Genomic DNA, 913,732 nt, shown 5'->3' with positions numbered 1-913,732 from the left:
CTGCACCCGGCCGTCCACGTCGCGCATGACGAACTCACGGAAGCCGAGTCGGTGGGCGGAGGTCGCGTCGGCGGTGGAGAGCGAGGCGAGGGTGGCCTCGTACCCGTCGTCCACCGGCACGCGCAGCAGCCGCAGCGCCTCGGAGGCGATCTCGGCGTCCTCGGCGATCCGGCCGACGAAGACGGTGGAGACGAGGTTCTGCACGTCGAGGCCGAGGATGTCCCGCGGGTTCTGGGAGGCGACCAGCGCGGCGAGGTTCCACTTCCGAGAGTCACGGGCGAGCCGGACCAGGAACGATCGACCGGAGCGCCACCCCTCCATGAAGTGCGCCTCGTCCAGGCCCACGAGTTTGCGGGACGACATCGAGCCGCCGTAGCAGCGGCGTACCGCCAGTCGGTGCGCGGTGTGCAGCATCGGCAGCGCCAACGCCTCCTCGGCCGACCAGTACTCGCGTTCGATCTTGAGGTCGGGCAGCCGCAGGCCGGCCATGGTGATCACGGTGAGTGCCGCGTCCGGCCCGAGCAGGCCCTCCGGTGGCCGGCCGAAGAAAAGCATGGCCAGCGGCATCTCGGCGGTGTCCAGCAGCAGGTTGGCCAGTTCCCGGCCGGCGTCGTCGTCGAGCTGCCCGAGGCAGGTGACCACGTCGTCCAGCGTGGACGTCTCCTCGGCGGGCACCTGGCGTACGGCGTGCCGGAACAGGGTGGCGGTGGACGCCTCGCGGGCCACCTGCGGCGGCACCAGCATCATGCAGATGTCCTGCACCAGCATCCGCCGCTCGGCGCGGGCGTTGGAGACCGCGATCTCGAACTCGCGGTCACCGGCCGCGCCGCTGCTGAACTCGCTGCGCAGCGGCGTCGGGATCAGCGAGTAGGGCGCGAGGGTGCCGTGCTCGGAGCCGGTCAGGTTGAGCACCCGAGAGTACGGGCGCAGCTCCGGCATCGCGCAGAGCCGGGCCAGCGGACCGGACGGGTCGAGCAGCGTCACCTGCACACCGCGTCGTGCGGCGAGGTAGCCCAGGGCGCCGAGCAGGGTCGACTTGCCACCGCCCGGCTCGGCCACGAAGACCGCCAACCCGGAGCGTTCGCGGACCTCCATCGGGAAGTGCAGGTCGAGGAAGACCGGTCGGCGGCAGGTGCCGGCGGTCCGCCCGATCAGGTCGCCCCGGCGGTCGCCGACCGTCGACGCGGCCTGGGGCAGCGCCGCCGCCAGCAGGGGGACCGGCATCCGTCGGACGTATCCGGTGTTGGCGATCGGCTCCCCGGGGATGAACTCGCGGGCCAGCCAGTCCTGGCTCTTCGGGTGCTGCAGGGAGACGCGCAGCTCGCGCGAGTAGAGCTGGATCAGCCGCCGGGCCCGCTCCAGGCACTCCTCACGGGTACGTCCACCGACCGCGATGCGGTGCCAGCCGTGCGCCCGGGCGGAGTCGACCGGCAGCCCGGTGGTCATCTCGTCGCCGATCACCAGGGCACGCTTGGCCAGGCGTTCCAGCTCGGGCGGCGCGTCGATGCCGTGCTCGGCGTAGTCGAGCTGCTGTGACCGGATCATCCGGAGCCGGTGCTCCAGGTTCCGGAAGGAGTCGCCGGAACCGAGGATGTCTACCCGGGTGGAGAGCTCCATCGGCCACGGTAGCCGCTCGTGGAAGTGCAGCCAGGGCTCGTGCCGCTCGGGGATCTCCAGCGGCTCCATCCGGCCGACGGCGAGCACCGCCACGTGCCGTTCCTCGCCGGTCATCCGGTTGACCAGCTTGACCGTCGAACCGTACGGGGTGCGGTAACGCTCGACCTGCTCGGTGAGGGCCAGCAGGTCGCCGCGTTCCCAGCGCCCGTCGGTGATGGGCGAGAGCGCGCCGGGCGGTGCCATGCAGAGCGCCACCGAACGGTACAGCAGCCATTCCAGCTCCTGCGAGGTGACCCGGCGGCCCCGCATGCCGAACGCGCCCAGGACCTCGTCGAACTGTTCGACGGTGCGTCCGAGCTTGCGGCGTTCGCCTTCGGCCACGCCTCGGCCGAAGGTGCGCAGCACCCGTTCGGTGAGCGAGTCGCCGAGCGAGCGTCGCGCGAAGGTGACGCCGAGGTAGGTCTGCCCCTCGGCGTGGTTGACCGAGAGCAGGTGCCGTTGCGCCGCGACCAGGTGGTCGGCCCAGCTGGGGGTGTCGGGGACGTCCGGAAGCGGGGCGGCGGTGTGGGCATCGATCGTGCGGGCCCACTCGTCGGCCGGGAAGGGCCGGGTGGTGCGCCGTAGGTGCAACCGGAATCCGGCCAGGCCGGCGTACTGCTCGGAGATGGCCGAGAGCAACGCCTCCCGCTCCGCGTCGGGCCGGAACGCCCAGCGCACCTCCGGCAGCCAGTACCAGGCGGTGACGGTGTTGGGGGTGAAGGTCAGGTGACCGGCGATCTCGGTGATGGCCAGTTCGACCGACGGATCCCGGTCGCCGAACTTGATCTTCGGTGGGCGGACGCGGGCCGGCTTCACCGGACGGTCGCGCCGCTCCACCGAGCGTTGCCGGGGCGCGGCGGTCGTCCGGGCGGCGGGTGCGGGCGTCCGCCGCGACGGCGGGGCGGTCTCGGCCGGTCGGGCCTCGTCGGCTGGCGGGCGTTCCTCACGGGCCGGCCGTGGCTCGCGCTGCGGACGGTCGTCGCGGGCCGGGCGCTCGTCGACGCCGGGGCGCGCGGACCGTTCGGCCCGGGTCGGCTGGTCGTCGACGGGCGGGCGGGCGTTCGGAAGCCGGTCGGGAGCCGGTGCCGGCGTCCGGGCGGGCGGCGGCGGTACGGCGGGCGCGGCGACCACGGGAGGCTCGGCGGTCGGTCGGGCGACGGTGGGGGCCGGACCGGTGGCCTGTGCGGGCAGGTGTGGTGTTGCCGGCCGCTGGGTCACCGGCGCAGGGGGGACGACCGGCGGTGGCGGGGGCAGCGCCTGCTGCGGCACGGTCCGCCCGGGCAGGGCACGCTGGGCGGAACCCTGTCGGGCGTAGGTGCCGCCGAACAGGTCCAGGAAGGGCGAGTCGATGTCGGCCCCGTCGCGGGGGGCCGGGGGTGGTGGTGCGGGTTCGGCCGACACCGACAGGCGCTGCGGCGGGCGAGGGGCCTGGAAGACACCGACGCCGCCGTGGCCGGGGGTGGTGGCGAGCGCCGGATCCAGCTCGACGTCGTCGAGCTCACCGGCCTGCGGGTAGTCGAATGATCGCGCACGGTTACCGTGCGGTGCGGCCGGACGCCCGGCCGGGGATCCCGGCGTGGAGGAGGGGCTCATGCGACTGCCCTGCCCGCGTCCGTGGTGGCCGTGGGGGAGCCGGGTGTCGCCTCGGCGGCACCGGGGCGGCCCGGCAACCTGTGGGACGGCCGGTACGGCGTGCAGCCGGTCATGCGAGTTCCTCCCGGATCCTGATCCTGCTGCCGACCAGGCGCGGATCGCGCTGTTCGGCGGCCGGCTCCCGGGTGCGTCGCCAGTCGGTCAGCGCGGTACGGATCACCATGCGCGCCGGCCGGTCCGGGTCGACGTACCGGAAGACGAACGAGGTGGTCACGATGGCGAGGGCGATTTCCCAGGCGGGGAAGAGCTCGACCTGCAACGTGAACAACCAGTGGATGAACATGTAGAGGGGAACGAGCAGCATGAACAGCCCGTACTGGGCGTACGGCAGGTGGACCGGAAGGGTGTAGCCGGGCGGCCCGAGATAGACCAGGCGGGCCCGGTAGATGTCGTCGTCGGTGCGCAGCCGCATGTCGAGCCCGCGCCTATTCGAAGATCAGGTTGATCAGGAAGTCGCCGATGAAGAAGAGGGTGGCGGCTCCGGCGATGAAGGCCAACCCGACGATCGCGATGGCGGAGCTTGTCAACACCTTGGAGATCTCGCCCCGGCTGGCCCGCCCGATGAAGATGACACCCAGGACGGCGAGCAGGATCGGCGCGATCTTGCTGGCGAAGAAGGTGACGACGCCTTCGGTGTTGATCCCGGTCGGCTCGTCGGCGGCGAGCGGGATCGACGACGCCACAGTGGAGAGCAGGTGGGCGGCGTTGCTCGACGCCGCTTCCATCAGCTCGATGGCGATCACTGGAACCTCCCCAAGTCGCGGCCGGCGGTGCCGCGGTGGTGCAGTAGGCAAGCCTTGCGGGATCGGTGCTCGGTCGTACAGCGACTGAGACCCTGCGTGTGTCACTCGCCACGGAAAGTGGCGATTTTTGGGCGAATTACCCCGCTTCGGCCCTCCCCTCCACGCCTCGCCATCTCGATGCTGGGCAATTCCACAGCGTACGGGCCGCCCCCCTTTGCGACAAGCCGCGAAGAGTCTGCCCGAAGCCGCCCGGACGACCGATAGTACACACGTTCTAATCACCATGTCAGCGCCCGGATCGCGGGCCTGCTCAGGGCGGTGGGACGGACCGGTACCGTCTAGTCGTGACCGATCTGGTACGGGCCCCGGCCCCGGTGGTGATGGGCGTTCTGAACGTCACGCCCGACTCGTTCTCCGACGGCGGACGCTACGCCGACGTCGCCGCGGCCGTCGCACACGGCGTCCGGCTGCGCGCCGAGGGAGCGGCGTTGGTGGATGTCGGTGGAGAGTCGACGCGGCCCGGCGCCGACCGGGTGGACGCCGAGACCGAGAGCGCCCGGGTGCTGCCGGTGGTCCGGGAGCTGACGGCGGCGGGCGTACCGGTCAGCATCGACACCACCCGGGCCCGGGTCGCCGAGGCCGCGCTGGCGGCCGGGGCGGTGGTGGTCAACGACGTCTCCGGGGGCCTGGCCGATCCGGACATGGCCCGCGTCGTCCGGGACGCCGACTGCCCCTGGGTGCTGATGCACTGGCGTGGCCACTCCCGGCGGATGAGCGAGCTGGCCAGCTACCGCGACGTGGTCGCCGACGTCCGCGCCGAACTCGGCGAGCGGGTGGCGGCGGCGCTTGCCGCCGGGGTGTCCGAGAACCGACTGATCATCGACCCGGGGCTGGGCTTCGCCAAGACGGCGGCGCACAACTGGCAGCTCAGCGCCCGGCTGCCGGAACTGCTCGACCTCGGCTACCCGCTGCTGTTCGCCGCGAGCCGCAAGTCCTACCTCGGCCTGCTGCTGGCCGGCCCGGACGGCACCCCGCGACCCACCGACGGACGGGCGGCGGCCACCGTCGCCACCAGCCTGCTCGCGGTCGCCGCCGGCGCCTGGGGGGTACGCGTGCACGACGTGCGCGCCACCGTGGACGCGCTCGCGGTCTGGCAGGCCACCGGCGCTCCCTGGCTCGACGGCGTGCCGCAGAGCCGACCGCCTGTCGGCGCGACCGACCGGGAGGTACGGCGATGACCGACCGGATCGAGCTGACCGGCCTGCGGGCCTACGGCCGGCACGGCGTGTACGACTTCGAACGGGCCCGAGGACAGGAGTTCGTCGTCGACGTCGTCCTGGAGCTGGACCTCGGCCCCGCCGCCCGCTCCGACGAGGTGGCCGACACGGTGCACTACGGCGAACTGGCCGACGGGCTGGTCGCGGTGATCACCGGCGAGCCGGTCAACCTGATCGAGACGCTGGGCGACCGCCTGATCGCGGTCTGCCTGACCGATCCACGGGTGTCCGCCGCGACGGTGACCGTGCACAAACCCGAGGCGCCGGTGTCGCACGCCTTCGGCGACGTGGCCGTGACGATGCGCCGGACGCGTACCCGATGACGCGGGCGGTGCTCTCCCTGGGCAGCAACCTGGGTGACCGCCTCGACCACCTGGGTACCGCCGTGGCCACGCTCGGCGAGAGCGTGCTGATGGTCTCCGGGGTGTACGAGACGCCGCCCTGGGGTGACATCGCGCAGCCGGCGTACCTGAACGCGGTGGTGTTGGTCGGCGACCCGGCCGCCGGCCCGTACGACTGGTTGGCGCGGGCCCGGGCCGCCGAGCAGGCTGCCGGGCGGGTCCGCGACCCACAGCGGCGGTTCGGTCCGCGCACGCTCGACGTCGACGTGATCGCGGTCTGGGGCGACGACGGTGAACCGGTGCTCAGCGACGATCCCGAGCTGATCCTGCCGCATCCTCGGGCGCACCTGCGCGCCTTCGTGCTACGGCCGTGGATCGACATCCAGCCCTACGGCCGGTTGCCCGGACACGGCTGGCTGACCGATCTGCTCACCGCCGGGCCGCTCGCCGCCGAGGTCGCGGAACTGAGCCCACGACCGGATCTGACGTTAGAGTCGACGCCATGAGCGAGCGCAGCGGAGTCGACACCGGCGAGCACGGCGGGTCGGCCGTGTGGCGCGGCGCCGCGGTGGCCCTGACCGGCACGCGGCGTGACGGAGGACCGGCATGACGCGGTCCACGCCCCCCGACGACGAGTCGCGGATGGGTCCCACGCGGATCTCGACCCTGGTGGTCGCCGCCCTGGCCGCCGCCGCCGTGACCTGGCTGCTGATCAGCAGCTTCTACTACAGCGGGCTGCCGCCACTGCCCTGGCTGCCGGTGGTGACCCTGGCCGGGCTCGCCGTGCTGGAGGCGTACGCGGCGGTCAACACCCGTGGTCGCATCGACCGTCGGCCCGGCCGCGACCCGGTCAACCCGTTGATGGTCGCCCGCTTCGTCGTGCTGGCCAAGGCGTCCGCGCTGGTCGGGGCCATCTTCGCCGGGGCGTACGCCGGGTTGGTCGGTTGGTTGCTGGTGCAGAGCACCCGGGCCGCCGGCGCGGATCGGCCGGCGGCGATCGCCGGACTGGTGGCCTCGGTCGCGCTGGTGGCGGCCGCGCTCTGGTTGGAGCGCTCCTGCCGGGTCCCGGAGCGGCCGGAGGACGAGCAGGAGCCGGACGACTGGGAGAGCCGCCCGCCTCGACGCTGAACGCGGGGTTACGCCCGGCTCCGCCGCGCGGGTACGGTGCCTGCGACCAGAAGGTGACGGTCACCGCCGGTGCGTCGATGGGTTCCCGGCGGCTGCTGGGAGGCAACGATCATGGCGTACGACGACTCGGGCCGGAGTCAACTCCCGGAACCGATCTCCGCCGCCCCCGTCGCGGTGGCGGAGCCCGGTCCCGACGACCCTGAGTGCGAGACCGGCCCGGACCGTTTCGGTGTGCACATCGTCTGGGAGACGCTCCTGCTGTTCGGCTTCGCCGCGTTGGTCTACCTGGTCTGGCGGGAGGACCCGGCGGTCCTGCGGGGCAGTGGGCTGCGCGTACTCATCGTCGAGGTGGTCGCTCTCGGCCTGCTGGCGCTGGCCGCCGGGCTGAGCCTGCGGACGGCTGCGGTGAACCTGGCGATCGGGCCGGTGGCGGTCGCGGCCGGGCTGCACTTCGCCGAACAATCGGACCGGGGCCTGGTCGAGGCCGTCGGGCTGGCAGGTGGCGTGGCCGCCCTCGGTGGACTGCTGCTGGGGCTGCTCGTCGTGGTGCTGCAGGTGCCCGGCTGGGCGGCCAGCCTGGCGGGTGCGGCCGGCGTGATCGTCTACATCGAGCAGCGCTCCGCGCCGGTGCTGGTGCAGGGGGACTTCGACCCGCGCGGCGTCGCCGGCCAGCTCTTCGTCGGCTTCGCCGCGATCGCCGTCTTCGGCGCGTTGTTCGGGGCGCTGGGACCGATCCGTCGGCTGGTCGGCCGGTTCCGTCCGGTCGCCGATCCGGCCCGGCGGCGGGGGACGGCCGCGGCGGTCGTCACCACCCTGGGGTACGTCGTCTCCACCGTCCTGGCGATGCTCGCCGGTGCACTCGTCGCCTCCGCCGAGGGCGCGGTGACCCCGGCGACCGGGCTGGACTGGACGGTGCTGGCGGTGGGCGCGGCCGTGCTCGCCGGCACCAGCGCCTTCGGGCTGCGCGGCGGGGTGTTCGGCACGCTGCTGACGGCCGGCGCGATCGGCCTGTTCCTCGCGTACGCGCAGACCCGTGGCTGGACGGTCAGCCGGTGGGCGGTCGGTGGGGTGGTGCTGGCCACCGGTCTGGTGGTCACCCGGCTGGTCGAGGCGTACGGGCGTCCAGCGCCGATGTTCCGGGCCGCGCCGCCGCCCCCGCCGCCGGACGCCACCAACGGCGGCGGGTGGACGTTGCCACGGCCGGAGCCGGTCGGTGACTGGCCGCCGATGCCTCCGGCAGAGCCGCCGATGAGCACCACCGACCCGTGGGGGCCCCGCCGGTGGGAGCCCGGCCCGCGCCCGTGGGACGCCGAGGATCGCTGACGGGCGGCGGTTCCCCCGTGCCGTCGACGCGCCGAATGTGATCTCGACGGTTAGGCTCGGTTCATGACCGACACATCATCGATCTCCGGCGGCCGGTCGTTCGAGGAGCTGGACGCCCTCTCCACGGAGGATCTGCGCGAGCAGGCGTTCGCGCTCGCCCGGGAGAACCGGGACGTCAAGTTCTTCTGGTCGGTGCTGCGGCGTCTGCCGAATGCGGACGAGGCCGCCGCCCTGGACGGCGCGCCGAACTCGGTGGGGCCGACGATCGACGAGGCCGTCGCGTTGTGGCGGGAGATGACCGGCCACGGCTACGAGGAGTCCGCTCCGCTGCTGCGTGCCGCCTTCATCGACTACCTGATGAAGCACTGACCGACCGGGTCGGAGCCCGCCGCGGAACAGGGCGTACCACCATAAAGCGCGCCTCGCGTTTGCCCATGTCGATGTGCTGGGAACTAGCGGGGCCATGGCTCTCACCAATCGATACAAGTCCGCACCGGGCGCCGGCACGCTCGCCGCGCTCATTCTGGTCCTGGTCTTCGGCAGCCCCTGGTACGCCGACTGGGCACGGGACAACACCGACCCGGACAGCGCCGGCGGCTGGTTTCTGAGACTCCTTGCCTGGCCGGCCTGGCGGTTCGACTCCTCCGACTCGATCCAGGAGATCTTCGCCGCTGATCTCAAGGCGATTCTCGTGGTCGTGATGACCTTCGTCTTCCTGTACCTCCTGCCGGGCTCGCAGTTGGCCCGGGCCCGGGGCACGCTCAGCCAGTTCTTCGCCGGCTGGGCGGCGTACGTCTTCGCGGCGGCCTTCGCGGCCCTGCTCACCGCGCTGATCCGCACCAACCCGTCGCTGCTCGGCGCTCTCCAGGCCGCCGGTGACGGTGCCGAGTACGGCCTGTTCACCGGTTGGATCATCGGCATCGCCACCCTCGGTGGCTACCGGGGACGCCGCTGACCTCGTCCGTCGACCGGGACCGGGCCTGCCGCACCGGCGGGCCCGGCTCGGTGCGGACCCGAGGTGTGGCGTGGCTCAGCCGGTCGGTTCGGCCAGTGTGAGGACACGTTCCCGGCTGAGCACTCCGACCGGGTGACCCTCCTCGGTGACGACGGCCCGGCCCTGCGTCGAGGTGAGCAGCACCGCCAACGCGTCGTACGCCGAACGGCCCAGCGGCACCGAGGGCAGTTCCGCCGTGCCGTCGGCGGGCAGCGGTTCGAGCACCTCGCGGGTCAGCGGGGTGACCGCCAGCCGCCGGATGCCCCGGTCGGCGCCGACGAACTCGCGGACGAACGGGGTGGCGGGGCTGCCGAGCAGGGCCGCCGGGGTGTCGTACTGCTCCAGGTGGCCGCCCTCGGAGAGCACCGCGATGCGGTCGCCGAGGCGTACCGCCTCGTCCAGGTCGTGGGTGACCAGGACGATGGTCTTGCGGACCTCGGCCTGGAGCCGCAGGAACTCCTCCTGCAACCGGGTCCGCACGATCGGGTCCACGGCGGAGAACGGCTCGTCCATCAGCAGCACGACCGGGTCGGCCGCCAGCGCCCGGGCCACGCCGACCCGCTGCCGTTGACCGCCGGAGAGTTCGTGCGGGTAGCGCCGGCCGAACTGCGCCGGATCGAGGCCGACCAGCTCCAGCAGTTCGTCGACGCGGCGCCGGGCCCGGTCCCGGGGCCAGCCGAGCAGGCGGGGCACGGTGGCCACGTTGGCGGCCACCGTCTGGTGCGGGAACAGGCCGACGTTCTGGATGACGTACCCGATCTGCCGCCGCAGTTTCACCGGGTCGACCCGGGTCACGTCGGAGTCGCCGAGCACGATCCGGCCGGCGCTCGGCTCGATCAGGCGGTTGACCATCCGCAACACGGTCGACTTGCCGCACCCGGAGGGCCCGATCAGCACGACCAGCTCGCCCGCGTCGATGTGCAGGCTGAGGTCGCGGACGGCCTCGGTGCCGTCCGGATACCGCTTGCCGATACCGACGAGAGTGATCGACGCCGCGCGCTGACCGTCGTCGACGACCGGGGTAACGTCCACGTATGTCCTTCCGCCTGAGCTACCGGGCCGACCCGGGTAACCCGTGGTTCTCCTGGCAGTACGTGCGGGACAACTCTGACACGGTGCTGGCCGCCCTGCGGGACCACACCACGCTGACCCTACGGGCGGTGCTGATCGCGGCGCTGATCGCCGTCCCGTTGGCCGTCGTGGCGTACTGGTTCCGGCCGTTGACCGGCCCGATTCTCGCACTCACCGGGGTGCTCTACACCGTCCCGTCCCTGGCGCTGTTCGCGTTCATCGCGCCGTACCTGGGCATCGGGGTGGCGACGGTGCTCAGCGTGGTGGTGCTCTACGCGCTGCTGGTGATCGTCCGGAACGCCGTGGCCGGGCTCAACCAGGTGCCGGACGAGGTGCGCGAGGCGGCCGAGGGCATGGGCTACGGCCGCTGGGGCCGCCTGCTGCGGGTGGAACTGCCACTCGCCCTGCCCGGCATACTCACCGGCCTGCGGCTGGCCACGGTCTCCACCGTCGCGCTGGTCACCGTCGGTGTGGTGATCGGGCGTGGCGGCCTCGGGCAGATCATCTTCGCGGGTTTCCAGAACAACTTCTACAAGGCCCAGATCATGACCGGGACGCTGCTCTGCGTACTGCTGGCGCTGGTGCTCGACCTGTTCCTGGTCGGCGTCGGCCGGCTGCTCACCCCGTGGCTGCGCGGGCGGGTCGGATGAGCGCGGGCGCGATGGCCGGCCGGCGGGCCGGTGGGAGGACGCCATGAATCCCGTGGAGCAGGCGGTGCTCTGGCTCAACGACCCGTTGAACTGGACCAACCCGGGCGGGGTGCTGGACCGGCTCGGCGAGCACGTGAGCATGTCGGCTGCGGCCGTCCTGCTGGGCTGCCTGGTGGCCTGGCCGCTCGGCCTGTGGCTGGGACACACCGGCCGGGGCGGCGGGTTGGTGGTGCTGGTCTCCAACGTCACCCTGGCGGTGCCCACGCTGGCGCTGTTGACCATCCTGCCGTTGACCTTCCTCGGCTTCGGTCGCCCGGCCGTGGTGGTCGCCCTGGCGGTGTTCGCGGTGCCGCCACTGCTGGCCAACGCGTACACCGGGGTACGGCAGGTGGACGCGCAGATCCGCGAGGCGGCCCGGGGGATGGGGATGACTGGCGGGCAGGTACTGCGCCGGGTCGAGTTGCCGCTCGCGGTGCCCTACCTGGCCGCCGGGTTCCGGACCGCCGCCGTGCAGGTGGTCGCCACGGCGGCCCTGGCGACCTTCGTCAACGGCGGTGGCCTCGGGGAGATCATCCGATTCGGCTTCGGGTTGAGCATCGCGGTCGGCGGTGGCCAGATCCTCGCCGGTGGCCTGCTGGTGGCCGTGCTCGCGGTCAGCGTCGAACTCGTCTTCGCGTGGGTCGAGCGGATGGTCACACCGCGCCCGCTGCGTCGCGTCCGGCGCCGGGCCGCACGACGCGCGGCGGACGCGGTCACCGGCACCTGAACCGCCCGGTTCCCACCGGTCCGTGCGGCTGTTCGCGCGGCCCGTCGTGGACGGATGGTGACGTTCCGGTGACGAAGTTCTCTCCAGGTTGTCGGTGCCTGCCGCGACGATGTTGGGTGGGACTGCGGGCGGCTGATGCGATCGCCCGTCGGACACGCGGCCGGCCCGAGGGGGTCGCGCCGGGACACGGAAGGCGGGCACATGCGCGCAGGTAGAAGACTGTCCATCGCGTTCGTCGGCGCGATCGCCGCCGCGGGCGTGCTGGCCGGGTGCGGCGAGGCCGGCTCGTCCGGCACCGAGGCGCCGCAGCAGGGGGCCTCGGGGGAGGGCTGCGCGCCGGTGGCCGGCGAGCAGCTCATCGCGCTCGACGACGACAAGTCCCTGCAGAACGCGGACAACATCATTCCGGCGATCAACAGCGAGGTGTCCAACCCGCAGCTCGTCGCGGCGCTGGACAAGGTCTCGTCCGTGCTCGACACCCCCAAGCTGGTGCAGCTCAACAAGGCGGTCGACGTGGACCGCAAGAGCGCCCAGGTGGCCGCGCAGGAGTTCGCCACGGCCAACTCGCTGGCCGACGGGGTCGAGCGGGGGCCGGGCGGACGCATCACGGTGGGCGCCGGCAACTTCACCGAGAGCGAGATCATCGCCGAGCTCTACAAGATCCAGCTCACCGCGGCCGGCTACCAGGTCACCGTTCAGCAGATCGGCAACCGGGAGCTGTACGAGCCGGCGCTGGAGAAGGGCGAGATCCAGGTCGTCCCGGAGTACGCGGCCACCATGGCCGAGTTCCTCAACGGCAAGGCAGGCGGCGGTCAGCCGGTCTCCTCGCCGGACGTGGAGGCCACCGTCACCGCCCTGCGTGGCCTCGGCGAGAAGGCCGGCCTCACCTTCGGCGCCCCGGCCGCCGCGCAGAGCCAGAACGCGTTCGCGGTGACCCAGGAGTTCGCCGACAAGTACGGCGTACGGACCCTCTCCGAGCTGGCCGAGAAGTGCTCGGGTACGGCTACCGTGCTGGGCGGCCCGCCGGAGTGCCAGGAGCGCCCGTTCTGCAAGCCCGGCCTGGAGGAGAAGTACGGCCTGACGGTGGGTTCCTTCTCGTCGCTGGACGGTGGCGGCCCGCTGACCAAGACCGGTCTGCGTAACGGCACGATCAGTGTCGGCCTGGTCTTCTCGACCGACGCGGCGTACGCGCAGAGCTGACCCGTCGACACCCGGCGCCCTCGGTCGATTCGGCCGGGGGCGCCGCGTCGTCGCTGGTCCCCGCCAAGTACGGCGATATCGGCGCAACGCCGACCGAAAGGTCTTCGGTCGAGCCGTTCCCACCCACCGCAACTCTCGGTAGGGTGGGGACCCATGCCTGCCCCGCTACCCGTCGACGCGCGCAACAAGAAAATGCTCAAAGCGCTCTTCTGGGGCGGTGTGGCCCTGGCCCCCGTCGCGGCGCTGATCCTGCTGGTTGCCGACGGCAACGGCCCACTCCGCTTCGCCGCAGTGCTGGCCATCATGGCCGTGGTGCTCATCGGCCTCTCCATCGCGCTACGGACCGAGGGGGACGGGTCGGCGCGGAGCGAGGAGTTGCGCGCGGACCTCGACGAACTCCGGCGTGAACTACGGGGCGAGATCGTGGCCGCCGCCCAGCGTGGCAACCAGGCGCTCGACGAGGCGCAGCGAGCCCAGGAGGCACTGGCCGGGCTGCGGCGTCGGCTGGAGGCCAGCGCCGCTCAGTTGGCCGGTACCGACGAGGCGCCCGGCCCCGGCCGGGCTCGCGTGCCGGCGCCCGCCGCGGAGGCACCGCCCCGGTACGCCGAGCGACCCGCCGGTTCGGCCGGCACGTACGGCGCGGCCCAGGTCGCGGAGCCCGCCGCTGCGGGGGTGTACGGCGCGGCGGCGACCGCCGAACCAGACGCCCCAGCGACTGGTGGATACCACGACGAACGCCCGGCGTCGCGCGGCGGCGACGAGCGGCCGTCCGGGTACGGCGCCGAACGCCCGGCCGGCACCGCCGGGGTCTACGGTGCGGCGAACCGCCAGGAGGCGGAGAACCGCACGGGTGACCACCCGCACCGCCCGCACGGGGTGGTCCGGCACACCGAGACCGTGCACGTCACCACGCGGCACACCGTCGTGGACGGCGGCGTCGGGGAGTCCGGCGGCCGGTACGGCGGCTACGGGACGTCCTGGCCGGAGGAGCGGTCCCGGGGCGGTCACGCCGCCGAGCGGGACGAGCGGTCCTGGTCCGACGCGGACGAGCGTGGCCACCGTGGCGAGAACCGCTCCTGGTCGCCCCCGCCCGGCCGCGAGGAGGAGCGGTCCTGGTCCGGCGCGGGCCGGGCCGACGAGCGTCCCCGCTCCGGCAGGGCCCGCGAGGAGGACGCCACCCGGGCGGAACCGCACCAGGAACGTTCCTGGACCGGTTCGCACGACGACCGTGCCGGACATCGGGACGACCGCGCCGGTCAGCGGGACGACCGCGCCGGACATCGCGACGACCGCGCCGCCTACCGGGACGAGTACGCCGGATACCGGGACGATCGGGAGACGGGCCGGGACGACCGGGGGTGGGACGGCGGCGCCGCGCGGTGGGAGGCGGCTCCCGAGGCTCCGGCCGCGAGCCGGACGGCCCGACCGGACGACACCGGGGAATACTGGGCGCAGATGCGCGCCGGTGACCGCTGGGCCGCCGTACGCGACGACGACCAGGGCCGGGAACTGCGGGTCGGTGAACGGCGTGCCGAGGTGCACGCCGACCAGAGCGGCACCGAATACCGGATGCAGGATCGCTGGGCCAGCGTGCGGCAGGACGAGCCTCGGCGTGGCGGTGCCCGCGAGGAAGCGTGGCGGGAAGGCTGGGGCGAGCCGGAGGGCCAGCCCGCGCTACCGCCCGGCGGGGTCCCGGTGCCGCAGGAATGGCGGCCACCCCGCCAGCGTGGTCAGCAACCCGAACCGGTCCGGGGACGGCCGGAACCGGAGCCGTACGGACGGCGGCACCAGGCCGAGGAGCCCGGCTACGACCGTCAGGGCTACGAGCCCGACCGGGGTCGCTGGCGCTGACCGGTCACCGGCCTACTTGTCGATGTCGCCGACCACGAAGAACATCGAACCGAGGATGGCGATCAGGTCCGGCACCAGGCAGCCCGGCAGCAGCGTGGCGAGCGCCTGCACGTTCGCGTACGACGCGGTGCGCAGCTTGAGCCGCCACGGCGTCTTCTCACCCCGCGACACCAGGTAGTAGCCGTTGATGCCGAGCGGATTCTCCGTCCAGGCGTAGGTGTGGCCCTCGGGCGCCTTGAGCACCTTCGGTAGCCGGGTGTTGATCGGGCCGGTCAGCCGGTCCACCCGGTCCAGGCACTGCTCGGCCAGGTCCAGTGACGCGTACACCTGGTCGAGCAGGACCTCGAAGCGGGCGTGGCAGTCGCCGGTGGTGCGGGTGACCACCGGCACGTCGAGCTGGTCGTAGGCCAGGTATGGCTCGTCGCGGCGCAGGTCCAGGTCAAGCCCGGAGGCCCGGGCGACCGGCCCGGAGGCGCCGAACGCGGCGGCGTCGGCGGCGGAGAGCACCCCCACCCCGACGGTCCGGGCCAGGAAGATGTCGTTGCGCCGGATCAGGTTGTCCAGGTCGGGCATCCGGCGACGTACCTCGCCGATGGCGGCGCGGGCCCGCCCGGTCCAGCCTGACGGCACCTCCTCCTTGAGGCCGCCGACCCGGTTGAACATGTAGTGGATCCGCCCGCCGGAAACCTCCTCCATCACCGCCTGGAGCGTCTCCCGCTCCCGGAAGGCGTAGAACATCGGCGTGATCGCGCCGACCTCCAGCGGGTACGAGCCGAGGAACATCAGGTGGTTGAGCACCCGGTTCAGCTCGGCCAAGGCCATCCGCAGCCAGGTGGCCCGCTCCGGCACCTCCATGCCCATCAGCCGTTCCACCGCGAGCACCACGCCCAGCTCGTTGGCGAAGGCGGAGAGCCAGTCGTGCCGGTTGGCCAGCACGATGATCTGCCGGTAGTCGCGTACCTCGAACAGCTTCTCCGCGCCCCGGTGCATGTAGCCCACGATGGGCTCGGCGGCGATCACCCGCTCGCCGTCGAGGACGAGCTTGAGTCGCAGCACACCGTGGGTGGAGGGGTGCTGCGGCCCGATGTTGAGCACCATGTCCGTGCCGAGCTGCTCCCCGCCGGTGCCCGCCACCAGCCCGGCACCGGTGCCGACGGTCAGCTCGCGCAGGTCGCCCGTGGTCATGCCCGCCATCGTGCCATGAACGTCAGGGCCGCAGTGGCAGCCGGTCCACGGCCAGCCTGACCGGCTGCCAGAGCCACAGATGCCCGCCGAGCCCGGCCGGATCGGTCAACTCGGCCGCCGCCGTCGCCTCGGCCAGCGCCCGCACGTACCCGGCCGGGTCCTGATAGGCCAGGCTCAACGGCGGTCGCCCACCGTCCGCCCCGAGCGCGCGCAGCCCCTCCCGCTGAGTTCCCAGGGAGTACGCACACCGCGCGACCCGCTCACCGGCAGAGGCGACCGAGTCCATGGCGACGTGCGCGGTCACGTCGCACGACCCGTCCGGCACCGGCGGCACCTGTCGCCCACCCCGGTACCCGGTCAACGACCCCTCGAAGGGACGGCTCGCACGCAAGTGCCCGTAGTCCACCGCGACGGCCAGCCCCCGCTCGACGTGGCCCACCGCCGTCGCCCACGCCTCGTCCCGGGTCCGCCCGATCTCGGCGCGCTCGACGGTCTGGGTGCCGTCGGTGGGGGTTTCCGGGCAGCCCGACCGGCTCCGGGCGGTCAGGCTTGATCCCTGCGCCGGTCGGGCTGCCCGGAAACCCGGCCCGGTCGGGCTTTGTGGGCTGAGGGGGGCGGCGTCTGCGGCCGGTGGGTCTGTTGGGTGGGGCTGAGTCTGTGGGGGCCACCAGGTGGTGAGCCAGGCGGCGTCTTCTCGGCTGACCGGGTCACCTGTCGTCTCCTCGCCCGACGTCGGGTCCACGAGGAGGTAGCGCCAGCCGTCCTCGCCGTGGACGGCCAGGTCCAGCGGCACGTTGTCCAGCCATTCGGTGGCCAGCAGCAGCCCGGTGATGCCGTCGGGGATCTCATCCGTCCAGGCGATCTGTTCGGGCAGGTCATCCGGTCGTGGCGCCACCTCCACCGCAGTGAACCGCACCCGCTCCACCAGCGGAACCCCCGCACCCCCACCCCCCGCCGAGACGGCCGCACCCTCCCCACGTCCCGCCGCCCCCTCGGCCCTAGGCGTGACGGACCCACCCTCCCCGCGTCCAGCCGTACCCCCAACCCCCGGGGGGAAGCCTGCGTCACGGACGGCGGCCGTGCGAGTCAGGGTTTCCGGGGAGCCCACCCGCGCAGGGATCAAGCCTGACCGCCCGGAGCGGGTGGGCTCCCCGGAAACCCCCACCGCAACAGCCAACGAACAGAGCAGCTCACCCCGCCCCGCCCCCACATCCACCACGTCGAACCGCTCAGGAAAGCCGAGGACCGCGTCGAGGTGGTGGATCAACCGGAGCAGCGCCGAGGCGAAGACCGGGGAGGCGTGCACGCTGGTGCGGAAGTGCGCCGCCGGCCCGGGGCCGGAGACGAAGAAGCCCGAAGGCCCATAGAGCGCCTGCTGCATCGCGGCCCGCCAAGGCATCGACATCGGGTTACCTCCTCGGCGCCGGTGAACGATTTCACACATCCTTGTTTGAGATCCGTGTCAGCGACGCATACTTGCCTCGACCGGTACCCCATCTCGAGGACTGGATCGTGACATGAGCGCACCGCTGCGCCACCATCCGGCCGCCCTTCGGCGGCCTGCGACCGGCCCGTCGGCCCAGGTCGTGAACCGTGCCGTGCTCACCGTCGGCGTCATCGGCGCCGGCCGGGTCGGTGCCACCCTGGGTGCCGCGCTCGCCGCCGCCGGGCACCACGTGGTCGCCGCCACCGGGCGTTCCGGGGCCTCCCAGGCCCGGCTGGCGTTGCTGCTGCCGGCTGCCTCCTGCCGGCCCGTCGAGGCGGTCGCCCGGTCCGCCGCCGACCTGCTGCTGATCGCCGTACCGGACGACGCGCTCGCCGGGGTGGTCGCCGCGTTGGCCGCCGACGGCGCGTTGCATCCTGGCCAGGTGGTCGCGCACACCTCCGGCGCGCACGGCCTGTCCGTCCTGGCGCCGGCCGTCCGGGTCGGCGCTCGTCCGCTGGCGCTGCACCCCGCGATGACCTTCACCGGTACGCCGGACGACCTCGGTCGGCTGCCCGGCATCTCGTACGGCGTGACCGCCCCGGCCGAGCTTCGGCCGCTGGCCGCCCGGCTGGTGACGGATCTGGGCGGGGTGCCCGAGTGGATCGGGGAGGCCGACCGGCCGCTGTACCACGCGGCGCTGGCGCACGGCGCGAACCACCTGGTGACCCTGGTCAACGAGGCGGCCGACCGGCTGCGGGACGCCGGGGTGGGTCGGCCCGAGAAGGTGCTGGCCCCGCTGTTGCGGGCCGCCCTGGAGAACGCGCTGCGGCTGGGCGACGACGCGCTGACCGGCCCGGTGTCGCGGGGCGACGCGGGGACCGTCGAGCGTCACCTGGCGGTGCTCGCCGCCACCGCGCCCGAGTCGGTCGGCGCGTACCTGGCGCTGGCCCGGCGTACCGCCGACCGGGCGGTGGCCGCCGGGCGGCTGCGCCCGGTGGACGCCGAGTCGCTGCTCGGCGTCCTCGGCCGGGACCAGACCGGAGTGGCGGCGTGACGTCGGGCGGCGGGGCGGTCCGGCAGGGGTCAGGGAGGGTGGACGAGATGACGGAACTGGTGCACAGCCGGGGCGACCTGGCCCGGGCGCGGTCCGCTCTCACCGGGACGGTGGGGGTGGTGATGACCATGGGGGCGCTGCACGGCGGGCACGAGACGCTGATCCGGGCCGCTCGGGACCGCGCCGACCACGTGATCGTGACGGTCTTCGTGAACCCGTTGCAGTTCGGGCCGAACGAGGACTTCGACCGCTATCCGCGTACCCTGGAAAGTGATCTTGAGGTGTGTCGGCGGGCCGGGGCCGACCTGGTCTTCGCGCCCTCGGTGACGGACATGTACCCCGGCGGCCAGCCGGCGGTGCGGGTCGATCCGGGGCCGCTCGGCGAGGACCTGGAGGGACTCAGCCGGCCCGGGTTCTTCCACGGGGTGCTCACCGTGGTGATGAAGCTGCTCCAGCTCACCCGGCCGGATCTGACCTTCTTCGGCGAGAAGGACTACCAGCAGGTGACCCTGGTCCGGCGGATGTGCCGGGACCTGGACGTGCCGGTCGAGGTGGTCGGCGTGCCGACGGTTCGGGAGCCGGATGGCCTGGCGCTGTCCAGCCGCAACCGTTATCTCTCCGCGGCGGAGCGGACGGCGGCGCTGAGCCTGTCGCGGGCGCTGCGCGCCGGTGCCGACGCCGCCGAGGCGGGCGGGGACGCCGGTGCGGTGCTGACCGCCGCGCACGCGGCCCTCGGCGCCGAGGCCGCCGGTGTCCGGCTGGACTACCTGGTGCTCACCGACCCCGACCTGGCGCCCGGCCCGGTCGAGGGTCCGGCTCGGCTGCTCGTCGCGGCCTGGGTGGGCGAGACCCGGTTGATCGACAACGCTCCGGTCCGGCTCGCCCCGACCTCCTGACCCCGCAGCTCGCGAAAGGCGTTCCCGATGTACCGCACCATGCTCAAGTCGAAGATCCACCGGGCCACCGTCACCCAGGCGGACCTGCACTACGTCGGTTCGGTGACCGTCGACGAGGACCTGCTCGACGCCGCCGACCTGCTGCCCGGCGAGCAGGTGGCGATCGTGGACATCACCAACGGCGCCCGGCTGGAGACGTACGTGATCCCGGGGCGGCGGGGCAGCGGCGTGATCGGCATCAACGGTGCCGCCGCCCACCTGGTGCACCCGGGCGACCTGGTGATCCTGATCTCGTACGGGCAGATGGACGACGCCGAGGCGCGGGCGTACCACCCTCGGGTGGTCCACGTGGACGCCGAGAACCGGATCGTCGAGCTGGACGCCGACCCGGCGACCGCCGCCCCCGGCACCGCCGGCGCCCCCGTCCCCAACCCGCTCACGGTGTAAGGAAGGGTCCCCTACTAACGCCTCGTGTATAGGAAGGGTCCCTTCCTTACACCCAAGCCGGGGAATCCGGTCTGTCACCGGAAGGTCATTTTTGGTTACCCTGGGGGCGCCGTCGGGAGACGGTCGCTGGCTGGGGGAGGCGGCGTCATGCAGCGTGCGACGAGAAGCCTGGTCGCGGCCTTCGCCGTGGCGGCCCTGTTGGTGGGCTGCAGCGGATCCGGTGGGCTCGACGATGACCTGACCGACGACTGGGGTGCCCTGCCGCCACCGGGTCCGTTCACCCCGGCCGCCGAGGTCTGCCACGAGCCCGAGTTCACCCCCACGGTCTCGCTGGCCGCGTACGCGCCGGTGGACTGCGCGCAGCCGCACCGGGTCGAGACGGTGCACGTCGGCGCGCTGCCGGCCGAGCGTGCCGCGCCGCCCCCGGTGGGCTCCGCCGAGCTGCGTACCGCCTTCGCCGAGTGCGACAAGCGGGCCAGTGGCTTCGTCGGCGACGACTGGCGGGCCGGCCGGCTGCGACTGGCCGTGGCGGTGCCGTCCGAGCCGGGCTGGGCCGCCGGATCGCGCTGGTACCGCTGCGACCTGATGGAGGTCACCACGACCGAGGCGGCGGCCACGGTGGTGCTGCGTACCGGCTCGCTGCGGAATGCGCTCCGGACGCCGTCGCCGGTGCGGCTGGGCTGCCAGCAGGCGCGTATCGACCGGAACAGGGTGGTGCAGACCCTGGTCGCGGTGGACTGCGCCACGCGCCACGACGCCGAGTTCGTCGGCGTGTGGCAGTCGCCCGAGCGGGCGTACCCGACGCGTAGCGCCCAGTGGGCGCCGTTCTACGAGGGCTGCCGTTCGGTGATCGCGCGCTACGCGGGCGTACCGGACGACGCGTACCTGGTCTTCCGCAGCGACCTGGTGGTCCGGCCACCCGGGGCCGGTCGGTGGCGGGCCGGGGACCGGGGTGTGCGCTGCTACCTGTGGCTCGGCGACCGCAAGGTGACCGGATCGCTCAAGGGCGTCGGCCCGGCCGGCCTGCCGGTCCGGACGAAGTAGCCGGAACCACTCGTCCGGCCCCCGCCGTCCGAGCCGAGAGGCGCTCGGGTTGACTGGGGGCATGGAGCTACCGACCGTCGGCCTGCCCACGTTGCCGAGCCTGCTGGCCGCTCCGGCGCCCGGCTGGGTGGAGACCACCGACGTGATCGTGGTCGGCTCCGGGGTGGCCGGACTGACCGCCGCGCTGCACCTGCGCCAGGCCGGTCTGCACGTCACGGTGGTCACCAAGGTCAACATCGACGAGGGTTCGACCCGCTGGGCCCAGGGTGGCATCGCGGCGGTCCTCGACCCGGCGGACACCCCGGCCATGCACGCCTCGGACACCGAGATAGCCGGTGTCGGCCTCTGCGACCCGGCGGCCGTGCGGGTACTGGTCGAGGAGGGGCCGACCCGACTGCGCGAGCTGATGCGGATCGGTGCCGAGTTCGACCGTCACCCGGACGGCTCGCTGATGCTCACCCGCGAGGGCGGGCACCGCGCCGACCGGATCGTGCACGCCGGCGGCGACGCGACCGGCGCCGAGGTCCAGCGCGCCCTGCACGAGTCGGTACGCCGTGACCCGTGGATCCGGCTGGTCGAGCACGCGTTGGTGCTGGACCTGCTCCGCGCCCCCGGCGACGGCCCGGACGGGCTCGGTCCGGCGTGCGGCATCACCCTGCACGTGCTCGGCGAGGGCAGTGAGGACGGTGTCGGCGCCATCCTGGGCCGCGCCGTGGTGCTGGCCACCGGCGGGATGGGGCAGATCTTCGCGGCGACCACCAATCCCGCCGTCTCCACCGGCGACGGCGTGGCGTTGGCCATGCGGGCCGGCGCGGCCGTCACCGACGTGGAGTTCGTGCAGTTCCACCCGACCGCGCTGATCGTGCCGCCGGCCGCCCGGGTACCCGGTGCCGGGCACGCCCAGCAGCCACTGGTCTCCGAGGCGCTGCGCGGCGAGGGCGCGTCCCTGGTGGACGCCGACGGCAAGCGGTTCATGCTCGGCCAGCACGAACTCGCCGAGCTGGCCCCCCGGGACGTGGTGGCCAAGGGCATCCACCGGGTCCTGCTGGCCACCGGCGAGGACCACGTCCACCTCGACGCCCGGCACCTCGGCGGGGACTTCCTGGCCCGACGCTTCCCCACCATCGTCGCCTCGTGCCTGGCGATCGGCGTCGACCCGGGGGCCGACCTGATCCCGGTCGCGCCGGCCGCCCACTACGCCTCCGGCGGGGTACGCACCGACCTGCACGGCCGGACCTCGATCCCCGGCCTGTACGCCTGCGGCGAGGTCGCCTGCACCGGAGTGCACGGCGCCAACCGGCTGGCCAGCAACTCGTTGCTGGAGGGGCTGGTCTTCTCCCGGCGGATCGCCGACGACATCGCGTCCGGCCTGCCCGAGCAGGCCCGACCGGCGGAGACCGGAGCGTGGCGCGGCGGCACCGGCTGGGTGGCGCCGGCGGCCACGAGCCCGAGGCTGCAAGCGGCGATGACTCGTGGCGCCGGTGTGCTCCGCTCTGCCGGCACGCTCGCCGCGACCGCCGCCGAACTGGTCGAGCTGGGCACCGGCCGAGGCACCCCGCGTACCGCCGACTGGGAGGCGACGAACCTGCTCACGGTGGCCGCCGCGCTGGTCGCCGCCGCGTACGCGCGGCAGGAGACCCGTGGCTGCCACTGGCGGGAGGACTACGGGACGACCGACGAGCGATGGCAGGGACACCTGGTCGGCGCGGTGGGCGCGCAGGGCCGGTTGACGACCCGGTGGGAGGAGAGCTGATGGCGGACACGGCACGGCTGCTGCACGAGAACGGTCTCGACCCGGCGCAGGTCCGCCGGATCGTCGAGACGGCCCTGGTCGAGGACCTCGGCCCGGACCTGCTCGACGTCACCAGTGTGGCCACCATTCCGGCCACCCAGACCGACACCGCCGACCTGGTCGCCCGGGCCGACGGGGTGGTCGCCGGGCTGGCCGTCGCCGCCGCCGTGTTCGAGCTGGCCGGCGAGGTGACCGGGACGGGACGTACGGTCGAGGTGTCGGTGGTGGCCCGCGACGGCGAGCGGGTGGCCCGGGGCGACGTGCTCGCCACGGTCATCGGCCCGACCCGCGTGCTGCTCACGGCCGAGCGCACCGCGCTGAACCTGCTCTGCCGGATGTCCGGCGTCGCCACCCACACCCGGGCCTGGGCCGACGCCCTGGCCGGCAGCAAGGCGATGGTCCTGGACACCCGCAAGACAACGCCCGGCCTGCGCATTTTGGAGAAGTACGCGGTCCGGGCCGGCGGCGGCACGAACAAGCGGATGGGTCTGCACGACGTCGCCATGGTCAAGGACAACCACAAGTTCGCCGCCGGTGGAGTCGCCGCCGCCTACCGCCGCGTCCGGGAGGCGTTCCCGGACGTACCGGTGCAGGTGGAGGTGGACACCCTCGACGAGGCGGTGGAGGCGGTGGAGGCCGGCGCGGCCTTCCTGCTGCTGGACAACATGCCCCCGGCGACACTGCGCGCGGTGGTGGCGGCCGTGGGCGACCGGGCCGAGTTGGAGGCGACCGGCGGGCTCACCCTCGCCGACGCCGCCGAGGTGGGTGCCACCGGCGTCGACTTCCTCTCCGTCGGCGCGCTCACCCACTCCTCGCCGATCCTGGACATCGCCCTGGACCTGCGCACGGACTGAACCCGTCTAGGCTTCGTGCGTGCTGCTCTGCATCGACATCGGGAACACCAACACCGTCCTGGCGACCTTCGACGGTGACAAGCTGGTGCACAACTGGCGGATCAAGACCGACGCCCGATCCACCGCCGACGAGTTGGGCCTGATGTTCCGGGGGCTGCTCGCCGGGGACGCCGTCGAGATCACCGGGGTGGCCGCCTGCTCGACCGTCCCGGCCGCCCTGCGTTCGCTGCGGACCATGCTGACCCGCTACTACGCGGACCTGCCGAGCGTCATCGTGGAGCCGGGCGTCCGCACCGGCGTGCAGCTCGCCATCGACAACCCCAAGGAGGTCGGCTCCGACCGGGTGGTCAACACGCTCGCGGCCTACACCCTCTACGGCGGACCGTCGATCGTGGTCGACTTCGGCACCACCACCAACTTCGACGTGATCAGCGGTCGGGGAGAGTTCCTCGGAGGCGCGTTCGCGCCCGGCATCGAGATCTCCTTCGACGCGCTCGCCGCCCGCGCCGCCCAACTGCGCAAGGTCGAAGCGACCAGGCCCCGGTCGGTGATCGGCAAGAACACGGTCGAGTGCCTCCAGGCTGGGCTGTACTTCGGCTTCGCCGGACAGGTGGACCGGATCGTCGAGCGGATGGCCGCCGAGATGGGCGAGCTGAAGGCGGTCATCGCCACCGGTGGGCTGGCGTCGTTGGTGCTCAACGAGTGTCGGACGATCACGCACCACGAGCCGATGATCACGTTGATCGGGTTGCGCATGGTGTATGAGCGGAACGTCTGACTGTTTTTGTGTTTGTTGCGGTTGGGGTTTCCGGGCCGCCCGACCGGCTCCGGGCGGTCAGGCTTGATCCCTGCGCCGGTCGGGCGGCCCGGAAACCCTCGCGGGTCGGCGTCATCCGTTCCGGTGGGGTGGTCGGGTGGGGTGGGGGCGGTGCGTCCGTTCGTTGGGGCGGGGCGGGGCGGTGCGTCCGGGTGCCGGGGTGGGTGGGCGCGGGCGTCCGCGTCGAGCTGGGGTTCGGGCCGGGGGATGGGTCGGGGCTGGGGTTTGGGGTGGGTGGGTCAGGGTTTGTGGGTGCGGGCGGTGAGGGTGCGGTAGGGGAGAGTTATGGGATCTTGGGCGGCCAGGGCGGGGTGGGTGTTCAGGAGATCGCGGACCTGGTGGTCGACCTCGGCCTGTCGGGTGGGGGCGGCGGTCAGGTAGTGGGAGCGGGTCCGGACCAGGCCCAGCAGGTCGTCGCGGGTCAGCGTGGTGGCGTGGGGGAATTCGGCCCACTCGGGTGGGGCGAAGGCGTCGCCGAAGTCGGTGACGGTCTGGCGCAGGTGGTCGACGGTGTCCCCGATCTCGGCGATCCGGCTCAGCTCGGCCACCCAGTCGACGCGCTCGTCACGGAGGTTCCAGATCGGGGCGAAGATCCCGCCGGGGCGTAACACCCGGGCGATCTCGGCGTGCGCCGGCTCCCGGTCGAACCAGTGGTACGCCTGGCCGGCGAGGACGGCGTCGGCGTACCCGTCGGGAAGCGGTATCGCCTCCGCGGCGCCGGCCTGGGCGCGTACTCCCGGGGTGGTGGCGACCAGGTGGGCGCGCATGTCGGGGTCGGGCTCGACGGCTGTCACCTGGTGCCCGAGGGCCAGCAGGCCACGGGTGAGGATGCCGGTGCCGGCCGCCAGGTCGACCACCCGGGCGGGCCGGCCCGGTCCGTCCAGCGCCCAGCGCAGCGCGGCCTGCGGATAGCGAGGTCGGTACCGGTCGTAGTCGGCCGCCGCCGGACCGAACGAGCGGGCCCCGGTGGGGTGCGTCATGACCGGCAGGCTATCCGGCGACGGCCGCCGGAGGGCTTGAGTACGCTCGGGCCTGACCTCGCCCGAAATCTCCCACTGAGGAAGCGTGCCGTGACCCAGCAGAGCCCCGTGCCAGTCGACCCCGCCGACGACCTTCCCGAGCAGATGAAGGTCCGCCGGGAGAAGCGGGACCGGATGCTCGCCGACGGCGTCGAGCCGTACCCGGTCAGCTTCCACCGGACCAGCACGCTGGCCCAGGTGCGGGAGCGCTACGCCGACCTGCCGACGGACACCGCCACCGGTGACCAGGTGTCGGTCACCGGACGGGTGATCTTCGTACGGAACACCGGCAAGCTCTGTTTCGCCACGCTGCGCGACGGCGACGGCACCGAACTCCAGGCGATGCTCTCGCTGGACCGGGTCGGCCCCGAGCGGCTGGAGGACTGGAAGCGGCTGGTCGACCTCGGTGACCTCGTCGGGGTCACCGGCGAGGTGATCAGCAGCCGCCGAGGCGAGTTGTCGGTGCTGGCGCAGGAGTGGGTGACCACCGCCAAGGCGCTGCGCCCGCTGCCGGTGGCGCACAAGCCGCTGAGCGAGGAGGCCCGGGTCCGGCAGCGCTACGTCGACCTGATCGTGCGTCCGCAGGCCCGCCAGATGGTACGGACCCGGGCGACGGCGGTCCGCAGCCTCCGCGATTCCCTGCACGACACGGGTTTCCTCGAAGTGGAGACCCCGATGTTGCAGTTGCTGCACGGTGGCGCGACGGCCCGACCTTTCGTGACCCACAGCAATGCACTCGACACCGATCTCTATCTACGAATCGCGCCGGAACTGTTTCTCAAGCGCGCCGTGGTCGGCGGTGTCGAGCGAGTCTTCGAGATCAACCGCAACTTCCGGAATGAGGGCATCGACTCTTCGCACTCGCCCGAGTTCGCGATGCTGGAGGTGTACCAGGCGTACGGCGACTACAACACGATGGCCGAACTGACCCGCAATCTCGTGCAACAGGCGGCGGTGGCGGTCGCCGGGTCGACGGTGGTCACCCACGCCGACGGCCAGAAGTTCGACCTCGGTGGTCAGTGGCGTTCGGTGAGTCTGTTCGGCGTGCTTTCCGAGGCGCTCGGCGAGGAGGTCACGGTACGCACCGAGCACGCCCGCCTGGTCGAGTACGCCGACAAGGTGGGCCTCACCGTGGACCCCAAGTGGGGGTCGGGCAAGTTGGTCGAGGAACTCTTCGAGGAGTTGGTCGTGCCGGGTCTGGTGGCGCCGACCTTCGTGCGGGACTACCCGGAGGAGACCAGTCCGCTGACCCGTGGGCACCGCGAGGAGCCCGGGCTGGCCGAGAAGTGGGACCTGTACGTGCGCGGGGTCGAGTTGGCCACCGCGTACTCGGAGCTGGTCGACCCGGTGGTGCAGCGGGAGCGGCTGGTCGCGCAGGCGCAACTGGGCGCCCGTGGCGACGACGAGGCGATGCGGCTCGACGAGGACTTTCTCCGGGCGATGGAGTACGGAATGCCGCCGGCGGGTGGCATGGGAATGGGAATCGACCGGCTCCTGATGGCGCTGACCGGCCTGGGAATTCGGGAAACCATCTTGTTCCCCTTGGTTCGCCCCGAGTAGTCGACAGGGAACTTTCCGCCGCGATACCCGATCCTATTGACGCAACAAGCATCTGACGGGCTATTGTGCTCTGGTAACTGGCAGGTGCACCGAACCCTGCTCGAAAGGAATGTGGGACGTGGCCAAGCAGATCATTCAGAGGCTGGTCGATGACCTGGACGGCGGGGACGCGGACGAGACTGTCAAGTTCGCGCTCGACGGCGTTCAGTACGAGATCGACCTGTCGACTTCGAACGCCGAGAAATTGCGTGAGGCATTCGCTCCGTACATCTCCGGTGGGTCGAAGGTGGGACGCGGTGGCGTGGTCGTCGGAGGGCGTGCCGCCCGGGGCCGGGGCAGCGCGACGGCGGACCGCGAGCAGAACAAGGCCATCCGGGCCTGGGCCCGCAAGGCCGGCAAGGAGATCTCGGACCGGGGCCGGATCCCGCAGGAGATCGTCGACGAGTACCACTCCAAGGCCGGTCACTGAGACCAGGGTCGTTCGCCACGCCGGTTCGGAGCGCGTCTCCGGGCCGGCGCGGTCGTCTGGTGGGACGATGCGGTCGGGCCGAACGTTGTCCACAGCCGGTGGATGCGTTGTCCACAGCCTGTGGACGGCGGCTACGGGGTGCCCGTCCGGTGCCGGAAGGGCTCCGTAGGGTGCTCTCGGCGGCCCACGGCTCGTGCTCGAATTTCGCTCTGCGCGTACAGGCACCATGCCCGGAACACCGGTTGAGCGTGGATGGTTGTGCAAAACGACGCGTACCGGGCCACCGGCGGAGACACACGAGGTCAGCCGAGTCGGTCCGCGGCGATAGAGTAAAGAGGCGCGGACGCCCGTCCCGGGCGCTCGCGTATCCGGCCCCGCCGAGAGTCTTGACCACCAAGATCGAGTGCGCACGGCACGTGAGGAGCACGAGGGCATGTTCGAGCGGTTCACCGACCGAGCGCGACGGGTTGTCGTCCTGGCCCAGGAAGAGGCCCGGATGCTCAACCACAACTACATCGGTACGGAACACATCCTGTTGGGCCTGATCCACGAGGGTGAAGGCGTCGCGGCGAAGGCCCTGGAGAGCCTGGGGATCTCCCTGGAGGGCGTCCGCCAGCAGGTGGAGGAGATCATCGGCCAGGGCCAGCAGGCGCCGAGCGGGCACATCCCGTTCACGCCGCGGGCCAAGAAGGTGCTGGAGCTGTCGCTGCGCGAGGCTCTGCAACTCGGCCACAACTACATCGGTACGGAGCACATCCTGCTCGGCCTCATCCGCGAGGGCGAGGGCGTGGCCGCGCAGGTGCTGGTGAAGCTGGGCGCCGACCTGAACCGGGTCCGCCAGCAGGTGATCCAGCTGCTCTCCGGTTACCAGGGCAAGGAGCCGGCCGCCGCCGGCACCGCCCCGGGTGAGGCAGCCCCGTCGACCAGCCTGGTGCTCGACCAGTTCGGGCGGAACCTGACCCAGGCGGCCCGGGAGGGCAAGCTCGACCCGGTGATCGGTCGGGAGAAGGAAATCGAGCGGGTGATGCAGGTGCTCTCCCGCCGGACCAAGAACAACCCGGTCCTGATCGGCGAGCCCGGCGTCGGTAAGACCGCCGTGGTGGAGGGCCTGTCCCAGAAGATCATCAAGGGCGAGGTGCCCGAGACGCTCAAGGACAAGCAGCTCTACACGCTCGACCTGGGTGCGCTGGTGGCGGGTTCCCGCTACCGGGGTGACTTCGAGGAGCGCCTGAAGAAGGTGCTCAAGGAGATCCGCACCCGGGGCGACATCATCCTGTTCATCGACGAGATCCACACCCTGGTCGGCGCGGGCGCCGCCGAGGGTGCGATCGACGCGGCGAGCATCCTCAAGCCGATGCTGGCCCGTGGTGAGCTGCAGACCATCGGCGCGACCACGCTGGACGAGTACCGCAAGCACCTGGAGAAGGACGCCGCGTTGGAGCGTCGTTTCCAGCCGATCCAGGTGGGTGAGCCCTCGCTGGCCCACACCATCGAGATCCTCAAGGGCCTGCGGGACCGGTACGAGGCCCACCACCGCGTCAGCATCACGGATGCGGCGCTGGTGGCGGCGGCGACCCTGGCCGACCGGTACATCTCCGACCGGTTCCTGCCGGACAAGGCGATCGACCTGATCGACGAGGCCGGTGCCCGAATGCGGATCCGCCGGATGACCGCGCCGCCGGACCTGCGTGACTTCGACGAGCGCATCGCCCAGGTGCGCCGCGACAAGGAGTCCGCGATCGACGCGCAGGACTTCGAGCGCGCCGCGCAGCTGCGCGACAAGGAGAAGCAGCTGCTGGGCCAGAAGGCGCAGCGGGAGAAGGAGTGGAAGGCCGGTGACCTCGACGTCGTCAGCGAGGTCGACGACGAGCAGATCGCCGAGGTGCTCGGCAACTGGACCGGCATCCCGGTCTACAAGCTGACCGAGGAGGAGACCTCACGCCTGCTGCGCATGGAGGACGAGCTGCACAAGCGCGTCATCGGCCAGGAGGACGCGGTCAAGGCGGTCTCGAAGGCGATCCGGCGTACCCGCGCCGGCCTGAAGGACCCGAAGCGCCCGTCGGGGTCGTTCATCTTCGCCGGTCCGTCGGGTGTCGGTAAGACCGAGCTGTCCAAGGCGCTCGCCGAGTTCCTGTTCGGCAGCGAGGACGCCCTGATCCAGTTGGACATGTCCGAGTTCCATGACCGGTACACCGTGTCGCGGCTCGTGGGTGCGCCTCCCGGCTACGTCGGCTACGACGAGGGTGGCCAGCTGACCGAGAAGGTGCGGCGTCGGCCGTTCAGCGTGGTCCTCTTCGACGAGATCGAGAAGGCCCACCCGGACGTGTTCAACACGCTGCTCCAGATCCTGGAGGACGGTCGGCTCACCGACGGTCAGGGTCGGATCGTGGACTTCAAGAACACGGTCATCATCCTGACCACCAACCTGGGCACCCGGGACGTGGCCAAGGCGGTCTCGCTCGGCTTCCAGCAGTCGGAGGACTCCGAGTCCAACTACGACCGGATGAAGCAGAAGGTCAACGACGAACTCAAGCAGCACTTCCGGCCCGAGTTCCTCAACCGCATCGACGACACCATCGTCTTCCACCAGCTGCGTCAGAACGAGATCCTCCAGATCGTGGATATCATGATCGCCCGGATCGAGACCCAGCTGCGCAACAAGGACATGGGTCTCGAGTTGACCGACAACGCCAAGAAGTACCTGGCGTTGAAGGGCTTCGACCCGGTCCTGGGCGCTCGGCCGCTGCGTCGCACGATCCAGCGCGACATCGAGGACAACCTGTCCGAGCGGATCCTGTTCAACGAGCTGACCCCCGGTCAGATCGTGGTGGTCGACTGCGAGGGCGACCCGAACGACATCGACAAGTCCAAGCTCGTCTTCAAGGGCTCCGACCGGCCGGTCACCGTGCCGGACGCGGTCCCGGCCGACCTCGGCGGCAGCACCGCTGCGGCAGGCGCGGACGAGTAGGTAACCGGCTGGTTCGACCAGCGGCGGCCCGGTGGCATCTGCCACCGGGCCGCCGTCGTCTGTCGCCAGCCTGGCCAAGCGCCCAGAATCGGACATTCGGGAGACATGGCCGCACCAGGTCGCATCCCATCGCCCACGATCGCGCGGATGGACCCCGTCACCCCGCCGTCCGGGCATGGGCGGGCAGCCCGAGCGGTTGTACCGGGGGTGTTCGCAGCGGCTTTCGTACGCGGCCGGTGTCGACGGCTTCGCTGTCCCGCAGGGCGATTCGCGTACGCCCGGTAAGCCCGGAATGTGTGGCCTATCCGAGCCGTTGCACCCATGGCAGGCCACCCCACCGATCGTGGTGCCACCTGCTTCTTCCTTCCGATGCGGTATCCGCACCCTCCTGCACTTCCGGGTGTCGTGTCGATCCCCCGAGCTGGAAGGCATGATCATGACGACGTTGATGCGTAAGGCCGCCCTGACCGCCGCCGGTGCCGTCTGTGCCGGCGGGATGATCAGCGGACCGATGGCCGCGATGGCGGCGACGAACAGCACGGCGACGAACAACACCGACGCACTGTCCGCGGTGACGGAGCGCGGCCACGGCAAGGGTGAGCGGCAGCTCAAGGTCCGCTACCAGGCCCAGCCGAACTTCTACTACTGCGGTCCGGCGGCGGTGCGGAACGCCCTCAGCGTGTTGGACAAGGACGTCTCCCAGGACGACCTGGCCCGTGAGATGGGCACCACCGAGCGGGGCACCGACTCCGCGTTCGTGATCACCAAGGCGCTGAACAACAAGGCCGGTAAGGACGTCTACCGCACCGTGGAGATCCCCGGCCAGGTCGCCGACGAGGCCGAGACCGAGCGGTTGCGCGAGGACGTCGTCCGTACGGTCGACGACGGCCGGAGCGTGGTCGCCAACGTCTTCGGCACCGCTCTCGACACCGGCGGGGGCAGCCACTCGTTCGAGGCCGGCCACTACATCTCGGTGACCGGCTATCGCGACGGCGGCAGCCAGGTGAAGATCGCGGACTCGGCGGATCCCGCCAAGGCCGAGTACTGGATGGACACCGAGGTGCTGGCGGACTGGATCGCCAGCCGCGGCTACTCCGCCTGACCGAGCACCACCGATCGGGGCAGGCTTCCCGGTGTTGGACCGGGCAGGCCAGCCGCACCAGGCAGAACCGAGCGGGCCGGCTTCCCACATGGGGAGCCGGCCGCTCGTCTGTCCAGCCCACAACCGGGCCGGCCCTGACATCAGGTCGCCGTTCGGGTCGCCGTTCGAGGTCAAGCGACTTTCGGGAGTCCGAGGCCAGGCGGCGTCCGAGAGTGCGAGGTCAGCGGATCGGCCGGGTGTCCGAGGTCAGGTCGGCACCGGGGCCGGTGGGCCGTCGCCGACCAGGCGGAACGCGGTCTCGCCGACCGGCTCGACCAGGCCGTCGGTCACCAGCCCGGACAGCGCTCTGGCCCGCTGCACATCGTCCGACCAGACCTGGTCCAGCCGCTGGTGCGGCACCGGGCCGGTCGCCTCGCGTAGCACCCCGAGCAGCAGGCCGCGTACCTGGCGGTCGGTGCCGGCGTACCGCTGCGGGCGGCGGGTCGGGCCGTCCGGGGCCACCTGGCCCGACGCGCGCCACGCACAGCTCGTCTCCACGGGGCAGACACCGCAGCGAGGCGAGCGGGCGGTGCAGACCATCGCGCCCAGCTCCATGAACGCGGCGCTGGCCAGGGCGGCGGCCGCCGGTTCGACCGGCAGCAGCTCCTCGGTGGCGACCAGGTCCGCCGGCCGGGTCGCCGGGCCGGCGTCCGGCTCTCCGGCGATCGCCCGGCAGACCACCCGCCGCACGTTGGTGTCGACCACCGGGTGTCGTTGCCCGTACGCGAAGGCCGCCACCGCCCGCGCCGTGTACGTGCCGACCCCGGGCAGGGCGAGCAACTGCTCCAGTTGATCGGGCACCTGACCGCCGTGCCGATCCACGACGGCGACCGCGCACTCCCGCAGCCGGAGCGCCCGGCGGGGGTAGCCGAGCCGCCCCCACATCCGGATCGCCTCGGCCGGGCTGTCCTGCGCCAGTGCCGCCGGCGTGGGCCAACGGGCCAGCCACGCCTGCCAGGCGGGCAGCACCCGGACCACCGGGGTCTGCTGGAGCATGACCTCGCTGACCAGGATTGCCCACGGGCTGACGTCGGGATGGCGCCACGGCAGGTCCCGCGCGTTGCGCTCGTACCACCGGCTCACCAGGCCGGCGAAGGTGGGTTCTGTCATCGCGCCGCCGATCATGCCACGGGTGCCGGATTACGCCGACTGGACGGTCCGGCCACGGGCGCGGTATTCCGCCGACTGGACGGTCCGGGCGGGCCGCCACCGTCGGCGTACGTGGATCGGGGAGAATGCCCGGATGAACGAGCTCGCGATCACCGTCATCGGTCGGGACCGACCCGGCATCGTGGCCGACGTCGCCGAGGTGCTGGCCCGGCTCGGGGCGAACCTCACCGACAGCACCATGACCCGGCTGCGCGGACACTTCGCGATGACCCTGATCTGTGTGGGCCCGGCCGCCGCCGAGGTGGAGGCCGCACTGGCCACGCTGACCGCCGACGGCCAACTGCTGGCGACCGTACGCGAGGTCACGCCGGACGGGGAGACGGCTCCGGCCGGCGAGCCGTACGTGGTGGCGGTGCACGGTGCGGACCGGATGGGCATCGTGGCCGCGATGACCCGGGTGCTGACCGAGGCGGGCGGCAACGTCACCGATCTGAGTACCCGGTTGGTGGGGTCGCTCTACGTGGTGGTGGCCGAGGTCGAATTGCCGCCGGGTGCGGCCGAATCGCTCGCCGCCCGGCTGTCCGAGGCCGCCACGAATCTCGGTGTCGACGTCACTCTCCGTCCCGCCGAACCGGATCTGCTGTGAGCGGCGACGCGGGTACGCCGGACCTGGCCGCCGAGGCGTACGCCGGGCTGGGGGCGTGGACGCCCGAGTCGCTCGGTGCCGGCGCGGTCCTGCCGGTGGTCTCCGCCCCGCACACGGTGCTCAGTCGGGCCGGCGCGGAGGTCGACCCGACCGACGAGGAGACGATCCGGCTGGCGGCCGACCTGATCGCCACCATGCGGGTCTCGCCCGGCTGCGTCGGTCTGGCCGCACCGCAGGTGGGGGTGGGGGCGCAGGTGTTCGCGGTGGACGTGACGGGCCACCCCAAGGCGGTCACGCTGCACGGCACGTTCGCGCTCTGCAACGCGCGGGTGGTCGAGGCGACCCGGTGGAAGGCGGGCCGGGAGGGGTGCATGTCGGTGCCGGACCTGACCGGTGACGTCAAGCGCGCGAGCCGGCTGGTGGTCGAGGGGGCGCTGCCGGGCAGTGGCGAGCTGGTCCGCCTGGTCACCGACGGTTTCGAGGCGCGGGCCCTGCAACACGAGATCGACCACTGCGCCGGGCTGTTGTTCCTGGACCGGGTGGCCGGCGCGCACGCGATCTACCAACGCAAGGTGTATCTCTGACCGAGGCCGAACAGATACGGTGAGTGACGAATTGGCCTCGCTCACACCTCACACCGTCGTGAATGGAGAGTGGGTTCCGTTGGGTGCTGTCGACCCCGGCGCGTCGCTACCGTCCGTCGTGTGCGACGCCGCTACGGTGGGGGCATCATGCGTCTGACGGTCGGCCCCCTGTCTCCCGCGGTGTATTGGCGGCGTCGTGCCGTCGTGCTCGGCGCGGTCCTGCTCCTGCTGGTTGTCGTGCTCTACTCCTGTAACGGGCAGAGCGGCGATCCCGGCGCGACCGGCAACGGTCAGCCCGATCCCGGTGCGTCGACTGGTACGCCGGGGCCGACCGGGTCGGTGTTGACCCCGGAGACCGGCTCGCCCCCGTCAGGTGACGCCGGAGCCGGTCCGTCCACGCCGTCCGGCGACCCGGCGGCCAGTCCGTCGAACGAGCCGTCGCTCAGCAACGACCCGCCGGTCAACAACACCTCGACCGACGACGGCTCGTGCACCGACAACGAGATCGTGGTGACCGCCCAGGCTCTGCCCGGCGAGGTGGTACGCGGTGCCGCCGTCGACCTGCACCTCAAGATCCGCAACCGGGCGGAACGGACGTGTAGCCGGGACGTCGGCGCGGACGCGCAGGAGATCTTCATCAAGTCCGGCGCCGAGGTGGTCTGGTCCTCGGACACGTGTGGTACGGCCTCCGGGTCGGACACCCAGTCCTTCACGCCGGGATTCGAGCGCTCCTACCAGGTCGGCTGGAACGGCAAGGACAGCAGCCGGTGCGCCGAGGGAGTGGCGAACGGCCCGGTCGTGCAGGCCGGGACGTACGAGGTCTTCGCGCGGGTGGGTACCCGACTGAGCCAGCCGGCCAAGCTTCGGCTGACCGGCTGACCGGCACCGGCTCACGGCTCACCGGGCGGGGACCCGGGCCGTCCGGTGATCGCGGTCGGGCTCAGACGTAGCGTTCCAGGATGGACGCCTCGGCGAGCCGGGAGAGTCCCTCGCGTACGCCTCGGGCCCGCGCGTCGCCGACGCCCTCGACGGCCTGCAGGTCCTCGACCGTCGCGCCGAGCAGCCGCTGGAGGCTGCCGAAGTGCAGCACCAGCCGGTCCACCACCGCCACCGGCAGTCGGGGTACCTTGGCCAGCAGCCGGAAGCCGCGCGGGCTGACCGCCGCCTCCAGCGCGTCGGACGCGGCCGGGTAACCGATCGCCTTGGCGACCGACACCAGGTCGATCAGCTCGGTGGCGCTGAGCAGGTCCAGCTCGACCAGGGCCTCGTCGAGGGTGCGGGGCTTACGGCCGGTGGGCAGGTAGTCCCGGATGACCAGGGTGCGGTCGGCGTCCACGCCGGCCATCAGCTCGTCGAGCTGCAGGGCGAGCAGTCGGCCGTCGGTGCCCAGCTCGACCACGTAGCCGGCGATCTCGTCGGCGATCCGGCGGACCATCTCCAGCCGTTGCACCACGGCCACCGCGTCCCGGACGGTGACCAGGTCCTCGATCTCCAGCGCGGAGAGGGTGCCGGAGACCTCGTCCAGCCGGAGCTTGTAGCGCTCCAGGGTGGCCAACGCCTGGTTGGCCCGGGACAGGATGGCCGCCGAGTCGTCCAGCACGTGCCGCTGACCGTTGACGTAGAGGCTGATGATCCGCATCGACTGACTGACCGAGATCACCGGGTAACCGGTCTGCCGGGCCACCCGCTCGGCGGTGCGGTGCCGGGTGCCGGACTCCTCGGTCGGGATGGTCGGGTCGGGCATCAGGTGCACGGCGGCCCGGACGATCCGGGTGCCGTCGCTGGAGAGCACCACCGCGCCGTCCATCTTGCACAGCTCACGGACCCGGGTGGCGGAGAACTCGACGTCCAGCGGGAAACCGCCCGTGCACAGACCCTCGACCACCTTGTCGTACCCGAGGACGATCAGTGCGCCGGTGCGACCGCGCAGGATGCGCTCCAAGCCGTCGCGGAGCGCGGTGCCCGGCGCCATCAGCGCCAGATTCGCGCGCAGCGGGTCGCCGGCGCTGCCGCCCCCGGTCACGCTGACGCTGATCGGACGAGCGGGCGAGCCCACGGCACCGGTGCGGGCGTGGGGTGTCGCGCCGGCAGGCTTGGTGGTTTCGCGGTCGATCGGCACGGGCACAGTCTACGGACTGCCCTGCGGTGGGTGCTCCTGTGGTTACTGGGATGTGTCACGATTCGGCCCGTCCCGTCCGCCCCGTCCGCCGGAGACGCGGCTCACTCCGCCGAAGCCCGGGCTGCGGCCTGCAACGCCGCCCGGACGTCGGACACCTCCACCACCCGCATCTGCTCCGGCCCGGCGCCGGTGCTCGCGGGTCCGCATCCGGGCGGCACCAGGGCCAGCCGGAACCCGAGCCGGGCCGCCTCGGAGAGTCGGCGCGGCACCGCGCCCACCCGGCGTACCTCGCCGGTCAGGCCGACTTCGCCGATCGCCACCAGGTGCGGCGCGATCGCCAGGTTCAGGCCGCCGGAGGCGACCGCGAGGGCGACCGCCAGGTCCGCGGACGGCTCCACCACCCGGATGCCGCCGACGGTGGCTGCGAAGACCTCCCGGTCGTGCAGGGTGAGTCGTTCGGTGCGACGCTGGAGCACCGCGAGCACCATCGCCAGCCGGGCCGAGTCCAGCCCGGAGACGGTACGCCGGGGCGAACCGGCCACCGTGGCGCCGATCAACGCCTGCACCTCGGTCACCAGTGCCCGGCGTCCCTCCATCGCCACCGTCACGCAGGTGCCCGGCACCGGCTCGCTGTAGCGGGTGAGGAACAGCCCGGACGGGTCGGCCAGGCTGCTGATGCCGCCCTCGTGCATCTCGAAGCAGCCCACCTCGTCGGCCGCGCCGAACCGGTTCTTGACGCCGCGCACCATCCGCAGCGAGGAGTGCTTGTCGCCCTCGAAGTGCAGCACCACGTCGACCAGGTGCTCCAGCACCCGGGGACCGGCCACCTGGCCGTCCTTGGTCACGTGGCCGACCAGCACGGTGGCGATGCCGCGCTCCTTGGCGACCGAGACCAGGGCGGCGGTGACCGCCCGCACCTGGGTCACCCCGCCCGGCACACCCTCGGTGCCGGTGGTGGAGATGGTCTGCACCGAGTCGAGCACCAGCAGGCCGGGCTTGACCGCGTCGAGGTGGCCGAGCACCGCCGCGAGGTCGCTCTCGGCGGCCAGGTAGAGCTGGTCGTGCAGGGTGCCCATCCGCTCGGCCCGCAGCCGGACCTGGCTGACCGACTCCTCGCCGCTGACCACCAGCGAGGGGCTGCCCGCGCCGGCGGCCCACTGCTGGGCCACGTCGAGCAGCAGGGTGGACTTGCCGACTCCCGGCTCACCGGCGAGCAGCACCACCGCCCCGGGCACCAGTCCGCCGCCGAGCACCCGGTCCAGCTCGCTGACGCCGGTGGGCCGGGCGCGCGCCGGTGCGGCACTGATGGTGGCGATGGGCCGGGCCGGCTCGGCGGGCATCCGGGAGCTGACCACGCGTCCGGAGACGGTCGGGCCGGTGACGGTGCACTCGACCACCGAGCCCCACTCGCCGCACTCCGGGCAGCGCCCCACCCACTTGGGCGGCTGGTGCCCGCAGGCGTCGCACTCGTACGCGGGGCGGGGCTCACGGGCGGCGGCCCTGCCGCGCCCGCCACCCGCTCCCCGGGCCGGGGTCGATCGGGAGATGCTCACCCGAGCGACGCTAACCCCCCGGTACGACGACGGCACCGTCGGCATGGGTGCACCACGCCGACGGTGCCGTCGGAAACTCCGGCGGGACGGGTCAGTGGCCGCCTTCGCCCTCGAACTCGGTGTGCCGCTCGATGATCGGCGACGGCGGCGGGGCCGGGCTGAGCGGCACGGCCACCGGGGCCGGACTGGTGATCGTGTTGCCGTCACCGAAGTCGAAGCTGACCGTGATGTTCTGACCCGCGAGCAGAGCCGAGTTCAGCCCGAGGAGCTGGAGCACCTGCTCGCCCTCGGTGTTGAGCTGCACGTAGCTCAGCGGCGGGATCTCGATCCGGGCCGGGCCGCCGGCCGGCGACTCGGTCGCGTCGGGCGAGGGCGTCTCGTCCGGGGAGGGCGTCTCGTCCGGCGACGGGGAACCGCCCGGGGAGGGGGTGCCCTCCGGGGACTGCTCCGGCGACGGGGAGCCGGTCGGCGAGGGCGAGGCCGTGGGCGACGGGCTGGTCGCGGCCTGGACCGTGGTGAGTACCACCTCGCGGGCATCCGACGAGGTGACGGTCACGGTGACCGGGTCGGGCGAGTCGTTGTAGAAGAGCGCGTTCAGGATGGCGTCGTCGCCGGCCTGGTAGCCCTCCACGCCGGGGTAGGCGACCAGCACGCTGCGGACGCCGTACCGGCCGTCCTCGGCCTGGAGGTCGACGCCCTGGATCGACGGGACCTTGTTCGCCGTCTCGGAGATCTGACCGGCGCCGCATCCCGACAGCAGCAGCATGCCGGCTGCCGCCGCGATCCCGGGCAGCAGCACGGCAGCCCGCCGGGAACCCCTGATCGAGCGCGTCACGTCGGTCCTCCTCGTCACGATCACACCCCGGCGACGTCGCCGGAACCGCTGGCCATACCCGCGCAGACCGATTCCCAGCGTAGTTGGAGCTGATCGTGGCCCGCACGGCGACCCGGTGCTGCCACCTGCCGGGGGACGTGGTCAGACCAGTCGACCACTCGTGACCAGCAGGACGACATCGATCAGGGCCACCAGCATGACGGCCCGGAAGGCGGCCACCGAGCGGGCCCCGGGCCGGTCGGCGGTGCGTCCGGCGTACCAGGCGAGAACCAGGATGATCACGGCCGCGACGACCGCCGCGAGCCCGAGGCCGGACGGCGGGCCGGGTGGGCCCAGCACCAGCGTGACGGTCGCCGCGACGAGCAGCCCGACGGCAGCCGCCCGGCTGCCCGCCGGACCCACCCGATGCGGCATGCCGCGCACCCCGGTTCGGGCGTCGTCGACGAAATCGGGCAGCACGTTGGCGAAGTGCGCACCGGCGCCGAGCAGGGCCGCAGCGGCGACCAGCCACACCGGCGGCGTCGGCGCGCCGGGCAGCGCCAGCACCACGAAGGCGGGCAGCGCGCCGAAGGAGATGGCGTACGGCAGCACCGAGGCCGGGGTCCACTTGAGCGGCCAGTCGTACAGCAGGGCCGAGACCAACGCGACGACGGCGCAGAGCGCAGCGGCCGGGTTCGTGGTCAGGGCCAGCCCCACGGTCGTGACGGCGGCCAGCCCGGCGGCCACCGCGACGACCCGCCGGCTGACGACACCGGCGGCCACCGGCTTGTCGGTACGCCCCACCGCGGCGTCCCGGTCGGCGTCGAGCGCGTCGTTGGTCCACCCCACCGCGAACTGGCTCGCCGCCACCGTCAGCGCCACCACGGCGATTCCGCCGGGTGGGTGCCCGACGCCGGCCGCGAGCAGACCGGCCACTGTGGTGACGGCCATCGTCGGCTCTGGATGGCTCGCTCTGACCAGCCCTAACACCGTGGACGACATAACGGAAGTCTGGTCGTTACCGGCTAGTCGTGCCACGCTCGGTGAATGCGTGACGCCGGCTTGAGCCTGCCCCGCAACGACCTGCGTCAGTACGACGACCTGGCCGGCGAATGGTGGCGACCGGACGGCGCGTTCGCGATGCTGCACTGGCTGGCCGAGGCGCGGGCGGCCATGGTGCCACCGGCGACGCGACCCGACGCGCTTCTGGTCGACCTCGGGTGCGGCGCCGGTCTGCTCGCTCCGCACCTGGTCGGCAAGGGCTACCGCCACGTGGGAGTGGACCTGACCCGGTCCGCGCTGGCCCAGGCGGCCGCGCACGGCGTGACGGTGGTCAACGGAGACGCCACGGCGGTGCCCCTCGCCGACCGGTGCGCCGACGTGGTGGCCGCCGGTGAGCTGCTGGAACACGTACCCGACTGGCGGGCCGTGGTGGCGCAGGCCTGCCGCCTGCTGCGTCCCGGCGGGTTGCTGGTGCTGGACACGCTCAACGACACCGCGCTGTGTCGGCTGGTCGCGGTCCGCATCGCCGAGCGGCTGCCGACCGTGCCGCGCGGCATCCACGACCCACGGTTGTTCGTGGACCATCGTGAGCTGGTGGCCGAGTGTGCCCGCCACGGCGTGGACCTACGGGTCCGGGGTGTCCGCCCGGCGGTGCCGGGCCTGCTGCGCTGGCTGTTTCGACAGGTACGCGGCGCGGCGACGCCGCCCGGTCAGGCGCCCCGGATCGTGCCGACCGGTTCGCCGGCCGTGCTCTACCAGGGACGCGGGGTGTACGGCGGGTAGCCGGTCCGGGCGGGGGTAGGGGAAGCCGAGAAGGGGGTTCCATGAGCGAGCGTCAGCGAGCGAGTCATCGGCTCAGTGCGTGGGTGTCTCGTGGCGGCACGCAGCGTAGCGGAGTGCCGACATGAGCGAGCGTCAGCGAGCGAGTCATCGGCTCAGTGCGTGGGTGTCTCGTGGCGGCACGCAGCGTAGCGGAGTGCTGACATGAGCGAGCGCTTTGCAGCGGTGGACGCCGCGCGGCGGCTGACGCCCCGGCTGGCCGCTCGCGCGGCCGAGCACGACCGGGACGGGTCGTTCCCGGTCGACGACTTCGCCGATCTCGGTGCGGCCGGGCTGTTCGGGCTGATGGTCCCCGCCGAGTTGGGCGGCACCGGGGCGACGTTCGCCGGGTACGCGGCCGTCGCCACCGAACTGGCCCGGGGCAACGGCGCCACGGCTCTGGTGTTCAACATGCACGCCTCGGTCACCGGCGCCCTGGGCGCGGTCACCGAGGAACTGGCCGAGGCGTTGGGCGTACCGGAGGAGGCGCTCGCAGCCCGCGACCGGTTGCTGCGGGCGGCGGCCGAGGGTGCCTGGTACGCGGTCGCGATGAGCGAACGTGGTGCCGGTGCCCGGCTGTCCCAGCTCACCACGGTCTACGAGCCGGTCGACGGCGGCTGGCGGATCAAGGGCAGCAAGACCTTCTGCTCGGGTGCCGGCCACGCCGACGGTTACCTGGTGGCGGCCCGCAGCGCGGCCGACCCGTCGGTGGTCTCGCAGTTCCTGGTCCCGGCCGGTGCGGGCCTGACCGTCGAGCCGACCTGGGACGCGCTCGGCATGCGCGCGACCGCCTCGCACGACCTTCACCTGGACGTCACCGTGCCCGCCGATCGGCTGCTCGGCGGGGTGGAGGGTCTGGCCCTGGTGGTCGCCCAACTCATGCCGCACTGGCTGGTGGCCAGCTACGCCGCCGTCTACGTCGGGGTGGCGCGCGCGTCGATCGACGCGGCGGCGGAACACCTGCACGCCCGGGGTCTGACGCACCTGCCGGCGGTCCGCGCCCGGTTGGGGCGGGCCGACGCGGCGGTGGCGGCGGCGCAGCTCGCGGTCGCCGAGGCGGCCCGCCGGGTGGACGAGGCGCCGGGCGACGCCGAGACGAACCGCTGGGTGTGGCGGGCCAAGCTGCTGGCCGGTACGACCGCGGCGGAGGCGGCCGCGTCCATGCTGGAGGCGGCCGGCACCTCCGCCACCCGGCGTGGTCACCCGTTGGAACGCCTCTATCGGGACGCCCGTTGCGGGTCGCTGCACCCGGCCACCTCCGACGTCTGCGCCGACTGGTTGGGCATCGCCGCGCTCGGCGGCGACCCGGACCGTGACGGGTCGGCTCCTCGTTGGTGAGCGTGAGGAGCCCGAGCGAGCGGAAGGTGGGACGGTGACCGTACCGGTGATCGCGGGTGTGGGTACGGCTCATCCGCCCTCGGCCGACCAGCAGGAACTCTGGGAGAGGTTCTTCTCCCGGCACTATTCCGGTAGCACCCGTGCGCTCGCCGAACGGATCTTCGCGAACTCGGGGGTGAGCCGCCGACAGGCGGCGGTGAGTCCGTTGATCGAGGACGTCTCGGACTGGCCGACCGAGCGGCGGATGCGCCGCTACCAGGTGGAGGCGTTGCCGCTGGGCAAGGAGGCGGTCGGCCGCGCGTTGACCTCGGCCGGTCTGGACGCCGGGGACGTCGGTCTCTTCGTGGTCTGCTCCTGCACCGGGTACGCCACCCCGGGGCTGGACATCCTGCTCGCCCGTGACCTGGGCATGTCCCCGACGACGCAGCGGATGTTCGTCGGCCACATGGGCTGTTACGCGGCCCTGCCCGGGTTGGGCGCGGCGAGTGACTTCGTGGTCTCCCGGGGCCGCCCGGCGTTGCTGCTCTGCGCCGAGCTGACCAGCCTGCACCTGCAACCCTCGTCGGCCCGGGTGGACACCCAGCAGATCGTCTCCCACGCGCTCTTCTCGGACGCCGCGGTCGCCGCCGTGCTCGTCCCCGGTGGTCGGGGGTACGCGGTACGCGAGGTCACCTCGGTCACCGACACCTCCACGGCCGATCACATGACGTGGGACGTGACCGACACCGGCTTCCGGATGGGGCTCTCGCCGAAGGTGCCGCAGGTGCTGTCGACCCACGTACGCGGGCTGGTGGAGGATCTGCTGGTCCGGCACGGCGCCACGGTGTCCGGGGTGGACGGCTGGGCGGTGCACCCGGGCGGCCCTCGCATCCTGAACGTGGTGGAGCGCGAACTGGAGTTGCCGCTGACCGGTTTGGCGGCGTCCCGGGCGACGCTGGACGAGCATGGCAACTGCTCGTCCCCGACGGTGCTGCTGATCCTCGACCGTCTGCTGCGGGCCGCGCCGTCACCGCGCCGGGTGGTGATGCTCGCCTTCGGCCCCGGTCTGACTCTCTACGCGGTCCTGCTGGAACGTCATGTCTGACCGTGCGGGCGGCTACTCTTTAGAGATGAACGTCGATCCGGTTCACCGGCTGCGCGGCGCTCTGCTCGCCGGGCTCGGTGCGGTCGCGCTGGTGCTCGGGGGCTGGTGGTGGCAGGCGCAGGAGCCGACGGGCGCCCCGGCGTCGATCGCTTCCGGCGACGGCCCGAGGTCGGCGACGACGTGGCGGATGGAATCCGGCACCAGGACCAGTGTCGTACTCGACGCACGAACCGGCTCCGTCGTCTCGGCACCCCCCGGCGGCGGGTACGGGCCACCCGGCGGCACGGTGGACGCCTCGTCCAGTGCCGACCATCGGAGCCTACGGCGGGCGGAGGTCCCCAATGTGGTCTGGACCGAGCTGACGAAACTGACCGAGGGGGCGTCGGTGGTCCGACAGGCCCCGATCGGGTACGGGGAGACGTTCCGGCTCCGCTTCCGGTGCGTCGGGCCGGGAGATCTGTTGGTGACGGTCGACGGAGCGCGGGCGGCCGATCCGATCACGATCGGCTGCGACGGTGGGGCGGCCATGACGGAGGTCACCGGCACCGGCGGGCCGGTACGCATCTCGTTCTCCGCCGCCGGTGCGGAGCCGTTGCAACTGGAGGCCCGCCTGATCGCCCCGTCCTGAGCCGTTCGAGCATCTACTCTTTCCGGCATGCGTGATGATCCCGTCCATCGGCTCCGAGGCGCCCTGCTCGCCGGTGTGGGCGTGGTGGCGCTCGTTGCCGGTGGCGGATGGTGGCAGGCGACCGCACCAAGCGTCGGCACCGGTGCCCGGTCGGCGTCCGACGGCTCCCCGCAGACGATCGAGTGGCCGGTGGATCCGTTCGTCGGTGGGAACCGGCAGAATTCCGGTCCGGCCTCGGTCCGGTCCGGGGCGACGGCGTCGTTCTGGCTGGATCCGGCCACCGGCGCGGTGATCGGGATGGATCCGGCCGCCGGTTCCTCTCTCGTGCTCGAACCGCGCGACGGCACGAGACGCATGCTGGTCGGGTCCGGCGACGTCAGCGCTCCGGAGACCGGAGAGTCGGGCCGGCGGCGAGCGGGCGGCGGCAACGTGGTGTGGATCGACCGATCGGTGCTGCGTCCGGGCGAGCCTGTGGTCCGCAGGGCTCGGGTCGGCGATGGCGACCAGTTGGCGCTGCTCGTCAGGTGCACCGGCTCGGGCGAGGTCAATGTCGCCGTCGACGGTGCCCGGGGAGCGTTCTACCCCCACAGGGTGGAGTGCACGGGGACGGTGTCGACGATCGGGATCACCGCTGCCGGCGGGCGGCTGCGGGTCACGTTCCATCCCGGCGACGCGGCGCAGGCTCAGCTGGTGGCCCGCCTGGTCGCTCAGTCCTGAGATCGGTCGTGCCCGCCGACCGGCGGCCGGTGCCGGAAGGGCCGGGTGTCGCGGTGGCGGGGTCGGGCCTGGCCGGGCGCTCGCGGTCCGGCTCGGCGGCGCGAGGTCAGCCCGCCAGGCGGGCGAGTTCGGCCTGGTAGTCGGCGAGGGAGTCGACCTCGGGCACGACCAGGACGACCCGGCCGGTGCGATCGGCGAGCAGGGCGGTCACGGTGTCCGGGCGGGCCGGCAGGTGCAGGAAGTCGCGGAGGCCACCAGCCGGGTCGGCCAGCGCGCGGACCTCGGTGCCGGCCGGTGCGGCCCGGGGGCGGGCGGCGGCGACGGTGACCACGCTCACTCCGGCCGGTGCCGCCGTCGCTGCCTCGGCGACCCGCTCCGGGCAGGCGCACCCGTCGACCAGCAGCACCACGGTCGGCACCAGGGCCCGCAGCGGCACCGGGGACTGACCGCCGTCGACCAGGTCCAGGGCGGGCAGTGGTCGTCCGGTGAGCCGGATCGGTGCCGGGTCGCCAGTGCCGGTGGTCGGACCGGGGGAGCGGCCGGCGCGGGGCCAGGTGGCGGCGGCCAGGCCGGCGACGGTCGCCACGACCGCGAGCAGCAGCGCGAGCACGGGCAACGCGGACGGACGCCATCGGCGGGCGTGCCCGGCGGCCCTGCCACACAGCTCGCGGCGTACCTGCTCGGCTTCGTCCGCGAGGGCGGCGGCGTCGTCGGGGACGACCACCCGGCCCCACTCGGGCGGCAGGTCGGGCAACCCGGGACCGTCGGCGTCGGCCTTGCCCATCACCACCTCCTCAGCGCGACCGGCGGTGGGGACCGCCCTGTCGCCGGTCGCTCTCGCCCGTCGCGGATGTGCATACGCGGGCACCCCTCAAGCGTCCCGTACCAGGCCCGGGTCCCGCTACCGCTGCCCACACTCTTCAACGGCGGGATATCATGGGGCGGGTGGCGTAGGCCCTGACGTGCAATGCCAGTCGTGATCTTCGATGCTCTTCCCCGGGCGGTACCCGGGGGTCATCTGCTGATTACGCAGCGTGGTCGAATCATTGTTTGGGCGGTCTGTCAAGCCGAAGAAATACCTCTCACAGGGCCCCTGAGCTGCGCCAACGGTCAGGACAGCGGTGAGACATCGGTGCCTGAGCGTGTTACCCTAGACACAGCGAAAGGGGTTTCGAACCTATGGTTTTCAGTGTCGGCGAGACCGTTGTTTACCCCCACCACGGGGCCGCACTCATCGAGGCAATCGAGACTCGGGTCATCAAGGGCGAGCCCAAGCAGTACCTCGTCCTGAGGGTCGCGCAGGGTGACCTGACGGTCCGGGTGCCCGCTGAGAACGCCGAGATCGTGGGTGTGCGCGAGGTGGTCGGCGAAGAGGGTCTCGGCAAGGTATTCGACGTTCTCCGGGCTCCGCACACCGAGGAGCCGACCAACTGGTCGCGGCGTTACAAGGCAAATCTGGAGAAGCTGGCCTCCGGTAACCCGCTGAAGGTGGCCGAGGTCGTGCGTGACCTGTGGCGCCGGGAGCGGGAGCGCGGGCTGTCCGCAGGCGAGAAGCGGATGCTCGCCAAGGCTCGCGACATTCTCGTCGGCGAGGTCGCGCTGGCCGAGAAGAGCACCAAGGACGAGGCGGAGACGCTGCTCGACAAGGTGCTGACCGAGGCCTAGTCCGCACAGCATCGTCGTACCCACTTCGTAGCGAAGAAACCATCGAGGACCGCGACGTGACCGCGCAGCTGAATCCGCGCGGTGACGTCGCGGTCCTCGTGCCTGCGGCCGGTGCCGGCGTACGCCTGGGGCCCGGCCGTCCGAAGGCACTACGGCTGTTGGCCGGCGAGCCGCTGCTGGTGCACGCGGTCCGCCGGCTCGCCGCCGCCCCGTCGGTGCACACGATCGTGGTGGCCGCCCCGGTCGCCGACGTCTCGGCGGTCCGCGAACTGCTCGCCCCGGTCGCGCCGGTGACGGTGGTGCCGGGCGGGGCGGAACGGCAGGCGTCGGTGGCCGCCGCCCTGGCCGCCGTGCCGGACGGCCCCGAGATCGTCCTGGTGCACGACGCGGCCCGTGCGTTGACCCCACCAGCACTCGTGGAGTCGGTGGCCGCCGCGGTCCGGGCCGGCCACGACGCAGTGATCCCCGTGCTGCCGGTGGTCGACACGATCAAGGAAGTCGACGCGGGCGAGGTGGTGCTCGGCACCGTCGACCGGGCCGCGTTGCGGGCCGTGCAGACGCCGCAGGGCTTTCGTCGGGCGGTGCTGGCCGCCGCGCACGCCGCCGCCGGTGACCCGCTCACCGACGACGCCGGGCTGGTCGAGAAGCAGGGCGTACCGGTGTACTGCGTACCCGGGTCGGACCACGCCCTGAAGATCACTCGGCCGTTCGACCTGGCGCTGGCTGAGCACCTGCTCTCCCTCGACGCCTAGCGCGTACCCTCGTTTCATGATCGTTCCTCGGGTGGCCATCGGCACCGACGTGCACGCCTTCGAGGCCGGTCGGCCGTGCTGGGTGGCCGGTCTGCACTGGCCCGACCAGGACGGCCTGGCCGGGCACTCGGACGCGGACGTCGCCGCCCACGCCGCCTGCAACGCGCTGCTCTCCGCCGCCGGTCTCGGTGATCTGGGCGCCAACTTCGGAGTGGACCAGCCCGAATGGGCGGGTGCCAGCGGGGTGGCGCTGCTGACCGAGTCGGCCCGTCGGGTCCGGGCCGCCGGTTTCGCCATCGGCAACGTGTCGGTGCAGGTGGTGGGCGTACGCCCGAAGATCGGCCCGCGTCGCGCGGAGGCCCAGCGGGTGCTCTCCGAGGCGGTCGGCGCGCCGGTCACCGTCTCCGCCGCGACCACCGACGGCCTGGGCTTCACCGGGCGTGGTGAGGGGCTCGCCGGGATCGCGGTGGCCCTGGTCTACGAGCAGGCGAGCTAGGCTCGCGCGATGTCCGCCGACGTCCCCACCGATCCGCCCGCCGCCGACGGCTACCTTGAGCGCGCCACCCTCCTCGGCGAGCTGGGCCGCTACGACGAGGCCGCCGCCGAGCTGGGCTTCGCGCTCGCCCTCGATCCCGCTGCCGTCGACGTGTCGACGATGCTGGCCCGGGTGCACCTGGCCGCCGGCCGCCCGGCCGAGGCGCTCACCGCCGCCGAGACCGCCGTGGCAGCCGCGCCGGGGCAGCTCGCCCCACTCGTCGTGCGGGGCCTGGCCCTGGGCGACCTGGAACGGTACGCAGACGCCGCCCGTACCGCCGACGAGATCATGGCGCTGGGGCCGGAGGACGCGTACGCGCAGCGCAGCGCCGCGGCGATCCTGGCCGGCTCCCGCAACGGACAGCCGGCGCTGAACGCGGCCTGGCACGGGGTGGAGTTGGCGCCCGAGGAGCCGCAGGCACATCTGGTGCTTGGCCTGGTGGCGGCCAACATGCAGATGTACGACCTGGCCGAGCGCGCCTACCGGGAGGCGCTGCGGCTGGACCCACGGCTGGCCGAGGTGAGCGAGGACGTCGGTGTGCTGCGGTTGGAGCAGCGCCGGTGGAGCGCGACTCTGGAGCAGCTCGCGGAGGCGGCGGTGGCCAGCCTGCCGCCCGATTCGGGCCGCCGGGACGGGGCGCGGACCGATCCGAACCGACCGGACACCGTCCCGGACGACCTGAGCGGTCTCGACCAGAGCCCGAACGACCCCTCGGACGGGCCGAAACCGGGTCAGAGTGGGTCGGGCGGGCCGACGGCGGGCCAGAGCGGCCTGAGTTGGCCCAGCGGCGGCCTGAGCTGGCCCACGGCGGGTCAGAGCGGGACGGGTCGACCGGACGGCACGAGCGGGCCGGAAACGGGCCAGCCGGGCGGTCAGAGCGGGGCCGGCTGGCCGCTGGGTGGAGCGGACCAGGGTGGCACGAGCCAGGCCGGGGCGGGCGTCGGTCGGTCCGCCGACGGGCGGGACGAGCCGCCGACCTGGCCGTCCGAGAGCGGATCGGCCGGCGGGTATCAGGGTGATCCCTTCGCCGCGCCGGGCGACGCGGGTCCGGCCGGTCCGGTCGCCGACCGCACCGTGCCGGCGGCGTTGCGGCAGCTCGTCGTCTGGGGTGCCGGCTGGTCGGTGATCGCCGCCGTGATGGTCGCCTGTTCGGCCGCCACCGGGCCTGGCTTCTCCCGCATGATGGCGCTGCTGGCCGCAGCTGGCGGCGGCTTCGTGGTGTGGCGGCAGGCGTCGCGGCTGCCCGGCCTGACCCGGACCGTGCTGCCGGTGCTGCGGCGGACCGACCGGACGCTCGCGTTCGCCGTCTACGGGGCCTGCGTGGCGCCCGTGCTGATCCTGCTCTACGCCCTGCTGGGCACCCCGTGGCCGCTGGTGCTGGCGATCGGGGTGGCGATGGCCGCGCAGCTCGCGATCATCACCCGACCGGTCGCCTGACCGGCCGGGTGACGCGTCGGTTCAGGGCCGCCGGGCCCAGGTCCAGGCGTACGCGTCGTCCTCGCACTCGCTCGCCGCGTCGCACAGGTCGAGAGGCCGGAAGGTGTCGACCATGACCGCCAGCTCGTCGAAGAAGTCCACGCCGATCGAGCGCTCGGCGGCGCCGGGCTGGGGACCGTGCGTGAAGCCGGACGGGTGCAGCGAGATGGACCCCTGCTCGATGCCGGAGCCGCGCCGGGCCTCGTAGTTGCCGCCGGTGTAGAAGAGCATCTCGTCGGAGTCGACGTTGTGGTGGTGGTACGGCACCGGGATGGCGCCCGGGTGGTAGTCGACCTTGCGCGGGACGAACGAGCAGATCACGAAGTTCGGCCCCTGGAAGGTCTGGTGCACCGGCGGCGGCTGGTGGACCCGGCCGGTGATCGGCTCGAAGTCGTGGATGGAGAACGCCCACGGGTACATGTGCCCGTCCCAGCCGACCACGTCGAACGGGTGGTTGGCGAAGACGTGGCGGGTCCACCCGCGACGGTGACGAACCAGCACGTCCACGTCGGTGCCGTCGACCAGCAGTGGCGTGTCCGGTCCCCGGACGTCGCGCTCGCAGTACGGCGAGTGCTCCAGGAACTGCCCGCGTACGGAGAGGTAGCGCTTGGGCGGGCCGATGTGACCGGACGCCTCGACGGCGAGCAGCCGGGTCGGCGTGTCACCGGTCGGCACCAGGCGGTGCACCGTCGAGGTCGGGATGATCACGTAGTCGCCGGCGGTCACGTCCAGCACCCCGAAGGTCGACTCGACCCGCAGCGCTCCGGACTCGACGTAGAGACAGTGGTCGCCGGTGGCGTCCCGGAACAGCGGGGAGGGCCGGTCGGCCAGCACGTACGCGATCCGGACGTCGTCGTTGGCGAGCAGGTAGCGCCGACCGAGGACCGGGTCCGCCCCGGTGCCGTCGAGCTTGTGGGTACGCAGGTGCCGGGGCTTGAGCGGCAGGTTGGGCGCCCGGGTCACCGCCGGTGGGATGAACTCCTCGGCGGCGACGATCGCGGTCGGCGCGTACCGGTGGTAGAGCAGGGACGAGTCGGAGGAGAAGCCCTCCTGGCCCATCAGCTCCTCGGTGTAGAGACTGCCGTCGGGCTGCCGGAACTGGGTGTGGCGCTTCCGTGGCACCTCGCCGACGCTGCGGTAGTACGGCATCTCGCCTCCCGTCACCAGCGCGTCCGATAATCGGACGCTGTTGTCCGCTTCTTAGAGCGTCCCGTACATTCTTGTCTCGTGTCAACGCAGCTGCCCGCGCTCGTCACCGGACTCGTCGACGACGCCGCCGTCTTCCCGCCGGGCAGCGCGTCGCTGCCCGACGCCCTCGCCGCCCACCGGCAACACCGCGCCGCCTGGTACGCCGACCTCGTCGGCCCGCTGCTGCTGCCGGCCTCGACCGTGGCCGCAGGCGAGCTGGACGGACTGGTCGATCCCGGGCTCGCCATCGGGCTGATCGGCGACACCGGTCTCGACCGCCTGTCGCTCGCGCTGTCGTGCCTGCCTCCGCTCGGCGTGACCGCCCGGCAGGTCGAAGCGCCCGTCGCCCGGCGCGGCGAGGACCCGCAGCCCGGCCTGGCCGAGCTGGTGACGCTGACCGAACGGCTGGACGGCGTACCCGTCTACGCCGAGATCCCGCTGACCGTCGGACTGATGGGGGCGCTGGACGCGCTGGCCGAGGCGCGGGCCGGTGGACTGCCGGTCGCCGCGAAGTTCCGCACCGGCGGGCTGGCCGCCGAGCTGTTCCCCACCCCCGCCGAGCTGGCCGCGGTGATCTGCGCCTGCCGGGACCGACGGCTGCCGTTCAAGCTGACCGCCGGGCTGCACCACGCGGTGCGGCAGGTGGATCCGGAGACCGGATTCACCCACCACGGCTTCGGCAACGTGCTGGCCGCCACGCTGGCCGCCGCCGACGGCGCCGGGGTGGACGCCGTCGCCGAGCTGCTCACCGTGCGTGACGAGCGACCGCTGGTCCAGGGCACCGAGGGACGACGCGACTCGGCGCGCCCGCTCTGGGTGGGCTTCGGCTCGTGCAGCATTACCGAACCACTGACCGACCTGATCCGGCTCGGGCTGGTGAACGGAGGATTCGAGGGATGAGCGAGCGGGCACGGTGGAACGGAGGGTCGGCGTGAGCTGGGTGACGGGTGCCGAGGGTTCCGGGTACGGGGTGCACCACCTGCCGTACGGGGTGTTCCGGGTGGGCTCCGGCGAGCCCCGGATCGGCGTACGCGTCGGGGACCTCGTGCTGGACCTGGCGGGCGCGGAGGAGGCCGGCCTGGTGCTGGCCGGCGGCGCGCTGCGGCAGTCCACGCTGAACGCGTTCCTGGCGCTGGGCCGTCCGCAGTGGACCACCGCCCGACAGCGGATCACCGAGCTGCTCACCGAGGAGACCCACCGTGCGGCGGTCGAGCCGCTGCTGGTGCCGCTGGCCGAGGTGACGATGGAGCTGCCCTTCGAGGTGGCCGACTACGTCGACTTCTACTCCTCGGAGCACCACGCCTCGAACGTCGGGCTGATCTTCCGGCCGGGCCAGCCGCCGCTGCTGCCGAACTGGAAGCACCTGCCGATCGGCTACCACGGCCGGGCCGGCACGGTGGTGGTCTCCGGCACCCCGGTGGTACGCCCGCACGGCCAGCGGCCCGGTCCGCAGGGGCCGGTCTACGGCCCGTCCGCGCGCCTGGACATCGAGGCCGAGGTGGGGTTCGTGGTGGGCGTGCCGAGCCCGCTCGGACGCCGGGTCGCCGCCGCCGACTTCGCCGACCACGTCTTCGGGGTGGTGCTGGTCAACGACTGGTCGGCTCGGGACATCCAGGCGTGGGAGTACCAGCCGCTCGGGCCCTTCCTCGGCAAGTCGTTCGCCACCTCGGTGGCCGCCTGGATCACGCCGCTGGACGCGCTGCGAGACGCCTTCGTACCCGCCCCGGAGCAGGACCCGCCGGTGGTCGACTACCTGCGCGAGGAGTCGCGCCTGGGGCTGGACCTGCGGCTGACCGTGCGCTGGAACGGCGAGGCGGTCAGCGAGCCGCCGTTCGCCGGCATGTACTGGACGCCGGCCCAGCAGTTGGCGCACCTGACCGTCAACGGCGCCTCGCTGCGTACCGGCGACCTGTACGCCTCCGGCACCGTCTCCGGCCCGCGCCGGGACCAGGTCGGCTCGTTCCTGGAGCTCACCTGGGGCGGCACCGAGGCGGTCGTGGTGGACGGAGCGGAGCGAACCTTCCTCGCCGACGGGGACACGGTGACCATCACCGCGACCGCTCCCGGACCGGACGGCAGCACCATCGAGTTGGGTGAGGTCACCGGCACGGTCACGCCCGCGAACTGACCCCAACCCGACACTATTCCTTGATCGCACTCGATGTGCGATCAAGGACCGTCACCGACTTCGTTGATGACTCGGAATTGCGTCGCCACGACGCGCCGGGCCGGCCGGTGCCCCCCGTTCCGGTCGGCCCGGCCCCGGCTGGCGACACGTCACAAACCGAGGAGATGACGATGCACGAACTCGTGGGCGCGGTCTGGCGCACCAGCAGCCGCTCGAACGACCAGGGTCTCTGTGTGGAGGTGGCCGACAACCTGGCCCGTGTCCACGGTGTGGTGGGCATACGCGACTCCAAGGACCAGGCCGGGCCGGTCCTCGTGGTCAGCCCGCCGGACTGGACGTCGTTCGTCGGCGCGATCCGGGACGGGCGCTTCACCCGCTGACACCACCGGCCGTGTTCCGCGAGCGCCGTACCGCTCTCGTGGGACACGGCCTTCCCGTGCCGCGACGGCCCCGACACGGCCGTTCCCCGTGCCGCGACGGCCCTACCCGGTGGGCGTGACGTCCGTACCCTCGGGGCCGTGCCCCGGCGCACTCAGCCCGGCTGGATAGGGTGCCGGTCGGAGGTGCGGGATGGGGTTGACGACGGGCCGGCGGCGGATCGTGGCGGTGGTGTCCGTGGCTGTCATGGTCGCGGTCACCGCGATCACCGCGTACCGCGTACTCGCTCCGGCCGAGGTCAGCACGACTGCGCGGGGCGAGTACCCGGCCGCCGCCGAGCGGGAGGCCGGGGTGGTCGGCCGGCTGCCGGTGGCGCCGCTGATCGTCGACGGTCGCCTCCGCGTGTACGCGGCGCAGCGTCAGGTGTACGCCGACGGGCCGGTGGACGCCCGGCACCGGGGCACGCCGTACTGGTCGTACCGGCGCTGGCCCGCCGAGGTGAGCGGGGTCGTCGCGACCGGAACCACGGTGGTGAGCCACTGGTCGGACGGGAAGCTGGTGGCGCTGGACGCGCGTACCGGACAGGTGGCCTGGCAGGTCGACGGCCCGGCGCCCGCGCAGGGGTGGACCGCGCGCCGCACCGGCGCCGGTGCGGTCTGGAGCCCGGCGGGCCTGTTCCACGCCGAAGCCGGCGACTCGCCGACGCTCGTGGTGTCCGGGCCGCAGCGCCTCGCCGCCTTCGCGTTCGACGACGGCCGGCAACTCTGGTCGACGGAGGTGGACGGCGCTTGCCGCACCGACGTCGGCACCACCTCGACCGGCCGATTCGCCTCGCTGGACCGGTGCGGGGGACCGGCGGTGGTCGAGTTCCGCGACCTGCGCAGCGGTGAGCCGGTGGACCGGTGGGAGCCGCCGGGTGCCGCCGCCGAGTGGAGCGTCACGCCGGTCGGGTGCCTCACCGAGGGCGTGCGCTGCGGTGGCCTCCGTGTCACCGGCCCCGGCGACGACGGGGGGCGAGGCTGGCTGCTGGCCGCCGACGGCCCGGTGGCCGCACCCGCACTCGACCCGGCCGACGCCGAGTTGACCGGGGAGTGGGTCGTCCGGGCGGCGGACGGCGTGGTCACCGGACGGTCCGCCCGTGACGGCGAGGACGGCGAGGAGGTCTGGCGGCGTACCGACCTCGGGCCGGTCCGGATCGTGGCGGTCCAACCCGACCGGGTGCACCTGGTCACCGAGACGAACGACCTGATCACCGTCGACCCGGCCACCGGAGCCGAGCGGTCCCGCTTCGTGCTCAACGTGGGGGCCGACGGGGTGGGCTGGACGCCCGGGGCGGCGTACGCGAGCGGTGGCTACCTGGCGGTGGAGAGGCTCCGGCAGCCGTCCGCATCGGACGCCGACGACCAGCGCTACTTCCTCACCTCGGAGCCGCTGGTGCTGGCGGCGACCTAGGAGCTAGCGAGTCTCGGGCAAATCGGACAAAAGTTACGTATGCTCTCGGTGGGCTTCCGGGCCGGTCCGCTGGGGGATGGCGGATCGGCCCGGCACCGCTCGTGGCTCAGCCCAGCGCGGACTCGGCGGCGGCCAGGAAGGCGTCGTTCTCCTCCGGCGTACCGATGGTCACCCGCACCCCGTCGCCCGCGAACGGCCGGACGATCACGCCCCGCGACTCGCAGGCCTTGCCGAACGCCAGCGCCCGGTCGCCCAACGGCAGCCAGACGAAGTTCGCCTGGCTGGTGGGCACGTCCGGGACGAGCTTGCGCAGCGCCTCGGTGACCCGGTCCCGCTCGGCCACCACCAGCGCGCACCGCCGCTGCACCTCGTCCGCCTGTGCCAACGCGGCCAGCGCGCCCGCCTGCGCCGCCATGCTCGTGGAGAACGGCGTGACGACCTTGCGGACCGCCGCCGCCACCTGCGGCTGCGCGACGAGGAAGCCGACCCGCAGACCGGCCAGGCCCCACGCCTTGGACAGGGTGCGCAGCACCGCCACGTTCGGCCGGTCGGCATAGGTCAGCCCGTCCGGCACCTCCGGGTCCGTGACGAACTCCCGGTACGCCTCGTCGATGACCACCAGCACGTCGTCCGGCACGGCGTCCAGGAAGCGGTCCAGCTCGGCCCGGCGTACCGCGGTGCCGGTCGGGTTGTTCGGGTTGCAGACCAGGATCATCCGCGTCCGGTCGGTCACCGCCGTGGCCATCGCGGACAGGTCGTGCCCGTGCCCGGCCTCGTTGGGCACCTGCACGCTGGTCGCGCCGCTGGTCGCTGCGATGATCGGGTACGCCTCGAACGAACGCCACGAGTAGACCAGCTCGTCACCGGGCAGGCAGGTGGTCCGGACCAGGTGCTCGGCCAGCGCCACCGAGCCGCAGCCGGTCGCGATGCGGTCCGGGTCCACGTCGTACCGGTCGGCCAGCGCCTGACGCAGCGCGACGACACCCATGTCCGGGTAGCGGTGCACACCGGCGACCGCCTCGGCGACCGCCTCCACGACCCCGGGGAGCGGGCCGTACGGCACCTCGTTGCTGGCCAGCTTGATGGCCTCGGGCAGACCCAGCTCGCGGGCCAGGTCGGCCGGGCTGCGTCCGGGTACGTAGTTGGGCAGTGCGTCCAGGTCGGCGCGGGTCAGCCGGGGTGTCGGCCGTCGTCCGGTGTCGGTCATGGGGTGTCTCCCGATGTGTCTGCACGGTCGTCAGGGGTGCGGGGAAGCTGGACCACCACGGTCTGTGCCCGCTTGTCGTGCAGGGCCTGCCGTAGCGGATGGTCGAAGAGCGGCGAGAGCGCGTCGATCAACTGGAGCAGCAGGCCGAGGCCGCAGCAGTACCAGAGCAGAGTGGGCAGGCCGAGGGTGTTCCACCGGCGCAGGGCCCGGGCGAAGCCCAGCGGCGCGTCCGCCTCGACCGGCACCGCCTTGACCCGGAGCAGCCGCTTGCCGAAGGTCTGTCCGTTGGCCGCCATGGCCGGGACCTCGTACGCCAACCACAGCGCGGTGGCGAGCAGCAGGATCACCACCACCAGCGAGCCGGCCTGGTCACCCGCCGGGGGCAGCGGATCGGTGGTGCGGTCCTGCGCCTCCACCCGCCGCCAGAACTCGTTGAGCGGTGTGGCGTACTCCTGCACCAGCCAATAGACGAAGATCCCGTTGACGAACACGTTGAGCAGGAAGACGATGCCGAAGTCGATCAGCCGGGCGCCGAAGCGGGCACCGAACGAGGCCAGCGGCAGCCCGTGCGGCCGGGGCGGGGGCGGCTGACCGGGCCAGGTCGGATACGGCCAACCCGGCGGCGGCCCCGAACCGGGCGGCCAGCCCGGCTGCTGTCCGGGGTGGCCGCCGTGCTGTTCGGTGCCGCCGAGTTGGCCCGGCTGTGGTCCGGGCGTGCCGCCGGGCTGGCCGGGCCAGGTGGTCTGTGGGCCCGGCTCGGTGGGTGTGCCGGTCGGCGCGGCGGCCCCGGCGGCCGGGGTCGCCGGCTCGGGTTCGGGCGTCGGCTCGGGTTCCGGTGGGGGTGGGCCCTCGGGTGGGGTGGCGTCCACCGGGATGGGCGCGCCGATCCAACCCTCACCGTCCCAGTACCTGCGGGTCTCGGGGTCGGCGGGGTCGACGTACCAACCGGGTGCCACGCTCACGTCGCGGCCTCGCTGCGCTCGTTCACCTCGACACCTTAACGACGACGGTCCCGGCGAACTTGTCGTGGAGGCACTGCTGCCAGGGCTTGTCCCACAACTGCCAGAGCCCGTCGATATAACTGCCACCCGGCACCAGGGACCCGCCGACGAACTGCACGAGGTACCGCTTACCGGCCGCCCGGCGGTCCAGGGTGTGTGTCGGGTCGAGCATCACCACCCGCAGGTTCATCACCCGCTTGCCGACGCTCTGCCCGCCGTTCCGGATCAGGTACTCCACGTGGTAGACCCAGTACAGCCCGAACATCGCCACGAAGAGACCGGCCTGGAGCAGCAGGAACGGCAGCAGGAAGTCGGTGACCATGGTCCCCGGATCCGGCTCGACGAGGGTGCCGTCCGGGTTGGTCCGGGTCAACGTGCTGAACATCCGGAACCAGACGAAGAGGAAGGCCGGCACGAACAGCACCATCAGCACCGCGCCGGCGATCAGCGCGTCGATCAGGTACGCGACCAGCCGGTCGCCGAAACCGGCCAGCGGTTGCCCGCCCGGCCCGAGTACCGGTGGTGCCACGCCCGGCGCCCAGCCCGGCGGCGGCGGTTGTCCGGGCGGACCCGGCCAGCCCGCGCCCGGCGGCTGCTGCGGTCCAGGCGGACCCGACCAGCCGGGCGGCGAGTGGCCCGGTGGCGAGTGGCCCGGTGGTGCGTACTGGGGTGGAATCGGATGCGGCGGGCCGAGGGGCGGCGGTGCGCCGCCGGCCGGGGGCGTAGGCCCACCGGCCGCCGACGGGTGCACGGGAGGCTGGGTCACGCTGGACAGTGTTACAGGTTGCCGCGCTTGTCCTGCTCCCGCTCGATCGCCTCGAAGAGCGCCTTGAAGTTGCCCTTGCCGAAACCGAGCGATCCGTGTCGCTCGATCAGCTCGAAGAAGACGGTCGGCCGGTCCTGCACCGGCTTGGTGAAGATCTGGAGCAGATAGCCGTCCTCGTCCCGGTCGACCAGGATCTTGCGGGACTTCAGCTCCTCGATCGGTACCCGGACCTCGCCGATCCGGGCCCGCAGCTCCGGGTCGTCGTAGTACGAGTCCGGGGTCTCCAGGAAGTCGACCCCGGCGGCGCGCATCGCGTCGACGCTGGCCAGGATGTCGTTGGTGGCGACGGCGATGTGCTGCGCGCCCGGACCCTGATAGAACTCCAGGTACTCGTCGATCTGCGACTTCTTGCGGGCGATCGCCGGCTCGTTGAGCGGGAACTTCACCTTGCGGGTGCCGTTCGCGACGACCTTGCTCATCAGCGCCGAGTAGTCGGTGGCGATGTCGTCGCCGACGAACTCCGCCATGTTGGTGAAGCCCATCACTCGCCGGTAGAACTCCACCCACTCGTCCATCCGGCCCAGCTCCACGTTGCCGACCACGTGGTCGACCGCCTGGAAGAACCGCTTGGGCTGCACCCCGGCGTCGATCATCGGCTGCCGGTCCACGATCGGCCTGCGGGCGACGAACCCGGGCAGGAACGGGCCGGTGTACCGGGAACGGTCCACCAGGGTGTGCCGGGTGTCGCCATAGGTGGCGATGGCGGCCAGCCGTACGGTGCCGTGCTCGTCGGTGACGTCGTGCGGCTCGGCCAGCCCCGTCGCGCCCTGGGCGGTGGCGTGCGCGTACGCGGCGTCCACGTCCGGCACCTCCAGCGCGATGTCCGAGACACCGTCACTGTGCCGGGCGACGTGCTCGGTGCCGGTGGCGTCGGGGCGTACCGCCCCGGTGAGCACGAACCGGGCCGAGCCGCTGGTCAGCACGTACTCGGCGTGGTCCCGGTAGCCCTGCTCCGGGCCCCGGTACGCCACGCAGGTCATGCCGAACGCGGTGGAGTAGTAGTGCGCGGCCTGCTTGGCGTTGCCCACCAGGAAGCGCACGTGGTCCATGCCCTTGACCGGGAACGGGTCCTTGCTGGTGTCGTGGTCGACGGCGCCGACGAGGGCGTCGACGTCGACCTCCTCGGTCGACTGGGGTCGGTCGATCGCCTGGGTCATGGTGGCCTCCCTTGCGTACCGGCCGGCCTCGTGGGCCGACGGGGTCGTCTGCTGCTGCGAGCATCGCGGTGACCGGGCTGACTGGGCAACACACTCCTGCTCTGCTGGTCAGGTTGCGCAAACGGTATGGTGTTCACGCATGAACCCTGGACAGGTTGTACAGCTCGACGCGTTGGACGCCAGACTGATCGAGTTGCTCGCCGAGGAACCCCGCATCGGTGTGCTGGAGTGTTCCCGTCGACTCCAGGTCGCCCGGGGCACCGTCCAGGCCCGGTTGGACAAGCTGATCGGCCGGGGCGTGATCGCCGGCTTCGGGCCGGACCTCGGGCCCGCCGCCCTCGGCTTCACGGTCACCAGCTTCGTCACGCTGGAGATCAGCCAGCGGCTCGGGCACGACCCGGTGACCCGCCACCTCGCGGCGATCCCCGAGGTGCTGGAGGCACACACCATCACCGGCTCGGGCGACGTGCTCTGCCGCATCGTGGCCCGGTCCAACACCGACCTCCAGCGGGTGATCGACCAGATCGTGGCGTACGAGGGGATCACCCGCGCCTCGACGATCATCGCCCTCGCCGAGCAGATCCCCTACCGAGTCCTCCCTCTGGTCCGCTCCGCCGTCGCCTGAAGGCCGTCGTACGGCGGGTCGTAGCGCCGCGCCGGGGGTGCTGTGTAAGGAGGGGTCCCCTGCTAACGCCTGGTGCATAGCAGGGGACCCCTCCTAACATCCGGACCGGGCGCGGCGGACGCGCTGGACGTGGCGGTGCGGGAGCGTCAGCGTTCGGCTAGGGCGTCGCCGAGCGGGGTGCGTCGGTAGCGGACGGCTCGGCCGGAACGTACCCGGCTGACCAGGCCCGCCTCGCGCAGCACGGTCAGGTGGTCACCGACCCCGCCCAGGCTCAGCCCGAGTTGGGCGACGAGCTGACTGGTGGTGGCGGGCAGCGCGAGCGCTCGCAACACCGCCGCCCGCGACCGCCCGACCAGGCGGTCCAGCACGTCGTCCGGGCGGCCCGGATCGGGTGGCCCGAGCAGTTCCGCCGCACCGTAGGCCGGGTAGACGATCGCGAACGGCCAGGGCGGTTCGAGGTATTTGATCAGGATGCCGAAGACGGTGGGGACGAAGAGCAGACCCCGCCCGGCCAAGGAATGCGTCTCCTCCTGGTGCGGGTCGTCGACCTCGATGGTGCCCACGTCGCCGCCGGGCACCCAGCGCAACCGGGGGTCCAGGTCCGCGACCGCCGCCCCCCAGCCGTACGCGAGCAGTCGACCGGCCCGGTGCAGCAGGTCGCGTTCCAGGACCGCCCGTAGGCGGGGCCAGTCCGGCTGTACGAGTGTCGTCCAGGCCGCCTCGATCGCGTCCGCGAGCAGGTCCACCACGTTCGGCGACCGGTAGATCCGGCGGGCGTACTCGGGTGGTGTGGTGTGCGGGGCGACGAGGTTGCGGGCCAGCTCGTCCCGGGCCTGGGCGAGCGGGGTGGCCCGGACCACCGCCAGCTCGTCGGCGAAGTCCTGGGCGGTGCCGGCCGGTGGCGGATGGATGAAGTCGGCGTTGTAGCCGCCCCGGCGCATCAGCGCCAGCAGCGCGCCCACCTCCGGTAGCTCGCGCCGCAGCCGCTCGTACACCGGCCGTTGCCGGGCCACCCAGGGGGTGAGCCCGGGGGCGGTGTTCAGCCCGGCCAGCAGCCGCAGCGCGGAGACCGTCTCACCCAGCGGCGAGACGGCGAACCGGCTCGCCGCCAGGTCAGCCGGGGTCACCTCGATGCGCATGCCACGACCTTTCGCTCCCTGGCGAAAGGATAGAGCCGGACCGCTCGTACCACGAAGCTTGCCGGCGTGAACAGCACCAGTACCACCGCAGCTCAGGCGGCTGCCGACCGGCCGGCGACGTTCCGGGACGTCTTCGCCGTCGCCGAGTTCCAGGTGATCTTCGCCAGCTTCGGCGTCTTCATGATCGGCGAGACGGTGAAGATGCTCGCCCTGTCCGTGCTGGTCTACGAGCGCACCGGATCCGGCCTGCTGGCCGCCCTGGCGTACGTGACCGGGTTCCTGCCGCACGCCCTGGGCGGGGTGTTCCTGCTGGCGCTGGCCGACCGGTGGCCGGCCCGAGCCATGATGGTCGGCTACGACCTGCTGCGGATGGTCATGGTGGCGGTACTCGCCGTCGGGGTGATGTCCCCGTCGGCCATGCTCGGGCTGGTCGCGGTGGTGGCCCTGTTCGGCCCGGTCAGCAACGCCGCCCGCACCGCGCTGTTGCCCGAGGTGCTGCACGGCGACGCGTACGTGCTGGGGCGCTCGCTGCTCTCGGTCGCCGCCGGCGGGACCCAGGTCGCCGGTTTCGCGGTCGGCGGACTGCTGCTCGGGCTGGTCGGCCCGTACGGTGCGCTCTGGTTGACCGCGGTGACCTGCGGGCTCTCGGCGCTGCTGGTGCGGGTCGGTCTCACCCGACGCCCGGCCCGCGTCAAGTACGCCCCGACGACCGACACGCCGGCGCGCGGGGCGGTACGCGAGACGTTGCGCGTCAACCGGACGCTGCTCGCCGATCGCCGGATCCGGGGACTGCTGCTCGCCCAGTGGCTGCCCGGCTCGCTGCTGGTGGGCGCGGAGGGGGTGGCCGTGCCGTACGCGGCCGACCTGGGGCCGGGGGCCAGCGCGGGCGTACTCCTGATGGCCGGCGCGGGCGGCATGCTCGTCGGTGACCTGCTGGTGGGGCGGTTCGTGGCACCGGCCCGGCGGGAACGCTGGACACCCTGGCTCGCGTTGCTGCTCGGCGTACCGATGCTCGCGTTCGTGGCCCGGCCGTCGCTGGTGCCGGCGGCGGCCCTGTTCGCGGTGGCCACCGCGGGCTTCGCCTATCAGCTCGGGTTGGCCCGGCGGTTCCTCGACGCGGTGCCCGAGGGGCGGCGTGGGCAGGCGTTCGGGCTGGTCAGCACCGGCATGATGGCGATGCAGGGGTTGGCTGCGGCGGGCGCGGGGGCGCTCAGCGAGGTGCTCGCGCCGGGCATCGTGATGGCGCTGGCCGGTGCCGCGTCGGCCACGGCGACGCTGATCCTGTGGCCGGTGCTCGCCCCGACCGGCCGCACGCGTCGGGTCGCCGCGTGAGATCGCCGCATGAGGTTAGGAAGGGACCCTTTTACCACCGGAGGCGTTAGAAAGGGTCCCTTCCTTTCACGACACGCGGAGCGGTGCGCGCGGTTCAGAGCGCGGGTGGCTACCGTGATCCGGTGGCGAAGGGCAGCGGGCTCGGCGTGCGTGGCGGCCTGCTGCTCGGGCTGGCCACGGTGGTGGCGCTCGCCGCGACCGGAGTGTGGAACCCCTTCCCCACGATGTGGGACTGGGTGAACCGGCGTCAGCCCATCTCCTCCCCGGACGTGCAGTGGCAGCAGCGCATCGGCGGCACCCCGCGCAGCGTCACGATCGCCGGCGAGGCGGTGGTCGTCGAGCAGCGCACCCGCGTCGAGGCCCGCAGCCTGGCCACCGGCTCGCAGCTCTGGGAACGCAAGGCCGACTGGAGCGCGGTGGCGGGTGTCGGCCCGGAGTCCGTCGTCGCCGTGGGCAAACTGCTGGTCAAGGGGTACGAGGTCCTCGACCCCAGCACCGGAGTGACGCGACGACGCGACGACGACGCGGTGGCCGTCTGGACGTACCGGAACATGCTGCTCGACGCGCGGTGCGTGGAGGCCACCGACTGCACGCTGAGCGCCTGGGACCCGCGCGGTTCCGCCCCGATCTGGACCGCGTTCCTGCCCGGAGTCAGCAGCGGCCTGCTCGCCGACAACCCGAACCTGCTGGACACCCGTCGACTCGGCACCAACCGCATCCATGAGGAGGTGGCCGGCCCGGAGTCGGTGCCGCCGCTGCTCGGGTTCCCGGTCGACGGCCGGGTGCACGTGGTCGACACCGCCACCGGCCGGGTGCTCCAGAACGTGGAGCCCGGCCGGGACGAGCGGCTGGCCGTGATCGGTGGGCGTCTGCTGCACGTCGCCGCCCGCTCGCAGGACGGCAGCTGTTACTTCGCCATCACCGGCCGCGATCCGGCCACCGGCCAGGAGGCGTGGCGGCGGTCGGGGATCAACCTGCGGACCGCCGACAGCGCGGGCTGCGTGCAGCGGGAGGACCCGTACGGTGCCCGCAACGTGCTGATCGGGGTCGCGCCCGACGGCCGGGAGACGGTTCTCGACGGCTACGACGGGCGGCTGCTGCTGGTGGCCGCCGAGGGGGAGCGGGTGCTCGCCGTCGACGACCGGTACGGCGTGGTGCGGACCGCCGACGGGGACACCGTCTCCAGCCGGGAACTCGGCACCGACCGGACCAGGTGGAACCGGCCCACCGGGGAGAAGACGGGTGCCGCGCTGACCCCGTACGCGGCCGTGCTCACCGACGAGAAGCCCAACCGGCTGGTGGCGCTCGACCCGCGTACCGGTCGGGAGTTGGCCGTGCTGCGGACCTCCGCCAACGCCCTCGCGGTCGGCCCCGCCGGCATGGTGATCGGCGAGGGCCGCGAGATCGGGTACGTCCGCTTCGGCGCCACGGGCGACCCGGCGCGCGACGGTGACGGGGGAGTGCCGGGTCCCGCCGACACCGGACAGGTGCCGCAGCCCCAGGAGAGTTGCGGCCCCAAGAACGAACTCTGCGCCGCCCCCGATCCCGGCAAGTGAGCCGGTCACCGGGGCGGATGAGTGCGACGCCCCACCACCCCACCCGGCGGGTGGGACTGATCGACCCTTCTGCCCTAGGCTTTGCCGTCATGAGCAGTGCCGTGGACTTCTCGTACGCCCCCCTGCTGCCGACCGGTCCCGACCAGACGGAGTACCGCCTGATCACCGACGAGGGCGTCGACGTCGTCAACGGGCCCGGTGGTCGGCGGTTCCTCACCGTGGATCCGGCTGCGCTGACCGCGTTGACCGCCGAGGCGATGCACGACATCGCGCACTTCCTGCGTCCGGCGCACCTGGCCCAGTTGCGGGCGATCGTCGACGACCCGCAGGCGTCGCCGAACGACCGGTTCGTGGCGCTCGACCTGCTGCGCAACGCCAACATCGCGGCCGGCGGGGTGCTGCCGATGTGCCAGGACACCGGCACCGCGATCGTGATGGGCAAGCGTGGCCGGCACGTACTCACCGACGGCAGCGACGCCGAGGCGGTCTCGCGGGGCGTGTGGCAGGCGTACACGCGGTTGAACCTGCGCTACTCCCAGCTCGCCCCGCTCACCATGTGGGAGGAGCGCAACACCGGCAGCAACCTCCCGGCCCAGGTGGATCTGTACGCGGAGGACCCGGACGGGCACCCGGACGCGTACAAGTTCCTGTTCATGGCCAAGGGGGGCGGCTCGGCCAACAAGTCGTACCTCTATCAGGAGACGAAGGCGCTGCTGAACCCGACGCGGATGATGCAGTTCCTGGACGAGAAGCTGCGGCTGATCGGCACCTCGGCCTGCCCGCCGTACCACCTGGCGGTGGTGATCGGCGGCACCAGCGCCGAGTACGCCCTGAAGACCGCCAAGTACGCCAGCGCCAAGTACCTCGACGCGTTGCCCACCTCCGGTTCGATGTCCGCGCACGGCTTCCGGGACCTGGAGCTGGAGGCCGAGGTGCTGGAGCTGACCCGCAACTTCGGTATCGGCGCGCAGTTCGGTGGGCGGTACTTCTGCCACGACGTGCGGGTGGTGCGGCTGCCCCGGCACGGCGCGTCCTGCCCGGTGGCGATCGCGGTGTCCTGCTCGGCCGACCGTCAGGCGGTTGCGAAGATCACCCCGTCGGGTGTGTGGCTGGAGCGACTCGAAACCGACCCGGCCCGCTATCTGCCCGAGGTCACCGAGGGGCAGTTGGACGCCACCGAGGTGGTCCGCGTCGACCTGAACCGCCCGATGGACGAGATCCGCGCCGAGCTGTCGAAGTACCCGGTGAAGACGCGTCTGTCGCTGACCGGCCCGCTGGTCGTGGCCCGCGACATCGCGCACGCGAAGATCGCCGAGCGGCTGGACGCGGGCGAGTCGATGCCGCAGTACCTCCGCGACCACGCCGTCTACTACGCCGGTCCGGCGAAGACCCCGGAGGGGTACGCCTCCGGCTCGTTCGGTCCGACCACGGCCGGGCGGATGGACGCGTACGTGGAGAAGTTCCAGGCGGCCGGCGGCTCGATGGTGATGCTCGCGAAGGGCAACCGGTCGACCCAGGTGACTCGCTCCTGCGAGCAGCACGGCGGTTTCTACCTGGGCTCGATCGGTGGGCCGGCGGCCCGGCTCGCCCAGGACTGCATCAAGCACGTCGAGGTCCTGGAGTACGCGGAACTCGGCATGGAGGCGGTCTGGAAGATCGAGGTGGAGGACTTCCCGGCCTTCATCGTGGTCGACGACAAGGGCAACGACTTCTTCGCCGAGGTGACCAAGCCGGTTCTCAGCATCGGTCGCCGCTGAGTACACCCGACATGACGAGGGGCGCCGGGCGGAAGCCCGGCGCCCCTGTCATTGCGGAGGTCAGCTCTGGCTGCGCACGTAGAAGTAGTAGTAGTCCTCGCCGGACGTGATGCCCGACGCGGTCCTGCTCGACACGAACAGGTAGTTGCCGCCGTCGTACTGCGGGGTCAGCGTGATCGTGGCCGTGCCGTCGGCTCCCGCAGCGATCGTCTGCTCCTCCCCGTTCTACCGGTAGACGAACTCGGTGCTGCCCGGCATCTGCGCGGTCAGCGTGAACTGACCTGGAACGTTCGGGGCACCGCCGCCGGTGGGCGGATAGTCCGCGCTGGTGACCGTCGGCGTCAGCGGGTTGAGGACGAAGGCGTACTCGACCTGGTCCGAGACCAGCGATCCCGACGTGGCGCGTACGGTCAGCCGCACCCAGCCGGAACGATCGGCGGGGTAGGACTGCGGCGTCCAGTCGACCTTGGCTACTCCGTCGGCGCCCGCCGTGACCGTCCGCTCCTCCTCGCCCTCGAAGGTATAGACGTAACCGGTCACCCCTTCACGGGCCGGACGGAAGGTGAACTCACCGGTGACCCCCGGCCCGCCGCTCGCCTGGTATTCGGGATAGTCCGCCGACTCGATCGTCGGTGCCCACGAGGTCGCCTGGAAGTACGCCGAGGCGGTCTCGGAGACGGTGCCGTCGGCGGTCCGACTGTAGACCTCCATCCAGTGGAGCCCGCCGAAGGTGGAGGTGAAGGTCACGCTCGCGGTGCCGTCCGCCTCGGCCGCGACCGTCCGTTCCGGCCCGCCGGCCACCGACCAGACGTACTCGGACACGCCGGGCATGCCGGGGCGGAAGACGAACGTACCGGCGGTGCCGACGAGGGGGCCCTCGCCACCGCCGATGGGGTACTGCTCAGACGAGACGGTGGGCTCGGTCGCCAGATAGAACTGGAAGTTCGCCTCGCCGCTGGGCAGTCCGCCCGAGGTTCGACTGGTCACGGTGACCCGGTTCATGCCGGACTTGCGAGGGGTGATCGTCACCGTGGCGGTGCCGTTCGCGCCGGCGGGCACGGTGGCCGGCTCGCCGTCGTTGAGCCGGTAGGTGTACTCGACCACGTCATCCATGCCGGGCGCGAACGTCAGCTCGCGGGGCTCACCGATCGCGCCGTCCGGGTTTCCGTCGGTCACCCGAGGTGCGGTGTCGCGCACCGTGAACTCGTAGAGGGTCTGCGCCGATCGGTTGCCGGTGTGGTCCGCGGCCTGCACGTACAGCCGGTTGGAGTAGCTGCGCGTCGGCGTATGAATGATGGTGGCCGTGCCCGACTCGCTGGCGGCCATGTAGGAGGTCGGGCCGCTTTCGCCGTAGTAGAAGCCGGCGATGTCGTCCGCGCCCGGCGCGGAGAAGTGGAAGGCGCCGGGGATTCCCGGACCGCCGTGACCTGGCTGGGTCCGACCGGACGGGTAGTCGGTGGAGGTGACCGTCGGAGCCGGTGGGCGTACCGTGTCGACGGTGAACCGGCACTCCGGTGACCAGTCGGAACTGGCGTGCTGGTCGGCGGCGCGCACCGAGAAGGCGTACGTGCCGCCGTTGACCATCCCACCCGCCGGCACCGTGTAGAAGAAGCGGTTCGGCGCGGAGATGCGGTAGGACGTCCACTCGGTGCGCTCGGTGGGCCGATCGACGGGCCACCAGGCGAAGGTCGCGGTCACCGGATCTCCGGCGAACCCGTCTACCGCGTCCGGGTCGGTGACCTGGGCGCTGAGCACCGGCTCGGTGGTGCCGATCCGGCGGCCGTCCGCGCAGCCCAGGCCAGCGACCATCCGCGCGCTGGGCACGTCGGGTGCGGCGTTGGCCTCGATCGAGATGCCCAGCGGCGTGATCCACCGGCTGAGGCGCTTGTTCTTCTCGTGGTGCCCGGCGATCCGGGCCATCAGGGTGAGGCTGTCCTGACCGCGGGTCACCGCTTGGCGCAGCGTCTCGGTGAGATCGAGTTCGAGGTAGCTGGCCGGGCAGGCGGGGGAGTTGTAGACGTCCCCACCCCGCTCGTGTACCTGCGGCGCGGTCTGCCAGGTGGGCGGCGTCGACGGCGTGTCGGTACGCCAGATCTCGATCTTGCGAGGCTGGCCGCAGTCGGCCACCGACGACTCGCCGATGACCCCGACCGCCGTGATGATCTCCTTGCCCTGATAGCGCGTGAGATCGAAGGTGAAGTACGCCCGCGAGGTGTGCTTGCCTCCGTCGGACGTCCAGGTGCCGACCGGCACCTTGTCGGTGGTGCCCACCGGAAATGCGACGGACGGCTGCTTGAGGTCGGTGTGACTGATGCTCGTCGGGCGTTCGAACCTGGTCACCCCGGCGGCTGCCGGCGCGCTGGTGACGAGCACGGCGATCGGTGCGGTCAGCAGGGCGGCCGCGCCCGTGATGAGGAATCGACGCGGTGTACGCCGTCGGCGCGCGGTACGCACGCCGGTGTTGCCCCCGTTGTCCTGCAAGGTGTGAACCCTTCGATGAGAGTGGCAGACCTCGAAGATCTTAAAAGGATCGCTGTCTTGGCCGCGCCGCACTTTCGGGTGGAACGGTGCTTCCCGGCCGGTCGTTGTTCGATCTCAGGTCGAGCGGCTGGGGCGAACATCTGCACGTGCCCGCTGTGCGGGGCAGGATGGAACGCGTGACGACTCCAGAGGCGACGGGCTACCGGATCGAACGTGACTCGATGGGCGAGGTGGAGGTGCCCGCCGAGGCGCTCTGGCGGGCCCAGACGCAGCGGGCGGTGCAGAACTTCCCGATCTCGGGCCGGGGGATCGAGCCGGCGCAGATCCGGGCACTCGCGCAGATCAAGGGCGCGGCGGCCGAGGTCAACGGGGATCTGGGCGTGATCGACGCGAACGTGGCCGCCGCGATCGCCGCCGCCGCCGCGCACGTGGCCGACGGCGGGTACGACGACCAGTTCCCGGTCGACGTGTTCCAGACCGGCTCCGGTACGTCGTCGAACATGAACACCAACGAGGTGATCGCCACGCTCGCCGGGCGGGAGCTGGGCGGCAGCGTCCATCCCAACGACGACGTCAACGCCTCGCAGTCGAGCAACGACGTCTTCCCCTCCTCGATCCACCTGGCGGCCACCGAGGCCGTCGTACGGGACCTGCTGCCGGCGCTGGACCACCTGGCCGGCGCGCTGGAGGCGAAGGCGTCGGAGTTCGAGACCGTGGTCAAGGCCGGGCGTACCCACCTGATGGACGCCACGCCGGTGACCCTCGGGCAGGAGTTCGGCGGGTACGCCGCCCAGGTCCGCTACGGCCTGGAGCGCGTGGAGGGCGTGCTGCCCCGGCTGGCCGAGCTGCCGTTGGGCGGTACGGCGGTGGGCACCGGCATCAACACGCCGCTAGGGTTCGCCGCCCGCGTGATCGAGAAGCTGCGTGACTCGACCGGGCTGCCGGTGAGCGAGGCGCGGAACCACTTCGAGGCGCAGGGCGCCCGCGACGCGCTGGTGGAGACCTCGGGGCAGTTGCGTACCGTCGCGGTGGGGCTTTACAAGATCGCCAACGACATCCGCTGGATGGGCTCCGGCCCGCGCGCCGGCCTGCGCGAACTGCGCATCCCCGACCTCCAGCCGGGCTCGTCGATCATGCCCGGCAAGGTCAACCCGGTGGTCTGCGAGGCAGTCCGGCAGGTCTGCGCGCAGGTGATCGGCAACGACGCCACGGTGGCCTTCGCCGGCTCGCAGGGCGACTTCGAACTGAACGTCATGCTGCCGGTGATGGGCCGCAACATCCTGGAGTCGATCCGGCTGATCGCCGCGTCGAGCCGCCTGCTCGCCGACCGCTGCGTGGTCGGCCTGGTCGCGGACGCCGAGGTCTGTCTGTCGTACGCCGAGGGCTCGCCGTCGATCGTCACCCCGCTCAACCGCCACCTCGGGTACGACGAGGCCGCCTCGATCGCCAAGGAGGCGCTGGAGAAGCAGATCTCCATCCGGGAGGTGGTGGTGTCGCGTGGCCACGTCGAGTCCGGCAAACTCAGCGAGACCCAGTTGGACGAGGCGCTCGACCTGCTCCGGATGACCCACCCCTGAGCGTGGACCCCTGCGGGTGCGCCGGTCACGGGCCGGGCTGGTCACGGTCGGGCTGACCGCGCGGCACCCAGGCGAGGAAGCGGGCGAAGAGTGCCGCCGGAGTCGGTCCGTCGTGCGGGTTCAGGCGGTACAGGTCGGCGGTGGCGTCGTGCAGCACCGCACACAGATAGACGCTGAGCGCGACGCGGTCATGGGCGTACTCGGCGACGAGGGCGAGCCGCGCGGTGGCGCAGGGCCAGGGTGCGGCGCAGACCCGGCACAGCCACAGCGGACGCAACGCCAGGTGCGGACGGACCGGGGTGACCGGCGTGGCCGGCACCGACGGGCCGGTCACCAGTGGCCGCCGTTGGCCCGCCAGGACTGTGCCGGCGTGAGTCTGCCGGCCCTGCCGACCTGCGGGTTCGCCACGGTGGCCTGGGCCCACGAGGGACGGTTCGGAGGCGACGCGGCGGTCGGCTCGGTCGGCACCGGGGCGTGCCGGTCCGGGCAGGTGCGCCAGCGCAGGCCACAGGAGCAGTAGCGGCGCAGCCCACGCCAGACCCGACGGTGCCGAGGTGCGAGGGGGATCGGCCGCTGATTGCGGCGGGTGCTGCGGAACCAGGTCGGTCGGGCGGGTCGGGACATGGCACGGGTGTCCTTTCGAGCTGAGTCGGATATGCCATCGCCCCCCCGGCAGTGGGACCGCCCGGCCGGGGGAGCGAGCGGTCCCACCTCGACGTTTCGTGCTCGGGGGATGAGCGGCGAACGTCGGTCTTCACAGTCTGCTGACGACCCCACTACGGTCGGAAGGGTTCGACCGTGTTGTCCGAGGCCCGCTGCGGTGGCTGGGCTCGCCGGTGGCGGGGCGCTGGAGTCGATCGACCGGATCCTGGAGGGTGGCTGGAGATGACGGGCGGGCAGATGACAGCGGCGACGTTCCTGGTCGCGGAGCTACGTCGGGCGCGGATGCGACGCGGCTGGAGCCAGGAGGACCTGGCCAAGGCGGTCAACTACTCGGCGTCGATGGTCAGTGCGGTGGAGTTGGGGCAGCAGCCGCCCACCCCGAAGTACCTGGAACAGTTCGACAAGGCCCTCGACACCGGCGGCCTCTACGGCCGGATGCTCACCGACCTCGTCGCCCTCGACAAAGCCCAGGTCTGGCTACGCGGGGCACAGACGATCGTCGGGCAGGCGGCAAAGCTCCGGTGGTACGAGCCGCTGTATGTCCCCGGTCTGCTGCAAACCGAGGCTTACGCTCGCGCCGTCTTCGAGGCTGGTGGCCTGCTGGATCCAGACGAAGTGGAGCGCAGGCTGACGGAGCGGATGGAGAACCAGACGGTCCTGTCTGGGGACCACTCGCCCTACCTGATCGTGATCATCGACGAGGCTGCGATCCGGCGGTGTGTCGGCGACCGGAAGATCGTCTCGGAGCAGGTCTCGCACCTTGCTGACATTGCCGGCGAGCACCCCCGCATCCGGGTGCACGTGGTTCCGCAAGCGGCGGCGGAGTACCCCGGCCTGGGTGGACCCTTCCTGCTCGCGAGCGGAAGGGACGGCACCGAGGTGGCCTTTCTCGGTAGCCATATCGGCGGCCAGGAGCTGGATCGGTCGGAGGATCTCGATCTTCTCAGGCAGGTGTGGGAGGTTTGCCTTGGCGAGGCGTATACGCCCCGCCAGACGATCGAGCTGTTGAGGGAAGTGGCCGAGGCATGGAGCTGACCGGAGCCCATTGGCGCACGAGCAGTCGGAGCGCGCAGTCCAACGACTGTGTCGAGGTGGCGTTGAACGTTCGCGGGGTGGTCGGGGTGCGAGACAGCAAGGACCCGGCGGGACCGGTGTTGGCCTTCGACCCGTACTCCTGGCGGGTCTTCGTCGCCGCGCCGCCGCGCTGACGTGACCGCCTGACCCGGAGGTGGGTAGCTTTCTTGTCGCCCCAGCGACAAGAAAGCTACCCACCTCCCTGTGCTTCCACCGACGGTGCTCGACCAAGGGGGACGACCGGTCGTCGCGGAGGGCGAGGCTGTCCCGTCGGCTTCGTGTGCCTCGGGACGCCATGAACATGCTCGATCCAGGATCGAGTGGTCATCGCGGACGACCGATGCCACTCGATCCTGGATCGAGCGTGACCTTGGCAAAGACATCGACTCTGCATGGCCTTGGGGCAGGACCTCGACCCTGAGCGTGACAGGTCGGGGCGATGGGCAGCTCGGGGCGGTGGGCGGCTCGGGGTCGGGGTCAGGTCAGGAGCGGGCGGCGGCTCTGCGGGCACGGTAGGCGCTGACGGCGGCCCGGTTGCCGCAGCCCGCCTCGCAGAACCGGCGGGACCGGTTCTTCGACAGGTCGACAAGTACGTTGTCGCAGTCGGGGTGGTCGCAGGTCCGCAGCCGGCGCAGCTCGCCGCCGCGGACCACGTCGGCGATCGCCATCGCCGCCTCGACCGCCATCCGGGTGGCCAGCGGGGCGTCGCGGGGGACGGCGTGCAGATGGTACGGCTCGTCGTCGTGCGTGATGAGCTGCGGCAGGGCGCGATGCTCGCGGAGCAGCCCGTTGACGATCTCCACGATCTCGTCGACGTCGGCGGACCAGAATCGTCGCAGCCGGGGACGCAGGGCACGTACCGCGCGGAGTTCGGCCTCGCTGTGCTCGTGCCGGCCGCTGTAGGAGTGGGTGACGTAGAAGGCGTCCAGCGCGGCGACGTCGGGCAGCTTGTCGCCGTCCCGCCCGTCGGTGTTGACCAGCGCGGCGGCGGCGGTCAGCGAACATTCGGTGTCATGGGCGAAAAGCAACTTGACTCCTGTCGTGGCCCCGCTTTAGCGTCATCGGTGTAAGCCTAGTTTGCCCATGGCGGGCGACCGTGCCAAGGAGAGTCGATGCGTCATTCCCCCGTCGCGGGGGCCGGGCTCGCCCTGGCTCTGCTCTCCGCCGTCACGTTCGCCACGTCGGGCACCTTCGCCCGTTCGTTGATCAACGACGGCTGGTCCGCCGAGGCGGTCGTCGTCGCCCGGGTCGGTATCGCGGCCCTGGTGCTGGCCGGGCCGGCCTTGCTCGTGCTGCGGGGCCGGTGGGCGGTGCTGCGCCGCAACATCACCTCGATCAGTGTCTTCGGGCTGCTCGGGGTGGCACTCGCCCAGGTGTGCTTCTTCAATGCGGTCCGTTACCTGCCGGTCGGCGTCGCGCTGCTGCTGGAGTACCTCGGCATCATTCTCGTCGTCGGGTGGACCTGGTTGATCCAGGGGCAGCGCCCCCGCCGGCTGACCGTGGCCGGCTCGGCGGCGGCCCTCGCGGGCCTCTTCTTCGTGCTCGACCTCACCGGAGCCGGGCGACTCGACCCGATCGGGGTGCTCTGGGGGTTGGGCGCGGCGGTCGGTCTGGCCGGCTACTTCGTGCTGGCCGGCCGGGTCGACGCCGCGTTGCCGTCGGTGGTCATGGCCAGCGGCGGAATGGCCGTCGGTGCCGGTGCGCTGCTGCTGCTCGGCCTGCTCGGTGCGCTACCGCTGCGGGCCAGCTTCGGCACGGTCGAGTTCGCCGGGCAGGAGACGAGCTGGCTGGTGCCGATCGTCGGCCTCGCGCTGGTGGCGGCGGTGGTCGCGTACCTGGCCGGGATCGCCGCGGCCCGCGTCCTGGGTGCCCGGATGGCCTCCTTCGTCGGGCTCACCGAGGTGATGTTCGCGGTGCTGATCGCCTGGCTGGTGCTGGGTGAACTGCCGACGGTCGTGCAACTGATGGGCGGCGCGTTGATCGTCGCCGGGGTGGCCCTGGTCCGCCTCGACGAGCTGCGCGCACCCGTCACCCCCGACCAGGCGAAGGCGGCGGAGCCGGCCCTCACGTGACACCCTGATCGACATGCTGAGCACGGTGGTGTTCGACGCCGACGAGACTCTGCTGGATCTGCGCCCGGCTGTCACCGGCGGGTTGGTCGCCGTACTCGACGAGATGCGGCGGCTGACCCCGGTGGCGGCCGAGGTGTCACTGGCCGACCTGGAGTCGGACTGGGACGCGGTCTTCGGTGACCTGGCCTCGGCGCCGGTGATGGAGATCCGTCGGGCGGCGCTGGCCCGTTCGCTGGCGCGAGCCGGTCTGGGCGACCACCTGGACGAGCTGGCCGAGGTCTTCTTCGCCCGGAGGTTCGCGCTCACCCGACCCTTCTCCGACGTCCGGCCCGCGCTCACCGCACTGCGGGCGCGATGGAGAATCGGCTTCGCCACCAACGGCAACAGCCGCGCGGAACGCTGCGGCCTGGCCGGCGAGTTCGCCTTCGAGGTGTACGCACACGAGAACGGCGTGCCCAAGAAGCCTGCGCCCGAGTTCTACGCCGCGGTGTGCGTGGCTGCCGGGGTACCGCCGTCGCAGGTGGTGCACGTCGGTGACAACCCGGCGTTCGACGTGGTCGGAGCGCAGCGGGCTGGTCTGCGGGCGGTCTGGCTGAACCGGCGGGGCGACTCGCTCCCGGCCGGTGTGCTGCCGGACGCGACAGTGTCCTCGCTTGCCGAGTTGCCTGCCGTCCTGGTCGGCCTTTCCGGCGAAGCGGAACTTCCGCCGTGTTACCGACGCCGGTCTGGCGAAACGTCATGCGTTGATGTCTGATGACGCCACGTCCCTCAAAGAGAGGATTCGATGTGGTGAGCAAGCGCTTCACCGTCGGCGTCGTCGCGACCGCGGCGGCACTGGCACTCACGGTGACGGGTCTGGGCGTGCCGGCCAGCGCCGAGCCGACGACCGTCCGGACGTTCACCGTGGTCGCGGAGGACGGGTACTCCGCCGACGCGGCCCTCGCCGCGATCCGGTCGGCCGGCGGGACCGTGGTGTCCCGCACCGACGAGGTCGGCGTGTTCCAGGTGACCAGTGACCGGGCCGACTTTGCGACGAAGGCAACTGCTGCCGCCGCGCTGATCGGTGCCGCCGAGCAGAAGGCGATCGGCCGCAAGCCCAAGCTGGACCGGGTCGAGCAGGAGCACCTCCTGGCCGTGGCCGCCGCGAAGGGCGCCGGCAAGCAGCGGGGCAAGAAGCTGGACCCGCTCGACGACAAGCTCTGGGGCCTGGAGATGATCCGGGCCGACAAGGCGCGCAAGATCGAGCCCGGCGACCGTCGGGTGACCGTCGGCGTGCTGGACACCGGCGTGGACGCCGCCCACCCGGACATCGCGCCGAACTTCAACTGGGCCCTGTCGCGCAATTTCGCCCCGGACATCCCCGAGATCGACGGGGAGTGCGAGGTGCCGAGCTGCCTCGACCCGGCCGGCACCGACGACGGCGGGCACGGTACGCACGTCGCCGGCACCATCGGTGCCGCCGCCAACGGCTTCGGCCTCTCCGGCGTCGCCCCGAAGGTCTCCCTGGTCAACCTCAAGGGCGGCCAGGACTCCGGGTACTTCTTCCTGAACCCGGTGGTCAACGCGTTGCTGCACGCCGGCCGGTCGGGCCTGGACGTGGTGAACATGTCGTTCTATGTCGACCCGTGGCTCTATAACTGCACGGCCAACCCGGCCGACTCCCCGGAGGCGCAGGCGGCCCAGCGGGCCACCATCCGCGCCATGAAGCGGGCCCTGACCTTCGCCCACAACCGGGGCGTCACGCTGGTCGGTGCGCTCGGCAACAACCACGAGGACCTGGGCGACCCGCGTACCGACGTGTCCAGCCCGAACTACGGTGACGTCGCGCCGTACCCCCGGGAGATCGACAACGACAGCTGCTGGGACCTGCCCGCCGAGGGGCCGCACGTGATCAGCGTGTCCTCGGTCGGCCCGTCCGGCAAGAAGGCCGACTACTCCAACTACGGCACCGAGCAGACGGCGGTGGCCGCTCCGGGGGGTTGGTTCCGCGACGGGTTCGGCACCGACACGTTCCGCACCGACGCCAACATGATCCTCTCCACCTACCCGAAGAAGGTGCTCCAGGAGGAGGGGACGGTCGACGAGGCCGGCAACATCGTGCCGGGCGCCGAGACCTTCGTGTTCAAGGAGTGCAAGGCCAACGGGCAGTGCGGCTACTACACGTACCTCCAGGGCACCTCGATGGCCGCACCGCACGCCTCCGGCGTGGCCGCACTCATCGTGAGCAGGTACGGCAAGCCGCAGGGCCGGGGCGACTTCGGCCTGGCTCCGAAGCTGGTCGAGAAGCACCTGCTCCGCACCGCCACCGAGCGGGCCTGCCCCGAACCCCGGTTGCAGACCTACACCGACGAGGGCCGGCCGGTCGAGTTCGACGCCTACTGCGACGGCTCGGTCGACTTCAACGGCTTCTACGGGCACGGCATCATCGACGCGTACGCGGCGGTGACCGCGCCGCTGCGCCGATGACCGGATAGGACACCCGCCCTCGACGGGCGAACAGACGGCCCGGCCGGGTTGCCCCCGGCCGGGTTGCCCCCGGCCGGGCCGTCCCCCGTTCTGCCCCGTCACCGGCGGTGTCCGCCGTCCAGAAGCGCGGCGCGGATCTCGCGGGCGACCCCGGGGAGGTCCTGGTGCAGGCGTCGACCGGTGACGTGCCGTATCAGCCAGCCCGCCCCGGCCAGCGGATAGAGCCGCTGACCGTCGAACTCCACCGCCACGCGCTGCTGCGGCCAGGCCAGGCCGGGTCGCAGCACCACACCGCCGGACAGGCTCACCGGATGGTGGGCCACCGGGCGCGGTAGCCCGGCCAGCACCAGCCCGACCCGCAGCCGCGACTCGTCGGGGGACTGCGCGGCCGGGTCGGCCAGATCGAACACCCAGCGCGCCCGGCGTCCGCCGGGACGGTCGTCGTTCACGGCGGCCACCTCGTCCAACGCCGCCCGGGTGGTCAGCCCCCGACCCAGCAGCGCGTCCACGATGCCGACCGCGCGGCTCGGTTCCAACCACACCGCGCTCTCCCACGCGGCCCGGGCGCTGTCGGTGTGCGGTGGGACGCCCTTGATCGTCAACCCGGCCAGCGACTGCGGGGACTCGGTGTGCACCTGGAGCCCGCGCTGGCTGCGTAGCCCGGCCCGGGTCGGCACCAGGACGTGGACGGCCTGGTCGAAGTCGGCGGCGTGCCCGATGCCGTGCAGATAGGCCGCGGACGGGCCGGCGACGGCCGCCCCGGCGGGCAGTTGCAGGGCCGCCGCGCGGCAGGCCAGGGCGTGGTCCCGGTCGAGGCGGGCGTCGGCGTAGACGTCGTGCCGCAGTCGGACCCAGGCGGAGTTGCGGAGTTGGTGGGCGGTGAGCAGACCTCGGCGGACGACGTCCGAGCCGCGGAAGACCTGCCACGCCAGGGCGTCCGGTGGCTGTGTGCGAACTGGCATGAGAGCAGCCTGCGACCCGTGTCACCGGCCCGGCGACCCCTGTGGACAACCGCGACGACGACCGGAACGGCCGCCTGTGGACAACCCTCGCCGAGGGCGCGCGTTGTGGTATGTCGCCGGGTCAGCTCAGCGCGGTGGCGATCGCGGTGGCGGCGGCGAGCACCTGCGCGCCGACCGCCTCGGCGTCCAGCGGGGCCAGGGCGACGACCCCCACGCTGGCCTCCAGGCCCGGCACCCCGAGCACCGGCGCGGCCACCCCGTACGCGCCGGGTTGCAGCTCACCGGCGGTGCTCACCGGGCCGGCGGCGCCGGTCCGCCCGGCGAGGATGGCCTGCCCGGCGGCACCCCGCTCCAACGGGTGCCGGGCACCGGTCCGGTACGCGACGTGGAACGACGTCCAACTGGGCTCGACCACCGCCAGCGCCACCCCCTCGCCGCCCTCCACCACGGTCAGGTGGGCGGTGGCCCCGGCCTGCTCGGCCAGCCGACGCAGCGCGGGCAGCGCCCCCTCGGCGAGCAGCGGTTGGGCCCGCCGCGCCAGGTGCAGCACCCCGGCACCGAGGCGGAGTCGACCGGCGGCGTCCCGGCGCAGCATGCCGTGCCCGGCCAGCGGGCCGACCAGTCGATAGACGGCCGCCCGACCGATGCCCAGCCGGGTCGCCGCCTCGGTGACCGTCAGCCCGCCCGACGCCTCCGCGACCAGGTGCAGCAGCCGCAGACCCCGGTCCAGCGTCTGCGACGTCTCGCCACCGGGCACGGCGGGTGACGGCGGATCGATGTCGGGCGTCGCTGCGGAGTCCACGACCAGCAGCGTACGACCCGGCTCCGGCGGACCCGGAAAACGACGGACGGCTACCCTTGTACGGTGACGCTACGCCTGTATGACACCGCCACCCGATCGGTGCGGGACTTCGTCCCGCGGGAAGCCGGCAAGGTGGGGGTCTACCTGTGTGGTCTCACTCTCCAGGCAGCGCCGCACATCGGCCATCTCCGTTCCGGCGTCAACTACGACGTGTTACGGCGCTGGCTGCTGGCCGCCGGCTTCGAGGTCACCTTCGTCCGCAACCTGACCGACATCGACGACAAGATCCTGGTCAAGGCGCAGGAGCAGGCGCAGCCGTTCTGGTCGATCGCGTACGCCAACGAGTTGAAGCTCGGCGAGGCGTACCGGGCGTTGAACGTGCTGCCGCCGACCTACGAGCCGCGCGCCACCGGGCACATCCCGGAGATGCACCAGCTCATCGCGGAGTTGATCGAGCGGGGGCACGCGTACCCGGCCACCGACGACTCCGGGGACGTCTATTTCGACGTGCGGTCCTGGTCGGCGTACGGCGCGTTGTCCAACCAGTCACCGGACGACATGCTCTCCGCCTGCGAGGGGCCGGAGCGCGGCAAGCGGGACCCGCGTGACTTCGCGCTCTGGAAGGGCGTGAAACCGGACGAGCCGACAGACGCCTACTGGCCCTCGCCGTGGGGGCGGGGTCGGCCCGGCTGGCACATCGAGTGCTCGGCGATGTGCTGGCGCTACCTCGGCGCCGAGTTCGACATCCACGGCGGCGGGCTGGACCTGATCTTCCCCCACCACGAGAACGAGCTGGCCCAGTCGCAGGCCGCCGACCTGCCGTTCGCCCGGTACTGGGTGCACCACGGCCTGCTCGGCATCGGCGGCACCAAGATGGGCAAGTCGCTGGGCAACACCCTCGACCTGGCCTACGTCGCCTCGCTCGGGGTACGCCCGGTCGAGCTGCGCTACTACTACGTGGCTGCGCACTACCGCTCCCGGATCGACTACTCCGAGGACGCGTTGCGGGAGGCGGCCGTCGCGTACCGGCGGATCGAGGGCTTCGTCCAGCGGGCCGTCGAACGGGTCGGGGTCGGCCAGGTCGGCGAGGTGCCAGCGGCGTTCGCTGCGGCGATGGACGACGACCTCAACACCTCGGCCGCGCTGGCCGTGCTGCACGACGTGCTGCGCGACGGCAACACCGCGTTGGCCGACGCGGACGATGTGACCGTCCGCACGACGCTCGCCGACGTCCGGGCCATGCTGGATATCCTCGGAGTCGACCCGCTCGACCCGGTATGGACGGGTGGTGCCCGGGCGAGCGACCTCCGTGGTGTGGTGGACTCCCTGGTCGCCCTGGCCCTCGAACAGCGCGCACAGGCCCGGGTCCGCAAGGACTGGGCCGCCGCCGACGCGCTGCGGGATCAACTCAAGCGAGCCGGTGTGGTGGTCGAGGACACCCCGCAGGGCCCGCGTTGGACAATTGGAGAACATGACTGATGGCCGGCAATTCGCAACGCCGTGGCCGGCGGATGACGTCGAAGGCGGGGGCCCCGAAGGGCTCCGGCGGCAAGAACCGGGACTCCCTCGCCGGGCGTGGCCGGACTCTGCCGGCTGACGAACGTCCCTGGCACAAGGGTTACTCGGGCACCGAGAAGCTGCCCCAGCGCACCGCCTGGAAGCAGGAGAAGGAGCGGCGGGCGGCGGCCGAGGAGGGGCGCGCCCCCAAGATCGGTACGCCCGGGAGCAAGGACACCACCTGGGGTCGGGGCGGCGGTCGGGGCACCCCGGCGGCCAAACCGACGCGGGGTAAGCAGCCCGTCGGGCGCGGCGGCCCCCGGGTCGCGCCGGGCCGCAAGTCGAACCCGGCGAAGGACACGCCGGAGCTGCTGGTCGGGCGCAACCCGGTGCTGGAGGCGCTGCGCGCCCAGGTGCCGGCCACCGCGCTGTACACCGCGCAGGGCATCGACGTCGACGACCGGATGAAGGAGATCGTCCGGACCGCGGCCGACCGGGGCATCGCGATCCTGGAGGTCAGCCGGGCCGAGTTGGACCGGATGACCGGGGGCGTGCTGCACCAGGGCGTCGGCCTCCAGGTGCCGCCGTTCGCGTACCAGCCGTTCGAGGACCTGGTCGCGGCGTCGGTGGAGCAGGCGGCACCGTTGCTGGTGGCGCTGGACGGCGTCACCGATCCGCGTAATCTCGGCGCGGTGATCCGCTCGGCCGCCGCGTTCGGCGCGCAGGGTGTCTTCGTACCCGAGCGGCGGGCCGCCGGGATCACCGCGACGGCCTGGCGGACCAGCGCCGGTGCGGCGGCCCGGGTGCCGGTGGCGCAGGTCACCAACCTGACCCGGGCGTTGAAGGCGTGCCAGGACGCCGGTTTCCTGGTGGTCGGCCTGGACGCCGACGGCGAGACGGACCTCTATGACCTGGAGGCCGCCGTCGGCCCGCTGGTCGTGGTGGTCGGCTCGGAGGGGCGCGGGCTGTCCCGGCTGGTCGGGCAGACCTGCGACCTGACGGTGAGCATCCCGATGATCTCCGAGGTGGAGTCGCTCAACGCGAGCGTCGCCGCCGCGGTGACGCTCGCCGAGGTGGCGCGCCGCCGCGCCGTCGAGCTCTGACCCCCCACCAACCACCGGGAGTACGCGGAAGGGGCGGCCCGCCATCGGCGGACCGCCCCTTCGCGGTTGCTACGTCAGATCCGCTTGCCGTTGGCGGCGTGGAAGACGTGGCTGCGGCCGGTACGCGGCTTCACGAAGATCGTGTCGCCCATGTTCGGGCTGTGCTGCCGGTCGGTCCGCACCACGAAGCGCTCGGAAGATCCGTCCAGGGCGGCGTGCCCGTAGACGTTGGCGTCCGAGCCGAGGTCCTCGACCAGCTCGACGACGACCGGCATGCCGCCCTCGGTCGGGCTGACGATGTCGCAGTCCTCCGGGCGGAAGCCCACGGTGACCTTGCCGTCGCCACCCTCGGCGCGGGCCGCCTCGGCCTGCTCGCGGGTCAGCGGGACGAACATCTCGGCGAACGACGCACCCTGCTCGGTGAGCGCCACGGTCTTGATGTTCATCGCGGGCGAGCCCATGAAGCCGGCGACGAAGACGTTGGCCGGGGTGTCATAGAGCGCACGCGGGGTGTCCACCTGCTGGAGCACACCGTCGAGCATGACCGCCACCCGGTGGCCCATGGTCATGGCCTCGACCTGGTCGTGGGTCACGTAGACGGTGGTGACGCCGAGCTTGGCCTGCAGCGAGGCGATCTGGGTACGGGTCTGCACCCGGAGCTTGGCGTCGAGGTTGGACAGCGGCTCGTCCATGAGGAAGACCTGGGGCTCCCGGACGATGGCGCGGCCCATCGCGACACGCTGACGCTGACCACCGGAGAGCGCCTTGGGCTTGCGGCTGAGGTACTCCTCCAGCTGGAGCAGCGCCGCCGCCTCCTTGACCCGACGGTCGATCTCGGCCTTGGAGGTCTTGCGCAGCTTGAGCGCGAACGCCATGTTCTCGTACACCGTCATGTGCGGGTACAGAGCGTAGTTCTGGAAGACCATCGCGATGTCGCGGGCCTTCGGCGGGAGGTGCGTGACGTCCCGGTCGTCGATGTAGATCGCGCCGTCGTCGACGTCCTCCAGGCCGGCGAGCATGCGCAGGCTGGTGGACTTACCGCAACCGGAGGGGCCGACCAGGACGAGGAACTCCCCGTCGCCGATCTGGAGGTCGAGCTGGTTGACCGCGGGGCGTTCGGTGCCCGGGTAGATCCGGGACGCCTTCGCGTACGTGACCGTAGCCATGAGGGGGTGCGCTTCCTTTCACCGGCAGGAACGTGCCGGACGATCCGAGTGAAGGAGCGACCGGCACGGGAGCCCCGTGCCGGCGCGACGGACGACGTGAGGAAAACCCCGGTGTCGTCCGTGTCACTGCACGGTAAACGGCTTTCGCCGCAATGCCAAGGTTCGGGACGATGGATGGGACTGAGAGCATTCGCATTCCGGTCACTCGGGCACGGTCGGACACGAATCGACGCCCGCAGGTCGGGATGTTGACGTTTCCCGTGCTCGGGACCCCTGCCGAGCGGGAAAAGCAGACGTCGGTCGCTATGCTGACCGGGAAACAACGCCCCTGTAGCTCAGCTGGCCAGAGCACCCGCCTTGTAAGCGGGATGTCGCCGGTTCGATCCCGGCCGGGGGCTCCATCCGTATCGCGCACGGAACACCGGGCGACACCTCGTCGTGGCCGGGCGTTCAGGCGGGCTGATTACCGTCCGCCTGAACGCCCCCGCCACCCCCAGGGACACCCACACCGTGCACCACGCCAACCACTACTACGGGCACTCCCACCTGCTGGCCCGCTACTGCGGACTCGACGACCGGGAGCCGCCCCGGGTACCCGGCTACCTGCAGCACGGCTGGAACATCGGCGACGGGATGGCCCCCGACCACGAGTTCGTACCCGGGGTGCCGTTGTTCCTCTGGTCCGAGCGGACGCGTCGACGCGCCTGGTCCCTCGGGCACCGGCGGACGTACGCCCTCGGCGCGCCGTTCGCGTACCTGACCGCCCTGACGCCCGACGGGCCGTCTGCGCGGGAGGGCACCATCTGGTACCCCTTCCACGGCTGGGAGGGGCAACGGATCCTGGGCGACCACGGTCGGCTGGTCGACGAGATCCGGGCCGTGGAGCCGGGCCCGGTGACGGTCTGCCTCTATTGGCAGGAGTACCGGTCGACGCGGGTCCGCCGGTACTACGAGCGGGCCGGCTTCCGGGTCGTCTGCCACGGCTATCGAGGTGGCCGGTGGAGCGACCTCGATTCGGAGTTCCTCGTCCGGCAGCTCGCCGAACTGCGCCGGCACCGGCGGGTCGCCTCCAACCGGCTGTGCAGCGCGATCTTCTACGGCATCCTGGCCGGCTGTGAGCCCGCCGTGTACGGCGACCCGATGCACCTGGCCGGTGAGACCCCCGTCTGGGGCGGCCAGCCACGCATCCGCCGTCAGTGGGCCGACCTGCACGGTCCTCGGGTGGACGTCACCGTGGCCCGGGCACTCGCCGACGCCGAGCTGGGCGCCGACCGCCTGCTCACGCCGCCCGAGCTGCGCCACCTGTTCCGCTGGCCGACCCCGGCCGCCGTACCGGCCCCACCGGGTGCCCCTGCGGTCGTACCGGCGCCGCTGCCTGCCCCGGGCTCGCGGCGAGGTGCGGGGGCGGCGTCCGGCGAGCGGAGTTCGGCATGACCCCCGGGAGCCCGCGTCTGCTCGGCGGCGAGATGCTCGCCTGGTCCGACCTCGACGGGTCCCGCGGCCCCGGCCCGGTGGGCGGGCCGACGCTGGCCGCGCTGCTGACCGCCGTCGGTGGACGCACCCTGGTCGTCGGCCCGCACCACCCCGACCTGCTCGACGCGCTGCCCTCGACCGACCTGACGATCCTGGTACGCGGACTGGCGGACGCCGAGACACTCGCCGCCCGGTACGCCGACCGGCCGGAAGTCCAGGTGTACTGCGGCAGCCCCGAGAGACTGCCCACCTCGCCGCAGTACGACAGCCTGGTCGCGCTGGACGGGCTGGGGCGGCTCGCCTCGGTGGAGGGGCCGGAGCTGAGCTGGACGGACCGGTTCGACCTGCTGACGTCGATGCTGCGCCCCACCGGCCGACTGCTGCTCGGCGCGGAGAACCCCCTCGGGCTGCACCGGTTGCCGTTCCCGCCGCCGCCACGCACCGACTCCGACTGGACCGCACCGGACGAGTACGACCACACCCGCCCCGCCGGCCTGCCCCGACTGCGGGACCGGCTGGCCGCGTCCGGCCTGTGGACCGTCGGCACCTGGGCCACGTTTCCGTCGCCCCGCACGCCGACCGCCCTGCTCGGTACCGAGCTGCTGGCCGACGCCGACCTGGCCGGCTTCCTCCAGGCCACCCTGAGCGCCACCCAGCCGACCGGAGCCGCCGATTCGGACCGGCAGGTCGCCGTGCCGCCGTTCGCCGATCCGGCTCGGCTGACGATGCTGGCGCTCCGGCACGGCGGTGTCACGGAGTCGGCTCCCGGCTGGGTGCTGCTGACCGAGCGCCTGGCCGCCGCCGGCTCCACTCCGGACCTGTCCGACGAGGCCACCGATCAGGTCGGGGGTCGGCCTCCGGCGGGGGTGCTGATGCGGGACGGTCGGCGTCGAGAGGTCCGCCGTGGCCCGGCCGGCGGATGGCGGTTCGCCGACGGGACGGTGGTGCCGTCGGGGCGTACGGTCGAGGACCTGGCCTTGACCGCGACGGCGCGGCGGGAGCTGCCCGGGTTGCGTGCGCTGCTCACCGCCTGGCAGGCCGGTCCGCTGGCGGACGTGCCGGCGGACCAGGTGGTGGTCACACCTGACGGCGCCTGGCACGCCGTCGCGGCGACCGAGTCGGTGCAGGTCGGGTCGGTGCAGGTCGGGTCGGTGCGGGTGCTGCGCCGGTTGGCGGCCCGGACGGCCGATGCCGGGCTGGCGCACCTCCTGCCGCCCGGTGAACCGGCAGCCACCCTGGCAGCCCTGTCCGGTCGGGAACCGGAGTCGTTCGCCGACGACCGTACGCAGACCACCGCACGAGGGTGGCGGGAGCTGCTGATCGACCGGGACGAGCTGGCGCGGGAGCTGGCCGAGGCCCGTGCCCTGGCGCAGTGGTACGAACGGACGCTGGCCGAGCGCGACCGCGAGCTGACGCGGCTGCGGCAGATCGTCTCGCTGCTCAGCGGCACCCCGACCGCCCGCGCCGCCCGAGCCCTGCTGGCCGGCGCCCGGTCCGCCCGCCGCTCCGCCCGAACCGCCCTCCACCACCTCCGCCGCCCCACCTGACCTCCGCCCCACCCCTCTCTCGGCGCGTCGATCATGGAGTTGTGGTGAGTGCAGAACGGGCTCAAAGGTGCGTATCGCTAGCCACAACTCCATGATCGACGGGGTGACGGCGGGGGGTGGGGGTGATCAGGGTGGCGTAGAGGTGTTCCAGGGTGTGGGTTTGGCGGTGGAGGTCGAAGTGGGTGGCGACGTGACGGTGGGCCGCTTCGCCGAGGCGGTGGCGTAGCAGGGTGTCGGTGAGGAGTCGACGGAGGTTGGCGGCCAGGGCCGGCGGGTCGGCCTCGGGGCCGAGCAGGCCGGTCACCTCGTGCGTGACCGCTTCCGGGATGCCGCTGTGGTACGTCGACACCACCGGCACGCCCAGGCTCGCCGCCTCCAGGATCGTGGTCGGCAGGCCCTCGGTGTCGCCGTCGGCGGCGGTACGCGACGGAGCGGCGAGCACCCGAGACCCGGTGACGTGCCGCAGCACCTCGTCCGGTGGCAGCGCCCCGGCGAATGTCGCGTCGACACCCGAGCGTTCGGCCTGGGCGCGTACCGAAGCGAGCAGCGGGCCGGTGCCGATGAACAGCGTGCGGGGGCGCAGGTCGGCGAGCAGGCCCAGCGCCTCGACGAGGTCGTCCACGCCCTTCTTGTCGACGAAGCGGCCGACGAAGACCACGTCCCAGTTCTTCGGGCCGGTCGGCGGCACGGCGGGTACCGGCACGCCGGTGTGGTGCACGCGTACCTTGGCCGGGTCCGCGCCCAGCTCCAGCGCCCGGTCGCGGATCGGGCCGGAGACGGCCAGGATCAGTGCGGCCCGGTCGAAGGCGGTCCGGAGGTGGCGTCGGTGCCGGGCGCCCCGCCAGCCCCGGACGGTCGGCTGACGGGTGACGTCCAGCCCGTGCAGAGTGATCACCAGCGGGATGCCGAGCCGGGTCGCGGCACGGCTGACCAGCCAGCCGTCCCCGCCGAAGTGGGCGTGGACCACGTCGGGCCGCAGGCGGGCCAGCAGCCGGTGCAGTCGGGGCAGATCGCCGGTCAGTCGCAGCCGGAGCCAGTCCCGGCGACCACGGGGGGTGTCCGGGCAGAGCAGCACGTCGGTGTCCCGGCTCAACGGCGAGTCGACCCGGATCGCGCCGAGGTGGACCGCACGCCAGGTGGGCAACGCGTCGCCCTGGTGGCGGACGAACGTCTCCGAGCCGGGCAGCAGGCAACTCCGCCAGATCACGGCGACCCTAGCGGCCGACATCGGCTCCGAGTTCCGTGGCCACCGGAATCGCCACGGAAGGCGGGGCTGCGGCGGAAGGCGGGGCCGGGACAGGGTGTACGGGTCGACGGCCGAGGATGCGGTCCCGTACCCGGTGGCGCAGGGTCGGCGGGATCAGCCAGATCTGCGCGAAGGTCAGGTAGTCGACCAGGCTCGGGCTGCCGTGCCGGCGCGCCTCGGCCAGCAGCAGGCGGAAGACCCGGAGGCTGCGGGTGGGTGCGGCCATCGAGCTGATGATGCTCATCGTGATCGCCGCGTACGCCCGTGGGGTGATCAGCGGTCGGATGTCGCGTAGCCAGGCGAGTTGCGCCTCCCACGGCGAGCTGAGGCTGATCCGGGGCCGGTCCTCGTCCTGGTGCCAGAGCACCAGTGGTTCGGCGGCGAAGACCAGCTCGACGTCGGGGTGGCCGGTGGCGCGGACGGTCCAGTCGAGTTCCTGCTGCCGGCGCAGGCCGACGGTGAACGGCACCCGACGCAGCAGCTCGGTCGGCGCCATGATCGTCGAGGTCTGGATGAAACCGTCACCGTGGAACAGGCCCCGGCGCACGGTCAGGTACTCGCTGATCGGCTCGCCCAGCTCGGGTAGCCGGCGGGGCAGCACGAACTCCGCCCGGGGCGTCTTGTTGATCAGACGGCTGGCCACCACCGGGCTCGGTACGCGGCTGCGCCGGGCGACGTCGAGCTGGACCGCCAGCTTGGTGGGCAGCCATTCGTCGTCATCGTCGAGCAGGGCCGTCCACGGCGCGCGGGCCTCGCGTACGCCGGTGTTGCGGGCGGTCGGCGCGCCGCCCCGGCCGGGCAGCTCCACCACCCGTATCCGGGGGTCACCGATCTCGGCGAGGGCCGCGCCGGTCGCGGCGTCCGGTCCGTCGACGACCACGATGACCTCGATGTCGGTCACGGTCTGGGCGAGGACGCTGCGGACCGCGCGGGTCACCAACGCGGGTCGGGCGAAGGTCGGCACGACCACGCTGACCTGGGGTGTGGAAGCCATGATCACCTGCTCGCTCGGGGTGCGGGAAGTAGGTGCGCACGGTGACGCTGTCAGGCGTGGGCGGCTCGTCGGTGAATGCCGGGCAGCTACCAGGCGTACAGCTCGGGTCACCGGACGGGCGCGGCGCCGGTGCGGGTTACCCTCAGGCCGTCGAAGGGGGTGGGTGGTGGCGGACGCGGAACTCGTGGTCGAGGTGACCGGCACGGTGGCCACGGTGGTGATCCGCAACCCGGGTCGCCGCAACGCGATGACGACGGCGATGTGGCGGCAGCTCCCGGTGCTGCTCGACGGCCTGGCGGCCGACCCGGCGGTACGCGTCCTGGTGCTCACCGGCGCGGACGGCACCTTCTGCGCCGGTGCCGACCTCGGTGACCTCGACGAGGTGCTGAACCCGGGCGACGGCAACGTGGTGGACGTGGCGGAGCGGCGGCTGGCCGACTTCGCCAAGCCGACCGTCGCCGCCGTGCGGGGTGCCTGCGTCGGCGGTGGCTGCCTGCTGGCCGTCGCCTGTGACCTGCGGCTGGCCGCCGACGACGCGCGGTTCGGTGTGCCACCTGCACGGCTCGGCCTGGTCTATCCGGCGCCGGCCACCCGGCGGCTGACCCGGCTGGTCGGCCCGTCGACGGCCAAGCACCTGCTCTTCACGGGTGAGCTGGTCGACGCCGACCGGGCGCTGCGCACCGGCCTGGTGGACGAGGTGCTGTCCGGCACCGGTCTGGCCGCCCGGATCGATGCGCTCACCGCGACGATCGCGGAACGCTCGCAGCTCAGCGTCGCCGCCGCAAAGGAGATCGTGGACGGTCGGGCCGACGCCGACCGCATCGGCTGGTGGCACGGGCAGGCGCGAGACAGCGGTGAGGCCCGGGAGGGCGTCGCTGCCTTCCACGAACGCCGTCCGGCCCGCTTCGGCTGGACCCCTCCGACGTCCGGCTGACCGTCCGGCCCTGGCCGGCCCGCCCTGGCCCGGCCGGTCAGGGCCGGACGCGACCCGGCGGCTCAGGGACGGGCGAGTAGGCCCCGGGGGCGTACCGAGTGGATCGGCTCGGCCGCGCCGCCCTCGGCCCGCAGGATGTGGTTCGCGGCCAGGATGCCGGTGGCCGCGGACCGCTCCATCAGCGCGCTGGGGAAGTCGGTGCGGATGCCGTCGCCGGCCAGGTAGAGCCCCGCGGCCTCGGTGCGTACCCCGGGCCGTCCGGGATGGCTTCCGGGGGTGAAGGCGGGGGCCTTGGCCTCCACCCGAGCGCGCCGCTCGCGAATTCGCAGCCGGTGCGTCTCCGGCCAGAGCGCGCCCAGGTCGGCCCACATCCGGTCGGCCAGCTCGTCGGCGGACACGTCCGGATCGCAGGCGTACGCGTGCAGCTCGATCACCGAGCCGCCGGTCTGCGCGGCCCAGCGTCGCGGCTCCTCCTCCAGTCGGTGGTACAGCGTGACCGAGTCCAGGGTGGACTGGCGGGACACCCCGTTGAAGGTCGCCCGACCCGGGTCCACGTCCCCGTCGCACCAGTGCCTCGCCACCGCGTACGGCGGACCGGACCGACCGTACGCGGGCATCGCCGCCGCCAGCGCCGGTGCCGCCTCGGCCAGTGTCGGGGAGGCGGCGACCAGGTCGGCCAGCGCCGGTGGGTCGAGGGCCAGCACCACGTGCCGGGCCGGGTACGAGCCGTCGCTGGTGCGTACCCGCCAGCCGGTGCCCTCGCGGTCCAGCGCGGTGGCCGCGACGCCGGTGTGCACGCGACCGCCGTGGCGTTCCAGGTGCCGGGTCAGCGGCTGCCAGATCGCGGTGGCGTAGTCCTCGTCCGGGCAGTCGAAGGCCAGCCCCTCAGGGTTGCCGAGCAGATAGAAGTGGAACTGCACGATCATCTCGGCGGCCGACATCTGCGCCTCGTGGTTGAAGAACGAGTGCGAGAAGACCTCGAAGAGCATGGCCCGCGCCCGGTCCGGCAGTCGCAGCGAGGTGAGCAGGTCGTCGGCGGTGCGGTGGTCGAACTCGGCGTACGTGCGCTCCGGGTGGTAGGTCAGCAGCGGCAGGGCGGCGTCGCGGTCCATCGTGCGCAGGTCGCGTAGTCGCAGGCTGGGGCTGCGGGCCAACAGGGTGAGCAGGTTGGCCGGCGGTGCAGGCGGCAACCGTCCGAACTCCTCGGTCGGCCACTGCGCGCTGAGCACCGGATAACCGGGCACCGGGCGCAGGAAGCGGAGCGTCGGATCGACGCGACGCAGGATGTTGCGCCAGTTGTAGTACTGCCGGAAGAAGGCGTGGAAGCCGTGTTCGTCGACCTGCCCGGTGCCGTCGGCGAGGGTGTCGGGCCAGGCGCCGAGCCGCCCGCCGAGCGTCGGCGCGGCCTCCAGCACCGTCACCTCGACACCGCGTTCGGCGAGCACCACCGCCGCCGACATCCCGGCGATGCCGCCACCGACCACGACCGCCTGCACCGGATGCGGCACCCGGGTCGCGCCACCGCCGCCCGGGTCCACCTGGTGCGGCCGTACGCCGATGAGCCGACCGAACACCTGTGACAGCTTCACACCGCACCTCCCGATGGCCCCTCAGTCTGCCCGACGGGGGTCGGCACCGCCGTACGTGCCGGTGCGCTCGGTGCCGCCGTACGTGCCGGCGTGCTCTCGTGTTAGCAGGGGTCCCTTGTAATACACGAGGCGTTAGCAGGGGACCCTTCCTTACCCGCGGCCCTTATCCGGGGCGGTCGGACGTCGGCCAGACGTACTCGACGTCGGTGGGGGTGTCGTCGCCGAAGATCGGGCGGTAGTGCGCGGGATCCTTGCGCAGCAGCGACGAGCGGTGGCTCAGGTGCAGGTCGGCGCGGCCCAGCCAGGGCGGCAGTTCGCCGGCTTCGGCCAACTCCTGCTGGGTGCGGACCCGCTCGATGCCCCGGGCGGCGGCGAGGTCGGCGGTCAACGTGGTGGCGCAGGTGTCGGCCCGTCCGGTCGCGCACCAGACCGCGCAGACGTCCAGCCCGTAGCGGGTGAGGGCCTCCTCGTAACCGGTCCACATCTTGACAGCGGGATGGTGACGCCAGCCGTACCCGGGGCGGGTCAGCCCACGCAGCACCTGGATCGCCTCCACCCGCTGCTTGCCGAGCCGCCGTTGGTCCAGCGTGTCGGCGCTGGCCAGGAAGTCCGGGTACGGCAGGAAGGTCTGCATGGGGCTGCCGTACCCGTCCACGACCCGGACATGCCGGGCCGGGACTCTCATGATCGTCGCGGGGCTGCGCGGAGCGCGACCGGCTGTTTACCATGCGAAGCATGGCGGAGCCGCTGCTCGATCGCGCCCGGCGGGCAGGCCGCCGGTTGCGGGTCAACGGGGAGCCACGGGCGCACTACGTGGTCTGCGGCCAGGATCCCCTGGCGTACTGGGTGGTGCGGGCGATGCTGGCCGCCGAGACGCAGGCCGGGCGGCTGCGGATCACCCTGATCGTGCCCGAGCGACAGCGGTCACCCGGCCCGGACGGGCGTGACCTGCCCGGCATCGAGGTGATCCCGGCCGACCGGCTGGACGAGGCCACGTTCCGCCGGGCCGGGCTGGCCGGTGCGGCCGGGCTGGCCCTGCTGCACCAGGACGACGTGGGCAACATGCAGGCCGCCCTCTGCGCACAGGAGGTCGAGCCCCGGCTGCGGCTGGTCGTGCGGATGTTCAACACCGGCCTGGCCAACGGCGTACGGCAGATCTTCCCCGACTCGTCGGTGCTCTCCGACGCCTCGATGGCCGCCCCGGCCTTCGTGGCCGCCGCGCTGGGCGAGGTCGCGCCGACGCACTTCCGACACGGCGGGCGCACCCTGTACGTGGCCCGCCGCGACGACGTACGCCCGAGCGAGATCGTCTGCGGGGTGGCCGACACCCGCGACCCCCAGCAGGACCTGGTGCTTCCCGCCGACGACGAGGACGCCGACGTGGTGCTCGCGGAGGCCGTCGGCCGCCCGGCCGGCACCGAGTTGGCCGCCCGTCGGCTGGTCCGCGCCCGACGTCGACGACGCCCGGTCGCGATGTTCCTCGGGGCCGTGCGGGGCTTCGCCACCCGCAAGATCGGCATCGCGGTGTTCGTGCTGCTCGCCGTGATCGCCGCGCTCGGCGGGCTCTACGGGCGCGCCGACCACGTCCCCTGGGCCGAAGGGCTCTACCTGACCATGGTCACCACGCTCAGCGGTCAGGACCCGGACACCGACAAGGGCGGTGTCGTGCAGGCGATGCAGGTGCTGCTCAACCTCGCCGGGGTGGCCCTGATCCCACTGATCACGGCGGTGGTCGTCGACGGCGTGGTCCGGGCGCGGCTGGCCCTGCACGCCGGGCGGAACTTCATCGAGCGTTCCGGGCACGTCGTGGTGGTCGGACTGGGCAACATCGGCACCCGGGTGATGGCCCAGCTCAACGACTTCGGCGTCGAGGTGGTCGCGATCGACAGCAATGCCGACGCCCGGGGTGCCGGGTTGGCCCGGCGGCTGGGCGTACCGCTGGTGGTGGGCGACGCGGCGCAGGAGGAGACGCTGCGCGCCGCCTCGATCGCCACCTGCCAGGCGCTGGTGGTGGTCTCCACCGACGACGGCGCCAACCTGCGCGCGGCGCTGAACGGCCGGACCGTGAACGACCAGCTCCGGGTGGTGCTGCGGCTCTTCGACGGCGACTTCGCCGAGCGGGTGCAGCGGGCCTTCGGCATCGGCACCTCCCGCAGCGTCTCCTACCTGGCGGCACCGTCGTTCGCGGCGGCCCTGCTGGACCGCGCGGTGATCGCCACCATCCCGGTCGGCCGGCACGCGTTGTTGGTCACCGAGGTCGCGGTGGCGGCCGGTTCGAGGCTGGACGGCCGGACACTCGCCAGCGTCGGCCGACCGGGCAGCGTCCGGTTGCTCGCGCACGCCCGGGTCGGGCAGCGTCTCGACTGGTCGCCGGACCGGCGGATGATGGTCTCGGCGGGGGACCGGCTGACCGTGATGGCCCGCCGGGCCGGGCTGAACTCCCTGCTCCGCGAGGTCGCGCCGCCCGAGCCGGAGCCACCGGCACAGACCGGCCCGCCGGTCCCCCGCGAGGCCGATGAGTGACGGCACCGGCCACCACCGAGTGAGCAGCTCGGGTCAGGCGCGGGTGGGGCGCAGCGCGTACCAGGCGGCACCGAGGGCGAGTACCCCGAGGCCGGCGAGCACGCTGGTGAGGGGCAGGTTGACCACGAGCAGGATGCAGCCGACGAGCCCCACCACGGCGAGTGCCCGCACCGGCAGCCTCCGTGTCGGGTCCCGGCCGAGGGTCAGCGCCGCCGCGTTGGTGATCGCGTAGTAGACCAGCACGGTGACGCTGGAGAAGCCGATCGCGGCCCGGACGTCGCCGAGCGCCACCACCAGGATCACCACGGCGGCGACGGCCAGTTCGGCGCGGTGCGGCACCCGGTGTACGGGGTGCACGGCCGCCAGGGCTGCTGGCAGGTCGCGGCGGCGGGCCATCGCCAGCGTGGTGCGGCCCACCCCGGCCAGCAGCGACAGCAGCACCCCGGTCACCGCGACGGTCGCCCCGGCACGGACCATCCACGCCAGGCCGGGCAGCCCGGCGGCGCTCACCACGTCGGCCAGCGGTGCGGTCGATCCGGCGAGCCGGTCCGGCCCGAGCACCCCGAGCGCGATCACGGCCAGCACCAGATAGATCACCAGCACCAGGCCGAGCGCCAGCGGCACCGCCCGAGGGATGGTCCGCTCCGGCTCGCGCACCTCCTCACCGAGGGTGGCGATCCGGGCGTACCCGGCGAAGGCGAAGAAGAGCAGCCCGGCGGCGGTGAGCACGCCCCGCGCGGAGCCGCCGGGCTGGTCGATCCGGTCGATCTGGACGCCGGTCGCGCCGGCCACCGCGACCAGGGCCAGCACCGCCAGCACGACCAGTACCAGGACCCGAGTGGCGGTGGCGGTCTTGGTGACCCCGCGCAGGTTCACGCCGGTCACCGCGACGACGGCGGCGACGGCCACGAGCCGGGCCTGCCCGGGCCAGAGGTACGCCCCGACGGTCAGCGCCATCGCCGCGCAACTGGCCGTCTTGCCGACCACGAATCCCCAGCCGGCAACGAATCCGGCGAACGGACCGAGTCGTTCCCGGCCGTAGACATAGGTGCCGCCGGACTCCGGGTAGCGGGCCGCCAGCCGGGCCGAGCTGGTCGCGTTGCAGAACGCCACCGCACCGGCCAGCGCCAGCGCGACCAGCAGCCCGATGCCGCCGGCTGCCGCAGCGGCCGGGGCGAAGACCACGAAGACGCCCGCGCCGAGCATCGACCCCAGACCGATGACGACTGCATCCGGTACGCCCAACCGCCGTGCCAACCGTTCCACGGCGGCAGCCTAGGGGCGTTCGATGAACGAAGCACTCCAATCGCGTAGCCGACCGGGGAGCGGCAGCCCGTCCCAGGGCACCCGGTGCAGCAGCCGGTCCAACAACAGGCCCAGCAGCAGGGCCGCCAGCCCGTCGGTGAGCCAGTGGAAGTTCAGATACGTGGTGGTGACCAGCAGGATCGCCGGGGGCGCGTACCGGACCAGCCGGTAGAGCCCGGTCGGGAGCCGGCCGGCGGTCAGCGAGAGCAGCAGCACGGCGATCACGCCGTACCAGACGATCGCGTTGGCGACGTGGCCCGACGGGTACGACATCGAGTAGACGTCCGCCGGCAGATCGTGGAAGATCCGCACCGCCTCCTCCGGTGCCAGGAACGGCTCCTTGACCGAGGCGGTCGGGGCGGCCCGGTCGGTCCAGAGCTTGAGCGGGCCGATCGTCAGCATGGTGATCACGAAGGCGGCCCCCACCAGCAGGAACGGCCGGATCGTACGGCGCCGCCAGGCCACCGCCACGGCCAGTCCGCCGGAGAGCGGCAACAACAGCCCGCCGCCCTGACCGAGCAGATTGAACGCCCGGGCGATCCAGTACAACGGGGTCGGTGCGTGAGCGAAGGCCCACTCGCTCACCGCGAGGTCGAGACCGTAGTACCGGCCGGTGGCGAGCACTGCGGTCAGCGCCGCGAACCCGGCGATCAGCAGGGCGTCGAACCACCAGCCGGCCGGGCGTACCGGCGCCGGGCGCAGCCTCCGGGGTGTCGTTTCCCGCACCCCGCCACGCTACCGGCCCGCCCGGACGGACGGACCGCGCCTCCGCCTCGGCACTGTGGGGCCGACCACGCGGGGAAGCGTTCCGGGCGGCGAGCCGTCAGACTTGACGCCGTGCGGATCACTTCGGCCCTCGTAGACCCGGCGTTGCTCGACCTGCCCTGGTCGACACCGCTGGAGGAGTGGCCGGCCGAACACCTGGTCGCGCTGCCGCAGGGCATCTCCCGGCACGTGGTGCGCTTCGTACGCCTCGGCGGCTTCGTCTACGCGGTCAAGGAGACCGGCGAGCGGGTGGCCGAGCGGGAGTACGACCTGCTGCGCGCGCTGGAACGGATCGACTTCCCGTCGGTGGAGGCGGTGGCGATCGTCGCCGACCGGCAGTCCGACGCCGGTGAGCCGCTCGACCCGGTGCTGATCACCCGGCACCTCCAGTTCTCCCTGCCGTACCGGGCGTTGTTCTCGCACACGCTGCGGCCGGAGACGATGGGCCGGCTGCTGGACGCGCTCGCCGCGCTGCTGGTCCGGATGCACCTGACCGGCTTCTTCTGGGGCGACTGCTCGCTGTCGAACACGCTGTTCCGGCGGGACGCGGGCGCGTTCGCCGCGTACCTGGTCGACGCGGAGACCGGGGCGCTGCGCAGCGCGCTCTCCAACGGCCAGCGCGGCGAGGACCTGGAGATCGCCCGGGTCAACATCTTCGGCGAGGCGCTCGACCTCGCCGCCGCCGGCCTGCTGCACGACTCGATCGACCCGGAGGTGGTCTGCGAGGAGGTCGTGCAGCGGTACGAGCGGCTCTGGCACGAGATCACCTACGAGCAGCAGGTGGAGCGGGACGCCCGACACGACGTCGAGGGTCGGATCCGGCGACTCAACGAACTGGGCTTCGACGTGGCCGAGGTGGCCATGTCGACGATCGACAACGGGCGGTACCTGATCCGGCCGAAGGTGGTCGACGCCGGCTACCACCACCGGCGACTGCTCCGGCTGACCGGCCTGGACGCCGAGGAGAACCAGGCCCGCAGACTGCTGAACGACCTCGACGCGTACCGGGCGGAGAGCGACCTGATCGACGAGCAGCAGGCCGCGCACCGCTGGTTGACCGAGGTGTTCGAGCCGGTGGTCCGCGCGGTGCCCGCGCACCTGCGGCGCAAGTTGGAGCCGCAGGAGCTGTTCGCGCAGATCATCGAGCACAAGTGGCTGCTCTCCGAGGAGGCCGGCCGGGACGTCGGCATGCGGCACGCGGTGCACTCGTTCCTCGGCGACGTGCTGGTGCACCGCCCCGACGAGCAGGCGGTGCTCGGCGTGGAGATCCCGGCGCCCCGCTGACCTGACCAGGTCACTCGACCCAGTCGCCGCCGCGCATCACCCGGACGACCTGAAGGTCGTCGTCGAGCACCACCAGATCGGCGCGCAGGCCGGGCTGGAGGGCGCCGGCCTGGTCGGCGAGGCCGATCGCGAGCGCCGGCGTGGTGGACACCATGCGGACCGCGTCGGGCACCGGGACCCCGGCGGCCACCGCGTTGCGCAGCGCCGCGTCCATGGTCAGGGTGCTGCCGGCGATCGCGCCGTCGCGGGCCAGTCGGGCCTCGCCGCCGGTCACGGTCACCGCCTGCCCGCCCAACTCGTACTCGCCGTCGGGCATCCCGGCGGCGGCCATCGCGTCGGTGATCAACGCACAGCGCTCCGGACCGGCGGTGCCGGTGGCGAAGGTCAACGTGCCCTGGTGCAGGTGCACCCCGTCGGCGACCAGCTCGCACACCACGTTGGGCGCGGTCAGCAACGCCACCACCGGCCCCGGCTCGCGGTGGTGCACCGGACGCATGCCGTTGAACAGGTGGGTGCCGACGTTCGCCCCGGCCGCCACCGCGGCCACGGTCTGCTCGTACGTCGCGTCGGTGTGTCCGACCGCGGCGACCACACCGTGCCGGGTGAGCAGCTCGATGGCCTCCAGCGCGCCGGGGCGCTCCGGGGCGAGGGTGACCATCCGGACCGCTCCGTCACCGAGCTTGATCAACTCGTCCAGCTCGTCGGTGGACGGGTCGCGGAGGAACTCCGGGTTCTGCGCGCCGCAGCGGGCGGCGGACAGGTACGGCCCCTCGAAGTGGATACCGGCCAGCACGCCGTCGCCCACCAGCGGCGCGAACGCGGTGGTGGCCGCGCGCATCAGGTCGAACGGCGCGCTGACCAGGCTGGCGAGCAGACTGGTGGTGCCGTGCCGCAGGTGGAACGCGGCGGCGGCGCGGGCCTGGTCGGCGTCGCCGGTGGTGAAGGTGTGCCCACCGCCGCCGTGGGTGTGCATGTCGACGAAACCGGGCACCACCCAGTGGCCGTCCCGGACCGACGGGTACTCGGCGACGGCGCTGATCCGGTCACCCCTGACCTCGACGCAACCCTGCCGGACCACCCCGCTCGGGGTGACCACCTTGCCGTTAACCCGTTCGGTCATCACGTCTCCAACTGGTCGAGGGCGAGCAGGGCGGCACCGAGGCAGCCCGCCTCGTCGCCGAGGGCGGCCGGGACCAGTCGCGGCTCCCGGTGGAACGTCAGCCGGTCCCGCAGCGCCGTACGCAGCGGGTCGAACAGCCCGGCACCGGCCTGGGCGAGCCCACCGCCCAGGACGATCGTCTCCACGTCGAAGAGGGCCTGGCCGGTGGCCAACCCGTCGGCCAGCGCCGCGACGGCCTCCCGCCAGACCCGACTGGCGATCTCCTCACCGGCCGCCGCGCGGGCGGCCACCTCGGCGGCGCTCACCATCGTCGGCCGCGTACCCGAGCCGGTGGCGGACCCGCCGTCCGACCCGGCGCGGTCGGTGGCGGCGCTCGACCCGGCGTGTTCAACGGCGGACCCGTCGGTGGCCGGCGTGCTGGCGGACCCGGCGGCGCTGGTGAGTGCGGCGTAGCGGCGGGCGACGGCGGAGGCGGAGGCGATCGACTCCAGGCAGCCGGCCCGGCCGCAGCCGCAGGGCGGGCCGTCCGGGCGGACCAGGATGTGGCCGAGTTCGCCAGCCGCGCCGTGCGCGCCGGTGGCGGCCGATCCGGCGACCACGTGTGCGGCGGCGATGCCGGTGCCGATGGCCACGAACAGCACGTGCCCGGCGTCGCGACCGGCCCCGAGGCGCGCCTCGGCGAGTCCGCCGGCCCGCACGTCGTGCCCGAGCGCCGTGGGCAGGCCGAGCCGTGCCGTGGCCAGCGCCCGCAGGGGTACGTCCCGGAAGCCCACGTTCGCCGACCAGACCGCGACGCCGCGTGCCTCGTCGACCACGCCCGGCACCACGATGCCGAGTGCAGCCGGGGCGAGGCCGTCGGCGCGGGCCTTTTCGGCCAGCCCCTCGGCCACGGCGAGGATCGTGTCGACGACCGCCTCGGCTCCCCGGGCCGCCTCGGTGGGGTGTCGTTCGGCGTGCACCACGGCACCGTCGGGTCGGATCAGCGCGCACTTCATCCCGGTGCCGCCGACGTCGAGTGCGACGACGACCCGCTCGTGTGCTGGGGTCACGTGAGTACCACGGACCTGCTCAGGTGCCGGGGTGCGTCGGGGTCGAGTCCGCGACTGGTGGCCAGGGCGACGGCGAAGCGTTGGGCCAGGATCAGGTCGGCCATCGGGTCCACCGGCGTCCGCCCGGCGGCCCAGCGGCCCAGCACGGTCCGGACACCGTGGGTGCGGCTGTGCGCGAACGCGGCACCGGTGGCGGCGACGTCCTCGGGCAGCCCGTCGGGCAGCTCGCCGAAGGCCCAGACCAGCCGGCCGGGCGCGGCCACCGAGATCGGGCCGTGCCGGTAGTCCATCGCCGGGTACGCCTCGGCCCAGAAGGTGGCCGCCTCGCGGCACTTGAGCGCCGCTTCCTGGGCCAGCCCGATCGTCCAGCCCCGGCCGAGGAAGGTGACCTGCTCAATCAGGGTCGGGTCGATCGGCAGCGGGGCGCGGACCGCGACCTCCGCGTCGGCGACCAGCGCGGTGATGTTGTCGCCCAGGTGGGCGCGGAGCAGCGCCAGCGCGGTGGTGGGGAAGCGGGTCTGGATCACCGAGCGCTCGTCGGCGAAGGGCATGGTGACGTTGGCGTCGGCGATGTCGACCGCCGGTGAGGCGGGGTCGCCCACCAGCACGGTGGTCGGGATCTGCCCGCGTACTGCGGCGAGCAGGTCGAGGACCTCGGTCGTGGTGCCGGAGCGGGTGATCGCCAGCAGCCGGTCGTACCGTCGGCCGGCGGGGAACTCGCTGGCCTGGAAGGCATCGGTCTCGCCGTGCCCGGCGGCCTCGCGGCGGGCCGCGTACGCGGAGGCCATGAACCACGAGGTGCCGCAGCCGACGACGGCGACCCGTTCACCGGTGCGGGGAAGTCGGTCGACCACCGAGGGGGCCAGGTCGGCCGCCCGGCGCCAGCAGTCCGGCTGACTCGTGATCTCTGCGGAAACGTACGCCATGAGAACTCCTCGCTGGCCGGCTCGCTGCGCAGGGCAGCGTGTCGCGTCGTGCAGGTGTCACTGCGGTGCAGTTTGTCGCGCGGTGCCACTCAGTGCGCTGCGCCATGAAGCTCACTGCGCGATGATGCTCACTGCGCGATACGGCTCGTTAACCGCATCTTTCGAGCGCCATTCTGCTCGAAACGCGGCGGTAATGGCAACCGCAGGGGTGAACGCGCAGCCGGAGGTTTTGCCACATCGTAGTTTCGCGCACTACTGTGCACGCAACCAATCACGGATCGTGCAGTGACGGAGGCTCCGGGGTGGACCGCTACGCGAGATGGAACGCCCTGCTCGAAATGCTGACCGACTCCGGCCGGGTCACCGTCGAGGAGGCCGCCGAGCGCCTGGACGTCTCGCAGGCCACCATCCGTCGCGACTTCGACCAGCTCGCCCAGCAGCAGATGATCACGCGTACCCGGGGTGGTGCGGTCGCCAATGGCGTCTCGTACGACCTGCCGCTGCGCTACAAGACCGCCAAGCACTCCGCCGAGAAGCAGCGCATCGGCACCGCCGCCGCGGCGCTGGTGTCGCCGGGCACGGTGGTCGGCCTCAACGGCGGCACCACCAGCACCGAGGTCGCCCGGGCGCTGGCCGTCCGCCCGGATCTCAACACCAACGCCGAGGGCGCGCAGTTGACCGTGGTCACCAACGCCCTGAACATCGCCAACGAGCTGCTGGTGCGGTCCCGGATGAAGGTCGTGGTGGCCGGCGGGGTGGTGCGGCCCAAGTCGTTCGAGCTGGTCGGCCCGCTGGGCGGGGCGCTGCTGCGCGAGGTCACCCTGGACGTGGCGCTGCTCGGCGTGGACGCGATCGATCCGCAGCTCGGCGCCGCCGCCCACCACGAGGGCGAGGCGGCGATGAACAACCTGATGGTGGCCCGGGCCAAGCGGGTGGTGATCATCGCGGACTCGTCCAAGTTGGGCGGTCACGCCTTCGCCCGCATCTGCTCGGTGGACCGGGTCGAGACGCTGGTCACCGACTCGGGTGCGGCACCCGAGGTGGTCGATGCCTTCCGCGTCGCCGGCGTCCACGTCATCTGCGCCTGACCTGCAAGGAAGGGCCCCTTCCTAACGTCTCCGGTAGAGCAGGGGACCCCTGCTAACACATCTCTCGGCGTGGCGATGCATACCGGGTATTGCCTTCCGCTGCATACCGCGTATGGTGTCGTCGTCGCCCACACACCAACGGGGGAGGTGCAGCTTGCCAGCTGTCCTGGAAATCGAAGGTCTACGAAAGACGTACCGGAGCCGACGACGTGGCACCCGCAACGCCTTGGACGGCTTCGACATGCGCGTCGAGGCGGGGCAGGTGCACGGCTTCCTCGGCCCCAACGGGTCGGGCAAGACCACCACACTGCGTACGCTGCTCGGCCTGATCCGGCCCGACGGCGGCCGAATGGCGATCCTCGGGCACGAGGTGCCCGCAGCGCTGCCGCAGGTCGCCGGTCAGGTCGGCGCGATCGTGGAGAGCCCGCAGTTCTTCCCGCACTTCAGCGCCAAGGACACCCTGTCGCTGCTGGCCGGCGCCGGTGACGTGCCCGCGCAGCGGGTCGACGAGGTGCTGGAACTCGTCGGGCTGCGGGACCGGGCCGGCGAGCGGGTCAAGACGTACTCGCTCGGCATGAAGCAGCGACTGGCGGTCGCGTCGGCGCTGCTCAAGAACCCACGGCTGCTGATCCTGGACGAGCCGGCCAACGGCCTCGACCCGGGCGGCATCCGGGAGATGCGCACCCTGATGCGCAACCTCTCCGAGTCCGGGATGACGGTGGTGCTGTCCAGCCACATCCTCGGCGAGATCCAGCTCATCTGCGACTCGGTCACCATCATCTCGCTGGGCCGGCGGGTCGCCTTCGGCCCGGTCGACGAGGTGTTGGCGCAGCACTCGTCCGGCGGGGTACGGGTCCGGCTGGAGGCCGTGACCGACCTGCCGGTCGCCGCCGCCGCGCTGACCCAGGCCGGCGTACGGGTCACCACGAACGAGGACCACCTGATGCTCGCCGGGGTGGACAAGCCGGCCACCGTCACCCGGCTCCTCGCCGAGCAGGGCCTCTACGTCAGCGAACTCGCACCGATCGCGGTGGACCTGGAGAGCGTCTTCCTCGAACTGACCGCCACCGCACCGGTCCCCGGTCAGCACCGGCAGGTCGACCAGTCCGTACGAATGGATGGGGCGGCACCGTCCGCGCCCACCGCAGGAGGTTGGGGCGCGTGAGTCTCTTCCGTACCGAGCTGCGCCGGCTGGCCAAGCGGCGCTTCACCCGCTTCATGACGGCCGGTGGCCTGCTGGTGCTGGCCCTCGTCGTGGTCGGCATGTTCCTCAGCAATCAGAAGATCGACGCCGGCCAGTGGGCTGAGGCCGAGCGCGCCGCCGACCGGCAGCACCAGGAGCAGGTCCGCGGGGCCGAGCAGGAACGCGCCGCCTGCGAGCGGGCGAAGACGGCGGGCGAGGAGTTCTGGACGGACGACTGCGCCGACATCAGCGCGCCGGCGCGTGAGGACATCCAGGCAGAGTGGTTCCTGCCCTCGACGTTCGACTTCCGGGACAGCTTCGGCGACATGCTGATCCCGCTCGCCGCGATCCTGGCCCTGATCGGGTTCGTGGTCGGTGCCTCCTTCGTCGGCGCCGAGTGGAGCACCGGCGGGATGATGAACCTGCTGCTCTGGCGACCGAAACGGCTGACCGTGCTGCTGACCAAGCTGGGCGCGCTGCTCACCGGGCTGCTCGCCCTGGCGCTGCCTGCCACGGTGGCCTGGTTCGGCAGCCTGTGGCTGGTCGCCAACCTGCGCGGCAGCACTGCGGAGATGACCTCCGGCGTCTGGCAGTCGTTCCTGCTCACCGGGCTTCGTGGCATCGTGCTGGCGCTGGTGGCGGCGACGGTGGGCTTCGCCCTGGCGTCGCTGGGTCGGCACACCGCGATGGCGCTCGGCGGGGCGATCGGAGTGTTGGTGGTCGGTCAAGTGGCGATCGCCATGCTGCTGAGCATGATCCAGGTGCGCTACCTCGACGCGTGGCTGCTGCCCACCTACGCGTACGCCTGGATGACCAAGAAGGTCGAGCTCCAGGACTGGCGCTCCTGCAACGACTCGTACACCGGCATGTGTGAGCCGGCCACGCTGGACATCACCTGGCAGCACTCGTCGGCGCTGTTCACCGTCGGCATCGTGCTGGTCCTCGGCGGGGCACTCTGGGCGATGCGCCGCCGCGACATCAACTGAACCGACCGACTGCGGACACACACCGCCACCACCGACCCCGAGGTCAGTGGTGGCGGTGCTGCGTTCGCGGCGCAGTGCGTCGGATGATGCCCCTGGTTAGGCTGGTGGCCCGGTTGGCGCTGCTCGCGCCGGCCGCCCCTCGCAGAGGAGCCCCATGCAGCCCGCCGACGCCGCTGAGACAGCGGAGACCGGTCCGGACGCCGTCACGGTGCCGCCGCCACGGTCCGCCCCCGAGGTGGAGTCGACCCCGGCACCGCCGGACGTGGATGCCGCTGGCCCGGGTGAAACCGACCCGGACGACGACGCCGCGCCGGAGGCGGCCACTCCGCCCCCCGCCGGGCTCAGCGACCGCGACCGCGAGATCCTCGCCTTCGAACGTCAGTGGTGGCGGCACGCCGGTGCCAAGGAACAGGCCATCCGGGACCGTTTCGGGCTCTCCGCGACCCGCTACTACCAGTTGCTGAACGGATTGCTGGACAATCCGGCCGCGCTGGCCGCCGACCCGGTGCTGGTGGGTCGGCTGGTCCGGCTGCGCGCCTCCCGCGCGCGGAACAGGCGCCGCTGACCGGGGAGAATGTCGGACCGTGCGGCGGGTAGCCGGGGCACGGAGGTGGCGACGATGACCGGAGCCGACCCGGCGCGACCAAGGCGTACCGCACATGCGACGTATCCGAGGACGGACGCGGGGCTGCCCGAGGCCGTCTCCGAGGAACGTCGGCGGGGTCCGGCGGTCGGCACCGCGCCGACCATGCGGGTACGCTCCGCGTCCGCTCCGCCACCGGGCCGGACGGTCAACGAGGACCTGGTGTTCCGCTTCGGCCCACTGGTCGGGGTGCTAGACGGGGCGACGGTCCCGGAGGGCTTCGACACCGGCTGCGTACACGGGCCGCAGTGGTATGTCCGGCACCTGGCCGCCCGGCTGGGGTTGGCCGAGGCGATCCGCCCGGCGGCGACGTTGGTGAGCAACCTGGCGGCGGCGATCCTGGCAGTCCGCGCCGACCACGGCGGGCAGTGTGATCTCGACCACCCCGGGACGCCGTCGAGCACGGTGTGTCTGCTGCGCGATGGCGGTGACCAGGTCGACTACCTGGTGCTCTGCGACAGTCCGCTGGTGCTCGACATCGGCGGACGGGTCGGGGTGGTCACCGACGACCGGCTGGCCACCTCGGTGGCCCGCCTGCGTGCCGTCGCCACCGCGCTGCCCGATTCGGCCGACCGGGCGACCCGCTTCCGGCACGCCGTCACCGCACAGCGCGAGCAGATGAACCGTACGCACGGTTACTGGGTCGCCGCCGCCGACCCGGACGCGGCGTACCAGGCGGTGGTCGGCACCCTGCCGTTGCGGGGCCCGGAGGCGCTGCGGCGCGCGGTGCTGCTCAGCGACGGAGCCTCCGCCGCCGTCGAGGAGTTCGGCCTCTTCGACTGGGCCGGCCTGCTGGACGTGGTGTCCACCGGCGGGCCGGGCGGGCTCGTCGACCTGGTCCGGGCGGCCGAGCGGGACCACCCCGACCGGCTGCGCCGGCACAAACCGGCCGACGACGCGTCCGCCGTCTACTGCGAGTTCACTCGGTCGGACGACAGCGGAGCGTGAGCTAGGACGAAATCCGGTCCGACCGGTCGAACCCGTCCGCCGGAGGGGTCGGTCGGCGCGGACCGGGTGGACTTGCGGCGCCGGGCGCGGGAGACTGCGGCACGTGACGGGTGCGGTCCGGTTGGAGCCGGTAGACGAGAAGAACCTCGAACCGTTGCTCTCCGTAGCGGCGGCCGAGGCGGAACCGGCCGAGGTGATGCCGCCGGTGGAGGCACCGGCCGGTTGGTCGCACGCCCGGCGGGAGGCGTTCCGGGACTACCACCGGGCCAGCTTCGGCGGGCTCGACGGCCCGACCCGCACCGCCATGTACGCCATCCTGGCCGGCGGTGAGGTGGTCGGCATGATCCGGATGACCCGGCGCGACACGCCGGACACCGTCGAGGTGGGCATGTGGCTGGGCCAGTCCGCCCGGGGCCAGGGCATCGGGCGGGCGGCGCTGTGCGAACTGCTCAACCTCGCGCCGGACGCCGGGGTGCGGACCGTGGTCGCGGACACCACGGCGGACAACCACGGCGCCCTGTACGTGCTGGAGAGGTGCGGCGCCAAACTGCGCGAGGACGGCGACCGGGTGTCCGCCGAGATCTCCCTCGACCCCACCCGCTGACCCCGACCCCACCCATTTCCCGCACCCCCGTGGGTCAGCTGCGCTTGTCGGCGTAGGCGGCCAGCCAGGCGACCTGGGCGGGGTCGAGGGACGGGCGTACCCGGGAACGGGCGGTGGCGACGTGGTCGGCGGTGACCGTGGCGGCGGTCAGCGACTCGCGCATCGCGGCCAGCGCCGCCTCCCGGACCAGCGCCGCGCAGTCGGCGGCGGAGAAGCCGTCCAGCTCCGCGCCGAGCGAGGGAAGGTCGACGTCCTCGGCGAGCGGCACGTTGCGGGCGGCGGCCCGCAGGATCTCCGCCCGCGCCTCGGCGTCCGGCGGCGGTACGTAGACCAGCCGTTCCAGCCGCCCGGGACGCAGCAGCGCCGGGTCGACCAGGTCCGGCCGGTTCGTCGCGCCGATCACCACCACGTTGCGCAGCGACTCGACGCCGTCCATCTCGGTGAGCAGCGCGGCCACCACCCGGTCGGTGGTGCCGCCGTCGCTGGCCTGGCCGCGTACCGGCGCCAGGGCGTCCACCTCGTCCAGGAACACCAGCGTCGGCGCGGCCTCGCGGGCCCGCCGGAACAGTTCACGGACGGCACGTTCGCTCTCGCCGACCCACTTGGACAGCAGCTCGGCGCCCTTGACCGAGAGCACGTTCGCCCGACCGGACCCGGCCAGCGCGGTCACCAGGAACGTCTTGCCGCAGCCGGGCGGACCGTAGAGCAGCACGCCACGCGGTGGCTGCACGCCGAGGCGGGCGAACGTGTCCGGGTAGGTCAGCGGCCACAGCACCGACTCGGTCAACGTCTGCTTGACCTCGACCAGGTCACCGACGTCGTCGAGGGTCACCCGGGCCAGTTCGAGCGTGGAGGCGGCCATGGTGGTCGGCCGGACCACCTCCAACGCGCCGGTGAAGTCGGCCATCGCGACGGTCGGGTTCTCCACCGACTTCTGCCGCAGGGCCGCGCGCACGCCGGCCTCCCGCACCAGCGCGGCCAGGTCGGCGGCGACGAACCCGGGGGTACGCCCGGCGACCTCGTCGAGCCGTACGTCCTCGGCGAGCGGCACCGGGCGGGTCAGCACGGTGAGCTGTTCCCGACGCAGGGCGGCGTCGGGCAGCGGGACGTCGATCCGTAGCGAGAGCAGGTCCGGGGCGCGCAGCGCCGGGTCGACGGCCTCGGAACGACCGGTGGTGCAGACCACCGCCGATCCGGCCCGGACGATCTCGGCCAGGCACTGCCGGAACACGGTCGCGACCGGGCCGGGACTGTCCGCCGGGGCCAGCGCCTCCACGTCCGAGACCAGCAGCACGGCTGGGCCGCCGGCGACCACCTCGGCGGTCACCGACCGGAGCCGGGCGGCGGCCGAGGAGTTGGTCAGCGCCGCGACCTCGGGCGCCCAGAGCTGGTGCACCCGGGCACCGACCTGCGCTGCCACCGCCCGGACCAGCGCGGACTTCCCCGAACCGGCCGGGCCGGCGACGAGTACGCCGAGCGCGACGGTGGTGCCCAGCCGGCCGAGCACCTCGCCGTGGTGGAAACTCAGGTCCAGCAGTTCGGTCAGCTCCTCGGCCTGCGACCGCAGGCCGGGCAGCTCGTCCACCGAGGGGACGTGCTCCTGGTGCACCTCGCTGTCGGCCCAGACCTCGGCACCGGTCTCCGCGTCGGCGTCGGTGCGACGGTCACCGCCCACCGTCGTACGCCCACCGGCCGGTCGCCCCAGCCCGGCGGAGACGGCGGTCGCCGACCGGCGGACGTCGGTCTCGCCCCGGGTCTCCGGGCCGTGCTCCCACCCGACCAGAGTGTCCATGGTGACCAGGGCCCCCGGGGCGGGGTCGGCGTCGACGACGCGGAGCAGTGTGCTGGTCCAGGCGTAGCCGACCCGGGTGGAGAGGCTGCGTCGGGCGGCCTCCACCAGCGTGCGCGTCGAGGCGTCCGGCAGGACGTCCTGGGGCAGCAGGGAGACGTCGTCCCCGGCGGTGACCACCTTGCCGAGCAGCGCCAGTCGCAGCATCTCGGGGGAGACCACCGCGACGATCTGGGCCGGGCCGGAGAGCAGCACCCGACGGGCGGCGGTGACCGGGGCCGCGCTGACCGTGACCTCCCCGCCGTCGCGGATACCGAGGTTGCCCAGCGTCAGGTCGTCGGCGTGCAGCAGGCCGGCACCGGATCCCGGCTCGGCCTCGGCGGCGATGCCGGCGGTCACCCGCCGACCGGTCAACCGGACCGGATCACCGGCCCGTAACCCGAGCGCGGTCAGCGCCTCGGGGTGCAGCCGGACGATGCCACGCCGGGCGTCCAGCGCGGCCGGACGCAGACTCGCGATCAGGGTCAACTCGGGTTCGCCCACCCGAGCGACCCTAACCGGCCCGGTCACCCCATGTGCGATCAGCCCGGCGGCTGCTCGCCGGTGAGCAGGGACGGGTCACGACGGATCAGCTCGGCCAGCCGGGCCGCCGGGTCCGGCTCCGGCGCGTCCGGAGTGTCGGACCAACCGGGCGCGGTGCCGGTCGCCAACGGCCAGGCCGGCGGTGGCGTGGCGCGCTGACCGCTGACTGCGACCTCCTGACCGACCCAGGCCACCCGCAGGTCGTACGCGGTGCCGTCGTGGTCGACCCGGACGGTGACGCTGGTGCCCGGATGCGCCGCGACCACGGCGCGCAACGCCTCGGCGACCTCCTCCACGACGTGCCGCGGGGGCGTTCCGGGTCCGCGATCCGACGCCCCGGCCCAGCCGGGACCCGCGTTACGGCTGTCCGTCCGGCTCACCGCCGCACCGGCCGGCACGTCCGGTTCCGGATCGGGCTGGTCGTCGGCCGACGGATCCGTGGACCGGCGGCGCAGCGCCTCCTCGCGCCGACGCATCCGGGCCAGTGTCTCGTCCAGTCCGCCCCTCATCCGCCTCACCCCTTCCCACGAGCGGCCGTGAGCCGGTCGGCTCAGGCCCGCTTGTCCCGGATCGCCCGGTCCAGCGCCCGATCGAGGACGACCAGCAGGGCGTCCCGCACCGAGAGCCGGTCCCGGGCGTCGAACTGCACCAGAGGTACGTGCTCACCGATGGCCAGGGCCCACCGGATCGCGTTGAGGTCGTGCGCCAGATGCCCGTCGAAGGCGTTCACCCCGACCACGAAGGGCAGGCCGGCCCGTTCGAAGAAGTCGATCGCCGGGTAGCAGTCGTCCAGCCGGGCGCTGTCCACCACGACCAGCGCGCCGAGCGCGCCCCGGGCCAGGTCGTCCCACATGAAGCCGAAGCGGGCCTGGCCGGGCGTGCCGAACAGATAGAGCTTGAGGCTGCGGTCGATGGTGACGCAGCCGAAGTCCATCGCCACCGTGGTCGTGGTCTTGTCCGAGCGCTGGCCGGGGTCGTCGACCCCGATGCCGGCGATCGTCATCTCCGCCTCGGTGGTCAGCGGCACGATCTCCGATATGGCGCCCACGGTGGTGGTCTTACCCACTCCGAAGCCCCCGGCCACCAGGATCTTGACCGGGATCGGCGGGGTCCGGCGGTGCGCACCCGTACCACCGGACCCCGCCAAGGGCCGGTACGGCGGTGGCGGGGCCACCGGGGCGGGGGGTGGCGGCGGGGTGGCCCGTCCCACCGACGGGGGGACCGGCGCGGAGCCGCCGTAGCGGGCCGCGGCGCTGTTGGCGGAGAGCGCGCCCTGCGGGGCGACCGGCCAGTCAGGAGATTGCACGAAGTCCATCAATCACTCGCAGGATGACGTCGGGGTCGAGGGCGTCGTCGGCATCGTTGACGTGTACGTCCAGATGGCCGGCGGCCCGCAGGTCGCCCACCAGGACCCGGGTCACACCGAAGTGCAACCGGGTCTTCGCGGAGATCTCGGCGACCGAGATCGGGTCGCCGCAGAGTGCCACGATCGCCTGGAGTTCCGGGGTCAGCCGGGCGGTCACACTGGTCCACGGTTCGGGGCCGGGCCGGGCGGTCACCTGGGTCTCCAGGCCGATCGACGGGTCCGCGCCGGCCACCCGCCCGGCCGTGAGCACGAACGGGCGGAGTCCGGTCGGACCGGCCGCCTCCGGTTCCGATCCGACCGCCGCCGGTGCGTCCGCCGGTCCGGCGTCGCCGGCCGGGGCGGGCTCGCGCAGGTAGGGCCGGATCCGGAACACCGGCTCCGGTTCCGCACCGGCGGCGTCGGGATTCATTGCTGAACGGAGTTCTTGAGCTCGGCGATCAGGCGCGGGGTGAGCGCGCTTCCGGCCCGACCGGCGAAGAGGGTCATCTCGTACGCGACGGTGCCGAGGTTGGCCGACCGGTCGGCGACCACACCGAGCACCGAGCCGCTGCTGATCGCGCTGATCAGCAGGTAACCCTCGGCCATGTCCACCACGACCCGGTTCAGCCCGCCCAGCGCGTACCAGCTCGCGGCGCCGCCGGCCAGGCTAGTCATGCCGGAGACCACTGCGGCGAGCCGCTCCGCGTTGGACCGGTCCTTGATCGCGGACATGGCCATCAGCAACCCGTCGGACGAGACGGCGATCGCCTCCAGCACCCCTGCCGTGCTCGAGGTGAAGGTGTCCAGAAGCCAGTTGAACGTGCGGGCCTCGGGGCTGAGGTCGCCGGCCGGGTGACTCTGGTGGTCGAGGTTCTCGTGTACGTGCGGGCTGGTCAAAGTGGCGTTCCTTCTTCGTCGCTGCGGTCGGGACGGACATCGCGCAGAGCCCGGGCGACGCCGGTCTCGAACGCGTTGATGAGATCGCGGACCTCGGCCGGGTCACCGGGATTCTGCGCCATCGTCTGGCGGGGCGTGGTGGCGATCAGGTTTGCGCCCGGCACCCGCCGGCTCAGTTGGGTGGGTGCACCGGAGGGCGCGGGCTCGACCGGCTGCGGGAGCGCCGCCGCCCGGCTCTGCTCGGCCCGGCGTACGCCCGACTCGAACTGCTCGACGAGGGCGCGGGCGGCGACCGGGTCGGCGCCGGTGGCGTCCACCGGACCCACCCGAGGTGCACTTCTGGACAGGCTGGCACCGGGCACCCGCTGCCGGATGCCGGGCAACGGGCCGGTCGGGCCGCTCGGCGCTGTCGGCGCTGTCGGGGTGGGCGGGGTGGGCGGCGGCCCCTGTGCCGGCTCGGTCCCGGCCGGTGTAGCGGGATCGCCGACGGCCGGACGGTCCGGCGTGACGGCGTGGTCCGGCGTGACGGTGTGGTCCGGCGTCACGGTGCCCGGAGCGGTGGCGAAGGCGTCCCAGGACGCACCCAGCTCCATGCTCTCGGTGGCCCGGCTGAGCAGCGTCTGGTCGAAGCCGGGCAGCGCGGCGGCCTCGACCGGTGGCCGGACCGGACCGCCGGCCCCGACCGGCACCGGTTCGGCCTGGGCCGGGCCGCCCAGCGCCGGCATGGGCGGCGGGGCGCCCGGGTCCGGCTGGTGCCGGGTGGGCAGCGCGACGGGCACGCTGGCCCGGGCGGTGGGGATCACGCCGCCGGCGCCGAAGACCAGCGACGCCCGGGGGATCAGCACGGTGGCGGTGACGCCGCCGCCCGGCGTCGCGGACAGACCGACGCCCCAGCCGTGCCGGCGGGCCAGCCGACCCACCACGAAGAGTCCGAGCACCTCGGTCGGAGCGAGGTCGAGCCGTTCCCGGCGGGTGAGCCGGACGTTCTCGTCGGCCAGCCGTGCCTCGGTCATGCCGATCCCGTGGTCGACCACGGTCAGCCGGGCGCCGTCCTCGGTGATCTCGCCGCCGACCACCACGCGGGTGTGCGGCGGGGAGAAGACCGTGGCGTTCTCCATCAACTCGGCCAACGCCAGCACCAGGTCACCGATGATCGCCGGGGCCGCCGATACCTCGGCCGGGACCGCGACGTCGACCCGGGTGTAGTCCTCGATCTCACCGAGGGCGAGTCGGACCGCGTCGGCCAGCGGGACCGGCGCCACGTGGGTGACGTCGCCCGTGGCGCCGGAGAGCACCACCAGGTTGCCGGCGTTGCGTCGCAGCCGGCTGGAGATGTGGTCGAGGCGGTACAGGCTCTCCAGCCGTCCCGGGTCGGCCTCCTGCTGCTCCAGCCGGTCGATCAGCGCGATCTGCCGGCCGACCAGGTTCTGCGTACGCCGGCCGACGTGCCCGAACATCTGGGCCACGTTGCGCCGGCTGGCCACCTGCCGCTCCACCAACTGGGCTGCGGTGCTCTGCACCCGCTCGAAGGCACGGGCCAGGTCACCGATCTCGTCCCGGGCGCGCACGTCGACCCGGTCGAGCCGGATCGGCTGGGCGGTGTCGGTCTCGTCGTCGGCGACCCGCACCAGTTCGGACTCGGCGACTCGGGCGACCCGGTCGGCGGAGCGGGTGAGTCGGGTCAGCGGCCGGGCGACGGTCCGGCCGATGGCCAGGGCGAGCAACACCACCACGACCAGGATCAGCAGCACCAGGGCGGTCACCCAGTACGCCTCGGCGAGGGCGGTCTGCCGGTCCGCCCGGACCTCGGCGGTCACGTCGGCGACCAGCTTCTTCTCCACGAACTGACCCAGGGTGATCAGTGAGGAGATGGTCGGGTAGAGGACCTCGACGGGCGTCTGCGACACCGCGCCCACCGGGTCCAGCGAACTCTGGTCCAGGAAGCCGGGCCCGGTCCGGGCGTCCAGGGCGGCCTGCTCGATGTCCATCAGGGCCAGTTGCTCGGGCGTGATCAGGCCCAGCAACTGGGTGGTCTGCGACTGGAGGGTGGCCATGTTGGCCACGAAGACGGTGGCGAGCTGCGGGCTGGGCCTGGCCGCGACGAGCACCAGCAGGGCGGCGCCGCTGCCGAGTCCCTCGCTCTTGCGCAGGATCCCGTCCAGCGCCAGCACCTGCCGCCCGGCCGAGGTGCGGGTGTCCACGTCGTACGGCAGGCGCAACGAGTCGATCAGTCTGATGTGCACCGGCCCGTACGCGCCGATGACCTGATCCGGGCTGGCCTGTCCGGCCAGCGTGGCGGTGCGTACCTGGGCGAGTTGCCGGACCCCGTCGAGCGCGGTCGTCACCTCCGGGGACAGTTCGTCACCCAACTCGGTGCGCAGGTCGACGATCAGGTCGTCCACCTCCGCGATCTCCTGCACCAGGTCGGTGCGCTCGACCTGCCGCAGCAGCAGGCCGATGGCGAGCATCCGCTCCCGCTGGAGGTGTTGCAGCAGGGTGCCGACGCGGCTGGCGACCCTGACGGTGCTCTCGATGTCGCCGGCTCGCTGGGCGACCCCGGCGCGTTCCCACACCACCGGCAGCGTCAGCCCGAGCATGCAGAGCAGGGGGATGAGCACCAACAGGGCGAGTTTGCCCCGGATCCGGAGCCTATCGAGCAGCATCGAAGGGCCTCCACCGATCCGGGTCGTGGCCGTGCCCGACCGGCTGGAGCGCGCGGTCGCCCGGCGTACGGGTGGGCTCCCACGGGCTGTCGGCTGGCTGCTCCGGGTCGCCGGCTTCGGCGTCGGTGCCCTGCGGCCGGCCGGTGTTGTCTCTCGGGCGAGACAACCACCCGCTCACCGCCAGGGCGACCAGCAGCAGTCCGGCGACGCCGCCCGCGACCATGGTCAGCAGGTCGTCCCGGTCGAGCTGGTCGATCCGCTCCACCAGCAGTCGGTCGATCTCGTCGAGCAGGATCGGCTGGAGTTGCGTGGCGGCCCGCTGGGCGTCGTCCCGCGCGCTGGTCAGCCGGACCAGGTTGACGGTGCCGGTCCGGTTGTCCGGCTGGGAGTGGACCGCCATCGCCTCGGCCGCCCGCTGGTAGGCGTCGAACGGCGTGAGCACGCTCGCGCCCAGGTCGGCGCTGGCCGAGCTGTCCACCACCGCGCGCAGGTTGTTGACCAGGTCGTTGGCGGGTTGCAACGCGGCGAGCCGCAGGGTGGCCAGCTCGCTGAGGGTGCGTACCCGGTCGCTGGCGGGCCGCTGCTGGGCCAGGACCGCGATGTCGACGAGTCGCCCGGCGGCCACCGTCGCCTCCGGCATCTCCTCGCCGACGCCGTCCTGGAGGAAGTACGAGGCGGCACCGGAGTCCCGGATCAGGCCGGAGGTCTCGCGTACCTTGCCGTGCAGGGCCAGCAGCAGGTCGGTGACCTCCCGGTAGGCGCTGTACGCCGCCTCCGGGTCGAGCGACCGCTCGGGCAGCGCCTCCAGCTTGGCCCGGATCCCGGCCCACCGTTCGCTGGTGCTCAGCTCGCCACCGATGCGGGCGTCGACGGCGGCGGCCCGCTCGACGGCCTGCTGGAGGCTCTCCCGAGGCGGTTGGCGGTCGGCCACGGCGGCGCTCTGCGCGTCCACCAGCGCCTCGGTCACCGGTCCGAGGGCGCGCAGGTACTCCACGCCCAGCCGCTCCTGCTTCAGGGCCTCGCGGTCGGCGTCGATGTACTGATGGGCCCGTACGACGAGGAACGCCACCGGCAGCAGCAGCGCGGTGGCGAGTAGCAGCGGCAGTATGCGGCCCGGTGTCCGGGGCTGGCGACGGACCCGCGAAGCGGGAACGGTCATGGTTTCTCCTCCGGGTGGCGCAGTGGTCGGGGGATGGCGTCAAGGAGCCGGTCCCGTGCGCCGGACCGGAAAACTAATCGAACGGGGACTGTCTGTATGGGTCTCTCCGGGTCAGGTTTGCGTCACTTCGAGCGATGTGACGGAGGATTAACTGATTGACTACGGTGGGTGGCTCTTTCCGTGGAGATACGTCGTAGTTACGCGTAGTTTCCAGTGAAAGGCATTAATTTCCAGGATGCGAATTCATCCCAAAGGTTCGCTGCGGAGGATGTGCGGTCGACCCCTTGCGGATGACGATCGGCCGAGTAGGACGGACGTACGGCGGATCTCAGCTACCACTCAGGTTGCGGGCCGTACCGTGTGCCGCATGAGATCGCCGTTCTCGGCCGCACGGATTCGTCGTGCCCTACCCACCGGCCGCCGGTCCGTCGCCGCGTCAGTGGCCGTCGCCCTGCTGGCGGCGGTCGTCGTCTGGGCGGTGTGGCCGGAGCGGCCGAGCTTTCGGACCGAGTCCGCGATGCTCACCGTGCGATCCGGGCCGAACGGCGACGAGCCCGTCGACCTGGACACCACGCTGTATCTGCCGCGCGAGGCCGCCGCCGACCGGAAGGTGCCGGCGGTGCTGCTCGCGCACGGTTTCGGCGGCACCAAGAACTCGGTCCGCACCGACGCTGAGGACCTGGCCGACCGGGGTTACGCGGTGTTGACCTGGACCGCCCGGGGCTTCGGCCGCAGCGGTGGCCAGATCCACCTGGACAGCCCCGACCACGAGGTCCGCGACGCGCAACGACTGCTGGACTGGCTGGCCGACCGCCCGGAGATCCGGACCGACGCGACCGGCGACCCCCGCGTCGGTGTGGTCGGCGGCTCCTACGGCGGCGCGCTGGCGCTGCTGCTCGCCGCCCAGGACCAGCGGGTGGACGCGATCGTCCCGATGATCACCTGGAACGACCTGTCCCGCTCCTTCCTGCCGGAGAGCACCGGTGGGGAACCGACCGGTGGGGTGTTCAAGTCCGGCTGGGCCGGCATCTTCTTCGGTGGCGGCGGCGCCGTCGGCTCCGGGCCGGCCGGAATCTCCGGCACCGGCGCCGAGTCGCCGGAGGGTGCGCCGGACGCCGGGCCGCCCAGCCCCGCGCCGGGCCAGGGGCCGGGCACCGCACCGGGCGCCCCGGCCGCCGGTGGCCTGCCCGATCCCTCCTGCGGCCGGTTCGCCGCCGACGTCTGCGCCGCGTACCTGCGCATCGCCGCCACCGGTCAGGCCGACCAGGCCGCCGTCGACCTGCTGCGCCGTTCCAGCCCGGCCGGCGTGCTGGACCGGATCGAGGCGCCCACCCTGCTGGTACAGGGCGCGGCGGACACCCTCTTCCCGCTCGGCGAGGCCGACGCCAACGCCCGGGGCATCGCCGCCAACGGCACCCCGGTGCGGGTCGCCTGGTTCACCGGCGGCCACGACGGCGGCTCCGGACCGCAGACCGACTCCGACCGGGTGAAGTTCCTGACCGCGCAGTGGCTCGACCACTACGTCGCGGAGACCGGGGACGCGCCCGGCGACACCTTCACCTTCTCCCGTATCGCCGGCTTCGACGCCATGGACCGAGGGCTGGTCGCCACCGGATACCGCACCGACGACTACCCCGGTCTCGGCGGCGACTCCCGCCGCGAGGTGACCGTGGCCGGGCCGCCCCAGCCGGTGGCGAACCCGCCCGGCGGCAACCCCGCCGCGATCTCCTCGGTGCCGTTCGCCGGCTCGTTGAGCTCCCTGCTCAGCGGCGTTGCCGGTGACATACCCGGGCAGCACGCCCGGTTCGAGTCCGAGCCGCTGACCGAGGCGGTCGATATCGTCGGCTCTCCCACCGTCTCGCTGCGGGCCGCGTCGAGCAGCGGCGAGGCGGTCCTCTTCGCCAAGCTCTACGTCGTTGACCCGGAGGGGGCGGCCACCCTGCCCAGCGGGCTGATCGCGCCGATCCGGCTCACCGGCCTGTCGGCCACCGTCGATGCCGCCGAGCCGGTCACCGTCACCCTGCCGGCGATCGTGCACCGGGTGGAGGCCGGGCACCGGCTTCGGCTGGTGGTGGCCACCTCGGACCAGGCGTACACCACCCCGATCGAGCCGGCCGTCTACACGGTCGCGGTCGGTGAGACGCCGGTCAGCCTGCCGACGGTCGACAGCGACCCGATCCCCACCGAGGCGGCGCTCTGGCGCTGGGTGCTGGTCGGGCTGATCGCCGCGATCGTGATCGGGCTCGTCGTGCTGGTGGCCGTGCTGCGCCTGCGGCACCGCCGTCAGGACACCTCGATCCATCCCGAGTACGCGGACACCCCGCTGGCCGTGCGCCATCTGCGCAAGGAGTACGCCGACGGCTTCGTGGCCGTCTCCGAGGTGGACTTCGAGGTGCACCCCGGTCAGGTGGTCGGCCTGCTCGGGCCCAACGGTGCCGGCAAGACCACCACCCTGCGGGTGCTGATGGGGCTGACCCAGCCGACGGCCGGGGAGATCTATGTCTTCGGGCACCGGCTGGTGCCCGGCTCGCCGGTGCTCTCCCGGATCGGCGCGCTCGTCGAGGGGCCCGGGTTCCTGCCGCACCTGTCCGGCCTGGAGAACCTTCGGGCGTACTGGCGGGCGACCGGACGACCGGAGGCCGACGCGCACTTCGAGCAGGCGCTGGAGATCGCCGGGCTGGGCTCGTCGGTGCACCGGCGGGTCCGCAAGTACAGCCACGGCATGCGGCAACGGTTGGCCATCGCCCAGGCCATGCTCGGCCTGCCCGAGCTGCTGGTGCTCGACGAGCCGACCGACGGGTTGGACCCGCCGCAGATCGCCGAGATGCGTCGGGTGCTCCAGCGGTACGCCACGGACGGTCGCGCGGTGCTGGTCTCCAGTCACCTGCTCGCCGAGGTGGAGCAGACCTGCACGCACGCCGTGGTGGTCAACAAGGGCCGGATCGTGGCCTCCGGGCCGGTGGAGGACATCGTCGGCGACTCGCCGAGCGTGCTGTTCGAGGTGAGCGACCCGACCGCGGCCCGGGACGTGCTCAACGACCTCGGCGGCGTACGGGTGCTGGACGACGCCGACGGGCACCTGGTGGTGGACACCAACGGCACCGCCCGTAGCGAGGTGGTCGCCGAGCTGGTGCGGGCCGGTATCGGGGTGGACCGGGTGGTGCCCCGGCGTCGCCTGGAGGATGCGTTCCTCGCCCTGGTGGGCGAGAACTCTCGGGGAAGCGGGGACCGGTGATGGCGGGATCGACCGTGCAGCCGACGCGGGAGGAGTCCGGGGTGGCTCCGTCGGGAGCCGCCGCCGGCTACCGGCCGTCGAGGACGCTGCCGTTCGGGGCCGAGTTCCGCCGACAGGCGGCGCGGCGGCGTACCCAGTTGGCGCTCGGCTTCATGGTGCTGCTGCCGTTGATCATCCTGATCGCGTTCCAGTTCGACTCGGGTGACGACGACAGCGGCCGGGGGGAGTTCGGCAGCCTGGTCTCGTTCGCCACCTCCGGCGGGCTGAACTTCACCCTGTTCACCATCTTCGTCTCCGCCTCGTTCCTGCTGGTCGTGGTGGTGGCGCTGTTCAGTGGTGACACGGTGGCCAGCGAGGCGAGCTGGGGCAGCCTGCGCTACCTGTTGGCGGTGCCGGTGCCCCGGGCCCGGCTGCTGACCGTGAAGCTGCTGGTGGCGCTCGCGTACTCGGCGTTCGCGCTGGTGCTGCTCGCCGGCACGGCCCTGCTGATCGGCACCCTCCGGTACGGCTGGTCACCCCTGCGCAGCACGGTCGCCGCGCAGCTCGAACCCGGCGAGGGGCTGCTCCGCCTGCTCGCGGTGCTCGGCTATCTGGCGGTGGTGCTGCTGGTCGTCGCCGGTCTGGCGTTCCTGCTCTCGGTGGTCACCGACGCCGCGCTGGGCGCGGTGGGCGGTGCGGTGCTGCTGTGGATCCTCTCCAGCATCCTGGACCAGATCACCGCGCTCGGCGCGATCCGGTCGTTCCTGCCGACCCACTACAGCACCGCCTGGCTGGGGTTGCTCTCCACGCCCGTGCAGACCGACGACATCGTCCGGGGCGCCATCTCGGCGATCTGCTACGCCACCCTCTTCTGGGGGCTCGCCTTCTGGCGCTTCACCCGCAAGGACATCACCAGCTGAGTGCGGCGTCGACGCCGCCGTCCGTCCGGTCGGCTGGCGTCGGCGTCGACGCCGTTCGCTCCTTCCAGGCGCTGACTCCGATCCGGCCGGTGTTGCCGAGGTCGATCGGCCCCTCCATGTCGAGGTCCTGCGCCGGCTGTCCGGTCACCGAAGCGATCTCCAGGCGCGCGGCGTCGGTGGCGACCACGGTCGGATCGTCGACCAGGTTGCGCCAGATCACGGCCGCCCCGGCCGCGTCGCCCGGTGCCAGCACCAGCGGCCGGGGTGGGGCGTCGAAGCCCGAGGCGATCCCTGCCGCCCCGGGGACCACCCGGACGGTGATCCGTGCCCCCTCGCCGTCGTAGAGCCGCCGCGCCGGTCGGTTCCGCGATCCCCCGTGGCGGCATCGCGGGACCGGGTACCGCTCGGCGTACCGGCTGGTGGGACGAAGGTGGCCGCCTCCAGACCCGGCTGGATGGCCGGCTCCGGCCGGTGTGGGCGCAACATGTTGCCGTCATGTGTCGACCGTGTACAGGGGAACTTACCGAGAGTGACCGAAAGGATCATCGTCGCGGGGGGTTTCTTTGGAAGTTCCAGTCGCTACCATCGATGTGGGAGCGTTCCCAAAGGAAGAGATTGCATCGACAAATATTTATCAGTCCCGCATTCTGGATGCCCTCGTCCATCCACAATGGAGGTTCCGGAATGCGTACTGACCGGTTCGGCGGGCCGGCCCTGTCCCTGTTCCGCATGGTCATCGGCCTGCTGTTTCTCTGCCACGGGTTGTCGTCCCTATTCGGCGTCTTCGGCGGTGCCCGGGGGAGCGGTGAAGCCGTCCCGCTCGGCACGTGGCCAGGTTGGTGGGCCGCGCTGATCCAGGCCGTCTGCGGCGCCCTCGTGCTCGTCGGCCTCTTCACCCGGCCGGCGGCACTGGTGGCGTCGGGCTCGATGGCCTACGCCTACTTCGTCGTCCACCAGCCCGAGGCGCTGCTGCCGCTGCGCAACCACGGCGAGTTGTCCGTGCTGTTCTGCTGGTCGTTCCTGCTGATCGCGGTGCTCGGTCCGGGTAGCTGGGCGGTGGACAACCTGCTGCGCCAGCGCAGCGGGGCCGCGCTGGACGTGAAGGCGGCCGAACGCAGGTCCGTACCGGCCTGATCCGGCTGGTGCGGCGACCAGGCCGACGCTCGTGCGCGACCCTGGACCGGGTCTCCTCCGGCACCGCCGGAGCTCCTCCGGTCCAGGGTCGTCGCGGTCTTTCAGGCGGTGACGGCGGTGAGGAATCGCTCACAGGCTGAGATCGAACGCTGACGAGCGCGCCGGGATTGCCTAGACTCGGCGGCACAACTGAATACCTCATCCAGAGGGGCTGAGGGATACGGCCCGACGACGCCCCGGCAACCACCCCACGCGCTCATCGCTGAGCGTCCCGTGGGGCAGGTGCCAATTCCGTCCCCGCCGCAGAGTGCGATGTGGGGGAAGATGAGAGGACTCGGACATGACGTCGACGCTCGCCCCCGGAATCGACACCACCGCCAGCCCCGCCCGCGCCCTGGTCTGCCGTGCCTGTTCCGCCCGCTACCCGCTGGCCGCACAGCACGCCTGTTACGAGTGTTTCGGCCCGCTGGAGGTCGACTACGACCCGGCGGCCCTCGCCACCGTGACCCGCGAGCAGATCGAGGCGGGCCCGCAGAACATCTGGCGCTACGCGGCGCTGCTCCCCGCCGGCCAGGACCCGGCCACCCGGGTCACCCTGGACCCCGGTTTTACGCCGTTGGTCGCCGCCGACCAGCTCGCCGCCGAGCTGGGCATCACCGGCCCGCTCTGGATCAAGGACGACAGCGCCAACCCCACCCACTCGTTCAAGGACCGGGTCGTCTCGGTCGCGCTGACCGCCGCCCGGGTACTCGGCTTCTCCCGGTTCGCCTGCGCCTCCACCGGCAACCTGGCCAACTCCGTCGCCGCCCACGCGGCCCGGGCCGGTACCCCGTCGGTGGTCTTCATCCCCAGTGACCTGGAGCAGGGCAAGGTCGTGACGACCGCCGTCTACGGCGGTGAACTGGTCGCCATCGACGGCTCGTACGACGACGTGAACCGGCTCTGCGGCGAGCTGGTGGAGACCGACGAGTTCGAGGACACCGCCTTCGTCAACGTCAACGTCCGGCCGTACTACGCGGAGGGCTCCAAGACGCTCGGCTACGAGGTCGCCGAGCAGCTCGGCTGGCGGATCCCGGCCCAGGTGGTCATCCCGATGGCCTCCGGTGAGCTGCTCACCAAGGTCGACAAGGCGTTCAGCGAGCTGGTCGAGATCGGCCTGGTCGAGGCGCCGGCCGGCGGATGGAAGGTCTTCGGCGCCCAGTCGGCCGGGTGCAACCCGATCGCCACCGCCCTGCACGGCGGCGGTGACACCATCACCCCGGTCAAGCCGACCGGGATCGCCAAGTCGCTCAACATCGGCGACCCGGCCGCCGGCCTGTACGCCCTGGAGGCGGTACGCCGGACCGGCGGTTGGATGGACTACGCCGACGACGACGAGATCCGGGCCGCCGTGCGGCTGTTGGCGCGTACCACCGGGGTCTTCGCCGAGACGGCCGGTGGGGTGACCGTCGCGGTGCTGCGCAAGCTGGTCGAGTCCGGGAAGCTGGACCCGACCGCGGAGACGGTGGTCTACAACACCGGCGAGGGGCTCAAGACGCTCGACGCCGTCGCGGGCGAGGTCGGGCCGACCCACCGGATCAAGCCGTCGCTGCGGGCCGCCCGCGACGCCGGACTGCTCGGCTGAGGCACACCGCGAGCCCGTCGACCGGGTGGCATGGTGCACGCCGACCGATCCGCCGGGTAACGGGCTTTTAGCGGTGAGTGCAGAAAACACGCCGTCGAGTACTTGACGGCAGGAACCGGGCGGCGCAAGATGCTTCGTGCGGGAGGGCGTTTCGCCGTAGACTTTCAGTCTTTACGACCCAGCGCCGGAGGCGTTGTGCGATCGTCCCTCCCGACCAAGCTTTCCGAAGGGGCCGGCGAATAATCGCTGGCCCCTTCGTTCGTCGTCGCGCAGGCTGCGGACATGGCCATCACCATCACCTCCTTCGGTGCCGACGACGAGTCGGCCATCGAGCAGGCGTTCCGGGTCGGCGCCGACTACTCCGCCACCGACCTGCCGGACTACCCCCCGTTCAGCCGGCAGCGGTTCGCCTCGCTGTTCCACCAACCGATGCCGGGCACCGAGACGCTCGCCCTGCTGGCCCACGTCGACGGCGTCCCCGCCGGCTACCTGCTGCTCGACCTGCCGCAGCTGGACAACACCGAGAACGCCTCCGCCGAACTCGTCGTGCATCCGGACCATCGCCGCCGGGGAGTCGGTCGGGCGCTGTTCGAGCGCGGCCTGCGCCTGCTGCGTGAGCGCGGACGCAAACGGGTCAGCGCGATGAGCCGGGCGCACCTGCGCGAGGATCCCGACCAACCCGCCCCGGCCACCCGGTTCGCCGCCACCGTCGGCGCGGTCGACGCCCTGGCCGACGTACGGCGGCGACTGCACGTCGCCGAGCTGGACCAGGCCGCACTGGACACGCTGCTCGCCGACGCCCGGTCCCGGGCCACCGGCTACGAGGTGCTGTTCTGGCGCGGGAACACGCCGGACGACCTGATCGCCGACGTCGCGTACCTGGACGGGCGACTGCTGGCCGACGCGCCCATGGGTGACCTGGCGTGGGAGCCCGAGCAGGTCGACGCGGAGCGGGTACGCGGCACCGAGCGGGCGCTCGAAGCGCGCGGCAAGCGGCGCTACCACGCGGGCGTACGGCACCGGGAGTCCGGTCGACTGGTCGCCTGGACCCTGCTCGACATGTCACCGACCGCTGACTGGCACGCCTTCCAACAGATCACCATCGTCGACCCGGAGCACCGGGGGCGTCGCCTCGGTCTGCTCACGAAGATCGAGAACCTTCGTCACCTGCTCGCCCACGAGCCCGCCGTCCAGGTGATCGACACCTTCAACGCGGACAGCAACGATCACATGATCACGATCAACGAGCAGCTCGGTTTCCGGGTGATGGACCGGTGGAGCAACTGGCAGCTCGACGTCTGAGGTGTGACACGCCCCTACTGATCCCGGGGCTTCCTGTTGCATGATGGCGGGCATGACGGAGACCCCGCACCCCCTCTACGACAGGCACGCCGACACCCTCGACCGCGCGCTGACCGCGATCACGGAGCGCGGGTACTGGTCCGCCTATCCGGAATCACCCAGCCCCCGGGTGTACGGCGAGACCGCGGCCGCCGACGGCAAGGCCGCCTTCGAGGCGTACCTGGGTGGAGACTTCCCGCTCGACCAGCCGGGCGACGGCGACCGGGTCGCCACGGAGACCAGCCCGTTCGGCGTCCCGCTGGACGTCCGCTACCCGCACGCCACCGCCGACCAACTCGTCACCGCCGCGTCCGCGGCGCTGCCCGCGTGGCGGGACGCCGGTCCGCAGGCGCGGGTCGGGGTCTGCCTGGAGATCCTCGCCCGGCTGCACAAGCACGTCTTCGAACTGGCCAACGCCGTGCAGTTCACCAGCGGGCAGGCGTTCGTGATGGCGTTCCAGGCCGGCGGCGCCCACGCGCTCGACCGGGCGCTGGAGGCCGTCGCCTACGCGTACGCGGAGATGACCCGGCACCCCGGGACCGCCGCCTGGGAGAAGGCCGCCGGCAAGGGCGACCCGCTGCGGATGACCAAGACGTTCCACGTGGTGCCGCGCGGCGTCGCCCTGGTCATCGGCTGCAACACGTTCCCGACCTGGAACTCGTACCCCGGACTGTTCGCGTCCCTGGTGACCGGCAACCCGGTGGTGGTCAAGCCGCACCCGCGTGCCGTACTCCCGCTGGCCGTGACGGTGCGCTACGCCCGGGAGGTGCTCGCCGAGGCCGGTTTCGACCCGAACCTGGTCCTGCTCGCCCCCGAGGCACCCGGCGAGAAGCTGGCCTCCACCCTGGCCCTGCACCCGGCCGTCAAGATCGTGGACTTCACCGGTTCCACCGAGTACGGCGACTGGCTGGAGGCCAACGTCCGGCAGGCGGCGGTCTACACCGAGAAGGCCGGGCTCAACACCGTCGTGGTCGACTCCACCGACGACTTCGCCGGGATGTGCCGCAACCTCGGCTTCACCCTGACGCTCTACAGCGGCCAGATGTGCACCACCTCGCAGAACATCCTCATCCCCCGGGACGGCATCGACACCGACCAGGGACACAAGAGCTTCGACGAGGTGGCCGCCGGAATCGCCGCCGCCGTCGGCAAGCTCACCGCCGACCCGGCGCGCGGGGTCGAGCTGACCGGCGCCATCGTCAACGACGGCGTCCTGGACCGCCTCGACGAGGTCACCAAGGTCGGTACGCCAGTGCTGGAGTCGCGTACCGTCACGCACCCGTCGTTCCCGGACGCGGTGGTCCGTACGCCGGCGGTCGTCAAGCTGGACGCGAGCGAGACGGCGACCTACTCGCGGGAGTGGTTCGGACCCATCTCCTTCGCCATCGCCACCGACTCCACCGCGCACAGCCTCGACATCCTCCGCGCGACCGTGGGGGAGAAGGGTGCGCTCACCGCCGCGGTGTACTCGACCGACGAGGCGGTGCTGGACGCCGCCGAGAACACTGCGATCGAGGTCGGGGTGCACCTGTCCGGCAACCTCACCGGCGGCGTCTTCGTGAACCAGTCGGCGGCGTTCTCCGACTTCCACGGAAGCGGGGCGAACGCGGCGGCGAACTCGGCGCTCACCGACGGCGCGTACGTCGCCAACCGCTTCCGCATCGTGCAGAGCCGGCGGCACGCCTAAGGGGTGTGTGCTTCGTGCTTGCGGTGCGGGGTTCCGGGTGCTTGCGGTGCGGGGTGCCCCGGAACCCCGGTGAGTCACCGTCAGAGCATGAGCTGAGCTGATCGGCGGACGGGGCAGGGGTGCCGTTCGCGTCGTGCGGTGGCCTGGGACCCGGGTTCTGCTCAGCCTCGCCTCGCCTCGCCTCGCCTCGGCTGGGCTCGGCTTGGCTGGGCCGGCTCTGCTCGCGCCGAGTCGGTCGGGCTGGGTCGGGTCGGGCCGGGCCGGGCTGGGGCGGTCGGGCGGGCTGCGTTTCGGGCCGGGTCGGGAAGGGCTGGGGCGGGGTGCTGGGGACGGTGCCGGCGGTACTCCAGCCTGCCGCCTTTGCTCTGCTTCACTCCACGCAACACTTCCGGGAAATCGTGCTGGTTCTGGGCAATTGTCATGGCTTTACCGGTGCGGTATCTGTCAGGAGGAACGGATCGCCCTGTTCGTTGCGCAGGTTGAAGCAGAGCAAAGGCGGCGCAGGGGACTAGGCGTGCGCCGCGTCCGCAGGGACAGGCTGGCTGGTCCGCCACCCCGCGACCGTCGTCGCCGAGCGGGAGTTGGGCCGAGCGGGAGTTGGGCCGAGCGGGAGTTGGGCCGAGCGGGAGTTGGGCCGAGCGGGAGTTGGGCCGAGCGGGAGTTGGGCCTAGCAGGGCCAGGCCGAGCAGGGGTTGGAAACGAGCAGGGAGTGGGCCAGTGGGCGGCCCGACCCAGGGCAAGTCCACGGGGCCAGCCGGACCTGGTCGGGTTTCCGGGCAGCCCACCCTGCGGAGGGATCAAGCCTGACCGCCCGGAGCAGGGTGGGCTGCCCGGAAGCCCTCACCCCGACCACGGTGGGCTGCCCGGACACCCCTGCCCGACCGCTGACTACGCCCGGCGACGCATCTGGAGTTCGCGGAGGGTGGGGACGGTCGGGTGCGGCACCCGTACCCCGGTGTCGGCGAAGCCGATCCGTTGGTAGGCGCGGTACGCGCGGTCGTTGCCCACCACGACTTCGAGCATCAGCTCGCGCCGCCCGCAGTCCCGGGACCAGGCGCCCACCGCTTGGATCAGGTTCCCGAGCAGGCCCGTGCCGCGCCACGTCGGGGTGACGTAGACCGCGTAGACCACGGTGACCGCGAGTTCCGTGGGGTGGGCGACACCGCCGGCGTGCCCGACCAGCCGGCCGCCGGGGTCCGCCACGAACTGGGCGGTGTGGGTGCCGGCCGAGACCTGGGCGATCCGGGCGACGTACTCGGCGTGCGGACGGGCGGCGGCCTCCGCGATCGTCTCCAGGAAGGCCAGCGGGGAGTCGGCGAGCATCTCCAGCCGGAGGGCCCGCATCCGGGCGGCGTCCGTCGGCTCGACCCGGCGGACGTCCGCCCGCAGGGTGCCGGTCCCGTCGATGGCGCTGGTCATGTCGGCATGCTTACCACAATGACGTACGGCGATGCCGTCAGTCGGAATACGCCCGATTTGTGGTCGTGCGCGGTCGTCACGCCTCGTGTACCGTGCGATTTCGGTCACCGTTTTCGGGGTCGTCGCGGATCGCTGAAACCGGTGGTCTTCGGGTGCTCGGCGTGCCGGTGCCCGGAGTTGTGGTACGCCGCGCAGAGTGAGGACAACACCGTGGCACAGGGCACCGTGAAGTGGTTCAACGCCGAAAAGGGCTACGGCTTCATCGCCGTCGACGGAGGGCAGGACGTCTTCGTTCACTTCTCCGCGATCGAGATGGACGGCTACAAGGCGCTGGACGACGGCCAGCGGGTGGAGTTCGAGATCGCCCAGGGCCAGAAGGGCCCCCAGGCCGAGCGGGTACGCGTCATCTGAGCACACCCCGGACCTCGCCGGCTGATCGTCGGACGGGGTTTTGGGAACGTGGCCGATGCAGGGCTGCGGCGCCGGGGCCGACCAGGGAAGATCATGGGCCGATCCAGCCATCGCTGAGGAGCGTCCATGTCCGACCAGCCGCCCCCGGCGGGTCCGTCCTCGTCCCCCGACGAGCCGGACCGGCCCTCGCCCGCGAACGAGCCGACCCCGCTGGTGAACGAGCCCGACTCAGTCGCCAACGGGCCCGACCCATCCGCGAACGAGACTGATCGGTCCACTGAGCGGGGCGACGGGCGGCCACCGGTCGACCTCACCGCCCCCAACCCGCAGTCGACCGGATCCGTGACGCCGCCGGTCGACCCGACGGCCCCGACGCCACCGACTGACCCGACGGCGTCGGTCTCGCCGCCGGGTGCCGGTGAGCCGTCCGTGGTGTCGCCGGGGCCGGGCGTCTCGGGCGAGCCCGCTCCGGCCCCGGGTGTGGGGTCGGCGGCCGCCGCGCCGTGGGGCGGTGGCCCCGAGTCCGGCGTGCCCGGCCAGCCGGGTGCACCAGCGCCCGATCCAGGTCAGCCATATCAAGGTGAGCCGTACCCGGGCCAGCCCTATCCCGGTCAGTCGTACCCGAGCCAGGTCGGGGGGCCGCTGCCCTATCCCGGTCAGCCCTATCCGACGTCGCCCTACGGTGGGTACCCGGGGCACGGCCTCGACCCGGCCAGCCCGTTGGTGAATCCGCCCGGTGCCGGGGTGGGCGGCTGGTACGCGCGCTGTGTCGGCGCGGTTCGTCGGGGCTGGCCGGTGCTGCTGCCGATCGTTCTGATCACGCAGGTGCTGCCGGCGATGGTGGTGGCGGTGCTCGGGTTGGTGATCGACCCCACCGCGCGCTGGGAGGACCAGCTCGCCGGCGACAGCGCCGTGCTGCCCACCGGGTTCTGGGCCGACGCCTTCGTGTGGGTGGGCAGCCTGTTCGGGGCGGGTCTGATCGCCAGCCTGGCGCAGTGCGTGGGGTGGGCCGCCGGCACCTGGGTGATCGCCCGGCAGGCGGCGGGTGCCCCGGTCGACCTCGGCACGGCCCTGCGCTACGGGCTCCGGCGGGCGCTCGGGCTCTGGGGTTGGACCCTGCTGTTCGGCATGATCGTGCTGTTCGGCCTCTGCCTCTGCTTCCTGCCCGGCATCTACGCGGTGTTCGCGCTGGCGATGGTCGGCCCGGTCTACCTGTTCGAACGGGACAACCCGATCGGCCGTTCGCACCAGATGCTGCGGCAGCGGCTGGGCCTGCTGCTCGGCCGGTTGGCGCTGGTGATCGGCGCGGTGATCGCCGTGTCGTTGGCCGCGGCCATGATCGAGCAGGCGGCGCTGCTGTCGATCGGCACCGGTCCGATGGACACCCGGATGGTGACCGTGGGCACGGTCGTGGTGACGGTGATGACGGCGCTGCTGACCCTGCCGGCCCACCTCGCCCAGTTGGTCGGGCTGGTCGTCACGTACGCCGAGCAGCGGGCACACGAGGGTCCGGTGAACGACGCCCAACTGGCGCACGAACTCGGCTGATCGCGGCGGTCGTGCTTGCACTCGGCAGGGCAGAGTGCTAAACAAGTCATTGGCACTCGCATGGCGTGAGTGCCAATTGGTCGGGACGGTGGGGCCACCGCCGCACTCGGGGGACGACCCCCGGGCGGGGCAGTGGCCGGTCGTCGCGGGCTATCCGGCCCGGCCGAGGAGACGTCGCCGTCGCCAGGTGGCGACGTCCCAAGGTGCGTACACCAGACGGCCCGTCCGGGGCACACCCCGGCTGGTCCGTGAGTGTCCAGGAGGACAACGCCGTATGGCCAAGATGATCGCGTTCGACGAAGAGGCTCGCCGTGGCCTTGAGCGGGGCATGAACCAGCTCGCCGACGCCGTGAAGGTGACCCTCGGCCCCAAGGGCCGCAACGTCGTGCTCGAGAAGAAGTGGGGTGCCCCCACCATCACCAACGATGGTGTGAGCATCGCCAAGGAGATCGAGCTCGAGGACCCGTACGAGAAGATCGGCGCCGAGCTGGTCAAGGAGGTCGCCAAGAAGACCGACGACGTGGCCGGTGACGGCACGACGACGGCGACCGTCCTGGCCCAGGCTCTCGTTCGCGAGGGTCTGCGCAACGTGGCCGCCGGCGCCAACCCGATGGCCCTGAAGCGGGGCATCGAGACCGCCGTGGCCAGCGTCTCGGAGGAGCTGCTGAAGCTCGCCAAGGACGTCGAGACCAAGGAGCAGATCGCCTCCACCGCCTCCATCTCCGCCGGTGACAACACCGTCGGTGAGATCATCGCCGAGGCGATGGACAAGGTGGGCAAGGAAGGCGTCATCACCGTCGAGGAGAGCAACACCTTCGGGCTGGAGCTGGAGCTCACCGAGGGCATGCGCTTCGACAAGGGCTACATCTCGGCCTACTTCATGACCGACCCGGAGCGTATGGAGGCCGTCTTCGACGACCCGTACATCCTGATCGCCAACAGCAAGATCTCGTCGGTCAAGGACCTGCTCCCGATCCTGGAGAAGGTCATGCAGTCGGGCAAGCCGCTGCTGATCATCGCCGAGGACCTGGAGGGCGAGGCCCTGGCCACCCTGGTGGTCAACAAGGTCCGGGGCACCTTCAAGTCGGTCGCCGTCAAGGCGCCGGGCTTCGGTGACCGCCGCAAGGCCATGCTGACCGACATCGCCATCCTCACCGGTGGCCAGGTCATCAGCGAGGAGGTCGGCCTCAAGCTGGACGCCGCCGGTCTCGACATGCTGGGCCGCGCCCGCAAGGTCGTGGTGACCAAGGACGAGACCACCATCGTCGACGGTGCCGGTGACGCCGAGCAGATCCAGGGCCGGGTCAACCAGATCCGGGCCGAGATCGACAAGAGCGACTCCGACTACGACCGGGAGAAGCTGCAGGAGCGCCTGGCCAAGCTGGCCGGCGGTGTTGCGGTGATCAAGGTCGGCGCGGCCACCGAGGTCGAGCTCAAGGAGCGCAAGCACCGCATCGAGGACGCAGTCCGCAACGCCAAGGCCGCCGTCGAGGAGGGCATCGTCCCGGGTGGTGGTGTCGCGCTGGTGCAGGCCGGCAAGACCGCCTTCGACAAGCTGGACCTGGCCGGCGACGAGGCGACCGGCGCGCAGATCGTCAAGATCGCGCTGGACGCCCCGCTGCGGCAGATCGCCGTCAACGCCGGCCTGGAGGGTGGCGTCGTCGTCGAGCGCGTCCGCAACCTCGACGCCGGCCACGGCCTGAACGCCGCGTCCGGTGAGTATGTGGACCTGCTGGCCGCGGGCATCATCGACCCGGCCAAGGTGACTCGCTCGGCGCTGCAGAACGCCGCGTCGATCGCCGCGCTGTTCCTCACCACCGAGGCCGTCGTGGCGGACAAGCCGGAGAAGACCCCGGCCGCCCCGGCTGGTCCGGGTGGCGGGGACATGGACTTCTGAGTCCAGCTCCAACGCCGGAAAGGGCGGGCCGCGTCAGCGGTCCGCCCTTTTCCTATGTCGGTAGCGGCCGCTCGTCGCGCCGCTGCGCCCGGTCGTACGGTGGTCGGTGCGGCGCCGGTTCGTCGACCAGGATGAGCGGCTCCTCGGGTGCTTCGGCTGCCCCGCTCATCTCCGCCAACTGCTCGGCGTCGCCGTAGTCCAGCCGGTCGATCGGCAGTTGGGCCGGGAGCTCGGGAACCGCGACCAGGGGCACCGCCAGGGTGTCCCGGGTCTGCTCGTCATCCGTGGTCATGGCTGCCTCCTCTATGCAAAACCGTAGGGGGCGTCGATGACCGGGGTGGGTGAACGGTGCTATCGGCGCTTATGAGCCGGTTGACCCGTTCCGGGTTCCGAGCGCCCTGCGGTACAGGAAAAAGACCCGCTCGATCCGGGCACCCGCGCTGCCCGAGTAGAAGGGCACCGGCCCGACCCAGCCGATCTGCGCGAACTCGACGCCGGCCGCCCGCTGGTCCCGTAGGCAGCGACGGAGCAGGACACCGCCGATCCCCGACCCCTCGGCGGCGGGCGCGGTGCCCATCGGCCCGAACCAGCTCGGCCGGGACGACCCGTACGCGGCGAAGCCGAGCACCTCACCGTCGCGCTCGGCCAGGTGGCAGCCGGCGTCGGGACGGCCCACCGAACCGGCCAACTCGGCGTCCCAGGCCCCGCCGAAGGTGGTACGCGCGAACGCGGCCAGCGCCGGCAGGTCGCTCGACTCGGCCCGGCGTACGGTCACGCCCTGCCCGGCCAGTCGGGCCTCGGCCGGTTCGGTGGAGCGCAGGGCGGGCGACGAGTCGTACGACAGGTCGGCGGTCATGTTCCAGGCGGTGCCGTCCTGGCGGTAGCCGAGCGCGAGCGCGAGACAGATCGCCGGGGTGTAGCGGACGTCGATGCCGGGCCAGCCGTAGTGCGGCGGGTTCCCGGCGAGCACCATCGCGACCGCACCCGACTCGGCCAGCACCCGCTCGGCGTGCCCGAGCAGGGCCCGAGCCACCCCCTGACGGCGTACCTCCGGGGCCACCGCCAGCAGGTCCACGTGCGCGGCCTCGCCGGAGCGCGACCCGATCAGGACGCCGACCAGGGCATCCTCCCGGTACGCGCCGAACACCCGCACCGGTCGGTCGGCGGCGGCCCGGTGCCAGAGCGTCGCCACGAGGGGTTCCGCCTCGGCCGCGTCCTCCGGCAGGTCGAGCGCCCGGCGGCACAGGTCCACCACCTCGGCGGCCCGCTCGACGGTCAACTCGGCGATGGTGGTCCCGTCCATGCCTGCCGACCCTAGATCACGACCAGTCCGGTGTCAGGCCGCGATCCGGCATCATCCCCGGGCGGCCTCGACGGCGGCGTACGCGTCGACCAGCCCGGCGCCGGCCACGTTCGCCGTACCGCCGCAGTTGCGGGAGCCGCTCGGGGCGTCGATCGGGGTGGCCGTCTCGCGCAGGATCCGCCGGGTCCGGTCCAGGTCACCGACGAGCTGCGGGTTGGCCGACCACATCAACGCCACCACGCCCGCCACCTGCGGGGTCGCCATGGACGTACCGGCGAGCGCGGCATAACCGCCCCCGGGCATCGCGGAGAGGATGTCTGCGCCCGGCGCCACCAGGTCCGGCTTGTGCACGCCCGACGGGGTGGGACCTCGGGACGAGAAGTCGGTGACCCGCCGCCGCTCGTCCACCGCGCCGACCGTCAGCACGTCCGGGTACGGGGCCGGCGGGTCCTGGATGGACCGGCAGTACGGTCCGGTGTTGCCGGCGGCGGCCACCACGAGGATCCCGGCGGCCTCCAACGCGTCGACGGCGGGCAGCAACGTCCGGGGATCGCAGCCCTCGATCGACGGGCAGCCCCACGAGTTGGTCAGGATCTCCGGGGCCCGGGCCGGGCGTCCCTGCGCGAACGGGTCGCCGCCCGGCGGGAAGGGCGCCAGCATGAACTGGAGACAGTCCAGGTACGCGGCGGGGCTGCCCAGGTTGCGGTCGAGGTTGACGCAGCCCACCCACTGCGCTCCCGGTGCCACGCCGATGCCGCCCCGCCCGACGGCGCTGCCCGCCGTGTGGGTGCCGTGCCCGCTGCGGTCGGTCGGCGTACGGGTGTCGTTCCACGGGTCGAACCATGAGTCGTCGCCGCCCCGGAAGCCCGGGGTCAGCGCCGGGTGCCCGGCGTCCACCCCGGAGTCGGAGCTGCCCACGGTCACCCCGACGCCGGTCACCGCCAGCTCGGACCAGACCCGGTCCGCACCGATCATGGTGATGTTCCAGGGTGGTCCGGTCGGCGCGGACGCGTCGCCACGCGTCGTACCGTCCGGCACCGGTAGCGGGCGCAGCCGCTGGCTGACCAGGACCCGCGCCACCTCGGGCCGGGTCGACAACCAGGCCCGCGTGACCGGCCCGCCGTCCACCTCGATCGCGTTGACCAGGTAGTAGGCGGTGTGGTCGAGCCGCAGGCGGCGCAGATCCCGGCGCAGGTCGGCCTGGGTCCGCTCGGCGGTGTCGACCAGCCGCCGGTAGACCTCCTCGGCGCGGGCGTCCCGGCCCGCCTTGCCCGCCCCGGCCGGCAGGCCGGTGAGGTCGGCCTGCTCGCGCAGCACCACGAACAACCGTTCCCCGTGCAGCCCCGGCTGGCCGGCGACGACGCCTCCGACGCCGACCGTCAGCAGCATCACCACGGCGGTCGTCCAGGCCGTGGCCCGGCGCGGCGGGCGTGCCGAGGGCCGGGCCAGCACCAGCGCGTACGCGGTCGAGAGCAGCAGCGCGATGAGGAGCCCGGCACCGGTGGTGACGGCCACCCAGAACGGGATGTCCCGGCTGCCCGACAGCAGCAGGGTGACCTCCTCCGGGTCGGTGAAGGCCAACGGACCGAAGACGCCCAGCCCGACCAGCCAGGCGGTGGGCAGGCGACCGTGCCGCCGGTCGGTTCGCCGGGTCAGGGCCCGCAGCGCGGCCAGCGCGAAGCCGGCCGGTGGCAGGGTCAGCAGCAGCGGCAACTGGGCACCCGACTGGCCGGTGCCGGCGCCGACCAGCAGCAGCACCACCCCGGCGACCAGCCCGCCGAGCAGTACCAGCCGGGCCGGTCGGGGCGGCTCGCCGACCTCGTGGCGGCCCCAGAAGCGGGCGTCCAGCAGTTCGCCGGCCAGCGCTCCCACGGCGGCGGCGGCCAGCCCGGCCAGCAGCGTCTCCAGCAGCCCGCCGAGCGCGCCGAACCGGACCCAGGGCATCAGCAGGACCAGCCCACCCGCGATGCCGAGCAGGGTCACCACGGTCGGCCGGGGAGCCGGCGGCGCGGCCCGGTCGGGCCCGGCCGCGTCCGGCGGATCACCCACCGGTTCGCAACGATCGCTGACCGGAGCAGGGACCGGCTGCTCTCCGGGCGACTCCGGCCCCGCCCCGGGCGGACCCGGCGGCGTGCTGGGCCATCCCGGCGGCGTGGTGGGCCAACCGGGCGGCGGGAGCGGCCCGGGGCGGGCGCGGCGGGGAGCGGGGGCCAGGCGGGGGGAGAGCCGGTGCGCGAGCAGCGCCAGCAGCGCGGCGGTCACGGCCAGTGCGGCGAGGTACGCCTCGTGGTGCACCGGGGGGATCGTCCGCAGCAGCCCGAGTACGCCCATCGCGAGCGTCGCCGCCAGCCAGACCCGGCCGGTGGCGCGGATCGTGGTCGAGCGGGGGACCAGGGCCAGCGGCAGCGTGGCGGCACCGATCAGGAGCACGGCGAACAGGCCGGCCAGCGGCCAGAGCGGCACGAACCGGTCCAGCCCGCTGAGCAGCAGCACCTGGTCGACCAGCCAACCACCGGCCTGTGTCAGCAGGGCGATGGTGACCGTCACGCCACCGACCAGCACCGCTGCGACAACGGCCCAGGGACTGCCGGCGTCACCGGACGTCAAGTGATCGTCACGCATCCGCACACCTTACGGTCCGGCTTCCACCGGCCGTCCCGGGCGGCCGTCGCATGCCACCAGGTGATCGCTGCGGCTACCGTGGACGGGTGCGCGATCCCCACGTCTTGCGATCCGTTGCCGGCCAGCTCTCGCCCGCCCGCCGGGCCGACGACCTGCGTCGGCTACGGGCCGAGCGCTTCGACGTACTGGTCATCGGCGGTGGCGTGACCGGAGCCGGCGCGGCCGTCGACGCGGCCTCCCGTGGGCTGAAGGTGGCCCTGGTCGAGGCCCGCGACTTCGCGGCCGGCACGTCCAGCCGATCCAGCAAGCTGATCCACGGCGGCCTGCGCTACCTGGAGCAGTTGGAGTTCAACCTGGTGCACGAGGCGCTCACCGAGCGGGGGCTGCTGGCCACCCGGTTGGCGCCGCACCTGGTGCGTCCGGTGCCGATCCTGGTGCCGCTCCCCGCCGGGCAGGGCGTACGCGATCTTCCGGCCCGGGTGCTGCGCCGGGCGTACTACGGCGCCGGAGTGGCCGCGTACGACGTCTTCGCGGGTCTCTTCGGCGGCGGCCGGGGCATGCCACTGCACCGGCACCTGAGTCGCGAGGGTGCCCGCCGGGTCTTCCCGAGCCTGCGCACCGAGGGACTGGCCGGCGCGATCCGCTACTACGACGGCCAGGTGGACGATGCCCGCCTGGTGGTGACGCTGGCCCGCACCGCGGCGAGCCTGGGCGCGACGGTGGTGAGCAGCACCCGGGCGGTCGGGCTGATCCGGCAGGCCCGCGAGGTGACCGGGGTACGGGTCCGCGACCTGGAGGCACCGGCCGGGTCCCCGGAGGGCGAGTTCGAGGTACGCGCCCGCACCGTGATCGCCGCCACCGGCGTGTGGACCGACGACATGTCGCGGATGCTGGACGACGTCGGGCTGCGGCGCGGCATCCGGGTCCGGGCGTCCAAGGGGGTGCACCTGGTGGTGCCCCGCTCGGCGATCACCGGCGAGACCGGGCTGATCCTGCGTACCGCCCGCAGTGTGCTGTTCGTGATCCCCTGGGGCGGGCACTGGATCATCGGCACCACGGACACCGACTGGCGGCTGGACCGGTCGCATCCGGCGGCCTCCGCCAGCGACATCGACTACCTGCTGCGGCAGGTGAACACGGTGCTGGACCGGCCGCTGACCACGGCCGACATCGAGGGCGTCTACGCCGGGCTGCGCCCGTTGCTGGCCGGCGAGGCGGACTCCACCTCGAAGCTGTCCCGGGAGCACGCCGTCATCGAGCCGATGCTCGGGTTGTTGCTGGTGGCTGGCGGCAAGTACACGACGTACCGGGTGATGGCGTCGGACGTGGTCGACCGGGCCGCGCACCGGCTCGGTACGCAACGCCCGTCACGGACCGCCGACCTGCCGTTGCTCGGCGCGGACGGGTACGCGTCGATGTGGCGGGACCGGGCCGACCTGGCCCGTCGGCACGGGGTGCCGGTCGGGGTGGTCGAGCACCTGTTGGAGCGCTACGGCAGCCTGACCCTGGACCTGCTCGCCCTGATCGACGCCGACCCGTTGCAGGCGTCTCCGCTGGCCGGCGCGCCGGAGTACCTCGCGGCGGAGGTGACCTACGCGGCCCGTGCCGAGGGTGCGCTGCATCTGGAGGACGTGCTCACCCGGCGTACCCGGATCTCCTTCGAGACCGCGCACCGGGGGCTGGAGTCGGCCGAGCACGCGGCCGAGCTGATGGGCGCGGTGCTGGGCTGGGACGCGGCCCGGCGGGAGCGCGAGGTGACGCACTACCGGGCGCGGGTGGAGGCGGAGCGGCAGTCCCAGTTGATGCCGGACGACGCGACCGCCGACGCCGCCCGGTTGGGCGCGCCGGATGTGCGCGGCTACCCGGCGGACCGTGGCGCCGACGACGGCGCGGCCGGGCTGCCGCGCTGACCGTGTCCATTCTGGAGATCGGGCGCGGTGGATGTCCGTCCGGACGGTTCCGTGCCCTACCTACGGTAAGGTAAGTTCCGCGCGTGATAGCGCAACCCTGGTCACGGCTGGTGTCCCTGCCCGTCACCATCCTGGTGGTGGTGGCCCTGAGCGGATGCGCCTCGTTCGGCCAGCGCGCCGAACCGGAGACGTCGGCGAGCGGGTCGACCGCCGACCAGCCCGGTGCCGGCGGCGCCGCGACCAGCGGCCAGGGGCGGGTCAGCCTGTTGCAGAACCTCGGCAGCGACGGTCCACTGCGCACCCTGAACGTGGCCCCCGACGGCCGGTGGGAGTGCATCGACTGTGCCGGCGACGGCGTCACCTCGACCGGCACCCTCAGCGAGGAGCACCGCGAGCGGTTGCAGCAGTTGCTCGCCGATCCGGGGCTGGCCGAGGAGACCGACGAGGCCCGGGGTTATCGGGTCACCTGCGTGGGCGCGTTGACGTCCAGCCTGCTCACCTCGGCGGGTCTGATCACCTCGCAGGACTGCCCCGGTGAGGAGCGCCCCGAGGTGGCCGAGGAGATCCTACTGCTGCTCACCCAGAACACCCCGGCCGAGATGGTCGGCTGAGGCCGTCCGCCTCAAAGCACCTCGCCGGGAACGAGCATCGTGCCGCTCAGAGCACCTTGCCGGGATTGAGCAGCCCGGACGGGTCGAGTGCGTCCTTGATCGCCTGATGCACCCGGACGCCCACCGGCCCGATCTCGCGGGCCAGCCACTCCCGCTTGAGCAGTCCGACGCCGTGCTCACCGGTGCAGGTGCCGCCGAGTGCCAGGCCGAGCCGCATGATCTCGTCGAAGGCCCGCCGGCCCCGGTCCAGACTGGCCGGATCGGCCCGGTCGACCACGATGTTGGGGTGCATGTTGCCGTCACCGGCGTGACCGACCACACCGATCGGCACCCGGCACTCGGTGGCGATCCGGGCGACCCCGTCGAGCAGCGCGGCCAGCGCCGCCCGGGGCACCGCCACGTCGTCGATGATCAGGCCGCCGGTGCCGCTCGGGTACGTGTCCGAGGCGTACTTCTCCATCGCCGGGTGGGCGAGGCGTCGGGCCTGTAGCAGGGCGGCGGCCTCCACCGCGTCGGTGGCCGTGTACACCTCGGCGGCACCGGCGGCCGTGCAGACGGCGGCCAACTCGGCCAGGTCCTCGGCGGCGCGGGGACCGGTGTCGACGGCGGCCAGCAGCAGCGCCTCGGCATCGGTGCGCAGCCCCATCGGCCGGTACGCCTCGATCGCCACCAGGTGCGTGCGGTCGAGCAGTTCGAGCAGGCTGGGGGAGAGGCCACGGGCGGCGATGCGGGCCACCGCGTCGCCCGCCTCGGCGGTGGAGCCGAAGACCGCCACCATCGTCAACGACTTCGCCGGTGCGGGCCGCAGCGCCACGGTCACCTCGGTGATCACCCCGAGGGTGCCCTCGGAGCCGACGAAGAGCCGGGTGAGGTCGTACCCGGCGACCCCCTTGGCGGTCCGCCGGCCGGTGCGCAGCACCTCGCCGGAGGCGAGCACCACCTCCAGGCCGAGCACGTACTCGGTGGTGACGCCGTACTTGACGCAGCACATGCCGCCCGCGTTGGTGGCGACGTTGCCGCCGATGGTGGAGGACTCCCAGGAGCCCGGGTCCGGCGGGTACCACAGGCCCTGCTCGGCCACGGCCGCGCTGAGCGCCGCGTTGACCACGCCGGGCTGGACCACCGCGATCCGGCTCACCGGGTCGATCTCCAGGATCGCGTCCATCGCCACGGTGCTCAGCACCACCGCACCCGCGACGGCGTTCGCCGCACCGGCCAGGCCGGTCCGCGCGCCCTGCGGCACCACCGGTACGCCGTGCCGCCCGGCCGCCCGGACCACGGCGGCCACCTCCTCGGTGCGGCGCGGCCGGACCACCGCCAACGGCGTGCCGGACTCACACAGGTCGGCCTCGTCCCGCTCGTGCCCGCGCAGCAGGTCGGGGTCGGTGAGTACCGCGTCCGGGCCGAGCGCGGCGCGGAGGTCGTCGAGGAGGCTGGCCATGGGGCCGAGGCTACGACCGGCCGATGGTGATCATCAACTGCGGGTCGCCGCCGGGTACCGTGGCTGCCGTGATCTACGTGGACCGGCCGGCCTGGCCGGCGCGGGGTCGTCTCTGGTCCCACCTGATCAGTGACGTCTCCGTCGCCGAGCTGCACGCCTTCGCCGAGGCGCTCGGCGCTCCCCGGCGCGGCTTCGACCGGGACCACTACGACATTCCGGCGGAGCGCTTCGCGATGGCGGTCTGGCTCGGTGCGCAGGTGGTGCCGAGCCGCGAACTGGTCCGGCTATTGCGGGCCACCGGACTGCGCCGCCCCAAACACCTCGTCGCCCGGGTCCCGGCCGGTCAGGGCGGTCAGTTCGCGGCTCAGGTTGGCCCGGGCCCGCGCCTGTCCGGCGTCGGCCAGCGGGGCTAGCCGGAACAGCGCGGGCAGGTCGAGCAGGCCGGCGAGCACCCGGGCCCGACCGACCCGGTAGTCCGGTTCCGGCACGTGGGCGTACTCCCGGCGGATCGCGGCCGCGTACCTGTCGTACTCCGGCACCGGTGCGGCCAGCACCGCCAGGTCGGCGTCGCAGAGCAGCACACCGTCGGCGTCCGCCGGGTCCACCGCGTGCCCGGCGGTGAGCAGGACCAGCCGGCCGACCTCGGCAACCTCGGCGGCGGGTAGCCCGGCCCGGGTGAGCAGGACCTCGGCGAGCGCTGCGCTGTCGCGTTCGTTGCGGTCGCCGGGTGCCCGGGGGTCGTACACCGCGTCGTGGCACCAGGCGGCGAGCCGGACCAGGTCGGGTCGGGACGCGGCCGGTGCGTACCGGTCGACGACGTCCAGCACGGCGGTCAGGTGGTCGACGGTGTGGTAGTGGCGGTGCGGCTCCCGCCACCGGGCGAGCAGCTCGGCCCCGGCGTCGTCCACCGCCGTCGGCGTGGTCGCGCCCGCCGAGCGGGCGGCGGCACGCCAGCGTTCGATCAGCCCGGTCACCCGGACGAGTCTGCCGCACCGGGTGGGCGTCCCGTCCCCGGTGTTCCCGACGCACCGACCGTCACCCGACGGGAGGGTGCACCCGGTCGGCGAGGAATGTCCGGTCGTGCCGTGGGTAGTCGCGGCCATGGCGGTGGCCCGGGACCGACGATTGCGCCTGCTGCGCGGCAACCGCATGCGCGACGGCCTGTCGGACGTGGACACGCAGCGGATCGCGGACACGGTCGCGCAACTGCACCACCGGGGCAAGGCCACCCTCAAGGACCGCCTGCACCGGGTGCGGATGTCGCTCGCCCTGGCCCTCCAGGCGGGTCTCGCGGCCGGGCTGGCCTGGGTGGCCGCGCACGAACTGCTGGGCAACCCGCAGCCGGTCTTCGCGCCGATCTCGGCGGTCGGCACCCTCGCCGTCTCGGTGGGCCAGCGGTTCCGTCGGACCGCCGAGCTGATCATCGGGGTGGGTGTCGGGGTGTTCGTCGGCGACCTGCTGGTCTATTTCCTGGGCACCGGTCCGTGGCAGCTCGGACTGATCGTCACCTCGGCGATCCTGCTGACCATCTTCGCCGGGGGCAGCGTCGCCATCGTCATCCAGGCGGCGGCCACCGCGGTGCTGATCGCGACGCTCAGCCCGTCGGTCGAGGACCTGGAGATCCCGCGGTTCATCGACGCGCTCGTCGGCGGCAGCATCGCGTTGCTGGTCACCGCCGTCCTGCTGCCACTCAACCCGCTACGGGTGCTCAACCGCGCCGCCCGGCCGGCCCTGGACCTGCTCGCCGAGCAGCTCGACCACGCCGCCGACGGACTGCGCGACCGGGACCGCGACCGGATCCAGCAGGCGCTGGACCGGCTGCGGGACAACAAGGAGGAGCTGTCCGCACTCACCGAGGCGATCGAGGGCGCGAAGGAGACCGCCCTGCTCTCCCCGGCGCGCTGGCACCGGCGCAGCGAACTGACCCACTACGCCGAGGCGGCCGAGCCGATCGACCGGGCGATGCGCAACAGCGGCACGCTGATCCGGCGGGCTGTCACCCTGATCGAGGACGACGAACCGGTCCCGGGGCCGATGCCGGACGCGGTCGCCCACCTCGCCGAGTCGGTCCGCCTGCTCAAGAAGGAGTTCGCCCAGGGCGAGGAGCCCGAGCAGGCCCGGGAACGGTCGCTGCGCGCGGTCAGCGAGGCCGGCCGGGCGTACGCGGAAGGGGTCGGGTTCTCCGGCAGCGTGGTGGTCGCCCAGGTGCGTACCACCGCCAGCGACCTGATGGTGGCCTCGGGGATCAGCCAGGAGGAGGCGAACCGGCTGGTCCGGCACTCCTTCGGTGAGCTGGACCGGCCCGGTGCGCCGGCCGGCCCGGAACCGGCCGCCAAGGCGCCCACCGCACCCCCGGTCGGCTGAGCCGGGGGCGTGGTGCCGATGCGCCGGGCCGGGTGGGCTCGGCATGACTACGCTGACCGCATGGCCGACACCCCGTCCGGCGGATACCTGCCGCCGTCGCCTCCCGTGCCCGGCGCGCCACCCGGCGGCCCCGGCGCGCCCGGCATGCCACGTCGCCGGTTCCGCTGGCGGCGGGCCCTGGTGCTGGCCGGGGTGATCCTGCTGATCGCCGTCGGCGCGATCTTCATCATCTTCACCATCGGCGCCAGCATCGGCACGGAGGCGTTGCTGGTCGGTACGGCCGCCGCGATCCTGCCGGTGCCGGTGCTGGTGGCCTGCTTCCTCTGGCTCGACCGGTACGAACCGGAGCCGTTGAAGTATCTGATCTTCTGCTTCGCCTGGGGCGCCTTCGTCTCCACCTCGATCTCGTTGCTGGTCAACGAGACGGCCGCCAACTGGTTCGACGACCAGGGACTGCCCGCCGGGCTGACCGCGGTGCTGGTCGCGCCGTTCATCGAGGAGCTGACCAAGACCCTCGGCCCGATCCTGCTGCTGATCTTCCGGCGGCGGGAGTGGTCGGGCATCACCGACGGACTGGTCTACTGCGGACTCTCCGCGATCGGCTTCGCGATGGTGGAGAACATCCTCTACCTGGGTGGCCTCGGGTACGCCTCCGGCGTCGAGCAGTACGGCCCGGCGACCGGCGCACAGCAGGTCATCGCCATCTTCATCGGCCGGATCCTGCTGTTCGGTTTCGCCCACCCGCTGTTCACCTCGTTGGCCGGTATCGGTCTCGGTATCGCCGCCCGGTCGGCCGACCGGCGGGTCCGCTTCTTCGCCCCGGTCGCCGGCCTGCTGCTGGCGATGATGCTGCACGGCGCGTGGAACCTGCTGCCGACGCTGGCCGAGGCCACCGGCGAGGTGCTGATCTCGGTGGTCGGCATCGTCGGTGTGATGGTGCCGATCTTCTTCGGCATGGTCGGCTTCGCGGTCTGGCTGCGGGCCTGGGAGGGCCGGCTCACCGAGCGGGTCCTGCCCGACTACGTCCGGGCCGGGTGGCTGACCCCGCCGGAGGTGGCGGCGCTGAGCAGTCTCGGGCGGCGGCACGCGGCCCGGGTGTGGGCGCAGCGCGTGGGTGGCGAGGCCGGGCTGCGGGCGATGCGCGGCTACCAGTTCGCGGCTACCCGGCTGGCGCTGCTGCGCGACGGCGCGACGCGGGGCCTGGACCGCCGGCCCGCCGACCGGGAACGGACGGCACGGGAGGAACGGGAGTTGTTGGACTCGATCAGCCTGTACCGGTCGTACTTCGTGGGCCGGGACCCGCAGACCCCGGTGGGTGTCTGGGACGGGCAGCGATACCACCTGCGCTTCCCGGACGGCTCACAGCGAGCGGTCGAGGCACCGGAGGAGCCGGTGGTGCCCATCCCGGTGGTGCTCGCGCCACCGCAGCCCCCGCCGCCCGCCTATCCCGCCGGGTACGGCCCGTACGGCTGGCACGGGCAGCACCCGCCCGCGCACTGGCCGCCGGGCCACCGCTGAGCGGGCGGGCGCCTGTTCAGGCCATCAGGCTGGTCAGGAAGTCCCCGAGCCCCTGCGCCATCATCATCAGCGCCGCCCCGATCGACCGGAACATCTGGGCGGCGCCCTCCGGCCGGAACGCCATGAAATAGATCAGGAACGCGAGGCTGCCCCAGGCCAGCACCTTCTTCACGAATACCGGCATCGTCCCTCCCCAGGGCCGGTGGTGCGGCTGGCTTCCCGCCGGGGAGCGTGGCAAACGACGCGGACGGAGTCAGTGCCGTCCGGGAACGGCCGGGAAGCCCACGAGGGGCGGTGCCGTCACCGGGTGTCTCGGTGCTACCGGGTCACAGATAGAGCCCGGTGGCGTCCTCCTCGACCCGCTCGGCGGCCACCGCGTGCACGTCACGCTCGCGCAGCAGCACGTAGCCACGCCCGTGCAGCTCCACCTCCGAGCGGTCGTCCGGGTCGAAGAGCACCCGGTCACCGGAGACGATCGAGCGTACGTGCGGCCCGACTCCGACGGCGGTGGCCCAGGCCAGACGCTTGCCCACGGCTGCGGTGGCGGGGATGACGATGCCGGCGGTGGACCGGCGCTCGCCCTCGCTCCCGTCCACCCGCACCAGCACGCGGTCGTGCAGCAGCCGGATGGGCAGGCCGGAGTCGAGATTCGGGTCGGCTGTCACGCCGCAGACGCTACCGTGTCGCCTCCGACGCACCACCGGTGGTCACCCGGGTTGGGCAGCCGTCCGTGGGGGCAATGTGTGGCGGAAGTTTGCCCTACCGTGGAGCGGTCGGACGTATCCTGTCCGCCCCTGGCGCCCATGCGCGGGCCGAAATCTGCCTGGAGGTGCCCGTGAGCCGGTTCGAGCGGATCCGCAGCCGCGTGCGTCGCGTGTACGAGTCGGGTCGGGATTCGGTGCGTACCGCCCGGAACCGGCCGCCGGACGTGCCGGAGCCGGCCGCCACGGCCTCACCGTCGCGGCCCGGTCCGGCCGCGACGTCGGCCGCCACCGTGGTCGACGAGGAGTCACCGGAGCCCAGGCCCGCCTCCACCTCCAGCCGCGACGACGCGGACGTGCCGCACGCGTTACGCATCGCCGCCGGCTGGTCCTGGCGGCTGATCGTGGTCGGCGTCGTGTTCTGGGCGCTGGTGAAGGTCGTCAGCACGATCAGCATCGTGATCATTCCGCTCGCCGTCGCCCTGCTGCTGTCGGCGTTGCTGGCCCCTGCCGTCGGGTGGCTGCTGCGGGCCCGGTTTCCGAGGTCGCTGGCGACGGCGGTGGTGCTGGTCGCCGGCCTGGCCGCGGTGATCGGCACGTTGACCCTGGTGGTCAACGAGTTCATCAAGGGCGTACCGGAACTGGCCGCGAAGTCGACCCAGGGCCTGCAACAGATCCAGGACTGGCTCAAGACCGGGCCGCTGCACCTGTCCGACAACGACCTCGACCGGTACATCGAGGAGATCCAGCAGTTCGTCAACAACAACACCGAGCGGTTCACCAGCGGCGCCCTCTCCACCGCCGCGACCCTGGCCGAGGTGCTGACCGGTACGGTCCTGGTGCTCTTCGCGGCGTTCTTCTTCCTCCGCGACGGCACCGTCATCTGGCGGTTCCTGGTCCGGCTGTTGCCGGTGGCGGCGCGCTGGAAGGTCGACGACGCCGGTCGGGCCTCCTGGGCGACCCTGGGCGCCTACGTCCGGGCCACCGTGCTGGTCGCCTTCATCGACGCCGTCGGCATCGGGATCTTCCTCGTCATCTTCGACATCCCGTTCGCGTTCCCGCTGGCCGCGCTGGTCTTCCTCGGCGCGTTCATCCCGATCGTCGGCGCCACGCTCTCCGGTGGCGTGGCGGTGCTGGTCGCGCTGGTCGACAGCGGCCCGGTGACCGCGCTGATCATTCTCGGTGTGGTGATCGGTGTGCAGCAGGTGGAGGGGCACATCCTCCAGCCGCTGATCATGGGACGGGCGGTGGCCATCCACCCGCTCGCGGTGATCATCGGGTTGGCCGCCGGCGTGGTGCTCGCCGGGATCACCGGCGCCCTCGTCGCCGTGCCGCTGATCGCGGTGCTCAACACGGCGGTACGCCGCCTCGCCGCACGCCGCGTGCCGGACACCCCGCCGGACGCGGTGGTCGTCGCCTCCCGCGCCCCCTGACCGACGGTGGCCGGGCCCTGCCCGGCTCGGCTTGGGTCCCCGGCGGCCCAGCCTTGCCCGGCGCAGTCGAGCCGACGTCAGTCGGCGGCGAGCCGGGTCAGCGCGCCCTGGACCACCTCACGCCGGGTCGTGTACCAGAACGGCGGCAGTGAACGGCGCAGGAACGGCCCGTACCCACGGGCGGTCTCCAGCCGGGAGTCGAGCACCGCCACCACGCCCCGGTCACCGGTGGCCCGGATCAGTCGCCCGACCCCCTGGGCCAGGCGGACCGCCGCGATGGGGACGCTGACGGCGGCGAAACCGGAGCCGCCCTGGGCATCCACCGCCGCCGCCCGCGCGGCGGCCAGCGGCTCGTCCGGCCGGGGGAAGGGCAGCCGGTCGATCACCACCAACTGGCACGCGTCACCGGGCACGTCCACTCCCTGCCACAGCGACATCACCCCGAACAGGCAGCTCGACCGCTCCTCCCGGAACCTGCGCACCAGCAGCGGCAGCGCCTCCTCGCCCTGGAGCAGCACGGGCAGGTCGGTGCGCGCCCGCAGCAACTCCGCCGCCTGTTGCGCGGCCCGCCGGGACGAGAACAGCCCGAGCGTACGGCCGCCCAGCGCGGTGACCAGTGAGAGCAACTCCTCCCCGGCGGCGTCCGGGAGCCCGGAGACACCGGGCCGGGGCAGGTGCGCCGCCACATAGAGGATGCCCTGGCGGGGGTAGTCGAACGGAGAGCCGACGTCCAGCGACCGCCAGCCCGCGCCGGAGTCGGTCGCCGCCTCGGCCGTGGACCCGGCGGGATCGCCGCCCGACCCGGTGTCGACCGGCGTTGCGCCGCCCGACGCCGTCCGGGGCCGACGGGTGGTGTCGGCGAGCGCGGCGGCGGCCGGCGTCGGCGGGGCGGGCGGCGGCGCGTCCAGCCCCAGGGCCCGGGCCACGGTGTCGAAGCGCCCGCCCAGGGCCAGGGTCGCCGAGGTGGCCACCACGGTCCGCTCGTCGTACAGGTGGGTGGCGAGCGTGCCGGCGACGGACAGGGGCGCGACGACCAGCGCCCGCCGACCGGTGTTGTCGTTGCGCTCCACCCACGCCACGTCGTGCTCCGCCTCGTCCAGCAGCCGCTGGGCGGTGGTGGAGAGTTCGTCCAGCACGGACTTGGCCTGCTGCTTGCGTACCGGGTCGGGGTCGTCGGCCTTGATGTCGCCGATGCTGTCCAGCGCCGCGCGGGTCGCGGCGTCGAGCAGCGTGCAGGCTTCGCGCAGCGGGTCGGGCAGGCCACCGGTGATCCGCCCGACCGGTGCCTCGGCCAGCCCGACCGCGAGGGCGTCACCGGACGCGGTCAGCGCCTCGGCGGTCTCCGGCCGCAGCAACGGGCGGGCCCGCCGGGCGGACCGGTCGATCAGCTCCGGAGTCAGCTCGGCCTGGGCCGCCGAGGAGACCCGGTCGGCCAGCTCGTGCGCCTCGTCCACGACGAGCAGCTTGTGCGGCGGGACGATGTGCCGTCCGGCGAGCATGTCCACGGCGAGCAGGCTGTGGTTGGTCACCACGATGTCGGCCTCCCGGGCGCGGGCCCGGGACGCCTCCGCGAAGCACTCCGCGCCGTACGGGCAGCGGCTCGCGCCGACGCACTCCCGGGCCGGCATGGAGACCAGCCGCCAGGCCTGGTCGTCGACGCCCGGGTCGAGTTCGTCCCGGTCGCCGGTGTCGGTCTCCATGGCCCAGTCCCGCAGGCGCTGGATCTGCTTGCCGAGCCGACCGGCCTCGCCCAGCCACTTGGTGCCGCCGCTGGGGCGCTCGGTCGGTGCGTCGAAGAGGGTGTCCTCCGGCTCGTCCTCGTTGGAGTTCTCCAGGCGGGCCATGCAGAGGTAGTGGTGGCGGCCCTTGAGCACGGCGAAGGTCGGCCGCCGGCCGAGCACCGGCTCGACCGCGTCGGCCAGTCGCGGCAGGTCGTGCTCGACCAGTTGGGACTGCAACGCCAGGGTGGCGGTGGAGACCACCACCGGACCGTCGACGGTCAGCGCCGGTGCCAGGTAGGCCAGGGACTTGCCGGTCCCGGTGCCGGCCTGCACCAGCAGGTGGTCGCCGGAGGAGACGCACTCCTCGATGGCCGTGGCCATCTGCTGCTGACCGGGACGGGCCGCGCCACCGGGCACCGCGCCGACCGCGGCGGCGAGCAGGTCGGCACCGCCGGGCCGGTCACCTCGACGGCGGGCCTTGGCGCGGGCGGAGCCGGTGGCGGTACGGGGCGGAGTCACCGTGGCACGGTACCCGCCGGGGCCGACGCGGACCGTACCGAGCGGCCGTGTTGCGGTGTCACGGTGCGGCAGATATCTCCCCGTCGTCCGGTAACTTCCTGACGGCGACGGGTGGGCGGAATCGGTTAGGGTGCGACTCATGCCGAGCGACGTGGTCCGCGTGATCTACCGCAAGTACGACGGCAGCGCCCACCGCGACTACCCGGCCCGCCGGCTGACCGAGGACGACCTCGGCGTCTGGCTCGGCGTGTCGGCCGGCACCAGCTCCGTCTACCACGGCCGCCCGTCGGTCGAGCAGATCCCGTTCGTGTTGCTCGTGCCGCATCACGCCTGGTGGACCGGCATGTTCAACCCGCCCCCGCGCACCAGCGAGGTCTACTGCGACATCACCAGCCCGGCCCGCTGGGAGGGCGAGGACACGGTGCACCTGATCGACCTGGACCTGGACGTGGTCCGACGTCGGGAGACCGGCCTGGTCGAGCTGCGTGACGAGGACGAGTTCGCCGAGCACCGGGCCCGCTTCGGCTACCCCGACGACCTGGTGGTGGAGGCCGAGGCGGCGGCACGGTGGCTGCTCGGTGCCCTGGGTGACGGCACCGAGCCGTTCGCCTCCGCGTACCGCAAATGGTTGGCCTTGGTGGTCTGAGCCCGGCCCGCGTCGGCGTCGCCGCGCGCCACCTCCGTGGTCGCGCGATGATGCTGCGATGGGCTACGAGGGAACTGACGTGGTGGCGCCGGTCGGCGGCGCGGTACGCGACCTGCTCCGGGTGCCGCCCGGAGGGCCGGTCGACCTCGGGGCGATCGACCCGCGTGCGACGCCCGGGCTGCCCGGCCCGGAGGTGACCGGGCCGGACCGCAAGGGCTGGGCCCGCCGGCAGGTCAGATGGGTCGGCGACGGGTTGGCCCGCCAGCAGGAGATGCTGTTCGCCGGTGCGAAGGCCGACCCGGGGTCGGGACGGCGGGTGCTGCTGGTCCTCCAGGCGATGGACTGTGGTGGCAAGGACGGCACGGTCAAGCGGGTGGTCGGCGCGATGAACCCGCTCGGCGTGCACATCCGGGCGTTCGGTCCGCCGACCGCCGAGGAGCTACGGCACCACTTCCTGTGGCGAATCCGACAGGCGCTGCCGCCCGCAGGTCATCTGGGGGTGTTCAACCGGTCGCACTACGAGGACATCCTGGTGCCCCGGGTGCAGGAGCGCGCGCCGGAGGAGGTCTGGCGGCCCCGGTACGCCGAGATCGACGACTTCGAGCGGGAGTTGACCGACGGCCGTACGGCGATCGTCAAAGTCTTCCTGCACATCTCGCACACCGAGCAGGCGCGCCGGCTGCTGGCCCGGCTGGACGACCCGACGAAGCACTGGAAGTACCACCCCTCCGACGTCGACGCCCGCGCCCGCTGGGACGACTACCAGGCCGCGTACGCGGAGCTGCTCGGTCGGTGCGGCAGGGACGCCGCGCCCTGGTACGCGGTGCCGGCGGACCGGAAGTGGTATCGGGACTGGGCGGTGGCGCACCTGCTGCGTGAGACGTTCGACACCCTCTCGCTCGGGTATCCGCCCGCGGATTTCGACATCGCGGGTGAACGGGAGCGGTTGTTGAGGACAGCGGGTCTGCTGAAGGTGAACGGAAGTTGAACGAGCGGTGAATGGCACCTGGCCAGGGGTGGGCCGACGAAGGACCGCTCGGGGGGTTCCCTAGCATTCCCTCAGCAGGGCGCCGGACGGCGGCTGCACCCCTACCACCGACACGACGAGGTCCGTGCTGTGAGGTTTTCATTCCGCCCCAACGAGGGCGCCTTCTACGAGCTCTTCACCAGGGCTGCGCAGAACCTGGTCCGGGGTACCGCGCTGCTGAACGAGCTGGCCCTGCCCGATGTCGAGGTGCAGTCGGTCAGCGAACGGCTCACCGAGGTCGAGCACGACAGTGACCAGATCACCCACGAGTTGTTCAAGAAGATCAACTCGACCTTCGTCACTCCGTTCGACCGGGAGGACATCTACCGGTTGGGGTCGCTGCTCGACGACGTGATGGACCACCTGGAGGCGGTCGGCAACCTGCTCTACCTGTACGGGCTGACCAAGCTGCCCTCGCTGCCCCGGGAGATGCACGAACTGGTGCACGTCCTCGACCAGCAGGCCAAGTTGACCGCCGAGGCGATGCCCCGGCTGAAGTCGATGAAGGACCTGGAGGACTACTGGATCGAGATCAACCGCCTGGAGAACGACGGCGACCAGGCGTACCGGATGCTGCTGGTGCGGCTCTTCTCCGGCGAGTACGACGCCTTGACCGTGCTCAAGATGAAGGAGGTCGCCGACGAGCTCGAGGCCGCGTGCGACGCCTTCGAGCACGTGGCGAACACCGTCGAGACCATCGCGGTCAAGGAGTCCTGATCCTGTGAGTCCCGAGCTCATCGCGGTGCTTGCGGTGATCGGGGTGGCCCTGGTGTTCGACTACACCAACGGCTTCCACGATGCCGCCAACGCGATCGCGACCAGCATCTCCACCCGGGCGCTCACACCCCGGGTCGCGCTCGCCATGGCGGCGGTCGGCAACTTCATCGGCGCCCACTTCGGCGCCGAGGTCGCCAAGACCGTCGGCAGCGGGCTGGTGGCTCTGCCCACCGGTGTGTCCAGCCTCGGTATCGTTTTCGCCGGGGTCATCGGCGCGATCACCTGGAACATCATCACCTGGTATTTCGGGCTGCCGTCGTCCTCCTCGCACGCGCTGATCGGTGGCCTGGTCGGCTCGACCGTGGCGGCCTCCGGCACCGTGCTCTGGTCGGGCATCGGCGAGAACGTGATCATCCCGATGATCCTGTCGCCGATGGTCGGCTTCATCCTCGGCTACATCGCGATGATCGCCGTGCAGTGGATCTTCCGCAAGGGTCACCCGGGCAAGCTGAACCGGGGCTTCCGCTGGGCGCAGACCGCCTCGGCGGCGGCCATGTCGGTCGGCCACGGCATGCAGGACGCCGCCAAGACCATCGGCATCGTGGTGCTCGCCCTCTTCGTCGGTGGCTACCAGGAGGACGCCACCTACATCCCGGAGTGGGCGTTCTGGACCTCGGCCGCCGTGCTGGCCGCCGGCACCTACGCCGGTGGTTGGCGGATCATTCGTACCCTCGGGCGGAAGATCATCGACCTGCGTCCGCCGGAGGGCTTCGCGGCCGAGACCGTGGCCAGCGGCGTGCTCTACTTCAACGCGCTGGTCCTCGGCGCGCCCATCTCGACCACCCACACGATCACCTCGGCGATCATGGGCGTCGGGGCGACCAAGCGGCTCTCCGCCGTGCGGTGGGGCGTGGCCGGCAACATCGTCGGCGCCTGGATCCTGACCTTCCCGGCGGCCGGCTCGATCGGCGCGCTGATGTACTTCGTCGTGCGCCCCCTGTTCAGCTGAGGTGAAAGGAAGGGTCCCCTGCTAACGCCTCGCGTATAGCAGGGGACCCTTCCTAACATCGCTCAGAGGTAGGAGACGCCGATCTGCGCGCGGACGTCGTCCAGCAGGGTCATGCTCTCCAGGGTCGCCGAGTGCGGCACCAGCGGGCTCTCGGTCAGCCCCTCGGCCAGGCAGCGCTGCACCTCGATCGCCTCGTACTGGTAGCCGTTGCCGACCAGCTCCGCGCTGATCGTCTCGGCCGGCGAGTCCGCCCGGTGCAGGACGAAGCCGTCCGGCCGGAAGAACGGATCGGGCAGCTCGATCCGCCCGGTGGTGCCGATGATCGAGGCGGTGAGCCCGGTCGCCCCGACCATGCCGCAGCTCAGCGTGGCGACGGCCCCGGAGTCGTACCCGAGGACGATGCCGGTGTTCTCGTCCGTGCCCTCCGGGCCCAGCTTCGCCCACGACCGGACGTGCTGCGGCACGCCGAGGATCAGGTGGGCCAGGCTCACCGGGTAGACGCCCAGGTCCAGCAGCGCACCCCCGCCCAGCGCCCGGGCCCGCATCCGGTGCTCGGGCGGGAACGGCCCGGCAACGCCGAAGTCGGCGCGTACGCCGGTGACCGTGCCGATCGCCCCCTCGGCGATCAGCTCGCAGGCGCGCAGGATGAGCGGGTTGCACCGCATCCACATGGCCTCCATCAGGAAGACGCCGCCCGCGCGCGCGGTCTGGACCAGCTCGGTGCTGGTGGCCAGGTCGAGCGTGAACGGCTTCTCCACCAGCGCCGGCTTGCCGGCGGCCAGGCAGGTGCGGGCCGCCTCGTAGTGCGCGGCGTGCGGGGTGGCGACGTAGATCGCGTCCACCTCGGGGTCTGCGGCCAGATCGTCCCAGGTGCCGTGCGCTCGGGTCGCGCCGTGTCGTTCGGCGAAGCGCTCGGCGCTCTCGGCGGTCCGTGAGCCGACCGCGACGAGTTCCGCGCCCGGCACCAGGCGGAGGTCTTCGGCGAAGCGAGCGGCGATGTGGCCGGTGGCCAGGATGCCCCAACGAGTCATGGCGTGACGCTACCGAAGATCACCTCCGGGCGGCACCGCTGATCCACCGCTCGGGACATCGCTCTAAGCTCGGCGTATGACCCTGGATCGTGGTTATCCCGCGCCGCCCGCGCTGGTGGAGCACGCCCGCCGGTTCCAGGCGTCGGGCGGGGTTCCCGCGGTGCCCCGGACGGCCGCCACCGTGCTGCTGCTGCGTCCGGCCGACGAGGGCTTCGAGGTCTATCTGATCCGCCGGGTCGCGGCGATGGCCTTCGGCGGCATGTACGCCTTCCCCGGCGGCGGCGTCGACCCCTCGGACTCGACCGCACACCTCGACTGGGCGGGGCCCGAGCCGGCCGACTGGGGCGTACGGCTCGGTGTGCCGCCGCAGGCCGCGCAGGCGGTGGTCTGCGCGGCGGCCCGCGAGGTGTTCGAGGAGGCCGGGGTGCTGCTCGCCGGCCCCGACGCGGGCCGGGTGGTCGGCGACGTCAGCGACGACGGCTGGGAGGCCGCCCGGGTCGACCTGGAGCAGCGGCGTACCGGCTTCGCCGAGTTGCTGGCCGCGCGGGACCTGACGCTCCGCTCCGATCTGCTGCTGCCGTGGAGCCGCTGGGTGACTCCGGACTTCGAGCCGCGCCGCTTCGACACGTACTTCTTCGTCGCGCTGCTGCCCGAGGGACAGCGGACCCGGGAGGTCTCCGGCGAGGCCGACCACGCGCTCTGGATCCGTCCTGCGGACGCCTGCCGACGGGCCGCGGCCGGTGAGTTGACGATGCTGCCGCCGACCCAGGTCACGCTCGCCGAGGTGGCCGCCTGCGACGACCTGGCAGCGGTGGCGCGGGCGGCGGCGGCCCGGGACGCGGCCACCCCGATCACGCCGGTGCTGGACCTCTCCGACGAGGTCGATCCCCGCTTCTATCTGGGCGACCCGCCGACGCGCTGACCCGCCTCAGCCCAGGTGGTAGTTGACGTGGGCGGACCAGCGGGCGAACCCGGTCCGCTCGTAGAGCGCCACCGCGCCGGTGTTGGACTCGTCCACGTAGAGCATCACCCGGTCCAGACCGCGCTGCTCCCGCAGGTACGCCAGCCCCGCCGTGGTCAGCGCCCGACCGAGTCCGCCGCCGTGCGCGGACGGGTCCACCCCGAGTACGTACACCTCGCCGATGCGCGCCGAGCCTTCCCGCTCGTGCACCTTCGTCCAGTGGAAGCCGAGCAGCCGACCGGTCGCCGATTCGACGGCGAGCAGGAAACCGGCCGGGTCGAACCACGGCTCGTCGAGGCGTACCCGCAGGTCGTCGGCGCTCCACCGGCCCTGCTCGGGATGGTCGGCGAAGGCCCGCGCGTTCAGGGTCAGCCAGGCGTCGTCGTCCTGGCCGGGGCGGAACGCACGCAGTTCCACCCCGTCGGGCAGGCGTGGCGGGTCCAGTGCGATCAGCGGCCGACGCAGTTGCCAGAGCACCCGGGCGCGGCGGAAGCCGAGGTCCACCGCGAGCGCGGCGGCCGACGGGTGGTCGCCATGTGCCCAGGCGCGCAGCGGCCCTGGTGCGGCGGCGACCACCGCCCGGGCCAGCGCCCGACCGGTGCCGCGTCGTCGGTACGCCGGGTGCACCACGAGTTCCGCCCCGATCCCGCTGCCCGGGTCGCCGGTGTCCAGGTGGGCGTACCCGGTGAGGGTGCCGTCGTCGCGGGTCAGCAGGTGGATCGCGGGTGCCCGCTCGTCGCGCAGCCGGAGCAGGACGTGTTCGTCCAGCGGGTCCGCGCCGTCGGAGTCGCCCGCCGCCCGGGCCAGCGCCAGCACCTCGGCGATCTCCGTCGGCCCGAGCCGCTCGGTGCGGTGGACCTGGTCGCCGGTCGATCGAGTGCCGCTCATCCCGTCACCGTATCCGGGCCACCGGCGGCATCGCGGCGGTGGGCGGGACGACGCCGGTCAGAAGCCGTGACGCGGCAACGCCTCTACGTCGAGCCGACCGCTCAACTCGGGCAGGATGCGGTACAGGGCGTCCACTGTGCCCTGTCGGTCGCCCCCGGCGTCGTGCAGCAGGACGATCGAACCGGGCTGCACCCCGTCGAGCACCGACGCGGCGATCCGGGTTGCGCCGGGCCGCTGCCAGTCGGAGGTGTCCAGCGTCCAGTGCAGCGGCGTCATGCCGAGTTCCCGGGCGGTGGCGACCAGGGAGTACGTCCAGGCGCCGCCGGGCTGGCGGTACCAGGCGATCGGGGCGTCCGGCACGGCGGCGCGGATCGCCTCGCTGGTCCGCAGCAGATCGTTGCGGATCTGTTCCGGTGACCGCGCGCCCAGCGTCACGTCGTGCTCCCAGCTGTGATTGCACAGCGTGTGGCCGTCGGCCACGATCTGCTGGACGAGCCACGGGTACGCCTGGACGTTCTGGCCCACCAGGCAGAAGGTCGCGGTGACCCGGTGCTCCCGCAGCAGGGCGAGCACCTGGGGCGTGTAGTCCGGGTTCGGCCCGTCGTCGAAGGTGAGGGCGACGGTGCCGGTGCCGGTGGTGACCCGGGTGCCCATCGGGCCGAAGTTGGGGTCCTGGGTCTCGCCGTGGTCCGGGTCGTGCGGGACGCCGCTGGGCGGGACGGAACTGGGTGTGCCGGTGGGTGCGGGGGAGTCCGCCGAGGGCGGCACCTGGTCGGCGTACTCGGGGTGCTCGGCACCGGTCGCGGTGACCGCGGAGTCGTTGCGCGGCTCCTCGGGCAGCAGGTTGCGCCCGAGTAGGTACGTCGAACCGAGCACCGCGGACACCACGAGCGCGATGACGCCGACCGCCTGTGCCGTGCCCACCGGTCGTCGTGCCGAGCTCCCGTAATACGTGCCCACCGCAGCCCCTTTTGCTGGTTGACTCGGCAGTCACCATAAGACCGGCAAGTCGACCAAAAGGGGCGTATAGGGATTTAGCCCTCGACGGTGAGAGGGCGCAGCGCCAGGGCCGCGTGCTCGGTGGCCTCGGCCAGTGCCCGGTTCGACGGCACGACGAACTTGTAGCCCACCTGGCGCACGGTGCCGATCATCGACTCGTACTCGGAGCCGAGCTTGGCCCGCAGGCGGCGAACGTGCACGTCCACCGTCCGGGTGCCGCCGAAGTAGTCGTAGCCCCAGACCTCGCGCAGCAACTGGTCGCGGGTGAACACCCGGCCCGGGTGCTGGGCCAGGAACTTCAGCAGCTCGAACTCCTTGTAGGTGAGGTCGAGCGGGCGGCCTTTCAGCTTGGCGGCGTACGTGTCCGGATCGATCATCAGCTCGCCGGCCCGGATCGAGCCGCCGGCGCCGGCCGTGGCGTTGCTCAACCGGCCGACCGCGAGCCGCAGCCGGGCCTCCACCTCGGCCGGGCCGGCGGAGGCGAGGATGACGTCGTCCACGCCCCAGTCGGCGTTGAGCGCGATCAGGCCGGCCTCGGTGACGACCGCGACCAGCGGTACGCCCAGCCCGGTGGCGTGCAGCATGCGGCAGGTCGCCCGCGCCTCGCTCAGCTCGGAGCGGGCGTCGACGAGTACGGCGTCCGGGCTCGGGCCGGCGACCAGGGTGCGGACGTCGCGCGGTGCGGTGCGAACCGAGTGCGGCAGCAGGTCGAGTGCCGGCAGCACTGCGGATGGTTCGCCTGCTCGTGCGGTCACCAGCAGCAGGATCTCCACGATCACCTCCGTCCCGGCGGCCGGTGTGGCCGCACGCGACCAGCGGCACTCAGGGCGAGTGGGCGCTGGGAACTTCCGTGGGTCCCGGCGTCGCTGACGGGCGGGTTTCGGCTTGAGACTAGCTGATGGCCCGGCTCGGACCTTGTCGCGGTTTCCTGTTTGCACCTTCTGCCCCTGATCGCGGCCCAGGTTTTAACGTCGCGGAAACCGTGGCACCCGAGTTGTGCATATGGTCTGGCACGATCGGTGGGTGTTTCCCTCCAACTCGCCCGAGACCGACCGCGACCCGTGGGCGGACGGCGCGCCCTCCGGTGAGGGCTCGGCACCGCGTACCGGTCCGGCCGTAGAGACCGAGGAGCGGGGCCGCTCCCGGGGCCCGCGACGCCTGCGCCGTGGCGGCTCGGCCCGGCGTGCCGACGACGCGCTCGACGAGGAGGAGGACGAGGACGAGGAACCACCGGTCGAGGTCCCCAAGAAGCTCTCCCTCGCCGTCGGCGGGTTCGCCGCGCTGCTCGGCGTCGGTCTGATCGTCGGCGCGCAGACCTCCGGGCCCGGCGACCGGGTGCCCTTCGCCATCGTGGTGTTCCTCGTCCAGGTGCTGTTCGTGCTGGCCTGGACGGTGGTGAACCGGCCGCCGGCCTCCGCGGTGGTGATCGGCGTCGGCGTGCTGGCCGCCGCCGTGGCCGACACCGTGGCCATCCGTACGGCCGAACCTCGCCTCCTACCGCTGTTCTACGTCGCGGTCGGCGGGGTGCTCGTCGCGGTGCTCGGGCAGTTGGTCCGGCGGGTGGACCGGGTGCGGGTGACCGACTCGGTGCGGACCACCGCGACCATCGTGCTCGGCCCGGTCGCCTTCGCCACGCTCATCGTGCTCACCCGGGTTCCCGCCGGCACCCAGGCGATCGCGGTCTGCCTCGCGGCGAGCGCGGTCGCGCTCACCGTGGCCCGGCTGACCGACGCCGTCGCGGCCTGGCCCCGACTCGCGCCCCAGGTGCCACGGGGGGCCGCCGGAGTGGTCGGTGGCGCCATGGTGGGTACGCTCGTGAGCGCGTTGCTCGGCGGCTATCTGGTCACTCCGTTCACGCCGACCCGGGCCGCGATCATCGGCCTGGTCACCGCAGTCGTCGCCGTGCTGGCCGACCTGGCCTCCGGGTACGCCGCGGCGGGTCGACTGATGGCGGGCGAGCTGCCCGACGCGTGGGCGGCCCGGCACGTGCAGGGGCCGCTCGCCGGCTTCGCGATGGCCGCCCCGGCCGCGTACCTGATGTGCCGACTGGTGTTGTAGCCGGCCGCTTCGGCGGGCGGTTGAGGAATCCGGACATCGGGTAACACCGGTGCGCCGCCGGGCGTACCGGCGATTCGACCGGTGTCGAAGGACAGGAGAAGGCGTGGAGCACGAGCAGACCTATGGACGGCGACCGCGGCGACGGGGGCGCAAGGTACTGATCGGCTTCGTCGTCCTGCTGCTCGTACTCGTCGGGCTGGTCGCGATCGCCGACCGGGTCGCGGCGAACGTGGCCGAACGCACCATCGCCGACGAGGTCCGCCAGCAGGTGGCCCAGCAGGGTGCGCAGTCCTCCCCGCCCGAGGTCGAGCTGGGCGGGTTCCCCTTTCTCACCCAGGTGCTCGACGGCCGGTACGAGCGGATCACCATCCGGCTGCGCGACGTACAGGGCTCGGTGCAGGGTGACGCGGTCGCGCTGCCCAGCCTGGACGTGGACGCCCGCAACGTGCGCGCCTCGCTGGACACGTTGCGCACCGGCCAGGGCGAGGTGGTGGCCGAGACGGTCAACGGGACCGGCACGATCAGCTACCAGAGTCTGGCCGCGCTGCTCGACCGCGAGGGCCTGACCCTCGGTGAGCAGGACGGGAAGCTCGCCGTGACCGCCCCGCTGGACGTCCTCGGCCAGCGGCTCACCGTCACCGGCATCGCCGAGATCGTCGTCGGTGAGCAGGGGCAGATCGCGCTCCGCTTCGAGGACCTGGACGCCGAAGGGCTGCCCAACGTCGCGATCGCCCGCACTCTGCTGAACAATTTCGCCCGCAGCATCTCGGTCGACGTGCCCCTGCCGGAGCTGCCGTTCCAGCTCACCGTCCGGGAGGTCGCGCCGAGGCCGGAGGGGCTGACGGTGACCGCGGACGCACGGGACGTACCGATCAACTCGGTCGGCTGACCCCGGTGCCGACGTCCCGGATGCTGGTCGGCCCGGTGGAGATTCATGAGATCGCTGGTAGGCTCCCTGGTCATGGGGACGCTCCTCACCAAACGGCGCGCGGTCGACCTGTGCCGCGTGGCCACCTGCCTGTGTCGCCCCGTCATCTGACGGCGGGGCTGTTTCGGGCCGCCTAGCGGCCTAAGGCACTCGGGGTACGCGTACCTGATCCCGGTGCACCCCACCGGACGCCCGGCAGCGGCGCCGTCGCACGAATCCCGTGATCCGTTCCTAGCTATGGGTCCCGCGCGTGGTGCGACTCCTTCGTCACAGCGATCTCCGCGCGCTGGCTCACCATCCATCCTCACCAGGGAGTGATCTGATGAGTCGCGACACCGCACTCGTCTCGGCCGAGTGGGCCGAGAAGAACCTCGACGCTCCGGGCGTCGTCTTCGTCGAGGTCGACGAGGACACCTCGGCCTACGCCACCGGTCACATCGCCGGTGCGATCAAGCTCGACTGGAAGACCGACCTGCAGGACCCGGTCCGCCGGGACTTCGTCAACAAGGCCCAGTTCGAGGCGCTGCTCTCCGAGCGCGGCATCAGCAACGACGACGTCGTCGTCCTGTACGGCGGCAACAACAACTGGTTCGCCGCGTACGCGTACTGGTACTTCAAGCTTTACGGCCACGGCGACGTCAAGCTGCTCGACGGCGGTCGCAAGAAGTGGGAGCTGGACGGCCGTCCGCTGGTCCGCGACGAGGTGACCCGCTCGGCGACGCAGTACGTCGCGCAGGAGCCGGACACCAGCATCCGGGCCTTCCGCGACGAGGTCGTCGCCGCGATCGGCACCAAGAACCTGGTCGACGTGCGCAGCCCCGACGAGTTCGCCGGCCGCCTGCTCGCCCCCGCCCACCTGCCGCAGGAGCAGGCCCAGCGGGGTGGCCACATCCCCACCGCGATCAGCGTGCCGTGGTCGAAGGCGGCCAACGAGGACGGCACCTTCAAGTCCGACGACGAGCTGCGCAAGATCTACGGCGAGGCCGGGCTGGACGACGGCAAGGAGACCATCGCGTACTGCCGGATCGGCGAGCGCTCCTCGCACACCTGGTTCGTGCTCCAGGAGCTGCTCGGCCACCGCAACGTGAAGAACTACGACGGATCCTGGACCGAGTACGGCTCGCTGGTCGGTGTGCCGGTGGCACTCGGCGACGAGCCTGGGGAGGCCTGAGATGACCGCTCCGACCGCCGCCGGTTGCGCCGCACCGGATCAGGCCGCGCCGTTGCCGGCCGGCATCGACCTGGAGAAGGAAACCGTCATCACCGGCGTCGTCCGCGCCGCCGAGGGTGACCCGGTGCCGGGTGCCTACGTCCGGCTGCTCGACTCGACCGGCGAGTTCACCGCCGAGGTGGTGACCTCTCCGGCCGGTCAGTTCCGGTTCTTCGCCGCTCCCGGCAACTGGACCCTGCGGGCCCTGTCCCGGCACGGCAACGGCGACACCGCCGTGACCGCAGGCCGAGGCGTCACCGAGGTGACCGTCACGGTCACCGACTGACCCACGCTCTGATCGGCCTCGTGGCCCGCGTCCCCCGTACAACCCGGGGGACCCGGGCCACGAGCCGTCTGCGCCCTTCCGCGACGCGGTACGTCAGCCGACCTTGCGGCGGGCCTTGGCACCCCACTTGGCGGCGGTCACCAGCAGGGCACCGAGCCCCAGCAGGATGCTGCCGAGCAGGCCGACGGTGGCGGTGGAGGCGCCGGTCAGCGGGAGGTCCTGGTTCGCGGACATGTTGTCACCTCCCTCAGCCCTTCACGCCGACCGCCATGCGCGCCGGGGAGTCCCAGACGCACCGGTCGACCGTCGGCTGTCGGATCGCCTTCACCAGGGCGTGCACCAGGATCACCCGGTACAACAGGTCGGCGAAGACGATCACGGGGAGGAACAGCGGTAGGCGGGGGCGTCGGAGCCGCCACGCGGCGAGGCCGACCCAGAGGCTCTGCCCGGCCAGCATGAGCCCCAGCCCGGCCAGCAGCCCGGGGCCGGCGGTGGCGAGCAGCCAGAGCGTCACCGGGCCGCCGGCCACATACAGCACCCAGTGCAGCATCAACAGCAGGTACGCGAAGTCGAAGCGGCTGGTGTGCCGACCCACCCGGTGCCCGATGACGCCCTGGAAGGTGCCCCACATCCAGCGCAGGTTCTGTCGGTACCAGTCGGGCAGCGTGGTCGGGTCCTGGAGGTGTGCCAGGGCGCGCGGCGCGTACACGACCCGGCCGAGGTTGCGCCGGTGCGTCTCCAGCACCCAGTACGTGTCGTCGACGATGTACGGCGGCTGCTGCGGCAGCACGGTGTCCAGCAGTTCGGTGCGGTACACCGAATTCGAGCCGGAGATGCAGTTCATGACGTTGAAGTGGCTCTGGATCCGACGGATCACCGCCTGGTACGTCCAATAGCTGTAGGCCCGTTTGGCCAGCCACGGGTTCCACCGCCGCTCCGGTGGCCACCACGTGACGTTGTGGCCCACCGCGATGCCGACCTCCTCGGTCAACTCGGCCAGGGCGGCGGTGACGAAGTCCGGTGCGACCACCACGTCGTCGTCGAGGATGGCGACCGCCCGGTAGTGCGTACCGAGATCGAATTCGACGTATCCGGCGTGCAGGGCGGCCGGCTTGCCGACGTTGCGGGTCAGGTCCAGCACCCGCGCGCCGGCGGCCTCGGCGAGGTGTGCGGTGTCGTCGGTCGAGGCGTCGGAGACCAGGTACACGTCGCTGCCGGTGGCGCGGGCCGCGCGTACCGTCTCGGCGATGGTCGCGGCGCCGTTGCGGCAGGCGATCAGGACCGCCACCTGGTCGGCGCGTACCGGGCCGTAGCGCGGTGGCCGGATCCCGTGACGCGGCCGGTAGACCACCTCGGGGCGGACGAAGCCGTACCCGAACGAACCGACGATCAACAGCAGCGCGAGGGCACTCACAGTGATGGTCGAGGCCAGGAGGACTTCCAGCATGACAGCCAATCCGCAGGCGGGAGGGTTTGTGAACGCCGCTCGCGTTGAGGCGTGCTGCTAACGCTAAGTGATGTACCGCTGGTCGCCAAGAGCGATGATCGCTTTCGTCCGTTCGGCCGACGACCGGATGACCCTCCGGCCGAGCGGAAACGCCGATGACCAGGAGAAACAGTCGGGTGGACGGCCGCGCGACAAGGCTGGACGGCGCCCGGTGGCTGGCCGGCCGCGATCGATGGAACGCTTCGGGGTCGGCGTGGGTGGGTGGCGGGTGCGCCCCCTGTCGGGTCGCGCCCTTTCGAGCTGACGGCGAGAACGGATCAGGCGTCATGCCGCAGTCCGGGTTCGCCCGCCCGTCCGCGATGCGTCCGCCGGTCATTCGTCCGCCGGTCATTCGTCCGGCGGTCATGCGCCCGGCCGCGATGCGTCCGCCGGTCATGCGTCCGGCGGTCATTGGCCCGGTTGTCATTGGCCCGGTTGTCATTGGCCCGGCGGTCATTGGCCCGGCGGTCATTGGCCCGGCGGTCATTGGCTCGGATGTCGTCCGCCCGGTTGTCATTGGCTCGATTGGCATCGGCTCGGCTGCCGGTCGCCCGGTTCTCATCCGCCAGGGTTCCCCGTGCTTGTGCTCGCCGCCCGCACGCGGCGAATGGCCTGTGCCCGGCTGTCCGGGTCGGGCGGAGCGGGTCGTCTGGCGGGGGTTGGCCGGGGATCGCTGTCGGAGGGCCGCGAGGAAGCTCGCCGAGATCTCAATCTTGGACAGTTTCCGTTTCGCGCTAACGGAAACTGTCCAAGATTGGTGGTCACTCTCGCTCGTGAGCCGCTTCGGTCAGTGGGGGAGCGGGCGTAGCGGGTGGCGGGAGCAGCCGCCGTCGTGCTCGGGCCGCAGCAGGCAGCGACGGCCGTAGGTCATCCGCCGGTCGCAGAAGACCTGATGCTGTACGTCCGGTACGCCTTCCTCGGAGATCGTCGTCTCTCCGAGGATCACGTCGGCCGGTGGCCCGAGGGAGCGGAGAAGTGCGCGGGTGAGCAGGTGCGCGGCGACGAGGTCGGTCGCGCGGAGCGTCAGGTGTACGACGAAACGCGGTTCCTCGTCAGTGTCGGCATCCCGCACGTCGCGCACCTCTCCTCAGCTCGGAAGCCCTGCACGGCCACCCGCCTCCCCTCGGCTCGGAGGCCAGATGCGTTCATCGTTCCCTGGTCCGGAAGCCCTGCGGGTCTATGAGCTCGTCACGAGCTGTCCTCCGACGTGGTCTCCGGCGGCGGGTCGGTCGGTGGGGGAGTCGGGGTGGGCCGCCGTGCCCGGCCCACCCCGACCAGGGGGTTGAGCCCTGCTCGTTGCCACGCGAGGAGCACTCGTCGGCCAACTTATGCGCGTAAGGCGCATAAGTCAAGGTCGAGGGCGTCGGCTTGTCGAGGTGCCGGGAGGCGTGATCGAATCGAGAAGCCACGCGAGGAGCGCCATGCCTGCTGTACCGGATTACCTGAGAATCGCCAATGGGATCATGTCGGATGTCGAGAGCGGCAAGACCAAGCCGGGCGACAAGCTGCCGTCCATTGCCCAGCTCTGCGAGTTGCACGGCGTCGGCGCATCCACGATCCGCCAGGTTTTCATTCGGCTTGAGGCGCTCGAAGTGATCGATCGCCATCAGGGCAAGGGTGTTTTCGTGACCGATCCGAGCACCTGGCTCCGCAAGCCCTGACTGGATTCCGGGCGGACAGGGCGGCGATGGCCGCCGGTTCGTGACGAACCGGCGGCCACCAGTGGTAGTGCGTCAGATACCGGTCGCTCTGGTGCAGGTCGACGCGGGATCAAGGGCGAAGTCGAGCGAGCCGACGATGCCCGCCTCGATCTGGTGCCGCTTGACCTGCGGCACCCAGCCGTCCTTGGCCACGATCACCTCGTACCGGCCCTTCGGCAACCACCAGGCGTACCTGCCGTCGGCACCGGAGGTCAGGGTCGTGCCGGTGCCGGCCGAGATCAGGTTCACCCGGACGGTCGCCGCCACCGGCACCGTCACTCCACCGCAGGTGGTGCCGGTGACGGTGCCCTGGACCTTGCCCCAGCTCGACGGCGGCGAGACGTTCATCTCCACCGACACCGGCGTCACCGGGTACGGGGTGTCCGAGGCGACCGCCAGTTCGGCGTCGTACCGCCCCGGCTGCTGCAACCCGGCCGCCGCCGTCGCGGTGAGCGTCACCGTCACCGTCCGGGACGCGCCCGGCGCCAGCGTGAAGGTGGTCGGGGAGCTGGACAGCCAGGGCACGTCCGCCTCGGCGGCACACTGCTCCAGACCACCGAGCCGCTCGCTGTCCGCCGAGCCCACGAAGGAGCTGGGCGAGCCACCGATCTTGTAGGCGCCGCAGGCCGCCGCGCCCCGGTACCGGCCGAACTGGGCGTTGGGCAGGTCACGCCAGGCCCCGGTGGCCGGGTCGTAGGCGATGGTGCGGTTGCTGACCGCCGTCGAGCCGGCCGTCACGCCACCGGCCAGCACGAGCATTCCGCCGGCCGCCGCGTACTGGGAGCCCCACAGCTCGGTGGGCATGCTCGGCAGCGCGCTCCACGTGTCGGCCGTCGGGTCGTACCGGTAGGCGTCGGTGTACTCGGTGCTGCCGGTGCCACCGGCACAGTGCACCGTCTCGCCGAGCCCGCCGCAGGCCAGCCAGGACACCGGGTGCGGGTAGGCGGCCCGGGTGCCGAATGTGCCGGTCGCCGGGTCGAAGACCACCAACCGGTCGGAGTCCGTGCAGGTGGCGTCGGCGCAGCCGCCGACCAGGTACACCTTCCCGTCGACCACCGCCCCGCCGGCCGCCGCAGCCGGTGCCGGGTTGGTCGCCCCCGGCACGGTGCTCCAGGTGCCGGCGACCGGATCGAAGACGTCGACGGTGGTCACCGTACGGTCGTCCGCGCCCCAGCCGCCGATCACGTACAGCTTGCCGTTGACCGCTGCCGCGACCGGCTTGGAACGCACCACCGGCAGGTCCGGCAGGGCCGTCCAGGCGTCGGCACCCGGGTCGTACGCCCAGGCCCGCCGCTCGGTGCCGGTGCCACCGCCACCACCGACCGAATAGATCTTCCCGTCCAGCCACGCGGCGGCGTTGTCATAGATCGCGGCCGGCAGCTTGGCGATCGGGCTCCACGCGTCGTCGGCCGTGGTACGCACCTCGGGTGCCGCCCCGCCGTACGCGACACCGGTGCGGGCCTTGCTGATCCCCTTCATCTTCTGTTCCCGCAGCGGTGCGCCGGACTGGTTCAGCAGCTCGAACGTGCCGGTGCGTTCCAGCAACTCGACGGCGGCCGGCGCGCTGCCGGTGTTGCGCACGGTCAGCTTGGTGGTCCGGGTGCTGTTGTAGGGCTGGTGCGACACGACCGACGCGGGGCTGACCGTGAGCCGCCCGGCGCCGAGGGCGAAGTCGGCCCGCTTGACCCGGTCGGCGTCGACCGTGACCTGCTTGGTGGCCGGCTGGTACGGGGGACGGCTGGCGGTGAACGGGTGGGCGCCGGTCAGGCCGGAGAACAGCCAGTAGAAGCCGTCCGGCTCGGCGGTGTCCTCCGGGGTCGCCGTCGACACGGCCCGGTCCTGCGGCCGATCGTCGCTGACCACGGTCACGCCGTCCACGGGCGCACCGGTGTTGCGGTCGGTGGTGGTGCCGACCACCAGCCCACCGGGCACCGGCGTGCACTCGCGGTTGACCACCTCCACGTCGTCCACCTGCCACCACCAGGCGAAGGTGCCCTTGAACCGGAAGCGGACCAGAGCCGAGGCGGCGTTCGCCGCCGGGGTCAGCGCCACCTCCTCGACGCGCGGGCCGCGCCGGCTGGTGGTCTGGTGCCAGACGTTGGTCCAGGTGGCGCCGGAGTCGACGGAGACGTCGACGTCGGCGGTGTCGGTGATCCCGACGGCCCGCCAGTCGCTGCGGAAGCGCAGCACCGGCGCGGCGGTGCCGGAGAGGTCCAGCGGCGGGGCGATCAGGTCGGTGTCCTGGGTGTTGCCGCTGCCCAGGGCGTCACTGTCGACGATGGCGAACCCGCCGGCACCACCGGTCAGGTTGCCACGCGACCGGGCGTCGGTGAAGGTCCAGCCACCGGAGGCGGTGCGGTTGTCGACCCGCCAACCTGCCGGGGTGCCGGTGCCGTCGAAGCTCTGGGTCAGCAGCGGGGCCCCGAACCGTCCGGTGTAGCCGGCGGCGGTGCACCCGGCCTCGACCGGGACGGCCACGTCGGCCGTGGTGGCCGCACCGCCGACCGGCACCTCCCGGGTCACCGTGCGGTAGCCCGGGTAGTGGGCGGTCACGGTGAGGCGGTACGTGCTGCCGCCCGGCGCGGTGAACGAGTAGCGACCGGTGACCGGGTCGGTGAAGACCGGCCCACCGGGCCGCCCGGCCACCTCGACCTTCGCGTACAACGGCCAGCCGTGTCCGGAACCGTCGGTGACCTTTCCGCTGACCGTGACCGTCGGGGTCGCCGTCAGCGCGAAGTTCCGGGTGACGGCCTCGCCCTCGGCCACCGTGACGGTTGCCGACTGACCGGCGTAGCCGTAGGCGCTGACGGTCAGGCTGGTCTCGCCGGCCGGCACGTTGAGCGCGTACCGGCCGTCGGCGCCGGTGGTGGAGGTGCGGGTGCCGTCGGTCACGGTGGCACCGGCGACCGGGTCGTCGTCGGCCCCGTCGGTGACCACGCCGGTGACCCGGCCCACCGGGCCGCGTGGGGCGTCCCGCACCGCCGCGTACGCGTCCAGGCGTCCCTCGCCGAAGACGTTGTTGTCGGCCGGGGTGCCCCCGCAGGTGGTGGCGTCGACGTCACGGGCGGTGCGGTCGAGCAGTGCCTCGGTGCCGGCCACGTCCCCGCGCAGACTCGGCGCCGCTGCCCAGACCAGCGCGACGGTGCCGGCCACGTGTGGGGCGGCCATCGAGGTGCCGCTGAACGAGGCGTACCCGCCGTTGCGGACGCTGGAGCGGACGTTGCTGCCGGGCGCGGCGATGTTCGGCTTGATCTGGTCGGTGCCGGAGCCTCGGCCGGAGAAGCTGGCGATGGCGTTGTTCACGTCGTACGCGCCGACCGCGTACGCGTTGGCGTTGTCACCGGGCGAGCCGGCGCTGCCGCAGGCCGGTCCGTCGTTGCCGGAGGAGAAGACCGGGAACATGCCGGCGGCCCGCCAGGCGGCGACGGTCTGCTGGTACCACGGGTCGCCCCCGTCGCCGCCCCAGGAGTTGTTGACGATGTCGGGGCGCAGGTCCGGACGGGGGTTCTGCCCGGCGGCGTCGGTCGGCGCGAGCACCCACTGGCCGGCGGCGAGCAACGAGGCGTCAGCGCAGCTGTTCGAGCCGCAGCCCTTGGCGGCGATCCACCGGGCACCCGGGGCCACGCCGATCTGGTTGCCGGCGCCGTCGTCACCGACCATGGTGCCCATGGTGTGTGTGCCGTGGTCGTTGTTGTCGCAGGGTGCGGTGCCGGCGCATACGCCGGTCGGGTCGAACCAGTTGTACGCGTGGTCGAAGCCGTCGCCGAGGTTGCCCCGGTAGGAGCCGACCAGCGCGGGGTGGTCGTACCGCACGCCGCTGTCGATGTTGGCGACCACGACGCCCTCGCCACGATCGCCGAACTCGTCCCACACCTGCGGTGCCCCGATGTTGGTCAGGCCCCACTCGACGGCTGCGGTGCGGGCCCGGGCGGTGTCGGTGGCGGTCGGCCGGACCAGCGGGTAGCTACGGCTGGGGGAGAGCCGGGCCACCTCGGGCCGTCGGGCGATCTCGTCCAGGAGCGCCTTGTCACCCTCGACCCGGATCGCGTTGGCGATCCAGTACGCGGTGTGCGGCACCTTGCGCTCGTCGAGTAGCGCCCGCAGGTCATGTTGGGTACGGCTGGCGGTGTCGGTCAACAGCCGGTGCACCTCGTCCGCCCGACGGTCGGCGTCGCGCAGCCGGGCGGCGTCGGCCAGCGGAGCGGTCTCCCGCAGGTACACCAGGAACGTCGTGGTCGACGCGGTGTCGAACCGGTCGAGCAGCCCCTGGTCGACGGCGGCCCGGTGTGCCGTCGGCTGCGGGGGCGGTGCGGCGACGGCGGGCTGGGCGGTGACGGCGAGTACGGCGGCGGCCAGCAGCGTCACCGCCCGCCACCGTGATGACCGTGCGGATGGTCGTGTGAACAAGGTTCCTCCCCCACGTCGTCGGCCCCGATCCGTTCGGGGCCGGAGACCCGCGCGCCGGGATGCGACGTCGCGGAGCGGACCGGACGATGTGGGTGGCTGATGGTGAGCGCCCGCCCGCTGAGAGTCATGCTCTTGCTCCGACAGTCAGTGATCAATGGACGGCGTCGGTCAGTACTCGGTCAGTGACGTGGCGGGATCCTGACCGTTAGTCTGATTCGGGGGCTCCATCGGTGACTGTCGTTGGCGATTGATGGAAAGTCGCAGGTCAGCACGGTGCTCTCGGGGGAGGCAACGTGTCCGTTGAGGAGATACCGATCCTGGTCTGCGTCAGCTCCGACGCCTCGGTCCGGCACCGGGTCATGCAACGGCTGGACGGGGTGGGGCCGGTGGTGATCTGTAGTGATCTCGCGCAGTTGCGCGCGATGTTCCCGGCCCCGCTGGCCGAGCCGGCCGTGTCGACCGACGAGCCGACCGGCCGACCGGCGAGCTGGGGAGATCTCGTGGTGGACCGGGCCGGGCACCTGGTCACCTGGCGGGGTGCGCCGCTGGGCCTGACGCGTACCGAGCGGGAACTGCTGGCCCGGCTGATGAGCCCGCCGCTCGCGCTCTGGAGCTACGAGCGGCTGTTCGCCTCCGTCTGGGGCGGCGCGTACCTCGGTGACACCGCCATCCTGCACTCGGCGGTGAAGCGGTTGCGGCGCAAGCTGCGGGCGCTGCCCGGGGGCCCGCAGGTGCAGACGGTCCGAGGGGTGGGCTACCGCCTGAGCACCCCGCCGGAGGCCGCCGACGGGCGTCCCGGCGAGGCGCTACACCACGCGTGACACGATGACCCGGTGAGCGGCGCTGTCCAGACGGGGTATCCCCCGCCCGCAGGTCCCCGGCCCCCGGCCCCCGAATCCCGGTGGCCGCGCTGGCTGATCGTGGCGACCGTGGCCTGGGCGGTGCTGCTCGCCGGTCTCACCTGGCGCTCCGCCCAGCAGGACCCGCCGACCGTCCGCGAGCAGCGCACGCTGGCCGAGGCCGGCCCGGTGGTGGACGCCGCCATCGGCGAGCTGGTGGCGGCGAGCTGGGGTGCGGTGCCCGCGCTGGTCGCCCCCGAGGTGGACCGGGGCTGCCGGATCACCCCCTTCGCCGAGGGAGCGGAGCTGGTCCGCGCCGTCGACCTGGCGGTGCCGGTGGGCGAGGAACGGGCCGCACTCCAGGAGATCTCCGACCGGCTCCCCACGGCGTGGCGGTCCGGCATCCGGGTCACCTCCGAGGGGCCCCGGCTGCGCGCCGACGCGGGCGAGTTCGTCACCGTGCTGGGACGACCCGTCTCCGACGGCCGGATCCGGTTGACCGCGGACACCGGGTGCCGGATGGTCGGCGACGACTACTCCGCGCCGGGGACGGACGCCGCCGGCGCCGAGGTCGGTGCCCTGACCGAGGCGCTGCGCACGCTCGGCAGCACCGCGACCGAACCCGACGAGGTGGTGGCCGCGCCGTGCCCGGGCGGCGGGTCGGCGCGTACCGTCCGGTCCGCCGCCGGCGCGCTGCCCGCGTCGCCGCAGGCCACGCTCGCCCCGCTGGCGGGCGGCACGCCGGTGGTCGACACCAGCGAGGTGTACGCCTTCCGGCGCGACGGCGTCGCGGTCCTCGCCGACCTGGACGCGGGCGAGGTGGTGCTCGCCGCCACCACCGGCTGCGCCGGCTGATCGGCACCACCGGCTGCGCCGGCTGATCCGCTCAGCCGAGCGCGTCGTCCCGGCTGCGACTGCGGCTGCGACCCAGCGCGTCCGCGCGTCCCCAGCGGCCGGGGATGTCCAGCAGCTCGACCCGCCCGATGCCCTGCGGCACGTACGGGTCGACGATCAGGTGCTCGCCCTGTGGTTCGAGCCCGAGCATCACCCGCAGCAGCATCAGCGGCGTCCCCGCCGACCAGGCCTGCGGGCTGCACGCGGTCGGATACTGCACCGGGTACTCGGTGAGGTCCCGCTCGTACCCGGCGAACGCCTCCGGCAGCCGACCGTCGAAGTAGCGCGCCGCCGCCAGGATCGACTCGCAGATCTGCCCGGCCTGGGCGCGGAAGCCGTACTTCCACAGCCCCCAGGCGATGAGCGAGTTGTCGAACGGCCAGACCGTGCCGACGTGGTAGCCGATCGGGTTGTACCGCCCCTGGTCGTCGGCGAGGGTACGGACGCCCCAGCCGGAGAAGAGGCGTGGCCCGACGAGGTGATCGGCGATCCGCCGGGCCCTCGACTCCTCGACGATGCCGCTCCAGAGCAGGTGCCCGATGTTGGAACTGAGCGCGTCCACCGGCGTGCCGTCGGCGTCCAGGGCCAGCGCGTAGTACTCCTTCTCGGGCAGCCAGAAGTCCCGGTTGAACCGTTCCTTCAGCTCGGCGGCCTCCCGTTCCAGCCGGTCGGCGTACTCCGGGTCGTTCCAGAACAGCCGCGCCATCCGGGCGCCGCGCAGCTTGGCGTCGTACGCGTAGCCCTGCTGTTCGCAGGTGGCCCGGGGAAAGCTCGGCAGCCGGCCGTCGGCGTAGGAGATCGCGTCCCACGAGTCCTTCCAGCACTGGTTCTCCAGGCCGGTCTTCGGGTTGCGGGTCTGGTACCAGAGATAGCCGGTGCCGAGCAGGTCGCCGTACGTGTCGATCCAGGCCAGCGCGCCCCGGGCAGCCAGTTCCAGCCGTTTGACCAGGGCCACGTCGCCGGTCCACCGCTCGTACTCGTCGAGCAGGATCACGAACAGCGGCGTGGAGTCGGCGGCACCGTAGTAGGGCGAGTGCGGCTGCTCCTCGAAGCCGGCGGTCTCGCCGTAGCGCAGCTCGTGCAGGATCTTGCCGGGGTCCTCGTCGCGGAAGTCGTCCAGCCGGTGGCCCTGGAGACCGGCCAGCATCGTCAGCGTGGGCGGGATCAGTTCCGGCTGGAACGGCAGGACCTGGAGCGAGGTGATGATGCTGTCCCGGCCGAACAGGGTCATGAACCAGGGCAGCCCGGTGGCCAACAGGCGGACGCCGAGCGCGATCGACTCGTACCGGAGCGCGGCCAGGTCGTCGAGACTGCGCCGGTACGCCTCGGTCAGCGGCTGGTAGTCGCAGCTCAGCTTCGGGGCCTTGGCGATGAACTCGGCGTGCTCGGCCTGGATGACGGCGGTCGTCCGGCTGCCGGAGAAGGGGAGCTTGCTGCGGACGTCCTCGCCCCGGGCACCGTAGATCGTGGTGGCGACGGTGAGCCGGGTGGTCCACTCGCCGTGCGGCCCGATCTCGATCGGAAAGGTCATCCCGGTCAGGTCGACCTCCGCCGGTGCGCTGCTGCTGATCACCGTCTCCCGGTGGAACGCCTCCCGGCGGTAGTCCAGGCGCAACGCGTTCTCGCTGGGGGCGGCGGTGTGCTCCCCGCGCTTGCGCTGGGTGTCCTTGATCTCGAAGAGGTCGGCGAAGTCGGCGCCCATCTCCACCCGGACGGTGAACGTCATCGGCTGCCCGGAGTGGTTGAGCACGGTCAGCTCCTCCTCGAAGCTGCCGCTGATGGCCCGGCTGCGGATCACCGAGACCTTGGCGTCCAGGAAGTGGGTTGGCTCACCCGGCACCAGGAAGTACCGGGTCCGATGCGACTCCGAGTCGTCCATCGACAGCGCGTGCAGCCGCTCGCCGTCGAGCAGCAGCAGCCAGGTGGAGAGGAACCGGGTGTCGAAGGAGAACAGGCCGGTGGGGAAGTCGATCGCCGGCTCGATGTCGCCGCGCCTGTCACTGACCAGGAAGGTGTTGCCGTCCAGGATGCTGACGAGTTCCTTCACCGGATCCGCCTGACGTGCTCGCGGGCCACCTCACGGGGATCCCGCGTGCCGGGCGGCGGTGGAAAGAAGCGCCGGAAGGCGAGGAACAGGACCACGTCCCCGGTGTACGTGCTCTCGTTGCGGAACACTGCGGAGATGCTCTGCGCCTGGCCGTTGACCAGCCGGTCGAACAGGGGCACGCCGCAGTACCAGACGGCGTCGGCGGACTCCGGGCCCTGGCTCACCTCGGCCGCGCCCGGTCGCATCCGGACCAGCCAGTGTTCGGTGTGGTGGCCGTCGGAGAGGTCGATCCGGAGCGTGCCCGCCACGGGGGCGCGGAGTACCTCCGGGGCCCGGGCCGGCAGCGCCGCGAAGAACTTCTCGGTCGCCTCGGTCACACCCGAATCGTAGGCATTAGCCCGAGTTGTCGGGCCGGTTCCGGCGCGAGGGCTCAGTACACGAGTGCCTGTGCGCCCTCGGCCATCGTCTCCTCCACGAAGACGGCGGCACCGGCGATCCGCACGCCGGGGATCACGTCGCCGGTGCCGATGTCCCGTCGGGCGGCGCACTGGGTGCAGGCGGTCACCGTGCCGGTCGCCAGGATCACGTGCAGCAGCTCGGCCAGCGGCGCGGAGTGCGGCAGCTCGAAATTCTGTGCGCGACCGGGCAACGCGAACCAGGTCGACTCACCGGTGAGCCAGAGCGAGACGTGTACGCCGGCTGCCGCCGCAGTGGCGGCGACGGTGAACGCCTGGGCGCATCGCTCCGGCGCGTCGGCGCCGGCGGTGGCCTTGACGACGAGAGTGCGGGCCATGCCGCCCAGCATAAGATGGCCCGGATGGTCACCGAGATCGGGTTCGTCAGCCTGCTGGTCGCCGGCCTGGGCGCGCTCGCCGGTGGTCTGGTGTACGTGGCGGTCCTCATAGCGAGAGGCAGATAATTGAGCGCGTCGGACGAGAATCCGCTGGCACCGCCGCCGTGGCTGAACGCGCCGCCGGTCGAGCCGTACCCCTTCGAGGAGAGCCACGACCTGCGGGTCGGGCCGAAGCTGCACCCGAGCCTGGACGGACTGCTGCCGTACGTCGGCGTCTGGCGGGGACGCGGCCGGGGTGGCTTCCCCACCATCGAGGACTTCGACTTCGCCCAGGAGATCCGGATCAGCCACGACGGCCGTCCGTTCCTGCACTACGAGTCGCGGGCGTGGATCCTCGACGAGCAGAGCCAGCCGGTGCGTCCGGCCGGTCGGGAGGTCGGCTGGTGGCGTCCGGTGCTCGACGGTGACCGGGTCACCGACGAGCTGGAGGCGCTGCTGACTGTCCCCACCGGCGTGATGGAGCTGCACGTCGGGCGGCGCAAGGGCACGCAGATCGAGTTCGTCACCGACGCGGTGGTGCGGACCTCCACCGCCAAGGAGGTGACCGCCGGGCACCGGCTCTTCGGCATCGTCGAGGGAGCGTTGCTGTACGCGCAGGACATGGCTGCGGTCGGCCAGCCGCTCACGCCGCACCTGTCGGCACGCCTGATCCGGGTGGCCGGCTGAGCCGACCGGCGTCTGGCGTCCGGCTTCCGGCGTCGGCCGTCAGGGCAGCCCTCCGGCCAGCCGTCAGGGCAGCGGGAAACCGAGCAGGTCCTGCACCGCCCCGGTACGCGCACCGGGCGGCAGCGGCGTGCCGTCGAGACTGCGCACCGCCACCGCGCCGCGTACCGACGAGGTGAGCCAGACGCCGTCGGCGGTGCGCAGCCCGGCCGGGGTGACCATCCGTTCGTCGGCCGTGCAGCCCAACTCGGCGGCGTGCGCCAGCAGCCACGCGACGGTGGTGCCGGGCAGGATGCCGGTGTCCCGGGCCGGCACCGTACACAGGGCGTCACCGTCCAGCCAGACCACGTTGGCGGTCGGGCCTTCCAGCACGTACCCGTCGGAGGAGACCCAGAGCACGTCGTCGACGCCGGCCCGCGCCGCCCAGCGGCGGGCGGCGGTGCTCGCCGAATACGAGGTCGACTTGAGGCCGGCGGGGAGCCAGTCGAGATCCGGTCGGGCCTGCGCGGGTACGCCCAGCGCAAGCGTGGCCACCCGTACCCCGTCCCGGCGGGCCTGCCGAGCCGTGGTCGGCACCTCGGCGAGGGTGGCATACACGGTGGGTCCTCCGCCGCCCTCCGGGCCGCGCGTGCAGACCAGCCGGAGCGCGCCCTCGACCTCGGTCGGCCAGCCGGCGGCGACGTCGTCCAGCAGCGCGACCAGGTCGGCGTCGGGCGGCAGGGGCAGCTCGACGGCGGCTGCGCCGGCCCGCATCCGGGCCAGGTGCTCCTGCCGCAGCCACGGCCGACCGCCGCGCAGGTGCATGGTCTCGAACAGCCCGTCGCCGTGCAGGACGCCGAGGTCGTCGCCGCGCAGCAGCGGCTCGCCGGGCGGTCGCAGGCCCCGGCCCAGTACGCCGATCCGCGACGCCACCATGCGGCCGAGCCTAGTGCCGAGGCCCGCACCCGGAGGTACGCGCATCTCCGAACTATGATCGGGGGGTGTCCGAATCCTCCCTGGCGGAACTGCTCCGCGCCCGTGGGCTGCGGCTGACGGCGCAGCGGCAGCTGATCCTTCAAGCGGTGCTGGACCTGGGGCACGCCACCCCGGAGCAGGTGCACACGGCGGTCCGCGAGGTCGCCGCCGGTGTCAACATCACCACCATCTATCGCACGTTGGAGCTGCTGGAGCGGCTCGGCCTGGTCACCCACACCCATCTGTCGCACGGGTCGCCGACCTACCACGCGGCCGGTGAGGACCAGCACGTCCACCTGGTCTGCCGGGAGTGCGGCGCGATCGACGAGATGGAACCCGAGCTGTTGCGCCCGTTGGCCGACCAGTTGGCGACCGAGCGGGGCTTCCGGGTCGACATCGGCCACGTCTCCTTCTTCGGCGTGTGCGAACGGTGCGGAGACGGGGACGGGGAACAGAAATGATCGACATCGCGGGTGCGGTGACCGTGGAGAGCATCGACGAGGCCAGCCGGGACCAGCCGGAGCCGGCACACGTGGCGGTCGGCGTACGGTCGGTGGCCGCGCACTACGGCGACCCGATGCGTGAGCAACGGCTGCTGGACACCGAGGTCGGCCTGGTGGACCGCTCGCACCGGGGCGTGGTCGCGGTGCCGGGCGCGGAGCGGATCTCCTGGCTGCACACCCTCACCACCCAGCACCTGGCCGACCTGGGGCCCTGGCAGGGCACCGAACTGCTGGTGCTCTCCCCGCACGGGCACGTCGAGCAGCACGCCATGGTGACCGAGGACGGCGACACCCTCTGGCTGGACACCGAGCCCGGCGCCACCGGGGGCCTGTTGGGCTACCTGGAGAAGATGCGCTTCTTCAGCCGGGTCGAGCCCCGCGACGCCACCGCCGAGTACGCGCTGCTGTCGCTGGTCGGGCCGAAGGCGCCCGACGCGGTGACCCTGCTGGACGTGCCGCCGCTCGCCGAGCCCGAGGTGCTCGGCGTACCGGGGGCCAAGTTCCGCTCCGGTGAGCTGCCCGCCCGCCCGACCGCCCGGTACGACGTCAAGCCGCTGCCCGGCGGCGGCTGGGCTCGCCGGGTGCCGCTCGGCGTGGACCTGCTGGTGCCCCGGGCCGCCATGGAACAGGTGGTGGACCGGCTGCGCGACGGCGGTGTACGGCCCGCCGGGCTGTGGGCGTACGAGGCGGTGCGGGTCGCCGCCCACCGGGCCCGGGTCGGCGTCGACACCGACCACCGGACGATCCCCGCCGAGGTGGACCTGATCGCCCCGGCCGTGCACCTGGACAAGGGCTGCTACCGGGGGCAGGAGACGGTCGCCCGGGTGCACAACATGGGGCGTCCGCCGCGTCGGCTGGTCCTGCTGCACCTCGACGGGGTGATGACCGACCAGCTCCCGGCCGCCGGTACCCCGATCACGCTGGGCGACCGGACGGTCGGCTTCGTCGGCACCGCCGTGCACCACCACGAGCAGGGCCAGATCGCGCTGGCCGTGGTGAAGCGCTCGGTCTCCGACGACGCCACGCTCCGGGTCGGCGAGAGCACCGCCGCCATCGACCCACAGTGAGGTAAGGAAGGGCACCTTATTAACGCCTGCGGTATAGCAGGGGTCCCCTGCTAACACCGACGCCCTGCTCAGCCGACGTTCTCTGCTCGCGCTGACGGCACCGGCCTGGCGCCGGAGACCGGGCCGGGGGTTCTAGGATCGCCGGCATGACAACAGCGACGTTGATCACGGTTGCCCCCACCGGCGCGGAGTCGGCCAAGACGGAGGTGCCGGCGCTGCCGGTGACCCTGGACGAGCTGCTGCTCACGGCGAAGGAGTGCGAGGCGCTGGGCGCCTCCGTGATCCACGTCCACATCCGCGACGGCCAGGCGCGCCCGACGCTGGACCAGGGACGGCTGCGGGAGACCGTGGCGGCGCTGCGGGAGAGCACCGACCTGATCGTGCAGCTCTCCACCGGTGGGGCGGTCACCGACCCGGAGTCCGACCGGCTGGCCGTGCTGGAGGCGGGACCAGACATGGCCTCGTGCACCATGGGCACGGTCAACTTCGGCGACGACGTCTTCCTCAACCGCTGGGAGTTCATCGTCGACCTGCACACCCGGATGCAGGAGCGGGACGTCGTGCCCGAGTACGAGATCTTCGACCTCGGCCACCTGACCGCGTTGCAGCGGCTGCTCGGCCGGTACGGGCTGCCGCACGGCGGTCACGTGCACGTCGACTTCGTGATGGGGGTGCCGGGTGGGATGCCGGGCACCACGGCGACCCTGGTCGCGGCCCAGCAGATGCTGCGGGACCTGCCGGAGGGGACCACGTTCTCGGCGACCGGTGTCGGCCGCACCAGCATTCCGGTGCTGCTCGCGAGTCTGTCGGCCGGAGGCCACCTGCGGGTCGGCATGGAGGACACGATCACGTACGCCAAGGGGCGGCCGGTGGAGTCCAACATGCAGCTCGTCGCCCGCGCGGTCGGCTTCGCCCAGCTCGCGCAGCGCCCGCCGATGACCACCGTCGAGGCGCGCGAGATGCTCGGAATGTAAGGGGAGAAATTCCCACCGTCGCTGTACACCCGGAGGTGGCGTCCCTGCTCACCCCGGTGCCGGCCCACACCGCATCGTCGGTACCGTCCACGTTGTGGGAGAGACGTACGAGGGCGGCGCGGCCCTCGCCGAGGTGGTCCGGTCCGGCTTCGTGGAGGGCGTACACCGGGGGTCGGTGGTGGTGCTCGACGCCGACGGCGCGGTGGTCGACGCCGCGGGTGACGTGACCTCGCCGGTCTTCCCTCGCTCGGCGAACAAGCCGATGCAGACGGTCGGCATGATCGGCACCGGGCTGCCACTGACCGGGTCGGCCGACCTGGCCCTGGTGTCGGCCAGCCACGCGGGGGAGGAGTTCCACCTGGCCCGGGTGGCCGGGCTGCTCGCCGCCGCCGGTCTGGACGAGGACGCGCTGCACTGCCCGCCCGACCTGCCGGTCGGTGAGCAGGCCCGCGAGGCGGTGCTGCGGGCCGGGGGCGGTCCCACCCGAGGGCAGATGAACTGTTCCGGCAAGCACGCCGGAATGGTGCTGACCTGCCGTGCCGCCGGTTGGCCGCTGGACGGGTACTGGCGGCCGGAGCACCCGCTCCAGCAGCGACTGCGGGACGCGGTCGAGGAGCTGACCGGGGAGTCGGCCGTGGCGGTCGGTGTGGACGGCTGCGGCGCGCCGGTGCTGTCGGCGTCGCTGACCGGGCTGGCCGGGGCGTACCTGCGGCTGGTGACGGCGGAGGAGGGCACGGCTCCGCGTACGGTGGCCGACGCCATGCGCGGGCACCCGGAGATCGTCGGTGGCACCGAGGCCGACGACACCCGGCTGATGCGGGGCGTACCGGGACTGCTGGCGAAGGTGGGCGCGGAGGGCGTGATCGCGACGGCGCTGCCCGGCGTCGGCGCGGTGGCGTTGAAGATCGACGACGGCGCTAGTCGCCCCCGGATGCCGGTGCTGGTCTCCGCGTTGCGTCGGCTCGGTGTCGACGCGCCGGTGCTCGCGGAGTTCGCCGAGGTGCCGCTCTTCGGCGGTGGCCTGCCGGTCGGTGCCGTCCGTCCGCTCTGGTGACGCCTCGGCAACCGCCGTCGTTCGCCGCCGGCTGAGTGCGCCGTCGTTCGTCGCCGGCTGAGTGGTTAGCAGGGGTCCCCTGCTATACCGCAGGCGTTAGCAGGGGACCCCTCCTTTCATCCCTACGCCGCAGGCAGGAAGTCGAGCAGCGCGGCGTTCACCGACGCCGGGCGCTCCAGGGGCAGCAGGTGAGCCGCGTCCGGCACGTCGGGCAGGCGTACCGCCTGCGGTGCCTCGGCCGCGATGCGGTCGGCCAGGTGCCGGATGTCGGGTACGTCCGCCGCACCGGCCATGACCAGTACGGGCATGGTCAGCTCGTCGAGCCGCCCACTGGCCGGCGGATCCAGTTCGGCGATGTCCACCGCGCTGAGCGCCAGTTCGGCGGCGAGCGCGCGTTCGTCCATCGCGGTGGCGAACGCCACCAGGTGCGGGTCGACGTCTGCCGGGTCCCGTTCCGGGCCCACCACCCAGAACCGCACCTCCCCGGCGGCGGTGGCCGCGAAGTCCTCCGGGTCCACCTCGCCGACCAGGCTCTCCCACAGGTCGTTCGTCTGCTCGGACCACTCGTGGCCGGAGACGGCGGTGCCGAGCAGGGCGAGTGCGCTGACCCGTGCCGGGTAAGCAAGGGCGGTGTCGATCGCCACCGCGCCGCCGAACGAGCAGCCGACCAGAGCGGCCCGGGGCAGGTCGAGTGCGTCGAGCAGCCCGGCCACGTCGTCGTGGTGGGCGAAGGCGGTGGACGGCAGCTCGGATTCGCCGTAACCACGCAGGTCGACGGCGATCACCCGGTGCCGGACGGCGAGCGCGTCGAGCTGCGCGTGCCACATCCGGCGGTCCGCGATGCCGGCGTGCAGGAGGACGACCGGCGATCCCGAGCCCGTCTCGTCGTACGCCAACTGTGCGCCATTCACTTCGATCTTGGTCACGGCGAGACGGTACGACCGGGCGCGCGCGGGCGCAAACCCGCACGCGGCGGGACGGTGTGACCGCAGTGCGCGGGGCCTGCGAACCGGAGGCGGCGAGGAGGGTATGACCAGTCGAGCGCGGCAGGTCCGGCCCGATGAGACCTTGCTAACTCGGGCTAGCGTTTTGCTTGCAGGAGCTAGCAGTGCCGGTTAGCGTGGAGTCATGGCCACTTCCAAGGACCTTCCCGACGTCGGCGGGTTCATTCGTGACCTGCGGCGGAACGCGAAGATTTCGCTGCGGCAGCTCGCCGAGCAGGCCGGGGTGAGTAACCCCTACCTGAGCCAGATAGAGCGGGGCCTGCGCCGTCCCAGTGCCGAGGTGCTCCAGCAACTCGCCAGTGCGCTGCGGGTCTCCACCCCGGCGATGTACCTGCGCGCCGGGCTCCTCGACGACAAGGAGGGTCAGGGCGTACTGGCGGCCATCGCGGTCGACCCGGACCTGACCATGGCCCAGAAGCAGTCCCTGACCCAGATCTACGAGACGTTCCGTCGGGAGAACGCCCGGCTCGCCGACGCGACCGCCGCCGCGGACGCCGCTCGGGAGGACGCCGCGGACACCGACGTGGCCGGCGGGACGAACGTCGCGAACGACGTTCCCGACCTCACCTCGCCCGACGTGGCGAACCTGGCCGCCACCGGTCCCACCACCGCCGAGGGATCGCCGACCGAGGCCGTTCTCGAATCGGTCGCCGTGACGGAGGCCGGTCCGGCCCCCGCGCCGACCCGTACCCCAGCCAAGAAGGCCGCCCGCACGGTGGTCCGCAAGGCCTCCGCCGAGGCCCAGGAGGAGAAGTCATGACCCAGCCGAAGACCGACCGCATTCCCGCTCCGCTCTACGCCGCCGCCGGTGCCGGCGACCTCGCCCTGAAGCAGTTGCGGCGACTGCCGACCGTGGTCGGCGAGCTGCGCGACCGGGTCACCGCCGACGGCGGGCGGGTCGTGAGCGACCTCGGTGGCAAGGCCGTCGTCGCCGGATTCGAGCTGCGTCAGAAGGCCAACGACGCGCTGCGCAACGCCAACCAGACCGCCGAGTCGCTGCGGCAGAAGGCCACGCCGGCCGACCTCAACCGGCTGCGCGAGGCCGCCGACCTCAACCGGCTGCGTGAGGCGGCCGACCTCAACCGGCTGCGCGAGGTCGCCGACCCGGCGAAGCTTCGCGAGGCCGCCGACGTGCAGAAGCTGCGTGAGGCCGCCGACCTGGACCGGCTGCGTGAGCTGGCGACCCGCAACGCCGCCGTGGTCGTCGCCGGTGCCCACGCCGCCCAGGAGCGGGCACTGGCCGCGTACGGCGCGCTGGTCGCGCACGGTGAGCGGGTCGTCGGGGCGGGCGTGGTGGAGGCCGCCGAGACGGTGAACGCCGACATCGACGCCACCGAGGCCACGGTGGAGCCCACCGCGATCGCGCCGGACGCCGCGCCGGTGACGCGGCGCAAGAAGGCCGAGGCGCCCAGCCCGGCCGAGGTCGCCGAGATCGTGGAGGCCAAGCCGGCCGCCAAGAAGGCCGCGGCCAAGAAGACCACCGCGGCGAAGACGAGCACCGGGCAGCCGGCCGCCGCCAAGAAGGCCACGCCGTCGGCGAAGCTGCCCCGGGCCACGAAGCGGACGCGCCCCACGGCCGAGTGACCACGACAGACACATCGACCACAGCGACCCCGGTCCCGTCCTGTCGGACGGGACCGGGGTCGCCAGCATAAGCTTGCCGTCATGGCCAACGCCGCGCCGATCTTCGTCTTCGACGTCCGCTACGTGATCGAACTGATCCTGTTCGTGTTCGCACTGGTCGTGCAGGGGGTGGCACTCGTGCACGCCGTCACCCAGCGCTCCGACGCCTTCCCCGCCATCGGCACCCTGCCCAAGGGTGGGTGGATCGCGATCCTGGCGGTCACGACCCTGCTGACCCTGCTGACCCGCAGCACGCTGAGCATCTTCGGGCTGATCGGTGTCGCTGCCGCCCTCATCTACCTGCTCGACGTGCGCGTCGGCCTGCGTGAACTGGGCGACGGTAGAGGATCCTGGTGAGGGCGTTCCGCTGGCCACCACCACCGGACGGCGGACCTCGCACCTGCGGGCCGGGGCCGGGCGCACCGCGTACCGGTCGTCCGCCGCTGCCCGACCCGGACACCGAGCTGGTCGACACTCCGCACGGCGTACGCCTGGAGCGGCTGGTCACCGGCGTCGGTGACCCGGTCACCGTGTTCGCGCACGGCTTCGGCAACGGCATCGCCACCACCCGCCCGTTCGGCAGCGGGGTGAACGGGCGCAAGGTCTTCTTCCAGTTCCGTGGCCACGGTCGCTCGGACGCGCCGGACGGCCCGTGGAGCTACCTCGACCTCGCCCGGGACCTGCGCGCCGTCGCCGATCTCAGCGGTGCGACCCGCGCCTTCGGGGTGAGTCTCGGTGCGGGCGCGCTGTGCCGACTGCTGGTGGAGAGCCCGGACCGCTTCGACCGGCTGGTCTTCTTCCTGCCTGCCGCGCTGGACCGGCCACGGGGGCCGCTGGCCCACGCCCGGCTGACCGAGCTGCTCGCGGCGGTGGAGGTCGGGGACGCCTCGGCGGTGGCCGAGGTGGTCTCGGCCGAGATGCCGTCGGCTGTGCGCAACACTCCGGCCGGTTGGGCGTACCTGCGGCAGCGGCTGGACCATCTGCTCCGCGACGGACTCGCCGCCGGACTGGCCGACCTGCCGGGGCAGGTGCCGGTGCCGGACGCCGGGGCGCTGGCGGCGGTGACCGCGCCGGCCCTGGTGATCGCCGCCGAGGGAGACGACCTACACCCGGTGAAGGTGGCCGAGGAACTCGCCGCCGTGCTGCCGGGCGCCACCCTGCACCGGTACGCCCGCCCCGGCGTGCTGTGGACGGAACGCGCCGATCTGCGCGGCCGGATCTCCGAGTTCCTGAACGGGTAGCCTGCGCTGTCATGGGCGTCACACACCATGGCCGCACCCACCGCCTCGACCTGGCCGACCCGACCCTGCGCGAGTGGGAGTGCACGGTCCTGCACAGCGACCCCGAGCAGGGCATCGTGCTGGACCGCTCGGCCTTCTATCCCGGCGGTGGCGGTCAGCCGCCGGATCACGGCGTCCTGCTGTGGCAGGGGGTGCAGACCCGGATCGTGGGCACCCGCAAGGGCGACGACCTCTGGCTGATTCCCGCCGAGGGTGATCCGTTGCCGCCGGTCGGCAGCACGGTCACCGGGGCGGTGGAGGACGAGCGGCGCAGCCGGCTGATGCGTACCCACTCGGGGTTGCACGTGCTCTGCGGGGTGGTCTTCCGCGACTTCGGCGCGTTGGTCACCGGCGGCAACATGGAACCCGGCGAGGCACGGATGGACTTCAACCTGCCCGAGGTGCCGCCGGACTTCAAGACCCGGATCGAGGAACTGGTCAACGCCGAGGTGGTGGCCGACCGTTCGGTGGCGACCCGGGTGTTGCCGCGTACGGAGGCGCTGGCCCTGCCGGACATCATCCGTACCCAGTCCAACCTGATCCCGCTGGACGAGGCAGAGGTGCGCATCGTCGACATCGTCGGTCTGGACGTGCAGGCCGACGGGGGCACCCACGTGGCGTCCACCGCGCAGATCGGCCAGGTCCGGGTGGTCAAGGTCGAGAGCAAGGGCCGGGCGAACCGCCGGGTACGCATCCGCCTCGCCGACTAGCCGCCGGCCGGAGTTCGTACGGACGGCCTGTTCGGGCCTGCCGAGCCGGTCCGGCCTCGGCATCCTTTACCCGATCGTCGCGACAGATTACAAGATCATCTCATCTTTGGCGGCGATTTCTGCTGTACGGTCTGTGGGTGAGAACCGAGCGTCACTGGTGGAACGGCGACCGCACCGTGCGTGGACGTCGCGATGTGTTCATCCGCACCGACGGCGAGTCGTGGGAGGTCGAGGCCCGGGCCGGCGGCGGCGCCGGCGGGTCGAAGATCATCCCGTGTCCTGGCCTGCGGTCGGCGGAGATCCTGGCCGGAGCGTGGATGGACGGCCAGCGTAAGTGGCAGGACGTCGCCACCACCTGAGCAGATCGTGCTCCCGCATGTGGGTGGGCGGCAGGGGGTAGACTGACCTTGCGGCCCTGTCCTGGCGGGCCGGCTCGATGTTCCCAGGCCACGCGCCGCGGCCGGTAAGCGGTCAGCGCCGGGCGGGATCTCTCTTCGACGTTCGGAGCATTCATGGCGGCACGCCGCCCACAGCAGCAGAACACCTCCTCGACCACTCCCACCTTCGCCGACCTCGGCGTGCCCGAGGCGCTCACCCGCGTCCTCGCCACGGCCGGGGTGGACCGGCCGTTCCCGATCCAGGCGGCCACGCTGCCCGACGCGATCGCCGGACGCGACGTGCTCGGCCGTGGCCGCACCGGTTCGGGCAAGACGTACGCCTTCGTGCTGGCGGTACTCACCCGCCTGGCGGCCACCCCGGCGCCTCGACGGGCCGGGCGTCCCCGGGCGCTGATCCTCGCGCCCACCCGTGAGCTGGCCTCCCAGATCGACGCCGTGATGGCCCCGCTGGCGCAGGCCCTGTCGCTGCGCACCATGACCGTCTTCGGCGGTGTGGCCGCCAACCCGCAGATCAAGGGGCTGCGGGCCGGGGTCGACGTCGTGGTGGCCTGCCCGGGCCGGCTCGCCGACCACGTCGACGCGGGCCACGCGCACCTGGACGCGGTCGAGATCACCGTGCTCGACGAGGCCGACCACATGGCCGACCTGGGCTTCCTGCCCACCGTACGGCGGTTGATGGACCAGACCCCGCGCGGCGGTCAGCGCCTGCTCTTCTCCGCCACCCTGGACGCCGGTGTCGACGTGCTCGTCCGTCGGTTCCTCACCGACCCGGTCACGCACAGTGTCGACTCGGCGCGGTCCCCGGTCACCGCGATGACGCACCACGTGTTGCACGTGCTCGCCGACGAGCGGTTCGCCGTGCTGGTCGACCTGGTCGCCACGCCGGGTCGCAGCGTGGTGTTCACCCGCACCAAGCGGGGGGCCAAGACGCTCACCCGTCGGCTGGTCGCCGCCGGGGTGAAGTCCGTGGAACTGCACGGCAACCTGGCTCAGGGGGCGCGGGCCCGCAACCTCCAGGCGTTCGCCGACGGCGAGGTACAGACGCTCGTCGCGACCGACATCGCCGCCCGGGGCATCCACATCGACGACGTGGCCCTGGTGGTGCACGCCGATCCGCCCGCCGAGCACAAGGCGTACCTGCACCGGTCGGGTCGTACCGCCCGGGCGGGCGCGGCCGGCACGGTCGTCACGTTGATGACCGACCAGCAGGCGTCCGAGGTGCGGGAGCTGACCCGTAAGGCGGGTATCCGGGCGACCACCACCCGGCTGCGTCCGGGTGACGCGTTGCTGCGCGAGATCGCCCCGGGGGAGCGGACGCTCGTCGCCCGGCCGGTGGAGTCCACCGAGCCGGTACGCGAGCCGCGCTCGAACCGGGGCGGCCGTCGCGGCGGTACGTCGGCACCGACCGGGGCGACGCAGAACGGTGCTGCGCGACCCCAGACGGCACAGGCCGGCACCGGCCGGTCCCACGGCGGTCAGGCCGGCAGCGGCCGGTCCCGGGGCAATCAGGGCGGCGCAGGTCGATCCCAGGAGGCGCAGGCCGGTTCGGGTCGGGGCCAGCGTGCCCAGGGGGCGCAGGCCGGTTCCGGTCGGTCCCAGGGCGCACGGTCGCAGGCGGCCCGCTCCGGCGCGGCACCGGCCGGGGGGTCGCGGTCCGGAGCGGCGGCCTTCTCCGCTCGCGCCCGGCCGGGCGGACGCTACCGGCAGGGCTGACATCGGCACCGCCGGGTCCGACTCGTCGCCAGAGCCGGCGGGACGTCGTCGCCAAAGCTGACGTCGGTTGTCAGGTATCCCTGGCAACGTGACCGTCATGACGACATCGTTGACGGGAAAGGTGGCGCTGGTCGCCGGTGCCACCCGGGGAGCCGGTCGGCAGATCGCGGTGCAACTCGGCGCGGCCGGTGCAACCGTGTACGCCACCGGTCGCAGCAGCCGGGCGGCGCGCTCCGAGCTGAACCGGCCGGAGACCATCGAGGAGACGGCCGAGCTGGTGACCGCCGCCGGAGGCACTGGGATCGCGGTCCGGACCGATCATCTGGTGCCGGACGAGGTGCGGGCCCTGGTCGAGCGGATCGACGCCGAGCAGGGCCGACTCGACGTGCTGGTCAACGACGTGTGGGGTGCCGATCCGCTGATCACCTGGGAAAAGCCGGTCTGGGAACAGCCGCTCGACGCCGGATTCCGGACGCTGCGGCTGGCGGTGGAGACCCACGTGATCACCAGCCACTTCGCGTTGCCGCTGCTGATCCGCCGTCCCGGCGGGCTGGTGGTGGAGGTCGGCGACGGCACGAAGGCGTACAACGACGAGAACTACCGGTTGTCGGTCTTCTACGACCTGGCCAAGACCTCGGTCAACCGGCTCGCCTTCATCTGGGCGCACGAGCTGAAGGCGTACGACGGCACGGCCGTCGCGCTGAGCCCGGGGTGGCTGCGGTCGGAGGCGATGCTGGAGCACTTCGGCGTCACCGAGGAGAACTGGCGCGACGGCGCCGCCAAGGACCCGCACTTCCTCATCTCCGAGACACCGGCCTTCGTCGGCCGGGCGGTCGCTGCGCTCGCCACCGACTCCGACCGGCACCGCTGGACCGGCCAATCCGTCTCCGCAGGCGAACTGGCCAAGGTGTACGGCTTCACCGACGTCGACGGCAGCCAGCCGGACGCCTTCCGCTACATCACCGAGGTGGTCGACGCGGGTCACCCCGCCGACGTCACCGGCTACCGCTGACCGTCGGCCGCCGGCCGGCCGTCCTGGCCGGTCGGCGGCGCACGGTCGGTGGCGTAGAGGGCGGCTGTCCGGGCCGCCGCCTCGGCCAGCCGGGCCCGCAACTCGGGCGGGTCGCACACCTCCACCTCCGGACCGAGCCCGAGCAGTTGGGCGTACGCCACGTCGACGGACTCGACGGGTAGCCGGATGGTCGACCAGCCCTGTTCGTCGGGTCCGCTCGCGGCGGCCACCGCCTCGTCGTACCCGAACGGGACGTCGACCATGTGCCGGAGCACGCGCAGGCCGACCGGGCTCAGCCGGAGCGTCACCTCGGCCCGCAGCATGCTCCGCAGGAACGACGCGGCCCGCTGCTGCCAGTGCGCCGCCAGGTCGAAGCCCGGTTCCCGGTCGAAGCTCTCCTCGTGCTGCTCGACGGCGGTGACCCGGTCCACCCGGTAGGTACGCACGTCCTCGCCGACCCGGCCGACGAGATACCACGTCCCGTTCTTGAGCACGAGACCGTACGGGCAGACCCGGCGGGTCACCTCGTGCTCCCCGCGCCGGTAACGCAGCGTCACCACCCGGTCCCGCCAGATCGCGCCGGCCAGCTCGGTCAGCCACGTCGGCGGGGCGGTCCGGTGGTGGTACCAGCCCGGCACGTCCAGGTGGAACCGTTGCCCGGTGCGGGCCGGGGCGTCGCGCAGGCTCGGTGGCAGCGCGGCGAGCACCTTGAGTTCGGCGGCGGCCACCGCGTCGGCGAGTCCCATCTCACCGGCCGGGCCGGGCAGTCCGGCCAGGAACAGGGCCTCCGCCTCGTCCCGGGTCATCCCGGTCAACCGGGTCCGGTAGCCGCCGAGTAGCCGATAGCCGCCCGTCGGTCCCCGGTCGGCGTAGACGGGCACCCCGGCGGCGGAGAGCGCCACGACGTCCCGGTAGACGGTGCGTTCGGAGACCTCCAACTCGCGGGCCAGCTCCGCCGCCGTCATCACCTCCCGGGCCTGCAACAACAGCAGCAACGAGATCAGTCGTGCGGCGCGCACCGGTCACCGCCCACCGGGCGTGAGCAGGCCCCGGTCGTACGCGGCGGCGACCGCCGCAGCCCGGTCGTTGACCCCGAGCTTGGCGTACACGTGCAGCAGGTGGGTCTTGACGGTGGCTTCGCTGATGAACAGCCGGGCGGCGGCCTCCCGGTTCGACGAGCCTCGGGCGACCAGCGTGAGCACTTCGAGTTCACGCTGACTCAGCGGCTCCTCGGCCGGCGTACGCGGGGTCCGCAGCCGCCCCATCAGCCGCCCGGCGACGCTGGGGGAGAGCACCGACTCGCCCCGGGCGGCGGCGCGTACCGCCCGGACCAGTTCCTCGCGGGGCGCGTCCTTGAGCAGGTAGCCGGTGGCGCCCGCCTCGATCGCCGGCAGCACGTCGGCGTCCGTGTCGTAGGTGGTCAGCACCAGCACCTTCACCGGGCTGCCCGAGGCGGCCAGCCGGCCGATCGCGGTCACCCCGTCCATGCCCGGCATGCGCAGGTCCATCAGCACCACGTCCGGCCGCAGTGACGCGGCCAGCACCAGCGCCTCGGCACCGTCCGCCGCCTCGCCGAGCACCTCGAACCCGGGGTCACCGGTGAACATGCCCCGCAGCCCGTCCCGGACCACCGGATGGTCGTCGACGATGAGCAGGCGTACCGGGCCGTTCACGCGGCGGCTCCGGGCAGGGCCGGTACGGACGCCGAGATGGCGGTGCCGCCGCCCGGCTCGGACTCGACCGCCAACCGGCCGCCGACCCGGGTCACCCGCTGCCGCATCGCGGTCAGACCGTAGCCGCCGTCCTGGTCCGGCACGATCGACCCGTCGCCGACGTCGAACCCCGACCCGTCGTCGCGTACGTCCAGCGTCACCACGTCCGGCATGTACGACAGGGTGAGCCCGACCCGGGACGCGGCGGCGTGCCGGGCCACGTTGGCCAGCGCCTCCTGGGCGGCCCGGAGCAGCGTCACCTCGATCTCCGGGTGCAGCGGGCGGGGCGTACCGGTGGTGTCGACGCTGGCCGCCACCCCGTGCCGGGCCGACCAGCGCCCACCCAGCTCGGCGAGCGCGTCGGGCAGCCGGGCCGTCTCCAGCGGCTCCGGGCGTACGGCCCGGACCGACCGGCGGGCCTCGGTGAGGCTTTCCCGGGCCAGGTCCAGCGCGTTGTCCACGTGCCGGTGCCAGTCGGCCGAACGGTCCCGGGACTGCTCGGCCGCCTCCAGTTGGGTGATGATGCCGGTCAGCCCCTGGGCCAGGGTGTCGTGGATCTCCCGGGCCATCCGTTGGCGTTCGTCCAGCACACCGGCCTCCCGGGCCTGCGTGATGAGCTGGGCGTGCAGCCCCTCGTTCTCCCGCACGGTCTCGGCGAGCCGTTCGTTGGCGTCGGTCAGCTCCGTCACCAGTCGCTTGCGTTTCTCGCCCTCGCGCTCGGCCACGAAGGCGAACCAGCTCACGCCGCCGGCAACGATCAGGTTGAACGACACCATGACCAGCCAGACCAGCCAGTTCGAGGACAGCGACGGCAGGCCACCGCTCTGCGACGTGCCGAGCAACGCGGCGGTGACGGCCACTCCGGCCATCGGCCACCTGCCCGGCAGGAAGAACGCGTACACGAAACCGACCCAGGCGAAGAAGCCGTACCACGGGCTGGCGATCACCAGCGTGGTGGCGAAACCCAGCAACCCCACGTAGAAGAACGTCATCGGCCCCCGCCGGCCGTGCCAACCCGGATGCAGGGTGACGAACCAGGCGACCCAGCAGGCGGCGGCACCGGCGACGGGCAGGATGACCGCCAACGGGAGACTGCGGGCGGTCGGCGCGACGGTGGACAGCAGGGTGCCCACGGCCAGCCCGCCGTAGGGCACCACCCGGTAGAGCTTCGCCTCCCGGTCCTGCCAGACGGCGAGCTGAACGTCGGATTCATCGCTGCCGGCCATCTCGCCTCCGCTCACTGCCAGCGGAACAACTTCGCCGCGACGGTTCCGGCCGTCAGGGCGATCGCCGCCATTATCCCCAGGTGCAGCGGCTGCGGTGCGGTGCCGGTCCAGGCGTCCAGCAGGGCCTGCACCCCGGGCGGGAGGTAGGCGCCGAGGTCGCCCAGCACGTCGGGCAGCAGGAACCGGGGCAGGTACACCCCGCCGAAGAACATCACCACCATGAACAGCGGTACCGACATCGCCTGCGCCGACCGGCCGGTGCCGGCCACCGCCGCGATCACCAGTCCCAGCGCCAGCAGGGCCGCCGTACCGAGGACCAGGGCGGCGGCGAACCCCCAGGGATGCTGCGGCAACGGCGAGCCGAACGCGAACCGGGCGACCAGGGCGAGCAGCACCGCGCTGGCCAGGATCCCGGCGAGAGCGAGTACGAGCTGGGCGACCAGCAGCGCCGCCGGGCTGGCCGGGGTGGTCGCCAGCCGCCGCAGGATGCCGCGCTCACGGTAGGTGGCCAGCACCGAGGGGAGCACGTTCACCCCGACCATCGCCACCGAGGCGACCAGCAGCGACGGGGTGAAGTACGTGAGGAAGGACTGCCCACCGAAGTTCGGGTCCGGTTCGCGGAACGACGGGATCAGCCCGAGCACCGTCAGGATCCCGGCGGGCAGCAGGACGGTGAGCAGCAGCGTCGGGAGGTCCCGCAGGTAGAGCTTGGTCTCGGTCTTGAGGATCTGGCCGAAGGCGTGCATCGTCGTCCCTTCAGTCGGTGAGTCGGTGCCCGGTCAGCTCGACGAACGCGTCGTCCAGCGTGGCCTGCTCCAGCCGCAGGTCGGCGGCGATGATCTGGTTGCGGGCGAGGACCGAGGTGACCGCGTGCAGCACGTCACCGGTGCCGGCCACCACCACCTGGCTGCCGCTACGGGTCACGGTGGTCACCTGCGGCAGGTCGGTGAGCAGTCGATCGTCCACCGGGGCGGACGGCCGGAACCGGATCCGCTGTTCCGGTGCGACCGCCGCGACCAGACCCGCCGGGCTGTCCAGGGCCGCCACCCGCCCCTGGTTGATCACGGCGATCCGGTCGCAGAGCCGCTCGGCCTCCTCCATGAAGTGGGTGACCAGCACGATCGTCACGCCCCGCTCCCGAACCCGTTCGATCAGCCCCCAGGTGTCCCGTCGGGCCTGCGGGTCCAGTCCCGTGGTCAGCTCGTCCAGAATCGCGATCTTCGGGTTGCCGACCATGGCCAGCGCGATCGACAGTCGCTGCTTCTGGCCGCCGGAGAGCTTGCCGTACGGGGCGTTGCGCTTCGCACCGAGGCCCAACTCCTCGATCAGTTGCTCCGGGTCGGCCGGGCGGCGGTAGAACGACGCGTACAGTTCCAGCGCCTCCGCGACCCGCAGCCTGTCGGGCATCTGGCTCTCCTGGAGCTGTACGCCGACGTGCTGGCGCAGCCGGGTGCCGTCCCGGCGGGGGTCGAGCCCGAGGACCGACACCCCGCCCCCGTCAGGGACGCGGAGCCCGGCCACGCACTCCACAGTGGTGCTCTTGCCGGCGCCGTTCGGCCCGAGCACACCGAAGATCTCTCCGGCCGCCACGGTGAAGGACACGTCCGCCACCGCGACCGTCTCGCCGTATCGCTTGTGCAGGTTGGTCACCTCGATGACCGGCATGTCCCCACCTTCCGCCGTCGGTCTCGCGTACCGTTCCAGCCTCGCGGTGGCGGCCCGCCGCCGAATCGACCGGCCAGCGGTGATCCTGGGCGACCCCGGTTGATCCGGGCGATCCGTCAATCGGTTGATGTGGTGGCGGTGACTAGGCTCTGCGACGTGAACGCATCCGCGATCCCCGGCGCCGCCGTGGGCAGCGCCCGCCGGTTCGTCGGCGGCGCCGCGCTGCTGCTGCGCGGCATCGGCCTGTACGTCCGCAGCCCTGGCCTGATGCTGCTCGGCATCGTGCCCGCGCTGATCTCCGGGACGATCTTCCTCGCTGTGTACGCCACCCTGGTGTACTTCGTCGGCGACCTGGCCCGGTTCGTGACCCCGTTCGCCGACGACTGGGCCCCGGCCGGACGCAACGCGGTCCGGGTCGTCGCCGGCCTGGCGATCCTCGGCCTCGGCGGCCTGCTCACGGTGCTCACCTTCACGGCGGTCACGCTGGTCATCGGCGACCCTTTCTACGAGAAGATCTCCGAGCGGGTGGAGCGGCGGTACGGCGGCACTCCCGACGCCGTCGAAGTGCCCTTCTGGCCGTCGCTGCGGCGCAGCGCCGCCGACTCGCTCCGCCTGGTGGCGCTGGCCGTCCTGGTGGGCATCCCGCTGTTCGCCGCCGGGTTCATCCCGCTGCTCGGCCAGACCGTCGTACCGGTGATCGGTGCGGCGGTGGGTGGCTGGCTGCTCGCCGTCGAACTGGTCGGTTCGCCGTTCTACCGTCGGGGCAAGGGGCTGCGGGACCGTCGGGCCGTGTTGAAGGCGGACCGCCCCACCGCGCTCGGCTTCGGCGTGGCCGTCTTCGTCTGCTTCCTGATCCCGCTCGGTGCCGTCCTGCTGATGCCGGCGGCGGTGGCCGGTGCCGCCCTGCTGGCCCGCCGCTCGCTCGGCCAGCCGATCACGGAGGCGTGAGGTATGGACATCACCCTGGTCGAGGGAGACATCACCGCCGAGCGGGTGGACGCGGTGGTGAACGCCGCCAACTCGTCGCTGCTCGGCGGCGGGGGAGTCGACGGTGCCATCCACCGCAGAGGCGGACCGGCCATCCTCGCCGAGTGCCGCGCGCTGCGCGCGTCCCGCTACGGCCGTGGCCTGCCGACCGGGCAGGCCGTGGCGACCACCGCCGGTGACCTGCCGGCCCGCTGGGTGGTGCACACCGTCGGCCCGGTCTGGACGGACACCGAGGACCGCTCGCCGTTGCTGCGCGCCTGCTACGCCAACAGCCTGGCCGTCGCCGACGACCTGGGCGCGAGCACCGTGGCCTTCCCGCTGATCTCCGCCGGGATCTACGGCTGGCCGGTCGACGACGCGGTCCGCCAGGCGCTGTCGGTGCTGCGCGCGGCCAGCCCGACGACGATCACCGAGGCCCGACTGGTGCTGTTCGGCCCGGACACCTACGCCGTCGCCGAGCGCGTCCACGCGACCGGCTGACGCCTGCCTTCTGTTGGTAGGGGCGGGGCGGTCATGCCGCCCCGCCCCTTCTCGACCGCGTGTGGACCCGCCTCAGCGGGCCAACAGTGCGAAAACCCCCCAGCCGAGGTATTCGCGCTGGTAGCGCGTATAGCGGACGGGTTCGGTGGTGAGCTCCGCCCGTACCGTTTCGGCCAGTTCGTCATCGGGGTTGTCGTCGAGCCAGCGGCGCAGGTTCAGCCACTGTGCCGCCTGGTACCGGTCCCAACTGTCCTGATCGGCCAGCACCATCTCCACGACGTCGTACCCGAGGTCGCCGAACCGTTCGACCAGCTCCGGCAGCAGCAGGAAGTCGTCCACGCTCTGCGCGAGGCAGGCTCTGGCGGTCTGCTGGTCCGGCACCTCCCGCCGCCAGTACGGCTCGCCGACGAGCATCAGACCGCCAGGACGGAGACTGTTTCTCAGGAGCTCGACAGTCCCGGGAAGGCCACCACCGATCCAGGTGGCGCCAATGCAGGCGACGAGATCGACCGGCTCGTCCGCGACGTACCCGGAGGCGTCGTCGTGCACGAAGGTGACCCGGTCGGCGACGCCGAGTTCAGTGGCGCGGGCACGGGCCTGCTCGGTGAAGACCGTGCTGATGTCCACCCCGGTCCCGGTGACCTGATGGTCCCGAGCCCAGGTGCACAGCATCTCGCCCGACCCGCTGGCCAGGTCGAGCACACGGGTGCCGGGGGCCAGGCGTAGCGCCTGCCCCAGGGCGGCGAGCTTGCCGGGGGTGAACGGGTTGTGAATGCGGTGGTTACTCTCGCGAATGGTGAAGATGCGTGGCAGATCCACGGGAGATGCTCCTCGGGTTCGATGAGGTCAGGGCGCCTGGGAAGGGCGGTCGACCGGAGCCGGTCGCCGCTGCTCGGACCGTCATCAATGCACCTCACTCGGAACGTCCTCTTGAATCCGGCCAGCGTAGGCGTGCTGTCCCCGACGCTTCCACCGATTTGCGCCGACGTGCTCGCGTCGTCGACGACGAGAAGCGCCCGCCCACGATCGGGCGGGCGCTTCGTCGTAGGTCTGGGTCAGGCTCGCTCGGCGAGCTGGCTGATGAACGTTCGCCACGCCGTCGGGCCGAAGGTCAGGGCGGGGCCGGTGGGGTCCTTGGAGTCCCGGACACCGATGACGCCGGGAAGGTTGTCGGCGACCTCGACGCAGTTGCCGCCGCTGGTGCCGCTTCGGGTGGCCTTTCGCCACCGCGCGTTACTGAGGTCCATGATGGCTCTCGACTTCGTTCAATCGGTGAGCTGGGCGATGAAGGTCCGCCACGCCGTCGGGCCGAAGGTCAGGGTCGGGCCGGTGGGGTCCTTGGAGTCCCGGACACCGATGACGCCGGGAAGGTTGTCCGCGACCTCGACGCAGTCACCGCCGTTGGCGCTGCTGCGGCTGCTCTTGCGCCAGGTGGCACCGGTCAGCTCCATGTCTCTGCCACTTCCCTAATAAGTTCGATCGACTGCCGGTGGGACAGCGCCTCACCGCGTACATTCTCCCATGCTGCGGTGAGGGCAACCAGGTCTCCGGGCTCGGCGACCACCTGCCCATGAAGCTGATTGTCCAGGTAGCCGGCGGTTCGGTTGTCGACGCTGCTGGCGATGACGAATGGACCTGACAGCCCGCCGTAAGCTCCGGCAGACAACGGCACTACATGCATGCGGACGTGCGGGAAGAGTGCTGTTCCGGCCAATGCCTCCAGCTGCTCCCGCATCACCTCAGGTCCCCCCACCGCACGTCGAATGACACCCTCGTCTATGACCGCCGTCAGCCACGGAGGGCCGTCTGCGGCGAGCACCGACTGACGGGCCATTCGCGCAGCTACCAGACGTTCGACCTCATCCGACGTGTGCTGTCCGGCTGAACCGAAGATCCCCCGTGCATACCTCTCTGTCTGTAGCAGTCCGGGCAGGACTAGCGGCTGATAGGAGCGAAGCGAGTGTGCCTCGCGCTCGATTGCCTCCCACGGGCGGAACCATACGAGTTCGCGAGATCTCCGTTTTGTGTCCGGCCATATGTCTGACACGACGCACCCAAGTGCCCCGGCTGCCGCGTTCCGATGGGCCTGGTGCGGTATGCGTCCCTCGCGCAGCCATCGGTCGGTCGTCTTCGGGTCAACGCCGATGCTCTCAGCCAGGGAATCTGTTGTGTGACCTGACCTTTGAAGCGCCATTCGGAGCGCGTCGTTCATTGAGACACCTTCCGACACAGTAGATATCTAGACACCATACCGACACGGGGTGTTGCTGTCTGGTCACAGATGGCAAGTTGAGTCTGGGCGGTGTGGCGAGTGGAGGTCAGGGGTGGCCCGCTGGTCGTGCCGCCGGGGGTCGCCCGTGGGCGAGCACTCAGGGCGGCCCCCTCCAACGTCGACGGAGGAGGCACCGTGCCCGAGCCTGTGAATGCCGTACCTGCCTCGCGGTGGGGTGAGCCCGTTGCGCGTACCGGCCTTGCCGTGGGTGACGTGGTCCGCGTGCTTGAGGGTGCCTACCAGCCCGGCGCGGGGGAGTTGACGCTGTACGTGGCCGAGGTGGGCGACCGGATCGAGCGCGACGGCAGCGTGTGGATCGAGGTGTACGGCCATGAGGTGCAGGAGGACCGGACACTGCGGGTCCGTCGCCGCTATGCGCAGGTCCGCCCGGATCTCGCCGATGTCCGCCCGGCGCGTGGCTGGTGAGCGTGCGCCGGGAGGACGAGAGTCCGACGATCTGCCCCGGCGTGTACCTCCTGAGCAGGGCAGCATCCCCACAGTTCGGCAAGCCGATCGTGGTGCGCCTGATTCGGAAGCTCGATCTGACGACGTACGACGGATGGGTCTGGATCGAGGTCTATCAGCTCAACGCGGCGGGCAATGCGACCGCTCGGCGGACGCTGTTCGTACAGGCTGCGGGGATGGAGCGCGTGGCGGCTTCGCCGCCCGTGCGTCGCTCCCCGCGGCGCTCCGGCGGCGGGCACGGGACCGGTGCAACGGTGACCTCGCCGCGCACGAGCCCGCGCGCCCCACCTGGCGCTGCCGGGCGTGTGGTGCCGCGTGGCCGTGTTCTCCGGCCAAGTTGCGGCTGCTGGCGGAGTACCGGACGCGGCGGGTCGAGTTGGTGGCCTACCTGACGACGCTGCGCGAGGAGGCCGCCGGCCAGCTCGCCGCGCCGGACCCGGGTGAGCGCCGCTCGGGCCTGGCGGCGCGCTTCACGGACTGGGCCGCTGTTCACAGCTCCCGTACGCAGGACCACTGAGTGGCGACCTGCCGATAACCGAGCCGGGTGTTGACCGCCAGCATCGGCGCGTTCGCCGCGTCGTTCCCGGTGTACGCGGTGGTGACCCCGTCCTGCGCCGCGCGGTGCAGCGCGGCCAGCTTGACCAGCCGCGGCCAGTCCACGTCCCCGGTGCTGCGGCACCGTGCCGGTGTAATCGGACCATATCCGCGTACCGTCCCGCTTCACCAGGCTGATCGCGGCCAGCTCGCCGTCGACCTCGACGCCGGTGCTGACCGCCCGGTCCAGGCCGACGTTGTCCCAGGTGGTGGCGAGCCAGTCGGCGTAGCTGATCGCGCCGGACACGACGTCGCCCGGCTCGTCGGCACTGGCCAGCACGTCCACCCGGTGCACGTGGCGCGGGTCGACGTCCGCCAGCGGGACCAGCCGTACGCCGTCGGGAGGTGTCGGCAAAGGTGGCAGCGTGTGCAGGTCCAGGGCGGAGAATTGCGCCTGGCGGCTCGGCGTGAAGCCGTGCCGGCGGGCGAACGGCAGCGCCTCCGGCAGCGCACGCCCGTGCAGCCGGGTCAGGTCGAGCGGGGCGAGGTGCGTGATCGCCTCGGCCAGCAGCGCGCCGCCGATCCCGCGTCGCCGCTGGTCAGGGTGTACGTGCAGCAGCGACACCTCGCCGACCGCCTCGGCGGTGTGCTCGTTTCGGGACGCGCACACCCAGCCCACGATGCGCCCGTCGACCTCGGCGACGAAGCCGGCCCAGTGCAGACCCGGCGGCGGTGTGGCGATCAACTGCCGGGTGGAGGCGACTCCTCGCAGCAGGAAGGGGAACACGAGCCTCCGCAGCGCCACCACCGCCGGGGCGTCGTCGGGGCGGGCCGGGCGGATGAGGAACGGTGCTTGCGGCATCCGGCGGAGGCTAGTCGTCCACCGCCGGTTCCGCCTCGGGTTTATCGCCGGGAGGTGGGTAGATCTGTTGTCGTTGGGACGACAACAGATCTAACCACCTCACCCGTCAGCCTCGATGTCGGGCGGCCCGTGGGGCTGCGGCTGGGCGGTGCCGGGACGTGGGGTCTTGCCAGTCGGCGGCCCGCGGGTCTGCGGGCGGCGCTGGGCAGCGCGGCGCGACCGCGCTGTGGCCGCATGGTCGGGTCCCGCCGACGGGCGGTTCGCAGGGCTGCGGCCGGGCGGTGCCCGCGACGTGGGGCCCTGCCAATCGGTGGGCCAGAGAGCTGGGTGCGACCTGACGGCTCCGATCCCCGGCCCGTTGAGGTGTTAGGAAGGGACCCTTCCTAACACCTCAGGCTTCGCCAATCGGACTTCAGCCGTACCCACCCTCAGCCCTGCCAGCCGGCGGCCTTCAGGGCCGCGCGGATCTGGGCCGCCACCTCGGCCGGGCGGTGTCGGACGTCGAAGGCGGTGAAGCGGAGGATGCGGTCGCCCTCGATCCAGATCTTGTTCTGTCGCCGCAGGTCAGCGGCCCAGTGTCGGGCGTCCATGTGGTGTCCGCCATCGATCTCCACGTGCAGCGACCACCGAGGCCAGTAGGCGTCCAGGTAGCGATTCCGACCGTCGGTGTCCCGCCGCCGATGTTGTCCCTGCGGCGGCGGCAACCCGTGGCGGCGGCACAGCCGGGCCAGGTCGATCTCGGAGAGCGCCTCCGCACCGCCCGCGATGTCGTGCAGCGTCTCCCGGATCAGCGCGCCCCGGCGGGCCTGGGGCATCCGATCCAACACCGCCCCGATCTCCGCCGGGGTCACTCGCCGCTGTTGGCAGCCGGCCGCGAGGATCTGTTGCGCCTCGTCGTCGGTACGCACCCACTGCGCCGCGTCGACCAGGGATCGTGCCATCGACGTACGGTCGGGGCGCGCCCGCTGGCGGTCGGTGTCGGGCAGGTGTCGAGCCCGGCGTACCCGCACCGCAGGCAGGCCGAGTGGTAGCCGGCGCAGCAGGTCGGCGCGGTGGCGATGGTGCGGGATCAGCACGTCGACGGTGTCGTAGCGATAGGTGCCGCGCAGCCCGCCGGCCGTCGCCGCCGCCAGCCCGGCGAGGATCGCGCCCTCGCCGGCCGCGAGCACAGCCGCCCACCATGCCTGCGCGGTCGAGTACGGCCTGCCGGGCGACTCGGCCCGCAGTACGCCCCGGCACACCCGGCTCCATCGCCCGGAGGTCAGCAGGTGACGCACTGTGGACGGGCTCAGCACGGCGGTGGCCTGCGCCCAGGTGAGAATTCCCGACTGCTCGAACAGCAGCCACTGCAACGGATCGGCGTCATCCCGGGGTATCCGCACGAATCGATTGAACCGCGAGGTGGGTAGATCTGTTGTCGTCCCAGCGACAACAGATCTACCCACCTTCGTGATCGCTTCCGCCGTCACGTACGTGGGCGGGCCGAGGTGCGGCAACACGCGGCACCCGCACCGATCACGCCCCGGCCGCGGAGCCGATCGAGCGGCACGGTGACGCGGGTGCAGCCGGCGGCGTCTTCGAGATCATGGCCAGCCTTACGTGCCCGCGTAGGCGGCGGAGAGCGGGGCGGTCAGCCGGCCGGGACGGCGGCGACGGCCTCGACCTCGACGAGCTGGTCGTCGTAGCCGAGCACGGCCACGCCGAGCAGCGTGCTCGGGGCGTCGTGGTCGCCGAAGGCGTCGCGTACCACCTCCCACGTCGCGACCAGGTCGGCCTGCTGGGACGACGCCACGTAGACGGTGCTCTTGACCACGTCGGCGAGCGTGGCACCGGCGGCGCCCAGGGCGGTCTCCAGGTTGGCCATGACCTGTCGGGCCTGGGCCGCGTAGTCACCGGGGGCGACGGTGTTCCCGTCGGCGTCCAGCGGGCAGGCCCCTGCGGTGTAGACCAGGCGGGTGGAGGGTTCCACGGTGGCCAGATAGGCGTACGGGGCGGTGGCGCTGAGGGCGGGCACGGGCAGCAATCGGACGGAACTAGACATGCGGGGCAGGCTAACCAGCTCGGTGAGCCGGTTGCCACCTGGTTTCGGTGTTAGGAGGGGACCCCTTCTATGCACGAGGCGTTAATAAGGTGCCCTTCCTTACCTCAGGCGGACTCGCGGATGATCAGCTCGGTGGGAAGGATCAGCGCCGGCTCGACGTCCTCCCCGGCGGCGAGACGCAGCAGCAGGCGGGTGCCCTGCCGGCCCAGCTCGACTATCGGCTGCCGGACGGTGGTCAGCGGCGGATCGGTGTAGGCGGCGGTCTCGATGTCGTCGAAGCCGATCACCGCCACGTCGTCCGGCACCCGCCGTCCGGTCTCGCGGAGCGTACGCATGGCGGCGTGCGCCATCAGGTCCGAGGCGGCGAAGACGGCGTCCAGGTCGGGGTGGGCGTCGAGCAGTTCCCGCATGGCCGCCGCCCCGGATTCGCGGGTGAAGTCACCGACGGCCACCATCTCCGGCAGCCCGGCGGCGGCCACGGTCTCCCGGTAGCCGGTCAACCGCTCGATCCCGGCGACCATGTCCTGTGGGCCGGCGATGGTGGCGATCCGGCGGCGGCCCCCGTCGATCAGGTGCCGGACCGCGCGGGTCACCCCGGCCACCTGGTCGACGTCGACGTACGGGATGTCCGCGCCGTCGAGGGGACGGCCGCTGCACACCACCGGGATGCCGAGCGCGGCCAGCTTGGCGGGGAGCGGGTCGGCCCCGTGCAGCGAGGCGAACAGCACTCCGTCGACGTGCCGGCCGGTGGTGTACCGCTCCACCCGCTCGTGACCGGCCGGTGAGCCGGCCAGCATCAGCACGAGCTGCTTGTCGGCGGCCTCCAACTCCTGCGCGGCGCCCCGGATGATGCCCGGGAACACCTGGTCGTCGGAGAAGACCCGGGTGGCCTCCTCCGGCATGACCAGGGCGATCGAGTCGGTGCGTTGGGTGACGAGGGTGCGGGCGGCCAGGTTCGGCACGTACCCCAACTCGGCCACCGCCTGACGGACCGCCTCCTGGATCGGCTCGGCGACCGTGGTCGAGCCGTTGACCACCCGGGAAACGGTGGCCCGGGACACCCCGGCCCGTCGCGCCACCGCTTCCAGAGTGGGCCGCTGCGCCCCCGTCATAGGAGAAACCACCATCTCGTCACAGCCCGTTCCGGGAGATCACCTCCTGGTACCACCGGGCACTCGACTTCGGTGTACGCCGCTGGGTGAGGTAGTCGACGTGCACGATGCCGAACCGCTTCCGGTACCCCTCGGCCCACTCGAAGTTGTCCAGCAATGACCATACGAGATAGCCCCGCAGGTCGACGCCCCGGGCGATGGCCTCGTGCGCGGCGCGCAGGTGGCCGTCGAGGTACGCGATCCGGTCCGAGTCCTGGAGCGGGCTGGACGGGTCGGCGGTCTTGTCCGGAAAAGCCGCACCGTTCTCGGTGATCAGCAACGGCACGCCGGGGTAGTCGGCGGCGATCCGCTCCAGCAGCCGGGTCAGTCCGGCCGGCTCGATCATCCACCCCATGTCGGTCAGCGGACCGACCGCTGGCAGGAACTCCACCGCGCCCTCGGTGCCCGGGTACGCGCCACCGCCCCCGCCGCCGTCCGGACGCCCCGCGACGTACGTGGGGGAGTAGTAGTTGATGCCGAGCAGGTCGATCGGCGCCGCGATGATCTTCTCGTCGCCGTCCCGGACGAAGGTCGGCTCGACCAGCCGTGCCACGTGCTCGCGGACGTCGTCCGGGTACCCGCCGACCAGCAGTGGATCGAGGAAGATCCGGTTGTGCAGGCCGTCGACCAGACGTACGGCGGCGGCGTCGGCCGCGCTGTCCGCGTCGGCGGGCTGCACGTCGGCGGGGTTGAGCGTGATGCCGACCCGGGCCGCCCCGCCGGACCGCAGGGCCTGGGCGGCCAGGCCGTGCGCGAGCAGCAGATGGTGTACGGCGGAGAAGGCCGCCCCCGCGTCCTGCACCCCGGGAGCGTGCACGCCGTTGCCGTACCCGAGGTACGCGGAACACCACGGCTCGTTGAGCGTCGTCCAGGTGTCGATCCGGTCGCCGAGCCGGGTGTGCACGGCACTGGCGTAGGTGGCGAAGTGCTCGGCCGTGTCCCGGTCGGTCCAGCCGCCCCGGTCCTGCAACGTCTGCGGCAGGTCCCAGTGGTACAGCGTGACGATCGGGTCGATGCCCCGACCGAGCAGCGCGTCCGTCAGCCGGTCGTAGAAGTCCAGGCCGCGCGGGTTGACCGGCCCGCTACCGTCGGGCTGGATGCGGGGCCAGGACACCGAGAAGCGGTACGCCTGGAGGCCCAGCTCGGCCATCATCGCCACGTCGTCGGCGTACCGGTGGTAGTGGTCGCAGGCGACGTCGCCGGTGTGCCCGGCGTGGACTTTGCCCGGCGTACGGCTGAACGTGTCCCAGATCGAGTCGCCGCGCCCGTCGTCGCGGGCCGCCCCCTCGATCTGGTACGCCGCCGTGGCCGCACCCCACAGGAAGTTCTCCGGGAAACTCAACTCGCTCATGCCGGCACTCCGCTTCGCTGCGTGCCGCCACGAGGCACGGCCCTGTGTCGATGGTTCGCTCGCTGACGCTCGCTCACGCCTTCACCGCACCTTCCATGATCCCGCCGATGATCTGGCGGCCGAACAGGACGAACACCAGCAGCAACGGCAGCGTGGCGATGGCCGTACCGGTGAACACCTGGGACATGTCCTGGTAGTAGCCGTCGGACAGAGCCCGCAGCGACAACTGCACGGTGGGATTCTCCGGGTCGTTGAGCACCGCGTACGGCCAGAGGAAATCGTTCCACGTGGTCATGAAGGTGAGCAGGCCGAGCACGGCGGCGGCCGGCCGCAGTGCCGGTACCACCACGTTCCAGTAGATCCGGGCGGTACCGCATCCGTCCACCCGGGCCGCCTCGATCAGCTCGGTGCTGACCGCCTGACCGGCGTACTGGCGCATCATGAACACGCCGAAGCCGGTGACCAGCGCGGGCAGGATCACGGCGGGCAGCCGGTCGTTCAGGTTCAGCTTCGTCATCAGCATGTAGAGCGGGATGACGCCGAGCTGGGTGGGCACCATCATGGTGGCGATGATCACCATCAGCATCGCGTTGCGGCCCCGGAACCGCAGCTTGGCGAAGGCGAACCCGGCCAGGCTGCAGAAGAACACCACCGAGACGGTGACCGTGGTCGCCACGATCGCGGAGTTGATCAGACCGGTCAGGAAGTACGCGTCGGTGTTGTCGAACAGCCGGGCGATGTTGGCGCCCAGGTTGCCGCCGGGCGTCATCGGTGGCGGCAACTGCCCCATCGCGTCGCTGCTGCGGCTGGCCACCACGAACATCCAGTAGATCGGGAAGAGCGACATCACGGTGGCGGCGATCAGCGCGCAGTACGTGAGCGGGCTGGCCCGCCAGAGCCGGCTCATCGCGCCACCTCGCTTCGCTCGGCGTCCCGACGAGCTCCCGACGCGCTGAACTGAAGGATTCGCTCGCTGCGCTCGCTCATCGCGCCACCTCGCTTCGCTCGGCGTCCCGACGAGCTATCGACGCGCTGAACCTGAGGACTCGCTCGCTGCGCTCGCTCATCGCGCCACCTCGCTTCGCTCGCGCGTCGCGACGAGTCCCAACGCGCTGAACCGAATGACTCGCTCACTGCGCTCGCTCATCGCGGGCCTCCCTTCCGCCCGCCGACGTTCGGTCGGGCGCCGGCCCCGAGCCGGCGGATGATCAGTACGTTGATCGCCGCGACGATGGCGATCAGGGCGAAGAGCAGCCACGCCACCGCCGAGCCGTAGCCGAAGTTGTAGTAGGGCGCGAACGCGTTCTCGAACATGTACATGGTCAGCGTCTGCGACTCGCGCATCGGGCCGCCCCGGATCGCGTTGGTGCCGGAGTGGAACAGCCGGGGCTCGGTGAAGAGCTGGAGCCCGCCGATGGTGGAGATGATGACGCAGAAGATGATCGTCGGCTTGAGCAGCGGCACGGTGACCGCCCAGAACTGCCGGGCCCGGTTCGCGCCGTCGATCGCCGCGGCTTCGTACAGGTCGCGGGGGATGGCCTGCATGGCGGCCAGGAAGATCAGCGCGTTGTAGCCGGTCCAGCGCCAGTCGACCATGGCGGAGATGGCCACCCAGGAGGCGAACCGGTCGGACTTCCACCCGATCGGATCGAGGCCCACCAGGTCGAGCATCCAGTTGACCATGCCGAACTCGCGACCGAACAGCACCCCGAAGACGATCGCCACGGCGGCCGTGGAGGTGACGTTGGGGACCAGCACCGCCATCCGCCACCCGGTCCGGAAACGCAGGTGCCGGTTGAGCAGGTTGGCCAGCCAGAGCGCCAGGAGCAACTGCGGCACGGTGCTGATCACGAAGATGCCGAGCGTGTTGACCACCGAGTGCCAGAAGTCGCTGTCGACCAGCAGCTGGGTGTAGTTGTCCGCGCCGATGAAGGTGGGATTGCTACCGAGCAGGTCCCAGTCGTGCAGCGAGACCCAGAAGGTGTACGCCAGCGGCCACGCCCCGAAGATCGCGAAGATCACGAAGAACGGGGCGATGTAGAGGTAGGGCGAGTACTTCGCGTCGATCCGGCTCAGTCGGCCGGACCGTGGCGGGCGGGTGTTCCGCGGTGCCGGGGTGGCCGGCGGGTGTGCGTCGAGCTGCAACGCCATGACCCGTGACTCCTTTCCACGCCCCCGCCCCGCGCCGATCCGCCGGTCGCCGTCGCGTCGACGAGGACGCGTCGTTCCGGTGGATCGGCGACGGGGTGGGGACCGTCGGGCCGGCTACTTGGCGGCAGCCTTCTTGGCGTTGGCGATCGCGTCCTGCCACCCCTGCTCGGGGTTGCGCTGTCCCAGCTCGACGGTGCGGACCGCGTTCTCGACCTCGGTGCGTACGGCCTGGTTCTTCGGGCCCATGTAGACCGGCTTGAGGGTCTTGGCGCCCTCACCGAAGATCCGGCCGACCGGCGCGCCGGAGAAGTACGCGTTGGTGGCCTCGGTGATGGCCGAGTCCTCCAGCGCCTGCGGCGACGACGGCAGCGGTCCCTTGGCCTTGAAGGCGCCGATGTGGCCCTCGGCGCTGGTCAGGAACTTGACCAGCTTGATCGCCTCGTCCTGGTTCTTGCTCTGACGAGGCACGGCCAGGTGCGAGCCGCCCCAGTTGCCGCCGTCACCGGGCACCCGGGCGATGTCCCACTTGCCGTTGGCCTCCGGACCGGCGTTGCCCTCGATGACCCCGGTCATCCACGCGGGGCAGGCGATCGTGGCGAACTTGGACTGCTTGAAGGCGGAGACCCACTCGTCGGACCAGGAGCCGTACTTGCCGGACAGGCCCGCGTTGATGATGGCCATGGTGGTGTCCCAGGCCTGCTTCACCGCCGGGTTGCTGTCCACCACGAGGTTGTCGCTGGTGTCGTAGTAGTGGTAGCCCTGCGCGTTGCCGGCGGTCTGGAGCACGATCGTGTTGAACGTGTTGGTCGCGGCGTCCAGGAACGCGGCGCCGGTGTTCGCCGCCTTGAACTTCTCACCGGTGGCGATGTACTCCTGCCAGGTCGGCCAGAGCTTCGAGACCTCTTCGCGGTCGGTCGGCAGCCCGGCCTTGTCGAACAGGTCGGTGCGGTAGCACATCGCCATGCCGCCGACGTCGGTGCCGAGGCCGATCAGCTTCTGGCCGTCGGCGGTGAGCCCCTGGTTCCACTTCCACTCCAGGAAGTTGCCCTTGAGGTCGGCGGCGCCGTGGTCGAGCAGGTTGACGAAGTTGTCCGGGTTGGCCTTGTACTCGACCATCAGACCCTCTTCGATGGCGACCACGTCACCGGCGCCCTTGCCCGCCGCGAGCCACTGGGTCAGCTTCGGCGAGTACTCGTCGAGGTTGCCGCCGGTGCCCCGCTCGACGATCTTCACGCCGGGGTTGGCGTCCATGTACTGCTTGTACAGCTCCTCGTAGCCGAACTGTCCGAAGACGTCGACGGTGAGGGTTATCGTGCCGTCCTCGGCGTCGTCGCCGCCACCGCAGCCGCTGGTGACGAGCAACGCGCCGACGGCGGCCAGGGCGACCGCAGCGAGGCGGTGGCGCGGGAAGGTGCCCATGGTCTGGTGACCCCTCTCAGGTCGGGGTGGTGGTGGATAAGGCCCAGAGAGCGCTCTCACGAAGCTTGCGGTCCGCCGTCGATCGATGTCAAGAGAGCGCTCTCTCGGCGAGGTCACAGAATGGCCACGGGCGGTCCTCCCGATCGGGAGGACCGCCCGTGGCATGTCCGTGCTGCGTCGGCTACGCCGGCTGTCGTGCCGGCCGCGTTCGGCTTCGCCGGCTGTGCTGGCTCTACCGGCCGTCGTGCCGGCCATGTCGGCTTGGCCGACGTGCCGGCCCAGCGGGCGGGTCGACGGTCGGGCGTGGCCGGCCCGCCGACGCGGAATCAGGCGGCGCGGACCCCGTCCAGCAGGGCGCGGTCGCCGGCCACGGTCAGGGTGTCGAAGCTGACCCGTCCCCAGAGCGCCAGCAGCAGGTCGCTCGCGGTGGCGTTGACGTGCACCCGGGCGTGGTGGTCGTCGTGGTCGAGGATGGTGCCGGTGTCGAGCAGGGCCACCCCCTCGCCGCGCAGCCGCAGGTACCACTCCTGGGCGGCGTCGCTCGCGCTCAACCGCACCACGCCGCGCCACTGCCCGGTCGCCACCCGCCGGCCCGCCGGCAGCCAGGTGTCCAGCACCTCGCTCACCCCGTCGGCCGCGAGCTTGGCCTCGATTGGTTCACCGGCGGCGATGGCGAGCTGGGCGTCCCAGCGGTGCACCGCGGTCTCGTGTGCCATCCGACGCGGCCAGAAGCCCGCCTTCTTCGGCTGCGGCGCCCAGTTCCACGCCGGAGCCTCCGGGTCGAGGGTGTCGAAGAGGGCCATCAGCTCGTCGTACGCCTGCTGCCACTGCGCCGCGGCGGTCACACCCGGCACCGGCTCGACCGGCTGTGCCCGGCGCTCCGGGGCCGTCGTCCCGCCCGAACCCACGATCGCGTGCGCCCAGCGGTAGACGCCGGCGAGGTGCAGGGCCAGGTCGGCGACCGTCCAGCCGGGGCAGGAGAGCACGGGTGTCTCGGGCGGGGCTTCGGCCACCGCAGCGGCGAACGCCGGACCCTCCGTCCGAAGCGCGCCGATCCAGAAGTCCTTGCTGCCCTGCAATCTGCTCATCGCCATCCTCCCGGGGGTGACCCGGCCACCAATGGGTGCCGCGGCTACCCACCAGCCTAGGGTGAAAGGCGTGTTCGACGCCTACGCCCAGCCGACAGTCGCCGCTGAACCCGCCAGCACCGGCGATCTGGCGCAATACACCACATTACGCTTGGGTGGCCCGGCTCGCCGGATTGTCACCGCCACCACCGCCGAGGAGATCGTCACCCGGGTACGCGAGGCACAGGACGACGTTCTGCTGCTCGCGGGCGGTAGCAACGTGGTGATCGGTGACGCCGGCTTCCCCGGCACCGTGGTCCTCGTCCGGTCACGCGGTCTGCGCGTGCTCGCCGAGAACGAGGCGAACGTCACCATACGGGTCGAGGCCGGCGAGCCGTGGGACGACCTCGTCGCCGCCACCGTCGCCAACGGCTGGTCCGGGTTGGAGTGCCTGTCCGGCATCCCCGGCTCGACCGGGGCGACCCCGATCCAGAACGTCGGGGCGTACGGGCAGGAGGTCGCGGAGACCATCGTCGGCGTACAGGTCTACGACCGCGTCACCGGGGAGGTGACGACGGTCCCCACCGGGGACTGTGGCTTCGCGTACCGGGCCAGCGTCTTCAAGTACAGCCAACGGCTGGTGGTGCTCTCGGTCGACTTCCGGCTGGCCCGCTCGCCGCTGTCCGGCCCGGTGCGCTACGCGGAACTGGCTCGTACGCTCGGTGTCTCGGTCGGTGACCGGGTGCCGGCGACCCAGGCGCGTGCCACCGTGCTGCGGCTGCGCGCCGGCAAGGGCATGGTGCTGGACCCGACCGACCCGGACACCCGCTCGGTCGGCTCGTTCTTCACCAACCCGGTGCTGGACACCGCCGGCTACGAACTGCTGCGGCAGCGGGCCGCCGACATCGGGGAGCCGCCGGCCTGGCCGGGCACCGGGGACCGGGTCAAGATCAGCGCGGCCTGGCTGATCGACAAGGCGGGCTTCGGCAAGGGCCATCCCGGCCCCGAGGGCGTCGCCATCTCCAGCAAGCACACCCTGGCGCTGACGAACCAGTCCGGCACCGCCAGCACCGAGGCCCTGATCACGCTGGCCCGCGAGATCCGTGACACCGTCGAGGCCCGGTTCGCCGTGACCCTCCATCCCGAACCCGTCCTCGTCAACTGCACCATCTGACCCCTCACCGCGCCGCCGCGCCCGCCGCGCCCGCCGCCGGGTCCGCACATGCCGCCCTGCACGTTAGGAAGGGACCCTTCATATACACGAGGCGTTAGTAGGGGACCACTCCTTACATGCAACCTTGCGGGGCGACGGCGGGCCAGGGGATCGTGAGCTGGCCCTGACGCCACTCGCGGGGACGGCGCAGCACGGGCCAGCCCTGGGCGCGCACCGTGGACACCGCGCGCAGCCAGCGTTGGCGCGGGCCGAATGGGGCGTAGCCGGCGGCAGCCCGCCAGGCGTCGTCCAGGGCGCGGATGAGGTCGTGGATCCGCTCGCCCGGCACGTTCCGGTGGATCAACGCCTTCGGCAGCCGTTCGGCCAGCTCGGCCGGGTTCTCTAGCGTGGTCAGCCGGGCGGCCAGGGTCAGCGTCTGGGGACCGGTGGCGTCGAGCAGGATCCAACTGCCGAGGCGACCCGGCTCGTCGCAGGTGCCCTCCACCAGCAGCCCGCCCGGAGCCAGCCCGGCGAGCACGGTGGCCCAGGCGGCGGCCACCTCGCTCTCGTCGTACTGCCGCAGGACGTTGAACGCGCGGACCACGGTCGGCCGGAGCCCGGCCAACTCGAAGCCGCCCCGGGCGAAGGTGAGACCGGGCGGATCGGCGGCCGGTTGGGCGGCGTCGACGCGTACCGGATCGATCTCCAGCCCGACCACCCGCACGTCGGCGCGGACCCGCGCGGCCAGCCGGGCGCGCAGCTCCACCGCCGTCACCGGCGTGGCACCGTAACCTAGGTCGACCACCAGCGGGTCCGGAGCGTCGCGCAGTACGTCCGCGCAGTTCTCCACCATCCAGTTGTCCACCCGGCGCAGCCGGTTGGGATTGGTGGTGCCCCGGGTCACCACACCGAGCGGCCGGGACCTCAGTGTCGCCATCGCGCAGACCCGGCGACACGACTCATCCGGCCATTCTCGCCCCTGCTGCCGCTGCCGGGAGCGGCACCCTGGTGATGAGGTCGGTCACGCCGGGGCGTCTGGACGGCGTATTTCCGGCCGCCGATCGGGAAGATGACATCCGGCGTGGAGGTTGACGCAGGAGCGCCGGTCGTGCGCGTCGGCATCAACCGTGGCAAAGGGAGCGGACGTGGCGGAAATGCACACCGGTGTCGGACGTCAGCGAGGTGCCCTGCCGTGGCCCCGCCCCCGGCGGATCGCGACGCTCTCGGTGCACACCTCACCCCTGCACCAGCCGGGCACCGGCGACGCGGGCGGCATGAACGTCTACATCCTGGAGGTCGCCCGGCGGCTCGCCGAGGCGGACGTGGCGGTGGAGATCTTCACCCGCGCCACCTCCGGTGACCTGCCCCCGGTGGTGGAGGTCGCCCCCGGTGTGCAGGTACGGCACGTGATGGCCGGTCCGTTCGAAGGACTGACCAAGGAGGAACTGCCCGGCCAACTCTGCGCCTTCACCGCCGGAGTGCTGCGCGCCGAGGCGGCCCGCCCACCGGGCCACTACGACCTGATCCACTCCCACTACTGGCTCTCCGGCCAGGTCGGCTGGCTGGCCAAGGAGCGCTGGGGCGTACCGCTGGTGCACACCGCGCACACCCTGGCCAAGGTGAAGAACGCGCGGCTCGCCGCCGGGGACCGGCCGGAACCCAAGGCCCGGGTCATCGGCGAGGAACAGGTGGTCGCCGAGTCCGACCGGCTGGTGGCCAACACCGAGGTCGAGGCGCGGGACCTGATCGACCGGTACGACGCCGACCCGACCCGGGTCGCGGTCGTCGAACCCGGCGTGGACCTCGACCGCTTCCGTCCGCTCTCCGGCGACCGGGCGGCCGCCACCGTCGCCGCCCGCACCCGGCTCGGCCTGCCCGTCCGGGGGCATCTGGTCGCCTTCGTCGGTCGGATCCAGCCACTGAAGGCCCCCGACGTGCTGATCCGCGCGATCGCGGCCCTGCGCGACCAGGACCCGGCCCTGGCGCAGGAGGTGGCGGTGGTGATCTGCGGCGGTCCCAGCGGCACCGGACTGGACCGACCCACGGCGCTGATCGAGCTGGCCGCCACGCTCGGTGTCGCCGACCGGGTGCACTTCCTGCCGCCGCGCACCGGCACCGACCTGCCCCTGCTCTATCAGGCGGCCGATCTGGTCGCGGTGCCGTCGTACAACGAGAGCTTCGGACTGGTCGCGCTGGAGGCCCAGGCCTGCGGTACGCCGGTGGTGGCCGCCGCCGTCGGCGGTCTGGTCACCGCCGTACGCGATCAGGTCAGCGGCGTACTGGTCCGTGGGCACGACCCTGTCGACTGGGCGCGTACGCTCGGCCGTCTGCTGCCGGACCAGGCCCGCCGTGCCGAGCTGTCCGTGGCGGCGGCCCGACACGCTCGCGACTTCTCCTGGCACCGCACCGCTGCCAGCCTGCTGACGGTCTACGGCGAGGCGATCGCCGCCCACCGTGCCCGTCTCACCGCCGAACTCACCGCCTCCCGATCCTGGTAGCGCTGCGCGTAAGAGTTCCGTGCAACGGCTGCGTGCAGGGGCTGCGTGTAAGGAAGGGACCCCTACTAACGCCTCGTGCATAGCAGGGGTCCCTTCCTAACACCTCGGCAGCACGGCGTACGGACAGTGCCGGCCGTAGAGTTGATCCGATGAGTGACCTTGGGGCCCTGATCGAGTCGGTCTGCGCCGAGCGGGAGTTGGACTTGGAGTCCACCGGCCCGGGGTCGTACGCGGTGACCCTGCCCGGTACGCACAAGCTCAAGACGATCTGCAACCTGATCGTCGGCGAGCACGCGCTGCGGATCGAGGCGTTCGTGATGCGCCAGCCGGATGAGCGGCGCGAGGAACTGTGGGCCTGGCTGTTGCAGCGCAACGCCCGGATGTACGCGGTGTCGTTCTCCGTCGACGCGGTCGGCGACGTCTACCTGACCGGTCGGGTCAACCCCGCCGGTGTCGACGCCGACGAACTCGACCGACTGCTCGGCGCGGTACTCACCTACGCCGACGAGTCCTTCGACACGATGCTGGAGATCGGCTTCGGCAGTTCGATCCGGCGGGAGTGGGAGTGGCGGGTCAAGCGGGGCGAATCCACCGCGAACCTCGCCGCCTTCGCGCACCTCTTCGAGCCGTCTTCGCAGGCCGAGCCGTCTTCGCAGGCCGAGCCGTCTCCGTAGGCCGAGCCGTCTCCGTAGGCCGAGCCGTCTCCGCCAGGCCAAGCCGTCGCCGTAGCAGGGCGACCGTCTTTGCGTCGAGCTGTCTCCGCAAAATGAGCCTTTCCGTGGGCCGAGTGGTCTCTGCGGGGCGCGCCTGTTCCGCGCGACGCGCCGTCGGCGTCGCGGGGCGAGACGTTTCCGCAGCGGGACGAGCCGTTCGGCACGTTCGGGGATTCGGAGCGCTCCTGACGGGTAAGCCGCCGCACCGCGCGGTGCGGCGTTGGGACCCGCCGCGCCGAGACCGAGTGTCGAGGAGCGTGAGCGTCCATGGCTCAGCGAAGCAGCTCGGGTCGCGGCGGGACCGCGACCAGCACCACACGACGAAACAGCAGCACCGCCCGGATGTCGGAGTCGGAGATCTCGCAGATGCGGGCGGAGGACATCCGGGGCCAGTTGCGGCGGTACGGCGTCTCGGGGATCTCCGCGTTGCGCAAGCCCGAACTGGTGAAGACGCTGGCGAAGACCATGCGGTCGGGTGGTGCCGCCCGCCGCAGCAGCGGCCCGGCCGGTCGGGCCAAGGCCACGAAGGCGGCCGGGACGCGGCAGACCACGTCGGCCCGTACCGCGCCGGGCAGGGCGAAGGCGGCACCCGCGAAGCGGGCCACGTCGGCCCGGAAAGCGACGACCGCTGCGGCCCGCAAGGCGACCACCGCCCGCAAGAGCACCACCACCGCCCGCAAGAGCACCGCTGCGGCCCGGAGTACCACCCCGGCCCGGAAGACGACCACCGCCCGCAAGGCGACCCCGGCCCGCAGGACCACGTCGGGGCCGGCCCAGAAGGCGACCACCGCCCGGAAGGCAACGACGGCGCGCAGGACCACCTCGGGTCCGGCCCGCAAGACGACCACCGCCCGCAAGACGACTCCGGCCCGCCAGACGACGACGGCCCGGAAGGCGACGACAGCCCGGAAGGCGACGACAGCCCGGAAGGCGACCACGGCCCGGAAGGCGACGTCGGGTACGGCCCGGAAGACGACCAGCGCCGCCCGTAAGAGCACCACGGCCCGCAAGAGCACCACGGCCCGCAAGAGCACCACGGCCCGTACGAGCACCTCGGGGCGGGCCGGGGTCGCGAAGGCCGCGTCGTCGCGGGGCGGTGCGGTGCGTACCGGTAAGTCGACCGCGCGCTCGACCCGGTCGTCCCAGGTCATCGCCTCGCTCCAGGATCGGCCGGAGCGTCCCGGTCGCAGCCTGGTCACCACCAACCACGAGGTGATCCAGCGGTGGGCCCGGGCGCGCGGCGCGAAGCCGGCGACGATCAGCGGCACCGAGCGGGAGGGGCGGGCCGGGGTGCTGACGTTCAACATCCCGGGGTATCGGGAGAGCAGCCGGATCCGCGAGATCACCTGGGAGGAGTGGTTCCACACCTTCGATCTGCGGCGGCTGAACCTGATCTTCCAGGAGCAGATGCGGGACGGTCGGCAGAGCAACTTCTTCCGCACCGAGTCACCCGATCGGGAGGACGGCTGAGGTTTGCGGGAATCGCGGTCGGGTACCCGCTGTTGGCGCCAAGTAGGGGCAAACGTGCTGGTCCGGGGGCCGGAACTGCGCGTTGTGACGGGCAAGACAGCCGTTCGAGTTGAATAGCCCCTGCTGGCCGAACTAACTTTATTGCACCGCGCCACGCTCGGAACCGTTCGGGGGAGCGGCGGATCGATCAGGTCCGTGCACCGAGTGGGGTGTCGGGGGACGGGTGGATCAACACCGTTGGGGGACGGTGCCCCACCTGTTTGGACCGGCGGCGCGAGCGGGCGTCGCTTACGGGGGTGAGTGCCGCCCGCCGCCGCCGGTCGTACGACGCGAGTGCCCGGTACGCCCCGCGTACCGGGCACCACGCGTGTGACGGATACCGCGCGGGCGTCGACGACCAGATCCCGCCGGCAGGCGCGTTCAGGATGTGGCGGCGACCGAGGTGCCGACCGGTTCCGCCGGAGCCTGCCGCAGCGCGGCCACCCGGCGTTCCCGAGGCGGCCCGGCGAGCAGGTGGCCACCGGCCGCCGCGAGCCCGAGCGCGCCGACGATCAGCCAGTGCCCGTCGCCCCACTGCTGGAGGCTGAACCCGCCGAGCGTCGGCGCCACGAACGACGCCGCCGGGAAGGCCAGGTAGAACACCGACTGGTAGCGGGCCCGCAGGGCCGGCGGCGCCAGGTCGGCGTTGATCTGCGCGTTCGGCGGTGCGGCCAGCATGGAGCCGACCGTCCAGACCACACACGCGCCCAGGTAGAACGCGAGGTCGTCGGCGAGGGCCAGCGCACCGAAGCCGACCGCCAGCAGTGCCGTGGAGACGGCCAGGACGCTGCCCTTGCGGTGCCGGTCGATGAGCCGGGGTACGAAGAGCTGCCCCAACACGATCAGCACCCCGCCGAGGGCCACCACCGTGCCGTACGCCGACGGGCCGAGCCCGTCCGCGCGCATCGCCAGCGGCATGATCGTCGACGCCTGCATGGTCAGTACGGCCAGCACGAAGGTTAGCCCGACGAAGACCAGGAAGTGCCGGTCGGTGAGCGCGGTGTGCAGGCCGGGGCGACGCTGTCGGCGCCGGACGGATGTCAGCGGCTGTGGTGGCGTACCCGCTGCGGTTGTCGACCTGGCGGGAAGTGTCTCCGGGACCTTCCACGCGATCAGCAACGCGGTGGCCAGCGTGGCGGCGGCGTCCACCAGGAAGAGCGCGACGTAGCTCGCCTCGGCCAGCAGCCCGGCGAGCAGCGAGGCCACCGCCATGCCCAGGTTGAACGCCCAGAACTGGAGGTTGAAGGCGCGTGAGCGGCGGTGTTCCGGCACCACGTCGACGATCGCCGCGACGAACGCCGGGCTGGGCATCGAGTGCGTCACGCCGACCAGCAGGGCGAGTGCCGCGATCATCGCGAGGTGCTGGCTCAGTGCGAGCGCGACCATCAGCCCGGCGGTGACCAGGTGTGCGAACACCAGGGTCGACCGTCGTCCCCAGCGGTCGGCCAGCACCCCGCCGAGCAGCACCCCGGCCGCCCCACCGGCGCCGTACGCCCCGACGACCACCCCGGCCAGCGACTCGCTGGCCCCTCGGGCGGCGGTCAGGTAGAGCGACAGGAACAGCATCGCGAACGCGCCGGCCCGGTTGATCAGCAGCCCGGCCCAGAGGTACCAGAAGGTGGCGGGCAATCCTCCCGCGGTGTCGGCGAGCCAGCGGCGCGGCCCGGTGGGCGTACCGCCGTCGTGCTGGTCTGCGGCCCGCACCCCGACCTCCTCGATCTGTTCGGACACCTAACAGATCTTGCCCGAGCGGATCGGCGGGGTGGCGCGAGGGGCGGACTCAGCTCTTGCCGGTCGCCACCGGCTCGGCCGCCTGGGGTGCCGCCGGCTGCGGTGCCGTCGACTGGAGGGTCACCACGGGGGCGGCACCGGCGGTACGCAGCGCCAGCGCACGCCGCTCCCGGGCCGGCCCGGAGACCAGGTGACCGACGGCCATGACGGCGCCGATGGCGGCACAGCCCAGCCAGAGCGTGGCGTTGCCGGCCTGCTCCCGCACCAGGCCGCCGAGGATCGGCGCGGCCGCTCCGGCGAGCTGCCAGGAGAGCGAGAAGACGCCCTGGTAGCGACCGCGCAGTTCGCCGGGGGAGAGCTCGGCGATGAGGGTGGCGTTGGACGGCGAGTTGAGCATTTCGCCCAGCGTCCAGATCAGCACGGTGAGCCCGAAGAACCAGGCCACGTCGGCGAAGGCGGTCAGTCCGAAGCCGACGCCCATCACCACCGCCGCCAGGGCGAGCACGTGCGAGCGGTTGCGGCCCCGGATGAGCCTGGGCACGAAGAGCTGGCCGGCGACGATGAGGACCCCGTTGAGCGCGATCACCGAGCCGTACGTGGCCGGGCTCAGGCCGGAGTCGGCCATCGCGATCGGCAGCATCGAGATGTGCTGGAGGAAGACCAGCGCACCGAGCAGGTTCAGGGCCACGAAGCCCAGGTACACCCGGTCGGTGAGGATGGTGCGCAGTGCGCCGGTGCGCTTGCCGTCGCGGGGCATGCCCACGGTGACAGTGCGGGTCTCCCGCACCCGGATGAAGATGATCAGTGCGGTGACCAGCGTGGTCGACGCGTTGACCACGAACAGCAGCAGGTAGCCGGCCTGGGCGGCGAAGCCGGCTAGCACCGCGGCGCAGGCGAAGCCGAGGTTGATCGCCCAGTAGTTGAGCGAGAACGCGCGCAGCCGGTCCCGCTCCGGCACCACGTCAATCATCATCGCGCCGAACGCCGGCCGGGCCGCCTCGGCGAAGAGGCCGAGCAGCAGCGCGCCCGCCGCGATGGTCCACAGGTCCCGGGCGAAGCCGAGGGCGAGCATCATGGTCGCCGCGCCGAGGTGGGCGGTGAGCAGGGTGGGTCGCCGTCCCCAGCGGTCGGTGAGCGTACCGCCGGCGGTGGTGCCGACCGCGCCGCCGACGCCCCACGCGCCGATCACCAGGCCCGCCTGGGTGGCCGAGAAGCCGCGTTCCTGGGTGAGGTAGATGGCGAGGAAGACGAGGACGAACGAGCCGAGGCGATTGATCAGCGTCCCGGTCCAGAGATACCAGAACGTCTTCGGTAGCCCGCCTGTGGTGTCCCGGAACCAGCCCCGTATCGCGCGCACCTCGGCGCACCCCCGTTTCGGTAATGACCAATGATCGAGATGATCCCTTACAACTTAGATGTCGGCCGGAAGCCCGGTCACCCCGTTTTCCACGTGGTGGTCGTCACCCCCCTTCCCGCGCGTCCACTCGCGGGTTGCGGCAGGATGATCCGCATGACAGCTAGCGAGGGACCCACCGTCGGGACGCTGGTCCTGCTGCGGCACGGCGAAAGCGACTGGAACGCCAAGAACCTCTTCACCGGCTGGGTCGACGTGGACCTGACCGAGAAGGGGGAGAACGAGGCGCGCCGCGGCGGCGAGCTGCTGCGCGAGCACGACCTGCTCCCCGACGTGGTGCACACGAGCGTGATGCGCCGCGCCATCCGCACCGCCGAACTGGCGTTGAACGCCGCCGACCGGCACTGGATTGCGGTGCGCCGGTCGTGGCGGCTCAACGAGCGGCACTACGGCGCCCTGCAGGGCAAGGACAAGAAGCAGACCCTGAACGAGTACGGCGAGGAGCAGTTCATGCTCTGGCGCCGCTCGTACGACACCCCGCCGCCGCCGATCGCGGACGACGACGAGTGGTCGCAGGTCGGCGACCCCCGGTACGCGCTGCTGCCGACCGAGCTGATGCCGCGTACCGAGTGCCTCAAGGACGTCGTCGAGCGGATGCTGCCGTACTGGTACGACTCGATCGTGCCGGACATCCTGGCCGGCCGGACCGTGCTGGTGGCGGCGCACGGCAACTCGCTGCGGGCGCTGGTGAAGCACCTGGACCAGATCAGCGACGAGGCGATCGCCAAGCTGAACATCCCGACCGGAATCCCGCTGCGCTACGACCTGGACCCGCAGTTGCGTCCGCAGACGCTGGGCGGCACGTACCTCGACCCGGAGGCCGCCAAGGCCGCCGCCGCTGCGGTGGCCAACCAGGGTCGCTGATCGCACCCTGCCCGTCGGGCCCGAACGTTAGGAAGGGTCCCCTGCTATGCACGAGGCGTTAGCAGGGGACCCTTCCTTCAGTCTCAGGCGGGGGTGACGGGCTCGCCGGTGATCAGGTAGACGACGTGCTCGCCGCTGTTCACCGCGTGGTCGGCGAACCGCTCGTAGAAGCGCCCGAGCAGGGTGGCGTCGATGGCCGTCTCCACGCCGTACGGCCAGTCCTCGCCGAGCAGCACCCCGAACAGCCCCTTGTGCAGCTCGTCCATCGCGTCGTCGTCGCCGTCCAGTTCGGCGGCGACGGTGGCGTCGGGACGCGCCAGCACGGAGGCGATCTTCTCGGCCATCCGGTCGGCGATGCCGGCCATGTCGGTGAAGACCGGTCGCAGCTCCGCCGGCACGGCCGGCGACGGGTGCCGGCGCAGCGCGGTCTTGGCGACGTGGTCGGCCAGGTCGCCCATCCGTTCCAGGTCGGCGGCGACGTGCAGCGCGGTGATCATGGCGCGTAGGTCGGAGGCGACCGGTGCCTGGCGGGCCAGCAGGTCACAGACCCGCTCCTCGACCTGCCGGTAGAGCGCGTCGATCCCGGCGTCGCCCGCGATCACCGATTCGGCCGCCTGCCGGTCGGCGGTGAGCAGGGCCCGGGTCGCCTGGCGCAGCGCCGCCCGTACCCCCTCGGCCATCTCCACCAGCATCTGGCTGACCGTGTCGAGATCGGCCCGGAACTCGTCGCGCATACTCACGTCCTGTCGGTCGGCGCCGGCACGTGCCGGCGAGGGTTCGTGCAGGTACGCCGCCCAAGCTAGGAGCACCGGGAGGACCCCAGGTGAACGCCGATGAACTGAGCCGGACGCGCAGGTGAACTTTCCCGGAAGTGAGAGTGCTTCGTCCCGTTCCGTACGGTAGCCGGGTTAACAATGACCCTACGATCGCCGGGTGACGTGGGCGGTGACGGTGGGAGTGGCCTCGGCCCTGGTGGTCGGCGTGGTCGCCGGACTGTTGCTGTCCCGGTTCGTCCCGGCGGCGCGCCGGTCGGCGGGCTCCGCCGGACGTGGGTGGGCCGGTCTCCGGCTCGGTAGGGGGAGGCACACGATCGCCGACGAGGTGCAGGTCGGGCTCGGCCGCCGCGCGATCGACTCGCTGCGTGCCGGAGTGGTGGTGCTCGACCCCGAGGACGTACCCGTACTCGTCAATCCGGCGGCCCGGGCGCTGGGCCTGCTGCGTACCGGTGGCCGTCCGGGCTCGATCATCGCCCACCCGCTGGTCCGTACGCTGGCCGGGCAGGTACGCCGCACCGGCGTCCGCCGCGAGATCGAGCTGGACCTGCCCCGGGGCCGCGACAACGTCGGGGACAACCCGCTCGGCGTGCACCTGCGGGCGATGGGCCTGGGCGGCGGCTACATCGCCGTGGAGGCGGCCGACGTGACCGAGTCGCACCGGCTGGCCCGGGTGCGGCGCGACTTCGTGGCCAACGTCAGCCACGAGCTGAAGACTCCGATCGGCGCGCTGCAACTGCTCGCCGAGGCGCTGCTGGACGCCACCGAACCGACCGGCGGGGACCGGCCGGACCTCTCCGAGGACATGGTGGCGGCCCGGCGGTTCGCCGAGCGGATCCAGCATGAGTCGACCCGGTTGGGGCGGCTGGTGCAGGAACTGCTGGAGCTGACCCGGCTCCAGGGCGCCGAGCCGCAGCCGGCGCCGGAGCCGGTCGCGCTCGACTGGGTCATCTCCGAGGTGGTGGACCGGACCCGGACCACGGCCGCCGCCCGCCGGATCCAGGTGACGGCCGACTCCGGCCGGGGACTGACCGTGTACGGCAGCGACAGCCAACTGGCCACGGCGGTGGCGAACCTGGTGGAGAACGCCGTGAACTACTCGGGGGAGGACACCACGGTACGGATCACCACGCGGGCCACCGACGACCACGTGGAGATCGCCGTGACGGACCAGGGCATCGGGATCGCGCCCACCGACGTGGACCGGATCTTCGAGCGGTTCTACCGGGCCGACCAGGCCCGGTCCCGCTCCACCGGCGGCACCGGCCTGGGGCTGGCCATCGTCAAACACATCGCGAGCAACCATGGCGGCCGGGTGGACGTGACGAGCACTCTTGGTGGTGGGTCGACGTTCACCCTCCGGCTGCCGGCCCGACCGCCGGACGATCTGCTGGCGTCACTGCCGGTTGCTGGGATCGAGGCCGGTCCGGCCGACCTCCGGCAGGTCTGACCACACATGGATCAGGCCGGGCTCCCCGCCCGGCCCGACCCGGATCGAAAGGAAACACCGTTGAGCCGCGTACTGGTGGTCGAGGACGAGGAGTCCTTCTCCGACGCCCTGTCGTACATGCTCCGCAAGGAGGGGTTCGAGGTCTCCGTGGCCGCCACGGGCACGTCGGCGCTGACCGAGTTCGACCGGACCGGGGCCGACATCGTCCTGCTCGACCTGATGCTGCCGGAGATGTCCGGGACCGAGGTCTGCCGGCAGCTCCGGCAGCGGTCGCACGTGCCGATCATCATGGTGACCGCGCGGGACAGCGAGATCGACAAGGTGGTCGGCCTGGAGATCGGTGCCGACGACTACGTCACCAAGCCGTACTCGCCCCGTGAGCTGGTCGCCCGGATCCGGGCCGTGCTGCGCCGACAGATCCCCGAGACGACCGAGTCGGGCATGCCGACGCTGGCCGCCGGCCCGGTCCGGATGGACATCGAACGGCACGTGGTGACCGTCGACGGCGGCGCGGTGCAGTTGCCGCTCAAGGAGTTCGAGCTGCTCGAACTGCTGCTGCGCAACGCCGGCCGGGTGCTCACCCGGGGACAGTTGATCGACCGCGTCTGGGGCGCCGACTACGTGGGCGACACCAAGACGCTGGACGTACACGTCAAGCGCCTGCGCTCCAAGATCGAGCCGGAGCCGTCCACCCCGCGCCACATCGTGACGGTGCGCGGTCTGGGCTACAAGTTCGAGCCGTGATCCGCCCGCCGGCGACCGGCCGTCAGGCCGGGTCGGCCGGGTGCGGTGCGACCAGGCCCTGCCGGATCCGCGCCGCGCACAGCTCGGCCAACCGGGCGTACGCGGCGGCGCCGACCAGGGCGGTCAGCTCCGGCCCGTAGGAGAGGTACATCGGCTCGCTGCCGACGTGGGCGTCGGTGGAGGACGTGCACCACCAGTCGAGGTCGTGCCCGCCCGCGCCCCAGCCCCGCCGGTCGAACTCGGCCAGCGTGGAGACCAGCACCTTGGTGTTGTCCGGCCGCTTCACCCACTCCTGGTCCCGGCGGACCGGCAACTGCCAGCAGACGTCCGGCTTGTACTCCAGCGGGTGCACCCCGTCGCGCAGCGCCTGGGCGTGCAGCGCGCATCCGCCGCCGCCGGGGAAGTCGGCGTCGTTGAGGAAGACGCACGGCGCGTCCGGCCCCTGGGTGGCGGTACGCCGCGCCGGGTTCTTGCCGTCCACGGTGTCGTTCTCGGTCCAGTTCTTGGTGCCGCGTCGGTAGTGCTGCCAGGTCTGCGGGGTCAGCCGCTTCACCGCACCGCGCACTCGCTTCTCGTCGTCGGTGTCGGTGAAGAACGCGCCGTGCGAGCAGCAGCCGTCGGCGGAGCGGCCGGCGATGATGCCGTGGCAGCCCTGGCCGAAGACACAGGTCCACCGGGACAACAGCCAGGTGAGGTCGGCCCGGATCAGGTGCCGCTCGTCGGCCGGGTCGACGAACTCGATCCACTCCCGAGGGAAGTCCAGCGGGACCTCACGGCTGCGGGGGTCCGTCGGGTCGTCCACCAGCACGCGGAGTTCGATCTGCCCAGTCACTCGGCCCAGCGTACGCGTGGTGTACGGGGATGGCCGGTGAGTGACGCGATCCGATCTCCCCTAGTGTTTCCCCATGCGACTGGGTGTCCTCGATGTCGGTTCGAACACGGTGCATCTGCTGGTGGTGGACGCCCATCGCGGCGCGCACCCGTGGCCGGCGCACTCGGAGAAGGCGGTGCTGCGGCTCGCCGAGCAGATCGGCCCGGACGGCGCGCTCCGGGACACGGGTGCGGACGCCCTGGTCGAGGCCGTCGGGGCGGCCCGCGCCTCGGCCGCCGCGCTGGGCGTGGACGAGTTGCTCGCCTTCGCCACCTCGGCGGTACGCGAGGCTACCAACGCCGCCGAGGTGCTGGCCCGGGTCCGGGACGCCACCGGCGTACGCCTGGAGGTCCTGCCCGGCGCGGACGAGGCGCGGATGACGTTCCTCGCGGTGCGGCGGTGGTTCGGCTGGTCCGCCGGCCGGCTGCTGGTGCTGGACATCGGCGGCGGCTCCCTGGAGATCGCGGCCGGTATCGACGAGGACCCGGATCTGGCGGTCTCGCTGCCGCTGGGTGCCGGCCGGCTGACCCGGGACCGGCTCGGCGTGGACCCGTGCAGTGACCGCCCGCCCGCGCCGGAGACCGTGGACGAGCTGCGCGAGTACGTCGACGGTCTGCTGGAGCCGGTGGCCGAGCGGATGACCGGGGTGGGCTGGGACCGCTCAGTGGCCACCTCCAAGACGTTCCGCACCCTGGCCCGGCTCGCCGGTGCCGCGCCCAGCGGCGCCGGGCTCTGGGCGAAGCGTCGGCTGACCCGGTCCGGGCTGCGGCAGGTGCTCGGCTTCATCCGGCACATCCCACCGGCCCAGCTCGTCGAGTTGGAGGGGGTGAGCGCCGGCCGCTCGCACCAGCTCCTGGCCGGTGCCGTGGTGGCCGAGGCGGTCATGCGGAGGCTCGGGGTCGACTCGCTGGACATCTGCCCCTGGGCGCTGCGCGAGGGCGTGATCCTGGACCGGTTGGATCGGCTCGCTCCGGTGTGAGACCGGTCTGCGACCCGATGTGACACCAGGTGTCCGTTGAATCCGATTCACGGATTAACATCGGATTAGTGCAATGGCTGGAGGCTACCCTCGGTGGTGTGACTTCCCGCGTCCCGGTGCTCCTGTCCAGTTCCTCGGTCTTCCCTGAGCGGACCGCGGCGGCGTTCCAGCTCGCCGCGGAGCTCGGCTACGACGGGATCGAGGTGATGGTCTGGACCGACGCCGTCAGCCAGGACGCCGGCGCGCTGCGCGGGCTGGCCGACCACTACGGCGTACCGGTCCTCAGCGTGCACGCCCCCTGTCTCCTGGTGACCCAGCGGGTGTGGAGCACCGACCCGTGGGAGCGGCTGCGGCGGGCGGCGGTGCTGGCCGAGACGCTCCACGCGCCGACCGTGGTGGTGCACCCGCCGTTCACCTGGCAGCGGGACTACGCTCGCACCTTCGCCGAGGGGCTGGACACGGTGGCCGACGAGTTCGGCGGGCTGCGCTTCGCGGTGGAGAACATGTACCCGGTGCGGATGGCCGGGCGGCAGTTCGTGCCGTACGCGCCGGGCTGGGACCCGACCGAGACGGGCTACCGGTCGTACACGCTCGACCTGTCGCACTGCGCCGCCTCGCACACCGATGCGCTGGAGATGGCCGACCGGATGGGCGCCGGGCTGGCGCACGTGCACCTCGGTGACGGCACCGGCGAGGGACGCGACGAACACCTGGTGCCCGGGCGCGGTACGCAGCCCTGCGCCGAGCTGCTGCGCTCGCTGGCCGGGCGGGGTTTCACCGGCTCGGTGGCGGTCGAGGTGACCACCCGGGGCGCGAAGAGTCGTCAGGTGCGCGAAGCGGACCTGCGGGAGGCGCTGGCCTTCGCCCGCCAGCACCTGAACACGCCGTCCCCGGTCGAGGCGGCCTGACCTTGGCCGCATCCGGCGCGGCGGCCTGACCTCAGCAGCTCGTCCGGCGCGGCGGTCTGGCCTCGGCCGGTCGGCCGCAGGGTCGGTCAGGACACCGAGGTCAACGGGTCGCTCTGGGCCGGCACGGCGGCCCGCTTGCGGGCGCGGTGGGCGGCCACGTGCGAGCGGGTGGCGCAGCGTTCCGAGCAGAACCGGCGGCAGCAGTTCGACGAGGTGTCCAGGTAGACGTTGCCGCAGCGGTCGTCGGCGCAGACCCCGAACCGGGCGCTGCCGTACTCGCAGAGCCAGACCGACAGCCCCCAGACCGCGCCGGCCAGGTACTCCGAGCTGACCGAGGCACCCCGGCCGGTCGCGTGCATGTGCCAGTCGCTGGAGTCGTGCCCCGAGATGCGCGGCTGCACCGGGTGGACCTCCAGCAGCGAGTTCAGCTCGGCGACCGCCTCGCCGTCCCGTCCGGTGGTGCCGTACTCGAAGACGTCCCGCAACCGCTTCTGTGCGCGCCGGAAGGTGGCCAGATCCCGCTCCGCAACCTCGTCGCGCATCCACTCGTGGTCGTCGCAGAAGATGGCCCGCAGGTCGTCGAGGTCGTCCAGGCGGGCGTTGACGAGGTCAACTCCGGTCCGGGCGTACGCGTCGAAGTTCACACTCCAACGGTAGACGACTCATCCCGGACGTGGCGCGTCGATGTAGTGCGGGAGAAACCTGGCGTAACCATCGGTGATCAGACTGGCGCTCTCCCGTAGCCCCGCCCCGGCCGATTCGCCGTCCACCACCCACGCGCCCAGGACCAGGTGACTTCCGTTGAATTCGGGCAGTGCGCGGAACTCCTGATAGCAGAATCCCTCACTGCCGTAATCGCCCGGATTGGTGATCTCCTCACTTTCCGTGACGATCCGTACGGCTGCGCCCTCCCGGCCGAGCAGCGGCTTGGCGACGTACTCGGTCATGCCGCGCGGCGAGTCCAGGTACGCCGGCAGCAACAGCTCGTGCCCCGGGTACAGCTCCCAGAGCACGGCCAGCAGCGCCTTGTTGGACAGCAGCAGCTTCCAGGCGGGCTCGATCCAGGTGGTCGGCGTACCCGGGTCCAGCGCCAGCGGCCCGTACGGCTCGGCCAGCATCCACTCCCACGGATAGAGCTTGAAACAGGTGGTGACCGGCTGCCCGGCGGTGTCGACGAAGCGGCGGCCGTCCCAGCCGATCTCCTGGATCGGCAGCAGCTCCACGTCCAGCCCGGCCTGGCGGGCCGTCTCGGCCAGGTAGCCGGCGGTCATGTGGTCCTCGCCGCTCTCCTCCTCGTTCGACCAGACCACGTGCACCCGGCGGTCGTGCAGACCGGCGCCGATCTTCGCCCAGGCGCCCACCAGCCGCTCGTGCAGGCTGTTCCACTGGTCCAGCTCCGGGCGGGTGTGCTCCAGCCAGTACCACTGGATGATGCTCGCCTCGACCAGCGCGGTCGGGGTGTCCGCGTTGTACTCCAGCAGCTTCGGCGGCCAACTGCCGTCGTACCAGAGGTCGAACCGGCCGTAGAGCGTCGGCGGCGTCTCCCGCAGCGACCGGGCCACCGCCTCGACCGCCCACTGCGGGATGCCGAACTCGGCGTACCGGTTGCGGGCCACCACGTGTTCGGCGGCGGCGACCGACATCCGGTGCAGCTCCTCGGTGGCCTCCTCCAGCCGTAGCACCTCGTCCAGCTCGAAGGCGTACGCGGCGGTCTCGTCCCAGTACGACATCACTCCGCCGTCGGGCAGCTCGGTGTCGACGTACACCAGCCCCTGCGCGCGGATGGTCGCGTCCCAGTCGGGTCGCGGGGTGACCTGCTCCCGGCGCACGCTCAGCCGCCGCAGGAGGCGAGATGGGTGCCGAAGCCGCCACGATCGGGTACGGACGCGGCGACCGGCTCCGGGGCGCCCTGCGTCGTGGCTGTAGCCGTGGCGGCCGACGGTGTTGGAGTGTGCAGGGCCAGGGCGACTGTCTCACCGCCTCCAGACGGGCCCATGGCGCAGTCGTCATCGTCGTCGTCGGAGGAGGACATGTTGCAGCCGGAGAGGGCGAGCGCGAGGGCGGTGAGTGCGCCGAGCTGCACGGAGGCCGACCGGAGCCGGCGGCGGGGGCGGTTTTCCACGTTCATCGTTGTAACCGATGCACGCTACGCCCTCCGCCCGGGGTCCTGATGCGCCGACCGGTGCACGGATTGTTGTAAGGAAGGGCCCCCTGTTAACGCCTCAGGTATAGAAGGGTTCCCCTCTCACTCCTGAGTGTTAATAAGGGGCCCTTCCTTCGCCTCGGGCGGGGCGAGCTGAGGGGTGGCTCGGGCGTTACGCTCGGCTCATGCTCCGTTCCGTCATCCTCGCCGCCTCCCGGTCAACCCGGGTCGAGCGGCTCGTCGCGACGGCCCCGTTCTCCCGGGACGTCGTGCGCCGGTTCGTCGCCGGCGCCGGGACCGACGACGCGCTGCGCGTGACCCGCGCACTCGTCGGCGACGGTCTCGCGGTCACCCTCGACAACCTCGGTGAGGACACCGTCACCCCCGAGCAGGCCAACGCCACCCGGGACGAGTACCTCGCCCTGCTGCGGAGTCTCGCCGAGGCGGGCCTCACCCCGGCCGCCGAGGTGAGCGTCAAACTGTCCGCGCTCGGCCAGACCTTCGACGAGCACCTCGCGTACGACAACGCACGCGCGATCTGCACCGCCGCCGCCGATGCCGGCACCACCGTCACCCTGGACATGGAGGATCACACCACCACCGACTCGACGCTGGACGTCCTGGCCAACCTGCGCAAGGACTTCCCGTCGACCGGGGCGGTGCTCCAGGCGTACCTGCGGCGGACCGAGTCGGACTGCCGTGAGCTCGCCTCGGCCGGATCGCGGGTCCGGCTGTGCAAGGGCGCCTACAAGGAGCCGGAATCGGTGGCGTACCAGTCGTCCCGCGAGGTGGACAAGTCGTACGTCCGATGCATGAACATCCTGATGTCCGGCGACGGCTACCCGATGCTGGCCACCCATGACCCGCGTCTGATCGCCATCGGCGAGGACCGGGCGCGCTGGTTCGACCGGGGGCCCGACGGCTTCGAGTTCCAGATGCTCTACGGCATTCGGCCGGAGGAGCAGGCCCGCCTGGTCGGCGAGGGCTACACGGTCCGCACCTACGTGCCCTACGGCGACGACTGGTACGGCTACCTGATGCGCCGGCTCGCCGAGCGCCCCGCCAACCTGGCCTTCTTCGCCCGCGCCGTGGCCTCCCGGAAGTAACCCGGCCGCCCGGAGTCAGCCCGGCCAGACAGCACCAGCAAGGCCGCACAGAACCAGCCCGGCCGCCCGGCATGCAGCCCGGCTGCCCGGCAGGCAACCGTCCATCGGCCCCGGACCGTCGACCGACGATCCGGGGCCGTCGCCTTGACGAATTCAGCTAATGGGGTTAGCTTTTTGGCTATGACTCTTAGCTTTGTCGAGCGTGACGGTGGACGCGTCGCCTACGAGGTGCACGGGCAGGGGCCCTTGGTCGTCCTGTCGCACGGCATGGGGGAGAACCGCCACTCCTACCGCCACCTGGTCCCGCTGCTGGTGTCGGCGGGCTACCGGGTGGCGTCGGTCGACGTCCGGGGGCATGGGGATTCCAGCGTCGGCTGGCCGTCGTACGCCCCGGCGGAGGTCGGCGCCGACCTGCTGGCGGTGGTTCGGGACATCGACGGTGGCCCGGCCACGCTGGTCGGCAACTCGTCCAGCGGGGCGGCCGTCGTCTTCGCCGCGACCGAGGCACCGGACCTGGTCGAGGGCATCGTCCTGGTCGGCGCGTTCGTCGAGCAGCGCAAACTCAACCCGTTCATGCGGCTGGCCATCGGTGCGGTGCTGCGCAGTGCCCGCCTGTTCGGGCTGTTCCACCGGACTCTCTTCCCGGTCCACCGGCCCGCCGACGACGCGGCGTACCGCAAGGCGATGGTGGCCGCGCTGCGTCGGCCCGGCCGGATGGCGGCGGTACGCGGCCTGATCGTCCCGGTCGACCCGTACTGGACCGCCGTCGCGCCCCGGGTGCGGCAGCCGGTGCTGGTGCTGATGGGTACGAAGGACCCGGACTTCGCCGACCCGGCCGCCGAGGCGCGTGCCGCCCGACGACTCTTCCCGGTCGCCGAGGCGCGCATGATCAGCGAGGCCGGGCACTACCCGCACGCCGACCGGCCCGAGGCGATGGCCGGCGAGCTGACCGAGTTCCTCGCGGTGATCGACCGTGCCTAGGGCCGGGCTCAACCCCCAGGTGGTGGTCCGCGAGGCGGCCCGGCTGGCCGACGAGGTCGGCTACCACAAGCTTACCCTCGCCGCGTTGGCCGGCCGGCTCGGCGTCGCGCTGCCCAGCCTCTACAAGCACGTCAAGGGCGCCGATGCGCTCGCACAGCAGCTCTCCGCACTGGCCACCGCCGAGATCGCCGACGAGATGACCATGGCTGCCGCCGGTCGCAGTGGCGAGGACGCGTTGCGTGCCGTCGCCGCTGCCTATCGGTCGTACGCCCGCCGTCATCCCGGCCGCTACCCGGCGACGCAGCGGGTGCCGGATCCGGACGACCCTGCGCACGTGGTCGCCGGCCGACGCGCGGTCGAGGTGGTCTACGCCATCCTGCGCGGGTACGGGATCGAGGGCGAGGCGGCGGTGGACGGGGTCCGGATGTTCCGCGCCGCCGTGCACGGTTTCGTGTCGCTGGAGGCGGCCGGCGACTTCGGCCTGCCGCGCGAGGTCGACCGCTCATTCGACCAGATGGTGACCGCCCTCGGCGTCGCCTACCGGAGTTGGCCCGGATCCGCCGGGACCGCCCCCGGCTGACGGTCGCCCGTCCGTCGGCCGACGCGGCACGATGCGCCACTTCCGCGCGGGCAGGTCGACCCGTACTCTGCGCCGGTGACCGACGGGGGAACCACAGCCGGCGACCATCCGACGCCGGCCGACACGACACCGCCTGCGACCGGGGCGGCCGACATGACAACGGCTGAGACGACACCGGCCGGGCCAGGGCCGGGGTCGTCGGGGTTCGTGCCACCCGTGCCGGGCCGGAGCCCTCGCCGCCGATGGCCGTTGTGGACGGCGCTCGTCGCTGGGGTGTTGGTGCTGGCCTGTGGCGTGCCGGTGGTGCTGCTGGCCGGCGGGCTGCCCGACACCGACCTCGGAAAGCCCGCGACCGCCGCCTCGCCGACCGAGAACCCGACCACGATCGCCGCCCGGCAGGCGGCCGAGCGGATCACCGCGCAGTTGGAGAAGCAGTCGGCGGCGCTGCTCGGTCGCGACCGGGCCGGCTTCCTGGCGATCGCCGCACCCGCCGCGCAGAAGGACCTGCGCCGCCGGTACGCCGCGCTGACCGCGCTCAAGGTCACCCGCTGGGAGGCGCGCCCGGGCGGGCTGCCCACCTCGGCCGGGCGGGCGGGCGAGTGGCGGTTGCCGGTCGAGTTCCGGTACTGCTTCGTGCTGCCGGAGTGCACGACCAGCCCGGTGGTGATCGAGACCCGGTGGCGCGACGGCGCGGAGCCCCGCCTGCTCGCGTTCTCCAAGTCGAAGTCGTCGTTCCCGGTGAACGGCCGGTCCAACGGGCAGCCCGGCAGCCTGCCCTGGGAGGTCAGCGACCTGGTGGTGGCGGTGGGCGAGCGTACCGTCGTGGCCACCACGCCGGCGTACCGCACGCGGCTGCCGGGCCTGCTGCGGCGGGCCGAGGCGGCGGCGACGGTGGCCGACGGGTACGTGGTGACGGGCAATCCGCCCGACCGGTACCGGATCTTCTACGCCGGGCCGAAGGAGTGGAAACGCTGGTACGGCGGTGAGCAGCCGGAGTGGGGTGCCGGGTACGCGATCAACGTCGGCGGCGGCCACTACGAGATCGTGCTCGGCCCGGAGAGTTTTGAGTACGGCCCCTACCTGGACGAGTTGTTGCGGCACGAGCTGGCCCACGCCGCCTCGCTGCCGGAGAAGGACTACGCGGACGAGTCGACGTGGTGGCTGAGCGAGGGGCTGGCCGAGCAGGCGGGCGTCGACGGCCAGCCGGTCGGCCGGTACGAGGGGCTGGACTCGGTCCGCCAACTGGTCGAGGGCGACTGGGACGGGAAACTGGAGTCCCTGATCCCGGACGCCGACACCCCGCAGGAGCAGGTGAACGGCAGCTACGGTGCCGCGTTCCTGGCGGTCCGCTACTTCGTCGACCGGTTCGGCGAGGAACGGGTGCGCGCCTTCGTCAAGGCCGTGCTGCACGACCTGCGCGTGCCGGCACAGGTCAGCGAGGAGATCTTCGACGAGGAGTGGAACACCCTGCACAAGGAGTGCGTCGCGTACATCCGCGCCACGGTGCGCTGACCACGGCGGCGCTGCGCAGCTGCGGCGAGGACGACTCGTAGCATGGGCGGGTGCGCCGCACCGACTCGCCGCGGCTGCCCGCAGTCACGCGGCCCCGCCTGCTCACCGCCCTGACCGCCGTCGCCGTCCTGACCCTCACCGGCGCCGCCTCCTGCGGCGGTGACCCGCCGGCGATCTCGCTCGCCTCGGCCACGCTCGCCCCGGTGGCCGAGGAGATCGACGCCCCGGCCACCGTCACCGCCCGCGCGGCGGCGACCCTGACCGCCCCGGCCGACGGCACCCTGGCCAGCCTCCGCGTCGAGCCGGGCGAGCGCGTCCGGCGCGGCCAGGTGCTCGCCGTGGTCGAGTCGCCCGCCGCGCGGGAGCGTCTCCGGCAGGCGCGCGCCGCGCTCAACGCCGCCAAACGGGCTGGGCCCGGCGGTGGTGGCGGCGACCTCGCCGGCAGCCTGCGCGGCACCGACCGCGCCGCCGACGAGGCACACGAGGCGGCCCGTGCCGCCGCCCGCAAGATCAGCGACCCGGAACTGCGCAAGGCACTGCTGGCCCAGGTCAAGGCCGCGCAGAAGCGGTACGACTCTGCCGCCCGCACCGCCGACCAGGCGGTACGCGAGGTGCAGCGCGGCGTCCGCAACCTGAACTCCGCCGTCGGCGCGCTCGCCACCGCCCAGCGCCTCCAGGCCCAGCAGGCGTACGACCTGGCCAAGGCGACCGTCGACGCGTTGACCTTGCGCGCGCCGATCCCCGGGGTGGTGCAGCCGGGCGGCGTGGCTGCCGGAGGCGACCCGTCGGGTGCGCTCGCCGGTCTGCTCGAATCGGGCGGGCTGCCGCCCGGGCTCGACCCGGCCGCGCTCGGTGGCGCCCCGGCGGGACCCCCGCCCGGCGTGGACACCGCCGTCCCGGTCGGTGGCCGGGTCACCGCCGGCACTCCGGTGCTGACCGTGGTGGACACCGGTGAGCTGGGTCTGCTGGCCGAGGTCGACGAGACCGACGTGCTGCTGGTCCGGACCGGGCTGACCGGCACGGTGGAGCTGGACGCGGTGACCGGTGCGGTGTACGACGCCACCGTGAAGTCGATCGACGTGCTGCCCAGCACCTCGGCCCGGGGCGGGGTCAGCTATCGCGTCCGGCTCTCTCTCGGCGCGGGGCGGTTCGGCGAGGCGGAACCGGCTCCGGCGCCGCGCCCCGGCATGAACGCGGTGCTGCGGCTGCGGGTCCGGGAGGCGGCGGACGCGGTGACCGTACCCGCCTCGGCGGTCTTCTCCGTCGACGGGCGGGACACGGTCTGGTTGATCCGCGACGGTCGGGCCGGTCAGGCGGCGGTCACCGTCGGCGTGCAGGGCCAGGACCTGGTGCAGATCGTCGACGGGGTGCAGCCCGGCGACCGGATCGTGGTGCGCGGCACCGACCAGGTCCGGGACGGCCAGGAGGTCGGGTGAGCCGGGCTCCGGCGATCGAGGCGGTCGACGTCTCCCGGACGTACCAGCTCGACGGGATCTCGGTACCCGCTCTGCGCGGGGTCACGTTGACCGTGGCGGCCGGTGACTACGTGGCGCTGATCGGGCCGTCCGGCTCGGGCAAGTCCACCCTGATGCACCTGCTCGGCGGACTCGACCGGCCGACCGGTGGCCGGCTCGCGATCGGCGGGCGGCAGGTCGGCGCGCTGTCCCCGCCCGAGTTGGCGCGGTTGCGCAACGAGACCATCGGCTTCGTCTTCCAGGCGTTCCACCTGCTGGCGCGTACCTCGGCGGTGGACAACGTGGCGTTGCCCCTGGTCTACCGGGGGGTGGGGGCCCGCGAACGCCGTACCCGGGCCGCCGCGATGCTCGGGCGGGTCGGTCTGGGACACCGGTTGGACCACCGGCCCAACCAGCTCTCCGGCGGCGAACAACAGCGGGTCGCGATCGCGCGGGCGCTGGTCACCGACCCGACGGTGCTGCTCGCCGACGAGCCGACCGGCAACCTGGACAGCACCACCGGCGCGGCCGTCCTGGAACTGCTGGAACAGCTCAACGCGGAGTCCGGCGTGGCGCTGGTGATGGTCACCCACGACGCGGAGGTGGCGGCCCGGGCCCGCCGCCGGATCACCATGCGCGACGGGGTGATGGTCGCGGACAGCGCGGCCGGTCCGGACGACGGGATCCGCCGGTGAGGCTGGCCGAGGCGTGGCGGGTGGCCTGGGACGCGCTGCGCGCGAACCGCATGCGCAGCGCGCTCACCATGCTCGGGGTGATCATCGGTGTCGCCTCGGTGGTGCTGCTGGTGGCGATCGGCACCGGCACCAAGCAGACGGTGGAACAGCAGGTCGAGGGGCTCGGCTCCAACCTGCTGCTGGTCGTGCCGGGGCGGCTCGACGTCGGGTCCGCCCCGGCGGTGTCGCCGCTGACCCTCAAGGACGTGGACGCGGTCGGCCGGGTGGTCGGGGACCCGAGTCGGGTGGCCGTGACGGTCGCCTCCGGCGCCACCGTCCGGGCCGGCACCCGGCAGGACTTCACCACCGTGCAGGGGGTGCTGGAGACCACCCCGGAGGTGTTCGCCCGGGAACTGGGTCGGGGTCGCTACCTGACCCGCTCCGACGTGGACACCGGTCGCCGCGTCGCGGTGCTCGGCGACTCGGTGGCCCGGACGCTGTTCCCGGACCGGGAGGCGGTCGGCCAGCAGGTCAACGTGGCCGGCGTACGGTTCCGGGTGATCGGCGTCTTCACCCCGCTGGGGCAGAGCCTCGGCGTCGACCGGGACGACGAGGTGCACATCCCGGTGACGGCGGCCCAACGGTTGTACGGCACCCAGCGGGTCGACGCGATCGCGGTGAAGGCACCGGACCGGGAACGCATCGACGAACTGGGCGAGCGGATCGTGGCCGAGTTGAACGGCCGGCATCCGGGCACCGAGTTCAGCGCGGTCACCCAGGAGCAGATCCTCGGCGTGCTCGGCGACATCCTCGGCATCCTGACCGGCGTACTCGCTGCCATCGCCGGGATCTCGCTGCTGGTCGGCGGCGTCGGCGTCTCCAACATCATGCTCGTCTCGGTACGCGAGCGGACCCGGGAGATCGGGCTGCGCAAGGCGGTCGGAGCCCGTCCACGCGACATCGGCGTGCAGTTCCTGCTGGAGGCGGTGCTGCTGACCTCGGTCGGCGGGATCACCGGGATGGCCCTCGGGGTCGGCGGCGCGCTGCTGGTGGCCGCGGTGTCGCCGATCCCGGCGGCGGTGACCTGGTGGTCGCTGGCACTGGCCTTCGGCGTCTCGGCCGCGGTCGGGATCGTCTTCGGGGTGCTGCCCGCGCAGCGGGCCGGTCGACTCGACCCGGTGGTGGCGCTGCGCGCCGAGTGACGGTTCCCGTCAGGTGGCCGAGGATGATCGGTTGCCGGATTGGCTCGCATCCACTCGACCAGGGGTTTTTCGCCCCGGTGCCCCGACCGAACCATGATCAGTTGCAGGAAGGGATCGCGCCGGTCACAGCCGTCCCGCTACCGTACTGGTAACACGCGCGTCGCCGGCCGCGCGGGAGGACCCGTGTGGCGGCACGCGCCGGGCATGGGATGGGTCGGTGAGCCATGGCCGGGTCGCAATCCGATGGTCGACTCTCGGATGTCAAGTTCCTGACCGTCGCCGAGGTGGCAACGGTCATGCGGGTCTCCAAGATGACGGTCTACCGTCTCGTGCACAGCGGTGAGCTGACCGCCGTACGCGTCGGCAGGTCGTTCCGGGTGCCCGAGCACGCGGTGCACGAATATCTCCGTGGCGCCTTCCAGGAGACCGCCTGACCCGCGAGCCGGACCCGGTCGCGGCGGGCCCGGTGAACGGGCATCGACCGGGGGCGCGTTGGTCCTGCTGACGCATCCCCGCTACGCTGGACTGGCGATCGTGACCGCTGGTGCGCTCTGCCGCCCACTCCGCCGGTCCGGTCCGTTGTCCGCAAGCGGTCGCCGACGCCACGGATTCGTGGTGTCTTACCGGTCGCGCCGCACGTTGCATCGAAAGGCTTTTTTATGGGCTCGGTGGTCAAGAAGCGCCGCAAGCGCATGGCTAAGAAGAAGCACCGCAAGCTGCTGCGCAAGACCCGCGTCCAGCGTCGCCGTCTCGGCAAGTGATCGTGTGCCGGGCCGTGGCCCGGCATTCGTCGCTTGCCAACTGTCGACCCTCGGAGGCTCAGGTGATCAGGCCGTGGCTGTCCCGGCTCGGTCCCGGCGGCCGGGGTAGGTGCGAGACATGACCCCCGGTGGCTCATCGAGCCCTCCGGGGGTTGTCGTCGTGACCGGGGTCAGTCGTTATCTCGGCGCGCACGTCGCCGCCCGCCTCGCCGCCGATCCCCGGATCGCCCGGGTCATCGGCGTCGACCTGGCCGAGCCCGGCCCCGAGGTGGCCGAGCTGCTGGCGCAGGTGGAACGGGTCCGGGTGGACGCCGGGTCGATCGGCGGGCTGCTCGCCGACCTCGACGTCGACACCGTGGTGCACCTGGCCCTGGTCAGCGCCCCTGATTCGCAGCACGGCGGTCGCGCGGCGATGAAGGAACAGAACGTCATCGGCACCATGCAGCTCCTCGCCGCCTGTCAGCGGGCGCCGCACCTGCGCAAGATCGTCGTCCGGTCCTCCACCGCCGCGTACGGCGCGTCGTTCCGGGACCCGGCCGTCTTCACCGAGGAGACCGAACCCCGCGAGGTGCCGCGCGGCGGTTTCGGCCGCGACATCCTCGACATCGAGGGGTACGTGCGCGGCTTCCGTCGTCGACGCTCCGACGTCACCGCCACGGTGCTGCGCTTCGCCCCCTTCATCGGCTCGACGGCCGACACCACGCTGACCAGGTATTTCTCCCAGCCGGTGGTGCCGACCATCTTCGGCCGCGACGCCCGGTTGCAGTTCCTGCACTTCGACGACGCCCTGGAGGTGGTACACCGGTCGGTCGTCGAGGACCATCCGGGCACCTACAACGTCGCCGGCCGCGGTGTGCTGTCGCTGTCGCAGGCGATCCGGCGGGCCGGCCGGATCTCGGTGCCGGTGCTGGAGCCCGGTGTCGCCGGTGCCATCGCGCTGGCCCGGACGATGGGCTTCGGGCGGTACGGGCTCGACCAGGTCGACCTCTTCGTGCACGGCCGGGTGGTCGACACCTCCCGCCTGGAGCGCGAGTACGGGTTCACCCCCCGCTCGACCGCCGCCGCCTTCGACGACTTCATCAACGCCCACCACGGCCGGGCCGTGGTGACCCGGGAGCAGTTGGCCGCCGCCGAGCAGATGGTGCTCGACGGCATCCGCCAGGCCCGGGCCGCCATACGGGAGGGCTCGTGACCGGGCCCGAGGAGCAGCGCGACGAGGCGCACCTGGACGACCGGTACGCCGTACCGCCCCCGGTGTCGGCGGACCTCGACCCCGCGCGGCGCAACGGGCACCGTACCGCCGAGCCGGCGGTGCCGGACCGGACCGGTGACGTCTGGGACCGACGGGTCGCGGGCGGGCTCGCGTTCCTGCGTCGGCGGCTGGCCGGCGACTACGAGGTGGACGAGTTCGGCTTCGACCCGGAGCTGACCGAGGCGGTCTTCCATCCGCTGCTGCGTCGCCTCTACCGCGACTGGTTCCGCACCGAGGTCACCGGTCTGGAGAACGTACCCGCCGACGGGGCGGGGCTGGTGGTCGGCAACCACTCCGGCACCGTGGCGCTGGACGCGTTGATCCTCTCCACGGCGCTGCACCACGAGCACCCGGCCAACCGGTATCTCCGCCTGCTCGGCGCCGACCTGGTCTTCCGGATGCCGGTGGTCTCCGAGATCGCCCGCAAGACCGGTGGCACGGTGGCCTGCAACCCGGACGCCGAACGACTGCTGCGCGGCGGCGAGCTGGTGGGTGTCTTCCCGGAGGGCTTCAAGGGCATCGGCAAGCTGTACGCGGACCGCTACAAGCTGCAACGCTTCGGGCGGGGCGGGTTCGTGTCGGCGGCACTGCGCACCGGCACCCCGATCATCCCGGTGGCCATCGTCGGCGGCGAGGAGATCTATCCGATGCTCGCCGACCTCAAGCCGCTCGCCCGACTTCTCAAGCTTCCGTATTTCCCGGTGACGCCGACCTTCCCCTGGCTCGGGCCGCTGGGCATGGTGCCGCTGCCGAGCAAGTGGCTGATCGAGTTCTGCCCGCCGATCCCGACGGCCCACCTGGTCGACTCGGCGGACGACCCGCTGGTCGTGTTCAACCTCGCCGACCAGGTCCGGGAGACCATCCAGCAGACCGTGCACCAACTGCTCGAACGCCGTCCGGACCCGTTCGGCCCGTAGCCGTCCCCGGCCCCGGTGGCGTCGGCTCCTCCATGACCCGACGGCATGACGTCGACCGGTCCACGCGGTGACCTCGTCTACGGCTCGGCGTTGCGTCGGATGCGTCCGGAGGTGGCGTCGGCCGCGCGGCGGCGGCGCTGCAAGGCGACCCCGGCGGTGACCGCTCCGGCCACCAGTCCCGCTGCGGCGGTGGACGGGAGAGCGATCTTGACCGCCCGCCGGCCGGTGCGGAAGTCGCGTACCTCCCAGCCGCGCTGCCGGGCCTGGCGCAGCAACGTGCCGTCCGGGTTGACCGCCACCGCGCGCCCCACCAGCGACAGCATCGGCAGGTCGTTCGCGGAGTCGCTGTAGGCGGCGCACCGGCTCAGGTCGAGACCCTCCACCGTGGCGAGCTGGGTGACCGCCTCGGCCTTGAGCGGGCCGTGCATCAGGTCGCCGACCAGCCGACCGGTGTACGCCCCGTCGACGATCTCCGCGACCGTACCGATCGCGCCGGTCAACCCGAGCCGGGTGGCGATCACCCGGCCGATCTCCACCGGGGCGGCGCTGACCAGCCACACCCGCTCACCGGCGTCCAGGTGGCCCTGCGCCAGCCGGCGGGTCCCGGCCCAGATCCTCGGGGCCATCAGCTCGTCGAAGATCTCCTCGGCCAGCCGTTCGACGTCCTGGACCCGCCAACCCTCGACGAAGGCGAGCGCGGCCTCCTTGGCCTGGGACATGTCCCCGGCGTGCTCGCGGGCGAGCAGCCGGAACCGCAACTGCTGCCAGGCGAACCGGGCCAGATCGCCGGTCGTGAAGTAGTTGCGGGCGGCGAGCCCACGGGCGAACCAGTAGATCGAGGCGCCCTGCATCATCGTGTTGTCCACGTCGAAGAAGGCCGCGGCGTGGGGATCGGGCGCGGCCGGGGGAGCGGGCTCGGTCTGCGCCCAACCGGTGGTGTGCCCGTGCACGTCGGTGCTGACGGTCACCTTCCGGCTGCGCGCCACCTGCTCCCCCTCACGTCGCTCACCCTGCCCTGCTGCCCGCAGCGAGGGTATCCGGAGCAGCGGTTCCCGCCGCCGGACGCGGGGACGACGTGCGCCCGCCGGGTCAGGCGCAGACGCCGGGGGTGGGGCCGAGGTCGTCGCTGGCGGTGCCGGCCGACTGGCCGCAGGCGATGGCGGTACGCAGCGCCTCGGTGCGCTCGGCGACCAGGTCCAGCAGCTCCAGTGACTTGGCGGTCCGCTCCTGGTCGGCACGGGAGCCCCGTTCGGCCAGCGCGTCGAGTGTGCGGCGCTGCCCGGTGAGGAAGGCGTCGACAGTGTTCAGCGCGGTCGGGTCCGCGCGCCGGACGGCGGCGCCGGTGAGCTGGCGTACGCCCTGGCGGATGTCCGCGTCCATGTCGTCCAGCACGGCGCGGTAGCCGGCCCGGTTGCCGTTGAGCGAGGACGCCTCGGCCAGCCGGGTCCGGGCGAAGTCGAGGAAGAGCTGCCCACGGCTGATCTCGGAGCTGGCGAGCGCCAACTGGGCCCGCTCGGTGCTGCGCTTCATGCCGTACAGCGCGTCACCGGGCACCGCGTTCTCGCTGGCGGCGGAGATGCCGGAGACGGCGATCGCGCCGGCCGCGATGCCGACCAGGATCGCGCCCCGGGCGCGGGCCCGGCGGGCGGTGACGGCCGGTAGCAGCGATCCGCGACCGGTGGTGGCCTTCTCGGCCGGCGCGGCGACGGTGGTCCCGATGCCCTCCCGGTCGGCGGTGGCCAGCAGCATCGCCCGCAGGCCGGTCCGGAACTCCGGGTCGACCTCGGTGTTCGGCGGGTTGGCGCCGAGTTGTCGGCCGAGCGCGACGAGCGGTGCGAGCTGATCGTCGGCGCGGGACCGGACGTGATGACGTAGGCCACCGTTGGCTTCGTCGAGAAGCTGCGCGAAGCGCTCGGTGCGCCGACGGGAGAAGAGGGCGTTGTCCACCGCGGCACCTCCTCTCGCTGGTCGCGGCCGGTCGGCCGCGTTCACCACCAGCGACCGACCACCGCATGACACCGGGTGCGGAAGCCCTCGTCGGCACCGCCGCCGGTCCACCTCGGAGGTTTCCGGCCGGTCATCGGTCGCACCCGGAGAAACGCGCCGTGCCGGGGCTGGGTTACGGGCCGGCCGGCGGCGAAATCACGCAAAGTGATCGGCTACGGCTGGAAACCGTCTGGGAGAAGTCGCGCCAACGCCCGCACCGCGCGGTACTGCAACGCCTTGATCGCGCCCTCGTTCTTGCCCATCGCCCGGGCGGTCTCGGCCACCGAGAAACCCTGGAGGAACCGCAGCACGATGCACTCCTGCTGCTCCGGGTTGAGCCGCTTGACGGCTGTCAACAAGGCGACGTTCGTGATGTGCTCCACCACCGCCGCCTCCGGGCTGCCCTCCGGGCCACGGTCCTCCCGGTCCGCGTCGAGCACGTCGCCGGTGGTGACCTCCAGCCGGTACCGGCCGGACTTGAAGTGGTCGGCGACCAGGTTGCGGGCGATCGTCACCAGCCACGCGCCGAGATCCCGGCCCTGCCAGGTGAAACTGCCGATCCGCTTGAGCGCCCGCAGGAACGTGTCCGAGGTGAGGTCCTCGGCGAGTTGCCGGTTGCCGACCCGGAAGTAGACGAAGCGGAAGACCGTGTCGACGTACCGGTCGTAGATCAGCCCGAACGCCTCGGACTCACCGGCCTGGGCGCGTTCGACCAGGGCCCAGACCTCGGTGGCCGGGTCGGAGGGGTCGGGACGGCTCGGGAACCCGGTGGAGGTGCCCGCCGACGAGACCGCAGGCAGCACCGCCGTCTCCGAGGTGGACACCTCGGTCACCGGGGCGTCCCCGCTGCGGCGGGCCTGGGCCGGCATGGTCGGTCGGCTCGGTGAGGCGACCCGACCACCGGAGGGTTTCGCATTTCCGCCGGGCGTCGGTGGTCGGTGTGGCGGTTCGTTCTGATGTGGTCTGCTGCCCACCCGGTTGGCGACGCCTTCGCCGCGTGCGGGCAGGTTGCCCGTGGTGTCCTGCTGGCCGTGAGCGTTGCCGCGCTCGTTGACCGGCGTACGTGCCAGCGGGCCGGGCAGGCCGACCGGGCGGGATGCGAAGCCGAAGGCGGTCATCGGGCCACCTCCGTTGCACCGGCCGTCGCGCCGACGGTGCCCGGTCGATCGATCGGGCCTCCGGCGGGCAGGGCGGCTCCGGGGTGTGCCGGCGGGCGGCAGTTCCCCTTGAGGTGCTGGTCCAATGCGCTCACGGGCACGGGGGCCTCCTCGGGCTGAGGGGTGTCGACTCACGGCAAAATGGGGTGAGCCGACCCGAGTGATGATAGGGCCAACGTCACCCGCGCGTGGCAAGTCCGTTACACAGGGCCAAAGTATTTCTCGGCGGGTCGCACCCCTGGCGGACCGGTTGTCCGTCGGGGGTTGTTGACAACTCGCCGACGGGTTGTTCCAGGGTGTATCCCCAGGTCAGTGTCTTGGTGGGACGGTACTTCCGGTGGCCTGTGCGCCTGCGGCGGCACTCGACGCGGCCGGCGACGGCGGGGCCGCGTCGGGGCTGTCGCACACCGACGGTGACCCCGCCGGAGTTCCGTGCACGGGACCGGGGCGCGTCCTCGGTGGTCGGTCCGACGTGGTCCGGCCGGAACCGCACCGGGATCGATCGGCGGGGCCGACGTGTCGGTGCCCTCGGATCGGCGTCGATCGTCGTCCGCAGGGCCATGGCCGGGCGGCTCCGGCTGTGCCAGACTCAGCGACCGTGCAGGACCGAGACGCAGCCGTCGGGCCGGGGTCGCGCCCCGCCCCCGACGAGGACGCAGGCACTGCCGGCCGCCCGCAGGCGGCCGACGGCACCGGGCCCAATCTGGCCGACCACCTGACCCGGGCGGCCCGGAGCAGTCCGGACCAACCGGCGCTGTACTTCTCCGGCCGGACGATCACCTGGTCCGAACTGGACGAGACGGTGACCGGAGTGGCCCGGGCGCTGGCCCAGGCGGTCCCCGGCGCGGACGGCCGACCGGCGCGGGTCGCCGTGGCACTGCCCAACTCACCGGACTTCGTGATCGGTCTGCTCGGTGCGCTGCGGGCCGGACTGACGGCGGTGCCGGTCAACCCCACGCTGACGGGCCGCGAGCTGCGACAGGTGTTGGCCGACTCGGCCGCGTCGGTGCTGATCGGCACCGAACGCGTCCGGGACCTGGTGGCCGACGCCGAGTTGCCCGCACTGCGCGCCGTGCACACCACACCGCCCGTCGCCGACGGCGGTACGACGACCTTTCCGGTGCGGGCCGCCGACGACTTGGCCGTACTGCTCTACACCTCGGGCACCGAGGGGCAGCCGAAGGGCGCGATGCTCTCGCACGGTGCCCTGGCCGCCAACCACGAGCAGGTCGGCCGGATCGCACCGCCGGTGGTCGGGCCGGACGACGTGGTGCTGCTGGCGTTGCCGCTGTTTCACGCGTACGGGCTGAACGCCGGGCTGGGTGCGGTGCTGCACCACGGGGCGACCGGCGTACTCGTCGACGACCCGGGTGCCGACGCGGCGCTGGCCGAGATCGCCCGACACCGGGCGACCGTGCTGATCGGCGTACCGTCGATGGTGCAGTCCTGGGCACGGGCGGACGCCGACGTGTTGGCCGGGGCGATGGCGGCGGTGCGGGTCGTGGTCTGCGGCGCGGCGCCGCTCGACCCGGCGGACGCGGCGCGCTTCACCGAGGCCACCGGTCGGCCCGTGCAGATCGGCTACGGCCTGACCGAGACCGCGCCGGTGCTCACCTCGACCCTGGTCGGCGGGGAGCCGAAGCCGGGCTCGATCGGCCGCCCGCTGCCCGGCGTCGAGCTGCGGTTGGTCGGGGCGGACGGGACCGAGCTGTGGCGCGACGGCCTGGCCGCGCCCGACGACGACGCGGAGGAGTGGGACCTGTCCGACCCGGTGGCCGGCACCGATCCCGGTCAGATCGTGGTGCGCGGGGCGAACCTCTTCTCCGGGTACTGGCCGGACGGCACGGGTGGGCCCGACCCGGACGGCTGGTGGGCCACCGGCGACGTCGCGTACGCGGACGCCGACGGCGACCTCTTCCTGGTCGACCGGCTCGGCGAGCTGATCCTGGTCAACGGCTTCAACGTGTACCCGCACGAGGTCGAGTCGGTGCTCTGCGCCCATCCGGCGGTGGCGGAGTCGGCGGTAGTGGGGGTGCCGCACCCCCGGACCGGGGAGACTGTCCGGGCGTACGTGGTGCCGGCGGCGGGGCATCGGGCGACCGGTGCCGAGCTGATCGCGCACTGCGCGCGTAATCTGGCCAGATTCAAGTGCCCGACCGATGTCGAGTTCGTCGAGCTGCTGCCGCGCTCGGTGATCGGGAAGGTACGCAAGACCCTGCTCCGACCCACCGGCACGACGGAGGAGACCGATGCGTGAGCCCCGCCTGACCCTGATCACCCGACCCGGCTGCCACCTCTGCGAGGACGCCAAGGCGGCCCTCGCCCGGGTCGTCGCGGTCACCGGCGACCGGTGGATCGAGCAGGACGTGAGCGGCGACGCCGAGATGGAACGCGAGTACGGCGACCGGCTGCCGGTGGTGCTGCTCGACGGCAAGGAGCACGGCTACTGGCGCGTCGAGGAGCAGCGGCTGCTGAAGGATCTGACCACTCCGCAGCTCTGAGGCCGCCGGTAGGGTGCGGTGATGACCCCTGCGCGTACCCATCTCGTGTGGGACTGGAACGGCACCCTGCTCAACGATCTCGATCTGGTGGTGGCCTGCACCAACGCCGCCTTCAGCAGCGCGGGCGGGCCGTCGGTGACGGTGGCGGAGCACCGGGTGCGGTTCCGCCGGCCGATCGTCGACTACTACGCGGACGTACTCGGCCGGGCCGTGGACGCGCAGGACTTCGGCCGCCTCGACAAGATCTTCCACGACGCGTACCGGCTGGGGTTGACCGGCTGTGAGCTGGCCCACGACGCGGTCGACGCGATGGCCGCCTGGCCGGGCAGCCAGTCGCTGTTGTCCATGTGGTTCCACGACGAGCTGGTCCCGGCGGTCCGGACGTACGGGCTGGACGGCCGGTTCGTCCGGGTCGACGGATGGCGGGACCGGGTCAGCGGCGACCGCAAGGCGGAGTCACTGGCCCGCCACCTGGCCGAGATCGGCGTGGACGGCCGGTCGGTGGTGGTGATCGGCGACTCGATCGACGACGCCGACGCGGCGTACGCCGTCGGTGGGCGGGCCGTCCTTTATAGCGGCGGTTTCACCGACCGGTCCCGGCTGGAGGTCTCCGGCCACCCGGTCGCCGACACCCTGGTGGAGGCCGTGACGCTCGCCACCGCGCTGGCCGATGTCCCGACGGTGGAATCGCCCAGCTGAGCCGAAACGGGTGTCACCGTGCGTGGTCGCGGTCTCCCGATCTCCGCATTCGATCAATGATTGGCGTGTGTGATTGGTCAGAGAAGTCGGGATTGAGCAATAATCGCGCTGGTAGTCGTGGTGAAGGGGTCTCCGGTCGATCTTGCGGGACGGAGGGGCTGGTGGGGGCGCGGCGCGTGCCGACAAGATCGCGATTTGTGCACGTCTTCACAAGCGCCTACTCTGTAATTCCGACGCGCCCTGCTAGCACAGCCGGCAATTTCGGTCGCCAGCGGGAGTCCCGAAACGACCGGCCGGTGGAGTTGGTCGAGGATCGCACCGCACGGAGTCTCATGAGTCAGCATCGTCACCCAGGCGCGCCCGGCCGCGCCGGTGCCGTACCGGCGCTCCCGGACCTGCCCGAGGCGACGGTCGCCCGGCTCCCCGAGTACCTCCGTGCCCTGCACAACCTCGCCGAAACCGGCCACGAGACGATTTCCAGCGAGGGCCTGGCCAACGCCGCCGGGGTGAACTCCGCGAAACTCCGCAAGGACCTGTCCCACCTCGGCTCGTACGGCACCCGGGGCGTCGGCTACGACGTGGCGCTGCTGGTCGAGCAGATCGAGTACGTCCTCGGACTCACCCAGCGTCGGGCGGTCGCCCTGGTCGGCGTCGGTAACCTCGGTCACGCGCTGGCCGGTTACGACGGGTTCGCCGGTCGTGGGTTCCGGATCGCCGCCCTCTTCGACGCCGACCCCCGCCGCATCGGCGAGGAGATCAACGGGCTCGTCGTGCGGCACATCGACGAGTTGCCCGAGGTCGCCGCCGCCGAGGCCGTCGCCATCGGCGTTATCGCCACCCCGGCCCCCGCCGCCCAGCGGGTCGCCGACCAGTTGGTCGCCGTCGGCGTGACGAGCATCCTGAACTTCGCGCCGTGCGTACTCTCGGTTCCGGAGGGGGTCGACGTCCGCAAGGTCGACCTCGCCATCGAACTGCAGATCCTGTCGTTCCACGAGCACCGCAAGGCAGCACTGACCGCGCTCCCCGCCGCCGGTGGGTCCGCTCTCACCGCCCTGCCGGGCGGATTCGCGGTCACCGAGAGCCAGGAGGCGATCGGCACGTGAAACTCATCGTCGTCGGCGCCTCCTACCGCACCGCGCCGGTCGCCACCCTGGAACGGCTCGCGGTGCCGCCGGCCGATCTGGGCGCCACCCTGGACCGGCTGATGGCGCAGCCGTACGTCAGCGAGGTCGTCCTCGTCTCCACCTGCAACCGGGTGGAGGTGTACGCGGCCGTCTCCGGCTTCCACGGCGGCCTCGGTGACATCTGCGCCGTCCTCGCCGAACAGGCCGGCTGCCCGCCCACCGCGCTGGCCAACAACCTCTACGTGCACTTCGACTCCGCCGCGGTCGAGCACGTCTTCCGGGTCGCCGCCGGGCTGGACTCCATGGTCATCGGCGAGGCGCAGATCCTCGGGCAGCTCCGGGACGCCTACCACTGGGCCGGCGAGACCGACGCCGCCGGCCGGCTGCTGCACGAGCTGATGCAGCAGGCGCTGCGGGTGGGCAAGCGGGCCCACTCCGAGACCGGCATCGACCGGGCCGGACAGAGCGTGGTCACCGCCGCGCTGGGGCTGGCCGCCGGTCATCTCGGCAACGACCTCGTCGGTCGTCCCGCGTTGGTGGTCGGGGCGGGGGCGATGGGCTCGCTGGGCGTGGCGACGCTGTCCCGGCTCGGTGCCGGGCCGGTGACCGTGACCAACCGCAGCACCGACCGGGCCGTCCGGCTGGCCGAGTCGTACGGTGCCGCCGCGCGGGAGATGACCGAGCTGGCCGACACGCTGTCCACGGTGGACATCGTAGTGGCCGCCACCGCGTCCACCGAGCCGGTCCTCACCCGTCCGGTCGTCGCCGAGGCGGTGGCCGCCCGCGAGTCGGAGCGCGGCCCGTTGGTCCTGCTGGACCTGGCCGTACCCCGTGACGTCGGGCCCGGTGTGGCCGAGCTGCCCGGCGTCGAGGTGATCGACATCGACCGGATGGCGGCACTGCTCGCCGACGGGCCGGTCGCCGCCGACGCCGCCGCCGTCGAACGGATCGTGGCCGCCGAGGTCGAGTCCTTCCTCACCTGGCTGCGCGGTGCCGACGTGGCACCGACCGTGGCCGCCCTGCGCGGCCGGGCCGACGACGTGGTCACCGCCGAGCTGCGCCGACTCGCCCAGCGCCGCCCCGACCTCACCGACGACCAGCGTGCCGAGGTGGCCCGCACCGTGCACCGGGTGGTCCAGCGGCTGCTGCACCAGCCGACGGTACGGGTCCGCCAGCTCGCCGCCGAACCCGGCGGCGACCAGTACGCCGCCCTGCTGCGCGAGCTGTTCGACCTCCAGGTCCCGCAGACCTCGCCGGTGGACACCGTCCCCGACATCACCCCACCCGGAGGTGAGCAATGAGCGAGCGCCAGCTCAGCTCTGCCGCGCCACTGCGTCTCGGCACCCGGGGCAGCAAGTTGGCGATGGCCCAGTCCGGGCACGTCGCCGACGCCCTGACCGCCCGCACCGGACGCCCCGTCGAACTGGTCGAGGTGGTCACCGCAGGCGACCGGTCCAGCGCGCCGGTGCACCGACTCGGGGTCGGCGTGTTCGTCTCCGCGCTGCGGGACGCGCTGGTCGCCGGCACGATCGACTTCGCCGTCCACTCGTACAAGGACCTGCCCACCGCCACCGCGCCCGGGCTGCACATCGCCGCGGTGCCGCCCCGGCAGGACCCGCGTGACGCGCTCGTCGCCCGGGACGGCAAGACGTTGGCCGAGCTCGCCCCCGGGGCGAGCATCGGCACCGGCGCGCTGCGTCGGATCGCCCAGCTGCACGCGCTGGGCCTGCAACTGTCGGTCACCCCCATCCGGGGCAACATCGACACCCGGCTGGCCCGGGTGCTCGGCCCGGAGGCCGACCTGGACGCCGTCGTCCTGGCCCGGGCGGGGTTGGCCCGCATCGGCCGGGCCGATGTCATCACCGAGACGCTCGACCCGATGCTGATGCTGCCCGCGCCCGCCCAGGGTGCGCTGGCGGTGGAGTGCCGGGCCGACGACACGGATCTGGTCGAACTGCTCGCCACGCTCGACGACGCACCGTCGCGCGCCGCGGTCACCGCGGAGCGGGCGATGCTGGCCACCCTGGAGGCCGGATGCTCCGCTCCGGTCGCCGCCTACGCCGAACTCGCCGAAGGCGACGCCGGTGACGAGATTTACCTGCGCGGGGCGGTGATCAGCCCGGACGGCACCCGTGACATCCGGCTGTCCCGCACCGGAACGCCCGCCGATGCGGCGGAGATCGGCAAGGCACTCGCCGCCGAACTCCTCGACCTCGGCGCCGACTCGATCCTCGGCCCGCAAGGACACGACGGCCCGGGGACCCAGCAATTTGGGAGCACAGAATGACCCGCACCCGTAAGCCCGTAGGCCGAATCGCATTCGTCGGGGCTGGTCCCGGCGACCCGGGCCTGCTGACCCGCCGGGCGCACGACGCCCTGGTCGACGCCGACCAGGTCGTGTACGACCGGGGAGTCCCCGAGTCGTTGCTCGACGTCGTCCGGGCCGAGGCCAGGGAAGACGCCCAGTTCACCCCGGCCGAGGGCGCGCCGGGCGACGTGGCGAAGGTACTGATCTCGGCTGCCCGCTCCGGGCAGAACGCGGTGCACCTGGTGGCCGGCGACCCGTTCGGCCACGACTCGGTCGTCAAGGAGGTGCAGGCGGTGGCGCGTACCGCCGCGCACTTCGAGGTGGTGCCCGGCGTCGGCCAGGCCGAGGGCGTCGCCGCGTACGCGGGTGTGCCGCTGCCCGGCGTACGCACCGCCGCCGACGTCGAGGACGTCGGCACGCTGGACTTCGAGGCGCTGGCCGGAGCGGTGCAGCGCGGCTCGCTGGCGCTTGCGGTGGACGCCGGTGACCTGGCCGCGATCCGCGACGGGCTGCTCGCCGCCGGGGTCGACGGCACCACCGACGTCGGGGTGACCGGTGACGGCACCGGCGAGACGCAGTACACCACCACGTCGACCGTGGACTCCTTCGTCGCGGCGGCACTCGGCTTCACCGGCCGGGTCGTGCTGACCGTGGGCGAGGGCGTGGGCCAGCGCGACAAGCTGAGCTGGTGGGAGAACCGCCCGCTGTACGGCTGGAAGGTGCTGGTGCCCCGCACCAAGGAGCAGGCCGGCGCGATGAGTGCCCGGCTGCGCGCGTACGGGGCCATCCCGTGCGAGGTGCCGACGATCGCGGTGGAGCCGCCGCGTACGCCGGCCCAGATGGAGCGGGCGGTCAAGGGCCTGGTCGACGGCCGGTACGCCTGGGTGATCTTCACCTCGGTCAACGCGGTGCGCGCGGTCTGGGAGAAGTTCGCCGAGCACGGCCTGGACGCCCGGCACTTCGGTGGCGTCAAGATCGCCTGCATCGGCGAGGCCACCGCCGACGCGGTCCGCGCCTTCGGCATCCAGCCGGAGCTGATCCCCTCCGGGGAGCAGTCGTCCGAGGGGCTGCTGGCCGAGTTCTCGCCGCACGACGAGGTGCTCGACCCGGTGGGCCGGGTGCTGCTGCCGCGCGCCGACATCGCCACCGAGACGCTCGCCGCCGGGCTCACCGAGCGCGGCTGGGAGGTCGACGACGTGACCGCGTACCGGACGGTCCGCGCGGCCCCGCCGCCCGCCGAAATCCGTGACGCGATCAAGTCGGGCGGGTTCGACGCGGTGCTGTTCACCTCGTCGTCCACGGTCCGGAACCTGGTCGGCATCGCCGGCAAGCCGCACGCGCGTACCGTGGTAGCCGTCATCGGGCCCAAGACCGCGGAGACCGCGACGGAGTTCGGCCTGCGGGTCGACGTCCAGCCGCCGCACGCCTCCGTGCCGGACCTGGTGGAGGCGCTCGCCGGCTACGCCGTCGAGCTGCGGGAGAAGCTCGCCGCGATGCCGGCGAAGCAGCGCCGTGGCTCGAAGGTCCAGGGGCCGACCGCGCTCAGGTTCCGGTAGTCGTCAGGGAGGGCACCGTGCCGTACCCCGAGAACCGCCCCCGCCGGCTGCGGCGTACCGCAGCCGTGCGGCGGCTGGTCTCCGAGACCCGTCTCGACCCGGCCGAACTGATCGTGCCGATGTTCGTCAAGGAGGGGCTGACCGAGCCCCGGGCGATCTCCTCGCTGCCCGGCGTGCTCCAGCACTCCCGCGACTCGTTGCGCAAGGCGGCCGTCGAGGCGGTCCGCGCCGGCGTCGGCGGGATCATGCTGTTCGGGGTGCCGGCGTCGCGCGACGAGCGCGGCTCCGGTGGCCTCGACCCGAACGGCATCCTCAACGTCGCCATCCGGGACGTGGTCTCCGAGGTGGGCGACTCCACCGTCGTGATGAGCGACCTCTGCCTGGACGAGTTCACCTCGCACGGGCACTGCGGCCTGCTCCGGCCGGACGGTTCGGTGGACAACGACGCCACCCTGGCCGCGTACGCCGAGATGGCGGTGGCCCAGGCCGACGCCGGGGTCGGCATGGTCGGCCCGTCCGGGATGATGGACGGCCAGGTCGGAGTGGTACGCCGGGCACTCGACGCGGCCGGTCACGCCGACGTGGCTGTGCTGGCCTACACCGCCAAGTACGCCTCGGCGTTCTACGGTCCGTTCCGTGACGCGGTCGAGTCGGCGCTCGACGGCGACCGCCGGACGTACCAGCAGGACCCGGCGAACCTGCGCGAGTCCCTGCGCGAGGTCGAGCTGGACGTGGCCGAGGGCGCCGACATCGTGATGGTCAAGCCGGCCCTGCCCTACCTCGACGTGGTCGCCGCGGTCCGGGCCGCGGTCGACGTCCCGGTCGCCGCCTACCAGGTCTCCGGCGAGTACGCCATGGTCGAGGCCGCCGCCGCCAACGGCTGGATCGACCGCGAGAAGGTGATGCTGGAGACGCTCACCTCGATCCGCCGCGCCGGCGCGCAGATCATCCTCACCTACTGGGCTGTGGAAGCCGCCGGCCTGCTCCGCGACCGCTACTGATCTCCACCCCGGTCCGCCCTGCGTCAGGCTGGTCGCGCTCCAGAGCGCCGTCAGGCTCGGCCTGTTGGCGGTCCTGGCTGGTCCTGGCGGTCCCGGTGGTCCTGGTGGTCCTGGTTCCCGGCAGTCCTGGTGCTCTGGCGGTGCTGGTGTCCTGGCCGAGTCCGCGGCGTTGTGGCGTCGCGGGTGTCGCGGTTTCCCGTCGGCTCCGGGTGACCACGTGGCGCCCTTTGCTCTGCTTCAACCTACGCATCAGTTCCGCGCAGACTCTGTTGCGTGGGTTGGAGCAGAGCAAAGGGGCCGAGGAGGTAGTCCGGGAGGGCGGAAGCGAGCCGACCTCGGGAGGTTGTCCACAGGTTTATCCACAGGGATTGCGGCGGGTCCCGAGGGTCGGCGAGGGTGCCGGTATGCCTTCCATCTTCGAGCCTCCGGACCGGGGTCCTACCCTGGGCGCATTTCCCATCGCCGGTCTGGTCCGCCGCGTCCGGCGGATCGTCGGGCTCAGTCAGACGCGGATGGCCCGGTTCGCGAGGGTGGCGCCCTCCACCGTCGCCCGGGTCGAGTCCGGAACCCTGACTCCGAGTCTCGCGGTGCTGGAACGTCTGATCGGTGCCGCCGGGCTCTACCTGGTCGTGGTCGACCAGGACGGGCACGTGATTCTGCCGATGGAAGTGTGGGACGACACCCTGGACGGGGCCGGTCGCCGTTACCCGGCACATCTCGACACGATTCTCGACCCGAAGCCGGGCGAGTGGTGGGCGGACATCTACGGACTCGCCCGCCCGCCGGAGACGTTCAAGCGGTGCCGGGTCGAGCGAGAGGCCCGTCGGCGGCGCAGCCAGTGGGAGGTACGGGTGGCGAAGTACCGCAACGATCCGCCGCCCCCGGACCCCCGATCCTGGTCCTACTGACCGACCGCGGCCCGGCGGCGCGCCCCGAGCCTCAGCGGGCGGCGTCGAGGCGGTGCACCAACTCGGCCACGTCGACGCTGTATTCGCACCACTCCCGGTCGGGCCGGTAGCCCAGCTCCGCGTTGACCTTGAGCATGGCCTCGTTGGCCTGGGCGTTCCACGTCTGCACCTGGGTCAGCTGCGGCTCGGCCGAGCGCAACTCCAGCAGCATGCGGGCCTTGATCGCGCGGTCGATCCCGTAGCCGCGGTGATCCTGCACCACGATCGTGTCGTACTGATCCGCACGGGTCGGGTGCTGTGCCGGCACGACCACCTCGGTCAGGCCGGCCACCTCGCCGGTCTTCTCGTGCAGGGCGAGCACGATGTACGGCTTCATCCCCCGCCGGTGCAGGCAGTCGAGACTGTCGCGTAGCCGCTGCGGGTCGTACGAGCTGGGCCGTAGCTCGCCGTCCTCGACGTCGCGGATCTCGGCCTTGGCCCGCGCGTACGCCTCGATCAGCTCGTCCGGTGGGCCGCCCGGGTGGAACTGCACGTGGTAACCGGCGCCGACACCGGTCGACATCTCGGCCAGCTCGGTCCAGTCGACTCCGGCGAGGTCGAGCACGCTGCGGGTCTCGACGTACTCCCGGCTGAAGCCCAGCGACTCGTAGAAGGCGACGGCCGGGGTGTCACCCACCACCTCGACGCCGATCGACTCGAAGCCCTCCTGGTAGACCCGGCGGGAGGCGCGCAGGACGAGATCACGGCCGAGGCCCTGACGCCGGTGGTCGGGGTGCACCAGCACCTCCAGCACACCGATGCTGCCGAGCAGCAGCACGTGCACCTGACCCAGGATCGCCCCGGGCGTCCCGTCGGCGGCCTGCTCGGCCTGGGCCACCCAGGCGATCCGTCGTTCGCCGGGCATCACCTCGGTGAGGTACTCCCGCACGGAACTCTCCCGCCATGGCGGATCCTGCGGAAGATCGACCGCCAGGACCGCGTTCAGCGTGTCCAACAGCGACGCGATCTCGGCGGACGACGCGGTCCTGGGGTCCCACTCGCGCACCATCACGCGTCTAGCTTGCCGTTAACCGCTGCCGGGGGGAAGTGTCCAGTCCTCCAATGTGCGGGGACGATCACTTCACGTGCGACTCGCCTGTCCGTACCGGTTGGCCGTTTCGAAGACGGCCTGGGCGTACCGACCGACGTTGTTGTACGACAGAATGGCGTTCCACCAGTCACCCGGAACGGTGAGGTTGCGGCCCCCCTTGCACAGGTACATTCCGGCGGCCAGCGCGGCGTCGTGGATGTTGTGCGGGTCCTTGACCCCGTCGCCGTCCGCGTCCGCGCCGTTCTCCTGCCAGGTCGTCGGGATGAACTGCATCGGTCCGACCGCCCGGTCGTAGGTGGTGTCCCGGTCCAGCTCGCCCCGGTCGGTGTCGGCGATCCGCATCCGACCGCCCTGCCCGTCGAGCGGCAGTCCGATGATCTCCGGCGTGGCCCTGCCGTCCGGCCCGAGCCGCGCGTTGTTGGCCTGCCCGTGCCGAGATTCGACGAAGCCGATCGCGGCCAGCGTGGTCCAGCTCAGGCCGCAGGCCCGGTTGGTCTCGGCGAGCACCAGCTCGGCGTAGCCGTACGCCTGGACAGCGATCGGGTCGATGCCGGTCTTGGCGCCGACCTCGCGGGCCCAACCGGCGAGGGCGTCGGAGGGGCGTCCCGCCACCGGCGCGGTACCCCCCGTCGTGCCCGGGAACGGCGTAGCTCCCGGCGGCAGCGTCTCGGTGGTCGGCGGCACCGCGCCGATCGGTGGAGCCTCGGTCAGCGGCAGCGTGCCGTCGGTCGCCTCCGGCCCGGCGGTCGCGTCGGCCGCGACCGGACGCGGCGCGCCGACGGTCGCCGGCACCAGCAGCGCACCGGCCGTCGCGGTCGCGATGACCAGCGCGAGCAGGAACACCCCGGGCAGGGTCAGTCGCCCGCCGGGCCGCCGCGACCAGTCCCGGGTCGCGCGGGCGGCGGCGCGTGGACCCGGCACGCGTACGGCATGCGCGAAGCGCACCCGGCGTCGCCGGGCTCGCCGCGGCCGGTCACCCGTCCCGCCCGCCGCCTCTCCATCGGTCTTGGTGGCGGTGCCGGTCGCCGCGTCACCATCGGTCTTGGTGGCGTCGTCGGTCTTGGTGGTGGTCTCGCGCTCGGTCTTGCTGGCGGCCTCGGTCTTGGCGGTGGTGTCGGCCTTGTCGGCTGCCTTGCCGCCGGTCTCGGCGGGCTGCTCGCCGTCGGTCTTGGGCGACTCGCCGTCGGTCGTGGTCGTGCTCGCCTGCTGGTCGCCGGTCTTCGTGGTCGCGTCGGGCTTGGCCGTGGACTCGGGCTTCGGGCCGGGCTCGGCCGACAGTCCGGGCGTAGGCTTGGCGGGCAGTTCGGGCGCGGGTGTGGCCGCCCTGATCGTCGGCGCACTGGCAACCGTGTCGGCCCCGGTGGTGGGCGACCCGCCGGCCGGTTCGCCGGATCTCAACCAGGGTCGGCGCGGCCGGGGGATCGCGCTGACCGGTCTGTCCGTAGTGGCGCCGGTTTGGGCGCCCGGCGTGGCCGGTCGCAGGGGTCGAAGGGTCGTACGCTCTTCGCCGTCTGCCACCCGTCGAGTATCACCCATGTCGCCGCGAGCGTCAGGTCCGGTCGTACCCTGATGCCATGCCCCGGTACGAGTTCCGCTGCCGCGCCTGTGGTGACACCTTCGAGGTCAACCGGCCGATGGCCCAGGCGGGCGAGCCCGCATCCTGCCCGAAGGGGCACTCCGACACGGTGAAGTTGTTGTCGACGGTCGCGGTCACGGGACGGGGTGCCGGTGCCTCCGGCGGTCCGCCCGCACCCTCCGGCGGCGGCTGCTGTGGTGGCGGTTGCGGCTGTTGAACGCCGTTCCAGCGGTGGCCGGTCGGACGTGGTCGGACCGGCCGGAGGGCCGTCGTACGTGGTGGGACGGTTGATGTCGGTCTTGCCCGGACGCCGGGTGCGATGGCACCTTGGGGCGGAGTCTCGGCCGACCGTTCTCACGATGCGTGATGATCTGGTTTCGGGAAGTATGAAGCCGAGGCCAGGGGGGAGGTTCCACGCATGCCGCCACGGATCCACCTCCCGAGTGGCTGGGTGACGTTCGTCTTCACCGACATCGAGGGCTCCACGCGACTGGCGCAGATGCTCGGCTCCGGGTATCGCCCGGTGCTGCGGGAACATCGCCGTCTGCTGCGCCGGACGATCGCCGCGACCGAGGGCGCCGAGCTGCTGACCGAGGGGGACTCGTTCTTCCTGGCCTTCGGGGACGCCGGTGCCGCGCTGACCGCCTGCCTGACCGCGCAGCGCGCGCTCGGCGAGCACGAGTGGCCGACCCCGGAGGCCGCGCCCCGGGTGCGGATGGGCCTGCACACCGGTTGGGCCGAGCCACGTGACGGCGAGTACGCGAGCCCGGAGGTGCACCGGGCCGCCCGGGTCGCCGCCGCCGCGCACGGCGGGCAGGTGCTCTGCTCCGCCGCGACCGCGCGGCACGCCGACCCGCTGCCGTTCGGGGCGTCCCTGATCGACCTCGGGCTGCACCGGTTGCGGGGTTTCGACGACCGGGAACGTCTCTTCCAGCTCGTCGCACCGGGCCTGGAGCGGCAGTTCCCGCGTCCGCGTACGGCCGACGCGGTGGCGCACAACCTGCCGATTCCGGTCACCTCGTTCGTCGGCCGGCAGGCCGAACGGATCGAGTTGCGGGAACTGGTGGCCGGGCACCGGTTGGTCACCGTGCTGGGTGCCGGTGGCGGCGGCAAGACCCGGCTGGCCGTGGAACTCTCCATCGACCTGGTCGACGAGTACCCCGACGGGGTCTGGTTCGTCGACATCGCCTCGGTGACCGATCCGGGTCTGGTGGCGTTCGCGATCGCCGCGGTGCTCGGGCTGCGTCCCGAACCGGGCCGTCCCATGGTGGACACCCTGGTCGAGTACGCGGCCGGTCGCCGGATGCTGATCGTCCTCGACACCTGCGACGTGCAGCCGACCGCCTGCGCCGAGGCGGTGTCCCGGCTGCTCTCCGGCGGCAGCGGGGTGAAGGTGCTGGCGACCACCCGGGAGCCGCTGGCGTTGCCGGGCGAGGTGGTGTGGCGTATCCCGCCGCTCTCGGTCGACCCGTCACCGGACGGCACCGAGAGCGACGCGGTCGCGTTGCTGCTGGACCGGACGGCCGCCGCCCGGGGCGGGCGACGCCCGGACGCGGTCGAGTCGGCGGACCTGCGCCGGGTGGTACGCCGGCTGGACGGGCTGCCGTTGGCGATCGAGCTGGCCGCGGCGCGGCTGCGGGTGCTCTCCGTCGGGCAGCTCGCCGAACGCCTCGACGACGTGCTGGGCACGCTGGACGCCGGTCGGGACGATCCAGAGCCACCACCGACCGACCACGGCAACACCGGCAACCAGCGGGACACCGTGGACCTGGTGGCGGCGGCGACCGGTGCGAGTCCGCAGTCCCCGGCGACGCGCGCGGTGGCGCGGTCGGCGATCGAACGTCACCTGACCATGCAGGCGACGGTCACCTGGTCGTACCGCACGCTCGGGCCGAGGGCCGCACGGCTGCTGCGCTGGCTGGCGGTGTTCGCCGGCCCGGTCGACCTGCCGACCGTGGAGTGGCTGCTCGACGACGACCCGCTCGACCCGCTCTCGGTGCTCGTGGACAAGTCCATGGTGCTGGCCGAGCCGCAGGCCGGCGGCTGCACGTACCGGATGCTCGACCCGATAAGGGCGTACGCGGCCCGTCGACTCGCCGAGGCCGGTGAGGAGCAGGACGCGCGCAACCGGCACGTGGACTGGTCGGCGCACGCGCTGGAACGGGCACATCTGGGCCCGGACGGCCAACCGGTGACGCTGTCGCTGTACGCGTTGGATCCGCTCGCCGGTGAGCTGCGCGCCGCCCTGCGCTGGTGCGCCACCGGCGGCAGTGCCCGGGCGGGCCTGCGGCTGGCCGGTGGCCTCGACCAGTGGTGGCGTGAACGCGGGCTGGCCCGGGAGGGGCGGCTGTGGCTGTTCCGGCTCTACGGCCGGATCGCCGAGACCGGGGAGGCGATCCCCGAGGCCGAGCTGGCGGCGGCGTACCACATGCATTCGCTGCACGCCGGTGGCGACGGCGAGTACGCCGAGGAGCTGCGCTACTCGCAGCGGGCCGAGGCGGCTGCCCGGCAGGCGGGGGACGCCGGACTGCTGGCCCGGGTGCTCGCCGGGCGGGCGGCGCCGCTGGTGGACATGGGACAGTTCGCCGAGGCCGAACGGATCTGCCGGGAGGTCATCGACTGGGCGCGTGAGCAGGGGGTGGAGTCCGAGGCGCTGTTCGCGGTGTTCCGGTTGGCCGAGCTGCTCTGGCGGCGGGGCGCCCTGGACGAGGCGGCCGACCTGCTCGCGGCGGCACGACCGGTGGAGGCGGCCCGCCCGGTCGACCGGGGGCGGCGTTCGGTGGACATGCTGCTCGGCATGGTGGCGTTGGCCCGGGGCGATCTGGTGGCCGCGCACGAGCACCTGCTGGCGGCGTTGCGGTCCCGGATGAACCACGGTTTCCACGGCCGGGCCTGCGACACGCTCAACGCGATCGCGGTGCGCTGCCTCGCCGGGGACGAGCCGCTCACCGCAGCCCGGTTGTTCGGTGCGGCGCAGGCGACCCGGGCGGGGCTGCGGTCGACCACCGGCATCTACGACGGCTACTGGAACGAGCGGCAGGTGGCGCTGCGTCGGACGTTGGGCGACGCCGCCTTCGACGAGGCGTACGGCGAAGGCGCGGACCTGGGCCTGGACGAGGCCGTCGCGTTGGCGCTCGGCGTCGAGCATCCCGACCTGGCCGCCGACTCGGCCCGGTTCGCGGCGCGGGCGGGCCGGGCGACACCACGCCAGTCGACCGCCGCCACCGACCGGCACACCGAACACGCCTGACCGAGGGGTCCGCGTCCGACGCGGACCCCTCGGCCGGGAGATCAGGCGCGGGCGAGGCGTTCCGCGTCGGCCTTCATCCGGGCGGCCCGGTCGATGTCGGACTGCTGGACGGCGGCGGCCGAGCCGAAGACACTCACCGCCTGGTAGTAGGTCCAGGCCAGGCTGAGGCAGGCCGGACGGACGACTGCGTTGTACGTGGCGCAGACCCGCTTGAGATCCTCGTAGAAGGCGCTGTCCAGGCGGGACTTGTTGGCGCTGAACTGGCCGACCGCCTTGTAGTTGCGGTAGCCGAAGTCGTGGCGGTGGCAGGAGAGGGAGAAGCGGAACCCGAGCGGGTTGTCCGGGCTGGACGAGCAGAAGTCGGTGGACCAGTCGAAGTTGTAGCCGGCCCACGGTGTGCGGTTCTGCCGGGCCGAGTTCCAGGCGTTGTAGCTGCTGGCGCTGGTCTGGGTCCAGCTCGACAGCACGGACAGCTTCTGGGCGGGCGTGACGGCTGCGGTCGCCGGGGACGCCACGGCGAGCGTGGCGGCCAGCGCGACCGCGCCGGAGGCGAGGACGGTGGTGAGACGTCTGAGCACGGGGGATACCTCCGCGGGGGTGTGCGGTGGGGCAATGGTTACCGGCGAGTACCCGGAGTTCGACCAGTCTCGATCAAGGTCGCGGCGTTCGGGTGTAACCATTGAGAAATATTGGTGACCGGTGCTGAAACAGACGAATACCCCGGACGTCGGTGACGTCCGGGGTATTCGCGGCCGGTCGGCCTGATTCGCAGCTCAGTGCCGGGTGGGCCGGCGGGTGGTCAGTCGAAGAATCGGGCCATGTGGGCCGGGGAGGGGCCGTCGTCGTCGACGCCCAGCGGGGTGAGGTCGGCGAAGATCGACGCGCCGTCCGTGCCGGCGTGCAGTGGGTGCCAGCGTGGGGTGCCCGGTGGGCGCATCGCGCAGACCCCCTTGATGGTCTGCACGTCGAGCAGTCGGACGTGGGTCGGGTCGGCGACCGCGTTCACATGCCCCCACCAGGGGCTCATCACGTGCAGGGCGCCGCCGGGGCGCAGTACCCGGTGGCACTCGTCGAGCAGGGGCAGGAAGTCGATCAGGTGCTCCAGGATGTGCACCGCGAACAGGACGTCCACCGAGTCGTCGGCCAGCGGCAGCGAGCCGGAGAGGTCGGCCACCGCGTCCACCCCGGGTGCCGGATAGATGTCCAGCCCGAGGTTGCCCGACCACTGCTTGGTGCCGCCGCAGCCGAGGTCCACCACCACCGGGTCGCGTCCGCCGACGCGTACCCGGCACCAGACGCCGAAGACCCCGGCGAGCCGGCCGACCTGCTCGCGTACCAGGCGGAGTTGGGCCGGTTCGTCGACCTCGCCGGTCAGGTGGGCGACGCCCCGGTCGAAGCGGACCTCGACGGCGAGCGACCGCAGCCTCTCGTCGTGGCGGGCCTGGTCCGCCCATGCCTCCGCGAGGAACCCGTCGACCGCCCGCAGCCGTTCGGCCGAGGGCGGGGTGTGTGCCAACGCGACCATTCGCCCACCTCCGGCCGGCGCGATACCCCGATCGCTGCCCGTTATGCGCAACTTATCCCAGCGAGTGGCGCTCGGGTGGGCCGTCGGCCGGACTGCCGCAGGGAGGTCAGTCAGCCGGGGGCGGTGCGTCGGGGGCGGCCGGCAGCGCTGATCCGCTGTCGGGGCGCGGGCACCTTGGGGCGCTTGAGGTGGTAGCGGTGCAACTCGGCGTGGCCGGCCAGGGACGGATCCTCACTCATCGAGACCAGCTCCCAGCCCTGGTCGCCGGCCCGGTTGAGATGGGCCAGCGCGGTGTCGCCGTACGGCGTGACGTCGATCATGGAACCGTCGGGGCCGTACCAGATGAAGACGATCTCCCAGCCGGCGTCGGTGCTCGCCGCCTGGCGGCGCCGCACCAACAGTGCGTACTCCCACCTGAGCATGCAGTGATTGTCACTCCGGCGGGGGCCGCAGGCCGGGATCAGGACTCGGCGATCCGCCCGGCGTCGACCCGCAGGCGGCGGTCCACGCGTACCGCGTCCAACATCCGCCGGTCGTGCGTCACCAGCAGCAACGTGCCCGGGTAGCCGGCCAGCGCCGACTCCAACTGCTCGATCGCCGGGAGGTCCAGGTGGTTGGTCGGCTCGTCGAGCACCAGCAGGTTGACCCCGCGCCCCTGCAACAGCGCCAGCGCGGCCCGGGTCCGCTCGCCCGGCGAGAGCGTCGCGGCCGGGCGCAGCACGTGCTGGGCGCGCAGGCCGAACTTGGCCAGCAGCGTCCGCGCGTCGGCCGGCGACAGGTCCGGTACGGCGACCCGGAAGGCGTCCAGCAGCGGCGCGTCCCCGAGGAACGACCCGCGTGCCTGGTCCACCTCGCCGACCACCACGCCGGGGCCCAGCGCGGCCTGACCGGCGTCCAGCGGCAGCCGGCCCAGCAGAGCGGCCAGCAGCGTCGACTTGCCGGACCCGTTCGCCCCGGTGATCGCCACCCGGTCCGCGAGCGCGATCTGGAGGTTCACCGGGCCGAGAGTGAAGTCGCCACGGCGTACCACCGCGTCGCGGAGGGTGGCCACGACGGCGCCGGCACGGGGCGCGGCGGCGATCTCCATCCGCAGCTCCCACTCCTTGCGCGGCTCCTCGACCACCTCCAGCCGCTCGATCAACCGCTCGGTCTGCCGGGCCTTCGCCGCCTGCTTCTCGCTCGCCTCGGAGCGGAACTTACGGCCGATCTTGTCGTTGTCGGTGGCCTTGCGCCGGGCGTTGCGGACACCCTTCTCCATCCAGGATCGCTGCGTGCGCGCACGCGCCTCCAACGACGACCTGGTGTCGGCGTACTCCTCGAACTCGGCGCGTGCCTGGCGGCGCGCCACCTCCCGCTCCTCCAGGTACGCCGCATAGCCGCCACCGAAGTGGTTGACCTGCTGCTGATGTAGGTCCAGCTCCAGCACCCGGGTCACCGTCCGGGTCAGGAACTCCCGGTCGTGGCTGACCAGCACCGTGCCGGCCCGTAACCCGGTGACGAACTGCTCCAGGCGCTCCAACCCGGCCAGGTCCAGGTCGTTGGTGGGCTCGTCGAGCAGGAAGACGTCGTACCGACTGAGCAGCAGCGACGCGAGTCCGGCACGGGCCGCCTGGCCACCGGAGAGCCCGGTCATCTCGCGGTCCAGACCGACGGCGAGCCCCAGCTCCGCGGTGACCCCCTCGGCCCGCTCGTCCAGGTCGGCCCCGCCCAGCCCGAGCCAGCTCTCCAACGCGGTGGCGTACGCGTCGTCCGCGCCCGGCGCGCCGGTGGTCAGCGCCTCGGTGGCCGCGTCGAGGGCGGCCTGTGCCCGGGCCACCCCGGTCCGCCGGGCCAGGAACGCCCGGATCGTCTCGCCGGGACGTCGATCCGGCTCCTGCGGCAGGTCCCCGACGCTCGCGCCGGGCGGGCTCACCGCGACGCTGCCGGCCTCCACCGGCAACAGTCCGGCGAGGGTACGCAGCAGCGTCGACTTGCCCGCCCCGTTCGGCCCGACCAGGCCGATCACGTCCCCGGGAGCGACCACCAGGTCCAGCCCGGTGAACAGCGTCCGCTCCCCGTGCCCGGCGGCCAGGTCCTTGGCGATCAGCGTGGCGCTCACAAGCAGCCGAGCCTACCCGCCGGCGTGGTTGGCGTGGCCCGCCATGCCCGGACGCGGCACACGAGGCAGACTCACGGTCGTGCAGACCACTCTGGCGATCGACTGCGGCGGTGGCGGGATCAAGGCGTCCGTGCTCGACGCCGCCGGCACCATGCGGGCCCAACCGATGCGGGTGCCCACCCCGTACCCGCTGCCGCCGGAGCTGTTCGTGCGGACCCTGCGGGAACTCGGCGACCGGCTCCCGACCGCCGACCGGGTGACGGTCGGCATGCCGGGCATGATCCGACACGGCGTGGTGGTCGCCACCCCGCACTACGTCACCCGATCCGGCCCGCGTAGCCGGGTCGACCCGGCGCTGCACGCCCAGTGGTCCGGGTACGACGCCCGCAGCGCCCTCGCCGCCGCGTTCGGGCTGCCCACGCTGGTGCTCAACGACGCCGAGGTGCACGGTGCCGGCGTGGTCGCGGGCACCGGCTGCGAGCTGGTGCTGACCCTCGGCACCGGGCTGGGCAGCGCCCTCTTCGACGGCGGCGTGCTCGCCCCGCACCTGGAGCTGTCGCACGCCCCGGTGCGCTGGGGCACCACCTACGACACGTACGTGGGCGAGCCGGAACGCCGCCGGTTGGGCGACGCGTTCTGGTCCCGACGGATCCGGCAGGTGGTGGAGGGGCTGCGTCCGGTGTTCCGCTGGGACCGGCTCTATCTGGGCGGCGGCAACTCCCGGTTGATCCGTCCCGAGCAGCTCGCCCGGATGGGCGACGACGTGGTGGTGGTGCCCAACAGCGCCGGCATCGTCGGCGGCGTCCGCGCCTGGGACCTGGCTGCCGTGTGAGTGCGCGGCCGTGTGAGTGCGCGGCCGTGTGAGTGCAAGGAAGGGACCCCTGCTAACGCCTGCGGTATAGCAGGGGTCCCCTGCTAACACCCGGCTCCGCCCAGCATGGCCCGGCGACGCCCGGCCCGCCCGGCGCGACGCCCGGTCCGCCCGCAAGCGCCCGGGAACACTCGCGCGCCCGCCGGTGTTGTGCGAGCGTCAGGGCAGTGGTGCGAACTAGGGGGTGGGCCGAGATGGATCTTCTGGCTGAGTACCGGCGGGCGACCCTGTTCTTCGAGTCGGGCGACCCGAGCGGAGCGGCCCGGCTGCTCGAACCGATCGTCGAGGCCGAGCCCGACAACTCCGCCGTCCGTCAGTTGCTGGCTCGGGCGTACTTCCAGTCGGCCCAGCTCCGACGGGCCGAGGAGCAGTTGCAGGAGTTGATCGACCGTAACCCCAGCGACCACTACGCCCACCACGTGCTGGGCCGGACGCTGGAGCGGCTGAACCGCTACACCGACGCGCTGCGGCACCTCCGCATCGCAGCGGCCATGCACTCCGCCAACGACGACTACACGACCGCGCTGCGGCGGGTCGAGACCCGGGTCGGCGGCGGCCGCTGAGGCGGCGTACGCGACACGACGACGAGAGGGCGGCCCACGGGCCGCCCTCTCGTCGTCTCCGGGCCCTGCCGGGGACGTGCCTACGATGGCCGTATGGGAGCCGACCGGACGGTGGACGGGGCATGAAGCTGAAGCTGGACCTGCACGACATCTTCAACAAGGGCCACGACATCGACCGGGCGCTGCGCGGGATCATGGACGAGGCGGTGGCCAAGAAGGCCACCCTGGTCGAGATCATCCCGGGCAAGGGCTCCGGCCAGCTCAAGAAGCGGGTGCTGCGCTTCCTCGACCAGAAGGACGTCAAGCAGCTCTACCACCGGGTCGAGAAGGACTCCAAGAACTTCGGCCGCCTCTTCGTGCACTTCCGCTGGAAGTAGGGCCGCCGACCCCGCAACGGCCAACCCCGCGCCGGGCCGTACCAGTGACGGCCCGGCCCGGCGCCGCTCACAGCGGATAGGTGCGGGCCACGGCGAGCATCTCGGAGCTGTGCGAGCCGGCGACGCCGACGTCCGGCGGGCGGGGCCGGAAGCCGGGTACCGCGTCGAGACCGTCGCTGGCGTCCATCGCGCGGAACGCGACCTGCGGGGCCTTCGGCGCGACGGTCAGCGTGATCTCGATGCCCTCCGGCGGTGGGGCGTGGAAGACCACCCCGAATCCCCACCGGCCGTCGCGCACCTCGACCGGCACCGGCCGCCCCGCCACCGCAGCGCTGCGGACCGTCGCGGTGGACGTGTCCACGTGCAGCGTGGTCAGGCGTACCGGGCGTTGTGGGGTGAGTCGTAGCCGCAGGGTGCGCTCGTCGGCGGTGCCGGTGTCGGCGAGCACCTCCAGCCGGGGCGCGGGCAGGGCCGCCGCCTGAGCCGGGCCGGCGAGCAGTTCCTCGGCGCCGATACCGGGGAACTCGTCGGCGATCCGGACCGGCCCGTCCACGTACTCACCGGTCCAGGGTTGTGGGGTCGACTCGTGACTGAGCCAGCGGGCCGTCGCGGTGTCGGCGTCCAGGGCGTACATCAGGTGGGTGGGCACCGGGTGCGCGGCGTCGAACCGGTCGACGGCGAAACCGGTGCCGGCGAGGACGACGGTGGCCAGCGCGGCGGCACCGGCCGGCAGGGCGCCGAGCCGGCGGGCCCGCAGCGCCACCATGCCGCGCTGTCCGCCGGCCTCCGGATGCAGCAGGTCCACGACCGGCAGCGCGGCCAGGCCGAGCAGCACGGCGAAGAGGGCGGCCACGCCGCCCATGCCCATGCCGAGCGCCGGGAAGAGCAGCACCACGGTCGGCAGCAGCACGATCACCGCCACCGCCGCGCCGAGGGTGACCGCGACCACCGGCACCGGACCGTCCCGCCGGGTGGCGACCGCGACCAGGCCGGCGAGCGCGCCGGCCAGCGCGGGCAGCGTCGCCAGGTACGCCCCGCCGGGCACCAGCACGGCGAGGAGTACGCCGAGCAGCGCCAGCCAGCCGAGGCCGCCGACGGCCAGCGCGGCGGGGCCGACCCGGCGACGGGTGAGCGCGTACCAGGTGAACAGGACGGCGGCGGCGAGCGCCAGCACGGCGAGTCGGTAGAGGGTCGGCCGGTACGGGTCGAGCAGTTCGGCGTACCCGGGGCGCAGGGCGGTGATCGCCGTCCAGAGCAGTTGTGCGCCGACCGGCGCGACCACGATCGGTACCAGCCCCAGCGCGAAGCCGGCGGCCAGCCGACCGGTGGTGACCCGGCCCCGGCGGCGGGCCAGCCAGCCGAGGGCGACGACGGCCACCAGCGCCAGCAGGGCCAGCGGCAGCACCAGCGTGCCGGGGTAGCGGACCAGCCCGCCCGGCACCGGGAAGTAGGTGGCGTCGTGGCCGGCGCGCAGGTCACCGAGGTCGACCGTGCCGAACTCGCGGGCGAGGCCCAGCGTGTTGTCGCCGTGGTGCTGGAGGCTGGCCCGGTCCATCGACTCCGGGGTGTCCAGCGGGGTGTGATAGATCGCCCCGCCGTCGAGGTACGCCGAGTTCAGCCCGACGAAGTCGGCGTCGAGGAAGGCGGTGAAGTCGGTGTCGTTGGGCAGCGCCCGATAGACCTCCACGGCGAACGAGGTGCCCACCGGATGTGGTGCGGCCCGACCGAAGACGTCGACCAGCGCGGCGTTCCGGGGCGACGTCTCGAACATGATCACCGGCCCGGTGCGTCCGCGCGCCTCCAGGTTGAGCACGACGCCCTTGCCGGCCGCGAGCGGGTGCTCGGTGGCGAAGGCCGACGCCCCGCAGAGGCACGCCTCCTCGGCGTCGGTGAGCACGAACACGATGTCGTTGCGTGGGGCGGGGCCGTCGGTCAGGGCGCGGGCCACCTCCAGGATGGTGCCGACACCGGCGCCGTCGTCGTTGCCGCCCGGGCCGGTCTGCACCGCGTCGTAGTGGGCGACCAGGAACACCGTGCCGGTGGAGGCGGTGCCGGGCAGCCGGGCCACCACGTTGCGTACCCGGGCCAGGGTGGCCCCGCCCGCCGCGCCGCTGAGCTGACCGGCCTCTTCGGCGACCGTGTCCTGCACCTCGGTCTGCAGGCCGAGACCGCGCAGCACCGTCTCCAGGTGGGCGCGGACCTCGTCGTTGGCCGGGCTGCCCGCCACGTGCGGCCGACTCGCCACCTGCTGCACGTGCGCGTACGCCCGTCCGGCGCTGAACGCGTCCGTCGCCGCGTCCGTCGGACGGGGTGCCGGGGGCCGGATGTCGAGCAGCGCGGTGGTGCCGGCGGCGACCAGCGCGACGAGTGCCGCGAGCGCGGCGAGGGGCCGCCGGGCCGGTCGGGAGAGGGCACGGTCGGCGGCGGGGCTGGGGGGTGCGCCCACGGGGTGGCTCCTCGAAGGGTGGGACCTGGGGTGGACATCATCCTCCATGCCGGGCCGGGCCGCCCCCTCGTGTTGTGTGCGAACGTTGTCTAATACAGGATCAGCAGGGCACTCGGAAGGAGCCCGACATCGCCAACGACCTCCCGCCCGTGGCGGCGGTGACCCGGCCGCACCGGGGGACCGGTATGTCCGGTCCCTCCGTCGTGTCGTGGCCGTATCCGCAGGGCGGTCTCGGGGGCAATCCCAACCTGCCGCCCGGCGAGCGACTCCGGGTGCTGCTGGTCGAGGACGACGAGGCCGACGCGTTCCTCGTGGGCGAGCTGCTCGCCGAGACGAACTCGGGGATCGACCTGCTCGTCGCGACGAGCCTGCGCGAGGCCCGCAACCGCGTCGCCGGGGTCGACTGCGTCCTGCTCGACCTCGGGTTGCCCGACGCGCAGGGGCTGGACGGGTTGCGGCAGGTGCTGGAGATGTCCGGCAGCGCGGCGGTGTGCGTACTCACCGGCCGCTCGGACGAGCATCTGGGCATCGTGGCGGTCGCCGAGGGAGCACAGGACTACCTGGTCAAGGGCCAGGTGGACGGGGTGCTGCTGACCCGGGCGCTGCGGTACGCGGTGGAGCGCAAGCGGGCCGACGAGAACGCCCGCCGGCTGCGCGAAATAGAGCTGCGCCAGGCCGAGTCGGCGCGTCTGGAGCGTGGCCTGCTGCCCCAGCCGCTGATGTCGACCGACCAGATCGCGGTGCACACGTTCTACCGCCCCGGCCGGCACGCCGCCCTGATCGGCGGGGACTTCTACGACGTGGTGCAGACCCGCCCGGACCGGGTCGACCTGATCGTCGGGGACGTCTGCGGACACGGGGTGGACGAGGCGGCGCTCGGCGTCGAACTGCGGGTGGCCTGGCGCGCGTTGGTCCTCGCCGGAGTGCCCGACGACGAGGTGCTGCCCGCGTTGGAGCAGGTGCTGATGAGTGAGCGCCGTCTCCAGGAGATCTTCGCCACGGTCGCGGCGGTCCGCCTCGACCTGGCGGCCAACCGGGCGACGGTACGCCTGGCCGGTCATCCGCCGCCGGTGTTGCTCACCGGTGGGCGGGTGGTGCCCGTGCCGGCACCGGGTGGTCTGTTGCTCGGCGTACGGCCGCGCCGGCCGGTCGCCTTCGACCTGGAGTTCGACACCGATGACTGGTCCCTGTTGATGTACACCGACGGTCTGATCGAGGGCCGGGTGGGCGATGGTGACGAACGCCTCGACGTGCCCGGCCTCACTCGCCTGCTCGCCGAGCCGGACAGCCGCCGACTGCCGCTGTCCGACGTGCCGGCCTGGCTGGTGGGCCGGGCCGAGCAGCTCAACGGTGGTCCGTTCGCCGACGACGTGGCGATGCTGCTGGTCTCCCGGGGCGGTGGCCGATGAACCTGGCGGCGAGTACGTGGACGCTGCGTCGCCGGGTACTGGTGATGCTCAGTGTGGTCGGCGCGATCCTGCTCAGCGTGGCGGGGGCGGAGGCCGTCGTGGCCACCAAGAACCGCGAGTACACCGACGTGCTGCTGTTGCAGGTCGGGCCGCTGCGGGTGCAGGGCCAGGAGCTGCTCAACGCGTTGCTCGACCAGGAGACCGGGGTACGCGGGTACGCGGTGACCGGAGACCTGGAGGACCTGGCCCCGTACGAGCAGGGGTTGGCCCGGGAGCGGGCGACGGCGCAGGAGATCCGGGAGCTGTCCGGCAAGTACCCGGAGATCGTCGCTGACCTGGTGGTGGTCGAGCAGCAGGCGCAGGAGTGGCGGCGCACGGTCGCCCAGCCGGTGATCGACACGACGAACAGCAGCGGCACGGCGGCCGGGCAGGCCCTGCTGACCGACGAGAGCCGCCAGCGGTTCGACCAGCTACGCACCTCGGTCGCCGCGTTGCAGGACGAGATCTTCACCGCCCGGGAGGCGACCGTCCGGGACGTCGAGCGGACCGGCAACCTGCTCGTCGTCCTGCTCATCATCGCCGCGCTGGTGGTCGCGTTGGCCGGTATCGCGTTGCTGCTCTCGCTGGACCGGATGGTGCTGCGACCGCTGACCACGTTGGCCGGGCAGGTCCGCCAGGTGGCGACCGGCGACTACTCGCACCGGATCTCCGGTGCCGGCCCGCCGGAGTTCCAGCGTCTCGGCGAGGACGTGGACGCGATGCGCCAGAAGATCGCCGCGGACCTGGCCGAGGTACGCGAGGCGCGGGAGCGGATCGAGTGGGTCAACACCCAGTTGCAGAAGCAGGCGGAGGAACTGACCCGGTCCAACCGTGACCTGGAGCAGTTCGCCTACGTCGCCTCGCACGACCTGCAGGAGCCGCTGCGCAAGGTGGCCAGCTTCTGCCAACTGCTCCAGCGGCGGTACGCCGGCCGGCTCGACGAGCGGGCCGACCAGTACATCGCTTTCGCGGTGGACGGCGCGCAGCGGATGCAACGACTGATCAACGACCTGCTGGCGTTCTCCCGGATCGGCCGGATCACCGCCGGGTTCACCGAGGTGGACCTGAACCGCCTAATGGGCGAGGTGTCCGCGCAGACCGAACCGGCCCGCCAGTACGCCGACGCGGAGCTGACCTGGGGCGACCTGCCGGTGATCCGGGGCGAGGAGCCGCTGCTCACCAACCTGCTGGTGAACCTGGTCAGCAACTCGGTGAAGTTCCGCCGCCCGGACGTCACGCCGAAGGTGCACGTCTCGGCCCGGCTGGTCGACGACGAGTGGGAGATCACCTGCCAGGACAACGGCATCGGGATCGAGCCGGAGTTCGCCGAGAAGATCTTCGTGATCTTCCAGCGGCTGCACGCCAAGGACGCATACCCGGGCACCGGCATCGGACTGGCGATCGTCAAGAAGATCGTCGAGTACCACGGCGGCCGGGTCTGGGTGGACACCGACGTGCCCGAGGGCACCGCGATCCGCTTCACCCTGCCGGCGCTGCCCGCCGACATCGAGCGCGCCCGGCACGCCGCCGGTGCGGACGGATCGGCCGCCGACGCCACGTCGGACACCGATCGGGCCGAGCCGGAGGCGACGGATCGGCCAGGTGACGGGCCGTCGACGGCCGGTGCCACCGGCGTCGACGCGGCGTCGTCGCGCGGTGCCGCAGCCGGATCGGGTTCGGAAACCGCAGGTGACGGCGGTACGGTCGGCGAAGAGGTGGGTGTGGGGCGGCCCTCATCCGGTGTCGCTCAGCGCACCGGCGGGTCGACCGACGACGGCGGACCGCAGGCCCCGGGTGGGGCATCGGGCAACGGAACTGGTGGCATGAAGGAGGCGGTGAGATGACCGCGCCGGCTGACGGCAACAGCCCGATCGAGGTGCTGCTGGTCGAGGACGACCCGGGTGACGTGCTGATGACCCGGGAGGCGTTCGAGGATCACAAGCTGCGCAACCGGCTGAGCGTGGTCTCCGACGGTGCCGAGGCGCTGGCCTACCTGCGCCGCGAGGGCGAGTACGCGGACGCGCCGATGCCGGACCTGATCCTGCTCGACCTGAACCTGCCGCGCCGGGACGGCCGGGATGTGCTGGAGGAGATCAAGAAGGACGAGCAGCTCTGCCGGATCCCGGTCGTGGTGCTCACCACCTCGCAGGCCGACGAGGACATACTGCGCAGCTACCAACTGCACGCCAACGCGTACGTGACCAAGCCGGTGGACTTCGAACGGTTCATCGCGGTGGTCCGGCAGATCGACGAGTTCTTCGTCAGCGTGGTGAAGCTGCCGCCGCGTGGCTGACACGCTGGTCGACGACGTCGCCGGGCTGCTGCGGGAGACCGCGGACCGGGTGGTGCTGCCGCTGTTCCGGCACCTCGACGACGCCGACGTGACCGAGAAGGCCCCCGGTGAGCTGGTCACCGTCGCCGACCGCCGCTCCGAGGAGATGATCAGCGCCGGGCTGCGTCGCCTGCGTCCCGGATCGGTGGTGGTCGGCGAGGAGGCGGTGGCCGACGACCCGGGCCTGCTGCGTCACCTGAGTTCCTCGGGCGAGGTGTGGCTGGTCGACCCGATCGACGGCACCGCCAACTTCGCGGCCGGCAAGTCCCCGTTCGCGTTGATGGTCTCCCTGCTCACCGAAGGCCGGCCGAGGGCGGCGTGGATCCTCGACCCGATCGCCGGGACGCTGGCCACGGCCCGGGACGGCGCGGGCGCGTACCTGGACGGTGCGTTGGTGCGTCTGCCCGCCGACGCGCCACCGGTCGGCGAGCTGCGGGGGGCCGCGATGACCAAGTTCCTGCCGGCGTCGTCCCAGCGTACGGTCGTGGCCGGTGGCGCCCGGATCGGCGAGTTGCTGCCGGGCCAGCACTGCGCCGGGCGCGAGTATCTCGACGTGCTCACCGGGCGGCAGCAGTTCGTCCTGTTCTGGCGCACCCTGCCCTGGGACCACGGCCCCGGCACGCTGCTGGTGCGGGCCGCCGGTGGGGTGGCCCGTCGCCTCGACGGCACCGACTACCACCCGGCCGACACCGAGCCGGGTCTGCTGGTGGCCGCCAGCGACAAGGTCTGGACCGAGGTGCACAACACGCTCCTGGCGCCCTGACCGCCAGATCCACCGCTCGCGTACGGCATGACCGACGTGAATGCGAATGCGCTGCGTAAGGGCGTGGTGTCGGTGTGTCGACGGTGTGGCCCGTGCGGGGTTCGGGGGCGTGGTTCTGCGGTTCCGGTCCGGTATCCTGACCGGCGGTCTTCGCCAGCAGGCCGCCGACCGGCGCCGGCGGCGGCCGACGCCGCGCAGCGCCTCCCCGGGGGCCGGCGGCCGACGGAAGGATGCTTTCGTGCGCAGGTCCATGCCCATCGGGCGGCGGGTTCTCCGGCCCCTGATCGCCCTGCTCGCCGCAGTGGCGCTGCTGTTCGGCCTCGGTGCCGTGCCGGCGTACGCCGAGCCCAACGAGGGTGGCAGCAAGAAGCTGCGGGACGCCCTGGAGTCGACCGCCAAGGCACACATCGAGGCCAAGCGGAAGCTTGAGGGCTCGGAGAAGCGGCAGAAGCAGATGGCCACCCAGTTGGCCGACGTGGAGGGCCGGCTGGGCGAGCTGACCGACCTGGTCGGCGAGGTGGCCGCGCAGTCCTACCGGGTGGGTCGGCTGAGCGCGGCGGCCGCGCTGCTGGACAGCGGCACCCCGGAGGCCTTCGTGCAGCGGGCCGCCAGCCTCGACATGATGGCCCAGCGGGACGGTCGTCGGGTGCGCGAGCTGACCGAGGCCCGCGAGGAGGCCCGACAGGCCAAGCTCGCCATCAACGCCGAGGTGCGCGAGCAGCGCAAGCAGCTCGCCGTGATGGCGAAGAAGAAGAAGGAGGCCGAGACGGCCCTGGCCGCGGTCAGCTCCGGCGGCAGCGGCGGGTTCAGCGGCGGCAACTCCAGCTCGGCCAGCCCGGCACCGCGCAACTCCGACGGCTCCTGGCCGGGTGAGTCGTGCTCGGTGAACGACCCGACGACCTCCGGCTGCATCACCGCACGCACGCTGCACATGCTCAACCAGACCAAGGCCGCCGGTTACAAGCGGCACGTCTCCTGCTTCCGCAGCGGCGGCTCGGGCGAGCACCCGAAGGGCCGGGCCTGCGACTTCTCGGCCGCCACGAACGGCTTCGAGGACCGCACGGCCACCGGCGGCGACAAGTCGTACGGGGACAGCCTGGCCGCCTGGCACGTCCGCAACGCGGATCGGCTCGGCATCCTCTACGTGATCTGGTACCGGCAGATCTGGCACCCGGGCACCGGCTGGCGGGCGTACGGCGGCAGCGGCAGTCCGGCCGCAGATCACACGAACCATGTTCACACCTCGATGTACTGACCCATTGCCCGTCTTCTGCTGCGTACCATCGCCACGATGAACTCTCCATCGCCTGAGGTGGCGGTGCCCGCCGTGCCCTCCGAACCGGAGGCACCCCGGGCACTGCCCAACGGGCTCGCCGCGTTCCTGGTCTTCTACTCCAGCGGAGCCGTCCTGGTCCTGGAGACCGCCGCGCTGCGCCTGGTCGGGCCGTACGTGGGGGTCACCCTCCAGGTCACCAGCTCGGTCATCGGCATCGCGCTGGCCGCGATCGCGTACGGGGCGTGGGCGGGCGGCTGGCTGGCCGACCGGCGCAACCCGCGTACGCTGCTGGCGCCCGCGCTGGTGCTCTCCGGCATCGCCACCGCGATCACCCTGCCGGCGGTGCGGTACGCCGGTGAGGTGCTGCGGGGCGGCGCGGAGAGCGCGATCCTGCTGCTCGTGGTGGTCGCCGTGTTCGCGCCCGCGATGTTGCTCTCCTCGGTCAGCCCGCTGGTGATCAAGCTTCAGCTCGCCGACCTGCGCCGGACCGGTCAGGTGGTCGGTCGGCTCTCCGGCATCGGCACGCTGGGCGCGGTGACGGCCACCCTGGTCACCGGCTTCGTGCTGGTCGCCGCGCTGCCCAGCACGGTCATCCTGTTCGGGCTGGCCGCCTCGCTCGGCATCACCGGCATCGCGCTCGGGGTGTACCTGCACCGGCAGGACCGGGCGAGCCTGCCCGGTCCGGCCCGGACCAAGGCCGCGTTGGCGGTGCTGGGTCTGGTCGGCGTGGGGCTGACCGTGGTGGCACCGGATCCGTGTGACGTGGAGACGGCGTACCACTGCGCCCGGGTGGAGGCCGATCCCGGCCGGTCCACCGGGCGAACGCTGCTGCTGAACTCGGCCCAGCACTCGTACGTCGACCTCGCCGACCCGACCCACCTGGAGTACGCGTACACCCGGTGGATCGGGGCGGTGGCGGACGTGCTGGCACCGGAGGGGCAGCGGCTCGACGCGTTGCACCTCGGCGGCGGCGGGTTCACCGTGCCGCGCTATCTGACCGCTACCCGGCCCGGCACCGACAACCTGGTCTTCGAGATCGACGGCGGGCTGGTCGAGCTGGGGGAGCGCCACCTCGGCGTACGCCAGGGACCGGACCTGCGGGCCGAGGTGGGCGACGCCCGGATGCTGGTGGCCGCGCAGGGCACCGACACGCGGGACTTCGTGGTCGGCGACGCGTTCGGGCATCTGGTGGTGCCGTGGCACCTGGCGACCCGGGAGATGGCCGCCGAGGTACGGCGGGTCACCCGGCCCGGCGGGGTGTACGTGCAGAACGTGATCGACTATCCGCCGCTGCGCTTCATCCGGAGCGAGGTCGCCACCGTCGCCGCCGAGTTCCGGCACGTGGCGCTGATCGCCCCTCCGGAGGCGCTGGCGGGGGAGCGGGGCGCGAACTTCCTCATCGTCGCCTCGGACGCGCCGCTGCCGTTGGCCGCCGTGCGGGCCCGGCTGGACGACCGCAACGAGGCGGTCAGCCTGCTCTCCGGCGGCGACCTCACCGACTTCGTCGGCGACGCACTGGTGTTGACCGATGACTACGCGCCGGTGGACCAATTGCTCGCGACCGCCTGATCGGGTGAGATCGTGACCGAATCCGACCAGAAAGGTGTAGGCGGGTTCGCGTCGGGCAACAACGCCGACCATGGGTGGTGGCCAACGCAGGGGCACGCAACTGCTCGGTGAGCGGTACCGGCTGATCGAGCAGGTCGGCACGGGCGGGATGTCGGTGGTCTGGCGCGGCTACGACGAGGTGCTCGGCCGCCAGGTGGCGGTCAAGGTCCTCGCGTCCCGGCTGGCCAGCGACCGGGCCTTCCGGCACCGGATCCGGATCGAGGCGCAGGCCGCCGCCCGGCTCTGCCACCCCAACATCACCAACGTGTACGACTACGGGGAGTCCGAGCAGGTCGGGCTGACCGTGCCGTACGTGGTGATGGAGCTCATCGACGGCGCTCCGCTGACTGCGCGGCTGCGCCGAGACGCCCGACTCCCCTGGCGGGAGGCGGTGACGGTGGCGGCGGAGGTGGCCTCCGCGCTGGCCACCGCGCACGCCCGGGGCGTGGTGCACCGCGACGTCACCCCCGGCAACGTGATGCTGACCCCGACCGGCGTCAAGGTCGTCGACTTCGGCATCTCGGCGCTGGTCGGCGAGAGCGAGAAGGGACCGGACGGCACCCTGCTCGGCACGCCCGCCTACCTCGCCCCGGAACGGCTCGACAACGGCCAGGTCAGCCCCGCCACCGACGTGTACGCGGTCGGGCTGCTGCTCTACCGGATGCTCACCGGGCGGCTGCCCTGGGAGGCGACCACCACCACCCAGATGCTGCGGGCGCACCTGTACCGCGAGCCCGCGCCCATGCCGGACGTGCCGGAGCTGCCCGACGGTGTCGCCGAACTGGTGCACCGTTGCCTGGCGAAGCGCCCGGAGGACCGGCCGCGCACCGCAGAGCTGGCCCGGTGCCTCGCCGAGGCGGTCGGCAAGGTGACCGCGCGGGCCGGTGACGAGCGGCCCGCCGCGCCGATGCTGCTGGCCAGCGTCGGCACCACGATCCTGCCCTGGTCGGCGGCGACCGGCGCGCTGCCCTTCGCCGGCCTGCGTACCCGCCGCGCCGCGACCCGTCGCCGCCGGGTCGAGGCGGCGGTGGCCGCCACCGCGTTGATCGGCGTGACGGTGATGGTCTGGACGCTGACCGCGCGCAGCCCGGCCAGCGGCGGCATCGACCAGCCCACCCAGGCCCGGATGGGCACCGAGCAGACGATCCCCTGCCAGGTCAGTTATGCGTTGCGGACGGACTCGGGCACCGAGTTCACCGCCGAGCTGAGCCTGACCAACTCCGGTGAGCGGGAGCTGCGCGACTGGACGATGAGCTTCACCTTCCCCGGGAAGCAGAAGGTGACCAAGGCGAGCCCGGCGCAGGCGCGCCAGCAGGGACGGTCGGTCGCCGTGCAGCCGGCGCCGGAGAAGCCGGCGCTGGCACCGGGCGCGACCGAGAAGATGACTCTGACCGGCCGCTACACCGGGCCGAACCCGCTGCCGCTGGAGTTCCGGGTCGGCGACGCGCGGTGCGGGGTGCAGGTCTCCGGGGTCGCCGGCAGCACACCGGCCGCCGGTAAGCCGGTGAAGGCCACCACGACGACGTCGAAGGGTTCGGGCGGCGCTGGTGGTGCCAAGACCAAGAGCGGCGCGGAGAAGAAGCCGGCCGACACCAAGACCAAGTCGGGCAAGGACAAGTCGGGCAAGGACAAGCAGTCGGGTAAGGAGAAGCAGCCCGGCAAGGACAAGCCGAAGAAGGGCAAGCCCGGCAAGGGAAAGAACTGACCTCAGGTGAGCAGGGAGAACCGCTGTACGTGCTCGATGGTCCCCTCGACGATGAGGGTGCTGTCCCGGACCAGTTCCAGCCCGTCGGAGACGTAGCGGAAGCGGCTCTCGCCGGGTGGCCTGATCCCGATCACGCGTACGCCGTAGCGGTCCAGCAGCCGTACCTCGCTGACCGCCTGCCCCACCAGCGACTCGGGTACGCGCAGCTTGGCGATGGCGAACGCGTCGTCGAACTCCAGGAAGTCGAGCATCCGGCTGACGATCAGGTGGGCCAGCCGCTCGCCGGTCTCCGCCTCGGGGAAGACCACGTGCTGCGCGCCGACCGAGGACAGGATCTTCGCGTGCTGCGCGGAGGTGGCCCGTGCCCAGATCTGCGGTACGCCGAGCTCGACCAGGGCCAGCACGGTCAACACGCTGGCCTGCACCGAGGCACCGATGGCCACCACCACGCGTTGCAGGTCGGCGACGCCGAGCTGGCGCAGCGCGTCCTCGTCGGTGGAGTCGGCCTGGGCCACCTCGTCGAGCTGGGCCGACCACTTCTGCACCTGCTGGGCGTTGCGGTCGATGGCCAGCACGTCGTGCCCGAGGGCGCTGAGCGACTCGGCCAGGTGACAGCCGAAACGACCCAGCCCGATCACGGCGATCGTCTCGTCGTCGGATCTCTTAGCCGACAATGGGTTGCTCCTCTGGATAGCGGTAGAGCCGGCGGCGGGTGTTCAGGGCGATGGCCGAGCCGAGGGTGAGCGGACCCACCCGGCCGATGTACATCAGGACGGTCAGCAGGAACACGCCCCCGTCGTGCAGCGACGACGCCAACCCGACCGTGAGGCCGGTGGTGCTGAACGCCGAGGTGATCTCGAACAGCGCGTTGGTGAGCGGCAACCCGTCGGTGAGCAGGATCAACACGGAGGTGCCGGCGGCCACCATCGCGACGCTGAGCAGGGTGACGGTCAACGCCTGCCGCTGGCTCGACGTGGCGATCCGCCGGTTTCCGACCGTGACGTCCGGCTCGCCCCGGATCTCCGCCCACATGATGAAGGCGAGCAGGAAGAACGTGGACACCTTGATGCCACCGGCGGTGCTGGCGCTGCCGCCGCCGATGAACATCAACGCGGTCAGCAGCGGGTAGCTCTCCTCCCGCAACCGGTCGATCGGCATCACCTCGAAGCCGCCGGTCCGGGAGAGCGTGATCTGGGTGAACGCGGCGTTCACCTTGCCCGGCATGTCGTACTGGCCGATGGTCCACGGGTTGGACCACTCGCTGGCTAGCAACATCACGAAACCGAGGGCCACCAGCACGACGCTGCCCCAGATGGTCAACTTGGTGGCCACCGCCCAGCGCACCGGCCGCCGCCACTCCCGGACCGCCTCGAACAACGCCGGGAAGCCCAGCCCGCCGACGATCGAGCCGAGGGCCAGCGGCAGGGTCACCCAGGGGTCCCGGGCGAAGGCCAGCAGCCCATCAGAGTAGAGCGAGAAGCCGGAGTTGTTGAACGCCTGGATGGAGTGGAAGGACGCCGACCAGAGCGCCCGCCCGAGGGTGTACTCGTAGCCGAGCCAGAGCCGGGCGGCGACCAGTACCGTCATCACCGCCTCGCACGCCAGCACCGTGGCGGCGATGTGCATCAGCAACCGGCGTACGTCACCGAGCCCGTACTCCAGGGTTTCGGCCTGCACCAGCATCCGGTTGTGCAGACCGAGCCGCCGGGACACGGTCAGGATCACCAGTGCGGCCAGCGTCAGGATGCCGATACCGCCGATCTGGGTCAGCACCGTGATCACCACCAGCCCGGTCTCGGACCAGTAGTTCGGCGTGTCGGTGATGGCCAGCCCGGTGACCGAGACCGCCGAGGTGGCGGTGAACAGGGCGACGAGGAAGGGGGCGTCCTGGCGCGTGAGCGTCATCGGGCCCAGCATCAGCAGGCCGGTGCTGAGCAGGATCGTCACCAGGAAGCCGACCGGCACCAGCCGTACGGGGTGACGAAGGAACCGGCGCACCAGACAATCTTCCGATTCCACCCGGTTCGGGGTGCGGGAATCGAGATCCCGAGCTTCCACCGACCGTCAGCCGCCAGCGACCAGCCACCGGTCCATGTGCGGCAGTGTCGCTGTCCGTCGCGCCTCGCCCGTCGCGCCTCACGCCGATCATGGAGTTGTGGCGAGGGAATCGCGGATGTATCTCCCTTTCGTCACGACACAACTCCATGATCGCGGGGTGGTGGCGGGGCTGCGGGGCTGGTGCGCAGGACTGCTGGGTGGTGGAGGAACTGCGGGGCAGGTCGCGGGGTGGGTGGGCGGCCGTCGCGGGGTGGGCGGACGGTGTCGTGCAGGCGGACGTTGCCGGGTGGGCGACGCGCTCGCCAGGCTTCAAGATCCGCGCAACTTCATGGATACTGCTGCCTCGATCGCCGCCTGACACAGCAACAACAATGAAGTTGCTGTGTCGTCGATCGGGTCGGCTCGCGGGCGGGAGGTTCCGTTACCGCTCGGGTCGGTCGGCGACGAAAGTGCCTCGGCCAGGCTGGCCTGTGATCAGCTCCCGATCGTGCAGAAGCGACAAGGCGCGGGACGCGGTGTTCATGTGGACCTGGTACTCCTCGGCGAGCTCCCGAGTGGACGGGAGTTTGTCGCCGGGCTTGAGCTCGCCACTCTTGATCTTCGCGGTGATGTCGTTGGCGATACGCCGGTAGGGCGCTTCTGCTGTGGGCATGTGAGGACTCCGGTTGGTTCGGCGTCTCCGATCATGCCGGGCCTGCACCAGTAACTGCAACAAGTTGCGATGTCGATGCTCTCCGGGGTCGACCTACACAAATATTTGGGGTAGCTTCATGTCGTCCGACTCCGGTTGGTTCGGCAAGCCTCCGGGTCGGACCTCAGGTGGGCTCCGGGGTCGTACCGCCGATCAGGGCTGCGATCGCGGAGCCGGCGGCCCGGTCGGCGTCCCCGTCCGGCGACCGGGCCGTCTCCAGCTTCACCCTCCGGACGGGTGCTGTGTCGACGAGGAGGAGACGGCCATGCGTGCGGTGCTCAGACTGTTCCGTCCCGAGGCGGCGGTGCCGTCACCCGGCGGCGGGTGGCACCGGTCGGACTCGCGCCGGCCACTGACCGCCGGGCAGATCCGTGACCAGCGCTTTCGTTCCGTGCGTCGGGGTTGTGATCCGGCCGAGGTGCATGCCTTCCTGAGCCGGGTCGCCGCCGAGTTGGCCGTGGCGCGCCGGGATCTGGCGACGGTGGCCGAGGAGAACGTACGGATCAAGCGGGCGCTGCGGAGCTGGCAGGCGCGGTTCGCGCCGGGGGTGCGGCGGTGAGCGCCCAGCAGGCGGTGGGTACGACGGTCTCCGAGGAGGACACCCAGTTCATCCGCCACTGGGTGTTCTGCGATCAACCACTCGACGGTGGCCGGTGTCTGCGGCTGGCCGACCACGACGGGCCGTGTCACCTGTCCCGCACCTGACGTCGCCTGGCCGGGGACAAGCGGGAGGGTACGGCGGCAGGGGCGGCACGGCGGCGTGCCGCCCCGTCACGAATCAGCCGTTGAGCAGGTCGTACGCCGCCTTGGGTGCCTCCTGCGCATCGTCGTCGGTGAACGCGACGATCGCGGGGGCGGTGCCGAAGTCGAAGTACTCGACCACGTACTCCGACGCCTTCTGCTCCCCGGCGGCCGGGATGGCCAGGGTGAGCGAGGCGAGGTTGCCGTCCGCGCCCACCACTGCGGTGAGTGGGATCTGCGTGACGGCGTCGCCGAGGGTGGCCACGCCCTCCAGGGCGTCCGCCAACTCGGGCTGGGCGGACAGGTCCACCGTTCCGGTGTACGTCCCGCCCTCGCCGGCCTGGATGTCGCTGGCCGCTTGGATGATCACCTCGGCGTTGCCGGGGTCGGTGCCCTCGTAGGTGGGCAGGGCGTCCGGACCCTCGATCTTCGTCGGGTCCAGCTCCATCCACTTGGTGGGCAGCTTCATGAGCTTCTGGATGTCCTTGTCGCCCTTGAAGGTGACCTTCATCCAGGTACGCGACTCGACCATGCGGAAGGACATCTCCAGGGTGAAGTCCTTGTCCTTGGTGACCGTGTCGATGTCCATGCCCCGGTTCGCCGGGTCGACCACCCCGGACACGTCGCCCGAGGTGGTGAAGCGGAACGCCGGGTCCTCCTCGCCGGGGACAGCGTTCAGCAGTTCCTGCTTGGGGTCGGGCGGCGGTGGGGCCGCCTCCGGGGCGTCCTTGTCGTCGCAGCCGGCCACCAGGGTCGCGGCCAGCAAAGCGATCGTCGCGACCGCGAAGCGCCGAGTCGTGGCGGTGGTGCCGGTTCGCTGAGTCATCTCGTCTCTCTCTCCCCCGTGGATCGAACGGAATCGTATGCCAGACTCCCGGCCACCGCGGCCCGCCACCACGTCGCACGGCCACCCACTCACCCCCACATCACCACCGGTCCGCCGCGCCTCTCGTGGGCCGTCGGTCACCTCATCGGGCGCCCTTTGCTCTGCTTCACCCCACGCACCGAACACGCCCGGATTCTGTTGCGCCAGTTGAAGCAGAGCAAAGGACGCCGGGGGACAACACCGGACCGACCGCAGCAGGGCACCTGCCACCAAGCCCGCCTGGCCACCAAGCCCGCCTGGCCACCAAGCCCGCCTGGCCACCAAGCCCGCCTGGCCACCAAGCCCGCCTGGCCGCCGAGCGCACGCCGTGACGGGCCGATCGTCCGACGGTGCTGGTAGAAAGGCCGGATGAGCCAGGAACGGACGGTGATCCGGCAGCGGGCCGAGGCGGTGCTGCGGCGGCTGGCGGGCGAGGACGCCCGGCTCCGAGAGGACCAGTGGCGGGCGATCGAGGCGCTGGTGGTCGACCGGCGGCGGGTGCTCTGCGTGCAGCGCACCGGTTGGGGCAAGTCGGCGGTCTACTTCGTGGCCACCGCGCTGTTGCGGCAGCAGGTGGAGGGTCGAGAGCCGGCCGGGCCCACCGTGATCGTGTCGCCGCTGCTGGCGTTGATGCGCAACCAGGTCGAGTCGGCGGCCCGCGCCGGCATCCGGGCACGCACCATCAACTCGGCCAACCTCGACGAGTGGGACGAGATCACCGGCGAGATCCACGCCGGTGCGGTGGACGTGCTGCTGATCAGCCCGGAGCGGCTCAACAACCCGGACTTCCGGGACGGCGTACTGCCGAGGTTGGCCGCCACCACCGGCCTGCTGGTGGTCGACGAGGCGCACTGCGTGTCGGACTGGGGGCACGACTTCCGGCCGGACTACCGGAGGTTGCGTACCTTCCTCGGCAACCTGCCCGAGCAGACGCCGGTGCTGGCCACCACCGCCACCGCCAACGAGCGGGTGACGCGGGACGTGGCCGAGCAGCTCGGCACCGAGGCGGTCACGCGGGGGCAGCAGCGACCGGACGTCCTCGTGCTGCGCGGCAGCCTGGACCGGGAGTCGCTGCGGCTGGGCGTACTCGACCTGCCGAGCCCGGCGCACCGGCTCGGCTGGCTCGCCGACCACCTGGACCGGCTGCCCGGCTCCGGCATCGTCTACACGCTGACCGTGGCGTCGGCGACCGAGACCGCCGAGTTCCTGCGGTCGCGGGGCTGGACGGTGGCCGCGTACACCGGGCAGGCCGAGGACGCCGACCGTCGCGCCGCCGAGCAGGACCTGCTCGACAACAAGATCAAGGCGTTGGTCGCCACCAGCGCGCTCGGCATGGGCTTCGACAAGCCGGACCTCGGCTTCGTGGTGCACCTGGGCGCACCGCCGTCGCCGATCGCCTATTACCAGCAGGTCGGGCGTGCCGGCCGCGCGGTCGAGCACGCCGAGGTGCTGCTGCTGCCCGGTGTCGAGGACCAGGCCATCTGGCGGTATTTCGCGTCGCTCGCCTTCCCGCCCGAGGACCAGGTCCGCGCGGTGCTGGCCGCGCTGCACACCGACCGGCCGCTCTCCACCCAGGCCCTGGAGCCGCTGGTCGACCTGCGCCGGGCCCGGCTGGAGCTGATGCTCAAGGTGCTCGACGTGGACGGCGCCGTCCGCCGGGTGCGCGGTGGGTGGCTCGCCACCGGCGAACCCTGGGTCTATGACGAGCCCCGGTTGCGCCGCGTCGCCGCCGCCCGCGCCGACGAGCAACAGGCCATGCTCGGGTACGCCGCGACGACCGACTGCCGGATGCGTTACCTGCGGGACTGCCTGGACGACGCGGAGGCGGCCGACTGCGGGCGCTGTGACCGGTGTGCCGCGCCGCTGTTCACGGCGGAGGTGTCACCGGCCGCGCTGACCACCGCGCAGACGTTCCTGGGCCGCCCCGGCGTGCCGCTCGCGCCCAAGAAGCTCTGGCCGACCGGGCTGGAGGCGGTCGGCGTACCGCTGAAGGGCCGGATCGCCCCGACGGAGCAGGCGCTTGCCGGACGTGCCGTGGGCCGGCTCTCCGACCTCGGCTGGGGTGGCCGGCTGCGCGGTCTGGTCGGGCCGGGCACGCCGGACGGCCCGCTCCCGGACGACCTGGCCGCCGCCGTCATCGAGGTGCTCAAGGCGTGGGCGCACGGCGACGACCCGTGGCCCCGCCGCCCGGCGGGCGTGGTCGCGGTCGACTCGCGGACCCACCCGGTGCTGGTCGGGTCGCTGGCCGAGCGGATCTCCGCCGTCGGGCGGCTACCGCTGCTGGGCCGGGTCGTCGCCGCCGGTCCGCCGGCCGGTCCGCGCGGCAACAGCGCTCAGCGCGTACGCACCCTGCACGGCGCGCTTACCGTGCCCGACCCGCTCGCCGACGCCCTCGGCGGGCTGGACGGCCCGGTACTGCTCGTCGACGACCTGGTCGACTCGGGCTGGACGATGACGATGGCCGCCCGGGAACTGCGCCGCGCCGGTGCCCCCGACGTCCTGCCGTTGGCGCTCGCGGTCGCCGGCTGACACTCGGCACACGGCCGGCTGACACCTCGGCGCGCGTGCCGGGCCCGACCGTGACCGGCTGCGGGTGCGACCGGCTGCGGGTGCGACCGGAGCCACGACCGGGCGGACCCGCCGGGACGCCGGAGCACCCGGCGGTACGGTGGGCGCATGGCTGACCAGGAACCCGACGCGCCCGCGTTCGGGTCGGTGCGGGTCGCCGAGCGACCGGCGGCGGGTGGCGACCCGGACGGGGTCTCCGCGACGCCGGACCGGGCCACGCTGCGGCTGGCCCTGGTGGTCGGCGGGCTGGTGCTGGCCGTGCTGCTCGGCTTCGGGCTCGGCCGGATCAACGGCGGCGGTCCGGCGGCGGCCCTCGGCGGTACGGGGGACAGCGCGCTGGCCGACCACAGCCACGCTCCCGGTGTCGGCGCGCACTCGCACGGCGCCGACCAGGACGCCGCCGCCGAAGCCGGTGGGCTGGCGATCAGCCGGGACGGCTACACCCTCGCCCCGCTGTCCGCCGAGTTCACCGTCGGGCGGGAAGGCGAGCTGCGGTTCCGGATCGAGGACGGGCAGCGCCGCACGGTCACCCGGTTCGCGATCGTGCACGACAAGCCGATGCACGTCATCGTGGTGCGACGCGACCTGAGCGGTTACCAGCACCTGCACCCGACCATGGCGTCGGACGGCACCTGGTCGGTGCCGCTCACCCTGGCGCAGCCCGGCCTGTGGCGGGCGTACGCCGACTTCACCGCGCTCGCCGACGACGGGCGGCAGACCGCCACCACGCTCGGCGTGGACCTGGTCGCTCCCGGCACCTACCAACCTCGGGACCTGCCCGCCCCGGCCACCACCGACACGGTCGACGGATGGAGCGTCGGATACCAGGGCAGCCCCGAACCCGGGCTGACGGTGCCGTTGAGCTTCCGGGTCACCGGTGCGGACGGCACCGCCCCGACGCTGGAGCGGTACCTCGGCGCGTACGGGCACCTCGTCGCGTTGCGCGAGGGTGACCTCGGGTACCTGCACGTGCACCCCGAGACGGAGTTGGTCGACGGCACGATCCGGTTCTGGCTGACCACACCGGGGCCGGGGCGCTACCGCCTCTATCTGGACTTCGCCACCGGCGGTGAGGTCCGTACCGCCGAGTTCACGGTGACCGTCGGCTAGCCGGCCCGGCGGATCGGTCGGCGGGCGAGATACCGCAGCAGGTCACGGATGTGGTGCTTCTCCTCGGCCGGCACGGTCGGATCCGCCAGCCGTTGCAGGATCACCCGGACGTCGGCCTCGACCGGGCCCTCGTCGCCGCGCCGCCACGGCCCGGGGCCGGCATCGGGCAGGCCGAGCGCCCGGAAGGCCGCCGCCACCGGCAGGTCCAGCGCGGCGCAGAAGCCGCGTACCTTCGCCAACTCGGGGTAGTCCTGCCAGTCGCCGGCCAGCCAGCGGAAGACGGTGGATCGACCGACCCCGGTGTGCCCGGCCAGGTCGGTGACCGTCCAGCCGCGTTCCTCCCGGGCGTCGTCGATGGCACGGCGCACGAAGCGCGCGAACGCCATCTGCGGCGAGACCTCTGCCGAACCCATCCGGTGGGTATGCCCTCCCGACCGGCACCCGACGGTGCGTTCTTCGAGAGTAGTACGCGAAGTTGCGGAAGCAACTGACTGATCGACCAGACGACAGTGACGGCGGAACCGGGTCAGGTCAACGCATCGCGGCCGGCGGCGCGAGCAGCGTCTCCAGTCGTGGTGAGACCCGCCACTGCGCCACCAGTTCGCGGTACTCCGCGCGCTGGGCGTCGGTCGGCTCGACGCCGGTATGCCGTGCCCGGATCAGCAGGTTGCGGGGGGTGTGCGCCGAGTCGACGAACTCGACCACCTCCGCCCGGTAGCCGTGCAGCCGCAGCAGACCGGCCCGCAACGCGTCGGTGAGCACGTCCGCGAAGCGTTCCCGGAGGATCCCCTGCCGGGTCAGCAGCTCGTAGGGGGCCGGTGCCGGGCGGGTGCGGAGCTGCGCGGCGATGTCGTGGTGGCAGCAGGGCGCGGCCAGCACCCACCGCGCGCCCCAACGCACCGCGCGGGCCAGCGCCTCGTCGGTGGCCGTGTCGCAGGCGTGCAGGGCGAGCACCAGGTCCGGGACCGGTTCGACGACCGCGTCGGCGATGGTGCCGGCCACGAAGCGCACCCGGTCGGCCCAGCCCAGCCGCAGCGCCAGCGCGGTGTTGCGGCGGCGCTGGTCGTCGCGTACGTCGACGCCGACCAGCTCGACGTCCCAACCCTGACCGGACAGATAGCGGTACGCGGCGAAGCTGAGGTACGCGTTGCCGCAGCCCAGGTCCACCACGCGGAGCGGACCCGGCTCGTCGGGCAGCGTCGCCGCCAGCGCCCGCAGGAACGCGTCCACCTGACGACGCTTGGCCGCCGAGCCGCCGATCTCGGCGAAGAGCAGGTCGCCGGGGTCGAGCAGGTACTCCTTGGCCCGGTCGTGCCCGGCCGGAGCAGCGGCCGGGCGGGTGCTGGCGCTGCGGTGCACCTGCGCCTCGCCCGACTTGGTGACCCGCAGTTGCAGCGTGGCCTCGACGGTCTCCACGTGCCAGTTGCCGAACGGCTCGGCCAGCAGCGCCTCGACCGCCGTGTCCGCCTCCGGCCCGGGAGCCACGTTGCGGGTGTACGGCCGCTCGCCGTCGGAGGTGGAGATCTGCAACCTCGGGCCGGCCTTGAGCGCGACCGGCCGCAACTCGGCCCGGACCACGGACGGACGCTGGCCGCGTCGGCGACCGGCGGCCACGGCCCGGGTCAGTGCGGGGTCCAGCAGCATAGAGCGGACCTCGGCCAGGGCGGAGTCCAACGGTTCGGGCATCGTTCCATCTTCCACGCCGGCCCGGGGTACGCCGACATCGGCCGGGCGGCGGTGCTGTGCGTTCGAGGCGGCGGGTGCTGACGGCATCGCGCCGACGACCGGGCTGGTCGTCGGCGCGATGCCGGTGCGTGGTCTCCTGTGCTGCTCTGTCCGGTGGACGGAGCGGGATCAGTCGGTGCTGGCCTCGGCCGAGCTGCCGGCGGTGGCCCGGCGGCGCCGACGGCGGCGCGGGCGGGGCGTCTCGGCGGTGCCCTCGGTGCCGGTGGCGGCCTCGGCGGGGGTGCCCGTCTCGGCGGAGTTGGCCGAGTCGACACCGGCGATGACCTCGCCGGCCCGGCGGCGCCGACGGCGGCGCGGCGTGCGGGTGCCCTCACCGGCCTCGCCGGACAGCTCTGCGCCGGCCTCGGCGGACTCCGGCCCGGCGTCGCCGCCCTGCCCGCGACCGCTCTCGGAGCGGCCCCGGCCCTCGCCACGACCTCGGCCCTCACCGCGTCCGCCGCTGTCGCCGCGTCCGCCCTCGCCGCGTCCACGGCCCTGGCGACGTCCGGTGCCGCGCGGCTCGCTGCCCCGGCGGGAACGACCGCCGCCCAGGTCCTCCTCGACCTCGGCGGCCAACCCGGCGCGGGTCCGCTCGGCGGTCGGCAGCGTGCCGGTCACCTCGGTCGAGATGTGCAGGTCGGTGTAGAGGTGCGGGGAGGTGTGGTAGGTCTCCTGCGGGTCGGGCATGTCCAGCCCGAGCGTCTTATCAATGATCCGCCAGCGGGGCATGTCGTCCCAGTCGACGAACGTCACCGCCACACCGGTCGCCCCGGCCCGGCCGGTCCGGCCGATCCGGTGGGTGTAGGTGTCCTGGTCCTCGGGGCAGTCGTAGTTGATGACGTGGGTCACGCCGCTGACGTCGATGCCCCGGGCCGCGACGTCGGTGGCGACCAGAGTGTCAATCTTGCCGGCGCGGAAGGCCCGCAGGGCGCGCTCGCGGGCGCCCTGGCCGAGGTCGCCGTGCACGGCCGCGACCGCGAAGCCACGGAAGTCGAGGTCCTCGGCGACCCGGTCGGCGGCCCGCTTGGTCCGCGTGAAGATCATCGTGAGACCACGGCTCTCGGCCTGGAGGATCCGGGCGACAATCTCGATCTTGTTCATCGAGTGGGTGCGGTAGGCCAACTGCTCGGTCTGCGGGGACGGACCGGTCTCGGCGGTGTGCCCGGCGTGAATCGTGATCGGGTGACGCAGGAACCGGCGGGACAGCGTCACGATCGGGTCCGGCATGGTCGCGGAGAAGAGCATGGTCTGCCGGTCCTCCGGCAGCATCGCCAGGATCCGCTCGACGTCGTCGAGGAAGCCCAGGTCGAGCATCCGGTCGGCCTCGTCCAGCACCAGCGCGCGTACACCGTGCAGGCGCAGGTGCTTCTGCTTGGCCAGGTCGAGCAGGCGACCCGGCGTACCGACGAGGATCTCGACGCCCTTGCGCAGCGCGTCGACCTGCGGCTCGTACGCGACGCCGCCATAGATCGGGAGCACCCGGACGCCCCGGGTGCGGCCTGCGGCGGCGATGTCCTTGGCGACCTGGATGCCCAGTTCACGGGTGGGTACGACGACGAGCGCCTGCGGCACGCCGTCGCTGCCCTCGTTCGGGGCGAAGACCCGCTCCAGCAGCGGTACGCCGAAGCCGAGGGTCTTGCCGGTGCCGGTCGGGGCCTGCCCGATCAGGTCGGCGCCGCGCAGCGCGATCGGCAGCGCGTACTCCTGGATGGCGAAGGCGCGGGTGATGCCGGCCGCAGCCAGCGCGTCCACCGTCTCGGCGCGTGCGCCCAGCTCGGCGAAGGTCGGTGCCTCCGGTCGGACCGGGGCGGTCGGGGCCAGTTCCTGGCCGTCTGTGAGGTCTTGAATCGGCTCACTCATGTGGATTTGGGGGTGCCCTCTCGTGGGTGCGCCCCATCATGTCCTCAGGGCGCGTTCGGTTTTGGCGCGGGCCACACGGTCGGCGGCAGAGATGCCGGGCGGACCGGGCCGCACGCGCGCCGTGGGTCGGACTTCGACCGGGTTGGATCTGAATCCGGTCGGGATCGGCACCTACGGCAACTCGTCCATGTTACCTGAACGGGCGTGAGGCCGTCCCGATTCCAGTCCGGCAAGAGTCATCGGTAGGGCTTCTGTGTGAGCTGCATCACACAAATGTAGTCGGCTCCGCCTGGTCAGCCTGCCCGGCGGCGTCCCGTCGGGCGGTCCCGGGCGGGCCGGCGAGCGGTAGCCTGCGCGGATGTCCGCCCCCGTCACGCCCGAGTATGCCGTCGCCGACCTGCTCGGCCTGGTGGCCCTCGGTGAACTGCTCGCCTTCGAACGTCTGGCGGCTGATGCCCGGTTCGCCCCGGATCTGCGCCGTCGGGCCGCATTGGGCGAGATGGCCGCCGCCGAGATCGCGAACTACCGGCGGCTGGCCGACCGCCTGGAGGTGCTCGGCGTACCGGTCGAGGAGGCGATGGCGGCCTACGTCGAGCCGTTGCAGGGATACCACGACTCGACCGAGCCCCGGGACTGGGCCGAGGCGGTCACCAAGGCGTACGTGGGGAACGGGATCACCGAGGACTTCCTCCGTGAGACCGCCGAGGCGCTGCGGGAGCCGGACCGGCAACTGGTCCTGGACGTGCTGCGCGAGTCGCGGTACGCGGAGTTCGCCGCCGCCGAGATCCGGCACGCCGTCGCGGCGGACCCGAAGGTCGCCGGACGGTTGTCGATGTGGGCCCGGCGGCTGGTCGGCGAGGCGCTGTCCCAGGCGGGCCGGGTGGTCGCCGCCGACCAGGGGGCGTTGACCGCCCTGATCGTCGCGGACGGGCGGACCGACGTACCCGGATTGTTCCGGCGGCTGACCGCCGCGCACACCGCGCGGATGGCCGCCGCCGGCCTCAACAACTGATCGTCAGCGGACGGTGAAGCCCACCGCCCGAGGGGACGCCTCGGCGATCTCGACGTAAGCGACCTTGCTGACCGGCACGATGACCCGCCGGCCCTTCTCGTCGGTCAGGGAGAGCGTGCCGCCCTCGCTCCTGGCCATCGCTTCGGTCACGATCTGCTCGATCTCGGCCGGCGACTGCGCGCTCTCCAGGACCAGCTCGCGTGGTGCGTACTGCACCCCGATCTTGACCTCCACTGTGCCTCCTCCGTCGGGCGAAATGGTCGCCGTGCGAAGGCTATCCGATCACAAGGTGGGAGTTCAGGCTGACTCACCTTGCAGCGGGAAGCTGGCGATGCCTCGCCAGGACAGGGCGGCCACCAACGCCTCCGCCTCGGCCTTGGGCACCTGCCGCCCTCGGGCCAGCCAGAACTGCGCCGCCGTCTCGGCGGCGCCGACCAGGCCGGAGGCGAGCAGCTCCGCGTGTGCCCGGCTGACTCCGGTGTCCGAGATGATGGTGTCGGTGATCGCCGCGATGCAGCCCTGCTCGACCCGCTCCACGCGCTGCCGCACGGCCGGGTCGTTGCGCAGGTCCGACTCGAAGACCAGGCGGAACGCCTCGCTCTCGTGGTCGACGAAGTCGAAGTACGCCCGCACCGACGCGCTGACCCGCTCCTTGTTGTCGGCGGTGCTCGCCATCGCGTCGTGCACCTTGGCGACGATTGCGTCACAGTGCGTGTCGAGCAGGGCGAGGTACAGCTCCATCTTGCCGGGGAAGTGCTGGTACAGCACGGGCTTGGAGACCCCGGCCCGCTCGGCGATGTCGTCCATGGCGGCGGCGTGATAGCCCTGCGCGACGAACACCTCCTGAGCAGCGGCGAGTAGCTGCTTGCGGCGTGCCGAACGGGGCAGGCGGGTCGGCCTGCCGGTGGTCTGGGCACCGTTCCCCACAGCGGTCATGGGAACCTCCGAGTCTGTAGACGGGCCGCATTTCGCCCGAACCGCTCAGGGCCGCCATGGCCCCGTGCGGAATTGGCCCGCCGCTGTAACTTATCGCCACTGTCGCCACACGGTAGCCTCAGCGGGGGCGACCAAGGAGCGCGCGGTGAGTGAAGCAGGGCAACCCGGTGCCGCCACCCCGGGAGAGCACGGCGACGGGACGGGTCAGCGGGATGACCTGGCCCGTTCCGGCAACGGGTGGGCACCGTCGGCGGCCGACTGGTCGTGGGGGGCGGAAGGTCCCCGCGACCTCGGCGCGCCTCGGCGTCGCCCCGAGTCGCCCTCCGGTTGGGCGACCGCCTCCCCACGCTACGCCGACCTGCCGCCTCCCGCCGGTGACCAGCCGGAGCCGGAACGCGCGACGCGCACGAACGGACACCACGTCAACGGCGTGCACCCCGAGGACGAGTCGTCCGCCGGGCGGTACGCCCCGGTCAGCGCCCCGCCCGGCCTGCGCGAGTCCGGCAGCGACGCCGGTCACGACCGGCTGGTGGTGCCCGCGCCGCGTCCCACCCCCGCCGGTGAGCAGCCGGTGACCTCGACCTCCGGCCTGCCCACCTCGGCACCGCCGGCCGTCCAGGTACCGCCCGTCGGCACCGCCGCCTCCGGCTTCGAGATGCCGCCCGGCGTGCACGCGCCCACCGCCGAGCGGGCCGGGGACGACCCGTCCGCCGGGGGCCGGTCGCACGGCTGGGACGAGCCGTACCCGGCCGAGTCGACCGGTCCGTCCCATCCCGCCGACACCTCCGGGCCGACCGGCGACCACGGGTACGGCGCCGACCACGCCGGCTGGCCGCCACCGGGGACCGGTCGGCGCGGCGGCTGGACGGCGGACGCCGATCCCGCCGACGACGAGCGGCCGAGCTGGGCCCGATCCGGCCCGCCGAGCGACTGGGCACCGTCCTGGGCACGCGGTGAGGACGAGAGCGGCCGACGCGGGCGAGAGACCCCGGGGCAGAGCTGGTCCAGCGAACCGAGCCGACCGTACGAGCCGGTCCGGGCCGAGCCGACCCGTCCCTACCAGCCGGTGCCGGTCGAGCGGCCCCGGCCGTACGAGCCGACCCGGCCGGAGGCCGTCGCGCCGCGTACCCCGGCCGAACCGCCCGAGTCCACCGACCGGCCCTCGTGGGCCGCCGCGCCGACCAGTGCGCCACCGGTCGACGAGCGTCCCGTGCGGGAGCCCGGCGAACCCACCGCCGCGCCACCGACGCGGGAGCGCCCGTCCTGGGCGGCCGACGAGCGGCCGCACTGGTCGACGGCACCGGTCAGCGGTGCGCCCGCCGACGAGCGGCCCGCCTGGTCGGCCTCGCCGGTCAGCGGTGTCCCCGCCGACGAGCGCGCCTCCTGGCGAGCCCACCCGGTCAGCGCTGCTCCGGCCGACGAGGGTCTGCCGTGGGGAGCGCGTACCGACGAGGGTCTGCCCTGGGGTGCCCGCACCGAGGAGGGTCTGCCCTGGGGGGCGCGCATGGGTGGCCCGCCGCCCGCCGACGACCGCCTGCCCTGGGCGCTCGGCCCGGCCAGCGCGCCTCCGGCCGCCACCCCGGCCGGACCACGCGAGACGACTCCACCCGAGCCGTCCACGCCGCCGCTCACCGAGGCCGCGAGCGCCTCCGGCGGTGGCCCGGCCTACCGGCCGTTCCGGCTCCGACCGGTGCCCAGCGACCCGGGGCCGACCGCTCCGCCGCCCGCCTCGCCCTGCCCGCCCGCCGCCCCGGCCCCGACCGAGCCGGCGTCCGGTGCCCGGGCGTCCGACGTTCCCGCGCGCCGTGAACGCACCCCGTCCGCGCCCGCCCCGACGAGCGCTGCCCCCTACGCGGCCCGCCGATCCGCCCCCGACCTCGAAACGCCTGGCGACCGGTCGCCGGACGGCACCTCGGCGGTGTTGCCGCAGCGCGTCCCCGCCGAGCCGGACGTGCCCGTCGTGCCGGAGCCGCCAGCCGTGGACCCACCCGCCGAAACTCCGGAACTCGCCCGGATCGCCACCCATCTGCGTCGTGACGACGAACCGGCGCCGCTGCGTGAGCGGCCCGAGGGCTTCGACGTCAACGCGATCCTCGACGCGGTGCGGGGCGTGGAGGGAGTCCGTGACGCGGCCCTACGGCGAACTCCGGCCGGTGCCCACAGCCTGCGTCTGGACCTGGCCGACGGCGCCGACCCGGCCGAGGTGAGCCGACACGTCGCCCGCCTGCTTCAGGAGCGGATGGGGCTGGCCGCCGCGCCGAGCGGAGTGCCGGGACCACCGGCCGCGCCGGTGCGCCGCCGGTCTCCCGAGACCCGCGACGACGGCGAGTCGCGTCCGCCCGCCGAGCCCCGACGCCCGATGGCCCGCCCGGCAGGGGTCCGGACCGAGGCTCCGGCGGCCCGCTCGGCAGGGACCCGGACCGAGGCCCCACCGGCCCGGACCGAGCCGGAGCCCGCCCGCCGCCGACGCCCGACGCCCGCCCCGCCGAGGGGACGGGCCGTCGTCGAGGAACCCGGCCCGACCGGCAGCCCCGCCACGCTCGGCGCCTCCTACTCGGGCGGCCAGCTCACCACGACCGAGTCCGCGCCGTCCCGGCCGCTGGACACCGGCGGGGTGCCCGGCCCCCGGGTGGTGCTCGACCACGTCCAGGTCAGCACGTTCGGTCTCGACGCGACCGTCGAGGTCCGCCTGCTCGCCGGGGACCAGAGCGCCGCCGGGTACGCCACCGGTCCGGCCGTCGACGGGTACGTGCTGCGGCTGTGCGCGGTGGCCGCCGCGGCGGCCATCGACGAGTTGTTGCGCAGCGTCGACCCCACCGCCGAGCGGGGACGCTGTTTCGTGGAGCACGCCGCCGTGGTGCCGTTCGGCAACTGCGAGGTGGCGACCGTCGTGGTGTTGCTGGTCTGCGACGGATGGGTCGAGCAGTTGGCCGGGTCCGCGCTGGTGGCCGGCGACCCCCGGCAGGCGGTGGTACGCGCCAGCCTGGCCGCGGTGAACCGGCGGTTGGAGGCTCTGCTGGCCTGAGCCGTTCGGGGCAGACTGGAGTGGTGAAGCCTGCCACCCTCTGGCCCGATCGGTTGTTGCCCGCGCCCTCGATGCCACCGCCCTGGCCGGGCCGGCAGGTACGCCTGGACGGCACGGTGACCTACGTCCGGGAGACGCCGGCCACCGGCCCGGACGCGGAGCCGGCGTTGTACGTGCACGGCCTGGGCGGGTCCTCGCAGAACTGGACGGACCTGGCCGGCCTGCTCGCCGGCCGCCTCGACGGCCAGGCGATCGACCTGCCGGGGTTCGGGCGCAGCGAGCCGGGCCTGCGCTACACCGTGCCGTCCTTCGCGGACCGGGTGATCCGTTGGATCGAGTACTCCGACCGGGGCCCGGTGCACCTGTTCGGCAACTCGCTGGGCGGGGCGATCTCGGTCCGGGTGGCCGCGCTGCGGCCGGATCTGGTGCGCACGCTGACCCTGGTGTCGCCGGCTCTGCCGTTCCTCGACTTCCGCCGGTCGTTGCAGGGCCGGATGCTGCCGCTGCTGGCGATCCCCCGTGCCGAGCGGCTGGCCGCCTGGCGGCTGGCCCAGTTCGCGCCGGAGGTGATGGCGCAGCAGACGATGGAGGCGTGCGTGGCCGACCTCAGCCGGATCTCCGAGCAGCGCCGGCAGGAGGCGGTGGAGGAGATCCGGGTGCGGTACGAGGCGACCCACTACGCTGCCGCGTACGTGCGGACGTTCCGGGGGATCGTCTCCAGCTTCCTGCGGTCGTACCTGCCGGGGTCGGGGTCGCTGTGGCGGATGGCCCGTTCGGTGCAAGCCCGCACGCTGGTGGTGGGCGGCCGGCAGGACCGGCTGGTCGACGTACGCGTGGCACCGCAGACCGCGCGGGCCATCCCGGACAGTCGGCTGCTGATGCTCGACGGCGTCGGTCACGTCGCGCAGTTGGAGGTGCCGCGTGTGGTGGCGCGGGCCGTGGTCGGGCTTCTTACCGAGTCGGTCAATGGGTCCGGGCGGTCCGACCTGGCAGGATGACGCGAATGCGCAGTCCTGGTGGTCGTCGACCGTCTCACTCCACCGGCCGACACAGCCGCTCGCCGGAGCCGGTCACGACCACCACGTCGCGGCGCGCGGTGGTGCGCCGGCTGACCGTGCTGGTGGTCGCGCTCGGGGCGGGCGCGGCGCTGGTGACCGGCGTGACCGGGCCCTCGGCCGGTTCCGCCGACGAGGTGGCGGCGGTGACGTCTCCGCCGGTGGTGCCGCCCTCGCCGTCATCCGGATACGTGTCGCCCTCGGTGTCGCCCGTACCCGTGTCGCCGTCGGCGGTCGTCCCGTCGCCCGAGCCGGTGTTGCGGGAGTCCGGGCCGGTTCCGTCGGCCGGGCCGGGCCGGTTCGACTACGACGACCGGACCGGGCCGGTGCTGGGTACGGCCGGTGACGCCCGGCGGTACCGGGTGGCGGTGGAGTCCGGTGCGGGCGTGGACGCGGGTGAGTTCGCCCTGGCGGTGCGGACGGCACTGGCCGGCCCCGGGAGCTGGGTGGACAGCGGGCGACTGCGGTTGCGGCAGGTGGAGACCGCGTCCCGGTACGACTTCACCGTCTATCTGGCCACGGCCACCACGGCGGGGCGGATGTGTGCCGCCGGTGGGGTCGACATCCGGGTCGGGGGCCGTCCCTACACCTCGTGCCGCGCGCCCGGGAAGGTGATCATCAACCTGGACCGGTGGCGGCAGTCGGTGCCGCACTACGTCGAGGCCGAGGTGCCGCTCTCGGTCTATCGCGCGTACGTGATCAACCATGAGGTCGGGCACGAGTTGGGCCACCGGCACGAGCGCTGCCCGGGGCGGGGTGAACCGGCCCCGGTGATGATGCAGCAGACGCTCTTCCTCAAGGGGTGTGTGGCCAATCCCTGGCCGTACCGGGACGGGAAGCGGTACGCCGGTCCGCCGTTGTAAAAGTGAACCGACCGCACGGTAATACGCTGATTTGACCATTTATGGTGCGACAATGGGGTCATGCCGCCTTCGCCCCTCAACGGCCGCCCCGGGCTGCCGGACGATCCGCCGGAATCCCGGCCGGAAGGGCCGCCACGGCACCGCCCGGCGGCCCGGCGGCGTCGACGTCGACTGGCCGTGACCCTCTCGGTGCTGCTGGCCCTGGCGGTCACGCTCGTGCTGCGGATCGCCCCGGCCGAGGACCGCTCGACCGGCACGGCACCGGCCGGCCGGACGTACGACACGACGACCGCGCAACCGGGAGCCGCGTACCCGATGGTGGGCGCGGGCAGCTTCGCGGCGGCCGGCGGCCAGTCCCCGGTGCACGGCCTGGCCGGCCCGCTCGTGTACTACCGGGTGGCCGTCGAGCAGGGCACCGGCCAGGACCCGGACGCCTTCGCCGCCGAGGTCGACGCGGTGCTCGGCGATCCGCGCAGCTGGATCGGCTCGGGGGAGCTGCGGGTACTCCGGATCGACGACCCGGAGTACGCCGACTTCACCGTCTACCTGGCCACCCCGGCCACCTCCGAGGCGATGTGCGCGGCCGGTGGCCTGACCACCGAGGGCTACACCTCGTGCCGGCTGCCCGGACAGGTGATCATCAACCTGGCGCGCTGGGCGGAGGCGGTACCCGACTACGGGGCGCCGCTGGCGGTGTACCGGGCCTACGTGATCAACCACGAGGTGGGCCACGAGTTCGGCGAGGGACACCAGACGTGCCCCGGCCCGGGCCGACCGGCACCGGTGATGCAGCAGCAGACGTACGGCCTGGACGGCTGCCTGGCGTACGCCTGGCCCTTCCTGGACGGCGTCCGGTACGTCGGCGACCCGGCCACCTGACCTCGGTCGTCACCCGATCCGGGTTATTCCCGCTCCCGCATGCCGGGCGACGTGTCACTGCTCATGGTCGGCGGGTGGGCCGGCGAGCAACAATGGCCCGGTTGACCGCCACATCGATCCCGGGGAGTCCACCGTGTCGTTGCCCCCGCTCGTCGAGCCTGCCGCCGAGCTGACCGTTGACGAGATCCGCCGCTACTCCCGTCACCTGATCATCCCCGACGTGGGAGTCACCGGGCAGAAGCGGCTGAAGAACGCCCGGGTGCTCTGTGTGGGCGCCGGTGGTCTCGGCTCGCCCGCGCTGATGTACCTGGCCGCCGCCGGTGTCGGCACGCTCGGCATCATCGACTTCGACACCGTCGACGAGTCCAACTTGCAGCGGCAGATCATCCACGGGGTCTCCGACATCGGCCGGTCCAAGGCCGAGTCCGCCGCGGCGAGCATCCGCGAGATCAACCCGCTGGTCAACGTCGAGATCCACAACACCGCGCTGGACCGGGACAACGTCCGGGACATCTTCGCCCAGTACGACCTGATCGTCGACGGGACGGACAACTTCGCCACCCGGTACATGGTCAACGACGCGGCGGTGCTGCTCGGAAAGCCGTACGTCTGGGGGTCGATCTACCGGTTCGACGGCCAGGCGTCGGTGTTCTGGGCCGAGCACGGCCCCTGCTACCGCTGCCTCTACCCGGAGCCCCCGCCGCCCGGCATGGTCCCCTCCTGCGCCGAGGGCGGCGTGCTCGGCGTGCTCTGCGCCTCGATCGGCTCGATCCAGGTCAACGAGGCGATCAAGCTGCTCGCCGGAATCGGTGAGCCGCTGGTCGGTCGGCTGATGGTCTACGACGCCCTGGAGATGAGCTACCGCAAGATCAAGGTTCGCAAGGACCCGAACTGCGTGCTCTGCGGCGAGAACGCCACCCTGACCGATCTGATGGAGGACTACGAGGACTTCTGCGGGGCGGTCTCCGAGGAGGCGCAGGAGGCGACCGTCGACGCGACGATCACCGCCGCTGAGCTCAAGGAGTGGCAGGACGCCGGCAAGGACATCTTCCTGGTCGACGTCCGGGAGCCGGCCGAGTACGAGATCGTCCGCATCCCCGGTGCGACGCTGATCCCCAAGGGGGAGTTCCTCTCCGGCGAGGCGCTCTCCAAGCTCCCGCAGGACCGGCAGATCGTGCTGCACTGCAAGTCCGGGGTCCGCTCCGCCGAGGCGCTCGCCGCGGTGAAGGCGGCCGGTTTCCGGGACGCCGTGCACGTCCAGGGCGGCGTGCTCTCCTGGATCAAGCAGATCGATCCCTCCCTGCCCGCCTACTGACGTAAGGAAGGGTCCCCTGCTAACGCCTCAGGTATAGAAGGGGACCCCTCCTAACACCCGGTCGACGGCCGGTCACGCCACCCGGCCGACGGCCGGTCCCACCTGCCCGTTGTACCGAGGCGGGATCATGTTTCCGCCGGTAGCGTGACCGCCGTGGTCGACATCGACGCCGCGATCGGGTTCGTGGTGGCACACGGGGACACGGTCGAACGTGCCCGTCTCTCCTGGCTGCGCACCGGCACGCCGCCGCCACCGGAGACGCTGGACAGTGCCGAGGTCGGCCAGACCTCGGGCGGCGGCTGGCCCGCCTCCTGGGGCGACCCGGTCGCCTCGGTCGACGCCACCTGCTTCCGTCTCGCCGAGCTGGACGACCTCGGTGCGCTGGGTCGCCCGGCCGCCCGTCGCGCGCTCGACTGGCTCGCCGCCGGCCAGCAGCGTGACGGCTGCTGGGAGGAGGATCCGGCGCTGGCCGAGACCGCCCCCGAGTGGGCCCGGCCGGGCAGCCCGGAGGCACGGCTCTACCTGACCGCCAACGCCGCCTTCTGGCTCACCGTGGCCGGGCTGGACGCCCGCTCCGCCGGGCCGCTGGACCACCGGGTCGGCGGCGCGTACGCCGGGGTGGTGCACGCCGCCGGGCAGGCGCTCGCCGCACAGCTTCGCCCCGACGGGAGCTGGCCGTCCTTCCTGGCCGCCGGTTGGCTGAGCGCGGCGGTCCTGCACCGGCAGCAGATGTTCTACGAGTCCGCGCGGATCAAGGCCCTGCTCGCCGAGCGGATGCCGGAGGCGTCCCCGGCCGACGCCGCCTGGCTCGCCTCGACCCTGCGTCGGGTCGAGGTCGACGAGCAGGAGTGGACCATGGTGGCGGCCCGTCGCCGGCTCACCGAGACGCAACGCAGCGACGGCGGCTGGAGCAGCGACGACGGGCACCAGTTCGACGTGCACGCCACCCTGGCGGTGATCCGCGCCTTCCGCTGATCCGGCCTGGCGCTGGCCGTCCTGGTGCCGCTGGCCGTGCCGGGCACGTCCGCCGTCCGCCGTCAGCTCCGCAGGTGACCGTCCCCGGTGACCACGTACTTCGTGCTGGTCAGCTCCGGCAGACCCATCGGTCCACGGGCGTGCAGCTTCTGGGTGGAGATGCCGATCTCGGCGCCGAAGCCGAACTCGCCGCCGTCGGTGAACCGGGTCGACGCGTTGACCATCACGGCCGCCGAGTCCACCCGGGCCACGAACTCCCGGGCGGCCGACTGCGAGTCGGTGACGACCGCCTCGGTGTGTCCGCTGCCGTACCGCCGGATGTGCGCCACCGCCGCGTCGAGCGAGTCGACCACGGCCACCGAAATGTCGGCCGACAGGTATTCGGTGGCGAAGTCCTCGTCGGTCGCGGCGACCACCGCGTCGGAGTACGCCGCCGTCCGGGCGTCACCGTGCACCGTCACCCCGGCCTCGGCGAACGCTGCCAGCATCGGGGGCAGTACGGCGTCCGCCACCTCCCGGTGCACCAGCAGCGACTCGGCGGTGTTGCAGGTGGACAGCCGCTGCGTCTTCGCGTTCAGCGCGATCGAGACGGCCTTGACCGGGTCGGCGGCGGCGTCCACATAGACGTGGCAGTTGCCCACCCCGGTCTCGATCACCGGCACCGTCGACTCCTCGACCACGGTCCGGATCAGCGACGCGCCGCCGCGCGGGATCAGCACGTCCACCAGCCCTCGGGCCCGCATCAGCTCCTTGACCGAGTCGCGCGAGGCGGCGTCGAGCAACTGCACCGTGTCGGCGGGCAGCCCGGTGCCGTCGATGGCGTCCCGCAGCACCGTCACCAGCGCCGCGTTCGAGTGCGCGGCGGACGAGGAACCGCGTAGCAGCGCCGCGTTGCCCGACTTGAGGCAGATGCCGGCGGCGTCCACGGTCACGTTCGGCCGGGCCTCGTAGATGATCCCGACCACGCCGAACGGCACCCGGATCTGCCGCAGCTCCAGACCGTTGGGCAGGGTGGAGCCACGGACCACCTCACCCACCGGGTCGGGCAGCCCGGCCATCTGGCGCAGCGCGTCGGCGATGCCGGCCACCCGGGACTCGTCGAGGGCGAGCCGGTCCAGCACGGCCGCGCTCAGTCCGGCCTCCCGCCCGGCCGCCAGGTCCGCCTCGTTCGCGGTGAGGATCTCCGGCGTACGCGCCACCAGCGCGTCGGCCATCGCGTGCAGCGCCGCGTCCTTGGCCGTACGCGTCGCCACGGCCAGCGCCTCCGCCGCCGTACGCGCCCGCCGGGCCTGCTCGCTCACGCTCATGACACGCTCCTTCGATGTAAGGAAGGGCCCCCTGTTAACGCCTCGTGCATAGGAAGGGCCCCCTGCAATCACTTCAAGCCGGCGGAACACCCGCTCACAACAACACCAGGTCGTCGCGGTGGACGACCTCCCGTTCGTACGCCGGACCGAGCGCCGCGGCAAGGTCCGAGGTGGACCGGCCGAGCAGACCGGGCAGTTCGACCGCGTCGTAGTTGACCAGTCCCCGGGCGACCGGCGCACCGGTGGTGTCGACCAGGTCGACCGGGTCACCGGCGGTGAACGCCCCGTCCACGGCGGTGATCCCGGCTGGCAGCAGCGACTTGCGGCGGCCTACCACCGCGGCGACCGCGCCCGGGTCGAGGTGCAGCCGTCCCCGGGGCGCGGTGGCGTGCGCCAGCCAGAACAGCCGCGCGGCCGGGCGGCTGAGACTGGGGTGGAAGAACGTGCCGACCGGCTCACCGGCCAGCGCCGCGAGGGCCTGCGGCGCGGAGGTCAGCACCACCGGGATGCCGAATCCGGTGGCGATCCGGGCCGCCTCGACCTTGGTCACCATGCCACCGGTGCCGACTCCGGCCCGTCCGGCACCGCCGATGTCGACTCCGGCCAGGTCCGACTCGTCGCGTACCTCGGCGATCCGGCGGGCGCCGGGACGCGACGGGTTGCCGGTCCAGAGCGCGTCGACGTCGGAGAGGAGCACCAGCAGGTCGGCGTCGACGAGCGCGGCCACCAGCGCGGCCAGCCGGTCGTTGTCGCCGAAACGGATCTCCTCGGTGGCCACCGTGTCGTTCTCGTTGACGATCGGCACCGCCCGCAGATCCAACAGCTTGCGCAGGGTGCGGTACGCGTTGCGGTAGTGCGCCCGTCGGGTCACGTCGTCGACGGTGAGCAGCACCTGCCCGACGGCCCGGCCGTGCCGGGCGAAGGCGGCGGCGTACCGCCCGATCAGCAGGCCCTGGCCGACGCTCGCGGCGGCCTGCTGGGTGGCCAGGTCACGTGGTCGCCGGGAGAGCCCGAGCGGGGCCAGGCCGGCGGCGATCGCGCCGGAGGAGACCAGCACGACCTCACGTCCGTCGGCCGTCCGCGACCCGAGGGCGTCGACCAACGCGTCCACCCGCCCGTCGTCCAGACCGCCGGTGGCGGTGGTCAACGAGGAGGAACCGATCTTGACAACGACCCGCCGGGCCGCCGTTACCGCGTCTCGCACCCGCCTATTCTGCGTGGTCGGCGCGGTACGGCCCGGCGGCCTTCCCATAGTCTGGCCGCTTGTGACACCAGACGAGTACGTCGAGGCGGTACTGGAACTCGTCGACCGGATACCGCCGGGCCGGGTGATGTCGTACGGCGGGGTGGCCGACGCGCTCGCCGAGCGCTCCGGACGGGCCTCCGCCCGACTGGTCGGATCGATCATGGCTCGGCACGGTGGGGCCGTCGGTTGGCACCGCGTGGTCAACGCCGCCGGCACGATGCCGCCCCGCCTCGTCGCCGAGGCGCGGGCCCGTTGGCTGAGCGAGGGTACGCCGCTGCGCGCGGGCCGGGTCGACATGCGCGCGGCGCAGTGGCAGCCCGGAGAGGGGATGTGACCCGCGCCATAACGTGAGTAACATTCGGCGTCATGAACGCGTCGCCGGGTGGGGCAGGGGCGGCCGGGTTGCCGCGCAAGGTGCACGCCGGGTACGCGCTCGGTTCGCTGGCCACGGGAGCCTTCGGCACCGTGCCGGGGCTGCTGCTGTTGCCGTACCTCACCGACACGCTCGGCGTGGCCGCCGGGGTGGCGGCCCTGCTGGTGCTGCTGCCGAAGGCGTGGGACGTGCTGGTCAACCCGGTGGCCGGGCGCATCTCCGACCGGACCCGGTCGCGATGGGGGGCCCGCCGGCCGTACCTGCTCGTCGGCGGGTTGGCGCTGGCGGTGTTGTTCGGGTCGATCTTCGCCGCGCCGTTCGGCGCCGGACCGGCCGCCGGTGCGTACGTGGCCATCGCCTTCCTGGCCACGGCCACCGCGTTCGCCTTCTTCCAGGTGCCGTACGTGGCGATGCCGGCCGAGCTGACCGACGACTACGCCGAACGTACCCGGATGATGACCTGGCGGATCGCGGTGCTGGCGCTGGCCATCCTGGTCGCCGGTGCGGTGGCCCCGCTGGTGCGCGACGCGGCCGGTGGCGGCGTGCCGGGGCACCGCTGGATGGGTGTGTTCGTGGCCGCGCTGATCGCGGTGGGCGCCGTCGGCGCGTTCCTCGGCACCCGGTCGGCTCCGCAGGGCTCGGTCGGGGAGAGCGAGCCGAGTCTGCGTGCCCAGCTCACCGTCGCCGGTCGGAACCGGCCGTTCCGGGCGTTGCTGCTCTGCTTCGTGGTGCAGTCCGCCGGGGTGGCCACGATCCTCGCCGGGGTGCAGTACTTCGCCGACCAGATCCTGCGCGACCCGACGACCGGTCCGACGCTGCTCTTCCTCTGCTTCGTCGGGCCGGCGCTGGTGGTGATGCCGCTGTGGTCGCGGGTGGGCGCTCGGCTGGGCAAACTGGCCGCGCTGGTGGCCGCCTCGCTGATCCTGGCCGCCGGTGGACTGGCGCTGGTCGCCTCCCCGGTGCTGCCCGCCGTCGTGGTCTATCTGCTGGTGGCGGTGCTCGGCGTCGGGTACGCCGGTCAGCAGGTGTTCGCGCTGGCCATGCTCCCGGACTGCATCGCGTACGACACGGCGCGCACCGGCCGGCGGCAGGCGGGCGTCTTCACCGGCCTGTGGACGGCCGGCGAGACCTTCGGCCTGGCCCTTGGGCCGGGTGTCTTCGGTCTGGTGCTCGCACTCACCGGCTACGTCTCCTCCACCACCGGCACCGCCGCGGTCCAGTCGGACACCGCCCGCCTGGGCGTCCTGCTCGGCTTCACCATCCTTCCGGCCCTGCTGATCGGCCTGGCCACCCTGCTGCTCCGCCCCTACGACCTGACTCCCACCCTCCTAGCCACCCTCACCCCCGGCACCTCCGACATCCCCGACGCCGTCGGCGTCCCCCGCGGCTCCGGCGCCGATCATGGAGTTGTGGTGGGGACGAATGCCGTCGAGAACCACGGAAAGGGCACCACTACTCCATGATCGACGAGAGCGGGTCGGCGCTGCCGGCGAACGGCGTACCGGCGGAACAGGTGCTGGCGGAAATCCGCAGCCTGCGGGAGGCCGACCGGCCGACGCACGGCGGACGGCTGTTCGCGTACGTGTACGACGCCGCCGTCGCCGGGCTGGACGAGTTGGCGGCGGCGGCGTACGCCGAGAGCGCACACGTCAACGGGCTCGACCCGACCGCCTTCCCCTCGCTGCTGGCGATGGAGAACGCGCTGGTCGGCGCGGCGGCACGGGTGCTCGGTGGCGGGCCCGGCACGAGCGCGCCGGAGGTGGTCGGCAGTGTCACCAGCGGCGGTACCGAGTCGCTGATCCTGGCCGTCAAGGCGGCCCGTGACGCCCGGCCCGAGATCACCGCTCCCCGGATCGTGGTGCCGTCCAGCGCCCACGCCGCGTTCGCCAAGGCCGCCCACTACCTGCGGGTGGCGCTCGACACGGTCCCCGTCGACCCGGCCACGCTTCGGCCCTCCGTAGTCGACGTGGCCGCCGCGATCGGGCCGGAGACCGTGCTGGTGGTCTGCTCCGCCCCCTCGTACGCGCACGGCGTGGTGGACCCGGTGGCCGAGATCGCCGAGACGGCGGCCGCCGCCGGGGTGCGCTGCCACGTGGACGCCTGCTTCGGCGGCTGGACCCTGCCGTACCTGCGTCGCCTCGGCGTCGACGTGCCCGCGTTCGACTTCGCCGTCGCCGGGGTCACCTCGATCTCGGTGGACCTGCACAAGTACGCGTACGCGCCGAAGGGCGTCTCGGTGCTGCTGCACCGCGATGCCGGGCTGCGCGCGGCGCAGTACTTCGCGTACGCCGACTGGCCCGGGTACACGATGGTCAACTCGGTGATCTCCTCCACCCGGTCCGGCGGCCCGATCGCCGCCGCGTACGCCACCCTGCGGCACCTCGGCGACGACGGCTACCTGGAATTGGCCCGCCGGACCCGGGACGCGGTGCGGGTGCTGGCCGACGCGGTACGCGGCGTCGACGGGCTCCGGCTGGTCGCCGAGCCGGAGTCGACGGTCGTCTGTTTCACCTCGACCGACCCGGCGCTCGACCTGTTCGTCCTGGTCGACGAGTTGGCCGCGCGGGGTTGGCACACCCAGCCCCAGCTCGCGTACGCCGGTATGCCGCGCAGTGTGCACCTGACGGTGACCGCGGCGGTCGCGCCCACGGCGGCGGAGTTCGGCGCCGACCTGGCCGAGGCGGTCGCGGCGGCCGAGGCGACCGGCCCGATCGCGTTGCCGCCGGATCTGCTCGCCCTCGCCGGTGCGCTCACCCCCGAGGCGCTCACCGCCGACCTGGTCGCCGGGCTCGCCGCCGGACTGGGCCTCGGCGGTGGCGGTGGTCTGCCGGACCGGATGGCACCGGTGAACACTCTCCTGGACGCCGCCCCACCCGCGCTGCGGGAGCGCCTCCTGGTGGAGTTCGTGAGTCTGCTGCAACGCCCGTCGTTCTGAGCGCTGTGTCGTTAGGAGGGGGCCCTTTATATACACGAGGCGTTAGCAGGGGACCCCTCCTTGCAGAGCGGCCCGGCCGAGCCGCACGGGCGCTGTGGTTGACTGTCGGGGACGGGAAGGGGACGGTCGTGCAGCTACCGGCGGTGCTCGGCGAGCCGATCCGGTTCGTGCTCAACTGGGGCCGGCGGTATTCGCTCTGGGTCTTCAACTTCGGGCTGGCCTGCTGCGCCATCGAGTTCATCGCGACCAGCATGTCCCGGCACGACTTCATGCGCCTCGGCGTGATCCCGTTCGCGCACGGGCCCCGCCAGGCCGACCTGATGGTGGTCTCCGGCACGGTTACCGACAAGATGGCCCCGGCGATCAAGCGGCTCTACGACCAGATGCCCGAGCCCAAGTACGTCATCTCGTTCGGTGCCTGTTCCAACTGCGGCGGCCCGTACTGGGACTCGTACTCGGTGACCAAGGGTGTCGACCAGCTCATCCCGGTCGACGTCTACGTGCCGGGCTGCCCGCCCCGGCCGGAGGCGCTGCTGCACGGCATCCTCCGCCTACAGGAGAAGATCGCCGCCGAGCAGTCCGGCATCGGCGGCGTACCCCGTCCCGACCTGCTGGCCCCGCCGACCGACGCGCCGCCCGCCGACGACGCGTCATCGGCCGACGCGCGGCCCGCCGAGGGCGTGCCACCGCGCGACGCGGCTTCCCTCACCGCCCCGCCGGTACGGCCGCCGACCTCCTGAAACGCGCGGCGACGACCGCTCGGGGTCGACGCGGCACCCCGCTCGGCGCGGTCGCCGCCGCGGTGGCGTCCAGGCGCTAGCGTGCCGGTCATGACCGACTCAGCGGAGCCGCGCTCCGCCTTCATCGTCAAGGTGCTGACCGAGGAGTTCGGCACCCTGATGGCGCTCGACCCGGCCGCCTTCCGACGCAAGTTCCGCAAGATGGCCGCGTCGCCGTTCGCGTTCTACCGGGGCAGTGCCAGCCTCTTCTACGCCGACCAGCGCGGCGACTTCGCCGACGACCGTTTTCTCGACGAGCAGACCAGCCGGGTGTGGATCCACGGCGACCTGCACGCGGAGAACTTCGGCACCTACATGAACGGCTCCGGCCAGCTCGTCTTCAACGTCAACGACTTCGACGAGGCGTACGTCGGGCCGTTCACCTGGGACCTGCGGCGCTTCGTCGCCAGCGTGGCCCTGATCGGCTACACCAAAGCGCTCTCCGACCGGGTGATCAGCGACCTGGTCACCACCTTCGCCGAGCACTACCTGACCGAGCTGCGGGCCATCGCCGCCGGTGGCGACGACGCGATCGGTTCGATCACGCTGGACAACGCCGACGGCGTGCTGCGCCGGGTGCTCCAGCAGGCCCGCCTCAACACCCGGGTCGACCTGCTGCGCGAGCAGACCACCGTCGACAAGTACGATCGGCGGTTCTCGCTGCGCGACGGCGTGTACGAGGTCGACGGCGACGTCCGGGACCGGGTCTGCGCGGCCTTCCAGGACTACCTGGACACGTTGCCCGCCACCACCCAGACCCGTCCGGTGGCGGCACAGATCAAGGACGTGGTGCTGCGCAAGGGCGTGGGGATCGGGTCGGCCGGGCTGCCGTCGTACAACCTCCTGCTGGAGGGGCACACCCAGGCGCTGGAGAACGACGTCCTGATCTACATGAAGCAGGCCCAGGTCCCGGCGGTCGCCCGCCACATCGACGACGAGCGCGTCCGGGGCTACTTCCGCCACCAGGGTCACCGGACGGCCGAGTCGCAGCGCGCCCTCCAGGCACACGCCGACCCGTGGGTGGGCTTCACCGAGCTGGACGGCGTGGGCCAACTCGTCGCCGAGGTCTCCCCGTACGCCGCCGATCTCGACTGGGCGGACGTCAACGAACCCGAGGAACTCGCCGGGGTGCTGGCCGACCTCGGTCGGGCGGTCGCCCGGATGCACTCGGTCGCCGACGACGAGTCCAGCCACGACCTGGTCGACTACTCCACCGAGGAGGCGATCGTCGCGGCCGTCGACGCGGACCCCGCCGGCTTCGTCGCGCACCTGGTCGACTTCGCCCACGCGTACGGCGTGCGGGCCCGGCAGGACCACCAGCTCTTCGTGGACCTGTTCCGCAACGGCGAACTGCCGGGCGTGTAGGAACCGTGATCAGGGTCAGGCGGTGAAGTCGATGACGACCTTGATGTCCTCAGGGCCGGGGGAGTAGGCCGAGGCGTACTCCGACAGCGGCACCCGGCGGGTGATCAGCGCGCCGAGCCAGTCCCGGTCGGCGCGGGCCAGCGCCTCGGCGGCGGCGTCCCAGTGCCGCCGGTTGGCGTTCACCGACCCGAAGACGACGTTGTTCTCCAGCACCAGGGTGCGGTTGAGCGCACCCGCGTCGAAGTCGATGATCCGGCCACCGCTGGAGACCCCGGCGAGGCAGACGATCCCGGTCGGCGCGACCTTGCACATGGCCTCCAGGACGACCACCGGCGCGCCGGTGCACTCCACGATCACGTCCGGCTCGAAGTCGAGCTCCTCGACCGGCCCCGAGTGGTACGTGGCACCGAGTGCACCGGCCAACGCCGGCTTCGGCCCGTCCGTGGCCAGGTCCAGCACGTGCACCGACAGCCCACGCTGGCTGGCCAGCAGGGCGGCCAGCAGGCCGATCGGCCCGGCGCCGGTGATCAGGGCGGTACGCGGCTGCCACTCCGCCCGCCGGCCGATCCGGTCGATGTGGTCCCACGCCTTGACCACCACGCTCGTCGGTTCGAGCAGGACGCCCACCTCGCCTAGTTCCGGGTCGAGGCCGACGGCGAACCGGGGTTGCAGCCGCCAGCGTTCGCGGGCGAACCCGGGCAGCCCCTTGATGCCGTGCTCGGTGAACAGGCCGTTGCGGCACATGTCCCACTCGTCCACCGCGCAGTTCGGGCAGGGCAGCGGGTCCGGGTGCCGGACGATCCCGGCGACCAGGTCACCGGTCTGCAGGGTGCCGGTGGGGTCCTCCAGCACCCGGCCCAGCGACTCGTGCCCGAGCACCAGGTGCTCGGCACCGGGCGGCGCCTCGCCGTACTGCCCGTCGATGATCTCGATGTCGGTGCCGCATACGCCGACCGCGACGGCCTCGACCAGGACCGCCCCCTCCTCGGTGGCCGGTTCCGGGTAGTCGTCGAGCAGTCGCAGCGAGCCGGGCACTCCCGGGGTCACGGTCACAGCGCGCACGGGCCCATCCTGTCGGGCGTCGACGGGCCACCGCCGGCAAAGCCGGGATCTCCACCCGGCCGCGCACCACCAGCCGGGCCGTGGGCCGGGTCACCGACCGCAGGACCGGGCTCGCAGCCGGGCACGGGCGGCCGGACACGCCCTAGGATCAGCGGCATGACACCGGAAGAGGTCGGCCGGCGGCTCGTCACGCTGCTCGCCCCCGTCGAGGCCACCGCGACGGTTTCCGGGGGTCAGGCGCACTCCCGGGCCACCGTCGACGTACCCCCGCAGCAGTGGCGGGCGGCGTTGCTCGCCGTCCGCGACGACCCGGAGCTGGCCTGCGACTACTTCGACTGGCTCTCTGCGGTCGACGAACTGGCCGACGGCTTCGACGTGGTGGCCCACCTGTGGTCCACCACGCACCGGCACGGGGTGCTGCTCCGCACCCGGGTGCCCCGGGCCACGCCCACGGTCGACTCGGTGGTGTCGGTCTACCCGGGTGCCGCCTGGCACGAGCGGGAGACCCACGAGATGTTCGGCATCGACTTCGACGGACACGCCGACCTGCGGCCGTTGCTGCTGCCGCCGGAGTTCGAGGGCCATCCGCTGCGCAAGGAGTTCGTGCTCGCCTCCCGGGTCGCGAAGCCCTGGCCGGGGGCGAAGGAGCCGGGCGAGTCCGAGGCCGGTGGCGGTCGGCGGCCGATCCGGCCACCGGGGGTACCCGCACCGGGCGAGTGGGGTGTGGTGCCGACCCCGGCCGGGGCCGGTGGCGCCGGGGAGGGTCCGCGCGGCGGGACCCCGGCGCGGCCCGCCCGGGAGCGTCCGGCCCGACCGGCACCGGGTACGCGTCCACCGCGTACCCCCCGATCGGCCGGTCCCGCCGCAGACCCCGGAGCCGGTCCCGCCGCGGACCCGCCGAAGCCCGCCGCCGACCCGGCGGCGTCCGGGGGCGGCCCCGCCGGGGACCTGGCGGAGCCCCGGGCCGGCGAGGAGGGCACGCCCTGATGCCGCTCTGGCTGGAACTGGTGATCCGCATCGGTGGGGTGGTGGCCGCCTTCCTCGTCCTGCCGCTGCTGGTGGGTCAGGCCGAGCACAAGGTGATGGCGCACATGCAGGGCCGGCTCGGCCCGATGTACGCGGGCGCGTTCCACGGCTGGGCGCAGCTCGTCGCCGACGGCGTGAAGTTCGTGCAGAAGGAGGACGTCACCCCGCGTGCGGCAGACCGACCGGTGTTCCGGCTGGCTCCGGCGGTGGCCCTGGTGCCGTACCTGCTCGCCCTGCTGGTGATCCCGCTCGGCCCGAACGACCTGGTCGGTCAGCCGCTCGACGTGGGTCTGTTCTTCGTGCTGGCGGTGGTCGGCGTCGGTGTGCTGGCCGTGCTGATGTCCGCCTGGGCCTCGGCCAACAAGTTCAGCCTGCTCGGCGGGCTGCGCGGCGCGGCCCAGTTGCTCGGCTACGAGCTGCCGCTGGTGCTGGCCGCCGCGTCGGTGGCGATGGCCGCCGGCACGTTGAGTCTCTCCGGCATCGTCGAGGCGTGGCAGCCCTGGTGGCTGATCTGGCAGGCCCCGGCGATGGTGGTGTTCTTCGTGGCCGGCCTGGCCGAGATCCGCCGGCCGCCGTTCGACATGCCGGTGGCCGACTCCGAGCTGGTGTTCGGGTACATGACCGAGTACACCGGCCTGCGGTTCGCGTTCCTGCTGCTGGCCGAGTACGTCGGGATCGTGGTGATCGCCGCGCTGACCACCGTGCTGTTCCTCGGCGGTTGGCAGGGGCCGTTCGCCGACGACCAGCTCGGTTGGCTCTGGACCCTGCTCAAGGTGGCCGCCGTCAGCTTCGTGATCATCTGGCTGCGGGTCTCCTACCCCCGGCTGCGCGAGGACCAGTTGCAGCGGCTCTGCTGGCTGGTGCTGGTGCCGACCGCACTGGCCCAGCTCGTGCTGACCGCCGCCGTACGGGTGGCGCTGTAAGGAAGGGACCCCTACTACCGTCTCCGGTATAGCAGGGGTCCCTTCCTAACACCTCTCACCGTCGCCGCCCGACGGCACGCCGCCGCACGGTCCGCCGCACCTCCGCACGACGGCACGCCGCCGCCGTGCGGGCGGGCGGTCAGCGCAGCGGGGTGTGAGCGGGGTCGACCCGCTCGGCGGGCGCCGGAGGCGGCGGGGGAGTGCCGTCGCCGAACGGGCGACCGCCCAGCGACTCCCGGTCGTGCGGCGTGAGCCAGTTCGACAGGTCGGGGCCGACCGGCACCACCCCGGTCGGGTTGATGTCCCGGTGCACCTCGTAGTAGTGCCGCTTGATGTGGTCGAAGTCGATCGTGTCGCCGAAGCCGGGCGTGGTGAACAGGTCCCGCGCGTACGCCCACAGCACCGGCATCTCGCTCAGCTTCTGCCGGTTGCACTTGAAGTGCCCGTGGTAGACCGGGTCGAAGCGGACCAGCGTGGTGAACAGCCGCACGTCGGCCTCGGTGATGGTGTCCCCAACCAGATACCGCTGCCCGGCCAGGCGCTCGCTGAGCCAGTCGAGCCGGTCGAACAACCGGTGGTACGCCTTCTCGTACCCCTCCTGGCTGCCGGCGAAGCCGCACCGGTACACCCCGTTGTTGACGTCGGTGAAGACCAGCGCGTTGACCTCGTCGATCTCGTCGCGCAGGTGCTCGGGGTAGAGCTGCGGCGCGCCGGGACGGTGGTGCGCGGTCCACTCGGTGGAGAGGTCCAGGCTCATCCGGCTGTAGTCGTTGGTCACCACCTGACCGGTCGGCACGTCGACGATCGCCGGCACCGTGATGCCGCGCGGGTAGTCCGGGTACCGGGCGAAGTACGCCTGCTGGAGCCGCTCGATGCCGAGAACCGGGTCGCGCCCCTCGGGGTCGAGGTCGAAGGTCCAGCTCCGCGCGTCGTGGGTCGGCCCGGCGACGGCCATCGAGATCGCGTCCTCCAGCCCGAGCAGCCGCCGGACGATGATCAGCCGGTTCGCCCAGGGGCAGGCCCGGCTGACCGCGAGCCGGTAGCGGCCCGACTCGACCGGGTAGCCGTCCCGGCCGTCGACCGTGATCCGAGTGGTGATGTAGTTCTGGTCCCGGTTGAACTCGCCCTGCTCGACGTACTTCCCGCCGGTGCTCGTACCGCCCTCGCCCATCCCGCCCCCAAGGTGTCGCCACGTCGTCCTGGCTCCCATCATGGCCGATCATGCGCGGGCCGGCGCGGGGAGCCGCCGGACGCCACGGTCCGGGCCGGACGGTGGAGATCCTTCGGGTGGTGGTCGCGCGCGCCGTGGCCACAGGGCAGGATGTTGCGCATGAGCGAGCGAAGCGAGTCGGCCGGCGTACCCGGCAGCGGCCTGGTGAAGGGGCTGGCGGTCACGCTCAAGACGATGACGAAGCGCTCCACCACCCAGCAGTACCCGGACGTCGCGCCCGATCTGCCGCCCCGCTCGCGCGGGGTGATCGCGCTGATGGAGGAGAACTGCACGGTCTGCATGCTCTGCGCCCGCGAGTGTCCGGACTGGTGCATCTACATCGACTCGCACAAGGAGGAGGTGGCGGTGCCCGGCGCGGCCCGGCCCCGCCAGCGCAACGTCCTCGACCGGTTCGACATCGACTTCTCGCTCTGCATGTACTGCGGCATCTGCATCGAGGTCTGCCCCTTCGACGCGCTCTACTGGTCGCCCGAGTTCGAGTACTCCGAGTACGACATCAAGGACCTGCTGCACGACAAGGAACACCTGGGCGAGTGGATGGCGACCGTGCCGCCACCGCCCGCGCACGACCCGCAGGGTGAGCCGGCCAAGGAGGAGACCGCCGCCGCGCGCAAGGCTGCGGTCCCCGCCGCGTCCGCCGCCCGGCCGACCGCCCCGCCGGTACGCCCCGAGCGCCGCCCCGCCGCCCGCCCACCCGCCGCCGAGCCTCCCGCCGAGCCCGGTGCCGCAGGCGCGGGTACGCCCGAGACCGATGCCGGGGAAGGCACTCCCGCGTGACCGGGGTGGACGCCCTGCTGCTCGCCCTCGGTGCGGTGGCGGTCGGGTCGGGGGTGCTGGTGGTGGCGACCAGTCACCTGGTCCGGGCCGGGCTCTACCTGGTGGTCTGCCTCGGCGCGCTGGCCGGGATGTACCTGGTGCTCTCCGCCGAGATGGTGGCCTGGGTACAGGTGCTGATCTACGTCGGCGCGGTGGTGGTGCTGCTGCTGTTCGCGGTGATGCTGACCCGGGCGCCGATCGGCGCCTCCGACGACCTGGACCGTCCCGGCTGGCCCGCCGCGTTGATCGGTGGCGGCGTCGGGCTCGGGTTGTCCGCCCTGCTCGTCGACGCGTACCGCTGGACCGCGGTGGAACTGCCCGAGCCGGGCAACGCCGAGCGCATCGGTGAGCAGGTCTTCGGGAGCTGGGTGCTGCCGTTCGAGGTGCTCTCCGTGCTGCTGCTGTCCGCGCTGGTCGGCGCGATCGTGCTGTCCCGCCCGGAGATCGGCCGGGTACCACGCGACCGGGCCGAGGCGTCCGAGGGCAGCGCGTCCGAGGGCGGCGTGTCGGAGGGGCGGTCGCGGTGAGACCGGTCATCCCGTACGTCACCGCCGCCCTGCTGTTCGGCCTCGGTGTCTACGGCGTCCTGCGGCGACGTAACGCGGTGCTGGTGCTGATGGCCGTGGAGCTGATGCTCAACGCGGTGAACCTGATCCTGATCACCGCCGACACCACGGCCAAGGCGCTGCTGCCGCACGGCGGGCAGGTCTTCGCCCTCTTCGTGATCGTGCTGGCCGCCGCCGAGATCGGCGTGGGCCTGGCGATCGTGCTCCAGCTCTATCGGATGCGGGCCAGCGTGGCGGTGGACGAGATCCCGCTGGCCGAGCGCCCTCCTGACGAGCCGACGCCGGTGACGGCCGGTCCGGCCGGCGGCGTGGTCGCGGAGGGGGAGCGGTGAGCACCACGACGCTGCTGGGTGTGCTGCTGCCGGTCGTCCCGCTGGTCGCCGGCCTGACCGGTCTGCTGCTGCCGCCCTCGCCGCGCGGCTCCGCCCTCGGTGCGGACCCGGCCCGCCGGGCGGCCGTCGCGCTCGGCGTGACCGGTGCGGCCGGTGCTCTCGCCCTGGCGGTGGCCCTGCTGGTCACGCTGGACGACCCGGTGGAGGCGTCGACCACCTGGATCGACCTCGGCGGTCTCGCCGTCACCCTCGGGGTACGCCTCGACGGCGCCGCCGCGCTGGTCGCCGTCGCGGTCACCGCCGTGGCCCTGGCCGTGCAGGTCTACTCGACCGGTTACCTGAGCGGTGGCCCGCGCGACGACGGGGACGTCGACCACGGCTCCGTTGGGAAGGGAGCCGGTGAACCGGCAGGCTACCCGCCGTACGCGGCCCAGATCAGCCTCTTCACCGCCGCGATGCTGCTGGTGGTGGTCTCCGGGGACCTGATCCTGCTGCTGGTCGGCTGGGAGGTGATGGGCCTCTGCTCGTACCTGCTCATCGCGCACGACCGGCGGCTGCCGGAGGCCCCGGCCGCCGCGATGAAGGCGTTCCTGGTGACCCGGGTCGGCGACGTGGGCTTCCTGCTCGGCATCGCGCTGCTCGGCGTCTCGGCGGGTAGTTTCCGAATCCACGACGTGCTCGTCCACTCGCACAGCACCGCCACGCTCACCGCCGCCTGCCTGCTGCTGCTCGCCGGGGTGGCCGGCAAGAGCGCCCAGTTCCCGTTTCATACCTGGCTGCCCGACGCGATGGCGGGCCCGACCCCGATCTCCGCGTTGATCCACGCCGCCACCATGGTCGCCGCCGGCGTGTACGCGGTCACCCGACTGTGGCCGCTGTTCGAGGCCACGCCGGTCGCGTTGGCCGTGCTCGGCGTGATGGCGTCGGTGACGCTGCTGCTCGGCGCGCTGGCCGCCACCGCGCAGGACGACATCAAGCGGGTGCTGGCCTGGTCCACGGTCTCCCAGCTCGGCTACATGACCGGTGCGCTGGCCGTCGGTTCGCCGTCCGCCGCCCTGTTCCACCTGCTCACCCATGCCGCCTTCAAGGCGCTGCTCTTCCTCGCCGCCGGTGCGGTGATCCACGCCCTCGGCACCGCGCTGATGTCCCGGATGGGCGGGTTGCGGCACACCATGCCGGTCACCTTCTGGTGCATGCTGATCGGGCTGGGCGCGCTGGCCGGCGTACCGCCGCTCTCCGGGTTCTGGAGCAAGGAGGGCGTGCTGGCCGCCGCCGCCGCCGACGCCACCTCCGAGAGCGGCCCGGCCCCGACCTGGGTGGCGTGGCTGGTGCTGGTCTCCGGGCTGGTCGGGGTGGCGATCACCGCCTGGTACGCCACCCGGCTGCTGCTGCGGACCTTCTTCGGCACGCTGCGCACCCCGCAGCTCCATCCGCACGACCCGCCCGCCGCCCTGCGCTGGCCGCTGCTGCTGCTCGCGGTGCCGGCGGTCCTGCTGGGCCTGGCCGGGTTCTCGTCCTGGTTCACCGACCGGCTGCTCTCCAGCGCTCCCGGCGCACTGGGCGTTTCGGAACTGGTGCACGTCGGGCCGCTAATGCTGCTGCCACTGGCGCTGCTGCTGGTCGGGGTGGCCCTGGCCTGGCGGCGGGACCCGGTGGTCGACCCGGCCACCACGCTGGGTCCGCTGCGGCCGGTCCTCGCCCGCGCGTTCCGGCTCGACGACGTCCAGCACACCCTGGTGGTACGCCCGACGACCGCGTTGGGTCGGCTGGCCCGTACCGCCGACGAGCGGGTGGTGGACGGCGCGGTCACCGGCACCGGTCGGGCGGCCCGAGCGCTCGGCGGCGGGCTGGGCACCCTGCACCGGTCGGCCCTGCCCCGGGCGGTCGTCGCGGTGCTCGCCGGTGCGCTGCTGCTCGGCCTGGCCGCCGTCCTGATCGGAGGAGCGGCATGACATCCGGGGAAGTCCTGCTGGTGGCGGTTCTCGCGCTGCCGGCCCTCGGTGCCCTGGCGGTGGCGGCCACGCCGCACGACCGGGGTGCGCGGGTGCTCGGCACCGTCGTCGCCGCGCTGACCCTGGTTGCGGCCGTCGCGCTGCTCGCCGCCCGGGACGCTGGCTGGTCGGCGTACCTGCCGGACGGCAGCGCCGGGGCGGTCCTGCCCTGGCACGTCGTCGACCTGCCCTGGGTGCCCGGCCTGGACCTGCGCTTCCACCTCGGGGTGGACGGCATCTCCTGGCCGCTGGTGGTGCTCACCGCCCTGCTCACGCTGCTCTGCTGCGGCTACAGCCTCTGGCGGGTGCCGACCGGCGGCAGCGGGAAGGCGCTGGTGGCGCTGCTGCTGGTGGTCGAGGTCGGCATCCTCGGCACCTTCCTCGCCCTCGACCTGGTGCTGTTCTTCCTCTTCTTCGAGGTGGTCCTGCTGCCGATGTACGCGATCATCGTCGGCTGGGGCGGCGACAGCACCGACCTGGCGGCGGTCGACGCGCGGCGGCGGGCGGCCCGGAAGTTCGCCCTCTACACCCTGTTCGGCTCGGTGCTGCTGCTGGTCGGCGTCTACGTCGTGGTGGCCGCTGCCGGCACCGCCGACATCGTGGCGCTGACCGGCGGCACGGAACTGTCCAGGACCACCCAGCTCACCGCGTTCACCCTGCTCGCGGTGGCCTTCGCGGTGAAGAGCCCGCTCTGGCCGCTGCACTCCTGGCTGCCCGACGCGCACACCCAGGCGCCGACGGTCGGCAGCGTGCTGCTCGCCGGTGTGCTGCTCAAGATGGGCACGTACGGCCTGATCCGGGTCGCCGTCGGGGTGGCCCCGGAGGGTGCCCGCTGGGCGGCACCGGTGCTCGGCGTGCTCGCCGTCGCCGCCATCCTGGTCGGCTCGCTGGTCTGCCTGGCACAGACCGAGCTGAAACGGCTGATCGCCTACTCCAGCGTGGGGCACATGGGCTTCGTGCTGCTGGGGATCGCCACCCTCACCGCCACCGGCATCCAGGCGGCGCTGATCGGCAACGTGGCGCACGGCATTATCACCGGCCTGCTCTTCTTCCTGGCCGGCGCGATCAAGGACCGGACCCACACCGGTGCGCTGAGCGAACTGTCCGGGCTGCGGGAGACCGCCCCCCGGCTCTCCGGGCTGCTCGCCTTCGCGGCGGTCGCCTCGCTCGGGCTGCCCGGCCTGGCCGGCTTCTGGGGTGAGGCGTTCGCCGTGGTCGCCGCGATCCAGGTGGGCGGCGCACTCTGGACCACGCTGGCCGTGCTGGCGGCGCTCGGCGGGGCGTTGACCGCCGCGTACCTGCTGCGGCTGTTGCGCCGGGTAACCCACGGCCGACCGACACCGACGGTGCGCGCCCTCGGCCCGGGGATCGCCGGGCCCGAACTGGCGGCCTGGGTGCCGCTGGTGCTGCTGACCCTCGCCGTCGGGCTGGCCCCGGCCCTGGTGCTGGGCGTCGCCGAGGCACCGGTGGCCGCCCTGGTGGGAGTGCTGCCATGAGCGAGCGTCAGCGAGCGAATCATCAATGCGGGGCGGTGGTGCCTCGTGGCGGCACGCAGCGGAGCGGAGTGCCGGCATGAGCGAGCGTCAGCGAGCGAATCGTCGGTACAGCGCGGTGGTGCCTCGTGGCGGCACGCAGCGGAGCGGAGTGCCGGCATGAGCGAGCGTCAGCGAGCGAATCGTCGGTACAGCGCGGTGGTGCCTCGTGGCGGCACGCAGCGGAGCGGAGTGCTGGCATGAGCATGGTGCAGAGTGTCGACCACGTCGCGTTGCTTCCGGCGTACCTGGCCGCCGGGACGGCCGTCCTGGTGCTCCTGGTGGACCTGCTGCTGGCCCGTCCGGCGGCGACGGTGGCCGCGGCGGTTACCGGTGCGGTCGCCACCGCCGTGGGGGCGGCGGCGGTCGGCACGCTGCCGGATCGGCGGACGTTCTGCGTCGGCGCCGACTGCTCGTACGTCTTCGGTGGCCGGGCCGCCCTGGTCGCGGCGCTGGTGGCGCTGCTGCTGGTCGGCGTGCTGGCGCTGTCCGGGCCGTTGCTACGCGACGGGCGTACGCCGGTGGGGGAGTACTGCTTCCTGCTCGCCTGCTCGATGACCGGCGGTGTGGTGCTCGGCGCGGCCGGCGACCTGATCACCCTGATCGTGGCGGTGGAGGTGCTTACCCTGCCGCTGTATGTGCTGGTGGGGCTGCGCCGGGGCAGCCTGGCCAGCGCCGAGGCGGCGGTGACCTTCTTCGTGGTGAGCGTGGTGGCCACCACGCTGACGCTGCTCGGTGCCGCGCTGCTCTACGCGGTCAGCGGCGCGCTGCACCTGGAACGGCTGGGTGGGCTGCTCGCCGACGGGGCGCTGCTCGACGTGCCGCTGACCACGGTGGCGGTGACGCTCGTGGTGGCGGGACTGGCGTTCAAGGTGGCGGCGGTGCCGTTCCACGTCTGGGCGCCGGCCACCTACGACGGTGCACCGCTGCCGGTGGCCGCGTACCTGTCGACGGCCTCGAAGCTCGGCGGCGTGGTGGCCCTGCTCGCCGTCGTGCAGCACGCGTTGCCGGCCGAGGTGACCGGTCCGGTGCTGGCCACGGTCGCGGTGCTGACCATGACCGTGGGCAACCTGGTGGCGCTGCGTCAGCGGCGTACGGTGCGGTTGCTGGCCTGGTCCTCGGTGGCGCAGGCCGGGTACATCCTCGCTCCGCTCGGCGCGCTGGCCCTGGCCGATCCGGACGCGCGCACCGGCGCGTACGCGGCCGCCCTGGCGTACGCGGTCTTCTTCGTGTTGTTGGAGTTGGCGGCCTTCGCCGGGGTGGTGGCGCTGCGCCCGGCCGGCGCGGACGGCGGCACCCTGGACGACCTGCGGGGTGCGGCCCGCCGGCACCCGTGGATCGGCGGTGGCCTGGCGTTCGCGCTGGTCGGGTTGGCGGGCCTGCCACCGGCGCTGGCCGGGCTGTTCGCCAAGGTGACGGTGGTCCGTTCGCTGCTCGGCGGCGAGGCGAACTGGCTCGCCCTGGTGGTGGCGGTGAACGCGGTCATCGGCCTGGCCTACTACCTGCGTGTCGCGGCGTCGCTCTACGGTCCGCCCGGGGACACCGCCGCGCCCGCTGTCCGGCCGGGACGGGCGGTGATCGCCGCGCTGGCGGTGGCGACGCTCCTCGCCGTGGTGGTCGGGTTCGCACCGCAGGTCGTGCTGGATCTCGCCGGAGGCTGACCACGACCGCACTCCTGGTCATGACTGCCACTCAGGTAACTCTCAGTCATGAAGCGGATGGTTTACGGGTACCGGGTTGTTGTACCGGTCAGCGGATCCCGTCATCCGTGCACCGAAGGAGTGATCGTGCACCACAACCGTCTGAAGACCGCCGCGTTGCTCGGCCTGCTCACCTCGCTGATCCTGGCGGTGGGCTACTGGTTCGGCGGCAGTGGCGGACTGGTCGTCGCCGTCCTCGTCTCGCTGGCGATGAACGGTTTCACCTACTTCTACTCGGACAAGCTGGCGTTGCGCTCGATGCGGGCGCAGCCGGTCACCGAGGCGCAGTTCCCGGAGCTGTACCACATGGTGCGGGAACTGGCCGCCGAGGCGCGGCAGCCGATGCCCCGCCTCTACGTGAGCCCGACCGCCCAGCCCAACGCGTTCGCCACCGGCCGTAACCCGCAGAACGCGGCGGTCTGCGTGACCCAGGGGATCGTCGAGATCCTCGACTACCGCGAGCTGCGGGGCGTGATCGGCCACGAACTGTCCCACGTCTACAACCGGGACATCCTCATCTCCAGCGTGGCGGCCGGGCTGGCCGGCATCATCACCATGCTGGCGAACCTCGCCCTGTTCATCCCGCTCGGCGGCAACAGCGACGAGGACGGCCCGAACCCGATCGTGCTGCTGCTCACCATCATCCTGGGCCCGATCGCCGCGACCGTCATCCAGCTCGCGATCAGCCGCAGCCGGGAGTTCCAGGCGGACGCCTCCGGCGCCGAGCTGACCCGTGACCCGCTGGCCCTGGCCAGCGCGCTGCGGAAGATCCACATGGGTACCCAGCGTCGGCCGTTGCCGGCCGAGGGCCAGCTCACCAGCACCGCTCACTTGATGATCGACAACCCGTTCAAGGGCGGCGGTATCTCCGCCCTGTTCGCCACGCACCCCCGGATGGAGGAGCGCGTGGCCCGACTGGAGCGGATGGCCGCCCAGACCGGCCCGGTCCGCTACCAGCGCTGACGCACCACCCAACCCCTTCGCCGCCCGCGCCGGGTCACCTGGCGCGGGCGGCGCTTCGGTACGCCCGTGTGAGCGCGATAACCATGTTGCCCGGCGCCGTCGGGGCGTTAGGGTCTAAACGAATCTGGCTCATTACATCTGCGGTGGGGGTTAAGGGTGGTCGGGCTGCGTCGGTATCTGAGCGTCTGGCAGATCCCAGGGGCACCGACCCTGCTGGTCACCGGCATCCTCGGGCGACTCGGGATCGGCATGACGCCGCTGGCGCTGCTGCTCGTCGTGGAGCAGGTCACCGGCCGGTACTCGCTGGCCGCCCTGGCCGGCGGCTGCTACGCCCTCACCGGTGCCGCGCTCAGTCCGGTCGCCGGACGGATCGCCGACCGGATCGGCCCCACCCCGGTGCTGGTCGGCACCGCGATCGCCCATCCGCTGGCGCTGATCGGGCTGCTCCTGTCGGCCCGCTCCGACACCGTCCCCTTCACCGTGGTGCTGGTGGCCTCGGCGCTGGCCGGAGGGTCGTACCCGCCGCTGACCGCCGCCATCCGGGGCGCCTGGAACGACCTGACCAGCGTCTCCTCGGGTCGCTACCACCTGCGCAACACGGCCCTCGCCGCAGAGACGACGCTGTTCGAGATCGTCTTCGTGCTCGGCCCGCTGCTCGTCGCCGGCTTCATCCTGCTCGCCGACGCCGGAGCGGCCCTGATCGGCGCGGCCGTGGTCACCCTCGTCGGCACCGTGGCGGTGGCGCTCGGCCGCACCATGCGCGGCTGGCAGCCGCACTCCCGTGAGCACCGCACCCGAGGGCTCGGCCCGCTGCGGGTCCCCGGCTTCCCGGCGCTGCTGCTCTGCGTGGCCAGCCTCGGCATCGCGTTCGGCGCGACCGGCGTGACCGTGCCGGCGTTCGCCACCCGCTACGCCGCCGACGACCCGGACAGCCTCGCCGGTGTGCTGCTGGCCGTCTGGGGGATCGGCAGCGCGATCGGCGGGTTCTGGTTCGGCCTGCGCCGTCCGGCCCTCAACATGACCCGCCAGTTCGCCTGGCTGCTGGGCGGGGTGGCGAGCAGCTTCGTGGTGTTCGCCGTGATGCCCACGGCGGGCGCGCTGGGCGTCGCCCTGGTGATCGGTGGTGCCGCCATCGCGCCCGCGCTGACCCTGGAGAACACCCTGGTCGGGCGGATCTCCCCGCTGGGCATGCTGAACGAGGCGTACACCTGGGTGGTGACCATGTCGGTCGGCGCGAGCGCGGCCGGTGGCGCGGTCGCCGGCCTGATCGTCGACCAGGCCGGTGGCGTGCCCTGGGCTTTCCTGTTCGCCGGTGCGGCGGTCGCCGTCGGGGCCGGGGTCGCGGCCCTGCCCGCCGGCCCCATCGCCCGCGCCGAAGCCGACGCGGTACGCCTGGAAGCCCCGGCCGCCGTCTGACCGCAGCCCGAACGGGTACCCGGGCGGCATGTTCGCATTCTTCTCGAACCGCCTCGGCTGCCTGGGCTCGATCCTGGTCAGCGCCGTCCTGACCGTCCTGCTGTTGTTGCTCTTCAACCGGTGAGTCGCGTCGACCCGTCCACGTCGGTCCGGTCCACGGTCAGGGGCGCAACGCACGGAGCGCGTGCGTGACCAGCGCGTCGGCGTACTCGTCGGTGAGTGGCCCGAGGCGGAGCAGCCACCGCTGGTACAGCGGCGCGTAGAGCAGTTCGAGCGTCAGGTCCAGGTCGGCGTCGGCGCGGATCTGCCCGGCCCGCTGCGCGCTGCGCAGCCGCTCCCGCTTGGCCTCGTCCACCGGAGCCGCCAGCCGTTCCCGGTACTGCGCGGCCAGCTCCGGATCGGCGGCGATCTCCAGGTTGAGCGCCCGGATCGGCGCCTCGAACGCCGGGTCGGCGAACTCCGCGACGGTGGCCTGCAGCACCGTCCTCAGGTCGGCCTCGATGTCACCGGTGTCCGGCAGCTTCACACTGCCGGCCTCCTCGCTCAACGCCAGGAACGCGTCGAAGACCACGGCCCCCTTGGACCGCCACCACCGATAGATCGTCTGCTTGCCGACCCCCGCCCGTGCCGCGATGGCCTCAATGGAAAGCTTCGCGTACCCGAGCTCGGAGACCAGTTCCCGCGTGGCACCCAGCACGGCCTGCCGGGACCGTTCACTGCGGCGCGCGGGGTCCGGACGCTTCGGTGCCGGTGCCGGTGCCGGTGCCGGTGCCGGTGCCTGGGCAGTGGCCTGGGCCTGGGCCTGGGTCGGGTCGGTGTTTCTCGCGGCCGGGGACATGGGTGTGAGCATATCGAGAGTAAGACGAGACGGTCCGTCTTGACGGATCGGTGTCGGCGGCGCAGACTCGATCCGTCAAGCGAGACGATCCGTCTCGTCTCGTCTCATCAGGGGAGGTGCGAGGTGGCAGATTCTCGCGTGTGGTTCGTCACCGGAGCCACCCGTGGCCTGGGCCGGGCGGTCACCGAGGCCGCCCTGGCCGCAGGGGACCGGGTCGTCGGAGCGGCCCGCGACGTCGACCCGTTGGCCGAGCTGGCCGCGCGCCACCCCGACCGGCTGGTCGCGCTGCCCCTGGACGTCGCCGACCGGGCCGCCGTCACGGAGGCGGTGGACCGCGCGGCCGAGACGTACGGCCGGCTCGACGTCGTCCTCAACAACGCCGGCGGGATGCTGCTCGGCATGCTGGAGGAAGCCACCGAGGAACAGATCCGCCAGCACTTCGACGTCAACTTCTTCGGTGCCGTCTGGGTCACCCAGGCCGTCATCCCGCACCTACGCGCCCAGGGCAGCGGTCGCCTGCTCCAGGTCACCTCGATGGGCAGCGGAGGCGGCGTGGCCTCCGTCGGCTTCTACGCGGCCGGCAAAGCCGCACTCGACGCGCTCAGCCAATCTCTGGCGATGGAACTCGCACCCTTCGGCATCACGGTCAGCATCGTGCAGCCGGGCGGCTACGACACCGGGCTCTACACGACGGGCACCACCACGACCGAGCCCCAACCGGCGTACGCACCGTTGCGGGCGAAACTGGCCGAACTCTGGGGCGACGACGCCGGCCCACCGCCCGAGACCGCCGCACCGGTCATCATGAAGCTGGTCGACCTGCCCGAGCCGCCGCTACGCCTCATCGTCGGCAGCAACTCCTACGACATCGTCCGGCAGATGGAGCAGGCCAGAGTCGACGAGTACCGGGCCTGGGAGGACCTCAGTCGCCAGGCACCCGGCTGAGCCGCGCGTACCCCGCTCGCACCGGCTCGGCGCAGACGCCGCCCGCCGGCCGCCCCCGGGTCTTCCTCGGGGGCGGCCGACAGCGTGGGCCGCTGCCTCAGCGGTAGTTGTTGAACTGCAGGGCGACGCCGAAGTCCTCGCCCTTGAGCAGCGTGATGACGGCCTGCAGGTCGTCCTTCTTCTTGCCGGTGACCCGAAGCTGGTCACCCTGGATCTGCGCCTGGACTCCCTTGGGCCCCTCGTCGCGGATCTTCTTGCTGATCGCCTTGGCCTTCTCCTGGTCGATGCCCTGGATCACCTTGGCGTCGATCTTGAAGATCTTGCCCGACGGGCGCGGGTCACCCGCGTCCAACGACTTCATCGAGATGTTGCGCTTGACCAACTTCTCCTTGAAGACGTCCAGCGCGGCCTTCACCCGCTCCTCGGTCTCCGCCTGAAGGCTGATCGCCTCCTCGCCCGACCAGGAGATCTCCGCGCCGGTCCCCCGAAAGTCGAACCGCGTCGCGAGCTCCTTCTCCGCCTGGCGAAGGGCGTTGTCGACCTCCTGGCGGTCGACCTTGCTCACGATGTCGAACGACGGGTTCGCTGCCATGCTCATGCTCCTGCTGTCTGGCTGGTTTGTGATCCTTTGCCCCCCGATGCCCAGGGGTACGACTCCCTGACGGTACCCGGTTGCGGCCGCGCCGGGGGTAGCCGCTATCCTTGCTTCCGCTACTGCGCCACGGCGCGGTGGCACGCCCTGGCGGGTTGCCCGAGCGGCCAATGGGAGCGGACTGTAAATCCGTCGCGAAAGCTTCAGAGGTTCGAATCCTCTACCCGCCACCAGGTGCGACAACGGCCCCCGACCAGCAGAGATGCTGATCGGGGGCCGTTCTCGTTGATCAGAGACGACGGGCACTTTGATGGCCCGCAGTACAGTGTCGGCCGTATGTGCGAAGGCCACCGAGAAGCCTCGACTTGCCCGGTCAGATGGGCAGGCCACCAGGCCCGCATTCAGGGGGCTGTGTGACCACTCGGCTCATCCGGGCGATGGCGGGTGCCCTTGTCGGGGTCCTTGCCATCACCGGCTGCAGTACCCTCTTCGCGGCTTCCGACCAGCTCGGCGACGACGTGTTCGTCCAGCCGGGCAGCTACGGCTGGGGCGGCTCCTTCGATGTCGGCCATCGGCTCACCGACGGCGTCACGATCGTGCGGATCGAGCAGGGGCCAGTAACGATCAAGAGCATCGAACCGGTCATGCAGGGTGACTCGGTCCGTCTCCTTGGTGTCCAGGTGCGGTTACTAACCGCCTCCCGAGGATCCCCCGTGGTCGACTCCGAAGGCTGGCCGCCGAAGCATCCTGACCTCGACGGTGCGGAGGACCCGGAGCGGCTTGTCGTTCCTGCCCCTGGCACCGCGGACCGGGTCGACCATCCCGACGGCAGGGTCTATATCGAGATCCTGGTCGGCTACGAGTTCGTCGGTACAGGCCGTACGATCCGTCGCGGAATGAACGTCGCCTACGAACTCAACGGCCAGCGGCGACACGTCTTTCTGCCCAGCTACATGGCGGTCTGTGCGCCCGCGACCGTGCAGTGCCAACACGAGGACGAGAACGGGCCGGTTCCGCTCGACACGTCATCGCCCTGACGGCCATTTCGACGCCGGAAGACGGGGTGAGGGCACTGTCGCTCAGGTCCTGATGTCGGCCGAGCCGGCCTCGCTCTCGACGAGGCGGCGCGCTTCGGCACGTACCTCGGCGTCGACCGGCGTCACATCGCTTCCGGTGAACTGGGCGATCTCGTACGCGTCGTCGAGGCGGACCAGTCGGTGCATGAGCGGCGCCCCGTCGAGGGTGACGCACTGGTACGCCCACCCGGTCAGCTCCGAGGGCGTGATCGTGCCGGCGAGGAGCCGTCGCGCCATGACCCGACCGGCGGCTTCGTCGCCCTGCGGGCTGTTCTCCGGGTGAAAGGTCAACCCGAGTTCGTCCAGTGCGCCCGGCAGCCAACGTCGTACGTCGTCGTTGTCGCCGCCCCTGGCTGAGGAGAGCCCCGCCAGGATCCGGAGGGTCGGGCTGTCCACGCCTGCCACGAGACAGTCGCAGGCGGCCTCGATCACCTCGGCTGCGGTGCGAGATCCGACGCTCCAGAAGGTGGCGGCCTCCTGGAGGTTGGCACGTGCGTCCTCGGCGCGCATCGCTCCATGGTCGTGCCGACTCGTACGCGAGTCCACGCCTTAACGAAGTGCGGAATAGGCGCACCAACTCCGCGCAATAGTGCAGGAGTCGTTCGGCGGCCCCGAGTCCGCCGGACCGGGTCGGTTGGCGGTGTCAGGGCAGGCGGAATTTCGTCCGCTGGCAGGTCAGTGAGGACGCCGAATGTCCTCGACAGCGGGAGCGGATACCCGACACCTTTCTTCGTCGCACCGGTGAGCAGCACCTTCGTGCAGGTTGGCACGATTCGGCCATCCATGGGGGTGACTGCGATGGTGTGTTCGGCCTACTCTGGGTTCGTGCAGCTCGACAGCGTGCCGTTCGCCCTCGCCGGGTGGGGCGTCGGGCTGGCGGTGCTCTACCTGGTGATCCGGCTGGCTGTTCGGCACGCGATGGAGGACGCGGACCGACGCAGGGCGGAAGAGCGGTCACAGACGCGGGGTGACTGATCGCTCACGATGGCGTGATAGGAGGTCTTCCGCCATTCCGCATTATCCGGTCAAAAGTATTCTTCGCCATTGTCCGCTAGATCCGCTACGCCGCCTAAGTAGGGAATGGGTGGTTGGTGTCTTCTTCTCTAGTGGCAACGGCCCTGCCAGCGCTGACCTGCCCGGACGTTGTACGGCACGGGTACGTACGTGCCGTGCCGGACGACAACCGGACCAACATCAGGTCTGTGAACTTTCCACCGACGGACTCGCTGTGGCACCATCGTGGGACCTCCATCGCGTTCCCATCACCCCACTCAGGAGCACAGATGTCTGCTCGACGTTTGGGCCGGCTACTCGGCTCCCTCTTGCTGGTTACCGGCCTGGTTCTCGCGACGAGCACGGTCGCGGAGTTCGATGTCAGGGCGAATGGTCTCGAGTGGAACATGCCGACGCTAGGGTCGCTGATCCCCTGACGGGACTTCCCGCGTCCGGGCACCTCCGGGATCCGCTGAGTTCAGGCCGCTAGGGGAGCCATGACGCCTCGCCCCCGCCCCATCCGACGGCGGACGGAGTACGCCTGGCTGGTCACCGGTCCGTTGGCGCTCGGTGCTGTCGTCTTCTCGCTGATCCTCGGGCTGACGGCGTCCCCCGCCCTGGGGGACTGGCCGATGACGTTGCTGCTCACGGCGGCGATGGTGGCCGCCGCGCTGCCGACCATCAACGTCGTGGTGCGGCGTCAGGCGCTCGCCGCCACGCCGACCGAGATCCCGCTGGTCGTCGCCCTCTATCTGCTGCCACCGCTGTCGGTGGTGCTGGCGTACACGGCCGCCGCCATCGTGGTGCAGATCCGGCGCAAGCTGCTGCCGGCGAAGTTCTGGTTCAACGTCGCGCTCGCGGCGATAGCGACATCGTTGGCGACCGTGGTCTACCACGTGTTGCCGCAGCCGGGTGGCGTCGGCCCGGGTACCTGGGCGGTGCTGACCGCCGCCGTGGGTACGCACACTCTCGTCGCGCTGGCCGCCGTGGTCGCGGTGGTCTCCGTGGTGCAGGGCTGGCAGGCCGGGCGGGAGATGCTGCGGGCGGCGCCGCCGATGCTGCTCGCGGTCACGATCAACCTCGCCATCGGCCTGGTGATCATCATCGCGCTGGAGGGCACACCCTGGGCGGTGTTCCTCTTCGCCGGTCTGGGCATCGCCTTCGCCCTGGTCTACGGCTCGTACGCGCAGTTCTTCCGGCAGCACCGCACGGTCGCCGAGATGTACGAGTTCACCAAGGGGATCACCGAGAGCGGCCCGGACGGGAACCTCATCGACGCCCTGCTGGTCCGGATCCGCAGCCTGATGCAGGCGGAGTCCGCCACCCTCTGGTTGCCGGCCCAGGGCCGCCACCCGGAGGTGCTGCTGACCGCCCAGGAGGGCAAGCCCGGCCTACTGGACTCCACGCACAGCCCGGCCGCGTTGCGGGACGTCGCGGTGGCCCGGCAGGAGACCGTGGCGGTCAGCAGTCGGCTGGGCGGCGACGACCCGGAGCTGCGCGACACCCTGGAGTCGACCTCGGTCAAGGACGTGATCGTGGTGCCGCTGCGCTCCGGCAAGGCGGTCATCGGCACCCTTGAGGTGACCAACCGGCTCGGCGACACCAACTCATTCCGGGCTGCGGACGTGACGGTCTTCGAGACGGTCGCCGCGCACGCGGCGGTCGCGCTGGAGAACTCGCGCCTGGTCGACCGGCTGCGGCACGACGCGTACCACGACGGGCTCACCAAGCTGCCCAACCGTCGCCGGATCCTCGGCGCGCTGACCGAGGCGGTCCGGATCCGGGCGCCCGGCGAGGTGGTGGCGCTGCTGCTCTTCGACGTCGACCGCCTGCGCCAGGTCAACGAGTCCCTCGGGCACGCGGCAGGGGACAAGGTCCTGGTCGAGGTCGCGGACCGGCTGCGTGGATGCGTACCCTCGGCGGCCCTGGTCGGGCGGGCCGGCGGCGACGAGTTCCTGGTGACGCTGCGTCTGGAGAGCGCCGAGGCGGCGGTGGAACTCGCCGGCCAGCTGCGCGAGCAGATCCGGGACGAGATGGTCTTCGACGCCCTCACGCTGGACGTGGACACCGCCGTCGGCGTGGTGGTGCATCCGGATCACGGCAGCGACCCGGCGACGCTGCTGCAACGGGTGGACGTGGCCGCGTCGGCCGCGAAATCGGTCCCGGGCAGCGTGCAGCTCTACACGCCGGCCCTGGAGTCGCGTGCGCTGCACCGGCTGGGTCTCGCCGGTGACCTGCGCAGCGCCCTGGACAACGGCGAGCTGGAGATCTACTACCAGCCGAAGGTGACGCTGCGCGACCGGCGCCTGGTGGGGGTGGAGTGCCTGGCCCGGTGGGAACACCCCACCCACGGCACGGTCGCTCCGCAGGACTTCGTCGCGGTGGCCGAGCACACCGGCCAGCTCGGCCGGCTCACCGAGTTCGTGCTGCGGGAGGGGCTGCGCCATAGCCGCGACTGGGCGCACGGCGGCCAGTCGCTCGCCGTCGCGGTCAACATCTCCGCGCGTACGCTCAACGACCAGCACTTCCCGGAGCGGGTCCGCGAGCTGCTGGCCGAGTACGACGTACCGGCGCAGCTGCTGACCCTGGAGATCGAGGAGGCCGGGGTGCTGGATGGCACCGACCGGCCCATCCCGACCCTGCGCCGCCTGCGGGACCTCGGCGTACGGCTCTCGGTGGACGACTTCGGCACCGGCAGTTCCTCGTTGGCCCACCTGCGCCGCCTGCCGGTGCACGAGGTGAAGGTGGACCACTCCTTCGTCCAGGGCATGGCGACCGATCCCGGCGACCTGGCGATCGTCAACGCCGTGGTGACCCTCTCCCAGCAGTTCGGCCTGACCGTGGTGGCCGAGGGGGTGGAGAGCGAACTGACCCTGGAGCTGCTCCAGGACATCGGCTGCGAGATCGGCCAGGGATTCCTGTTCAGCCGCCCGTTGCCGTACGAGCGGCTGGAGGCATGGTTCGGCGCCCAGGTCGACCCGGAATCGATCACCGACAACGAGCTGCCACGCCTTCGAGTGGTGCCCTGAGCTGGGCGTACGACGTCCCTGGGGATCCGATTTCACCAGCGCGGTGGGGCCGTGTACTCTTACCTCTGCGCGGCCACCGAGTGATCGCGCAGGCCCCCTTAGCTCAGTCGGCAGAGCGTCTCCATGGTAAGGAGAAGGTCTACGGTTCGATTCCGTAAGGGGGCTCAGAGGGTCCGGCTGGGCCCACCACGGCGGTGTAGCTCAGATGGTAGAGCAAGCGGCTCATAATCGCTGTGTCGCCGGTTCAAGTCCGGCCACCGCTACTCTCGTCCGTCCGGAGCATTCCGGCGGTCGGTGGGACGGGCGCCATGGGCGCCCGCTTTGCGTGTCCGCCCTAGTGGTGCGTACGCTGTAGCGCTGTAGTTGTATCCGTTAGCGAGGAAGGCACTCCGCCGTGGCGAAGGCGACCGATGTCCGGCCGAAGATCACTTTGGCGTGTGTGGAGTGCAAGGAGCGCAACTACATCACGCGCAAGAACCGCCGTAACGACCCGGACCGCATCGAGCTGAAGAAGTTCTGCCCCCGGGACGGTCGGCACACCGTTCACCGCGAGACCCGCTGATCCGTCCGGGCCACTCGGCTCGGATCGACGCGTACCACGATCGCCGGTTCGTGCGGCGGCGCGGCCCTCGGGCCGACGTCGACCGCACGGATCGGCGATAGTGCGTTGCGTGTAGGTTCGCGGCATGTCCCTGGACCACTCCTTCGTCGGCCGCAGTTTCCCGCCGACCGCCCCCTACCAGGTGGGCCGCGAGAAGATCCGTGAGTTCGCGACGGCGATCGGGGCCACCGATCCCGCCTACCACGACCCGGAGGCGGCCCAAGCCCTCGGCCATCCCGACGTGGTCGCGCCACCGACCTTCCCCGTGGTGATCACCATGGCCGCCAGCCGCCAGATCGTCGAGGACCCGGCCCTGGGCGTCGACTACAGCCGGGTCGTCCACGGCGACCAGCGCTTCGCGTACACCCGCCCGGTGGTGGCCGGCGACGAGCTGGTCTGCGTCAACTTCGTGGAGGACATCACCAGCCGGGGTGGCCACGAGTTCCTGACCACCCGGACCGAGGTCAGCACGACCGCCGGCGAGCCGGTGGTCACGGTCTGGTCCAAGCTCGTCGTACGCGGGGAGGCCTGACATGGAGCTGACCAACCAGACGTTCCGAGTGACCCGGGCGGACCTGGTCCGCTACGCCGGCGCCTCAGGCGACTTCAATCCGATCCACTGGAACGACCGGTTCGCCACCAAGGTGGGTCTGCCGGGAGTGATCGCGCACGGCATGTTCACCATGGCGCTGGTCGGCCGGGCCGTCACCGCCTGGGCCGGTGGGCCGGACGCGGTGGTCGACTACAACGTCCGGTTCACCCGCCCGGTGGTGGTGCCGGACGACGAGCAGGGCACCGAGATCGTGGTGTCCGCGGTGGTCCGTGAGGTCACCGAGGAGGGCCTGACCAGGCTCGACATCACCGCCACCTGTCAGGGCGAGAAGGTGTTGTCGCAGGCCCGGGCCATCGTGCGGACGGCCGGCTGACCGGCACCGTCCACCACGATCGGCAGACCGGTTGGGAAAGTCGGGTCGGTACCCGTACACTGGTCCGCCGTGGGGCAAGTGACTCCTGCCTGGTCATGTGACCTGGTGGGACGAGCGTTGCCGCACAGGGGTGTAGCTCAATTGGCAGAGCAGCGGTCTCCAAAACCGCAGGCTGCAGGTTCAAGTCCTGTCACCCCTGCGCCTCAGGCCTGACCGTTCCGTGGGTCGCGTCATCAACCGGTGGCGTGCGGCCCGTGGTGGTGGCATCGGCGGAGAGGTTCCGAGGCATCGGGGCCCCTCCGGTTGATCCGCCGGCCGCGGCCCGTCCCGGGACGGTTGGTCCGGCCGGCGTGACCAGCGCCGCGTACGCGCGTACCGCGTGCGACCCCGACATCCCGCGACGGAGGGCGAAGTGGCCGACAACAAGCGGCGCGGCGAGGACGCCGACGACGACCGCCTGAACGACGAGGTGGTCAACGACGGTGACGGTGCCGACGACGACGCCACCGACGCGGACGAGCCGGTATCGCGGGGCGGCACCGCCACCCGTGAGCGGGCCAAGGCGGACTCCGCCGACAGCCGGTCGAAGACGCGGGCCGATGCCGAGAAGGTGGGCCTGTTCGGCCGCGTCGCGCGTTTCATCCGCGAGGTCGTGGCCGAACTGCGTAAGGTCATCTGGCCGACGCGCAAGGAGCTGCTGACCTACACGGCCGTGGTGGTCGCATTCGTCGCGATGATGCTGACGATCGTGGCCGGCCTTGACTACGCCTTCGCTAAGGGCGTGTTGTGGGTCTTCGGCAACCCCAGCTGACCGGCTGACTGTGCCGATAGTGACGGAAGTGAGCAAGCGTGCCTGAGTACGACGAGACCGCCGAGACCCCGGACGAGCAGTCCACGGTGGCGACGGCGGCGAACGACGAGTCGGTCGAGGCCGCCAGCGAGCCGGAGTTCGCGACCACGGAGCCCGCACCCGACGAGGACTACGACCCGGTTGCGGAGCTGCGGCAGAAGCTGCGCTACGCGCCGGGCGACTGGTACGTGGTGCACTCGTACGCCGGCTATGAGAACAAGGTCAAGACCAACCTTGAGACCCGGATCACGTCCCTCGACATGGAGGACTACATCTACCAGGTCGAGGTGCCGACCCGGGAAGAGGTCGAGGTCAAGAACGGCAAGCGGTCCCAGGTCCAGGCGAAGGTCTTCCCGGGTTACATCCTGGTCCGGATGGAGCTGACCGCCGAGTCCTACTCCTGCGTGCGCAACACGCCCGGGGTGACCGGCTTCGTGGGTGCCACGGACCGGGCCGACCGTCCGGCCCCGCTGAGCCTCGACGAGGTGCTGAAGTGGCTGGCGCCGTCCGTCGAGACCGAGCAGAAGAAGGCCAAGCCGGAGATCAAGGTCCTCGACTTCGAGGTCGGCGACTCGGTGACGGTCACCGACGGTGCCTTCGCGTCGCTGCCGGCCACGATCAGTGAGATCAACGCCGACCAGCAGAAGCTCAAGGTGCTGGTGTCGATCTTCGGCCGGGAGACGCCGGTGGAGCTGAACTTCAACCAGGTCGCCAAGATCTGATCGCGTCGAGGCGTCGGCGACGACCCCTTGGGGTCATCGCCGACGCTCGTCGGGGCCCATCTGGTCCGGCTCGCCCCGTCGGGGCAACCTCTGTGAGCGGGCGGATTCCGGCCTGCGCTACCCTAGAACGTCGCCGCCGTCCCACACGCGCTGACCGTGCGCGCCCGACGGCGACGTCGGTGCGAACATTTCCCAGTTCCAAGCCCCAGGAAGAGACATGCCTCCGAAGAAGAAGCTCGTCAAGACGTTCACGCTTCAGCTGCCGGCGGGCCAGGCCACCCCGGCGCCGCCGGTGGGCCCCGCGCTCGGTCAGCACGGCGTGAACATCATGGAGTTCTGCAAGTCCTACAACGCGCAGACCGAGTCGCAGCGGGGCGATGTCGTCCCCGCCGAGATCAGCGTGTACGAGGACCGGTCCTTCACCTTCGTGCTGAAGACCCCGCCCGCCGCCCGGCTGCTGATCAAGGCCGCTGGTGTGGCGAAGGGCTCGGGCGTCCCGCACACCCAGAAGGTCGGCTCGGTGACCCGCGCCCAGCTGCGTGAGATCGCCGAGAAGAAGATGGCCGACCTCAACGCCAACGACCTCGACCAGGCTGAGAAGATCATCGCCGGCACGGCCCGGTCGATGGGCCTGAACGTCACCGACTGATCTCGGTCACCAGCGACCCGTTCGGATCGTGGGAGGGCGCGCGAGCACCGCGGCCCGCCAGAAACCACAGGAGTAGACAGAAATGCAGCGCAGCAAGAGCTACCGCAAGGCCGCCGAGGTCATCGACCGGTCGAAGCTCTACACCCCCGCCGAGGCCGTGAAGCTGGCCAAGGAGACGACCAACGTCAAGTTCGACGCCACGGTCGAGGTCGCCATGCGCCTCGGCGTCGACCCCCGCAAGGCGGACCAGATGGTCCGCGGCACGGTCAACCTGCCGCACGGCACCGGTAAGACCGCCCGCGTGATCGTCTTCGCCGCCGGCGCGAAGGCCGAGGAGGCCGTCGCCGCCGGTGCCGACGAGGTGGGTACCGACGAGCTGGTCGCCCGGATCCAGGGCGGTTGGTTGGACTTCGACGCGGCGATCGCCACGCCGGACCAGATGGCCAAGATCGGCCGGATCGCGCGGATCCTGGGCCCGCGCGGTCTGATGCCGAACCCGAAGACCGGCACGGTGACCATGGACGTCACCAAGGCGGTCGCGGACATCAAGGGCGGCAAGATCACCTTCCGGGTGGACAAGCACTCCAACCTGCACCTGATCATCGGCAAGGCCTCGTTCTCCGAGACCCAGCTGGTGGACAACTACGCGGCGGTCCTGGACGAGGTGCTGCGGGCCAAGCCGTCCGCGGCAAAGGGCAAGTACCTCAAGAAGGTCACCCTCACCACGACCATGGGCCCGGGCGTGCCGATCGACCCGAACCTGGTGAAGAACCTGCAGGAGGGCTCGGCCGACAGCTGAGCACGACGAACGCCTCGAAGGGGCCCCGCCACGACCGTGGCGGGGCCCCTTCGCCGTGACCGAGGTGGCAAGCTCGCCTGATGCGACTGGAGGACGTCTGGCTGCGGTACCGCCGTACCGGTCCCTGGGTGCTTCGATCGGTGACGATCGAGATCGCGCCCGGCGAGGCGGTGGTGGTGCACGGGCGCAACGGCGCCGGCAAGTCGACGCTGCTGCACCTCGTCGCCGGGATCCTGCCGCCGTCCCGGGGACGGGTGCGCGACCGACCGGCCGTGGTGGGCTGGGTACCGGAACGCTTTCCCGCCGACCAGCCGTTCACCGTCGAGGGATACCTCGACGCGGCAGCCCGGGTGCGTGGACTCGCTCGTGACGAGGCGGGCCGGGCGGTGTACCACTGGGTCGAGCGCCTCGGTCTCGGACCTTTCCGGGCCAGCCGGCTGCCCCAGCTCTCGAAGGGCACCGCGCAGAAGGTCGGTCTGGCCCAGGCGCTGCTGTGCCCGCCGGGACTGCTCGTCCTCGACGAGCCCTGGGAGGGACTGGACGCCGCCGCCCGCGAACTGGTCCCCGAGGTAGTGGGCGAGGTGCTGGCCGAGGGCGGTGCGGTACTGGTCAGCGACCACCGCGGTGAGACGGCCCGACTGCCCGGTGCCCGGCAGTGGACCGTCGACGGTCAGACGGTGACCGAGGGGCCGTGGGCCGGTGCGGAGGCCACCGTCGTGGTGGAGGTGGCGGTCCCGGCTGCCGGCGTCGCCGACGCCGTGCGCCGGCTGCGCGCCGACGGTCACCGCGTCCTCCGGGTACGCGGACACGACGCGTCGGCGGACGTCACCGAGTCTGTGGCCGGGGCGGCCTCCGAGGTGGCGCCATGATCGCGCTGGTCCGGTTCCGGCTCGCGGGCTTCCTGCGTACCGGACGGGCGCTGGCACCGGTCCTGGCCGGCCTGCTCGTGTTGGGCATCCTCTACGGCGGCGGCCGGGCCGAGCCGGCCGAGGCATACGGCGTGTCGGCGGTGGTCCTCTTCCCGGTCCTGGCCTGGCAGACCAAGATCCTGCTGGACGTGGAGCCGGACGCTCAGCGTCGGCTGGCCGTGGTCGCACTCGGGCCGACGCGGGAGTGGGCGGCCGGACTGCTTGCCGCAGCGACCGCAGGTCTGGGTCTGATCGCGGTCGCGCTGGTGATCCCGTGGCTGCTCGGCGGGATGGCCGTGCCGACCGGACCGGATGACCGGTCGATCGTCGCCGGCCTGGCACTCGGCCTCTGGGCGCACCTGATCGCCCTGCCGGCCGCCGTGGCGCTCGGTGCCCTCGCCGGTCGGGCGGTCACACGCAGCGCCGGGTACGGCGTCGCGGTACTCGTCCTCGGTGTGGTCCTCGCCCTGGTGTTCGGCCGCGTCGACCCGGCGCTCCGGTGGCTGGCCCCGCCGTTGCTGACCACGGCGCGGGCACTGGCCGGGTCCCTGTCGTGGGAGACCGGGGTGCTGGTGACCGCCTGGGCGCTCGGTTGGGCGGCCATGCTTCTGGCCGGTTGTCGGCGGGCCCGCCATCGACGTGCCTGACGTTCACCGTCGGTGGTGACCGAGCGCACTCCGGGGCGATTTGGCGGCTACCGGGAGTAGGGCGTAACCTAGGCCGCGAAGTTCCACCCAGAGACCGCTGGTCACCGTGCTCCGGCACGGTCGAAGGTCCGCGAAGACGGGCGACCCGCGTAGGGCGGCAAGCGAAAACTGGCAGAGTCCCCGTGGTCCGCCGACTGCGATGATCTCCGTCGACCTCGCCCCGTGCGCCCTGCGCCGGGGCTTTTCTGTTGCCGCGATGCCTCCGTCTCCGTCACAGGCGCCTGTCTGCGACGGTGACCAGCCTCGAGTAACGAGAGAGGAGGGACATGGCGGACAAGCCGATCCGGGCCGACAAGGCCTCGGCCGTTGCTGAGCTGACGGAGAACTTCCGCAGCGCGGGTGCCACCGTGCTGACCGAGTACCGCGGTCTGACGGTTTCCCAGCTCACCCAGCTGCGGCGCTCGCTCGGCAAGGAGACCACCTACACCGTCGCCAAGAACACGCTGGCCAAGCGTGCTGCGGCAGACGCGGGTATCTCCGGCCTCGACGAGCTGTTCACCGGTCCTACCGCGCTGACTTTCGTTTCGGGCGACGTCGTCGAGGCGGCGAAGGGGCTTCGCGACTTCGCGAAGTCCAACCCGAAGCTCGTCATCAAGGGCGGCGTCTTCGAGGGCAAGGCCATTTCCGCGGCCGAGGTCACGAAGCTCGCCGACCTGGAGTCCCGTGAGGTGCTGCTGGCCAAGCTGGCCGGCGCGATGAAGGGCAACCTGAGCAAGGCCGCGGCCCTGTTCCAGGCCCCGCTGTCGAAGACCGCCCGTCTGGCGGCCGCCCTGCAGGACAAGAAGCGTGAGCAGGAGGGCGCTGAGGCGGCCTGAGGCCGCGCGGCGCACCCACGTTCTTAGTTAACCATTCAGAAAGGACGCCAGATATGGCGAAGCTCAGCACCGAAGAGCTGCTCGACGCGTTCAAGGAGATGACGCTGATCGAGCTCTCCGAGTTCGTGAAGCAGTTCGAGGAGACCTTCGAGGTCACCGCCGCCGCCCCGGTCGCGGTGGCTGCGGGCCCGGCCCAGGGTGGCGCTGCCGCCGAGGCCGAGCCGGAGAAGGACGAGTTCGACGTCATCCTCGACGCCGACGGTGGCAAGAAGATCCAGGTCATCAAGGTCGTGCGTGAGCTGACCGGCCTGGGCCTCAAGGAGGCCAAGGACCTGGTCGAGGCCGCGCCGAAGGCGATCCTCGAGAAGGTCAACAAGGAGGCCGCCGACAAGGCCAAGGCCAAGCTGGAGGGCGAGGGCGCCAAGGTCACCCTCAAGTGACCTGAGCCTCACCCGGGCGTCCCGGCTCACGTGAGCCGGGGCACACCCACATCGCGGCGGGCGACGATCCGGATCCCGGATCGGCGCCCGCTGTGTGGTTTAACTGCCCGGAACCGGTCATGAGCAGGGCGTGCGCATCACGGCGGGCGCGGGCCCGAACGGCAGTGGTTTCGCCCGTGGGTGGGAAAGACCGTCGGATGGCGGCACCGGGCCTTGACGCGACCATGGACTCCCAGGCACGCTGACATCAGCAAGACCTTCCGCGCTTGCGACGGCCACCGGCTGGGTATGAAGCGGCAGCACCACCGCCGCAGACATCTGGGCGGCCCGGCAGGGACGTTGCGTTCCGAGCGGCCCGGTGTGACCCGTTTCCAGGGTCCCGAGGCTCGTTCCGCAACTTCCTGCGGGGTGGGCTGGACAGCGGTTAGCCTCTCGGCTACACTGCTAGTTTGCGCTGCCTTCCGACTTGACCCCTGCTCGGAAATGTCCGTTTGTGGATATTTTCTGGTGGGGTCATTGGAGTGCACGCGTACCAGCCGTTCTGCAGCACCGGTCCTCGGAAGGACGCATCTTGGCAGCTTCCCGCCCTGCGAAGACCAGTCGTACGTCGAGCGCATTCGCTCCCCGCCGAGTTTCCTTCGGTCGGATCACCGAACACCTCGAGGTCCCCAACCTCCTTGCCATTCAGAACGAGTCCTTCGACTGGCTCGTCGGCAACGAGGGTTGGCAGGGCCGGTCGGCGGACGACCCGCACGCACGCTCGGGTCTCGCGGAAATTCTCGACGAGATCAGTCCCATTGAGGACTTTTCTGGCACCATGTCGCTTTCCTTCTCGGCACCGCGCTTCGACGAGGTCAAGGCCTCGATCGAGGAGTGCAAGGAGAAGGACCTGACCTACTGCGCGCCGCTCTTCGTGACCGCGGAGTTCACCAACAACACCACCGGCGAGATCAAGAGCCAGACGGTGTTCATGGGTGACTTCCCGATGATGACGCCGAAGGGCACCTTCATCATCAACGGCACCGAGCGCGTCGTGGTCAGCCAGCTCGTCCGCTCGCCGGGCGTCTACTTCGACAAGCAGCCGGACAAGACCTCCGACCGCGACCTCTCCAGCGTCAAGGTCATCCCCAGCCGGGGTGCCTGGCTGGAGTTCGACATCGACAAGCGCGACACGGTCGGCGTACGTATCGACCGTAAGCGTCGGCAGGCCGTCACGGTCCTGCTCAAGGCCGTCGGATGGTCGGCCGAGCGGATCCGCGAGAAGTTCGGCTGGTCCGAGCTGATGATGACCACGCTCGAGAAGGACCACATCGCCGGCCAGGACGAGGCGCTACTCGACATCTACCGGAAGTTGCGCCCTGGCGAGCCGCCGACCCGCGAGAACGCCCAGACCCTGCTCGACAACCTCTTCTTCAACCCGAAGCGGTACGACGTCGCCAAGGTCGGTCGGTACAAGTTCAACAAGAAGCTCGAAGTGAGTGTGCCGATCACCACCGGCACGCTGACCGAGGACGACATCGTCGCCACCGTGGAGTACCTCTGCCGGCTGCACGCCGGTGAGGAGGGCTACGAGGCCGACGACATCGACCACTTCGGCAACCGGCGCCTGCGTACCGTGGGCGAGCTGATCCAGAACCAGGTTCGGGTCGGTCTGTCCCGGATGGAGCGGGTCGTCCGCGAGCGGATGACGACTCAGGACGTCGAGGCGATCACGCCGCAGACCCTGATCAACATCCGTCCCGTGGTCGCCGCGATCCGGGAGTTCTTCGGCACCTCGCAGCTGTCCCAGTTCATGGACCAGACCAACCCGCTGGCGGGCCTGACCCACCGGCGCCGGCTGAGCGCGCTCGGTCCGGGTGGTCTGTCCCGGGAGCGGGCCGGCTTCGAGGTCCGCGACGTGCACCCGTCCCACTACGGCCGGATGTGCCCGATCGAGACGCCGGAAGGCCCGAACATCGGTCTGATCGGCGCGCTGTCCACCTTCGCCCGGGTCAACCCGTTCGGCTTCATCGAGACGCCGTACCGGAAGGTCGTCGACGGTCGGGTCACCGACCAGATCGACTACCTGACCGCGGACGAGGAGGACCGGTTCGTCAAGGCGCAGGCCAACGCGCCGCTGCGGGCCGACGGCACGTTCGCCGAGGACCGCGTCCTGGTCCGCCGTAAGGGCGGCGAGACCGAGGACGTCGCGCCGGGCGCGGTGGACTACATGGACGTGTCGCCGCGGCAGATGACCTCGGTCGCGACCGCGATGATCCCGTTCCTGGAGCACGACGACGCGAACCGGGCCCTGATGGGCGCCAACATGCAGCGTCAGGCGGTCCCGCTGGTCAAGGCGGAGTCGCCGCTGGTCGGCACCGGCATGGAGTACCGTGCCGCGGTCGACGCCGGTGACGTGGTGGTGGCCGAGGTCGGTGGCGTGGTCGAGGACCTGTGCGCCGACTACATCACCGTCCACCAGGACGATGGCCACCGCCGGACGTACCTCCTGCACAAGTTCCGCCGCTCCAACGCCGGCTCCTGCGTCAACCAGAAGCCGGTCGTCTTCGAGGGTGACCGGGTCGAGGCCGGCCAGGTCGTCGCCGACGGGCCGTGCACCGACGAGGGCGAGATGGCGCTCGGGCGCAACCTGCTCGTGGCGTTCATGTGCTGGGAGGGCCACAACTACGAGGACGCGATCATCCTGTCGCAGCGCCTCGTGCAGCAGGACGTGCTCACCTCGATCCACATCGAGGAGCACGAGGTCGACGCGCGGGACACCAAGCTCGGCCCGGAGGAGATCACCCGCGACATCCCGAACGTCAGCGAGGAGATGCTCGCCGACCTCGACGAGCGCGGGATCATCCGGATCGGTGCCGAGGTCGTCCCCGGCGACATCCTGGTCGGCAAGGTCACCCCGAAGGGCGAGACCGAGCTGACTCCGGAGGAGCGGCTGCTCCGCGCGATCTTCGGTGAGAAGGCGCGTGAGGTCCGGGACACCTCGCTGAAGGTGCCGCACGGTGAGACCGGCACGGTCATCGGCGTGCGTACCTTCTCCCGCGAGGACGGCGACGAGTTGCCGCCGGGCGTCAACGAGCTGGTCCGGGTCTACGTCGCCCAGAAGCGGAAGATCCAGGACGGCGACAAGCTCGCCGGCCGGCACGGCAACAAGGGCGTCATCTCCAAGATCCTGCCGGTCGAGGACATGCCGTTCCTGGAGGACGGCACCCCGGTCGACATCGTGCTCAACCCGCTGGGTGTGCCGAGCCGGATGAACATCGGCCAGGTACTCGAGACCCACCTGGGCTGGGTGGCCAAGACCGGGTGGAAGGTCGACGGCGACGACGCGGAGTGGAAGCGTCAGCTCCAGGGGATCGGCGCGGACGAGTCCGAGCCGGACACCAACGTGGCCACGCCGGTCTTCGACGGTGCCCGCGAGGAGGAGATCTCCGGTCTGCTCGCGTCGACCCTGCCCAACCGGGACGGCAAGCAGCTGATCGGCGCCAGCGGCAAGGCGCAGCTGTTCGACGGTCGCTCCGGCGAGCCGCTGCCGGACCCGATCGCGGTCGGCTACATCTACATCCTGAAGCTCAACCACCTGGTCGACGACAAGATCCACGCACGGTCGACCGGTCCGTACTCGATGATCACGCAGCAGCCGCTGGGTGGTAAGGCGCAGTTCGGTGGCCAGCGCTTCGGTGAGATGGAGTGCTGGGCGATGCAGGCCTACGGTGCCGCGTACGCCCTGCAGGAGCTGCTGACGATCAAGTCCGACGACGTCCTGGGCCGGGTCAAGGTCTACGAGGCGATCGTCAAGGGCGAGAACATCCCCGAGCCGGGCATCCCCGAGTCGTTCAAGGTGCTGCTCAAGGAGCTGCAGTCGCTGTGCCTCAATGTCGAGGTGCTCTCCAGCGACGGTGTGGCCCTGGAGATGCGCGAGACCGACGACGAGGTCTTCCGGGCCGCGGAGGAACTGGGTATCGACCTTTCCCGGCGCGAGCCGAGCTCGGTCGAGGAAGTGTGACGTTGGGGTGCGGTGGTGGGGCGACTCCCTCGGGAGTCACCCCGCCCCGGACCCAGGCCCGGTCAGCTGCTAGCGCAACAAGCGACGTGTGAGGGAATTGAACGTGCTCGACGTCAACTTTTTCGATGAGTTGCGAATTGGGCTGGCGACCGCCGACGACATCCGTCAGTGGTCGCACGGCGAGGTCAAGAAGCCCGAGACGATCAACTACCGCACCCTCAAGCCGGAGAAGGACGGGCTCTTCTGCGAGAAGATCTTCGGTCCACAGCGGGACTGGGAGTGCTACTGCGGTAAGTACAAGCGGGTCCGGTTCAAGGGCATCATCTGTGAGCGCTGCGGCGTCGAGGTGACCCGCTCGAAGGTCCGCCGTGAGCGGATGGGCCACATCGAGCTCGCCGCACCGGTGACCCACATCTGGTACTTCAAGGGCGTGCCGAGCCGGCTGGGTTACCTGCTGGACCTCGCCCCGAAGGACCTCGAAAAGATCATCTACTTCGCCTCGTACGTCGTGACGAGCGTTGACGCCGAGGCGCGTCACCGTGACCTCTCGACCATCGAGAACGAGATCCTGGCCGAGAAGCGGCAGTCGGAGAACAGCCGCGACTCGGAGATCGAGAAGCGGGCCGCCAAGCTCGAGGCCGACCTGGCCGAGCTGGAGGCCGAGGGCGCGAAGGCGGACGTCCGGCGCAAGGTCAAGGAGGGCGGAGAGCGCGAGATGCGCCAGATCCGCGACCGGGCCCAGCGCGAGATCGACCGCCTGGACGAGGTGCTGGACACCTTCCGCAAGCTCGACTCGAAGCAGCTGGTCACCGACGAGCTGCTCTACCGCGAGCTGCGCGACCGGTTCGGCGAGTACTTCACCGGGGGCATGGGCGCCGAGGCGATCAAGGCCCTGGTGCAGAACATGGACCTCGAGGCCGAGGCGGAGAACCTGCGGGAGACCATCCGCACCGGTAAGGGACAGCGGAAGATCCGGGCGCTCAAGCGGCTCAAGGTCGTCGCGGCGTTCCAGAACACCCGCAACTCGCCGCTCGGCATGGTGTTGGACTGCGTGCCGGTCATCCCGCCGGACCTGCGCCCGATGGTGCAGCTCGACGGTGGCCGCTTCGCGACCAGCGACCTGAACGACCTCTACCGCCGCGTCATCAACCGGAACAACCGGCTCAAGCGGCTGATCGACCTCGGCGCGCCCGAGATCATCGTCAACAACGAGAAGCGGATGCTGCAGGAGGCCGTCGACGCGCTGTTCGACAACGGCCGCCGTGGCCGGCCGGTCACCGGCCCGGGTAACCGTCCGCTGAAGTCGCTGTCCGACATGCTCAAGGGCAAGCAGGGCCGGTTCCGCCAGAACCTGCTGGGCAAGCGCGTCGACTACTCCGGCCGTTCGGTCATCGTGGTCGGCCCGAAGCTCAAGCTGCACCAGTGCGGTCTGCCCAAGCAGATGGCGCTGGAGCTGTTCAAGCCCTTCGTGATGAAGCGGCTGGTCGACCTCAACCACGCGCAGAACATCAAGTCCGCCAAGCGGATGGTGGAGCGGCAGCGGCCGGTCGTGTGGGACGTGCTGGAAGAGGTCATCGGCGAGCACCCGGTGCTGCTCAACCGGGCGCCGACCCTGCACCGACTCGGCATCCAGGCCTTCGAGCCGCAGCTGGTCGAGGGCAAGGCCATCCAGATCCACCCGCTGGTCTGCACCGCGTTCAACGCCGACTTCGACGGTGACCAGATGGCGGTGCACGTGCCGCTGTCCGCCGAGGCGCAGGCCGAGGCGCGGATCCTGATGCTGTCGTCGAACAACATCCTCAAGCCGGCCGACGGCAAGCCGGTCACCATGCCCACCCAGGACATGGTCATCGGGCTCTACCACCTGACCCACCTCACCACCGGTGAGCGCGGGGAGGGCCGGTCGTTCAGCTCGGACGCCGAGGCGCGGATGGCGTACGACAACGGCGAGCTGCACCTGCAGGCGCCGGTCAAGATCCGGCTGCGGGACGTCGTCGAGGTCGACAACGGCGCTGGTGGGCAGCCGTGGACCGCGCCCGAGGGCTGGGTCCCCGGTGAGCCGCTGACCGTGGAGACCACGCTCGGCCGGGTGCTGTTCAACGAGACCCTGCCGCAGGGCTACCGGTTCGTGAACTACGAGATCCGCAAGGGTCAGCTCTCCGCGATCGTCAACGACCTCGCCGAGCGGTTCCCGAAGGTGGCCCTGGCGGCCACCCTGGACGGGCTCAAGGAGGCCGGTTTCCACTGGGCCACCTGGTCCGGCGTGACCATCGGCATGGAGGACGTCATCGCTCCGCCGCGCAAGCGGGAGATCCTGGAGCGGTACGAGAAGGAAGCCGACCGGATCGACAAGCAGTACCAGCGTGGTCTGATGACCGCCGAGGAGCGTCGCGGCGAGCTCATCGAGATCTGGACCAAGGCGACCAACGAGGTCGCCAAGGAGATGGACACCGCGCTGCCGCAGGAGAACCCGCTGTGGAAGATGATCAACTCGGGTGCTCGCGGTAACCTGCTCCAGCTCCGGCAGATCGCGGCGATCCGTGGTCTGGTGGCCAACCCGAAGGGCGAGATCATCCCGCGGCCGATCAAGGCCAGCTACCGGGAGGGTCTGTCCGTGCTGGAGTACTTCATCTCCACGCACGGTGCCCGTAAGGGTCTCGCGGACACCGCCCTGCGTACCGCCGACTCGGGTTACCTGACCCGGCGTCTGGTGGACGTCTCGCAGGACGTCATCATCCGCGAGGAGGACTGCGGCACCGACCGGGCCATCCCGATGCAGGTCGGTCAGCACCTCGACGGCCGGCTGGTGGTGCACGAGCACGCCGAGACCAGCGTGCACGCCCGTACCCTCGCCGACGACATCAAGGGGCCGGACGGCACCGTCGTCGCCGAGCGAGGCGCGGACATCAACTCGATCTTGGTCGACAAGATCGTCGCCGCCGGGGTCGACGGTGTCCGGGTCCGCAGCGTGCTCACCTGCGAGTCGAAGCTGGGCGTCTGCGGTGCGTGCTACGGCCGCTCGCTGCCGACCGGCAAGATCGTGGACGTCGGCGAGGCGGTCGGCATCATCGCCGCCCAGTCGATCGGTGAGCCGGGTACGCAGCTGACGATGCGTACCTTCCACACCGGTGGTGTCGCGGGTGAGGACATCACCCAGGGTCTGCCGCGTGTCCAGGAGATCTTCGAGGCCCGGATCCCGAAGGGCAAGGCGCCGATCGCCGACACCCCCGGCCGGATCCGGATCGAGGACGGCGAGCGGTCGCGCAAGATCGTCGTGATCCCGGACGACGGCAGCGACGAGATCGTGTACGACAAGATCTCGAAGCGGGTCCGGCTGCGGGCGCACGACGGCGACCACGTCGAGGTCGGCGAGAAGCTCACCGAGGGCACCATCGACCCGCACGAGCTGCTGCGCATCCTCGGCCCGCGCGCGGTCCAGGTCCACCTGACCCAGGAGGTCCAGGAGGTCTACCGCTCGCAGGGTGTGCTCATCCACGACAAGCACATCGAGATCATCATTCGCCAGATGCTCAAGCGGGTGACGGTCATCGACTCCGGCTCGACCGAGTTCCTGCCGGGTGTGCTGGTCGACCGGGCGCTGTTCGAGTCGGAGAACCGCCGGCTCGTCGGCGAGGGCGGCGAGCCCGCAGCCGGTCGTCCGGTGCTGATGGGTATCACCAAGGCCTCGCTGGCCACGGACTCCTGGCTCTCGGCGGCCTCCTTCCAGGAGACCACCCGGGTGCTGACCGACGCGGCGATCCACGCCCGCAGCGACTCGCTGATCGGTCTCAAGGAGAACGTGATCATCGGTAAGCTCATCCCGGCCGGTACCGGCATCAGCAAGTACCGCAACGTCCGGGTCGAGCCGACCGAGGAGGCGAAGGCCAAGGTCTACTCGATGACCGGCTACCCGGAGACCGACTACGGTTTCGGGCCGGCCAGTGGCCAGGCGGTTCCGCTGGACGACTTCGACTTCGGGTCGTACCGCTAGGACCGTGTGACGTAGGAGGCCCCCGGCATCTGCCGGGGGCCTCCTCGTGTCCGTACCCGCCGCTCCGCCGCACGGCGCGAACCGGACAGGCATCATGTGCTCATGACGATCGCACCCGGACCGACGCCGACCGCGTCGGCGCCACGTCATCCGCTCGACCCCGATCCGGTCCGGGCGACCAAGGCACGCGCGGTGTTCGCGCTCGGGCTGATGGGGGCGATGACCGGCCTGCTGCTGGGCGGGGTGATCCCCGCGACGGTCGCGCTGCACCTGGCGCGGCAGGCGCGCCGGGAGGCGTACGCCTCGGATGGTTTCCTGACCGGCGCGGCCTGGCTGCGTCGCGGTGAACGGTTGGCCTGGACGGGGCTGGCGCTGGTCGCGGTGAGTGTGGTCGCGCTGCTGGTGATCGGCGTGGTCCGACTCGCCGAGGCACCCTACGGGCAAGACTTCGCCCCCACCGTCGACTGACCGGGTCGTCGCGGGCATCGCGCCGGGCACGGTGGGCTGACCCGCGACGGTAGCCTGACGGTGTCCGTCGCGCCGCGGTGGACGCGGCCGATGAGGAGGAGATCCCGTGACGGAACCGGCGCGCCCCGAGGGCGGCGAGTCCGCCCAGCCCACTTCCGGGCGCCCGGACGACGCGGCCGGGGCACAACCGGGGGAGCAGCTACGGCCCGGGCCCGCGCCGGAGCCTCCCGCGCCGGAGCCTCCCGCGCCGGAGCCTCCCGCGCCGGAGCCTCCCGCGCCGGAGCCTCCCGCGCCGCCCCCGCCGTCCGGGTACGCGTCGGCATACGCCCCGCCGTCGAGTCCGCCGCCCGGCTTCGGTGTGCCGCCGGGCTCGCCACCTGGCGGTGCCGGCCCCGGTCCATCGCCGGAGAGGCCGCCGTCCGGCCCGCCTGCCATCGGTGCTCTGTACGGTTCGCCGCCGGGAAGCCCACCGTCCGGTGCTGCCACGTACGGCGCTGCTCCCGGTTCGGCTCCGGGGAGTCCGTCCGGCCCCCCTGCCGGCGGCGCCGCCTCCGGTTGGCCGCCGGGAGGTTCGTCGGCCGGTTCGCCCGGCTTCGGTGTCGACGTCGGCTCGGCCCCGGGTGGTCCCTCGTCCGGGGCGCCCTTCGGGCCCGTTCCGTTCGGGCCGCCGGCGGGTCCGCCCGCAACGCCTCCCGGCTTCGGGCCGCCCCACGGCCCGCCGCCGTCCGGGCCGCCGTCCGGCCCGGGATACGGCGCGCCGCCCGTTCCCGGCGGCCTTGGAACGGGCTGGGGTGCGCAGGCGTCCGTGCCGCCGCCGCAGGATCGCCCCCGGCCGCCCAAGCGAGTCGAGCCTGTGCCCGGTACCCCGTTCGCGACGGTGCACCTGGACGTCCCCCCGGTCACGTCGGGGCTGGCGGTCGGCTCGCTGGTGGCCGGCATCACCTCGATCCTGATCTCGTTCCTCACCATCTGCATCGGCGCGGTCGGAGGCGGCACGGGTGGGGGAGCCTGGGCGGCCGGTGCCTTCGCCGTACTGGGCAGCCTGACCGGTGCCGGTGCCGTGGTGGCCGGCCTGCTCGGCCTCCGGCAGATCCGCCGCCCGGCGGCTCCGCCGGCGGTCCGGTTCACCGGCCGTGGCGTGGCGATCGCCGGGATCAGCTGCGGTGGCGCCGGTCTCCTGCTCTGCCTGTCGGGCCTGGGGCTGGCACTGCTGCTGACGCTGGCCTGAGATCCGGCCCACGTCGTCGGATCGGAACGAGCGAGCGGGCGCCGGATACCGATCGGTCCCGCCCAGGGGCTACCGGTCCGGTTTCCGGCGGAGCCGGTACACTTGTCGTCGTAGGTGCCCATCACAGGCGTGAGGCGTGACGAGCCCAGCCGGCGAGCAGTGAGAAGTCCGGCGGGTCATCCGTTTTGACCTGCACGGCTGTGGTAGGTACTCTTTCCCCTTGCGCCCGGGCTTGCCCGGGCAACTCGTGCGTGCGCGGGATCCGGTGATACCGGCATCCGAACAGCGGCACGACTGAGCCAGAAGACCCGGCGGCGGAGATCCGCGTGCCGGTGACAAACCCGGAGCCATCGCGTGAGCGTCGGAACCGGGACCGTGCTCGGGCGACACGCCCGACCGCGGGTGCCGGGACCGCCGCGAGGTGGACCTGGTCGGAATGTAGGAGGGTCGGTCATCAGGCCGACCGAGCGAGCGCGGTCGCGTGAGCGGCCGAAGGGAGCGGAGAAACCCGGTGCCCACGATCCAGCAGCTGGTCCGCAAGGGCCGCCAGGCCAAGACGAGTAAGACCAAGACCCCGGCGCTGAAGGGTTCCCCTCAGCGGCGCGGCGTGTGCACCCGCGTGTACACCACCACTCCCAAGAAGCCGAACTCCGCGCTGCGCAAGGTCGCTCGTGTGAAGCTCAGCAGCCAGATCGAGGTGACCGCCTACATCCCGGGCGTGGGTCACAACCTGCAGGAGCACTCGATCGTGCTCGTCCGTGGCGGCCGGGTGAAGGACCTCCCCGGCGTGCGTTACAAGATTGTCCGCGGTTCGCTGGACACCCAGGGTGTCCGTAACCGCAAGCAGGCGCGCAGCCGCTACGGCGCGAAGAAGGAGAAGAGCTGACATGCCGCGTAAGGGACCCGCTCCGCGGAAGCCGCTGGTCGCTGACCCGGTGTACAACTCGCCGTTGGTCACCCAGCTGGTGAACAAGATCCTCCTGCGCGGCAAGCGCCAGCTCGCCGAGCGCGTGGTGTACGCGGCCCTGGAGGGCTGCCGGGAGAAGTCCGGCACCGACCCGGTCGTCACGCTCAAGCGCGCGATGGACAACGTCAAGCCGACTCTGGAAGTCCGCAGCCGCCGTGTCGGTGGCGCGACCTACCAGGTGCCGGTCGAGGTCCGTCCGGCCCGGGCGACCACGCTGGGCCTGCGCTGGCTGGTCACGTACTCCCGCGCCCGGCGCGAGAAGACCATGGTCGAGCGGCTGATGAACGAGCTGCTGGACGCGAGCAACGGCCTCGGTGCCGCCGTCAAGCGGCGCGAGGACACGCACAAGATGGCGGAGTCCAACAAGGCCTTCGCGCACTACCGCTGGTAACAGCTTGGTCCCGGTGCCCACCCGGCGCCGGGACCGCCACCAGTTGTGTCGAGACGACGATAAGTAGGGATTGAAGTGGCCGCCGCAGACGCGCTCGCCAACGTACGCAACATCGGCATCATGGCGCACATCGATGCCGGTAAGACCACTACCACCGAGCGAATCCTGTTCTACACCGGTATCACGTACAAGATCGGTGAGGTCCACGAGGGCGCTGCCGTCATGGACTGGATGGAGCAGGAGCAGGAGCGCGGTATCACCATCACTTCCGCCGCCACGAAGTGCGAGTGGAAGGGCCACACGATCCAGATCATCGACACGCCCGGCCACGTCGACTTCACGGTCGAGGTGGAGCGGTCGCTGCGTGTCCTGGACGGTGCGGTCGCGGTCTACGACGGCGTGGCCGGCGTGGAGCCGCAGACGGAGAACGTCTGGCGTCAGGCGGACAAGTACAACGTCCCCCGGATGTGTTTCGTCAACAAGCTGGACCGTACCGGCGCGGACTTCTTCCGCTGCGTCCAGATGATGATCGACCGGCTGAACGCCACCCCGCTGGTGCTCCAGATCCCGATCGGCGCCGAGAGCGACTTCATCGGCGTGGTCGACCTGGTCGAGATGCGTGCCCTCACCTGGCGTGGCGAGACCCAGAAGGGTGAGGACTACGCGGTCGAGGAGATCCCGGCCGACCTCGCCGACTCCGCCGCCGAGTGGCGCGAGAAGCTGATGGAGACCCTCGCCGACGTCGACGACTCGGTGATGGAGAAGTACCTGGAGGGCGAGGAGATCTCCGTCGAGGAGATCAAGGCCGCCATCCGTCGGGCCACCATCGGCGGCAAGGCCAACCCGGTCCTCACCGGCACCGCGTTCAAGAACAAGGGCATCCAGCCGATGCTGGACGCGGTCGTCGCGTACCTGCCGTCGCCGCTGGACATCCCGGCGATCGAGGGCACCGCCACCGACGGTGAGACCCCGCTGCTGCGTAAGCCGGCGGTGTCCGAGCCGTTCTCCGGTCTGGCCTTCAAGATCCAGACGGACAAGCACCTCGGCAAGCTCACCTACGTGCGGATCTACTCCGGCACGCTCGAGTCCGGCTCCCAGGTGGTCAACTCCACCAAGGACCGCAAGGAGCGGATCGGCAAGATCTATCAGATGCACGCCAACAAGCGGGAAGAGCGCGGCTCGGCCCAGGCTGGCGACATCATCGCGGTGCAGGGTCTCAAGCAGACCACCACCGGCGACACCCTGTGCGACCCGGCGAACCCGGTCATCCTGGAGTCGATGACCTTCCCGGAGCCGGTCATCGAGGTCGCCATCGAGCCGAAGACCAAGGCCGACCAGGAGAAGCTCAGCACCGCCATCCAGCGGCTGGCCGAGGAGGACCCGACCTTCCGCGTCAAGCTGGACGACCAGACCGGTCAGACGGTCATCTCGGGCATGGGCGAGCTGCACCTGGACATCCTGGTCGACCGGATGCGCCGCGAGTTCAACGTCGAGGCGAACATCGGTAAGCCGCAGGTGGCGTACCGCGAGACCATCCGCCGCAAGGTGGACAAGGTCGAGTACACCCACAAGAAGCAGACCGGTGGTTCCGGCCAGTACGCCCGGGTGATCGTCAGCCTGGAGCCGCTGCCGCTGGGCAACGACGCGCCGACCTACGAGTTCGCCAACGGCGTGACCGGTGGCCGCATCCCCCGGGAGTTCATCCCGTCGGTGGACGCGGGTGCGCAGGACGCCATGCAGTACGGCATCCTCGCCGGCTTCCCGCTGGTGGGCATCAAGCTCACCCTGCTGGACGGCCAGTACCACGAGGTGGACTCGTCGGAAATGGCATTCAAGATCGCCGGCTCGATGGTGATGAAGGACGCGGCCCGCAAGGCCGACCCCGCACTGCTCGAGCCGATGATGGCTGTTGAGGTCACCACTCCTGAGGAGAACATGGGTGACGTCATCGGCGACCTCAACTCCCGCCGCGGCATCATTCAGGCGATGGAGGAGCGCAGTGGCGCCCGCGTCGTCCGTGCTCTGGTGCCGTTGTCGGAGATGTTCGGCTACGTCGGCGACCTGCGGTCGAAGACCCAGGGCCGGGCTAGCTACAGCATGCAGTTCGACTCCTACGCCGAGGTCCCGGCCTCGGTGGCCAAGGAGATCATCGCCAAGGCGACGGGTGAGTGACACTCACCTGAGTTGATCCGAGGTGGTCGCGGGAGGATTCCCCGACTGCGACCACCTCGGTCGGATTGTGTGAATTCCGGGCCTGTAGGCTTCATCGCCGCAGAACCCACAAAGCTCTCCGGCCGTCAGGTCGGAAAGGCTGTCGACAGAGTCCTAAGCGCCGACCTGGCGCACCGGGGCGAACGAACCAAGAAGTCCACAGGAGGACACCAGTGGCGAAGGCGAAGTTCGAGCGGACTAAGCCGCACGTCAACATCGGCACCATTGGTCACATCGACCACGGTAAGACGACGCTGACGGCGGCCATCACCAAGGTCCTGCACGACCAGTACCCGGACCTGAACCCGTACACGCCGTTCGACGAGATCGACAAGGCGCCGGAGGAGAAGGCCCGCGGCATCACGATCTCGATCGCGCACGTCGAGTACCAGACCGAGGCGCGGCACTACGCGCACGTCGACTGCCCCGGTCACGCCGACTACATCAAGAACATGATCACCGGTGCCGCCCAGATGGACGGCGCGATCCTGGTGGTCGCGGCGACCGACGGCCCGATGCCGCAGACCCGCGAGCACGTGCTGCTGGCCCGCCAGGTCGGCGTGCCGTACATCGTCGTGGCGCTGAACAAGAGCGACATGGTCGACGACGAGGAGCTCCTGGAGCTCGTCGAGCTCGAGGTCCGCGAGCTGCTCTCGGCTCAGGAGTACCCGGGTGACGACCTGCCGGTCGTCCAGGTCTCCGCGCTGAAGGCCCTCGAGGGCGACCCGGTCTGGACCGAGAAGCTGCTCGAGCTGATGAGCGCGGTCGACACCGCGATCCCGCAGCCGGAGCGCGAGACCGAGAAGCCGTTCCTCATGCCCGTCGAGGACGTCTTCACCATCACCGGTCGGGGTACCGTGGTCACCGGTCGTGTCGAGCGTGGCGTGCTGCTCCCGAACGAGGACGTCGAGGTCGTCGGCATCCGCGAGAAGGGCTTCAAGACCAAGGTCACCGCGATCGAGATGTTCCGGAAGACCCTGGATGACGCCCGCGCAGGCGAGAACGTCGGTCTGCTGCTGCGGGGCACCAAGCGCGAGGACGTCGAGCGCGGCATGGTGGTCGTCAAGCCGGGCAGCAGCACCCCGCACACGGAGTTCGAGGCGACCGTCTACATCCTCTCCAAGGAGGAGGGTGGCCGGCACACCCCGTTCTTCCAGAACTACCGTCCGCAGTTCTACTTCCGGACCACGGACGTCACCGGTGTCGTCACCCTCCCCGAGGGCACCGAGATGGTCATGCCTGGCGACAACACCACGATGACCGTGAAGCTGATCCAGCCCATCGCGATGGAGGACAACCTCAAGTTCGCGATCCGGGAGGGTGGCCGTACGGTCGGCGCGGGTCGCGTCACCAAGATCATCAAGTGAGCTGGGTAACCCCGATTAGACCCGCCGCCGGTCGTGCGGCATACTAGTCAGGTTGCGTAACGACAGTTCGCTGCCTGTGTTCGGCTCACGCCGAACCTCCGGGTAGGCAGAACAGTCGGGCGTGGGGTGGTTGGCGGCCCGGCCGCCAACCACCCTCGCGCGGCGTTCAGGTCGCGGTAGCGCGATCGGCGCCTGGACCCACCGCGGTCAGGATCGCTCCGGAATCTCGGGGCGGAGCCTGGCCACAGGGCGCGACACGCCCGACCGCGGGGGTGGGCGAAGAGGGCCTGTACCAGCCGGTACAGGCACCCGCAACACAGCGGCATCGAGAGAAGGAACAGAAGCCACCATGGCGGGACAGAAGATCCGCATCCGGCTCAAGGCCTATGACCACGAGGTCGTCGACTCCTCGGCTCGGAAGATCGTCGAGACGGTGACGCGTACCGGGGCGCAGGTCGCTGGCCCGGTGCCGCTGCCCACGGAGATCAACCGTTTCTGCGTCATCCGCTCGCCGCACAAGTACAAGGACTCGCGCGAGCACTTCGAGATGCGTACGCACAAGCGGCTGATCGACATCATCGACCCGACCCCGAAGACGGTCGACTCGCTCATGCGCCTCGACCTGCCGGCTGGCGTCGACATCGAGATCAAGCTGTAGGGACCGGACACATGGACAGGCAAGTTAAGGGGATCCTGGGCGCGAAGCTCGGCATGACCCAGGTCTGGGACAACAACAAGGTTGTCCCGGTGACCGTGGTTCAGGCCGGCCCCTGCGTCATCACCCAGGTTCGTGACGCCGACAAGGACGGTTACTCCGCGGTCCAGCTGGCGTACGGGACGATCGACCCGCGCAAGGCCAAGAAGCCGCTGCGTGGGCACTACGCCAAGGCCGACGTGGCGCCGCGCCGGCACATCGTCGAGCTGCGCACCGCCGACGCCGGCGACTACTCGCTCGGCCAGGAGGTCACGGTCGAGGAGTTCCCGGTCGGCGTCTCGATCGACGTCACCGGCAAGACCAAGGGCAAGGGCTACGCCGGCCCGATGAAGCGGCACGGCTTCCACGGCCTGCGCGCCAGCCACGGTGTCGAGCGCAAGCACCGCTCCCCGGGCTCCATCGGGGCCTGCGCCACCCCGGGTCGCGTCTTCAAGGGCACCCGGATGGCGGGCCGCATGGGTGGCGTGCGCTACACCGTGCAGAATCTGACCGTCCAGGCGGTCGACACCGAGAACAACCTCCTGCTCGTCCGCGGCGCCATCCCCGGCCCGAAGGGCGCGCTGGTCCTGGTCCGCACCGCGGCCAAGACCAAGGCGAAGAAGGGCGGTGTGGCCAAGTGACCACCGTTGACGTCCTGACCTCCGAAGGCACCAAGAGCGGCTCGGTCGAGCTGCCCGCCGACATCTTCGATGTGCAGGCCAACGTCCCGCTGATGCACCAGGTCGTGGTGGCGCAGCTGGCGGCGGCCCGGCAGGGCACCCACAAGACCAAGACCCGCGGCGAGGTCGCCGGCGGCGGCAAGAAGCCGTACAAGCAGAAGGGCACCGGTCGGGCCCGGCAGGGTTCGATCCGCGCGCCGCAGTTCGCCGGCGGTGGCGTGGTGCACGGCCCGGTGCCGCGCGACTACAGCCAGCGCACCCCCAAGAAGATGAAGGCCGCCGCGTTGCGTGGCGCCCTCTCCGACCGGGCGCGCGCCGGGCAGGTGCACGTCGTCGAGGCGTTCGTCTCGGGTGAGAAGCCGTCGACCAAGGCCGCGCTGGCCACGCTCGCGAAGCTGAGCGAGGCCCGTCGGGTGCTGGTCGTGCTGAGCAGCAGCGACGAGCTGAACTGGGTGTCGCTGCGCAACGAGCCGCGGGTGCACCTGATCGAGGCCGGCCAGCTCAACACGTACGACGTGCTGGTGGCCGACGACGTGGTCTTCACCAAGGAGGCCCTGGACGAGTTCCTGGGCGTTCCCGCCGAGACCACCGAGGAGGGTGGCAAGTGAGCACGATCGCCGACCCGCGCGACATCATCGTGGCGCCGGTCGTCTCGGAGAAGAGCTACAGCGAGCTGAACCGGAACTGGTACACCTTCCTGGTGCACCCGGACGCGAACAAGACCGCGATCAAGATCGCCATCGAGCAGATCTTCAACGTCCGCGTCCTGACGGTCAACACGCTCAACCGCGAGGGCAAGCGCAAGCGGACCCGTACTGGGTTCGGCAAGCGCAAGGACACCAAGCGGGCGATGGTGAAGCTGGCTGAGGGAGACCGCATCGAGGCCTTCGGCGGCCCGGTCAGCTGAGGGGTGTAGACAATGGCTATCCGTAAGTACAAGCCGACGACGCCGGGCCGGCGTGGCTCGAGCGTCGCCGACTTCGCCGAGATCACCCGGTCGACGCCGGAGAAGTCGCTGCTGGCCCCGCTGCCGAAGAAGGGCGGCCGGAACGCCCACGGGCGGATCACCGCCCGGCACCAGGGTGGCGGCCACAAGCGCCAGTACCGGCTGATCGACTTCAAGCGGGTCGACAAGGACGGCGTGCCGGCCAAGGTCGCGCACATCGAGTACGACCCGAACCGCACCGCGCGCATCGCGCTGCTGCACTACGCCGACGGCGAGAAGCGGTACATCCTCGCGCCGAAGGACCTCAAGCAGGGCGACGCGGTGGAGTCGGGTCCGGGCGCGGACATCAAGCCCGGCAACAACCTGCCGCTGCGCAACATCCCGGTCGGTACCACGATCCACAACGTGGAGCTGCGTCCGGGTGGCGGCGCCAAGCTGGCCCGCTCGGCCGGCGTCGGCATCCAGCTGCTCGGCCGGGAGGGCGCGTACGCGACCCTGCGTATGCCGTCGGGTGAGATCCGTCGTGTCGACGTGCGCTGCCGCGCCAGCGTCGGCGAGATCGGCAACGCCGACCAGTCAAACATCAACTGGGGCAAGGCCGGCCGGATGCGGTGGAAGGGCAAGCGCCCGACCGTCCGTGGTGTGGCCATGAACCCGGTCGACCACCCGCACGGTGGTGGCGAGGGCAAGACCTCCGGTGGTCGCCACCCGGTCAACCCGCAGGGTAAGCCCGAGGGCCGCACCCGTCGTAAGGGCCAGCCGAGTGACCGGCTGATCGTCCGCCGCCGCTACGCCACGCGTAAGCGCGGCTGAGGGAGATAAGACATGCCTCGCAGCCTGAAGAAGGGCCCGTTCATCGACGACCACCTGCTCAAGAAGGTGGAGACGCAGAACGAGAAGGGCTCGAAGAACGTCATCAAGACCTGGTCGCGCCGCTCCACGATCATCCCGGACATGCTCGGGCACACGATCGCGGTGCACGACGGACGCAAGCACGTCCCCGTGTTCGTGACCGAGGCGATGGTCGGGCACAAGCTCGGCGAGTTCGCGTTGACCCGTACGTTCAAGGGTCACGAGAAGGACGACCGGAAGAGCCGCCGGCGCTGACGCCGCGGGCATACGGATAGAGGATCAAGGGGTTACAGCGATGCCAGGAAAGGGCGACGCTCCGGTGCTTCCGGGCGCGCGGGCGATTGCGCGACACGTGCGCATCTCGCCGATGAAGGCGCGCCGGGTGGTCAACCTCGTCCGCGGCCTGCCCGCGAAGGAGGCGCTCACGGTGCTGCAGTTCGCGCCGCAGGCGGCGAGCGAGCAGGTGTACAAGGTGCTCGCGAGCGCGATCGCCAACGCGGAGAACAACGAGCGGCTGGACCCCGACGCGTTGCTCGTCAGCGAGGCGTTCGTGGACGAGGGCCCGACCATGAAGCGGTTCCAGCCTCGGGCTCAGGGCCGGGCGTACCGGATCCGCAAGCGCACCTGCCACATCACGGTGGCGGTCGAGGCGGTCGCGCCGGCCGCGCCGAAGAAGTCGGCGAAGAAGTCGGCCCCGGCCAAGCAGACCGAGCCGGCCGAGACGCAGAGCAACACGGAGGGCGCCGAGTAATGGGTCAGAAGGTTCACCCGCACGGGTTCCGGCTCGGCATCTCGACCGACTGGAAGTCCCGCTGGTTCGCGGACAAGCTCTACAAGGACTACATCGGCGAGGACGTCAAGATCCGCCGGATGATGTCCAAGGGCCTGGAGCGCGCCGGCATTTCCAAGGTCGACATCGAGCGCACCCGCGACCGGGTCCGCGTCGACATCCACACCGCCCGGCCGGGCATCGTCATCGGCCGTAAGGGTGCGGAGGCCGACCGGATCCGCGGCGAGCTGGAGAAGCTCACCGGCAAGCAGGTGCAGCTCAACATCATCGAGGTGAAGAACCCCGAGTCGGACGCGCAGCTGGTCGCCCAGGGCGTCGCCGAGCAGCTCTCCAGCCGGGTCAGCTTCCGCCGCGCGATGCGCAAGGCGATGCAGTCGGCGATGAAGAACCCGATGTGCAAGGGCATCCGGGTGCAGGTCTCGGGTCGCCTCGGCGGCGCCGAGATGAGCCGCACGGAGTTCTACCGCGAGGGTCGGGTTCCGCTGCACACGCTGCGGGCCAACATCGAGTACGGCTTCTTCGAGGCCCGTACCACCTTCGGCCGCATCGGCGTGAAGGTCTGGATCTACAAGGGCGACGCGGTGCCGGGTCGGGAGACCCCGACCGAGGCTCCGTCGCGCCCGCGCCGGGAGCGCGGTGACCGCCCCGAGCGGCCGCGTCGTGGTCGGTCCGGTTCGTCCGGCACGACCTCCGGTGGCACCGAGGCCGGCCGCGCTGCCGCGACGACCGTCGCGCAGCAGGCCGAGACGCCGAGCGGCGAGCCGGTGGACGCGTCCGCCGTCGCCGCCGCGGCAGAAACGCAGCAGGAGGGCTGACAGATGCTGATGCCGCGCAAGCCCCCGAAGGGCTTCCGCAAGCCGCACCACCCGGACCGCAGCGGCGCGTCCAAGGGCGGCAACCGGGTGGTGTTCGGCGAGTTCGGAATCCAGGCTCTCGAGCCGGCGTACGTGACCAACCGGCAGATCGAGTCGGCGCGTATCGCGATGACCCGCCACATCAAGCGTGGCGGCAAGGTCTGGATCACCATCTTCCCGGACCAGGCCCTCACCAAGAAGCCAGCCGAAACCCGGATGGGTTCCGGTAAGGGCTCGCCGGAGTGGTGGGTCGCCAACGTCAAGCCGGGGCGGGTCCTCTTCGAGATGTCCTTCCCCAACGAGCAGATCGCGCGAGAGGCGATGCGTCGCGCGATCCACAAGCTCCCGATGAAGTGCCGCATTGTGACGCGCGAAGTGGGTGAATCCTGATGGCAGCGGGCGTTAAGGCCTCCGAGCTGCGTGAGCTCTCCGAGGAGGAGCTGGTCACGAAGCTGCGCGAGGCCAAGGCGGAGCTGTTCAACCTCCGCGTGCAGGCCGCAACCGGTCAGCTGGACAACAACCGGCGGCTGCAGGTCATCCGTCGGGAGATCGCCCGGATCTACACGATCATGCGTGAGCGCGAGCTGGGGCTCTCGGCCGCGCCGACTGAGGTGACTGCTTCATGAGCGAGAACACGACCGCCACCGCGCAGCGTGGCCGCCGTAAGGTCCGTGAGGGCCTCGTGGTCAGCGACAAGATGGACAAGACCGTCGTGGTCGAGGTCGAGGACCGGGTCAAGCACGCGCTGTACGGCAAGATCATGCGCCGTACCAGCAAGCTGAAGGTCCACGACGAGCAGAACTCCGCCGGTGTCGGCGACCGCGTCCTGATCATGGAGACCCGGCCGCTGTCCGCCACCAAGCGGTGGCGAATCGTGGAGATCCTCGAGAAGGCCAAGTAGCGAAGGCTCGAGCTCGGCCGAGATCGGTCGGGCGCAGGTTCCGCCAGGCTCCGGCCGCCCCGGCGGCCGGAGAACCGGCAGACATAGGAGATAGACGTGATTCAGCAGGAGTCGCGACTGCGCGTCGCCGACAACACGGGTGCCCGGGAGATCCTGTGCATCCGGGTTCTCGGTGGCTCCGGTCGGCGCTACGCGAGCATCGGCGACGTCATCGTGGCGACCGTCAAGGACGCGATCCCGGGTGCCGGTGTCAAGAAGGGCGACGTGGTCAAGGCCGTCATCGTCCGTACCGCCAAGGAGCGGCGGCGGCCGGACGGGTCGTACATCCGCTTCGACGAGAACGCCGCCGTCATCATCAAGGACGGTGGGGACCCGCGCGGTACCCGTATCTTCGGCCCGGTCGGTCGTGAGCTGCGGGACAAGCGGTTCATGAAGATCATTTCTCTCGCGCCGGAGGTGTTGTGACCGTGAAGGTCAAGAAGGGCGACACGGTCGTCGTCATCGCCGGCAAGGACAAGGGCGCCAAGGGCAAGGTCATCGCGGCCTACCCGCGGCAGGACAAGGTCCTGGTCGAGGGCGTGAACCGGGTCAAGAAGCACACCCGCATCAGCACCACTCAGCGTGGCGCCAAGACCGGTGGCATCGTCACCCAGGAGGCCCCGATCCACGTCTCGAACGTGATGGTCGTGGACTCCGACGGCAAGCCGACCCGCGTCGGCTACCGGATCGACGACAACGGCCAGAAGGTCCGCATCGCGCGTAGCACCGGTAAGGACCTGTGATGACCACGGCTACCGAAACCAAGACCATGCCGCGCCTCAAGGAGCGGTACCGCAACGAGATCGTGGCCCAGCTGCGCGAGCAGCACGAGTACGGCAACCCGATGCAGGTGCCGCGGCTCGTCAAGATCGTCGTGAACATGGGCGTCGGCGAGGCCGCTCGGGACGCCAAGCTCATCGACGGCGCGGTCCGCGACCTGGCCACCATCACCGGCCAGAAGCCGCAGGTCCGGCGGGCGACCAAGTCCATCGCGCAGTTCAAGCTCCGCGAGGGCATGCCGATCGGCGCGAAGGTGACCCTGCGCGGCGACCGGATGTGGGAGTTCCTGGACCGGCTGCTCTCCATCGCGCTGCCGCGTATCCGTGACTTCCGCGGCCTGGACGGGCGCAAGCTCGACGGGCACGGCAACTACACGTTCGGTCTGACCGAGCAGTCGGTGTTCCACGAGATCGACCAGGACAAGATCGATCGCCAGCGGGGCATGGACATCACGGTGGTGACCACCGCCACGACCGACGACGAGGGCCGGGCGCTGCTGAAGCTCCTGGGCTTCCCGTTCAAGGAGAACTGAGATGGCCAAGAAGGCGCTGATCCTCAAGGCGGCCGCGAAGCCGAAGTTCTCGGTTCGCGCCTACACCCGCTGCCAGCGGTGCGGGCGTCCCAAGGCGGTCTACCGTAAGTTCGGGCTCTGCCGGGTGTGCATCCGGGAGATGGCCCACCGCGGTGAGCTGCCCGGCGTGTCCAAGGCTTCCTGGTAATAGCCCGGCGCGCTTCGGCGTATCAGCTGGACTGTCTCTTCGCCGTAGGCCTGCGCGAGTCGCGGGAACCCCGGCGAGAAAGGTTGACGAGTTTTCATGACGATGACCGACCCCATCGCAGACATGCTCACGCGTCTGCGTAACGCCAACCAGGCGTACCACGACCGGGTGACGATGCCCTACTCGAAGATCAAGGCCAACATCGCCGAGGTCCTCAAGTCCGAGGGTTACATCGCCACCTGGGCGGTCGAGGAGCCCGAAGAGGGTGCCGTCGGCAAGCGACTGGTCGTCGAGCTGAAGTACGGCCAGAACCGGGAGCGGAGCCTGGCCGGTATCAAGCGCGTCTCCAAGCCCGGTCTGCGGGTGTACGCCAAGTCGGACGGGCTCCCGCGGGTGCTCGGTGGGCTGGGCGTGGCGATCATTTCGACGTCCCAGGGGCTGCTCACCGACCGGCAGGCCCGCAAGCGGAGCGTTGGCGGGGAAGTCCTCGCCTTCGTCTGGTAACGGGAGACAGGTAGAAATGTCGCGAATTGGACGTAAGTCGATCCCGGTGCCCTCCGGCGTCGACGTGACGATCGACGGCCAGACCGTCAAGGTCAAGGGCCCCAAGGGCGAGCTGTCGCACACCCTGGCCGCGCCGATCACGATCGAGCGGGCCGAGGACGGGCAGCTGAGCGTCAACCGCCCGAACGACGAGCGCAAGGCCAAGGAACTGCACGGCCTGAGCCGTACCCTGGTCGCCAACATGATCGTCGGGGTCACCGAGGGCTACCGCAAGAGCCTGGAGATCGCCGGTACCGGTTACCGGGTCACCGCCAAGGGCAAGGACCTGGAGTTCGCACTCGGGTTCTCGCACCCGGTGCAGGTGCAGGCGCCGGACGGCATCACCTTCACGGTGGAGAAGCCGACGCTGTTCCACGTGGCCGGTATCGACAAGCAGCTCGTCGGTGAGGTCGCCGCCAACATCCGGAAGATCCGCCCGCCGGAGCCCTACAAGGGCAAGGGCGTGAAGTACCAGGGCGAGGTCATCCGTCGCAAGGCTGGAAAGGCAGGTAAGAAGTGAGCGCCACGCTGCTCAAGCGCCGCCGCGGTGTCGCCGCCAAGCGTGCCGTCGGGCGTGCGCGTCGGCACTTCCGGGTCCGCAAGAACGTCAGTGGCACCGCCGAGCGTCCGCGCCTGGTGGTCACCCGTTCGCTGCGGCACATCGTGGCCCAGATCGTGGACGACACCAAGGGGCACACCTTGGCGTCGGCCTCGACGCTGGACGCCTCGGTGCGCGGTACCGAGGGCGACAAGAGCGCCCTGGCCGGCAAGGTCGGCTCCCTGCTCGCCGAGCGGGCCAAGGCCGCCGGCGTCTCCAAGGTCGTCTTCGACCGCGGTGGCAACCGGTACGCGGGGCGGGTCGCCGCGCTTGCCGACGCCGCCCGCGAAGCCGGGCTCGAGTTCTGACAATCCCCGTCACGAGAGAGAAGGAAGGCTGCTGATGCCAGGTCAACAGCGCCGTGGCGGCGGGTCCGGTGGCAACGAGGGTGGTCGCCGCGACAACCGCCGTGAGGGCGGCCGCGGAAACGCGCCCGCCGAGAAGACCCCGCACCTCGAGCGGGTCGTCGCGATCAACCGCGTCGCCAAGGTCGTGAAGGGTGGTCGTCGCTTCAGCTTCACCGCCCTCGTGATCGTCGGCGACGGCGACGGCACCGTGGGCGTGGGCTACGGAAAGGCCAAGGAGGTGCCCGCGGCGATCGCCAAGGGTGTCGAGGAGGCCAAGAAGCACTTCTTCAAGGTGCCGCGGATCGGCTCGTCGATCCCGCACCCGGTCACGGGCGAGGACGCTGCCGGTGTGGTGCTGCTCAAGCCGGCCTCGGCCGGTACGGGTGTCATCGCCGGTGGTCCGGTCCGTGCCGTGTTGGAGTGCGCGGGCATCCACGACGTGCTCTCCAAGAGCCTCGGATCGTCGAACCCGATCAACATCGTGCACGCCACCGTGGCGGCCCTGAAGGGGCTGGAGTCCCCGGAGGCTGTCGCGGCGCGTCGGGGCCTGCCGGTGGAGGACGTCGCTCCGGCCGCCATGCTCGCCTCGCGGGCGGAGGTGGCCTCCTGATGGCGCGTCTCAAGGTCACCCAGCTCCGGTCCGACATCGGGACCAAGCACAACCAGCGTGAGTCGCTGCGGTCGCTCGGTCTCAAGCGGATCAACGACGTGGTGGTCAAGGAGGACCGGCCCGAGATTCGCGGCATGATCTTCAAGGTGAGCCACCTCGTGAAGGTCGAGGAGGTCGAGTAATGACGATCAAGGTCCATCACCTGCGCCCGGCACCGGGAGCCAAGACCGCGAAGACCCGTGTGGGTCGCGGTGAGGGTTCCAAGGGCAAGACCGCCGGTCGCGGTACCAAGGGTTCGAAGGCCCGGAAGAACATCCCGGCGGCGTTCGAGGGTGGGCAGATGCCCATCCACATGCGCCTGCCGAAGCTGAAGGGCTTCAAGAACAAGTTCAAGGTGGTCTTCCAGGTGGTCAACCTGGACCGCCTGGCCGAGCTGTTCCCCAACGGTGGTCAGGTCGGCCCGGCCGAGCTGGTCGAGGCCGGTGCGGTCCGCAAGGGTCAGCCGGTCAAGGTCCTCGGCACCGGGGACCTCGGCAACGTGTCGCTCCAGGTCTCGGCGCACGCGTTCAGCGCGTCGGCCAAGGAGAAGATCGCTGCCGCCGGTGGTTCGGTCACCGAGCTGTAAGCAGTACGAACGATGGCGCCCGCCAGTTGATCCCAGCTGGCGGGCGCCATGGTCTCCACGGGGCCTGTGCGCCCGGTAACATCGGATTCGGTTTATGTAGCCGGGCACATCTGCCCGGACGGGGATCGGGCTGTTAGAGTCCCTTCCCAGCCATGGATATCGGGCACCTGCCCGGCACCCACCCCAAACCGCCAGGGACGACCGGCGGCCCGCCTCGCGCAGGAGGAAGAAGTTGCTGTCCGCCTTTCTCAGTGCGTTCCGTACGCCTGACCTGCGCAAGAAGCTGCTGTTCACAGTAGGCATCATCGCGATCTACCGGCTCGGCGCGACGCTGCCCAGCCCAGGCGTGTCGTACGGCAACGTCCAGCAGTGCCTTGACACCATCGACGGCTCGACCGGGGTACTGAACCTGCTCGACCTCTTCTCCGGTGGCGCGCTGCTCCAGCTCTCGGTCTTCGCGCTGGGCATCATGCCCTACATCACCGCGTCGATCATCCTGCAGCTGCTGACAGTGGTGATCCCCCGGCTGGAGCAGCTCCGCAAGGAGGGCCAGGCCGGCCAGGCGAAGATCACCCAGTACACCCGGTACCTGACCCTGGGCCTGGGTGTTCTGCAGGCATCCGCGTTCGTGGCGCTGGCCCGCTCCGGGCAGCTCTTCAACAACCAGTGCGACCAGTTCCCGATCATCCCCGAGGGCACCGGCATCCCGGACTGGCTGACCCTGTCCATCCTGGTGATGACGATGACCGCCGGTACCGGCGTGGTCATGTGGCTGGGCGAGCTGATCACCGACCGCGGCGTCGGCAACGGCATGTCCGTGCTGATCTTCACCTCGATCGCCGCCCGCCTCCCCAGCGAGGGTTGGCGGATCAAGGAGAGCCAGGGCTGGGCCAAGTTCTTCCTCGTCATCGCCCTGGTCCTGGTGGTCATCACCGCGGTCACCTTCATCGAGCAGGCCCAGCGCCGGATCCCGGTGCAGTACGCCAAGCGCATGATCGGCCGGCGGATGTACGGCGGCACGTCGACCTACATCCCGCTGAAGGTCAACCAGGCGGGTGTCATCCCGGTCATCTTCGGTTCGTCGCTGCTCTACCTGCCCCAGCTGGCGCTGCAGTTCTTCGACCAGAACGACCCGGGTCAGACGCAGGCGTGGATCCAGAACAACCTGGTGGACCCGACCAGCCCGATCTACATCGCGGTCTACTTCCTGCTGATCATCTTCTTCACGTACTTCTACGTCTCGATCACGTTCAACCCGACCGAGGTCGCGGACAACATGAAGAAGTACGGCGGCTTCGTGCCGGGCATCCGCCCCGGTAAGCCGACCGCCGACTACCTGGACTTCATCCTGAGCCGGATCACGCTGCCCGGGGCGCTGTACCTCGCGATCATCTCGATCCTGCCGAACTTCTTCTTCATCTGGCTGGACCGGCAGCAGTACCTCAACTTCCCGTTCGGCGGTACCGCTGTGCTGATCATGGTCGGTGTGGCTCTCGAGACCAGCAAGCAGATCGAGAGCCAACTGATGCAGCGGAACTACGAAGGGTTCCTGCGGTAGATGAGACTGGTTCTGGTTGGCCCGCCGGGGGCGGGCAAGGGAACGCAGGCGGAGTTCATCGCCGCGCACGTCTCCGTGCCGAAGATCTCGACCGGTGACATCTTCCGTGCCAACGTGTCGCAGGGCACCCCGCTCGGGGTAGAGGCCAAGCGCTACATGGACGCCGGCAAGTTGGTACCGGACGAGGTCACCATCAACATGGTGCGGGACCGGCTCGCCGAGCCGGACGCGTCCGAGGGCTTCCTGCTCGACGGGTTCCCGCGGACCACTCCGCAGGCCGCCGCGCTGGACAAGCTCCTGGCCGACCTCGGCACCGCGCTGGACGTCGTCCTGGAGCTGGTGGTCGACGACGACGAGGTGATCCGGCGGCTCTCCGGCCGGCGCACCTGCCGGGGCTGCGGCAAGATCTGGCACGTCGAGTTCGACCCGACCAGTCGGGACGGCATCTGCGACCGCTGCGGTGCCGAGCTGTTCCAGCGCGACGACGACAAGCCGGAGACCATCGCCGCCCGCCTGCGTGAGTACGCGGAGAAGACCGCGCCGCTGGTGGACTACTACGGCGCTCAGGGCAAGCTGGTCGGGATCGACGCCACCGGTCCGGTGGAGGACGTCACCGTCCGCGCGATCGACGCCCTGCGGTCCTACGGCGGCTGAGATCGGCGTAGTCGCCGGCCGGATAGAGTGCGAACAGCGGGGTACGTCCGGCGTGCCCCGCTGGTTCGGCAACGAAAGGTAGCGCCCCGATGCGTCGTCCCCAGCTGGACATCCAGCTGAAGACCCCCGAGCAGATCGAGAAGATGCGTGCCGCCGGGCTGGTGGTCGCCGAGGCGTTACGCCGGATGCGCGAGGCGGTGGCGCCCGGGGTGAGCACCGCCGATCTGGACGCGATCGCCGAGTCGACGATTCGTGAGGCCGGCGGGACCCCCTCGTTCAAGGGATACCACGGCTTCCCGGCATCGATCTGCTCGTCGGTCAACGAGCAGATCGTGCATGCGATCCCCTCGCCGGACCAGGTCCTCGCCGAGGGCGACCTGATCTCGATCGACTGCGGCGCGGTGCTGGACGGCTGGCACGGCGACGCGGCCATCACCGTCGGGGTGGGCGAGGTCGACCCGGCCCTGCTGCGGATGGCGACGGTCGCCGAGGACGCGATGTGGGCCGGTATCGCCGCCGCCGCCCGGGGTGCGGCCAGTGGCAAGGGCCGGCTGACCGACATCTCCCACGCGGTGGAGAACGCGGTCCGCAAGGGCGGCCGGTACGGCATCGTCGACGGCTACGGCGGCCACGGCATCGGCACTGAGATGCACCAGGATCCGCACGTGCTCAACCACGGGCGGCCGGGCAAGGGGCCGCGTCTGGTGACGGGCATGGCGCTGGCCATCGAGCCCATGATCACGATGGGCTCGCCGCGTACCGCCGAACTGGCCGACGGCTGGACCGTGGTCACCCGGGACGGGTCGCGCGCGGCACACGTCGAGCACACCATGGCGCTGCTGCCGGACGGGGTCTGGGTGCTGACCGCCCAGGACGGCGGCCGAGCCCGCCTCGGTGAGCTGGTCACCGCCCGCCAGCCCGCTGACTCGCCGGCCGGCTGAACCGCCCCTGTCCCGGCCGTCGGCGCGGAGTCGACCGTGGCCGGGCATCCGCGCGGCGTCCCTGACGAGCTGGCCCTCGGTCGGCCGAGGTGGGGTCTGCCCCGGTTGCCGGTCGTGTGACGTTCGACACGCCTCGATCGCCGTGCTCACTCTCCGTGATCGCCGCCGGGTGCCTGTCGTCGCCCTCGCCCGACGACGGGTGGGCGGGCGCAGGTTAGCCGGACTGGCAGCGCGATGGCATGCTTGCCGACATGGACGGGCAGGACGGGATGCGGGCAGCGAACTCCGACCGGCAGGCCGTCGCCGAACGGCTCCGGGAGGCGCTCGACGAGGGCCGGCTGGACCTGCACGAGTACGACGAGCGGTTGCAGCGGGCCTACGCGGCACGGACGTACGCGGAACTCGACGCCCTGACGGGTGACCTGCCCGGGGCGGTGCCGGCACGGCAGGAGCCCGACGCGCCGGTGCTTCCCGACGCCGGGCGTGGAGTGACCGTCCGCTGGCTGGTCGACGTGTGGGAGCCGTGGCTCAAGACCGTCGGCATCGTCGTCGCCATCTGGGCGGTCACCTCGTTCGCCGCCCGCGACCTGGTGTACTTCTGGCCCATCTGGGTGGCCGGGCCGTGGGGCGCGGTGCAGGTGGTGCGTACCGTCACCGGGCTGAGCACCGGCGAGCCGCAGCGGTGGGCGGCGCAGCAGGAACGCCGTCGGCAGCGTCGGAAAGAGAAGAAGGCCCGCAAGCGGGAGCGTGCCGCGCTCGCCGCCGAGCAGCCTGACGAGATCACCGCCACGGCGGCCGGGTTCACCGGGCCGGGCGAGGAGCGAGACCGGCCGACCGGAGTCACCGGTCCGGGCGCGGAGCGCGAGCGGCCGGGGGCGGACCCGCAGGCCGAGGAGCAGGGCACGGAGGCCCGCAGCGGCACGCCAGCCGAGCCTGAGTCCACCGGTGGGGTACGCCCTGTGGAGCGCGACGCGGCGGGCTGAACGCCGGGTTTGTCCATCCCATCGGCGTACTCTGGCCGGTCGGTTTGGCGACGACGTGCAGGCGGGCGTACACTTTCTGATCGGCGCACAGCGTCCACTCCGCCATGCCCACCAGCGCTTCGGTGGGACGCGGAGCCGCGGCTGGCGCGGGAATTCTGATCTTGATCAGTCACCCGTGTAAGACGTTGTGGGCCGTCCGGAGTAACCGACGTCAGGACAGCGGAGGACATGCCGAAAAAAGACGGAGCCATCGAGATCGAAGGTCGGGTCATCGAGCCCCTGCCGAACGCCATGTTCCGGGTGGAGCTCGCCAACGGCCACAAGGTGCTGGCTCACATCAGCGGCAAGATGCGGCAGCACTACATCCGCATCCTGCCGGAGGACCGGGTCGTCGTCGAGCTCTCGCCGTACGACCTGACTCGCGGGCGCATCGTCTACCGCTACAAGTAAGCCTGACGGCGGCCGGGAATCGTCCCGTGTCCGTCTTCGACGTCCGGTGTCGCGCCTCGTGGCGCCGGGCCAGATGGGAAGTAAGGCAACCGTGAAGGTCAAGCCGAGCGTCAAGAGGATCTGCAACAAGTGCCGGGTTATCCGCCGGCACGGCCGGGTCATGGTGATCTGCACCGACCCGCGCCACAAGCAGCGCCAGGGCTGAACCCAGCCCACACATCACACATGCTCGTCCCAGCCGCGAGCGGTGCGCAGCGCGTACTCACTCGTGGTTGACCCCCGGTCGGAGGCCGGGGCCCGCTCGGGCAGCGACCATCCCGGTCGCCGGCGTGTACCGCGCCGGAAAGACGGGACGGCCGCGTAGCGGGGTGGGACGGGACCACACCTCCGGCAGAAAACCACAAGGAGTACGCCCGCAGATGGCACGTCTAGTCGGCGTGGATCTCCCCCGCGAGAAGCGGCTGGAGATTGCGCTCACCTACATCTTCGGCGTGGGTCGTACCCGCGCTCTGGAGACGCTCGCCGCCACCGGCATCTCGCCGGACAAGCGCGCCCGGGACCTCACGGACGAGGAGCTGGTCCAGCTCCGTGACCACATCGAGGCCAACTACAAGGTAGAAGGCGACCTGCGCCGCGAGGTCGCCGCTGACATCCGCCGCAAGGTCGAGATCGGCTGCTACGCGGGTATCCGGCACCGCCGGGGACTGCCCGTCCGTGGCCAGCGGACCCGCACGAACGCGCGTACCCGCAAGGGCCCGAAGCGGACGGTCGCCGGCAAGAAGAAGCCCGGCAAGAAGTAGTAGTTCTTCAACCGGAATTCTGGTCGTTCTCCGTCGAGGTAGGCCGGGCTCCCACCGGAACCGGTGTCTATCCGATCAACGGGGCGAAGAGCCAGAACCGATCGAGAACCAAAAACAGGAGCGCACAGACTTATGCCACCGAAGGCTCGTGCCGGAGCCGCAGTCAAGAAGGTCCGGCGCAAGGAACGCAAGAACGTCGCCCACGGGCAGGCGCACATCAAGAGCACCTTCAACAACACCATCGTGTCCATCACGGACCCGACCGGTGCCGTCATCTCGTGGGCCTCCGCCGGCCAGGTCGGCTTCAAGGGCTCGCGCAAGTCGACTCCGTTCGCCGCGCAGCTGGCCGCCGAGGCCGCCGCGCGTCGGGCCATGGAGCACGGCATGCGCAAGGTCGACGTGTTCGTCAAGGGTCCCGGTTCCGGCCGGGAGACCGCCATCCGTTCGCTGCAGGCGGTGGGTCTGGAGGTCGGGCAGATCTCCGACGTCACCCCCCAGCCGCACAACGGGTGCCGTCCGCCGAAGCGTCGTCGGGTCTGAGAGGTTAGAGAGAGATGGCTCGTTACACCGGTGCTGACTGCCGCCGTTGCCGGCGGGAGAAGATGAAGCTGTTCCTCAAGGGCAGCAAGTGCGATGGTCCGAAGTGCCCGTTCGAGTCCCGGCCGTTCCCGCCCGGGCAGCACGGCCGCGGCCGCACCAAGGAGACGGAGTACCTGCTCCAGCTCCGTGAGAAGCAGAAGGCTCGCCGGGTCTACGGCGTGCTGGAGAAGCAGTTCCGCGGTTACTACGAGGAGGCCGTGGCCAAGCAGGCCAAGACCGGTGAGGTCCTCCTGCAGATCCTCGAGTCGCGGCTGGACAACGTGGTCTACCGGGCCGGCTACGCCAAGTCCCGGGACATGGCCCGTCAGTTGGTCAAGCACGGTCACTTCACGGTGAACGGCAAGAAGGTCGACATCCCGTCGTACCGCGTCAAGGAGCACGACATCATCGAGGTTCGGGTGAAGAGCAAGGAGCTCACCCCGTTCATCGTGGCGCAGGCCGAGGCCGGCTCCAAGACGGTCCCGGCGTGGCTCGAGGCCATCCCCAGCCAGATGAAGGTGCTCGTGCACTCGCTCCCGGCCCGCCAGGTGATCGACACCCAGGTCCAGGAGCAGCTGATCGTCGAGCTCTACTCCAAGTAAGGGCTCGTTGCGGTGGCCCGCCCGGCGACGGGCGGGCCACCGGAACACGTTGTGTCGTGGACGTCATATAGCGGGCGTCCCGGAAGAGAAGAGAAAACATGCTCATCAGCCAGCGACCGTCTCTCTCCGAAGAGTCGATCAACGAGACCCGGTCCCGGTTCACCATCGAGCCGCTGGAGCCGGGCTTCGGCTACACCCTGGGCAACTCGCTGCGGCGTACGCTGCTGTCGTCCATCCCGGGTGCTGCGGTCACCTCGATCAAGATCGATGGTGTGCTGCACGAGTTCACCACGATCCCCGGTGTCAAGGAGGACGTGGTCGAGCTCGTCATGAACATCAAGGAGCTCTGCGTCAGCTCCGAGCACGACGAGCCGGTCAGCATGTACCTGCGCAAGCAGGGCCCGGGCGACGTGACCGCCGGTGACATCCAGCCCCCGGCCGGTGTCTCGGTGCACAACCCGGACCTGAAGCTCGCCACCCTCAACGGCAAGGGCCGGCTCGACATGGAGCTGACCGTCGAGCGGGGTCGGGGCTACGTCACGGCGGCGCAGAACAAGCAGGCGGGTGCCGAGATCGGCCGGATCCCGGTCGACTCGATCTACTCGCCGGTGCTCAAGGTGACGTACCGCGTCGAGGCGACCCGTGTCGAGCAGCGGACCGACTTCGACCGGCTGATCATCGACGTCGAGACCAAGCCGTCGATGGGCCCGCGTACCGCACTGGCCTCGGCCGGTTCGACGCTGGTGGAGCTGTTCGGGCTGGCCCGGGAGCTGGACGAGACGGCGGAGGGCATCGACATCGGCCCGTCGCCGCAGGACGCGCAGCTGGCGGCGGACCTGGCCCTGCCGATCGAGGAGCTGGACCTGACCGTCCGCTCCTACAACTGCCTCAAGCGCGAGGGCATCAACTCCGTTGGTGAGCTCATCGGGCGTACCGAGGCCGACCTCCTCGACATCCGCAACTTCGGCCAGAAGTCGATCGACGAGGTCAAGATGAAGCTCGCCGGAATGGGTCTGGGGCTGAAGGACTCGGCTCCGAACTTCGACCCGGCGCATGTCGTGGACACCTTCGGCGAGGCCGACTACGACACCGACGACTACCGCGAGACCGAGCAGCTCTAGTCCGCGCTGCCGCCACACCTGAGGAGCACCAAGCATGCCCACGCCCACCAAGGGCCCCCGCCTCGGCGGCAGCCCCGCGCACGAGCGGCTGATGCTGGCCAACCTGGCCACTGCGCTGTTCCAGCACGGCAAGATCAAGACCACCGAGACCAAGGCCCGGCGGCTGCGTCCGCTCGCCGAGCAGCTCATCACCAAGGCCAAGCGGGGCGACCTCGCGTCGCGTCGGCGGGTGCTGACCGTGGTCAAGGACAAGGACGTGGTCTACGCCCTGTTCGACCAGATCGCGCCGCGGTACACCAACCGGCCCGGCGGCTACACCCGGATCGTGAAGACCGGTCCGCGCAAGGGTGACGCCGCGCCGATGGCGATCATCGAGCTGGTCGAGGAGCTTCAGGTCACCGAGCCGAAGGTGAACCAGAAGACCGCCGCCCGCAAGGCCGCGCAGCAGGACAAGGTCGAGGCGCTGGCCCCGACCGACGAGGCCCCGGCGAACCGGTCGGACGACCAGGACGCCGAGCCGCCGGTGTCGGCGTCCGGTGACACCGCCGCTGCCCGCGAGGACAGCGACCTGGCCACCGAGGAAGGCAAGGCCTGAGTCAGGCCGTCGTCGGGCCCGGCATCCCCCACGGGGGTGCCGGGCCCGACTCGTCGAGGAGGTACGACGTGGAGGAGCGCACCCGGCTGCGGCTGGACGTCGCGTACGACGGGACCGGCTTCTCGGGGTGGGCCGCCCAGCCGGAGCGGCGCACCGTCGCCGGTGTGCTGGTGCAGGCGCTGGACCTGGTGCTCGGGGCCGGTGTCGCGGCCGGGCTGACGGTGGCCGGGCGCACCGACGCCGGGGTGCACGCCACCGGGCAGGTCTGCCACGTCGACGTGCCCGGCGAGGTGTGGCGGGCGCACGATGGCCGCCTGCTGCGTCGGCTGGCCCGGCTGCTGCCGGGCGACGTACGGGTACGCGCGATGAGTGTGGTGCCGGACAGCTTCGACGCCCGCTTCTCGGCGACCTTCCGGCGCTACGAGTACCGGGTGACCGACGCGCCCTGGGGCGTCGAGCCACTGCGCCGGCACGAGATCCTGGCCTGGCCGCGTGCGCTCGACGTCGACCGGCTCGCCGCCGCGGCGGCCGGGTTGGTGGGGGAGCACGACTTCGCCGCGTACTGCCGGCGCAAGGAGAACGCCACCACGCTGCGGGAGGTGACCCGACTGGACTGGCGGCGCGAGGCCGACGGCGTCCTGGTCGCCACCGTGCAGGCCGACGCGTTCTGCCAGGCGATGGTGCGCAGCCTGGTCGGCGCGATGCTGGTCGCCGGGGACGGGCGCCGGCCGGTCGAGTGGCCGGCCGGCCTGCTCACGCGGCGGGAGCGGTCCAGCGAGGTGACGGTGGCACCGGCGCACGGGCTGACCCTGGTGGCGGTCGGCTATCCCGACGATCCTGCCGAGTACGCCCGCCGGGCCGAGGCCACCCGACAGCTGCGGGTGCCGGCCGCGACCTGAGCCGCCTCCTCAGTTTCCGTTGTCGGGGCCCTGGTCGCCGGTGTCGTCGGTGGGCGTCGGGTTCGGCTGGGTGGCCGTTCCACCGGCTGCCCGCCGCTCCAGCACGTCACGGCTGAGGTGCATCTCCAGCATGTCGAAGAGGATCTCGCGGACCGTGGTGTCGCCGGAACGGACCGCCGCGCCGTCCGTGCGGGCCACCACCGCGTAGCCGAGGTAGTGGCCGCGTACCTGCCAGCCGACGCGGGCGGGTGCGGAGGTGATGACGTCGGTCCCGTCGCCGGCCGACATGCCCCGGAACCGGCCCTGCCGTGCGTCGAGCGCCTGCCGGATGCGGTCCCGGGCCCGTTCCGCACTGGACCGGTCGGTCAGGTTGAACAACCCGGCCGTGACCAGGTGCTCGCCGTCGGGCGTGCGCAGCGTGGCCCGGACCACCTGGTTGCAACCGAGCAGGGTCAGGGACTCGGCGACCTCGCCGGTGGCCGCGACCGCGCAGCTCGCGCTGGACTGGGTCCGCAGGACCTCGTAGCCGGCGTCGCTGCCGTCGATCGTCAGGGTGCTGGCCGGGAAGACCTCGCGGGCGGACAGCGGCGCGGAGTCGGTGTCCCGCGAGTCCAGGTCGCTGGCGGCGGGCTCGCTGCCCTGGGTGTCCTGCGGCTCGGCGGTGGGTGCCGCCTGCTGGCCGATGAACTGTCCACCGTCCATCAGGGCGCCGGCGGTGAGGCCGCAGAGCCCGAGCAGCACGAGTGCGGCGGCACCGCCGATCAGCACCTGCCAGGTGCGGTTGCCGCCGACGCGGGGCGGCGGCGCACTCACCGGTGTGGACGGTGGTGCGGCGGAGGTCTGCTCGTACCCGGTGAGAGACGTCGAGGCCGGTGCGGCGGTGCTCGACGCGTACACCCCGGAGGGCAGGGCCGGGTCGGGCTCCGGCAGGTGGGGCGCCTGCGGGCCGATCGGCTCCGGCGACGTGGCCAGCTCGGGCGGTGTGGCCAGCTCGGGCGGAGGCGGGGGTTCCGCGTCGGGGGCCGCTGCCGCCGAGGGCAGTAGGAGCTGGTTGGGGCGCGTCAGCGACGGTGTGGGGAAGCGCGACGGGGAGGGACCACCCGGACGGCGGGCGTCGCCGGCCGGGACCGACTCGGCATCGTCGTCGCCGTACTGGAGGTATGCGTCCTCATCGGAGTCGTACCGATACATGGTGACCAGAGTAAGGATTTTTACCCCATTAGTAGGCATTTTGCCGGATGTGCCGACGGTACGGACCACTCCCGTCGGTCCGGTCGGTACCGGCTCGGTGCGAGAATGGCTGGCGTGACCGGGGACCACTACTTCACCGCCGAACCGAGTACGCCCGCCCAGGCGCGCGAGGTGCAGTTCAGCGTCGCCGGCCGCGACTACGCCCTGGCGTCGGCGGGCGGGGTGTTCTCGGCCACCCGGCTGGACCCCGGCACCGCCGTGCTGCTGCGCAAGGCCGAGCTGCCGACGTCGGCCGACGGTCCGCTGCTCGACCTCGGCTCCGGGTTCGGGCCGATCGCCTGCGTCCTGGCCAGCGTGACGCCCGAGGCGACCGTCTGGGCGGTGGACGTCAACGAGCGGGCCCGGGAGCTGACCGCCGGGAACGCGCAACGGCTCGGCGTCGCGGACCGGGTACGGGTGGCCGCTCCCGAGGACGTGCCGGCGGACCTCGAATTCGCGCAGATCTGGTCCAACCCGCCGATCCGGATCGGCAAGGAGGACCTGCACCAGCTACTCGGCCGCTGGCTGCCGCGACTGGCCCCGGGCGGGGTGGCCTGGCTGGTGGTGGCCCGCCACCTCGGCGGCGACTCGCTGCACCGCTGGCTGGTCGATCAAGGCTGGCAGGTCGAGCGGCACGCCAGCCAGAAGGGCTTCCGGGTGCTCCGCATCACCCGCTGACCGTTCGGCGCGACTAATCGGTTGGCCACCCGGCCCGGCTCCGGCAGGATGCCGGCGTGGGATACGTCGACGTGGCAGCGGTCGGACACGTACTACCGGACGGGCGGGAACTCTTCACCGACGTGTCGTTCCGGGTCGGTGAGGGCGCCAAGGTGGCACTGGTCGGGCCGAACGGCGCCGGCAAGACCACCCTGCTGCGGATGGTCGCCGGTGACCTGCCGGTCCGCACGGGCACCATCGCGCGGGCCGGGGGCCTGGGCGTGATGAGCCAGTTCATCGGCATGATCGGCGACGAGTCGACGCTGGCCGACCTGGCCCTGTCGCTGGCTCCGCCGCCGCTTCGGGACGCGGGCCGCCGGTTGGCCGAGACCGAGGCGGCCATGCGCGCGGCCGAGCTGCGCGGCAAGTACAGCACCACCGCGGGCAAGGCCCAGCTCGCGTACGCGGACGCGCTGGCCGCCTGGGGCGAGACCGGCGGGTACGACGCCGAGGTGCTGTTCGACACCGTCGCCACCATCGTGCTCGACCTGCCGTGGGACACCGCCCGGCAGCGTCCGGTCCGCACCCTCTCCGGTGGACAGCAGAAGCGGTTCGCGCTCGAACTGCTGCTGCGCGGCCCGGAGGAGGTGCTGCTGCTCGACGAGCCGGACAACTTCCTCGACGTGCCCGGCAAGCGTTGGCTGGAGGCGCGGCTGCGGGAGTCCGCCAAGTCGGTGCTCTATGTCTCGCACGACCGAGAGCTGCTGGCGCACACCGCCGACCGGGTGGTCGCGGTGGAGGGCGGCAGCGCCTGGGTGCACCCGGGCGGCTTCGCCAGTTGGCACGAGGCTCGGGTGGCCCGCCATGCCCGCCTCGACGAGCTGCGCAAACGGTGGGACGAGGAGCACCACAAGCTGCGCGAGCAGATGCTGATGTACAAGCAGAAGGCGGCGTACAACTCGGACATGGCCTCCCGGTACCAGTCGGCGCAGACCCGGTTGCGCAAGTTCGAGGAGGCCGGGCCGCCGCCCGTACCACCGAAGGACCAGGACATCCGGATGCGGCTGGCCGGCGGCCGGACCGGCAAGCGGGCCCTGGTCTGCGAACAGCTCGAGATCGACGGTCTGACCTACCCGTTCGACCTGGAGGTCTGGTATGGCGACCGGGTGGCGGTGCTGGGCGCCAACGGCACCGGCAAGTCCCACTTCCTGCGCCTGCTGGCCCGAGGCGGCACTGACCCGGATCCGGCCAACGGCCCGGTCGACGGGGCGGCGGCGCTCGCGCCGGTGGCGCACGACGGGACGGCCCGGCTCGGTGCGCGGGTTCGTCCCGGGCACTTCTCGCAGACCCACGACCGGCCGGAGCTGATGGCGAAGACACTGGCCGAGATCCTGTGGCGGGGCGACGACCACCGCGCCGGCATGGACCGGCACGCGGCCATGGCCGCGCTCAGCCGGTACGAGTTGGCCGGGCAGGGCGACCAGCGCTTCGGCACACTCTCCGGCGGCCAGCAGGCCCGTTTCCTGGTGCTGCTGCTGGAGTTGTCCGGGGCGACCCTGCTGTTGCTCGACGAGCCGACGGACAACCTCGACCTGGCCTCGGCCGAGGCGTTGGAGGCCGGGTTGGCCGCGTTCTCCGGCACCGTGCTGGCGGTCACCCACGACCGCTGGTTCACCCGGACCTTCGACCGCTTTCTGCTGTTCAGAGGTGACGGTGAGGTGGTGGAGACGCCGGAGCCGGTGTGGGAGGTCGGGCGATCGACATAGGGTTGATCTCGTGACTGAGATGACCTATCGCCGGTTGGGCGACTCCGGGCTCGTGGTGTCCGTCGTGGGGATCGGCTGCAACAACTTCGGCCGCAAACTCGATCTGGACGGCACCCGCGCGGTGGTCGACGCCGCCCTCGACGTCGGGATCAACTTCTTCGACACCGCCGACATCTACGGCGAGCCGCACGGCGCGTCGGAGGCTCAGCTCGGCGCGGCCCTCAAGGGCCGTCGCGACGACGTGGTGATCGGGACCAAGTTCGGCATGTCGATGGGGGGTGACAACGGGCGGGACTTCGGCGTGCGCGGCTCGCGGCGTTACGTCATCCGGGCGGTGGAGGCGTCCCTGCGTCGCCTGGACACCGACTACATCGACCTGTATCAGTTCCACGAGCCCGACCCGGGCACCCCGATCGAGGAGACGCTCGCCGCCCTGGACGACCTGGTCCGGGCCGGCAAGGTGCGGTACCTGGGCAACTCCAACTTCGCCGGCTGGCAGATCGCGGACGCCGACTGGACGGCGAAGACCCGGGGGGCCGCCCGCTTCGTCAGCGCCCAGAACCACTACAGCCTGCTCAACCGGGACGCCGAGATCGAGGTGCTGCCCGCCTGCGAGCGGTTCGGCCTCGGCATGCTGCCGTTCTTCCCGCTGGCCAACGGACTGCTCACCGGCAAGTACAAGCGTGGCGAGGCGCCGCCGGCCGGCAGCCGCCTCGCCGGTGGCGGCCGGTACGCCCAGCGGCTGGCCGCTGCCGACTGGGACACCATCGAGGGCATCGAGGCGTACGCCGCCGAGCGGGGGGTCTCGATGCTGCACGTGGCGATCGGCGGACTGGCCGCCCAGCCGGCGGTGACCTCGGTCATCGCCGGAGCCACCACGCCCGACCAGGTGCGCGCCAACGCCGAGGCGGGCACCTGGCAGCCGGGTGAGGCGGACCTCAAGGCGCTGCGCGCGGTGCTCGACCGGTAGGGGACAGCGCACGCGAAGGGCCCCGCCCGGCGGACAGCCGGACGGGGCCCCGGGAACTCGCTTACAACTTCCGGCCAGGCGCGAGCCGGGTGGGATCGCCACCCAGCCGTCCGGTGCCGGCGACGGACTCGCCGTCGTTGGCGCGTACGCCCGCCTTGCTGGCCGTGCCGCCGAGCCGGACGATCATGGCATCGGTGTCCCGGACCAGCACGTCCCGGATCTCCGCCTCACCGACCAGAGAGGCGTCGGCGGCCAGCCCCCGGAACGCGGTGAGCTGGTTGATCGCCCGCTGGTCGTTACCGGCGGCCTCCGCCGTACGGGCGTTGGAGAGCCGGTTCGACAACTGGGTGTGCGCCCGAGCGGAGAGTCGACCCGTCGCCTTGAACCGGTCCAGCAGGTTCTGCATGTCCCGGAACGAGGTGGTGACGAAGAACCGGACCGTCGTGGTGGTGGCGTTGCCCGCCTTGTCGGTCGCGGTCACGGTCAGCTCGTGCAGCCCCAGCGGCAGCTCGTACATCGCCTGAAGGGTGCCGCTGACGTACGGGCGGTCGTCGAGCCGGCCGACCACGGTGGCGATCCCCGAGGTGGGGTCCACCGCCTGCCAGGACACTCGAACGTCCTGGCTGTCGCCGTAGAGCTGGCCGTCGGCGATGCCGGAGACCAGCAGCGTCGGCTTGGTGCCGTCGATCCGGACCACCGCCGACTTGAGCGTCTCGGCGTTGCCCACGGTGTCGGTGGCCCGGTAGAGCAGCTCGTGGGCCCCGTCGCCGCTGATCTCCACCGGCTCGGTGTACGGCGTCCAGTCACCGCCGTCCAGCGACCACTCCAGCGACCTGACCCCGGAACCGGCGTCGGTCGAGGAGAGCACCACCGGGATCGTGCCGTCGTGCCAGCCCGCGTCGTTCGCCGGGGCGAACGCCGCGGTGCTGACCGGCGCGGTGGTGTCGATGCGGACGTCGACCGTCTTGGTCTCCTCCACGTTGCCGGCCTCGTCGACCGAGCGGAACCGCAGCTCGTGCTCGCCGTCCCCGGAGACCGCCACCGGAGCCGTGTAGGCGGTCCAGGTGTCGGCGTCGTCGAGCTGGTACTCGGTGCGGGCCACCCCGCTGCCGCCCTCGTCGGTGGCGGTCAGCGTGACCGTCGTCGGGCCGGTGTACCAGCCCTCAACCGGCGTGCCGGCGACCTCGGCGGTGGTCACCGGTGCGGTGTCGTCGACCGTGCCGGTGCTCAGCCGGAAGTAGTCGAACGACACCTGCTTCGAGGCGGTCTGGTTGCCGCCGAGGGCGAACAGGCCCACCTTCGGGGTCGGCCCGACCGCCGCGTTGGTCAGCTCGGTCAGCGTCGTCCAGGTGCTGCCGTCCGCCGAGTACGACGCGGTGAAGGTGTCACCGGTGCGGGCCAGCCGCAGGTGCCACACCGACTCGGTCAGGCCCTCCGCGCCGGGCTGCGGGTTCTGGATCGCCCCGTCGATCTCGCTACGGAGCTCGATCCGTCGCGACACCGGCGAGCCGGCCTGGTTGTCGACGACGAAGTCGAACTTGACGTAGTTGTCGTCGTCGCCGTACACGATCAACCCGCCCTGCTGGTACTGCTCGTCCAGCAGGCTGCCGTCGACCTTCGTCTCCAGCGTCCAGTCGCCGTCCGGCGCGTTCTGCAGGATGAAGTTCGTCGGCCCGGTGTTGTCGGTGCCGTAGATGTCACCGTTGGGCACGTCGATGCGCAACGTCCCGTCGGCCACCAGGTAGGCGGTGGCGTCCTCCCGGAGGATCGCGTTCCACCGGCACTTGTCCAGCGCCGCGCCGGTGAACTCGTCGGACGGGTCGACCGGTCCGGCCGGCTCGTCCGGCGTCACCTGGAACCAGTCGAACGCGGCGTCCACCACTGGCGCGGTGGTGCCGCCGTTGAGGGCGAACAGACCGATCCGGGGGTTCTCGATGCCCTCCAGCGCCGCCGCCCGACCGACCGGGGTGAAGGTCAGCCCGTCGGACGAGAGCGCGGCGGTCAGGCTGGTGCCGTCGCTGCTGATCCTCAGGTGGACGGTGTCACCGTCCGGAGCCGCCGTGCTGTCGGCACCCTCGTTGCGAGGCGTACCCGCGGTCTCCCGGATGAACTCCACCCGCCGGCTGCCGTTGTAGAGCAGGTCCAGCTTGGCGTAGTTGTCGTCGTCGCCGTAGACCAGCAGACCGGCCTGCTGGTAGTCGGCCGTGACCGGCAGGGTCACCTTGGTGGTCGCCGACCAGGCACCCGAGGGCGCCGGCTGGAGCACCAGGTTGGTGGCGTCGTTGCGGCTGCCGTACAGGTCACCGGCCGAGGTGGGCAGGCGCAGCGCGCCGTCGCTGACGGACAGGAGTTGGTTCTCCCGCACCACGCTGGTCCAGCGCTCCCGGTCCAGGGTGGTGCCGCCGAAGTCGTCCGAGCGCGTGCCGACGCAGGAGGTGTTCGGCGCGTCGACCCGGACCGGCACGGTGGCGTACGAGAACGCGCCCCGGCTGTCCGTCACCGTCAGGGTGGCGGTGAAGTTGCCGGGCCGCTCGTACGTGTGCTCGGCCTGGAGCGTGTCGGCGGTGCCACCGTCACCGAAGTCCCACTCGTACGTCAGCGGGGTGTCGCCCTCCGGGTCCACGGCCGTGCCGCCGAACGCGATGGTGACCGGCGCGGTGCCGGTGCCCGGCGTGGCGGTGGCGGTGACCGTCGGCGGGGCGTTGTCGGTGACGCCCTTGCCGACGAAGTCCGCCCAGTTGACGTTGAACAGCGAGCCGGAGCCGCCGCTCGGGTGCCGGGCCACGAAGAACAGCGATCCACTCGCCGGCCCGGTGACCTCTGCGGTGACGTCGGTGTACGTCTGCCAGTCACCGGTGCCCGGAACGGTGGCCGTGGCGACCACCGGTCCGTCGACCGCGCCGGCCCGGACCTCGATCACACCGCCCTCCACGCCCGAGGAGGCGCGGAACCGGATCTCGTCGATCTCGGTCAGGTCGGCCGGGTCCACCGACCACCAGTCACCGTCCTCGATGAAACTGATGTTCTCGCCGCCGCCCGCGGTGTCGCCGGTGGTCTCCCGCTGCACGCCGGGCTCACCGCCGCCGGTGCCGTCCGCGGTGCGGCCGGTGTCGCTGAAGTACTCGGCCTGCTTGCGCTTCGGCTGGAGGATCTCGATGATCCGGCCGGTCAGCGGACTGGCGCCGCCGGAGCCACCCTTGTCGGTGTAGGTCGCCTCCAGGACGGTGAAGACGTCCGCCTCGGCGCCGTGCCCGGCGGCGAGCTGGGTCTGCACCGTGCCGCTGCACCCGGTGTGCTGTTCCAGCGGGTGCGCGTGCTCGTCGTGCCCGAGCAGCACCTGGAGCTGGACGTCGGCGCAGTCGATCTCGCCGTCCTCCGGGTCGGTCACGGTGATCGAGTACTTGACCTGGTCGCCCCAGTTGAAGAAGCCACCGTTGGGCGGGAACTCGATCTCCACCGTCGGCGCGGTGTTGCCCACGGTCACCGGGACGTTCGCCACCGCCGTACGGCCGTTGGGATTGGTCACGGTGAGCTGGGCGGTGTAGTTGCCGGCCTCGGCGTACGTGTGGGTGGGGTTCGCCTCGGTGGAGGTGCCGCCGTCGCCGAACGCCCAGGAGTACGTCAGCACGCCGCCGTCCGGGTCACGTGACCCGGCACTGGAGAACTCGACCGTCAGCGGCGCCGGGCCGGAGGTCGGTTCGGCGGAGGCCACTGCGATCGGGGCCCGGTCACCGGCGATGTAGTCGATCCGGTAGACGCCGGAGTTGTCGTTGTTGCCGCCGAAGCCGCTGCCCCACTCGATCAGGTACATCGCGCCGTCGGGGCCGAACTCGAAGTCCATCGGCCGGATGAAGGTCATCCCGGTGAGCAACTGGTTGATGTCGACCAGTTCCCGCCCGTCGGCGCTGACCTGCATCGTGTACATCTTGGACTGGTTCCACTCGCCGAGCAGCGCCTTGCCGTCGTAGTACGCCGGCCACTTGCGGTCCGAGTCGAGGTCGGCGTCGTACCGGTAGACCGGGCCGCCCATCGGCGCGCCGCCGCCACCGATCTCCGGGAACCGGGGGTCACCCGCGTAGCCGTAGTCGACGGTGGCCGCGATGGCCGGCGGCAGGTTGGTCAGGCCGGTGTTGTTCGGCGAGTTGTTGACCACGGCGGCGCAGTCGAACTTCGGCCCGCTCGGGCCGGACGGGAACTGGTAGTCGTTGTACGCCTGGTTCCCGCCGTGGCAGTACGGCCAGCCGTAGTTGCCGGCCTCGGCCACGATGTTCCACTCGACCAGACCGGCCGGGCCACGGTTCGGGTTGGCCGAAGCCGCGTCCGGACCGTAGTCGGCGACGTAGAGGGTGTCGGTGGCCGGGTCGATGCCGATCCGGAACGGGTTGCGGAAGCCCATGCCGTAGATCTCCGGCCGGGTCTTCTCGGTGCCCGGCGGGAACAGGTTGCCCTCCGGGATGGTGTACGTCCCGTCGTCCTCCGGGTGGATCCGCAGGACCTTGCCGCGCAGGTCGTTGGTGTTGCCGGAGGTGCGCTGCGCGTCGTAGTCGGCACGGCCCGGACGCTCGTCGATCGGCGTGTACGCGTCCGACTGGAACGGGTTGGTGTTGTCCCCGGTGGCCAGATAGAGGTTGCCGGCCGAGTCGAACGTCATGGTGCCGCCCGCGTGGCAGCAGGTGTTGCGCTGGGTGTCGACCTGAAGGACGACCTTCTCGGAGGCCGCGTCGATCGCGTCACCGCTCACCGTGAACCGGGACAGCACGTTGCGCGCCACCCCGTCGTTGGGCGCGTAGTAGAGGTAGACCCAGTTGTTGGTGGCGAAGTCCGGGTCGAGGCGGATGCCGATCAACCCATCCTCGTTGCCGGTGAAGACGTCGAGGTCGATGGCGGTGACCGTGTTGCCGGTGTCCGGCTTGACGATCTGCACCCGGCCGTCGCGCTCGATGTAGAAGACCCGGCCGTCCGAGGCCACGTCCAGCTCCATCGGGTTGCTGGTGTTGCTGTCCAGCGTCACCTTCTCGAAGCTGGCGGTCAACGAGGCGCCACAGTCGGCGTCCTGCGCCCCGGCCGCGGTCCGGATGCCGCCGAGCAGGTGGCCGAGGAACTGCGGCTCCGCGTACGACTCGTTGGTGTGGCCGCCACCGGTGTACCAGGCCCGGCCGCCGTCGTAGTCCTGGCACCAGGCGATCGGGTGGTCGTGACCCATCGCGCCGGAGCCGGGGGAGTAGCTGGTCTCGTCCAGCGTGGCCAGCACGTGCACCTTGCCGCGGGGGTTGGTGCGGTAGTTGTACCACTCGTCGAACCGGGACCAGCGATCCGGCAGATCCGCCGTGGACGGGTGGGCCGGGTCCTCCACCTTGACCGTGGCCTGCTGGTTGGCCGGGTGGCTGTTGAAGTACGCCCCGACCAGACCGCCGTACCACTCCCAGTCGTACTCGGTGTCGGAGGCGGCGTGGATGCCGGCGTACCCGCCACCGGCCCGGATGTAGCGCTCGAACGCCGCCTGCTGGTCGGCGTTGAGCACGTCACCGGTGGTGGAGAGCCAGATCACGGCCTGGTATCCGGCGAGGTTCTGGTCGGTGAAGGCAGTGCTGTCCTCGGTGGCGTCGACGGTGAACCCGTGTTCCGCGCCGAGCTGCTGGATGGCGGCGATGCCGACCGGGATCGAGCCGTGCCGGAAGCCTGCGGTCTTGGAGAAGACCAGCACCGAGAACGGGTCTGCGTCGGCCTGCGGGGCCGGTGCCTGGGCGACCGGGACGGTCCGGGCGGGGGCGGCCTGGGTGGCGGGTGCGCCGGCGAGCGTGGTCGCGGCCAGTCCGAGGGTGAGAAGGGTGGCGGTCATGGGCACGCGCATGCGGCGTGGTCGGAACACTCCGGTCTCCTTGGTCCTTGCCGGACAGGGGTCGCGGGGGCCGGCTCGCCGAAGACCGTCCCTGATGGAGCCGCAGCCGGAGGGCCGTGCCAGGGCTTCCGTTGCGGCATTATGTCGAATCGCTGAACAAATTAATTCCGCTGAATCGATCCATGGCAAGGTCTCGATGGATAACGTTTCGGCATCGGTGGGCTGTAATTACCGTTTATATGTACGAAGCACGCGTTCCGTCGATGAAAGGAGGGGTCCCCTGCTAACGCCTGCGGTATAGGAAGGGACCCCTGCTAACACCTGAGGCAGAGCCGTCGTCCCTGCGGGACGCACCTTGGCAGGTCAGCGGATCTGTCGTACGGTGGCCACGCAAGTGACCCACGGGAGCCCGGTCGACCGGGCTGAGAGGGGGGCTGTGAGCCCCCGACCGTCGAACCTGATCCGGGTAATGCCGGCGCAGGGAGGAGAGTTGCCGTGCCGTCCCTGGGACGACTGCATCTGATCACCGACACCCGGCCCGGGCGGGATCCGCTCGCCGTGCTCCGGGCCGTACTCCCGGTGGCGCGTACCGAATTGCTGGTGCAGGTCCGGGTGGAGGACTCCGCGACCGACCGCGAGGCGTACGACCTGACCCGACGGGTGCTCGCCCTCTGCGCGCCGTACGCGGTCGACTGCCTGGTCAACGACCGGCTGCACGTGGCGTTGGCCACCGGTGCGGCCGGTGGCCACGTCGGTGCGGACGACCTGCCGGTCGCGGCGGCGCGGCAGGTGCTCGGCCCGGCCGCCGTGCTGGGCGCCACCGCCCGCGAACCGGCCTCGGCAGCCGAGGCGGTCGGCGCCGGCGCGAGCTACCTGGGCGTCGGACCGTGCCGGGCCACCACCACCAAGGACGGGCTGCCGCCGGCGATCGGCGTCTCCGGGGTACGTGCCGTGGCCGAGGCGGTCACCGTGCCGGTGTACGCCATCGGCGGGGTGACGGCGGCGGACGTGCCCGCGCTGCGCGCCGCCGGGGCGTACGGGGTGGCGGTGGTCGGTGCGCTCTCCACCGCCGTCGATCCCGCGCGCGTCGCGGGCGAGCTGATCGGGGCGTTGACGTGTTAGCAGGGGGCCCTTCCTATACCGGAGGCGTTAACAGGGGGCCCTTCCTTCCACCGGACGTGGCGGTGGTCGGTGGGGGACCGATCGGGCTGGCGATCGCCTGGCGGTGTGCGGCGCGCGGATTGCGGGTGGTGGTGCACGATCCCGCGCCGGGCTCGGGCGCCTCGCACGTCGCCGCCGGGATGCTCGCGCCGGTGGCCGAGGCGTACTTCGGCGAGCACGAGCTGACCGCCCTGCTCACCGAGTCGGCCGCCCGCTGGCCGGCGTTCGCCGCCGAGCTGACCGAGGCGACCGGCGTCGACATCGGCTACCGCACCGAGGGCACGCTGATGGTCGGGCTGACCGCAGACGACCTCGCCGAGGCGCGTCGACTCTGGGCGTACCAGCAGGGACTGGGGTTGCCGGTGACGCCGCTGCGACCCTCGCAGCTGCGCGACCGCGAGCCGGCGCTCGCCGTCCGGGTCCGTGGTGGGGCGCTCGCCGCCACCGATCACCAGGTCGACCCGCGCCGACTGGTGCCGGCGCTGCGACTCGCCGCCGAGCGGGCCGGTGCGACGGTGGTCCCGGAGCCGGTGCGGACACCGGCCGACGTCCGCGCCGGGGTGACGGTGGTCGCCGCCGGCTGCGGCTCGGCCGCGCTCACCGGGTTGCCGGTCCGCCCGGTGAAGGGCCAGGTGCTGCGGCTGCGCGCGCCCGACGGCGGTCCGCCGGGCTTCCGGCACGTCATCCGGGGGTACGCCGACGGCGAGCACGTCTATCTGGTGCCCCGCGCCGACGGCGAGGTGGTGGTCGGGGCGACCGTCGAGGAGCGCTCCGACCTGGCGGTCGGTGCCGGTGCGGTGCTGCGGCTGCTGCGTGCCGCGACCGACCTGCTGCCGGAGCTGGCCGAGTACGACCTGGTGGAGGCGATCGCCGGGCTGCGCCCCGGCACCCCGGACAACGCCCCGATCCTGGGTCCGTTGCCGGGCCGGCCGGACGTGCTGGTCGCCACCGGTCACCACCGGCACGGCATCGTGCTCACCCCGGTGACCGCCGACCTGATCGCCGACCTGGTGACCGGTGGTTCCCCCGACGCGATCGGCAGCCCGTTCCGCCCCGAACGCTTCGTCGCCGCCGGATCGGGCGAGGGCTTCGGCGCGTCCGGCGACGCCACCCGACCCACGCAGTGAACGGAGGAGTCCTGATGGAGTTGACGGTGAACGGTGTCGGGCGCAGCGTGCCGGACGAGGTCACGGTCGCCGAGCTGGTCCGGGACGTGACCCCGCAGCAGCGCGGCGTGGCGGTGGCGGTCAACGGCGAGGTGGTGCCGCGTACCGACTGGCCGGCGACGGTGCTGCGGGGCGGCGACCGGGTCGAGGTGCTCAGCGCCGCCCAGGGCGGGTGAGCGGGATGGACCGCACACCGTCGATCGACGGGTACGAGACGGACTCCGGGACGAAGGGCTTCGAGCTGGGCGGCGTCCGGTTCGGTTCCCGGCTGGTCCTCGGCACCGGCGGAGCCGCCAACCTGCACGTGTTGGAGCAGGCCATCCGCGCCTCCGGCACCGAGCTGGTCACGCTGGCGTTGCGCCGGGTGGACACCGTGGCGGTCGGCTCGGGTGGCCTGCTCGACCTGCTGGACCGCTGTGGCGTACGTCTGCTGCCGAACACGGCCGGCTGCTACACCGCCGGTGAGGCGGTGAAGGTGGCCCGGCTGGCCCGGGACGCGTTCGACACCGACTGGGTCAAACTGGAGGTGATCGGCGACGAGCGCACGCTGCTGCCCGACGGGGTGGAGTTGCTGCGCGCCGCCGAGGAACTGGTCGACGACGGGTTCACCGTGCTGCCGTACACGTCGGACGATCCGGTGCTGGCCCGGCGGCTGGCCGACGTGGGCTGCGCGGCGGTGATGCCTGCCGGCGCGCCGATCGGTTCCGGGCTGGGCGTCAACAACCCGCACCACATCCGGTTGATCCGTCAGGACGTGACGGTCCCGGTGATCCTGGACGCGGGCATCGGCACCGCCTCGGACGCGGCCCTTGCCATGGAGCTGGGCTGCGACGCGGTCCTGCTGGCCAGCGCCGTCACCCGGGCCGCGGACCCGGTGGCGATGGCCACCGCGATGCGGTACGCGATCGAGGCGGGCCGCCTCGCGTACGGCGCGGGACGAATTCCGCGTCGCTTCCACGCGCTCGCCTCCACCCCCGACGACGGTCGACCCGACCTGTGACCCGCCACCTCGCCGATCGTGGTGCGAAACCGACCCTCCAGAAGCCGTTTCGCACCAAGATCCAGCCGGTCTCGGGTGTAGTGCTGCTGACGGATCGCCGGGCGGTGCGGGGGGACCTGTGCGATGTGGTGGCGCAGGCGGTCGCCGGGGGAGTGCGGTGCGTGGTGCTGCGCGAGAAGGACCTGCCGCGTGCCGAGCGCCTGGTGCTCGCCGCCGAGCTGCGACCGATCCTGGCCGAGGCGGGCGGCACCCTGATCGTCGCCGGCCCCGACCCGCTCCTGCCCGAGACCGAGCCCGCCCCACGGATCCCCAGCACCTTCGGCGGGGCATTCGTCGCGCTCCACCTTCCGGCCGCCGGTCCGTACCCGCCACCCGTCGCCGACCTGGTCGGCCGCTCCTGCCACGACGAGGCGGAGCTGGACCGACTCACCACCGAGGACTACGTGACCCTGTCACCGGTCTTCCCCACCCGTAGCAAACCCGGCTACGGCCCACCGCTGGGCCCCGACGGTCTGGCCGCCCTGGCGAGTCGCAGCCCGGTGCCCGTTATCGCTCTCGGCGGCATCGAGACTCCCGCCCAGGTCCGCGCCTGCCTGGAGGCCGGTGCCAGCGGCGTGGCCGTACAGGGCGCCATCATGCGCGCCCGAGACCCCCGGCAGGTCGCCACCACCCTCACCACCCCGGCCCAGCGATGACCCCCACCCCGCCAGCCTCTCCCAAGGCAGGACACCCGAAGCCGCCACCGATCCGTCTCGACGGGCGACGACCCCGACGGGGCTGCGGCCGACCGTGCCCACGCAGGGATCAAGCCTGACCGCCCGGAGTGGGCACGGTCGGCCGCAGCCCCAAACCGCAACCAGAGCAAGAACAAGCCAAGAGGAGACACGTGAGAACCCCAACGACCGTCCTCACCGTCGCCGGTTCGGACTCCGGTGCCGGTGCCGGCATCCAGGCCGACCTCAAGGTCTTCGCCGCGCTCGGCGCGTACGGCACGAGTGTGCTCACCGCCGTGACCGCGCAGAACACCCGGGGCGTGGACGCGGTGCTGCCGTTGCCGCCGCAGACGGTCAGCGACCAGTTGGACAGCGTGTTGTCCGACTTCACGGTGCGCGCGGTCAAGACCGGGATGCTCGGTACGCCGGCCGTGGCGGGTGCGATCGCCGAGGCGGCGGAGGCCGGTCGACTGCCGCAGCTCGTGGTCGATCCGGTGCTGGTGGCCACCAGTGGACACCGGCTCGGGGTGGTGGAGGCGGTGGAGCGGCTGCTCCCGTACGCCCGGGTGGCGACGCCGAACAGCGCGGAGGCCGCCGCCCTCACCGGGGCGCCGGTGACCGGCGTGGCGGAGATGACGGCGGCGGCGCGGGCGCTGGCGGCGGGCGGTGCCGAGTGGGTGATCGTGACCGGCGGTGACGTGGACACCGGCGACGAGGCGGTGGACGTGCTGCACGGTCCGGACGGCACGACGGTGCTGCGGGCCCCCCGGGTGCCGACCCGGCACACCCACGGCACCGGTTGTTCGTTCTCGGCGGCGACCGCCGTGCGGCTGGCACTGGGCGATCCGGTGCCGGTGGCGGTCGCCGCCGCCAAGGAGTACGTGACCCGCGCGCTGGCCGGTGCGCGGGACTGGGAGTTGGGCGCGGGACGCGGCCCGATGGACCACTTCGGCTGGTCCGCTTAGGCGAGGGAGGCTGTCATGCAGGCACGTCGCAAGGTCTATGTCGAGGGTTCGCGACCGGACGTCCGGGTGCCGTTCGCGGAGGTCGAGCTGACCGGGGACAACCCGCCGGTCCGGTTGTACGACACCGCCGGGCCGGGTTCGGACCCGGAGGTCGGCCTGCCGCCGCTGCGGGGGCCGTGGATCGCCGAGCGGGGCGACGTGGCCCCGGTACGCGGTGCCGGTACCCCGTTGGGCGGGGCGGACGGCAAACGGCCGACGCAGCTCGCGTACGCGCGGGCCGGGATCGTCACGCCCGAGATGGAGTTCGTGGCGATCCGGGAGGGGATGACGCCGGATTTCGTCCGGGACGAGATCGCGGCCGGTCGGGCGGTGCTGCCGCTGAACATCAACCACCCGGAGTGCGAGCCGGCGATCATCGGCAAGGCGTTCCTGGTCAAGGTCAACGCCAATATCGGCACCTCGGCGGTGACCTCCTCGGTGGCCGAGGAGGTGGAGAAGCTGACCTGGGCCACCCGGTGGGGCGCGGACACCGTGATGGACTTGTCCACCGGCAAGCGGATCCACGAGACCCGCGAGTCGATCGTGCGCAACTCGCCGGTGCCGATCGGTACGGTGCCGATCTACCAGGCGTTGGAGAAGGTCGGCGGCGACCCGGTGAAGCTGACCTGGGAGGTGTTCCGGGACACCGTGATCGAGCAGGCCGAGCAGGGCGTGGACTACATGACGGTGCACGCCGGGGTGCTGCTGCCGTACGTGCCGCTGGCGGTCGACCGGGTGACCGGCATCGTGTCGCGGGGCGGTTCGATCATGGCGGCCTGGTGCCTGGCGCACCACGAGGAGAACTTCCTCTACACGAACTTCCGGGAACTGTGCGAGATCCTGGCCCGCTACGACGTGACGTTCTCGCTCGGTGACGGGCTGCGCCCCGGTTCGATCGCGGACGCCAACGACGAGGCCCAGTTCGCCGAGCTGCGGACGTTGGGCGAGCTGACCCGGATCGCCTGGGAGTACGACGTGCAGGTGATGATCGAGGGTCCGGGCCACGTGCCGATGCACAAGATCAAGGAGAACGTGGACCTACAGCAGGAGTGGTGCCACGAGGCGCCGTTCTACACGCTCGGTCCACTGACCACCGACATCGCGCCCGCGTACGACCACATCACCTCGGCCATCGGCGCGGCGATGATCGGCATGTTCGGCACCGCGATGCTCTGCTACGTCACGCCCAAGGAGCACCTGGGGCTGCCGGATCGCGACGACGTCAAGGCGGGGGTCATCGCGTACAAGATCGCGGCGCACGCGGCGGACCTGGCCAAGGGGCACCCGGGCGCGCAGGCCTGGGACGACGCGCTCTCCAAGGCGCGGTTCGAGTTCCGATGGGAGGACCAGTTCAACCTCTCGCTGGACCCGGAGACGGCGCGGTCGTACCACGACGCCACGCTGCCCGCCGAGCCGGCGAAGACCGCGCACTTCTGTTCGATGTGCGGGCCGAAGTTCTGCTCCATGAAGATCAGTCAGGACCTCAAGGAGTACGCCGCCCAGGGGATGCAGGACAAGTCCGAGGAGTTCCTCGCCTCCGGCGGGCGGGTCTACCTGCCGTTGGCCTGACAGTCGCGGCTGGTTACTCCCGATGGTGCCGGCCGGTCGGCCGCAGCCGTCGGCGGGTCTCTTTCGGGAGCGGCTCGTCGTCGGACGACGGGCGGCCGAGTCCGGCCACCCAGTCCACGTACTCCTCGTCCTGCTCGGCCAGCGGTTCCTCCTGCTCCGCGGGGTCGGTCTCTGCGGGGCGGGGCCGGCTGCGCCGGAACAGGCCCCGCCGGCCCTTCTCACGGTCGTGCTTCTGCGGGGCCGGCTCGGCGCGCGGGGTCGGCGGTTTGGTGAACGCGGCCGTCAGGTCGCGGGCGGCCGCCGCCGGGTCGGTGGAGACAGCCGGTGCCGAGCTGGCGAAGGCCGCCGAGACGTCCCGGGCGGCGGTCGCCGGGTCGGGGCCGGCGCTCGACTCGACCCGGTCGGTGTCGCCATCCGCATCCGACGGTCCGGCGGTGCCCGGCCCGCTCGGTGACGCGGCCTCGTTCGCCGGGTCGGGGCGGCGGGCCGGCGCGAAGGCGTTCCAGGTCTCCGTCGTGTTCAGGTCGGGCATCGGGAGGCGGTGCCGGGGCCAGGGCGCGCTCTCCGGCCCTTCGACCGGACGGGCGGCCGGTGTCACGGCGCTGCCCGGTAGACCGCCGCTGCCCGGCGCGTCGGCGTGGACAGTCGGACCAGGATCGGTTCCCGGGGGTACGGGCGTGGCGTCGGCGGCATCCGTACCACCGGCCTGGCTGGGTACCGAGGTCCGGTCCGTGTGCTCGGTCGGGCTCGGAGCGTCGAACGGGCTCGGCGACCGGGTCTGGTCGCCGTCCCGGGTCGCGGGCACGGCTCGGTTCGGTGCCTGGGCCAGGGGGCGCGGTGTGCGGGTACGTCGGGGCGCCCGGTCCATCGTGCCCGTAGCCGGGGTGAGGTCACCGCCGTCGCCTACCGGGTCGGGTCCGGTCGCACCGCTCGCCGCCGGGTCCGTCGCCTGCACCGCAAGGGCCGGCGTCCCGACGACGGCGGAACTGACAGTGTCGGCGCGGACACCGTCGGGGCGGACAGTGTCGGGGCCGCCGACGCTGGACCCGCTACCGATTGGTCCGGCGGTGGTGGGTCCGGCGGCGGTGGGTCCGACGGAGGAGGTGGGGCCGGCGGTGGTGGCCGTGTCGAGATCAGAGGGCGTGGCCGCGTCGTGGTCGGCGGTGTCTGCGGCGCTGGTGGCGGAGTCGGAGTCAGCGGCGGGGGAGGTGCCGGACGCGGTCTCGACGGAGGCGGGTTCGGCCGCGGTGGGACCGGCGTCGATGTCCGACTCGTCCGGTCCGCTGACGCCGGTGGTCGACGGGGCGCCGATGGTCGACGGGGCGCCGGTGGGCGAGTCCTCGGATGCCGCGAGGGAAGCGGTGCCGTCGACGGCCGGTGCGACGTCACCGTCGATGGTCGGGCCGATGGCGAGGGGAAGTCCGGGTCCCGGCGCGGTCTCGGATGCCGGGGCGATCGGCAGGCTGCCCGGCGCGGCGGGCACCGGGGGAGCCGGCTCACCGGGCCAGTGCCAGTGGGGTGGCGACGTGTCGCCGGTGACGGGCAGGTCGGGCCTGGTGTGCGTACCGCCGGGCGGGTCGGCCACCACGACGGCACCGGCGGCTTCCTCCGTGCCGGCACCTGTGCCGGCTGGGCGGTCGGCCTGCGTCGGCAGGGTGGGGGAGGCCGGCAGGGGCTGGAGGATCGCGGTCGGTTCGATGGCGGTCCCGGCGGTGTCGCGGTCGAGGACGGCGAGAGGGAGCAGCGCGGCGGCGGCCGACCCGAGGGCACCGACCGCGACCGCGATCAGGGCGCCGTAGTAGGGCGCGAGCTGGTACCGGTCGCTCGCGTCACCGGGCCCGGCGGCCAGGTAGGCGAACGCCACCAGGATCGGCCCGGCCACCCCGCTCGGTCCGCTGATCAGCGGCGGCTGGCCGCGCCACCGGGCCAGGGCACCGGTCGCGGCACCGGCCAGCAGGCTGAGTAGCGGCAGGAGGAGCAGGGCCAGGCGCTGCGCCGCGTCGGTGGAGAGCCAGCTCGGTTCCAGCACGCCGAGGCGTACCGGGGTCAGTGGCCCGGTCGCCGCGAGCGACGGCGCGACCGACAGCAGCGCGAGCAGCCAGACCGTGCCGGCGATGCCGGCCATGTTCCAGGCGAAGGCTCGCCGGAGCAGGGCGGCCAGCGCGGCGCCCGCGCCCACCACCGCACCGAGGACGGCGCAGATGGCGACGGCCCAGACCGGGTCGACCGAGACGAGTTCGACAGCGCGGGCCGGTCGCATGCACAGCGGTGCCACCACGACGGCGCCGAGCGCGGCGCTGCACGCCACGGCCAGTTGGCGATGCGTACCGGTGAGCCCGCCGTGGCGCTCGGCGAGACGTTCGGTGAGTACGGCACCGACGACGGCGGCGTTCGCCGCGAACCACCCGGCCCAGACGAGTTGGGCCGGCCACTGGTTGACTGTGGTGCCGGTGAAGGCGCCGGTGAGGCGAAGAATGCCGAAGCCGAAGGCGACGCCCAGCTGACCGGCGGCGGCCAGCAGGCTGACGCCGAACGCCGTGAGCAGTAGCCGGCTCAAGGTCCGATGGGCCATGGTCGGCACGTTACGGTCCGTGGCGGCCGATCGCCACCGGCGCGCCGTGGGACGGCTGCTACCTGCGCCCGGCGGGTCTACTTGAGCTCGACCAGGTGAGCCGGGTATGTCGTGTCGCCGACGCTGGTCAGCAGGTGCACCGCCTCATCGGGTCCCCGACAGTCGGGGCAGCACCTCGGCCGCGATCAGCTCCAGGTGGTCCAGGTCGTCGAGGTCGACCAACCGCAGGTGTACGCGGGCGGTCCCGACGGCCGCGAACTCGCCGATCCGGTCGACCAGTTGTTCCGGAGAGCCGACCACCGCCTCCTCGGGCGGGAGGGCGCTGGTCACGTGCAGGGGTGCCGCCCGTCGTCGGGCCTGGGCGTCGGTGCGTCCGATCGCCACCGCGATGCCGGCGGAGAGCACCAGCGGTGCCCGTCCGGTGTCGGCGCGGTCGACCCGGTCGCATGCCTCGCGTACCCGCTCGTATGCCTCGGCGGTCCGGGCGACGTCGGTGAAGGGCACGTTGAACTCGTCGGCGAAGCGGGCCGCCAGGTCCGGGGTGCGCTTGGGACCGCGTCCGCCGATGATGATCGGCGGCCCCGGGCTCTGCACCGGCTTGGGCAGCGCCGGGGCGTCCACCAACTGGTAGTGGTCGCCGCTGTAGCTGTACGTGCTGCCCGACGGGGTGCGCCACAGTCCGGTGAGTACGTCGAGCTGCTCGGTGAGTCGGTCGAAGCGTTCGCTGGTGCCGGGGAACGGGATGCCGTACGAGGTGTGCTCGCGGGCGTACCAGCCGGCGCCGATGCCCAGCTCGACCCGGCCGCCGCTCATCTGGTCGACCTGGGCCGCCATCACCGCGAGCGGGCCGGGCAGCCGGAAGGTCGCGGAGGTGACCAGGGTGCCGAGTCGGATCCGGCGGGTCTCCCGGGCGAGCGCAGCGAGCGTCAGCCAGGCGTCGGTCGGGCCGGGCAGCGCGGGCCCGTCGCTCATCGACTGGTAGTGGTCGGCGCGGAGGAAGCCCTCGAAGCCGCCGTCCTCGGCGAGTCGGGCGAAGCGGAGCTGGTCGTCGTAGCTGGCGCCTCGATGCGGCTCGGTGAAGACGGTGACCCGCACGGCTACCTCGGCGAGCCGGCGGCCGCCGGGTGGTCCCGCTCCATGAGCAGCTCGTGCAGGTCGGCGCTGACCTGGGCGACTTCTGCCAGGTGCGCGTTTCGGCCGAGGGTACGGGGGCGGGGGATGGTCACGTCGACGATCTTGCGGACCCGGCCGGGGCGCGGGCTGAGCACGACCACCCGGTCGGCCAGCAGCACCGCCTCGTCGATGGAGTGGGTGACGAAGACGACCGTGGCGCGGTTGCGCATGTGCACCCGCTGCAACTCCCCGGACAGTTCCTCCCGGGTGAGCGCGTCCAGGGCCGAGAAGGGCTCGTCCATCAGCATCACGCGGGGGTCGCCGATCAGGGACCGGCACAGCGACACCCGCTGCTGCATGCCGCCGGACAGTTCGTGTGGCAGCCGCTTCTCGAAACCGGCCAGCCCGGCCACGTCGAGTAGTTGCCGGGCGCGCTCCCGGTAGTCGGCGCGCTTCCAGCCGAAGATCTCCACCGGCAGCAGGACGTTGTCCAGCACCGTGCGCCACGGCAGTAGGGCCGGCCGCTGGAACAGCATGGCGATGTCCCGGCGCGGTCGGGTGACCGTCTCGCCACCCACGGTGACCTGGCCGGAGGTGACCGGGATCAGTCCGGCGATCAGCCGGAGCAGGGTCGACTTGCCGCAGCCGGAGCGGCCGAGTACGGCGACGAACTCGCCGTCGGCCACGTCGAGGTTGATGCCGCGCAACGCCTCTACGCGGCCGCTACGGCCGTCGAAGGTGCGTGACACCTCGGACAGGCGGATCATCTCCGGCGGCCTCCCTGAGTGAGTAGTCAGGATTCGGTGCAAAGGTTAGCGGTCTCCACCGTTATCTCACCGTCCGGGGTGGAGGTGAGTTGTTTCCGTTCCGCAACCCGGTATGCCTGGCGTCGCAAAGGTGGGGTTCTCGTACGCTGTGCCCGCGAAGAGTCCCCTCGATACGCGGTGTCGGCTTCCGTCCCAGGCTGCCGGTGCCGCCCCAACATCCCCTCCCGGAGGCCCGCGACGCCCCGGTGGGAAAGGACAAGGTGTACTGATGAGAAGGCTGACCCGTACGGTCGCCGCGGCCACGATGGCCACCGCGCTCGCCCTGGTCTCCGCGTGCAGCGGCGGCTCGGACGATGCCGACGAGAATGTCGGGTCCTCGCTGGAGCAGGTGACCTATCTCACCTCGTTCGGCAACTTCGGGCGTGACTCCTACGCCTGGGTGGCGAAGGAGAAGGGCTTCTTCAAGGACGCCGGTTTCGACGTCGAGATCAAGCCCGGCCAGGGCACCAACGGTGTGATCCAGACGATCGTCGGCGGTCAGGCGCAGTTCGGCCCGATCGACCTGACCGGTGGCCTGCTCCAGCTCGGCAACGGCGAGGCCAAGGACTTCGTCGCGGTGGCGGCGATCCAGCAGCGCACGATGGCCGCAATCGCGACCGTCGAGGGCACCGGCATCAGCACGCCGAAGGACCTGGAGGGCAAGAAGCTCGCCGACGCCCCCGGCTCCGTCGTCCGGAACCTCTTCCCGACGTACGCGCGGCTGGCCGGCATCGACTACGAGAAGGTGACCTGGGTCAACGGTGACGCCCAGACCCTGATGGGCACGCTGGCCTCCGGCTCGGTGGACGGCATCGGCCAGTTCGTCGTCGGTCAGCCCACCATCGAGGCGGTGACCAAGAAGAAGGCCGTCCTGCTGCCGTACAGCAACGTCATGCAGGACCTCTACGGCATGGTGCTGATCACCTCGAAGCAGATCGCCACCGACAAGCCGGACATGGTCAAGCGGTTCACCGAGGCACTGCTCAAGGGCCTGGAGTACGCCCTGGAGCACCCGCAGGAGGCCGCCGAGATCCTGGCCAAGAACGTCGAGGCCGTGGTGCCCGCCGCAGCCGCCGCCGAGTTGGAACTGATGGCCGGGTACGTCCGCTCCAGCAACTCCGGCACCGCCCTGGGCGCACTGGACAGTGGCCGGGTGGCCAAGAGCATCGCGATCCTGCGAGGCGCCGGTGCCCTGAAGTCCGACCTCAGCCCGGACCAGATCGTCGACTTCAACCTGGCCCCCAAGGCCTGAGGTCGACCGGTCCACACCAGTTCCACCACGGGGTACGCCGTGCCGGTCAGCCGGTACGGCGTACCCCGATCCCGCGTCTGACCACCCGAACCGCAGGAGGATCCGATGACCGACGTCCGCTCACGGCAGCCGGAGGCGGCACCCGCCCCGGAGCCGGCTCCGGCCGCACCACGTGGCCGGCGGTGGCGGCCGGGAGACCTGCGGGACGGCGCGACGGCCGCGCTGCTGCCGGCCGCCGGCCTGCTGGTCGCGTTCAGTGTGTGGTGGCTGGTCGCCCGGCTGGAGTTGGTCCACCCGGCCGCCCTGCCGCCGCCCGGTGACGTGCTGAACGCCTTCCGGCTGGGTCAGGACCGACTGCTCGAACACACCATCACCACCACCGGCGAGATCCTGCTCGGCTTCCTGCTCTCGGCGGTGGCCGGCGTGCTGATCGGCCTGTCGTTGGCCGCCTCGCGGACGGTCGAGCGGATGTTCACCCCGCTGCTGGTCGCCGTCAACGCGGTCCCGAAGATCACCCTGGGGCCGCTACTGGTGGTGGCGCTCGGCTGGGGTCAGAAACCCATCCTGACGATGGTCTTCCTGCTCTGCTTCTTTCCGATCGTGCTCTCCACCGCGACCGGCCTGACCACCACCTCGGCCGAGTTGGCCGAGCTGGTCCGGTCCTGGAACGCCTCCCGCTGGCAGGCGTTCCGCAAGGTCCGCTTCCCGGCCGCGCTGCCGCAGATCTTCATCGGGCTCAAGGTCGCCATGCCGTTGGCCGCGATCGGCGCGGTGATCGGCGAGTTCCAGGCCGGTGAGGCTGGTCTCGGCTTCGTCATCGTGCAGTACGCGGGCATCGGCGACACCGCCACGGCGTGGGCGGCGATCATGCTCGTCGCCCTGGTCAGCATCCTGCTGTACACCGTGTTGGCGTTCGTCGAGCGTCGCAGCCTGCCGTGGGTGCGCGAGACCACCTCCAGCCGCTGAGCTCGCTCAGCCCGCCAGGCGCCACCGACCGTTCCGGGCGACCAGCGTGGTGAGCGCCTGCGGCATCAGCCCGGAGTGGTTGTCCGGCGTCATCCGGATCGGTCCGGACAGGCCGTCCAACTGGGACGTCTCCAGCACGTCGCGGAGGCCGTCGCGGTTGACCTGTCCGACCGGTCCGCCGGAGCGCAGTTCGGCGTCGGCGATGAGCTGGACGGCGTCCGCCGCGAAGGACGACGAACCGTGGTAGCCGCCGAAGCGGGCGGTGTAGTCCTGGAACCACTGGCGGCGGGCCGCCTTGGCCGGGGTGGTGGCGATGACGTCGTCGATCACCATGGTCTGGGTGAACACCAGGGTCGCCCGCTCCGCCGCCCGGGAGGCCGACCCGAGGAAGAGGTCGCCGGCAGCGGCGGCGTCGAGGTACAGCGGCCCGGTGAAGTCGGCCCGCTTCACCGCTGCGGCGGCGAGCATCGCCTGCTCCGGCGAGGTCCAGATGATGACCCCGTCCGGGTCGGCCGCGGCCAGCGTGGCGGCCTGCCCGTCCACATCGGTGTCCGTGCCCCGGACCGAGGCCTGGGCCACCACCCGGATATCGGCGTTGTCGAACTCGCGCTGGAGCGCGGCGACGCCCTCCCGGCCGTACGTGTCCTCGGTGTGCAAAATGCCGACCGTGTCGATGTTCCGCCGACTCAGTTCGACGGTGAGCGCGTCGGCGCTGTCCGCTGCGTTCGGTGCCAATTTGAACACGTACCGTCGTTCTGCGACCGGACTGGTGATGGCACCGGCGGCGGCGAGCGCGATGGTCGGGATCTGCTTTTCGTTGATGGTGCGCACCGCGCCGACCGCACATTCGTTGCAGCCGCCCATGATGATGGCGCTGACCGCCGAATCGTTGCTGAAGTCCGCGATGTTTCGCAGCGACTCGCTGGCGTCGGAACGATTGTCCTTCACCCGCAGATCGATCGAACGGCCGTTCAACGCACCCGACGCGTTCAACTGCTCGACCTTGAGTTCCAGCGCCTGCCGGTAGGCCTTGCCGACTCCGGCCGCCGCTCCGGAGAGCTCCAGGTCGGCGGCGATGACGATCGGGCTCGTGTCCTTCGCCTCCCCGCCGAACTGGCAGCCGGCGAGCAGAGAAGCCAGCAGGGTGGATGCGAGCGCCGTGGCGGTCGCGGAGCGGAAGGGGGTCAACTCAGTCCTCCTGGTGTGGCGCGGGCGGGGCCCGGTCACTGGTGGCGGCAACCGTCCTCAGTGGATAATTGGGAAGGGTCTGCCGTACCGTGTGCGCGAAGCCTGCAAAACCTTGCCAATGCCGGGCGCTGCGGTCAAGCGGGACCACTGGAGGCGTTTCGGGACGCCGATCCCACATGTTGGGGTAACCAGATGTTTTCCGTTGCTCACTGTGGCGACATGCCTCGCCACTCTGGAGTTACATGCCCTGTTCAGGGCGCTGTGGAAATGTAGGTATTAGTTGACCGGATCACGGGATGCGCGACGTCCGACCGATTCCTGCCCGCCTGCGGCTTCCCAAACACGATCTCGTCTGATGAAATCGCGGCCGTGCCGCGCGTGGCGCTGGCCGTCGCTCCATGCACGGATCGACGGGCCAGGCGTGGAGAAAACGACGGAGGCGATGTCGTGAGCACCGGACCGACGACCCTGCCCGCCAGCGGTGACGCCGTACCGAAGGCGCCTCGCCGCCTGTTCCGGCTGCGTGACGCGCGGATCCGGTCCAAGCTGGCGCTGATCCTGGTCGTGCCGGTCGCCGCGGTCATCGCGCTGGCCACCGTCCGTCTCGTCTCCGTCGGCGAGGGCGCCTACGACGCCACCCAGGCGCGGTCGCTGACCGCACTGTCCATCAACATCTCCGCGCTCACCAACGACCTGCACGCCGAGCGGATGGCGGCGGCGGCCTATCTGGCCCAGCCGCAGCCGCAGGCCGACGCGTACAACCTGCGGGTCCGCCAGACCCAGCAACGGATCGACGCGTACCGCGCGGAACGGTCCAAGATCGGTGAGGTGCCCAGCGCGGTCGGCGACCGCCTGCGGACCATCGACACGCACCTGGACACCCTGGACGGCACCCGGCAGGAGGTGCTCGACCGCTCCCAGATGGAGGTCGCCGAGGCGGCCCTGCGGTACGGCGTGGTCCTGGCCGACCTGGTCGCCTACGGCGACGGCCTGGCCCAGCTGCCGGGCGAGGAGCAGTTGGCCGACAGCCGCCGCGCGGTGGCCGCCTTCGCCCGTGCGAAGGCCGCCGTCGCCGAGGAACAGTCGATCGCGTTCACCGCGTTGAGCCGGGGCCGGCTCGACAACGAGCAGTTCTCCGCGTTCGTGGCCACCCTGACCGGGCAGCAGGAGGCGCTGCTGGCCTTCTCGCTGGCCGCCGACCCCACTCAGCGGGCCCTGGTCGAGACCACCGTCTCCGGTGACGCGGTGGTGCTGGCCGACCGGATCGCCACCGACATCAGCCGCTCGGTGGGCAACCGCTCGCCGGTCAGCGCCCAGGACGCCACCGCGGCGATCGGTGCCGTCAACGAGCTGATGCGCTGGGCCGAGATCGAGCTCCAGGACCGGCTGCTCGATCAGGCCGAGCAGGCTCGTACCGGCGTCATCCGGCAGGCCATCGTCGAGTCGACGCTGGTCCTGCTCACCCTGATCATCGCGGTGACGCTGGCCGTGGTGCTGGCCCGTTCGCTGAACCACTCGCTGCGGCGACTGCGTGAGGGTGCGCTCTCGGTGGCCAACCACGACCTGCCCGAGGCGGTGCGCCGCCTCCAGGGCATGGGCAACGTCAGCGACGGCAGCGTCGACGAGATCGTCCGCGAGGTACGGGACCCGATCCAGCTCAACAACCGCGACGAGGTGGGACAGGTCGCCCTGGCCTTCAACGTCGTACACCGGGAGGCGGTCCGGGTCGCGGCCGAACAGGCGGCCCTGCGGACCAGCGTCTCGGCGATGTTCCTCAACCTGGCCCGGCGCAGTCAGACCCTGGTCGACCGGATGATCGGCGAACTCGACGCGATCGAGCGTGGCGAGGAGGACCCGAAGCGGCTCGCCCAGCTCTTCGAGCTCGACCACCTCGCCACCCGGATGCGCCGCAACGACGAGAACCTGCTCGTGCTGGCCGGCGCGGACTCGGCCGTGCCGCGTCGCGACGACGCGTTGCTGGTGGACGTGCTGCGCGCCGCACAGTCCGAGGTGGAGCTCTACAACCGGATCGAGTTCGGCACGGTCGACACCGACGTCTCGGTGGCCGCGCACGCGGTCAACGACGTGGTGCGGCTGGTGGCCGAGTTGCTCGACAACGCCACCCGCTTCTCGCCGCCGAACACCACCGTGGTCGCCGACGGCCGCCGCATCCGCGACTACGTGCTCATCCAGATCGAGGACCGGGGCCTGGGCCTCAGCGACGAGCAGCTCGACTCGCTCAACCGGCGGCTCGCCGCGCCGTCCACCGTCGACGTGGCCGCCTTCCGGCTGATGGGTCTCGCGGTGGTCAGCCGGCTCGCGGCCCGCTACAACATCCGGGTCGAGCTGCGCCGCAACGTCGAGGGCGGCACCGTGGCGCAGATCACCCTGCCGGCCTCGACGGTGATCCTGCCGAGCCTGCGGGGCCGCGACCAGATCAACCGGCCGCGTCAGCCGCTCGCCGTCGAGCAGACCCCGCCGACGCCACCGGCGGCCCCCAGCGAGCCGCTCACCGGCGCCGGTCGCAGCAACCTCGCCACGTTGACGACCGAGCGGTGGCGCGACAGCACCCCCTCGTCGGCGCCGTGGCCGGCCGCGAACCCGGCCCCCACTCCGGAGCCGCCGGCTCCGCCGGCCCGTACCGCGCCGCCCGCCTTCGCCGGTGGTTTCCACGCCGGTACGCCGACGGTCGCCCAGCCGTCGCTCGACCCGCTGCCGCAGCGCAGCGCGCCGCCCGCCGACCGACCCGAGCCGGTGCTGCCGGCCGGTCCGGTCGCCGGGGCGCCGATGAACGCACCCACCGCGTTCGGTGTGGGTGCCACCCCGCAGTCCGACACCCCCTTCCGTGGCCTGGGCGCCAGCCTGGCCGCCACCGCGCCACAGGCCACCGCGCCGATCACCGCCCCGCCGGAACCCCAGGCCGAGGCGCCGATCTTCCGCGAGATGGAAGCGGTCTGGTTCCGTTCGCACGGCAACGACGCCACCGCCATCTTCAGCCGACCGCAGTTCGACGAGCCGCCGCAACCGGCTGCCGGCCCACCCACGCCGGCCGTCGAGCCGACTCGGGGACGGAGCCCGTTGCCCACTCGTACACCTGGTGCGGCAGCCGCCGCACAGCCCGCGCCACCACCCCCGTACCAGCCGTCACCGGCCGCGTCGACCGCGACGACCGCCGCGACCACGCCGCTGCCCACGGTGACTCCGGCCGCCGCGCCGCCACCGCCGACGCCGCCGCGCGCCACGCCGCCCCCGGCGGCACCCCCCGCGGCGTCCCCGGCACCGGACCCCGACGCCTGGCGGACCGCGGCTGACGAGGGCTGGACGCGGGCCAGCAAGGCGGCCGAGCCGACCCCGGCCGGCACCACCCGGTCCGGACTGCCCAAGCGGGTTCCGCAGCAACAGCTCGTCCCCGGTGGGATCGAGCCCCGGGGCGGACGTGAGCGCAGCCGCCGTACGCCGGACGAAGTACGCGGTCTGCTCTCGGCCTACCACCGTGGCGTGCAGCGCGGACGGACGGCCGGAGCGAGTCAGGACAGCACCTCGACCAAGGAGACGAGCCGATGAACAGGCCAGCGGCCATGCAGGACATGGGTTGGCTGCTCACCAACTTCGCCGACAGCGTGGCGGGTATCGCCCACGTGGTGGCGGTGTCCGCCGACGGACTGCTACTCGCTTCCTCCCGTGACCTGCCGGGGGACCGGGCGGACCAGCTAGCCGCGATCACCTCCGGCGTGGTGAGCCTGACCGAGGGTGCCGCGCGGATGTTCAGTGCCGGCGGAGTGCTGCAGACGGTCATCGAGATGGACAGCGGCTACCTGTTCCTGATGTCGATCAGCGACGGGTCGTCGATGGCCGTGCTCGCGGCGCGTAGCTGCGACGTCGGGCAGGTGGGTTACGAGATGGCACTGCTGGTCGAGCGGGTCGGAGCAGCGCTGGTGCCGCTGCCCCGGGACGCGGTGCGGTCATAACAGGGACAGCACCGGCGCAATCCCGCGTCGGTACGGAGGAGATCCGGTGGCGACATGCCGGCGGAGGGGAGAGGAGGTGATCGCGGATGGAGCAACACCGACGTGACCCGCGTGGCGCACTGGTGCGGCCGTACGCGGTCACCCGGGGACGGACCGAGCCGCGGCAGGACATCGCCTTGGAAGCGGTGCTGGTAGCCAGCCCCACCCAGATCGCCGAGTCGCGGTTTGCCGGGCATGACAAGCATCGCATCGCCATGGTCTGCGAGAGCCGGCCCGAATCGCTGGCGGAAATCGCCGCGTACACCCGGCTACCGCTGGGTGTCGCCCGGGTGTTGGTCGCCGACATGGTGGCCGAGGGCCTGTTGACGCTTCAGACGGCTGCTCCCGCCACAGGTTTCGAGGAGCGGATGGAAATGCTGGGAAGGGTGCTGAGTGGACTTCGCGAGCTATGACCCCGCCGGGGCCCGCCAGAGCCGGGGAATCATCTCCGCGAAGATCGTCGTCGCGGGTGGCTTCGGTGTCGGCAAGACCACGTTGGTCGGCGCGATCTCGGAGATCACACCGCTGACCACCGAGGCGGTGATGACCGCGGCGGGCGTCGGGATCGACGACCCGTCCAAGGTGCCGGGCAAGGAGACCACGACGGTCGCCATGGACTTCGGCCGTATCACCATGGCGCAGGACCTGATCCTGTACCTCTTCGGCACACCCGGGCAGACCCGGTTCTGGTTCATGTGGGACGAGATCATTCGGGGCGCGGTGGGTGCCACGGTGCTGGTGGACACCCGCCGGATCACCGACGCGTTCGCTCCGCTCGACTACTTCGAGAGCCGCCGGCTGCCGTACGTGGTGGCGCTCAACCGGTTCGACGGCGCGCAGCAGTACGAACTGGAGGAGGTCCGCGAGGCGCTGGCCATCTCGCCGGACGTACCGCTGGTGCTGACCGACGCCCGGCAGCGCGACTCGGTCAAGCGGGTGCTGATGACCGTCGTCGAGCACGCCATGGCGCGGTTGCAGGCCGAGCACGACCGGGGCTTTCCGACCCCGGTCGGCTGAGTGTCGGCGGGAGCCCGTCGGTGGATCTCCACCGGCGGGCTCCTTCGTGCGGTCAGTGCGGTCGGTGCGGTCGGTGCGGTCAGTCGACCCGCAGCCGGTAACCGCGTTTGACGACCGTCTGCACCACCCGGGGAGCCTTCAGGCCGGCGCGCAGTCGGGCCACCGCCATCTCCACCGCGTGCTCGTCGGCGCCGCGCGGCAACGTCCGCAGCAGGGCGGTACGCGACAACACCCGGCCCGGCGTCTGGGCCAGCGCCCGCAGCACCGCCATCGGCGCCGGGGCGAGCGGTCTCAACTCGCCGTCCATCACCGCCGCGTGTCCCCGCAGGGTGAGCAGATGCCCGGCGGCCTTGATGGTGACCGTCCGGCGGGGCAGTTCGTCGACGATGGTGCGGACCAGCGCCCCCAACCTCGCCCGGCTCGGCGCGCTCACCGGCACGCCCCGGCGCACCAGCGGCTCGGCGGTGACCGGACCGACGCAACTGGCCAGCACGTCACCGCGCAGGGCCTCCAGCACCGTCTCCGCGCGGTCACCGGCGGCCCGCAGCAACGCCTCCGCAGCCGGCGCCGAGGTGAACGTGACCGCGTCCACCAACCGGCCGGCCACCAGGTCGACCAGCCGGTGCAGCGGGGCCGGGTCGGTCGGCGGGGCCCACCGGTAGACCGGGATCTCGATGACCGTGGCACCGGCGTCCTCCAGCGCGCGGGTGCACTCCGGTTGCCGTTCGCCGTGCAACTGCATGGCGATCACCTGCCCGGCCACGCCCCGCCGACGCAGGTGGTCGACCACCTCGTCGCAGCTCTCCGACTCCGGGGACCACTGGTCGTGCAGCCCGGCGGCCCGGATCGCGCCCCGGGCCTTGGGGCCCCGGGCCACCACGTACGCGCCGCCGAGCACCGAGCGCAGCGGTTCGGCCAACCCCCAGCCCTCGGCGGCCTCCAGCCACCCGCGCATACCGATCCCGGTGTTCGCCATCAGCACGTCCGGTGGACGGTCCAGGCAGGTCCGGGTCGCCTCGCGCAACTCGGTGTCGTCGGCGAGCGGCACGATCCGCAGGGCGGGAGCGAGCACCACCCGGGCACCGCGCCGTTGCAGCAGCGCGGCGAGTTCGTCCCGCCGTCGGTCAGCGGTCACCCCGATGGTGAAGCCGGCCAGTTCCTCGCCCATTCACCCCTCCTGTCGCAGCCGCACCTCGACCATGCCGTTACGGCAACGGATCTCGTGCCGGGCCACGGCGACGCCGGGCAGGTCGAGACAAACCCCCGTACGCAGGTCGTACACCTGCTTGTGCAGCGGCGAGGCGACCGTGGGCACGCCCTGCCGGCTGCCCACGATGCCCCGGGACAGCACGTACGCCTCGGCGACCGGGTCGCGGTTGTCGATCGCGTACAGCCCGTCCTCGGTGCGGAAGAGCGCCACCTGCACCCCGTCGACGAGGGCGGCGACGCCCCGGTCCGGGTCCAGCCGGTCCAGCGGGCAGACCGCGTGCCAGCGCACCGTCGTCGTCGCGATGCTCATCGCCGTACCTCCGGCAGTCCGAGGGTGACCGGCTGGCGGGCGTCGGGTGCGGGTGACCGACCGCCGACCGGGACGGGTTGTCCGCGTTCGGTGGCGAAGGTGATCGACGGGTCGGGTACGTCCGGCGCGTTCACGAAGGAGGTGAACCGGCGCAGCCGGTCGGGATCGTCGAGCACGTCCCGCCACTCGTCGGAGTAGGACGTGACGTGCCGGGCCATCGCGGCGTCCAGGTCCGCGCAGAGGCCGAGCGAGTCGTCCACGATCACCGACCGGAGGTGGTCGAGTCCGCCCTCCATCGCCTCGATCCAGGCGGCGGTGCGTTGCAGCCGGTCGGCGGTGCGGACGTAGTACATCAGGAACCTGTCAATCGTCCTGATCAGCGCCTCGGTGGACAGGTCGGTGGCGAACAGGTCGGCGTGCCGGGGCCGGAAGCCTCCGTTGCCGCCGACGTAGAGGTTCCAACCGGTCTCGGTGGCGATGATGCCGAAGTCCTTGCTGCGTGCCTCGGCGCACTCCCGGGCGCAGCCGGAGACCGCCGACTTGAGCTTGTGCGGGGCGCGCAGTCCCCGGTACCGCAGCTCCAGGGCGACGGCCAGCCCGACCGCGTCCTGCACCCCGTACCGGCACCAGGTGGAGCCTACGCAGGACTTCACCGTCCGCAGCGCCTTGCCGTACGCGTGCCCGGACTCGAAACCGGCGTCGACCAGTCGACGCCAGATCTGCGGCAACTGGTCGACCCGCGCGCCGAACAGGTCGATCCGCTGCCCACCGGTGATCTTGGTGTAGAGCCGGAAGTCGCGGGCCACCTCGCCGATCACGATCAGCTTCTCCGGGGTGATCTCCCCGCCCGGGATCCGCGGCACCACCGAGTAGCTGCCGTCGCGTTGCAGGTTCGCCAGGAAGTGGTCGTTGGTGTCCTGCAAGGACGCCTGCTCGCCGTCGAGGATGTGCCCGCCGCCGAGCGAGGCGAGGATCGAGGCGACGACCGGCTTGCAGATGTCGCAGCCCCGCCCCCGACCGTGCTCGGCGATCAGCCGGGAGAACGTCCGGATGCCACGAACCCGGACGATGTCGAACAGCTCCTGCCGACTGACGTCGAAGTGCTCGCACAACGCCCGGGACTGGACCACACCGGCCGCGTCGAGCAACTGCTTGAGCATCGGCACGCACGAGCCGCAACTGGTGCCGGCCCGGGTGCACGCCTTCACCGCGGGCACGTCCGCGCAGCCGCCCGCGATCGCCGCATCCACATCGCCCCGGGTGACCGCGTTGCAGGAGCAGACCTGGGCGGACGCGGGCAGCGCGCTCGCCGCCGCACCCGCCGCCTGCTCGGGGGCGAGCAACGCCAGCGGCGCGGCCGGCAACGGTCCGCCGACGCTGGCCCGCAACGTCGGATACGCCGACGCGTCGCCCACCAGCACGCCGCCGAGCAGCGTCGTCGCATCGTCGGAGAGGACCAGTTTGGCGTAGACCCGGGTGGCCGGATCGGTCCAGATCACGTCCAGGCACCCGGGCGTGGTGCCGTGCGCGTCACCGAAGGAGGCCACGTCGACACCGAGCAGCTTGAGCTTGGTGGCGGTGTCCGCGCCCGGGAAGGTGGCCTCCCCGCCGACCAGCCGATCGGCCACCACCTCGGCCATCGCGTACCCGGGGGCGACCAGGCCGTAGCAGGTGCCCTGCACCGCCGCGCACTCGCCGACCGCGTAGATCCGCTCGTCGGAGGTCCGGCAGGCGTCGTCGACCAGCACACCGCCGCGCGGGCCGACCTCCAGCCCGACCGCGCGGGCCAGCTCGTCACGGGGCCGGATGCCGGCGGCCACCACCACCAGGTCGGTGTCGAGCAGCGTGCCGTCGGCCAGCTCCAGGGCGCCGACCGTGCCGTCCGGGGCCGGCCGCAACGCGGTGGTCGCCACCCCCAGGTGACAGGCCACGCCCAGCTCCTCGACGTAGCGGCGCAGCATCGCGCCACCGGCCGTGTCGACCTGCACCGGCATCAACCGGGGCGCGAACTCCACCACGCGGGTGGCCAGACCGAGCAGGCGCAGCGCGTTCGCCGCCTCCAGGCCGAGCAGACCGCCGCCGATCACCGCGCCGGTACGTCGGCCCCGGGCGTGCTCGCGGATCGCCGCGAGATCGTCCAGCGTCCGATAGACGAACACCCCCGGCAGGTCCGTACCCGCCACCGGCGGCACGAACGCCGACGACCCGGTGGCCAGGACCAGCACGTCGTACGGGTGCTCGCCGCTCGCCGTGGTCACCACCCGGCGGGCCCGGTCCACCCCGACGGCCGGCTCGCCGAGGCGCAACTCGACGCCGTCGTGCGGGGTGTGCAGGTTCAACTCGTCCGCGTCGGCCCCGTCGAAGTACGCGGAGAGCCGCACCCGGTCGTACGCGGGTCGGGTCTCCTCGGCCAGGACGGTGACCCGCCACCGTCCTTGCGGATCGCGCGACCGCACCGCGTCGACGAACCGTTGCCCGACCATGCCGTTGCCGATCACGACCACGTTGCCGCCGGTCATCGTCCCACCTCCACCGGATCCGATCTGGACAACCAGTCGACGATGCCGGCGACCGCGTCGCGGCATCCGCCGCAGCCGGTCCCGGCTCTGGTCCCGGCGACGACCTCGTCGACGGTGCGGGCTCCGCCGCGCCAGCAGGCCACCAGGGCGCCCTTGCTGACCGTGTTGCACTGGCACACCGTGGCCGCGTCCGGCATCAGCGCCGGGGACGCGGCCGGAGCGGCGACGGCACCACCGAGCGACCGGCCCAGCAGCAGCGCCCGCCGGTCGGCGGGGACCGGTTGACCCCGGTCGAAGAGCTGGACCACGGTGCCCACCGACGGGTTGTCGCCGAGCAGGATCGCCCCGGCCAGCCGCTCGTCGTGGATCCGCAACCGCGCGTACGTGCCCCGGGCCGGGTCGGCGAAGGTCAGCTCCTCGCCGGGGCCACCGGTCGGGTCACCCATCGAGGCCAGGTCGATGCCGGCCGCCTTGAGCCGGGTCACCACCGGCCGGGGCCGGTACCGGGCCGACGGGTCCTCCCCGGTCAGCAGGTGGGCGAGGACCCGGGCCTGCGCCCAGGCCGGTGCCACCAGCCCCGTCGGTGCGGCGCCGTGCTGGGCGCAGTCCCCGATCGCCGAGATCCGCTCGTCGTCGGTCCGCAGCCGGTCGTCGATGAGCACACCCCGGTCCACCGCCAATCCGGCCGCCTCGGCCAGGGCGGTTTCCGGGCATACCCCGCACGCCAGCACCAGCAGGTCGGCGTCGAGGAAGCGCCCGTCGGACAGCTCCATGCGTACCCCGGTGGCGTCCGCCGCGAGCGCCGTCGGGGTGACGGCCAGATGGGTGGTCACCCCCAGGCCGGCGAGCGTACCGGCCAGCATCGTGGCGGCCACGGCGTCGAGCTGCCGCTCCATCAGGTACGGCACCCGGTGCACCACCGCGACGTCGAGTCCCCGGGCGGCGAGTCCCCGGGCCGCCTCCAGGCCCAGCAGCCCGCCGCCGAGCACCAGTGCCCGTCGGGCGTCTCGGGCCGTCGCGATGATGCGTCGGCAGTCGTCCAGCGTGCGGAACGCGATCACCCGGTCCGGCAGGTGCGCCGGATCGAGCCCGGGCAGCGGCGGCACCACCGCCCGCGCACCCGTGGCGAGCACCAGGTGGTCGTAGCGGATCCGGTCACCGTCGTCGGTGCGTACCTCCCGGGTGGCCCGGTCGACGGCCCGGACGGCGACCCCGGTGCGGACGTCGACACCCCGCCCGGCGGCCTCCGCCAGCTCCACGTCCAGCTCGCTGATCTTGCCGGTGAGCAGCGTGGACAACATGATCCGGTTGTACGCCCGGTGCGGCTCCGCCCCGAGCACGGTGACCTTCAGGTCCCCGCCCCGCCCGCGTAGCTCGCTCGCCAACCGGGCACCGGCCATCCCGTTGCCGACCACGACCACCCGATCGCCGCTCATGCCGACGCTGTGCTGCTGATCCGTTCGCTGGCGCTCGGTCATGTCCCCGCTCCGCTGCGCTCCGCGTCGCCATGACGTCCGGCGTCCTGTCCGGTCGCTCGCTGGTGCTCGCTCGCCGCCGCTCCGCTGCGCTCCGCGCCCTCTTGAGCGACCTTCTCCAGACGGACGGCGCAGATCTTGAACTCGGGCATGCCGGAGATCGGGTCGACCGCGTCGTTGGTGACGGAGTTGGCCCGTGCCGCGCCGCCCCAGTGGAACGGCGCGAAGACGGTGTCCGGCCGGATCGCCGGGCTCAGCCGGGCGGGCACCTGGAACTCACCTCGCCGGGACACCACCCGGAGCGGTTCGCCGTCGGTCACCCCGAGCCGGTCGGCCAGGTCGGGGTGCAACTCCACGAACGCGTCGGGAGCGGCCCGGCGCAGCGCCGCCACTCGGCGGGTCTGGGTGCCCGACTGGTACTGGGCGAGTACCCGGCCGGTGGTGAAGTACAGCGGATACTCCGGACAGACCTCCTCGGCCGCCGGCCGGTGCTCCACCGGGTGGAACCGGGCCAGCCCGTCCGCAGTGGCGAACCGGTGCGCGAAGAGTCGGGGCGAGTCCGGCTCGTCACTGCGCGGGCAGGGCCAGAACACCCCGTCCGTCTCGTCGATGCGGTCCCAACTGATCCCGGCGTAGTCGGCGAGCCCGCCCGCCGAGGCCCGCCGAAGTTCCTCGAACACCGCCTGCGGATCCGCCCCCGCCGGACCCGCCGCCGCGCCTGCACCCGCGCCCGAGCCCGCGGCGGATGTTAGGAGGGGTCCCTTGCTATGCACGAGGCGATAGGAAGGGACCCCTCCTTTCACAGCTAGGCGGGTGGTGAGGTCGGCGAGGATGGCGAGGTCGGTGCGGACGCCGGTCGGCGGGGGGCGGAGCGCGCGTCGGCGCAGCACCCGTCCCTCCAGGTTGGTCATGGTGCCGTCCTCCTCGGCCCACTGCGCGGTGGGCAGCACCACGTCGGCCAGCGCGGCGGTCTCGGAGAGCAGGAAGTCGGCGACGACGAGCAGGTCCAGGTCGCGCAGCCGGTTCTCGATCCGGGCCGCGCGCGGCGCGGAGACCACCGGGTTGGAGCCGAAGACGAGCAACGCCCGGGGCCCGTCGGTGGTGCCCAGCGAATCGAGCAACTGGTACGCCGGCACGCCGGGACCGGGCAACTCGTCCTCGGGTACGCCCCAGACCTCCGCGACGTGCGCCCGGGCCGCCGGATCGTCGATCTTGCGGTACCCGGGGAGCTGGTCGGCCTTCTGCCCGTGCTCCCGGCCGCCCTGGCCGTTGCCCTGCCCGGTCAGGCAGCCGTACCCGGAGCCGGGCCGTCCGGGCAGCCCGAGGGCGAGCGCCAGGTTGACGAAGGCGGTGACCGTGTCGACGCCCTTGGCGTGCTGCTCCGCGCCCCGGGCGGTGAGGATGATCGCCCGTTCGGCGGTGCCGAGGGCGCGGGCGGTCGCCTCCAGGTCGGCCACCGGCACGCCGGAGAGCGCCTCGGCCCGGGCCGGCCACCAGCCCGCCACGGTACGGCGTACGTCGGTGAAGCCCCGGGTTCGGGTGGCGACGTACGACCCGTCGACGTAGCCCTCGGTCAGCGCGATGTGCAGTAGCGCGTTGGCTACCGCCAGGTCGGTGCCGGGCAGGGGTTGCAGGTGCAGGTCCGCCTGCCGGGCGGTGGCGGTGGCGCGCGGGTCGACCACGATCAGCGTGCCGCCGCGTTGCCGTTGCTCGGTCAGCCAGCGCACCAGCGGTGGCATGGTCTCGGCCGGGTTCGCGCCGACCAGCAGCAGGGTGTCCGCCCGGCCCAGGTCGGCCAGCGGGAACGGCAGTCCCCGGTCGACCCCGAAGGCCCGCATTCCGGCGGCGGCGGCCGAGGACATGCAGAACCGTCCGTTGTAGTCGATGTGCCGGGTGCGCAGCGCCACGCGGGCGAACTTGCCCAGCGCGTACGCCTTCTCGTTGGTGAGCCCGCCCCCGCCGAAGACGGCGACGGCGTCGTGGCCGTGCCGCTGCTGCACCTCGCCCAGTCCGGTGACGATGCGGTCCAGCGCGGCGTCCCAGCTCGCCGGTTGCAGGCGGCCGGTGGCCGGGTCGCGCAGCAGCGGGGTGGTCAGCCGGTCGGGGTGGTCGAGCAGTTCGGCGGAGGTCCAGCCCTTCTGGCAGAGGCCGCCCCGGTTGGTCGGGAAGTCCCGGGGGAGTACGGAGACCTGGTCTTCTTCCTGGCGCAGGGTCATCCCACACTGGAGGGCGCAGTACGGGCAGTGTGTCGCCACCTCCCGGGGCGCTCGCCCCGGTCGAGTCGCGAACCGTGCACCGTCTGTCATGTCGGCAAAGCGTGCCGTTGGGCGGTTTCCGGCCAGCGTCCCGTTTGTTTCGGCCCTGTCAAGAGCGCCTCACACCGCACGTCGGCTGCGCGCGGGGTCGAGGGGTCTACAATATGGGACGAGAATCCCGAATTTCGGGAAGGCTCCGGCGAAGGGGATCGACATGGATGTGGCTCGGGCGTTCGACGCGGTGGCCGGAAGCTACGACGCCGCGCGGCGGCGACTGGTGCCCTGTTTCGACGGGTTCTACGGCACCGCCGTCGAGGTCGTCGAGCCGGCGCTGCGCGCCGCCCGCGCCGAAGGGCGTACCCCCGAGGTGTTGGATTTGGGCGCCGGCACCGGTCTGCTGTCGTCCCTGGTCGCCGCCGCCGTGCCCGGCGTCCGGCTGACCCTCGTCGACGCCGCGCCGAAGATGCTGGCCGTCGCCACCGAGCAGCTCACCGGTCGTGGCGTGCCGCACCGGGTGGTGATGGCCGACCTGACCGACCCGCTGCCCGACGGACGCTACGACGCGGTGGTCAGCGCGCTCGCCGTGCACCACCTCGACGACGCCGGCAAGCGGGACCTCTACCGACGGGCAGCCGAGGCCCTGGTGCCCGGCGGCGTCTTCGTCAACGCCGAGCAGGTCGCCGGCCCGACCGCCGAGCTGGACCGGCGCTACCACGAGGTCTGGTTGGCGCAGATCACCGCGCGCGGCTCCGACGCCGACGAGATCGCCGCCGCCGCGCAGCGGATGGCGTACGACCGGCCCGCGTCCGTGGGGGAGCAGTGTCGCTGGCTGGCCGAGGCGGGGCTGACCGAGGTGGACTGCTTCTTCAAGGCGTGGCGATTCGCCGTCTTCGGCGGCCGAGCCCCGGGCGTCACCGGCCCGACCGTCGGGTGACCGCTCGCGGTATTCGATGGATGACTGATGGTCATACCAGCGGGTAGTCTGACCGGCATGACAGCCAAGGTGACTCTGTCGTTCTCCGACGAGACGATCGCGGAGGCCCGGCGGTTCGCCAAGCGCGAAGGGCTCTCCCTGTCGGCCTGGATGGACCAGGCGGCCCGGGAGAAGGCCCTGCGTGAGGTCTTCGCGGCGCACGCCGCCGCGGTCGGGCGGGCGGGACTGGACCTGGAGTCGGCCTCGCTGGCCGACGCACAGGAGGTGGGCATGGTCGACGACCTGCTCTTCGGTGGTCGCCCGCGTGCTGCGTAGGGGCGAGGTCTGGCGGATCGCCGGGGCCCGCGAGCGCCTTGGGCTCGTGATCAGCTCGGACGTCTACAACTCCACCGCGGTGCCCATCGTCATCGTCGCCGAGGTGGTCGAGGCGGCGCTGCTGCGCGACTCACCCCTGGCGGTGCGGATGGGCGGCTGGGTGGTGATGCCGGACCGGATCTCGTCACCGATGAAGAAGTGGTTTGCCGAGTGCGTGGACGTGGCCGACGTCGAGACCATGCGGCAGATCGACCGGGCGCTGCGCATCCTCCAGCAGCTCTGACCGTCCCGTTCCTCACCACCGGCGCGCGGCGCCGGTGCGCTCCCCGTTGCGCCGCCGACCCCGAGGACGAACGCCACGGTAACGCTCGATTCCTAACTTCGGCGCATGACCACCACGAGCGCGCGCCCCGAGGTTATCGAGGACAAGCCGGACCTGGACCGCCGACCCGGTCGCTGGATCGGGCACTGGACGCCGGAGGATCCGGGATTCTGGCGTACGACCGGCAGCCGGATCGCCCGGCGCAACCTCATCTGGTCGATCTTCGCCGAGCACATCGGTTTCTCGGTGTGGCTGCTGTGGAGCATCGTCGTCGTCCGACTCGGTGACGCCGGATGGCAGTTGACCACCAGCCAGGCGCTCTGGCTGACCGCCGTACCGAGCGGGGTGGGCGCGCTGCTGCGGCTGCCGTACACCTTCGCCGTGCCGGTGTTCGGCGGACGGAACTGGACGGTCGTCTCCGCGCTGTTGCTGATCGTGCCCTGCGCCGGTCTGGCCTGGGCGGTCGAGCATCCCGAGATCGGCTTCCTGCCGCTGTTGCTGATCGCCGCCAGTGCCGGCTTCGGCGGCGGCAACTTCGCCTCCAGCATGGCCAACATCTCCTTCTTCTATCCGGAACGCGAGAAGGGCTGGGCGCTGGGGCTCAACGCGGCCGGCGGCAACATCGGCGTCGCGGTGGTGCAGTTCGTCGTGCCGCAGGTGATCGTGCTCGGGGGCGGGCTCGTGCTGGCCCGGGCCGGGCTGATGTACATCCCGCTCGCGGTGATCGCCGCGGTCTGCGCGTACCTCTTCATGGACAACCTGGTCGAGGCCAAGGCGGACGTGGGGCCGGTCTGGTCGTCGTTGCGGCACCGGGACACCTGGGTCATGTCCCTGCTCTACATCGGCACCTTCGGCTCGTTCATCGGCTACTCGGCGGCCTTCCCGACGCTGCTCACCTCGGTGTTCGGCCGACCGGACACGGCGCTGGCCTGGGCGTTCCTCGGCGCCGCGGTGGGCTCCTTCTGCCGGCCCTTCGGCGGTCGACTGGCCGACCTCGTCGGCGGCGCCCGGGTCACCGTGGTCAGCTTCGTGCTGATGGCCGTCGGCGCGCTGGCCGCCCTCTGGTCGGTGGAGCGGCGCAGCATGACCCTCTTCTTCGCGGCCTTCCTGCTGCTCTTCGTCGCCACCGGGGTGGGCAACGGCTCGACCTACCGGATGATCAGCAAGATCTTCCGGGTCAAGGGCGAGGACCTGGGCGGTGGCCCGGAGGTGATGCTGGCGATGCGCCGGCAGGCCGCCGGCGCGCTCGGCATCATCTCCTCGGTCGGCGCCTTCGGCGGCTTCCTGGTGCCGATCTGTTACGCCTGGGCCCGGTCGACCTACGGCGGGATCCAGCCGGCACTGCGCTTCTATGTGGGCTTCTTCCTGGTGTTGCTGGCGGTCACCTGGGTGGCGTACCTGCGGCCGGGGTCCCGGATGGCGCGGGCCCGGGTATGAGGGGGTATTGTCCCTCCATCCGGCGCGCCCGCCGGACCCCCGTTTTGACCGGCCGACGGGGCTACGGGTATCGTTGCCTGCTGTTGTACGACATCTGTGGGCGTGCCGCCTGAGGTACGCTTGGTCGTTCGTGCGCGCTGGTCCGACCGGGAAGCCCTGGTCACCTCGGCGCGCTACCCCAGACCGACGACGAGACAAGGTAGACCTGTGCGTACGTACAGCCCGAAGCCGGGTGAGATCGAGCGTCAGTGGCACGTCATCGACGCCTCTGATGTCGTGCTGGGCCGCCTGGCCACCCACGCCGCCACGCTGCTGCGGGGCAAGCACAAGCCGACTTTCGCGCCGCACGTCGACACGGGCGACTTCGTCGTCATCGTGAACGCGGGCAAGGTCGCGCTGACCGGTAACAAGCGTCAGCAGAAGATCGCCTACCGCCACTCCGGCTACCCGGGCGGCCTGAAGCAGGTCGGTTACGAGGAGCTGCTCGCCAAGCGCCCCGAGCGGGCCATCGAGCTGGCTGTCAAGGGGATGCTCCCGCACAACAAGCTCGGCCGTCAGCTGATCAAGAAGCTGAAGGTCTACGCCGGTGCCGAGCACCCGCACGGCGCGCAGCAGCCGGCGCCGTTCGAGATCAAGCAGATCGCGCAGTGAGCGCGGGCGAAGGAAGCAGCATGACCGACATCACCGCCACCGAGGTCGCCCCCGAGGCCACCGAGGCGCCGGCGCCCGTCGCCCGCGCGCCTCGTGGTGACCGCCCGATCCAGACCGTGGGTCGGCGCAAGGAAGCCATCGTCCGAGTCCGGATCGTGCCGGGCACGGGCAAGATCACTTGCAACGGGCGCGACCTCGAAGCGTACTTCCCGAGCAAGGTGCACCAGCAGCTCATCAAGGACCCGCTGGTCACCGCCGAGAAGCCCGAGGCGTTCGACGTGATCGCCAACCTGCGGGGCGGCGGCACCACCGGCCAGGCCGGTGCGCTGCGGCTGGCCATCGCCCGGGCGTTGATCGTCAACGAGCCCGACGACCGTCCGGCCCTGAAGAAGGCCGGCTTCCTGACCCGTGACGCCCGGGTCAAGGAGAGCAAGAAGTACGGCCTCAAGAAGGCCCGTAAGGCTCCTCAGTACTCGAAGCGCTGATCTCCAGCCGCACCTTGTACTTCTGACGGACGGCCGGTCCACCTCCCTCGACACGGGGAGGTGGACCGGCCGTCCGCTTTTCATCTACAACGGCAGTTTCATCGGAGGTTGGTGGGTATGGGCCGCTTGTTCGGCACGGACGGCGTACGCGGGCGGGCGAACGTCGACCTCACCCCGGAGTTGGCGCTCTCGGTGGCCGTCGCCGCCGCGCACACCCTCGCCGAGTCGGATCGCAGTCACGCCCCGATCGCCGTGGTCGGCCGGGACACCCGCGCCAGCGGCGAGATGCTGGAGGCGGCCGTGGTCGCCGGACTGACCAGCGCCGGTGCGACGGTGGTCCGGGTCGGCGTGCTGCCCACCCCGGCGGTGGCGTTCCTCACCGCCGAGGCCAAGGCGGACCTCGGGGTGATGCTCTCCGCCTCGCACAACCCCATGCCGGACAACGGGATCAAGCTCTTCGCGGCCGGCGGACACAAGCTGCCCGACGAGATCGAGATGCGGATCGAGGCGGCCATCGAGGCCAACGCCACCACCGCCTGGAAACGCCCGGTCGGCGCGGGGGTGGGCCGGGTGCACGACCTGCTCGACGGCGCCGACCATTACGTGCAGCACCTGGCCGGCACCGTGCCGCATCGGCTCGACGGGATCAAGGTCGTGGTGGACTGCGCCAACGGCGCCGCCGCCGAGGTTGCCCCGGCCGTGTACCGGGAGGCCGGTGCCGAGGTCGTCGCGATCTACGCCGAGCCGGACGGGCTCAACATCAACGACGAGTGCGGCTCGAACCACATCGTCGCCCTGCAGCAGGCCGTGGTCGAGCACGGCGCGCACCTCGGCATCGCGCACGACGGCGACGCCGACCGCTGCGTGGCGGTCACCGCCGACGGCGACGAGGTCGACGGCGACCAGGTGATGGCGATCCTGGCGCTGGCCATGCGGGAGGCCGGCACGCTGACCGGGGACACCCTGGTCGCCACCGTGATGAGCAACCTCGGTCTGCGCCTGGCCATGTCCGCCGAGGGCATCCGGCTGGTCGAGACCAAGGTGGGCGACCGGTACGTGCTGGAGGAGCTGCGCGCCTCCGGGCTGGCGCTGGGCGGCGAGCAGAGCGGACACATCGTCATGCCCGCGTACGCCACCACCGGCGACGGGGTGCTGACCGGGCTGCACCTGATGGCCCGGATGGCCGCCACCGGCCGTACCCTGGCGGACCTCGCGGCGGTGGTGACCAAGCTGCCGCAGGTGCTGATCAACGTGCCGGTCGGTGACCGCACCGTCGGCGCCGCCGCGCCCGCCGTACGCGCCGAGGTGGAACGGGCCGAGGCCGAGCTGGGTGAGACCGGACGGGTGCTGCTGCGTCCCTCGGGCACCGAGCCGCTGGTGCGGGTGATGGTCGAGGCGGCCACCGAGGCGACCGCGCGGCAGGTCGCCGAGCGGATCGCCGAACAGGTCCGGACGGCCAGCCCGGCCTGACCGGAGGCGACGGCCGAGCCGCTACCCGCGGCATGACGGCCGTGCTGCCCCCTGCCCCGAGGTGTGTCGTGCGACCATGACGACCGCCGTCCCGCCCGACCGCCCCCTCTCCTGGAGGTGACCGTGTCTCACCCCGGCTTCCTCGGCGCCGTCGACCAGCCCGCCGACCTCCCGTCGGACGCGACCGCGTCGGACGCGCCGGAGAGCTGGCTCGGGGCCCGCTGGGGACGGCTGCTTGCGATCCTGCTGGCGTTGGGGCTGATCGCCGCCTCGGTGGCGGTGCCGTGGTCCGAGGTGTCGCTGCGGGTGCTGGGCAGCCGGGACGACTCGCTGATCCACCAGGACTCCACCGCCGCGCTGAGCCTCACCGAGATCGGCGGCTGGGGCTGGGCCTACCTGGCCGTCCTGCTGCCGCTGATCATGCTGGCGTTGGCCGCGACGGTGCTGGACGGGCGGGCCGGACGCGCGGCGGCCGTGGCGGCGGGCGGCGCCCTGCTGGCCATGTCGACGGTGCTGGTCGGTGCCGCCCACCGCGTCTCGTCCGGGCCGGACGAGACCGCGGCCCGCTGGGCGGAGGTCGTCCGGCGGCTGACGCCGGTGCTCGACGACGACTACGGGGCGATCCGGTTCGGCTACGACAGCCTGGGCCTGACGTTCGCGGTGCTCGGCGTGGCGACCCTGGCGGGGGTCGTGCTGGCCAGTTGGTGGCCGGGTGCCGGCCGGTTCGTGGTGGCGGGCGCCGGCACCGTGGCCCTGCTCGCCGGCCTCGCGGCACCGTGGGTGACGGTGTACGGCGCGACCGCCACCGAGCTGGACCGCAGCACCGTCCGATGGTTCGGCCTGGGCACCGCCTCGGTGGTCGTCATGGTCGGCACCGTGGCGCTGGCCGCCCTGGTCTGGTGGGCGGCGGCGCGCCGGTCGACCCGGTGGCGGCTGCCGCTGCTGCTCGTGACGGTGCCGGTGGCGCTCGCACTCTTCATCGCCCACGACTTCCTCCAGCTGAACCCGGAGCAGTGGCAGGACGCCGCCGAGCGGGCCCGCTTCCTCGCGGTCACCCACGACATCCGGTCCGCCGCCGAGCTGGCTCAGCTCGCGCCGATACTCCTTCTCGTCGCGATGGTGCTGACCTGGTCGGCGGCGCGCCGCCGGGCCCGGGCACAGTGACCGCCGGGTCAGGCGTGCGCGCCCGCCCGGCGTAGGCGGGCCACTGCCTCGGCCAGCACCTCGGGGCGCTTGCAGAACGCGAACCGCACCAGCCGCCGGCCGGCCTCCGGGTCGTCGTAGAAGACCTGGGTGGGTACGGCCACCACGCCGCAGCGGTCCGGCAGCGTACGGCAGAAGTCGACGCCGTCGGTGCCGCCGAGCCCGGTGATGTCGGTGGTGACGAAGTACGTCCCCTCCGGCGTGAGCACGTCGAAGCCGGCGTCGCCGAGCCCGCTGATCAGCTGGTCGCGGCGGGCCTGCATGCCGGCCCGGAACTCGGTGAAATAGGCGTCGGGCAGGGCGAGGGCCACCGCGACGGCCGGTTGCAGCGGCGCGGCGTTGACGAAGGTGAGGAACTGCTTGACCCGCAGCACCGCCGAGACGAGGGCCGCCGGGCCGCTGACCCAGCCCACCTTCCAGCCGGTGCAGGAGAAGGTCTTGCCGGCCGACGAGACGCGCAACGTGCGCTCGCGCATCCCGGGCAGCGTGGCCAGCGGGACGTGCCCGGTCGACGCGTCGGTGAAGACCAGGTGCTCGTACACCTCGTCAGTGACCGCGTACGCGCCGTGCTCCTGGCACAGCTCGGCGATCAGCGACAACTCGGCCCGGGTGAAGACCTTGCCGGTCGGGTTGTGCGGGGAGTTCAGCAGCACCAGTCGGGTCCGGGGCCCGAACGCGGCCCGCAGCTCCGCCGGGTCGAATGCGTACCTGCCGTCGTCGGCGGGCCGCAGCGTGACAGGTCGCCGGACCGCGCCGGCCAGGGTGACCGAGGCGGCGTACGAGTCGTAGTAGGGCTCGAAGCAGACCACCTCGTCGCCCGGCTCGCAGAGACCGAGGATCGCCGCGGCGATCGCCTCGGTGGCGCCCGCCGTGATCACCACCTCGCCGTCCGGGTCGTACTCCAGGCCCCAGAAGCGACGTTGGTGTGCCGCCACGGCCGCGCGCAGCTCCGGGACGCCGGGGCCGGGTGGGTACTGGTTCCGTCCGGAACGCAGCGCCTCGGCCGCGGCGGCCAGCATCTCGGGCGGGCCGTCGGTGTCCGGGAAACCCTGCCCGAGGTTCACCGCACCGGTACGCACGGCCAGAGCGGACATCTCGGCGAAAACCGTCGTCCCGAACGGGCGCATCCGGCTCACCAGCGGGTCGACATCGGTGCTCGTCACACCGTCAGGGTACGGGTGGGCCTGGTCGTCCCGCCCCGGCCCGGCTGGGTGCTCGGTGACGCTGATCACCGGTGTTGCGCTAATCGCTCAAATTCAGTGATTGTTTAGCCCGCTTTCGCGCAGACATCGTGAGCGGATCTAGTTAGGCTGCCACCCATGTGTGGAATCGTGGGGTACGCCGGCAGTCGGCCGGCGCTCGGTATCGTGCTCGACGGCCTGCGGCGGCTGGAGTACCGCGGCTACGACTCGGCGGGCGTCGCCGTGGTCTGCGACGGGCAACTGCTGACCGAGAAGAAGGCCGGCAAGCTGGCCAACCTGGAGAAGGTGCTCTCGGAGCGCGCCGCCGAGGACCCGGACGCCTGCGGAGCCAGCCCGATCGGCATCGGCGACGGCACCACGGGCATCGGACACACCCGGTGGGCCACCCACGGCGGCCCCACGGACCGCAACGCTCACCCGCACCTGTCGCCCGACGGCCGGGTCGCGGTGATCCACAACGGCATCATCGAGAACTTCGCCAAGCTCCGCGCCGAGTTGGAGGACGACGGCGTCCAGTTCGCCAGCGACACCGACACCGAGTGTGCCGCGCACCTGCTCGCCAAGGCGCTGGCCGAGCTGCGGGCCGCCGGCCACCCGGACGGGCCGCAGTTGCTCGCCGCCGCCATGCGGGTGGTCTGCCAGCGGCTGGAGGGTGCCTTCACGCTGCTCGCGGTGGACTCCGGGGTGCCCGGGGCCGTCGTCGGCGCGCGGCGCAACTCGCCCCTGGTGGTGGGACGTGGCAACGGGGAGAACTACCTCGCCAGCGACGTGGCCGCGTTCATCGAGCACACCCGCGAGGCGGTCGAGCTGGGCCAGGACCAGATCGTCCTGATCACCGCCGACACCATCGAGATCACCGACTTCGCCGGTCAGCCGGCCACCGGCAAGGACTTCCACATCGACTGGGACTCCTCGGCCGCGGAGAAGGGTGGCTACGACTGGTTCATGCTCAAGGAGATTGAGGAGCAGCCGCAGGCCGTCGCCGACACGCTGCTGGGCCGGATGACCGAGACCGGCGAGATCATGCTCGACGAGGTCCGCCTCAGCGACCAGGACCTGCGCGACGTCGACAAGATCTTCATCGTCGCCTGCGGCACCGCGTACCACTCCGGCATGGTCGCCAAGTACGCCATCGAGCACTGGACCCGGATCCCCTGCGAGGTGGAGCTGGCCAGCGAGTTCCGCTACCGCGACCCGGTGCTGGACCGGTCCACCCTGATCGTGGTGATCTCGCAGTCCGGCGAGACCATGGACACTTTGATGGCCCTGCGGCACGCCAAGGAGCAGAAGGCCCGGGTGCTGGCCATCTGCAACACCAACGGCTCCACCATCCCCCGGGAGTCCGACGCGGTGCTCTACACCCACGGCGGGCCGGAGATCGCCGTCGCCTCGACCAAGGCGTTCCTCACCCAGTTGGCCGCCTGCTACCTGATCGGCCTGCACCTGGCCCAGGTGCGGGGGGTCAAGTTCGCCGACGAGGTGGCGGCCGTGCTCGACCAACTGCACCAGGTGCCGGACAAGCTGCGGGAACTGCTCGGGCGGATCGAGCCGGTCCGGGAGCTGGCCCGGGAGCTGAAGTCCGCGCCGACGGTGCTGTTCATCGGCCGCCACGTCGGCTACCCGGTGGCGCTGGAGGGTGCGCTCAAGCTCAAGGAGTTGGCGTACATGCACGCCGAGGGCTTCGCGGCGGGTGAACTCAAGCACGGCCCGATCGCGCTGATCGACCAGGGCACTCCGGTGATCTGTGTGGTGCCGTCGCCGGTCGGTCGCGGGCTGCTGCACGACAAGGTCGTCTCCAACATCCAGGAGGTACGCGCCCGGGGCGCGCGCACCATCGTGATCGCCGAGGAGGGCGACGAGGCGGTCGTCCGCTACGCTGACCATCTGATCTACGTCCCGCGTACCCCGACGCTGCTCGCCCCGCTGGTGACCACCGTGCCGTTGCAGGTGCTCGCGGCCGAGATCGCCGCCGCCCGGGGACACGACGTCGACCAGCCGCGCAACCTGGCGAAGTCGGTCACCGTCGAGTAGCACGCGGACGCTCACCGGCCGAGCACCACTCGCGCCATGCCGTCCAGGGCGGGGTTGGCCGGGTCCCAGTAGCCGGTGTGCCCGTACCGGCCACTGGGGAACGTCCGGCCCCCGAAACCCGGCTCGGCCGGGTCGCGCCCGAACCAGCGTTCGTCGCGCGGCCCGGCCAGCCAGTCGACGATAGTGCCGACCGGGGAGGCACCGAGCACCGACTGCCGGGCCAGCTCGTCCGATGGGCGGGTCAGCCGGATCACGTCGTCCGGCGCGGTGCTGGCCCACACCTGCTCGGGCGGCACGCCCAGCTCGGAGGCGTGCCCCACACCGACGCCGGGCGACCCGACGAAGACCAGCGCGTCCGCGGCGAGCCCGTGGTCGCGGGCGGCGGTGCCGACCACCAGCGACCCGTAGCTGTGGCCGAGCACCGTCTGCCGGGCCGGTGGCCCGTCGTGGGTGGCCCGCAGTCCCTCCTGGAACCGGTGCAGCGCGTCGCCCGCGTCGCGGGCCTGCCCGTCCCGGGCCGCCTCGTGCAGGAAGTCCGGGGCGTCGTAGTCCAGCCAGAGCACCGCCGAGGTCTCCTGGCCCGGTGCCAGGTCGGCGCAGCGGGACAGCACCCGGGCGGCCCGGCCCAGTTCGCCGGTGGCGTCGTCCAGCCCGGCGGTCATCCCCGGCACGTACGTGACCACGCCGGAGGCGCGGTCCGGGTCGCCCAGCGCCACCACCGTGCGTCCCTCGCCGCCCACGTCCAACCCGAGCAGGTACGCCCGGGGCGACTCCGTCGCGTCGAGCCGGGTGGCGAGCGCGTCCAGCCCGGTCAGCGCGGCGTCCACCGCCCGCAGCCCGGCCACCTCCGCCGGCCCGCGCGGCACCCGGGCGAGCAGCCGTTCCCAGCGCGCCCGTAGCTCCTCCCGCCGGGTGCCCAGCAACGACCGATTGGCCTGGTCCCGGTCGGTCGCCGGCACCCCGTCGAGCCGACCGACCAGCTCCGGCTCGTGCAGCACCAGCCAGCGGCGCTGTGCCGTGCTGAGCCCGGCCCACCAGAGCCGCACCCGGCCCGGGTCGGTGTGTGGTGCGGGCCGACCCGGTGGTGGCGGGACCACCCAGCCGGCGGCGGCGTCCCGCGACAACTGCCCGAGGCGTCCGGCGGCCTCGCGGTCGGCCGCCCCGGCCAGGTCGAGCGCGTCCCGGAGGCCGGTGGCGACCGGGGCAACCGTGGCGGCGGCCCGCTCCGGCGGCACCCGCGCCGGGTCGGGGCGCACCCGGCCCGACCGGTCGATCAGCACTCCGGTGGCGGCGGCCAGCTCGACGGCCGAGGAGAGCCGGGCCCGGGCTGCCGCGAGCCGGGCGGCGAACCCGGCGAGCACCTGGTCGACCTCGACGGCGGCCGGGACGAGCGCGGTCAGCTCGGTCCGCAGCCCGCCCAGCCGGGTCCCGGCCGACCCGGCGGCCCGACCGGACCAGCCGGTGCGCAGTGCCGTCGTGCCGTCGGCGAGTTCGTCGGCGCGTCGCCGGGCGAGCCCGGCCAGGCCCGACCAGGCGGTGCCGGTGGTCCGCCAGCCGCCCGGGTCGGCCGTGGAGAGCTGGACGTAACCGACGGCCGTGGGCCGGGTCGGCGTCGCGCCGGTCACCGGGTCACCGCGGAGAGCCGGGTGGCGGCCCGACCGTCCACCGACTCGTACGCCCCGGCGGCGGCGCGTACCGCGTCCCCGGTCTCGGCCACCTGCGCGCCGAGCCGCCCGCACCAGGTGTGCACCGACCTCTCCAACGCGGCCAGCGCCCCCGCCGCTGCCCACTGGCGGTCCGGTGCGGCCAATCCCGGTACGCCCGCCGGCCCGTGGGCCAGCCGGTAGGCGGTGTCGCCCAGCGCCCGCCCCACCCGGTGCAGCGTCTCCGGCCGCACGGTCAACTCCTCCTGCGCCATCGGCCCCTCCCGCCCTCGGCTCCCGCACGGCGCAGACGCTAGGCGGGGCCGGGCGTCGCACGCGTGCCCTGTGGACGACGGCGGCAGGCGTACCCGACCGTCGTCCACAGGGGCCGCCGGGTATGTGGACAAGGGGCTATCCTGCGGCCCGCCCGCCGGTAGGGTGGCGCGTGATCGTCGGTATCGATCGCGTGCGGGGCGCGGGAGACGGGGTGTGACATGCGGCCGGTCTGGCGGGTGGCGGAGATACGCGCGGCCGAGAAGGCACTGATGGCCGAGCTGCCCCCCGGCACGCTGATGCAGCGCGCCGCCGCCGGTCTGGCCCGCCGTTGCGCGTTGCTGCTCGCCGACCGGGGCGGGGTGTACGCGGCACCGGTGCTGCTGCTCGTCGGCTCCGGCGACAACGGCGGCGACGCCCTGTACGCGGGTGCCCGGCTGGCCCGGCGCGGTGCGGCCGTGTCGGCGTTGCTGCTCGACCCGGAGCGCGTACACGCGCCGGGGCTGGCCGCGTTGCGGGCTGCCGGTGGCCGGGTGGTGGACCGTCCACCGGTCGTGGTCGACCTGGTGCTCGACGGGATCGTGGGCATCGGTGGGCGGGGCGGGCTGCGGGAGACCGCCGAGCAACTGGCGGCGAGCCTGCTGCGGCAGCACGGGCGCGACGGCGGCCGGGCGACGGTGGTGGCGGTGGACGTGCCCAGCGGTGTCGAGGTGGACACCGGGGCGGTGCCGTTGACCTCGTCCGGTCGGCCCAAGGCGGTGCGGGCCGACGTGACGGTGGTCTTCGGCGCGTGGAAGCCGGCCCTGTCGGTCGGCCCCGCCGCCGCGCTGGCCGGGCAGGTGGAGCTGGTCGACATCGGGCTGGGACCGTGGCTGCGGGGCAGCCCGGCGCTGCACGTGGTGGAGGAGTCCGACGTCGTCGACTGGTGGCCCCGGCTCGGCGCGGCCTCGGAGAAGTACACCCGGGGCGTGGTGGGGGTGGCCACCGGGTCGGCGACGTACCCGGGTGCGGGGGTGCTGTCGGTCGGCGGCGCGCTCGCCGGGCCGACCGGCCTGGTCCGCTACGCGGGAGGCGCCCGCGAGGAGGTGGTGCGCCGCTACCCGTCGGTGATCGCCACCGACCGGGTGGTCGACGCGGGCCGGGTGCAGGCGTGGGTGTGCGGCTCGGGCCTGGGCACGGACGAGCGGGCCGCCGCCGAGCTACGGGCGGTGCTCGCCGCGCCGGTGCCGGTGGTGCTGGACGCCGACGCGCTGACGCTGCTGGTCGACGGTCGGCTCGCCGACCAGCTCCGGCGTCGTGACGCGCCCATCGTGATCACTCCCCACGACCGGGAGTTCACCCGGCTCTGCGGCGAGGAGCCCGGCGCGGACCGGGTCGCCGCGACGCTGCGACTGGCCGCCTGGACGAACGCGGTGGTGCTGCTCAAGGGGAACCGCACGGTGATCGGCACGCCGGACGGCCGGGCGTACGTCAATCCGACCGGCACTCCGGCCCTGGCCACCGGCGGCACCGGGGACGTCCTGGCCGGGCTGCTCGGTTCGCTGCTCGCGTCCGGTCTGGCGGCGGAGCGTGCCGCTGCGGTGGCGGCGTACCTGCACGGGTTGGCCGGCCGCGAGGCGGCGCGGTGCGGTCCGGTGGCCGCCGCGGACGTGGCCGACGCGCTGCGGCCTGTCCTGGCCCGGATCACCTGACCTCCGTCGTCGCGGGACCCGCCCGACACCCCGTACCCGGCCGGGGGCGACCCCGGGTGATCAGCGCGGAAGTAGGGTGGGAGGCATGTGGCAGGCCGAGGTACGCGTCGACCTCGACGCGATCCGGGAGAACGTGGACCGGTTGCGCACCGGCACCAGCGCCGAGTTGATGGCGGTGGTGAAGGGTGACGGCTACGGCCACGGCATGGTCCCGGCCGCCCGTGCCGCCCTGGAGGCGGGCGCGGACTGGCTCGGGGTCTGCACCCTGGACGAGGCGTTGGCCCTGCGGGCGGCGGGCATCGACGCCCCGGTGCTGGCCTGGCTGCTGGTGCCCGGGTTGCCGTTGCACACCGGCGTCGCGGCCGGCGTCGACCTGGGGGTGGCGAGCCTCGCGCAGCTCGACGAGATGATCGAGGCGAGCCGGCGCGCGGAACGCCCGGCCCGGCTGCATCTCAAGATCGACACTGGGTTGGCCCGGGGCGGCGCGACCGTCGCGGACTGGCCGGCCCTGCTCGACGCCGCCGCCAAGGCGCAGGCCGACGGGCTGATCGAGGTGGTCGGGGTGTGGAGCCACTTCGTCTACGCGGACCTGCCCGGCCACCCCACCACGGACCGGCAGCTGGCGGTCTTCCACGAGGGGCTGGCCATGGTCGAGCGGGCCGGACTGCGCCCGCGCTACCGGCACCTGGCCAACTCGGCGGCCACGCTGACCCGGCCCGACACCCACTTCGACCTGGTCCGTCCCGGGCTGGCCGTGTACGGCCTCTCCCCGGTGGCCGGGCAGACGTACGCGCTACGGCCGGCGATGACCGCCCGGGCCCGAGTGATGCTCACCAAGCGGGTACCGGCCGGGGCCGGTGTCTCCTACGGGCACACCTACCTCACCGAGCGCGACGCGACCCTGGCCGTGGTGCCGCTGGGCTACGCCGACGGGGTGCCCCGGCACGCCTCGAACACCGGTCCCGTGCAGCTCGGCGGGAAGCGGCGGACGGTCGCCGGCCGGGTCTGCATGGACCAGTTCGTGCTGGACTGCGGCGACGATCCGGTGGTCGCCGGTGACGTGGTCACCCTCTTCGGCGACGGCACGGACGGCGCGCCCACCGCCGACGACTGGGCCGAGGCGGCCGGCACCATCAACTACGAGATCGTCACCCGGTTCGGCAGCACACGGGTACCCCGGATCTATGACGGCGGCGGGTCGGCATGAGGGTGCCCCGACCGCGTACCGCCGCCGGCCGGGCCGCCGGGCTGGTCGGTGCGGCGCTCGGCGTGGCCGCCGCCGGGCTCGCCGCCGGTGTCGCCACCGAACGGGCCCTGGTCCGCCGGCTCAAGGCCGATCCCGCCGACCCGTACGTCGACGAGGTCTTCGGCGAGCAGCACTACGACGCGGCGTACCGGCTGGAGCTGCCCGACGGCACCGACGTGCATGTGGAGGTGGTCGAGCCGATCCGTCCCGTCGCGGGCAACCCGACGATCGTGCTGGTGCACGGCTTCTGCCTGGACATGGGCACCTTCCACTTCCAACGCAAGATGCTGGCCGGGCGGGGCGAGCACCGGATCGTGGCGTACGACCAGCCCGGGCACGGCCGCTCGGGGCGGCTGGAGGGCGGCGAGTACGACCTGGTCGCGCTCGGGCACACGCTGCGCCGGGTGATCGACGAGGTGGCACCGGACGGGCCGCTGGTGCTGGTCGGGCACTCGATGGGCGGCATGACCATAATGTCGCTGGCCGAGCTGTACCCGGAGATGTTCGACGACCGGGTGGTGGGCACAGTGTTGATGGCCACCTCCGGCGGTCTGCTGGCGGAGACGAAGCTGGTCGCGCCCGCCCTGCTCGGGCGCGTCGGCGCGCCGGTGCTCTACACGGCCGGCTACGTCACCCGGTACGGCGGGACGGTGATCGACCGGGCCCGCAAGTCCACCAGCAACGTGGCCTGGCTGCTCACCCGCAGGTACGGCTTCGGCACCCGCAAGCCGAGTCCCTCGCTGGTGTCGTACGTGGAGGAGATGAACTCGCGTACCTCGGCCGACACGGTGACCCGCTACCTGCGTACGCTGGCGACGCACTCGCGGTTCCCGGCGCTGGCCGCGTTGGAGGACACGCCGGTGTTGGTGATCGTCGGAGACAAGGACATGATCACGCCGGTGACGCATTCCGAGGAGATCGTCCGGCGGCTGCCGCACGCCGAGTTCGTCAAGATCCACGACAGCGGGCACGTGGTGATGCTGGAGCACGCCGACGAGGTCAACATCGCGGTCAGCCGGTTTCTCGACTCGTGCGAGCGGGACCGCCCGTGACCCGCGTCGAGCTGCCGACCGTCGCGGACACGCACGCCTTCGGGCGGCACCTCGCGGGGCTGCTGCGCGCCGGTGACCTGGTGCTGTTGACCGGCCCGCTGGGCGCCGGCAAGACCGCGCTGACCCAGGGGATCGGTGCCGGGTTGGGCGTGCTCGGCGACATCACCTCGCCGACGTTCGTGATCGCCCGGGTGCACCGGCCGGACCCGGCCACCGGGCGCGGGGTGGCCCTGGTGCACGCCGACGCGTACCGGTTGGGGTCGGCGAGCGATCCCCGGGCCGAGATCGACGACCTGGACCTGGACGCCTCGGTGGAGGACTCGGTCACCGTGGTCGAGTGGGGCGAGGGGCTGGTCGAGCAGTTGGTCGACGCGCATCTGCGGGTCCGCCTCGACCGGCGCGACGACGACACCCGGGTCGTCGAGCTGGAGCCGGTCGGCGGAGACTGGGCGACGCGACTGGCCGCGCTGACCGTGGCGCGCTGACCGCCCTGCGCCCAGCGCTGTCGTACCCACTGCCTACAGTGCCCGGAAACGATCCGACCGGTGAAAGGCCGCCGATGCCCGACGACACCCCCGCTCTCGACCTGCTGGCTCTGCTTCCCGAGCAGTGGCGCGAGGTGCTCGCCCCGCACCTCGACCCGGCCCGTACGGCCGCGCTGGCCGACTTCGTCGCCGGGGAGTACGCGACGCAGACGGTCTTCCCGCCGGTGGAGGACCTCTTCTCCGCCTACCGGCTCTGCGCGCCGTCGGCCTGCCGGGTGCTGATCCTCGGGCAGGACCCCTACCACCGGGTCGGCCAGGCGCACGGGCTGAGCTTCAGCGTGCGCGAGGGGGTCTCGGTGCCGCCGTCGCTGCGCAACGTCTTCAAGGAGTTGGGCGAGGACCTGGGCGTGCCCAAGCCGCGCAGCGGCAACCTGGACGGCTGGGCGGCACAGGGGGTGCTGCTGCTCAACTCGGTGCTGACCGTGCGGCAGGGCACTCCCGGCTCGCACGCCAACCGGGGGTGGGAGGAGTTCACCGACGCCACCATCCGGGCGCTGGACGCCCAGCAGTCGCGGGTGGTGTTCCTGCTCTGGGGCGGTTACGCACGCAAGAAGGCGGCGCTGGTGACCAACCCGCAGCACGTGGTGCTGGAGGCGGGGCACCCCAGCCCGATGAACCCGCGTGGCTTCCTCGGCAGTCGTCCGTTCAGCGCGGCCAACAAGGCCCTCGCCGACGCCGGCCTGCCCACCGTCGACTGGGAGCGCAGCGCCGGCTGAGCCGCCCGCGTTCCCGCTGGACGCGACGGTGCCCCTGCACGTCACCGGAGGGCGACGTGCAGGGGCACCTCCGTGTCAGCCGATCCGGTACGCGCGAACGACCGTCTCGGTCAGGGTGGCGGCGCTACCCCTGGCAGTGACCTGCACGGACACGTACCCGGGGGTGGCCGGGTGCCGGACCGTGCCGAGGAAGGTGCCGGCGCCGGTGCGGACGACCGGGGCCGGCCGCCAGGTGACGCCCTCGTCGTAGGAGATCCGCAGGCCGACCGACTTGGCGTCGGCGCTGCTGATCGGGATGGTGAAGGACCGGCCGGCGGGTGCCGTGCCGGTGGCGTCCAGGGTCGGCGCCATCCGGACCGCCATGAGGCGTGACGCGGTCACCGGCCGGGTGAACGTCCAGTCGGCCGTGACCCGGGTGGACAGGCCGAACGAGGCCGCCCGGGTGGACTCCACGTGGAGCCGGTAGTTGCCCGGTACGGGCCGGGCGGTGAACCGGGCGTGACCGGGCCGGTCGGCGGTGGCCACCTCGGTGCCATTGCGATAGAGCGTGGTCGTACCGGAGAGGGCTTCCTGCTCGACGTGGCCGGGATGACCGGCGCTGTCGCAGTAGGGGGCGACCCGCACGACCAGTTGGTCGCCGGACCACCCGCCACCGGCGGTCGGGCAGGGCGCGACGATCGGGGCGTTCCAGGTGGAGGTGTAGGTCCGCCCGGCCCGGTAGGCGATCGGCGGTCCGCTCGTGGTGACGGTGTAGTAGTCCACCGCCTCGTCCGAGTACTGGAACACCCGGGAGGCCCACCTGATGCCGCCGTCGGTGTTGAAGTAGCGGGTCTGCGCCAGCGGCGTGGAGGCGTACGCCGGGGTCAGCGGATAGCCCGGCACGATCGCCGCGGACTGCATCGCGGTCGGACCCTCCGGGGCCTGGGCGCGGGCCGAGGTCCGGTCCACGGCGAGTTCTCCGGCGGTGGCGGACCTGGTGAAGCCGGTGGGCAGCGTGCCGGGCCGGTGCCAGGCGAGTTGGTACGCGTACCGGCTGGGATCCGATCCGTCGGCGAAGGCCGCGCCGATCACCGAGACGAAGGTGTCACCGCTGCCGGTCCCGCCGATCTGGGCCGTCCGCATCCGGACCGACGCGTTGCTGCTGCCGCCGACGGTCACCCAGGAGTCGCCATTGCGGACGCCCACCTGGACGGTGCTGTCCGCGCGGACCGCGTCGGCTGCCGGCACGCTGATCCGGACCGGCCGCCCGGCCCGTTCGTCGAGCGTGAGGTCGGTGTCGGCGGGTACGGCGAGGTTCGTGTGCGCCAGATAGGTCAGCTCCGGCAGGTGGGAGAACATCTGCGACACGACCGCGTAGCGTCCCTCGGGCACCCGGATGGTGATCTCGCTGCCCTGCTCGTCGTCGTAGTGGTAGAGCGAGTCGTAGACGTACGGGGTGTCCAGGCCGACGACGGTGGTGTAGAAGTCCCTGCTCGCCTGACCGTCCACACCGAGGTGCCGCAGCGTCAGCGAGTGGGTGGCGGCCTCCCGGATCAACCCGACCGGCGTGGTCAGCCGCTTGCCGTCGCCGGTGCTGGCGGTCAGTCGCCCGGAGTACGGCCCGGCCGGTGCCGTCGTCGAGGCGGCGGCCGTGACGGTGGCCTGCGCGCTGCCACCGGCCGGCACGGTCAGCGTCGACGGGCTGACCTGGAACAGTCCGGAGGTGGGCGTCATCCGCGGCCCGTCCACGGTCAGGGCCAGGGTCAGCGTCTGCGGCGTGGTGCCGGTGTTGCGGTAGGTGACCGTCCGGCTGATCGGCGCGTTGTCGGTGTGCGGGTACGTGTGCGTGCCGAGGCTCAGGCTCGGCGGGTCGGCGAGCACCCGGCCGGCGAGCGCACCGGCCACGTCGACTCGACCGGCCCCCTGGGCGAACACGCCGACACCCGGTGCCGGTCGGGCGGTACCCATCAGCGCGGCCTTGATCATGTCCCCGGTCCAGTCCGGGTGTCTCTGCTTCAGCAGGACGGCGCTGCCGGCCGCGTGTGGGGCCGCGAAGGAGGTGCCCCACAGGCCGTCGGTGTAGGGGCCGGTGCCGTACGCGTCGGTGCTGCGGGCGGCGGTGATGTCGTCGCCGGGTGCGGTGAGGTCGGGCTTGACGGCGTCGTCGCCGAGACGCGGGCCCCGGCTGGAGAAGGAGGTCAGCCGGTCGTCGTGGTCGACCGCGCCGACGGCCAGCGCGGCATCGGCGGTGGCCGGTGACCCGACGTCGTAGTCGTGTCCGGCGTTCGGGTTGTTGCCGTTGTCGCCGCTGTTGCCGGACGCGACCACGAACAGCGTGCCGTGCTGCTCGCTCAGACGGCGCAGGGCGATCTCCAGGGGGTCCTCGCCGGGGGTGTCGGGGAAGCCGAGGCTCATGTTGACGACTGCGGCGCGCTTCGGGCCGGCCGCCCACTCCATCGCGGCGATCACCGCCGACTCGGTCGAGTCCCAGTCCCCGGTCTTGGCGTCGATGATCGTCGCCTCCGGAGCGACGCCCCGGTACCGGCCGGCCGAGGCGGCCCCGCTGCCGGCGGCGACGGCGGCGACGGCCGTGCCGTGTCCCATCAGGTCGCGGACGTCACCACTGGTGGGTACGCCGCCGTCGGAGACCGGCGAGAAGTCGACCTGGTCGGTCACCCGGCCGACCAGGTCGGCGTGGGTGGCGTCGACACCGCTGTCGATCACCGCGACGGTGACGCCCCTGCCGGTCAGACCGGCCTGCCAGGCGCTCGGCGCGCCGATCTGCTGGACGCCCTCGGCGCCGTGGAAGCGCCCGACGGCGTCCAGCCAGACCTTGCCCTTCGCGCCCTTGCGGGTCAGCCCCGACCAGAGCCGGTCGAGGCCCTGCTTGCGGGTGTGCATGGCGGTGGCCGGGAAACTGGTCATCCGGTGCACGATCGTGCCGTCGACGCCGCTGTCGGTGGAGGCGATGATCGGCAGGTCGGCGCGTCGGTCGTCGTCGTACCCGTCGGCGAGCAGCCCGGTCACGTCGAACAGCCGTGGGTCGAGCCGATCCGCCCGCAACAGCGGCAGCGCGTCGGCCGGCACCACCCGTACCCGACCGGCGATCGTGCTGGTCAGCATCGGAATCTCCGACCTTCCCGGGCCTGGGACGACGCTGACGCCGCCGTCGGCGGTCACGGTGACCCGGTCGCCGGTGATCAGCGTCGCGGTCCGGCCGTCGCCGACGGCGGATGGCGCCGACCCGGGCGCGTCGGCGGCACCGGCCGGGGACGCGGGGACGAGACCGGCCGCGAGCAGCAGCGCCACGGCGGCCGGCAGGAATCTTCTGGGACGCATGTACCTCTTGTCCTCCATTGTGGACATACGACGTGCGGGAGGAGTGCGGCGGCGCCGTGCCCCCGGGGGCGGGGACACGGCGCCGGACGTGCGGGGTCGCCGGTGTGGGCCAGGGGCTACCGCGCCTGGAGCACCGGGACCCAGGTGTTCTCGTCGTTCACGTCGAGCACCTCGACCGACTCCACGATCCTGGTCAGTTCCGTGACCGAGAGCCCGCCGGTGCTGAGAACCTGCACCTGCACCACGCCGTCGGCGGTCCAGCGGTTGCAGAACGGGTCACCCGACGCCTGGTAGCACTTCGTCTTGCCGGCCTTCGCCTGCTGGTTGGAGGAGGAGGCGGGCGTGACGTGGATCCTGACGCTGTTCGGGATGGTCCCGGCCTCGTTGTCGCCGTACGGCGAGGTCAGGCCGGTGGTCGCCGGGGCGGGGGCGGCGTAGGTCACGCCACCGTAGTTGCCCGCGCGGGCCTGCGAGATGCCGCTCAGGCCGGGCAGGGCGTGCGTACCGGCCTCCACCGGGGTGTGGCCGGCGGGCAGGTAGCCGACCCGGAACGGCAGCGTGGCGGGCACCGCCGGGCTCGGCTTCAGGGCGGTCACCAGCGCCGACAGGTCCGCGATGGAGGGGTCGGGGGTGCTGGTGTACGCGGTCACCACGGCCCATGCGTCGTCGGCGTACTCCCAGGCCAACTGCCGGCCGGCCGGCTCGACGGTCGACTCGACGGCCTGGCGGCCGGCGATCGTCGACGAGGTGCCGCCGACGACCCCCGCCGGGTCGAACGCACCCGGCCGGTAGAGCGTCAGGTAGGCGTACAGCGGTCGCTGGGTCGGATCGGTGTCGGCAGCCGGGGGGCGCTTCCCATCCCGACGGACGGGCGTCTCGGAGTCCTCGACCGGCCGGTCGTAGGTTACTCTGCCGTCCACGTAGACCGAGGCGATCTGATAGGCGGTGGAGACCACCACGGGGTCCTGCACGCGCAGCGGACCGGCGTCGAACGCGCGGAACGTGAAGCTGAACGGCGGCGCGTCCGACCAGGTGGCCTCCGCGTCCGGTGCGGCCCCGGCGACGATCGTGGTCGACGGCTCGGCGGTCCCCGGACCGCCCGGCGTCAGCGCGAACGTGCCGGCGACCACGGCCGCGACCAGGCCGGCGGCACCTGCGGAGGCGAATCCCGCCCGACGGCGACGTTCGGCCTTGCGGCCGGCCGTGACGATCTGGTCGACGGAACGCGACATGGGCGGCTCGTCCACGGTCACCGCCGCCACGATCTCATGCAATTGCGACATTCCATTCCTTGTCCTCGATGTTGGTGAGCCGGTCGGCTCCGAGTAGTTCGCGGAGCTTGGCGAGACCGCGCGACGTCTGGCTCTTCGCCGTGCCGACGGTGCAGCCCAGGACCTGGGCCGTCTCCTCCAGGCTGAGTCCGAGGTAGTGGCGCAGCACCACGGCGGCCCGTTGGCCGGTGGGTACGGCGTTCAGCGCCGCGCGCAGCCGTAGCCGCTCGTCGGTGGCGCCGTTCGGGTCGTCCACCGCAACGTCCGGAATGCCGTAGCCGGCCGACCGCTCCCGCCCCTGACGCCAGGGCCTGCGCGTCTCGTCGACGGCGGCCCGGTACACCATGGTCTTGGCGTACAGGTCCGGGCGCTCCACCTTGCGCCAGCGCGGGTACAGCTTGATCAGTGTGTTGGCCACCGCGTCATCCGCCGCGTGCCAGTCCCCGCAGGTCACATAGGCCAGCTTGCGCAGTGACGCCATCTCGGACGCCACGAACTCCCGGAACGCTTGCTCGTCTGCGGCCTTCAAATCGACATTCCTCCTCTGTCCGGAGGTGGGACGGTGGTGGCGGGAGCAGAAGTTGCTCGGCGAACAGAAGTACTTGCCCGACAACTCTCGGTAGCGGCGCTTCCATCGAGGGCGGGCGGGGCGCCACGGGGCGGTCGGCGGTGCGGCTAGGCTGGCTCATTGTGCTCGTACTCGTGGTGGACAGCTCGACGCCGGCGGTGACGGCGGCCCTGGTCGAGGTCACCGCGACGGCGGTGACGACCCGGGCGCACCGGTGCACCGTCGACGCCCGCGCCCATGGCGAGCTGCTCGCGCCTCAGGTCGACGCGGTGCTGACCGACGTCGGCGTCCGCCCGGCCGACCTCGACGCGATCGTTGCCGGGCTCGGTCCGGGGCCGTTCACCGGGCTGCGGGTCGGGCTGGTCACCGCCGCCACCATGGGCCAGGTGCTCGACCTCCCGACGTACGGTGTCTGCTCGCTGGACGCTATCGGGTACCCGGCGGCGAGCGGCGAGCCGGTGCTGGCGGCCGGTGACGCGCGCCGGCGGGAGATCTACTGGGCGGTCTACGACGGTGCCGGGCAGCGACTCGTCGGGCCGGAGGTCGGCGCGCCGGCGGTCGCCGCCGAGCGGGCCCGGGAACTGGGTGTCACGGCGGCGGTCGGCGACGGCGCGCACCGGTACGCGGAGACGCTCGGGCTGCCGCTGCGACCGGAACCGCGCTACCCGGACGCGTCGGCGCTGGCCACCCTGGCCGCCGAACGCATCCGGGCCGGTGCACCCGGCGAGACGCTGACCCCGCTCTATCTGCGGCGGCCGGACGCCGTGGCGGCCACCGCCCGCAAGACGGTCCTGCCGTGAGCGAGCGGCAGCGCACCGAACCGGTGCGGCGCGAACCCGGGCAGCGCGAACCGGAGCAGCGTGGCCCGGTGCGGCTCGGCCGGTTCCGGTGGTGGCACATCGACGAGGTGCTGCCGATCGAGGTGGACCTCTTCGGCGCCGAGCAGTGGTCCGCGGCGATGTTCTGGAACGAGCTGTCCCACGGGCACTTCTATCTGGTCGCGACCGACGACGATGGCGCGGTGCTCGGCTACGCCGGGCTGGCCGTCGCGCCGCCCGACGAGGCGTGGGTGCAGAACATCGCGGTACGCCGGGACGCGCAACGCCGGGGCGTGGGGCGGGTACTGCTGGAGGCCCTGCTCGCCGAGGCCGCCCGACGGCGCGTACGCAGCGTGCTGCTGGAGGTCGCGGCGGACAACGCGCCGGCCCAGCACCTCTACGCGTCGTACGGCTTCGAACCGATCGGCGTGCGGCGCGGCTACTACCAACCGAGCAACACCGACGCGCTGGTGATGCAGCGCTACCAGGACTGAGAAACCATGGCTGACGAACCACTGATCCTCGGCATCGAGACCTCGTGCGACGAGACCGGTGTCGGCATCGTGCGCGGGCACACCCTGCTCGCCGACGCGCTCGCGTCCAGCGTGGACCAGCACGCCCGGTTCGGTGGGGTGGTGCCCGAGGTGGCCAGCCGGGCGCACCTGGAGGCGATCGTGCCGACCATGCAGCGGGCGCTGACCGAGGCCGGGGTGACCCTCGCCGACGTCGACGCGATCGCGGTCACCGCCGGTCCGGGGCTGGCCGGTGCGCTGCTGGTGGGGGTGGCCGCGGCCAAGGGGTACGCGGTCGCCGCCGAGAAGCCCGTCTACGGGGTCAACCACCTGGCCGCCCACGTCGCGGTGGACACGCTGGAACACGGGCCGCTGCCCGAGCCGGCGATCGCCCTGCTGGTCTCCGGCGGCCACTCGTCGTTGCTGCTCGTCGACGACCTGGCGCACGGCGTCACCCCGCTGGGAGCCACCATCGACGACGCGGCCGGGGAAGCCTTCGACAAGGTGGCCCGGCTGCTCGGCCTGCCGTTTCCGGGCGGCCCGTACATCGACCGGGAGGCGCGGGCCGGTGATCCGGCGTCGATCGCGTTCCCGCGTGGCCTGACCGCCGCCAAGGACCTGGCCGCGCACCGGTACGACTTCTCGTTCTCCGGGTTGAAGACCGCGGTGGCCCGGTGGGTGGAGGCACGACAGCGGGCAGGTGTTCCGGTGCCGGTGGCCGACGTGGCGGCGTCCTTCCAGGAGGCGGTCTGCGACGTGCTGGTCACCAAGGCGCTGGACGCCTGCCGTAGCAGTGGTGTGGAGACCCTGGTGATCGGCGGGGGAGTGGCGGCCAACTCGCGGCTGCGGGCGTTGGCCGAGCAGCGGGCCGCGCGAGCGGGCATCCGGGTACGCGTACCCCGGCCGGGGCTGTGCACCGACAACGGCGCGATGGTGGCGGCCCTCGGCTCGCACCTGGTCGCCTCGGGTGTCGCGCCGAGCCGGCTCGACCTGCCCGCGGATTCGGCGATGCCGCTGACCACGGTCAGCGTGTGAGGGAGGACGGCGACGTGATCGTACGCATGTGGGAGGCGCGGGCGGAGCCGTACGCGCTCGCCGAGTTGATCACCTGGGTCTGCGACAGCGCCCTGCCCGAGTTCGAGCACGACCCGCTGCACCTGTCCAGCGAGGTGTTCTCCTCCACCGACCACCGGGTGGTGGTGATCTCGAAGTGGCGCAGCAGCCCCCGGCCGCTGCCCGAGCCGCCGGTGATGCTGCTCGCCCGGCCGCCGCACTCCTGGGACTTTACCCAGGTCGACCGCTGAGCCGGGCCACCACGGTCAGCGGATGGTCACCGTGGTGGTCGCGGTGGCCCGGTCGATGTCGCTGGTCCGGGCGCTGATCCGCAGCGTCCACTCGCCGGCCAGCGGGAACTGGATCTCGGCACTGCCGTGGTGCGGTTCCAGGCTGAGCACGTCGATCGCGATCGGCTCGACACCCGCCTCCGGCAGCGCGGCGGTGATGCTCCACTCCGCCACCGGCAGCTCCTTGCCCTCCGGCGTGTAGACGTACGCGTGCAGGCTGTTCGCCGTGTTCGGCGCCGCCGGGTAGATGTCGAACTGCACCACGAAGATGCTGGTGGTGAGTGACTGCGCGACACCGTCCCGGGTGACCCCGTCGGCGGTCGCGCCGTCGGTGCGTCCCGGCGGCGTCTGCACCAGTACCGCTGTCAGCGCCAGGACCAGCGCGGTCACCGCGAGTTCGACGCCGGCCGCGCGGGCGACCCAGCGGGGGCGTCCGGCGGCGACCCGCCGCCGGATCAGGCGTCGCTGCCAGGCCGCGATCGCCAGCACGGTCGCGAGCAACGCGGCCTTGGCGCAGAGCAGACGACCGTACGCGGTGCCGAGCAGCGCCGACGGCCGACCGAGTTCGATCGCGGCCTGGAGCACCCCGGCGGTGACCAGCCAGGCCACGGCCAGCGTGGCCCACCTCGACCAGGCCGGCAGGATGCGGGCGAGGACCCGCTCGTGGGTGCCCCGGAGCAGGAACACGGTGAGGGTGAACAGCCCACCCAGCCAGACGGCGACCCCGACGACGTGCACGGTGGTCAGCACGATGCTCACCGGCGGCACCGGTGCGGCGACCGGATGCCCGGCGAGCGGCCAGGTGACCGCCCCGGCCACCCCCACTGCGGCCAGCGCCCCGGTCCGGGCGCGTCCGGCGGTACCCCGGGTGACCGCCGGCAGTAGCGCCGCGGCGACGCCGACCAGTGCCAGGCGTGCGGCCAGCACCAGCCCGATGTCGGTGTCGGCGACGGCACGCAGGTCGGCGGGGGAGAGTCGCCCGACCGGCGCGCCGACCACCTGGGCGGCCTGCCCGACCCAGGTGCCGACGATGGCCACCGCGACCAGGCCGAGACCGATCAGCGCGGTCACCGTCGCACCCCGCCGAGATCGTCGGGGTGGCCAGAGGGCGGCCGCGAGCAGCGGTGGGCCGACCGCCAGCAGCAGACCGAGATACCCGAGGAACTTGGCGGCGGGCACCAGGACCCCGGCCGGTGACTCCGACTCTGCCGCGGCCGGCAGCGGCGGGGCCACCGACGGCGCTCCGGCGGCGAAGGTGAAGCTGCCGGCGACCGGGTGGCTGTCGGCGGAGATGACGCGGTAACTGACCAGGTACGTGCCGAGCGGCCGGTCGGAGGCGCGCAGCATGATCCGCAGGGTCCGGTCACGGACCTCCGGGTCACCGATGTTGATCCGCTTGCCGTCCGGCGCGAGCACCTGCACGCGGCCGGACACCGGTGCGACCGACTCGCTGAAGGTGATCAGGACCTCGCGCGGCGCGTACGGAAGCACCTCGTCGCGCTGCGGGGTGGTGCTCACCACGACGGCGTGCGCCGCCGCTGGGCCGGCGGGACCCAGGGCGGCGCACAGCGAGGCCAGGACCAGCCCGAGCAGGGCGAGGGCCCGGGTACGGGGAGCCATCGGTGCGGGTCGGCTGGTTACCTGCGGCGCAACAGCCGATAGCTGAGGAAGCCGCCGGTGCCGAGGGCGGCGAGGAAGATCGCCCAGATCAGCGTGTTGCTGATGCCCATCGGCGGTGCGGTATTGGCCTGCGCGGCGGCGATCAGTCCGTCCTCACCGGGTGCGGGCAGCACGGCGGGCGGCAGTTCGGCGTACCGCACCAGGCCGGTGCTCTCCAGCATCAGCATGTGGTCGCTGACGTACTTGTTGGTGGCGTTGGCCAGGTCCCGGATCACGTCGTTGCGGGTGCTGCCCCGGACCGCGGTGACGACGGGGAGGATCGAGCCGTGGGCGACCCGGAGCCGGGTGACGAAGATCTGGTCGAACTGGGCACCGGTGGCGTTCTTCATCTCCGTCAGCCACTGCTGCTGCTGTGCGGACGGCACGGTCGGGATGGTCGCGCCGAGCTTGTTGGCGGCCTCCACGGTGAGGCGGTCCAGCTCCTCGTGCTGTCGGGCGATCTCCGCACCGACCTCGCGGACCACCGCCGACTGGCCCTTCTCGGCGGCCATCTGCCCGGCCGGCATCTCCCAGAGCCCGGCCAGGCGCACCCCGTCGAGCAGGGCCTGGTCGGCGGCGGCGAGCTGCTGACCGACGGGCGCGGCCACGGCGGCACCGGGCTGCCAGACGAGAGCGGCGGCGATCGTGGTGAGCAGCACCGCCAGGCGACGGGACCGGGTGCCCTGCCGGCGACGAACGGAATCCAGCGGTGCCATGTCTGCGGCGCCTCCTCGGACGAGAACCGGTCGACTACGTGACGGGCGGCCGCACCCCGCCGGCCGCTCGTCCGCACAGTGGTACGGAATGAGTGGCCGATCAGTTCACCGGTTCCGAAACCGGTTCACGGTCATGTCCGGCCGGATCAGCCGACGTCGAGCGGGTCGGCCAGCAGCCGGTCGAAAGCGAGTTCGGCGGCACCGACCAGCGGGGCGTCCTCGCCGAGCTTCGGGGTCCGCAGGCGGACGTGCTCCAGGCAGGCGGGCAGGCCGTTCGAGTTGAGTCGACTGCGTACCTGGGCGGCGGCGGCCAGATAGAGGTCGCGCATGGTGCCGCCGAAGATCACCATCTCCGGGTTGAAGATGTTGACCAGGTTGGCGACGCCGAAACCGAGCCAGTCACCGGCCTGGCGTACCGCGGTCTGGGCCCGGGCGTCGCCCCGGTCGGCGGCGTCGAAGACGGCGAGCATCGCCTCCCGGCCCCGGGCGTCGGAGCGTCCGGCGGCCCGCAGCAGCGCGTGCTCGCCGATCTCGGTCTCCCAGCAGCCCCGGTTGCCGCACTCGCAGCGCACCCCGTCGCGGGTGACCACCATGTGCCCGACCTCGCCGCTGTAGCCGCCGTGCCCGGTCAGGCGGCGGCCACCGGCGATGATCCCCGCACCCACGCCGACGTCGCCGTAGAGATAGATGACGTTGTCGCAGCCGGCCGCCACGCCTCGGGCGTGTTCGGCGAAGGCCGCCACGTCGGCGACGTTCCCGACGGTGACCGGGACGTCGACGCCGAGCTCGCTGCCGAGGGTGGTGCCGATCGGCTCGTCCACCCACCCGGTGGTCGGACCGAGCCGGACCAGTCCGTCGTCGCGGCGCACCATGCCGCAGACCGCCACCCCGGCCCCGACGCAGACCGCGCCCTGCGGCAGCCCGTGGCGCATCTCCTTGACAGCCCCGGCCAGTAGCGGGGCGGCCTCCGTCGCGGTCAACCCGCGCGGTCGGTCGAGTTCCCAGCGGTCGAGCACCGCACCACCCAGACCGACCCGCGCGGCCCGCAGCCGGTCCACCTCGATGCTGTACGCGTACGCGAAGACCCGGTCCGACTCGGGCCGGACGACCAGCGACGGTCGTCCGGCCCGGCCGGTCTCCCTCGGCGCCCCCTCGCTCACCAGGCCGGCCGCGGCGAGGTCGGCGGTGAGCGCGCCGATGGTGCTCCGGTTCAAGCCCAGCGTGTTCGTCAGCTCGGCACGCGTGGTGGCGCCGTGCAGGTGCACGTAGCGCAGCAGGGCACCGAGATTCTGCCGGCGGATCTCGTCCTGGCTGGGTCCTACGCGCATCGGGCGTTACTACCTTCGGTACAGCGGATCAGCGGTTGCCGGTGGCCGAGGCTCGTCGTCGCGACAACGCGTCGACACTCGCCGCGAGCAGCAGCACCACGCCGGTGACCACGTACTTCACGCCCGAGCTGTAGCCCATCAGCCCCATGCCATTGTCGATCACCGCCACCACGGCGCCGCCGAGGACCGCGTCCAGGACGCGTCCCTTGCCGCCGAAGAGGCTGGTACCACCGATCACCGCCGCGCCCACCGCGTAGAGCAGGACGTTGCTACCACCGGTGTTCGGGTCGACCGAGTTGGCCCGGCTCGCTGCCACGATGCCACCGATCGCCGCCATCGTGGAGCAGATCACGAAGACCGAGATGCGGATCCGGTCCACGTTGATGCCGGCACGGCGCGCGGCCTCCTTGTTGCCGCCGACCGCATAGATGTGCCGGCCGTAGCTGGTGCGCTGGAGCACGAACGTCCAGACCACGAGCAGGATCGCGATGATCGGCACCACGATCGGCACACCCTTGAGCGAGCTGATCAGCACGTTGCGGCTGCGCTCCAGGTTGAGCACGTAGACGGCGACGCCGAGGACCACGGCCAGGATGCCGATCCGGCCCAGCACCATGGCCAGCGGGTCGTTGATCAGGCCGCGTGCGGCACGTTTGCGGTACCGCAGCAACTGCACCGCGGCGAAGCCGGCGACCGCGAGCGCGGTCAGGGCCCAGCCGAGCGCCGGCGGCAGGTTGCGGTTGGCGATCGCCACCAGGACCGAATCACGGACCGAGATGTTCCGGCCCTCTTCCATCAGCAGCAGCACCACGCCCTGGAAGGCGAGGAAGCCGGCGAGGGTGACCACGAACGACGGGATGCCGACCTTGGCGACCAGGAAGCCCAGCGTGGTGCCGATGACCAGGCCGGTGAGCACGGCCGCGAGCACCGCCACGTACCAGGGGTACCCGAGGACGGTCACCACGTTGGCCAGCACCGCCGCGCAGACGCCGCTGGCGAAACCGGCGGACAGGTCGATCTCGCCCAGCAGCAGGACGAAGACCAGGCCCATGGCGATCAACGTGACCGCCGCGCCCTGGGTGAACAGGTTGGCGAAGTTGCCCGCGGTGAGGAAGCTCGGACGCATGATCGAGAAGATCGTGCAGAGCACGAGCAGCCCGGCGACGGCGGGCAGCGCGCCGATGTCGCCGCCGCGTACCCGACGCCAGTAGCCGCGTACGTGACTGCCGACGGTGGGTGCCGGCGCCACGGCGGCCGGCCCGTCCTGCTTGACGGCGGTGGAACTCATACCGACCCTCCGCTGCGCTGCGGGCCGGCATCGGCCCGGAGTTGATGATTCGCTCGCCGAGGCTCGCTCATGCCAGCCCTCCTGTGCTGCCGCTGGCGGGTGCTCCACCGTTGCCGTTGACGGCCGGTTCGGTGGCGAGCCCGAGCCCGCCGGAACGGCCTGCAGTGATCAGCTCGACCACCTGCGAGTGCGTGATGTCGGTGGTCCTCACCTGGGCGACCATCTGGCCGAGATAGAGCGCGGCGATCCGGTCGGAGACGGCGAAGACGTCGTTCATGTTGTGCGAGATGAGCACCACGGCCAGACCGTTGTCGGCCAGCCGGCGGACCAGTTCGAGCACCTGGGCGGTCTGCGCGACGCCGAGCGCGGCGGTCGGCTCGTCCAGGATCACCAGCTTGCTGTTCCAGAGCACCGCCTTGGCGATCGCCACCGTCTGGCGCTGGCCGCCCGAGAGGCTGGAGACGTGCTGGCGCAGCGACTTGACGGTGCGTACGGAGAGCCCGGCCAGGGTCTCTGCGGCCATCTGCTCCATGGTCGGCTCGTCCAGCACGATGCCGCTGCGCTTCTCGCGCCCGAGGAACATGTTCTGCACGATGTCGAGGTTGTCGCAGAGCGCGAGGTCCTGGTAGACGACCTCGATGCCGAGCGAGGCGGCGTCCCGGGGGCTGTTGATGTGCACCGGGCGACCGTCGAAGACGAACTCGCCGGAGTCGGTGGGATAGATGCCGCTGATGCACTTGACCAGGGTCGACTTGCCGGCGCCGTTGTCGCCGACGAGCGCGGTCACCTCGCCCGGGTAGGCGGCGAAGGCGACGTCGCGCAGGACCTGGACGGGACCGAAACTCTTGTCGATCCCGCGTAGCTCCAGCAGTGGGGTCGCGGACACGGGGTTCTCCTTAGGCACGGAGGGAGATCGGGGCCCGTCCAGCGGCGTCGCGCCGCCCGGCACGGGGTTGCCGTGCCGGGCGGCGCCGCCTTGGCGGGTGGGTCAGCTGATGCCCGCTTCGGTGCAGAGCTTGGCGAAGTCGGCGGTGCAGACCTCTTCCTTGGTCACGTAGCCGTCGGCGATGACGTCCTTGACGTTCTCCTTGTAGATCGCCTTCGGGGTGAGCAGGACGCTGGCCACGTCGCGGCCGCTCTCCGGGTCCTTGACCGTCTGGCCGGTCTCCTTACGCTCGCCCTTGGCCAGCCCGATGGCCAGCTCGGCGGCGGCGTCCGCCTCCTGCTTGACCGCCTTGTAGACGGTCATGCACTGGTCACCGGCGAGGATGTTCTGCAGACCCTGCGGGTCGGCGTCCTGGCCGGTCACCGGGACCTTGCCGTTGAGGTTGTTCTTCTTGAGCACCGAGATGGCGGCGTTGCCCAGGCCGTCGTTCGCGCTCAGCACGCCGTCGATCTTGCCGCCGGCCTTGGTGAGCTGCTGCTCGAAGATGGTGGCGGCCTGCGCGTTGTCCCAGTCCGGCACCGAGTCGTCGGCAGCCTGGGTGTACTCGCCCGAGTCGAACTTCGGCTTGAGGACCGAGTCGTACCCGTTCTTGAACAGGGTCGCGTTGTTGTCGGTCGGCGAGCCGTTCAGGTACGCGATCGCCGGCTTCTCCACCTTGGCGTCGGTGAGGCACTTGACGAGGCCCTCGCCCTGGAGCTTGCCGACCGCCTCGTTGTCGAAGCTGACGTAGTACTCCGCCGAGCCGCCGAGGGTGAGGCGGTCGTAGTCGATCGTGGCGACGCCCTGCGACTTGGCCTTGTCGAGCACGGCCTTGCCGGTGCCGGAGTCCAGGTTGACGATCATCAGCGCGGTGACGCCGCTGGTGATCATCTGGTCGGCGATGGTCTGGAAGGCGTTCTTGTCACCCTGGGCGTTCTGGATGTCGTACTGAACGTTGGCGGCTTTGAACGCCTCCTCCAGGAACTTGCGGTCCGCGCTCTCCCACCGGACCGAGGACTTGCTGTCCGGCAGGATCACCCCGATCTTCGGGGTCTTGTCGGAACCGGCCTGGTCGCCGCCGGAGTCGTCGCCGCAGGCCGTCAGGGAGCCGAGGGTCAGGAGACCCACAGCGCCGACGGCGAGGAAGCCCTTGCGCATCTGCAGGGTCCTTTCGAGGGTGGGGGAAGGTATCGGTGTTTGTTTTGTTGTGTCCGGCAACGTATTTCCCCCCACCCGCCAGCACAAGAGTGCGATGGCGATGAGTTTGTTGTCGGCGGTAACAATTCAGCAACGCCGACGACACCCGCCCGGTACGAAGCCGAACGACGGCGGGTGAGTGCGCAGGTGGAGTGCGGTCAGCCGGTGGTCAGCGCGGCGGTGCGGGCCTCGGTGAGCGCCACGAGATCCGTGGGCGCCAATTCCACCTGGAGACCCCGGCGACCGGCCGACACGTACACGGTGGGGTGGGCCAGGGCGGACTCGTCGAGCACCGTCGGCAGCCGCTTGCGCTGGCCGAGCGGACTGATGCCACCCCGCACGTACCCGGTGGCACGCTCGGCCACCGCGCGGTCGGCCAGCGCCGCCCGCTTGCCGCCCACGGCGGCGGCCAGCGCCTTGAGGTCCAGCTCGCCGGTGACCGGCACCACCGCCACGGTCAGCGCACCGTCGACCTCGGTGACCAGGGTCTTGAAGACCCGCTCCGGCGCGACCGCGAGCGCCGCGGCGACCACCGCGCCGTAGTTGGCAGCGTCCGCCGGCACGTCGTACGGGTGGGTGCGGTGCGTGATCCGCCGCTTCGCCAGCAGCGCGATCGCCGGCGTACCCCGTCCCGCCATGCCCGCCAACCTAGTCCTGTCCTCCACGGATCAGGGGACCGGCTGGCAGACCAGCACCGTCGGAGCGTCGGCGACCCGGGTCAGCACCAGGCTGGCCGGCTGGTCACCGGCCAGCCGCAGGTCACGCCGGAGCCGTTCCGGTTCCAGCGCGGAGCCCCGCTTGAGGATCTCCACCCGACCGACCCGGCGTTCCCGCAGCAGCGCCCGCAGCCGCTTGAGCGAGAACGCCAGCACGTCGGTCACCTCCAGACACCGGGCGTACGGGGTGGGGGTGGCCCGGTCGGCGTAGAGGTAGGCGATGCTCGGGTCGGCCAGCGAGGCGTCCAGGTCTTCGGCCAGCTCGGCGACCAGGTGCGCCCGCACCACCGCCGAATCCGGGTCGTAGACGAACCTGCGTACCGGCCCGACCGGCGCCCGCGCCGTTCCCGACCCGGTGAGCTGATACACGCGCGGCCCGTCGCCGGGATGTAAGGAGGGGACCCCTGCTATGCACGAGGCGTTAGCAGGGGACCCCTCCTTGCACACGGTCGCGCGGCGCGGGTGCTCGGCGAGCGGGCCGCACCAGAGGGCCGCCTCGACCAGGTCGCCGTCGACGCCGACCCACTCGGCCTCGGCACCGGCCGGGATCAGGGCGTGGTCGAGACCCGGCGCCACCTTCACCACCGTGCGCGGCACCCGTCCGGCGAGCCCGACGACGAAGTCCCAGGGCGGCGAGTACGCGTTCGGGTCGAAGATCCGGCGACCGGTGCCGGCCCGACGACGCGCCGGATCGCAGAAGACCGCGTCGACCCGGGTCACGTCGAACGTGGTGGCGTCGCCGCACTCGACCGTGACGAGGTCGGCCAGGCCGGCAGTGTGAGCGTTCGCCTCGGCGAGCGCGGCGGTGAGCGGGTCGGCCTCCACCGCGTACACCCGGATGCCGGCGCGAGCGGCGGCCAGCGCGTCGGCGCCCAACCCGCACCCCAGATCCGCCAGGGTGCCCACCCCGGCGGCCCGCAGTCGTCGCGCCCGGCGTTCCGCGACGACCCACCGGGTGGCCTGCTCCAGACCGGGCCGGGTGAAGAACATGCCGCTCGCCTCCGGCCCGAACTTGCCGGTGGCGCGGCGGCGCAACTCCGCCTGGGTCAGTGCCGCCGCCGCCAGTCCGGCCGGCACCCCGGCGGCGCGGAGCGTGGCCGCCGCGTGCAGTGGGTCGCCGCCGGCCACCCGCCCCGCCGCGTCGAGCGCAGCCGACCCCTCGTCGGTACGCAACGCGGCAAACTGCTCCAGATCCACCCGCCCATTGTCCGGGCCGCCACCCGTCCCCGCCCCGGCCGCCCCCGCCCGGCGCTCTCCTGTTCATGATCGTGCTCGATCCAGGATCGAGTGGTCTCGCGGTCGCCTGGATACCACTCGATCCTGGATCGAGCGGCTGCGGGCGGTCGACGGGTTCCTCGCGGAGGCAGGTGACCTCGACACCGTTCGCGGCATCTCGTCCGCCCGCCGATCATGCAGCAGCCCGCCCATCGCCCGTCGATCATGGAGTCGTGGCTCGTGCAAATGCCCTGGATCAGGGCGTTTCGTCGACCACAACTCCATGATCGACGAGGCGGGCGGGCGGCGGCGGGGCGGCGACGGGGCGGCAAGCCACGAGGCGGCGGGACGGCGGAGCTGCGAGGCGGCGGGGCGGCGGCAGGGCGATGGGACGGCGGGGCGACGGCGGGGCCACGAGGCGACGGGCGACGGCAGGGCCACGGGGCGACTGCCGGACCAACCACCTGGGCCAGCACCGGAGGCGACATGGCGGCGAGGCCACAAGGCCGCGAGGCCGCAGGGCCACGATGTGACAAGGTGGCGGGGCCGCAAGGCGGTGGCGCCACGAGGTGACGAGGGGGCGGGGCGCGTTGTGGGTGGTGGAGGGGCGACTACGGCGGCGTTTGCTGTGGTCGACGCCGACGCCGACGCCGACGCCGACGCCAGCGTCAGCGCCCGGGTGTGGGTGTGGGGGTGGTCAGCGGGTGGAGTGGTGGGTGGTGACGAAGGCGTGCCAGGCGGCCGGGGTGAAGGTGAGCGCCGGGCCGGTCGGGTCCTTGCTGTCGCGTACGGCGACCACGCCGGTCAGGTTGTCGGCCACCTCGACGCAGGCACCGCCATTTTGATTGCTGCGGGAGGACTTGCGCCAGGCGGCACGGGTCAGGTCCATGAGTTCGCCACTTCCTCGATCAGGCGGGCGGACTGCCGGCGCGGCAGCGCCTCACCGGCCACAGTCTCCCAACGCCGTCCGAGGCTGGCAAGCTCGTTTGGGCTGTCCACGGTGTGCCCCCGGAGTTGGTTGTCCAGGTGGGCCACCTCGGTGCCGTCGACGAGCCGGGCCAGCACGAACGGCCCGGCAAGCCCGCCGTACCACGGGGTCTCGGTCGGCACGATCCGTACCTGGACGTGCGAATGGTCGGCGAGGGCGCGCAGGTGCTCCAGTTGCTCGCGCATGGTCGTGGGCTCGCCCACCTGTCGGCGCAGCGCCTGCTCGTCGAGCACCGCGACGAGCTGTGGCGGCTCCTCGCGGGCGAGGATCTCCTGCCGCGCCATCCGGGCCAGCACCCGCTTCGCGATCTGCTCGTCGGTCAGCGGCGGCCCGACCCGCAACATCTCCCGCGCGTACGCCTCGGTCTGGAGCAGCCCCGGCACCACCGGCGGGTCGTACCAGCGCAGCGCGACGGCCTCCCGCTCGATCTCGCCCCACGGCCGGAACCAGTCCGGCTCGGCGTTCAGCCGGATCAGCTCCAGCATCCCGACGAAGAGTCCGCCGGTCTCCAGCACCTTGTCGAACCGGGCCAGGTAGTCGGCGCTGAGCTGGTTCTGCCCGGTCTCCATCGCGCTGATCGACGACGGAGCGTAGTTGACCATCTTGCCCAGTTCCTCCTGGCTGAGCCCGCGCAGCTTGCGGGCCCGGCGCAGTTGGTCGCGCAGGAAATCCAGGGTTGGCATGTCCGCCATCTGTCCGCCCTCCGTCACGTAGTCGCGCCGGAGAGTAAGGGTCGGTCGTTCGGTGGGGAAGCGAGTGTCGGCGTGTTGCGGTCAACCGTGGCGAACGCTGGCACAAGAGCGGCAGAAGAGTGGGGAGGAGTGGCGACACGAGGTGGGGAGTTGGCACTCTCCTTGACGGAGTGCTAGCCGAGGAATAACCTGCGATTAGCACTCTCACCCTGAGGGTGCCAACGTCCGGGCCCTGGTGCCCGGGGGTTGAACGCCAGGCGGACCGGCACCCGCGACGACGGCCCCGCCCGGTGGCATGTGGCAATTGACGCCGGTCGGCATGCCGATCGGTAACGAAACCAAGTACCCCAGGAGGGTATGCCCGTGACTACCGCGACCAAGGTTGCGATCAAGCCGCTCGAGGACCGCATCGTGGTCCAGGCGAACGAGGCCGAGACCACCACCGCCTCGGGCATCGTGATCCCCGACACCGCCAAGGAGAAGCCGCAGGAGGGCACCGTCCTCGCTGTCGGCCCGGGCCGGATCGACGACAAGGGCAACCGCGTGCCGATCGACGTCTCCGTCGGCGACACCGTCCTCTACTCGAAGTACGGCGGCACCGAGGTCAAGTACGCCGGCGAGGAGTACCTGGTGCTCTCCGCCCGCGACGTCCTCGCGGTCATCGAGAAGTAACCAACCGATCAGTGACGTTGCCCCGGTCCGGCTCGCCGGGCCGGGGCAACCTCGCGTCGAAGGGACATTCATGGCGAAGATCCTGAGCTTCTCGGACGACGCCCGGCACCTGCTGGAGCACGGTGTCAACGCGCTCGCGGACGCGGTCAAGGTCACCCTCGGGCCGCGCGGGCGCAACGTCGTCCTGGACAAGAAATTCGGTGCGCCGACGATCACCAACGATGGTGTGACCATCGCCAAGGAGATCGAGCTCACCAACCCGTACGAGAACCTCGGCGCGCAGCTGGTCAAGGAGGTGGCGACCAAGACCAACGACGTCGCCGGCGACGGGACCACCACCGCGACCGTGCTGGCCCAGGCCATGGTCCGCGAGGGCCTGCGCAACGTCACCGCGGGTGCCAACCCGGCCGGCCTCAAGCGGGGCATCGACGCGGCCTCCGCGAAGGTCTCCGAGGCGCTGCTCGGCAAGGCCGTCGAGGTCGCCGACAAGAAGGCCGTGGCGCACGTCGCGACGGTCTCCGCGCAGGACTCCACCATCGGTGAGCTGATCGCCGAGGCGATGGAGCGGGTCGGCCGCGACGGTGTGATCACCGTCGAGGAGGGCTCCGCCCTGCACACCGAGCTGGACGTGACCGAGGGTCTCCAGTTCGACAAGGGCTTCATCTCGCCGAACTTCGTCACCGACGCGGAGTCGCAGGAGTCCGTCCTGGAGGACGCGTACATCCTGATCACCACGCAGAAGATCTCGGCGATCGAGGAGCTGCTGCCGCTGCTGGAGAAGGTCCTCCAGAACAACAAGCCGCTGCTGATCGTCGCCGAGGACGTCGAGGGTCAGGCCCTGTCCACCCTGGTGGTCAACGCGATCCGCAAGACCCTCAAGGTCTGCGCGGTCAAGGCCCCCGGCTTCGGTGACCGCCGCAAGGCGATGCTCCAGGACATGGCGATCCTGACCGGCGCCGAGCTGGTCGCGCCCGAGCTGGGCTACAAGCTCGACCAGGTCGGCCTGGAGGTGCTGGGCACCGCCCGGCGCATCGTGGTCGACAAGGAGAACACCACGATCGTCGACGGTGGCGGGCAGGGCACCGAGGTCACCGACCGGGTCGCGCAGATCCGCAAGGAGATCGAGGCGTCGGACTCGGAGTGGGACCGGGAGAAGCTCGCCGAGCGGCTGGCCAAGCTCTCCGGTGGCATCGCGGTGGTCAAGGTCGGCGCGGCCACCGAGGTCGAGATGAAGGAGCGCAAGCACCGCATCGAGGACGCCATCGCCGCGACCAAGGCCGCGGTCGAGGAGGGTACGGTCCCCGGTGGCGGTGCCGCCCTGGCCCAGATCCTCCCGGTGCTCGACGACGACCTGGGCTTCACCGGTGACGAGAAGGTCGGCGTCTCGATCGTGCGCAAGGCGCTGGTCGAGCCGCTGCGCTGGATCGCCCAGAACGCCGGCCACGACGGTTACGTGGTGGTGCAGAAGGTCGTCGCCGCCGAGTGGGGCACCGGCCTCGACGCCGCCGTCGGCGAGTACGTCGACCTGGCCAAGGCGGGCATCATCGACCCGGTCAAGGTGACCCGCAACGCGGTCACCAACGCCGCGTCGATCGCCGGTCTGCTGCTCACCACCGAGAGCCTCGTGGTGGACAAGCCGAAGGAGGCGGAGCCCGCCGCCGGTGGTCACGGCCACGGCCACGGGCACGGCCACCAGCACGGCCCGGGTTTCTGACCCGAGGAGTACGTGGACGCGGGGCGCATCGTCGACGACGGTGCGCCCCGCGTGTGTTCCGGCCCGGTCACGCCGGGTCGAGGTGACTACCGGTCGGGCGTCCGGTCGGAAACACTGGACCGGTGAGCAGTACGACTCCCCGGTACGCCGCCCTGGCCGGTGTCGCCGCCGCAGCGGCGGCCATCGGTGCCGCCGAAGTGGTGGCGGTGCTGACCGGCCCTCGTTCCGCCCCGCTGGTGGCCGTCGGTGGGCTGGTCGTGGACGCCGCCCCCGAGCCGGTGAAGCGGTTCGGCATCGCGGTCTTCGGCACGTACGACAAGATCGCCCTGCTGGTCGGGACGGCATTGCTGCTGGCCGCCTTCGCCGCCCTGCTGGGTGTGCTGGCCGTCCGCCGTCTGGTGGTCGGCCTGGCCGGTATCGCGGCGTTCGCCGCGCTGGGTGCCGGTGCGGCGCTGACCCGGGCCGGCGCGGACGGCCTGGACGCGCTGCCGTCGCTGGTCGGCGCGCTGGTCGGCGGCGTGACGCTCTGGGCGTTCGTCGCCGGTCCGCTGGAACTCGACCCGTGGCCCTGGTCCCCGCCGACCGAGCAGCGTCCACCCGGCCCGGGGGAAGTCGAACCGCCACGCGCGCCCGGCCCGGGCCAAGCGGGAGCGCTGCGCGCACCTGAGCCGGCCGGGACCGGACCCCAACGTCCACCCGCGCCGGACGGGGCAGGGGCGCGGCGGAGTACCGACCCGGAGTCGCGGCGACGGTTCCTCACCGGTGTCGGCGCGGTGCTCGGGGTGGCCGTCGTCGGCGGTGCGGCTGGGCGGTGGTGGGCCGGTCGACGTGGTGTCGCCGACGCACGGGCGGCGATCAGGCTGCCCGCCCCGGTCTCCGCCGCGCCGCCGCTGCCCGCCGGTGTCGACCTTCAGGTGCCGGGCCTGGCGTCCTTCGTCACCGAGAACCGGCGCTTCTATCGCATCGACACCGCACTCGTGGTGCCGCAGGTGGATCCGGAGACGTGGCGGCTGCGCATCCACGGCCGGGTGCGCAACCCGGTGACGCTGAGCTTCGCGGACCTGCTGGCCCGGCCGATGGTGGAGCGGTACGTCACCCTGGCCTGCGTCTCCAATGAGGTCGGCGGCGACCTGATCGGCAACGCGCGGTGGCTCGGCGTGCCGCTCCGGGAACTGCTCGACGAGGTGCAGCCGCTCGACGGCGCGGACCAGGTGGTCGGGCGCTCGGTGGACGGCTGGACCTGCGGCACCCCGACGGCGGTGCTGCGGGACGGGCGGGACGCGTTGCTCGCCGTCGGCATGAACGGCGAACCGCTGCCGGTGGCGCACGGATTCCCCGCCCGGATGGTGGTGCCCGGCCTGTACGGCTACGTGTCGGCGTGCAAGTGGATCACCGAGCTGGAGTTGACCAGTTTCGCCGACTTCGACGCGTACTGGGTGCCTCGGGGCTGGTCCGCCGAAGGGCCGGTGAAGACGCAGTCGCGGATCGACACGCCCCGTCCGCGCCACCGTCCGGCCGCCGGCCCGGTCACCGTGGCCGGGGTGGCGTGGGCGCAGCACCGGGGCGTACGCCGGGTCGAGGTACGCGTCGACGGTGGACCCTGGCAGGAGGCGGAGTTGGTGCCGACCGCCTCGGTGGACACCTGGGTGCAGTGGTCCTGGCGGTGGGAGGCGACGCCCGGCGAGCACACGCTCCAGGTCCGGGCGACGGACCGCGCCGGCGAGACGCAGACCGGGCAGCGTCAGGCGGTGGCACCGGACGGCGCGACCGGCTGGCACTCGGTCACCCTGACGGTCGAGTGACGCACAGACCGACGCCGCGCTTCCGGGGGGCGGGAGCGCGGCGTCGGGGGCGTTCGGTCAGGCGACGTTGCGTTGGGGCGGGAGGGCCGCCCGGTGGGAGCTGCCCAGTCGGGCCTCCAACCGGTTGACGTCGACCCGGCTCTGCCGACGGTCGGCGAGGTCCTCCCAGCCGACCGCGAGCAGGCGCAGCCGCTCCGACTCGCTGAACCCACCCCACACGCCGTACGGCTCCCGCACGGCCAGCGCGTGGGCGGCGCACTCGGCGCGCACCGGGCAGGCGCGGCAGACGTTCTTGGCGGAGGACTCCCGCCGGAGCCGGGACGATCCGCGCTCGCCGTCGGGGTGGAAGAACTGGGCGCTGTCGCGGCCACGGCAGGAGCCGAGCCGCTGCCAGTCCCACAGGTCGATGATGGGTCCGGGCAGTCTACGTACGTTCGACATCTGCACCCCTCCTCTCGCGCGGCACCGCGAGATACTTCGTGGCCGGCTGTCCGGGCGGCGGGCCGCGCAGGCGCACCGTTCCCGGCCTGAGCCCCTCGGTACCCAGCCCCCTCTCGGCTCACACGTGTGTGATCCAAAACCTTTGGCAGATTGGGGCATATGCCCTATCTGTCGGAAAAGTTGGAAGAGTTGCCGGGAACCTCCTCCCGACCCCACCCGGTCATGGTCTGCTCGTGTGCGGAGAGGAGATCACAGTGCGTACGGTTCTCGTGTGCGTTCGGACGCCGCTCGCGGCGCAGCACCTGACCTCCGCGGCAGCGCGGTTGGGACTGTCGGGTGCGGTCCGGACGGCGGTCTCCGATCCGGAGGTGATGTTGCGGCTCGCCGAGCGCCCCGCCGACGTGGTGCTCGCCGACACCGCCATCACCCGGCCCGACAGCGCCGGCTTCGTCCGCCGGGTCCTGGCCCGCGCGCCGCAGGCCAGCGTGCTGCTGCTCGGCGCGGAGGAGTCCGAGGCGGCGGCGGCAACCATCAGCGCCGGTGCGCGCGGACTGATCCAGGGCGTGGACCACGATCTCACCAGCGCGGTCGCCAAGGCGCTGCTGCTGCTGGCCGCCTCCGGTCGGGCCAACCGGCCCCGGATCGCCGACCCGGCACGGGACACCGCCGCTGTCGGCGGCCCCGGCCGCCCGGCCCCCGGCACCCGGCCCACCACCGGCGAGGCCGCGTCGGCCTGGCCGGGCGGTGACGCCGCCGGTGGCCCGGCGATGGTGCCGGTGCAGCGGGGTGACGACCCGGCCGAGCCGGACGCCGCTCCCGAGACCGGCAAGGCCGCCCCGGCGCGGGCCGACCGGTCCACCGTCGGCCTCACCGAACGGGAACTCCAGGTGCTGCTCGGCATGGCCGAGGGCAAGAGCAACGCCGAGATCGGCCGCGAGCTGTTCGTCTCCGAGGACACCGTGAAGACCCACGCCCGGCGGCTGTTCCGCAAGCTGGGCGCCCGGGACCGGGCACACGCGGTGGCCGCCGGCTTCCGGGCCGGCCTGGTCGCCTGACACCGACTGGTTAGCAGGGGCCCCCTGCTAACGCCTGGTGTATAGGAAGGGCCCCCTCCTTACCGGCCATCGGACGGCGGCTACGGCCCGGCGGCAGGCGGCGCGGCTCAGTCCCGGCCGGTGGGCTCGTCCTCGGTGCCCTCGCTGAGGGTGTCGTGCACGCCGTCGGCGTACCCCCGGGCGTAGTCCCAGGTGACGTAGTGGTCCGGGTCGGGGTCGTAGGCCGGCTCGTGCACCCGGGGACGGCCCGAGCTGAGCAGGTGACGCAGGTTGCCCCGGAGCAGGTCCCAGTCGAAGTAGTGCGGCTCCCGGCAGTCCTCACACTCGATGACGAGCCCGCGTACGCCGATCGGCGCCAGCAGCGCCTGGTAGATCTCCAGATCGGCGAGGTCTTCCAGCACGTCCTGACGTTCGACGTCGGTCAGCGGGTCGAGCGGGGCGTCGCGACCGGGGCCGTCCAGATCGGCCGACGGGTCGGTCGGATCGCCGGTGAACGGGTCGATGGGCTCGTCGTGCACCCCCTCACCGTAGACCCAAGGCACGTCGGACGCCTGTCCCCCTTCGCGCAAGCCGACGTACCCCGCTGAGGTCGTCGCCACCCCGCCGCGCGGACCGCCGGACGCGGGTGTGGCCCCGGCCACTGGGTACGATGGGGCTGACGCACCCTCGCCCGGCGCTCGCCGGTGCCCACCCGTGCCACCTCGCTGAAGCCCCGTTCGACCAGCTCAGGAGAGCAATCGTGGAGAATTCGCCTCGTTCCGACCTATTCGCTGGCGCCGAGGGTGGCGAGCTGGGCGGCCATCTGCCCGAGCTGCCGGCCGGCTCCGCCCGGGTGGTGCCGTTGGGGCTGACCTTCGACGACGTGTTGCTCCAGCCCGGCGAGTCGGACGTGGTGCCGAGCCGGGTGAACACGGTCACTCGGCTGACCCGCAACGTGACGCTCTCCATCCCGCTGCTCTCCAGCGCGATGGACACCGTCACCGAGGCGCGGATGGCGATCGCCATGGCCCGCCAGGGCGGCATCGGCGTACTGCACCGCAACCTCTCGGTCGAGGACCAGGCGCTCCAGGTCGACCTGGTCAAGCGCTCCGAGTCCGGCATGATCACCAACCCGGTGACCGCCAGCCCGGACGACACGCTGCGCGAGGTGGACCAGCTCTGCGGGCGCTACCGCATCTCCGGTGTGCCGGTGGTGGACGGACAGGGCCAGCTCGTGGGCATCGTCACCAACCGCGACATGCGCTTCGTCTCCGACCCGGCCACCCCGGTGCGCGACATCATGACCCGCGCGCCGCTGGTCACCGCCTCGGTCGGGGTGAGCAAGGAGGACGCGCTCGACCTGCTGCGCCAGCACAAGGTGGAGAAGCTGCCGATCGTCGACGGCTCCGGCAAGCTGCGCGGGCTGATCACCGTCAAGGACTTCACCAAGAGCGAGCAGTACCCGAGCGCCACCAAGGACGACGCGGGCCGGCTGCGGGTGGCCGCCGCGATCGGCGTGGGCGAGGACTCGTACAAGCGGGCCCGCGCGCTCGTCGACGCCGGGGTCGACGTGATCATCGTGGACACCGCGCACGGGCACCAGCGCGCCGTGCTGGAGATGGTCAGCCGGCTCAAGAAGGACGTCGCGATCGACATCGTCGGCGGCAACGTGGCGACCTACGCCGGTGCGAAGGCCCTGGTCGACGCCGGTGCCGACGGGGTCAAGGTGGGCGTCGGCCCGGGTGCCATCTGCACCACCCGGATCGTGGCCGGCGTCGGCGTGCCGCAGATCACGGCGATCATGGAGGCCGCCCGGGCCGCCCGCCCGGCCGGTGTGCCGGTGATCGGCGACGGCGGAATTCAATACTCCGGCGACATCGCCAAGGCGCTGGTCTCCGGTGCCGACACGGTGATGCTCGGCAGCCTGCTGGCCGGCTGCGAGGAGAGCCCGGGTGAGCTGATCTTCGTCAACGGCAAGCAGTTCAAGGCGTACCGCGGCATGGGTTCGCTCGGCGCCATGCAATCCCGGGGCCAGGCCAAGTCGTACTCCAAGGACCGTTACTTCCAGCAGGACGTGACCAGCGACGAGAAGCTGGTCCCGGAGGGCGTCGAGGGCCAGGTTCCCTACCGTGGGCCGCTCGCCCGGGTGGCCCACCAGCTCGTCGGCGGCCTGCGGCTGGCGATGGGGTACGCGGGCGCGGAGAGCATCGTCGAGCTGCACGAGCGCGGTCAGCTCATCCGGATCACGGCGGCCGGGCTCAAGGAGAGCCACCCGCACGACATCCAGATGACCGTCGAGGCCCCCAACTACCACACCCGCTGACACCCCCCCCTCCACCCCCGAAGACATCTGGAGTCCCCATGCGTGACGTGGTCGAGATCGGGCTGGGCAAGACCGCGCAGCGCGGCTACCACCTGGACGACATCGCGATCGTGCCGAGCCGCCGCACCCGGGACGTCGACGACGTCTCCACCGGCTGGCAGCTCGACGCGTACCAGTTCGGCATCCCCTGTGTCGGGCACCCCTCGGACGCGACGATGAGCCCGGCCTCGGCGGTCCGGCTCGGCGAACTGGGCGGTCTCGGCGTGCTCAACGTCGAGGGGCTGTGGACGCGGTACGAGAACCCGGCCAAGGTGCTGGAGGAGCTGTCCGACCTCGGCGAGGACGCCCGCGCCACCAAGCGCCTCCAGGAGGTGTACGCCGAGCCGATCCGCCCCGACCTGATCACCGAGCGAGTTCGCGAGCTGCGGGAGGGCGGCAGCACGGTGGCCGTCCGGGTGTCCCCGCAGCACACCCTGGCGTTGGCTCCGGTCATCCTCGACGCGGGCGTCGACCTCCTGGTCATCCAGGGCACGATCGTCTCGGCCGAGCACGTCTCGACCACCGACGAACCGCTCAACCTCAAGGAGTTCATCGCCGACCTCGACCTGCCGGTCATCGTCGGCGGTTGCACCGACTACAAGACCGCGCTGCACCTGATGCGGACCGGTGCGGCGGGCGTGATCGTCGGCATCGGCGGGGACGAGTGGTCCACCACCGAATCGGTGCTCGGCATCCGGGTGCCGATGGCCACCGCGATCGCCGACGCCGCCGCGGCCCGCCGGGACTACCTGGACGAGACCGGTGGCCGGTACGTGCACCTGATCGCCGACGGCGACATCCGTACCTCCGGCGACATCGCCAAGGCACTCGGGTGCGGTGCCGACGCGGTGATGCTCGGCGAGCCGCTGTCGCTCTGCGCCGAGGCGCCGGCCGGTGGGGCCTGGTGGCACTCGGCGGCCAGCCACCCGTCGCTGCCCCGGGGCGCGTTCGAGGTGGCCGGTGAGCCGCTGGGCTCGATGGAGCGGCTGCTGTTCGGCCCCGCCGATGAGCCCGACGGCCAGCTCAACCTCTTCGGCGGCCTGCGCCGCGCCATGGCCAAGTGCGGTTACCGCGACCTCAAGGAGTTCCAGCGCGTCGGCCTGGTCCTCGACCGCTGACGCTCCCTCCCGCCGCGCGCCCGCCGTCCCGTTGCTGCGTCGATCATGGAGTTGTGGCACGCGAGCTGTGCTGATTTCGCACGGTCCGCCACCGCCCCAACTCCATGATCGATCACCTGGGCGGCGGTAGGCTCTGGCGGATGAGCAGGGGTTCGGTGCGGCGGTGGCGGGCTGGCGTGGTGGCCGTGGTGGCCGCTGTGGGGCTGGTGAGCTGCACCGGTGACCGCGAACTCGCGGACCGGGACGGGTTCCGGGCGGGCAGCGTCGACCTGGCCGACCCGTACGTGCCGGGCAGCGGCAACGGCGGTTACGACGTGGACCACTACCGGTTGGTGGTGCGCTACGACCCGGCCGACGACCGGCTCACCGGCCGGGCCGAGGTCCGGGCCACCGCCACGCACGGGCTGTCCCGCTTCAACCTGGACCTGACCGGCCTGTCGGTCGACACGGTCACCGTGGACGGCGCACCGGCGCAGCACCGGCACGCCGACGGTGAGCTGACCGTCACCCCGCGCCGGGGACTTCCCGAGGGCAGCCGGTTCACGGTCGACGTGACGTACGCCGGGGTGCCGCAGCCGATCGCCGACAACGTGTTGGGCAGCGGCGGCTTCCAGCACACCGACGACGGCGCGATCGCGCTCGGCCAGCCCCGGTCGGCGTCGACCTGGTTCCCGGTCAACGACCACCCCTCCGACAAGGCCACGTACGACATCGAGGTGACCGTCCCGGACGGCCTCGCCGCGTTGAGCAACGGCGTGCCGGGGGAACGGACCAGCACCGACGGCTGGACCACCTGGCGGTGGGCCGAGCGGTCGCCGATGGCGAGTTACCTGACCACGCTGGTGATCGGTGACTACCGGGTCGAGACCGGCACCCACGGTGGCAAGCCGCTGGTCACCGCCGTACCGACCGGGATGCCCGCCTCCGGTCCGCAGGCCCGGTCACTGGCGCGCACCGGCGAGATCGCCGACTTCCTGGCCGGCCGCTTCGGGCCGTACCCGTTCGAGGCGTACGGCGGGGTGGTGGTCGACGACAGCCGCATCGGGTACGCGCTGGAGACGCAGTCCCGGCCGGTCTACGGGCCGGGCTTCTTCCGCGAGGGTGAACCGAACTACGCGGTGGTCGCGCACGAGTTGGCGCACCAGTGGTTCGGCAACAGCGTGGCGCTGGCCCGCTGGGGCGACATCTGGCTCAACGAGGGCTTCGCCAGCTACGCCGAGTGGCTGTGGGCGGAGCACGACGGTGGGCGTACCGCCCAGCGCAGCTTCGAAATCCAGTACGCCGACACCGACTGGTCGCGGCCCACTCTCGACCCCGGTCCGGGTCAGATGTTCAGCACCGCCGTCTACAAGCGCGGGGCGCTGGTGGTGCACGCGTTGCGGCGTACCGTGGGCGACGACGCCTTCTTCGAGATCCTGCGCTCCTGGACCACGGAACGCCGGGACAGCACCGCCACCACCAGCGACTTCGTCGCTCTGGCCGAGCGGGTCTCCGGGCGGTCGCTGGGCGCCTTCTTCGACACCTGGCTCACCGGCACCACCCCGCCCGGCCTGCCCTGACCGCCGAGCATGGGGCCCCGGTGGCCGCTCACGGCACGGTGAGCTTCGGGTGCTCGGCGAGGTACGCGTCCGCCCGTCCGGCGCGCAGCGCGGTCAGGAACCGGCGACCGACGGTGGTCAGTTCCTCGCCCCGGTACGCGCCGCCCCGGCCGACCGACGCCCCGGGCAGGCCGACCAGCGTGAGCGTCTCCGGTGACAGCGTGCTGAGCGCGTACGCGAACTCCACGATCCGCCGCCCGCCGACATAGACCATGGCGTCGCCGAGTGCGGCGACCACCTGCTCGACGCGCTGTGGTTGCCGGGCCAGGTCGTCGGCGAGGATCCTGCCGATCAGCGCCCGGACGAGTTGCTGCTGGTGGCGCTGCCGGGTGTAGTCGCCGCCGGGCAGGTAGCGCTGGCGTGCGTAGTCCACCGCCTGCCAGCCAGTGAGGTGCCGGTCGCCCGGCTCGTAGACCATCCTCGGCCCGACGTAGCCGCCGACGCCCGGGCCGGGTTGGCGGTGCTTGCCGTCCGGCTGGCGGTGCCGGGACACGACCCGCTGGTCGACCCGGATGTCCACCCCGCCGAGGCTGTCCACCAGCTTGTCGAAGCCGCCGAAGGTGAGCACCGCGCCCGCGTCGATGCGCAGTCCGGTGTACTCGCTGACGGTGCGGCGCAGCAACTCGTACCCCTGGGCCGGGTCGGGCTTGTTCGGCCGCCCCGGGACCCGGCTGCCGTTGCTCATCGCGTGGGTGAGTTTGGTCCGCCCGCCGCGGTAGTCGGCGGCCGGGAACGCCGGGATGTCCACCAGCAGGTCGCGGGGGAGCGAGAAGAGGTACCCCCGGGACAGTCCCGCCGGCACGTGCAGCACCAGGACGGCGTCGGCGTTCGGCTGCCAGCCGGGCACGCTGACCCGGGTGTCGATGCCGACCAGCAGCAGGTTGAGCGGGCCGGTGATGTCGGCGCCGGGCGGGGGTGTACTCGGGACGGGGCTGGGTGACGCGCTCGGCGAGGTGGCGACGTGGGTGGGCGCGGCGGTCGGCGCGCGGTCGTCGCCGACCGTCCGGGCCACCGCCACCGCGCCGACGGCCACCACCGCCACCGTGACCAGGCCGGCCACCGCCAGTGTCAGTCGTCTCCGGTCTCCTCCGAACGCCATCCCCCGCCTCCTCCTTGCGATGCCGGGCCGTCGCCGCGCGACGCACCGGGACTGCCTCCGACCGGTCCGCAGGCGTCCGGGACGGCGTCGTGGCACGCGTCGGGCCCACGGCGGTCGGGTGCGCTGCATGATGGCGCGAAAACCGCGCCTGGCGCGAGATCTACTCACGAGTAATGATGCCTGCATGCGGTACGACGTGGTCGTGATCGGGTCCGGCTTCGGTGGCAGCGTCGCCGCGCTGCGGCTGGCCGAGAAGGCCTACTCGGTCGGCGTGCTGGAGGCCGGCCGGCGGTTCGCCGACGACGAGTTCCCACGGACCTCGTGGCGGCTGCGCCGGTTCCTCTGGGCACCCCGGCTGGGCTGCTTCGGCCTGCAACGTCTCACCCTGCTGCGCGCCGCCGACCGCCGAGTCGGCGGCGGGGTGCTGGTGCTGTCCGGAGCCGGTGTCGGCGGCGGGTCGCTGGTCTACGCCAACACGCTCTACGAGCCGCTGGACGCGTTCTACGACGATCCCCAGTGGCGGAATCTCACGGACTGGCGCGCCGAGCTGGCCCCGCACTACGACCAGGCCAAACGGATGCTCGGGGTCACCGCGTACCCGCTGGTGACCCCGGCGGACCGGGTGATGCGGCGGGTGGCCGGGCGGATGGGGGTGGGGCACACCGTGCACGCCACCCCGGTCGGCGTGCACATCGGGCGGCCCGGTGAGTCGGTCGCCGACCCGTACTTCGGGGGTGCCGGTCCCACCCGCACCGGCTGTACGCACTGCGGCGCCTGCATGACCGGCTGCCGTCACGGCGCGAAGAACACGCTGGTCAAGAACTATCTCTGGTTGGCCGAGCGGCTCGGTGCCGAGGTGCACCCGCTGACCACGGTGACCGCGGTCCGGCCGGTCGAGGGCGGCTACCGGGTGCACACCGCACGCACCGGCTCCTGGCTGCGACGGGGGCGACAGGTGATCGAGGCCGACCAGGTGGTCTTCGCCGCCGGTGCGCTGGGCACCCAGCGGCTGCTGCACGAGATGCGGGCGGTCGGCGCGCTGCCCGGACTCTCACCCCGCCTCGGTGAGCTGACCCGCACCAACTCGGAGGCGATTCTCGGCGCCTCGATGTCCCGCCGGCAGGCCCGGGCGCGCGGGATCGACCTCACCGAGGGAGTGGCGATCACCAGTTCGTTCCACCCCGACCCGCAGACCCACGTCGAGCCGGTCCGGTACGGGCGGGGCGCGAACGCCATGGGGCTGCTCCAGACGCTGCTGGTCGAGGGCGGGCCGCACCGGGTCCGTCGCTGGGTGGGGCAGCTCGTCCGGCATCCCGGCCGGGCCGCGCGGATGCTCTCCGTACGCGGCTGGTCGCAACGCACCGTGATCGCGTTGGTCATGCAGGCGGTGGACAACTCGCTCACCACCCGGTGGCGGCGTGGTCCGTTCGGTGGCCGGCTGGTCTCCGGCCCCGGTCACGGCGCACCGAATCCGACCTGGATCCCCGCCGGTCACCGGGCCGCCCGACTGCTGGCGGAGGAGATCGACGGTACGCCGGGCGGCGCGCTGACCGAGCCGTTCGACATCCCGATGACCGCGCACATCCTGGGCGGTGCGGTCATCGGCGCGTCCCCCGCCGACGGGGTGGTCGACCCGTACCACCGGGTCTTCGGCCACCCGGGGCTGCACGTGCTGGACGGCGCCGCCGTCTCGGCCAACCTCGGGGTGAACCCGTCGCTGACCATCACCGCCCAGGCCGAACGCGCGACGTCGCTCTGGCCCAACCGGGGCGAGGTGGACCCGCGTCCACCGCTCGGCGCGCCGTACCGGCGGCTCGCGGCGGTCCGCCCGCACCGTCCGGCAGTGCCGCCCGGCGCACCCGCAGCGCTGCCCGACTAGGGCGGCTTCTGGCCGCCTCGGCGCCGGTGACGCGACGGTCGGTGGGAGCATGCAGGGCGCGGCCGGGCCGACCGGTGACTGTCGGTAGGCTTCGTGCACATGAGCCTGCCGCGCCCTGTCCTCGTGGTCGACTTCGGTGCCCAGTACGCCCAACTGATCGCCCGCCGGGTACGCGAGGCGAGGGTCTACTCCGAGATCGTCCCGCACACCATGCCCGTGGCCGAGATGCTGGCCAAGAATCCGGCCGCGATCATCCTCTCCGGCGGCCCGTCCAGCGTCTACGAGCCGGGCGCGCCGCAGGTGGACGACGGGTTGTTCCACACCGGCGTGCCGGTCTTCGGCATCTGCTACGGGTTCCAGGCGATGGCCCGCTCGCTCGGCGGCACGGTGGCCCGCACCGGCAACCGCGAGTACGGCGGCACCCCGCTGCGGCCCCGTCTGCTCGACCCGGGCGTGCTGCTCCGCGACCTCCCGGCCGACCTACCGGTCTGGATGAGCCACGGCGACTGCGTCACCGAGGCGCCCGAGGGCTTCACGGTGACCGCCGAGTCGGCCGGTGCGCCGGTCGCCGCCTTCGAGGACCTCGCCGGGCGACGGGCCGGTGTGCAGTTCCACCCCGAGGTGGGGCACACCGCGCACGGGCAGGAGATGCTGACCCGCTTCCTCTACGAGATCGCCGAAATCGAGCCGACCTGGACTCCCGAGAACATCATCGACGAGCAGGTGGCCCGGATCCGCGCGCAGGTGGGTGACAAGGAGGTCATCTGCGGTCTGAGCGGCGGGGTGGACTCCGCGGTCGCCGCCGCGCTGGTGCACCGGGCCGTCGGTGACCAGCTCACCTGCGTCTTCGTCGACCACGGCCTGCTGCGCGCGGGCGAGGCCGAGCAGGTCGAGAAGGACTACGTCGCCGCCACCGGCATCAAGCTCAAGGTGGTCGACGCGGCGGACCGGTTCCTCGGCGCGCTGGCCGGGGTGACCGACCCGGAGCAGAAGCGCAAGATCATCGGTCGGGAGTTCATCCGGGTCTTCGAAGCCGCGGCTCGGGAGGTCGCCGCGCACGGTGACGTCGAGTTCCTGGTGCAGGGCACCCTCTATCCGGACGTGGTCGAGTCCGGCGGCGGCACCGGCACCGCCAACATCAAGAGCCACCACAACGTCGGCGGGCTGCCCGAGGACCTCAAGTTCGCCCTGGTCGAGCCGCTGCGCACGCTGTTCAAGGACGAGGTCCGCACGCTCGGCCTCCAGCTCGGCCTGCCCGAGGCGATGGTCTGGCGGCACCCGTTCCCCGGTCCCGGCCTGGCCATCCGGATCATCGGCGCGGTTGACCGGGAGCGGCTGGACCTGCTGCGCCGGGCCGACTTCATCGCCCGCGAGGAGCTCAGCGCCGCCGGGCTGGACCGCGACGTCTGGCAGTTCCCGGTGGTGCTGCTGGCCGACGTGCGCAGCGTCGGCGTACAGGGTGACGGGCGCAGCTACGGTCACCCCGTGGTGCTGCGCCCGGTCTCCAGCGAGGATGCGATGACCGCCGACTGGTCCCGCCTGCCCTACGACGTGATCGCCCGGATCTCCACCCGGATCACCAACGAGGTCGCCGAGGTGAACCGGGTGGTCCTGGACGTCACCAGCAAGCCGCCGGGCACCATCGAGTGGGAGTGACCCCTCAGGCGGCCGGTCTCTCCGGCGGCTGAGGCGAGGTCCCGGGGGCCGGCTGCGGCCCGGCCTCGGGGCCCGGGAAGGGCCAGGCGGGGTGCGACGGACCACCGGCCGGTCCGGGCGGCGGCGCGGCGTAGGGCGGCGCGCCCGCCGGGTGCGGCCAGGCCGGGGCGTCGGCCGGCTCCTCGGGCATCAGGAACCACATGACGGGGTACGCGAGCGCGGCGATCCCGCCGGTCAGCAGCGTGCCGACGGCGAAGGCGACGCGGACCAGGGTGGGGTCGACGGCGAAGTACCGGCCGAGGCCGCTGGCCACACCGGCGATCATCCGGTCGGTGGTCGGGCGGCGCAACTGCTTGTACGGGGCCTGCGATGTGGAAGTCATGACTCCACGGTCCGCGTCGCGGCGCTCATCGACCTCGGTGATGGCCCGGAGCCTTACCCTGACCTGTCCCTCAGGGGCGAGTGATCAGTCAGCAATCCGACTCTTTTCCGCAGCGGTAACCGGACACGGGGAGAATTTGGCCCCGTGACCACCATGCTGGAGCCGCTGCGCAGGATCGCGGCATATGCAGTCTGTGCTGATTCGGTTGACCGAGTGTTGCTGGTCCGCGCATCGGAGCGCTCCGGCACACCCGGCACGTGGTCCCTGCCCGGTGGGGCTGTCGACCACGGCGAGGACCCCCACCACACCGTCGTCCGCGAGACGGCCGCCGAGACCGGACTGTCGGTGGCCGTGGCCGGCCTCCAGGACGTCCTGGCCGACATGCGTGCCCTGCCCGAGCGGGGCATCACCATCCACACCGACCGGCTGCTCTATCGGGTCTCGGTCCGGGGCGGCTCGTTGACCGACCGGGTCGACCGGCCGACCGACCTGGCCCGCTGGGTCACCCGGGAGGAGGCGCAGCACCTGCCGCTGCGCTCCTTCACGGCCCGCGCGCTGGGGCTGCCCGCCTCCTCGGCCGACATCGTCCCCGACGAGGCGCCGGAGTTCCCCTCCTTCTATGCGGTGCCCGGCCCGGACGGGCTGCACCGGGCGCAGCGCTTCGCCGCGTACGCCGTGGTCACCGACCCGGACGGGCGGGTGCTGCTGACCCGGGTCTCCGACGGGTATCCGGGTGCGGGCTGCTGGCACCTGCCCGGCGGCGGCACCGACTACGGCGAGCAGCCGGGTGCCGCGCTGATCCGGGAACTGGTCGAGGAGACCGGTCAGGACGGGCGGCTGGTCGAGTTGCTCGGGGTCGCCAGCCACCGGGACGCCGCCTCGCTCGGCCCGGAGGGCTACCCGATCGACTGGCACGGCGTCCGTGCCTTCTACCGGGTCGTGGTGGACAAGCCCGCCCCGCCCACCGTCGCCGACGTCGGTGGTTCCACCTGTGAGGCCCGCTGGTTCGCGCGGGAGGAGCTGGGTGCCCTGCCCTCCGACCGCCTCACCGAGGTCACGGCCGAGGCCGTGCAGGCGGCTCGGCTGACCTGACGCCTGACGCCTGACGCCTGACGATCCTGGCGCTGGCGGAACAGGCCGTAGGGTCGGGGGCGTGGAACAGGTGCGGCGGGTCGGGGCGTACGGGGTGCTGCGGGACGCCGAGCGGCGGGTGCTGCTGGTGCGGGGCTCGGCGGAGGCGGACTTCCCTGCGGTGTGGTCGCTGCCCGGCGGTGGCCTGGAGCACGCCGAGCATCCCGCCGACGCGGTGGTCCGCGAGGTCGCCGAGGAGACCGGCCTGACCGTCGAGGTGACGGGGCTGCGGGCGGTGGTCGCGGACGTGACGCCGTACCCGGACCTCGGGGTGGCCCTGCACACCGACCGGGTGCTGTTCGACGTGACCCCGCTGGGCGGGCGGTTGCGCGCCGAGCGGGTCGGCAGCACCGACCTCGCCCGCTGGTTCACCCCGGCCGAGGCGTCCGTGCTGCCGCTGCTGCCGTTCACCGCCGAGGCGCTCGGTCTGCCGGTGGTCCCGTTGCCACCGCAGGCGCTGCGCCGGACCGCGCCCTTCCCGCCTCCCGAGCCGCACCGTCGGCAGCGTTTCGGGGCGTACGGCGTGGTCACCGACCCGGCGGGTCGGGTGTTGCTGTCGTTGATCGCGGACGGCTATCCGGGTGCCGGCCGCTGGCACCTGCCCGGCGGCGGTACGGATCATGGCGAACAGCCGGTCACCGCGTTGCTACGGGAACTGGTCGAGGAGTCCGGACAACTGGGCCGGGTGACCGAGTTGATCGCAGTGGACAATCTGCACAATCCGGCCGCGCGGGGTCCGGAGGGCTATCCGCTCGACTGGCACGGGATCCGCGTCGTCTATCGGGTTCTGGTCGACCTTCCGACCGTTGCGGCGGTGACCGAACTGGCCGGCGGCTCGACCGCCGACTCTGCCTGGTTCACCGTTCCTGAGCTGCGAGAACTCCCGTTGACGGAGATCGCCTCCCGGGCGCTCGACGCGCTCGTGTGACGCGCGTCGCGTCGCTGCCCGGACCGCTGCTCACCAGGCCGGTGATGACCGGCTCCGGTACAGTCGAGGCAGGGCTGACAACAGAAAACGGGCAGGAAGTCCGAGATGGGAATAAGACGGCGGTTTGCGCGGTTGAGGCAGATATAAGTACCGCCGGTAGCTATCGCCAATCCCCGTCCCCCTATGCAATGGTGTACTCCGCAAAACGGCTGCCGGGTCGAAGAGACCCGGCACGAGAGAGCCGGACGCCGGCCCCAGGTGGCGGCCAACGATCCGGTGATGGAGGAAGCGTGCCGAGAGCCCCATGGCGCCGGCGTCGTACCACTGACAGCCCGCGTCCCGCCGGACGCAACTGGACGGGCCCGCTGCGCCGCAGCGGCAGTCTTGCCCGCCAGGTCCTGTTGGTCCGCGTCGGTCGTCGAGGTGTGGAGGGGGGCGGCACGGCTGACGTGCTGCCCGAGCCGAGGTACCAGGACCGCCCGCGTCGCCGGTACGGCCTGCAGCGGTTCCACCGCACCCGGATCGAGACAATCGCCCCGGTCAGCCCCGCCGTCGTGCCGGCTCCGGTCGAGGAGAGCGCCCAGACACCGATCCCGCTGCTCCCCGGCGAGCGGACGATGGCCCGGCGGATGAAGTTCGCCCTGGTCAACGCCTGCACACTGGCCAGCCTGGTGCTGGGCATCAACGCGATCTTCGTCGCCATGCGTGGCGACGTGCAACTGGCCGCCCTGCTGCTCATCGCCTGCGTCGCCTTCGACGGCCTGGACGGCGCGCTGGCGCGCAAGCTCGGGGTCTCCAGCCCCTTCGGCGCGCAGATGGACTCGCTCGCCGACATGTGCTCGTTCGGTCTCGCCGCGCCGGTGGTGGTCTACGCCTCGCTCGCCGGTGAGGTGCCGATGGCCGCCGCCGGGGTGGCCGCCGCACTGGTCGCCGCGTGCGCCGCGATCCGGCTGGCCCGCTTCAACGTCTCGCCCAAGGACGGCCGCTTCTTCTGCGGCGTGCCGACCACCATGGCGGCTGCCGTACTCGCCCTGATGGTCGTGATCGGCCTGCCGGTGCCGGGTGTGGTGCAGGTCGCCGGGGTGGCGCTGCTCGCCTTCACCATGGTCAGCAGCTTCCCGTACGCCAAGCTCGCGCGGCTGGTCAAGCTGCCGCCGTGGATCTGGGTGGCCCCGGTGCTCGGCGCGCTGATCGACATCCGGGTCACGTTCGGGCTGATCGTGGTGGGTTACCTGGTCAGCGGTCCGGTGCTCTGGCTCCGGCAGCGTCGCACCATCTGATCCTGATCGACCTCACGAACAGGGGCGCCGCAGTCGTGAAGACTGCGGCGCCCCTGTCTGTCGTCGGTCAGCGCCAGCGGGCGATGACGCTCGCCCCGCCGACGACCTTGTCGCCCGGCCCGACCAGCGGCTCGGCGGCATCTGCCGGCAGGTAGACATCGGTACGCGAGCCGAACCGGATCAGACCGAACCGCTCGCCCCGGGCCAGCAGCGCGCCGATCGGCGCCCGCTGCACGATCCGCCGCGCGATCAGCCCGGTCCGCTGGGCCACCACGACGGTGCCGTGCGCGGTGTCCAGCACCGTGTACGCGGCCACGTTGTGCTCCGCGTCCGGCTTCATCGCGTTGACGAACCCGCCGTCAGCGACGAAGTAGTCCACCACCTTGCCCGCCACCGGTGCGCGGTTGACGTGCACGTCGAGCACCGAGAGGAAGACGGCGACCCGCAGGAACTCGCCGTCGCCGAAGCGCTCGTCGTGCAGGCGCTGCACCGACAGCACCTCGCCGTCGGCGGCGGCCACCACGGCCGACGGATCCTCCGGCACGTCCCGCTGCGGGTCGCGGAAGAAGGCGGCCACGGGTGCGGCGGCCAGCGCGGGCAGCAGCCAGAGCTTCGACTTCGGCCGGGCCAGGCGGGTCAGGGCGGCGAGCCCGAGGGCGATGCCGGCGGCGGCCACGCCGTTGGAGTCGATGTGCATGTCGCGGGTCAGCGGCACGCTCGACGGCCGGTAGGCGGGGGCGAGGCGCTCCGCCGACGCGGCGTCGGCAGGCGTGAAGCGGAGCCGGTAGACGCGTACCGGCGGCGAGTTGCGCAGCACCAGATCGGCACCGACGCCGTGCAGTGCGCCCTGCCGCTCCAGTTCGGCGGCGGCGCCGGCGGTCCGGGCGACCGCCGTGGAGACGGTCAGCACCCCGCCGTCGGCCAGGTACTTGGTCAGCTCCTCGACGGCGCTCCGGGTCTCGTCCGCGGTGCCGACGAACGCCTCACCGGCGATCACCACGGTGGCGGGCTCGGCCTCGGTGAGGGTGTCCACCACCCGGACCCGGTCGGCGACCCAGCGCCCCTGGGCGGTGACGTGTTCCCGCAGCGCCGTCGCGCTGACCCGCTCGGTGGGCACCAGGGTGAGGGTGTCGCCGGGCAGCAGCGCGTCGATCGCCGCGGCCAGCACAGCGGACTCCGGGGCGGCGCCCACCAGCAGGGCGGCCTTCGGGTCGTTGATCCGAGCGAACTCGGCGACGAGGGTACGGGCGGCACGCTCGCCGAGGCGGACCGGACCGGACCGCCCGGGGACACGCACGGCGGGGGACTGGGTCATGTCGAACGGGCTCCTGACGAGGTAGAGGCGACTGTCGCGAGATCACCGCCAGCGGCGGGGCCGGGCCCGCCACGGACGGCCCGCGCGAGCCGGCGGCTAGCGCAGGACGCCCTGCGGCGTGGACCGGCCGACGGAGGCGGGAGCACACCGGCCAGCATAGGCCGCTGGCGACAAGCGTCGCATGGTCAGGCGGCGGGCCCTCGTGGCGACGGGGGCGACGTGTCGTCGGGGTGGGGGAGATCGAGGGTCCGGTCGTCCATCTCCGCCCGGCCCGGTGCCGCCCCGAAGACCGGGTCGTCGGCCGGGTCCGCGTCCGTCCCGGTGGTTGACGGTTCGACCGGGTCGGTCGGACCGGCCTCGGTGGACTCGTCCGCCGGGCTGTGCCGGCTGGACCGCAACGCGCCGACCAGGCCGAGCACACCGATCAGGATCAGCCCGCCGGCCAGGAACCAGCCCACCGGCGGCAGGACCAGGCCGAGCACCTGGGCCAGCAGCCACCATGCGGAGAGCAGGAGGAAGAGCAGCCCGAAGGCGAACGACACCAGGTCCGTGCGATGCACCCTCACCGGGTCACCTCCATGTGTCCGGCGTTGATCTGCAGGTTGAGGCGGAGCTTGCCGCCACCGGCACCGTCCGCGCCGAGGTCGACGATCTCCGTGAGCCGGTTGTCCAGGCCGCCGGCACGCTGGCCGAAGACGTTGGCGTCACCGGCGGTGACATGCGCGTTGGCCGTCACGTCCACGTTCGGCGGAACGACCACGGTGGCCTCGCCGAAGTTGATGACCACGGTGATCTCGGTTTCCTTCTGGTCGAAGTCCACCCCGCGCAGGTCGAGCACCGCGTCGGAGAAGCTCTGCTCGTACCGCACCGCGAGCTCGCGGTGGTCGGTCGGTGCCCAGGTCACGGTGCCGTCCACCCCTCGGACCCGGTCGTACGACTCGGCGACCGTGGCCACCGCCAGCGCGGCGGAGGCCACCAGACCGAGGGCGATGAGCCAGCGGGCCCGGCCGAACCAGGTGCCCACGAGCAGACCCAGCGCGATCACGGCGAGCACCGCCGCGAAGTACGCCGACGCACCGACGGGGAAGACGTCGAGCAGGTCGAGGATGCCGACCACACCCAGCGCGACGAAGATCAGCGAGAAGGTCACCGCACCGAGGGCGGAGCGTTCGCGGGGCTTCTTCGGCGGCTTGGGGCTGGGCGGCGGCGGTACCACCGGGGTCTGCCCGGCGTACGGGCCATGCGGGGCGAACGGGGCACGGTAGGTCGGCGAGTGCGGTGGCACGGTCGGCGGCACCACCAGTGGCGTCGGCGCGCCCGTGGACGGCCACGGGGGTGTCGGCGGCAGGTATCGCGTCGGCTCCTCGGTCTGCCCGGCCGGAGCGGGTGCCGCTCCGGGGGCCGGGGCGGGCGCGTGGAAGGCAGCCGGCGCGGCGAACGCCGGAGTGGTGCGGCCGAACCCGCCGGCCGGCGGCGGATACCCGGCGGGGCCGGGATAGCTCACCGGTGGCACCGGGCCGGGTGGTCCGGCAGGTGGCGCGGGTGCTCCGCCCGGACCGCCCGCCGGCTGCGGGGCGCGCTGCTGGTGGCGGTTGAGCAGCAACGCGCCGCCGACCAGGATCGCCGCGCCGAGCAGCACCGCGCGGAAGGCGTCGGTGACGATGAAGCCGAAGCTGATCGCGACCAGGATGCTGAGCACGATCACGGTCACCGGGGACATGCTGGACCGACCCCGACCGAGCATGGACTCGACCGGTGAGGCGGTGTCACCCTCGCCCGGGATGATCAACCAGGCGGCGACGTAGAGCAGGATGCCGATGCCGCCGAAGAAGCCGAGCACCGCGAGCAGCACCCGCCAGAGCACCGGGTCGGTGTTGGTGGCGCGACCGACGGCGGCACAGACCCCGGCGAGGTAGCGGCCGTCGCGGGGACGGACCAACCCGTACCGCGAGGTGAAGCCGGCGCCGCCGAAAGGCGACCAGGGGCCGTCCGACGGCGGTGGCGAGCCGGGTCCCCCGGGTGGTGGGGCGGCCGACGGGCCACCGGGGTACGCCGACCCGCCTGACCCGCCCGGCCCCCCCGGCCCGGCGGGTGGTGGCGTGCCGACCGGCGGAGGCGTCGCGTCCCAGGCCGTTCCCCCCGCCGGCGGTGCGGCCGAGGTGCCGGAACCGTCCGGCTCGGCGGCCGGGGTGTCGGGACCGTCCTGGACGGCCCCCGGTGGTCCGGACGCGTCCGGCGCCGGGACGTCGTGCCCCGGTGCCTTCTCCGTGGGCCCGGGCCGGTGCGGCTGAGCAGCGTCGTCGGTCATGTCTCGATACTGCTGCGCGGCGGACCCGAGCGACCTCCGGAGCCGACCCTGACCCCACCCTGAGATCGGCGGGCCGGTGAAGTCCGGGGCGTCCCCGTGGTCGGCCGACCACCGCGCGTGTGACGATCGGACCAGCGCCGCCGCACCGTCCGTCTCCGGCGCGAGCCGTCCTGACCAGGGAGTACGTGATCAGCACCGTCGTTGGGCCGCCGCGCCTCTACCGTGCCCCGGAGCACCGGATGGCCGCCGGGGTGGCGGCCGGCATCGCCGAGCACCTCGGTGTCCCGGTACTCCGGGTCCGGGTCGCCTTCATGGTGCTGCTCGGGCTGAGCGGGCTCGGCCTGCTGCTCTACGCCGCCTTCTGGGCCGTCGTGCCGCTGCGTCCGGGAGACACCGCCGTACCGCCCCGGCGGGAGTTCGGGCAGTTGCTGCCGTTCGTGGCGATCGGGCTGGGCGCCCTGCTGGTCCAGGTGGTGCTCTTCGACTCGGTGGGTGCCGCGGGCACCGCCGGCTGGCTGGTCGCGATCATCGCGGTGGGAGCCGGCGTGATCTGGCACCAGTCCACCCCGGAACGGCGGCGGCAGTGGGGCGAGTCGCTGCCGGTGCCGTGGCTCGGCGCGGTGGTGGAGGAGAGCGACCGGCGGGCCTTCGTGCTCCGGTTCGTCGGTGGTGGGGTGCTGGTCGCCGTCGGCATCATCGGCGTCGCCGCCGTGTACTCCCCGGCGCAGAACCTGGACGCGGTGATCAACGGCGTGATCTTCGCGCTGGTCGGCCTGGCCGGGGTCGGGGTGGTGATGGCACCGGTGCTCTGGCGGACCTGGAACCAGCTCCGTTCCGAGCGTGAGGGACGCATCCGGGAACAGGAACGGGCTGAGTTGGCCGCCATGGTGCATGACCAGGTGTTGCACACCCTCGCGCTGATTCAGCGCAACGCCAGTGACGTGAAGGCCGTCCAGCGGCTGGCCCGGGGCCAGGAGCGCTCGTTGCGGAACTGGCTCTACAAGCCGACCGCGTCGCCCACCGAGCGGTTCGCCGCCGCGTTGGAGCAGGCCGCCGCCGAGGTCGAGGACACCTTCGCGATCACCGTGGAGGCGGTGGTGGTCGGTGACCGGGAGACCGACGAACGGGTCGGCGCGATCGTCGCCGCGGCCCGGGAGGCGCTGGTGAACGCCGCCCGGCACGCCGGGGTGCAGACCGTATCGCTCTATGCCGAGGTGGAACCCGACCAGGTCAGCGTCTTCGTACGGGACCGGGGGGCGGGCTTCGATCCGGATACCGTGGAGGATCACCGGCACGGTGTACGGGGCTCGATCATCGGGCGGATGAAGCGACACGGCGGCCGGGCGGAGATCCGCTCCGGGCCGGGGGAGGGGACCGAGGTGCGACTGATCCTGCCGATCAGTCGGGACTCGGCCACGGCGGAAAGGGACAGATCATGACCGAGCAGTCGACGCCAGCGGCCGAGCCGACGGGAGCCGGACCCGAGCGGCTGCGCGTGTTCCTGGTCGACGACCACGCCATGTTCCGCGCCGGGGTCCGCGCCGAACTGGGCGCGCACGTGGAGGTGGTGGGCGAGGCGAGCACGGTCTCCGAGGCGGTCAGCAGGATCGCGGCCATCGAACCGGACGTGGTGCTGCTCGACGTACACATGCCCGACGGAGGTGGTCGTGCGGTGCTGGAGGCGATGCGGCGCAGCCACCCGCAGGTGCGGTTCCTGGCGCTCAGCGTCTCCGACGCCGCCGAGGACGTGATCGGGCTGATCCGGGCCGGCGCTCGGGGTTACGTCACCAAGACCATCTCGCCGGACGAGCTGGCCGCGGCGATCCGACGGGTGGCCGACGGCGACGCCGTGTTCAGCCCCCGGCTGGCCGGGTTCGTGCTGGACGCCTTCGCGGCCCGCCCCGACGCCCCGGTCGCCGACCCCGAGCTGGACCAGCTCACCAACCGCGAGCGCGAGGTGCTGCGGCTGCTGGCCCGGGGGTACGCGTACAAGGAGATCGCCCGGGAGTTGTACATCTCGATCAAGACGGTCGAGACCCACGTCTCCAACGTGTTGCGCAAGCTCCAGATGTCCAACCGCTACGAGCTGTCCCGCTGGGCCGCCGACCGCCGGTTGGTGTGAACGGACGGGGGCTCGTCCGGGCCCTCGGGCAGACGATCACCCGAGGAACTGATTCGGTCTCCTGTCTGGAATCGGCATCGTCCTTTCGGTTAGGATTCGGGGCGACGTGGCGGGATTCACCTCAGGTTTCCTGGTCGATGCTTCGGGGTGCTCCGGCCGCGCCGGCAATCGGCCATTCGGGCGCGAAAAAGCCGTTGACGGGCAGCTCATAGCATGCCTGTCGGGCGGCGTGGACGGGGCTCCGGGTCGATGTCGAGGCCGTCCCGGGCGGGTATCGGGTTGATAACACGCCTTTCGGCTTGGGCGCATCGGGTGTCACAGTGGCAGGCACCTCACAACCCCCTCGTGAGCCGAGCGCCCTGAGGAGGCACTCCCATGCGCGGGAAATTCCTGAAGGTGGCGGTCGCGGCGACCGCCACCGCCATGTTGGCCACCGCCTGTGGCGGTGGTAGCGACAACGACAACGAATCGAGCGGCCAGGCCGGCGGTACGTTGCGCGTCTACAACGCGGAGCCGGCGTTCCTGACGCCCTCCGGCGGTGACGACGAGCCGTCGCTGTACGTGATCCGTTCGCTCTTCCGTGGTCTGGTCAAGTACAACGCCGAGAGCGCTGCGGTCGAGATGGACCTGGCCGAGTCGGTTGACTCGGACGACCAGAAGCTCTGGACGATCAAGATCAAGGACGGCTACACCTTTGACAACGGTGAGCCGGTCAACGCCGACGCCTTCATCCGTTCCTGGAACTTCGCGGCCTACAGCCCGAACGCCCAGAACAACGGCTACTTCATGAAGCGGATCGCCGGTATCAAGGACGTCCAGTCCGAGGACCCGGACGGCGACGGCCCGCAGAAGGCCCCGGAGCCGAAGGCCAAGGAGCTGTCCGGCCTGAAGAAGGTCGACGACCTGACCTTCACCGTCGAGCTGGAGGCCCCGTTCTCCGGCTTCCCGACCACGATCGGCTACCCGGGCTTCTTCCCGATGGCCGAGGCCTGCATCGCCGACATCGCGGCCTGCAACGAGAAGCCGATCGGTAACGGCCCGTACAAGATCGACGGCAACTGGCAGCACAACGTCGCGATCAACGTGGTCCGCAGCGACAGCTGGAAGGGCGAGCCCGGCAAGCCGGACCGCATCGAGTACCGGATCTTCGCCGACATCGACGCCGGCTACGCCGCCTTCCAGGCCGGCGAGCTGGACGTGCTGTACACCGTGCCGCCGGCCCGGTACAAGGAGGCCAAGGCCACCTACGCCGACCGGATGTACGAGCAGCCGGGTGACAGCTTCACCTACGTCGGCATGCCGCTGTACCAGGACAACTTCAAGGACAAGCGGGTCCGCCAGGCGCTCTCGCTGTCGATCGACCGCCAGTCGATCATCGACGCCGTCTTCGACGGCCGGTTCACCCCGGCCACCGGCTTCGTCGCCCCGACCTTCGAGGGCGCTCGGGAGAACGTCACCCCGTACGCCGTGAAGGACGTCGAGAAGGCCAAGCAGCTGCTCGCCGAGGCCGGCGGCTGGCCGGCCGGTGAGAAGCTGATCCTGTGGGCCAACGCCGGTGCCGGCCACGACCAGTGGCTGCAGGCGGTCGGTGACCAGATCAAGGAGGCCCTGGGTATCGACTACGAGCTGCGGGTGAACCTGCAGTTCGCCGAGTACCTGGAGACCGCCGACCAGAAGAAGTTCACCGGTGGTTTCCGCCTCGGCTGGGGTCCGGACTACCCGTTCATGGAGACCTTCCTCTACCCGCTGTACGCCACGGGCTCGGGCAGCAACAACTCGACCTACAGCAACCCCGAGTTCGACGCCGCCATGAAGGAGGGTGACTCGGCCGACTCGATCCAGGCCGCGATCCCGTCCTACCAGAAGGCGGAGGACCTGGTCGGTGAGGACCTGCCGGTCATCCCGATGTGGTTCAACAAGGTTGGTGCCCTTTACAGCGAGAACGTCGACCAGTTCGTCTGGAACTCCGTCTCGGACGCCGACTACGCAGCGATTTCGCTGAAGCAGAACTGAGCTTCAACCGCCTGATCCTGCCGTAACACGACGTGGCGGCAACGGTCTCCCCACCAGGGTGATCGTTGCCGCCACGTCAGCGCCGAGAGGAGACCCCGACATGGGGCGCTACGTCATTCGACGGTTGCTCCAGTTCATCCCCACCGTGCTGGGCACCATGTTCCTGCTCCACTACCTGACTTCACTGGCGATCCAGTTCAGCGGGAACCCGGTCCGGGCGCTCTTCGGGGACCGGACGCCGCCGCCCGCGCTGCTGGAGGCGATCACCGAGCGACTCGGCTACGGTGACCCCTGCCTCGACCAGAAGGGCAACCCCTGCTTCGGGATGTTCCTGGACCGGCTGCAGGGCATCTTCCTGAACTTCGACTTCGGCATCAACCTGCGCCAGCGTGAGGTCACCGACCTGGTGGCGGACGCCATTCCGTTCACGCTCAAGCTGCTGCTCATCGCCATCGTCTTCGAGGCGGTCGTGGGTATCGCCGCCGGTGTGCTCGCCGGTCTGCGCGGCGGCAGCTTCGCCGACTACACGGTGAAGATCAGCACGGTCTTCGTCATCTCGGTGCCGATCTTCGTGCTCGGCCTGATCGTGCGGGAGTTCGTCGGCGTCAAGTTCGGCAACGTGCTGCGCGGCCAGAGCTGGATCCCCGACGTGATCTCCACCGGTATGTTCAGCCCCGGCTTCAAGCCCGACTATCCCTGGGCGAGTCTGATCATCCCGGGCATGGTGCTCGGTGCGACGTCGCTGGCGGTCACTGCCCGGCTCACCCGGACCAGCATCATGGAGAACATCCGGGCCGACTACGTCCGGACGGCGAAGGCCAAGGGCCTGACCACCAAGCGCGTCATCGGTGTGCACACGCTGCGTAACTCGCTGATCCCCGTGATCACCTTCCTGGGCGTCGACATCGGTGCCGCGATGGCCGGCGCGGTGGTCACCGAGACCATCTTCAACGTGCCGGGTATCGGTCGACTGGTGACGATGTCCGCGCGTACCGGGGAGTCCTCGGTGGTGATCGGCGTGGTGACCATGCTGGTGCTGGTCGTCCTGATCGCCAACCTGCTGGTCGACCTCCTGTACGCCGTGCTCGACCCGAGGATCCGTTATGAGTGACCGGACCGTGGTGACGATGCCGACGCAGGATCTTCCGACCGCTCCCGGGTGCCGGTGGAGCGAAACGAGGTGTGGACATGAGTGTGCGTAGCGAGCGAATCATCAGGCTCAGTGTGTTGGTGCCTCATGGCGGCGCGGAGCGAAGCGGAGCGTCGGCATGAGTGACCTGAACAGCGCGGGCGCCGCCGTCGGCGGGGCACCGGTGGGCGGTGACGGCCCCACGACCGATGCGCCGGTCGGCGGCAAGGAGCGCAGCGCCAGCCTCTGGGCGGACGCCCGGCGGCAGTTGCTGCGCGACCCGGTCTTCATGATCGCTTCCCTGTACATCCTCGTGGTGGGCTCGATGGCGGCCTTCCCGAAGCTCTGGACCAGCCAGGACCCGCGTGCCTGCAACACCGACCGGTCCCGGATCTCGCCCAGTTGGGAACACCCGTTCGGGTACGACATCCTGGGCTGCGACTACTACGCGCACGCGATCTACGGCGCGCGGCCGTCGATGGTCATCGCGGTCATGGCGACCGGTGGCATCGTGCTGGTCGGTGGCACGCTCGGCCTGCTCGCCGGCTACTACGGCGGCTGGGTCGACACGATCATCTCCCGGGTGATGGACATCGTCCTGTCGCTGCCGTTCCTGCTCGGCGCGATCGTGTTCCTCACGGTCATCAAGCGGCAGAACATCTGGACCCTGACCCTGGTGCTGTTCCTGCTCGCCTGGCCGACCATCGCCCGGATCACCCGAGGCAGCGTCATCTCCTCGAAGGACCTGGACTACGTACACGCGGCCAAGGCGGTCGGTGCCCGCAACTCGCGGCTGATGTTCCGGCACATCCTGCCGAACGCGATCGCTCCGATGCTGGTGTACGCCACCATCGTGCTCGGTTCGTTCGTCGCCGCGGAGGCCACGCTGACCTTCCTCGGCGTCGGGCTCCAGCCGCCGGCGCAGTCGTGGGGCATCATGATCTCGGTGCACCAGGTCTACTTCCTGGAGGACCCGTGGCTGCTGCTCTTCCCGTGTGGTCTGCTGGTCGGCACGGTGCTGTCCTTCATCCTCATGGGTGACGCACTGCGTGACGCCCTCGACCCGAAGTTCCGGTGATTCCGATGAGCGGATCCCAGCGGGCCAACCATCAGCACAAGGCGGTCGTGCCACACGGTGGCGCGGAGCGAAGCGGAGTGCAGGCATGAGCAGTGATGTGAACGTCAAGTTGGACGCGCTGCCGGGCCTCGACCCGAACGCGTTGCCACTACAGGTCAAGAACCTGCAGGTGGAGTTCCGTACCCGTAACGGCGTGGCTCGCGCGGTCAACGGGGTGAGCTTCGACGTGCGGGCCGGCGAGACCCGGGCGATCCTCGGTGAGTCGGGCTGCGGCAAGAGCGTGACCGCCCAGGCGATCATGGGCATCCTGGACAGCCCGCCCGGGTTCATCACCGGTGGCGAGATCCTGTACCGGGGTGTCGACCTGCTCAAGCTGCCGGAGTCCGAGCGCCGCAAGGTGCGCGCGAACCGGATCGCGATGATCTTCCAGGATGCGCTCTCCGCGCTGAACCCGGTCTTCACCGTCGGGTTCCAGCTCGGCGAGCTGTTCCGCAAGCACCGGGGCATGTCCCGCAAGGACGCCAAGGCCCGAGCCGTCGAACTGCTCGACCTGGTCAAGATTCCGGCGGCGCAGCAGCGGGTGAACGACTACCCGCACCAGTTCTCCGGCGGTATGCGGCAGCGCGTCATGATCGCCATGGCGCTGGCGCTCGACCCCGAGGTGCTGATCGCGGACGAGCCGACCACCGCACTGGACGTGACCGTGCAGGCCCAGATCATGGCCCTGCTGGCCGAGCTCCAGCGGGAACGGAACATGGCGCTGGTGCTGATCACCCACGACATGGGTGTGGTGGCCGACGTGGCCGACCGGATCTCCGTCATGTACGCCGGTCGGGTCATCGAGGAAGCCGGCGTGGACGACATCTACGCCACCCCGGCCCACCCGTACACCAAGGGTCTGCTGGAGTCGATCCCGCGGCTGGACCTCAAGGGTCAGGAACTCAGCGCCATCAAGGGGCTGCCCCCGGCGTTGACCAACATCCCGCCGGGGTGTGCCTTCAACCCTCGCTGCCGCTACACCCAGGACGTCTGCAAGCAGGACCCGGCGCCGCCGCTGTACCAGGTGTCGCCGAGCCGGACGGCTGCCTGCCACTTCTGGAAGGAGGTCAAGGGCGATGAGTGACGTGGTGTTGGAGACCCGTGACCTGGTCAAGCACTTCCCGCTGACCCGGGGCATCGTGTTCAAGAAGCAGGTCGGCGCGGTGCGCGCGGTCGACGGGGTCAACCTGGAGCTGCGGCGCGGCGAGACCCTCGGCATCGTGGGCGAGTCCGGCTGCGGTAAGTCGACGTTGGCGCGGATGCTCGTCGGTCTGGAGACGCCGACCTCCGGTGACCTGTTCGTGCAGGGCAAGAACATGGCCAAGGTCGGCGCCGAGGAACGACGTCGGGGCCGGCGGAACATCCAACTGGTGATGCAGGACCCGTACACCTCGCTGAACCCGCGGATGACCGTCGGCGACATCATCGGTGAGCCGTTCGAGGTGCACCCGGACGTGGTGCCGAAGGGCCAGCGTCGGCCCAAGGTGCAGGAGCTGCTGGAGCTGGTCGGCCTGAACCCCGACCACATCAACCGCTACCCGCACCAGTTCTCGGGCGGTCAGCGGCAGCGCATCGGCATCGCCCGGGCGTTGGCGCTCAACCCGGAGATCATCCTCTGTGACGAGCCGGTCTCGGCCCTGGACGTCTCCATCCAGGCGCAGGTGATCAACCTGCTGGAGAAGCTCCAGAACGAGCTGGGTCTGTCGTACATCTTCATCGCCCATGACCTGTCCGTGGTGCGGCACATCGCCGACCGGGTCGCGGTGATGTACCTCGGCAAGATCGTCGAGATCGGCACCGAGGACCAGATCTACGAGACGCCCACGCATCCGTACACCCAGGCGCTGCTGTCGGCGGTGCCGGTGCCGGACCCGAAGTTGCGTGGGCACCGTGACCAGATCGTCCTGACCGGCGACGTGCCGTCGCCGGCCAACCCGCCGTCCGGCTGCCGGTTCCGCACCCGCTGCTGGAAGGCCCAGGACGTCTGCGCGGAAGAGGAGCCACTGCTGCAGATCAGGGACAAGTCCGGCCACCCGAGCGCCTGCCACTTCGCCGAGGTACGCGACGTGGTGCACGCGACGGAGTAGCCACGCAGACGCCGTCGTGGCCGGTCATCCAAACCGGGAGCGGCGGTGAAGGTAGTGCCTCCTCAGTGATTCGGGGCGTCGGCCGTCACCAGCGGCCGGCGCCCCGGTCCGCGTCCAAGCCGCCGTGCCCGGACTGCCCTGGCGCCGGACTGCCGTGTCAGAGCTGCCGCGTCCGGACTGCTGTGTCAGGGCTGCCGCGTCCGGACTGCCGTGTCAGGGCTGCCGCGTCCGGACTGCCGTGCGGGGTCGTCACGGTCGGGTCGCCTGCGGCAGGGTCACCTGCGGCAGGGTCGCCACGGCCGGGTCGCTCGCAGCCGGGTCGCCCACGGTCGGTCCGGCGCCTACTCATGGGGACGGCCGATCCCCGGTGTGCCACGCCGACCGACCCGCGCGGGTCACAGTGGGCCGCGACCGGCCCGCAGCAGCAGCAGCGCCAACTGGGTGCCGTCGGCGCCGAGGGCGACCCGGAAGCGCTCCAGGATCTCCTGTTCCCGGGAGAGCACCAGCCGGGTGCCGCCGGAAGCCATCCGGGTCGCGCCGACCTCGCGGGACAGGGCGGCCCGCTCCTGCCACAGCTCGACGATCGTGCGGTCGATCTCGTCGATCCGTACCCGGATCTCGGCGATGCGGGCGGCGGCGCCCGGTTCTGCGGTCCCGGTGCCCGGGGTGTCCGCGCCGGGGCTGGTGCCGCCCTCCGCGCCGGTGCCGTTCGGGGCCGTGCCGGACTCGCCTGGGACGCCGTTCTGCTCCATCACGTCTGTCATCTTCGGGTACCTCTCACGGTGTGGTGCCCGGTGCCCGGATCCCGGGACGACAAAAGCCCCGGACTCCGAGAGCCCGGGGCTTTTCGTAGGTCTTGTCGATCAGGCGCGACCTACGGCTGCCGGACTCCCGGGGCCGTAGTAAAAGTAGAAGCGCTGGTCGAACACGCCGTCGAGTATGCCCGCAGCAGCCGTCGCCGCGCAAGGAAACCGGTTAGGAAGGGACCCTTCCTATGCACGAGGCGTTAGTAGGGGGCCCTTCCTTACACCGGGCGGCGGCGTGGGGCGGGGATGTCGGGGCGGCGGCATAGACTCGCCCTGCGATGCATCCTCTCTTCGACATCCCCGCGTCCCCGTCCGCGCCCGAGCCCGACCGGGCGCTGCCGCCGCGCCGGCCGGCTCCCGGCCGCCTCGATCCGTCCGAGTTGGTGGAAGGCCTCAACGGTCCCCAGCGGGACGCGGTCACCCATGCCGGCTCACCGCTGTTGATCGTCGCCGGTGCCGGTTCCGGCAAGACCCGGGTCCTGACCCACCGGATCGCGTACCTGCTCGCCGCGCGGGACGTGCACCCCGGCGAGATCATCGCGATCACCTTCACCAACAAGGCCGCCGGTGAGATGAAGGAACGGGTGGCCGCCCTGGTCGGTCCGCGTGCGCGGATGATGTGGGTCTCCACGTTCCACTCCGCCTGCGTACGGATCCTGCGCGCCGAGCACGAGCACGCCGGGCTCAAGTCCACCTTCTCGATCTACGACGCGGACGACTCCCGCCGGTTGATGCAGATGGTCACCCGCGAGCTCGACCTGGACCCGAAGCGCTACCCGGCGCGGGGCCTGACGGCCCAGGTCTCCAATCTCAAGAACGAGCTGGTCGACCCGGATACCTTCGCGGGCCGGGCGTCGGGGCCGAACGAGCGGGCACTGGCCGAGGCGTACACGCTGTACCAGCGACGGCTGCGCGAGGCGCACGCGCTGGACTTCGACGACCTGATCATGACGACGGTGCACCTGCTCCAGTCGCACCCGCACGTCGCCGAGACCTACCGCCGTCGGTTCCGGCACGTGCTGGTCGACGAGTACCAGGACACCAACCACGCGCAGTACGTGCTGATCAAGGAGTTGGTCTCCGGCACGGAGGGGCTGGCCCCGGCGGAGTTGTGCGTGGTCGGTGACGCGGACCAGTCGATCTACGCCTTCCGGGGCGCGACGATCCGCAACATCCTGGAGTTCGAACGCGACTTCGGCGACGCCCGCACCATCCTGCTGGAGCAGAACTACCGCTCCACCCAGACCATCCTGAACGCGGCCAACGCGGTGATCGACCGCAACACCTCGCGCAAGCCGAAGCGGCTGTGGAGCGACGCCGGGGCGGGCGAGCAGATCGTCGGGTACGTCGCCGACACCGAGCACGCCGAGGCGGACTGGGTGGGTCGGGAGATCGATCGACTGGTCGACGCCGACGAGACCCGGCCGGGCGACGTGGCGGTCTTCTACCGCACCAACGCGCAGTCCCGCGTCTTCGAGGAGGTGTTCATCCGGGTCGGCCTGCCGTACAAGGTCGTCGGCGGGGTGCGCTTCTACGAGCGCAAGGAGGTCCGCGACGCGTTGGCCTATCTGCGCGCGGTGGTCAACGACGACGACACGGTGAGTCTGCGCCGGATCCTGAACACGCCCCGGCGGGGCATCGGTGACCGGGCCGAGGCGTGCGTGGAGGCACTGTCCAGCCGGGACCGCATCTCCTTCGGTGCCGCGCTGCGCCGGGCCAAGGACGCGCCGGGCATCTCCACCCGCGCGGCCAACGGCATCGCCGACTTCGTCGCGCTGCTCGACTCCGCCCGGCAGGTGGCCGTCGACGGCACCCCCGAGGAGGTGCTGGAGGCAGTGCTGACCCGCTCGGGCTACCTGACCGAGCTGGAGGAGAGCCTGGACCCGCAGGACGCGGGCCGGGTGGACAACCTCCAGGAACTGGTCAGCGTGGCCCGGGAGTACACCGAACGGATCGAGGCGACCGGCGCGGAGGGGGAGCGGGCCACGCTGGCCGGTTTCCTGGAGCAGGTGGCCCTGGTGGCCGACGCCGACCAGATCCCCGCCGACGATCCCGAGCACCAGGGCGTGGTCACGCTGATGACCCTGCACACCGCCAAGGGGTTGGAGTTCCCGGTGGTCTTCCTGACCGGCCTGGAGGACGGCGTCTTCCCGCACCTGCGTTCGCTGGGCGACACCCGGGAGCTGGAGGAGGAACGGCGGCTGGCGTACGTGGGCATCACCCGGGCCCGGCAGCGCCTCTACCTGTCCCGTGCGGTGACCCGGTCGGCGTGGGGACAGCCGGCGTACAACCCGCCGTCGCGGTTCCTGGAGGAGCTGCCGACCGAACTGGTCCGCTGGGAGCGCACCGAGGGGTCGTACACCTCCTGGGGTGGCGGTGGCGGCGGCGTGGGCGGTCGCGCGGACCGGGTGGGCGGCGGCTTCACCGGCGGTACGCCCCGCGCGGTCCAGTTGGCCCGCAAGCTCGGCGTGGACGGCAGTCGGCTGGCCACCGCGAGCGAGCTGCCGCAGGGCCCCAAGGTCTCCGCCGGGGACCGGGTCAACCACCAGCGGTACGGACTCGGTCGGGTGGTGACGGTGGAGGGCCACGGTCCGGGTGCCCGCGCACAGATCGACTTCGGCGACCAGACGTTGTGGCTGGTGCTGCGGCACGCCCCGATCGAGAAGATCTGACGGGTCGGCGCACCGGCCCGGGGTGGGCCGGTGCGCCGAACGCTGGGCGTCAGCTCAGCACGCCACGTCGATGCCCCGGGCGCGCAGGAACGGCGCCGGGTCGATCTGGTTCCACATCTGACCCTGGTGCACCTCGAAGTGCAGGTGCGGCCCGGTGGAGTCACCGGTGGAGCCCTCCAGGCCGATGGTCTGCCCGGTGCTGACCTTCTCGCCCACGCTCACCCGGGTGGTGCTCAGGTGGGCGTAGTGGGTGAGGTAGCCGTTGCCGTGGTCGATGACGACCGAGATGCCGTATCCGTCACCGACGTCGCCGGCCTTCGTGACGGTGCCTTTGGAGGCGGCCCGCACCGGTGTGCCGGCGGGCAGCGCGAAGTCGATACCGGCGTGCAGCGTGCCCCAGCGGGGGCCGTAGCACGAGGTGATGGCGGCGCCGGCCATCGGGATGACCCAGTCGGGCTTCGGTGCCGCGCTCGTGGTGGTCTTCGTGGCGGCCTTGCTGGCCTTGGTCGCCGTCGGAAGGGGTTTCGCGGTCGGGCTCGCGCTGGGTGTCGTGGACGGACTGGCCGTCGGGGTCGGCGTCGGGCTCTCCGGGGCGGCCGACTCGCGGGCCGAGCGGTCGGCGCGGTCGGCGGCCTCCGCGCGGGCGGCGGCTTCGGCGCTGGCCTGCGCGTCGAGTGAGACGGGGCTCGGGGTCGGGCTGTCGTCGAGATTGGTCACGACGACGCCACCGATTCCGAGTCCCAGTACGGCGACCGCGCCGACGGCCAGCCGACGGCCGCGCCGACCGATCCGGCGGCGGTGCCGGGCGGGGGCGTGGGGGAGTTGGAGGTTCGGGGTGGAGCTGTCGTCCTGCACGGGGTGGACCTCACTGGATCGAGGGGTACGTGACCTGGAAATCCTGGTGTCGGTCGGGTGCGTGTCGGGTACCGGGGGTTCGACGGGGCGACGATGATGACGGGGCCGCTGCCCGGTTCTGTCCCCGGTTGTCGTCGGGTGACCGGGTCGCGGGGTCGGGCGTGGTGTGCGATCGGCCACAATGCGGACTGTGTCCTGGGACACTTTCCGATGCGGCCGCACACAGAAAACCGCCCGGATCGATCGATCCGGGCGGCTAACGGGTGCAACGGGGTGTCAGGACTCCGCTACCTCGCTGTAAATTGCCTCGACTTGCAGCTTGATGTCCACTCCGCGCTCCTGGAGCCAGGGCACCGGGTCGAGCGGCTTGCCCTTGACATGGATCTCCAGGTGCAGGTGGACCCCGTAGGAGTGTCCGGTGTTGCCGACCAGACCGAGCTGGTCGCCGGCCTTGACCTGCTGGCCCTCGCGGACGCTGACGGCCGAGGAGTGGCCGTAGATCGCCTCGCTGCCGTCGGGGTGCTGCACGATCACGGCGTTGCCGTATCCGCCGAACCAGCCGGCCTTGGTCACGGTGCCCTCGTGGATCGAGACGTACGGGGTGCCCTCCGGCGCGACCAGGTCGATGCCGGTGTGCAGCTTGCCCCACCGCATGCCGTAGGGGGAGTTGAAGTCGTAGCCCTGCAGTGGCAGCAGCCAGACGCCGGAGTCCTCGACGGTCTCCGGCGCGCTCCGGCTGTCCCGGGAGGACCGCTCGGCGGCGTCGGCGCGCTCGGCAGCACCCTGGCTGCTGACCGCTGCCTGCTTCAGCTCGTCGAGAACAGACTGTTCGACGCTCTTGGCGTCCGGCAGTGCACCGGCGCCCAGTGCCACCACACCGGCACCGACGAAGGCGGTGGTGACGACTGCGGCGTAGCGGCTACGCGGGGGGGTGGGTACGCGGCGGCGACCGCGATATCGATCGGGCTCAGACGACAGGCGCTGGCGCACGCACACCCTCCGTTGTCGGGGTTCCGAGGCGTTCGGCCGCCGTCCGGATCAGTGATCCGTCCGCCGGCTGGTCGCGTCGTCACCCGTCCGCAAACCTGATGACAACCGTGGACACGGTAGCCAACCGTCAGTCGCCCCACAAGCCGGAGCGCCGAACTCGTTGGACCTTTCTGTCCCTTTCCGTCCATTAATGTCATGGCTCGCGGCGCTGGAGGGCTGCCCTCGTTATCGTCCGTTCGTCGCACACCGTGACCGATCGGCGGAGTCGTCCTCCTTGACCCGGACCGGGTTGGTCATGCCTCTGTGTGAGGTCGTCGTGGCGGCGGGTCCGCCCCCGGTCTCGGCCCCGGTTCCCCGAGTTCGGGGTCGCGGGTTACCGTTCGTTCAGGTGAAAGCCCCGGAGCCGGTGAAAGGGATGCGCAGATGAGCTCTCGTGTTCGGGTCGTCGTCGCCAAGCCGGGCCTGGACGGCCACGACCGTGGGGCCAAGGTGGTGGCCCGCGCTCTCCGGGACGCCGGCATGGAGGTCATCTACACCGGCCTGCACCAGACGCCGGAGCAGATCGTGGAGACCGCGATCCAGGAGGACGCCGACGCGGTCGGCCTCTCCGTGCTCTCCGGCGCGCACATGACGCTGTTCCGCCGGGTGCTCGAACTGCTGGGCGAGCGCGACGCCCGGGACATCGTGGTCTTCGGCGGGGGCATCATCCCGGACGCCGACATCCCGGAGCTGGAGCAGCTCGGCGTGGCCAAGATCTTCACGCCGGGCGCGACCACCCAGTCCATCGTGGAGTGGGTTCGCAGCAACGTCGCCCAACCGGTGAGCTGAGCCCGACACGCGCGGACCCGATGGGCGCGTACGGGGATCGACGCGGGAAAAGGCGCGCAAGGGGAGGGGCCGGACGCACCCCTCACACGTCCGGCCCCTCTATGCACGATGCCCCGCCGCCACCCCTCGACCGACAGGGCATCGGCCGCTTGCGTCCTCGCGCCGTTCAGCGCTCCGACATCTGACTCAACGAGGCCCTGCCAACCGGGTTACGGACCGGCACCGGGTTCCCTGCCCGGCCCGTCGAGATCGCTCGAACGGGTGACACTGGAGCGGCCGCTGCGGCGCGGTGCACGCCGGTGACGCAGCGTCGGTGGCGGCTGTGGATTACCGCACACCCCGCACCCGCTCGGTTGCCGCCCGTGCCGACATCGTTAGGCTGCGCCCAATGAACCCCGCACCACCTCTGCCCACGGTCCGCAGGATCCACGGGGCGGGCGCGGTGCGCGAGTGCCGTGCGGTTCGGGCCGCGCGAGGTTCAGCGGTCTGCGTCAACTTCGACTGATGTCAGGCACCGCACTGTTTACTTTCCATACGCTGGTGGCGGCGCGACGGTGCGCCGCGGAGACGGGACGGGACGCGCAATCGTGGACCTGTACGAATACCAGGGGCGGGACCTGTTCGAGCGGCACGGTCTGCCCGTGCTCGCCGGCGGCGTTGCCACTACCCCGGAGGAGGCCCGCGCGATCGCCGATCGCCTCGGCGGCCGAGTGGTCGTCAAGGCGCAGGTGAAGGTCGGCGGGCGAGGCAAGGCCGGCGGCGTCAAGCTCGCCGAGGGCGCGGAGGAGACGGTGGCCCGCGCCACCGACATCCTCGGCATGGACATCAAGGGTCACACGGTCCACAAGGTCATGATCACGGTGACCGCGGACGTGGCCGACGAGTACTACTTCTCGTACCTGCTGGACCGGGCGAACCGCACCTTCCTCTGCATCGCCAGCGTCGCTGGCGGCATGGACATCGAGCAGGTCGCCGCGGACACCCCGGACAAGGTCGTCAAGGCCCCGATCGACGCCGTCAAGGGTGTCGACGAGGCCAAGGCCCGGGAGATCGTCTCCGCCGCCGGCTTCCCGGCCGAGGTCGCCGACCAGGTCGTCGACGTCGCGGTGGGGCTGTGGAAGGCGTTCGTCGCCGAGGACGCCACGCTGGTCGAGGTCAACCCGTTGGCCAAGACCGGTGACGGCACGCTGCTGCTGCTGGACGCCAAGATCTCGCTGGACGAGAACGCCGGCTTCCGGCACCCGGACCACGAGGCCCTGGTCGACCAGGCGACCGTGGACCCGCTGGAGCAGGCCGCCAAGGAGAAGGACCTCAACTACGTCAAGCTCGACGGCGAGGTCGGCATCATCGGCAACGGCGCAGGTCTGGTCATGTCCACGCTCGACGTGGTCGCGTACGCCGGTGAGCGGCACGGCAACGTCAAGCCGGCCAACTTCCTCGACATCGGCGGCGGTGCGAGCGCCGCGGTGATGGCCAACGGCCTGGAGATCGTGCTCTCCGACCCGGCGGTCCGCAGCGTCTTCGTCAACGTCTTCGGTGGCATCACCGCCTGCGACGAGGTCGCCAACGGCATCATCCAGGCGCTGGCCCTGCTGGAGCAGCGCGGGGAGCAGGTCACCAAGCCGCTCGTCGTGCGGCTCGACGGCAACAACGCCGAAGCTGGTCGGGCGATCCTCGACAGCGCGAACAACCCGCTGGTGCAGCGGGTCGACACCATGGACGGCGCGGCCGAGCGGGCCGCCGAGCTGGCGGCTGCGGGGGTCTGACAATGGCTATCTGGCTGACCAAGGACTCGAAGGTCATCGTCCAGGGGATGACCGGTTCCGAGGGTTCCAAGCACACCCGGCGGATGCTCGCGGCCGGCACCAACGTCGTCGGCGGCGTGAACCCGCGCAAGGCGGGCACCACCGTCGACTTCGACGGCACCGAGCTGCCGGTCTTCGCCAGCGTCGCGGACGCGATGAAGGACACCGGTGCCGACGTCACCGTCATCTTCGTGCCCCCGCAGTTCACCAAGGGCGCGGTCATCGAGGCGATCGACGCCGAGATCCCGCTGGCCGTGGTGATCACCGAGGGTGTGCCGGTGCACGACACCGCCGTCTTCTGGGCGTACAACACGGGCAAGGGCGAGCGGACCCGGATCGTCGGGCCGAACTGCCCCGGCATCGCCTCGCCGGGTGCCTCCAACGCCGGCATCATCCCGGCCGACATCACCGGCAGCGGCCGCATCGGCCTGGTCAGCAAGAGCGGCACGCTGACCTACCAGATGATGTACGAGCTGCGGGACATCGGCTTCTCGACCTGCGTCGGCATCGGTGGTGACCCGATCATCGGCACCACGCACATCGACGCGCTGGCCGCGTTCGAGGCCGACCCGGACACCGATGCCATCGTGATGATCGGTGAGATCGGCGGCGACGCCGAGGAGCGGGCGGCCGAGTACATCAAGGCCAACGTCACCAAGCCGGTGGTCGGCTACATCGCCGGCTTCACCGCCCCGCCCGGCAAGACCATGGGGCACGCCGGTGCGATCATCTCGGGTTCGGCGGGTACCGCCGACGCGAAGAAGGCCGCGCTGGAGGCGGTCGGCGTCAAGGTCGGCAAGACCCCGACCGAGACCGCCAAGCTGATGCGCGAAATCATGTCCGCCGGCTGAGCCGGTACGACAGTCTTCGAGGGGCCGACCGGAAGGTCGGCCCCTCAGCGGTTCCAGTACGGGTAGTTGCCCGTGGCGGACAGGATCAGGCTGACCACGATGTTGACCACACCCAGACCGATCGAGACGTAGCCCAGCACCGGGGACTGCCGGTAGCGGCGCGCGTCGCGGATCGACAGCCAACCGAAGACGATGCCGAGGATGCCGCAACAGAGCACCCCGGTCACGATGCCCAGCACGCCCCACAGGGTGGTGCGGTCCCGGCCCGCCGGTGGCGGCGGGGGCGGTGGATACGGAGCGTTCACGGCTTCCCTCCGGACACTAACTGCCGCGACGTCAGCCACGGCTCTGAGCCGAGGCTAGACCGGAGCCCCTTGCCGGCACGGCGGATCGGGCGAACTCACCTCCGGACGGGGTGGTGTCGGACAGCCGAGGCGGCCCCGGCATGCCAGAGTAGAGACGATGTCCTCCGTCACCCCTGACCAGCCGCGCCGGGCCACCGACGCCCGCGGAGTCGGTGCCCGGCCACCCGGTCGCGCCGGCCCGCCCCGCCGGGTACCGGTGCAACGGGGCACACCCGGCGGTCGCCGTCACCCGCCCCTCGCGGTCGCCGCGCTGGTGGCCGCCGGTGGGGCCGCGCTCACCTCCTGGCTGCCGGTGGCGTTCGCGCTCTGGTTGTTCCAGCTCAGCGAGGGTGCCGCCACCCTGCTGGGCGCGATCCGCGCGGGGGCGGCCGGATGGCTGCTCGGGCACGGCGTACCCCTGGACACCGCCGCCGGCCCCCTGGGCCTGGCCCCGCTCGCGGTCACCGTGCTGGCGATCTGGCGGCTCACCCGGGCCGGCGTGCACGCCAGTCGCGCGGTCGGCGCGCGCGGCAGCCGGTCACCGGGACGCACGCTGGCCGTCGCGGCGGCGGTCGGAGTCGGGTACGGCCTGATCGGGCTGCTCGCCGCGCTGCTCGTGGGCACCGGCGACACCGGTGTGTCGTGGTCGCGGGCCGCAGTGACGCTCGCCGTGCTCGGCACGCTCGCCGCCGGTCTCGGCGCGGTCCGGACCACCGAGCTGGCCGACGTGCTCGCCGGGCAGGTGCCGACGCCGGTGCGCGAAGGGGCCCGGGCCGGCCTGGTGGCCGCACTGGTGCTGCTCGGCGCGGGGGCGGCCGGGGCGGGACTGGCCGTGGCGACCGGCGGGGGCGACGCGGCCGACCTGATCGGCGCCTACCGCACCGGCGTGGCCGGGCAGGCGGGCATCACCCTGGTCAGCCTGGCGTACGCGCCGAACGCCACCCTCTGGTCCACCAGCTACCTGCTCGGGCCCGGCTTCGCCGTCGGCACCGACACGGCGGTCCGCACCAGCGAGGTGTCCGTCGGCGCGCTACCGGCGCTGCCGTTGTTCGCCGGACTGCCGAGCGGGCCGGTCGACGGGCTCGGCTCGATCGTGATTCTCGCGATGCCGGTCCTGGTGGGCATGGGCGCCGGTTGGCTACTGGCCCGCCGGTTGATCCGGTCCGCCGGGGCCGACCGCGCACCGCTGCGCTGGCGGCGGCTGCTGGTGCCGGCGGTACTCGTCGGCCCGGTGGCCGGGGCGCTTCTCGGGGTGCTCGCCGAGGTCTCCGGCGGGCCGCTCGGTGCCGGGCGGCTGGCCGAGGTCGGCCCGGTCGGTTGGCAGGTGGCGCTGGCCGCGGCGCTGATCACGGGCGGCGGGGCGGTGCTCGGCGCGGCGGCCACCCGCTGGCTCACCCGTCACCCGAGCTGACCGCTGGGCCGACCGTCACGGCGGAGACCGTCACCGCTGTGGGAGGGCCAGAAACGGGCGAGGGGCGCTCTGGCAGTGCGGAGCGCCCCTCGACCAGCTTTGTCGTTGTCTCTAGCCACGGGTCACAAAGCTGATCAAGATCATTACGATCTGGAGCACGCCCAGCAGAAGCCCGATGCCACCACAGATCAGGCCGGCGAGAGCCTGCCCGGAGTTGCTCGCCAGGCCCTGATCGGCCTTCTGCTTGCCCATCCAACCGGTGATGGCCGCGGCCAACCCCAGCGGGATGCCGAGATAGCAGCAGACCAGCGGAATCGATGCGATGCCGAGGATCATCGATACCAGGCCGAGGGTGTTCTGCTGTCCCCCCGAGCCGGCGAAGCCCGCGTGCGGGTACATCGGCGCACCGCCGTACGGCTGCGGGGCGTACGGGTCATGGTAGGGCTGGCCACCGTAGGGGTGCCCCGACGTCGGCGGCTGACCGTACGCCGGCGCTCCGGCGGGCGGGGCCGAGTACGGGTCGTACGGCTGCCCGGAGGTGGGCGGCTGCTGGCCGTACGGGTCGTAGGGCTGCCCCGAGGCGGGCGGCTGCTGACCGTACGGGTCGGCCTGCTGATACGGGTCGGCCTGCTGGTACGGGTCGACCGCAGGCGTGTGCGGTTCAGGTGTGGCGTACGGGTTGGCCGGCGGCGGTGCGTAGGGATTGGCCGGCGGCGGCGCGTACGGGTTGTGCGGAGGTGGAGCTGTCGGGTCCCCGTACGGCTGTTGCTGGCCGTACGGGTCCTGACCGGGGTTACCGGGTTGCATGTGGTTCCGTAACTCAGACGTTCGAGCCGCTGAGCGAACCGAGGACGCCACCGCCCAGGCAGCAGAGCAGCACGATCGCGAGCCACGCGACACCGACGATGATGGCCCACTTGGACCACTTCTTCGACTCGGCGGACGCGGCCTGGGCACCGGCGTAGTCACCCTGCTGGAGCAGCTGGTTGACCTTCGAGGCGTTGATGATGGCAGGGATCGCCAGCGGCCAGAAGAGGAAGATGGCGACGATCGACATCGTCATGTTGTTGTCGACCTGCTGGGGCGGCTGGGAGGGGTATCCGGGCTGCATGGTGACGAGCTCCTCACGTACGTGTCGCTGATGGGTGCGGGCCGGACATGCGCCGGTCCCAAGCGACCGGCAGCGTACCCGGTCTGTGCGACTTCGGTGGTCGGTGAAGGGTCGGCGGCCCACCGGGTGGGCACCGGACCAGCGCCGATCCGCCGCCGGATAGGGTGTGCCGGTGACCGAGCCCGCCCGCATCGTCGTCCTCGTCTCCGGCTCCGGCAGCAACCTGCAGGCGCTGCTGGATGCGACCGCCGACCCGGCGTACGGGGCCCGGGTGGTCGCGGTGGGCGCGGACCGCGACGGCATCGCCGGGCTGGACCGGGCCGCCGCCGCAGGGGTGCCGACCTTCGTGGCGCGGGTCAAGGACCACCCGTCCCGCGAGGAGTGGGATGCGGCGCTCACCGAACGGGTCGCCGAGCACCGGCCCGACCTGGTCGTCTCCGCCGGGTTCCTGAAGCTGGTCGGCACGCGGTTCCTCGCCGCCTTCGGCGACCGCTACCTGAACACCCACAACACGCTCCTGCCGGCGTTCCCCGGCATCCACGGCCCCCGGGACGCGCTCGCCTACGGGGTGAAGGTCACCGGGGCGACGCTCTTCTTCGTCGACGCCGGGATGGACACCGGCCCGATCGTGGCGCAGGTGGCGGTGCCGGTGCACGAGGACGACGACGTGGACACGCTCACCGAGCGCATCAAGGAAGCCGAGCGGCAGCAACTCGTCGAGCAGGTGGGCCGGCTGGTCCGCGAGGGTTGGACGATCACCGGGAGAAAGGTCACAGTTCCGTGAGTTCCATCGAGGACGGGCGCCGCCCGATCCGGCGGGCACTGGTCAGCGTCTACGACAAGAGCGGTCTGGTCGACCTGGCCCGGGCGTTGCACGCCGCCGGGGTGGAGATCGTCTCCACCGGGAGCACCGCGTCGACGATCGCCGGTGCCGGTGTGCCGGTGACCGCCGTGGAGCAGGTGACCGGCTTCCCGGAGATCCTCGACGGCCGGGTGAAGACCCTGCACCCGAAGATCCACGGTGGACTCCTCGCCGACCTGCGCAAGGACACCCACGTCGCCCAGCTCGACGAGCACGGCATCGCCGGGATCGATTTGCTGGTGTCCAACCTGTACCCGTTCCAGCAGACCGTCGCCTCCGGCGCGAGCCAGGACGAGTGCGTCGAGCAGATCGACATCGGTGGTCCGGCGATGGTGCGCGCCGCCGCCAAGAACCACGCCTCGGTGGCCGTGGTGACCGACCCGGCCGCGTACCCGCTGCTGCTGGCCGCGCTCGACGGCGGTGGCTTCACCCTGGCGCAGCGGCGGGCGCTGGCCGCCCGCGCCTTCGCCGACATCGCCGAGTACGACGTGGCGGTCGCCGACTGGTTCGCCACGTCCCTGGCCCCGGCGGAGGAAGGCGGAGCGGAGTTCGCCGGGCTGGCGCTGCGGCGGCAGGCGGTGCTGCGGTACGGCGAGAACCCGCACCAGGGCGCGGCGGTCTACGCGGACCCGGCGAGCCCGCCCGGGTTGGCCCAGGCCGAGCAGCTGCACGGCAAGGAGATGTCCTACAACAACTACGTCGACGCCGACGCCGCCTGGCGGGCCGCGAACGACTTCGCCGACCAGCCGGCGGTGGCCGTGATCAAGCACGCCAACCCGTGCGGCATCGCGGTCGGCGCGGACGTGGCCGAGGCGCACCGCAAGGCGCACGCCTGCGACCCGGTCTCCGCCTTCGGTGGCGTCATCGCGGTGAACCGGCCGGTCTCGGTCGAGCTGGCCGGGCAGATCGCCGAGATCTTCACCGAGGTCGTGGTGGCACCCGGGTACGAGCCGGGGGCCGCCGAGGTGCTCCAGGCCAAGAAGAACATCCGGCTGCTGCGGGCACCGGAGTTCCGCCCGCTGTCGACCGAGTGGCGGCAGATCACCGGCGGTGTCCTGGTGCAGGAACGCGACGCGATCGACGCCGAGGGCGACGCCCCGGCGACCTGGCGGCTGGCCACCGGCGAGGCGGCCGACGAGGCGACCCTGGCCGACCTGGCCTTCGCCTGGCGGGCGGTGCGCGCGGTGAAGAGCAACGCGATCCTGCTGGCGCAGGACGGGGCCACGGTCGGCGTCGGGATGGGCCAGGTCAACCGGGTCGACTCGGCGCGACTGGCGGTCAGCCGGGCCGGTGCGGACCGGGCGCGGGGCGCGGTGGCGGCCTCGGACGCGTTCTTCCCGTTCGCCGACGGCCCGCAGATCCTGATCGACGCCGGGATCCGGGCGATCGTGCAGCCGGGCGGCTCGATCCGGGACGAGGAGGTGATCGCCGCCTGCAAGCAGGCCGGCGTCACCATGTACCTGACCGGCACCCGGCACTTCTTCCACTGACCCGCCGCCGCGCGACCGGCGGCGCCGTGTGCGCTTGCGGCTGTGATGTTAGGAAGGGTCCCCTGCTATACACCAGGCGTTAGCAGGGGACCCCTCCTTACACCGATGGGCGCAGCTCGGCAAAGTGACAGGCGGACGGGTGCGGGTCGGCGGCCCGCGGCACCGCCTGCGGATCCTCGACGGCGCAGATCTCCTGCGCCTTCCAGCACCGGGTCCGGAAGTGGCAGCCGCTCGGCGGGTCGGCCGGGCTCGGCACGTCACCGCGCAACCGGATCACCGTCCGGCGCTCCCGGGCGTCCGGGTCCGGCACCGGCGCGGCCGAGAGCAGCGCCTGCGTGTACGGGTGGGTGGCGCGCTGGTAGATCTCGTCCTCGGTGCCGATCTCCACAATCCGGCCCAGGTACATCACCGCGATCCGGTCCGAGATGTGCCGCACTACGGACAGGTCGTGCGCGATGAAGATGTACGACAGCCCGAACTCGTCCTGGAGCTGCTCCAACAGGTTGATCACCTGGGCCTGGATGGAGACGTCCAACGCGGAGACCGGTTCGTCGCAGACGATCACCTCGGGACGCAGCGCGAGTGCCCGGGCGATGCCGATGCGCTGCCGCTGGCCACCGGAGAACTGGTGCGGGTAGCGGTTGACGTGTTCCGGGTTCAGCCCGACCACGTCGAGCAACTCCTGCACCCGCCGCTCGCGACTGCCCTTCGGGGCCGCCTCGGGATGGATCTCGAACGGCTCGCCGATGATGTCGCCGACGGTCATTCGCGGGTTCAGCGAGGTGTACGGGTCCTGCATGACCATCTGCATGTTCCGGCGGATGCGGCGCAACCGGGCTCCGGAGGCGGCGAAGAGGTCCTGCCCGGCCAGGGTGGCCCGGCCGGCGGTCGGCCGCTCCAGCCGCATCAGCAGCCGGGCCAGGGTGGACTTGCCGCAGCCGGACTCGCCGACGATGCCCAGCGTCTCGCCCCGGCGGAGCTGAAAGCTCACCCCGTCGACGGCCTTCACCGCGCCGACCTTCTTCTGGAACAACACCCCCTGCGTGATCGGGAAGTGCTTGACCACGTGGTCGACGTCGAGGATCGTCTCGCCGGTCACCGTGGTGGGCTCAGCCGGCGCGGTCATCACGTACCTCCTGCGCGAAGTGGCACGCGCTGGTCCGGCCATCGCCGAGGACCAGGTCGTGCGGTACCTCGTCGACACAGACCTGCTGCGCGTACGGGCATCGGGGATGGAACGGGCAGCCGCTGGGGATGCGCATCAGGTTCGGCGGCAGGCCCCGGATGGTGGAGAGCGGCCCGCCGCGCTGGTCCAGGCGCGGAATCGACGCCAGCAGTCCCTTGGTGTACGGGTGCGCGGGCGCCCGGTACAGCGAACGTACGTCGGCGTGCTCGACGATGCGGCCCGCGTACATGACGGCGATCCGGTCCGCCACGTCGGCGACCACGCCCAGGTCGTGGGTGATCAGGATCATCGCCATGTCGAGGTCCCGCCGCAGGTCGGCGAGGAGGTCCATGATCTGTGCCTGCACGGTGACGTCGAGCGCGGTGGTCGGTTCGTCGGCGATGAGCACCTTGGGTTCCATGGCCAGCGCCATCGCGATCATCACGCGTTGGCGCATACCGCCGGAGAACTGGTGCGGGTAGTCGCCGAGACGTGCGCCGGCGGCCGGGATCTGCACCAGGTCCATCAACTCCACGGCACGGCGACGGGCGTCGGCGCGGGACATGCCGAGCCGCTGGCGCAGTGTCTCGCCGATCTGCCAGCCGACCGGGAAGACCGGGTTCAACGCGGAGAGGGCGTCCTGGAAGATCATCGCGATCTCCTTGCCCCGGACCTGCCGGCGTTGCTCCTCGGGCAGGGCGAGCAGGTCGCGCCCCTGATAGAGGATCTGCCCGGACGTGACGTGCGCCGGTGGGCTGTCCAGGATGCCCATCACGGCCTGTGCGGTGACGGACTTGCCGGAGCCGGACTCGCCCAGCACCGCCAGCGTCTCGCCCGGGTCCAGGTGGTAGCCGACCCCGTTGATCACCTTGGCCACACCCTCGCCGGTACGGAACTCGATGTGCAGGTCCCGTACCTGGAGCAGGTGGCCGCCGGGCGGGGTGGGGGTGGCCGGGGTCGGTGGTGTCGTGGTCATGTCGGTCACCGCAGCTTCGGGTCGAACGCGTCGCGGATGGCGTCGCCGAGCATGATGAACGCCAACACGGTCAGGGCCAGGAACGTCGACGGGACGACGAGCGGCGTCGCCGACTCGCGCATGTGCACCCGACCGTTGTTGATGTCGATGCCCCAGGAGATGGTCGGCTCCTTCAGGCCGATGCCGAGGAAGGAGAGCGTCGCCTCGGCGGCGATGAACGAACCGAGCGCGATGGTCAGCACCACGATCGCCGGGGCGAGCGCGTTCGGCAGGATGTGCCGCCACATGATCCGGCCGTTGCCGGCACCCAGCATCCGGGCGGCGGCGACGTAGTCCTGCTCCCGCGCGGTGATCACCGAGGAGCGGACCACCCGGGCGGCGGTGGTCCAGCCGAGCACCGCGAGCACGAAGATGACGGCACCGACGCGTACCGTGGCGCTGTCGCTGGCGACCCGCTTGAGCAGCACGATCGCGGCCAGCAGCAGCGGGATGCCGAGCACGATGTCGATCACCCGGCTCAGCACCGCGTCGACCCAGCCGCCGAAGTAGCCGGCGAGCATCCCGACGACCAGCGCGATCACCCCGGTGATCAGTGCGGAGAGGGCGCCGACCAGCAGGGACGCCCGGGCGCCGTAGACCGCGCGGGCGTACGTGTCGCAGCCCTGGAAGTCGTATCCGAAGATCGCCCCGCCGGACGGGGCGGCGTGCTGCCGGGACAACACGCAGTCGCCCGGATCGTTGCTGGTGAACAGCCCGGGCACGGCGGCCATCGCGGCCACCAGCAGCACCAGCGCCAGGCTGATCCAGAAGATCGGCTTGCGGCGCAGGTCGCGCCAGGCGTCCCCGGCGAGGCTGCGCGGCTTGCGGGGCCGGCCGACCTGGTCGGGCGCGCCCGGTTCACCCGACGGCCCGCGTCGCGCGGCCTGGTTCTCCGACGCCGCAACGGTCTCGAAGTCACTCATGCCAGCCCCTCGCTGCGCTCGGTGCCGGCATTTCCGCTGAGCTGATGATTCGTTCGCTGGCGCTCACTCATGCCAGCCCCTCGCTGCGCTCGGTGCCGGCATTTCCGCTGCGTTGACCGATTCGTTCGCTGGCGCTCACTCATGCCGCCCCCTCGCTGCGCTCGGTTTCGGCATTTCCGCTGCGTTGACCGATTCGTGCGCTGCGCTCACTCATAGCGGATCCTCGGGTCCAGGACGGCGTACAGGACGTCCACCACCAGGTTGGAGACCAGGTAGACCACGACGAGCACGCTGACGATGCCCACCACCAGCGGGCCGTCCTCGGTGCGGATGCCGCGGAACAGGTTGAAGCCGACGCCGGGGATGTTGAACACGCCCTCGGTGATGATCGCGCCGCTCATCAGGTTGCCCACCTCGACGCCGAGGAAGGTGATCACCGGGATGAGCGAGTTGCGCAGGACGTGCACGCTGACCACCCGCCGGTTCGGCAGGCCCTTGGAGCGGGCGGTACGCACGTAGTCGGCGCGCAGGTTCTCGGCCACCGAGGTACGGGTCAGCCGCAGCGCGGTGGCCAGCGAGAGCGAGCCGAGCACGATCCCGGGCAGCAGCAGGGAGCGGAAGTCGGGCTCGGCACCGGCGGTGGGCGGGAAGACCTGCCACCTGACACCCAGGAAGTACTGCGCGAGCGGCGCGAGCACGATGGTCGGGATGCCGAGCACCAGCAGCGTCAGCAGCAGGGTGGCGTTGTCGAAGATGCTGGCCCGGCGGATGCCGGCGAGGACGCCTGCGGTGACCCCGAAGATCACGGCGACCGCGATGGCGATCAGCGCCAGTTTGATGGTGACCGGCCAGGCGGTGGCGAGGATGTCGCCGATCGACCGTCCGGTGAGGGATTCGCCGAGGTCGCCGCGGAGCAGGTTGGAGAGGTAGTCGACGTAGCGGTAGAAGAAGCCGCCGACGCCGGTCGCGTCGAGGTGGTACTTCTCGGTGAGGTAGGCCCGCTGCGCCTCGGTGACCGGACGTTCACCGGCGAGCGCCTGGATCGGGTCGCCCTGGCCGGCGAACATCAGCGCGTAGACGATCAGCGTGGTGCCGAAGAAGGCCAGGACCATCTGAAGCAGGCGCCGCACGATGAAGCGGAACATACTAGGCAGTCTCCCCAAAAAGGGCGAACCACGTGGCGGGTCGGGTCACCTCGACCCGACCCGCCACCGTGGTCGTGTTACTTGACGGCCTCGATCTGGATCAGATCGACCCGGTCGAAGAGGTCCATCTCGACGTTCTTCACCTTGGTCGAGTGACCGAAGTTGTTCTGGCCGAAGCGCAGCGGTACCACCGGCAGGTCCTCGGCCAGCAGGTCCTCGGCTGCCTGGTACTTCTTGATCGCTTCCTCCTCGCTGGGGGCGCTGGCGCCCTCGGCGAGCAGCTCGTCGAACTCCGGGTTGCTGTAGCCGTAGTAGTTCGACGAACCGTTCGAGCTGTACAGCGGGCCCAGGTAGTTCTCCATGGACGGGAAGTCCATGATCCAGCCCATCCGGAACAGGCCGACCGGCTGCTTGGCCTTGACCTTGGTCAACAGGTCGGCGAACTTCGGCTCGGCGTTGCCGACGCAGTCCACGCCCAGGTTGGCCTTGAGCTGGTTGCAGGTGGCGTCGATCCAGTCCTTGTGCCCACCGTCGCCGTTGTACGACAGGGTGATCTTCGACGGGCCGCCCGCGGCCTGGTACAACGCCTTGGCCCTGGCCGGGTCGAACTCGCCCGGTGCGCCGACAGTGTTCTCCCGGTAGCCGGCGACCACCGGCGAGACGAACGAACGGGCCGGCTGCTGCGAGTCCTTGAAGATCGACCGGGTGATCTCCTCGCGGTCGATCGCCATCGAGATGGCCTTGCGAACGTCCGGGTTGCTGAACTCGTCCTGGAAGGTGGGGAAGGCCAGGAAGTGCAGCGACGAGGCGGGACTCTGCTGGAACCGGTCACCCAGGTCGGTGGCGGCGGTCGACAGGTTCTCGGTCGGGATCGTCTTGATCACGTCGAGGTTGTCCGACAACACGTCCGCGTACGCGGCGGTCAGCTGCTGGTAGATCCGGAACTCGACGCCGGCCACCTTCGGCTGCTCGCCCGGGAAGGCGTCGTACCGCTCGACCTCGACCTTGGCGTCGTGCTGCCAGGTGCCCTTCATCTTGAACGGACCCTGGCCGATCGGTGCCTGCTCGTACCCCTCGGCCAGCTCGCCGGGCGCGGAGAACGCGGCCTGCGGCAGCGGATAGAAGGCGGTGTAGCCGAGCATCGCGGTGAACTCGCTGTACGGCTGGGACAACGTGACGGTGAAGGTGTCGTCGTCGACCTTCTTGAGCCCGCTGAGCGTGGTGGCCTTCGGGTTCTCGCCCTGGAGGTCGTCGTACCCGGCGATCTTCTCGAAGAAGTAGCTGGAGTTCTGCCCGTTCGGGGCGTACGCGCCGTAGTTCCAGGCGTCGATGTAGTTGTCGGCGGTGACGTCCTCGCCGTTGTGGAACGTGTAGCCGTCCTTCAGCGTGATCGTCCAGGTGGTGTTGTCCTCGGACGTGATCGACTCGGCCGCGACCTCGTACGGCTTGTGGGCCTCGTCGTAGTCGACCAGCGGGCTGAACAGGGCGGCGAGCACCTGGGAACCGCTCGTCTCGTTGGTGTTGGTCGGCACCAGGTGCTGCGGCTCGGCGATCTCGATTCGCACGGCCGCGTTGGGGTCGCTCTCACCGGAACCGTCGCCGCCCGAGCCGCAGGCCACCAGGCCCAGGGTCACCGCGAGCGGGAGGGCGGTCCAGGCGGCGAGCCTACGAACGCGCATTGAGCCTCCTCGTCTCATTACGCTGCGCTATCAAGCCCGGATTGGGGGTAACTCTGCGCAACGCTCGGCAACGGTAGGTCGTGCGCCGAGACGCGGCAACGTAGTGGTCTCGAAGGGGTAACAGAACGAGGCCCTACAGGTTGGCGGGGCCCGGTCGGCGTGCTACGCCGAAACGCCCAAAGCGTCGATGACGTGCAGGTATTCGGGGGGTTGGGAGGTGCGGCACGCGGCCGGTGCCTTCTCGGGGTCGGGCGGCACGATCGTCGGATACGTGGTCCTTCGTGCCCGGCTGTCCGGAGTCGGAGTGCTCGGCGACACAAGCAGTGACTCAAAGTGAGGAACGACACCTGACGGAAAGTAGTTTCGTGGTCGGTGTCGCGGGCCCGCCAGGTCGGGGGAGGCGACGGTGGCGGGCGTGAGACGATCAGATCGTGACGGCGACGCTTCTGGACGGCAAGGCGACCGCGGCGGAGATCAAGGACGAGCTGCGGGCGCGGGTCAAGGCCCTGGCGGAACGGGGAACCGTGCCGGGACTGGGCACGGTGCTGGTCGGTAGCGACCCCGGTTCCCAGGCGTACGTCAACGGCAAGCACCGCGACTGCGCCGAGGTGGGCATCGCCTCGCTCCGGCGGGAGTTGCCGGCCGACGCCACCCAGGAGCAGGTCGACCGGGCGGTGGCCGAGCTGAACGCCGACCCGGCGTGCCACGGTTACATCGTCCAACTGCCGCTGCCGGCACACCTGGACACCCAGCGGGTGCTCGAACTGATCGACCCGGAGAAGGACGCCGACGGCCTGCACCCGGTCAACCTGGGCCGGCTGGTGCTCGGCTACGACGCGCCGCTGCCCTGCACCCCGCGCGGCATCGTGGAACTGCTCCGTCGGCACGAGGTGCCGCTGCGCGGCGCCAACGTCGCGGTGGTGGGACGCGGTAACACCGTCGGTCGTCCGCTCGGGCTGCTGTTGACCCGGCGCAGCGAGAACGCCACCGTGACGCTCTGCCACACCGGCACCCTCGACCTGGCCGCGCACACCCGCGCCGCCGACATCGTCATCGTCGCGGCCGGCGTACCCGGCCTGCTGACGGCCGAGATGATCACCCCGGGCGCGGTGGTGGTCGACGTCGGCATCACCCGGGTGATCGGCTCGGACGGCAAGGGTCGCTACACCGGCGACGTGGACCCGGAGGTCTTCGAGGTGGCCGGCAAGGTGGTGCCGATGCCCGGCGGGGTCGGTCCGATGACCCGGGCCATGCTGCTGACCAACGTGGTCGAGCGGGCCGAACGCGGCTGAGGTGACGGAAGGCCCATAACCGTCCGCCCCTGGCCTGCTCGGTGCCAGGATGGCTGATACCGTCCGGAAAACCGACTGGTAGCAGGGAGTGGGACGACCATGGGTAAGAAGGTCACTGTCGTCGGCGCCGGATTCTACGGCTCCACCACCGCGCAGCGCCTGGCCGAGTACGACGTCTTCGACACCGTCGTCATCACCGACATCATCGAAGGCAAGCCCGCGGGCATCGCCCTCGACCTCAACCAGTCCCGTGCGGTCGAGGGTTTCGAGACCAAGGTCGTCGGCGTCACCACCGGCCGCAACGGCGAGGGCTACGAGGGCATCGAGGGCTCCGATGTCGTCGTCATCACCGCCGGCCTGCCGCGTAAGCCGGGCATGAGCCGGATGGACCTGCTGGAGACCAACGCCAAGATCGTGCGTCAGGTCGCCGAGAACGTCGCCAAGTACGCCCCGAACGCCGTCGTCATCGTGGTCTCCAACCCGCTGGACGAGATGACCGCGCTGGCCCAGATCGCCACCCAGTTCCCGCGTAACCGGGTGCTCGGCCAGGCCGGCATGCTGGACACCGCCCGGTTCACCAACTTCGTCGCCGAGGCGTTGCAGGTGCCGGTGAAGTCGGTGAAGACGCTGACCCTGGGGTCGCACGGCGACACCATGGTCCCGGTGCCGTCGCAGAGCAGCGTGAACGGCAAGCCGCTGCGCGAGGCGATGCCGGCCGAGCAGATCGAGGACCTGGTCGTCCGCACCCGTAACGGTGGGGCCGAGGTGGTCGCCCTGCTCAAGACCGGTTCGGCGTACTACGCCCCGTCGGCCGCCGCCGCCCGGATGGCCAAGGCCGTCGCCGAGGACTCCGGCGAGGTCATGCCGGTCTGCGCCTGGGTCGACGGCGAGTACGGCATCTCCGGCGTCTATCTGGGCGTCGAGGCGGCGATCGGTGCCGAGGGCGTCAAGCGGGTGGTCGAGACCGACCTGGACGCCGACGAGCTGGCCAGCCTCAAGGAGGCCGCCGAGGCCGTCCGCGCCAAGCAGGCCGACGTCGCCAACATGTGATCCACGCGTCGCCGAGCGCCCCACGACCCCGCGTCGTGGGGCGCTGTGCTGTCCCCACCCCCAGGTTGATCAAGAAGTTTGCGTCTCCGAATCGCTCTTCGGGAGACGCAAACTTCTTGATCAACTTGACTGGTCGATGAGGGTGGTCAGGGCGTCCAGGATGCGGGTCAGGCCGAACGTGTAGGCGTGGTCGGGGTGGTAGGCGGCGTGCTGGGCGGTGCCGGCGGCGGCGCCGACGCGTACGGCGGTGGGGTATTGCTGCTCGTCGAGGACCTGGGCCAGTAGGGGGGCGTTCGCCGTCCACCACTGCTCGTCGGTCCAGGCGGTCTGCGCTCGGGCGGAGCGCGCCTCGGCCGCCGAGCGGGCCGCGGCCCGGACGAAGTCGAGGACGAAGGTCAACGCGGCGTCCCGGGTCACGTCGTCCAGGCCGGTGTCGTCGAAGGCGCGCAGCTCGTGCTCGTACTTGGCCATCAGGCCCGGCCCCAGCGGCGGGCGACCGGTGGCGACCTCGGCGGCCCAGGGGTGGGCGGTGAAGAGGTCCCGGTTGTCCTGCGCGAGCGCCGCCACCCGCGCCCGCCACGGCTGGTCGGAGAGGTCCGGCCGGGGCATGCCCGCGTAGATCGCGTCGAGCATCAGGTCGAGCAGCTCGGCCTTGCCCGGCACGTACGTGTAGAGGGTCATCGGCGCCACGCCGACGGCCTGGGCGAGCGCCCGCATCGTCACCGCGTCCAGCCCTTCGGCGTCGGCCAGCGCGATGGCGGCCATCACGATCTCGTCCAACGAACGGCCCTGGCGGGGGCCGCGGCGCGGGGGGTCGGCGTCGGGCTGCCGCCAGAGCAGGCGCAGGGTGTGGGCGGGATCGCCGCCTCCGGTGTGATGGTCGGGCACCCTCCGATCTTTGCAGGCCAAATCTCTGTACGCAGTACGATGTACAATGTACGGAGTAAATTTCCGCAAGGTGGGAGAGCGCATGCAGATCACCGCTTCGGCCATCTCGCTCAACGTCGAGGACGTGACGACGTCGGCCGAGTTCGTCAAGCAGCACTTCGGGTTCCGGGAGGAGATGTCGGCCGACGGGTTCGTCTCGCTGGCCCGGGACGGGGTCGGCTTCAACCTGATCTTCCTGCGTACGGGCCTGGCCAGCCTTCAGCCTGCGAGCCTGAAGGATCAGCGGGCCGAGGGCGTGCTCGTCGTGTTCGTGGTGGACGACATCGACACCGAGTACGCCCGCCTCCAGGCCGCCGGTGTGCCGATCGTCACCGAACTGCAGACCGAGCCCTGGGGAGAGCGTTTCTTCCAGGTCGCCGACCCCAACGGGGTGATCCTGCAGGTGGTCCAGTGGCTGCACGGCACCGGGCAGGCCGACTGATCCACCGCGCATGCGCCGGGCCTGGCGGGGTAACTCCCGCCGGGCCCGTGGCCGTCTCCGGCCGCCGGACGGGCCGACCGGTGGGCGCGGCGTTCCTCGTCCCAGCCGATCCAGTACGCTCGTACTGCTTGAGCATGTGTCCCCCGAGAGGAGCGCCGGCCGATGGCGAAGATCAAGGTAAACAACCCGGTCGTGGAGCTCGACGGCGACGAGATGACCCGGATCATCTGGAAGCAGATCCGCGAGCAGCTGATCCTGCCCTACCTCGACGTCGACCTGCACTACTACGACCTGTCGATCCAGCACCGTGACGCCACCGACGACCAGGTGACCGTCGACGCCGCGAACGCCATCAAGGAGCACGGCGTCGGCGTCAAGTGCGCCACGATCACCCCGGACGAGGCCCGGGTGGAGGAGTTCGGGCTGAAGAAGATGTGGCGGTCGCCGAACGGCACGATCCGCAACATCCTCGGCGGCGTCGTCTTCCGCGAGCCGATCATCATGTCGAACGTGCCTCGGCTCGTCCCGGGCTGGACCAAGCCGATCATCATCGGCCGGCACGCCCACGGCGACCAGTACCGCGCCACCGACTTCGTGGTCCCCGGCCCGGGCACGGTCACCATCACCTACACCCCGGCCGACGGGTCGGACCCGGTGGAGATGGAGATCGCCAACTTCCCGGGCGGCGGCATCGCCATGGGCATGTACAACTACGACGACTCGATCCGGGACTTCGCGCGGGCCTCGTTCCGCTACGGCCTGGACCGCGGCTACCCGGTCTACATGTCCACCAAGAACACCATCCTCAAGGCGTACGACGGCCGGTTCAAGGACATCTTCGCCGAGGTGTTCGAGAGCGAGTTCAAGGCCGAGTTCGACGCCGCCGGCCTCACCTACGAGCACCGGCTGATCGACGACATGGTCGCCGCCGCGCTCAAGTGGGAGGGCGGCTACGTCTGGGCCTGCAAGAACTACGACGGTGACGTGCAGTCGGACACCGTCGCGCAGGGCTTCGGCTCGCTCGGTCTGATGACCTCCGTGCTGCTCTCGCCCGACGGTCGCACCGTCGAGGCCGAGGCCGCGCACGGCACCGTCACCCGGCACTACCGGCAGTGGCAGAAGGGCGAGAAGACCTCTACCAACCCGATCGCCTCGATCTACGCCTGGACCCGGGGCCTGGCCCACCGGGGCAAGCTGGACGGCACCCCGGCGGTCACCGAGTTCGCCAACACCCTGGAGCAGGTCATCGTCTCCACCGTCGAGAGCGGGCAGATGACCAAGGACCTGGCGCTGCTCATCTCGCGGGACGCCCCGTGGCAGACCACCGACGAGTTCATGAACACGCTCGACGAGAACCTGGCGCGCCGCCTGGCCGCCTGAGTCCCCGTCCGCATCCCGCGAGCCCGCCGGCCGACAAGCCGGCGGGCTCGCGGTCTGCTGCGGCGGGATCGTGCTCCTCGGCGGGTTCGCGGTCTCCTGCCGGCTCGTGGTGCTCTGCGGGCTCGTGGTCCTCTCCGGCGCGTCGCGGGGGACACGCCGTCCCGCGTCACCCGATCCGGCGCGCCTCGTTGACCAGGGTGGACGAGATGCCAGTCCCGTCCTGGAAGGTTGACCGTCGCCGCCGCGCGGCACGCGTGCCCAGCAGCCAGCCTTCCTCGGCTGTCACCACAGCCAGCCGTCCCTTCCCCGCGGGGGGCCCTGTCCCGGGCCCCCCGCGCCCTGCTTCTGAGGCCCCGCGCCGGGTCAGACGGCGCGGAGCCGGGCGGCGGCCTGCTCCGGGGCGATGTCGTTGCTGAACACGCCCATCGCGGACTCCGTGCCGGCCAGGAACTTCAGCTTGTCCGCGGCCCGCCTCACGCTGAACAGTTGCAGATGCAGGTGGCCCAGCTCCCGGTCGACGCGTACCGGTGCCTGGTGCCAGGCGGCGATGTACGGCATCGGCGCGTCGAACAGGCCGTCGAAGCGGCGCAGCAGGTCCAGATAGAGCGGGCCGAAGGCGTCCCGCTCGGCCTCGCTCAACGCCGGGATGTCGGGCACCGGCCGGTGCGGGGCGAGGTGCACCTCGAACGGCCAGCGGGCGGCGGCCGGGACGTACGCGGTCCAGTGCTCGTTGCCGGCCACCACCCGCTCGCCGGCCGCACGTTCGGCGGCGAGCACGTCGGCGTAGAGGTTCCGGCCGTCGGTGCGCTCCGCGTGCCGGCGCGCCGCGCCCAGCAGCGACCGGGTACGCGGCGTGACGAACGGGAACGCATAGATCTGCCCGTGCGGGTGGTGCAGGGTCACCCCGATCTCCACCCCCCGGTTCTCGAAGCAGAAGACCTGCTCCACGCCGGGCAACTCGCCCAACGCGGCGGTCCGGTCGGCCAACGCGTCGAGCACGGTGCGGACCCGACGCGGCGGCAGACCGGCGAAGGAGCCGTCATGGTCGTCGGTGAAGCAGACCACCTCGCAACGCCCCTGCCCCGGCCGGACCGCCGTGAACGGCGTCATCTCGGTGGGCTCGTCGACCACGTTGCCGCTCAGCGCCGGGAAGCGGTTCTCGAAGACCGCCACGTCGTAGTCGGGCGCCGGGATCTCGCTGAACCACTCGTCGGTGGAGGGGCAGAGCGGGCACTGGGCGGCCGACGGAAGGAAGATCCGCGTCTGCCGGTGGACCGCCAGCGCCACCCACTCGTCGGTGAGCGGGTCGTAGCGGAGTTGGGAGGCGGGTGGGGGAGGGGGCAGGTCGCGCCGGTCCGGCTGGTCCCGGACGGCGTCGTCCCGCTCGTCGAAGTAGATCAGTTCGCGGCCGTCGGCCAGGCTGATCGCGGTACGCCTCATCGCAGCCCTCCGGAACCGGTCGCCGACACCACGAGCAGCTCACCGACCCGGTCGGCGAGCAGCCGACGGGCCTCCGGAGCCAGCTGGTCGTCGGTGACCAGCACGTGCGCGTCCGACAGCGGGGCGATGGCCGAGAGGCCGACGGTGCCCCACTTGGTGTGGTCGGCGAGCACCACGAGACGGTCGGCGGCGGCCACCAGGGCTCGGTTGGTCTCCGCCTCCAGCAGGTTCGGTGTGGTGAAGCCGGCCCGGTCGGTGACCCCGTGGACGCCGAGGAAGAGCAGGTCCAGGTGCAGGGACCGGACAGCCGCCACGGCCAGCGGCCCGACCAGCGCGTCCGAGGGCGTCCGCACGCCGCCGGTGAGCACCACCGTCTGGTCGTCCCGGCCCTGGTCGTGCAGGATGTCGGCGACCGGCAGCGAGTTGGTCACCACGGTCAGGGACGGCACGTCGACCAGCCGTCGGGCCAGCTCGGCGGTGGTCGTCCCGGCGGAGAGCGCGATCGCCGCGCCGGGATGCACCAGCCGTGCCGCACGGGTGGCGATGGCCGCCTTCTCGGCCTGCTGGCGCACCGACTTGGCCTGGAAGCCGGGCTCGTCGGTGGAGCCGGCGACGGTGGCGCCGCCGTGTACCTTGGCCAGCAGTCCGCGCTCGTGCAGCAGGTCCAGGTCGCGTCGGATGGTCATGTCGGAGACACCGAACTCGATGGCCAGCTCACCGACGCGGACCCCGCCGGTCGCCCGGACCCGGTCCAGGATCGCCGCCTGGCGTTGTTGGGCGAGCATCGGCACCCTCCGCGCCCCACGTCAACGAACATCTTCGAACATGGGCAAACATAGCGCGGATCGGCAACCTGCCGGAAGGGATGATCCCCCGGGTCAGAGCGCCGCTCGGGGCGGCTCCACCCAGCCGGTCTCGGTGAGCTGGTGCAGGACCGCGTGCACCGCCTCGTCCACCGCGACATCCGTGGTGTCGAGGACCAGGTCGGCGTCGGTCGGCTCCTCGTACGGGTCGTCGATGCCGGTCATGCCGGTGAGCAGACCGGCCCGCGCCCGCGCGTACAGGCCCTTGCGGTCGCGTTGCTCGCACACCTGCAACGGCGTGGCCACGTGCACCAGGACGAAACCGGCGCCCGCCGCCACGGCCATCTCCCGGGCGATCGCCCGAGCCTGGGCGTAGGGGGCGATCGGGCAGCAGATGGCGATGCCCCGGTGCCGGGCGATCTCGGCGGCCACCCAGCCGATCCGGCGCACGTTCGTGTCCCGGTCGGCCCTGCTGAAGCCCAGTCCGGCGGTCAGCTCGCGGCGCACCACGTCGCCGTCGAGCAGCGTCACCGTACGCTCGCCCTGCTCGCGCAGCGAGTCGGCGAGCCCCCGGGCGACCGTCGACTTGCCCGAGCCGGAGAGCCCGGTGAGGAAGACCACCAGCCCCCGGTGCCGCCGGGGTGGCCGCGCCCGGGTCAACTCCTTCGCCACCGCGGGCGGGGTGTGCCACTCCGGCAGCGGGAAGCCCCGGTCCAGCAGGTCGTCGACCTCGGCCTGGGTCAGCGCCAACCGCCGGTTGCGCGGCGGAATGTCCTCGCGCCAGCGCCACTGGCCGTCCCGGTTGTCGTACGCGAGTTCGCGGGGCACCAGCACCCGCAGCCCGGCGCCGGAGAGCATCTCACCGGTGGAGAGCAGGTGGGTGACGCCGTACGCGGCGGACACCCGGGCCCGCAGCAGGGCGTCGCTGATCTCGTCCCGCCGCCGGGAGAACGGCACCGCGACCAGGGTGGCCGGCGGCATCCGGTCGCGGGCGGCGAAGACGCCGCGCACCAGCGCCTCCGGCGACAGGCCCCCGGTGCCGTCCTCGCCCACCGGAATCATGATCAGAAGGTGGGCGCTGAGCGTGCGGACGGCGTGCGCGATCTGGGCGAGTTGCGGCCGGTGCAGCGGCCGGTCGGCGACCACGCCGAGCACCCGGCCGGGCGGCAGCATGGCCCGGATCTCCTCGGGCGGGCGACGCAGCCGTTGGAACGGGCCGTGTCCGCCGTCGCCGAGCTGGCGGACAGCGCCGCCGACCCCGGCCACACCGTCACGGACCTGCCAGGCGTCGGCCACCTCCAGCGCCGCCACCGGCGCTCCCTCGCCGTCGGTGAGCACCAGCGTGCGGCGGTCCGGGTCGTGCAGGTCGAGCCCCTGGGCCAGCGTCGTGGGCACCTGGAGGGTCACCGCGACCGGCCACGGCGCGCCGTCGACCAGCCGACCACGGCGGCTGACGGAGACCAGGTCGGCCCGGGTCATGAAGCCGGTCAGCGGTGCGTACGCACCGGTGAGCAACAGCTCCAGATCCGCGAGCTCGCCGGGACGCGGCGTGTACGTCGGTGCATCCCGCAGCACCTCGTCGGGCAGCACCCACCCGTTGCTCATCAGACCCCCAACTCCGGCGACCGGCACACAGTTTCGCAGCCGGTCGCCGATCGGTCGAGAGCGCCACTCCTCCCACGGCACCTGCCGGGCCCGGTGAGCGAGCCAGGGTCAGGTGGTGCCGACCGCGCCGCGTCCGGTCGGACCGGGACGGCGGCCGAACGCCCGCTGCAACCGCCGCAACAGGCCGACCTTCTCCGGCTGGCGTGGGGGAGCCGGACTAGGGCGTTTGTCCACCACCACCGGGCCGTCGGCGCCGACGGACACCGCCAGCGGCACCTTCGCCGCCTTGGTCCAGCCGGAACTGGTCACCCGGGCCTTCAGGGTCCACTCACCGGCGTCCGGACCGCTGTCGAGTGTGTCGACGTCGACCGTCGCGGTGCCGTGGTAGACCAGACGCACGCCACCCGAGGCAGCGACGCGCTTCACCTCGAACCGCACCGGCAGGAGGATCTCCACCTCGTCCCCGACACGCCGGGCGACGACGTCCAGCCGGCCGTGCCGCAGCTCCTGGGTGCAGTCGAGCAGGTCGGCGGGGAGCTTCTCGACCGGTACGACGAGCAGGTCCCGCCCGTCGGCATGGGTGAACGCGATCGGCCCGTCGCCGTCGTTCAGTTGCCCGGTCAGTGTGACGACGAGCGTCGAGCCGGTCAGCTCGTACCCGGTCAGGCGGACGACGGCACGGACGCCCGCCTCCCACTCGGCCAGGCGGTGCAGGTCCTCGGCGCGGCCCTCGGCAGCGAGCCCGGCGACGGTCCGTTGCAGCGCGGGCAGCGCGGCGGCGACCTCCGGCGCGAAGCGTTCCCGGATCGTCCTGCGGACCTCGTCGACGACCTGGTCGGCCCAGTCCCGTGGCGCGTCCCGCAGCCGCTTGCCGCGCAGGCGGGCGACCATCTCGTTGCGCAGCCACCGCCGGTGCAACCTGTCGCGCCGCGGACCCGGCGGCACGTGCGTGTCGACGATGTCGAGCACCGCGCGCAGGCTGTCGAAGTACTCGGCCGGATCCAGCCGGGTGGCGGTCAGGTTGCCACCGTCGGCCCGCTTGGCGTGGTGGTAGCAGGTGTAGCCGGACAGCACGCTGACCCGACGGGCGAGCAGGTACGCCCGGGTCACCAGATGGTGGTCCTCCAGGCGGCGCCGGTCCTCCGGGAACCGCAGGTCGTGCTCCAGCAGGAAGGCCCGACGGAACATCTTGTGGCAGGTCAGGCTGTCGATCAGCGGGGCGTCGTCAAGCGTGGCGTGCGGGCGGTCGACCCGGAACAACTCCCGGGGCACCGACCGGCGGTGGCCGACGATCCTGCCGATCGCGATGTCCGCGTCGTGCCGCACGGCGTACGCGTACAGCCGCTCCAGGGCCTCGTCGGCGAGCCAGTCGTCGTCGTCGACGAACTGGACGTACTCCCCGCGCGCCCGGGCGACCCCGAGGTTGCGCGGACGCGACGGCCAGCCGGTGTTCTCGATGTGCAGCACCTGGATGTGCGGGTGCGCGGCGGCCAGCTCGTCCAGCAGGCCTCCGGTGTCGTCGGTCGAACCGTCGTCGATGAAGATCACCTCGAACTCCGCCGCCGGCATGGACTGCCGCAGCAGGGAGTCGACGAGCGTCTGGATGGTCCCGCCGGCGTTGTACGCCGGCACCACCACGCTCACCTTGGGCCCGCCAGCCGTCATCGCCCTCCTGTCCGCCACTTTCGCCGGTTGTCGTATCGCGTGCTCCAGTGTGTACCAAATGCCGTGATCACGGAGCGTGTGGGGTTGAATCCTCCTCTTCCGGCGCGGCGGAGGCAACCGACACCGGCGCGCCGGTGTCGCGGGTTGTGGGTGTCGCGGGGGGCGGGTCGAAGACGCGGCAGCTCACCCTAGGGGGAAGCCACCCGGGGAGGATCAGGGGAAACAGGGGCGCTCACCGGGGTCCGGAACATTGCCCGTCTTCTCTAGGCTGTCGACGTGACACTGATCGCAACCGAGTCGTTGACGAAGGTCTACGGCGGCGGGGTCACCGCACTGTCCGAGCTGACGGTAGCGGTGGAGCCAGGAATAGTCGGACTGGTCGGCGCCAACGGCGCCGGCAAGTCGACGCTGATCAAGCTCCTGCTCGGCCTGCTCGCCCCGACCAGTGGCCAGGTACGCGTACTCGGCCTCGACCCCACCACCGACCCTGCGGCGGTACGCGCCCGGGTCGGCTACATGCCGGAGCACGACTGCCTGCCGCCCGACCTGTCCGGCGCCGAACTGGTCACCCACCTCGGGCGGATCAGCGGCCTGCCCCGCACGGTCGCGCGGGAACGTGCCTCCGAGGCGCTGCGCCACGTCGGGCTGCACGAGGAGCGGCACCGCCCGGTGGGTGGCTACTCCACCGGCATGAAGCAGCGGGTCAAGCTCGCCCAGTCGCTGGTGCACGACCCCGACCTGCTGCTGCTCGACGAGCCCACCAACGGGCTCGACCCGGCCGGCCGGGACGCGATGCTGGCGCTGGTGCACCGGATCGGCACCGAGTTCGGCATCTCCGTGCTGGTCTGCTCGCACCTGCTCGGCGAGGTCGAGCGGATCTGCGACACGCTGGTCGCGATCGACGGCGGACGGCTGCTGCGGGCCGACAACATCGCCGCGATGACCTCGGCCACCGACGTGCTCGCCGTCGAGGTCAGCGAGGGTACCGACGACCTGGCCGCCCGGCTGGCCGCGCTCGACCTGCCGGTGAGCCGGGAGGGGCAACTGCTCCTGGTCCCGCTCGCCGACGACGGCACCTACGACCTGATCCTCGGTGCGGTGGCCGAGCTGGACCTGCCGCTGCACCGGCTGGACCAGCGTCGACACCGGGTCGCCGAACTCTTCTCCCGGAGGGAGAGCACCCATGCCTGAGCCGACCGGCGTCATCCACGACATCGGCTACCAGCGGTACACCGGCCCCCGCCTCGGTCGCCGCTACGTCTTCGGGTCGCTCTACCTGCACGGCGTACGCACCGCCTTCGGTCTGGGCCGCAGCGCCAAGGCGAAGATCTTCCCCTGGCTGGTGGTCGGCATCGTGCTCATGGTGGCCGTCGCCGCCACCGCGATCCGCGCCCAGTTCGGCGAGGTCGTGATGACCTACGCCCAGTTCGCCGACAACATGAGCTGGCTGGTCCTGTTCTTCGTCGCGGTGGCCGCCCCCGAGCTGGTCTCCCGGGACCTGCGCAGCGGCGTGCTGCCGCTGTACTTCTCCCGGCCGCTGCCCCGCGCCGACTATCCGCTGGCCAAGCTGCTCGCCCTGGTCACCTCGCTCTGGCTGCTGCTCGGTGCGCCGCAGATGTTCATGTTCCTCGGCGCCGCGTTCACGCTGGACGGTCCCGGCGCGGTCTGGGACGAGTTCGTGGACCTGGTCGGCGGGCTGCTCTACGCCGGGCTCTGGGCGGCGGTCTTCGCCTCGATCGGCCTGCTGGTCGCCTCGCTGACCGGCAAGCGGGCCTTCGCCGCCGGCGGCATCGTCGCGGTCTTCCTGATGACCACGCCGATCGTCGGCACCATGTCGATCCTGCCCTCGCAGGCGGCCAACCAGCTCTCCGGTCTCGCCTCGCCGTCCACCCTGGTCCAGGGCGTCGGCGTCTGGACGCTGCGCGACCTGCTGATCACCGACCAGGACGCCTTCGTGCCCGACCTCGGCCCGTTCGGCCCGGTGTACGCCGTGGCCGCCGTCGCGCTCGTGGCCGGCTGCGTCGCCCTGCTGCTGGCCCGCTACCGGAAGGTGGCCGCACGATGACCACGACCTCATCCGCCGCCGCGCCGACGGCCGCCGCCACCAGCAGCCTCGACCTGGCCGGGGTCTCCCGCTGGTACGGCAACGTGGTCGCGGTCAACGACGTCAGCATGTCCCTCGGCCCCGGGGTGACCGGCCTGCTCGGGCCGAACGGGGCTGGCAAGACCACGCTGCTGCACATGATGGCCGGCTTCCTGGCCCCGTCGCGTGGCGCGGTCACCCTGGACGGGCGGCCCACCTGGCGCAACCCCGAGGTCTATCGCCGGCTCGGGCTGGTCAGCGAGCGGGAGGCGGTGCACTCGTTCCTCACCGCGTACGAGTTCGTGCTGGCCACCGCCAAGATGCACAAGCTGCCCGACCCGCAGGAGGCGGCCCGCCGGGCGATCGCCATGGTCGAGATGGAGGGCGCGCAGGACCGCCGGATCGGCACGTACTCCAAGGGCATGCGACAGCGGGCCCGGGTGGCGGCGGCACTGGTGCACGAGCCGCAGGTGCTGCTGCTCGACGAGCCGTTCAACGGCATGGACCCGCGCCAGCGGCTGCACATGATGGAGCTGCTGCACACGCTCGGCGACGCCGGCCGCACCATCCTGTTCAGCTCGCACATCCTGGAGGAGGTCGAGCAGGTCTCCGGCACCGTGCAGGTGATGGTCGCCGGCCGACTCGCCGCCTCCGGCGACTTCCGCACCATCCGTCGTCTGATGACCAACCGGCCGCACGTGTTCGCGATCCGCTCCACCGACGACCGGGCGCTGGCCGTCGCGCTGATGGCCGAACCCTCGGTCAGCGGCGTCGAGCTGGGCCGCAACGGCCTGACCGTACGCGCCGGCGACTACGGCTCGTTCACCCGGGCGCTGCCGAAGGTGGCACTGGCCCGGGGCGTACGCGTCAGCCAGCTCGTGCCCGAGGACGAATCCCTGGAGAGCGTCTTCTCCTACCTGGTGGAGGCCTGATGTCCACTGTCTCCTGGATCACCGCGCGCGGGCTGTTCGGTCGCCGCCGGTTCCTGCTGCTGCTGCCACTGCCCGTCCTGCTGGTGGTGCTGGCCGTACTCTCCCGTGGCCTGGGGGTGGCACCCACCGACTGGGGGCCGCCGGTGCTGGTCGGCCTCGGCCTCGCCGTGGTGCTGCCGGTGATCGCGCTGATCGTCGGCACCGGCGTGCTCGGTGCCGAGATCGACGACGGCACGATCGTGCACGTGCTCACCACGCCACTGCCGCGCTGGCAGATCGTCCTGCCGAAGCTTGCGGTGGCGGCCGGGGCCACCGCCGTCACCGTGGCGGTGCCGCTGTTCGCCGCCGGCCTGCTGGCCGACTCGGCCCGCCTCGGTCTGGCGCTCGCCGTCGCCGCAGGGATCGGAGCGCTGGCCTACTCGGCGCTGTTCGTGGCGAGCAGCCTGCTCACCCGGCGGCCGGTGCTGCTCGGCCTGGTCTACGTGCTGATCTGGGAGGGCCTGCTCAGCAACGTGGTCACCGGCACCCGGGTGCTGTCCATCCAGCACTACGTGATCGCCATCGCCGACAAGCTGGCCCCGACCGCGCTGCTCAACACCACGGTCTCCGTGCCGGTGGCGGCGGTGATGACGGTGCTGGTCAGCATCGGCTTCACGCTGCTCGCCATCGACCGCCTGCGCTCCTTCTCGGTAGCCGGCGAAACCAGCTGACGGGTGTAAGGAAGGGCCCCTTATTAACGTCTCCGGTATAGAAAGGGCCCCCTGTTAACGGTCCCGGCGGACCCGTGCCGACCGGTTGTTAACAGGGGGCCCTTTCTATACACCAGGCGTTAACAGGGGGCCCTTCCTTACACCGCAGCCCTTTCCTTACACCGCAGCTCAGCCTTAGCTACAACTCAGAAGGCGCAGGCGATGACGAGTTCGGTGGTGCGGTCCGGTAGCAGGTCGAGTTTGCCGATCCGGCCCGCTGCCCGCAGGTCGTCGGCGACCTCGGTGAGCTGGTCGAGCAGGGCCGCCGGACCGAGCGCCTCGGCCAGCGGCACCTCCGCCTTCATCGACAGCTTCCGCTCGGACTTGGCCCGCCTGACCTGCCCCAACGCGTCGGACGCCAGCCGCAACAGCGCCGGATCACCCTCGCCCTGGACGGCCCGGTTCACCTCGTACGTGGTGGGCCACGGTGCCCGGTGCACCGACCCGTAGCGCCACCAGGACCACACCTCCTCGGTCGCGTACGGCAGCACCGGCGCGAAGAGCCGGAGCTGCACGGAGAGCGCGGTGGCCAGCGTCGCCCGGGCCGAGTCCGCCCCGGCGCCCGTGCCGTAGGCGCGTTCCTTCACCAACTCGATGTAGTCGTCGCAGAACCGCCAGAAGAACGACTCGGTGGCCTGCAACGCGGCCGTGTGGTCGTACGCCTCGAACGCGGTGGTCGACGCCGCCACCACGGACGCCAGTTCGGCGAGCACCGCCCGGTCCAGCGGGGTGGTCGCCGGGGCGCGTAGGGCGTCGCCGGCACCGAGCCCGAGCGCGAACCGCGACGCGTTGAGCAGCTTGGTGGCGAGCCGCCGCCCGACCTTGATCTGGGCCGGGTCGAACGCCAGGTCGGTGCCGGGCCGGCCGTTGGCCGACCAGTAGCGCACGGCGTCGGAGCCGTGCTGCGCGAGCAACGCCATCGGGGTCACCACGTTCCCCTTGGACTTGGACATCTTCTTGCGGTCCGGGTCGAGGATCCAGCCGGACAGCTCGGCGGTGTGCCAGGGCAGCGTGCCGTGCTCCAGGTGCGCCCGCACCACGGTGGCGAACAGCCAGGTCCGGATGATCTCCTGGCCCTGCGGGCGCAGGTCCATCGGGAAGACCTTCCGGAACAGCTCCGGGTCAGGTTCCCAGCCGCCGGCGATCTGCGGGGTCAGCGACGAGGTGGCCCAGGTGTCCAGCACGTCCGGGTCGCCGACGAAACCGCCTGGCACGCCGCGCTGTGACTCGTCGTACCCCGGCGGGGCGTCCTCGGACGGGTCGATCGGCAGCGCGGAGTCCTCCGGCGTGAGAGGGTGGGACCAGTCCGGCTCGCCAACGTCGTCGAGCCGGTACCACACCGGCACCGGCACGCCGAAAAATCGCTGCCGGCTGACCAGCCAGTCGCCGGTCAGGCCGCTCACCCAGTGCTCGTAGCGGTGCCGCATGTGCTCCGGCACCCAGCGCAGCTCGCGCCCCCGGGCCAGCAGCGCCTCGCGCAGGTCGGCGTCTCGGCCACCGTTGCGCAGATACCACTGCCGGGTCGAGACGATCTCCAGCGGCCGGTCACCCCGCTCGTAGAACTTCACCGGATGCGTGATCGGTCGCACGTCGCCGACCAGGTCACCCGCGTCGGAGAGCAGCTCCACGAGACGCCGCCGGGCCCCGTTGACGGTCTGCCCGGCCAGCTCCGCGTACGGGCCGTCGGGCACCCCGGACGGTGGTTCCGGCAGCAGCCGCCCGTCGCGGCCGATCACCACCCGGGTCTCCAGGTCCAGTTCCCGCCACCAGGTCACGTCGGTGAGGTCACCGAACGTGCAGACCATCGCGATGCCGGTGCCCTTGGCCGGGTCCGCCAGCGTGTGCGCGCGCACCGGCACCTCCACCCCGAAGACGGGCGTACGCACCGTCGTGCCGACCAGGCCGGCGTACCGCTCGTCGTCGGGGTGGCAGACCAGCGCGACGCAGGCCGGCAGCAGCTCCGGCCGGGTGGTGTCGATCAGCACCTCGCGCCCGTCCGGCCCGTGGAACCGCAGCCGGTGGTACGCCCCGGGGCGCTCCCGGTCCTCCAGCTCGGCCTGGGCCACGGCGGTGGCGAAACCGACGTCCCACAGCGTCGGCGCCTCCGCCTGGTACGCCTCGCCCCGGGCCAGGTTGCGCAGGAAGGCCCGCTGCGAGGTGGCTCGGGCCGCCGACCCGATCGTGGTGTACATCAGCGACCAGTCCACCGAGAGCCCCAGCCGCCGCCACAACGCCTCGAACGCCTGCTCGTCCGAGACGGTCAGCCGTTCGCACAGCTCGATGAAGTTGCGCCGGGAGATCGGGGTCGGGTCCTTGCGGGCGGCGTCGTCCACCGGCGCCTGCGGTGCCTGCCACTCCGGGTCGTACGGCAGGCTCGGGTCGCAGCGCACGCCGTAGACGTTCTGCACCCGCCGCTCGGTGGGCAGGCCGTTGTCGTCCCACCCGATCGGATAGAAGACCGTCCGGCCCCGCATCCGCTGGAAGCGGGCGACCAGGTCGGTGTGCGTGTACGAGAAGACGTGCCCCATGTGCAGCTCGCCGGATACGGTCGGCGGCGGGGTGTCGATCGCGTACACGTCCGACCGCTCCTTCGTGCGGTCGAACGCGTACGTGCCGTCCTCCTGCCAGCGGCGCGACCAGGTCTCCTCGAGCCCGTCCAGGGTCGGACGCTCGGGGACGCCGGTGCGGGCCGTCCTCGCCGTATCAGTCATCCGTCGATGGTAGGCGGGGGACCAGGTGGGCGGTCACCGGATTATCTACAGCAGCGACTCGCGCCACTGGCGGTGCAGCGCGGCGTACCGGCCACCCTCGGCGACCAGCCGGGCCGGGGGACCGTCCTCGACGATCCGTCCGCCGTCGAGGACCAGGACCCGGTCGGCGGTCTCCACCGTGGAGAGCCGGTGCGCGATCACCACCGCCGTACGGTCGCGCAGGATGGTGCCGAGCGCCCGCTGCACCAGACGCTCGGTGGGGACGTCCAGCGACGAGGTGGCCTCGTCCAGGATCAGCACCGCCGGATCGGCCAGGAAGGCCCGCGCGAACGCGACGAGCTGCCGCTGCCCGGCGGAGAGCCGGCCGCCGCGCCGGTGCACCTCGGTGGCGTACCCGTCGGGAAGCGCGGCGATGAAGTCGTGCGCGCCGATCGCCCGCGCGGCGGCCTCGACCGCGGCGTCGTCGGCGTCCGGCCGACCGAACCGGATGTTCTCCGCCACCGTGCCACCGAACAGGTGGGTCTCCTGGGTGACCAGCACCATCGTGCGCCGCAGCTCGGTGTCGGCCACTTGGCGCAGGTCCACGCCGTCGAGGCTGACCGTGCCGCCGGTCGGATCGTGGAACCGGGCGAGCAGCTTGGCGACGGTGGACTTGCCGGCACCGGTCGGCCCGATCAGCGCCACCGTCTGCCCGGCGGGAATGCCGAGGTCCAGGCCGGTCAGGATCTTCCGCCCGGTGTGGTAGCCGAACGACACGTCCCGGAACTCCACCGCCCCCCGGGTCGGCCCGCGCGGCAGCGGCACCGGCTGCGCGGGCTCGGCGACCTCCGGCCGCTCGTCGAGCACCCCGGCGAGCTTCTCCAGCGCGGCGGTCGCCGACTGCAACGAGTTGTAGAACTGGCTCAGCTCCTGCATCGGCTCGAAGAACCGGCGCAGATAGAGCAGGAAGGCGGCGAGCACACCGACGCCGGTCTCACCGCCCAGCACCCGGGCGCCGCCGTAGCAGAGCACCACCGCCACCGTGACGTTGCCGATCAGCTTGATTCCCGGCGAGTACGTCGCGATCAGGCGGAAGGCATGTCGGCTGCTGTGCTGGTAGTCGTCGTTGACCGAGGCGAAGATCTGCTGGTTGCGCTCCTGCCGGCGGTACGCCTGCACCGCCCGGATACCGCGCATCGACTCCACGAAGTGCACGATGACCAGCGCCATCGCCTCCCGGGTGCGACGGTATGCGGCGGCCGAGGCGCGGGCGAACCAGCGGGACAGCCAGAACAGCAGCGGGAAGGCGAGCAGGGTGACCGCCGCCAGCGGCAGGTCCAGCCAGAGCAGGATGCCGGCCACCGACACGATCGTCAGGGCCGCCATCACCAGGCTCTCCACGCCTCCGTCGACCAACTCGGCGATCGAGTCGATGTCGCTGGTCAGGCGCGAGATCATCCGGCCGGAGGTGTACCGCTCGTGGAACGCCACCGGCAGGCGCAGGAAGTGCGCGTACACCCGCTGGCGCAGGTCGAGCAGGGCGGCCTGGCCGATCCGGGCGGAGAGGGCGAGGAAGCCGCGCCGGGCCGCGTACTCGGTGCCGCTCACGGCGGCGAAGGCGACGGCGACGGCGACCAGCGGGCCGGGCCGACCCTCGCGCAGCGGGTCGATGGCCCGGTCGATGCCGAGCATCACCAGGTACGGCCCGGACATGGCGGCGGCGTTCTGGGTCAGCAGCAGCGCCACCGCGGCGCCCAGCCGGGCGCGGTGCGGGCGCAGCACGTCGGCCAGCAGCGCCCGGCTGCGGGCCCGCAACCGGGCCACCGCCTCCGGACTGGTGTCCTCGGCCAGGCTGCGGTCGGCGTGCGGGTCGGGGGCGATGCCCCGCCAGTGGGCCGGGTCGGAGATCGACGGTGCGGGGGTCTCCGGGGCGGAGGTCTTCGGGCTGGAGGTCTTCGGGTCGGCGATCGGCGGGCCGGACAGTGCGGGATCGGAGGTCGTCGGTGTGGGGGCGGCCGGTTCGGGTCCGGCGGTGCCGGTCACGAGCGCACCAGCGGTGAGCCGTCGGGTGCCGGGTCGGCGGGCGCGCGGGGCAGAGGTGCGACCGGCTCGTCCGGCCCAGCCGGGGAGACCGAAGCGGCCGGAGCGGCCGGTCCAGCCGGAGCGGCCGATTCGGGGTCGGCCAGTTCGGTCGCCTCGGCGGAGAGCACCGCCCGGTACGCCGGGACCGTCGCCAGCAGTTCGGCATGCGGACCGACCGCGGTGATCCGGCCCTGCTCCAGCAGCGCGACCCGGTCGGCGAGGGCGATGGTGGACGGCCGGTGCACCACCAACAGCGCGGTGGTGTCCCGCAGCACCCGCTTCAATGCGGACTCGACAAGCGCCTCGGTATGCACGTCGAGCGCGGAGAGCGGATCGTCGAGGACGAGGACGGCGGGCCGGACGAGCACCGCCCGGGCCAGCGCCAGTCGCTGCCGCTGTCCACCGGAGAGGGAGAGCCCCTGCTCGCCGAGCCGGGTCCGCAGACCCCACGGCAGGTCGTACGCGAACTCGGCCTGGGCCAGCGTGAGTGCCGCCCGGACCTCGTCCTCCCCGGCGTCGTCCCGCCCCAGGGTGAGGTTCTCCCAGACCGACATGGAGAACAGCGTCGGCTCCTCGAAGGCCATCCCGACCAGGCCCCGCAGCGAGGCCAGCCGTAGGTCCCGCAGATCGTGACCGTCCAGGGTGATCCGGCCGCCCGTCACGTCGTGCAGCCGTGGCACCAGCGACAACAGCGTGCTCTTGCCGCTGCCGGTGGCACCGACCACGGCGAGCGTCTCGCCGGGCTCCACGGTCAGGTCGATGCCGCGTAGCACGGCGGCGGTGCTGCCCGGGTAGCGGAAGGTCACCGCCTCGAAGCGCAGCCGCCCGCGCACCGCCGGACCGGCCAGGGCCACCGCACCGGGCGCGTCGACGATGCTCGGTGCGGTGTCCAGCACCTCCTGGATCCGGTCGGCGGCGGTGGCCGCCTCCTGCCCGTTGGCGATGATCCAACCCAGCGACTGCACCGGCCAGATCAGCATGAGTTGGAGGCTGACGAACGCGACGAGCTGGCCGATGGTGAGCCGCCCGGTGGCGACCGCCGCCGCGCCGGCCACCAGCACCACGCCGAGCGTCAGGTTGGGCACCAGGTCGAGCAGCGCGGAGGTACGGGCGAGCAGCCGCCCCTTGCCCACCCCGGTGTCGTGCAACGCCCGGGTGCCGCCCGCGAACCGTGCCGCCAACTGCGGCCCCCGCCCGTACGCCTTCATGGTGCGCAGGCCCTGCGCGGTCTCCTCGACCAGCGTGGCGACGTCGCCTTGCTGGTCCTGCATCCGCCGGGACGCGGTGTGGTAGTGCCGGCCGAAGCGTCGGGCGATCAGGAACAGCGGCACCGCGCTGGCCGCCACCAGCAGGCCCAGGATCGGGTGCAGCCGGATCAGCAGCACCACCACGACCAGGTAGGTGACCATGTTGAGGACGAGAAAGAACAGTCCGAAGGAGAGGAACCGGCGTAGCACGGACAGATCGCTGGTGATCCGGGACAGCAACTGCCCGGACGGCCACCGGTCGTGGAAGCTGGCCGGCAGCCGTTGCAGGTGGGCGTAGACGTCGGCGCGGATGGTCGCCTCCATCGCCACCGAGGACGACGACTGCACCCAGCGTCGGACGAAGATCAGCAGGGCTTCGGCCAGCCCGAGCGCCAGCGCCAGCGCGCCGAGCCTGAGCAACCCCCGGAAATCCTGGGCGGCCACCGGACCGTCGACCACCCGCTGTGCCACCAGCGGCACGGCGATGCCCGCGCCGGTGGCGGCGAGCCCGGCCAGCATCAGCCAGGCGAACTCGGTGGCGTGTGGGCGCAGGTAGCGGCGCAGCCGCCACAGGTTGTGCAGCGGATGTCGCCCGACCCCGCCCCGGTCGGTCGGGCCGCTGTCGCTCCCCGCAGCCACTACCCGACGGTAGCGGCAAACGCCGGGCCGTCGGTGTCGGCTTGTTGTCAGCCAACTTGCCCTGTCGGACGGTTGTCCACAGGCGAGTATCCGGGGCTGCGGGCACCCACTCCGACGCCCCCCGGATCAGGCCGGTGCGCGGGGTCGTGCTCCCCGCCTGCCCCGTCCCGGTGCGGGGTGAAGTGGGTCGGGCTCTGCGACTCAACGGCCTGCCTCGTGCGCGAGCAGCAGCTCCTTCACCGGCAGCCCCCAGCGGTAGCCGCCCAGCGTGCCGTCGGTGCGCAGCACCCGGTGACACGGCACGAAGAGGGCGGCGGCGTTGCGGGCACAGGCCGCTGCGGCGGCACGGATCGCGGCCGGGCGTCCGGCCAGGCCCGCGTACGCGGTGTAGGTGACCGGCTCACCCGGCTTCACCTCGCGCAGCACCTGCCAGGCGTGCGCCATGAACGCCCCGTCGGTGTGCTGCTCAACCGGCACCGGGTCGATCGCGGCCAGGTCGCCGTCGAAGTACCGGGTGACGGCGTCGGTGACCGGGCCGAGTTCCCGACGCTGCCGGAGCGTGCCCCGCAGACGTGGATGGATCAGCGGCAGCAGGGCATCCGGGTCGGCGGTGAAACCGGCGGCCCGCACCGCGCCGTCCGGGCCGGTGAGGACGGTGAGCGGGCCGGCGGGAGTGTCCGTCGTGGCGCAGTCGACGGTCGAGGTGTTCGGGCTCTGCGAGGTGCGGTTCACACTGTCCTCCAAGGTCGGGTTCATGCTGCTCTCCACAGCCGGATCACCGCGTACGAGCGCCAGGGGCGCCACGCGGTGGCGTACGCGTCGAGGGTCGTCGGGTCGTCCGGCAGGCCGAGGGCGGCGGCACCCCGGCGGACCGCCAGGTCGGTGGGGAGGAACGCGTCCGGGTCGCCGAGCGCCCGCATCGCCAGGTAGCCCGCCGTCCACGGGCCGATGCCCGACGTCGCCGTCAACCGCCGTGCGGTCTCCTGCCGGTCACCGCCGGGTGCCAGGTCGAGCTCGCCGTCGACGATCGCCCGGGCCACCCGTCGGATCGTCTCCCGCCGGCCCACCGGCATTCGGAACCCGGCGTCCGGCACCCGCAGGATCTCCTCCGCCGAGGGGAACCCGCGCAGCCAGCCCTGCCGATCGGGCAGGCGCTCGACGGCGGGATCGCCGTCGCCTGCGCCGGCTGGGCCGTCGGGCGGGGCGTCGGGGATCGCGGCGAGCAGCCGGGTCAACGTGGTGCGGGCCGAGGCGAGCGAGACCTGCTGGGTGGCGATGGCCCGGACGACCGTCTCGAAGCCGTCCACCGCGCGCGGGACACGGATGCCGGGCTCGGCAGCGACCGCGCCGGCCAAGGCCGGATCGGCACCCAGGGTCTGGTCGACGGCGATCGGGTCGGCGTCAAGGTCGAACAGGTGCCGGCAACGGGCCACCGCCGGGGCGAGATCCCGCAGGTCGGTCAGCCGCAGGGTGGCCAGGACATGCCCGTCCGCCGGGGTCAGGACGGCTTCGCCGGGGCCGTGAGGCAGCCGCAACCCCCGGCGGTACGTCCCGTCGCGTACCTCGTCCACCCCGGGCAGCGTGCGGTGGGCCAGGAAGTCGAGCAGCGCGGCGGCGTGCAGCGGTGGACGGTACGCCAACCGCACGGTGACCGTTCCCGCTCCGCCCGTGTCGGGCCGGCGGGCACTGCGCAACTGGGACGGGGGTACCCCGAAGACGTCGCGGACCGTGTCGTTGAACTGCCGTACGCTGCCGAACCCGGCGGCGAAGGCGATCTCGGCCAGGCCCAGTCCGGTGGTCTCGATCAGCGTCCGGGCGGTCTGGGCCCGCTGCGCCCGAGCCAGCGCCAGCGGTCCCGCGCCGAGTTCCGCCCGGAGCATCCGGTGCAGGTGCCGTTCGGTGTACCCGAGCCGGGCCGCCAGCCCCGGTACGCCGTCGCGGTCGACCACGCCGTCGGCGATCAACCGCATCGCACGGCCCACCACGTCGGCGCGGACGTCCCACTGCGGCGAGCCGGGGGAGGCGTCCGGCCGACACCGCCGGCAGGCGCGCAGTCCGGCCCGCTGGGCGGCCGCCGAAGACGGGAAGAACCGGACGTTGCGTCGTTTCGGGGTCACCGCCGGACAGGACGGCCGGCAGTAGATCCCGGTCGAGGTCACGCCGGTGTAGAACCAGCCATCGAACCGCTGGTCGCGGCTGTCGACAGCCCGGTAGCACCGCTCGAAGTCCAGATCCACGTCACCGATGATGCGCCTACCCGCCGACCTCCGGCTGGCGGAATTCGGACCCGCATGTAAGGAGGGGTCCCCTACTAACGCCTCGTGTATAGGAAGGGTCCCTTCCTTACATCCATCCCCGGCGCGAGCTGCGGGAAGTGGGGGACGGGGAGTGCTGGGCGCGGTGGGGCGGCGGGGAAAGTGTCGGTTGTGGTCGGTAGCGTGCGGCCACCAACTCAAGAAGGGGCGCGGTGATGGCGAGCGTGGCGGGTCGGGCGTCGGCGTCGAGGCAGGGGCACCCCCCGCTGGACGAGTCCGTCGTCCAACGCTTCTACGAGCGGATGCGCCTGGTCGCTCCGGCGGCGGTCGGCGCCATCGAGCGGGACCGCGCCGACGACCCGGCGCGCGCCTTCGGCGACACCGCCTGCGGTCGCCTGGTGCGGTCGCTGGACCGCGACGGCGTACGTGCCCTGGGCATGTGGGTGCACCACTGGTGCATGCGTTTCTACGACGACGACACCCGTGCCGCGCTGCGGCTGCTCCGGGAGATCGCCACCCGGCCGGCGCTGGGCTGGACGGCCGACGAGGTGCACTGGATGCTCGGCGAGTCACACGGCGCCGAGCCGACCGCCGACGCCCGGTTCACGCTGCCGCTGGCTGCCGAGGCCGAGCTGGCCCCGGGTTCGCTGCGGGTCGACACGCTGGTGCCTCGGCAGGCCGGCCCAAGCCGGCGGAGCTGACCCACCGCTGACCGTGGTCGGCGGGTAACGGCGTAAGCTGGCTCGTCGTGAGTCTCACCATCGGCATCGTCGGCCTGCCCAACGTCGGCAAGAGCACCCTGTTCAACGCGCTGACCAAGAACGACGTGCTCGCCGCGAACTACCCGTTCGCGACGATCGAGCCCAACGTCGGCGTGGTCGGGCTGCCGGACGAGCGGCTGGTCAAGCTCGCCGAGATCTTCAACTCGCAGAAGGTGCTCCCCGCCCCGGTGTCGTTCGTCGACATCGCCGGCCTGGTCCGGGGCGCCTCCAAGGGCCAGGGGCGGGGCAACGCCTTCCTCGCCAACATCCGCGACGCCTCCGCGATCTGCCAGGTGGTGCGGGCCTTCTCCGACCCGAACGTGGTGCACGTCGACGGCAAGGTCTCGCCGGCCGACGACATCGAGACGATCAACACCGAGCTGATCCTCGCCGACCTGCAGACCCTGGAGAAGGCGCTGCCCCGGTTGGAGAAGGAGGCCAAGCTCCGCAAGGACCGGGCCGCCGCGGTGACCGCCGCGAAGCAGGCCGTCGAGGTCCTGGACGGCGGCACTACCCTCTACGCGGGCGCGGCGGCAGCCAAGATCGAGCTGGAGCACCTGCGGGAGCTGCACCTGCTCACCACGAAGCCGTTCCTCTACGTCTTCAACGTCGACGAGGCCGAGCTGAACAACGCCGAGTTCCTCGACGAGCTGCGGGCGCTGGTCGCCCCGGCCGAGGCGGTCTTCATGGACGCCAAGATCGAGTCGGAGCTGGTGGACCTGCCCGAGGAGGAGGCCCGTGAGCTGCTGGAGTCGATCGGGCAGTCGGAGCCGGGGCTGGACCAGTTGGTCCGGGTCGGTTTCCGCACGCTCGGCCTCCAGACGTACCTCACCGCCGGCCCCAAGGAGGCGCGGGCCTGGACCGTCGCGGTCGGCGCGACCGCGCCGGAGGCCGCCGGGGTGATCCACTCCGACTTCCAGCGCGGCTTCATCAAGGCCGAGGTGGTCTCCTACACCGACCTGGTCGAGGCCGGTTCGATGGCGGCGGCGAAGTCGGCGGGCAAGGTCCGCATCGAGGGCAAGGAGTACGTGATGCAGGACGGCGACGTGGTGGAGTTCCGCTTCAACGTCTGACCCTGGTCTGACGTCTGCCGCCTAGGCTTCGCCTCATGGTGAAGCTGAGGGCGGTGGCTGTGCGTTGGCACTCGGACGACTTTCCCGGCTGGGTCGAGGTGTCCGTTCGCGACGCCCGAGGGCGTCACCATCGCATCGTCGCGAAGGTGCCCGTCCTTACGACACTCAATGTGAGGGCAAAGTCGCAATTCCCGATCGAGTTCTGGATCGAGGCAGGGGCGAAGAGTGTCGACGGCGGCGAGATGGTCGTGCTACTGCCGGACGGGATCGAAACTGCCGAGGGCAAGCAGAGCCTGGTGATCACCCTGGCCGACGACGACCAGGCCCGCTACCGCCATGACCGCGAATGGCTTGACTACGTCATTCACGAACTTCCGGTCGGGGTGCTGTGGGGTGCCGATGGCGCGACGCCCGCGCAGTGCGCCGAGATGATGAACGGCTTGGACGATTTCGCTGGGACATGTGCCCGCCTCGGACTGGACGACCACACCGATTTCATTGAGGACTGCCGGTGGCATTTCGACCACTACCCGCACTACCTGGGTCGCCGCCGTCACTTCTCGGACTACGCGACGTACATCCGCGACCGACGCGGGCCGTTGCGAGTCTCGGTGCCGCCAGTTCCGAGCTGGATGCGGCGTCGCTGACCCGGGACCGTGGCAGTGCAACTGTTCCAGACCCGGCGTGTCGGACAGCCACAGTGCCACGCTTCTTCCGCATGGCAGCCCGTCAGTCCGCTTCGCGATCGAGTTGTGACAGAGGGTGATCGATCCGCCTAGGGTCGCGGGTATGCAACCGACCCCAGGCACCCTTCAGGGACCCCCGCCCGCACACCCGGGATTGACCGCGCGACTCACCCAGCTGTCCGCGACCGATCAGATCGTCGCCGACACCGTGGCGTCACTCAACGCCGGTCAGCCCACGCCGCTGTGCGTCGGGCTGCTCGACACCCCGGTCGGCAGCGACTACCTGCCGGCCGCCAACATGATCGTCCTCTCCGCCAAGTACGCCGGTCCGGCGCTCGGCGTCATCGCCGACAAGGTGATCCTCTACCGGCTGGCGGCGCGCCTCGACCAGTTGCCCGTGAACGTGGCCGATCCGGTCGCGCTCCAGGCGTTCAACACCCGACAGGAACACCTGTGGCGGCGGGCGAATCCGGCACCGGCTCCGGCAGCTCCCGGGATGCTCCGGTTCTACCAGGGCACCAACCGGGAGAACTTCTACTCCGGGCCCGGCAGCATCTCGGTCGTCGGACTCGATCCGGGCAAGGCCGGTGGCGGTATCGGCTGCAAGCGGTGGGAGAAGCACGTCGTGGCCGCGGAGCACAAGGACCAGGGTTGGCACACCGTCACGCTCAGCTTCGAGGTGGCGCTCTCCTATGCGCGGCAGCACACCGAGTGGGCCATGGGAATGAAGGAACACGAGCCCGCCCTCTGGGACGTGGCGGAGTGCGGCGGCCTCGTCCTCAGCTTCGACGTGCCGCAGGCGAGCGTCGCCGGTAACGACCGGTGGCGCCAGGACAAGAGCGGTGACAGCAACAACTTCCAGACCATGGACGCGATCCCGCCGGGCCAGATCCAGGTGGTCGAGGAACTTGCCGTGCCCGGACCGTTGACGAAGGTCGCGCCGCCGCCGATGGTCGCCCAGGTCCCGGCGGTGCAGCGGCAGGCGACCCCCGCCCAGCAGAGCGGCGCCAAGCGGCGGGCCTACCCGACGAACTTCTCCTGAGGCAGCGGTGCGGACTCTTCCCGGGCGGCGAGGTGTCAGCTGGTCCGGAGGGCCTCTTCGACACCGGTCTCGCGCTCGCCCAGGTGCACCGGGTCGCGGCCGGAGAGCACGTCCACCGCTGCCTTCAGACCGGCGCCGTACTCGCGGGTCGAGCTGATCCGCCAGGTCCGGTTGTTCAGCTCCCGCATCGTCTCGTCGCCCACCCCGTTGGCGTCGACGCCCAAGTGGCGGCAGACCGTCACGGCCCGGGCCAGGTGGAACGACTGGGTGACCACGGTCGCCCGGTCCACACCGAAGACCCGCTTGGCGCGGGCGCAGGAGTCGTACGTGTCGAAGCCCGCGTGGTCGAGCACCACCTTGTCGGCGGGGACTCCCCGGTCGACGAGCCAGCGTTGCATCGCCTCCGGCTCGTTGTACTCGTGGTGCATGTTGTCGCCGGAGACGAGGATCGCCCGCACCTTGCCGGTGGTGTACAGCTCGCGGGCGATCTCCAAGCGGGCGCTGAGGAACGGCGACGGGGTGCCGTCCGGCTGGACCCGGGTGCCCAGCACCAGCGCGACGGGGGCCTCCGGCACCGTCTCGGCGGTGTAGGTGCGCCCGTCGGCACCGGAGCGGATCCAGCCGGTGCTGGCCCAGGCCCCACCGGTCACCAGCATCACGCCGGCCGTGCCGGCGAGCACCGCGCGGCGCAGCCAGCGGCCCCGGCCGTTCTCCCTGACCCGGCGCAGCCCGGCTGACACAGCGGTACGGATCGGCATGTGATCGATTATCCCAGCCCGTGGCGAGGCCACTCCCCGCGCCGGTGCTGGTGCCCGTGGCGTCGCGGCTGGTGCAGGGGGATGGCCGCGCCGGTACAGGGGTGTGGGCGCTGTCGAGCTGATGGCGCATACGGATCACCGACCGGCCCGCTCGGTGCGAGTCGCCAGCCTGGGTGATGAGCTGAACGGTTCAGCTCGACAGGGGCCGCAGACGGTGACTTGCCGGGCCCGGCACGGCGCTGGCCCCGCATGGATCGCCGGAACCGGGCCGCGCCGGCATCTGGCCGCATGGATCGCCGGGCCGTATCGGCACCGGGTCGGCCCCAGTCCTATCGGCTCGGTTGGTGGTGCGGGCACGGGCGGCACGACGGCCGCTCCGTGCCCGCACCGGTCGTCAGCCGAGCCGGTAGACGGAGACGTGCGAGGTGCTGTCCACCCCGAACGCCGAGCGGTCCCAGTCGGCGTACCGGTCGGCGAGGTGGAACCCGGCCTGTGCCGCCATCTCGTCGATCTGCTCCGGCCACATGTACCGCATGGCGAACGGGTGCAGGTGTACCCCGGTGCCGTCGAAGGTGACGGTCTGCCGGAGGAACGTCTGCGCCTTACGGTCGTACTGGTGCAACCGGATGGCGACCGAGTCCTCGGTCACCGACCAGGGCCGGACCTGTTCGTCCCGGTCGGTGTCCGCCGGGTCCGGCACGTACGTCTCGATGACGAACGCCCCACCCGGCTCCAGCACCCGCGCGACGTTGCGGAAGCAGTCCGCCTGCCGTTCCTCGCGGGTGAGGTTGAACAGCGTGTTGAAGACCAGGAACACCAGCCGGTACGGCCCGGTGACCCCGGGTACGTCCGCCATGTCGCCGATGGACACGGGGATGTCGGCGCCGCCCGGCTTGCCGCGCAGTTTCGCGACCATCTCGGGTGACCCCTCCACCCCCTCGACGGCACAGCCGTGCGCGGCGAGCGGGAGGGCAACCCGGCCGGTGCCGATGGCGAGCTCCAACGCCCGACCGTCACCGGCCAGGTCGGCGAGGAACGCCGCGGCCGGCATCGGGTCGGGCAGGCCGCCGGGCAGGTCGTAGGTGCCGGCCCAGAACCGGCCGAAGTGCCCCGGGTCGTCGAAGACCGACATCAGCGGCCTCCGGTGGTGCTAGTGGCGCCGTGCGGCACCTCGATCGTGGGAAACCACGTACTCACGAAGCCTCGTTTCGACGGAATCGGTGACTGTGGGTCGCTGAACGTGCGTCGTGGCGTACCTCATGTCGTTGGCTCCCTTCGATCGGCTAAGGACCAGCCAACCGGCGTCGACGGGACGCGGCAACAGGTTTTCCACGGAGAGTTTCGAGGGCATTTCGGGACTGGTCTTGCTCCCTTGCCCCAAGGTGGCCGACACATGGAGTCCACTCAGGCCGGCTGCGATATTCCGCTCGATCCTGGATCGAGTGGTTGACATCGCGCTTGGATGCCACTCGATCCTGGATCGAGCGTGATCTTGGCGCGGCTGGCCGTGCATGCAGCGGCCAAGTTCGTGCGCCGAGGAAGCGGCTGGGCTGACTAACAGCATGGTGCATCGTCATCAACTCATCGCCGTCAGGCCGGGCGGAGTGCCGCCGGACGTAGACCGAACTCGACGTGTGCACGTGCTGTCGCAGTGCTGCCCTTGTACTCGGACCTGTGCGCCGAAAGCAGCCTCAGCTACGGGTAGAACAGGGCAACTTCGTCGCCGGGGAACGTCTGTATCGTGCCGTCGGGGTGGCGCACTTCGAGGATCGGCACGCCTTCGTCCATGTCCATCTGGCGGCGCTCGTTGCTGTTCGGCATCCTCGCGGAGACCGTGGAACCCGACGGCACCTCGACCAACCTTCGCTCTGGACGCGCTCGTACCTGCGTCGGGTGGCCACGGCTACTGGTGACCAGGCCTTCAGAGCGCAGGACCGATATCGCCATCCGCCCGGCGTCCCGACCGATGCCGTGCTCCTGACTCAGTCGCGCCTCGCTGCCGATCTGCGCGCCTGTTGGCAACTCGCCGGACTCGATCTGGTTGCGCAGTAGGTCCGCGAGTTGCACATAGACGGGGGTATGCGAACGCGGATCGATGCTCATAGCCTCAGCCTTGACCCCACGTGGACACACGCACCTCGTGCCGTATTGCCTTGTGGCCATACGGCAACTCCATGACTGTCTCAGCGATGGGGAGTGAGCGGTGACCCATTGGTGATCCTTCACTCGTCTCGGTGAGCTGCTCTGCTGTCGTACTGCCATGGGGCTGCGGTGGTGGGGGCGATGGGGCACCCGCCTGCCCGGGTTGGCGGGTGCCCACCTTGTCCAGGGGATACGCGACCAAAGGGAGTACGGGGCGTGGGCTTCTTCCGACGCAGAAGATGGTCCGAGCAGGTCGGGCGCGATGCGGGGACCGGAGTGGCCGGTCCGGTCGGTCTGGACCAGGGGACCGGCTGCTACCGGTCGGCGGTGAGTCCGCCGTTGCGGCCGTGGCAGGTGCGGGAACGGCGGTTCCGGACGACCCGGTTCGGGCGGTGCGGCGCGGCCCGCGAGCGGCCGATTCAGCCCACCGTGGAGGCGGCGATCGACTTCTGCCTGCGCTTCCTCGACCACGCGGTCCGGGATGCGGTGCCCACCGATCCCGGCGTCCCGATCCACGTGCCGCAGGCCCCGGCCACGGCTCGGCTGCCCGACCCGCTGCCGGGGATTCTGGCGCTGGCCGCACACCACGCGGGTACGGAGGCGTCGGTGGAGTTCGGCCGGGACGGCTGCCGGATCAACCTGCTGGTGCCGGAGGGCTGGCGGCTGATCACCCGGGCGCCGTCGTTCGGGGACGCCCTGCGCGAGCTGGGGCTGGTCAGCTGATGTAGTGCAGGATCACGTTGTGCACGTGGTGGCTCTTCTGGTCGCCCCGGAACTCCACCTCGTAGGTGTGCGTGCCGACGTGGATGGCGATGGCGCCGGTGGAGAAGAACGAGCCGCCCCAGGACTTGTTGCTGACCACGCTCACGCTGGTGATCTTCGAGTACGGAATGCTGGTGATCGCGTACTTCTTGCCGATGAACGAACGGTCCTGGATGATCACGCGTCGATCCGTCAGCCCGATGAACCCGGTGCCGGTGCCGACGGCGTCGTAGACGGCGATGATCTGTTCCCCGTCGAGCAGGCCACTCTGGATCTGCTGGAACTGCTCCTTGCGGTCGTACGTCGCGTTCGTCATGTACTCCACGGTAGGTGGCCGACGCCAACCGCAAGATCCGCCAGGTCAGCCCGGCGGGGCGTCCCGGTTGACGTCGTCGGCGGCGCGGACGAACTCGCGGACCCGGGTGGTGGTGTTGCTCTCCAACCAGACCAGTCCGCGCAGGATCGGTGGTGCGTCGGCGATCGGCACGTACGCCACGTCGGGCCGCGGGTAGTAGCGCCGGGTGTGCTCGCCCACCGGCAGCACGCCCTGGCCCATCGCCACCAGGGTCAACATCTCGGAGAAGGTGGCGCCGGACGGCCCCTTCGGCACCGGGCGACCGGCCGGGGTGTGCTCCGGCGTACGGTCGCGCTTGAACGCCGCCGACGTCACCGCCGGGTACTGGACGACCGGGTGGTCGGCCAGCACCTCGACCGAGACGGACTCGGCACCCGCCAGCGGGTGGGTCGCGGCCACCGCGAGCAGCCGGGACTCGGTGAGCAGTGGCGGTCCGCAGGCCATCCCGTCGAACGGGTACGCGGCGACGAGGATGTCGATCGAGCCGTCCAGCAGGCTCTGCCGGGAGTTGTGCAGTTGCACCTCGCGTACCTCGACCCGGCACTTCGGGTGTCGTCGGGTGAACACCTCGACGGCCCTGAGCAGGACGGGCGCGGTCCACTCGCCGAGGAACGCGACCGTCAGCCGACCACTCGTGCCGCGCCCCGACTCGGCTGCCCGGCGTACCGCCTCGTCCATGCCGGCGACCAGCGGCGTCAGGTCCTCGGCGAGCCGCCGGCCGATCGGGGTGAGCCGCACGACCCGGCTGGTACGGGCGAACAGCGGCGCGCCGATCCGGTGCTCCAGCTTCTTGACCACGTGGCTGACCCGACCGGTGCTGATCCGCAGGCGTTCGGCCGTCCGGCCGAAGTGCAGCTCCTCGGCGAGGGTCAGGAAGGTCTCGATCTCGTACCGCTCCAGCACGTCCAATTCCCATCGTTGACCAGGACGCAACGATGGTATTCCGATCGGCTCTTGGTCGGTTTCGTCGGTCGGCGCATCGTGAAGGGCATGAACACGACTTCTTCCACCCCGACCGACACCACCACGCACCAGGTACGGGTCACCGGCTTCGACCATGTGGTGCTCAACGTGGCCGACGTCGAGCGCTCCCTCGACTTCTACTGCGGGGTGCTCGGTCTGGCCCCGGTCCGGGTCGCGCAGTGGCGGGCCGGGCAGGTGCCGTTCCCGTCCGTCCGGATCAGCCCGGAAACCATCATCGACCTGGTCCGACGGGACCGGGGCAGTGCCAACGTCGATCATTTCTGCCTGGTCGTCGCACCGCTGGACTGGCAGCGGGTGATCGACTCCGGCGTCTTCACGATCCTGGAAGGCCCGGTCGGGCGGTTCGGCGCACGTGGCGAGGCCGTCTCGCTCTACGTCAGTGATCCGGACGGCAACTCGGTCGAGCTGCGGGCGTACCCGCAGGATGCCGAGGTCTGAGCGGGGTGTCGGGGGCCGCCGGTCAACCCAGGCGGTCCTCGCCCGGTTCCGCCACGGCCCGGTAGGCGTCCTCGATCCGGGCGGCCAGCAGCACCTCACCCTCGGTGAGGGGCTCGTCGTGGTGTCCGACCCGGATCTGGGTGTGGTCGGCCCGTCGGCTGATCTCCGGTCGTAGGTGCAGCGCGTCCGCGACCACCTTGACCCGTTCGGTCAGGGCCGCGTGCTGCGTGTCGTCTATGACCAGAGTGCGCCGAATCTGGTCGCCCTCGCGCGTCCACCCGTTGAGTAGGGTGAGGGCGTCGCTGAGGTAGTCGTGCTTCGCTCGACCGCCGAACAGCGCACGCATCACCGCACCTCCCAGGCTTCGTTGCCGGCTTGTGGCCAAATCGTCGCCGCCCCGTGTCTTGTCGGTGCCTCTAGTCTTACGTCACTCGGATGGTGTGTCCACGCCCACACTTCTTGGGATTCCTGCCCTGACGGTCGACCAAGCTACCCAAACCGCCGATTGATCTGGCACGCTGGACGCCCGTGCGGACCGAACGGGCTAATGGTGGCGGGCAGGCGGCCCGCAGGGACCCGAAGGTGATCGTCGGGGCGGCCATCATCGAGGACGGGCGAGTGCTGGCCTGTGCCCGGTCGGCTCCACCCGAGGTCGCCGGCATGTGGGAGTTCCCCGGCGGCAAGGTGGAGCCGGGGGAGAGCGAGACGGCGGCGTTGGCCCGGGAGTGCGCCGAGGAGCTGGGCGTACGCGTCGAGATCGGCGACCGGGTCGGCCGCAGCGTCCGGATGGCGCACGGCCGTGCGGTGCTCAAGGTGTACGCGGCCCGCCTGCTGCACGATGACCGACCGCAGGCGCTGGAACACTCCGGGATGCGCTGGCTCTCCGCCGCCGAGCTGGACACCGTCACCTGGCTGCCCGCCGACGCCCCCATCGTCGCCGCACTGCGCCCGTTGCTCGAGTCGGCCGGCGCCCCGCCCGACGGGCCGACGCCCGACAGGTAACCCGCCGTACGCGTCGCGTGTTACCGATGGACAGACGATGGTGTCGCGCGGTGCCAGTGAGGAGACTGTGACTCCTGGTAGCCGAGAGCATGCGGAGCAGTGATGAGCGGACGACCCTCTCATGTCCTCCTGGTGGGTGGCGGCAACGGCGCGTTCCTGGCGCACCGTCCGGAGACCCGTACGACGTTCGTCACCTCCCGTGAACTCCTGACCTGGTTCGGCAGCCTCGGACACCACGCGCGTGTCCTCGCGATTCAGGGTGACGAGCCCGACGACCTGGTCGTCGAGATGGTCCGGACCATCCACGCGGTCGACCCGTTCGACGCCGTCGCCTGCCTCGGTGAACCGCTCACCGTGCTGGCGGCGCGCATCGCCACGGCACTCGACCTGCCCGGCGTACCGCCGCTCTCGGTGGTCCGGCGCATCGTGGACAAGGAGTCGATGCGCACGCATCTGGCCGAGGCCGGCGTCGAGACGGTCCGGGCACGCACCGTGGAGAACCCCGCCGAGTTGGCCGCGATCGTGGGCGCGGGGCACCCGGAGGCCGCCTGGATTGTGAAGCCGGCCGCCGGTTGCGGAAGCCTGGGCGTGTCGAAGGTGACCCGGGACAGTGACCTGGAAGCGGCGCTACGACGGGCGTCCGACCAGGAGTCACCGATCGATCCCGATCGCGCCAACCGCCGCGTGATCGTGGAGCCCTTCCTGTCCGGACCGCAGTTCAGCGTCGAGTCGATCAGTCAGCACGGAGTCACCTCGGTGCTCGCGATCACGCAGAAGTTCTCCCACCCGGAGACGTTCGTCGAGCTCGGGCACGTGGTGCCGGCGCAGATCCCCGACGCGGAGGCCGAGGTGGTCCGTTCGTACGTGGTGCGGATGCTCGACGCCCTCGGCTTCACCGACGGGCCTGCCCACACCGAGGTCGTCCTGACCTCGGACGGGCCCCGGATCGTGGAGGTCAACGCCCGTCTCGGCGGTGACGACATCGGGCAGATGGCGTCGATCGTCAGCGGGGTGGACCTGTCGGCCGCCTCGATCGACCTGGTGCTCGGCGAACCGGTGCAGGAGCGGCTGCGCAACGCCGCGCCGAGCGGCACCAGCGAGGCGATCTGGTTCGTGACCGCGCCGGAGGCGGGGATCTTCGCCGGGCTGGACGGGGTCGAGGACGCCCAGGCCCTGGGGCCGTCGGTCGAGGTCACCGCGCTGGTCCAGGTCGGTGCCCCGGTGGAGTTGCTCTCCGACTCGGGTTCCCGGGTCGCACAGGTGCGGGCGAGCGCCGCCAGCGCCGAGGAGGCGGTGAGCCTGGCCCAGCGGGCCGCGTGGAAGCTGAACCTGCGGATAGCGAAGCGCGTTCCGGCCGAGGTCGGCGCCGAGCACGCGATCTGACCCGCCTCCGGCCCCGGCCGTCGACGCGGCGATCCGCGCGGCCCGGGCGCGGGAAACGAACCGGGGGGCCGTGGCGGATGCCGCGGCCCCCCGGTCGAGACGGGTGTCAGTGCTTCTTGTCGTCCTGCTCCGGGTGCGCGAAGTTGAGGTGCTCCGGGGGCAGCGGGAAGGTCACGTCGTCGCCGAAGGGCGAGGGTGCTGCCGCCCGGTCGAAGGTGAGCTCCGTCAGCGGCAGCTTGCCGCTCGCGTCGACCGCCGGGGCGGTCGGCCGGGGCACCTCACGGTGCCAGTTGACGCCCTGCTGGGCCTGCACCTCGGCGTCGGCGTCGTGGGAGCCGCCCGCGTGCGAGTGCACGCCGTGGCCGCCGGCGCTGGAGCGCACGGCGCCCGGGGTGTGTTCGCTGGTCACGCTGGTCTGAGGCACCTGACCCCTCCGGAAGATCTTGCTACCGAGCCATACAAGTGGATCGTACCTGCGGTCGACGACCCGTTCCTTCATGGGGATGATCCCATTGTCGGTGATCTTGATGTGCTCGGGGCAGACCTCGGTGCAGCACTTGGTGATGTTGCAGAATCCGAGACCCTGTTCCGCCTGCGCGTACTCCTTGCGGTCGGTCTTGGCGTCCAGCGGGTGCATGTCCAGTTCGGCGGCCCGGATGAAGTACCGCGGACCGGAGAACGCCGGCTTGTTCTCGTCGTGGTCACGGATCACGTGGCAGACGTTCTGGCACAGGAAGCACTCGATGCACTTGCGGAACTCCTGCGAGCGCTCCACGTCGACCTGCTGCATCCGGTAGTCGCCGGGGGCCAGGTCGGCCGGGGGAGCGAACGCCGGGGTCTCCCGCGCCTTCTCGTAGTTGAACGACACGTCGGTGACCAGGTCCCGGATCACCGGGAAGGTGCGCAGCGGCGTCACCGTGACCGTCTCGTTCTCCTCGAACGTCGACATCCGGGTCATGCAGCTGAGCTTCGGCATCCCGTTGATCTCCATCGAACAGGAGCCGCACTTGCCCGCCTTGCAGTTCCACCGGCACGCCAGGTCGGGCGCGTCGGTCGCCTGCAACCGGTGGAGCACGTCGAGGACCACCTCGCCCTCGTTCACCTCCACGGCGTAGTCCGTCAGGTCGCCCCCGTCGGCGTCACCCCGCCAGATCCGGAAGTTGCGCTTCGTACCCATCTCTCAGCTCTCCTTCCCGGCAGTGTCAGCGGCGGCGACGGCGTCGAACTCGGCCAACTCCTCGTCGGTCAGGTACTTGGCCAGCTCGGTGCGGTCGAAGAGGCCGAGCAGCTCGGTCCGCATCTTCGGCAGCGGCTTGCGCTCCAGGCGGACGGTGTCGCCCTCCAACGAGCAGACCAGGTTGACCCGCCGCCACTGCGGATCCATGGTCGGGTGGTCCTCACGGGTGTGGCCGCCGCGCGACTCCCGGCGCTCCAGCGCCGCCTTGGCGGTGCACTCCGACACGACCAGCATGTTGCGCAGGTCCAGAGCGAGGTGCCAGCCGGGGTTGTAACGCCGGCCGCCGACGGCGCTGACCTTCGCCACCCGCTCGCGCAGCTCGGCCAGCCGGACCAGCGCGTCCTCCAGCTCGGCCTCCCGCCGGATGATGCCGACCAGGTCGCCCATCACCGCCTGGAGGTCCTGCTGGAGGGTGTACGGGTTTTCGCCGGTGTCCCGCTGAAGTGGGGCCAGGGCGGTCTCCACCGCGGTCTCCACCGCCTCCACGGCCACCCGGGGTCGCCCGCCGAGCTGGTCCACGTAGGTGGCCGCGTGACCACCCGCGCGCTTGCCGAAGACCAGCAGGTCGGAGAGGGAGTTGCCGCCCAGCCGGTTCGAGCCGTGCATGCCGCCGGAGACCTCACCAGCGGCGAAGAGGCCCCGCACCGAGCCGTACGCGGCACCGCTGTCCGGGTCGACCTCCACGCCGCCCATCACGTAGTGGCAGGTCGGGCCGACCTCCATCGGCTCCTTCGTGATGTCGACGTCGGCCAGTCCCTTGAACTGGTGGTGCATCGACGGCAGGCGGCGACGGATCTCCTCGGCCGGCAACCGGGAGGCGATGTCCAGATAGACGCCACCGGCCGGGGTGCCCCGACCCTCCTTGACCTCGGTGTTGATCGCCCGGGCCACCTCGTCGCGAGGTAGCAGCTCCGGCGGACGCCGATTGTTGTCCGGGTCGTCGTACCAGCGGTCCGCCTCCTCCTCGGTCTCCGCGTACTGCTTGCGGAAGACGTCGGGGACGTAGTTGAACATGAACCGCTTGCCCTCGGAGTTCTTGAGCACGCCACCGTCACCGCGTACCGACTCGGTGACCAGGATGCCCTTGACCGAGACCGGCCAGACCATGCCGGTGGGGTGGAACTGGAGGAACTCCATGTTGATCAGGGTCGCCCCGGCCCGCAGCGCCAGCGCGTGACCGTCCCCGGTGTACTCCCACGAGTTCGAGGTGACCTTGTAGGAGCGGCCGACGCCGCCGGTGGCGAGCACCACGGCGGGCGCCTCGAAGAGGACGAACTCGCCGGACTCCCGGTAGTAGCCGAACGCGCCGGAGACCCGGTCACCGTCGAGCAGCAGCTCGGTGATCGTGGTCTCGGCGAAGACCTTGATCCGGGCGTCGTACGAGCCGTGGTCGCGCTTGTCCTCCTGCTGCAACGAGACGATCTTCTGCTGGAGGGTGCGAATCAGCTCCAGGCCGGTCCGGTCGCCGACGTGTGCCAACCGGGGGTACTCGTGGCCGCCGAAGTTGCGCTGCGAGATCTTGCCGTCCTTCGTACGGTCGAAGAGCGCCCCGTACGTCTCCAACTCCCAGATCCGCTGCGGCGACTCCTTCGCGTGCAGCTCCGCCATCCGGAAGTTGTTCAGGAACTTGCCGCCGCGCATGGTGTCCCGGAAGTGCACCTGCCAGTTGTCCCGGCTGTTCACGTTTCCCATGGCCGCCGCGGCGCCGCCCTCGGCCATCACCGTGTGCGCCTTGCCGAACAGCGACTTGGAGATGATGGCGGTCTTCTTGCCGGCCAGCCGCGCCTCGATCGCCGCGCGCAGGCCGGCGCCGCCGGCCCCGATCACGACGACGTCGTAGTGGTGTCGTTCGATGCGGGTGGTGGTGCTCGGTCCGTGCTGAGGATTGGTCATGTCGGGGGCCCTTAGTTGATGAACCGCAGGTCGGAGATCCACCCGGCGGCGATCGACATGACGTAGAAGTCGGTCAGCGCCAACGTGCCGAGGGTGATCCAGGCGAGCTGCATGTGCCGGACGTTCAGCCAGGAGACGAAGCCCCAGGCCCGGTAGCGGACCGGATGCTTGGAGAAGTGCTTGAGCCGTCCGCCGATGATGTGCCGGCAGGAGTGGCAGGAGATGGTGTACGCCCAGAGCATCACCACGTTGCCGACCAGGATCAGGTTGCCCAGGCCGAAGCCGAAGCCGTCGGGACTGCGGAAGGCGGCGATCGCGTCCCAGGTGTTGATCAACGAGATGATCGCGGCGAAGTAGAAGAAGTACCGGTGCGAGTTCTGCACGATCAGCGGGAACCGGGTCTCGCCGCCGTAGCTGGCGTGACCGTCGGGCACCGCGCAGGCCGGCGGCGACAGCCAGAACGACCGGTAGTACGCCTTGCGGTAGTAGTAGCAGGTGAGCCGGAACAGCAGCAGGAACGGCAGGGTGAACGCGGCGTCCGGGATGATCCACCAGCCGGGCAGGTACTGCCCGAAGTGCGACGCCTCGGGAATGCACCGGTCGGTCACGCAGGGGGAGTAGAACGGGGTGAGGTAGTGGTACTCCTCGACCCAGTACCACCGGTGCATGAAGACCCGGACCGTCGCGTACGTGATCCACGCACCGAGCCCGATGACGGTGATCAGTGGCGCGAGCCACCAACGGTCCGTACGCAACGTCTTCGCCGCGATGGCGGCACGTGCCCGCGCCCCCCGCGGTTTCGGTTTCGTTGCCGATGATGTCATTCGCGTCGTCTCCCTGACGGGGCCCTGTCACGGGCGGCGGAACACTTCCGGTCGGCAGGCGGACCGGTCATCCCGCGCCCACGTGCCACGTCATGCGCACACCAACGACCGCACCGGGTTTGTCGGCGCAGCTAAGTGACACACGTTACGCCGATCTAGGCGGGCCGTCCGCGCAAGGCAGTGTCCCGTGTGTCCCGAACTTTGGAAAGTCTCTCGCCATGATCAATATGTGAGCGTTCGAAAAAGATCGACAAACGGTCGATGAGCTGGTCAGCCGGACGCCCCGCCGGTGAAGTTCCACGCGGCCAGTCGCAGCGACGGCGCCTCCCACCAGACACCGTCGTACCGGTCCGGCTGGCGTACCGCCCGGCGGCCCACCTCCAGCACCCCGCCCGGCGCCAGCGCCCGGGGATACGACTCGGTGAAGCGCAGGTCGCGGACCGCGCGGGTGACCTGCCCGTCTTCGACCAGCCAGAGTCCGTTGCGGGTCAGCCCGGTCACCACGAGACTCTTCGGATCGAGCACCCGGGTGTACCAGAGGTCGCTGACCAGCAGCCCACGTCCCATCCGGGAGACCAGAGCCGCGGTGTCGGCGTCCACCACCGCCCCGCTCGGCGTCGTCGCCCCGACCGCCGCCACCGCCTCGGCCCGCCCGGACGGGACCAGCCGCAGGTTGCGCGGCATCGGGCCGAAGGTGGCGCTGCCGGGCGCGGCGTGACCGGTCGAGGTGGTGCCCGACTCGGCGGCACTGCGCCGGTCGTGCGCCACCGCCGTGGTGGTGCCCGCGTCCACCAGGGTCACCGCCCCGGTCGGCGTGCCCTCCAGGTCGAACGGCAACGCGGTGGCACCGAGCGGATCGTCGACGAGCGTCACCGCCGGATCGAGCTGGGCGGCTCCGGGCTCGGCGAACGACTGCCGCTCGGCGTACCGCTTGCCGTTGAAGCCGTACCAGGCGAGGTTCTGCAGCAGGTCCGCCACCGCGGCCGGCTCCAACACCACCGGGTAGCGCCCCGGTGCCAACTCGATCGGGTCGACGGCCGCCCGGGCCTTCGCGGCGGCGTGTCGCCCGAGAGCGGCGCCGTCGAGGTCGGCGATCCGCTCGACGCTGTTCCTGGCCACCCCGTCCGCACCACCGGCCCGGGCGATCCCGTCCATCGCGGCCTCGGCCGTGCGGCCCTGCGCCGAGTGCCCGGCGGAGTTGGCGAACGCCACCGACCGGGACGTGGTCCGGCAGTAGCCGGCCGTCTCCAACCCGTCGGCCGCGTCGACGAAGGCCCGCACCAGGGCGGCCCGCTCGTCTGGGCCGGCGTCGGCGGTGGCGACGTCCCAGAGCGCTGGTGGCGGCATCTCGGTCGGCGGGGTCAGACCGGGCCAACCCCGGTCGGGCGGGGTGAAGCGGGTCGCCGCCACCACCCGCTCCACCAGCGCGCGGAGCCCGTCGGCGCTGACCGCGCTGCCCACCCCGGTGGCGGTACGCCCACCCAGGTGCAGCCGCAGCCGGACCTCCACGGCGGATTCGGCGACGTTCTGGTGGATCGCCGAGTTGGCGAACCGGGTCAACGCCAGCTCGCCCCGGGTCACCGTCACCTCGGCCTGGGCGTCCGCCCCGCCCAGCCGGGCGACCAGCTCCACCACCCGCCCGGCCAGCTCCACCTCACTGACGATTCGCTCGCTGCGCTCGCTCATGCGCGCACACCTACCCGGACGCCGCGGAATCGGGCCGGTGCCGCCGGATGGCCGGTGTGGCCGATCTGGCCCGGCTGGCCCTTGCCGCAGTTCGGCGTGCCCCACGAGACGATCTCCGAGGAGAGCATGTCCATCGAGCGCCAGAACTGCGGCCCGATGCCGGTGTACGTGGGGTTGCGGACCATCCGCCCGCGTCGGCCGTTGCGGATCTCCCAGCCGATCTCGCAGCCGAACTGGAAGTTCAGCCGCTTGTCGTCGATGGACCAGGAGCGGTTGATGTCCATCAGCACTCCCTCGTCGGTGGCGGCGACGATCTCCTCCAGGGTGTGCGGGCCGGGCTCCAGGCCCACGTTGGTCATCCGCACCATCGGCAGCCGGGCCCAGCCGTCGGCGCGTACGCTGCCGCCGTAGTCCAGACCCGCGACGGCGGCCGAGTCCCGGCCGGCCAGCACGCCCACCCACCGTCCCTCGCGGACCGCGTCCCGCCGGACCGCCGGTGAGCCCTCGTCGTCGTAGCCGAAGCTGCCCAGCGCGCCGGGGATGGTCGGGTCGATGGTGATGTTCATCAGGTCGGAGCCGTACCGCAGCGAGCCGAGCAGGTCGAGGTCCAGCCAGGACGTGCCGGCGAAGGCCGCCTCCCAGCCGAGGATGCGGTCCAGCTCGATGGCGTGCCCGACCGACTCGTGGATCTGGAGCGCCAACTGCTCGCCGCCGAGGATCAGGTCGGTCTCGCCGGCCGGGCAGAGCGGCGCGGTCAGCAGCGCCCGGGACTCCTCCGCGATGCGGGCCGCGTGGGCGGTCAACTCCAGCGAGTCGACCAGCTCCCAGCCGGTGGTGCCGTACTGCCCGCGATAGCTCGGCCAGGACCGGCGCTGCGTCTCGCCGTCGCCGATGGAGGTGGCCGAGATGCCCGCGCCGCACTCCCGGATGTGCTGGTCGATGCGGTGGCCCTCGCTGGACACGAACCACTTGGAGGTGTCCCAGACCTGATAGAGGCCCTCGGTCAGGTCGGCGCCGTGGTCGGCCATCGTGCGGGTCGCGGCCACCAGCAGGTCGCCCTTGTCGGCCAGCGAGACGCCGAGCGGATCCACCTCGCAGGGCGAGGCCCAGCTCGCCGTCGTCGGCGTCGACGGCACCAGGTCCACCGGGGGACCGGGCACCCGGGCGCTCGCCGCGGCGATCCGCGCCGCCCGCCGTCCGGCGTCGCGGGCGGTCGCGTCGGAGACGTCGGGTACGGCGTGGAAGCCCCAGCTCGACCCGACCAGCGCGCGTACGCCCAGCCCGATGCTCTCGTCCTGGGTCAGTGCCTCCACCTCGCCGTTGCGGGCCGTCATCGACTCGTAGCGCCGGTGCATCACGCGGGCGTCCGCGTACCGGGCGCCCGCGTCCAGCGCTGCCTGCACGGCGACCTCGGCCGCGTCGAACTCGGTCATCCCCGCACTCCGTCGTGCTCGCTCATGGACCGACCCTAGGCCAGCCGGCCGACATCCGTCGGACGGACGGCACCTGCCGGACCGGTGGACCGTGGAGCTTACTTTCACTGTCGTACGTCTGCTGTAGTTTCCCTCCGGCGGATGCGGAGGGAGGCGGTCGTGGACCCTTACCTGCGAGTGGACGACCTGCGCGTCAGCTTCACCGCCACGGACGGCGTGGTGCGCGCCGTCGACGGGGTCTCCCTCTCGGTCGCGCGCGGACGCACGCTCGCCGTCGTCGGTGAGTCCGGCGCGGGCAAGAGCGCCGCCGCGCTGGCGGTCCTCGGACTGCACGACCCGCGACGGTCCACCGTCACCGGACGGATCACCGTCGGTGGGCGCCCGCTCGTCGGCCGTCCGGAGACGGAGGTACGCCGGCTGCGCGGCCGGGACATGGCGGTGGTCTTCCAGGACCCGCTCTCCGCACTACATCCCTACCAGCGGGTGGGCCGCCAGATCGCCGAGGCGTACCGGGTGCACCACCCCCGGGCCGGGCGCGCCGAGACGCGGCGGCGGGTGGTGGAGATGCTCGACCGGGTCGGCATCGCGCAACCGGAGCGGCGGTTCGACCAGTACCCGCACGAGTTCTCCGGCGGGATGCGGCAGCGGGCGATGATCGCGATGGCGCTGGTGAACGGGCCCGCCCTGCTCGTCGCCGACGAACCGACAAGCGCGCTGGACGTCACCGTGCAGGCGCAGATCCTGGAGCTGCTGGCCGACCTTCAGGCCGAGTCCGGCATCGCGATCCTTCTGATCACCCATGACCTCGGCATGGTCGCCCAGATCGCCGACGAGGTGCTGGTGATGTATGCCGGCCGCGCCGTCGAGCAGGGCGCCGTCGAGCAGGTGCTGGGCCGGCCGAGGCACCCGTACACCTGGGGGTTGCTCGGCGGCGTGCCGTCGTTGCACGGCGACGCGGACGCGGACCTGGCCCCCGTCCCGGGTCATCCGCCGAGCCTGGTCGACGTGCCGCCCGGCTGTCCCTTCCACCCGCGCTGCGGTTACGCCGCGCGGGTCGGCGAGCGGTGCCGCACCGAGCGGCCCGAGCCACGTCCCGAGGCCGCCGGCCACCGGTCGGCCTGTCACCTGAGCGACGAGGAGCGCGCCCGCCGCCACGCCGAGCACGTCGTCCGGACGGGGCCGATCCGGTGACGCGGGCTGTCGCCGCCGACGACCCGTTACTGCGGGTACGCGGCCTGACCAAGCACTTCCCGGTGCGCGGCGGCCTCCGTCGCGCCGGTGTGGTGCGGGCGGTGGACGGGCTGGACTTCGAGGTACGCCCCGGCGAGACGCTCGGCCTGGTGGGCGAGTCCGGCTCCGGCAAGACGACCACCGGTCGGATGCTGGTGCGGTTGCTGGAGCCGACCGGCGGGCGCATCGAGTTCGCCGGACGGGACATCACCCACGCCTCGCGACGTGATCTGCGTCCGCTGCGCCCCCAACTTCAGATCATCTTCCAGGACCCGTACGCGTCGTTGAACCCCCGTCACCCGGTCGGGCGGATCATCGCGACGCCGTTGCAGGTCAACGGCATCGTTCCGCCGGGCGGGACGGACGCCCGGGTCCGCGAACTGATGGAGTTGGTGGGGCTCGACCCCGCCCACCGCCACCGGTATCCGCACGAGTTCTCCGGCGGCCAGCGGCAGCGGGTCGGCATCGCCCGAGCCCTGGCCACCGCTCCCCGCCTGGTGGTCGCCGACGAGCCGGTCTCGGCGCTGGACGTGTCGATTCAGGCCCAGGTGGTCAACCTGCTCCGGGACCTGCGGCGCGAGCTGGGGCTGGCCTTCGTCCTCATCGCCCACGACCTGGCCGTGGTCCGGCACCTCTGCCAACGGGTCGCGGTGATGTACCTGGGCCGGATCGTCGAGATCGGCGACCGGGACGACGTCTACCGGCGGCCCCGGCACCCGTACACCCGGGCGTTGCTGTCGGCGGCGCTGGGCCCGACCCGTCTCGGCCCGACCCGGCTTGGCCCGGCCGCACGTGTCCGGCTCACCGGTGAGCTGCCCGTACCGCTCGACCCGCCCTCCGGCTGCCGGTTCCGCACCCGCTGCCCCACGGCCCGGGACCGCTGCGCCGTGGAGGACCCGGCCCTGGTCCGGCGCGACGGCGCACCCCAGGCCGTCGCCTGCCACTTCCCGGACCACGCGACATGACCACGGGGATCGTCGGCCGGTCGCCGGGGCGGTTGGCCGCGTGGCGGCTGCGCCGGGACCGCACCGCGCTGGCCAGCGGGGCGCTGCTGGTCCTGTTCGTGCTGGTGGCGCTCGGCGCACCGGCCATCGAGTCGGTCTACGGGATCGGCCCGCGCGACCAGTTCCAGCACAAGCTGGACGGGTACGGGATGCCGCTCGGCTACGCCGGTGGGGTCTCCGGCGACCACTTCTTCGGCCTGGAACCCGGGTTGGGGCGGGACGTCTTCATCCGCCTGGTGTACGGCCTGCGTACCTCGCTGCTCGTCGCCGTCACGGCGGCGACGCTCACCTCCGTGGTCGGCGTGGTGCTCGGCGCGCTCGCCGGATATCTCGGCGGGTGGCCGGACGCGCTCGTCGGGTGGTTCACGGACCTGACGCTGGCGATGCCCTTCCTGGTCGTCGCGCTCGCCCTGGCCCCGACGCTGACGCTGCGGTTCTACGGGCCACGGGAGGCGGTGCCGCCGGCCTTCGGGGTGGCGATGCTGATCGGGATCTTCGCCGCCTTCGGCTGGACCACCACCGCACGACTGGTACGCGGGCAGGTGGTCGCGTTGCGCGAGCGGGAGTTCGTGGCGGCGGCCCGGGCCAGCGGGGCAGGGCTGGGGCACATGCTGTTCCGGCAGTTGCTGCCGAACACCTGGGCGCCGATCCTGGTGTCGTTCTCGCTCGCCGTGCCGCAGTTCGTCACCGGTGAGGCGGCGCTGTCCTTCATCGGGGTGGGACTGACCGAGGAGACGCCGAGCTTCGGTCGGATGATCTACCAGAGCCTGGACTACCTGCAGACCGATCCGGCGTTCGTCTTCTTCCCGGGCGTCACGATCTTCGCGCTCGTACTCGCCTTCAACCTGTTCGGGGACGCGCTGCGTGACGCGCTCGACCCGAGGTCGACGCGGTAGGGGAACTCCTCGCGATGCTGAGATTCCTGGTCGGGCGGGTCCTCTCCGCGGTGCTCACCCTCTTCGCGGTCAGCGTGCTGACGTTCCTGATGTTCTTCGCCCTGCCCCGCGACCCGGTCGCCGGCATGTGCCCGAAGAACTGCGACCCGGAGCGGCTGGAGCGGGTGCGGCAGGAGTGGGGCCTGCGCGACCCGCTGGTCAGCCAGTACGCGGGATACGTGAAGGGCGTCTTCGTCGGTCGCGACCTGGGCGACGCCCAGGGCGGTCGGTGTGACGCACCCTGCCTCGGCTGGTCGTACGTGAACAACGAGGCGGTGACCGACACCATCGCGCGGGTGCTGCCGGTGACGGTGAGCATCGTCGTCCCGGCAGTGGTGCTGTGGCTGCTGCTCGGGGTGGGCCTGGGCATGCTCTCCGCCCTTCGTCGGGGCACCTGGCTGGACCGGGCCGCCGTCGGCTTCGCGCTGGCCGGTGCCTCGACGCAGGTGTACTTCGTCGGCGCGGTGCTGCTGCTGGTCTTCGTCTACACGCTGGGTTGGCTGCCGGTGCCCGGCTACACGTCGCCGTTCGACGATCCGGTGCGCTGGGCCGGTGGGCTGGTGCTCGCCTGGGTGTCGTTGGCCTTCCTGTTCGCCGCGATCTATGCCCGGCTGTTCCGCGCGCAGATGGTGGAGACGTTGGGCGAGGACTTCGTCCGCACCGCGCGGGCCAAGGGACTGAGCCGGACGCGGGTGTACGGGCGGCACGCGTTCCGCGCGGCGATCACCCCGGTGGTGACCGTCGCCGGCCTGGACGTGGGCGCGGCGCTCGGCGGCACGGTGATCACCGAGACGACCTTCGGCATCCACGGGCTCGGCCGGACGGCGGTCGAGGCGGTCCGCGCCGGCGACCTTCCGATGATCATGGCCACCGTGTTGATCTCGGCGGTCTTCGTGGTGCTGGCGAACGTGCTGGTGGACCTGATCTATGCGGCCATCGACCCACGGGTCCGGCTGGGCTGAGCCGTGCACCACCGCCACGCGGACCCGTCCACAACCGAGGAGGTAGCAGATGAGAGCACGTACGGCGGTCGCGGCGGTCGGCGCGATCGCACTGGTGGTGACGCTGGCCGCGTGCACCGAGAACACCGGCGGCGGCCCGTCGGTGGACACCGGGCGGCAGCACACCGGGATCATCGCCACGAATCCGGCGGACTCGACCGGGCCCGCCCCGGCGGTCCAGGGCGCGCAACGCGGGGGGACCTTCACCGTCATCCGGGAGACCCCGATCTCCCACCTGGACCCGCAGCGGACGTACTCGTTCGCCGGCCTGATGGCCGCACCCCTGTTCGCGCGTTCGTTGACCACCTGGAAGGACGACGGCCAGGGCAACCTCGTCCTGGTCGGTGACCTCGCCGAGACGCCGGGCCGCGACGTAGACGGCGACTGCACGGTGTGGGAGTTCACCGTCAAGGACGGGGTCAGGTTCGAGGACGGGCGAACGATCACCGCGAAGGAGATCGGGTACGGCATCGCCCGCTCGTTCGACCCGGCCCTCACCGGCGGCCCCACCTACCTCCAGGAGTGGCTGGCCGACACGCCGCAGTACGACACCAGGTGGCGCTTCGAGCCCGGCCGGTACGCGTTGCCGCCGGGCCTGACCACGCCGGACGAGAGGACGCTGCGGTTCGAGTTCGCCAAAGCGCGCTGTGACCTGCCGTACGCGGTGTCGTTGCCGAGCAGCGCCCCGCTGCCGCCGGACCGGGACACCGGGATCCACCTCGGCGCCGCACCGTTCTCGTCCGGGCCGTACAGGGTGACCCGCTTCCGGGCCGGCGTCGAAATTGTGATGGAGCGCAACCCGCACTGGGACCCGGCCACCGACCCGGTACGCCACCAGTACCCGGACCGGTTCGTCTGGACCTTCGGCCCGTCCCCGGACGCGGCGACCAACCGGGTGATCGCCGACAACGGCGCCGACCGCAGCGCGCTGTCCTGGAACTACGTGCCGCCCTCGCTGGTGTCCCGGGTGGCCGGTGACGCCGCGCTGCGGTCCCGGACCCTGTTGTCCCCGACGCCCAGCGCCAACCAGTTGGTCATCAACAACCAGCGGGTCACCGACCTGCGGGTCCGTCAGGCGCTCAACTACGCCGTCGACCGCGAGGGCGTGGTGAAGGTGCTCGGCGGGGCGCACGTGGCGTCGCCGGCCACCACGTTGATGCCGCCGGCCACCATCGGCCACCGGCGGTACGACGCCTATCCGGGTGGACCCACCGGTGACCCGGACAAGGCACGGGAACTGCTCGCCGGGCAGAGCCCGGAACTGGTCCTCGGTGTCGCCGACAGTGCCCAGGAACAGCAGGTGGCGACGCAGCTCAAGGGCAACCTGGAACGCGCCGGGTTCCGGATCGTCATCCGCACCATCCCGGACGACGCCAAGCTCGACGAGATCAAGAAGCGGGACAACCCCTGGGACCTGTACCTGGGCTCGTGGGCGGCGGACTGGCCCAGTGGCGCGTCGATCCTGCCGGTGCTCTACGACGGCCGCAGCATTCGGGCGGCCGGCAACAGCAACCAGTCGTACTTCCACCATCCCGCGATCAACGCCGAGTTCGACCGAATCCTCGCGCTGCCCCCGCCCGCGCAGGGGCCCGAGTGGGCGAAGCTCGACGAGCGGATCATGCGGGAGCACGCGCCGGTGGTGCCGCTCTACGTCGACGTGGCGTACCTGGTGCACGGCTCGAAGGTGGGCGGCGTCTTCGTCTCCAGCGTGTTCGGGTACCCCTCGTTCGTCACCGCCCACGTCAAGCCCTGACGTGTGAGGACGGGTCCCCTGCTATGCACGAGGCGTTAGCAGGGGACCCGTCCTTACACCGACAGGTGCGTGCGGAGGAAGTCGAGTTCCAGGCGCAGGAGGCGTTCGGCGAGTCCACCGGCGGCCATGTGCGTCGCCCCGGTCAGCGGCAGCACCGAGTGCGGTCGGCCGGCGGCCAGCAGCGCGGCCGAGAACCGCAGCGTGTGCGCGGCCACCACGTTGTCGTCCACCATGCCGTGCACCAGCAGCAGCGGCCGGGCCTGCGCCGGGTCGGTGGGCGGCTCGGCGGCCGCCTCCACCAGCGAGTGGTGGGCGTACACGTCCGGGCCGTCGTCGGGCAGGCCGAGATAGCGCTCGGTGTACGCGGTGTCGTAGAGGGCCCAGTCGGTCACCGGCGCCCCGGCGATCCCGCACCGGAACAGCTCCGGGTGACGCAGCACCGCCAACCCGGCCAGCCAACCGCCGAACGACCAGCCGCGCACCCCGACCCGGGACAGGTCCAGGTCCGGGTGCTTGTCGGCGAGCGCGGTCAACGCCTCCACCTGGTCGAGCAGGATCACGTCGGCGACCCGCCGGTGGATGGCCTTCTCGAACGACGGCGCGATGCCGGGCGTGCCCCGGTTGTCGACCACCACCACCGCGAAGCCGGCGTCGGCCCACCACTGCCGTTCCAGCCAGGCCGCGCGGGCGGCGACCACCTCCTGGTGCCCCGGCCCGCCGTACACGTCCAGCAGCACCGGCAGCCGTCGGCCGGTGACGTGGTTGTCCGGATAGAGCACGGCCGACGGCAGGTGCCGGTCGGTGACCCGTTCCAGCAGCGGCAGCGGGGAGTAGCGGGGGGTGGCCGCCAACGACCGGAGCACGGCCACCTCGCGGTCGCCCTGCCGGACCGTCCACCGCACGCCCGCGTGGTCGAGCGAGGCGACGCCGACGACCAGCACGTCCCCGCCGACCGCGCCGTGGTGCCAACCCGCGTCGCTGGTCAGTCGACGGGCGTCGACCCCGCCGCCGATGCTGGTGCGGACCCGGAACAGGTGCTGCTCGCTCGGCTCGCCGTCGCTCGCCTCGACCAGCAGGTCCGCCGGTCCGGTGCCGGTGGCCAGCCGACCCACCACCCGGCGGACGTAGAGCGAGGGCGGGGTGAGCAGCGTGCCGTCGGCGAAGAGACACCGTGCGTCGTACCCGTCGTGGGCGAGTTCGCCGCCGACCAGCACCCGCCCGTCCGGCAGGTGCGCGGGCGTACCGGCGATCGGCTCCACCCAGCGCGGGTCGGCCAGTTCGGCGTGCACCTGGGTCTCGCCGGTGCGCGGGTCGACGGCGAGCACCAGCCCGTGCTGCTGCGCGCGGCGCAGCACGGTGATCAGCGGAGCGCCCTCGGCCCAGTGCACCGCGGTCAGGTACGGGTAGGTCTCCCGGTCCCAGTGCACGTCCACCCAGCCGCCGTCCAGGTCGAGCAGGTGCAGACTGACCTCGGCGTTGGGTCCACCGGCCACCGGGTACGCGACGCTGACCGGCGGGCTCGCCGGCTGCGCCGGGTCGTGTAGGTGCCAGCGGGGCAGCCGGGACTCGTCGACCCGGGCGGCCAGCACCGAGCGGCCGTCCGGTGCCCACCAGTAGCCCCGGTGCCGGTCGAACTCCTCCGCCGCGATGTGCTCGGCCAGCCCCCACAGCACCCCGGAGTCCTCGCCGGCCAGGATCGTGTCGGTGCCGTCGATGTCGACGACCCGCAGTTCGCCCCGGCGCACCCACTCGGCGGCGTCGGTGACGTACGCGAGGCGTTGGCCGCTCGGGTCCGGCCGGGGGTCGAGGACCGGGCCGGCGGCCGGGACCTCGATCACGTCGCCGTGCACCAGGTCGGCCCGGAACAGTCGACCGGCCAGCGCGAAGACCGCCACCCGGCCGGCGGCGTCCAGGGCGTACGCGCCGATGCCGGCGGCGGAGAGCCGCAGCCGTTCCCGTCGGGCCCGTTCGCCGGGGCTCAGCGCGGCCGGGTCGGCATCCTCGCCGAGCAGCGTGGCCGGGTCGGCGACCAGCCGTTCCTCGCCGCTCGCCACGTCCAGTTGCCAGAGCGCGTCGGCCGGGTCCTCCGGTCCCGCGGAACGCAGGAAGACCACCCGGGCCCCGTCGTCGGCCACGGAGACGGCGCGTGGCGCCCCGTGGCTGAACCGGCGGGTGCGGGCGGCCAGCTCGGGAAAGTCCACAGGCCAGATCGTATGCGGCGGCCGAGCGTGATGTGCCGGACCCGAGCGGACGCGTCAGGACTGATCGGGGAGAACCGCCGGTTAGAGTGACCCTCGTGACGACGCTGCCCGACCGCCGCCTGTTGCTGGTCCACGCGCACCCCGACGACGAGTCCATCGGCACCGGTTCGACCATGGCGCACTACGCCGCCACCGGCGCCCACGTCACCCTGGTCACCTGCACACTCGGCGAGGAGGGTGAGATCCACGTGCCGGAGCTGGTCGGCCTCGCCGCCGCCGAGGCCGACCAGCTCGGCGGGTACCGGATCGCCGAGCTGGCCGCCGCCTGCGCCGAGCTCGGCGTGGCCGACCACCGTTTCCTCGGTGGCGCCGGACGCTACCGCGACTCGGGCATGATGGGCCTTTCCACCAACGACCACCCGCGCGCCTTCTGGCGGGCCGACCTGGACGAGGCCGCCGGCCACCTGCTGGAGGTGGTCCGGGAGGTACGCCCGCAGGTGGTGATCACGTACGACGAGAACGGCTTCTACGGTCACCCCGACCACATCCAGGCGCACCGGGTGGCGATGCGCGCCGTCGAGCTGGCCGCCGCCGAGGGGATCGCCCCGGCGAAGGTCTACTGGACGGCGATGCCGCAGAGCGTCCTGGAGGCCGGGATGACGCACTTCGAGGAGTCGTCGGACAACCCGTTCGCCGGCATCGAGAACGCCACCGACCTGCCCTTCTGCACGCCGGACAAGGACATCGCGGCGCGGATCGACGCGACCGAGCAACACGCCGCGAAGGAGGCGGCGATGCGGGCGCACGCCACCCAGATCCCGGCCACCTCCTGGCTCTACTCGATCGCCGGCAACTTCGGCGCCGAGTTCATGGGCGTGGAGTACTTCACCCTCGCGGTGGGGGCCAAGGGGGCGGGCAGCGGCCCGTACGGCTGGGAGTCGGACCTGTTCGCCGGGCTGGAGACCGCCGACGACCCGGATCGCACACCGGTCGGTACGGCCGGTCTCCGGTGACCGTACCCGCCGCGATGTCGGTCGCCCCGCCCGAACAGCAGTCGCCACCGCCCGCACGGGCCTGGCGGCGGCCGGTCGACATCGGCCTGCGGGCGCTCGGCGGGCTGGTCGCCCTGGCCGCCGGCGCGGTGACGGCGGTGCTGGAACTGCTGCTCGCCCCGCTGCGGGTCGGCGGGCACCTGGTCGGGTCGGCGGTGCTGGTGGCCGTGCTCGCGAACATCGCGCTGAGCTGGTTCGCCATGGAGACGGTGGGGTCCCGGTGGGCGGTGCTGCTGCCGGCGCTGCCGTGGGTCGTGATCATGGTGGCCGCCGCCGACCGGACCACCGAGGGCGACGTGCTGCTGGTCGGCAACTGGGTGGGGCTCATCCTGGTGGTGGCCGGGTCGATGACCTTCGCGGTGATGGCGTTCCGGTCCATCCTCGCGCCGACCCCGCCGTCCAGGCGGTACTGACGCCACCCCACCCCGGGTGATAGACATTCCTGCCAGGAGGCCCGCCACCGGGGCGGGCGGTACGGCGGGAGGCGTGCGATGGGGCAGCGGTGGCGCGCGATCGGAGTGCTCGCGATCGCGTTGTTCGCGGTCAACGTGGTCGCCCGACTGGTGATCCGGTTCGGCTTCGACGGCGACGAGGCCGCCGCCGACCGGGTGACCCTCGGGATGTTCGCGGTGATCGGGTTGATCCTGGCCGGGGTCGCCTACTCCTGGGGACGGTCGCGTCCGGTGGCCCAGTGGGGCGCCGAGGTGGCCGGTGCGATCGGCATCGCGCTCGCGCTGACCATGTTCGTCGGACCGCTGCTGGTCGGCCGCAGCCCGTTCGCCGACGGCAGCGCCACCTTCTTCTGGCAGGTCGTGCTCTACCTCGTCGCGACCACCGTCGGCACGATCCTGGGCTACCTGCTGCTCACCACGCTCGGCCGCGACCACCGGTCGCAGAGCCTCCAGGAGTACGCCGAGAGCGGCACCGGCAAGCCGCGCCGCACCGTTCGTCGCTGACCGGTTCGCCCGGCCCGGGTCGCGCCGTCAGCTCGGTGCGACCCGGCTCCGGTAGGTGTGGTGCGTGGTGAAGCCCAGCGTGCGATAGAGCGTCACGGCAGCCGCGTTGCGCTGCTCGACCTGGAGGAACACGTCGGTGGCGCCGGCCGTGCCGGCCCACTCGGCGAGCGCGCCGATCACGGCGACGGCCACCCCTCGACGGCGGGCCTCGGGCAGCACCTCGATCAGGGACAGTCCGAGCCAGCGGCCCGCGCCGGTGACCGTGCCCCGGCCGACCCCGACCAGCGTGTCCCCGTCGTACGCGTGCGCGAAGCGGACCTGTCGCACGGCGGTGAGCACGTGCCGGGCGGCGTCGGGCAGCCCGCCCTTGCGGCCGGCGGCCACCGTGAGCCAGTCGTCCGATGGCGCGGCGGTCAGCTCGACGGCGGGCGCGGTGGCCGTGGCGGCGCGGGCCACCCGGCCGCCGGGTGCGGTGAGGTCGACCAGCGGCACGGTCTGCACCAGCACCAGCGGGCGACTCTCCCAGCCGCGCAGGTCGAGTTCGGCGCCGACCGGCGCGGCCAGCGGCAGCGGCGTGTTGACGATCGCCGGTCGGCCCCGTTCGGCGTACCAGCGTTCGACCGCGTCCAGCGCGGCCGGCAGCGGCCGGTCCGGGTCGCCGACCGGCAGCGCGGAGTTGGCCCGGCCGGTCCAGCCGTCGGCGGAGCGCAGCAGCCAGTCGCCGAGCCGGCCGCGCACGGGCGCCGGCCACGCCTCGTCGGCCGCGAGTTCCAGCTCGATCACGGCGTCGGCGGTGGGTCGGCGGGTCGGCGGCACCCGCTTGGCGCGGTGCACCTCGGCGATCGGCACGCGCAGCCGCCCCTGCCGGGTGGTCATCTCCAGGTGGGTCTCGGTCAGCTCGACCAGCTCGCCGAGGGCGTCGGAGAACACCGGCCGACCGGCGCGGGACCCCACGATTCGCCGGACCACGATCCGGTGTCCCACATCCTGCTCTCGGAGCACGATCGACCTCCTCCCCGGCGAGATACTAGGCTCTTACCGTCGCGGGTGATCGCGACGAGTCTTGCGGAGGAGAAGACCGGTGACCTACATCATCGCCGAGCCGTGCGTGGATGTGCTCGACAAGGCATGCATCGAGGAATGCCCGGTCGACTGCATTTACGAGGGCAACCGGATGCTCTACATCCACCCCGACGAGTGCGTCGACTGTGGTGCCTGTGAGCCGGTGTGCCCGGTCGAAGCGATCTTCTACGAGGACGACGTCCCCGAGCAGTGGAAGGACTACACCGGCGCCAACTACGAGTTCTTCGAGGACCTGGGCTCGCCCGGGGGTGCCTCCAAGATCGGCAAGGTGGAGAAGGACGCGACCTTCGTCGCCGCGCAGCCGCCGCGCGGCGAGGGGCACTGAACGCCCCCGCGCCGGTCTCGTCGCGGCTGCCCGAGTTCACCTGGGACACGCTGGACGCCGCGGCGACCCTGGCTGCGGCGCATCCGGACGGCCTGATCAACCTCTCCATGGGTACGCCGGTCGATCCGGTGCCCGAGGTGATCCGGCGTGCCCTGGCCGACGCGTCGGACGCACCGGGGTATCCGCTCACCGCCGGTACCCCGGACCTGCGTGCGGCGATCACGGCCTGGGTGGCCCGGTCCTGCGGGGCCGGCGTCGACGGGCTCGGGGTGCTGCCGACGATCGGGTCGAAGGAGCTGGTCGCCTGGTTGCCGACCCTGCTGGGGGTCGGGCCGGGTGACGTCGTGGTGGTGCCGTCGGTGGCCTATCCCACCTACGAGGACGGGGCCCGCCTGGCCGGGGCCACCACGGTCCGCGCCGATTCGCTGACCGCGGTCGGTCCGACCTCCCGGGTACGCCTGGTCTGGGTCAACTCGCCGGGCAACCCGACCGGCCGGGTGCTGCCCGCCGCCCACCTGCGCAAGGTGGTGGACTGGGCACGGGAACGTGGCGCGGTGGTCGCCAGCGACGAGTGCTACCTGCCGCTGGGCTGGGAGGCCGAGCCGGTCTCGGTGCTCTCGCCGGAGGTCTGCGGCGGCTCGTACGACTCGGTGCTGGCCGTGCACTCGCTCTCCAAGCGGTCCAACCTCGCCGGATACCGGGCGGGTTTCGTGGCCGGTGACCCCGCCCTGGTGGCCGAGCTGCTCAAGATCCGTAAGCACGCGGGGATGATCGTGCCCAAACCGGTGCAGGCGGCGATGGTGGCCGCGCTGCACGACGAGGAGCACGCCACCGCTCAGCGGGAGCGGTACCGGGCACGCCGCGAGGCCCTGCGGGCCGCGTTCACCGGGGCCGGGTTCACCGTCACGCACTCCGAGGCGGGGCTCTATCTCTGGCTGACCCGGGGCGAGGACTGCTGGGACACGGTCGACTGGTTGGCCCGGCGCGGCATCCTGGTCGCCGCCGGTGTCTTCTACGGGCCCACCGCCGGGCAGTACGTCCGGGTGGCGCTGACCGAGTCCGACGAGCGGGTCGCCGCCGTCGCCGCCCGCCTCGCCGGACCCTGATGCGCGCGGCGGTGGTCGGCACCGGCCTGATCGGCGGTTCGGTGCTGCTCCGGCTGCACGCCGCCGGGCTGGACGTGACGGGCTGGGACCCGGACGACGCGACCCGCCGCCAGGCCCGGCTGGCCGGCGTACCCACCGCCGACCGGTTGGCCGACGCGGTGGCCGACCGGGACGTGGTGTTCCTCGGTGGGCCGTTGCCAACCCTGCCGGCGACCCTGGTCGAGGTGGCCGCGGCGACCGAGCCGGGCTGCCTGCTCACCGACGTGGGCAGCACCAAGGCCGAGCTGGCCGCCTTCGCCGCGACCCGGGGTCTGACCCACCGCTTCGTGCCCGGTCATCCGATGGCCGGCACCGACCGGGCCGGCCTCGGCGCGGCCCGGCCGGAGCTGTTCGCGGGTGCCGCCTGGGTGCTCTGTCCCGCGCCGGACGGGCTGGTCGCGTTCCGTCGGCTGGCCGCTCTGGTGACCGAGGTGATCGGGGCCCGGGTGGTGCCGATGGCGGCGGACCGGCACGACGCCGTGGTCGCGCTCTCCTCGCACGTGCCGCACCTGCTCGCCGGTGCCCTGGCCGGAACCGCCCAGCGCTCGCCGCTGCGCGACGCCGTGCTCACCCTGGCCGCCGGCAGCTTCCGGGACGGCACCCGGGTCGCCGGCACCCCGGCCCCGCGCACCGCGAACATGCTGCGCGGCAACCGCGACCAGGTGCTGGCCGCCCTGACCGAGGTGACCGCATACCTCGACGAGTTGACCGAGGCGCTGCGGGCCGGTGACGGCGACACGCTCACCGCCCGCTACGCCGAGGCGGGCGACGCCCGGGTCGCGCTCGCCGGTCGGCCCTACCAGCCGACGGTCCGTCCGTTCCCGGTCGACGGTGCGGCGGCCGACGAGGTCGCCTGGCTGACCGGGCTGGGTGCGGCGGGCGGTCACCTCAGCGGGTGCCGGGTCGCCGACGAGGTGGTCTCCTACACTGCCCAGCTCCCGCAGGCCGGCTGAGGCGTCGAGTCGTCGACCGGTACGCATCGGTGGGCGCGGTACCGGAGCCGCCGCTAGGGTGAGGGCATGGTGGACGGACCGGTGGTGACCGTACGCGGTGAGGCGTACCGGGAAGTCGCTCCGGAGGAGGCCCGGTTCACGGTGACCGCGCTCGCGCGCGACCGGGAGCGCGAGCCCACGCTGACCCGGCTGGCCGAGCGGGCCGCCGCGATCCGGGTGCTGCTCGACTCGTACGGCCCGACTGTCGACCGCCGGGAGACCGGCGACCTGCGGGTGCGGCCCGAGACGCGGCGCTCCGGCGAGCGGGTGGTGGCCTGGCACGGCTCGGTGGTGACCACGGTGACGGTCAGCGACTTCACCGCGCTCGGCGAACTGATGCTGCGCCTGGCCGACCAGGACCAGGTGGCGGTCGCCGGGCCCTGGTGGTCGTTGCGCCCGGACAGCCCGGCCTTCCGGGAGGCGCGGCATGCCGCGATCGCCGATGCCCTGCTGCGCGCCCGCGAGTACGCCGAGGCGCTCCAGGCTCAGGTCACCGACCTGATCGAGCTCGCCGACGAGGGCGGCGGACAGCCGATGATGGCCCGGATGGCGTTCGACGCCGGTGGGGTCGAGTCGACCACCCCGCCGGAGCTGGAGTTGGACCCGCAACCACAGTCGGTGCACGCGGCGGTGCGGGCTCGGTTCGCGATCAGCCGACCGGTCCTGTCCTGATGACCGAGGCCCGGGTGCTGCCCGTCGACGAGCTGCTGCGGCGGGCCCGCGCCCTGGCCGACGCGGGCCCCCGGCAACTGCTCGGCATCACCGGCGCACCCGGTGCGGGCAAGTCCACGCTCGCCGCCGAGGTGGTCGCGGCGGTCGGCCCGACCGCGCGGCTGGTGCCGATGGACGGTTTCCATCTGGCCCAGGCCGAGCTGCACCGGCTGGGCCGCGCCGCCCGCAAGGGGTCGATCGACACGTTCGACGCCAACGGGTACGTCTCGCTGATGCGCCGCCTGCGACGCAAGGAGCCGACGTCGGTCTGGGCGCCGGAGTTCCGCCGGGAACTGGAGGAACCGATCGCGGGTGCGATCGAGGTGCCGCCGGAGGTCCGACTGGTGGTGACCGAGGGCAACTACCTGCTCGTGCCGGACTGGCCGTGGGACGAGATGCGGGCGTTGCTGCACGAGGCGTGGTTCCTGGATCTCGACGGCGACCTGCGACGGCGTCGGCTCGTCGCGCGGCACGTCGCGTACGGCCGGTCGGCCGAGGAGGCGCGCGCCTGGGCGCTGGGCAGCGACGAGGTTAACGCGGCGCTGGTGTCCGAGACCGCTTCCCGGGCCGACCTGGTGGTCCGGCTAGCCGACCCCCCGCCGGGGTGACGGCACGGAGCGACGCAGCATCCACGCCACCCGGGACCGTTCCCGCTGGAACTCGGCCGCCTCCGGGTAGCCGCTGTGGCTGCGGATCGGCGGGTCGGCGACTTCGCCGTCGCTCGGGTGCAGGGCCTCCGGGTCGGTGACCGCGATGTCGCGTTCCCCGGCGGTGACCGGCCAGCCGAGCGGGTCGGTGTCCCGCCAGAAGTTCGTCCACCGGGTCCCGGCCGAGGAGCGGGTCAGTGCCCGGGTCAGCACCGGCAGCCGGTCCGGCCCGAAGTACGCCGGGAAGATCCGGCCGTAGAGCCGGGTGAGCTGGCACCCGTAGGAGAAGAACCAGATCCGTTGCCGCCAGCGCTGCGGTAGCTGGAGGATGACGGCGGTGCAGATGACGGTGCCCTGGCTGTGTCCGGAGAGGATGATGCCGTCCACCCGGCGGGTGTCGTGTTCGGTCAGGGCGAGTAGCCCGGCGGTGCGGGTGAGCAGTTCCGGTACGGCCCGTTCGGCGTAGCTCGGTGGGGCGAGCGGATGGGCGGCGCGCGGCCAGAACGTGCCGACGTCCCAGACCACGCCGACCGACCGCCGGACGGTGTCGTTGCGGTAGACCAGCAGACCGACCGCGGCGATCGCCAGTGGCAGCCAGCCGAGCAGCCGGTCACCGACGTCGGCGACGACCGCGATGACGGTGCCGGTGGTGCCCGAGGTGAGGTCGTGCGGGCGGGCGGGGGAGAGGACGATCATGCAACCGAGCGCGGCCAGTGTCCCGGCGGTGCCCGCGTACCAGCCGACCAGGCGCAGCGCGTGCTCGCCGACCAGACGGTGCAGGGCCTGGTGGGTGCTCACGTCCCGGGCGCGGCGCAGGTCGTGCGCGGAGAGGCCGCCGCGTGCCCGCAGTTCGGCGTACTCCTGTCGGCGCAGTCGGCGGAACAGCACGGCGGCCCGGATCGCGACCAGGGCGAGCAGCAGCAGGGCCATGCCGAAGACCAGACCGGACCAGGTCACCGGGGTGGGCGGCACCACCGGCGGACGCCCGCTGACGGTGGCGTCGCGGTTCAGCAGGTCGCTGACCCAGTAGAGCAGGCCGGTGCTGTACGCGAGGCAGAGCAGCCACCCGAATCCGGCGATCACGGCCGGACCCCGCCCACGCCAGGCCAGGTCGGTGTAGGGCCCGAGGGGCTGCGTCACGTCGCTGGGGCGGGTACGCGGTAGCAGCAGGCCGCCTGCGGCGAGGAGCAGCAGTACCGGGACGACCTGCCACACCGCGAGGGGTGCCGGCGGCAGGAACGGCAGCCAGCCGTGGCACCAGGCGGCGCCGACGGTGATCAGCACCGTGGCGGCGGCCGGTGCGGCGCCACCGCGCCGGCCGGAGCGGGCGGTCCCGCCGATGGCGATGAGGAGCAGCAGTTGGCCGGTGCCGAGCCAGGCGAGGACCCGGTCGAAGCCGGGAAGGGAGCGGTCCTCCTGGCAGCCCGGAAGTGACGACACGTCGCCGCAGCCGGCGGGTGGGCGGAGGGTGGCGAACTGCGCCGCGCCGCCCGCGCTGTCCGGCAGCATCAGCACCAGGACGGTGCCGACCAGCCCGAGGCCGGTGAGGACGATGACGGTGACGCTCCACGGGCCGAGTGGGCTCGCCCCGTCACGTCGGGTGAGGAACGGCCGGCCGATGGCCACCACCGTGATCACGAGGACCGCGACGATCAGCGCCACGGTGGGCCAGGCGATGGCCGCCCGGGCTCCGTGCGGTGGGTGGAGCGCGAGGGTGGTGCCGAGCGGTACGGCGGCGGCGGCCACCGTGCCGGTGCACAGGTGCAGGACCGCTGCGCGGCGGAGCTGTCCCTCGCCCCACCAGAAGGTCGGATCTTCGAGTGGGTTGGCGAGCGGGCCCCGGGGTGGCTCGGGTGGCGACGGCGGCTCCTGTTCCGGCTGGCCCTCGGGCAGGTCGGCGTCGGCCTCGCCGGGTGCCTGGCGGACCGGCGGGTCGGTCGGGTCGGCGGGCATCACCGCCTCGTACTGGTAGGTCCGCCAGGCGACCAGGCCGAGCACCACGATCAGGGCGAGCGGCACGAGTAGTCCGACCGCGAGCGCCCGGCTGCCCCGCTGCCACCAGGGGTCGGCGAGGAACTGCCAGGGCCCCGGGATCCGGTTCAGGCAGCTCTCGTCGACGCACTGCCAGCCGATCAGGTCGACGCCGACTCCGGTCAGCGCCAACACGGGCGTGGCGGTCAGCGTCAGGCAGAACAGCCGGATCAGCCAGGCGGTGATCCCGGACCGGCTGGCGAATCGTTCGCTGGTCGGGTCGGCGGGAATGCCAGGCCGGGCGTGCAGCGCCACGTTGGCCAGGGTGAAGGGCAGCAGCAGCGTCCACAGCGCCCGTTCCACGTCGCGGGCGGTCCGCGCGCCCGAGGTCAACTGCCCCCAGCTGTACGCCTCGACCACGATCGGGTCGCCCGTCGAGGTGCCGGGGGAGCGGTAGAAGCCGGTGACCGGCCCACCGGCGACCAGTCGCGGCGGAACGGGTTCGGTGCCCGGCTCGGTCGGCACGCCCAGGGTCTCGGCCGGCGGCGTGTTCGACACGCCGTGTACGCGCAGTTCGAGGATCCGACCGCTCATGGCACGCCTCCCGGTGACGACTCTGTAACCCAGAGTGCCTGAACCGTGGAGGGAGTGCCATCCACCGCGAGGATGTTTCCGCAGGTAGAAACGTTTTCGCGGAGGTTGGTCCGGTCTGGATGGTGACCGAGTGTGTGCGGCTATTGGTCCAGTTGGCGTACCGGGCGGGCCGGGTTGCCGACGGCGACGACGTTGGCCGGCAGGTCCTTGGTCACCACGGCGCCGGCGCCGACCACCGTGTTCTCCCCGACGGTGACGCCGGCCAGGACGATCGCCCCGCCGCCCAGCCAGACGTTGTCGCCGATGGTGATCGGCTTGGCTGCCTCCCACTTCGCCCGGCGCTGCTCCGGGTCCACCGGATGCGTCGGGGTGAGCAGTTGCACGTTCGGGCCCACCTGCACGTCCGCGCCGATCGTGATCGGCGCGACGTCGAGGAAGACCGCGTTGAAGTTCACGAAGCTGCGCGGCCCGATCCGGATGTGGTAGCCGTAGTCGCAGTAGAACGGCGGGCGGATCCAGGTGTCGTCACCGAGTTCGCCGAGCAGTTCCCGCAGGGCGGTGTGGCGGGCGTCGGTGTCGTCGGCGGGGCTGGTGTTGACGCGTTCCATCAGTCGGGCGGCGCGCTGGAGGTCGGCGAGGATCTCCGGCCCCTCGGCGAGATACGGCTCCCCGGCCAACATGCGTTCCTTCATGGATCTCACCTGTCCGATCATGCCGTCATCCCCGATCCGGCGGTATCGACTTCGTCGAATTCTTGACTCCTTTGTGCATACTCGGTATGCAATCCTGGCAGGTGTCGATGTGAACCACATCGATAAAACAACCCAGGAGGAGGGTTCGGTTGCCTCGCAGAAGCAAACTGACCGCCATCGGGCTGGTGCTGGGCCTCGTGCTCGGCGTACCGGGCACGGCCACCGCCGGTCCGTCCCCAGCCGCCGCGCCGGGGGCCGCCCCGTCGTCCGACGCCCGGCCGGCCTCGGCCGAACACACCACCGTCACCCTGATCACCGGTGACCGCGTCACGGTGAGCCCCTCCGGTGGGGCGAGCGTCCGCCCGGCCGAGGGTCGCACCGGGATCCGCTTCCTCACCCAACGACAGCAGGACCACCTCTGGGTCGTGCCGCAGGACGCCCTGCCGCTGATCCAGTCGGGCCGGGTCGACCGGCGTCTCTTCGACGTGACCGGGTTGATCGCCGCCGGTTACGACGACCGTCACCGCGCCGATCTGCCGCTGCTGATGACCTACCCGGGGGGCGCGGCGCGGCGTACCGGTGCGCCCGACGGGGTGACCGTCACCCGCGACCTGGCCGCCATCGGCGGCGTCGCGGCCACCCTGGACAAGCAGGAGTCGGGCCGGCTCTGGGCCACCCTGGCCGGTGGCAGTGCGCGGATCGACGCGGCGGGGGGTGTCGAGCGGCTCTGGCTCGACGGCAGGCGGCATCTGACCCTGGAGCACAGCGTGCCGCAGATCGGTGCGCCCGCCGCCCATCAGGCCGGGTACACCGGCCGGGGCGTACGGGTGGCGGTGCTGGACACCGGCGTCGACGCCGCGCACCCCGACCTGGTCGGGCGGGTCGGCGCGGCGGAGAACTTCACCGAGGAGGAGAATCCCGGCGACATCGTCGGGCACGGGACCCACGTCGCCGCGACCATCGCCGGCAGCGGCGCCGCGTCCGACGGCCGTAACCGAGGAGTCGCCCCGGAGGCGACGCTGCTCGACGGCAAGGTCTGCGAGGAGTACGGCTGCCCCGACTCCGCGATCCTGGCCGGGATGCAGTGGGCCGCCGTCGACCAGCAGGCCGACGTGATCAACCTGAGCCTGGGCGGTACGGACACCCCGGAGGTCGACCCGCTGGAACTGGCGGTCGACACGCTGACCGAGCAGACCGGTGCGCTCTTCGTGATCTCGGCCGGCAACAGCGGTCGGGCCGGTTCGGTCGGGTCACCGGCCAGCGCCGACGCCGCCCTCGCCGTCGGCGCCGTGGACCGGGACGACGAACTCGCCTTCTTCTCCAGCCAGGGTCCGCGAGTCGGCGACGACGCGCTGAAGCCGGAGATCACCGCGCCGGGGGTGGACATCGTCGCCGCCCGGGGGCAGGGCACGCTGCTCGGCGATCCGGTCGGCGAGCAGTACGTGTCGCTCTCCGGCACCTCGATGTCCGCGCCGCACGTGGCCGGGGCGGCGGCGTTGCTCGCCCAGCAGCGCGGTGACGCCACGGCCGCCCAGCTCAAGGCCACCCTGATGTCCTCCGCCGCGCCGCATCCGGAGCTGACCGCCTACCAGCAGGGCGCCGGCCGGGTCGACGTGGCGAGGGCGATCACCCAGCAGGTGACCAGCGAGCCGGCGAGCGTGTCGTTCGGCCGTACGTTCTGGCCGCACGACGACGACGATCCCATCACCCGCGAGGTGAGCTGGCACAACACCGGCAGCACCGCGCTCACCCTGGATCTCGCCCTCGACGTCACCGGCCCGGGCGGGACGTCGGCCCCGGCCGGCATGTTCACGCTGAGCACGAGCAGCGTCGTGGTGCCCGCAGGCGGCACCGCGTCCGCCACCGTCACGACCGACACCAGCGTCGACGGCCCGGACGGTCACTACACCGGCCGGATCGTGGCCCGTGCCGGCGACACCGTGGCCCTCACCCCGCTGGCAGTCCACAAGGAGGTGGAGAGCTACACCGTGACGTTGCGGCACCTCGGTCCCGACGGTACGGCGGCGGAGGACTACAGCACCTCACTGCTGAACCTGGACGACTTCGCCGACTACTTCGCGTACGACCCGTCCGGCACGGCCGAGATCCGCGTGCCCAAGGGCAGGTACGGGGTGAACAGCTATCTGTTCGACATGGAGACCGAGGAGTCCGCGTTCCTCGTCCAGCCGGAGCTGACCGTCACGAAGGACACCACGGTCACCGTCGACGCCCGCCGGGCGAAGCCGGTGCGGATGACCGTGCCGCAACGGTCGGCGACGCCGGCCCTGGTGGACATCGGCGCGAACTTCATCCTGGAGGACGGCGGCGCCGGTTACGGTCTGCTCGCCTTCGACTTCACCGGCATCAGCATCGGACAACTCGGCCGACCCGTCTCGCCGAAGAGGTTCCTCGGCACGGTCAGCAGCCAGTGGGCCGACGTGGAGGCGGAGAACAGCCCCTACCTCTACGCCCTGTCGGAGAGCAGCCCCGGCCGGATGCCGACCGGGTTGATCCGGCACTACCGCAGCAGTGACCTGGCGGCCGTCACGCAGAAGTTCCGCAGCGGGTACCCGGACACCGTCGCCGAACGGGCCGTCTATCCGGTCCACGAGCCGAACGTGGGTGGCTGGGCGATCGTTCTGCCCACCGAGGCCCCCGGCCGACGGGTCGAGTACTACAACACCAAGGGCATCCGCTGGAACGGTGACCTGGCCTTCGGCGTACCGTCCGACGACGGGTGGCCGGTCGGGGTGGCCTTCCTGTGGTCGGATCCGACGGCCTACCGGGCGGGTAAGAAGTACCAGGACACCTGGAACAGCGCTCCCTACGGGCCGTCGTTCCCGCAGCCGCAGTGGCCGGGGGAGGGGCTGACCCGGCGGGGCGACGTGATCAGCCTGGCGGTGCCGCTGCACGGGGACGCCGCAGGGCACCACGGGGCTTCGGTGTCGGACACCTCGCGTACCGCGCTCTACCGCAACGGCGAGCTGGTCTCCGAGAGCCCGGAGAGCGGCTGGGGCGACTTCGAGGTGCCGGCCGGGACGGCGACGTACCGGATGGAGACCTCGGTGAAGCGCAGCCTCACCGACCTGAGCACGGAGGTCGCCGCCGCCTGGACCTTCCGGTCCCGGCACGTCCGGGGCGACGATCCGGTGGCGTTGCCCGCCTCGGCGATCAGGTTCACGCCCCGGCTCGACGGGGCGCACACCGCCCCGGGCGGTCGGTCCTTCGTGATCCCGGTCCAGGTGCAGCGGCAGCCCGGCGCGCCGTCGGCGCGGACCACCTCGCTGACCGTCGAGGTCTCCTACGACGGGGGCCGGAGCTGGCAGCGGGCCGGGGTGACGAAGACCGGTAGCGGCTGGCAGGCCACCGTGAAGCACCCGAAGGGCACCGGCCACGTGTCCCTACGGGGCACCGCCCGGGACAGCGACGGCAGCACGGTGACGCAGCGGATCATCCAGGCCTACCGCCTGAAGTGATCCACCCGGTGGGGCCGACGCTGACGGCGCCGGCCCCACCCGCTCCGCACAGATGTAAGGAAGGGTCCCTTCCTATGCACCAGGCGTTAGTAGGGGACCCTTCCTTACACAGCAACCGCTACGCGGAACCTCAGTCGTTCGCGTGCAGGGCGGCGTTCAGGGTGATGCCCTGACCGGTACGCGGCCGGGCCTCCAGCCCACCGGTGATCGAGTTGCGCCAGAACAGCAGCCCGTCGACCCCGGACAGCTCGCGGGCCTTGACCACCCGGCCGTCCGGCAGGGCGAGCTTCGAGGCGGCGGTGATGTAGCACCCCGCCTCGACCACGCAGTCGTCGCCAAGCGAGATGCCGACACCCGCGTTCGCCCCGATCAGGCTGCGCTCGCCGATGCGGACCTTGTCGGTGCCGCCGCCGGACAGCGTGCCCATGATGGAGGCGCCGCCGCCGATGTCGGAGCCGTCGCCGACGACCACGCCCTGCACGATCCGGCCCTCGACCATGGAGGTGCCGAGCGTGCCGGCGTTGAAGTTGACGAAGCCCTCGTGCATCACGGTCGTGCCGGAGGCGAGGTGGGCGCCGAGGCGTACCCGGTCGGCGTCGGCGATCCGGACGCCCGAGGGCACCACGTAGTCGGTCATCCGGGGGAACTTGTCCACCCCGTACACGGCCAGGTGCCGGCCGGCGGCCCGCTCGATGACGCGCAGCTCGTCGACCCGCTCCGGCGGGCACGGCCCGGCGGAGGTCCAGGCCACGTTGGCCAGCTTGCCGAAGACGCCGTCGAGGTTGAGCTCGTTGGGCCGCACCAGGCGGTGGGAGAGCAGGTGCAGTCGCAGGTACGCGTCACTGGCGTCCTTGATCGGGTCGTCCAGCGAGCCGATCACGGTGATCACCTGGACGGTACGCAGACCCGGCAGGGCACGGTCGCCGATCGCGCCCGGCGGAAGGTCCAGCACGTCGGCCTGGTCCTCGCCGGGGACCAGCGGCAGCTCGCCGAGGCCCAGCTTGCCGGTCGGATACCAGGTGTCGAGCACCTGGTCGTCGGCGGTCACGGTGGCCAGGCCGATGCCCCACGCGGATTCTGTGGACGTCACTTACTCACCTCTCGCTCGCATGCTGCGCTGGCTGCTGCTCGCGACTGCGGGGTGGGCGAGCTCACTCCTCGCGCTTCGGCGAGGGGCTCGCGGGCTCGCGTCTCGCGGTCGCCGGTTGTGACGGTACCGTGCGGACCATGGAGAACCCGCTTACCCCCGAGGTCCTCGCCGATCCGGTGGCGTTGACCCGCGCCCTGGTCGACATCGAGTCGGTCTCGCTCAACGAGAAGGCCATCGCCGACTGCGTCGAAGAGGTGCTGCGGAAGCTGCCCCACCTGGCCACCTACCGGCACGGCAACACGGTGATGGCGCGTACCGACCTGGGGCGGGCGTCCCGGGTGGTGTTGGCCGGTCACCTGGACACCGTGCCGTTGAACAACAACTTCCCGTCCACGCTGCGCGGCGACCTGATGTACGGCTGCGGCACCTCGGACATGAAGTCCGGGGTCGCCTACGCGCTGCACCTCGCGGCCACCCTGCCCGAGCCGCGTTACGACGTGACGTACTTCTTCTACGAGGCCGAGGAGATCGAGTCCCAGTACAACGGCCTGCGGCTGGTGGCCGAGGCGTACCCGGAGTGGTTGACGGCCGACTTCGCCCTGCTGCTCGAACCGACCTACGGGATCGTCGAGGCGGGCTGCCAGGGCACCATGCGGGCGAGGGTGGTCTCCACCGGCGTACGGGCTCACTCCGCGCGCGCCTGGCATGGCGTCAACGCGATCCACGGTGCCGGTGAGGTGCTGCGGCGGCTGGCGGAGTACCAGGCGCGACGGGTGACCATCGACGGGTGTGACTACCGCGAGGGCATGAACGCGGTGCGGATCAACGGCGGGGTGGCCGGCAACGTGGTGCCGGACCGGTGTGAGATCGAGGTCAACTACCGGTTCGCGCCGGACCGTACGCCGGCCGAGGCGGAGGCGCACCTGCGCGAGGTGCTCGCCGGATACGAGGTGACGGTGACCGACTGCGCGGCCGGCGCGCTGCCCGGTCTGGAGGCCCCGCCCGCCCAGGAGTTCCTGGCGGCGGTGGGTGCCGCGCCGATCGGCAAGCTGGGGTGGACCGACGTGGCCCGCTTCGCGGCGATGGGAATCCCGGCGCTCAACTTCGGTCCGGGCGATCCCAACCTCGCCCACCACCCGGACGAGCACGTCGAGATCGGCAAGATCCGTGACGGTGCCGCCACCCTGCACCGTTGGCTCGCCTCCGCCTGATCCGGCGGGCTTGCGCGTCCGGTCGTTCGGGCGGCGGTGCGGCGACGCCCCGCCCGACCGCGCGACCGGTACGCGGGGGACAGGGCTCGGGGTGTGGCGGCGACGTGCTCTAGACGCGGGTGAGCGCCGCGTCGGGAGCGGACTCCGCAGGAGGCTCGGGCGGGTCTTCGAGCAGGCGGGTACGGCGACGCTCGGCCACCACGTCGCGGATGCGCCGCTGCATCTGACGCCTCATCCGGATCCGTTCGTTGCTACTGATCACGCTGTCTCCTCCCCCGAAGCCTGCGCGCCGGGCATACCCGGTATGTGAATAGTAAGACGTACGGGAAAGCGAATTGGTTGCACAAGATCACGAAGTGTTTGCCGGGCACCCCGCCCGAACTCCACTACGGTTGCTCCCATGACTCAGAGCAACCGCCGCGAACCAGGACGGGAGCGGCACCGCGGCGCCGTCACACTGCGCCGCCAGGCGATCACCACCAGCACGGCGGACCAGGGGCTGCTGGACTCCCGGACCCGCGCGGACTGGAAGACCAAGGACGCTTGGCGGGCGCTACGGATACTCTCCGAATTCGTCGAAGGCTTCGACACCCTCGCCGACCTGCCGCCCGCGGTCAGCGTCTTCGGTAGCGCCCGGAGCAAGCCGGACAGCCCGGAGTGCCAGCTCGCCGAGGCGCTCGGTGCGGCCCTGGCCCGCGCCGGCTACGCGGTGATCACCGGGGGTGGGCCCGGTGTGATGGAGGCGGCCAACCGGGGCGCGAGCGAGGCCGGTGGGCACTCCGTCGGCCTCGGCATCGAACTCCCCTTCGAGCAGGGCATCAACGAGTGGGTCGACCTGGCCATCGACTTCCGCTACTTCTTCGCCCGCAAGACCATGTTCGTCAAGTACGCCCAGGCGTTCGTCGTGCTGCCCGGCGGCTTCGGCACCATGGACGAGCTGTTCGAGGCGCTCACCCTGGTGCAGACCGGCAAGGTGACCCGGTTCCCGGTGGTGCTGATGGGCACCGAGTACTGGCAGGGGCTGCTCGACTGGCTGCGCGACACGATGGCCGCCGAGGGCAAGATCGGCCCGGTCGACCTGGAGCTGATCTGCGTCACCGACGACGTCGCCGCGGCGGTCCGGCACATCGTGGAGGCCGAGGCCGCGCTCAACACCGAGCAGGAGGCGGTACGCGCGGACGCGGTGGCCCGTACCGCGGCGGACCAGCAGGCGGCGGCCGAACTGGCGGAGCAGGCCGAGCAGGCGGAGCGCTGAAGTGGCCGCGATCTGCGTGTTCTGCGCCTCGTCCCGCACCCTCGACCAACGGTGGCTCGACCTGGCCGAGGCCACCGGCGCGGAACTCGCCCGACGAGGGCACACGCTGGTCAGCGGCGGTGGTTGCGTCGGCATGATGGGCGCCCTGGTCGAGGGGGCCCGCGCGGCCGGCGGCCGGACCGTCGGGATCATCCCGCAGGTGCTGGTCGACCTGGAGGTGGCCGACGTTGCCTCCGACGAACTCGTGATCACCGACTCGATGGCCAGCCGCAAGGTCCTCATGGTGGAGAAGTCGGACGCGTTCCTCACCCTGCCCGGCGGGTTGGGCACCCTCGACGAACTCTTCGAGGTCTGGACCACCGCCACCCTGGCCCTGCACCGCAAGCCGACGGTGGTGGTGGACACCGACGGCTTCTACACCCCGTTGCTGGACTGGTTGCGCGTGGTCACCGACCAGAACTTCCTCAAGCCCGCCGGCTTCGACCTCGTGCAGGTCACCGACACCGTTCCCACCGCCCTCGACGTCATCGAGGCAGCCCTCACCTGACGGCGCCAGCCACACCGCGCCCCACCCTTGCCGCCCGCTGGTGTGGTGATTCGCGCCGTCTCGGGTCGCGCCATCTCGGGTCGCGGCGCTTCGGGCTGAGTCGGCTCCCCGGGGTGTACCTGCTCGCCGCCTTTGCTCTGCTTCACCCCGCGCAACAGAAGTCCGTCCGAACCGTTGCGTGGGTTGAAGCAGAGCAAAGGGCGACCAGTGGGGTACCGGTCAGGGTGGTGGCACGCGAACCACCGCACGTCACTGCCGGGGCCGGCGAGGGAGCGGCGACCGGGACCAGCGGACGGGACCGGTGGGGACGGGTGGGCGTCGGGTCGTCGGCGGGTGTGGCGCGTCGGGCAGTGTCGCAGGGCCGTGATGGGATGGCGGGATGCAGGCGTACCGGTTGGTGCGTCGGTCCGGCGGGCCGACCCAGGAGAACGACCCGGTCACCGGGCATTCTCCGGATCTGGCCGGCCCGCCGTCCGCACCTGCACCCGCGTCCGCACCTGCACTCGCGCCTGCGTCCGGCGGGGAGCAGACGTCGGCGGATCCTCGGCAGGCCGAGGTCGTGGCGCACACCGACGGGCCGATGCTCGTCCTCGGTGGACCGGGCACCGGGAAGACCCGCACCCTCGTCGAGGCGGTGGCCGCCCGGGTGGAGGAGGGGGTGGATCCGGAGCGGATCCTGGTGCTCACCTTCAGTCGCCGGGGCGCCGTCGACCTGCGGCACCGGATCGAGGCGCGGATCGCCGCGAACGGCCGGCGGGTGGTGCGTGAGCCGTTGGTGCGGACGTTCCCGGCGTACGCGTTCGGGTTGCTGCGGCGGGCCGCCGCCGAGCGGGGTGAGCCGTCGCCGCGGCTGCTCACCGGGCCGGAACAGGATCTGATCATCCGCGAGTTGTTGGACGTGGTCGGTGAGGAGCCCGGCGACGAACCGGTCGGCTGGCCGGAGGAGTTGCGCCCGGCACTGCGTACCCGGGCGTTCGCCGCCCAACTCCGTGACCTGCTGATGCGGGCGGCGGAGCGGGGCGTCGGCCCGGTCGAGCTGGCCCGGCTCGGCGAGCGGCTGGGCCGCGCCGACTGGCCGGCCGCCGCCCGCTTCCTACGCGAGTACGTGGCGGTGCTGGCGCTGCGGGACGTCGCCAACCGGGGCTCGGTCGCGTACGACCCGGCGGAGTTGGTCCGGGCGGCCACCGGTCTGCTGCGCGACGACGCCGAGGTGCTGGCGTCCGAGCGACGTCGCCTGGCGTACGTCTACGTCGACGAGTTGGCCGACACCGATCCCGCCCAGCTCGACCTGTTGGACACGGTCGCCGGAGGTGGCACGCCGCTGGTCGCCTTCGCCGATCCCGACTCCTCCACGTACGCCTTCCGGGGCACCGATCCGGCCGGTGTGACGACGTTCCCGCACCGCTTCCGCACCGCCTCCGGCGCGCCGGCCGCACAGGTGTTGCTCAGCACCAGCCACCGCGCGGGGGAGCGGCTGCTGGCCGCCGCCTCCCGGCTCGGCCGGCGGTTGCGTGGTCCGGCGGCGCACCGCCGGCTGCATCCGTTGCCCGACGCGCCACCGGGCAGCGTCGAGGTACGCACCTTCCGGTCGGCCACCAGCGAGGCGGCCTGGCTGGCACATGCGCTGCGGGAGGCACACCTGCTCGGTGGTGTCCCGTGGGCCCGGATGGCGGTGCTGGTCCGCTCCACCGGTCGCCAACTGCCCGGGCTGCGTCGGGCGTTGCACGCGGCCGGCGTGCCGACCGTGGTGCACGGCGAGGACCTGCCGTTGCACCTGCAACCGGCGGTGGCGCCGCTGCTGCTGCTGTTGCGCTGCGCGTTGGAGCCGGAGCGGCTGGACGAGGAGGCGGCCGTCGCGCTGCTGCACTCGCCGCTCGGCGGTGCCGACCCGCTGGCGGAGCGTCGGCTGCGGCAGGGCCTCCGGGCGCTCGCCCTGGCCGGCGGTGACCGGCGGCCCTCCGGTGAGCTGATCGTCGAGGCGCTGCGCGACCCGGCCGAGCTGGCCGGGGTGGAGCGGCGCTGGGCCGAGCCGGCGCAGACGGTGGCCGGACTGCTGGCGGTGGCCCGTGAGACGGCCGGTCGGCCGGGCGCCGGCGTCGAGGACGTGCTCTGGGCGGTCTGGCAGGCCAGCGGGCTGGCCGAGCTGTGGTCCGCCGCGCTGGCCCGGGGCCCGGCCGTGGCCGGTGAGGGGGACCTGGCCCGGCGGCGCCGGGCCGAGGCGGCCGACCGGGACCTGGACGCGGTGCTGGTGCTCTTCGACGCCGCCGCCCGGTTCACCGACCGGCTGCCGGGCGCGCGGACCGAGGTCTTCCTCGACCACGTGCTCGGCCAGGAGCTGCCCGCCGACACGCTCGCCTCCTCCGCCGACCGGGGCGACGCGGTACGGCTGCTCACCGCGCACGCCGCCAAGGGCCTGGAATGGGATCTGGTCGCCGTCGTCGGGGTGCAGGAGGGCGTCTGGCCGGACCTGCGGCTGCGCGGCAGTCTGCTCGGCTCGGAACGGCTGGTCGACGTGATGACCGGTCGGGCGGACGGTGCCGGTGAGGTCGCCACCCTGGTCGGACAGACCTCCGCGCTGCTCGACGAGGAACGCCGGCTGTTCCATGTCGCGGTGACCCGGGCCCGACGGCGACTGCTGGTCAGCGCGGTGGCCTCGGCGGCCGTCGGCGGCGACGACCACGAGGAGCAGCCCAGCCGGTTCCTCTACGAACTCGGGCCGATCGACCCGTCCGGGGACGGGCCCGCCCCGACCCCGGAGGGGCCACCGCCGCCCGCTCCGCCGCAACCCACGGTGCCCGGCTCGCCGCACGGAGCGACGCAGATCGACGACCAGGACGAAGCGCAGGCCCAGCACGAAGCGCAGGGCCGGGACGAAGCGCAGGGCCGGGACGAAGCGCAGGGCCGGGACGATGCGCAGGGCCGGGACGATGCGCAGGGCCCGGACGGGGACGATGCCCAGGACCGGGGCGAATGGGCCGGGGCGCGGGCGCTGCCGTTGAGCCGTCCGCCCCGGGCGTTGACCCTGCCCGCGCTGGTGGCGGAGTTGCGTACCGCGGTGGCCGACCCGGCGGCGTCGACCGCCCGGCGGCGGGCGGCGGCGGCCGAACTGGCCCGACTGGCCGCCGCCGGGGTCGCGGGCGCACACCCGGACGACTGGTGGGGGCTCCGGCCGCTCTCCGACGACCGGCCCCTGGTGGACGAGGGGGATCCGGTCCGGGTAACCCCGTCGGCGATGGAGAGCGCGCTGCGGTGCAGCCTGCGCTGGCTGCTGGAACGCCACGGCGGGAGCCCACCGGCCAGCGCCGCGCAGGGCGTCGGCAACCTGGTGCACGCGGCGGCGATGCTCGCCGAGGACGCCAGCGCGGACCGGGGTGCGCTGCTGGACTACGTGGCCGCCCGGTTCGACGCGATCGAGTTGGCCGCGCGGTGGATGGTCGGGCCGGAGCGGACCCGTGCCGAGGCGATGGTGGACAAGCTGCTGCGCTGGCTGGCCGTCAATCCGCGCCGGTTGCTCGCGATCGAGCACGAGTTCGCGGTACGCCTGGACGACCCGCACCGGCCGATCGAGCTGGTCGGGCGGGTGGACCGGCTGGAGGTCGACGCGGACGGCCGGCTGGTGGTGGTGGACCTCAAGACCGGCAAGTCCACCGCCGTGACCGAGCGGGACCTGGCCGAGCATCCGCAACTCGGCGCGTACCAGGCGGCGGTCGAGGCGGGGGCGTTCGCCGAGTACGGCGACGAGCCCGGCGGTGCGGCGCTGGTGCAGCTCGGCACCGGCGCGCGGGACGCCCGGGAACAGGCCCAGGCCGCCTCGACCGACGGACCCGAGGCCGGCTGGGCGACCGCGCTGGTCCGGCGGACCGCCGATACGATGGCCGCCGCCACCTTCGCCGCGGTCGCCAACTCGAAGTGCCGGGTCTGCCCGGTACGGACCAGCTGCCCGGTCTCCGGGCAGGGACGGCAGGTGGTCGAGCCACCGACCGTCCGGCGACCGGAGCACCAGGAGTGAGCGTGCCAGCTCCGAAGAGGGCAGTATGACCCAGCCCGCGCTGTTCAACCCTGCGGCACCGGCGCCCCGGGCGGCCGCCGTCGGTCCCCGGTACACGCCGGTGGAACTGGCCAAGCTGCTGCGGTTGCCGGCGCCGACCCGGGAACAGGCGGCGATCATCGCGGCGCCGGTGGAGCCGCTGCTGGTGGTCGCGGGAGCCGGCTCGGGAAAGACCGAGACGATGGCCGCCCGGGTGGTCTGGCTGGTGGCCAACTCGTACGTCCGGCCCGAGCAGGTGCTCGGTCTCACCTTCACCCGCAAGGCCGCCGGTGAGCTGGCGCACCGGGTGCGTACCCGGCTCGACCAGTTGGTGCGCCGGCTGGGGCGGCGCGGACGGGACCCGCTCGACGACCCCTTCGCGGGCGAGCCCACGATCTCCACCTACCACTCGTACGCCGGACGGATCGTCACCGAGCACGGCCTGCGGGCCGGATACGAGCCCTCCACCCGGCTGCTCACCGAGGCGTCCCGCTGGCAGCTCGTGGACCTGATCGTGCGCAACTACGACGGAGACATGTCCGAGGTGGACCGGATGCCCAGCACGGTCACCGACGCGGTGCTGGCGCTCTCCGGCGAGTTGGACGAGCACCTGGTCGACCCGGACGCCCTCGCCGCGTGGACCGGCCGGTTCTTCGCCGAGGTGCAGTCCCGTCCCGGACGGGTCTACGCCGACGTGCGCAAGGCGCTCGCGCTCCAGCAGACCCGGTTGAAGCTGCTGCCGCTGGTGCGCGCGTACGCCCGGCGCAAGGACGACTTCGAGGCGATGGACTTCGCCGACCAGCTCGCCCGGGCCGCCCGGGTGGCCCGGGACCATCCCGGCGTCGGCGAGATCGAGCGGGGGCGCTACCGGGTGGTGCTGCTCGACGAATACCAGGACACCAGCCACGCCCAGGTGGTGCTGCTCGGCGCGTTGTTCGGCGGCGGGCACCCGGTGACCGCGGTGGGTGACCCCTGCCAGTCCATCTACGGCTGGCGGGGGGCCAGCGCCGGCACCCTGGACCGCTTCCCGACCGAGTTCGCCCGCACCGACGGGGAACCCGCCCGGGTACTCGGACTGACCACCAGTTGGCGGAACCGGCCGGAGATCCTCGCGGTGGCGAACGCGCTCTCCACTCCGTTGCGGGCGGCCGGTGCCCAGGTGCCGGAGCTGCACGCGGCGCTCAGCGTCCGCGACCCGATCCCGCACCGCAGCGCGCGCGGCGTCGCCGCCGGCACCGTGCACTGCGCGTTGCTGGCGACGTACGCCGACGAGGCCGACTGGATCGCCGACAGTGTGCTGGCCGCCTGGCGGGGTGCGGCACGGATGCCGGGGGTGCTGCCCGAGCAGATTCCGGTGACCCGGCGCCCGACCACGGCGGTGCTGGTCCGGCTGCGCAGCCAGATCCCGGTGATCGCGGCGGCGCTGCGGGAGCGTGGCCTGCCGGTCGAGGTGGTGGGGCTGGGCGGACTGCTGGACACCCCGGAGATCCGCGACGTGGTGTGCACGCTGCGGGTGCTCGCCGACCCGACCGACGGTGCCGCGTTGTTGCGCCTGCTGACCGGTGCCCGGTGGCGGATCGGGCCACGGGATCTGGTCGCGCTGCACCGTCGGGCCAAGGCCATCGCGGCGGCCCGTCGCCAGCTCGCCGACGACGATACGGCCGAGATCATGCCGGACCGCCTGGACGAGGCGACGCTGATCGAGGCGTTGGCCGACCTCGGCCCGGCGCAGGCGTACTCGGCCGAGGGCTATCTGCGGCTGCGCGCGTACGCCCGGGAGTTGGGTCTGCTGCGGTATCGGCTGGACCAGTCGCTGCCGGAGCTGATCGCGGACGTGGAGCGGACCACTGGCCTGGACGTGGAGGTGGCGGTACGGGCCGGCGGCGAGGGCGCCGGTGACGCCGGCCTGGCGCGCAGTCACCTGGACGCGTTGGGTGACGTGGCCGCGCGGTTCAGCGGGGAGACGCCGGGCGCCACGCTCGCCGGTTTTCTGGCCTACCTGGCCGCCGCCGAGGACGAGGAGCGCGGCCTGGCGCCGGGCGAGGTGGAGGTGGTCGAGGGGGCGGTGCAGATCCTCACCGCGCACGCGGCCAAGGGGCTGGAGTGGGACGTCGTCTCGGTGGCCGGGCTGAGCCGGGGGGTGTGGCCGGGGCCGGTCCGCAACTCCGACCACTGGCTGGGCGGGCTGGGTGTGCTGCCGTTCCCGTTGCGCGGTGACGCGGACGGGCTGCCCGACCTGGCCCTGGCCGGTCTGGACGACCAGCGTGGCGTGGCCCGGGCGGTGGAGGACTTCACCGACGCCTGGCGGGCGCACGACGAGCGGGAGGAACGCCGGTTGGCGTACGTCGCGGTGACCCGCCCGCGTCGCCTGCTGCTCTGTTCCGGGCACTGGTGGGGTGAGGGCACCAAACGTCCGCGCGGACCGTCCGGGCTGCTGCGCGAGGTGCACGACGCCTGCCTGGACGCCGGGGCCGGTCACCTCGTGGACGAGTGGGCGCCCGAGCCGTCGCCGGACGCGGTGAACCCGACCACCGAGGTGGTGATCCGGGCCGAGTGGCCGGCCGACCCGCTGGGCGTACGCCGCTCCACGCTGACCGAGGCGGCGTCGCTGGTCCGGCGTCACCTGACCGACGACGTACCGGCCGCTCCGGAGGACGAGGCCCCGGATCCGGAGGTGGCCCGGTGGCGGCGGGAGGCCGATCTGCTGCTCGCCGAGCGGGCGGAGCTGAGCCGGCTGTCCGGTCCGATCGAGGTGACGCTGCCCGAGCACCTGTCGGTCACCCAACTGGTCGCGTTGCGTCGGGACCCGGCGGCACTGGCCCGGACGCTGCGCCGGCCGTTGCCGACCGAGCCGAACCCGTACGCCCGCCGGGGCACCGCCTTCCACGCCTGGCTGGAGCAGCGCTTCGGCGCGGACCGGCTGCTGGACACCGACGAGTTGCCGGGTGCGGCGGACGCCGACGCGGCGCCGGACGAGGCGCTGGCGGAGCTGCAACGGCGGTTCCTGGGCAGCGAGTGGGCGGACCGTACGCCGGTCGAGGTGGAGGTGCCGTTCGCGACGGTGATCGGCGGCGTGGTGGTCCGCGGCCGGATGGATGCCGTGTTCCGCCGCCCCGGCGACCGGTTCGACGTGGTCGACTGGAAGACCGGTGCCCAGCCCTCGGGCGCGGCGGCCGAGGTGGCCTCGGTGCAGTTGGCGGTCTACCGGTTGGCCTGGGCCGAGCTGGCCGGTGTCCCGGTCGACCGGGTCGGCGCGGCGTTCCACTACGTGCGGGACGGGGCGACCGTCCGTCCGGCGGACCTGCTCGACGTCAACGGCCTCACCACCCTGATCACCTCGCTGCCGGAAAACGAGCTGGACGGGTAGCGCGGGCCCGAATCCGTGGTACTGTGCCCGCGTTGCAGTTTTGGTTCCAGCTCTGTTTGCGCCTGGCGGATTGTGGCCCCAGGCGCTCTTTGTTATGTCCGGACCTCTCCGGGCGGGGCGACCAGCAGCGACAGAAGTTCCGGGAACCGCCCGGAACTCTCCACTCTTTCGACCCCGTAACAGGTGCGGGTTCGACGTTCCGTCAAGGAGACGAAACAAGCATGGCTATTGGCACCGTCAAGTGGTTCAACGCTGACAAGGGCTTCGGCTTCATCACCCCGGACGGCGGCGGCGCCGACGTCTTCGCCCACTTCTCGGCCATCCAGAGCTCCGGCTACCGCAGCCTGGACGAGAACCAGCGCGTGGAGTTCGAGGTCGTCCAGGGCCAGAAGGGCCCGCAGGCGGAGAACATCCGCCCGCTCTGATCTGCCGGGTTCGCCCGCGACGGCCGGGCCGCCTCCGCCACCCACTGGGACCGGAGGCGGCCCGGCCGTCCGCATTTCGGACGGCCGGTTTGGTGGAACCCTGAGTCGGTAATCAGCCGTCCTACCGTCGGGTGGACGACTGTCACCACCTCCCGGCTGGGGAACGCTGGGCGCGGGGGGATGAGCCGGGGGGATCGGCTCAGCTCGGGGAGGAACGACCATGGTGGGTTCGGCGGCGGTGCGGGAACTACTCCTGGTGGTCGCGGTGGCGGCCGCCGGACTGCTGCTGGCCACGGCCGTGGCGTTCGCTCCCTGGCCCGCCACGCCGGGTGGGGCGGCCCCATCCGGTCTGGTGGACCTGCACGGGCCGGCCGCCACCGCGCGGCCGGGCAGCACCGCCGGTTGAGCCGGCGATGAAAGGAAGGGTTCCTTCCTAACGCCTCCGGTATAGCAGGGGTCCCCGGCTAACACCTGCCGCCCTTACCCGCCTCCCCGGCTCGGCGGAGGCGTTAGGGTCGGATCCGTGCCGACGCGCAGAGCGAGAATCCCAGCCGCGAACCACCCCGTCGAGCGGTTCACCCTCGACAACGGCCTGCGGGTGGTCCTGACCCCCGACCGCAGTGCACCGGTGATCGGCGTGGCGGTGGTCTACGACGTGGGCATACGGTCCGAGCCCGAGGGACGGACCGGTTTCGCGCACCTCTTCGAGCACCTGATGTTCCAGGGCTCGGAGAACCTGGAGAAGCTCGCCCATTTCCGGCACGTCCAGGGTGCCGGTGGCACCTTCAACGGCTCCACCCACCTGGACTACACCGACTACTACGAGACCTTGCCGAGCAACGCCCTGGAACGGGCGCTGTTCCTGGAGGCCGACCGGATGCGCGGCCCTCGGCTGACCGAGGAGAACCTGCGTAACCAGGTGGACGTGGTCAAGGAGGAGATCCGGGTCAACGTGCTCAACCGGCCGTACGGCGGGTTCCCCTGGTTGACCCTGCCGCCGGTCATGTTCGACACCTTCCCGAACGCGCACGACGGGTACGGCTCCTTCGACGACCTGGAGTCCGCCACCGTCGCCGACGCGGCCGACTTCTTTCGGCGCTACTACGCCAGCGGCAACGCCGTGCTCGCGGTCAGCGGCGACATCGACACCGCCGAGGCCGTCGAGCTGATCGAACGACACTTCGGCGACGTACCGGCCCGTCCGGCGCCGGACCGGCCGGACTTCGCCGAGCCGGAGCCGACCGCCGAGCGGCGCACCGCGTACGAGGACAAGCTGGCCCCGCTGCCGGCGGTGGCCTCCGGCTGGCGGGTGCCCGACCCGATCGGGAACTTCGCCGACTACCTGCCGTTCGTGGTGCTGGCCGAGGTGCTCACCGACGGCGACGCCTCCCGACTGGTCGAGCGGCTGGTGCACCGCGACCGCACAGTCACCAGCATCGGCGGCTACCTGGGCTTCATGGGCGACCCGTTCGACGTCCGCGACCCGACCGCCCTGCTGATCCAGTCCCACCTGCCGCCCGGCGGCGACGTCGACAAGGTGCTGCGCACCGTCGACGAGGAGCTGGACCGGGTCGCCACGGACGGCCTCACCGAGGGCGAGCTGGCCCGTACCCAGGCCCGGATGGCCACCCACCTGCTGCGCGACACGGACGCGGTGTTGTCCCGCGCGCTGCGGATGGCGGTGCTGGAGCAGCAGCGCGGTGAACCCGGCCTGCTCGGCGAGCTGCCCCGGCTGGTCGGTGAGGTCACCGACGAGCAGGTCCGCGCCGCCGCGGCCACCCTGCGGCCGGAGCGCCGCGCGTCCGTCGAGGTGATCGCGAAAGGTGGCCGTTCATGAGCACGAGCACCCCCACGCGAACGCTGCCACCGCTCGGCCCGACCCGCCGACTCAAGCTGCCCCGGCAGGCCGAACGCACGCTCGACAACGGGCTCACCGTGATCGTGGTACGCCGTCCGGCGGTGCCGCTGGTGGAACTGCGTCTCTGGATGCCGTTCGTCCGTGCCCACCTGGCCCGGGGGCACCTGCTGGCGCAGACCCTGCTCTCCGGCACCGAGACGATGAGCAGCGTGCAGATCGCCGCCGAACTCCAGCGGATCGGCGGCGGGCTCTCCGCCGGGCTGGACCCGGACCGGCTGATGCTCTCCGGCACCGCTCTGGCCACCGGGCTGGACCGGATGCTGGAGATCCTCGCCGACGTGGTCACCGGCGCCAACTACCCGGCCGAGTGGGTCGGCGTCGAGCGGGACCGGCTGGTGGACGGGATCCAGGTGGCCCGCAGCCAACCCGCCCACCTGGCCCGGACCGCGCTGCTGCGGCGGATCTTCGGCCGGCACCCGTACGCGGTCCAGACCCCGGAGCCCGAGCAGGTCCGCGCGGTCCGTCCGGCCGCCCTGCGCACGCTGCACACCCAGCGGGTCCGACCCGCTGGCGCGGTGCTGGTGCTGGTCGGCGACGTACGGCCGGAGCGGGCGTTGGACGCCGCCGAGAAGGCGCTCGCCGGTTGGCAGGGCGGCGAGCACGCGGCCGAGGTGCCGCCGGTCCCGCCGCTGGAACCCGGCCCGCTGCTGCTGGTCGACCGGCCCGGTTCGGTGCAGTCGTCGATGCGGATGGCGTTGCCGGCGGTGCCACGTACCCATCCGGACCACGCCGCGCTGCAACTGGCCAACCTGATCTTCGGCGGCTACTTCTCCTCGCGCTGGGTGGAGAACATCCGTGAGGACAAGGGCTACACGTACGGTCCGCACTCGATGGTCGAGCACTCGGTCGGCGGTTCGGTGCTGCTGGCCGCCGCCGAGGTGGCCACCGAGGTGACCGCACCGGCGCTGCTGGAGACCACGTACGAGCTGGGCCGGCTGGCCACCGTGCCACCCGGCCAGGAGGAGTTGGACCAGGCCCGCCAGTACGCCCTCGGCACGCTCCAGCTCGGCATCGCCACCCAGGCGGGCCTGGCGTCGTTCGTCAGCGCGTACGCCGGGAGCGGGCTGCGGCTGGACTTCCTCTCCGAGCACGCGGCCCGGCTGGCGAAGGCGAGCGTCGACGACGTCTTCGAGGCGGCGGCCCGCTACCTCGCCCCGTCCCGCGCGGTCACGGTCGTGCTCGGTGACGCCGCACGCATCGAGCCCTCGCTGTCCACGCTGACCCCGGTCCAGACCACACCGGCGACACCGTGAGCGGGCCCACCGGCACGGCGTTGCCGTCGGACGGCTGGGGACAGCCGGTCGACTGGGTACTACAGGGGGAGGCGGCCCCGCCGCTGGCCCGCTCGACGCTGGACCGGGCGGCGCATCGGCGTACCGATCCGCAGTGGTTGGCGGCGGCCTGGTCCGGCGCGCGGGTGCTGGTGCTCGACGTGGAGGCCGGCGGCCGGGCGCTGGTGCGGACCGACACCCCGGTGCCGGAACTGGTCCTGGTGGCGGCGGACGACCTGCCCTCGACGCTGGCCGCCGACGCGGTGTTCCTCGGCGTGGAACCGGACGGGGTGCCGGTCTTCTGCGTGCACACCGCGCTGACCGTGCGCCCGGACACCCGGTCGGCTCACCTGCGGGGTGTCGGGCATCTGCTCAACGACCGGGACGCCGGGCTGTTCACCACGGCGCTGGCGCTGACCAACTGGCATCTGCGGCACCTCTATCACCCGGTCACCGGCGCACCGACCCGCACCGACGAGGCGGGGTGGTCCCGGGTGGACGGCTCCGGTGAGCGGGTGTGGCCGCGTACCGACCCGGCCATGATCGTGCTGGTGCACGACGGTGTCGACGGTCTCGACGGGCGCTGCCTGCTGGGCAACAACGCCGCCTGGCCCAGCCCGAAGGGGCAGCGCCGGTTCTCCTGTCTGGCCGGGTACGTCGAGCCGGGCGAGTCGGCCGAGGCCACCGTGCTGCGGGAGGTACGCGAGGAGGTCGGCGTGCCGGTCCGCGAGATCACGTACGCGGGCAGCCAGGCGTGGCCGTTCCCGGGCTCGCTGATGCTCGGCTTCCTAGCCACCGCCGACCCGGAGCACCCGGTCCGGCCCGATCCGGCCGAGATCGCGCAGGCCCGCTGGTTCACCCGGCAGGAGATCGGTGCCGCGCTCGCCGGCCGGGAGGTGGACGCCGGAGGCGACCGACTGCTGCTGCCCCCACCGTCGTCGATCGCGCTGTTCCTGATCCATCGCTGGTTCGACGGCCACTGCTGAGATGTAAGGAAGGGTCCCCTGCTAACGCCTGGTGTATAGCAGGGGACCCTTCCTTACCTCCACGCCGAGCACGGCGGCGGGTGCGCCTGGTGCGCGCCGGGGTGCGGGGAGTGCGGCCCCGACCCGTGGCCGTCGTTGCCGCGGCGGCCACGGGCCGGGGACACGGGCCGTCGTGGTCGGCTGGGTGAGGAACACGGCGGGGGAGCCGGTCGACCACGACGGACGTGGGGAGGTCAGGTGTCGGGCGGACCCGGGCGGGCCCGCCGGTGCCCCGGGTCGTCCAACGGCAACACCTTGACCCGTTGCTTACCGGAGCGCACGGCGCCGACGGTGGCGATGGCGCGGGCGAGGTGCAGGGCGGCGTCGCGGTCCTCGGCGTGCACGACCTGGCGACGCGGCTCGGGCCGGGTGGTCTCGTCCCGCAGCCGGTGACCGCCGGCCCAGGCGGCCGTGATGTCGGTGTCGACGACGGCGCGGATGTCGGTGCGAACGATCAGGAACCGCATGTGGGTCTCCGATGTGCCGCGACGGGTGGAACCGTGGAAGTTCCACGTCACTACCCGGCCATCGTACGCCCGGTCCGCATCTCAGCAAGTGAAACGCGGCGATTGATTTCAGCCCCGTCCGATCATCCGATGCCTGCTCACCGGGGTGGTCGGGACGGATGGCAGTGGAGGGTCGGGGTGGACGACGACGGGGCCGCCGGTGGTGTGCCGACGGCCCCGCGAGACGTGCCCGAACTAGTTCAGGTCGAACTGCCCGTTCTTGGCACCGGAGATGAAGCCCAGCCATCCGGCCCGGTTGAACAGCAGGACCGGGCCACCCCGGTCCTTGCTGTCGCGCAGCGCCACCGCGGCGGGGCCGGTGCCCAGCGGTGCGACCTCCACGCAGTTGGAGGTCTGGCTGCGCGTGCTGGTACGCCAGGGGGCGTGCGCGAGCTGGGCGAGGACGGACGGCGTGGTGCGAATGTCGTTCATGGTTGAGCTCCTGACGTGAACCGATGGATCGAGTGGGGACGCACGTGCCGAGCGCGGTCCCCTCCTCGGTCACCGCTCCGTCAGGCTCCCGGAGGAACCACGGCGTTGGGCCGGCGCCGTTGCCGATCCGTTGGCCACAATGGACGATGCCCCCGGACCGGTCAGCCGTTCCGACGACTTGACCAGCCAGGAGTGGGTATCCGTTGCGTCAAGTGCCGCCGTACGTAGCCACTCGAACACCACTTTATAGTGATTTAGGGTGATTACGTCGGTCGACATGACGTCGGTGAAGCCACCTTCGATGGCGAGCGTCTCCGGATCGAGTGGATCGGCGAACCGATAGACCGAGAACGCGGTCGGTGGGAGGTACCACTGCCCGATCGGCGTGTCCCTGGGCAGGACGTGCAGCGTGACGTTGGGCAGCATGGCCAGCTCGCAGAGCTGCTCCAACTGCTCCCGGAGCACCTCGGGCGGCCCGGCCCGGTGCCCGAGCGCCGCCTCCTCCAACACCGCCGTGTACTGGGGCGCGTCGTGTTCCCGGGTGAGCAGCCGCTGCCGGGCCTGCCGGGCCTTGACCTGCGTCTCGGTCTCCTCCTCGGCCTCCGGATCGCCGGCCTCCCGGCCGACCTGGTACGCCGAGGAGAGCCGGACCCGGGCGTACCCCGGGGTCTGCAGCAACCCCGGCACCAGCACCGGGTTGTACTCGGAGATCTCGACGCAGCCCGCCTCCAACTCGGCGAAGCCGCGTTGCTGCTGCGTCATCGCCGGATAGTTCTTGAGCCAGCCGCGCATGTCGCCGGCCTCGTCGGTGATGCCGAGCAGCTCCGCCCGCCGTGCCTCGTCGGCGTCGTACAGGTCGAGCAGGTCCCGGACGTCCTGCGGGTCGGGCCGGCTGCGGCCGTTCTCCAGTCGGGACAGCTTCGACGCGGAGGCCCAGCCGACACGCTCGATGACCTGGTCGCCGGTGAGCCCGGCGGCCTCGCGCAACTGGCGTAGTTCGCGGCCGAGCCGCTGCCGACGCAGGATCGGACTGGGTGCGGCAGGAGGCACGGTGTCCTCTTTTCCGTCGACCGCCGCAGACGCGACGGTAACTGTATGAAATTCGCCCCCCACGGCCAGTATGGACGTCGCGACCGGCGCCGGAGGTACCGGCGGGGGCGTGTCATGAGAAATACGGACACCCGACACACCGGAACGAGACCGCCGTCATCTGCGTCCCCGCCCCGGACGGGTTCCCGACCGCGCCCGAGTCGCGCCACCCCCGGAGGGATCAATGCGAACCGTCCTGAGTCGCCCGGACTTCCGCCTGCTGTTCGGCGGACTGCTGGCCAGCATGACCGCAGAGTCGATCCTGCTGCTGGCACTCGCCATCTGGGTGAAGGACCTCACCGGATCGGACGGCCTCGCCGGTGCCACCATCTTCGTCATCCTCGCGCCGAGGACCCTCGCGCCGCTGGTCGGCTGGTTCGTCGACCGGTATCCCCGGAAGCCCTTCTTCGTGGTCACCAACGTCGCCATGGCGTTGCTGCTCACCCCGCTGTTCGCGGTGCGGGACGCGGACGACATGTGGATCATCTATGCGGTGGCCGCGCTCTACGGCCTGTCGAACCTCACCGTCGGCGCGGTGCTCAGTCGGCTGATCCAGGAGATGGTCCCGTCCGACCTGCTCGGTGAGGCCAACGGCGCGTTGCAGACCGTGCGGCAGGGTCTGCGGCTGGTCGGCCCGCTGGCCGGCGCCGGCCTGTACGCGGTGCGTGGCGGCTGGGTACTGGCCGCGGTCGGGATGGCCGGATTCCTGGTCGCCGCCGCCGTGGTCGGCACGCTCCGGGTGGCCGAGTCGCCTGCCCGGCCGACCGATCGGCTCGCGGACCGCCCGGCCGACGGCACCACCCGGGTACGGCGGCTCTCCGCCGAACTGGTCGCCGGACTGCGGCACCTCGCCGGCGAGCCGGCGTTGCGGCGGGCGGTGCTCGGCTACGGCCTCGGCTCGCTGGTGATGGGCTTCACCGAGTCGCTGATCTTCGCGTACGTGGACTCGGGGCTCGGACGGGACGCCGCGTTCGTCGGCGTACTGGTCACCGTGCAGGGCATCGGCGGACTGGTCGGCGGGTTGTGCTCGGCGGCCGTCCTACGGCGACTCGGTGAGCTGGGCACCCTCGCCGCCGGAGTGGCGTTCTTCGGCCCGGCGGCACTGGCGCTGGCGTACCCGAACCTGTGGCTCGGCTTCACCGCGATGCTGCTGGCCGGGGTGTCCCTGCCGCTGACCCTGGTCGGCCTGCACACGCTGATCCAGCGGCGGACCCCGCCCGAGCTGATCGGCCGGGTCGCGGCGGCCTCGGAGGCGGTGATCCGGTGCCCGCAGGCGATCTCCGTCGGCGTGGGCGCGCTGATCGTCGGGGTGCTCGACTACCGGGCCGTCTTCGTGTCGATCGGCCTGGCCACCCTGCTGGCCGGTGGCTACCTCTGGACCGGGCGTCGGCTGAGCCCGCCGGCCGGACCGGCGGCGCGTACCCGGGTGCCGGCACCGCGCCCGGCCGCCGAGGACCGGAACCCGGCGCCGGTCGGGACGCTGAGCGGCCGGGGCGGTCGCTGACCACGACGCGGCGGCCGGTCCCGATCGGGACCGGCCGCCGCGGGTACGTCCGTGGTCAGACGGTGATGCTCGCCAGGTGCTGCTTGACCTGGTTGATCGACGGGTTCGTCAGCGCGCTGTCGTCGGCGAAACGCAGGGTGGGCACGGTCTGGTTGCCACCGTTGACCCCCATCACGAACTCCGCCGCCGCCGGATCCTGCTCGATGTCGACCACCTGGTAGGCGATCCCCTCCCGGTCGAGCTGCGACTTCAGCCGGTGGCAGTAGCCGCACCAGGGAGTGGAGTACATGGTCAGCATGGTGAGATCCTCCAACGTCATGCGCGCCTGCTCGCGCAGATCAGCACAGGCTAACCGCTGCAACGTCCGAGCGAGCTGCGACAATTCCCCGCTGTGGTGGTTAACTCCGCGTCCGAACGCGTGCTGACCGGGCTCGACCCGGAACAACGCTCGGCCGTGACCGCCTCGGCCGGTCCGGTCTGCGTACTCGCCGGGGCGGGCACCGGCAAGACCCGGGCGGTCACCTCGCGGATCGCGCACCGGGCGTTGACCGGGGAGATCTCCGCCCGGCACGTGCTCGCCGTCACCTTCACCGCCCGCGCCGCCGCCGAGCTGCGCCACCGGCTCGCCGCGCTCGGGGTGGCCGGCGTACAGGCCCGGACCTTCCACGCCGCCGCACTGCGTCAGGTGCGCTACTTCGCGCCCCGGCTGCTGGGTGGTCGGGCCATGCCCGAACTGCTGGACAGCAAGGTGCGCCTGGTCACCCTCGCCGCGGCCCGGGCCGGCCTGCGGACCGACCGGACCGCAGCGAGGGACCTCGCCGGTGAGATCGAGTGGGCCAAGTCGTCGCTGGTCGAGCCGGGGGAGTACGTGGTGGCGGCGGCGAAGGCGCTGCGCGAGACGCCGCACGAGCCGGCCAAGGTCGCCGAGGTGTTCGCCGCGTACGAGAAGCTCAAGCGCAGCGGTGGTGTGATCGACTTCGAGGACGTGCTCCGCGCCGCGGTCTGGGGGATCGAGGAGCACCCGGACGTCGCCGAGCAGGTACGCAACCAGTACCGGCACCTCGTCGTCGACGAGTACCAGGACGTCAACCCGTTGCAGCAGCGGCTGCTGGACGCCTGGCTCGGCGGCCGGGACGACGTGACCGTGGTCGGCGACGCCAGCCAGACGATCTACTCGTTCACCGGGGCGACGTCGTCGTACCTGGTCGACTTCCCGCGTCGCCACCGGGGCGCCACGGTGGTCCGGCTGGTCCGTGACTACCGGTCCACCCCGCAGGTGGTCGGGCTCGCCAACGCGGTCATCTCGCAGGCCCGGGGCACCGAGGCGCGGCTGCGTCTGGAGCTGGTGGGCCAGCGTCCGCCCGGCCCGGAGCCGGAGCGGCGCATCTTCACCGACGAGCCGGCCGAGGCCGCCGCGGTCGCCGCCCGCTGCCGTGCGCTTGTCGACGCCGGCACCCCGGCGCGCGAGATCGCCGTGCTGTTCCGCACTAACGCGCAGTCCGAGGCGTACGAGAAGGCGCTGGCCGAGGCGGGCGTGCCGTACCTGGTCCAGGGGGCCGAGCGGTTCTTCGAGCGGACCGAGGTGCGGCAGGCGATGGTGGCGCTGCGCGCGGCCACCCGGTCGATCCCCGGCGAGACGCCGCTGCCGGTGGCGGTGGTCGAGGCGCTCGCCGCCGTCGGGTGGGCACCCGACGCGCCCCCGCCCGGTGGGGCCGCCCGCGAGCGGTGGGAGGCGCTGGCCGCGCTGGTCCAGCTCGCCGAGGAGTACGCGGCCACCCCCGACCTGATGCCGCTCGGGGTGGCCGCCACGGTCGAGCGCCCGGTCACCCTCGCCGACTTCGCCGACGAACTGGCCCGGCGGGCGGCCCAGCAGCACGTACCCACGGTGGAGGGGGTAACCCTGGCCTCGCTGCACTCCGCGAAGGGCCTGGAGTGGGACGCCGTCTTCCTGGTCGGGCTGGCCGAGGGCACCCTGCCCACCACCTACGCGCGCACCACGGAGCAGGTCGAGGAGGAGCGCCGGCTGCTGTACGTCGGCATCACCCGGGCTCGCCAGTGGCTCTGGCTGTCGTACGCCTCGGCACGCTCCCCGGGCGGGCGGGCCCGGCGGCCGTGCCGGTTCCTGCCCCAACTGGCCCCGGGCGGGACGGAACGGGCGACCTCGGGCGGCCCGGCGCGCGGTGCGCAGCGGCGGGCGGCCACCCGGATCGTCTCCTGCCGGATCTGCGGCACCACCCTTTTCGCCGGACCGGACCGGAAGCTGGGCCGCTGCGCCACCTGCCCGTCCGACATCGACGACGAGCTGCACGAGCGGCTGAGCGAGTGGCGCTCCCGGGTGGCCGGGGCCCAGCGGGTGCCCGCCTACGTGGTCTTCACCGACGCGACGCTCGTCGCGCTCGCCGAGCGGCGCCCGACCCGGCCCGAGGAACTGGTCGCGATCGCCGGCATCGGCCCGCGCAAACTCGGCCTGTACGGGGAGGCCGTACTGGCGCTGGTCGGGGGTGCGGCGGTCGATGAGATCTGCCCTCAGAAAACTTTCTGAATCTGACCGTTAATTCGTTTGCCCTCGCCCCACCGACCGTCATAGCCTCAGGACACACCTCGCGAGGGGGCCCTGTTCGGGCTGCTCACGGGGTATCTGTTCCGAGTCGATCTCGAGTGAAGGTAGGGAGGTGGCACCGATGGAGAGCTACGTCAACCAGCGTCCGACGGCGCTGCCCGTTGCCGTCGCTCCGCTGTCGGCTGCCCTGATCTCCGTCGTTCCGGCGACGGAAGTTCGGGCGACCGTCGTCGCCACCCGACCGTGGGCTCCGCAGGCGCACCGGGTCGAGGTTCAGGCCGAGCTGATCCTCGCACCGAAGCCGAACGGGATCCAGGGGACCAGTGGCTTCACGGGCAAGGGCGTCGATGGCGCCACCAAGCGGATGGACGTCCGCGGTGTTCCACCTCGAGGTAGACCGGTCTGACCAACAGACCACCGGCTCACCTCGAGGCCGCGGAACCCGCATACCGGGATCCGCGGCCTCAGTTTTTTGCACCGCCGAAGTACGTCGGAACAGCGATCCACGAGATCGAAGTGTGAGAGAGAGGTGACCGGGCGATGAGTCTGGCGTTGGCCCCGCTCGACCTGAGCGTCGAGCTGGAGGCGAACCTGCCCTGCCGGAAGCTCGACCCCGACCTGTGGTTCTCCGACTCGCCCACCGAGCTGGAACTGGCCAAGTCGCTCTGCGGGGACTGCCCGCTGCGCGTCGAGTGCCTGGCCGGTGCGGTCGAGCGGGCCGAGCCCTGGGGCGTCTGGGGCGGCGAGATCTTCGAGCGTGGCGCGGTCGTCCCGCGCAAGCGGCCCCGTGGTCGCCCGCGCAAGGAGGACATCGCCCGTGACGCCGCCCTGCGGGTCGAGGCCGAGGCGCGACTGGCTGCCGACGGGCTCGCCCCGTCGCGCAACGCGGTCCGGCTGGCTGCCTGACATGTTCCCGAACCGGACCAACCCCGCCGGCAGCGTGCCGGCCGAGAGAGAGCTGACCACGATGTTGTACCTGCCGAACGGAACCACCGACATGTACCTACTCCACGAAGCGTTGTCGAAGGTGCGAATGTTGCGGCCTCAGGCCGGTCGCACCACCACGAGCACTGAGGCAACCCGATCCGCCCGTACCGTCGCCATGACCGGCCGTGCCCGGTCGGCTCGCGAGTTGGGCGTTCTGTAGGACCGACACCGCAAACGGCGGGCGGGGACCTGAGGTCCCCGCCCGCCGTCGTCGTGTGGTGGGGCGGTGCTCAGCCGACCGGAGCGAAACCGGGCAGCCAACGTTCCAGGATGCCCCGGTAGGGTGCCTTGGCCTCCAACTGGCACAGCACCCCGATGGAGCCGAGCGTCACCCGGTGGATGAGCAGGTACGACGGCGGCAGGTTGAGGTGTCGGCTGAATTGGTACGCAGGTGAGCGCGGGTTGGCCAGCCGGGTCGCCTCGGCACGCAGCCAGGCCCGGGAGAACCGGAACTCCTCGGCGGCGATCGGTTCCAGCATCGGCCGCAGGAACTCCAGCAGCGCGTGGGCGTCGATCGGGTCGTCGGTGCTGAGGAAGCCCTCCGAGCGCAGGCCCGCCTCCACGCCGTCGGCGTCGCCGCGCAGGGCCAGGGCGGCGATGCGGCCGATCGGTTCCGGCGTACCCTCCGGCATCCGGGCCACCGCGCCGAAGTCGATCACCCCGAGCCGGCCGTCCGCCAGCAGCCGGAAGTTGCCCGGGTGCGGGTCGGCGTGCAGCAGCCCGGCCCGCGCCGGTGCGGACAGGTGCAGCGTGGCCATCAGCAGGCCGGCCCGGTCACGTTGCTCCTCGCTGCCCTCCCGGATGATGTCCGACAGCGGTGTGCCCTCCACCCACTCGGTGACCAGCACCCGGGGTGAGGCGGAGAAGACCGTCGGGACGTAGATCTCGGGATCGTCCTCGTAGGCGGCGGCGAAGGCACGCTGCGACTCCGCCTCCAACTCGTAGTCCAACTCCTCGGTGATGCGTTCGCGTAGCTCGGCGAGGAGCGGTTTGACGTCCAGCCCGGGCTGGATGGCCCGGAACATGGTGCTCAGCCGGGAGAGCTGCTTGAGGTCGGCGAGCAGGGCGTCACCGGCGCCCGGATACTGGATCTTGACGGCGGCGTCGCGGCCGGTGCCGTCCGGCATCCGCCACACGGCCCGGTGCACCTGCCCGATGCTGGCCGCGGCGGCGGGGGAGTCGTCGAAGGTGACGAAGCGCTCCCGCCAGGCCGGACCCAACTGCTCGGCGAGGACCTTGTGCACGCTGGCGGCGGGCAGCGGCGGCGCGGCCTCCTGAAGCTTGGTCAGGGCCTGCCGGTACGGGGCGGCGACTTCCTCGGGCAGGGCCGCCTCGAAGACCGACAACGCCTGGCCGAACTTCATCGCCCCGCCCTTGAGCTGGCCCAGGACGCTGAAGAGCTGCTCGGCGGTGCGTTGCTGGATCTCGGCGGAGATCACGTCGGAGGCGAGCCCGGTGACACGCTTTCCCATGCCGAGGACGGTCCGCCCGGCGAAGCCGAGCGGCAGTGCGGCGAGCTTGGCGGTGCGGGACACGGCCCGGCGCGGGATGTCGGTCACGAGGTCATTGTTACCGACTCGGCGGGCCCGCTGCTGCTCTGCGCCCGGGCTGGCGTTCATCTTCGGTGTACGCACCACACCGGCAGCGGGGGTGCGGCGGCCAGTGCCGGCGGCGGGTGACGCCCGCCGGGCCGATCTCCACCGCCCCGCCGAGCGTCTCCGGCGTGCCGCCGTCGAGCTGCGCCAGCGCCTCGCCGACCGTGTAGGCGGTGGCCGCCAGGACCGTGCCGGTGGCACACGTCGGGGTGGCGGGCGTGTGGGCGATCTGGGCGGCGAGGGCCGGCCAGTACGGGTCCCGGTCGGCGCGGTGCAGGTCGAGGCAGCGCAGGCAGGGGCCGGTCGGCGGCCGGACCAGTGGCCCGATGACCGGTACGCCCTCCCGGACGTCGACCAGCAGGTGCGGCTGCCGGCGCTGGGCGTGACCGGCGGCCACCAGGGCGGCCGGTCGGTCGAGGCCGAGCTGGATCACCAGGTCGGGCCGGGTCCGGCGCAGTGGTTCGGTGGCGGTGCCGGGTGCGGCGCGCGTCACGGTCGCCCGGACGGCCGCGTCGAGCGGACGCCCGAGGTCACTGGCGGGGATACCGCTGGCGACCAGGTCGACGGGGCGTACCGGGCCGGTGAGGTCGGGCTGGACGTGCCCGACACCGGCTTGGGCCAGGGCCAGGGTGACGGCGGCGCCGAGTGGCCCGGGGCCGGTGACCGCCACCCGGGCGGACAGGCGACGTCGGAGCACCTGCGCGGGGGTGCCGGGCAGCCGGTCGGCGACCAGGGCCAGCGCGCCGGCCTCCGCGGCGAGCCGGCTCCGACGGGGCTCGGCGAGATCCCGGGGCACCAGCGTGTGCGCCGGCACCACCAGCCCGGCCTCGCGCAGTGCGTCGAGCAGGGCACGGGCGTGCTCCGGCCGGCCGCCCGTGCCGGTCAGCACCTGCCGCTCGCTGCGCGTGCCGTCGAGCAGGTCGAGGAGCCGGACCGCCCCGGGATCGGCGAACTCGACCAGGACGGCACGCTCCGGTGCCAGCCCGAGCTGGAGGGTGTGCCGGTCGCGCCAGAGTCGGCTGAGGCCGGGCAACAGGGTGGGACGGGGCGACGGCGGGTGCTCCGTGATCGGCGGCATGGGTACGAACAGTGACCGATTCCCTGCTGTCCGTCGATCGTTGTCCACAGGTGGCCACCCGCAGATCCAGGGCTGTCCACAGGATTTGGCGAGTTTTCCACAACTCGCCGGTAACCCTGTCGGCGGCCCGACAGTGAGCGGGAACGCCGCGAGGGGGTGGCCGGCGGCCACCCCCTCGCGCGGACGCGAACGTCAGACCTTCGCCTTGCCCAGGATGCGGTTCACTGTTGTGCCACACACCGGACACTTGCCCTTGGCCATGTTCATACCGGTCTTCGAGACCTCGACGCGGCCCTCGAAATCCCGCTTCTCCTTGCACTTGACGCAGTAACCGTTGTAGGTCTGGGCCTGGTCGGCCACGGTGTGCCTCCTCGTCTCGTCCGCCGGGTCGATGCCGGTCCGGCGGTTCTCCCGGCGGCGGGCGCCTGCGACGTCCGACACCGGGTCTTCTCCGTGGTCATCCACATGACCACCGGTTGGCGGACCCTACCCAGGTGAGGGCGGTTCCATGTCAGCTGCGCGTTGCCACTGTGAGCAAGGCGACGTCGAGAGTGTGCACGCCGAATTGGGCCAGATCAGTCCTTTTGGCGGGGACACGCCGACTAGAGGTCGCTAAATCCGCTGGTAGGGCCCGCACGACCGAAGATCGGGACCCGACTGGCGGGGTCGGACGATGATCACTTACCGTGGAGCGTGTCGGTGCGGTGACACCTCACCGACCATCACGATGGGTGATCGTGACGCCTCACGGGCCTCCGGCCAGAAATTTTTCGGGACTCCTGGCGACCAATCCCCATTTTCCGGGCGCGTGTCGGGGGGTTGACCCTTGCGGACCCCTGGTCACAACGCATTAGCTTGCCAACGTGACAGCAAACCGAGGCTGCGCGGTCCACTGATGGCGGGGGCGCGGAAGCCTGTCGTCGAGGTACGGCGCAGCCAGCGTCGGCGACGTACGGTGTCCGCCTACCGCGACGGTGAGCGGGTCGTCGTCCTCATACCCGACCAGTTCTCCCGGGCCGAGGAGAGCGAGTGGGTCGACCGGATGCTCGCCCGGCTCGCCGCCCGTGAGGGGCGTCTCACCCGCTCCGACGCCGAGCTGCTGGAACGGGCCGGCCGGCTGATCAAGCTGTACCTGACCGAGTACGGCGACCAGGCGGTGCCGGCCAGCGTCCGGTGGGTGAGCAACCAGAACGGCCGATGGGGCTCCTGCACCCCGGCGGACCGCTCGATCCGGCTCTCCCACCGACTCCAGGAGATGCCGGATTGGGTGATCGACTACGTGCTGCTGCACGAACTCGTCCACCTCATCGTGGCCAGCCACAATGCGCAGTTCTGGGCGTTGGTCGGCCGGTACCCGAAGACCGAACGCGCCCGGGGCTACCTGGAGGGTGTCGCGGCGGTGGGCGGCACGCCCTGAGCGGTCGTCCACCCCGGCGGTAGGGTCGTAGGATGGCCCGACGTGTGGTGGTGGCGCTGCTCGCCCCGGTCGCCTGGACGCCGCCCGGCATCGACCCGGCGGACTGGCGTCGCGCGCTCGCCGAGGACGTGGTGGACCTGCTCGCCATGCTCAACGAGGTCGACACGGCGGTGGCGGCCACCCCGGCGGACCGCCGGCTGGCCGACGAGGTGATCTGGCCCGGCACGACCGTGTACGAGGTGCCCGAGCCGACCCCCAACGCCGTCTTCGCCGCCCTCACCGCCTCGGGCGACGGCTACGAGCAGGCGGCGGTGGTCGCCGGGGACGCCCCCGACCTGCCCGGACTCACCGTCGGCAAGCTCCTTCGCCCGTTGACCAGCCGGCCGGTGGCGCTCGCCCCGGTCGAGGGCGGCGTGCCGGGACTGCTCGGTGCGGCGGTCCGGCTGCCCGTACCCTCCTGGCTGCCGGCACTGGACCTGGACAGCGCCGTGCCCGCGGCCGTACGCGCGGCGGCGCCCGAGCCGGGCGACCTCGCGGTCACCCCGTCCTGGCACCGGCTCCGCGGCCCGGCCGACCTGGCCCGGCTCGACCTCGCGCTGGACGGCTGGGAGCACACCCGCGCCCTGCTCTCCGGCGCCGACCGGTCCGGCTGACGCCGGACCGGCGGGTGCGGCGGGATCAGGAGCGGCGGTCGTCGCCCTCGGTGTCGTCGGGGCGCTCCGGGCCCTTGCCCTCGACCTCGCCCGGGATCTTCTCCTCCGGGCCGCCCGGGGCGGAGAAGTCGAACTTGTCCAGCTCGGACATTAGGTCCACGTCGGCCATGGCGAAGGCCACCGGGTCGGCGAAGTCGTCGTCGGAGGGGAGCAGGTCGGGGTGGCCCCAGAGGGCGTCCCGCCCGGCGATGCCCCGGTGTTCGGTGAGCGCCGCCCAGAGCGCGGCGGCCTCGCGCAGCCGACGGGGACGCAGCTCCAGCCCGACCAGGGCGGCGAACGTCTGCTCGGCCGGTCCACCGGCCGCCCGACGGCGACGGAACGCCTCACCGAGCGCGACCACGTTCGGCAGCCGGCCGTCGGCGGCACCGTCCACCACGTGGCAGACCCAGCCCTCGACCAGGGCGAGAGCGGTCTCCAGGCGAGCCAGTGACGCCTTCTGCGCCGGGCTGTCCTCCGGCGTGAAGATGCCCTCCAGGGCGATCGCCTGCATCGACTCCGGGTCGGTCGGGTCGACCCGACCCATCGCCTCCTCGATCGCCTCCCGGTTGACCCGGATCCCGGCCGCGTACGTCTCGACGGCGGTGAGCACGTGTCCGCGCAACCACGGCACGTGCTCGAAGAGGCGCTGGTGGGCCGCCTCGCGCAGGGCGACGTAGAGGCGTACCTCGTCCTCGGGCAGCTCCAGACCCTCGCCGTAGCCCCGGATGTTGGCCGGGATCAGCGCGGCGGTCCCGGCCGGGCCGAGCGGCAGGCCGATGTCACCGACGGAGAGCACCTCCGCGGCCAACGACCCGAGCGCCTGGCCGAGCTGACCGCCGAAGAGGGCGCCGCCGAGGGTGGCCACCATCGACTGCATCGGGCCGAGCTGGGCGCGCGCCTCCGGCGGCACCAGGTCGCCCATCGCGCCGACCATCCGGCTGGCCACCGGGTCGCAGAGCTTGCGCCAGACGTCCAGCGTCTTGAAGATCCACTCGTTGCGGTTCCAGGCCACCGTGGTCTTGATGCCGGAGGGCAGCGCCGAGGCCGGCTCCAGCCAGAGGTCGGCGATGCGCAGCGCTTCCTCGACCGCGTTGCGCTCGTACGGCGAGACCGCCGGGTCGCCCGCCGCCGCGAGCTGACTGGCCGCCACCTGACGGGCCAGGTCCCAGTTGACCGGCCCGCTGCCCGGCGCGGAGAGCAGGTGCTGCAACTGCGACATGAACTGCTGCATCTGCGCGGGGTCGTTGGGGTCGGGCGGCTGCCCACCCGGGAGCGCGAAACCGAACGGAATATCAGGCACGAGCTCTACGGTACGCGCGCCGTGCCCCAGGTCGCCGTCACCGCGGTTGCGCTGAGGGCGAAGTCCCGTCGTGCCGCCCGGCGCCCGAGAACCGGCTCGGTACGCTCTGCCGCATGAGACGACGTGGCGTGACCGTCCTCCTCGGTGCTCTGCTCACCGCACTGCTCAGCATCGGGGTCCTCGGCGCACCCGTCCCCTATGTCGTGCTCGGTCCCGGTCCGACGGTGGACACGCTCGGGCAGGAGGACGGCAAGGAGGTGATCCAGGTCACCGGCGGTGAGACCTCCACCTCCGCAGGTCAACTGCGGCTGACCACGGTGGGTGTGCAGCCCACCGTGAAGTTGCGCTCGGCCATCCAGGGCTGGCTCTCCGACGACCAGGCGGTGGTGCCGCGCGAGCTGGTCTATCCGCCCGGCGAGACCCGCGAGGAGGTCGAGCAGCGCAACGCCGAGGACTTCCAGGTCTCGCAGACCAGCGCGGAGACCGCCGCGTTGCGGGAGTTGGGGTACGAGGTGCAGGTCGTGGTCAAGACCGTCGCCGACGACGGCCCGGCCGCCGGGGTGCTGCGTCCCGGTGACGTGGTGACCTCGGTCGACGGGGAGCCCGTGCCGCTGGCCGGCCGACTGACCGAGCTGGTCCGGGCGAAGCCGGCGGGCACCGCCCTGCGCATCGGATACACCCGCGACGGGGCCGCGCGTGTCGACACCGTCACCACCGAGGAGTTGGACGGCCGCCCGCGCATCGGGGTCGAGATCGAGCAGCAGCAGCCGCACCCGTTCACGCTCTCCTTCGACCTCCAGGACATCGGCGGGCCCAGCGCCGGGCTGATGTTCGCCCTGGGGATCATCGACAAGCTGACCCCGGAGGACCTGACCGGCGGCCGGGTCATCGCGGGCACCGGCACCATCGACGACTCCGGCCAGGTCGGGCCGATCGGCGGCATCCCGCAGAAGCTGGTCGGCGCGAAGCGGGCCGACGCCACCGTGTTCCTGGTGCCGGCGGCCAACTGTGCCGAGGCGGTGTCCAACAGCCAGCCGGACCTGCCGCTGGTCCGGGTGGGTTCGCTCGACGAGGCGCTCACCGCGCTGGAGACGCTGCGTTCCGGGGGCGAGCCGACGCTCTGCTGACCGCCGGACCGACCCGGCGTTCCGCCGGAACTACACGCTGACCTGGGACGACTGCTGGTCGGTGCGGTCGCGTACGGACCGGTTGCCGGCTGCGCGGCGCGACCTTGCCACAACGCATTCAGGAACACCCCGTACTCTGGGTGCCTGGTCGGAGCCGATCATAACGAGCGTGCGGAGCCAACAGTGGTCATGCGTAGCAGCAGCCCTCTGCCGAGGATGAGCCGACGCGGACGCGTCACAATCGGGGTGCTGATCGGGGTGTTCGTCCTGTTCACCCTGCTCGGCTGGGGGGTGCAGGCCTGGACCGACTGGCTGTGGTTCTCCGAGGTCGACTACACCTCCGTCTTCCGTGGCGTGATCGTCACCCGGTTGCTGCTGTTCCTGGCCGCCGCCGTCGCGATGGGTCTGATCGTCGGCGGCAACCTCTGGCTGGCGCAGCGGTTGCGGCCCCGGATGCGTCCGCACTCGCCGGAGCAGGCGACGCTGGAGCGCTACCGGATGTTGCTCGGCCCCCGGCTCGGGCTCTGGATCGCCGCCGCCGCCGTGGTGGTGGGTCTCTTCGCCGGCCTGTCCGCGCAGAGCCGCTGGAACCAGTGGCTGCTCTTCCTGCACGGCGGTGACTTCGGCGTGCAGGACCCGGAGTTCGGCGTGGACGTCGGCTTCTACGTCTTCCAGTTGCCGTTCTGGCGGTTCCTGCTCGGGCTGGGCTTCACCGCGGTGGTGCTGGCGCTGATCGGATCGCTGGCCGTGCACTACCTCTTCGGCGGGGTCCGCCTCCAGGGCGTCGGCGACCGGATGAGCGGTGCGGCGCGGGCCCACCTGAGCTCGCTGGTCGCGGTCTTCGTGCTGCTCAAGGCCGTTGCGTACGTGCTGGACCGGCGGTCGATGCTGCTGGAGTACAACGACGGCGTGGGCGTCTACGGCGCCGGGTACGCCGACATCAACGCGTTGCTGCCGGCCAAGGAGATCCTCGCCTACATCTCCGTGGTGGTGGCGATCGCGATCATCGTGTTCTCCAACGCCTGGATGCGGAACCTGGTCTGGCCGGGCATCTCGCTGGCGCTGCTCGGCGTCTCGGCGGTGGCGATCGGCGGCATCTACCCCTGGGCGGTGCAGACCTTCGAGGTCAAGCCGAGCGCCCGGGACAAGGAGGCGCCGTACATCCAGCGCAGCATCGACGCCACCCGTGCCTCGTACGGGCTGGACATCGCCGAGAACTCGGCGTACTCGGCCAGCAACCTGACCCCGACGGAGAGCCTGGCCACCGACACTGCGGTGGTGCCGAACGCCCGACTGCTCGACCCGCAGCTGGTCAGCGAGACCTACACCCAGCTCCAGCAGGTCCGTGGTTTCTACGACTTCGGCCCCAAGCTCGACATCGACCGGTACACGGTCGACGGCCGGACCCAGGACTACGTGGTCGGCGTACGTGAGATCAACTACGGCGAGCTGACCGCCCAGCAGAGCAACTGGATCAACCGCCACACCGTCTACACCCACGGGTACGGCGTGGTGGCCGCCCCCGCCAACCGGGTCGTCTGCGGTGGTCAGCCGTTCTTCGTCTCGGGCTTCCTCGGCGAGCGGTCGCAGGAGTCCTGCTCCTCGCCGACCGACCTGATCCCGGCCAGCCAGCCCCGGATCTACTACGGCGAGCGGATGCAGGACGGTGACTACGCCATCGTCGGCAAGCCGAGCGAGGACGCCAACCCGGCCGAGTTCGACCGGCCGGCGGGCGAGAGCGGCGAGGCCCGCGAGTCGTACTACACCTACACCGGCTCCGGCGGCGTCGACGTCGGGTCGTTCTCCCGGCGGCTGCTCTACGCGATCAAGGAGCAGGAGCCGAACTTCCTGCTCTCCGAGGCGGTCAACGACAACTCCAAGCTGCTCTACGTGCGTAACCCGCGGGACCGGGTGGAGAAGGTCGCGCCGTTCCTGACGCTCGACGGCGACCCGTACCCCGCCGTGGTGGACGGCCGGGTGCAGTGGATCGTGGACGGCTACACCACCTCGGCCACCTACCCGTACGCCGAGCGGGTCAACCTCCAGCAGGAGACCACCGACGAGCTGACCGGCCGGGGCACCATCCAGCTGGCCCGGGAGAACGTCAACTACATCCGCAACTCGGTCAAGGCGACCGTGGACGCGTACGACGGCACGGTCACGCTCTATGAGTTCGACGAGAACGACCCGGTGCTCAAGGCCTGGAACAAGGCTTTCGGCGGTGACCTGATCAAGCCGCGCGAGGAGATCCCGCAGTCGCTTGCAGACCACTTCCGCTACCCGGCCGACCTGTTCAAGGTGCAGCGCAACCTGCTGACCCGCTTCCACGTCACGAACCCCGGCGACTTCTACTCCGGCCAGGACTTCTGGCAGGTGCCGAACGTGCCGGACGCGCCGGACAGCGGGGTCAAGCAGCCGCCGTACTACCTCTACACGCAGATGCCCGGGCAGGAGGAGCCGACCTTCCAGCTCACCAGCGCGGTCACCCCGAACGGCCGGCAGAACCTGGCCGCGTTGATCTCGGCGTCGTACCAGGACGGGCGGCCCAGGTTGCAGGTGCTGGAGCTGCCCGACCAGACCCGGGTCTCCGGCCCGGTGCAGGTGCACCAGCAGATGACCAACAACGCCAACATCCGGCAGCAGCTGAACCTGCTCTCCTCGAACCAGGCCCAGGTGCAGTACGGCAACCTGCTCTCACTGCCGTTCGGCAACGGCATGCTCTACGTCGAGCCGGTCTACGTGAAGAGCAACCAGACCGACGCGTACCCGCTGCTGCAGAAGGTGCTGCTCTCGTACGGTGACGGTGGTTCGTTCGTGGTGCTGGCCGACAACCCGGCCGACGGCATCAAGCAGCTCGTGGAGCAGGGCAAGCGGGCGGCGGAAGGCAACCCGCCACCGGCCACGGAGGAGCCGCCCGCGGGTGAGGAGCCGCCACCGGGTGGCGAGGAGCCGACGCCCACGCCCACCTCGACCGAGGCGCCGCCGCTCACCGGCGATCTGGGTGTCGCCGCCGATCGGGTACGCGCGGCGATCACCGAGGTGCGCGACGCCCAGGCGTCCGGTGACTTCGAGCGGTACGGCCGGGCGCTCAAGACGCTGGACGAGGCGCTGACCGCGTTCCAGCAGGCCCAGCAGGCAGCCGGGGCGAACGGTCCGGCACCGACCGGCAGCCCGTCACCGACCGGCTGACGAACCGCATCCGACCGGGCCCGTGGCCGGCGACCTCCCGTCGCCGCCACGGGCCCGGTCCGTTTCCCGGCCTGGCCCCGGCAGCGCCACGGCCGTTCTGTGAGTCGTTTTGCGGCGGGACGGGGTGGTGCGCTACGGTGGATCTACCGACGCGGGGTGGAGCAGCTCGGTAGCTCGCTGGGCTCATAACCCAGAGGTCGCAGGTTCAAATCCTGTCCCCGCTACTGCACGAGAAAGGCCCCGGATATCCGGGGCCTTTCTCGTTGTCCGGAGTGCGGTGCCCCCTCCCGACGGCTGCCGGGAACACCGTGTTCGGGTGCCGGTGGGGTGGTCGGTGGGGCTCGTAACGGATGGGGTAGGGTTGTCACATACCGACGCGGGGTGGAGCAGCTCGGTAGCTCGCTGGGCTCATAACCCAGAGGTCGCAGGTTCAAATCCTGTCCCCGCTACTGCACGACGAAGGCCCCGGATATCCGGGGCCTTCGTCGTTCCGCCGGCGAGTCGGCCGGTGGCCCGTCCGCGGGCCGGTGGCCCAGCTCGCAGCGCCGTTCGCCGGCCAGGGGTTGCGGGCCTCGGCGAGGATGGGGCCATGTCTTCCTTCGGCAAGTGGTGGGGGCGGCTCGGCACGCTCCTGGGAACGGTCGTGCTGGCGGTGTTCGTGCCGGTCGCCGCGTGGGCCTCGACCGGCACCGGGGAACTGGTCGTGGAAGCCGCCCGGCGACGTGGGCGCGGTGGCGGTGTCTTCGGTTTCCTGGGCCTGCTCTGCTGCCTGGCGGTGGTGGCCGTGGTGGTTCTGCTGCTGGTCCGGCTCACCCGTAACCGGCGGCGCTGACCGGGTGCCGCAGCGCTTCGGAAGCGCTGCGGTCCCGCAACTGTGGTGCCTCCGGCACGTGGTCTACTTGTTCGCGTGGAACTTCTGCACTCGGGCAAAGTGAGGGACGTCTACGCGGACGGCGACGACCTGATCCTGGTCGCCTCGGACCGTGTCTCCGTCTACGACGTGGTGCTGCCGACCCCGATCCCGGACAAGGGCAAGCTGCTCACCGCGTTGTCGCTGTGGTGGTTCGAGCAGCTCGCCGACCTGGTGCCGCACCACGTCATCTCCGCCACCGACGTGCCGGCGGAGTTCGCCGGGCGGGCGATCCGGTGCCGCCGGCTGCGGATGGTCCCGGTGGAGTGCGTCGCCCGTGGGTTCCTCACCGGCGGCGGCCTCAAGGAGTACCAGAGCACGGGCGCGGTGTCCGGCGTCGCGCTGCCGCGTGGTCTGGGTGAGGCGTCCATCCTGCCCGAGCCGATCTTCACTCCGTCGACCAAGGCGCCGATGGGGGAGCACGACGAGCCGATGACCTTCGCCGAGGTGGTCGACGAGGTCGGCGCGGAGACCGCCGAGCGGCTGCGGAAGCTGACCATCGACGTGTATTGCCGGGGCGCCGAGCTGGCCGCCGAGCGCGGCATCCTGGTGGCCGACACCAAGATCGAGCTGGGCTGGGCGTCGGACGGCACCCTGGTCCTCGCCGACGAGGTGCTCACCCCGGACTCGTCCCGCTTCTGGCCGGCCGAGTCGTACCAGCCGGGCCGTACGCAGTTCTCCTACGACAAGCAGTACGTTCGGGACTGGGCGGCGGGCAGCGGCTGGGACAAGCGCGAGCCGGCGCCCGAGGTGCCGGACGAGGTGGTCGAGGCCACCCGGGCCCGTTACGTGGACGTCTACGAGAAGATCACCGGCAACCGCTGGGAGTGACCTCGGGCGTCGGCCGTCAGTCGCTGCGGTGCCGGCCGATGTGCTGCTCGGTGGCCATGGTCGCGGAGGTGATGCGGACCGTGGTGCCCGCCGGGCCGGTCTCCACGTCCATCGCGTCGGTCAGCTCGCGGGCCAGCCAGAGCCCCCATCCGCCGGCGGTCTCCGGCGCCGGTCTGCTGCGGTCGTCGAGGCGTTGCACGCTGATGCCCTGACCGTGGTCGGAGACCTCGCACATCACCAGGTCCGACTGCGTCCAGAGGCGTAGCCAGCCCTGCCCTCCGCCGTGCCGGACCGCGTTGGTGATCAGCTCGTTGACCGCGAGCACGAAGTCGTCCAGGCGGTCGTCGCGCAGCCCTGCGGCGCGCACACAGGAGGTGACCGAGTGCCGCAGCTCGGTCACCTGTGCCTGGTCGAAGGCGTCGGCGATCAGGAGGGTGTGTTCGATGGGCACCACCGTACGCGGTGTGCGGGGTTCTGCGTTCGTCATGGCCCCGTCCCGAGAGGAGATCGCAGAGCTTTACGCGGCTTTTACCACCGTACGTCAGGGTTAGGTGCGCCGCATCGCCGAGGACTCCCCGAACGGGCTGTGGCATGGTGACGGGCGTGTCCGCCCCCGGTGGTTTCGAACTCCCCCTCTGGCGGGCCGTCGCGGTCTTCCGGGTGGCCTCGCTGGCGTACGTCTGCGTGGTCGTGCTGCGCGACGCGGACCGCTACGCCCATCCGTGGCTGGCCGGGGTGCTGGTGCTGGTGATGGCGGTCTGGACCGCCGTCACCGCGATCGGCTACGCGACCCCGTCCCGGCGCGGCTGGCCGCTGCTCCTGGCCGATCTCGGCGTCGTGGTGGCGATCCTGCTGGCCACCCCGTGGGTGATGGGCCGCGACGCGCTGGACGCCGGACTACCGACCATGGCGGTGGCCTGGCTGAGCGGTCCGGTGCTGGCCTGGGCGGTCTGCGGCGGGCGGCGGCGCGGGGCGCTGGCCGCGCTGGTCGTCGGCGCCACCGACGTGGCCACCCGGGGGATGGCCACCCCGACCGCGATCAACGGCGCGATCCTGATGCTGCTCGCCGGCGTGGTGGTCGGGCACGTCGCCCGGCTCACCGTGACCGCCGGAGAGCGGTTGCAGCGGGCGGTCGAGATCGAGGCCGCCAACCGCGAACGGGAACGGCTGGCCCGCGACATCCACGACTCGGTGCTCCAGGTGCTCGCCCTGGTGCAGCGACGCGGCGAGCGGCTCGACGGCGAGGCCGGTGAACTGGCCCGGCTCGCCGGTGAGCAGGAGGCGGCGCTGCGCATGCTGATCTCCGGTACCGGCCCGTTGTCCGGCGACGACGTGGACTCGCCGGTGGACCTGTGCGCCCTGCTCGGCCGGTACGCCTCGGGCAGCGTGTCGCTGTCCGCGCCGGCCACCCCGGTGCCGCTGCCACCACAGGTGGCCCGCGAACTGGCCGCCGCGATCGGGGCCGCGCTGGACAACGTCGCCCGACACGGCGACGGACGCGCCTGGGTGCTGGTCGAGGACGAGGGGACGGCGGTGACCGTGTCGATCCGGGACGAGGGGCCCGGCTTCACCCCGGAACGCCTCGCCGAGGCCGCCGCCCAGGGCCGGCTCGGCGTCACCCACGCGATCCAGGGACGCCTCGCCGACCTCGGCGGGACCGCCCGGATCAGCTCCACCCCGGGCGCCGGCACCGAGGTCGAGCTCACCGTGCCGAGGAGGGAATTGTGAACGGCCTACGCGTGATGGTGGTCGACGACCACCCGATGTGGCGGGAAGGGGTGGCCCGCGACCTCACCGAGGCCGGCCACGAGGTGGTCGCGAGTTGTGGCGAGGGCCGTCAGGCGGTCCGGGTGGTCGCCGCGGCCCGCCCCGACCTGGTGGTGCTCGACCTGCAACTGCCGGACATCTCCGGGGTGCAGGTGATCCGTGGACTACGGGCGGAACGACCCGAGGTGCGGGTGCTGATGCTCTCGGCCAGCGGCGAGCAGCAGGGGGTGCTGGACGCGGTGAAGGCCGGTGCCACCGGCTACCTGTTGAAGTCCGCCGGGCTGGCGGAGTTCCTGGACGCGGTCCGGCGGACCGCCGCCGGTGAGCCGGTCTTCACGCCCGGCCTGGCCGGGCTGGTGCTCGGCGAGTACCGCCGGCTGGCCGCCGTCCGGGAGCAGGCCCCGGCCGGTACGCAGGACGCCGCACCCCGGCTCACCGACCGGGAGACCGAGGTGCTGCGGCTGGTGGCCAAGGGGATGTCCTACAAGCAGATCGCCGAGCGGCTCGGACTGTCCCACCGGACGGTGCAGAACCACGTGCAGAACACGCTCGGCAAGCTGCAACTGCACAACCGGGTCGAGCTGACCCGGTACGCGATCGAGCGCGGCCTCGACGAGTAAGAGCGACCGGCAGTAGGGCGGTGGAGGCGAGGCTCTAAGCGAGGGTGGGCGCTCAGACGGAGTGCGGCGGCCGGGTCTCGTGCACGGCCAACTCCTCCGCGCTGGCCCCGCCACCGGCCGCTCCCGCGTCGTACGCGATGGAGTCGGTCTCCTGGTCGGTGTGCGTACCCTCGTCCGGTTCGACCAGTCGACCCACGGTGGCGTCGGCGACGGTGCCCAGCCGGTCGTGGTCGTAGAGCGACACCGGGGAGTTCGGGTCGGAGGTCGGGCCCGGGTCGATCACGTCGGCGTCGAGCTGCGCCTGCGCCGCCTGCTCCCGACTGTCCGCCTCGGCCGCGATGTCCGGGTCGACCGGACCGGCCAGCGGGTCGTCCACCGGCAGCTCGAACTGCTCCCGGCCGAGCTTGTAGTCCAGCGACTCACCGTCGAGCTGCTCCTCGGCGGTGGTGCCGAACTCGTCCACCGCCACCGGGGTCCGGTCGCCGGGCAACTGGGCCGGTGCCGGACCGTCTGCCTCCCGGCCGGTCAGCACGTCGTCACCGGCCGTCGAGTCGTCGTCGGCGGTGTCCGGCAGGCCGTCGGCCTCAGGGTCGGACAGGGGAGTCGGGTACTCGTCGTCGCGCATGACTGACCACTACCCGTTGCCCTCCGGCCGTAACCGGTCCCGTCCGCGCCGTTCGGGCAGCCGCCGCTGCCGAGCCACGGCGGCGACCGTGCCGGCGGCGGCCAGGCCGACGGCCGCGCTCACCCGGACGAGCTGTCGGCGCCGCCCGTGCCAGCCGCCCTCCGGCAGCGCCTCGGCGTCCGGGCGGAAGACGTTCCCGCTGCCCTCGGCTCGGCCGGCGGGCCCGAACTGGGTGCGGTGGGCGTACCAGCCGAGGAGACGCTCGGCGGCGGCCGGGGCGAGTCGCCAGGGCAGGCCGATCAACCGGGCGGCCCCGCCCGCGTACGCCTCGCGGCGCGGCTTGCGCAGCAGCCGGACGATCGTCTCGGCGACCACCTCCGGCGGATAGACCGGCGGCGGTGGCGTCAGTTCCCGGCCGCTGTGGTTGGCGGCGTGCCGGAAGAACGGCGTGTCGATGGTGGCCGGAAGCACGGTGCAGACCGAGATCGCGCCGCGCCCGGTGAGCCTCAGCTCCTGGCGGACCGTGTCGGCCAGCCCTCGGATGCCGTGCTTGGCGGCGTTGTACGGCGACTGGTACGGCATCGCCACCTCGGCCAGGATCGAGGCGTTGTTGACCACCACACCACCGCCGGCCGCCGACAGGTGCGGCAGCGCGGCCCGGATGCCGTTCGCGCTGCCGAGCAGGTTCACGTCCAGCACCCGGCGGAACTCCGCCTCCGGGATCTCGTCGAACAACCCGACCGCGCCCACCGCCGCGTTGTTGATCCAGGCGTCGATCCGGCCGAACTCGGTCGCGGCAGCGCTCGCCAACCGGCGCACCGCGTCCGGGTCGGTGACGTCGGTCGGCACCACCAGTGCCCGACCGCCCAGCTCGCGACAGTGCCCGGCGACCCGCTCCAGAGCCGGAGCGGAGCGGGCGGCCAGCACGACCGCGCAGCCACGACGGGCCAGCGCATAGGCGGTCGCCGTACCGATGCCACTGGAGGCGCCGGTGATCACCACGGTCGCGTCGGCGAGCTTTCGGGCGAGGGGCATTCCTCATCGGTACCCCCTGGTGTCCGGGTCATGCGCGCCGGACATCGCCGGATCTGCCATGTTTCGGCTCGTCGGAGCCCGGTTAATGGGACGCTCTGACCGGAGACCACCGCCCCATCCGCATGGAGGTGACCCATGCGCGTCGGCCTCGTCTGCGCCCACGCCGCTTCGCCGCCGTCCGGCGACGGAACCGTCGTCGGCACCTACCAGCACATCGCACGGGTCGCCGCCGAACTGGCGGGCAGAGGCCACGACGTTCGGGTCTACACCCGACGGGACGATCCGGAGGCGGTCGAGAGCGACCTCGTCGACGGCTACCGGGTGGAGCGCGCCCCGGTCGGCCCGATCGCCCCGATCCCCACCGCCGAGTTGGTGCCGTACGTGCCGGCGTTCGGCCAGTGGCTGGCCGACCGGTGGTCCGGCGACTGGGCACCGGAGGTGGTGCACGGCCACTACTGGGTCGGTGGACTGGCCGCCGCGCAGGCGGTCCGGGAGACCGACATCCCGGTGGTGCAGACGTTCCACTCCCTCGGCATGGAGCAGCTACGCCACCTCGGTCCGCAGTACGACGGACCGGGCACCCGCATCCCGCTGGAACGGGCGCTGACCCGGGCGGTGGACATGGCGGTCGCCCAGTGCAACGACGAGGTGGACGAGCTGACCCGGATGGGTCTGCAACGCAGCTCGGTGGCGATGGTGCCGACCGGAGTGGACATCGACCGGTTCCATCCCGACGGCGAGGCGGCCCCCCGGGACCAGCGTCCCCGGATCCTCTCCGTCGGCGGGCTCTCCCGAGGCCACGGGCAGGACGACCTGATCCGCGCGATGCGCCTGGTGGGCGATGCGGAACTGGTGATCGCCGGTGGCCCGCCGGCCGAGGGACTGGCCCGGCACACCGAGGCCCGTCGGCTGCGTGAACTGGCCGAGCGGATCGGGGTGGGGGACCAGGTGCACCTGGTGGGCGCCGTGCCGCACGAGCAGATGGCCACCTGGTACCGCTCGGCCGACGTGGTCGCCTGCACACCGCACTACTCCTCGGCCGGGCGGGTGTCGCTGGAGGCGATGGCCTGCGGGGTGCCGGTGGTCGGCTACGCCATGGGCGGCATCGCCGACGCGGTGGTGGACGAGGTGACCGGCAAGCTGGTGCCGCCGGGCGACGTCCGGACCCTGGGGATGACGTTGCGCCGACTGCTCACCGACAACGCGGGCCGGTTCGCCTACGGGCACGCCGCGGTGGACCGGGTCCGGTGCAGCTACACCTGGGAGCGGACAGCCTCCGCCCTGGAACGGCTCTACGAGCGGGTGGTCGGTCGACGTAAGCCCGTCGAGGCGGCCTGAGGCGGCCCGGAGGCGGCCCGGGAGAGCTGGGCGGCCGGCTGCGGCAGCGGGCTCTCCGTGCCGCCCAGGCGGGACCCGGTGGGCTGCGGCCCGATCAGCGGCCTGCCGGCGACGACCGCCCGCGAGGTCTCCTGCGCGACGGCGTGGTGGTGCTGGGGCTCGGCGTACCGGGTCAGGCCGATCACCGAGGCGAGGGTGACCAGGAAGCCGACTCCGGCCAGCCACTCCCGGCCGGGCCAGATCTTGTCGTTGAGCAGCAGCAGCCCGACGATCGCGGCGGGCACCGCCCCGGCGGCGTCCATCGCGGCCACCGCCGCCGTGGTGGAGCCGCGCTGCATGGCCAGGCCGAGCAGCAGTTGACCGACCACGGAGTGACCGACCAGGACGTAGAGCAGCGGGTCGGCGAGGAACGCGTCCCAGGTCGGTGCGGAGGCGAGTGGGCGGGCGGCCACCGCGGCGGCGGAGAAGGCGAGCCCGGCCAGCGAGCCGAGCGCCACCGAGCCGGGGGCGCCGCGCAGCCGGACCGCGAAGAAGCCCAGCACCGCGATCACGCCGAGCGTCACCAGCAGGGCGATCATGCCGGCGGTGCCGAGGGGCTTGGACTGTGCCGGCCGGGCGGAGAGCACCAGCGCGGTGATCCCGGCGAAGAGCAGGAGCAGCAGCACCACCTCGGCGACCGGCAGCCGCCACTTCAGCACCAGCACACCGAGGATCGCGGTGACCCCGAGCCCGGCCGCCACGCTGGCCTGCACCAGGAACAACGGCAGGTCCCGGCGGGCCAGGAAGGCGAGCACGAAGCCACCCACCTGGCAGACCAGGCCGACCAGGTAGGCGCGGTGTCCGGCCAGGCGCAGCAGCAGACCGGGATCGAAGGTGTGCTGCACTGTGGTGCGGGCCGCGGCGACCGACTGCAACAGGTTGGCAACGCCGTACGCGACGATCATCGCCGCGAGAAAACACCAACCCGAGGTAGCCACCTGGCGAGGATAGAGGTAACCCGACGTCAGTGCGCGGCGGGCCGACCGAGCCTGCCGAGGATGTCTGCGTGCAGTGCTCCGTTGCTGGCCACCGCGCTGTTTTCGCCTCCGGCGGGGGCCGGTCGACCGGCCAGATCGGTGAAGACACCCCCCGCCTCGGTCACGATGGGTACCAATGCGGCCACGTCCCAGAGCGACAGCTCGGGTTCGACCATGACGTCCAGTGCGCCCTCGGCCAGCAGCATGTAACCGTAGAAGTCGCCGTAGGCGCGACTGCGCCAGGTGTCGCGCATCAGTTGGAGCATCGGCTCCAGCCGACCGGCCTCCTCCCAGCCACTGAGGGAGGAGTAGCAGAAGCTCGCGTCGGCCAGCGCCGTCACGGCGGAGACCCGGATCGGCTCGCCCGAGGCGGCGTCCGGGCCCACGTACGCGCCGATGCCGGTCGCCGCCCACCAGCGGCGGCCCAGGGCCGGTGCGGAGACCAGCCCGACGACCGGTCGGCCGTCCTCCAGCAACGCGATCAGGGTGGCCCAGACGGGCACTCCCCGGACGAAGTTCTTGGTGCCGTCGATCGGGTCCACCACCCACTGCCGGGTGCCGGCGGCCGGCGACGCGCCGTACTCCTCGCCGAGCAGCCCGTCCTCCGGCCGGTGCTCGGTCAGCAGGGCACGGATCGCGCGCTCCACGGCGGTGTCCGCGTCGGAGACGGGGGTGAGGTCGGGCTTCGCCTCCACCCGCAGGTCGAGCGCGCGGAACCGGGCCACCGAGATGGCGTCGGCGGCGTCGGCGAGCCGGTGGGCGAGAGCGAGGTCGTCGGCGTACCCGGTCATGCCGGACACGGTAGCGACGCCGACCCCGGGCCTTCCCGCCGGGCCGCGGTGGTCTCGGTGCGGCTCAGGGGTGCCCGCGCGGCTCGGCCTCGCCGCGCGGCTCCAGGTCACCGGCCCGGGAGGCCAGCAGCCGGCGGTACGAGGCCAGCCGACGGGGATCCGCCCGCCCCTGCGCCACCCAGGCGTCCAGCGCGCAGTCGGCCTCGTCGGCGGTGTGCGGACAGTTGGCCGGGCAGTCGACGGTGGCCTCGACCAGGTCGGGGAAACCGTGCAGCAGGCTCTCGGCCGAGACGTGCGCCAGCCCGAAGCTGCGGACGCCCGGCGTGTCCACGATCCAGCCCGGGTCGTCCGACGCGTCCGGCAGGGCGGGTAGCCGCAACGCCACCGCGCTGGTCGAGGTGTGCCGCCCCCGGCCGATCGCGCTGACCACGCCGACCGCCCGGTCGGCCTCCGGGACCAGCCGGTTGACCAGCGTCGACTTGCCCACCCCCGAGTGCCCGACGAGCACCGACACCCGACCGGCGAGCAGGCCGCGCAGGGCGTCCAGCGACGAGTCCGGCCGGATCAGCACGTACGGCAGTTCCAGCTCGGTGTAGTAGTCGAGCACCGCCTCGGGGCCGGCCAGGTCGGCCTTGGTCAGGCAGAGCAGCGGCTCGATGTCCGCGTCGTACGCGGCCACCAGGCAGCGGTCGATGAACCCGGTACGCGGCGGCGGGTCGGCCAGCGCGCTGACGATCACGAGCTGGTCGGCGTTGGCGACGACCACCCGTTCCAGCCGCCCCTCGGCGGTGCTGGCGTCGTCCTCGGCGGTCCGCCGCAGCACGGAGCGGCGGGGCGCGATCCGGACGATGCGGGCCAGCGCACCGTCCGCGCCGGAGGTGTCGCCGACCAGGGCCACCCGATCGCCGACCACCACCGACTTGCGCCCCAGCTCGCGGGCGCGCATCGCGGTGACGGTGGGGTCGTCGGGCCCGGCTCCGGCCAGCACGCAGGTGTAGCGGCCCCGGTCCACCGCGATGACGAAACCGTCCTGGGCGTCGGCGTGCCGGGGGCGGGTGCGGGTACGCGGACGCGAGGACTTGCCGGGCCGTACCCGGACGTCGTCCTCGTCGTACTCGCGTCGCCTGGTCGCCAGGTCCGCTCCTCCGTCGTCGGTCAGCTCTTGCCGGTCACCATCGCCGACCATAGTGCCGGAAACTCGGGCATGGTCTTCGAGGTGCACCCCACGTCGTTCAACTCGACGCCCGGGACGGCCAGGCCGGTGATCGCCGCGGCGTGCGCCATCCGGTGGTCGTCGTAGGTGTGGAACACCCCGCCCCGCAGCGGCCGGGGACGGATCTCCAGCCCGTCGGACGCCTCGGTGACGTCGGCGCCCAGCGCGGCGAACTCCCGGGCCAGCGCCGCCAGTCGGTCGGTCTCGTGCCCCCGGATGTGCTCGACACCGGTGAACACCGACGGGGAGTCGGCCAGCATCGCCAGCGCGGTCAGGGCCGGGGTCAGCTCGCTGACGTCCGAGAGGTCGGCGCGCAGCCCGTGGACCTTCCCGGTGCCGCGTACGGTGAGCCCCTCGGTGGTGAGCGCGACCTCCGCACCCATCTGCTGCAACAGCGAGCGGAGCAGGTCCACCGGCTGCACGCTGCTGCCGGGCCAGCCCTGCAGCGTCACCTCGCCGCCGGTGACCATCGCGGCGGCGAAGAACGGCACCGCACCGGAGAGGTCGGGCTCGATCTGCCAGCCGCGTCCGGTCAGCGGGCCCGGCTCGACCACCCACACGTCCGGCGTGCTGTCGTCCACCGCCGCGCCGGCCGAGCGCAGCATCTGCACGGTTATCCGCAGGTGGGGCGCGGAGGGCACCGGCGGGCCGACGTGGCGTACCACCAGGCCCCGGTCGAAGCGCGGGGCTGCCAGCAGCAGGCCGGACACGAGCTGGCTGGAGGCGGAGGCGTCGATCACCACCTCGCCACCGGTCACCCGGCCGGTGCCCAGGACCGCCAGCGGCAGGCTGCCCGGACCGGTGGTGTCGATCCGGACGCCGAGCGAGCGCAGCGCCTCGATCAGCGGACCCAACGGCCGGGTGCGGGCGTGCGGGTCGCCGTCGAAGGTGACCCGGCCGTCGGCCAGCCCGGCGACCGGCGGTACGAACCGCATGACAGTGCCGGCCAGGCCGACGTCGACGTGGGCCGGACCGGCCAGCGGATGCGGCCGGACCAGCCAGCGCTCGTCGTCGGCGATCGACACGTGCGCGCCCATCGCCCGCAGCCCGGCGGCCATCAACTCGGTGTCCCGGGCGCGCAGCGGCGCGGCCAGTGTCGAGGGGCCGGTGGCCAGCGCGCTGAGCACCAGGGCACGGTTGGTCATCGACTTGGACCCGGGCAGGCGCAGCGACGCCGACACCGGGTCGCTGGCCGTCGGGGCGGTCCACGGCTGCAGCGGCCGGGTCGCGGTCAGTTTCCCCACGGTTCCATTCTGCCGTGTGCGACGCGTCGGCGGACCTCGCCGTTTCCCACTCCCGGTGAACGGGACAGCCGGGCGGGCCGGTGGCGCGCTAGCGTGTCCGGCATGTGCGGGAGGTACGCCACGACCCGGAGCTCCGGTGACCTGAGCGGGCTGTTCGAGTCCGCCGACGAGACCGGTGGCGACCTGGTGGTCGACTACAACGTGGCGCCGACCGATCCGGTGCCGTTGGTGCGGGTCAGCTCCGACGGGCACCGGGTGCTCTGTCTGGCCCGCTGGGGGTTGGTGCCGCCGTGGTCCCGGTCGCCCGCAGGCGCCGCGCGCATGATCAACGCTCGCGCCGAGACGGTCGCCACCAGCCGGGCGTACGCGCCGTCCTTCGCCCGCCGCCGGGCCCTGGTTCCGGCCGACGGCTGGTACGAGTGGGTCCGTCGGTCGGACGGCACGAAGCAGGCGTTCTACCTGACCCCGCGCGACGGGTCGGTGCTCGCCTTCGCCGGCATCTGGTCGGTCTGGGGCGGGCCCGACGAGCCGCTGCTGACCTGCAGCGTGGTGACCACTGGCGCCCTGGGTGAGCTGGCCGAGGTGCACGACCGGATGCCGTTGCTGCTGCCGCCGGAGCGCTGGGCGACCTGGCTGGGCGGGGATGGCGAGCCGACCGAGCTGCTCGTCCCGCCGTCACCCGAGTGGCTGGCCGGGCTGGAGGTGCGCCCGGTGGGTCCGGCGGTCGGCGACGTGCGCAACGACGGCCCTCGGTTGACCGCCCGGGTGCCGCTGTCGGCCCCGACCGGGCCGGAAGAGGCGACTCTCTTCTGATTGCACCCCCATATTGTCGGGAGTGATTTGCCGCAGTTGCGGGTGAAAGGTGCCAGGCTCTTTCTGCCAACTTCCCGGCAGACCCTTGTCCCCGTGCCGGTAAATGCGATAGAACACAGCGCCGGTGGTGGGTGTCGTTCACGTCGGGTGAACGATGTCCATCGATATTGCTGGTCCCACGGGGGAGGTGGGTGGATGACACGGGCGCGTATGCCCCGTCCGCACGAGGTGGCCGCCGCACGGCGTGATCCACGACTGTTGAAAGCGCTGCGTGAGCGGCGACAGGACGAAGCCTGGCGCACCAGGGGGACATGTCAGAGCGTCGATCCGGAGACGTTCTTTCCGGCGCCGAACGAGCCGGCCGACGCGGCGGTGGCGCTCTGCAACAGCTGTGACGTGCAGGGCTCCTGTCTGGCCTGGGCGCTGGAGGTGGGCGACTGCCACGGCGTGTGGGGCGGCACCACGCCCCGCGAGCGGCGGGCGATGCTGGTGGCCTGGCGTGACGAGGTCCAACCGGACCCGGACGCGGCCAGCGAGGCCGGTCCGCCGGTCCGCGACCGGCTGCTCACCCTGGTGCCGCTGAGCTGATCGGAGAAGCCGGTCCGGGGCCGGACGGTACGTCGTCGACGTGGTCGTCCCGCCCCGGTGCCGGCAATCGCGCCACATGACGCGCACGGCGACTGCGGTCGACGCGACATATCCACGGCCGGGTGCGGTGGCGGCGTGGACGGCAATGCGTGCCGCCGCCGGCCTGGCCGTCGCTGGCCCGCAGAATGGAGCCGTGCCGCACGACGACCTCATCGAGACCCCGCACGGCCCGGCGCGGGTGGACACCGACCAGCCGACCGGCCCGGCCGGCGCGCTGCTGCTGCTCGGGCACGGGGCGGGCGGCGGGGTCGACGCGCCGGACCTGCTCGCGCTGCGCGACGCGGCGGTGGCCGTCGGGCTGGTCGTGGCCCGGGTGACGCAGCCCTACCGGGTCGCCGGTCGGCGTGCTCCGGCCCCGGCCGGACAACTCGACACGGCGTGGACCGCCGTGTCGACCGTGCTCCGCGAGCGCCATCCGGGCGTCCCGGTGCTGGTGGGGGGTCGCTCCAGCGGCGCGCGGGTGGCCTGCCGGACGGCGCGTGGCGTGGGCGCCGCCGGGGTGGTCGCGCTCGCCTTCCCGCTGCATCCGCCGGGCCGCCCGGAGCGCAGCCGGGCCGCCGAGTTGACCACCGGGGTGCCGACGCTGGTGGTCAACGGCGACCGGGACCCGTTCGGGGTGCCCGAGCCGGGGCCGGACGTCCGCGTGGTGATTCGGCCGGGCCAGCGTCACGACCTGCGTGGCGACCTGCCCGGGACGGCGGCGCTGGTGATCGACTGGCTGCGCGAGCACGGCTGGGTGCGGTCTTGATCGTCTGCCGTCCGGTCGACTCCGGGGCGGCAGCCGACGGCGCCTGCCGGGTCCGCGCCGTTTCCGGTGGCCGCGCCGGGTCGTTGCATCCGATGGTGTCGCCCGCCCGTTCCGGGCGGTGGCACCGGGCTCCCAGGCCCTTCCTGGTCCCAGCCGTGTGATCCGCGCGGCCGGGACCAGGATCGGGAGTCGGATCCGGAATGCCCTGGCCTGCGGTGGGTGTTGAACCCCTCGGATGACCACTGTGCGAGGGGGTGACCGGTGCCGACCGAGATCCGGAACCGGGAACGCGACGAGCGGGACGCGCGGCAGCTACGGCAGTTGCTGGCGGGCCCGGACTGGCCGGCGACGGTGTCACCGGCCGAGGTGGCGACGGGCACACCCGTCGGAACCGAATCTCCCGGCAGGTCCGTGCGCGTATCCTCGGCGGGGAAGCATCCGACCCGAGGGGATGTGCGGTTGACCACCGAGAAGACGGACGAGCGCAGGGCCCGGTTCGAGCGGGACGCGATGCCATTCGTCGATCAGCTGTACGCGGCCGGCCTGCGAATGACGCGTAACCCGGCGGATGCCGAGGACCTGGTCCAGGAGACCTACCTGAAGGCGTACGCGGCCTTCCACCAGTTCGAACAGGGTACGAACCTGAAGGCCTGGTTGTATCGGATCCTGACCAACACCTACATCAACTCCTACCGGAAGCGGCAGCGGCAGCCGGTGCAGGCGCCCACCGACGAGATCACCGACTGGCAGCTCGCCGAGGCCGAGTCGCACACCTCAAGCGGGTTGCGCTCCGCCGAGACCGAGGCGCTCGACCGGCTGCCCGACAGCGACGTCAAGGAGGCCCTCCAGCAGTTGCCGGAGGAGTTCCGGCTGGCGGTGTATCTGACCGACGTCGAGGGGTTCTCCTACAAGGAGGTCGCCGACATCATGGGTACGCCGATCGGCACCGTGATGTCGCGGTTGCACCGCGGTCGTCGTAATCTGCGCAAGCTGCTCGAGGGCTACGCCGCGGAGCGCGGCTTCTCCGCCGCTCCGTCGTCGGCCCGGAGTTCCGCTGCCACCGGCCGGGAGGTGTGACGTGAGCTGTGGGGAGCCGCACGAGACGGACTGCCGCGAGGTTCTCGCCGAGGTCTACCTCTACCTCGATCTGGAGTGCGCCCAGGAACGGCGTTCCCGGATCCGTCACCACCTCGACGAATGCGGGCCCTGCCTGCGGGAGTACGGCATCGAGCAGGAGGTGAAGGCGCTGGTGGCCCGGTGCTGCGGCAACGAGTCCGCGCCGGACGAACTGCGCGAGCGGCTGCGGGTACGCCTCAGCGAGATCGTGGTCTTCGAGAGCACCGAGTCCCGCGAACTGGCCGACTGACGCGTCGGCGCGCCGGAGACGACGACGCCGGTGGCCCGTACGGGCCACCGGCGTCTCGCTGTCCGGTCCGGCGGGACCGGAGCGCCGTCGTCAGGAGTTGGGGCGCTTGCCGTGGTTGGCGGCGCTCTTCTTCCGGGCCTTCTTCTTGCGGGCCTTCTTCGCCATACTGACCTCCTCGTGATGATCGCCTGCGCACGACCTCGACTCCGGGGCACGCTACCGGCCCTCCCGGAGCCAGGGTCCGACCCGTTGATGCTAGTGCGGTCGGCGTCGAAGCATCCCGCCCGGGGCTGCTGCTCGCCGCCCGGGGACGACCGTCACGTGATTGGATGTGGCGCAGGCAGTCGCGAGAGAAGGGGCCGGGAGATGGCCGAGGAGATCCGCGCCGAGATGGTGGCGAACGTCTGGAAGGTCGTCGCGTCGACCGGGGACACCGTGTCCGAGGGGGACACCCTGGTGATCCTGGAGTCGATGAAGATGGAGATCCCGGTGATCGCCGAGTCCGACGGCGTCGTCCAGCAGCTCGCGGTCAACGAGGGCGACGTGGTGCAGGACGGTGACCTGATCGCGGTGATCGGTTGACCGGCGTCCTGGTCCGACCGGCCGCGCCGGCCGACTTCGCCGCGGTGGCCCGGCTGACCGTCGCGGCGTACGAGGCCGACGGCCAGTTGAAGGGCGAGCACGGCTACGCCGAGGTGCTGGCCGACGTCAGCGGTCGGGCGGCGCACGGCCTGATCCTGGTCGCCGTCGACTCCGCCACCGGCCAGGTGCTCGGCACGGTCACCTTCGTCCTGCCCGGCAGCAGGTACGCCGAGATGTGCCGGCCGGACGAGGCGGAGTTCCGGATGCTGGCGGTCGATCCGGCCACCCAGGGTCGGGGTGTCGGTGCCGCCCTGGTCGAGGCGTGCGTGGCGGAGGCGACCGAGCGCGGCTGCACCGCGTTGGCCATCTGCGTACGCGCCGGCCACGCCGAGCCCGCCCACCGGCTCTATCAGCGGCGGGGCTTCGTCCGCGTACCGGAGCAGGACTGGTCGCCGTTGCCCGGCGTCGACCTGCTCGCCCTGCGACTGGCTCTCACTGCGGCACCGCCGGGCCACGACGACACCGGGTACGGCTCAGCCGATCGCGACGAGTAGGCCGAGTGCGGTGAGTGCTATCGAGACCGGCACCATCACGGCCCGCTCCGAGCGGCTCCGGGAGAGCGCGTTCGGCACGATGGACAGCGCCGCGTAACCGACCACGACCCACATCGCGATGCGCGCGACCGATCCGGCGAGCACGTCGATCAGCCCCGCGCGATCGAGGGCGATCACGGCGATGACCGCGTACACGACGACCGACACCGCGCTGCCGAGCCGGAGCGGGCGGGGCAGCACCTCGTGTCGGCCGCCCCAGGCGAACCGGCCGAGCGGTGCGCCGAGCGCGAGCGTGATCTGGAAGGTCGCGAGGAGGGCGAGCAGCACGACGAGGGCCAGGGCGGCGAGAGGCATCGGCTCAGTGTAGTGATCGTCGGTGCGCGGTCGATCACTCCACGGCGGGGGTGGGTTCGGCAGCGGAACCCGACTGCGCAGCGATCGCGGCGAGCAGTTCGTAGGCGACCTCCAAGGCCACCCGCTTGCGGTCGGCGTCGGTGATCTCCGGCATGCGTACGGCGAACCAACTGCTGTGCACCGCGAACAGGGCCAGCACGGCGCGGAGCTGGGCACCGGCGCTGTCGTCGCCCCGGCAGAGCACGGAGGCCAGCCGGAACATCCGCTCCCGCATGTCCCGGCCGGCGGAGAGGTTCTTCAGGGCCGTCTGGTTCTGCTCGAAGAAGCGCATCACCGAGGGCTGTTCGCCGCCGAACATCGCGTCGGCGTACCGCTCGATCAGCGCCTGGCGGGTGGCCAGCGTGTCCGGTTGGGCCTCGCCCCACGAGATCAGCGTGTCCATCCGGCCCAGCCGGTCCTCGACCACGCTGGTGACGATCTCGTCCTTGCTCTTGAAGTGGTAGTAGAGGGCGGCCTTGGTCACTCCGAGTCGTTCGGCGACCTCACGCAGCGAGGTCGCCTCGTAGCCCTGCTCGGTGAAGAGTTCCAGCGCGACGGCCTTGATCCGCTCCCGGGTGCCGCCTGTGCTCTGGCTCACCTGCACCACCTAATCCAGTTGACCGTCATCTGCTGTCCAACTTACCGTCCGGCTAGTAAGGTAGCTAGCCGGTCGGCAAGTAAGTGCGTCACGTCTCGGGGGGAGAGCTTACCGATGGCCTCACAACAACAGGCCGCCGTGCGACCCAACATTCGACTCGTCCTGTTCGGGCTGATGATCGCCATGATGCTGGCGATGCTCGACAACATGATCGTCAGCACCGCGCTGCCCCGCATCGTCGGCGAGTTCGGTGGGCTCAACCACTTCACCTGGGTGGTCACCGCGTACGTGCTGGGCACCACCGTCTCCACCCCGATCTGGGGCAAGCTCGGCGACCTGTACGGCCGCAAGAACGTCTTCCTCACCGCCGTGGTGCTCTTCCTGCTCGGCTCCGCGCTCTGCGGTATGGCCGGCTCGTCGATGCTCGGCGGACCCGACGACGGCATGGTCCAGCTCATCGCCTTCCGCGCGGTGCAGGGCCTCGGCGCCGGTGGCCTGATGGTCGGTGTGATGGCGATCATCGGCGACCTGGTCCCGCCCCGCGAGCGCGGCCGGTACCAGGGCATGATCGCCGGCATCATGGCCATCGCCATGGTGGCCGGACCGCTGGTCGGCGGCTTCATCACCGACCACCTCTCCTGGCGCTGGGCGTTCTATGTGAACCTGCCGCTCGGCGGGGTGGCGCTGGTGCTGCTGATCGCCACTCTGCGCCTGCCCCGGTACCGCACCGAGCACCGGATCGACTGGCTCGGCGCCGCGCTGCTGTCGGTCGGCATCACCGCGATCGTGCTGATCACCACGTGGGGCGGCAACGAGTACGCCTGGCGCTCCCCGCAGATCCTCGGCCTCGCCGCCCTGGCGCTCGCCGCGCTGGTGGCCTTCGGGTTCGTCGAGCGGCGGGCCCCCGAGCCGATCCTGCCGCTGGGCCTGTTCGCCAACCGGAACTTCGCCCTGATCTCCACGATCGGCTTCCTGCTCGGCTTCGCGATGTTCGGCGCGATGAACTTCCTGCCGCTCTATCAGCAGACCGTGCAGGGCGCCTCGGCCACCAACTCGGGCCTGCTGCTGCTGCCGCTGATGTTCGGCATGCTGGTGGTCTCGCTGCTCGTCGGCCGGGCCATCACCCGGACCGGTCGCTACCGGATCTATCCGATCGTCGGCGGCGCGGTGATGGCCGTCGGGCTCGCCCTGCTGAGCCTGCTGGACGTGCACACCAGCAAGCTCCAGTCGTCGCTGTACATGATCGTGCTCGGCGTCGGCATGGGCTTCCTCATGCAGACGTCGATGCTGATCGCGCAGAACAGCGTGGAGCAGAAGGACCTCGGCGCGGCCAGCGGCGCGGCCACCTTCTTCCGCTCCATCGGCGGCTCGTTCGGCATCTCGCTGTTCGGCGCGATCTTCGCCAACCGGCTCGCCGGCACCGCCGCCGGTGGTGCCTTCAGCGGCGGTGGCGAGGCCGGGGCGGCGATGAACATCGACCAGCTCCGGGACCTGCCGGCACAGGCCCGCGAGGCGGTGCTCGGTGGGCTGGCCGACGCGATCTCGCACGTCTTCCTGTGGGCGGTGCTCTTCGCCGTCCTGGTGCCGGTGCTGGCCTGGTTCATCCGGGAGATCCCGCTGCGCACCAGCAACGAACCGACCGGCACTCCCGAGGAGCAGGCCGAGACCGCCCTGGCCCGTTCCCCGTCCGCGTGAGCCGCATGAGCCGGATGTAAGGAGGGGTCCCCTGCTAACGCCTCGTGCATAGCAGGGGACCCCTCCTTACATCCGTAAGATCCGTAAGCGCGAGGTGCGCGGAACAGCCGAGCGCGAGGTGCGCGGATCAGGGTGGGCCGGCCAGGCGGGGACGGAACGGGCGTAGCAGCCGGCTCAGCAGGACGCGGAGCGGAGAGCGGTGCCCGCCGCCGGGTGATCCGGCCAGGGAACGTGCCAGGGTGACGCTGTCGGGGTCGAGATCCGGGGTGGCCAACGCCAGGTGGGCCAGGGAGGCGGCCATCGGCACCGGGCCCTGCCGGGTCGCCTCGGCCACTGTGGCCAGTCGGGCGGCGACCAGCCCGGCCACGTCGGGTCGGACCGACGGGTCCACCCAGGCGGCGGTGACCAGCGCGAACAGGGCCGCCTCGGCGACCTCCTCGGTGTCGGCCAACTCGGTGAGCACCCGCCGACGCGTCGAGGCGGACCACGGCTCGTCGGTGCGGTGGTGCAGCAGGCCGAGGCAGGCCCACACCTGCACACAGCGCACCCAGAGCGCGGGGTCCTGCCCGGCGAGCACTCGGCCCAACGCGGTCGGCGGGGCCTCCGGCGGGTGGGCCAGCAGGCCGAGCAGATCCGGCAGGTCGAGCGTGGCCAGCCCGACCGCCGTGTCGTACGCGGCCGGGGGGTGCGGCCAGGCGGGGTGGGCGAGGTGTTGCAGTCGCCGGGCCGCGTCCGCCGACGGTGGGGACGGTGTCTCGCCCGCCTCCTGCGCAGGCGGACGGGAGCCGACCGGTGTCACCTGTCCCAGCCAGGGCCGGCCCCGGCAGCACTCGGCGAGGTCACCGTGCTCGTGCGAGTCGTCCGGGTGGTCGCGGACGAAGTCGGCCAGCGCGACCAGGTGGCGTACGTCGCCGTCGCGCTGGAACCGCAGTCGGTGGGCGGTGTGCACCGCGCAATCGAAGGACGGGTTGCGGACCAACGCGCGCTCGATCCAGACCAGCGCCTCGTCCAGCCGGCCGTGGTCGGCCAGCGTGCCGGCGATGTCGGCGTACACGGCGAGGTCGTCGGGATCGTGGTCGACGGCACGGCGCAGCGCGGCGAGCGCCTCCCGGGTCCGGCCCGCGCTGCGCAACGCGTACCCGAGCCAGACCTCACCGATCTTGGACGGCGCCGCGCGTACGCCCCGGGTGGCCCAGCGGACCGCGAGCGGCACCTCGCCGACCCGCCGGGCCAGCGCGGAGGCCGTGCCGAGCAGCAGCCCGTGTTCGGGGTGGACGGTGACCGCGTTGCGGGCCAGCGTCAGGTAGGCCGCCAGCGCGGCCCGGTCGGACGCGGGCACCGGATCGGGGGCGGCGGCGCAGACCTGCATCAGGACCCGTGCCGCCTGGTCCGGGCCGAGGCGTTCGGCCAGTTCGGGCGAGGTGACCCAGGGGACGCCGGCCCAGTCCGCGCCCGGTGCGTGCGCGGTGGCGGCGACCAGCAGGTCGAGCCCCTCGGCGGGGCGGCCGGCGGCGGCGAGCAGGTGTGCCCGCGCGACGACCGCGCCGATGAAGGTGTGGTGTTGCAGAGGGAAGAGGTCCACCGCGTCGTCACCGCCGACGGCGGCCAGCCGAGCCAGGGTCTCGTGCACCTCGGGCAGCGTCGGCGCCCGGGCCAGCGCGGCCGCGACATGGTCAGCGGCGTGTGCCAGGTCGCCGGAGTCCAGGGCCCGCCGGGCCAGGGCCAGTTCCTCCGTCGCCGGCAACGCCCGATCGTCGGTTCCCTCGGCCACGTGGTCCTCTCGGTGGTAGGTACGGGTTGCGCGGTGAGGTCGGGTCAGCGTAGGTGACGCCACCCAGTTTTGGTGATCCACTGCGCAGTACTGCGCGTTCGGTTGCCCGTATGTGAAGAAACCTGCAAGACTGAGCATCAAACGCGCGGGAACCGCGCAGGGGAGGAGTTCGCGTGACGCGCCCAGGTAGCGGCATGGCCGCCGACATCGACGAGCAGCCGGCCGGTTACGAGCGACTGCTCTCCGCCGAGTACGCCGCACCGATCGCCCGGGTCGCCGCCGTCATCGCCGAGCGCCGCCCACGGCACGTGGTGTTCACCGCGCGTGGCACCTCCGACCACGCCGCGCTGTACGGGGCGTACCTCGCCGAGATCCGTCTCGGCCTGCCGGCCGGGCTCGCCTCGCCGAGCGCCGTCACCCTCTTCGGCGCCCGGCCGGATCTCTCCGACGCCCTGGTCGTCGGCGTCAGCCAGAGTGGCGGCTCGCCCGACCTGGCCGAGGTGCTCCGGGCTGCCCGGGACTCCGGCGCCCTCACCCTCGCGGTCACCAACGCGCCGGACTCCCCGCTGGCCCGGACCGCCGAACTCTCCGTCGACATCGCAGCCGGGCACGAGCGGGCGGTGGCGGCCACCAAGACGTACACCGCGGAGCTGCTCGCCCTGCTCCTGCTGGTCGAGGGGATCCGGTCCGGCGACGGCACGCTGCCGGACGACGAGCGCCGGGCCCTGGCCGCGCTGCCGGAGCTGGCCGCCCGCACCCTCGCCGACCCGACCGCGACCCAGCTCGCGCCCCGCTACCGCTTCGCCGGTCAACTGGTCACCACCGGCCGGGGGTACGCGTACCCGACCGCCCGGGAGGCCGCGCTCAAGCTGATGGAGACGTCGTACCTGCCGGCGCTGTCCTTCTCCGGCGCCGACCTGCTGCACGGTCCGCTCGCCATGACCGACCCGGACGTGCCGGTGCTGGCCGTGGTCGGCTCCGGGCCGGGCGGTCAGGCGATGCGCGAGGTGCTGCCCCGGCTCGGCGAGCGTCGCGCCGACGTGGTCGTGGTCGGCTCCGCCGAGGTCGAGGGGGCCACCCGGCTCGGCGTCCCCGAGGTCGACGAGCGCTACGCCCCGCTGCTGGACATCCTGCCGCTGCAACGGTTGGCGCTGGCTCTCGCGCTGACCCGGGGCGAGGACCCGGACGCGCCACGGGGCCTGAAGAAGGTCACCGCGACGATGTGACCCTCGGCGTGGCACGCTGGTCGGCGTGTCAACGCTGCGTGATCTCGCCGAGGAGCACACCCGTCTGCGTCCGGCCGACATCGACCACCTGCATCGCATCGCCGGTGACTGGCAGTTGCTGTCCGACCTGTCCTTCGCCGACCTGCTGCTCTGGGTCCCGGTGGACGGCGAGGGGAGCTTCCTCTGCGTGGCCCAGGTCCGCCCGACCACCGCGCCCACCGCGTACCAGGACGACCAGGTGGGACGCATCGTCGGCGGCCCGGAGGTGGCGCACCTGGAGGTCGCCTACGGGCAGGGCCGGATCTGGCGGGAGGGCGACCCGGTCTGGTACGGCGACGTGCCCGCCCGACACGAGGCGATCCCGGTCCGGCTGCGGGCCGCCGACGGGGAGTCCGACGAGGTGATCGCCGTGGTGGGCCGGGACACCAACCTGTCCACCGCCCGGACCCCCAGCCAGCTCGAATTGAACTACCTGACCACTGCCGACGACCTGGCGCAGATGATCGCCGACGGCACGTTCCCGCCGCCCCGGCACCCCGGCGAGACCACCTCGGCGCCCCGGGTCGGCGACGGCCTGGTCCGGCTGGACGCCGGTGGCAAGGTCACCTACGCCAGCCCGAACGCGCAGTCGGCGTACCGCCGGTTGGGCTACGCCTCCCACCTGGTGGGCGAGGATCTCGCGGCGCTGCACCGCCGGCTGGCCAACGACCCGCTGGAGGGGACCGAGGCCGGCAACGGCATCCTCGCCGCGCTGCGTGGCGAGGCGCCGCCCCGGCGCGAGATCGACGCCCGGGGCGCGACCATGCTCACCCGGGCCCTGCCGCTGATGCCCGCGGGTGTGCCGATCGGCGCGCTGGTCCTGGTCCGGGACATCACCGAGGTACGCCGCCGGGACCGCGCCCTGATCACCAAGGACGCCACCATCCGGGAGATCCACCACCGGGTGAAGAACAACCTGCAGACCGTCGCGGCGCTGCTGCGCCTCCAGGCCCGCCGGGTCGGCATTCCGGAGGCGCGGGTCGCCCTGGAGGAGTCGGTACGCCGGGTCGCCTCGATCGCGTTGGTGCACGAGACGCTCTCCATGTCCAGTGACGAGGCGGTCGAGTTCGACGGGATCGTCGACCGGGTGGCCAGCGCGGCGACCGAGGTGGCGGCGACCGAGGTGAGCGTCGGGATGCGGCGTACGGGCAGCTTCGGGGTCCTGCCGGCCGAGATCGCCACCTCGATGGTGATGGTGCTCAACGAACTGCTGCTCAACGCCGTCGAGCACGGCTTCCCGTCGGCCGGTGAGGCCGAGGACGAGGACGGAGTCGAGCCGGAGCCGCCGGGCCAGCCCAGCGTCGACGCGCCCGAGGTGGTGGTGTCGGCGCACCGGGCCCGCAAGATGCTGCACGTCACCGTCGCCGACAACGGTCGGGGGCTGCCGGACGACTTCGACGCCTCCGGCGGGAGCAAGCTCGGCCTGCAGATCGTCCGGGCGCTGGTCACCGGGGAACTGCGGGGCAGCATCGAACTGCGGCCCGGTGCCGAGGGCGGCACGGAGGCGGTCCTGATCGTCCCGCTGGCCCGCAGCGCACCCGAACGCCCCGGCGCCTGAGTGACCGCGTCGGCAGCGGGCCGGTCAGCCGCCGTCGGCGGTGAGCAGCGCGACGGTGAGGCCGGGGCGGGGCCAGACCCGGGTGACGGTGTAGCCGGTCCGCAGCGCGTCGCCCTTGGCACCGGCAACGGCGGCCAGCGGGTCGGCGGGGCGGCCCGCGACCACCAGCCAGACCCGGTCCACCCCGGCCAGGCACTCCGTCGGCCGGTCGCACTCGGCGGCCCACAGGTCGCCCCGGCGCTGCGGGTCCGCCACCGCCAGCACGTCCCGGGGGGTCCGCTCGCCGAGGTGGTAGCGCAGCCCCAGGTCGAGGAAGAGCCAGCTCTCCCGTGGCGAGTAGACGACCGCGTCGTCGGGGCGGAGGTCGTCGGCCACGATCCGGGCCGCGCCCGCGTAGTCGACCGTGGCGCTGCGCGGCCACTCGTGGGTACGCCGCAGCGCGGCCTGGTCCGGCAGGCCGAGCAGCCCGGCCAGGGCCACCACGGCGAGCGCACCGGGTGCCCGGACGGTACGCAGTGCCGCACCGGCCAGCAGGCAGCCGAACGGCACCACGAAGACCAGGTAGCGGGGTACCCAGAGCGGGACCACGGATCCGGCGGCGAAGAGCAGCAGCACGGGAAGCAGCACGCAACTGGCCGGCAGCAGCACCCGTCGACCGGCCCGGACCGTACCGAGGGCGGCGAGCCCGACCAGGAGGCCGCCGACCACCCCGCTCTGCACCACCCCGCCGGGCAGCGCCGCCAGGTCCCCGGGCCGGGCGGCGTCCACCCAGTCCAGTTGCCGGGCCCGCTGTCCCCGCGCCCGCAGCGCCAACGGGGCGACCGCCGCGAACACCGGCACCGACGCGAGCGCCCACCCCCACACCACCCGCCGCCGGAACCGCCGCCGCCCCTCGCCGGCCCCGATGCCGCCGCCGGTCGCGGGGCTGAGGTCCGGGGCCGGTGGCCGGTTCGGTGACGCCGGGTCGGCCGTTCCCGATGCTGCGGTGCCCGACGCTGCGGTGCCCGACGCTGCCGTGTCCGGTGCCGCGGTGCCCGGGGTGGGTGGCCGGTCCGGGGGCTCCGGGGCGGCGGGCGGTGCGGTGGTGCCCGGTGCAGCGGTACGGGGTGCGGTGGTGAGCACGGCGACGGCGTGCGCGGCGAGCAGGGTGAGCGCGACCAGGTGGGTGAGCCCGAGGGCGGCGGTCGCCACGGCGTACCCGGCCCAGCGGCGTGGACCGGGACGGTGCAGCGCGTCGACGAGCAGCAGGGTGCTCAGCACGGCGAGGGCGGTGGCCAGCGCGTACGGGCGGGCCTCCTGGCCGTAGCGGGAGGTGCTGGGCAGGACCGCGAACAGCAGTCCGGCGAGGGTGCCGACGCGGGCGTCCCAGAGCCGCCGACCGAGCGCTGCGGTCAGGCCGGCGGCGGCGGCCATGGCCAGTGCGGACGGCAGGCGCAGGGCGGCCACCGAGTCGCCGGCCACCGCGGTCCAGGCGTGCACGAGCAGGTAGTAGGGCGCGGCGGCGGCGTCGATGGTGCCGGTCAGCCGGAACAGGTCGGTCGCCGGCCGGGTGGCGGCGCTCCAGGTGGCCAACTCGTCCCGCCACGGTTGGGCGGAGTCCAACCCGGCCAGCGTCACCAGCAGGGTCAGGCCCGCCGGGAGCAGCCAGACCGGCAGCGCACGCAGGCGTACGCCGCTGAGCCGGACGCCGGTGCCGGCAACCGGGACCGACCTATCGGACAAATCCCCCACATCGCGAGCCTGCCACATGATCGCGCTCCGAGTGGCGGCAGCGACCGCCCGTGATGTGGGATGCGGCACGCAGTCATTGGCCGGCCCATACCCGGTGTGGCAACATGACGTTCATGACTGCCGCCGTCGTGCGCCGCTTCGTGGCTCGCCGCCACGTTGATTACGGCCGCGTGCGCAGCGCCATCTGTCCGGCCCACTGACGACGCCCGACCACCCTGCCTCGGGCACCTGGCGCGCCGGCCGTTCCTGACATCGCCGTCCACGGCCCCTTTCCGGGAGCCGACCGCGTCCGCGTACCCCAGCCGAGGCACTGCAGACAACGGAGGACGCCGCGATGGCGGTCAGCGAGATTCCGGCCCGACCCGGGGACCCCACGGCGCGCCCCGCGCGGGCTCCCCGCCGCCCCCGCGGCGAGGGCCAGTGGGCGCTCGGATACCGCGAGCCGCTCAACCCCAACGAGCGCAGCAAGAAGGACGACAACCCGCTCAACGTGCGGGAGCGGATCGAGAACATCTACGCACACGGGGGCTTCGCCTCGATCGACCCGGCGGACCTGCGTGGTCGGTTCCGCTGGTGGGGCCTCTACACCCAGCGCAAGGCGGGCATCGACGGCGGACGGACCGCCGTGCTGGAGCCGCACGAGCTGGAGGACGAGTACTTCATGCTCCGGGTGCGGGTGGACGGCGGCCAGCTCGACCTGGCCCAGCTGCGCACCATCGCGGAGATCTCCCGGGAGTTCGCCCGCGACACCGCCGACATCACCGACCGGCAGAACATCCAGTACCACTGGATCCGGGTCGAGGACATGCCCGAGATCTGGCGTCGGCTGGAGGCCGTCGGCCTGCAGACCACCGAGGCGTGCGGTGACTGCCCCCGCATCGTGCTGGGCAGCCCGGTGGCGGGCGTGGCCGCGGACGAGCGGATCGACGCCACCCCGGCGATCGACGAGATCGTCCGGCGGTACGTCGGCGACCGGGAGTACTCCAACCTGCCCCGCAAGTTCAAGTCGTCGATCTCGTGGCTGGTGGACACCCCGTACCAGGCCAACGACATCGCCTTCCTCGGCGTCGACCACCCCGAGCACGGCCCCGGCTTCGACGTGTGGGTCGGCGGCGGGCTCTCCACCAACCCGATGCTCGCCCAGCGGCTCGGCGTCTGGGTGCCGCTGAACGAGGTACCGGACGTCTGGGTCGGCGTGGTCGGCATCTTCCGCGACTACGGGTACCGCCGGCTGCGCCACCGCGCCCGGTTGAAGTTCCTGGTGGCCGACTGGGGCGTGGCCAAGTTCCGCGAGGTGCTGGAGAAGGAGTACCTCGGCCGGACGCTGCTGGACGGCCCGGCCCCGGACCTGCCGGAGCGGCCGGTCGACCACATCGGCGTGCACGCCCAGCGGGACGGCCGCAACTACGTCGGCGCGACCCCGGTGGTGGGGCGGGTATCCGGCACCCAGCTCGCCCAGCTCGCCGACGTCGTCGAAGCGCACGGCAGCGGCCGGATCAGCCTCACCCCGTACCAGAAACTGCTCGTCCTCGACGTCCCGCCGGAGCGGACCGACTCGCTGGTCACCGCGCTGCGCGGGATCGGTCTGGAGGCCCACCCGTCGAGCTGGCGGCGCGGCACCATGGCCTGCACCGGCATCGAGTACTGCAAGCTCGCCATCGTCGAGACCAAGGCGCGCGGCGAGGAACTGGTGACGCGCCTGGAGCAGCGGTTGCGCGACTTCGACGCGGACATCTCCATCCACATCAACGGCTGCCCGAACGCCTGCGCCCGCACCCAGGTCGCCGACATCGGGCTCAAGGGACAACTGGTGACCGGCCCGGACGGCCAGCAGGTCGAGGGCTACCAGGTGCACCTCGGCGGCGGGCTGGGCATGGCCGAGGGCCAGACCGCCGGGTTCGGGCGCAAGTTGCGCGGTCTCAAGACGACCGCCGACGAGCTTCCCGAGTACGTCGAACGGCTCGCCCGGCGCTACCTGGACGGGCGCACCGAGAACGAGTCGTTCGCCAACTGGGTCATCCGGGCCGACGAGGAACTACTGCGATGAGCGAGGTGACGCGATGAGCAGCGAGACCCGTGCCGCGCCGTTGTACTGCCCGTACTGCGGTGAGGAGGACCTGCGGCCGAGCGAGACCGGGCACGGCGCCTGGGAGTGCCACGGCTGTGCCCGGGTGTTCACGGTCCGCTTCACCGGCCTGCTTCCCCAGGCGGTGCGGCGATGAGCGCGCTGATCTCCGCCGCCGGTCTGGGACTTGTCGACACCGCACCCGCCCCGGTCGTCGCGCCGGCCGACCCGACCCGACGCAGCCCCGAGCAGTTGCGGGAACTGGCGGACCGGGCGGGCCGGGAGCTGGAGGGCGCGCCCGCGCTGGAGATCGCCCGGTGGGCCGCGGAGACCTTCGGCGACCGGTTCTGCGTGACCAGTTCGATGGCGGACGCGGTCCTCGCCCACCTCGTCTCCCGGGTGGCACCCGGGGTGGACGTGGTCTTCCTCGACACCGGCCTGCACTTCCCGGAGACCCTCGCCGTCCGCGACGAGGTCGCCCGCACCCTGCCGGTGAACGTCCGGTCGATCCGGCCCCGGCTCACCGTCGGTCAGCAGGACGGCGAGTACGGGCCACGGCTGTTCAACCGGTCACCGGACGAGTGCTGCCGGTTGCGCAAGGTGGAGCCGCTGGAGCGGGCACTGGCCGGCTACGAGGCGTGGGCCGCCGGACTGCGCCGCGACGAGTCGCCGACCCGGGCCAACACGCCGGTGGTGGCGTTCGACCCGCGTCGCGGCCGGGTGAAGGTCAACCCGATCGCGGCCTGGAGCCAGGCGGACGTCGACGCGTACATCGCGCGCTGGAAGGTGCCGGTCAACGAGCTGTTCCGGCGCGGCTACGGCTCGATCGGCTGCTGGCCGTGCACCCGCCGGACCTCGACCGGGGAGGACCCGCGCGCCGGCCGCTGGGCCATGTTCGAGAAGACCGAGTGCGGACTGCACCTCTGACCGAGGCGGCGGACACCGACGGCGGCCCGACCCGCCCCGGCCCACCCGGGTCGGGGCGGGACCCGCTGCTCCTGGTCGCCCACGGCAGCCGCGATCCCCGAGCCGCCGAGGCCACCCGGGCACTGGCGCGGGCGGTGTCGGCCGCCCGGCCCGGCACGCCGGTGCTGGCGAGCTGGCTGGACCACACCGAGCCCGGTCCGACCGAGGCGCTGCGCGGGCTGGCCGCTGCCGGGCACTCCCGGGCGGTCCTGGTGCCGCTGTTGCTGACCGCCGCGTACCACCGGCGGGTCGACATCCCGGCAGCGGTGGCGGCCGCCCAGGAATCCGGCCCGTCGATCGCGGTGACGGTCACCGACGTGCTCGGTCCGGTCGGCCAGCACGTGGACCGCTCGCTGCTCGCCGGGCTGGTACGGCGACTGGACGAGGCGGAACCGGGAAGATTCGACGCGGTGGTGCTGGCGGCGGCGGGTACCCGGGACGCGTCCGCCCGTGCCTCGGTCGGCCGGGTGGCCAACGCGCTCGGTGTGACCCTCGGCACCCCGGCCCGGGTCTCGTACGCCTCGGCGGCACCACCGGCCGTCGGTGCGGCGGTGGCCCGGTTGCGTACGCGCGGCGCGCAGCGGGTCGCCGTGGCCGCGTACTTCCTGGCACCCGGGTTGTTCCACGACGCGGTGGCGGCGGCGGCGCGGGAGGCCGGCGCGGTCGCGGTGGCGGCACCGCTGACCGACGCGCCGGAACTGGTGGGGCTGGTGCTGGACCGGGCGGACATCCGGGCGTCCTCGACGCGCTGAGCGGCCTTGTGTGTGTAAGGAGGGGTCCCCTACTAACGCCTGGTGTATAGGAAGGGTCCCTTCCTTACATCTGGTGCGTGTGGGCAGCAGAACGCCCCGGCGGGCTAAGCCCGGCCGGGGCGTGTCGCTTCGGTGCGGTTGTGGTCAGGCGGAGTGAGCGCGCAGCACCCGGAGTCCACCGCGACGCTTGACAGCGCGGCGCTCCTCCTCGCTCATTCCGCCCCAGACGCCAGCGTCCTGACCGGACTCCAGCGCCCACTGCAGGCACTGGTCGGTCACGGAGCAGCGCCTGCAGACGGCCTTGGCCTGCTCGACCTGCAGGAGAGCCGGACCGGACGTCCCGATCGGGAAGAACAGCTCCGGGTCCTCGTCGCGGCAGACAGCATGGTGACGCCAGTCCATGGCGGCAACACTCCTCATTCTGGATGGGTGGCAGATGTTGCTTGTTCGTGCTTTTCCTATATGCATCCGCATTGCCGATGGTGACGTTTCGCGTTCGTCAATTCGGCAGTGCGTGAGCAGGCTGTTGGCCCGGGGGACCTGCTGGAACAGCTCAACCTGCCGAGCATATCCAGGCAATGTCCCGGTAACTCAAGTTCGCTTGTGAATACTTTCACGAACTCTGGCGATGTCAAGGGTGACGCTCGGAAAAACTCCGGGCGGTGAGCAAGCCCACAACCCATTTGTCCCGGTTCCAGGGGGCACTGGCTTACCCGGCTTATCACAGTCGAGGATCAATATAGTACAGTCCCGCGCACATTGCCGACATTTCCGGCACGAGTCCCAGGTGTCGCAGTCGTCGCGTGTCGGGGGCGCGCCGACCTCTCCGCCCGGGGGTGCCGGAGACCTAACAGATTACTCTGAGTGCGGCCGGAACGGAGGCGAATCCAACTTTTTCTCGTTCGCCAAGGTAGTCGCCGTCGAGCTGAAACGCCTGCGGACGGCTCGCGACCAGCGTGAACTCGGCAACATCGTGCCGACGAAGAACTTGGCGACCCTGCGGATCCGGCGTGGCGGACAGGAATTGCCTCACTGTCCGTGTCGTGCTGGCGACGCCTAGCTGGCGAAGGGCCATCACGTCGAGGCCCAGATCGAAGGACGCCTCCGGGTTCGGGTTGGCCTCCCGGTCGCCGACGAACGTCCACGGGGCGGTGTTCTGGACGATCACCGTCGCCAGATCGCCCTCCGTGGTCTCGCCCGGCTGCTCCAGCCGGATCGCCGGGTTGCGCCGCTCGGCACCGAGCAGGAACTGCGCGGTGAAGGCGCGGAAGTAGAGCCCCGGCGAGGAGACCCGGCCCCGTCGGCGGGCCTCCTCGACCCGATGGATGACCGCCGCGTCGAGCCCGAAGCCGGCGCAGAAGGTGAAGTAGCGGTCGTCGGCCCGGCCGAGGCCGATCGTCCGGTGCCGACCCAGCCGCAGCCCCTCCAGGAGCATGCTGGCCGCCTCGGGCCACTCCTTGGGCAGGCCCAGCGCCCGCGCGAAGACGTTCGTCGAGCCGCCCGGCACGGTGGCCAGCGCGGGCAACCGCTCGGCGGTCGGCGCCGCACCGCCGGCGCTGGTCGCCGTCATCAGGCCGTTGACCACCTCGTTGACCGTGCCGTCACCACCGAGCGTGACCACCACGTCGACGCCCTCCACCGCGGCCTCCCGGGCCAGCGCGGTGGCATGGCCGCGGCGTCGGGTGTAGCGCACGGAAAGATCCACCTCGCTGCGCAGCGCTCGGACGAGCACATCCCGCGCACGCTCGCTGGTGGTGGTGGCCTTCGGATTGACCAGCAGGACGGCCCGCATGGGCGGCACTGTACCCCGACCCGCCACGGGTATCGTGACCGCGTGGCAATCGACTCCGACCCGACCCCGGTGACCCTCCGGTGGGCGGTCTTCCTGCTGCGGGGTCAGGCGATCGCCGTCGGGCTGATCGCGGCCTGGTTGGTCGTCGCCGACTTCACCGCCGCCACCACCGACCTGGTGTCGGCGCTGCTGGTGACGGCGTTCGCCATCGGCGCGGCGATCGCGCTCTGGGCGCTGGGCAGCGCGCTGCTGCGCCGTCGAGCCGGTGCCCGGGCACCCGCCATCGTGCTGCAACTCATGCTGCTGCCGATCGGCTGGTTCATGATCCAGGGCGGGTTGGGCTGGCTCGGCGTACCGCTGATCGCGCTCGGGCTCGGCGTCACCTGGCTGCTGGTGAGCCCGCCCACCACCCGGGCCCTCGGCTTCGAGTGAGCCCCGGTCACCAGCCGGAGGCGCGGCGGGTGAGCAGCGAGATGGTGGCCCGGCCGTCAGCCGCTCCCGCCGAGGCGGAGGTGGTCAACGCGGTCAGCACCTTCCACGCGAACGACGACTCCGCCGGGAGCCGGGCGCCCGGCACGGTCGGCACCGTCACCTCGACGGTCAACGCGTCCTCGGTGACCGCGAAGCGGCAGTCCAGCTCGGCGCCCCGGGGCGCGATGGCGAGCAGCATGGCGCACGCCTCGTCCACGGCGATGCGCAGGTCCTCGATCTCGTCGAGGGCGAACTGGAGACGCGCCGCGAGACCGGCGGTTGCCGTACGCAGGACGCTCAGATAGCCGCCGTCGGCGGGCACGGTGAGGTGCACCACGTCGTCGTCGGTGGTCGGTTGTCCGGTCAGTTGAGTCACGACTCATCCCCCCGGTCGGGGACTCTACCCGCTCAGGCGGCGGGGCGACGGAGGGCCGTCAGCGCGGCGGACGGCGAGCCGGGCGACCTGGTACGGACCGGGGCGCTCGACCGGAAACGCGTCGGCGACCGGCCCGCCCCGAGGGGCAGGGCCGGCCGCCGACGACAGGCGTGACCGGGTCACGTCACGCCTGCTTGGTCTCCCAGAAGATCTTCGAGATCTCGTCGATCTTCTGCAGCAACTCGTCGGCCTTGGACGGGTCGGTGGCGCCCTTGGCGCCCGCCGCGCCGGCCAGCTTGGTGGCCTCGTTGAACAGCTGGTGCAGGTGCGGGTACTTCTCGAAGTGCGGCGGCTTGAAGTAGTCGGTCCACAGCACCCACAGGTGGTGCTTGACCAGCTCGGCCCGCTGCTCCTTGATCAGGATGGCCCGGGTACGGAACTCGGGGTCGGTGTTGGCCTGGTACTTCTCGCAGATCATTTTCACCGACTCGGCCTCGATCCGAGCCTGCGCGGGGTCGTAGACGCCGCAGGGCAGGTCGCAGTGCGCGCTCGCGGTCACCCGGGGCGCAAGGATGCGTGGAAGTCGCATCGGGATCCTCCATGGGAAGTTTGCGATGATCCATGACGACATTACTCCTGGACGTGGTCCCCGAGGCCGCAGGAGGTGAAACCACATGCCGGTGCCACACCTCCGGCGACCGCTCTCGGCCGTACTCGTGACCGGTCCGTCCATGGCGCCGACCCTGCGGCACGGCGACGCGGTGCTGGTCCGCCCGGGGGGCCGCGCCACCCGGCCGGGGGACGTGGTGGTCGCGGTCTTCCGCAGCCGCCCCGAGCTGCTCGTGGTCAAACGCGCCGTCCGACCCGTCGACGGCGGCTGGTGGCTGTACGGTGACAACGAGTTGGTGACCGACGACTCCCGGGCGTACGGGGTGGCCGACGTCCTCGGTCGGGTGGTGCTCCGCTACTGGCCCCACCCCGGCCGATTGCCGCCGCAGCCGTTATGACCCTGCTCACCTCTGGCTCCCGGTGGCGTGACTATGCTCGGAAAGTGCCTGGGTGACCCCCGCACTTCGTGCCGCCGCTCGCTTGCCTCACCGTGCGCCCCGACCGGCCGGCCCAGCTGCTGAACCGACACTGGAGTCACCATGCCTTCGTCCACCGTGGACCCCGCTGATCCCGTCTTCCAACTGCACCGGGGCGGCAAGATGGCCGTCCTCTCGACCGTCCCGCTGACCAGTCGCGAAGACCTCTCCCTCGCGTACACGCCGGGTGTGGCCCGGGTGTGCGAGGCGATCGCCGCTGACCCGTCGCTGACCTACGAGTACACCTGGACGTCGAACACCGTCGCGGTCGTCACCGACGGTTCGGCCGTACTCGGACTGGGCAACATCGGCCCGCGCGCCGCGCTGCCGGTGATGGAGGGCAAGGCCGTGCTGTTCAAGCAGTTCGGCGGCGTCGACGCGGTGCCGGTCTGCCTGGACACGCAGGACGTCGACGAGATCGTGGCGACGGTCAAGGCGCTCGCGCCGTCGTTCGGTGGGATCAACCTGGAGGACATCAGCGCACCGCGCTGCTTCGAGGTGGAACGCCGCCTCGACGAGGCGCTGGACATCCCGGTCTTCCACGACGACCAGCACGGCACCGCGATCGTGGTGCTGGCCGCGCTGCGCAACGCCGCGACCCTGCTCAACCGCAAGCTCGGCGACCTGCGGGTGGCGGTCAGCGGTGCGGGTGCGGCCGGCGTGGCGGTGACCAATATGCTGGTGGCCGGGGGAGTGGACCCGCAGCGGGTGGTGGTCTGTGACTCCCGGGGCATCGTCTCCCGCCAGCGCGACGGCCTCACCGGCACCAAGGCCGAGCTGGCCGAGCTGACCAACGCCGACGGCCGGCAGGGCGACATCACCGAGGCGTTGCGCGACGCCGACGTGCTGATCGGCGTCTCCGGCGGGCAGATCCCGGAGGCGGCGGTGGCCGGGATGGCATCCGGCGGGATCGTGTTCGCGCTGGCCAACCCCACCCCCGAGGTGCACCCGGACGTCGCCGCACGGCACGTCGCGGTGGTCGCCACCGGCCGCAGCGACTACCCCAACCAGATCAACAACGTGCTGGCCTTCCCGGGCGTGTTCCGGGGCGCGCTCCAGGCCCGGGCCACCCGGGTCACCGAGTCGATGAAGGTGGCCGCCGCCGACGCCATCGCCGCCGTGGTGGCCGAGGCGCTCACGCCGGACGCGATCGTGCCCTCACCGCTCGATCCCCGGGTCGCTCCGGCGGTGGCCGAAGCCGTCGCCGAAGCCGCCCGCCGCGACGGCGTCGCCCGCGCCTGACGTGAAAGGAAGGGTCCCCTCCTAACGCCTCGTGTCTAGGAAGGGACCCTTCTTAACGGCCGCTCAGCTTGTTACGGTGCGGATCATGCGTGCCGCCTTCGCCTCCCGTTTCGACGACGCCGATCCGCTCGCCGCGCTCACCGTGGGTGAGCAGCCCGAGCCGAGCCTGCCCGACGACGACTGGGTGACCCTGCGCGTCACGGCCAGCTCGCTCAACCACCACGACATCTGGTCGCTGCGCGGGGTCGGGCTGCGCGCCGAGCAGTTGCCGATGATCCTGGGCTGCGACGCCGTCGGCGTGGACCCGGAGGGCAACGAGGTGGTCGTCTATCCGGTGGTGCCCACTCCGGGTGACCCGCGCGGGGTGTCCATCCTCTCCGAGCACTTCCCCGGCACGCTGGCCGAGCGGGTGGCCGTACCCCGGTGGAATCTCCTTCCGCTGCCGGCGGGCCTGTCGGCGACGAACGCGGCGTGCCTGCCGACCGCCTGGCTGACCGCGTGGCGGATGCTGACCACCAAGGGCCGCATCGACGAGGCCGATGCGGTGCTGGTCCAGGGCGCCGGAGGCGGCGTGGCCACCGCCGCCGTGGTGCTGGCCACCGCGATGGGCAAGCGGGTGTACGCGACCAGTCGCGACGCCGCGAAGCGGGAGCGGGTCGCCGGCCTGGGCGCGACCGCCCTGGAGACGGGCGCCCGGCTGCCCGAGCGGGTCGACGTGGTGATCGAGACGGTCGGCGCGGCCACCTTCGACCACTCGTTGAAGTCGGCTGCGCCGGGCGCGCGGATCGTGGTCTCCGGGGCGACCGCCGGGCACGAGCCGGCGGTCAACCTGCGCCGGGTCTTCGCGATGCAGTTGGAGATCCTGGGCACCTCGATGGGTACCTCGGCAGACCTGGCCGACCTGCTGGCGTTCTGCGCCGAGCGGAAGGTGCGTCCGGTGGTGGACAGCGTGGTGCCGTTCAGTCGGGTCGAGGAGGCGTTCGCCCGCCTGCACTCCGGTGATGCCTTCGGCAAGGTCGTGATCGACCACACGAGCTGACGCTCGGCACGCGTCGAGGCGCTCGGCGCTCGGCGTGCGGCGTTAGGGCGTGCGGCGTTAGGGCGTGCGGCGTTAGGGCGTGCGGCGTTAGGAAGGGTCCCTTGCTATACGCGAGGCGTTAGCAGGGGACCCTTCCTAACACCAAACCCTGGGTGCTACAGGTTGTTGTCGAGGGTGGCGATGTCGTCGCGGGCGGCGGCGGTGGGGATGCGCTCCTTGGCCTCGGCGTCGCCGTAGAGCGTCCAGCGCAGGAACTCGGCGGTGGTGTTCGCCACCACGCCCAGCGACGTGTCGTCTCTCAGCAGCTTCCGGCCGTGGTCGCCCTCGGGCAGGCTGAGCATCGCCTTCGGCCAGGGCACCAGGTCGTAGACCGCCTTGCCGGCGGTGTACTGCACCACCTCGTCGGCCTCGCCGTGCACGAACAGTTGCGGCGCGGCGGCACCGGCGAACGCGGTGCCCACGCCGAGCGCGGTGCCGGCGAAGACGATCCCGGCGGCCAGCCGCTCGTCCCGGCCGGCGGTGAACAGCCCGATGGTGGTCACCCCGCCCGCGGAGTGCCCGGCGGCGGCCACCCGGTCGGTGGCGAGCCGGCCCCGCAGCACGTCGCCGTCGCGGGCGTCGAGCGCGAGCACCTCGGTCAGCGCGTACGAGACGTCGGCGGGCTGGTTGAGCACGTCGAGCACGTTGTTGTCGCCACCGGCCTTCGAGGTGTTCGGGAACGTCGGCGCGGCCACCACGAAACCGGCGGCCGCCCACCGGGTGAGCAGCGCCTGGTAGTCGGCGGGTCGACCGCCGAGGCCGTGGCTGAACATGACCACCGGGAACCGCCCCTCGGCGGCGTCCGCCGACGACTGCGGCTTCCCGCCCGCCCGACCGGCCGCCGGGTACCAGACGGTCACCGGCAGCGGCCGGTTGCCGTCGCGGTTGAGCTTGAGTTGCCGTACGCCGACGGCGAAGGTCTGCTCCGGCGCGGTGCCGGCGGGGATGTCCGGCGCCGACGTGGTCGCGGCCGGTGCGGAGGCGGTCGCCGAGGGGGCGGGCGCCTCGGCCCGCTCGTCCGGTTCGCGGTCGGCGGAGCAGCCGACCAGCATGCCGGCGGTGAGCGTGCTGGCGAGCAGGAGAGAGAGGGCGCGGCGCGACATGACTCCGATTCTGCCTCGCCCGCCGACCGGCCCGTCCGGCGCTCCACGTCCTGCGCCCTCACCCGGCGTGCAGGTGGTGCCGTCGGGCAGGTCAGGCTGCCGGTCGGGTCTCGAAGCTGGTGACGCCGGCCAGCAGCGCCCGGCCGGGCAGCCGCCGCCCGGCCTCGGCGTCGCCGTAGAGCGTCAGGCGCAGGAAGTCGGTGGTGGCGCCGAGGACCTGGGCGAAACCGGGCCGACCGGGGACGAGGTACTCGCCGTGGCCCTGCCCGAGCAGGCTGAGGAAGGAGGCCGGTCCGGGGGTACGGCCGTACGCGGCCCGGCCGACGCTGAGCGGCACCACCGCGTCGGCGGTGCCGTGCACGAAGAGGATCGGGGCGCTCGGGCCGGCGAAACTGCCCGCCATCCCGCCTCCGGCGATCACGATGCCGGCCCGCAGTCGGGCCGGGTGCCCGGCGGTGAACATACCGGCGGTGGTGAAGCCGCCCGCCGAGTGTCCGGCCGCCGCCACCCGCTGCACGTCGAGGTGACCGGCGAGCGGGTCGCCGGAGCGGCCGTCGAGCCGGACCAGGTGCCGGATCACCCGCCACCCGTCGGCCGGCTGGTGACGGACGTCGGCCCGGGAGAACCGCTTCGCGCCGCGCCGGGTGTGCGGGTACGTCGGCGCGGCCACCACGAATCCGGCGGCGGCCCATCGGGCGGTCAGTCCGGAGTGCAACTCGGGCAGGCTGGCCAGACCGTGGCTGTAGATCACCACCGGGAACCGCCCCTCGGCGACCTGGCTGCCCTGCGTCGGATACCAGAGTGTGACCGGCAGTGGACGTTCCGAGGCCGGGTCGACGGTGAGGGTGCGCACACCCACCGCGTACGGCACCTCCGGCGCCTGCCGACCGCCGGGTGCCTGGCCGGACTGCTCGCCGCTCGTCGCGCAACCGGCCGACAGCGCCATCAGCAGCGCCGACACCAGTGCGGTGAACCCCCGTGCGATTCCCACGACATCACGGTAGGACCCCGGGTCACCCGTCCGGGTCCGGTTGACCGGTGCCGTACGCCACCCGTTCGGACGGCGCGCACGGACCGTCCGACTGGACCGCTTTCGCTAAGGTCACGGCATGACTGAGAACTACACCGATCCGAGCGGCAACACCGAGGCGTTCCGCGCCTTCGCCGGCACCCCGGACGCGCCCGCTGAGACGGCCTCCCGCAACGGCCTGATCATCGGTGCCGCCGTGGTCGCCGTGGTGCTGGTCGCGCTCGCGAGCTGGCTCGCCTTCGCCTGATCGGTTCGCCCCCGGGCCGCCGACCGATCAGGCGGTGGCCGCCACCACCGCGCGTGCCGCCCGGGCGATCTCGCGCTCCTCGTCCGTGCCGACCACGCAGACCGCGACCTCCGCGCCGTCCGGTGAGATGAACCGGTCACCGCTGCCCGTGTTGCGCTCGGGGTCGACGGTGATGCCGAGCCGTCCGAGCCCGGCGAGTGCCGCCGCGCGTACCGGTGCCGCGTGCTCGCCGACCCCGGCGGTGAAGGTGACCGCGTCGACCCGGCCGAGCAACGCGTAGTACGCCCCCACGTAGCCGGTGATCCGCCGGCAGTAGACGTCGAAGGCGAGCGTCGCCGCCTCGTCCCCGGCCGCCCGCCGGGACAGCACCTCCCGCATGTCGTTGACGCCGGAGAGCCCGAGCAGGCCGCTGCGGTGGTTGAGCAGGTCGTCGATCTCGTCCACGCCCAGTCCGCCCTCGCGGCGCAGGTGGAACACCACGGTCGGGTCCAGGTCACCGCTGCGGGTGCCCATCACCAGCCCCTCCAGCGGGGACATCCCCATCGAGGTGGCCACGCTGCGTCCCTGCGCGACCGCGCACGCGCTGGCGCCGTTGCCCAGGTGCAGGGTGATCGTGTTGACCTCCGCGTACGGGCGGTCCAGCAGCTCGGCGGTGCGCCGGGAGACGTACGAGTGCGAGGTGCCGTGGAAGCCGTACCGCCGGACGCCGTACTGCTGCGCGACGTCGCGGTCGATCGCGTACGTGGCGGCGGAGTCGGGCAGCGTGTGGTGGAACGCGGTGTCGAAGACGGCGACCTGCGGCACCTCGGGCAGGACGGCGCGGGCCTCGGCGATGCCGGCGAGGTTGGCCGGGTTGTGCAGCGGTGCCAGCGGCACCAGGTCGGTGATGGCGGCCAGCACCGCGTCGTCCACCAGCGTCGGCGCGGTGAACCGCCGGCCGCCGTGCACCACCCGGTGCCCGACCGCAGTGAGCCCGGTCAGGTCCAGCCCGGCCAGGATCCGCCGGACCGCCCCGGCATGGTCGGGCGCGTCGCCACCGGCCTCACCGATCCGCTCGACGGTGCCCTTGTCGAGTACCCGGTCACCGTCGTACAGCCGGTACTTGACCGAGGACGACCCGCAGTTGAGCACCAGCACCTTGTCGGTCATCATGCGTCTCCGGGTGGGGGAGCGTCGGTGAGGGCGGCGGCCTGGATGGCGGTGATCGCCACGGTGTTGACGATGTCCGGCACGGTGGCCCCTCGGGAGAGGTCGTTGACCGGCCGGCGCAGGCCCTGCATCACCGGCCCGACGGCCACCGCCCCGGCCGAGCGCTGCACCGCCTTGTACGTGTTGTTGCCGGTGTTCAGGTCCGGGAAGATGAAGACCGTCGCGCGGCCGGCGACCGCACTGTCGGGCAGCTTCGTCGCCGCCACCGCCGGGTCGATCGCCGCGTCGTACTGGATCGGACCCTCCACGGCCAGGTCGGGCCGACGCTCACGGACCAGCGCGGTGGCCGCCGCGACCTTCTCCACGTCGGCACCGGCGCCGGAACTGCCGGTCGAGTACGACAGCATCGCCACCCGGGGCTCGATGCCGAACCGGGCCGCGGTGTCGGCCGAGGAGATCGCGATGTCGGCGAGCTGGGCGGCGTCCGGGTCGCGGTTGACCGCGCAGTCGCCGTACACCAGGACCCGGTCGGCGAGCAGCATGAAGAAGACGCTGGAGGCGACGGAGACGTCCGGCAGGTTCTTGACGATCTCGAAGGCGGGGCGGATGGTGGCGGCGGTGGTGTGGGTGGCGCCGGAGACCATGCCGTCGGCGTGACCGGCCCACACCATCATGGTGCCGAAGTAGTTCGGCTGGGCCACCACGTCGTACGCCAGCTCGACGGTGACGCCCCGATGGGCGCGCAGCTTCGCGTACGCCTCGGCGAACTCGTCCCGCCACTGGCTGGTCGCAGGGTCGACGATGGTGGCCCCGGTGACGTCGACGCCCAGTTCCCGGGTTCGTCGGGCCACGTCGTCGGGGCGACCGAGCAGGGTGAGGTCGGCCACGCCCCGGTGCAGCAGGATCTCGGTCGCCCGCAGGATCCGTTCGTCGGTGCCCTCGGGCAGCACCAGGTGGCGGCGCTGGGCGCGGGCCCGGTCGATCAGGTCGTACTCGAACATCAGCGGGGTGACCCGCTGCGAGCGGGTGACCGCGAGTCGGCGGGCCAGCTCGTCGGTGTCCACGTTGGCCTCGAAGGCGCCGAGGGCGGCCTCCACCTTCCGGGTGTTGGCCGCGCTGGGCCGTCCCTCGATCCGGCTGGACGCGGCGACCGTGTCGTAGCTGTCGCTGGTGACACTGAGCACCGCCAGGCCGGTGTTCAGCCCGTCGAAGAGGCGCAGGGCGCGCGGGTCGGGTTGTTCGCCGAGGGTGAGCACCAACCCGGAGATCGAGGCCTGGCCGGAGACGTGCGCGGCACCGGCGGCCACCAGCAGGTCGTCCCGGTCGCCCGGCGTGATCACCAGGCAGCCGTCGGTCAGGTGTTCCACGAGCGTCGGTACGTGGGCCGCGCCGACCACGTAGTCGAGCACGTCGCGACCGAGCGCCGCCTCGTCGCCGGTGAGCAGTGTCGCGCCGAGTGCGGCGGCCACCTCGGCCACCGTCGGCGCCGACACGGTCGGCACCTCCGGGATGGCGTACGCCGGCACCGGCAGGTCGGGCAGGTCCATCGGCTCGGGCACCCGGTTGGCGATGACCGCGAGCACCGTCGCGCCGAGGTCCACCAGGTCGTGGTACGCGCCCCGGGCCGCCGCCGCGATCGCCTCCGGTGACTGGCCCTGCCCGTCCACGACCGGCACCACCACGCTGCCGAACTCGGTCGCCAGCCGGGCGTTGAAGGCGAGTTCCCGTGGCGTGGTCCCGTCGCCGGAGTCGGCGAAGTCGCTACCCACCACTACGACGGCCGGGCACTGTCGCTCGACCGCTCGGTAGCGCTGCACCACCCTGGAGATCAGTTCTTCCCGCCGTCCGTCTGATACCAGCGCCGTGGCCTCGGCATATGTGGCTCCGGCCAGGTCGGACGGGTTAACCTGCACGCGATAGCGCTCGCTGAGCAGGGCGAGGATGTGGTCGGGTCCGTTCGACGGCACCAGCGGCCGGAACACGCCGATCCGTTCGACCTGCCGGGAGAGCAGCTCGGCGAGACCCAACGCGATGGCCGATTTGCCGCCGCCGGATCCCACGCTGGTGAGGTAGACGCTGCGAGCCATGCGGCCCAACCTACTCGGTCCGGTTGGTTGTCCTCAGACAACCATCTAGGGTTGGTTGCGCCTGTTTTCGCATGTCAGATGGGACACTTGGGCGAGAAAGCGAGAGCTTTTCACGTTTAGACTCGCGCAGGTGGAGGGACCAACACAGCTCATTCCTGTCGCCCCGGAACCATCCCCCGTCTTCGTCGATCCGAGTGGCCGTCGCCGCCGATGGTTACGGCGGACGGCGTACGCCCTCGGCCTGGCCGGGGTGGCGTACACCATGATGGTCGGCATCAGCTTCGCCGGCGGACCGGTCCGTCCCGACACGATCATCCCGTTCGTCGAGCCCGCCGAGACGTGGGAGGCGCCGCCCGTCTCCCCGGCCCCCTCGCCCAGCCGGTCGACCTCACCGGCACCGTCGCCCACCCAGGTCACGCCGCAGCGCCCGGTGCCTTCCTCCGCCGCGCCCGGCACCGGCGCGACCTCGGCCAGTCCCACCCCCAGCCCGTCCCGGACGGCGCCGACCAGCGCCCGCCCCAGCGGGACGCCGACGCCCAGCCCGTCCCGGAGCACCCCGCCCCGCAGCACGCCGCCGCCCAGCACGCCGCCGCCGAGCAGCCCGACACCCACGACAACGCCGTCGCCGGAACCGAACGACACGAATGAGGCGACCGCTCCCTGATGAGCCACCCGTACCCGCCCCGCCGGCCGGCACACGCGTCCCCTTCCCCCACACCCGAACGACCCCGACAGCACGCCCGACCGGGTCCGACCGCCCGCGCCCGACGGTTCATCCCCCGTCCGAGTTGGACCGTGTACGCCATGGTCTTCGTGCTGCTCGGCGGCATCCTCTTCGTCCAGGCGTACGCCAACGGCTCGTTCATCCCGGACTACCGGGCGGAGAACACCTTCGGCAGCGGCCAGGACGACGTCCCCGACGAGATCCTCGAAGGCGGCCCGATCGTCAACACCACCGCCGACCGGCCACAGTCGTACCGGCTGCCGGCGCGGACCATCGCGTTGACCTTCGACGACGGCCCCGACCCGGTCTGGACCCCGGCCGTGCTGGAGGTGTTGGAGAAGCACCAGGTCCCGGGCACCTTCTTCGTCCTCGGCAACCAGGTGGTCCGCAGCCCCGACCTGGTCCGTGAGCTGGCCGAGAAGGGGCACGAACTGGGCGTGCACACCTTCACCCACCCGCACCTCACCCAGATCCCGGGCTGGCAGCGGCGGATGGAGTACACCCAGACCCAGCTCGTCATCGCTGGGGCCACCGGCCAGAGGTCCAACCTGCTGCGGTTCCCGTACTCGTCCCGGGCGGACGCCTTCGTCGACCAGGACTGGCCGCTGCTGCAACAGGCCGGTGAACTCGGCTACCTCAGCGTGGTCAACGACCTGGACAGCCGGGACTGGGAACGGCAGGGCGTGGAGGGGATGATCGAGCGGACCGTACCGGAGGGTTACTCCGGCGCGGTCACGCTCTGGCACGACTCCGGCGGCGACCGCTCGCAGACCGTCGAGGCGCTGGACCGGTACATCCCGTTGATGAAGGAGCGGGGATACACCTTCACCACGATCAGTGAGGGGTTGAACCGGGCGCTGGTCGAGGCCGGTGCCACCGGCACCACGGCCGGGCCGACCGAGGCGACGTTCACCGAGCGCTGGCGCGGCCAGATGCTGATCATGGCGGTGCGCGCCGCCGACGGCACCTTCGTCCTCTTCGGCGTGCTCTTCGTGCTGGTCGGGACGCTCACCATCGGGCGGACCGTGCTGCTGTTCGTACTGGCGCGGCGGCACGCCCGCAAACGACGCCGCAAGGGCTTCGCCTGGGGGCCGCCGATCACCGAACCGGTGTCGGTGATCGTGCCCGCGTACAACGAGAAGGAGGGCATCGCCGAGGCGGTCCGCTCGCTCGCCACCGGCGACCATCCCGGCGGCATCGAGGTGGTGGTGGTCGACGACGGGTCGACCGACGGCACCGCCGACATCGCCGCCGGGCTCGGCCTGCCGAACGTACGGGTGGTCCGCAAGCCCAACGGCGGGAAGCCGAGCGCGCTGAACACCGGCGTCGCCCTGGCCCGACACGACCTGATCGTGATGGTCGACGGGGACACCGTCTTCGAGCCCGACGCGGTCCGTCGCCTGGTCCAGCCGTTCGGCGACCCGCAGGTGGGTGCGGTGGCCGGCAACGTCAAGGTCGGCAACCGGCGCAGCATGATCGCCAAGTGGCAGCACATCGAGTACGTGATCGGCTTCAACCTCGACCGCCGGCTCTACGAGACGCTGCGCTGCATGCCGACCATCCCCGGCGCGATCGGCGCGTTCCGCCGCGAGGCGCTGGAGTACGCCGGTGGGATGACCGACGAGACGCTGGCCGAGGACACCGACATCACCATGGCCCTGGGCCGCGCCGGCTGGAAGGTGGTGTACGAGGAGAGCGCCCGCGCCTGGACCGAGGCGCCGGCCAGCTTCGGGCAGTTGTGGAAGCAGCGCTACCGGTGGAGCTACGGCACCATGCAGGCGATGTGGAAGCACCGCCGCTCGGTGCTCGACAAGGGCGCGTCCGGCCGGTTCAGCCGCCGCTGCCTGGCCTTCCTGACGCTGTTCGGGGTGCTGCTCCCGTTGACCGCCCCGGTGATCGACCTGCTCGCGATCTATGGCCTGATCTTCCTGAACCGCACCGAGACGGCGCTGGCCTGGGCCGCCATGCTGGGGTTGCAGTTCCTGACTGCGATCGTGGCGTTCCGCCTCGACAAGGAGAAGCTCGGCGTCCTCTGGGTGCTGCCGTTGCAGCAGTTCGTCTATCGCCAACTGATGTACCTGGTGCTGCTCCAGTCGGTGGTCACCGCGTTGACCGGCGGCCGGCTCGGCTGGCAGAAGCTCAAGCGGACCGGACTAGCACCTCCCGGCGGCCCGGCGGGTCCGCCACCGCCGGTGCCCGCTCCGACCGCCGCCACCGCCCAGCGGGTACGCCGCTGACCTGTGGCCCGCCGCCGCCCGCTCAGCCCGGTGGACGCCCCTGACCTGCGCCCTACCGTTGCCCACCAGGCCCGGCGAGCGGGCGTGCGGGGAGCGGCGGCGGGTGTGTCAGTCGGCGCGTCGGGCCAGGCCGAGGGCGTACTCGGGCCACCAGACGCCGCTCTCCGGCTCGCCCGGGCGGCAGGCGCCGTCTGACTCGCCCGGGTACTTGACCCAGAGCAGGGCGTCGACCCGGTCCAGGCCGGTGTCGGTGGTGGGGTCCGCGCCGAGCGCGCGGCCCGGCGGATTGCACCAGCTCGGCGCCGCGCGCACGGTCTCGCCCGGGTACGCGCCCCGGCCGTTGCGGCTGGTGTCGATGACGAACGTGGTGGTACCGCCGAGGGCGTCGGAGATCTCGTGACCGTAGGTCACGTTCTGCGGCGTGCCGACGAAGTTGGCCACGTTGAGCGCGAAGCCGTCGGCCTCGGTGACACCGGCACGGCGCAGCGCCGCCGCCAGCCGGCCGCCGTCGGTGATCCAGCCGGGGTGCCCGGCGTCCAGATAGATCCGGGCGCTGCCGGTGCTGCCCAGCACCGTCACCGCGTCCCGCAGCAGGTCCAGCCGCTCGTCGACGTCGTCGACGCAGCGGTCCACGGCGTCCGGCACCGCGCCCGGTTCCACCACGATCGTGACCGGCCGTCCCTGCACGCCGGCGGCCACCCGCCGGATCCAGTCCTGGTACGCCCCGGCCGACTCGGCACCGCCCTGACCCTGCCGCCCGCAGTCGCGCTGCGGGAGGTTGTGGGTGACCAGCACCGGCGTCTGGCCGGAGCGGCTGGCACCGGCGAGGAACTCCGACACCTCCGCGGTGACCGTGGCGGAGTCGCCGACCAGCCACCGGGCGGTCGGGCGGGTGCTGATCCGGCGCAGCGTGGCGGCGTCCTCGTCCCGGCCCTCCTGCGCCCACTCGGTGACCTGCCAGGACGCCGCGCCACGCGGGTCGACGTAGAAGACCGGCGGCAGCGGCGGTGACGAGCGGTCGGCGCTCACGGTCTCCGTCGGCGGACGCTCGGGTGCCTCGCCCCCGCACCCGGTCAGCAGGACGGTCAGCGCGATCCCCACCACCAGGGCAGGGCGGCGGGAGCTGCGAAGCATGGCCGCCACCATACCCGCCGTCCCGGCCGGTACGGACCTGGCCTACCAGGGCTTTCGTCGGCGCGGATGCCCGCTTCCCGGGCGCTCCGGCCGCGTGGCGGGTCGGTGGCCCGTCCGGCGACTACTCGTCGTCGGGGTCGTCGAGCCGGGCGAGCCAGGTGGCGAAGCGCTCGATCGGGGTCTCGAACTCGGGGTTGAGGTCGACGAACTCCCGCAGCCGCTCGCCGAGCCACTCCAGGGTGACGTCCTCGTCACCCCGGCGCTGGACCAACTCCTCGATGCCACGGTCGGTGAAGTACATCAGGTCTCCTCGGACATGCTCACCGGGGCGGGCCACCGTCTCCGATGGCCCGCCCCGGTGTTCGCGGTCGGTGCGGTCAGGGGCGGGGCAGCGCCGCCTCGATGAGCGCGTTCTGCTCCACCTCGTGCATCTTCGCCGAGCCGACGGCCGGGGCGGCGGCGGCCGGGCGGGAGATGCGACGCAGGCGGACCCCGTCGAGGTGCTCCAGCAGGTTGAGCGCGACGAACGACCAGGAGCCCTGGTTGGCCGGCTCCTCCTGCACCCAGGCGAAGTCCTCCGCGTTCGGGTACTGGGCGAGCGCGGCGCGGATCTCCTCCACCGGCATCGGGTAGAGCTGCTCCAGCCGGATCAGCGCGGTGTCGGTGACGCCGCGCTCCTGCCGGGCCTGGAACAGGTCGTAGTAGACCTTGCCCGAGCAGAGCAGCACCCGCTTGACCTGGTCGGCGGCGGGTGCGGCCTGGTCGCCCAGGACCGGCGAGAAGGTGCCGGAGGTGAAGTCCTCGACCGAGGAGACACAGAGCTTGTGCCGCAGCAGGGACTTCGGCGTGAACACCACGAGCGGCTTGCGCTTCGGCGAGAGCGCCTGGCGACGCAGCAGGTGGAAGTAGTTCGCCGGGGTGGTCGGGATGGCCACCCGCATGTTGTCCTCGGCGCAGAGCTGGAGGAACCGCTCGGGACGGCCGGAGGTGTGGTCCGGGCCCTGTCCCTCGTGGCCGTGCGGCAGCAGCAGGGTGACCGCGGAGCGCTGGCCCCACTTCACCTCGCCGGACGAGATGAACTCGTCGATCACCGACTGGGCGCCGTTGACGAAGTCGCCGAACTGGGCCTCCCAGCAGACCAGCGCGTTCAGGTTCTCCACCGAGTAGCCGTACTCGAAGCCCATCGCGGCGTACTCGGAGAGCAGCGAGTCGTGCACGAAGAGGCGGGACCGCTCGCCGTCGCCGGTCAGCGACTTCAACGGGAGGTAGTCGTCGCCGGTCTCGGCGTCGACGATCGACGCGTGCCGCTGCACGAAGGTGCCGCGTCGGGAGTCCTGTCCGGCGAGCCGGACGGTGACCCCGTCGTGCAGCAGTGCCCCGAAGGCGATGATCTCGCCGAAGCCCCAGTCGATGTTGCCCTCGACGGACATCCGCGACCGCCGGTCGAGCAACTGCTGGATCCGCTTGTGCGGGGTGAAGCCGTCCGGCAGGTTGACGTGCGCCTCGCCGATGGCCTTGACCACCGACGCGTCGGTCGCGGTCTTCACCTCCGGCTCCGGCTCGTCCTGCCGGGCCGGGCGGCTGACCTGACGTGGGGTGCTGGCCGCGTCGCGGGTGGCCTTGAAGACCCGCTCCAACTGCGCCTGGTAGTCGCGCAGCAGCTCCTCGGCGTCCTCCACGGTGATGTCACCCCGCCCGATCAGCTCCTCGGTGTAGAGCTTGCGGACCGAGCGCTTCGAGTCGATGATCTTGTACATCTGGGGGTTGGACATCGAGGGGTCGTCGCCCTCGTTGTGCCCGCGCCGCCGGTAGCAGACCAGGTCGATCACGACGTCCTTGTTGAACGTCTGCCGGTACTCGAAGGCCAGCCGGGCGACCCGGACCACGGCCTCGGGGTCGTCACCGTTGACGTGGAAGATCGGCGCCTGGATCATCCGGGCCACGTCGGTGCTGTAGAGGCTGGACCGGGAGTACTCCGGGGCGGTGGTGAAGCCGACCTGGTTGTTGACCACCACGTGCACCGTCCCGCCGGTGCGGTAGCCGCGCAGCTGGGAGAGGTTGAGCGTCTCGGCCACCACACCCTGACCGGCGAAGGCGGCGTCGCCGTGCACCGCCAGCGGCAGCACGGTGTAGCCCTCCAGCTTGAGGTCGATGCGGTCCTGCTTGGCGCGGACGATGCCCTCCAGCACCGGGTCGACCGCCTCCAGGTGCGACGGGTTCGCCACCACCGAGACCTTGACCGAGTGGTCGCCGTCAGGGGTGGTGAACTTGCCGTTCTGGCCCAGGTGGTATTTCACGTCACCGGAACCCTGGGTGGAGCGCGGGTCGAGGTGCCCCTCGAACTCCGAGAAGATCTTCTCGTACGGCTTGCCGACGATGTTGGCCAGCACGTTGAGGCGGCCCCGGTGGGCCATGCCGATCACGACCTCGTCCAGGTCGTTCTCGGCGGACGCCTCCAGCACCTCGCCGAGCAGCGGGATCAGCGACTCGCCGCCCTCCAGCGAGAAGCGCTTCTGACCGACGTACTTGGTCTGCAGGAACGTCTCGAACGCCTCGGCGGCGTTGAGCCGGTTCAGCACGTGCTTCTGCTCGTCGGCCGGCGGCTTCTCGTACTTGCGCTCGACCCGCTCCTGGATCCAGCGGCGCTCGGCCGGGTCCTGGATGTGCATGTACTCGATGCCGACCCGGCGGCAGTACGAGTCGCGCAGCACCCCGAGGATCTCCCGCAGCCGCATCCGCTGCCGACCGTTGAAGCCGTTCACCGGGAAGGTGCGGTCCAGGTCCCACAGGGTCAGCCCGTGCTGGAGGACGTCCAGGTCGGGGTGCTTGCGGATCTTGAACTCCAGCGGGTCGGTGTCGGCCATCAGGTGGCCCCGGACCCGGTAGGAGTGGATCAGCTCGTGCACCCGCGCGGTCTTGTTGATCTGCCCCTCGCTGTCGACCGCGACGTCGCGCATCCAGCGCACCGGCTCGTACGGGATGCGCAGCGAGGTGAAGATCTGGTCGTAGTAGCCGTGCTCGCCGAGCAGCAGCTCGTGCATGACCTTGAGGAACTCGCCGGACTGCGCGCCCTGGATGATCCGGTGGTCGTAGGTGCTGGTCAGCGTGATGACCTTGCTGACCGCCAGCTCGGCCAGGGTGGCCTCGCTCATGCCCTGGTACGGCGCCGGGTACTCCATCGCGCCGACGCCGATGATCGCGCTCTGGCCCTGCATCAGACGCGGCATCGAGTGCACGGTGCCGATGCCGCCGGGGTTGGTCAGCGAGATGGTGGTGCCGGAGTAGTCGTCCATGGTCAGTTCGTTGCGGCGGGCACGCCGGACGACGTCCTCGTACGCCTGCCAGAACTGCCGGAAGTCCATCTTCTCGCAGCCCTTGATGGACGGCACCACCAAGGTCCGGCTGCCGTCGGGCTTGGCCAGGTCGATGGCGATGCCCAGGTTGACGTGCTCGGGGCGGACCATCGCCGGCTTGCCGTCGACCTCGGCGAAGGAGTTGTTCATCTCCGGGTGCGCGACCATCGCCCGGACCAGCGCGTAGCCGACCAGGTGGGTGAAGCTGACCTTGCCGCCACGCCCCCGGGCGAGGTGGTTGTTGATCACAATGCGGTTGTCCACCAGCAGCTTGGCCGGGACCGCACGCACGCTGGTCGCGGTCGGCACGGCCAGCGAGGCGTCCATGTTCTGCACGATCCGGGCGGCGACGCCGCGCAGCGGCGTGGTCTGCGGCCCGGTGGCGGTCGGGGCCGACTTGGGCGGGGCGGACTTCGTCGCGGTCGCCGTGGCCGGTTCGGACTTGGCGGCCGGCTTGGCCTTCGCCGGAGCCGTGGACTTGGCCGGCGCCGGCTCGGCCTTGGTCGCGGGGGCGGCCTTGGCGCTCGGCTCGGCCTTGGCCGAGGTCTTCGGGGCGGATTCGGTGGTGGCCTGGCCGTCACCGTCGGCGGGGCGGGCCTTGCCCGCACCGGGCCGGTAGTCGGCGAAGAAGTCGTGCCAGGCCGGGTCGACGCTGCTGGGATCGGCGAGGTAGCGCTGGTACATCTCCTCGACGATCCACTCGTTCGGGCCGAAACCCGCCAGTGGGTTCTCCTGCGAAGTCTGCTGGGTCGACACGGCCGGTAATCGCCTCTTTCACGCGGGTTTGGTGTGTCACGCGGTGTCCGTCCGCGCCAGGACGAGCGCACACAGGACGGATCCAAGGCTACGCCGTACTGATCGCCGAGGCATTTCCACCTCCGTCCCGTGGTCCGATTCACAGAAGATGCCAGAAGTTCCGTAAGCCCAGCGTGTCGCCCTGCTAGCTGCTATGACACGGGCCCGGTCGCTGCGGTGCCTGCGAGATCAGGAGATGTCGCGACGCCGAGTAATCAGGATGCCGACCACGCAGCTCGCCACGGCGTAGCCGATCAGCACCACCGCGCCGACCCACCAGGAGGGCAGCATCTCGTTCTCACCTGGGGTGATCATGATTTGGGAGGCCGCCGCTGGCCAGATCACCTGCCACTTGATCACGGCCATGTTGTCCAGCAGGTTCGACAGCAGGAGGAACAGCAGACCGACAACTTGTGTACCAATTAGGTAAAGCACCGAGGCGGTGATCACCGCGCCGAGCTGGTTGGTGATCAGAGTGCCGATGCCCACGCCCAGCACGGTCCAGATGGCGTACGCCATCAGGTTGAGCAGCAGGGCCCGCTGGACCTCCCACTCGCCGAGCATCGTGCCGTGGTCGTTGAGCGTCAGGAACGCGGCTCCGGCCACGAGGTCGATCACGGTGGTCACCAGCCAGAACGCGAAGCCCAACAGGCTGGCCGCGATGAGCTTGCTGACGATCACCGCGGTCCGCCGCGGGGTGGCCAGGAACGTGGTGGTCGCGGTCTGGTGGAAGAACTCGTTGGTGACCATCAGGATGCCGATCAGCATCACGAACATCAGGCCGAGGTACTGGCCCGAGGTGTAGATGTTCGCCGCCTGGGCCGGCGCGGAGGCGGCGTCGCCGGTGTAACCGAACTCCTCCCCGCCACCGCTGAGCGTCTCGTTGGCCAGCCAGGCGTTGAACGGGAAGGCCATGGCGATCGACAGGAACGCCGCGAGGGCCAACCACCACCAGGTGCTGGTGGTGCGGATCTTGAGCAGTTCGGCGCGGACCAGGTTGCTCATCGGATGCCCGCCTTTCCGGCCGTCAGCTCCAGGAACACGCGTTCCAGGTCGGGGCGTTCGGTGCTCAGCTCGTGCAGCTCGACCCCGGCGGTCAGCGCCGCCCGGCCCACCGTCGGGGCGTCCACCCCGCCGATCAGCAGCACGCCCTGCTCGTCGGTCTGCACGGTCGCCGGTCCACCGGCCAGCGCCGCGGTCAGCGCGTCCGCCTGCGGGGTGCGGACCCGGACCCGGGCCCCCTGTTCCATCGACCCGATCACCTGCTCGACCGGTCCCTGCCGGACGAGCTGTCCGGCCGCGATGATCACCACGTCGTCGGCGAGCAACTGCATCTCCGACAGCAGGTGACTGGAGACCAGCACGGTGCGGCCCTCGGCGGCCAGGCCCTTGAGGAACCCGCGCATCCAGCGGATGCCCTCCGGGTCCAGACCGTTGGCCGGCTCGTCGAGGATGAGCACCCGGGGGTCGCCGACCATCGCCGCGGCGATGCCGAGGCGCTGCTTCATGCCCAGTGAGTAACCCTTGAACTTGCGCTTCGCCGCCGGGCTCAGGCCGACCATGGCGAGCGCCTCGTCGGCCCGCTGCCGGGGCAACCCGGCCGCCGCGCAGATCACTCGCAGGTGGTTGATTCCGGTACGCCCCTTGTGCGCGCTGGACGCCTCCAGTACCGCGCCGACGTGCCGCAGCGGGTCGACCAGGTCCGGATACCGGCGGCCACCGATGGTGGCGGTGCCGGCGCTCGGGGTGACCAGGTTCAGCAGCATCCGCAGCGTGGTGGTCTTGCCGGCGCCGTTCGGACCGAGGAAGCCGGTGACCCGGCCCGGCTCGATCGTGAACGACAGATTGTTCACCGCCAGCATGTTGCGGTACTGCTTGGTCAGACCGGAGACCACGATCTGCGCGTCGTTGGTGGGGCGTGACTGCCCGTCGGACATCATTCTCCTCCCGTGGCGCCGGGGTGCGCCGTTGCACAGCGTGACGGTAGTGGTCAAGCAAATCAATCGGGCGCGTTCCGGAGATCGTGATCCGTCCCAGGCATGAGCTGCCTCATCCCCAGGTACGACCCGATCGACGGTCGTCCTACACCCCGATCCAGGTGGCCCGGGCATGGGCCAGCAGATCACCGTCTGCGGTGTACAGGCCGGTGTGCACCAGCGCCTTGCGCCCTTCGGTGATGATCACCACACCGGTCACCACGCACTCGGTGCCCGGCTCGGGCAGTGCCTCGACCCGCGCGGCGATCCGCCCAAGCAGATACGGCCGGTCCGCGCCGAGCACCGTCCAGCCGCCCGGGCAGTCCAGCGCCGCCCAGACCGTGGACACGCCCACCTGCTCCGGCACCCGCCACGGCGCGGCCGTCCGGCCGCCCGGCAGCGGCCCGGGGAAGATCCGCAGGCCGTCGGCGCGCTCCGGGCCGCAGACGAAACAGCCGGGGAACGGGTGGTCGACCAGACCCGGGTACGCCGTCGAGGCGGACCGGGCGGCGGCCGGGTCAACCGCCGACGCCACGACGTCGAAGGGCTCGGCGGGACGCAGCTGCGCGACCACCTCGCCGGCCGGGTCGTGCACCCGGCCCTCGGTCAACGTCAGCGGCGTGTCCAGCGGCGGTGGTCGACGCAGAGTCACCTCCACCGGACCGGACCCGCCGTACGCCGAGGCGAACACGCCGGCACTCCACCCACCGTTGCCGGAGCCGGGCGGCCCGTTGTAGCGCGCCTCGATGATCATCGGACTCCTCCCGCCGCACCCGGCCCCGTCGCCGGGCACACACCCCGGCAGCCTCGCACGATTCCCGGGCCGGACCGGGCGGCGGGTCGGTCACCGGTCGCCCACCGGCGTTCACCGGATCGACACCGGTCGCCACCGGAGCCGGCAACCCACCGGGGGCTACACAGAGGGCATGGCTGTTCTGCCCGCCGCGGGCGTACCTCTGACGACCAGCGGCTACACCCTCTCGATCGCCGACGGACCCCGCCAGGTCGAGGCCGCGCAACGCCTGCGTCACGAGGTGTTCGCCGGTGAGCTGGGCGCGACCGTCGCGCCGAACGCGTCCGGCCTGGACACGGACACCCTCGACCCGTACTGCGACCACCTGCTGGTGCGCCAGGAGCACACCGGGGCGGTGGTCGGCACGTACCGTCTCCTGCCGCCGGACCGGACGGACCGTCGCTACGCGGCGGGGGAGTTCGACCTGGCCCCGCTCGACCCGCTGGACGGGCACCTGGTCGAGGCGGGTCGGTCCTGCGTACACCCGGACCACCGCACCGGCGCGGTGATCAACCTGATGTGGGCGGGCATCGCCCGCTACCTGCACCTGCGCGGCCTGCGCTGGCTCGGCGGCTGTGCCTCGGTGCCGGTGGTCGACGGTGGCCTGGCCGCCGCCGCGGTGTGGGCCCAGGTCCAGGCCCGCCACCTGGCGCCGCCGCCGCTGCGGGTCCGCCCGCTGCGGCCGTGGTTCGCCGAGCCGGGCGTGCCGCGCACGCCGGTGGAGGGCACGGCCGGGCTGATCCCGCCGTTGCTACGCGGATACCTGCGGCTCGGCGCCTGGGTCTGCGGTGAGCCGGCGTACGACCCGGACTTCGGGGTGGCCGACTACTACGTGCTGCTCGACCTGAACCGGATGAACCCCCGCTACCTGCGGCACTTCCTCGGTGGTCGACCGTGACCGTGCTCGCCCACCCGCTATGGCGGCCCGGTTCCGCCTGCGGCCCGGACTGCCTGCCCCGCGCCGACGAGACTCCCACCGTCCCGGTGGCCCGACGGCTGCTCCGGGCCCTCGCCCTGCTCGGCATGCTCGGGCTCGGTGTCGGGGTGGCCGTGCTGCTGCCGCTGCTGCCCGTCCGCGAGTGGTCGGCGTTGACCCGCGTCTGGGCGCGGGCGACGGCCCGGGCCTGCGGGGTACGTCTGCGGGTGCGCGGGCGGTTGCCCCGGCGGCGGGTCCTGCTGGTCGCCAACCACGTCTCCTGGTGGGACGTCCCGGCGCTGCTGGCGGTCGCGCCGGCCCGGCTGGTGGCCAAGCGTGAGGTCGGCCGTTGGCCGCTGGTGGGCCTGCTGGCCCGCGCGGCGGGCACGGTCTTCGTGGACCGCACCCGCCCGCGCCGCCTACCGGCCACCGTGGACCGGGTGGCGGCGACGCTGCGGGCGGGCCGCTCCGTCGCGGTCTTCCCGGAGGGCACCACCTGGTGCGGTACAGGTGCCGACTGCCGTCCCCGCACCGGCTTCCGGCCGGCGATGTTCCAGGCCGCCATCGACGCCGGGGCACCCGTGGTGCCGCTGCGGATCGGTTACCGGCTCGGTGCCACCGGTACGCCCACCACGGCACCGGCCTTCCTCGGCGAGGAGAGCCTGCTGCGGTCGATGTGCCGGGTGCTCGCCCTGCGGGAGCTGACCGTCACCGTGGAGATCGCCGCGCCGCTCTACCCGGCCCCGTCCGCCGACCGTCGGGCGCTCGCGCGGGTCGCCGAATCGGCGGTGCATCTCGTGCCGTCGTCGGCGGCTGCGCCGCCCGCCGCGCCGGTGCCGGTGCGGCCGGTCCGGACACCACCGCGGTACGTGGTCGGGCCGCCGCCCACCGGTACGTCCGGACCCGAGTTGCCGCTGGCCGCCTGAGCCGCCTGCTCACAGGGTTTTTTCAGTGACCGCCCAGCATGGGCGCAGCGACTGCACGGATGATGGGCGGCATGGCGGCTACCCAGACCGAGGCCCGACTACTCGTCGTCGAGGACGATCCCAACATCCTCGAACTGCTCTCCGCGAGCCTGCGGTTCGCGGGTTTCGACGTGGCCACCGCCACCAGTGGCAGCGCGGCGCTCAGCGCGGCCCGGGACCACCGGCCCGACCTCGTGGTGCTCGACGTGATGCTGCCGGACCTGGACGGCTTCGAGGTGATCCGGATGATGCGCGAGGGCGGCACCCGTACGCCGGTGGTCTTCCTCACCGCCCGGGACGCCACCGACGACAAGATCCGGGGACTGACCCTCGGTGGCGACGACTACGTCACCAAGCCGTTCAGCCTGGAGGAGCTGACCGCCCGGATCCGGGCGGTGCTGCGCCGCACCAGCACCGGCGAGCAGGCGCCCGCCCGCCTCACCTTCGCCGACCTGGAGCTGGACGAGGAGACCCACGAGGTGTACAGGGCCGGTCAGCGGGTCCAGCTCTCGCCGACCGAGTTCAAGCTGCTGCGCTACCTGATGCTCAACGCCAACCGGGTGCTGTCCAAGGCGCAGATCCTCGACCACGTCTGGAACTACGACTTCCGGGGCGACGACAACATCGTCGAGTCCTACATCTCCTACCTGCGGCGCAAGGTCGACACCACCGAGCCCCGGCTCATCCACACCCTGCGGGGGGTCGGGTACGTGCTCCGCAAGCCGGCGGCGTGAACCCGGTACAGCAAGGCAAGACCCGACTCCGCTCGGTATCGCTGCGGGTCAAGCTCGTCGCGGCCGTACTCGCGCTGGTCGCCGCCGCGCTGCTGGTGATCGCCTCGCTGACCACGATCTTCCTCCGCAGCTATCTGGTGGACCAGGTGGACGCCGAGCTGCGAGGTGCCGCCCTCACCATCGAGACCGCCGTCATCGCGCAGCAGGGCACGGTCGGCATCCCGACCGACTACCTGGTGGTCTTCACCAACCGCAACACCGGCCTCGTGGAGGGGGTGGGGTTCGACACCCGGCGGTTCGACTCCGCCGACGTACCGGCCTGGCCCAACGACGCCGCCGGGTTCGAGCGGCTGGCCGGAGAGCCGTTCACCACCCGTGCCCGGGGCAGCGAGGTGCGCTGGCGGATGCTCTACACCGAGCTGCCGAACGGGCAGTGGGCGGTGATCGGGCAGCACCTCACCGACGTCGAGATGGCGGTCAAGCGGCTGATCCTGATCGACCTGCTGGTCGGTGGGGCGGTGCTGATCCTGCTCGCCTCGATCGGCGCGGCCATCGTCCGGACCAGCCTCAAACCGTTGGTGGAGATCGAACGTACCGCCGCCGCGATCGCCGGTGGCGACCTCAGCCGCCGGGTGCCCGACCCCGAGTACGGGCAACCCTGTCCCACCTCGGAGCTGGGTCGGCTGTCCCGCGCGTTGAACGCGATGCTCAGCCAGATCGAGATGGCCTTCACCGCCCGTGCGGCGTCCGAGTTCGCGGCCCGTTCCGCCGAGTCCGCCGCGCGGGAGGCGGCGGAGGCGGCCCGTGCCTCCGAGGCGCGGTCCCGCCGGTCGGAGGAGCGGATGCGGCAGTTCGTCGCGGACGCCTCGCACGAGCTGCGGACCCCGCTGACCACGATCCGGGGCTTCGCCGAGCTGTACCGGCAGGGTGCGGCCCGGGCTCCCGAGCAGACCTCGGACCTGCTGCGCCGGATCGAGGACGAGGCGTCCCGGATGGGCCTGCTGGTGGAGGATCTGCTGCTGTTGGCCCGGCTGGACCAGGAGCGGCCGTTGTCGCTCGCCCCGGTCGAACTGCCGGTGCTGGCCACGGACGCGTTGGAGGCGGCCCGGGCGACCGCGCCGGACCGGCGGATCGAGCTGGAGATCGAGCCGGGTTCCGGGCCGCTCGTGGTGCGCGGCGACGACGCCCGACTACGGCAGGTGATCGGCAACCTGATGACGAACGCGGTGCGGCACACCCCGCCGGAGGCGTCGGTGACGCTGCGCCTGCGTGCCGAGCCAGGCGACCTGGCGGTGATCGAGGTCTCCGACACCGGGCCGGGACTCACCGGCGAGCAGGCGGAACGGGTCTTCGAACGCTTCTACCGAGCGGACGCCTCGCGGACCCGGCGTACCGGAACGTACACCGGCACCGGTCTCGGGCTGGCCATCGTCGCTGCTCTGGTGTCGGTGCACCAGGGCAGCGTGGAGGTGACCGACACGCCGGGCGGGGGCGCCACCTTCCGGGTCCGGCTGCCGCTGGCCCCCGCCACGGACATCGACGATGAATGATTTTCAGCGAATGCTCAGGCCCGGCTAAGGCGGATCGCAGTGCGATGGGTAAAGGTAGAGGCATGAGCGAGTACGAGTCCGACCCGCGCCGGCCGGCACCGACCGACGCCGAGCCGTCGCATCCCGAGCTGTCCCGCGCCGAGTACGCGCGGACCGACTCCCCCTCCCTCCCGGCGTCCGGCGGCGGCGCCGACCGGACCGCCGAGGCGCCGACCGTCCCGGTCCGGGCGGTCGACGCGCCGGGCACCGGTGCGCAGGACAACGAGCCCACGATGACCGGCCTGCCCACCGCAGGCTCGGCTCCGCCGGCCTCCGGTCGACCCACCTGGTCGCCGTCGAGCGGGCAACCGCACCAGCCCGGCCAGCCGGTCTCCGCCCAGCCCGGCTACGGCGCCCCGTCCGGCTACGCCGCGCAGTCCGGTTACGGCGGCCAGTCCGGACACGGCGGGCAGTCCGCATACGGCAGCCAGTCCGGCCAGTCGGGCCAGTCGGGTTACGGCGGCCAGTCCGGCCAGTCCGGGTACGGCAGTCAGGCCGGCTACGGCCAGTCCGGTGCCGGATACTCCGGCGCGTCCTGGTATCCGAACCAGTCGAGCTGGAGCGGCGGCACCCAGAGCGGTTCCTCCGGGCACCCGGGCTACCCGGGTCAGCCGGGTCAGCCGGGAACGCCCGGCGGCTACCCGGGCCAGCCCGCGCCGTGGGGACCGACCCCGCCCCGGGGATCCAAGCCGGGCCGGGTCGCCAAGTTCATCGGTGCCGGTGTGGCGGTGTTCGCGTTGATGCTCGGCAGCGGGGTGGCCGGCGGGACGCTCGCGCTGGCGCTCAACGGCGGCGGGGGCGTGACCCGTACCTTCTCCGCCGCGCCGGTGATCGACGGCGCCGACCTGCCGCGGATCGCCGCGTCCGTGCAGGACAGCGTGGTGTCGATCAGCACCGGCAGCGGTGAGGGTTCCGGCGTGGTGCTCAGCGCGGACGGGTTCGTCCTGACCAACAACCACGTGATCGCCAACGGGGGCGACAACGTTCGGGTGATCTTCGCCAACGGCACCACGGCGCGGGCCGAGATTGTCGGCACCGACCCGAAGACCGACCTGGCGGTGCTGAAGGCGAACGGGGTCACCGACCTCCAGGCCGCCAAGTTCGGCGACAGCGACGCCATGCAGGTCGGCGACACGGTGCTCGCGCTGGGCAGCCCGCTCGGCCTCCAGGGCTCGGTGACGGCCGGCATCCTCAGCGCCCGGGACCGCACCATCCAGGCCGGCAGCGGCCAGCCCGGCCAGTCGGCCAGCTCGATCTCCGGGCTGTTGCAGACCGATGCGCCGATCAACCCCGGCAACTCCGGCGGCGCGCTGGTCAACACCCGGGGCGAGGTGATCGGCATCAACACCGCCATCGCCACCGCCGGGCAGGGCTCCAGCGGCAACATCGGCGTGGGCTTCGCGATCCCCAGCAACAAGGCCAAGGACGTCACGGACAAGCTGCGACGCGGCGAGAAGATCAGCCACCCGTCGCTCGGGGTGAGCGTGAACGCTTCGCCCGACGGCGGCGCGATGGTCGGTTCCCTACTGCCGGGCGGTGCCGCCGAGCGCGCCGGTCTGCAACAGGGCGACGTGATCATCCGGTTCGGCGACAAGCCGATCAACGACTCCACCGACCTGGTCGCGGCCGTGCAGGCCGGCAAGGTCGGTGACCAGGTCGAGGTGACCTACGTACGCAACGGCACCGAGGCGACGGCATCCGTGACGCTCGCCGAGGCGTCCTGACGCAAGGACCTGCTTCCTCCCTCCGGGGCGGCGGGTGGCGCGGCCAAGGGGGTTGGTCGCGGCACCCGCCGCCCCTCTTTTGCGGCTCGGGACGGTTCACCCGCATGGGGTGACCCCTGCTCACCCGGTGCGCGGGCAGTCTCGGCGATGCGGGAGACAGGTCAGGCGGATGGGGGGAGCCATGACCACGGCAGCGGCGGCCCGGACCGACGACCGGGTCCAACGGGACGTACTCGACGAACTCGACTGGGACCCACGGGTACGCGGGACCGACCTCGGGGTGACCGTGCACGACGGGGTGGTGACGCTGACCGGTGCGGTGGACGGCGCGGCCCACCGGTGGGCCGCGGTCGGCGCGGCCCGACGGGTACGCGGCGTACGTGCCGTCGCCGACGAGATTGAGGTGCACCCCGCCGGGCCGGACGGGATCACCGACGGCGAACTGGCGATCGCGGCCGCCCGGGCGTTGGAGTGGAACAGCTTCGTGCCGGCCGAACGGCTGGACGTCACCGTCGCCGCCGGTTGGCTGATGCTGCGCGGCGAGGTGGAGTTCGGGTGGCAACGGCGTACCGCCGAGCGGGAGTTGCGCCGGCTGCGGGGCGTACGCGGGCTGACCAACCTGGTCGAGGTGCGGGCCGCCACCCCGCCCGACTCCGACCGGGTACGCCGCGACGTGCAACGTGCCCTGCTGCGCGGTATCGGCACGGAACGGGTGACCGTGCAGGTCAGCGGCGACACGGTGACCCTGACCGGGGTGGTGCGGTCCTGGTGGGAACGCGATCAGGCGGAACGGATGGCCTGGTCGACCGAGGGAGTGTCGGTGGTACGCGACGAACTGCTCGTGGGCGGCTGAGCCGCGATGTGGTGTCCCGTTTGCCGGCGGCGGCACCGGGAAACCGCTTCGATCCCCGCCCGCCGTACCGGGGACCGGGGCCAGCGGAGACGGACGGGGAGGGCTCGTGGCCGACAAGGTTCCCTGGGAACGCCGACTACGGATCGCGATGGTGGTGCCACCCTGGCTGTCCGTGCCTCCGCCCGGGTACGGCGGGTTGGAGCAGGTGGTGGCGGGCCTGGTGGACGCCCTGGTCGACCGGGGGCATGCGGTGACCCTGATGGGCGCGGGCGCGGAGAACGGCACCGCGGGCGACTTCCTCGCCACCCTCGACGAGTTGCAGTACGACCGGCTCGGCGAGTCGCTGCCCGAACTGGCCCACCTGGCCCGGGTGAACCATCTGGTCAGCGCGGCCGACTTCGACGTCGTGCACGACCACACCACGATCGGTCCGCTGGTCGCCGGTCGCCGCGCGGTGCCCACCGTGGCGACCGTGCACGGCAACCCGGTGGGCGAGTACGGCACCGTGCTCAGCGACACCGACCAGGGCGTCGGCCTGGTCGCCATCTCCCACGCCCAGCGGCGGCTGAACCCGCGACTGCCCTGGGTCGGCACGGTGCACAACGCGATGGAGGTCGGCGGGTTCCCGCGAAAGACGTCGCCCGGTGACGGGCCGGTGCTGTGGCTCGCCCGGTTCAGCCCGGACAAGGGACCGGACCTGGCCATCCGCGCCTGCCGGGAGGCCGGCCTGCCGTTGGTGCTGGCCGGTAAGTGCAGCGAGCCGGCCGAGCAGCGCTACTTCGACGAGGTGGTCCAGCCGCTACTCGGCCCGGACGTCACGGTGGTGCGCGACGCCGACCGGGAGGCCGCGTTGAGGTTGCTGGTCGAGGCGTCCTGCCTGATCATGCCGATCCAGTGGGAGGAGCCCTTCGGCATCGTGATGCTGGAGGCGATGGCCACCGGCACGCCGGTGGTGGCGTTGCGCCGGGGCGCGGTGCCGGAGCTGGTCCGGCCCGGGGTGACCGGGTTGATCTGCGAGCGTCCGGAGGAGTTGCCGGCGGCGCTGCGCGAGGCGCCTCGGCTGGACCCGGCGGACTGCGTGGCGCACGTGGCCCAGACCTTCTCGGTGGAGCGGATGGCAGCCGGCTACGAAGAGGTGTACCGCCGGTTCCTGGCGGCGGCCACGCCGCGCACCGCGATGCGCGAGCCGGCTCGGGTCACCCCGGCCTAGTCCCGCATGGCCTGGACCCGCACGCTCTAGACCTGCGCGGCACCGAGCGCGGTGATCGCCGCGTCGAGTTGCCGGGCGTACGCCGGGCTCAGTCCCTCCTCGCGGAGCCGGGTGGCCACCTTCTCGCGGAGCCGGGCCACCTCGGGCCCCAGTTCGCCGTTGCCCTCGGTCACGGCCCGGGTGAGGTTGCGTAGTTCGTTGCGCAGGTCGAGGGCGACGTCGTCGCGGATGCCGCCGTCGGCGAGACCGGCGCCGATCACCCGGTCGAGCCGATTCGCGGCCTCGACCAGGGTGTCCGGTCGGCTCGGTCGGGTGGGCGCGGCGCTGGTCGGTGGCGGTGCGGCAGAGGTGATCGGCGGTGCCACGGGTGGTTGCTCGCTGGGGGTGTCGTCCGGCCCGGTCGGCCCGGCCGACGCGCTCGGCTGTGGGGTGGGCAGCGCGGCGGGCGGCTCGTCGCCCTCCGGCAGCAGCGCCGGGACCAGCAGCGCCGCCCCGAGCACCAGGATCGCTGCCGGCACCAGGACCGCCGGTCGCAACAGCCGTCGGTGACGTTCGGTCGGGGCGTCGTCGCCGGGGGACCGCGTTCCCGGCTGGGGGCCACCCGGTGCGTGTTCCCCGGCCGCCGTGGCCGTCGTCGGGGCCCCGGCCGCTCCGCCGGTGCCGGGAACGACCGGCCCGGCGATGGTGTGGTGGGCCGGACCGACGACGGCGGCGGTGGCCCGGGCCTGGGTCAGCGCGGGAAGCGTGACGGTGGGGGCGAGCATGGTGGTGGCCTGTGGGTCGGCCGGGAGCATCTGGTCGCGCAGCACGGTGGCCACCTGGCGGGCGGTGGGCCGGTCGGCCGGTTCGCGGGACAGACAGCGCAGGCAGACCTGAGCCACCATCGGGGGCAGCCCCGGCACACCGTCCAGGGTGGGCGGTGCCCCGTCGGCCAGCGCGAGGCTGAGCTCGTCCCAGGTGTCCGCCGGGTACGGCACCCGACCGGTCAGCATCTCGTGGAGCAGCACGCCGAGCGAGTAGACGTCGGTGGCGGGTTGGGTCGGCGCGCCGTCGAGTCGTTCCGGGGCCACGTAGGCCGGGGTGCCGAAGGTGGCGCCGTCCTCGTCGTCGTCGGGGGCGCCGATGCGGGTGGCGATGCCGAAGTCCAGCACCTTCGCGCCGACGTGCGTCATCATCACGTTGGCGGTGGTGACGTCCCGGTGCACGATGCCGAGCCGGTGCGCGGCGGCGAGCGCGTCGGCGACCTGCGCGCCGATCTCCACCGCCTCGGGCCACGGCAGCGGCCCCTCGGTGAGCCGGAACTCCAGCTCCTCGCCGGTGAGCAGCTCCATCACCACGAACGACGTGATGGAGCCATCCGGCGACACGGTCTCGCCGTAGTCGTGCACCGACGTCACGTGCGGGTGCACCAGCGCGGCGGCGGCCCGGGCCTCCTCGCGCACCATGTCGCGGAACCGGGCGTCCGCCGCCAGTGACGGGGCGAGCACCTTGAGCGCGACCACGCGGTCGAGCACCTCGTCGTGGGACCGCCAGATCACCGACATGCCACCGGCACCGATCTGGTCGATCAGCCGGTAACGGGTGGCCAGCAACCGGCCGGGCTGCAGTGCTGGCTTCACGGATCGCACCTGCCCTCATAGGTGGGAGCGGTATCAGGTTGCGCGAATGTTGCCGCCCTGTCAACGGTCTATCGGGCTGCCCGTACCGGATCGGACACGGTGCGTAGCCGGGGTGCCGGCCGTGCCGGGGTGAACGGGGTACGGCACGGACGTGCCAGGATGAACGGCATGGCTCGGGGACCGGTGGCGTTCGTGCTCGGGGGCGGTGGCGTCCTCGGCGCGGTCGAGGTGGGCATGCTGCGTGCCCTGTTCCGCGCCGGGATCCGTCCGGACATGGTCCTCGGCACCTCCATCGGGGCGGTCAACGGCGCACTCGTGGCCGCCGACCCGACCGAGGCGGTGACCGACCGACTGGTACGCCTCTGGGCGTCCCCCGAGGCCAGCGAGGTGTACGGCGACTCGGTGGCCCGGCAACTGCGGCGCTTCGCGGCGCGTACCCACCTGCACTCGCCCCGGCCACTGCGCAAGCTGCTGGAGAGCGAGCTGGGTGCGGAGACCACCTTCGCCGACCTCCAGGTCCCGTTCCGCTGCTGCGCCGCCAACATCGAGCGGGCCGCCGAGCACTGGTTCGTCAGCGGGGCGGTGGTGCCCGCCGTCCTCGCCTCCGCGTCGGTGCCGGGTCTGCTGCCGCCGGCCCGGATCGGCGACCAGCACTACGTCGACGGGGGCATCGTCAACTCGATCCCGATCGGCGAGGCGGTGGTGGCCGGCGCGGGCCGCATCTTCGTCCTCCAGGTGGGACGGATCGAACGGGCGCTGGCACCGCCCCGGCGGCCCTGGGAGATCGCCCAGGTGGCCTTCGAGATCGCCCGTCGGCACCGGTTCGCCCGGGAGATGGCCGCCCTGCCCGACGGGGTGGAGGTGCACGTGCTGCCGACCGGTGGACTGGAACCGCGCGACGACACCCCGTGGGCGTACCGGGACATGGCGGCGGTGGGGCGGCGGATCAGCCGCGCCTACTCGGCCTCCCGGCACTACCTGGCGAATCTGGAGCGTTGATGCCGCTACCGCACCGGTGGGTCCGCCGCCTGCTGCTGGCGCCGGGCGTGGTGCTGCTGGTGTTCCTGCTGGTGACCACCGTGCCGGTGTGGGCCCTGCTGGCTCTGGCCGTGTCCCCCTTCGTGCCGGGGCGGCTGCGTCCGCTGCGGGTGCTCTGGATCGGCTTCTGCTACCTCGTCTGGGACGCGGCGGCGCTGCTCTGCCTCTTCGGGCTCTGGATGGCCTCCGGTTTCGGCTGGCGGGTCGGCTCTCCGGCCTTCCAGCGCGCCCACTACGTGCTGGCGGGCTGGTTCCTGCGGGTGCTGTTCTGGCAGGCGAAGTGGACGCTGCGCCTGACCATCGACGTCGTCGGCACCGACCCGGACACCGCGCTGCCCGGCCGCCCCGAGCTGGTGGTCTGCCGGCACGCCGGTCCGGGTGACTCGTTCATCCTGATCCACGCGCTGGTGAACTGGTTCCAGCGGGAGCCGCGCATCGTCCTCAAGGACACCCTCCAGTGGGACCCGGCGATCGACGTGCTGCTCAACCGGCTGCCGAGCCGGTTCATCGCGCCCGGGCGCGAGGGCCGGGGCTCGCTCACCGAGCAGATCGGGCACCTCGCCGTCGACCTGGACGACGACGACGCCTTCGTGATCTTCCCCGAGGGCGGCAACTTCACCCCGAAGCGGCGACTGCGCGCCATCGCCCGGCTGCGGGACCGGGGGCACGAGCGGATGGCGGCCAAGGCCGAGGCGATGCGGCACGTGCTCGCCCCGCAGCCCGGCGGACTGCTGGCGGCGCTGGACGCGGCCCCGGACGCCGGAGTGATCTTCGTGGCGCACACCGGGCTGGACCGGATGCTCACCGTCGCCGACGTGTGGCGCGAGCTGCCGATGGACAAGCGGCTGGTGATGCGGTTCTGGTCGGTGCCGCCGGAGGAGATCCCGGCCGGCCGGCAGGAACGCATCGACTGGCTGTACGACTGGTGGAGTCGGATAGACGAGTGGATCGCGGCCAATCGCGACGACGCCGCGTAGGGTGCCGGGATGGACCAGATCAGCGTGGTGACGACGGTGGTGGACGCGCGGTCGGTCGCCGATCTGCTGGCCGCCGCCGCGGTGGCCGGTCGGCTGGCGGCCTGTGCCCAGGTGGGCGGCCAGGTGGAGAGCACCTACTGGTGGCGTTCCGGGGTGGAGACGAGCACCGAGTGGTCGGTGCAGTTCAAGACCGCGACGGACCGGGTCGACGCGCTGGTGGAGCAGATCCGCACCAGCCATCCGTACGAGGTGCCGGAGATCCTGGTCAGCCGGGTGGACTGCGGCGACCCGGCGTACGCGACCTGGGTGTTCGAGCACACCCGAGCCTGAGTACGCGCACTCTGGTGCAGGTAGGGGTCGCCCGTAAAGGATGACCTCGTGGACAACGGCTACCCCTGCCCGGCCTGCGGCGCACCGGCGACTCTCAGCTCCGGCTGCACCGGTTGCGGTCGCCCGCCGCACGCCGCCGCCGCCGAGGTGATCCGGCTCGACCGGGAGATCGTCGTGCTCGGCGGCGAGGTGCAACGGGCCCGTCAGGCGTTCGAGGGGTTGACCGGCCGGCTGTCGGCGGTCCGTCGGCGTCGGGCCGAGCTGGCCGCCGCCGTACGCGCCGAGTTCCCCGCGGGTCCGGTGGCGGGTCGGCCGAGCGTACCGGTCGGTGCGGCGGCCCCGACCGCGTCGGCTCCGTGGATCGCACCCCGGGCGCCGATCCCCAGCGGGCCGGTGCCCAGCGGGCCGATTCCTGCTGGCGCGGTCCCCGGCGGCCCGATCCCAGCGGGCCAGGCGCCCGGCGGGCCGGTGCCCGGGGCCGGGTGGACGCCGGTTGCGGCGCTGCCGGCCGCGAACGCCACCGGGCCGGGCGGGGCGGAGACCTCCACCAAGACGGTGCAGAACCTGCTCTTCATCCTCGGTGGCCTGCTGCTCGGCACTGCGGCGACGGTGTTCACCGCCGTTGCCTGGGCGTCGGTCGGGGTGCCCGGCCGGGCGTTGATCCTGCTGGCGATCACCGCGCTGATGCTCACCGTGCCGTTCGTCGCCCGCTGGCGTCGGTTGTACAGCACCGCCGAGACGTTCGCCGCCGTCGGCCTGCTGCTGGTGGTGCTCGACGGGTACGCCGCCTGGACGGTGGACCTGTTCGGTGTCTCCGGCTGGCCGAGCAGCCGGTACGCGGGACTGGTCGTGCTGGTCGCGACCGGGGTGGCCGCCGGGTACGCCCTGGCCAGCCGGCTGACCGTGCCGTGGTTCGCGGCGCTGCTCACCGCGCAGCCGGTGGTGCCGCTGCTGGCCGCCGAGGCCCGGCCGGGACCGGCCGGGTGGGCGTTGGCCGGCGTCGGGGTGGCACTGATGGACCTGGCCGTGATCGTCGCACTGCGGCGTCGGAGGGTCGTCGCGGGCGAGGGGGCCACGACGACTCCGGGGCTGCGGTTCGCCGGTGAGATGGCGGCCTGGATCGGGTACGCGGTGGCGCTGCTGCTCGCCGCCGGGTGTGCCCTGGCGTCGCTGCTGGTCGGCGAGGCCGGCGGCAGCACGGTGCTGGCCGGCGGGCCGATGCTGCTGGTGGCGCTCACCCTGCTCGGGGCGGCGCTGCTGACCGGTGGGTCGACCGCGCGGGCGCTGGCCGGCGCGTTCCTGGTGCCGGCACTGGCCGCCGCGGTGCTCCGGCCCGCCTCCGAGGTGCAACCGTCGGTGTGGCTGCTGGCGGCGGGTCTGGTCGCGGTGGCGCTGGTCGGTGCGGTGCGGCTGCTGCCGGTGTCCTGGCGGCCCGGTCCTCGGGCGGGCACGATGCTGGTGGTCGGCGGGGTCGGGTTGCTGGTCACGCTGACGACCCTGGTGATGGCCCTGATCGCGGTGGGCAGGTCGGTGCCGGCGTGGCGGGGGGCCGCGTCGGGAGAGACCTTCGACGGGGGCTGGCAGCTCACCGTGGCGGTCGCCCTGGTCGCGGTGGCGGTGGGGTGGCTGCTGCCCCGGGCGGCCCGTCCGGCGGTCGCGGCGGTCGGCATCGGCCTGGCCGCGCTGGCCGTACCACTCGCCTGGGCCGCGCCGTGGCCGGCGCTGGTCCTGCTCGACCTGCCGGTGGGGGCGGCGCTGGTGCTCGCCGCGGTGGTCCGGCCAGCGATGCGGGGCCCGGTGTCGGCCACTGCGGCACTTACCGGTGTCGCGTTGCTCGGGCACGGTCTGCTGGTGGGGCTGGCCGCACCGGCCGGAGCCGGCGCGGCCTGCGCGGTGATCGTGCTCGTCGGCGTCGGTGTGGCCGTACTGGGTCGGCGCGGGGGTGCGGTGCAGCGGATCGTCGGCGGGGTCGGTGCCGCCCTGGCGGTGCTGGTGGTGCCGGCCGGCGCGGCGATCGCGCTGATCGGTGCCGGCGCGTCGCCGTGGTGGCAGGCACGGGCGGCCCTGGCCGCTCTCGTGCTGCCGGTGGTCGCGCTGCTTCTCGTCCGTCGACTCTGGCCGGACCTGCACCCGTACGCCTCGGCGGGCCTCGCCGTGGCGGCCGTGCTGACCGGCCTCGCGCCGCTGACGGTCCCGGCCGACGAGCGCCTGACGGTGTACGCGGCGGTCGCGGCGTTGCTGCTCGCGGTCTCCGTGGTCCGCTCCCGCCCGCCGATCCCGGCACTGGTGGCCGGGGTGGGGCTGGCCGTGGTGGCGGTGCTGGCGGCGATCCCGGTGACGGTGGTCGCGCTGGTCACCCCGTACGGTCCGCCGCCCGTGCCGTGGTCCGGCGTGCCGTCGACGGTGGCCGCCCCGGGCGCGTTGCCGGTCGGCGTGGCGCTGACCGTGCTGGCCGTGGCGGCGGCTCTGGCCACCTGGCCGGCGGACCGCGCCGGTCGGGGCCGGCTGGTCGCGGTGCTGCTGCCGTTCGTGGCCGCCGCCGGGCAGGTGCTGCTGGTGGCCGCCGCCGCGCCCTGGCCGCTGGTGCCGGCGACGGCGCTGCTGGGCGGCGTGGCCCTGTTGGTGGTCACCGCGCTGCGCGGCCGGTCCGGCGCGTTCCTCGGTGCCGGTCTGCCCGTCGGTCTGGTGCTGACCGGCGCCGGTCTGCTCAACCTCCAGGCGGTCCGGGCCGGCACGCTTGCCGGTCTCGGCCTGCTGGTGGTGGCGGCGACGGTGGTCGGGATGGCCGCCCGGGCCGTCGCGGTGCGCCTGGTCGGCTGGCTGGTCGCGGTCGCGTCGGCGACCGGCCTCGCGATCACCGCCCCGCTGGCCGCCGGGCTTCCGCTGCGGGTGGCGGGGTTCGCGGTGCTCGGTGTCGCGGTGCTGGTCCTCGCGCTGGCCGCCGCCCTGTCTGCGGTCCGATCGGTGCTGGACGTCACCGCGCAGGCGGTCGCGCTGGTCGCGGTGCTGCTCACCATCGGCGCCGGCCGCCACGCCGCGACGATCTGCGTGCTCTGGGGAGTCGCGGTCGGTGTGCGGCTGCTGCGCCGGGGCGAGTCGACCGGACGACGGTGGGTCTTCGCCGCCGTGGCCGGCGGCAGCGAACTGTTCGCCGTCTGGCTGCTGCTGCGCTCCGGCGAGGTGACGGTGGTGGAGGCGTACACGGTGCCGGCGGCGGTGCTGGCGCTCGTGTTCGGTGCGGTGGCGATGCGTACCCGGCCGAGGTTGCGGAGTTGGCTCGCCCTCGGCCCGGGCCTGGTCGCCCTGCTGCTGCCCAGCCTGGCCGCCCTGCTGGTCGACGCAGACGACCAGCCGTGGCGCCGTCTGCTGCTCGGTGTCGCCGCGCTGGCCGTCACCCTGCTCGGGGCGGTCCGCCGCTGGCAGGCGCCGGTGGTGCTCGGTGGGTTGACCCTCGCCCGGCTCGCCCTGCACGAGGCGGGACGCAGCTGGGACCTGCTGCCCCGGTGGGTCTTCCTGGCCGTCGCCGGGTTGGCGCTGATCGGGCTCGCGGCCACCTACGAACGCCGCCGTCGCGACCTGGGTCGTCTCCGTGACGCCATGGGCCGGATGAGCTGATCGATGGCGCAGCCGCTGGTCGCGCCGCCGTCGGGCGGCACGGGTAGGGTCCTTGCCATGGCTGACGTGCTCACCGCCGAGGCGGTGCGAAACGAGCTGGGTGGGTTGGCGAACTGGTCGGGAGACCCCGCCGGGATCACCCGCACGGTGGAGCTGGCCAGCTTCCCGGCCGCCGTCACGGTCGTCGACCGGGTCGCCGTGGTGGCGGAGGAGCTGGACCATCACCCGGACATCGACATCCGGTGGCGGACGCTGACGTTCCGCTGTGTCACCCATTCGGCCGGCGGCGTCACCCTGCGCGACGTGGAGTTGGCCCGGCGGATCGACGAGATCGTGGGGGCGGCCCGATGAGGTTCGAGATCAGCAAGGTCCTGGACGCGATCGAGGGGCGGGTCTGCACCGACCCGCAGCTCGTCCGAGCGGTGATCGACCTCGCCGAGGTCATCCGCTACCAGGACTTGGACGGCGGCCGACCGGCCAGCACGCTGCGCCTCGGCATGGTCATCGACGCGCTGGCGCGCAGCCTGGAGGAGGACACCGTCCCGGTCTACGCGGTGGTGCACCGGGGGGTGCTCTCCGACGCCGACCTGACCTCCAACGAGCGGATGGTGGTCCGCCGCTGGGCCGACGACGGCCTGGTCGAGGTGCTCGACAACCCGGGTGACCGGATGCTGGAGGTGGCCGACCTGCTTGGCCTGCCGGTGCTCAGTCGGGTCCGGTTCGACGGCCTGCGCGGGCGGTTCCCCTGGCTGGTCGATCAGCCCGGCCGGGCGCTCGCCCCGGTGCCCGGTGCCGGTGGGCCGGTCTTCATCGCCCACGTCGGTGGCGGCCACACCCCGCTCACCGGGCCGCCGTCACCGGCCGGTGTCCAGTTGCTCGCCCGGCAGTGGCGCTGCTCCGAGTCGGGCTGCACCCTCTTCGGCGGTGCCGGCGGCGGGGGTGCCTTCGCCGACCTGGCCCGGATCGACCGCGCGCCGACCGGCCAGCCGCCACCGTCGCTGCGCGGGGGCGTACCCACCTGTCCCCGGCACGGCACCCGGCTGCGCGACGACGGCCCCCGGCCACGCAGCGAGGTCCTCGCGGTACGCGTCGGCGGCCTGATCCGGCGTCGCTTCGTGCTGACCGAGGAACAGCCGGTCGCGATCGGCCGCGCCCCGGAGAGCGCCAACGCGATCATGCTGGGCCAGTGGCTCAACGACGAGGCCCGCCGCTGGATCAGCCGCAGCCACCTGCGGCTGGAGCTGCGCGGCGACGACATCGTCGCGACCGACGTGAGCACCAACGGCTCCGGAATCCGGCCGGGCGGCTCGATGGCCGAGTCGGACCGCCTGCCGCTGGCGCCGCAGCAGTCCCGCGTCCTCGGGAGCGGGGACATGGTCGAGCTGTACCCGGGAGTGCAGATCGGTCGGCCGAGCGAGTTGCCGTCGGGCGCGCCGTACAACCCGGACTCGGTGATGTCCGAGGCGCCGACCATGGCGATGCGCCTGCCCCGCTGACGCAGACGACGGCGGGCGCCGGGACCGTGGTCCCGACGCCCGCCCTCTCTTACCCGACCCGCCACCGCGCTCTGCTCCGCGGCCCGCCACCGCCCTCGTTCCCGGCCCGCCACCGCGCGAGCGGGCGGTCGGTTGCTGCTGCGTGCCGGGTCGGCGGTCGGCGTCCGCGCGGGTGGTCAGCCGGCCAGTACGGCCGCCAACTGGGCCACCGCGTGGTCGATCTCGTCTTCGGTGATCACCAGCGGCGGGGCGAGGCGGATGGTCGAGCCGTGCGTGTCCTTGGCCAGCACGCCGCGCTCCATCAGCCGCTCGCAGGCCTGCCGACCGCTCATCAGCGCCGGGTCGATGTCCAGCCCGACCCACAAGCCCCGGCCGCGTACCGCGACCAGGCCCTTGCCGACCAGTGCCCGCAGCCCGGCGTGCAACCGCTCGCCCAGCTCGGCCGAGCGCCGCTGGAACTCCCCGGTGGCGAGCAGCCGGACCACCTCGGTGGCCACCGCGCAGGCCAGCGGATTGCCGCCGAAGGTGGAGCCGTGCTGGCCGGGCTTGAGCACCCCGAGCACGGCCGTGTCGGCGGCCACCGCGGAGACCGGCACGATGCCGCCGCCGAGCGCCTTGCCCAGCAGGTACATGTCCGGCACCACGCCCTCCTGCTCGCAGGCGAAGGTGGCCCCTGTGCGGCCCAGGCCGGACTGGATCTCGTCGGCGATGAAGAGCATGCGGCGCTCGTCGCAGAGCCGCCGGACGCCGGCCAGGTAGCCCTCTGGCGGCACCACCACACCCTGCTCGCCCTGGATCGGCTCCAGCAGCACCGCGACGGTGTGCTCGTCGACCGCCTCGGCCAGCGCGGCCAGGTCGCCGTAGGGGACGATCCGGAAGCCCGGCGTGTACGGCCCGAAGTCGGCCCGCGCGTCCTCGTCGGTGGAGAAGCTGACGATGGTGGTGGTCCGGCCGTGGAAGTTGCCGTCCGCGACCACGATGGTGGCCTGCCCGTCCGGTACGCCCTTGACCTGGTAGCCCCACTTGCGGGCGACCTTGATGCCGGTCTCCACCGCCTCGGCGCCGGTGTTCATCGGCAGCACGAGATCCTTGCCGCACAGCGCCGCGAGCTCTCGACAGAAGTCGGCGAACTGGTCGTGTACGAACGCCCGGCTGGTCAGCGTCAACCGGTCGAGCTGGGCGTGCGCGGCGGCGATCAGGGTCGGGTGCCGGTGGCCGAAGTTCAGCGCCGAGTAGCCGGCGAGACAGTCGAGATACCGCCGACCGTCCACGTCGGTGACCCAGGCGCCCTCGGCGGAGGAGATCACCACCGGCAGCGGGTGGTAGTTGTGCGCGGTGTGACGCTCGGCGTCCCGCACCGCGGCCGGAGTCCGCAGCATGTCCTCGATCACTGGCTTGCCTTTCCGAGTCGCAACGTGCAGCACTTCGGGCCACCGCCGGCCTTACGCAGCTCGGACAGATCGACACCGATGGTCTGATAGCCCCGGTCCCGCAACGTCGCGGCCAGGCCGGTGGCCTGCTCCGGCAGCACCACGTGCCGACCGTCGCTGACCGCGTTCAGGCCCAGCACCTCGGCGTCGGCCATGGTGGCGTGCACCGCGTCCGGGAACAACCGGCGCAACACCGCCTGGCTGCCGGGGGAGAACGCCTCCGGCAGGTACGCCACGGTCCGCTCGTCGAGCACGGTGAGCGCGGTGTCCAGGTGATAGAAGCGCGGGTCGACGAGCTGCATGGTGACCACCGGGTAGCCGAACACCTCCTGCAACTGCGCGTGCGAGGCGTGCGCGGTCCGGAAGCCGGTGCCGGCGAGCAGTACGTCCCCGGCGAGCAGCACGTCACCCTCGCCCTCGTTGACGTGCTTCGGGTCGTACACGTCGAACCCGGCGGCCTCGAACCAGGACCGGTACGCGGGCGCCTCGTCGGCGCGCTGCGGGTCGCGGAACTGCACCGCCATCGCCCGGTCACCGATCACGGTGCCCCCGTTGGCGGCGAAGACCATGTCGGGCAGGCCCGGCAGCGGGTCGATCTCCTCGACGACGTGACCCAGGTCGCGGTACACCTGCCGCAGCCGCTCCCACTGCCGCACCGCGCGGTCGGTGTCGACCGGAGCGGTCGGGTCCATCCACGGGTTGATCGCATAATCGACGGCGAAGTACGTCGGCCGGCACATCAGGAAGCGCTGGCTGGTGGCGTCCATCGTCATTGTCCTGCTCCCAGGCTCGGGCGCGCCCTGGCCACCGTCGGCCCACGGGCTGGCGCCGTTGCTCAACGTTATGCGCCCGCCAGCCGCATAATCCACCGCCGAGCCTTGCGCAGCGCGACTGATCGTTGCGTCTCAGGTCTTGTTAGCGGTGGATCGTTGCGTCCACGTGTCGACGGTCTGTGTGAGGGTCGCTCGCCTCGCTCACCGTGAGTGGTCGTCTCGCCGCGCGGCCGGTGACTTCCACAGCGGTGGCGTCGGTTTGCGGCAGCCGCCCCCGGACGCTGCCCGGCTCCCTGGTGCTCGCGGTGTCCGGCGTGCTTGTCGGTGTCCGGGCTGCTGTCGGTGTCCGGGGCGCTGTCGGCGTCGTGGGTGCTTGCGGTGTCGGGCGTTGCCGGCGACTGGGGCAATGTCGGCGGCCTGGGTGCTGTCAGACGTTGTCGGTGTCTGGGGCAGTGGCGGCCCGGTCAAGTCGGGGCATTGCCGTTCGGGGGCATTGCCGTCCGGGGCGTCGGCGCTCGGGTCGTCAGCGGTCGAGGCGTCAGCGGTCGAGGCGTCAGCGGTCGAGGCGTCCGCGGTCGGGGTGCTGGCGGTCGAGGCGTCCGCGGTCGGGGTTGCTGGCGGTCGAGGCGTCCGCGGTCGGGGTTGCTGGCGGCTTGGGCGCGGTTGGCCCGGTGGAATCAGCCGGAGTGGCATCCGCCCGAGCGACCGGACGCCCCAGCGAACCTCACAACGCCCACCGTCCCGTCAGCTCAGCGCAGATCTTGGACAGTTTCCGTTAGCTGCTAACGGAAACTGTCCATGATTGCCAGGCAGGTGGCCCTGCGGCCTTACTCGCACGGCCGCATCGCCCCTGGCGGGAGAGGACTGTGCGAGGTGCCCCGGACACGCGTCAGGGGCGGCGAACCGCCGCCCCTGACGAGGGTGTGTGCGCCCGGCTGGTGAACCACCAGAACTGGTCGGGCTACGGCCGGTGACTCGCCGGCCGGGCGCCGGTGAACCACCGGCGGGCCGAAATGTGCCCCCTAGATACGGTCGACAAACTGTGAGTCAAGCCACTCACGGAAACGGGCTACGGTGTCACCGTCGGTACTCGGCCAGTCGTACTGGCCGGTCATCGCCAGGATGCCGAGGACCACCGCGCCGAGGCCGATGGCGATGCCGAACAGCGCGTCGGCCTTGCCCGCGATGTGCCGCCGCCGGGTGGCGATCAGGCCCAGCACGGCGAGGACCGCGCCGATCGCGCCGACCGCGATGCCGTATCCGGCGAGGGTTCCGGTGAGAACGAAGAGGATGCCGCCGACGCCGACGATCAGGCCCAGGGTGGCCAGCAGGCTGGCTCGGGGGCGCGGACCGGCGGGTGCGGGCGGTGCGTCGGGAGCGGGAACGGTGTCCCGGTCGGCCGTCGTGTCCCGGCTGCCCACAGTGCCACGGCTGCCCACAGTGCCACGGCTGCCCACAGTGCCACGGTCGCGCACAGCGTCGCGGTCGCCCACAGTGTCGCGGTCGGTCGTGGTGTCCCGGTCGGTAGTGGTCGGGGTCCGGTCGGTACGCACATCCGGGTCGGTGTCGGTGACCGGGGCGGAGGCCGTGACCGGGGCGGTGCTGCGGGCGCGGCGGGAGCCGTCGACGCTGGAACGGGCGGTGGCGGCGCGCGCCACGGCGGCCCGCTCGGCGGCGGGAGCGTCGGTCGTCCGACCGGTACCGGCTTCGGTGGTGGTGGCCGCACCGGCGGCGTTGTCCCGGTCGACGGCGCGCGCGGAAGCCGTGCGGTCTCGGTCGGTCGCGCGGGCGGTGGCGGCGTGGTCCGCGTCGGCAGCGGTGCGATCTGCGGCTACGGCGCCGACGGTGCGATCCCGGTCGGCGCGGTCCTCTGCGGCGGCGGTAGTGGCGGCCGTGTGGTCCCGGTCGGTGGAGCGTCCGGTGGCGGCGCGGAGCCGGTTGGTGGCGCGCTCGGCGGCGGCGCGGTATCGGCCGGCGGCCCGCTCGGCGGTGATGCGGCCGCCGTCGGCGTCGCGTTCGGCGGCGGTGCGGTCGGGGTCGGTGGTCGTGGCGGTGGAAGCCGCCGCGCCCCGGTAGGTGGTGCCGTCGTCGGTGCGTCCGTCGGCGGCGGGACGGGCATCGGTGGCTACCGTGCCGGTGCGGTCGGCCTCGTCGCCGGGAGCCGGGGGCGGTGCGGGCTCCTCCCGGCGGGACAGCGAAGGAAATCTCATGGGTTCACCTCCAGGTCATGCGTGGCCGGCGCCGACCCCGTCCTTCGCCCGCCACGCGTCAACGCCACCGAGATACCCAGCCCGCACTTTCCCGACACCCGTGCGGCATCGAGCCGATTAGATCTTGGGAAGCTCGGTCGCCGGGAAGGAAGGACCCGGCAGCGACGGTGCAGGATCCGGCAGCGACGGTGCAGGATCCGGCTCAGCAACGAGGCAGGACCGGCTCGGCAACGAGGGCGGATCCGGCCCAGCAGCGAGGGCCCAGCAGCGAGGGCCCGGCAGCGATGGGCGGGCAGCGAGGGCCGGCGGCGATGGGCGGACAGCGAGGGTCAGCGGCGGGGACGGGTGAGGGGTGCCAGGAGGGTGGTGAGCAGGGCCGCCCGCCGGGGACGGGAGACCAGCACGGGCCGGTTGCGGACACACCGGACGAGGACGTCCACCGCGCGGTCCACCGTCATCATCAGCGGCCGGACCGGTCCCTTCGCCATCTTGGTGTCGACGAACCCGAACCGCACGGTGGTCACGCTCACGCCCTGACCGCGCAACGCCGCCGAGAGCCCCATCAGGTACGACGACAGCCCCGCCTTCGATCCGGCGTACCCGGGTGCGTCGCCGGAGACCATCCGGTCGGCCATGCTGGACAGCCCGATGAGGTGCCCGTCTCCGGCGGCCACCATTCTCGGCACGACGGTGGCGACCGTGCGGGCCGCCCCGATCAGGTTGACCTCCAGGGTGCGGGTCTGCGCGTCCAGGTCGGCCAGGTCGACAGGCTCACCGATGCCGGCGGCGTACACGCAGAGGTCCACCCCGTCCAGCTCGTCGATCGCCTTGGCCAGCACCTCCGGATAGTCCGGTGCGGTCACGTCGACGGTGTGGTGGGCGTACGTGGGGACACTGATGCCGTTGTCGCGGCGGGACACTCCGGCGACCCGCCAGCCGTCGGCGAGCAGCCGTCGGGTGAACGCCAACCCGATCCCGTCGCTGTTGCCGATCACCACTGCGCAGCGCATTCGTTCCGCCATGCCCCACCGTCCTCATCGCACCGATGGTGCCCGCCCTGCCGGCGGCCCGAGGCGCAATTGAACCAGAGTTTTCTGAGTACTCCCTACCAATGAGTAGCAGGTGCGGGCGGTTGTCGGCGTACGGCTCGGGTCGGTGCCGGTGCGGTGCGGGCGGAGGTCTGCCGGGGTGCGGCGCGGACCAGGGTGAGCCCGGCGCGCTGGACGAAAATCGACCGGCGGGTGACCGCGTGACCCTGGATGTCGAGCTGGTATCCGTCCAGCCAGACCCACCCGTCGTAGGTGGTGTGGGAGCGGAGGCGACTGCGTCGAGGTGGCCGACAACCTGCCCGGCGTGGTGGCCGTCCGCGACAGCAAGGACCCGTGCGGCCCGGTGCTCACCGTCACACCGTACGCCTGGACGGCCTTCGTGCGGCAGGTGCGGCACCGCTCACACTGACCACGACGGTGGGCTGACTACGCTTGGTGGCGTGCCAGAGGGACATACGATCCATCGCCTGGCGGCCCGGCACGCCGAGCTGTTCGCCGGGGACAAGGTGCTCGCCGCCAGCCCCCAGGGCCGGTTCGCCGAGGGTGCCGCGCTGATCTCCGGCAGTGTGCTGGAGGCCACCGAGGCGTACGGCAAGCACCTGCTGCACCACTACGCCGGTGAGCGGACGCTGCACGTACACCTCGGTCTCTACGGCAAGGTGACCGACGGTGACGGTGAGCCGCCGGAGCCGGTGGGTCAGATCCGGCTGCGGCTGGCCAGCGACCGGCACTGGCTCGACCTGCGCGGACCGACCGCGTGTGAGCTGCTCACCCCGCCCGAGGTGGCGGCGCTGCGGGCCCGCCTCGGCCCCGATCCGCTGCGGGCTGATGCCGACCCGGATCGTGCGTACGACCGGATCCGGCGTAGCTCCACGCCGCTGGCCTCGCTGCTGCTGGACCAGTCGGTGGTGGCCGGCACCGGTCTGATCTTCGTGGTGGAGGTGCTGTTCCGTGCCGGACTGCCGCCGAGGCTGCCCGGCCGGGAGCTGAGCCGTCCCGCCTGGGATGCCATCTGGGCCGATCTGGTCGAGCTGATGACGCTCGCCGTCGCCGTCGGTCGCATCGACACCGTTCGCGCCGCGCACCTGCCCGAGGCGATGGGCCGCCCGGCCCGCGTCGACCGGCACGGCGGCGAGGTGTACGTCTATCGCCGTGCCGCCCAGCCCTGCCACGTCTGCGGCACCGCCGTGAGCCGGGGCACCCTGGGCGCCCGCAACCTGTACTGGTGCTCCACGTGCCAGATGTAAGGAAGGGTCCCCTGCTAACGCCTCGCGTATAGCAGGGGACCCTTCCTCACATCCGGCGACGGTGCTCGCGCCCGTCGATCCGGGGCGCGGTTACTGCTTGCGCCAGTTCTGGTCGGCGTAGCCCTTGTCGGTGAAGATGATGAGCGGCTTGTCCGGGTCGGCCATGATCGTGTCGAGGACCTTGCCGTTGAGCTTGCTCACGATGCGGCCCTTGGAGTTCATCTGCCAGTGCTGAGCGGGGTTGCCGCTACAGGTGGCCGCCTGCACCACCGTGTTGTCCTCGGAACCACCCCAGGCGATGTCCATGCAGAGACCACGGGCACGGATGGTGCCATCGCTGCGGAAGGTCCACCACTGCGCCGGGTCCTCGGTGCAGGTACGCAGCTTGAGCTGCATACCGTCGCCCCCACTGCCGGCACTGACGCAGCGCTTCGTCTGCACGTGGAGAATCTGCACCGCGTCGGCCGGGCGCGTCGGCTTCGGGTCGGGGGCCGGCGACGGCGGTGCGCCCGCGTTCGCCCCCGCAGTACTGGGGCTGCTCGGGCTCGGGCTGCCGGAGGGGCTGGCGTCCGGGCTCGGGCTCGGGCTCGGGGACCCGGACGACGACGGGGTGGGTGAGGGGGAGGGGCTGTTCGGCAGGTTCGCCGTCAGCCGGCTGTCGAGCGCGTACACGTCGGTGAAGGTCTTCACCGACCGCAGGAACGTCTCGGTCTGCCGGTCGATGGTGCCACCGTTCTGCCGCACCGCCGTGGTGCCGTTGCGGTACGCGGCGAGCGCCAACTGAAGGGGGTCCCCCTTCAGGCCGGACAGCTCACGGACCAGGCTGCACAGGGCGTAGCCCATGGTGGGGACGGCGACCTCCGGCTCCCACACCGAACGACCCTTCGGCCCGTACGACTGCCACATGTCGGACCGGAACTGCGCGACACCGCGTTGACCGGTCGCACCGAGCCGGTTCGCGTCGAACCCGGACTGCGCCATGATGTGGGCGGCGACCAGTGGTGGGGTCACCTCCTGGCAGAGCGAACCCGCCCGGTTGATGTGCTGCACGTACTCGGCGGGAACCCCCTTCGCCTCGGCGGCCGGTGCCGTCTGGGCCGTCTCACCCGGACCGCCGAACTGGCGCAGCTTGCCGTAGTACCCGGCGTAGGCGCTGACCTGGTCGACGTAGGTCGTGGCCGCGTCGGGCACCCCACGGACCTGGGCGACGGAGTTCAGCCCGACGTGGAAGGCGGCCACCGCGAGACGCCACTGGTCACCGGCGGCACCCGCCAGCCGGAGATGGCCGGTCAGGTCGCACATCTGGTGGGCGAGCGCCAGGATGTTCGCCGACACGTCGGAGCGTCGGGCGTCCGGCCACGGCTTCCACGCCTGCCACTTGTCGTCTTCGAGGCCGGCGATGCCCTGACCGCCGGAGACGGTCCGCGCCGCCCGGTCGTCCAGGCCCGATTCGGCCATCAGTTGTCCGGCGAGTCTCGCCGGAGTCAGCGTCGGGCAGGACCCGGCCGCAGCGATGAGCACGGTCATCTGCTTGTCGGTGACCGCGTCGCCGACGAGCACGTCGTCGCGGGCAGAGGCGACGCCGAAACCGACGGCGGCGACGGCGGAGAGGACCGCGAGCGCGGCCAGGACGAACGCCACGAACCGGCGCGGCATCCGCTCCGGTTTGAGCTTCTTGAGGATGAGGTCGCGAGTCACAGGTAGGCCAATCCCTTTCGGCGTGGCGACACCTGTGGCGACGGATCTGGATCGCTGCGCGTTCACGACCTCGCCGACAATTTTCTCGACGCGGGTTCCCGCCGGGTCGTCTCCGGTCGACCGCTAGTCGAGGAGCCAGCGGACGATCTCGATGTGGTCGGTGAAGACCGTGTCACCGGCGATGCTCCAGGCCATGGTGTGGCCGATCGTCCAGTCGCGTACCCGGCTGCGGTCCAGGCCCAGCTCGGCGCTGAGCCGGTCGAGTCGGCGGCGCACGGCTGCGGGGGAGTGACCCAGCTCGGTGCCACGCACTATCGGCACCGCCGAGAACTCCCGCTCGCCGACGAGCGGTTTCGGGTCGATCGCCAGCCACGGTTCGCGGGTGGCCCGCAACACGTTGGAGGCGTGCAGGTCCTGGTTGACCAGCACCTGTTCGCCCTGGCTGGCGGCCAGCCCGGTGAGCAGGTCGAGGGCGAGGTCCACGAACCGCCGCTCGTAGGGTCGACCGGCCCGTTCCCAGGCGGCCGGTAGCCGGACCGCCCAGCCTCGCACCGCCTCGGCCAGCGACAGGAACGGCCGATCTGCGGGCAACCAGAGGCGCGGGAGCAGCGCCACCACCGCGTCCACCGCGTCGTCCAGCGGGAGTACGCGCAACGGCGTACCGGGATCACAGCGCTCGATCAGCAGCGCCCGCAGGTCGGGGTCGTGGGCGAGCAGCCGGACGGCACCGTCACCGTCCCAGTGGCGCAGCGCGGCCGCCTCGTGTTCGCTCTCCGAGTCCGGGAACTGCAGCTTGAGCACCGCGCGGGTGCCGTCGGGCAGGTCAGCCGGCACCACCAGCGAGGTCGTGCCGTGCCCGAAGGGCGGCCCGACCCGCAGCGACCAGTGCCGGGCGCAGGTGGTCAGCAGCTCCGGCAGCCCGGCCAACCACTGCGCGCCGCCCGGCATGGCGCGCAGCCAGGTCAACTCGTCAGGGATCCGCACCGGGTGGGTCATCGCAGGCGGCGGATGTCGCCGTAGGCGCGGTAGAAGCCGCCCCGGCCGGACTCTCGGACCTCGGTGACCAGGTAGCGGGCGCCCGGCTGGCGGATGCCCTTGGGGAACTGCACCGACCAGTTCTGGTGGTAGCCGGCGGAGAGCACATGCACCCGCAGCCGACCGCCCTGCTCGACACACTCGACGATCACCCCGTCACCGCCGTCGGCGACCACCTCGACCTGGGTGACGGCCGCCGGCTCGGGCATCCGGGCCGGTGCCTTCACGTCGACCACGTCCGGCACGCTGCCCGCCTCGGCCGCCCGGATCGCCGGCTCGCTGGCGTCGATGCAGGCCAGGTGGCCGCTGGTGGTCACCACGTAGAGGCGCTGGTCGTGATACTGCATGGAGTAGGCCGAGCCGCAGCCCGTGCCGAGCTTCCACAACCGGGTGCCGTCCTCGGCGAAACAGTAGATCGAGGACTGGCTGTCACCGGCGAAGACGTACCGGCCGTCGGAGGCGGTGGCACAGGAGAAGACCGCCGCGTCGGCCCGGTAGGTGCGGGCGTGCCGGCCGTCCTTGCCGATGCGGACCACCTCGCGGGTCGCGGTGCCGGCGAACACCGCGTCGCGCTCCTGCCAGCCGAACAGCACCGAGCCGGTGCGGGTGTGCCACAGCTCCTGCCCGGTCCGCCAGTCGTAGCCGCTGACCCCGGTCGAGTCGCCGTGGTAGACCGCGTCGCTGTCGCAGCGCACCATCCAGGCCGAACTGCCGCGCCCGCCCCGACGCCAGAGGAACTCGTCCTCGTGGTCGACGGCGGCGATCCCGCCGTCGGCGTCGGAGACACCCAGCACGCCGTCGTGGATGTCCAGCCAGTAGATGTCGATGTCGGGCGCGATCGTGTACGCCACCCGGGGAATCTTGCCGGAGAGGTCGTAGACGTTGCCGTCGTCGCAGCCGGCGTAGATCCAGGCGTCGTCGGCCACGATGCACTTCACCCCGTCGGGCAGGCGGACCTGGTCCAGCACCCGGGCGTCGTGGTCGAGCGTGGTGATGACGCCCCGCTCGTTGCCGACCGTGCAGGTGCGACCGTCGATGAAGATGCCGAACGCGGGAGCGCCGGAGTCGTAGCGCCACAGCACCGGTGCGGTGCGGGCGGTCGAGCGGGTGCTGACGATCTGCCGCCGGGACACCGCGCGCTTCTGGCGGACGCCCGGCACCGCCGGGGCGTACCCCTTGCGGACCTTCTCGCCGATCTTCTTCGCGGCGGCGGCCCGGGCCCGCGCGTTGTCCGGGTGGCCGGAGGTCTTGACCTGACCCTGGTCGCCGATCCGGCCGTAGCGCACGGTCAGCGTGGTGTCGTCGACCACCACCTCGTAGAACTTGTGCGCCCCGTCCGATTCGGACAGTTCGAGGTAGGTCGTCTCCTGCGACATGCGGGTCCTCCGAGGGGTCGGCACCGCCCCTGTCTGGGGCGGCGCGCACACGCTAACCCCCACCACCGACAGAGAGCCGAGCAGACCTCAGCGCGGGTCGAGCGCGTCGACCGCCTTGCGGGCCGCGACCAGCACCGGGTCCCAGACCGGGGCGTACGGCGGGGCGTAGCCGAGATCGAGCGCGGTCATGTCGTCCACCGTCATCCGGTTCCACAGCGCCACGGCCAACGTGTCGATCCGCTTCGCCGCCTCGGTCCAGCCGACGATCTGAGCACCGAGCAGCCGCCCGCTCGGACGTTCGGCGATCAGCTTGACCGTCATCGGCCGGGCACCCGGGTAGTAGCCGGCGCGGTTGGTCGACTCCGCGATCACCGACACGAACTCGAAGCCGGCCGCCAACGCGTCGCGCTCCCGTAGCCCGGTCCGCCCCACCTCCAGGTCGCAGACCTTCGCCACGGCCGTGCCGATCACCCCGGCGAAGGTGGCGTACCCGCCGCCGATGTTGATCCCGGCCACCCGGCCCTGCTTGTTGGCGTGCGTGCCGAGCGGCACGTGCACCGGCATGCCGCTGACCCGGTGCAGGGTCTCCACACAGTCCCCGGCGGCCCACACCCCGGGCGTCTCGGCGACCCGCATCCGGCGGTCCACCCGGATGCCGCCGGTCGGACCGAGCGGCATCCCGGCTGCCTCGGCGAGCGCGGTGTTGGGGCGTACGCCGAGGCCGAGCACCACCACGTCGGCCGGGATCGGACCGTCGTCGGTGACCACCTCGCTGACCCGGCCGTCGCGGACGGTGAGGGCGCCGACGCGTACGCCGGTGCGGATGTCCACGCCCAGACCCCGCATCGCCTCGGTGACCAGCGTGGCCATGTCCGGGTCCACGGTCGACATCGGCTGCTCGTCCCGCTCGACCAGGGTCACCGACAGCCCGCGCCGGACCAGCGCCTCGGCCATCTCCACGCCGATGTAGCCGCCACCGACCACCACCGCGCGCTGCGGCTTCGGGTCGGACTCCAGCCACTTGCGCAGGGCCGCGCCGTCGTCGAGCGTCTGCACCCCGAAGACCCCGAGCGCATCGGTACGCGCCCAGTCCGGCTTGGTCGGCACCGCGCCGGTGGCGTACATCAGGGTGTCGAAGCCCTCCCGGATCTCGCCGCCGCCCTCCAGATCGCGGGCGACCACCTCGCGGCGGTCCAGGTCGATCTCGGTGACCTCGTGCCGGAGTCGGACGTCGATGTCGTACTTCTCCCGGTGGGTCGCCGGGTCCCGGGCCACGAGTTGCTGCGCGTCGCCGACCAGTCCGCTGATCCAGTACGGGATGCCGCACGCCGAGTACGAGGTGTAGTGCCCCCGCTCGAACGCGACGATCTCCAGGTCGTCCGGGCCGCGGCGGCGCCGCGCCTGGGCGGCAGCCGCCATGCCGGCGGCGTCCCCGCCGACGACGATCAACCGTTCCGCCACGGCCATCCTCCTCCTCACCCGGGGATTTCGCCCCGGGTCTGTCGCGCCACGTCCGCCACCACATCCTCCAACCGACCGGTACGCGCGAACACCAGGCGCTGCCGCGCCGCGCCGGTGCCGTGCTCCCGCAGCCGGTCCAGCAGCTCGGTCACCTCGGCGAGGTCACCGTGCCGGTCCAGCGCCGGGCCGAGCCGCCCGACGAGCTGGTTCAGCAGGTCCCACGCCGGACGCAGCTCACCGGTGGCCAGGTCGACCGCGTCGCCCTCCAGGCCGTCGTGCGCGGCCCGCCAGTGCGCGCCGACCAGCAGGTGGTGGTCGGCGGGCAGCGGCGGCCGTCCGGCGGCGATGTCGTCCAGCGCGGTCGCCACCAGCGCGCGGACCAGGCCGGCGACCAGGACCGCGTCGTCCACCGTCGGGCAGACGTCGCCGATGCGCAGCTCGACCGTCGGGTACTTGGCCGACAGTCGGGCGTACCAGTAGAGCATCCCCTCGTCGAGCATCACCCCGCTGCCGATCAGCTGGTCGATCAGCCGTCGGTAGTGGTGGTGCGAGGTCAGGAACGGCGTCGGCGCCACCGACGGCCAGCGTTCCCACTCGATCGAGCGCCAGCTCGCGTACCCGGTGTCCTCGCCCCGGGAGAACGGCGAGTTGGTGGTGACCGCGTGCAGGATCGGCAGCCACGGCCGGACGTGGTTGAGCACCTGCACCCCGGTGTCCGGGTCCGGCACCCCGACGTGCACGTGCATGCCGTTGTTGCCCGGCCCCGGCACCAGCAGCCGGTAGCGCTCGATCATCCGGTCGAAGCGGGGCTTGTCCACCACCGGCGGCACCGGCCCGTCGATCGGTCCGGTGCCGATGGCGAGCAGTTGGGCACCGGCCCGGTCGGCGGCGTCGGCGAGCGAGGCGCGCAGCAGGGCCAGGGAGTGCCGGATCGAGGAGAGCTCCAGCCCGGGCGGGCTGCCGATCTCGATCTGGCTGGTCTGGAACTCGCGCTCCACCTGACCGTGGAGTTCCGCCGGGACCTGTTCCAGCACCGCCTCGACGGCGGGCACCGCTGCGCCGCCGTCCGGGTCGACCAGCAGGAACTCCTCCTCGACCCCCACCGTGAGCAGGTCGGTCTCCTCGACCTGCCGGGTCGGCGCCGTCGCCACCTGCCTGACCATCACCACCACCGTCCGCTTCTGCCGGGGCGGTCCGTCCGCGCCGTCGGCCGGCAATTACCCCCTGTGGTGGTCGGGAGAAACCCGCCCTGCTCGTGTAAGGAGGGGTCCCCTGATAACGCCTCGTGCATAGCAGGGGACCCCTCCTAACATCCGGGCCGACCCGGAGCCGATCGATCGACATTGACAACTGTTCGAGTCGGACGTACAACTCCTGAGAGAGCGCTCTCACATCCCGTCCCGCAGAGAGGCACGTCCATGACACCTGCCCCGGCGGCGCCCGCCGCCCTGCCCGCGCGACGCCGGCTGCGGCTCGCGTTGGCCCTGATCACCGCCACCGTCACCGGCGTCGCGGGGCTCGCCGCGACCGCCGACGCCGCCGTGCCGACGCCCCCGTCCGGGTGGAGCCTGGTGTGGAGCGACGACTTCACCGGCGCCGCCGGCACCCTCCCGTCGTCCAATAACTGGATCATCGACACCGGCACCAGCTACCCGGGCGGGCCGCCCAACTGGGGCACCGGCGAGATCCAGACGTACACCAACAGCACCTCGAACGTCAGCCACGACGGCGCCGGCAACCTGCGGATCACGCCGCTGCGCGACAGCTCCGGCCGCTGGACCTCGGCCCGCATCGAGACGGTGCGCAGCAACTTCAAGGCCCCGAGCGGCGGCATCCTGGCCATCGAGGGCCGGATCCAGATGCCCAACGTCACCGGTGCCGCCGCCTCCGGCTACTGGCCCGCGTTCTGGGCGCTCGGTTCGCCGTACCGGGGCAACTACCAGAACTGGCCCGGCATCGGCGAGTTCGACGTGATGGAGAACGTCAACGGGCTCAACACGGTCTGGGGCGTGCTGCACTGCGGCGTGGCGCCCGGCGGCCCGTGCGACGAGCACAACGGCCTCGGTGGCTCCCGCGCCTGCCCCGGCAGCACCTGCCAGTCGGCCTTCCACACCTACCGCTTCGAGTGGGACGCCTCGACCAGCCCGCAGCAACTGCGCTGGTACGTCGACGGGCAGCTCTACCACTCCGTGAGCCAGTCCCGGGTCGGCGAGCCGTACTGGTCGCAGATGACCAGCCACGCGGGCTACTTCCTGCTGCTCAACGTCGCCATGGGCGGCGCCTTCCCGAACGGGGTGGCCGGCAGCGCCACGCCGACCTCGGCCACCGTGCCGGGGCGGCCGATGCTCGTCGACTACGTGGCCGTCTACAGCCGTGGCGGCAGCACCCCGCCCACCACGCCGCCGCCGACGACCCCGCCCCCGACCGGGGTGCGGGACGCGTACGGCACCATCCAGGCCGAGTCGTACAACGCGCAGAACGGCGTGATCGTCGAGGCGTGCTCCGAGGGTGGGCAGAACATCGCGGCGCTGCGCAACGGTGACTGGGTCCGCTTCGACAACGTCGACTTCGGCTCCACCGCGCCGCGCGACTTCGTGGCCCGGGTCGCCTCCGGCGCGGCGGCCGGCGTCAGCGGCCTGGTCGAGGTGCGGATCGGCAGCCCGACGAGTACGCCGATCGGCAGCTTCGCCCTCGCCAACACCGGCGGGTGGCAGAGCTGGCGCTCGGTGCCCGGCAACGTCTCGCCGGTGACCGGACGGCAGACCGTCTACCTGACGTTCAGCAGCGGCCAGCCGAACGACTTCGTCAACGTCAACTGGTTCCAGTTCCGCCGCTGAGCGCGGTGCTCGGGTAAGGGGTTCGTGCAAGGAGCTCGTGCAAGGAGGGGTCCCCTGCTAACGCCTCGTGCATAGCAGGGGACCCCTCCTAACAAACCCACACCAGCTCTGGACAGAAATAGTTAACAGTCTTAATAATGAGCGCCAGGTCGATGCCCATGGATTTCCGTCCGGTCTGGAGGCTCACATGAAACGGTCCCGAACCCTGGTGCTCACAGTGGTCGGCGCACTGGCCGCCGCGCTCGGTGCGGTCTGGCTGGCGCCCGCCGCGTACGCCGCCGGAGTCACCGCCAGCTTCGCCAAGACGTCCGACTGGGGCTCCGGTTGGGAGGCGAAGTACACCATCACCAACGGCAGCAGCAGCACGGTCAACGGCTGGAGCCTCGCCTTCGACCTGCCCAGCGGCACCACGCTCGGCAGCTACTGGGACGCGCTGCTGACCTCCAGCGGCCAGCGCCACACGTTCACCAACCGCTCCTGGAACGGCACCATCGCCCCCGGCGCGTCGGTCTCCTTCGGCTTCCTCGGCAACGGTTCCGGCGTACCCACGAACTGCCGGCTCAACGGCGCGGCCTGCGCCGGCGGCACCACCCCGACCACGCCGCCGCCGACCACCCCGCCCCCGACGACGCCGCCGCCGACCACGCCACCTCCGACGACCCCGCCGCCGACCAGCCCGCCGCCGGTCACCGGCCTGCCGAAGCACATCCTCACCGGGTACTGGCACAACTTCGACAACCCCGCCGTCGAGCTGCGGCTGCGGGACGTGCCCGCCGAGTACGACCTGGTCGCGGTCGCCTTCGCCGACGCCACCACCACCCCCGGCGCGGTCTCCTTCGCCATCGACCCGGGCCTGTCCGCCTCGCTCGGCGGCTACACCGACGCCGACTTCTCCGCCGACGTGCGCACCCTCCAGAGCCGGGGCAAGAAGGTGATCATCTCGGTCGGCGGAGAGACCGGCCGGGTCGCGGTGAACGACGCGGCGTCCGCGGTGGCCTTCGCCGACAGTGTGTACGCGCTGATCCAGCGCTACGGCTTCGACGGCGTCGACGTCGACCTGGAGAACGGCCTGAACCCGACCTACATGGGGCAGGCGTTGCGCTCCCTGCGGGCGAAGGTGGGCAGTCGACTGATCATCGCGATGGCGCCGCAGACCATCGACATGCAAAACCCCACCACCAGCTACTTTAAGCTGGCGCTGGACATCAAGGACATCCTGACCGTGGTGAACACCCAGTTCTACAACTCCGGGGCGATGCTCGGCTGCGACAACAACGCCGCGTACGCCCAGGGCACGGTCAACTTCATCGTCGCGCTGGCCTGCATCCAGTTGGAGGCGGGACTACGACCCGACCAGGTCGGGCTCGGCCTGCCGGCCGGTCCCGGGGCGGCCGGTGGTGGCATCGTCGCGCCCAGCGTGGTCAACGCCGCGATGGACTGCCTGACCCGGGGCACCAACTGCGGCAGCTTCCGCCCGCCGCGTACCTACCCGGGCCTGCGGGGCGCGATGACCTGGTCGATCAACTGGGACGTCACCCACAACAACTCCTTCGCCCGCACCGTCGCCCCCCACCTCCGCACCCTCCCCTGACCGCCACCGCCTGAACCCGCCCGCCCCACCCATCCCGTCGATCATGGAGTTGTGGCTCCCGAAGAAGCCGCATAAGTGGTCAGAACAAGCGCCACAACTCCATGATCGCGGGGGCTTCCGGGCAGGGCAGGGCGGGACAGCGCCGGGAGGTCAGCGGGAGGCGGGGGTGCGGGGGCGGGTTCGGGTGCGGCGGCGCTTCTTCTTGATCGCCCAGGAGGCGATCATGAGGACGAAGACGGCGATGATGCCGTAGTCGAACCAGGAGCTGTAGCGGTCGATCTCGTGCCACTGCGAGCCGAGCGCGTAGCCGAGCCCGATGAACAGCCCGTTCCAGATGCCGCTGCCCAGCGTGGTCAGCGTGACGAACTCGACCAGCGGCATCCGGTTGGCGCCGGCCGGCACCGACACCAGGCTGCGGACCACCGGCGCCATCCGACCGAAGAAGACCGCCCACCGGCCGTACCGTTCGAACCAGCGGTCGGCCTTCTCCAGGTCTTCCAGGTCCACCAGCGGCAGCCGGTCGAGCCAGCGTTTGAGCCGCTCCTCGCCGAGCGCGGCGCCGAGCCAGTAGAGCACCAGGGCACCGAGCAGGGAGCCGGCGGTGGCCGCGACGGTCACCACGACCACGTTGAAGCGGCCCTCACCGGCCAGGTACCCGGCCATCGCCAACACGATCTCGCTGGGGATCGGCGGGATGATGCTCTCCAGGGCGACCAGCAGGGCCACGCCCACCGCTCCGCCCGCCTCGATCACGCCGGCCACCCAGCCGGTGATTCCACCGAGTTGGCTCGGGTCGACATCCTGGGCGAGTGCCATGCGGTGCCTCCGCGAGGTTCCGTAAAGGAAGGCTCCTACCCGCCCGGGGCCGCTGTTACTCCTCGGGGTGCAGTGCGGCGTCGGCCGGGCCGAGTCGCCAGTCGGTGAACCGGACGGTCAGCCCGGCCCGGCTGGGGGAGCAGCAGTACGGTCCGGCGGAGGCGTCGGCGTCGGGCGCGAGCGGTGCGAGCCGGACCAACCGCCACTGCTCGCCGGCCACCCGGGCGCGTACGGTCAGCGCGTCGCCGGTGCGGCTGACGCGTACCGTCACCTCGTGGCCGGCCCAATCGGGCACCGGGGCGACCGACCAGTCGGAGAATTCGCGGGTGACCACCGCGCCGACCTGGGGGTGGCCGTCACTGACCTCCACTCCGGCTTTGACCCAGGTGCGGTCGTCCACCCACACGAGTACGCCGGCCTGGTCGAACTGTTCGGTGTAGTCGAGCGGGAAGTCCACCTCCATCGCGCTGCCCACCGGGAAGGGTGTGAGCAGGGCCGGAGCGTCGTCGTGTACGAACCCGTAGCTGGTGTGCCGCCACAGGTCGCTGCTCGCCCCCGGTTCGACGCTCAGGACGCCGGCCGGCTCCACGTCCGTCCGTGCCGGCTGCCCGTGCCACGTCCCGCTGGACCACTCGATGCTCCGCATGACGGCACGGTACCGATCAGCCGTCCCCGGCGGGGTCCCGCCCGCGACGTCGGCGGGTTTGCCGGGCGGGCGGTCCGGAGAAGGTTCCCGGGCATGTCTGACAGGTGGTACTCCGAGGCGGTCGTGTACTGCCTCGACATCGACACGTACGCGGACTCCGACGGCGACGGGGTCGGTGACATCCGGGGTCTGATCGGCCGGCTGGACTACCTGGCCCGGCTGGGCGTGACCTGCCTCTGGCTGCACCCCATCCACCCGTCGCCCAACGGTGACGACGGGTACGACGTGACCGACTTCTACAACGTCGACCCCCGCTTCGGCACCCTCGGGGACTTCGCCGAGCTGCTGCACCAGGCCGGCAACCGAGGCATCCGCGTGATCATCGACCTGGTCGTGAACCACACCTCGGACCAGCACCCCTGGTTCGTCTCCGCCCGGTCGTCGCCGGACTCGCCGTACCGCGACTGGTACGTCTGGTCCGACGAGGAGCCCGCGGACCGGCACCAGGGCATGGTCTTCCCCGGCGAGCAGCACGAGACCTGGACCTACGACCGGACCGCCAAGTCCTGGTACTACCACCGCTTCTACAAGTTCCAGCCGGACCTCAACACCAAGAATCCCCAGGTACGCGCCGAGATCAAAAAGATCATGGCGTTCTGGCTCCAGCTCGGGGTGGCCGGGTTCCGGATGGACGCGGTGCCGTTCATCATCGAGCGCACCGAGCCCGGCGACCCGAACCCGGAGCTGGATTTCGAGTTCCTCACCGAGCTGCGCCAGCACGTGCAGTGGCGTCGGGGCGACGCGGTGCTGCTGGCCGAGGCGAACGTCGAGCCGGACCAACTGCCCGCCTTCTTCGGCGACCGCGGTGGCTCGGCGAACCGGGTGCACATGCTCTTCGACTTCATGCTCAACGGGCGGCTGATGCTGGCCATGGCGCGCCAGGACCCGGAGCCGGTGATCGAGGCGCTGCGGGACACCCCGGCCCTGCCCGAGGGCGGCCAGTGGGCCACCTTCCTGCGCAACCACGACGAGATCGACCTGTCCCGGCTCACCGCCGAACAGCGCAACCAGGTGTACGCGCAGTTCGGCCCGGACGAGAACATGCGGATCTACGACCGGGGCATCCGTCGGCGGCTCGCGCCGATGCTCGGCAACGACCGGCGGCGCATCGAGCTGGCGTACTCCCTCCAGTTCTCGCTGCGTGGCACGCCCGTGCTGCGGTACGGCGAGGAGATCGGCATGGGCGAGGACCTGGCGCTGCCGGGGCGGGAGGCGATCCGTACCCCCATGCAGTGGTCCTATGAACCCAATGCCGGCTTCTCCCGGGCGGAGCCGGAGAAGCTGGTGCGCCCGGTCATCGACAAGGGCGAGTTCGGGTACGAGAAGGTCAACGTCACCCTGCAACGTCGGGACCGCAACTCGTTGCTCGGCTGGTTCGAGCGGATGATCCGTACGCTGCGCGAGGCCCCGGAGATCGGCTTCGGCTCGACCACCCACATCGACGTACCCATGCCTGCGGGGGTGTTGGCGCACCGGGCCGACGGGCCGACCGGCACGATGGTCTTCCTGCACAACCTGGGCACCGACGACGCCGAGGTCGACCTGAGCCTGCTGGAGTCGGAGGCGGAGCTGCCGATCGACGTGCTCGCCGACCGCAACTACGACGACGTGGGCAAGCTGGACAAGCTCAAGATCGCCGGCCACGGGTACCGGTGGATCCGGCTCTGTCGATCCTGGTCCGTCTAGTCTCCGCACCGGATTCCCCGGCCGTCGCCGGCCGGTCGGGGATCTCGGTGGGCCGGAGGTGGGCGCACGGTGGGTTAGGCTCCTGCCGTCGAGCGAGGTTACCGGGAGGTAGGCATGTCGGAGGGGCAGCGGGTCGCGATCGTGACCGGGGCGGCGCGCGGGATCGGCGCGGCCACCGCCAGGCGGTTGGCCGCCGACGGGCTGGCCGTCGCGGTGGTCGACATCGAGGAGTCGGCGACCGCCGAGACGGTGGAGGCGATCACGTCGGCCGGTGGCCGGGCGCTCGGAGTCGGCGCGGACGTGTCGGACCGGGCGCAGGTGGAGGCCGCCGTCGAGCGGGTCGCCACCGAGCTGGGGGCACCGACCGTGCTGGTCAACAACGCCGGGGTACTGCGGGACAACCTGCTGTTCAAGATGACCGACGCCGACTGGGACACGGTCCTGGGCGTACACCTGCGGGGTGCCTTCCTGGTCAGCCAGGCGGCGCAGAAGCACATGGTCGAGGCCAAGTGGGGTCGGATCGTCAACCTCTCCAGCACGTCCGCGCTCGGTAACCGGGGGCAGGCCAACTACGCGGCGGCGAAGGCCGGGATGCAGGGGTTCACCAAGACCCTCGCCATCGAGCTGGGGCCGTTCGGGGTGACCGTCAACGCGGTGGCGCCGGGCTTCATCGTCACCGACATGACCGCCGCCACCGCCGCCCGGATGAAAATCGACTTCGAGGCGATGCAGAAGCACGCCGAGGGGGAGATCCCGGTACGCCGGGTCGGGCGGCCCGAGGACGTGGCGCACACCATCTCGTTCCTGGCCAGTGAGGGGGCGTCCTTCGTCTCCGGCCAGGTGATCTACGTCGCGGGTGGTCCGCGCGACTGACCCGATCCTGTCGGTGGTGGGTGGTGGGTGGTGGGTGGTGGGTGGTGGGTGTTAGCAGGGGACCCTTCCTATGCACGAGGCGTTAGTAGGGGACCCTTCCTTACACCCGGGGGCGGGTGAACCAGAGCCAGGCCAGGCCGAGGACGGGCAGCACCAGCGGGATGTAGCCGTACCCGCTGCCGAAGCCGGACCAGACCGTCTCGTCCGGGAAGAGGTCGGTGCGGACCACGCTGAACGCGCCCACCCCGACCACACCGACCAGCTCGACGAGGCAGCAGGCCAGGGCGACCCGGCGGCCCGCGTGTCCGGCCCGGGCCAGCCCCACCGCCGCCACGATGTAGACCAGCGCGGCCAGCGCCGAGAGCAGGTACGCCAGCGGCGCCTCGTCGAACCGGGTGATGATCTGGAGGCCGGCGCGACTGGTGGCGGCGATCGCGAACAGCAGGTACACCGCGATCAGCAGGCGGCCGGGGCCGGCATTGGTCCGGGTCGTCCCGGCGGTCCGCGTCTCAGCCACCGAGCACCTCCCAGGTCTGCTGAAGCCGCACCACGACCACCGGCGTCACCAGGCAGACCGCGCAGACGATCGCCGAACCCCAGCGGGTCGGCTCCATCCGGGCCAGCACCGCAGCAAGCGGCGGCAGGCAGACCAGCGTCACCAGGTAGCCGAAGAACGCGCCCGGCTCGCCGGGCTGCTCGCCACCCGCGAGGGCCACCCCGGCCAGCACCGCCAGCCCGAGCAACGCCAGCTCCAGCACGGCCAGGCCGATCATCTGTACCCGGTCCGGCGCCCGGTGGCGCAGCGTGGCCACCAGCGCCCACACGGCGACCAGCAGCGACAGCACGATGGCGACGGTCGCCGGGACGCCGTCGACCGGGGACCCGGCGGCGGGCGCGGCGGTCACCGGGTCCGTCCGGTGCTCGTTCCGATCACCGGCCTACTCTACTAACCCCCGTAGTACAGGCGGCGGGGCGGCGGGCCGGACCGGCCGGGGGACTAGCGTGGACCGCGCTGCGGGTCAGCAGCAACCAGGCGAGACGGCGGAGGTACCGGTTATGCGGTTCGGGTTGTTCGGCACCGGCCACTGGGCGGCACAGACGCACGCGGCGGCGCTGGACGCGCATCCGAGGGCGGAACTGGTCGGGGTCTGGGGACGCAACCCGGATCGCGCCGCCGCGCTGGCCACCCGGTACGGCGTACCGGCCTTCACCGAGGTCGAGACGCTGATCGAGGCGTGTGAGGCGGTGGCCGTGGCGTTGCCCCCGGACGTACAGGCCGACATCGCCGCCCGGGCCGCCACCGCCGGCCGGCACCTGCTGCTGGACAAGCCGCTGGCGTTGACCGTCGCCGACGCCGACCGGGTGGTCGAGGCCGCCGCCGCCTCCGGCGTGGCCTCGGTGGTCTTCTTCACCGGCCGCTACCAGCCGGAGGTCGCCGGTTTCATCACGGCCGTCGCGGCGGCCGGTGGCTGGCACACCGCAAGCGTGGTCCGGTTCGCGTCGGTCTTCCAGCCCAGCAGCCCGTACGCCCAGTCGCCCTGGCGGCGCGAGCGCGGCGCGCTCTGGGACATCGGCCCGCACGCGCTGTCCGTCCTGCTGCCGGTGCTGGGCCGGGTGAACCGGGTGACGGCCGTGGACGGCCCCGGTGGCCTGGTGCACCTGCTGCTCACCCACGACGGCGGGGCCACCAGCACGGTGTCGCTGACGCTGGACGCCCCGCCCGAGGCGGTGGCGGCGGAGTTCACCCTCTATGGCGAGAACGGCGTCGAGCGGCTGCCGAACCCGGACGGTTCCTCGGCGACCGCCTTCGCCGTGGCGATCGACCAACTGCTGGCCGAAGTGGACGGCGGCACCCGGGACCACCGCTGCGACGTGCGCTTCGGCCGCGAGGTGGTCGCCGTACTGGCCGCCGCCGAGACCGCCCGGACCCGCTCCGCCACCGTCGACCTGCCCGCCTGACCCGCGTCCGACGCGGGCCGGCTGCGTCGCCGCGCCGGTGACTACGGCAGGTGGACCCGACTGACGGTGCTGACCTGGCCGGAGTTCGAGTGGCGGCTCGCCGGACGGGTGCCGCGTGCCGGGTTCCGTCCGGTGCCCCGGGTCGACGCGGGGATCCTGCGGGTGGACCGTCGGGCGCGTCCGTTGCTGGCCCCGCAGACGCTGCCCGCGTACCGGCGGATGGTGGAGCTGGGCTTCGGCGGTGCCGGCGGCTCGGTCGCGGCCTCGCTGGCCCGGCAGTACCCGCGGGCCCGCCTGGCCGCGGCGCTGCGCGCCGGGCGGCTCGCGCCGGACACCCCGGTCGGGCACGTCTGGCCGGAGCAGTGGTTGGCCCTGCACCGGCTCCTGCACGCGCGCTGACTCGGCTTAGGTCGCCGCGCGCAGCGCCTCACCGAGCTCGGCCGGGGAACCGAAGTGCTCCACCGGTAGCGCCCGGACCGCCTCCAACTGCTCGGTGCTGGCGCCGTTCTCCTGGCACCAGCGGATCAGGTCCTCGCGGGAGACGGGAAAGTCCAGCCCCGCGATCTGGTCCGGCAGGAAGGCACCGCTGTCGGTCATGGTGTCCGATCTACCCGCCCGAGGCGCCCGGCACACCCCCGGGTTTGCTCCCGGGGGTGTCGGGTAGCCGCAGGCATGCTGGTACAGCGGCTCGGCGCGCCGAGCGACCTCGACCCGTTGCTGGAGCGAGTCCGGGACGTCCGGGTGGTGATGATCGGCGAGGCGACGCACGGTACCCACGACTACTACCGCATCCGGGAACAGCTCACCCGGCGGTTGATCGCCGAGTGCGGGTTCAGTTTCGTCGCGGTGGAGGGTGACTGGCCGGACTGCGACCGGGTGAACCGTTCGGTGACCGCTGCGGCGGGTGGTGCGACGGAGCCGCAGACCGCGCTGGAGCGTTTCGAGCGTTGGCCGACCTGGATGTGGTCCAACGCCGAGGTGGCCCGGTTCTGCCGCTGGCTGCGGGCGTGGAACCTGGAACGACCCGAGTCGTCCCGGGCCGGATTCCACGGTCTGGACGTGTACAGCCTCTGGGAGTCGATGCAGGCGATCTTCGACTACCTCGGCGAGGAGGACCCGGCGTCGCTGGAGGCCGCCCAGGACGCGTACCGGTGCTTCGAGCCGTACGGCAAGCAGGTCGAGGAGTACGGCCTGGCCAGCCGCTTCGTCTCCGCCCGCTGCGAGGAGGAGGTGGTACGGCTGCTGGCGCGTACCCGCGAACACGCCGCCACGGCCGGACCGGGCGCCTTCTCGGCCTGGCAGAACGCGGAGGTGGTGGCCGGCGCGGAGCGGTACTACCGGGAGATGGTGGCCGGTGGGCCGGGATCGTGGAACATCCGCGACGGCCACATGGCCGACACCCTGGACCGGTTGCTGGACCACTACGGGCCGGGCGCCCGGGGGGTGGTCTGGGCGCACAACACGCACGTCGGTGACGCGCGGGCCACCGATATGGCCGCCGACGGCATGCTCAACATCGGCCAGCTCGCCCGGGACCGCTACGGGCCGGACGGGGTGGCGCTGATCGGCTTCGGCAGCTATCGCGGCACGGTGACGGCAGCACCGCGCTGGGGCTCCCCGGCCGAGGCGATGGTGGTGCCGCCGGCCCGCCCCGGTTCGCTGGAGCACCGGCTGCACGAGCTGATGCCGGACCGTGCGGTGCTGGTCTTCGGCGGCCCGGACCAGCCGGGCTGGGTCACCGACACACTCGACCACCGGGCGGTCGGCGTGGTCTACGACCCGTCGTTCGAGTCGTGGGGCAACTACGTGCCGACCCGGCTCGGGGACCGGTACGACGCCTTCATCTGGTGCGACGAGACCACCGCCCTGCACCCGCTGCCCGCGCTGACCACACCGGGCGAGATGGAAACCTATCCAGCAGGCGTCTGAACGCGCGTTTGCGCTGCGTTGCGTGCGCTGCGCCGTGGCGCGCGCTTGCGGTACGTGCGCTGCGTCGTGGGCGGGGTGCTGATGTTAGGAAGGGCCCCCTGCTATGCACGAGGCGTTAGCAGGGGACCCTTCCTTTCACGCAACCCGTCAGGTGCCGGCGTGCACCTTGTCGTCGAGCTTGGCGCGTAGCTTCTCGCCCTCGATGTCGACGTTGGGCAGGAACCGGTCCAGCCAGCGCGGCAGCCACCAGGCCGCCTTGCCGAGCAGCGACATCACCGCCGGGACGATGGTCATTCGGACCACGAAGGCGTCGATGGCGACACCGACCGCCAGCGCGAAGCCCATCGACTTGATGACCGGGTCGTCGAGGAAGACGAAGCCGCCGAAGACCGCGGTCATGATGAGCGCGGCGGCGGTGACCACCCGGGCACCGTGCCCCATCCCGTTGATGGTGGCCTGCTGGGCGGTGTCACCGTGGACGAAGTCCTCCCGCATCCGGGAGACCAGGAAGACCTCGTAGTCCATGGCCAGGCCGAACAGGATGCCGATCAGCAGGATCGGCAGGAAGCTGATCAGCGGGCCCGGGGTGTCCAGGCCGAACAGGTCCGCCAGGTGACCCTGCTGGAACACCGCGACCGTGAGACCGAAGGTGGCCGCCACGGTGAGCAGGAAGCCCAGCGCCGCCTTGATGGGCACCAGCACCGACCGGAACACCAGCATCAGCAGCAGGATCGACAGGCCGACCACCAGGCCCAGATAGACCGGCATCGCGTCGGAGAGCTTCTCCGAGATGTCGATGCCGATGGCGGTCACACCGGTCAGCAGCACGTCGGCACCCTGGACGCCGTCGACCGCCGTACGGATGTCGTGCACCATCGTCTCGGTGGCCGGGTCGGTCGGGCCGGTCTGCGGGATCACGCCGAGCAGCGCGGTCCGGCCGTCCGGGCTGAGCTGCGGCGGGGCCACCGCCAGCACGTTCTCGGTGTTCTGCACCAGGTTGGCCACCTGCGGCACGGCGGCGGCGGTGGCCTGCGCGTCGTCGCCGGCCACGACCACCGCGAGTCGGCCGGTGAAGCCCGGCCCGAAGCCCTCGGTGATCAGGTCGTTGGCGACCCGGGGAGCCGAGCCGGCCGGCGCGGTGCCGGCGTCGGGAAGGGCCAGACGCATGTCCGGGGCGGGCAGCGCGAGCAGGCCGAGACCGATCACTCCGGCCAGGATCACCGGGATCCGGAAGCGGGTGAGGAACCCCGCCCAGCGGAACCCGAACGCCGACCGGTCCTCGCCGGTGATGGTGGCCGCGTCGGGGCCGACGCCGCTCTCGGCCGTCTTCGGCGTGCCCTGGTCGTCGTCGGCGGGCTGCGGTGCGGCCGTACGCAGCTTGCGGGGCAGCACCCGGCGGCCGGCGAAGCCGAGCAGGGCCGGTTGCAGGGTGATCGCCACCAGCACCGCCACGGTCACCGTGCCGGCTGCGGCCAGACCCATCACGGTCAGGAACGGGATGTTCACCACCGAAAGCCCGGCGAGGGCGATGACCACGGTGGCTCCGGCGAAGACCACCGCCGATCCGGCGGTGCCCACCGCTCGACCGATCGCCTCGTCGGCGGGCAGCCCTTCGAGCAGGTTCTGCCGGTAGCGCGAGGTGATGAACAGCGAGTAGTCGATGCCGACGGCGAGGCCGAGCATCAGCGCGAGGATCGGCGCGGTGCTGGTCAGTTCGACCACGCTGCTGAGCGCGAACAGGCCGGCCATGCCGACGCCGACACCGATCAGTGCGTTGAGCATGGTCATCCCGGCCGCCACCAGCGAACCGAAGGTGATCACGAGGACGATCAGGGCGACTGCGACACCGATCGCCTCGGTCGAGCCCACCTCGGGCTCGGCGTTGAGCACCTCACCGCCGGGGGCGACCTGCCAGCCCTGGGCTTCGGCCTGGGTGCCGACCTCCTCGTACGCCTCCCGCTGCTCCTCGGTGATCGCGTCCGAGCCACCGCCGAACTGCACCTGGATCAGGGCGTACCGGCCGTCCGGCGACACGGCGCCGACCTGGAACGGGTCGACGGCGGCGAGTACGCCGGGGACCGCGGTGGCCTCCTGGGCGATCGACTGGACCACCGCCTGGCCTTCGGGTGTGCCGAGTTGTCCCTCGGCGGGCGCCTTGACGGCGATCGTGCCGGTCGCGCCGGACGCCGCCGGGAACTGCTCGGCGAGCAGGTCGAGAGCGCGCTGCGACTCGGTCCCGGGCATGGTGAAGTTGCTGGCCGTCGGGCCGCGCAGGGTCGCTGCGGCCAGGCCGAGCCCGACGAGTACGACGAGCCAGATCGCGGCCACGAGCCGCCGTCGGCGCATCGAACCCCGGCCAAGCCGGTAGAGCAGGGTCGCCATGAGGTCCTTTCCCTCGGTCAGTGAATGGTGGAACGGGTCAGTGCACGGGCTCCAACGCCCGTCGCAGCAGGGCGAGCAGGGCGGCCCGCAGGTCCTCGTCGGACACCTCGGCGAACTGTCCGCAGGTCTCGGCGATGCCGGCGAGCAGCACCAGTGCGCAGATCCGGGCCGAGTCTCGGGACGAGCGTCCGGCCAGGGCGGCGATGAGCCGCTCGGAGATCTCGTGGATGTGCGCGAAGTCGGGTTGTTGCAGCAGTTCCGGGAACTCGCCACGGAGCAGGGCGATCTCGCCGCGGAACCGGACCGCCAGGTCGACGAAGCCCTCGGTGGCGACCTGCTGGGCGCGGGCCGGGTCGTCCTGCGCCGCGATCCGGTCGTCCAGCGCCTGCAACACCTCGACCGCGGGCGCCATCAGCTCGGTGAGGATCGCCTCCTTGTTGGCGAAGTGGTAGAGCACCGCCGCCTTAGAGCAGCCGACCTCACGCGCGATGTCCTGCAACGAGGTGCCCCGGTAGCCGGTGGCGGCGAACCGCCGGGTGGCGGCGGCCAGGATCTCGTCGTGGGTCTGCTGGGTCGGGCGGGCCATGGCAGCCAGCATGCCTGACCGATCGGTCAGAGGCTGACCGATCGGTCAGATCAGTGGTCTTCGCCACAACCACCCGGGTTCGATTGGCTCTCGGGCCCCGCCCGTCCGATGCCCAGAATCGCGGTATGACCTCTACTGTGATCGATCGGGCGAATGCGCTGCGCGCGCTGCACCGCCCGGGTGACCCACTCGTCCTGCCCAACACCTGGGACGCCGGCTCGGCCCGGGCCGTGGCCGACGCCGGCTTCCCCGCCGTTGCCACCGGCAGCGCCGCCGTCGCGGAGTCGCTCGGCTACGCCGACGGCGAGCGCACCCCACCGGCCGAGATGTTCGCGGCGGTGGCCAGGATCGCCCGTGCGGTCACCGTGCCGGTCACCGCCGACCTGGAGCGGGGGTACGGCCTGCCTCCGGCGGAGCTGGTCGAGCGACTGCTCGACGCCGGAGCGGTCGGGCTCAACCTGGAGGACTCCGAGCCCGGCGGCGGCGCGATGGTGGACACCGAGAAGCAGGCCGACCTGCTGGCCGAGGTCCGGGCGGTGGCCGACGCGGCCGGCGTACCCGTGGTGCTCAACGCCCGGGTGGACGTCTTCCTCCAGCAGGCCGGCGAGCCGGAACGGCGACTCGCCGAAGCCATCCACCGGGCCCGCCGCTATGTGGCGGCCGGTGCGGACTGCGTCTATCCGATCGTGCTCGCCGACGCCGCCGACCTGCGAACCTTCGTGGCGGAGGTGCCCGGCCCGGTGAACGTGCTGGCCCGCCCGGCGGCCCCGACGCCCGCCGACCTCGCCACGCTCGGCGTCGCCCGGGTCAGCTACGGCTCCGGCGTGTACGCGGCGACCCGCGCGCACACCGCCCGCCTGCTCGCCGCGATCGCCGCCGGCGACCGGCTGGGCTGAGCGGATGAGCCGGCCGGAGCGGGTGCCCTGGGCCGAGCGGGTGAGCTGGGCCGAGCGGATGAGCTGGGCCGAGGGGTTACCCCGGGCCGAGCGGGTGCGCCGGGTCGACTGCCGTGCGGAGGCGGCAGTGCCGAGCGTCACCTGCCGGCGGCGGAGCCGGGTGCCGCGTCACGGCGAGTGAGTCGAGCCGACCGTCCACGCCCCAGTGCGCCTGTCGAGCTGACGGCGTGGACGTCATCGGCGCGTTCCGGTTGACCGCGTGTCGCGGCGGCGGGATGGTGAGCGGATGAGTCGGGCGGACGAGACCCGGGACGGCGTGGCGCTGACCAACCTCGATCAGGCGCTTTTCGACGGGTCCGGTGCGATCAAGCGGGACCTGGTCGACTACCTGGACGTGGTCGCCGACCGGCTCGTCCCGCACCTGCGCGGCCGACCGTTGTCGGTGGTCCGGGTACGCCCCGGCCAGCCGCCGTTCATGCAGAAGAACCTGCCCCGCTACACCCCCGAGTGGGTACGCCGGGTGCCGGTCTGGGCCGAGGCGTCCCACCGCGAGATCGCGTACGCGCTCTGCGACGACCGCCGTACCCTGCTCTGGTTCGCCAACCAGCGCGCGGTGGAGTACCACCCGATGCTGGCGGTGGTCGACGACCTGAGCCGTCCCACCCACCTGGTGCTCGACCTCGATCCGCCGTCCGACGGCGGCTTCGGTGCCGGGGTGGCCGCCGCGCTGCTGGTCCGACAGGCCCTCGCCGAGGCCGGGCTGGCCGGCGCGGTGAAGACCAGCGGGGCCAAGGGGGTGCACGTCTTCGTGCCGATCGCGGCCGGTCCGGACGCCGAGGAACTGGCCGCCGCCACCCGGGCCCTCGCGGCGCGTGCGGAACGGCTCGACCCGGCGCTGGCCACCACCGCGTTCATTCGGGAGGACCGGGCGGGCAAGGTCTTCGTGGACCCGACCCGGTCCGGCGGGGCCACCGTCGTGTCCGTCTACAGCCCCCGGCTGCGCCCCGGTGTGCCGGTCTCCTTCCCGGTGCCCTGGGCCGACCTGGAGTCGGTGAGCCCGGCCGACTTCACCATCCGGACGGTGCCCGGCCTGCTTGCGGACCGGGACCCGTGGGCCGAGGAGATGCCGCCGCCGCAGCGACTCCCGGCCGACCTGGTCGAGGAGGGCCGGACCATCCCGATCCCCCGGGTGCAGGCCATGCACGAGGGTCGCCGCCGGGCCCGCGCCCGACGCGCCGAGGGCGGCTGAGGACCGGTCCGGTCAGCCCTTGATGGTCCAGCGCTGTTTGGTGACCCATTCGGCGCCCGGTGCCACGGCCAGCTCACGCCACTCGATGACCAGGAAGTCGGCGCCCGGCATCCGCACCGGTTGGGCCAGCTCCAGGACGGCGAAATGGTTCGGCTGGTTGTGCTCCAGCTCGTGCTGGCTGACCCCGGTGCTGCCGCAGCCGGAGACGATCAGCGGGCGGGGCGTGACGCTGGAGTCGTTCTGCGGGATCCGCACCAGCGTCTCGCGCAACTGCGGCTTGTGCTTGTGCCCGTGCAGCAGCAGCGAGAAGCCGAGCCGTTCCAGGCGCTGCTCGACCAACCCGGCGTCGCGGACGGTGGACAGGTCGAGCACGACCGCGTCACCCCGTCGCGGCTCCAGCGGTTCGGGGAAGGGGTGCAGGTGGTGGTGCATCACGGCGACCCGTACGTTCTCCGGTGGCTCCTGTTCCAGCAGTTCCTTCACGATGTCGAGCTGGCGTTTGCCGATGTAGCCGTAGTGGTTCTGGTCGTCCTCGAAGATGCAGGAGTTCAACCCGACGATGGTCATCGTCCGGTCGGTACGTCGATAGACGATCTCCCGCGCCTCCGGCCGGGTGCCCGAGGTCCGCAGGTCCCACTCGATGCGCGGATAGACCTCGTGGAACAGCTCCTCGCCGTAGAACTGGTGCGCGAAGGTGAGGTAGTTGTCGAAGCGGTTGGCCCGGTTCGACTTGGTCTGGAGCCAGTCGATGTCGTGGTTGCCGGGGACCAGCACCACCTGACTGCGGTCCATCCCGGTGTTCTCGCACAGCTCGGTGAGGAACTGCCGGACCAGGTCGAACTCGTCCTGCCGACCGGTGTAGGTAGAGTCGCCGGAGACCACCAGGACGGCGTCCGAGGCGGCGCAGCCGGACCGCTTGAGGGCGGCGTGGAACTCCCGGGTCAGCTCGACGCTGAGCCGGTCGGAGTTCTCGGTGTCGGCGAACCGGTGCAGGTCGATGCGACTGCCGCCCTCGGTGATCGACCCGAAGTGGACGTCGGAGATGTGGAAGATCATCCGGCGGGGGAAGTCCGGGTCGCTCGTCGGTGCGCCCCGCTCGTCCACGGTCGTCGACGCCGCGTCCTTGGCGCCCTCGACCAGCCAGCGCGCGAAACCGTCCGCGTCGCGCAGCGGCAGGCCGTTGGCGTGCAGCATGAGGATCTGATCGGCGGTCGACTCCAGGTGGAGCCGTTCGGCGCCGTACCGGACCGCCGCCCGCCCGAAGCGGCGGGCCGCCTCCACGTCGCCCAGCACGAAGTGCGCCTCGGCGCGGACCAGGTTCGCCCAGGAGTCGGTCTCCTGACCAGGACGGGAGTCGATCTCGTCGAGCAACTGCCGATACCGCGCGAGCGCCGGCTCGGGGTTGCCCGGATCGGCGATGGCCAACATGCCGGCGCAGGCCACGGCCAGGTACAGCGAGGTGGGGGAGAGGGTGGCGCCCTGCTGGTAGAGGCGCAGCGCCTCGGCGTACCGGCCCTGGCGTTTGAGGGCGCCGCCGAGCATGCCGAGCGTCTCCGGGTCCGACGGGTTCAGCTCGTACGCCCGGTTCAGCGCCACCTCGGCCGCGTCGAGCCGGGTCAGCTTGCGCAGATAGAAGCCGCGCTGCCGGTGCACCTCCCAGTCGCCGTCGGCCTCTGGGAAGGCGGCGTCGAGCACCTGCACCGCGCTGGCGTAGTCGCCCTCGGCGGCCAGCCGGTAGCTGAGCGACAACAGCGCCCCGGTCGGCAGGTCACCCGACTGCCGCGCCCAGTGCCAGACGGCGAGCAACTGCTCGATGTTCCGGCTCCGCTCGATCTTGTGGTGCAGTTCCTGCTCGAAGGCGACCCGGTCGGTACGCGGATGGAAGTTCAACCCCAGGTCGCTCAACGCGTCCCGCACCGGATTGTGCACGTGCGGGCTGTCCGAGATGAGCGCCTCGCGATAGGCGAACCGGAACCGTGGATCCTGGTCGAACTGTGGACTGTAGAAGAGCACCCGCTGGCTCTTCAGGTCGAACGGCAACTCGGTGCCGTGCACCGCGACGAGAATCGTCTTGCCCGGCGAGATCGCCTGCCGGACGCCCAACTCGTAGTAGACGCTGCCGTTGGGCGAACTGATGTCGGCGACCACCACGTCGGCGGCCTGGAGGTGCCGGAACGCCTGGTTGACGATGGTGCCCGGTTCGGTGATCTCGTCGGCGCGGAACACCGACCAGCCGGCGTCCTGGGCCACCGGGCGCAGGATCCCGTGATAGAAGCGGTCGAAGTCGTGCATCAGGCCGGAGGGCAGCCGTTTCAGACCGAACGGCATGATGACGAAGAGCTTCTTGGCACCCGAGATGTTCGACATCGACGTTCCGATCGTGCTGGTCAGGTGTGGCTCTCGAAAAGGCCCTTGCCGTTGACCCGGACCAGGGTCGCCAACTCGCTGAAATCAGCGTATTCGTAGACCCGGATCCGGGGTATGTCCGGATGATTGGAGTTGGCCGCTCCACGGAGGAGGAACGGCAGCACAGCCGACGTGTGTCTGAAGTAGATGGACGGTTTCCCCAGGGCGATCGCCACCCCGGCCTCGACCAGTGCGCTCGACGGATTCGACAGCGGCAGCACCAGCAGGAAGTGCCGGCTGCGCGCCAGCGCCCGCAACTCGTCCCGGAAACCGAGGTCGACGGCGGGGAAGTCGACGATCTCGGGACGGTCCCGACCCGCGTAGTAGCAACTCAACCCGGAGCGCTGTTCGATCTCCCGGACCAGCGTCATGATCTGCTGACGGTGGACCGGGTATTCCGACTCGGGCAGCGAGGCCATCGGCGTCGAGACGAACACGTCGAACTCCGGCCCGTCACCGGCCAGGGATCGGCGGCGTAAAGTGGCGATCACCGCGACCGTCGCCCCGGTGACGGCCACCCCGGCGAGGAACGACACCAGCGCGACCGCGACCGTGCCGCCCTGCCCGAGCAGCGGCACCACACCCTGCACGACCGCCACCACCACCGTGGCCGAGGCCGCGATCGCCGCACCGCCGTAGGACGCCTTCTCGGTGGCCGAGATCCGCGACCACCGTACGTTCACCCGGGGCACCGGCAGCCCTTCCGCAGAGTGGCGAGGTGCTCACAGCATAGTGTCGGCGCACACCCCCGTACTGATCCGCTCCATCGGGTCGGTGCGGCGCTCGCGCCGGCTGACGGGTCGCGTCGGGTGGCGCGGTGGGTACCTTGCCGACGCCCGCCCGAATCCTTACCGCCGACCGTGTTCCTGGTCAGCGGCCTTAGGCGTAGGTCGATTCCGGCGCTCCCGGCAGGATTGCGTTGCCTCGGAGCCTCAGTCGGGTCGTCCGGTCAGCGCCAGACGCACCCCTAGACCGATCATGACGAGACCAGCCGCTGCGCCGATGGCCTCGAGACGGCGCCGTGACCTTCCCAGCCACAGCCGTGCGGTACCGGCAAACAGCGCCCAGACGCTGTCGGAGATCAGCGCGATCACCACGCAGACGAGCCCCAGCAAGAACATCTGAAGCCAGACACGGCCGGCGGTGTGATTGACGAACTGCGGGAGGATTGCTGCGAACAGGAGAAACCCCTTGGGGTTACTGACGCCGACTACCACGCCCTCGGTGAAGATCCGCCGCATGCTCTTACCTGCCATCGTGCCCTGCATCGCCGTACCGAGCGCCGCACGATGCCGGAAAGCTTGGACCCCCAGGTAGACGAGATACGCAGCCCCAATGAGCTTGATGACGTTGTAGACAAGGATCGAACCTTCCACCAGAGCGCCGAGACCGACCGCGACGGCAGTGACTTGGACAACGAGCCCAACCTCATTGCCCGCGACCGTGACCAGAGCAGCTCGCCTTCCGAGGGAGACACCACGGCTGACCACAAAGAGGACGCTCGGCCCCGGAACGGCGATCACCGCCAGCGCGACGACGAACAGCGCGGCAACCTGATGAAGTTCGATGATCATCCGGCGGATACTAGTCCGACCGGCCGCAGCCGGACAAACGAATAAGGCCGCCGACCGGGTTCCCTGGTCAACGGCCTTCTCGTCTTTGTAGCAGCTTTCCTGGCAAGTGTGCCCCCGGCAGGATTCGAACCTGCGCCCCCGCCTCCGGAGGGCGGTGCTCTATCCCCTGAGCTACGGGGGCTCAGCGACTGGTGAAGACTAGCAAACTCACCCCCCGATCGCCGAACCGGCACCCCACCCCCACCCCCACCCACCCAATCACCCCCACCATCCCCTCCCTCACCCACTCCCACCCCGCCTGGCCCCGTTGATCAAGAAGTTTTGGTGCTCAGCGGCGTGCTCTGGAGGCCAAAACTTCTTGATCAACGGCGTGGACGGGTGGGGCTGGTGGGGGTGGGGTGGGTGGGGGAGGGGGTGGGGTGGGGTGATGGGTGGGGGTGGTTAGGCGGCTTGGGGGCGGCCGCAGCTGGGGAGGGGGTGCGGCACGATGCGGCGGGGGAGGCGGCGGGGCCACTCGTTGCGGGCCCAGGAGCCGTCCACGATCAGGTGTACGGTGCGCTGCTCGGTGCCGCTGAGGCGGAGCACGAAGTCCCGGGGCAGTGCCGGGTCCACCGACGGGGTGGTGACCATGAACCGCACCCGCCCGCGCGAGGAGACCGCCGAGATCACGTCGGCTGCCGGCATCGTGCCGACGAGCCGTACCCGGCCGAGCCAGTAGACCTCGGCGAGGTGCTCCTGGGCGGCTCGGGTGATGGCCGGGTACTCGCTGCGTACCCACCGCTCGACCGCGCCGACGCAGAGCCCGCAGGCGCGCTCGCGCGGCTCGCGCGGGCCCAACCCCCAGGCCCGCAGGTACGCCCCGACGACCCCGGCGTCCAGGGTCAGCCCGAAGTGCTGCTCGATCAGGGTGTGCAGACTCTGGCGAGTCCACAGTTCCTCGTCCAGACCGAACTCGTCGGGGTGGACGCCCCGGAGTGTGTCGATCAGTTCCAACTCCTGCTCGCGGCTGAGCGCTCCCGACTCGCTCTGCCGCTGTCCGCGACGGACGGCTGCCACCGCCCCGTCACCGCCGATGGTGTGGCGTCGGCACCAGCTGGTGACCGAACGCCGTGCGTCTCTGAGTGCAACCCCCACGTCCTGCGCAACGAGCCCGAATCCCAACTGGTCACGATATGTGGGGAGAAAGGTTGTCAAGCTCAGTAATTGGCTCAGAAAGTACTAAAGGCGCGTATAGGACAAAAAGGCGGTGCGGGGTGGTCCGCGTACGGGCGAGGGGCCCGACCGGTGATCCGGCGGGCCCCTCGGGGTGGAAGTACGGTGTCGCGGCGGTCGTGGACCGCCCTGGTCTCAGCCGGCGGCCTGCTGGAGCTTCCGGAGCTCGTTGATCTCCTTCTGCTGCGCCAGCTTCATGGCCTCGGCCATCCGGACCACCTCGGCCCGGTCGGACGTCTTGAGCAGCCCGTCGACCATGTGGATCCCACCGAGATGGTGCTTGATGATCAGATCCATGAAGAGGCGGTCGACCTCGGCGCCCTGGGCCTCGTGGAGCTGGGCGATCTGCTCCCGGGTGGCCATGCCGGGCATCAGCCCGTCCGCGTCCACCCGTACGCCGTCGGGCATCCACTCCATCGCCGGCCGGGTGCCGGTGGGCAGCAGGTCCCACTCCTGCAACCAGCGCTGCATGTGACCGATCTGCGCCTGCTGGGTCAGCGCCATGTCGTACCCCATCTGCCGGATCGCCGGATCCTGCCCCTTGGCGTACGCGACCATGGCCATCTCCACCGCCTGCGCGTGGTGCCGGGACATGTCCCGGGCGAAGCCGGCCTCGGCCGAGTCCTCACCCGGGGTGCGCCCGGCGGCCAGCGTCGCGGCCGTCCAGCCGACGGCGAGCAGCATCAGCGCCGTCAGGGCCAGCGTCAGGTAGCGCAGCGTCCGGGAGGCCGGGCGGGGCTCTGCCCCGCCCGACTGCTCGGTCACCGGTGGGTCCTGCACGGCGGTCGGCATGTCAGCCGCCCTGCGTGGGCTGCATCTCGCGCGGCTCGGTGCCGGTGCCGGTGGTGTAGTTGCCGGAGGAGCACGGCACACCCGGCTCCATCGAGGCGTTCTGCGCCAGCACGGTGGCGAACTCCTTCAGCCGCGAGTCGCCGGCGTCGTCGACCTTGAGCTGGTAGCCCCACGCCTGGATCGAGACGGGCTTGTCGAGGCCCTCGTAGGGGCTCATGAGCATGAAGTCGTTGCCGCGGACGATCTCGGCCAGCTTCTCCACGTCCGCCTCGGGCAGGTCGGGACGGTAGGTGAGCCAGACCGCGCCGTGCTCCAGGCTGTGCAGCGCGTGCTCGTTGGCGATCGGTGCCGCGTACACGTCACCGAGGCAGCGCTGCCAGGTGTTGTTGTGCGGGCCGCCGACCGGCGGGCTGTGCGGGTACTCGATGGAGCCGGCCCGGTGCTCCTGGTTGGAGATGCTCTCCGGGTCGCTCTCCCGGAAGTTGACGATGCCGTCGATCGCCGCGGCCTTGTCCTGCCACGACTGGCTGCCCTTGAAGGTCGCCCAGGCGCCGAAGCCGATGATCGAGGTGGCGAGCACGCCCACGGCGACGAAGAGGGCGATCGGCCCCCATGAGCGGCCCTGGCTGACCTTGACCGGGGTGACCGGCTTGCGGGGACCCTTGCCACCGCCGGAGCGGGGGGTCGCCGGCTTCTTGTCGCTGGTCGGCTTGGCGCCGGCGGCCGGCCGACCCGCCGCCGGCTTCTTGCCGGTGCTGACCACGGTCGGGCGGCGCTGCGGGCCGCCCGGGGTGCTGATGCTCATCGTGCCTCGTCAGGTCGGTCGGTCAGAGGAGTTCAGCGGCCCAGCCCCCGATGCCGGGTCGCCGCCGCGGGGACCGAGTCTACCCCCGATAACATGGTTCGGTGACTCCCGCTGAACTCGCCGAAGCCGTCCTGGCCGCCGCTCACTCCGTCTTCGCCGACCGAGGGCTGGACCGCTCCGCGCTGCCGGAGCACACGACCCTCGAGCGTCCCCGCAATCCCGAGCACGGCGACTACGCCGCCACGCTGGCGCTCCAGCTCAGCAAGAAGGTGGGCGTACCGCCCCGCGAGCTGGCCACCGCGCTCGCCACGGAGCTGGGCAGCACGGCGGGGATCAAGTCGGTGGAGATCGCCGGCCCGGGCTTCCTCAACATCCGGCTCGACGCCGCCGCCGCCGGCCAGCTCGCCCGGACCATCGTCGAGGCGGGCGAGGAGTACGGCCGTGGCGACCGGCTCGCCGGCCTGAAGATCAACCTTGAGTTCGTCTCGGCCAACCCGACCGGACCGGTGCACATCGGCGGGGTGCGGTGGGCAGCGGTCGGCGACGCGCTGAGCCGCCTGCTGCGGGCCGCCGGTGCCGAGGTCGGTACGGAGTACTACTTCAACGACGCCGGCTCGCAGATCGACCGGTTCGCCCGCTCGCTGCTCGCCGCCGCCCGAGGCGAGGCGGCCCCGGAGGACGGTTACGGCGGGGCGTACATCGCCGAGATCGCCGCCGAGGTCACCAGCCGGAGGCCGGAGGTGGAGTCGCTGGACGAGGCCGCCGCCCAGGAGGTGTTCCGGGTCGAGGGCGTCGCGCTGATGTTCGAGGAGATCAAGTCCTCGCTGCGCGACTTCGGGGTGGAGTTCGACACCTACTTCAACGAGAAGGACCTGCACGACCGGGGTGAGCTGGAGCACGCCCTCACCCGGCTGCGGGAGCAGGGACACGTCTTCGACGCCGACGGCGCGACCTGGCTGCGTACCACCGACTTCGGTGACGACAAGGACCGGGTGCTGCGCAAGTCCAACGGCGAGTGGACGTACTTCGCCGCGGACTGCGCCTACTACCTGGACAAGCGGGAGCGCGGCTTCGACCGGGTCGTGATCATGCTGGGCGCGGACCATCACGGCTACATCGGCCGGATGAGGGCGATGGCCGCCTGCTTCGGCGACGATCCGGAGCAGACCCTGGAGATCCTCATCGGCCAGCTGGTCAACCTGGTCCGCGACGGCGCGCCGGTGCGGATGAGCAAGCGCGCCGGCACCGTGGTCACCCTCGAGGACCTGGTCGACGCGATCGGCGTGGACGCCTCCCGGTACGCGCTGGCCCGCTACTCCAGCGACTCGCCGATCGACATCGACATCGAGCTGTGGACCCGGGCCACCCGCGACAACCCGGTCTACTACGTGCAGTACGTGGCGGCCCGGACGGCCAACGTCGCGCGCAACGCCGCCGAGGTCGGGCTGCCCCGGGGTGACGCCGACTCGTTCCGGCCCGAGCTGCTCGACCACGACAAGGAGAACGATCTGCTCAAGGCGCTCGCCGAGTTCCCCGCCGTGGTGGCCGCCGCCGCCGAGCTGCGCGAACCGCACCGGGTGGCCCGCTACCTGGAGGACCTGGCCGGTGCCTACCACCGGTTCTACGACAACTGCCGGATCCTGCCCCGGGGTGACGAGAAGGTCACCGACCTGCACCGGGCCCGGCTGTGGCTGAACGACGCCACCCGGGTGGTCATCGCCAACGGCCTGCGCCTGCTCGGCGTCTCGGCCCCCGAGAGGATGTGACCGATGCGCGCTCACGAGGCCGGTGCGCTGCACGGTGACATCGGCAACCGGGGGCCGGCGTGGCTGCGTACCCCGGGCGACGTCAACGCCCTGGTGCCGCGCCTGTGGCCGCGCAACACCCGGCGCGGCGACGACGGCGCGCTGGTCGTCGCGGGGCTGGACGTCCGCGACGTCGCCGCCCGGTTCGGCACCCCGGTGTACGTCCTCGACGAGGACGACCTGCGGTCGCGCTGCCGCGACTTCCGGGCCGCCTTCCCGGACGAGGACGTCTACTACGCGGGCAAGGCGTTCCTCTGCCGCGCGGTGGTCCGGATGATCGCCGAGGAGGGGCTTTTCCTCGACGTGTGCAGCGGTGGGGAACTGGCCGTGGCGTTGGCCGGCGGGATGCCGCCGGAACGGATCGGCTTCCACGGCAACAACAAGTCCGTGGCCGAGCTGACCCGGGCGTTGGACGCCGGGGTGGGCCGGATCATCGTCGACTCCTCCGACGAGATCGACCGGCTCACCGCGCTGGCCCGCGAACGGGGCGTGCGGCCCCGGGTGATGATCCGGGTCACCGTCGGCGTGGAGGCGCACACCCACGAGTTCATCGCCACCGCGCACGAGGACCAGAAGTTCGGCTTCTCGCTGGCCGGCGGCGCGGCGAGCGCGGCGGCGCTGCGGATCCTCGACGAGGACGTGCTGGAGCTGCGCGGCCTGCACTCGCACATCGGCTCGCAGATCTTCGACACCAGCGGATTCGAGGTGTCCGCCCGCCGGGTGCTCTCGCTCCAGGCGCAGATCCGCGACGCCCGTGGGGTGGAGCTGCCGGAGCTGGACCTCGGCGGCGGCTTCGGCATCGCGTACACCACCCAGGACGACCCCTCGACCCCGCACGAGCTGGCCAAGCGGTTGCGCCGGATCGTGGACGCGGAGTGCGCGGCGGAGCGCCTGACGGTGCCGCGCATCTCGATCGAGCCGGGTCGGGCGATCGTCGGCCCGGCCGTGTTCACCCTCTATGAGGTGGGCACCGTGAAGTCCGTGCTGGTCGGCGCCGGTGGTGACGCGGCCGACGGGCACCGGGCCTACGTCAGCGTCGACGGGGGGATGAGCGACAACATCCGGACCGCGCTCTACGACGCCGCGTACTCGGCGACGCTGGCCTCCCGGGCCACCTCCGCCGGGTCGATGCTCGCCCGCGTGGTGGGAAAGCATTGTGAGTCCGGGGACATCCTGGTGAAGGATGAATTCCTGCCCGCCGACGTGCAGCCCGGAGATCTTGTCGCGGTGCCGGGCACCGGTGCCTACTGCCGCAGCATGGCCAGCAACTACAACCACGTGCCGCGCCCCCCGGTGGTCGCGGTGCGGGACGGCCAGGCCCGGCTGATCGTTCGACGGGAGACCGAAGAGGACCTGCTCGCCTTGGATGTGGGATGAATCAACCTGTGCGCCTGGCCCTGCTCGGCTGCGGCACCGTCGGTGCCGAGGTGGTGCGGCTGCTGCACGTGCAGTCGGCCGACCTCGCCGCCCGGATCGGTGCTCCGCTGGAGATCGCCGGTATCGCGGTACGCCGGCTCGGGCGTGACCGTGGTGACCTGCCGGTCGATCCGGCGCTGTTCACCACGGACGCGCTCGGGCTGATCAAGCGCGACGACGTGGACGTGGTCGTCGAAGTGGTCGGCGGCATCGAACCGGCGCGCGGGTGGCTGGTGGAGGCGCTGCGGGCCGGCAAGAGCGTGGTCACCGCCAACAAGGCGCTGCTCGCCGAGGACGGCGGCACGCTGCACGACGCGGCGGCCGAGGGCGACGCCGACCTCTACTACGAGGCCTCGGTGGCCGGGGCGATCCCGCTGCTGCGACCGCTGCGCGAATCGCTGCACGGCGACCGGATCACCCGGGTCACCGGCATCGTCAACGGCACCACCAACTTCATCCTCTCCGCCATGCACGCCACCGGCGCCGGCTTCGCCGAGGCGCTGGAGGAGGCCACCGAGCTGGGGTACGCGGAGGCCGACCCGACCGCCGACGTGGAGGGCTTCGACGCGGCGGCCAAGGCGGCGATCCTCGCCTCGCTGGCGTTCCACACCCGGGTCGGTGCCGACGACGTGCACCGGGAGGGCATCACCGAGGTGACCGCCGCCGACGTGGCCAGCGCGAAGGCGATGGGCTGCACGATCAAGCTGCTCTGCATCGCCGCGCGCGGTGCCGACGGGCAGGGACGCGAGACGGTCAGCGTCCGGGTGCACCCGGCGATGATCCCGCTGAGCCACCCGCTGGCCGGGGTCGGTGACGCGTTCAACGCGGTCTTCGTCGAGGCCGACGCGGCCGGGCAGTTGATGTTCTACGGCCGGGGTGCGGGCGGGTCGCCGACCGCCAGCGCGGTGCTCGGCGACGTGGTCGCGGTGGCCCGCAACCGGCTGGCCGGGGTCCGCGCGGCCAGCGAGTCCGCCTACGCCGACCTGCCCGTGCGGCCGATGGGCGAGGCGCTCACCCGCTACCACATCAGTCTCGACGTGGCCGACCGTCCGGGTGTGCTGGAGGCGGTGGCCGGGGTGTTCGCCCGTCACGACGTCTCGATCGCCACCGTGCGGCAGGGACCGGCCGGTGGCGGTGCCGGGGGAGCGGGCGAGGCGATCCTGGTCATCGTGACCCACGTGGCGCCGGACGCGGCGCTCGCGGCGACCGTCGGCGAACTGCGCGGGCTCGATATCGTCCGTTCGGTGGCGAGCGTGCTGCGGGTCGAGGGGGGCTCGTGAGCGGGCGGCCCGGATGCGGACGGCTCCCGGCCGGTGGTGACCGGTGACGGGTACGAGAGGCGAGGAGAGCGGCATGTGGCGGGGTCTGATCGAGGCGTACCGGGACCGGTTGCCGGTGACCGACGCCACGCCGGTCGTCACGCTGCACGAGGGGAACACGCCGCTGCTGCCCGCGCCGGTGCTCTCCGCGCGGCTCGGCTGCGACGTCTACCTCAAGGTGGAGGGCGCCAACCCGACCGGGTCGTTCAAGGACCGGGGCATGACGATGGCCGTCTCCAAGGCGGTCGAGGCGGGTAACAAGGCGATCATCTGCGCCTCCACCGGCAACACCAGCGCCTCCGCCGCCGCATACGCGGCCCGCGCCGGGGTGACCTGCGCGGTGCTGGTGCCGCAGGGCAAGATCGCTCTCGGCAAGCTGGCCCAGGCCCTGGTGCACGGCGCGAAGCTGCTCCAGGTCAACGGCAACTTCGACGACTGCCTGGCGCTGGCCGCCAAGCTCGCCCAGGACTACCCGGTGGCGCTGGTCAACTCGGTCAACATCGACCGGCTGCACGGCCAGAAGACGGCCGCGTTCGAGATCGTGGAGGCGCTCGGCGACGCGCCGGACATCCACTGCCTGCCGGTCGGCAACGCCGGCAACATCTCCGCGTACTGGATGGGCTACGTCGAGGACCGCGACGCCGGCAACGCCACCCGCACCCCGAAGATGTACGGCTTCCAGGCCGCCGGTGCCGCACCGATCGTGACCGGGCAGGTGGTGCCCGAGCCGTCCACGATCGCCACCGCCATCCGGATCGGCAACCCGGCGAGCTGGACGAAGGCGTTGGACGCCCGGGAGGCCAGCGGCGGCCTGATCGAGGCGGTCACCGATCGGGAGATCCTGACGGCATACCGCCTGCTGGCCCGGGAGGTCGGCGTCTTCGTGGAGCTGGGCAGCGCGGCCAGCGTGGCGGGTCTGTTGCAGCAGGCCGCCGCCGGTCGGGTACCGGCCGGGTCCACCGTGGTCTGCACCGTCACCGGGCACGGCCTCAAGGATCCGGAGTGGGCGATCACCACCGCGCCCGCGCCGGTCACCATCGCCAACGACCCGCTCGCCGCGGCCCGTTCGCTCGACCTCGCCTGAGGCCGCAAAACCGCCCGGTTTCTCCTTTATGGGCGTTTTGGTAGCAAAAGCGGCTTCTGGCGGTACAACTGTGGGGTGGCTACCGACCCGGTGGCTGCCGAGGCCCCGCGGGCACCCGGCGCGACAGGCGTCGCGCCCGTCGTCGCCGTGCAGCCACGGACCTCCTACCTGGACCTGCTGCGCGCGGCGGCACTGGCCCGGGTGCTGCTGTACCACGCCACCGGGTGGCTGTGGCTGAGCCTGCTGGTCCCGGCGATGGGCGTCATGTTCGGCGTGGCCGGTGCGTTGCTGGCCGCGTCGCTGGACCGGTACGGCACCCGGGCCGTCGCCCGCCGGATGCGGCGGCTGCTGGTGCCATTCTGGGCCTTCGGCGCGACGGTGCTGGTGCTGGTCGTCGTCGCCGGTCGTGTGACCGGTACGCCGAGCGGGTTCGGGTTCGGCGACGTCCTCTGGTGGCTGCTGCCGCTGCGGGTGCCGTCGGCGGGCGGGATGTCCTGGGGTTGGGCGTTCACCGTCGGGCTCTGGTACGTCTCGACGTACCTGTGGCTGACCCTGCTCTCACCGCTGCTCCTGCCGCTGTATCGCCGCTGGCCGTGGCCCGTGCTCGCGGCGGCCACCGTCCTGCCGGTGTGCACGTATCTCGCCGGGGTCACCCAGTTCTATTTCGTCGTGTCGTACCTGCCCTGCTGGCTGCTGGGCTTCGCGTACCACGACGGACTGCTGCGGCGGGTGCCGGCGCGCCTCTATCACGTCCTGGTCCTGGTGCTGGCCACCGTCGGCGGCACCTGGGTGCTGCTCGCCGCCACCACGGGTACGCCGAGCGAGCTCAACCACATCCCGGCCGGCTCCACCATCTGGTCGGTGGCCTGGGTCGCGGCGCTGCTGCGGCTGGCTCCCCGCTCGTCCGGCGGGCCCCGATCGTCGGAGGCGGCCCGGCCGGTGCGGGGTGGCGGGCTGCTGCGCCTGGTCAACGCGCGGGCGCTCACCGTCTACCTGTGGCACATCCCGGCCAGCGCGGCGATCACCGCTCTGCTCATGCCGTGGCTCGCCTTCGACTCCGTCGCCCATGTGGGGCTGCGCCTGGTCGGGATGGTCCTGCTGACCGTCGTCGCGGCGCTGGCCGTCGGGTGGATCGAGGATCTCGCCGCCCGGCGGCGGCCACGGCTGCTGCGGGTGGGCGCCCCGGCGCTGCCACGGTCGACACGCCGTGGTGGTGCGGGCGTGCCGCGCCGGCGGGCCGCCACCGACGGGCTGGTCGAACCGGTGCCGACCGCCGGGCCGATGTCGCAGGTCGGGCCGGGTGCGTCGGTCGGTCCCGTGTCGTCGGCTGCGCCGGGGGAGTCGGGCGGGTGACGGCGGTCGGGGCCGAGTGACGCCGCCGGTCAGGCCCGGTGCGCGACCGCGCCGGCGATGGTGCGGATGACCAGGCCGAGGGCCTCGTGCCGGGAGACCTCGTGTGCGGCCAGGTAGCTCCAGCCGGCGTACAACTGGGACCAGAGCACGGACTGCACCCACGGCGCGGGCAGCGCCGGGTCGATGCTGCCGTCGGCGTGGCCCCGCGCGATCACGGCGTAGAAGTCGTCGTCGCAGACCTCGGTGCCCCAGACCGGGTCCTCGATGATGGCCGGTTCCGCGAAGACGAGCGAGAGCAGGTCGCCCAGGTCGAAGTACTCCGCGCAGAGGCGGAGCAGCGCCTCGGCGCCGGTGCCGTCGGCCAGGCGGGCGCGTCCGGTGGCCTCGTTCAGCCGGGTCGCACCTTCGGCCGCCACGGCGGTCAGCAGGTCGGAGCGTTCGGCGAAGTAGCGGTGCAGAGTGGTCCGACCGACCTGAGCGGCGGTGGCGATCTCGCCGAGGCTGGCGGCCTGGTTGTGACTGAGCACCTCGATCGCGGCTTGCAGGATGGCCTGCCGGGTCCGCGCCCGGCTGCCGCTCTCGTCGGTGGTCGTCACGCCGGACAGGTTACCAACGTACGGATTCGGAATATAGCTTGCCCGTAGTGGAACAGTGGTGTTCCATTGCGGGGTGACTGTGACCGGCGTACCCATCGCGACCGAACCGGAGCCGACCGCCCCGCGCGCCCGCACCAGGCTGCTGCTGACCTATCTCCGACCGCACTGGCCGGCCATGCTGGTCGGATTGCTGCTCGGCCTGGTCGCCAACGCGGCCGGGCTGGCCACCCCGCTGGTGACCAAGTGGGTGCTGGACACCCTCGGTGCCGGCGAGTCGCTGGCCCGACCGGTCGCCGTGCTGCTGGTGCTCGTGGTGGTCGGTGCCGCCATCTCGCTGTGGCAGTGGATCCTGATGGGCCGCATCGCCGAGCGGGTGGTGCTCGACGCCCGCACCGGCGTGATCCGTCGCTACTTCGCCGCCCGGATCGACCAGCTCACCCACCGCTCCGGCGGTGAACTGGTCACCCGGGCCACCTCCGACCCCGCGTTGCTGCACCAGGCGTCCGGCAGCCTGGTCGGCCTGACCAACGGTGCGTTGGCGCTGGTCGGGACGCTGGTGCTGATGGGCGCGCTCGACCTGGTGCTGCTCGGCGCCACCATGGTCGCGGTGGTCGTGGTGGCGGTGCTGATGGGACTGCTGCTGCCCTCCATCGGCCGTGCCCAGGAGGCGGCCCAGGAATCGGTCGGGCGGTTCGGCGGGGCCCTCGAAGGCTCACTGCGCGCCATCCGGACGGTCAAGGCCAGCCGCGCCGAACAGCGTCAGACGTCGGCGCTCACCACGCACGCCCGCGACGCCGCCGAGCACGGACTTCGCGCCGCCCGGCGCAGCGCCCTGGTGTGGACGATCTCCTGGACCGGCATCCAGCTCGCGGTCATCGTCATCCTGGGCGTCGGCGCGGCACGGGCCGAACGCGGCCTGATCGAGGTCTCCACCCTGATCGCGTTCCTGCTCTACGCCTTCGGGCTGATGGGGCCGATCAGCGAGCTGACCCAGAATCTCACCGCCATGCAGGCCGGGATCGCGGCGGCCGGTCGGCTCCGTGAGATCGAGGCGGTCGAGGCCGAACCCGGCTCGTCGCCGACCACCACCGCAGCCGCCGCGCCGGAGCCGGTACCGCCGGTCGTCACCGCCGGCCACCGCGACCGCTCCGGGCCGGTGCTGACGCTGCGGGGCGTCACCGCCCGGTACGCGCCCTCGGCGCCACCCGCCGTTCGGGACATCGACCTGGAGATTCCTCGCGTCGGCCACACCGCGCTGGTCGGGCCCTCGGGGGCCGGCAAGACCACCCTGTTCTCCCTGCTGCTGCGCTTCGTCGAACCGGAACACGGGGAACTGCTGCTCGACGGCGGCCGGTACGCCGACCACACCCCGGCGCAGATCCGTGGCCGACTGGCCTACGTGGAGCAGGAGGCGCCGGTGGTGCCCGGCACCATCGGGGACAACCTGCGCTTCACCCACCCGGACGCCACCGACGACGAACTGTGGACCGCGCTGCGGGCGGTGAACCTGCACGAGAAGGTGAGCGGGCTGGCGCTCGGGTTGGACACGCCGTTGGCGGCCACCACCGTCTCCGGCGGCGAACGGCAGCGCATCGCGCTGGCGCGGGCGGTGCTGCGTACGCCGGACGTGCTGTTGCTCGACGAGGCCACCTCGCAGGTCGACGGCCTGACCGAGGCGGTGGTGAGCCGGTGCGTCCGGCAGCGGGCCCAGGAAGGGGCGGTGGTGACGATCGCGCACCGACTCTCCACCGTGCTCGACGCCGACCAGATCGTGGTGATGGAACGGGGACGGATCCGCGCCGTCGGCGACCACGCCACCCTGCTGCGCACCGACGAGCTGTACCGGGACCTGGTGGCGTCGTTGCGGATCGGCACCGCCGAACCGGTGCCCGCCGGGCCCGCCCCGGACACCGACGGGCGGACCGGGTCGGGCACACTGCTCGTGCCCTTCGAACGTCTCCCCCAGGAGTGAGCCACGCCGATGTCGCTGCTCGCCAGATTCAGCCTCGCCAACCGAGGGCTGGTCGCCCTCATCGCGGTGGTGACCACGGCGTTCGGTGCGTACGCCGTGCCGTCGCTGAAGCAGCAACTCCTGCCCTCGTTGGAGTTCCCCGCCGCGTTCATCGTGGCGTCCTACCCCGGTGCCGGGCCCGAGGTCGTCGAGTCCCAGGTGACCGTGCCGATCGAGAACAGCCTGCAAGGCATTCCCGCGCTGGACAGTGTCACCTCCACCTCCCGCGAGGGCCTGAGCACCATCCAGGTGCAGTACGAGTTCGGCACCGACCTGGACGACGTGGTCAACCGGATGCAGACCGCGCTCAACCGCACCCGGCTGCCCGACGAGGTCGAGCCGCAGGTGATCGCGGGCAGCACGGACGACCTGCCGGCCGTGGTGCTCGCCGCCAGCGGCGGTGACGACGAGCGTGCCCTCGCGGCCACACTGCGGGACACGGTGGTGCCCGAGCTGGCGGCCATCGAGGGCGTACGCGGCGTCGAGCTGACCGGCGTCCGTGACGACCTGGTGGTCATCACCCCGGACCCGGCCAAGCTGACCCGGGCCAAGGTGCAGCCGACCGCGATCGGCACCGCGTTGCAGGCCAACGGGGTGTCGGTGCCCGCCGGAGCGGTCCTGGACGGCAACCGGGCGCTGCCGGTGCAGGTGGGCTCACCACTGACCACGCTGGACGACCTGCGGGCCGTCATCGTCGCACCGGCGAGGGGCAAGACCGCTCCGGTCCGCCTGGGCGATGTCGCCACGGTCTCCGAGCAACTCGCCCCGGCCACCGCGATCACGCGTACCAACGGTCGGGAGAGCCTGGGCCTCGCGGTCACCGCGGACCCGGACGGCAACGCGGTGCAGATCTCGCACGAGGTGGCCGACCGGCTCGACGGACTGCGGGCCGCCACCGGCGCCGAGTTGACCGTCGTGCTCGACCAGGCCCCGTTCGTGGAGAAGTCGATCAAGACGCTGAGCACCGAGGGTCTGCTGGGCCTGATCATGGCCGTGGTGGTCATCCTGGTGTTCCTGCTGTCGATCCGCTCCACCGTGGTCACCGCGGTCTCCATCCCGCTGTCCGTGGTGGTCGCACTGCTCGCCCTCTGGATCGGCGACTACTCGCTCAACCTGCTCACCCTCGGCGCGTTGACGGTCGCCGTCGGGCGGGTGGTGGACGACTCGATCGTGGTGCTGGAGAACATCAAACGGCACCTCACGTACGGCGGGCCGAAGCGGGAGGCGATCCTCACCGCCGTCCGCGAGGTGGCCGGAGCGGTCACCGCCTCCACGCTCACCACGGTCGCCGTCTTCGCGCCGATCGCCCTGGTCGGCGGCTTCGTCGGCCAGCTCTTCGCACCGTTCGCGATCACGGTCACGGTGGCGCTGCTGGCCTCGCTGCTGGTCTCGCTGACGGTGGTGCCGGTGCTCGCGTACTGGTTCCTGAAGCCGGTCACCGGCGCCGACGGGGCAGCCGTGCGCCGCGCCGCCGAGGAGCGGGAACTGCGCAGCCCGTTGCAGCGGGCATACCTGCCGGTGATCCGGTTCGCCACCGGGCGGCGGGCGTTCCGCTGGGCCACCCTGGCGGCCGGGCTGGTGGTGCTGCTCGGCACGTTCGGTCTGGCCCGGCAGTTGGAGACCAACTTCCTGGACGACTCCGGTCAGGACACGCTGAACATCCGGCAGGAGCTGCCGGTGGGCACCGGGCTGGTCGGCACCGACGCGGCGGCCCGAAGGGTCGAGGCGGTGCTGGCGGAGACGCCGGGGGTGCGGTCGTACCAGGTCACCGCCGGTGGCGGCGACTCGCCGTGGGGCGGTGGCGCCGGCAACAACGTGGCCAGTTACGCGCTGCTGCTCGGCGAGGAGACCGACGCCAAGGAGATGCGCGGCATCCTGCGGGACCGCATCGGGGCGCTCGGCGCCGAGGCGGGCGAGATCACCTTCCCGGCGGGCCAGGGCGGCGCGTCCGCCAACGAGCTGGCCGTGGTGGTGCGCGCCGCCGACCCCGAGGCGCTGACCCGGGCGGCCGAGCAGGCCGAGGCGGTGTTGACCCGCCTCGGGGGCGTCGAGGACGTCTCGTCCACCCTCACCGAGCAGGTGCCACGGGTGGAGGTGACCGTCGACCGGACGGCCGCCAGCCGGGCCGGGCTCACCGAGGCCGCGGTCGGTCAGCTCGTCGCGCAGGCGTTCCGGGGTACGCCGCTGGGCCAGGTGAGCCTGGACGACGGTGCGCGCGACGTGGTGCTGCGGCTGTCCGCGCAGCCGCCGACGACCGTGACCGAGCTGCGCGAGATGCGGGTCGGCGCGGTGAAGCTGGACGACATCGCCGAGATCACCGAGACCACCGGACCTCAGCAGGTGCGGCGGATCGACGGTGAGCGCAGCGTCTCGGTGACCGGCACGGTCACCGGCTCCGACCTGGGCGCGATCAGCAGCGAGCTGCAACGCGAGCTGGACGCGATCGACGTACCCGGAGCGACCCTGACCATCGGCGGGGTCAGCGCCGAGCAGCGGGATACCTTCGCCGATCTCGGTCTGGCCGTGCTGGCCGCGATCGCGATCGTGTTCCTGATCATGATGGCGACCTTCCGCAGCGTCGTACAGGCGCTGATCCTGCTGGTCTCGATCCCGTTCGCGGCCACCGGCGCGGTCGCCCTGCTGCTGGCCACGGGCACCGCGTTGAGCGTGCCGGCGCTGATCGGCGTGCTCATGCTCGTCGGCATCGTGGTGACCAACGCGATCGTGCTGCTGGACCTGGTCAACCAGTACCGGGCACAGGGGATGGGCGTCCGGGAGGCGGTGGTCGAGGGTGGACGCCACCGGCTCCGCCCGATCCTGATGACCGCCATCGCGACCATCTTCGCGTTGACGCCGATGGCCTTCGGGCTCACCGGCGAGGGCGGGTTCATCTCCCGACCGCTGGCGATCGTGGTGATCGGCGGCCTGCTCAGCTCCACCCTGCTCACGCTGATCCTGGTGCCCACGCTGTACGCCATGGTGGAGGACACCAAGGCGTCGGTGCGGGGCCGGCGTCGGGGCCGGTCCGGCTCGACGCCCGAGGACGAGTCGCGCGACGTCGACCCGGACGACACGGCCGACACAGCCGACGGCGAACCGGCCGGACGGGAGGCGACTGCGACTGCGCCGCCCGCCGAGGAGCGCAGAGCGGAGAGCCGGCCGGTGCCGGCGGCGCCCTCCGGCGCGCTGATCGAGAACACCGACCAGTTCGAGGTGCTCCGGCTGCCGAAGACCCGCAACTCGCCGTTCCCGCCCACTGAGTGAAAGGAGGGGTCCCCTACTAACGCCTCGTGCATAGCAGGGGACCCCTCCTTACATCCGGGTGTCCGCGCCCCGACTCACCGCGGGAGGGCGGCCGGGTAGGGTCCGGCTCGTGGCGTCCACCGTCGGGGTCATCACCCGTAACCGGAACTTCCGCAGCCTTTTCCTGGCCCAACTGGTGGTCTTCGGCGCCGACTGGTTCGTGATGGTGCCGCTGCTGGTCCTGTTGCCGCAGCTCACCGGCAGCGGCGTGTGGGGCGCGCTGGTGCTGGCCGTGGACACCGGCATCGTGGCGTTGCTGCTGCCGTACACCGGGACCATCGCCGACCGGTTCGACCGTCGCAAGATCATGATCGCCGCGAACGCGGCCGCGCTGGTCGGCGCCCTGCTCCTGCTCGGCGTACGCGACGCCGACACGGCCTGGCTGGCGATGCTCGGCATCGGCGTGATCGCGGTGGCCAAGGCGTTCTACTCCCCGGCCGCGCAGGCGGCCCTGCCGAACGTGCTCGACCCGGAGGAGTTGGCCGCGGGCAACGCGGTGGCCGGGTCGGCCTGGGGCACCATGACCGTCGTCGGCGCCTCCCTCGGCGGCGTCCTCAGCGCGGCCGCCGGGCCGTACGTCTGCTTCTGGGTCGCCGCCGTCGCGTTGGTGCTCGCCGCGGTGCTGGCCACCCGGATCCGCCGGCCCCTACAGGCGCCGCGCGAGCGGGACGAGGCGCCGCCGCAGACCTGGGCGGCGATCCGCGAGGCGTTGGGCTACATCGCGCACCGCCCCCGGGTGCTGGCCCTGGTGACGGTGAAGTCGGCGGTCGGCCTGGGCAACGGCGTGCTGACCGTCTTCCCGCTGCTGGCCGGGGTGTACGGGGTCGGCGCGCTCGGCACCGGCCTGCTGTTCGCGGTACGCGGCGCGGGCGCGCTGGTCGGCCCGATCCTGATGCGGCGGGTGCTGACCAACCGGGCCTGGTTGCTGCCCGGACTGGCACTGTCCATGTCGGCGTACGGACTGGCCTATCTCGGCACCTCGGTGGTGCCCTGGTTCCCGCTGGTGCTGGTGCTGGTGTTCGTGGCGCACTTCGCCGGGGGCAGCAACTGGGTGATGTCGAACTTCGCGTTGCAGGGCGAGGTGCCGGACCGGTTGCGGGGCCGGGTGTTCGCCACCGACATGATGCTGGCGACGCTGGCGATCTCGGTCAGCCAGCTCGCGGTCGCCTCGGTGGTGGACGTGGTGGACGAACGGATCGTGCTGGCCAGTTGCGGCCTGGTCACGTTGACGTACGCGATCGGCTGGCGGGTGGCCACCCGACGACTCTCGCTCGCCGCCGTGGCGCCGACCGTCGCCGAGACCGGGACTCGGTAGAACCGCCCCGCTAGCGGGTGACGGTGGGCGGCTGGTACGGGTCCGCCGAAGGTCCGTACGGGTCGGCCGGCGGCTGGTACGCGTCCACCGGAGGTTGGTACGCGTCGGCCGGCGACGCATCCCAGGCTGCGGGGGCGCCCGGTCCGGTCGGGCCCGGTGCCGGGCCGCTCCGCCGGCTGGCCAACGCGGCCGCGATCAGCAGCCCGAGCCCGGCCGGGAAGAGCAACGCGTGGATCACTCCGACCACCAGGGACAGCGCGCCGAAACGGGCGGGACCCTCGGCGGCCACCCAGGGCAGGGCGACCGACCACGCGGTGCTGAACAGCGAAAGGACCAGGAGGACGGCGAGCCCGGCCAGCAGCAGGCGGCGGACCGCCTCCGGCAGCCGCCCCCGGGCGGAGGCCGCCAGTACGCCGCCGGTGATCAGCACCGCCAGCGTCGGCAGCTCCATCGCCACCTGCACCAGCAGATATCTGAAGTCGTACACGCAGTCCTCCCGAAGCCGTCGGTCTGGGCAGACTAGGACCTGTCGGCAAGCGTGCTCAGGCGGAAGCTGCGTCCCAGGGGACGGGCGGCGTGCCGGACGTCGCCGCTGGGGCCCTAGCATGGGCGGCGTGCCGACCACATTCGCCGCCGGCCCGGTCCGGGTCCGGGTCCCCGCCACCAGTGCGAACCTGGGTCCCGGCTTCGACGCCCTGGGCCTCGCCCTCGCGCTCTACGACGACGTCGCCGCCGAGGTGACGGCGGGTGGCGTGACCGTCTCGGTGGCCGGTGAGGGCGCCGACGACCTGCCGACCGACGACGGGCACCTGGTGGTACGCGCCATGCGGGCGACCTTCGACGAACTCGGCGGCCAGCCGTCCGGGTTGGCGTTGGAGTGTGTCAACCGGATCCCGCAGGCACGTGGGCTCGGTTCCTCCTCGGCGGCGATCGTGGCCGGCGTGCTGCTGGCCCGGGCCCTGGTGGTCGACGGGGAACAGCGGCTCGACGACGACGCCGCGCTGCGGTTGGCCGCCCGGATCGAGGGACATCCGGACAACGTCGCGCCCTGTCTGCTCGGCGGGTTCACGCTGGCCTGGACGGAGTCCGCCGGTGCGCGGGCGGTGTCGTTGCCGGTGGCCGAGGGCGTACGCCCGAGGGTGCTGGTGCCGACCGAGCGCGGGCTGACCGCCTCGGCGCGGGCGGCGCTGCCGGCGACCGTGCCGCACGCTGACGCCGCGCTCAACGCCGGGCGGGCGGCGCTGCTGGTGCACGCGTTGACCACCGCGCCGGATCTCTTGCTGCTGGCCACCGTCGACCGACTGCACCAGGACTATCGCGCACCGTCGATGCCGGGTACGGCAGCAGTGGTCGACGAGTTGCGTGCGGCCGGTGTGGCCGCCGTGGTCAGTGGGGCCGGACCGACCGTGCTCGCTCTGTCTGAGCTGCCGGAAGGCTTCGACGCGGGAACAGAATGGCAGGTTCTGCAGTTGCCGATAGACGTGCCCGGCGCGCAGGTCGAGCAGGGTAGACTCGGACACGCGGAGCGGGACCCTGTTGCCGCAGGTCGGAAGAGTTGATTACGCTCTAGACTTAGCACAGCCGCGAAGCATGCGATCTCCTGCGGGTCGGCGCACCCCCGAAGCTCTCGGCGGTAAGCCCGTCACCCCTGCTTAGGCATACGCCGCACCGCAGTCTTCACTGGTCGCCGCAGACGGCGAAACCCGCTCTCCGGCTTCCTGGAGGGTCGGGCGACCGACCGGCTGCTGTGTCACAGACTCCCGCGAAGCGTCATGCGAGGCGGGTGCACCGAGGCCGCCCGGCCACCTGTTAGTCGATTCCGGGCAGTCCCGGCCTTATCGAGGGAAGGAATCCATTGAGCGACACCACCGACGTGACGTCGGATGTTTCCAACGTCGCTGGCGATGCCACCACCGCTGCCCCTGCCCGGCGTCGGCGCAGCGGCACCGGCCTGTCGGCGATGCTGCTGCCGGAGCTGCAGAGCCTGGCCGCGTCGCTCGGCATCTCGGGTACGGCTCGTATGCGCAAGGGCGAGCTGATCAGCGCGATCTCCGAGCGCCAGGGCAGCGCCGCCGGGGCCCCTCGACCACGGGCCGAGGTCGCGGCGGCCGCCGCACCGGTCCGCGAGGAGGTTCACGCGGAGGTTCGCGACGCGGGTGAGCGGCCGGAGGCCGAGCGCCGCGCCGAGCAACCGGCGGCGAGCGTCGAGACCGAGGGTCGTAGCCGGACCCGGCGCAGCCGGGCCACCGCTGCTGCGGAGCCCCGGACCGAGGAGCCCCGCACCGAGGAGCCCGCCGCCGAGACCGGCGAGCGCACCGAGGGCCGGTCCGGCCGCGAGCGCGGCACCGACCGTGCGGAGCGTGGCGACCGTGCCGAGCGCACCGAGCGCGCGGAGCGGGGCGAGCGCACCGAGCGCGGCACCGACCGTGCGGAGAAGACCGACCGCGCCGAGCGTGGCGAGCGTGGCACCGACCGCGCCGAGCGTGCGGAGCGGGGCGAGCGCACTGAGCGCACCGAGCGGGGTGACCGCGGCGAGCGCGGCGAGCGCAACGACCGTAGCGACCGCAACGACCGCAGTGACCGTGGTGACCGCAGTGACCGTGGTGACCGCAACGACCGTGGCGACCGGGGCGAGCGCGGGCAGCGGGCCGACCGCGACAACGACGGTGACGACGACGAGGGCGGTGGTCGGCGTAGCCGGCGCAGCCGTTTCCGGGACCGTCGACGCGGTCGTGGCGACCGTAACGAGGGCGGTGGCGGCGACAGCGGCGGTCGCGAGCCGCAGGTCGGCGAGGACGACGTGCTCGTCCCGGTGGCCGGCATCGTCGACGTGCTCGACAACTACGCCTTCGTCCGGACCACCGGCTACCTGGCCGGCGCGAACGACGTGTACGTGTCGATGTCCCAGATCAAGAAGTACGGGCTGCGGCGCGGTGACGCGATCACCGGCGCGGTCCGCGCGGCACGCGACGGCGAGCAGCGGCGGGACAAGTACAACCCGCTGGTCCGGCTGGACACCATCAACGGGATGGAGCCGGACGAGGCCAAGCGTCGGCCGGAGTTCTACAAGCTCACCCCGCTGTACCCGCAGGAGCGGTTGCGGCTGGAGACCGAGCCGCACATCCTCACCACCCGGGTGATCGACCTGGTCATGCCGATCGGCAAGGGCCAGCGGGCGCTGATCGTCTCGCCGCCGAAGGCGGGTAAGACGATGGTGCTCCAGGCGATTGCGAACGCGATCACGCACAACAACCCGGAGTGCCACCTGATGGTGGTGCTGGTGGACGAGCGGCCCGAAGAGGTCACCGACATGCAGCGGTCGGTGAAGGGCGAGGTCATCGCGGCCACGTTCGACCGTCCGCCGCAGGACCACACCACCGTCGCCGAGCTGGCGATCGAGCGGGCCAAGCGCCTGGTCGAGCTGGGTCACGACGTGGTCGTCCTGCTCGACTCGGTGACCCGGCTCGGCCGGTCGTACAACCTGGCGGCACCGGCCAGCGGCCGGATCATGTCGGGTGGTATCGACTCCACCGCGCTGTACCCGCCGAAGCGGTTCCTCGGCGCGGCCCGGAACATCGAGAACGGCGGCTCGCTGACCATCCTCGCCACCGCGCTGGTGGAGACCGGTTCGATGGCGGACACGGTCATCTTCGAGGAGTTCAAGGGCACCGGTAACGCGGAGCTGAAGCTGGACCGGAAGATCGCCGACAAGCGGACCTTCCCGGCCATCGACATCCACCCGTCCGGTACGCGCAAGGAGGAGATCCTGCTCGCGCCGGAGGAACTGGCCATCGTGCACAAGCTCCGCAAGGTGCTGCACTCGCTGGACTCGCAGGCGGCACTCGACCTCCTGCTGGACCGGCTCAAGCAGTCCCGCACCAACATCGAGTTCCTGATGCAGATCGCCAAGTCGACGCCGGGGGAGTGACCTCCACCGGGTGAGACCCACGTCGAAGGGGCGCGGCCGATCCGGTCGCGCCCCTTCGACGTACCACCGGGGGTTTCTCTGCCGCCACGCCGGACCCACGTGCCTCTCCTGTGCCGCCTTTGCTCTGCTTCAACCGGCGCATCGGTTCGGGCGTCTCCGCCGCGTGGGGTGAAGCAGAGCAAAGGGCGGCGGGTGGTGACCGTGCCGCCGGCATGTCGGCACGTCGGCAGGTCGGAATGCGCCAGCCCGTGCGGGGAATGCGGAGAGCGGGTCCGGCGTTGACCTGGCCGACCAGCCGGTACGGCCCGCTTCGCGGGTCGGCTGGGCCCCATGGCAGACTGGTCAATCGGCCACCGGTTCCGGTTCACGCCCCGATCGCGCGCACTGGCGCGCGAGGGCGACCCGGCGACCACGACGAGAGGACCGAGGCGAGATGAAGTCCAACATCCACCCGGAGTACGTGACCACGAACGTCACCTGCTCCTGCGGCAACAGCTTCACCACCCGCAGCACCGCGAAGGGCGGCTCGATCCACGTCGAGACGTGCAGCGCCTGCCACCCGTTCTACACGGGCAAGCAGCGCGTCCTGGACACCGCGGGCCGGGTCGCGAAGTTCCAGCAGAAGTACGCCAAGGTTCAGGCCAAGAAGGCCAAGTAGCTCCTGGTCCGACGCCCGCGTCCGGTTTCTCCCGGACGCGGGCGTCGTCCGTCTGTCGTCCGGTCTCCCCGCCGTCCAAGGAGCGATCCGCAGCATGAGCAGCGAGCGCCTGGCCGCCCTCCTCGACGAGTACGCCGAGCTGGAGAAGCGTCTGGCCGATCCCGCCATCCACGCCGACCAGGGCACCGCCCGTCGGGTCGGCCGCAGGTATGCCGAGCTGGTGCCGCTGCACAAGGCCGCCGGAGAGCTGGAGCAGGCCCGGGCCGACCTCACCGCGGCACGGGAGCTGGCCGCCGAGGACGCGTCGTTCGCGGCCGAGGCGGAGACGATCGCCTCGACGTTGCCGGCCCTGGAGGAACGCCTGGCCGAGCTGCTCATCCCGCGCGACCCGCACGACGCCAAGGACGTCATCGTCGAGATCAAGGCCGGCGAGGGCGGCGAGGAGTCCGCGCTGTTCGCCGGTGACCTGCTGCGGATGTACACCCGGTACGCGGAGCGGCGGGGCTGGCTCACCGAGGTGATCGACGCGCAGGACTCCGACCTCGGCGGGGTCAAGGACGTCTCGCTGGCGATCAAGACCAAGGGTGTGCCCGACGGAGGCAACGGCGTCTGGTCCCGGCTCAAGTGGGAGGGCGGCGTACACCGGGTGCAGCGGGTGCCGGTGACCGAGTCGCAGGGGCGGATCCACACCAGCGCGGCCGGCGTCCTGGTGCTGCCGGAGGCCGAGGAGGTCGACGTCACCATCGACCCGAACGAGCTGCGGATCGACGTGTTCCGATCGTCCGGTCCCGGTGGCCAGTCGGTCAACACCACCGACTCGGCGGTGCGGATCACCCACCTGCCGACCGGCATCGTGGTCTCCTGCCAGAACGAGAAGTCCCAGTTGCAGAACCGGGAGCAGGCCTTGCGGATCCTGCGCGCCCGGCTGCTGGCCGTCGCGCAGGAGCAGGCCGATGCCGCCGCCTCGGACGCGCGCAAGGCGCAGGTCCGTACGGTGGACCGCTCGGAGCGGATCCGCACCTACAACTTCCCGCAGAACCGGATCACCGACCACCGGATCGGGTACACCGCGTACAACCTGGATCTGGCGTTGGCCGGCGAGCTGGACGGCGTGCTCGACGCGCTCAGCGAGGCGGACCGCGCCGCCCGCCTGGCCGGCGACCCGGAGCTGACCCGCCGCTGACGCCGCTCAGGCGGTACGCGGTCTGGCCTTGGCCTGCAACATCTCGCGGTCGGCGGCCTCGAAGGCGGCGCCGAGCGCGTCTCGTTGCCCCGGCCCGGCAGCGCCCACCTCGGCGAAGCCGATGCTGACGCCGACCGGCGTGCCGGGCACCAGCGACTCCCAGTCCTCGGTCCGGATCGCGGCGTCGATCCGACGCGCCACCTCGGCGGCCTCGGACATCCCGGCACCGGCCAGCACCACCACGAATTCGTCGCCGCCGTAGCGGGCCACGAAGTCGCCCCGGCGCATCACCCGGTTGATCACCCCGGCGACCCGCTGGAGGACCAGGTCGCCCGAGTGATGGCCGTGCCGGGTGTTGACCGCCTTGAAGCCGTCGAGGTCGCAGACGCCGATCACCACGCGCTCGCCCCGGGCGACCACCGAGGCGATGTACCGCTCCAGCCGACGCCGGTTCGGCAGCCCGGTCAGCGGATCGGTCAGCGCCTCGCCCTCGAACCGCGCGGCCTCGCGGCGCATCTCCTCATGGTCGATCCGGGCGGCGATGCCGTCGATGTAGACATCGCGGAGCCGGTCGTGCCGTTGCGCGGCGAGCCGGAAGGCCAGCCGGTCGGCGCGGTGCGCCGCCGCGTGGTCACCGGCGCGGGCCAGCGCGATGCTGCGCAGGCGGGCCGGTTCGGCCGCCCCGAGCGTCTCGGCGGAGACCTGGACGGCGTCGAGTCGGGTCACCGCCTCGATCGGCCGGCCGGCCGCCACGGCGAGGCAGGCCTGGCCGAGCTGGCGCATGTCACGGGCGCGCGCGCTGTCCGCGCCGTGGCCGAGCAACCGGGCCGGATCGGCGCCGGCGGGGGAGTCGATCTCGTCGCCGAGGGCGGCCCGGCGGGCCGCCGCGTAGCCGTACGCGGCCAGGCTGCTCGGCCGCAGCCGGTCGGCGCGACCGGCGGTGACGAACCGGTCGAGGTCGGTGGCGACGTCCCGCAGGACCCGCAGGCAGCCGTCGCTGTCGCCGGTGTGGTCCAGGGCGACCGCGTTGCGCAGTCGGATCCCGGGGGCGGCGAACGTCTCCTCCGGGATGCCGGCGGCGGTGCCGAGCTGGCGGGCCCGTTCGATCGCGCCCAGCGCGTAGCCGTGGAAGCTGAGGTAGGAGTACGCCATCGCCAGGTCGTGCCAGCCCCAGGCGGTGTCGCGGTCCGGGTCGTCGACCGCGCCCAGCGCCCGGGCGGCCTTCACCAGGTGCGTCACGCAGCGGTCCAGCGCGCCCTGATGGTGGGCGGCCAGCGCGGCCAGCGCGTTGAGATGACCGTGCAGGTACGGTTCGGCGAGGTCGCGTACGGCGGCGGACGCCTCCTCGATCGCCCGGGTGTACTCCGCCGTGCGACCGAGATTGATCAACGCGGAGAGCCGCTGGACGAGCGCGTCGGCGCGGGCCCGGGAGTCGCTGCTGGTGCACAGCACCCGGTCCAGGATCGCGGACGCCTCGGCCGAGCGGCTCACCTCCTGCAACGCCCGCGCCTTCGTCAGGGCGTCAACCTGGTCATCGACCCGGTCGAGCCAGCCCACCCCTCGACCTCCCGTCGGTGTGTCGCCGGATGCACCCGCTTATGCACGTGCACCGCGACGACTCATGATTATGGCGTGACCTCCGTGCCGCAACACCCGTCCGAAGGGACGAGACGAGAGCGCCCCGCCGTCGTGCTGGCGCGGGCTGCCCGGATCCTGGCCGACGCCGGGCTGCCCTCGGCCCGCACCGAGGCGGAACTCCTGGCCGCGTACGTGCTGGCGGTGCCCCGGGGGCGGCTGGCGCTCGCGGACGGCTTCACCGACGAGCAACGGGCCCGCTTCGAGGCGTTGGTGGCCCGGCGTTCCCGGCGGGAGCCACTGCAACACCTCACCGGCAGCACCGGCTTCCGGCATCTGGAGCTGGCCGTCGGGCCGGGTGTCTTCGTGCCCCGTCCGGAGACCGAACTGCTCGCCGGCTGGGGCGTCGAGCGGGCCGCCGAGCGGGTGGCCGACGGGGAGACCCCGGTGGTGGTGGACCTGTGCAGCGGATCGGGGGCGATCGCGTTGTCGGTGGCGCAGGAGGTGCCGGCGGCCCGCGTGGTGGCGGTCGAGCGCGCGCCCGCCGCGGTGACCTGGCTGCGTCGCAACGCGGCGACCCGGGAGGCGGCGGGGGATCGGCCGATCGAGGTGGTGACGGCCGACGTGACCGCACCGGACCTGCTGGCGGAGCTGGTCGGTCGGGTGGACGTGCTGCTCTGCAACCCGCCCTACGTGCCGCTCGCGGTGGCCGTGCCGCCGGAGGTGGCCGGGCACGACCCGGCCGAGGCGGTGTTCGGCGGGGACGACGGCCTGACCGTGATCCGTCCGGTGGTGCGGCGGGCGGCGGACCTGCTGCGTCCCGGCGGCGCCGTCGGCGTGGAGCACGACGACACCCACGGCACCTCGGTGCCCGAGCTGCTCGCCGCCGACGGCCGGTACACCGCGATCACCGCCCACCACGACCTCGTCGGCCGGTCCCGTTTCGCCACCGCGTTCCGTCGCACGGACCACCGGCGACCCGCGACGGGCGACACGTGGCAGACTGGCTCCTCGTGATGCTCTACGACTGCCGGTCCCTCGCCGACCGGGACCGCGGCATCGCTGCGGCCATCGAGGCGGTGCGCAACGGCGAACTGGTCGTCCTGCCGACCGACACCGTGTACGGGGTCGGTGCCGACGCGTTCACGCCGTACGCGGTGAAGGCTCTGGTGGACGCCAAGGGTGGGACGCAGGCGTCGCCACCGGTGCTGATCGGCTCCCGGCACACCCTCGACGGTCTGGTCTACACGCTGCCGCCCGCCGCCCGCGACCTGGTGGAGGCGTTCTGGCCAGGGGCGCTGACCATCCTGGTGAAGCACTCGGCGAGCCTGCGGTGGGACCTGGGCGACGACAGCGGGGTGGTGGCGGTCCGCATGCCACTGCACCCGGTGGCGCTGGAGGTGCTGCGGGAGACCGGACCGATGGCGGTCGCCTCGGCCAACAAGATCGGCCGCCCGGCGGCGCAGACCGCCGACGAGGCGCGGGAGCAACTGGCGTACTCGGTGCGGGCTTACCTGGAGGCCGGACCGGCCGTCGACCCGGTGCCCAGCACGATCGTGGACCTGACCGGCGAGGTGCCGACGGTGGTCCGGGAGGGCGCCATCGACCTGGCCCGGCTGCGCGACGTGGTACCGGAGCTGGTCGAGAGCCAGGTGGCGTGAATGCCTCCGTTCACCGTCCTGCACGTCTGCATGGGGAACATCTGCCGCTCGCCGATGGCGGAGCGGCTGCTCACCCTCGCGGTGGGTCAGCGGCTGGCCCGGCACGACCTCGACCCCGGCCGGTCCGAGGAACTGCTGCACAGCCACAGTGCGGGCACCGGTGGCTGGCACGCCGGCGAGGAGATGAACCCGCCGGCGGCCCGCCAGGTGACCACTCGGGGCGGCGCGGTGACCGGCTTCGCCGCGCGGAAGCTGCGCTCCGACCACATCGACGCCGCGGACCTGGTCCTGACCGCCACCGCCGACCAACAGGAGTACGTGGTGGCGCTGCGCCCCGACGCCGCCGCGCGCACCTTCGTGCTGGGCGAGTTCGGTCGGCTGCTGACCGCGCTGGACCGCGACGGGCTGCCCTCGGCCGAGGCCACCCCGGATGCGGTGTACGCCCGGGGTGTGGCGGTGGTGGAGGCTGCCAACGTCGCCCGCCAGGGCACGTCCCTGCTGCCCAGCGACGACCTCGACGATCCGTGGGGACGCGGCGACCAGTGCTTCAGCCGGGTGGCGGACGAGATCGAGGAGACGATCCACCCGCTCGCGGCGATCCTGTTGCCCTGATCGGTGAACTTCCTCCGGGTTTGAGGAAAACCAGAGTGCAAAGGGTGGTTAGCGCCATTCTGGGAGGGTCCTGACGGCTCCTGCGGGGAGAGCTGATGACCCGGGCGTTCCTGCCGAAAGTGTTCACCGTCCTGCTGGCCGGCACGTTGGCCGGCCTGGCCCTGGCGGTGGCGGCGCTGCCGGCCGCGCTGGTGTTCGGAATCGGCTTCTCGACGATGGCTGCGCCGTACACGGAGCTGCCCAACACGCTGCGGACACCACCGACGGCCCAGCGTTCCAACCTGTACGCCAAGGACGGCACCACGCTGATCACCTCCTTCTATCAGGAGGACCGGGTGGACGTGCCACTGGACGAGGTGGCACCGGTGATGCGCCAGGCCATCATCGCCGCCGAGGACGTCCGGTTCCACGAGCACAGCGGGGTCGATCTGCGGGGCGTGGCGCGGGCCTTCGCCGCCAACCAGGGCGCCGGCGGCACCCGGCAGGGCGCCTCCACCCTGACCATGCAGTACGTCCGCAACGTGTTGAGCACCGACCCCCGGTTGACCGAGTCGCAACGGGCGGCGGCCACCGAGGTGAGCACCGCCCGCAAGATCCAGGAGATGCGGTACGCGCTGGCGCTGGAGCGGGAGCTGACCAAGGACCAGATCCTGACCCGGTACCTCAACATCGCGTACTTCGGTGCCGGGGCGTACGGGGTCGCCGCCGCCAGCAAGCGCTACTTCTCCACCTCGCCGGACCGGCTCACGCTGGCACAGTCGGCGATGCTGGCCGGGCTGGTCCGCTCCCCGCACACCGACGACCCGATCAACGGTGACGCGGACGCGGCCACCGCCCGCCGGGGGTACGTGCTGGACCAACTGGTCGGCACCGGTCAGGTCACCGCCGAGGCGGCGGACGAGGCGCGGGCCGAAGCGCTGAACCTGCGCCCCAGCGAGACGCCGAACGACTGCACGGCGGTGCCCTCGGGGCACAACGACTGGGGCTTCTTCTGCGACTGGTTCACCCGCTGGTGGAACGAGCAGAAGGCGTTCGGCGGCAGCGTCGACGAGCGGCAGCGCACCCTGCGTCGGGGCGGTTTCACCATCGTCACCTCGCTCGACCCGAGCGTGCAGCGGGCCACCACCGAGCAGGTACGGCGGGTCTACTCGGTGGACGAGCCGTACGCCATGCCGACGGCGGTCGTCGAACCCGGCACCGGGCGGGTGCTCGCCATGTCGGTCAACCGCAACTACAGCGTCGAGGCCAACCCGCCCGGGCAGGAGAACTACCCGAACACGGTCAACCAACTCGTCGCCGGTGGCGGCACGATCGTGGGGTACCAGGCCGGTTCGACGTTCAAGCTGTTCACCATGCTGGCCGCGTTGGAGGCCGGGATGCCCCTGCGGACCGTCTACGACGCCCCGTCGCGCATCGTCACCGACTACCGCATCAGCGGCGAGACGAGCTGCGGCGGGTACTGGTGCCCGTCGAACGCCAACGTCTCGATGCGCGGCGAGCACGACATGTGGTCCGCGTTCGGCGAGTCGGTCAACACGTACTTCGTCTGGCTGACCGAGCGGGTCGGCGCGGACCGGGTGGTGGAGATGGCCGAGCGGCTCGGCATCGTGCTGCGGGCCGAGGACGACGTCCGGCTGGCCCGGCACGGCGCGCGCGAGTGGGGGCCGTTCACCCTGGGGGTGGCCGCCACCACCCCGCTGGACCTGGCCGGGGCGTACGCCACGCTGGCGGCCGAGGGGACGTGGTGCGCGCCCACCCCGGTCACCTCGATCGTCGACGGGACCGGCCGTCGGGTGACCACCGGCCAGCCGGACTGCCGCCAGGTGCTCGACGTCGACGTGGCCCGCGCGGCGGCGGACGCCGCCCGTTGCCCGGTCGGAGACCAGTCGATGTACCAGGGCTGCTACGGCGGCACCGCATCCGCCCTGCGCGGTCAGCTCGGTCGGCCGGTGGCCGGCAAGACGGGCAGCTCCGAGCGGTACGCGACGGAGACCGTGGTGGCCTTCACCCCACAGCTCGCGGCGGCGGCGATGGCGGCCAACCCCGACGAGCCGCAGGACGCGGTCGGTCGGGCGGTGCAGGGCCGCCTGGTGGAGGGAGTGGGGGAGATCCTCGCCTTCGCGCTGCGCGACGTGCCGCCCCGCGACTTCGTGCCGCCCAGCGAGACGACCGCGTGGCGGTACACCACCACCCGCAGCGGCGACTGAACATCCCGCGTCGGTCAGCGCGCGGCCGGTGGCGCCTCGACGGCGGTCCGCTCGGCGTCGGCGGCGATGTTACGGGCCATCCCGCCGAAGACCACCGCGTGGAACGGCGCCACCGCCGCCCAGTACGCGTGCCCGGCCAGTCCCCGGGGGAGGAACACGGCCCGCTGGCGGTACCGGACTTGCCCGTCGTCGCGGCGTACCTGCATCTCCAACCAGGCCCGGCCGGGCAGCCGCATCTCGGCCCGCAGCCGCAGCAGCTCACCGGGGACGATCTCCTCCACCCGCCAGAAGTCCAGCGCCTCGCCCACCCGCAGTTGGTGCGGATGCCGCCGACCCCGGCGCAGCCCGACGCCGCCCACCAGCCGGTCCAGCCAGCCGCGTACCGACCAGGCCAGCGGGAACGAGTACCAGCCGTGCTGGCCGCCGACCCCCTCGATGACCCGCCACAGCGCCTCCGGTGACGCCGTCACCGCCTGTTCCCTCACGTCGGTGTAGACGCTGCCGCCGCTCCAGTCCGGGTCGCTGGGCAGCGGCTCGGCCGGGGCGTCCCGTCCCGCCGCTGACGACCACCGGGTCTCCACCTCGGCGTCGCGGACCTTGACCAGCGCCAGCTCGACCGCCCGGTCGAAGCCGGTCAGCCCCTCCGGCGGGTCCGGCAGGTACGTCGCGATGTCGTGCTCGTGCGCCACCGCCTCGTGCACCAGGCTCTCCACCAGCGGGCGGGCGAGCGCGTTCGGCACCGGCGTGACCAACCCGACCCAGTGCGAGGAGAGCCGGGGCGTCAGCGCGCGCACCGGCAGCAGGACCCGGCGGCTCAGCCCGGCGACCCGGGCGTACCGCTGCATCATGTCGCCGAAGGTGAGCACGTCCGGGCCGGCGATGTCGAAGGCCCGGTTCACCTCCGGTGGCAGGTCCACGCAGCCGACCAGGTAGCGCAGCACGTCCCGGACGGCGATCGGCTGCACCCGGTTCGACACCCAGCGCGGGGTGACCATCACCGGCAACCGTTCGGTCAGGTAGCGCAGCATCTCGAACGAGGCCGAACCGGAACCGATGATCACCGCCGCGCGCAGCACCACCGTGGGCACGCCGCTGTCCAGCAGGATCCGGCCCACCTCGGTCCGCGAGCGCAGGTGCGCCGAGGAGGCGTCGCCGGCGGCCGGCTCCGGGCCGCCGAGGTAGACGATCCGGCGTACGCCCGCCGCGTGCGCCGCCTCCGCGAAAGCCGAGGCGGCCTGCCGGTCGGCGTCTTCGAAACCGGCCTGCCCGAGCGAGTGCACCAGGTAGTACGCGACGTCGACGTCGTCGAAGACCCCGGCCAGGCTCTCCGGCCGGCTCAGGTCGCCCTCGGCGATCTCGACCTGCCCGGCCCACGGCACGTCCCGCAGCCGTCCGGCCCGCCGGGCCAGGCAGCGCACCGTGTGTCCCTCGGCCAGCAGGCGGGGCGCCAGCCGCCCGCCGATGTACCCTGTCGCACCGGTCACCAGGCATCTCACGGCCTCCAGTGTGCGGCCGAATAGACTCGGGCGCTGTGGAGACCGGTAAGGGCGCCTTCTGGGGGCCCGACTTCGAGCAGCTCAGCACCACCGACCCCGAGATCGCGGAGGTGGTGCTCGGCGAGCTGGACCGGCTGCGGGGCGGTCTGCAACTGATCGCCAGCGAGAACCTCACCTCCCCGGCGGTGCTGGCCGCGCTCGGCTCGACGCTGACGAACAAGTACGCCGAGGGCTACCCGGGTCGGCGCTACTACGGCGGGTGCGCCCAGGTGGACCGGGCCGAGGAACTGGGGATCGCCCGGGCCCGGGAGCTGTTCGGCGCCGAGCACGCCAACCTCCAGCCGCACTCGGGCGCGAGCGCCAACCTGGCCGCGTACGCCGCGCTGGTGCAGCCGGGTGACGCGGTGCTGGCGATGGAGTTGCCGCACGGCGGGCACCTGACCCACGGCAGCCGGGTGAACTTCTCCGGCAAGTGGTTCGACGCGGTGGGCTACACCGTCCGGCGGGACACCGAGCTGATCGACTACGACGAGGTCCGTGACCTGGCCCGGACGCACCGACCGAAGATGATCATCTGTGGTGCGACGGCGTACCCGAGGCTGATCGACTTCGCCCGGTTCCGGGAGATCGCCGACGAGGTGGGCGCGTACCTGATGGTGGACGCGGCGCACTTCATCGGGCTGGTCGCCGGACAGGCCATCCCCTCCCCGGTCCCGTACGCCGACGTGGTCTGCGCGACCACGCACAAGGTGCTGCGCGGTCCGCGCGGCGGGATCATCCTCTGCCGCGAGTCGTTGGCCGAGCGGGTCGACAAGGCGGTCTTCCCGTTCACTCAGGGCGGGCCGTTGATGCACGCGGTGGCGGCCAAGGCCGTCGCGTTGCGCGAGGCGGCGCAGCCGGAGTACCGCACGTACGCCGCGCAGGTGGTGGCCAACGCGCAGGCGCTCGCCGACGGGCTGGCGGCGGAGGGGATGCGGCCGGTCTCCGGCGGCACCGACACCCACCTGGCCCTGGTCGACCTGCGGGAGACCGGGGTGACCGGGGCGCAGGCCGAGGCCCGCTGCGACGCGGCGACCATCACGCTGAACAAGAACGCCATCCCGTACGACCCGCAGAAGCCGATGGTCGCCTCCGGCATCCGGGTGGGCACCCCGAGCGTCACCACGCAGGGCATGGGCGAGCCGCAGATGCGCCAGGTCGCCGAGCTGATCGCCCGGGCGGTACGCACCGACCCGGCGGCGCCGGGCGGCACCGACGAGCTGGCCCGCGTCGCGTCCGACGTGGCCGAGCTGGTCGCCGAGTTCCCGGCGTACGCCCGATGACCGCGCCACGTGCGGGGGAGCCCGGCGCCATCCGTGCCCGCCTGCCGCACCTGCGCCTGCCGCTGCTGGCCTGCGCCGGGCTGGCCGTGGTCGGCGTACCGATCGCCGCGCTGCTGCGGGGCCCGACCGGCGCGGCCGGGGTGGCCGCCGGGATCGGCCTGGTGATGGTGAGCTACCTGGTCTCCGGGTTCTCGGTGGCCTGGGCGGACGCGGTCAGCCCGAAGATGGTCATGCCGGTCGGGCTGGTCACCTACGCCACCAAGATGGTGTTCCTGGGCATGGTGATGGCCGCCGTGGCGCGGACCGGCTGGCCCGGGCTGCCCGACATGGGGGTGGCGATCATCGCGGGCGTGCTGGTGTGGATCGTCGCGCACACCACCTGGGCCTGGCGTGCCCCGCTGCCCACCGTCGACCGGGCGTCGGGTCACTGACCGTACGGCCGGTGTTCGCCCGGCGTTTCGCCCCCCTTCCCGGCGGGCCCTGCAGGAGTAAGCTGAGCGCGGCTTGAGGCGCCGTATCGATCGCCCGCACGCTGCTCGGCAGTGTGGGGGGTGCCGCACACTCGCGAAACCCCCGGCTGATAAAGTTCGCCTCGTCATGGCCGACAACCCTCATCGCGGAAGCTCCGACGAGCACTCGTCGGAAGGCGTTGCCGGAGCCGTTCTTGGCTACCTGCTCGCCGGCATCCTGGTGTGGGGATTCCTCGGCTGGTTGGCGGGGACGCTCCTCGGCCTGCCGACCGGCATCGGGATCGGCGTGGGCATGATGCTCGGCGCAGCCGGAGCGATCTACCTGATCATGAAGAGGCTCGGTGCCTGAGTTTCGGCACGCGCGGGTCTGTCGAGTGCGGAGGATGACACGGTGAGCGCAGAGCTTGTCGCCGCTGAAGGGCTGCCCTGGCCCCCGGGGGTCTCGGACTTCTATCTGCCGGAAGTGGCCGGCCCATTCGTCACCAAGTTCACCCTCATGATCTGGCTGGCCGTCGGCCTGCTGATCATCTTTTTCATGGTCACCTATCGGAACCCGAAGCTGGTGCCGACCAAGGGCCAGTGGATGGCGGAGTCGATCTACGGCCTGGTCCGGGACAACATCGCCAAGGAACAGATGGGCAGCGCGGGCGTCAAGTTCGCGCCCTATTTCACGGTGCTGTTCTGCTACATCGCGCTGACCAACCTCTTCGGCATCATCCCGGGGTTGCAGATCTCGCCGAACTCGCACATCGCCTTCCCGATCGTGCTCGCGGCGATCACCTACGTGATGTACATCTACATGGGTATGCGTACGCACGGTGTGGGCGGCTACCTCAAGCAGAGCCTGATCCTGCCGGGCATCCCGTGGCCGATGCACATCCTGCTGATCCCGATCGAGTTCCTGCAGACCTTCATCAACCGGCCGGTCACGTTGGCGGTGCGTCTCTTCGCCAACATGTTCGCCGGTCACCTGATCCTGCTGGTCTTCACCATCGGCGGCTTCGTGCTGCTCGCCTCGGACAACATCTTCATCCAGGCGACCTCGATCTTCTCGTTCATCATGGCGATCGTGATGGCCTTCTTCGAGGTGCTGATCGCGCTGTTGCAGGCATACGTCTTCGTCACGCTGAGCGCCAACTACATGGGGTCGGCGCTCGCGACCGAACACTGATCCTTTTCGCGGGGCGCCCGCCCAAAGCTTCAGGTACGACCGGTACGCGTGAAACCTCACGTGTCAAACAGGAGGAATACCCGCAATGAGTGCTATTGCTGCGATCAGCGGTAACGTCAACACGATCGGCTACGGCCTCGCCGCTGTCGGCCCCGCGATCGGCGTGGCCCTGATCTTCGTGGCGTACATCAACTCCAGCGCCCGTCAGCCCGAGTCGGCCGGCTACAACCGGACCTGGCTGGTCCTGGGCTTCGCCCTGGTCGAGGCGCTCGCCCTGTTCGGCCTGGTGCTCGCCTTCGCCGTTAACTGACCGTCCGCTTCCCGACCCGGAGGTCTGAAATGTTTGTCGCCGCCGAAGGTGTGGAGCACCACCCGCTCGTGCCGCTGTGGCAGGAGCTGGTCATCGGGACGATCGCCTTCGCCCTGCTCTGCTTCGTGCTGCTGAAGTTCGTCATGCCGCGCATCGAGGCGATGTACCAGGCGCGGGTCGAAGCGATCGAGGGTGGCCTCAAGCGCGCCGAGGCGGCGCAGGCTGAGGCCAACCAACTGCTCGAGCAGTACCGGGCCCAGCTCGCCGAGGTGCGTACCGAGGCGGCGCGGATCCGGGACGACGCCCGTGCCGACGCCGAGTCGATCCGCACCGACATCCTCGCCAAGGCGCGCGAGGAGTCCGACCGGATCATCGCCGCCGGCCGGGACTCGTTGGCTGTGGAGCGTGAGACCATCGTGCGCGAGCTGCGCGCGGAGGTCGGCGGTCTCGCGGTCGACCTGGCCGGTCGGATCGTGGGCGAGTCGCTCGCCGACGAGGCCCGCCGCAAGGGCACCGTCGAGCGGTTCCTCACCGACCTCGAGAGCGCGGGGGCCCGCTGATGCAGGCCGCCAGCCGGGAGTCCTACACCGCCGTGAGTCAGCGGCTGGAGGAGTACGTCCGGGGCGCCGATTCGACGGCTCTCGCCACCACCGGTGCCGAGCTGCTCGCCGTGGCGGACCTGCTGCGGCGGGAGGTCCGGCTGCGCCGGGCGCTCTCCGACCCGGCCCGGCCGGGTGCGGACCGCAGCGCCCTGCTCACCTCGGTGCTCTCCGGCAAGGTCGGCGCGGACACGCTCGACCTGCTCGGTGCACTGGTCGCCGGCCGGTGGTCGGCACCGTCGGAGCTGCTCGACGGTGCCGAGCGTCTCGGTGTGCAGGCGCTGCTCGCCAGCGCGGACCGCGCCGACGACCTCGGTGAGGTGGAGGACGAGCTGTTCCGCTTCGGCCAGGTGGTCGCGGCGGACCGGCGGCTCTCCAACGCCCTGTCCGACCCGGCGGCACCGGTGGCCCAGCGGGCCGAGCTGATCGGGCTGCTCCTGACGGGCAAGGCACGGCCGGTGACGGTGCGACTGGTGGAGGCGGCGCTGGCCGGCTTCGGCGGTCGGTCGTTCTCCGCCGCGCTGTCCCGGCTGGTGGAGCTGGCGGCCGAGCGCCGTGACCGGCAGGTCGCGTACGTGACCGTCGCGGCCCCGCTGACCGCGGAGGAGGAGAGCCGGCTCACCAACCAGCTCTCGGCCATCTACGGCCGGGCGGTCGCGGTGAAGCTTACGGTTGACCCGACGATCCTCGGCGGAGCGAGCGTCCGGGTGGGTTCGGACCTGTACGACGGGACGATCCTGCGTCGCCTCAACGAGACCCGCAACGCGCTCGCGAAGCGCTGACCAGCACCCCGCGAAGCGCCCGGAATAACAGTCGACCCGAGGACCGGTCGGTACTAGGTATCCCGGGCCCCTGATACTTAAGGAAGCAGAGGATGGCCGAGCTGACCATCTCGACGGAGGAGATCCGCGGCGCCCTGGAGCGCTACGTCTCCTCCTATTCGCCCGACGTCTCCCGTGAGGAGGTCGGCACCGTCGCTGACACCGGCGACGGTATCGCCCACGTCGAGGGCCTGCCCTCGACCATGACCAACGAGCTGCTCGAGTTCGAGGACGGCACGCTCGGCGTGGCCCTGAACCTCGACGTCCGCGAGATCGGTGTCGTCGTCCTGGGCGACTACGCCGGCCTCGAAGAGGGCCAGCGGGTCAAGCGCACCGGCCGGGTGCTCTCCGTGCCGGTCGGTGACGCCTTCCTGGGGCGCGTGGTCAACGCGCTCGGCGCCCCGATCGACGGCCTCGGCGAGATCGCCGACGAGGGCTACCGCGAGCTGGAGCTCCAGGCCCCGAACGTGATGGCCCGGCAGTCCGTCTCCGAGCCGCTGCAGACCGGCATCAAGGCCATCGACGCGATGACCCCGATCGGTCGCGGCCAGCGGCAGCTGATCATCGGTGACCGGAAGACCGGCAAGACCACGGTCGCCCTGGACGCCATCCTCAACCAGCGCGAGAACTGGGCCTCCGGCGACCCGAAGAAGCAGGTCCGCTGCATCTACGTCGCCATCGGCCAGAAGGCCTCCACCATCGCCTCCATCAAGGGGCAGCTGGAGGAGGCGGGCGCGATGGAGTACACCACCATCGTCGCCTCCCCGGCCTCCGACCCGGCCGGCTTCAAGTACCTCTCCCCGTACACCGGCTCGGCCATCGGTCAGCACTGGATGTACGGCGGCAAGCACGTCCTGATCGTCTTCGACGACCTGAGCAAGCAGGCCGAGGCGTACCGGGCCGTGTCGCTGCTGCTGCGTCGCCCGCCGGGCCGTGAGGCGTACCCGGGTGACGTCTTCTACCTGCACTCCCGCCTGCTGGAGCGCTGCGCGAAGCTCTCCGACGAGATGGGCGGCGGGTCGATGACCGGTCTGCCGATCATCGAGACGAAGGCCAACGACATCTCGGCCTTCATCCCGACCAACGTCATCTCGATCACCGACGGTCAGATCTTCCTGGAGACCGACCTGTTCAACCAGGGCGTGCGGCCGGCGATCAACGTCGGTACCTCGGTCTCCCGGGTCGGCGGCGCCGCCCAGGTGAAGCCGATGCGTAAGGTCGCGGGTTCGCTGCGGCTGAACCTGGCCCAGTACCGCGAGCTGGAGGCGTTCGCCGCCTTCGCCTCCGACCTGGACAAGGCCTCCCGCGCCCAGCTCGACCGCGGTGCCCGCCTGGTCGAGCTGCTCAAGCAGCCGAACTACTCGCCCTACCCGGTGCAGGACGAGGTCGTCTCGGTCTGGTCCGGCACCGAGGGCAAGCTGGACGACGTCCCGGTCGGCGACGTGCGGCGCTTCGAGACCCAGTTCCTGGAGCACCTGCGGCGCAAGCACAACGCCACGCTGCTGGCGATCGCGGACAACAAGTGGGACGACGAGATCATCGCCACCCTCGACGCGGCCGTCACGGAGTTCAAGCAGGGCTTCCTCGGCCGGGAGGACGAGCGCACGATCAACGAGGCGCCGGCGGCGCCGCTGGAGGGCGAGGCCGAGCAGGAGACGGTCACCCGCTACAGCGCAGCGCCGGCCCAGAAGCGTTAGGGCCGGGCCATGGCGGCGCAGGTACGTGTTCTTCGTCAACGCATTCGCTCGGCGAAGGGGATGAAGAAGATCACCAAGGCGATGGAGCTCGTGGCGACGAGCCGGATCGCCAAGGCCCAGGCCCGGGTGGAGGCGTCCCTGCCGTACGCCCGGGCCATCACCGGCGTGCTCACGGCGCTGGCGTCCAACGCGTCGGTCGACCACCCGATGTTGACCCCGCGTGAGCGGGTGCGGCGGGCGGGCGTGCTGCTGGTAACCGCCGACCGAGGGCTGGCCGGCGGTTATAGCTCCAACGCCATCCGCACTGCGGAGTCGCTGATCGCGCGGCTCAAGGAGGACGGCAAGGAGCCGGTGCTCTACGTCGTCGGTCGTAAGGGCGTCTCGTTCTACCGGTTCCGCAACCGGCCGATCGAGGCCAGTTGGACGGGCTTCTCCGAGCAGCCGTCGTTCGCCGACGCCCGCGAGGTGGGTGACACGCTGGTGAAGGCGTTCACCGCCGGTGCGGACGACGTCGACGGCGGTCCCGGCGCGGACGGCGTACGCGGGGTGGACGAGTTGCACATCGTCTTCACCGAGTTCAAGTCCCTGATGACCCAGAACCCGGTGACCCGGATCATCGGCCCGCTCCAGGTCGAGGAGCGGCACGTCTCGGAGGCGGCCCCCGGGCTGCTGCCGGACTACGAGTTCGAGCCGAACCCGGAGGATCTGCTCGACGCGTTGCTGCCGAAGTACATCAACACGCGGATCTACGCGGCGTTGCTGGAGTCGGCGGCGAGCGAGTCGGCGGCCCGGCGGCGGGCGATGAAGAGCGCCACCGACAACGCCGAAGAGATGATCGACAAGTACACGCGTGAGATGAACTCGGCCCGCCAGGCCGGGATCACCCAGGAGATCAGTGAGATCGTCGGCGGCGCCAACGCGCTGGCCGCGTCGGGAAGTGAAGTGTGATGACTGTTTCCACTGCTGGAGGACCAGCCGAGACCACGACCGCCACCGGTCGCGTGGTCCGGGTCATCGGCCCGGTCGTCGACGCCGAGTTCCCGCGCGACGCCATGCCGGACCTGTTCAACGCGCTGCACGTGGACGTGACCCTCTCCGGGGGTGAGAAGACGCTGACCCTGGAGGTGGCCCAGCACCTGGGTGACAACCTGGTCCGCGCGATCTCGATGCAGCCCACCGACGGCCTGGTGCGCGGCGCCGAGGTGCGTGACTCCGGGTTCCCGATCCGGGTGCCGGTCGGCGACGCGGTCAAGGGCCACGTCTTCAACGCGATCGGCGAGTGCCTCAACCTCACCGAGGGCGAGACCATCTCCGCCGACGACCACTGGGGCATCCACCGCAAGGCTCCGGCCTTCGCGGACCTGGAGCCGAAGACCGAGATGCTGGAGACCGGCATCAAGGTCATCGACCTGCTCGCCCCGTACGTCAAGGGCGGCAAGATCGGCCTGTTCGGCGGTGCCGGCGTGGGCAAGACGGTGCTCATCCAGGAGATGATCACCCGTGTCGCCCGGAACTTCGGTGGTACCTCCGTCTTCGCCGGTGTGGGGGAGCGGACCCGTGAGGGCAACGACCTCATCCACGAGATGACCGAGTCCGGCGTCATCGACAAGACCGCTCTGGTCTTCGGTCAGATGGACGAGCCGCCGGGCACCCGGCTGCGCGTCGCGCTCTCCGCGCTGACCATGGCGGAGTACTTCCGTGACGTGCAGAAGCAGGAGGTGCTGCTCTTCATCGACAACATCTTCCGCTTCACCCAGGCCGGTTCCGAGGTCTCCACCCTGCTGGGCCGGATGCCCAGCGCGGTGGGTTACCAGCCGACCCTGGCCGACGAGATGGGCGAGCTCCAGGAGCGGATCACGTCCGTCAAGGGCCAGGCCATCACCTCGATGCAGGCGATCTACGTGCCGGCGGACGACTACACCGACCCCGCTCCGGCCACCACCTTCGCCCACCTGGACGCCACCACCAACCTGGAGCGGTCCATCTCCGACAAGGGCATCTACCCGGCGGTGGACCCGCTGGCGTCCTCGTCGCGGATCCTCGCCCCCGAGTTCGTCGGCCAGGAGCACTTCCAGGTGGCCAGTGAGGTCAAGCGGATCCTCCAGCGCTACAAGGACCTGCAGGACATCATCGCCATCCTCGGTATCGAGGAGCTCTCCGAGGAAGACAAGATCACGGTCCAGCGGGCCCGTCGGATCGAGCGCTTCCTGTCGCAGAACACCTATGCGGCGGAGCAGTTCACCGGTGTGCCGGGCTCGACGGTCCCGATCAAGGAGACCATCGAGGCGTTCCGGAAGATCAGCGAGGGCGAGTACGACCACTTCCCCGAGCAGGCGTTCTTCATGTGCGGTGGGCTCGACGACCTGGAGAAGAAGGCCGCCGAGCTGATGAAGGGCTGACCCTTCGGTTCGAACGAAGAAAAGGCCGTCCCGGTTCACGCCGGGACGGTCTTTCGTTCATCTAGGGGACGTACCATGCTCGCTGCCCGGTTTCCCGTGCTCGGCGATCACGCCGCGCCCGAGATACCGTCTAGTCCAGCTCAAGCGCGGATGAGCGGCGAACGACTTAAACCTTTCGGCTACGCGCACCCGTACCCTCCCGGGGGCGCGACGAACGGAGAAGCTTGTGGGTAAGGCCGGCAGCGGCGGCACGCGCGGCACGCGTGGTGGCAAGAAGAGGTCGATCTGGCAGGGCGTACCGCTGTGGGCGAAGCTCTGCACCATCTTCGGGGTGGTGCTGATGATGGTCAGCGGCACGTCGCTGGTGGGTGCCGAGGCGCTGATGGCCCGCTACGAGGGGGCGATCGGCAAGGCCGACCTCTTCGGTGACCAGGCGGCGGGCGAGGCCAAGAGCGATATCGAGGGCCCGCTCAACATCCTGCTGGTCGGCATCGACCCGGTCCGGGACGACCGTCCGCCGCTGAGCGACGCCATCATGATCCTGCACGTGCCGAAGGAGATGGACCGGGCGTACCTCTTCTCCCTGCCGCGGGACCTGTACGTCGAGATCCCCGCGTTCCCCAAGGCGAACTTCAACGGCAGCACCACCAAGCTGAACGCGGCGATGTCCTTCGGCAGCCGGGTGCCCGACGGAAAACCGGATCCGGCACGCGGCTTCGAGCTGCTCGCCCTCACCGCGCAGGAGGTCACCGGCATCGAGCGCTTCGACGCCGGCGCGATCATCAACTTCTCCGGCTTCCAGAAGATCGTCGACGCGATGGGCGGCGTCACGATGAACATCGAGCGGGAGGTCCGTTCCCGGCACCGCCAGCCGGACGGCAAGCACCGCGAGGGTCGGCCCGGCGGTGGGGGCTACATCGGGCCGCAGGCGGTCTATCCGAAGGGCAAGCAGCACCTGCAGGGATGGCAGGCGTTGGACTACGTCCGCCAGCGCTACCCGGAGAACGGTGTGCCGGACGGCGACTACGGCCGGCAGCGGCACCAGCAGCAGTTCGTCAAGGCGATGGCGGGTCAGGCGCTCAGCGCCGACGTGGTGACCAACCCGGTGAAGCTGGACCGGGTGCTGCGGGCGGCAGGCGAGTCGCTGATCTTCAGCGGCCGGGGGCACAGTGTGATCGACTTCGGTCTCGCGCTCAAGGACATCCGACCCGGCAACATCCAGATGATCAAGCTGCCGGGTGGCGGGGTCATGCAGAACGGCAAGTACCTCGGTGAACGGTTCGAGCCCGAGGTGGACGACTTCTTCGTCGCCCTGGAACGGGAACTCCTGGACCCGTTCCTCCTCGAACATCCCAAGTTCGTCAACAAGAGCTGATCGGGGCGTGGCTCCCGGCACCCGCATGAAGCACAGGTCAGGGCCGCGACTAGACTTTCCCCAATCCGCCGCCTCAGCAAGGAGACAGCGTGGCACAGCACCTTAAGGTCCAGCTCGTGGCCGTCGAGGAGAAGGTCTGGTCGGGCGAGGCCGAGATGGTCATGGCCCGCACCACCGAGGGTGAGCTGGGTGTGCTGCCGGGGCACGCGCCCCTGCTCGGCCAGCTCGCCGACTCCGGCCAGGTGCGCATCAAGCTGCCCGGCGGCGAGCAGGTCGCTTACGAGGTGGCCGGTGGCTTCCTCTCGGTGAACGAGCGGGGCGTGACCGTACTCGCCGAGACCGCGACCCCGGCCTCCGCCTCCCAGGGCAACTGAGCCGACCCGCCGATGGAGATCGTCGAAGGGATCGGAATCGGCGTCGCCGTGATCCTCGGCGCGATCCTGGTCCTCTTCGTCCGGCGGGCGCTGGTGACCCGCAGCGGCGGGATCATCCGACTCAGCGTCCGGACCTCCACCATGCTCGACGGCCGAGGCTGGGCACCCGGCTTCGGCCGCTTCGCCGGTGACGAGCTCCGCTGGTACCGGCTGGTGAGTTTCGCCGTACGCCCCAAGCGGGTGCTGTCCCGCGAGGGCCTGACCGTGGAACGACGACGGCTGCCCGAGGGGCAGGAACGAATGTCCATGCCGTCGGACTGGATCATTCTCCGGTGTAACTGCGGACATGCTCCGGTCGAGATCGCCATGGCGCGATCCACCGTCACCGGATTCCTCTCCTGGCTCGAAGCCGCCCCCCCGGGGGCGGCTTCGCCGCGTCTGGCGTCTTCTCAGGATTGGCCTGCTGCCTGAATCTGGGGGTTCCGGGGGCTGGGGTGGGGTTTCCGGGGGAGCTCACCCGCTCCGGGCGGTCAGGCTTGATCCCTGCGCGGGTGAGCTCCCCCGGAAACCTGACGTTCAGCAGGCCGGAGCGTGGGTTTCGGCTTCGGTGTGCTGCCCAGCGGTGGGTTCTCGGCCAGATGCCCGTGGCTCTCGTGGCCGCTATGCGCGGTCTGGGGGGCTTGCGACTAGTTCTACCTCGTAGCCCTGGCCGTCGGTCAGGTAGGCGGCGTACGTGTCGGGGCCGCTGGCGTGCGGGTGGCGGTCGGGGAACAGCAGCGTCCAGCCGTACTCGGGGGCCGTGGCGACCAGGCGGTCGACGGCGGCCGGTGAGCCGGCGTGGAAGGCCAGGTGGTTCAGGCCGGGCGCGAGACGGTCGTGCCGCCGCCCGGAGAGCGCGGGGGACTCCTCCAGCACCAGGTACGTCGGGCCGAGCCGCCAGGACCGACCGGCCGGCCACTCCTGGAAAGGGGTCCAACCCAACTGGCCGAGGAGCCAGCCCCAACTGCGCATCGAGACGCCCAGGTCGGGTACCCAGACCTCCACGTGGTGCAGTGCTCCGAGCGTCAACGACCTCCGCCCGGAACCCATAGCACGTCTCCGTCCGGATTTGCCGTTCTTGCCAGAATAAAGAGTAGATCCGACAACCGGTTGAGATACTTTGCCGGGAGGTGGCTGGTCCGGTCGGGGTCGTGTGCGACGAGGGCCCATGCCGACCGCTCGGCGCGCCGGGCGACGGTCCGCGCCGCGTGCAGCAGCGCCGCACCCGCGGTGCCGCCGGGGAGGATGAAGGAGTCGAGCTTGCTCAGGCGCGCGTTGTACTCGTCGCACCAGCCTTCGAGGCGCTCGACGTACTCCTCGGTCACCCGCAGCGGCGGGTACTTCGGATCCGGCTCGACCGGGGTGGAGAGGTCCGCCCCCACGTCGAACATGTCGTTCTGGATCGGCCCCAGCACCGCTCGCAACCCGTCGTCGAGCCCGCCCAGGGCGAGCGCCATGCCGATGGTGGCGTTGCACTCGTCCACGTCGGCGTACGCGGCGATCCGTGGATCGTTCTTCGGCACCTGCTCGTTGTTGCTCAGCCTGGTCATGCCGGCGTCGCCGGCCTTGGTGTAGATGCGCGTGAGGTGGACGGCCATGACGCACAGCCTACGGATACCGGACCTGACGATCCCGACCCGGCCGACGGCCGGTACGGGCTGGTCCAGCGGGGTCGGCCCGGGTGACGCGGGTGACGCGGCGGTCGCCGACGTCGACGTCATCCGGGTACGCGGCGGCGCCCGGCTCGCCGGCACCGTGCACGTGGTCGGCGCGAAGAACTCCGCATTGAAGCTGATGGCCGCGGCGCTGCTGGCGCCGGGCCGGACGGTGATCACCAACGTGCCCCGGATCACCGACATCGCCATCATGGGCGAGGTGCTGCGCCGACTCGGCTGCGGCGTCCGCTTCGACGCCGACGAGCCGGTGGATCCGATGGTCGCCGTCGGCGGGGTGCCCCGGTCCCGCTCGGTCACCATCGACGTGCCGGAACAGCCCGGCGTCGAGGCCGACTACGACCTGGTCCGTCGGCTGCGGGCCTCGATCTGCGTACTCGGGCCGCTGCTGGCCCGGCGCGGCTACGTCCGGGTGGCCCACCCGGGCGGCGACGCGATCGGCTCGCGCGGTCTGGACATGCACATCTCCGGGCTGACCCGGATGGGTGCCGACATCTCCGGCGAACACGGTTTCGTGATCGCCTCCGCGCCGGACGGTCTGCGGGGCGCGGAGATCACGCTGGACTTCCCGAGCGTCGGGGCGACCGAGAACCTGGTCATGGCGGCGGTGCTGGCCGAGGGCACCACCGTCATCGAGAACGCCGCCCGCGAGCCGGAGATCGTGGACATCTGCACCATGCTCCAGCGGATGGGCGCGCTGATCGAGGGGGAGGGGACCTCCACGATCACCATCGTCGGCGTACCCCGGTTGCAGCCGGTCCGGCACGCCACGGTGGGCGACCGGATCGTCGCTGGGACCTGGGCCTTCGGTGCGGCGATGACCCGTGGCGACGTGACCGTGACCGGTCTCGACCCGGCCTTCCTGGAGGTCGCGCTGGACAAGGTGGTCGCTGCCGGCGGCCTGGTGGAGACGCGGCCGGACGCCTTCCGGGTACGCATGGACGACCGTCCCCGGGCGGTGGACGTGGTGACGCTGCCCTACCCGGGCTTCGCCACCGACCTGCTGCCGATGGCGATCGGGCTCGCCGCGCTCGGCGACGGCGCGTCCCTGATCACCGAGAACATCTTCGACGGCCGGTTCATGTTCGCCAACGAGATGATGCGGCTGGGCGCGGACATCAAGACCGACGGGCACCACGCCGTGGTGCGCGGACGCGAGCAGCTCTCCGGCGCACCGGTACGCGCCACCGACATCCGGGCCGGCGCCGGACTGATCATCGCCGGGCTCTGCGCCGACGGGGTGACCGAGGTGTCGCACGTGCACCACGTAGACCGGGGATACCCCGACTTCGTGGCCGACCTGCGGGCGCTCGGCATCGAGGTGGAGCGCGCCACCGCGCCGGAGGAACCCGAACTGACCATCTGAGCAGCGGCTCTCCCTCCTTAGCCGTCGTTCAGGCTCGCCGACTAGGGTGCAGGCAGACACTCGAAATCGCAGCGAGGGAGTATCAGATGGCGGGTCGACTCGCGGTCGTGGGCGCCGGGCTGATGGGCTCGGGCATCGCACAGGTGGCGGCACAGGCAGGCTGGCAGGTGGTGCTGCGGGACCTGGACGACGCGGCCACCCGGCGCGGTCTGGACGGCATCCGTACGTCGCTGGGCAAGTTCGCGGAGAAGGGCAAGATCTCCACCGACGACGCCGAGGCGGCGCTGGGGCGGATCACGGCCACCACCGACCTGGAGGCGACGGCCGACGCGGACATCGTGGTCGAGGCCGTCTTCGAGCGGCTGGAGATCAAGCACGAGGTGTTCCGCGCGCTGGACAAGATCTGCAAGTCCGACGCGGTGCTGGCCACCAACACCTCGGCCATCCCGGTCACCCAGATCGCGGCGGTCACCGAGCGGCCCGAGGCGGTCGTCGGCACCCACTTCTTCTCGCCGGTGCCGATGATGAAGCTCTGCGAGCTGATCCGGGGCTACAAGACCACCGACGCCACGCTCGACACGGCGAAGTCGTTCGCCGAGGAGATCGGCAAGACCGTGGTCGTGGTCAACCGGGACATCGCCGGCTTCGTCACCACCCGGCTGATCACCGCCCTGGCGATGGAGGCGGTCCGGCTGGTCGAGACCGGCGTGATCTCCGCCGAGGACCTGGACACCGCCTGCAAGCTCGGTTTCGGGCACGCCATGGGTCCGCTCGCCACCGTCGACCTGACCGGCGTCGACGTGCTGCTCAACGCCACCCGCAACATCTACACCGACACCGGTGACGAGAAGTTCTTCCCGCCGGAGCTGCTCCAGCGCATGGCCACCGCCGGCGACCTGGGTCGCAAGACCGGGCAGGGCTTCTACTCGTACTGACCGGTTGAAAGGAGGGGTCCCCTGCTAACGCCTCGTGCATAGCAGGGGACCCCTTTTAACGGCGTCGCCCGTCGAGTGGTGTCCGGCTGTTAGCAGGGGACCCCTGCTCTACCGCAGGCGTTAACAAGGTGCCCTTCCTTGCACCTCAGCCGTCGCGGCGGGTGGTCCAGCGGAAGGTGGTCAGGCAGAGCACCAGGCCGATCACGCACCAGGCACCCAGCACCAGCGCGACCCGGGTCAGCTCGAACGAGCCGCCCGGCTCGTTGGCGCCGAAGCTCTCCGGCAGGAAGACCGCCCGCAGCCCCTGGCACATCCACTTGAGCGGGAAGATGGCCGCCACCTGCTGCATCCAGCTCGGCAGGTTGGTGAAGACGAAGAACACCCCGGAGATGAACTGGAGCACCAGGGCGACCGGGGTGACCACGGCCGAGCCGCTGCGCGCCGTACGGGCCAGGGACGAGATCGCGATGCCGCAGAGGGTGCAGGCGGTGATGCCGAGCGCACTGACCCAGCCGAAGGTGACCCAGGCCGTCGCGGTGCTCGGCAGGTTCAGGTCGAACAGCAGCACCGAGACCGTGAGCAGCAGGGCGGTCATCACCGCGCCGGTGACCAGCACCATGATCACCTTGCCGGCGAACCAGACCCACTTCGGCATCGGCGTGCCCCGGTAGCGCTTGAGCACGCCCCGGTCCCGCTCGATCGGGATCCAGATGCCGAGGTTCTGGAAGCTGACCGTCATCAGGCCGGTGGCGATCATGCCGGTGATGAAGTACTGCGTGTAGCTGACGCCCTCGCCGAGGTCGCCGTCGAAGATCGACGCGAAGATCAGCACCATGATGATCGGGAAGCCCAGCGTGAAGACGACGGACTCCCGGCTGCGCAGGAACTGCCGGATCTCCATGCGGCCCTGGCGCAGGGCGAGCGTGGAGGGACCGAGGCGGCGGGCGGCGGGGGCGGCGACCGGGGCGTCCGGTCGGGTGGTGGTGGTCATCAGTGTCCGATCATCCGCAGGTAGATGTCCTCCAGCGTGGGCCGGGTGACGGTCAGGCCGGGCACCTCGCCACCGAACCGCGCGGCCAGCTCGGTCACCAGCGCCGTCGGCGTCGCGCTCTGCGCGCTCTCCGACGTGCCCTCGGGCGTACGCCAGGAGACCGTGGCCAGCGCCTCCTGCCGGTTGCCCAGCTCGGCGGGGACGGCGACCTCGACCAGCCGGCCACCGGCGATGACGCCCACCCGGTCGGCGAGCGCCTCGGCCTCGTCCAGGTAGTGCGTGGTGAGCACGATGGTGGTGCCGGCCGCGGAGAGGTCCCGGATCAGCTCCCAGAACTCGCGGCGGGCCTCCGGGTCGAAACCGGTGGTCGGTTCGTCGAGGAAGAGCAGTTCGGGGCGGCCGATGATGCCCAGCGCCACGTCCAGGCGGCGCTTCTGCCCGCCGGAGAGGGTGTGCGTACGGGCGGTGGCCTTGGCGGTGAGTCCGACTCGGGCGATCACCTTGTCCGGGTCGTCGCCGTCGGGATAGAAGCCGGCGAAGTGGTGCACCACCTCGGCCACGGTCAGCTCGTCGAACTCGCCGGTGCCCTGGAGCACGATGCCGACCCGACCACGCCAGTCGCGCACCGAGCGGCCTGAACGGCCCGGTGTGCGGGAACCGCCCGACCGGGCGCCGTGGGCGAAGGAGGGGTCGGTGTCCAGTACGCGGACCTCACCGGCGTCGCGCTGCCGGTAGCCCTCCAGGATCTCCACCGTGGTGGTCTTGCCCGCGCCGTTCGGGCCCAGGAGGGCGAACACCTCGCCCCGGTGGACGTCGAGGTCCAGATCGGCCACGGCGACGTTGTCGCCGTACGCCTTGCGCAGGCCCCGGACGTGGATCGCGACGTCGTCACTCATGCCGTCAAGTGTGCGGCCCGCCCGGGTCCCTCGTCCGCACCGGGGGTGGTGGTTCCTCCCCGTCACGGGCCTGTCGGACCCGGGCGTCACCGTCGTCGTGCTGTGCGGTTCTGCACAATCCCGGGTCCGTCCGCCCGGCGGACGCCGCCCGGGCGGTGGATCAGCGGTGGCTGTACGTCATGCAGTCGGCCATGTCGGCGTCCGGGCCGACCCTGATCGACGGGGCCTGGCACTCCAGTTGTTCGTTGTGGCGACAGTCGGCCCGCTGGCACGCGCCCACCTGGGCCACCTGGCCGTCGATTCCGGCGCGTACGGCCGGCATCTCGATGAAGGTGTGGCAGTGCGCGTGGTCCATGCTGCCGATCGTGATGGCGAAGGCGTTGCAGTCGCCGGTGTGGTTGTACGCACAGGCGGACACCACACACTCCTGGACCCGGGGCATCTCCATCGCTGCGGTCATGACCCAACCTCCTCCGTTGAATTTGCCCTAATTTTAGGCTTTCGGAGGTTTCGTCAGGACCGGTTCACCGGTAGTCAGGGGCAGATGCGCCACTCGCCGTCCTCGCGGAGCAGGCTGATCGACTCGTTCGTCTCGCCGTTGGCCGTCTCCAGGCGTACCGAGGCGGTGCCGGTGGTCCGGCCGTTGTTCGTGGAGACCCGCATCCCGGTGATGTCGTACTCCACCAGTTTCGGCATCGCCTGCCGTTGCAGGGCGAACTCGTCCGCCGTGACCTGGTCGCGTTGCCGCTGGCAGAGAAGGTCGTAGGCGCGCTGGTGTTCGCCGTCCCGGAGGGCGTCCAGGTACTCGCCGGTGGTGCTGCGGGCCGGGCCGACCGCGTCCTGCACGGTCTGGTAGAGGAACCAGCCGCCGGCCGCGCCACCCAGGCAGCAGAGGGCGACGACCACCCCCACCACGACGAGCACGATCCGCAGCGGGCGGTTGTTGCGGGGCGGGACCGGAGTCGGGTGGTACGTCATGCAGGGCAGCGTAGATCCACTACGCAACCGGTCGACCCTGCGTACCTGAGGATCAGACCCGGAAGCCGGCGTCCCGGGCGGCCTGGCGCTCGCGGCGTCGGTCTGCGCGTCGGCGCAGGAACCACGGCAGATAGAACGCGAACGCGACCAGGAACACCAGCACCAGCACCGGCAGCACGATCGCCACCAGGGACATCACCACGCTGGTCGCGTCCTCGGCGGTGCTCGCCACCGGGGCGCCGAAACCGGCCGTGGTCGCGTTGATGACCGGCCGCGCGGCGGATTTGAGCAGGTGTACGCCGAGCGCGATCAACACACCGACGATGACCGGCAACCACTGGCCGCCGTCGGCGAAGAAGCTGTCCGGGTCGCTGACCGTCACCGTCTCCGAGGCGGAGCCGGCACCGAAGGCCAGCCCACCGGCGGTCGGGCGGACCACCGTCTGCACCACGTCGTTGACGTGGTCCACCACCGGGACCTTGTCCGCGACGACCTCGACGACGAGCAGCACCGCGAGGATGCCCAGCACCCAGTCGTTGCCGAGCCACTGCCAGCCGCCGGGCAGGTCGATGACGCTGGTGAAACGGGCCAGCGTGCCCATCAGCAGCAGCGGGATGTAGGCGTTGAGCCCCGCCGAGGCGGCGAGGCCGGTACCGGTCAGTACTTCGAGCACCATCTCAGCATGGCACCGGCGCGCCAGTGCCGCTCGGCGGCGATGCCCGGGGTCTCCGCTACCCTCGTCGGGTGCGGTTGGTGATTGCGAAATGCTCGGTGGACTATGTCGGACGCCTCTCGGCCCACCTGCCGCCGGCCACCCGGCTGCTGATGGTGAAGGCGGACGGCTCGGTGTCCATCCACGCCGACGACCGGGCCTACAAGCCGTTGAACTGGATGAGCCCGCCCTGTCGGCTGGAGGAGGCGCCCGGGGTGTGGCGGGTGGTCAACAAGGCCGGCGAGGAGCTGCGGATTACCCTGGAGGAGGTCTTCCAGGACACCTCGTACGAACTCGGTGTCGACCCGGGCCTGCGCAAGGACGGGGTGGAGGCGCACCTGCAGGAGTTGCTGGCCGCCAACCCGGAGACGCTGGGCGAGGGGTACACGCTGGTTCGCCGCGAGTACATGACCGCCATCGGGCCGGTCGACCTGCTCTGCCGCGACGCCGAGCAGGGCGCGGTCGCGGTCGAGGTGAAGCGCCGGGGCGAGATCGACGGCGTCGAGCAGCTCACCCGCTACCTCGAACTGCTCAACCGTGATCCGCTGCTCGCCCCGGTGGCCGGCGTCTTCGCCGCGCAGGAGATCAAGCCGCAGGCCCGGGTGCTCGCCCGGGATCGCGGCATCCGGTGCGTGGTCGTCGACTACGACCGGCTGCGCGGCATCGAGCGCGACGAACTGACCCTCTTCTGACGGTCGCCCGGAACTCCCGGGGCCGCCGTCGGTCCTAGGCCGTCCGCGCGGTCAGGTGGTGCGTTGGCGGGGGATCGTGGTCCGGACCGCGATCAGCGACTTGGGCAGGCCGCCGACCCGTTCCACCAGGATGCGGGACTGCGGGAAGTAGTGCCGCATCTGGGACCGGTCCAGCAACTCGGTCCAGAGCACCTGGTGGATGGCCGCGTCGTGGGTGTGGGTGGCCTTGTGCCCGAGCGGCCACCGACGGGCGACCGCGGTGCGCAGACGTACCGGCAGGAACTGCATGCCCGGCGCGATCCAGTGCGGCTCGATCGGGAAGTAGCGGTACGGCGTCTGCACCCAGTGCCGCTCGGCCAGCGTGTGCACCGCCTCGGCGAACCGCAGCCGGCGCTCGTGTCCACCCACGTGTTCCAGCACCGAGTTGGAGAAGACCAGGTCGTAGCGGCGCCCGGTGATGTGGGCCGGCAGGTCGCAGGCGTCGGCCTGGTCGACCTCGGCCCACTCGGGCACGTCGGCGGCGGGTCGCTCCAGATTGACCACGTGTACGCGGGCCGGCCGGACGGCCGCACGGGTCCAGGTGCCGAGGCGTCCACCAAGGTCGATCACGTGCATCTCGGACAGTCGGGGAAACGTCCGGACCAGCCATTCGGCGCGGCGCTGGCGTTGCCGCGCGGCCCATGAGCCGTCCTTGTCCACGAGATGGAATCGCAATCGATGGGGGCGCATCTAACGGAATGTACCGTCGCGGCTACCGAGGCTAAACCTCTGTCCCGTATCGAAGCTGACGATGATCGGCTTTCCGACAGTGGCGGGTTCCGGACCTTGCGCTCACCTGCCGTAGAGCATCTTGACCGCTTTGACGAGACGGGCCACGTCAGCGGGGGTGCGATCGAACGTGGTCGAGGGGAGCAGGGTCCGGCCCCGGCGACGGGTCACCGCCTTGGCCCGCCCGAACTCGCGTAGCCCGTCCTCACCGTGGATGCGGCCGAACCCCGACTCGCCGACCCCGCCGAACGGCAGGGTGGACATGCCGGCGAAGGTGAGCGCCGAGTTGATCGACGCCATGCCGGAGCGCAGTCGGCGAGCGATCGCCACCGCCCGACGCTTCCCGAAGACCGAACCGCCCAGACCATAGGGCAGGGCGTTGGCCCGGGCGAGCGCCTCGTCCGCGTCCCGTACCCGGTTCACGGTCAGCGTCGGGCCGAAGGTCTCCTCGCGTACGGCGGCGGAGTCCTCCGGCACGTCCACCAGCACGGTCGGGTGCGCGTACGGTGGCCGTACCGCGTCCCGGCCGCCCAGGGCGGCACGCCCGCCCCGGGCCAGCGCGTCGTCGATGTGCCGTCGGATGACGTCGAGTTGGCTGGGCATGGTGATCGGGCCGACGTCCGCGTCGTCCGGGCCCACGGTGAGGCGGCCCGCACGCTCGACCACCTTGTCGACGAACGCGTCGAAGACCGGCTCCACCGCGTAGACCCGCTCGATACCGATGCAGGTCTGCCCGGCGTTGGTCATCGCACCCCAGACGGCGGCCTCGGCGGCGGCGTCCAGGTCGGCGTCGGTGTCCACGATCATCGCGTCCTTGCCGCCGGCCTCCAGCAGCACCGGGGTCAGCGACTCGGCGCAGGCGGCCATCACCTTCTTGGCGGTCGCCGTGGAGCCGGTGAAGGCGAGCTTGTCGACCCCGGACCGGCACAGTGCCGCGCCCACGTCGGCGAGGCCGTGCACCGTGCTGAACACCGGCTGCTCGGGCACCACCTCGGCGAACGTGTCGACCAACCACTGGCCGACCACCGGGGTGTACTCGCTCGGCTTGAGGACCACCGCGTTGCCGGCGGCCAGCGCGTACGCGGCGGAGCCGATGGGGGTGAAGACCGGGTAGTTCCACGGCCCGATCACCCCGACCACCCCGTACGGCTGGTACTCCAGGTGGGCCGAGAACTCGGCCAGGATGAGCCGGGAGCGGACCCGACGGGCGCCGAGCACCCGGCGGGCGTTGTTCGCGGCCCAGTCGACGTGCTCGACGGCGGACACGACCTCGACCAGCGCGTCGGCGACCGGCTTGCCGCCCTCGGCGTGGACCAGCTCCGCGAGCGTCTCCATCCGCTGCGCGAGCAGCCGCCGCCAGCGCAGCAGCCGCTCCCGCCGCCCGTCGAAGCCGAGCCCGGCCCACCACAATCCGGCGGCGCGGGCACTCGCGACGGTGCGCTCGACGTCCACGACGGTGGCGACCGGTACGCGGCCCGCCTCGTCACCGGTGGCCGGATTGGTCGAGATCAGGTGGTGGCCCTCGATCATCGGGGTGCCGGGGCGGTGGACAGCCGTCATGGCGGAAGTCTAGACCCGAATATTACTCACAGGTAGGGGAGTGGTGCGGGGCTCAACAGGCTGGGCGGCGGATGGTTGAATCGGACTGAGCAGCAGTTTTCGCCGGGAGGTCGGCGCCCTGTCCACCGAAAGGGCCGAACGGAAGGTGTCCGGCCGGTTACTCGGTGATGACTGGCTGGGTGGTGGAGGTGGCCGCCCGGTGGTGGCAGGCTGACGCGGGGGTGGCCGCGCGGGGTGGAGGTCCGACTGTCCATGGAGGAATATCCGCAACTGATGCCGCTGCTGACAGTGGCCGCCGGACCCATGCGTGGGCTCGGGTTCCGGCTGCGTCGCCAGCCGCAGGTGATCGGCCGCGACCCGGCGGTCGACATCGTCGTGCACGACCCGCACCTGAGTCGTCGGCACGCCGAGATCTGGCTGGCCGGCGAGGGAGTGTCCCTGGTGGACCTCGGCTCGACCAACGGCACCTGGGTGAACGAACGTCGGATCACCGAACTGACCCGACTGAGTGACGGCGACGTGATCCGGATCGGACGTACCGACCTGCGGTTCTTCGACCCGGGCGTGGCCCGCACCGACCCGGTGGGATTCAGCTTCGGGGTGCCGCGCCAGGAGCGGCGACCGACCCTGCCGCTGCCGGCCGCGCCCGCCACGCGCGCCATCACCGGCGGCTCCTGACCCGTGCGCCCGGCCGCTGACCTGAGCCCGAACGCCGACCTGTGCCCGGCGCGGTGACAAACCCCACCGCGTCTGGACAGGCCCACGCCACGTGGCAGACTCGCGCGCATGACCTGAGCGACCGTTAAAGTCCGGTCGCCGGTAACGCGGACAAGGGGAGGCCGGGCGTGGCGCGCGAGTTCACCAGCGTGGGTGTGGTGGGTCTGGGCACCATGGGTGCCGGCATCGTCGAAGTCTTCGCCCGCAGCGGCGTCGACGTGGTGGCCGTCGAGATCACTGACGACGCCCTGGAGCGGGGCCGGACCACGCTGACCGGCTCGACCGACCGGGCCGTGGCCAAGGGCCGGCTCGCCGCCGCCGACCGGGACGCCCTGCTCGGCCGGGTCGCCTTCGCCGTCGGGCTGGACGCCCTGCACGCGGTCGACCTGGTGATCGAGGCGGTGCCCGAGCGCCTCGACCTCAAGCGACGGCTCTTCGCCGACCTGGACCGGATCTGCAAGCCCGAGGCCGTCCTCGCCACCAACACCTCCTCGTTGAGCGTCACCGAGATCGCGGTCGCCACCGGCCGGCCCGAGCAGGTGATCGGCATCCACTTCTTCAACCCGGCGCCGGTGATGAAGCTGGTCGAGGTCGTGCGTACGGTCGTCACCGCCGACGACGTGGTGGCCGACGTGGAGGCGCTCTGCGCGCGACTCGGCAAGGTCGACGTCACCATCGGCGACCGCGCCGGGTTCGTCGCCAACGCGCTGCTCTTCGGCTACCTCAACCACGCCGTCACGATGGTCGAGGCCCGCTACGCGACCCGCGAGGACATCGACGTCGCGATGAAGCTCGGTGCCGGACTGCCGATGGGCCCGCTGGCCCTGATGGACCTGATCGGGCTGGACACGTCATACGAGGTCCTGGACACCATGTACCGCCGGGGCGGCCGGGACCGCCGCCACTCCCCGGCGCCGCTGCTGCGGCAGATGGTGACCGCCGGACTGCTCGGGCGGAAGTCCGGCCGGGGCTTCTACACCTACGAGCGGCCCGGCTCGTCGAAGGTCGTATCCGACGCGCAGACGCCGGCACCGGCGGGGGAGCCACTCACCGACCCGGTCCGCACCGTCGGCGTGGTCGGCTCGGGCGCGTCAGCGCACCGACTCGTCGCGGTCTTCGCCGCCGCCGGATACCAGGTCGTCGCGGTCGGCCGCGAATCCGATGACCTCGCGACGGCCGGCGCAGCGGTGCGGACCGCGCTGGACGAGAACGTGGCCCCCGACCGGCTCGGCGAGGCCGACCGCGACGCCGCCCTCGACCGGATCACCTGGTCGACGGCGTCGACCGAGCTGGCCGACGTCGACCTGGTGGTCGAGGCGGTAGCCGACGACCTCGACGTCAAGAAGGCACTCCTGGCCGAGTTGGCCGCAGTGTGCAAGCCGGGCACCGTGCTGGCCACCACCACCTCCGTGCTGCCGGTGATCGACCTGGCGATGGCGACCGGGCGTCCGGACGACGTGGTGGGCCTGCACTTCGTCCACCCCGGTGCGGCGACCCCAGTGGTGGAGATCGTCCGGACGATCCGAAGCTCGGTGACGGCCGTCGACACGGCGCGGGCAGTCTGCGCCACGCTGGGCAGGACCGGGGTGGTCTGCGACGACCGGGCCGGTTTCATCGTCGACGCGCTGTTGTTCCCGTACCTCAACGACGCGGTGCGGATGCTGGAGGCCGGGTACGCCGGCACCGACGACGTCGACCATGCGATGAAGCTCGGCTGCGGCTACCCGACCGGACCGTTCGCACTGCTCGACGCGATCGGCCTGGACGTCGCGCTGGCGGTCCAGCGGCGGTTGTACGGGGAACTGCGCGATCCCGGCTTCGCCCCGGCCCCGTTGCTGGAGCAACTGGTCACCGCCGGTCACCTCGGCGACCGCACCGGACGCGGCTTCCGCTGACCTTGTGGTGGACCGAGGATAGCCTGCGACCGTAGCGACCGCTTTCTGCTGCTCACGCTGGTCACCTGCCGAGTCGAGTCGGCACGCGGATCGCGGCCAGAAGCGGGCATGCCAACCGCCTTGCTCAGGCCCAGGCTGTCGCCTCCACCGCAAGATCACGCTCGATCCGGGATCGAGTGGTCATCGTCGCGCTCGGATACCACTCGATCCCGGATCGAGCGTCAGCTTCCGATGACGACAACGCCGCCGGCCGACGTGTCGAGGCTCGCCGCAGACCCGCCGGTCCTATCGCCGGTCGCTCCTGTTAACGCCTGCGGTATAGGAAGGGTCCCCTCCTAACAAGCAGCCCCCGCCGGGCGACGAGAAGCACGGTGCCACCCGGCCTTACGCTGGGTGACGTGAGCCCTCGTCGCAACCGTCCCCGCCGTGACGATGACACGCGTCTGGACGCCGACCGTGCCCGGCACGGAGTCGCCTCGGTGCAGCAGTGGCGGGACGGCGATTGGCAGGTACGCGCGATCAGCGGCGGCGGGTCGACCAAGACGTACCGCTGTCCCGGTTGCGACCAGGAGATCCGGCCCGGCGTGGCGCATCTGGTCGCCTGGCCGGCCGACGACCGGGGCGACCTGACCGACCGGCGGCACTGGCACACCGGCTGCTGGCGCGCCCGGGACCGGCGGACACCGGGGATCCAGCGCGGCCGCAGCGCCCCCCGCCACGGCTGAACGCCGCCCCGCCCATCGCGAGGTCGGCCCGACGCCTGCCCACCGGGCGTCCGCCGCTACGGCTGAACGCTGGCCCGCCCGTCGCGGCCCCGCCCACTGCCGGCGCGTCCGTCGCTCAGACGCCGAGACACCGAGCGGCCGAGGTACCGAGACGCAAGGCACCGAGACGCCGAGAGGCCGGGGCACCGAGACGCGGGCCCTCCGGTACCCGCCTTCCGGCGATCTTTGTCACCTGGCCGCGCGGCCGGGACGGTGGGACGGGAGGATGGAGGGGTGAGTGCACCCATTCGCGCGTCGTCGATCCTGCCCGGCCGCCGGGAGGACATCGAGCTGCACACCGCGGACGGACTGCGGCTGGTCGGTGAGCTGGCCCGCCCGGTCGCCCGCGAGCCGGTGGCCACGCTGGTCTGCCTGCACCCGCTGCCCACCCACGGCGGGATGATGGACAGCCACGTGTTCCGCAAGGCCGCCTGGCGGCTGCCCGCGTTGGCCGACCTGGCCGTGCTGCGGTTCAACACCCGGGGCACCAGCAGCGTACGCGGCACCAGCGAGGGCAGCTTCGACTCGGCTGTCGGCGAGCGGTACGACGTGGCCGCCGCCATCGAGTACGCCGAGTTCCACGAGCTGCCGAACATCTGGCTGCTGGGCTGGTCGTTCGGCACCGACCTGGTGCTCAAGTACGGCGGTGACCCGGCCGTGTCCGGTGCGATCCTGCTCTCCCCGCCGTTGCGCTTCTCCGAGGCGGCCGACCTGGCCCACTGGGCGGAGTTCGGCCGACCGCTGACCGCCTTGGTGCCGGAGTTCGACGACTACCTCCGCCCCGAGGAGGCCCGCGAGCGGTTCGCCGCAGTGCCGCAGGCCGAGGTGGTCGGGGTACCGGGGGCGAAGCACCTCTGGGTCGGCGACGCCGAGACGGTGCTGGACGAGGTGGTCCGGCGGGTCAACCCGGCGGCGTCGGTGCCGCTGCCGACGACCTGGGACGGCCCGATGGAGACCGGCGACGCCAGTGCGTACGCCGACCGCACGGTGGCCGCCTTCGCCGACATCCCGGTCACCGGCCCGGAACAGCGTCGCGCCGACTGATCCCCGGTCCCACCTGTCGGCCGATGCGGCACTCGCGCAGCGATCCCGCCGGTGGCGACGACGCTAGCCCGCTGGTGGTCAGCGGCGGTCCTGGCGGGGGATCACCACCTCGCGTAGGACAATCTGGATCGCGGCGACCGTCGGAATGGCGATCAGCGCGCCGATCACGCCGAGCAGCGATACCCCGAGGAGCGCGGCGACCAGCGCCGCCACCTCGTTGACGTGCACCGACCGGCGCATGATCTTGGGGTAGAACAGGTAGTTCTCGATCTGCTGATAGATCACGAAGAACACCACGCAGGCGATGCCGACGGACGGTTCGGTGGCGAATCCGACCAGGCTGACGACCACCGCGCCGAGCGTCGCGCCGATCTGCGGGATGAGGTCCGTGATCGCCACGACCACGGCCAGCGCGAACGGGTAGGGCAGGCCCACCGCGAGCGCGAAGACGAAGGCGGCGACACCGGCCAGCACGGCGATGGAGAGCGCGCCGACCATGTATGCGCCGACCTTGGTCAGCATCTCGTCGCCGATGAGCTGCACCCGCTCCCGGCGCGAGCGCGGCACCAGGGCGTACGCGAGGTCGCGCATCCGGTCGAAGTAGACCAGGAAGTAGATGGTCAGCACCAGCACGGTGAGCACCCGGAAGATCGTGCCGAAGAGGAACTGGGCACCACCGAGCACACCGCCCAGCGCCCGCCCGACCACGTCCGCGCTGGCCAGCTCCTGCGCCCGCCGCATCAGGTCGAAGCGCTCCACCAGGTCGTTGACCGTCTCGTTGCGGCGCAACGACTCCAGGTAGCTCGGCAACTGGTCGATGAACTGGGTCAACTGGGTCAGGATCGGCGGCACCAGGGCCAGTACGCCCCCGCTCAGCAGCGCGACCACGACGAGCGCCACGATGGCCACGGCCAGGCCGCGCGGCACCCCCCACGACCGCAGGCGGACCACCGCCGGGTGCAGGCCCACCGCGAGGAACAACGCGATGACCACCAGCACGACCATCCCGGCCGCGTTGCGCAACCCCAGATAGACGGCGTACGCGAGCAGCACGCCGAGCGCACCGGTGAACCCGACCAGGAAGCTGTTGCGCCGCAGCGGTCGCCCCGGCGTACCGAACCGACCCGCCTCCACGCCGGCCGGACCGTCCATTGCCCCCGAGGCCGACGTTTCCCTGGCCATCTGGGCAGTCGACGGGCTTTCGTGGTCGGAGCTCACCGCCATCGCCCTGGGCCGCCCCGCCGCAGGCTGTTCCCCATCACGCTGGCCCGCTCGGGGCTGTTCCCTGTCGTCCTGGCTCGCGCTGTCGTCCTGGCTCGCGCTGTCGTGCTGGCCCACCCTTGGTTGCTCACGTTTGGGTTGCTCTCGTTCGGGCTGCTCCGGCCCGTCCTGCGCCATTCGGTCTCTCCCCGCTCTGGCCCGGGCTGATCGCTGCCTGAGCCGTGTCGGTCCCGCCCGGCATCGGTGGCCGTCGGGTCCTGCTCGGCAGGGTAATGCGGGGTCGGCGGACCGAGCCAGCAGATGCGTCGTATCGGGGGCTGCTGATCCGCCCGACCGCTCGTGGGCCGGGATGACTCGACCAGGTCGGTCCGGCTTTGCTGCTGGTCACCGCCCCGCGCGGTCGCTCACCCTCGCGGTTGCCTCCGGCTCAGTGCTGTTTGACCTGCCGGACGAACGAGCGCCAGGTCGACGGCGTGAACGCGAGCACCGGGCCCTGCCGGTCCTTGCTGTCGCGGACCGCGACCACGCCGGGCAGGTTGTCGGCCACCTCCACGCAATTGGTGTTGCCGCTGCGGCTGGCGGTGCGCCAGGTCGCGCCGTTCAGGTCCATGACTTCGCCACCCTGTCGAGGAGTTCGATCGACTGCTGGCGGGACAGCGCCTCGTTGCGCACCGTCTCCCAGCGCGCCAACAGCGTAGCCAGGTCCGCCTCGCTGTCGGTCGGCGTGGCGGTCAGTTGGTTCTCCATGATCGCCACCCAGCCGCCCTCCTCGCTGCGGGCCAGCGAGAACGGCCCGGAGAGCCCGATGTGCACCCCGACACCGAGCGGGATGACATTGATGCTCACGTTTGGTCGTGCGGCAGAGGCGATCAGGTGCTCGATCTGGTGCACCATGACCGGCCAGAAGCGTTCCTCCCGCCGGTGCAGCACTGCCTCGTCGACGACCGCGATGAGCTGCGGCGGCTCCGGCAGTGTGAGGATGCCCTGCCGGTCCAGCCGGGCGGCGACCCGCCGGTCCACCTCCTCGTCGCTGAGCAGGTCGTCGCAGCGGATCACCGCGCGGGCGTAACCCTCGGTCTGCAACACGGCCGGGATCAGCATGGGCTCGAACACTCGGAGTTGCCGGGCCATTCGCTCGGCGTCCAGCCACGGCAGGAACCACGAGGGCTGCCCCTCCCGCTCGGCGATCCGCAGCAGCGCCACCAGCAGCCCGCCGGAGCGCAGCACCTCGTCGGCGCGGGCGAGCAACGACCGGTCGTACGGCCGACTGCCGGTCTCGACGGCCGAGACCATCGACGGCGAGTAGTGCACCTGCTTGCCGAACTCCTCCTGACTGAGCCCGGCGGCCACCCGGAGCCGGCGAAGCTGTGCCCGGATCAGGTCCGCCGTCGTTCCCTCCACAGTGCCTCCACAGTCTTGGCCCGAGGATTACTCGGGATCGCCGGCCGGGGACGGGACTTCGCAGCGATGCGACGACCAGCCTCGATGCCTTCCGACAGTAGTGGCTCGCTCAGCAGACTGTCAGCCATGCCGGACTGGTTCGTTGCCGAGGGGGCGCGGGCTGGTCCAGGCCGGGGCCGCCCCCGCCTTCCCCCGCGTGGGCGGCCCCTCCCGTGTCCTGGCCACATCCGTCGTCGCATCAGCAGCAGATGTGTCCAGGCTTTCCCGAGGGAGGTCGATGTGCGCAGCAAGTGGTACCAGTGCCCGACGGTGATCCTGCCGGTCCTGCCGCAACGGCGGCGGGACACGCACCTGCCCGGCTGGACGGAGCAGCCGACCCAGCCGCTGCCGCGCCAACACACGGGCCGCCCTGGTCGGCTGACGCCGGGCCAGTGGTGGCGGACGACCGGCGGCCGACAGCGGCGTACGTCGGGTGGCCAGGCATGATCACCACGCGCCTGCCCATGCCGGGCAATGGCCCCCGTCCCGAACGTCCGCGACCCGTCGGCAGTCGGCCCCCGCACACCCCGTTACGACCGACCTGGTGCTGTCGCGCCGACGGGCAGCCCTGGCCCTGCGGGGAGGCGCGACTGTTGCTCCGGCTGGAGTACGACGGCAACAGCGCCGGCCTCACCATCTATCTGGCCGGCCTGATGTACGAGGCGATGCGGGACCTCTACCACCTCAACCCGCACGACGGCCCGGCCGCTCGGACGCTGTTCGACCGGTTCGTCGCCTGGGGAGCATCCCGTCGACCGGCCGCGCACCGCCGTCCCGACTCGCCCTGACCGTCGGCCGCCGCCTGATCGTCCGGTGCCCGCCTGGTCGTGGGCGTCGTCGGTTCGTCCCGTCCGCCTGATCGTCGGGCGCCGTTGTCTCAGTCTGAGGTGACCTTGCTCGGCTTGGCGCTGCGTTCGTCAGTGGTCGGCTTGGTCGGGCGCTTGCCGTTCTCGCCGGTGCTGGTGATCTTCGTCGGGGTGGCGTCCCGGCCACCCGCCCCCGGCACGGCCGCCACCGTCGGCTCGCCGTCCACACCGGCGCTCGCCGTGCTGCCGTCGACCGAGGTCGGCTCGGTGGCCGGCTTCGCCGTCGCGTCCTCGACCGTGGTGACCGGCTCCGCCATCGGCTTCGTCGCCGGCCCGTCGTTGCCGGTGGTCGCCGGCTTCGCGGAAGGTCCGTCGTCGCCGGTGGTCGCCGGCCTCGACGCCGGTCCGTCGTCGCCCGCAGGCTCGGTGGGCCTGGTGGCGGTGTCGGCCGAGCCACCCGGTCCGCTCGCCGCGCCGACGACGCTGTTGCTCGGGCGGCTGCCGTTGACGGCGACCGGCGCCGTGGCGGAGGCAGCGGTGGCGGTGGCGGAGGAGGCCATCGCGGCAGCCGGGGCGGACGCGGCCACGGCGGCGGGAGCACCCGGCCCGTCGGGGCCGGTCGCCGCCGTCAGCCGCAGGTCGAGCAGCTTGCGCTGCAGGTCGTCGGACTCCTGCCGGGACTTCCAGGTCTCCTGACGCAGGTCGGCGAGCTGCTGCTGGGCCTTGGCGATCTCCAGCATCACCTGGGCGAGCTGCTGGCGGCTCGCCGCCGCCTCCTGCTGCGTCGCGGCCAGGTGCTGCTGCGTGGTGGCCAGGTGCTGCTGGGTGGTGGCGGCGTACTCCTCGAACTGGCGGCGGGAGGAGGCCACGTACTCGTCGGCCTCGCGACGGGCGGTGGTGACGTGCTCGTCCGCCTCGCGGCGAGTGGTGGTGGCGTACTCGTCGGCTTCCCGGCGCTTGTCGGCCGCCTCGGTCCCGGCGTCGCGCAGCAGCGCGGTGGCCCGCTCCTCGGCCTCGGCGCGCACCGTGGCGGCCTCCTGCTCGGCGGCCTGGCGGATCGCGTCGGCGCCCTGCTCGATCTCGTTCTTCCGGGTGGTGTACTCCGACTCCAGCTCGGCGCGGCGGGTCTCGAAACCCGACTCCAGCTCGACGGTACGGCCCTGGAACTGCTCGTCCAGCTCGGCGTTGCGGGTCGTGAACTGCTTCTCCAGCTCCTCGCGACGACTGGTGAACTCGCGCTCGGCGGTCGCCCGCCGCTCGGTCAGCTCCCGGTCCGCCGCCTCCCGCCGGCCGTTGACCTCCTTCTCCACCCCGGCCCGCCAGGCGCCCAGTTCCTGCTGCGCCTGAGCGCGGGCGTGCTGCACGTACGCCTCGGTCTCGGTGCGCATGCGCTGCGCGTACGCCTCGGTCTCCGTGCGGGTGCGGCGGGCCGCCTCGGTGGTCTGCGCGGTCAGCCGCTCGGCCTCCTGGCGGGCCTTGTCGCGGGTGGCGCGGCCGGCCGTGGCGGCGTCGTCGATGATCTGCTTGGCCTCCTGCTGGGCCTTGGCGTGCGTGGCGCGACCGGCCTCGGTGGCCTGGTCGACCAGGCGCTTGGCCTCCTGCTGCGCCTTCGCGTGCACCTCCTTGGCCGCGTCGCGGAGCTGGGTGGCCTCCTGCTGGGCGGTGGCGTGCACCTCGCGGGCGGCCTCCCGGAGCTTGGCCGCCTCCTGCTGCGCCCGGGTGTGGATCTCCTTGGCCGCGTCGCGGAGCTGGGTCGCCTCCTGCTCGGCCTTGGCCAACGCCTCCTGGGCGGCCTTGCGCAGCCGGGCGGCCTCCTCGCGGGCGGCCCGGGCAGCGGCCTCGGACTCCGCCTTACGGGCGGCGGCCTGCCGCTCCTCCTCGGCCCGGCGGGTGGCCAGCGCGATCTCGAAATCCTTGAGCGCCTTGGCGGCCTCCGCGCGCGCCTCGTCGATGATGTGCTCGGCGGTGGCCCGGCGCGCCTCGATCTCCTCGTGGGCGGCACCGAGGATGTCCTCGGCCTGCTCCTCGGCGAGCGCCAGGATCTGCTCCACCCGGGGACCGAGGTGGCGGAACGCGGCACGGTCGACCACGCCGACCTGCTTGCGGACCTGGGCGAGGTCGCGCTGGAGCACCTCGACCTGACCGGCCAGCTTGTGGATCTGGGTGTAGGCCTGTTCCCGTTCGGCCGCCAACGCCCCGATCTCGTGCTCCGCACGAGCGACATACCGGTCGACCTGCCGTTTTTCATATCCTCGCAGGGCGGACTCGAAGCTGGGCTCCGTGGTCACGTCCCCGCCGAGGGAGAACAGTTCCTCGCCGTGCGACATGCTCCCATCCTCACACGCAACGGCGACTCCTGGGGCGATACGGACGCCCCTGTTGGGACCTACTTCACGTGCTAGGGCGAGCGGTTGCCGACACGTCCCGCACAAGCAGGGCGGCGCGGGGTGGCACCGTCACCCGGTGTCACCCCGCGCCGTCGATCATGCCCCGAGCCGCCGGATCAGCTGGTGGTCTCCGCAGCGACCTTGTCGTCGGACTCGTCGGCCTTCTTGGCCGCCGGCTTGTCCGCCGCCGCGGCGGCGTTCGCGTTGTTCGGTACGCCCGGCACGATGCCGGCCAGACCGGAGAGCATCTGCCCGAGCTGCGAGGTGACCGCGTCCTTCTGGCGGGTGAGGTCCTCGACCTCGCGGCGGGCCGCCTGAGTGGTCAGCTCGGCCTCGGTGCGCGCCTCGTTGAGCAGACGCTGCGACTCGGCGCGGGCCTCGCTCAGGGTCCGCTCGGAGAGCGCCTTGGCCTTCTCGACCGTCTCGGTCGCGCTGCGCTCGGACTCGACCCGACGGGCCTCGGCCCGCTGCTCGATCTCCTTCGCCCGCTCCTGCGCGGCCCGGGCCCGCTGCTCGGCCTCGCTGACCAGCTTCTGGGTCTGCGCGACCTGGGCGGCGTGCCGCTCCGACTCCTCGCGCTCGGCCTTCTCCCGCCGCTCGGCGAGCTGCAGCTCCAGCGCCTGGAGGTCCTTGTCGCGCTTGTCGCGGGCGTCGGTGAGGAGCTTGGTCGCCTCGGCGCGCTTCTCCTCGGCCTCCCGGGCGGCCTTGGCCCGCTGCTGGGTGATCTCCCGCTCGGCGGTGGCCCGGAGGGTGGCCACCTCCCGCTCGACGGTCGACTTCAGCTCGGCGACCTCGTGCGCGGTCACCGTACGCAGCTGCTTGGTCTCCCGCTCCGCGTCGGCGCGCAGCGTGTCGGCCTCCCGGCGGGCCTGCACCCGCGCCTCGGCCGCCTCACGCTCGGCGGCGGTGCGGACGTTGCCCGCTTCGCGCTCGGCGCTGGCCTTCATCGCGGCGGCCTCGGCACGGGCCTTGTCGGTGATCTCCCGCGCCTCGAGGCGGGCGGCGGAGAGGATGCCCTCCGACTCGCGCTTGGCCTCGTTGCGGTGGTCGTTGGCCTGCTCCTCGGCGAGCCGGAGGATCTGCTCGACCCGGGTGCCGAGACCGGACAGCGTCGGGCGGCTGTTCTCCTCCAGCTGCTTGCTGGTGTCGGTGAGCTTCTGCTCCAGGGCGGTGAGCCGCTGCTCGGACTGCCGGAGCCGGCGCTGGGCGTCGTTGAGCGCCTGCTCGGCGTCGGCGCGGTCCTTGTTGGCCTGGCTCAGCGCGGCGTTGAGCCGGCCGATGAAGTCGTCGACCTGACCGGTGTTGTATCCGCGCAGGCCAACCGTGAAATCGGGCTGCGAGTTCGCGTTATCGAAGAACGCGAGAGGGGAGGACTGCTGCTGGGGCATTGGGACATACTGGCAGACCCCCCGGGGTGCTTCGCAAGAGCGTGCCGCCCTTTGCCGTCCTCATTACATGGTCAACTCGACAGGGTGCCGGACCGCCGGGGGAAGTGGCGATCTTGCCAGCTCCGAGGCGAGCGCGAAGGCACGCAGCGTGAGGCGGAAAAGGGGACCGGCGTCCTTATGTTTCCGGCCGCCCCGTCTCACTCGAATGGGTGTCGGCGTGCCTCTGGGAAAGCCAAAGGCGGTTCACCGAATGGCCACCGACACCTCGTCCGTGAGGCCAGCCGCCCCGCGCCCGGCCCGGGCGGCGTCGTACCCGCCCGTCACCGCACGCCGTCCCCGGCCAGCCTCGTCGTACCGACGGCGCGCCGCGTCGTACACCACGTGCGGCGTGCTGCGCGACGTGGGACGTGCTGCGCGTGTGCGGGGTACGGCGTAGCGCGCGTGTGCGGGGTACGGCGCGACGTGCGGCGCACTGCGTGTGTGCGGGGTGCTGCGTGTTAGGAAGGGTCCCCTGCTATGCACGAGGCGTTAGCAGGGGACCCTTCCTTTCACCGCACCCGCACCGCACCCGCACCTGCGTTGCGTTCGGGCTGTGCGCCGTGTCGTCAGGCGGGTTGGACCAGTTCGATCAGGACACCGCCGGCGTCCTTCGGGTGGACAAAGTTGATCCGGGAGTCGGCGGTGCCGCGCCGGGGCGTCTCGTACAGCAGGCGTACGCCGCGCTCGCGTAGCGCCGCACAGGCCACGTCGATGTCCGCCACGGTGTATGCGACCTGCTGCACGCCCGGTCCGTTGCGGTCGAGGAACTTGCCGATGGTCGACTCCGGCGTCAGCGGGGCGAGCAGTTGCACGCAGCCGCCCTCGGCGGTCGGCCCGACCGTCAGCATCGCCTCGCGGACCCCCTGCTCGGCGTTGACCTCCGTGTGCACGCAGCGCATGCCGAAGGTCCGTTGGTAGAAGTCGATCGCGGCGTCGAGGTCGGCGACCGCGATCCCGACATGGTCGATGCGGCGTAGACCGATGTCTGTGACATAGTCGGCAGCGGGCTCGACGGGGGAGTTCTCAGGCATGACGCTAGTCTGGCCGAACGATAGTTAAGGCGTACAGGTCGGCACCCCCTCGGAGGCAGTCATGGCTTCGGTGATCGTCAGTGGCGCGCGCACCCCGATGGGGCGTCTGCTGGGCAACCTGAAGGACCTACCGGCGACGAAGCTCGGCGGTATCGCCATCTCCGCGGCACTGGAACGTGCCGGCGTGGCCCCCGAACAGGTCCAGTACGTGATCATGGGGCAGGTGCTCCAGGCCGGTACCGGTCAGATCCCGGCCCGCCAGGCGGCGGTGGAGGCGGGCATCCCGATGTCGGTGCCCGCGCTGACCATCAACAAGGTCTGCCTCTCCGGGCTGGACGCGATCGCGTTGGCCGACCAGTTGATCCGGGCCGGTGAGTTCGACGTGGTGGTGGCCGGCGGCATGGAGTCGATGACCAACGCCCCGCACCTGCTGCTCGGTCAGCGGAGCGGTTACAAGTACGGCGACGTGGTGGTCAAGGACCACATGGCGCTCGACGGGCTGACCGACGCGTGGGACTGCTGCTCGATGGGCGAGTCCACCGAGCGCCACGGCGCCGAGCGGGGGATCAGCCGCGAGGAGCAGGACGCCTTCGCCGCCGCGAGCCACCAGCGGGCCGCCGCCGCGCAGAAGAACGGCCACTTCGCCGACGAGATCACCCCGGTGGTCATCCCGCAGCGCAAGGGTGACCCGCTGGTGGTCAGCGAGGACGAGGGCATCCGCCCGGACACCACCGCCGAGACGCTGGCCAAGCTCCGTCCGGCCTTCGCCAAGGACGGCACCATCACCGCCGGCAGCTCGTCGCCGATCTCCGATGGTGCCGCCGCGGTGGTCGTGATGAGCAAGGCGAAGGCCAAGGAGCTCGGGCTGACCTGGCTGGCCGAGGTGGGCGCGCACGGCAACGTGGCCGGCCCGGACAACTCCCTGCACTCGCAGCCGTCCAACGCCATCCAGCACGCCCTGCGCAAGGGCGGGCTGAGCGTCTCCGACCTCGACCTGATCGAGGTCAACGAGGCGTTCGCCCAGGTCGGCATCCAGTCCACCCGTGACCTCGGGATCAGCCCGGACAAGGTCAACGTGAACGGCGGCGCGATCGCGCTGGGGCACCCGATCGGCATGTCCGGCGCCCGGCTGGTGCTGACCCTGGCGATGGAGCTCAAGCGGCGCGGCGGCGGCACCGGTGCGGCGGCGCTCTGCGGCGGCGGTGGTCAGGGCGACGCGCTGATCATCCACGTCCCGGCCCCGACCGAGACCGACCTGTGAGCACCGGGAACGAGCCGATCGTGCGAGCCCCGCAGTCGGGCCCGACGCGCAGCACGGTGAGCGGGCGAGCCCGGCCGTCGGGCCCGACGCGCAGCGTGTCAGCGTCGCGGTCGAGGGCGGCGGTATGAGCGAGACGAGGGGGAGCGCGCCGGCCGCGGCCGGTTCGGTGCGGCGTAGTCGGGACGTACCGATGCTCGTCGAACGGGCCCGCGAGGGTGACCCACGCGCGGTGGCCCGGCTGATCACCCTGGTCGAGTCGGGTGACGAGACGCTGCCGCGCATCGCGGCGGCGCTCGCGCCGCACACCGGACGGGCCCAGGTGGTCGGTCTGACCGGTTCGCCGGGGGTGGGCAAGTCGACCACCACCAACGAGCTGGTCCGCGCGCTGCGGGCGCGGGGACACCGGGTCGGGGTGCTGGCGATCGACCCGTCCAGTCCGTTCACCGGCGGGGCGATCCTCGGTGACCGGGTGCGGATGCAGGACCACGCCACCGACCCAGGTGTGTACATCCGGTCGATGTCCAGCCGGGGGCACCTGGGCGGGCTGTCGGCGGCCACCCCGCAGGCGGTGCGGGTGCTGGAGGGTGCCGGCTGCGACGTGGTGCTGGTGGAGACCGTCGGGGTCGGGCAGGCCGAAGTCGAGGTGGCCTCGCTCGCCGACACCACGTTGGTGCTGCTCGCGCCGGGCATGGGCGACGCGATCCAGGCGGTGAAGGCCGGCATCCTGGAGATCGCCGACATCTTCGTGGTGAACAAGGCCGACCGGGACGGCGCCGACGCGACGGTCCGGGACATCCAGGGGATGATCGCGCTCGGCGAGCGCGGACCGGGGCAGTGGCGGCCACAGGTGGTGCGGGCGGTCGCCGTCCGGGGCGAGGGGATCGACGACGTCGCCGCCGCCGTCGACAAGCACCGGGACTGGCTGGTCGAGCACGACGAGCTGCGCCGTCGCCGGGAGACGCGGGCCGCCGCCGAGATCGAGGCGATCGCGCTGGGTGCGCTGCGCGCCCGGATCGGCTCGCTGCGCGACGGTACGCAGTTGCCGGCGCTCGCCGCCGAGGTCGCTGCCGGCGCGATCGATCCGTACGCCGCTGCGGACACCCTGCTGGCCCAGCTCTCCGGCTGAACTTCAGTCCACTGCGGACCGTCTCGGACGGTTACGCTCGCACCGCCTTCGCAGAGCGCGTGGGGCGGTGTGACGGCTGCTGGAGAGAGATGGACCACGAGATGACGCAGGAGTTGCCGATGACGCCGGACGCGGTGGCGGGTGGTCGTACCGACATCTCGGACGAGGTGGTGGAGAAGATCGCGGTGGCCGCCGCGAAGGCCGTACCCGGTGTGGTCGAGTTGGGCGGTGACATCGCGCGGTTCTTCAACGCGGTGCTCGACCGGGTCGGGCTGGACCAGGTGGGTGACGCCCGGCGCGGGTGCTCGGCGCACGTCACCAACGGCGCGGCAGTGGTCAACCTGGTGATCGTGATCGACGCCGGGCACGCGGTGCCCGAGGTGACCTCGGCGGTGCGCACCGGCGTGACCCAGGCGATCGAGGCGTACGGGCTGCGGGTCGACGAGATCAACATCCGGGTGGACGACGTCGCCATCGGTGGTCCCGCCGTCTGAGGGGCCGGTCGGCATTACCGGTCGGTAGGAGTTTCCTTAGCGATCGTTCAGGTAAGGGCTCTACACTCGACGTGCAGTCGAGGACTCAAGGAGGAGCCCGGGGATGAACGCCGACGAGATCGCCGCCGGACGGGCCCGCTGGCAGGCCCGGTACGACGCCGCGCGCAAGCGGGACGCGGACTTCACCACGCTCTCCGGGCTGCCCGTCGAGCCGGTCTACGGGCCCCCGGAGGGTGCCGCGTACCCGGGCTTCGACCGGATCGGCTGGCCGGGCGAGTTCCCGTACACCCGGGGCCTGCACCCGACCGGCTATCGCGGGCGGACCTGGACCATCCGGCAGTTCGCCGGGTTCGGCAACGCCCGGCAGACCAACGAGCGCTACAAGATGATCCTCGGCGCCGGCGGCGGCGGTCTCTCGGTCGCGTTCGACATGCCCACCCTGATGGGCCGCGACTCCGACGACCCGCAGTCGCTCGGCGAGGTGGGCCACTGCGGGGTGGCGGTGGACAGCGCCGTCGACATGGAGGCGCTCTTCGACGGCATCGACCTGGCGGCGGTCACCACCAGCATGACGATCTCCGGCCCGGCGGTGCCGGTGTTCTGCATGTACCTGGTCGCCGCCGAGCGGCAGGGCGCCGACCTGTCGACGCTCGACGGCACCCTGCAGACGGACATCTTCAAGGAGTACATCGCGCAGAAGGAGTGGCTGTTCGACCCCGAGCCGCACCTGCGCCTGATCGGCGACCTGATGGAGTACTGCGCCCGGGAGATCCCGCGCTACAAGCCGCTCTCCGTCTCCGGCTACCACATCCGCGAGGCCGGCTCGACCGCCGCGCAGGAATTGGCGTACACGCTCGCCGACGGGTTCGGCTACGTCGAGCTGGGGCTCTCGCGCGGGTTGGACGTCAACGTCTTCGCCCCCGGGCTGAGCTTCTTCTTCGACTCGCACGTCGACTTCTTCGAGGAGATCGCCAAGTTCCGCGCCGCCCGCCGGATCTGGGCCCGCTGGCTTCGCGACGTGTACGGCGCCACCAGCGAGAAAGCGCTCTGGCTGCGCTTCCACACGCAGACGGCCGGAGTGTCGCTGACCGCCCAGCAGCCGGTCAACAACGTGGTGCGTACGGCCGTCGAGGCGCTCGCCGCGGTGCTCGGCGGCACCAACTCGCTGCACACCAACGCGCTGGACGAGACCCTGGCGCTGCCCACCGACTCCTCCGCCGAGATCGCCCTGCGGACGCAGCAGGTGCTGATGGAGGAGATCGGGGTGACCAACGTGGCCGACCCGCTCGGCGGCTCGTGGTACGTCGAGGCGCTGACCGACCGGATCGAGGCGGAGGCGGAGGAGATCTTCGCCCGGATCCGCGCATTGGGCGGCGAGGGCCCGCACACCATCGGCCCGATGACCTCCGGCATCCTGCGTGGCATCGAGGACGGCTGGTTCACCGGGCAGATCGCCGAGTCGGCGTTCGTCTACCAGCAGGCGCTGGAGAAGGGCGACAAGAAGATCGTCGGCGTCAACTGCCACACCGGCACGGTCGCCAAGGAGCTGGAGATCCTGCGCATCTCGCACGAGGTGGAGTTGGAGCAGCGCCGGTTGCTGGCCGAGCGCAAGACCGGCCGGGACGCCGCCCGGGCCCGGGCGGCGGTCGAGGCGATGGTGGCGGTGAGCCGTACCGGGGAGAACATGATCCCGGCGATGCTCGACGCCGTCCGGGCCGAGGCGACGCTCGGCGAGATCTGCGACGCGTTGCGCGCGGAATGGGGCGTTTACCGCGAGCCCGCCCGGTTCTGACACCTGCTCCGGCGGGGGTGTCTGGGCAGGGACGACATCGGCAACTGCACGGGCGGTGGCTGAACCTGAGTTCGGCAAATCGCGTGCGAGACTAGGTAACCATGAGCGACCCACGGATCACCTCGTCGATCTTCACCCGCGGCGCGGTCGACCTCAGCGCGTTGCGCCCCGCCGCGCCCAGCCCCACCCCGGCACCGGCCCAGTCCGGCCCGCCCGCCGCCGCGCCCGGCAACCCCGTCGGCGGCGGCGTCACCGTCATCGACGTGACGGAGGCGACCTTCCAGTCCGAGGTGCTGGAGCGCTCGCTGACCACACCCGTGGTGGTGGACTTCTGGGCCGAGTGGTGCGAGCCGTGCAAGCAGCTCTCCCCGGTGCTGGAGCGGCTGGCGGCGGAGGGCGGCGGCGCCTGGGTGCTCGCCAAGGTCGATGTGGACGCCAACCCGCGACTGGCCCAGATGTTCCGCGTGCAGGGAATCCCGATGGTGTACGCGGTGGTCGGCGGGCAGCCGGTCGACGCCTTCTCCGGCGTGGTCCCCGAGGCGCAGCTGCGCCAGTGGATCCAGGCGGTACTCAAGGCCGGCGGCGTGGCCGTGGCCGAGCCGGAGGACCCGCGCCTGGACGAGGCGGACGACGCCCTGATGACCGGCGACCTGGACGCCGCCGAGCAGGCGTACCGCAAGATCCTGGCGGAGACGCCGGCGGACGCGGCGGCGGCGGCCGGACTGGCCCAGGTCGGGTTGGCCCGCCGGGTGGCCGGTGCGGACCCGCAGGCGGCGCTCGCCGCCGCCGCGTCCGACCCCGACGACGTCGAGGCGCAACTGTTGGCCGCCGACATCGAGGTGCTCAGCGGGCTGGCCGAGCAGGCCTACCAGCGGCTGGTCTCGGTGGTCCGGCGGACCGCCGGGGAGGACCGGGAGAAGGTACGCCAGCACCTGGTCGGCCTCTTCACCATCGCCGGTCCGGAGGATCCGGCGGTCGCGTCGGCGCGTCGGGCCCTGGCCAGCGCCCTGTTCTGAGTCACTTACCACGCCTGCGCGGGCCGGCGTGATGCCGGCCCGCCCGACACCGGAGGACGGGAGCCCATCATGCGCCGGATCGCCGTCCTCGACGCGCCGAGCAACCTCGGCCTGCGTCCACCCACACCCACCTCGGTGCCGGGCTGCGGCAAGGCCCCGGGAGCGCTGCGTGACCAGGGCCTGCTGCCCCGGCTGCGGGCTCGCGACGCCGGTCACCTGACCCCGCCCCGGTACGACGCCGGGGACTGGCGGCCGGGCGACGGGGTGTGCCACGCCCGGGAGATCGCCGACTACTCGGTGGGACTGGCCGACCGGATCGGCGCGATCATCGACCGGGACGAGTTCCCGGTGATCCTGGGAGGCGACTGCTCGATCATGCTCGGCTCGGCGCTGGCCATGCACCGGCTCGGCGAGGCGGTGGGCGGCCGGATCGGCCTGGTCTTCGTGGACGGGCACTCCGACTTCCGGCACCCGGGCAACGCCTCGTACGTGGGCGCGGCGGCCGGTGAGGACCTCGCCCTGGTCACCGGCCGGGGCCAGGCCGACCTGGCCGCCATCGAGGGGCGACGCCCGTACTTCCGGGACATCGACGTGGTGGTGCTCGGCATCCGTGCCCAGGACGAGTACCGGCTGGACCTCCAGGCCGCCGGGATCCTGACCCGGCCGGTCCCGGCGCTGCGGGCCGAGGGCGCCGCCCGTACCGCCCAGTGGGCGCACGAGCAGCTCGCGGACTGCGCCGGCTACTGGGTGCACGTCGACGTGGACGTCCTCGACCCGGCCGTGATGCCGGCGGTCGACGCCCCCGACCCGGGCGGGATCGCCTTCGCCGAGCTGGAGATCCTGCTCGCCGGGCTGGTCGACACCCCGCACTGCCTCGGCGTCGAGCTGACCGTCTTCGACCCCGACTACGACCCGGACGGCGCGTACGCAGCCGAGATCGTCAACACGTTGGTGGCCGGGCTGCGCCCGGTGACCGCGCCCGGCTCGATGCCGCCCCGGCTGCGTCCGGAGACCGTCGAACGTCCCGCTCCGGCACCGCGCCGGAGCGTCGACCCGGCCGACGTGCCGTCGGCCGGACCGCTCCTGGTGGCGGCGGCACCGGTCTCCGTCGGCCCGTCGGCCGCCGCGCATCCGGGTGGCCCGGAGGAGGACGTCCGAACCGACCGGGGACCGGAACCGGGCGTGGTCGACTGGGCGTCAGATTCGGACGTGGCCCACCCGGAGCCGGACGTCGCCGACCCCGACGAGGACGGGTGCGACGACGTCGACCCGGCCGGCGACGTCACCCGGCCTTCGTCGGCGCCGGGCGGCCTGACCGCCTGAGCGGTCAGCGGGACAGGGCGCGCAGGAAACGCTCGGCGATCGGCACGGCGGTGCCGCTGCCCGAGCCGCCCTTCTCCACGAAGACGGCGAAGGCGACGTCGCCCTGCCACCCGACGAACCAGGCGTGGGTGTTCTCCGGGTTGTCGTCGTACTCGGCGGTGCCGGTCTTGCCGTACACGGGCCCGCCCGGGGCGTCCTTCAAGGCGGTGCCGGAGCCGCTGGTCACGACCTCGCGCATCATCTCGCGGACCGCCGTCACCGCCTCGGCGTTCAGCTCCGGGCCCGGCTCGGTCGCCCCCTCCGGGGCGGGGTCGAGCACCAGCTTCGGCGGGGTGAAGCCGCCCTTGGCCACCGCCGCGGTCGCCGCCGCCATGGCCAACGGACTGACCAGGGTGGTGCCCTGGCCGATCGCGGCGGCGGCCTGTTCGGTGGCGCCACCGTTCGCGGAGACCTTGCCGGTGAAGGCGTCGAGCCCGACCGTCCACTGGCCCTCCAGGCCGAGCGTCCGGCCGGTCGCGGCCAGCCCGTCGCCGCCGAGCTGCGGTGCCAGGGCGGCGAACGTGGTGTTGCAGGACCGGGCGAAGACGGTGCGGAAGGGCACCTCGCCGAGGGCGAAGTCGTTCGAGTTCTTGAACGACCGGCCGTCGACGACCTGGGTCTTGGGGCAGTCGACCCGGGTGTCCGGGGTCACCGCGCCGCGTTCCACCAGCCCGAGCGCGCTGACCATCTTGAACGTGGAGCCCGGCGGCACCTGCGCGGTGAAGGCCAGGTTCTCCCCGGCGGCGCCGGGACCGTTGGCGGCGGCGAGCACCGCGCCGTCGCCGATCCGGACGGCGACCAGGGCGGAGCGTCGCCGCTCGCCGCGCAGTGCCTGGTCCGCCGCGTTCTGGGTGCTCACGTCGAGGCTGGTCCGCACCGGCTCGCCGGGCCGTGGGTCGTGCGTGAACAGTTCGGTGCCGGTGGGCTCCACCGTGCCGGCTCCGGACGCCCGCTTGACCACCACGGTGAGGCCCGGCGCGCCACGGAGCCGCTCGTCCCAGCGTCCCTGCACCCCGCCGTGTCCGACCAGGTCACCGGGGGAGTACCGGTCGGGGAACTCCTTCAGGTCGTCGGCCTGGGCCGGACCGACCGTGCCGAGCACCGCCCGGGCGAACTCCCGGGTGGGGGCGAGGTCCAGCTCGTCGGTGGAGAAGACGGCCCCCGGCAGGTCCCTGATCCGAGACCTGATCTGCCGGTACGCCTCCTCGCGCAGCGTGACGACCTCGACGAACGCGTCCGGCTTCGCCTCGTCCAGCCGCTTGGCCAGACCGGACAGGTCGACCGGCGGGGTGATCGCCGGTCGGATCGCCCGGAACGCCGCGTCCAGTTCGCGGGTGACGGCCTTCACGTCGGTCACCGCGCGGGGCTCCAGCCCGACCCGGACCACCGCACGCGGGGCCACCAGCGGCGCGCCCGCACCGTCGAGCACGCCGGCGCGGGGCGCCGGGTCACGCCGCAGACCGAGCCGGTCGCCACGGGTGAGCTGCTCGGCGAGGACCTGCGGCTCCCAGATCACCTGCCAGTCGTCGTCGCGTCCCTTGACCAGCCGAACCGGCCGGTCGTACGTCCACGTGACGTCGCCGGGCAGCGTCCACTCGACCCGGATCGTGCTGGTCGCGGTGTCCTGTTCCACCGTGGGTTTGCCCTGCCGGCTCAGCTTGGGCGGCGTCTCGACCAGTTCGCCGGAGAGCTCCCTGATCTCCCGGGCGACGTCGGCAGCGGGCAGCCGACTACCGGTCGGGTCGACGAAACCGACCGCCTGGAGATCGCCTGTGGGCCAGCCGGCGAGGAAGGCGTCCACGCTGCGCTCCGGGCCGTCCTCACCGGAGCAGGCGACCAGAGTGGCCGAGATCACCAGGCAGGCGGCAAGGGCAGCCAATCGTGACGAGGCGTGACGTTTGCGGTACGCACGGTGCATCGGGCTGGTGTCCTCCTGCTCGGGCTGCCCTGCACGCTAGTACGCCCCGACACCTGGGGCTGCCCCGCCGTACCCCTTGCGGTGAAAGACGGGACCGCGCTCGTGTGATGAACAACATCTGGCGGGGTACTCCTGATCCGGCCGAACCTCGTACCGCAACGTGCGAAAGGACGACGTCACGCACCGGAAGTCCGGCTGGTGGTACGCCGACGGGCCGACCGGTCGGTCTGGCCTAGGCTGGGCGGCGAGAGTGACCCACAACGCGGTGGGTCGAGGGGAGTGGCACCGAATGGACCGGCGTCCGGCGATCAAACCGGGACCCGACCTCCGGCAGGATGACACCGGCCGGGACGACAGCTTCGACACGGCGACCGACGGAGACGGCTACGGCCGACTCGACACAGGAACGACCGGGATGACCGGTTCGAGCATCGACACCCTCTACGACCTGGGCCTGCCACCAGAGGCGTTGGCGGACGACGTGGAGGACGCCGAACTCGACGAGCCGGTGCCCAACGCCGAGCGGTTGGTGGCCCATGCGGTCGCCCTGGCCGGCGACGACCACGACGCGGCGACCCTGGTGGGTCGGTTCTGGCGGTTCGCGCCGGACGAGGAGCTGATCGGCTTCACCGCCGAGGAGATGCTCGACGCCGCACGCGCCCACCGCCAGCTCGCCGAGCAGCGGGTGCCGGGCGAGTTGAAGCTGCGGATCCACTCACCCGACGCCGAGCAGCACCACAGCGTCGTGGAGATCGTCACCGACGACATGCCGTTCCTGGTCGACTCGGTGACCGCCCTGCTCAACAGCCACCACCTGGACGTGCACCTGCTGGTGCACCCGCTGGTCGTGGTGCGCCGGGAGCCGCTGGGACGACTGGTCGAGGTCGCCGCCGACGTGGAGCCGGACGACGCGATCGACGGCGACCTGGTCGAGAGCTGGATGCGGATCGAGATCGACCCGGTCCGTGACCCGGAGGTGCGCGACAAGCTGCGCCGCGAGTTGCAGCGGGTGCTCACCGACGTGCGCGAGGCCGTCGAGGACTGGCCCAAGATGCGCCAGCGGGCCCTCGCCCTCGCCGACGAGCTGGCCGCCGCGCGGACCAGCGACAACCGGCCGCCGGTGCCGGAGAAGGACATCACCGACTCGGTCGAGCTGCTGCGCTGGCTGGCCCACGACCACTTCACCTTCCTCGGCTACCGCGAGTACCGGCTGGTGCAGGACTCGACCGAGGGCGGGCCGGCGCTGGAGGCGGTGCTCGGCACCGGGCTGGGCATCCTGCGGCAGGACTCGCCGGAGGCGCGGGCGCTGTCGTCGATGACGCCCGAGGCGCACGAGAAGGTCACCGAGAAGCGCCTGCTGATCATCACCAAGGCGAACTCGCGGGCCACCGTGCACCGCTCGGCGTACCTCGACTACATCGGCTTCAAGATCTTCGACGCCGACGGTCGGGTGGTGGGCGAGCGGCGGTTCCTCGGCCTGTTCTCCACCGCCGCGTACCGGACCAGCGTGCAGGAGCTGCCGGTGGTCCGACGCAAGGTCGCCGAGGTGCTGGACCGCTCCGGACTGAGCCAGCGCAGCCACTCCGGCAAGGACCTGTTGCAGATCCTGGAGACGTACCCGCGCGACGAGCTGTTCCAGATCAAGACCGACGACCTCTACCACGCGGTGATCGGCGTACTGCGGATGGCGGGTCGCCGGCAGCTGCGGGTGTTCCTGCGCCGGGACGCGTACGGGCGGTTCATCTCCTGTCTGATCTATCTGCCCCGGGACCGCTTCACCACGCAGAACCGACTACGCATGCAGGACATCCTGCTGCGTGAGCTGAACGGTGTCGGGGTGGACTACACCACCCGGGTCACCGAGTCGATGCTGGCCCGGGTGCACTTCATCGTGCGTACCGACCCGAGCAGCCCGCCCGGGGACATCGACGCCGACCTGCTCGCCGAGGAGCTGGCCGACGCCACCCGGCTGTGGGACGACGACTACCGGCTGGTGCTGGAACGCAAGCTCGGCGACGAGCAGGCCAAGCACCTGTTCGCCCGGTACGCCGACGCGTTCCCGGAGGGCTACAAGGACGGGCACACGCCGTACGAGGCGATGAAGGACCTGGCCAAGCTGGAGCTGCTGGAGGAGTCCGGCCAGCTCGAGATGCACCTGTTCCGCAAGCAGCCGTTGCCGCGTGCGGTCGTCCGGTCCGCCGACGTCGACGAGTCGATGGACGTCCGGTTCAAGGTCTACCGCTACGGCGAGCCGATGATGCTCTCCGCGGTGCTGCCGGTGCTGCACTCGCTCGGTGTGAAGGTGGTCGACGAGCACCCGTACGAGGTGGAGCGGGTCGACGGCCGGATCTGGCTGTACGACTTCGGGCTGCGTCTGCCCGAGGGCCACCAGGAGCTGGCCGAGGTCCGCCCGCACGTGGAGAACGCCTTCGCGGCGGCGTGGCGGGGCGAGGCCGAGGTGGACGGCTTCAACGAGCTGGTGCTGCGCGCCGGGCTCACCTGGCGGCAGGTGGTGGTGCTGCGGGCGTACGCGAAGTACCTGCGCCAGACCGGCACCGTCTTCTCCCAGGACTACATGGAGTCCACGTTCATCGCGTACCCCGTCATGGCCACGCTGCTGGTGCGGCTCTTCGAGGCGCGGTTCGAACCGGGGACGCTCACCGCCGAGCAGCGGGAGGAGCGGGCGGCGGAGCTGGTCTCCGAGATCGACGCCGCGCTCGACGACGTGGCCAGCCTGGACCAGGACCGCATCCTGCGGGCGTACCTGAACCTGATCCAGGCCACCCTGCGGACCAGCTTCTACCAGAAGCCGATCGGCGGGCGGCCCAAGTCGTACGTGGCGTTCAAGCTCGACCCGCAGGCCATCCCGGACCTGCCGGCGCCCCGGCCGAAGTTCGAGATCTTCGTCTACTCGCCCCGGTTCGAGGGTGTGCACCTGCGGTTCGGGCCGGTGGCCCGGGGCGGGCTGCGCTGGTCCGACCGGCGGGAGGACTTCCGGACCGAGGTGCTCGGCCTGGTCAAGGCGCAGATGGTCAAGAACGCGGTGATCGTGCCGGTGGGCGCCAAGGGCGGCTTCGTGTTGAAGCAGAAGCCGGGCGACCGGGACGAGGCCGTGGTCTGCTACAAGGAGTTCATCTCCGCGCTGCTGGACGTCACCGACAACATCGTGGCCGGTGACATCGTGCCGCCCGACGACGTGGTCCGGCACGACGGCGACGACCCGTACATGGTGGTGGCGGCGGACAAGGGCACCGCGACCTTCTCCGACATCGCCAACGAGATCTCCGTCGCGCACAACTTCTGGATGGGCGACGCGTTCGCCTCCGGCGGTTCGGCGGGCTACGACCACAAGAAGATGGGCATCACCGCCCGGGGCGCCTGGGAGTCGGTCAAGCGGCACTTCCGCGAGCTGGGCCACGACACCCAGAGCCAGGACTTCACCGTGGTCGGCGTCGGCGACATGTCCGGCGACGTGTTCGGCAACGGGATGCTGCTCTCCGAGCACATCCGGCTGGTGGCCGCCTTCGACCACCGGCACATCTTCCTGGACCCGAACCCGGACGCGGCCACCTCGTTCGTCGAGCGCAAGCGGCTGTTCGAGATGTCCCGTTCGACCTGGGAGGACTACCACGCCGAGCTGATCTCGGCCGGCGGTGGCGTCTACCCGCGTACCGCGAAGTCGGTGCCGGTGTCGCCGCAGGTCCGCGCGGTGCTCGGGCTGCCCGACGACGTGACGCAGATCAGCCCGCAGGAGTTGATGAAGGCGATCGTCACCGCACCGGTCGACCTGTTCTGGAACGGCGGCATCGGCACCTACGTCAAGGCCTCCACCCAGACCAACGGCGAGGTGGGCGACAAGTCCAACGACGCGATCCGGGTGGACGGGCGCAACCTGCGCTGCCGGGTGGTCGGCGAGGGCGGCAACCTGGGCTTCACCCAGCAGGGCCGGATCGAGTACGCCCAGTCGGGCGGCCGGATGTACACCGACTTCATCGACAACGCGGCCGGGGTGGACTGCTCCGACCACGAGGTGAACATCAAGATCCTGCTGAACACGGCGGTGGCCGACGGCGAGTTGTCCGTCCCCGAGCGGGACGACCTGCTGGCCCGGATGACCGACGAGGTCGCCGAGCTGGTGCTGCGGGACAACTACGACCAGGCCCGCGCGATCAACAACGCCCAGACGCAGGCCGCGTCGCTGCTGCCGGTGCACCGACGGATGATCACCCACCTGGAACGCTCCGGCGAGTTGAACCGGGCGCTGGAGGCGTTGCCGCCGGACGAGGAGCTGGCGGTACGCGCCGAGTCCGGGCTGACCGCGCCGGAGTTCGCGGTGCTGCTGGCGTACGTGAAGATCGCCCTGGAGAAGGAGATCATCGCCGAGGGGTTGGCCGACGAGGAGTGGACCAACGAGGTGTTGGTCAACTACTTCCCGACCCCGATGCGGGAGCGGTTCGCCGACCGGATGGAACGGCACCGGCTGCGTCGCGACATCGTGACCACGGTGCTGGTCAACGAGGCGATCAACCGGGGCGGCATCTCGTTCGTCTACCGGGTGGTCGAGGAGACCGCCGCCACCGCCGCCGACGTCATCCGGGCGTACGTGGTGGTCCGCGAGGTGTTCGGGTTGCGGGAGGTCTGGGACGCCATCGAGGCCCTGGACAACCGCGTCGACCCGGAGTTGCAGACCAGCGCCTACCTGGACACCCGGCGGCTGCTCGACCGGGCGGTGCGCTGGCTGGTCACCAACCGGCGCTCGCCGCTGGACGTGCCGGCGGAGATCGCCCGGTTGCGTGAGGGCGTGTCGGAGCTGCTGCCGAAGCTGGAGACGCTCTTCTACGGCACCGAGCGGGAAGGCATCGCGGCGCACATCGACTCGATGACCGAGCGGGGCGTGCCGCGTGAGCTGGCCGAGCGCAACACCCGCCTGATGTACAGCTTCGGCCTGCTGGACGTGGTGGAGACCGCGACCGGCAGCAGGCGGGACGTGAGCGAGGTGGCCTCGGTCTACTTCGTGCTCTCGAACCGGTTCCGGGTCGACTCGCTGTTGTCGAAGATCTCCCTGCTGCCCCGGGAGGACCGCTGGCAGACGCTGGCCCGGATGGCGCTGCGCTACGACCTGTACGCCGCGCTGGCCGCGCTCACCGGGGAGGTGCTCGACTCCACGCCGGGTGATCTTTCGCCGTCGGAGCGGGTGCAGCAGTGGGAACAGTCGAACGCCACCTCGATCCACCGCGCCGAGCGGGCGATGGGGGAGTTCGACGAGTCCCGCGCCGACCTGGCCGCGCTCTCGGTGCTGCTGCGCCAGATCCGCACGCTGGTCCGCACCTCCTCAGCAAGCTGAGATGTAAGGAAGGGCCCCTTTCTAACGCCTCGTGCATAGGAAGGGGCCCTTCCTAACGTTCCGGTCAGCTCGCCAGCGAGGCGAAGACGATCACATTGTCCGGGTAGTCGCCCTTGGCCTCGTCGAACTGGCCGCCGCAGGTGATCACGCGCAGCCCGGGCCGGTCGGACGGGCCGTACACCTGCTCGGTGGGGAAGGCGTTCTTGGGGTGGGCGGCCACCGAGTCCACCCGGAAGTCGACCGAGCCGCCGTCGGCCCGGCTGACCGTGATGACGTCGCCGGGTTGCAACGCGCCGAGGGAGAAGAACACGGCCGCGCCGATCGCGGCGGAGTCCACGTGTCCGACGATCACCGAGTTGCCCACCTCGCCCGGGCTGGGCCCCGGCTCGTACCAGCCGGCGAGCATGGCCTGGTCCAGTGGGGGGACCTCCACCGTGCCGTCGGCGTTGGTGCCGAGCATCATGATCTTCGCGTTGACGCCGATGCGGGGAATGGTGATCGTGGTCGGGGCGGACCGGGGCAGCCCGGTCGCGGGGCGGGTCGCGCCGGAGTCACCGTCGTCGAGGTCCGCGTCGTCGATTGGTACGGACGCACGGGGCTCGGGGGTGCTCGGCCCGGCCTGTGCCAGGGGCTGCGGTGGACGTACCGGCTCGACGGGCCGCAGTGCCGCGCCGACCAGCCCGGAACCCACCATGGCCAGCAGCACGACGACGGCGGCGCCGACGGCGCGCCACGGAGAACCGTGACGGCCGCCGGCCCGTCTCGCCGTCGCGTCAGGCCGCGAACTCATCGGTCCGGCGCCGACGCATCAGCACGAGGCCACCGAGGGCCGCCGCGCCGACCATGCCCGCTCCGGCGGTGGCCAGGCCACCGTTGGCGCCGGTGGCGATGCCACCGTCTCCGCCGTCGACCCCACCGCGCGGCAGGACCACCAGCTCACCGACGCCGCAGGAGCCCTTCAGCTCGTACGTGCCGGGCTTGGCGTCCTTGGCGACGCGGGCTTCGCCGTAGTAGACGAAGTCCTTCTCGTGCTCCCAGCGGTCACCCGAGTCGTCCTTGCCGTGCTCGCCCGACCAGTCACGCTCGCTCGACCGCTCCCACTCGCGCTCGCCCTCGCTCGACCAGTCCTTCTCGCCGGACGACTCGTGCTCGTTCTTGCTCGACCAGTCCTTCTCGGACTTGGCGTCGCGCTCCTCCTCGGCGGACGGGGCCTTGTGGTCCCGCGCCCCCTCCGCGTCCTGGCCGTGCTCCTCGGCCTTCCAGTCGCGGTCCTTGCCACTCTCGTCGGCCGCGTCGGCCGCGCCGCCGCCGGTGCCCTTGGACTCCGGCGCCGACTCGGTCTCGCCCGACCAGTCCTTGCCACCCGAGCGGTCCTCGCCGCCGGACTGCCAGTCCTTGCCGTCCTGCGAGTCCTTCTTGTCGTGCGAGTCCTTCTCGTCCTGCCAGTCCTTGTCGTGCTGCGAGTCCTTGCGGTCCTCCCAGTCCTTGCGGTCCTGTTTCCAGTCCCGGTCGCCACCCTTGTCGCCCTGGTCGCCGTCCTCGTGGGCCGATTCGAGCTCGACCTTGCCGGTGACCTTGGACCAGACGAAGGGGTGCTCCTGCGCCTCTTCGCAGATCTGCACCAGCTTGACCTCGTCGCCGGGCTTCACCGCGTGCGGCTTGGCGAAGACCTTGCCCTCGTCCTCGGGACCGTGGCCGTCGGCGAGCGCGACCCCGGGCGCGAACACCAGCAGGGAAGCCCCGCCGAGGGCGGCACCCGCAACGACCTTCCCCAGCATCTTCTTAGCCATGACCTGTGTCACTCCATCCCTGGTTGTCCTGCGGCTCGCACAAGCGAGCCAGAACTGACGTTAGACCGTTTCACGGCCTATGAAGGGAAAGATTCGTGTTCTGGCATTTGTGCGTTTTACCCCCTCGGTAGGGCTCTGCTGAGGGAGCCGTGCCGGGGTGTCGCCGGTGGAGTGGTTCCACTCCTGGTGACCGGCAGACGCTCATTCAGTGGCGGTATGTCACGAGGCGGGTCAGGTGGGCCGGGGTAGGGTTTCGAAAATATCGAACCATTGCCATGGAAGCGCTCCCATGCAAGAATCGCTGCACGCGGTGATCGGAGCCACACCGCACAGGCAGGTATCGAGGGCAGCCGGTGTCACCGGACGACCACTTGCCGTCGACCGGGTTTACCGGTCGTGCACCACCACCAACGCCCGCCCGGGTCGGGCGCTCCCGAAGAATCCCGTTGGCATCGGCGGTCGTCCGTGTAGGACGTCCCTCGGACGCCACGTGCCGGGCCGTACGCGGATCCGGTCTCGCCCAAGGAGATCAGTGGCATGAATGTGTGGAGAAGGCTGTCCAGTCGACGGCGGGCTGTCGCGCTGGCCGGCGCGAGCGCGCTGGTCGCGGGCGGTTTGGTGACGATACCGGTCACCGCGGCGCACGCCGCGACGCAGTGCGACGTCGCGTACACGACCAACGACTGGCAGGGCGGCTTCACCGCCAACATCACCATCCGGAACATCGGCGACCGGCTCACCAGCTGGACCCTCGGCTTCACGTTCCCCGACGCCAACCAGCGCGTCCAGCAGGGCTGGTCGGCCCGTTGGACCCAGTCGGGTCGGAACGTGACCGCGCAGAACGAGTCCTACAACGGCAACCTGGCCACCGGCGCCAGCACCAGCATCGGCTTCAACGGCGCCTGGAGCGGCAGCAACCCGAAGCCCACCTCGTTCACGGTCAACGGGGTCGCGTGCAACGGCGGCACCACGCCGACCACGCCGCCGCCCACCACGCCTCCGCCGACCACGCCGCCGCCCACGACGCCTCCGCCCACCACGCCGCCGCCCACGACGCCTCCGCCCACCACGCCGCCGCCCGGCACCAAGGTGGACAACCCGTACCTGAACGCCCGGGGCTACGTGAACCCGGAGTGGAAGGCCCGGGCCGAGTCGGTCGCTGGCGGTAACCGGGTGTCGAGCATCTCGACCGCCGTCTGGATCGACCGGATCGCGGCGATCGAGGGTACGGACAACAGCCAGTCCAACGGCCCGATGGGCATTCGGGACCACCTGGACGAGGCGCTGCGGCAGAACGCCGAGTACATCCAGTTCGTCATCTACAACCTGCCCGGCCGGGACTGCGCGGCGCTCGCCTCCAACGGCGAGCTGAAGGCCGACGAGCTGCCGAAGTACAAGGCGGAGTACATCGACCCGATCGCGGCGATCATGGGTGACGCGAAGTACCGGAACCTGCGGATCATCAACGTCATCGAGGTCGACTCGCTGCCGAACCTGGTGACCAACACCTCCAACAACCCGGGTGGCACCGTGATGTGCGACACGGTGAAGGCCAACGGCGCGTACGTGCAGGGTGTCGGCTACGCGCTGGCCAAGCTGGGCGCGCTCTCGAACGTCTACAACTACGTCGACGCCGGGCACCACGGCTGGCTCGGCTGGGACAGCAACTTCGTCCCGAGCGCCCAGGTCCTGAAGGAGGCCGCGACCGCCTCCGGCAGCACGGTCAACCACGTGCACGGCTTCATCACCAACACGGCGAACTACTCCGCCCTGATCGAGCCGTACGCGAAGATCACCGACACGGTCAACGGGCAGACGGTGCGCCAGGCCAAGTGGATCGACTGGAACTTCTACAACGACGAGCAGAGCTTCGCTCAGGCGTTCCGGCAGGAACTGGTCCGGCAGGGCTTCCCGAGCGGCATCGGCATGCTGATCGACACCTCCCGTAACGGCTGGGGCGGCAGCGCCCGGCCCACCGGCGCGGGCCCGACGACCAGCGTGGACGCCTACGTGGACGGTGGCCGGGTCGACCGCCGCATCCACAAGGGCAACTGGTGCAACCAGGCCGGTGCGGGCATGGGCGAGCGGCCGAAGGCCGCGCCGGCGACGGGCATCGACGCCTACGTCTGGGCCAAGCCCCCGGGCGAGTCGGACGGCTCCAGCCGCGAGATCCCGAACAACGACGGCAAGGGCTTCGACCGGATGTGCGACCCGACCTACACCGGTAACGACCGCAACGGCAACAGCCGCAGCGGTGCCCTGGCCGACGCCCCGATCTCGGGCGCCTGGTTCTCGGCGCAGTTCGCCGAGCTGATGCGCAACGCCTACCCGCCGTTGTCCTGACGGCTAGGCATACCGGCCGCCAGCAGTAGGTGAGGCGCTGCGGCGGCAGGTTCCCCGGGCCCCTGGTCCGACCGCACCGGTCGGACCAGGGGCCCCTCTCGCCGCGCCGGACGGGTCCACTCGAACCGGGTGGGCCCGTCCGGCGCTCAGGGCACCGTCTTCTCGATCGCGGCCCGGCCGGTCTCGGCCAGTTCACGCCGGGCCCGCTCGATGTTCTCGGGGGTGAGGTCCTGGCCCCGGGCCATCACCAGGTCCTCCGGGTCCCACGGCTGCTCGGCACCGGTGCGGATGTCGTCCCGGGCGGCCCCGGTGCCGGTGCCGGTCGCGCCGGTGCCCGCCGCGTACGGGTCGGCGATGACGTCCTCGGTGGGCGCGTCGAGGTCGATCCGCTCGCCCGGCCCGGCGAAGGCCGGGGTGTCCCGGTCGGCCCCGCCGCCGGTCATCAGCTCGGGAACGCCGCTGTCGTCGTCCACCGCCGCGGCCACCTCGGGGCGCTCCTCCAGCGGTCGGTCACGATCCGTCATCCTGCCGCCCTCCTGTCCGCCGCACGGTTCCTCCGGCCCCCTGCGGGTACCCGCAGGTCGCCGGGTAATGCCTGCGACGGCACGACGAAGGCGGGCGTCCCGCTCCGGGACACCCGCCTTCGACGGTGATCAGCGGCCGAGCACCCGATCGAGGAAGTCGCGGTAACCGCGGACCGCCACGCGGAGCTGCTCGGTGTCGGGCGAGCCCGCCTCCTGCCACCCGCCCAGCTTGTCCTTGTGCTCCGCCAGCGCCGCGGACAGCGCCTGCATGGCCTCGTCGACGAGCGACTGCGCCTGACCGGCGGCGGCCTGCGGGTCGTCCACGAAGCGGAGCTGGACGTCCCGCCAGCGATCCCGGAAGCCCTGTGCGGTCGTCTCGTCGAAGAGGGTCGCCGCACTGGCCGGAACCGCCGATCCGGCGTCGGTGTCGCCGGTCGGCGACGGGCCGTCCGGGTCGACCATCGTCGGGGCGGCGCTGCCGTAGCCGGGGCCGCCCGCCGCCGCCACGTCGGCAGTGTCGACCGTCGACGCGTCACCGGGCAGGTCCCGCGACCCGATCCGCCCGTCGAGGTCGTCTGCCCGGTGGGCGTCCGTCCCACGGTGCGCGGCCGTGTCAGAGTCGTCCAGGTCGAGGTCGGTGCGGTCCACGTCGTCACCGGTCCGGTCGAACTCGGCCGTCGGGTCGGCCCGAAGCCCCTCCCGCTCGCCGTCGACCGCGCCGTCGCCCGGCGCCGCGGTGCGCTCCTCGCGCGGGTCGATCTCGTCTTCCGGACGCCGACTGGCCAGTGCGGACGCGGCCACCGCGCCACCGACCGAGGTGGCGCCGAAAGCGGTCGGCACCGGAGCGGGATCGGTCACCTCGTCATCCCGGTCGTCGTCGCCCGGCCGGCCGTCCCAGGGACGGTTGCGGTCGGTGGACTCCACCCGGTCGCGGTCCGTCGGCTCGTCGACGCCGTCGAGGTCGTCCGGTACGTCCCGGTGGGCACCGTTCGGCGGCACTGCCACCGGGGCAGACCGGACGGCCTCGGGGTGGTCGTTGTTGAGCTGCTGCTCGTCTTGCCGCATGGTGCTCTCCTCAGCGGTTCGTGGCGTCATGGGCGGCCTCGGGGTGGCGCTGCTCGGGCGTGGTGGCAGCCGCGACCGGTTCCTCGCCGAGCAGGTCGGCGAAGAGGGCGCGGTAGTGGACGACGGCCTGGCGGAGGTCCTCGGTGCTGGCCTCGCCCCGCGAGTTGCGCAGGTGGATCTCGTGCGCGTCCCGGTAGTGGCTGAGCGTCCGGGCGTGCTCGACGGACAGGTGGGCGATCTGGTCCGAGAAGTCACCGGTGGGGTAGCCCCGCTCGGCGACGAGCCGCGTGACCAGTTCGTCGGCCTGGCCGACGGTCTCGGCGGGGGAGTCGATGAAACGCACCTGGAGTTCCTCCCAGGCGGCGGAGTACCGGGCGCGGGACTCCGGGTCCAGCGGGACGAGTTCGAGTTCGGCGTGCCGGCGTTCCCGGTCCCGCAGCTCCCGCTCGGCGGCGCTGCGGCTGTCCCGCTCGGCGACCACATGGTCGTACTCCGGGCCGAAGCGTTGCCGTAGCGACCGGCGGCGGCCGGCCACGACGACGGCCGCGGCCACGGCGGCGACCACCAGGATGACGAGGACGGTGACGACTATCTGCGTGGGCGACATGGCTCCTCCTTCGCCTTGAGGTATTCCCTCCGGGCACTGATCGCCAATCCCGTTCCGGAGCACTTTCCTCATCCGAATCGGCGGTGGGCAGGGCGGAGACCCCGTCCGGAGGGGACGAGCGGCGATTCGGAGCATCGGTCGAGGCCGGGAACCGGACGAGCGCCGTGTGATCGCCCGTTCCGGGCGGCAGGGGCGTCCTCGGGACGTCCGGCACCGTATAGGTAGTCTCGACAGACGGTAGTGCGTCCGGCGCGGATTACGTATCCTGCCCAAGGCGCCCGAACCTCGGCGTCCCGGCGGACAGCCGGGGCGCGTCGGCGAGGGTGCTGCCCGGCCGTGCCGGAGCCCTTCCAGCCACCCTCCCGGGCGAGGTCCGATTGAACACCCGCGACTGGCCGATCCGCTCCAAGCTGACCGCGCTGGTGGTCGTGCCGGTGACCGCGTTGCTAGCCCTGTGGATCTTCGCGACCACACTCACCTTCGGCCCGGCACTGGATCTGCTCGCAGCCCGGACCCTGCTGTACGACCTGGGCCGGCCGGGCGAGACGGTGGTGGCCGAGCTGCAACGGGAGCGGCGGCTCTCGGTGGTCCATCTCGGCTCACCCCGTACGGTCTGCGGTCAACCGCCGGCCAACTGCGTACTTCCGGAACTGGTCGCACAGCGGGGTCGCACCGACACCGCGATCGCCGAACTCCAGCGTCGGGTCTCCGGGGACCAACTCCGCGACGCCGCCGGTGAGCTGCTGGAGACCCGGCTGGACCGCCTCCTCGGCGAACTAGAGGCGCTGCCGTCGGGGCGCGAGTTCATCGATCGCCGCGACCTCGACCGCGCCGGGGTGATCGGCCTCTACAGTGGCATGATCTCGTCGGCGTTCCACACCTTCTCCGCCCTGGCGAACCTGCCGGACCAGGACCTCAACCGGGAAGCGCGGGCGTTGACCGACATCGGCCGCTCGCGCGAGCTGCTCGGTCAGACCGACGCGCTGCTGGCCGGCGCGCTGATCGGCGGCCGACTCGCCGAGGGCGAGCACACGCTGCTCGTGCAGGGCATCGCCAACCAGCGTTTCCTGGCCGAAAGCGCGGTGGCCGACCTGCCGGAGCCGGACCGGGCGGCGTACCAACGGTTGACCGAGCAGGACGAGTTCACGCAGTTGCGGCAGATGCAGGACGAGTTGGTCGCCGCCGACCCCTCGGCCCGGCTCCGGCTCGATCAGCAGGCCTGGCAGAACAGCTACGACACGGTGCAGCGGTCGCTGCGCGACTTCGAACTGACCCAGGCCGACGGCCTGGCCGACCGCTCGGTGCCGATGGCGGCGCGGACCCTGGTCCGGCTGGCCGCCGCCGGACTGCTCGGCCTGGTCGCCGTCGTGCTCTCGCTGGTCGTCGCGCTGCGGGTCGGCCGATCGCTGGCGCAGCGGCTGACCCACGTACGCGGCACCGTCAAGGAGGCCGAGGAGCGTCTGCCCGAGGTGGTGGACCGGTTGCGCCGGGGCGAGCAGGTGGACGTGACCGGCGAGGCGCCGTTGGCCGACCGGGGCGCGGACGAGATCGGCCAGGTGGCCCAGGCGTTCACCGAGGTGCACAAGGCCGCGATCCGGTCCGCCATGGTCGAGGTGAGCCTGCGTCGCGGCCTCAACGAGGTCTTCCTGAACATCGCCCGCCGCAGCCAGGGCCTGGTGCACCGGCAGCTCACCGTGCTCGACCGGATGGAACGCGACGCCGAGGACCCGGACCACCTGGCCGAGCTGTTCCGGGTGGACCACCTCGCCACCCGGTTGCGGCGGCACGCCGAGGACCTGGTCATCCTCGCCGGTGCGGCGCCGGGCCGGGGTTGGCGCAACCCGGTCGCGATGGTGGACCTGATCCGGGGTGCCATCTCCGAGGTCGAGTCGTACGACCGGGTGGACATCGTCAACGTTCAGGCCGCCGGCACCGTGGGCCGGGTAGTCGGCGACGTCATCCACCTGCTCGCCGAACTGATCGAGAACGCCACCGCGTACTCGCCGCCGGACTCCCGGGTGGAGATCTCGGGCGAGCACGTCGCGCACGGGTACGCCCTCTCCGTCACCGACCACGGGCTCGGCATGACGGCCGCCGCCATCGAGGAGGCCAACCGGAAGCTCGCCCGGTCACCGGACTTCGACCCGGCCGAGACCGCGCGGCTGGGGCTGTTCGTGGTCGCGCGGCTCGCCGCCCGGCACGACGTACGGGTGCGGTTGCGGGAGTCGGACGGGACCGGGCTGACCGCCGTGGTGCTGATCCCGGCGGCACTCATCACCGCCGAGCCGTCGCCCCTGCCAGACCTGGACACTCCCGCCGGGGACGACCAGGCCGCCACCCCGGAACAGCGCCGGCTGGCCCGGGCCACCCGGTTGACCACAGTGCCCCGACAGAGCACCCGATCGCAGGCAGAGCCGGAGAAGCCGACCGCCACCGAGCCGGTGCCGGCGAGCACGAGCGGCAGTCGGGGCGGCCCCACCGTCGGCTCCACGGTCGGCCCGGCCGAGGCCGACGGCCTGCCCCGCCGCATCCGCCAGCGGGGCCCGGCCGCCACCACCCCGTCGGCCGCCACCGCATCCCCGGCCGCCACCGCATCGCCGGACACCGCCGTGCCGTCGGCCACCATCGCAGCGTCCGGCTCGGCGTCGCCGGCCGCGGACGGCGACGCCGCACCGGCACCGCAGACCGTCGGACCGGCACCGGTCGGTTCGCCTCCGGTGTCGCCCACCGTCTCGACGGAGGTCGCGCCGACCGCCGCGACGACGTCGGTGCCCGGCAACGGAACGTCCGGCACTGGAGCGCCCGGAAACGGAGCGTCCGGCCCGGCCGGGCACCGGACGGCACCCGGCCGGGCGCAGGACGGCGTCGACGCGCCGACGGTGCTGATGCCAGCGGTGTCCTCGGCGATCGACGGGCCGACCGTACGGCAACCGGTGGTGGTCCCGCGCGGACCTATCCGGCCGCTCGGCGAACCGACCCCGCGCAGCCCGGAGGAGGCCCGCCGGTTCATGTCGGCGCTCCAGGCGGGCACCGCGCGGGGCCGACGCGCCGCCGTCGAGCCGAACGACGACGCGGAGCACGCCGGACCGCCCACGCCGGGCCGATCCGGTGCGGCCTCCGCCGACCAGGAGCAGGACCGAGGCACCGAGCCGGCAGGGACGCCGGCCGGTGACCCGGCGACTGTGCAATCCCCGACCGCGACTGAGAGGGACGCCTGATGCATTCGACGAGGCAGAGTGCCGATCTCGGCTGGTTGCTGGACGACCTGTTGGAGCGGGTACCGACCGCGCGGCAGGCGGTGGTGCTCTCGGCGGACGGGCTGCTGCTCGGCTGCTCCACCGGGATGGACAAGGCCGATGCCGAGCACCTCTGCGCGCTGGCCTCCGGGCTGTCCAGCCTGGCCCGGGGCGCGAGCCGCCACCTCACCGGTGGGCCGGTGCGCCAGACGGTGGTGGAGATGGAGTCCGCGTACCTCTTCGTGACGGCGGCGGGGCAGGGCGCCTGCCTCGCGGTCGCCAGTGACGCGGACGCCGACATCGGCCTGGTGGCGTACGAGATGGCGATGCTGGTGACCAGGGTGGGCGAGAATCTGGGGACACCCACCCGGGCGTCGGTGGGTGCCGCCGATGCGCACTGACTTACCGGGGAACCAGCACGAATGGCTCGACGCCGACGCCGGGCCGGTGGTCCGGCCGTACACGCTGACCGGTGGCCGGGTACGGGCCAGCGCGGACGCCTTCGACCTGGTGGCGTACGTGCTGGCGAAGCCGGACCCGGACCTCGGCGCCTATCCGGAGCTGTACCCGGAACACCGGCTGCTGGTGGAGTTGGCCGGCCGGGGAACGCCGGTGGTCGAACTCGCCGCCGATCTCAATCTGGCCATCGGTGTGGTCCGGGTGCTGCTCGGCGATCTACTCTCCCGGGGACTGGTCGCCGTGCACCAGCCGCCGCGCGCCACGTACCTGCCCGACAACGACATCCTCAAGGCGGTGGTCGATGGACTCCGTGCGTTATGACGGCGAGCAACGGGGACAGCGGATCCCGATCGCGCTGAAGATCCTCGTCGCCGGTGGCTTCGGCGCCGGCAAGACGACGCTGGTCAGCGCGTTGAGTGAGGTCCGGCCGTTGCAGACCGAGGAGATCCTGACCGGGGCGGGCATCGAGACCGACGACCTCTCCGGTGTGGAGACCAAGTCGACCACCACGGTGGCGATGGACTTCGGCCGGATCACCATCAACGACGATCTCCAGCTCTATCTGTTCGGTACGCCCGGGCAGGACCGGTTCTGGTTCCTCTGGGACGAGCTGGCGTTCGGGGCGCTCGGCGCGGTGGTGCTCGCGGACACCCGTCGGCTGGCCGACTGCTTCCCGTCGATCGACTACTTCGAGCAGCGCGGCATCCCGTTCGTGGTCGGCGTCAACTGCTTCGACAACTCGCAGCGGTTCAGCCTGGAGGCGGTACGCCGCGCCCTCGACCTCGACGGCAACGTGCCGATGGTGCTGTGCGACGCCCGCGACCGGCAGTCCGGCAAGACGGTGTTGATCTCTCTGGTCGAGCACGTGGCCCGGCAGCGGGGTGAGCCGGTGCCGGCGGCCTGACCCGGGTGCCGGACGCGGGCCGGGACCGGGCGGATCGCAGGTCCGTCGGGAATTCCAGGTCTAACCGGTCGGCATCGGGGCAAGGCTTCTGGTGAGATCGACGCAGGATTCGGCAGGGAGGCGGAACACGGTGGCGGTTCAGGGCGAGATCGTGCACATCGGCGGCTACACGGCGTCCAGCGGCGGCCGGGCCACCGGCATCGTCGCGGCCCGCCGCGATCCGCACACCGGTGAGCTGACCTCACTGGGCACGGTCGCGGTCACCGCGTCGCCGTCCTTCCTCACCCGCCATCCCCGCCTGCCGATGCTGTACGCGGTCAACGAACTGCCCACCGGTGAGATCAGTGCCTGGCGGGTGGGGGCCGACGGGGAGCTGGACGCGGCCGGCACCCAGGCGACCGGGGGCGCGGAGCCGTGCCACCTGGCGGTCACGCCGGACGGCGGCCACCTCGTGGTGGCCAACTACGGCAGCGGCAGCGTGACCGTGTTCCCGCTCGACGCCGACGGTGTCCCGGGTGCGCGTACCGACGTGGTGGCCCACCAGGGGCACGGGCCGAACCCCGAGCGGCAGGAGCAGGCGCACGCTCACATGGTCTCGCCGGGCCGGGACGGCGCGCCGCTGCTCGCCGTCGACCTGGGCACCGACTCGATCTACCGGTACGACCTCGACGCGGCGGGCGCGCTGGCACCCCGGGGTGCCCGGGTACGGACTGCCCCGGGGGTGGGTCCCCGGCACGTGGCCCGGCACCCGGACGGCCGGCGCTGCTACGTCTCCGGCGAGTTGGACGGCTCGGTCCTCGCCTACGAGGTGACCGACGACGGCGGGCTCCAGGAGATCGGGCGGGTCGAGGCCAGCGGCCGGGCCGGGCACGTGCAGCCGTCGGAGATCGCCGTGGGCGCCGACGGGCGCTTCCTCTATGTCGCCAACCGGGGAGTGGGCACGATCACCGTCTTCTCCCTCGGCGCGAAACTGCCGGAGCAGGTGGCCGAGGTGGACACCGGCGGCGAGTGGCCGCGCCACTTCGCCGTCATCGGTGAGCATCTGTACGTCGCCGACGAGCGGGCAGAAATGGTACGCACTTTTCTCGTCGACCGGGAGACCGGCGTTCCGGCGCCACTGGGCGAGCCGCTCGTGGTCGCCAGTCCGACCTGTGTTCTGCCCTGATCGCGGGCCTGAGACATAGATGCATCCACATTGCGCCGTGGCGTCGTCACACAAAGTTACCAATTCGGGGGAAACTGTTTCTCCTCTGTAACTTTCGACCGAACGGCCATGGCAGTCCACCGGTGGGATACGCAAGATGGTCTGCGTGTCAGCAGGCCGCCATCGCATGCGTTCAGGTATTCACGGCGCCGCCGCCGCGGCGGCGGTCGGCGTTCTCGTCGTCACGGCCGGGGGGTGGGTCGGCTATCGCCAACTCGCCGGTCAGGACTGCTCGGGCAAGATCGAGCTGTCCGTCGCCGTGGCAAGCGAGCTCGCTCCTGCGGTGGACCAGGCCGCCTCCGAGTGGGAGGAGAAGGGTGCCGCCGTCGAGGGGACCTGCATCGACGTGACGGTCTCGGCGGCCGACCCGGTCGAGGTGGCGGCGGTGGTGGCGGCCAAGCACGGCGCGACCCTGGCCGGCGTCGGTCAGGCCAGCGGCACCGCGGTGAGCCCCGACGTCTGGATCCCGGACTCCTCCACCTGGCTGCTGCGACTCAAGACCGGTGGCGCGGCGGCCTTCGAGCCGGGCAACGGCGCGTCGATCGCCAGCAGCCCGGTGGTCGTGGCGATGCCCGAGCCGATCGCCGCCCGGCTGGGCTGGCCGCAGAAGGAACTCGACTGGACCCAGTTGCTGGCCCGGGTCAACAGCGACCGGCCGCTGCGGACCGGGATCGTCGAGCCGACCCGGGACGCCGCCGGCCTGTCCGGCCTGCTGTCGCTGATGACCGCGGCCTCGTCCACCGGTGGTGCCACCGCCGAGCAGGACCGGGTCGGCGCGTTGCGGGCGCTGGCGTCGGGTGCCTCGGCGCTGCGCCAGGACCTGTTGGCGAAGTTCCCGACCGCGGCGGACAACACCACGCTGGCCAGTGCGCTCGGCGCGGCGGCCCTCTCCGAAGAGGACGTCATCCAGTACAACGCCCGCAAGCCTCCGGTGCCGTTGGCGGCGCTGTATCTCAAACCGGCGCCGCTGCCGTTGGACTACCCGTACGCGGTGCTGCCCGGCATCGACCCGGCCAAGGCGTCGGCCGCCCGGGTGCTGTTCGAGGCGCTGACCACCTCGTCGTTCAAGGACAGGCTGGCCGAGCAGTCGCTGCGTGGGCCGGACGGGAACTGGGGGAGCGGGTTCGCCGCGCCGCAGGGTGCACCCAGCCCGGCCGGTGGCGACTCCTCCGCCGCGCCGCCGCAGGGCGGGGTGGCCGCCGGTGGGCTGGCACCGGACGCGGTGGAGCGGGCGGTGTCGAGCTGGTCGATCGCCACCCTGTCCGGTCGGATGCTCTGCATCATCGACGTCTCCGGCTCGATGAAGAAGACCGTGCCGACGGCCAACGGGGCGACCCGGCAGCAGGTCACCATCGAGGCGGCCCGACGCGGTCTGAACCTGTTCGACGACTCGTGGTCGATCGGGTTGTGGGTGTTCTCCACCAAGCTGGCGGGGACGCGGGACTACCGCGAGGTGGTGCCGATCGCGCCGCTGTCGCGGCAGCGCAGCACCCTGGAGCGGGGACTGGACACGGTCACCTCGTCCAGCGGTGACACCGGCCTGTACGACACGCTGTTGGCCGCCTACAAGGACGTGCAGCGCAACTGGGAACCCGGCAAGGTCAACTCGATCGTGCTCTTCACCGACGGCAAGAACGAGAACCCGGACGGCATCTCGCAGCGCGAACTGCTCGCGGAGCTGGAGCGGATCAAGGACCCGGAGCAGCCGATCCAGGTCATCATCGTGGGCATCGGCACCGAGGTGAGCAAGGCTGAGCTGGACACCATCGCCGGGGCCGCCGGTGGCGGGGCGTTCATCGCCGCCGACCCCACCAAGATCAGTGACATCTTCCTCAGGGCGATCGCCCTGAGGAAGGCACCGGCCTGAGCGTAGGCGCAGGGACGGGGTCTGCGGTACCGGAGAAAGCGGTACGACAGGCCCCTTTCCGGTCGTCCTCCACACCGGAAAGTGACGGCAATACGTCCGAAGCAATCGGCCGCCATAGTTATCAAGGCAGGATGTCCTCGTGCACCGGCAGATCCGGCCTCCGTCCCGGCCGATCCCGGGCCGTCGGCGAGCGAAGTGTGGGAGGGCTGGTGACCTCGGCGACGCTGTTGACCCCCGCCAGATCGTCATCGCGATCAGGTGAGGCTGCGCCATCGAGCGGGTCGGTGCGTGGCGACCAGCGGACATACGTCCGTTCCCTGGTCGTGCTGGACGCCACCGTACTCTCCGTGGCAGTGCTCATCGGTTACGCGGCGCGATTCGGTGAATCCGTGCCACGTGGTACCCACGTGCCCTACGTCCTGTTCGCGCCGGCACTTGTGCTGGCCTGGTTGGTCTCCCTGAAGGCCCTGCGCTGTTACGACGACCGGGTGGTCGGCTACGGCGCGGACGAGTACCGGCGGGTGAGCATGGCCAGCCTCCGGTTGGCCGGCGCCGTCGCGATCCTCGGATACGTCGCCGACGTCGGCGTGTCCCGTGGCTTCCTGGCGATCTCGTTCGCGGTGGGCATGATCGGGCTCGAAGTGGCCCGGTTCGCCGCGCGCAAGCGTCTGCACCGAGCCCGGTCGCGGGGGACGGGCTGGTCTCGGCGGGTGCTGGTGGTCGGCGACACCGCACACGTGTTGGAGCTGGTGCACACGCTGCGCCGCGAGCCGTACGCCGGCTACCAGGTGGTCGGCGCCTGCATCCCGGACGCGTTGCTGGCCCCGGTGGCGCAGCGGCTCGGTGACGTGCCGGTGGTCGGCTCGTTCCGGGGCATCCCGGAGGCCGCCGACGCCATCGGCGCGGACACGGTCGCGGTCACCGCCTGCGGGGAGCTGACCGCCACCCGGCTGCGCCGGCTCGGGTGGCAACTGGAGGGCACCGGCATCGACCTGGTGCTGGCCCCGGCGTTGACCGACGTCGCGGGCCCGCGTATCCACACCCGTCCGGTCGCCGGGCTGCCCCTGATCCACGTGGAGGCGCCCGAGTTCCGTGGGGTGCGCAAGCTGGTCAAGGGGCTGGTCGACCGCTCGGTCGCGCTGGTGGCGTTGACCCTGTTGTTCCCGGTGCTGGCGGCCATCGCGCTGGCGGTGAAGGTGAACAGCCGGGGGCCGGTGCTGTTCCGGCAGACCCGGGTGGGGCAGGGCGGGCGCGAGTTCGGCGTCTTCAAGTTCCGCACCATGGTGGTGAACGCCGACGCCCTGCTGGCGGAGTTGACCGCCCGCAACGAGACCGACGGTCTGATGTTCAAGATGCGGGACGACCCCCGGGTGACCAGGGTCGGCCGGCTGCTGCGCAAGTGGTCCCTGGACGAGCTTCCCCAGTTGGTCAACGTGCTGTTCGGGCAGATGAGCCTGGTCGGGCCCCGGCCGCCGTTGCCGTCCGAGGTGGCCCGCTACGACGGCGACGTGGCCCGGCGTCTGCTGGTCAAGCCCGGGATGACCGGTCTCTGGCAGGTCAGCGGCCGGTCCGACCTGAGTTGGGAGGACGGCATCCGGCTCGACCTCTACTACGTGGAGAACTGGTCACTCGCGGCCGACCTGACCATTCTCTGGAAGACCTTCGGCGCGGTGGTCAACAGTCGGGGCGCGTACTAGGACGGGCCTCAGGGCTGCGGGCCGGTCCAGTCCAGGCAGACCACGACCGCGTCGTCGGTCAGGTCACCGGCGACGAAGGCCCGCAGGTCGCCGAGGAGGGAACGTACCGCGTCGAGCGGGGTCATCGGCGCGGTACGGCGCAACATCCGGTCCAGCGCGGTCTCGCCGTAGCGGATGTTGCGCCCGGTCGCGTCGATCACCCCGTCGCTGATCATGAAGAGACGGTCGCCGCGCTGGAGCTGGATGTACTGCTCGTGGTAGTTCGTCCCCTCGAACATGCCGAGCGGGAACTGCGCCTCCAGCGGCTGCACGGTGACCTGCCCGGCCCGCAGCAGCACCAGCCGGGGCGAACCGGCGTCGACGGCGGTGAGCAGGCCGGTACGCAGGTCGAGTTCGAGCAGCAGGGTGGAGAGATGTTGCTCACCCCGGTGCAGGTCGTAGATCGCTTGGTCGGCCAGGGTGGCCTGGTCGGCCAGCGGGATGCCGGCCCGGCGGGCGTTGCGCAGCGCGCAGGTGGCCAGCGTGGTGAGCATCGAGGCGGCCACCCCCTCGCCCATCCCGTTGATCGTGGCGGTCCAGACGCGTTCGCCGTCGTCGGACCAGTCGAAGCTGTCGCCGCGCACCGCGTACGCGGGTTCGAGCTGGCCGGCCAGGCTGAACGAGGGACGGGTCCGGCTGCGCCCGGGCAGGAGCTCCCACTGCACCTCGGCCGCGAGCGTGAGCCGTCGGGTACGCCGGGCGATGCGGTACACGTCGGTGCCGGGGTCGACCGCGGTCAACTCGTGCGCCATCGCGGTGGCGATCTCCAGCAGCTCGCTCAGCAGCCCGTCGTCGGTCAGCGGTGCGACCCGGAGCACACCACGCCGTTCGCCGCGCATGTTGACCGGCAGGTAGCCGGTGCCGTCCGCGTACACCGGGGTCTCGTGGTCGAAGCAGCGCCAGGCGGGGTGACCCGGGCTGGTCACCTCGTCACCGCCGGTGAGCGGGAGCAACGCGGCCAGGCGGTAGTCGACCTGGAGCAGCTCGGTCTCGGTGATGCCGTACTCCCGCTCCAACAGCTCCGCGATCCGCCGGACGAGCAGGTCTGCGGGGGCTGCCGTGAGTGTGGCACGGGCCTCGTCGACCGGCTCGCTCATCGTCTCTCCTTGATCACAAGCCCATTCGGCGACAGAATCGGAGTACGCTCAGGCCCACCATGGCGGAACTGCATGGTCCACCGGGACCCGAGATGAGTATGGCTGCCGAGCTGGATACCGCGGCAAGCGCCCTGCTGACCGTCTGGGACGGTGCGCGGGAACGCACGGCCAACCGGATCTCCACCGCCCAGCTGCGGGCCGTCATGCTCGTCGAACGGCAGGACGGCATCAACCTGCGCCGGTTGGCCGCCGGGCTGGACATGCTGCTCTCCTCGGCCAGCCGGCTGTGTGACCGGCTGGTCGCCGCCGGGATGCTGGAACGCGAGCCGGGACGCGCTGACCGCCGGGAGATCTCGCTGCACCTCACCGCCGAGGCCCGCCGGCTCCTCGCCGAGCTGCGCGAGGACCGCCGCCAGCAGCTGTCCACGATCCTCGCCGCTATGACGCCGGAGGCCCGAGAGGCCCTGCTGCACGGGCTGCGTGAGTTCGACGCGGCAGCTCGGGCGCGGGTGATGCGGCAGGTGTCGCCGCTGGTGCCGCAGCAGGAGACCCACGCGGAGCAGCTGCCGGCGGGCCGGCCCGCCGTCGAGCACGGTGCCGAGCCGCAGCCACGGAGCTGGGCGGCGGGGGAGACCTCCGTCTCACGTACCGCCTGACCGGCCGGCGGTCAGCCGGTTGCGGCCGGGCCCACCGCCAACATCGCCACGTCATCGTGCCGGTGCCCACCGCACCACTCGTCGACCAGGTGGAGCACGCGGTCGACAAGCGTCGCCGGTGCGGATCCGGCGGCCTCGCCCAGGGCTCGGTGCAGCCGCCGCTCGCCGAACATCTCGGTGCCGTGCGGCCCGCCCCGGGCCTCGGTCACCCCGTCGGTGCGGGCCAGCAACAGCTCACCCGGCCGCAGCCGGACCTCGGCCTCGTCGAACCGCGCCCCGGGCACCGCACCCACCGGCATGCCGCCCACCTGGACCGGGGTCACCGTCCCGGTGCCGTCGACCAGCAGCGGCGCGGGATGCCCGCCGCCGGCCACCCGGACCCGCACTCCGCCGTCCGGCTCGGGATGCAGCGTGCCCAGCAGCAGGGTGGTGAACTGGCCGCGACGGGCCGCGTCCGGGATGTCCAGCAGGGCCTGGTCGAGCAGCCCGAGCAGCTCCCGGGGCCGATGTTCGACCAGGCGCAGCGTCTGCAACGACTGGCGGACCCGGCCGGTCAGCACGGCCGCGCCGACGCCCTTGCCGCTGACGTCGCCGAGGGCGAACAGCGCGCCGCCGTCGGTCGGGAGCACGTCGTAGAAGTCACCGCCGATGCGCAGGCTGTCGCCGGCGGCGCGGTACCCACCGGCGAGCCGTACGCCGTCGACGGCGGGCAGGTCCGGCGGGAGCAGACTGTTCTGCAGTACCCGGGCCAGGTGGGTCTGCTCGTCGTAGAGCTGGGCGGTGGCCATGGCGGCTCCGGCCCGGGCCGCGAACTCCCGGACCAGCTCGACGTCGCGCCGGTCGAACCCGTCGCGCGCCCCGGCCCGCACCAGCACCAGCGCGCCCGCCGTTCGGCCGGCCCCCGGCATCGGGCTGACCAGCAGCGTCGCCGCCGGATCGAGGTGGTCGGGGATCAGCGGCCCGACGCCGTCGCGCTCCGCGGCGGGCCAGGGCCGTGGCACGCCGGCCTCTCCGTCGAGCGCCTCGACCAGCCCGGGTACGGCGCTGACCGTGTCCCAGTCGGTGGCGCCGAGGGCCGGCGTCGACTGGTGACCGGTTTGCCGGATCCACTGCGGCTGGTACTCGACCGCCCCGGTCGGCAGATACACGATCAGGGCCAGGTCGGCGAGGTACGGCACGGGCAGCGTCGCGGCGGCCTGGAGCGCCTGGTCGCGGTGCAGCGCCAGGCCGAGTCGACGGCCGGCCTGGGCCAGGAAGTCGGTCCGTCCCCGCTCGGTGCGCAGCGCCTCGGCGCGCTGGTGGTCGTCGGTGACGTCCCGCACGTACCAGGCCGACCGGTCACCGGCCAGCGGGCGGCGGATGCCCCGGAGCCGCCGGTCCCGGTGTTCGCCCTCGACGTCGTCCGCCCCGGTCGCGTACGCCTCGGCCAGCATCGCGACCGGGGAACCGGGCAGCCCGACGCCCGGGTGCAGTTCCGGCAGCAGGGCGGTGGCTGCGGCGTTGACCAGCACGACCTGCCCGGCACTGTCGGTGATCAGGACCGCCTCGGCGAGCCCGTCGAGGAGTTCCCGCGCGAGATCGGGGTCCACCGAGCTGCGGGAGCCCGGGCGTCCGGCCCGCCCACGGCCGGTGGAGCCGGCGGCCGGGCCCCGTCGGGTCGTGGTCACCGACGGTCGTCCTGCGCCCTGCGCTGTCGACCTGTACGCATGCCGGTGTTGTGCTCCTCGGGTCCACGGGGTTTGTTGCCTCGGGACAAGGGTACCGAGGGCTCCCGAGGGGTGCCCTCGCAGGAACACCGTGGTCTAGAGCCGGGCCAGCCAACCCGCCGGGCGGGCGATGATCCGGCGTATCACCGAGCCTGCCGCGCCCACCGCGGCGGCGGTCGCGCCGAGGGCCGCAGGTCGTACGGTCACCGGTGACCAGGCGGCGGTGAGCACCCGGCGTTCGATCTCGGCGAGCACCGGTGGCCGGATCCAGGGAGCAAGCGGGGCGTAACCGCCACCGAGCACCACGGTGTCCAGATCCAGCAGGTTGATCACGCTCGACACGGTGATGCCGATGGCCGTACCCGCCTCGTGCAGGGCGTGCCGGGCGGCGGGCTCGCCGGCCTCGGCGAGCTGGGCCAGCCGCATCGGCGCGGTGTCGGCCGGCAGGTCGGCCCCGGCCAGGCCGGCGGCGGCGAGGATCGCCTCCTGTCCGGCGTAGCGTTCCAGGCAACCCCGGCCGCCGCACCGGCACGGCGGCCCGTCCGGCCGTACCGGGATGTGCCCGATCTCGCCGCTCCAGCCCCGGACGCCCCGGAACAACGCGCCGTCGAGCACGATCCCGGCACCGATGCCGACCTCACCGGAGAGGTGCAGGAAGCTGCCCGGTCCGGCGCCGGCGTGCAGTTCGCTGAGCGCGGCGAGGTTGGCCTCGTTGTCCACCACCAGCGTCGGTACGCCCGCCACCGTCTCGGTGAGCGGCGGGTGTGCGGCCAGCAGCTCCGGGACGGGTACGTCCCGCCAGCTCAGGTTCGGCGCGAGGCGGACCCGGCCGGTGTCGTCGACCAGCCCGGGTACGCCGAGGGCCGCGCCGGCCAGGGTGAGGCCCTGCGCGTCGGCGTCGGCGCGGGCGCGGGCGGCGAGCCGGGCGAGCCGGGCCAGCGCGTCGGCGGGGGAGACCGGACGCAGGTCGGCCCGGTGCACGGTGTGGTGTCGGACCTCACCGGAGAGGTCGACCACGCAGGCGGCCAGGTAGTCGACGTTGATCTCCAGCCCGAGCCCGGCCGGGCCGTCACCGGCGAGCACCAGGCCACGGGCGGGTCGACCGGCACCGGCGCGTGGCGTCGGCTCGGCCTCGGTGACCAGTCGACCGGCGACGAGGTCCTCCACCACGGCCGAGACGGTGGCCCGGGTCAGGCCGGTCTCGGCCGCCAGCGCGGCCCGGGAGGGCGGGCGGTCGGCCGCGGCGATCCGGCCGAGGACGAGGGCGAGGTTCAGCTCACGCAGGCTGCCCTGGCGTACGCCGCCGGCCGGGGCTGCGAGTCGGGTCACCCCTTGACACTGCCACATCGCGGCCATTTAATTCAACCACTGAACAAATAGCGGACGACACCACCGGAGGTCTGTAATGGCATCCCGTCCCACCCCCGCCGACAAGTTCTCCTTCGGCCTCTGGACGGTCGGCTGGCAGGGCCGAGACCCGTTCGGTCACGCCACCCGGCCCGCGCTGGACCCGGTGGAGTCGGTGCACCGGCTCGCCGAGCTGGGCGCGTACGGCGTCACCTTCCACGACGACGACCTCGTGCCGTTCGGTGCGGACGCCGCCACCCGCGACGGCCAGATCGCCCGGTTCCGCAAGGCGCTCGACGAGACCGGCCTGGTGGTGCCGATGGTCACCACCGACCTCTTCCAGCAGCCCGTCTTCAAGGACGGCGGCTTCACCAGCAACGACCGCGACGTCCGGCGGTACGCGCTGCGCAAGGTGCTGCGCAACATCGACCTCGCCGCCGAGCTGGGCGCCCAGACCTTCGTCATGTGGGGCGGTCGCGAAGGCGGCGAGTACGACGTGGCCAAGGACGTGCAGGCCGCGCTGGCGCGCTACCGCGAGGCGGTCGACCTGCTCTGCCAGTACGTCGTCGACCGTGGTTACGACCTGCGCTTCGCGCTGGAGCCCAAGCCGAACGAGCCGCGCGGCGACATCCTGCTGCCCACCGTCGGGCACGCCCTGGCCTTCATCTCCACGCTCGCCCACCCCGACCGGGTCGGCGTCAACCCGGAGGTCGGCCACGAGCAGATGGCCGGGCTGAACTTCGTGCACGGCATCGCCCAGGCGCTCTGGCAGGGCAAGCTGTTCCACATCGACCTCAACGGCCAGCGCGGCATCAAGTACGACCAGGACCTGGTCTTCGGCCACGGTGACCTGCTCAACGCGTTCGCGCTGGTGGACCTGCTGGAGCACGGCGCGCCGGGCGGCGGCCCCGGGTACGACGGACCCCGCCACTTCGACTACAAGCCCTCCCGCACCGAGGACATGGACGGGGTGTGGGTCTCCGCCGCCGCGAACATGCGGACCTACCTGCTGCTCAAGGAGCGGGCTGCGGCGTTCCGGGCCGACCCCGAGGTGGTCGAGGCGTTGGCCGCCAGCAAGGTCGGCGAGCTGGGCGTACCGACCCTGGGCGAGGGCGAGGGCTACGCCGAGCTGCTCGCCGACACCAGCGCGTTCGAGGGCTACGACGTCGAGGCGGCGGGTGCCAAGGGTTTCGGCTTCATCCGGCTCAACCAGCTCGCCGTCGAGCACGTGCTCGGCGCGCGCTGAGGCGGACGGCATGCCGCTCGTCGCGGGGGTGGACTCCTCCACCCAGTCCTGCAAGGTGGTCGTCCGGGACGCGGAGACCGGTGACCTGGTCCGTCAGGGCCGGGCGCCGCACCCGGACGGCACCGAGGTCGACCCCTCGGCCTGGTGGTCGGCCCTCCAGACGGCGATCGACGCCGCCGGTGGGCTGGACGACGTCGCCGCCGTCTCCGTCGCCGGCCAGCAGCACGGCATGGTCTGCCTGGACGACTCCGGCGAGGTGGTGCGGCCGGCGCTGCTGTGGAACGACACCCGCTCCGCACAGGCCGCCGCCGACCTGGTCGAGGAGGCCGGTGCCGGTACGGCGGGACGGCAGTTCTGGGCCGACGCGGTGGGCAGCGTGCCGGTGGCCAGCTTCACCGTCACCAAGCTGCGCTGGCTGGCCCGGCACGAGCCGGCCAACGCCGACCGGGTGGCCGCCGTCTGCCTGCCGCACGACTGGTTGACCTGGCGGCTGTCCGGATCCTCCGACCTGGCGGCGCTGCGCACCGACCGCAGTGACGCCAGTGGCACCGGCTACTGGTCGCCGGCCACCGGCGAGTACCGTCCCGACCTGCTGGAACGGGCGCTCGGTCGGACGGTACGGGTGCCGACCGTGCTGGGACCGTCCGAGACGGCGGGCGCGCTGCCCGGCGGCGCGCTGCTCGGGCCCGGCGCGGGGGACAACGCCGCCGCCGGATTCGGGGTGGGCGCCGGCCCCGGCGACGTGGTCGTCTCGATCGGTACCTCCGGCACCGTGTTCAGTGTCGCCGACGCGCCGGCCGCCGACCCGACCGGGATCGTCGCCGGCTTCGCCGACGCCAGCGGCCGGTTCCTGCCACTGGTCTGCACGCTGAACGCGGCCCGGGTACTCGACGCCGCCGCCGGGATGCTGCGGGTCGGGCTGGACGAGTTGGCCGAGCTGGCGCTGGCCGCGCCGCCCGGCGCGGACGGGCTGGTCCTGGTGCCGTACCTGGAGGGTGAGCGGACGCCGAACCGACCGCTGGCCACCGGGGCGGTGCACGGGCTGACCCTGGGCACCTCGACCCCGGCCCACCTGGCCCGGGCGGCGGTCGAGGGCATGCTCTGCGCACTCGCCGACGGCCTGGACGCGCTGGCCGCCCAGGGGGCGACCGTCCGCCGGGTGATCCTGGTAGGTGGCGGGGCCCGCTCCGCCGCCGTCCGCCGGATCGCCGCCCAGGTCTTCGGCAGCCCGGTGGTCGTTCCGCCACCCGGTGAGTACGTCGCCGACGGGGCCGCCCGCCAGGCCGCCTGGCTGGCCCTCGGCAGCGCGGAACCACCGTCGTGGTCGCCGTCCGGCACCGAGGAGTACGCCGCCGAGCCGGTACCGGCCATCCGGGAGCGTTACGCCGAGGCCCGGGAGCGCCACCTGGACCGCTCGACCGGATAGCGCACGCGGGTCCGGGCCGGGGCGCGACACCGCCCCGGCCCGGCACCCGCTGCGCCCTCGGTCTGGTCGGTCTCGTCGGTCTCGTCGGTTCCTCGGTCTCGTCGGTTCCTCGGCCTGGTCGGTCCCGTCGCGCCGTGACGGGGCATCGGCCGCGTCGGGCGGTGTCAGGCCGTCGGCCGTGGCGGGCCGTGCCGGGTCGTCGGGCCGCGTCGGGTCGTGTCGGGCCGTCGGCCGTGCCGGTCGTGTCGGGCCGTCGGGCCGTGTCGGGCCGCGTCGGGCCGCAGGCCGCGTCGCGTCGGGTCGGGTCGTCGGGCCATGTCGGGCCGTGTCGGGCCGTGTCGGGCCGCAGGCCGCGTCGGGTCGGGTCGGGTCGGGTCGTCGGCGGTGTCGCACTTTCGGGCATCGCATCGGCTTCCCGCCGGCCCACTCGCTCGCTGACCTCAAGGTCGTGCTCAATCCTGGATCGAGTGGCCATTGCGGCGCTGGGATGCCACTCGATCCAGGATCGAGCGTGATCTTGGCCGTGCGGGCCGTACGATCATCGGGGCCTATGAGGGCGTCGGGCCTCGTCGGGTCATTGGACGGTGTCGGGTCGCCGGCCCCGTCGGGTCGTCGCGTGGGATCGGCAACGACGCCAACGCCCACCTCCGTGGGGTCGTCGGCCTTGTCGGCCCCTCGGCCCAGTCGTGCCGCGACGGGACGTCGCCTCGTCGGCCTTGTGGAGTCGTCGGGGCCAAGGTCGTCGGGGTGCGCGGATCGGTGGCGTCGGGTGGGGCCGGTCCGCTGTCGCCCGGTCGGGGTGGGTGGACCCGGTGACCGGGCCGTTATCCGGTCCTGGTTGGCTGCCGGCATGACCTTGCGCACGGGCCGATCCGCGCGGGTGTGGGGCGGGAGCGCCACGCACCGGATCTACAGCGTCGTGGTCTTCGTGCTGCTCGCCTCGCTGGACAACGTGGCGATCGGTCTGGTGCCGCCGCTCTACGGCGCGATCGCCGACTCCTTCGCGGTGCCGCAGCGCCTGCTCGGCCTGGTCACCGCGATCAGTTTCCTGGTCAGCGCCGTGGCTGCGGTCGGGTGGGCGTACTTCGGAGACCGCACCAACCGCAAGCCGCTGCTCATGATCGGCACGCTGATCTGGGCGGTCGGCACCGGCGGAAGCGGCCTGGCCGGCGACTACCCGACGTTCCTGGCCGCGCAGTTGCTGGCGGCGATCGGGCTCGGCGCGGTCGGGTCGGTCGGGTTCTCGGTCGTCACCGACCTGATCTCGCCCCGCCGCCGGGGCCTGGTGATGAGCTTCTGGGGACTCTCCCAGGGCATCGGCACGCTGGCCGGCACGCTGGTCGGCGGGCTGCTCGGCGCGACGGACTGGCGCCGCCCGTTCCTGCTGCTCACCGTCGTCGGCCTGGCCGCCACTGCGGCGTACCTGTTCACGTACGACATCCGGCGCGGGCAGAGCGAACCGGAACTGGCCGCCGCGCTGGCCGCCGGCGCCGAGTACGACCACCGGATCAGCCGCTCCGATCTGCCGGTCATCCTGGGCCGGCGGACCAACCGGTGGCTCGTCCTGCAGGGCCTCACCGCACAGGCCGCGTTCGGCTCGCTGGTCTGGCTGCCGGTGCTCTTCACCGAGCGGGCCCGGGAGCAGGGCTACTCACCGGCGACGGCGATCGTGGTGGGCAGCGTCTTCGCCACTCTGTTCCAGCTCGGCGGCGTGTTCTCCATCGTCGGCGGTCTGATCGGCGATGCGCTGCAACGGCGTACGCCGTCCGGCCGGGCGTTGGTCGCTGCGGTCGGCATCCTCGCGGCGGTCCCGCTCTACCTGGTGCTGTTCTTCGTGCCGATCCGCATCGACGTGCCCGACGGCGCCGGTACCGGGGCGGTGGTGGCGGCCGTGGTGGGCAGCGTGTTCACCGAGCCGACGGTCGGGCTGAGCCTGCTCACCGCGCTGCTGGCGTTGGCGTTGACCTCGGCGAACTCACCGAACTGGTTCGCGTTGATCGCCGACGCCAACCCGCCCGAGCACCGGGGCACCGTCTACAGCCTCGGCAACCTGGTCAACGGGGTGGGGCGGGCGGCCGGCAACGGGCTGGTCGGCGTGGTCTTCCACGCCCTGCGGGGGGCCTTCCCGCCGCCGCTGAACTACGCCGTCGGGCTGGCCGCGTTCCAGCTCTTCTTCATCCCCACCGGGATCATGTACTGGCTCGCCGCCCGGACGTCCCCCAAGGACATCGCCGACGTCCGCGACCTGCTGCACTCTCGCGCCGAAAAGCTGTGACAGATGTAAGGAAGGGCCCCTTGTTAACGCCTCGTGCATAGCAAGGGCCCCCTGTTAACAAACGACCGTCAGCCGGCGGGCCGCACGGGACAGCCCCGGGCCGCGGCTGCTCGCCTTGCCGCAGCCCGCGACGGGCGGTGTTAACAGGGGTCCCTTCCTCTACCTCAGGCGTTAATAAGGTGCCCTTCCTTACAACACCCACACACCCCCGCCCGATCAGGGGGAGTGGAGCCAGACGGTTGCGTCGGTGGGGAGGGAACCGTCCTCGTTCAGCGGCGCGCTGCTGTGCACCAGTTTGCCGTCGGGCAGTGGAATCGCCTCCGGGCCGAAGTTGGTCGACACGACCAGGTTGCCGTTGCGGAAGGTCAGCACGTCGTCGTCGGAGGCGAGCCACTCCAGGGTGCCTCGACCCAACCCGTGGGTACGCCGTAGCCGCAACGCCGTGCGGTACATCTCGTACGTCGAGCCGGGCACGTCGCGCTGGCGGTCCCGGGCGTACTCGGCCCAGACCGGCGGCTGTGGCAGCCAACTCGCGTCGGTGGGCCCGAACCCGTACGACGGGGCGTCGGCCTCCCACGGGATCGGCACCCGGCAGCCGTCGCGGCCCCGCTGGGTGTGTCCGCTGCGTTCCCAGGTCGGGTCCTGCCGGGCCTCGTCGGGCAGGCTCGTGTGCTCCGGCAGACCCAACTCCTCGCCCTGGTAGAGGTAGGCCGAACCGGGCAGGCCGAGCATCAGCAGGGTGGCCGCCCGGGCCCGGCGCAGCCCGAGCGCCGCGTCCGGCTGCTCGTCGCCGACGCCGATGCCGTTGGGTCGGACGGTGCCCACCGGCAGCCCGAGCCGGGAGGCGTGCCGGACCACGTCGTGGTTGGAGAGCACCCAGGTGGTGGGCGCGCCGACCGCGTCGGTGGCCTCCAGCGACCGGGTGATCACGGCGTACTGGGCCGGGGCGGTCCAGGAGGCGACCAGGTACTCGAAGTTGAACGCCTGGTGCATCTCGTCGGGGCGGACGTACCGGGCCAGCCGCTCGGCCGGCTCCACCCACGCCTCGGCGACCAGGACGCGTTCCCCGGGGTAGCCGTCCAGCAGCCGCCGCCAGTCGCGGTAGATCTCGTGTACGCCGTCCTGGTCCCACATCGGCGGGCGGGGCTTGTCGGCCTCCTGCCCGGAGAGGATCTCCTGCGGCTCCCGCCAGTCGGCCAGGTCGGCCTGCTTGACCAGCCCGTGCGCCACGTCGACCCGGAAGCCGTCCACGCCCCGGTCCAGCCAGAACCGCAGCACGTCCAGGAACTCGGCGCGTACCTCCGGGGCGTCCCAGTTCAGGTCGGGCTGGGCGGTGTCGAACAGGTGCAGGTACCACTGCCCGTCGGGGACCCGGGTCCACGCCGGTCCGCCGAAGACGCTCTGCCAGTCGTTGGGCGGCTCGACGCCGTCCGGGCCCCGGCCGTCACGGAAGACGTACCGCTGCCGCTCGGGGCTGCCCGGCGCGGCGGCCAGGGCGGCCTGGAACCACCGGTGTGCCGACGAGGTGTGGTTGGGGACCAGGTCGACGATCACCCGCAGCCCTCGCGCGCGGGCCTGCGCGATCAGCTCGTCGGCGTCGGCGAGCGTGCCGAACAGCGGCTCCACGTCCCGGTAGTCGGCAACGTCGTAGCCGGCGTCGGCCTGCGGCGACGGATAGAACGGGGAGAGCCAGACCGCGTCGACCCCCAGCTCGGTCAGGTGGTCCAGGCGGGCGGTGATCCCTGGCAGGTCGCCGATGCCGTCGCCGTTGGAGTCGGCGAACGAGCGCGGGTAGATCTGATAGATCACCGCCTCGGTCCACCAACCGGTGATCGGGGCGGAGGGCGCGGTCTGCTGCGTCGCGTTGTCGTTCAGGACGGACTCCCGTGGTCGAGCCGGCCCGGCGGGTCGCCGGACGACGAGGTGATCAGGTCAGTGTGCCCGCGCCGGCGCGGTCGATTCGCGCACGACCAACCGAGTGTTCAGGATCACCGGCGACGTCGCACGGTGCGGCCCGGATTGCGGGGGCGGCCCGGCGAGCGGGTCGAGCAGCAGCTTCGCGGCCAACCGGCCCTGCTCGGCGGCGGGCTGGGCGATGGTGCTCAGCCCGAGCACACCGGCGAGCGCGTGGTCGTCGATGCCGATCACGCTGACGTCCTGGGGTACCCGCAGGCCGGCGTCGCGCAGCGCGGTCAGCGCGCCCATCGCCATCTCGTCGCAGGCGGCGAAGATCGCCGTGGGCGGATCACCCCGGCGCAGCAGTTCCTCGGTGGCCCGGGTGCCACCGGCGATGTCGAACCGGGACTCCACGTCGAGGCTCGGCTCGGGAGACAACCCGGCGGCGCGCAGCGCCTCCTGGTAGCCCCGGCGTCGGTCCAGGTGCGCGGTGAAGGCGAGTTCGTCATCGGGGTCGCCGGAGATGTGGGCGATGCGTCGGTGGCCGAGGTCCAGCAGATGCCGGGTGGCGGTCCGCGCGGCGACCACGTCGTCGATGCGTACGCAGGGCCAGCCCGGCACGTCGGTACCGGAGCTGACGGTCACCCCGGGCAGGTCGAGCGCGGCCAGAGCGGTCAGTTCGGGTGCCCGCAGCGGGGTGGCGACCAGCATCACCGCGTCCACCCGCTTGTGCAGGTTGGCGGGGTGCAGCAGCCGCTGCCGGTTCTGCTCCCGGCCGCCGAGGTTGTGCAGCAGCAGGTCGTAGCCGGCCTGGTGCAGGAAGTCCTCGACCGCTTCGACGACGACGCCGAAGAACCACCGGGTGATCCGGGGGACCACCACCGCCACCGTGCCGGTACGACCGCCGGCCAGCCGGGAGGCGCTCGGCGACACGGCGTACTGCAACTGCTCGGCGGCGGCCAGCACCCGGTGGCGGGTGGCGGCCGACACGGTCGGCAGTCCGCGTAGCGCCCGGGAGACGGTGGCCGTGGAGACTCCGGCCAGCCGGGCGACGTCGTCGATCCTGGTCACGCTTACCCCGCTCACGTCCCGGGTGGTGCCGCCGTCACCGTCGGCGGCGGCACCACCCGGGTATCAGCCCTTGACGCTGCCGGCGAGCAGCCCTCGAACGAAGTAACGCTGCAACGACAGGAACACGATCAGCGGTACGACGATCGAGACGAACGCCCCGGCGGTCAGCCGTTGCCACTCGTTGCCCCGAGTGCCGGCCAGTTCGGCCAGCCGGACGGTGAGCGGCGCGGTGACGTCGCTGCCACCGGCGAAGATGAGCGCGACCAGCAGGTCGTTCCAGACCCAGAGGAACTGGAAGATGCCGAACGCGGCCAGGGCGGGAGCGACCAGCGGCAGCACGATGGTGCGGAAGATCCTGGGGTGGGTGGCCCCGTCGACCCGGGCCGCCTCCATCAGGTCCTTCGGTAGCTGCGAGATGAAGTTGTGCAGCAGGAACACGGCGAACGGCAACGCGAAGCAGGTGTGCGCGAACCACACCTGGGCGAAGTTCTGCGCGCCGTCGAGGTTCCAGGCGGGCATCAGGGTGACGCCGCCGATGCTGACTCCCCGCGAGAAGAAGCTCAGCAGCGGCACCAGCGCCATCTGCAACGGCACGATCTGGAGCGCGAAGATGCCGATGTAGACCCAGTCCCGGCCGCGGAAGTTGATCCACGCCAGCGCGTACGCGGCCAGGGCGGCGAACGCGAGCGGGAACAGCACCGACGGCAGGGTGATGACCAGCGAGTTGACGAAGTAGTTGGCGAGCTGTCCCGAGCCGGACGCCTGCCCGAACAGCACGTCCTGGTAGTTCTGCAGGGTGAACTGCGGGTCCCGGAAGAACGTCCACCAGCCGGTGGTCTTGAGCTGGGGCTCCGGCCGGAACGAGGAGACGAACAGGCCGAACGTCGGGATGGTCCAGACGACCGCGATGACGATCGCGACGATCGTCGCGGTACGGCTGTTCAGCCGCTTGCGTACCCGGGACGCCCGCGTCGACGTGCCGCTTGTGTCCTGGGCGCCGGCGGCGACCGGGGGAGTGGTGGTGGTCATCTCAGCCCTCCCGTCGCTGCTGACGCAGGTTACGGATCTGGAAGATCACGATCGGCAGCACCAGGACGAAGAGGAAGACCGCCAGGGCGGACCCCTGACCGTTCTGGCCATACCGGAACGCCTGGTTGTACATCTCGTTCGCGATCACGCTGGTGTCGTAGTTGCCGTTGGTCGTGGTGCGGACGATGTCGAAGACCTTCAGCGTGGCGATCGAGATGGTGACCACGACGACGATCATGGCCGGCCGGATGCTGGGCACGGTGATCTGCCGGAACATCTGCCAGGGGGTGACCCCGTCGAGGCGGGCCGCCTCCACGATGTCGGCCGGGATGGACTTGATCGCCGCGGAGAGCACCACCATGGCGAATCCGGCCTGGATCCAGACCATGATCACGATGAGTAGCAGCGTGTTCAGTGGCGAGTCGAGCAGCCACTGTCGGGGCTCGCCGCCGAGGCTGACCACGATCTGGTTGAGCAGACCGATCTGTTCCTGGTCCTCACCCCGGTAGGCGTAGACGAACCGCCAGATGATGGCGGCGCCCACGAACGAGATCGCCATCGGCATGAAGATCAGCGACTTCGCCAACGACTCCATCCGGGCCTTGTCGACCAGCACGGCGTAGAGCAGGCCCATCGAGGTAGCGACCAACGGGACCAGGGTCACCCAGACCAGCGTGTTGATCAGTACGCGGACGATCGCGTCCTCGGCGAACATCCAGCGGTAGTTGTCCAGCCCGACCCAGTTCTGACTGCCGCCGTCCATGAAGGACAGGAGTGTGGTGCGGATCGCTGGGACGACCAGGCCGATCATCAGCAGCAGTACGGTCGGCAGCAGGAAGAAGAGTGCGAACAGCCCCTCCCGGGGCTTGGTCCGCCGGGGCATCGGCGCGCTGCCGGCGGCGGCGGCGACGAGTTGCGCCTCGCGACGCCGGGCGAAGAACGCCGGCACCGCGTCGAGCAGGACGAGCAGGCCGCCGACCACCACTGCGAAGGCGACCAGCCCCCACAGCAACATCATCAGTTTCGGCGCCTGGGCGGCGAAGTCGAAGTTCATCAACCCTCCCGGAGGTGTCGACAGAGCCGGTGGGCCGGCCCGCGTGCGCGGACCGGCCCACCACTGGACTCAGTTCGGCCAGCTGCTCTCGATGCCCTGGAGGACCGTGGCGGTGTCCCGCCCGTTGATCCACTCGACCATGCCCTTCCAGAAGGTGCCGTTGCCGACGGCCGCCGGCATCAGGTCGGACCCGTCGAAGCGGAAGACCGAGCTGTCGTCCTGGAGGAGTTCCGCGGACAGCTTGTCGATCGGGTTCGCGACGTTGGCCAGGTCGAGCTTGTTGTTCGCCGACACCCAGTCGCCGATCTTCGCGCGGCTGTTGGCGTGCTCACCGGAGGCGAGGTACGTCTGCACCGCCTGCACCTCGGGACGGTCGCTGAACGCCGTCACGAACTCGCCGCCGCCCAGGACCGGCTTGCCCTTGGCCGGGTCGATGGCCGGGAAGTAGAACGCGAACACGTCGCCGTCCTCGGCCACCCGGGTGCCCTGCGGCCACTGGTTGGCGTAGAACGAGGCCTGCCGGTGCAGCGCGCACTTGCCGGCCGTGATCGGCACGCCGGCCTCCTGGAACGAGGTGGTGGCGATACTGCGCACCCCGCCGAAGCCGCCGTTGACGTACTTCTCGTTCTTCAGGATGGTGCCGGCGCGGTCGAGCGCCTCGGCGACCCGGGGGTCGTTGAATGGGATCTCGTGCTTGGTCCACTGGTCGTAGACCTCGGGCGTCTGCGTACGCAGCATCAGGTCTTCGATCCAGTCGGTGGCCGGCCAGCCGGTGGCCTCGCCGGACTCGATCCCGGCGCACCACGGCTTGGTGCCGCTGTCCGCGATCGTGTCACTGAGCTTGATCATCTCGTCCCAGGTGTTCGGGACGGCCCAGCCCTTCTCCTGGAACATCTTCGGCGAGTACCAGACGAAGGACTTCACGTTCGAGCCGAGCGGCGCGCCGTAGAAGGTGCCGTTGACCGTGCTGTAGGTCAGCCAGTCGGCCGGGTAGTTCTCCTCGGCCATCGCCTTGGTCTCGGCGCCGGCGGCCTTGATCTGGTCCCGCTCGGCGAACCGCTGGATCAGACCGGGCTGGGGGATGAACGCCAGGTCGGGGGCGTTGCCGCCGTCGACGCGTACGGGCAGCTGCGCCTCGAACTCACCACTGCCCTCGTGGTTGATGTCGATGCCGGTGCACTCTTCGAACTGCTTCCACGACTCGTCCAGCCGGTCGGCCTCGATGTCCCGGATCGACGAGTAGATCGTCACCTTCTTGCCGTCGTGGCCCTGGTACTTCTCGTACGGGGCACACTCGGCGGAATCGGCGTTGGTGTTGTTGCCGCTACTGCTGCTGCTTCCGGTACCGCAGGCGGTGGCGCTGAGCGCCAGCCCGAGCGCGCCGGCGATCACGAGGGCCTGGCGTGGCCTGGCAAAGACTGCCATGCCGTCCTCCTTCCTAGCCGGCGCTGGCCGGGAATGGTCTCCGGTGACCTGGCGCCGGTCCGATGGGCGTTTTCACATGTAAGCGCTTGCATCCCGCGCGGTCCACCCCTGGGCGGGACACGACCGAGTAACAATCCGGAAACCTGTCGCCCCTGCCTGGGCGCGCTCCCACCGAGCCTGATGACCCCTGTCGATCGGTGCCCCCGACCGTCAAGGTCGACGGACCGCCCTCGGCGCGAGGTGCCGCACTTCCACCGGGCCGACAACCGCCGCACCCGCACGGACTGGGCGCTCCCGACGGGCCAGGCACTCCGGACGGCTGGGCGCTCCGACGGGCCGGGGCGCTCCCGCGCTCCCGATGGCTTCGCACACTCGACGTGCCGGTCTGGCCGGAGTTGACCAAGGGATTTGCGCCCTCAGACCTGCCCTTCCGTGACCAAAACTTCTTGATCAACGCGGGCGGCGGCGTGTGGGCGGCGCGTTTGCGCGTGGATACGGGCAAGGTCCGGCGCAACTTCAGGGATATTGCTGTCTCCGAGGGGGCCTGAGGCAGCAGTATCCGTGAAGTTGTGCGGATCATGATGAGTCGCGAGGGGTGCGGCACCGGCTCGATCTGAGATCGAAGCCGGGACGGGTCAGCCGTTCAATTGCCAGATCGAGTAGTTCAGCGCTGCGGCGAAGGTCACCCAGGCCCAGTAGGGCAGCAGCAGGACGGCTGCGGCGGTGCTGACCCGTCGGAACAGCAGGACGGTCACGCCGATCGCCAACCACAACAGCACGATCTCGGCGAAGGCCAGACCGTACTGCCCGGCGCCGAAGAACAGCGGAGTCCAGGCGGCGTTGAGCACGAGCTGCACCGCCCAGGCGAGCACGGCCGGGCCGAAGCCCACCCGACGCCAGACCAGCCAGCCGGCCAGCGCGATGGTCACATAGAGCACCGTCCAGACCGGGCCGAACAGCCAGGAAGGGGGCGCCCAGGAGGGCTGCTCGATACTGCGGTACTCGTCCGCCGCGCCGACGGCGGCGAGGTTGCCGATGACGGCCGCCGCTATCACCGCCGCCGCGAAGCCGGCCAACGCCCACCACTGCCGGGCACCGCCTCGCCGGGTGTCGTTCGCACTCGTCCGCATGCTCACAGCTTCTCCGTGGGTCGGGCCGGCAAACCTGCCGGGGCGGGCTTATCCGTGGGCCGGCGAGACCTGCCGTCGAAGCGGGGCTTCTGCGCGGCCCGGACCGGGAGGACCTACCGGTGGGGCGGCGCGTGACGCTGCCCAGACCGGAAGGACCTACCGGTGGGGCGACGCGTGACGTGGGCCGGAGTGGCGTGCGACGCGGGCCGGAGTGGCGTGCGACGTGGGCCGGACCGGAAGGACCTGCCGGTGGGGCGGCGCATGATGCGGCCCGGACCGGAAAGAAGCTGCCGGCCGGGCGGCGCGTGATAAGGCCCAGACCGGAAGGACCTGCTGGCGGCCTGGCGCGCGACGTGGGCCCGGGCCGGAAGGACCTGCCGGCCGAGCGGCGTGCGATGCGGCCTGGACTAGGAAAGACCTGCCTGCGGGGCGGCGCGCGACGCTGCCGGGACACCAAGTGCCGGGACACAAGTACGCCGGGGTCGCCGTGGCCGGTGGCTCCTGTCGGGAGGACGGAGTTCCGGTCACGACGACCCCGGCGGGTCCGGGACAGGCGACGCGTTGCGCCGCCACGTCAACTGAAGATGCTCACACCACCCGGGCCAACCAGCAGGCCAACGACGATGAGGACGACGCCCCACAGGATCTGCCGGCGGAACAGCGCGAGGATGCCGGAGACGACCAGTACGACTGCGAGAATCCAGAGAATCAGCTCCATGTTTGCTGAATACCCCCCACTCCGACGCCGGAAACCTGCGGCTGATCAAGGTCCTCACCCAAATGGAAGACGCTGTACGCCTGCTTGATCACCGGGTGCGCGACGTTGCGTACGCGTACCCCGCCGGGCGTGGTGCCGCGCTCGGAGCCGTGGTGCGCGTGCCCGTGCAGGGCCAGCGCGGTGGGCGCCGAGTCGACGGCCTGTCCGAGCTGGTAGCAGCCCAGGAACGGATAGATCTCCAGCGGTTCCCCGGCCAGGGTGTCCGGCACGGGCGAGTAGTGGGTCAGCGCCACCAGTGTGTCGCAGTCCAGCGAGCGCAGCGCGGCAGCCAGCTGGTCCGCGCTCTCGGTCGTGGTGCGGACGAACGCCTTCATCTCCGGCTCACCGAAGTCACTGGCGCACCGGCCGGCGAACCCGCCACCGAAGCCCTTGACCCCGGCGACGCCGAGCCGGCCGCCGGCGCAGTCGAGCACCACGCCGTCGCCCTCCAACACGATGATCCCCGCCTCCTGCAACGCGCCGACCACCTGCGGCACCTGGTCGCACTGGTGGTCGTGGTTGCCGAGCACGGCGATCACCGGTACGCCCAGTCCGCCGAACTCCCGTGCCACGCACCGGGCCTCCGCCTCGGTGCCGTGCCGGGTCAGGTCACCGGCGAGCAGCAGCACGTCGGCCTTGTCCGGCAGTTCCTCCAGGGCCGGCCGGAAACGGCCGACCACGTCCTCGTCCACGTGTACGTCGCCCACCGCGGCGATCCGGATAGCCATCGCGCCTCCTCAGGGCAGTTGCTCGATCTCTGTGGGCGCCTGCGCACGGATCACCCCGATGTCGCTGGTGACCGGCTCCTCGGGAAAGCGCTCGGCCACCCGGCGCAGGATCTCGTCCCGCCGGTGGGCGCTCTCCACCTCGCCCATGAGCACCAGACCGCGTTCCGTACGGACCACGGAGATGCCCTGCTCGGCGACGGCCGGATCCTCGGCGAGCAGCCGGTGGATCTCCGCCTCGACGTACTCGTCCGGCGGCCCGGCACCGGGGTCGCGGTACGTGGTCACGGTGTTCCCCTCCCGTCGGCCGTGCCGCCGTCGGGCACGACGTCCAGCCTGTCCAGCAGCACCAGGAACGCCTCCGCGTACGGCGAGTGCTGCGTCTCCTTGCGTACCCGTTCCCAGTCGATCTGCTCCCGCAACGACCGGGCCAGCGGCAGCCCTCGCGCGAAGTCGCAGTAGTGCTGGGAGAAACTGAGCAGTTTGTGCACCATCAACTGGGTGGCGGAGAGCACCGGCATGTGGATCGCGTCGACCGGTCGCACGACCGTGTCGGCGAAGGTCTCCTCGGTCACCGGCGTCTCGATCGGGCGATGGATCAGGTCCACCATCCGTCCGCCGTCGTAGACCTTGACCAGCCAGTCCTCCGGCGGCCGCTCGGCCGTGAAGCCGGCCGCCACCAGCGCCTCCAGGGCGGCTTCGACGTCCGGTTCACGGATCAGGAAGTCGACGTCGTGCTCGCTGGAGTGGCCGCCGTGCGCGTACACGGCGAAGCTGCCGCCGAGTGCGAACGGGATGTCCGACTGCTTGAGCACGGCGGCGACCTTCTTCAGTGTGTGCAGGAGAGTCTCGTCGTCGCGCTCGGCCATGTCGCCTCTCCCGTCGAGATCGTTCGGTGCTACCGGTGGGATGCCGGATCGGTACCCGGCAATCCGGTCGCCCACACCTGCCTGGCGCGCGGAAGGGGTCGATCAGGCGGATAGCGGGATGAACCACCCGGTGGCCGTGCGGGGGTCGGATATCCTGTCGAGAGTGGCCAGATCGACGGGTACCCGGTGCGGCACGGCCCGACTGCGCACCGTAGCCCTGATCGGCGTGGACGGCTCGGGCAAGACCACTCAGGCACACCGGCTCGCCGAGGCGCTCACCGCCGCCGGCCACCCGGCCACCTACCACCGCAACGCCGGTGGGCGTCGCTGGCTGGGGCGGGCCGCGCACCGGCTCGGTCGGCCGGACGCGCAGGGGCTGCTCGGGCGCGACGGGATGCTGCTGCTGGAGTCCATGCTGCGCTGGCTGGCCATCGCCATGGCCCTGCTCGGCAGCCTGGCCACCGGCCGGGTGGCGGTGATGGACCGCTATGCCGCCTGCCAGTACGCCAGCCTCCGGGCACACGGTGGTCGGCGCTGGGAGCGGCTGGTCCGAGTCGCGTACCGGGTCTTCCCGCAGCCGCAGGTGACGTTCCTGCTGACGGTGCCGCCGGACGAGGCGTACCGGCGGATCGAGCGGCGCGGCACCGACGAGGAGAGCCTGCCCTACCTGACCGCGGCAGACCTGGCGTACCGCACGCTGCCCGAGTCACCGACCTTCGTGCCGGTCGACGGGGACCGGCCGGCGGACCAGGTGGCCCGGGACATCCGCGACCATCTCGCCGCGTGGCTCCCCGCCGACGACGAGCCGGACGAGCCGGGTCCGCAGCGGTACCGGCCGTGGCTGCCCGGCCCGGTGACCGCGCTGGTGCCGATCCAGGCCCTGCCGTGGGCGGCCGGGTCGGCCCCCGTTCAGGTACGCCCGTGGTCGATCCGACCGCCGGCGATTCAGGCTCGGCCGTAGACCGGTACGGCGGCGCCGCTGGTGGGCGCGGACTCGTCGGAGGCCAGGAAGCGGATCACCGAGGCGATCTCGGCCGGGTCCACCCAGCGGGCGTGGTCGGCGTCGGGCATCGCCCTCCGGTTGGTGGGTGTGTCGATGACGCTGGGCAGCACGGTGTTGCAGCGCACGCCCGAGGCCCGGTACTCCACCGCGACGGCCGAGGCGAAGCCGAGCACGGCGGCCTTCGCGGTCACGTAGCCGGACACGCCCGGGAACGGCGCGAGGGCCGCCCGGGCCGCCACGCAGACCACCGCGCCGCCGCCGGCCGCGACCAGGTGCGGCAGGGCCGCCCGGGTGACCAGGTGGGTCGGGCGGAGGTTGAGGGTGAGCATCCGCTCGAACTCCTCGATCGGGGTCTCGTGCACCAGGCCACCGCTGGCGTACCCGCCGACCAGGTTGACCACGGCGCGCAACGGCGCGTCGGGGTCGCCGGCGGCCACCTCGACGGCGTGGGCGACGTGCTGCGGGTGGGTGAGGTCCGCGACCGGCCGTACCGGTGCGTCGCCGTCGGGTTGGGTCTCCGGCGACGGCTGCGCGCGTTGCGGCGCGACCACCCGCCAGCCCGCCTCGGCGAACGCGGCGGTCACCGCCCCGCCCAGCCCGCCCGTGCCCCCGGTGACCAGCACACTGCGTCGCGTCATGGCCCCACGCTAGTGCTGCCGTCCGGTCGGCCCCCGAGCGGCCCCACCCGACCGGACGGACCCGGCCCGCCGGAGGAGGCGGGCCCCTTCGGACGGGTGGCAGGCTGTGGGCGTGCGCCCGGGCGGTGTCGTCCGTCGGGTGGGCGCGGCGTGGTTGACGCTCACGGCTTGTGAAAGTAAGTTTCATCCGTGGGGAAGAGTCCGAAGATTTCCGCGAGCCCCGAGCCGGGTGGACTGATCGTCCACATCAGCGGTCTGCTCCCGTCGCTGTCACCGGCCGAGCAACGGGTCGCCCGACTGGTGGTCGCCGACCCCGCCGACGCGGCCCGGCGGACCATCACCGACCTCGCCACCGCCGCCGAGACATCGGAGGCCACCGTCATCCGGTTCTGCCGGTCGGTCGGCATGGAGGGCTACCCGCAACTACGGATCCGGCTCGCCGCCGAGGCGGCCCGGCGGATCGAGCCCCCGGACGCGCGGGTGGTGGGCGGCGACATCCCGCCCGGGGCCGACTTCGCCCAGATCATCGCGACCATCGCGTTCAACGACGCCCGCGCCGTGGAGGAGACCGCTGAGCAGCTCGACCCGGCGGTCTGCGAGCGGGTGGTGGACGCCATCGTCGGCGCCGGCCGGATCGACATCTACGGTGCCGGGGCGAGCGGGTTCGTGGCCTCGGACTTCCAGCAGAAGCTGCACCGCATCGGCCGCACCGCGTTCTACTTCCCGGACGTGCACACCGCGCTGACCTCGGCGGCCCTGCTCGGCCGGGGTGACGTGGCGGTGGGCATCTCGCACACCGGCACCACCTCGGACGTGGTCGAGGTGCTGGAGCAGGCGCGGGCCCGGGGCGCCACCACGGTGGTGCTGACCAACTTCCCCCGCTCGCCGGTCACCGAGGTCGCCGATCACGTCCTGACCACCGCGGCCCGGGAGACGACCTACCGTTCCGGCGCCACCGCAAGCCGGCTCGCCCAGCTCACCGTGGTCGACTGCCTCTTCGTCGGGGTGGCCGCGCGCAACCGCCCCCGGGCCCGCAAGGCGCTGGAGGCGACGGCCGAGGCGGTCCGGTCCCACCGGGTCGGGTCCGCCCGGAGGCGGGCATGACCGCCGGTGCGGTGGAGCCCGACGCGGCCCCGGTCGCCGTCCGCCCGACGGTCCGCGTCGGTGCGCCGACCGAGCGGCGCAACCCGATCAGCGTCGACCTGGATCTGATGTCCACCCGGGACGTGCTCGCCGTGATCAACGAGGCCGACCGGCGGGTACCGGCCGCGGTGGCCGCCGTCGGCGACCGGATCGCCGAGAGTGTCGACCTCGCCGTCACGGCGCTGCGGAGCGGCGGCCGGGTGCACTACTTCGGGGCTGGCACCTCGGGTCGGCTGGGCGTCCTGGACGCCGCCGAGCTGGCCCCCACCTTCAACTCGCCCCGCCACTGGTTCTGCGCCCACCTGGCCGGTGGTCCGGAGGCCGTGTGGCGGGCGGTGGAGGACGCCGAGGACGACGACACCCGAGGGGCGACCGAGGCGACCGACTGCGTACGTCGCGGTGACGTGGTGGTCGGCCTTACCGCCAGCGGTCGCACCCCGTACGTCCTCGGGGCGCTCGCCGCGTCCCGGGCCGAGGGCGCCTCGACGGTGCTGCTCTGCGCGTACCCGGACGCTCCGGCCGCCCGGTCCGTGGACGTCTTCATCGGCCTGGACACCGGGCCGGAGGTGGTCGCCGGGTCGACCCGGATGAAGGCGGGCACGGCCCAGAAGATCGTGCTGAACAGCTTCTCCACCGCGGTCATGGTGCGCCTGGGTCGGGTCTACTCGAACCTGATGATCGACATGGTGGCGACCAACGCGAAGCTCCGGGGACGGATGCTCTCGATCCTGGTCGAGGCGACCGGTTGTGCCGAGGACCGGGCCCGTCAGTCCCTCGACGAGGCGGACGGCGATCTGAAGACCGCCCTGGTCAGCCTCGTCTCCGGGGTGGAGGTGACCGTCGCGCGGGCGGCCCTGGCCCGCTCCGCCGACCAGGTACGCGGCGCGCTCGCGCTCCTCGCGTCCTGAATCCGACAGGCGTCACGGGCGCTGTACGGGGCCCGGCATAGAACCGGGGCACGGATTGTTCAACTGGCCGTGGGGTAATACCACCGGCGTGGATGAACCGACTGGTCCGCGTACGCGTATCAGGCAGTGACCAGGATCGCAGCACGGTGGTGACCCGGGTCGCTGTGTCGGTCGGCCGGGCAGTGTTGCCATGGACCGGGACGGACGGCGATCCGTCGATCCGTCGACCTCACGAGGTGCCTGCCGACCCCAGTCAGGCAGGGTGCTGACAGCAAACGTAGACCGTGCTCTCAGCGGATTATCAGGCATTCGTGACACTTTCGACCCACGACATGGAATCCCTGACACGTCTCATCTGTTGTGTAGATGCCGGCTCCGGTGGGCACAGCGGAAGTTGCGGGGAGGGCTGATGGGCGTGGGGATGGCAAGGAACCGGGCAACCGGCGCGAGCGAGGGGACCGTGGGCAACGTGGACAAGAACATCGGAATGCGCACCGACGAGGTCGCCGAGGAGCGCGACCTGGTCGGAGTCTACCTGCACGAGATCTCCCGGACGCCACTGCTGGACGCCGCCAAGGAGGTCGATCTCTCCAAGGCGATCGAGGCCGGCCTCTATGCCGAGCACCTGCTCGGTGAGGACCGGATTCCCGACGGTGCCACCCGGGACGAACTGGGCCGGTTGGTCGCCGAGGGCGAGCGGGCCAAGGACCTGTTCATCCGGGCCAACCTCCGGCTCGTCGTGTCGATCGCCCGCCGTTACGTCCGCTCCGGGATGCCGATGCTGGACCTGATCCAGGAGGGCAACACCGGTCTGGTCCGGGCGGTCGAGAAGTTCGACTACGAGCGCGGCTACAAGTTCTCCACCTACGCGACCTGGTGGATCCGCCAGGCGATCAGCCGGGCCATCGCCCAGCAGGAGCGCACCGTGCGGCTGCCGGTGCACCTGGTGGAGGACGTCAACCGGATGCGCAACGTGGCTCGCCAGCTCACCCGCGAGCTGGGCGGCGACCCGGAGCCGGAGCAGATCGCCGCGGCGCTCGGCGTGACCGTCGAGCGGGTCAACGAGCTGGTCCGTTGGTCGCAGGACACCGTGTCGTTGGACACGCCGGTCGGCGACGACGGCGACACCAACCTGGGTGACCTGGTCGCCGACAGCGACGCACCGTCGCCGGAGGAGATCGTGCTCACCGGGCTGGAGCGGCAGCGGATCGAGGGGTTGCTCAACCACCTCGACGACCGCTCGGCCGGGATCATGCGGGCCCGCTACGGGCTGGAGGACGGTCGGGAGCACTCGCTCACCGAGGTGGCCTCGCGGTTCTCGCTCTCCCGGGAGCGGATCCGGCAGTTGGAGATCCAGGCGCTCGGGCGACTGCGCGAGCTGGCTCGCGCGGAGGGCCTACAGGCCGCCTGAGCTGGTAAGAATGACGGCGAACGGCCGGCGTCCGATAGGGGGACGCCGGCCGTTCACCGTCTGTGGGTACGACTCAGCGCACCCGTCCGTAGCCGTACGGGGGCATCAGGTCGACGGCGCGTTTCTCCACGTTGCGACCGAACGTGGGGGCGTGAATCACCTGACCGTCGCCCACGTAGATCGCCACGTGCCCGAGACTGCGATAGAAGACCAGGTCACCGGGGCGTAGCTCGCCACGGCTGATCTGCGCCACCTTGCCCCACTGCATCCGGGTGTTGTGCGGCAGCGACTTGCCCGCCGCCCGCCATGCGGCCGAGGTCAACCCGGAGCAGTCGTAGCCGTTCGGCCCGTCCTGCCCCCAGGCGTACGGCTTGCCGAGCGCGCCGTAGGCGAACCGGACGGCCACACCGGCCTGCCCGGAGACCGAGGGCGCGTTGTTGGCGTTGCCGGAGTTGTTGGTCGGGCGTTCGGTCGCCCGGCCGTACGCCTGCCGGCGCATCTCGTACAGCTTGGCCAGGTCCCGCTCGATCCGCCGTTTCGCGGCGGCCAACTCCCGGGACTGGGCGGCCTGCCGGCTGAGCGTGACGTCCAGCCGGGTCTTCTCGTCGAGCAGCCGCTGCTGGTCGGCGGTGTAGCTGGCCACCGTCGCCTGGCGTTGCCGGGTCAGGTGGTCCAGCGTGCCGAGCCGGTCGAGCATGGACGTCGAGTCGTCGCTGCGCAGCAGGGCCTCGGCGGCGCCGAGGTTGCCGGTCTTGTACGCGGTGACGGCCAGTTGGCCGACGTCCGACCGGCTCTGTTCGGCCTGCTGCTCCAGCGGGCCGATCCGCTCCTGCAGCCGGTCGACGGCGGCCCGGTTGTCCTTGATCTTCTCGCGCAGCTCGTTGTGTGACTCCACCACGTCCTGCAGCTCGGCGGAGGACTTGTCGATCCGCCGGGTCAACTCGGCGGTCGACGGTTCGGCCCGGGCCACCGTGGCGGGCGCGATCAGCGCCAGCGAACAGGCGGCCACGGCCAAGGCGCGCAGCGTGTTCGTCAGGGACGACAAGAGCTCGATGCTCCTCTCCCAGAGCCGGCGCGGGCCTGCTGACGCTCCGCGACGGCACCGGACCGGTGCCGTCCGGCTGGACGGCGGTCGACCGGGCCGACCTGCCCAAGGTAGTACGGGAACAGAGTTACCGGCAGGGATTGTCGGGACATGTGAGGAGCATGTGGCGAATCTGATTCACCCTAAAGGGGTATGTAGGCTTATCTGGGCAGATGCCGTACTGGTCGCTCTCGGCATATGACGTCGGATGCCTCGGCGCTATAACCGATAAGACGGACTTGGACGGCTCTTTCCGGCGACAGTCGGCCGTGGAAGCGGCGTGACCACCGGAAACAGGCCGGTGCGGCTGGCGTGCCCGGCAGACAATGGGCGCACAGCCGGGATTCCCGTCAGCCGGCGTCGTGGGTCGGTGGACCGGCCCGGCGACCTCCGGTGGTGGGGGAGGAGGGGCCGTGAATCCTGACGGTGCGACGACACGACCACCACGCTCCGCGCCCGGTGGCCGGAACCAACGGCTGCTCTACGCCCGACCCGGGATCATCGTCACCGCCGACCGGTTCACCGTCGGGCGCAGCACCTGGCGGGTCGCCGAGCTGACCCACCTGCACACCACGCGGGGGGAGCAGGACCCGGTGGCGGCCCGGGCCGTGCTGGTCTCCACCGTCGTCATCGGCGGCATCGGTCTGATGCTCGGCTTCACCGGCGGGTTGCACCGGCTCACCGCCGAGGCGTACCTGCTGCTCGGGGCGGTGTTCCTGGTGCCGGTGCTGCTCGCGGCGGCCGGGGACCGGTGGCGGCCGCCGCCGTACGAGCTGTGGGGGCGGCGCGGCGAGGTCGAGGAACTGCTGTTCAGCAGTGACGACGAGCAGCAGTTCGGCCAGGTGAGCCGGGCGTTGCGCCGAGCCCGGGAAATGCACAGCTACGGCGGGTGGGAGGACCCGTTGGCGGCTGCCGACCCGTGGCGGCCGCGCCGCTGAGGGCCCTGCCCCGCGGCTAGCCGGCCACCGGCTCCGGCGTCTGCTGCTCCCGCACCCGCTGCTCGGCCAGGTACAGGGCGCTCACCCGGCGCTCGGCCCAGAAGGAGACGAAGGGCACGGTGCCCGCCAGCATCACCAGGACCATCCGCTTGAGCGGCCAGTCGACCCGCCGGGACAGGTCGAACGCGGCGACCAGATAGAGCATGTAGAGGAAGCCGTGCGCCTGGCCGACGGTCTCCACCAGGATCGGGTTGTCGAAGCCGTACTTGAGCGGCATGCCGATCACGACAAGCAGGATCAGCACCACGCCGACGACCCAGGCGATCACGCGGTAGCGGGTGAGGGCAGCGCGCACGTCTCGTCAGTCCTTCCGGCCCGGGCTCAGCCGGGGTAGTCACCGGGCTTGGCGCCCGGATTGGCGTTCAACCATGACAGGTAGCGGTTGTAGGCGGCCAGGTCCGCGTCGTCGGAGACCTCGTCGACGGCGGTGGCCCGGGCCACCCGTACCGGCCGGCGGATCCCGGGTCGCGGCCGGTTCGTCTCCGGCGTACCGGCGGATGCTCCGGCCTCGTCGGCGCCGCGCGTCTCCTCGGTCGAGGCGTCCGGCGTGGTGTCGCCGGCCTCGGCGGTCGGCTCCTCCCGCAGCGTGTGGCGCACCTCGCGCCACCACACGAAGACCACGAAGCCCGCGAAGATCGGCCACTCCACGGCGTAGCCCCAACTGATGGCGTTGCCGGCGGCGGCCCGGCTGACCTGCCACCAGCCGAGGCCGAGGAAGGTGGTGACCAGCACGACCAGGGCCACGTGGCGGGCGATCCACGCCGGGGTCCAGAGCCGCTTCATGGCAACGAGGGTACCGGGAGCGGCTGCGCTCTCCGACGCGGTGTCGTAGTGGCGGCCCTGGTTTGGCCGCACCCCGCGTGGGCAACCGTACAGACGCCAGCCCAGCACGGACGAGGGGGCGCGAGATGACCGCATCAGGACGATCGGACGGGTTTCCCAGCGGAGGCACCGAGGTGAGCCCCGAGCAGCGGATCCCCGAGTGGGGCGAGGACCGGACGGCGACCGGTCCGCTCGACGGGGACCTGCCCGGCGTCGACCCGGCCGAGCTGAGCGAGGACGACCTGATCCGCGAGGTGCAGAGCCTGCACCGCACCCGCCTGGACACGTTGCGCCACGCCACCGACTCGGCGTTGGCCAACCACCTGCGGCGTACCGCCGAACTCGAGACCGAGTACCTCGCCCGGCACCCCGGGCGGGAGGTCGACCCGAGCCGGCTGCGGGACGCGTGATGGCGTACGCGGAACGCGGCGTGTCCGCACCCCCCGAGGTCGTCTTCAACACCGCGACCGACCCGGACCGGGTCGCCGCCTGGCTGCCCGAACCCCTGCGCACCGGCGACTCGTCCGACCAGGGCGACGGTGACCGGATGCGGGCCCGCTGGGCCGGACACGGCACCGACTGGTGGGCCGAGCTGCGGGTGGAGCCGGTCGACGCCGGTGGTGCCCGGGTCCGTCTGGACATCTCCGGCGGCGGTGCCGAGACCGACCGGCTCGCCGACGAGGCCCTCACCAAGCTTGCCCGCGAGGTGGACGACAACCTCCAGGCCGGCTGACCCGGCCGGACAGCGTACGACCGAGCCGCCCGGAGTCCGGGCGGCGATCTGGGCCGTCCCGACCGGGACGGCGCACCCCCGCGTGAGACGAAGGAGGCCGGGTGAGCGAGCTGAAGCAGAAGGTGGCGCGGTTGCGTCAGGCGTACGCCCCGCACGAGCACCGCCCGCTGGGCGGGTACCTGGCGGCGATGGGCACCTACGCCGCGGTGACCGGTGCCATCGCCGGGCTGGTCAAGGCGACCGGCCGCCCGGTGCCCGAACGGCCCGCCACCTCCGACGTGGTGCTCCTGGCCATCGCCACCCACAAGCTCAGCCGGCTGTTGTCCAAGGACGCGGTGACCAGTCCGCTGCGGGCGCCGTTCACGCAGTACGACCGGCCGATCGGCAGCGGCGAGGTGATGGAGCAGGTACGCGACTCGGGCAGCTCCACCCGGCACGCCATCGGTGAGCTGCTGAGCTGCCCGTTCTGTCTGGCGGTCTGGGTGGCCACCGGATTCACCGGTGCGCTGGTGCTCACGCCGAGGCTGACCCGACTGGTGGCCACCGCCCTGACCGCGGTGACCGCGTCCGACTTCCTCCAGATGGCGTACGCGATGGCGCAGCGGGGGGCCGAGGGCGATCACCGGGAGTGACGTCGGTCAGGCCCGGTGTCCTCCAGCGGTGGGGACACCGGGCCTTTTCTGTGCGCGGGCGTCAGCGCCGCAGAACAGTCGTGTCAGCGCTGCATGCCGGACCAGCCGCGCGGCGACTCGGGTTCCCGTTCGTCCTCGTCGGCGCCGGTGATGATGTCCCGGTCCACGGCCGTGCGGTCGTGTTCGTTGGCGAAGTCCGGCTCGGGAAGGGTGTCGGTGCCCTCCGGGGGTTGGCCGAGCGCGGGCATCCGGTCGTCCTGGTCTTCCTCGGGCTGCGACATCACGTTCCTCTTCTCGTCGCCGGCGCCGGCCGGGTCGGCGCCGGACGTCACCCCGCCGTACCACCCAGCAGGTCGGACACCTCGTCGACCGCGTACTCGCCCTGGGGCAGCGCGTTGAGCCGGGAGAGCAACTGCGCCGGCAGTTCCGCGGCGACGGCCCGCCGGTAGATGTCCACCTGACTGATCCGCTCCTGACCGTGGTAGAGATCGTCGAGCAGGTCGTCGAGCGGCCGGGTGTCCACCTCCTCCGTCTCCACCTCGTCGGGTACGGCGGCAGCCGTACCGGGCAGGTCGGTGACGGCCGGGTCGATGCCCGCGGTGTCGACCACGGGCACGTCGGCCAGGATGGCGTCGGGCAGCCGCGCCTCGGTCGTTGGTGCCGTGGACACCACGGGTGCCCCGGTCACGGGTACGTCATCGGTCACGTCCGCCACCTACCCCCACCCCACCCGGCCAAACTCCCACCGCACCTGCGGCGATCATGAGGTCGGCGGCGTTCTCGCTGGTCGCGCCGCCCGCCGACCTCTGATCGACGGAAGCAGGTCAGGCGGGGGTGGGCAGGGTCCGCGAGTGGTGGGCGCGGCGGGTACGCACGGCGGTGGCCAGCGCGTCGAGGACCTCGTCGGTGGTGTCCCAGCCGATGCAGGCGTCGGTCACCGACTGCCCGTAGGTCAGCTCGCGGGTCGGGTCCAGGTCCTGGCGGCCGGGCTCCAGGAAGCTCTCCAGCATGATCCCGACGATGCCCTGCTGACCGGCGGCGATCTGCGCGGCCACGTCGGCGGCCACGATGGGCTGGTTGCGGTGGTCCTTGCCGCTGTTGGCGTGGCTGGCGTCGACCACCAGCCGCTCCGGCAGGCCGGCGGACCGCAGCAACTCCAGCGCACCGGCCACCGACTCGGCGTCGTAGTTGGGCCGACCGCCGCCGCCGCGCAGCACCAGGTGGCCGTCTGCGTTGCCCCGGGTGTGCATGATCGCCGGGGTGCCGGAGACGTCGATGCCGGGGAAGACGTGCGGTACGCCAGCCGCCCGGATCGCGTCCACCGCAGTGGAGATGCTGCCGTCGGGGCGGTTCTTCATGCCGATCGGCATGGACAGGCCGGAGGCGAGCTGGCGGTGCACCTGGCTCTCCACCGTGCGCGCCCCGATCGCGCCCCACGCCACCGTGTCGGCGATGTACTGCGGGGTGATCGGGTCGAGGAACTCGCAGCCCACCGGCAGCCCGAGGCGCAGCACGTCGAGCAGCAGCGCCCGGGCCAGCCGCAGGCCGGTGTTGACGTCACCGGAACCGTCCAGCCCCGGGTCGTTGATCAGGCCCTTCCAGCCCACCGTGGAGCGCGGCTTCTCGAAGTAGACCCGCATCACCACCAGCAGGTCGTCGGAGACCCGGTCGGCCGCCTCACGCAGTCGGTGCGCGTAGTCCAGGGCGGCGGCGGGGTCGTGCACCGAGCACGGCCCGACCACCACCAGCAGGCGGTCGTCGGCACGGTCGAGGACCTGCCCGACCGCGCGTCGCCCGGTCAGCACGGCCGAGGTGAGGCCGGCGTCCAGGGGCAACTCGTGCAGCAGCAGGGCCGGGGTGGTCAGCGGCACGACGCGGTCGATCCGCTGGTCGATGACCCGGTGGTTCTCCGGGGTCGTCACGGTGGGCATCCTTTCGCCGACCGCACCCGGGGCCGGTGCCCGGGTCGAGCCGGCTGCTCGTACGCGAAAGGGCAGGAACGAAAGCTCCTGCCCGGCCGGCTCGAATTCGGTGACGTCAGATCATGGTGAGGTCACCGGCCGAGCCGGCTGCCTAAACCATCGATACGACCGCGTCACGGCGGTAAGAGTACCTGACGGTGCGCGGATGCTCACCTTCTCGTCGCCGAAGCCTCGTCTCAGGTTCACCCCCGTCGATGGAACGCTCGGTAGTTTCGGCGCGACCGACAGACGTCTCCCGAGGGGTTCCGATGGATCGTCGTACCGTTCTGCGTACCGCTGTCGCCGGTGGCGCCGCCGCCTTCTCCGGCGGCCTCTGGGCCGGCGCCGCCGTCGCCGCCCCTGCTCAACCCGGTGTCGGCCCCTACGGTCCGCTGCGCACCGCAGACGCCAACGGCATCATGCTGCCGACCGGATTCACCAGCCGGGTGATCGCCCGGTCCCGCCAGGCGGTGCCCGGCACGTCATACGTCTGGCACGACGCACCCGACGGCGGCGCCTGTTTCACCGCTGGCACCGGCTGGATCTACGTCTCGAACTCTGAGATCACGCCCGGCGGCGGTGCCTCGGCGGTCCGGTTCCACGCCGACGGGAGCGTCGCGTCGGCGTACCGGCTCCTCTCCGGCACCAACCAGAACTGTGCCGGGGGCGCCACCGGGTGGGGCACCTGGCTCTCCTGCGAGGAGGTCAGCCGGGGGTACGTCTACGAGACGTACCCGCAGGGCGGCACCACGGCGGTGCGTCGGGCGGCGATGGGCTGCTTCACGCACGAGGCCGCCGCCTGCGACCCGGACCGGCGGGTGATCTATCTGACCGAGGACGAGACCGACGGCTGCTTCTACCGCTTCCGGCCGACGACCTGGGGCGACCTCTCCGCCGGCACGCTTGAGGTGCTGGTCGCCGGCAGTGGCACCAGCGGCCCGGTCACCTGGGCCCGGGTGACCGACCCGGCGGCGTCGAGCACGCTCACCCGTCGCCAGGTCTCCGGTGCCAAGAGCTTCAACGGCGGCGAGGGCTGCTGGTACGCCGACGGCACCTGCTGGTTCACCACCAAGGGCGACAACCGGGTCTGGGCGTACGACGCGGTGCGGCAGCGGATCGACCTGGCGTACGACGACTCGCTGGTCTCCGGCACCGCGCCGCTGACCGGGGTGGACAACATCACCGGCGCCCGGTCGGGCGATCTCTACGTCGCCGAGGACGGCGGCACCATGGAGATCTGCGTGATCACCCCGGACGAGGTGGTCGCGCCGTTCCTGCGGATCACCGGGCAGTCCTCCTCGGAGATCTGCGGACCGGCCTTCTCGCCCGACGGCACCCGGTTCTATTTCTCCTCGCAGCGCGGCACCTCCGGTTCCTCCTCCGGCGGCATCACCTACGAGGTCCGTGGCCCGTTCCGCACCTGACGTGTAAGGAGGGGTCCCCTGCTATCGCCTCGTGCATAGCAGGGGACCCCTCCTTACATGCACGCGTGCGCGGGACGGGGTGGGGGTAAGGAAGCGGCATGACTGACGCGCAGAGCGACCAGGAGCGAATCGAGTCGCGGGCCCACCTGCTGCCGGAGGAGGCGGCGGTCGGCAGCGACGACCCCCAGGCCCAGGCCGACGCGATCCTGACCGAGTCGGACCTCCGCGAGGCCGACCGCAACGCCGCCCCGGACACCTTCCTGGAACGGCGCACCTCGGAGCAGACGGTGACCCCGATCGAGCCGCCGGACTGACCCTGTCGGGGCGCGGCCGCCCGCGACACGGGCGTGCCGCGTCCCATCCCCGCCGGAGCGCGGAGATCGGATAGCGTCGGGGCCATGCCCGACAGCGGTTATCCCTGGCCCATCTCGACGACCCGACTGGACAACGGCCTGCGCGTGGTGGTCAGCGAGGACCGCACCGCACCGGCGGTCGCGGTCAACCTCTGGTACGACGTCGGTTCGCGACACGAGCCGGCCGGTCAGACCGGTTTCGCACACCTCTTCGAGCACCTGATGTTCGAGGGCTCGGTGAACGTCGCGAAGACCGAGCACATGAAGTTGGTGCAGGGCGCGGGCGGCTCGCTCAACGCCACCACCAACCCGGACCGCACGAACTACTTCGAGACGGTCCCGGCCGAGCACCTCGAACTGGCGCTGTGGCTGGAAGCCGACCGGATGGGCGGCCTGGTGCCGGCGCTGACCCAGGAGACGCTGGACAACCAGCGGGACGTGGTCAAGAACGAGCGCCGCCAGCGCTACGAGAACGTGCCGTACGGCGACGCCTGGCTGCGGCTGCTGCCGCTGCTCTATCCGCCGGGCCATCCCTACCACCACGCCACGATCGGCTCCATGGCCGACCTGAACGCCGCCGACCTGGCCACCTTCCAGGCGTTCCACCGGACCTACTACGCACCGAACAACGCGGTGCTGACCGTGGTCGGTGACACGACCGTCGACGAGGTCACCGCGCTGGCCGAGAAGTACTTCGGCGTCATTCCGCCCCGGCCGGAGATCCCGTCCGCACCGGACGGGTTGGTCGTGGCACGCAGCGGCGAGCCGGTGGCGGAGACGGTGGTCGCGGACGTTCCGGCACCTCGGGTGTACGTGGCCCACCGCACGCACCCCTTCGGCACGCCCGGCTACGACGTGGTGACGGTGCTCGCCACCGTGCTCGGCAGCGGCCGGGGCAGCCGCCTCTATCAACGGCTCGCCGACGGTGAGCGGATCGCCCAGCCGGATCTGGTCGGGGCGTACGGGGTGGACCTGGCGCACGCTCCGGCACCCTTGATCGCCACCGCCACCGCCCGCCCCGGGGTGGACGCCGAGCGGCTGGCCGCCGGGCTGGCCGAGGTGATCGACGAACTGGCCACCGTGCCGGTCACCGCCGCCGAGCTGGACCGCGCCAAGGCGCTGCTGACCACCGCGTGGTGGCGGCAGATGTCCACGGTGGACGGACGGGCCGACGCGTTGGGCCGGTACGCCACCCAGTTCGGTGACCCCCGCGTGCTCGCCGATCGGCTCCCGGGCTGGCTCGCGGTGACCGCCGAGCAGATCGCCGAGGTCGCCGCAGACGTACTCGCCCCCGCCGACCGGGCGACTCTCACTTACGTACCGGAGGAGAACCGGTGAGCGCGAGGAGTGAGCGGCGCGGACCGGTTGGTCGCCGTGGCCTGGTGTGCGCGAGCCCCGCAGTCGCGAACGAAAGGAAAGCACGGTGAGCGCGAGGAGTGAGCGGCGCGGACCGGTTGGTCGCCGTGGCCTGGTGTGCGCGAGCCCCGCAGTCGCGAACGAAAGGAAAGCTCAGTGACTCTGATCGCCGATCGTCCGGGACCGGGTGCGGCCCGTCCGTACCGGTTCCCGCAGGTGGTGCGTCGGAGCGTGGCAGGCGGTCAGGTCGTCGCCGCGCACCTGCCCGGGCAGAACCTGGCCGTCGCGCTGCTGCTGCTCGACGCGGGCGCGGGCCGGGAGCCGGTGGGCAAGGAGGGGCTGGGCGGGGTACTCGCCAAGGCGCTGGAGGAGGGCACCAGCCAGCGGGACGCCACCGCGTACGCGTTGGCCATCGAGGCGCTCGGCACCGAGTTGGTGACCGGGCTGGACTGGGACACCTTCCAGGCCAGCGTGCAGGTGCCGGTGGACCGGCTGGGCGCGGCCGTGGAACTGCTCGCCGAGGCGGTGCGTACGCCGAGGCTGGACCCGGACGACGTACGGCGGGTCCGCGACGACGAGGCGACCGCGTTGCGGATGGACTGGGCGAACCCGGGTCCACGGGCAGACGCGGTACTGCGTGCCGACCTGTTCGGTGCGGACAGCCGGTGGGGCCGCCCGATGTACGGCGACCCGGATTCGGTGGCCGGGCTGGACGTGGAGGACGTCACGGTCTTCCACTCGGAGTGGTTCATCCGCCCGGGGACCCTGGTCGTCGCCGGGGACCTGGACCGCCTCGACCTGGACGCGCTGGCCGCGACGGCGTTCGCCGGCACCGGTGGCGGACCGGTGGACCGGGGCGCGCCGATCGGGGTGCCGCTGCGCGAAGGCCGTCGGGTGATCCTGGTCGACCGGCCCGGTTCGGTGCAGTCCACGCTGCGGCTCGGGCATCCGGCGCCGCATCGGGCCCACCCGGACCACGTGCCGATCGCGCTGGCCGGCACGGTGCTCGGTGGCGCCTTCACGTCCCGGCTGAACCACCTGATCCGCGAGGTACGCGGTTACACGTACGGCATCCGGGGCGACTTCGCCTCGTCGCGCCGGTTCGGCCGGTTCGGGATCAGTTCCGGCGTGCAGACCGCCGTCACCGCGCCGGCTCTGGTGGACGCGGTCGGGGAGGTCGCGCGTACCCAGGCCGGCGGGGTGACCGAGGAGGAGCTGGCGGTGGCCCGCTCCTGGCGGGCCGGGCAGCTCTCGGTCGAGTTGCAGAGCCCCCGGGCGATCGCCGGTGCGCTCACCACGCTGGTGGTGCACGACCTGCCGGACGACTACCACGCCCGGCTGCGCGAGTCGCTGCTCGCCGCCGACGTGGCGGAGGTCTCGGCGGCGGCCGCCGCGCACCTGTTCCCGGAGTCGCTGACCCTCGTCGTGGAGGGCGACGCGGCGGTGATCCGGGACGAGATCGTGGCGGCCGGCCTGGGTGAGGTGATCGACGCCACGCGGTGATCGGGCGGTCGGAGGGTCCGGGCGGTGGGAAAGCGTTCCCGCCGCCACCGGCCCGCTGGGTAGCCTCGCGGGTATGAGGATCGGCATTGTGGGCGCGACCGGCCAGGTCGGCAGCGTCATGCGGCAGGTGTTGGCGGATCGGGAGTTCCCGGCGGAGCAGGTGCGGTTGTTCGCCTCCGCGCGGTCGGCGGGGCGGACGCTGCCGTGGCGCGGCGAGGAGGTCACGGTCGAGGACGCGACCACCGCCGACTACTCGGGGCTGGACATCGTGCTCTTCTCGGCGGGCAAGGGCACCGCCAAGGAGCTGGCGCCCCGGGTCGCCGCCGCCGGGGCCGTGGTCATCGACAACTCGTCGGCGTTCCGGATGGACCCGGAGGTGCCGCTGGTGGTGGCCGAGGTCAACCCGCACGCCGCCGCGAACCGCCCGAAGGGCATCATCGCCAACCCGAACTGCACCACGATGGCGGCGATGCCGGTGTTGCGTCCACTGCACGCCGAGGCGGAGCTGGTCAGCCTGGTCGTGTCGACGTACCAGGCGGTGTCCGGCGCCGGGCTGTCCGGCGTGGCCGAGCTGGACGAGCAGGTCCGCAAGGTGGTCGAGACCGCCTCCGGTCTGACCTTCGACGGCGCGGCGGTGGAGTTCCCGGCCCCGCGTTCGTTCGCCCGGCCGATCGCGTTCAACGTGCTGCCGCTGGCCGGCTCGATCGTCGACGACGGCTCCGCCGAGACCGACGAGGAGCAGAAGCTGCGCAACGAGAGCCGCAAGATCCTGGAGATCCCCGGGCTGAAGGTTTCCGGCACCTGCGTGCGGGTGCCGGTGTTCACCGGGCACTCGCTCCAGATCAACGCGCGGTTCGCCCGGCCGATCAGCCCGCAGCGGGCCCACGAACTGCTCGCCGACGCCCCGGGCGTGGCGCTCTCCGACGTGCCGACCCCGTTGCAGGCGGCCGGGCAGGACCCGACGTACGTGGGCCGGATCCGCGCCGACGAGACGGTCCCGCACGGGCTGGCCCTGTTCTGCGCGAACGACAACCTGCGCAAGGGTGCCGCGCTCAACGCGGTGCAGCTCGCCGAGCTGGTCGCCGCCGAGCGCTGAGCGTTACTGCCTGCGGTCTTGGGGTAGACACCGGGTTGCCCCACGACCGAGAGGGAGGCGCCATGACGACGGTCGGAGACTTCATGACGACCCGGTTGGTGACCATGGACGGCGACGCCACGCTCGCCGCGGCGGCGCAGGAGATGCGTGACTCCGCCATCGGGGACGTGGTGGTGTGCGACGGTGACAACGTGGTCGGCATCGTGACGGACCGGGACATCACGGTTCGGGGTGTCGCGCAGGACATGGACCCGAACACCACCCGACTCGACCAGATCACCTCGAAGGACGTGATCACGGTCAGTCAGTACGACGACGCCGTGGCCGCCGCCGACCTGATGCGGACGTACGCCGTACGGCGGCTGCCGGTGATCGAGGACGGCCGGCTGATCGGTCTGGTCTCCATGGGTGACCTGGCCGTGGAGCGGGAGCCGCAGTCGGTGCTGGCCGACATCAGCGCCGACGACCCGAACAACTGACCTCTCCACCGCGCGACGCCGGCTCCCGTCTCGGGGGCCGGCGTCGACGCTGTTCACCCGCCTTGCCCGCAAGCTGCGCCCACCTCGCCCACTCGGCTCACCCGATCCGGGCGAGGTTGACGCCGCCGAGCGTGGGGACCCGCCTTTCGGAGCACAGCGACCGGGAGGAGTGCGGCGATGTCGGACGCGACCACACGGTTCTTCGAGGACCTCGACCACCGGGGGTACGAGCCCCTGCTGGCGAAGTCGTCGGGCGCCCTGCGCTTCGATCTGCACGAGGGTCCCCGGACCAGCCACTGGCTGCTGCGCATCGACCGGGGGAACATGACGGTCTCCCGGGAGGACCTGGCGGCCGACACCGTGGTCGGGACCAGCCCGGAGCTGTTCGAGGACCTGGTGACCGGCCGGGAGAACGGGCTGGCGGCGCTGCTGCGCGGGGACATCACGGTGTCCGGTGACGCGCGTCTGGTGATCCAGGTGGACCGGCTCTTTCCCGGGCCGCCGCAGGCGCAGGGGCCGCGTCGGTACCGGAAGGGGGTCCGCTGATGGCTCCCGGCCACACCGTACGGATCCTCGACGGCAGCACCTTCGTGGTCTGCGAGGCGACCGGCGACATCGAGGCGACACCGACCGAGCCGACCGGATTGTTCTCCTTCGACACCCGCTATCTGTCCAAGTGGGTGCTCACCGTCAACGGTGAGCGGTTGAACTCGCTCTCCTACGACGACCTCCAGTACTTCGAGTCGCGCTTCTTCCTGGTGCCCGGCCTGGCCACGCACTACGTGGACGCGAAGCTGTCGATCATCCGCGAGCGGGCCGTCGGGGGCAGCTTCCGGGAGAACATCACCATCCTCAACCACGACGAGAAGGCCGTGGACCTCCAGGTGCGGATGGACGCGGCGTGCGACTTCGCCGACCTGTTCGAGGTCAAGGACGAGATCCTGAACAAGAAGGGCGAGACGTACGCCGAGGTGGAGTCGGACCGGCTGCGCATCGGCTACCGGCGTGGCAACTTCCGGCGGGAGACGGTCATCTCCTCCTCCGAGCCGACCCGGTACGACCGCAACGGCTTCTCGTACACGATCCACCTGGAGCCGAACGAGCAGTGGCAGACCACCATCGACGTGCAGACGCTGGCGCTCGGTCCGGACCACCGGGACCTGCGGATCGGTTTGCAGGTGCACGGCACCGAGCGGCTCGCCCTCCAGCACGACCTGGAGGAGTGGATCGCCAAGGCGCCGAAGGTGAACAGCGAGCACGGCCGGGTCGCGGCGACGTACCAACGATGCATCGTCGACCTGGCCGCGCTGCGGTTCGCGCCGCTCTCGCTCGGCGGACAGACGCTGCCGGCCGCCGGCCTGCCCTGGTTCATGACCATGTTCGGCCGGGACAGCATCCTGACCTGTCTGCAGACGCTGCCGTTCACGCCCGAGCTGAGCGCAACCACGCTGCGAATCCTCGGTGCCCTGCAGGGCACCAGGTGTGACGACTTCCGGGAGGAGGACCCAGGCCGGATCCTGCACGAGATGCGGTACGGCGAGAGCGCCGCGTTCGAGGAGCAGCCGCACTCGCCGTACTACGGCTCGGTGGACGCCACGCCGCTGTTCGTGGTGCTGCTCGACGAGTACGAGCGGTGGAGCGGGGATGCGGCGCTGGTCAAGGAGTTGGAGCAGGAGTGCCGCCGGGCGTTCCGGTGGATGGACGAGTACGCCGACCTGGTCGGTAACGGCTACATCTGGTACGAGCGCCGCAACACCGACACCGGCCTGGAGAACCAGTGCTGGAAGGACTCCTGGGACTCCATCTCGTACGCCGACGGCAGTCTGCCGCCGTTCCCCCGGGCCACCTGCGAGGTGCAGGGGTACGCGTACGACGCGAAGATGCGTGGTGCCCGGCTGGCCCGCGAGTTCTGGAACGATCCGGGGTTCGCCGACCAGTTGGAGCGCGAGGCGGCGGCGCTCAAGGAGCGGTTCAACCGGGACTGGTGGGTCTCCGACGGCGGCTACTACGCGTTGGCGTTGGACCCGGACGGGCGGCAGTGTGACGTGCTCTCGTCGAACATCGGTCACCTGCTCTGGAGCGGGATCGTCGACGAGGACCGGGCCGAGCAGGTCGCCCACCACCTGGTCGGGCCGCGACTCTTCAGCGGCTGGGGGGTACGCACGCTGGCCGAGGGCGAGGTGCGGTACAACCCGATCGGCTACCACAACGGCACGGTCTGGCCGTTCGACACCTCGTTCTGCGCGTGGGGCCTGCGCCGGTACGGCTTCGCCGAGGAGGCGGCCGTCATCGCCAACGGCATCCTGGACGCCGCCCGCTACTTCGACGGGCGGCTGCCCGAGGCGTTCGGCGGCTACCAGCGGGAGCAGACGAAGTTCCCGGTGGAGTACCCGACGGCGTGCAGCCCGCAGGCGTGGTCGACGGGTGCCCCGCTGTTGCTGCTGCGCACCATGTTGGGGCTGGAGCCGCACGAGGGTCACCTGGCGGTCGAGCCACGGCTGCCGGTGGGCATGGGCCGGATCGAGGTGCTGGACATCCCGGGCCGCTGGGGTCGGGTGGACGCCTTTGCCCGGGGCCGGCTGGACCTGCACAAACTCGCCGATTGACGGGGCCGCGCCATGTCCTACCGGTGCGTAACCTACCAACGGTAAAGTTGCCGGATGCCGGAACTCGTGTACCCACCCGTGATCGCCGCCTGCAAGACGATGTTCCGCGTACTCGACCTGAAGCTGGCCGTGGAGGGCGCGCACCACGTGCCCCGCACCGGTGGCGTGGTGCTGGCCAGCAACCACGTCAGCTACCTGGACTTCATCTTCTGCGGGTTGGGGGCGCTGGAGTCCCGGCGACTGGTCCGGTTCATGGCCAAGGACGCGGTGTTCCGGCACCGGGTGTCCGGCCCGCTGATGCGCGGGATGCGGCACATCCCGGTGGACCGGCAGGCGGGTGCCGAGTCGTACGCCGCCGCCGTGCGCGCGTTGCGGGCCGGCGAGGCGGTCGGCGTCTTCCCGGAGGCCACCGTGAGCCGGTCCCTGACCGTCAAGGCGCTCAAGAGCGGGACCGCCCGGATGGCCCGTGACGCCGACGTGCCGGTGCTGCCGGTGGCGCTCTGGGGCAGCCAGCGCCTCTGGACCAAGGGCCGCCCACGCACGCTGACCCGCCGGCACACCCCGATCACCATCGAAGTCGGCGAGCCGATGCTGCCCGGCGCGTACCCGGACACCGCCGCGATGACCGCCGACCTGGCGGCCCGGCTCAGCGCGATGGTGGACCGGGCCCAGCGCGAGTACCCGGACCGGCCCGCCGGACCGGAGGACCGCTGGTGGCTGCCGGCCCACCTGGACGGCACCGCGCCGACCCCGGAGGAGGCCGCCGCGCTGGACGCCGCCGACCGGGAGGCCCGCAAGCCCTGACCCGTCGAGGATCAGGCCGAAAGGCTCACCGCTGCCCGGAGGCCGCGTCGTACGGCATCGGGTCGGCGTGCCGGGGCCGGTAGTAGTCGTCCCGGGAGTGGAACTCGACGGGCAGGGAACCGGGCAGCACCACCCGCGCCGGGCCGGCCAGCAGCGTATTGCGGGCGACCCGGGCCAGCGCGTCCCGCTCCGGCGGTGACAGGTCCACCAGCTCCGGCCGGGTGAGCCGGAACACCGCCACCGCGCGGCGGATCTGTCGGGCCAGCTCGCCCACCTCGGCGCGCTGCCCGATCAGGCCGAGCGCCGGCTGCCGGATGGTCCGCAACGCGTCGCAGACCACCAGCAGCCGCATCGCGTCGTCGTCGGTGCCCGGCAACCACTCCAACCGGGACGGCCACTGCCAGCGGATCTGCCCGCTGACCAGACCCGGGGTCCGGCCGCCCGGGCCGGAACGGGAGCCGACCAGGGACAGGTGCGAGCGCGTACCGACGTAGACCATCCGGAAGTCGGTGACGGTGAGCGTGACCTGGGCGGGCAGCGTCCACGTCCGGGAGGCGTCCGACGGGCCCAGCAGGTAACCCGCCACGTTCAGCCGGTGGCGGCCGAGCACCTGCTCGCCGGGCTCCGGCACCAACTCGTGCCGCCGGTCCAGGACCGGGCCGGCGTCGTCGTCGTGCACCGCGTCGAAGCGATGCGGGGCGATGAAGAACGGGGACGCATCATCGTGCATCGGGACGGAACCTCCGGTGCGGGCGGTGGCATCTGATCACGAGCCTCGCCCAATCCGACACACCCTGTCATGACGCCCGTTAGGGGGTCGGCCAATCGGTCGACGCATGCGACCGATAGATGCCTATTTCCTCTGGTCGGACTAGTCCGTCCTCGATCGCCCGGGCGAGCAGTGCCGCCTTGGTGGCCGCCGGCCGTCCGGCCCGGGTGTACTTGATCCGCGCCCGGTCGACGTACTGCTTGACGGTGTGTTCGCTGATCCGCATCCGGCGGGCCACCGACGCCTTGGACATCGACTGGAACCACAGCAGCAGCGCCTCGCGCTCCTTGTCGGAGAGGACCGGTCGGTCCGGTCGGGGGTCACCGACCATCGCACCGGCCAACGACGGGGCAACGTACGGGCGGTCGCTCGCCGCGTCCAGCACCGTCGCCACGCAGTGCTCCCGCCCCTCGTGCTTGGCGAGGAACGCCACCGCCCCGGCGTCCAGCGCGGCGAGCATGGTGCGCGGGTCGGAGTGTTCGGAATAGACGACCACCCGCCGGCCGGCGGCACAGAGTTCGGCGAGCTTGTCCAACACCAGCCGACCGTGCAGGCGCAGGTCCAGCAGGACCACGTCGGCGTCGGGCGCGGCGCGCAACACCTGGTCGGGGTCGTCGCCGGTGGCGAGCACGGTCAGTCGCGGCTCGGTGGACAGCCAGGCGCGGACCCCGTCGATGACCACCGGATGATCGTCCACGATGGCCACTCCGACGGGGCGTTGTGGCGTCAACGGCGCCACCGCGTCTGCGTCCATCTGATCTCCCCGTCCCGTTCGTGTACCTGCTCGACCTGCGCGTCGCTCTCCTCCGGCGGCGGCCCGGTGGCCTCCGGGCCGCCCCGGTCCGGTGTGACCAGGCTGACCACCACCTCGTCGGGGCCGGCGACGACTGTCATCCGGGCCCACTGGTGTGCCTCGGCGAGGACGGCGATGAGCGGATCGGCCAGGCTCCGCCGGACCTGCACCGGCAACGGTGGCGGTGCACCAATTGTGACCAGGTCGATGGGCAGCCCGTTACGCTCCGCCAGGTCGGCGGCGGCACGGAGTTCGTGGAACAGCGGATGCGGCACGTCGTCGGACTCGGCGATCAACCGGCGTAACTGGCCGGCGGCCCGTACGCAGCGGCGCTGCACCTCCAGGTCGGCCGGGTCGGCCCGGCCCTGCGCCAGCTCGGTCAGCACCTCGCTGGCCGCCGCACCGGCCAGCGCCAGCCGCTCCCGTCGCTCGCGCCGGGCGTGCTCGGCGGCCTCCCGCTCGGCCACCATCGCGTTCGTGGTCGCGACCGTGGCGGCCCGCTCGCGGGAGAGCAGTGACAGGGCCACCGCGCCGACGAAGACCGCCGCCGGCAGCGACGAGGTGCCGTACAGGGCCATCGTGGAGCGGGCCAGGTCCGCCGCGCCGGTCGCGCCGTACAGCGCGACGGCGGACATCGCGATCGCCGCGTGCGCCACCAGCAGGGCGAGCAGCCAGCGCACCCGCTGCCCCCAGAGCACCACCAGGAAGAACCAGGCGAGCGTGCCCCACACCCAGTTGGCGGGACTGAACAACTGCGCCCGACCGGCCGCGGCGAAGACCACCACGTCGACCGCCAGCAGCAGCCCGGCCGTCGGCGCCGCCGGCAGCGGGCGGTCGTGCAGCAGGCGTACGCCGGCGACCATCCCGACCGCCGTCACCAGCAGCCAGCCGCCGAGCACCACCTGCGGCACCGCCAGCTCGGACCAGGCGGAGAGCACCGCCGGCAGCCCGATCACCAGGTGCCAGACCAGCGCGATGGTCACCGCGACGACCCGGGCTCCCCGGTCGGAGATGCGCGCCACCGCAGCCGCCGCCCGGCCGGCGTCGACACCGTCGACCACCCCGGTGGTACGCGCCGCCGGCCGCACCACCGCCCCGGGTGCCGTCCCCGCCTCAGCCGACATCCGACCACTCCAACCGGATCCGGGTGCCGCGACCGGGGGCGGAGTCCACCTCGGACCGCCCGCCGATCGCGGCCATCCGGCCGTGGATCGACTCGCGCAGGCCGTACCGGTGCGCCGGGACGGTGGCCGGGTCGAAGCCGGGACCGTCGTCGACCACCTCGACCGCGACCGTGCCGGTGATGCGCCGCAGCCGCACGGTGGTGGCGGCGCCGGGCGCGTGCCGGAGCACGTTGGTCAGCGCGGCGTGGGTGCTCTCCGCGAGCGCCTCGGCGACCGGCGCCGGTGCCGGGCACGGCGGCAGGTCGGCGTTGACCGGCAGGCCGGGCAGCCGGGCGAAGACCGCCCGCAGCCGTTCGTCCACCCGGGCCGTGCCGCCCACCGGCACCGACCGGGCGTCCGCGAGGGCGGCGAGGGTACGCAGGTCGCTGTTGCACCGCTCGCGCAGCGCCGGCGACGGACCGGGCACCGCGCCCTGTCCCACCATGGTCAATGTCGCCAGGACGGTGTCGTGCAGGTCGCGGTTCTGCTGCCGTTCCGACTCCCGGACGGTACGTGCGAGGAACGCCTCCCGGGTGGCCTTCTGACTCGTCACGAACTCGGCGTCGGCGCGGGCCATCCGGCGACGCATCACCGCGGTCATCATCGCCGTGCAGGCGACCTGTGCCAGCAGTGTCGCGGCGTGTGCACTGGCCTCTACGGGGTCCCCGGTCGCGTACGCGCCGGTCGCGTAGCTCGCGGTGACCAGCAGGCCGGCGGCGATCGACCAGCGTGCCGGGGCGGTCGCCTGGGCGTTGATGACCGTGGTGCTGGCCAGGACCGCGATCCAGCTCGCCTCGCCGGGCAGCACCTCCGGCGCGACCAGGACCGGCATCGCCAGGCACGCGGCGGTGGTCAGGGCCACGTCCCCGGTGACCACGGCGGGGCCGATGCCGTGCCGGAAGGCGCGCAGCGAATACCAGCCGGCCCAGACGGTCAGCACCGCCACGGCCGGGATCAACAACTCCACCCGGACCGGAGGGGTACGGACGGAGAGCGCCACCACCGCGACGAAAAGGCCGCAGGAGAGTCGTAGCAGCGCCGGTAACCGGGTGAAGATCAGCGTGAACGCACCGGTGGCCGGGCGCTCCACCGAAGCGGTTGGCGCGATCGAAGCGGTGTGGGCCGACATCGGGGGAGGGCGTCCTTTGCGACAATCGACCCGATCCGGGTCCGCGCTGCGGAGATCGACGCCGGAGAATAGCATGCGACGGCGACCTCGGTGACCGAGCGTGTCGAGACTGTCGCCGCCGCGTGGGCGGCCCGTTACCTCGACCGGCGAGCCGTGGTCCGGATCGCCTGACTCCCTACCGTAGTCGGGCGATGGCTCGTGGCAGAAATGCGAATGTTTCCCGCGTTTTCCTCCTCCGTCGCATTGTGCGTGGCGCGATTCGCGCGTGTCGAGAATTCGCGCATGTTACATTGATAAACATCTCTATTTCGGGAGGTGGCATGAAAATCCGACTCACGGTCGGGGCCGTACTCACCGCCGGGCTGGTCGCCGGTGCCGTCGGTGTCGGTGGTCTCGCCGGCGCGGTACCCGCCGTCGAACGCCCGTCCGCCGTCGTCGCCGGAGCCCCCGGGCTGCTCGCCGTCGGCGACTTCGACTTCACCCGCCCGGAAACGGTCGCCACCGGGCTCCAGGTGCCGTGGGGCATGGACTTCCTGCCCGACGGCAGTGCCCTGGTCGCCCAACGTCCCACCGGCCAGGTGGTCCGGGTCCGTCCCGGCCAGCAGCCCGTACCCGTCGTCACGATCTCCGGGGTGACCGCGACCAGCGAGGGTGGTCTGCTCGGCCTCGCCGTCTCGCCGACCTACGCACAGGACGGCTGGATCTACGTCTACTTCACCACCGCGACCGACAACCGCATCTCCCGGTTCCGACTCACCGCCGTGCAGGACCAGCAACCCATCCTCACCGGGCTGACCCGGGCGTCGATCCACAACGGAGGCCGGATCGCCTTCGGGCCCGACGGCATGCTCTATGTCGGAGTGGGAGACGCCGGACAGACCGCCACGGCCCAGAACCCGCAGAGCCGCAACGGCAAGATCCTGCGTATCCGGCCGGACGGCACCGTCCCGTCGGACAACCCGACGGCCGGGTCGCCGGTCTACAGCCTCGGCCACCGCCACGTGCAGGGTCTTGCCTGGGACGCCCAAGGCCGACTATATGCCAGCGAGTTCGGTCAGAACACCTGGGACGAGGTCAACCTGATCGTCGCGGGCGGCAACTACGGCTGGCCCACGGTCGAGGGCCGGGCCAACGACCCCCGGTTCCGTGACCCCCTGCTCGTCTGGACCCCGGCCGAGGCGTCACCGAGCGGCGTCACCATCGCCGGGAACCGGCTGTTCGTGGCGGGCCTGCGCGGCACCCGGCTGTGGAACGTGCCGCTGAACGGCTCCGGCGGCGTCGGCACCCCCACCGCCGAACTGCTCGGCGCCTACGGACGCCTGCGCACCGTCGAGTACGGTCCCGACGGCTGGCTCTGGGTCACCACCAGCAACCGCGACGGCCGGGGCACCCCGGCGTCCACCGACGACCGGGTGCTGCGCTTCCCGCCCCGCGACGGCACCACGCCGCCCCCCACCACGCCCCCGCCGACGACGCCGCCGCCCACGACGCCGCCTCCGACGACGCCTCCGCCCACGACCGGCCCGGCCGCCTGCACGGTGAGCTGGACGGCCAACCAGTGGAGCAACGGCTTCACCGCCGACGTACGCGTCACCAACCGTGGGTCGGCCCTGAGCAGTTGGACGCTGACCTGGTCGTTCCCCGGTAACCAGCAGGTCACCAACGCCTGGAACGCCCAGGTGGCCCAGTCCGGCCGGACCGTGACCGCGCGCAACGTGTCCTGGAACGGCAGCCTGCCGACCAACGGCACGGCCACCTTCGGCCTCCAGGCGACCTACTCCGGCACCAACGACCGCCCCGGCGACTTCCGCCTCAACAACACGTCCTGCCAGGTCGGCTGATTCCCGCCGGCAGCACGTCCTGCCGGCTCGGCTGATCCCCGCCCGCGTCCCCGGGCGACCGGCGCCCCGGCGCCACCCCGGGCAGCCCACCCGTCCACGGTGGGCTGCCCGGCCCCGTTCGTGTTGCCCGGCCCCGTTCGTGTTGCCCGGCCCCGTTCGTGTTGCCCGGCCCCGTTCGTGTTGCCCGGCCCCGTTCGTGTTGCCCGGCCCCGTTCGATGGTGTGCACATGTCCGCACACCCCACGCGGCTCATCATGATCCGCACAACTTCATGGATACTGCTGCCTCAGGCGCCCTCGGAGACAGCAATATCGCTGAAGTTGCGCGGATCTTGCCCCGCCCACGCGCAAGTACACCGCCCACCCGCTGACGCCCGCGTTGATCAAGGAGTTTTGGTCTCGGAGGGGCAGGTCTGAGGGCGCGAACTCCTTGGTCAACTCTGGTGGGTTCGGTCCGTCGGGTGGGCGTCGGCCGTCCGGGGGTGGTGTCGGTTTCGAACAAGACCGGTGGGGGTGGGGGCGATAGCGTCCCTGGTGTGGCGCGGGGTGTTGGACCTTCGGGCCGAGGTGCAGGGTACGAGGACCGAAGCGGAGACTGTGGTGACGCGCGAGCTTGTGTGGACCGGATTCATCTCGATCGACGGGATCGTCGACTCGCCTGGCGGGACTGTCGAAGGGCACCCCGCTGGGGGATGGGTGTTCCGGACGGCGTTCGACCCCGAGGCGTACTCGCTCAAGGGTGAGGAACTCGCGGAGACCGGCGCGCTGATGTTCGGACGCCGCAGCTACGAGGCGTTCGCCCCGATCTGGCCGCAGTCCGAGGACCACGCGGCCTACCGCGATTTGCCGAAGTACGTGGTGTCGTCGACGCTCGGTGCGGACGCGCTGGTCGGCGACTGGGGTGACCAGCACATCCTGCGGTCCACGGACGACGTCGCCGCGCTCAAGGAGACCGAGGGCGGGGCGATCTTCGTACACGGTAGCGCGGAACTCGCGCGCAGGCTGGCCGAGGCGGGCCTGGTCGACCGGTACCACCTCCTGGTCTTTCCGGTCCTGCTCGGCGACGGCAAGAGCGTGTTCCCCCGGCGCGAGCAGCGGGAGCAGCGGCTGGCGCTGCGTGAGTCCGCCGGCTACGGCAACGGTGTGCTCAAGGCCGTGTACGACGTCGTCCGCTAGGTCCGGCGGTCCGTGGACGCCGTCCGAGTGGCGCGCACGGTGCGGGGGCCGGGGTCAGTACCTGCCGGCCATCGTCACCCGGGAGACCTTGAAGAAGGGGTTGCACCCTTCACCGACGCGCGCCATCTGGCGTCGAGACACGACCTGGCGCGGGCAACGCGATCGCGCCGCCGGCACCGCTGCGGAGCTGACCGGCGGTACGCCCCACGTACCGTCGCAACGCCCGCGCGAGATGCGGCTCGTCGTAGTAGCCGAGCCGGTCCACGACGGTGCTGACCTGCGTACCCGCCGACAGCAGCTCTGCGGCGGCCCGAACGCGTCCGATCTGCTCGACGGTGCCCCGGGTGAGGCCGGTGGCGGCCCGGAACCGGCGCTCCACGGTCCGACTCGCGGTGGCCGGCAGCCGCCCGGCCACCGCCTCCTGCACCAGCGGGTCCCGGACGATGACGCCGCTGCGGACGAGCCGCGCCACCAGGGCCTCGGCGTCGTCGTCGACACGCGGCGTGTGCCAGCGTTCGCCGTCGAGCCAGAACCGCCCGGAGGTGGTGTCGGGCAGTTCGATCCCCGAGTTCAGCAGCGTCGACGTGGGTGCTGCCCGCAGCACGGTGCCGACCGCGAACTGGACGCCGACGAACCGGGCGTCCTGCGGTACGGGTGCCGAGACGGTGCGGTCCTCCGGGCCGACGACCGCCGCGAACGGCGTACCCCTGGACTCCCAGAACACCAGCCCCCAGGTCTCGCTGCCGACGGACGTCATCTGCGAGACCTGGGTGCTGTGACCGGTCCACACCGAGGAGATCCACGGTGAGTCCGACGAACGCGACGTGTTCACCAGTCCCACGGCGGCAACCCTACGACGTGGCTGTCAGTCCACCGCGCCGCCGGTGTTGCGGATCAACTGCCGGAGCACCTTGAGGGCCGCCACGTAGTCCGCGTCGTCGATGCCCTGGTGGATGCGGGCCCGGATCGACGGTCCGTGCTGCTTGAGGTTGACGCGCGCCTCCTCGCCCGCCTCGGTGATCCACAGCCGCCCGTCACCGTCCCGGGTCAGCCACCCGCGCTCCTGCAACACTCTCGCCTCGGCGTCCAGATCGTCCTCGGGACGCAGGTACGAACTCATCGCCTGTTCGAGTTCGGGCACCGTCATCCCGCTGCCGTCCGGCCGCAGGTCGTGCACGGAGAGGTTGCGTAGCAGCCAGAACTGCGGCTGCGTGAAGCCGAGCTCGACGTGCCGGGCACGGGTGAACGAGATCAGGGACTTGTACGCGACGCCCGTCCAGTAGGCGGCGGGCTGCGCGGCGAGTTCGGCGTCGGAGAGCTGTTCCGTCGTCATGGGTCTTCCTCCGAGTGGCGAACGGATGGAGAAGGAACGTAGAACCTCACGTCCGATTCAGGTCAAGACGCCGGTCACTGCTCTACGGCCGGGCACCGGGTGCCCTGCGGCGGCGTCTTGACGTGGATCAGGTACCGCGTGGTGGCGTCACCGACGCAGTCGCTGCCGAACGAGTAGACCCCGTGCCCCGCACCCTCGTAGGTCAGCAGGGTCGCACCCGACTGACGCGCCACGTTCCGAGCCCACTCGTGCGGCGTGACCGGGTCGTACCGACTGTTGAGCACCAGCACCGGCGGCACTCCCTTCCACCGCAGCGGCGCCTGCGGGTTGCGGACCTCGGTCGGCCAGCCCAGGCAGGCCATCGTGGAGCCCCACGCCTGGAGGTTGAGCTTCATCTCCGGTGCCACCCGGGCCAGCCGGTCCTGGTACGCCCGCAACTGGTCGACGTCCCGCACCGGCAACCTCCAGTCCTGGCAGAAGATGGCGAGGCTCGGATCCTCGACCGGCTCCTGCTCCGTCGTCGCCATCCGGGCCGTGGTGGGGCGGGCGGCGTCCGTCGTGGCGCCGGGCTCGCCCGCCGACAGGCCCGCCAGTCGCTCCGACAGTTGCGTCCAGTACGGGCCGAGGAACGTCCACTGGATGTCATCCAGCAGATCGGTCGGGCTCATCGTCTGCGAGCTGCCCGGGTCGACCAGCTCACCGCGTTCGGCCTTGGCGTACAGGTCCCGGAAGACCGTGCGGGCGTCCTGGCCGTGCAGCGCGCACTCGGTCGAGGTGCGGCACCACTCGACGTACCGGTCGAAGCTGTCCTGCGTCGCCTTCGTCTCGCTGCGCAGGAACTCCCAGGTGGTGGCCGCACTGTGGTCCATCGTGCTGTCGAGCACCATCGCCCGCACCCGCTGCGGGAACAGCGTGGCGTACTGCTGGCCCATCATCGTGGCGTACGAGTTGCCGTAGAAGGTCAGCTTCTTCTCGCCGAGCGCGGCCCGGATGGCGTCCATGTCACGCGCCACGGTCCGGCTGTCGAGGAAGTCCACGTGCGGGCCACTGTGCTCCCGGCAGCTCTCGCCGTACGCCCGGGTCCAGGCGCGCAGGCCGTCGAACTCCTCGGCGGTGGTGGGGAACAGCTTCGGCTCCGGGCCCTCCGGCACCTGACACCGGATCGGGTCGCTGCCGCCCACGCCTCGGGGATCGAAGCCGACCACATCGAAGCGGCGGCGTACCTCGTCACTGAAGCTGCCGCCGATGCCGCCCAGGATGGCGTCCTGCACCCCCGAGGCACCCGGTCCGCCGGGGTTGGTGAGGATCGTGCCGATCCGCGCGGTCGGATCCGTGGCGGCCCGACGGGTCAGCGCGATGTCGATCGTCGGCCCGTCCGGTTCGGACCAGTCGACGGGTACGGTCACGCTGCCGCACTCCGCCGCCGGCTCGTCGGCGCACGGCTCCCACGCGATGCCCGTTTCTGCGGCGGGCGCCTCGGTCCGTGGGTTCGCCTGGGCGGGTGTGATGCCGAGAGCCACCACGGTCGCCAGCGCGGCGGCCGCCGTACCGGTCAGCGTCTGTCGTCTCACGTCACAGCCTCCGTCTCTCGCGGTCCTCCCGTGCCCGCCGGAGTTCGACGATGGTCGGGCCGCTATACACACAGGCTATACACACAGTGTCTAATTCGCGATTCTAGATCAAAATGCCTGGTCAGCGACTCGGCCTGCGCGGCGCTCGGTGTCCAGTTGCTACGGTCACCACCATGGTCGGAGAGTCGACCGGGGCGCACTTCGACGCCGTCTATCGGGCGCTGCCCGGTTGCCTGCGGGGCCTCTGCGTCGTCAGGTCCGCCGCGCTCGGCGTCCCGGCCGGTCCAGCGCATGCCCCACTCCGCTTCGGCGAACCCGACGACACCAGTACGGCCGAGCAGCGCATCGATCTGTGACCGTCGACTCGCCAAGTCGCACCGCCAGTCCCTCAGGCTGTGCTGACCCGCCGGCACCTGCGTCGTCGGCATCCAGCGCTGAGTCAGAGTCGCAGCGGCTTCTCAGGCACGATCGGGGACATGAGCTTGCAGCGCCGATTCAACGCCAGCGAGAGGGCGCAGCACGTGCCGGTCCACTGCCCCGAGTGCGGAGAGCGAATGATGGCGAAGTGGACACAGGACACCAGAGGTGCCGACGAGCAGGACATGTGGACGGTACGCGAGGTCTGCACCTATCTGGGCTGCTCCCGTGGAAAGCACTCGCGATGATCTGCCTGGCTGATCATCCTCGTCGGGACGCTGCATCGCTCGATCCGGGATCGAGTGGCTATCGCGGCGCTTGGATACCACTCGATCCCGGATCGGGCATGATCTTGCGGCCGAGGTGCGAACTCGTGTTCGGTGTCGGGTGGTTGGTGAGCGCCGGCGTGACCAGGGCTTACGCCTTGCAGAGGCCCTGCTGGCGCTGTTCGGTCGCTCGTGATACTCTGACGATCAATTCAAGGCATTGACGTATGTAGCCTGAATTCTCAGCAACGATAGCGCGCTTGACGATCACGGGGGTTTTCGCATGCGCATCGATTTGGTGTATTTTCGTGACGCTCGGATCAGGCAAATGTGCCGAAAAGTGCGGCTCGCCGACCTGCGTTCCAGCTAACGCCACGCACCGCACCTGCCGGCGGGAAACATGGTCCCGTGTGCCGGTTGATGCTGCGCAGTAACTGCCAGGCGTCGTCCAGTTAGCGCCAGCTCGGCTTCTTTCAGCCTTCTTTAATGGCAAAAATCGCATGCCTCCGAACTCTTCGGACTGCTGCGTGGCTTCACCTTGCTCAATTCCACCCTTTGGGCGAACTCCAGCAGAGGAGTACAGACAGTGACAGTACCGCATGCGCCAAAACGGCTAGGAAAGGCGCTGGTCGTGCTGGGCCTGATAGCGGCCGGCGTCGCCGTTCCGGCTGTCCCGGCCCAGGCCGCCGACGGCTGCTCCAACGAAGGCTTGACCAGCGGATCGGTTGACGGTCGCGAGATCCGGTACACCCGATCGAGCAGGTACACCGGGGAGTTCACGGAGGCCCGCGACCTGTGGAACAGGCTCGGGCGGGTCAACATCGCGCCGGATACCGCCACCACCGTCAACGACCTGCACATCAGCGATGTCACCCGGAGCACGGTCACCTGGTCCGGCTACTGGCAGTCGTCGGCCGGCCAGGACGACATTTATTTGAACCTCCACTTCCTGACGAACTACAGCTGGGCAAACCGGCGCGGTGTGATCGGCCATGAAATCGGACACGCGTTACGCCTCGGCCACTTCGACAACCGGACAGCGCTGATGCACTGCTCCGACAATCGGACCACCACCGCCCCGGCGTCGCTGGACATCAACAAGTACAGAGAGATCTGGGGGTAAGTTCCGTGGCTAAGGCGAAGAAGTATTCCGCAGTCGCACTAGCGGTCGCCGCAGTTGCCGCTGGGGCATGGTTCACCGTTCCCTACGAGACGACTGCCATCCATGCCACGTACGCCGTCAGTCTCGACACTCCGCGATTAGCCGCAGGGTGGGCCGACGACATCTTCGTCGCTTCCATCGACTCCCAGGATTCGGCGGAGCGCGACTCCGATGATTTTCTCTGTACGCCTTTCGAGGTAACGGTCAAGGCGACGCTTCAGGGCAGCGTCAGTGGCCATGTCCGGGTCGTTCAAGAAGGTGGCGACGACCCGATCAGCCGGGAACGCGTCGTCTTCGACGGTGCCACCCCGCTGGAGCCGGGCAAGACCTACATTCTCGCGTCGCGCCTGTCGGGCAAGGACGGCTGGCATGTCGTACCGTCCAACTTCACCCCGGTCGAGGTTCCGTCCGGCGCCGCTGCGGAAGCGGTAGTGGCCGAGTGGAAGAGGGCGGTCGCCGCGCCTGAGTCGCAGGATTCCGTGTTCCCGTCCGACGTCGACAGGGCCGCCAACCCGGTCTCGCTCTACCAGTCAGCTCAGATCGACTGAGCGACGGCGGCGGCGCAGTGCAGGACACTGCGCCGCCGCCACTCACTCGTCGGCGCAGTCCGTCGAATCGATCGAACGTGAGTCGGGCAGCGCTTGCGCCATCCAGGCCCACTCCGAGTCGATGTCCGCGCCGGTGACGAGGTCGACATCGCCCTTGGCCGCGTCGTGAACCACTACCAGGGCCGGCTGACCCGTGACCGGTTCAGTGCTCGATCCACCGACGGCCAACTCTGCATCACCGACCGTGAGGACTGCCGGCCCGTTCTCCGGCTTCAGGTAGCGCACCGAGTCAAGCGTCACCGTGAACCGGTCGCCCGTACGGCTCACCGACGCCACACTTCCCACCGCGATGGTTTCGGCACACGCCACGACACCCGGAAGGCTCCGGCTCGCCGACGTGTCAGCCGGGTCGGATGCCCTCAGCGCGTAGCCGCCGACCAGAGCCACACCCAGGACGCCCGCCGCGGTGGCGAGCACCCATGACCGTGTCGACATCCGCCTGGCCGGAGGCCGGTCGGGCCCGTGGTTCGTCGGGGCCGCAATGAGCGGGGTACGCGAGTCCGCCACCGCGGCGGGCGTCGCCGCAGCGAGTTCGGTGCCGAGTGCTGCCATGCCACGCCGTAACGCGTCCACGGCTGCCGTCGCCTCGGCCAGTTCGTCGGTGCCCGCAATCGCATCAGCCGGCTGCTCGCCGGTGACGGCGGACATCAGCGCATCGTCGCGATGGGAGTTGTCACCGCTCTCCACCCGAGACATCTCACACCACTCCCTTCGCGCTCAACCTGGCCCGCATCCGACCGACCGCCGCATGCAGCCGACTCTTCACTGTTCCCGATGCGACGCCGAGCACGTCGGCGATCTGCGGCACGGTCAGATCGACATAGAACCGCAGCACCAGAAGTTGGCGCTGGTCCGCTGGAAGCTCGTCGAGTTCCCCGGCCACCACCATCGCGAGATCGCGGTCCGGGTCGGGCAGCGTGTCGGCGACGGCAGGCGCCCGAAGCGCCACGAGCCGCTGGCGTAGCTGTTCATGGCGTCGCCGACGACGGTGCCAGTCGACGGCGACCCGCGACGCGACGACAGCCGTCCAGGCGGCTGAGTTGTTTATCGTCTCCGCCGACGATTGCTCCAGGAGCTTGAGCCGGACCTGCTGCATCGCATCATCCAGGTCCTGCCATGGCACACCGCCCATGCTCAGCACGGCTCGGACCCGCCTGACGTCGATGCCCGATGACGGGTCTTCCTCCAGTGATCTGCGCACCGGCGGCCTCATCGGCACTCCCTCCCGTTGCCCTCCAGGACCTGGACGCAGAACCCCCCGGCATCGTTCACCCACCGGTAGCGTCTCAGGGCGCCGGTGGTGGTCGCCAGCGTCCGGCCGGCTGCGCTCACGGGGTGGGTCAGGTAAGCCTCGGCCTTGGCGCCAGCGACGTAGGTAGGACAGCGGGTGCCGGGTGAGCGGGGGACCGAGGGGCGGCGACAAGCCGTTGAGCAGTGCGAACAGAGGTGCGCCCGGCAGGATTCGAACCTGCGGCCTTGGGATTAGAAGTCCCCTGCTCTATCCGCTGAGCTACGGGCGCGCTGTGGTATCGCGCGAGAAGGGTACCGCCGCACCGGCCCGGCGCGACGGAACGGGTGCCCGGTCAGCGTCGCACGCGCCATGGACGCCGCGCACCTGCGAATCCACGGCCTCAGCGGACCCAGGCGGACCGGTGGCCCACGGACCGGTGGCTCAGGCGGGCCTGTGGATCAGGGGGCGGCGTGCGAGGAGGACTCACTGTCGGCCGGGCGGCGTGGGGCCGGTGGGGGAGGGGGCGTCGGTCCGGCGTCGAGGAAGGCGTCCGCCCAGCGGCCGACCTCGGTGAGGACCTTGTCGCGTACGGCGGGGCCGGACAGGGTCAGGTCGTGCAGGCCGCCGTCGAACCGGGCGAGCGTGACGTGCTGGCCGAGGCGGGGTGCCCAGCGGACCATGTGTTCGACGTCGAGGACGGCGTCGGCGAGGGTCGCCGAATCGTGCCACTTGACGCCCCGAAACGAGCGGGTCGAGCAGGCCAGCAGCACCGGCACCGGGATGTCGAGCCCGGCGCGCAGGCGTCGTTGGCCGGTGCGGACGGCGTTCAGCCAGCCGGCCCGGACCGGGAATCCGGCGAGCGGCTTCCAGGCCAGGTCGTAGCTCCATTCGCCGCGATGGTCGGCGTGGATGCTCTCGCCGTACACGGTGCCGAGGCCGAAGGGGAGGACGCGGTGGGGTGCCCGACGGCCCAGGCGCGCGACGGCGGCCGCGAGGGGTCGACGCACGACCCAGGGGGCGTTGAGGTCGAAGAAGGGGCTGTTCAGGAAGATGCCGTCGACCAGCCCGGTGTCGCGGCGGGCGTCTGCCCAGAGCGAGATGATCAGCCCGCCGGTGGAGTGACCCATGGCCAGCAGCGTGTCGTGTTCGTCCTCGGTACGGATGATCTGGGCGGCGGCGTCCAGTTCCGGGAAGTAGTCGGCGAGGTCGCGGCAGAAGTTCGCGGTCTGGTGGGGGAGCAGGCTGCGGCCGTACTTGCGCAGGTCGAGCGCGTAGAAGTCCCAGCCCCGGGCGGCGAAGTAGTCGGCCACGTGGGTCTGGAAGAAGTAGTCGACGAAGCCGTGCACGTAGAGCACCGCGCGCCCGGTGGGTCGCTCGGCCCGGCGGCGGACCAGGGTGGCGACCACCGGTCCCTCGTCGTCGCGGCCAAGGTCGATGGTGTGCCGCTCGTAGGGCGGGCCCAGCACGTCGGGTTCCACGCAACCGACGGTACGCCGGGAAGCTACCGCACGGTAGTAGCCCCCGTCCGGCATTGGACGAGGGCTACTACCGTGCGGCAGGTCAGTCGCCGTGGGCGTCGCGGTCGGTCGGCTCGTGCGAGGTCGCGGCCCGCCCACGATCCGGCCCGTACGGCGAGATCTGGTCCACCGGGACCGTCCGGTGCTCCTGCTTGGTCGCGGAGCCACCCCCCGGGATCGGTCCGTCGCTGTCCTGGACCAGCCGGGTCTCGCCGCTGCGGCGCATCTCCGGTTGCTGCACGTTGGGCATGCCGTTCACCTCTCCCTGTTCAGCGCCGCCGGCCGGACGCGTGCCCGGCCGGCGACACGGTCACCTCTCGTCGGTCTTCGTCCCGGCGGTGGCCAGTTCCTCGGCCAACTCCTCGACCGGGGTCGGCTCGCCGGGCGGGGTGGTGACCCGCAGGTGCTTGTTGTTGCGCGGCTCCTGGCGGGTCTTGGAGTCGTTGAGCTTGCGGCGCAGGTCGTCACGGGCGTCGTTGAGCGCCGCACGCAGATCCTCCTCGGAGGAGGTGGTGACGATCTTCTGCCGACCGGCGATCCAGCACTCCAGCGTGACCCGCTGGCCCTTGGCCTCCCGGTCCTTGACCGAGAGTTCGAGTTCGGTGGAGTCGGCGTGGAAGCCGGCCAGACGGGCGTCGAGCGTGGCGAACTGGGTCACGATCCAGTCGCGGTCGGCCTGCGAGAAGCCGGCGCCCATTCGCAGACACTTTTCCACGGTGGCCGGGTTCTCGCTCATCGCTGCACCTGACCAGGGACGCGGGCGGAACAAGCGATGGTCATCATCATGATCGCTGACCTTTCGTTCGACGTCGCAGGTGCGGTTGGCGATTTCCTACCCAGGCGGACCGCTCCGGAACCTGACGGTTTCCTGTGCGAATCGATCGTCCGCCGCCGGACGCGGGCCGGGCAGGGTCGGTCGGCCTAGCACACCGGGCCCTTGATCAGGCGTTCGTCCACAGGCCGCCAGGTTGTCCACAGGTACGACCGGAGGGGCTGCCCGAGTCAGTCGACGGGCCGGAGGCTGGGCGGCGAGTCGGTACCAGCCGACCCGGATCTCCGCTGGAGGAACGATGTTCGATACCTACGTGACGATCGTCGGGAACGTCCTGACGGCCCCCGAGTGGCGTCGCACCACGCAGAGCAACACCCTGGTGGCCAACTTCAAGGTCGCCTCCACCGCCCGCCGCCTCGACCGGGACAGCGGGCGCTGGGTGGACGGCAACAGCCTGCGGGTACGCGTCAACTGCTGGCGGAAGCTCGCCGAGGGGGTCGCGTCTTCGGTGATGGTCGGTGACCCGGTGGTCGTCTGCGGTCGCCTCTACACCCGTGACTGGACCGACGACGCCGGCAACCACCGCACCCTCTACGAGCTGGAGGCCGTGGCGGTGGGTCACGACCTGTCCCGGGGGCGTGGGCGCTTCCTGCGCAACAAGCCGAACCTGGCGACCAGCACCATCTCGGACGCCGAGGCCGAGCAGCGGGTGCACGGCGAGCTGACCGAGGCCGTCTCGGACGACGACGCGCCCGCCCTGCCCGAGGACGGGGCGCTGGACGACGACTTCGAGCTGTCCGAGTACGTCCCGGCGGGCACCGGCTACCCGCAGCGCCTGGGCGAGACCGACCCCTTCGACGACCTCTCCGGCACGGGCGACATCGCCGGGGCGGACGGCATCTCCGGCACGGGCGACTTCCGGATCACGGGCGGCCTCACGGGCGACCTCCCGAGCACGGGCGGCTTCTCGGCTACGGGCGATCTCCCGGGCCCGGGTGACGGCACGCCGGGTGGGCCCGAGTCGGGCGAGCGGGGCGGTGACGCCGAGGAGCCCACCACGGCCTCGGCGGACGCATCGGCGGAGTCCGGCACCGGCGCGACGGTGACCGGGCGGGGCCGGCGTGGGCGGGGCCGAACGCCGCAGCCCGTCTGACCTGGGCGGCTCGGTCGAGCGGCGGCTCCGGTGGCCGGGCTCGGCTAGGCTGGCCGGCCGGAGGTGGTGCGGGTGCGGCATGCGGGTGCAGTGGCGAACGCGGCGGGACTCGTCGCCGGGTACGCGTTGGACGCGTACTTCGGTGACCCACGTCGTGGCCACCCCGTCGCCGGTTTCGGCCGGGCTGCTGCCGCCCTGGAACGTCGGCTCTACCGGCCCGACCGGCTGGCCGGTGGCACCCACACCGCGCTGAGTGTCGGCGGGCCGGTGCTGGCCGGGGCCGCCCTCGCGTACGCGACCCGGCGGCAGCCGCTGGCCCGCGCGGCACTGGTCGCCGCCGGCACGTTCGCGGTGCTGGGCGGGCAGAGCCTGCGGCACGAGGCGAAGACCATGGGACGTGCGCTGCGCGGTGGCGACCTGCCGGCCGCCCGGGCGCGGCTCGGACACCTGTGTGGTCGGGACCCGTCGACCCTCGACGAGTCGGAGTTGGCCCGGGCCACGGTCGAGTCGGTGGCCGAGAACACCTCGGACGCGGTGGTCGCCCCGCTGTTCTGGGGCGCGGTGGCCGGGCTGCCGGGCCTGCTCGGCTACCGGGCGGTGAACACCCTCGACGCGATGGTCGGCCACCGCAACGCGCGTTACGCCCGGTTCGGCACCCCGGCCGCCCGGCTCGACGACCTGCTGAACCTGGTGCCGGCCCGGCTGACCGGCCTGCTGACCGTCGCGCTGGCACCGGCCGGCAAGGGTGACCGGGAGCGCGCCTGGCGGGTGTGGCGTCGGGACCGCGACGACCACCCGAGCCCCAACGCCGGGCAGTGCGAGGCGGCGATGGCCGGTGCGTTGGGTGTGCGGCTCGGCGGGCGCAACGTCTACTTCGGCCGGTCCGAGGTGCGGCCGTTCCTCGGTGACGGTCCCCGTCCCGAGGCCCGGCACCTGCCTCGGGCCGCCCGGATCTCCGGTGCGGTCGGCCTGGCCGCGCTCGGCCTCGCGGCGGTGTACCCGGTGACCGTCGGCCGGCTGGTCGGCGCGGTGGCCCGACGCCTCGCGGGCGCGCGGTGAGCGGTGGCCTGCTGGTCGCCGGGACCACCTCCGACGCCGGCAAGAGCGTGCTCACCGCCGGCATCTGCCGTTGGTTGCACCGCGAGGGCGTCCGGGTGGCGCCGTTCAAGGCACAGAACATGTCCAACAACTCCGCCGTGGTCGTCGGGCCGGACGGCCGGGGCGGCGAGATCGGGCGGGCGCAGGCGATGCAGGCGGCGGCCTGCGGGCTCGCCCCGGACCTGCGGTTCAATCCGGTGCTGCTCAAGCCGGGCAGCGACCTGAGCAGTCAGGTGGTGCTGCTGGGCGAGGCGGTCGACACGATGACCGCCGGTTCGTTCCGGACCCTGCGTCCCCGGTTGTCCGAGACCGCGTACGCGGCGCTGGCCGAGTTGCGATCGGCGTACGACGTGGTGATCTGCGAGGGGGCGGGCAGCCCGGCGGAGATCAACCTGCGCGACGGCGACTACGTCAACATGGGGCTGGCCCGGCACGCCGGCTTCCCGACGATCGTGGTCGGTGACATCGACCGGGGTGGCGTGTTCGCCGCCATGTTCGGCACGCTGGCCCTGCTCGAACCGGCCGACCAGGCCCTGATCGCCGGGTTCGTGGTCAACAAGTTCCGGGGCGACCTCGGCCTGCTGGCTCCCGGGCTGGACTCGCTGCGGCAGCTCACCGGCCGCCCGACGTACGGCGTCCTGCCCTGGGCGCTGGACCTGTGGCTGGACGCCGAGGACTCGCTCGCCTACGGCCGGGTGCTCGGCCGTCCGGCCGCCCCGCACGGCACCGAGTGGCTCGACGTGGCGGTGGTGCGGCTGCCCCGGATCAGCAACGCCACCGACGTGGAGGCGCTCGCCACCGAGCCCGGCGTGAGGGTCCGGCTGACCGTCGAACCGGCCGAGCTGGCCGCCGCCGACCTGGTCGTGCTGCCCGGCTCCAAGTCGACCGTGGCCGACCTGGCCTGGCTGCGCGAGACCGGCCTCGCCGACGCGGTCACCGCCCACGTCGCGGCCGGTCGACCGCTGCTCGGCATCTGCGGCGGCTTCCAGATGCTTGCCCGGGCCATCCACGACCCAGTGGAGAGCCGCCGGGGCAGCGTCGACGGCCTCGGGCTGCTGCCCATCGAGATCACCTTCGACCCGCGCAAGACCGTCCGCCAGGCGGCCGGCACCGCCGCCGGAGAGCTACCGGTCCGGGGCTACGAGATCCACCACGGGTACGTCTCGGCCACCGACCCGGAGTCGACGCCGCTGCTGCACGACGCCGCCGGTGCCGGCGAGGGCATGGTGTCCGGGGTCGTGCACGGTACGCACTGGCACGGCACCTTCGAGTCTGACGAGTTCCGCCGCTGGTTCCTCGACCGGGCCGCTCGCCTGGCCGGCCGGACCGGCTTCCGGGTCGCCCCGGACACCTCCTTCGCCGCTGCCCGTGAACGCACCCTCGACCTGCTCGGCGACCTGGTCGAAGAACACCTCGACACCGCCGCCCTGCGTCGGCTCGTCGAGTCCGGGCCCCCCGCCGACCTGCCCTTCATCCCGCCCGGCGTACCCGGCTAGCCGCCGCCTGCACCAGCCGAGGCGGGGCCGTCGCCCGGCGTCAGCGTCTCGCGCCGCCCGGCCTCAGTAGCGGACGTCGGCGGGCTGGTCGGAGAAGGCCATGCCGGCCGAGCGCCACGCCTCCACACCGCCGATCATGTCGGTCGCCTTGTGTAGCCCGAGCGCGCGCAGGCTGGCCGCCGCCAGGCTGGAGCTGTAACCCTGGCGGCACACCACGACGACCTCCATGTCGTAGTTGGTGGCCTCGGGGATCCGCCAGTCGCTGGCCGGGTCGAGCCGCCATTCCAGGACGGTCCGGTCGATCACGATGACGCCGGGCAGGTCGCCCTGTTCCCGCCGCTGCCCGTCGGTGCGGGTGTCGATCACGAGGGCACCCCGGGCGGCGGCCTGCACCGTCTCCTGTGGGGTCAGCCGGGTCATGCCCGAACGGGCCTGCTCCAGCAACGCCTCGACGCCGGGACTCATCACGGAATGGGACACGCCACGATCATGCCGTGCGGCTTCTCGACAGGCGGTCCGAAGCGGTGTGGGACAACCCGATCGGTAACGTCGGTCTCCGTGGTGGTGGTCTTCGAGTCGTACGCCGGACTGGCAGGGCGGGTGCTGGCGGCACCGGCCCGGTTGGGGCGTACCCGGTTGGTGGCCGTGGACGGGCCGAGCGGGGCGGGCAAGACGCTGTTCGCCGCGCGCTTGGCCGATGCCCTCGGCGGCATCGGGCCGGAGGCGGTGCGACCGCCGGTGGTGCACACCGACGATCTGCTCGACGGGTGGGACGACCAGCTCACCTTCTGGACGCGACTGGAGCGCGACGTGTTGCGGCCGCTGCGGTCCGGCCGGGCCGGGTCGTACCGGTGCTACGACTGGGTACGCCGGTGTTTCCGGCCCGAGCCGGTGTCGGTGTCGGTGTCGCCGGTGCTGATCGTCGAGGGGGTCAGCACGTCCCGGGCCGCCGCCGGTCCGGACCTGACGTTGGCCGTCTTCGTCACCGCCCCGCAGTCGTTGCGGCTGGCCCGGGCAGTGGCGCGCGACGGCCCGGGGATCCTGCCGGAGCTGCGCCGGTGGCACGACACCGAGCAGGCGCACTTCGCCGCCGACGACACGCAGGTACGGGCCGACCTGGTGGTCGACGGTGACCCCGGGTTGCCGCACGATGACCGTCACTACTATCTGGCTCGGCCGGGAACCGCAGGTCGGGGCGGCATACCATGCCGGTCATGACCACACCGATCATGACCGAGTCCGAGTTGCGGGAGGCCGTGACCCGGGAACTGCCCGGCGTCCGGGCCGACCTGGAACGCCTCGTCCGTATCCCGGGCATCGCCTTCGAGGGATTCGACCACTCGCACGTGGAGCGCTCCGCCGAGGCGGTGGCCGAGCTGCTGCGCGGCTGCGGTCTCGACGTCGAGATCGTGCGCGCCGACGGCCAGCCCGCGGTGATCGGCCGCAGGGCCGCCCCGCCCGGCGCGCCCACCGTCATGCTCTACGCCCACCACGACGTGCAGCCGGTCGGGGACCGGGCGCTGTGGGAGTCCGACCCGTTCGAGCCGGTCGAGCGGGACGGCCGGCTCTACGGCCGGGGTGCCGCCGACGACAAGGCCGGCATCATGGCGCACGTCGCCGCGTTGCGGGCCTTCGGCGACCGCCTGCCCGTGGGCGTGGTGCTGTTCGTCGAGGGGGAGGAGGAGTACGGCTCCGACTCGCTGGAGCAGTTGCTCGCCGACCACCGCGAGAAGATCGCCTCGGACGTCATCGTGATCGCCGACTCGACCAACTGGGACGTCGGTGTACCGGCGCTGACCACCTCGCTGCGCGGCGTCGTCAACTGCTTCGTCGAGGTACGCACCCTGCACCACGCGGTGCACAGCGGGATGTTCGGCGGTGCCGTGCCGGACGCGCTCACCACGCTGGTCCGGCTGCTGGCCACTCTGCACGACGACGCCGGGAACGTGGCGGTGGAGGGGTTGGTCGGTCGGGACGAAGCGATCGTCGACTACCCCGAGGACCGGTTCCGGGCCGAGGCGGGGCTCGCCGAGGGCGTACGCCTGATCGGCTCCGGCCGGATCACCGACCGGCTCTGGACCCGGCCCGCGCTGGCCGTGCTCGGCATCGACGCCCCGGCCACCGCCGAGGCGCCGAACGCGTTGGTGCCGGCGGCCAAGGCCAAGCTGAGCCTCCGGCTGGCGCCGGGCGACGAGCCGAAGCAGGCGTACCTCGCGCTGCGCGACCACCTGGAGCGGTACGCGCCATGGGGTGCGCAGGTCGACGTCACCTTCGAGCACGACGGCGCGCCCTGCGTCATCGACGCCTCCGGCCCGGTCTTCGACGCGGCCCGCGCGGCTTTCCGCGCCGCGTGGGACGGCACCGACCCGGTGGACATCGGCGTCGGCGGGTCGATCCCGTTCATCGCCACCTTCCAGGAGATGTTCCCGCAGGCGGCGATCCTGGTGACCGGGGTGGAGGACCCGCACGCGCGGGCGCACGGGCCGAACGAGAGCCTGCACCTGGGCGAGTTCGCCCGGGTCTGCCTGGCCGAGGCGTTGTTGCTGGCCAAGGTGGCCGAGGCGGGCACGGCCCCAACTCGGTAACTTCGCGCGAATGGTGGCTGTTTCCGGCGTGTCGGACGCGCGGCTGTTGTAGCCTCTCGAACATGCGTACGAACGAGGTGATGGCCCGTATGGAGGCCGCCGTCAGCGCTCTGGGGGACGTCGACGTCTCCGCGTGGCCGGAGGCCACGCTCAAGGAACAGCTCGCCGAGCTGTCCGCCGCTCTGGTCGCCGTGGACGCGTCGTTGTCCCGCATCGCCGAGGAGGTCCGCGCGCGCGGCCTGCGGGTCGAGGAGCCGGTCCCGGCCTGACCCGCCGGAGCAGCTCCCGCGCAGGTGACACCCGCTGTCGGGGGTGGCTGGCAGGATGAGGTCGTGCGTTTCCTCGACCTGGCTGCCACCTCCGCAGCCGTCGGTGCCGTCAGTGGCCGACGGGCCAAGGTCGAGCTGCTCGCCGACGCCCTGCGCCGGCTCGACCCGGACGAGGTGGCGGCCGGAGCCGGCTGGCTCGCGGGCGAGCTGCGCCAGCGACAGACCGGGGTCGGCTGGGCCGCGCTGCGCGACCTGCCGCCACCGGCGGCCGAGGCGACGCTGACCGTGGCCGGGGTCGACGCGGCGATCGACGAGATCGCGGCGGTGCACGGCGCGGGCTCGCAGGCCCGTCGCCGCGACCTGGTAGCTGCGCTCTACACCGCCGCCACCGCCGAGGAGCAACGCGTCCTGACCGGCCTCTTCCTCGGCGAGCTGCGTCAGGGCGCCCAGGCCGGGCTGTTGGCCGACGCGATCGCCCGGGCCGCCGAGGTGCCGGTCGGCGCGGTACGCCGGGCCCTGCTGCTCGCCGGTGACCTGCGGGCGGTCGCGGTGGCCGCGCTCGACGGCGGTGCTCCGGCACTGGCCGAGTTCGGGTTGCGGGTCGGGCGACCGCTGGCGCCGATGCTGGCGCAGAGCGCCGCCACGGTGGACGAGGCGCTCACCACCACCGGCACCCCCGCCGTGGTCGACGTCAAGCTGGACGGCATCCGCGTCCAGGTGCACCGCAGCGGCGACGACATCGCCGTCTTCACCCGCAGCCTCGACGAGATCACCGGCCGGGTGCCCGAGGTGGTCGCCGCCGTCCGCGCCCTGCCCGCCCGGGAGTTGGTGCTCGACGGGGAGGCGATCGGGCTGGACGCCACCGGCCGACCGTTGCCGTTCCAGCAGACGTCGAGCGCCGCCGCCCGCCGGGGCAGCGGGCCATCCGTCGCCCCGGCGGTCCGCGCCGCCGCCGCCCGGACCGGCGAGACCGTGCTCACGCCGTACTTCTTCGACCTGCTGCACCTCGACGGCGCGGATCTGATCGACCTGCCCGGCCGCGAGCGGTGGGCCACGCTCGCCGCCACCGTCGACGCGTCGGTGCTGGTCGGGCGGATCGAGGTGGACGGGCCGGAGCAGGCCGGCGCGGCGTTCGCCGCCGCGCTCGACGCCGGCCAGGAGGGCGTCGTGGTGAAGTCCCCCGACGCGCCCTACGACGCCGGTCGGCGCGGTGCGGCCTGGGTGAAGGTGAAGCCCCGGCACACCCTCGACCTGGTGGTGCTCGCCGTCGAGTGGGGCAGTGGCCGGCGCAAGGGCTGGCTGTCGAACCTGCACCTCGGCGCGCGGGATCCGGCCGGCGGCGGGTTCGTGATGCTTGGCAAGACCTTCAAGGGGCTCACCGACGAGTTGCTGCGCTGGCAGACCGAACGGTTCCTGGAGCTTTCCGTCGAGCGCGGCGACTGGGTGGTGCGGGTCCGGCCCGAGCAGGTGGTGGAGATCGCCTTCGACGGGGTGCAGACCAGCTCACGCTATCCGGGCGGGGTGGCGCTCCGGTTCGCCCGGGTGGTCCGTTACCGCGACGACAAGACCGCCGCCGAGGCCGACACCATCGACGCCGTACGCGCCATCCACGCCGGCCGCGCGGGCGGCTGACCGGCTCAGGCCGGGCTGGTCGGAGCAGAGCTGCTCGCGGCAGAGTTGCTCGGGGCGGGGCTGCTCGGTGCAGGGTCGGCGGCCCGGTCGCGGGGGAGGTCGTCGTCGGTCACGCCGGCCAGCCGGCGGGCCTCCCGACGGGCGATCCAGCCGTAGCCGAACAGCGTCATCGCCGCGAAGATCCACCACTGCACGACGTACCCGAGGTTCTGCCAGTTGTTGGCGTGCCCCACCGGCACCGCGCGGAACACCGGGTCGGCGGCCGGGGCCTGCTCGTCGAGCAGCACGTACGCCCCGTGCACCGGGTACGGCAACTGCGCGGCGAGCTGCGGCACGGCGACCCGGCGGGTCTCCAGGCGGCCCTCCCGTCGGGCCACGTTGCCGGAACCGCTCTCGCTGGCGTGCACCCGGCCCTCCACGGTCACCTCGCCGGGCGGCGCCGCCGGCACCTCGGGCTGGGCCATCGCCCCGCCCGGCGCCGGTGGGATCCAGCCCCGGTTGACCAGGACGGCGGTGCCGTCGGCCAGCACCAGCGGGGTGAGCACCTCGAAGCCGACCTTGCTCTCCACCGTCCGGCCCCGGACCAGGACCACGTTGTCGGTGTCGTACCGGCCGGTCGCGATCACCCGGATGAACGTCCGGTCGTCGGCCGGTGCCGGGCCGACGCTGCCGGGGCCACCGGTCGGCGCGGGCACCGCCTCGCGCAGCGGCACCGGATCCATCCGCAACCCGGCGTCGATGCGCTCGTTGACCGCCGTCCGACCGTGGTAGCGGTCCAGTTGCCAGTTGCCGAGCATCACCATGATCGTGGCGAGGACCAGGGTCAGCGCGAGGATGCCCAGCCAGCGCGGCGTCAGCAGGAACCGGTACACGCCACGAGGCTACCCGTATGACCGTCACCACTGCGCCGCCCCGCCCGTCGACGTGACGGCCGGGAAAGGGCCGATCGACGACGGAGCGTGTCGGTGCCGGGGCGGTCCGCTCCGGTCGGGCGGATCGAAGCGGATCGGGGCGGCGGGCGGCGCCTACGGGCGACCGACGTGGGCTATCGTCACGCGCACGGGGCGCGCCGACGGTCGGCACGCTCGCCGCCCGCGAGGAGTCGATGATGACCGTCGTGCCGCGTCTGGTGCTCAGTGCCCCCTCGTCGGGGCACGGCAAGAACGCGTTGGCGATCGGCATCCTCGCCGCGTTCGCCGATCGTGGTCTCGACGTGGCCGGGTTCAAAATCGGCCCGGATCCGGTCGACGCCGCCTATCTCGGGCTCGCCGCCGGTCGACCCGGGCGCACCCTGGACCCTCGGCTGCTGGGCACCGACCGGCTCGCGCCGCTGCTGCTGCACGGTGCCGCCGACACCGGGCTCGCCGTGGTGCAGGGCAGCATGGGCCTCTACGACAGCCTCAGCGGACGCTGCGAGACCGAGTCGACCGCAGCCGTCGCCACCGCCCTGCGCAGCCCGGTCGTTCTGGTGGTCGACGTCGCCGCGATGGGCCAGTCGGTGGCCGCCCTGGTGCACGGCTTCCGGGCGTACGACGAGCAGCTCTGGATCGGCGGCGTGATCCTCAACCGGGTCGCCTCCGCCCGACACGAGACGCTGCTGCGCGAGGCGCTCGACGACATCGGCATACCCGTCTACGGCGCGCTGCGCCGCCAGGACCTGCCGGCCGTGCTGCCGAGCCGTCGGCACGGGGTGATGCCGGTGCTGGAGAACGGCGGCGAGGCCGCCCGGGCGGTCCGCCGACTCGGCGAGGCGGTGGCCGCCACCGTCGACCTGGAACGGCTGCACGGGCTGGCCCGGTCCGCCCCCGAACTCGCGGTGCCGCCGTGGTCGCCGCACCCGGAGGCGGGCGCCCTGCCGGTGCCGGCCGGTGCCGGAGGTCCGCTGGTCGCGGTGGCCGGCGGACCGGGCGGCAGCTTCAGCCACGCCGAGACCGTCGAACTGCTGCGCGCCGCCGGTGCCGACGTGGTGACGCTCGACCCCTTCGTCGACGAGGTGCTGCCGGTCGGCACCCGGGCGCTGGTGATCGGCGGCGCGCTGCCTGAGTCGTACGCCGAGCAGCTCTCCGCCAACCGGCGGCTCTGCATCGCGGTGGCCGAGTTGGCGCGTACCGGTCGGCCGGTCGTCGCCGAGGGGGCCGGGCTGCTCTGGCTGGCCCGGGAACTCGACGGGTTGCCGATGTGCGGGGTGCTCGACGCGATCGGCAGCATCCGGGACGGTCTGGTGGTCGGCTACCGCGAGGCGACCGCCCAGAGCGACAGCGTGGTGGCGACCCGGGGCGAGGTGGTGACCGGGCACAAGGAGCATCGCGCCGTGCTCACCCCACGGGGCGGACCCCGTCCCGCGTGGGGCTGGGCGGGCGGCGCGCCGGAGGGTTTCGTCTGGCGCGGCGTGCACGCCTCCCAGCTCGTCCCGCACTGGGCCGCGTACCCACGGATCGCCGGGCGTCTGGTCGCCGCCGCGGCCACCGAGCCGGCCGCCATCCCGGCCGGTCCCGATCTGGGCGTCCCGATCGCGCCCGCCAGTGTGGTGGCGGCCGAACCGGCCGCCGGAGCGCCAGCCTGAGCGGCGCTCCGGCGCGTGCCGGGCGTCAGCCGACTATGCGGTCCGACGGGGGTACGAAGTCCCGCGTCGGGGTGCCCTTGAGGGCGTCGCGCAGCGTGTTCGAGACCGCCGCGATCGGGATCTGCGACTGACCGTCGCCGACCGCATTGAACGGGTTGTCCGGGTCGGAGATGAAGCTGGCCGCCGCCAGTTCCGGGGTGTAGCCGACGAACCAGGCCGACCGGGTGCTGTCCGTGGTACCGGTCTTGCCGGCCACCGGGCGGCCCACCGTGCCGCGCACGCTGTCCGCGGTCGACCAGCCACCGCAGCTTCCCTTGGCCGGGGTGTCCCCGGTGGGGCAGCGGGCGGCGTCGGTCGCGGCCCGCGCCGCGTCGGCGTTGACCACCTGGCGGCACCGTGGCTTGGCGATCTCGCGTTCGATACCGCCCGGGGTGGTGAACATCGCGGGCGTGCCGTCCCGGTTGTAGATCGCGTTCACCGGGATCGCCTCGCAGTAGCGCCCGTCGGCGGCGATCGCGGCGTACGCGTTGGCCATCTCCAACGGGGTGGCGTCGGAGACGCCGAGCGTGAACGCGCCCCACTTGTTCGCCTTCGCCGGTGAGGCGTGGTCGCGGTCCACGTCGGTACGCCAGCGCAGCCCCAACTGCTCGGCGAGCCGGACGGCCCGCTCCGCCCCGACCTGTTCCTCCAGCCAGACGAAGTAGGTGTTCACCGACTTGCCGAAGCCGGACCACATGGTCTGCGTACCGCTCATCGCGCCGCTGGCGTTCGACGGCTGCCAGCCGTCGTAGATCTCGGAGCGGTAGCTGTGCGGCGCGTTGAAGGTGGTGTTCAGCGTCATGCCGGCGTCCAGCGCGGCCAGCATCGGGAACATCTTGAACGTCGACCCGGCCTGGTAGCCCGGCAGGTCGCCGCCGCCCATCAGCGGCGCCACCGTGTTCGGGTAGTTGGCCCGGACGTTCGGGCCCGCCTCCGGGTTGGAGCTGAGCGGGTTCTCGTCCACCTGCAGGGAGTAGGTGCGGTTCACCGCCATCGCCTTGACCCGGCCGGTGCCCGGCTCGGAGACCACGATGCCGTTGGCGAACGGGCTGCCGGTGTTGCCCTCGGTGCCGACGTTCTTCTCCGCCGCCTCCTGGACCTTCGGATCCATGCTGAGCACGATGCGGTAGCCGCCCCGCCGCAGCTTGTCCAGGCGTTCCAGCCGGTTCTTGCCGAACGCGGGCTGGGCGCTCCACCAGTTCTTCAGGTAGTCGCAGAGGAAGCCCCAGCTGTTCCACTTCTCGGGTACGGCGGCGCAGTCGTTGGGCGGGTAGGTCAGCCGCAACCGGATCGGCTCGCCCTTGGCCGCCTCGGCAGCGTTCGGCGACAGGTAGCCCAGCCGTGCCATGTTGTCGAGCACGTAGTTGCGCCGGGTGGTGGCGTCCTTCTGGTCGGAGCTGGCCGGGTCGTACTGCGACGGGGACTTCACCAGACCGGCGAGGGTGGCCGCCTCGACCTGGGTGAGCTCCTTCGGCGTCTTGGAGAAGAAGATCTCGCTGGCGGCGTAGATGCCGTACGCGCGGTGACCGAAGTAGGCCGAGTTGAGGTAGCGCTCCAGGATGTCCTCCTTGCTCAACTCCTTCTCCAGGTCGACCGCCATCCGCATCTCCTTGACCTTGCGGATCGGCGTCTGCGCGGTGGCCTCCTGCACCTCCTTGGGCGTGGTGGCGCTGTCCCGCAGCGCCATCCGCACGTACTGCATGGTCAGCGTGGAGGCGCCCTGGGAGACGCCGCTGGAGCGGGCGTTGGCCACGAAGGCGCGGGCGACGCCCTTCGGGTCGACGCCGTGGTGCTGATAGAAACGGTTGTCCTCGGCGGCGACGATCGCCTGCTGCATGTGCGGGGAGATGTCGGCCAGCTTGGTGTACTGCCGGTACTCCTCGAAGAACATGGTCAGCACGGTCTTGCCGTCGGGCGCGTACAGGTAGGAGGTCTCGGCGGGCAGGGCGGTGGCCAGCAGGCGGGTCTTGCTCTCCACGGCGTGCGCGGTGGCCTTGGCGCCGAGGCCGGTCACGGCGACCACGGGGTACGCGACGGCGGCGACGACGACACCGGCGATCAGTCCGGCGCGGAGGAGAGGAACGAGTCGACCTGCGGCGGCAAGGGGTCGATTACTCACAGGGATAAGTTATGACATTTCCGATTCGTACATGAGAAATACTCATGAAGTGATCAGTGGTGATACGGAGCACTCCACGGGCTGCTGTCGCCCGCGCCGCCTTCCCGGCAGGATCGCGGGCATGCACGGTCCGCTCACCGGAGCGTCCCATCCGACAGCCGAACCCGACCTCGCGCACCACGGTGACGCGGAGGTCGGCGACGGCCTGGTCGACCTCGCCGTCAACGTCCGGCGCGCCCCGATGCCGGCCTGGCTGGCCGACCCGATCAGCGCCACCCTGGCCGACCTCGCCGGCTATCCGGACCCGCGTCCGGCCCGCGCCGCCGTCGCCGCCCGGCACCGCCGCCCGCCGGAGGAGGTGCTGCTCACCGCCGGTGCCGCCGAGGGCTTCGTGCTGCTCGCCCAGTCGCTGCGTGGAGTACGCCGACCGGTGGTGGTGCACCCGCAGTTCACCGAACCGGAGGCCGCGCTGCGGGCCGCCGGGCACACCGTGGAGCGGGTACTGCTCGACGCGGCCGACGACTTCCGGCTGCACCCGGACCGGATCCCGGCCGACGCCGACCTCGTCATGATCGGTAACCCGACCAACCCCACCTCGGTCCTGCACCCCGCCGCCGACCTGGCCGCCCTGGCCCGCCCCGGCCGGGTCCTGGTGATCGACGAGGCGTTCGCCGACACCACCACCGCGCCCGGCGTACCCGGCGAACCCGAGTCGCTGGCCGCCCGGCGTGACCTGCCCGGGCTGCTGGTCGTCCGCAGCCTCACCAAGACCTGGGGACTGGCCGGACTCCGGATCGGCTACCTGCTCGGCGAGGCGGCGCTGCTGGCGCGGCTGGCCGCCGTACAGCCGCTCTGGGCGGTCGCCACCCCCGCCCTGGCCGCCGCGTCCGCCTGCGCCACCGACGTCGCGGTCCAGGCCGAACGCGCCATCGCCGCACAACTCGCCGACGACCGCGCCTACCTGGTCGACCGGCTGTCGACCCTGCCGGGCGTACGCGTCGCCGGCCGCCCGGCCAGCGCCTTCGTCCTGGTGCAGCGGCCCGGTGCCGACCGGCTCCGCGTCGACCTGCGCGAACGCGGCTGGGCGGTACGCCGGGGCGACACCTTCCCCGGACTCGGACCAGACTGGCTGCGGATCGCCGTACGGGATCGGGCGACCACGGACGCGTTCATCGAGGTGCTGGCGGAGATCCTGGAGGCATGATGCTGGAGACCACCATCGCGGCGATCGGCCCGCTCGACGAGCCGGCGATGACCGCGGCCCGCCAGTTGCAGGCCCGGCTGACCAAACCCGCCGGCTCGCTCGGCGCCCTGGAGGAACTGTCCGTACGCCTCGCCGGCCTGGCCGGCACCTGCCCGCCGCCGCTGCCGACCCCGGCCGCAGTGGCGATCTTCGCCGGGGACCACGGGGTGCACGCCCAGCGGGTCAGCCCCTGGCCGCAGGAGGTCACCGGGCAGATGGTCGGCAACTTCCTGGCCGGCGGCGCCGTGGTCAACGCGTTCGCCCGGCAGGCCGGTGCCTCGGTCACCGTTGTCGACGTCGGAGTGGCCACCCCGCTGCCCGCTCCCGACCCGGCCGACGCGGACGCCAACGGCGGGCTGCCCCGACTGGTCACCGCCCCCGTACGCCGAGGCACCCGCGACCTGACCGTCACCGCCGCGCTGACCCGCGAGGAGACCACGGCGGCGATCGAGGTCGGCATCCGGATCGCCGGGGAGCTGATCGACGCGGGCGCGGGAATCCTGCTCACCGGCGATATGGGCATCGGCAACACGACACCGGCCGCCGCCCTGATCGCCGCCCTCACCGGAGTCGACGCCGCCGAGGCGACCGGCCGGGGCACCGGCGTCGACGACCCGACGTACCAGCACAAGATCGAGGTGGTGCGGGCCGCGCTGCACCGACACGCCCCCGACCCGGACGATCCGCTGGGAGTGCTCGCAGCCGTCGGCGGGCTGGAACACGCCGCCCTGACCGGGTTCGTGCTCGGCGCCGCCGCGCGACGCGTACCGGTGCTGCTGGACGGCGTGATCGCGGTCTCCGCCGCGCTCGTCGCCGCGGCGCTCGCCCCCGACGCGGTCGGCGCGATGATCGCCGGTCACCGCTCCGCCGAGCCGGGTGCCACGGTCGCGCTGCGCCGGCTCGGCCTCGACCCGCTGATCGACCTCGGCCTGCGGCTGGGCGAGGGCACCGGTGCCCTGCTGGCCCTGCCCGTGGTCACCGGCGCGGCCCGGGTGCTGCACGAGGTCGCCACCTTCGACTCCGCCGGGGTGGCCGAGAAGTGACCGTCAACCCCTATCCGCTCGGACTGCGCCTGGCCGGCCTCCCGGTGGTCGTGGTGGGCGGGGGAGCGGTGGCCACCCGCCGGGTACCCGCCCTGCTCGACGCCGGTGCGGACGTGCTGCTGGTGACGCCCGAGATCAGCCCGGCACTGCGCGCCCACGCCGACGCCGGACGGCTGCGCTGGGCAGAGCGCCGCTTCGTCCCCGACGACCTCGACGGGGCCTGGCTGGTGCAGGTCGCCATCGACGACCCGGTCGCCGCCGCCACCGTCAGCGCCGCCGCCGCCGAACGCCGGATCTTCTGCGTACGCGCCGACGACCGCGAGGCGGCGACCGCCTGGACCCCGGCGGTGACCCGACACGGCCCGGTGACCGTGGGCGTCCTCGGCGGCGGCGACCCGCACCGCGCGATGGCCGTCCGAGACGCCATCCGCACCCTGCTGCAGGTAAGGAAGGGCACCTTATTAACGCCTCCGGTAGAGGAAGGGCCCCTTGTTAACACCCGAACTGCTCGGGGCGGCGAGGTCGCCCTGGTCGGTGCCGGGCCGGGTGACGCCGAACTGATCACCCTGAAGGGATGGCGGCTGCTCACCGAGGCAGACGTCGTGGTCGCCGACCGGCTGGTGCCCGGCCTGCTGCTGGACGAGCTGCGCTCCGGCGTCGAACTGGTGGACGCCTCCAAGATCCCGTACGGCCCGTCCCGCGCACAGGAGGAGATCAACCAGATCCTGGTCGACCGGGCACTGGCCGGGTCCTTCGTGGTCCGGCTCAAGGGCGGCGACCCGTACGTCTTCGGCCGGGGCGGCGAGGAACTGTTGGCCTGCGCGGAGGCCGGCGTACCGGTGACCGTGGTGCCCGGCGTGACCAGCTCGATCGCCGCCCCCGCAGCGGCGGGCGTCCCGGTCACCCACCGGGGCGTGGCCCACGAGTTCACGGTGGTGTCCGGCCACGTCGCGCCCGACTCGCCGGACTCGCTGGTGCGCTGGGAGGCCCTGGCCGGCCTCCGGGGCACGCTGGTGATCCTGATGGGGCTCAAGAACCTGTCGGCGATCACCGCCACCCTGCTGGCCCACGGCCGACCGGCCGACACCCCGGCGGCCGTGATCCAGGAAGCCACCACCGGCTCGGAGCGGGTCGTACGCGCCACGCTCGGTGAGGTGGCCGCCGCCGTAGCCGACGCGGGGCTGCGACCGCCCGCCGTGGTCGTACTCGGTGACGTGGTCACCGCCCTCGACCTGTCCGACTGAAACGCGACCGGCCGGCACCCCGAGTGGGGTGCCGGCCAGCAGGTCGGTGTGCAGGTCGCCTCTCGGCGAGTGGCGCGACGCGGCTCCAGCCGAACGGTATTCCGCGACGGCAATTTAGGTGAGGCCCGGGGACACTGGATCACACCGACGCCCGGTACAACGACGCTCCACCGCTCGTTGTTCCCCGGTCGCGCGGTGGGTTGGATTCGTTTCGGTTTGGCTTGGTTGTAAGGAGGGGTCCCCTGCTAACGCCTGGTGTATAGGAAGGGACCCCTCCTAACATCTCCCCCACCGCAGACGCAGACGCCGCCGGCCGGCACCCCAGGTTGCGGGTGCCGGCCGGCAGCGTTCTTGCTCCCCCATGTTCGAGGAAAGTCTGCGGTCAGCTGTTCCAGTACTCGGCGACCAGGTCAGCGGCCTGCTGCTCCCACTGGGCGTAGTGGTCGGGGAACGCCGACACCTGCACCGTCTGGGCGGCCACGGTCAGCGGCATGTCCTGCCACCCGTCGACCTGCTTGAGACCCTTGAGGAACGCCAGGGTGGAGTACTCGGGGTCGGTGATCTGCTCGACCGTGCCCCAACCCGAGGACGGGCGCTGCTGGAACAGACCCTGCGAGTCGTGATCGTTACGGTCACCGAGGTGACCCAGGTTCTCCAGCTTGGACTCCTGGAACGCGGTACCGATCGCGATGACCGCGGCACGCTCGTCCATGCCGGCCTTCTTCGTCGCCGCGATGATCGCCTTCGCGTTCGCGACCTGCTCATCATCCAGGTCGATACGCGACTGGGCGCCCTGCACGCCGTGCGGGATCAGCGTGCCGGTATCCGGCTTGTCGGCCTGCACCGCCACCGGCGAGGTGGCGACGGGGGCGGCGTCGGCCTGCATCGTCGGGCCGGCGAACACACCACCGGCAAACGCCAGACCAGCAACACCCAGAACACTCTTACGCAGCAGCTTCGAGTTCATGACACAGCTCCATTCGGGGGTAGACGCCACCAGCCCAAAGGGGGGACAGACAAGCGACGCGAACGCCGTCAGGCGCTAAGAAGACAAGGGAAGAAACGCCGAGGCCCGCAGGGGGATCAACGGACCCGGTCCTTGCGGCGACGTCGGGATCACCACCACCGACCCGGCCGCATCATTCCCGGGGATATCCGCGAGCCCTCGCGGCGCCGGGACCAGGTACAACGACCGACCGGCCCAGGTCATTCCGACATCAGCCGGCCACCTGCCAGGGCGGGGTACTCCTCGGTCAGCCACCCGGTTACAACGCCACCGACCCCACCCCGATTCCGCCCAGCGCCGACTCACATCCGCCCAAAACAGAACATTCGACTCACAGGCACCCCAAACTCCCACCTCCTGCTGGCCGCCACCTCGCCAAGCGGCCGATGCCTGGTCCTGTCCGACCGCCCAGCCGTCTCGCAGCTCGCAGGTTCTCTCGCCGAACACAGACACACGCGCCCAAAAGGTCCCGCCCGGCCACACCCGGCTGCCCCGCCCACCACACGAGGCCGCCCCCAAGGCCGCCTCCCACGATCGCCCTCGTGATCAAGGAGTTTTGGTCTGGATGGGCGGCGGATTCGGACCAAAACTCCTTGATCAACCATGTCCCCGGGGAGGGGCTGGTGGGAGAGAGACGGCGGAGCGGCCGGGGACCTGGGGGGTCTCCGGCCGCTCCGGGTGTGCGTACGAGGGGCTACTGCTTGAGCATGTTGTCCAGCAGCAGTGCACAGCGGATCACGCCGAGGTGGCTGTACGCCTGGGGGTGGTTGCCCAGGCCGCGTTCGGCGAGCGGGTCGTACTGCTCGGGGAGCAGTCCGGTCGGACCCGCCGTGTCGATCATCTGGAGGAACAGTTCCTCGGCGTCGGTACGCCGACCGGTGCGCAGGTACGCCTCGATCAGCCAGGACGTGCAGATGTGGAAGCCGCCCTCCCGCCCGGGCAGGCCGTCGTCCCAGTGGTAGCGGTAGACGACCGGACCGCTACGCAGGTCCGCCTCGATCTTGAGCACGGTGGAGAGGAAGCGCGGGTCGTCGCCGGGCAGCAGCCCGGACAGCCCGATCCACAGCGAGGAGGCGTCCATGTCCTCGTCGCCGTACGCGACGCTGTACGCCTCGGCGTGCTCGTGCCAGCCGTGTTCGAGGACGTTGGCGCCGATCCGGTCGCGCAGCTCCACCCACTCGGCGCGGTCCTCGCCGCCGTGCTGACGGGTGACGTGCAGCGCCCGGTCGACGGTCATCCAGCACATCACCTTCGAGAAGATGTGGTGCCGGGGAGGCAGACGCGCCTCCCAGATGCCGTGGTCCGGCTCGTGCCAGCGGCGACGGACCGCCTCGACCATGTTCTCCAGTACCCGCCACTCCTCGGGGCGGACCGACCCTCGGGCGTCGGCGGTGGCGGCGATCAGGTCGGCGATCGGGCCGAACACGTCGAGCTGGAGCTGGTGGTTGGCGAGGTTGCCGACGCGTACCGGCCGGGAGCCGGCGTAGCCGGGCAGCGTGTCGATGACGGCTTCCGCGCCCAGTTCGTACCCGTCGACGGTGTAGAGCGGGTGCAGCCGCTCGGGGTGTCCGCCGGTGCGCTCGACGCAACCGTCCACCCAGCGCAGGAACGCCTCGGCCTCGGTGATCGAGCCGAGGTCGACCAGGGCGCGGGCGGTCATCGCGGCATCGCGCAGCCAGCAGTAGCGGTAGTCCCAGTTACGGACGCCGCCCAGCTCCTCGGGGAGCGAGGTGGTCGCGGCGGCGAGGATCGAGCCGGTCGCCTCGTGGCAGAGGCCGCGTAGCGTGAGCGCGCTACGGGCGACCAGGTCCCGTGCGGTGGTCGGCAACCGCAGCGAGGCGACCCAGTCCTTCCAGGGGCGTTCCGCGGCGGCCTGCCGTTCGTGGATCGGCAGCCGGTGGTGTTCCAGGCTGTGCGTACCGAACCGCAGCTCCAGCACGACCTGACCGCCGAGCGCCGAGAGGTCGACCACCGCCTTGGCGGTCTCGTACCCGCCGTCGTTGCCGACCTCCCACTGCACGCCGGGGGAGTAGAGCGCGATGGGTTCGTTGGAACCGAGCACCAGCAGGCCGTCGCCGACCGGCTGGAGCTGGACGGCGACCTGCGCGAACTCGGGCCGGGGAGCGAACTCCACGCGGACCCGGCCGGTGCCGGCCAGCACCCGGATCAGGGTCGAGTCACCGGAGATGATCGCGGGACCGTCCGGCGTGGCCTTGGGGTCGGGCCTGTCGAGCCAGTCGGTGACGGTCAGCCCGGACCAGCGGGTCTCCACGGTCATGGTGCCGGACCGGTAGCGCTGGCCCAGCGGGATGCCGCCGCGTTCCGGGGCGACACTGAAGTGGCCGGCCGGGCTGCCGCCGACCAGGTCGGCGAAGATCGCCGCCGAGTCGGGCTTGGGGTTGCACAGCCAGGAGACCTTGGCGTCCGGCGTGAGCAGAGCGACCGTACGGCCGTTGGCCAGCATCGAGTGCCGCTCGATCGGCACCGCCCGCTCGCCGAACAGCCAGTGCCGTCGGGTCTCCAGGAGCAGTCCGAGCGCGCGGGCGGCCTCGATCGGCTCGTCCACCCGGTATCCGGCCTTGGTCTCGCCGGGCCCGATCTTGATGCCGACGTCGGGGCCGTGCAGGTTGCCGAAGGCGTTCTCGTCGGTGATGTCGTCGCCGATGAAGAGCACCGCGCTGGCGGAGAGCTGGGTGCGGAGCTGGTCGACCGCGGTGCCCTTGTGGGTGGCCACCACGGACAGCTCGATCACCTCCTTGCCCTGCGTGACCGTCACGTCCGGCCAGGTGGCGGGGCCGTTGCGGACCGCCTCGATGGCCGCGCCGGCGATCTCGGGGGCCACCCCACGGGTGTGCACCGCGACGCTCGCGGGTTTGCGTTCCAGGCGTACGCCCGGGTGGTCCGCGGCGATCTCGCGCAGCGCGTCCCGCAGCCGGGTGCGGACCGCGATCAGCTCGGGGGAGAGCCGCTCGACGAACCCGATGTCGAACTCGGAGCCGTGGCTGCCGACCAGGTGGACCTCGCTGGGCAGCCGGGAGAGCGCGGCCAGGTCGCGCAGCGCGCGCCCGGAGACGACGGCCACGGTGGTCTGCGGCAGCGCGGCCAGGGCACGCACCGCCGCCACCGACTCCGGCAGGGGTACGGCCTTGCTCGGGTCCTCCACGATGGGGGCGAGGGTGCCGTCGTAGTCGCAGGCGACCAGGAGCTGGGGGACCCGGGCGATCCGGCCGATGGCGGACCGGAGCTCCGGGTCCATGGTGCCCGCCGCCGGGGTGATGATCTCGTTTGAGCCGGCGTTCACGCCGCCTCCATGTCAGGCACACCTAGTTCGGTGAGGAAGGACTTTGCCCAGTGCCCCACGTCGTGGGTGCGCAGATGGCGTTGCATAGTCCGCATACGGCGACGAGCCTCCGGCTTCTCCACATGCACGGCCCGTAGCAGAGCGTCCTTGACTGCGTCGGGGTCGTGCGGGTTGCACAGGAACGCCTGACGCAGCTCGGTGGCTGCGCCGGCGAACTCACTGAGTACGAGCGCGCCCCCGTGGTCCGCCCTCGACGCGACATACTCCTTGGCCACGAGGTTCATACCGTCTCGCAGTGGAGTCACCATCATCACGTCAGCGGCGGCGTACATCGCAGCCAGTTCGGTCCGACTGTACGACTGATGCAGATAATGCACCGCCGGCACACCGACCCGCCCAAATTCGCCATTAATCCGACCAACCTCGCGCTCGACCTTGACGCGAAGTGCCTGGTAGTGCTCGACCCGTTCGCGGCTCGGCGTAGCGACCTGCACCATAACGGCGTCCGGGACTGTCAACTTTCCGTCAGCGAGTAGCTCGCGGAAGGCCTTGAGGCGTAGTTCGATGCCCTTGGTGTAGTCGAGCCGGTCCACGCCGAGGATGATCGTCTTGGGATTGCCCAGCTCCTCGCGGATCTCCTTGGCCCGGGCCTGGATCGCCGGGTCGGCGGCCAACCGCTCCATCTCCTTGGTGTCGATGGAGATGGGGAAGGCGCCGGCCTTGACCTGCCGACCGTCCACCTGGATCATCTGGCCCTCGTAACGCAGGCCGAGCAGGTGGCGGGCCAGCCGGACGAAGTTCTGCGCGGCCAGCCGCTGCTGGAACCCGACCAGGTCGGCGCCGAGCAGTCCGCGCAGGATCTCGGTGCGGAACGGCATCTGCATGAACAGCTCGATCGGCGGGAACGGGATGTGCAGGAAGAACCCGATCCGCAGGTCGGGGCGGAGCTCCCGGAGCATGGCCGGCACCAACTGGAGCTGGTAGTCCTGCACCCACACCGTCGCACCCTCGGCCGCGACCTCCGCCGCGGCCTCCGCGAAGCGGGCGTTGACCAGCCGGTACGCCTCGCGCCAGCGTCGCTTGTAGGCGGGCGTCTCGACGGCGTCGTGATAGAGCGGCCAGATGGTGGCGTTGGACTGGCCCTCGTAGTAGCGCTCCAGCTCCTCGGCGCTCAACGGCACCGGGTGCAGGCGGATGCCCTCCAGGTCGAACGGTTCGGGGGCCGCTCCGGTGCCGCCGGCCCAGCCGACCCAGGTGCCCTGATGCTCGGCGAGGACGGGATGCAGCGCGGTGACCAGCCCGCCCGGGCTGCGTCGCCACTGTCGGCCCTCAGGTGTGCTCACCTCGTCGACCGGCAGTCGATTCGCCACTACGACAAAGGAGCTACGGACGGTCACGATCGGCCACCTCCGGGTGCTGACGGGTCCACCGCGATGAGCGTACTGAGCGTAGCTGCGGCGTCTGTTCCCCCGTGCCGGAGTCACCTACCCTTCCCAGACTCCGTCAACCGTGAACGTGATCATGGTGACATGGCCCGCCGCCTGCCCCGACACCCTGGGCTGCTGCGCGTCGGCCCGGTGGCCTGCACGGCAGCGCGGGCGGGGCGATGTGGGCGCGGGGCGGCGTACCTGTCAGGATTGACGATGGCGTGCGCGCGGCCGGCTTCCGGCCGGCGGCGGGCGGTCAACCGGCCCGCACCCGCACCACACGACATTCGGCGATCACCACCGACGGAGGGTAGCCCGTACCGTGGCCCAGTACATCTACGTCCTGGAAAAGGCGCGCAAGGCGCACGGCGACAAGGTCGTGCTCGACAACGTGACGCTGAGCTTCCTGCCGGGGGCCAAGATCGGTGTGGTCGGCCCGAACGGCGCCGGTAAGTCCAGCCTCCTCAAGATCATGGCAGGGCTGGACCGGCCGAGCAACGGCGAGGCCCGGCTGATGCCCGGCTACACCGTCGGACTGCTGGCCCAGGAGCCGCCGCTCAACGACGCGAAGACCGTCCTCGGCAACATCGAGGAGGCGGTCGCGGACACCAAGGCCAAGCTGGAGCGGTTCAACAAGATCGCCGAGCAGATGGCGACCGACTACTCCGACGAGCTGATGGAGGAGATGGGCCGGCTCCAGGAGGAGCTGGACCACGCCGACGCCTGGGACGTCGACTCCAAGCTCGAACTGGCCATGGACGCGCTGCGCTGCCCGCCGCCGGACGCCGACGTCACCCAGCTCTCCGGTGGTGAGCGCCGCCGGGTCGCGCTCTGCAAGCTGCTGCTGGAGGCGCCCGACCTGCTGCTGCTCGACGAGCCCACCAACCACCTGGACGCGGAGAGCGTGCAGTGGCTGGAGCAGCACCTGGCCAAGTACGCCGGCACCGTGCTGGCGATCACCCACGACCGGTACTTCCTGGACAACGTGGCCGGCTGGATCCTGGAACTGGACCGGGGCCGGGCCGTCGGCTACGAGGGCAACTACTCCACGTACCTGGAGAAGAAGGCCGCGCGGCTCGCCGTCGAGGGACGCCGCGACGCCAAGATGAAGAAGCGCCTCACGGAGGAACTGGAGTGGGTCCGCTCCAACGCCAAGGCGCGGCAGACCAAGTCCAAGGCCCGGCTCGACCGGTACGACGAGATGGCCGCCGAGGCGGAGAAGACCCGCAAGCTGGACTTCGAGGAAATCCAGATCCCGCCGGGTCCGCGTCTGGGCAACACCGTCATCGAGGCGCACAACCTGACCAAGGGCTTCGGCGACCGGGTGCTCATCGACAACCTGTCGTTCTCGCTGCCGCGCAACGGCATCGTCGGCATCATCGGCCCGAACGGCGTCGGCAAGACCACGCTGTTCAAGACCATCGTCGGGCTGGAGCAGCCGACCGACGGCTCGGTCAAGGTCGGCGACACCGTCTCGCTGTCGTACGTCGACCAGAACCGGCAGGGCCTGGCCGGTGACAAGTCGGTCTGGGAGGTCGTCTCCGACGGGCTGGACCACCTCATGGTGGGCAAGGTCGAGATGCCGTCCCGGGCGTACATCGCCGCGTTCGGCTTCAAGGGGCCGGACCAGCAGAAGCCGACCAAGGTGCTCTCCGGCGGCGAGCGCAACCGGCTCAACCTGGCGCTCACGCTCAAGATCGGCGGGAACGTGATCCTGCTCGACGAGCCGACCAACGACCTGGACGTGGAGACGCTGTCCAGCCTGGAGAACGCGCTGCTGGAGTTCCCCGGCTGCGCCGTGGTGATCTCCCACGACCGGATGTTCCTGGACCGGGTCGCCACGCACATCCTGGCCTGGGAGGGCGACGACGAGGACCCGGCCAAGTGGTTCTGGTTCGAGGGCAACTTCGAGGCGTACGAGAAGAACAAGGTCGACCGGCTCGGCGCCGAGGCGGCCCGGCCGCACCGGGTGACCTACCGCAAGCTGACCCGCGACTGAGCGGGGCGGATCGTCGTGGCTGACAGGTTCGTCTATCACTGCACCCTGCGCTGGTCCGACCAGGACGCGTACGGTCACGTCAACAACGCCCGCTTCCTCACGCTCTACGAGGAGGCCCGGGTGGCGTTGATGTTCGCCGGCGCCCAGGCCCAGGGGATCGACTCGTTCACCAACGGCGTGGTGATCCGTCGGCACGAGATCGACTACCTGCGCCCGGTCGACTTCGCCCTGCACCGCGCCACCGCCGAGGGCGCGCCCACGGTGCGGATCGACCTCTGGGTGGAGCAGATCCGGGCCGCCTCCTTCACCATCGGCTACGAGATGTACGACGGTGACCTGCTGGTCAGCCGGGCGCGTTCGGTGCTGGTGCCGTTCGACCTGGCCCAGCAGGCGGCTCGCCGGCTGACCGAGCAGGAACGGGCCTTCCTGCTCGGGTACGCCCTCGACGGCGGGACACCGTGACCGGACCACGGGGCGGCGGCACCGGGCACGGGATCGCCGACGTCGCCGACGCCGGGGCGTTCCTGTCCCGGCTGGTGCGGTTGGAGAGCGCCGCCCTGGTCCGGTTGCGGCCCGCCGGCGCACCGGGCCGTACCTCGCTCTGGGCCCGGCTGCCGTGGGGCGTCCTTGCGGCGCGCACGGTGGCCGGTCCGGGCGCCGGGGACGTCACGGTGGCCGCCGGGAGCCTGCTGGCCGAACTGGCGGCCGGGGGGACCGCGCTGCCCGCACGCCAGGACGCGCAGTGGCGCTGGGCGTTGCCGCCGGCCGGGAGCCGGTGGGTGGAGACGCTGCCGGGCGGGGAGCTTCGCCGGCTCGCCTCGGCGGCGGCGGGCACCCTGCGCGAGGCCGCCGCGCACGGGGTGGCCGGTCGGGCGGTCGGGCAGCGGGCACTGCGCGACGCCCTGCTGGACCACGTGGCGGTGGTGGTGACGCCGGACGACGAGCCTGGCCGTCCGGTGGAGGTGACCCAGCGATTGGTGCAGGGTCTGGTTCGGATGGGTTTCCTAGGTCCTGCCGGGGATTCGCCGGAATCGGGCGCGGTCCAGGTCCGGGCGGCTGGCCGATGGGTCGGGCTGGTGGGACCGTATGGAGCTGTTTGGTCGCAGAAGGCCACGGATCTTGTCGTACGGCCCTCCGTGGCTCATGCGAACGGATGACCCTGGTTCATCCTTCTGGGCTGGGGCTGCCGTTGGGGGGGTGCTTCGTTCCGGCTGTCCGGGTACCGTCCATCCTCGGATCCAACCCACCGTAGGCGACTGGATCCGCTGGGGAGTGAGGTGCGCGAGCGATGCCGTGGTGGTCATGGCGCCCCGGTCCCGCCAGTGGCGGTGACCCGGAAACTCGAAGCAGGATCACGGTGGAAGGCACGGTCCGGGTCGGGCCGCCTCCGCCCCGCCGACCGGGGGACGACCGGTCGGGCGGGGAGCATCCGTTGATCGCCGACATGCCGGCAACCGTCGAACCGGTCACCCTGGGCCGGGTCTGCGACGCGCTCGATCTGCTCGACGTGCGCTATCTCGCCGACGGTGACGGCAACCTGTTGGCCATGTGGGAGCGGCACGCGGTGCTGGTCACGCTGGAAGGGCCGGAGGACGAGATCCTCGTGCTCCGGGCCAGGCCGCACGCGACCGTGCCGCCGGACTGGGCGGACCGGGCCTACCGGGTGGTCAACGAGTGGAACCACACCCGGCGCTTCTGCAAGGCGTACGTGGGTGACGCCACCGAACGCGGCCAGTTGCCGATCTACGCCGAGTTGCAGGTGCCGCTCGCCGCAGGGGCCCACGACGCCCTCCTGGTCGAGTTGCTCGACTGCGGGGCGGCGGTGGCCACCAGCTTCGTCGACTGGCTGCACGACGAGGGCGCGCTGCTCTGACCCTGACGGGTGCGGCCCGCCGCCGCGCAGGTGGCGGGCGCGCCCCGGAGGGTCCGGCAGTGCCTCACGCGGGGGCGGCCGGGTCCTCCATCGTGTTGACCATGAAGAGGGCCGCCCGCTCCAGGTAGTTCCAGAGCTCGGTCTCGATCGTCGGCGGCAGGTCGAGGCTGTCGACCGCCCGGCGCATGTGCCGCAACCAGGCGTCACGCTCGGCCGCGCCGATCCGGAACGGCGCGTGCCGCATCCGCAGCCGGGGGTGGCCCCGCTGAGAGGAGTAGGTGTTCGGGCCGCCCCAGTACTGCATGAGGAACAGCCTCATCCGGTCGGAGGCCGGGCCCAGGTCCTCCGGGTACATCGGTCGTAGCAGCGGATCTGTGGCGATACCGGCGTAGAACTCGTCGACCAGTTTGCGGAACGTGGGCTCGCCGCCGACGGCCTCGAAGAGCGTGACCGTCTCGCCGTTGCGCTCGGACTCACCTGCGGGATTCACCGTTCCATCCTGCCAGGCGCCGTCGACCGACGGCCCGACCGGGACGGCCCGCCGAGGGTGGTTCAGCTCACCGCGTGCTGTGGCCGGCCCGGACCCACCTGCTCGGAGCCCGGCACCTCGGACCCACCGGCATCGCCCTGAGCGGAGTCGGCACCGGCGCGCCTGGCCGCCTCGACGGAGGCTGCCACCGTCCGGTGGTCGGGCCAGCGGAGCGCCACGATCGACATCAGCAGCACCCCCGCGATACTCCACACCCCGACCACGACGGGGATCGGGAAGCGCTCGGCGAGCAACCCGGTCACCAGCACCGCCGCGCCCTGGATCACCTGTACGCCGGTGGCCATCACGCCGAAGGCCCGGGCCCGGAAGCCGTCCGGCAGGGCCTGCACGAAGAGTCCGTTGGCCACCGGCAGCATGCCGGCGACCGCGAACCCGGAGACGGCGGCGAGCAGGGCCACCATCACCGGTGAGGGGTCGAGCAGCGAGGGCACCAGGGCCAGCGGCGCGAAGACGGCCAGCGGTCGCATCAGGGCCAGCCGACGGGCCGGCCCGACGAGCCGCGCGATCAGCAGGCCGCCGAGGATGAAGCCGAGCGGGTGCGAGGCCATGATCACGGCTTGTGCCAGGCCGGTGTTCATCCCGCCCGCGCTCTCGTTCGCCCAGGCGGCGGCGAGCCCCTCGGGCACGATCGAGAAGAGCATGGCGCTGAAGACCAGGACGGCGATCGCCCGCAACACCGGCGTACGGAAGACGATCCGGAACCCGTCGGCGGTCTCGCGCAGCAGGTGACTGCGGTGGGCGGTGCTCATCGCCGGTGCCCGGTCGCGGACGCCGAAGCGGACGAGCAGCGCGGAGAGCGCGAAGGCGGCCGCGTTCATCAGCAGCGCGGCGGTCGGGCTCACCGTCGCCACGACGGCGCCGAGCAGATAGCCGACCACCTGGGCGGCCTGCCCCACGCTGGCGTTGATGGAGAGCCCCACGACGAGCCGGTCGCCGGGCAGGATCAGCGGCATCAACGCGGACCGGGCGGCCTGACTCGGCGGGTTGGCCAGAGTGGTGGCGAACAGCAACGCCAGGATCACCGGCACCGGGATGCCCGGGATGGCGATGAGCAGCATCAGCGACATGCGGATGACGTCGCAGATGACCATCACCTGCCGGTACCGGTGTCGCTCGGCGACGGTGGCCAGCAGCGGCCCGCCGATCAGCCACGGCAGGTAGCTCACCGCGAAGGCGGCGGCGGAGAGTGCGACGGACTGGGTCGTCCGGTAGACCAGGAGGGTGACCGCCGCCTTGGCGACGTAGTCACCGATCCAGGTCAGCGTGTTGGCCGCGAAGACGGCGCGGTACTCACTCTGGGCGAAAACTTCACGGAAGGTGGCCGGCCCTTCCGGAGAAGGTCGCTCGTCGGACACCATCGCCTCCATCGTCCCGGTGGCCGGCCACTCGTGATGGCTGTCCCGGAACCATCGTCAGATCTGTCGGATCAGCGAGGACGTGACCGCGCTTGGTAGCGCGTGAACCGGATTCTGCCCGATCGTCTGACAACTGGCTAGGGCGAACGGGTGGACGGTCGCATCTCCGACTGAACGAACGGACGATACCCGAGGGGCCACTCGGCCGCGACCCCCGTCGCCCCGCTCAGGTGGCACCCCCCTGACCGGTCTCACTATCGGAACGAGTAGGTAGCCCGGGAAGGAACCGGCCCGCCGCGATCCGGGCCGTGATGCCGGAGTTTTCCAGCGCCTCGGCGAGCCGGCGACGCAGTTCCCGGCCGACGGCGAACTGCCCCTCCGCGGTGGTCTTGGCCACCGTGCGGATGACCGTGCCCTCCACCGTCACCTGCTCGACGCCGAGTACGTCCGGCGGCTCCACGATCGACTGGGCCAGGTCCGGGTCGACCGCGACCGAGGCGGCGGCGGTCCGCAGCACCGCCATGGCCTCCTCGGTGCCAGCGAAACCGATCGGCAGGTCCACCACCACCAACGCCCAGCCCTGGCTCTTGTTGCCGACCCGGACGATCTCGCCGTTGCGGATGTACCAGAGCACACCCCGGCCGTCACGCACGGTGGTGACGCGCAACCCGACCGCCTCGACCACACCGCTCGCCTCACCCAGGTCGACGTTGTCGCCGACCCCGTACTGGTCCTCCAGCAGCATGAAGAGTCCGGCGAGCAGGTCCTTCACCAGGCTCTGCGCCCCGAAGCCGAGTGCCACGCCGGCGATGCCCGCGCTGGCCAGCAGCGGTGCCAGCTCGAAGCTGAACTCCTTGAGCACCATCAGCACCGCGATGCCGTAGATGAACGCCGTGCTGATGCTGCGCAGCACCGAGCCGATCGCCTCGGCGCGTTGCCGGCGGCGTTCTGGCACGAACTCGCCAGGTTGGGCGGCGGCGGTCGGGATGCGCTCGCGCAGCGGGCGGAGCATGGTGGGCACCCCGGCGTCGCTGGTGGTGCGGACCAACCGGCGGATGGTGCGGTGCACCAGCCATCGGGCGGCCATCGCGAGCAGCAGGATCAGGATGATCCGCAGCGGCTTGATCAGGATCCAGTAGCTGCCCTCGGCGAACCACACCGAGTCGGAGAACTTCCAGACCCAGTTGCAGACCACCTCGTCGAGACACTCAGGGCTGGGCGTCTCGTCCGTTTCCGGCTCTGCCGGGGTCGGTGTGGGCGCGACGGTACGAAGGATGCTGACAATCACCCTGTGTTCGTACCGCAACCGCCCGGCGAGTACACCGCCGCCCCACCGGACGGTGACGCCGGACCCGGGCCGGTCGGAAAGCCGCCCCGGCTACCCAGGATTAGTGCGTGCATTCGCGGTTCCGATCAGGGACGATTGGCGCAACGGACGTCGGTGATCCGGCCGGCGTCGACATGGTGTAGGGCTGTGTCCGACACCGGTCGGCGATGGCGAGTGTGACTGCCGCTTGACCGGGAGGGTGACGCGATGCCTGACATACGACCCACGGTGGGCTCCGGCGCGCTGGTTCTCAACGCCACCTACGAGCCGCTGTGTGTCGTGTCGGTACGCCGTGCCGCGATCCTCGTGCTCTCCGCCAAGGCGGTCTGTGTCGCCGACGGCGAGGGCATCCTGCACAGCGCACGCAATGCGCTCCCGGTGCCCTCCGTCGTCCGGCTCACCCGGTTCGTCCGGGTGCCGTACCGCACCCACGTCGGCCTGTCCCGGCGGGCGATCTTCGCCCGGGACGGCTGGCGGTGCGCCTACTGCCGAGGCCCGGCCGAGACCATCGACCACGTCTTCCCGCGCAGCCGGGGCGGTCGGCACGCCTGGGAGAACGTGGTCGCCGCGTGCGCCCGCTGCAACCACAGCAAGGGCGACAAGACCCCGGCCGAGATGGGCTGGCGGCTGCACTCCCCGCCGGCCGCCCCGAGAGGGATCGCCTGGCGGGTGCTCGGGCACCGCGCCCCCGACCCGCGCTGGGCGGACTGGCTCGACCTGCGCGAGCCCGAAGCCGCCTGAGCCGCGCCCCCGGCGACAGCCCTGAGCCGCGTCCGAAGCCGCCTGAGCGCGCCTCCGACGCGGCCCGGCAGCGAGGGCCGTCGTCCCGGCAGGTCAGCGGGCCTGCACCAGCGAGGCGAAGACGATCACGTTGTCCGCGTAGCCGGTCTCGCCGCCGACCCAGCGCCCACCGCAGGTGATCAGCCGCAACTGGGGCCGGCTGAAGTCGCCGAAGACGTCGTCCGCCGGCAACTGCTCCTTGTCGTACCGGCCGACCCGCTCCACCTCGAACACCGCCACCGAGCCGTCGGAGCGGGCCACCTCGACCCGGTCACCGGACCGCAGTTCCCGCAGGTCCTGGAAGACGGCCGGGCCGGTGCTGGTGTCCACGTGCCCGACGATGACGGCCGGGCCGTACTGCCCGGGGGTCGGGCCCTGGTCGTACCACCCGGCCTCCTGGGCCCGCTCGGCCGGCGGGGCGGCGACGCTGCCGTCCGGCGCGATCCCGACGTTGTGCACCGGTGCGGTCAGGTCGATCTTGCTGATCTCGATGCTGACCGGCTCGCTCGCCGACAGCATCGGGTAGTCCTTCGGCGGACGGGCCAGCCCGGCGATGAACCGGTCCGGCAGCAGGTTCACCCCGGTCAGCCGCTCGACGCCGAGCATCGTGACGATCAGCAGCATCAGCGCGCCGATCACCAGGACCGGCACCCCGGGAGCGGGGCGGCCGAACCGCCGGTACCGGCCGACCTGTCGACCCCGAGGCGGCAGCGGCGGGGTCGCCGGGTCGGGCGTACTGACGCTGGCCGACCCCATCTGCGCGGTGACCCGGCCCAACCGGCCCCACGCCGTGCCCACCACCCGTCGCCAGGCGCGAGGCACCCGACGGGCAGTGGTCCGGCGTGGGCCCGGACCGGGTTCCGGCGCGGGTACGCGAGGGCCGCTCATCGCGACAGCGGGTCAGGAACCGGCCCGACGCCGGCTGCTGACCAGCCCGAACACCACCACTGCGGCCACCGTGGCGGCGCCGCCGAGCAGCAGCATCGAGCCGGTCCCGCCGCCTGCGGTGCCGCCGCCACCGGTTGCCGGTCCCTTGGTGGGCTGCTCCATGTTCAGCACGGTCAGCGTGGTGTGGGCCGTCTGACCGTTCTCGCAGCGCAGGTTGACCGGGTAGTCGCCGGCCTGCTTGTCGCTCGGCACGGTGACATCCCCGGTGAGGAAGCCGTTGTCCGGGCGGAGGAAGACCTGACGGAACGCGTCCGAGGTCACCTCGGCCTGCCGGTTGTTGGCGTTGTCACAGCTCGCCTTGAGGTGCACCCGGGAGCCGGCCTGCACGCTGTTCGGCGTCACCTCGATGAAGGTGTTCTCACCCGCTCGCGCGGGCGCGGCGCCGACCAGGACGAAAGCCCCGATCAGGGCGAACGCGCCGAACAGTCGGACGATGGTCGACGGGTACGGAAGCAGACCCCGCATGATCCTCCCTCCCGGCACCGGTGCACCGGTCCTGCTGGGGCGACCCGCGGCGCATTCCCGCTGCCGGGGCGGCTAACCCGACAGCGGGGTGACCGGCTGCCAGCCCAGCGGAGTGGAGAGGACCATCGTGCTCGACGGCTGCCCGTACGGGGCGAGTCGGTCGATGACCGCCTCGAACTCCCCGATCGAGGAGGCTGCGACCTTCAGCACGCTGCACGCGTCGCCGGTGATCCGGTGGATCTCCAGGATCTCCGGCCAGTCGGCGACCTCGGGGACGTGCAGGATGCACCGGGCGCCGTAACAGGACATCCGAATCAGCGCCACCACGTTGCGACCGGCCCGGGCCAGGTCGACGTGGGCGTGATAGCCGGTGACCACGCCGGTCTCCTCTAGCCGCCGGACCCGTTCGGCGACCGCCGGGGGTGACAGGTGCACCCGCCGGGACAGCTCGCTGAACGACAGTCGCGCGTCGGCCTGCAGCTCACGGAGCAGGGCCCAGTCCATCTCGTCCACGCGGCGACCTTACGTCCGGCAACCGAACTGCTGCCAGTGCCTTTCGTTCGGCAGGTCGACCTGCGTAACCGCCGTTGAAGAGGCATTCCGTCCGGCGATCAGACCGCGAGATCATGTCTGGACCGACGCCAGGAAGGAGCGGACGCATGGAGCAGACGGAGCTGCGCCCGGGTACCCGGGCGGCGGTACGTCCGGTCACCGGCCGCCAGCGCGCGGCCCGCGCCGCGCGCAACGGCGGCGAGCCGACGCTGGAGTTCGCCGAGCGGGTGCCGTACGACGCGTACGTGCAGGCCAGCACGCTGCACCGGTTGCAGCAGCCGCTGAGCGACGACCCGGGCGAGATGTCGTTCCTGATGGTCAGCCAGATCATGGAGCTGTACTTCGGCCTGACCTGCCACGAACTGCGCGACGCCGCCCGGCTGCTACGCGGCGACCGGGTCTGGGAGGCGCTCGCCCCGCTGCGTCGGGCCGCGCTGCACCTGGAAGGGCTCAACGCCGCCTGGCGGGGGCTGCGCTGGATGACCCCGGCCGACTTCAACCGCTTCCGCAACCTGCTCGGTGAGGGCTCGGGCTTCCAGTCGGCCATGTACCGCCACCTGGAGTTCCAGCTCGGGCTCCGCGACCCGGCGCTGATCCGGCCGTTCCGCCGGCAGACCGAGGTGCACGCCGAGCTGACCGCCGCCCTCGACACGCCCAGCGTCTGGGACGAGGTGCTGGCCCTGCTCGCCCGGCACGGCCACGAGCTGCCCGCCGACCTGCTGGAGCGGGACGTGGCGGTCGAGCACGAGCCGCACCCCGCCGTCGAGGCGGCCTGGGTGCGGATCTACGCCGACTCCGGCCCGGACAACCACCTGCGGATGCTCGGTGAGGCGCTGACCGAGGTCGCCGAACAGTTCGGCGACTGGCGGCACCACCACATCAAGGCGGTGCAGCGCACCATGGGCGCCAAGGTCGGCAGCGGCGGCTCCGCCGGGCTGGCCTGGCTGCAACGCAGCATGGCCCGGGTGGTCTTCCCCGAGCTGTGGTCCGCCCGTACCGCGATGTGAGGCGACGATGACGACGAACGAGGCCGAGGCGCCACGCCCCGACGAGGCCGAAGCCCTCCGACTGGACGCCACCGACCCCGGACACCGGCACCTGTTCCACGTGCCACCGGCCGACGGTGGTCACCATCCCGAGGCGGCCTACCTGGCCGGCAACTCGCTCGGCCTGCAACCCCGGGCCACCCGGGACGAGTTGCTGGCCGACGTGGACGCCTGGGGGCGGCTCGGTGTCGAGGGGCACCTGGAGGCGGAACGACCCTGGCTGCCGTACCACGAGCTGTTGACGGCCCCGGCCGCGCGACTGGTCGGCGCCCTGCCCACCGAGACCGTGGTAATGAACTCGCTCACGGTCAACCTGCACCTGCTGATGGTCAGCTTCTACCGGCCGAGCGGCACGCGGACCCGGATCGTCATCGAGGACAGCGCCTTCCCCTCGGACAGCTACGCGGTGCGCAGCCAGGCCCGGTTCCACGGCCTCGACCCGGACACCACCGTGGTCCGGCTGACGCCACGACCGGGCGAGGACACCCTGCGCACCGAGGACGTCACCGCGTTCCTGGCCGCCGAGGGGCACACCGTCGCGCTGCTGCTGCTCGGCGGCGTCAACTACCTCACCGGCGAGCTGATGGACATCCCGGCGATCACCGCCGCCGGCCGGGCCGCCGGTGCGGTCGTCGGGTGGGACCTGGCGCACGCCGCCGGCAACGTGCCGCTGTCGCTGCACGAGTGGGACGTCGACTTCGCGGCCTGGTGCTCGTACAAGTACCTCAACTCCGGACCGGGCGCGCTCGGCGGGGTGTTCGTGCACGAGCGGCACCACGGCGACGCGGACCTGCCCCGCTTCGAGGGTTGGTGGAGCACGGCGGCGGCGACCCGCTTCGAGATGACCCCGGTCAGCCGTCCGCCGTCCACCGTGGAGGCGTGGCAGATCTCCAACCCGCCGATCTTCTCGATGGGGCCGGTGCGTACCTCGCTGGAGCTGTTCGACGCGGTCGGGATGCCGGCGCTGCGCGAGCGCAGCCTGCGGCTCACCGGCTACCTGGAGCGGCTGCTGGACGAGGTGACCGCCGACCGGCCGCTGACCGTGATCACCCCGCGCGACCCGGGTCGCCGTGGCTGCCAACTCTCGGTCAGACTCGGCGAGGGCAGCGCCAGGGAGCTGACCAAGCGGCTCCGGTACGAGCACGGAGTGATCGCCGACGCCCGGGAGCCGGACGTCGTCCGGTTCGCCCCGGTGCCGCTCTACTCGACGTACCACGACTGCTGGCGGGTCGCCGACGCGCTGGCCGCCACCGTTGGGAGAGCTGGATGAACCGGGAACGCGACGAGATCGCCGTGGTCGGCGCCGGGCTGGCCGGCTGCCTGCTGGCCTGCTTCCTGGCCCGCCGGGGTTACCCGGTGGCGCTGTACGAGCGGCGGCCGGACCCGCGTGCCGGGACCGTCGAACGGGGACGGTCGATCAACCTGGCGCTCTCCGAGCGCGGGCTGGACGCGTTGCGCCGGATCGGGCTCGACGAGCAGGTGATGGCCGACGCGCTGCCGATGCGCGGCCGGATGGTGCACCCGGTGCTCGGTGAGCCCGGCTTCCAGTCGTACAGCGTCTCCGGCGACCGGGCGATCAACTCGATCAGCCGGGGTGCGCTGAACAACGCGCTGCTGGAGGCCGCCGCGAAGCTGCCCGGCGTGCGGATCGCCTTCGACCACCGGCTGGTCGGCCTGGACCCGGACACCGCGCGGATGACCTTCGAGACCCCGCAGGGCACGGTGACCGCTGACGCGCGCGTCGTCCTCGGCACCGACGGCGCCGGCTCGGCGGTACGCGGACAACTGCTCGAACACGGTCTGCTCACCGAGAGCGTCGACTTCCTCGACTACGGCTACAAGGAACTGAGCATCCCGCCGGCCGGTGGTGACTTCGCCCTCGACGAGGGTGCGCTGCACATCTGGCCGCGCGGCACCTCGATGATGATCGCGCTGCCCAACCCGGACCGCTCCTTCACCTGCACGCTGTTCTGGCCCACCCACGGCACCGCGAGCTTCGCCTCGCTGGGCAGCAAGGCGGCGATCGAACGGCACTTCGCCCAGCACTACCCGGACCTGCTGCCGCTCGCCCCCGACCTGGTCGACGACTACCAGCACAACCCGGTCGGCGTACTCGGCACGGTGCGCTGCGACCCGTGGCAGGTGAACGGACGCGTCGGCCTGCTCGGCGACGCGGCGCACGCCATCGTCCCGTTCTATGGCCAGGGCGCGAACTGCGCCTTCGAGGACGTGGTGGAGTTGGACCGCTGCCTGTCCGAGTGCGACGACGACTGGTCCGCCGCGCTGCCGCTGTTCCAGCAGCGTCGGCAGGGCAACGCCGAGGCGATCGCCCGGATGGCACTGGCCAACTTCGTCGAGATGCGCGACAAGGTCGCCTCGCCGGTGTTCCGGACCCGCAAGAAGGTCGAGCACGCCCTGGAGCGGGCGCTGCCCGGACGGTACGTCTCCCAGTACGAGATGGTCTCCTTCTCCACCGTCCCGTACGCGCAGGTGCGCCGCCGGGTGCGCCGGCAGTACCAGGTGCTCGGCGCGGTGGCCGCCGGTGTGCTGGCGGCGGTGGCCGGTGCGGCGGTGGCGATCGGGCGCGGGAGACGTCGATGACCCGCTGGGACCCCCGGTTGATGACCGGGCACGCGCCGGACGGCCCTGTCCTGCTGCGCAACTTCGTCGGCGGCGAGTTCCGCGACGAGGGCGCCCGCTTCACCCGACGGAGCCCGGTCACCGGCGAACCGGTCTTCGAGGTGGTCGAGGCCGGCGCGTCGGTGGTGGACGACGCGGTGGCGGCGGCCCGGGCGGCGCTGCGCGGGCCGTGGGGTCGGATGGGGGAGCGGGAACGCGCCGAGGTGCTGCGTCGGGTCGCCGACGAGTTGGAGCGCCGCTTCGACGACCTGGTCACCGCCGAGGTGGCCGACACCGGCAAGGCCATCTCGCAGGCCCGCACCCTGGACATCCCGCGTGGCGCGGCCAACTTCCGGGCCTTCGCCGAGATCGTGGCGACCGCGCCGACCGAGTCGTTCACCACGGTCACCCCGACCGGCGGCCGGGCACTCAACTACGCGGTCCGCAAGCCGGTCGGCGTGGTCGCGGTGATCGTGCCGTGGAACCTGCCGCTGCTGCTGCTCACCTGGAAGGTCGCACCGGCCCTGGCCTGCGGCAACGCCGTGGTGGTCAAGCCCAGCGAGGAGACCCCCGCCTCGGCCACGCTGCTCGCCGAGGTGATGGCGGCGGCCGGTGTGCCCGAGGGTGTGTTCAACCTGGTGCACGGCTTCGGTCCCGGTTCGGCCGGGGAGTCCCTCACCCGGCACGCGGGCGTGGACGCGATCACCTTCACCGGAGAGTCCGCCACCGGCAGCGCCATCATGCGCGCCGCCGCCGACGGCGTGAAGGCGGTCAGCTTCGAGCTCGGCGGCAAGAACGCCGGGCTGGTCTTCGCCGACGCCGACCTGGACGCGGCGGTCGCCGGTTCGGTCCGGTCCAGCTTCACCAACGGCGGCCAGGTGTGCCTCTGCACCGAGCGGATCCTCGTCCAGCGTCCGGTGTTCGAGGAGTTCACCGAGCGGCTGGCCGCCCGCGCCGCCGAGCTGGCGTACGGCTGGCCCGCCGACGAGGCGACCGTGAACATGCCGCTGATCTCGCACACCCACCGGGACAAGGTGCTGGGTCACTACGACCTGGCCCGCTCCGAGGGGGCGCAGGTGCTGACCGGCGGCGGGACGCCCCGGTTCGGCGACGCCCGCGACGGTGGCGCGTACGTGCAGCCGACCGTCCTGACCGGGCTCGGCCCGGACGCCCGCACCAACCGCGAGGAGATCTTCGGACCGGTGGTGCACGTCGCGCCCTTCGACGACGAGGACGAGGCGTACGAGCTGGCCAACGGCACCGAGTACGGCCTGGCGGGGACCGTGTGGACCCGGGACGTGGGTCGGGCGCACCGGGCCGGCGCCCGGCTGGACGCCGGCATCGTCTGGGTCAACACGTGGTTCCTGCGCGACCTGCGTACCCCGTTCGGCGGGGTGAAGGCGTCCGGCATCGGCCGCGAGGGCGGCGTGCACTCGCTCGACTTCTACTCCGAACTCACCAACGTCTGCGTGGATCTCTCATGAGCGAGCGTAGCGAGCGAATCATCGAAGCAGCCCGGGTTGAGGCTCATGGCGGGTCCGAGCGCAGCGAGGAGCTGACATGACCGTTGATGTCGATTTGGCCGCCCTGGAACTGGTCGAGGCGCGGGAGAGCGGGAAGCCCTGCCCGCCGCTGCGCGGGCGACTGCTGCCCGAAGGGGACGTCGAGGCGGCGTACCGGGTGCAGCAGATCCAGGTCCGCGAGTGGCTGGCGTCCGGCCAGCGCCGGGTGGGCGCGAAGGTCGGGCTGACCTCCCGGGCGGTCCAGGACGCGTTCGGCGTGTACGAGCCGGACTTCGGTGTGCTCACCGACGTCATGGCGGTACCGGACGGGGCCGAGATCGCCCTGGACCGGTTGCTCCAGCCCCGGGTCGAAGCCGAGATCGCCTTCGTGCTCGGCGCCGACCTGCCCGACGCCCGGGTCACCACCGTGGACGTGCTGCGCGCCATCGACCACCTGCTGCCGGCCATCGAGGTCGTCGACTCCCGGGTGGCCGGATGGGACATCTCCATCGTGGACACCGTGGCCGACAACGCCTCCAGCGGGCTGTTCGTGCTGGGCACCTCGCCGCGTCGGGTGAGCGACGTGGACCTGCGGCTGGCCGGGATGGTGTTGGAACACGCCGGGGAACCGGTGGCGGTCGGTGCCGGGGCGGCCTGCCTCGGCAACCCGCTGCACGCGTTGGCCTGGCTGGCCGGCACGCTGGCCCGCGCCGGTGACCCGCTGCGCGCCGGTGACGTGGTGCTCTCCGGTGCGCTCGGGCCGATGGTGCCGGTGACGCCCGGCGCGACGTACGAGGCACGTATCTCCGGGCTCGGTTCGGTCCGGGCCTGCTTCGCGAAGGAGGCGTCCTGATGGCCGGGGTGGCGGTGATCGGGTCCGGCAACATCGGCACCGATCTGATGATCAAGGTGCTCCGCTCGGGCGGTGACGCCGACGGCGGCGCGGCGGGCCTGCGGATGGTGGCGATGGCCGGCATCGACCCGGCCTCCGACGGTCTGGCCCGCGCCCGCCGCCTCGGCGTGGCCACCACCGCCGAGGGCGTGGACGGGCTGGTCGCCATGCCCGAGTTCGCCGACGTCGACCTGGTCTTCGACGCCACGTCGGCCGGCGCGCACCGGCACAACGACGCGGTGCTGCGAAGCCACGGGCGTACGGTGGTCGACCTGACCCCGGCCGCCATCGGCCCGTACGTGGTGCCGCCGGTCAACCTCGACGAGCACCTGCACGAGACGAACCTGAACATGGTGACCTGCGGTGGACAGGCGACCGTGCCGATCGTGGCGGCAGTCCGCCGGGTCACCCCGGTGGCGTACGGCGAGATCGTCGCCTCGATCGCCTCGCGGTCCGCCGGTCCCGGCACCCGGGCCAACATCGACGAGTTCACCGAGACCACCTCCCGGGCCATCGAAGTGGTCGGCGGCGCGGAACGCGGCAAGGCGATCATCGTGCTGAACCCGGCCGAGCCGCCGCTGCTGATGCGGGACACCGTCTACTGCCTCTGCCCCGACCCGGACGCCGACCGGGTCGCCATCGCCGAGTCGGTCGCCGCGATGGTCGCCGAGGTGCAGGAGTACGTCCCCGGCTACCGGCTCAAGCAGGACGTGCAGTTCGACCGGGTGGACGCGTACGTGCCGACGCTGGGGCGGCAGCTCACCGGCGTACAGGTGACGGTCTTCCTGGAGGTCGCCGGTGCCGGGCACTACCTGCCCGCGTACGCCGGGAACCTGGACATCATGACCTCGGCCGCCCTGCGGACCGCGCAGCGCCTGGTCGCCCTGCGCGCCGAGGGGGTGCGGGCGTGACCACGACGAACGCGAAGAGTCCGGTGACCGAGCTGTACATCCAGGACGTGACGTTGCGCGACGGCATGCACGCCGTCGCGCACCGGTACACCGTCGACCAGGTCCGCACCATCGCCGCCGCGCTGGACGCCGCCGGGGTGGCCGCGATCGAGGTGGCGCACGGCGACGGTCTCGCCGGTTCCAGCGTCAACTACGGCCACGGCGCGGCCAGCGACGCCGACTGGATCGCGGCGGCGGCCGAGGTGATGACCACCGCGAAGCTGACCACCCTGCTGCTGCCCGGCATCGGCACCATCGCCGACCTCAAGGCGGCCCGCGCGCTCGGCGTGACCAGCGTCCGGATCGCCACCCACTGCACCGAGGCCGACATCTCCGCCCAGCACATCGCGTGGGCCCGCGAGAACGGCATGGACGTCTCCGGCTTCCTGATGATGTCGCACATGAACGACCCGGCCGGGTTGGCGGCGCAGGCCAAACTGATGGAGTCGTACGGGGCGCACTGCGTCTACGTCACCGACTCCGGCGGCCGGTTGCTGATGTCCGACGTGGCGCAACGCGTCGACGCGTACCGGCAGGTGCTGGAACCGACCACGCAGATCGGCATCCACGCCCACCACAACCTCTCCCTGGGGGTGGCCAACAGCGTGCTGGCCGTCGAGCACGGGCGTATCGTCGGCGCCGACGTGGTCGGCCCGGACGCCCCGCACGGGCGTACCGTCCGGGTGGACGCCTCGCTCGCCGGAATGGGCGCCGGGGCCGGCAACGCGCCGCTGGAGGTCTTCGTCGCGGTCGCCGAACTGCACGGCTGGAAGCACGGCTGCGACGTGTTCGCGCTGATGGACGCCGCCGACGACATCGTCCGCCCGCTCCAGGACCGGCCGGTCCAGGTGGACCGAGAAACCCTCTCCCTGGGCTACGCCGGGGTCTACTCCAGCTTCCTCCGGCACGCCGAACGGGCCTCCGCCCGGTACGGCGTGGACGTCCGCTCCATCCTGGTCGAACTCGGCCGGCGGCGGATGGTCGGTGGGCAGGAGGACATGATCGTCGACGTGGCGCTGGACCTCACCGGGCAGGAGAAAACATGATCGCGCCGGACATCGCGCAGATCGCGGCGACACTGGACCGGGCGGCCGACACGGCCACCGCCGTACCGCAGGTCGCCGCCGAGGCCGGTCTCGACGTCGACGCCGCGTACGCGGTGCAGGCCGCGCTGGTGCAGCATCGACTCGACCGTGGCGAGCGGCTGGTCGGGCTGAAGATGGGGCTCACCAGCAAGGCGAAGATGGCCCAGGTCGGTGTGGACGAGGTGATCTGGGGACGGCTCACCGACGCGATGCGGGTCCCCGACGGCGGCACCGTCGACGTGACCGGCTTCATCCACCCCCGGGTCGAACCCGAGGTGGCGTTCCTGCTGGACCGGCTGCCCGAACCCGGTGAGCCGGTCGGCGACTTCACCGACGCGGTCCGCGCGGTCGCCCCGGCGATCGAGCTGATCGACAGCCGGTACGCGAACTTCACGTTCTCGCTTCCGGACGTCATCGCCGACAACACCTCGGCCGGCGCGTTCGTGATCGGCCCCTGGTCGCCGGTGCCCGACGGGCTGGAGAACCTCGGCGTCCTGCTGGAGATCGACGGACGAGTGGCCCAGGTCGGCTCGACGGCGGCCATCCTCGGCGACCCGCGTCGGGCCCTCGACGAGGGCATCCGGCTGGCCGGTCGGCACGGCGTACGGCTGCGGGAAGGGTGGGTGTTCCTGGCGGGGGCGGCTACGGCGGCGGTGCCGTTGCGGGCGGGGGTGCGGGTGCGGGCGGTCGTCGAGAAGCTTGGTGGTGCTTCGGTTCGGGCTGTGTCGTGATGTCTGTGGTTTTGGGTCTGGGGCTCGGTTGCGGGGTGGGGGGTTCGGGCGTTGGTTGCGCGGTGGGGGTTCCGGGCAGCCCGACCGGCTCCGGGCGGTCAGGCTTAAAACAGACCCCGGCGGGCGGGCCCGGAAACAAAAACTTGGTGGGGGTGGCAAAGCTGCGCCGGGTGGGGGGTCGGCTGGGGTGGCTGGCGTTCGCATCGCTGCGCCAGGTGAGGGTTCGGCTGGGGTGGTTGGGGTTCGCGTTGCTCCGCCGGGTGGTCGGGGTGAGTTGGTGGGGGTGTGGTGTGGGGAGTGACGGGGGGCGGGTGGTTTCCGGGAAGGCGGTGCCTCGGGGGGCCTTTCCGCATGTGAAGGTGGCCGGGGGGTTCGTGTTCGTGTCCGGGACGTCGTCCCGGTTGCCGGACAACAGCTTCGCCGGCGTGTCGGTGGACGAGTTCGGGACCACCGACCTGGACATCCGGGTGCAGACGCGCGCGGTCATCGACAACATCGGTGACCTGCTGCGATCCGTCGGCGCCGAGTTGACCGACCTGGTGCAGGTGACGTCGTACCTGGTCAACATGAACGACTTCGGTGGGTACAACCAGGTGTGGGCGGAGTTCTTCGACGCCACCGGTCCGACCCGGACGACCGTGGCCGTGCACCAGTTGCCGCACCCCCACCTGCTGATCGAGATGCAAGCCGTGGCCCTGCTTCCCGGAGGAGGTAGTCGTGAGTGAGATCGCCGAGCCGTTCAGCTTTCCCGGCTGGATCGCCGACAACCAGCACCTGCTCAAGCCGCCGGTCGGTAACAAGGAGATGTTCCCCGGCTCCGACGACTTCATCGTCATGGTGGTGGGTGGGCCCAACCAGCGCACCGACTTCCACGTCGACCCGTACGAGGAGTTCTTCTATCAGGTCAAGGGCAACATGCACATCAACCTGATGACCCCGGAGGGACCGCGTACGGTGCACGTGCGCGAGGGTCAGATGTGGATGCTGCCGCGCAACACCCCGCACTCGCCGCAGCGACCCGAGCCCGGCTCGATCGGGATGGTGGTGGAGCGGGTACGTGCCGAGGGGACGCTGGAGAAGTTCCAGTGGTACTGCCCCGAGTGCGGGCACAAGGTGCACGAGGTCGAGTTGCAGGTCCGCGACATCGCCGCCGACCTGCCGCCCGTCTTCGGCGCGTTCTACGCCGACGAGGCGGCGCGGACCTGCGAGCGGTGCGGCACGCTGCACCCGGGCAAGGGCTGACGATGGCGGCACCCACCGTGGTGGACGTGCACACCCACGTCGTACCCAAGGGATGGCCGGACCTCGCCGCGGCCTGCGGCGGGTCCGGCTGGCCCTGGCTGCGGGTCGACTCGGAACGCGCGGCCATGATCATGGTGGGGGAGACCGAGTTCCGGCCGGTTGGCGCCGAGTGCTGGGACGCGCCGACCCGGCTCGCCGACATGGCCACCGACGGGGTGGACGTGCAGGTGGTCTCGCCCACGCCGGTGTTCTTCGGCTACGACCGCCCGGCCGAGCAGGCGGTCCGGGTGGCCCGGATCTTCAACGACCTCACCCTGGAGGTCACCTCGGCCGGTGGCGACCGGCTGCTGCCCTTCTGCCAGGTGCCGTTGCAGGACCCGGACGCGGCCTGCGCCGAACTGGACCGCTGCCTGGCGGCCGGGCACGTGGGCGTCGAGATCGGCAACCACGTCGGCGACCGGGACCTGGACGACGCCGGCATCGTGGCGTTCCTGACCCACTGCGCCGAGGTGGGCGCGCCGGTCTTCGTACACCCGTGGGACATGCCCGGCGGGCCCCGACTCGACCGGTGGATGGCGCGCTGGCTCACCGGCATGCCCGCCGAGACACACCTGTCGGTGCTGTCGATGATCCTCGGCGGGGTCTTCGACAGGGTGCCGCCGACGTTGCGGATCTGCTTCGCCCACGGCGGCGGCAGCTTCCCGTACTGGGTGGGGCGGGCCGACAACGCCTGGCACCGCCGGGGCGACCTGGTACGCGGTGCCTCCGCTGCCCCGCCCAGCAGCTACCTGGACCGGTTCTACGTCGACTCGGTGGTCTTCTCCACCCCGTCGCTGCGGCTGCTGGTCGACACCATGGGCGTGGACCGGGTGCTGCTCGGCAGCGACTACCCGTACCCGCTGGGCGAGCGTCCCGCCGGCCGGGTAATCCACCAGGCCGACTTCCTCACCGACGCCCAACGCGCCCGCCTGCTGGCCGGCAACGCCCTGCACTTCTTGCAAGGAAGGGCACCTTATTAACGCCTCGTGCATAGCAGGGGTCCCTTCCTAACACCACGCCCCCGGCGCTCGGCACGCAGCACGCAGCACCCGGCGCGCAGCCGCCTGGGCGCGTTCCGGCGCGTGACGGGTGCGAGCGGCGGACCGGCGCGGCAGGATGACGACATGGCCGAGCCGCACGACCTGACCGCGCTGGAGCAGGCCGCCGCGATCGGTCGCGGCGAGCTGACCAGCCTGGAGATGGTCGAGCACTACCTGCACCGGGTCGACGCCCTCGGCGACACGGTGGGCGCCTTCGTCACGGTCACCGCCGATTCGGCGCGCGAGGCCGCGCGGGCCGCCGACGCCACCCCGGCCGACCGGCGGGGACCGCTGCACGGCGTGGCCACCGCGATCAAGGATCTGACGTTGACGGCCGGCGTGCGGACCACCTTCGGCTCGGCCGCCTTCGCCGACCTGGTCCCGCCGGTCGACGCCGACGTGGTGCGGTTCGTCCGGGCGGCCGGCCTGGTCAGCCTCGGCAAGACCACCACCTCCGAGCTGGGCTGTTCGCTCTACTCCGAGGGGCTGGTGGCCCCGCCGGCCCGTAATCCGTGGGACCTGGCGTACACCGCCGGCGGCTCCAGCGGTGGCGCGGCGGCTGCGGTGGCGGCCGGGCTGGTGCCGGTGGCCCAGGGCTCCGACGGCGGCGGATCGGTCCGCATCCCGGCGTCCCTGTGCGGCCTGATCGGCTACAAGCCGAGCCGGGGCGTGGTCTCCGGCGGCCCGCTCGGCTCCGGCGCGTTCGGGCTGCCCACCAGCGGCCCGATCGGCCGTACCGTCGCCGACGTGGCCGCGCTGCTCGACGTGTTCGCCCAGCCGGTGCCCGGCGAGCCGTACCTGCCGCCACCGCCGCCGGCCGACGGCTACCTGGGCGCCGCCCGGGCCGCCGATCCCGGACGGTTGCGGGTGGGCCGGTTCACCGCGCCGATGCTCGCCGACGAGCCGGTCCACCCGGACTGCGTCGCCGCGGTGGACCGGGCCGTGACGCTGCTCACCGCCGCCGGTCACCAGGTGGTCGAGGTGCCACCGCCACTCGGGCCACAGGTCTGGCCGCTGTTCGAGGTCGTCTGGTACGTCCTCTCGCTCGCGCCGGTGCCGCCCGAGCGGGAGGCCGACCTGCTGCCGTTGACCCGCTTCCTGCGGGCCCGGGGCGGCGGGATCTCCGCCGGTACGCTCAGCGCCACCCTCGGCGAACTCCAGGCGCAGGTACGCCTCGGCGCGCGCCGCACCGCCGGTTGTGACCTGCTGCTCTGTCCCACGTTGGCGGCCCCGCAGGCACCCGTCGGCTGGTTCACCGAGGGCCGTACGCCGGAGGAGGATTTCGACCTGCAACGGCGGTTCTCCCCGTACTGTGCGGTCTTCAACGTCACCGGTCAGCCGTCGGTCTCGTTGCCGGTGGGGGTGACCGCAGAGGGGTTGCCGGTCGGGGTGTTGCTGACCGGTCGGTACGGCGACGACGCGAGACTCATCGCGACGGCTGCGCAACTGGAGGGTCTCTGTGGCGGGTGGGATCGCCACCCGCCGGTCTGGCGGGGCGTGGGCTCCGCTAACGTGAATGGCAGCGGAGTCGGGAGGTCACCGCGGTGACCCGCCACCCGGCCCGGTCGAAGTTCTCTCTTTCCGCCTGGGGGCGTTGGGATTGTCTGTAACCGACACCTTGCTGGTCTTCGTCGGCATCCCGGTAGCCGTCGTGCTGGTGATCGCCGGCCTCGTCTACGCGGGTAGCCGCAGCGGTAGTGGCGGTAGTGGCGGCGGCGGTGCCAAGCGTTACCGGCCCGGCCGACCCTTCAGCTTCACGCCGGTGTGGTTCCTCGGCAAGCCGGAGGAGTTGGCCGACTCGGCCGGCACCGCGCTGGCGGCGGGGGCACAGGCGCCCGCGCTGAGCAGCCGCAAGCAGGAGCAGGCCGGCGTCGAGGCGCCGGCCGGTGGGACCGGAGGCGCAAGTGACCGTTGGTGAGAAGCAGCCCGAGACCGGTACGGGCACCCCGCCCGACGTGCTCGACGGCCCGTTCTCGACCCGCCAGCTGCTGCGCATCGACGAGGCGCTGCGCCTGGCCGACCAGACCACCGGCCTGACCTTCTCGGTCTTCGTGGGTGGCCTCGACGAGCCGGTCCGCGAGCACGCCGAGCGGCTGCACCGGCAGCTCGCCGACCCCGACCGTTCGGTGCTGATCGCGGTCTCGCCGAACCAGCGGCAGTTGGAGATCGTCACCGGACGGCACGCCCGCAAGCGGGTGCCGGACACGTACGCCAAGATCGCCGCACTGTCGATGGTGGCCTCGTTCGGTGGCGGTGACCTGGCCGGCGGCATCATCCAGGGGCTCGACCAGCTCTCTCGGTACGCCGGCAACGCCTGACCGTTCGGCTACGACGAAGCCCGGCCCCACCTCAGGTGGGACCGGGCTCTCTCATGTCCGTGCGGGATTCCGCGCCCGTGCGGCGAGCCGGTCGGCCCGCCGCACGTCACGGGGTCAGGCGCTGCGGGCGTCCCGGGCGCGGGCCGCGAGCGCCCGCACCACACCGTCGCGGCCCTCGGCCACCAGCCGACGCAGCGGCCCCGGGTGGCCCTCCCGCGTCAACCAGGCGTCGGTGGCCTCGACCGTGTCGTCGTCGACCAGGTACGCCGGGTACACCAGCATGGCGAACTCCTGCGCCGGCTCGCTGTCCCGGCGCGCCCAGACCTGCCCGACGGTGTCGAAGTACCGGTCCCGGTAGGGCGTGACCAGCTCGACCTGGGTCGGGTGGGTGAAGCCCTGCAGCAGCGCCCGGTTCCGCCAGTTCGGCAGCGCCTCGGCACCGGTGAGCTGGGCCCAGACCGCGGCCTTGTTCTCCGCGGTCGGCAGCAGAGCCTGCGCGTACGCGGCCTCCCGCTCGCCGCTGGAGGTCTTGTCCCTGGCCAGCTCGGCCTCGATCTCGGGCACACCGGCCACACCGTTGGCGACCAGCGACTGCAACACGCTCCAGCGCAGCTCGGTGTCGATGGTCAGCCCGGCGGTCACCTCGGAGCCGTCCAGCCAGCCGCGCAGGACCGCCAGGTCCTCCCCGGAGCGGGCCGCCGAGACGTACGCCCGGGCCCAGGCCAGCTGGAAACCGCTGCCGGGCTCGGCGGCGGCGAGCGCGGTCCGCGCGGTCCGGGCCAGGTCGGCCCAGCCGGTCGGCGCCCATTCCGGGTCGGCATAGAAGGTGATGGCGGTGCTGACCTGGCGCAGCGTGGCGGTGACCAGGTTGATGTCCCGCTCGGCCGGCAGCCCGGCCAGCACCAGCGCCACGTAGTCGCGGGCGGCCAACTCGGCGTCGCGGGTCATGTCCCACGCGGCCGTCCAGCACAGCGCACGCGCCAGCGACGACTCGAAGCCGGCGATGTGCTGCACCACCGTCGACATCGACCGCTCGTCCAGGCGCAGCTTGGTGTACGTGAGGTCGTCGTCGTTGAGCAGCAGCACGTCGGCGGCGCGCACCCCGGCGAGTGCGGTCAGCTCGGTCGACTCGCCGTCGACGTCCACCTCGTACCGTTCACGGCGCACCAGCCGGCCGTCGGTGAGGTCGTAGAGGCCGACCCCGATCCGGTGGGTCCGCAACGTCGGGTGGCCCTGCGGGGCCTCCTGGCGGACCAGGACCCGCTGGTACGTGCCGTCCTCGCCGATGGTCAGCTCCGGCCGCAGCGTGTTGACCTGCGCCGTCTCCAACCACTGGGTGGCGAAGGTGCGCAGCTTGCGCCCGGAGGCGGTCTCCAGCTCGGTGAGCAGGTCGTCGAAGGTGGCGTTGCCCCAGGCGTGCTTGGCGAAGTACGCCCGTAGACCCGCCAGGAACGGCTCCTCACCGACGTACGCCACGAGCTGCTTGAGCACGCTGGCGCCCTTGGCGTAGGTGATGCCGTCGAAGTTGACCTCGACCGCCTCCAGGTCCGGCATCTCGCAGTACACCGGGTGGGTGGAGGAGAGCTGGTCCTGCCGGTAGCCCCAGTTCTTCCGGATGGACAGGAACGTCGTCCACGCCTCGGTGAAGCGGGTGGCGTGCGTGTTGCACCAGTGGCTGGCCCACTCGGCGAACGACTCGTTCAGCCACAGGTCGTTCCACCAGCGCATGGTGACCAGGTCACCGAACCACATGTGCGCCAGCTCGTGCAGGATCGTGTTGGCCCGCTGCTCGTACTCGTAGTCGGTGACCTGCGAGCGGAACAGGTAGTACGACTCGGCGTGCGTGACGCAGCCGAAGTTCTCCATCGCGCCGGCGTTGAAGTCCGGCACCCAGACCTGGTCGTACTTGGGCAGCGGGTAACGCACCCCGAACTGCTCGTGGAAGAAGTCGAAGCCCTGCGTCGTGATCAGGTTCAGGTCCTCGGCGTCGAGGTACTGCGCCATGCTGGCCCGGCAGAAGTAGCCCAGGTCGATGCCGTCGTGGACGTACCTGACCTCGTGGTAGGGCCCGGCGCAGAGCGCGGTGATGTAGGTGCTCATCCGCGGTGAGGTGGTGAAGTGCAGGGTCTTGAGACCCTCACCCGCCGCCTCCTCGCGCTCCACCGGCATGTTGGAGACGGCCTTCCAGTGCTCCGGGACGGTGGCGTGCCAGGTGTAGACGCTCTTGAGGTCGGGCTGGTCGAAGCAGGCGTACGTGCGCTGCGCGTCGGCGGTCTCGAACTGCGAGTAGAGGTAGGTCTCGCCGTCGACCGGGTCGACGCTGCGGTGCAGGCCCTGCCCCGAACTGGAGTACGCGAAGTCGGCGTCGACGACCAGCGTGTTCTCCTCGGCCAGGCCGGTCAGGGTCAGCCCCTTCTCGGCCGACCAGTCGGTCAGGTCGACCGGGTCGCCGTTGAGCGTCGCCGAGCGTACCGAGTCCGCAGCGACCTCGATGAACGTGCTGGTGCCCGGCTCGCTGCACCGGAATCGCACCTCGGTGGTCGATCGGAAGGTGCGGCCACCGGCCGCGTGTACGGCGCTGGACAGGTCCAGGTTGATGTCGTACCCGGTCACGTCGAGCAGTCGGGCCCGCTCGGTCGCCTCGACCTGTGTCAGGTTGCGCACTCCCGGCACGTTCGTCTCCATCCCACTATCGCCGCACGTCACGGTCACCTCAGCCGTCGACCGCTCGTGACGGCCGGTCCGAGCCTGAGTCTTCCATGTGTCAAGAGCCGTCGGTGGGCGAGGTCACGCGGTCCAATACCGGCCGATCGCACCCGAGCGGAGTAAAGATGCGTGATAGGCCGGTCGAATCGGCATCTCCGTTGCGAAGGGACCTAAACGTGAACGAGCGTGTCAGTGTCGACATGTGGTTCGACCCGATCTGCCCATGGGCATGGATCACCTCCCGATGGCTGCTGGAGGTGGAGCGGGTCCGCGACATCGACGTCCGCTACCACGTGATGAGCCTGTCGGTGCTCAACGAGGGGCGGGAGTTGCCCGAGGCGTACCAGGAGATCATGAAGACCGGTTGGGGTCCGGTCCGCGTCTGCATCGCCGTCTCACAGCGGTACGGCCCGGACGCCGTCCGGAACCTCTACACCGCCATGGGCACCCGGATCCACCTCGGCAAGGAGGAGCGCGGCCCGGAACTGTACGCCGCCGCGCTGACCGACGCCGGACTGGACCCGGCGCTGGCCTCGGCGGCCGACGACACCACCCTGGACGCGGCCCTGCGGGAGAGCCACGAAGCGGGAATGCGCCCGGTCGGCACCGAGGTCGGCACCCCGGTCGTGCACGCCCCGGGTCCGGACGGCAAGCAGGTCGCCTTCTTCGGCCCGGTGGTCACCCCGGCACCCAAGGGCGAGGCCGCCGGCCGACTCTGGGACGGCGTGATGCTGGTCGCCGGCACGCCCGGCTTCTTCGAACTCAAGCGCAGCCGCGACATCGACCCCATCTTCGACTGAGGTGTAAGGAAGGGCCCCCTGTTAACGCCTCCGGTAGAGCAGGGGTCCCTTCTTAACCACAAACACCGTTGCCCGCCGGTGCCGCCGCCGTACTGCCGGTGGCTCGGCGTCACCGCCGGCTTCGTGGGCTCGTTTGACCAGGTGTCCGCAGCGGCGATCCGGCGGCCCGTCACGGCTGCCGGCCGCTCACCGCAGCACGTGGAGGTAGCCATGGCCAAACACCGTGCGCCCGTCGACGACCTGCAGTGGTGGGAGGAACGCGGGAGCGGCGTGGACCGGAAGGCGGTCGACCTGCGCTGGCCGGCCCCCAGGAAGGGCCCTGCCGACGGCCTGGCCCGGGTGCCGACCGGATCGGGTGTGAGGGGCGTGGCCCGGGTACCCGCCACCTCCCGCCTGACGCCACCGGATCGGGACCTGCGCGACCAGGGCCCACGGCCGGAACGGGCTACCCGCCGCGCAGTCGACGCCGGCCAGCCGGCACCCGGCGCTCGTCAACCGGCACCCGACGCCCGCCAACCGGCACCCGACGCCCGCCAACCGGCACCCGATGCCCAACCGGCACCAGGTGCGCGCCAGCCGACGTCCGGCGCCCGCCAACCGGCATCAGACGCCCGCGGTCGGCATCAGCGGAGCACCGAGCCTGAGTGTTAACAAGGGGCCCTTGCTCTACCTGAGGCGTTAATAAGGTGCCCTTCCTTGCGCCAACTGGTGGACGGAGTGCGGGTCGGCGGGTGGGGCTGTCATCGCCGCCGGTAGCGTCAGCGGACATGACGGTCGTGCACCCGATCAACCGGGCCTGGATCACCACGGGCGGCACCGGCGCCCAGAACTACGACGAGTTCGCCGACGACGCGGAGATCACCGCGATCATCGAGGCGAACCCGCACAGCGCCCTCGGCATCGAGATGCCGCACCGGGCTCCGGAGAGCCTCGGCAAGTCCTTCGCCGACGCCCTGCCGGACGCGGTGAGCCGGCTGGCCGAGGCGAAGGCCGACGGCAGTTACACGCCGGCCGAGCAGGTGGTGGTGCTGTACCGCATCAGCGCGCCCGGCGAGGACTCCGCGTACGGGCTGTGGGCGATGGTCGACACCGACCAGATCTCCACCCGCGCCGACGAGCCGGGTCTGGTCATCCGCAACGAGGACGTCTTCATCGCGAAGGTGCGCGAGCGTGTCGCGCTGGCCGAAACGCTGGGTCACCTGCTCTCGCCGGTGCTGCTGTTGCAGACCGGGCGGGGCGACGAACTGCACGCCGCGCTGGCCGCCGCCACCGACGCCGCCGGTGCGCCCGCCGCCACCGACACCGACCAGGCCGGCCGTACGCACGCCATCTGGCTGCTCGGGCCGGGGCCGCGCCAGGACGAGCTGACCGAGCTGGCCGGCGGCGGCGAACTGGTCGTCGCCGACGGAAACCACCGCAGCCTGGCCGCGCAGACCGGTGGACTGCCGCGCTTCCTGGCGGTCGTCACCACGCCCGCCTCGGTGGCCATCCAGCCGTACAACCGCCTGGTCAGCGAGCTGACCACCACCCCCGACGAGCTGCTCGACCGGCTGCGGGCCGCAGGCGCCGAGGTCACCGACGTCACCGGCCCGGCCGAGGTCCCGACCACCGGCGGCACCGTCGTGCTCCAGCTTCCCGGCCGGGCGTACGCGGTGACGCTGCCGCACACCGGCGCCAACCGGCTGGAGAACCTGGACCACGCCCTGGTCGAACGGCTGCTGCTGCGCGACGCCCTGGGGCTGGACCCGGGTGACAAGCGCATCACGTACGTCGGCGGTGACTACCCGGCGAGCTGGCTGACCGGTGAGGTCGAGGCCAGCCGGGCCGAGTTGGCCGTGCTCGTCGCGCCGGTGACCGTGGACGACTTCGTCGCGGTCAACCTGGCCCGGGAGAAGATGCCGCGCAAGAGCACCTGGTTCACCCCGAAGGCACGCGGCGGCCTGGTCGTCGCCGAGATTGCCGACCGTTCCTGACGCGACACCCCGTCCCGCCCGTCGCCACGGCATGACCGGCCCCGGCCCGCCCGCATAGCGGGAATCCGCCCGCCCGTCGTCACGCAACCTCGGCTCCGCCCGCCGTCGTGAGATTTCGGCCCCGCCCAGTCGCCACGGCCGGGCGGGGCCGAGGCGCGTTGGGGGACGGCGCGCGTTGCAGGACGTCGTGCGTTGGGGGACGGGGGCCGTCGTCACCGGCGAAGGACGGCAGGCGCCCCGCGGCGGGCGAGGAGTCGGTTCCGTACCGGGCCGGGGCACGGGCTCCCGCTCAGCGGGTCGGGGCGCCGCCCCCGCTCGGTGTGCCACGGCGGGCCTGACAGACTGCCCGGTATGCGCGTCTACCTGGGATCCGATCACGCCGGTTTCGAGCTGAAGGTGCACCTGGCCAACCACCTCGCCAAGGAGGGCTACGAGGTGGTGGACGTGGGTCCGCACGCCTACGACCCGGACGACGACTACCCGGCCTTCTGCCTGCACGCCGGCACCCGGGTGGTGGCTGACGAGGGCAGCCTGGGCGTGGTGATCGGCGGCTCCGGCAACGGCGAGCAGATCGCCGCGAACAAGGTGGCCGGGGTACGGGCGGCGCTGGCCTGGAGCGTGGAGACCGCGCAGCTCGGGCGGCAGCACAACGACGCCAACGTGGTCGCCGTCGGCGCGCGCCAGCACACGCTGGACGAGGCGACCGCGATCGTCGAGGCGTTCCTCACCACCGCGTTCTCCGGCAGCGACCGGCACGCCCGCCGGATCCACCAGGTGGCCGACTACGAGCGCACCCGCGAGCTGCCCGACCTGCCCTGAGCATGCGACCGGTCGGGTCGGCCGGTCGTACTCGCACCTGCCGCAGAACGGTCGGCCTGGACGTGCCGCCGGGTGCGGTCAGCGGCGGGGCAGTTCGTCGCGGGGGGTCCAGTTCCGCCGGACGATGACCATTCGAGCGGCGGCCTCGGCCAGGTCCTCGTCGGTGGGCCGGGCGGCGTCCCGGGCCCGCATCGCCGCGGTCACGTTCACCTGCGACGAGCCGGAGCCGACCAGTCCGCGCAGTCCCCGCTCACCCTCGTCGGCCGAGCCGCCGCCACGCCGTGCGCGTGGCGGCGGCTCACCGCCGTCGTGCACGTTCGCGGTGGTCGCCGTGGGGCCGCCGTCGGTAGGCGCGTCCGGCCCGCCGTGGTGCCGGTGCCGTCGCCGTCGTCGCTCCGCGTCCGCCATCCCTTGACCGTACCCGCCGTCAGAACACCTCCAGGGCGGACGCGGCGCGGTGCCAGCCGAAGGCGGGGCCGGCGGCGGCCAGCGCCCCCGGGCGCAACTCGCGTACCCGACCGGCGTCGGCCAGCGCGGCCAGGCCGACGCCACCGAGGAACAGTTCGCCGAGGCACCGGACGTCGCAGGCGAGGTCCGCCGGGTCGTCGGTACGCGTGCAGTCCGCCTTTTCCGGCCCGCCGTGCAGCCGCCAGCGGCCGGTGTTCTCGGGCAGCAGGTCGTCGTCCACCTCGATGACCACGTCGACGTCGGTGGCGTAGCGCCGGGCGGCGAGCGCGGCCGGCACGTCCACCACCCGTACCCAGAGGGCGTCGCTCACCTGGGCGACGAGCATGCGTGGTTCGTTCACCATCCGCAGCAGCGGCTCGTCCACCGACGCCCGCCGCACCACGACCTGCCGCGTCAGGTCGATCGAGAGCAGCATCCGCCAGATCGACCGGTACGCCGCCGGGGTGGCCGCCACCACCTCCTCGACCGTGGTCACGCCCTTCGGTCCGGCGTTGTTCCACTCGCTCTTGGTGCGGAACAGTCCGTAGCCGTCGACCCCGTCCGGCCCCTCGTGCAGCACCACCCGCAGCTCGGTGGCGCCGCTGCGCTGCGATTCCGGGTCCATCAGCACGTATCGCCACCAGCGCTCGTCCCGCGACGACCAGCCGGGCCGGTCGCCGCGGACCCGGTCGTAGACCGTCGCGAGGTCGGCCTGCCGGTCGGCGGGCCGGTCCAGGCGGAGCCGACCCTCGTCCGACGTCGGCACGGGCAGACGAAGCTCGGTGGTCTCCCCGTTGATCATCAACCGTTGGGCGGCCAGCCCGTATCCGAAGCGGGGATAGATCCGGCCCTCGCTGGCCCAGAGCACCGCGACCGGCTCCCGCCCGGCGTCGTGGATCTCCCGGAGCTGCCGGCGCATCATCGCGCTGAGCAGGCCCTGCCGCCGATGGGTGGGCGCGACCCCGACCAGCGTGACGTGCGCGGCCGGCATCTCGCCGCCGGGCACACCCAGTTCCCGGGTGTACGCGGCGGCGCTGGCCACCAACTCCGACCCGTCGCGGACCAGCAGGGCGCGTTCCGGCTCGAAGATCGCCCGTTCGGTCTCGTGGGATTCGGGGTCGACCGCGTGGTGGAACAGCGCGCCGAGGAAACGGCCGATGTCGTCGTAGTCCTCGGGGCGGCCGGTGCTGATGGTGGGAGCAAAGGTGTTCACCGCTCGTGTCTAGCTGATCGACGCGGGTCGGGCGACCGATTTGCGCGCTCGTTACTCTCGAAGTCTCCAGCGGTGGCCGGTGGCCGCCGCCGGTCCAGGGGGAGGGAACGACGACATGGCCGACCAGACGCAGCCGTGGGCGGAGCGCACCGTCGAGGTGCCGCCGCAGTCCGATGCGGGCATTCCGACCCAGCGTGACCCGTACCGGCGGGGTGTGGCCTCGGTCGGTGCCCGAGCGCCGCGCACCGAGCCGTTCCCGGTGGTGGACCACGAGCCGACCGGCACCGGCTGGCCGGGTGAGCCCGCGCCGCGCCGCCCGCTGAGCTGGCACGTGGCCCAGCTCAAGCGCGGCGGGGAGTGGAGTGCGGCCGGCGCGCTGGTCGCGTTCGTGTGCTGGGGGATCTGGGCGATCTCGGGCGGCGGTGACCTGGTCGGCCCGTTCCTGATCTTTATCCTGAGCCTGCTGGTCGGCGCCGGTCTGTTCGCGCTCACCCGGCTGATCGGCCGGCTGGTGCTGGAACGGCAGCTCGGTCGGGTACGCCGCAGCGCCCGGGGCGCGCACCTGGTCACGGCGGTCTTCCTGACCGGTCTGGGCATCGCCTACCTGCAGCAGACCCAGTGGATCGTGGACGCCTGGAACTGGCTGTTCAGCTGAGCCCGACGCCGCGACGGGACACCGCGCGGACACCGGGCGGGCCGACCGTACGGCCGACCCGCCCGGAAGCGGTCGCGCAGCCCGCGACCGAGGTCGTCACTCCACCAGGACGGCGGCCTGCTTACCCGGCGTGACGCGGTTCATCCCCGGCGCGCGGCACCCGTCCGTGCTTTCCGCCGGCTGGGCATGCGCGGCAGGCTCCGGCGCTGTGCGAACGGTCATCGGCCGGTTACGGACCGCAATAGAGCAGGCGGTTGGGCGTGCCGCTGCTCACCCCGCCGACCACGCCGACCGTGGCCCGCCCGGTCAGGTAGGCGGCGACCTGCGCCGGGCTCCACCCGGGGTTGGCCTGGAGGGCGAGGGCGGCGCACCCGGCGACGTGCGCGGTCGCCGGTGAACCGCCGCTGATGGTGGCGGTGGCGGTGTCCGTGGTGTGCCAGGTCGAGGTGATGTTCGCGCCCGGCGCGTACAGGTCGAGGCAGGAGCCGTAGTTGCCCGACGGCATCCGGGCGTCGGTGATCGTGGTGCCGGCGGCGGTCAGCGCGGCCGGCACCCGGCCGGGCGAGTAGGCGCAGGCGTTGCCGTTGGCGCTGCCGGCGGTCACCGCGTAGGTGATGCCCGAGGCGATCGAGGCGGTCACCGCCGCGTCCAGTGCGCTGCTCGCGGCGCCGCCCAGCGCCAGCACCGCCACCGCCGGTCGGACGGCGTTCGCGGTCACCCAGTCCACGCCGCCGATGACCTGGGCGATGCTGCCACTGCCCGCACAGTTGAGCACCCGCACCGGGTGCAGCCGCACCCGCTTGGCCACCCCGTGCAGGGTGCCGCCGACCGTGCCGGCCAGGTGGGTGCCGTGCCCGTTGCAGTCGTCCGCCGGCAGGCCGTCCACCAGGTCCACGCCGGTGCCGACCCGTCCGCCGAAGTCCCGGTGGGTGCCGCGCACCCCGGTGTCGATCACGTACGCGCGCACGTCCGGCGCGGTGTTCGGGTACGCGTACCGCCCGTCCAGGGGTAGGTTCCGCTGGTCGATCCGGTCCAGTCCCCAGGACGGCGGATCGAGCTGCACCCCCGGGTCGGCCAGCGTCACGATCCGGTTCTGCTCGACGAAGGCGACCGCCGGATCGGCGGCGAGTCGACGGGCGGCCGGCTCGCTCAGGCGTACCTCGAACCCGCGCAGCGCGGCGGTGAAGATCCGGTCGACGCGTCCGGCGTACCGGTCGGCCAGCCGGCCGGCGACGGCTGCCGGCGTGACGCCGGTACGCGCCGTGGACTCGTCGCGGAGCACGACGAGGTAGCTGCCGGCGACTGCGGTGGCCGCATCGGCGTACCTGATCTCACCGGTGGCCGGAGCCGCGGCGGCCGGGCCTCCGGTCAGCGGGACCAGGACGGCGGCGGTGAGCAGGGCGGCGAGGGACGCGCGGGTGACGGCCGGACGTCGCCGGAACGGACGGGGGAGTGGCATGGTTCCTCCTCCTGGCTGCGCCCCCGACCGGGTTCCCCGGCGGAGGCGTCGACGGTAGCCAGGATGGTACCCAGATATCCACGAACCTGGATTGATCAGGAGGTTCGGCCGAGGATCTCGCGGGCGGCCTCGCCCATCGGGTCCTCCCGGGTGGGCAGCTTCCGGATCGATTCCACCATCTCGTCGTGGAAGACCTCGAACAGCCGGTGCAACTCCTTCGCCGGGTGGTCGGCGTCGTCGACCCGCAGGTCCCACAGCGGGTACGGCTGGTCGCCGATCACCGTGACGGTCGCCGACCGCGAACCCGCCCGATCACCACCCGCCTGCTCGCCCACCTGGATCGCCCGCAGCAACCGCTCGGCCAGTTCCAGGTCGGGGTTGTCCAGGAACACCTTCGCGATCTCGTCGAGCGGGTCCGGCCCGACCAGCCGGTTGCCCTGCACCGCGTAGCCCGGCCCGACCAGGTGGCCGGACCAGTCCAGCGTGTGTTCGCCGGTGAAGGCGTAGGAGCGGCCGTGATTGTCGACCATGCCGACCTGCCGCACCTCGCGACCCGGGTCCCGGGCCAGCACCTCGTCCACCACCTCCTTCGGCGACCGGCCCTCGGCGAGCATCGGCAGGCCGTCGTACGCCAGGATCGGGTTGGTCACGGCCTGGGTGGCCACGGCCCCGGCACCGGCGAGGACATGGGTCACCAGCTTGCCGACTCCGGGCTTGGCGGTGAGCGCGGCGACGCCCAGCTCACCGGTGCGCCGACAGCGAGCCACGATCGAGAAGGTCACGGCCGGTGCCTACCCGGCCGCGCCGTCCGGCACTCGTCGCCTTCCGGGTGACGGTCGCCGTACCTGCACTGCCGTCGGCTGTGCTGCCTCGGCGGAGCCCGTCACTCCGCCAGGTAGCCGGTCGCCGGGTCGATCTCGGCGAGGAACTCCCGGATCGCCTGCACCACCTCGTCCCGGGTCAACGCGAGCCCGCCCGAGTTGGTCAGTCCGAAGCCGTACTCGTTCGGCCCGCTGAGCCAGTCGAAGTCGTACGACCCCGGCCGACCCGCCTGCGTGCTCACCCGGAACTGCTCACCGTCGACGGTCAACAGCACCGACTCCCGGTCGTCGTGCTCCGTCCGCAGGTGCTCCGGCACCAGACCCGGCTCCGGTTCGTCCGACATGCTCGCTCCTCCCCGTCTGAACTGCTGTTCCGGCATAAACTGTGTCCGATGGATCAGGCGAGACCGCACACCGTCCAGTCGATCAGCGCCGACCTGCGCACGCTCGGCGTCGACGCGGGTGACGTCCTGATTCTGCACTCGTCCAACCGCAGCCTCGGGTTCGTCGCCGGAGGCATCGAGGCTCTGGTACACGCCCTGCTGGCGACGCTCGGTCCGGACGGCACGCTCGTCGTCCCCACGCACACACCCCACAACACCGACCCGGCCGGCTGGCAGCATCCGCCCGTACCCGAGCCGTGGTGGCCGGTGATCCGCGAGCAGACCCCCGGCTTCGACCCGTCCCGTACGCCCAGCCGCTGGATGGGTGCCGTCCCCGAGGTGGTGCGTACCTGGCCGGGCGCCCATCGCAGCACTCACCCGCAGTTCTCCTTCGCCGCTCTCGGCGCGGACGCCGCCGAGATCGTGGCCAGACACCGCCTGGACGACGGCCTGGGCGAGCACTCACCGCTCGGCACGGTGTACCGGCGCGACGGCAAGATCCTCCTGCTCGGCTGCGGATACGACTCCAACACCTCGCTGCACCTGGCCGAGTGGCGGCAACCCTCGTCCCCACGCGCCGCCACCGGCTCCTCGGTCCGCCAACCGGACGGCACCAGCCGCTGGACGACCTGGGTCGACATCGTCACCGACGAGAGCGACTTCGTCCGCCTGGGCGACGACTTCGAGGCCACCGGCGCGGCGACGATCGGTCGGGTCGGCAACGCCACGGCCCGGCTGATGTCCCAACGGGCGCTGGTCGACTTCGCCACCACCTGGATGGCCGCCCACCGTGGTTGACCGGCTGGGGGGAGACCGTCACGGAAGACCGCCGTAGAAGTCCTCGTCATCGTCGTCCGGCGGCAACGGCGTCCGCCACCACAGGTCGACGAGGAACGTCTGGGCGTCGCCGTGACCGCTCCGATGGACCCGGACGCCGTACACCCCGGACCCTCGCGGAAGCGTGACCTCCGCCGCCGCTCCGGCGGTGATCTGCTCGACGAGCAGTTCTCCGGTCGGGCAGTGCAGCTCAAACTGTCGACGTCCGTCCCACGGGCCACGATCGGGCTCGGGCTCACCGCCCCAGATCCGTAGCTCAAGGCCCACCCTGCGTGGATCCGACGGCGCCCGCACGACGATCTGGTACGTCGACGCACCGGCCACCTGACCATCCGAATCCCGGTACGACTCCCCGTCGTCACCGGCATCGCACCACGCGTCTCGGAGGACAAAATGCCCGTAGAGGATGCTGACCACGATGCGACGTACGCCAAGAGGCTCCACCCCTCGAAGGCTGGCACCGCCGTCCGACACTCCTATGTAAATGCAGCTCTCCCAAGAGTCACTGCACAGTTGCCGGCGGAGCTTGTCGGGACCGAACCTCACCCGCTTGGAGGTAGGCTGTCCTGGGCCGCTACGCCGAGCCCTTCGGCTTCACTCCGATGGCCCTGCCCTTGGCCGGCACATCCCCCACGCTGTTGAATCGACCCGTGCGCTCAATGCTTCAGCTGCCCATCTGGGTCTACTACAGCGGTGTCCTTCTGTTCACCGGCCTACCAGTGGTCGCGTTTCTGTTACTGGGCAGTCATAGCCTCGTGATGCTCACCCTCGCTGGAAATCTCTACGCTGCCGGCTTGGGCCGTAAGTTGCTGTGGGAGCGCCTTGGCTGTCCGGAAATTCCGCCCAGGGCGGGCCACAACGCCAACCGATAACATCCGCAGCGATCAGATCCTGAAGATGCTCCACCACTGTTTCGGCCATCGCTAGCGGCCCGCCGCGCCGGACGATGCCGGCCGGAGGCCGCCAGCAGGCCGAGCGCGACGGGTGAGCCTCCGCCCGACCCATAATTCCCCGGTCCTGGTCATGCCTGGCAGCCGCCGCGAGATCGAAGATACCTACGCCGTGTCCTGACTGGGCCGCTGTTCGGACAGCATGGACCTTGCCTCATTCGTGACCTGCTCAAGCTGGCCGGCGGTGAGACGTCTGGCGCCCCAGATCAGTGCGGCCACATCTTCTGCGGCTGGGTTGGCCATTGTCGTTCCGCCGGCTTCGAGGCCGGTCAGAGCGGCCAGGTCGTCGGCTGGTACGGCCAGCAGGGCGGCGAACGCGGCGACCAGGTCGGCGCTCAACTCCTTCTCGCCTCGGCCGATCCGCCCGATCGTGGAGGCGGCGAGGTAGTAAGGCGTCACCTGAGCCAGGCATTGGGCCGTTCCTACCCACCCCAGGTTCCGAATCTGGAACATCCGCAGGATCGTGGCGCCGGGGCCTGGTGGATACCGCTCGTAAGACGGTGGGGGTGGAAAGGGCTGGATACGGTCCACCATTGGCATTGAGCGGAGGCTATGGCGCAGCCCACCTCTCTGTTGCGCGGGAAGCCGTGCCGCCGCTAAGACCAGAGACACGACCCCACTACGGGCCTGTGCATCCAGGGGCATCGAGTCATCCGGCACTGGCAGGCCCGCAATCACGAACAGGTCTGCCGTGTGCAGGTCGAGCGCGGGCGCCAGGCGCCGGAGCAGTGCGGGGCTCGGTGCGTCGCCGGCGATGACCGCACGAAGCTCCACGTCCGATATGCCGGCCTGTCGGGGCGGGGCGCAAGGAGTCAGGTTCCGGTGATTCAACAGGCGGGTCAACGGTGACGGCTGGCTTGACCTGCTGCTCATCCGGCCATGCTAGGACGCGTCCCAGGTCCGGAGTCGGCTGTTGCCGGACCAGGACTCTCCGTTACCGCGCGAGAGGCTCACATTCGACCTTGCTCATCACGAGCGGGACCGGATCGCCGTAAAGAACGGCCCAGGCTGGGCGAGAACGCCGCTGACCTGGGCCGGTGGTGCTGGAGCGGGCGACGAGAATCGAACTCGCACCGTCAGTTTGGAAGATCGTTTCCGGCTGTCATGATCTGCCCGGATCGCCTGGTCGGCGTGGGTGTGGTGTTGCCCGATCATGACCGCCGCTGACCCCTTGGGACACGGGTTACTGGCACGTGGCTGGCACGGCCGGGCGGTGGCGCGTGGTTGTCCGGCGGTGTGCGGCTTACCGCCCCGGCCTTCGGGCTGGGGGCGGCTTGCTGTGCCGCCGGCTCTCCGCGTGCCTGGACTCCGTACCCGGTGGCAAGCCGCGAAGCGGCGCGGCAGCCGATCGCCCCAACTTCCCCGTCGCTCAGCCATCCTCGCGATCGTCTCGGCCGCTGATGGGCGGCTCGTCTTTGCCGGCTTCGACGAGGTCGCCGGACGACTCGATCAGATCGATAAAGCGTCGAAAGATCGGCCAGGGAATCTGCCTATCACCGACATGCACCAGCACGCGATGTGCTGGCTGTGGCGTGAACGGGCCGTTATCCGGGGTTGCGTCAGGGATGACGACGGCGAGATGTCCGCCTGCCTCCGACATGCAGCTCAGCTCGTACTGCCAGGCGTCGTCGGGCAGGCTGTAGTACGAGTTCACCTCGCACAGCTCGGTGCCGTGCGACCAGATCTCCACCACGGGATGATGGCAGAAGCTGCGGTCGAATCATCTAGGTGGATCGAAGCCAGCCCGTCCGGCCGATGCCGGCCGGAGGCCGCCAGCAGGCCGGTTCGGGCCGGCGCGGCCCGCTTGCGGGCCGCCTTGATCCTATTGAGAGGGATTCGGCAGTGAGAGCGTCGGCGTCGTGGCGTCGCGCGTCGGAGCACAGGGTGTCGACAGAGACAGGGCGACGATTATCGGCCAACACGCGGAGGACCGACTTCTTCGAGTTGGTCGCTCGCCGGCGCTCGTCTGACCGAGGGCCGCTTCGTGTATTTCCGCTGGAAGTAAGGGCCCCGGCCTGCGGACCTCCCACGCCGGCCCTGGCAGAGCTCCTGAAATGCTGAAACGTCTTCCACCGGTTGCCAGCATCTTTCGCCGTTACTCGCGCTCAGATGTTCCGAATCTGTGCCTGGTGATCATGGCGGAGCTAGCCCAGCGTCGCGTCATCTGAGCTCACTGGTAGCCAAGCTCCGTCGGGTGTCGTGGCGCCGACACAGGGCTGACGACGTTCCGCCTCTTTCCCGTTCTTGGAACGTCCAGGAGGCGCGTACATGGGAACACGTGCGGTTCACGGCAGACACGTAGTATCTGGCCGTGACACGTAGAGGATTTCAGTCGCACGTATCACTTGCATAACACACGTAGCTTGCGTAGTGTTCACGGTCGTCGGACGTTACGGAGGCGTCCCAATCCCCCCTTGAGGAGACGAACGTGGCGACGGCAACTACCCCCGGGCTAGCCCTCCCTCTGGAGGTCCTCAACGTCGCGCAGGTCGACGACGCCGGAGGCGAGCACATCGAGTGCCAGATGACCGGGGCCTTCCTGGTGGACCTGCACAAGAGCGGGCTGCTCACCCTCACCGGCAACATCCGCCCGGCCCACATGGAGGGCAAGAAGCTCGTCGGCAGGACCAAGACCAAGGTCAACAAGTGGACCCAGGAACTGCTCGCCAACGAGGCGATCATCGGCAACATCTCGGTGCGGCTCGATCCCACCAAGTCCGACTACGACATCTGGTTTGATGACGAGACCGGGCAGACCAACCTCACCATCAACGATGGAGTGCTGGACTGCGCCGTCGACTCCCTGTCCCGCATCAAGGCGATCCTGGCGGCGGCGGACAACCCGCTCGGCAGCTTCAAGCTCGGCACCCGCTTCCAGGTACGGATCTGGCTGCTCAACGACGCGGACGCCAAGAAGGTCGCCACTATCTACAACACGCGCGGCGACAAGGTCAACGACTCCGCCGCGAAGTTCGCCTACTCCGAGACGAAGGAGCAAGAACTGGCCCGACGTCTGGTCAACGGCAGCCAGCACCTCGGCCAGGACAACATCGAGGTGCTGGCCAACTCCGTGTCGGCCAGCTCGCACAAGTTGACTGCCTACAACACGATCAGCCAGGCGATCGAGACGTACTGGAAGGGCGGACCGGTCACCCAGGCCGACGTCGAGGCCCAGTCGAGCTGGCTGATCAGCGCGTGGGATTCCCTGATCAAGGTCCGTCCCGAGTTCGGCAAGCTGTCCACGCCAGCACGCCAGGAACAGCGTCGGAAGACGATCGCCGCCAGTGCCGTAGTGATCCACGGCCTCGTCGGGGCTATGTCGGCCATGTACACCGACCACGTGGACCCGGAAGTCGCGTTCAAGGCTCTCGCCGCCACCGACGAGGAGGACTTCTTCGCCTGGGATAACCCGGCGTGGCAGGCTGCGGGCATCGTCACGCCCAGCGGGTCCGGCAAGGGCACGCTGGGAACGCGCAACAGCTTCCCGGCAAAGCGGGCGGCCATCCGTGTGCTGTGCGAAGCAATGAACCTGGGCACGGACGACGACGAGTAGTCCAGCGGGTGGCGAGGGCGCGGCCAGCCCACCACCTGGTCGCGCCCTCGCCGCGTCGGGGCATCCCCTGATTCAGTGCTTGGCCTTCAGCCGCACTTCCGATCAGCCTGCGGCTCCTCCTGTGGGGCCGTGACGGAGAAATCGATCGGGAGACGCTGCTCCAACTCGCGAATCTTCGCCTCAGCTACGCCTAGGTACTGCTGCGAGACGTCCACGCCGATGACGCGCCGACCGAGCGTGAGCGCAGCCACGGCAGTGTTGCCTGACCCGATGAAGGGATCAAGGACGACGTCGTTTGCATTAGTCGAGATCGCAATGCAACGCCCCGGCAGCGCCACGGGAAACTGTGCGCCGTGGCCGTCGCCGCCGGACGAAACGGGAATCACCCAGACGTCGGAAAGCTTGTCGCCCTCATATAGCATGTTGCGGCCGCCGAGGTTGGCGCCGAGCCTGCGGTATGCGCCCTTGTCGAACGTCGGTGCGCGTTGGGTCGAGAGGTGCAGTACGTACTCGAGGTTGCGGCTCACCCGGGAGTTCTGAGGCTCAGGCAAGCTGTTGATCTTCGCCCACGTGATGATGCTCTTGGTGTAGTAGCCGATCCGGCTGGCTCGCTCTGCAACGAGGGCCGGGATACCGCACTGCTCGCCATCCTTGATGTATGAATGCCCGGCGCTGTAGCGGTGGTGCTCGTGGTCCCCCCACTTCATCCGGTTGCGGCCATCCATGGCCTGGAGCGCTTCGTAGGCGTTGCCACGAATCTGGGTCCGTGTCATGTAGGTGTCCATGAGGTTCCACCAGACCGACGCTGACTCCGTGAGCACTGGGCGCAGCCGGTGCAGAATCTCGACCGTATGCCGGATGAACCCCTCAGGCGTCTGCTCGTGGCCGAAGGCGCACTCTTCACCATCTGCCCAACGCACGAGGCGGGCGTCCTTGTAGATGCGCATGCCCCAGTACGGCGTCGAGGTGACGACGCACTGGACGCTTGCGTTGGGTAGCGTGCCAACGGCCTGCAGGAAGTCGTCGTGTATGAGCCTCCACTTCTGGTCCTCGGGAAACTCAGTCGCGCGCAGGCTGGCGTCGAGCTCAGACAGCAGATAGTCCAGGACGCGGCTACGAGGAACGAAGGTCTCAGAGAACGCGTCCTGGTCGAGGAGCTCGAGGACTTCGTCCACAGTGAGCTTCCTCCTCTTGTTGCCGAAGATCCGTCGGATGAACGACTCCGCCATCCCCACGACAGGTGCCACATCCTCTACGGGGAACGTCTCCGGTCGCCCCTGGTAACTGTCGCGATCCAGCTTCGCGATGGCGGTACGCGGGTAGATGTTGGGCAGCTCAGGGGTCGTCGGCTGAGGCACGCGCCTACGTTGCTGTGGGGTCTGAGGGGGGCCTCCGGTGCTCATGCAGGGAACTCTAGAGCCTACCTCCGACGGAGCGTCAGCGGCTCGCGGCCTTGACGTGCCCAAGGGCCCTCGTCAAGGGCCCGATCCCTCGCCCATACCGACCTCGTGCGATGACATCTGCTGGCATCTGGCAGCATGCTGCTGAGATCTGACCACTGCCGAGAGGATCCTGCTGGATGCGACTCAGCGCTGAGGCGATGAACGCGGCGCTCGCCGACTTCCAGGGACTCAACTACCAGACGAAGGTCGCGTCAGCGTACGACGTGTTCCTCACTATGAAGTGGCTCGCCGCTAACCGCGCCGGCCAGGATCCATGGCAGGCGGTCTTAGAGGCAGTGGATGATCTTTTCGGCGTCTTCCCGAACCACAAACTGGGGAGGCTCCGCCCATGTCGTTACGACTGGTTGGTGCTCGACAACTCCGGGCGGAAGACGGTGTGGAACAACAACACCCGTGGGAAAAAGCTTTCGACGTCGCTGCTCGTGAAGAACGACATACGGAACGGTCTGCTTCCGAACGCTTCCACGATCTTGGGCGAGGCCCTGCCGCCTCAGCGCCCTTCCTGGCAGTCCTTGGCTGTGCTCGTGCTGCGCAACAACGACTTCGCGCCGGGGGACGACTGGGCGACGACAGAGAGTGAGTTGCTGGCGACTCTTGGTATGACTGCGGCTGAACTGGCGGACATCACCTCGTCCGCGTCTCTTGGGGTTCAGCTCCTCAGTGACACTGAGTGGGACGAAACCACAATTCCCGAGGCATTCCGCCCCTCGGAGTCGCTGGTCGTGCAAGCACCTGCCGCGCAGCAGGCAGCGATTCACGAGGAGCAGGCGGCGCACCCGGCCGCCCCGGTCTCGATCAGCGTCGATACGCGAGTCGAGCGCATGCTGCGCCTCGCACTCCAGACGACGTCCTCGATCCTCCTGGTCGGCCCACCCGGCACCGGCAAGGGAACCCTCCTTAAGTGGGTATTGGGTGAGATTGCCGCTACCCCCGAGCGCTACGGCTTCGAGGCCGGCTTCGATCCGAACCCGCTCTGGCGCACCCCAGATGAGAGCTGGACGGCGTTCGACCTCATCGGCGGCCTGAGCCCTGATCCCGGCGGGGTCCTCACTTGGTCGTCGGGCGCGCTCCTGAACGCCATCGAGGACAAGCGGTGGCTCATCCTCGACGAGACCAACCGTGCCGACATGGACAAGATCATGGGGCCACTGCTGACGTGGCTTTCCGACCAGGAAGTCGAAGTCGGCCGCTCCCACGAGGGCAAGCCGCAGCACGTTGGGTGGGGTGACGAACGCCAGTCGATGGTAGACGACAACAACCGTGTTCGCCGCTATCTCGCGGGCATGGACTTTCGCCTACTCGGAACCTACAACCCCCAGGACGCGCAGCGGGTCTTCCGATTCGGTCAGGCACTCTCCCGCCGCTTCGTCGTCATTCCGGTTCCAGCGATTCAACCGGGACAGTTCACACAGCTGCTTGAGGAGTCGTTTCCCAGTCTCGGCGATGAGGCGGTCAACGCGATCTCGGGACTGTACTCAGCACACCTGGCTGACGACAGCACTGCGCTTGGACCGGCAGTCTTTCTCAGAATGGCCAAGTACCTGCTCACCGGGCTGTCGACGGTAACGCCTGCGGTTACGGCGCCTACGGCACCAGCCGACCTTGAGGGGGAAGCCCCGAATGTTGAGGAAACGCTCCTCGCGGAACTCGTCGCTGAGGCCTACGTCATGGGTCTCGGCCGATATTTGGCCGGCTTCGACGACCGCATCTTCGATGCACTCGGCGAGCGGATCGTCAGCGATGAAGCCGCGTTGCCACACGGACAGTGGACATGGGTGAGCTCGCAGCGGAACGTCCTGAGCTGACTGCTCTGACCCTTCCTCGGCGCGGCCTGGAGGAGCTATTCCGCGGATGGAATAGCGACGGCCAACTCTTCGATGCACTGAGCGCTGTCGCGGCCGTCGAAATGGATGTCCAGTGGTCCGCGGACGCCATCGAGCGGCGAGCGGCCCGCGTCCTGCTAGAGAAGATGGAGAGTGTCCTTCTTCTCCTCCCAGACGACCCTGGGACGTGGCGCGAAAACTTGCCGGTCACGACGACGTCGGCTCGGGAGGTGTCGGATCGTCCGCTCCGGCCGACGGACTGGGCGACGACGGCGAGGCGCTATGGCTGGCCATCGAAGGCTTTTGTCGGACATCCCCGATCGCGTGTGAAGGACGAGAGCGCGCTGCAAACGTTGACGTGGACTGCGCGGAACCTCGAGCGAATGGTGAGGGACGTGCGTGGCGTTGCCCCACTCCTCATCGGTCGTATCGAGCGTCCAATACTCACCATGATCGACATGGTGAGGTCTGATCTGCCAGATGTCGAGGCGCTTCGCCCGGATCGGCTTGATCTCCGCTCGCTTGCAAGCTCTGGTCGCCCTTGGTCCACGCTGGCATTGGTGGCAGCGTCACTCCTGCGAGCCCAGACCGATCTGGAGTTCCTCGCGTTCGAGCTCATCGAGCCGAATCCCGAGCTGGCTTGGCGTCTGTTTCACCTCTCGGCCCTGGGAGAGGTGCTCGCGGCCGTTCGGTCGCTCGGAGGGCGCGTCCGATGGAACGCACCACTGACTGCCGGCGAGTCGTCAGGGCCCCAGTTCCAGCTTAGGATTGGGCAGAACATTTGGGATCTGTGGTTCGAGGCGTCGGCGGCAGCTCGCTACTACCAGGTGGCGTCGCCGTACAAGGCAGCAACGACGGGCGTGAGTAGCATCCAGAGGGCCATAGGGGCAGACATCTTGTTGTGTCTGCCCGGCAGGCATGCCCTGATGCTGGAGTGCAAATGGAGCGCCCTCGGAAGCTATGTGGGTCGAGACGGTTACCACCAGGCGTCGTCGTACCTGATTGAGGCGCGATGTGGGCTCGCTGACAACGCGCGATCCTACGTCATTGGGCCCGAAGAGGTCGTGAGGAGTCAGAGCGAGACCGAGCTAGATTGGCCGGGCGGAGTTGCTGCCGTCGGCGTCGGCAGCATCGAACATGTCGCGGGTCTTGTTCGATCATTGGTGGGCGAGTCTCGATAACATACCTCGGGCCGAGGGTTGCCATCCCGTGTGCCGTCGACCCGCCCTCCTGGGGAGCGGGCCGCCGCCCGGCCTGCCATGTCAACCGGACCTTGAGACAGGTTCGGACGCTGGCGGGGCGGGCGGTGGTCTGCGCGGCTTGCCCGGGTCGATGGCAGGCGGGATGGCCTACCGCAACCACCCACGGACCGTAACCCGCCGACGGCTCCCCGGCCATTCTGGAGCCGGAGCGCCCCCGCCGGAGGCGCATTGACCGCAACCCCGCGACCGCCGCCAGCTCGCCGACGGGGCCGGCGTGCGCTCCCCTACGCCGCGCGGGCTCGTGGCCGCGCGGCCCGGCCGGCTGCCGCCCACCCCACACCGGTTAACAGCCTGTCGTTCGGTGGCGGCCTACCGGGCTCCCCGCTCTCCGCGCCAGCCGCCGGCGCACACCCAGGCTGCGGCGTGCGGCCCGTTGCGGGCCGCCTTGACTGGGTCCAGAAACTCTGACCGCCGCTGCCTATTGGCCTTGGCAGGCTCGCCGAAGCCGCTCGACCGCAGCGAAGATTTGCTGTTCGGGGCCTGGTCGACTCGGTCGCCACTCAAGCAACAGAGGGTGAGCAGCATTGAGGAGCCCGGGGAGGTCATCCGCTGTCGCTGGCTCGGGCAGGGCATCAAACGCGGCGATTGCGCTGATGGTCGCCTGATGCCGATGAGCATTCATGGGGGTGTTCTGCCAGCCGGGCGAGTTTCGCCACTCGTGCACGCGTTCGTATACCTCGGCTGCGGCGGCTCGGATGCGGACTGCTTGTTCGCGAGGTGTGGGTCTTGGGTTGTGGGCACGGTCGGCGGGTTCCTGCGGCGGCGTGTCGGCGTCGCGCATGGCGGCGATCGTACCGGCGGTGTGATCGGGGCCGGTCCGCGCGTGGTGAAGCGGTGCCGACGGTCGGTCAGCGCGGGGCGGCGGTCCACTCCAGAGCGAGGATCGAGTAGAGCAGCGAGTCGCGCCAGGCACCGTTGGTAAAGACGTGATCGCGGAGGCGGCCTTCGTACTGCATGCCGAGTCGTTCAGCGACGGTGATGGAGGCGGCGTTGTCGGGGCCGATGGCGGCGGTGATTCGGTGAAGCCGCAGCTCCCGCAAGCCGTAGCCGATGATGGTGCGGGCCGCGTCGGTGGCGTAGCCGTGGCCCCAGTGGTCGGCGTTGATGGCGTAGCCGAGTTTGGCTGCTTGGTGGCCGGTGAGTCCGAGGCGGGCGAATCCGATCATGCGGTCTTCCGTGTCGGCTACGGCTAGGTAGTACTCGGCGCGGGGGGTGAGCTGTGCCCGGTTCACTGCGCCTTCGATCATGGCGACGGCGGCGGCATGGTCGCGGCTGTCGAAGGAGAGCCAGTGGGTGACGCGGTCGTCGCCGATGATCGCCAACGCGTCGGCCGCGTCATCGGGTCGCATTTCGCGGAGGGTGATGACGCGGCCGGGGATGGTGATCGGGTACATGTGCTGATGGTGCCCTATCGGGGTAGGGCGTTGGCGGGGGTGTGGGTGAAGTGTTCGATGCCGTCGATGAGGTCGCGGGCGTCGTCGGCGTGACCGGCGCGGGTGATGGCCTGGTGGACGCGTCGGACGGAGTGCACGATGCCGTTGATGCGCTGGTCCGCGGGGAGGTCGAGCACGGGGGTGAGGGCGTCTTCGGCGGCGTCGAGTTCGCCGTTGGCAACGCGGGCGATGGCGAGGTTGGTGTGGGAACCGGCCTGGTCGCCGAAGGCCCATGCGGGGTCGTAGCGGTCGGAGTACGCCTGGACGGCTTGCAGGGCGTAGCGCTCGGTGGTGGCAGCTTCGTCGGGGAGCCAGGCGAGGGCATCGCTGGCGTAGTAGAGGGTGCGGGGCTGGTTGAAGGTGCAGATACCGCCCATCTCGTCCATCTCGTCGGGGCGTACCCGGGACCAGGCGTCTTCGGCCTCGTGGATGGCGGCCTTGGCGTGTTCGGCGTTGCCGAGGGCGGCGTAGGCGCGGGCGGCGCTGGCGGGTAGCCACACGGCGGAGGTGCCGCCGGCTTGGGTGGCGTATTCGCGTCCGGCTTCGGCGTAGCGCACGGCTTCGGCGTACCGACCGGCCCAGTAGGCGACCAGTGATTGGAGGCCGCGTAGCCAGGCTTGCAGGCCGGGGTGTGCGGCCTGGTCGGCGCAGAGGACGGCGGTACGGGCTTGCAGCATCGCGGAGTGCGGGTCGGCCATGTCGTGGGAGACCTTGGCGAGTAGACCGCTGGTGATGCCGGCGAGGAAGTGCAGGTCCCGCGACTGGGCTGGCTGTTGGCGGCGTTCGAGCAGGGTGAACAGGGTGTCCTGGGTCTCGACCAGGTCCGGCAGGATCTGGTTGACCGGGCGTTGCGGGTAGGCCAGGGCGAGGCGCTGCACGTCTTCGGTGAGCTGGGTGATGGCGGCCGGTGAGGTGGATTCGGCGGCGAGCATGGCGTACTGGCGTGCGCGTTGTGCGGCCATGGTGAGGAGGTTCCTTTCCGGGCCGGCGCCGAAGGGCTCGACAATGAGCTGTCGGCCCGGCGCAGGGGTCAACTGGTGAGGTGCCCAGGGACGCTGCAACTCGTCGACGGTGGTGCCGAACATGGCCTGCAACGCGCGCCGGGTGGCGGGGGTCGATGAGGCCAGCTCCCGTTCACCGCGTGCCAGTCGCCCGAGGTGTCGGGCGCTGATCGCCGCGCGGGGGTCCATGCGGCTGAACTCGTCGGCCAGTTCCTCATACGTGCGGTCGCTCTGCTGGATCAGGTGCTCCAGCACGGTGCGAGGTTCGCGGCGGTCTCGGGCCATCGTCGATGCCTTCCTGATGGGCTGTCTCCACGCTCGCCTGTCGGAGGTCCTGAACTCAACGCAGGTCCTCATGGTGTCCGCTCGATGTCCACCAGAGGTGCTGATTCGGTCCTCGATCGGTCTCCGTCACCGGGTGTTCTATCTCCACCATGGACGTCTCACCCACCGCAATTGTGCATGTACAGGCCGCTGAGGTGCATGGGTCGACATGGCGGAGGGCCGCTCGTGCCGGTGCCGGCTCGACTGCGGCTGTGGCGGGGGGCGGTGTTCGGGTCCTGCGGTGCGTGGACGGGGGACGCTCGCGCCGGGGAACGTGCCACGCCTCGTCGCCTCTCACCGCCTGCACTGGCTGCGAGGGGCGGGGATGGAAGATGGCCAGCCCTCGGCGGTCCCTTCGCGCCCCGAGTGATCCGAACCGGCTGCAACGACGGAGCTGCCCGGACTGCGCCGGCACCGGTAGGCAGACGCGATCGGCGGCGGTTGTCGTAGCGGCTGCGTCCTGAGCAGGGCACCGGAGCAGGTGCAGGCAGGCGGCGGTGTCGGTCGTGGCCAGAGCCCGCCTGCTTCGGTGCCCATCCACAGTGTGCGTGAGGGCGGGCGGTGATGGACCCAAAGCCGGGCGACGTGCTGCACGTCGGGGTCGATGCGTCGGTGCAGTTCGGCGGCAGCCGGTCACTGATCTTCCGGGTCATCAAGGTCCATGACTGGACGACGTACGACGGCTGGGTGTGGCTACTCGGCTACGCGCTCGACCGGGCAGGCAACGCCGTGGACCGGCGAGACATCTTCGTACAGCGCGCCGGCCTGAAGCTGATCGCTGCGGCTGCCGCTCCCGTCAACCGACGCACACCACCCACCCCGCCAGGCCGTGCCAGCCGAAGCGGGGCGAATCGAAAGGCACCTACGGCGGTCTCAACTCCAAGGAGGTTGCGGTGACCATGCATTCGGTTGGCGTCTTCCGGGCTGCGTCGCGCTTGGCCCGGCTCTGTCCCGAACAGGTGAAGCAGATTCGGTTCCGTCGTACCAGGTTCGGGCGGCGGGGCCTGGCAGAGGAGCAGGTGTACGGCTTCCTGCGCGCCGTCGTCGACGAGCTGACCGCACGCGATGGCGCGGAGGCGGGCCTGCGTGCGGAGAACGCTCGCTTGAAGAGTGCGCTGCGGGACTGGCAGAGCGGCTTCGCGCCGAAGCCGGGTCCGATGGCCAACGCCGGACGTTGGACAGAATCTGAGCAGCGCAGATAGCCTGTTGACAAGCTGAGTTGTCGTCTGGGGTGAGCCGGTGCCGATCGAAGTTGCGCCGCCGAAGTACGTCGTGATCGTCAACGCGATGCAGCAACGCATCGAAGACGGCACGTACCCGCCCGGCTCTATGCTGCCCAGCGAGACCGATCTGGTGCGGGAGTTCCGAGCGTCGAGGCCGGTCGTGGTCAGGGCGCTGGACCTGCTGCGTCAGGACGGCTGGATCGAAAGTCGACAAGGCAAGGGGCGCTTCTCCCTCGGTCGGCCCGGTGGGGCCGACCAGCGGCAGCGCGAACGCCGCTTCGCGGTCCTGGAGGACGACGAACGAGCTGGCTCTACCCTGCTGGCTGCCGGTGAGGTGCCCGCTCCTTCCAGGGCGGCGGTAGCGCTCGGGATCGAGCCCGGAACGCCAGTCGTCGCGCGACGCCGAGTGATCACCGTTGACGGGCTCGGGCCGGTCGAACTCGGCACCGCCTTCCTTCCTGCCGACTTGGCCGACGGCACGGGCGTCGGCGGTAGCGACGTGCTCCCGGAGGGGCTGCTCCGGCATGTCGCGTCGCGTAAGCGGGTGCGCTTCGACCATGTGAGCGAACGGATCTCGGCGCGCCTCCCTGACGCCGATGAGGCCAAGCTCTTGCAGGTCAGCGAAAGCGATCCGGTCCTGACGGTGTTGCTGTCCGTCTGCGACCGCTCCGGCAAGCCGCTGTTGGCCGTGGACCTGGTGCTGCCGGCCCGTCGACACGATCTCGAAGACGTCTACCCGCTCGACTGACACCGCTCGATACATCACTTGACAAGTCGAGTTGACCGCACCTACTTTTGACGCAACTTAACAAGTCAACTGGCTGAGTTGGCTTCATGGTTCTGGAGGTCGTGCGTTGGTCCCGATGACGTTGAAGGTGCCGGTCCCGTCCGAGTACGTCTTCCCCGCCGGGGCGCTCTGCCTGGGTGTGTCGCCGCAGATCGATTTCGAGCGTCGTGGTGAGGCGGACAACCAGGCGCGGGATAAGGAGTCCGGGGAGCGGGTGTGGGTGGTGCGGGTGATGGACCTGGACCCGGAGGCCGGGAAGTTCGGCCGCTCCACGGAGGTGAAGGTGAAAGTGGTCGCCGCGCAGCAGCCGGTGCCGCCGCCGTCCACGGTGCCGGGTTACCCGCCGGCGGTGGAGTTCGAGGGCCTGACGTTGACGCCGTATGTGGATTCGCAGCGGTGCAAGCCGGGCCGTTCCTCGGGTGACTGCCGGTCGCGGATGGCGTATTCGCTGCGGGCGTCGGCGTTGCGGCCGGCGTCGTCGGCGCCGGGTGCGGCGGCGGCCTGATCGTTCCGTTTGGCGCGCGGGGCGGGTCGTTTCCCCGCCAAGAGTCCCGGCCCGTCCCGCGCTCTCCCATCCCTCGTCTGTTGAAGGAGGGCGTGATGCCCACCGTAGTTCACCCTGCCCTGATCGCGGCCGTGCCGCTGCTGGTCGGGGCCCTACTCCTGATGGTCCGTACTCGCGTGGCCGACCTGCGGCATGCGCTGCGGGAGGTGGAGGCGGCGGTCCGGTCGGTGTTGCGGCTGCCGCCGGCTTTCGGCGTGGTCTACGCCATCCGCTGTCCGCGTTGCCGCCGGTGGGTGAAGCCGCGCCGGTTCGACCTGCGGCGGATGTCCTGCCGCCCCTGCATCACCACGTTGGGCCGTGGCCGTCGTGGGGGTGGCGTGTGCCTCTGATCAACGTCATTCCGGGGGACAAGATCCCCGTTGCGCCGATGAATGTGCGTCTTCCGGCGTGGCGGGTGCCGGGCTGGCTGCTGGTGTTCTGGTGGCTGGCCCGGGGCCTGTTCCGCCTCACTGTCCTGGCCGTCCGCTACTGGTGGCTCACCCTCCCTACCGGTCTCGCGCTGTGGGTACGCGCCGAGTTCGGCGGCCTGGTCCTGGCAGGCGTCGCCACCACGCTGGCGGTCGGCTGCTTGGGGTGGTGGCGATGGCATCCCGCGTCGTGGCTGCGGTTCGGCTGGTATCCGCTGGTGGCTCGGATCCGTGCGCTCGTGGTGTACCGGCCTCGGTGGGCGTCGGTCATGGCGACCTGCGGCCTGGCGACCGTGTTCGGCGGTGACCGCTACGTGCCCCGGCTGGTCAAGGTGCGCTGTGACCGTTGGGGCGACGAACTGACCGTGCGAATGCTTCCCGGCCAGATCCCTGACGACTGGGGTCAGGCGGCGGAGCGTCTCGCCTATGCCTTTCGGCAGCACACCGGGCAAGCCCGTTCCACCGGCCGTCCCGACCGGGTGGTGGTCCGGTTCATGCGCCGCGACCCGCTTGCCGGTGTCGTGGCGCCGCTGCCGGTGGCGGACACGCCGGACTTGGGCGGGCTACCGCTCGGCGTGCGGGAGGACGGTGAGCCGTATCGGCTGCGGCTGGCCGGGTCGCATGTCCTCATTGCGGGGGCGACCGGGGCGGGCAAGGGCTCGGTGTTGTGGTCGCTGATCCGCTCTCTGGCTGGTGGTGTGCGGTCGGGGTTGGTGGAGGTGTGGGCGTTCGACCCGAAGGGCGGCATGGAGTTGGCGGCGGGGGTGCCGCTGTTCGCCCGTTTCGCCTACGACGACCCCGACGGCATGGCCGGCGTCCTCGACGAAGCCGTGAAACGCATGCGGCTACGCGCGTCCCGGCTGCGGGGTGTGACGCGCCAGCATGTGCCGACGGTGGAGGAACCGTTGCTGGTCCTGGTCATCGATGAGCTGGCGGCGTTGACCGCGTACATCACGGATCGGAAGGTCCGGGACCGGATCAAGGAATCCCTCGGCCTCCTGCTCTCCCAGGGCCGTGCGGTCGGGGTGCACGTCATCGCGGCGTTGCAGGACCCGCGTAAGGACGTGTTGCCGTTCCGGGATCTGTTCCCGACCCGCATCGGGTTGCGGCTGACCGAGCCGGAGCAGGTGGACATGGTCCTCGGCGACGCCGCCCGCGACCGGGGCGCCCTGTGCGACCGCATCTCGGAGGCGGCGCCGGGGGTGGGGTTCGTGGTCCTCGACGGCGTCCGGGAACCCGTCCGCGTCCGGTTCGCCTACCTCACCGACGACGACATCCGCTCCCTCGGCCGCACCTACCGCCACCTCGACCACACCCCCGACAGCACCGACGAGCGGAAGGCGGCGGCGTGAAGACCAACTCGCAACGGATAGAGGGCGTGGTTTTGGTCCTCATCGTCCTCGTCGTCGGCGGACTCGCCGGAGCAGCGTCGTTCACGCACGTCCATGACTGGACGATGGCGAACTCTCCGGCCGGTACGGGGGACTGGTTCGGCTGGGCCAACGCCGCCATCTCCGAACTGCTGCCCCTGGCCGCGCTGCTGACCATCCGGCAACGCCGCCGCACCGGCGGCCCCATCGGCTACCCGATGTTCCTGCTCGTCTGCGCCGTCTCACTGTCCCTGGCCGCGCAACTCGCCGTGGCCAAGCCTGGCCTGTCCGGCTGGCTGCTGTCCGCCGTACCGGCGCTGGCGTTCCTCGGCCTGTCGAAACTCGTCTTCTCCACCGCACCGGTCCCGGCGTCGGTCGCCAAGCCGACCGACGACGAACACCGGGCTGACGTGCTGACCGGACGCGACTCGATGCTGGTGCCCTCCCACGACGACCGGACGGCCGGAAACGACGCGTCACGGGTCCGGGTCAACGACGACCAGGCGGCGACCGTCGTCCGAGATGTCGATGGCGAGCAGTCTCGTCCGGCGGTCGTGCGGCCGGTGCCGTCGATCGAGCGGCGTCCCGGGCTGGTGCCCGTCCCTGCGGCGGCGTTCACCCCACGCAACGGCACCCCTGCCGGGTCGGAGGGTGACCGGTGAGCCAACTCGAACTCATCCCCACCGCGACCCCGGCCGTTGCGCCGGTTGAGCGGCCTCGGCCGGGGTCGCGGGCCGACCGACTGCGCAAGCCGCTCGCCAAGGACGCGCTCAAGCAGCTCGCCGAACAGAACGGCGTCTGCGTCCGCCCCCTCGCCCTGCGCCGCACGGACATCGCCACGGGCGTGACCGAGGTGGTGGAGGTGCCCTGCGGGGCCACCCTCGCCGTGAAGTGCGGGCCGTGTGCGGAGCGCGGTCGGCGGCTGCGGATCCAGCAGATTAGGGAAGGTTGGCACCTCGCCGACGAACCCGCCGTACGCCCCGACGAGCCGGGGGAAGACGTCCTCGCGCTGGTGCGGGTGCGGGCGCATCTGGAGTTCGAGCGGGAAGCGGTGCAGTACCAGCCGATGACCCCAGACGAACGCGTCGCCCACCTGGCAGAGATAGACGCCGCCATCGCCGAACTAGACGAAGCGCTCGCAGAAACGAGCCTGCGCGGGCACCTCACCCCCAAAGACCGCGACGACCGCCCCCGCCGCAAACGGTCAACCCGGCGGCGGCAGGACTCACCCGACCTGCCCCGGCTGCCCGTCGACCCGCGCACGGTCGGCCGGGCCTACTCCGGCAAGACCGGCAAGACCCACCGCCCGTCGATGCTCGTCACCCTGACCCTCGGCACCCACGGGGCGGTGCACTCCCACCTACGGCGCGGCCCCTACGTCGCCCCCTGCGAGTGCGGCCAGCGACACGGACCGTATGACGACGTGCTCGGCACCCCGGTCGACCCGACCACGTATGACTACCGCCGGGCTGCACTGGATGCGATCCACTTCGCGCGGGTGCTGGACCGGTGGTGGCAGAACGTGCGACGGGCCGCCGGCTGGAACGTCCAATACGCCGGAGCCGTCGAGCTGCAACGCCGACTCGCCCCGCACGCGCACTTCGCCATCCGAGGCACCCTGCCGCGTCGCCTGCTCAAGCAGGTCGCCGCCGCCACCTACCAGCAGGTGTGGTGGCCCCCCTTCAACGAGCTGACCTATCCGGTGGACAAGCCGCCGGTCTGGGACGTCGACCAACAGGCATACGTCGACCCGAAGACGCGCGAGCCGCTGCCCACGTGGGGTGAAGCGCTCGACGCCCTGGAGGAACCCGACAGCCGGCCCGCCTACGTCGCCCGCCTCGGCCGCATCGACGCACGCGGCATCGAACAGGGCACCAAGGACGCGGAGCGGTCCATCCGGTACGTGACCAAGTACGTCACCAAAGACCTGACCGACCAGGCCAACCCCCGGTCCGACGCGCAGAAGGCACACTTCGACCGCCTCCACGCCGAACTGTCCGTGCTCCCGTGCTCGCCCACCTGCGCCAACTGGCTGCTCTACGGCGTACAACCGGACGGCGTCAAGGCGGGCTTGACCCCCGGGCGGTGCACCGGGAAGGTCCACCAACGCTCCACCCTCGGCTTCACCGGCCGCCGCGTCCTCGTCTCCCGCCAATGGTCCGGCAAAACCCTCGCCGACCACCGCGCAGACAACCGCTCCTGGGTCCGAGCCATCCTGGCCGGCGGCATGGCCGACACCGAAGAACACGACCAGGCGGCCGACGAGACAGACGGGCCGAACCGCTACCGGTTCGAACTCGCCCGACCCGAAGACCTCGACGTGCCGCCCCTGGAGCACCGCCTCCTACGCGCCATCTCCGCCCGCATCCGATGGCGCGCAGACCTCGACACCGCCCGGCAGCGAACAGCCGTCGCTGTTTCGGCAACCGATCGACCTGCCGCGCTCGCGGCCTGAACCAGGGGAGGGACAACCGTATGGATGACGAGCTGTTGACCGCCGATGAGGTCGCCGCTCGCTTGAAGGCAACGCCGCGATTCGTGCGCCGGCTGGTGGCTGAGCGGCGGATCGCGTTCGTGAAGGTCGGGCGGCTGGTGCGTTTCGAGGCATCCGCCGTGGCCGCGTACATCGAGACACACCGGGTGGTGCCGATCTCCCGGGCGCAGTTGCGGGACTACCTGGGGGAGGTGGCCTGATGGCGGGCAGCAAGGGCCGACGGCGTTTCGGCAACGTGCGGCGGCTGCCGTCCGGGCGGTTCCAGGCGCGGTACGTCGGACCGGACGGGTTGGAGCGGAAGGCGCCTCACACCTTCGAGACGGAGCGGCAGGCGGGCAAGTGGTTGACCGTCGTGGAGTCGGAGATCATCAAGGGGGAGTGGTCGGCGCCGGAATCGGGCGAGATCAAGCTTGAGCCGTACGGCCGGAAGTGGATCGCCGAACGGAAGCTCCAGCCGCGCAGCCGTGAGAACTATGAGGACCTGTTCCGGCTGCACATCCGTCCGCACCTCGGCGGGCTCGCCTTGGGCGCGATCAAGCCGCAGACCATCCGCACCTGGCGGCGCACGCTGCTCGACGGCGGCACGAGCGAACCGCAGGCGGTCAAGGCGTACTCGCTGCTGCGAGCGATCCTCAACACCGCCATCAAAGAGGACGAGCTGATCCGGCAGAACCCGTGCCGCATCCCGGGCTATGACCGCTATCACACACCGGAACGGCCGGTGGCGACCGTGGTCCAGGTGCTCGCGCTCGCCGAACGGATGCCGGCCCGGTTCACCGCTTTGGTGATCGTCGCCGCGTACTCCGGTCTGCGCTGGGGCGAGCTGGCGGCGCTGCGGCGTGGGGACGTGGACCTGGCGGCGGGCACGGTGCGGGTGCCGCGCAAGCTGGCGGCGTTGCGTAACGGGATGGAGTTCGGGCCGCCCAAGTCGGAGGCGGGTAATCGGGTGGTGACGCTGCCGGCGGCGGCGCGGCTGGTGTTGGCCGATCACCTGGATGAGTTCGTGGGGGAGGGGCCGGAGGCTCTGGTCTTTACCGGGGACAAGGGGGCGGTGCTGCGTTCCGGCAACTTCCGGCGGGCGGTCGGATGGTCGGCGGCGCTGCGGGCGGCTGGCATGCCAGAGGGGTTCCACTTTCACGACCTGCGGCACACCGGCAACAATCTGGCGGCGGCGACCGGGGCCAGCACGCGGGACCTGATGCACCGGATGGGTCACGCCAGCATGCGCGCGGCGCTGATCTACCAGCACGCCAACAGCGAGCGGGACCGGGAGATCGCCGACGCCATGGACCGCCGCATCACCAAGCAGACCAAGCGCGCGGCGGGCAAGCCCAAGGACAAGCAGAAGCCGGCCAAGGGCAAGAAGGCCATGCGGAAGGCACGCGAAGCGACCTCGGGCGGCACGGACGGTGCTACTGGCACGCCAATGGCACGCAAGATCAAAGAGGGCTGAAACGACAGCGGCCCAGGTTGGGCGAGACCGCCGCTGACCTGGGCCGGTGGTGCTGGAGCGGGCGACGAGAATCGAACTCGCACCGTCAGTTTGGAAGACTGAAGCTCTGCCATTGAGCTACGCCCGCGTACGCCCCGACGGATCAGGGCGCGCCGACAGCGTACCCAATGCGCGTCTGCCCCGCGCGGCCGTATCCGGTGCGGCGTCCGCGCGGTAGTCGGCGCGGCGGTACGGATGGCCAATGATGGTGGGTAACGGGCGTGAAGTCCTGTTCATCCCGTTCGGCGCGTTGGGTGACGCCCCGGCATCCCTTTGTCGGACCGACGGCATAGACTGCACGTCGCCACGGGGTGTGGCGCAGCTTGGTAGCGCACTCGCTTTGGGAGCGAGGGGCCGTGGGTTCAAATCCCGCCACCCCGACTGCCGCTCGCGGCCGGGTCGTCCCGGGCGCCGGTCACCGTTCCGGGTCCTGCCGTTCGTGCGGTTCCCGGGCGCTGCCGGCCCGCCGTGCCGGCTCGCCTACACTCTATGGGCTGTAAGAGCGCCCAGAGACAACCGAGATCCGTCAAGGAGTACGCCTGTGAAGAGCACCGTCGAGACTCTGAGCCCGACGCGCGTGCGGCTCGCCATCGAGGTGCCGTTCGTCGAGCTCGAGCCGAGCCTCAAGAAGGCGTACCGGGAGATCGGTCAGCAGATCCAGATTCCCGGCTTCCGCCGGGGCAAGGTCCCGTCCGCGATCATCGACCAGCGGGTCGGCCGGGGCACCGTGCTCAACGAGGCGGTGCAGGAGGCGATCCCGCAGAACATCCTGAGCGCGGTCCGCGAGCACGACCTCAAGACCCTGGGTCGCCCCGAGGTCGAGATCACCGAGTTCAACGACGGTGACTCGCTCAACTTCACCGCCGAGGTCGACGTCCGGCCGGAGATCACCCTGCCCGACCTGGCCAGCATCGAGGTCACGGTCGATGAGCTCAAGATCGACGACAGCGAGATCGACGAGCAGGTGAAGAGCCTGCGCGAGCGCTTCGCCACCCTCAAGACCGTGGAGCGGCCGGCCGCCGAGGGCGACTACGTGCAGATCGACCTGCGGGCGACCGTCGACGGCGAGGAGGTGCCCGGCGGTTCGGCCAGCAACATCTCCCACGAGGTCGGCAGCAAGCAGCTCCTGCCGGGCCTGGACGAGGCCGTGGTCGGCCTCTCCGCCGGCGAGGACACCACCTTCACCACCCAGCTCGTCGGCGGCGACTTCGCCGGTCGGGACGCCGACGTGGCGGTGACCGTGCGGACGGTCAAGGAGAAGGAGCTGCCCGAGCTGGACGACGACTTCGCCCAGCTGGCCAGCGAGTTCGACACGATCGGGGAGCTGCGCGACGACCTGCGTGAGCGGGTCACCCGCAGCAAGCGGGTCGAGCAGATCTACGCCGCCCGGGACAAGGCCCTCGAGCAGCTCGTCGAGGTCGCCGACGTGCCGGCGCCGGAGGGTGTCATCCGCGACGAGGTGGAGAGCCGCAAGCAGGCGATGGTCGACCAGCTGGAGCGCATCGGCGCCTCGATGGAGGACTACCTCTCCGCCGAGGAGAAGACCGAGGAGCAGATCGACACCGAGCTGACCGAGGCCGCCACCCAGGGCGTCAAGGTCCAGCTGCTGCTCGACACCCTGGCCGACGCCGAGGACACCCAGGTCTCCGACGACGAGTTCGGCCACGAGATCGTGCACCGCGCCCAGCGCGCCGGCATGGCCCCCCAGCAGTACTACGACCAGCTGGTCCGCTCCGGCACGGCCGGCGCGGTCTACGGCGACGTGCGGCGGGGCAAGGCGCTCGCCTCGGTCATGGAGCGCGTCAAGATCAAGGACTCGGCCGGCAACGAGGTGAGCCTCGACGCTCTCCGTGAGGCGAGCGAGCAGGAGCACGCGCACGAGCACTGATCGCGGGGGTGGGGCCACCGTCCGCCGGTAGCGGTGGGTGGTGGCCCGATTCCTTTGCCGGGTACGCCTCTCAGGGGTCCTGCGCTGAGAGCGAACAGTGCCCGGACCGGGGCTCTGCCGCCCGGCGCAGCGGTTAGTGTCGGACACGACGGTACGGAGAGCGAAGGGCTGCCATGACCGACATGCACATCCCAGCGAAGCCGCTCCGGGCGATCGACGCCCGTGGCGGTGACACCATTGGCAACCTCGACGACTCGGTCTACAACCGGTTGCTCAAGGAGCGGATCGTCTTCCTGGGCAGCGAGGTGACCGACCAGGTCGCCAACCGCATCTGCGCGCAGCTGCTGCTGCTCGCCGCGGAGGACCCGGACCGCGACATCAACCTCTGGATCAACTCGCCCGGTGGCTCGGTCTACTCGGGTATGGCGATCTACGACACCATGCAGTTCATCGACAACGACGTGTCGACCGTGGCGATGGGCATGGCGGCGTCCATGGGCCAGTTGCTGCTCTGCGCGGGCACCAAGGGCAAGCGCTACGCCCTCCCGCACGCCCGGATCATGATGCACCAGCCCTCCGGCGGCATGGGCGGCACTGCGGCCGACATCGCGATCCAGGCCGAGCAGATGCTCTACACCAAGCGGATGTTCCAGGAGCGGGTCGCCTCCCACACCGGCCAGTCCCCGGCGCAGATCGAGGCGGACTCGGACCGCGACCGTTGGTTCACCGCCCAGGAGGCCGTGGACTACGGCTTCATCGACAAGGTGATCACCGGGGCCGCCCAGGTTCCCGAGGGCGCCGGGACCCTGAGCTGATCGAGGAGCAGACGATGACCGACCTGAGCCTGCCGCCACAGTTCGCGGCCGTGCACAACCGCTACGTCCTGCCGTCGTTCGTGGAGCGCACGTCGTACGGGGTCAAGGAGTCCAACCCGTACAACAAGCTCTTCGAGGACCGGATCATCTTCCTCGGCGTCCAGGTGGACGACGCGTCGGCCAACGACGTGATGGCCCAGCTGCTCACCCTGGAGGGGACCGACCCCGACCGGGACATCATCATGTACATCAACTCGCCCGGTGGTTCGTTCACCGCCATGACGGCGATCTACGACACCATGCAGTACGTCCGGCCGGACATCCAGACCGTGTGCCTGGGTCAGGCCGCGTCCGCCGCCGCCGTGCTGCTGGCCGCGGGCACCCCGGGCAAGCGGATGGCGCTGCCGAACTCGCGGATCATCATCCACCAGCCGGCCACCGAGGGCGGCTACGGGCAGGGCTCGGACATTGAGATCCAGGCCCGGGAGATCCTGCGGATGCGGACCCAGCTGGAGGAGATGCTCTCCCGGCACTGCAACCGCGCGGTCGACCTGGTGCGCAAGGACATCGACCGCGACAAGATCATGACGGCCGAGGAGTCCCGCGAGTACGGGCTGGTCGACACGATCCTCACCAGCCGTAAGAAGGGACTGCTGGCCGCCAACTCGGCCGGCTGACCGGTACCGGGTCAGAGGCCGGCGGGGTCTGTCGCCCGCCGGCCTCTGACACACCCGTTTTGGGGGTCGGAGAAAGCTCCGACAGCGGGTAACGTCGGGTCCGTACGACTTAGCCGGGTGACCGGCGGGGTAAGAAGACGGGCGGAGCGGAAGCATCCGCAGGTCGTGGCCGGGGCTCCGGCCGATGAGTGCAGGGAGAACGTAGGTGGCACGGATCGGTGACGGTGGCGACCTACTCAAGTGCTCCTTCTGCGGTAAATCGCAGAAGCAGGTCAAGAAGCTCATCGCGGGCCCTGGGGTCTACATCTGCGACGAGTGCATCGATCTCTGTAACGAGATCATCGAAGAGGAGTTGGCCGAGTCGGGCGAGGTGAAGTGGGAAGAGCTTCCCAAGCCGATGGAGATCTGCCAGTTCCTCGACAACTACGTCGTGGGGCAGGAGCAGGCCAAGAAGGCGCTCGCGGTGGCGGTCTACAACCACTACAAGCGCATCCAGGCCGAGGCTGCCGGCGCACCGGGCGCCGGTAACGACGGCGTCGAGCTGGCCAAGTCGAACATCCTTCTGCTCGGCCCGACCGGGTGCGGCAAGACCCACCTGGCCCAGACGCTGGCGCGGATGCTCAACGTTCCGTTCGCCATCGCCGACGCCACCGCCCTCACCGAGGCCGGCTACGTCGGCGAGGACGTGGAGAACATCCTCCTCAAGCTGATCCAGGCCGCCGACTACGACATCAAGCGCGCCGAGACCGGGATCATCTACATCGACGAGGTCGACAAGATCGCCCGGAAGTCGGAGAACCCGTCGATCACCCGGGACGTCTCCGGCGAGGGTGTGCAGCAGGCGCTGCTCAAGATGCTCGAAGGCACGGTTGCCAACGTCCCGCCGCAGGGCGGTCGGAAGCACCCGCACCAGGAGTTCATCCAGATCGACACCACCAACGTGCTGTTCATCTGCGGTGGTGCCTTCGCCGGGCTGGACCAGATCATCGAGGCGCGTACCGGTCACGGCGGCACCGGCTTCGGTGCCCGTCTGCGGGCCGTCTCCGAGCGCTCCACCGACGACATCTTCAGCCAGGTCATGCCGGAGGACATGCTCAAGTTCGGGCTGATCCCCGAGTTCATCGGCCGGCTCCCGGTGATCACCAGCGTGCGCAGCCTGGACCGCAGCGCGCTGGTCCGCATCCTCACCGAGCCCCGCAACGCGCTGGTCCGCCAATACCAGCGCCTCTTCGAGCTGGACGGCGTCGAGCTGGAGTTCGAGCACCCGGCGTTGGAGGCGATCGCCGACCAGGCGATGTTGCGTGGCACCGGTGCCCGTGGCCTACGGGCGATCATGGAGGAGGTCCTGCTCTCCGTGATGTACGAGGTGCCCAGCAACCCCGACGCCGCCCGGGTGCTCATCAGTCGCGAGGCGGTGCTGGAGAACGTGAACCCGACCATCGTGCCGCGTGAGTTCACCGGCCGTCGGGCGCGGCGCGAGCGCGAGGAGAAGTCGGCCTGAGTCGGCCGGTGCCAGGCTCTCGCGCTGCCGTCGACGGCAGTTCGGTCGTACGCTGGCAGACATGCGCGTCGCTGTCTGCCAGCTGAACTCTCGGGACGACCGAAAGGCGAACCTGGTCGCCGCGGAGGCCCTGATCGACCGCGCGGCCGATGCCGGCGCCGACCTGGTGCTTCTCCCCGAGTACGTCGACTATCTGGGCCCGTCGGCGGGGATGCCCGCAGCGGAGTCGGTCGACGGCGAGGTCGGTCGGTTCTTCGCCGACGTCGCCCGCCGACGCGGCATCTGGTTGATCGCCGGCTCCTTCCACGAGTCCGGCCCGGATACCGAGCACACCTGGAACACCACGCTGGTCTTCGACCGCTCCGGCACGCTCGCCGCCAGCTATCGCAAGATCCACCTGTACGACGTGGAGATCCCCGGTCGGGTTTCGTACCGGGAGTCGGCCACCGTGGCCCCCGGTGACCGACCGGTGGTGGTGGACGTCGAAGGCGTACGCGTCGGCCTGTCGATCTGTTACGACCTGAGGTTCCCGGAGCTGTACCGCCAACTCGCGTCCGATGGGGGTGCACACCTGCTGGTGGTGCCGGCGGCGTTCATGATGCACACCGGCCGCGACCACTGGGAGGTGTTGTTGCGCGCTCGCGCGATCGAGAACCAGTGCTTCGTCGCGGCGGCCGGCCAGACCGGCGACCACGAACCAGCCCGCACCTGTTACGGCCGGAGCATGGTGGTCGACCCCTGGGGTTCGGTGCTGTCCCAGGTGCCTGACGGCCTGGGGTTCGCGGTGGCCGATCTCGACCTGGACCGGTTGGCGCGCATCCGCGCCGAGCTGCCGAGCCTGGCCAACCGACGGATGTGACCGTCGCTATCCCTGTAGCAGGACGCCCACCAGCGCGAAGCCGGCGATAGCGGCCGCGGTCACCAGCAGCGCGGTGCTCATCCGCGACGGGCCGCGCCGAATCAGTCGCCCGATCGAGGCCACCACCGCGAACAGCACGAACGCACCGATGATCAGCTGCCAGAACGGCAGGAGGAGCCCGAGCAGCGCGTCCTCGGCGAGGACCGGACTGGCGGGCCGGGACACGTCATCCATGCCAGACACTCTGGCACGTCTGGGCCTGCCACGGTCGTCGCCGACAGGACAGGTTCCACCGCAGGTGGTCGCGTGACGACGGGGAGACCGGCGAGCGATCGTCACCATCGACAGACCCTGATTTGCCTTCTCCGGGACGTCCGCGTAACTTTCTCTCTGCACGGGGAAGGCCGGGGCAAACCGGCCGACAACGGGCACCAGGACCGGGTCGACGTAGTCGATCTGAGACTGAGACCGGGCGGTGCGAAAGGCTCCATGAGACGGAGTTGCGATCGCGAAGCCGACCGGGTAGAGTTTCGAAGCCGGCAGGGAGCCGGGCGGGTCGCCAGGAATGGTGATCGGCCGGTCTTGCCGCTTCCCGCGACAGAAACGACCGCCCGATGGGCGTGCGTCAGCGCGGACCCGAGCAAGCTACGAAGTAATAGCCTGAATCTTCAGGTTGCACTACGAGAGCGGCTCAGATAGTTTGGAGCGGTTGCCCCAGAAGCGGTCAGGCAAAAGCAGGATCGTAGTGTGGTGTGTGGTTGTTCTTTGAGAACTCAACAGGGTGCTTGATAAGCCAGTGCCAAATTGTTTTATGATGCCCCGTGCCAACTTTTGGGTTGGTGGGGATTCCTTTGGCAACATTTTGTTGCTGGGGTTTGCTTTTCCAATTAGGTTTTTGTTGGAGAGTTTGATCCTGGCTCAGGACGAACGCTGGCGGCGTGCTTAACACATGCAAGTCGAGCGGAAAGGCCCTTCGGGGTACT

The 913,732-nt window shown here is 71.9% G+C and carries 838 protein-coding genes, 11 tRNA genes, 1 rRNA gene, 16 pseudogenes and 2 riboswitches (1 of these 868 cut by a window edge); of the genes and pseudogenes, 532 read left to right on the top strand and 334 right to left on the bottom strand.

Annotation, left to right across the window (positions count from 1 at the left end; genetic code table 11):
- The 3 genes from ACZ31C_RS09980 to ACZ31C_RS09970 all read right to left on the bottom strand — a co-directional run.
- On the bottom strand, positions 1-3,249 hold the 5' portion of the coding sequence (locus ACZ31C_RS09980) for an ATP-binding protein (protein WP_465794897.1). 120 nt of this gene lie to the left of the window's left edge; only the first 3,249 of its 3,369 coding nucleotides appear in the window; its start codon is at positions 3,247-3,249; its stop codon lies beyond the left edge, outside the window.
- A 109-nt stretch (positions 3,250-3,358) separates the two neighbouring features.
- Positions 3,359-3,721: a hypothetical protein gene (locus ACZ31C_RS09975; protein ID WP_093409867.1), complete on the bottom strand. Its 363-nt coding sequence runs from the start codon at positions 3,719-3,721 to the stop codon at positions 3,359-3,361.
- 13 nt (positions 3,722-3,734) lie between these two features.
- Positions 3,735-4,052 carry a hypothetical protein gene (locus ACZ31C_RS09970; RefSeq protein WP_131054228.1) on the bottom strand — a complete coding sequence of 106 codons (318 nt, stop codon included), beginning with the start codon at positions 4,050-4,052 and terminating at the stop codon, positions 3,735-3,737.
- Between the two features lie 344 nt (positions 4,053-4,396).
- Here ACZ31C_RS09970 and folP point away from each other — a divergent pair, with 344 nt between their 5' ends.
- The 7 genes from folP (at position 4,397) to ACZ31C_RS09935 (ending at position 9,076) form a co-directional block, all read left to right on the top strand.
- A complete protein-coding gene (gene folP / locus ACZ31C_RS09965) occupies positions 4,397-5,290 on the top strand; it encodes a dihydropteroate synthase (RefSeq protein WP_465794896.1) in 894 nt (297 codons plus the stop codon).
- Positions 5,287-5,652, top strand: coding sequence for a dihydroneopterin aldolase (gene folB, locus ACZ31C_RS09960; RefSeq protein ID WP_465794895.1), 366 nt, complete (start codon positions 5,287-5,289; stop codon positions 5,650-5,652). The genes folP and folB overlap by 4 nt, the downstream gene beginning before the upstream one ends.
- Entirely contained in the window at positions 5,649-6,176 is a 528-nt protein-coding gene (gene folK, locus ACZ31C_RS09955; protein ID WP_396742174.1) for a 2-amino-4-hydroxy-6-hydroxymethyldihydropteridine diphosphokinase, read from the top strand. Before folB ends, folK begins: the two co-directional genes overlap by 4 nt.
- A 136-nt stretch (positions 6,177-6,312) precedes the next feature.
- Complete coding sequence (locus tag ACZ31C_RS09950) at positions 6,313-6,798, top strand: DUF3180 domain-containing protein (protein WP_465795023.1); 486 nt, start codon at positions 6,313-6,315, stop codon at positions 6,796-6,798.
- Positions 6,799-6,909: 111 nt separating this feature from the next.
- A complete protein-coding gene (locus ACZ31C_RS09945) occupies positions 6,910-8,121 on the top strand; it encodes an ABC transporter permease (RefSeq protein WP_465795022.1) in 1,212 nt (403 codons plus the stop codon).
- A gap of 63 nt (positions 8,122-8,184) precedes the next feature.
- Positions 8,185-8,490 carry a hypothetical protein gene (locus tag ACZ31C_RS09940; RefSeq protein WP_465794894.1) on the top strand — a complete coding sequence of 102 codons (306 nt, stop codon included), beginning with the start codon at positions 8,185-8,187 and terminating at the stop codon, positions 8,488-8,490.
- A gap of 94 nt (positions 8,491-8,584) precedes the next feature.
- Positions 8,585-9,076, top strand: coding sequence for a hypothetical protein (locus tag ACZ31C_RS09935; RefSeq protein ID WP_396742170.1), 492 nt, complete (start codon positions 8,585-8,587; stop codon positions 9,074-9,076).
- Positions 9,077-9,151: 75 nt separating this feature from the next.
- Here the strand turns inward: ACZ31C_RS09935 and ACZ31C_RS09930 are convergent, their stop codons facing one another.
- Positions 9,152-10,147: an ABC transporter ATP-binding protein gene (locus tag ACZ31C_RS09930; RefSeq protein WP_465794893.1), complete on the bottom strand. Its 996-nt coding sequence runs from the start codon at positions 10,145-10,147 to the stop codon at positions 9,152-9,154.
- A gap of 2 nt (positions 10,148-10,149) precedes the next feature.
- On the opposite strand from ACZ31C_RS09930, the gene ACZ31C_RS09925 reads away from it, so the two are divergent.
- The 4 genes from ACZ31C_RS09925 (at position 10,150) to ACZ31C_RS09910 (ending at position 14,653) form a co-directional block, all read left to right on the top strand.
- Positions 10,150-10,836, top strand: coding sequence for an ABC transporter permease (locus tag ACZ31C_RS09925; RefSeq protein WP_465794892.1), 687 nt, complete (start codon positions 10,150-10,152; stop codon positions 10,834-10,836).
- 43 nt (positions 10,837-10,879) lie between these two features.
- Positions 10,880-11,602 (top strand): ABC transporter permease, encoded by a 723-nt coding sequence (locus ACZ31C_RS09920; protein ID WP_449949784.1) that lies wholly within the window; start codon positions 10,880-10,882, stop codon positions 11,600-11,602.
- A gap of 201 nt (positions 11,603-11,803) precedes the next feature.
- Entirely contained in the window at positions 11,804-12,802 is a 999-nt protein-coding gene (locus ACZ31C_RS09915; RefSeq protein ID WP_396742163.1) for a glycine betaine ABC transporter substrate-binding protein, read from the top strand.
- 153 nt (positions 12,803-12,955) lie between these two features.
- The gene (locus ACZ31C_RS09910) at positions 12,956-14,653 is read left to right on the top strand and encodes a coiled-coil domain-containing protein (RefSeq protein ID WP_465794891.1); all 1,698 of its coding nucleotides are present in this window, start codon (positions 12,956-12,958) and stop codon (positions 14,651-14,653) included.
- A gap of 12 nt (positions 14,654-14,665) precedes the next feature.
- Here the strand turns inward: ACZ31C_RS09910 and ACZ31C_RS09905 are convergent, their stop codons facing one another.
- Together ACZ31C_RS09905 and ACZ31C_RS09900 are read right to left on the bottom strand one after the other, a co-directional pair.
- Positions 14,666-15,847 carry an NADH-quinone oxidoreductase subunit D gene (locus ACZ31C_RS09905; protein ID WP_465794890.1) on the bottom strand — a complete coding sequence of 394 codons (1,182 nt, stop codon included), beginning with the start codon at positions 15,845-15,847 and terminating at the stop codon, positions 14,666-14,668.
- 13 nt (positions 15,848-15,860) lie between these two features.
- Entirely contained in the window at positions 15,861-17,237 is a 1,377-nt protein-coding gene (locus ACZ31C_RS09900; RefSeq protein ID WP_465795021.1) for an SAM-dependent methyltransferase, read from the bottom strand.
- Between the two features lie 118 nt (positions 17,238-17,355).
- On the opposite strand from ACZ31C_RS09900, the gene ACZ31C_RS09895 reads away from it, so the two are divergent.
- The 7 genes from ACZ31C_RS09895 (at position 17,356) to ACZ31C_RS09865 (ending at position 24,129) form a co-directional block, all read left to right on the top strand.
- The gene (locus tag ACZ31C_RS09895) at positions 17,356-18,318 is read left to right on the top strand and encodes a Rossmann-like and DUF2520 domain-containing protein (protein ID WP_465794889.1); all 963 of its coding nucleotides are present in this window, start codon (positions 17,356-17,358) and stop codon (positions 18,316-18,318) included.
- 47 nt (positions 18,319-18,365) lie between these two features.
- Entirely contained in the window at positions 18,366-19,214 is an 849-nt protein-coding gene (gene panC, locus ACZ31C_RS09890; RefSeq protein WP_465794888.1) for a pantoate--beta-alanine ligase, read from the top strand.
- A 27-nt stretch (positions 19,215-19,241) separates the two neighbouring features.
- Positions 19,242-19,661 carry an aspartate 1-decarboxylase gene (gene panD / locus ACZ31C_RS09885; protein ID WP_350700689.1) on the top strand — a complete coding sequence of 140 codons (420 nt, stop codon included), beginning with the start codon at positions 19,242-19,244 and terminating at the stop codon, positions 19,659-19,661.
- A 147-nt stretch (positions 19,662-19,808) separates the two neighbouring features.
- Positions 19,809-20,705, top strand: coding sequence for a septum formation family protein (locus tag ACZ31C_RS09880; protein ID WP_465794887.1), 897 nt, complete (start codon positions 19,809-19,811; stop codon positions 20,703-20,705).
- 61 nt (positions 20,706-20,766) lie between these two features.
- On the top strand, positions 20,767-22,458 hold the full coding sequence (locus ACZ31C_RS09875; RefSeq protein WP_465794886.1) for an L-aspartate oxidase: 1,692 nt from the start codon (positions 20,767-20,769) through the stop codon (positions 22,456-22,458).
- Positions 22,458-23,351, top strand: coding sequence for a carboxylating nicotinate-nucleotide diphosphorylase (nadC, locus tag ACZ31C_RS09870; RefSeq protein ID WP_465794885.1), 894 nt, complete (start codon positions 22,458-22,460; stop codon positions 23,349-23,351). The genes ACZ31C_RS09875 and nadC overlap by 1 nt, the downstream gene beginning before the upstream one ends.
- Positions 23,352-23,370: 19 nt before the next feature.
- Positions 23,371-24,129, top strand: a complete 759-nt coding sequence (locus tag ACZ31C_RS09865; RefSeq protein ID WP_350700682.1) for a type III pantothenate kinase — start codon at positions 23,371-23,373, stop codon at positions 24,127-24,129.
- Between the two features lie 278 nt (positions 24,130-24,407).
- Here the strand turns inward: ACZ31C_RS09865 and ACZ31C_RS09860 are convergent, their stop codons facing one another.
- Positions 24,408-25,148, bottom strand: coding sequence for a class I SAM-dependent methyltransferase (locus ACZ31C_RS09860; RefSeq protein WP_465794884.1), 741 nt, complete (start codon positions 25,146-25,148; stop codon positions 24,408-24,410).
- 90 nt (positions 25,149-25,238) lie between these two features.
- Between ACZ31C_RS09860 and lysS the strand changes: the two genes are divergently transcribed.
- The 4 genes from lysS to ACZ31C_RS09840 all read left to right on the top strand — a co-directional run bounded on the left by lysS (position 25,239) and on the right by ACZ31C_RS09840 (position 31,286).
- Positions 25,239-26,747 (top strand): lysine--tRNA ligase, encoded by a 1,509-nt coding sequence (lysS, locus tag ACZ31C_RS09855; RefSeq protein WP_465794883.1) that lies wholly within the window; start codon positions 25,239-25,241, stop codon positions 26,745-26,747.
- A 118-nt stretch (positions 26,748-26,865) separates the two neighbouring features.
- Positions 26,866-27,216 carry a histone-like nucleoid-structuring protein Lsr2 gene (locus tag ACZ31C_RS09850; protein WP_350700676.1) on the top strand — a complete coding sequence of 117 codons (351 nt, stop codon included), beginning with the start codon at positions 26,866-26,868 and terminating at the stop codon, positions 27,214-27,216.
- A gap of 433 nt (positions 27,217-27,649) precedes the next feature.
- Positions 27,650-30,184, top strand: a complete 2,535-nt coding sequence (locus ACZ31C_RS09845; RefSeq protein ID WP_131053723.1) for an ATP-dependent Clp protease ATP-binding subunit — start codon at positions 27,650-27,652, stop codon at positions 30,182-30,184.
- A 433-nt stretch (positions 30,185-30,617) separates the two neighbouring features.
- Entirely contained in the window at positions 30,618-31,286 is a 669-nt protein-coding gene (locus ACZ31C_RS09840) for a C39 family peptidase (RefSeq protein WP_396742467.1), read from the top strand.
- A gap of 246 nt (positions 31,287-31,532) precedes the next feature.
- Here the strand turns inward: ACZ31C_RS09840 and ACZ31C_RS09835 are convergent, their stop codons facing one another.
- On the bottom strand, positions 31,533-32,435 hold the full coding sequence (locus tag ACZ31C_RS09835) for an HhH-GPD family protein (RefSeq protein ID WP_465794882.1): 903 nt from the start codon (positions 32,433-32,435) through the stop codon (positions 31,533-31,535).
- Positions 32,436-32,568: 133 nt separating this feature from the next.
- On the opposite strand from ACZ31C_RS09835, the gene ACZ31C_RS09830 reads away from it, so the two are divergent.
- From ACZ31C_RS09830 to ACZ31C_RS09820, 3 genes are all read left to right on the top strand, one after another.
- Entirely contained in the window at positions 32,569-33,081 is a 513-nt protein-coding gene (locus ACZ31C_RS09830; RefSeq protein WP_465794881.1) for a glycine cleavage system transcriptional repressor, read from the top strand.
- 23 nt (positions 33,082-33,104) lie between these two features.
- Positions 33,105-33,665: a peptide deformylase gene (locus ACZ31C_RS09825; RefSeq protein ID WP_465795020.1), complete on the top strand. Its 561-nt coding sequence runs from the start codon at positions 33,105-33,107 to the stop codon at positions 33,663-33,665.
- Between the two features lie 147 nt (positions 33,666-33,812).
- On the top strand, positions 33,813-34,544 hold the full coding sequence (locus tag ACZ31C_RS09820) for a hypothetical protein (RefSeq protein WP_396742139.1): 732 nt from the start codon (positions 33,813-33,815) through the stop codon (positions 34,542-34,544).
- A 61-nt stretch (positions 34,545-34,605) separates the two neighbouring features.
- Here the strand turns inward: ACZ31C_RS09820 and disA are convergent, their stop codons facing one another.
- The 4 genes from disA to ACZ31C_RS09800 form a co-directional block, all read right to left on the bottom strand.
- Positions 34,606-35,784: a DNA integrity scanning diadenylate cyclase DisA gene (gene disA / locus ACZ31C_RS09815; protein ID WP_350699166.1), complete on the bottom strand. Its 1,179-nt coding sequence runs from the start codon at positions 35,782-35,784 to the stop codon at positions 34,606-34,608.
- A 101-nt stretch (positions 35,785-35,885) separates the two neighbouring features.
- Positions 35,886-37,337, bottom strand: coding sequence for a DNA repair protein RadA (radA, locus tag ACZ31C_RS09810; protein ID WP_396742136.1), 1,452 nt, complete (start codon positions 37,335-37,337; stop codon positions 35,886-35,888).
- Positions 37,338-37,428: 91 nt separating this feature from the next.
- Complete coding sequence (locus ACZ31C_RS09805) at positions 37,429-38,172, bottom strand: hypothetical protein (RefSeq protein WP_396742134.1); 744 nt, start codon at positions 38,170-38,172, stop codon at positions 37,429-37,431.
- Positions 38,173-38,313: 141 nt separating this feature from the next.
- Positions 38,314-39,153: a UbiA family prenyltransferase gene (locus ACZ31C_RS09800; RefSeq protein ID WP_465794880.1), complete on the bottom strand. Its 840-nt coding sequence runs from the start codon at positions 39,151-39,153 to the stop codon at positions 38,314-38,316.
- Positions 39,154-39,198: 45 nt separating this feature from the next.
- Between ACZ31C_RS09800 and ACZ31C_RS09795 the strand changes: the two genes are divergently transcribed.
- From ACZ31C_RS09795 to ACZ31C_RS09775, 5 genes are all read left to right on the top strand, one after another.
- On the top strand, positions 39,199-39,936 hold the full coding sequence (locus ACZ31C_RS09795) for a methyltransferase domain-containing protein (protein ID WP_465794879.1): 738 nt from the start codon (positions 39,199-39,201) through the stop codon (positions 39,934-39,936).
- 201 nt (positions 39,937-40,137) lie between these two features.
- Positions 40,138-41,310: an acyl-CoA dehydrogenase family protein gene (locus tag ACZ31C_RS09790; protein WP_465794878.1), complete on the top strand. Its 1,173-nt coding sequence runs from the start codon at positions 40,138-40,140 to the stop codon at positions 41,308-41,310.
- Positions 41,311-41,344: 34 nt separating this feature from the next.
- Positions 41,345-42,394 carry a type III polyketide synthase gene (locus tag ACZ31C_RS09785; protein ID WP_465794877.1) on the top strand — a complete coding sequence of 350 codons (1,050 nt, stop codon included), beginning with the start codon at positions 41,345-41,347 and terminating at the stop codon, positions 42,392-42,394.
- 25 nt (positions 42,395-42,419) lie between these two features.
- Positions 42,420-43,022, top strand: a complete 603-nt coding sequence (locus ACZ31C_RS09780) for a hypothetical protein (protein WP_465794876.1) — start codon at positions 42,420-42,422, stop codon at positions 43,020-43,022.
- A gap of 27 nt (positions 43,023-43,049) precedes the next feature.
- Entirely contained in the window at positions 43,050-43,739 is a 690-nt protein-coding gene (locus tag ACZ31C_RS09775) for a hypothetical protein (protein WP_465794875.1), read from the top strand.
- Positions 43,740-43,845: 106 nt separating this feature from the next.
- On the opposite strand, the gene ACZ31C_RS09770 is transcribed toward ACZ31C_RS09775, so the two are convergent.
- The gene (locus ACZ31C_RS09770; protein WP_465794874.1) at positions 43,846-44,523 is read right to left on the bottom strand and encodes a hypothetical protein; all 678 of its coding nucleotides are present in this window, start codon (positions 44,521-44,523) and stop codon (positions 43,846-43,848) included.
- A gap of 395 nt (positions 44,524-44,918) precedes the next feature.
- Between ACZ31C_RS09770 and ACZ31C_RS09765 the strand changes: the two genes are divergently transcribed.
- From ACZ31C_RS09765 to ACZ31C_RS09750, 4 genes and pseudogenes are all read left to right on the top strand, one after another.
- A complete protein-coding gene (locus ACZ31C_RS09765; RefSeq protein WP_007073334.1) occupies positions 44,919-45,404 on the top strand; it encodes a CarD family transcriptional regulator in 486 nt (161 codons plus the stop codon).
- Positions 45,405-45,460: 56 nt separating this feature from the next.
- Positions 45,461-46,156 carry a 2-C-methyl-D-erythritol 4-phosphate cytidylyltransferase gene (ispD, locus tag ACZ31C_RS09760; protein WP_465794873.1) on the top strand — a complete coding sequence of 232 codons (696 nt, stop codon included), beginning with the start codon at positions 45,461-45,463 and terminating at the stop codon, positions 46,154-46,156.
- 16 nt (positions 46,157-46,172) lie between these two features.
- On the top strand, positions 46,173-46,652 hold the full coding sequence (gene ispF / locus ACZ31C_RS09755) for a 2-C-methyl-D-erythritol 2,4-cyclodiphosphate synthase (RefSeq protein WP_465794872.1): 480 nt from the start codon (positions 46,173-46,175) through the stop codon (positions 46,650-46,652).
- A gap of 9 nt (positions 46,653-46,661) precedes the next feature.
- Positions 46,662-47,336: pseudogene (locus ACZ31C_RS09750) on the top strand (tetratricopeptide repeat protein); the annotation flags it as partial.
- 813 nt (positions 47,337-48,149) lie between these two features.
- Here the strand turns inward: ACZ31C_RS09750 and ACZ31C_RS09745 are convergent.
- Positions 48,150-49,316, bottom strand: a complete 1,167-nt coding sequence (locus ACZ31C_RS09745) for a cupin domain-containing protein (RefSeq protein WP_465794871.1) — start codon at positions 49,314-49,316, stop codon at positions 48,150-48,152.
- Positions 49,317-49,394: 78 nt separating this feature from the next.
- On the opposite strand from ACZ31C_RS09745, the gene ACZ31C_RS09740 reads away from it, so the two are divergent.
- The 4 genes from ACZ31C_RS09740 (at position 49,395) to ACZ31C_RS09725 (ending at position 53,313) form a co-directional block, all read left to right on the top strand.
- A complete protein-coding gene (locus ACZ31C_RS09740) occupies positions 49,395-50,255 on the top strand; it encodes a hypothetical protein (protein ID WP_465794870.1) in 861 nt (286 codons plus the stop codon).
- Between the two features lie 31 nt (positions 50,256-50,286).
- Positions 50,287-51,483, top strand: a complete 1,197-nt coding sequence (fahA, locus tag ACZ31C_RS09735) for a fumarylacetoacetase (protein WP_465794869.1) — start codon at positions 50,287-50,289, stop codon at positions 51,481-51,483.
- Between the two features lie 170 nt (positions 51,484-51,653).
- Entirely contained in the window at positions 51,654-51,863 is a 210-nt protein-coding gene (locus ACZ31C_RS09730) for a DUF397 domain-containing protein (protein ID WP_465794868.1), read from the top strand.
- Positions 51,864-52,053: 190 nt separating this feature from the next.
- On the top strand, positions 52,054-53,313 hold the full coding sequence (locus ACZ31C_RS09725; RefSeq protein ID WP_465794867.1) for an outer membrane protein assembly factor BamB family protein: 1,260 nt from the start codon (positions 52,054-52,056) through the stop codon (positions 53,311-53,313).
- Between the two features lie 106 nt (positions 53,314-53,419).
- Here the strand turns inward: ACZ31C_RS09725 and hisC are convergent, their stop codons facing one another.
- The 4 genes from hisC to hppD all read right to left on the bottom strand — a co-directional run bounded on the left by hisC (position 53,420) and on the right by hppD (position 57,504).
- The gene (hisC, locus tag ACZ31C_RS09720) at positions 53,420-54,520 is read right to left on the bottom strand and encodes a histidinol-phosphate transaminase (RefSeq protein ID WP_465794866.1); all 1,101 of its coding nucleotides are present in this window, start codon (positions 54,518-54,520) and stop codon (positions 53,420-53,422) included.
- Positions 54,517-55,482, bottom strand: a complete 966-nt coding sequence (locus ACZ31C_RS09715) for an RDD family protein (protein ID WP_465794865.1) — start codon at positions 55,480-55,482, stop codon at positions 54,517-54,519. Before ACZ31C_RS09715 ends, hisC begins: the two co-directional genes overlap by 4 nt.
- A gap of 22 nt (positions 55,483-55,504) precedes the next feature.
- A complete protein-coding gene (locus tag ACZ31C_RS09710) occupies positions 55,505-56,050 on the bottom strand; it encodes an RDD family protein (RefSeq protein ID WP_465794864.1) in 546 nt (181 codons plus the stop codon).
- 248 nt (positions 56,051-56,298) lie between these two features.
- On the bottom strand, positions 56,299-57,504 hold the full coding sequence (hppD, locus tag ACZ31C_RS09705) for a 4-hydroxyphenylpyruvate dioxygenase (protein WP_465794863.1): 1,206 nt from the start codon (positions 57,502-57,504) through the stop codon (positions 56,299-56,301).
- Positions 57,505-57,643: 139 nt separating this feature from the next.
- Here hppD and ACZ31C_RS09700 point away from each other — a divergent pair, with 139 nt between their 5' ends.
- On the top strand, positions 57,644-58,129 hold the full coding sequence (locus tag ACZ31C_RS09700; RefSeq protein ID WP_465794862.1) for an Lrp/AsnC family transcriptional regulator: 486 nt from the start codon (positions 57,644-57,646) through the stop codon (positions 58,127-58,129).
- Between the two features lie 146 nt (positions 58,130-58,275).
- Here the strand turns inward: ACZ31C_RS09700 and ACZ31C_RS09695 are convergent, their stop codons facing one another.
- Positions 58,276-59,268: an ArsR/SmtB family transcription factor gene (locus tag ACZ31C_RS09695; RefSeq protein ID WP_465794861.1), complete on the bottom strand. Its 993-nt coding sequence runs from the start codon at positions 59,266-59,268 to the stop codon at positions 58,276-58,278.
- Positions 59,269-59,334: 66 nt separating this feature from the next.
- Between ACZ31C_RS09695 and ACZ31C_RS09690 the strand changes: the two genes are divergently transcribed.
- From ACZ31C_RS09690 to ACZ31C_RS09680, 3 genes are all read left to right on the top strand, one after another.
- A complete protein-coding gene (locus tag ACZ31C_RS09690) occupies positions 59,335-60,600 on the top strand; it encodes an MFS transporter (RefSeq protein WP_465794860.1) in 1,266 nt (421 codons plus the stop codon).
- 122 nt (positions 60,601-60,722) lie between these two features.
- Complete coding sequence (locus ACZ31C_RS09685) at positions 60,723-62,156, top strand: outer membrane protein assembly factor BamB family protein (RefSeq protein ID WP_465794859.1); 1,434 nt, start codon at positions 60,723-60,725, stop codon at positions 62,154-62,156.
- 89 nt (positions 62,157-62,245) lie between these two features.
- Entirely contained in the window at positions 62,246-63,913 is a 1,668-nt protein-coding gene (locus ACZ31C_RS09680; protein WP_465794858.1) for a fumarate hydratase, read from the top strand.
- Positions 63,914-64,138: 225 nt separating this feature from the next.
- Here ACZ31C_RS09680 and ACZ31C_RS09675 read toward each other — a convergent pair whose 3' ends face one another.
- Positions 64,139-66,394, bottom strand: coding sequence for a hypothetical protein (locus tag ACZ31C_RS09675; RefSeq protein WP_465794857.1), 2,256 nt, complete (start codon positions 66,392-66,394; stop codon positions 64,139-64,141).
- A gap of 176 nt (positions 66,395-66,570) precedes the next feature.
- Between ACZ31C_RS09675 and ACZ31C_RS09670 the strand changes: the two genes are divergently transcribed.
- The gene (locus ACZ31C_RS09670) at positions 66,571-67,971 is read left to right on the top strand and encodes a class II fumarate hydratase (RefSeq protein WP_465794856.1); all 1,401 of its coding nucleotides are present in this window, start codon (positions 66,571-66,573) and stop codon (positions 67,969-67,971) included.
- A gap of 25 nt (positions 67,972-67,996) precedes the next feature.
- Here ACZ31C_RS09670 and ACZ31C_RS09665 read toward each other — a convergent pair whose 3' ends face one another.
- Both ACZ31C_RS09665 and ACZ31C_RS09660 read right to left on the bottom strand, forming a co-directional pair.
- A complete protein-coding gene (locus ACZ31C_RS09665; RefSeq protein ID WP_465794855.1) occupies positions 67,997-68,305 on the bottom strand; it encodes a hypothetical protein in 309 nt (102 codons plus the stop codon).
- Complete coding sequence (locus tag ACZ31C_RS09660) at positions 68,302-68,595, bottom strand: hypothetical protein (protein ID WP_465794854.1); 294 nt, start codon at positions 68,593-68,595, stop codon at positions 68,302-68,304. The genes ACZ31C_RS09665 and ACZ31C_RS09660 overlap by 4 nt, the downstream gene beginning before the upstream one ends.
- Before the next feature lie 261 nt (positions 68,596-68,856).
- On the opposite strand from ACZ31C_RS09660, the gene ACZ31C_RS09655 reads away from it, so the two are divergent.
- Positions 68,857-69,669, top strand: coding sequence for a helix-turn-helix domain-containing protein (locus tag ACZ31C_RS09655; RefSeq protein WP_465794853.1), 813 nt, complete (start codon positions 68,857-68,859; stop codon positions 69,667-69,669).
- The gene (locus ACZ31C_RS09650; RefSeq protein ID WP_117229063.1) at positions 69,660-69,842 is read left to right on the top strand and encodes a DUF397 domain-containing protein; all 183 of its coding nucleotides are present in this window, start codon (positions 69,660-69,662) and stop codon (positions 69,840-69,842) included. The genes ACZ31C_RS09655 and ACZ31C_RS09650 overlap by 10 nt, the downstream gene beginning before the upstream one ends.
- 348 nt (positions 69,843-70,190) lie before the next feature.
- On the opposite strand, the gene ACZ31C_RS09645 is transcribed toward ACZ31C_RS09650, so the two are convergent.
- Complete coding sequence (locus tag ACZ31C_RS09645; RefSeq protein WP_465794852.1) at positions 70,191-70,736, bottom strand: CGNR zinc finger domain-containing protein; 546 nt, start codon at positions 70,734-70,736, stop codon at positions 70,191-70,193.
- A gap of 84 nt (positions 70,737-70,820) precedes the next feature.
- Here ACZ31C_RS09645 and ACZ31C_RS09640 point away from each other — a divergent pair, with 84 nt between their 5' ends.
- Genes ACZ31C_RS09640 through ACZ31C_RS09630 form a run of 3 tightly spaced genes read left to right on the top strand, consistent with a single transcriptional unit; the run spans position 70,821 to position 74,246 of the window.
- Positions 70,821-71,780 (top strand): EamA family transporter, encoded by a 960-nt coding sequence (locus ACZ31C_RS09640; RefSeq protein ID WP_465794851.1) that lies wholly within the window; start codon positions 70,821-70,823, stop codon positions 71,778-71,780.
- A 13-nt stretch (positions 71,781-71,793) separates the two neighbouring features.
- Complete coding sequence (locus ACZ31C_RS09635) at positions 71,794-72,534, top strand: HAD family hydrolase (RefSeq protein ID WP_465794850.1); 741 nt, start codon at positions 71,794-71,796, stop codon at positions 72,532-72,534.
- A 35-nt stretch (positions 72,535-72,569) separates the two neighbouring features.
- Entirely contained in the window at positions 72,570-74,246 is a 1,677-nt protein-coding gene (locus ACZ31C_RS09630; protein ID WP_465794849.1) for a S8 family serine peptidase, read from the top strand.
- Between the two features lie 98 nt (positions 74,247-74,344).
- Here the strand turns inward: ACZ31C_RS09630 and ACZ31C_RS09625 are convergent, their stop codons facing one another.
- Positions 74,345-75,208, bottom strand: coding sequence for a hypothetical protein (locus ACZ31C_RS09625; RefSeq protein WP_465794848.1), 864 nt, complete (start codon positions 75,206-75,208; stop codon positions 74,345-74,347).
- Between the two features lie 121 nt (positions 75,209-75,329).
- Positions 75,330-76,010 carry an IclR family transcriptional regulator gene (locus ACZ31C_RS09620; RefSeq protein WP_396742064.1) on the bottom strand — a complete coding sequence of 227 codons (681 nt, stop codon included), beginning with the start codon at positions 76,008-76,010 and terminating at the stop codon, positions 75,330-75,332.
- 63 nt (positions 76,011-76,073) lie between these two features.
- Between ACZ31C_RS09620 and cysS the strand changes: the two genes are divergently transcribed.
- Together cysS and rlmB are read left to right on the top strand one after the other, a co-directional pair.
- Positions 76,074-77,489 carry a cysteine--tRNA ligase gene (gene cysS / locus ACZ31C_RS09615; RefSeq protein WP_465794847.1) on the top strand — a complete coding sequence of 472 codons (1,416 nt, stop codon included), beginning with the start codon at positions 76,074-76,076 and terminating at the stop codon, positions 77,487-77,489.
- The gene (gene rlmB, locus ACZ31C_RS09610) at positions 77,489-78,610 is read left to right on the top strand and encodes a 23S rRNA (guanosine(2251)-2'-O)-methyltransferase RlmB (protein ID WP_465794846.1); all 1,122 of its coding nucleotides are present in this window, start codon (positions 77,489-77,491) and stop codon (positions 78,608-78,610) included. The genes cysS and rlmB overlap by 1 nt, the downstream gene beginning before the upstream one ends.
- A gap of 74 nt (positions 78,611-78,684) precedes the next feature.
- Here rlmB and ACZ31C_RS09605 read toward each other — a convergent pair whose 3' ends face one another.
- The gene (locus ACZ31C_RS09605) at positions 78,685-79,776 is read right to left on the bottom strand and encodes an ABC transporter ATP-binding protein (RefSeq protein WP_396689886.1); all 1,092 of its coding nucleotides are present in this window, start codon (positions 79,774-79,776) and stop codon (positions 78,685-78,687) included.
- A gap of 324 nt (positions 79,777-80,100) precedes the next feature.
- On the opposite strand from ACZ31C_RS09605, the gene ACZ31C_RS09600 reads away from it, so the two are divergent.
- The 3 genes from ACZ31C_RS09600 (at position 80,101) to ACZ31C_RS09590 (ending at position 82,796) form a co-directional block, all read left to right on the top strand.
- A tRNA-Thr gene (locus tag ACZ31C_RS09600) sits at positions 80,101-80,177 on the top strand.
- A gap of 109 nt (positions 80,178-80,286) precedes the next feature.
- Positions 80,287-81,210 carry a hypothetical protein gene (locus ACZ31C_RS09595; RefSeq protein ID WP_465795019.1) on the top strand — a complete coding sequence of 308 codons (924 nt, stop codon included), beginning with the start codon at positions 80,287-80,289 and terminating at the stop codon, positions 81,208-81,210.
- Positions 81,207-82,796, top strand: coding sequence for a hypothetical protein (locus ACZ31C_RS09590; RefSeq protein WP_465794845.1), 1,590 nt, complete (start codon positions 81,207-81,209; stop codon positions 82,794-82,796). The genes ACZ31C_RS09595 and ACZ31C_RS09590 overlap by 4 nt, the downstream gene beginning before the upstream one ends.
- Positions 82,797-82,857: 61 nt before the next feature.
- Here ACZ31C_RS09590 and ACZ31C_RS09585 read toward each other — a convergent pair whose 3' ends face one another.
- Both ACZ31C_RS09585 and ACZ31C_RS09580 read right to left on the bottom strand, forming a co-directional pair.
- Positions 82,858-84,003 carry a glycosyltransferase gene (locus ACZ31C_RS09585; protein ID WP_465794844.1) on the bottom strand — a complete coding sequence of 382 codons (1,146 nt, stop codon included), beginning with the start codon at positions 84,001-84,003 and terminating at the stop codon, positions 82,858-82,860.
- Between the two features lie 7 nt (positions 84,004-84,010).
- The gene (locus tag ACZ31C_RS09580) at positions 84,011-85,036 is read right to left on the bottom strand and encodes a glycosyltransferase family 2 protein (RefSeq protein WP_465794843.1); all 1,026 of its coding nucleotides are present in this window, start codon (positions 85,034-85,036) and stop codon (positions 84,011-84,013) included.
- A gap of 166 nt (positions 85,037-85,202) precedes the next feature.
- Here ACZ31C_RS09580 and ACZ31C_RS09575 point away from each other — a divergent pair, with 166 nt between their 5' ends.
- A complete protein-coding gene (locus ACZ31C_RS09575; RefSeq protein ID WP_465794842.1) occupies positions 85,203-85,970 on the top strand; it encodes an enoyl-CoA hydratase/isomerase family protein in 768 nt (255 codons plus the stop codon).
- A 62-nt stretch (positions 85,971-86,032) separates the two neighbouring features.
- Here ACZ31C_RS09575 and ACZ31C_RS09570 read toward each other — a convergent pair whose 3' ends face one another.
- Positions 86,033-87,559 carry a hydroxysqualene dehydroxylase gene (locus tag ACZ31C_RS09570; RefSeq protein WP_465794841.1) on the bottom strand — a complete coding sequence of 509 codons (1,527 nt, stop codon included), beginning with the start codon at positions 87,557-87,559 and terminating at the stop codon, positions 86,033-86,035.
- 163 nt (positions 87,560-87,722) lie between these two features.
- Positions 87,723-88,193 (bottom strand): MSMEG_6728 family protein, encoded by a 471-nt coding sequence (locus tag ACZ31C_RS09565; protein ID WP_465795018.1) that lies wholly within the window; start codon positions 88,191-88,193, stop codon positions 87,723-87,725.
- A gap of 101 nt (positions 88,194-88,294) precedes the next feature.
- On the opposite strand from ACZ31C_RS09565, the gene ACZ31C_RS09560 reads away from it, so the two are divergent.
- Positions 88,295-90,082, top strand: a complete 1,788-nt coding sequence (locus tag ACZ31C_RS09560) for a potassium channel family protein (protein ID WP_465794840.1) — start codon at positions 88,295-88,297, stop codon at positions 90,080-90,082.
- Positions 90,083-90,115: 33 nt separating this feature from the next.
- Here ACZ31C_RS09560 and ACZ31C_RS09555 read toward each other — a convergent pair whose 3' ends face one another.
- Positions 90,116-91,348 carry an APC family permease gene (locus ACZ31C_RS09555; protein ID WP_465794839.1) on the bottom strand — a complete coding sequence of 411 codons (1,233 nt, stop codon included), beginning with the start codon at positions 91,346-91,348 and terminating at the stop codon, positions 90,116-90,118.
- A gap of 9 nt (positions 91,349-91,357) precedes the next feature.
- Positions 91,358-92,113, bottom strand: a complete 756-nt coding sequence (locus tag ACZ31C_RS09550; RefSeq protein ID WP_465794838.1) for a phosphatase PAP2 family protein — start codon at positions 92,111-92,113, stop codon at positions 91,358-91,360.
- Positions 92,114-92,224: 111 nt separating this feature from the next.
- On the opposite strand from ACZ31C_RS09550, the gene ACZ31C_RS09545 reads away from it, so the two are divergent.
- The gene (locus ACZ31C_RS09545; RefSeq protein WP_350699248.1) at positions 92,225-93,436 is read left to right on the top strand and encodes a DUF4032 domain-containing protein; all 1,212 of its coding nucleotides are present in this window, start codon (positions 92,225-92,227) and stop codon (positions 93,434-93,436) included.
- A gap of 10 nt (positions 93,437-93,446) precedes the next feature.
- Here ACZ31C_RS09545 and nagA read toward each other — a convergent pair whose 3' ends face one another.
- Genes nagA through ACZ31C_RS09530 form a run of 3 tightly spaced genes read right to left on the bottom strand, consistent with a single transcriptional unit; the run spans position 93,447 to position 96,531 of the window.
- On the bottom strand, positions 93,447-94,556 hold the full coding sequence (gene nagA / locus ACZ31C_RS09540; RefSeq protein WP_465794837.1) for an N-acetylglucosamine-6-phosphate deacetylase: 1,110 nt from the start codon (positions 94,554-94,556) through the stop codon (positions 93,447-93,449).
- Entirely contained in the window at positions 94,556-95,605 is a 1,050-nt protein-coding gene (locus tag ACZ31C_RS09535; protein ID WP_465794836.1) for an ROK family protein, read from the bottom strand. The genes nagA and ACZ31C_RS09535 overlap by 1 nt, the downstream gene beginning before the upstream one ends.
- The gene (locus ACZ31C_RS09530) at positions 95,602-96,531 is read right to left on the bottom strand and encodes an SIS domain-containing protein (protein ID WP_465794835.1); all 930 of its coding nucleotides are present in this window, start codon (positions 96,529-96,531) and stop codon (positions 95,602-95,604) included. The genes ACZ31C_RS09535 and ACZ31C_RS09530 overlap by 4 nt, the downstream gene beginning before the upstream one ends.
- Before the next feature lie 302 nt (positions 96,532-96,833).
- On the opposite strand from ACZ31C_RS09530, the gene ACZ31C_RS09525 reads away from it, so the two are divergent.
- The 6 genes from ACZ31C_RS09525 (at position 96,834) to ACZ31C_RS09500 (ending at position 101,983) form a co-directional block, all read left to right on the top strand.
- Entirely contained in the window at positions 96,834-97,619 is a 786-nt protein-coding gene (locus tag ACZ31C_RS09525; protein ID WP_350699255.1) for a DeoR/GlpR family DNA-binding transcription regulator, read from the top strand.
- Positions 97,620-97,773: 154 nt separating this feature from the next.
- Positions 97,774-98,784 carry an ABC transporter ATP-binding protein gene (locus ACZ31C_RS09520; protein WP_449953733.1) on the top strand — a complete coding sequence of 337 codons (1,011 nt, stop codon included), beginning with the start codon at positions 97,774-97,776 and terminating at the stop codon, positions 98,782-98,784.
- A complete protein-coding gene (locus ACZ31C_RS09515; protein WP_396742028.1) occupies positions 98,781-99,788 on the top strand; it encodes an ABC transporter permease subunit in 1,008 nt (335 codons plus the stop codon). Before ACZ31C_RS09520 ends, ACZ31C_RS09515 begins: the two co-directional genes overlap by 4 nt.
- 154 nt (positions 99,789-99,942) lie before the next feature.
- A complete protein-coding gene (locus tag ACZ31C_RS09510) occupies positions 99,943-100,353 on the top strand; it encodes a DUF3263 domain-containing protein (RefSeq protein ID WP_465794834.1) in 411 nt (136 codons plus the stop codon).
- A 54-nt stretch (positions 100,354-100,407) separates the two neighbouring features.
- A complete protein-coding gene (locus tag ACZ31C_RS09505; protein ID WP_465794833.1) occupies positions 100,408-101,379 on the top strand; it encodes a hypothetical protein in 972 nt (323 codons plus the stop codon).
- 103 nt (positions 101,380-101,482) lie between these two features.
- Complete coding sequence (locus tag ACZ31C_RS09500; RefSeq protein ID WP_350699264.1) at positions 101,483-101,983, top strand: GNAT family N-acetyltransferase; 501 nt, start codon at positions 101,483-101,485, stop codon at positions 101,981-101,983.
- Between the two features lie 34 nt (positions 101,984-102,017).
- Here ACZ31C_RS09500 and ACZ31C_RS09495 read toward each other — a convergent pair whose 3' ends face one another.
- From ACZ31C_RS09495 to ACZ31C_RS09465, 7 genes are read right to left on the bottom strand one after another with little or no spacing between them, the layout of a single operon-like run.
- On the bottom strand, positions 102,018-104,315 hold the full coding sequence (locus ACZ31C_RS09495; protein ID WP_465794832.1) for an AAA family ATPase: 2,298 nt from the start codon (positions 104,313-104,315) through the stop codon (positions 102,018-102,020).
- 38 nt (positions 104,316-104,353) lie between these two features.
- On the bottom strand, positions 104,354-104,863 hold the full coding sequence (locus ACZ31C_RS09490; RefSeq protein ID WP_465794831.1) for a hypothetical protein: 510 nt from the start codon (positions 104,861-104,863) through the stop codon (positions 104,354-104,356).
- A 41-nt stretch (positions 104,864-104,904) separates the two neighbouring features.
- Positions 104,905-105,669 (bottom strand): GTP-binding protein, encoded by a 765-nt coding sequence (locus ACZ31C_RS09485; protein ID WP_465794830.1) that lies wholly within the window; start codon positions 105,667-105,669, stop codon positions 104,905-104,907.
- Positions 105,647-106,129: a DUF742 domain-containing protein gene (locus ACZ31C_RS09480; RefSeq protein WP_350699271.1), complete on the bottom strand. Its 483-nt coding sequence runs from the start codon at positions 106,127-106,129 to the stop codon at positions 105,647-105,649. The genes ACZ31C_RS09485 and ACZ31C_RS09480 overlap by 23 nt, the downstream gene beginning before the upstream one ends.
- Positions 106,126-106,596 (bottom strand): roadblock/LC7 domain-containing protein, encoded by a 471-nt coding sequence (locus ACZ31C_RS09475; RefSeq protein ID WP_131055729.1) that lies wholly within the window; start codon positions 106,594-106,596, stop codon positions 106,126-106,128. The genes ACZ31C_RS09480 and ACZ31C_RS09475 overlap by 4 nt, the downstream gene beginning before the upstream one ends.
- Positions 106,593-109,259 (bottom strand): sensor histidine kinase, encoded by a 2,667-nt coding sequence (locus ACZ31C_RS09470; protein ID WP_465794829.1) that lies wholly within the window; start codon positions 109,257-109,259, stop codon positions 106,593-106,595. Before ACZ31C_RS09470 ends, ACZ31C_RS09475 begins: the two co-directional genes overlap by 4 nt.
- A complete protein-coding gene (locus ACZ31C_RS09465; RefSeq protein ID WP_465794828.1) occupies positions 109,246-110,418 on the bottom strand; it encodes a hypothetical protein in 1,173 nt (390 codons plus the stop codon). Before ACZ31C_RS09465 ends, ACZ31C_RS09470 begins: the two co-directional genes overlap by 14 nt.
- A 367-nt stretch (positions 110,419-110,785) precedes the next feature.
- On the opposite strand from ACZ31C_RS09465, the gene ACZ31C_RS09460 reads away from it, so the two are divergent.
- Together ACZ31C_RS09460 and ACZ31C_RS09455 are read left to right on the top strand one after the other, a co-directional pair.
- On the top strand, positions 110,786-113,653 hold the full coding sequence (locus ACZ31C_RS09460; protein WP_465794827.1) for an alpha/beta fold hydrolase: 2,868 nt from the start codon (positions 110,786-110,788) through the stop codon (positions 113,651-113,653).
- A complete protein-coding gene (locus tag ACZ31C_RS09455) occupies positions 113,653-114,552 on the top strand; it encodes an ABC transporter permease (RefSeq protein WP_465794826.1) in 900 nt (299 codons plus the stop codon). Before ACZ31C_RS09460 ends, ACZ31C_RS09455 begins: the two co-directional genes overlap by 1 nt.
- Here ACZ31C_RS09455 and ACZ31C_RS09450 read toward each other — a convergent pair.
- Positions 114,542-114,862 (bottom strand): hypothetical protein, encoded by a 321-nt coding sequence (locus ACZ31C_RS09450; RefSeq protein WP_465794825.1) that lies wholly within the window; start codon positions 114,860-114,862, stop codon positions 114,542-114,544. The genes ACZ31C_RS09455 and ACZ31C_RS09450 overlap by 11 nt on opposite strands.
- Before the next feature lie 374 nt (positions 114,863-115,236).
- Between ACZ31C_RS09450 and ACZ31C_RS09445 the strand changes: the two genes are divergently transcribed.
- The 4 genes from ACZ31C_RS09445 to paaN all read left to right on the top strand — a co-directional run bounded on the left by ACZ31C_RS09445 (position 115,237) and on the right by paaN (position 120,338).
- Positions 115,237-115,686: a DoxX family protein gene (locus ACZ31C_RS09445; protein WP_465794824.1), complete on the top strand. Its 450-nt coding sequence runs from the start codon at positions 115,237-115,239 to the stop codon at positions 115,684-115,686.
- Positions 115,687-115,881: 195 nt separating this feature from the next.
- Positions 115,882-116,017, top strand: a riboswitch (SAM riboswitch).
- 9 nt (positions 116,018-116,026) lie between these two features.
- Positions 116,027-117,310, top strand: a complete 1,284-nt coding sequence (gene thrC / locus ACZ31C_RS09440) for a threonine synthase (protein WP_465794823.1) — start codon at positions 116,027-116,029, stop codon at positions 117,308-117,310.
- A gap of 282 nt (positions 117,311-117,592) precedes the next feature.
- Positions 117,593-118,612 (top strand): GNAT family N-acetyltransferase, encoded by a 1,020-nt coding sequence (locus ACZ31C_RS09435; RefSeq protein ID WP_465794822.1) that lies wholly within the window; start codon positions 117,593-117,595, stop codon positions 118,610-118,612.
- A 52-nt stretch (positions 118,613-118,664) separates the two neighbouring features.
- Positions 118,665-120,338: a phenylacetic acid degradation protein PaaN gene (paaN, locus tag ACZ31C_RS09430; RefSeq protein WP_465794821.1), complete on the top strand. Its 1,674-nt coding sequence runs from the start codon at positions 118,665-118,667 to the stop codon at positions 120,336-120,338.
- Between the two features lie 888 nt (positions 120,339-121,226).
- On the opposite strand, the gene ACZ31C_RS09425 is transcribed toward paaN, so the two are convergent.
- On the bottom strand, positions 121,227-121,757 hold the full coding sequence (locus ACZ31C_RS09425; RefSeq protein WP_465794820.1) for a GNAT family N-acetyltransferase: 531 nt from the start codon (positions 121,755-121,757) through the stop codon (positions 121,227-121,229).
- 210 nt (positions 121,758-121,967) lie between these two features.
- Here ACZ31C_RS09425 and ACZ31C_RS09420 point away from each other — a divergent pair, with 210 nt between their 5' ends.
- From ACZ31C_RS09420 to groL (ACZ31C_RS09410), 3 genes are all read left to right on the top strand, one after another.
- Positions 121,968-122,168 carry a cold-shock protein gene (locus ACZ31C_RS09420; protein ID WP_099852798.1) on the top strand — a complete coding sequence of 67 codons (201 nt, stop codon included), beginning with the start codon at positions 121,968-121,970 and terminating at the stop codon, positions 122,166-122,168.
- Between the two features lie 723 nt (positions 122,169-122,891).
- The gene (locus tag ACZ31C_RS09415; RefSeq protein WP_465794819.1) at positions 122,892-123,716 is read left to right on the top strand and encodes a hypothetical protein; all 825 of its coding nucleotides are present in this window, start codon (positions 122,892-122,894) and stop codon (positions 123,714-123,716) included.
- A 274-nt stretch (positions 123,717-123,990) separates the two neighbouring features.
- A complete protein-coding gene (gene groL, locus ACZ31C_RS09410) occupies positions 123,991-125,613 on the top strand; it encodes a chaperonin GroEL (RefSeq protein WP_350699293.1) in 1,623 nt (540 codons plus the stop codon).
- A 52-nt stretch (positions 125,614-125,665) separates the two neighbouring features.
- Here groL (ACZ31C_RS09410) and ACZ31C_RS09405 read toward each other — a convergent pair whose 3' ends face one another.
- The 3 genes from ACZ31C_RS09405 to ACZ31C_RS09395 all read right to left on the bottom strand — a co-directional run bounded on the left by ACZ31C_RS09405 (position 125,666) and on the right by ACZ31C_RS09395 (position 129,538).
- Positions 125,666-125,905 carry a hypothetical protein gene (locus ACZ31C_RS09405; protein ID WP_396741997.1) on the bottom strand — a complete coding sequence of 80 codons (240 nt, stop codon included), beginning with the start codon at positions 125,903-125,905 and terminating at the stop codon, positions 125,666-125,668.
- Positions 125,906-125,974: 69 nt separating this feature from the next.
- The gene (locus tag ACZ31C_RS09400) at positions 125,975-126,916 is read right to left on the bottom strand and encodes a GNAT family N-acetyltransferase (protein ID WP_465794818.1); all 942 of its coding nucleotides are present in this window, start codon (positions 126,914-126,916) and stop codon (positions 125,975-125,977) included.
- Between the two features lie 51 nt (positions 126,917-126,967).
- A complete protein-coding gene (locus ACZ31C_RS09395; RefSeq protein WP_465794817.1) occupies positions 126,968-129,538 on the bottom strand; it encodes a S8 family serine peptidase in 2,571 nt (856 codons plus the stop codon).
- Between the two features lie 50 nt (positions 129,539-129,588).
- Here ACZ31C_RS09395 and ACZ31C_RS09390 point away from each other — a divergent pair, with 50 nt between their 5' ends.
- Both ACZ31C_RS09390 and ACZ31C_RS09385 read left to right on the top strand, forming a co-directional pair.
- Entirely contained in the window at positions 129,589-131,448 is a 1,860-nt protein-coding gene (locus ACZ31C_RS09390) for a glycerol-3-phosphate dehydrogenase/oxidase (protein WP_465794816.1), read from the top strand.
- Positions 131,449-131,531: 83 nt separating this feature from the next.
- Positions 131,532-132,059, top strand: coding sequence for a hypothetical protein (locus ACZ31C_RS09385; protein ID WP_465794815.1), 528 nt, complete (start codon positions 131,532-131,534; stop codon positions 132,057-132,059).
- Positions 132,060-132,105: 46 nt separating this feature from the next.
- Here ACZ31C_RS09385 and ACZ31C_RS09380 read toward each other — a convergent pair whose 3' ends face one another.
- Positions 132,106-133,500, bottom strand: a complete 1,395-nt coding sequence (locus ACZ31C_RS09380; RefSeq protein ID WP_465794814.1) for an FAD-binding oxidoreductase — start codon at positions 133,498-133,500, stop codon at positions 132,106-132,108.
- A 23-nt stretch (positions 133,501-133,523) separates the two neighbouring features.
- Between ACZ31C_RS09380 and ACZ31C_RS09375 the strand changes: the two are divergent.
- Positions 133,524-133,736: pseudogene (locus ACZ31C_RS09375) on the top strand (DUF4031 domain-containing protein); the annotation flags it as partial.
- Between the two features lie 48 nt (positions 133,737-133,784).
- On the opposite strand, the gene ACZ31C_RS09370 reads toward ACZ31C_RS09375, so the two are convergent.
- Positions 133,785-134,474, bottom strand: coding sequence for an HD domain-containing protein (locus tag ACZ31C_RS09370; RefSeq protein WP_465794813.1), 690 nt, complete (start codon positions 134,472-134,474; stop codon positions 133,785-133,787).
- Between the two features lie 175 nt (positions 134,475-134,649).
- Between ACZ31C_RS09370 and ACZ31C_RS09365 the strand changes: the two genes are divergently transcribed.
- Both ACZ31C_RS09365 and ACZ31C_RS09360 read left to right on the top strand, forming a co-directional pair.
- Positions 134,650-135,864: an FUSC family protein gene (locus ACZ31C_RS09365; protein WP_465795017.1), complete on the top strand. Its 1,215-nt coding sequence runs from the start codon at positions 134,650-134,652 to the stop codon at positions 135,862-135,864.
- 18 nt (positions 135,865-135,882) lie between these two features.
- Positions 135,883-137,382 (top strand): PrsW family intramembrane metalloprotease, encoded by a 1,500-nt coding sequence (locus ACZ31C_RS09360; protein ID WP_465794812.1) that lies wholly within the window; start codon positions 135,883-135,885, stop codon positions 137,380-137,382.
- Positions 137,383-137,398: 16 nt separating this feature from the next.
- Here ACZ31C_RS09360 and ACZ31C_RS09355 read toward each other — a convergent pair whose 3' ends face one another.
- Together ACZ31C_RS09355 and ACZ31C_RS09350 are read right to left on the bottom strand one after the other, a co-directional pair.
- Entirely contained in the window at positions 137,399-137,566 is a 168-nt protein-coding gene (locus ACZ31C_RS09355; RefSeq protein WP_162854396.1) for a hypothetical protein, read from the bottom strand.
- Between the two features lie 142 nt (positions 137,567-137,708).
- Positions 137,709-138,047, bottom strand: a complete 339-nt coding sequence (locus ACZ31C_RS09350; RefSeq protein WP_396741981.1) for a GroES family chaperonin — start codon at positions 138,045-138,047, stop codon at positions 137,709-137,711.
- A 170-nt stretch (positions 138,048-138,217) separates the two neighbouring features.
- On the opposite strand from ACZ31C_RS09350, the gene ACZ31C_RS09345 reads away from it, so the two are divergent.
- Positions 138,218-139,516, top strand: coding sequence for an AI-2E family transporter (locus ACZ31C_RS09345; RefSeq protein ID WP_465794811.1), 1,299 nt, complete (start codon positions 138,218-138,220; stop codon positions 139,514-139,516).
- 77 nt (positions 139,517-139,593) lie between these two features.
- Here the strand turns inward: ACZ31C_RS09345 and ACZ31C_RS09340 are convergent.
- Positions 139,594-140,271, bottom strand: a pseudogene (locus ACZ31C_RS09340) (ATP-dependent DNA helicase); the annotation flags it as partial.
- 123 nt (positions 140,272-140,394) lie between these two features.
- Positions 140,395-141,828 (bottom strand): annotated as a pseudogene (locus ACZ31C_RS09335) (ATP-dependent DNA helicase); the annotation flags it as partial.
- 67 nt (positions 141,829-141,895) lie between these two features.
- On the opposite strand from ACZ31C_RS09335, the gene ACZ31C_RS09330 reads away from it, so the two are divergent.
- The 4 genes from ACZ31C_RS09330 (at position 141,896) to ACZ31C_RS09315 (ending at position 145,155) form a co-directional block, all read left to right on the top strand.
- Positions 141,896-142,402: a DUF402 domain-containing protein gene (locus ACZ31C_RS09330; protein ID WP_350699314.1), complete on the top strand. Its 507-nt coding sequence runs from the start codon at positions 141,896-141,898 to the stop codon at positions 142,400-142,402.
- A 58-nt stretch (positions 142,403-142,460) separates the two neighbouring features.
- Positions 142,461-143,390: a PPK2 family polyphosphate kinase gene (locus tag ACZ31C_RS09325; RefSeq protein WP_465794810.1), complete on the top strand. Its 930-nt coding sequence runs from the start codon at positions 142,461-142,463 to the stop codon at positions 143,388-143,390.
- Between the two features lie 129 nt (positions 143,391-143,519).
- A complete protein-coding gene (locus tag ACZ31C_RS09320; RefSeq protein ID WP_350699318.1) occupies positions 143,520-144,146 on the top strand; it encodes a DUF47 domain-containing protein in 627 nt (208 codons plus the stop codon).
- 4 nt (positions 144,147-144,150) lie between these two features.
- Positions 144,151-145,155, top strand: coding sequence for an anion permease (locus tag ACZ31C_RS09315; protein ID WP_396741975.1), 1,005 nt, complete (start codon positions 144,151-144,153; stop codon positions 145,153-145,155).
- Positions 145,156-145,217: 62 nt separating this feature from the next.
- Here the strand turns inward: ACZ31C_RS09315 and ACZ31C_RS09310 are convergent, their stop codons facing one another.
- On the bottom strand, positions 145,218-146,186 hold the full coding sequence (locus ACZ31C_RS09310) for a Gfo/Idh/MocA family protein (protein ID WP_465794809.1): 969 nt from the start codon (positions 146,184-146,186) through the stop codon (positions 145,218-145,220).
- Between the two features lie 76 nt (positions 146,187-146,262).
- Between ACZ31C_RS09310 and ACZ31C_RS09305 the strand changes: the two genes are divergently transcribed.
- A complete protein-coding gene (locus ACZ31C_RS09305) occupies positions 146,263-147,108 on the top strand; it encodes an NUDIX hydrolase (protein WP_350699324.1) in 846 nt (281 codons plus the stop codon).
- Positions 147,109-147,114: 6 nt separating this feature from the next.
- Here ACZ31C_RS09305 and mshD read toward each other — a convergent pair whose 3' ends face one another.
- The 3 genes from mshD to ACZ31C_RS09290 all read right to left on the bottom strand — a co-directional run bounded on the left by mshD (position 147,115) and on the right by ACZ31C_RS09290 (position 149,807).
- Positions 147,115-148,035, bottom strand: a complete 921-nt coding sequence (mshD, locus tag ACZ31C_RS09300) for a mycothiol synthase (protein ID WP_465794808.1) — start codon at positions 148,033-148,035, stop codon at positions 147,115-147,117.
- Between the two features lie 57 nt (positions 148,036-148,092).
- Complete coding sequence (locus ACZ31C_RS09295; protein WP_465794807.1) at positions 148,093-148,959, bottom strand: polysaccharide deacetylase family protein; 867 nt, start codon at positions 148,957-148,959, stop codon at positions 148,093-148,095.
- Positions 148,960-149,069: 110 nt separating this feature from the next.
- Positions 149,070-149,807, bottom strand: coding sequence for a winged helix-turn-helix transcriptional regulator (locus tag ACZ31C_RS09290; protein WP_350699330.1), 738 nt, complete (start codon positions 149,805-149,807; stop codon positions 149,070-149,072).
- Positions 149,808-150,057: 250 nt separating this feature from the next.
- On the opposite strand from ACZ31C_RS09290, the gene ACZ31C_RS09285 reads away from it, so the two are divergent.
- The 5 genes from ACZ31C_RS09285 (at position 150,058) to ACZ31C_RS09265 (ending at position 153,516) form a co-directional block, all read left to right on the top strand.
- Positions 150,058-151,092 carry a hypothetical protein gene (locus ACZ31C_RS09285; RefSeq protein WP_465794806.1) on the top strand — a complete coding sequence of 345 codons (1,035 nt, stop codon included), beginning with the start codon at positions 150,058-150,060 and terminating at the stop codon, positions 151,090-151,092.
- Positions 151,093-151,195: 103 nt separating this feature from the next.
- Positions 151,196-151,981 carry an LmeA family phospholipid-binding protein gene (locus ACZ31C_RS09280; RefSeq protein WP_465794805.1) on the top strand — a complete coding sequence of 262 codons (786 nt, stop codon included), beginning with the start codon at positions 151,196-151,198 and terminating at the stop codon, positions 151,979-151,981.
- A 45-nt stretch (positions 151,982-152,026) separates the two neighbouring features.
- Complete coding sequence (locus ACZ31C_RS09275) at positions 152,027-152,131, top strand: Ms5788A family Cys-rich leader peptide (protein WP_396741961.1); 105 nt, start codon at positions 152,027-152,029, stop codon at positions 152,129-152,131.
- 211 nt (positions 152,132-152,342) lie between these two features.
- Positions 152,343-153,191, top strand: coding sequence for a sulfurtransferase (locus tag ACZ31C_RS09270; protein WP_350699335.1), 849 nt, complete (start codon positions 152,343-152,345; stop codon positions 153,189-153,191).
- A 1-nt stretch (position 153,192) separates the two neighbouring features.
- Complete coding sequence (locus ACZ31C_RS09265) at positions 153,193-153,516, top strand: DUF1416 domain-containing protein (RefSeq protein WP_350699336.1); 324 nt, start codon at positions 153,193-153,195, stop codon at positions 153,514-153,516.
- A gap of 93 nt (positions 153,517-153,609) precedes the next feature.
- Here ACZ31C_RS09265 and ACZ31C_RS09260 read toward each other — a convergent pair whose 3' ends face one another.
- From ACZ31C_RS09260 to ACZ31C_RS09250, 3 genes are all read right to left on the bottom strand, one after another.
- Positions 153,610-153,750, bottom strand: coding sequence for a hypothetical protein (locus tag ACZ31C_RS09260; RefSeq protein ID WP_162854347.1), 141 nt, complete (start codon positions 153,748-153,750; stop codon positions 153,610-153,612).
- A 13-nt stretch (positions 153,751-153,763) separates the two neighbouring features.
- On the bottom strand, positions 153,764-154,963 hold the full coding sequence (locus ACZ31C_RS09255; protein WP_465794804.1) for a glycosyltransferase family 2 protein: 1,200 nt from the start codon (positions 154,961-154,963) through the stop codon (positions 153,764-153,766).
- A gap of 826 nt (positions 154,964-155,789) precedes the next feature.
- Positions 155,790-156,074 (bottom strand): hypothetical protein, encoded by a 285-nt coding sequence (locus ACZ31C_RS09250; RefSeq protein ID WP_465794803.1) that lies wholly within the window; start codon positions 156,072-156,074, stop codon positions 155,790-155,792.
- Positions 156,075-156,423: 349 nt separating this feature from the next.
- Here ACZ31C_RS09250 and ACZ31C_RS09245 point away from each other — a divergent pair, with 349 nt between their 5' ends.
- The gene (locus ACZ31C_RS09245; RefSeq protein ID WP_465794802.1) at positions 156,424-156,663 is read left to right on the top strand and encodes a winged helix-turn-helix domain-containing protein; all 240 of its coding nucleotides are present in this window, start codon (positions 156,424-156,426) and stop codon (positions 156,661-156,663) included.
- A 72-nt stretch (positions 156,664-156,735) separates the two neighbouring features.
- Here ACZ31C_RS09245 and ACZ31C_RS09240 read toward each other — a convergent pair whose 3' ends face one another.
- Complete coding sequence (locus tag ACZ31C_RS09240; RefSeq protein ID WP_465794801.1) at positions 156,736-161,109, bottom strand: S8 family serine peptidase; 4,374 nt, start codon at positions 161,107-161,109, stop codon at positions 156,736-156,738.
- Positions 161,110-161,402: 293 nt separating this feature from the next.
- Between ACZ31C_RS09240 and ACZ31C_RS09235 the strand changes: the two genes are divergently transcribed.
- Together ACZ31C_RS09235 and ACZ31C_RS09230 are read left to right on the top strand one after the other, a co-directional pair.
- Entirely contained in the window at positions 161,403-161,930 is a 528-nt protein-coding gene (locus ACZ31C_RS09235; RefSeq protein WP_396741954.1) for a winged helix-turn-helix domain-containing protein, read from the top strand.
- Positions 161,931-161,942: 12 nt separating this feature from the next.
- Positions 161,943-162,803 (top strand): hypothetical protein, encoded by an 861-nt coding sequence (locus ACZ31C_RS09230; protein ID WP_465794800.1) that lies wholly within the window; start codon positions 161,943-161,945, stop codon positions 162,801-162,803.
- A 31-nt stretch (positions 162,804-162,834) separates the two neighbouring features.
- On the opposite strand, the gene ACZ31C_RS09225 is transcribed toward ACZ31C_RS09230, so the two are convergent.
- From ACZ31C_RS09225 to ACZ31C_RS09215, 3 genes are read right to left on the bottom strand one after another with little or no spacing between them, the layout of a single operon-like run.
- Positions 162,835-164,889, bottom strand: a complete 2,055-nt coding sequence (locus ACZ31C_RS09225) for an amylo-alpha-1,6-glucosidase (RefSeq protein ID WP_465794799.1) — start codon at positions 164,887-164,889, stop codon at positions 162,835-162,837.
- Positions 164,886-165,266, bottom strand: a complete 381-nt coding sequence (locus ACZ31C_RS09220) for an SCP2 sterol-binding domain-containing protein (protein WP_465794798.1) — start codon at positions 165,264-165,266, stop codon at positions 164,886-164,888. The genes ACZ31C_RS09225 and ACZ31C_RS09220 overlap by 4 nt, the downstream gene beginning before the upstream one ends.
- Before the next feature lie 53 nt (positions 165,267-165,319).
- Entirely contained in the window at positions 165,320-165,694 is a 375-nt protein-coding gene (locus ACZ31C_RS09215) for a DsrE family protein (RefSeq protein WP_396741948.1), read from the bottom strand.
- Positions 165,695-165,706: 12 nt separating this feature from the next.
- On the opposite strand from ACZ31C_RS09215, the gene mtfM reads away from it, so the two are divergent.
- Complete coding sequence (mtfM, locus tag ACZ31C_RS09210; protein ID WP_465794797.1) at positions 165,707-165,808, top strand: small membrane protein MtfM; 102 nt, start codon at positions 165,707-165,709, stop codon at positions 165,806-165,808.
- Positions 165,809-166,408 carry a heme-binding beta-barrel domain-containing protein gene (locus tag ACZ31C_RS09205; protein ID WP_465794796.1) on the top strand — a complete coding sequence of 200 codons (600 nt, stop codon included), beginning with the start codon at positions 165,809-165,811 and terminating at the stop codon, positions 166,406-166,408.
- Between the two features lie 63 nt (positions 166,409-166,471).
- Here the strand turns inward: ACZ31C_RS09205 and ACZ31C_RS09200 are convergent, their stop codons facing one another.
- A complete protein-coding gene (locus ACZ31C_RS09200) occupies positions 166,472-167,320 on the bottom strand; it encodes an aminotransferase class IV (protein ID WP_465794795.1) in 849 nt (282 codons plus the stop codon).
- A gap of 65 nt (positions 167,321-167,385) precedes the next feature.
- On the opposite strand from ACZ31C_RS09200, the gene ACZ31C_RS09195 reads away from it, so the two are divergent.
- From ACZ31C_RS09195 to ACZ31C_RS09180, 4 genes are all read left to right on the top strand, one after another.
- A complete protein-coding gene (locus ACZ31C_RS09195) occupies positions 167,386-167,820 on the top strand; it encodes a Fur family transcriptional regulator (protein WP_350693115.1) in 435 nt (144 codons plus the stop codon).
- Complete coding sequence (gene ygfZ / locus ACZ31C_RS09190; protein ID WP_465794794.1) at positions 167,817-168,929, top strand: CAF17-like 4Fe-4S cluster assembly/insertion protein YgfZ; 1,113 nt, start codon at positions 167,817-167,819, stop codon at positions 168,927-168,929. Before ACZ31C_RS09195 ends, ygfZ begins: the two co-directional genes overlap by 4 nt.
- 146 nt (positions 168,930-169,075) lie before the next feature.
- Complete coding sequence (locus tag ACZ31C_RS09185) at positions 169,076-169,903, top strand: beta-keto acid cleavage family enzyme (RefSeq protein WP_465794793.1); 828 nt, start codon at positions 169,076-169,078, stop codon at positions 169,901-169,903.
- A gap of 73 nt (positions 169,904-169,976) precedes the next feature.
- Positions 169,977-170,957, top strand: a complete 981-nt coding sequence (locus tag ACZ31C_RS09180) for an asparaginase (protein WP_465795016.1) — start codon at positions 169,977-169,979, stop codon at positions 170,955-170,957.
- 122 nt (positions 170,958-171,079) lie between these two features.
- Here the strand turns inward: ACZ31C_RS09180 and ACZ31C_RS09175 are convergent, their stop codons facing one another.
- Complete coding sequence (locus ACZ31C_RS09175) at positions 171,080-171,883, bottom strand: alpha/beta fold hydrolase (RefSeq protein WP_465794792.1); 804 nt, start codon at positions 171,881-171,883, stop codon at positions 171,080-171,082.
- 202 nt (positions 171,884-172,085) lie between these two features.
- Between ACZ31C_RS09175 and ACZ31C_RS09170 the strand changes: the two genes are divergently transcribed.
- The 8 genes from ACZ31C_RS09170 (at position 172,086) to ACZ31C_RS09135 (ending at position 178,697) form a co-directional block, all read left to right on the top strand.
- Positions 172,086-172,721 carry a helix-turn-helix domain-containing protein gene (locus tag ACZ31C_RS09170; protein ID WP_449943380.1) on the top strand — a complete coding sequence of 212 codons (636 nt, stop codon included), beginning with the start codon at positions 172,086-172,088 and terminating at the stop codon, positions 172,719-172,721.
- Positions 172,718-173,545 (top strand): hypothetical protein, encoded by an 828-nt coding sequence (locus tag ACZ31C_RS09165; RefSeq protein ID WP_465794791.1) that lies wholly within the window; start codon positions 172,718-172,720, stop codon positions 173,543-173,545. The genes ACZ31C_RS09170 and ACZ31C_RS09165 overlap by 4 nt, the downstream gene beginning before the upstream one ends.
- Before the next feature lie 81 nt (positions 173,546-173,626).
- Entirely contained in the window at positions 173,627-173,941 is a 315-nt protein-coding gene (locus ACZ31C_RS09160) for a DUF2516 family protein (RefSeq protein WP_350693103.1), read from the top strand.
- On the top strand, positions 173,938-174,825 hold the full coding sequence (locus ACZ31C_RS09155) for an alpha/beta fold hydrolase (RefSeq protein WP_465794790.1): 888 nt from the start codon (positions 173,938-173,940) through the stop codon (positions 174,823-174,825). Before ACZ31C_RS09160 ends, ACZ31C_RS09155 begins: the two co-directional genes overlap by 4 nt.
- Positions 174,826-174,836: 11 nt before the next feature.
- Positions 174,837-175,574 (top strand): alanyl-tRNA editing protein, encoded by a 738-nt coding sequence (locus ACZ31C_RS09150; RefSeq protein ID WP_465794789.1) that lies wholly within the window; start codon positions 174,837-174,839, stop codon positions 175,572-175,574.
- A 137-nt stretch (positions 175,575-175,711) separates the two neighbouring features.
- A complete protein-coding gene (locus tag ACZ31C_RS09145) occupies positions 175,712-175,933 on the top strand; it encodes a hypothetical protein (protein WP_350693098.1) in 222 nt (73 codons plus the stop codon).
- Between the two features lie 153 nt (positions 175,934-176,086).
- Positions 176,087-177,685: a DEAD/DEAH box helicase gene (locus ACZ31C_RS09140; protein ID WP_465794788.1), complete on the top strand. Its 1,599-nt coding sequence runs from the start codon at positions 176,087-176,089 to the stop codon at positions 177,683-177,685.
- A 97-nt stretch (positions 177,686-177,782) separates the two neighbouring features.
- Positions 177,783-178,697, top strand: coding sequence for an SDR family oxidoreductase (locus ACZ31C_RS09135; RefSeq protein ID WP_465794787.1), 915 nt, complete (start codon positions 177,783-177,785; stop codon positions 178,695-178,697).
- Here ACZ31C_RS09135 and ACZ31C_RS09130 read toward each other — a convergent pair.
- The 5 genes from ACZ31C_RS09130 to ACZ31C_RS09110 are packed head-to-tail and all read right to left on the bottom strand — an operon-like array spanning position 178,688 to position 183,300.
- Positions 178,688-179,716: a helix-turn-helix transcriptional regulator gene (locus ACZ31C_RS09130; protein WP_465794786.1), complete on the bottom strand. Its 1,029-nt coding sequence runs from the start codon at positions 179,714-179,716 to the stop codon at positions 178,688-178,690. The genes ACZ31C_RS09135 and ACZ31C_RS09130 overlap by 10 nt on opposite strands.
- A gap of 3 nt (positions 179,717-179,719) precedes the next feature.
- Positions 179,720-180,370 carry a response regulator gene (locus ACZ31C_RS09125; protein WP_465794785.1) on the bottom strand — a complete coding sequence of 217 codons (651 nt, stop codon included), beginning with the start codon at positions 180,368-180,370 and terminating at the stop codon, positions 179,720-179,722.
- Positions 180,367-181,635 (bottom strand): sensor histidine kinase, encoded by a 1,269-nt coding sequence (locus ACZ31C_RS09120; RefSeq protein WP_465794784.1) that lies wholly within the window; start codon positions 181,633-181,635, stop codon positions 180,367-180,369. Before ACZ31C_RS09120 ends, ACZ31C_RS09125 begins: the two co-directional genes overlap by 4 nt.
- 11 nt (positions 181,636-181,646) lie before the next feature.
- Positions 181,647-182,381, bottom strand: a complete 735-nt coding sequence (locus ACZ31C_RS09115) for an ABC transporter permease (RefSeq protein WP_465794783.1) — start codon at positions 182,379-182,381, stop codon at positions 181,647-181,649.
- A 10-nt stretch (positions 182,382-182,391) separates the two neighbouring features.
- The gene (locus ACZ31C_RS09110) at positions 182,392-183,300 is read right to left on the bottom strand and encodes an ABC transporter ATP-binding protein (RefSeq protein WP_465794782.1); all 909 of its coding nucleotides are present in this window, start codon (positions 183,298-183,300) and stop codon (positions 182,392-182,394) included.
- Positions 183,301-183,456: 156 nt separating this feature from the next.
- Here ACZ31C_RS09110 and ACZ31C_RS09105 point away from each other — a divergent pair, with 156 nt between their 5' ends.
- Entirely contained in the window at positions 183,457-184,248 is a 792-nt protein-coding gene (locus tag ACZ31C_RS09105) for an EI24 domain-containing protein (RefSeq protein ID WP_465794781.1), read from the top strand.
- Positions 184,249-184,251: 3 nt separating this feature from the next.
- Positions 184,252-184,767 (top strand): O-acetyl-ADP-ribose deacetylase, encoded by a 516-nt coding sequence (locus ACZ31C_RS09100; RefSeq protein WP_465794780.1) that lies wholly within the window; start codon positions 184,252-184,254, stop codon positions 184,765-184,767.
- A 72-nt stretch (positions 184,768-184,839) separates the two neighbouring features.
- Here ACZ31C_RS09100 and ACZ31C_RS09095 read toward each other — a convergent pair whose 3' ends face one another.
- From ACZ31C_RS09095 to ACZ31C_RS09080, 4 genes are all read right to left on the bottom strand, one after another.
- Positions 184,840-185,586 carry an SAM-dependent methyltransferase gene (locus tag ACZ31C_RS09095; RefSeq protein WP_465794779.1) on the bottom strand — a complete coding sequence of 249 codons (747 nt, stop codon included), beginning with the start codon at positions 185,584-185,586 and terminating at the stop codon, positions 184,840-184,842.
- A 236-nt stretch (positions 185,587-185,822) separates the two neighbouring features.
- Positions 185,823-186,014, bottom strand: a complete 192-nt coding sequence (locus ACZ31C_RS09090) for a DUF397 domain-containing protein (protein ID WP_465794778.1) — start codon at positions 186,012-186,014, stop codon at positions 185,823-185,825.
- 18 nt (positions 186,015-186,032) lie between these two features.
- On the bottom strand, positions 186,033-186,218 hold the full coding sequence (locus ACZ31C_RS09085) for a DUF397 domain-containing protein (RefSeq protein ID WP_465794777.1): 186 nt from the start codon (positions 186,216-186,218) through the stop codon (positions 186,033-186,035).
- Positions 186,209-186,979 carry a DUF5753 domain-containing protein gene (locus tag ACZ31C_RS09080; protein ID WP_465794776.1) on the bottom strand — a complete coding sequence of 257 codons (771 nt, stop codon included), beginning with the start codon at positions 186,977-186,979 and terminating at the stop codon, positions 186,209-186,211. Before ACZ31C_RS09080 ends, ACZ31C_RS09085 begins: the two co-directional genes overlap by 10 nt.
- A gap of 264 nt (positions 186,980-187,243) precedes the next feature.
- Between ACZ31C_RS09080 and ACZ31C_RS09075 the strand changes: the two genes are divergently transcribed.
- Both ACZ31C_RS09075 and ACZ31C_RS09070 read left to right on the top strand, forming a co-directional pair.
- On the top strand, positions 187,244-187,465 hold the full coding sequence (locus tag ACZ31C_RS09075) for a hypothetical protein (RefSeq protein ID WP_465794775.1): 222 nt from the start codon (positions 187,244-187,246) through the stop codon (positions 187,463-187,465).
- Between the two features lie 376 nt (positions 187,466-187,841).
- Positions 187,842-188,021, top strand: a complete 180-nt coding sequence (locus tag ACZ31C_RS09070; protein ID WP_465794774.1) for a hypothetical protein — start codon at positions 187,842-187,844, stop codon at positions 188,019-188,021.
- Here ACZ31C_RS09070 and ACZ31C_RS09065 read toward each other — a convergent pair.
- The 9 genes and pseudogenes from ACZ31C_RS09065 to ACZ31C_RS09025 all read right to left on the bottom strand — a co-directional run bounded on the left by ACZ31C_RS09065 (position 187,994) and on the right by ACZ31C_RS09025 (position 198,101).
- Positions 187,994-188,900, bottom strand: a pseudogene (locus tag ACZ31C_RS09065) (GNAT family N-acetyltransferase). The gene ACZ31C_RS09070 and the pseudogene ACZ31C_RS09065 overlap by 28 nt on opposite strands.
- A gap of 428 nt (positions 188,901-189,328) precedes the next feature.
- Positions 189,329-190,282 carry an endonuclease domain-containing protein gene (locus ACZ31C_RS09060; RefSeq protein ID WP_465794773.1) on the bottom strand — a complete coding sequence of 318 codons (954 nt, stop codon included), beginning with the start codon at positions 190,280-190,282 and terminating at the stop codon, positions 189,329-189,331.
- Between the two features lie 248 nt (positions 190,283-190,530).
- Positions 190,531-190,941 (bottom strand): RidA family protein, encoded by a 411-nt coding sequence (locus ACZ31C_RS09055; RefSeq protein WP_465794772.1) that lies wholly within the window; start codon positions 190,939-190,941, stop codon positions 190,531-190,533.
- A 104-nt stretch (positions 190,942-191,045) separates the two neighbouring features.
- A complete protein-coding gene (locus ACZ31C_RS09050; protein ID WP_465794771.1) occupies positions 191,046-192,053 on the bottom strand; it encodes a LacI family DNA-binding transcriptional regulator in 1,008 nt (335 codons plus the stop codon).
- Positions 192,054-192,072: 19 nt separating this feature from the next.
- Entirely contained in the window at positions 192,073-193,443 is a 1,371-nt protein-coding gene (locus ACZ31C_RS09045; protein WP_396741895.1) for a GH1 family beta-glucosidase, read from the bottom strand.
- A gap of 73 nt (positions 193,444-193,516) precedes the next feature.
- Positions 193,517-194,350 (bottom strand): carbohydrate ABC transporter permease, encoded by an 834-nt coding sequence (locus ACZ31C_RS09040; protein ID WP_350693069.1) that lies wholly within the window; start codon positions 194,348-194,350, stop codon positions 193,517-193,519.
- A 236-nt stretch (positions 194,351-194,586) separates the two neighbouring features.
- The gene (locus ACZ31C_RS09035; protein WP_350693068.1) at positions 194,587-195,594 is read right to left on the bottom strand and encodes a carbohydrate ABC transporter permease; all 1,008 of its coding nucleotides are present in this window, start codon (positions 195,592-195,594) and stop codon (positions 194,587-194,589) included.
- A gap of 114 nt (positions 195,595-195,708) precedes the next feature.
- A complete protein-coding gene (locus ACZ31C_RS09030) occupies positions 195,709-197,013 on the bottom strand; it encodes an ABC transporter substrate-binding protein (RefSeq protein WP_350693067.1) in 1,305 nt (434 codons plus the stop codon).
- Between the two features lie 326 nt (positions 197,014-197,339).
- A complete protein-coding gene (locus ACZ31C_RS09025) occupies positions 197,340-198,101 on the bottom strand; it encodes a maleylpyruvate isomerase family mycothiol-dependent enzyme (protein ID WP_465794770.1) in 762 nt (253 codons plus the stop codon).
- A gap of 70 nt (positions 198,102-198,171) precedes the next feature.
- On the opposite strand from ACZ31C_RS09025, the gene ACZ31C_RS09020 reads away from it, so the two are divergent.
- Complete coding sequence (locus ACZ31C_RS09020; RefSeq protein WP_465794769.1) at positions 198,172-199,254, top strand: UDP-N-acetylmuramate dehydrogenase; 1,083 nt, start codon at positions 198,172-198,174, stop codon at positions 199,252-199,254.
- Positions 199,255-199,366: 112 nt separating this feature from the next.
- Here the strand turns inward: ACZ31C_RS09020 and ACZ31C_RS09015 are convergent, their stop codons facing one another.
- Positions 199,367-200,170, bottom strand: a complete 804-nt coding sequence (locus tag ACZ31C_RS09015) for a methyltransferase domain-containing protein (protein WP_465794768.1) — start codon at positions 200,168-200,170, stop codon at positions 199,367-199,369.
- 208 nt (positions 200,171-200,378) lie between these two features.
- Here ACZ31C_RS09015 and mshA point away from each other — a divergent pair, with 208 nt between their 5' ends.
- Complete coding sequence (mshA, locus tag ACZ31C_RS09010) at positions 200,379-201,731, top strand: D-inositol-3-phosphate glycosyltransferase (RefSeq protein ID WP_465794767.1); 1,353 nt, start codon at positions 200,379-200,381, stop codon at positions 201,729-201,731.
- Between the two features lie 149 nt (positions 201,732-201,880).
- A complete protein-coding gene (locus ACZ31C_RS09005) occupies positions 201,881-202,405 on the top strand; it encodes a type III secretion system chaperone family protein (protein WP_465794766.1) in 525 nt (174 codons plus the stop codon).
- A gap of 311 nt (positions 202,406-202,716) precedes the next feature.
- Here the strand turns inward: ACZ31C_RS09005 and ACZ31C_RS09000 are convergent, their stop codons facing one another.
- A complete protein-coding gene (locus ACZ31C_RS09000; RefSeq protein ID WP_465795032.1) occupies positions 202,717-203,595 on the bottom strand; it encodes a hypothetical protein in 879 nt (292 codons plus the stop codon).
- On the opposite strand from ACZ31C_RS09000, the pseudogene ACZ31C_RS08995 reads away from it, so the two are divergent.
- A pseudogene (locus tag ACZ31C_RS08995) lies at positions 203,534-203,914 on the top strand (hypothetical protein); the annotation flags it as partial. The gene ACZ31C_RS09000 and the pseudogene ACZ31C_RS08995 overlap by 62 nt on opposite strands.
- Positions 203,915-204,334: 420 nt before the next feature.
- Here ACZ31C_RS08995 and ACZ31C_RS08990 read toward each other — a convergent pair.
- Both ACZ31C_RS08990 and ACZ31C_RS08985 read right to left on the bottom strand, forming a co-directional pair.
- On the bottom strand, positions 204,335-205,684 hold the full coding sequence (locus ACZ31C_RS08990) for an MFS transporter (RefSeq protein WP_465794765.1): 1,350 nt from the start codon (positions 205,682-205,684) through the stop codon (positions 204,335-204,337).
- A gap of 49 nt (positions 205,685-205,733) precedes the next feature.
- Complete coding sequence (locus tag ACZ31C_RS08985; RefSeq protein WP_396741882.1) at positions 205,734-207,041, bottom strand: MDR family MFS transporter; 1,308 nt, start codon at positions 207,039-207,041, stop codon at positions 205,734-205,736.
- Between the two features lie 153 nt (positions 207,042-207,194).
- Between ACZ31C_RS08985 and ACZ31C_RS08980 the strand changes: the two genes are divergently transcribed.
- Positions 207,195-207,962 (top strand): phosphoglyceromutase, encoded by a 768-nt coding sequence (locus tag ACZ31C_RS08980; protein WP_350693055.1) that lies wholly within the window; start codon positions 207,195-207,197, stop codon positions 207,960-207,962.
- Positions 207,963-208,045: 83 nt separating this feature from the next.
- Here the strand turns inward: ACZ31C_RS08980 and phoU are convergent, their stop codons facing one another.
- Complete coding sequence (phoU, locus tag ACZ31C_RS08975) at positions 208,046-208,696, bottom strand: phosphate signaling complex protein PhoU (RefSeq protein WP_350693054.1); 651 nt, start codon at positions 208,694-208,696, stop codon at positions 208,046-208,048.
- A gap of 199 nt (positions 208,697-208,895) precedes the next feature.
- Here phoU and ACZ31C_RS08970 point away from each other — a divergent pair, with 199 nt between their 5' ends.
- Entirely contained in the window at positions 208,896-210,185 is a 1,290-nt protein-coding gene (locus ACZ31C_RS08970) for an ATP-binding protein (RefSeq protein WP_465794764.1), read from the top strand.
- A gap of 60 nt (positions 210,186-210,245) precedes the next feature.
- A complete protein-coding gene (locus ACZ31C_RS08965) occupies positions 210,246-210,929 on the top strand; it encodes a response regulator (RefSeq protein ID WP_465794763.1) in 684 nt (227 codons plus the stop codon).
- 22 nt (positions 210,930-210,951) lie between these two features.
- Here the strand turns inward: ACZ31C_RS08965 and ACZ31C_RS08960 are convergent, their stop codons facing one another.
- A complete protein-coding gene (locus ACZ31C_RS08960; protein ID WP_396741876.1) occupies positions 210,952-211,761 on the bottom strand; it encodes a DUF3109 family protein in 810 nt (269 codons plus the stop codon).
- 73 nt (positions 211,762-211,834) lie between these two features.
- Between ACZ31C_RS08960 and ACZ31C_RS08955 the strand changes: the two genes are divergently transcribed.
- On the top strand, positions 211,835-212,779 hold the full coding sequence (locus ACZ31C_RS08955) for a Ppx/GppA phosphatase family protein (protein ID WP_465794762.1): 945 nt from the start codon (positions 211,835-211,837) through the stop codon (positions 212,777-212,779).
- A 98-nt stretch (positions 212,780-212,877) separates the two neighbouring features.
- Positions 212,878-213,687, top strand: coding sequence for a sugar phosphate isomerase/epimerase family protein (locus ACZ31C_RS08950; RefSeq protein ID WP_350693046.1), 810 nt, complete (start codon positions 212,878-212,880; stop codon positions 213,685-213,687).
- Positions 213,688-213,773: 86 nt separating this feature from the next.
- Here ACZ31C_RS08950 and ACZ31C_RS08945 read toward each other — a convergent pair whose 3' ends face one another.
- The 3 genes from ACZ31C_RS08945 to ACZ31C_RS08935 are packed head-to-tail and all read right to left on the bottom strand — an operon-like array spanning position 213,774 to position 215,815.
- A complete protein-coding gene (locus ACZ31C_RS08945; RefSeq protein WP_350693045.1) occupies positions 213,774-214,331 on the bottom strand; it encodes a CGNR zinc finger domain-containing protein in 558 nt (185 codons plus the stop codon).
- Positions 214,332-214,349: 18 nt separating this feature from the next.
- On the bottom strand, positions 214,350-215,516 hold the full coding sequence (locus tag ACZ31C_RS08940; protein ID WP_465794761.1) for a glutathionylspermidine synthase family protein: 1,167 nt from the start codon (positions 215,514-215,516) through the stop codon (positions 214,350-214,352).
- Positions 215,517-215,518: 2 nt separating this feature from the next.
- Positions 215,519-215,815, bottom strand: a complete 297-nt coding sequence (locus tag ACZ31C_RS08935) for a hypothetical protein (RefSeq protein ID WP_465794760.1) — start codon at positions 215,813-215,815, stop codon at positions 215,519-215,521.
- A gap of 200 nt (positions 215,816-216,015) precedes the next feature.
- Here ACZ31C_RS08935 and ACZ31C_RS08930 point away from each other — a divergent pair, with 200 nt between their 5' ends.
- The 11 genes from ACZ31C_RS08930 to ACZ31C_RS08880 all read left to right on the top strand — a co-directional run bounded on the left by ACZ31C_RS08930 (position 216,016) and on the right by ACZ31C_RS08880 (position 226,269).
- On the top strand, positions 216,016-216,936 hold the full coding sequence (locus ACZ31C_RS08930) for a proline dehydrogenase family protein (RefSeq protein ID WP_449943284.1): 921 nt from the start codon (positions 216,016-216,018) through the stop codon (positions 216,934-216,936).
- Positions 216,937-217,116: 180 nt separating this feature from the next.
- Positions 217,117-217,917, top strand: coding sequence for an alpha/beta fold hydrolase (locus ACZ31C_RS08925; RefSeq protein WP_465794759.1), 801 nt, complete (start codon positions 217,117-217,119; stop codon positions 217,915-217,917).
- Complete coding sequence (locus ACZ31C_RS08920) at positions 217,910-218,497, top strand: TetR/AcrR family transcriptional regulator (protein ID WP_465794758.1); 588 nt, start codon at positions 217,910-217,912, stop codon at positions 218,495-218,497. Before ACZ31C_RS08925 ends, ACZ31C_RS08920 begins: the two co-directional genes overlap by 8 nt.
- Before the next feature lie 249 nt (positions 218,498-218,746).
- Positions 218,747-220,009: a hypothetical protein gene (locus ACZ31C_RS08915; RefSeq protein ID WP_465794757.1), complete on the top strand. Its 1,263-nt coding sequence runs from the start codon at positions 218,747-218,749 to the stop codon at positions 220,007-220,009.
- Between the two features lie 50 nt (positions 220,010-220,059).
- Positions 220,060-221,445: an efflux RND transporter periplasmic adaptor subunit gene (locus ACZ31C_RS08910; RefSeq protein WP_465794756.1), complete on the top strand. Its 1,386-nt coding sequence runs from the start codon at positions 220,060-220,062 to the stop codon at positions 221,443-221,445.
- Positions 221,442-222,158, top strand: a complete 717-nt coding sequence (locus tag ACZ31C_RS08905) for an ABC transporter ATP-binding protein (RefSeq protein ID WP_465794755.1) — start codon at positions 221,442-221,444, stop codon at positions 222,156-222,158. Before ACZ31C_RS08910 ends, ACZ31C_RS08905 begins: the two co-directional genes overlap by 4 nt.
- Positions 222,155-223,339, top strand: a complete 1,185-nt coding sequence (locus tag ACZ31C_RS08900; RefSeq protein ID WP_465794754.1) for an ABC transporter permease — start codon at positions 222,155-222,157, stop codon at positions 223,337-223,339. The genes ACZ31C_RS08905 and ACZ31C_RS08900 overlap by 4 nt, the downstream gene beginning before the upstream one ends.
- 224 nt (positions 223,340-223,563) lie before the next feature.
- On the top strand, positions 223,564-223,773 hold the full coding sequence (locus ACZ31C_RS08895; RefSeq protein ID WP_091079691.1) for a helix-turn-helix domain-containing protein: 210 nt from the start codon (positions 223,564-223,566) through the stop codon (positions 223,771-223,773).
- Positions 223,774-223,998: 225 nt separating this feature from the next.
- The gene (locus ACZ31C_RS08890; RefSeq protein WP_007465623.1) at positions 223,999-224,100 is read left to right on the top strand and encodes a 30S ribosomal protein bS22; all 102 of its coding nucleotides are present in this window, start codon (positions 223,999-224,001) and stop codon (positions 224,098-224,100) included.
- Positions 224,101-224,218: 118 nt separating this feature from the next.
- A complete protein-coding gene (locus ACZ31C_RS08885; RefSeq protein ID WP_465794753.1) occupies positions 224,219-225,292 on the top strand; it encodes an NAD-dependent epimerase/dehydratase family protein in 1,074 nt (357 codons plus the stop codon).
- 119 nt (positions 225,293-225,411) lie between these two features.
- The gene (locus ACZ31C_RS08880) at positions 225,412-226,269 is read left to right on the top strand and encodes a lysophospholipid acyltransferase family protein (protein WP_350693190.1); all 858 of its coding nucleotides are present in this window, start codon (positions 225,412-225,414) and stop codon (positions 226,267-226,269) included.
- Between the two features lie 77 nt (positions 226,270-226,346).
- Here the strand turns inward: ACZ31C_RS08880 and ACZ31C_RS08875 are convergent, their stop codons facing one another.
- The 3 genes from ACZ31C_RS08875 to ACZ31C_RS08865 form a co-directional block, all read right to left on the bottom strand.
- Positions 226,347-227,255, bottom strand: coding sequence for an HAD family hydrolase (locus tag ACZ31C_RS08875; RefSeq protein WP_465794752.1), 909 nt, complete (start codon positions 227,253-227,255; stop codon positions 226,347-226,349).
- Positions 227,256-227,358: 103 nt separating this feature from the next.
- Positions 227,359-228,216: a DUF5667 domain-containing protein gene (locus ACZ31C_RS08870; protein WP_465794751.1), complete on the bottom strand. Its 858-nt coding sequence runs from the start codon at positions 228,214-228,216 to the stop codon at positions 227,359-227,361.
- Between the two features lie 212 nt (positions 228,217-228,428).
- A complete protein-coding gene (locus ACZ31C_RS08865; RefSeq protein ID WP_465794750.1) occupies positions 228,429-229,373 on the bottom strand; it encodes an ECF subfamily RNA polymerase sigma factor, BldN family in 945 nt (314 codons plus the stop codon).
- Positions 229,374-230,010: 637 nt separating this feature from the next.
- Here ACZ31C_RS08865 and ACZ31C_RS08860 point away from each other — a divergent pair.
- The 9 genes from ACZ31C_RS08860 (at position 230,011) to ACZ31C_RS08820 (ending at position 239,509) form a co-directional block, all read left to right on the top strand.
- Entirely contained in the window at positions 230,011-231,669 is a 1,659-nt protein-coding gene (locus ACZ31C_RS08860) for an AMP-binding protein (RefSeq protein WP_465794749.1), read from the top strand.
- Positions 231,662-231,913, top strand: a complete 252-nt coding sequence (locus ACZ31C_RS08855) for a glutaredoxin family protein (protein ID WP_465794748.1) — start codon at positions 231,662-231,664, stop codon at positions 231,911-231,913. Before ACZ31C_RS08860 ends, ACZ31C_RS08855 begins: the two co-directional genes overlap by 8 nt.
- A gap of 21 nt (positions 231,914-231,934) precedes the next feature.
- Positions 231,935-232,612 (top strand): HAD family hydrolase, encoded by a 678-nt coding sequence (locus ACZ31C_RS08850; RefSeq protein WP_465794747.1) that lies wholly within the window; start codon positions 231,935-231,937, stop codon positions 232,610-232,612.
- 332 nt (positions 232,613-232,944) lie between these two features.
- Entirely contained in the window at positions 232,945-233,715 is a 771-nt protein-coding gene (locus ACZ31C_RS08845; protein ID WP_350693015.1) for a redox-sensing transcriptional repressor Rex, read from the top strand.
- A complete protein-coding gene (locus ACZ31C_RS08840) occupies positions 233,712-235,037 on the top strand; it encodes a glutamyl-tRNA reductase (RefSeq protein WP_465794746.1) in 1,326 nt (441 codons plus the stop codon). Before ACZ31C_RS08845 ends, ACZ31C_RS08840 begins: the two co-directional genes overlap by 4 nt.
- Positions 235,034-236,023: a hydroxymethylbilane synthase gene (gene hemC, locus ACZ31C_RS08835; protein WP_465794745.1), complete on the top strand. Its 990-nt coding sequence runs from the start codon at positions 235,034-235,036 to the stop codon at positions 236,021-236,023. Before ACZ31C_RS08840 ends, hemC begins: the two co-directional genes overlap by 4 nt.
- A complete protein-coding gene (locus tag ACZ31C_RS08830) occupies positions 236,020-237,600 on the top strand; it encodes a bifunctional uroporphyrinogen-III C-methyltransferase/uroporphyrinogen-III synthase (protein ID WP_396741837.1) in 1,581 nt (526 codons plus the stop codon). Before hemC ends, ACZ31C_RS08830 begins: the two co-directional genes overlap by 4 nt.
- Positions 237,601-237,617: 17 nt before the next feature.
- On the top strand, positions 237,618-238,601 hold the full coding sequence (gene hemB / locus ACZ31C_RS08825; RefSeq protein WP_465794744.1) for a porphobilinogen synthase: 984 nt from the start codon (positions 237,618-237,620) through the stop codon (positions 238,599-238,601).
- A 404-nt stretch (positions 238,602-239,005) separates the two neighbouring features.
- Complete coding sequence (locus tag ACZ31C_RS08820; protein ID WP_465794743.1) at positions 239,006-239,509, top strand: helix-turn-helix domain-containing protein; 504 nt, start codon at positions 239,006-239,008, stop codon at positions 239,507-239,509.
- Positions 239,510-239,540: 31 nt separating this feature from the next.
- Here ACZ31C_RS08820 and ACZ31C_RS08815 read toward each other — a convergent pair whose 3' ends face one another.
- Together ACZ31C_RS08815 and ACZ31C_RS08810 are read right to left on the bottom strand one after the other, a co-directional pair.
- Complete coding sequence (locus tag ACZ31C_RS08815) at positions 239,541-240,557, bottom strand: GNAT family N-acetyltransferase (protein WP_396742451.1); 1,017 nt, start codon at positions 240,555-240,557, stop codon at positions 239,541-239,543.
- A 72-nt stretch (positions 240,558-240,629) separates the two neighbouring features.
- Positions 240,630-242,135: a lytic transglycosylase domain-containing protein gene (locus tag ACZ31C_RS08810; protein WP_465794742.1), complete on the bottom strand. Its 1,506-nt coding sequence runs from the start codon at positions 242,133-242,135 to the stop codon at positions 240,630-240,632.
- A gap of 38 nt (positions 242,136-242,173) precedes the next feature.
- Here ACZ31C_RS08810 and ACZ31C_RS08805 point away from each other — a divergent pair, with 38 nt between their 5' ends.
- Both ACZ31C_RS08805 and ACZ31C_RS08800 read left to right on the top strand, forming a co-directional pair.
- Positions 242,174-242,392, top strand: a complete 219-nt coding sequence (locus ACZ31C_RS08805; protein ID WP_350693004.1) for an FmdB family zinc ribbon protein — start codon at positions 242,174-242,176, stop codon at positions 242,390-242,392.
- 201 nt (positions 242,393-242,593) lie between these two features.
- Positions 242,594-245,425, top strand: a complete 2,832-nt coding sequence (locus ACZ31C_RS08800; RefSeq protein ID WP_465794741.1) for an ATP-binding protein — start codon at positions 242,594-242,596, stop codon at positions 245,423-245,425.
- A 41-nt stretch (positions 245,426-245,466) separates the two neighbouring features.
- Here ACZ31C_RS08800 and ACZ31C_RS08795 read toward each other — a convergent pair whose 3' ends face one another.
- The 4 genes from ACZ31C_RS08795 to ACZ31C_RS08780 all read right to left on the bottom strand — a co-directional run bounded on the left by ACZ31C_RS08795 (position 245,467) and on the right by ACZ31C_RS08780 (position 249,048).
- A complete protein-coding gene (locus tag ACZ31C_RS08795; RefSeq protein ID WP_350693000.1) occupies positions 245,467-246,003 on the bottom strand; it encodes a phospholipase in 537 nt (178 codons plus the stop codon).
- Positions 246,004-246,224: 221 nt separating this feature from the next.
- Complete coding sequence (locus tag ACZ31C_RS08790; RefSeq protein WP_465794740.1) at positions 246,225-246,950, bottom strand: methyltransferase domain-containing protein; 726 nt, start codon at positions 246,948-246,950, stop codon at positions 246,225-246,227.
- A 110-nt stretch (positions 246,951-247,060) separates the two neighbouring features.
- Positions 247,061-247,372, bottom strand: a complete 312-nt coding sequence (locus ACZ31C_RS08785) for a hypothetical protein (RefSeq protein ID WP_449943234.1) — start codon at positions 247,370-247,372, stop codon at positions 247,061-247,063.
- A gap of 38 nt (positions 247,373-247,410) precedes the next feature.
- Positions 247,411-249,048, bottom strand: a complete 1,638-nt coding sequence (locus ACZ31C_RS08780) for an ABC-F family ATP-binding cassette domain-containing protein (RefSeq protein ID WP_465794739.1) — start codon at positions 249,046-249,048, stop codon at positions 247,411-247,413.
- Positions 249,049-249,127: 79 nt separating this feature from the next.
- On the opposite strand from ACZ31C_RS08780, the gene ACZ31C_RS08775 reads away from it, so the two are divergent.
- From ACZ31C_RS08775 to ACZ31C_RS08765, 3 genes are all read left to right on the top strand, one after another.
- Entirely contained in the window at positions 249,128-249,880 is a 753-nt protein-coding gene (locus tag ACZ31C_RS08775) for an ROK family protein (protein ID WP_350692994.1), read from the top strand.
- A gap of 233 nt (positions 249,881-250,113) precedes the next feature.
- A complete protein-coding gene (locus ACZ31C_RS08770) occupies positions 250,114-250,482 on the top strand; it encodes a tetratricopeptide repeat protein (RefSeq protein WP_350692992.1) in 369 nt (122 codons plus the stop codon).
- Between the two features lie 122 nt (positions 250,483-250,604).
- Complete coding sequence (locus ACZ31C_RS08765) at positions 250,605-250,859, top strand: Smr/MutS family protein (RefSeq protein ID WP_013736060.1); 255 nt, start codon at positions 250,605-250,607, stop codon at positions 250,857-250,859.
- 67 nt (positions 250,860-250,926) lie between these two features.
- Here ACZ31C_RS08765 and ACZ31C_RS08760 read toward each other — a convergent pair whose 3' ends face one another.
- Positions 250,927-253,305, bottom strand: coding sequence for a M28 family peptidase (locus ACZ31C_RS08760; RefSeq protein WP_465794738.1), 2,379 nt, complete (start codon positions 253,303-253,305; stop codon positions 250,927-250,929).
- A gap of 158 nt (positions 253,306-253,463) precedes the next feature.
- On the opposite strand from ACZ31C_RS08760, the gene ACZ31C_RS08755 reads away from it, so the two are divergent.
- The 7 genes from ACZ31C_RS08755 (at position 253,464) to ACZ31C_RS08725 (ending at position 262,437) form a co-directional block, all read left to right on the top strand.
- Entirely contained in the window at positions 253,464-254,714 is a 1,251-nt protein-coding gene (locus ACZ31C_RS08755) for a PP2C family protein-serine/threonine phosphatase (protein WP_465794737.1), read from the top strand.
- Positions 254,711-256,597, top strand: a complete 1,887-nt coding sequence (locus tag ACZ31C_RS08750) for a sensor histidine kinase (protein WP_465794736.1) — start codon at positions 254,711-254,713, stop codon at positions 256,595-256,597. Before ACZ31C_RS08755 ends, ACZ31C_RS08750 begins: the two co-directional genes overlap by 4 nt.
- Positions 256,594-257,046 (top strand): response regulator, encoded by a 453-nt coding sequence (locus tag ACZ31C_RS08745; protein WP_465794735.1) that lies wholly within the window; start codon positions 256,594-256,596, stop codon positions 257,044-257,046. The genes ACZ31C_RS08750 and ACZ31C_RS08745 overlap by 4 nt, the downstream gene beginning before the upstream one ends.
- Positions 257,039-257,848 (top strand): inositol monophosphatase family protein, encoded by an 810-nt coding sequence (locus tag ACZ31C_RS08740; protein ID WP_465794734.1) that lies wholly within the window; start codon positions 257,039-257,041, stop codon positions 257,846-257,848. The genes ACZ31C_RS08745 and ACZ31C_RS08740 overlap by 8 nt, the downstream gene beginning before the upstream one ends.
- 238 nt (positions 257,849-258,086) lie before the next feature.
- Complete coding sequence (locus ACZ31C_RS08735; protein WP_465794733.1) at positions 258,087-259,103, top strand: coiled-coil domain-containing protein; 1,017 nt, start codon at positions 258,087-258,089, stop codon at positions 259,101-259,103.
- A gap of 36 nt (positions 259,104-259,139) precedes the next feature.
- Positions 259,140-260,693 carry a fused MFS/spermidine synthase gene (locus ACZ31C_RS08730; RefSeq protein ID WP_350692982.1) on the top strand — a complete coding sequence of 518 codons (1,554 nt, stop codon included), beginning with the start codon at positions 259,140-259,142 and terminating at the stop codon, positions 260,691-260,693.
- A 70-nt stretch (positions 260,694-260,763) separates the two neighbouring features.
- Entirely contained in the window at positions 260,764-262,437 is a 1,674-nt protein-coding gene (locus ACZ31C_RS08725) for a protein kinase domain-containing protein (protein ID WP_465794732.1), read from the top strand.
- Positions 262,438-262,439: 2 nt separating this feature from the next.
- On the opposite strand, the gene ACZ31C_RS08720 is transcribed toward ACZ31C_RS08725, so the two are convergent.
- The 3 genes from ACZ31C_RS08720 to ACZ31C_RS08710 all read right to left on the bottom strand — a co-directional run bounded on the left by ACZ31C_RS08720 (position 262,440) and on the right by ACZ31C_RS08710 (position 265,147).
- Positions 262,440-263,111 (bottom strand): potassium channel family protein, encoded by a 672-nt coding sequence (locus tag ACZ31C_RS08720; RefSeq protein WP_465794731.1) that lies wholly within the window; start codon positions 263,109-263,111, stop codon positions 262,440-262,442.
- The gene (locus ACZ31C_RS08715; RefSeq protein ID WP_465794730.1) at positions 263,101-264,435 is read right to left on the bottom strand and encodes a TrkH family potassium uptake protein; all 1,335 of its coding nucleotides are present in this window, start codon (positions 264,433-264,435) and stop codon (positions 263,101-263,103) included. The genes ACZ31C_RS08720 and ACZ31C_RS08715 overlap by 11 nt, the downstream gene beginning before the upstream one ends.
- A 481-nt stretch (positions 264,436-264,916) precedes the next feature.
- Positions 264,917-265,147, bottom strand: coding sequence for a GntR family transcriptional regulator (locus ACZ31C_RS08710; RefSeq protein WP_465794729.1), 231 nt, complete (start codon positions 265,145-265,147; stop codon positions 264,917-264,919).
- A gap of 304 nt (positions 265,148-265,451) precedes the next feature.
- On the opposite strand from ACZ31C_RS08710, the gene ACZ31C_RS08705 reads away from it, so the two are divergent.
- Positions 265,452-265,745 (top strand): DivIVA domain-containing protein, encoded by a 294-nt coding sequence (locus ACZ31C_RS08705; RefSeq protein WP_465794728.1) that lies wholly within the window; start codon positions 265,452-265,454, stop codon positions 265,743-265,745.
- Complete coding sequence (locus ACZ31C_RS08700; protein ID WP_465794727.1) at positions 265,742-265,891, top strand: hypothetical protein; 150 nt, start codon at positions 265,742-265,744, stop codon at positions 265,889-265,891. Before ACZ31C_RS08705 ends, ACZ31C_RS08700 begins: the two co-directional genes overlap by 4 nt.
- A 73-nt stretch (positions 265,892-265,964) precedes the next feature.
- Here ACZ31C_RS08700 and ACZ31C_RS08695 read toward each other — a convergent pair whose 3' ends face one another.
- Entirely contained in the window at positions 265,965-266,753 is a 789-nt protein-coding gene (locus ACZ31C_RS08695) for a hypothetical protein (RefSeq protein ID WP_465794726.1), read from the bottom strand.
- Positions 266,754-267,161: 408 nt separating this feature from the next.
- Here ACZ31C_RS08695 and ACZ31C_RS08690 point away from each other — a divergent pair, with 408 nt between their 5' ends.
- The gene (locus tag ACZ31C_RS08690; protein ID WP_465794725.1) at positions 267,162-269,321 is read left to right on the top strand and encodes a RecQ family ATP-dependent DNA helicase; all 2,160 of its coding nucleotides are present in this window, start codon (positions 267,162-267,164) and stop codon (positions 269,319-269,321) included.
- 147 nt (positions 269,322-269,468) lie between these two features.
- Positions 269,469-270,470: a hypothetical protein gene (locus tag ACZ31C_RS08685; RefSeq protein ID WP_465794724.1), complete on the top strand. Its 1,002-nt coding sequence runs from the start codon at positions 269,469-269,471 to the stop codon at positions 270,468-270,470.
- Here ACZ31C_RS08685 and ACZ31C_RS08680 read toward each other — a convergent pair.
- The 3 genes from ACZ31C_RS08680 to ACZ31C_RS08670 form a co-directional block, all read right to left on the bottom strand.
- Positions 270,467-270,883, bottom strand: coding sequence for a helix-turn-helix domain-containing protein (locus tag ACZ31C_RS08680; RefSeq protein WP_350692964.1), 417 nt, complete (start codon positions 270,881-270,883; stop codon positions 270,467-270,469). The two genes, ACZ31C_RS08685 and ACZ31C_RS08680, sit on opposite strands and share 4 nt — an antisense overlap.
- A 118-nt stretch (positions 270,884-271,001) precedes the next feature.
- Positions 271,002-272,156 (bottom strand): class I SAM-dependent methyltransferase, encoded by a 1,155-nt coding sequence (locus ACZ31C_RS08675; protein ID WP_465794723.1) that lies wholly within the window; start codon positions 272,154-272,156, stop codon positions 271,002-271,004.
- Positions 272,157-272,324: 168 nt separating this feature from the next.
- Positions 272,325-274,055, bottom strand: coding sequence for a DEAD/DEAH box helicase (locus ACZ31C_RS08670; RefSeq protein ID WP_465794722.1), 1,731 nt, complete (start codon positions 274,053-274,055; stop codon positions 272,325-272,327).
- A gap of 358 nt (positions 274,056-274,413) precedes the next feature.
- Between ACZ31C_RS08670 and ACZ31C_RS08665 the strand changes: the two genes are divergently transcribed.
- Positions 274,414-275,067, top strand: coding sequence for a ferritin-like fold-containing protein (locus tag ACZ31C_RS08665; RefSeq protein ID WP_465794721.1), 654 nt, complete (start codon positions 274,414-274,416; stop codon positions 275,065-275,067).
- A 3-nt stretch (positions 275,068-275,070) separates the two neighbouring features.
- Here the strand turns inward: ACZ31C_RS08665 and ACZ31C_RS08660 are convergent, their stop codons facing one another.
- Together ACZ31C_RS08660 and ACZ31C_RS08655 are read right to left on the bottom strand one after the other, a co-directional pair.
- A complete protein-coding gene (locus ACZ31C_RS08660; RefSeq protein ID WP_350692957.1) occupies positions 275,071-275,301 on the bottom strand; it encodes a DUF3107 domain-containing protein in 231 nt (76 codons plus the stop codon).
- A 63-nt stretch (positions 275,302-275,364) separates the two neighbouring features.
- Positions 275,365-276,003: a TetR/AcrR family transcriptional regulator gene (locus tag ACZ31C_RS08655; protein WP_350692955.1), complete on the bottom strand. Its 639-nt coding sequence runs from the start codon at positions 276,001-276,003 to the stop codon at positions 275,365-275,367.
- Between the two features lie 1,702 nt (positions 276,004-277,705).
- On the opposite strand from ACZ31C_RS08655, the pseudogene ACZ31C_RS08650 reads away from it, so the two are divergent.
- The 6 genes and pseudogenes from ACZ31C_RS08650 to ACZ31C_RS08625 all read left to right on the top strand — a co-directional run.
- A pseudogene (locus tag ACZ31C_RS08650) lies at positions 277,706-279,028 on the top strand (hypothetical protein); the annotation flags it as partial.
- Between the two features lie 23 nt (positions 279,029-279,051).
- Positions 279,052-280,026, top strand: a complete 975-nt coding sequence (locus tag ACZ31C_RS08645; protein WP_465794720.1) for an alpha/beta fold hydrolase — start codon at positions 279,052-279,054, stop codon at positions 280,024-280,026.
- Between the two features lie 5 nt (positions 280,027-280,031).
- On the top strand, positions 280,032-280,946 hold the full coding sequence (locus ACZ31C_RS08640; RefSeq protein WP_465794719.1) for a DUF3152 domain-containing protein: 915 nt from the start codon (positions 280,032-280,034) through the stop codon (positions 280,944-280,946).
- Positions 280,947-281,006: 60 nt separating this feature from the next.
- Entirely contained in the window at positions 281,007-281,825 is an 819-nt protein-coding gene (locus ACZ31C_RS08635; RefSeq protein ID WP_465794718.1) for a DUF3152 domain-containing protein, read from the top strand.
- A gap of 63 nt (positions 281,826-281,888) precedes the next feature.
- Positions 281,889-283,140: pseudogene (moeZ, locus tag ACZ31C_RS08630) on the top strand (adenylyltransferase/sulfurtransferase MoeZ).
- Positions 283,141-283,242: 102 nt separating this feature from the next.
- On the top strand, positions 283,243-284,115 hold the full coding sequence (locus tag ACZ31C_RS08625) for a prenyltransferase/squalene oxidase repeat-containing protein (RefSeq protein WP_465795015.1): 873 nt from the start codon (positions 283,243-283,245) through the stop codon (positions 284,113-284,115).
- Between the two features lie 62 nt (positions 284,116-284,177).
- Here ACZ31C_RS08625 and ACZ31C_RS08620 read toward each other — a convergent pair whose 3' ends face one another.
- Complete coding sequence (locus ACZ31C_RS08620) at positions 284,178-285,422, bottom strand: glutamate-5-semialdehyde dehydrogenase (RefSeq protein WP_465794717.1); 1,245 nt, start codon at positions 285,420-285,422, stop codon at positions 284,178-284,180.
- Between the two features lie 94 nt (positions 285,423-285,516).
- Positions 285,517-286,674 (bottom strand): glutamate 5-kinase, encoded by a 1,158-nt coding sequence (gene proB, locus ACZ31C_RS08615; protein WP_465794716.1) that lies wholly within the window; start codon positions 286,672-286,674, stop codon positions 285,517-285,519.
- 13 nt (positions 286,675-286,687) lie between these two features.
- Between proB and ACZ31C_RS08610 the strand changes: the two genes are divergently transcribed.
- The 5 genes from ACZ31C_RS08610 (at position 286,688) to ACZ31C_RS08590 (ending at position 292,120) form a co-directional block, all read left to right on the top strand.
- A complete protein-coding gene (locus ACZ31C_RS08610; RefSeq protein ID WP_465794715.1) occupies positions 286,688-287,002 on the top strand; it encodes an MGMT family protein in 315 nt (104 codons plus the stop codon).
- A 32-nt stretch (positions 287,003-287,034) separates the two neighbouring features.
- Positions 287,035-288,504, top strand: coding sequence for an MFS transporter (locus ACZ31C_RS08605; RefSeq protein WP_465794714.1), 1,470 nt, complete (start codon positions 287,035-287,037; stop codon positions 288,502-288,504).
- Entirely contained in the window at positions 288,501-289,976 is a 1,476-nt protein-coding gene (locus ACZ31C_RS08600) for a pyridoxal phosphate-dependent decarboxylase family protein (RefSeq protein WP_465794713.1), read from the top strand. Before ACZ31C_RS08605 ends, ACZ31C_RS08600 begins: the two co-directional genes overlap by 4 nt.
- A gap of 128 nt (positions 289,977-290,104) precedes the next feature.
- Positions 290,105-290,716, top strand: a complete 612-nt coding sequence (locus tag ACZ31C_RS08595; protein WP_465794712.1) for an NADH-quinone oxidoreductase subunit B — start codon at positions 290,105-290,107, stop codon at positions 290,714-290,716.
- A 90-nt stretch (positions 290,717-290,806) separates the two neighbouring features.
- Positions 290,807-292,120, top strand: a complete 1,314-nt coding sequence (locus ACZ31C_RS08590) for a DUF2252 domain-containing protein (protein WP_465794711.1) — start codon at positions 290,807-290,809, stop codon at positions 292,118-292,120.
- Between the two features lie 15 nt (positions 292,121-292,135).
- Here the strand turns inward: ACZ31C_RS08590 and ACZ31C_RS08585 are convergent, their stop codons facing one another.
- Positions 292,136-293,182 carry a glucose 1-dehydrogenase gene (locus ACZ31C_RS08585; RefSeq protein ID WP_449943156.1) on the bottom strand — a complete coding sequence of 349 codons (1,047 nt, stop codon included), beginning with the start codon at positions 293,180-293,182 and terminating at the stop codon, positions 292,136-292,138.
- Positions 293,183-293,338: 156 nt separating this feature from the next.
- Between ACZ31C_RS08585 and ACZ31C_RS08580 the strand changes: the two are divergent.
- Both ACZ31C_RS08580 and ACZ31C_RS08575 read left to right on the top strand, forming a co-directional pair.
- Positions 293,339-293,938: pseudogene (locus ACZ31C_RS08580) on the top strand (NADH-quinone oxidoreductase subunit C); the annotation flags it as partial.
- A gap of 230 nt (positions 293,939-294,168) precedes the next feature.
- Positions 294,169-295,131 (top strand): complex I subunit 1/NuoH family protein, encoded by a 963-nt coding sequence (locus ACZ31C_RS08575; RefSeq protein WP_131057418.1) that lies wholly within the window; start codon positions 294,169-294,171, stop codon positions 295,129-295,131.
- A gap of 139 nt (positions 295,132-295,270) precedes the next feature.
- On the opposite strand, the gene ACZ31C_RS08570 is transcribed toward ACZ31C_RS08575, so the two are convergent.
- Entirely contained in the window at positions 295,271-296,302 is a 1,032-nt protein-coding gene (locus ACZ31C_RS08570) for a glutathione S-transferase family protein (RefSeq protein WP_465795014.1), read from the bottom strand.
- Positions 296,303-296,461: 159 nt separating this feature from the next.
- Here ACZ31C_RS08570 and ACZ31C_RS08565 point away from each other — a divergent pair, with 159 nt between their 5' ends.
- From ACZ31C_RS08565 to ACZ31C_RS08530, 8 genes are all read left to right on the top strand, one after another.
- A complete protein-coding gene (locus ACZ31C_RS08565) occupies positions 296,462-297,139 on the top strand; it encodes a NuoI/complex I 23 kDa subunit family protein (protein WP_465794710.1) in 678 nt (225 codons plus the stop codon).
- Entirely contained in the window at positions 297,136-297,705 is a 570-nt protein-coding gene (locus ACZ31C_RS08560) for an NADH-quinone oxidoreductase subunit J family protein (protein WP_465794709.1), read from the top strand. The genes ACZ31C_RS08565 and ACZ31C_RS08560 overlap by 4 nt, the downstream gene beginning before the upstream one ends.
- Positions 297,702-298,076, top strand: coding sequence for an NADH-quinone oxidoreductase subunit NuoK (gene nuoK, locus ACZ31C_RS08555; protein WP_350692923.1), 375 nt, complete (start codon positions 297,702-297,704; stop codon positions 298,074-298,076). The genes ACZ31C_RS08560 and nuoK overlap by 4 nt, the downstream gene beginning before the upstream one ends.
- The gene (locus ACZ31C_RS08550) at positions 298,073-300,028 is read left to right on the top strand and encodes an NADH-quinone oxidoreductase subunit 5 family protein (protein ID WP_465794708.1); all 1,956 of its coding nucleotides are present in this window, start codon (positions 298,073-298,075) and stop codon (positions 300,026-300,028) included. Before nuoK ends, ACZ31C_RS08550 begins: the two co-directional genes overlap by 4 nt.
- Positions 300,025-301,563 (top strand): complex I subunit 4 family protein, encoded by a 1,539-nt coding sequence (locus tag ACZ31C_RS08545; protein WP_465794707.1) that lies wholly within the window; start codon positions 300,025-300,027, stop codon positions 301,561-301,563. The genes ACZ31C_RS08550 and ACZ31C_RS08545 overlap by 4 nt, the downstream gene beginning before the upstream one ends.
- Before the next feature lie 236 nt (positions 301,564-301,799).
- Entirely contained in the window at positions 301,800-303,260 is a 1,461-nt protein-coding gene (locus ACZ31C_RS08540; protein WP_465794706.1) for an NADH-quinone oxidoreductase subunit N, read from the top strand.
- Positions 303,261-303,386: 126 nt separating this feature from the next.
- Positions 303,387-304,262 (top strand): zinc metalloprotease HtpX, encoded by an 876-nt coding sequence (gene htpX / locus ACZ31C_RS08535; protein WP_465794705.1) that lies wholly within the window; start codon positions 303,387-303,389, stop codon positions 304,260-304,262.
- Positions 304,263-304,418: 156 nt separating this feature from the next.
- Positions 304,419-305,678, top strand: coding sequence for an MFS transporter (locus ACZ31C_RS08530; RefSeq protein WP_465794704.1), 1,260 nt, complete (start codon positions 304,419-304,421; stop codon positions 305,676-305,678).
- A 160-nt stretch (positions 305,679-305,838) separates the two neighbouring features.
- Here the strand turns inward: ACZ31C_RS08530 and ACZ31C_RS08525 are convergent, their stop codons facing one another.
- Positions 305,839-306,516, bottom strand: a complete 678-nt coding sequence (locus ACZ31C_RS08525; RefSeq protein ID WP_465794703.1) for a TetR/AcrR family transcriptional regulator — start codon at positions 306,514-306,516, stop codon at positions 305,839-305,841.
- A 123-nt stretch (positions 306,517-306,639) separates the two neighbouring features.
- Between ACZ31C_RS08525 and ACZ31C_RS08520 the strand changes: the two genes are divergently transcribed.
- Positions 306,640-307,461, top strand: a complete 822-nt coding sequence (locus tag ACZ31C_RS08520) for an SDR family NAD(P)-dependent oxidoreductase (RefSeq protein ID WP_465794702.1) — start codon at positions 306,640-306,642, stop codon at positions 307,459-307,461.
- 97 nt (positions 307,462-307,558) lie between these two features.
- On the opposite strand, the gene ACZ31C_RS08515 is transcribed toward ACZ31C_RS08520, so the two are convergent.
- Positions 307,559-308,053, bottom strand: a complete 495-nt coding sequence (locus tag ACZ31C_RS08515; protein WP_161594942.1) for a YajQ family cyclic di-GMP-binding protein — start codon at positions 308,051-308,053, stop codon at positions 307,559-307,561.
- A 149-nt stretch (positions 308,054-308,202) separates the two neighbouring features.
- Between ACZ31C_RS08515 and ACZ31C_RS08510 the strand changes: the two genes are divergently transcribed.
- Positions 308,203-308,286 (top strand) — tRNA-Tyr (locus tag ACZ31C_RS08510).
- A gap of 180 nt (positions 308,287-308,466) precedes the next feature.
- The gene (locus ACZ31C_RS08505; RefSeq protein ID WP_465794701.1) at positions 308,467-309,090 is read left to right on the top strand and encodes a hypothetical protein; all 624 of its coding nucleotides are present in this window, start codon (positions 308,467-308,469) and stop codon (positions 309,088-309,090) included.
- Between the two features lie 42 nt (positions 309,091-309,132).
- On the opposite strand, the gene ACZ31C_RS08500 is transcribed toward ACZ31C_RS08505, so the two are convergent.
- Positions 309,133-309,639, bottom strand: coding sequence for a hypothetical protein (locus ACZ31C_RS08500; protein ID WP_465794700.1), 507 nt, complete (start codon positions 309,637-309,639; stop codon positions 309,133-309,135).
- 315 nt (positions 309,640-309,954) lie between these two features.
- On the opposite strand from ACZ31C_RS08500, the gene ACZ31C_RS08495 reads away from it, so the two are divergent.
- The 57 genes and pseudogenes from ACZ31C_RS08495 to truA all read left to right on the top strand — a co-directional run bounded on the left by ACZ31C_RS08495 (position 309,955) and on the right by truA (position 354,354).
- Complete coding sequence (locus ACZ31C_RS08495) at positions 309,955-310,104, top strand: hypothetical protein (protein WP_465794699.1); 150 nt, start codon at positions 309,955-309,957, stop codon at positions 310,102-310,104.
- A gap of 515 nt (positions 310,105-310,619) precedes the next feature.
- The gene (locus ACZ31C_RS08490) at positions 310,620-313,151 is read left to right on the top strand and encodes a putative bifunctional diguanylate cyclase/phosphodiesterase (RefSeq protein ID WP_465794698.1); all 2,532 of its coding nucleotides are present in this window, start codon (positions 310,620-310,622) and stop codon (positions 313,149-313,151) included.
- 92 nt (positions 313,152-313,243) lie between these two features.
- A tRNA-Thr gene (locus tag ACZ31C_RS08485) sits at positions 313,244-313,316 on the top strand.
- 25 nt (positions 313,317-313,341) lie between these two features.
- Positions 313,342-313,414 (top strand) — tRNA-Met (locus tag ACZ31C_RS08480).
- Between the two features lie 131 nt (positions 313,415-313,545).
- The gene (rpmG, locus tag ACZ31C_RS08475; protein ID WP_007073056.1) at positions 313,546-313,713 is read left to right on the top strand and encodes a 50S ribosomal protein L33; all 168 of its coding nucleotides are present in this window, start codon (positions 313,546-313,548) and stop codon (positions 313,711-313,713) included.
- A gap of 124 nt (positions 313,714-313,837) precedes the next feature.
- Positions 313,838-314,284, top strand: a complete 447-nt coding sequence (locus tag ACZ31C_RS08470; RefSeq protein ID WP_465794697.1) for an FAS1-like dehydratase domain-containing protein — start codon at positions 313,838-313,840, stop codon at positions 314,282-314,284.
- Between the two features lies 1 nt (position 314,285).
- A complete protein-coding gene (locus tag ACZ31C_RS08465) occupies positions 314,286-314,678 on the top strand; it encodes a MaoC family dehydratase (protein ID WP_396741712.1) in 393 nt (130 codons plus the stop codon).
- Positions 314,679-314,804: 126 nt separating this feature from the next.
- Positions 314,805-314,877: transfer RNA gene (locus ACZ31C_RS08460), tRNA-Trp, on the top strand.
- A gap of 213 nt (positions 314,878-315,090) precedes the next feature.
- Positions 315,091-315,489, top strand: coding sequence for a preprotein translocase subunit SecE (gene secE / locus ACZ31C_RS08455; protein ID WP_350692899.1), 399 nt, complete (start codon positions 315,091-315,093; stop codon positions 315,487-315,489).
- A 38-nt stretch (positions 315,490-315,527) separates the two neighbouring features.
- Positions 315,528-316,250 carry a transcription termination/antitermination protein NusG gene (gene nusG / locus ACZ31C_RS08450; RefSeq protein WP_131052801.1) on the top strand — a complete coding sequence of 241 codons (723 nt, stop codon included), beginning with the start codon at positions 315,528-315,530 and terminating at the stop codon, positions 316,248-316,250.
- Positions 316,251-316,467: 217 nt separating this feature from the next.
- Positions 316,468-316,899, top strand: coding sequence for a 50S ribosomal protein L11 (rplK, locus tag ACZ31C_RS08445; RefSeq protein WP_131052802.1), 432 nt, complete (start codon positions 316,468-316,470; stop codon positions 316,897-316,899).
- An 82-nt stretch (positions 316,900-316,981) separates the two neighbouring features.
- Complete coding sequence (gene rplA / locus ACZ31C_RS08440; RefSeq protein ID WP_465794696.1) at positions 316,982-317,698, top strand: 50S ribosomal protein L1; 717 nt, start codon at positions 316,982-316,984, stop codon at positions 317,696-317,698.
- A gap of 80 nt (positions 317,699-317,778) precedes the next feature.
- A complete protein-coding gene (locus ACZ31C_RS08435; RefSeq protein WP_465794695.1) occupies positions 317,779-318,567 on the top strand; it encodes an ABC transporter ATP-binding protein in 789 nt (262 codons plus the stop codon).
- The gene (locus tag ACZ31C_RS08430; protein WP_465794694.1) at positions 318,564-319,253 is read left to right on the top strand and encodes a hypothetical protein; all 690 of its coding nucleotides are present in this window, start codon (positions 318,564-318,566) and stop codon (positions 319,251-319,253) included. The genes ACZ31C_RS08435 and ACZ31C_RS08430 overlap by 4 nt, the downstream gene beginning before the upstream one ends.
- Before the next feature lie 326 nt (positions 319,254-319,579).
- A complete protein-coding gene (gene rplJ / locus ACZ31C_RS08425; protein WP_131054310.1) occupies positions 319,580-320,128 on the top strand; it encodes a 50S ribosomal protein L10 in 549 nt (182 codons plus the stop codon).
- Between the two features lie 53 nt (positions 320,129-320,181).
- Entirely contained in the window at positions 320,182-320,568 is a 387-nt protein-coding gene (gene rplL, locus ACZ31C_RS08420; protein ID WP_449943060.1) for a 50S ribosomal protein L7/L12, read from the top strand.
- A 571-nt stretch (positions 320,569-321,139) separates the two neighbouring features.
- The gene (gene rpoB / locus ACZ31C_RS08415; RefSeq protein ID WP_350692891.1) at positions 321,140-324,571 is read left to right on the top strand and encodes a DNA-directed RNA polymerase subunit beta; all 3,432 of its coding nucleotides are present in this window, start codon (positions 321,140-321,142) and stop codon (positions 324,569-324,571) included.
- 103 nt (positions 324,572-324,674) lie between these two features.
- A complete protein-coding gene (locus ACZ31C_RS08410) occupies positions 324,675-328,562 on the top strand; it encodes a DNA-directed RNA polymerase subunit beta' (RefSeq protein ID WP_465795013.1) in 3,888 nt (1,295 codons plus the stop codon).
- A 102-nt stretch (positions 328,563-328,664) separates the two neighbouring features.
- On the top strand, positions 328,665-329,030 hold the full coding sequence (locus ACZ31C_RS08405; protein WP_465794693.1) for a hypothetical protein: 366 nt from the start codon (positions 328,665-328,667) through the stop codon (positions 329,028-329,030).
- A gap of 853 nt (positions 329,031-329,883) precedes the next feature.
- Positions 329,884-330,258 (top strand): hypothetical protein, encoded by a 375-nt coding sequence (locus tag ACZ31C_RS08400; RefSeq protein ID WP_350693180.1) that lies wholly within the window; start codon positions 329,884-329,886, stop codon positions 330,256-330,258.
- A 511-nt stretch (positions 330,259-330,769) separates the two neighbouring features.
- Positions 330,770-331,144: a 30S ribosomal protein S12 gene (gene rpsL, locus ACZ31C_RS08395; RefSeq protein ID WP_014440718.1), complete on the top strand. Its 375-nt coding sequence runs from the start codon at positions 330,770-330,772 to the stop codon at positions 331,142-331,144.
- A 1-nt stretch (position 331,145) separates the two neighbouring features.
- Positions 331,146-331,616 carry a 30S ribosomal protein S7 gene (gene rpsG, locus ACZ31C_RS08390; protein ID WP_350692887.1) on the top strand — a complete coding sequence of 157 codons (471 nt, stop codon included), beginning with the start codon at positions 331,146-331,148 and terminating at the stop codon, positions 331,614-331,616.
- Positions 331,617-331,691: 75 nt separating this feature from the next.
- Positions 331,692-333,788, top strand: coding sequence for an elongation factor G (gene fusA, locus ACZ31C_RS08385; protein WP_465794692.1), 2,097 nt, complete (start codon positions 331,692-331,694; stop codon positions 333,786-333,788).
- A 212-nt stretch (positions 333,789-334,000) separates the two neighbouring features.
- Positions 334,001-335,194 carry an elongation factor Tu gene (tuf, locus tag ACZ31C_RS08380; RefSeq protein WP_117226257.1) on the top strand — a complete coding sequence of 398 codons (1,194 nt, stop codon included), beginning with the start codon at positions 334,001-334,003 and terminating at the stop codon, positions 335,192-335,194.
- A gap of 349 nt (positions 335,195-335,543) precedes the next feature.
- On the top strand, positions 335,544-335,852 hold the full coding sequence (gene rpsJ / locus ACZ31C_RS08375) for a 30S ribosomal protein S10 (RefSeq protein ID WP_007073037.1): 309 nt from the start codon (positions 335,544-335,546) through the stop codon (positions 335,850-335,852).
- Positions 335,853-335,863: 11 nt separating this feature from the next.
- Positions 335,864-336,529, top strand: coding sequence for a 50S ribosomal protein L3 (rplC, locus tag ACZ31C_RS08370; protein WP_350692884.1), 666 nt, complete (start codon positions 335,864-335,866; stop codon positions 336,527-336,529).
- Complete coding sequence (gene rplD / locus ACZ31C_RS08365; RefSeq protein ID WP_396741697.1) at positions 336,526-337,176, top strand: 50S ribosomal protein L4; 651 nt, start codon at positions 336,526-336,528, stop codon at positions 337,174-337,176. Before rplC ends, rplD begins: the two co-directional genes overlap by 4 nt.
- Complete coding sequence (rplW, locus tag ACZ31C_RS08360) at positions 337,173-337,475, top strand: 50S ribosomal protein L23 (protein ID WP_093403611.1); 303 nt, start codon at positions 337,173-337,175, stop codon at positions 337,473-337,475. The genes rplD and rplW overlap by 4 nt, the downstream gene beginning before the upstream one ends.
- A 12-nt stretch (positions 337,476-337,487) precedes the next feature.
- The gene (gene rplB / locus ACZ31C_RS08355) at positions 337,488-338,327 is read left to right on the top strand and encodes a 50S ribosomal protein L2 (RefSeq protein ID WP_117226254.1); all 840 of its coding nucleotides are present in this window, start codon (positions 337,488-337,490) and stop codon (positions 338,325-338,327) included.
- 12 nt (positions 338,328-338,339) lie between these two features.
- Positions 338,340-338,621 (top strand): 30S ribosomal protein S19, encoded by a 282-nt coding sequence (gene rpsS, locus ACZ31C_RS08350; RefSeq protein ID WP_067359615.1) that lies wholly within the window; start codon positions 338,340-338,342, stop codon positions 338,619-338,621.
- Between the two features lie 40 nt (positions 338,622-338,661).
- Positions 338,662-339,117 (top strand): 50S ribosomal protein L22, encoded by a 456-nt coding sequence (gene rplV, locus ACZ31C_RS08345; RefSeq protein ID WP_350692880.1) that lies wholly within the window; start codon positions 338,662-338,664, stop codon positions 339,115-339,117.
- Entirely contained in the window at positions 339,117-339,971 is an 855-nt protein-coding gene (gene rpsC, locus ACZ31C_RS08340) for a 30S ribosomal protein S3 (protein ID WP_131052671.1), read from the top strand. Before rplV ends, rpsC begins: the two co-directional genes overlap by 1 nt.
- Positions 339,972-339,974: 3 nt before the next feature.
- The gene (gene rplP / locus ACZ31C_RS08335) at positions 339,975-340,400 is read left to right on the top strand and encodes a 50S ribosomal protein L16 (protein ID WP_007465292.1); all 426 of its coding nucleotides are present in this window, start codon (positions 339,975-339,977) and stop codon (positions 340,398-340,400) included.
- On the top strand, positions 340,400-340,636 hold the full coding sequence (rpmC, locus tag ACZ31C_RS08330) for a 50S ribosomal protein L29 (protein WP_007073028.1): 237 nt from the start codon (positions 340,400-340,402) through the stop codon (positions 340,634-340,636). Before rplP ends, rpmC begins: the two co-directional genes overlap by 1 nt.
- Positions 340,633-340,911 carry a 30S ribosomal protein S17 gene (rpsQ, locus tag ACZ31C_RS08325; RefSeq protein WP_396741695.1) on the top strand — a complete coding sequence of 93 codons (279 nt, stop codon included), beginning with the start codon at positions 340,633-340,635 and terminating at the stop codon, positions 340,909-340,911. The genes rpmC and rpsQ overlap by 4 nt, the downstream gene beginning before the upstream one ends.
- 96 nt (positions 340,912-341,007) lie before the next feature.
- A complete protein-coding gene (rplN, locus tag ACZ31C_RS08320) occupies positions 341,008-341,376 on the top strand; it encodes a 50S ribosomal protein L14 (RefSeq protein WP_023358185.1) in 369 nt (122 codons plus the stop codon).
- A complete protein-coding gene (rplX, locus tag ACZ31C_RS08315; protein WP_018217055.1) occupies positions 341,373-341,693 on the top strand; it encodes a 50S ribosomal protein L24 in 321 nt (106 codons plus the stop codon). The genes rplN and rplX overlap by 4 nt, the downstream gene beginning before the upstream one ends.
- Positions 341,693-342,262: a 50S ribosomal protein L5 gene (gene rplE, locus ACZ31C_RS08310; RefSeq protein ID WP_350692874.1), complete on the top strand. Its 570-nt coding sequence runs from the start codon at positions 341,693-341,695 to the stop codon at positions 342,260-342,262. The genes rplX and rplE overlap by 1 nt, the downstream gene beginning before the upstream one ends.
- Position 342,263: 1 nt before the next feature.
- Positions 342,264-342,449, top strand: a complete 186-nt coding sequence (locus tag ACZ31C_RS08305; RefSeq protein ID WP_007073023.1) for a type Z 30S ribosomal protein S14 — start codon at positions 342,264-342,266, stop codon at positions 342,447-342,449.
- Between the two features lie 96 nt (positions 342,450-342,545).
- Positions 342,546-342,953 (top strand): 30S ribosomal protein S8, encoded by a 408-nt coding sequence (gene rpsH, locus ACZ31C_RS08300; protein ID WP_093403619.1) that lies wholly within the window; start codon positions 342,546-342,548, stop codon positions 342,951-342,953.
- Between the two features lie 16 nt (positions 342,954-342,969).
- Positions 342,970-343,512 (top strand): 50S ribosomal protein L6, encoded by a 543-nt coding sequence (gene rplF, locus ACZ31C_RS08295; RefSeq protein ID WP_350692871.1) that lies wholly within the window; start codon positions 342,970-342,972, stop codon positions 343,510-343,512.
- Positions 343,509-343,898 (top strand): 50S ribosomal protein L18, encoded by a 390-nt coding sequence (gene rplR, locus ACZ31C_RS08290; RefSeq protein ID WP_350692870.1) that lies wholly within the window; start codon positions 343,509-343,511, stop codon positions 343,896-343,898. Before rplF ends, rplR begins: the two co-directional genes overlap by 4 nt.
- Positions 343,899-343,932: 34 nt before the next feature.
- On the top strand, positions 343,933-344,547 hold the full coding sequence (gene rpsE / locus ACZ31C_RS08285) for a 30S ribosomal protein S5 (protein WP_093403623.1): 615 nt from the start codon (positions 343,933-343,935) through the stop codon (positions 344,545-344,547).
- Entirely contained in the window at positions 344,547-344,729 is a 183-nt protein-coding gene (gene rpmD / locus ACZ31C_RS08280; protein ID WP_117226245.1) for a 50S ribosomal protein L30, read from the top strand. The genes rpsE and rpmD overlap by 1 nt, the downstream gene beginning before the upstream one ends.
- Positions 344,729-345,172, top strand: a complete 444-nt coding sequence (rplO, locus tag ACZ31C_RS08275) for a 50S ribosomal protein L15 (RefSeq protein WP_350692869.1) — start codon at positions 344,729-344,731, stop codon at positions 345,170-345,172. Before rpmD ends, rplO begins: the two co-directional genes overlap by 1 nt.
- A gap of 232 nt (positions 345,173-345,404) precedes the next feature.
- The gene (gene secY, locus ACZ31C_RS08270) at positions 345,405-346,730 is read left to right on the top strand and encodes a preprotein translocase subunit SecY (RefSeq protein ID WP_350692868.1); all 1,326 of its coding nucleotides are present in this window, start codon (positions 345,405-345,407) and stop codon (positions 346,728-346,730) included.
- Positions 346,731-347,384 (top strand): adenylate kinase, encoded by a 654-nt coding sequence (locus tag ACZ31C_RS08265; RefSeq protein WP_117226242.1) that lies wholly within the window; start codon positions 346,731-346,733, stop codon positions 347,382-347,384.
- 89 nt (positions 347,385-347,473) lie between these two features.
- Positions 347,474-348,325 (top strand): type I methionyl aminopeptidase, encoded by an 852-nt coding sequence (map, locus tag ACZ31C_RS08260; RefSeq protein WP_465794691.1) that lies wholly within the window; start codon positions 347,474-347,476, stop codon positions 348,323-348,325.
- Between the two features lie 251 nt (positions 348,326-348,576).
- Positions 348,577-349,122: pseudogene (locus ACZ31C_RS08255) on the top strand (DUF1707 SHOCT-like domain-containing protein); the annotation flags it as partial.
- Between the two features lie 414 nt (positions 349,123-349,536).
- Positions 349,537-349,758 carry a translation initiation factor IF-1 gene (gene infA, locus ACZ31C_RS08250; RefSeq protein WP_007073013.1) on the top strand — a complete coding sequence of 74 codons (222 nt, stop codon included), beginning with the start codon at positions 349,537-349,539 and terminating at the stop codon, positions 349,756-349,758.
- Between the two features lie 91 nt (positions 349,759-349,849).
- Positions 349,850-349,963 (top strand): 50S ribosomal protein L36, encoded by a 114-nt coding sequence (gene rpmJ, locus ACZ31C_RS08245; protein ID WP_012184307.1) that lies wholly within the window; start codon positions 349,850-349,852, stop codon positions 349,961-349,963.
- Positions 349,964-350,177: 214 nt separating this feature from the next.
- On the top strand, positions 350,178-350,558 hold the full coding sequence (rpsM, locus tag ACZ31C_RS08240; RefSeq protein ID WP_117226239.1) for a 30S ribosomal protein S13: 381 nt from the start codon (positions 350,178-350,180) through the stop codon (positions 350,556-350,558).
- Between the two features lie 132 nt (positions 350,559-350,690).
- The gene (gene rpsK, locus ACZ31C_RS08235; RefSeq protein ID WP_007073011.1) at positions 350,691-351,098 is read left to right on the top strand and encodes a 30S ribosomal protein S11; all 408 of its coding nucleotides are present in this window, start codon (positions 350,691-350,693) and stop codon (positions 351,096-351,098) included.
- Between the two features lie 14 nt (positions 351,099-351,112).
- Positions 351,113-351,739 (top strand): 30S ribosomal protein S4, encoded by a 627-nt coding sequence (rpsD, locus tag ACZ31C_RS08230; RefSeq protein WP_350692864.1) that lies wholly within the window; start codon positions 351,113-351,115, stop codon positions 351,737-351,739.
- Between the two features lie 98 nt (positions 351,740-351,837).
- On the top strand, positions 351,838-352,860 hold the full coding sequence (locus ACZ31C_RS08225) for a DNA-directed RNA polymerase subunit alpha (protein ID WP_074472529.1): 1,023 nt from the start codon (positions 351,838-351,840) through the stop codon (positions 352,858-352,860).
- Between the two features lie 34 nt (positions 352,861-352,894).
- Entirely contained in the window at positions 352,895-353,455 is a 561-nt protein-coding gene (rplQ, locus tag ACZ31C_RS08220; RefSeq protein ID WP_465794690.1) for a 50S ribosomal protein L17, read from the top strand.
- Between the two features lie 68 nt (positions 353,456-353,523).
- On the top strand, positions 353,524-354,354 hold the full coding sequence (truA, locus tag ACZ31C_RS08215) for a tRNA pseudouridine(38-40) synthase TruA (RefSeq protein ID WP_465794689.1): 831 nt from the start codon (positions 353,524-353,526) through the stop codon (positions 354,352-354,354).
- A 9-nt stretch (positions 354,355-354,363) separates the two neighbouring features.
- On the opposite strand, the gene ACZ31C_RS08210 is transcribed toward truA, so the two are convergent.
- Positions 354,364-355,545 carry a hypothetical protein gene (locus tag ACZ31C_RS08210; RefSeq protein WP_465794688.1) on the bottom strand — a complete coding sequence of 394 codons (1,182 nt, stop codon included), beginning with the start codon at positions 355,543-355,545 and terminating at the stop codon, positions 354,364-354,366.
- Positions 355,546-355,659: 114 nt separating this feature from the next.
- Here ACZ31C_RS08210 and ACZ31C_RS08205 point away from each other — a divergent pair, with 114 nt between their 5' ends.
- Genes ACZ31C_RS08205 through ACZ31C_RS08195 form a run of 3 tightly spaced genes read left to right on the top strand, consistent with a single transcriptional unit; the run spans position 355,660 to position 358,977 of the window.
- Positions 355,660-356,262 carry a class I SAM-dependent methyltransferase gene (locus ACZ31C_RS08205; protein WP_465794687.1) on the top strand — a complete coding sequence of 201 codons (603 nt, stop codon included), beginning with the start codon at positions 355,660-355,662 and terminating at the stop codon, positions 356,260-356,262.
- 56 nt (positions 356,263-356,318) lie between these two features.
- Positions 356,319-358,007, top strand: coding sequence for an ABC-F family ATP-binding cassette domain-containing protein (locus ACZ31C_RS08200; protein WP_465794686.1), 1,689 nt, complete (start codon positions 356,319-356,321; stop codon positions 358,005-358,007).
- 19 nt (positions 358,008-358,026) lie between these two features.
- Positions 358,027-358,977 (top strand): aldo/keto reductase, encoded by a 951-nt coding sequence (locus tag ACZ31C_RS08195; RefSeq protein WP_465795012.1) that lies wholly within the window; start codon positions 358,027-358,029, stop codon positions 358,975-358,977.
- Positions 358,978-359,038: 61 nt separating this feature from the next.
- Here the strand turns inward: ACZ31C_RS08195 and ACZ31C_RS08190 are convergent, their stop codons facing one another.
- Positions 359,039-364,816 (bottom strand): ThuA domain-containing protein, encoded by a 5,778-nt coding sequence (locus ACZ31C_RS08190; RefSeq protein WP_465794685.1) that lies wholly within the window; start codon positions 364,814-364,816, stop codon positions 359,039-359,041.
- A gap of 391 nt (positions 364,817-365,207) precedes the next feature.
- Positions 365,208-365,317: riboswitch (TPP riboswitch) on the top strand.
- On the opposite strand from ACZ31C_RS08190, the gene ACZ31C_RS08185 reads away from it, so the two are divergent.
- From ACZ31C_RS08185 to thiC, 7 genes are all read left to right on the top strand, one after another.
- Entirely contained in the window at positions 365,312-365,938 is a 627-nt protein-coding gene (locus ACZ31C_RS08185) for a thiamine phosphate synthase (protein WP_465794684.1), read from the top strand. (Overlaps the previous riboswitch by 6 nt.)
- Positions 365,932-367,104: a glycine oxidase ThiO gene (gene thiO, locus ACZ31C_RS08180; protein ID WP_465794683.1), complete on the top strand. Its 1,173-nt coding sequence runs from the start codon at positions 365,932-365,934 to the stop codon at positions 367,102-367,104. The genes ACZ31C_RS08185 and thiO overlap by 7 nt, the downstream gene beginning before the upstream one ends.
- A gap of 14 nt (positions 367,105-367,118) precedes the next feature.
- The gene (thiS, locus tag ACZ31C_RS08175; RefSeq protein WP_396690286.1) at positions 367,119-367,319 is read left to right on the top strand and encodes a sulfur carrier protein ThiS; all 201 of its coding nucleotides are present in this window, start codon (positions 367,119-367,121) and stop codon (positions 367,317-367,319) included.
- Between the two features lie 5 nt (positions 367,320-367,324).
- A complete protein-coding gene (locus ACZ31C_RS08170; protein ID WP_465794682.1) occupies positions 367,325-368,143 on the top strand; it encodes a thiazole synthase in 819 nt (272 codons plus the stop codon).
- Positions 368,144-368,202: 59 nt separating this feature from the next.
- Positions 368,203-368,838 carry a thiamine phosphate synthase gene (locus ACZ31C_RS08165; RefSeq protein ID WP_465795011.1) on the top strand — a complete coding sequence of 212 codons (636 nt, stop codon included), beginning with the start codon at positions 368,203-368,205 and terminating at the stop codon, positions 368,836-368,838.
- Between the two features lie 191 nt (positions 368,839-369,029).
- A complete protein-coding gene (gene thiD / locus ACZ31C_RS08160; RefSeq protein ID WP_465794681.1) occupies positions 369,030-369,821 on the top strand; it encodes a bifunctional hydroxymethylpyrimidine kinase/phosphomethylpyrimidine kinase in 792 nt (263 codons plus the stop codon).
- A 15-nt stretch (positions 369,822-369,836) separates the two neighbouring features.
- Entirely contained in the window at positions 369,837-371,429 is a 1,593-nt protein-coding gene (thiC, locus tag ACZ31C_RS08155; RefSeq protein ID WP_465794680.1) for a phosphomethylpyrimidine synthase ThiC, read from the top strand.
- A 13-nt stretch (positions 371,430-371,442) separates the two neighbouring features.
- Here the strand turns inward: thiC and ACZ31C_RS08150 are convergent, their stop codons facing one another.
- The 3 genes from ACZ31C_RS08150 to ACZ31C_RS08140 form a co-directional block, all read right to left on the bottom strand.
- Positions 371,443-374,001, bottom strand: a complete 2,559-nt coding sequence (locus ACZ31C_RS08150) for a hypothetical protein (RefSeq protein ID WP_465794679.1) — start codon at positions 373,999-374,001, stop codon at positions 371,443-371,445.
- A 144-nt stretch (positions 374,002-374,145) separates the two neighbouring features.
- The gene (locus ACZ31C_RS08145) at positions 374,146-375,096 is read right to left on the bottom strand and encodes an LLM class F420-dependent oxidoreductase (protein WP_465794678.1); all 951 of its coding nucleotides are present in this window, start codon (positions 375,094-375,096) and stop codon (positions 374,146-374,148) included.
- A gap of 2 nt (positions 375,097-375,098) precedes the next feature.
- Positions 375,099-375,881 carry an ABC transporter ATP-binding protein gene (locus ACZ31C_RS08140; RefSeq protein WP_465794677.1) on the bottom strand — a complete coding sequence of 261 codons (783 nt, stop codon included), beginning with the start codon at positions 375,879-375,881 and terminating at the stop codon, positions 375,099-375,101.
- A 268-nt stretch (positions 375,882-376,149) separates the two neighbouring features.
- On the opposite strand from ACZ31C_RS08140, the gene ACZ31C_RS08135 reads away from it, so the two are divergent.
- Positions 376,150-377,172: an ABC transporter substrate-binding protein gene (locus ACZ31C_RS08135; protein WP_465794676.1), complete on the top strand. Its 1,023-nt coding sequence runs from the start codon at positions 376,150-376,152 to the stop codon at positions 377,170-377,172.
- Between the two features lie 105 nt (positions 377,173-377,277).
- Entirely contained in the window at positions 377,278-378,138 is an 861-nt protein-coding gene (locus ACZ31C_RS08130) for an ABC transporter permease (RefSeq protein WP_449942993.1), read from the top strand.
- A gap of 6 nt (positions 378,139-378,144) precedes the next feature.
- Here ACZ31C_RS08130 and ACZ31C_RS08125 read toward each other — a convergent pair whose 3' ends face one another.
- Positions 378,145-379,326: an ABC transporter substrate-binding protein gene (locus ACZ31C_RS08125; RefSeq protein ID WP_465794675.1), complete on the bottom strand. Its 1,182-nt coding sequence runs from the start codon at positions 379,324-379,326 to the stop codon at positions 378,145-378,147.
- Between the two features lie 447 nt (positions 379,327-379,773).
- Between ACZ31C_RS08125 and ACZ31C_RS08120 the strand changes: the two genes are divergently transcribed.
- The 4 genes from ACZ31C_RS08120 to ACZ31C_RS08105 all read left to right on the top strand — a co-directional run bounded on the left by ACZ31C_RS08120 (position 379,774) and on the right by ACZ31C_RS08105 (position 384,350).
- On the top strand, positions 379,774-382,890 hold the full coding sequence (locus ACZ31C_RS08120; RefSeq protein WP_465794674.1) for a sensor histidine kinase: 3,117 nt from the start codon (positions 379,774-379,776) through the stop codon (positions 382,888-382,890).
- Positions 382,887-383,294, top strand: coding sequence for a roadblock/LC7 domain-containing protein (locus tag ACZ31C_RS08115; protein WP_007465177.1), 408 nt, complete (start codon positions 382,887-382,889; stop codon positions 383,292-383,294). The genes ACZ31C_RS08120 and ACZ31C_RS08115 overlap by 4 nt, the downstream gene beginning before the upstream one ends.
- 86 nt (positions 383,295-383,380) lie before the next feature.
- A complete protein-coding gene (locus ACZ31C_RS08110) occupies positions 383,381-383,746 on the top strand; it encodes a DUF742 domain-containing protein (protein WP_117226208.1) in 366 nt (121 codons plus the stop codon).
- Positions 383,727-384,350, top strand: a complete 624-nt coding sequence (locus ACZ31C_RS08105; RefSeq protein ID WP_117226207.1) for a GTP-binding protein — start codon at positions 383,727-383,729, stop codon at positions 384,348-384,350. Before ACZ31C_RS08110 ends, ACZ31C_RS08105 begins: the two co-directional genes overlap by 20 nt.
- A 79-nt stretch (positions 384,351-384,429) precedes the next feature.
- Here the strand turns inward: ACZ31C_RS08105 and ACZ31C_RS08100 are convergent, their stop codons facing one another.
- The 5 genes and pseudogenes from ACZ31C_RS08100 to ACZ31C_RS08080 all read right to left on the bottom strand — a co-directional run.
- The gene (locus tag ACZ31C_RS08100; protein ID WP_465794673.1) at positions 384,430-385,518 is read right to left on the bottom strand and encodes a uroporphyrinogen-III synthase; all 1,089 of its coding nucleotides are present in this window, start codon (positions 385,516-385,518) and stop codon (positions 384,430-384,432) included.
- On the bottom strand, positions 385,519-385,869 hold the full coding sequence (gene nirD, locus ACZ31C_RS08095) for a nitrite reductase small subunit NirD (RefSeq protein ID WP_465794672.1): 351 nt from the start codon (positions 385,867-385,869) through the stop codon (positions 385,519-385,521).
- A complete protein-coding gene (nirB, locus tag ACZ31C_RS08090; protein WP_465794671.1) occupies positions 385,866-388,388 on the bottom strand; it encodes a nitrite reductase large subunit NirB in 2,523 nt (840 codons plus the stop codon). The genes nirD and nirB overlap by 4 nt, the downstream gene beginning before the upstream one ends.
- A complete protein-coding gene (locus ACZ31C_RS08085) occupies positions 388,385-389,824 on the bottom strand; it encodes an FAD-dependent oxidoreductase (RefSeq protein ID WP_465795010.1) in 1,440 nt (479 codons plus the stop codon). Before ACZ31C_RS08085 ends, nirB begins: the two co-directional genes overlap by 4 nt.
- Positions 389,825-389,973: 149 nt before the next feature.
- Positions 389,974-392,079: pseudogene (locus ACZ31C_RS08080) on the bottom strand (molybdopterin oxidoreductase family protein); the annotation flags it as partial.
- A 253-nt stretch (positions 392,080-392,332) separates the two neighbouring features.
- Between ACZ31C_RS08080 and ACZ31C_RS08075 the strand changes: the two are divergent.
- The 8 genes from ACZ31C_RS08075 (at position 392,333) to ACZ31C_RS08040 (ending at position 398,896) form a co-directional block, all read left to right on the top strand.
- On the top strand, positions 392,333-393,052 hold the full coding sequence (locus ACZ31C_RS08075) for a class I SAM-dependent methyltransferase (protein ID WP_465794670.1): 720 nt from the start codon (positions 392,333-392,335) through the stop codon (positions 393,050-393,052).
- A 27-nt stretch (positions 393,053-393,079) separates the two neighbouring features.
- Positions 393,080-393,367 (top strand): hypothetical protein, encoded by a 288-nt coding sequence (locus ACZ31C_RS08070; protein ID WP_387260316.1) that lies wholly within the window; start codon positions 393,080-393,082, stop codon positions 393,365-393,367.
- Positions 393,345-393,650: a type II toxin-antitoxin system PemK/MazF family toxin gene (locus ACZ31C_RS08065; RefSeq protein WP_449942975.1), complete on the top strand. Its 306-nt coding sequence runs from the start codon at positions 393,345-393,347 to the stop codon at positions 393,648-393,650. Before ACZ31C_RS08070 ends, ACZ31C_RS08065 begins: the two co-directional genes overlap by 23 nt.
- Positions 393,651-393,755: 105 nt before the next feature.
- Positions 393,756-395,126: a NarK family nitrate/nitrite MFS transporter gene (locus ACZ31C_RS08060; RefSeq protein ID WP_465794669.1), complete on the top strand. Its 1,371-nt coding sequence runs from the start codon at positions 393,756-393,758 to the stop codon at positions 395,124-395,126.
- Positions 395,127-395,333: 207 nt separating this feature from the next.
- Positions 395,334-395,777, top strand: a complete 444-nt coding sequence (rplM, locus tag ACZ31C_RS08055; protein WP_350692820.1) for a 50S ribosomal protein L13 — start codon at positions 395,334-395,336, stop codon at positions 395,775-395,777.
- Between the two features lie 20 nt (positions 395,778-395,797).
- Entirely contained in the window at positions 395,798-396,262 is a 465-nt protein-coding gene (gene rpsI / locus ACZ31C_RS08050) for a 30S ribosomal protein S9 (RefSeq protein ID WP_102658823.1), read from the top strand.
- A gap of 117 nt (positions 396,263-396,379) precedes the next feature.
- The gene (gene glmM, locus ACZ31C_RS08045) at positions 396,380-397,732 is read left to right on the top strand and encodes a phosphoglucosamine mutase (protein ID WP_465794668.1); all 1,353 of its coding nucleotides are present in this window, start codon (positions 396,380-396,382) and stop codon (positions 397,730-397,732) included.
- Between the two features lie 123 nt (positions 397,733-397,855).
- On the top strand, positions 397,856-398,896 hold the full coding sequence (locus ACZ31C_RS08040) for a hypothetical protein (RefSeq protein WP_465794667.1): 1,041 nt from the start codon (positions 397,856-397,858) through the stop codon (positions 398,894-398,896).
- An 8-nt stretch (positions 398,897-398,904) separates the two neighbouring features.
- Here the strand turns inward: ACZ31C_RS08040 and ACZ31C_RS08035 are convergent, their stop codons facing one another.
- Positions 398,905-400,098 (bottom strand): pyridoxal phosphate-dependent aminotransferase, encoded by a 1,194-nt coding sequence (locus tag ACZ31C_RS08035; protein ID WP_465794666.1) that lies wholly within the window; start codon positions 400,096-400,098, stop codon positions 398,905-398,907.
- Positions 400,099-400,254: 156 nt separating this feature from the next.
- On the opposite strand from ACZ31C_RS08035, the gene glmS reads away from it, so the two are divergent.
- Positions 400,255-402,168: a glutamine--fructose-6-phosphate transaminase (isomerizing) gene (gene glmS / locus ACZ31C_RS08030; protein WP_350692812.1), complete on the top strand. Its 1,914-nt coding sequence runs from the start codon at positions 400,255-400,257 to the stop codon at positions 402,166-402,168.
- A gap of 11 nt (positions 402,169-402,179) precedes the next feature.
- Here glmS and ACZ31C_RS08025 read toward each other — a convergent pair whose 3' ends face one another.
- Both ACZ31C_RS08025 and ACZ31C_RS08020 read right to left on the bottom strand, forming a co-directional pair.
- Positions 402,180-403,793, bottom strand: a complete 1,614-nt coding sequence (locus tag ACZ31C_RS08025; RefSeq protein WP_465794665.1) for an alpha/beta hydrolase — start codon at positions 403,791-403,793, stop codon at positions 402,180-402,182.
- Positions 403,790-404,086, bottom strand: coding sequence for a hypothetical protein (locus ACZ31C_RS08020; RefSeq protein ID WP_449942960.1), 297 nt, complete (start codon positions 404,084-404,086; stop codon positions 403,790-403,792). The genes ACZ31C_RS08025 and ACZ31C_RS08020 overlap by 4 nt, the downstream gene beginning before the upstream one ends.
- Positions 404,087-404,305: 219 nt before the next feature.
- Between ACZ31C_RS08020 and ACZ31C_RS08015 the strand changes: the two genes are divergently transcribed.
- The 5 genes from ACZ31C_RS08015 to ung all read left to right on the top strand — a co-directional run bounded on the left by ACZ31C_RS08015 (position 404,306) and on the right by ung (position 409,334).
- The gene (locus ACZ31C_RS08015) at positions 404,306-405,775 is read left to right on the top strand and encodes an NAD(P)H-hydrate dehydratase (RefSeq protein WP_465794664.1); all 1,470 of its coding nucleotides are present in this window, start codon (positions 404,306-404,308) and stop codon (positions 405,773-405,775) included.
- 85 nt (positions 405,776-405,860) lie between these two features.
- On the top strand, positions 405,861-406,982 hold the full coding sequence (alr, locus tag ACZ31C_RS08010; protein WP_465794663.1) for an alanine racemase: 1,122 nt from the start codon (positions 405,861-405,863) through the stop codon (positions 406,980-406,982).
- On the top strand, positions 406,979-408,073 hold the full coding sequence (locus ACZ31C_RS08005) for an alpha/beta fold hydrolase (RefSeq protein ID WP_465794662.1): 1,095 nt from the start codon (positions 406,979-406,981) through the stop codon (positions 408,071-408,073). Before alr ends, ACZ31C_RS08005 begins: the two co-directional genes overlap by 4 nt.
- Positions 408,070-408,558 (top strand): tRNA (adenosine(37)-N6)-threonylcarbamoyltransferase complex ATPase subunit type 1 TsaE, encoded by a 489-nt coding sequence (gene tsaE / locus ACZ31C_RS08000; protein WP_465794661.1) that lies wholly within the window; start codon positions 408,070-408,072, stop codon positions 408,556-408,558. The genes ACZ31C_RS08005 and tsaE overlap by 4 nt, the downstream gene beginning before the upstream one ends.
- 74 nt (positions 408,559-408,632) lie before the next feature.
- Positions 408,633-409,334: a uracil-DNA glycosylase gene (gene ung / locus ACZ31C_RS07995; RefSeq protein WP_465794660.1), complete on the top strand. Its 702-nt coding sequence runs from the start codon at positions 408,633-408,635 to the stop codon at positions 409,332-409,334.
- 75 nt (positions 409,335-409,409) lie between these two features.
- Here ung and ACZ31C_RS07990 read toward each other — a convergent pair whose 3' ends face one another.
- The 3 genes from ACZ31C_RS07990 to ACZ31C_RS07980 all read right to left on the bottom strand — a co-directional run bounded on the left by ACZ31C_RS07990 (position 409,410) and on the right by ACZ31C_RS07980 (position 414,452).
- Complete coding sequence (locus tag ACZ31C_RS07990) at positions 409,410-412,652, bottom strand: S8 family peptidase (protein ID WP_465794659.1); 3,243 nt, start codon at positions 412,650-412,652, stop codon at positions 409,410-409,412.
- A gap of 116 nt (positions 412,653-412,768) precedes the next feature.
- Positions 412,769-413,935 (bottom strand): hypothetical protein, encoded by a 1,167-nt coding sequence (locus tag ACZ31C_RS07985; RefSeq protein ID WP_465794658.1) that lies wholly within the window; start codon positions 413,933-413,935, stop codon positions 412,769-412,771.
- A complete protein-coding gene (locus tag ACZ31C_RS07980) occupies positions 413,919-414,452 on the bottom strand; it encodes a SigE family RNA polymerase sigma factor (protein WP_465794657.1) in 534 nt (177 codons plus the stop codon). Before ACZ31C_RS07980 ends, ACZ31C_RS07985 begins: the two co-directional genes overlap by 17 nt.
- Before the next feature lie 161 nt (positions 414,453-414,613).
- Here ACZ31C_RS07980 and tsaB point away from each other — a divergent pair, with 161 nt between their 5' ends.
- The 4 genes from tsaB to ACZ31C_RS07960 all read left to right on the top strand — a co-directional run bounded on the left by tsaB (position 414,614) and on the right by ACZ31C_RS07960 (position 417,125).
- On the top strand, positions 414,614-415,291 hold the full coding sequence (gene tsaB, locus ACZ31C_RS07975) for a tRNA (adenosine(37)-N6)-threonylcarbamoyltransferase complex dimerization subunit type 1 TsaB (protein ID WP_465794656.1): 678 nt from the start codon (positions 414,614-414,616) through the stop codon (positions 415,289-415,291).
- Positions 415,292-415,359: 68 nt separating this feature from the next.
- A complete protein-coding gene (rimI, locus tag ACZ31C_RS07970) occupies positions 415,360-415,803 on the top strand; it encodes a ribosomal protein S18-alanine N-acetyltransferase (RefSeq protein WP_465795009.1) in 444 nt (147 codons plus the stop codon).
- Between the two features lie 6 nt (positions 415,804-415,809).
- The gene (tsaD, locus tag ACZ31C_RS07965) at positions 415,810-416,856 is read left to right on the top strand and encodes a tRNA (adenosine(37)-N6)-threonylcarbamoyltransferase complex transferase subunit TsaD (protein WP_465794655.1); all 1,047 of its coding nucleotides are present in this window, start codon (positions 415,810-415,812) and stop codon (positions 416,854-416,856) included.
- 14 nt (positions 416,857-416,870) lie between these two features.
- Positions 416,871-417,125: a hypothetical protein gene (locus ACZ31C_RS07960; protein WP_131056998.1), complete on the top strand. Its 255-nt coding sequence runs from the start codon at positions 416,871-416,873 to the stop codon at positions 417,123-417,125.
- A 15-nt stretch (positions 417,126-417,140) separates the two neighbouring features.
- On the opposite strand, the gene ACZ31C_RS07955 is transcribed toward ACZ31C_RS07960, so the two are convergent.
- The 10 genes from ACZ31C_RS07955 to ACZ31C_RS07910 form a co-directional block, all read right to left on the bottom strand.
- Positions 417,141-418,784, bottom strand: coding sequence for a copper resistance CopC/CopD family protein (locus ACZ31C_RS07955; RefSeq protein WP_465794654.1), 1,644 nt, complete (start codon positions 418,782-418,784; stop codon positions 417,141-417,143).
- Positions 418,785-418,801: 17 nt separating this feature from the next.
- Positions 418,802-419,539, bottom strand: a complete 738-nt coding sequence (locus ACZ31C_RS07950) for a DUF4142 domain-containing protein (RefSeq protein WP_350692790.1) — start codon at positions 419,537-419,539, stop codon at positions 418,802-418,804.
- A 146-nt stretch (positions 419,540-419,685) separates the two neighbouring features.
- Positions 419,686-420,867 carry an ROK family transcriptional regulator gene (locus ACZ31C_RS07945; protein WP_350692788.1) on the bottom strand — a complete coding sequence of 394 codons (1,182 nt, stop codon included), beginning with the start codon at positions 420,865-420,867 and terminating at the stop codon, positions 419,686-419,688.
- Positions 420,868-420,895: 28 nt separating this feature from the next.
- Positions 420,896-422,155 carry a sugar ABC transporter permease gene (locus ACZ31C_RS07940; protein WP_396741611.1) on the bottom strand — a complete coding sequence of 420 codons (1,260 nt, stop codon included), beginning with the start codon at positions 422,153-422,155 and terminating at the stop codon, positions 420,896-420,898.
- A 67-nt stretch (positions 422,156-422,222) separates the two neighbouring features.
- On the bottom strand, positions 422,223-423,041 hold the full coding sequence (locus ACZ31C_RS07935) for an ATP-binding cassette domain-containing protein (RefSeq protein ID WP_396741609.1): 819 nt from the start codon (positions 423,039-423,041) through the stop codon (positions 422,223-422,225).
- A 102-nt stretch (positions 423,042-423,143) separates the two neighbouring features.
- A complete protein-coding gene (locus ACZ31C_RS07930; RefSeq protein WP_465794653.1) occupies positions 423,144-424,238 on the bottom strand; it encodes a sugar ABC transporter substrate-binding protein in 1,095 nt (364 codons plus the stop codon).
- 197 nt (positions 424,239-424,435) lie between these two features.
- Positions 424,436-424,915, bottom strand: a complete 480-nt coding sequence (gene ybaK, locus ACZ31C_RS07925; RefSeq protein WP_465794652.1) for a Cys-tRNA(Pro) deacylase — start codon at positions 424,913-424,915, stop codon at positions 424,436-424,438.
- A 30-nt stretch (positions 424,916-424,945) separates the two neighbouring features.
- Positions 424,946-426,190 carry a THUMP-like domain-containing protein gene (locus ACZ31C_RS07920; protein WP_465794651.1) on the bottom strand — a complete coding sequence of 415 codons (1,245 nt, stop codon included), beginning with the start codon at positions 426,188-426,190 and terminating at the stop codon, positions 424,946-424,948.
- Between the two features lie 715 nt (positions 426,191-426,905).
- Positions 426,906-427,097: a DUF397 domain-containing protein gene (locus tag ACZ31C_RS07915; protein ID WP_465794650.1), complete on the bottom strand. Its 192-nt coding sequence runs from the start codon at positions 427,095-427,097 to the stop codon at positions 426,906-426,908.
- Positions 427,088-427,879, bottom strand: coding sequence for a helix-turn-helix domain-containing protein (locus ACZ31C_RS07910; RefSeq protein ID WP_465794649.1), 792 nt, complete (start codon positions 427,877-427,879; stop codon positions 427,088-427,090). Before ACZ31C_RS07910 ends, ACZ31C_RS07915 begins: the two co-directional genes overlap by 10 nt.
- 366 nt (positions 427,880-428,245) lie before the next feature.
- Between ACZ31C_RS07910 and groES the strand changes: the two genes are divergently transcribed.
- From groES to ACZ31C_RS07895, 3 genes are all read left to right on the top strand, one after another.
- On the top strand, positions 428,246-428,560 hold the full coding sequence (groES, locus tag ACZ31C_RS07905; protein WP_089155197.1) for a co-chaperone GroES: 315 nt from the start codon (positions 428,246-428,248) through the stop codon (positions 428,558-428,560).
- Positions 428,561-428,630: 70 nt separating this feature from the next.
- The gene (gene groL, locus ACZ31C_RS07900; protein WP_350692777.1) at positions 428,631-430,274 is read left to right on the top strand and encodes a chaperonin GroEL; all 1,644 of its coding nucleotides are present in this window, start codon (positions 428,631-428,633) and stop codon (positions 430,272-430,274) included.
- Positions 430,275-430,396: 122 nt separating this feature from the next.
- Positions 430,397-432,076, top strand: a complete 1,680-nt coding sequence (locus tag ACZ31C_RS07895; RefSeq protein WP_465794648.1) for a molybdopterin-dependent oxidoreductase — start codon at positions 430,397-430,399, stop codon at positions 432,074-432,076.
- A gap of 57 nt (positions 432,077-432,133) precedes the next feature.
- Here the strand turns inward: ACZ31C_RS07895 and ACZ31C_RS07890 are convergent, their stop codons facing one another.
- On the bottom strand, positions 432,134-432,517 hold the full coding sequence (locus ACZ31C_RS07890) for a WhiB family transcriptional regulator (protein WP_396741593.1): 384 nt from the start codon (positions 432,515-432,517) through the stop codon (positions 432,134-432,136).
- Between the two features lie 254 nt (positions 432,518-432,771).
- Here ACZ31C_RS07890 and ACZ31C_RS07885 point away from each other — a divergent pair, with 254 nt between their 5' ends.
- The gene (locus ACZ31C_RS07885) at positions 432,772-433,572 is read left to right on the top strand and encodes a helix-turn-helix transcriptional regulator (protein ID WP_449942904.1); all 801 of its coding nucleotides are present in this window, start codon (positions 432,772-432,774) and stop codon (positions 433,570-433,572) included.
- Between the two features lie 107 nt (positions 433,573-433,679).
- Here ACZ31C_RS07885 and ACZ31C_RS07880 read toward each other — a convergent pair whose 3' ends face one another.
- Positions 433,680-434,090 (bottom strand): DUF5319 domain-containing protein, encoded by a 411-nt coding sequence (locus tag ACZ31C_RS07880; protein WP_465794647.1) that lies wholly within the window; start codon positions 434,088-434,090, stop codon positions 433,680-433,682.
- A gap of 221 nt (positions 434,091-434,311) precedes the next feature.
- On the opposite strand from ACZ31C_RS07880, the gene guaB reads away from it, so the two are divergent.
- The 3 genes from guaB to ACZ31C_RS07865 all read left to right on the top strand — a co-directional run bounded on the left by guaB (position 434,312) and on the right by ACZ31C_RS07865 (position 438,590).
- A complete protein-coding gene (gene guaB, locus ACZ31C_RS07875; RefSeq protein ID WP_350692768.1) occupies positions 434,312-435,874 on the top strand; it encodes an IMP dehydrogenase in 1,563 nt (520 codons plus the stop codon).
- Positions 435,875-435,912: 38 nt separating this feature from the next.
- Positions 435,913-437,031 carry a GuaB3 family IMP dehydrogenase-related protein gene (locus ACZ31C_RS07870; protein ID WP_131053297.1) on the top strand — a complete coding sequence of 373 codons (1,119 nt, stop codon included), beginning with the start codon at positions 435,913-435,915 and terminating at the stop codon, positions 437,029-437,031.
- A 140-nt stretch (positions 437,032-437,171) separates the two neighbouring features.
- Positions 437,172-438,590 carry a M1 family metallopeptidase gene (locus ACZ31C_RS07865; protein ID WP_465794646.1) on the top strand — a complete coding sequence of 473 codons (1,419 nt, stop codon included), beginning with the start codon at positions 437,172-437,174 and terminating at the stop codon, positions 438,588-438,590.
- Between the two features lie 28 nt (positions 438,591-438,618).
- On the opposite strand, the gene ACZ31C_RS07860 is transcribed toward ACZ31C_RS07865, so the two are convergent.
- Positions 438,619-439,728 (bottom strand): LCP family protein, encoded by a 1,110-nt coding sequence (locus tag ACZ31C_RS07860; RefSeq protein WP_465794645.1) that lies wholly within the window; start codon positions 439,726-439,728, stop codon positions 438,619-438,621.
- A 184-nt stretch (positions 439,729-439,912) separates the two neighbouring features.
- Here ACZ31C_RS07860 and ACZ31C_RS07855 point away from each other — a divergent pair, with 184 nt between their 5' ends.
- Positions 439,913-441,607, top strand: coding sequence for an FAD-dependent oxidoreductase (locus tag ACZ31C_RS07855; RefSeq protein ID WP_465794644.1), 1,695 nt, complete (start codon positions 439,913-439,915; stop codon positions 441,605-441,607).
- A 99-nt stretch (positions 441,608-441,706) separates the two neighbouring features.
- Complete coding sequence (guaA, locus tag ACZ31C_RS07850) at positions 441,707-443,263, top strand: glutamine-hydrolyzing GMP synthase (protein ID WP_396741580.1); 1,557 nt, start codon at positions 441,707-441,709, stop codon at positions 443,261-443,263.
- Between the two features lie 4 nt (positions 443,264-443,267).
- Here the strand turns inward: guaA and ACZ31C_RS07845 are convergent, their stop codons facing one another.
- Complete coding sequence (locus ACZ31C_RS07845) at positions 443,268-443,645, bottom strand: PspC domain-containing protein (protein ID WP_465794643.1); 378 nt, start codon at positions 443,643-443,645, stop codon at positions 443,268-443,270.
- 144 nt (positions 443,646-443,789) lie between these two features.
- Between ACZ31C_RS07845 and ACZ31C_RS07840 the strand changes: the two genes are divergently transcribed.
- From ACZ31C_RS07840 to ACZ31C_RS07830, 3 genes are all read left to right on the top strand, one after another.
- Entirely contained in the window at positions 443,790-444,737 is a 948-nt protein-coding gene (locus ACZ31C_RS07840; RefSeq protein WP_350692758.1) for an NUDIX hydrolase, read from the top strand.
- Between the two features lie 61 nt (positions 444,738-444,798).
- Positions 444,799-445,704 (top strand): NUDIX hydrolase, encoded by a 906-nt coding sequence (locus ACZ31C_RS07835; protein ID WP_465794642.1) that lies wholly within the window; start codon positions 444,799-444,801, stop codon positions 445,702-445,704.
- A gap of 365 nt (positions 445,705-446,069) precedes the next feature.
- Positions 446,070-446,984: a CDP-alcohol phosphatidyltransferase family protein gene (locus tag ACZ31C_RS07830; RefSeq protein WP_396742437.1), complete on the top strand. Its 915-nt coding sequence runs from the start codon at positions 446,070-446,072 to the stop codon at positions 446,982-446,984.
- Positions 446,985-447,051: 67 nt separating this feature from the next.
- On the opposite strand, the gene ACZ31C_RS07825 is transcribed toward ACZ31C_RS07830, so the two are convergent.
- The 3 genes and pseudogenes from ACZ31C_RS07825 to ACZ31C_RS07815 form a co-directional block, all read right to left on the bottom strand.
- Positions 447,052-448,299: a phosphatidylserine decarboxylase gene (locus tag ACZ31C_RS07825; protein WP_465794641.1), complete on the bottom strand. Its 1,248-nt coding sequence runs from the start codon at positions 448,297-448,299 to the stop codon at positions 447,052-447,054.
- Between the two features lie 311 nt (positions 448,300-448,610).
- Positions 448,611-448,865 (bottom strand): annotated as a pseudogene (locus ACZ31C_RS07820) (hypothetical protein); the annotation flags it as partial.
- Positions 448,862-450,607, bottom strand: a complete 1,746-nt coding sequence (locus ACZ31C_RS07815; RefSeq protein ID WP_465794640.1) for a PspC domain-containing protein — start codon at positions 450,605-450,607, stop codon at positions 448,862-448,864. The gene ACZ31C_RS07815 and the pseudogene ACZ31C_RS07820, both read right to left, overlap by 4 nt.
- Positions 450,608-450,777: 170 nt before the next feature.
- On the opposite strand from ACZ31C_RS07815, the gene ACZ31C_RS07810 reads away from it, so the two are divergent.
- From ACZ31C_RS07810 to ACZ31C_RS07780, 7 genes are all read left to right on the top strand, one after another.
- Positions 450,778-452,046 (top strand): PspC domain-containing protein, encoded by a 1,269-nt coding sequence (locus tag ACZ31C_RS07810; RefSeq protein WP_465795008.1) that lies wholly within the window; start codon positions 450,778-450,780, stop codon positions 452,044-452,046.
- The gene (locus ACZ31C_RS07805; RefSeq protein ID WP_396690389.1) at positions 452,043-452,729 is read left to right on the top strand and encodes a response regulator; all 687 of its coding nucleotides are present in this window, start codon (positions 452,043-452,045) and stop codon (positions 452,727-452,729) included. The genes ACZ31C_RS07810 and ACZ31C_RS07805 overlap by 4 nt, the downstream gene beginning before the upstream one ends.
- A 375-nt stretch (positions 452,730-453,104) precedes the next feature.
- The gene (locus tag ACZ31C_RS07800) at positions 453,105-454,742 is read left to right on the top strand and encodes a peptide ABC transporter substrate-binding protein (RefSeq protein ID WP_396741568.1); all 1,638 of its coding nucleotides are present in this window, start codon (positions 453,105-453,107) and stop codon (positions 454,740-454,742) included.
- Positions 454,743-454,842: 100 nt separating this feature from the next.
- Positions 454,843-455,853, top strand: a complete 1,011-nt coding sequence (locus tag ACZ31C_RS07795; protein ID WP_131053632.1) for an ABC transporter permease — start codon at positions 454,843-454,845, stop codon at positions 455,851-455,853.
- A 157-nt stretch (positions 455,854-456,010) separates the two neighbouring features.
- Positions 456,011-456,949 carry an ABC transporter permease gene (locus tag ACZ31C_RS07790; RefSeq protein ID WP_465794639.1) on the top strand — a complete coding sequence of 313 codons (939 nt, stop codon included), beginning with the start codon at positions 456,011-456,013 and terminating at the stop codon, positions 456,947-456,949.
- 85 nt (positions 456,950-457,034) lie between these two features.
- Positions 457,035-458,072 carry an ABC transporter ATP-binding protein gene (locus ACZ31C_RS07785; protein WP_396741564.1) on the top strand — a complete coding sequence of 346 codons (1,038 nt, stop codon included), beginning with the start codon at positions 457,035-457,037 and terminating at the stop codon, positions 458,070-458,072.
- On the top strand, positions 458,065-459,075 hold the full coding sequence (locus tag ACZ31C_RS07780; RefSeq protein ID WP_396741562.1) for an ABC transporter ATP-binding protein: 1,011 nt from the start codon (positions 458,065-458,067) through the stop codon (positions 459,073-459,075). The genes ACZ31C_RS07785 and ACZ31C_RS07780 overlap by 8 nt, the downstream gene beginning before the upstream one ends.
- 395 nt (positions 459,076-459,470) lie before the next feature.
- On the opposite strand, the gene ACZ31C_RS07775 is transcribed toward ACZ31C_RS07780, so the two are convergent.
- The gene (locus ACZ31C_RS07775) at positions 459,471-459,839 is read right to left on the bottom strand and encodes a chorismate mutase (protein WP_465794638.1); all 369 of its coding nucleotides are present in this window, start codon (positions 459,837-459,839) and stop codon (positions 459,471-459,473) included.
- Positions 459,840-460,159: 320 nt separating this feature from the next.
- Between ACZ31C_RS07775 and pcrA the strand changes: the two genes are divergently transcribed.
- Positions 460,160-462,553: a DNA helicase PcrA gene (gene pcrA, locus ACZ31C_RS07770; RefSeq protein WP_465794637.1), complete on the top strand. Its 2,394-nt coding sequence runs from the start codon at positions 460,160-460,162 to the stop codon at positions 462,551-462,553.
- A gap of 54 nt (positions 462,554-462,607) precedes the next feature.
- Here the strand turns inward: pcrA and ACZ31C_RS07765 are convergent, their stop codons facing one another.
- Both ACZ31C_RS07765 and ACZ31C_RS07760 read right to left on the bottom strand, forming a co-directional pair.
- Entirely contained in the window at positions 462,608-463,408 is an 801-nt protein-coding gene (locus ACZ31C_RS07765) for a M23 family metallopeptidase (protein WP_465794636.1), read from the bottom strand.
- Positions 463,409-463,684: 276 nt separating this feature from the next.
- Complete coding sequence (locus ACZ31C_RS07760) at positions 463,685-464,398, bottom strand: M23 family metallopeptidase (protein ID WP_350692736.1); 714 nt, start codon at positions 464,396-464,398, stop codon at positions 463,685-463,687.
- A 423-nt stretch (positions 464,399-464,821) separates the two neighbouring features.
- Here ACZ31C_RS07760 and ACZ31C_RS07755 point away from each other — a divergent pair, with 423 nt between their 5' ends.
- From ACZ31C_RS07755 to sucD, 3 genes are all read left to right on the top strand, one after another.
- Entirely contained in the window at positions 464,822-465,226 is a 405-nt protein-coding gene (locus ACZ31C_RS07755) for a cobalamin B12-binding domain-containing protein (protein ID WP_350692734.1), read from the top strand.
- A gap of 587 nt (positions 465,227-465,813) precedes the next feature.
- Positions 465,814-466,992: an ADP-forming succinate--CoA ligase subunit beta gene (gene sucC, locus ACZ31C_RS07750; protein ID WP_449942862.1), complete on the top strand. Its 1,179-nt coding sequence runs from the start codon at positions 465,814-465,816 to the stop codon at positions 466,990-466,992.
- Between the two features lie 2 nt (positions 466,993-466,994).
- Complete coding sequence (gene sucD, locus ACZ31C_RS07745; RefSeq protein WP_465794635.1) at positions 466,995-467,882, top strand: succinate--CoA ligase subunit alpha; 888 nt, start codon at positions 466,995-466,997, stop codon at positions 467,880-467,882.
- A 44-nt stretch (positions 467,883-467,926) separates the two neighbouring features.
- On the opposite strand, the gene ACZ31C_RS07740 is transcribed toward sucD, so the two are convergent.
- Positions 467,927-468,187, bottom strand: coding sequence for a DUF4190 domain-containing protein (locus tag ACZ31C_RS07740; RefSeq protein WP_131056226.1), 261 nt, complete (start codon positions 468,185-468,187; stop codon positions 467,927-467,929).
- Between the two features lie 157 nt (positions 468,188-468,344).
- On the opposite strand from ACZ31C_RS07740, the gene ACZ31C_RS07735 reads away from it, so the two are divergent.
- Positions 468,345-469,637 carry a cell division protein PerM gene (locus ACZ31C_RS07735; RefSeq protein ID WP_465794634.1) on the top strand — a complete coding sequence of 431 codons (1,293 nt, stop codon included), beginning with the start codon at positions 468,345-468,347 and terminating at the stop codon, positions 469,635-469,637.
- Positions 469,638-469,748: 111 nt separating this feature from the next.
- Here the strand turns inward: ACZ31C_RS07735 and ACZ31C_RS07730 are convergent, their stop codons facing one another.
- A complete protein-coding gene (locus ACZ31C_RS07730; RefSeq protein WP_465794633.1) occupies positions 469,749-470,444 on the bottom strand; it encodes a DUF4190 domain-containing protein in 696 nt (231 codons plus the stop codon).
- A 13-nt stretch (positions 470,445-470,457) separates the two neighbouring features.
- The gene (locus ACZ31C_RS07725; RefSeq protein WP_396690415.1) at positions 470,458-470,748 is read right to left on the bottom strand and encodes a CD225/dispanin family protein; all 291 of its coding nucleotides are present in this window, start codon (positions 470,746-470,748) and stop codon (positions 470,458-470,460) included.
- A 172-nt stretch (positions 470,749-470,920) separates the two neighbouring features.
- Here ACZ31C_RS07725 and purN point away from each other — a divergent pair, with 172 nt between their 5' ends.
- Together purN and purH are read left to right on the top strand one after the other, a co-directional pair.
- A complete protein-coding gene (gene purN, locus ACZ31C_RS07720) occupies positions 470,921-471,532 on the top strand; it encodes a phosphoribosylglycinamide formyltransferase (protein ID WP_350692723.1) in 612 nt (203 codons plus the stop codon).
- Positions 471,529-473,100 (top strand): bifunctional phosphoribosylaminoimidazolecarboxamide formyltransferase/IMP cyclohydrolase, encoded by a 1,572-nt coding sequence (purH, locus tag ACZ31C_RS07715; protein ID WP_465794632.1) that lies wholly within the window; start codon positions 471,529-471,531, stop codon positions 473,098-473,100. Before purN ends, purH begins: the two co-directional genes overlap by 4 nt.
- A gap of 97 nt (positions 473,101-473,197) precedes the next feature.
- Here the strand turns inward: purH and ACZ31C_RS07710 are convergent, their stop codons facing one another.
- From ACZ31C_RS07710 to ACZ31C_RS07690, 5 genes are all read right to left on the bottom strand, one after another.
- Positions 473,198-474,226: an ABC transporter ATP-binding protein gene (locus ACZ31C_RS07710; protein ID WP_396741546.1), complete on the bottom strand. Its 1,029-nt coding sequence runs from the start codon at positions 474,224-474,226 to the stop codon at positions 473,198-473,200.
- A complete protein-coding gene (locus ACZ31C_RS07705; RefSeq protein ID WP_465794631.1) occupies positions 474,210-475,241 on the bottom strand; it encodes an ABC transporter ATP-binding protein in 1,032 nt (343 codons plus the stop codon). Before ACZ31C_RS07705 ends, ACZ31C_RS07710 begins: the two co-directional genes overlap by 17 nt.
- Before the next feature lie 5 nt (positions 475,242-475,246).
- Positions 475,247-476,203: an ABC transporter permease gene (locus tag ACZ31C_RS07700; RefSeq protein ID WP_465794630.1), complete on the bottom strand. Its 957-nt coding sequence runs from the start codon at positions 476,201-476,203 to the stop codon at positions 475,247-475,249.
- 206 nt (positions 476,204-476,409) lie between these two features.
- On the bottom strand, positions 476,410-477,348 hold the full coding sequence (locus ACZ31C_RS07695) for an ABC transporter permease (RefSeq protein ID WP_465794629.1): 939 nt from the start codon (positions 477,346-477,348) through the stop codon (positions 476,410-476,412).
- Between the two features lie 77 nt (positions 477,349-477,425).
- Entirely contained in the window at positions 477,426-479,027 is a 1,602-nt protein-coding gene (locus ACZ31C_RS07690; protein ID WP_396753079.1) for a peptide ABC transporter substrate-binding protein, read from the bottom strand.
- A gap of 431 nt (positions 479,028-479,458) precedes the next feature.
- Here ACZ31C_RS07690 and ACZ31C_RS07685 point away from each other — a divergent pair, with 431 nt between their 5' ends.
- Entirely contained in the window at positions 479,459-480,319 is an 861-nt protein-coding gene (locus tag ACZ31C_RS07685; RefSeq protein ID WP_396753077.1) for a bifunctional methylenetetrahydrofolate dehydrogenase/methenyltetrahydrofolate cyclohydrolase, read from the top strand.
- 99 nt (positions 480,320-480,418) lie between these two features.
- Positions 480,419-481,369, top strand: coding sequence for a malate dehydrogenase (locus tag ACZ31C_RS07680; protein WP_465794628.1), 951 nt, complete (start codon positions 480,419-480,421; stop codon positions 481,367-481,369).
- A gap of 120 nt (positions 481,370-481,489) precedes the next feature.
- On the opposite strand, the gene ACZ31C_RS07675 is transcribed toward ACZ31C_RS07680, so the two are convergent.
- Complete coding sequence (locus ACZ31C_RS07675; protein WP_465794627.1) at positions 481,490-482,257, bottom strand: TetR/AcrR family transcriptional regulator; 768 nt, start codon at positions 482,255-482,257, stop codon at positions 481,490-481,492.
- A gap of 82 nt (positions 482,258-482,339) precedes the next feature.
- On the opposite strand from ACZ31C_RS07675, the gene ACZ31C_RS07670 reads away from it, so the two are divergent.
- On the top strand, positions 482,340-482,738 hold the full coding sequence (locus ACZ31C_RS07670; RefSeq protein WP_465794626.1) for a VOC family protein: 399 nt from the start codon (positions 482,340-482,342) through the stop codon (positions 482,736-482,738).
- Positions 482,739-482,900: 162 nt separating this feature from the next.
- Complete coding sequence (locus tag ACZ31C_RS07665; protein WP_396752962.1) at positions 482,901-484,118, top strand: NADP-dependent isocitrate dehydrogenase; 1,218 nt, start codon at positions 482,901-482,903, stop codon at positions 484,116-484,118.
- 363 nt (positions 484,119-484,481) lie between these two features.
- Here ACZ31C_RS07665 and galT read toward each other — a convergent pair whose 3' ends face one another.
- The 4 genes from galT to ACZ31C_RS07645 all read right to left on the bottom strand — a co-directional run bounded on the left by galT (position 484,482) and on the right by ACZ31C_RS07645 (position 489,631).
- Positions 484,482-485,558: a galactose-1-phosphate uridylyltransferase gene (gene galT, locus ACZ31C_RS07660; RefSeq protein WP_465794625.1), complete on the bottom strand. Its 1,077-nt coding sequence runs from the start codon at positions 485,556-485,558 to the stop codon at positions 484,482-484,484.
- A complete protein-coding gene (locus ACZ31C_RS07655) occupies positions 485,555-486,343 on the bottom strand; it encodes a DeoR/GlpR family DNA-binding transcription regulator (RefSeq protein WP_396752958.1) in 789 nt (262 codons plus the stop codon). The genes galT and ACZ31C_RS07655 overlap by 4 nt, the downstream gene beginning before the upstream one ends.
- Before the next feature lie 93 nt (positions 486,344-486,436).
- Positions 486,437-487,966, bottom strand: coding sequence for an adenylyl-sulfate kinase (gene cysC, locus ACZ31C_RS07650; protein ID WP_465794624.1), 1,530 nt, complete (start codon positions 487,964-487,966; stop codon positions 486,437-486,439).
- Positions 487,967-488,074: 108 nt separating this feature from the next.
- Complete coding sequence (locus ACZ31C_RS07645) at positions 488,075-489,631, bottom strand: glycosyltransferase family 2 protein (RefSeq protein WP_465794623.1); 1,557 nt, start codon at positions 489,629-489,631, stop codon at positions 488,075-488,077.
- Positions 489,632-489,907: 276 nt separating this feature from the next.
- Between ACZ31C_RS07645 and ACZ31C_RS07640 the strand changes: the two genes are divergently transcribed.
- Genes ACZ31C_RS07640 through ACZ31C_RS07625 form a run of 4 tightly spaced genes read left to right on the top strand, consistent with a single transcriptional unit; the run spans position 489,908 to position 493,356 of the window.
- Positions 489,908-490,822, top strand: a complete 915-nt coding sequence (locus ACZ31C_RS07640) for an ABC transporter ATP-binding protein (RefSeq protein WP_396752952.1) — start codon at positions 489,908-489,910, stop codon at positions 490,820-490,822.
- Positions 490,815-491,696 (top strand): ABC transporter permease, encoded by an 882-nt coding sequence (locus tag ACZ31C_RS07635; protein ID WP_465794622.1) that lies wholly within the window; start codon positions 490,815-490,817, stop codon positions 491,694-491,696. Before ACZ31C_RS07640 ends, ACZ31C_RS07635 begins: the two co-directional genes overlap by 8 nt.
- A complete protein-coding gene (locus ACZ31C_RS07630; protein WP_396752948.1) occupies positions 491,693-492,646 on the top strand; it encodes an ABC transporter ATP-binding protein in 954 nt (317 codons plus the stop codon). The genes ACZ31C_RS07635 and ACZ31C_RS07630 overlap by 4 nt, the downstream gene beginning before the upstream one ends.
- On the top strand, positions 492,646-493,356 hold the full coding sequence (locus ACZ31C_RS07625) for an ABC transporter permease (RefSeq protein ID WP_465794621.1): 711 nt from the start codon (positions 492,646-492,648) through the stop codon (positions 493,354-493,356). The genes ACZ31C_RS07630 and ACZ31C_RS07625 overlap by 1 nt, the downstream gene beginning before the upstream one ends.
- Positions 493,357-493,541: 185 nt before the next feature.
- On the opposite strand, the gene valS is transcribed toward ACZ31C_RS07625, so the two are convergent.
- From valS to ACZ31C_RS07600, 5 genes and pseudogenes are all read right to left on the bottom strand, one after another.
- Complete coding sequence (gene valS, locus ACZ31C_RS07620; protein ID WP_465794620.1) at positions 493,542-496,106, bottom strand: valine--tRNA ligase; 2,565 nt, start codon at positions 496,104-496,106, stop codon at positions 493,542-493,544.
- A gap of 45 nt (positions 496,107-496,151) precedes the next feature.
- Positions 496,152-497,993, bottom strand: a complete 1,842-nt coding sequence (locus tag ACZ31C_RS07615) for an ABC transporter ATP-binding protein (protein WP_465795007.1) — start codon at positions 497,991-497,993, stop codon at positions 496,152-496,154.
- A 245-nt stretch (positions 497,994-498,238) separates the two neighbouring features.
- Positions 498,239-500,053: pseudogene (locus ACZ31C_RS07610) on the bottom strand (ABC transporter ATP-binding protein); the annotation flags it as partial.
- 201 nt (positions 500,054-500,254) lie between these two features.
- Positions 500,255-500,809: a methylated-DNA--[protein]-cysteine S-methyltransferase gene (locus ACZ31C_RS07605; protein ID WP_465794619.1), complete on the bottom strand. Its 555-nt coding sequence runs from the start codon at positions 500,807-500,809 to the stop codon at positions 500,255-500,257.
- Positions 500,806-502,290, bottom strand: coding sequence for an AlkA N-terminal domain-containing protein (locus ACZ31C_RS07600; RefSeq protein ID WP_465794618.1), 1,485 nt, complete (start codon positions 502,288-502,290; stop codon positions 500,806-500,808). The genes ACZ31C_RS07605 and ACZ31C_RS07600 overlap by 4 nt, the downstream gene beginning before the upstream one ends.
- A 233-nt stretch (positions 502,291-502,523) precedes the next feature.
- Between ACZ31C_RS07600 and ACZ31C_RS07595 the strand changes: the two genes are divergently transcribed.
- The 4 genes from ACZ31C_RS07595 to ACZ31C_RS07580 all read left to right on the top strand — a co-directional run bounded on the left by ACZ31C_RS07595 (position 502,524) and on the right by ACZ31C_RS07580 (position 505,870).
- Complete coding sequence (locus ACZ31C_RS07595) at positions 502,524-503,009, top strand: hypothetical protein (protein WP_465794617.1); 486 nt, start codon at positions 502,524-502,526, stop codon at positions 503,007-503,009.
- A 47-nt stretch (positions 503,010-503,056) separates the two neighbouring features.
- Positions 503,057-504,142 (top strand): redox-regulated ATPase YchF, encoded by a 1,086-nt coding sequence (gene ychF, locus ACZ31C_RS07590; protein WP_449945855.1) that lies wholly within the window; start codon positions 503,057-503,059, stop codon positions 504,140-504,142.
- Positions 504,143-504,177: 35 nt separating this feature from the next.
- On the top strand, positions 504,178-504,789 hold the full coding sequence (locus ACZ31C_RS07585; protein ID WP_465794616.1) for a hypothetical protein: 612 nt from the start codon (positions 504,178-504,180) through the stop codon (positions 504,787-504,789).
- Between the two features lie 142 nt (positions 504,790-504,931).
- On the top strand, positions 504,932-505,870 hold the full coding sequence (locus ACZ31C_RS07580; protein WP_465794615.1) for a hypothetical protein: 939 nt from the start codon (positions 504,932-504,934) through the stop codon (positions 505,868-505,870).
- 35 nt (positions 505,871-505,905) lie between these two features.
- Here ACZ31C_RS07580 and ACZ31C_RS07575 read toward each other — a convergent pair whose 3' ends face one another.
- The 3 genes from ACZ31C_RS07575 to ACZ31C_RS07565 all read right to left on the bottom strand — a co-directional run bounded on the left by ACZ31C_RS07575 (position 505,906) and on the right by ACZ31C_RS07565 (position 508,731).
- A complete protein-coding gene (locus tag ACZ31C_RS07575; RefSeq protein ID WP_465794614.1) occupies positions 505,906-506,628 on the bottom strand; it encodes a SanA/YdcF family protein in 723 nt (240 codons plus the stop codon).
- A gap of 394 nt (positions 506,629-507,022) precedes the next feature.
- Positions 507,023-507,760 (bottom strand): class I SAM-dependent DNA methyltransferase, encoded by a 738-nt coding sequence (locus ACZ31C_RS07570; RefSeq protein WP_465794613.1) that lies wholly within the window; start codon positions 507,758-507,760, stop codon positions 507,023-507,025.
- 563 nt (positions 507,761-508,323) lie between these two features.
- Positions 508,324-508,731: a GntR family transcriptional regulator gene (locus ACZ31C_RS07565; RefSeq protein WP_465794612.1), complete on the bottom strand. Its 408-nt coding sequence runs from the start codon at positions 508,729-508,731 to the stop codon at positions 508,324-508,326.
- 255 nt (positions 508,732-508,986) lie between these two features.
- Between ACZ31C_RS07565 and ACZ31C_RS07560 the strand changes: the two genes are divergently transcribed.
- Positions 508,987-509,493, top strand: coding sequence for a hypothetical protein (locus ACZ31C_RS07560; RefSeq protein WP_465795031.1), 507 nt, complete (start codon positions 508,987-508,989; stop codon positions 509,491-509,493).
- Here the strand turns inward: ACZ31C_RS07560 and ACZ31C_RS07555 are convergent.
- Together ACZ31C_RS07555 and ACZ31C_RS07550 are read right to left on the bottom strand one after the other, a co-directional pair.
- On the bottom strand, positions 509,486-509,848 hold the full coding sequence (locus ACZ31C_RS07555; protein WP_117226445.1) for a PH domain-containing protein: 363 nt from the start codon (positions 509,846-509,848) through the stop codon (positions 509,486-509,488). The genes ACZ31C_RS07560 and ACZ31C_RS07555 overlap by 8 nt on opposite strands.
- Positions 509,849-509,893: 45 nt before the next feature.
- Positions 509,894-510,790: a LysR family transcriptional regulator gene (locus tag ACZ31C_RS07550; RefSeq protein ID WP_465794611.1), complete on the bottom strand. Its 897-nt coding sequence runs from the start codon at positions 510,788-510,790 to the stop codon at positions 509,894-509,896.
- An 87-nt stretch (positions 510,791-510,877) separates the two neighbouring features.
- On the opposite strand from ACZ31C_RS07550, the gene ACZ31C_RS07545 reads away from it, so the two are divergent.
- Positions 510,878-511,309 (top strand): VOC family protein, encoded by a 432-nt coding sequence (locus tag ACZ31C_RS07545; RefSeq protein ID WP_465794610.1) that lies wholly within the window; start codon positions 510,878-510,880, stop codon positions 511,307-511,309.
- 22 nt (positions 511,310-511,331) lie between these two features.
- Here ACZ31C_RS07545 and ACZ31C_RS07540 read toward each other — a convergent pair whose 3' ends face one another.
- Positions 511,332-511,655 carry a 4a-hydroxytetrahydrobiopterin dehydratase gene (locus tag ACZ31C_RS07540; protein ID WP_131052714.1) on the bottom strand — a complete coding sequence of 108 codons (324 nt, stop codon included), beginning with the start codon at positions 511,653-511,655 and terminating at the stop codon, positions 511,332-511,334.
- Positions 511,656-511,837: 182 nt separating this feature from the next.
- Here ACZ31C_RS07540 and ACZ31C_RS07535 point away from each other — a divergent pair, with 182 nt between their 5' ends.
- Complete coding sequence (locus ACZ31C_RS07535; protein ID WP_465794609.1) at positions 511,838-512,311, top strand: (deoxy)nucleoside triphosphate pyrophosphohydrolase; 474 nt, start codon at positions 511,838-511,840, stop codon at positions 512,309-512,311.
- A gap of 102 nt (positions 512,312-512,413) precedes the next feature.
- Entirely contained in the window at positions 512,414-513,694 is a 1,281-nt protein-coding gene (locus ACZ31C_RS07530) for an ATP-grasp domain-containing protein (protein ID WP_465794608.1), read from the top strand.
- Between the two features lie 106 nt (positions 513,695-513,800).
- Here the strand turns inward: ACZ31C_RS07530 and ACZ31C_RS07525 are convergent, their stop codons facing one another.
- The 5 genes from ACZ31C_RS07525 to ACZ31C_RS07505 all read right to left on the bottom strand — a co-directional run bounded on the left by ACZ31C_RS07525 (position 513,801) and on the right by ACZ31C_RS07505 (position 520,767).
- On the bottom strand, positions 513,801-514,871 hold the full coding sequence (locus ACZ31C_RS07525) for a succinate dehydrogenase/fumarate reductase iron-sulfur subunit (RefSeq protein WP_396744241.1): 1,071 nt from the start codon (positions 514,869-514,871) through the stop codon (positions 513,801-513,803).
- Between the two features lie 3 nt (positions 514,872-514,874).
- Positions 514,875-516,824, bottom strand: coding sequence for a fumarate reductase/succinate dehydrogenase flavoprotein subunit (locus ACZ31C_RS07520; RefSeq protein ID WP_465794607.1), 1,950 nt, complete (start codon positions 516,822-516,824; stop codon positions 514,875-514,877).
- Positions 516,825-516,835: 11 nt separating this feature from the next.
- The gene (locus tag ACZ31C_RS07515; protein WP_396744247.1) at positions 516,836-517,648 is read right to left on the bottom strand and encodes a hypothetical protein; all 813 of its coding nucleotides are present in this window, start codon (positions 517,646-517,648) and stop codon (positions 516,836-516,838) included.
- Between the two features lie 270 nt (positions 517,649-517,918).
- Entirely contained in the window at positions 517,919-519,334 is a 1,416-nt protein-coding gene (locus tag ACZ31C_RS07510) for a TldD/PmbA family protein (RefSeq protein WP_465794606.1), read from the bottom strand.
- The gene (locus ACZ31C_RS07505; protein WP_465794605.1) at positions 519,331-520,767 is read right to left on the bottom strand and encodes a TldD/PmbA family protein; all 1,437 of its coding nucleotides are present in this window, start codon (positions 520,765-520,767) and stop codon (positions 519,331-519,333) included. Before ACZ31C_RS07505 ends, ACZ31C_RS07510 begins: the two co-directional genes overlap by 4 nt.
- 159 nt (positions 520,768-520,926) lie before the next feature.
- On the opposite strand from ACZ31C_RS07505, the gene ACZ31C_RS07500 reads away from it, so the two are divergent.
- From ACZ31C_RS07500 to ACZ31C_RS07480, 5 genes are read left to right on the top strand one after another with little or no spacing between them, the layout of a single operon-like run.
- Complete coding sequence (locus ACZ31C_RS07500; protein WP_465794604.1) at positions 520,927-521,958, top strand: ABC transporter ATP-binding protein; 1,032 nt, start codon at positions 520,927-520,929, stop codon at positions 521,956-521,958.
- Positions 521,955-522,962, top strand: coding sequence for an ABC transporter ATP-binding protein (locus ACZ31C_RS07495; protein ID WP_465794603.1), 1,008 nt, complete (start codon positions 521,955-521,957; stop codon positions 522,960-522,962). Before ACZ31C_RS07500 ends, ACZ31C_RS07495 begins: the two co-directional genes overlap by 4 nt.
- Positions 522,959-523,897 carry an ABC transporter permease gene (locus ACZ31C_RS07490; protein WP_465794602.1) on the top strand — a complete coding sequence of 313 codons (939 nt, stop codon included), beginning with the start codon at positions 522,959-522,961 and terminating at the stop codon, positions 523,895-523,897. Before ACZ31C_RS07495 ends, ACZ31C_RS07490 begins: the two co-directional genes overlap by 4 nt.
- Positions 523,898-523,911: 14 nt before the next feature.
- Complete coding sequence (locus ACZ31C_RS07485; RefSeq protein WP_465794601.1) at positions 523,912-524,898, top strand: ABC transporter permease; 987 nt, start codon at positions 523,912-523,914, stop codon at positions 524,896-524,898.
- Positions 524,899-524,947: 49 nt separating this feature from the next.
- Complete coding sequence (locus ACZ31C_RS07480) at positions 524,948-526,690, top strand: ABC transporter substrate-binding protein (protein WP_465794600.1); 1,743 nt, start codon at positions 524,948-524,950, stop codon at positions 526,688-526,690.
- A 53-nt stretch (positions 526,691-526,743) separates the two neighbouring features.
- Here the strand turns inward: ACZ31C_RS07480 and ACZ31C_RS07475 are convergent, their stop codons facing one another.
- Positions 526,744-528,891: a S9 family peptidase gene (locus ACZ31C_RS07475; RefSeq protein WP_465794599.1), complete on the bottom strand. Its 2,148-nt coding sequence runs from the start codon at positions 528,889-528,891 to the stop codon at positions 526,744-526,746.
- Between the two features lie 86 nt (positions 528,892-528,977).
- Between ACZ31C_RS07475 and mshB the strand changes: the two genes are divergently transcribed.
- The 3 genes from mshB (at position 528,978) to ACZ31C_RS07460 (ending at position 530,899) form a co-directional block, all read left to right on the top strand.
- Positions 528,978-529,904 (top strand): N-acetyl-1-D-myo-inositol-2-amino-2-deoxy-alpha-D-glucopyranoside deacetylase, encoded by a 927-nt coding sequence (mshB, locus tag ACZ31C_RS07470; protein ID WP_465794598.1) that lies wholly within the window; start codon positions 528,978-528,980, stop codon positions 529,902-529,904.
- Positions 529,905-529,918: 14 nt separating this feature from the next.
- On the top strand, positions 529,919-530,356 hold the full coding sequence (locus ACZ31C_RS07465) for a hypothetical protein (RefSeq protein WP_465795006.1): 438 nt from the start codon (positions 529,919-529,921) through the stop codon (positions 530,354-530,356).
- Between the two features lie 78 nt (positions 530,357-530,434).
- On the top strand, positions 530,435-530,899 hold the full coding sequence (locus ACZ31C_RS07460) for a hypothetical protein (RefSeq protein WP_465794597.1): 465 nt from the start codon (positions 530,435-530,437) through the stop codon (positions 530,897-530,899).
- A gap of 27 nt (positions 530,900-530,926) precedes the next feature.
- Here the strand turns inward: ACZ31C_RS07460 and ACZ31C_RS07455 are convergent, their stop codons facing one another.
- Positions 530,927-531,901, bottom strand: coding sequence for a GNAT family N-acetyltransferase (locus tag ACZ31C_RS07455; RefSeq protein ID WP_465794596.1), 975 nt, complete (start codon positions 531,899-531,901; stop codon positions 530,927-530,929).
- 79 nt (positions 531,902-531,980) lie between these two features.
- On the opposite strand from ACZ31C_RS07455, the gene fdxA reads away from it, so the two are divergent.
- The 5 genes from fdxA (at position 531,981) to ACZ31C_RS07430 (ending at position 535,763) form a co-directional block, all read left to right on the top strand.
- A complete protein-coding gene (gene fdxA, locus ACZ31C_RS07450) occupies positions 531,981-532,307 on the top strand; it encodes a ferredoxin (RefSeq protein ID WP_007464872.1) in 327 nt (108 codons plus the stop codon).
- Positions 532,304-533,413: a succinyldiaminopimelate transaminase gene (gene dapC / locus ACZ31C_RS07445; protein ID WP_449945916.1), complete on the top strand. Its 1,110-nt coding sequence runs from the start codon at positions 532,304-532,306 to the stop codon at positions 533,411-533,413. Before fdxA ends, dapC begins: the two co-directional genes overlap by 4 nt.
- Positions 533,413-534,405 carry a prephenate dehydrogenase gene (locus ACZ31C_RS07440; protein WP_465794595.1) on the top strand — a complete coding sequence of 331 codons (993 nt, stop codon included), beginning with the start codon at positions 533,413-533,415 and terminating at the stop codon, positions 534,403-534,405. Before dapC ends, ACZ31C_RS07440 begins: the two co-directional genes overlap by 1 nt.
- A 66-nt stretch (positions 534,406-534,471) precedes the next feature.
- Positions 534,472-535,116: an SIMPL domain-containing protein gene (locus ACZ31C_RS07435; RefSeq protein WP_396744285.1), complete on the top strand. Its 645-nt coding sequence runs from the start codon at positions 534,472-534,474 to the stop codon at positions 535,114-535,116.
- Entirely contained in the window at positions 535,116-535,763 is a 648-nt protein-coding gene (locus tag ACZ31C_RS07430) for a nucleoside/nucleotide kinase family protein (protein WP_465794594.1), read from the top strand. The genes ACZ31C_RS07435 and ACZ31C_RS07430 overlap by 1 nt, the downstream gene beginning before the upstream one ends.
- Here the strand turns inward: ACZ31C_RS07430 and ACZ31C_RS07425 are convergent.
- Both ACZ31C_RS07425 and ACZ31C_RS07420 read right to left on the bottom strand, forming a co-directional pair.
- The gene (locus ACZ31C_RS07425; RefSeq protein WP_465794593.1) at positions 535,740-538,367 is read right to left on the bottom strand and encodes a hypothetical protein; all 2,628 of its coding nucleotides are present in this window, start codon (positions 538,365-538,367) and stop codon (positions 535,740-535,742) included. The two genes, ACZ31C_RS07430 and ACZ31C_RS07425, sit on opposite strands and share 24 nt — an antisense overlap.
- 140 nt (positions 538,368-538,507) lie before the next feature.
- Positions 538,508-539,068 carry a sugar O-acetyltransferase gene (locus ACZ31C_RS07420; protein WP_465794592.1) on the bottom strand — a complete coding sequence of 187 codons (561 nt, stop codon included), beginning with the start codon at positions 539,066-539,068 and terminating at the stop codon, positions 538,508-538,510.
- Between the two features lie 140 nt (positions 539,069-539,208).
- Between ACZ31C_RS07420 and ACZ31C_RS07415 the strand changes: the two genes are divergently transcribed.
- Positions 539,209-542,535 carry a S8 family serine peptidase gene (locus ACZ31C_RS07415; RefSeq protein ID WP_465794591.1) on the top strand — a complete coding sequence of 1,109 codons (3,327 nt, stop codon included), beginning with the start codon at positions 539,209-539,211 and terminating at the stop codon, positions 542,533-542,535.
- 130 nt (positions 542,536-542,665) lie between these two features.
- Here ACZ31C_RS07415 and dapD read toward each other — a convergent pair whose 3' ends face one another.
- Positions 542,666-543,625 (bottom strand): 2,3,4,5-tetrahydropyridine-2,6-dicarboxylate N-succinyltransferase, encoded by a 960-nt coding sequence (gene dapD / locus ACZ31C_RS07410; RefSeq protein WP_396744300.1) that lies wholly within the window; start codon positions 543,623-543,625, stop codon positions 542,666-542,668.
- A 137-nt stretch (positions 543,626-543,762) separates the two neighbouring features.
- Between dapD and dapE the strand changes: the two genes are divergently transcribed.
- A complete protein-coding gene (gene dapE, locus ACZ31C_RS07405; RefSeq protein ID WP_465794590.1) occupies positions 543,763-544,836 on the top strand; it encodes a succinyl-diaminopimelate desuccinylase in 1,074 nt (357 codons plus the stop codon).
- A gap of 109 nt (positions 544,837-544,945) precedes the next feature.
- Here the strand turns inward: dapE and ACZ31C_RS07400 are convergent, their stop codons facing one another.
- Complete coding sequence (locus ACZ31C_RS07400) at positions 544,946-545,098, bottom strand: hypothetical protein (RefSeq protein WP_350692631.1); 153 nt, start codon at positions 545,096-545,098, stop codon at positions 544,946-544,948.
- Positions 545,099-545,236: 138 nt separating this feature from the next.
- Here ACZ31C_RS07400 and ACZ31C_RS07395 point away from each other — a divergent pair, with 138 nt between their 5' ends.
- The 9 genes from ACZ31C_RS07395 (at position 545,237) to nudC (ending at position 558,632) form a co-directional block, all read left to right on the top strand.
- On the top strand, positions 545,237-546,091 hold the full coding sequence (locus ACZ31C_RS07395; RefSeq protein WP_396744306.1) for an LOG family protein: 855 nt from the start codon (positions 545,237-545,239) through the stop codon (positions 546,089-546,091).
- A 1-nt stretch (position 546,092) separates the two neighbouring features.
- Entirely contained in the window at positions 546,093-546,638 is a 546-nt protein-coding gene (locus ACZ31C_RS07390; protein WP_465794589.1) for an LOG family protein, read from the top strand.
- 379 nt (positions 546,639-547,017) lie between these two features.
- Positions 547,018-550,647, top strand: coding sequence for an ATP-dependent helicase (locus ACZ31C_RS07385; protein WP_465794588.1), 3,630 nt, complete (start codon positions 547,018-547,020; stop codon positions 550,645-550,647).
- 25 nt (positions 550,648-550,672) lie between these two features.
- Positions 550,673-554,032, top strand: a complete 3,360-nt coding sequence (locus tag ACZ31C_RS07380) for an ATP-dependent helicase (RefSeq protein WP_465794587.1) — start codon at positions 550,673-550,675, stop codon at positions 554,030-554,032.
- Positions 554,033-554,253: 221 nt separating this feature from the next.
- Entirely contained in the window at positions 554,254-554,457 is a 204-nt protein-coding gene (locus ACZ31C_RS07375; protein ID WP_013735772.1) for a cold-shock protein, read from the top strand.
- A 220-nt stretch (positions 554,458-554,677) separates the two neighbouring features.
- Complete coding sequence (locus ACZ31C_RS07370) at positions 554,678-554,863, top strand: hypothetical protein (protein ID WP_396744317.1); 186 nt, start codon at positions 554,678-554,680, stop codon at positions 554,861-554,863.
- A gap of 117 nt (positions 554,864-554,980) precedes the next feature.
- Entirely contained in the window at positions 554,981-556,294 is a 1,314-nt protein-coding gene (locus ACZ31C_RS07365) for a M16 family metallopeptidase (protein ID WP_465794586.1), read from the top strand.
- Complete coding sequence (locus tag ACZ31C_RS07360; RefSeq protein WP_465794585.1) at positions 556,291-557,628, top strand: M16 family metallopeptidase; 1,338 nt, start codon at positions 556,291-556,293, stop codon at positions 557,626-557,628. Before ACZ31C_RS07365 ends, ACZ31C_RS07360 begins: the two co-directional genes overlap by 4 nt.
- A 20-nt stretch (positions 557,629-557,648) precedes the next feature.
- Positions 557,649-558,632: an NAD(+) diphosphatase gene (gene nudC, locus ACZ31C_RS07355; RefSeq protein WP_465795005.1), complete on the top strand. Its 984-nt coding sequence runs from the start codon at positions 557,649-557,651 to the stop codon at positions 558,630-558,632.
- Between the two features lie 233 nt (positions 558,633-558,865).
- Here the strand turns inward: nudC and ACZ31C_RS07350 are convergent, their stop codons facing one another.
- The 3 genes from ACZ31C_RS07350 to ACZ31C_RS07340 form a co-directional block, all read right to left on the bottom strand.
- Entirely contained in the window at positions 558,866-559,138 is a 273-nt protein-coding gene (locus tag ACZ31C_RS07350) for a hypothetical protein (protein WP_465794584.1), read from the bottom strand.
- A 234-nt stretch (positions 559,139-559,372) separates the two neighbouring features.
- Entirely contained in the window at positions 559,373-559,609 is a 237-nt protein-coding gene (locus tag ACZ31C_RS07345; RefSeq protein ID WP_465794583.1) for a DUF397 domain-containing protein, read from the bottom strand.
- Positions 559,610-559,678: 69 nt separating this feature from the next.
- Positions 559,679-560,659 carry a helix-turn-helix domain-containing protein gene (locus ACZ31C_RS07340; RefSeq protein ID WP_465794582.1) on the bottom strand — a complete coding sequence of 327 codons (981 nt, stop codon included), beginning with the start codon at positions 560,657-560,659 and terminating at the stop codon, positions 559,679-559,681.
- 223 nt (positions 560,660-560,882) lie between these two features.
- Here ACZ31C_RS07340 and ACZ31C_RS07335 point away from each other — a divergent pair, with 223 nt between their 5' ends.
- The gene (locus ACZ31C_RS07335; RefSeq protein ID WP_465794581.1) at positions 560,883-562,202 is read left to right on the top strand and encodes an MFS transporter; all 1,320 of its coding nucleotides are present in this window, start codon (positions 560,883-560,885) and stop codon (positions 562,200-562,202) included.
- A gap of 55 nt (positions 562,203-562,257) precedes the next feature.
- Here ACZ31C_RS07335 and ACZ31C_RS07330 read toward each other — a convergent pair whose 3' ends face one another.
- On the bottom strand, positions 562,258-562,500 hold the full coding sequence (locus ACZ31C_RS07330; RefSeq protein ID WP_176096007.1) for a mycoredoxin: 243 nt from the start codon (positions 562,498-562,500) through the stop codon (positions 562,258-562,260).
- A 93-nt stretch (positions 562,501-562,593) separates the two neighbouring features.
- On the opposite strand from ACZ31C_RS07330, the gene ACZ31C_RS07325 reads away from it, so the two are divergent.
- The 3 genes from ACZ31C_RS07325 (at position 562,594) to ACZ31C_RS07315 (ending at position 565,668) form a co-directional block, all read left to right on the top strand.
- Positions 562,594-564,744: an ATP-dependent DNA helicase UvrD2 gene (locus ACZ31C_RS07325; RefSeq protein WP_465794580.1), complete on the top strand. Its 2,151-nt coding sequence runs from the start codon at positions 562,594-562,596 to the stop codon at positions 564,742-564,744.
- 139 nt (positions 564,745-564,883) lie between these two features.
- Entirely contained in the window at positions 564,884-565,168 is a 285-nt protein-coding gene (locus ACZ31C_RS07320; protein WP_396744338.1) for a hypothetical protein, read from the top strand.
- 134 nt (positions 565,169-565,302) lie between these two features.
- Positions 565,303-565,668 (top strand): WhiB family transcriptional regulator, encoded by a 366-nt coding sequence (locus tag ACZ31C_RS07315; RefSeq protein WP_465794579.1) that lies wholly within the window; start codon positions 565,303-565,305, stop codon positions 565,666-565,668.
- Positions 565,669-565,979: 311 nt separating this feature from the next.
- Here ACZ31C_RS07315 and ACZ31C_RS07310 read toward each other — a convergent pair whose 3' ends face one another.
- The 3 genes from ACZ31C_RS07310 to ACZ31C_RS07300 form a co-directional block, all read right to left on the bottom strand.
- Positions 565,980-567,308, bottom strand: a complete 1,329-nt coding sequence (locus ACZ31C_RS07310) for an ABC1 kinase family protein (RefSeq protein WP_465794578.1) — start codon at positions 567,306-567,308, stop codon at positions 565,980-565,982.
- A 10-nt stretch (positions 567,309-567,318) separates the two neighbouring features.
- Positions 567,319-568,422: a TOMM precursor leader peptide-binding protein gene (locus tag ACZ31C_RS07305; RefSeq protein WP_465794577.1), complete on the bottom strand. Its 1,104-nt coding sequence runs from the start codon at positions 568,420-568,422 to the stop codon at positions 567,319-567,321.
- A gap of 192 nt (positions 568,423-568,614) precedes the next feature.
- Entirely contained in the window at positions 568,615-568,782 is a 168-nt protein-coding gene (locus tag ACZ31C_RS07300) for a DUF5679 domain-containing protein (RefSeq protein WP_012014940.1), read from the bottom strand.
- Positions 568,783-569,317: 535 nt separating this feature from the next.
- Between ACZ31C_RS07300 and ACZ31C_RS07295 the strand changes: the two genes are divergently transcribed.
- Both ACZ31C_RS07295 and ACZ31C_RS07290 read left to right on the top strand, forming a co-directional pair.
- A complete protein-coding gene (locus ACZ31C_RS07295; RefSeq protein WP_396744347.1) occupies positions 569,318-569,839 on the top strand; it encodes a M48 metallopeptidase family protein in 522 nt (173 codons plus the stop codon).
- Positions 569,840-569,871: 32 nt separating this feature from the next.
- Positions 569,872-570,492, top strand: coding sequence for a hypothetical protein (locus tag ACZ31C_RS07290; protein WP_396744350.1), 621 nt, complete (start codon positions 569,872-569,874; stop codon positions 570,490-570,492).
- A 25-nt stretch (positions 570,493-570,517) separates the two neighbouring features.
- Here the strand turns inward: ACZ31C_RS07290 and ACZ31C_RS07285 are convergent, their stop codons facing one another.
- Positions 570,518-571,831 carry a zinc-dependent metalloprotease gene (locus tag ACZ31C_RS07285; RefSeq protein ID WP_396744352.1) on the bottom strand — a complete coding sequence of 438 codons (1,314 nt, stop codon included), beginning with the start codon at positions 571,829-571,831 and terminating at the stop codon, positions 570,518-570,520.
- Between the two features lie 113 nt (positions 571,832-571,944).
- Here ACZ31C_RS07285 and ACZ31C_RS07280 point away from each other — a divergent pair, with 113 nt between their 5' ends.
- The 6 genes from ACZ31C_RS07280 (at position 571,945) to ACZ31C_RS07255 (ending at position 577,888) form a co-directional block, all read left to right on the top strand.
- A complete protein-coding gene (locus ACZ31C_RS07280) occupies positions 571,945-572,958 on the top strand; it encodes a PDZ domain-containing protein (RefSeq protein WP_396744355.1) in 1,014 nt (337 codons plus the stop codon).
- Between the two features lie 189 nt (positions 572,959-573,147).
- Positions 573,148-576,147, top strand: a complete 3,000-nt coding sequence (locus tag ACZ31C_RS07275; RefSeq protein ID WP_465794576.1) for a UPF0182 family membrane protein — start codon at positions 573,148-573,150, stop codon at positions 576,145-576,147.
- Between the two features lie 150 nt (positions 576,148-576,297).
- Positions 576,298-576,371: transfer RNA gene (locus ACZ31C_RS07270), tRNA-Met, on the top strand.
- 151 nt (positions 576,372-576,522) lie between these two features.
- A tRNA-Met gene (locus ACZ31C_RS07265) sits at positions 576,523-576,596 on the top strand.
- Positions 576,597-576,736: 140 nt separating this feature from the next.
- Positions 576,737-576,979 carry a hypothetical protein gene (locus tag ACZ31C_RS07260; RefSeq protein ID WP_396744357.1) on the top strand — a complete coding sequence of 81 codons (243 nt, stop codon included), beginning with the start codon at positions 576,737-576,739 and terminating at the stop codon, positions 576,977-576,979.
- 75 nt (positions 576,980-577,054) lie between these two features.
- Positions 577,055-577,888: a phosphoribosylaminoimidazolesuccinocarboxamide synthase gene (locus tag ACZ31C_RS07255; protein WP_465794575.1), complete on the top strand. Its 834-nt coding sequence runs from the start codon at positions 577,055-577,057 to the stop codon at positions 577,886-577,888.
- Between the two features lie 16 nt (positions 577,889-577,904).
- On the opposite strand, the gene ACZ31C_RS07250 is transcribed toward ACZ31C_RS07255, so the two are convergent.
- Positions 577,905-578,375: an ATP-binding protein gene (locus ACZ31C_RS07250; protein WP_465794574.1), complete on the bottom strand. Its 471-nt coding sequence runs from the start codon at positions 578,373-578,375 to the stop codon at positions 577,905-577,907.
- 116 nt (positions 578,376-578,491) lie between these two features.
- On the opposite strand from ACZ31C_RS07250, the gene macS reads away from it, so the two are divergent.
- Together macS and ACZ31C_RS07240 are read left to right on the top strand one after the other, a co-directional pair.
- Entirely contained in the window at positions 578,492-579,616 is a 1,125-nt protein-coding gene (gene macS, locus ACZ31C_RS07245; RefSeq protein WP_465794573.1) for a MacS family sensor histidine kinase, read from the top strand.
- Between the two features lie 14 nt (positions 579,617-579,630).
- Positions 579,631-580,275: a response regulator transcription factor gene (locus tag ACZ31C_RS07240; RefSeq protein ID WP_350693154.1), complete on the top strand. Its 645-nt coding sequence runs from the start codon at positions 579,631-579,633 to the stop codon at positions 580,273-580,275.
- A gap of 52 nt (positions 580,276-580,327) precedes the next feature.
- Here ACZ31C_RS07240 and ACZ31C_RS07235 read toward each other — a convergent pair whose 3' ends face one another.
- Together ACZ31C_RS07235 and ACZ31C_RS07230 are read right to left on the bottom strand one after the other, a co-directional pair.
- Positions 580,328-580,900 (bottom strand): DUF5709 domain-containing protein, encoded by a 573-nt coding sequence (locus ACZ31C_RS07235; RefSeq protein ID WP_350692591.1) that lies wholly within the window; start codon positions 580,898-580,900, stop codon positions 580,328-580,330.
- A gap of 9 nt (positions 580,901-580,909) precedes the next feature.
- Positions 580,910-581,935 carry an SDR family oxidoreductase gene (locus ACZ31C_RS07230; protein ID WP_465794572.1) on the bottom strand — a complete coding sequence of 342 codons (1,026 nt, stop codon included), beginning with the start codon at positions 581,933-581,935 and terminating at the stop codon, positions 580,910-580,912.
- 135 nt (positions 581,936-582,070) lie between these two features.
- Between ACZ31C_RS07230 and ACZ31C_RS07225 the strand changes: the two genes are divergently transcribed.
- On the top strand, positions 582,071-583,273 hold the full coding sequence (locus tag ACZ31C_RS07225; RefSeq protein ID WP_396744369.1) for a glycosyltransferase: 1,203 nt from the start codon (positions 582,071-582,073) through the stop codon (positions 583,271-583,273).
- Here the strand turns inward: ACZ31C_RS07225 and ACZ31C_RS07220 are convergent.
- The 4 genes from ACZ31C_RS07220 to aroA all read right to left on the bottom strand — a co-directional run bounded on the left by ACZ31C_RS07220 (position 583,228) and on the right by aroA (position 587,537).
- Complete coding sequence (locus tag ACZ31C_RS07220; protein ID WP_396744792.1) at positions 583,228-584,217, bottom strand: hypothetical protein; 990 nt, start codon at positions 584,215-584,217, stop codon at positions 583,228-583,230. The genes ACZ31C_RS07225 and ACZ31C_RS07220 overlap by 46 nt on opposite strands.
- A gap of 59 nt (positions 584,218-584,276) precedes the next feature.
- On the bottom strand, positions 584,277-585,080 hold the full coding sequence (gene hisN / locus ACZ31C_RS07215; RefSeq protein WP_465794571.1) for a histidinol-phosphatase: 804 nt from the start codon (positions 585,078-585,080) through the stop codon (positions 584,277-584,279).
- Between the two features lie 64 nt (positions 585,081-585,144).
- Complete coding sequence (gene rsgA, locus ACZ31C_RS07210; RefSeq protein ID WP_465794570.1) at positions 585,145-586,266, bottom strand: ribosome small subunit-dependent GTPase A; 1,122 nt, start codon at positions 586,264-586,266, stop codon at positions 585,145-585,147.
- Positions 586,236-587,537 (bottom strand): 3-phosphoshikimate 1-carboxyvinyltransferase, encoded by a 1,302-nt coding sequence (gene aroA, locus ACZ31C_RS07205; RefSeq protein ID WP_465794569.1) that lies wholly within the window; start codon positions 587,535-587,537, stop codon positions 586,236-586,238. The genes rsgA and aroA overlap by 31 nt, the downstream gene beginning before the upstream one ends.
- Positions 587,538-587,639: 102 nt before the next feature.
- Between aroA and ACZ31C_RS07200 the strand changes: the two genes are divergently transcribed.
- The 5 genes from ACZ31C_RS07200 to rsrA all read left to right on the top strand — a co-directional run bounded on the left by ACZ31C_RS07200 (position 587,640) and on the right by rsrA (position 591,112).
- Positions 587,640-588,350 (top strand): SOS response-associated peptidase, encoded by a 711-nt coding sequence (locus ACZ31C_RS07200; RefSeq protein WP_465794568.1) that lies wholly within the window; start codon positions 587,640-587,642, stop codon positions 588,348-588,350.
- 195 nt (positions 588,351-588,545) lie between these two features.
- The gene (locus ACZ31C_RS07195) at positions 588,546-588,938 is read left to right on the top strand and encodes a WhiB family transcriptional regulator (RefSeq protein ID WP_350692582.1); all 393 of its coding nucleotides are present in this window, start codon (positions 588,546-588,548) and stop codon (positions 588,936-588,938) included.
- Between the two features lie 145 nt (positions 588,939-589,083).
- Entirely contained in the window at positions 589,084-589,746 is a 663-nt protein-coding gene (locus ACZ31C_RS07190) for an alpha/beta hydrolase family protein (protein ID WP_465795004.1), read from the top strand.
- Positions 589,747-590,007: 261 nt separating this feature from the next.
- The gene (locus ACZ31C_RS07185; protein ID WP_350692578.1) at positions 590,008-590,823 is read left to right on the top strand and encodes a sigma-70 family RNA polymerase sigma factor; all 816 of its coding nucleotides are present in this window, start codon (positions 590,008-590,010) and stop codon (positions 590,821-590,823) included.
- A gap of 1 nt (position 590,824) precedes the next feature.
- On the top strand, positions 590,825-591,112 hold the full coding sequence (rsrA, locus tag ACZ31C_RS07180; protein WP_396744389.1) for a mycothiol system anti-sigma-R factor: 288 nt from the start codon (positions 590,825-590,827) through the stop codon (positions 591,110-591,112).
- A gap of 90 nt (positions 591,113-591,202) precedes the next feature.
- Here rsrA and ACZ31C_RS07175 read toward each other — a convergent pair whose 3' ends face one another.
- A complete protein-coding gene (locus tag ACZ31C_RS07175) occupies positions 591,203-591,277 on the bottom strand; it encodes a 50S ribosomal protein bL37 (RefSeq protein ID WP_370461611.1) in 75 nt (24 codons plus the stop codon).
- A 201-nt stretch (positions 591,278-591,478) separates the two neighbouring features.
- Between ACZ31C_RS07175 and ACZ31C_RS07170 the strand changes: the two genes are divergently transcribed.
- Positions 591,479-591,694, top strand: coding sequence for a biotin/lipoyl-binding carrier protein (locus tag ACZ31C_RS07170; protein ID WP_139582225.1), 216 nt, complete (start codon positions 591,479-591,481; stop codon positions 591,692-591,694).
- Positions 591,691-592,248, top strand: coding sequence for a GNAT family N-acetyltransferase (locus ACZ31C_RS07165; RefSeq protein ID WP_396744393.1), 558 nt, complete (start codon positions 591,691-591,693; stop codon positions 592,246-592,248). The genes ACZ31C_RS07170 and ACZ31C_RS07165 overlap by 4 nt, the downstream gene beginning before the upstream one ends.
- Here the strand turns inward: ACZ31C_RS07165 and ACZ31C_RS07160 are convergent.
- Together ACZ31C_RS07160 and ACZ31C_RS07155 are read right to left on the bottom strand one after the other, a co-directional pair.
- A complete protein-coding gene (locus ACZ31C_RS07160; RefSeq protein ID WP_465794567.1) occupies positions 592,228-592,602 on the bottom strand; it encodes a hypothetical protein in 375 nt (124 codons plus the stop codon). The genes ACZ31C_RS07165 and ACZ31C_RS07160 overlap by 21 nt on opposite strands.
- Positions 592,603-592,636: 34 nt before the next feature.
- Positions 592,637-593,245, bottom strand: coding sequence for a TetR/AcrR family transcriptional regulator (locus ACZ31C_RS07155; RefSeq protein WP_465795003.1), 609 nt, complete (start codon positions 593,243-593,245; stop codon positions 592,637-592,639).
- Between the two features lie 108 nt (positions 593,246-593,353).
- On the opposite strand from ACZ31C_RS07155, the gene ACZ31C_RS07150 reads away from it, so the two are divergent.
- The gene (locus ACZ31C_RS07150; protein ID WP_465794566.1) at positions 593,354-594,934 is read left to right on the top strand and encodes an MDR family MFS transporter; all 1,581 of its coding nucleotides are present in this window, start codon (positions 593,354-593,356) and stop codon (positions 594,932-594,934) included.
- Between the two features lie 127 nt (positions 594,935-595,061).
- On the opposite strand, the gene ACZ31C_RS07145 is transcribed toward ACZ31C_RS07150, so the two are convergent.
- Positions 595,062-596,705 carry a tetratricopeptide repeat protein gene (locus tag ACZ31C_RS07145; protein WP_465794565.1) on the bottom strand — a complete coding sequence of 548 codons (1,644 nt, stop codon included), beginning with the start codon at positions 596,703-596,705 and terminating at the stop codon, positions 595,062-595,064.
- Between the two features lie 194 nt (positions 596,706-596,899).
- Here ACZ31C_RS07145 and ACZ31C_RS07140 point away from each other — a divergent pair, with 194 nt between their 5' ends.
- Together ACZ31C_RS07140 and ACZ31C_RS07135 are read left to right on the top strand one after the other, a co-directional pair.
- A complete protein-coding gene (locus ACZ31C_RS07140) occupies positions 596,900-597,931 on the top strand; it encodes an SIS domain-containing protein (protein WP_465795002.1) in 1,032 nt (343 codons plus the stop codon).
- A gap of 25 nt (positions 597,932-597,956) precedes the next feature.
- Positions 597,957-599,528: a histidine kinase N-terminal domain-containing protein gene (locus tag ACZ31C_RS07135; protein ID WP_396744405.1), complete on the top strand. Its 1,572-nt coding sequence runs from the start codon at positions 597,957-597,959 to the stop codon at positions 599,526-599,528.
- A 24-nt stretch (positions 599,529-599,552) separates the two neighbouring features.
- On the opposite strand, the gene ACZ31C_RS07130 is transcribed toward ACZ31C_RS07135, so the two are convergent.
- Positions 599,553-601,259: a glycosyltransferase family 39 protein gene (locus tag ACZ31C_RS07130; RefSeq protein ID WP_465795001.1), complete on the bottom strand. Its 1,707-nt coding sequence runs from the start codon at positions 601,257-601,259 to the stop codon at positions 599,553-599,555.
- Between the two features lie 334 nt (positions 601,260-601,593).
- Between ACZ31C_RS07130 and ACZ31C_RS07125 the strand changes: the two genes are divergently transcribed.
- From ACZ31C_RS07125 to ACZ31C_RS07110, 4 genes are all read left to right on the top strand, one after another.
- Complete coding sequence (locus ACZ31C_RS07125; protein ID WP_465794564.1) at positions 601,594-603,306, top strand: nitrite/sulfite reductase; 1,713 nt, start codon at positions 601,594-601,596, stop codon at positions 603,304-603,306.
- A gap of 13 nt (positions 603,307-603,319) precedes the next feature.
- The gene (locus tag ACZ31C_RS07120; RefSeq protein WP_162854390.1) at positions 603,320-603,481 is read left to right on the top strand and encodes a hypothetical protein; all 162 of its coding nucleotides are present in this window, start codon (positions 603,320-603,322) and stop codon (positions 603,479-603,481) included.
- A complete protein-coding gene (locus ACZ31C_RS07115) occupies positions 603,478-604,251 on the top strand; it encodes a phosphoadenylyl-sulfate reductase (RefSeq protein ID WP_465794563.1) in 774 nt (257 codons plus the stop codon). The genes ACZ31C_RS07120 and ACZ31C_RS07115 overlap by 4 nt, the downstream gene beginning before the upstream one ends.
- A 65-nt stretch (positions 604,252-604,316) precedes the next feature.
- Complete coding sequence (locus ACZ31C_RS07110; RefSeq protein WP_465795000.1) at positions 604,317-605,042, top strand: sirohydrochlorin chelatase; 726 nt, start codon at positions 604,317-604,319, stop codon at positions 605,040-605,042.
- Positions 605,043-605,186: 144 nt separating this feature from the next.
- Here ACZ31C_RS07110 and ACZ31C_RS07105 read toward each other — a convergent pair whose 3' ends face one another.
- Together ACZ31C_RS07105 and ACZ31C_RS07100 are read right to left on the bottom strand one after the other, a co-directional pair.
- Positions 605,187-605,444 carry a WhiB family transcriptional regulator gene (locus ACZ31C_RS07105; protein ID WP_007072794.1) on the bottom strand — a complete coding sequence of 86 codons (258 nt, stop codon included), beginning with the start codon at positions 605,442-605,444 and terminating at the stop codon, positions 605,187-605,189.
- Positions 605,445-605,889: 445 nt separating this feature from the next.
- Positions 605,890-606,834: a diacylglycerol/lipid kinase family protein gene (locus ACZ31C_RS07100; protein ID WP_465794562.1), complete on the bottom strand. Its 945-nt coding sequence runs from the start codon at positions 606,832-606,834 to the stop codon at positions 605,890-605,892.
- 42 nt (positions 606,835-606,876) lie between these two features.
- Here ACZ31C_RS07100 and ACZ31C_RS07095 point away from each other — a divergent pair, with 42 nt between their 5' ends.
- A complete protein-coding gene (locus tag ACZ31C_RS07095; RefSeq protein ID WP_131055295.1) occupies positions 606,877-607,266 on the top strand; it encodes a hypothetical protein in 390 nt (129 codons plus the stop codon).
- Between the two features lie 7 nt (positions 607,267-607,273).
- On the opposite strand, the gene ACZ31C_RS07090 is transcribed toward ACZ31C_RS07095, so the two are convergent.
- Together ACZ31C_RS07090 and sodN are read right to left on the bottom strand one after the other, a co-directional pair.
- Positions 607,274-607,681, bottom strand: a complete 408-nt coding sequence (locus ACZ31C_RS07090; protein ID WP_131055293.1) for an ATP-binding protein — start codon at positions 607,679-607,681, stop codon at positions 607,274-607,276.
- Between the two features lie 184 nt (positions 607,682-607,865).
- Positions 607,866-608,270 carry a superoxide dismutase, Ni gene (gene sodN, locus ACZ31C_RS07085; RefSeq protein WP_131055291.1) on the bottom strand — a complete coding sequence of 135 codons (405 nt, stop codon included), beginning with the start codon at positions 608,268-608,270 and terminating at the stop codon, positions 607,866-607,868.
- Between the two features lie 85 nt (positions 608,271-608,355).
- Between sodN and ACZ31C_RS07080 the strand changes: the two genes are divergently transcribed.
- From ACZ31C_RS07080 to ACZ31C_RS07070, 3 genes are all read left to right on the top strand, one after another.
- Positions 608,356-608,688, top strand: coding sequence for a S24/S26 family peptidase (locus ACZ31C_RS07080; RefSeq protein ID WP_465794561.1), 333 nt, complete (start codon positions 608,356-608,358; stop codon positions 608,686-608,688).
- A 141-nt stretch (positions 608,689-608,829) separates the two neighbouring features.
- Positions 608,830-610,008 (top strand): NAD(P)-dependent malic enzyme, encoded by a 1,179-nt coding sequence (locus ACZ31C_RS07075; protein WP_465794560.1) that lies wholly within the window; start codon positions 608,830-608,832, stop codon positions 610,006-610,008.
- 76 nt (positions 610,009-610,084) lie between these two features.
- A complete protein-coding gene (locus ACZ31C_RS07070) occupies positions 610,085-611,047 on the top strand; it encodes a zinc-binding dehydrogenase (protein WP_465794559.1) in 963 nt (320 codons plus the stop codon).
- 155 nt (positions 611,048-611,202) lie between these two features.
- Here ACZ31C_RS07070 and ACZ31C_RS07065 read toward each other — a convergent pair whose 3' ends face one another.
- Both ACZ31C_RS07065 and ACZ31C_RS07060 read right to left on the bottom strand, forming a co-directional pair.
- Positions 611,203-612,189 carry an alpha/beta hydrolase family protein gene (locus ACZ31C_RS07065; RefSeq protein WP_465794558.1) on the bottom strand — a complete coding sequence of 329 codons (987 nt, stop codon included), beginning with the start codon at positions 612,187-612,189 and terminating at the stop codon, positions 611,203-611,205.
- Between the two features lie 91 nt (positions 612,190-612,280).
- Positions 612,281-613,135, bottom strand: coding sequence for an alpha/beta hydrolase family protein (locus ACZ31C_RS07060; RefSeq protein WP_465794999.1), 855 nt, complete (start codon positions 613,133-613,135; stop codon positions 612,281-612,283).
- Between the two features lie 163 nt (positions 613,136-613,298).
- Between ACZ31C_RS07060 and ACZ31C_RS07055 the strand changes: the two genes are divergently transcribed.
- Positions 613,299-613,466 (top strand): hypothetical protein, encoded by a 168-nt coding sequence (locus ACZ31C_RS07055; RefSeq protein ID WP_162854353.1) that lies wholly within the window; start codon positions 613,299-613,301, stop codon positions 613,464-613,466.
- Positions 613,467-613,493: 27 nt separating this feature from the next.
- Here the strand turns inward: ACZ31C_RS07055 and ACZ31C_RS07050 are convergent, their stop codons facing one another.
- Both ACZ31C_RS07050 and pta read right to left on the bottom strand, forming a co-directional pair.
- Positions 613,494-614,615, bottom strand: coding sequence for an acetate/propionate family kinase (locus ACZ31C_RS07050; protein WP_465794557.1), 1,122 nt, complete (start codon positions 614,613-614,615; stop codon positions 613,494-613,496).
- The gene (pta, locus tag ACZ31C_RS07045) at positions 614,615-616,702 is read right to left on the bottom strand and encodes a phosphate acetyltransferase (RefSeq protein ID WP_465794556.1); all 2,088 of its coding nucleotides are present in this window, start codon (positions 616,700-616,702) and stop codon (positions 614,615-614,617) included. Before pta ends, ACZ31C_RS07050 begins: the two co-directional genes overlap by 1 nt.
- 130 nt (positions 616,703-616,832) lie before the next feature.
- On the opposite strand from pta, the gene ACZ31C_RS07040 reads away from it, so the two are divergent.
- Complete coding sequence (locus ACZ31C_RS07040; RefSeq protein ID WP_465794555.1) at positions 616,833-617,366, top strand: hypothetical protein; 534 nt, start codon at positions 616,833-616,835, stop codon at positions 617,364-617,366.
- Positions 617,367-617,506: 140 nt separating this feature from the next.
- The gene (locus tag ACZ31C_RS07035) at positions 617,507-619,663 is read left to right on the top strand and encodes a bifunctional polysaccharide deacetylase/glycosyltransferase family 2 protein (RefSeq protein WP_465794554.1); all 2,157 of its coding nucleotides are present in this window, start codon (positions 617,507-617,509) and stop codon (positions 619,661-619,663) included.
- 108 nt (positions 619,664-619,771) lie between these two features.
- Here the strand turns inward: ACZ31C_RS07035 and ACZ31C_RS07030 are convergent, their stop codons facing one another.
- From ACZ31C_RS07030 to ACZ31C_RS07005, 6 genes are all read right to left on the bottom strand, one after another.
- Positions 619,772-620,797 carry a glycoside hydrolase family 6 protein gene (locus ACZ31C_RS07030; RefSeq protein WP_465794553.1) on the bottom strand — a complete coding sequence of 342 codons (1,026 nt, stop codon included), beginning with the start codon at positions 620,795-620,797 and terminating at the stop codon, positions 619,772-619,774.
- Between the two features lie 121 nt (positions 620,798-620,918).
- Positions 620,919-621,098 (bottom strand): DUF6104 family protein, encoded by a 180-nt coding sequence (locus tag ACZ31C_RS07025; RefSeq protein ID WP_465794552.1) that lies wholly within the window; start codon positions 621,096-621,098, stop codon positions 620,919-620,921.
- A 76-nt stretch (positions 621,099-621,174) separates the two neighbouring features.
- Entirely contained in the window at positions 621,175-624,906 is a 3,732-nt protein-coding gene (locus ACZ31C_RS07020; RefSeq protein WP_465794551.1) for a multifunctional oxoglutarate decarboxylase/oxoglutarate dehydrogenase thiamine pyrophosphate-binding subunit/dihydrolipoyllysine-residue succinyltransferase subunit, read from the bottom strand.
- A 228-nt stretch (positions 624,907-625,134) separates the two neighbouring features.
- Positions 625,135-625,950, bottom strand: coding sequence for an ABC transporter permease (locus ACZ31C_RS07015; protein ID WP_465794550.1), 816 nt, complete (start codon positions 625,948-625,950; stop codon positions 625,135-625,137).
- Entirely contained in the window at positions 625,947-626,882 is a 936-nt protein-coding gene (locus ACZ31C_RS07010) for an ABC transporter ATP-binding protein (RefSeq protein ID WP_465794549.1), read from the bottom strand. The genes ACZ31C_RS07015 and ACZ31C_RS07010 overlap by 4 nt, the downstream gene beginning before the upstream one ends.
- A gap of 145 nt (positions 626,883-627,027) precedes the next feature.
- Positions 627,028-627,675 (bottom strand): hypothetical protein, encoded by a 648-nt coding sequence (locus ACZ31C_RS07005; RefSeq protein WP_465794548.1) that lies wholly within the window; start codon positions 627,673-627,675, stop codon positions 627,028-627,030.
- A 172-nt stretch (positions 627,676-627,847) separates the two neighbouring features.
- Between ACZ31C_RS07005 and ACZ31C_RS07000 the strand changes: the two genes are divergently transcribed.
- The 7 genes from ACZ31C_RS07000 to ACZ31C_RS06970 all read left to right on the top strand — a co-directional run bounded on the left by ACZ31C_RS07000 (position 627,848) and on the right by ACZ31C_RS06970 (position 635,705).
- Positions 627,848-628,612 carry a GNAT family N-acetyltransferase gene (locus ACZ31C_RS07000; protein WP_465794547.1) on the top strand — a complete coding sequence of 255 codons (765 nt, stop codon included), beginning with the start codon at positions 627,848-627,850 and terminating at the stop codon, positions 628,610-628,612.
- On the top strand, positions 628,609-629,556 hold the full coding sequence (locus ACZ31C_RS06995; RefSeq protein WP_465794546.1) for a lysophospholipid acyltransferase family protein: 948 nt from the start codon (positions 628,609-628,611) through the stop codon (positions 629,554-629,556). Before ACZ31C_RS07000 ends, ACZ31C_RS06995 begins: the two co-directional genes overlap by 4 nt.
- A 71-nt stretch (positions 629,557-629,627) precedes the next feature.
- A complete protein-coding gene (locus tag ACZ31C_RS06990) occupies positions 629,628-630,329 on the top strand; it encodes a response regulator transcription factor (RefSeq protein ID WP_137780828.1) in 702 nt (233 codons plus the stop codon).
- A complete protein-coding gene (locus tag ACZ31C_RS06985) occupies positions 630,326-631,879 on the top strand; it encodes a HAMP domain-containing sensor histidine kinase (protein WP_396744461.1) in 1,554 nt (517 codons plus the stop codon). Before ACZ31C_RS06990 ends, ACZ31C_RS06985 begins: the two co-directional genes overlap by 4 nt.
- 62 nt (positions 631,880-631,941) lie before the next feature.
- The gene (locus ACZ31C_RS06980) at positions 631,942-633,642 is read left to right on the top strand and encodes a S1C family serine protease (protein WP_465794545.1); all 1,701 of its coding nucleotides are present in this window, start codon (positions 631,942-631,944) and stop codon (positions 633,640-633,642) included.
- Between the two features lie 181 nt (positions 633,643-633,823).
- Positions 633,824-634,495, top strand: a complete 672-nt coding sequence (locus ACZ31C_RS06975) for a BON domain-containing protein (RefSeq protein ID WP_465794544.1) — start codon at positions 633,824-633,826, stop codon at positions 634,493-634,495.
- A gap of 148 nt (positions 634,496-634,643) precedes the next feature.
- Positions 634,644-635,705, top strand: coding sequence for a glycosyltransferase family 4 protein (locus ACZ31C_RS06970; RefSeq protein ID WP_465794998.1), 1,062 nt, complete (start codon positions 634,644-634,646; stop codon positions 635,703-635,705).
- A 26-nt stretch (positions 635,706-635,731) separates the two neighbouring features.
- Here the strand turns inward: ACZ31C_RS06970 and ACZ31C_RS06965 are convergent, their stop codons facing one another.
- A complete protein-coding gene (locus tag ACZ31C_RS06965) occupies positions 635,732-637,324 on the bottom strand; it encodes a serine/threonine-protein kinase (RefSeq protein ID WP_465794543.1) in 1,593 nt (530 codons plus the stop codon).
- 168 nt (positions 637,325-637,492) lie between these two features.
- Between ACZ31C_RS06965 and ACZ31C_RS06960 the strand changes: the two genes are divergently transcribed.
- From ACZ31C_RS06960 to ACZ31C_RS06935, 6 genes are read left to right on the top strand one after another with little or no spacing between them, the layout of a single operon-like run.
- Complete coding sequence (locus ACZ31C_RS06960) at positions 637,493-638,323, top strand: patatin-like phospholipase family protein (RefSeq protein WP_131057051.1); 831 nt, start codon at positions 637,493-637,495, stop codon at positions 638,321-638,323.
- Positions 638,323-639,339: a 1-acyl-sn-glycerol-3-phosphate acyltransferase gene (locus ACZ31C_RS06955; RefSeq protein ID WP_465794542.1), complete on the top strand. Its 1,017-nt coding sequence runs from the start codon at positions 638,323-638,325 to the stop codon at positions 639,337-639,339. Before ACZ31C_RS06960 ends, ACZ31C_RS06955 begins: the two co-directional genes overlap by 1 nt.
- Positions 639,340-639,348: 9 nt before the next feature.
- Positions 639,349-639,669 (top strand): divalent-cation tolerance protein CutA, encoded by a 321-nt coding sequence (gene cutA / locus ACZ31C_RS06950; protein WP_396744477.1) that lies wholly within the window; start codon positions 639,349-639,351, stop codon positions 639,667-639,669.
- A gap of 48 nt (positions 639,670-639,717) precedes the next feature.
- Positions 639,718-643,284 carry an SCO7613 C-terminal domain-containing membrane protein gene (locus ACZ31C_RS06945; RefSeq protein WP_465794541.1) on the top strand — a complete coding sequence of 1,189 codons (3,567 nt, stop codon included), beginning with the start codon at positions 639,718-639,720 and terminating at the stop codon, positions 643,282-643,284.
- A gap of 57 nt (positions 643,285-643,341) precedes the next feature.
- Positions 643,342-643,635 (top strand): 4a-hydroxytetrahydrobiopterin dehydratase, encoded by a 294-nt coding sequence (locus tag ACZ31C_RS06940; RefSeq protein ID WP_465794540.1) that lies wholly within the window; start codon positions 643,342-643,344, stop codon positions 643,633-643,635.
- Positions 643,632-644,780: an FHA domain-containing protein gene (locus ACZ31C_RS06935; protein ID WP_465794539.1), complete on the top strand. Its 1,149-nt coding sequence runs from the start codon at positions 643,632-643,634 to the stop codon at positions 644,778-644,780. The genes ACZ31C_RS06940 and ACZ31C_RS06935 overlap by 4 nt, the downstream gene beginning before the upstream one ends.
- Positions 644,781-644,956: 176 nt before the next feature.
- Here the strand turns inward: ACZ31C_RS06935 and rocD are convergent, their stop codons facing one another.
- The 4 genes from rocD to ACZ31C_RS06915 form a co-directional block, all read right to left on the bottom strand.
- Positions 644,957-646,171 carry an ornithine--oxo-acid transaminase gene (gene rocD / locus ACZ31C_RS06930; RefSeq protein ID WP_465794538.1) on the bottom strand — a complete coding sequence of 405 codons (1,215 nt, stop codon included), beginning with the start codon at positions 646,169-646,171 and terminating at the stop codon, positions 644,957-644,959.
- Entirely contained in the window at positions 646,168-646,977 is an 810-nt protein-coding gene (ddaH, locus tag ACZ31C_RS06925) for a dimethylargininase (RefSeq protein WP_465794997.1), read from the bottom strand. Before ddaH ends, rocD begins: the two co-directional genes overlap by 4 nt.
- A gap of 1,028 nt (positions 646,978-648,005) precedes the next feature.
- Complete coding sequence (locus ACZ31C_RS06920; RefSeq protein WP_465794537.1) at positions 648,006-649,193, bottom strand: hypothetical protein; 1,188 nt, start codon at positions 649,191-649,193, stop codon at positions 648,006-648,008.
- Between the two features lie 329 nt (positions 649,194-649,522).
- Positions 649,523-650,215: an SDR family NAD(P)-dependent oxidoreductase gene (locus tag ACZ31C_RS06915; protein ID WP_396744495.1), complete on the bottom strand. Its 693-nt coding sequence runs from the start codon at positions 650,213-650,215 to the stop codon at positions 649,523-649,525.
- Positions 650,216-650,465: 250 nt separating this feature from the next.
- Between ACZ31C_RS06915 and ACZ31C_RS06910 the strand changes: the two genes are divergently transcribed.
- Positions 650,466-650,651 (top strand): DUF397 domain-containing protein, encoded by a 186-nt coding sequence (locus tag ACZ31C_RS06910; RefSeq protein WP_465794996.1) that lies wholly within the window; start codon positions 650,466-650,468, stop codon positions 650,649-650,651.
- A gap of 31 nt (positions 650,652-650,682) precedes the next feature.
- Positions 650,683-651,489, top strand: a complete 807-nt coding sequence (locus tag ACZ31C_RS06905) for an Fpg/Nei family DNA glycosylase (protein ID WP_465794536.1) — start codon at positions 650,683-650,685, stop codon at positions 651,487-651,489.
- A 90-nt stretch (positions 651,490-651,579) separates the two neighbouring features.
- Here ACZ31C_RS06905 and ACZ31C_RS06900 read toward each other — a convergent pair whose 3' ends face one another.
- The 5 genes from ACZ31C_RS06900 to ACZ31C_RS06880 form a co-directional block, all read right to left on the bottom strand.
- The gene (locus tag ACZ31C_RS06900) at positions 651,580-653,187 is read right to left on the bottom strand and encodes a ricin-type beta-trefoil lectin domain protein (protein ID WP_465794535.1); all 1,608 of its coding nucleotides are present in this window, start codon (positions 653,185-653,187) and stop codon (positions 651,580-651,582) included.
- A gap of 123 nt (positions 653,188-653,310) precedes the next feature.
- Positions 653,311-654,171, bottom strand: a complete 861-nt coding sequence (locus ACZ31C_RS06895; RefSeq protein WP_465794534.1) for an aminoglycoside phosphotransferase family protein — start codon at positions 654,169-654,171, stop codon at positions 653,311-653,313.
- Positions 654,172-654,179: 8 nt separating this feature from the next.
- Positions 654,180-655,598 carry a WGR domain-containing protein gene (locus ACZ31C_RS06890; RefSeq protein WP_465794533.1) on the bottom strand — a complete coding sequence of 473 codons (1,419 nt, stop codon included), beginning with the start codon at positions 655,596-655,598 and terminating at the stop codon, positions 654,180-654,182.
- Positions 655,599-655,685: 87 nt separating this feature from the next.
- On the bottom strand, positions 655,686-657,059 hold the full coding sequence (locus ACZ31C_RS06885) for an FAD-dependent oxidoreductase (protein ID WP_465794532.1): 1,374 nt from the start codon (positions 657,057-657,059) through the stop codon (positions 655,686-655,688).
- A 14-nt stretch (positions 657,060-657,073) separates the two neighbouring features.
- The gene (locus ACZ31C_RS06880) at positions 657,074-658,222 is read right to left on the bottom strand and encodes a carboxylate-amine ligase (protein WP_465794531.1); all 1,149 of its coding nucleotides are present in this window, start codon (positions 658,220-658,222) and stop codon (positions 657,074-657,076) included.
- Positions 658,223-658,477: 255 nt separating this feature from the next.
- Between ACZ31C_RS06880 and ACZ31C_RS06875 the strand changes: the two genes are divergently transcribed.
- Positions 658,478-659,896: a carbohydrate-binding protein gene (locus ACZ31C_RS06875; RefSeq protein WP_465794530.1), complete on the top strand. Its 1,419-nt coding sequence runs from the start codon at positions 658,478-658,480 to the stop codon at positions 659,894-659,896.
- A gap of 187 nt (positions 659,897-660,083) precedes the next feature.
- On the top strand, positions 660,084-661,487 hold the full coding sequence (locus tag ACZ31C_RS06870) for a chitinase (protein WP_465794529.1): 1,404 nt from the start codon (positions 660,084-660,086) through the stop codon (positions 661,485-661,487).
- A gap of 150 nt (positions 661,488-661,637) precedes the next feature.
- On the opposite strand, the gene ACZ31C_RS06865 is transcribed toward ACZ31C_RS06870, so the two are convergent.
- Together ACZ31C_RS06865 and ACZ31C_RS06860 are read right to left on the bottom strand one after the other, a co-directional pair.
- Positions 661,638-662,303: a DedA family protein gene (locus tag ACZ31C_RS06865; protein WP_465794528.1), complete on the bottom strand. Its 666-nt coding sequence runs from the start codon at positions 662,301-662,303 to the stop codon at positions 661,638-661,640.
- A 55-nt stretch (positions 662,304-662,358) separates the two neighbouring features.
- Complete coding sequence (locus ACZ31C_RS06860) at positions 662,359-662,949, bottom strand: DUF1349 domain-containing protein (protein WP_465794527.1); 591 nt, start codon at positions 662,947-662,949, stop codon at positions 662,359-662,361.
- A 93-nt stretch (positions 662,950-663,042) separates the two neighbouring features.
- Between ACZ31C_RS06860 and ACZ31C_RS06855 the strand changes: the two genes are divergently transcribed.
- Together ACZ31C_RS06855 and fabG are read left to right on the top strand one after the other, a co-directional pair.
- Positions 663,043-664,695 carry an alpha-amylase family protein gene (locus ACZ31C_RS06855; RefSeq protein WP_465794526.1) on the top strand — a complete coding sequence of 551 codons (1,653 nt, stop codon included), beginning with the start codon at positions 663,043-663,045 and terminating at the stop codon, positions 664,693-664,695.
- Positions 664,696-664,809: 114 nt separating this feature from the next.
- A complete protein-coding gene (gene fabG / locus ACZ31C_RS06850; RefSeq protein WP_396744537.1) occupies positions 664,810-665,568 on the top strand; it encodes a 3-oxoacyl-ACP reductase FabG in 759 nt (252 codons plus the stop codon).
- Positions 665,569-665,668: 100 nt separating this feature from the next.
- Here fabG and ACZ31C_RS06845 read toward each other — a convergent pair whose 3' ends face one another.
- Both ACZ31C_RS06845 and ACZ31C_RS06840 read right to left on the bottom strand, forming a co-directional pair.
- On the bottom strand, positions 665,669-666,085 hold the full coding sequence (locus tag ACZ31C_RS06845) for a hypothetical protein (RefSeq protein ID WP_465794525.1): 417 nt from the start codon (positions 666,083-666,085) through the stop codon (positions 665,669-665,671).
- Positions 666,078-666,473 (bottom strand): hypothetical protein, encoded by a 396-nt coding sequence (locus ACZ31C_RS06840; RefSeq protein ID WP_350692488.1) that lies wholly within the window; start codon positions 666,471-666,473, stop codon positions 666,078-666,080. Before ACZ31C_RS06840 ends, ACZ31C_RS06845 begins: the two co-directional genes overlap by 8 nt.
- Positions 666,474-666,624: 151 nt before the next feature.
- On the opposite strand from ACZ31C_RS06840, the gene ACZ31C_RS06835 reads away from it, so the two are divergent.
- A complete protein-coding gene (locus tag ACZ31C_RS06835) occupies positions 666,625-667,527 on the top strand; it encodes a Gfo/Idh/MocA family protein (RefSeq protein ID WP_465794524.1) in 903 nt (300 codons plus the stop codon).
- A gap of 24 nt (positions 667,528-667,551) precedes the next feature.
- Positions 667,552-667,926: pseudogene (locus ACZ31C_RS06830) on the top strand (rRNA adenine N-6-methyltransferase family protein); the annotation flags it as partial.
- Positions 667,927-667,932: 6 nt separating this feature from the next.
- Here the strand turns inward: ACZ31C_RS06830 and ACZ31C_RS06825 are convergent.
- Positions 667,933-668,124 carry a DUF2795 domain-containing protein gene (locus ACZ31C_RS06825; protein WP_350692482.1) on the bottom strand — a complete coding sequence of 64 codons (192 nt, stop codon included), beginning with the start codon at positions 668,122-668,124 and terminating at the stop codon, positions 667,933-667,935.
- 75 nt (positions 668,125-668,199) lie between these two features.
- Between ACZ31C_RS06825 and ACZ31C_RS06820 the strand changes: the two genes are divergently transcribed.
- Positions 668,200-669,456 (top strand): erythromycin esterase family protein, encoded by a 1,257-nt coding sequence (locus ACZ31C_RS06820; protein ID WP_465794523.1) that lies wholly within the window; start codon positions 668,200-668,202, stop codon positions 669,454-669,456.
- Between the two features lie 147 nt (positions 669,457-669,603).
- Here the strand turns inward: ACZ31C_RS06820 and ACZ31C_RS06815 are convergent.
- The 3 genes and pseudogenes from ACZ31C_RS06815 to ACZ31C_RS06805 form a co-directional block, all read right to left on the bottom strand.
- Positions 669,604-670,737: pseudogene (locus ACZ31C_RS06815) on the bottom strand (MMPL family transporter); the annotation flags it as partial.
- Positions 670,738-670,827: 90 nt separating this feature from the next.
- Positions 670,828-671,838, bottom strand: a pseudogene (locus ACZ31C_RS06810) (MMPL family transporter); the annotation flags it as partial.
- Between the two features lie 37 nt (positions 671,839-671,875).
- Positions 671,876-672,424: a TetR/AcrR family transcriptional regulator gene (locus tag ACZ31C_RS06805; protein ID WP_396744559.1), complete on the bottom strand. Its 549-nt coding sequence runs from the start codon at positions 672,422-672,424 to the stop codon at positions 671,876-671,878.
- 125 nt (positions 672,425-672,549) lie between these two features.
- Here ACZ31C_RS06805 and ACZ31C_RS06800 point away from each other — a divergent pair, with 125 nt between their 5' ends.
- The 3 genes from ACZ31C_RS06800 to ACZ31C_RS06790 all read left to right on the top strand — a co-directional run bounded on the left by ACZ31C_RS06800 (position 672,550) and on the right by ACZ31C_RS06790 (position 674,569).
- Positions 672,550-673,320 carry an isocitrate lyase/PEP mutase family protein gene (locus tag ACZ31C_RS06800; RefSeq protein WP_465794522.1) on the top strand — a complete coding sequence of 257 codons (771 nt, stop codon included), beginning with the start codon at positions 672,550-672,552 and terminating at the stop codon, positions 673,318-673,320.
- A 4-nt stretch (positions 673,321-673,324) separates the two neighbouring features.
- The gene (locus tag ACZ31C_RS06795) at positions 673,325-673,501 is read left to right on the top strand and encodes a hypothetical protein (protein WP_465794521.1); all 177 of its coding nucleotides are present in this window, start codon (positions 673,325-673,327) and stop codon (positions 673,499-673,501) included.
- Positions 673,502-673,606: 105 nt separating this feature from the next.
- On the top strand, positions 673,607-674,569 hold the full coding sequence (locus tag ACZ31C_RS06790; protein ID WP_465794520.1) for a DNA polymerase domain-containing protein: 963 nt from the start codon (positions 673,607-673,609) through the stop codon (positions 674,567-674,569).
- Positions 674,570-674,581: 12 nt separating this feature from the next.
- Here ACZ31C_RS06790 and ACZ31C_RS06785 read toward each other — a convergent pair whose 3' ends face one another.
- The 7 genes from ACZ31C_RS06785 to ACZ31C_RS06755 all read right to left on the bottom strand — a co-directional run bounded on the left by ACZ31C_RS06785 (position 674,582) and on the right by ACZ31C_RS06755 (position 681,358).
- On the bottom strand, positions 674,582-676,936 hold the full coding sequence (locus ACZ31C_RS06785; protein WP_465794519.1) for a metallophosphoesterase: 2,355 nt from the start codon (positions 676,934-676,936) through the stop codon (positions 674,582-674,584).
- A 20-nt stretch (positions 676,937-676,956) separates the two neighbouring features.
- Positions 676,957-677,658 carry a hypothetical protein gene (locus ACZ31C_RS06780; protein ID WP_465794518.1) on the bottom strand — a complete coding sequence of 234 codons (702 nt, stop codon included), beginning with the start codon at positions 677,656-677,658 and terminating at the stop codon, positions 676,957-676,959.
- A gap of 249 nt (positions 677,659-677,907) precedes the next feature.
- Positions 677,908-678,549, bottom strand: coding sequence for a LysE family translocator (locus ACZ31C_RS06775; protein ID WP_396744574.1), 642 nt, complete (start codon positions 678,547-678,549; stop codon positions 677,908-677,910).
- 109 nt (positions 678,550-678,658) lie between these two features.
- Positions 678,659-678,730 (bottom strand) — tRNA-Arg (locus ACZ31C_RS06770).
- A 260-nt stretch (positions 678,731-678,990) separates the two neighbouring features.
- Positions 678,991-679,683 carry a winged helix-turn-helix domain-containing protein gene (locus tag ACZ31C_RS06765; RefSeq protein WP_396744816.1) on the bottom strand — a complete coding sequence of 231 codons (693 nt, stop codon included), beginning with the start codon at positions 679,681-679,683 and terminating at the stop codon, positions 678,991-678,993.
- 213 nt (positions 679,684-679,896) lie between these two features.
- Entirely contained in the window at positions 679,897-680,526 is a 630-nt protein-coding gene (locus tag ACZ31C_RS06760) for a DUF305 domain-containing protein (RefSeq protein WP_396744577.1), read from the bottom strand.
- Between the two features lie 28 nt (positions 680,527-680,554).
- Positions 680,555-681,358 carry a DUF3105 domain-containing protein gene (locus ACZ31C_RS06755; RefSeq protein WP_465794517.1) on the bottom strand — a complete coding sequence of 268 codons (804 nt, stop codon included), beginning with the start codon at positions 681,356-681,358 and terminating at the stop codon, positions 680,555-680,557.
- Between the two features lie 101 nt (positions 681,359-681,459).
- On the opposite strand from ACZ31C_RS06755, the gene argS reads away from it, so the two are divergent.
- From argS to ACZ31C_RS06730, 5 genes are all read left to right on the top strand, one after another.
- On the top strand, positions 681,460-683,124 hold the full coding sequence (gene argS / locus ACZ31C_RS06750) for an arginine--tRNA ligase (RefSeq protein WP_465794516.1): 1,665 nt from the start codon (positions 681,460-681,462) through the stop codon (positions 683,122-683,124).
- Between the two features lie 3 nt (positions 683,125-683,127).
- Positions 683,128-684,540, top strand: a complete 1,413-nt coding sequence (lysA, locus tag ACZ31C_RS06745; protein ID WP_465794515.1) for a diaminopimelate decarboxylase — start codon at positions 683,128-683,130, stop codon at positions 684,538-684,540.
- 8 nt (positions 684,541-684,548) lie between these two features.
- Positions 684,549-685,859, top strand: a complete 1,311-nt coding sequence (locus ACZ31C_RS06740) for a homoserine dehydrogenase (protein WP_465794995.1) — start codon at positions 684,549-684,551, stop codon at positions 685,857-685,859.
- Between the two features lie 73 nt (positions 685,860-685,932).
- The gene (gene thrC, locus ACZ31C_RS06735; RefSeq protein ID WP_449945891.1) at positions 685,933-686,982 is read left to right on the top strand and encodes a threonine synthase; all 1,050 of its coding nucleotides are present in this window, start codon (positions 685,933-685,935) and stop codon (positions 686,980-686,982) included.
- A gap of 75 nt (positions 686,983-687,057) precedes the next feature.
- Positions 687,058-688,335: an acyltransferase family protein gene (locus ACZ31C_RS06730; RefSeq protein WP_465794514.1), complete on the top strand. Its 1,278-nt coding sequence runs from the start codon at positions 687,058-687,060 to the stop codon at positions 688,333-688,335.
- A gap of 29 nt (positions 688,336-688,364) precedes the next feature.
- Here the strand turns inward: ACZ31C_RS06730 and ACZ31C_RS06725 are convergent, their stop codons facing one another.
- Complete coding sequence (locus ACZ31C_RS06725; RefSeq protein ID WP_465794513.1) at positions 688,365-688,931, bottom strand: TetR/AcrR family transcriptional regulator; 567 nt, start codon at positions 688,929-688,931, stop codon at positions 688,365-688,367.
- Between the two features lie 73 nt (positions 688,932-689,004).
- Here ACZ31C_RS06725 and ACZ31C_RS06720 point away from each other — a divergent pair, with 73 nt between their 5' ends.
- From ACZ31C_RS06720 to ACZ31C_RS06710, 3 genes are all read left to right on the top strand, one after another.
- A complete protein-coding gene (locus ACZ31C_RS06720; protein WP_465794512.1) occupies positions 689,005-690,903 on the top strand; it encodes an ABC transporter ATP-binding protein in 1,899 nt (632 codons plus the stop codon).
- Between the two features lie 9 nt (positions 690,904-690,912).
- On the top strand, positions 690,913-694,206 hold the full coding sequence (locus ACZ31C_RS06715; RefSeq protein ID WP_465794511.1) for an efflux RND transporter permease subunit: 3,294 nt from the start codon (positions 690,913-690,915) through the stop codon (positions 694,204-694,206).
- A 109-nt stretch (positions 694,207-694,315) separates the two neighbouring features.
- Positions 694,316-695,560: an MFS transporter gene (locus tag ACZ31C_RS06710; RefSeq protein WP_465794510.1), complete on the top strand. Its 1,245-nt coding sequence runs from the start codon at positions 694,316-694,318 to the stop codon at positions 695,558-695,560.
- Positions 695,561-695,570: 10 nt separating this feature from the next.
- Here the strand turns inward: ACZ31C_RS06710 and ACZ31C_RS06705 are convergent, their stop codons facing one another.
- A complete protein-coding gene (locus ACZ31C_RS06705) occupies positions 695,571-696,047 on the bottom strand; it encodes a hypothetical protein (RefSeq protein ID WP_465794509.1) in 477 nt (158 codons plus the stop codon).
- A gap of 118 nt (positions 696,048-696,165) precedes the next feature.
- On the opposite strand from ACZ31C_RS06705, the gene thrB reads away from it, so the two are divergent.
- The 4 genes from thrB to prfA all read left to right on the top strand — a co-directional run bounded on the left by thrB (position 696,166) and on the right by prfA (position 701,329).
- A complete protein-coding gene (gene thrB / locus ACZ31C_RS06700; RefSeq protein ID WP_465794508.1) occupies positions 696,166-697,119 on the top strand; it encodes a homoserine kinase in 954 nt (317 codons plus the stop codon).
- 296 nt (positions 697,120-697,415) lie between these two features.
- Positions 697,416-699,488, top strand: a complete 2,073-nt coding sequence (gene rho / locus ACZ31C_RS06695) for a transcription termination factor Rho (RefSeq protein WP_465794507.1) — start codon at positions 697,416-697,418, stop codon at positions 699,486-699,488.
- A 433-nt stretch (positions 699,489-699,921) separates the two neighbouring features.
- A complete protein-coding gene (rpmE, locus tag ACZ31C_RS06690; protein ID WP_350692447.1) occupies positions 699,922-700,146 on the top strand; it encodes a 50S ribosomal protein L31 in 225 nt (74 codons plus the stop codon).
- A 94-nt stretch (positions 700,147-700,240) separates the two neighbouring features.
- A complete protein-coding gene (gene prfA / locus ACZ31C_RS06685) occupies positions 700,241-701,329 on the top strand; it encodes a peptide chain release factor 1 (protein ID WP_465794506.1) in 1,089 nt (362 codons plus the stop codon).
- A gap of 6 nt (positions 701,330-701,335) precedes the next feature.
- Here the strand turns inward: prfA and ACZ31C_RS06680 are convergent, their stop codons facing one another.
- Positions 701,336-702,886 (bottom strand): GGDEF domain-containing protein, encoded by a 1,551-nt coding sequence (locus ACZ31C_RS06680; RefSeq protein WP_465794505.1) that lies wholly within the window; start codon positions 702,884-702,886, stop codon positions 701,336-701,338.
- 84 nt (positions 702,887-702,970) lie between these two features.
- Here ACZ31C_RS06680 and prmC point away from each other — a divergent pair, with 84 nt between their 5' ends.
- The 4 genes from prmC to ACZ31C_RS06660 all read left to right on the top strand — a co-directional run bounded on the left by prmC (position 702,971) and on the right by ACZ31C_RS06660 (position 707,384).
- Positions 702,971-703,921 carry a peptide chain release factor N(5)-glutamine methyltransferase gene (gene prmC, locus ACZ31C_RS06675; protein WP_465794994.1) on the top strand — a complete coding sequence of 317 codons (951 nt, stop codon included), beginning with the start codon at positions 702,971-702,973 and terminating at the stop codon, positions 703,919-703,921.
- On the top strand, positions 703,921-704,565 hold the full coding sequence (locus tag ACZ31C_RS06670; RefSeq protein WP_350693141.1) for an L-threonylcarbamoyladenylate synthase: 645 nt from the start codon (positions 703,921-703,923) through the stop codon (positions 704,563-704,565). The genes prmC and ACZ31C_RS06670 overlap by 1 nt, the downstream gene beginning before the upstream one ends.
- Positions 704,566-705,177 (top strand): arsenate reductase/protein-tyrosine-phosphatase family protein, encoded by a 612-nt coding sequence (locus tag ACZ31C_RS06665; RefSeq protein WP_465794504.1) that lies wholly within the window; start codon positions 704,566-704,568, stop codon positions 705,175-705,177.
- A 95-nt stretch (positions 705,178-705,272) separates the two neighbouring features.
- On the top strand, positions 705,273-707,384 hold the full coding sequence (locus ACZ31C_RS06660; RefSeq protein WP_465794503.1) for a transglycosylase domain-containing protein: 2,112 nt from the start codon (positions 705,273-705,275) through the stop codon (positions 707,382-707,384).
- 14 nt (positions 707,385-707,398) lie between these two features.
- On the opposite strand, the gene ACZ31C_RS06655 is transcribed toward ACZ31C_RS06660, so the two are convergent.
- Entirely contained in the window at positions 707,399-708,880 is a 1,482-nt protein-coding gene (locus tag ACZ31C_RS06655) for an SDR family oxidoreductase (RefSeq protein WP_465794502.1), read from the bottom strand.
- A gap of 35 nt (positions 708,881-708,915) precedes the next feature.
- Here ACZ31C_RS06655 and ACZ31C_RS06650 point away from each other — a divergent pair, with 35 nt between their 5' ends.
- The 13 genes from ACZ31C_RS06650 (at position 708,916) to ACZ31C_RS06590 (ending at position 719,889) form a co-directional block, all read left to right on the top strand.
- Complete coding sequence (locus ACZ31C_RS06650; protein ID WP_465794501.1) at positions 708,916-710,202, top strand: serine hydroxymethyltransferase; 1,287 nt, start codon at positions 708,916-708,918, stop codon at positions 710,200-710,202.
- Positions 710,199-710,633, top strand: a complete 435-nt coding sequence (locus ACZ31C_RS06645) for a hypothetical protein (RefSeq protein ID WP_465794500.1) — start codon at positions 710,199-710,201, stop codon at positions 710,631-710,633. Before ACZ31C_RS06650 ends, ACZ31C_RS06645 begins: the two co-directional genes overlap by 4 nt.
- A gap of 166 nt (positions 710,634-710,799) precedes the next feature.
- On the top strand, positions 710,800-711,021 hold the full coding sequence (locus ACZ31C_RS06640; protein WP_131052266.1) for a hypothetical protein: 222 nt from the start codon (positions 710,800-710,802) through the stop codon (positions 711,019-711,021).
- Between the two features lie 42 nt (positions 711,022-711,063).
- Positions 711,064-711,843 carry a F0F1 ATP synthase subunit A gene (gene atpB / locus ACZ31C_RS06635; protein ID WP_449945618.1) on the top strand — a complete coding sequence of 260 codons (780 nt, stop codon included), beginning with the start codon at positions 711,064-711,066 and terminating at the stop codon, positions 711,841-711,843.
- Positions 711,844-711,928: 85 nt separating this feature from the next.
- Positions 711,929-712,153: an ATP synthase F0 subunit C gene (gene atpE, locus ACZ31C_RS06630; RefSeq protein ID WP_357210735.1), complete on the top strand. Its 225-nt coding sequence runs from the start codon at positions 711,929-711,931 to the stop codon at positions 712,151-712,153.
- A 29-nt stretch (positions 712,154-712,182) separates the two neighbouring features.
- Positions 712,183-712,713: a F0F1 ATP synthase subunit B gene (locus ACZ31C_RS06625; protein WP_131052264.1), complete on the top strand. Its 531-nt coding sequence runs from the start codon at positions 712,183-712,185 to the stop codon at positions 712,711-712,713.
- Positions 712,713-713,534 (top strand): F0F1 ATP synthase subunit delta, encoded by an 822-nt coding sequence (locus tag ACZ31C_RS06620; protein WP_465794499.1) that lies wholly within the window; start codon positions 712,713-712,715, stop codon positions 713,532-713,534. The genes ACZ31C_RS06625 and ACZ31C_RS06620 overlap by 1 nt, the downstream gene beginning before the upstream one ends.
- Before the next feature lie 92 nt (positions 713,535-713,626).
- Entirely contained in the window at positions 713,627-715,270 is a 1,644-nt protein-coding gene (atpA, locus tag ACZ31C_RS06615; RefSeq protein WP_465794498.1) for a F0F1 ATP synthase subunit alpha, read from the top strand.
- 9 nt (positions 715,271-715,279) lie between these two features.
- Positions 715,280-716,218 (top strand): F0F1 ATP synthase subunit gamma, encoded by a 939-nt coding sequence (locus tag ACZ31C_RS06610; RefSeq protein WP_465794497.1) that lies wholly within the window; start codon positions 715,280-715,282, stop codon positions 716,216-716,218.
- Positions 716,218-717,669 (top strand): F0F1 ATP synthase subunit beta, encoded by a 1,452-nt coding sequence (atpD, locus tag ACZ31C_RS06605; protein WP_465794496.1) that lies wholly within the window; start codon positions 716,218-716,220, stop codon positions 717,667-717,669. The genes ACZ31C_RS06610 and atpD overlap by 1 nt, the downstream gene beginning before the upstream one ends.
- 226 nt (positions 717,670-717,895) lie before the next feature.
- Positions 717,896-719,044 (top strand): LCP family protein, encoded by a 1,149-nt coding sequence (locus ACZ31C_RS06600; RefSeq protein ID WP_465794495.1) that lies wholly within the window; start codon positions 717,896-717,898, stop codon positions 719,042-719,044.
- A gap of 89 nt (positions 719,045-719,133) precedes the next feature.
- Complete coding sequence (locus tag ACZ31C_RS06595) at positions 719,134-719,418, top strand: F0F1 ATP synthase subunit epsilon (RefSeq protein WP_465794494.1); 285 nt, start codon at positions 719,134-719,136, stop codon at positions 719,416-719,418.
- A gap of 12 nt (positions 719,419-719,430) precedes the next feature.
- A complete protein-coding gene (locus ACZ31C_RS06590; protein ID WP_350692419.1) occupies positions 719,431-719,889 on the top strand; it encodes a DUF2550 domain-containing protein in 459 nt (152 codons plus the stop codon).
- A 189-nt stretch (positions 719,890-720,078) separates the two neighbouring features.
- Here ACZ31C_RS06590 and ACZ31C_RS06585 read toward each other — a convergent pair whose 3' ends face one another.
- Together ACZ31C_RS06585 and ACZ31C_RS06580 are read right to left on the bottom strand one after the other, a co-directional pair.
- Positions 720,079-720,507 (bottom strand): VOC family protein, encoded by a 429-nt coding sequence (locus tag ACZ31C_RS06585; protein WP_465794493.1) that lies wholly within the window; start codon positions 720,505-720,507, stop codon positions 720,079-720,081.
- Positions 720,483-721,055 (bottom strand): cob(I)yrinic acid a,c-diamide adenosyltransferase, encoded by a 573-nt coding sequence (locus ACZ31C_RS06580; RefSeq protein WP_465794492.1) that lies wholly within the window; start codon positions 721,053-721,055, stop codon positions 720,483-720,485. The genes ACZ31C_RS06585 and ACZ31C_RS06580 overlap by 25 nt, the downstream gene beginning before the upstream one ends.
- Here ACZ31C_RS06580 and murA point away from each other — a divergent pair.
- Together murA and ACZ31C_RS06570 are read left to right on the top strand one after the other, a co-directional pair.
- The gene (gene murA / locus ACZ31C_RS06575; protein WP_465794491.1) at positions 721,054-722,496 is read left to right on the top strand and encodes a UDP-N-acetylglucosamine 1-carboxyvinyltransferase; all 1,443 of its coding nucleotides are present in this window, start codon (positions 721,054-721,056) and stop codon (positions 722,494-722,496) included. The two genes, ACZ31C_RS06580 and murA, sit on opposite strands and share 2 nt — an antisense overlap.
- 86 nt (positions 722,497-722,582) lie before the next feature.
- Positions 722,583-723,431, top strand: a complete 849-nt coding sequence (locus ACZ31C_RS06570; protein WP_465794490.1) for a 3-hydroxyacyl-CoA dehydrogenase family protein — start codon at positions 722,583-722,585, stop codon at positions 723,429-723,431.
- 145 nt (positions 723,432-723,576) lie between these two features.
- On the opposite strand, the gene ACZ31C_RS06565 is transcribed toward ACZ31C_RS06570, so the two are convergent.
- The 5 genes from ACZ31C_RS06565 to ACZ31C_RS06545 form a co-directional block, all read right to left on the bottom strand.
- A complete protein-coding gene (locus ACZ31C_RS06565; RefSeq protein ID WP_465794489.1) occupies positions 723,577-724,422 on the bottom strand; it encodes an ABC transporter permease in 846 nt (281 codons plus the stop codon).
- On the bottom strand, positions 724,422-725,318 hold the full coding sequence (locus ACZ31C_RS06560; protein ID WP_465794488.1) for an ABC transporter ATP-binding protein: 897 nt from the start codon (positions 725,316-725,318) through the stop codon (positions 724,422-724,424). Before ACZ31C_RS06560 ends, ACZ31C_RS06565 begins: the two co-directional genes overlap by 1 nt.
- 160 nt (positions 725,319-725,478) lie before the next feature.
- The gene (locus ACZ31C_RS06555; RefSeq protein ID WP_465794487.1) at positions 725,479-725,778 is read right to left on the bottom strand and encodes a DUF1540 domain-containing protein; all 300 of its coding nucleotides are present in this window, start codon (positions 725,776-725,778) and stop codon (positions 725,479-725,481) included.
- 74 nt (positions 725,779-725,852) lie between these two features.
- Entirely contained in the window at positions 725,853-726,296 is a 444-nt protein-coding gene (locus tag ACZ31C_RS06550) for an Rv0361 family membrane protein (protein WP_465794486.1), read from the bottom strand.
- 52 nt (positions 726,297-726,348) lie between these two features.
- Positions 726,349-726,969 carry a DUF4126 domain-containing protein gene (locus ACZ31C_RS06545; RefSeq protein ID WP_350693139.1) on the bottom strand — a complete coding sequence of 207 codons (621 nt, stop codon included), beginning with the start codon at positions 726,967-726,969 and terminating at the stop codon, positions 726,349-726,351.
- Positions 726,970-727,040: 71 nt separating this feature from the next.
- Here ACZ31C_RS06545 and nucS point away from each other — a divergent pair, with 71 nt between their 5' ends.
- Complete coding sequence (gene nucS, locus ACZ31C_RS06540; protein WP_465794485.1) at positions 727,041-727,700, top strand: endonuclease NucS; 660 nt, start codon at positions 727,041-727,043, stop codon at positions 727,698-727,700.
- Positions 727,701-727,751: 51 nt separating this feature from the next.
- Here nucS and ACZ31C_RS06535 read toward each other — a convergent pair whose 3' ends face one another.
- Both ACZ31C_RS06535 and ACZ31C_RS06530 read right to left on the bottom strand, forming a co-directional pair.
- Positions 727,752-728,429 carry a class I SAM-dependent methyltransferase gene (locus ACZ31C_RS06535; protein ID WP_350692402.1) on the bottom strand — a complete coding sequence of 226 codons (678 nt, stop codon included), beginning with the start codon at positions 728,427-728,429 and terminating at the stop codon, positions 727,752-727,754.
- A 102-nt stretch (positions 728,430-728,531) separates the two neighbouring features.
- Positions 728,532-730,028, bottom strand: a complete 1,497-nt coding sequence (locus ACZ31C_RS06530) for an aldehyde dehydrogenase family protein (protein ID WP_465794484.1) — start codon at positions 730,026-730,028, stop codon at positions 728,532-728,534.
- Between the two features lie 273 nt (positions 730,029-730,301).
- Here ACZ31C_RS06530 and ACZ31C_RS06525 point away from each other — a divergent pair, with 273 nt between their 5' ends.
- From ACZ31C_RS06525 to ACZ31C_RS06510, 4 genes are all read left to right on the top strand, one after another.
- Entirely contained in the window at positions 730,302-730,706 is a 405-nt protein-coding gene (locus ACZ31C_RS06525; protein WP_449948635.1) for an FHA domain-containing protein, read from the top strand.
- 167 nt (positions 730,707-730,873) lie between these two features.
- The gene (locus ACZ31C_RS06520) at positions 730,874-732,640 is read left to right on the top strand and encodes a 3-hydroxyacyl-CoA dehydrogenase family protein (RefSeq protein ID WP_465794483.1); all 1,767 of its coding nucleotides are present in this window, start codon (positions 730,874-730,876) and stop codon (positions 732,638-732,640) included.
- Between the two features lie 398 nt (positions 732,641-733,038).
- Positions 733,039-733,365 carry a hypothetical protein gene (locus ACZ31C_RS06515; RefSeq protein ID WP_396744684.1) on the top strand — a complete coding sequence of 109 codons (327 nt, stop codon included), beginning with the start codon at positions 733,039-733,041 and terminating at the stop codon, positions 733,363-733,365.
- Positions 733,366-733,638: 273 nt separating this feature from the next.
- Positions 733,639-734,448, top strand: coding sequence for an alpha/beta hydrolase (locus tag ACZ31C_RS06510; RefSeq protein ID WP_465794482.1), 810 nt, complete (start codon positions 733,639-733,641; stop codon positions 734,446-734,448).
- 78 nt (positions 734,449-734,526) lie between these two features.
- Here the strand turns inward: ACZ31C_RS06510 and ACZ31C_RS06505 are convergent, their stop codons facing one another.
- The 3 genes from ACZ31C_RS06505 to ACZ31C_RS06495 all read right to left on the bottom strand — a co-directional run bounded on the left by ACZ31C_RS06505 (position 734,527) and on the right by ACZ31C_RS06495 (position 737,070).
- Positions 734,527-735,630: an AI-2E family transporter gene (locus ACZ31C_RS06505; RefSeq protein WP_465794481.1), complete on the bottom strand. Its 1,104-nt coding sequence runs from the start codon at positions 735,628-735,630 to the stop codon at positions 734,527-734,529.
- 466 nt (positions 735,631-736,096) lie between these two features.
- Positions 736,097-736,279, bottom strand: a complete 183-nt coding sequence (locus ACZ31C_RS06500; protein ID WP_465794480.1) for a DUF397 domain-containing protein — start codon at positions 736,277-736,279, stop codon at positions 736,097-736,099.
- The gene (locus ACZ31C_RS06495; protein WP_465794479.1) at positions 736,270-737,070 is read right to left on the bottom strand and encodes a helix-turn-helix domain-containing protein; all 801 of its coding nucleotides are present in this window, start codon (positions 737,068-737,070) and stop codon (positions 736,270-736,272) included. The genes ACZ31C_RS06500 and ACZ31C_RS06495 overlap by 10 nt, the downstream gene beginning before the upstream one ends.
- A 279-nt stretch (positions 737,071-737,349) precedes the next feature.
- On the opposite strand from ACZ31C_RS06495, the gene ACZ31C_RS06490 reads away from it, so the two are divergent.
- Entirely contained in the window at positions 737,350-737,556 is a 207-nt protein-coding gene (locus ACZ31C_RS06490) for a hypothetical protein (protein ID WP_465794478.1), read from the top strand.
- Positions 737,553-737,897 (top strand): hypothetical protein, encoded by a 345-nt coding sequence (locus ACZ31C_RS06485; protein WP_465794477.1) that lies wholly within the window; start codon positions 737,553-737,555, stop codon positions 737,895-737,897. Before ACZ31C_RS06490 ends, ACZ31C_RS06485 begins: the two co-directional genes overlap by 4 nt.
- 89 nt (positions 737,898-737,986) lie before the next feature.
- Here the strand turns inward: ACZ31C_RS06485 and ACZ31C_RS06480 are convergent, their stop codons facing one another.
- The 3 genes from ACZ31C_RS06480 to mce all read right to left on the bottom strand — a co-directional run bounded on the left by ACZ31C_RS06480 (position 737,987) and on the right by mce (position 742,760).
- Positions 737,987-740,242 (bottom strand): coiled-coil domain-containing protein, encoded by a 2,256-nt coding sequence (locus tag ACZ31C_RS06480; RefSeq protein ID WP_465794476.1) that lies wholly within the window; start codon positions 740,240-740,242, stop codon positions 737,987-737,989.
- Between the two features lie 176 nt (positions 740,243-740,418).
- Positions 740,419-741,690: a DivIVA domain-containing protein gene (locus ACZ31C_RS06475; RefSeq protein ID WP_465794475.1), complete on the bottom strand. Its 1,272-nt coding sequence runs from the start codon at positions 741,688-741,690 to the stop codon at positions 740,419-740,421.
- Positions 741,691-742,295: 605 nt separating this feature from the next.
- Positions 742,296-742,760 carry a methylmalonyl-CoA epimerase gene (mce, locus tag ACZ31C_RS06470; RefSeq protein WP_350692383.1) on the bottom strand — a complete coding sequence of 155 codons (465 nt, stop codon included), beginning with the start codon at positions 742,758-742,760 and terminating at the stop codon, positions 742,296-742,298.
- Positions 742,761-742,821: 61 nt separating this feature from the next.
- On the opposite strand from mce, the gene ACZ31C_RS06465 reads away from it, so the two are divergent.
- The 6 genes from ACZ31C_RS06465 (at position 742,822) to ACZ31C_RS06440 (ending at position 749,772) form a co-directional block, all read left to right on the top strand.
- Positions 742,822-744,021: an acetyl-CoA C-acetyltransferase gene (locus ACZ31C_RS06465; protein ID WP_465794474.1), complete on the top strand. Its 1,200-nt coding sequence runs from the start codon at positions 742,822-742,824 to the stop codon at positions 744,019-744,021.
- A 124-nt stretch (positions 744,022-744,145) separates the two neighbouring features.
- Positions 744,146-745,147 (top strand): methylmalonyl Co-A mutase-associated GTPase MeaB, encoded by a 1,002-nt coding sequence (gene meaB, locus ACZ31C_RS06460; protein ID WP_465794473.1) that lies wholly within the window; start codon positions 744,146-744,148, stop codon positions 745,145-745,147.
- 89 nt (positions 745,148-745,236) lie between these two features.
- The gene (locus ACZ31C_RS06455; RefSeq protein ID WP_396744708.1) at positions 745,237-745,641 is read left to right on the top strand and encodes an Asp23/Gls24 family envelope stress response protein; all 405 of its coding nucleotides are present in this window, start codon (positions 745,237-745,239) and stop codon (positions 745,639-745,641) included.
- Between the two features lie 103 nt (positions 745,642-745,744).
- Positions 745,745-747,433, top strand: a complete 1,689-nt coding sequence (locus ACZ31C_RS06450) for an acyl-CoA mutase large subunit family protein (RefSeq protein WP_449948607.1) — start codon at positions 745,745-745,747, stop codon at positions 747,431-747,433.
- A gap of 101 nt (positions 747,434-747,534) precedes the next feature.
- The gene (locus ACZ31C_RS06445) at positions 747,535-748,449 is read left to right on the top strand and encodes a tetratricopeptide repeat protein (RefSeq protein WP_465794472.1); all 915 of its coding nucleotides are present in this window, start codon (positions 747,535-747,537) and stop codon (positions 748,447-748,449) included.
- Between the two features lie 66 nt (positions 748,450-748,515).
- On the top strand, positions 748,516-749,772 hold the full coding sequence (locus tag ACZ31C_RS06440) for an arginase family protein (RefSeq protein WP_465794993.1): 1,257 nt from the start codon (positions 748,516-748,518) through the stop codon (positions 749,770-749,772).
- 4 nt (positions 749,773-749,776) lie between these two features.
- On the opposite strand, the gene ACZ31C_RS06435 is transcribed toward ACZ31C_RS06440, so the two are convergent.
- On the bottom strand, positions 749,777-751,729 hold the full coding sequence (locus tag ACZ31C_RS06435; protein WP_465794471.1) for a penicillin-binding transpeptidase domain-containing protein: 1,953 nt from the start codon (positions 751,727-751,729) through the stop codon (positions 749,777-749,779).
- A gap of 289 nt (positions 751,730-752,018) precedes the next feature.
- On the opposite strand from ACZ31C_RS06435, the gene ACZ31C_RS06430 reads away from it, so the two are divergent.
- A complete protein-coding gene (locus ACZ31C_RS06430; protein WP_465794470.1) occupies positions 752,019-757,073 on the top strand; it encodes an NAD-glutamate dehydrogenase in 5,055 nt (1,684 codons plus the stop codon).
- Positions 757,074-757,137: 64 nt separating this feature from the next.
- Here ACZ31C_RS06430 and ACZ31C_RS06425 read toward each other — a convergent pair whose 3' ends face one another.
- Both ACZ31C_RS06425 and ACZ31C_RS06420 read right to left on the bottom strand, forming a co-directional pair.
- Positions 757,138-757,863: a class F sortase gene (locus tag ACZ31C_RS06425; RefSeq protein WP_465794469.1), complete on the bottom strand. Its 726-nt coding sequence runs from the start codon at positions 757,861-757,863 to the stop codon at positions 757,138-757,140.
- Positions 757,847-758,863, bottom strand: coding sequence for a hypothetical protein (locus tag ACZ31C_RS06420; RefSeq protein WP_465794468.1), 1,017 nt, complete (start codon positions 758,861-758,863; stop codon positions 757,847-757,849). Before ACZ31C_RS06420 ends, ACZ31C_RS06425 begins: the two co-directional genes overlap by 17 nt.
- Positions 758,864-759,400: 537 nt before the next feature.
- Between ACZ31C_RS06420 and ACZ31C_RS06415 the strand changes: the two genes are divergently transcribed.
- On the top strand, positions 759,401-761,206 hold the full coding sequence (locus ACZ31C_RS06415; RefSeq protein WP_465794467.1) for a glycoside hydrolase family 6 protein: 1,806 nt from the start codon (positions 759,401-759,403) through the stop codon (positions 761,204-761,206).
- A gap of 146 nt (positions 761,207-761,352) precedes the next feature.
- Here ACZ31C_RS06415 and ACZ31C_RS06410 read toward each other — a convergent pair whose 3' ends face one another.
- The 3 genes from ACZ31C_RS06410 to ACZ31C_RS06400 form a co-directional block, all read right to left on the bottom strand.
- Positions 761,353-761,730: a hypothetical protein gene (locus ACZ31C_RS06410; RefSeq protein WP_350692367.1), complete on the bottom strand. Its 378-nt coding sequence runs from the start codon at positions 761,728-761,730 to the stop codon at positions 761,353-761,355.
- Between the two features lie 129 nt (positions 761,731-761,859).
- A complete protein-coding gene (locus ACZ31C_RS06405; RefSeq protein WP_465794466.1) occupies positions 761,860-762,795 on the bottom strand; it encodes a hypothetical protein in 936 nt (311 codons plus the stop codon).
- 10 nt (positions 762,796-762,805) lie between these two features.
- Complete coding sequence (locus tag ACZ31C_RS06400; protein WP_465794465.1) at positions 762,806-763,402, bottom strand: hypothetical protein; 597 nt, start codon at positions 763,400-763,402, stop codon at positions 762,806-762,808.
- A 377-nt stretch (positions 763,403-763,779) separates the two neighbouring features.
- Between ACZ31C_RS06400 and ACZ31C_RS06395 the strand changes: the two genes are divergently transcribed.
- From ACZ31C_RS06395 to ACZ31C_RS06365, 7 genes are all read left to right on the top strand, one after another.
- Positions 763,780-766,620 carry a sensor histidine kinase gene (locus tag ACZ31C_RS06395; protein WP_465794464.1) on the top strand — a complete coding sequence of 947 codons (2,841 nt, stop codon included), beginning with the start codon at positions 763,780-763,782 and terminating at the stop codon, positions 766,618-766,620.
- Positions 766,620-767,039: a roadblock/LC7 domain-containing protein gene (locus tag ACZ31C_RS06390; protein ID WP_350692360.1), complete on the top strand. Its 420-nt coding sequence runs from the start codon at positions 766,620-766,622 to the stop codon at positions 767,037-767,039. The genes ACZ31C_RS06395 and ACZ31C_RS06390 overlap by 1 nt, the downstream gene beginning before the upstream one ends.
- Entirely contained in the window at positions 767,029-767,418 is a 390-nt protein-coding gene (locus ACZ31C_RS06385) for a DUF742 domain-containing protein (protein ID WP_117225943.1), read from the top strand. The genes ACZ31C_RS06390 and ACZ31C_RS06385 overlap by 11 nt, the downstream gene beginning before the upstream one ends.
- Positions 767,399-768,001 (top strand): GTP-binding protein, encoded by a 603-nt coding sequence (locus ACZ31C_RS06380; protein WP_350692358.1) that lies wholly within the window; start codon positions 767,399-767,401, stop codon positions 767,999-768,001. The genes ACZ31C_RS06385 and ACZ31C_RS06380 overlap by 20 nt, the downstream gene beginning before the upstream one ends.
- A 130-nt stretch (positions 768,002-768,131) precedes the next feature.
- Positions 768,132-769,166, top strand: coding sequence for a lactonase family protein (locus tag ACZ31C_RS06375; RefSeq protein WP_465794463.1), 1,035 nt, complete (start codon positions 768,132-768,134; stop codon positions 769,164-769,166).
- Between the two features lie 145 nt (positions 769,167-769,311).
- A complete protein-coding gene (locus ACZ31C_RS06370) occupies positions 769,312-771,072 on the top strand; it encodes a substrate-binding domain-containing protein (protein ID WP_465794462.1) in 1,761 nt (586 codons plus the stop codon).
- 209 nt (positions 771,073-771,281) lie between these two features.
- Positions 771,282-772,769, top strand: a complete 1,488-nt coding sequence (locus tag ACZ31C_RS06365; protein ID WP_465794461.1) for a sugar transferase — start codon at positions 771,282-771,284, stop codon at positions 772,767-772,769.
- 8 nt (positions 772,770-772,777) lie between these two features.
- Here the strand turns inward: ACZ31C_RS06365 and ACZ31C_RS06360 are convergent, their stop codons facing one another.
- A complete protein-coding gene (locus tag ACZ31C_RS06360) occupies positions 772,778-773,905 on the bottom strand; it encodes a PP2C family protein-serine/threonine phosphatase (RefSeq protein ID WP_465794460.1) in 1,128 nt (375 codons plus the stop codon).
- A gap of 92 nt (positions 773,906-773,997) precedes the next feature.
- Between ACZ31C_RS06360 and ACZ31C_RS06355 the strand changes: the two genes are divergently transcribed.
- The gene (locus ACZ31C_RS06355; RefSeq protein ID WP_465794459.1) at positions 773,998-774,561 is read left to right on the top strand and encodes a MarR family winged helix-turn-helix transcriptional regulator; all 564 of its coding nucleotides are present in this window, start codon (positions 773,998-774,000) and stop codon (positions 774,559-774,561) included.
- A gap of 11 nt (positions 774,562-774,572) precedes the next feature.
- Here ACZ31C_RS06355 and ACZ31C_RS06350 read toward each other — a convergent pair whose 3' ends face one another.
- Together ACZ31C_RS06350 and ACZ31C_RS06345 are read right to left on the bottom strand one after the other, a co-directional pair.
- Complete coding sequence (locus tag ACZ31C_RS06350; protein ID WP_465794458.1) at positions 774,573-776,228, bottom strand: PP2C family protein-serine/threonine phosphatase; 1,656 nt, start codon at positions 776,226-776,228, stop codon at positions 774,573-774,575.
- Positions 776,229-776,363: 135 nt separating this feature from the next.
- Complete coding sequence (locus tag ACZ31C_RS06345; protein ID WP_465794457.1) at positions 776,364-777,623, bottom strand: ROK family transcriptional regulator; 1,260 nt, start codon at positions 777,621-777,623, stop codon at positions 776,364-776,366.
- A 49-nt stretch (positions 777,624-777,672) separates the two neighbouring features.
- Between ACZ31C_RS06345 and xylA the strand changes: the two genes are divergently transcribed.
- From xylA to ACZ31C_RS06330, 3 genes are all read left to right on the top strand, one after another.
- Entirely contained in the window at positions 777,673-778,860 is a 1,188-nt protein-coding gene (gene xylA / locus ACZ31C_RS06340) for a xylose isomerase (RefSeq protein WP_350692348.1), read from the top strand.
- A gap of 10 nt (positions 778,861-778,870) precedes the next feature.
- Positions 778,871-780,286 carry a xylulokinase gene (gene xylB / locus ACZ31C_RS06335; protein ID WP_465794456.1) on the top strand — a complete coding sequence of 472 codons (1,416 nt, stop codon included), beginning with the start codon at positions 778,871-778,873 and terminating at the stop codon, positions 780,284-780,286.
- An 850-nt stretch (positions 780,287-781,136) separates the two neighbouring features.
- Positions 781,137-782,561 carry an MFS transporter gene (locus tag ACZ31C_RS06330; protein ID WP_350692345.1) on the top strand — a complete coding sequence of 475 codons (1,425 nt, stop codon included), beginning with the start codon at positions 781,137-781,139 and terminating at the stop codon, positions 782,559-782,561.
- Positions 782,562-782,777: 216 nt separating this feature from the next.
- On the opposite strand, the gene ACZ31C_RS06325 is transcribed toward ACZ31C_RS06330, so the two are convergent.
- The 5 genes from ACZ31C_RS06325 to ACZ31C_RS06305 all read right to left on the bottom strand — a co-directional run bounded on the left by ACZ31C_RS06325 (position 782,778) and on the right by ACZ31C_RS06305 (position 789,036).
- Positions 782,778-784,436, bottom strand: a complete 1,659-nt coding sequence (locus ACZ31C_RS06325) for a glycoside hydrolase family 13 protein (RefSeq protein ID WP_465794992.1) — start codon at positions 784,434-784,436, stop codon at positions 782,778-782,780.
- A 57-nt stretch (positions 784,437-784,493) separates the two neighbouring features.
- Complete coding sequence (locus ACZ31C_RS06320) at positions 784,494-785,528, bottom strand: LacI family DNA-binding transcriptional regulator (protein ID WP_465794991.1); 1,035 nt, start codon at positions 785,526-785,528, stop codon at positions 784,494-784,496.
- Between the two features lie 63 nt (positions 785,529-785,591).
- Positions 785,592-786,557 carry a carbohydrate ABC transporter permease gene (locus ACZ31C_RS06315; protein WP_350692341.1) on the bottom strand — a complete coding sequence of 322 codons (966 nt, stop codon included), beginning with the start codon at positions 786,555-786,557 and terminating at the stop codon, positions 785,592-785,594.
- A 1-nt stretch (position 786,558) separates the two neighbouring features.
- On the bottom strand, positions 786,559-787,611 hold the full coding sequence (locus ACZ31C_RS06310; RefSeq protein WP_396744772.1) for a carbohydrate ABC transporter permease: 1,053 nt from the start codon (positions 787,609-787,611) through the stop codon (positions 786,559-786,561).
- A gap of 69 nt (positions 787,612-787,680) precedes the next feature.
- Positions 787,681-789,036: an ABC transporter substrate-binding protein gene (locus ACZ31C_RS06305; protein ID WP_465794455.1), complete on the bottom strand. Its 1,356-nt coding sequence runs from the start codon at positions 789,034-789,036 to the stop codon at positions 787,681-787,683.
- Between the two features lie 377 nt (positions 789,037-789,413).
- Between ACZ31C_RS06305 and ACZ31C_RS06300 the strand changes: the two genes are divergently transcribed.
- The gene (locus ACZ31C_RS06300) at positions 789,414-789,584 is read left to right on the top strand and encodes a hypothetical protein (protein WP_465794454.1); all 171 of its coding nucleotides are present in this window, start codon (positions 789,414-789,416) and stop codon (positions 789,582-789,584) included.
- An 87-nt stretch (positions 789,585-789,671) separates the two neighbouring features.
- Here the strand turns inward: ACZ31C_RS06300 and ACZ31C_RS06295 are convergent, their stop codons facing one another.
- The 5 genes from ACZ31C_RS06295 to ACZ31C_RS06275 form a co-directional block, all read right to left on the bottom strand.
- Positions 789,672-790,166 carry a TspO/MBR family protein gene (locus tag ACZ31C_RS06295; RefSeq protein ID WP_465794453.1) on the bottom strand — a complete coding sequence of 165 codons (495 nt, stop codon included), beginning with the start codon at positions 790,164-790,166 and terminating at the stop codon, positions 789,672-789,674.
- 574 nt (positions 790,167-790,740) lie between these two features.
- A complete protein-coding gene (locus tag ACZ31C_RS06290; RefSeq protein ID WP_449948543.1) occupies positions 790,741-790,884 on the bottom strand; it encodes a GPGG-motif small membrane protein in 144 nt (47 codons plus the stop codon).
- Positions 790,875-791,651: a metallophosphoesterase family protein gene (locus ACZ31C_RS06285; RefSeq protein WP_465794452.1), complete on the bottom strand. Its 777-nt coding sequence runs from the start codon at positions 791,649-791,651 to the stop codon at positions 790,875-790,877. Before ACZ31C_RS06285 ends, ACZ31C_RS06290 begins: the two co-directional genes overlap by 10 nt.
- 9 nt (positions 791,652-791,660) lie before the next feature.
- On the bottom strand, positions 791,661-791,936 hold the full coding sequence (locus ACZ31C_RS06280; protein ID WP_396690846.1) for a hypothetical protein: 276 nt from the start codon (positions 791,934-791,936) through the stop codon (positions 791,661-791,663).
- Positions 791,933-792,559, bottom strand: a complete 627-nt coding sequence (locus tag ACZ31C_RS06275) for a nucleotidyltransferase (protein ID WP_396751818.1) — start codon at positions 792,557-792,559, stop codon at positions 791,933-791,935. Before ACZ31C_RS06275 ends, ACZ31C_RS06280 begins: the two co-directional genes overlap by 4 nt.
- A 121-nt stretch (positions 792,560-792,680) precedes the next feature.
- Between ACZ31C_RS06275 and ACZ31C_RS06270 the strand changes: the two genes are divergently transcribed.
- A complete protein-coding gene (locus tag ACZ31C_RS06270; RefSeq protein ID WP_465794451.1) occupies positions 792,681-793,478 on the top strand; it encodes a dTMP kinase in 798 nt (265 codons plus the stop codon).
- Here the strand turns inward: ACZ31C_RS06270 and ACZ31C_RS06265 are convergent.
- Positions 793,463-794,158, bottom strand: a complete 696-nt coding sequence (locus ACZ31C_RS06265) for an SDR family NAD(P)-dependent oxidoreductase (RefSeq protein WP_465794450.1) — start codon at positions 794,156-794,158, stop codon at positions 793,463-793,465. The two genes, ACZ31C_RS06270 and ACZ31C_RS06265, sit on opposite strands and share 16 nt — an antisense overlap.
- Before the next feature lie 189 nt (positions 794,159-794,347).
- On the opposite strand from ACZ31C_RS06265, the gene ACZ31C_RS06260 reads away from it, so the two are divergent.
- The 3 genes from ACZ31C_RS06260 to ACZ31C_RS06250 all read left to right on the top strand — a co-directional run bounded on the left by ACZ31C_RS06260 (position 794,348) and on the right by ACZ31C_RS06250 (position 797,620).
- Positions 794,348-795,262: a MurR/RpiR family transcriptional regulator gene (locus tag ACZ31C_RS06260; RefSeq protein ID WP_396751738.1), complete on the top strand. Its 915-nt coding sequence runs from the start codon at positions 794,348-794,350 to the stop codon at positions 795,260-795,262.
- Positions 795,259-796,209, top strand: a complete 951-nt coding sequence (locus tag ACZ31C_RS06255) for an N-acetylmuramic acid 6-phosphate etherase (RefSeq protein ID WP_465794449.1) — start codon at positions 795,259-795,261, stop codon at positions 796,207-796,209. Before ACZ31C_RS06260 ends, ACZ31C_RS06255 begins: the two co-directional genes overlap by 4 nt.
- Positions 796,210-796,630: 421 nt before the next feature.
- Complete coding sequence (locus ACZ31C_RS06250) at positions 796,631-797,620, top strand: RNA polymerase sigma factor RpoD/SigA (protein ID WP_396751821.1); 990 nt, start codon at positions 796,631-796,633, stop codon at positions 797,618-797,620.
- A gap of 73 nt (positions 797,621-797,693) precedes the next feature.
- On the opposite strand, the gene ACZ31C_RS06245 is transcribed toward ACZ31C_RS06250, so the two are convergent.
- Positions 797,694-798,665: a C40 family peptidase gene (locus ACZ31C_RS06245; protein ID WP_465794448.1), complete on the bottom strand. Its 972-nt coding sequence runs from the start codon at positions 798,663-798,665 to the stop codon at positions 797,694-797,696.
- A 452-nt stretch (positions 798,666-799,117) separates the two neighbouring features.
- Here ACZ31C_RS06245 and ACZ31C_RS06240 point away from each other — a divergent pair, with 452 nt between their 5' ends.
- On the top strand, positions 799,118-799,642 hold the full coding sequence (locus ACZ31C_RS06240; RefSeq protein WP_465794447.1) for a DUF6232 family protein: 525 nt from the start codon (positions 799,118-799,120) through the stop codon (positions 799,640-799,642).
- A gap of 16 nt (positions 799,643-799,658) precedes the next feature.
- Here ACZ31C_RS06240 and ACZ31C_RS06235 read toward each other — a convergent pair whose 3' ends face one another.
- Positions 799,659-799,997 carry a DUF3817 domain-containing protein gene (locus ACZ31C_RS06235; RefSeq protein WP_350692320.1) on the bottom strand — a complete coding sequence of 113 codons (339 nt, stop codon included), beginning with the start codon at positions 799,995-799,997 and terminating at the stop codon, positions 799,659-799,661.
- A 26-nt stretch (positions 799,998-800,023) separates the two neighbouring features.
- On the bottom strand, positions 800,024-800,485 hold the full coding sequence (locus ACZ31C_RS06230; protein WP_465794446.1) for a hypothetical protein: 462 nt from the start codon (positions 800,483-800,485) through the stop codon (positions 800,024-800,026).
- A gap of 125 nt (positions 800,486-800,610) precedes the next feature.
- Here ACZ31C_RS06230 and ACZ31C_RS06225 point away from each other — a divergent pair, with 125 nt between their 5' ends.
- From ACZ31C_RS06225 to ACZ31C_RS06215, 3 genes are all read left to right on the top strand, one after another.
- Positions 800,611-800,934: a DUF6158 family protein gene (locus ACZ31C_RS06225; protein ID WP_396751748.1), complete on the top strand. Its 324-nt coding sequence runs from the start codon at positions 800,611-800,613 to the stop codon at positions 800,932-800,934.
- Complete coding sequence (locus tag ACZ31C_RS06220; RefSeq protein WP_131051730.1) at positions 800,934-801,257, top strand: SRPBCC family protein; 324 nt, start codon at positions 800,934-800,936, stop codon at positions 801,255-801,257. The genes ACZ31C_RS06225 and ACZ31C_RS06220 overlap by 1 nt, the downstream gene beginning before the upstream one ends.
- Before the next feature lie 101 nt (positions 801,258-801,358).
- On the top strand, positions 801,359-801,889 hold the full coding sequence (locus ACZ31C_RS06215; RefSeq protein WP_350692312.1) for a DUF1360 domain-containing protein: 531 nt from the start codon (positions 801,359-801,361) through the stop codon (positions 801,887-801,889).
- Positions 801,890-801,972: 83 nt separating this feature from the next.
- Here the strand turns inward: ACZ31C_RS06215 and ACZ31C_RS06210 are convergent, their stop codons facing one another.
- The 3 genes from ACZ31C_RS06210 to ACZ31C_RS06200 form a co-directional block, all read right to left on the bottom strand.
- On the bottom strand, positions 801,973-802,170 hold the full coding sequence (locus ACZ31C_RS06210) for a hypothetical protein (RefSeq protein WP_396691025.1): 198 nt from the start codon (positions 802,168-802,170) through the stop codon (positions 801,973-801,975).
- Between the two features lie 47 nt (positions 802,171-802,217).
- Positions 802,218-802,481 (bottom strand): hypothetical protein, encoded by a 264-nt coding sequence (locus ACZ31C_RS06205; protein WP_449948676.1) that lies wholly within the window; start codon positions 802,479-802,481, stop codon positions 802,218-802,220.
- 232 nt (positions 802,482-802,713) lie between these two features.
- The gene (locus tag ACZ31C_RS06200; protein WP_396751752.1) at positions 802,714-803,820 is read right to left on the bottom strand and encodes a 3-deoxy-7-phosphoheptulonate synthase; all 1,107 of its coding nucleotides are present in this window, start codon (positions 803,818-803,820) and stop codon (positions 802,714-802,716) included.
- A 299-nt stretch (positions 803,821-804,119) separates the two neighbouring features.
- On the opposite strand from ACZ31C_RS06200, the gene ACZ31C_RS06195 reads away from it, so the two are divergent.
- The 9 genes from ACZ31C_RS06195 to ACZ31C_RS06155 all read left to right on the top strand — a co-directional run bounded on the left by ACZ31C_RS06195 (position 804,120) and on the right by ACZ31C_RS06155 (position 813,471).
- A complete protein-coding gene (locus tag ACZ31C_RS06195) occupies positions 804,120-805,274 on the top strand; it encodes an alkaline phosphatase PhoX (protein WP_465794445.1) in 1,155 nt (384 codons plus the stop codon).
- A 98-nt stretch (positions 805,275-805,372) separates the two neighbouring features.
- On the top strand, positions 805,373-805,588 hold the full coding sequence (locus ACZ31C_RS06190; RefSeq protein ID WP_350692306.1) for a hypothetical protein: 216 nt from the start codon (positions 805,373-805,375) through the stop codon (positions 805,586-805,588).
- A gap of 84 nt (positions 805,589-805,672) precedes the next feature.
- The gene (locus tag ACZ31C_RS06185; RefSeq protein WP_465794444.1) at positions 805,673-806,965 is read left to right on the top strand and encodes a M16 family metallopeptidase; all 1,293 of its coding nucleotides are present in this window, start codon (positions 805,673-805,675) and stop codon (positions 806,963-806,965) included.
- A 174-nt stretch (positions 806,966-807,139) separates the two neighbouring features.
- Complete coding sequence (locus ACZ31C_RS06180; RefSeq protein WP_465794443.1) at positions 807,140-808,486, top strand: M16 family metallopeptidase; 1,347 nt, start codon at positions 807,140-807,142, stop codon at positions 808,484-808,486.
- Positions 808,487-808,559: 73 nt separating this feature from the next.
- Positions 808,560-809,582, top strand: a complete 1,023-nt coding sequence (locus ACZ31C_RS06175) for an aspartate-semialdehyde dehydrogenase (protein ID WP_465794442.1) — start codon at positions 808,560-808,562, stop codon at positions 809,580-809,582.
- Between the two features lie 62 nt (positions 809,583-809,644).
- A complete protein-coding gene (locus ACZ31C_RS06170) occupies positions 809,645-810,061 on the top strand; it encodes a CBS domain-containing protein (protein ID WP_396751767.1) in 417 nt (138 codons plus the stop codon).
- A 177-nt stretch (positions 810,062-810,238) separates the two neighbouring features.
- Positions 810,239-810,607 carry an SCP2 sterol-binding domain-containing protein gene (locus ACZ31C_RS06165; RefSeq protein ID WP_396751769.1) on the top strand — a complete coding sequence of 123 codons (369 nt, stop codon included), beginning with the start codon at positions 810,239-810,241 and terminating at the stop codon, positions 810,605-810,607.
- Positions 810,607-812,667 carry an amylo-alpha-1,6-glucosidase gene (locus tag ACZ31C_RS06160; RefSeq protein WP_465794441.1) on the top strand — a complete coding sequence of 687 codons (2,061 nt, stop codon included), beginning with the start codon at positions 810,607-810,609 and terminating at the stop codon, positions 812,665-812,667. Before ACZ31C_RS06165 ends, ACZ31C_RS06160 begins: the two co-directional genes overlap by 1 nt.
- Positions 812,668-812,721: 54 nt before the next feature.
- On the top strand, positions 812,722-813,471 hold the full coding sequence (locus tag ACZ31C_RS06155; RefSeq protein WP_465794440.1) for a lysophospholipid acyltransferase family protein: 750 nt from the start codon (positions 812,722-812,724) through the stop codon (positions 813,469-813,471).
- Between the two features lie 25 nt (positions 813,472-813,496).
- On the opposite strand, the gene ACZ31C_RS06150 is transcribed toward ACZ31C_RS06155, so the two are convergent.
- The 4 genes from ACZ31C_RS06150 to ACZ31C_RS06135 form a co-directional block, all read right to left on the bottom strand.
- Positions 813,497-814,201, bottom strand: a complete 705-nt coding sequence (locus ACZ31C_RS06150; RefSeq protein ID WP_465794439.1) for a hypothetical protein — start codon at positions 814,199-814,201, stop codon at positions 813,497-813,499.
- 79 nt (positions 814,202-814,280) lie between these two features.
- Positions 814,281-814,994: a response regulator transcription factor gene (locus ACZ31C_RS06145; protein WP_396751777.1), complete on the bottom strand. Its 714-nt coding sequence runs from the start codon at positions 814,992-814,994 to the stop codon at positions 814,281-814,283.
- On the bottom strand, positions 814,967-816,157 hold the full coding sequence (locus ACZ31C_RS06140; RefSeq protein WP_465794438.1) for a hypothetical protein: 1,191 nt from the start codon (positions 816,155-816,157) through the stop codon (positions 814,967-814,969). The genes ACZ31C_RS06145 and ACZ31C_RS06140 overlap by 28 nt, the downstream gene beginning before the upstream one ends.
- Positions 816,147-817,325 (bottom strand): sensor histidine kinase, encoded by a 1,179-nt coding sequence (locus tag ACZ31C_RS06135; protein ID WP_465794437.1) that lies wholly within the window; start codon positions 817,323-817,325, stop codon positions 816,147-816,149. Before ACZ31C_RS06135 ends, ACZ31C_RS06140 begins: the two co-directional genes overlap by 11 nt.
- 320 nt (positions 817,326-817,645) lie before the next feature.
- On the opposite strand from ACZ31C_RS06135, the gene ACZ31C_RS06130 reads away from it, so the two are divergent.
- Positions 817,646-819,166 carry a PQQ-dependent sugar dehydrogenase gene (locus ACZ31C_RS06130; protein WP_465794436.1) on the top strand — a complete coding sequence of 507 codons (1,521 nt, stop codon included), beginning with the start codon at positions 817,646-817,648 and terminating at the stop codon, positions 819,164-819,166.
- Positions 819,167-819,765: 599 nt separating this feature from the next.
- Positions 819,766-820,341 carry a dihydrofolate reductase family protein gene (locus tag ACZ31C_RS06125; protein WP_465794435.1) on the top strand — a complete coding sequence of 192 codons (576 nt, stop codon included), beginning with the start codon at positions 819,766-819,768 and terminating at the stop codon, positions 820,339-820,341.
- Between the two features lie 109 nt (positions 820,342-820,450).
- Here the strand turns inward: ACZ31C_RS06125 and ACZ31C_RS06120 are convergent, their stop codons facing one another.
- From ACZ31C_RS06120 to ACZ31C_RS06110, 3 genes are all read right to left on the bottom strand, one after another.
- Positions 820,451-821,182: a helix-turn-helix domain-containing protein gene (locus ACZ31C_RS06120; RefSeq protein ID WP_465794434.1), complete on the bottom strand. Its 732-nt coding sequence runs from the start codon at positions 821,180-821,182 to the stop codon at positions 820,451-820,453.
- A gap of 24 nt (positions 821,183-821,206) precedes the next feature.
- Positions 821,207-821,674: a MarR family transcriptional regulator gene (locus tag ACZ31C_RS06115; protein ID WP_465794433.1), complete on the bottom strand. Its 468-nt coding sequence runs from the start codon at positions 821,672-821,674 to the stop codon at positions 821,207-821,209.
- 74 nt (positions 821,675-821,748) lie between these two features.
- Positions 821,749-823,245 (bottom strand): alpha/beta hydrolase, encoded by a 1,497-nt coding sequence (locus ACZ31C_RS06110; RefSeq protein ID WP_465794432.1) that lies wholly within the window; start codon positions 823,243-823,245, stop codon positions 821,749-821,751.
- Between the two features lie 173 nt (positions 823,246-823,418).
- Here ACZ31C_RS06110 and ACZ31C_RS06105 point away from each other — a divergent pair, with 173 nt between their 5' ends.
- From ACZ31C_RS06105 to ACZ31C_RS06090, 4 genes are all read left to right on the top strand, one after another.
- Entirely contained in the window at positions 823,419-823,601 is a 183-nt protein-coding gene (locus tag ACZ31C_RS06105; protein ID WP_465794431.1) for a hypothetical protein, read from the top strand.
- 120 nt (positions 823,602-823,721) lie between these two features.
- Positions 823,722-823,910 carry a hypothetical protein gene (locus ACZ31C_RS06100; RefSeq protein ID WP_465794430.1) on the top strand — a complete coding sequence of 63 codons (189 nt, stop codon included), beginning with the start codon at positions 823,722-823,724 and terminating at the stop codon, positions 823,908-823,910.
- A 604-nt stretch (positions 823,911-824,514) separates the two neighbouring features.
- Positions 824,515-825,051 (top strand): zinc metalloprotease, encoded by a 537-nt coding sequence (locus ACZ31C_RS06095; protein ID WP_465794429.1) that lies wholly within the window; start codon positions 824,515-824,517, stop codon positions 825,049-825,051.
- Positions 825,052-825,056: 5 nt separating this feature from the next.
- Complete coding sequence (locus tag ACZ31C_RS06090; protein ID WP_396751793.1) at positions 825,057-825,638, top strand: hypothetical protein; 582 nt, start codon at positions 825,057-825,059, stop codon at positions 825,636-825,638.
- A gap of 42 nt (positions 825,639-825,680) precedes the next feature.
- Here ACZ31C_RS06090 and ACZ31C_RS06085 read toward each other — a convergent pair whose 3' ends face one another.
- From ACZ31C_RS06085 to ACZ31C_RS06060, 6 genes are all read right to left on the bottom strand, one after another.
- Positions 825,681-826,385: a hypothetical protein gene (locus ACZ31C_RS06085; protein WP_465794428.1), complete on the bottom strand. Its 705-nt coding sequence runs from the start codon at positions 826,383-826,385 to the stop codon at positions 825,681-825,683.
- Positions 826,386-826,395: 10 nt separating this feature from the next.
- Positions 826,396-826,911, bottom strand: a complete 516-nt coding sequence (locus tag ACZ31C_RS06080; RefSeq protein ID WP_465794427.1) for an RNA polymerase sigma factor — start codon at positions 826,909-826,911, stop codon at positions 826,396-826,398.
- Between the two features lie 234 nt (positions 826,912-827,145).
- Positions 827,146-827,218, bottom strand: a tRNA-Arg gene (locus tag ACZ31C_RS06075).
- Positions 827,219-827,387: 169 nt separating this feature from the next.
- Entirely contained in the window at positions 827,388-828,407 is a 1,020-nt protein-coding gene (locus tag ACZ31C_RS06070; protein WP_465794426.1) for an alpha/beta hydrolase, read from the bottom strand.
- An 82-nt stretch (positions 828,408-828,489) separates the two neighbouring features.
- Positions 828,490-828,696 (bottom strand): hypothetical protein, encoded by a 207-nt coding sequence (locus tag ACZ31C_RS06065; RefSeq protein WP_350700231.1) that lies wholly within the window; start codon positions 828,694-828,696, stop codon positions 828,490-828,492.
- A gap of 60 nt (positions 828,697-828,756) precedes the next feature.
- Entirely contained in the window at positions 828,757-829,182 is a 426-nt protein-coding gene (locus ACZ31C_RS06060) for an HPF/RaiA family ribosome-associated protein (protein WP_350700232.1), read from the bottom strand.
- A gap of 334 nt (positions 829,183-829,516) precedes the next feature.
- Here ACZ31C_RS06060 and ACZ31C_RS06055 point away from each other — a divergent pair, with 334 nt between their 5' ends.
- From ACZ31C_RS06055 to ACZ31C_RS06045, 3 genes are all read left to right on the top strand, one after another.
- On the top strand, positions 829,517-830,371 hold the full coding sequence (locus ACZ31C_RS06055) for a single-stranded DNA-binding protein (RefSeq protein WP_465794425.1): 855 nt from the start codon (positions 829,517-829,519) through the stop codon (positions 830,369-830,371).
- Positions 830,372-830,443: 72 nt separating this feature from the next.
- On the top strand, positions 830,444-831,430 hold the full coding sequence (locus tag ACZ31C_RS06050) for a cobalamin biosynthesis protein (protein WP_465794424.1): 987 nt from the start codon (positions 830,444-830,446) through the stop codon (positions 831,428-831,430).
- Complete coding sequence (locus tag ACZ31C_RS06045) at positions 831,427-832,965, top strand: cobyric acid synthase (protein WP_465794423.1); 1,539 nt, start codon at positions 831,427-831,429, stop codon at positions 832,963-832,965. The genes ACZ31C_RS06050 and ACZ31C_RS06045 overlap by 4 nt, the downstream gene beginning before the upstream one ends.
- Positions 832,966-833,028: 63 nt before the next feature.
- On the opposite strand, the gene ACZ31C_RS06040 is transcribed toward ACZ31C_RS06045, so the two are convergent.
- Positions 833,029-833,430 carry a rhodanese-like domain-containing protein gene (locus ACZ31C_RS06040; protein WP_350700279.1) on the bottom strand — a complete coding sequence of 134 codons (402 nt, stop codon included), beginning with the start codon at positions 833,428-833,430 and terminating at the stop codon, positions 833,029-833,031.
- 93 nt (positions 833,431-833,523) lie between these two features.
- On the opposite strand from ACZ31C_RS06040, the gene ACZ31C_RS06035 reads away from it, so the two are divergent.
- The 4 genes from ACZ31C_RS06035 to ACZ31C_RS06020 all read left to right on the top strand — a co-directional run bounded on the left by ACZ31C_RS06035 (position 833,524) and on the right by ACZ31C_RS06020 (position 837,451).
- Entirely contained in the window at positions 833,524-834,183 is a 660-nt protein-coding gene (locus ACZ31C_RS06035; protein WP_465794422.1) for a uridine kinase family protein, read from the top strand.
- 11 nt (positions 834,184-834,194) lie between these two features.
- Positions 834,195-835,550 (top strand): M20/M25/M40 family metallo-hydrolase, encoded by a 1,356-nt coding sequence (locus ACZ31C_RS06030; protein ID WP_465794990.1) that lies wholly within the window; start codon positions 834,195-834,197, stop codon positions 835,548-835,550.
- Positions 835,551-835,612: 62 nt separating this feature from the next.
- Entirely contained in the window at positions 835,613-835,819 is a 207-nt protein-coding gene (locus tag ACZ31C_RS06025; protein WP_350700240.1) for a hypothetical protein, read from the top strand.
- A 63-nt stretch (positions 835,820-835,882) separates the two neighbouring features.
- Positions 835,883-837,451 carry an ATP-dependent DNA ligase gene (locus tag ACZ31C_RS06020; RefSeq protein ID WP_465794421.1) on the top strand — a complete coding sequence of 523 codons (1,569 nt, stop codon included), beginning with the start codon at positions 835,883-835,885 and terminating at the stop codon, positions 837,449-837,451.
- Positions 837,452-837,456: 5 nt separating this feature from the next.
- On the opposite strand, the gene ACZ31C_RS06015 is transcribed toward ACZ31C_RS06020, so the two are convergent.
- Complete coding sequence (locus ACZ31C_RS06015; RefSeq protein ID WP_465794420.1) at positions 837,457-838,323, bottom strand: SURF1 family cytochrome oxidase biogenesis protein; 867 nt, start codon at positions 838,321-838,323, stop codon at positions 837,457-837,459.
- A gap of 236 nt (positions 838,324-838,559) precedes the next feature.
- Between ACZ31C_RS06015 and ACZ31C_RS06010 the strand changes: the two genes are divergently transcribed.
- Positions 838,560-840,014, top strand: a complete 1,455-nt coding sequence (locus ACZ31C_RS06010; protein ID WP_465794419.1) for a cobyrinate a,c-diamide synthase — start codon at positions 838,560-838,562, stop codon at positions 840,012-840,014.
- 25 nt (positions 840,015-840,039) lie between these two features.
- Here the strand turns inward: ACZ31C_RS06010 and ACZ31C_RS06005 are convergent, their stop codons facing one another.
- Positions 840,040-842,172: a transglycosylase domain-containing protein gene (locus ACZ31C_RS06005; protein WP_396752930.1), complete on the bottom strand. Its 2,133-nt coding sequence runs from the start codon at positions 842,170-842,172 to the stop codon at positions 840,040-840,042.
- Positions 842,173-842,293: 121 nt separating this feature from the next.
- Between ACZ31C_RS06005 and cobC the strand changes: the two genes are divergently transcribed.
- Genes cobC through cobA form a run of 3 tightly spaced genes read left to right on the top strand, consistent with a single transcriptional unit; the run spans position 842,294 to position 845,702 of the window.
- The gene (cobC, locus tag ACZ31C_RS06000; protein ID WP_465794418.1) at positions 842,294-843,376 is read left to right on the top strand and encodes an Rv2231c family pyridoxal phosphate-dependent protein CobC; all 1,083 of its coding nucleotides are present in this window, start codon (positions 842,294-842,296) and stop codon (positions 843,374-843,376) included.
- Complete coding sequence (gene cobT, locus ACZ31C_RS05995; protein WP_465794989.1) at positions 843,376-844,458, top strand: nicotinate-nucleotide--dimethylbenzimidazole phosphoribosyltransferase; 1,083 nt, start codon at positions 843,376-843,378, stop codon at positions 844,456-844,458. The genes cobC and cobT overlap by 1 nt, the downstream gene beginning before the upstream one ends.
- Positions 844,455-845,702: a uroporphyrinogen-III C-methyltransferase gene (cobA, locus tag ACZ31C_RS05990; protein WP_465794417.1), complete on the top strand. Its 1,248-nt coding sequence runs from the start codon at positions 844,455-844,457 to the stop codon at positions 845,700-845,702. The genes cobT and cobA overlap by 4 nt, the downstream gene beginning before the upstream one ends.
- A 382-nt stretch (positions 845,703-846,084) precedes the next feature.
- Here the strand turns inward: cobA and ACZ31C_RS05985 are convergent, their stop codons facing one another.
- The 3 genes from ACZ31C_RS05985 to ACZ31C_RS05975 all read right to left on the bottom strand — a co-directional run bounded on the left by ACZ31C_RS05985 (position 846,085) and on the right by ACZ31C_RS05975 (position 851,406).
- Positions 846,085-846,669, bottom strand: coding sequence for a hypothetical protein (locus ACZ31C_RS05985; RefSeq protein ID WP_465794416.1), 585 nt, complete (start codon positions 846,667-846,669; stop codon positions 846,085-846,087).
- Between the two features lie 733 nt (positions 846,670-847,402).
- Positions 847,403-849,964 (bottom strand): trehalose-phosphatase, encoded by a 2,562-nt coding sequence (gene otsB, locus ACZ31C_RS05980; RefSeq protein ID WP_396752758.1) that lies wholly within the window; start codon positions 849,962-849,964, stop codon positions 847,403-847,405.
- 41 nt (positions 849,965-850,005) lie between these two features.
- Complete coding sequence (locus ACZ31C_RS05975; RefSeq protein WP_396698976.1) at positions 850,006-851,406, bottom strand: alpha,alpha-trehalose-phosphate synthase (UDP-forming); 1,401 nt, start codon at positions 851,404-851,406, stop codon at positions 850,006-850,008.
- A gap of 352 nt (positions 851,407-851,758) precedes the next feature.
- Between ACZ31C_RS05975 and ettA the strand changes: the two genes are divergently transcribed.
- The 4 genes from ettA (at position 851,759) to ACZ31C_RS05955 (ending at position 855,308) form a co-directional block, all read left to right on the top strand.
- Positions 851,759-853,435 (top strand): energy-dependent translational throttle protein EttA, encoded by a 1,677-nt coding sequence (gene ettA, locus ACZ31C_RS05970; protein WP_465794415.1) that lies wholly within the window; start codon positions 851,759-851,761, stop codon positions 853,433-853,435.
- A gap of 15 nt (positions 853,436-853,450) precedes the next feature.
- Positions 853,451-853,897, top strand: a complete 447-nt coding sequence (locus tag ACZ31C_RS05965; protein WP_350700255.1) for an acyl-CoA thioesterase — start codon at positions 853,451-853,453, stop codon at positions 853,895-853,897.
- Entirely contained in the window at positions 853,894-854,592 is a 699-nt protein-coding gene (locus ACZ31C_RS05960; RefSeq protein ID WP_465794414.1) for a DUF8185 domain-containing protein, read from the top strand. The genes ACZ31C_RS05965 and ACZ31C_RS05960 overlap by 4 nt, the downstream gene beginning before the upstream one ends.
- Positions 854,593-854,723: 131 nt before the next feature.
- Positions 854,724-855,308, top strand: a complete 585-nt coding sequence (locus tag ACZ31C_RS05955; RefSeq protein ID WP_396698983.1) for a type III secretion system chaperone family protein — start codon at positions 854,724-854,726, stop codon at positions 855,306-855,308.
- A 64-nt stretch (positions 855,309-855,372) separates the two neighbouring features.
- Here ACZ31C_RS05955 and ACZ31C_RS05950 read toward each other — a convergent pair whose 3' ends face one another.
- From ACZ31C_RS05950 to ACZ31C_RS05940, 3 genes are all read right to left on the bottom strand, one after another.
- Entirely contained in the window at positions 855,373-855,798 is a 426-nt protein-coding gene (locus tag ACZ31C_RS05950; protein WP_465794413.1) for a globin, read from the bottom strand.
- 62 nt (positions 855,799-855,860) lie between these two features.
- Positions 855,861-857,216 (bottom strand): MFS transporter, encoded by a 1,356-nt coding sequence (locus tag ACZ31C_RS05945; RefSeq protein WP_465794412.1) that lies wholly within the window; start codon positions 857,214-857,216, stop codon positions 855,861-855,863.
- Between the two features lie 223 nt (positions 857,217-857,439).
- Positions 857,440-858,501, bottom strand: coding sequence for a mechanosensitive ion channel family protein (locus tag ACZ31C_RS05940; protein ID WP_465794411.1), 1,062 nt, complete (start codon positions 858,499-858,501; stop codon positions 857,440-857,442).
- Positions 858,502-858,747: 246 nt separating this feature from the next.
- Between ACZ31C_RS05940 and ACZ31C_RS05935 the strand changes: the two genes are divergently transcribed.
- Positions 858,748-859,281 (top strand): HNH endonuclease, encoded by a 534-nt coding sequence (locus ACZ31C_RS05935; protein ID WP_117230470.1) that lies wholly within the window; start codon positions 858,748-858,750, stop codon positions 859,279-859,281.
- Between the two features lie 93 nt (positions 859,282-859,374).
- On the opposite strand, the gene ACZ31C_RS05930 is transcribed toward ACZ31C_RS05935, so the two are convergent.
- The 3 genes from ACZ31C_RS05930 to ACZ31C_RS05920 all read right to left on the bottom strand — a co-directional run bounded on the left by ACZ31C_RS05930 (position 859,375) and on the right by ACZ31C_RS05920 (position 861,246).
- Complete coding sequence (locus ACZ31C_RS05930; protein ID WP_465794410.1) at positions 859,375-860,208, bottom strand: class F sortase; 834 nt, start codon at positions 860,206-860,208, stop codon at positions 859,375-859,377.
- Between the two features lie 12 nt (positions 860,209-860,220).
- Complete coding sequence (locus tag ACZ31C_RS05925) at positions 860,221-860,733, bottom strand: hypothetical protein (RefSeq protein WP_465794409.1); 513 nt, start codon at positions 860,731-860,733, stop codon at positions 860,221-860,223.
- Between the two features lie 72 nt (positions 860,734-860,805).
- The gene (locus tag ACZ31C_RS05920) at positions 860,806-861,246 is read right to left on the bottom strand and encodes an Lrp/AsnC family transcriptional regulator (protein ID WP_396752741.1); all 441 of its coding nucleotides are present in this window, start codon (positions 861,244-861,246) and stop codon (positions 860,806-860,808) included.
- Positions 861,247-861,392: 146 nt separating this feature from the next.
- Here ACZ31C_RS05920 and ACZ31C_RS05915 point away from each other — a divergent pair, with 146 nt between their 5' ends.
- The 14 genes from ACZ31C_RS05915 (at position 861,393) to ACZ31C_RS05850 (ending at position 874,749) form a co-directional block, all read left to right on the top strand.
- Positions 861,393-862,292, top strand: coding sequence for a tryptophan 2,3-dioxygenase (locus ACZ31C_RS05915; protein ID WP_465794408.1), 900 nt, complete (start codon positions 861,393-861,395; stop codon positions 862,290-862,292).
- A 7-nt stretch (positions 862,293-862,299) separates the two neighbouring features.
- Positions 862,300-863,601, top strand: a complete 1,302-nt coding sequence (gene kynU, locus ACZ31C_RS05910; RefSeq protein WP_465794407.1) for a kynureninase — start codon at positions 862,300-862,302, stop codon at positions 863,599-863,601.
- Positions 863,598-864,932, top strand: coding sequence for an FAD-dependent oxidoreductase (locus tag ACZ31C_RS05905; protein WP_465794406.1), 1,335 nt, complete (start codon positions 863,598-863,600; stop codon positions 864,930-864,932). Before kynU ends, ACZ31C_RS05905 begins: the two co-directional genes overlap by 4 nt.
- Before the next feature lie 20 nt (positions 864,933-864,952).
- Positions 864,953-866,434 (top strand): 2-hydroxymuconic semialdehyde dehydrogenase, encoded by a 1,482-nt coding sequence (locus tag ACZ31C_RS05900; protein ID WP_465794988.1) that lies wholly within the window; start codon positions 864,953-864,955, stop codon positions 866,432-866,434.
- Positions 866,435-866,510: 76 nt separating this feature from the next.
- Positions 866,511-867,305: a 2-keto-4-pentenoate hydratase gene (locus tag ACZ31C_RS05895; protein ID WP_465794405.1), complete on the top strand. Its 795-nt coding sequence runs from the start codon at positions 866,511-866,513 to the stop codon at positions 867,303-867,305.
- Positions 867,302-868,255 carry an acetaldehyde dehydrogenase (acetylating) gene (locus tag ACZ31C_RS05890; protein WP_465794987.1) on the top strand — a complete coding sequence of 318 codons (954 nt, stop codon included), beginning with the start codon at positions 867,302-867,304 and terminating at the stop codon, positions 868,253-868,255. The genes ACZ31C_RS05895 and ACZ31C_RS05890 overlap by 4 nt, the downstream gene beginning before the upstream one ends.
- A 23-nt stretch (positions 868,256-868,278) precedes the next feature.
- Positions 868,279-869,340: a 4-hydroxy-2-oxovalerate aldolase gene (gene dmpG / locus ACZ31C_RS05885; protein WP_465794986.1), complete on the top strand. Its 1,062-nt coding sequence runs from the start codon at positions 868,279-868,281 to the stop codon at positions 869,338-869,340.
- Positions 869,337-870,110: a 2-keto-4-pentenoate hydratase gene (locus ACZ31C_RS05880; protein ID WP_465794404.1), complete on the top strand. Its 774-nt coding sequence runs from the start codon at positions 869,337-869,339 to the stop codon at positions 870,108-870,110. The genes dmpG and ACZ31C_RS05880 overlap by 4 nt, the downstream gene beginning before the upstream one ends.
- A gap of 260 nt (positions 870,111-870,370) precedes the next feature.
- Positions 870,371-870,835: a RidA family protein gene (locus tag ACZ31C_RS05875; RefSeq protein WP_465794985.1), complete on the top strand. Its 465-nt coding sequence runs from the start codon at positions 870,371-870,373 to the stop codon at positions 870,833-870,835.
- Positions 870,828-871,352, top strand: coding sequence for a 3-hydroxyanthranilate 3,4-dioxygenase (locus ACZ31C_RS05870; RefSeq protein ID WP_350700438.1), 525 nt, complete (start codon positions 870,828-870,830; stop codon positions 871,350-871,352). The genes ACZ31C_RS05875 and ACZ31C_RS05870 overlap by 8 nt, the downstream gene beginning before the upstream one ends.
- Positions 871,353-871,354: 2 nt before the next feature.
- Complete coding sequence (locus tag ACZ31C_RS05865) at positions 871,355-872,371, top strand: amidohydrolase family protein (RefSeq protein WP_465794403.1); 1,017 nt, start codon at positions 871,355-871,357, stop codon at positions 872,369-872,371.
- 144 nt (positions 872,372-872,515) lie between these two features.
- A complete protein-coding gene (locus tag ACZ31C_RS05860; RefSeq protein WP_465794402.1) occupies positions 872,516-873,979 on the top strand; it encodes an amidase in 1,464 nt (487 codons plus the stop codon).
- Positions 873,980-874,025: 46 nt separating this feature from the next.
- Positions 874,026-874,349 carry an aa3-type cytochrome oxidase subunit CtaJ gene (gene ctaJ / locus ACZ31C_RS05855; protein WP_465794401.1) on the top strand — a complete coding sequence of 108 codons (324 nt, stop codon included), beginning with the start codon at positions 874,026-874,028 and terminating at the stop codon, positions 874,347-874,349.
- A complete protein-coding gene (locus ACZ31C_RS05850) occupies positions 874,336-874,749 on the top strand; it encodes a DUF5130 family protein (protein ID WP_350700443.1) in 414 nt (137 codons plus the stop codon). Before ctaJ ends, ACZ31C_RS05850 begins: the two co-directional genes overlap by 14 nt.
- Positions 874,750-874,863: 114 nt before the next feature.
- On the opposite strand, the gene pepN is transcribed toward ACZ31C_RS05850, so the two are convergent.
- A complete protein-coding gene (gene pepN, locus ACZ31C_RS05845; RefSeq protein ID WP_465794400.1) occupies positions 874,864-877,413 on the bottom strand; it encodes an aminopeptidase N in 2,550 nt (849 codons plus the stop codon).
- A 218-nt stretch (positions 877,414-877,631) separates the two neighbouring features.
- Between pepN and ACZ31C_RS05840 the strand changes: the two genes are divergently transcribed.
- The 3 genes from ACZ31C_RS05840 to ACZ31C_RS05830 all read left to right on the top strand — a co-directional run bounded on the left by ACZ31C_RS05840 (position 877,632) and on the right by ACZ31C_RS05830 (position 881,047).
- A complete protein-coding gene (locus ACZ31C_RS05840; RefSeq protein ID WP_396752972.1) occupies positions 877,632-878,255 on the top strand; it encodes a mycothiol-dependent nitroreductase Rv2466c family protein in 624 nt (207 codons plus the stop codon).
- A 767-nt stretch (positions 878,256-879,022) separates the two neighbouring features.
- Complete coding sequence (locus ACZ31C_RS05835; RefSeq protein ID WP_465794399.1) at positions 879,023-880,228, top strand: DUF1015 family protein; 1,206 nt, start codon at positions 879,023-879,025, stop codon at positions 880,226-880,228.
- 351 nt (positions 880,229-880,579) lie between these two features.
- The gene (locus ACZ31C_RS05830; protein WP_176095040.1) at positions 880,580-881,047 is read left to right on the top strand and encodes a ribose-5-phosphate isomerase; all 468 of its coding nucleotides are present in this window, start codon (positions 880,580-880,582) and stop codon (positions 881,045-881,047) included.
- Between the two features lie 78 nt (positions 881,048-881,125).
- Here ACZ31C_RS05830 and ACZ31C_RS05825 read toward each other — a convergent pair whose 3' ends face one another.
- Together ACZ31C_RS05825 and ACZ31C_RS05820 are read right to left on the bottom strand one after the other, a co-directional pair.
- Positions 881,126-881,455 carry a hypothetical protein gene (locus ACZ31C_RS05825; RefSeq protein WP_465794398.1) on the bottom strand — a complete coding sequence of 110 codons (330 nt, stop codon included), beginning with the start codon at positions 881,453-881,455 and terminating at the stop codon, positions 881,126-881,128.
- Positions 881,456-881,474: 19 nt separating this feature from the next.
- Positions 881,475-882,707, bottom strand: coding sequence for a GNAT family N-acetyltransferase (locus ACZ31C_RS05820; RefSeq protein WP_465794397.1), 1,233 nt, complete (start codon positions 882,705-882,707; stop codon positions 881,475-881,477).
- A gap of 115 nt (positions 882,708-882,822) precedes the next feature.
- On the opposite strand from ACZ31C_RS05820, the gene ACZ31C_RS05815 reads away from it, so the two are divergent.
- On the top strand, positions 882,823-883,362 hold the full coding sequence (locus ACZ31C_RS05815; RefSeq protein WP_465794396.1) for a hypothetical protein: 540 nt from the start codon (positions 882,823-882,825) through the stop codon (positions 883,360-883,362).
- Positions 883,363-883,591: 229 nt separating this feature from the next.
- On the opposite strand, the gene ACZ31C_RS05810 is transcribed toward ACZ31C_RS05815, so the two are convergent.
- The 3 genes from ACZ31C_RS05810 to ACZ31C_RS05800 all read right to left on the bottom strand — a co-directional run bounded on the left by ACZ31C_RS05810 (position 883,592) and on the right by ACZ31C_RS05800 (position 885,986).
- A complete protein-coding gene (locus tag ACZ31C_RS05810) occupies positions 883,592-884,821 on the bottom strand; it encodes a S8 family peptidase (protein ID WP_465794395.1) in 1,230 nt (409 codons plus the stop codon).
- A 95-nt stretch (positions 884,822-884,916) separates the two neighbouring features.
- Positions 884,917-885,603: a DUF1028 domain-containing protein gene (locus ACZ31C_RS05805; protein ID WP_465794394.1), complete on the bottom strand. Its 687-nt coding sequence runs from the start codon at positions 885,601-885,603 to the stop codon at positions 884,917-884,919.
- A gap of 101 nt (positions 885,604-885,704) precedes the next feature.
- Entirely contained in the window at positions 885,705-885,986 is a 282-nt protein-coding gene (locus ACZ31C_RS05800; protein ID WP_465794393.1) for a hypothetical protein, read from the bottom strand.
- A 48-nt stretch (positions 885,987-886,034) separates the two neighbouring features.
- Between ACZ31C_RS05800 and ACZ31C_RS05795 the strand changes: the two genes are divergently transcribed.
- Complete coding sequence (locus ACZ31C_RS05795) at positions 886,035-886,823, top strand: AAC(3) family N-acetyltransferase (RefSeq protein ID WP_465794392.1); 789 nt, start codon at positions 886,035-886,037, stop codon at positions 886,821-886,823.
- A gap of 18 nt (positions 886,824-886,841) precedes the next feature.
- On the opposite strand, the gene ACZ31C_RS05790 is transcribed toward ACZ31C_RS05795, so the two are convergent.
- The 3 genes from ACZ31C_RS05790 to ACZ31C_RS05780 form a co-directional block, all read right to left on the bottom strand.
- A complete protein-coding gene (locus ACZ31C_RS05790) occupies positions 886,842-887,306 on the bottom strand; it encodes a hypothetical protein (RefSeq protein WP_465794391.1) in 465 nt (154 codons plus the stop codon).
- 611 nt (positions 887,307-887,917) lie between these two features.
- A complete protein-coding gene (locus ACZ31C_RS05785) occupies positions 887,918-888,265 on the bottom strand; it encodes a hypothetical protein (RefSeq protein WP_465794390.1) in 348 nt (115 codons plus the stop codon).
- 916 nt (positions 888,266-889,181) lie between these two features.
- On the bottom strand, positions 889,182-889,502 hold the full coding sequence (locus ACZ31C_RS05780) for a hypothetical protein (RefSeq protein ID WP_465794389.1): 321 nt from the start codon (positions 889,500-889,502) through the stop codon (positions 889,182-889,184).
- 738 nt (positions 889,503-890,240) lie between these two features.
- Between ACZ31C_RS05780 and ACZ31C_RS05775 the strand changes: the two genes are divergently transcribed.
- Complete coding sequence (locus ACZ31C_RS05775) at positions 890,241-891,365, top strand: DNA sulfur modification protein DndB (protein WP_465794388.1); 1,125 nt, start codon at positions 890,241-890,243, stop codon at positions 891,363-891,365.
- An 86-nt stretch (positions 891,366-891,451) separates the two neighbouring features.
- Here ACZ31C_RS05775 and ACZ31C_RS05770 read toward each other — a convergent pair whose 3' ends face one another.
- Positions 891,452-892,723, bottom strand: a complete 1,272-nt coding sequence (locus ACZ31C_RS05770; protein WP_465794387.1) for a DNA-methyltransferase — start codon at positions 892,721-892,723, stop codon at positions 891,452-891,454.
- A gap of 221 nt (positions 892,724-892,944) precedes the next feature.
- Here ACZ31C_RS05770 and ACZ31C_RS05765 point away from each other — a divergent pair, with 221 nt between their 5' ends.
- Both ACZ31C_RS05765 and ACZ31C_RS05760 read left to right on the top strand, forming a co-directional pair.
- Entirely contained in the window at positions 892,945-894,633 is a 1,689-nt protein-coding gene (locus ACZ31C_RS05765) for an AAA family ATPase (RefSeq protein ID WP_465794386.1), read from the top strand.
- Positions 894,600-895,832 carry a hypothetical protein gene (locus tag ACZ31C_RS05760; protein ID WP_465794385.1) on the top strand — a complete coding sequence of 411 codons (1,233 nt, stop codon included), beginning with the start codon at positions 894,600-894,602 and terminating at the stop codon, positions 895,830-895,832. The genes ACZ31C_RS05765 and ACZ31C_RS05760 overlap by 34 nt, the downstream gene beginning before the upstream one ends.
- 929 nt (positions 895,833-896,761) lie before the next feature.
- On the opposite strand, the gene ACZ31C_RS05755 is transcribed toward ACZ31C_RS05760, so the two are convergent.
- Both ACZ31C_RS05755 and ACZ31C_RS05750 read right to left on the bottom strand, forming a co-directional pair.
- The gene (locus tag ACZ31C_RS05755) at positions 896,762-897,307 is read right to left on the bottom strand and encodes a GNAT family N-acetyltransferase (RefSeq protein ID WP_465794384.1); all 546 of its coding nucleotides are present in this window, start codon (positions 897,305-897,307) and stop codon (positions 896,762-896,764) included.
- A gap of 14 nt (positions 897,308-897,321) precedes the next feature.
- Positions 897,322-898,602: a hypothetical protein gene (locus ACZ31C_RS05750; RefSeq protein WP_465794383.1), complete on the bottom strand. Its 1,281-nt coding sequence runs from the start codon at positions 898,600-898,602 to the stop codon at positions 897,322-897,324.
- 633 nt (positions 898,603-899,235) lie between these two features.
- Between ACZ31C_RS05750 and ACZ31C_RS05745 the strand changes: the two genes are divergently transcribed.
- From ACZ31C_RS05745 to ACZ31C_RS05700, 10 genes are all read left to right on the top strand, one after another.
- Complete coding sequence (locus ACZ31C_RS05745) at positions 899,236-899,568, top strand: hypothetical protein (RefSeq protein WP_465794382.1); 333 nt, start codon at positions 899,236-899,238, stop codon at positions 899,566-899,568.
- 2 nt (positions 899,569-899,570) lie between these two features.
- Positions 899,571-899,873, top strand: coding sequence for a DivIVA domain-containing protein (locus ACZ31C_RS05740; RefSeq protein WP_465794984.1), 303 nt, complete (start codon positions 899,571-899,573; stop codon positions 899,871-899,873).
- Positions 899,874-899,910: 37 nt separating this feature from the next.
- Positions 899,911-900,642: a GntR family transcriptional regulator gene (locus ACZ31C_RS05735; protein WP_465794381.1), complete on the top strand. Its 732-nt coding sequence runs from the start codon at positions 899,911-899,913 to the stop codon at positions 900,640-900,642.
- Between the two features lie 115 nt (positions 900,643-900,757).
- A complete protein-coding gene (locus ACZ31C_RS05730) occupies positions 900,758-901,186 on the top strand; it encodes a hypothetical protein (RefSeq protein ID WP_465794380.1) in 429 nt (142 codons plus the stop codon).
- Positions 901,187-901,281: 95 nt separating this feature from the next.
- Entirely contained in the window at positions 901,282-901,575 is a 294-nt protein-coding gene (locus tag ACZ31C_RS05725) for a hypothetical protein (RefSeq protein WP_465794379.1), read from the top strand.
- Positions 901,576-901,613: 38 nt separating this feature from the next.
- Positions 901,614-903,005 (top strand): FtsK/SpoIIIE domain-containing protein, encoded by a 1,392-nt coding sequence (locus ACZ31C_RS05720; protein ID WP_465794378.1) that lies wholly within the window; start codon positions 901,614-901,616, stop codon positions 903,003-903,005.
- A complete protein-coding gene (locus ACZ31C_RS05715) occupies positions 903,002-903,685 on the top strand; it encodes a DUF2637 domain-containing protein (protein ID WP_465794377.1) in 684 nt (227 codons plus the stop codon). Before ACZ31C_RS05720 ends, ACZ31C_RS05715 begins: the two co-directional genes overlap by 4 nt.
- A complete protein-coding gene (locus ACZ31C_RS05710) occupies positions 903,682-905,478 on the top strand; it encodes a replication initiator (RefSeq protein WP_465794376.1) in 1,797 nt (598 codons plus the stop codon). Before ACZ31C_RS05715 ends, ACZ31C_RS05710 begins: the two co-directional genes overlap by 4 nt.
- A 20-nt stretch (positions 905,479-905,498) precedes the next feature.
- Positions 905,499-905,717: a helix-turn-helix domain-containing protein gene (locus tag ACZ31C_RS05705; protein WP_350700492.1), complete on the top strand. Its 219-nt coding sequence runs from the start codon at positions 905,499-905,501 to the stop codon at positions 905,715-905,717.
- On the top strand, positions 905,717-906,970 hold the full coding sequence (locus tag ACZ31C_RS05700; RefSeq protein WP_465794375.1) for a tyrosine-type recombinase/integrase: 1,254 nt from the start codon (positions 905,717-905,719) through the stop codon (positions 906,968-906,970). Before ACZ31C_RS05705 ends, ACZ31C_RS05700 begins: the two co-directional genes overlap by 1 nt.
- A 53-nt stretch (positions 906,971-907,023) precedes the next feature.
- Here ACZ31C_RS05700 and ACZ31C_RS05695 read toward each other — a convergent pair.
- Positions 907,024-907,097: transfer RNA gene (locus tag ACZ31C_RS05695), tRNA-Gly, on the bottom strand.
- A gap of 219 nt (positions 907,098-907,316) precedes the next feature.
- Here ACZ31C_RS05695 and ACZ31C_RS05690 point away from each other — a divergent pair.
- The 6 genes from ACZ31C_RS05690 (at position 907,317) to ACZ31C_RS05665 (ending at position 912,749) form a co-directional block, all read left to right on the top strand.
- Positions 907,317-907,390, top strand: a tRNA-Pro gene (locus ACZ31C_RS05690).
- A 160-nt stretch (positions 907,391-907,550) separates the two neighbouring features.
- Positions 907,551-908,897, top strand: coding sequence for a trigger factor (tig, locus tag ACZ31C_RS05685; protein ID WP_465794374.1), 1,347 nt, complete (start codon positions 907,551-907,553; stop codon positions 908,895-908,897).
- Positions 908,898-909,070: 173 nt separating this feature from the next.
- Positions 909,071-909,712 carry a ClpP family protease gene (locus ACZ31C_RS05680; protein ID WP_131052514.1) on the top strand — a complete coding sequence of 214 codons (642 nt, stop codon included), beginning with the start codon at positions 909,071-909,073 and terminating at the stop codon, positions 909,710-909,712.
- A 14-nt stretch (positions 909,713-909,726) separates the two neighbouring features.
- Complete coding sequence (locus tag ACZ31C_RS05675; RefSeq protein WP_350700497.1) at positions 909,727-910,389, top strand: ATP-dependent Clp protease proteolytic subunit; 663 nt, start codon at positions 909,727-909,729, stop codon at positions 910,387-910,389.
- Positions 910,390-910,594: 205 nt separating this feature from the next.
- Positions 910,595-911,890 carry an ATP-dependent Clp protease ATP-binding subunit ClpX gene (gene clpX / locus ACZ31C_RS05670; protein ID WP_396699071.1) on the top strand — a complete coding sequence of 432 codons (1,296 nt, stop codon included), beginning with the start codon at positions 910,595-910,597 and terminating at the stop codon, positions 911,888-911,890.
- A gap of 61 nt (positions 911,891-911,951) precedes the next feature.
- On the top strand, positions 911,952-912,749 hold the full coding sequence (locus tag ACZ31C_RS05665; protein ID WP_465794373.1) for a carbon-nitrogen hydrolase family protein: 798 nt from the start codon (positions 911,952-911,954) through the stop codon (positions 912,747-912,749).
- Between the two features lie 6 nt (positions 912,750-912,755).
- On the opposite strand, the gene ACZ31C_RS05660 is transcribed toward ACZ31C_RS05665, so the two are convergent.
- Positions 912,756-912,983, bottom strand: a complete 228-nt coding sequence (locus ACZ31C_RS05660) for a hypothetical protein (RefSeq protein ID WP_465794372.1) — start codon at positions 912,981-912,983, stop codon at positions 912,756-912,758.
- A 661-nt stretch (positions 912,984-913,644) separates the two neighbouring features.
- Here ACZ31C_RS05660 and ACZ31C_RS05655 point away from each other — a divergent pair.
- A 16S ribosomal RNA gene (locus ACZ31C_RS05655) occupies positions 913,645-913,732 on the top strand; the annotation flags it as partial.

The organism is Micromonospora sp. NPDC023869, assembly GCF_055559695.1.
This window is presented reverse-complemented; position numbering and strand designations above follow the sequence as displayed.

Bases quoted from the DNA above. Each gene is read 5' to 3' on its own strand.
- ACZ31C_RS07575 (WP_465794614.1), bottom strand. From the start codon at position 506,628: ATGCCGATCCGTACCGCTGTGTCAGCCGGGCTGCGCCGGGTCAGGGAG.
- ACZ31C_RS09790 (WP_465794878.1), top strand. From the start codon at position 40,138: ATGAGCGAGCGCTTTGCAGCGGTGGACGCCGCGCGGCGGCTGACGCCC.
- ACZ31C_RS06255 (WP_465794449.1), top strand. From the start codon at position 795,259: ATGACCGCCGGTGCGGTGGAGCCCGACGCGGCCCCGGTCGCCGTCCGC.
- nirD (WP_465794672.1), bottom strand. From the start codon at position 385,869: ATGAGCATCGCGACGACGACGGTGCGCTGGCACGCGGTCTGCCCGCTG.
- ACZ31C_RS08675 (WP_465794723.1), bottom strand. From the start codon at position 272,156: ATGCCCGAACCGTTGGACTCCGCCCTGGCCGAGGTCCGCTCTATGCTG.
- ACZ31C_RS05675 (WP_350700497.1), top strand. From the start codon at position 909,727: ATGACCGACCTGAGCCTGCCGCCACAGTTCGCGGCCGTGCACAACCGC.
- ACZ31C_RS08115 (WP_007465177.1), top strand. From the start codon at position 382,887: ATGAACAGGCCAGCGGCCATGCAGGACATGGGTTGGCTGCTCACCAAC.
- guaA (WP_396741580.1), top strand. From the start codon at position 441,707: ATGAGCCTGCCGCGCCCTGTCCTCGTGGTCGACTTCGGTGCCCAGTAC.
- hisN (WP_465794571.1), bottom strand. From the start codon at position 585,080: ATGACCGGGTACGCCGACGACCTCGCTCTCGCCCACCGGCTCGCCGAC.
- rlmB (WP_465794846.1), top strand. From the start codon at position 77,489: ATGGCCGGCAATTCGCAACGCCGTGGCCGGCGGATGACGTCGAAGGCG.
- rpsJ (WP_007073037.1), top strand. From the start codon at position 335,544: ATGGCGGGACAGAAGATCCGCATCCGGCTCAAGGCCTATGACCACGAG.
- ACZ31C_RS09325 (WP_465794810.1), top strand. From the start codon at position 142,461: ATGGGCTACGAGGGAACTGACGTGGTGGCGCCGGTCGGCGGCGCGGTA.
- ACZ31C_RS06590 (WP_350692419.1), top strand. From the start codon at position 719,431: ATGGAGATCGTCGAAGGGATCGGAATCGGCGTCGCCGTGATCCTCGGC.
- ACZ31C_RS06860 (WP_465794527.1), bottom strand. From the start codon at position 662,949: ATGCGGAGCATCGAGTGGTCCAGCGGGACGTGGCACGGGCAGCCGGCA.
- ACZ31C_RS07345 (WP_465794583.1), bottom strand. From the start codon at position 559,609: ATGAACGACATTCGCACCACGCCGTCCGTCCTCGCCCAGCTCGCGCAC.
- folK (WP_396742174.1), top strand. From the start codon at position 5,649: ATGACGCGGGCGGTGCTCTCCCTGGGCAGCAACCTGGGTGACCGCCTC.
- rpsC (WP_131052671.1), top strand. From the start codon at position 339,117: ATGGGTCAGAAGGTTCACCCGCACGGGTTCCGGCTCGGCATCTCGACC.
- otsB (WP_396752758.1), bottom strand. From the start codon at position 849,964: ATGGACCCGGAGCTCCGGTCCGCCATCGGCCGGATCGCCCGGGTCCCC.
- ACZ31C_RS08435 (WP_465794695.1), top strand. From the start codon at position 317,779: ATGCGACTGGAGGACGTCTGGCTGCGGTACCGCCGTACCGGTCCCTGG.
- ACZ31C_RS09935 (WP_396742170.1), top strand. From the start codon at position 8,585: ATGGCTCTCACCAATCGATACAAGTCCGCACCGGGCGCCGGCACGCTC.
- ACZ31C_RS06400 (WP_465794465.1), bottom strand. From the start codon at position 763,402: ATGTCGCCCACGCAGATAGTCGTCACCGTCCTCGTCATCCTGGTGGTC.
- ACZ31C_RS07945 (WP_350692788.1), bottom strand. From the start codon at position 420,867: ATGCGCGTAGGACCCAGCCAGGACGAGATCCGCCGGCAGAATCTCGGT.
- ACZ31C_RS05860 (WP_465794402.1), top strand. From the start codon at position 872,516: ATGGCCGAGCCGCACGACCTGACCGCGCTGGAGCAGGCCGCCGCGATC.
- rsgA (WP_465794570.1), bottom strand. From the start codon at position 586,266: ATGGTCGGCGATGGTGACCGGCAAGAGCTGACCGACGACGGAGGAGCG.
- ACZ31C_RS07480 (WP_465794600.1), top strand. From the start codon at position 524,948: ATGAGAGCACGTACGGCGGTCGCGGCGGTCGGCGCGATCGCACTGGTG.
- alr (WP_465794663.1), top strand. From the start codon at position 405,861: ATGTGGCAGGCCGAGGTACGCGTCGACCTCGACGCGATCCGGGAGAAC.
- ACZ31C_RS08865 (WP_465794750.1), bottom strand. From the start codon at position 229,373: ATGACCGCCTTCGGCTTCGCATCCCGCCCGGTCGGCCTGCCCGGCCCG.
- ACZ31C_RS07075 (WP_465794560.1), top strand. From the start codon at position 608,830: ATGCCTTCGTCCACCGTGGACCCCGCTGATCCCGTCTTCCAACTGCAC.
- ACZ31C_RS06315 (WP_350692341.1), bottom strand. From the start codon at position 786,557: ATGACCACCACCACTCCCCCGGTCGCCGCCGGCGCCCAGGACACAAGC.
- ACZ31C_RS07010 (WP_465794549.1), bottom strand. From the start codon at position 626,882: ATGTCCGACGGGCAGTCACGCCCCACCAACGACGCGCAGATCGTGGTC.
- ACZ31C_RS09425 (WP_465794820.1), bottom strand. From the start codon at position 121,757: ATGACCAGCGCCATCGACGGGACCGGCACCCTGCGGGCGGACGTCCGC.
- ACZ31C_RS08980 (WP_350693055.1), top strand. From the start codon at position 207,195: ATGACAGCTAGCGAGGGACCCACCGTCGGGACGCTGGTCCTGCTGCGG.
- ACZ31C_RS09255 (WP_465794804.1), bottom strand. From the start codon at position 154,963: ATGCTGGAAGTCCTCCTGGCCTCGACCATCACTGTGAGTGCCCTCGCG.
- ACZ31C_RS09505 (WP_465794833.1), top strand. From the start codon at position 100,408: ATGACCGGAGCCGACCCGGCGCGACCAAGGCGTACCGCACATGCGACG.
- ACZ31C_RS07555 (WP_117226445.1), bottom strand. From the start codon at position 509,848: ATGACGAACGCGACGTACGACCGCAAGGAGCAGTTCCAGCAGATCCAG.
- ACZ31C_RS06425 (WP_465794469.1), bottom strand. From the start codon at position 757,863: ATGAGTTCGCGGCCTGACGCGACGGCGAGACGGGCCGGCGGCCGTCAC.
- hemC (WP_465794745.1), top strand. From the start codon at position 235,034: ATGAGCGAGCGCCAGCTCAGCTCTGCCGCGCCACTGCGTCTCGGCACC.
- ACZ31C_RS09680 (WP_465794858.1), top strand. From the start codon at position 62,246: ATGAGCAGTGCCGTGGACTTCTCGTACGCCCCCCTGCTGCCGACCGGT.
- ACZ31C_RS05740 (WP_465794984.1), top strand. From the start codon at position 899,571: ATGCATTCGGTTGGCGTCTTCCGGGCTGCGTCGCGCTTGGCCCGGCTC.
- ACZ31C_RS06565 (WP_465794489.1), bottom strand. From the start codon at position 724,422: ATGACCACCACCACCCGACCGGACGCCCCGGTCGCCGCCCCCGCCGCC.
- ACZ31C_RS09510 (WP_465794834.1), top strand. From the start codon at position 99,943: ATGCAGCCCGCCGACGCCGCTGAGACAGCGGAGACCGGTCCGGACGCC.
- ACZ31C_RS08820 (WP_465794743.1), top strand. From the start codon at position 239,006: ATGCCTTCCATCTTCGAGCCTCCGGACCGGGGTCCTACCCTGGGCGCA.
- ACZ31C_RS06920 (WP_465794537.1), bottom strand. From the start codon at position 649,193: ATGAGATTTCCTTCGCTGTCCCGCCGGGAGGAGCCCGCACCGCCCCCG.
- ACZ31C_RS09910 (WP_465794891.1), top strand. From the start codon at position 12,956: ATGCCTGCCCCGCTACCCGTCGACGCGCGCAACAAGAAAATGCTCAAA.
- ACZ31C_RS09000 (WP_465795032.1), bottom strand. From the start codon at position 203,595: ATGACCTGGGACGACCGGGTCGAGCGCGCGGTCGACTTACCGGTACGC.
- ACZ31C_RS06790 (WP_465794520.1), top strand. From the start codon at position 673,607: ATGAGTCGGGCGGACGAGACCCGGGACGGCGTGGCGCTGACCAACCTC.
- ACZ31C_RS07485 (WP_465794601.1), top strand. From the start codon at position 523,912: ATGCTGAGATTCCTGGTCGGGCGGGTCCTCTCCGCGGTGCTCACCCTC.
- rpsS (WP_067359615.1), top strand. From the start codon at position 338,340: ATGCCTCGCAGCCTGAAGAAGGGCCCGTTCATCGACGACCACCTGCTC.
- ACZ31C_RS08785 (WP_449943234.1), bottom strand. From the start codon at position 247,372: ATGCTCAGGTGGGAGTACGCACTGTTGGTGCGGCGCCGCCAGGCGGCG.
- ACZ31C_RS09795 (WP_465794879.1), top strand. From the start codon at position 39,199: ATGCGTGACGCCGGCTTGAGCCTGCCCCGCAACGACCTGCGTCAGTAC.
- ACZ31C_RS07805 (WP_396690389.1), top strand. From the start codon at position 452,043: ATGACCGAGCAGTCGACGCCAGCGGCCGAGCCGACGGGAGCCGGACCC.
- ACZ31C_RS08140 (WP_465794677.1), bottom strand. From the start codon at position 375,881: ATGATCCGCCTGTCCGAGGTGTCACGCACCTTCGACGGCCGTAGCGGC.
- ACZ31C_RS06445 (WP_465794472.1), top strand. From the start codon at position 747,535: ATGAGCGACCCACGGATCACCTCGTCGATCTTCACCCGCGGCGCGGTC.
- ACZ31C_RS09660 (WP_465794854.1), bottom strand. From the start codon at position 68,595: ATGTCCCGACCCGCCCGACCGACCTGGTTCCGCAGCACCCGCCGCAAT.
- ACZ31C_RS06230 (WP_465794446.1), bottom strand. From the start codon at position 800,485: ATGAAGCGGCTCTGGACCCCGGCGTGGATCGCCCGCCACGTGGCCCTG.
- ACZ31C_RS06585 (WP_465794493.1), bottom strand. From the start codon at position 720,507: ATGGGTTCCGGGCGGAGGTCGTTGACGCTCGGAGCACTGCACCACGTG.
- ACZ31C_RS06990 (WP_137780828.1), top strand. From the start codon at position 629,628: ATGGCGGCTACCCAGACCGAGGCCCGACTACTCGTCGTCGAGGACGAT.
- ACZ31C_RS06170 (WP_396751767.1), top strand. From the start codon at position 809,645: ATGACGACGGTCGGAGACTTCATGACGACCCGGTTGGTGACCATGGAC.
- rplA (WP_465794696.1), top strand. From the start codon at position 316,982: ATGCAGCGCAGCAAGAGCTACCGCAAGGCCGCCGAGGTCATCGACCGG.
- ACZ31C_RS06825 (WP_350692482.1), bottom strand. From the start codon at position 668,124: ATGACCGACAGCGGTGCCTTCCTGCCGGACCAGATCGCGGGGCTGGAC.
- ACZ31C_RS06055 (WP_465794425.1), top strand. From the start codon at position 829,517: ATGTTCGATACCTACGTGACGATCGTCGGGAACGTCCTGACGGCCCCC.
- ACZ31C_RS06150 (WP_465794439.1), bottom strand. From the start codon at position 814,201: ATGCACGATGATGCGTCCCCGTTCTTCATCGCCCCGCATCGCTTCGAC.
- ACZ31C_RS07795 (WP_131053632.1), top strand. From the start codon at position 454,843: ATGGGGCGCTACGTCATTCGACGGTTGCTCCAGTTCATCCCCACCGTG.
- ACZ31C_RS07235 (WP_350692591.1), bottom strand. From the start codon at position 580,900: ATGCGCGACGACGAGTACCCGACTCCCCTGTCCGACCCTGAGGCCGAC.
- ACZ31C_RS09045 (WP_396741895.1), bottom strand. From the start codon at position 193,443: ATGAGCGAGTTGAGTTTCCCGGAGAACTTCCTGTGGGGTGCGGCCACG.
- ACZ31C_RS08135 (WP_465794676.1), top strand. From the start codon at position 376,150: ATGAGAAGGCTGACCCGTACGGTCGCCGCGGCCACGATGGCCACCGCG.
- ybaK (WP_465794652.1), bottom strand. From the start codon at position 424,915: ATGGCGGGACGGGGTACGCCGGCGATCGCGCTGCTGGCGAAGCGGCGG.
- ACZ31C_RS08195 (WP_465795012.1), top strand. From the start codon at position 358,027: ATGACCTATCGCCGGTTGGGCGACTCCGGGCTCGTGGTGTCCGTCGTG.
- rpsH (WP_093403619.1), top strand. From the start codon at position 342,546: ATGACGATGACCGACCCCATCGCAGACATGCTCACGCGTCTGCGTAAC.
- ACZ31C_RS08710 (WP_465794729.1), bottom strand. From the start codon at position 265,147: ATGCCCACAGCAGAAGCGCCCTACCGGCGTATCGCCAACGACATCACC.
- ACZ31C_RS06415 (WP_465794467.1), top strand. From the start codon at position 759,401: ATGAATGTGTGGAGAAGGCTGTCCAGTCGACGGCGGGCTGTCGCGCTG.
- ygfZ (WP_465794794.1), top strand. From the start codon at position 167,817: ATGATCGACATCGCGGGTGCGGTGACCGTGGAGAGCATCGACGAGGCC.
- rplF (WP_350692871.1), top strand. From the start codon at position 342,970: ATGTCGCGAATTGGACGTAAGTCGATCCCGGTGCCCTCCGGCGTCGAC.
- nadC (WP_465794885.1), top strand. From the start codon at position 22,458: ATGGCGGACACGGCACGGCTGCTGCACGAGAACGGTCTCGACCCGGCG.
- ACZ31C_RS08930 (WP_449943284.1), top strand. From the start codon at position 216,016: ATGCTCCGTTCCGTCATCCTCGCCGCCTCCCGGTCAACCCGGGTCGAG.
- ACZ31C_RS09265 (WP_350699336.1), top strand. From the start codon at position 153,193: ATGACCGCTCCGACCGCCGCCGGTTGCGCCGCACCGGATCAGGCCGCG.
- ACZ31C_RS08130 (WP_449942993.1), top strand. From the start codon at position 377,278: ATGACCGACGTCCGCTCACGGCAGCCGGAGGCGGCACCCGCCCCGGAG.
- ACZ31C_RS06265 (WP_465794450.1), bottom strand. From the start codon at position 794,158: ATGACGCGACGCAGTGTGCTGGTCACCGGGGGCACGGGCGGGCTGGGC.
- ACZ31C_RS06455 (WP_396744708.1), top strand. From the start codon at position 745,237: ATGGACCACGAGATGACGCAGGAGTTGCCGATGACGCCGGACGCGGTG.
- ACZ31C_RS06140 (WP_465794438.1), bottom strand. From the start codon at position 816,157: ATGTCGGCTGAGGCGGGGACGGCACCCGGGGCGGTGGTGCGGCCGGCG.
- ACZ31C_RS07200 (WP_465794568.1), top strand. From the start codon at position 587,640: ATGTGCGGGAGGTACGCCACGACCCGGAGCTCCGGTGACCTGAGCGGG.
- ACZ31C_RS06295 (WP_465794453.1), bottom strand. From the start codon at position 790,166: ATGCGGACGAGTGCGAACGACACCCGGCGAGGCGGTGCCCGGCAGTGG.
- ACZ31C_RS06115 (WP_465794433.1), bottom strand. From the start codon at position 821,674: ATGACGACGGAACAGCTCTCCGACGCCGAACTCGCCGCGCAGCCCGCC.
- ACZ31C_RS09435 (WP_465794822.1), top strand. From the start codon at position 117,593: ATGGCCATCACCATCACCTCCTTCGGTGCCGACGACGAGTCGGCCATC.
- ACZ31C_RS07370 (WP_396744317.1), top strand. From the start codon at position 554,678: ATGGTGGGTTCGGCGGCGGTGCGGGAACTACTCCTGGTGGTCGCGGTG.
- ACZ31C_RS07985 (WP_465794658.1), bottom strand. From the start codon at position 413,935: ATGTCGCAATTGCATGAGATCGTGGCGGCGGTGACCGTGGACGAGCCG.
- panD (WP_350700689.1), top strand. From the start codon at position 19,242: ATGTACCGCACCATGCTCAAGTCGAAGATCCACCGGGCCACCGTCACC.
- ACZ31C_RS07565 (WP_465794612.1), bottom strand. From the start codon at position 508,731: ATGAGCATCGATCCGCGTTCGCATACCCCCGTCTATGTGCAACTCGCG.
- ACZ31C_RS06450 (WP_449948607.1), top strand. From the start codon at position 745,745: ATGAACGCCGACGAGATCGCCGCCGGACGGGCCCGCTGGCAGGCCCGG.
- ispF (WP_465794872.1), top strand. From the start codon at position 46,173: ATGATCGTTCCTCGGGTGGCCATCGGCACCGACGTGCACGCCTTCGAG.
- ACZ31C_RS09480 (WP_350699271.1), bottom strand. From the start codon at position 106,129: ATGAATCCCGACGCCGCCGGTGCGGAACCGGAGCCGGTGTTCCGGATC.
- ACZ31C_RS05955 (WP_396698983.1), top strand. From the start codon at position 854,724: ATGCCGTGGTGGTCATGGCGCCCCGGTCCCGCCAGTGGCGGTGACCCG.
- ACZ31C_RS09445 (WP_465794824.1), top strand. From the start codon at position 115,237: ATGCGTACTGACCGGTTCGGCGGGCCGGCCCTGTCCCTGTTCCGCATG.
- ACZ31C_RS09365 (WP_465795017.1), top strand. From the start codon at position 134,650: ATGCGCGACGGCCTGTCGGACGTGGACACGCAGCGGATCGCGGACACG.
- ACZ31C_RS09135 (WP_465794787.1), top strand. From the start codon at position 177,783: ATGACGACATCGTTGACGGGAAAGGTGGCGCTGGTCGCCGGTGCCACC.
- ACZ31C_RS06550 (WP_465794486.1), bottom strand. From the start codon at position 726,296: ATGACGTACCACCCGACTCCGGTCCCGCCCCGCAACAACCGCCCGCTG.
- ACZ31C_RS07890 (WP_396741593.1), bottom strand. From the start codon at position 432,517: ATGTCGAACGTACGTAGACTGCCCGGACCCATCATCGACCTGTGGGAC.
- ACZ31C_RS05660 (WP_465794372.1), bottom strand. From the start codon at position 912,983: ATGGATGACGTGTCCCGGCCCGCCAGTCCGGTCCTCGCCGAGGACGCG.
- ACZ31C_RS09655 (WP_465794853.1), top strand. From the start codon at position 68,857: ATGACGGGCGGGCAGATGACAGCGGCGACGTTCCTGGTCGCGGAGCTA.
- ACZ31C_RS07700 (WP_465794630.1), bottom strand. From the start codon at position 476,203: ATGAGTGACTTCGAGACCGTTGCGGCGTCGGAGAACCAGGCCGCGCGA.
- ACZ31C_RS09945 (WP_465795022.1), top strand. From the start codon at position 6,910: ATGGCGTACGACGACTCGGGCCGGAGTCAACTCCCGGAACCGATCTCC.
- ACZ31C_RS09730 (WP_465794868.1), top strand. From the start codon at position 51,654: ATGCACGAACTCGTGGGCGCGGTCTGGCGCACCAGCAGCCGCTCGAAC.
- ACZ31C_RS08060 (WP_465794669.1), top strand. From the start codon at position 393,756: ATGACCACCACGAGCGCGCGCCCCGAGGTTATCGAGGACAAGCCGGAC.
- ACZ31C_RS06220 (WP_131051730.1), top strand. From the start codon at position 800,934: ATGGCGTACGCGGAACGCGGCGTGTCCGCACCCCCCGAGGTCGTCTTC.
- ACZ31C_RS08110 (WP_117226208.1), top strand. From the start codon at position 383,381: ATGGAGCAACACCGACGTGACCCGCGTGGCGCACTGGTGCGGCCGTAC.
- fabG (WP_396744537.1), top strand. From the start codon at position 664,810: ATGTCGGAGGGGCAGCGGGTCGCGATCGTGACCGGGGCGGCGCGCGGG.
- ACZ31C_RS08565 (WP_465794710.1), top strand. From the start codon at position 296,462: ATGAGCGAGCGAAGCGAGTCGGCCGGCGTACCCGGCAGCGGCCTGGTG.
- ACZ31C_RS05825 (WP_465794398.1), bottom strand. From the start codon at position 881,455: ATGGCGGACGCGGAGCGACGACGGCGACGGCACCGGCACCACGGCGGG.
- ACZ31C_RS09215 (WP_396741948.1), bottom strand. From the start codon at position 165,694: ATGCTGGGCGGCATGGCCCGCACTCTCGTCGTCAAGGCCACCGCCGGC.
- ACZ31C_RS09905 (WP_465794890.1), bottom strand. From the start codon at position 15,847: ATGGCGGGCATGACCACGGGCGACCTGCGCGAGCTGACCGTCGGCACC.
- ACZ31C_RS08790 (WP_465794740.1), bottom strand. From the start codon at position 246,950: ATGGTCGCGTTGGCACACACCCCGCCCTCGGCCGAACGGCTGCGGGCG.
- ACZ31C_RS06390 (WP_350692360.1), top strand. From the start codon at position 766,620: ATGCATTCGACGAGGCAGAGTGCCGATCTCGGCTGGTTGCTGGACGAC.
- ACZ31C_RS07100 (WP_465794562.1), bottom strand. From the start codon at position 606,834: ATGCGGGCCGTCCTGCTGGTCAATCCGAAGGCCACCACCACCAGCGAG.
- ACZ31C_RS07060 (WP_465794999.1), bottom strand. From the start codon at position 613,135: ATGGCGCTGTCGGCCGGTTGCGCGACGAGCGGCGAGCAGTCCGGCCAG.
- ACZ31C_RS05925 (WP_465794409.1), bottom strand. From the start codon at position 860,733: ATGCGGGGTCTGCTTCCGTACCCGTCGACCATCGTCCGACTGTTCGGC.
- ACZ31C_RS08265 (WP_117226242.1), top strand. From the start codon at position 346,731: ATGAGACTGGTTCTGGTTGGCCCGCCGGGGGCGGGCAAGGGAACGCAG.
- ACZ31C_RS06345 (WP_465794457.1), bottom strand. From the start codon at position 777,623: ATGGCCGCGATGTGGCAGTGTCAAGGGGTGACCCGACTCGCAGCCCCG.
- ACZ31C_RS08670 (WP_465794722.1), bottom strand. From the start codon at position 274,055: ATGAGTGAGCCGATTCAAGACCTCACAGACGGCCAGGAACTGGCCCCG.
- ACZ31C_RS07870 (WP_131053297.1), top strand. From the start codon at position 435,913: ATGCGTGACGTGGTCGAGATCGGGCTGGGCAAGACCGCGCAGCGCGGC.
- ACZ31C_RS06285 (WP_465794452.1), bottom strand. From the start codon at position 791,651: ATGGCTATCCGGATCGCCGCGGTGGGCGACGTACACGTGGACGAGGAC.
- ACZ31C_RS06010 (WP_465794419.1), top strand. From the start codon at position 838,560: ATGACCGTCGTGCCGCGTCTGGTGCTCAGTGCCCCCTCGTCGGGGCAC.
- ACZ31C_RS06915 (WP_396744495.1), bottom strand. From the start codon at position 650,215: ATGGCGGAACGAATGCGCTGCGCAGTGGTGATCGGCAACAGCGACGGG.
- ACZ31C_RS09800 (WP_465794880.1), bottom strand. From the start codon at position 39,153: ATGTCGTCCACGGTGTTAGGGCTGGTCAGAGCGAGCCATCCAGAGCCG.
- ACZ31C_RS06715 (WP_465794511.1), top strand. From the start codon at position 690,913: ATGTCGCTGCTCGCCAGATTCAGCCTCGCCAACCGAGGGCTGGTCGCC.
- ACZ31C_RS09355 (WP_162854396.1), bottom strand. From the start codon at position 137,566: ATGCCGGTATTCGTGAAGAAGGTGCTGGCCTGGGGCAGCCTCGCGTTC.
- ACZ31C_RS09140 (WP_465794788.1), top strand. From the start codon at position 176,087: ATGGCGGCACGCCGCCCACAGCAGCAGAACACCTCCTCGACCACTCCC.
- ACZ31C_RS05745 (WP_465794382.1), top strand. From the start codon at position 899,236: ATGGACCCAAAGCCGGGCGACGTGCTGCACGTCGGGGTCGATGCGTCG.
- ACZ31C_RS08465 (WP_396741712.1), top strand. From the start codon at position 314,286: ATGGAGCTGACCAACCAGACGTTCCGAGTGACCCGGGCGGACCTGGTC.
- ACZ31C_RS05725 (WP_465794379.1), top strand. From the start codon at position 901,282: ATGCCCACCGTAGTTCACCCTGCCCTGATCGCGGCCGTGCCGCTGCTG.
- ACZ31C_RS08015 (WP_465794664.1), top strand. From the start codon at position 404,306: ATGCGGCCGGTCTGGCGGGTGGCGGAGATACGCGCGGCCGAGAAGGCA.
- ACZ31C_RS05680 (WP_131052514.1), top strand. From the start codon at position 909,071: ATGACCGACATGCACATCCCAGCGAAGCCGCTCCGGGCGATCGACGCC.
- rplC (WP_350692884.1), top strand. From the start codon at position 335,864: ATGGACAGGCAAGTTAAGGGGATCCTGGGCGCGAAGCTCGGCATGACC.
- ACZ31C_RS09490 (WP_465794831.1), bottom strand. From the start codon at position 104,863: ATGAGGGGCGGACTGGACGAGACACTGGCCCGGATGCGTCGGCGCGAG.
- ACZ31C_RS06420 (WP_465794468.1), bottom strand. From the start codon at position 758,863: ATGGCTAAGAAGATGCTGGGGAAGGTCGTTGCGGGTGCCGCCCTCGGC.
- ACZ31C_RS07465 (WP_465795006.1), top strand. From the start codon at position 529,919: ATGTCGGTCGCCCCGCCCGAACAGCAGTCGCCACCGCCCGCACGGGCC.
- ACZ31C_RS09085 (WP_465794777.1), bottom strand. From the start codon at position 186,218: ATGGAGCTGACCGGTGCCACCTGGCGCAAGAGCAGCCGCAGCAGCGCC.
- ACZ31C_RS09050 (WP_465794771.1), bottom strand. From the start codon at position 192,053: ATGACGGGGGCGCAGCGGCCCACTCTGGAAGCGGTGGCGCGACGGGCC.
- ACZ31C_RS07385 (WP_465794588.1), top strand. From the start codon at position 547,018: ATGCAGGCGTACCGGTTGGTGCGTCGGTCCGGCGGGCCGACCCAGGAG.
- ACZ31C_RS07295 (WP_396744347.1), top strand. From the start codon at position 569,318: ATGGCGGGGGCGCGGAAGCCTGTCGTCGAGGTACGGCGCAGCCAGCGT.
- groES (WP_089155197.1), top strand. From the start codon at position 428,246: ATGCCCGTGACTACCGCGACCAAGGTTGCGATCAAGCCGCTCGAGGAC.
- ACZ31C_RS05935 (WP_117230470.1), top strand. From the start codon at position 858,748: ATGCCTGACATACGACCCACGGTGGGCTCCGGCGCGCTGGTTCTCAAC.
- thrC (WP_465794823.1), top strand. From the start codon at position 116,027: ATGACGTCGACGCTCGCCCCCGGAATCGACACCACCGCCAGCCCCGCC.
- ACZ31C_RS06975 (WP_465794544.1), top strand. From the start codon at position 633,824: ATGACCACGGCAGCGGCGGCCCGGACCGACGACCGGGTCCAACGGGAC.
- ACZ31C_RS06305 (WP_465794455.1), bottom strand. From the start codon at position 789,036: ATGGCAGTCTTTGCCAGGCCACGCCAGGCCCTCGTGATCGCCGGCGCG.
- ACZ31C_RS06060 (WP_350700232.1), bottom strand. From the start codon at position 829,182: ATGAGCGAGAACCCGGCCACCGTGGAAAAGTGTCTGCGAATGGGCGCC.
- ACZ31C_RS06130 (WP_465794436.1), top strand. From the start codon at position 817,646: ATGAAAATCCGACTCACGGTCGGGGCCGTACTCACCGCCGGGCTGGTC.
- ACZ31C_RS08490 (WP_465794698.1), top strand. From the start codon at position 310,620: ATGACGCCTCGCCCCCGCCCCATCCGACGGCGGACGGAGTACGCCTGG.
- ACZ31C_RS07710 (WP_396741546.1), bottom strand. From the start codon at position 474,226: ATGACCGCGCCGGCTGAGCCCACCACGGTGACCGGCGAGACGATCCTC.
- ACZ31C_RS08665 (WP_465794721.1), top strand. From the start codon at position 274,414: ATGTCCGCCCCCGTCACGCCCGAGTATGCCGTCGCCGACCTGCTCGGC.
- ACZ31C_RS09780 (WP_465794876.1), top strand. From the start codon at position 42,420: ATGAACGTCGATCCGGTTCACCGGCTGCGCGGCGCTCTGCTCGCCGGG.
- ACZ31C_RS06660 (WP_465794503.1), top strand. From the start codon at position 705,273: ATGACCCGGGCGTTCCTGCCGAAAGTGTTCACCGTCCTGCTGGCCGGC.
- ACZ31C_RS09835 (WP_465794882.1), bottom strand. From the start codon at position 32,435: ATGACAGAACCCACCTTCGCCGGCCTGGTGAGCCGGTGGTACGAGCGC.
- ACZ31C_RS09200 (WP_465794795.1), bottom strand. From the start codon at position 167,320: ATGGTGGCGTCGCGGATCGGCGTACTGGGCCGGGGCCTGCGACCGCCC.
- ACZ31C_RS08575 (WP_131057418.1), top strand. From the start codon at position 294,169: ATGCCGCTCTGGCTGGAACTGGTGATCCGCATCGGTGGGGTGGTGGCC.
- cysC (WP_465794624.1), bottom strand. From the start codon at position 487,966: ATGAGCAACGGGTGGGTGCTGCCCGACGAGGTGCTGCGGGATGCACCG.
- ACZ31C_RS05730 (WP_465794380.1), top strand. From the start codon at position 900,758: ATGACGTTGAAGGTGCCGGTCCCGTCCGAGTACGTCTTCCCCGCCGGG.
- ACZ31C_RS06505 (WP_465794481.1), bottom strand. From the start codon at position 735,630: ATGGCCAGGGAAACGTCGGCCTCGGGGGCAATGGACGGTCCGGCCGGC.
- thrC (WP_449945891.1), top strand. From the start codon at position 685,933: ATGTGGCGGGGTCTGATCGAGGCGTACCGGGACCGGTTGCCGGTGACC.
- ACZ31C_RS06195 (WP_465794445.1), top strand. From the start codon at position 804,120: ATGGATCGTCGTACCGTTCTGCGTACCGCTGTCGCCGGTGGCGCCGCC.
- paaN (WP_465794821.1), top strand. From the start codon at position 118,665: ATGACGGAGACCCCGCACCCCCTCTACGACAGGCACGCCGACACCCTC.
- ACZ31C_RS09390 (WP_465794816.1), top strand. From the start codon at position 129,589: ATGCCACCAGGTGATCGCTGCGGCTACCGTGGACGGGTGCGCGATCCC.
- ACZ31C_RS07120 (WP_162854390.1), top strand. From the start codon at position 603,320: ATGAGCAGCGAGACCCGTGCCGCGCCGTTGTACTGCCCGTACTGCGGT.
- ACZ31C_RS06250 (WP_396751821.1), top strand. From the start codon at position 796,631: ATGGCAAGGAACCGGGCAACCGGCGCGAGCGAGGGGACCGTGGGCAAC.
- ACZ31C_RS06080 (WP_465794427.1), bottom strand. From the start codon at position 826,911: ATGAGGCCGCCGGTGCGCAGATCACTGGAGGAAGACCCGTCATCGGGC.
- ACZ31C_RS08225 (WP_074472529.1), top strand. From the start codon at position 351,838: ATGCTCATCAGCCAGCGACCGTCTCTCTCCGAAGAGTCGATCAACGAG.
- ACZ31C_RS07755 (WP_350692734.1), top strand. From the start codon at position 464,822: ATGAGCTCTCGTGTTCGGGTCGTCGTCGCCAAGCCGGGCCTGGACGGC.
- ACZ31C_RS07865 (WP_465794646.1), top strand. From the start codon at position 437,172: ATGAGCAGGGGTTCGGTGCGGCGGTGGCGGGCTGGCGTGGTGGCCGTG.
- ACZ31C_RS07930 (WP_465794653.1), bottom strand. From the start codon at position 424,238: ATGCGCAAGGGCTTCCTCGCCGTCGGCGCTGTGGGTCTCCTGACCCTC.
- ACZ31C_RS08805 (WP_350693004.1), top strand. From the start codon at position 242,174: ATGCCCCGGTACGAGTTCCGCTGCCGCGCCTGTGGTGACACCTTCGAG.
- ACZ31C_RS06890 (WP_465794533.1), bottom strand. From the start codon at position 655,598: ATGTCGCAGGAGACGACCTACCTCGAACTGTCCGAATCGGACGGGGCG.
- ACZ31C_RS09080 (WP_465794776.1), bottom strand. From the start codon at position 186,979: ATGAACGACGCGCTCCGAATGGCGCTTCAAAGGTCAGGTCACACAACA.
- ACZ31C_RS05945 (WP_465794412.1), bottom strand. From the start codon at position 857,216: ATGGTGTCCGACGAGCGACCTTCTCCGGAAGGGCCGGCCACCTTCCGT.
- ACZ31C_RS08150 (WP_465794679.1), bottom strand. From the start codon at position 374,001: ATGGCCCATCGGACCTTGAGCCGGCTACTGCTCACGGCGTTCGGCGTC.
- ACZ31C_RS05865 (WP_465794403.1), top strand. From the start codon at position 871,355: ATGGCGGCACCCACCGTGGTGGACGTGCACACCCACGTCGTACCCAAG.
- ACZ31C_RS06835 (WP_465794524.1), top strand. From the start codon at position 666,625: ATGCGGTTCGGGTTGTTCGGCACCGGCCACTGGGCGGCACAGACGCAC.
- murA (WP_465794491.1), top strand. From the start codon at position 721,054: ATGACGCACAGCCTACGGATACCGGACCTGACGATCCCGACCCGGCCG.
- rpmE (WP_350692447.1), top strand. From the start codon at position 699,922: ATGAAGTCCAACATCCACCCGGAGTACGTGACCACGAACGTCACCTGC.
- ACZ31C_RS09470 (WP_465794829.1), bottom strand. From the start codon at position 109,259: ATGCTGCTCGATAGGCTCCGGATCCGGGGCAAACTCGCCCTGTTGGTG.
- ACZ31C_RS09695 (WP_465794861.1), bottom strand. From the start codon at position 59,268: ATGCGCATCGAGGTGACCCCGGCTGACCTGGCGGCGAGCCGGTTCGCC.
- ACZ31C_RS06795 (WP_465794521.1), top strand. From the start codon at position 673,325: ATGAGCCGGCCGGAGCGGGTGCCCTGGGCCGAGCGGGTGAGCTGGGCC.
- ACZ31C_RS08815 (WP_396742451.1), bottom strand. From the start codon at position 240,557: ATGGTGCGCGAGTGGGACCCCAGGACCGCGTCGTCCGCCGAGATCGCG.
- ACZ31C_RS09650 (WP_117229063.1), top strand. From the start codon at position 69,660: ATGGAGCTGACCGGAGCCCATTGGCGCACGAGCAGTCGGAGCGCGCAG.
- infA (WP_007073013.1), top strand. From the start codon at position 349,537: ATGCCGAAAAAAGACGGAGCCATCGAGATCGAAGGTCGGGTCATCGAG.
- ACZ31C_RS07440 (WP_465794595.1), top strand. From the start codon at position 533,413: ATGCGCGCGGCGGTGGTCGGCACCGGCCTGATCGGCGGTTCGGTGCTG.
- ACZ31C_RS06145 (WP_396751777.1), bottom strand. From the start codon at position 814,994: ATGGACGCAGACGCGGTGGCGCCGTTGACGCCACAACGCCCCGTCGGA.
- ACZ31C_RS09635 (WP_465794850.1), top strand. From the start codon at position 71,794: ATGCTGAGCACGGTGGTGTTCGACGCCGACGAGACTCTGCTGGATCTG.
- ACZ31C_RS09580 (WP_465794843.1), bottom strand. From the start codon at position 85,036: ATGGCTTCCACACCCCAGGTCAGCGTGGTCGTGCCGACCTTCGCCCGA.
- ACZ31C_RS07170 (WP_139582225.1), top strand. From the start codon at position 591,479: ATGGCCGAGGAGATCCGCGCCGAGATGGTGGCGAACGTCTGGAAGGTC.
- ACZ31C_RS08020 (WP_449942960.1), bottom strand. From the start codon at position 404,086: ATGGCGCAGGAGGAGTTGACCGTGCGGCCGGAGACGCTGCACCGGGTG.
- ACZ31C_RS07220 (WP_396744792.1), bottom strand. From the start codon at position 584,217: ATGATCGTCGCGTACGGCGTTGCCAACCTGTTGCAGTCGGTCGCCGCG.
- ACZ31C_RS07775 (WP_465794638.1), bottom strand. From the start codon at position 459,839: ATGACAGACGTGATGGAGCAGAACGGCGTCCCAGGCGAGTCCGGCACG.
- ACZ31C_RS07630 (WP_396752948.1), top strand. From the start codon at position 491,693: ATGACCACGACCTCATCCGCCGCCGCGCCGACGGCCGCCGCCACCAGC.
- ACZ31C_RS09275 (WP_396741961.1), top strand. From the start codon at position 152,027: ATGAGATCGCTGGTAGGCTCCCTGGTCATGGGGACGCTCCTCACCAAA.
- dapE (WP_465794590.1), top strand. From the start codon at position 543,763: ATGGAGAACCCGCTTACCCCCGAGGTCCTCGCCGATCCGGTGGCGTTG.
- ACZ31C_RS07990 (WP_465794659.1), bottom strand. From the start codon at position 412,652: ATGCGTCCCAGAAGATTCCTGCCGGCCGCCGTGGCGCTGCTGCTCGCG.
- ACZ31C_RS08810 (WP_465794742.1), bottom strand. From the start codon at position 242,135: ATGGGTGATACTCGACGGGTGGCAGACGGCGAAGAGCGTACGACCCTT.
- rpmD (WP_117226245.1), top strand. From the start codon at position 344,547: ATGGCGCGTCTCAAGGTCACCCAGCTCCGGTCCGACATCGGGACCAAG.
- ACZ31C_RS07125 (WP_465794564.1), top strand. From the start codon at position 601,594: ATGGCGGTCAGCGAGATTCCGGCCCGACCCGGGGACCCCACGGCGCGC.
- ACZ31C_RS07290 (WP_396744350.1), top strand. From the start codon at position 569,872: ATGGCCCGACGTGTGGTGGTGGCGCTGCTCGCCCCGGTCGCCTGGACG.
- ACZ31C_RS09110 (WP_465794782.1), bottom strand. From the start codon at position 183,300: ATGCCGGTCATCGAGGTGACCAACCTGCACAAGCGATACGGCGAGACG.
- ACZ31C_RS06880 (WP_465794531.1), bottom strand. From the start codon at position 658,222: ATGGTCAGGCAGGTGGCGACGGCGCCGACCCGGCAGGTCGAGGAGACC.
- ACZ31C_RS07545 (WP_465794610.1), top strand. From the start codon at position 510,878: ATGAACACGACTTCTTCCACCCCGACCGACACCACCACGCACCAGGTA.
- ACZ31C_RS07080 (WP_465794561.1), top strand. From the start codon at position 608,356: ATGCCGGTGCCACACCTCCGGCGACCGCTCTCGGCCGTACTCGTGACC.
- ACZ31C_RS08500 (WP_465794700.1), bottom strand. From the start codon at position 309,639: ATGCGCGCCGAGGACGCACGTGCCAACCTCCAGGAGGCCGCCACCTTC.
- ACZ31C_RS09015 (WP_465794768.1), bottom strand. From the start codon at position 200,170: ATGGCGACACTGAGGTCCCGGCCGCTCGGTGTGGTGACCCGGGGCACC.
- ACZ31C_RS05785 (WP_465794390.1), bottom strand. From the start codon at position 888,265: ATGTTCCAGATTCGGAACCTGGGGTGGGTAGGAACGGCCCAATGCCTG.
- cobT (WP_465794989.1), top strand. From the start codon at position 843,376: ATGCTGGAGACCACCATCGCGGCGATCGGCCCGCTCGACGAGCCGGCG.
- ACZ31C_RS09605 (WP_396689886.1), bottom strand. From the start codon at position 79,776: ATGGCTACGGTCACGTACGCGAAGGCGTCCCGGATCTACCCGGGCACC.
- rplP (WP_007465292.1), top strand. From the start codon at position 339,975: ATGCTGATGCCGCGCAAGCCCCCGAAGGGCTTCCGCAAGCCGCACCAC.
- ACZ31C_RS09920 (WP_449949784.1), top strand. From the start codon at position 10,880: ATGAATCCCGTGGAGCAGGCGGTGCTCTGGCTCAACGACCCGTTGAAC.
- ACZ31C_RS09700 (WP_465794862.1), top strand. From the start codon at position 57,644: ATGAACCCTGGACAGGTTGTACAGCTCGACGCGTTGGACGCCAGACTG.
- ACZ31C_RS06940 (WP_465794540.1), top strand. From the start codon at position 643,342: ATGGCTGACGTGCTCACCGCCGAGGCGGTGCGAAACGAGCTGGGTGGG.
- ACZ31C_RS06665 (WP_465794504.1), top strand. From the start codon at position 704,566: ATGCCTCCGTTCACCGTCCTGCACGTCTGCATGGGGAACATCTGCCGC.
- ACZ31C_RS08695 (WP_465794726.1), bottom strand. From the start codon at position 266,753: ATGACTCAGCGAACCGGCACCACCGCCACGACTCGGCGCTTCGCGGTC.
- mshD (WP_465794808.1), bottom strand. From the start codon at position 148,035: ATGAGCGGCACTCGATCGACCGGCGACCAGGTCCACCGCACCGAGCGG.
- ACZ31C_RS07230 (WP_465794572.1), bottom strand. From the start codon at position 581,935: ATGCCCCTCGCCCGAAAGCTCGCCGACGCGACCGTGGTGATCACCGGC.
- ACZ31C_RS08640 (WP_465794719.1), top strand. From the start codon at position 280,032: ATGCGCAGTCCTGGTGGTCGTCGACCGTCTCACTCCACCGGCCGACAC.
- panC (WP_465794888.1), top strand. From the start codon at position 18,366: ATGACGGAACTGGTGCACAGCCGGGGCGACCTGGCCCGGGCGCGGTCC.
- ACZ31C_RS07360 (WP_465794585.1), top strand. From the start codon at position 556,291: ATGAGCACGAGCACCCCCACGCGAACGCTGCCACCGCTCGGCCCGACC.
- ACZ31C_RS07315 (WP_465794579.1), top strand. From the start codon at position 565,303: ATGAGTCTGGCGTTGGCCCCGCTCGACCTGAGCGTCGAGCTGGAGGCG.
- xylB (WP_465794456.1), top strand. From the start codon at position 778,871: ATGCCGCTCGTCGCGGGGGTGGACTCCTCCACCCAGTCCTGCAAGGTG.
- ACZ31C_RS06310 (WP_396744772.1), bottom strand. From the start codon at position 787,611: ATGAACTTCGACTTCGCCGCCCAGGCGCCGAAACTGATGATGTTGCTG.
- rpsD (WP_350692864.1), top strand. From the start codon at position 351,113: ATGGCTCGTTACACCGGTGCTGACTGCCGCCGTTGCCGGCGGGAGAAG.
- rpsQ (WP_396741695.1), top strand. From the start codon at position 340,633: ATGAGCGAGAACACGACCGCCACCGCGCAGCGTGGCCGCCGTAAGGTC.
- ACZ31C_RS05835 (WP_465794399.1), top strand. From the start codon at position 879,023: ATGACGGTCGTGCACCCGATCAACCGGGCCTGGATCACCACGGGCGGC.
- ACZ31C_RS07570 (WP_465794613.1), bottom strand. From the start codon at position 507,760: ATGTCGGTCTTCGACGACCCGGGGCACTTCGGCCGGTTCTGGGCCGGC.
- ACZ31C_RS07735 (WP_465794634.1), top strand. From the start codon at position 468,345: ATGTCCTCCGTCACCCCTGACCAGCCGCGCCGGGCCACCGACGCCCGC.
- ACZ31C_RS09090 (WP_465794778.1), bottom strand. From the start codon at position 186,014: ATGGACCTCAGTAACGCGCGGTGGCGAAAGGCCACCCGAAGCGGCACC.
- ACZ31C_RS08590 (WP_465794711.1), top strand. From the start codon at position 290,807: ATGACCGACTCAGCGGAGCCGCGCTCCGCCTTCATCGTCAAGGTGCTG.
- ACZ31C_RS06855 (WP_465794526.1), top strand. From the start codon at position 663,043: ATGTCTGACAGGTGGTACTCCGAGGCGGTCGTGTACTGCCTCGACATC.
- ACZ31C_RS09040 (WP_350693069.1), bottom strand. From the start codon at position 194,350: ATGAGCCGGCTCTGGCGGGCCAGCCCGCTCACGTACTGCGCGCTGATC.
- ACZ31C_RS08635 (WP_465794718.1), top strand. From the start codon at position 281,007: ATGCCGCCTTCGCCCCTCAACGGCCGCCCCGGGCTGCCGGACGATCCG.
- ACZ31C_RS05755 (WP_465794384.1), bottom strand. From the start codon at position 897,307: ATGTACCCGATCACCATCCCCGGCCGCGTCATCACCCTCCGCGAAATG.
- rplJ (WP_131054310.1), top strand. From the start codon at position 319,580: ATGGCGGACAAGCCGATCCGGGCCGACAAGGCCTCGGCCGTTGCTGAG.
- ACZ31C_RS08515 (WP_161594942.1), bottom strand. From the start codon at position 308,053: ATGGCAGCGAACCCGTCGTTCGACATCGTGAGCAAGGTCGACCGCCAG.
- ACZ31C_RS06465 (WP_465794474.1), top strand. From the start codon at position 742,822: ATGGCTTCGGTGATCGTCAGTGGCGCGCGCACCCCGATGGGGCGTCTG.
- ACZ31C_RS08100 (WP_465794673.1), bottom strand. From the start codon at position 385,518: ATGGGCGAGGAACTGGCCGGCTTCACCATCGGGGTGACCGCTGACCGA.
- phoU (WP_350693054.1), bottom strand. From the start codon at position 208,696: ATGCGCGACGAGTTCCGGGCCGATCTCGACACGGTCAGCCAGATGCTG.
- ACZ31C_RS06485 (WP_465794477.1), top strand. From the start codon at position 737,553: ATGATCACCACGCGCCTGCCCATGCCGGGCAATGGCCCCCGTCCCGAA.
- ACZ31C_RS07005 (WP_465794548.1), bottom strand. From the start codon at position 627,675: ATGATCATCGAGGCGCGCTACAACGGGCCGCCCGGCTCCGGCAACGGT.
- ACZ31C_RS09765 (WP_007073334.1), top strand. From the start codon at position 44,919: ATGGTTTTCAGTGTCGGCGAGACCGTTGTTTACCCCCACCACGGGGCC.
- ACZ31C_RS06800 (WP_465794522.1), top strand. From the start codon at position 672,550: ATGACCTCTACTGTGATCGATCGGGCGAATGCGCTGCGCGCGCTGCAC.
- ACZ31C_RS09860 (WP_465794884.1), bottom strand. From the start codon at position 25,148: ATGACGCACCCCACCGGGGCCCGCTCGTTCGGTCCGGCGGCGGCCGAC.
- ACZ31C_RS08690 (WP_465794725.1), top strand. From the start codon at position 267,162: ATGAGCCAGGAACGGACGGTGATCCGGCAGCGGGCCGAGGCGGTGCTG.
- ACZ31C_RS07000 (WP_465794547.1), top strand. From the start codon at position 627,848: ATGGCTGTTCTGCCCGCCGCGGGCGTACCTCTGACGACCAGCGGCTAC.
- rpsE (WP_093403623.1), top strand. From the start codon at position 343,933: ATGCCAGGTCAACAGCGCCGTGGCGGCGGGTCCGGTGGCAACGAGGGT.
- ACZ31C_RS06040 (WP_350700279.1), bottom strand. From the start codon at position 833,430: ATGAGTCCCGGCGTCGAGGCGTTGCTGGAGCAGGCCCGTTCGGGCATG.
- ACZ31C_RS09640 (WP_465794851.1), top strand. From the start codon at position 70,821: ATGCGTCATTCCCCCGTCGCGGGGGCCGGGCTCGCCCTGGCTCTGCTC.
- sucD (WP_465794635.1), top strand. From the start codon at position 466,995: ATGGCTATCTGGCTGACCAAGGACTCGAAGGTCATCGTCCAGGGGATG.
- ACZ31C_RS07860 (WP_465794645.1), bottom strand. From the start codon at position 439,728: ATGGCGTTCGGAGGAGACCGGAGACGACTGACACTGGCGGTGGCCGGC.
- ACZ31C_RS07910 (WP_465794649.1), bottom strand. From the start codon at position 427,879: ATGCCAACCCTGGATTTCCTGCGCGACCAACTGCGCCGGGCCCGCAAG.
- ACZ31C_RS09725 (WP_465794867.1), top strand. From the start codon at position 52,054: ATGGGGTTGACGACGGGCCGGCGGCGGATCGTGGCGGTGGTGTCCGTG.
- ACZ31C_RS06610 (WP_465794497.1), top strand. From the start codon at position 715,280: ATGGCGGCGCAGGTACGTGTTCTTCGTCAACGCATTCGCTCGGCGAAG.
- ACZ31C_RS06355 (WP_465794459.1), top strand. From the start codon at position 773,998: ATGAGTATGGCTGCCGAGCTGGATACCGCGGCAAGCGCCCTGCTGACC.
- ACZ31C_RS08705 (WP_465794728.1), top strand. From the start codon at position 265,452: ATGCGTGCGGTGCTCAGACTGTTCCGTCCCGAGGCGGCGGTGCCGTCA.
- thrB (WP_465794508.1), top strand. From the start codon at position 696,166: ATGGGCGGCGTGCCGACCACATTCGCCGCCGGCCCGGTCCGGGTCCGG.
- pcrA (WP_465794637.1), top strand. From the start codon at position 460,160: ATGCATCCTCTCTTCGACATCCCCGCGTCCCCGTCCGCGCCCGAGCCC.
- ACZ31C_RS06625 (WP_131052264.1), top strand. From the start codon at position 712,183: ATGTTTGTCGCCGCCGAAGGTGTGGAGCACCACCCGCTCGTGCCGCTG.
- ACZ31C_RS09455 (WP_465794826.1), top strand. From the start codon at position 113,653: ATGGCGGGATCGACCGTGCAGCCGACGCGGGAGGAGTCCGGGGTGGCT.
- ACZ31C_RS07705 (WP_465794631.1), bottom strand. From the start codon at position 475,241: ATGACCACGACACCACCGACCCCGGCCACCCCCACCCCGCCCGGCGGC.
- ACZ31C_RS09560 (WP_465794840.1), top strand. From the start codon at position 88,295: ATGGCGGAGCCGCTGCTCGATCGCGCCCGGCGGGCAGGCCGCCGGTTG.
- ACZ31C_RS06410 (WP_350692367.1), bottom strand. From the start codon at position 761,730: ATGACGGATCGTGACCGACCGCTGGAGGAGCGCCCCGAGGTGGCCGCG.
- ACZ31C_RS05720 (WP_465794378.1), top strand. From the start codon at position 901,614: ATGAATGTGCGTCTTCCGGCGTGGCGGGTGCCGGGCTGGCTGCTGGTG.
- ACZ31C_RS08745 (WP_465794735.1), top strand. From the start codon at position 256,594: ATGACCGCGCCGGCTGACGGCAACAGCCCGATCGAGGTGCTGCTGGTC.
- ACZ31C_RS06955 (WP_465794542.1), top strand. From the start codon at position 638,323: ATGCCGCTACCGCACCGGTGGGTCCGCCGCCTGCTGCTGGCGCCGGGC.
- ACZ31C_RS09405 (WP_396741997.1), bottom strand. From the start codon at position 125,905: ATGACCACGGATGACGAGCAGACCCGGGACACCCTGGCGGTGCCCCTG.
- ACZ31C_RS06175 (WP_465794442.1), top strand. From the start codon at position 808,560: ATGAGGATCGGCATTGTGGGCGCGACCGGCCAGGTCGGCAGCGTCATG.
- ACZ31C_RS06645 (WP_465794500.1), top strand. From the start codon at position 710,199: ATGACCGCGCCACGTGCGGGGGAGCCCGGCGCCATCCGTGCCCGCCTG.
- ACZ31C_RS09915 (WP_396742163.1), top strand. From the start codon at position 11,804: ATGCGCGCAGGTAGAAGACTGTCCATCGCGTTCGTCGGCGCGATCGCC.
- ACZ31C_RS09530 (WP_465794835.1), bottom strand. From the start codon at position 96,531: ATGGCGTACGTTTCCGCAGAGATCACGAGTCAGCCGGACTGCTGGCGC.
- ACZ31C_RS07800 (WP_396741568.1), top strand. From the start codon at position 453,105: ATGCGCGGGAAATTCCTGAAGGTGGCGGTCGCGGCGACCGCCACCGCC.
- ACZ31C_RS05905 (WP_465794406.1), top strand. From the start codon at position 863,598: ATGAACCGGGAACGCGACGAGATCGCCGTGGTCGGCGCCGGGCTGGCC.
- ACZ31C_RS07380 (WP_465794587.1), top strand. From the start codon at position 550,673: ATGACCCAGCCCGCGCTGTTCAACCCTGCGGCACCGGCGCCCCGGGCG.
- lysA (WP_465794515.1), top strand. From the start codon at position 683,128: ATGCGCGCTCACGAGGCCGGTGCGCTGCACGGTGACATCGGCAACCGG.
- ACZ31C_RS06165 (WP_396751769.1), top strand. From the start codon at position 810,239: ATGTCGGACGCGACCACACGGTTCTTCGAGGACCTCGACCACCGGGGG.
- map (WP_465794691.1), top strand. From the start codon at position 347,474: ATGCGTCGTCCCCAGCTGGACATCCAGCTGAAGACCCCCGAGCAGATC.
- ACZ31C_RS06530 (WP_465794484.1), bottom strand. From the start codon at position 730,028: ATGACGGCTGTCCACCGCCCCGGCACCCCGATGATCGAGGGCCACCAC.
- ACZ31C_RS07605 (WP_465794619.1), bottom strand. From the start codon at position 500,809: ATGAACCCGACCTTGGAGGACAGTGTGAACCGCACCTCGCAGAGCCCG.
- ACZ31C_RS07530 (WP_465794608.1), top strand. From the start codon at position 512,414: ATGAGCGGACGACCCTCTCATGTCCTCCTGGTGGGTGGCGGCAACGGC.
- ACZ31C_RS06775 (WP_396744574.1), bottom strand. From the start codon at position 678,549: ATGATCATCGAACTTCATCAGGTTGCCGCGCTGTTCGTCGTCGCGCTG.
- ACZ31C_RS09115 (WP_465794783.1), bottom strand. From the start codon at position 182,381: ATGCACGCCTTCGGCCAGATCCTCAAGACCGAGACCAAGCTCTACCTG.
- ACZ31C_RS08890 (WP_007465623.1), top strand. From the start codon at position 223,999: ATGGGCTCGGTGGTCAAGAAGCGCCGCAAGCGCATGGCTAAGAAGAAG.
- thiC (WP_465794680.1), top strand. From the start codon at position 369,837: ATGCAGGCACGTCGCAAGGTCTATGTCGAGGGTTCGCGACCGGACGTC.
- ACZ31C_RS06805 (WP_396744559.1), bottom strand. From the start codon at position 672,424: ATGGCCCGCCCGACCCAGCAGACCCACGACGAGATCCTGGCCGCCGCC.
- ACZ31C_RS07845 (WP_465794643.1), bottom strand. From the start codon at position 443,645: ATGACTTCCACATCGCAGGCCCCGTACAAGCAGTTGCGCCGCCCGACC.
- ACZ31C_RS06155 (WP_465794440.1), top strand. From the start codon at position 812,722: ATGCCGGAACTCGTGTACCCACCCGTGATCGCCGCCTGCAAGACGATG.
- mce (WP_350692383.1), bottom strand. From the start codon at position 742,760: ATGCCTGAGAACTCCCCCGTCGAGCCCGCTGCCGACTATGTCACAGAC.
- proB (WP_465794716.1), bottom strand. From the start codon at position 286,674: ATGGGAAGGCCGCCGGGCCGTACCGCGCCGACCACGCAGAATAGGCGG.
- ACZ31C_RS08730 (WP_350692982.1), top strand. From the start codon at position 259,140: ATGAACTCTCCATCGCCTGAGGTGGCGGTGCCCGCCGTGCCCTCCGAA.
- ACZ31C_RS08005 (WP_465794662.1), top strand. From the start codon at position 406,979: ATGAGGGTGCCCCGACCGCGTACCGCCGCCGGCCGGGCCGCCGGGCTG.
- ACZ31C_RS07695 (WP_465794629.1), bottom strand. From the start codon at position 477,348: ATGTTCCGCTTCATCGTGCGGCGCCTGCTTCAGATGGTCCTGGCCTTC.
- ACZ31C_RS07035 (WP_465794554.1), top strand. From the start codon at position 617,507: ATGGTCTTCGTGCTGCTCGGCGGCATCCTCTTCGTCCAGGCGTACGCC.
- prfA (WP_465794506.1), top strand. From the start codon at position 700,241: ATGAGCAGCGAGCGCCTGGCCGCCCTCCTCGACGAGTACGCCGAGCTG.
- ACZ31C_RS07330 (WP_176096007.1), bottom strand. From the start codon at position 562,500: ATGCTGACCATGTACTCCACTCCCTGGTGCGGCTACTGCCACCGGCTG.
- ACZ31C_RS06385 (WP_117225943.1), top strand. From the start codon at position 767,029: ATGCGCACTGACTTACCGGGGAACCAGCACGAATGGCTCGACGCCGAC.
- ACZ31C_RS07725 (WP_396690415.1), bottom strand. From the start codon at position 470,748: ATGCAGCCCGGATACCCCTCCCAGCCGCCCCAGCAGGTCGACAACAAC.
- ACZ31C_RS08605 (WP_465794714.1), top strand. From the start codon at position 287,035: ATGAACGCGTCGCCGGGTGGGGCAGGGGCGGCCGGGTTGCCGCGCAAG.
- ACZ31C_RS06105 (WP_465794431.1), top strand. From the start codon at position 823,419: ATGGTCGGAGAGTCGACCGGGGCGCACTTCGACGCCGTCTATCGGGCG.
- ACZ31C_RS08210 (WP_465794688.1), bottom strand. From the start codon at position 355,545: ATGTATCGGTACGACTCCGATGAGGACGCATACCTCCAGTACGGCGAC.
- ACZ31C_RS08800 (WP_465794741.1), top strand. From the start codon at position 242,594: ATGCCGCCACGGATCCACCTCCCGAGTGGCTGGGTGACGTTCGTCTTC.
- ACZ31C_RS08075 (WP_465794670.1), top strand. From the start codon at position 392,333: ATGGATGTGGCTCGGGCGTTCGACGCGGTGGCCGGAAGCTACGACGCC.
- ACZ31C_RS06185 (WP_465794444.1), top strand. From the start codon at position 805,673: ATGCCCGACAGCGGTTATCCCTGGCCCATCTCGACGACCCGACTGGAC.
- ACZ31C_RS09165 (WP_465794791.1), top strand. From the start codon at position 172,718: ATGACCCAGCCGAAGACCGACCGCATTCCCGCTCCGCTCTACGCCGCC.
- ACZ31C_RS09485 (WP_465794830.1), bottom strand. From the start codon at position 105,669: ATGGACTTCGTGCAATCTCCTGACTGGCCGGTCGCCCCGCAGGGCGCG.
- ACZ31C_RS06865 (WP_465794528.1), bottom strand. From the start codon at position 662,303: ATGGCACTCGCCCAGGATGTCGACCCGAGCCAACTCGGTGGAATCACC.
- ACZ31C_RS06960 (WP_131057051.1), top strand. From the start codon at position 637,493: ATGGCTCGGGGACCGGTGGCGTTCGTGCTCGGGGGCGGTGGCGTCCTC.
- ACZ31C_RS07635 (WP_465794622.1), top strand. From the start codon at position 490,815: ATGCCTGAGCCGACCGGCGTCATCCACGACATCGGCTACCAGCGGTAC.
- ACZ31C_RS08190 (WP_465794685.1), bottom strand. From the start codon at position 364,816: ATGACCGCCACCCTTCTCACCCTCGGACTGGCCGCGACCACGCTCGCC.
- ACZ31C_RS05880 (WP_465794404.1), top strand. From the start codon at position 869,337: ATGATCGCGCCGGACATCGCGCAGATCGCGGCGACACTGGACCGGGCG.
- ung (WP_465794660.1), top strand. From the start codon at position 408,633: ATGCCCGACGACACCCCCGCTCTCGACCTGCTGGCTCTGCTTCCCGAG.
- ACZ31C_RS08725 (WP_465794732.1), top strand. From the start codon at position 260,764: ATGGGTGGTGGCCAACGCAGGGGCACGCAACTGCTCGGTGAGCGGTAC.
- ACZ31C_RS07515 (WP_396744247.1), bottom strand. From the start codon at position 517,648: ATGACATCATCGGCAACGAAACCGAAACCGCGGGGGGCGCGGGCACGT.
- ACZ31C_RS07160 (WP_465794567.1), bottom strand. From the start codon at position 592,602: ATGCCTCTCGCCGCCCTGGCCCTCGTCGTGCTGCTCGCCCTCCTCGCG.
- ACZ31C_RS07915 (WP_465794650.1), bottom strand. From the start codon at position 427,097: ATGGACCTGACCCGTGCCGCCTGGCGCAAGTCCTCCCGCAGCAATCAA.
- ACZ31C_RS08850 (WP_465794747.1), top strand. From the start codon at position 231,935: ATGACCCCTGCGCGTACCCATCTCGTGTGGGACTGGAACGGCACCCTG.
- ACZ31C_RS09025 (WP_465794770.1), bottom strand. From the start codon at position 198,101: ATGAGCAGATTGCAGGGCAGCAAGGACTTCTGGATCGGCGCGCTTCGG.
- rplL (WP_449943060.1), top strand. From the start codon at position 320,182: ATGGCGAAGCTCAGCACCGAAGAGCTGCTCGACGCGTTCAAGGAGATG.
- kynU (WP_465794407.1), top strand. From the start codon at position 862,300: ATGACGACGAACGAGGCCGAGGCGCCACGCCCCGACGAGGCCGAAGCC.
- ACZ31C_RS08845 (WP_350693015.1), top strand. From the start codon at position 232,945: ATGAGTCAGCATCGTCACCCAGGCGCGCCCGGCCGCGCCGGTGCCGTA.
- ACZ31C_RS07855 (WP_465794644.1), top strand. From the start codon at position 439,913: ATGCGGTACGACGTGGTCGTGATCGGGTCCGGCTTCGGTGGCAGCGTC.
- ACZ31C_RS06535 (WP_350692402.1), bottom strand. From the start codon at position 728,429: ATGCGCCCCCATCGATTGCGATTCCATCTCGTGGACAAGGACGGCTCA.
- ACZ31C_RS06135 (WP_465794437.1), bottom strand. From the start codon at position 817,325: ATGTCGGCCCACACCGCTTCGATCGCGCCAACCGCTTCGGTGGAGCGC.
- ACZ31C_RS09745 (WP_465794871.1), bottom strand. From the start codon at position 49,316: ATGCCGTACTACCGCAGCGTCGGCGAGGTGCCACGGAAGCGCCACACC.
- ACZ31C_RS06160 (WP_465794441.1), top strand. From the start codon at position 810,607: ATGGCTCCCGGCCACACCGTACGGATCCTCGACGGCAGCACCTTCGTG.
- ACZ31C_RS06200 (WP_396751752.1), bottom strand. From the start codon at position 803,820: ATGCCCACCGTGACGACCCCGGAGAACCACCGGGTCATCGACCAGCGG.
- ACZ31C_RS07815 (WP_465794640.1), bottom strand. From the start codon at position 450,607: ATGACCGACGACGCTGCTCAGCCGCACCGGCCCGGGCCCACGGAGAAG.
- valS (WP_465794620.1), bottom strand. From the start codon at position 496,106: ATGACTGATACGGCGAGGACGGCCCGCACCGGCGTCCCCGAGCGTCCG.
- rpsG (WP_350692887.1), top strand. From the start codon at position 331,146: ATGCCGCGTAAGGGACCCGCTCCGCGGAAGCCGCTGGTCGCTGACCCG.
- ACZ31C_RS09845 (WP_131053723.1), top strand. From the start codon at position 27,650: ATGTTCGAGCGGTTCACCGACCGAGCGCGACGGGTTGTCGTCCTGGCC.
- ACZ31C_RS05895 (WP_465794405.1), top strand. From the start codon at position 866,511: ATGACCGTTGATGTCGATTTGGCCGCCCTGGAACTGGTCGAGGCGCGG.
- ACZ31C_RS08855 (WP_465794748.1), top strand. From the start codon at position 231,662: ATGCGTGAGCCCCGCCTGACCCTGATCACCCGACCCGGCTGCCACCTC.
- ACZ31C_RS05930 (WP_465794410.1), bottom strand. From the start codon at position 860,208: ATGAGCGGCCCTCGCGTACCCGCGCCGGAACCCGGTCCGGGCCCACGC.
- ACZ31C_RS06065 (WP_350700231.1), bottom strand. From the start codon at position 828,696: ATGCCCAACGTGCAGCAACCGGAGATGCGCCGCAGCGGCGAGACCCGG.
- ACZ31C_RS09895 (WP_465794889.1), top strand. From the start codon at position 17,356: ATGAGCGCACCGCTGCGCCACCATCCGGCCGCCCTTCGGCGGCCTGCG.
- ACZ31C_RS07790 (WP_465794639.1), top strand. From the start codon at position 456,011: ATGAGTGACCTGAACAGCGCGGGCGCCGCCGTCGGCGGGGCACCGGTG.
- ACZ31C_RS07225 (WP_396744369.1), top strand. From the start codon at position 582,071: ATGCGCGTCGGCCTCGTCTGCGCCCACGCCGCTTCGCCGCCGTCCGGC.
- ACZ31C_RS06570 (WP_465794490.1), top strand. From the start codon at position 722,583: ATGGCGGGTCGACTCGCGGTCGTGGGCGCCGGGCTGATGGGCTCGGGC.
- ACZ31C_RS07540 (WP_131052714.1), bottom strand. From the start codon at position 511,655: ATGCGTGCGCTGTTCGGCGGTCGAGCGAAGCACGACTACCTCAGCGAC.
- thiS (WP_396690286.1), top strand. From the start codon at position 367,119: ATGGAGTTGACGGTGAACGGTGTCGGGCGCAGCGTGCCGGACGAGGTC.
- hppD (WP_465794863.1), bottom strand. From the start codon at position 57,504: ATGACCCAGGCGATCGACCGACCCCAGTCGACCGAGGAGGTCGACGTC.
- meaB (WP_465794473.1), top strand. From the start codon at position 744,146: ATGAGCGAGACGAGGGGGAGCGCGCCGGCCGCGGCCGGTTCGGTGCGG.
- ACZ31C_RS05765 (WP_465794386.1), top strand. From the start codon at position 892,945: ATGCGACTCAGCGCTGAGGCGATGAACGCGGCGCTCGCCGACTTCCAG.
- ACZ31C_RS09305 (WP_350699324.1), top strand. From the start codon at position 146,263: ATGACCCTGGATCGTGGTTATCCCGCGCCGCCCGCGCTGGTGGAGCAC.
- rplK (WP_131052802.1), top strand. From the start codon at position 316,468: ATGCCTCCGAAGAAGAAGCTCGTCAAGACGTTCACGCTTCAGCTGCCG.
- ACZ31C_RS09160 (WP_350693103.1), top strand. From the start codon at position 173,627: ATGGCCAACGCCGCGCCGATCTTCGTCTTCGACGTCCGCTACGTGATC.
- ACZ31C_RS07430 (WP_465794594.1), top strand. From the start codon at position 535,116: ATGACCGAGGCCCGGGTGCTGCCCGTCGACGAGCTGCTGCGGCGGGCC.
- ACZ31C_RS07825 (WP_465794641.1), bottom strand. From the start codon at position 448,299: ATGACCCAGTCCCCCGCCGTGCGTGTCCCCGGGCGGTCCGGTCCGGTC.
- ACZ31C_RS06430 (WP_465794470.1), top strand. From the start codon at position 752,019: ATGGACCGGCGTCCGGCGATCAAACCGGGACCCGACCTCCGGCAGGAT.
- ACZ31C_RS07065 (WP_465794558.1), bottom strand. From the start codon at position 612,189: ATGTCGCGCCGCGCCCTCTCTCTCCTGCTCGCCAGCACGCTCACCGCC.
- ACZ31C_RS07785 (WP_396741564.1), top strand. From the start codon at position 457,035: ATGAGCAGTGATGTGAACGTCAAGTTGGACGCGCTGCCGGGCCTCGAC.
- ACZ31C_RS07780 (WP_396741562.1), top strand. From the start codon at position 458,065: ATGAGTGACGTGGTGTTGGAGACCCGTGACCTGGTCAAGCACTTCCCG.
- rpsM (WP_117226239.1), top strand. From the start codon at position 350,178: ATGGCACGTCTAGTCGGCGTGGATCTCCCCCGCGAGAAGCGGCTGGAG.
- atpA (WP_465794498.1), top strand. From the start codon at position 713,627: ATGGCCGAGCTGACCATCTCGACGGAGGAGATCCGCGGCGCCCTGGAG.
- ACZ31C_RS08765 (WP_013736060.1), top strand. From the start codon at position 250,605: ATGAAGCTGAAGCTGGACCTGCACGACATCTTCAACAAGGGCCACGAC.
- nagA (WP_465794837.1), bottom strand. From the start codon at position 94,556: ATGACCGAACGGGTTAACGGCAAGGTGGTCACCCCGAGCGGGGTGGTC.
- ACZ31C_RS07670 (WP_465794626.1), top strand. From the start codon at position 482,340: ATGCAGATCACCGCTTCGGCCATCTCGCTCAACGTCGAGGACGTGACG.
- ACZ31C_RS06100 (WP_465794430.1), top strand. From the start codon at position 823,722: ATGAGCTTGCAGCGCCGATTCAACGCCAGCGAGAGGGCGCAGCACGTG.
- ACZ31C_RS09395 (WP_465794817.1), bottom strand. From the start codon at position 129,538: ATGCGTGACGATCACTTGACGTCCGGTGACGCCGGCAGTCCCTGGGCC.
- ACZ31C_RS07625 (WP_465794621.1), top strand. From the start codon at position 492,646: ATGTCCACTGTCTCCTGGATCACCGCGCGCGGGCTGTTCGGTCGCCGC.
- ACZ31C_RS06620 (WP_465794499.1), top strand. From the start codon at position 712,713: ATGCAGGCCGCCAGCCGGGAGTCCTACACCGCCGTGAGTCAGCGGCTG.
- ACZ31C_RS07115 (WP_465794563.1), top strand. From the start codon at position 603,478: ATGAGCGCGCTGATCTCCGCCGCCGGTCTGGGACTTGTCGACACCGCA.
- ACZ31C_RS08430 (WP_465794694.1), top strand. From the start codon at position 318,564: ATGATCGCGCTGGTCCGGTTCCGGCTCGCGGGCTTCCTGCGTACCGGA.
- cobC (WP_465794418.1), top strand. From the start codon at position 842,294: ATGCACGGTCCGCTCACCGGAGCGTCCCATCCGACAGCCGAACCCGAC.
- ACZ31C_RS07730 (WP_465794633.1), bottom strand. From the start codon at position 470,444: ATGCAACCCGGTAACCCCGGTCAGGACCCGTACGGCCAGCAACAGCCG.
- ACZ31C_RS07240 (WP_350693154.1), top strand. From the start codon at position 579,631: ATGGTGGTCGACGACCACCCGATGTGGCGGGAAGGGGTGGCCCGCGAC.
- ACZ31C_RS06405 (WP_465794466.1), bottom strand. From the start codon at position 762,795: ATGCGGCAAGACGAGCAGCAGCTCAACAACGACCACCCCGAGGCCGTC.
- ACZ31C_RS06935 (WP_465794539.1), top strand. From the start codon at position 643,632: ATGAGGTTCGAGATCAGCAAGGTCCTGGACGCGATCGAGGGGCGGGTC.
- ACZ31C_RS09400 (WP_465794818.1), bottom strand. From the start codon at position 126,916: ATGGACGGGACCACCATCGCCGAGTTGACCGTCGAGCGGGCCGCCGAG.
- ACZ31C_RS09875 (WP_465794886.1), top strand. From the start codon at position 20,767: ATGGAGCTACCGACCGTCGGCCTGCCCACGTTGCCGAGCCTGCTGGCC.
- ACZ31C_RS07505 (WP_465794605.1), bottom strand. From the start codon at position 520,767: ATGACCGAGTTCGACGCGGCCGAGGTCGCCGTGCAGGCAGCGCTGGAC.
- ACZ31C_RS07375 (WP_013735772.1), top strand. From the start codon at position 554,254: ATGGCTATTGGCACCGTCAAGTGGTTCAACGCTGACAAGGGCTTCGGC.
- ACZ31C_RS06290 (WP_449948543.1), bottom strand. From the start codon at position 790,884: ATGGAGCTGATTCTCTGGATTCTCGCAGTCGTACTGGTCGTCTCCGGC.
- ACZ31C_RS09925 (WP_465794892.1), top strand. From the start codon at position 10,150: ATGTCCTTCCGCCTGAGCTACCGGGCCGACCCGGGTAACCCGTGGTTC.
- ACZ31C_RS07595 (WP_465794617.1), top strand. From the start codon at position 502,524: ATGGCGAGCGTGGCGGGTCGGGCGTCGGCGTCGAGGCAGGGGCACCCC.
- ACZ31C_RS06480 (WP_465794476.1), bottom strand. From the start codon at position 740,242: ATGTCGCACGGCGAGGAACTGTTCTCCCTCGGCGGGGACGTGACCACG.
- ACZ31C_RS07395 (WP_396744306.1), top strand. From the start codon at position 545,237: ATGACTCAGAGCAACCGCCGCGAACCAGGACGGGAGCGGCACCGCGGC.
- ACZ31C_RS08405 (WP_465794693.1), top strand. From the start codon at position 328,665: ATGACGATCGCACCCGGACCGACGCCGACCGCGTCGGCGCCACGTCAT.
- rplO (WP_350692869.1), top strand. From the start codon at position 344,729: ATGACGATCAAGGTCCATCACCTGCGCCCGGCACCGGGAGCCAAGACC.
- ACZ31C_RS08600 (WP_465794713.1), top strand. From the start codon at position 288,501: ATGATCGACGAGAGCGGGTCGGCGCTGCCGGCGAACGGCGTACCGGCG.
- ACZ31C_RS09170 (WP_449943380.1), top strand. From the start codon at position 172,086: ATGGCCACTTCCAAGGACCTTCCCGACGTCGGCGGGTTCATTCGTGAC.
- xylA (WP_350692348.1), top strand. From the start codon at position 777,673: ATGGCATCCCGTCCCACCCCCGCCGACAAGTTCTCCTTCGGCCTCTGG.
- ACZ31C_RS06210 (WP_396691025.1), bottom strand. From the start codon at position 802,170: ATGTCGCAGCCCGAGGAAGACCAGGACGACCGGATGCCCGCGCTCGGC.
- ACZ31C_RS09260 (WP_162854347.1), bottom strand. From the start codon at position 153,750: ATGTCCGCGAACCAGGACCTCCCGCTGACCGGCGCCTCCACCGCCACC.
- sodN (WP_131055291.1), bottom strand. From the start codon at position 608,270: ATGCGACTTCCACGCATCCTTGCGCCCCGGGTGACCGCGAGCGCGCAC.
- ddaH (WP_465794997.1), bottom strand. From the start codon at position 646,977: ATGGACGCCACCAGCCAGCGCTTCCTGATGTGCCGGCCGACGTACTTC.
- ACZ31C_RS09380 (WP_465794814.1), bottom strand. From the start codon at position 133,500: ATGGCCAGCCTCCTCGACGACCTCCGCGCCGCGCTCGGCCCGGACGCG.
- ACZ31C_RS05800 (WP_465794393.1), bottom strand. From the start codon at position 885,986: ATGTCGGACGAACCGGAGCCGGGTCTGGTGCCGGAGCACCTGCGGACG.
- ACZ31C_RS09005 (WP_465794766.1), top strand. From the start codon at position 201,881: ATGAGTGACCTTGGGGCCCTGATCGAGTCGGTCTGCGCCGAGCGGGAG.
- ACZ31C_RS09465 (WP_465794828.1), bottom strand. From the start codon at position 110,418: ATGACCGTTCCCGCTTCGCGGGTCCGTCGCCAGCCCCGGACACCGGGC.
- ACZ31C_RS08680 (WP_350692964.1), bottom strand. From the start codon at position 270,883: ATGGGTTCGGCAGAGGTCTCGCCGCAGATGGCGTTCGCGCGCTTCGTG.
- ACZ31C_RS09590 (WP_465794845.1), top strand. From the start codon at position 81,207: ATGACCCCCGGGAGCCCGCGTCTGCTCGGCGGCGAGATGCTCGCCTGG.
- ACZ31C_RS06785 (WP_465794519.1), bottom strand. From the start codon at position 676,936: ATGTCGAACATCTCGGGTGCCAAGAAGCTCTTCGTCATCATGCCGTTC.
- ACZ31C_RS06580 (WP_465794492.1), bottom strand. From the start codon at position 721,055: ATGGCCGTCCACCTCACGCGCATCTACACCAAGGCCGGCGACGCCGGC.
- folB (WP_465794895.1), top strand. From the start codon at position 5,287: ATGACCGACCGGATCGAGCTGACCGGCCTGCGGGCCTACGGCCGGCAC.
- ACZ31C_RS06670 (WP_350693141.1), top strand. From the start codon at position 703,921: ATGCTCTACGACTGCCGGTCCCTCGCCGACCGGGACCGCGGCATCGCT.
- ACZ31C_RS07525 (WP_396744241.1), bottom strand. From the start codon at position 514,871: ATGGGTACGAAGCGCAACTTCCGGATCTGGCGGGGTGACGCCGACGGG.
- ACZ31C_RS06475 (WP_465794475.1), bottom strand. From the start codon at position 741,690: ATGCCCCAGCAGCAGTCCTCCCCTCTCGCGTTCTTCGATAACGCGAAC.
- ACZ31C_RS07955 (WP_465794654.1), bottom strand. From the start codon at position 418,784: ATGGCTCCCCGTACCCGGGCCCTCGCCCTGCTCGGGCTGGTCCTGGCC.
- groL (WP_350692777.1), top strand. From the start codon at position 428,631: ATGGCGAAGATCCTGAGCTTCTCGGACGACGCCCGGCACCTGCTGGAG.
- ACZ31C_RS05705 (WP_350700492.1), top strand. From the start codon at position 905,499: ATGGATGACGAGCTGTTGACCGCCGATGAGGTCGCCGCTCGCTTGAAG.
- ACZ31C_RS06225 (WP_396751748.1), top strand. From the start codon at position 800,611: ATGACCGCATCAGGACGATCGGACGGGTTTCCCAGCGGAGGCACCGAG.
- ACZ31C_RS08470 (WP_465794697.1), top strand. From the start codon at position 313,838: ATGTCCCTGGACCACTCCTTCGTCGGCCGCAGTTTCCCGCCGACCGCC.
- nirB (WP_465794671.1), bottom strand. From the start codon at position 388,388: ATGACCGGCGGCAACGTGGTCGTGATCGGCAACGGCATGGTCGGGCAA.
- ACZ31C_RS05985 (WP_465794416.1), bottom strand. From the start codon at position 846,669: ATGAACTCGAAGCTGCTGCGTAAGAGTGTTCTGGGTGTTGCTGGTCTG.
- ACZ31C_RS07645 (WP_465794623.1), bottom strand. From the start codon at position 489,631: ATGACGGCTGGCGGGCCCAAGGTGAGCGTGGTGGTGCCGGCGTACAAC.
- ACZ31C_RS08545 (WP_465794707.1), top strand. From the start codon at position 300,025: ATGACATCCGGGGAAGTCCTGCTGGTGGCGGTTCTCGCGCTGCCGGCC.
- ACZ31C_RS07190 (WP_465795004.1), top strand. From the start codon at position 589,084: ATGCGTGCCGCCGCCGGCCTGGCCGTCGCTGGCCCGCAGAATGGAGCC.
- ACZ31C_RS07490 (WP_465794602.1), top strand. From the start codon at position 522,959: ATGACCACGGGGATCGTCGGCCGGTCGCCGGGGCGGTTGGCCGCGTGG.
- ACZ31C_RS08955 (WP_465794762.1), top strand. From the start codon at position 211,835: ATGCGACTGGGTGTCCTCGATGTCGGTTCGAACACGGTGCATCTGCTG.
- ACZ31C_RS09900 (WP_465795021.1), bottom strand. From the start codon at position 17,237: ATGCCTTGGCGGGCCGCGATGCAGCAGGCGCTCTATGGGCCTTCGGGC.
- galT (WP_465794625.1), bottom strand. From the start codon at position 485,558: ATGAGGCGTACCGCGATCAGCCTGGCCGACGGCCGCGAACTGATCTAC.
- ACZ31C_RS06870 (WP_465794529.1), top strand. From the start codon at position 660,084: ATGAAACGGTCCCGAACCCTGGTGCTCACAGTGGTCGGCGCACTGGCC.
- ACZ31C_RS09310 (WP_465794809.1), bottom strand. From the start codon at position 146,186: ATGACTCGTTGGGGCATCCTGGCCACCGGCCACATCGCCGCTCGCTTC.
- ACZ31C_RS05700 (WP_465794375.1), top strand. From the start codon at position 905,717: ATGGCGGGCAGCAAGGGCCGACGGCGTTTCGGCAACGTGCGGCGGCTG.
- ACZ31C_RS06030 (WP_465794990.1), top strand. From the start codon at position 834,195: ATGACCGAGTCCGAGTTGCGGGAGGCCGTGACCCGGGAACTGCCCGGC.
- ACZ31C_RS06555 (WP_465794487.1), bottom strand. From the start codon at position 725,778: ATGACCGCAGCGATGGAGATGCCCCGGGTCCAGGAGTGTGTGGTGTCC.
- ACZ31C_RS07030 (WP_465794553.1), bottom strand. From the start codon at position 620,797: ATGCTTCGCAGCTCCCGCCGCCCTGCCCTGGTGGTGGGGATCGCGCTG.
- ACZ31C_RS09775 (WP_465794875.1), top strand. From the start codon at position 43,050: ATGCGTGATGATCCCGTCCATCGGCTCCGAGGCGCCCTGCTCGCCGGT.
- ACZ31C_RS07275 (WP_465794576.1), top strand. From the start codon at position 573,148: ATGCGTAGCAGCAGCCCTCTGCCGAGGATGAGCCGACGCGGACGCGTC.
- ACZ31C_RS06360 (WP_465794460.1), bottom strand. From the start codon at position 773,905: ATGAGCGAGCCGGTCGACGAGGCCCGTGCCACACTCACGGCAGCCCCC.
- ACZ31C_RS07580 (WP_465794615.1), top strand. From the start codon at position 504,932: ATGCAACCGACCCCAGGCACCCTTCAGGGACCCCCGCCCGCACACCCG.
- ACZ31C_RS06435 (WP_465794471.1), bottom strand. From the start codon at position 751,729: ATGCACCGTGCGTACCGCAAACGTCACGCCTCGTCACGATTGGCTGCC.
- ACZ31C_RS06525 (WP_449948635.1), top strand. From the start codon at position 730,302: ATGCCGCTGCTGACAGTGGCCGCCGGACCCATGCGTGGGCTCGGGTTC.
- ACZ31C_RS09940 (WP_465794894.1), top strand. From the start codon at position 8,185: ATGACCGACACATCATCGATCTCCGGCGGCCGGTCGTTCGAGGAGCTG.
- ACZ31C_RS07140 (WP_465795002.1), top strand. From the start codon at position 596,900: ATGGCCGCCGACATCGACGAGCAGCCGGCCGGTTACGAGCGACTGCTC.
- ACZ31C_RS07950 (WP_350692790.1), bottom strand. From the start codon at position 419,539: ATGGCACCGCTGGATTCCGTTCGTCGCCGGCAGGGCACCCGGTCCCGT.
- ACZ31C_RS07460 (WP_465794597.1), top strand. From the start codon at position 530,435: ATGGGGCAGCGGTGGCGCGCGATCGGAGTGCTCGCGATCGCGTTGTTC.
- pta (WP_465794556.1), bottom strand. From the start codon at position 616,702: ATGGCTCGCAGCGTCTACCTCACCAGCGTGGGATCCGGCGGCGGCAAA.
- ACZ31C_RS06560 (WP_465794488.1), bottom strand. From the start codon at position 725,318: ATGAGTGACGACGTCGCGATCCACGTCCGGGGCCTGCGCAAGGCGTAC.
- ACZ31C_RS07940 (WP_396741611.1), bottom strand. From the start codon at position 422,155: ATGAGTTCCACCGCCGTCAAGCAGGACGGGCCGGCCGCCGTGGCGCCG.
- ACZ31C_RS07335 (WP_465794581.1), top strand. From the start codon at position 560,883: ATGCGAACCGTCCTGAGTCGCCCGGACTTCCGCCTGCTGTTCGGCGGA.
- ACZ31C_RS07520 (WP_465794607.1), bottom strand. From the start codon at position 516,824: ATGACCAATCCTCAGCACGGACCGAGCACCACCACCCGCATCGAACGA.
- ACZ31C_RS07195 (WP_350692582.1), top strand. From the start codon at position 588,546: ATGACACGGGCGCGTATGCCCCGTCCGCACGAGGTGGCCGCCGCACGG.
- ACZ31C_RS07280 (WP_396744355.1), top strand. From the start codon at position 571,945: ATGAGACGACGTGGCGTGACCGTCCTCCTCGGTGCTCTGCTCACCGCA.
- ACZ31C_RS07015 (WP_465794550.1), bottom strand. From the start codon at position 625,950: ATGAGCAACCTGGTCCGCGCCGAACTGCTCAAGATCCGCACCACCAGC.
- ACZ31C_RS08540 (WP_465794706.1), top strand. From the start codon at position 301,800: ATGAGCATGGTGCAGAGTGTCGACCACGTCGCGTTGCTTCCGGCGTAC.
- ACZ31C_RS06500 (WP_465794480.1), bottom strand. From the start codon at position 736,279: ATGGACCTGAACGGCGCGACCTGGCGCACCGCCAGCCGCAGCGGCAAC.
- cutA (WP_396744477.1), top strand. From the start codon at position 639,349: ATGGACCAGATCAGCGTGGTGACGACGGTGGTGGACGCGCGGTCGGTC.
- mtfM (WP_465794797.1), top strand. From the start codon at position 165,707: ATGGTCACCGAGATCGGGTTCGTCAGCCTGCTGGTCGCCGGCCTGGGC.
- ACZ31C_RS08830 (WP_396741837.1), top strand. From the start codon at position 236,020: ATGACCCGCACCCGTAAGCCCGTAGGCCGAATCGCATTCGTCGGGGCT.
- ACZ31C_RS09460 (WP_465794827.1), top strand. From the start codon at position 110,786: ATGAGATCGCCGTTCTCGGCCGCACGGATTCGTCGTGCCCTACCCACC.
- ACZ31C_RS08305 (WP_007073023.1), top strand. From the start codon at position 342,264: ATGGCCAAGAAGGCGCTGATCCTCAAGGCGGCCGCGAAGCCGAAGTTC.
- ACZ31C_RS05810 (WP_465794395.1), bottom strand. From the start codon at position 884,821: ATGCCACTCCCCCGTCCGTTCCGGCGACGTCCGGCCGTCACCCGCGCG.
- glmM (WP_465794668.1), top strand. From the start codon at position 396,380: ATGGGCCGCTTGTTCGGCACGGACGGCGTACGCGGGCGGGCGAACGTC.
- ACZ31C_RS06380 (WP_350692358.1), top strand. From the start codon at position 767,399: ATGGACTCCGTGCGTTATGACGGCGAGCAACGGGGACAGCGGATCCCG.
- ACZ31C_RS07320 (WP_396744338.1), top strand. From the start codon at position 564,884: ATGGAGAGCTACGTCAACCAGCGTCCGACGGCGCTGCCCGTTGCCGTC.
- ACZ31C_RS08085 (WP_465795010.1), bottom strand. From the start codon at position 389,824: ATGAGCGGCGATCGGGTGGTCGTGGTCGGCAACGGGATGGCCGGTGCC.
- ACZ31C_RS06640 (WP_131052266.1), top strand. From the start codon at position 710,800: ATGGCCGACAACCCTCATCGCGGAAGCTCCGACGAGCACTCGTCGGAA.
- atpD (WP_465794496.1), top strand. From the start codon at position 716,218: ATGACTGTTTCCACTGCTGGAGGACCAGCCGAGACCACGACCGCCACC.
- ACZ31C_RS09245 (WP_465794802.1), top strand. From the start codon at position 156,424: ATGCCTGCTGTACCGGATTACCTGAGAATCGCCAATGGGATCATGTCG.
- ACZ31C_RS09770 (WP_465794874.1), bottom strand. From the start codon at position 44,523: ATGGGCAAGGCCGACGCCGACGGTCCCGGGTTGCCCGACCTGCCGCCC.
- ACZ31C_RS06330 (WP_350692345.1), top strand. From the start codon at position 781,137: ATGACCTTGCGCACGGGCCGATCCGCGCGGGTGTGGGGCGGGAGCGCC.
- atpE (WP_357210735.1), top strand. From the start codon at position 711,929: ATGAGTGCTATTGCTGCGATCAGCGGTAACGTCAACACGATCGGCTAC.
- ACZ31C_RS06980 (WP_465794545.1), top strand. From the start codon at position 631,942: ATGAGCGAGTACGAGTCCGACCCGCGCCGGCCGGCACCGACCGACGCC.
- ACZ31C_RS09330 (WP_350699314.1), top strand. From the start codon at position 141,896: ATGCCGAGCGACGTGGTCCGCGTGATCTACCGCAAGTACGACGGCAGC.
- ACZ31C_RS05915 (WP_465794408.1), top strand. From the start codon at position 861,393: ATGGAGCAGACGGAGCTGCGCCCGGGTACCCGGGCGGCGGTACGTCCG.
- rplV (WP_350692880.1), top strand. From the start codon at position 338,662: ATGCCAGGAAAGGGCGACGCTCCGGTGCTTCCGGGCGCGCGGGCGATT.
- ACZ31C_RS06970 (WP_465794998.1), top strand. From the start codon at position 634,644: ATGGTGGTGCCACCCTGGCTGTCCGTGCCTCCGCCCGGGTACGGCGGG.
- rpsK (WP_007073011.1), top strand. From the start codon at position 350,691: ATGCCACCGAAGGCTCGTGCCGGAGCCGCAGTCAAGAAGGTCCGGCGC.
- ACZ31C_RS08770 (WP_350692992.1), top strand. From the start codon at position 250,114: ATGGATCTTCTGGCTGAGTACCGGCGGGCGACCCTGTTCTTCGAGTCG.
- ACZ31C_RS09975 (WP_093409867.1), bottom strand. From the start codon at position 3,721: ATGCGGCTGCGCACCGACGACGACATCTACCGGGCCCGCCTGGTCTAT.
- ACZ31C_RS07690 (WP_396753079.1), bottom strand. From the start codon at position 479,027: ATGCGCGTTCGTAGGCTCGCCGCCTGGACCGCCCTCCCGCTCGCGGTG.
- ACZ31C_RS06755 (WP_465794517.1), bottom strand. From the start codon at position 681,358: ATGAGCATCAGCACCCCGGGCGGCCCGCAGCGCCGCCCGACCGTGGTC.
- ACZ31C_RS08895 (WP_091079691.1), top strand. From the start codon at position 223,564: ATGGCCGGGTCGCAATCCGATGGTCGACTCTCGGATGTCAAGTTCCTG.
- ACZ31C_RS09820 (WP_396742139.1), top strand. From the start codon at position 33,813: ATGCGTCTGACGGTCGGCCCCCTGTCTCCCGCGGTGTATTGGCGGCGT.
- ACZ31C_RS05900 (WP_465794988.1), top strand. From the start codon at position 864,953: ATGACCGGGCACGCGCCGGACGGCCCTGTCCTGCTGCGCAACTTCGTC.
- ACZ31C_RS08935 (WP_465794760.1), bottom strand. From the start codon at position 215,815: ATGAACGTGGAAAACCGCCCCCGCCGCCGGCTCCGGTCGGCCTCCGTG.
- ACZ31C_RS08170 (WP_465794682.1), top strand. From the start codon at position 367,325: ATGGACCGCACACCGTCGATCGACGGGTACGAGACGGACTCCGGGACG.
- ACZ31C_RS05760 (WP_465794385.1), top strand. From the start codon at position 894,600: ATGGGTGAGCTCGCAGCGGAACGTCCTGAGCTGACTGCTCTGACCCTT.
- ACZ31C_RS09830 (WP_465794881.1), top strand. From the start codon at position 32,569: ATGAACGAGCTCGCGATCACCGTCATCGGTCGGGACCGACCCGGCATC.
- ACZ31C_RS07425 (WP_465794593.1), bottom strand. From the start codon at position 538,367: ATGAGCGGTCGGATCCTCGAACTGCGCGTACACGGCGTGTCGAACACG.
- ACZ31C_RS07050 (WP_465794557.1), bottom strand. From the start codon at position 614,615: ATGACCGACAAGGTGCTGGTGCTCAACTGCGGGTCGTCCTCGGTCAAG.
- ACZ31C_RS07260 (WP_396744357.1), top strand. From the start codon at position 576,737: ATGTCTTCCTTCGGCAAGTGGTGGGGGCGGCTCGGCACGCTCCTGGGA.
- groL (WP_350699293.1), top strand. From the start codon at position 123,991: ATGGCCAAGATGATCGCGTTCGACGAAGAGGCTCGCCGTGGCCTTGAG.
- ACZ31C_RS08620 (WP_465794717.1), bottom strand. From the start codon at position 285,422: ATGAGCGTGAGCGAGCAGGCCCGGCGGGCGCGTACGGCGGCGGAGGCG.
- ACZ31C_RS07105 (WP_007072794.1), bottom strand. From the start codon at position 605,444: ATGGACTGGCGTCACCATGCTGTCTGCCGCGACGAGGACCCGGAGCTG.
- ACZ31C_RS08885 (WP_465794753.1), top strand. From the start codon at position 224,219: ATGACCCCCGGTGGCTCATCGAGCCCTCCGGGGGTTGTCGTCGTGACC.
- ACZ31C_RS08570 (WP_465795014.1), bottom strand. From the start codon at position 296,302: ATGGGCGAGGGCGGTACGAGCACCGGCGGGAAGTACGTCGAGCAGGGC.
- ACZ31C_RS09030 (WP_350693067.1), bottom strand. From the start codon at position 197,013: ATGGGCACCTTCCCGCGCCACCGCCTCGCTGCGGTCGCCCTGGCCGCC.
- ACZ31C_RS06875 (WP_465794530.1), top strand. From the start codon at position 658,478: ATGACACCTGCCCCGGCGGCGCCCGCCGCCCTGCCCGCGCGACGCCGG.
- ACZ31C_RS07025 (WP_465794552.1), bottom strand. From the start codon at position 621,098: ATGTACTTCACCGACCGTGGCATCGAGGAGTTGGTCCAGCGCCGGGGT.
- ACZ31C_RS09360 (WP_465794812.1), top strand. From the start codon at position 135,883: ATGCGCCGGGCCGGGTGGGCTCGGCATGACTACGCTGACCGCATGGCC.
- rplB (WP_117226254.1), top strand. From the start codon at position 337,488: ATGGCTATCCGTAAGTACAAGCCGACGACGCCGGGCCGGCGTGGCTCG.
- rpsI (WP_102658823.1), top strand. From the start codon at position 395,798: ATGACCGACATCACCGCCACCGAGGTCGCCCCCGAGGCCACCGAGGCG.
- ACZ31C_RS09270 (WP_350699335.1), top strand. From the start codon at position 152,343: ATGAGTCGCGACACCGCACTCGTCTCGGCCGAGTGGGCCGAGAAGAAC.
- ACZ31C_RS09185 (WP_465794793.1), top strand. From the start codon at position 169,076: ATGACAACAGCGACGTTGATCACGGTTGCCCCCACCGGCGCGGAGTCG.
- ACZ31C_RS07585 (WP_465794616.1), top strand. From the start codon at position 504,178: ATGGTGAAGCTGAGGGCGGTGGCTGTGCGTTGGCACTCGGACGACTTT.
- ACZ31C_RS07350 (WP_465794584.1), bottom strand. From the start codon at position 559,138: ATGCGGTTCCTGATCGTTCGCACCGACATCCGCGCCGTCGTCGACACC.
- ACZ31C_RS05795 (WP_465794392.1), top strand. From the start codon at position 886,035: ATGGATCAGGCGAGACCGCACACCGTCCAGTCGATCAGCGCCGACCTG.
- ACZ31C_RS09035 (WP_350693068.1), bottom strand. From the start codon at position 195,594: ATGGCGTTGCAGCTCGACGCACACCCGCCGGCCACCCCGGCACCGCGG.
- ACZ31C_RS07435 (WP_396744285.1), top strand. From the start codon at position 534,472: ATGGTGGACGGACCGGTGGTGACCGTACGCGGTGAGGCGTACCGGGAA.
- ACZ31C_RS08685 (WP_465794724.1), top strand. From the start codon at position 269,469: ATGGCTGACCAGGAACCCGACGCGCCCGCGTTCGGGTCGGTGCGGGTC.
- ACZ31C_RS09100 (WP_465794780.1), top strand. From the start codon at position 184,252: ATGGACATCACCCTGGTCGAGGGAGACATCACCGCCGAGCGGGTGGAC.
- ACZ31C_RS07250 (WP_465794574.1), bottom strand. From the start codon at position 578,375: ATGACGAACGCAGAACCCCGCACACCGCGTACGGTGGTGCCCATCGAA.
- ACZ31C_RS07680 (WP_465794628.1), top strand. From the start codon at position 480,419: ATGGGTAAGAAGGTCACTGTCGTCGGCGCCGGATTCTACGGCTCCACC.
- rplE (WP_350692874.1), top strand. From the start codon at position 341,693: ATGACCACGGCTACCGAAACCAAGACCATGCCGCGCCTCAAGGAGCGG.
- ACZ31C_RS09565 (WP_465795018.1), bottom strand. From the start codon at position 88,193: ATGCAGACCTTCCTGCCGTACCCGGACTTCCTGGCCAGCGCCGACACG.
- ACZ31C_RS08655 (WP_350692955.1), bottom strand. From the start codon at position 276,003: ATGACCGCTGTGGGGAACGGTGCCCAGACCACCGGCAGGCCGACCCGC.
- ACZ31C_RS07655 (WP_396752958.1), bottom strand. From the start codon at position 486,343: ATGCTCGCCCAACAACGCCAGGCGGCGATCCTGGACCGGGTCCGGGCG.
- glmS (WP_350692812.1), top strand. From the start codon at position 400,255: ATGTGTGGAATCGTGGGGTACGCCGGCAGTCGGCCGGCGCTCGGTATC.
- ACZ31C_RS09950 (WP_465795023.1), top strand. From the start codon at position 6,313: ATGGGTCCCACGCGGATCTCGACCCTGGTGGTCGCCGCCCTGGCCGCC.
- rplQ (WP_465794690.1), top strand. From the start codon at position 352,895: ATGCCCACGCCCACCAAGGGCCCCCGCCTCGGCGGCAGCCCCGCGCAC.
- ACZ31C_RS05830 (WP_176095040.1), top strand. From the start codon at position 880,580: ATGCGCGTCTACCTGGGATCCGATCACGCCGGTTTCGAGCTGAAGGTG.
- ACZ31C_RS09150 (WP_465794789.1), top strand. From the start codon at position 174,837: ATGGGCGTCACACACCATGGCCGCACCCACCGCCTCGACCTGGCCGAC.
- hisC (WP_465794866.1), bottom strand. From the start codon at position 54,520: ATGACCGACACCGGACGACGGCCGACACCCCGGCTGACCCGCGCCGAC.
- ACZ31C_RS08750 (WP_465794736.1), top strand. From the start codon at position 254,711: ATGAACCTGGCGGCGAGTACGTGGACGCTGCGTCGCCGGGTACTGGTG.
- ACZ31C_RS08070 (WP_387260316.1), top strand. From the start codon at position 393,080: ATGGTCATACCAGCGGGTAGTCTGACCGGCATGACAGCCAAGGTGACT.
- ACZ31C_RS08525 (WP_465794703.1), bottom strand. From the start codon at position 306,516: ATGTCCCCGGCCGCGAGAAACACCGACCCGACCCAGGCCCAGGCCCAG.
- ACZ31C_RS05665 (WP_465794373.1), top strand. From the start codon at position 911,952: ATGCGCGTCGCTGTCTGCCAGCTGAACTCTCGGGACGACCGAAAGGCG.
- ACZ31C_RS07510 (WP_465794606.1), bottom strand. From the start codon at position 519,334: ATGAGCGAGCGCAGCGAGCGAATCGTCAGTGAGGTGGAGCTGGCCGGG.
- ACZ31C_RS09055 (WP_465794772.1), bottom strand. From the start codon at position 190,941: ATGTCTAGTTCCGTCCGATTGCTGCCCGTGCCCGCCCTCAGCGCCACC.
- ACZ31C_RS09120 (WP_465794784.1), bottom strand. From the start codon at position 181,635: ATGGCCGGCAGCGATGAATCCGACGTTCAGCTCGCCGTCTGGCAGGAC.
- tsaD (WP_465794655.1), top strand. From the start codon at position 415,810: ATGGCTGACGAACCACTGATCCTCGGCATCGAGACCTCGTGCGACGAG.
- ACZ31C_RS08925 (WP_465794759.1), top strand. From the start codon at position 217,117: ATGACTCTTAGCTTTGTCGAGCGTGACGGTGGACGCGTCGCCTACGAG.
- ACZ31C_RS05815 (WP_465794396.1), top strand. From the start codon at position 882,823: ATGGCCGACCAGACGCAGCCGTGGGCGGAGCGCACCGTCGAGGTGCCG.
- ACZ31C_RS06190 (WP_350692306.1), top strand. From the start codon at position 805,373: ATGACTGACGCGCAGAGCGACCAGGAGCGAATCGAGTCGCGGGCCCAC.
- ACZ31C_RS09625 (WP_465794848.1), bottom strand. From the start codon at position 75,208: ATGCCAGTTCGCACACAGCCACCGGACGCCCTGGCGTGGCAGGTCTTC.
- rpmC (WP_007073028.1), top strand. From the start codon at position 340,400: ATGGCAGCGGGCGTTAAGGCCTCCGAGCTGCGTGAGCTCTCCGAGGAG.
- ACZ31C_RS06820 (WP_465794523.1), top strand. From the start codon at position 668,200: ATGCTGGTACAGCGGCTCGGCGCGCCGAGCGACCTCGACCCGTTGCTG.
- ACZ31C_RS07150 (WP_465794566.1), top strand. From the start codon at position 593,354: ATGGCCTCACAACAACAGGCCGCCGTGCGACCCAACATTCGACTCGTC.
- ACZ31C_RS06025 (WP_350700240.1), top strand. From the start codon at position 835,613: ATGCGTACGAACGAGGTGATGGCCCGTATGGAGGCCGCCGTCAGCGCT.
- ACZ31C_RS07305 (WP_465794577.1), bottom strand. From the start codon at position 568,422: ATGCCGCCGATCACGGAGCACCCGCCGTCGCCCCGTCCCACCCTGTTG.
- ACZ31C_RS07055 (WP_162854353.1), top strand. From the start codon at position 613,299: ATGACTGAGAACTACACCGATCCGAGCGGCAACACCGAGGCGTTCCGC.
- ACZ31C_RS09880 (WP_465794887.1), top strand. From the start codon at position 19,809: ATGCAGCGTGCGACGAGAAGCCTGGTCGCGGCCTTCGCCGTGGCGGCC.
- ACZ31C_RS07665 (WP_396752962.1), top strand. From the start codon at position 482,901: ATGGCGAAGATCAAGGTAAACAACCCGGTCGTGGAGCTCGACGGCGAC.